Annotated in this window: 883 protein-coding genes, 8 tRNA genes and 5 pseudogenes (2 of these 896 only partly in view); 510 read left to right on the top strand and 386 right to left on the bottom strand. The window is 59.7% G+C overall.

Features of this window, described 5'->3' with window-relative positions; all coding sequences use genetic code 11:
• Positions 1 to 31 carry the 3' portion of an SDR family oxidoreductase gene (locus AACL53_RS21705; RefSeq protein ID WP_339086764.1) on the top strand. It extends 728 nt beyond the left edge of the window, so only the last 31 of its 759 coding nucleotides appear in the window; the start codon falls outside the window, past its left edge; its stop codon occupies positions 29 to 31.
• A 138-nt stretch (positions 32 to 169) separates the two neighbouring features.
• Here AACL53_RS21705 and AACL53_RS21700 read toward each other — a convergent pair whose 3' ends face one another.
• From AACL53_RS21700 to argB, 6 genes are all read right to left on the bottom strand, one after another.
• Positions 170 to 748, bottom strand: a complete 579-nt coding sequence (locus tag AACL53_RS21700) for a fasciclin domain-containing protein (protein ID WP_339086763.1) — start codon at positions 746 to 748, stop codon at positions 170 to 172.
• Between the two features lie 165 nt (positions 749 to 913).
• On the bottom strand, positions 914 to 1,627 hold the full coding sequence (locus AACL53_RS21695) for an anti-sigma factor domain-containing protein (RefSeq protein WP_339086761.1): 714 nt from the start codon (positions 1,625 to 1,627) through the stop codon (positions 914 to 916).
• On the bottom strand, positions 1,624 to 2,169 hold the full coding sequence (locus AACL53_RS21690; protein ID WP_339086759.1) for a sigma-70 family RNA polymerase sigma factor: 546 nt from the start codon (positions 2,167 to 2,169) through the stop codon (positions 1,624 to 1,626). The genes AACL53_RS21695 and AACL53_RS21690 overlap by 4 nt, the downstream gene beginning before the upstream one ends.
• A gap of 80 nt (positions 2,170 to 2,249) precedes the next feature.
• Positions 2,250 to 2,900 (bottom strand): LysE family translocator, encoded by a 651-nt coding sequence (locus tag AACL53_RS21685; protein ID WP_339086758.1) that lies wholly within the window; start codon positions 2,898 to 2,900, stop codon positions 2,250 to 2,252.
• Between the two features lie 10 nt (positions 2,901 to 2,910).
• Entirely contained in the window at positions 2,911 to 3,657 is a 747-nt protein-coding gene (locus AACL53_RS21680) for a pyrimidine 5'-nucleotidase (RefSeq protein WP_339086757.1), read from the bottom strand.
• Positions 3,657 to 4,613: an acetylglutamate kinase gene (gene argB / locus AACL53_RS21675; protein ID WP_339086755.1), complete on the bottom strand. Its 957-nt coding sequence runs from the start codon at positions 4,611 to 4,613 to the stop codon at positions 3,657 to 3,659. Before argB ends, AACL53_RS21680 begins: the two co-directional genes overlap by 1 nt.
• A 285-nt stretch (positions 4,614 to 4,898) precedes the next feature.
• Here argB and AACL53_RS21670 point away from each other — a divergent pair, with 285 nt between their 5' ends.
• Entirely contained in the window at positions 4,899 to 6,110 is a 1,212-nt protein-coding gene (locus tag AACL53_RS21670) for a Clp protease N-terminal domain-containing protein (RefSeq protein WP_339086753.1), read from the top strand.
• Positions 6,111 to 6,316: 206 nt separating this feature from the next.
• The gene (locus tag AACL53_RS21665) at positions 6,317 to 6,880 is read left to right on the top strand and encodes a hypothetical protein (RefSeq protein ID WP_339086751.1); all 564 of its coding nucleotides are present in this window, start codon (positions 6,317 to 6,319) and stop codon (positions 6,878 to 6,880) included.
• A 2-nt stretch (positions 6,881 to 6,882) separates the two neighbouring features.
• Here AACL53_RS21665 and yihA read toward each other — a convergent pair whose 3' ends face one another.
• From yihA to rpmH, 4 genes are all read right to left on the bottom strand, one after another.
• Complete coding sequence (yihA, locus tag AACL53_RS21660) at positions 6,883 to 7,539, bottom strand: ribosome biogenesis GTP-binding protein YihA/YsxC (protein WP_339086750.1); 657 nt, start codon at positions 7,537 to 7,539, stop codon at positions 6,883 to 6,885.
• A 49-nt stretch (positions 7,540 to 7,588) separates the two neighbouring features.
• Entirely contained in the window at positions 7,589 to 9,457 is a 1,869-nt protein-coding gene (gene yidC, locus AACL53_RS21655) for a membrane protein insertase YidC (protein ID WP_339086748.1), read from the bottom strand.
• A gap of 92 nt (positions 9,458 to 9,549) precedes the next feature.
• Positions 9,550 to 9,924: a ribonuclease P protein component gene (rnpA, locus tag AACL53_RS21650; RefSeq protein ID WP_339086746.1), complete on the bottom strand. Its 375-nt coding sequence runs from the start codon at positions 9,922 to 9,924 to the stop codon at positions 9,550 to 9,552.
• A 78-nt stretch (positions 9,925 to 10,002) separates the two neighbouring features.
• On the bottom strand, positions 10,003 to 10,137 hold the full coding sequence (gene rpmH / locus AACL53_RS21645) for a 50S ribosomal protein L34 (protein WP_045834540.1): 135 nt from the start codon (positions 10,135 to 10,137) through the stop codon (positions 10,003 to 10,005).
• Positions 10,138 to 10,616: 479 nt separating this feature from the next.
• Between rpmH and AACL53_RS21640 the strand changes: the two genes are divergently transcribed.
• From AACL53_RS21640 to AACL53_RS21615, 6 genes are all read left to right on the top strand, one after another.
• Complete coding sequence (locus AACL53_RS21640; RefSeq protein WP_339086745.1) at positions 10,617 to 12,071, top strand: NAD(P)/FAD-dependent oxidoreductase; 1,455 nt, start codon at positions 10,617 to 10,619, stop codon at positions 12,069 to 12,071.
• A 12-nt stretch (positions 12,072 to 12,083) separates the two neighbouring features.
• On the top strand, positions 12,084 to 13,616 hold the full coding sequence (locus tag AACL53_RS21635; protein WP_339086743.1) for a HAMP domain-containing sensor histidine kinase: 1,533 nt from the start codon (positions 12,084 to 12,086) through the stop codon (positions 13,614 to 13,616).
• A 206-nt stretch (positions 13,617 to 13,822) separates the two neighbouring features.
• A tRNA-Arg gene (locus AACL53_RS21630) sits at positions 13,823 to 13,899 on the top strand.
• A 638-nt stretch (positions 13,900 to 14,537) separates the two neighbouring features.
• Entirely contained in the window at positions 14,538 to 15,086 is a 549-nt protein-coding gene (locus AACL53_RS21625) for an ATP-binding cassette domain-containing protein (RefSeq protein ID WP_339086741.1), read from the top strand.
• Between the two features lie 152 nt (positions 15,087 to 15,238).
• Positions 15,239 to 15,376: a hypothetical protein gene (locus AACL53_RS21620; protein WP_339086740.1), complete on the top strand. Its 138-nt coding sequence runs from the start codon at positions 15,239 to 15,241 to the stop codon at positions 15,374 to 15,376.
• A gap of 24 nt (positions 15,377 to 15,400) precedes the next feature.
• Entirely contained in the window at positions 15,401 to 15,586 is a 186-nt protein-coding gene (locus tag AACL53_RS21615) for a hypothetical protein (protein ID WP_339086739.1), read from the top strand.
• A 67-nt stretch (positions 15,587 to 15,653) separates the two neighbouring features.
• Here AACL53_RS21615 and AACL53_RS21610 read toward each other — a convergent pair whose 3' ends face one another.
• Entirely contained in the window at positions 15,654 to 16,721 is a 1,068-nt protein-coding gene (locus tag AACL53_RS21610) for a calcium-binding protein (RefSeq protein WP_339086738.1), read from the bottom strand.
• Between the two features lie 260 nt (positions 16,722 to 16,981).
• Here AACL53_RS21610 and AACL53_RS21605 point away from each other — a divergent pair, with 260 nt between their 5' ends.
• The 6 genes and pseudogenes from AACL53_RS21605 (at position 16,982) to torR (ending at position 21,288) form a co-directional block, all read left to right on the top strand.
• Complete coding sequence (locus AACL53_RS21605) at positions 16,982 to 17,191, top strand: hypothetical protein (protein ID WP_339086737.1); 210 nt, start codon at positions 16,982 to 16,984, stop codon at positions 17,189 to 17,191.
• Between the two features lie 68 nt (positions 17,192 to 17,259).
• Positions 17,260 to 17,949, top strand: coding sequence for a nucleoside deaminase (locus AACL53_RS21600; protein ID WP_339086736.1), 690 nt, complete (start codon positions 17,260 to 17,262; stop codon positions 17,947 to 17,949).
• A 133-nt stretch (positions 17,950 to 18,082) separates the two neighbouring features.
• Positions 18,083 to 18,247 (top strand): annotated as a pseudogene (locus AACL53_RS21595) (ABC transporter ATP-binding protein); the annotation flags it as partial.
• A 220-nt stretch (positions 18,248 to 18,467) separates the two neighbouring features.
• A complete protein-coding gene (locus AACL53_RS21590; RefSeq protein WP_339086735.1) occupies positions 18,468 to 19,124 on the top strand; it encodes a ParA family protein in 657 nt (218 codons plus the stop codon).
• On the top strand, positions 19,121 to 19,420 hold the full coding sequence (locus tag AACL53_RS21585; RefSeq protein ID WP_339086734.1) for a hypothetical protein: 300 nt from the start codon (positions 19,121 to 19,123) through the stop codon (positions 19,418 to 19,420). Before AACL53_RS21590 ends, AACL53_RS21585 begins: the two co-directional genes overlap by 4 nt.
• A gap of 1,157 nt (positions 19,421 to 20,577) precedes the next feature.
• Complete coding sequence (torR, locus tag AACL53_RS21580; RefSeq protein WP_339086732.1) at positions 20,578 to 21,288, top strand: two-component system response regulator TorR; 711 nt, start codon at positions 20,578 to 20,580, stop codon at positions 21,286 to 21,288.
• Here torR and AACL53_RS21575 read toward each other — a convergent pair.
• Complete coding sequence (locus AACL53_RS21575) at positions 21,264 to 23,303, bottom strand: ATP-binding protein (RefSeq protein WP_339086730.1); 2,040 nt, start codon at positions 23,301 to 23,303, stop codon at positions 21,264 to 21,266. The two genes, torR and AACL53_RS21575, sit on opposite strands and share 25 nt — an antisense overlap.
• 486 nt (positions 23,304 to 23,789) lie before the next feature.
• Between AACL53_RS21575 and AACL53_RS21570 the strand changes: the two genes are divergently transcribed.
• The 5 genes from AACL53_RS21570 (at position 23,790) to AACL53_RS21550 (ending at position 28,334) form a co-directional block, all read left to right on the top strand.
• Positions 23,790 to 24,011 carry a hypothetical protein gene (locus AACL53_RS21570; protein ID WP_339086728.1) on the top strand — a complete coding sequence of 74 codons (222 nt, stop codon included), beginning with the start codon at positions 23,790 to 23,792 and terminating at the stop codon, positions 24,009 to 24,011.
• 258 nt (positions 24,012 to 24,269) lie between these two features.
• The gene (torT, locus tag AACL53_RS21565) at positions 24,270 to 25,331 is read left to right on the top strand and encodes a TMAO reductase system periplasmic protein TorT (protein ID WP_339086727.1); all 1,062 of its coding nucleotides are present in this window, start codon (positions 24,270 to 24,272) and stop codon (positions 25,329 to 25,331) included.
• 198 nt (positions 25,332 to 25,529) lie between these two features.
• A complete protein-coding gene (locus AACL53_RS21560) occupies positions 25,530 to 25,973 on the top strand; it encodes a cupin domain-containing protein (RefSeq protein ID WP_339086726.1) in 444 nt (147 codons plus the stop codon).
• Between the two features lie 207 nt (positions 25,974 to 26,180).
• A complete protein-coding gene (locus AACL53_RS21555; protein WP_339086724.1) occupies positions 26,181 to 27,566 on the top strand; it encodes a hypothetical protein in 1,386 nt (461 codons plus the stop codon).
• 306 nt (positions 27,567 to 27,872) lie between these two features.
• Positions 27,873 to 28,334, top strand: coding sequence for a CYTH domain-containing protein (locus AACL53_RS21550; protein WP_339086723.1), 462 nt, complete (start codon positions 27,873 to 27,875; stop codon positions 28,332 to 28,334).
• Positions 28,335 to 28,653: 319 nt separating this feature from the next.
• Here AACL53_RS21550 and AACL53_RS21545 read toward each other — a convergent pair whose 3' ends face one another.
• A complete protein-coding gene (locus tag AACL53_RS21545; RefSeq protein ID WP_339087024.1) occupies positions 28,654 to 29,109 on the bottom strand; it encodes a thiamine pyrophosphate-dependent enzyme in 456 nt (151 codons plus the stop codon).
• Between the two features lie 160 nt (positions 29,110 to 29,269).
• Here AACL53_RS21545 and AACL53_RS21540 point away from each other — a divergent pair, with 160 nt between their 5' ends.
• Positions 29,270 to 29,635, top strand: coding sequence for an SPW repeat protein (locus tag AACL53_RS21540; protein ID WP_339086721.1), 366 nt, complete (start codon positions 29,270 to 29,272; stop codon positions 29,633 to 29,635).
• A 334-nt stretch (positions 29,636 to 29,969) separates the two neighbouring features.
• Here AACL53_RS21540 and AACL53_RS21535 read toward each other — a convergent pair whose 3' ends face one another.
• The gene (locus tag AACL53_RS21535; protein ID WP_339086720.1) at positions 29,970 to 30,143 is read right to left on the bottom strand and encodes a hypothetical protein; all 174 of its coding nucleotides are present in this window, start codon (positions 30,141 to 30,143) and stop codon (positions 29,970 to 29,972) included.
• A 38-nt stretch (positions 30,144 to 30,181) separates the two neighbouring features.
• Between AACL53_RS21535 and AACL53_RS21530 the strand changes: the two genes are divergently transcribed.
• The gene (locus AACL53_RS21530; protein ID WP_339086719.1) at positions 30,182 to 31,867 is read left to right on the top strand and encodes a hypothetical protein; all 1,686 of its coding nucleotides are present in this window, start codon (positions 30,182 to 30,184) and stop codon (positions 31,865 to 31,867) included.
• A 28-nt stretch (positions 31,868 to 31,895) separates the two neighbouring features.
• On the opposite strand, the gene AACL53_RS21525 is transcribed toward AACL53_RS21530, so the two are convergent.
• From AACL53_RS21525 to AACL53_RS21490, 8 genes are all read right to left on the bottom strand, one after another.
• Positions 31,896 to 32,981, bottom strand: a complete 1,086-nt coding sequence (locus AACL53_RS21525; protein WP_339086718.1) for a chemotaxis response regulator protein-glutamate methylesterase — start codon at positions 32,979 to 32,981, stop codon at positions 31,896 to 31,898.
• Between the two features lie 8 nt (positions 32,982 to 32,989).
• Positions 32,990 to 33,775, bottom strand: a complete 786-nt coding sequence (locus AACL53_RS21520) for a CheR family methyltransferase (RefSeq protein ID WP_339087022.1) — start codon at positions 33,773 to 33,775, stop codon at positions 32,990 to 32,992.
• An 89-nt stretch (positions 33,776 to 33,864) separates the two neighbouring features.
• Complete coding sequence (locus AACL53_RS21515; RefSeq protein WP_339086716.1) at positions 33,865 to 34,353, bottom strand: chemotaxis protein CheW; 489 nt, start codon at positions 34,351 to 34,353, stop codon at positions 33,865 to 33,867.
• The gene (locus AACL53_RS21510) at positions 34,353 to 36,206 is read right to left on the bottom strand and encodes a methyl-accepting chemotaxis protein (protein WP_339087020.1); all 1,854 of its coding nucleotides are present in this window, start codon (positions 36,204 to 36,206) and stop codon (positions 34,353 to 34,355) included. The genes AACL53_RS21515 and AACL53_RS21510 overlap by 1 nt, the downstream gene beginning before the upstream one ends.
• Before the next feature lie 141 nt (positions 36,207 to 36,347).
• On the bottom strand, positions 36,348 to 36,854 hold the full coding sequence (locus tag AACL53_RS21505) for a chemotaxis protein CheW (RefSeq protein ID WP_339086715.1): 507 nt from the start codon (positions 36,852 to 36,854) through the stop codon (positions 36,348 to 36,350).
• A gap of 5 nt (positions 36,855 to 36,859) precedes the next feature.
• Positions 36,860 to 38,863 (bottom strand): chemotaxis protein CheA, encoded by a 2,004-nt coding sequence (locus AACL53_RS21500; RefSeq protein ID WP_339086713.1) that lies wholly within the window; start codon positions 38,861 to 38,863, stop codon positions 36,860 to 36,862.
• Entirely contained in the window at positions 38,860 to 39,228 is a 369-nt protein-coding gene (locus AACL53_RS21495) for a response regulator (protein ID WP_339086711.1), read from the bottom strand. The genes AACL53_RS21500 and AACL53_RS21495 overlap by 4 nt, the downstream gene beginning before the upstream one ends.
• Positions 39,225 to 39,551 carry an STAS domain-containing protein gene (locus tag AACL53_RS21490; protein WP_339086710.1) on the bottom strand — a complete coding sequence of 109 codons (327 nt, stop codon included), beginning with the start codon at positions 39,549 to 39,551 and terminating at the stop codon, positions 39,225 to 39,227. The genes AACL53_RS21495 and AACL53_RS21490 overlap by 4 nt, the downstream gene beginning before the upstream one ends.
• Positions 39,552 to 40,528: 977 nt before the next feature.
• Between AACL53_RS21490 and AACL53_RS21485 the strand changes: the two genes are divergently transcribed.
• Positions 40,529 to 41,311: a DUF4239 domain-containing protein gene (locus AACL53_RS21485; protein ID WP_339086708.1), complete on the top strand. Its 783-nt coding sequence runs from the start codon at positions 40,529 to 40,531 to the stop codon at positions 41,309 to 41,311.
• Between the two features lie 61 nt (positions 41,312 to 41,372).
• On the opposite strand, the gene AACL53_RS21480 is transcribed toward AACL53_RS21485, so the two are convergent.
• The 4 genes from AACL53_RS21480 to AACL53_RS21465 form a co-directional block, all read right to left on the bottom strand.
• Positions 41,373 to 42,128 carry an ABC transporter ATP-binding protein gene (locus tag AACL53_RS21480; RefSeq protein WP_339086706.1) on the bottom strand — a complete coding sequence of 252 codons (756 nt, stop codon included), beginning with the start codon at positions 42,126 to 42,128 and terminating at the stop codon, positions 41,373 to 41,375.
• 6 nt (positions 42,129 to 42,134) lie between these two features.
• Positions 42,135 to 42,905, bottom strand: coding sequence for an ABC transporter permease (locus AACL53_RS21475; RefSeq protein WP_339086705.1), 771 nt, complete (start codon positions 42,903 to 42,905; stop codon positions 42,135 to 42,137).
• A 78-nt stretch (positions 42,906 to 42,983) separates the two neighbouring features.
• Positions 42,984 to 43,958, bottom strand: a complete 975-nt coding sequence (locus AACL53_RS21470) for an aliphatic sulfonate ABC transporter substrate-binding protein (protein ID WP_339086703.1) — start codon at positions 43,956 to 43,958, stop codon at positions 42,984 to 42,986.
• Between the two features lie 177 nt (positions 43,959 to 44,135).
• Positions 44,136 to 44,633 (bottom strand): DUF2165 family protein, encoded by a 498-nt coding sequence (locus AACL53_RS21465; protein ID WP_339086702.1) that lies wholly within the window; start codon positions 44,631 to 44,633, stop codon positions 44,136 to 44,138.
• 230 nt (positions 44,634 to 44,863) lie between these two features.
• On the opposite strand from AACL53_RS21465, the gene AACL53_RS21460 reads away from it, so the two are divergent.
• From AACL53_RS21460 to AACL53_RS21450, 3 genes are all read left to right on the top strand, one after another.
• Positions 44,864 to 45,157, top strand: a complete 294-nt coding sequence (locus AACL53_RS21460; RefSeq protein WP_339086701.1) for a pentapeptide MXKDX repeat protein — start codon at positions 44,864 to 44,866, stop codon at positions 45,155 to 45,157.
• Positions 45,158 to 45,248: 91 nt separating this feature from the next.
• Positions 45,249 to 46,097 carry a cytochrome b/b6 domain-containing protein gene (locus AACL53_RS21455; RefSeq protein ID WP_339086699.1) on the top strand — a complete coding sequence of 283 codons (849 nt, stop codon included), beginning with the start codon at positions 45,249 to 45,251 and terminating at the stop codon, positions 46,095 to 46,097.
• Positions 46,094 to 46,882, top strand: coding sequence for a molybdopterin-binding protein (locus AACL53_RS21450; RefSeq protein WP_339086698.1), 789 nt, complete (start codon positions 46,094 to 46,096; stop codon positions 46,880 to 46,882). Before AACL53_RS21455 ends, AACL53_RS21450 begins: the two co-directional genes overlap by 4 nt.
• Positions 46,883 to 46,918: 36 nt before the next feature.
• Here the strand turns inward: AACL53_RS21450 and AACL53_RS21445 are convergent, their stop codons facing one another.
• The 5 genes from AACL53_RS21445 to AACL53_RS21425 all read right to left on the bottom strand — a co-directional run bounded on the left by AACL53_RS21445 (position 46,919) and on the right by AACL53_RS21425 (position 50,721).
• Entirely contained in the window at positions 46,919 to 48,427 is a 1,509-nt protein-coding gene (locus AACL53_RS21445; protein ID WP_339086697.1) for a sodium:solute symporter, read from the bottom strand.
• Positions 48,427 to 48,663: a hypothetical protein gene (locus tag AACL53_RS21440; RefSeq protein WP_339086695.1), complete on the bottom strand. Its 237-nt coding sequence runs from the start codon at positions 48,661 to 48,663 to the stop codon at positions 48,427 to 48,429. The genes AACL53_RS21445 and AACL53_RS21440 overlap by 1 nt, the downstream gene beginning before the upstream one ends.
• A 65-nt stretch (positions 48,664 to 48,728) precedes the next feature.
• The gene (locus tag AACL53_RS21435) at positions 48,729 to 49,328 is read right to left on the bottom strand and encodes a hypothetical protein (protein ID WP_339086694.1); all 600 of its coding nucleotides are present in this window, start codon (positions 49,326 to 49,328) and stop codon (positions 48,729 to 48,731) included.
• Positions 49,325 to 49,990: a hypothetical protein gene (locus tag AACL53_RS21430; protein ID WP_339086693.1), complete on the bottom strand. Its 666-nt coding sequence runs from the start codon at positions 49,988 to 49,990 to the stop codon at positions 49,325 to 49,327. Before AACL53_RS21430 ends, AACL53_RS21435 begins: the two co-directional genes overlap by 4 nt.
• Complete coding sequence (locus AACL53_RS21425) at positions 49,987 to 50,721, bottom strand: MotA/TolQ/ExbB proton channel family protein (protein WP_339087019.1); 735 nt, start codon at positions 50,719 to 50,721, stop codon at positions 49,987 to 49,989. Before AACL53_RS21425 ends, AACL53_RS21430 begins: the two co-directional genes overlap by 4 nt.
• Before the next feature lie 254 nt (positions 50,722 to 50,975).
• Here AACL53_RS21425 and AACL53_RS21420 point away from each other — a divergent pair, with 254 nt between their 5' ends.
• Positions 50,976 to 52,367 (top strand): ATP-binding protein, encoded by a 1,392-nt coding sequence (locus tag AACL53_RS21420; protein WP_339087018.1) that lies wholly within the window; start codon positions 50,976 to 50,978, stop codon positions 52,365 to 52,367.
• Entirely contained in the window at positions 52,364 to 53,032 is a 669-nt protein-coding gene (locus AACL53_RS21415; RefSeq protein WP_339086691.1) for a response regulator transcription factor, read from the top strand. The genes AACL53_RS21420 and AACL53_RS21415 overlap by 4 nt, the downstream gene beginning before the upstream one ends.
• A 2-nt stretch (positions 53,033 to 53,034) precedes the next feature.
• Here AACL53_RS21415 and AACL53_RS21410 read toward each other — a convergent pair whose 3' ends face one another.
• Positions 53,035 to 53,655, bottom strand: coding sequence for a DUF938 domain-containing protein (locus tag AACL53_RS21410; protein WP_339086690.1), 621 nt, complete (start codon positions 53,653 to 53,655; stop codon positions 53,035 to 53,037).
• Positions 53,656 to 53,931: 276 nt separating this feature from the next.
• Positions 53,932 to 54,321, bottom strand: a complete 390-nt coding sequence (locus AACL53_RS21405) for a hypothetical protein (RefSeq protein WP_339086689.1) — start codon at positions 54,319 to 54,321, stop codon at positions 53,932 to 53,934.
• A gap of 416 nt (positions 54,322 to 54,737) precedes the next feature.
• Between AACL53_RS21405 and AACL53_RS21400 the strand changes: the two genes are divergently transcribed.
• On the top strand, positions 54,738 to 55,418 hold the full coding sequence (locus AACL53_RS21400) for a hypothetical protein (protein WP_339086687.1): 681 nt from the start codon (positions 54,738 to 54,740) through the stop codon (positions 55,416 to 55,418).
• Between the two features lie 9 nt (positions 55,419 to 55,427).
• Here the strand turns inward: AACL53_RS21400 and AACL53_RS21395 are convergent, their stop codons facing one another.
• Positions 55,428 to 55,952, bottom strand: coding sequence for a nucleoside deaminase (locus AACL53_RS21395; RefSeq protein ID WP_339086685.1), 525 nt, complete (start codon positions 55,950 to 55,952; stop codon positions 55,428 to 55,430).
• A 625-nt stretch (positions 55,953 to 56,577) separates the two neighbouring features.
• Between AACL53_RS21395 and AACL53_RS21390 the strand changes: the two genes are divergently transcribed.
• A complete protein-coding gene (locus tag AACL53_RS21390; protein WP_339086683.1) occupies positions 56,578 to 58,941 on the top strand; it encodes an ATP-binding protein in 2,364 nt (787 codons plus the stop codon).
• Between the two features lie 28 nt (positions 58,942 to 58,969).
• The gene (locus tag AACL53_RS21385; protein WP_339086682.1) at positions 58,970 to 59,635 is read left to right on the top strand and encodes a response regulator transcription factor; all 666 of its coding nucleotides are present in this window, start codon (positions 58,970 to 58,972) and stop codon (positions 59,633 to 59,635) included.
• 31 nt (positions 59,636 to 59,666) lie between these two features.
• On the opposite strand, the gene AACL53_RS21380 is transcribed toward AACL53_RS21385, so the two are convergent.
• The gene (locus AACL53_RS21380; protein WP_339086681.1) at positions 59,667 to 60,098 is read right to left on the bottom strand and encodes a response regulator; all 432 of its coding nucleotides are present in this window, start codon (positions 60,096 to 60,098) and stop codon (positions 59,667 to 59,669) included.
• A 338-nt stretch (positions 60,099 to 60,436) separates the two neighbouring features.
• On the opposite strand from AACL53_RS21380, the gene AACL53_RS21375 reads away from it, so the two are divergent.
• Positions 60,437 to 61,063 (top strand): DUF1345 domain-containing protein, encoded by a 627-nt coding sequence (locus tag AACL53_RS21375; protein WP_339086679.1) that lies wholly within the window; start codon positions 60,437 to 60,439, stop codon positions 61,061 to 61,063.
• A gap of 33 nt (positions 61,064 to 61,096) precedes the next feature.
• On the opposite strand, the gene AACL53_RS21370 is transcribed toward AACL53_RS21375, so the two are convergent.
• Entirely contained in the window at positions 61,097 to 62,212 is a 1,116-nt protein-coding gene (locus AACL53_RS21370) for a beta-ketoacyl-ACP synthase III (RefSeq protein WP_339086678.1), read from the bottom strand.
• Positions 62,213 to 62,571: 359 nt separating this feature from the next.
• On the opposite strand from AACL53_RS21370, the gene AACL53_RS21365 reads away from it, so the two are divergent.
• Entirely contained in the window at positions 62,572 to 63,471 is a 900-nt protein-coding gene (locus AACL53_RS21365; protein ID WP_339086676.1) for a carboxylesterase, read from the top strand.
• Positions 63,472 to 63,719: 248 nt separating this feature from the next.
• On the opposite strand, the gene AACL53_RS21360 is transcribed toward AACL53_RS21365, so the two are convergent.
• Positions 63,720 to 64,604: an SDR family oxidoreductase gene (locus AACL53_RS21360; protein WP_339086674.1), complete on the bottom strand. Its 885-nt coding sequence runs from the start codon at positions 64,602 to 64,604 to the stop codon at positions 63,720 to 63,722.
• A gap of 445 nt (positions 64,605 to 65,049) precedes the next feature.
• Here AACL53_RS21360 and AACL53_RS21355 point away from each other — a divergent pair, with 445 nt between their 5' ends.
• Entirely contained in the window at positions 65,050 to 67,218 is a 2,169-nt protein-coding gene (locus AACL53_RS21355) for an ABC transporter substrate-binding protein (protein ID WP_339086673.1), read from the top strand.
• Positions 67,219 to 67,241: 23 nt separating this feature from the next.
• Here the strand turns inward: AACL53_RS21355 and AACL53_RS21350 are convergent, their stop codons facing one another.
• Complete coding sequence (locus AACL53_RS21350) at positions 67,242 to 68,165, bottom strand: LysR family transcriptional regulator (protein ID WP_339086672.1); 924 nt, start codon at positions 68,163 to 68,165, stop codon at positions 67,242 to 67,244.
• A 273-nt stretch (positions 68,166 to 68,438) separates the two neighbouring features.
• Here AACL53_RS21350 and AACL53_RS21345 point away from each other — a divergent pair, with 273 nt between their 5' ends.
• The 4 genes from AACL53_RS21345 to AACL53_RS21330 all read left to right on the top strand — a co-directional run bounded on the left by AACL53_RS21345 (position 68,439) and on the right by AACL53_RS21330 (position 73,746).
• Entirely contained in the window at positions 68,439 to 71,627 is a 3,189-nt protein-coding gene (locus tag AACL53_RS21345; RefSeq protein WP_339086671.1) for an efflux RND transporter permease subunit, read from the top strand.
• Positions 71,628 to 71,745: 118 nt separating this feature from the next.
• A complete protein-coding gene (locus AACL53_RS21340; RefSeq protein ID WP_339086670.1) occupies positions 71,746 to 72,912 on the top strand; it encodes an efflux RND transporter periplasmic adaptor subunit in 1,167 nt (388 codons plus the stop codon).
• Between the two features lie 86 nt (positions 72,913 to 72,998).
• On the top strand, positions 72,999 to 73,322 hold the full coding sequence (locus AACL53_RS21335) for a hypothetical protein (RefSeq protein ID WP_339086669.1): 324 nt from the start codon (positions 72,999 to 73,001) through the stop codon (positions 73,320 to 73,322).
• Positions 73,323 to 73,467: 145 nt separating this feature from the next.
• The gene (locus AACL53_RS21330) at positions 73,468 to 73,746 is read left to right on the top strand and encodes a hypothetical protein (RefSeq protein WP_339086668.1); all 279 of its coding nucleotides are present in this window, start codon (positions 73,468 to 73,470) and stop codon (positions 73,744 to 73,746) included.
• Positions 73,747 to 73,794: 48 nt separating this feature from the next.
• On the opposite strand, the gene AACL53_RS21325 is transcribed toward AACL53_RS21330, so the two are convergent.
• Together AACL53_RS21325 and AACL53_RS21320 are read right to left on the bottom strand one after the other, a co-directional pair.
• Positions 73,795 to 74,124, bottom strand: coding sequence for a hypothetical protein (locus AACL53_RS21325; protein ID WP_339086667.1), 330 nt, complete (start codon positions 74,122 to 74,124; stop codon positions 73,795 to 73,797).
• A gap of 148 nt (positions 74,125 to 74,272) precedes the next feature.
• Entirely contained in the window at positions 74,273 to 74,773 is a 501-nt protein-coding gene (locus AACL53_RS21320) for a hypothetical protein (RefSeq protein WP_339086666.1), read from the bottom strand.
• A 357-nt stretch (positions 74,774 to 75,130) separates the two neighbouring features.
• Here AACL53_RS21320 and AACL53_RS21315 point away from each other — a divergent pair, with 357 nt between their 5' ends.
• A complete protein-coding gene (locus tag AACL53_RS21315; protein ID WP_339086665.1) occupies positions 75,131 to 75,316 on the top strand; it encodes a hypothetical protein in 186 nt (61 codons plus the stop codon).
• A 439-nt stretch (positions 75,317 to 75,755) separates the two neighbouring features.
• Positions 75,756 to 75,995: a hypothetical protein gene (locus AACL53_RS21310; RefSeq protein ID WP_339086664.1), complete on the top strand. Its 240-nt coding sequence runs from the start codon at positions 75,756 to 75,758 to the stop codon at positions 75,993 to 75,995.
• 295 nt (positions 75,996 to 76,290) lie between these two features.
• On the opposite strand, the gene AACL53_RS21305 is transcribed toward AACL53_RS21310, so the two are convergent.
• The 5 genes from AACL53_RS21305 to AACL53_RS21285 form a co-directional block, all read right to left on the bottom strand.
• Positions 76,291 to 76,563, bottom strand: a complete 273-nt coding sequence (locus AACL53_RS21305) for a hypothetical protein (RefSeq protein ID WP_339086663.1) — start codon at positions 76,561 to 76,563, stop codon at positions 76,291 to 76,293.
• Positions 76,560 to 77,414, bottom strand: coding sequence for an SPFH domain-containing protein (locus tag AACL53_RS21300; protein WP_339086662.1), 855 nt, complete (start codon positions 77,412 to 77,414; stop codon positions 76,560 to 76,562). Before AACL53_RS21300 ends, AACL53_RS21305 begins: the two co-directional genes overlap by 4 nt.
• A 196-nt stretch (positions 77,415 to 77,610) precedes the next feature.
• Positions 77,611 to 78,081, bottom strand: a complete 471-nt coding sequence (locus AACL53_RS21295; protein ID WP_339086660.1) for a DUF2269 domain-containing protein — start codon at positions 78,079 to 78,081, stop codon at positions 77,611 to 77,613.
• Positions 78,078 to 79,364 carry an SDR family oxidoreductase gene (locus AACL53_RS21290; RefSeq protein WP_339086658.1) on the bottom strand — a complete coding sequence of 429 codons (1,287 nt, stop codon included), beginning with the start codon at positions 79,362 to 79,364 and terminating at the stop codon, positions 78,078 to 78,080. The genes AACL53_RS21295 and AACL53_RS21290 overlap by 4 nt, the downstream gene beginning before the upstream one ends.
• Before the next feature lie 543 nt (positions 79,365 to 79,907).
• Entirely contained in the window at positions 79,908 to 80,165 is a 258-nt protein-coding gene (locus AACL53_RS21285; protein ID WP_339086657.1) for a hypothetical protein, read from the bottom strand.
• Positions 80,166 to 81,369: 1,204 nt separating this feature from the next.
• Between AACL53_RS21285 and AACL53_RS21280 the strand changes: the two genes are divergently transcribed.
• From AACL53_RS21280 to AACL53_RS21250, 7 genes are all read left to right on the top strand, one after another.
• The gene (locus tag AACL53_RS21280) at positions 81,370 to 82,674 is read left to right on the top strand and encodes a site-specific integrase (protein ID WP_339086656.1); all 1,305 of its coding nucleotides are present in this window, start codon (positions 81,370 to 81,372) and stop codon (positions 82,672 to 82,674) included.
• Between the two features lie 96 nt (positions 82,675 to 82,770).
• Positions 82,771 to 83,061 carry a hypothetical protein gene (locus AACL53_RS21275; RefSeq protein WP_339086655.1) on the top strand — a complete coding sequence of 97 codons (291 nt, stop codon included), beginning with the start codon at positions 82,771 to 82,773 and terminating at the stop codon, positions 83,059 to 83,061.
• Positions 83,062 to 83,925: 864 nt separating this feature from the next.
• A complete protein-coding gene (locus tag AACL53_RS21270; RefSeq protein ID WP_339086654.1) occupies positions 83,926 to 84,111 on the top strand; it encodes a hypothetical protein in 186 nt (61 codons plus the stop codon).
• 20 nt (positions 84,112 to 84,131) lie between these two features.
• On the top strand, positions 84,132 to 84,374 hold the full coding sequence (locus AACL53_RS21265; RefSeq protein WP_339086653.1) for a hypothetical protein: 243 nt from the start codon (positions 84,132 to 84,134) through the stop codon (positions 84,372 to 84,374).
• The gene (locus AACL53_RS21260) at positions 84,367 to 84,837 is read left to right on the top strand and encodes a hypothetical protein (protein ID WP_339086651.1); all 471 of its coding nucleotides are present in this window, start codon (positions 84,367 to 84,369) and stop codon (positions 84,835 to 84,837) included. Before AACL53_RS21265 ends, AACL53_RS21260 begins: the two co-directional genes overlap by 8 nt.
• A gap of 78 nt (positions 84,838 to 84,915) precedes the next feature.
• The gene (locus tag AACL53_RS21255) at positions 84,916 to 85,317 is read left to right on the top strand and encodes a hypothetical protein (protein WP_339086650.1); all 402 of its coding nucleotides are present in this window, start codon (positions 84,916 to 84,918) and stop codon (positions 85,315 to 85,317) included.
• A gap of 251 nt (positions 85,318 to 85,568) precedes the next feature.
• On the top strand, positions 85,569 to 87,482 hold the full coding sequence (locus AACL53_RS21250; RefSeq protein WP_339086649.1) for an AAA family ATPase: 1,914 nt from the start codon (positions 85,569 to 85,571) through the stop codon (positions 87,480 to 87,482).
• A gap of 195 nt (positions 87,483 to 87,677) precedes the next feature.
• Here AACL53_RS21250 and AACL53_RS21245 read toward each other — a convergent pair whose 3' ends face one another.
• The 3 genes from AACL53_RS21245 to AACL53_RS21235 form a co-directional block, all read right to left on the bottom strand.
• A complete protein-coding gene (locus AACL53_RS21245) occupies positions 87,678 to 88,433 on the bottom strand; it encodes a hypothetical protein (RefSeq protein ID WP_339086648.1) in 756 nt (251 codons plus the stop codon).
• Between the two features lie 17 nt (positions 88,434 to 88,450).
• Positions 88,451 to 89,131 carry a DUF4145 domain-containing protein gene (locus tag AACL53_RS21240; RefSeq protein WP_339086647.1) on the bottom strand — a complete coding sequence of 227 codons (681 nt, stop codon included), beginning with the start codon at positions 89,129 to 89,131 and terminating at the stop codon, positions 88,451 to 88,453.
• Between the two features lie 419 nt (positions 89,132 to 89,550).
• A tRNA-Thr gene (locus AACL53_RS21235) sits at positions 89,551 to 89,626 on the bottom strand.
• Between the two features lie 638 nt (positions 89,627 to 90,264).
• On the opposite strand from AACL53_RS21235, the gene AACL53_RS21230 reads away from it, so the two are divergent.
• Positions 90,265 to 90,999, top strand: coding sequence for an outer membrane protein (locus AACL53_RS21230; RefSeq protein WP_339086646.1), 735 nt, complete (start codon positions 90,265 to 90,267; stop codon positions 90,997 to 90,999).
• Between the two features lie 107 nt (positions 91,000 to 91,106).
• On the opposite strand, the gene AACL53_RS21225 is transcribed toward AACL53_RS21230, so the two are convergent.
• From AACL53_RS21225 to hemC, 4 genes are all read right to left on the bottom strand, one after another.
• Positions 91,107 to 92,834, bottom strand: coding sequence for a heme biosynthesis HemY N-terminal domain-containing protein (locus AACL53_RS21225; RefSeq protein WP_339086645.1), 1,728 nt, complete (start codon positions 92,832 to 92,834; stop codon positions 91,107 to 91,109).
• Between the two features lie 20 nt (positions 92,835 to 92,854).
• Positions 92,855 to 94,576 (bottom strand): COG4223 family protein, encoded by a 1,722-nt coding sequence (locus AACL53_RS21220; protein ID WP_339086644.1) that lies wholly within the window; start codon positions 94,574 to 94,576, stop codon positions 92,855 to 92,857.
• Between the two features lie 132 nt (positions 94,577 to 94,708).
• Complete coding sequence (locus AACL53_RS21215) at positions 94,709 to 95,434, bottom strand: uroporphyrinogen-III synthase (RefSeq protein ID WP_339086643.1); 726 nt, start codon at positions 95,432 to 95,434, stop codon at positions 94,709 to 94,711.
• Positions 95,434 to 96,366 (bottom strand): hydroxymethylbilane synthase, encoded by a 933-nt coding sequence (gene hemC / locus AACL53_RS21210; RefSeq protein WP_339086641.1) that lies wholly within the window; start codon positions 96,364 to 96,366, stop codon positions 95,434 to 95,436. The genes AACL53_RS21215 and hemC overlap by 1 nt, the downstream gene beginning before the upstream one ends.
• 160 nt (positions 96,367 to 96,526) lie before the next feature.
• On the opposite strand from hemC, the gene tsaD reads away from it, so the two are divergent.
• The 5 genes from tsaD (at position 96,527) to acs (ending at position 102,332) form a co-directional block, all read left to right on the top strand.
• On the top strand, positions 96,527 to 97,597 hold the full coding sequence (gene tsaD, locus AACL53_RS21205; RefSeq protein WP_339087016.1) for a tRNA (adenosine(37)-N6)-threonylcarbamoyltransferase complex transferase subunit TsaD: 1,071 nt from the start codon (positions 96,527 to 96,529) through the stop codon (positions 97,595 to 97,597).
• Between the two features lie 59 nt (positions 97,598 to 97,656).
• Positions 97,657 to 98,652: an NAD(P)H-dependent glycerol-3-phosphate dehydrogenase gene (locus AACL53_RS21200; protein ID WP_339086640.1), complete on the top strand. Its 996-nt coding sequence runs from the start codon at positions 97,657 to 97,659 to the stop codon at positions 98,650 to 98,652.
• Between the two features lie 375 nt (positions 98,653 to 99,027).
• A complete protein-coding gene (locus tag AACL53_RS21195; protein WP_339086639.1) occupies positions 99,028 to 99,468 on the top strand; it encodes an EVE domain-containing protein in 441 nt (146 codons plus the stop codon).
• Positions 99,465 to 100,133 carry a methyltransferase gene (locus AACL53_RS21190; RefSeq protein ID WP_339086637.1) on the top strand — a complete coding sequence of 223 codons (669 nt, stop codon included), beginning with the start codon at positions 99,465 to 99,467 and terminating at the stop codon, positions 100,131 to 100,133. Before AACL53_RS21195 ends, AACL53_RS21190 begins: the two co-directional genes overlap by 4 nt.
• Positions 100,134 to 100,385: 252 nt before the next feature.
• On the top strand, positions 100,386 to 102,332 hold the full coding sequence (gene acs / locus AACL53_RS21185; protein ID WP_339086635.1) for an acetate--CoA ligase: 1,947 nt from the start codon (positions 100,386 to 100,388) through the stop codon (positions 102,330 to 102,332).
• Positions 102,333 to 102,366: 34 nt separating this feature from the next.
• Here the strand turns inward: acs and AACL53_RS21180 are convergent, their stop codons facing one another.
• The gene (locus tag AACL53_RS21180) at positions 102,367 to 102,588 is read right to left on the bottom strand and encodes a DUF1674 domain-containing protein (protein WP_339086633.1); all 222 of its coding nucleotides are present in this window, start codon (positions 102,586 to 102,588) and stop codon (positions 102,367 to 102,369) included.
• A 143-nt stretch (positions 102,589 to 102,731) separates the two neighbouring features.
• On the opposite strand from AACL53_RS21180, the gene htpX reads away from it, so the two are divergent.
• The 4 genes from htpX to purH all read left to right on the top strand — a co-directional run bounded on the left by htpX (position 102,732) and on the right by purH (position 108,627).
• Positions 102,732 to 103,673: a zinc metalloprotease HtpX gene (gene htpX, locus AACL53_RS21175; protein WP_339087014.1), complete on the top strand. Its 942-nt coding sequence runs from the start codon at positions 102,732 to 102,734 to the stop codon at positions 103,671 to 103,673.
• A gap of 94 nt (positions 103,674 to 103,767) precedes the next feature.
• Complete coding sequence (locus tag AACL53_RS21170; RefSeq protein ID WP_339086631.1) at positions 103,768 to 105,102, top strand: RsmB/NOP family class I SAM-dependent RNA methyltransferase; 1,335 nt, start codon at positions 103,768 to 103,770, stop codon at positions 105,100 to 105,102.
• A gap of 117 nt (positions 105,103 to 105,219) precedes the next feature.
• Positions 105,220 to 106,938: a heparinase II/III family protein gene (locus AACL53_RS21165; protein ID WP_339086630.1), complete on the top strand. Its 1,719-nt coding sequence runs from the start codon at positions 105,220 to 105,222 to the stop codon at positions 106,936 to 106,938.
• Positions 106,939 to 107,043: 105 nt separating this feature from the next.
• Entirely contained in the window at positions 107,044 to 108,627 is a 1,584-nt protein-coding gene (purH, locus tag AACL53_RS21160) for a bifunctional phosphoribosylaminoimidazolecarboxamide formyltransferase/IMP cyclohydrolase (protein ID WP_339086629.1), read from the top strand.
• Positions 108,628 to 108,633: 6 nt separating this feature from the next.
• Here purH and AACL53_RS21155 read toward each other — a convergent pair whose 3' ends face one another.
• The 4 genes from AACL53_RS21155 to AACL53_RS21140 are packed head-to-tail and all read right to left on the bottom strand — an operon-like array spanning position 108,634 to position 112,307.
• Positions 108,634 to 110,091 carry an MFS transporter gene (locus AACL53_RS21155; RefSeq protein ID WP_339086627.1) on the bottom strand — a complete coding sequence of 486 codons (1,458 nt, stop codon included), beginning with the start codon at positions 110,089 to 110,091 and terminating at the stop codon, positions 108,634 to 108,636.
• Positions 110,092 to 110,148: 57 nt separating this feature from the next.
• The gene (locus AACL53_RS21150; protein WP_339086626.1) at positions 110,149 to 110,769 is read right to left on the bottom strand and encodes a TPM domain-containing protein; all 621 of its coding nucleotides are present in this window, start codon (positions 110,767 to 110,769) and stop codon (positions 110,149 to 110,151) included.
• A gap of 38 nt (positions 110,770 to 110,807) precedes the next feature.
• On the bottom strand, positions 110,808 to 111,650 hold the full coding sequence (locus AACL53_RS21145; protein WP_339086625.1) for a YgcG family protein: 843 nt from the start codon (positions 111,648 to 111,650) through the stop codon (positions 110,808 to 110,810).
• 36 nt (positions 111,651 to 111,686) lie between these two features.
• Positions 111,687 to 112,307: a LemA family protein gene (locus AACL53_RS21140; protein ID WP_339086624.1), complete on the bottom strand. Its 621-nt coding sequence runs from the start codon at positions 112,305 to 112,307 to the stop codon at positions 111,687 to 111,689.
• A 336-nt stretch (positions 112,308 to 112,643) separates the two neighbouring features.
• On the opposite strand from AACL53_RS21140, the gene AACL53_RS21135 reads away from it, so the two are divergent.
• Positions 112,644 to 113,381 carry a hypothetical protein gene (locus tag AACL53_RS21135; protein ID WP_339086623.1) on the top strand — a complete coding sequence of 246 codons (738 nt, stop codon included), beginning with the start codon at positions 112,644 to 112,646 and terminating at the stop codon, positions 113,379 to 113,381.
• A gap of 263 nt (positions 113,382 to 113,644) precedes the next feature.
• Positions 113,645 to 113,950 carry a hypothetical protein gene (locus AACL53_RS21130; RefSeq protein WP_339086622.1) on the top strand — a complete coding sequence of 102 codons (306 nt, stop codon included), beginning with the start codon at positions 113,645 to 113,647 and terminating at the stop codon, positions 113,948 to 113,950.
• A 348-nt stretch (positions 113,951 to 114,298) separates the two neighbouring features.
• On the opposite strand, the gene AACL53_RS21125 is transcribed toward AACL53_RS21130, so the two are convergent.
• From AACL53_RS21125 to AACL53_RS21115, 3 genes are all read right to left on the bottom strand, one after another.
• Positions 114,299 to 114,499 (bottom strand): hypothetical protein, encoded by a 201-nt coding sequence (locus AACL53_RS21125; protein ID WP_291162936.1) that lies wholly within the window; start codon positions 114,497 to 114,499, stop codon positions 114,299 to 114,301.
• Between the two features lie 288 nt (positions 114,500 to 114,787).
• Positions 114,788 to 115,594 (bottom strand): class I SAM-dependent methyltransferase, encoded by an 807-nt coding sequence (locus AACL53_RS21120; RefSeq protein WP_339086621.1) that lies wholly within the window; start codon positions 115,592 to 115,594, stop codon positions 114,788 to 114,790.
• A gap of 375 nt (positions 115,595 to 115,969) precedes the next feature.
• Positions 115,970 to 116,044: transfer RNA gene (locus AACL53_RS21115), tRNA-Gly, on the bottom strand.
• Between the two features lie 184 nt (positions 116,045 to 116,228).
• On the opposite strand from AACL53_RS21115, the gene AACL53_RS21110 reads away from it, so the two are divergent.
• The 6 genes from AACL53_RS21110 (at position 116,229) to AACL53_RS21085 (ending at position 121,752) form a co-directional block, all read left to right on the top strand.
• The gene (locus AACL53_RS21110) at positions 116,229 to 116,726 is read left to right on the top strand and encodes a prolyl-tRNA synthetase associated domain-containing protein (protein WP_339086620.1); all 498 of its coding nucleotides are present in this window, start codon (positions 116,229 to 116,231) and stop codon (positions 116,724 to 116,726) included.
• Between the two features lie 31 nt (positions 116,727 to 116,757).
• A complete protein-coding gene (trxA, locus tag AACL53_RS21105; RefSeq protein WP_339086619.1) occupies positions 116,758 to 117,669 on the top strand; it encodes a thioredoxin in 912 nt (303 codons plus the stop codon).
• 30 nt (positions 117,670 to 117,699) lie between these two features.
• A complete protein-coding gene (locus AACL53_RS21100) occupies positions 117,700 to 118,383 on the top strand; it encodes an LON peptidase substrate-binding domain-containing protein (protein ID WP_339086618.1) in 684 nt (227 codons plus the stop codon).
• A 14-nt stretch (positions 118,384 to 118,397) separates the two neighbouring features.
• Entirely contained in the window at positions 118,398 to 118,625 is a 228-nt protein-coding gene (locus tag AACL53_RS21095) for a Trm112 family protein (RefSeq protein WP_339086617.1), read from the top strand.
• 142 nt (positions 118,626 to 118,767) lie between these two features.
• A complete protein-coding gene (locus AACL53_RS21090) occupies positions 118,768 to 120,705 on the top strand; it encodes a PAS domain-containing hybrid sensor histidine kinase/response regulator (protein ID WP_339086616.1) in 1,938 nt (645 codons plus the stop codon).
• A gap of 78 nt (positions 120,706 to 120,783) precedes the next feature.
• Positions 120,784 to 121,752, top strand: a complete 969-nt coding sequence (locus AACL53_RS21085) for a GNAT family N-acetyltransferase (RefSeq protein ID WP_339086615.1) — start codon at positions 120,784 to 120,786, stop codon at positions 121,750 to 121,752.
• A gap of 34 nt (positions 121,753 to 121,786) precedes the next feature.
• Here the strand turns inward: AACL53_RS21085 and AACL53_RS21080 are convergent, their stop codons facing one another.
• The gene (locus AACL53_RS21080; protein WP_339086614.1) at positions 121,787 to 124,060 is read right to left on the bottom strand and encodes an NADP-dependent malic enzyme; all 2,274 of its coding nucleotides are present in this window, start codon (positions 124,058 to 124,060) and stop codon (positions 121,787 to 121,789) included.
• Positions 124,061 to 124,257: 197 nt separating this feature from the next.
• On the opposite strand from AACL53_RS21080, the gene mutS reads away from it, so the two are divergent.
• From mutS to pnp, 28 genes are all read left to right on the top strand, one after another.
• Positions 124,258 to 127,083, top strand: coding sequence for a DNA mismatch repair protein MutS (mutS, locus tag AACL53_RS21075; RefSeq protein ID WP_339086613.1), 2,826 nt, complete (start codon positions 124,258 to 124,260; stop codon positions 127,081 to 127,083).
• Positions 127,080 to 129,881, top strand: a complete 2,802-nt coding sequence (locus tag AACL53_RS21070; RefSeq protein WP_339086611.1) for a [protein-PII] uridylyltransferase — start codon at positions 127,080 to 127,082, stop codon at positions 129,879 to 129,881. Before mutS ends, AACL53_RS21070 begins: the two co-directional genes overlap by 4 nt.
• Before the next feature lie 190 nt (positions 129,882 to 130,071).
• Complete coding sequence (gene murJ / locus AACL53_RS21065) at positions 130,072 to 131,652, top strand: murein biosynthesis integral membrane protein MurJ (RefSeq protein WP_339086610.1); 1,581 nt, start codon at positions 130,072 to 130,074, stop codon at positions 131,650 to 131,652.
• Positions 131,653 to 131,757: 105 nt separating this feature from the next.
• The gene (gene trpS, locus AACL53_RS21060) at positions 131,758 to 132,795 is read left to right on the top strand and encodes a tryptophan--tRNA ligase (protein ID WP_339086609.1); all 1,038 of its coding nucleotides are present in this window, start codon (positions 131,758 to 131,760) and stop codon (positions 132,793 to 132,795) included.
• A 57-nt stretch (positions 132,796 to 132,852) separates the two neighbouring features.
• Positions 132,853 to 133,353, top strand: a complete 501-nt coding sequence (locus tag AACL53_RS21055; RefSeq protein WP_339086608.1) for a universal stress protein — start codon at positions 132,853 to 132,855, stop codon at positions 133,351 to 133,353.
• Between the two features lie 126 nt (positions 133,354 to 133,479).
• A complete protein-coding gene (locus tag AACL53_RS21050) occupies positions 133,480 to 134,034 on the top strand; it encodes a NifU family protein (RefSeq protein ID WP_339086607.1) in 555 nt (184 codons plus the stop codon).
• Between the two features lie 74 nt (positions 134,035 to 134,108).
• Positions 134,109 to 134,699, top strand: coding sequence for a malonic semialdehyde reductase (locus AACL53_RS21045; protein ID WP_339086606.1), 591 nt, complete (start codon positions 134,109 to 134,111; stop codon positions 134,697 to 134,699).
• Positions 134,700 to 134,713: 14 nt separating this feature from the next.
• A complete protein-coding gene (gene tsaB, locus AACL53_RS21040) occupies positions 134,714 to 135,412 on the top strand; it encodes a tRNA (adenosine(37)-N6)-threonylcarbamoyltransferase complex dimerization subunit type 1 TsaB (RefSeq protein ID WP_339086605.1) in 699 nt (232 codons plus the stop codon).
• Positions 135,409 to 135,918, top strand: a complete 510-nt coding sequence (gene rimI, locus AACL53_RS21035; protein ID WP_339086603.1) for a ribosomal protein S18-alanine N-acetyltransferase — start codon at positions 135,409 to 135,411, stop codon at positions 135,916 to 135,918. The genes tsaB and rimI overlap by 4 nt, the downstream gene beginning before the upstream one ends.
• 87 nt (positions 135,919 to 136,005) lie before the next feature.
• Positions 136,006 to 136,461, top strand: a complete 456-nt coding sequence (locus AACL53_RS21030; RefSeq protein WP_092868922.1) for a Fur family transcriptional regulator — start codon at positions 136,006 to 136,008, stop codon at positions 136,459 to 136,461.
• A gap of 8 nt (positions 136,462 to 136,469) precedes the next feature.
• Positions 136,470 to 137,351 (top strand): 1-acyl-sn-glycerol-3-phosphate acyltransferase, encoded by an 882-nt coding sequence (locus tag AACL53_RS21025; protein ID WP_339086600.1) that lies wholly within the window; start codon positions 136,470 to 136,472, stop codon positions 137,349 to 137,351.
• A gap of 74 nt (positions 137,352 to 137,425) precedes the next feature.
• A complete protein-coding gene (gene miaB / locus AACL53_RS21020) occupies positions 137,426 to 138,775 on the top strand; it encodes a tRNA (N6-isopentenyl adenosine(37)-C2)-methylthiotransferase MiaB (protein WP_339086599.1) in 1,350 nt (449 codons plus the stop codon).
• Between the two features lie 167 nt (positions 138,776 to 138,942).
• Positions 138,943 to 139,956, top strand: a complete 1,014-nt coding sequence (locus tag AACL53_RS21015; protein WP_339086597.1) for a PhoH family protein — start codon at positions 138,943 to 138,945, stop codon at positions 139,954 to 139,956.
• Between the two features lie 77 nt (positions 139,957 to 140,033).
• Positions 140,034 to 140,471 (top strand): rRNA maturation RNase YbeY, encoded by a 438-nt coding sequence (gene ybeY / locus AACL53_RS21010; protein ID WP_339086595.1) that lies wholly within the window; start codon positions 140,034 to 140,036, stop codon positions 140,469 to 140,471.
• 14 nt (positions 140,472 to 140,485) lie between these two features.
• Positions 140,486 to 141,517 (top strand): hemolysin family protein, encoded by a 1,032-nt coding sequence (locus AACL53_RS21005; protein WP_339086594.1) that lies wholly within the window; start codon positions 140,486 to 140,488, stop codon positions 141,515 to 141,517.
• Positions 141,517 to 143,142, top strand: a complete 1,626-nt coding sequence (gene lnt / locus AACL53_RS21000; RefSeq protein ID WP_339086593.1) for an apolipoprotein N-acyltransferase — start codon at positions 141,517 to 141,519, stop codon at positions 143,140 to 143,142. Before AACL53_RS21005 ends, lnt begins: the two co-directional genes overlap by 1 nt.
• Positions 143,143 to 143,254: 112 nt before the next feature.
• Complete coding sequence (locus AACL53_RS20995) at positions 143,255 to 143,722, top strand: helix-turn-helix domain-containing protein (protein WP_339087013.1); 468 nt, start codon at positions 143,255 to 143,257, stop codon at positions 143,720 to 143,722.
• Between the two features lie 214 nt (positions 143,723 to 143,936).
• Positions 143,937 to 145,142 carry a methionine adenosyltransferase gene (metK, locus tag AACL53_RS20990; protein ID WP_339086591.1) on the top strand — a complete coding sequence of 402 codons (1,206 nt, stop codon included), beginning with the start codon at positions 143,937 to 143,939 and terminating at the stop codon, positions 145,140 to 145,142.
• A gap of 159 nt (positions 145,143 to 145,301) precedes the next feature.
• Complete coding sequence (gene trmB, locus AACL53_RS20985) at positions 145,302 to 145,886, top strand: tRNA (guanosine(46)-N7)-methyltransferase TrmB (protein ID WP_339086589.1); 585 nt, start codon at positions 145,302 to 145,304, stop codon at positions 145,884 to 145,886.
• A 125-nt stretch (positions 145,887 to 146,011) separates the two neighbouring features.
• Positions 146,012 to 146,650: a ribosome maturation factor RimP gene (gene rimP / locus AACL53_RS20980; RefSeq protein ID WP_339086588.1), complete on the top strand. Its 639-nt coding sequence runs from the start codon at positions 146,012 to 146,014 to the stop codon at positions 146,648 to 146,650.
• Between the two features lie 4 nt (positions 146,651 to 146,654).
• On the top strand, positions 146,655 to 148,313 hold the full coding sequence (gene nusA / locus AACL53_RS20975) for a transcription termination factor NusA (RefSeq protein WP_339086587.1): 1,659 nt from the start codon (positions 146,655 to 146,657) through the stop codon (positions 148,311 to 148,313).
• Between the two features lie 33 nt (positions 148,314 to 148,346).
• Positions 148,347 to 149,039 carry an RNA-binding protein gene (locus AACL53_RS20970; protein WP_339086586.1) on the top strand — a complete coding sequence of 231 codons (693 nt, stop codon included), beginning with the start codon at positions 148,347 to 148,349 and terminating at the stop codon, positions 149,037 to 149,039.
• An 18-nt stretch (positions 149,040 to 149,057) separates the two neighbouring features.
• The gene (gene infB, locus AACL53_RS20965) at positions 149,058 to 151,835 is read left to right on the top strand and encodes a translation initiation factor IF-2 (RefSeq protein WP_339086585.1); all 2,778 of its coding nucleotides are present in this window, start codon (positions 149,058 to 149,060) and stop codon (positions 151,833 to 151,835) included.
• Between the two features lie 144 nt (positions 151,836 to 151,979).
• A complete protein-coding gene (locus AACL53_RS20960; RefSeq protein WP_339086583.1) occupies positions 151,980 to 152,531 on the top strand; it encodes a YcxB family protein in 552 nt (183 codons plus the stop codon).
• A gap of 15 nt (positions 152,532 to 152,546) precedes the next feature.
• Positions 152,547 to 152,951 (top strand): 30S ribosome-binding factor RbfA, encoded by a 405-nt coding sequence (gene rbfA / locus AACL53_RS20955; RefSeq protein ID WP_339086582.1) that lies wholly within the window; start codon positions 152,547 to 152,549, stop codon positions 152,949 to 152,951.
• A gap of 44 nt (positions 152,952 to 152,995) precedes the next feature.
• Positions 152,996 to 153,916: a tRNA pseudouridine(55) synthase TruB gene (truB, locus tag AACL53_RS20950; RefSeq protein WP_339086581.1), complete on the top strand. Its 921-nt coding sequence runs from the start codon at positions 152,996 to 152,998 to the stop codon at positions 153,914 to 153,916.
• 201 nt (positions 153,917 to 154,117) lie between these two features.
• Entirely contained in the window at positions 154,118 to 154,399 is a 282-nt protein-coding gene (gene rpsO / locus AACL53_RS20945) for a 30S ribosomal protein S15 (protein WP_339086580.1), read from the top strand.
• A 171-nt stretch (positions 154,400 to 154,570) separates the two neighbouring features.
• Positions 154,571 to 156,778 carry a polyribonucleotide nucleotidyltransferase gene (gene pnp, locus AACL53_RS20940; RefSeq protein ID WP_339086578.1) on the top strand — a complete coding sequence of 736 codons (2,208 nt, stop codon included), beginning with the start codon at positions 154,571 to 154,573 and terminating at the stop codon, positions 156,776 to 156,778.
• Positions 156,779 to 156,872: 94 nt separating this feature from the next.
• Here the strand turns inward: pnp and AACL53_RS20935 are convergent, their stop codons facing one another.
• The 5 genes from AACL53_RS20935 to fabA form a co-directional block, all read right to left on the bottom strand.
• The gene (locus AACL53_RS20935) at positions 156,873 to 157,133 is read right to left on the bottom strand and encodes a hypothetical protein (protein WP_339086577.1); all 261 of its coding nucleotides are present in this window, start codon (positions 157,131 to 157,133) and stop codon (positions 156,873 to 156,875) included.
• Positions 157,134 to 157,267: 134 nt separating this feature from the next.
• Positions 157,268 to 158,113 (bottom strand): glutamate racemase, encoded by an 846-nt coding sequence (locus AACL53_RS20930; protein ID WP_339086575.1) that lies wholly within the window; start codon positions 158,111 to 158,113, stop codon positions 157,268 to 157,270.
• 50 nt (positions 158,114 to 158,163) lie between these two features.
• A complete protein-coding gene (gene fabI / locus AACL53_RS20925) occupies positions 158,164 to 159,033 on the bottom strand; it encodes an enoyl-ACP reductase FabI (protein ID WP_339086573.1) in 870 nt (289 codons plus the stop codon).
• A 133-nt stretch (positions 159,034 to 159,166) separates the two neighbouring features.
• Entirely contained in the window at positions 159,167 to 160,399 is a 1,233-nt protein-coding gene (gene fabB, locus AACL53_RS20920) for a beta-ketoacyl-ACP synthase I (protein WP_339086571.1), read from the bottom strand.
• 66 nt (positions 160,400 to 160,465) lie between these two features.
• On the bottom strand, positions 160,466 to 160,990 hold the full coding sequence (gene fabA / locus AACL53_RS20915; protein ID WP_339086569.1) for a 3-hydroxyacyl-[acyl-carrier-protein] dehydratase FabA: 525 nt from the start codon (positions 160,988 to 160,990) through the stop codon (positions 160,466 to 160,468).
• Between the two features lie 299 nt (positions 160,991 to 161,289).
• Here fabA and irrA point away from each other — a divergent pair, with 299 nt between their 5' ends.
• The gene (irrA, locus tag AACL53_RS20910; RefSeq protein ID WP_339086568.1) at positions 161,290 to 161,703 is read left to right on the top strand and encodes an iron response transcriptional regulator IrrA; all 414 of its coding nucleotides are present in this window, start codon (positions 161,290 to 161,292) and stop codon (positions 161,701 to 161,703) included.
• 51 nt (positions 161,704 to 161,754) lie between these two features.
• Here irrA and AACL53_RS20905 read toward each other — a convergent pair whose 3' ends face one another.
• Positions 161,755 to 162,333 carry an SH3 domain-containing protein gene (locus tag AACL53_RS20905; protein ID WP_339087012.1) on the bottom strand — a complete coding sequence of 193 codons (579 nt, stop codon included), beginning with the start codon at positions 162,331 to 162,333 and terminating at the stop codon, positions 161,755 to 161,757.
• A gap of 300 nt (positions 162,334 to 162,633) precedes the next feature.
• Between AACL53_RS20905 and AACL53_RS20900 the strand changes: the two genes are divergently transcribed.
• A complete protein-coding gene (locus AACL53_RS20900; RefSeq protein WP_339086567.1) occupies positions 162,634 to 163,632 on the top strand; it encodes a D-glycerate dehydrogenase in 999 nt (332 codons plus the stop codon).
• 74 nt (positions 163,633 to 163,706) lie between these two features.
• Here the strand turns inward: AACL53_RS20900 and AACL53_RS20895 are convergent, their stop codons facing one another.
• From AACL53_RS20895 to coaBC, 4 genes and pseudogenes are all read right to left on the bottom strand, one after another.
• A complete protein-coding gene (locus tag AACL53_RS20895; protein ID WP_339086565.1) occupies positions 163,707 to 164,543 on the bottom strand; it encodes a HesA/MoeB/ThiF family protein in 837 nt (278 codons plus the stop codon).
• Between the two features lie 33 nt (positions 164,544 to 164,576).
• On the bottom strand, positions 164,577 to 165,578 hold the full coding sequence (gene cysK / locus AACL53_RS20890) for a cysteine synthase A (RefSeq protein ID WP_339086564.1): 1,002 nt from the start codon (positions 165,576 to 165,578) through the stop codon (positions 164,577 to 164,579).
• 243 nt (positions 165,579 to 165,821) lie between these two features.
• Positions 165,822 to 166,262 (bottom strand): annotated as a pseudogene (gene dut, locus AACL53_RS20885) (dUTP diphosphatase); the annotation flags it as partial.
• A complete protein-coding gene (gene coaBC, locus AACL53_RS20880; protein ID WP_339086562.1) occupies positions 166,259 to 167,530 on the bottom strand; it encodes a bifunctional phosphopantothenoylcysteine decarboxylase/phosphopantothenate--cysteine ligase CoaBC in 1,272 nt (423 codons plus the stop codon). The pseudogene dut and the gene coaBC, both read right to left, overlap by 4 nt.
• Before the next feature lie 141 nt (positions 167,531 to 167,671).
• Between coaBC and AACL53_RS20875 the strand changes: the two genes are divergently transcribed.
• The 3 genes from AACL53_RS20875 (at position 167,672) to glpD (ending at position 172,130) form a co-directional block, all read left to right on the top strand.
• Positions 167,672 to 168,205, top strand: a complete 534-nt coding sequence (locus AACL53_RS20875) for a copper chaperone PCu(A)C (protein ID WP_339086561.1) — start codon at positions 167,672 to 167,674, stop codon at positions 168,203 to 168,205.
• A 408-nt stretch (positions 168,206 to 168,613) separates the two neighbouring features.
• Complete coding sequence (locus AACL53_RS20870; RefSeq protein WP_339086560.1) at positions 168,614 to 170,545, top strand: sodium:solute symporter family transporter; 1,932 nt, start codon at positions 168,614 to 168,616, stop codon at positions 170,543 to 170,545.
• Between the two features lie 40 nt (positions 170,546 to 170,585).
• Positions 170,586 to 172,130, top strand: coding sequence for a glycerol-3-phosphate dehydrogenase (glpD, locus tag AACL53_RS20865; RefSeq protein ID WP_339086558.1), 1,545 nt, complete (start codon positions 170,586 to 170,588; stop codon positions 172,128 to 172,130).
• Between the two features lie 24 nt (positions 172,131 to 172,154).
• Here glpD and AACL53_RS20860 read toward each other — a convergent pair whose 3' ends face one another.
• The 3 genes from AACL53_RS20860 to AACL53_RS20850 all read right to left on the bottom strand — a co-directional run bounded on the left by AACL53_RS20860 (position 172,155) and on the right by AACL53_RS20850 (position 174,606).
• Positions 172,155 to 172,679 (bottom strand): hypothetical protein, encoded by a 525-nt coding sequence (locus AACL53_RS20860; protein WP_339086557.1) that lies wholly within the window; start codon positions 172,677 to 172,679, stop codon positions 172,155 to 172,157.
• A 301-nt stretch (positions 172,680 to 172,980) separates the two neighbouring features.
• Positions 172,981 to 174,222, bottom strand: a complete 1,242-nt coding sequence (locus tag AACL53_RS20855; protein WP_339086555.1) for a sensor histidine kinase KdpD — start codon at positions 174,220 to 174,222, stop codon at positions 172,981 to 172,983.
• Between the two features lie 189 nt (positions 174,223 to 174,411).
• Complete coding sequence (locus AACL53_RS20850; RefSeq protein ID WP_339086553.1) at positions 174,412 to 174,606, bottom strand: hypothetical protein; 195 nt, start codon at positions 174,604 to 174,606, stop codon at positions 174,412 to 174,414.
• 302 nt (positions 174,607 to 174,908) lie between these two features.
• Here AACL53_RS20850 and AACL53_RS20845 point away from each other — a divergent pair.
• Positions 174,909 to 174,985 (top strand) — tRNA-His (locus AACL53_RS20845).
• Between the two features lie 173 nt (positions 174,986 to 175,158).
• Positions 175,159 to 176,091, top strand: a complete 933-nt coding sequence (locus AACL53_RS20840) for a glycosyltransferase 61 family protein (RefSeq protein ID WP_339086551.1) — start codon at positions 175,159 to 175,161, stop codon at positions 176,089 to 176,091.
• Positions 176,092 to 176,106: 15 nt separating this feature from the next.
• On the opposite strand, the gene AACL53_RS20835 is transcribed toward AACL53_RS20840, so the two are convergent.
• The 20 genes from AACL53_RS20835 to AACL53_RS20740 all read right to left on the bottom strand — a co-directional run bounded on the left by AACL53_RS20835 (position 176,107) and on the right by AACL53_RS20740 (position 193,583).
• On the bottom strand, positions 176,107 to 176,640 hold the full coding sequence (locus AACL53_RS20835; RefSeq protein WP_339086550.1) for a response regulator transcription factor: 534 nt from the start codon (positions 176,638 to 176,640) through the stop codon (positions 176,107 to 176,109).
• On the bottom strand, positions 176,630 to 178,021 hold the full coding sequence (locus AACL53_RS20830; RefSeq protein WP_339086549.1) for an ATP-binding protein: 1,392 nt from the start codon (positions 178,019 to 178,021) through the stop codon (positions 176,630 to 176,632). Before AACL53_RS20830 ends, AACL53_RS20835 begins: the two co-directional genes overlap by 11 nt.
• A gap of 6 nt (positions 178,022 to 178,027) precedes the next feature.
• Positions 178,028 to 178,855, bottom strand: coding sequence for an SURF1 family protein (locus AACL53_RS20825; protein ID WP_339087011.1), 828 nt, complete (start codon positions 178,853 to 178,855; stop codon positions 178,028 to 178,030).
• 41 nt (positions 178,856 to 178,896) lie between these two features.
• The gene (gene cyoD / locus AACL53_RS20820) at positions 178,897 to 179,280 is read right to left on the bottom strand and encodes a cytochrome o ubiquinol oxidase subunit IV (RefSeq protein WP_339086548.1); all 384 of its coding nucleotides are present in this window, start codon (positions 179,278 to 179,280) and stop codon (positions 178,897 to 178,899) included.
• Entirely contained in the window at positions 179,277 to 179,921 is a 645-nt protein-coding gene (gene cyoC, locus AACL53_RS20815) for a cytochrome o ubiquinol oxidase subunit III (RefSeq protein WP_339086546.1), read from the bottom strand. The genes cyoD and cyoC overlap by 4 nt, the downstream gene beginning before the upstream one ends.
• A gap of 3 nt (positions 179,922 to 179,924) precedes the next feature.
• Entirely contained in the window at positions 179,925 to 181,931 is a 2,007-nt protein-coding gene (gene cyoB, locus AACL53_RS20810; RefSeq protein WP_339086545.1) for a cytochrome o ubiquinol oxidase subunit I, read from the bottom strand.
• An 18-nt stretch (positions 181,932 to 181,949) separates the two neighbouring features.
• Complete coding sequence (gene cyoA / locus AACL53_RS20805) at positions 181,950 to 183,095, bottom strand: ubiquinol oxidase subunit II (RefSeq protein WP_339086544.1); 1,146 nt, start codon at positions 183,093 to 183,095, stop codon at positions 181,950 to 181,952.
• A gap of 327 nt (positions 183,096 to 183,422) precedes the next feature.
• Entirely contained in the window at positions 183,423 to 183,686 is a 264-nt protein-coding gene (locus AACL53_RS20800) for a hypothetical protein (protein ID WP_339086543.1), read from the bottom strand.
• Between the two features lie 247 nt (positions 183,687 to 183,933).
• Entirely contained in the window at positions 183,934 to 184,332 is a 399-nt protein-coding gene (locus AACL53_RS20795; RefSeq protein ID WP_339086541.1) for a F0F1 ATP synthase subunit epsilon, read from the bottom strand.
• A gap of 29 nt (positions 184,333 to 184,361) precedes the next feature.
• Positions 184,362 to 184,634 carry a hypothetical protein gene (locus AACL53_RS20790; RefSeq protein ID WP_339086539.1) on the bottom strand — a complete coding sequence of 91 codons (273 nt, stop codon included), beginning with the start codon at positions 184,632 to 184,634 and terminating at the stop codon, positions 184,362 to 184,364.
• Between the two features lie 66 nt (positions 184,635 to 184,700).
• Positions 184,701 to 186,134, bottom strand: a complete 1,434-nt coding sequence (gene atpD / locus AACL53_RS20785) for a F0F1 ATP synthase subunit beta (RefSeq protein WP_339086537.1) — start codon at positions 186,132 to 186,134, stop codon at positions 184,701 to 184,703.
• Positions 186,135 to 186,156: 22 nt separating this feature from the next.
• The gene (locus AACL53_RS20780; RefSeq protein ID WP_291164489.1) at positions 186,157 to 186,561 is read right to left on the bottom strand and encodes an organic hydroperoxide resistance protein; all 405 of its coding nucleotides are present in this window, start codon (positions 186,559 to 186,561) and stop codon (positions 186,157 to 186,159) included.
• Positions 186,562 to 186,576: 15 nt separating this feature from the next.
• Positions 186,577 to 187,467 (bottom strand): F0F1 ATP synthase subunit gamma, encoded by an 891-nt coding sequence (locus AACL53_RS20775; protein WP_339086534.1) that lies wholly within the window; start codon positions 187,465 to 187,467, stop codon positions 186,577 to 186,579.
• Between the two features lie 25 nt (positions 187,468 to 187,492).
• Complete coding sequence (gene atpA, locus AACL53_RS20770) at positions 187,493 to 189,022, bottom strand: F0F1 ATP synthase subunit alpha (RefSeq protein WP_339086532.1); 1,530 nt, start codon at positions 189,020 to 189,022, stop codon at positions 187,493 to 187,495.
• Positions 189,023 to 189,132: 110 nt separating this feature from the next.
• Positions 189,133 to 189,696: a F0F1 ATP synthase subunit delta gene (locus tag AACL53_RS20765; RefSeq protein WP_339086531.1), complete on the bottom strand. Its 564-nt coding sequence runs from the start codon at positions 189,694 to 189,696 to the stop codon at positions 189,133 to 189,135.
• Between the two features lie 438 nt (positions 189,697 to 190,134).
• Positions 190,135 to 190,518, bottom strand: a complete 384-nt coding sequence (locus AACL53_RS20760; RefSeq protein ID WP_339086529.1) for a YraN family protein — start codon at positions 190,516 to 190,518, stop codon at positions 190,135 to 190,137.
• Positions 190,518 to 191,426 carry a 16S rRNA (cytidine(1402)-2'-O)-methyltransferase gene (gene rsmI / locus AACL53_RS20755; RefSeq protein WP_339086528.1) on the bottom strand — a complete coding sequence of 303 codons (909 nt, stop codon included), beginning with the start codon at positions 191,424 to 191,426 and terminating at the stop codon, positions 190,518 to 190,520. Before rsmI ends, AACL53_RS20760 begins: the two co-directional genes overlap by 1 nt.
• Positions 191,427 to 191,616: 190 nt before the next feature.
• On the bottom strand, positions 191,617 to 192,030 hold the full coding sequence (locus AACL53_RS20750; protein WP_339086527.1) for a hypothetical protein: 414 nt from the start codon (positions 192,028 to 192,030) through the stop codon (positions 191,617 to 191,619).
• Between the two features lie 258 nt (positions 192,031 to 192,288).
• Positions 192,289 to 193,149: a tRNA glutamyl-Q(34) synthetase GluQRS gene (gene gluQRS / locus AACL53_RS20745; protein ID WP_339086525.1), complete on the bottom strand. Its 861-nt coding sequence runs from the start codon at positions 193,147 to 193,149 to the stop codon at positions 192,289 to 192,291.
• Positions 193,149 to 193,583 (bottom strand): hypothetical protein, encoded by a 435-nt coding sequence (locus tag AACL53_RS20740; RefSeq protein WP_339086524.1) that lies wholly within the window; start codon positions 193,581 to 193,583, stop codon positions 193,149 to 193,151. The genes gluQRS and AACL53_RS20740 overlap by 1 nt, the downstream gene beginning before the upstream one ends.
• A 164-nt stretch (positions 193,584 to 193,747) precedes the next feature.
• On the opposite strand from AACL53_RS20740, the gene AACL53_RS20735 reads away from it, so the two are divergent.
• Both AACL53_RS20735 and AACL53_RS20730 read left to right on the top strand, forming a co-directional pair.
• A complete protein-coding gene (locus tag AACL53_RS20735; protein WP_339086522.1) occupies positions 193,748 to 194,443 on the top strand; it encodes a DNA-3-methyladenine glycosylase in 696 nt (231 codons plus the stop codon).
• A 143-nt stretch (positions 194,444 to 194,586) separates the two neighbouring features.
• Positions 194,587 to 195,135 carry an HNH endonuclease gene (locus tag AACL53_RS20730; RefSeq protein ID WP_177228192.1) on the top strand — a complete coding sequence of 183 codons (549 nt, stop codon included), beginning with the start codon at positions 194,587 to 194,589 and terminating at the stop codon, positions 195,133 to 195,135.
• Positions 195,136 to 195,162: 27 nt separating this feature from the next.
• On the opposite strand, the gene AACL53_RS20725 is transcribed toward AACL53_RS20730, so the two are convergent.
• The 8 genes from AACL53_RS20725 to rph all read right to left on the bottom strand — a co-directional run bounded on the left by AACL53_RS20725 (position 195,163) and on the right by rph (position 201,176).
• On the bottom strand, positions 195,163 to 195,381 hold the full coding sequence (locus AACL53_RS20725) for a hypothetical protein (RefSeq protein WP_339086521.1): 219 nt from the start codon (positions 195,379 to 195,381) through the stop codon (positions 195,163 to 195,165).
• A gap of 863 nt (positions 195,382 to 196,244) precedes the next feature.
• Positions 196,245 to 196,787 (bottom strand): disulfide bond formation protein B, encoded by a 543-nt coding sequence (locus AACL53_RS20720; protein ID WP_339086520.1) that lies wholly within the window; start codon positions 196,785 to 196,787, stop codon positions 196,245 to 196,247.
• A 14-nt stretch (positions 196,788 to 196,801) separates the two neighbouring features.
• Positions 196,802 to 197,383, bottom strand: coding sequence for a YqaA family protein (locus AACL53_RS20715; RefSeq protein ID WP_339086518.1), 582 nt, complete (start codon positions 197,381 to 197,383; stop codon positions 196,802 to 196,804).
• 9 nt (positions 197,384 to 197,392) lie between these two features.
• Positions 197,393 to 198,724: a radical SAM family heme chaperone HemW gene (hemW, locus tag AACL53_RS20710; protein ID WP_339086516.1), complete on the bottom strand. Its 1,332-nt coding sequence runs from the start codon at positions 198,722 to 198,724 to the stop codon at positions 197,393 to 197,395.
• Positions 198,717 to 199,601 carry an RdgB/HAM1 family non-canonical purine NTP pyrophosphatase gene (rdgB, locus tag AACL53_RS20705; RefSeq protein ID WP_339086515.1) on the bottom strand — a complete coding sequence of 295 codons (885 nt, stop codon included), beginning with the start codon at positions 199,599 to 199,601 and terminating at the stop codon, positions 198,717 to 198,719. The genes hemW and rdgB overlap by 8 nt, the downstream gene beginning before the upstream one ends.
• Complete coding sequence (locus AACL53_RS20700) at positions 199,598 to 200,032, bottom strand: VOC family protein (protein ID WP_339086514.1); 435 nt, start codon at positions 200,030 to 200,032, stop codon at positions 199,598 to 199,600. Before AACL53_RS20700 ends, rdgB begins: the two co-directional genes overlap by 4 nt.
• Positions 200,017 to 200,442, bottom strand: a complete 426-nt coding sequence (locus tag AACL53_RS20695; RefSeq protein ID WP_339086513.1) for a DUF1772 domain-containing protein — start codon at positions 200,440 to 200,442, stop codon at positions 200,017 to 200,019. The genes AACL53_RS20700 and AACL53_RS20695 overlap by 16 nt, the downstream gene beginning before the upstream one ends.
• Before the next feature lie 20 nt (positions 200,443 to 200,462).
• Complete coding sequence (gene rph / locus AACL53_RS20690; protein ID WP_339086512.1) at positions 200,463 to 201,176, bottom strand: ribonuclease PH; 714 nt, start codon at positions 201,174 to 201,176, stop codon at positions 200,463 to 200,465.
• Positions 201,177 to 201,331: 155 nt separating this feature from the next.
• On the opposite strand from rph, the gene hrcA reads away from it, so the two are divergent.
• The 10 genes from hrcA to AACL53_RS20640 all read left to right on the top strand — a co-directional run bounded on the left by hrcA (position 201,332) and on the right by AACL53_RS20640 (position 212,432).
• The gene (hrcA, locus tag AACL53_RS20685) at positions 201,332 to 202,405 is read left to right on the top strand and encodes a heat-inducible transcriptional repressor HrcA (RefSeq protein ID WP_339086511.1); all 1,074 of its coding nucleotides are present in this window, start codon (positions 201,332 to 201,334) and stop codon (positions 202,403 to 202,405) included.
• 126 nt (positions 202,406 to 202,531) lie between these two features.
• The gene (grpE, locus tag AACL53_RS20680; RefSeq protein ID WP_339086509.1) at positions 202,532 to 203,197 is read left to right on the top strand and encodes a nucleotide exchange factor GrpE; all 666 of its coding nucleotides are present in this window, start codon (positions 202,532 to 202,534) and stop codon (positions 203,195 to 203,197) included.
• A gap of 372 nt (positions 203,198 to 203,569) precedes the next feature.
• Positions 203,570 to 205,498, top strand: coding sequence for a molecular chaperone DnaK (gene dnaK, locus AACL53_RS20675; RefSeq protein WP_339086508.1), 1,929 nt, complete (start codon positions 203,570 to 203,572; stop codon positions 205,496 to 205,498).
• Between the two features lie 158 nt (positions 205,499 to 205,656).
• A complete protein-coding gene (gene dnaJ, locus AACL53_RS20670) occupies positions 205,657 to 206,814 on the top strand; it encodes a molecular chaperone DnaJ (RefSeq protein ID WP_339086506.1) in 1,158 nt (385 codons plus the stop codon).
• A 43-nt stretch (positions 206,815 to 206,857) separates the two neighbouring features.
• The gene (locus AACL53_RS20665; RefSeq protein WP_339086504.1) at positions 206,858 to 207,457 is read left to right on the top strand and encodes an NADPH-dependent FMN reductase; all 600 of its coding nucleotides are present in this window, start codon (positions 206,858 to 206,860) and stop codon (positions 207,455 to 207,457) included.
• Positions 207,458 to 207,465: 8 nt separating this feature from the next.
• Positions 207,466 to 208,167 carry an orotidine-5'-phosphate decarboxylase gene (gene pyrF, locus AACL53_RS20660; RefSeq protein ID WP_339086502.1) on the top strand — a complete coding sequence of 234 codons (702 nt, stop codon included), beginning with the start codon at positions 207,466 to 207,468 and terminating at the stop codon, positions 208,165 to 208,167.
• 176 nt (positions 208,168 to 208,343) lie between these two features.
• Positions 208,344 to 209,345, top strand: a complete 1,002-nt coding sequence (locus AACL53_RS20655) for a murein L,D-transpeptidase family protein (RefSeq protein WP_339086501.1) — start codon at positions 208,344 to 208,346, stop codon at positions 209,343 to 209,345.
• A 145-nt stretch (positions 209,346 to 209,490) separates the two neighbouring features.
• Positions 209,491 to 209,778, top strand: a complete 288-nt coding sequence (locus tag AACL53_RS20650) for a DUF1330 domain-containing protein (protein WP_339086500.1) — start codon at positions 209,491 to 209,493, stop codon at positions 209,776 to 209,778.
• A gap of 105 nt (positions 209,779 to 209,883) precedes the next feature.
• The gene (trmD, locus tag AACL53_RS20645; RefSeq protein ID WP_339086498.1) at positions 209,884 to 210,612 is read left to right on the top strand and encodes a tRNA (guanosine(37)-N1)-methyltransferase TrmD; all 729 of its coding nucleotides are present in this window, start codon (positions 209,884 to 209,886) and stop codon (positions 210,610 to 210,612) included.
• 134 nt (positions 210,613 to 210,746) lie between these two features.
• Positions 210,747 to 212,432, top strand: coding sequence for a L,D-transpeptidase family protein (locus tag AACL53_RS20640; protein ID WP_339086497.1), 1,686 nt, complete (start codon positions 210,747 to 210,749; stop codon positions 212,430 to 212,432).
• Positions 212,433 to 212,739: 307 nt separating this feature from the next.
• On the opposite strand, the gene AACL53_RS20635 is transcribed toward AACL53_RS20640, so the two are convergent.
• Positions 212,740 to 213,126: a hypothetical protein gene (locus AACL53_RS20635; RefSeq protein ID WP_339086495.1), complete on the bottom strand. Its 387-nt coding sequence runs from the start codon at positions 213,124 to 213,126 to the stop codon at positions 212,740 to 212,742.
• Between the two features lie 447 nt (positions 213,127 to 213,573).
• Here AACL53_RS20635 and rplS point away from each other — a divergent pair, with 447 nt between their 5' ends.
• From rplS to radC, 3 genes are all read left to right on the top strand, one after another.
• Entirely contained in the window at positions 213,574 to 214,269 is a 696-nt protein-coding gene (gene rplS, locus AACL53_RS20630; protein WP_092869169.1) for a 50S ribosomal protein L19, read from the top strand.
• Positions 214,270 to 214,432: 163 nt separating this feature from the next.
• Entirely contained in the window at positions 214,433 to 215,266 is an 834-nt protein-coding gene (map, locus tag AACL53_RS20625; RefSeq protein WP_339086493.1) for a type I methionyl aminopeptidase, read from the top strand.
• 14 nt (positions 215,267 to 215,280) lie between these two features.
• Positions 215,281 to 216,060: a DNA repair protein RadC gene (gene radC, locus AACL53_RS20620; protein WP_339086492.1), complete on the top strand. Its 780-nt coding sequence runs from the start codon at positions 215,281 to 215,283 to the stop codon at positions 216,058 to 216,060.
• Positions 216,061 to 216,133: 73 nt separating this feature from the next.
• Here radC and AACL53_RS20615 read toward each other — a convergent pair whose 3' ends face one another.
• Both AACL53_RS20615 and AACL53_RS20610 read right to left on the bottom strand, forming a co-directional pair.
• On the bottom strand, positions 216,134 to 217,165 hold the full coding sequence (locus AACL53_RS20615) for a linear amide C-N hydrolase (RefSeq protein ID WP_339087010.1): 1,032 nt from the start codon (positions 217,163 to 217,165) through the stop codon (positions 216,134 to 216,136).
• Between the two features lie 172 nt (positions 217,166 to 217,337).
• On the bottom strand, positions 217,338 to 218,606 hold the full coding sequence (locus tag AACL53_RS20610; protein WP_339087009.1) for an MFS transporter: 1,269 nt from the start codon (positions 218,604 to 218,606) through the stop codon (positions 217,338 to 217,340).
• Positions 218,607 to 218,806: 200 nt separating this feature from the next.
• Between AACL53_RS20610 and trxB the strand changes: the two genes are divergently transcribed.
• From trxB to leuC, 3 genes are all read left to right on the top strand, one after another.
• Complete coding sequence (gene trxB / locus AACL53_RS20605) at positions 218,807 to 219,775, top strand: thioredoxin-disulfide reductase (protein WP_339086491.1); 969 nt, start codon at positions 218,807 to 218,809, stop codon at positions 219,773 to 219,775.
• Between the two features lie 149 nt (positions 219,776 to 219,924).
• On the top strand, positions 219,925 to 220,818 hold the full coding sequence (locus AACL53_RS20600) for a LysR family transcriptional regulator (protein WP_339086489.1): 894 nt from the start codon (positions 219,925 to 219,927) through the stop codon (positions 220,816 to 220,818).
• Positions 220,819 to 220,978: 160 nt separating this feature from the next.
• Positions 220,979 to 222,382 (top strand): 3-isopropylmalate dehydratase large subunit, encoded by a 1,404-nt coding sequence (gene leuC, locus AACL53_RS20595; protein ID WP_339086488.1) that lies wholly within the window; start codon positions 220,979 to 220,981, stop codon positions 222,380 to 222,382.
• Between the two features lie 61 nt (positions 222,383 to 222,443).
• Here the strand turns inward: leuC and AACL53_RS20590 are convergent, their stop codons facing one another.
• Positions 222,444 to 223,205 carry an N-acyl amino acid synthase FeeM domain-containing protein gene (locus AACL53_RS20590; RefSeq protein WP_339086487.1) on the bottom strand — a complete coding sequence of 254 codons (762 nt, stop codon included), beginning with the start codon at positions 223,203 to 223,205 and terminating at the stop codon, positions 222,444 to 222,446.
• A gap of 173 nt (positions 223,206 to 223,378) precedes the next feature.
• Between AACL53_RS20590 and AACL53_RS20585 the strand changes: the two genes are divergently transcribed.
• The 8 genes from AACL53_RS20585 to AACL53_RS20550 all read left to right on the top strand — a co-directional run bounded on the left by AACL53_RS20585 (position 223,379) and on the right by AACL53_RS20550 (position 228,077).
• Complete coding sequence (locus tag AACL53_RS20585; protein WP_339086486.1) at positions 223,379 to 224,200, top strand: class I SAM-dependent methyltransferase; 822 nt, start codon at positions 223,379 to 223,381, stop codon at positions 224,198 to 224,200.
• Positions 224,201 to 224,259: 59 nt separating this feature from the next.
• Positions 224,260 to 224,670 (top strand): metallopeptidase family protein, encoded by a 411-nt coding sequence (locus AACL53_RS20580; protein ID WP_339086485.1) that lies wholly within the window; start codon positions 224,260 to 224,262, stop codon positions 224,668 to 224,670.
• A 169-nt stretch (positions 224,671 to 224,839) separates the two neighbouring features.
• On the top strand, positions 224,840 to 225,370 hold the full coding sequence (locus AACL53_RS20575; RefSeq protein WP_339086484.1) for a hypothetical protein: 531 nt from the start codon (positions 224,840 to 224,842) through the stop codon (positions 225,368 to 225,370).
• Positions 225,371 to 225,596: 226 nt separating this feature from the next.
• Positions 225,597 to 226,028 carry a hypothetical protein gene (locus AACL53_RS20570; protein WP_339086483.1) on the top strand — a complete coding sequence of 144 codons (432 nt, stop codon included), beginning with the start codon at positions 225,597 to 225,599 and terminating at the stop codon, positions 226,026 to 226,028.
• A 29-nt stretch (positions 226,029 to 226,057) separates the two neighbouring features.
• Complete coding sequence (leuD, locus tag AACL53_RS20565) at positions 226,058 to 226,666, top strand: 3-isopropylmalate dehydratase small subunit (protein ID WP_339086482.1); 609 nt, start codon at positions 226,058 to 226,060, stop codon at positions 226,664 to 226,666.
• A gap of 17 nt (positions 226,667 to 226,683) precedes the next feature.
• Positions 226,684 to 227,079 (top strand): VOC family protein, encoded by a 396-nt coding sequence (locus AACL53_RS20560; RefSeq protein ID WP_092868840.1) that lies wholly within the window; start codon positions 226,684 to 226,686, stop codon positions 227,077 to 227,079.
• Positions 227,080 to 227,096: 17 nt separating this feature from the next.
• A complete protein-coding gene (locus AACL53_RS20555) occupies positions 227,097 to 227,309 on the top strand; it encodes a hypothetical protein (RefSeq protein ID WP_092868839.1) in 213 nt (70 codons plus the stop codon).
• Positions 227,310 to 227,324: 15 nt separating this feature from the next.
• On the top strand, positions 227,325 to 228,077 hold the full coding sequence (locus tag AACL53_RS20550; RefSeq protein ID WP_339086481.1) for a sulfite exporter TauE/SafE family protein: 753 nt from the start codon (positions 227,325 to 227,327) through the stop codon (positions 228,075 to 228,077).
• A gap of 8 nt (positions 228,078 to 228,085) precedes the next feature.
• Here AACL53_RS20550 and AACL53_RS20545 read toward each other — a convergent pair whose 3' ends face one another.
• Entirely contained in the window at positions 228,086 to 228,583 is a 498-nt protein-coding gene (locus AACL53_RS20545; RefSeq protein ID WP_339086480.1) for a DUF2244 domain-containing protein, read from the bottom strand.
• 76 nt (positions 228,584 to 228,659) lie between these two features.
• On the opposite strand from AACL53_RS20545, the gene nth reads away from it, so the two are divergent.
• Entirely contained in the window at positions 228,660 to 229,424 is a 765-nt protein-coding gene (gene nth / locus AACL53_RS20540; protein ID WP_339086479.1) for an endonuclease III, read from the top strand.
• 119 nt (positions 229,425 to 229,543) lie between these two features.
• On the opposite strand, the gene hisF is transcribed toward nth, so the two are convergent.
• On the bottom strand, positions 229,544 to 230,320 hold the full coding sequence (gene hisF / locus AACL53_RS20535; protein WP_339086477.1) for an imidazole glycerol phosphate synthase subunit HisF: 777 nt from the start codon (positions 230,318 to 230,320) through the stop codon (positions 229,544 to 229,546).
• A gap of 156 nt (positions 230,321 to 230,476) precedes the next feature.
• Between hisF and AACL53_RS20530 the strand changes: the two genes are divergently transcribed.
• Positions 230,477 to 230,788, top strand: a complete 312-nt coding sequence (locus AACL53_RS20530) for a hypothetical protein (protein WP_339086475.1) — start codon at positions 230,477 to 230,479, stop codon at positions 230,786 to 230,788.
• Positions 230,789 to 230,822: 34 nt separating this feature from the next.
• On the opposite strand, the gene AACL53_RS20525 is transcribed toward AACL53_RS20530, so the two are convergent.
• From AACL53_RS20525 to hisA, 3 genes are read right to left on the bottom strand one after another with little or no spacing between them, the layout of a single operon-like run.
• On the bottom strand, positions 230,823 to 232,436 hold the full coding sequence (locus AACL53_RS20525; protein ID WP_339087008.1) for a peptide chain release factor 3: 1,614 nt from the start codon (positions 232,434 to 232,436) through the stop codon (positions 230,823 to 230,825).
• A gap of 14 nt (positions 232,437 to 232,450) precedes the next feature.
• Positions 232,451 to 232,675: a hypothetical protein gene (locus tag AACL53_RS20520; protein WP_339086474.1), complete on the bottom strand. Its 225-nt coding sequence runs from the start codon at positions 232,673 to 232,675 to the stop codon at positions 232,451 to 232,453.
• Positions 232,672 to 233,400, bottom strand: coding sequence for a 1-(5-phosphoribosyl)-5-[(5-phosphoribosylamino)methylideneamino]imidazole-4-carboxamide isomerase (gene hisA, locus AACL53_RS20515; protein ID WP_339086473.1), 729 nt, complete (start codon positions 233,398 to 233,400; stop codon positions 232,672 to 232,674). Before hisA ends, AACL53_RS20520 begins: the two co-directional genes overlap by 4 nt.
• A 177-nt stretch (positions 233,401 to 233,577) precedes the next feature.
• Here hisA and AACL53_RS20510 point away from each other — a divergent pair, with 177 nt between their 5' ends.
• The 3 genes from AACL53_RS20510 to AACL53_RS20500 all read left to right on the top strand — a co-directional run bounded on the left by AACL53_RS20510 (position 233,578) and on the right by AACL53_RS20500 (position 235,187).
• Positions 233,578 to 233,886, top strand: a complete 309-nt coding sequence (locus tag AACL53_RS20510; RefSeq protein WP_339086472.1) for a hypothetical protein — start codon at positions 233,578 to 233,580, stop codon at positions 233,884 to 233,886.
• 289 nt (positions 233,887 to 234,175) lie between these two features.
• Positions 234,176 to 234,544, top strand: a complete 369-nt coding sequence (locus tag AACL53_RS20505) for a hypothetical protein (protein WP_092868830.1) — start codon at positions 234,176 to 234,178, stop codon at positions 234,542 to 234,544.
• A 283-nt stretch (positions 234,545 to 234,827) separates the two neighbouring features.
• Entirely contained in the window at positions 234,828 to 235,187 is a 360-nt protein-coding gene (locus tag AACL53_RS20500; RefSeq protein WP_339086470.1) for a hypothetical protein, read from the top strand.
• A 191-nt stretch (positions 235,188 to 235,378) separates the two neighbouring features.
• Here the strand turns inward: AACL53_RS20500 and hisH are convergent, their stop codons facing one another.
• The 3 genes from hisH to hisB form a co-directional block, all read right to left on the bottom strand.
• Entirely contained in the window at positions 235,379 to 236,032 is a 654-nt protein-coding gene (gene hisH, locus AACL53_RS20495; RefSeq protein WP_339086469.1) for an imidazole glycerol phosphate synthase subunit HisH, read from the bottom strand.
• Between the two features lie 13 nt (positions 236,033 to 236,045).
• Positions 236,046 to 236,522: a DUF2628 domain-containing protein gene (locus tag AACL53_RS20490; RefSeq protein ID WP_339086468.1), complete on the bottom strand. Its 477-nt coding sequence runs from the start codon at positions 236,520 to 236,522 to the stop codon at positions 236,046 to 236,048.
• A 71-nt stretch (positions 236,523 to 236,593) separates the two neighbouring features.
• Entirely contained in the window at positions 236,594 to 237,217 is a 624-nt protein-coding gene (gene hisB, locus AACL53_RS20485; RefSeq protein WP_339086467.1) for an imidazoleglycerol-phosphate dehydratase HisB, read from the bottom strand.
• Positions 237,218 to 237,424: 207 nt separating this feature from the next.
• Between hisB and hslV the strand changes: the two genes are divergently transcribed.
• The 6 genes from hslV (at position 237,425) to AACL53_RS20455 (ending at position 243,383) form a co-directional block, all read left to right on the top strand.
• Positions 237,425 to 237,994: an ATP-dependent protease subunit HslV gene (gene hslV / locus AACL53_RS20480; protein WP_339087007.1), complete on the top strand. Its 570-nt coding sequence runs from the start codon at positions 237,425 to 237,427 to the stop codon at positions 237,992 to 237,994.
• A 51-nt stretch (positions 237,995 to 238,045) separates the two neighbouring features.
• Positions 238,046 to 239,149 carry a hypothetical protein gene (locus AACL53_RS20475; RefSeq protein ID WP_339086466.1) on the top strand — a complete coding sequence of 368 codons (1,104 nt, stop codon included), beginning with the start codon at positions 238,046 to 238,048 and terminating at the stop codon, positions 239,147 to 239,149.
• Positions 239,146 to 240,450, top strand: a complete 1,305-nt coding sequence (gene hslU / locus AACL53_RS20470; RefSeq protein ID WP_339086465.1) for an ATP-dependent protease ATPase subunit HslU — start codon at positions 239,146 to 239,148, stop codon at positions 240,448 to 240,450. The genes AACL53_RS20475 and hslU overlap by 4 nt, the downstream gene beginning before the upstream one ends.
• A gap of 146 nt (positions 240,451 to 240,596) precedes the next feature.
• Complete coding sequence (gene rlmN / locus AACL53_RS20465; RefSeq protein WP_339086464.1) at positions 240,597 to 241,790, top strand: 23S rRNA (adenine(2503)-C(2))-methyltransferase RlmN; 1,194 nt, start codon at positions 240,597 to 240,599, stop codon at positions 241,788 to 241,790.
• A 131-nt stretch (positions 241,791 to 241,921) separates the two neighbouring features.
• Positions 241,922 to 242,668 (top strand): hypothetical protein, encoded by a 747-nt coding sequence (locus AACL53_RS20460; protein WP_339086463.1) that lies wholly within the window; start codon positions 241,922 to 241,924, stop codon positions 242,666 to 242,668.
• A gap of 121 nt (positions 242,669 to 242,789) precedes the next feature.
• Complete coding sequence (locus tag AACL53_RS20455; protein ID WP_339086461.1) at positions 242,790 to 243,383, top strand: hypothetical protein; 594 nt, start codon at positions 242,790 to 242,792, stop codon at positions 243,381 to 243,383.
• A gap of 61 nt (positions 243,384 to 243,444) precedes the next feature.
• Here the strand turns inward: AACL53_RS20455 and AACL53_RS20450 are convergent, their stop codons facing one another.
• Both AACL53_RS20450 and AACL53_RS20445 read right to left on the bottom strand, forming a co-directional pair.
• Positions 243,445 to 244,281, bottom strand: coding sequence for a hypothetical protein (locus AACL53_RS20450; protein WP_339086460.1), 837 nt, complete (start codon positions 244,279 to 244,281; stop codon positions 243,445 to 243,447).
• 213 nt (positions 244,282 to 244,494) lie between these two features.
• The gene (locus tag AACL53_RS20445) at positions 244,495 to 245,103 is read right to left on the bottom strand and encodes a 2-hydroxychromene-2-carboxylate isomerase (RefSeq protein WP_339086458.1); all 609 of its coding nucleotides are present in this window, start codon (positions 245,101 to 245,103) and stop codon (positions 244,495 to 244,497) included.
• Positions 245,104 to 245,253: 150 nt separating this feature from the next.
• Between AACL53_RS20445 and AACL53_RS20440 the strand changes: the two genes are divergently transcribed.
• The 12 genes from AACL53_RS20440 (at position 245,254) to AACL53_RS20385 (ending at position 258,287) form a co-directional block, all read left to right on the top strand.
• Positions 245,254 to 246,483, top strand: a complete 1,230-nt coding sequence (locus tag AACL53_RS20440; protein ID WP_339086456.1) for an argininosuccinate synthase — start codon at positions 245,254 to 245,256, stop codon at positions 246,481 to 246,483.
• A gap of 143 nt (positions 246,484 to 246,626) precedes the next feature.
• On the top strand, positions 246,627 to 248,288 hold the full coding sequence (gene ybaL, locus AACL53_RS20435; protein ID WP_339086455.1) for a YbaL family putative K(+) efflux transporter: 1,662 nt from the start codon (positions 246,627 to 246,629) through the stop codon (positions 248,286 to 248,288).
• Positions 248,289 to 248,336: 48 nt separating this feature from the next.
• Positions 248,337 to 248,555 carry a hypothetical protein gene (locus tag AACL53_RS20430; RefSeq protein ID WP_339086454.1) on the top strand — a complete coding sequence of 73 codons (219 nt, stop codon included), beginning with the start codon at positions 248,337 to 248,339 and terminating at the stop codon, positions 248,553 to 248,555.
• 414 nt (positions 248,556 to 248,969) lie between these two features.
• The gene (locus tag AACL53_RS20425; RefSeq protein WP_339086453.1) at positions 248,970 to 249,995 is read left to right on the top strand and encodes an agmatine deiminase family protein; all 1,026 of its coding nucleotides are present in this window, start codon (positions 248,970 to 248,972) and stop codon (positions 249,993 to 249,995) included.
• Between the two features lies 1 nt (position 249,996).
• Entirely contained in the window at positions 249,997 to 250,857 is an 861-nt protein-coding gene (aguB, locus tag AACL53_RS20420; protein WP_339086451.1) for an N-carbamoylputrescine amidase, read from the top strand.
• A gap of 196 nt (positions 250,858 to 251,053) precedes the next feature.
• Positions 251,054 to 253,459, top strand: coding sequence for a TonB-dependent siderophore receptor (locus AACL53_RS20415; protein ID WP_339086449.1), 2,406 nt, complete (start codon positions 251,054 to 251,056; stop codon positions 253,457 to 253,459).
• Positions 253,460 to 253,474: 15 nt separating this feature from the next.
• The gene (locus AACL53_RS20410; RefSeq protein WP_339086447.1) at positions 253,475 to 253,684 is read left to right on the top strand and encodes a molybdopterin-binding protein; all 210 of its coding nucleotides are present in this window, start codon (positions 253,475 to 253,477) and stop codon (positions 253,682 to 253,684) included.
• Position 253,685: 1 nt separating this feature from the next.
• Positions 253,686 to 254,213 (top strand): hypothetical protein, encoded by a 528-nt coding sequence (locus tag AACL53_RS20405; protein ID WP_339086445.1) that lies wholly within the window; start codon positions 253,686 to 253,688, stop codon positions 254,211 to 254,213.
• A 57-nt stretch (positions 254,214 to 254,270) separates the two neighbouring features.
• Positions 254,271 to 254,990 (top strand): site-2 protease family protein, encoded by a 720-nt coding sequence (locus AACL53_RS20400; RefSeq protein ID WP_339086444.1) that lies wholly within the window; start codon positions 254,271 to 254,273, stop codon positions 254,988 to 254,990.
• A 77-nt stretch (positions 254,991 to 255,067) separates the two neighbouring features.
• Entirely contained in the window at positions 255,068 to 255,850 is a 783-nt protein-coding gene (locus AACL53_RS20395; RefSeq protein ID WP_339086443.1) for a hypothetical protein, read from the top strand.
• Positions 255,851 to 256,070: 220 nt separating this feature from the next.
• The gene (typA, locus tag AACL53_RS20390) at positions 256,071 to 257,909 is read left to right on the top strand and encodes a translational GTPase TypA (RefSeq protein WP_339086441.1); all 1,839 of its coding nucleotides are present in this window, start codon (positions 256,071 to 256,073) and stop codon (positions 257,907 to 257,909) included.
• Positions 257,910 to 258,029: 120 nt separating this feature from the next.
• Entirely contained in the window at positions 258,030 to 258,287 is a 258-nt protein-coding gene (locus tag AACL53_RS20385) for a PepSY domain-containing protein (RefSeq protein WP_339086440.1), read from the top strand.
• A 147-nt stretch (positions 258,288 to 258,434) separates the two neighbouring features.
• Here AACL53_RS20385 and AACL53_RS20380 read toward each other — a convergent pair whose 3' ends face one another.
• Positions 258,435 to 258,698 carry a HigA family addiction module antitoxin gene (locus tag AACL53_RS20380; RefSeq protein ID WP_339086439.1) on the bottom strand — a complete coding sequence of 88 codons (264 nt, stop codon included), beginning with the start codon at positions 258,696 to 258,698 and terminating at the stop codon, positions 258,435 to 258,437.
• A gap of 341 nt (positions 258,699 to 259,039) precedes the next feature.
• On the opposite strand from AACL53_RS20380, the gene AACL53_RS20375 reads away from it, so the two are divergent.
• The 7 genes from AACL53_RS20375 (at position 259,040) to AACL53_RS20345 (ending at position 264,762) form a co-directional block, all read left to right on the top strand.
• Positions 259,040 to 260,335 (top strand): ATP-dependent RecD-like DNA helicase, encoded by a 1,296-nt coding sequence (locus AACL53_RS20375; protein ID WP_339087005.1) that lies wholly within the window; start codon positions 259,040 to 259,042, stop codon positions 260,333 to 260,335.
• 261 nt (positions 260,336 to 260,596) lie between these two features.
• Positions 260,597 to 261,073, top strand: coding sequence for a phasin family protein (locus AACL53_RS20370; protein WP_092868809.1), 477 nt, complete (start codon positions 260,597 to 260,599; stop codon positions 261,071 to 261,073).
• Positions 261,074 to 261,227: 154 nt separating this feature from the next.
• Positions 261,228 to 261,734, top strand: coding sequence for a GNAT family N-acetyltransferase (locus AACL53_RS20365; RefSeq protein ID WP_339086438.1), 507 nt, complete (start codon positions 261,228 to 261,230; stop codon positions 261,732 to 261,734).
• Positions 261,735 to 261,873: 139 nt separating this feature from the next.
• Positions 261,874 to 262,407: an inorganic diphosphatase gene (gene ppa / locus AACL53_RS20360; RefSeq protein ID WP_339086437.1), complete on the top strand. Its 534-nt coding sequence runs from the start codon at positions 261,874 to 261,876 to the stop codon at positions 262,405 to 262,407.
• A 134-nt stretch (positions 262,408 to 262,541) separates the two neighbouring features.
• Complete coding sequence (gene dapB / locus AACL53_RS20355) at positions 262,542 to 263,339, top strand: 4-hydroxy-tetrahydrodipicolinate reductase (RefSeq protein ID WP_339086435.1); 798 nt, start codon at positions 262,542 to 262,544, stop codon at positions 263,337 to 263,339.
• A 55-nt stretch (positions 263,340 to 263,394) separates the two neighbouring features.
• Positions 263,395 to 264,057 carry a 2,3-bisphosphoglycerate-dependent phosphoglycerate mutase gene (locus AACL53_RS20350; protein WP_339087004.1) on the top strand — a complete coding sequence of 221 codons (663 nt, stop codon included), beginning with the start codon at positions 263,395 to 263,397 and terminating at the stop codon, positions 264,055 to 264,057.
• 75 nt (positions 264,058 to 264,132) lie between these two features.
• The gene (locus AACL53_RS20345) at positions 264,133 to 264,762 is read left to right on the top strand and encodes a DUF4337 domain-containing protein (protein WP_339086434.1); all 630 of its coding nucleotides are present in this window, start codon (positions 264,133 to 264,135) and stop codon (positions 264,760 to 264,762) included.
• Here the strand turns inward: AACL53_RS20345 and AACL53_RS20340 are convergent.
• A complete protein-coding gene (locus AACL53_RS20340; protein ID WP_339086432.1) occupies positions 264,742 to 265,803 on the bottom strand; it encodes a M23 family metallopeptidase in 1,062 nt (353 codons plus the stop codon). The two genes, AACL53_RS20345 and AACL53_RS20340, sit on opposite strands and share 21 nt — an antisense overlap.
• A 120-nt stretch (positions 265,804 to 265,923) precedes the next feature.
• On the opposite strand from AACL53_RS20340, the gene leuB reads away from it, so the two are divergent.
• Positions 265,924 to 267,039, top strand: coding sequence for a 3-isopropylmalate dehydrogenase (gene leuB / locus AACL53_RS20335; RefSeq protein WP_339086431.1), 1,116 nt, complete (start codon positions 265,924 to 265,926; stop codon positions 267,037 to 267,039).
• A gap of 124 nt (positions 267,040 to 267,163) precedes the next feature.
• Here the strand turns inward: leuB and AACL53_RS20330 are convergent, their stop codons facing one another.
• A complete protein-coding gene (locus AACL53_RS20330; RefSeq protein ID WP_339086430.1) occupies positions 267,164 to 267,616 on the bottom strand; it encodes a hypothetical protein in 453 nt (150 codons plus the stop codon).
• Between the two features lie 269 nt (positions 267,617 to 267,885).
• Between AACL53_RS20330 and AACL53_RS20325 the strand changes: the two genes are divergently transcribed.
• Positions 267,886 to 268,914 carry an aspartate-semialdehyde dehydrogenase gene (locus AACL53_RS20325; RefSeq protein WP_339086428.1) on the top strand — a complete coding sequence of 343 codons (1,029 nt, stop codon included), beginning with the start codon at positions 267,886 to 267,888 and terminating at the stop codon, positions 268,912 to 268,914.
• On the opposite strand, the gene AACL53_RS20320 is transcribed toward AACL53_RS20325, so the two are convergent.
• The 6 genes from AACL53_RS20320 to dapF all read right to left on the bottom strand — a co-directional run bounded on the left by AACL53_RS20320 (position 268,911) and on the right by dapF (position 274,222).
• Positions 268,911 to 269,414: a MarR family transcriptional regulator gene (locus AACL53_RS20320; protein WP_339086427.1), complete on the bottom strand. Its 504-nt coding sequence runs from the start codon at positions 269,412 to 269,414 to the stop codon at positions 268,911 to 268,913. The two genes, AACL53_RS20325 and AACL53_RS20320, sit on opposite strands and share 4 nt — an antisense overlap.
• Before the next feature lie 221 nt (positions 269,415 to 269,635).
• The gene (locus tag AACL53_RS20315) at positions 269,636 to 270,247 is read right to left on the bottom strand and encodes a septation protein A (protein WP_339086425.1); all 612 of its coding nucleotides are present in this window, start codon (positions 270,245 to 270,247) and stop codon (positions 269,636 to 269,638) included.
• Positions 270,248 to 270,251: 4 nt separating this feature from the next.
• Positions 270,252 to 270,884, bottom strand: a complete 633-nt coding sequence (locus tag AACL53_RS20310; RefSeq protein WP_339086423.1) for a septation protein IspZ — start codon at positions 270,882 to 270,884, stop codon at positions 270,252 to 270,254.
• A 59-nt stretch (positions 270,885 to 270,943) separates the two neighbouring features.
• Positions 270,944 to 272,038, bottom strand: a complete 1,095-nt coding sequence (gene ftsY / locus AACL53_RS20305; RefSeq protein WP_339086422.1) for a signal recognition particle-docking protein FtsY — start codon at positions 272,036 to 272,038, stop codon at positions 270,944 to 270,946.
• On the bottom strand, positions 272,035 to 273,297 hold the full coding sequence (mtaB, locus tag AACL53_RS20300; protein ID WP_339086421.1) for a tRNA (N(6)-L-threonylcarbamoyladenosine(37)-C(2))-methylthiotransferase MtaB: 1,263 nt from the start codon (positions 273,295 to 273,297) through the stop codon (positions 272,035 to 272,037). The genes ftsY and mtaB overlap by 4 nt, the downstream gene beginning before the upstream one ends.
• 55 nt (positions 273,298 to 273,352) lie before the next feature.
• Positions 273,353 to 274,222 (bottom strand): diaminopimelate epimerase, encoded by an 870-nt coding sequence (dapF, locus tag AACL53_RS20295; RefSeq protein ID WP_339086420.1) that lies wholly within the window; start codon positions 274,220 to 274,222, stop codon positions 273,353 to 273,355.
• A 512-nt stretch (positions 274,223 to 274,734) separates the two neighbouring features.
• Here dapF and AACL53_RS20290 point away from each other — a divergent pair.
• The 5 genes from AACL53_RS20290 (at position 274,735) to rimM (ending at position 278,883) form a co-directional block, all read left to right on the top strand.
• Positions 274,735 to 275,295 carry an acyloxyacyl hydrolase gene (locus AACL53_RS20290; RefSeq protein ID WP_339086419.1) on the top strand — a complete coding sequence of 187 codons (561 nt, stop codon included), beginning with the start codon at positions 274,735 to 274,737 and terminating at the stop codon, positions 275,293 to 275,295.
• Positions 275,296 to 275,659: 364 nt separating this feature from the next.
• Positions 275,660 to 277,243, top strand: a complete 1,584-nt coding sequence (gene ffh / locus AACL53_RS20285; RefSeq protein ID WP_339086418.1) for a signal recognition particle protein — start codon at positions 275,660 to 275,662, stop codon at positions 277,241 to 277,243.
• A gap of 51 nt (positions 277,244 to 277,294) precedes the next feature.
• Positions 277,295 to 277,666 carry a 30S ribosomal protein S16 gene (rpsP, locus tag AACL53_RS20280; RefSeq protein ID WP_339086416.1) on the top strand — a complete coding sequence of 124 codons (372 nt, stop codon included), beginning with the start codon at positions 277,295 to 277,297 and terminating at the stop codon, positions 277,664 to 277,666.
• A gap of 145 nt (positions 277,667 to 277,811) precedes the next feature.
• Positions 277,812 to 278,192 (top strand): hypothetical protein, encoded by a 381-nt coding sequence (locus AACL53_RS20275; protein WP_339086415.1) that lies wholly within the window; start codon positions 277,812 to 277,814, stop codon positions 278,190 to 278,192.
• Positions 278,193 to 278,289: 97 nt separating this feature from the next.
• Positions 278,290 to 278,883 carry a ribosome maturation factor RimM gene (gene rimM, locus AACL53_RS20270; protein WP_339086414.1) on the top strand — a complete coding sequence of 198 codons (594 nt, stop codon included), beginning with the start codon at positions 278,290 to 278,292 and terminating at the stop codon, positions 278,881 to 278,883.
• Here the strand turns inward: rimM and AACL53_RS20265 are convergent.
• A complete protein-coding gene (locus tag AACL53_RS20265; RefSeq protein ID WP_339086412.1) occupies positions 278,880 to 280,154 on the bottom strand; it encodes an FAD-dependent monooxygenase in 1,275 nt (424 codons plus the stop codon). The genes rimM and AACL53_RS20265 overlap by 4 nt on opposite strands.
• A gap of 112 nt (positions 280,155 to 280,266) precedes the next feature.
• Here AACL53_RS20265 and tesB point away from each other — a divergent pair, with 112 nt between their 5' ends.
• From tesB to AACL53_RS20250, 3 genes are all read left to right on the top strand, one after another.
• Positions 280,267 to 281,163 (top strand): acyl-CoA thioesterase II, encoded by an 897-nt coding sequence (tesB, locus tag AACL53_RS20260; protein WP_339086410.1) that lies wholly within the window; start codon positions 280,267 to 280,269, stop codon positions 281,161 to 281,163.
• A 230-nt stretch (positions 281,164 to 281,393) separates the two neighbouring features.
• On the top strand, positions 281,394 to 281,732 hold the full coding sequence (locus AACL53_RS20255; protein WP_013950212.1) for a P-II family nitrogen regulator: 339 nt from the start codon (positions 281,394 to 281,396) through the stop codon (positions 281,730 to 281,732).
• 44 nt (positions 281,733 to 281,776) lie between these two features.
• Positions 281,777 to 283,297 carry an ammonium transporter gene (locus AACL53_RS20250; protein ID WP_339086408.1) on the top strand — a complete coding sequence of 507 codons (1,521 nt, stop codon included), beginning with the start codon at positions 281,777 to 281,779 and terminating at the stop codon, positions 283,295 to 283,297.
• 122 nt (positions 283,298 to 283,419) lie between these two features.
• On the opposite strand, the gene AACL53_RS20245 is transcribed toward AACL53_RS20250, so the two are convergent.
• Entirely contained in the window at positions 283,420 to 283,998 is a 579-nt protein-coding gene (locus AACL53_RS20245) for a L,D-transpeptidase (protein ID WP_339086407.1), read from the bottom strand.
• Between the two features lie 111 nt (positions 283,999 to 284,109).
• On the opposite strand from AACL53_RS20245, the gene AACL53_RS20240 reads away from it, so the two are divergent.
• Positions 284,110 to 284,796 (top strand): response regulator transcription factor, encoded by a 687-nt coding sequence (locus AACL53_RS20240; RefSeq protein ID WP_339086406.1) that lies wholly within the window; start codon positions 284,110 to 284,112, stop codon positions 284,794 to 284,796.
• Positions 284,797 to 284,993: 197 nt separating this feature from the next.
• Entirely contained in the window at positions 284,994 to 285,518 is a 525-nt protein-coding gene (locus AACL53_RS20235; RefSeq protein ID WP_339086404.1) for a cyclic nucleotide-binding domain-containing protein, read from the top strand.
• Between the two features lie 363 nt (positions 285,519 to 285,881).
• On the opposite strand, the gene AACL53_RS20230 is transcribed toward AACL53_RS20235, so the two are convergent.
• From AACL53_RS20230 to AACL53_RS20215, 4 genes are all read right to left on the bottom strand, one after another.
• Entirely contained in the window at positions 285,882 to 286,643 is a 762-nt protein-coding gene (locus AACL53_RS20230) for an outer membrane lipoprotein carrier protein LolA (RefSeq protein WP_339086402.1), read from the bottom strand.
• 206 nt (positions 286,644 to 286,849) lie between these two features.
• Positions 286,850 to 289,594, bottom strand: a complete 2,745-nt coding sequence (locus AACL53_RS20225) for a DNA translocase FtsK (protein ID WP_339086401.1) — start codon at positions 289,592 to 289,594, stop codon at positions 286,850 to 286,852.
• 17 nt (positions 289,595 to 289,611) lie between these two features.
• Positions 289,612 to 290,823 carry an aminotransferase class I/II-fold pyridoxal phosphate-dependent enzyme gene (locus AACL53_RS20220; RefSeq protein WP_339086400.1) on the bottom strand — a complete coding sequence of 404 codons (1,212 nt, stop codon included), beginning with the start codon at positions 290,821 to 290,823 and terminating at the stop codon, positions 289,612 to 289,614.
• A 77-nt stretch (positions 290,824 to 290,900) separates the two neighbouring features.
• Positions 290,901 to 291,707 (bottom strand): helix-turn-helix transcriptional regulator, encoded by an 807-nt coding sequence (locus tag AACL53_RS20215; protein WP_339086399.1) that lies wholly within the window; start codon positions 291,705 to 291,707, stop codon positions 290,901 to 290,903.
• A 63-nt stretch (positions 291,708 to 291,770) separates the two neighbouring features.
• Between AACL53_RS20215 and AACL53_RS20210 the strand changes: the two genes are divergently transcribed.
• Entirely contained in the window at positions 291,771 to 292,802 is a 1,032-nt protein-coding gene (locus AACL53_RS20210; RefSeq protein WP_339086398.1) for an MBL fold metallo-hydrolase, read from the top strand.
• An 18-nt stretch (positions 292,803 to 292,820) separates the two neighbouring features.
• Here the strand turns inward: AACL53_RS20210 and AACL53_RS20205 are convergent, their stop codons facing one another.
• The 10 genes from AACL53_RS20205 to AACL53_RS20160 form a co-directional block, all read right to left on the bottom strand.
• The gene (locus tag AACL53_RS20205; RefSeq protein ID WP_339087002.1) at positions 292,821 to 293,204 is read right to left on the bottom strand and encodes a VOC family protein; all 384 of its coding nucleotides are present in this window, start codon (positions 293,202 to 293,204) and stop codon (positions 292,821 to 292,823) included.
• Between the two features lie 53 nt (positions 293,205 to 293,257).
• Positions 293,258 to 294,037, bottom strand: coding sequence for a succinate dehydrogenase iron-sulfur subunit (locus tag AACL53_RS20200; protein WP_339086397.1), 780 nt, complete (start codon positions 294,035 to 294,037; stop codon positions 293,258 to 293,260).
• Between the two features lie 106 nt (positions 294,038 to 294,143).
• On the bottom strand, positions 294,144 to 294,743 hold the full coding sequence (locus tag AACL53_RS20195) for a hypothetical protein (protein ID WP_339086396.1): 600 nt from the start codon (positions 294,741 to 294,743) through the stop codon (positions 294,144 to 294,146).
• A gap of 84 nt (positions 294,744 to 294,827) precedes the next feature.
• A complete protein-coding gene (gene sdhA / locus AACL53_RS20190) occupies positions 294,828 to 296,675 on the bottom strand; it encodes a succinate dehydrogenase flavoprotein subunit (RefSeq protein WP_339086394.1) in 1,848 nt (615 codons plus the stop codon).
• 5 nt (positions 296,676 to 296,680) lie between these two features.
• Entirely contained in the window at positions 296,681 to 297,064 is a 384-nt protein-coding gene (gene sdhD, locus AACL53_RS20185; RefSeq protein ID WP_339086392.1) for a succinate dehydrogenase, hydrophobic membrane anchor protein, read from the bottom strand.
• Positions 297,064 to 297,474, bottom strand: coding sequence for a succinate dehydrogenase, cytochrome b556 subunit (gene sdhC / locus AACL53_RS20180; RefSeq protein ID WP_339086391.1), 411 nt, complete (start codon positions 297,472 to 297,474; stop codon positions 297,064 to 297,066). Before sdhC ends, sdhD begins: the two co-directional genes overlap by 1 nt.
• An 85-nt stretch (positions 297,475 to 297,559) precedes the next feature.
• Entirely contained in the window at positions 297,560 to 298,537 is a 978-nt protein-coding gene (locus tag AACL53_RS20175) for an NAD(P)/FAD-dependent oxidoreductase (protein WP_339086390.1), read from the bottom strand.
• 169 nt (positions 298,538 to 298,706) lie between these two features.
• Positions 298,707 to 299,234 (bottom strand): superoxide dismutase family protein, encoded by a 528-nt coding sequence (locus AACL53_RS20170; protein ID WP_339086389.1) that lies wholly within the window; start codon positions 299,232 to 299,234, stop codon positions 298,707 to 298,709.
• An 83-nt stretch (positions 299,235 to 299,317) separates the two neighbouring features.
• Entirely contained in the window at positions 299,318 to 300,382 is a 1,065-nt protein-coding gene (locus tag AACL53_RS20165; RefSeq protein ID WP_339086388.1) for a MaoC family dehydratase, read from the bottom strand.
• A 185-nt stretch (positions 300,383 to 300,567) separates the two neighbouring features.
• Positions 300,568 to 301,467: a CoA ester lyase gene (locus AACL53_RS20160; protein WP_339086387.1), complete on the bottom strand. Its 900-nt coding sequence runs from the start codon at positions 301,465 to 301,467 to the stop codon at positions 300,568 to 300,570.
• Between the two features lie 172 nt (positions 301,468 to 301,639).
• On the opposite strand from AACL53_RS20160, the gene pdxY reads away from it, so the two are divergent.
• The 3 genes from pdxY (at position 301,640) to AACL53_RS20145 (ending at position 304,448) form a co-directional block, all read left to right on the top strand.
• Complete coding sequence (gene pdxY / locus AACL53_RS20155; RefSeq protein ID WP_339086386.1) at positions 301,640 to 302,554, top strand: pyridoxal kinase; 915 nt, start codon at positions 301,640 to 301,642, stop codon at positions 302,552 to 302,554.
• Between the two features lie 68 nt (positions 302,555 to 302,622).
• Positions 302,623 to 303,786, top strand: coding sequence for a Na+/H+ antiporter NhaA (gene nhaA / locus AACL53_RS20150; RefSeq protein WP_339086384.1), 1,164 nt, complete (start codon positions 302,623 to 302,625; stop codon positions 303,784 to 303,786).
• A 23-nt stretch (positions 303,787 to 303,809) separates the two neighbouring features.
• Positions 303,810 to 304,448, top strand: coding sequence for a carbonic anhydrase (locus tag AACL53_RS20145; RefSeq protein WP_339086383.1), 639 nt, complete (start codon positions 303,810 to 303,812; stop codon positions 304,446 to 304,448).
• Between the two features lie 12 nt (positions 304,449 to 304,460).
• Here the strand turns inward: AACL53_RS20145 and AACL53_RS20140 are convergent, their stop codons facing one another.
• The 5 genes from AACL53_RS20140 to ccmA are packed head-to-tail and all read right to left on the bottom strand — an operon-like array spanning position 304,461 to position 307,327.
• Positions 304,461 to 305,045: a DsbE family thiol:disulfide interchange protein gene (locus AACL53_RS20140; RefSeq protein ID WP_339087001.1), complete on the bottom strand. Its 585-nt coding sequence runs from the start codon at positions 305,043 to 305,045 to the stop codon at positions 304,461 to 304,463.
• Positions 305,042 to 305,215 carry a heme exporter protein CcmD gene (ccmD, locus tag AACL53_RS20135; RefSeq protein WP_339086381.1) on the bottom strand — a complete coding sequence of 58 codons (174 nt, stop codon included), beginning with the start codon at positions 305,213 to 305,215 and terminating at the stop codon, positions 305,042 to 305,044. Before ccmD ends, AACL53_RS20140 begins: the two co-directional genes overlap by 4 nt.
• 6 nt (positions 305,216 to 305,221) lie before the next feature.
• Positions 305,222 to 305,989, bottom strand: coding sequence for a heme ABC transporter permease (locus AACL53_RS20130; RefSeq protein ID WP_339086379.1), 768 nt, complete (start codon positions 305,987 to 305,989; stop codon positions 305,222 to 305,224).
• 52 nt (positions 305,990 to 306,041) lie between these two features.
• Positions 306,042 to 306,707: a heme exporter protein CcmB gene (ccmB, locus tag AACL53_RS20125; protein WP_339086378.1), complete on the bottom strand. Its 666-nt coding sequence runs from the start codon at positions 306,705 to 306,707 to the stop codon at positions 306,042 to 306,044.
• Positions 306,704 to 307,327 carry a heme ABC exporter ATP-binding protein CcmA gene (gene ccmA, locus AACL53_RS20120; RefSeq protein ID WP_339086377.1) on the bottom strand — a complete coding sequence of 208 codons (624 nt, stop codon included), beginning with the start codon at positions 307,325 to 307,327 and terminating at the stop codon, positions 306,704 to 306,706. The genes ccmB and ccmA overlap by 4 nt, the downstream gene beginning before the upstream one ends.
• A gap of 235 nt (positions 307,328 to 307,562) precedes the next feature.
• On the opposite strand from ccmA, the gene acnA reads away from it, so the two are divergent.
• A complete protein-coding gene (gene acnA, locus AACL53_RS20115) occupies positions 307,563 to 310,277 on the top strand; it encodes an aconitate hydratase AcnA (protein WP_339086376.1) in 2,715 nt (904 codons plus the stop codon).
• 59 nt (positions 310,278 to 310,336) lie between these two features.
• On the opposite strand, the gene AACL53_RS20110 is transcribed toward acnA, so the two are convergent.
• Positions 310,337 to 310,732, bottom strand: a complete 396-nt coding sequence (locus AACL53_RS20110; protein WP_339086375.1) for a heme-binding protein — start codon at positions 310,730 to 310,732, stop codon at positions 310,337 to 310,339.
• A gap of 227 nt (positions 310,733 to 310,959) precedes the next feature.
• Between AACL53_RS20110 and AACL53_RS20105 the strand changes: the two genes are divergently transcribed.
• Positions 310,960 to 311,733 carry a DUF1223 domain-containing protein gene (locus AACL53_RS20105; RefSeq protein ID WP_339086374.1) on the top strand — a complete coding sequence of 258 codons (774 nt, stop codon included), beginning with the start codon at positions 310,960 to 310,962 and terminating at the stop codon, positions 311,731 to 311,733.
• Positions 311,734 to 311,763: 30 nt separating this feature from the next.
• Here AACL53_RS20105 and AACL53_RS20100 read toward each other — a convergent pair whose 3' ends face one another.
• Positions 311,764 to 313,842 (bottom strand): M3 family metallopeptidase, encoded by a 2,079-nt coding sequence (locus AACL53_RS20100; RefSeq protein WP_339086373.1) that lies wholly within the window; start codon positions 313,840 to 313,842, stop codon positions 311,764 to 311,766.
• Between the two features lie 479 nt (positions 313,843 to 314,321).
• Here AACL53_RS20100 and AACL53_RS20095 point away from each other — a divergent pair, with 479 nt between their 5' ends.
• Positions 314,322 to 314,705, top strand: coding sequence for a DUF2794 domain-containing protein (locus AACL53_RS20095; protein WP_339086372.1), 384 nt, complete (start codon positions 314,322 to 314,324; stop codon positions 314,703 to 314,705).
• 129 nt (positions 314,706 to 314,834) lie between these two features.
• On the opposite strand, the gene AACL53_RS20090 is transcribed toward AACL53_RS20095, so the two are convergent.
• The 3 genes from AACL53_RS20090 to AACL53_RS20080 all read right to left on the bottom strand — a co-directional run bounded on the left by AACL53_RS20090 (position 314,835) and on the right by AACL53_RS20080 (position 319,005).
• A complete protein-coding gene (locus AACL53_RS20090; protein ID WP_339086371.1) occupies positions 314,835 to 315,596 on the bottom strand; it encodes a Bax inhibitor-1/YccA family protein in 762 nt (253 codons plus the stop codon).
• 104 nt (positions 315,597 to 315,700) lie between these two features.
• Positions 315,701 to 318,262 (bottom strand): FtsX-like permease family protein, encoded by a 2,562-nt coding sequence (locus AACL53_RS20085; protein WP_339086370.1) that lies wholly within the window; start codon positions 318,260 to 318,262, stop codon positions 315,701 to 315,703.
• An 11-nt stretch (positions 318,263 to 318,273) separates the two neighbouring features.
• On the bottom strand, positions 318,274 to 319,005 hold the full coding sequence (locus AACL53_RS20080) for an ABC transporter ATP-binding protein (RefSeq protein ID WP_339086369.1): 732 nt from the start codon (positions 319,003 to 319,005) through the stop codon (positions 318,274 to 318,276).
• 221 nt (positions 319,006 to 319,226) lie between these two features.
• Here AACL53_RS20080 and AACL53_RS20075 point away from each other — a divergent pair, with 221 nt between their 5' ends.
• The gene (locus AACL53_RS20075; protein WP_339086999.1) at positions 319,227 to 319,832 is read left to right on the top strand and encodes an arylesterase; all 606 of its coding nucleotides are present in this window, start codon (positions 319,227 to 319,229) and stop codon (positions 319,830 to 319,832) included.
• A 37-nt stretch (positions 319,833 to 319,869) separates the two neighbouring features.
• On the top strand, positions 319,870 to 320,442 hold the full coding sequence (gene thpR, locus AACL53_RS20070; protein WP_339086368.1) for an RNA 2',3'-cyclic phosphodiesterase: 573 nt from the start codon (positions 319,870 to 319,872) through the stop codon (positions 320,440 to 320,442).
• An 11-nt stretch (positions 320,443 to 320,453) separates the two neighbouring features.
• Here thpR and AACL53_RS20065 read toward each other — a convergent pair whose 3' ends face one another.
• Positions 320,454 to 321,434: an NADPH:quinone oxidoreductase family protein gene (locus tag AACL53_RS20065; protein WP_339086367.1), complete on the bottom strand. Its 981-nt coding sequence runs from the start codon at positions 321,432 to 321,434 to the stop codon at positions 320,454 to 320,456.
• A 52-nt stretch (positions 321,435 to 321,486) separates the two neighbouring features.
• Between AACL53_RS20065 and AACL53_RS20060 the strand changes: the two genes are divergently transcribed.
• Positions 321,487 to 321,993 carry an RNA methyltransferase gene (locus AACL53_RS20060; protein ID WP_339086366.1) on the top strand — a complete coding sequence of 169 codons (507 nt, stop codon included), beginning with the start codon at positions 321,487 to 321,489 and terminating at the stop codon, positions 321,991 to 321,993.
• Positions 321,993 to 322,523: an invasion associated locus B family protein gene (locus AACL53_RS20055; RefSeq protein ID WP_339086365.1), complete on the top strand. Its 531-nt coding sequence runs from the start codon at positions 321,993 to 321,995 to the stop codon at positions 322,521 to 322,523. Before AACL53_RS20060 ends, AACL53_RS20055 begins: the two co-directional genes overlap by 1 nt.
• A 1-nt stretch (position 322,524) precedes the next feature.
• Here the strand turns inward: AACL53_RS20055 and AACL53_RS20050 are convergent, their stop codons facing one another.
• The 3 genes from AACL53_RS20050 to AACL53_RS20040 form a co-directional block, all read right to left on the bottom strand.
• On the bottom strand, positions 322,525 to 323,175 hold the full coding sequence (locus tag AACL53_RS20050; RefSeq protein ID WP_339086363.1) for a Smr/MutS family protein: 651 nt from the start codon (positions 323,173 to 323,175) through the stop codon (positions 322,525 to 322,527).
• Positions 323,172 to 324,485 (bottom strand): murein transglycosylase A, encoded by a 1,314-nt coding sequence (locus AACL53_RS20045; RefSeq protein WP_339086362.1) that lies wholly within the window; start codon positions 324,483 to 324,485, stop codon positions 323,172 to 323,174. The genes AACL53_RS20050 and AACL53_RS20045 overlap by 4 nt, the downstream gene beginning before the upstream one ends.
• A gap of 65 nt (positions 324,486 to 324,550) precedes the next feature.
• Positions 324,551 to 325,306, bottom strand: a complete 756-nt coding sequence (locus AACL53_RS20040) for a Tim44/TimA family putative adaptor protein (RefSeq protein ID WP_339086997.1) — start codon at positions 325,304 to 325,306, stop codon at positions 324,551 to 324,553.
• Positions 325,307 to 325,603: 297 nt separating this feature from the next.
• Here AACL53_RS20040 and AACL53_RS20035 point away from each other — a divergent pair, with 297 nt between their 5' ends.
• Positions 325,604 to 326,134 carry an FxsA family protein gene (locus tag AACL53_RS20035; RefSeq protein WP_339086361.1) on the top strand — a complete coding sequence of 177 codons (531 nt, stop codon included), beginning with the start codon at positions 325,604 to 325,606 and terminating at the stop codon, positions 326,132 to 326,134.
• Positions 326,135 to 326,272: 138 nt separating this feature from the next.
• Positions 326,273 to 326,779 (top strand): protein-export chaperone SecB, encoded by a 507-nt coding sequence (gene secB, locus AACL53_RS20030; RefSeq protein ID WP_339086360.1) that lies wholly within the window; start codon positions 326,273 to 326,275, stop codon positions 326,777 to 326,779.
• A gap of 50 nt (positions 326,780 to 326,829) precedes the next feature.
• Here secB and dnaQ read toward each other — a convergent pair whose 3' ends face one another.
• From dnaQ to AACL53_RS20005, 5 genes are all read right to left on the bottom strand, one after another.
• Positions 326,830 to 327,546, bottom strand: a complete 717-nt coding sequence (gene dnaQ / locus AACL53_RS20025) for a DNA polymerase III subunit epsilon (protein ID WP_339086359.1) — start codon at positions 327,544 to 327,546, stop codon at positions 326,830 to 326,832.
• 76 nt (positions 327,547 to 327,622) lie between these two features.
• The gene (gene coaE, locus AACL53_RS20020) at positions 327,623 to 328,237 is read right to left on the bottom strand and encodes a dephospho-CoA kinase (RefSeq protein ID WP_339086357.1); all 615 of its coding nucleotides are present in this window, start codon (positions 328,235 to 328,237) and stop codon (positions 327,623 to 327,625) included.
• Complete coding sequence (locus AACL53_RS20015) at positions 328,237 to 329,067, bottom strand: shikimate dehydrogenase (RefSeq protein WP_339086356.1); 831 nt, start codon at positions 329,065 to 329,067, stop codon at positions 328,237 to 328,239. Before AACL53_RS20015 ends, coaE begins: the two co-directional genes overlap by 1 nt.
• On the bottom strand, positions 329,064 to 329,675 hold the full coding sequence (locus tag AACL53_RS20010; RefSeq protein WP_339086354.1) for a Maf family protein: 612 nt from the start codon (positions 329,673 to 329,675) through the stop codon (positions 329,064 to 329,066). The genes AACL53_RS20015 and AACL53_RS20010 overlap by 4 nt, the downstream gene beginning before the upstream one ends.
• On the bottom strand, positions 329,668 to 330,519 hold the full coding sequence (locus tag AACL53_RS20005) for a pyruvate, water dikinase regulatory protein (protein WP_339086353.1): 852 nt from the start codon (positions 330,517 to 330,519) through the stop codon (positions 329,668 to 329,670). Before AACL53_RS20005 ends, AACL53_RS20010 begins: the two co-directional genes overlap by 8 nt.
• A 451-nt stretch (positions 330,520 to 330,970) precedes the next feature.
• Between AACL53_RS20005 and hemE the strand changes: the two genes are divergently transcribed.
• The 3 genes from hemE (at position 330,971) to rho (ending at position 334,040) form a co-directional block, all read left to right on the top strand.
• On the top strand, positions 330,971 to 332,026 hold the full coding sequence (gene hemE, locus AACL53_RS20000; protein WP_339086352.1) for a uroporphyrinogen decarboxylase: 1,056 nt from the start codon (positions 330,971 to 330,973) through the stop codon (positions 332,024 to 332,026).
• 3 nt (positions 332,027 to 332,029) lie between these two features.
• Positions 332,030 to 332,572 carry a protoporphyrinogen oxidase HemJ gene (gene hemJ, locus AACL53_RS19995; RefSeq protein WP_339086350.1) on the top strand — a complete coding sequence of 181 codons (543 nt, stop codon included), beginning with the start codon at positions 332,030 to 332,032 and terminating at the stop codon, positions 332,570 to 332,572.
• Between the two features lie 202 nt (positions 332,573 to 332,774).
• The gene (rho, locus tag AACL53_RS19990; protein WP_092868747.1) at positions 332,775 to 334,040 is read left to right on the top strand and encodes a transcription termination factor Rho; all 1,266 of its coding nucleotides are present in this window, start codon (positions 332,775 to 332,777) and stop codon (positions 334,038 to 334,040) included.
• Positions 334,041 to 334,082: 42 nt separating this feature from the next.
• On the opposite strand, the gene AACL53_RS19985 is transcribed toward rho, so the two are convergent.
• From AACL53_RS19985 to AACL53_RS19975, 3 genes are all read right to left on the bottom strand, one after another.
• Entirely contained in the window at positions 334,083 to 334,412 is a 330-nt protein-coding gene (locus AACL53_RS19985; RefSeq protein ID WP_339086347.1) for a YciI family protein, read from the bottom strand.
• Positions 334,413 to 334,650: 238 nt separating this feature from the next.
• Positions 334,651 to 335,619 carry a sterol desaturase family protein gene (locus tag AACL53_RS19980; protein ID WP_339086346.1) on the bottom strand — a complete coding sequence of 323 codons (969 nt, stop codon included), beginning with the start codon at positions 335,617 to 335,619 and terminating at the stop codon, positions 334,651 to 334,653.
• Positions 335,620 to 335,710: 91 nt separating this feature from the next.
• Positions 335,711 to 337,753, bottom strand: a complete 2,043-nt coding sequence (locus AACL53_RS19975; protein WP_339086345.1) for a thioredoxin domain-containing protein — start codon at positions 337,751 to 337,753, stop codon at positions 335,711 to 335,713.
• A gap of 72 nt (positions 337,754 to 337,825) precedes the next feature.
• Between AACL53_RS19975 and mnmE the strand changes: the two genes are divergently transcribed.
• The 7 genes from mnmE (at position 337,826) to coaA (ending at position 345,201) form a co-directional block, all read left to right on the top strand.
• On the top strand, positions 337,826 to 339,139 hold the full coding sequence (gene mnmE, locus AACL53_RS19970) for a tRNA uridine-5-carboxymethylaminomethyl(34) synthesis GTPase MnmE (RefSeq protein WP_339086344.1): 1,314 nt from the start codon (positions 337,826 to 337,828) through the stop codon (positions 339,137 to 339,139).
• 122 nt (positions 339,140 to 339,261) lie between these two features.
• Complete coding sequence (mnmG, locus tag AACL53_RS19965; RefSeq protein WP_339086343.1) at positions 339,262 to 341,253, top strand: tRNA uridine-5-carboxymethylaminomethyl(34) synthesis enzyme MnmG; 1,992 nt, start codon at positions 339,262 to 339,264, stop codon at positions 341,251 to 341,253.
• A gap of 46 nt (positions 341,254 to 341,299) precedes the next feature.
• A complete protein-coding gene (gene rsmG, locus AACL53_RS19960; protein ID WP_339086342.1) occupies positions 341,300 to 341,971 on the top strand; it encodes a 16S rRNA (guanine(527)-N(7))-methyltransferase RsmG in 672 nt (223 codons plus the stop codon).
• Positions 341,972 to 341,974: 3 nt separating this feature from the next.
• Positions 341,975 to 342,820 (top strand): ParA family protein, encoded by an 846-nt coding sequence (locus AACL53_RS19955; protein WP_339086341.1) that lies wholly within the window; start codon positions 341,975 to 341,977, stop codon positions 342,818 to 342,820.
• A 65-nt stretch (positions 342,821 to 342,885) separates the two neighbouring features.
• Positions 342,886 to 343,758 (top strand): ParB/RepB/Spo0J family partition protein, encoded by an 873-nt coding sequence (locus AACL53_RS19950; protein ID WP_339086340.1) that lies wholly within the window; start codon positions 342,886 to 342,888, stop codon positions 343,756 to 343,758.
• A gap of 115 nt (positions 343,759 to 343,873) precedes the next feature.
• A complete protein-coding gene (locus AACL53_RS19945) occupies positions 343,874 to 344,206 on the top strand; it encodes a phosphoribosyl-ATP diphosphatase (protein WP_339086339.1) in 333 nt (110 codons plus the stop codon).
• 26 nt (positions 344,207 to 344,232) lie between these two features.
• On the top strand, positions 344,233 to 345,201 hold the full coding sequence (gene coaA / locus AACL53_RS19940) for a type I pantothenate kinase (RefSeq protein WP_339086995.1): 969 nt from the start codon (positions 344,233 to 344,235) through the stop codon (positions 345,199 to 345,201).
• A 119-nt stretch (positions 345,202 to 345,320) separates the two neighbouring features.
• Here coaA and AACL53_RS19935 read toward each other — a convergent pair whose 3' ends face one another.
• The 6 genes from AACL53_RS19935 to AACL53_RS19910 all read right to left on the bottom strand — a co-directional run bounded on the left by AACL53_RS19935 (position 345,321) and on the right by AACL53_RS19910 (position 351,943).
• Positions 345,321 to 345,614, bottom strand: coding sequence for a hypothetical protein (locus AACL53_RS19935; protein ID WP_339086338.1), 294 nt, complete (start codon positions 345,612 to 345,614; stop codon positions 345,321 to 345,323).
• 191 nt (positions 345,615 to 345,805) lie between these two features.
• Positions 345,806 to 346,804: an adenosine kinase gene (locus AACL53_RS19930; RefSeq protein ID WP_339086337.1), complete on the bottom strand. Its 999-nt coding sequence runs from the start codon at positions 346,802 to 346,804 to the stop codon at positions 345,806 to 345,808.
• Positions 346,805 to 346,867: 63 nt separating this feature from the next.
• Entirely contained in the window at positions 346,868 to 347,914 is a 1,047-nt protein-coding gene (gene holA / locus AACL53_RS19925; RefSeq protein ID WP_339086336.1) for a DNA polymerase III subunit delta, read from the bottom strand.
• 53 nt (positions 347,915 to 347,967) lie between these two features.
• Positions 347,968 to 348,555 carry a hypothetical protein gene (locus tag AACL53_RS19920; RefSeq protein WP_339086335.1) on the bottom strand — a complete coding sequence of 196 codons (588 nt, stop codon included), beginning with the start codon at positions 348,553 to 348,555 and terminating at the stop codon, positions 347,968 to 347,970.
• Positions 348,542 to 351,166 carry a leucine--tRNA ligase gene (gene leuS, locus AACL53_RS19915; RefSeq protein WP_339086334.1) on the bottom strand — a complete coding sequence of 875 codons (2,625 nt, stop codon included), beginning with the start codon at positions 351,164 to 351,166 and terminating at the stop codon, positions 348,542 to 348,544. The genes AACL53_RS19920 and leuS overlap by 14 nt, the downstream gene beginning before the upstream one ends.
• A 372-nt stretch (positions 351,167 to 351,538) precedes the next feature.
• The gene (locus tag AACL53_RS19910; RefSeq protein ID WP_339086332.1) at positions 351,539 to 351,943 is read right to left on the bottom strand and encodes a heme-binding protein; all 405 of its coding nucleotides are present in this window, start codon (positions 351,941 to 351,943) and stop codon (positions 351,539 to 351,541) included.
• Between the two features lie 173 nt (positions 351,944 to 352,116).
• Here AACL53_RS19910 and AACL53_RS19905 point away from each other — a divergent pair, with 173 nt between their 5' ends.
• Both AACL53_RS19905 and AACL53_RS19900 read left to right on the top strand, forming a co-directional pair.
• Positions 352,117 to 352,797, top strand: coding sequence for a YggS family pyridoxal phosphate-dependent enzyme (locus AACL53_RS19905; RefSeq protein WP_339086331.1), 681 nt, complete (start codon positions 352,117 to 352,119; stop codon positions 352,795 to 352,797).
• A 119-nt stretch (positions 352,798 to 352,916) separates the two neighbouring features.
• Positions 352,917 to 353,855 carry a hypothetical protein gene (locus AACL53_RS19900; RefSeq protein WP_339086329.1) on the top strand — a complete coding sequence of 313 codons (939 nt, stop codon included), beginning with the start codon at positions 352,917 to 352,919 and terminating at the stop codon, positions 353,853 to 353,855.
• A gap of 61 nt (positions 353,856 to 353,916) precedes the next feature.
• Here the strand turns inward: AACL53_RS19900 and ppk2 are convergent, their stop codons facing one another.
• Both ppk2 and AACL53_RS19890 read right to left on the bottom strand, forming a co-directional pair.
• Positions 353,917 to 354,840, bottom strand: coding sequence for a polyphosphate kinase 2 (gene ppk2 / locus AACL53_RS19895; protein ID WP_339086994.1), 924 nt, complete (start codon positions 354,838 to 354,840; stop codon positions 353,917 to 353,919).
• An 82-nt stretch (positions 354,841 to 354,922) separates the two neighbouring features.
• Positions 354,923 to 355,948, bottom strand: coding sequence for an aldo/keto reductase (locus AACL53_RS19890; RefSeq protein ID WP_339086327.1), 1,026 nt, complete (start codon positions 355,946 to 355,948; stop codon positions 354,923 to 354,925).
• A gap of 339 nt (positions 355,949 to 356,287) precedes the next feature.
• On the opposite strand from AACL53_RS19890, the gene AACL53_RS19885 reads away from it, so the two are divergent.
• Complete coding sequence (locus AACL53_RS19885; protein WP_339086326.1) at positions 356,288 to 356,881, top strand: hypothetical protein; 594 nt, start codon at positions 356,288 to 356,290, stop codon at positions 356,879 to 356,881.
• A 286-nt stretch (positions 356,882 to 357,167) separates the two neighbouring features.
• Here AACL53_RS19885 and AACL53_RS19880 read toward each other — a convergent pair whose 3' ends face one another.
• A complete protein-coding gene (locus AACL53_RS19880) occupies positions 357,168 to 357,296 on the bottom strand; it encodes a hypothetical protein (RefSeq protein ID WP_339086324.1) in 129 nt (42 codons plus the stop codon).
• A 275-nt stretch (positions 357,297 to 357,571) separates the two neighbouring features.
• Entirely contained in the window at positions 357,572 to 358,168 is a 597-nt protein-coding gene (locus AACL53_RS19875) for a GNAT family N-acetyltransferase (RefSeq protein ID WP_339086322.1), read from the bottom strand.
• Positions 358,169 to 358,443: 275 nt separating this feature from the next.
• On the opposite strand from AACL53_RS19875, the gene zapE reads away from it, so the two are divergent.
• A complete protein-coding gene (gene zapE / locus AACL53_RS19870) occupies positions 358,444 to 359,547 on the top strand; it encodes a cell division protein ZapE (RefSeq protein ID WP_339086321.1) in 1,104 nt (367 codons plus the stop codon).
• Positions 359,548 to 359,723: 176 nt separating this feature from the next.
• Entirely contained in the window at positions 359,724 to 360,695 is a 972-nt protein-coding gene (gene mdh, locus AACL53_RS19865; protein ID WP_339086320.1) for a malate dehydrogenase, read from the top strand.
• Positions 360,696 to 360,755: 60 nt separating this feature from the next.
• Here the strand turns inward: mdh and AACL53_RS19860 are convergent, their stop codons facing one another.
• Positions 360,756 to 361,394 (bottom strand): 2OG-Fe(II) oxygenase, encoded by a 639-nt coding sequence (locus AACL53_RS19860; protein ID WP_339086318.1) that lies wholly within the window; start codon positions 361,392 to 361,394, stop codon positions 360,756 to 360,758.
• A gap of 196 nt (positions 361,395 to 361,590) precedes the next feature.
• Here AACL53_RS19860 and sucC point away from each other — a divergent pair, with 196 nt between their 5' ends.
• The 5 genes from sucC (at position 361,591) to lpdA (ending at position 369,613) form a co-directional block, all read left to right on the top strand.
• Entirely contained in the window at positions 361,591 to 362,790 is a 1,200-nt protein-coding gene (sucC, locus tag AACL53_RS19855) for an ADP-forming succinate--CoA ligase subunit beta (RefSeq protein ID WP_339086317.1), read from the top strand.
• 117 nt (positions 362,791 to 362,907) lie between these two features.
• The gene (sucD, locus tag AACL53_RS19850) at positions 362,908 to 363,807 is read left to right on the top strand and encodes a succinate--CoA ligase subunit alpha (RefSeq protein WP_339086316.1); all 900 of its coding nucleotides are present in this window, start codon (positions 362,908 to 362,910) and stop codon (positions 363,805 to 363,807) included.
• A 112-nt stretch (positions 363,808 to 363,919) separates the two neighbouring features.
• The gene (locus AACL53_RS19845) at positions 363,920 to 366,880 is read left to right on the top strand and encodes a 2-oxoglutarate dehydrogenase E1 component (protein WP_339086315.1); all 2,961 of its coding nucleotides are present in this window, start codon (positions 363,920 to 363,922) and stop codon (positions 366,878 to 366,880) included.
• Positions 366,881 to 366,898: 18 nt separating this feature from the next.
• A complete protein-coding gene (odhB, locus tag AACL53_RS19840) occupies positions 366,899 to 368,206 on the top strand; it encodes a 2-oxoglutarate dehydrogenase complex dihydrolipoyllysine-residue succinyltransferase (RefSeq protein ID WP_339086313.1) in 1,308 nt (435 codons plus the stop codon).
• A 3-nt stretch (positions 368,207 to 368,209) separates the two neighbouring features.
• Positions 368,210 to 369,613, top strand: a complete 1,404-nt coding sequence (gene lpdA, locus AACL53_RS19835; RefSeq protein WP_339086312.1) for a dihydrolipoyl dehydrogenase — start codon at positions 368,210 to 368,212, stop codon at positions 369,611 to 369,613.
• A gap of 4 nt (positions 369,614 to 369,617) precedes the next feature.
• Here the strand turns inward: lpdA and AACL53_RS19830 are convergent, their stop codons facing one another.
• From AACL53_RS19830 to fsa, 4 genes are all read right to left on the bottom strand, one after another.
• On the bottom strand, positions 369,618 to 370,652 hold the full coding sequence (locus AACL53_RS19830; protein ID WP_339086311.1) for a TraB/GumN family protein: 1,035 nt from the start codon (positions 370,650 to 370,652) through the stop codon (positions 369,618 to 369,620).
• Positions 370,653 to 370,683: 31 nt separating this feature from the next.
• Positions 370,684 to 371,655 carry a tyrosine recombinase XerC gene (locus tag AACL53_RS19825; RefSeq protein ID WP_339086309.1) on the bottom strand — a complete coding sequence of 324 codons (972 nt, stop codon included), beginning with the start codon at positions 371,653 to 371,655 and terminating at the stop codon, positions 370,684 to 370,686.
• A gap of 82 nt (positions 371,656 to 371,737) precedes the next feature.
• Positions 371,738 to 373,162, bottom strand: coding sequence for an FAD-binding oxidoreductase (locus tag AACL53_RS19820; protein WP_339086308.1), 1,425 nt, complete (start codon positions 373,160 to 373,162; stop codon positions 371,738 to 371,740).
• Positions 373,163 to 373,177: 15 nt separating this feature from the next.
• The gene (gene fsa / locus AACL53_RS19815; RefSeq protein WP_339086307.1) at positions 373,178 to 373,834 is read right to left on the bottom strand and encodes a fructose-6-phosphate aldolase; all 657 of its coding nucleotides are present in this window, start codon (positions 373,832 to 373,834) and stop codon (positions 373,178 to 373,180) included.
• A gap of 104 nt (positions 373,835 to 373,938) precedes the next feature.
• Between fsa and AACL53_RS19810 the strand changes: the two genes are divergently transcribed.
• The 3 genes from AACL53_RS19810 to AACL53_RS19800 all read left to right on the top strand — a co-directional run bounded on the left by AACL53_RS19810 (position 373,939) and on the right by AACL53_RS19800 (position 377,833).
• On the top strand, positions 373,939 to 376,173 hold the full coding sequence (locus AACL53_RS19810; RefSeq protein ID WP_339086306.1) for a primosomal protein N': 2,235 nt from the start codon (positions 373,939 to 373,941) through the stop codon (positions 376,171 to 376,173).
• 173 nt (positions 376,174 to 376,346) lie between these two features.
• On the top strand, positions 376,347 to 377,297 hold the full coding sequence (gene gshB / locus AACL53_RS19805) for a glutathione synthase (protein WP_339086304.1): 951 nt from the start codon (positions 376,347 to 376,349) through the stop codon (positions 377,295 to 377,297).
• A complete protein-coding gene (locus tag AACL53_RS19800) occupies positions 377,294 to 377,833 on the top strand; it encodes a hypothetical protein (protein WP_339086302.1) in 540 nt (179 codons plus the stop codon). The genes gshB and AACL53_RS19800 overlap by 4 nt, the downstream gene beginning before the upstream one ends.
• Before the next feature lie 98 nt (positions 377,834 to 377,931).
• Here AACL53_RS19800 and AACL53_RS19795 read toward each other — a convergent pair whose 3' ends face one another.
• A complete protein-coding gene (locus tag AACL53_RS19795) occupies positions 377,932 to 378,138 on the bottom strand; it encodes a hypothetical protein (RefSeq protein ID WP_339086301.1) in 207 nt (68 codons plus the stop codon).
• Positions 378,139 to 378,461: 323 nt separating this feature from the next.
• Here AACL53_RS19795 and AACL53_RS19790 point away from each other — a divergent pair, with 323 nt between their 5' ends.
• Together AACL53_RS19790 and AACL53_RS19785 are read left to right on the top strand one after the other, a co-directional pair.
• Positions 378,462 to 379,991 (top strand): YifB family Mg chelatase-like AAA ATPase, encoded by a 1,530-nt coding sequence (locus AACL53_RS19790; protein WP_339086299.1) that lies wholly within the window; start codon positions 378,462 to 378,464, stop codon positions 379,989 to 379,991.
• Between the two features lie 8 nt (positions 379,992 to 379,999).
• Complete coding sequence (locus AACL53_RS19785) at positions 380,000 to 380,281, top strand: KTSC domain-containing protein (RefSeq protein WP_339086297.1); 282 nt, start codon at positions 380,000 to 380,002, stop codon at positions 380,279 to 380,281.
• A gap of 28 nt (positions 380,282 to 380,309) precedes the next feature.
• Here AACL53_RS19785 and folD read toward each other — a convergent pair whose 3' ends face one another.
• Genes folD through AACL53_RS19770 form a run of 3 tightly spaced genes read right to left on the bottom strand, consistent with a single transcriptional unit; the run spans position 380,310 to position 381,858 of the window.
• Positions 380,310 to 381,197, bottom strand: coding sequence for a bifunctional methylenetetrahydrofolate dehydrogenase/methenyltetrahydrofolate cyclohydrolase FolD (gene folD / locus AACL53_RS19780; RefSeq protein ID WP_339086296.1), 888 nt, complete (start codon positions 381,195 to 381,197; stop codon positions 380,310 to 380,312).
• 23 nt (positions 381,198 to 381,220) lie between these two features.
• Complete coding sequence (locus tag AACL53_RS19775) at positions 381,221 to 381,571, bottom strand: DUF167 family protein (RefSeq protein WP_339086294.1); 351 nt, start codon at positions 381,569 to 381,571, stop codon at positions 381,221 to 381,223.
• The gene (locus tag AACL53_RS19770; protein ID WP_339086292.1) at positions 381,568 to 381,858 is read right to left on the bottom strand and encodes a YggT family protein; all 291 of its coding nucleotides are present in this window, start codon (positions 381,856 to 381,858) and stop codon (positions 381,568 to 381,570) included. Before AACL53_RS19770 ends, AACL53_RS19775 begins: the two co-directional genes overlap by 4 nt.
• Before the next feature lie 184 nt (positions 381,859 to 382,042).
• On the opposite strand from AACL53_RS19770, the gene AACL53_RS19765 reads away from it, so the two are divergent.
• The 4 genes from AACL53_RS19765 (at position 382,043) to AACL53_RS19750 (ending at position 387,316) form a co-directional block, all read left to right on the top strand.
• Positions 382,043 to 382,118, top strand: a tRNA-Ala gene (locus tag AACL53_RS19765).
• Positions 382,119 to 383,090: 972 nt separating this feature from the next.
• On the top strand, positions 383,091 to 383,801 hold the full coding sequence (locus AACL53_RS19760; protein ID WP_339086291.1) for a hypothetical protein: 711 nt from the start codon (positions 383,091 to 383,093) through the stop codon (positions 383,799 to 383,801).
• A 144-nt stretch (positions 383,802 to 383,945) separates the two neighbouring features.
• Positions 383,946 to 386,654 (top strand): hypothetical protein, encoded by a 2,709-nt coding sequence (locus tag AACL53_RS19755; protein ID WP_339086290.1) that lies wholly within the window; start codon positions 383,946 to 383,948, stop codon positions 386,652 to 386,654.
• Positions 386,655 to 386,740: 86 nt separating this feature from the next.
• Entirely contained in the window at positions 386,741 to 387,316 is a 576-nt protein-coding gene (locus AACL53_RS19750; protein ID WP_339086289.1) for a hypothetical protein, read from the top strand.
• Between the two features lie 40 nt (positions 387,317 to 387,356).
• Here AACL53_RS19750 and AACL53_RS19745 read toward each other — a convergent pair whose 3' ends face one another.
• On the bottom strand, positions 387,357 to 390,218 hold the full coding sequence (locus AACL53_RS19745; RefSeq protein WP_339086287.1) for a winged helix-turn-helix domain-containing protein: 2,862 nt from the start codon (positions 390,216 to 390,218) through the stop codon (positions 387,357 to 387,359).
• Positions 390,219 to 390,478: 260 nt separating this feature from the next.
• On the opposite strand from AACL53_RS19745, the gene AACL53_RS19740 reads away from it, so the two are divergent.
• From AACL53_RS19740 to AACL53_RS19730, 3 genes are all read left to right on the top strand, one after another.
• A complete protein-coding gene (locus AACL53_RS19740; protein ID WP_339086286.1) occupies positions 390,479 to 391,798 on the top strand; it encodes an epoxide hydrolase family protein in 1,320 nt (439 codons plus the stop codon).
• Positions 391,799 to 391,844: 46 nt separating this feature from the next.
• Positions 391,845 to 392,264, top strand: a complete 420-nt coding sequence (locus AACL53_RS19735) for an organic hydroperoxide resistance protein (protein WP_339086285.1) — start codon at positions 391,845 to 391,847, stop codon at positions 392,262 to 392,264.
• A 111-nt stretch (positions 392,265 to 392,375) separates the two neighbouring features.
• Complete coding sequence (locus AACL53_RS19730) at positions 392,376 to 392,897, top strand: YkgB family protein (RefSeq protein WP_339086284.1); 522 nt, start codon at positions 392,376 to 392,378, stop codon at positions 392,895 to 392,897.
• Positions 392,898 to 393,536: 639 nt separating this feature from the next.
• Here AACL53_RS19730 and AACL53_RS19725 read toward each other — a convergent pair.
• Complete coding sequence (locus AACL53_RS19725) at positions 393,537 to 393,710, bottom strand: hypothetical protein (RefSeq protein WP_339086283.1); 174 nt, start codon at positions 393,708 to 393,710, stop codon at positions 393,537 to 393,539.
• Positions 393,711 to 393,781: 71 nt separating this feature from the next.
• Here AACL53_RS19725 and AACL53_RS19720 point away from each other — a divergent pair, with 71 nt between their 5' ends.
• Positions 393,782 to 395,005 (top strand): arsenic transporter, encoded by a 1,224-nt coding sequence (locus AACL53_RS19720; RefSeq protein WP_339086992.1) that lies wholly within the window; start codon positions 393,782 to 393,784, stop codon positions 395,003 to 395,005.
• Between the two features lie 23 nt (positions 395,006 to 395,028).
• Entirely contained in the window at positions 395,029 to 395,484 is a 456-nt protein-coding gene (locus AACL53_RS19715) for a DMT family transporter (RefSeq protein WP_339086282.1), read from the top strand.
• A 337-nt stretch (positions 395,485 to 395,821) separates the two neighbouring features.
• Here AACL53_RS19715 and AACL53_RS19710 read toward each other — a convergent pair whose 3' ends face one another.
• Positions 395,822 to 396,769 carry a LysR substrate-binding domain-containing protein gene (locus AACL53_RS19710; protein ID WP_339086281.1) on the bottom strand — a complete coding sequence of 316 codons (948 nt, stop codon included), beginning with the start codon at positions 396,767 to 396,769 and terminating at the stop codon, positions 395,822 to 395,824.
• Positions 396,770 to 396,892: 123 nt separating this feature from the next.
• Here AACL53_RS19710 and AACL53_RS19705 point away from each other — a divergent pair, with 123 nt between their 5' ends.
• A complete protein-coding gene (locus AACL53_RS19705; RefSeq protein ID WP_339086279.1) occupies positions 396,893 to 397,771 on the top strand; it encodes a pirin family protein in 879 nt (292 codons plus the stop codon).
• Positions 397,772 to 398,064: 293 nt separating this feature from the next.
• Here AACL53_RS19705 and AACL53_RS19700 read toward each other — a convergent pair whose 3' ends face one another.
• From AACL53_RS19700 to AACL53_RS19670, 7 genes and pseudogenes are all read right to left on the bottom strand, one after another.
• Complete coding sequence (locus tag AACL53_RS19700) at positions 398,065 to 399,714, bottom strand: hypothetical protein (protein WP_339086278.1); 1,650 nt, start codon at positions 399,712 to 399,714, stop codon at positions 398,065 to 398,067.
• Positions 399,715 to 399,730: 16 nt separating this feature from the next.
• A pseudogene (locus AACL53_RS19695) lies at positions 399,731 to 400,671 on the bottom strand (efflux RND transporter periplasmic adaptor subunit).
• Complete coding sequence (locus AACL53_RS19690; RefSeq protein WP_339086276.1) at positions 400,668 to 400,904, bottom strand: DUF3302 domain-containing protein; 237 nt, start codon at positions 400,902 to 400,904, stop codon at positions 400,668 to 400,670. Before AACL53_RS19690 ends, AACL53_RS19695 begins: the two are co-directional and overlap by 4 nt.
• A gap of 35 nt (positions 400,905 to 400,939) precedes the next feature.
• Entirely contained in the window at positions 400,940 to 401,968 is a 1,029-nt protein-coding gene (locus tag AACL53_RS19685) for an HAD family hydrolase (RefSeq protein WP_339086275.1), read from the bottom strand.
• A gap of 22 nt (positions 401,969 to 401,990) precedes the next feature.
• Positions 401,991 to 403,709: an arylsulfatase gene (locus AACL53_RS19680; protein ID WP_339086274.1), complete on the bottom strand. Its 1,719-nt coding sequence runs from the start codon at positions 403,707 to 403,709 to the stop codon at positions 401,991 to 401,993.
• A gap of 102 nt (positions 403,710 to 403,811) precedes the next feature.
• Positions 403,812 to 404,183: a hypothetical protein gene (locus tag AACL53_RS19675; RefSeq protein ID WP_339086273.1), complete on the bottom strand. Its 372-nt coding sequence runs from the start codon at positions 404,181 to 404,183 to the stop codon at positions 403,812 to 403,814.
• Positions 404,180 to 405,109, bottom strand: coding sequence for a formylglycine-generating enzyme family protein (locus AACL53_RS19670; protein WP_339086271.1), 930 nt, complete (start codon positions 405,107 to 405,109; stop codon positions 404,180 to 404,182). The genes AACL53_RS19675 and AACL53_RS19670 overlap by 4 nt, the downstream gene beginning before the upstream one ends.
• Here AACL53_RS19670 and AACL53_RS19665 point away from each other — a divergent pair.
• On the top strand, positions 405,078 to 405,248 hold the full coding sequence (locus AACL53_RS19665; RefSeq protein ID WP_339087033.1) for a hypothetical protein: 171 nt from the start codon (positions 405,078 to 405,080) through the stop codon (positions 405,246 to 405,248). The genes AACL53_RS19670 and AACL53_RS19665 overlap by 32 nt on opposite strands.
• 213 nt (positions 405,249 to 405,461) lie before the next feature.
• Here AACL53_RS19665 and AACL53_RS19660 read toward each other — a convergent pair whose 3' ends face one another.
• Both AACL53_RS19660 and AACL53_RS19655 read right to left on the bottom strand, forming a co-directional pair.
• Entirely contained in the window at positions 405,462 to 406,403 is a 942-nt protein-coding gene (locus AACL53_RS19660; RefSeq protein WP_339086269.1) for a transporter, read from the bottom strand.
• A 565-nt stretch (positions 406,404 to 406,968) separates the two neighbouring features.
• On the bottom strand, positions 406,969 to 407,244 hold the full coding sequence (locus tag AACL53_RS19655; protein WP_339086268.1) for an HNH endonuclease: 276 nt from the start codon (positions 407,242 to 407,244) through the stop codon (positions 406,969 to 406,971).
• Between the two features lie 1,583 nt (positions 407,245 to 408,827).
• Here AACL53_RS19655 and AACL53_RS19650 point away from each other — a divergent pair.
• From AACL53_RS19650 to AACL53_RS19640, 3 genes are all read left to right on the top strand, one after another.
• A complete protein-coding gene (locus AACL53_RS19650) occupies positions 408,828 to 410,027 on the top strand; it encodes an efflux RND transporter periplasmic adaptor subunit (protein WP_339086267.1) in 1,200 nt (399 codons plus the stop codon).
• 780 nt (positions 410,028 to 410,807) lie between these two features.
• The gene (locus AACL53_RS19645) at positions 410,808 to 414,041 is read left to right on the top strand and encodes an efflux RND transporter permease subunit (protein ID WP_339086265.1); all 3,234 of its coding nucleotides are present in this window, start codon (positions 410,808 to 410,810) and stop codon (positions 414,039 to 414,041) included.
• Entirely contained in the window at positions 414,025 to 414,384 is a 360-nt protein-coding gene (locus AACL53_RS19640; protein WP_339086264.1) for an XRE family transcriptional regulator, read from the top strand. The genes AACL53_RS19645 and AACL53_RS19640 overlap by 17 nt, the downstream gene beginning before the upstream one ends.
• Before the next feature lie 962 nt (positions 414,385 to 415,346).
• On the opposite strand, the gene AACL53_RS19635 is transcribed toward AACL53_RS19640, so the two are convergent.
• Positions 415,347 to 415,946, bottom strand: a complete 600-nt coding sequence (locus AACL53_RS19635; RefSeq protein ID WP_339086263.1) for a response regulator — start codon at positions 415,944 to 415,946, stop codon at positions 415,347 to 415,349.
• 84 nt (positions 415,947 to 416,030) lie between these two features.
• Here AACL53_RS19635 and AACL53_RS19630 point away from each other — a divergent pair, with 84 nt between their 5' ends.
• Positions 416,031 to 417,611, top strand: coding sequence for an ATP-binding protein (locus AACL53_RS19630; protein ID WP_339086262.1), 1,581 nt, complete (start codon positions 416,031 to 416,033; stop codon positions 417,609 to 417,611).
• 336 nt (positions 417,612 to 417,947) lie between these two features.
• Here the strand turns inward: AACL53_RS19630 and AACL53_RS19625 are convergent, their stop codons facing one another.
• The 3 genes from AACL53_RS19625 to AACL53_RS19615 form a co-directional block, all read right to left on the bottom strand.
• Positions 417,948 to 419,042, bottom strand: a complete 1,095-nt coding sequence (locus tag AACL53_RS19625; RefSeq protein ID WP_339086261.1) for a hypothetical protein — start codon at positions 419,040 to 419,042, stop codon at positions 417,948 to 417,950.
• Between the two features lie 80 nt (positions 419,043 to 419,122).
• Positions 419,123 to 420,430, bottom strand: a complete 1,308-nt coding sequence (locus AACL53_RS19620; protein ID WP_339086260.1) for an AAA-associated domain-containing protein — start codon at positions 420,428 to 420,430, stop codon at positions 419,123 to 419,125.
• A 12-nt stretch (positions 420,431 to 420,442) separates the two neighbouring features.
• The gene (locus tag AACL53_RS19615) at positions 420,443 to 422,179 is read right to left on the bottom strand and encodes an ABC transporter permease subunit (RefSeq protein ID WP_339086259.1); all 1,737 of its coding nucleotides are present in this window, start codon (positions 422,177 to 422,179) and stop codon (positions 420,443 to 420,445) included.
• A 981-nt stretch (positions 422,180 to 423,160) separates the two neighbouring features.
• Here AACL53_RS19615 and AACL53_RS19610 point away from each other — a divergent pair.
• The 4 genes from AACL53_RS19610 (at position 423,161) to AACL53_RS19595 (ending at position 427,516) form a co-directional block, all read left to right on the top strand.
• Positions 423,161 to 423,784 carry a hypothetical protein gene (locus tag AACL53_RS19610; protein ID WP_339086258.1) on the top strand — a complete coding sequence of 208 codons (624 nt, stop codon included), beginning with the start codon at positions 423,161 to 423,163 and terminating at the stop codon, positions 423,782 to 423,784.
• Positions 423,785 to 424,495: 711 nt separating this feature from the next.
• Positions 424,496 to 424,681: a hypothetical protein gene (locus tag AACL53_RS19605; RefSeq protein WP_339086257.1), complete on the top strand. Its 186-nt coding sequence runs from the start codon at positions 424,496 to 424,498 to the stop codon at positions 424,679 to 424,681.
• Between the two features lie 5 nt (positions 424,682 to 424,686).
• A complete protein-coding gene (locus AACL53_RS19600) occupies positions 424,687 to 425,400 on the top strand; it encodes an MgtC/SapB family protein (RefSeq protein ID WP_339086256.1) in 714 nt (237 codons plus the stop codon).
• A gap of 211 nt (positions 425,401 to 425,611) precedes the next feature.
• Positions 425,612 to 427,516, top strand: coding sequence for a potassium transporter Kup (locus tag AACL53_RS19595; protein ID WP_339086255.1), 1,905 nt, complete (start codon positions 425,612 to 425,614; stop codon positions 427,514 to 427,516).
• A gap of 96 nt (positions 427,517 to 427,612) precedes the next feature.
• Here AACL53_RS19595 and AACL53_RS19590 read toward each other — a convergent pair whose 3' ends face one another.
• Positions 427,613 to 429,142 (bottom strand): efflux transporter outer membrane subunit, encoded by a 1,530-nt coding sequence (locus tag AACL53_RS19590; RefSeq protein WP_339086990.1) that lies wholly within the window; start codon positions 429,140 to 429,142, stop codon positions 427,613 to 427,615.
• Between the two features lie 845 nt (positions 429,143 to 429,987).
• Here AACL53_RS19590 and AACL53_RS19585 point away from each other — a divergent pair.
• The 3 genes from AACL53_RS19585 (at position 429,988) to AACL53_RS19575 (ending at position 436,824) form a co-directional block, all read left to right on the top strand.
• Positions 429,988 to 431,166 carry an efflux RND transporter periplasmic adaptor subunit gene (locus AACL53_RS19585; RefSeq protein WP_339086254.1) on the top strand — a complete coding sequence of 393 codons (1,179 nt, stop codon included), beginning with the start codon at positions 429,988 to 429,990 and terminating at the stop codon, positions 431,164 to 431,166.
• 38 nt (positions 431,167 to 431,204) lie between these two features.
• Complete coding sequence (locus AACL53_RS19580; RefSeq protein WP_339086251.1) at positions 431,205 to 434,426, top strand: efflux RND transporter permease subunit; 3,222 nt, start codon at positions 431,205 to 431,207, stop codon at positions 434,424 to 434,426.
• A gap of 298 nt (positions 434,427 to 434,724) precedes the next feature.
• Positions 434,725 to 436,824 (top strand): carbohydrate porin, encoded by a 2,100-nt coding sequence (locus AACL53_RS19575; RefSeq protein ID WP_339086989.1) that lies wholly within the window; start codon positions 434,725 to 434,727, stop codon positions 436,822 to 436,824.
• A 1,490-nt stretch (positions 436,825 to 438,314) separates the two neighbouring features.
• Here the strand turns inward: AACL53_RS19575 and AACL53_RS19570 are convergent.
• Positions 438,315 to 438,977 (bottom strand): transglutaminase-like cysteine peptidase, encoded by a 663-nt coding sequence (locus tag AACL53_RS19570; protein ID WP_339086250.1) that lies wholly within the window; start codon positions 438,975 to 438,977, stop codon positions 438,315 to 438,317.
• A 303-nt stretch (positions 438,978 to 439,280) separates the two neighbouring features.
• Here AACL53_RS19570 and AACL53_RS19565 point away from each other — a divergent pair.
• Positions 439,281 to 439,460 (top strand): annotated as a pseudogene (locus tag AACL53_RS19565) (undecaprenyl-diphosphate phosphatase); the annotation flags it as partial.
• 255 nt (positions 439,461 to 439,715) lie between these two features.
• On the opposite strand, the gene AACL53_RS19560 reads toward AACL53_RS19565, so the two are convergent.
• The 8 genes from AACL53_RS19560 to AACL53_RS19525 all read right to left on the bottom strand — a co-directional run bounded on the left by AACL53_RS19560 (position 439,716) and on the right by AACL53_RS19525 (position 447,535).
• The gene (locus AACL53_RS19560; protein ID WP_339086249.1) at positions 439,716 to 441,059 is read right to left on the bottom strand and encodes a TAXI family TRAP transporter solute-binding subunit; all 1,344 of its coding nucleotides are present in this window, start codon (positions 441,057 to 441,059) and stop codon (positions 439,716 to 439,718) included.
• Positions 441,060 to 441,470: 411 nt separating this feature from the next.
• Positions 441,471 to 442,142 (bottom strand): isochorismatase family cysteine hydrolase, encoded by a 672-nt coding sequence (locus tag AACL53_RS19555; RefSeq protein ID WP_339086988.1) that lies wholly within the window; start codon positions 442,140 to 442,142, stop codon positions 441,471 to 441,473.
• A 66-nt stretch (positions 442,143 to 442,208) separates the two neighbouring features.
• On the bottom strand, positions 442,209 to 443,834 hold the full coding sequence (locus tag AACL53_RS19550; protein ID WP_339086248.1) for a gamma-glutamyltransferase: 1,626 nt from the start codon (positions 443,832 to 443,834) through the stop codon (positions 442,209 to 442,211).
• On the bottom strand, positions 443,821 to 444,477 hold the full coding sequence (locus AACL53_RS19545; protein ID WP_339086246.1) for a cysteine hydrolase family protein: 657 nt from the start codon (positions 444,475 to 444,477) through the stop codon (positions 443,821 to 443,823). The genes AACL53_RS19550 and AACL53_RS19545 overlap by 14 nt, the downstream gene beginning before the upstream one ends.
• Positions 444,478 to 444,480: 3 nt before the next feature.
• Positions 444,481 to 445,449 carry an aliphatic sulfonate ABC transporter substrate-binding protein gene (locus AACL53_RS19540; protein WP_339086245.1) on the bottom strand — a complete coding sequence of 323 codons (969 nt, stop codon included), beginning with the start codon at positions 445,447 to 445,449 and terminating at the stop codon, positions 444,481 to 444,483.
• The gene (locus AACL53_RS19535; protein WP_339086243.1) at positions 445,446 to 446,321 is read right to left on the bottom strand and encodes an ABC transporter ATP-binding protein; all 876 of its coding nucleotides are present in this window, start codon (positions 446,319 to 446,321) and stop codon (positions 445,446 to 445,448) included. The genes AACL53_RS19540 and AACL53_RS19535 overlap by 4 nt, the downstream gene beginning before the upstream one ends.
• Positions 446,318 to 447,124 (bottom strand): ABC transporter permease, encoded by an 807-nt coding sequence (locus tag AACL53_RS19530; RefSeq protein WP_339086241.1) that lies wholly within the window; start codon positions 447,122 to 447,124, stop codon positions 446,318 to 446,320. Before AACL53_RS19530 ends, AACL53_RS19535 begins: the two co-directional genes overlap by 4 nt.
• Positions 447,125 to 447,139: 15 nt before the next feature.
• Positions 447,140 to 447,535: a RidA family protein gene (locus AACL53_RS19525; protein ID WP_339086986.1), complete on the bottom strand. Its 396-nt coding sequence runs from the start codon at positions 447,533 to 447,535 to the stop codon at positions 447,140 to 447,142.
• Positions 447,536 to 447,825: 290 nt separating this feature from the next.
• On the opposite strand from AACL53_RS19525, the gene AACL53_RS19520 reads away from it, so the two are divergent.
• Entirely contained in the window at positions 447,826 to 449,217 is a 1,392-nt protein-coding gene (locus AACL53_RS19520; RefSeq protein WP_339086239.1) for a PLP-dependent aminotransferase family protein, read from the top strand.
• A gap of 464 nt (positions 449,218 to 449,681) precedes the next feature.
• Here AACL53_RS19520 and AACL53_RS19515 read toward each other — a convergent pair whose 3' ends face one another.
• Together AACL53_RS19515 and AACL53_RS19510 are read right to left on the bottom strand one after the other, a co-directional pair.
• On the bottom strand, positions 449,682 to 450,218 hold the full coding sequence (locus AACL53_RS19515) for a VOC family protein (RefSeq protein ID WP_339086238.1): 537 nt from the start codon (positions 450,216 to 450,218) through the stop codon (positions 449,682 to 449,684).
• A 103-nt stretch (positions 450,219 to 450,321) separates the two neighbouring features.
• On the bottom strand, positions 450,322 to 451,056 hold the full coding sequence (locus tag AACL53_RS19510; RefSeq protein ID WP_339086236.1) for a M23 family metallopeptidase: 735 nt from the start codon (positions 451,054 to 451,056) through the stop codon (positions 450,322 to 450,324).
• Positions 451,057 to 452,069: 1,013 nt separating this feature from the next.
• Here AACL53_RS19510 and AACL53_RS19505 point away from each other — a divergent pair.
• Both AACL53_RS19505 and bcsS (AACL53_RS19500) read left to right on the top strand, forming a co-directional pair.
• A complete protein-coding gene (locus AACL53_RS19505; protein ID WP_339086235.1) occupies positions 452,070 to 456,164 on the top strand; it encodes a Pls/PosA family non-ribosomal peptide synthetase in 4,095 nt (1,364 codons plus the stop codon).
• Positions 456,165 to 456,358: 194 nt separating this feature from the next.
• A complete protein-coding gene (gene bcsS, locus AACL53_RS19500) occupies positions 456,359 to 457,780 on the top strand; it encodes a cellulose biosynthesis protein BcsS (protein ID WP_339086233.1) in 1,422 nt (473 codons plus the stop codon).
• A 98-nt stretch (positions 457,781 to 457,878) separates the two neighbouring features.
• Here bcsS (AACL53_RS19500) and AACL53_RS19495 read toward each other — a convergent pair whose 3' ends face one another.
• On the bottom strand, positions 457,879 to 459,063 hold the full coding sequence (locus AACL53_RS19495; protein ID WP_339086232.1) for an efflux RND transporter periplasmic adaptor subunit: 1,185 nt from the start codon (positions 459,061 to 459,063) through the stop codon (positions 457,879 to 457,881).
• A 14-nt stretch (positions 459,064 to 459,077) separates the two neighbouring features.
• Positions 459,078 to 462,242, bottom strand: a complete 3,165-nt coding sequence (locus AACL53_RS19490) for an efflux RND transporter permease subunit (RefSeq protein ID WP_339086230.1) — start codon at positions 462,240 to 462,242, stop codon at positions 459,078 to 459,080.
• 263 nt (positions 462,243 to 462,505) lie between these two features.
• Between AACL53_RS19490 and AACL53_RS19485 the strand changes: the two genes are divergently transcribed.
• Positions 462,506 to 462,733 carry a hypothetical protein gene (locus AACL53_RS19485; RefSeq protein ID WP_339086228.1) on the top strand — a complete coding sequence of 76 codons (228 nt, stop codon included), beginning with the start codon at positions 462,506 to 462,508 and terminating at the stop codon, positions 462,731 to 462,733.
• 241 nt (positions 462,734 to 462,974) lie between these two features.
• Here AACL53_RS19485 and AACL53_RS19480 read toward each other — a convergent pair whose 3' ends face one another.
• Positions 462,975 to 463,535, bottom strand: coding sequence for an NYN domain-containing protein (locus AACL53_RS19480; protein WP_339086226.1), 561 nt, complete (start codon positions 463,533 to 463,535; stop codon positions 462,975 to 462,977).
• A gap of 506 nt (positions 463,536 to 464,041) precedes the next feature.
• Here AACL53_RS19480 and AACL53_RS19475 point away from each other — a divergent pair.
• The 3 genes from AACL53_RS19475 (at position 464,042) to AACL53_RS19465 (ending at position 467,485) form a co-directional block, all read left to right on the top strand.
• Positions 464,042 to 465,307, top strand: coding sequence for a multidrug effflux MFS transporter (locus tag AACL53_RS19475; RefSeq protein WP_339086224.1), 1,266 nt, complete (start codon positions 464,042 to 464,044; stop codon positions 465,305 to 465,307).
• A gap of 143 nt (positions 465,308 to 465,450) precedes the next feature.
• Positions 465,451 to 466,128: a response regulator transcription factor gene (locus AACL53_RS19470; protein WP_339086223.1), complete on the top strand. Its 678-nt coding sequence runs from the start codon at positions 465,451 to 465,453 to the stop codon at positions 466,126 to 466,128.
• Entirely contained in the window at positions 466,115 to 467,485 is a 1,371-nt protein-coding gene (locus AACL53_RS19465) for a HAMP domain-containing sensor histidine kinase (RefSeq protein ID WP_339086222.1), read from the top strand. The genes AACL53_RS19470 and AACL53_RS19465 overlap by 14 nt, the downstream gene beginning before the upstream one ends.
• A gap of 85 nt (positions 467,486 to 467,570) precedes the next feature.
• Here the strand turns inward: AACL53_RS19465 and hutX are convergent, their stop codons facing one another.
• The 10 genes from hutX to AACL53_RS19415 form a co-directional block, all read right to left on the bottom strand.
• The gene (gene hutX / locus AACL53_RS19460) at positions 467,571 to 468,092 is read right to left on the bottom strand and encodes a heme utilization cystosolic carrier protein HutX (protein WP_339086221.1); all 522 of its coding nucleotides are present in this window, start codon (positions 468,090 to 468,092) and stop codon (positions 467,571 to 467,573) included.
• Between the two features lie 5 nt (positions 468,093 to 468,097).
• Entirely contained in the window at positions 468,098 to 468,448 is a 351-nt protein-coding gene (locus tag AACL53_RS19455; protein ID WP_339086220.1) for an antibiotic biosynthesis monooxygenase, read from the bottom strand.
• A gap of 182 nt (positions 468,449 to 468,630) precedes the next feature.
• A complete protein-coding gene (locus tag AACL53_RS19450) occupies positions 468,631 to 469,041 on the bottom strand; it encodes a VOC family protein (protein WP_339086219.1) in 411 nt (136 codons plus the stop codon).
• Positions 469,038 to 469,859, bottom strand: coding sequence for a heme ABC transporter ATP-binding protein (locus tag AACL53_RS19445; protein WP_339086218.1), 822 nt, complete (start codon positions 469,857 to 469,859; stop codon positions 469,038 to 469,040). Before AACL53_RS19445 ends, AACL53_RS19450 begins: the two co-directional genes overlap by 4 nt.
• Positions 469,860 to 469,862: 3 nt before the next feature.
• Positions 469,863 to 470,948 (bottom strand): iron ABC transporter permease, encoded by a 1,086-nt coding sequence (locus AACL53_RS19440; RefSeq protein ID WP_339086217.1) that lies wholly within the window; start codon positions 470,946 to 470,948, stop codon positions 469,863 to 469,865.
• Positions 470,945 to 471,856: an ABC transporter substrate-binding protein gene (locus tag AACL53_RS19435; RefSeq protein ID WP_339086215.1), complete on the bottom strand. Its 912-nt coding sequence runs from the start codon at positions 471,854 to 471,856 to the stop codon at positions 470,945 to 470,947. The genes AACL53_RS19440 and AACL53_RS19435 overlap by 4 nt, the downstream gene beginning before the upstream one ends.
• A 22-nt stretch (positions 471,857 to 471,878) precedes the next feature.
• Complete coding sequence (locus AACL53_RS19430; RefSeq protein WP_339086214.1) at positions 471,879 to 472,100, bottom strand: hemin uptake protein HemP; 222 nt, start codon at positions 472,098 to 472,100, stop codon at positions 471,879 to 471,881.
• 53 nt (positions 472,101 to 472,153) lie between these two features.
• Positions 472,154 to 472,714 carry a hypothetical protein gene (locus AACL53_RS19425; protein WP_339086213.1) on the bottom strand — a complete coding sequence of 187 codons (561 nt, stop codon included), beginning with the start codon at positions 472,712 to 472,714 and terminating at the stop codon, positions 472,154 to 472,156.
• Complete coding sequence (locus AACL53_RS19420) at positions 472,715 to 472,894, bottom strand: hypothetical protein (protein ID WP_339086212.1); 180 nt, start codon at positions 472,892 to 472,894, stop codon at positions 472,715 to 472,717.
• 85 nt (positions 472,895 to 472,979) lie between these two features.
• Positions 472,980 to 474,053 (bottom strand): putative zinc-binding metallopeptidase, encoded by a 1,074-nt coding sequence (locus AACL53_RS19415; RefSeq protein ID WP_339086211.1) that lies wholly within the window; start codon positions 474,051 to 474,053, stop codon positions 472,980 to 472,982.
• Positions 474,054 to 474,378: 325 nt separating this feature from the next.
• On the opposite strand from AACL53_RS19415, the gene AACL53_RS19410 reads away from it, so the two are divergent.
• The 5 genes from AACL53_RS19410 to AACL53_RS19390 all read left to right on the top strand — a co-directional run bounded on the left by AACL53_RS19410 (position 474,379) and on the right by AACL53_RS19390 (position 482,553).
• Positions 474,379 to 477,681, top strand: a complete 3,303-nt coding sequence (locus AACL53_RS19410; RefSeq protein ID WP_339086210.1) for a DUF2126 domain-containing protein — start codon at positions 474,379 to 474,381, stop codon at positions 477,679 to 477,681.
• 126 nt (positions 477,682 to 477,807) lie between these two features.
• The gene (locus AACL53_RS19405; protein ID WP_339086208.1) at positions 477,808 to 480,375 is read left to right on the top strand and encodes a circularly permuted type 2 ATP-grasp protein; all 2,568 of its coding nucleotides are present in this window, start codon (positions 477,808 to 477,810) and stop codon (positions 480,373 to 480,375) included.
• Entirely contained in the window at positions 480,372 to 481,277 is a 906-nt protein-coding gene (locus AACL53_RS19400) for a transglutaminase family protein (RefSeq protein WP_339086207.1), read from the top strand. Before AACL53_RS19405 ends, AACL53_RS19400 begins: the two co-directional genes overlap by 4 nt.
• A gap of 116 nt (positions 481,278 to 481,393) precedes the next feature.
• Positions 481,394 to 481,978: a cytochrome b gene (locus tag AACL53_RS19395; RefSeq protein WP_339086205.1), complete on the top strand. Its 585-nt coding sequence runs from the start codon at positions 481,394 to 481,396 to the stop codon at positions 481,976 to 481,978.
• On the top strand, positions 481,975 to 482,553 hold the full coding sequence (locus AACL53_RS19390; RefSeq protein WP_339086204.1) for a YceI family protein: 579 nt from the start codon (positions 481,975 to 481,977) through the stop codon (positions 482,551 to 482,553). The genes AACL53_RS19395 and AACL53_RS19390 overlap by 4 nt, the downstream gene beginning before the upstream one ends.
• 18 nt (positions 482,554 to 482,571) lie before the next feature.
• On the opposite strand, the gene AACL53_RS19385 is transcribed toward AACL53_RS19390, so the two are convergent.
• The 9 genes from AACL53_RS19385 to AACL53_RS19345 all read right to left on the bottom strand — a co-directional run bounded on the left by AACL53_RS19385 (position 482,572) and on the right by AACL53_RS19345 (position 490,262).
• Positions 482,572 to 483,552 (bottom strand): beta-ketoacyl-ACP synthase III, encoded by a 981-nt coding sequence (locus tag AACL53_RS19385; protein ID WP_339086203.1) that lies wholly within the window; start codon positions 483,550 to 483,552, stop codon positions 482,572 to 482,574.
• Complete coding sequence (locus AACL53_RS19380) at positions 483,549 to 484,808, bottom strand: adenosylmethionine--8-amino-7-oxononanoate transaminase (protein WP_339086202.1); 1,260 nt, start codon at positions 484,806 to 484,808, stop codon at positions 483,549 to 483,551. The genes AACL53_RS19385 and AACL53_RS19380 overlap by 4 nt, the downstream gene beginning before the upstream one ends.
• The gene (bioD, locus tag AACL53_RS19375) at positions 484,805 to 485,452 is read right to left on the bottom strand and encodes a dethiobiotin synthase (protein ID WP_339086201.1); all 648 of its coding nucleotides are present in this window, start codon (positions 485,450 to 485,452) and stop codon (positions 484,805 to 484,807) included. Before bioD ends, AACL53_RS19380 begins: the two co-directional genes overlap by 4 nt.
• Complete coding sequence (locus AACL53_RS19370) at positions 485,449 to 486,582, bottom strand: 8-amino-7-oxononanoate synthase (RefSeq protein WP_339086200.1); 1,134 nt, start codon at positions 486,580 to 486,582, stop codon at positions 485,449 to 485,451. Before AACL53_RS19370 ends, bioD begins: the two co-directional genes overlap by 4 nt.
• Positions 486,566 to 487,636 (bottom strand): biotin synthase BioB, encoded by a 1,071-nt coding sequence (bioB, locus tag AACL53_RS19365; RefSeq protein ID WP_339086198.1) that lies wholly within the window; start codon positions 487,634 to 487,636, stop codon positions 486,566 to 486,568. Before bioB ends, AACL53_RS19370 begins: the two co-directional genes overlap by 17 nt.
• A 146-nt stretch (positions 487,637 to 487,782) precedes the next feature.
• Positions 487,783 to 488,235, bottom strand: coding sequence for a DUF1178 family protein (locus AACL53_RS19360; RefSeq protein ID WP_339086196.1), 453 nt, complete (start codon positions 488,233 to 488,235; stop codon positions 487,783 to 487,785).
• Positions 488,232 to 489,107: a carbon-nitrogen hydrolase family protein gene (locus tag AACL53_RS19355; protein ID WP_339086195.1), complete on the bottom strand. Its 876-nt coding sequence runs from the start codon at positions 489,105 to 489,107 to the stop codon at positions 488,232 to 488,234. Before AACL53_RS19355 ends, AACL53_RS19360 begins: the two co-directional genes overlap by 4 nt.
• A 2-nt stretch (positions 489,108 to 489,109) precedes the next feature.
• Positions 489,110 to 489,370, bottom strand: coding sequence for a glutaredoxin 3 (gene grxC, locus AACL53_RS19350; protein ID WP_092868678.1), 261 nt, complete (start codon positions 489,368 to 489,370; stop codon positions 489,110 to 489,112).
• A 127-nt stretch (positions 489,371 to 489,497) separates the two neighbouring features.
• Positions 489,498 to 490,262: a ComF family protein gene (locus tag AACL53_RS19345; protein ID WP_339086985.1), complete on the bottom strand. Its 765-nt coding sequence runs from the start codon at positions 490,260 to 490,262 to the stop codon at positions 489,498 to 489,500.
• A 183-nt stretch (positions 490,263 to 490,445) separates the two neighbouring features.
• Between AACL53_RS19345 and AACL53_RS19340 the strand changes: the two genes are divergently transcribed.
• Complete coding sequence (locus AACL53_RS19340; RefSeq protein ID WP_339086194.1) at positions 490,446 to 491,342, top strand: methyltransferase domain-containing protein; 897 nt, start codon at positions 490,446 to 490,448, stop codon at positions 491,340 to 491,342.
• Here the strand turns inward: AACL53_RS19340 and mutT are convergent.
• The 4 genes from mutT to AACL53_RS19320 all read right to left on the bottom strand — a co-directional run bounded on the left by mutT (position 491,305) and on the right by AACL53_RS19320 (position 494,660).
• Positions 491,305 to 491,727 (bottom strand): 8-oxo-dGTP diphosphatase MutT, encoded by a 423-nt coding sequence (gene mutT / locus AACL53_RS19335; protein WP_339086193.1) that lies wholly within the window; start codon positions 491,725 to 491,727, stop codon positions 491,305 to 491,307. The two genes, AACL53_RS19340 and mutT, sit on opposite strands and share 38 nt — an antisense overlap.
• The gene (locus AACL53_RS19330; protein ID WP_339086192.1) at positions 491,724 to 492,383 is read right to left on the bottom strand and encodes a thiopurine S-methyltransferase; all 660 of its coding nucleotides are present in this window, start codon (positions 492,381 to 492,383) and stop codon (positions 491,724 to 491,726) included. The genes mutT and AACL53_RS19330 overlap by 4 nt, the downstream gene beginning before the upstream one ends.
• A gap of 14 nt (positions 492,384 to 492,397) precedes the next feature.
• Positions 492,398 to 493,645, bottom strand: coding sequence for a bifunctional glutamate N-acetyltransferase/amino-acid acetyltransferase ArgJ (argJ, locus tag AACL53_RS19325; RefSeq protein WP_339086191.1), 1,248 nt, complete (start codon positions 493,643 to 493,645; stop codon positions 492,398 to 492,400).
• A 94-nt stretch (positions 493,646 to 493,739) separates the two neighbouring features.
• Positions 493,740 to 494,660: a peptidylprolyl isomerase gene (locus tag AACL53_RS19320; protein ID WP_339086190.1), complete on the bottom strand. Its 921-nt coding sequence runs from the start codon at positions 494,658 to 494,660 to the stop codon at positions 493,740 to 493,742.
• Between the two features lie 421 nt (positions 494,661 to 495,081).
• On the opposite strand from AACL53_RS19320, the gene secA reads away from it, so the two are divergent.
• On the top strand, positions 495,082 to 498,033 hold the full coding sequence (gene secA / locus AACL53_RS19315; RefSeq protein ID WP_339086189.1) for a preprotein translocase subunit SecA: 2,952 nt from the start codon (positions 495,082 to 495,084) through the stop codon (positions 498,031 to 498,033).
• A 54-nt stretch (positions 498,034 to 498,087) separates the two neighbouring features.
• Here the strand turns inward: secA and AACL53_RS19310 are convergent, their stop codons facing one another.
• The 11 genes from AACL53_RS19310 to AACL53_RS19260 form a co-directional block, all read right to left on the bottom strand.
• Positions 498,088 to 498,756: a hypothetical protein gene (locus AACL53_RS19310; RefSeq protein WP_339086188.1), complete on the bottom strand. Its 669-nt coding sequence runs from the start codon at positions 498,754 to 498,756 to the stop codon at positions 498,088 to 498,090.
• Positions 498,757 to 499,136: 380 nt separating this feature from the next.
• Positions 499,137 to 499,724: a TIGR00645 family protein gene (locus tag AACL53_RS19305; protein ID WP_339086187.1), complete on the bottom strand. Its 588-nt coding sequence runs from the start codon at positions 499,722 to 499,724 to the stop codon at positions 499,137 to 499,139.
• A gap of 162 nt (positions 499,725 to 499,886) precedes the next feature.
• On the bottom strand, positions 499,887 to 500,942 hold the full coding sequence (locus AACL53_RS19300) for a murein L,D-transpeptidase family protein (RefSeq protein WP_339086186.1): 1,056 nt from the start codon (positions 500,940 to 500,942) through the stop codon (positions 499,887 to 499,889).
• A 70-nt stretch (positions 500,943 to 501,012) separates the two neighbouring features.
• Complete coding sequence (locus AACL53_RS19295; protein WP_339086185.1) at positions 501,013 to 501,912, bottom strand: murein L,D-transpeptidase family protein; 900 nt, start codon at positions 501,910 to 501,912, stop codon at positions 501,013 to 501,015.
• Positions 501,913 to 501,936: 24 nt separating this feature from the next.
• Complete coding sequence (locus AACL53_RS19290) at positions 501,937 to 502,839, bottom strand: murein L,D-transpeptidase family protein (protein ID WP_339086184.1); 903 nt, start codon at positions 502,837 to 502,839, stop codon at positions 501,937 to 501,939.
• 234 nt (positions 502,840 to 503,073) lie between these two features.
• The gene (locus tag AACL53_RS19285) at positions 503,074 to 504,021 is read right to left on the bottom strand and encodes an acetyl-CoA carboxylase carboxyltransferase subunit alpha (RefSeq protein WP_092869137.1); all 948 of its coding nucleotides are present in this window, start codon (positions 504,019 to 504,021) and stop codon (positions 503,074 to 503,076) included.
• Positions 504,022 to 504,178: 157 nt separating this feature from the next.
• Positions 504,179 to 505,729, bottom strand: a complete 1,551-nt coding sequence (locus AACL53_RS19280) for a peptide MFS transporter (protein WP_339086183.1) — start codon at positions 505,727 to 505,729, stop codon at positions 504,179 to 504,181.
• Positions 505,729 to 506,388: a pyridoxamine 5'-phosphate oxidase family protein gene (locus AACL53_RS19275; protein ID WP_339086182.1), complete on the bottom strand. Its 660-nt coding sequence runs from the start codon at positions 506,386 to 506,388 to the stop codon at positions 505,729 to 505,731. The genes AACL53_RS19280 and AACL53_RS19275 overlap by 1 nt, the downstream gene beginning before the upstream one ends.
• Before the next feature lie 56 nt (positions 506,389 to 506,444).
• Positions 506,445 to 507,377 (bottom strand): site-specific tyrosine recombinase XerD, encoded by a 933-nt coding sequence (locus tag AACL53_RS19270; RefSeq protein WP_339086181.1) that lies wholly within the window; start codon positions 507,375 to 507,377, stop codon positions 506,445 to 506,447.
• Between the two features lie 7 nt (positions 507,378 to 507,384).
• A complete protein-coding gene (locus AACL53_RS19265) occupies positions 507,385 to 509,301 on the bottom strand; it encodes a hypothetical protein (protein ID WP_339086179.1) in 1,917 nt (638 codons plus the stop codon).
• Entirely contained in the window at positions 509,302 to 509,445 is a 144-nt protein-coding gene (locus AACL53_RS19260) for a hypothetical protein (protein WP_177228187.1), read from the bottom strand.
• Positions 509,446 to 509,706: 261 nt separating this feature from the next.
• On the opposite strand from AACL53_RS19260, the gene aroB reads away from it, so the two are divergent.
• Positions 509,707 to 511,401, top strand: a complete 1,695-nt coding sequence (gene aroB, locus AACL53_RS19255) for a 3-dehydroquinate synthase (protein ID WP_339086983.1) — start codon at positions 509,707 to 509,709, stop codon at positions 511,399 to 511,401.
• A 74-nt stretch (positions 511,402 to 511,475) separates the two neighbouring features.
• On the top strand, positions 511,476 to 512,783 hold the full coding sequence (locus AACL53_RS19250) for an HlyC/CorC family transporter (protein WP_339086178.1): 1,308 nt from the start codon (positions 511,476 to 511,478) through the stop codon (positions 512,781 to 512,783).
• Between the two features lie 22 nt (positions 512,784 to 512,805).
• On the opposite strand, the gene AACL53_RS19245 is transcribed toward AACL53_RS19250, so the two are convergent.
• Positions 512,806 to 513,087, bottom strand: a complete 282-nt coding sequence (locus AACL53_RS19245; RefSeq protein WP_339086177.1) for a BolA family transcriptional regulator — start codon at positions 513,085 to 513,087, stop codon at positions 512,806 to 512,808.
• 149 nt (positions 513,088 to 513,236) lie between these two features.
• Between AACL53_RS19245 and AACL53_RS19240 the strand changes: the two genes are divergently transcribed.
• The 6 genes from AACL53_RS19240 (at position 513,237) to AACL53_RS19215 (ending at position 519,523) form a co-directional block, all read left to right on the top strand.
• Positions 513,237 to 513,860, top strand: a complete 624-nt coding sequence (locus tag AACL53_RS19240; RefSeq protein ID WP_339086175.1) for a J domain-containing protein — start codon at positions 513,237 to 513,239, stop codon at positions 513,858 to 513,860.
• 96 nt (positions 513,861 to 513,956) lie between these two features.
• A complete protein-coding gene (gene cobS, locus AACL53_RS19235) occupies positions 513,957 to 514,958 on the top strand; it encodes a cobaltochelatase subunit CobS (protein ID WP_339086174.1) in 1,002 nt (333 codons plus the stop codon).
• A gap of 33 nt (positions 514,959 to 514,991) precedes the next feature.
• Positions 514,992 to 516,884, top strand: coding sequence for a cobaltochelatase subunit CobT (cobT, locus tag AACL53_RS19230; RefSeq protein WP_339086173.1), 1,893 nt, complete (start codon positions 514,992 to 514,994; stop codon positions 516,882 to 516,884).
• A gap of 10 nt (positions 516,885 to 516,894) precedes the next feature.
• Positions 516,895 to 517,986: an esterase-like activity of phytase family protein gene (locus tag AACL53_RS19225; protein ID WP_339086172.1), complete on the top strand. Its 1,092-nt coding sequence runs from the start codon at positions 516,895 to 516,897 to the stop codon at positions 517,984 to 517,986.
• An 87-nt stretch (positions 517,987 to 518,073) separates the two neighbouring features.
• Positions 518,074 to 519,231 carry an acyltransferase gene (locus tag AACL53_RS19220; RefSeq protein WP_339086171.1) on the top strand — a complete coding sequence of 386 codons (1,158 nt, stop codon included), beginning with the start codon at positions 518,074 to 518,076 and terminating at the stop codon, positions 519,229 to 519,231.
• A 151-nt stretch (positions 519,232 to 519,382) separates the two neighbouring features.
• Entirely contained in the window at positions 519,383 to 519,523 is a 141-nt protein-coding gene (locus tag AACL53_RS19215; RefSeq protein WP_339086170.1) for a hypothetical protein, read from the top strand.
• 41 nt (positions 519,524 to 519,564) lie between these two features.
• Here AACL53_RS19215 and rpmB read toward each other — a convergent pair whose 3' ends face one another.
• A complete protein-coding gene (gene rpmB / locus AACL53_RS19210; protein WP_339086169.1) occupies positions 519,565 to 519,873 on the bottom strand; it encodes a 50S ribosomal protein L28 in 309 nt (102 codons plus the stop codon).
• A 224-nt stretch (positions 519,874 to 520,097) separates the two neighbouring features.
• Between rpmB and AACL53_RS19205 the strand changes: the two genes are divergently transcribed.
• The 5 genes from AACL53_RS19205 to AACL53_RS19185 all read left to right on the top strand — a co-directional run bounded on the left by AACL53_RS19205 (position 520,098) and on the right by AACL53_RS19185 (position 526,633).
• Positions 520,098 to 520,958 (top strand): DUF3108 domain-containing protein, encoded by an 861-nt coding sequence (locus AACL53_RS19205; protein WP_339086168.1) that lies wholly within the window; start codon positions 520,098 to 520,100, stop codon positions 520,956 to 520,958.
• Positions 520,959 to 521,071: 113 nt separating this feature from the next.
• Complete coding sequence (locus tag AACL53_RS19200) at positions 521,072 to 524,257, top strand: helicase-related protein (protein WP_339086167.1); 3,186 nt, start codon at positions 521,072 to 521,074, stop codon at positions 524,255 to 524,257.
• 4 nt (positions 524,258 to 524,261) lie between these two features.
• Positions 524,262 to 524,681: an RNA-binding S4 domain-containing protein gene (locus tag AACL53_RS19195; protein WP_339086166.1), complete on the top strand. Its 420-nt coding sequence runs from the start codon at positions 524,262 to 524,264 to the stop codon at positions 524,679 to 524,681.
• Between the two features lie 132 nt (positions 524,682 to 524,813).
• The gene (gene fdxA, locus AACL53_RS19190; protein ID WP_092868655.1) at positions 524,814 to 525,152 is read left to right on the top strand and encodes a ferredoxin FdxA; all 339 of its coding nucleotides are present in this window, start codon (positions 524,814 to 524,816) and stop codon (positions 525,150 to 525,152) included.
• 467 nt (positions 525,153 to 525,619) lie between these two features.
• Positions 525,620 to 526,633 (top strand): CarD family transcriptional regulator, encoded by a 1,014-nt coding sequence (locus tag AACL53_RS19185; protein ID WP_339086164.1) that lies wholly within the window; start codon positions 525,620 to 525,622, stop codon positions 526,631 to 526,633.
• A gap of 91 nt (positions 526,634 to 526,724) precedes the next feature.
• On the opposite strand, the gene AACL53_RS19180 is transcribed toward AACL53_RS19185, so the two are convergent.
• Both AACL53_RS19180 and AACL53_RS19175 read right to left on the bottom strand, forming a co-directional pair.
• Entirely contained in the window at positions 526,725 to 527,504 is a 780-nt protein-coding gene (locus AACL53_RS19180) for a thermonuclease family protein (RefSeq protein WP_339086163.1), read from the bottom strand.
• A 211-nt stretch (positions 527,505 to 527,715) separates the two neighbouring features.
• Positions 527,716 to 528,417, bottom strand: coding sequence for an outer membrane protein (locus AACL53_RS19175; protein ID WP_339086162.1), 702 nt, complete (start codon positions 528,415 to 528,417; stop codon positions 527,716 to 527,718).
• A 568-nt stretch (positions 528,418 to 528,985) separates the two neighbouring features.
• On the opposite strand from AACL53_RS19175, the gene AACL53_RS19170 reads away from it, so the two are divergent.
• From AACL53_RS19170 to AACL53_RS19140, 7 genes are all read left to right on the top strand, one after another.
• Positions 528,986 to 529,062 (top strand) — tRNA-Arg (locus AACL53_RS19170).
• A gap of 533 nt (positions 529,063 to 529,595) precedes the next feature.
• Positions 529,596 to 530,216 carry a response regulator transcription factor gene (locus tag AACL53_RS19165; RefSeq protein ID WP_339086161.1) on the top strand — a complete coding sequence of 207 codons (621 nt, stop codon included), beginning with the start codon at positions 529,596 to 529,598 and terminating at the stop codon, positions 530,214 to 530,216.
• Positions 530,217 to 530,457: 241 nt separating this feature from the next.
• Complete coding sequence (locus AACL53_RS19160) at positions 530,458 to 531,675, top strand: aminotransferase class V-fold PLP-dependent enzyme (protein WP_339086160.1); 1,218 nt, start codon at positions 530,458 to 530,460, stop codon at positions 531,673 to 531,675.
• Positions 531,676 to 531,780: 105 nt separating this feature from the next.
• Entirely contained in the window at positions 531,781 to 532,737 is a 957-nt protein-coding gene (locus AACL53_RS19155) for a CoA ester lyase (RefSeq protein WP_339086159.1), read from the top strand.
• Between the two features lie 39 nt (positions 532,738 to 532,776).
• Positions 532,777 to 533,943: a malate--CoA ligase subunit beta gene (locus AACL53_RS19150; protein WP_339086158.1), complete on the top strand. Its 1,167-nt coding sequence runs from the start codon at positions 532,777 to 532,779 to the stop codon at positions 533,941 to 533,943.
• A gap of 17 nt (positions 533,944 to 533,960) precedes the next feature.
• Positions 533,961 to 534,860: a succinate--CoA ligase subunit alpha gene (gene sucD, locus AACL53_RS19145; RefSeq protein ID WP_339086157.1), complete on the top strand. Its 900-nt coding sequence runs from the start codon at positions 533,961 to 533,963 to the stop codon at positions 534,858 to 534,860.
• Positions 534,861 to 534,966: 106 nt separating this feature from the next.
• Positions 534,967 to 537,816: a phosphoenolpyruvate carboxylase gene (locus AACL53_RS19140; protein ID WP_339086156.1), complete on the top strand. Its 2,850-nt coding sequence runs from the start codon at positions 534,967 to 534,969 to the stop codon at positions 537,814 to 537,816.
• Positions 537,817 to 537,863: 47 nt separating this feature from the next.
• Here AACL53_RS19140 and prmB read toward each other — a convergent pair whose 3' ends face one another.
• From prmB to AACL53_RS19115, 5 genes are all read right to left on the bottom strand, one after another.
• Entirely contained in the window at positions 537,864 to 538,772 is a 909-nt protein-coding gene (gene prmB / locus AACL53_RS19135) for a 50S ribosomal protein L3 N(5)-glutamine methyltransferase (protein WP_339086155.1), read from the bottom strand.
• A gap of 22 nt (positions 538,773 to 538,794) precedes the next feature.
• Positions 538,795 to 539,898, bottom strand: coding sequence for a fatty acid desaturase (locus AACL53_RS19130; RefSeq protein ID WP_339086153.1), 1,104 nt, complete (start codon positions 539,896 to 539,898; stop codon positions 538,795 to 538,797).
• A gap of 240 nt (positions 539,899 to 540,138) precedes the next feature.
• Positions 540,139 to 541,428 carry a DUF2541 domain-containing protein gene (locus AACL53_RS19125; protein ID WP_339086151.1) on the bottom strand — a complete coding sequence of 430 codons (1,290 nt, stop codon included), beginning with the start codon at positions 541,426 to 541,428 and terminating at the stop codon, positions 540,139 to 540,141.
• A 399-nt stretch (positions 541,429 to 541,827) separates the two neighbouring features.
• Positions 541,828 to 542,985, bottom strand: coding sequence for a thermonuclease family protein (locus AACL53_RS19120; protein WP_339086150.1), 1,158 nt, complete (start codon positions 542,983 to 542,985; stop codon positions 541,828 to 541,830).
• Between the two features lie 176 nt (positions 542,986 to 543,161).
• Positions 543,162 to 545,525, bottom strand: a complete 2,364-nt coding sequence (locus AACL53_RS19115; RefSeq protein ID WP_339086149.1) for a serine/threonine-protein kinase — start codon at positions 545,523 to 545,525, stop codon at positions 543,162 to 543,164.
• Positions 545,526 to 545,818: 293 nt separating this feature from the next.
• Between AACL53_RS19115 and AACL53_RS19110 the strand changes: the two genes are divergently transcribed.
• From AACL53_RS19110 to hrpB, 14 genes are all read left to right on the top strand, one after another.
• Positions 545,819 to 546,400, top strand: a complete 582-nt coding sequence (locus AACL53_RS19110) for an FHA domain-containing protein (RefSeq protein ID WP_339086148.1) — start codon at positions 545,819 to 545,821, stop codon at positions 546,398 to 546,400.
• Between the two features lie 108 nt (positions 546,401 to 546,508).
• Positions 546,509 to 547,318, top strand: a complete 810-nt coding sequence (locus tag AACL53_RS19105) for an FHA domain-containing protein (protein ID WP_339086146.1) — start codon at positions 546,509 to 546,511, stop codon at positions 547,316 to 547,318.
• A gap of 7 nt (positions 547,319 to 547,325) precedes the next feature.
• Positions 547,326 to 548,114 carry a PP2C family serine/threonine-protein phosphatase gene (locus AACL53_RS19100; RefSeq protein WP_339086145.1) on the top strand — a complete coding sequence of 263 codons (789 nt, stop codon included), beginning with the start codon at positions 547,326 to 547,328 and terminating at the stop codon, positions 548,112 to 548,114.
• Between the two features lie 263 nt (positions 548,115 to 548,377).
• Positions 548,378 to 548,545: a hypothetical protein gene (locus tag AACL53_RS19095; RefSeq protein WP_177228184.1), complete on the top strand. Its 168-nt coding sequence runs from the start codon at positions 548,378 to 548,380 to the stop codon at positions 548,543 to 548,545.
• Positions 548,546 to 549,008: 463 nt separating this feature from the next.
• The gene (locus tag AACL53_RS19090; protein ID WP_339086143.1) at positions 549,009 to 550,685 is read left to right on the top strand and encodes a formate--tetrahydrofolate ligase; all 1,677 of its coding nucleotides are present in this window, start codon (positions 549,009 to 549,011) and stop codon (positions 550,683 to 550,685) included.
• Between the two features lie 180 nt (positions 550,686 to 550,865).
• Positions 550,866 to 552,056, top strand: a complete 1,191-nt coding sequence (locus AACL53_RS19085) for an MFS transporter (RefSeq protein ID WP_339086141.1) — start codon at positions 550,866 to 550,868, stop codon at positions 552,054 to 552,056.
• Positions 552,057 to 552,274: 218 nt separating this feature from the next.
• Complete coding sequence (locus AACL53_RS19080) at positions 552,275 to 553,669, top strand: circularly permuted type 2 ATP-grasp protein (protein WP_339086982.1); 1,395 nt, start codon at positions 552,275 to 552,277, stop codon at positions 553,667 to 553,669.
• Positions 553,670 to 553,676: 7 nt separating this feature from the next.
• Positions 553,677 to 554,624 carry an alpha-E domain-containing protein gene (locus AACL53_RS19075; protein WP_339086140.1) on the top strand — a complete coding sequence of 316 codons (948 nt, stop codon included), beginning with the start codon at positions 553,677 to 553,679 and terminating at the stop codon, positions 554,622 to 554,624.
• A gap of 10 nt (positions 554,625 to 554,634) precedes the next feature.
• The gene (locus AACL53_RS19070; protein WP_339086139.1) at positions 554,635 to 555,447 is read left to right on the top strand and encodes a transglutaminase family protein; all 813 of its coding nucleotides are present in this window, start codon (positions 554,635 to 554,637) and stop codon (positions 555,445 to 555,447) included.
• Between the two features lie 25 nt (positions 555,448 to 555,472).
• Positions 555,473 to 556,210, top strand: a complete 738-nt coding sequence (locus tag AACL53_RS19065; protein WP_339086138.1) for a peptidase — start codon at positions 555,473 to 555,475, stop codon at positions 556,208 to 556,210.
• Between the two features lie 228 nt (positions 556,211 to 556,438).
• On the top strand, positions 556,439 to 557,482 hold the full coding sequence (locus AACL53_RS19060) for a class 1 fructose-bisphosphatase (RefSeq protein WP_339086137.1): 1,044 nt from the start codon (positions 556,439 to 556,441) through the stop codon (positions 557,480 to 557,482).
• Positions 557,483 to 557,521: 39 nt separating this feature from the next.
• Positions 557,522 to 558,397, top strand: coding sequence for a phosphoribulokinase (locus AACL53_RS19055; RefSeq protein ID WP_339086135.1), 876 nt, complete (start codon positions 557,522 to 557,524; stop codon positions 558,395 to 558,397).
• A gap of 22 nt (positions 558,398 to 558,419) precedes the next feature.
• On the top strand, positions 558,420 to 559,094 hold the full coding sequence (gene rpe, locus AACL53_RS19050) for a ribulose-phosphate 3-epimerase (RefSeq protein ID WP_339086134.1): 675 nt from the start codon (positions 558,420 to 558,422) through the stop codon (positions 559,092 to 559,094).
• Between the two features lie 44 nt (positions 559,095 to 559,138).
• Positions 559,139 to 561,607 carry an ATP-dependent helicase HrpB gene (hrpB, locus tag AACL53_RS19045; RefSeq protein WP_339086133.1) on the top strand — a complete coding sequence of 823 codons (2,469 nt, stop codon included), beginning with the start codon at positions 559,139 to 559,141 and terminating at the stop codon, positions 561,605 to 561,607.
• 95 nt (positions 561,608 to 561,702) lie between these two features.
• Here hrpB and glnT (AACL53_RS19040) read toward each other — a convergent pair whose 3' ends face one another.
• The 9 genes from glnT (AACL53_RS19040) to AACL53_RS19000 form a co-directional block, all read right to left on the bottom strand.
• Positions 561,703 to 563,010 (bottom strand): type III glutamate--ammonia ligase, encoded by a 1,308-nt coding sequence (gene glnT / locus AACL53_RS19040; RefSeq protein WP_339086132.1) that lies wholly within the window; start codon positions 563,008 to 563,010, stop codon positions 561,703 to 561,705.
• A gap of 84 nt (positions 563,011 to 563,094) precedes the next feature.
• A complete protein-coding gene (locus AACL53_RS19035) occupies positions 563,095 to 564,432 on the bottom strand; it encodes an FMN-binding glutamate synthase family protein (protein WP_339086131.1) in 1,338 nt (445 codons plus the stop codon).
• On the bottom strand, positions 564,432 to 565,118 hold the full coding sequence (locus AACL53_RS19030; protein WP_339086130.1) for a GXGXG domain-containing protein: 687 nt from the start codon (positions 565,116 to 565,118) through the stop codon (positions 564,432 to 564,434). The genes AACL53_RS19035 and AACL53_RS19030 overlap by 1 nt, the downstream gene beginning before the upstream one ends.
• 23 nt (positions 565,119 to 565,141) lie before the next feature.
• A complete protein-coding gene (locus AACL53_RS19025) occupies positions 565,142 to 566,038 on the bottom strand; it encodes a glutamine amidotransferase family protein (protein ID WP_339086129.1) in 897 nt (298 codons plus the stop codon).
• A 119-nt stretch (positions 566,039 to 566,157) separates the two neighbouring features.
• Positions 566,158 to 566,811: an XRE family transcriptional regulator gene (locus AACL53_RS19020; RefSeq protein ID WP_339086128.1), complete on the bottom strand. Its 654-nt coding sequence runs from the start codon at positions 566,809 to 566,811 to the stop codon at positions 566,158 to 566,160.
• 157 nt (positions 566,812 to 566,968) lie between these two features.
• Entirely contained in the window at positions 566,969 to 567,502 is a 534-nt protein-coding gene (locus AACL53_RS19015; protein WP_339086127.1) for a sarcosine oxidase subunit gamma, read from the bottom strand.
• A complete protein-coding gene (locus AACL53_RS19010) occupies positions 567,495 to 570,482 on the bottom strand; it encodes a sarcosine oxidase subunit alpha family protein (protein ID WP_339086126.1) in 2,988 nt (995 codons plus the stop codon). Before AACL53_RS19010 ends, AACL53_RS19015 begins: the two co-directional genes overlap by 8 nt.
• Positions 570,479 to 570,772, bottom strand: coding sequence for a sarcosine oxidase subunit delta (locus tag AACL53_RS19005; RefSeq protein WP_339086124.1), 294 nt, complete (start codon positions 570,770 to 570,772; stop codon positions 570,479 to 570,481). The genes AACL53_RS19010 and AACL53_RS19005 overlap by 4 nt, the downstream gene beginning before the upstream one ends.
• A 12-nt stretch (positions 570,773 to 570,784) precedes the next feature.
• Positions 570,785 to 572,047, bottom strand: a complete 1,263-nt coding sequence (locus tag AACL53_RS19000) for a sarcosine oxidase subunit beta family protein (protein WP_339086979.1) — start codon at positions 572,045 to 572,047, stop codon at positions 570,785 to 570,787.
• 117 nt (positions 572,048 to 572,164) lie between these two features.
• On the opposite strand from AACL53_RS19000, the gene AACL53_RS18995 reads away from it, so the two are divergent.
• The 3 genes from AACL53_RS18995 to AACL53_RS18985 all read left to right on the top strand — a co-directional run bounded on the left by AACL53_RS18995 (position 572,165) and on the right by AACL53_RS18985 (position 575,379).
• Positions 572,165 to 573,133, top strand: coding sequence for a LysR family transcriptional regulator (locus tag AACL53_RS18995; RefSeq protein WP_339086123.1), 969 nt, complete (start codon positions 572,165 to 572,167; stop codon positions 573,131 to 573,133).
• Between the two features lie 207 nt (positions 573,134 to 573,340).
• Positions 573,341 to 574,573 (top strand): CBS domain-containing protein, encoded by a 1,233-nt coding sequence (locus tag AACL53_RS18990; RefSeq protein WP_339086122.1) that lies wholly within the window; start codon positions 573,341 to 573,343, stop codon positions 574,571 to 574,573.
• A gap of 62 nt (positions 574,574 to 574,635) precedes the next feature.
• Positions 574,636 to 575,379: a lysozyme gene (locus tag AACL53_RS18985; protein ID WP_339086121.1), complete on the top strand. Its 744-nt coding sequence runs from the start codon at positions 574,636 to 574,638 to the stop codon at positions 575,377 to 575,379.
• Positions 575,380 to 575,390: 11 nt separating this feature from the next.
• Here the strand turns inward: AACL53_RS18985 and AACL53_RS18980 are convergent, their stop codons facing one another.
• Genes AACL53_RS18980 through flgF form a run of 3 tightly spaced genes read right to left on the bottom strand, consistent with a single transcriptional unit; the run spans position 575,391 to position 578,136 of the window.
• Positions 575,391 to 575,969: a hypothetical protein gene (locus AACL53_RS18980; protein WP_339086120.1), complete on the bottom strand. Its 579-nt coding sequence runs from the start codon at positions 575,967 to 575,969 to the stop codon at positions 575,391 to 575,393.
• A gap of 54 nt (positions 575,970 to 576,023) precedes the next feature.
• Positions 576,024 to 577,391, bottom strand: a complete 1,368-nt coding sequence (locus tag AACL53_RS18975; protein WP_339086118.1) for a FliI/YscN family ATPase — start codon at positions 577,389 to 577,391, stop codon at positions 576,024 to 576,026.
• A gap of 22 nt (positions 577,392 to 577,413) precedes the next feature.
• On the bottom strand, positions 577,414 to 578,136 hold the full coding sequence (flgF, locus tag AACL53_RS18970) for a flagellar basal-body rod protein FlgF (protein WP_339086117.1): 723 nt from the start codon (positions 578,134 to 578,136) through the stop codon (positions 577,414 to 577,416).
• A 157-nt stretch (positions 578,137 to 578,293) separates the two neighbouring features.
• Between flgF and motA the strand changes: the two genes are divergently transcribed.
• The 22 genes from motA to AACL53_RS18860 all read left to right on the top strand — a co-directional run bounded on the left by motA (position 578,294) and on the right by AACL53_RS18860 (position 597,256).
• Complete coding sequence (gene motA / locus AACL53_RS18965) at positions 578,294 to 579,181, top strand: flagellar motor stator protein MotA (protein ID WP_339086116.1); 888 nt, start codon at positions 578,294 to 578,296, stop codon at positions 579,179 to 579,181.
• A 72-nt stretch (positions 579,182 to 579,253) separates the two neighbouring features.
• The gene (locus tag AACL53_RS18960; RefSeq protein WP_339086115.1) at positions 579,254 to 580,231 is read left to right on the top strand and encodes a FliM/FliN family flagellar motor switch protein; all 978 of its coding nucleotides are present in this window, start codon (positions 579,254 to 579,256) and stop codon (positions 580,229 to 580,231) included.
• An 80-nt stretch (positions 580,232 to 580,311) separates the two neighbouring features.
• A complete protein-coding gene (gene fliN / locus AACL53_RS18955) occupies positions 580,312 to 580,752 on the top strand; it encodes a flagellar motor switch protein FliN (RefSeq protein WP_339086114.1) in 441 nt (146 codons plus the stop codon).
• A gap of 8 nt (positions 580,753 to 580,760) precedes the next feature.
• The gene (locus AACL53_RS18950; protein ID WP_339086113.1) at positions 580,761 to 581,774 is read left to right on the top strand and encodes a FliG C-terminal domain-containing protein; all 1,014 of its coding nucleotides are present in this window, start codon (positions 580,761 to 580,763) and stop codon (positions 581,772 to 581,774) included.
• A gap of 24 nt (positions 581,775 to 581,798) precedes the next feature.
• Positions 581,799 to 582,884, top strand: a complete 1,086-nt coding sequence (locus AACL53_RS18945) for a flagellar biosynthesis protein FlhB (RefSeq protein ID WP_339086112.1) — start codon at positions 581,799 to 581,801, stop codon at positions 582,882 to 582,884.
• Between the two features lie 15 nt (positions 582,885 to 582,899).
• A complete protein-coding gene (locus tag AACL53_RS18940) occupies positions 582,900 to 583,319 on the top strand; it encodes a hypothetical protein (RefSeq protein WP_339086111.1) in 420 nt (139 codons plus the stop codon).
• A gap of 108 nt (positions 583,320 to 583,427) precedes the next feature.
• On the top strand, positions 583,428 to 583,805 hold the full coding sequence (locus tag AACL53_RS18935; protein WP_339086110.1) for a flagellar basal body protein: 378 nt from the start codon (positions 583,428 to 583,430) through the stop codon (positions 583,803 to 583,805).
• Positions 583,806 to 583,808: 3 nt separating this feature from the next.
• Positions 583,809 to 584,231 carry a flagellar basal body rod protein FlgC gene (flgC, locus tag AACL53_RS18930; protein WP_339086109.1) on the top strand — a complete coding sequence of 141 codons (423 nt, stop codon included), beginning with the start codon at positions 583,809 to 583,811 and terminating at the stop codon, positions 584,229 to 584,231.
• On the top strand, positions 584,228 to 584,554 hold the full coding sequence (locus tag AACL53_RS18925) for a flagellar hook-basal body complex protein FliE (protein WP_339086107.1): 327 nt from the start codon (positions 584,228 to 584,230) through the stop codon (positions 584,552 to 584,554). The genes flgC and AACL53_RS18925 overlap by 4 nt, the downstream gene beginning before the upstream one ends.
• An 11-nt stretch (positions 584,555 to 584,565) precedes the next feature.
• The gene (gene flgG / locus AACL53_RS18920; protein WP_339086105.1) at positions 584,566 to 585,354 is read left to right on the top strand and encodes a flagellar basal-body rod protein FlgG; all 789 of its coding nucleotides are present in this window, start codon (positions 584,566 to 584,568) and stop codon (positions 585,352 to 585,354) included.
• The gene (gene flgA, locus AACL53_RS18915) at positions 585,354 to 585,842 is read left to right on the top strand and encodes a flagellar basal body P-ring formation chaperone FlgA (RefSeq protein ID WP_339086104.1); all 489 of its coding nucleotides are present in this window, start codon (positions 585,354 to 585,356) and stop codon (positions 585,840 to 585,842) included. Before flgG ends, flgA begins: the two co-directional genes overlap by 1 nt.
• Entirely contained in the window at positions 585,839 to 586,948 is a 1,110-nt protein-coding gene (locus AACL53_RS18910) for a flagellar basal body P-ring protein FlgI (RefSeq protein ID WP_339086103.1), read from the top strand. Before flgA ends, AACL53_RS18910 begins: the two co-directional genes overlap by 4 nt.
• On the top strand, positions 586,945 to 587,496 hold the full coding sequence (locus tag AACL53_RS18905; protein ID WP_339086101.1) for a MotE family protein: 552 nt from the start codon (positions 586,945 to 586,947) through the stop codon (positions 587,494 to 587,496). The genes AACL53_RS18910 and AACL53_RS18905 overlap by 4 nt, the downstream gene beginning before the upstream one ends.
• A complete protein-coding gene (gene flgH, locus AACL53_RS18900; RefSeq protein ID WP_339086100.1) occupies positions 587,486 to 588,217 on the top strand; it encodes a flagellar basal body L-ring protein FlgH in 732 nt (243 codons plus the stop codon). Before AACL53_RS18905 ends, flgH begins: the two co-directional genes overlap by 11 nt.
• A 24-nt stretch (positions 588,218 to 588,241) precedes the next feature.
• Positions 588,242 to 588,727, top strand: coding sequence for a flagellar basal body protein FliL (locus tag AACL53_RS18895; RefSeq protein WP_339086099.1), 486 nt, complete (start codon positions 588,242 to 588,244; stop codon positions 588,725 to 588,727).
• Positions 588,724 to 589,467, top strand: coding sequence for a flagellar type III secretion system pore protein FliP (gene fliP, locus AACL53_RS18890; protein WP_339086098.1), 744 nt, complete (start codon positions 588,724 to 588,726; stop codon positions 589,465 to 589,467). Before AACL53_RS18895 ends, fliP begins: the two co-directional genes overlap by 4 nt.
• A 219-nt stretch (positions 589,468 to 589,686) precedes the next feature.
• Positions 589,687 to 590,643, top strand: a complete 957-nt coding sequence (locus AACL53_RS18885) for a flagellin (protein WP_339086097.1) — start codon at positions 589,687 to 589,689, stop codon at positions 590,641 to 590,643.
• 191 nt (positions 590,644 to 590,834) lie between these two features.
• Positions 590,835 to 592,529: a flagellar basal-body MS-ring/collar protein FliF gene (fliF, locus tag AACL53_RS18880; RefSeq protein ID WP_339086096.1), complete on the top strand. Its 1,695-nt coding sequence runs from the start codon at positions 590,835 to 590,837 to the stop codon at positions 592,527 to 592,529.
• Positions 592,526 to 593,113 (top strand): hypothetical protein, encoded by a 588-nt coding sequence (locus AACL53_RS18875; protein WP_339086095.1) that lies wholly within the window; start codon positions 592,526 to 592,528, stop codon positions 593,111 to 593,113. Before fliF ends, AACL53_RS18875 begins: the two co-directional genes overlap by 4 nt.
• Positions 593,110 to 594,417, top strand: a complete 1,308-nt coding sequence (locus AACL53_RS18870; protein ID WP_339086094.1) for a MotB family protein — start codon at positions 593,110 to 593,112, stop codon at positions 594,415 to 594,417. Before AACL53_RS18875 ends, AACL53_RS18870 begins: the two co-directional genes overlap by 4 nt.
• Positions 594,414 to 595,700 (top strand): hypothetical protein, encoded by a 1,287-nt coding sequence (locus AACL53_RS18865; RefSeq protein WP_339086092.1) that lies wholly within the window; start codon positions 594,414 to 594,416, stop codon positions 595,698 to 595,700. Before AACL53_RS18870 ends, AACL53_RS18865 begins: the two co-directional genes overlap by 4 nt.
• Entirely contained in the window at positions 595,697 to 597,256 is a 1,560-nt protein-coding gene (locus tag AACL53_RS18860) for a flagellar hook-length control protein FliK (RefSeq protein WP_339086090.1), read from the top strand. Before AACL53_RS18865 ends, AACL53_RS18860 begins: the two co-directional genes overlap by 4 nt.
• 314 nt (positions 597,257 to 597,570) lie before the next feature.
• Here the strand turns inward: AACL53_RS18860 and AACL53_RS18855 are convergent, their stop codons facing one another.
• Both AACL53_RS18855 and AACL53_RS18850 read right to left on the bottom strand, forming a co-directional pair.
• Positions 597,571 to 597,810, bottom strand: a complete 240-nt coding sequence (locus AACL53_RS18855; protein ID WP_339086089.1) for a hypothetical protein — start codon at positions 597,808 to 597,810, stop codon at positions 597,571 to 597,573.
• A gap of 637 nt (positions 597,811 to 598,447) precedes the next feature.
• Positions 598,448 to 598,825, bottom strand: coding sequence for a PilZ domain-containing protein (locus AACL53_RS18850; RefSeq protein WP_339086087.1), 378 nt, complete (start codon positions 598,823 to 598,825; stop codon positions 598,448 to 598,450).
• A gap of 386 nt (positions 598,826 to 599,211) precedes the next feature.
• On the opposite strand from AACL53_RS18850, the gene AACL53_RS18845 reads away from it, so the two are divergent.
• From AACL53_RS18845 to AACL53_RS18805, 9 genes are all read left to right on the top strand, one after another.
• Positions 599,212 to 600,045, top strand: a complete 834-nt coding sequence (locus tag AACL53_RS18845) for a response regulator transcription factor (protein WP_339086085.1) — start codon at positions 599,212 to 599,214, stop codon at positions 600,043 to 600,045.
• The gene (locus tag AACL53_RS18840) at positions 599,990 to 601,252 is read left to right on the top strand and encodes a flagellar hook protein FlgE (protein ID WP_339086084.1); all 1,263 of its coding nucleotides are present in this window, start codon (positions 599,990 to 599,992) and stop codon (positions 601,250 to 601,252) included. Before AACL53_RS18845 ends, AACL53_RS18840 begins: the two co-directional genes overlap by 56 nt.
• Positions 601,253 to 601,277: 25 nt before the next feature.
• Positions 601,278 to 602,750, top strand: a complete 1,473-nt coding sequence (gene flgK / locus AACL53_RS18835; RefSeq protein WP_339086083.1) for a flagellar hook-associated protein FlgK — start codon at positions 601,278 to 601,280, stop codon at positions 602,748 to 602,750.
• 4 nt (positions 602,751 to 602,754) lie between these two features.
• Positions 602,755 to 603,810: a flagellar hook-associated family protein gene (locus tag AACL53_RS18830; protein WP_339086082.1), complete on the top strand. Its 1,056-nt coding sequence runs from the start codon at positions 602,755 to 602,757 to the stop codon at positions 603,808 to 603,810.
• Between the two features lie 41 nt (positions 603,811 to 603,851).
• A complete protein-coding gene (gene flaF, locus AACL53_RS18825) occupies positions 603,852 to 604,196 on the top strand; it encodes a flagellar biosynthesis regulator FlaF (protein ID WP_339086081.1) in 345 nt (114 codons plus the stop codon).
• Positions 604,196 to 604,612: a flagellar biosynthesis repressor FlbT gene (flbT, locus tag AACL53_RS18820; RefSeq protein ID WP_339086080.1), complete on the top strand. Its 417-nt coding sequence runs from the start codon at positions 604,196 to 604,198 to the stop codon at positions 604,610 to 604,612. The genes flaF and flbT overlap by 1 nt, the downstream gene beginning before the upstream one ends.
• Positions 604,609 to 605,016, top strand: coding sequence for a flagellar hook assembly protein FlgD (gene flgD / locus AACL53_RS18815; protein ID WP_339086079.1), 408 nt, complete (start codon positions 604,609 to 604,611; stop codon positions 605,014 to 605,016). Before flbT ends, flgD begins: the two co-directional genes overlap by 4 nt.
• A complete protein-coding gene (gene fliQ / locus AACL53_RS18810; protein ID WP_092868568.1) occupies positions 605,013 to 605,282 on the top strand; it encodes a flagellar biosynthesis protein FliQ in 270 nt (89 codons plus the stop codon). Before flgD ends, fliQ begins: the two co-directional genes overlap by 4 nt.
• A gap of 242 nt (positions 605,283 to 605,524) precedes the next feature.
• Positions 605,525 to 606,703, top strand: a complete 1,179-nt coding sequence (locus AACL53_RS18805) for a GGDEF domain-containing protein (protein WP_339086077.1) — start codon at positions 605,525 to 605,527, stop codon at positions 606,701 to 606,703.
• Between the two features lie 19 nt (positions 606,704 to 606,722).
• On the opposite strand, the gene AACL53_RS18800 is transcribed toward AACL53_RS18805, so the two are convergent.
• Positions 606,723 to 607,589 carry a PilZ domain-containing protein gene (locus AACL53_RS18800; RefSeq protein ID WP_339086076.1) on the bottom strand — a complete coding sequence of 289 codons (867 nt, stop codon included), beginning with the start codon at positions 607,587 to 607,589 and terminating at the stop codon, positions 606,723 to 606,725.
• 56 nt (positions 607,590 to 607,645) lie between these two features.
• Positions 607,646 to 609,793: an EAL domain-containing protein gene (locus AACL53_RS18795; protein WP_339086075.1), complete on the bottom strand. Its 2,148-nt coding sequence runs from the start codon at positions 609,791 to 609,793 to the stop codon at positions 607,646 to 607,648.
• Positions 609,794 to 610,130: 337 nt separating this feature from the next.
• Between AACL53_RS18795 and AACL53_RS18790 the strand changes: the two genes are divergently transcribed.
• The 11 genes from AACL53_RS18790 to AACL53_RS18740 all read left to right on the top strand — a co-directional run bounded on the left by AACL53_RS18790 (position 610,131) and on the right by AACL53_RS18740 (position 620,091).
• Positions 610,131 to 610,475: a PilZ domain-containing protein gene (locus AACL53_RS18790; protein ID WP_339086074.1), complete on the top strand. Its 345-nt coding sequence runs from the start codon at positions 610,131 to 610,133 to the stop codon at positions 610,473 to 610,475.
• Positions 610,476 to 610,997: 522 nt separating this feature from the next.
• Positions 610,998 to 613,328 carry a methyl-accepting chemotaxis protein gene (locus AACL53_RS18785; protein ID WP_339086073.1) on the top strand — a complete coding sequence of 777 codons (2,331 nt, stop codon included), beginning with the start codon at positions 610,998 to 611,000 and terminating at the stop codon, positions 613,326 to 613,328.
• Positions 613,328 to 613,750 (top strand): STAS domain-containing protein, encoded by a 423-nt coding sequence (locus tag AACL53_RS18780; protein ID WP_339086072.1) that lies wholly within the window; start codon positions 613,328 to 613,330, stop codon positions 613,748 to 613,750. The genes AACL53_RS18785 and AACL53_RS18780 overlap by 1 nt, the downstream gene beginning before the upstream one ends.
• Positions 613,747 to 614,112, top strand: a complete 366-nt coding sequence (locus AACL53_RS18775; RefSeq protein ID WP_339086071.1) for a response regulator — start codon at positions 613,747 to 613,749, stop codon at positions 614,110 to 614,112. Before AACL53_RS18780 ends, AACL53_RS18775 begins: the two co-directional genes overlap by 4 nt.
• 23 nt (positions 614,113 to 614,135) lie before the next feature.
• Positions 614,136 to 616,307: a chemotaxis protein CheA gene (locus AACL53_RS18770; RefSeq protein ID WP_339086070.1), complete on the top strand. Its 2,172-nt coding sequence runs from the start codon at positions 614,136 to 614,138 to the stop codon at positions 616,305 to 616,307.
• A 5-nt stretch (positions 616,308 to 616,312) separates the two neighbouring features.
• Positions 616,313 to 616,780, top strand: a complete 468-nt coding sequence (locus tag AACL53_RS18765; RefSeq protein ID WP_339086978.1) for a chemotaxis protein CheW — start codon at positions 616,313 to 616,315, stop codon at positions 616,778 to 616,780.
• Positions 616,777 to 617,670 (top strand): protein-glutamate O-methyltransferase CheR, encoded by an 894-nt coding sequence (locus AACL53_RS18760; protein ID WP_339086069.1) that lies wholly within the window; start codon positions 616,777 to 616,779, stop codon positions 617,668 to 617,670. Before AACL53_RS18765 ends, AACL53_RS18760 begins: the two co-directional genes overlap by 4 nt.
• Positions 617,667 to 618,710 (top strand): chemotaxis response regulator protein-glutamate methylesterase, encoded by a 1,044-nt coding sequence (locus AACL53_RS18755; protein WP_339086068.1) that lies wholly within the window; start codon positions 617,667 to 617,669, stop codon positions 618,708 to 618,710. Before AACL53_RS18760 ends, AACL53_RS18755 begins: the two co-directional genes overlap by 4 nt.
• Before the next feature lie 13 nt (positions 618,711 to 618,723).
• The gene (locus AACL53_RS18750) at positions 618,724 to 619,113 is read left to right on the top strand and encodes a response regulator (RefSeq protein WP_092868557.1); all 390 of its coding nucleotides are present in this window, start codon (positions 618,724 to 618,726) and stop codon (positions 619,111 to 619,113) included.
• Positions 619,110 to 619,655 carry a chemotaxis protein CheD gene (locus AACL53_RS18745; protein ID WP_339086067.1) on the top strand — a complete coding sequence of 182 codons (546 nt, stop codon included), beginning with the start codon at positions 619,110 to 619,112 and terminating at the stop codon, positions 619,653 to 619,655. Before AACL53_RS18750 ends, AACL53_RS18745 begins: the two co-directional genes overlap by 4 nt.
• A gap of 25 nt (positions 619,656 to 619,680) precedes the next feature.
• Positions 619,681 to 620,091 carry a hypothetical protein gene (locus AACL53_RS18740; protein WP_339086066.1) on the top strand — a complete coding sequence of 137 codons (411 nt, stop codon included), beginning with the start codon at positions 619,681 to 619,683 and terminating at the stop codon, positions 620,089 to 620,091.
• A gap of 7 nt (positions 620,092 to 620,098) precedes the next feature.
• Here AACL53_RS18740 and AACL53_RS18735 read toward each other — a convergent pair whose 3' ends face one another.
• The 8 genes from AACL53_RS18735 to AACL53_RS18700 all read right to left on the bottom strand — a co-directional run bounded on the left by AACL53_RS18735 (position 620,099) and on the right by AACL53_RS18700 (position 626,824).
• The gene (locus tag AACL53_RS18735) at positions 620,099 to 620,662 is read right to left on the bottom strand and encodes a hypothetical protein (protein WP_339086065.1); all 564 of its coding nucleotides are present in this window, start codon (positions 620,660 to 620,662) and stop codon (positions 620,099 to 620,101) included.
• Positions 620,646 to 621,113, bottom strand: coding sequence for a flagellar basal body-associated protein FliL (locus tag AACL53_RS18730; protein WP_339086064.1), 468 nt, complete (start codon positions 621,111 to 621,113; stop codon positions 620,646 to 620,648). Before AACL53_RS18730 ends, AACL53_RS18735 begins: the two co-directional genes overlap by 17 nt.
• Positions 621,110 to 621,601, bottom strand: coding sequence for a hypothetical protein (locus AACL53_RS18725; protein WP_339086063.1), 492 nt, complete (start codon positions 621,599 to 621,601; stop codon positions 621,110 to 621,112). The genes AACL53_RS18730 and AACL53_RS18725 overlap by 4 nt, the downstream gene beginning before the upstream one ends.
• 1 nt (position 621,602) lies before the next feature.
• On the bottom strand, positions 621,603 to 621,965 hold the full coding sequence (locus AACL53_RS18720) for a rod-binding protein (protein ID WP_339086062.1): 363 nt from the start codon (positions 621,963 to 621,965) through the stop codon (positions 621,603 to 621,605).
• Between the two features lie 29 nt (positions 621,966 to 621,994).
• A complete protein-coding gene (locus AACL53_RS18715) occupies positions 621,995 to 622,411 on the bottom strand; it encodes a hypothetical protein (protein ID WP_339086061.1) in 417 nt (138 codons plus the stop codon).
• A complete protein-coding gene (locus tag AACL53_RS18710) occupies positions 622,404 to 623,168 on the bottom strand; it encodes a flagellar biosynthetic protein FliR (protein ID WP_339086060.1) in 765 nt (254 codons plus the stop codon). Before AACL53_RS18710 ends, AACL53_RS18715 begins: the two co-directional genes overlap by 8 nt.
• Positions 623,165 to 625,258, bottom strand: a complete 2,094-nt coding sequence (gene flhA, locus AACL53_RS18705; RefSeq protein ID WP_339086059.1) for a flagellar biosynthesis protein FlhA — start codon at positions 625,256 to 625,258, stop codon at positions 623,165 to 623,167. Before flhA ends, AACL53_RS18710 begins: the two co-directional genes overlap by 4 nt.
• Positions 625,259 to 625,444: 186 nt before the next feature.
• A complete protein-coding gene (locus tag AACL53_RS18700; protein ID WP_339086058.1) occupies positions 625,445 to 626,824 on the bottom strand; it encodes a UDP-glucose/GDP-mannose dehydrogenase family protein in 1,380 nt (459 codons plus the stop codon).
• Between the two features lie 557 nt (positions 626,825 to 627,381).
• Here AACL53_RS18700 and AACL53_RS18695 point away from each other — a divergent pair.
• From AACL53_RS18695 to AACL53_RS18680, 4 genes are all read left to right on the top strand, one after another.
• Positions 627,382 to 627,609, top strand: a complete 228-nt coding sequence (locus AACL53_RS18695) for a hypothetical protein (protein WP_339086057.1) — start codon at positions 627,382 to 627,384, stop codon at positions 627,607 to 627,609.
• 392 nt (positions 627,610 to 628,001) lie between these two features.
• Positions 628,002 to 629,006 (top strand): sulfate ABC transporter substrate-binding protein, encoded by a 1,005-nt coding sequence (locus AACL53_RS18690; RefSeq protein ID WP_339086056.1) that lies wholly within the window; start codon positions 628,002 to 628,004, stop codon positions 629,004 to 629,006.
• Between the two features lie 154 nt (positions 629,007 to 629,160).
• Complete coding sequence (locus AACL53_RS18685; RefSeq protein WP_339086055.1) at positions 629,161 to 629,424, top strand: hypothetical protein; 264 nt, start codon at positions 629,161 to 629,163, stop codon at positions 629,422 to 629,424.
• Positions 629,425 to 629,581: 157 nt separating this feature from the next.
• The gene (locus tag AACL53_RS18680) at positions 629,582 to 630,751 is read left to right on the top strand and encodes a ceramide glucosyltransferase (protein WP_339086054.1); all 1,170 of its coding nucleotides are present in this window, start codon (positions 629,582 to 629,584) and stop codon (positions 630,749 to 630,751) included.
• Between the two features lie 14 nt (positions 630,752 to 630,765).
• On the opposite strand, the gene AACL53_RS18675 is transcribed toward AACL53_RS18680, so the two are convergent.
• A complete protein-coding gene (locus AACL53_RS18675) occupies positions 630,766 to 632,601 on the bottom strand; it encodes an alkaline phosphatase family protein (RefSeq protein WP_339086053.1) in 1,836 nt (611 codons plus the stop codon).
• 197 nt (positions 632,602 to 632,798) lie between these two features.
• Between AACL53_RS18675 and AACL53_RS18670 the strand changes: the two genes are divergently transcribed.
• From AACL53_RS18670 to AACL53_RS18650, 5 genes are all read left to right on the top strand, one after another.
• Positions 632,799 to 633,518, top strand: a complete 720-nt coding sequence (locus AACL53_RS18670) for a type 1 glutamine amidotransferase (RefSeq protein ID WP_339086052.1) — start codon at positions 632,799 to 632,801, stop codon at positions 633,516 to 633,518.
• Positions 633,519 to 633,870: 352 nt separating this feature from the next.
• Positions 633,871 to 635,580 (top strand): APC family permease, encoded by a 1,710-nt coding sequence (locus tag AACL53_RS18665; RefSeq protein WP_339086051.1) that lies wholly within the window; start codon positions 633,871 to 633,873, stop codon positions 635,578 to 635,580.
• 393 nt (positions 635,581 to 635,973) lie between these two features.
• A complete protein-coding gene (locus AACL53_RS18660; protein WP_339086977.1) occupies positions 635,974 to 636,864 on the top strand; it encodes an ABC transporter substrate-binding protein in 891 nt (296 codons plus the stop codon).
• Positions 636,865 to 636,984: 120 nt separating this feature from the next.
• A complete protein-coding gene (locus tag AACL53_RS18655) occupies positions 636,985 to 638,073 on the top strand; it encodes a glycine betaine/L-proline ABC transporter ATP-binding protein (RefSeq protein WP_339086050.1) in 1,089 nt (362 codons plus the stop codon).
• Positions 638,070 to 640,049, top strand: coding sequence for a proline/glycine betaine ABC transporter permease (locus AACL53_RS18650; RefSeq protein WP_339086049.1), 1,980 nt, complete (start codon positions 638,070 to 638,072; stop codon positions 640,047 to 640,049). Before AACL53_RS18655 ends, AACL53_RS18650 begins: the two co-directional genes overlap by 4 nt.
• Positions 640,050 to 640,072: 23 nt before the next feature.
• On the opposite strand, the gene AACL53_RS18645 is transcribed toward AACL53_RS18650, so the two are convergent.
• Entirely contained in the window at positions 640,073 to 641,263 is a 1,191-nt protein-coding gene (locus tag AACL53_RS18645; RefSeq protein WP_339086048.1) for an acetyl-CoA C-acyltransferase, read from the bottom strand.
• Between the two features lie 249 nt (positions 641,264 to 641,512).
• On the opposite strand from AACL53_RS18645, the gene AACL53_RS18640 reads away from it, so the two are divergent.
• From AACL53_RS18640 to AACL53_RS18630, 3 genes are all read left to right on the top strand, one after another.
• Positions 641,513 to 642,100: a TetR/AcrR family transcriptional regulator gene (locus AACL53_RS18640; RefSeq protein WP_339086047.1), complete on the top strand. Its 588-nt coding sequence runs from the start codon at positions 641,513 to 641,515 to the stop codon at positions 642,098 to 642,100.
• Positions 642,101 to 642,457: 357 nt separating this feature from the next.
• Complete coding sequence (locus AACL53_RS18635) at positions 642,458 to 642,769, top strand: DUF302 domain-containing protein (protein ID WP_339086046.1); 312 nt, start codon at positions 642,458 to 642,460, stop codon at positions 642,767 to 642,769.
• Positions 642,770 to 642,825: 56 nt separating this feature from the next.
• Entirely contained in the window at positions 642,826 to 643,353 is a 528-nt protein-coding gene (locus AACL53_RS18630; protein ID WP_339086045.1) for a Dps family protein, read from the top strand.
• 101 nt (positions 643,354 to 643,454) lie between these two features.
• Here the strand turns inward: AACL53_RS18630 and AACL53_RS18625 are convergent, their stop codons facing one another.
• From AACL53_RS18625 to wrbA, 4 genes are all read right to left on the bottom strand, one after another.
• Complete coding sequence (locus AACL53_RS18625) at positions 643,455 to 644,057, bottom strand: flavin reductase family protein (RefSeq protein WP_339086044.1); 603 nt, start codon at positions 644,055 to 644,057, stop codon at positions 643,455 to 643,457.
• Positions 644,058 to 644,061: 4 nt separating this feature from the next.
• Positions 644,062 to 644,706, bottom strand: coding sequence for an alpha/beta hydrolase (locus AACL53_RS18620; protein ID WP_339086043.1), 645 nt, complete (start codon positions 644,704 to 644,706; stop codon positions 644,062 to 644,064).
• A complete protein-coding gene (locus AACL53_RS18615; protein ID WP_339086042.1) occupies positions 644,703 to 645,638 on the bottom strand; it encodes a ring-cleaving dioxygenase in 936 nt (311 codons plus the stop codon). Before AACL53_RS18615 ends, AACL53_RS18620 begins: the two co-directional genes overlap by 4 nt.
• A gap of 129 nt (positions 645,639 to 645,767) precedes the next feature.
• Positions 645,768 to 646,367, bottom strand: a complete 600-nt coding sequence (wrbA, locus tag AACL53_RS18610) for an NAD(P)H:quinone oxidoreductase (RefSeq protein WP_339086041.1) — start codon at positions 646,365 to 646,367, stop codon at positions 645,768 to 645,770.
• A gap of 128 nt (positions 646,368 to 646,495) precedes the next feature.
• Between wrbA and AACL53_RS18605 the strand changes: the two genes are divergently transcribed.
• The gene (locus tag AACL53_RS18605; RefSeq protein ID WP_339086040.1) at positions 646,496 to 647,413 is read left to right on the top strand and encodes a LysR family transcriptional regulator; all 918 of its coding nucleotides are present in this window, start codon (positions 646,496 to 646,498) and stop codon (positions 647,411 to 647,413) included.
• A gap of 10 nt (positions 647,414 to 647,423) precedes the next feature.
• Here AACL53_RS18605 and cobF read toward each other — a convergent pair whose 3' ends face one another.
• A complete protein-coding gene (cobF, locus tag AACL53_RS18600) occupies positions 647,424 to 648,188 on the bottom strand; it encodes a precorrin-6A synthase (deacetylating) (RefSeq protein ID WP_339086039.1) in 765 nt (254 codons plus the stop codon).
• A 139-nt stretch (positions 648,189 to 648,327) separates the two neighbouring features.
• Between cobF and AACL53_RS18595 the strand changes: the two genes are divergently transcribed.
• From AACL53_RS18595 to AACL53_RS18575, 5 genes are all read left to right on the top strand, one after another.
• Positions 648,328 to 649,737, top strand: coding sequence for a DUF6513 domain-containing protein (locus AACL53_RS18595; protein WP_339086038.1), 1,410 nt, complete (start codon positions 648,328 to 648,330; stop codon positions 649,735 to 649,737).
• Positions 649,738 to 649,961: 224 nt separating this feature from the next.
• Positions 649,962 to 650,312 carry a hypothetical protein gene (locus AACL53_RS18590; protein WP_339086037.1) on the top strand — a complete coding sequence of 117 codons (351 nt, stop codon included), beginning with the start codon at positions 649,962 to 649,964 and terminating at the stop codon, positions 650,310 to 650,312.
• Between the two features lie 220 nt (positions 650,313 to 650,532).
• A tRNA-Met gene (locus tag AACL53_RS18585) sits at positions 650,533 to 650,609 on the top strand.
• Between the two features lie 175 nt (positions 650,610 to 650,784).
• Entirely contained in the window at positions 650,785 to 651,138 is a 354-nt protein-coding gene (locus AACL53_RS18580; RefSeq protein ID WP_339086036.1) for a hypothetical protein, read from the top strand.
• A 183-nt stretch (positions 651,139 to 651,321) separates the two neighbouring features.
• Positions 651,322 to 651,852 (top strand): hypothetical protein, encoded by a 531-nt coding sequence (locus AACL53_RS18575; protein ID WP_339086035.1) that lies wholly within the window; start codon positions 651,322 to 651,324, stop codon positions 651,850 to 651,852.
• A 483-nt stretch (positions 651,853 to 652,335) separates the two neighbouring features.
• Here AACL53_RS18575 and AACL53_RS18570 read toward each other — a convergent pair whose 3' ends face one another.
• From AACL53_RS18570 to AACL53_RS18525, 10 genes are all read right to left on the bottom strand, one after another.
• Positions 652,336 to 653,202 (bottom strand): HNH endonuclease signature motif containing protein, encoded by an 867-nt coding sequence (locus AACL53_RS18570; RefSeq protein WP_339086034.1) that lies wholly within the window; start codon positions 653,200 to 653,202, stop codon positions 652,336 to 652,338.
• Positions 653,199 to 653,438, bottom strand: a complete 240-nt coding sequence (locus AACL53_RS18565) for a hypothetical protein (protein WP_339086033.1) — start codon at positions 653,436 to 653,438, stop codon at positions 653,199 to 653,201. Before AACL53_RS18565 ends, AACL53_RS18570 begins: the two co-directional genes overlap by 4 nt.
• A complete protein-coding gene (locus AACL53_RS18560) occupies positions 653,435 to 653,752 on the bottom strand; it encodes a hypothetical protein (RefSeq protein WP_339086032.1) in 318 nt (105 codons plus the stop codon). The genes AACL53_RS18565 and AACL53_RS18560 overlap by 4 nt, the downstream gene beginning before the upstream one ends.
• A 4-nt stretch (positions 653,753 to 653,756) precedes the next feature.
• Positions 653,757 to 654,032 (bottom strand): hypothetical protein, encoded by a 276-nt coding sequence (locus AACL53_RS18555; RefSeq protein ID WP_339086031.1) that lies wholly within the window; start codon positions 654,030 to 654,032, stop codon positions 653,757 to 653,759.
• A complete protein-coding gene (locus tag AACL53_RS18550; protein ID WP_339086030.1) occupies positions 654,029 to 655,849 on the bottom strand; it encodes a ParB/RepB/Spo0J family partition protein in 1,821 nt (606 codons plus the stop codon). The genes AACL53_RS18555 and AACL53_RS18550 overlap by 4 nt, the downstream gene beginning before the upstream one ends.
• A gap of 1 nt (position 655,850) precedes the next feature.
• Positions 655,851 to 656,117 carry a hypothetical protein gene (locus AACL53_RS18545; RefSeq protein ID WP_339086029.1) on the bottom strand — a complete coding sequence of 89 codons (267 nt, stop codon included), beginning with the start codon at positions 656,115 to 656,117 and terminating at the stop codon, positions 655,851 to 655,853.
• Positions 656,114 to 656,575: a hypothetical protein gene (locus tag AACL53_RS18540; RefSeq protein ID WP_339086028.1), complete on the bottom strand. Its 462-nt coding sequence runs from the start codon at positions 656,573 to 656,575 to the stop codon at positions 656,114 to 656,116. Before AACL53_RS18540 ends, AACL53_RS18545 begins: the two co-directional genes overlap by 4 nt.
• On the bottom strand, positions 656,572 to 656,820 hold the full coding sequence (locus AACL53_RS18535) for a hypothetical protein (protein ID WP_339086027.1): 249 nt from the start codon (positions 656,818 to 656,820) through the stop codon (positions 656,572 to 656,574). The genes AACL53_RS18540 and AACL53_RS18535 overlap by 4 nt, the downstream gene beginning before the upstream one ends.
• Complete coding sequence (locus AACL53_RS18530; protein ID WP_339086026.1) at positions 656,817 to 657,158, bottom strand: hypothetical protein; 342 nt, start codon at positions 657,156 to 657,158, stop codon at positions 656,817 to 656,819. The genes AACL53_RS18535 and AACL53_RS18530 overlap by 4 nt, the downstream gene beginning before the upstream one ends.
• Positions 657,159 to 657,322: 164 nt before the next feature.
• A complete protein-coding gene (locus tag AACL53_RS18525; RefSeq protein WP_339086025.1) occupies positions 657,323 to 657,907 on the bottom strand; it encodes a helix-turn-helix domain-containing protein in 585 nt (194 codons plus the stop codon).
• Between the two features lie 108 nt (positions 657,908 to 658,015).
• Between AACL53_RS18525 and AACL53_RS18520 the strand changes: the two genes are divergently transcribed.
• From AACL53_RS18520 to AACL53_RS18415, 22 genes and pseudogenes are all read left to right on the top strand, one after another.
• Entirely contained in the window at positions 658,016 to 658,258 is a 243-nt protein-coding gene (locus tag AACL53_RS18520; protein ID WP_339086024.1) for a hypothetical protein, read from the top strand.
• A gap of 136 nt (positions 658,259 to 658,394) precedes the next feature.
• Positions 658,395 to 659,096, top strand: a complete 702-nt coding sequence (locus AACL53_RS18515) for a hypothetical protein (protein ID WP_339086023.1) — start codon at positions 658,395 to 658,397, stop codon at positions 659,094 to 659,096.
• Positions 659,097 to 659,240: 144 nt separating this feature from the next.
• Positions 659,241 to 660,407, top strand: coding sequence for a helix-turn-helix domain-containing protein (locus AACL53_RS18510; protein WP_339086022.1), 1,167 nt, complete (start codon positions 659,241 to 659,243; stop codon positions 660,405 to 660,407).
• Entirely contained in the window at positions 660,404 to 660,769 is a 366-nt protein-coding gene (locus AACL53_RS18505; protein WP_339086021.1) for a hypothetical protein, read from the top strand. Before AACL53_RS18510 ends, AACL53_RS18505 begins: the two co-directional genes overlap by 4 nt.
• On the top strand, positions 660,766 to 661,080 hold the full coding sequence (locus AACL53_RS18500) for a hypothetical protein (RefSeq protein WP_339086020.1): 315 nt from the start codon (positions 660,766 to 660,768) through the stop codon (positions 661,078 to 661,080). Before AACL53_RS18505 ends, AACL53_RS18500 begins: the two co-directional genes overlap by 4 nt.
• A complete protein-coding gene (locus AACL53_RS18495) occupies positions 661,080 to 661,751 on the top strand; it encodes a hypothetical protein (protein ID WP_339086019.1) in 672 nt (223 codons plus the stop codon). The genes AACL53_RS18500 and AACL53_RS18495 overlap by 1 nt, the downstream gene beginning before the upstream one ends.
• A gap of 343 nt (positions 661,752 to 662,094) precedes the next feature.
• Positions 662,095 to 662,451, top strand: a complete 357-nt coding sequence (locus AACL53_RS18490; RefSeq protein ID WP_339086018.1) for a hypothetical protein — start codon at positions 662,095 to 662,097, stop codon at positions 662,449 to 662,451.
• 199 nt (positions 662,452 to 662,650) lie between these two features.
• Complete coding sequence (locus AACL53_RS18485; RefSeq protein WP_339086017.1) at positions 662,651 to 662,866, top strand: hypothetical protein; 216 nt, start codon at positions 662,651 to 662,653, stop codon at positions 662,864 to 662,866.
• An 11-nt stretch (positions 662,867 to 662,877) separates the two neighbouring features.
• The gene (locus AACL53_RS18480) at positions 662,878 to 663,078 is read left to right on the top strand and encodes a hypothetical protein (protein WP_339086016.1); all 201 of its coding nucleotides are present in this window, start codon (positions 662,878 to 662,880) and stop codon (positions 663,076 to 663,078) included.
• Entirely contained in the window at positions 663,075 to 663,464 is a 390-nt protein-coding gene (locus AACL53_RS18475) for a hypothetical protein (protein ID WP_339086015.1), read from the top strand. The genes AACL53_RS18480 and AACL53_RS18475 overlap by 4 nt, the downstream gene beginning before the upstream one ends.
• On the top strand, positions 663,464 to 663,697 hold the full coding sequence (locus tag AACL53_RS18470) for a hypothetical protein (RefSeq protein ID WP_339086014.1): 234 nt from the start codon (positions 663,464 to 663,466) through the stop codon (positions 663,695 to 663,697). Before AACL53_RS18475 ends, AACL53_RS18470 begins: the two co-directional genes overlap by 1 nt.
• Entirely contained in the window at positions 663,694 to 664,776 is a 1,083-nt protein-coding gene (locus AACL53_RS18465) for a hypothetical protein (protein ID WP_339086013.1), read from the top strand. The genes AACL53_RS18470 and AACL53_RS18465 overlap by 4 nt, the downstream gene beginning before the upstream one ends.
• Positions 664,773 to 665,387 carry a hypothetical protein gene (locus AACL53_RS18460; protein WP_339086012.1) on the top strand — a complete coding sequence of 205 codons (615 nt, stop codon included), beginning with the start codon at positions 664,773 to 664,775 and terminating at the stop codon, positions 665,385 to 665,387. Before AACL53_RS18465 ends, AACL53_RS18460 begins: the two co-directional genes overlap by 4 nt.
• A gap of 29 nt (positions 665,388 to 665,416) precedes the next feature.
• Entirely contained in the window at positions 665,417 to 665,677 is a 261-nt protein-coding gene (locus tag AACL53_RS18455) for a hypothetical protein (RefSeq protein WP_339086011.1), read from the top strand.
• A 2-nt stretch (positions 665,678 to 665,679) separates the two neighbouring features.
• A complete protein-coding gene (locus AACL53_RS18450) occupies positions 665,680 to 665,982 on the top strand; it encodes a hypothetical protein (RefSeq protein ID WP_339086010.1) in 303 nt (100 codons plus the stop codon).
• Between the two features lie 23 nt (positions 665,983 to 666,005).
• Positions 666,006 to 666,290 carry a hypothetical protein gene (locus AACL53_RS18445; RefSeq protein ID WP_339086009.1) on the top strand — a complete coding sequence of 95 codons (285 nt, stop codon included), beginning with the start codon at positions 666,006 to 666,008 and terminating at the stop codon, positions 666,288 to 666,290.
• 1 nt (position 666,291) lies between these two features.
• The gene (locus AACL53_RS18440; protein ID WP_339086008.1) at positions 666,292 to 666,753 is read left to right on the top strand and encodes a hypothetical protein; all 462 of its coding nucleotides are present in this window, start codon (positions 666,292 to 666,294) and stop codon (positions 666,751 to 666,753) included.
• Between the two features lie 186 nt (positions 666,754 to 666,939).
• On the top strand, positions 666,940 to 667,554 hold the full coding sequence (locus AACL53_RS18435) for a hypothetical protein (protein ID WP_339086007.1): 615 nt from the start codon (positions 666,940 to 666,942) through the stop codon (positions 667,552 to 667,554).
• A complete protein-coding gene (locus tag AACL53_RS18430; protein ID WP_339086006.1) occupies positions 667,555 to 667,680 on the top strand; it encodes a hypothetical protein in 126 nt (41 codons plus the stop codon).
• A 602-nt stretch (positions 667,681 to 668,282) separates the two neighbouring features.
• On the top strand, positions 668,283 to 668,495 hold the full coding sequence (locus AACL53_RS18425; RefSeq protein ID WP_339086005.1) for a hypothetical protein: 213 nt from the start codon (positions 668,283 to 668,285) through the stop codon (positions 668,493 to 668,495).
• Between the two features lie 142 nt (positions 668,496 to 668,637).
• On the top strand, positions 668,638 to 668,841 hold the full coding sequence (locus AACL53_RS18420; RefSeq protein ID WP_339086004.1) for a hypothetical protein: 204 nt from the start codon (positions 668,638 to 668,640) through the stop codon (positions 668,839 to 668,841).
• 779 nt (positions 668,842 to 669,620) lie between these two features.
• Positions 669,621 to 669,989: pseudogene (locus AACL53_RS18415) on the top strand (IS1 family transposase); the annotation flags it as partial.
• Between the two features lie 5 nt (positions 669,990 to 669,994).
• Here the strand turns inward: AACL53_RS18415 and AACL53_RS18410 are convergent.
• From AACL53_RS18410 to AACL53_RS18400, 3 genes are all read right to left on the bottom strand, one after another.
• Positions 669,995 to 670,522, bottom strand: a complete 528-nt coding sequence (locus tag AACL53_RS18410; RefSeq protein WP_339086003.1) for a hypothetical protein — start codon at positions 670,520 to 670,522, stop codon at positions 669,995 to 669,997.
• A gap of 606 nt (positions 670,523 to 671,128) precedes the next feature.
• On the bottom strand, positions 671,129 to 671,719 hold the full coding sequence (locus AACL53_RS18405; protein WP_339086002.1) for a hypothetical protein: 591 nt from the start codon (positions 671,717 to 671,719) through the stop codon (positions 671,129 to 671,131).
• A 60-nt stretch (positions 671,720 to 671,779) separates the two neighbouring features.
• Positions 671,780 to 672,283 carry a hypothetical protein gene (locus AACL53_RS18400; RefSeq protein ID WP_339086001.1) on the bottom strand — a complete coding sequence of 168 codons (504 nt, stop codon included), beginning with the start codon at positions 672,281 to 672,283 and terminating at the stop codon, positions 671,780 to 671,782.
• A gap of 87 nt (positions 672,284 to 672,370) precedes the next feature.
• On the opposite strand from AACL53_RS18400, the gene AACL53_RS18395 reads away from it, so the two are divergent.
• Positions 672,371 to 673,075 (top strand): SOS response-associated peptidase family protein, encoded by a 705-nt coding sequence (locus AACL53_RS18395; RefSeq protein WP_339086000.1) that lies wholly within the window; start codon positions 672,371 to 672,373, stop codon positions 673,073 to 673,075.
• A 252-nt stretch (positions 673,076 to 673,327) separates the two neighbouring features.
• On the opposite strand, the gene AACL53_RS18390 is transcribed toward AACL53_RS18395, so the two are convergent.
• From AACL53_RS18390 to AACL53_RS18380, 3 genes are all read right to left on the bottom strand, one after another.
• Entirely contained in the window at positions 673,328 to 673,735 is a 408-nt protein-coding gene (locus AACL53_RS18390) for a type II toxin-antitoxin system HicB family antitoxin (RefSeq protein WP_339085999.1), read from the bottom strand.
• Between the two features lie 10 nt (positions 673,736 to 673,745).
• Entirely contained in the window at positions 673,746 to 673,943 is a 198-nt protein-coding gene (locus AACL53_RS18385; RefSeq protein WP_339085998.1) for a type II toxin-antitoxin system HicA family toxin, read from the bottom strand.
• Positions 673,944 to 674,084: 141 nt separating this feature from the next.
• Positions 674,085 to 675,284 carry a hypothetical protein gene (locus AACL53_RS18380; RefSeq protein ID WP_339085997.1) on the bottom strand — a complete coding sequence of 400 codons (1,200 nt, stop codon included), beginning with the start codon at positions 675,282 to 675,284 and terminating at the stop codon, positions 674,085 to 674,087.
• Between the two features lie 585 nt (positions 675,285 to 675,869).
• On the opposite strand from AACL53_RS18380, the gene AACL53_RS18375 reads away from it, so the two are divergent.
• The 34 genes from AACL53_RS18375 (at position 675,870) to AACL53_RS18210 (ending at position 703,193) form a co-directional block, all read left to right on the top strand.
• Positions 675,870 to 676,082 (top strand): hypothetical protein, encoded by a 213-nt coding sequence (locus AACL53_RS18375; RefSeq protein WP_339085996.1) that lies wholly within the window; start codon positions 675,870 to 675,872, stop codon positions 676,080 to 676,082.
• Positions 676,083 to 676,142: 60 nt separating this feature from the next.
• Positions 676,143 to 676,340 carry a hypothetical protein gene (locus tag AACL53_RS18370; protein WP_339085995.1) on the top strand — a complete coding sequence of 66 codons (198 nt, stop codon included), beginning with the start codon at positions 676,143 to 676,145 and terminating at the stop codon, positions 676,338 to 676,340.
• A 66-nt stretch (positions 676,341 to 676,406) separates the two neighbouring features.
• Positions 676,407 to 676,637, top strand: coding sequence for a hypothetical protein (locus AACL53_RS18365; protein ID WP_339085994.1), 231 nt, complete (start codon positions 676,407 to 676,409; stop codon positions 676,635 to 676,637).
• A 61-nt stretch (positions 676,638 to 676,698) separates the two neighbouring features.
• Positions 676,699 to 676,956, top strand: coding sequence for a hypothetical protein (locus AACL53_RS18360; protein WP_339085993.1), 258 nt, complete (start codon positions 676,699 to 676,701; stop codon positions 676,954 to 676,956).
• Between the two features lie 71 nt (positions 676,957 to 677,027).
• Positions 677,028 to 677,294: a hypothetical protein gene (locus tag AACL53_RS18355; RefSeq protein ID WP_339085992.1), complete on the top strand. Its 267-nt coding sequence runs from the start codon at positions 677,028 to 677,030 to the stop codon at positions 677,292 to 677,294.
• Positions 677,295 to 677,331: 37 nt separating this feature from the next.
• Positions 677,332 to 677,520: a hypothetical protein gene (locus AACL53_RS18350; RefSeq protein ID WP_339085991.1), complete on the top strand. Its 189-nt coding sequence runs from the start codon at positions 677,332 to 677,334 to the stop codon at positions 677,518 to 677,520.
• 17 nt (positions 677,521 to 677,537) lie between these two features.
• Positions 677,538 to 677,768, top strand: coding sequence for a hypothetical protein (locus AACL53_RS18345; RefSeq protein ID WP_339085990.1), 231 nt, complete (start codon positions 677,538 to 677,540; stop codon positions 677,766 to 677,768).
• A gap of 901 nt (positions 677,769 to 678,669) precedes the next feature.
• Entirely contained in the window at positions 678,670 to 678,852 is a 183-nt protein-coding gene (locus AACL53_RS18340) for a hypothetical protein (protein WP_339085989.1), read from the top strand.
• 123 nt (positions 678,853 to 678,975) lie between these two features.
• A complete protein-coding gene (locus AACL53_RS18335) occupies positions 678,976 to 679,251 on the top strand; it encodes a hypothetical protein (protein WP_339085988.1) in 276 nt (91 codons plus the stop codon).
• A 453-nt stretch (positions 679,252 to 679,704) separates the two neighbouring features.
• Positions 679,705 to 680,151, top strand: a complete 447-nt coding sequence (locus tag AACL53_RS18330) for a hypothetical protein (protein ID WP_339085987.1) — start codon at positions 679,705 to 679,707, stop codon at positions 680,149 to 680,151.
• Complete coding sequence (locus AACL53_RS18325; protein ID WP_339085986.1) at positions 680,151 to 681,908, top strand: terminase large subunit; 1,758 nt, start codon at positions 680,151 to 680,153, stop codon at positions 681,906 to 681,908. The genes AACL53_RS18330 and AACL53_RS18325 overlap by 1 nt, the downstream gene beginning before the upstream one ends.
• A complete protein-coding gene (locus AACL53_RS18320) occupies positions 681,909 to 682,136 on the top strand; it encodes a hypothetical protein (protein ID WP_339085985.1) in 228 nt (75 codons plus the stop codon). It abuts the gene before it with no gap.
• On the top strand, positions 682,133 to 683,407 hold the full coding sequence (locus AACL53_RS18315) for a phage portal protein (RefSeq protein WP_339085984.1): 1,275 nt from the start codon (positions 682,133 to 682,135) through the stop codon (positions 683,405 to 683,407). Before AACL53_RS18320 ends, AACL53_RS18315 begins: the two co-directional genes overlap by 4 nt.
• Positions 683,400 to 684,104 carry an HK97 family phage prohead protease gene (locus AACL53_RS18310; protein ID WP_339085983.1) on the top strand — a complete coding sequence of 235 codons (705 nt, stop codon included), beginning with the start codon at positions 683,400 to 683,402 and terminating at the stop codon, positions 684,102 to 684,104. The genes AACL53_RS18315 and AACL53_RS18310 overlap by 8 nt, the downstream gene beginning before the upstream one ends.
• A gap of 15 nt (positions 684,105 to 684,119) precedes the next feature.
• Positions 684,120 to 685,502: a phage major capsid protein gene (locus tag AACL53_RS18305; RefSeq protein ID WP_339085982.1), complete on the top strand. Its 1,383-nt coding sequence runs from the start codon at positions 684,120 to 684,122 to the stop codon at positions 685,500 to 685,502.
• 82 nt (positions 685,503 to 685,584) lie between these two features.
• Complete coding sequence (locus AACL53_RS18300; protein ID WP_339085981.1) at positions 685,585 to 686,025, top strand: hypothetical protein; 441 nt, start codon at positions 685,585 to 685,587, stop codon at positions 686,023 to 686,025.
• 68 nt (positions 686,026 to 686,093) lie between these two features.
• Positions 686,094 to 686,300, top strand: coding sequence for a hypothetical protein (locus tag AACL53_RS18295; protein WP_339085980.1), 207 nt, complete (start codon positions 686,094 to 686,096; stop codon positions 686,298 to 686,300).
• A gap of 44 nt (positions 686,301 to 686,344) precedes the next feature.
• On the top strand, positions 686,345 to 686,677 hold the full coding sequence (locus tag AACL53_RS18290) for a hypothetical protein (protein WP_339085979.1): 333 nt from the start codon (positions 686,345 to 686,347) through the stop codon (positions 686,675 to 686,677).
• A 189-nt stretch (positions 686,678 to 686,866) separates the two neighbouring features.
• Positions 686,867 to 687,325: a hypothetical protein gene (locus AACL53_RS18285; RefSeq protein ID WP_339085978.1), complete on the top strand. Its 459-nt coding sequence runs from the start codon at positions 686,867 to 686,869 to the stop codon at positions 687,323 to 687,325.
• The gene (locus tag AACL53_RS18280) at positions 687,322 to 687,660 is read left to right on the top strand and encodes a hypothetical protein (RefSeq protein ID WP_339085977.1); all 339 of its coding nucleotides are present in this window, start codon (positions 687,322 to 687,324) and stop codon (positions 687,658 to 687,660) included. Before AACL53_RS18285 ends, AACL53_RS18280 begins: the two co-directional genes overlap by 4 nt.
• A 1-nt stretch (position 687,661) precedes the next feature.
• Positions 687,662 to 688,303 (top strand): hypothetical protein, encoded by a 642-nt coding sequence (locus AACL53_RS18275; protein ID WP_339085976.1) that lies wholly within the window; start codon positions 687,662 to 687,664, stop codon positions 688,301 to 688,303.
• 3 nt (positions 688,304 to 688,306) lie between these two features.
• Positions 688,307 to 688,720 (top strand): hypothetical protein, encoded by a 414-nt coding sequence (locus AACL53_RS18270; protein ID WP_339085975.1) that lies wholly within the window; start codon positions 688,307 to 688,309, stop codon positions 688,718 to 688,720.
• A gap of 45 nt (positions 688,721 to 688,765) precedes the next feature.
• The gene (locus AACL53_RS18265) at positions 688,766 to 690,226 is read left to right on the top strand and encodes a phage tail tube protein (protein WP_339085974.1); all 1,461 of its coding nucleotides are present in this window, start codon (positions 688,766 to 688,768) and stop codon (positions 690,224 to 690,226) included.
• 3 nt (positions 690,227 to 690,229) lie between these two features.
• On the top strand, positions 690,230 to 690,667 hold the full coding sequence (locus AACL53_RS18260; RefSeq protein ID WP_339085973.1) for a hypothetical protein: 438 nt from the start codon (positions 690,230 to 690,232) through the stop codon (positions 690,665 to 690,667).
• Between the two features lie 23 nt (positions 690,668 to 690,690).
• Positions 690,691 to 690,993, top strand: coding sequence for a hypothetical protein (locus AACL53_RS18255; protein WP_339085972.1), 303 nt, complete (start codon positions 690,691 to 690,693; stop codon positions 690,991 to 690,993).
• A complete protein-coding gene (locus tag AACL53_RS18250; RefSeq protein ID WP_339085971.1) occupies positions 690,994 to 694,425 on the top strand; it encodes a tape measure protein in 3,432 nt (1,143 codons plus the stop codon).
• Positions 694,426 to 694,436: 11 nt separating this feature from the next.
• On the top strand, positions 694,437 to 695,123 hold the full coding sequence (locus AACL53_RS18245; RefSeq protein ID WP_339085970.1) for a hypothetical protein: 687 nt from the start codon (positions 694,437 to 694,439) through the stop codon (positions 695,121 to 695,123).
• Positions 695,124 to 695,738, top strand: coding sequence for a hypothetical protein (locus AACL53_RS18240; protein WP_339085969.1), 615 nt, complete (start codon positions 695,124 to 695,126; stop codon positions 695,736 to 695,738).
• A 53-nt stretch (positions 695,739 to 695,791) separates the two neighbouring features.
• Positions 695,792 to 696,169, top strand: coding sequence for a DUF6950 family protein (locus tag AACL53_RS18235; RefSeq protein WP_339085968.1), 378 nt, complete (start codon positions 695,792 to 695,794; stop codon positions 696,167 to 696,169).
• 1 nt (position 696,170) lies between these two features.
• Positions 696,171 to 699,005: a hypothetical protein gene (locus AACL53_RS18230; RefSeq protein WP_339085967.1), complete on the top strand. Its 2,835-nt coding sequence runs from the start codon at positions 696,171 to 696,173 to the stop codon at positions 699,003 to 699,005.
• A 5-nt stretch (positions 699,006 to 699,010) separates the two neighbouring features.
• Positions 699,011 to 699,805 (top strand): hypothetical protein, encoded by a 795-nt coding sequence (locus AACL53_RS18225; RefSeq protein WP_339085966.1) that lies wholly within the window; start codon positions 699,011 to 699,013, stop codon positions 699,803 to 699,805.
• Positions 699,805 to 700,359, top strand: coding sequence for a hypothetical protein (locus AACL53_RS18220; protein ID WP_339085965.1), 555 nt, complete (start codon positions 699,805 to 699,807; stop codon positions 700,357 to 700,359). Before AACL53_RS18225 ends, AACL53_RS18220 begins: the two co-directional genes overlap by 1 nt.
• 27 nt (positions 700,360 to 700,386) lie before the next feature.
• Complete coding sequence (locus AACL53_RS18215) at positions 700,387 to 702,876, top strand: hypothetical protein (RefSeq protein WP_339085964.1); 2,490 nt, start codon at positions 700,387 to 700,389, stop codon at positions 702,874 to 702,876.
• Positions 702,876 to 703,193, top strand: coding sequence for a hypothetical protein (locus AACL53_RS18210; RefSeq protein WP_339085963.1), 318 nt, complete (start codon positions 702,876 to 702,878; stop codon positions 703,191 to 703,193). Before AACL53_RS18215 ends, AACL53_RS18210 begins: the two co-directional genes overlap by 1 nt.
• Here the strand turns inward: AACL53_RS18210 and AACL53_RS18205 are convergent.
• The gene (locus AACL53_RS18205) at positions 703,128 to 704,225 is read right to left on the bottom strand and encodes an acyltransferase (RefSeq protein WP_339085962.1); all 1,098 of its coding nucleotides are present in this window, start codon (positions 704,223 to 704,225) and stop codon (positions 703,128 to 703,130) included. The genes AACL53_RS18210 and AACL53_RS18205 overlap by 66 nt on opposite strands.
• 204 nt (positions 704,226 to 704,429) lie before the next feature.
• Between AACL53_RS18205 and AACL53_RS18200 the strand changes: the two genes are divergently transcribed.
• The 6 genes from AACL53_RS18200 to AACL53_RS18175 all read left to right on the top strand — a co-directional run bounded on the left by AACL53_RS18200 (position 704,430) and on the right by AACL53_RS18175 (position 708,584).
• Positions 704,430 to 705,848 carry a peptidoglycan-binding protein gene (locus AACL53_RS18200; protein WP_339085961.1) on the top strand — a complete coding sequence of 473 codons (1,419 nt, stop codon included), beginning with the start codon at positions 704,430 to 704,432 and terminating at the stop codon, positions 705,846 to 705,848.
• 2 nt (positions 705,849 to 705,850) lie between these two features.
• Positions 705,851 to 706,252, top strand: a complete 402-nt coding sequence (locus AACL53_RS18195; RefSeq protein WP_339085960.1) for a hypothetical protein — start codon at positions 705,851 to 705,853, stop codon at positions 706,250 to 706,252.
• Positions 706,212 to 706,514, top strand: coding sequence for a hypothetical protein (locus AACL53_RS18190; RefSeq protein ID WP_339085959.1), 303 nt, complete (start codon positions 706,212 to 706,214; stop codon positions 706,512 to 706,514). Before AACL53_RS18195 ends, AACL53_RS18190 begins: the two co-directional genes overlap by 41 nt.
• Positions 706,515 to 706,728: 214 nt before the next feature.
• Positions 706,729 to 707,139, top strand: a complete 411-nt coding sequence (locus AACL53_RS18185; RefSeq protein ID WP_339085958.1) for a hypothetical protein — start codon at positions 706,729 to 706,731, stop codon at positions 707,137 to 707,139.
• Positions 707,140 to 707,460: 321 nt separating this feature from the next.
• Positions 707,461 to 707,946, top strand: coding sequence for a hypothetical protein (locus AACL53_RS18180; RefSeq protein ID WP_339085957.1), 486 nt, complete (start codon positions 707,461 to 707,463; stop codon positions 707,944 to 707,946).
• Positions 707,947 to 708,458: 512 nt separating this feature from the next.
• Positions 708,459 to 708,584: a hypothetical protein gene (locus AACL53_RS18175; RefSeq protein ID WP_339085956.1), complete on the top strand. Its 126-nt coding sequence runs from the start codon at positions 708,459 to 708,461 to the stop codon at positions 708,582 to 708,584.
• Here AACL53_RS18175 and AACL53_RS18170 read toward each other — a convergent pair.
• The 3 genes from AACL53_RS18170 to AACL53_RS18160 all read right to left on the bottom strand — a co-directional run bounded on the left by AACL53_RS18170 (position 708,581) and on the right by AACL53_RS18160 (position 711,396).
• Entirely contained in the window at positions 708,581 to 708,784 is a 204-nt protein-coding gene (locus AACL53_RS18170; RefSeq protein WP_339085955.1) for a hypothetical protein, read from the bottom strand. The two genes, AACL53_RS18175 and AACL53_RS18170, sit on opposite strands and share 4 nt — an antisense overlap.
• A 527-nt stretch (positions 708,785 to 709,311) precedes the next feature.
• A complete protein-coding gene (locus AACL53_RS18165) occupies positions 709,312 to 710,016 on the bottom strand; it encodes a hypothetical protein (RefSeq protein ID WP_339085954.1) in 705 nt (234 codons plus the stop codon).
• Positions 710,017 to 711,120: 1,104 nt separating this feature from the next.
• Positions 711,121 to 711,396 carry a hypothetical protein gene (locus AACL53_RS18160; protein ID WP_339085953.1) on the bottom strand — a complete coding sequence of 92 codons (276 nt, stop codon included), beginning with the start codon at positions 711,394 to 711,396 and terminating at the stop codon, positions 711,121 to 711,123.
• A 659-nt stretch (positions 711,397 to 712,055) separates the two neighbouring features.
• Here AACL53_RS18160 and AACL53_RS18155 point away from each other — a divergent pair.
• From AACL53_RS18155 to AACL53_RS18120, 8 genes are all read left to right on the top strand, one after another.
• On the top strand, positions 712,056 to 712,511 hold the full coding sequence (locus AACL53_RS18155) for a hypothetical protein (RefSeq protein ID WP_339085952.1): 456 nt from the start codon (positions 712,056 to 712,058) through the stop codon (positions 712,509 to 712,511).
• Complete coding sequence (locus AACL53_RS18150) at positions 712,508 to 713,602, top strand: hypothetical protein (protein WP_339085951.1); 1,095 nt, start codon at positions 712,508 to 712,510, stop codon at positions 713,600 to 713,602. Before AACL53_RS18155 ends, AACL53_RS18150 begins: the two co-directional genes overlap by 4 nt.
• On the top strand, positions 713,599 to 714,393 hold the full coding sequence (locus AACL53_RS18145) for a glycosyltransferase (RefSeq protein WP_339085950.1): 795 nt from the start codon (positions 713,599 to 713,601) through the stop codon (positions 714,391 to 714,393). Before AACL53_RS18150 ends, AACL53_RS18145 begins: the two co-directional genes overlap by 4 nt.
• Positions 714,393 to 715,142 (top strand): glycosyltransferase family A protein, encoded by a 750-nt coding sequence (locus AACL53_RS18140; protein WP_339085949.1) that lies wholly within the window; start codon positions 714,393 to 714,395, stop codon positions 715,140 to 715,142. Before AACL53_RS18145 ends, AACL53_RS18140 begins: the two co-directional genes overlap by 1 nt.
• 4 nt (positions 715,143 to 715,146) lie before the next feature.
• Positions 715,147 to 715,827: a glycosyltransferase family A protein gene (locus tag AACL53_RS18135; RefSeq protein ID WP_339085948.1), complete on the top strand. Its 681-nt coding sequence runs from the start codon at positions 715,147 to 715,149 to the stop codon at positions 715,825 to 715,827.
• Positions 715,824 to 717,278, top strand: coding sequence for a nucleotidyltransferase family protein (locus tag AACL53_RS18130; RefSeq protein WP_339085947.1), 1,455 nt, complete (start codon positions 715,824 to 715,826; stop codon positions 717,276 to 717,278). Before AACL53_RS18135 ends, AACL53_RS18130 begins: the two co-directional genes overlap by 4 nt.
• Before the next feature lie 193 nt (positions 717,279 to 717,471).
• Positions 717,472 to 717,849, top strand: coding sequence for a PRC-barrel domain-containing protein (locus tag AACL53_RS18125; RefSeq protein ID WP_339085946.1), 378 nt, complete (start codon positions 717,472 to 717,474; stop codon positions 717,847 to 717,849).
• 277 nt (positions 717,850 to 718,126) lie between these two features.
• Positions 718,127 to 718,435, top strand: coding sequence for a formate dehydrogenase subunit delta (locus tag AACL53_RS18120; RefSeq protein WP_339085945.1), 309 nt, complete (start codon positions 718,127 to 718,129; stop codon positions 718,433 to 718,435).
• 221 nt (positions 718,436 to 718,656) lie between these two features.
• Here the strand turns inward: AACL53_RS18120 and AACL53_RS18115 are convergent, their stop codons facing one another.
• The 3 genes from AACL53_RS18115 to AACL53_RS18105 form a co-directional block, all read right to left on the bottom strand.
• A complete protein-coding gene (locus AACL53_RS18115) occupies positions 718,657 to 718,818 on the bottom strand; it encodes a hypothetical protein (RefSeq protein WP_339085944.1) in 162 nt (53 codons plus the stop codon).
• 100 nt (positions 718,819 to 718,918) lie between these two features.
• Positions 718,919 to 719,278 (bottom strand): hypothetical protein, encoded by a 360-nt coding sequence (locus tag AACL53_RS18110; RefSeq protein WP_339085943.1) that lies wholly within the window; start codon positions 719,276 to 719,278, stop codon positions 718,919 to 718,921.
• Positions 719,279 to 719,390: 112 nt separating this feature from the next.
• Positions 719,391 to 719,918, bottom strand: a complete 528-nt coding sequence (locus AACL53_RS18105) for a hypothetical protein (protein ID WP_339085942.1) — start codon at positions 719,916 to 719,918, stop codon at positions 719,391 to 719,393.
• Between the two features lie 649 nt (positions 719,919 to 720,567).
• Here AACL53_RS18105 and AACL53_RS18100 point away from each other — a divergent pair.
• From AACL53_RS18100 to AACL53_RS18085, 4 genes are all read left to right on the top strand, one after another.
• Complete coding sequence (locus AACL53_RS18100) at positions 720,568 to 720,900, top strand: hypothetical protein (protein WP_339085941.1); 333 nt, start codon at positions 720,568 to 720,570, stop codon at positions 720,898 to 720,900.
• Between the two features lie 521 nt (positions 720,901 to 721,421).
• A complete protein-coding gene (locus AACL53_RS18095; RefSeq protein WP_339085940.1) occupies positions 721,422 to 722,003 on the top strand; it encodes an HdeA/HdeB family chaperone in 582 nt (193 codons plus the stop codon).
• A gap of 458 nt (positions 722,004 to 722,461) precedes the next feature.
• On the top strand, positions 722,462 to 724,687 hold the full coding sequence (locus tag AACL53_RS18090; RefSeq protein WP_339085939.1) for a cytochrome c peroxidase: 2,226 nt from the start codon (positions 722,462 to 722,464) through the stop codon (positions 724,685 to 724,687).
• A gap of 33 nt (positions 724,688 to 724,720) precedes the next feature.
• Entirely contained in the window at positions 724,721 to 725,104 is a 384-nt protein-coding gene (locus AACL53_RS18085) for a hypothetical protein (RefSeq protein WP_339085938.1), read from the top strand.
• Between the two features lie 78 nt (positions 725,105 to 725,182).
• Here the strand turns inward: AACL53_RS18085 and AACL53_RS18080 are convergent, their stop codons facing one another.
• From AACL53_RS18080 to AACL53_RS18065, 4 genes are all read right to left on the bottom strand, one after another.
• The gene (locus AACL53_RS18080) at positions 725,183 to 726,472 is read right to left on the bottom strand and encodes a histidine kinase (RefSeq protein WP_339085937.1); all 1,290 of its coding nucleotides are present in this window, start codon (positions 726,470 to 726,472) and stop codon (positions 725,183 to 725,185) included.
• Between the two features lie 315 nt (positions 726,473 to 726,787).
• The gene (locus AACL53_RS18075; RefSeq protein ID WP_339085936.1) at positions 726,788 to 728,137 is read right to left on the bottom strand and encodes a sensor histidine kinase; all 1,350 of its coding nucleotides are present in this window, start codon (positions 728,135 to 728,137) and stop codon (positions 726,788 to 726,790) included.
• Positions 728,137 to 728,799, bottom strand: coding sequence for a response regulator transcription factor (locus tag AACL53_RS18070; protein ID WP_339085935.1), 663 nt, complete (start codon positions 728,797 to 728,799; stop codon positions 728,137 to 728,139). The genes AACL53_RS18075 and AACL53_RS18070 overlap by 1 nt, the downstream gene beginning before the upstream one ends.
• A gap of 122 nt (positions 728,800 to 728,921) precedes the next feature.
• A complete protein-coding gene (locus AACL53_RS18065; RefSeq protein ID WP_339086976.1) occupies positions 728,922 to 729,551 on the bottom strand; it encodes a response regulator transcription factor in 630 nt (209 codons plus the stop codon).
• 265 nt (positions 729,552 to 729,816) lie between these two features.
• Here AACL53_RS18065 and AACL53_RS18060 point away from each other — a divergent pair, with 265 nt between their 5' ends.
• From AACL53_RS18060 to AACL53_RS18035, 6 genes are read left to right on the top strand one after another with little or no spacing between them, the layout of a single operon-like run.
• Positions 729,817 to 730,158 (top strand): hypothetical protein, encoded by a 342-nt coding sequence (locus AACL53_RS18060; RefSeq protein WP_339085934.1) that lies wholly within the window; start codon positions 729,817 to 729,819, stop codon positions 730,156 to 730,158.
• Between the two features lie 52 nt (positions 730,159 to 730,210).
• Complete coding sequence (locus AACL53_RS18055) at positions 730,211 to 732,025, top strand: GspE/PulE family protein (protein ID WP_339085933.1); 1,815 nt, start codon at positions 730,211 to 730,213, stop codon at positions 732,023 to 732,025.
• The gene (locus AACL53_RS18050) at positions 731,980 to 733,206 is read left to right on the top strand and encodes a type II secretion system F family protein (RefSeq protein WP_339085932.1); all 1,227 of its coding nucleotides are present in this window, start codon (positions 731,980 to 731,982) and stop codon (positions 733,204 to 733,206) included. Before AACL53_RS18055 ends, AACL53_RS18050 begins: the two co-directional genes overlap by 46 nt.
• Positions 733,203 to 733,670: a prepilin-type N-terminal cleavage/methylation domain-containing protein gene (locus AACL53_RS18045; RefSeq protein WP_339085931.1), complete on the top strand. Its 468-nt coding sequence runs from the start codon at positions 733,203 to 733,205 to the stop codon at positions 733,668 to 733,670. The genes AACL53_RS18050 and AACL53_RS18045 overlap by 4 nt, the downstream gene beginning before the upstream one ends.
• Entirely contained in the window at positions 733,654 to 734,067 is a 414-nt protein-coding gene (locus AACL53_RS18040) for a type II secretion system protein J (RefSeq protein WP_339085930.1), read from the top strand. The genes AACL53_RS18045 and AACL53_RS18040 overlap by 17 nt, the downstream gene beginning before the upstream one ends.
• On the top strand, positions 734,064 to 734,717 hold the full coding sequence (locus AACL53_RS18035) for a prepilin-type N-terminal cleavage/methylation domain-containing protein (protein WP_339085929.1): 654 nt from the start codon (positions 734,064 to 734,066) through the stop codon (positions 734,715 to 734,717). The genes AACL53_RS18040 and AACL53_RS18035 overlap by 4 nt, the downstream gene beginning before the upstream one ends.
• A 9-nt stretch (positions 734,718 to 734,726) precedes the next feature.
• Here AACL53_RS18035 and gspG read toward each other — a convergent pair whose 3' ends face one another.
• Both gspG and AACL53_RS18025 read right to left on the bottom strand, forming a co-directional pair.
• Positions 734,727 to 735,194 carry a type II secretion system major pseudopilin GspG gene (gspG, locus tag AACL53_RS18030; RefSeq protein WP_339085928.1) on the bottom strand — a complete coding sequence of 156 codons (468 nt, stop codon included), beginning with the start codon at positions 735,192 to 735,194 and terminating at the stop codon, positions 734,727 to 734,729.
• A 38-nt stretch (positions 735,195 to 735,232) separates the two neighbouring features.
• A complete protein-coding gene (locus AACL53_RS18025; protein WP_339085927.1) occupies positions 735,233 to 735,838 on the bottom strand; it encodes an A24 family peptidase in 606 nt (201 codons plus the stop codon).
• 269 nt (positions 735,839 to 736,107) lie between these two features.
• Here AACL53_RS18025 and AACL53_RS18020 point away from each other — a divergent pair, with 269 nt between their 5' ends.
• From AACL53_RS18020 to AACL53_RS18010, 3 genes are read left to right on the top strand one after another with little or no spacing between them, the layout of a single operon-like run.
• Positions 736,108 to 737,211, top strand: coding sequence for a PilN domain-containing protein (locus AACL53_RS18020; protein ID WP_339085926.1), 1,104 nt, complete (start codon positions 736,108 to 736,110; stop codon positions 737,209 to 737,211).
• On the top strand, positions 737,208 to 737,786 hold the full coding sequence (gspM, locus tag AACL53_RS18015; RefSeq protein ID WP_339085925.1) for a type II secretion system protein GspM: 579 nt from the start codon (positions 737,208 to 737,210) through the stop codon (positions 737,784 to 737,786). Before AACL53_RS18020 ends, gspM begins: the two co-directional genes overlap by 4 nt.
• A gap of 1 nt (position 737,787) precedes the next feature.
• Positions 737,788 to 738,348: a hypothetical protein gene (locus AACL53_RS18010; RefSeq protein ID WP_339085924.1), complete on the top strand. Its 561-nt coding sequence runs from the start codon at positions 737,788 to 737,790 to the stop codon at positions 738,346 to 738,348.
• On the opposite strand, the gene AACL53_RS18005 is transcribed toward AACL53_RS18010, so the two are convergent.
• Together AACL53_RS18005 and AACL53_RS18000 are read right to left on the bottom strand one after the other, a co-directional pair.
• Positions 738,349 to 739,368: an SCO family protein gene (locus AACL53_RS18005; RefSeq protein WP_339085923.1), complete on the bottom strand. Its 1,020-nt coding sequence runs from the start codon at positions 739,366 to 739,368 to the stop codon at positions 738,349 to 738,351.
• Between the two features lie 82 nt (positions 739,369 to 739,450).
• Complete coding sequence (locus tag AACL53_RS18000; RefSeq protein WP_339085922.1) at positions 739,451 to 741,886, bottom strand: multicopper oxidase family protein; 2,436 nt, start codon at positions 741,884 to 741,886, stop codon at positions 739,451 to 739,453.
• Positions 741,887 to 742,514: 628 nt separating this feature from the next.
• Between AACL53_RS18000 and gspD the strand changes: the two genes are divergently transcribed.
• From gspD to AACL53_RS17985, 3 genes are all read left to right on the top strand, one after another.
• A complete protein-coding gene (gspD, locus tag AACL53_RS17995) occupies positions 742,515 to 744,743 on the top strand; it encodes a type II secretion system secretin GspD (protein WP_339085921.1) in 2,229 nt (742 codons plus the stop codon).
• Positions 744,744 to 744,769: 26 nt separating this feature from the next.
• Positions 744,770 to 745,702: a general secretion pathway protein GspK gene (locus AACL53_RS17990; protein ID WP_339085920.1), complete on the top strand. Its 933-nt coding sequence runs from the start codon at positions 744,770 to 744,772 to the stop codon at positions 745,700 to 745,702.
• Positions 745,703 to 745,878: 176 nt separating this feature from the next.
• Positions 745,879 to 746,187 carry a hypothetical protein gene (locus AACL53_RS17985; protein WP_339085919.1) on the top strand — a complete coding sequence of 103 codons (309 nt, stop codon included), beginning with the start codon at positions 745,879 to 745,881 and terminating at the stop codon, positions 746,185 to 746,187.
• Between the two features lie 16 nt (positions 746,188 to 746,203).
• Here the strand turns inward: AACL53_RS17985 and AACL53_RS17980 are convergent, their stop codons facing one another.
• Genes AACL53_RS17980 through AACL53_RS17970 form a run of 3 tightly spaced genes read right to left on the bottom strand, consistent with a single transcriptional unit; the run spans position 746,204 to position 747,746 of the window.
• Complete coding sequence (locus AACL53_RS17980) at positions 746,204 to 746,872, bottom strand: type II secretion system protein J (RefSeq protein WP_339085918.1); 669 nt, start codon at positions 746,870 to 746,872, stop codon at positions 746,204 to 746,206.
• Entirely contained in the window at positions 746,869 to 747,267 is a 399-nt protein-coding gene (locus tag AACL53_RS17975) for a prepilin-type N-terminal cleavage/methylation domain-containing protein (protein ID WP_339085917.1), read from the bottom strand. The genes AACL53_RS17980 and AACL53_RS17975 overlap by 4 nt, the downstream gene beginning before the upstream one ends.
• On the bottom strand, positions 747,264 to 747,746 hold the full coding sequence (locus AACL53_RS17970; protein WP_339085916.1) for a GspH/FimT family pseudopilin: 483 nt from the start codon (positions 747,744 to 747,746) through the stop codon (positions 747,264 to 747,266). Before AACL53_RS17970 ends, AACL53_RS17975 begins: the two co-directional genes overlap by 4 nt.
• Positions 747,747 to 747,881: 135 nt before the next feature.
• Between AACL53_RS17970 and AACL53_RS17965 the strand changes: the two genes are divergently transcribed.
• Positions 747,882 to 748,796, top strand: coding sequence for a general secretion pathway protein GspK (locus AACL53_RS17965; RefSeq protein ID WP_339085915.1), 915 nt, complete (start codon positions 747,882 to 747,884; stop codon positions 748,794 to 748,796).
• 14 nt (positions 748,797 to 748,810) lie between these two features.
• Here AACL53_RS17965 and AACL53_RS17960 read toward each other — a convergent pair whose 3' ends face one another.
• Together AACL53_RS17960 and AACL53_RS17955 are read right to left on the bottom strand one after the other, a co-directional pair.
• The gene (locus AACL53_RS17960) at positions 748,811 to 749,392 is read right to left on the bottom strand and encodes a hypothetical protein (protein ID WP_339085914.1); all 582 of its coding nucleotides are present in this window, start codon (positions 749,390 to 749,392) and stop codon (positions 748,811 to 748,813) included.
• A gap of 119 nt (positions 749,393 to 749,511) precedes the next feature.
• On the bottom strand, positions 749,512 to 751,485 hold the full coding sequence (locus AACL53_RS17955; protein WP_339085913.1) for a hypothetical protein: 1,974 nt from the start codon (positions 751,483 to 751,485) through the stop codon (positions 749,512 to 749,514).
• Positions 751,486 to 752,075: 590 nt separating this feature from the next.
• On the opposite strand from AACL53_RS17955, the gene AACL53_RS17950 reads away from it, so the two are divergent.
• Positions 752,076 to 752,741: a response regulator transcription factor gene (locus AACL53_RS17950; protein ID WP_339085912.1), complete on the top strand. Its 666-nt coding sequence runs from the start codon at positions 752,076 to 752,078 to the stop codon at positions 752,739 to 752,741.
• A 166-nt stretch (positions 752,742 to 752,907) separates the two neighbouring features.
• Positions 752,908 to 753,165, top strand: a complete 258-nt coding sequence (locus AACL53_RS17945) for a hypothetical protein (RefSeq protein WP_339085911.1) — start codon at positions 752,908 to 752,910, stop codon at positions 753,163 to 753,165.
• Between the two features lie 97 nt (positions 753,166 to 753,262).
• On the opposite strand, the gene AACL53_RS17940 is transcribed toward AACL53_RS17945, so the two are convergent.
• Positions 753,263 to 753,589, bottom strand: a complete 327-nt coding sequence (locus AACL53_RS17940; protein ID WP_339085910.1) for a hypothetical protein — start codon at positions 753,587 to 753,589, stop codon at positions 753,263 to 753,265.
• Between the two features lie 191 nt (positions 753,590 to 753,780).
• On the bottom strand, positions 753,781 to 754,038 hold the full coding sequence (locus tag AACL53_RS17935; protein ID WP_339085909.1) for a hypothetical protein: 258 nt from the start codon (positions 754,036 to 754,038) through the stop codon (positions 753,781 to 753,783).
• A 323-nt stretch (positions 754,039 to 754,361) separates the two neighbouring features.
• Between AACL53_RS17935 and AACL53_RS17930 the strand changes: the two genes are divergently transcribed.
• From AACL53_RS17930 to AACL53_RS17920, 3 genes are all read left to right on the top strand, one after another.
• Positions 754,362 to 754,619 (top strand): hypothetical protein, encoded by a 258-nt coding sequence (locus tag AACL53_RS17930; RefSeq protein ID WP_339085908.1) that lies wholly within the window; start codon positions 754,362 to 754,364, stop codon positions 754,617 to 754,619.
• Positions 754,620 to 754,934: 315 nt separating this feature from the next.
• Entirely contained in the window at positions 754,935 to 756,026 is a 1,092-nt protein-coding gene (locus AACL53_RS17925) for a glycosyltransferase family 4 protein (protein ID WP_339085907.1), read from the top strand.
• A gap of 73 nt (positions 756,027 to 756,099) precedes the next feature.
• Positions 756,100 to 758,280 (top strand): glycogen debranching N-terminal domain-containing protein, encoded by a 2,181-nt coding sequence (locus AACL53_RS17920; RefSeq protein WP_339085906.1) that lies wholly within the window; start codon positions 756,100 to 756,102, stop codon positions 758,278 to 758,280.
• A gap of 4 nt (positions 758,281 to 758,284) precedes the next feature.
• Here AACL53_RS17920 and AACL53_RS17915 read toward each other — a convergent pair whose 3' ends face one another.
• Positions 758,285 to 760,051, bottom strand: a complete 1,767-nt coding sequence (locus AACL53_RS17915; RefSeq protein WP_339085905.1) for an ABC transporter ATP-binding protein — start codon at positions 760,049 to 760,051, stop codon at positions 758,285 to 758,287.
• A gap of 1,264 nt (positions 760,052 to 761,315) precedes the next feature.
• On the opposite strand from AACL53_RS17915, the gene AACL53_RS17910 reads away from it, so the two are divergent.
• Positions 761,316 to 762,569: a DUF763 domain-containing protein gene (locus AACL53_RS17910; protein ID WP_339085904.1), complete on the top strand. Its 1,254-nt coding sequence runs from the start codon at positions 761,316 to 761,318 to the stop codon at positions 762,567 to 762,569.
• Here the strand turns inward: AACL53_RS17910 and AACL53_RS17905 are convergent.
• Positions 762,566 to 762,979, bottom strand: a complete 414-nt coding sequence (locus AACL53_RS17905; RefSeq protein ID WP_339085903.1) for an NUDIX hydrolase — start codon at positions 762,977 to 762,979, stop codon at positions 762,566 to 762,568. The two genes, AACL53_RS17910 and AACL53_RS17905, sit on opposite strands and share 4 nt — an antisense overlap.
• A gap of 142 nt (positions 762,980 to 763,121) precedes the next feature.
• Between AACL53_RS17905 and AACL53_RS17900 the strand changes: the two genes are divergently transcribed.
• Positions 763,122 to 763,367, top strand: a complete 246-nt coding sequence (locus AACL53_RS17900) for a histone deacetylase (protein WP_339085902.1) — start codon at positions 763,122 to 763,124, stop codon at positions 763,365 to 763,367.
• A 91-nt stretch (positions 763,368 to 763,458) separates the two neighbouring features.
• On the opposite strand, the gene AACL53_RS17895 is transcribed toward AACL53_RS17900, so the two are convergent.
• Positions 763,459 to 763,665, bottom strand: coding sequence for a hypothetical protein (locus AACL53_RS17895; RefSeq protein WP_339085901.1), 207 nt, complete (start codon positions 763,663 to 763,665; stop codon positions 763,459 to 763,461).
• A 202-nt stretch (positions 763,666 to 763,867) separates the two neighbouring features.
• Here AACL53_RS17895 and AACL53_RS17890 point away from each other — a divergent pair, with 202 nt between their 5' ends.
• The 4 genes from AACL53_RS17890 (at position 763,868) to pabB (ending at position 770,678) form a co-directional block, all read left to right on the top strand.
• Positions 763,868 to 764,083: a 2TM domain-containing protein gene (locus tag AACL53_RS17890; RefSeq protein WP_339085900.1), complete on the top strand. Its 216-nt coding sequence runs from the start codon at positions 763,868 to 763,870 to the stop codon at positions 764,081 to 764,083.
• 250 nt (positions 764,084 to 764,333) lie between these two features.
• On the top strand, positions 764,334 to 765,518 hold the full coding sequence (locus tag AACL53_RS17885; RefSeq protein ID WP_339085899.1) for an efflux RND transporter periplasmic adaptor subunit: 1,185 nt from the start codon (positions 764,334 to 764,336) through the stop codon (positions 765,516 to 765,518).
• Between the two features lie 2 nt (positions 765,519 to 765,520).
• Positions 765,521 to 768,664, top strand: a complete 3,144-nt coding sequence (locus AACL53_RS17880; protein ID WP_339085898.1) for an efflux RND transporter permease subunit — start codon at positions 765,521 to 765,523, stop codon at positions 768,662 to 768,664.
• Positions 768,665 to 768,773: 109 nt separating this feature from the next.
• Positions 768,774 to 770,678, top strand: a complete 1,905-nt coding sequence (gene pabB / locus AACL53_RS17875; RefSeq protein WP_339085897.1) for an aminodeoxychorismate synthase component I — start codon at positions 768,774 to 768,776, stop codon at positions 770,676 to 770,678.
• Here pabB and AACL53_RS17870 read toward each other — a convergent pair.
• From AACL53_RS17870 to AACL53_RS17860, 3 genes are all read right to left on the bottom strand, one after another.
• The gene (locus AACL53_RS17870; protein WP_339085896.1) at positions 770,649 to 770,894 is read right to left on the bottom strand and encodes a hypothetical protein; all 246 of its coding nucleotides are present in this window, start codon (positions 770,892 to 770,894) and stop codon (positions 770,649 to 770,651) included. The two genes, pabB and AACL53_RS17870, sit on opposite strands and share 30 nt — an antisense overlap.
• A gap of 120 nt (positions 770,895 to 771,014) precedes the next feature.
• Positions 771,015 to 771,230, bottom strand: a complete 216-nt coding sequence (locus AACL53_RS17865; protein WP_339085895.1) for a hypothetical protein — start codon at positions 771,228 to 771,230, stop codon at positions 771,015 to 771,017.
• Between the two features lie 120 nt (positions 771,231 to 771,350).
• Complete coding sequence (locus tag AACL53_RS17860; RefSeq protein WP_339085894.1) at positions 771,351 to 773,168, bottom strand: hypothetical protein; 1,818 nt, start codon at positions 773,166 to 773,168, stop codon at positions 771,351 to 771,353.
• A gap of 564 nt (positions 773,169 to 773,732) precedes the next feature.
• Here AACL53_RS17860 and AACL53_RS17855 point away from each other — a divergent pair.
• Positions 773,733 to 774,551, top strand: coding sequence for an alpha/beta fold hydrolase (locus AACL53_RS17855; protein ID WP_339085893.1), 819 nt, complete (start codon positions 773,733 to 773,735; stop codon positions 774,549 to 774,551).
• On the opposite strand, the gene AACL53_RS17850 is transcribed toward AACL53_RS17855, so the two are convergent.
• Positions 774,520 to 775,206, bottom strand: coding sequence for a DUF2147 domain-containing protein (locus AACL53_RS17850; protein ID WP_339085892.1), 687 nt, complete (start codon positions 775,204 to 775,206; stop codon positions 774,520 to 774,522). The two genes, AACL53_RS17855 and AACL53_RS17850, sit on opposite strands and share 32 nt — an antisense overlap.
• A 305-nt stretch (positions 775,207 to 775,511) precedes the next feature.
• Between AACL53_RS17850 and AACL53_RS17845 the strand changes: the two genes are divergently transcribed.
• From AACL53_RS17845 to AACL53_RS17835, 3 genes are read left to right on the top strand one after another with little or no spacing between them, the layout of a single operon-like run.
• The gene (locus AACL53_RS17845) at positions 775,512 to 776,642 is read left to right on the top strand and encodes an ABC transporter permease (protein WP_339085891.1); all 1,131 of its coding nucleotides are present in this window, start codon (positions 775,512 to 775,514) and stop codon (positions 776,640 to 776,642) included.
• Positions 776,639 to 777,391 (top strand): ABC transporter ATP-binding protein, encoded by a 753-nt coding sequence (locus tag AACL53_RS17840; RefSeq protein WP_092868441.1) that lies wholly within the window; start codon positions 776,639 to 776,641, stop codon positions 777,389 to 777,391. Before AACL53_RS17845 ends, AACL53_RS17840 begins: the two co-directional genes overlap by 4 nt.
• Positions 777,384 to 778,490 (top strand): HlyD family secretion protein, encoded by a 1,107-nt coding sequence (locus AACL53_RS17835; protein WP_339085890.1) that lies wholly within the window; start codon positions 777,384 to 777,386, stop codon positions 778,488 to 778,490. Before AACL53_RS17840 ends, AACL53_RS17835 begins: the two co-directional genes overlap by 8 nt.
• Before the next feature lie 93 nt (positions 778,491 to 778,583).
• On the opposite strand, the gene AACL53_RS17830 is transcribed toward AACL53_RS17835, so the two are convergent.
• The 5 genes from AACL53_RS17830 to bcsS (AACL53_RS17810) all read right to left on the bottom strand — a co-directional run bounded on the left by AACL53_RS17830 (position 778,584) and on the right by bcsS (AACL53_RS17810) (position 786,712).
• A complete protein-coding gene (locus tag AACL53_RS17830) occupies positions 778,584 to 779,756 on the bottom strand; it encodes a tellurite resistance TerB family protein (RefSeq protein WP_339085889.1) in 1,173 nt (390 codons plus the stop codon).
• A 90-nt stretch (positions 779,757 to 779,846) separates the two neighbouring features.
• Complete coding sequence (locus AACL53_RS17825; protein ID WP_339085888.1) at positions 779,847 to 782,999, bottom strand: efflux RND transporter permease subunit; 3,153 nt, start codon at positions 782,997 to 782,999, stop codon at positions 779,847 to 779,849.
• On the bottom strand, positions 782,999 to 784,213 hold the full coding sequence (locus tag AACL53_RS17820) for an efflux RND transporter periplasmic adaptor subunit (protein WP_339085887.1): 1,215 nt from the start codon (positions 784,211 to 784,213) through the stop codon (positions 782,999 to 783,001). The genes AACL53_RS17825 and AACL53_RS17820 overlap by 1 nt, the downstream gene beginning before the upstream one ends.
• Entirely contained in the window at positions 784,210 to 784,851 is a 642-nt protein-coding gene (locus AACL53_RS17815) for a TetR/AcrR family transcriptional regulator (protein WP_339085886.1), read from the bottom strand. Before AACL53_RS17815 ends, AACL53_RS17820 begins: the two co-directional genes overlap by 4 nt.
• Positions 784,852 to 785,857: 1,006 nt before the next feature.
• Positions 785,858 to 786,712, bottom strand: coding sequence for a cellulose biosynthesis protein BcsS (gene bcsS / locus AACL53_RS17810; protein WP_339085885.1), 855 nt, complete (start codon positions 786,710 to 786,712; stop codon positions 785,858 to 785,860).
• A 433-nt stretch (positions 786,713 to 787,145) separates the two neighbouring features.
• Between bcsS (AACL53_RS17810) and AACL53_RS17805 the strand changes: the two genes are divergently transcribed.
• Positions 787,146 to 787,568, top strand: a complete 423-nt coding sequence (locus AACL53_RS17805) for a hypothetical protein (protein WP_339085884.1) — start codon at positions 787,146 to 787,148, stop codon at positions 787,566 to 787,568.
• Between the two features lie 82 nt (positions 787,569 to 787,650).
• Here AACL53_RS17805 and AACL53_RS17800 read toward each other — a convergent pair whose 3' ends face one another.
• Entirely contained in the window at positions 787,651 to 788,244 is a 594-nt protein-coding gene (locus AACL53_RS17800; RefSeq protein ID WP_339085883.1) for an invasion associated locus B family protein, read from the bottom strand.
• Between the two features lie 385 nt (positions 788,245 to 788,629).
• Between AACL53_RS17800 and coxB the strand changes: the two genes are divergently transcribed.
• The 12 genes from coxB (at position 788,630) to AACL53_RS17740 (ending at position 802,818) form a co-directional block, all read left to right on the top strand.
• Positions 788,630 to 789,610: a cytochrome c oxidase subunit II gene (coxB, locus tag AACL53_RS17795; RefSeq protein WP_339085882.1), complete on the top strand. Its 981-nt coding sequence runs from the start codon at positions 788,630 to 788,632 to the stop codon at positions 789,608 to 789,610.
• A 93-nt stretch (positions 789,611 to 789,703) separates the two neighbouring features.
• On the top strand, positions 789,704 to 791,329 hold the full coding sequence (gene ctaD / locus AACL53_RS17790; RefSeq protein ID WP_339085881.1) for a cytochrome c oxidase subunit I: 1,626 nt from the start codon (positions 789,704 to 789,706) through the stop codon (positions 791,327 to 791,329).
• An 85-nt stretch (positions 791,330 to 791,414) separates the two neighbouring features.
• Positions 791,415 to 792,338, top strand: coding sequence for a heme o synthase (locus tag AACL53_RS17785; protein WP_339085880.1), 924 nt, complete (start codon positions 791,415 to 791,417; stop codon positions 792,336 to 792,338).
• A 7-nt stretch (positions 792,339 to 792,345) separates the two neighbouring features.
• On the top strand, positions 792,346 to 792,510 hold the full coding sequence (locus AACL53_RS17780) for a protein CoxF (RefSeq protein ID WP_339085879.1): 165 nt from the start codon (positions 792,346 to 792,348) through the stop codon (positions 792,508 to 792,510).
• A gap of 3 nt (positions 792,511 to 792,513) precedes the next feature.
• Positions 792,514 to 793,134, top strand: coding sequence for a cytochrome c oxidase assembly protein (locus AACL53_RS17775; RefSeq protein ID WP_339085878.1), 621 nt, complete (start codon positions 792,514 to 792,516; stop codon positions 793,132 to 793,134).
• A 125-nt stretch (positions 793,135 to 793,259) separates the two neighbouring features.
• Positions 793,260 to 794,198, top strand: a complete 939-nt coding sequence (locus AACL53_RS17770) for a cytochrome c oxidase subunit 3 (protein ID WP_339085877.1) — start codon at positions 793,260 to 793,262, stop codon at positions 794,196 to 794,198.
• 143 nt (positions 794,199 to 794,341) lie between these two features.
• Positions 794,342 to 794,722 (top strand): DUF983 domain-containing protein, encoded by a 381-nt coding sequence (locus AACL53_RS17765; protein WP_339086975.1) that lies wholly within the window; start codon positions 794,342 to 794,344, stop codon positions 794,720 to 794,722.
• Between the two features lie 2 nt (positions 794,723 to 794,724).
• Positions 794,725 to 795,519 carry an SURF1 family protein gene (locus AACL53_RS17760; protein WP_339085876.1) on the top strand — a complete coding sequence of 265 codons (795 nt, stop codon included), beginning with the start codon at positions 794,725 to 794,727 and terminating at the stop codon, positions 795,517 to 795,519.
• Between the two features lie 87 nt (positions 795,520 to 795,606).
• On the top strand, positions 795,607 to 797,001 hold the full coding sequence (thrC, locus tag AACL53_RS17755) for a threonine synthase (RefSeq protein WP_339085875.1): 1,395 nt from the start codon (positions 795,607 to 795,609) through the stop codon (positions 796,999 to 797,001).
• 2 nt (positions 797,002 to 797,003) lie between these two features.
• Positions 797,004 to 798,305, top strand: coding sequence for a pitrilysin family protein (locus tag AACL53_RS17750; RefSeq protein ID WP_339085874.1), 1,302 nt, complete (start codon positions 797,004 to 797,006; stop codon positions 798,303 to 798,305).
• Positions 798,306 to 798,311: 6 nt separating this feature from the next.
• A complete protein-coding gene (locus AACL53_RS17745) occupies positions 798,312 to 798,920 on the top strand; it encodes a GNAT family N-acetyltransferase (protein WP_339085873.1) in 609 nt (202 codons plus the stop codon).
• A 13-nt stretch (positions 798,921 to 798,933) separates the two neighbouring features.
• The gene (locus tag AACL53_RS17740) at positions 798,934 to 802,818 is read left to right on the top strand and encodes an EAL domain-containing protein (RefSeq protein WP_339085872.1); all 3,885 of its coding nucleotides are present in this window, start codon (positions 798,934 to 798,936) and stop codon (positions 802,816 to 802,818) included.
• Positions 802,819 to 802,867: 49 nt separating this feature from the next.
• Here AACL53_RS17740 and AACL53_RS17735 read toward each other — a convergent pair whose 3' ends face one another.
• Complete coding sequence (locus AACL53_RS17735) at positions 802,868 to 803,485, bottom strand: YqgE/AlgH family protein (protein ID WP_339085871.1); 618 nt, start codon at positions 803,483 to 803,485, stop codon at positions 802,868 to 802,870.
• Positions 803,486 to 803,658: 173 nt separating this feature from the next.
• Here AACL53_RS17735 and AACL53_RS17730 point away from each other — a divergent pair, with 173 nt between their 5' ends.
• Together AACL53_RS17730 and AACL53_RS17725 are read left to right on the top strand one after the other, a co-directional pair.
• The gene (locus tag AACL53_RS17730) at positions 803,659 to 804,486 is read left to right on the top strand and encodes a protein-disulfide reductase DsbD domain-containing protein (protein ID WP_339085870.1); all 828 of its coding nucleotides are present in this window, start codon (positions 803,659 to 803,661) and stop codon (positions 804,484 to 804,486) included.
• Positions 804,487 to 804,566: 80 nt separating this feature from the next.
• Positions 804,567 to 805,064, top strand: a complete 498-nt coding sequence (locus AACL53_RS17725) for a peroxiredoxin (RefSeq protein ID WP_339085869.1) — start codon at positions 804,567 to 804,569, stop codon at positions 805,062 to 805,064.
• Here the strand turns inward: AACL53_RS17725 and rnhA are convergent.
• From rnhA to ispH, 3 genes are read right to left on the bottom strand one after another with little or no spacing between them, the layout of a single operon-like run.
• On the bottom strand, positions 805,056 to 805,541 hold the full coding sequence (gene rnhA, locus AACL53_RS17720) for a ribonuclease HI (RefSeq protein ID WP_339085868.1): 486 nt from the start codon (positions 805,539 to 805,541) through the stop codon (positions 805,056 to 805,058). The genes AACL53_RS17725 and rnhA overlap by 9 nt on opposite strands.
• Complete coding sequence (locus tag AACL53_RS17715) at positions 805,541 to 806,509, bottom strand: homoserine kinase (protein ID WP_339085867.1); 969 nt, start codon at positions 806,507 to 806,509, stop codon at positions 805,541 to 805,543. Before AACL53_RS17715 ends, rnhA begins: the two co-directional genes overlap by 1 nt.
• Positions 806,510 to 806,530: 21 nt before the next feature.
• Entirely contained in the window at positions 806,531 to 807,535 is a 1,005-nt protein-coding gene (gene ispH / locus AACL53_RS17710) for a 4-hydroxy-3-methylbut-2-enyl diphosphate reductase (RefSeq protein WP_339085866.1), read from the bottom strand.
• A gap of 127 nt (positions 807,536 to 807,662) precedes the next feature.
• Between ispH and AACL53_RS17705 the strand changes: the two genes are divergently transcribed.
• Complete coding sequence (locus AACL53_RS17705; RefSeq protein WP_339085865.1) at positions 807,663 to 808,364, top strand: hypothetical protein; 702 nt, start codon at positions 807,663 to 807,665, stop codon at positions 808,362 to 808,364.
• A gap of 137 nt (positions 808,365 to 808,501) precedes the next feature.
• Here the strand turns inward: AACL53_RS17705 and AACL53_RS17700 are convergent, their stop codons facing one another.
• The 10 genes from AACL53_RS17700 to AACL53_RS17655 form a co-directional block, all read right to left on the bottom strand.
• Entirely contained in the window at positions 808,502 to 808,993 is a 492-nt protein-coding gene (locus AACL53_RS17700; protein WP_339085864.1) for a F0F1 ATP synthase subunit B, read from the bottom strand.
• 11 nt (positions 808,994 to 809,004) lie between these two features.
• Positions 809,005 to 809,583, bottom strand: coding sequence for a F0F1 ATP synthase subunit B' (locus AACL53_RS17695; protein ID WP_339085863.1), 579 nt, complete (start codon positions 809,581 to 809,583; stop codon positions 809,005 to 809,007).
• Positions 809,584 to 809,628: 45 nt separating this feature from the next.
• On the bottom strand, positions 809,629 to 809,853 hold the full coding sequence (locus tag AACL53_RS17690; protein WP_045835060.1) for a F0F1 ATP synthase subunit C: 225 nt from the start codon (positions 809,851 to 809,853) through the stop codon (positions 809,629 to 809,631).
• A gap of 64 nt (positions 809,854 to 809,917) precedes the next feature.
• Positions 809,918 to 810,634, bottom strand: a complete 717-nt coding sequence (locus AACL53_RS17685; protein ID WP_339086974.1) for a F0F1 ATP synthase subunit A — start codon at positions 810,632 to 810,634, stop codon at positions 809,918 to 809,920.
• A gap of 50 nt (positions 810,635 to 810,684) precedes the next feature.
• Positions 810,685 to 811,098: an AtpZ/AtpI family protein gene (locus AACL53_RS17680; RefSeq protein ID WP_339085862.1), complete on the bottom strand. Its 414-nt coding sequence runs from the start codon at positions 811,096 to 811,098 to the stop codon at positions 810,685 to 810,687.
• A gap of 245 nt (positions 811,099 to 811,343) precedes the next feature.
• Positions 811,344 to 811,670, bottom strand: coding sequence for a hypothetical protein (locus AACL53_RS17675; RefSeq protein WP_339085861.1), 327 nt, complete (start codon positions 811,668 to 811,670; stop codon positions 811,344 to 811,346).
• Between the two features lie 109 nt (positions 811,671 to 811,779).
• Positions 811,780 to 815,241 (bottom strand): chromosome segregation protein SMC, encoded by a 3,462-nt coding sequence (smc, locus tag AACL53_RS17670; protein WP_339085860.1) that lies wholly within the window; start codon positions 815,239 to 815,241, stop codon positions 811,780 to 811,782.
• A 58-nt stretch (positions 815,242 to 815,299) separates the two neighbouring features.
• Positions 815,300 to 816,112 carry a DsbA family protein gene (locus tag AACL53_RS17665; RefSeq protein ID WP_339085859.1) on the bottom strand — a complete coding sequence of 271 codons (813 nt, stop codon included), beginning with the start codon at positions 816,110 to 816,112 and terminating at the stop codon, positions 815,300 to 815,302.
• Between the two features lie 14 nt (positions 816,113 to 816,126).
• On the bottom strand, positions 816,127 to 816,822 hold the full coding sequence (locus AACL53_RS17660) for a DsbA family protein (protein ID WP_339085858.1): 696 nt from the start codon (positions 816,820 to 816,822) through the stop codon (positions 816,127 to 816,129).
• 147 nt (positions 816,823 to 816,969) lie between these two features.
• A complete protein-coding gene (locus AACL53_RS17655) occupies positions 816,970 to 817,512 on the bottom strand; it encodes a DciA family protein (protein ID WP_339085857.1) in 543 nt (180 codons plus the stop codon).
• Positions 817,513 to 817,609: 97 nt separating this feature from the next.
• On the opposite strand from AACL53_RS17655, the gene mutY reads away from it, so the two are divergent.
• The gene (mutY, locus tag AACL53_RS17650; protein ID WP_339085856.1) at positions 817,610 to 818,740 is read left to right on the top strand and encodes an A/G-specific adenine glycosylase; all 1,131 of its coding nucleotides are present in this window, start codon (positions 817,610 to 817,612) and stop codon (positions 818,738 to 818,740) included.
• Between the two features lie 35 nt (positions 818,741 to 818,775).
• Here the strand turns inward: mutY and AACL53_RS17645 are convergent, their stop codons facing one another.
• The 3 genes from AACL53_RS17645 to AACL53_RS17635 form a co-directional block, all read right to left on the bottom strand.
• Positions 818,776 to 819,891 (bottom strand): site-specific DNA-methyltransferase, encoded by a 1,116-nt coding sequence (locus AACL53_RS17645; RefSeq protein ID WP_339085855.1) that lies wholly within the window; start codon positions 819,889 to 819,891, stop codon positions 818,776 to 818,778.
• Positions 819,892 to 820,054: 163 nt separating this feature from the next.
• Complete coding sequence (locus AACL53_RS17640; protein ID WP_339085854.1) at positions 820,055 to 820,729, bottom strand: ribonuclease HII; 675 nt, start codon at positions 820,727 to 820,729, stop codon at positions 820,055 to 820,057.
• A 32-nt stretch (positions 820,730 to 820,761) separates the two neighbouring features.
• Positions 820,762 to 821,874: a PA0069 family radical SAM protein gene (locus AACL53_RS17635; protein ID WP_339085853.1), complete on the bottom strand. Its 1,113-nt coding sequence runs from the start codon at positions 821,872 to 821,874 to the stop codon at positions 820,762 to 820,764.
• Between the two features lie 86 nt (positions 821,875 to 821,960).
• Here AACL53_RS17635 and AACL53_RS17630 point away from each other — a divergent pair, with 86 nt between their 5' ends.
• Positions 821,961 to 822,731 carry a TIGR04283 family arsenosugar biosynthesis glycosyltransferase gene (locus tag AACL53_RS17630; protein WP_339085852.1) on the top strand — a complete coding sequence of 257 codons (771 nt, stop codon included), beginning with the start codon at positions 821,961 to 821,963 and terminating at the stop codon, positions 822,729 to 822,731.
• Positions 822,732 to 822,751: 20 nt separating this feature from the next.
• On the opposite strand, the gene moaB is transcribed toward AACL53_RS17630, so the two are convergent.
• Positions 822,752 to 823,294: a molybdenum cofactor biosynthesis protein B gene (gene moaB, locus AACL53_RS17625; protein WP_339085851.1), complete on the bottom strand. Its 543-nt coding sequence runs from the start codon at positions 823,292 to 823,294 to the stop codon at positions 822,752 to 822,754.
• A gap of 9 nt (positions 823,295 to 823,303) precedes the next feature.
• Positions 823,304 to 824,164 carry a uracil-DNA glycosylase family protein gene (locus AACL53_RS17620; protein WP_339085850.1) on the bottom strand — a complete coding sequence of 287 codons (861 nt, stop codon included), beginning with the start codon at positions 824,162 to 824,164 and terminating at the stop codon, positions 823,304 to 823,306.
• Positions 824,165 to 824,365: 201 nt separating this feature from the next.
• Here AACL53_RS17620 and AACL53_RS17615 point away from each other — a divergent pair, with 201 nt between their 5' ends.
• The 3 genes from AACL53_RS17615 (at position 824,366) to AACL53_RS17605 (ending at position 829,033) form a co-directional block, all read left to right on the top strand.
• On the top strand, positions 824,366 to 826,048 hold the full coding sequence (locus AACL53_RS17615; protein ID WP_339085849.1) for an electron transfer flavoprotein-ubiquinone oxidoreductase: 1,683 nt from the start codon (positions 824,366 to 824,368) through the stop codon (positions 826,046 to 826,048).
• Positions 826,049 to 826,275: 227 nt separating this feature from the next.
• Positions 826,276 to 828,096: a tetratricopeptide repeat protein gene (locus tag AACL53_RS17610; RefSeq protein ID WP_339085848.1), complete on the top strand. Its 1,821-nt coding sequence runs from the start codon at positions 826,276 to 826,278 to the stop codon at positions 828,094 to 828,096.
• A gap of 67 nt (positions 828,097 to 828,163) precedes the next feature.
• Positions 828,164 to 829,033, top strand: coding sequence for a 4-(cytidine 5'-diphospho)-2-C-methyl-D-erythritol kinase (locus tag AACL53_RS17605; protein WP_339085847.1), 870 nt, complete (start codon positions 828,164 to 828,166; stop codon positions 829,031 to 829,033).
• A gap of 33 nt (positions 829,034 to 829,066) precedes the next feature.
• On the opposite strand, the gene AACL53_RS17600 is transcribed toward AACL53_RS17605, so the two are convergent.
• Complete coding sequence (locus AACL53_RS17600; RefSeq protein WP_339085846.1) at positions 829,067 to 830,083, bottom strand: polyprenyl synthetase family protein; 1,017 nt, start codon at positions 830,081 to 830,083, stop codon at positions 829,067 to 829,069.
• A gap of 100 nt (positions 830,084 to 830,183) precedes the next feature.
• Between AACL53_RS17600 and AACL53_RS17595 the strand changes: the two genes are divergently transcribed.
• From AACL53_RS17595 to glyS, 7 genes are all read left to right on the top strand, one after another.
• Positions 830,184 to 830,417 carry a DUF2007 domain-containing protein gene (locus AACL53_RS17595; RefSeq protein WP_339085845.1) on the top strand — a complete coding sequence of 78 codons (234 nt, stop codon included), beginning with the start codon at positions 830,184 to 830,186 and terminating at the stop codon, positions 830,415 to 830,417.
• Positions 830,404 to 831,204, top strand: coding sequence for a tRNA1(Val) (adenine(37)-N6)-methyltransferase (locus AACL53_RS17590; RefSeq protein WP_339085844.1), 801 nt, complete (start codon positions 830,404 to 830,406; stop codon positions 831,202 to 831,204). The genes AACL53_RS17595 and AACL53_RS17590 overlap by 14 nt, the downstream gene beginning before the upstream one ends.
• Before the next feature lie 94 nt (positions 831,205 to 831,298).
• Positions 831,299 to 832,129, top strand: coding sequence for a S49 family peptidase (locus tag AACL53_RS17585; RefSeq protein WP_339085843.1), 831 nt, complete (start codon positions 831,299 to 831,301; stop codon positions 832,127 to 832,129).
• A gap of 21 nt (positions 832,130 to 832,150) precedes the next feature.
• Complete coding sequence (locus AACL53_RS17580) at positions 832,151 to 832,360, top strand: hypothetical protein (RefSeq protein WP_339085842.1); 210 nt, start codon at positions 832,151 to 832,153, stop codon at positions 832,358 to 832,360.
• A 150-nt stretch (positions 832,361 to 832,510) separates the two neighbouring features.
• Positions 832,511 to 833,461 (top strand): glycine--tRNA ligase subunit alpha, encoded by a 951-nt coding sequence (locus AACL53_RS17575; protein WP_339085841.1) that lies wholly within the window; start codon positions 832,511 to 832,513, stop codon positions 833,459 to 833,461.
• On the top strand, positions 833,458 to 833,838 hold the full coding sequence (locus tag AACL53_RS17570) for a hypothetical protein (RefSeq protein ID WP_339085840.1): 381 nt from the start codon (positions 833,458 to 833,460) through the stop codon (positions 833,836 to 833,838). Before AACL53_RS17575 ends, AACL53_RS17570 begins: the two co-directional genes overlap by 4 nt.
• A 142-nt stretch (positions 833,839 to 833,980) precedes the next feature.
• Positions 833,981 to 836,065, top strand: coding sequence for a glycine--tRNA ligase subunit beta (gene glyS, locus AACL53_RS17565; protein ID WP_339085839.1), 2,085 nt, complete (start codon positions 833,981 to 833,983; stop codon positions 836,063 to 836,065).
• 97 nt (positions 836,066 to 836,162) lie between these two features.
• Here the strand turns inward: glyS and AACL53_RS17560 are convergent, their stop codons facing one another.
• From AACL53_RS17560 to AACL53_RS17545, 4 genes are all read right to left on the bottom strand, one after another.
• On the bottom strand, positions 836,163 to 836,468 hold the full coding sequence (locus AACL53_RS17560) for a hypothetical protein (RefSeq protein WP_339085838.1): 306 nt from the start codon (positions 836,466 to 836,468) through the stop codon (positions 836,163 to 836,165).
• Positions 836,469 to 836,618: 150 nt separating this feature from the next.
• Entirely contained in the window at positions 836,619 to 838,520 is a 1,902-nt protein-coding gene (locus AACL53_RS17555; RefSeq protein WP_339085837.1) for an ABC-F family ATP-binding cassette domain-containing protein, read from the bottom strand.
• Between the two features lie 41 nt (positions 838,521 to 838,561).
• On the bottom strand, positions 838,562 to 838,912 hold the full coding sequence (locus tag AACL53_RS17550; protein ID WP_339085836.1) for a DUF3147 family protein: 351 nt from the start codon (positions 838,910 to 838,912) through the stop codon (positions 838,562 to 838,564).
• A 4-nt stretch (positions 838,913 to 838,916) separates the two neighbouring features.
• Positions 838,917 to 840,347, bottom strand: a complete 1,431-nt coding sequence (locus tag AACL53_RS17545) for a GYF domain-containing protein (RefSeq protein WP_339085835.1) — start codon at positions 840,345 to 840,347, stop codon at positions 838,917 to 838,919.
• 238 nt (positions 840,348 to 840,585) lie between these two features.
• Here AACL53_RS17545 and ndk point away from each other — a divergent pair, with 238 nt between their 5' ends.
• Positions 840,586 to 841,008, top strand: coding sequence for a nucleoside-diphosphate kinase (gene ndk, locus AACL53_RS17540; protein WP_339085834.1), 423 nt, complete (start codon positions 840,586 to 840,588; stop codon positions 841,006 to 841,008).
• A gap of 54 nt (positions 841,009 to 841,062) precedes the next feature.
• On the top strand, positions 841,063 to 841,584 hold the full coding sequence (locus AACL53_RS17535) for a DinB family protein (RefSeq protein WP_339085833.1): 522 nt from the start codon (positions 841,063 to 841,065) through the stop codon (positions 841,582 to 841,584).
• 64 nt (positions 841,585 to 841,648) lie between these two features.
• Here AACL53_RS17535 and AACL53_RS17530 read toward each other — a convergent pair whose 3' ends face one another.
• The 3 genes from AACL53_RS17530 to purN all read right to left on the bottom strand — a co-directional run bounded on the left by AACL53_RS17530 (position 841,649) and on the right by purN (position 844,439).
• Complete coding sequence (locus AACL53_RS17530) at positions 841,649 to 841,843, bottom strand: hypothetical protein (RefSeq protein WP_339085832.1); 195 nt, start codon at positions 841,841 to 841,843, stop codon at positions 841,649 to 841,651.
• A 385-nt stretch (positions 841,844 to 842,228) separates the two neighbouring features.
• Positions 842,229 to 843,590: a cytochrome P450 gene (locus tag AACL53_RS17525; RefSeq protein ID WP_339085831.1), complete on the bottom strand. Its 1,362-nt coding sequence runs from the start codon at positions 843,588 to 843,590 to the stop codon at positions 842,229 to 842,231.
• 195 nt (positions 843,591 to 843,785) lie between these two features.
• Complete coding sequence (purN, locus tag AACL53_RS17520) at positions 843,786 to 844,439, bottom strand: phosphoribosylglycinamide formyltransferase (RefSeq protein ID WP_339085830.1); 654 nt, start codon at positions 844,437 to 844,439, stop codon at positions 843,786 to 843,788.
• 220 nt (positions 844,440 to 844,659) lie between these two features.
• Here purN and AACL53_RS17515 point away from each other — a divergent pair, with 220 nt between their 5' ends.
• Positions 844,660 to 845,979, top strand: coding sequence for a glycosyltransferase (locus AACL53_RS17515; RefSeq protein ID WP_339085829.1), 1,320 nt, complete (start codon positions 844,660 to 844,662; stop codon positions 845,977 to 845,979).
• 7 nt (positions 845,980 to 845,986) lie between these two features.
• Here the strand turns inward: AACL53_RS17515 and AACL53_RS17510 are convergent, their stop codons facing one another.
• Both AACL53_RS17510 and AACL53_RS17505 read right to left on the bottom strand, forming a co-directional pair.
• Entirely contained in the window at positions 845,987 to 847,066 is a 1,080-nt protein-coding gene (locus AACL53_RS17510) for a glycosyltransferase family 1 protein (RefSeq protein ID WP_339085828.1), read from the bottom strand.
• Between the two features lie 192 nt (positions 847,067 to 847,258).
• Positions 847,259 to 847,516: a hypothetical protein gene (locus AACL53_RS17505; RefSeq protein WP_339085827.1), complete on the bottom strand. Its 258-nt coding sequence runs from the start codon at positions 847,514 to 847,516 to the stop codon at positions 847,259 to 847,261.
• Positions 847,517 to 847,779: 263 nt separating this feature from the next.
• Between AACL53_RS17505 and AACL53_RS17500 the strand changes: the two genes are divergently transcribed.
• Positions 847,780 to 849,636: a methanol/ethanol family PQQ-dependent dehydrogenase gene (locus AACL53_RS17500; RefSeq protein ID WP_339085826.1), complete on the top strand. Its 1,857-nt coding sequence runs from the start codon at positions 847,780 to 847,782 to the stop codon at positions 849,634 to 849,636.
• 97 nt (positions 849,637 to 849,733) lie between these two features.
• Here the strand turns inward: AACL53_RS17500 and purM are convergent, their stop codons facing one another.
• Positions 849,734 to 850,861, bottom strand: a complete 1,128-nt coding sequence (gene purM, locus AACL53_RS17495; protein WP_339085825.1) for a phosphoribosylformylglycinamidine cyclo-ligase — start codon at positions 850,859 to 850,861, stop codon at positions 849,734 to 849,736.
• Between the two features lie 221 nt (positions 850,862 to 851,082).
• Here purM and AACL53_RS17490 point away from each other — a divergent pair, with 221 nt between their 5' ends.
• The 7 genes from AACL53_RS17490 to AACL53_RS17460 all read left to right on the top strand — a co-directional run bounded on the left by AACL53_RS17490 (position 851,083) and on the right by AACL53_RS17460 (position 859,602).
• A complete protein-coding gene (locus AACL53_RS17490) occupies positions 851,083 to 852,219 on the top strand; it encodes a DUF2066 domain-containing protein (RefSeq protein WP_339085824.1) in 1,137 nt (378 codons plus the stop codon).
• 195 nt (positions 852,220 to 852,414) lie between these two features.
• Positions 852,415 to 852,969 carry a CDP-alcohol phosphatidyltransferase family protein gene (locus tag AACL53_RS17485; RefSeq protein ID WP_092869101.1) on the top strand — a complete coding sequence of 185 codons (555 nt, stop codon included), beginning with the start codon at positions 852,415 to 852,417 and terminating at the stop codon, positions 852,967 to 852,969.
• Between the two features lie 51 nt (positions 852,970 to 853,020).
• Positions 853,021 to 854,106: an AI-2E family transporter gene (locus tag AACL53_RS17480; protein ID WP_339085823.1), complete on the top strand. Its 1,086-nt coding sequence runs from the start codon at positions 853,021 to 853,023 to the stop codon at positions 854,104 to 854,106.
• An 8-nt stretch (positions 854,107 to 854,114) separates the two neighbouring features.
• Positions 854,115 to 854,789 (top strand): DnaA ATPase domain-containing protein, encoded by a 675-nt coding sequence (locus AACL53_RS17475; protein WP_339085822.1) that lies wholly within the window; start codon positions 854,115 to 854,117, stop codon positions 854,787 to 854,789.
• A gap of 95 nt (positions 854,790 to 854,884) precedes the next feature.
• Positions 854,885 to 857,050, top strand: a complete 2,166-nt coding sequence (locus AACL53_RS17470; protein WP_339085821.1) for an RNA degradosome polyphosphate kinase — start codon at positions 854,885 to 854,887, stop codon at positions 857,048 to 857,050.
• A gap of 15 nt (positions 857,051 to 857,065) precedes the next feature.
• Positions 857,066 to 858,604, top strand: a complete 1,539-nt coding sequence (locus tag AACL53_RS17465; protein WP_339085820.1) for a Ppx/GppA family phosphatase — start codon at positions 857,066 to 857,068, stop codon at positions 858,602 to 858,604.
• A 77-nt stretch (positions 858,605 to 858,681) separates the two neighbouring features.
• Positions 858,682 to 859,602 (top strand): J domain-containing protein, encoded by a 921-nt coding sequence (locus AACL53_RS17460; RefSeq protein ID WP_339085819.1) that lies wholly within the window; start codon positions 858,682 to 858,684, stop codon positions 859,600 to 859,602.
• 59 nt (positions 859,603 to 859,661) lie between these two features.
• On the opposite strand, the gene rnd is transcribed toward AACL53_RS17460, so the two are convergent.
• Entirely contained in the window at positions 859,662 to 860,816 is a 1,155-nt protein-coding gene (rnd, locus tag AACL53_RS17455) for a ribonuclease D (RefSeq protein WP_339085818.1), read from the bottom strand.
• A gap of 278 nt (positions 860,817 to 861,094) precedes the next feature.
• Here rnd and aspS point away from each other — a divergent pair, with 278 nt between their 5' ends.
• Together aspS and AACL53_RS17445 are read left to right on the top strand one after the other, a co-directional pair.
• Positions 861,095 to 862,891, top strand: coding sequence for an aspartate--tRNA ligase (gene aspS, locus AACL53_RS17450; RefSeq protein WP_339086973.1), 1,797 nt, complete (start codon positions 861,095 to 861,097; stop codon positions 862,889 to 862,891).
• A gap of 130 nt (positions 862,892 to 863,021) precedes the next feature.
• Complete coding sequence (locus AACL53_RS17445; protein WP_339085817.1) at positions 863,022 to 863,579, top strand: hypothetical protein; 558 nt, start codon at positions 863,022 to 863,024, stop codon at positions 863,577 to 863,579.
• A 94-nt stretch (positions 863,580 to 863,673) separates the two neighbouring features.
• Here the strand turns inward: AACL53_RS17445 and AACL53_RS17440 are convergent, their stop codons facing one another.
• Positions 863,674 to 863,964 (bottom strand): hypothetical protein, encoded by a 291-nt coding sequence (locus AACL53_RS17440; protein WP_339085816.1) that lies wholly within the window; start codon positions 863,962 to 863,964, stop codon positions 863,674 to 863,676.
• A gap of 200 nt (positions 863,965 to 864,164) precedes the next feature.
• Between AACL53_RS17440 and AACL53_RS17435 the strand changes: the two genes are divergently transcribed.
• The 4 genes from AACL53_RS17435 to AACL53_RS17420 all read left to right on the top strand — a co-directional run bounded on the left by AACL53_RS17435 (position 864,165) and on the right by AACL53_RS17420 (position 866,326).
• Positions 864,165 to 865,088: a ketopantoate reductase family protein gene (locus tag AACL53_RS17435; protein ID WP_339085815.1), complete on the top strand. Its 924-nt coding sequence runs from the start codon at positions 864,165 to 864,167 to the stop codon at positions 865,086 to 865,088.
• Between the two features lie 100 nt (positions 865,089 to 865,188).
• Positions 865,189 to 865,701, top strand: a complete 513-nt coding sequence (locus tag AACL53_RS17430) for a thioredoxin family protein (protein WP_339085814.1) — start codon at positions 865,189 to 865,191, stop codon at positions 865,699 to 865,701.
• A 54-nt stretch (positions 865,702 to 865,755) separates the two neighbouring features.
• Positions 865,756 to 865,842 (top strand) — tRNA-Leu (locus AACL53_RS17425).
• 322 nt (positions 865,843 to 866,164) lie between these two features.
• The gene (locus AACL53_RS17420) at positions 866,165 to 866,326 is read left to right on the top strand and encodes a hypothetical protein (protein ID WP_339085813.1); all 162 of its coding nucleotides are present in this window, start codon (positions 866,165 to 866,167) and stop codon (positions 866,324 to 866,326) included.
• Between the two features lie 54 nt (positions 866,327 to 866,380).
• Here AACL53_RS17420 and AACL53_RS17415 read toward each other — a convergent pair whose 3' ends face one another.
• Complete coding sequence (locus tag AACL53_RS17415) at positions 866,381 to 867,304, bottom strand: glutaminase (RefSeq protein WP_339085812.1); 924 nt, start codon at positions 867,302 to 867,304, stop codon at positions 866,381 to 866,383.
• Positions 867,305 to 867,404: 100 nt separating this feature from the next.
• On the opposite strand from AACL53_RS17415, the gene AACL53_RS17410 reads away from it, so the two are divergent.
• The 5 genes from AACL53_RS17410 to AACL53_RS17390 all read left to right on the top strand — a co-directional run bounded on the left by AACL53_RS17410 (position 867,405) and on the right by AACL53_RS17390 (position 873,347).
• Positions 867,405 to 868,037 carry a TetR/AcrR family transcriptional regulator gene (locus tag AACL53_RS17410; RefSeq protein WP_339085811.1) on the top strand — a complete coding sequence of 211 codons (633 nt, stop codon included), beginning with the start codon at positions 867,405 to 867,407 and terminating at the stop codon, positions 868,035 to 868,037.
• 208 nt (positions 868,038 to 868,245) lie between these two features.
• Complete coding sequence (locus AACL53_RS17405; protein WP_339085810.1) at positions 868,246 to 869,877, top strand: APC family permease; 1,632 nt, start codon at positions 868,246 to 868,248, stop codon at positions 869,875 to 869,877.
• A gap of 92 nt (positions 869,878 to 869,969) precedes the next feature.
• Positions 869,970 to 871,331, top strand: coding sequence for a type III glutamate--ammonia ligase (gene glnT / locus AACL53_RS17400; RefSeq protein WP_339085809.1), 1,362 nt, complete (start codon positions 869,970 to 869,972; stop codon positions 871,329 to 871,331).
• Positions 871,332 to 871,484: 153 nt separating this feature from the next.
• The gene (locus AACL53_RS17395; RefSeq protein WP_339085808.1) at positions 871,485 to 872,240 is read left to right on the top strand and encodes a creatininase family protein; all 756 of its coding nucleotides are present in this window, start codon (positions 871,485 to 871,487) and stop codon (positions 872,238 to 872,240) included.
• Positions 872,241 to 872,285: 45 nt separating this feature from the next.
• Positions 872,286 to 873,347, top strand: a complete 1,062-nt coding sequence (locus AACL53_RS17390; RefSeq protein WP_339085807.1) for a hypothetical protein — start codon at positions 872,286 to 872,288, stop codon at positions 873,345 to 873,347.
• Between the two features lie 398 nt (positions 873,348 to 873,745).
• Here AACL53_RS17390 and AACL53_RS17385 read toward each other — a convergent pair whose 3' ends face one another.
• From AACL53_RS17385 to AACL53_RS17340, 10 genes are all read right to left on the bottom strand, one after another.
• Complete coding sequence (locus tag AACL53_RS17385) at positions 873,746 to 875,326, bottom strand: ABC-F family ATP-binding cassette domain-containing protein (RefSeq protein ID WP_339085806.1); 1,581 nt, start codon at positions 875,324 to 875,326, stop codon at positions 873,746 to 873,748.
• A gap of 219 nt (positions 875,327 to 875,545) precedes the next feature.
• A complete protein-coding gene (locus AACL53_RS17380; protein WP_339085805.1) occupies positions 875,546 to 876,943 on the bottom strand; it encodes an FAD/NAD(P)-binding protein in 1,398 nt (465 codons plus the stop codon).
• The gene (ssuD, locus tag AACL53_RS17375) at positions 876,940 to 878,112 is read right to left on the bottom strand and encodes an FMNH2-dependent alkanesulfonate monooxygenase (protein WP_339085804.1); all 1,173 of its coding nucleotides are present in this window, start codon (positions 878,110 to 878,112) and stop codon (positions 876,940 to 876,942) included. The genes AACL53_RS17380 and ssuD overlap by 4 nt, the downstream gene beginning before the upstream one ends.
• Before the next feature lie 49 nt (positions 878,113 to 878,161).
• On the bottom strand, positions 878,162 to 879,397 hold the full coding sequence (locus AACL53_RS17370; RefSeq protein ID WP_339085803.1) for an aminomethyltransferase family protein: 1,236 nt from the start codon (positions 879,395 to 879,397) through the stop codon (positions 878,162 to 878,164).
• Between the two features lie 55 nt (positions 879,398 to 879,452).
• Positions 879,453 to 880,961, bottom strand: coding sequence for an APC family permease (locus AACL53_RS17365; protein WP_339085802.1), 1,509 nt, complete (start codon positions 880,959 to 880,961; stop codon positions 879,453 to 879,455).
• A 67-nt stretch (positions 880,962 to 881,028) separates the two neighbouring features.
• Positions 881,029 to 882,285, bottom strand: a complete 1,257-nt coding sequence (locus tag AACL53_RS17360) for an SfnB family sulfur acquisition oxidoreductase (protein ID WP_339085801.1) — start codon at positions 882,283 to 882,285, stop codon at positions 881,029 to 881,031.
• A 39-nt stretch (positions 882,286 to 882,324) separates the two neighbouring features.
• A complete protein-coding gene (sfnG, locus tag AACL53_RS17355) occupies positions 882,325 to 883,440 on the bottom strand; it encodes a dimethylsulfone monooxygenase SfnG (protein ID WP_339085800.1) in 1,116 nt (371 codons plus the stop codon).
• Between the two features lie 32 nt (positions 883,441 to 883,472).
• Positions 883,473 to 884,057, bottom strand: coding sequence for an NAD(P)H-dependent oxidoreductase (locus tag AACL53_RS17350; RefSeq protein WP_339085799.1), 585 nt, complete (start codon positions 884,055 to 884,057; stop codon positions 883,473 to 883,475).
• Positions 884,058 to 884,235: 178 nt separating this feature from the next.
• A complete protein-coding gene (locus AACL53_RS17345; protein WP_339085798.1) occupies positions 884,236 to 885,300 on the bottom strand; it encodes a helix-turn-helix transcriptional regulator in 1,065 nt (354 codons plus the stop codon).
• Positions 885,301 to 885,676: 376 nt separating this feature from the next.
• A complete protein-coding gene (locus tag AACL53_RS17340; protein ID WP_339085797.1) occupies positions 885,677 to 887,128 on the bottom strand; it encodes an aldehyde dehydrogenase family protein in 1,452 nt (483 codons plus the stop codon).
• Between the two features lie 885 nt (positions 887,129 to 888,013).
• Here AACL53_RS17340 and AACL53_RS17335 point away from each other — a divergent pair.
• The 4 genes from AACL53_RS17335 (at position 888,014) to AACL53_RS17320 (ending at position 895,591) form a co-directional block, all read left to right on the top strand.
• Positions 888,014 to 889,333: a divalent metal cation transporter gene (locus AACL53_RS17335; RefSeq protein WP_339085796.1), complete on the top strand. Its 1,320-nt coding sequence runs from the start codon at positions 888,014 to 888,016 to the stop codon at positions 889,331 to 889,333.
• 492 nt (positions 889,334 to 889,825) lie between these two features.
• The gene (gene cysC / locus AACL53_RS17330; RefSeq protein ID WP_339085795.1) at positions 889,826 to 890,503 is read left to right on the top strand and encodes an adenylyl-sulfate kinase; all 678 of its coding nucleotides are present in this window, start codon (positions 889,826 to 889,828) and stop codon (positions 890,501 to 890,503) included.
• A gap of 701 nt (positions 890,504 to 891,204) precedes the next feature.
• Positions 891,205 to 892,413 (top strand): efflux RND transporter periplasmic adaptor subunit, encoded by a 1,209-nt coding sequence (locus AACL53_RS17325; RefSeq protein ID WP_339085794.1) that lies wholly within the window; start codon positions 891,205 to 891,207, stop codon positions 892,411 to 892,413.
• Position 892,414: 1 nt separating this feature from the next.
• Positions 892,415 to 895,591, top strand: a complete 3,177-nt coding sequence (locus AACL53_RS17320) for an efflux RND transporter permease subunit (RefSeq protein ID WP_339085793.1) — start codon at positions 892,415 to 892,417, stop codon at positions 895,589 to 895,591.
• Here the strand turns inward: AACL53_RS17320 and AACL53_RS17315 are convergent.
• A complete protein-coding gene (locus tag AACL53_RS17315; protein WP_339085792.1) occupies positions 895,588 to 896,829 on the bottom strand; it encodes an MFS transporter in 1,242 nt (413 codons plus the stop codon). The two genes, AACL53_RS17320 and AACL53_RS17315, sit on opposite strands and share 4 nt — an antisense overlap.
• Positions 896,830 to 896,882: 53 nt before the next feature.
• Positions 896,883 to 897,425: a PRC-barrel domain-containing protein gene (locus tag AACL53_RS17310; RefSeq protein WP_339085791.1), complete on the bottom strand. Its 543-nt coding sequence runs from the start codon at positions 897,423 to 897,425 to the stop codon at positions 896,883 to 896,885.
• Between the two features lie 250 nt (positions 897,426 to 897,675).
• On the opposite strand from AACL53_RS17310, the gene AACL53_RS17305 reads away from it, so the two are divergent.
• Positions 897,676 to 898,524: a fumarylacetoacetate hydrolase family protein gene (locus AACL53_RS17305; protein ID WP_339085790.1), complete on the top strand. Its 849-nt coding sequence runs from the start codon at positions 897,676 to 897,678 to the stop codon at positions 898,522 to 898,524.
• 266 nt (positions 898,525 to 898,790) lie between these two features.
• Positions 898,791 to 899,213 carry a VOC family protein gene (locus tag AACL53_RS17300; RefSeq protein ID WP_339085789.1) on the top strand — a complete coding sequence of 141 codons (423 nt, stop codon included), beginning with the start codon at positions 898,791 to 898,793 and terminating at the stop codon, positions 899,211 to 899,213.
• A 41-nt stretch (positions 899,214 to 899,254) separates the two neighbouring features.
• On the opposite strand, the gene AACL53_RS17295 is transcribed toward AACL53_RS17300, so the two are convergent.
• Entirely contained in the window at positions 899,255 to 902,602 is a 3,348-nt protein-coding gene (locus tag AACL53_RS17295) for a hypothetical protein (RefSeq protein WP_339085788.1), read from the bottom strand.
• Positions 902,603 to 902,899: 297 nt separating this feature from the next.
• Here AACL53_RS17295 and AACL53_RS17290 point away from each other — a divergent pair, with 297 nt between their 5' ends.
• The 6 genes from AACL53_RS17290 to AACL53_RS17265 all read left to right on the top strand — a co-directional run bounded on the left by AACL53_RS17290 (position 902,900) and on the right by AACL53_RS17265 (position 908,823).
• Positions 902,900 to 903,391, top strand: coding sequence for a Fur family transcriptional regulator (locus AACL53_RS17290; RefSeq protein ID WP_339085787.1), 492 nt, complete (start codon positions 902,900 to 902,902; stop codon positions 903,389 to 903,391).
• A gap of 60 nt (positions 903,392 to 903,451) precedes the next feature.
• Positions 903,452 to 904,354 carry a zinc ABC transporter ATP-binding protein ZnuC gene (gene znuC, locus AACL53_RS17285; protein ID WP_339085786.1) on the top strand — a complete coding sequence of 301 codons (903 nt, stop codon included), beginning with the start codon at positions 903,452 to 903,454 and terminating at the stop codon, positions 904,352 to 904,354.
• On the top strand, positions 904,355 to 905,158 hold the full coding sequence (locus AACL53_RS17280) for a metal ABC transporter permease (RefSeq protein ID WP_339085785.1): 804 nt from the start codon (positions 904,355 to 904,357) through the stop codon (positions 905,156 to 905,158).
• A 37-nt stretch (positions 905,159 to 905,195) separates the two neighbouring features.
• Positions 905,196 to 906,461 carry a flavodoxin-dependent (E)-4-hydroxy-3-methylbut-2-enyl-diphosphate synthase gene (gene ispG, locus AACL53_RS17275; RefSeq protein ID WP_339085784.1) on the top strand — a complete coding sequence of 422 codons (1,266 nt, stop codon included), beginning with the start codon at positions 905,196 to 905,198 and terminating at the stop codon, positions 906,459 to 906,461.
• 236 nt (positions 906,462 to 906,697) lie between these two features.
• The gene (locus AACL53_RS17270; protein ID WP_339085783.1) at positions 906,698 to 908,020 is read left to right on the top strand and encodes an NAD(P)/FAD-dependent oxidoreductase; all 1,323 of its coding nucleotides are present in this window, start codon (positions 906,698 to 906,700) and stop codon (positions 908,018 to 908,020) included.
• A 152-nt stretch (positions 908,021 to 908,172) separates the two neighbouring features.
• Positions 908,173 to 908,823, top strand: a complete 651-nt coding sequence (locus AACL53_RS17265; RefSeq protein ID WP_339085782.1) for an outer membrane protein — start codon at positions 908,173 to 908,175, stop codon at positions 908,821 to 908,823.
• A 27-nt stretch (positions 908,824 to 908,850) separates the two neighbouring features.
• Here AACL53_RS17265 and AACL53_RS17260 read toward each other — a convergent pair whose 3' ends face one another.
• A complete protein-coding gene (locus tag AACL53_RS17260; protein WP_339086972.1) occupies positions 908,851 to 909,756 on the bottom strand; it encodes a polyprenyl synthetase family protein in 906 nt (301 codons plus the stop codon).
• 100 nt (positions 909,757 to 909,856) lie between these two features.
• Here AACL53_RS17260 and mtgA point away from each other — a divergent pair, with 100 nt between their 5' ends.
• The 4 genes from mtgA to AACL53_RS17240 all read left to right on the top strand — a co-directional run bounded on the left by mtgA (position 909,857) and on the right by AACL53_RS17240 (position 914,243).
• Complete coding sequence (mtgA, locus tag AACL53_RS17255; protein WP_339085781.1) at positions 909,857 to 911,356, top strand: monofunctional biosynthetic peptidoglycan transglycosylase; 1,500 nt, start codon at positions 909,857 to 909,859, stop codon at positions 911,354 to 911,356.
• 180 nt (positions 911,357 to 911,536) lie between these two features.
• Positions 911,537 to 911,722: a 50S ribosomal protein L32 gene (gene rpmF, locus AACL53_RS17250; RefSeq protein ID WP_092868335.1), complete on the top strand. Its 186-nt coding sequence runs from the start codon at positions 911,537 to 911,539 to the stop codon at positions 911,720 to 911,722.
• A gap of 167 nt (positions 911,723 to 911,889) precedes the next feature.
• On the top strand, positions 911,890 to 912,294 hold the full coding sequence (locus tag AACL53_RS17245; RefSeq protein WP_339085780.1) for a hypothetical protein: 405 nt from the start codon (positions 911,890 to 911,892) through the stop codon (positions 912,292 to 912,294).
• 176 nt (positions 912,295 to 912,470) lie between these two features.
• Positions 912,471 to 914,243, top strand: coding sequence for a bifunctional diguanylate cyclase/phosphodiesterase (locus AACL53_RS17240; protein ID WP_339085779.1), 1,773 nt, complete (start codon positions 912,471 to 912,473; stop codon positions 914,241 to 914,243).
• 59 nt (positions 914,244 to 914,302) lie between these two features.
• On the opposite strand, the gene phaR is transcribed toward AACL53_RS17240, so the two are convergent.
• Positions 914,303 to 914,950 carry a polyhydroxyalkanoate synthesis repressor PhaR gene (gene phaR, locus AACL53_RS17235; protein ID WP_339085778.1) on the bottom strand — a complete coding sequence of 216 codons (648 nt, stop codon included), beginning with the start codon at positions 914,948 to 914,950 and terminating at the stop codon, positions 914,303 to 914,305.
• A 277-nt stretch (positions 914,951 to 915,227) separates the two neighbouring features.
• Here phaR and AACL53_RS17230 point away from each other — a divergent pair, with 277 nt between their 5' ends.
• On the top strand, positions 915,228 to 915,880 hold the 5' portion of the coding sequence (locus AACL53_RS17230) for an acetyl-CoA C-acetyltransferase (RefSeq protein WP_339085777.1). The gene runs 538 nt beyond the window's last position; 653 of the gene's 1,191 nt are visible here — the first part of the coding sequence; it begins with the start codon at positions 915,228 to 915,230; the stop codon falls past the right edge of the window.

Genomic DNA, 915,880 nt, shown 5'->3' with positions numbered 1-915,880 from the left:
GACGGGAATGCCTTTCATCGGCCGGGGCTGAGGCGATAGCCGCAGCACAAGAAAATCCGGCCAAAAGAAGCTGCCTGAAACACTTCTTTCGGCCGGTCCCCGCTACTCAGCGAGGGTGTACGAGGAGGCACGGATTCGTCTCACCGCTCGCCGAGTTTTCGTGACGACTTCAGTTCGGCAAAAGCACGCCGTCGATCACGTGGATCACACCGTTCGACTGATTGACGTCGGCGATGGTGATCTTCGCCTTGCCGCCTTTGCCGTCGACGACCCACCAGCCGCCCATATTGTCGCCCTCGATGGTGATATTTTCGCCTTCCACGGTCTTGAGGTCGAGCTTGCCGCCGTTTGCCTTTGCTTCCTTGGCAAGCTTCGCCGCCGAATAATCACCCGCTACGACATGGTAGGTCAGCACGTTCGTCAGCTGTGTCTTGTTCTCGGGCTTGAGCAGCGTCGCAACCGTGCCGTCAGGAAGCTTGTCGAACGCTGCGTTAGTCGGCGCGAAGACTGTAAAGGGACCTTTGCCCTCAAGCGTATTCACGAGTCCTGCCGCCTTGACCGCCGCGACCAGCGTCGTGTGATCTTTCGAATTGACCGCATTCTCGATGATATTCTTCGACGGGTACATCGCAGCGCCACCGACTTCGACAGTCTTCTCTTTGGCAAATGAATTAGCGACCAGACCCGACGACAGCGAAAGAGCGAAAACAGCTGCGCCGAGAAGAGAGGCGCGATTGACGTTGAACATAGGGTGTTTCTCCGGTTGTTTCTTCGTCTCCATCGGAGACGCGTCCGAAGTTACGGAGCCAGATCGGCAGCAGTTTCAAACTGCACGCGATTTGTTTTTTTGATTTTCGCGTGATCCAGATCCGCGCGGCGCGCGTAAGTCCACAGCCGATAATTTCCGGGCAGACTATTTTGCAGGAATGAGCTTCCCCGCAAAAACGACAGGGCCGGTTGGTTGACCCGTCGGCGAACCGCCTTCGGGCTCGAGGCTCACCGCAAACGTCGCACTTTCGATCACGTCGGGTTTGTAGGCAGCGAGCGTTGGCCGGGTCATCGCCTTTGGTTCGTCGATGACGCCCAACGATTTCGGCGCGCCGAGACTATCCTGCACAATCCACAACTCGTAACTCTTTCCCGGTTCCGGTTTGGCGGCGACCGGCTGCACGGTCATGATCCGATCCTCGATATTGACCGTAACGAGGAAAGCCGGAGAAGCTGCGTCTTTCTGCAGGACCGCGACGAGATTTTGCTGCTTCGGCCTCGGCTGAAAGTCTCTAACCCCGAGCGCCACGACGAGGCTCGCGGCGATAGCCGACGCTGCAATAGCCGTTGTGCGCCAAAGGCGCAGGCGGCGGCGAAGATCGACGATCGTCGCGCTTCCAGAGGAAGCAATCCCCTTTTCGTCGATGCGAGCCTCGATCTTGGCGAGGGTATCATCGGGTGGCGAGGCGACGGGAACCAACTCGGCCAATGGCGCTAACCTGCGCTCCCATTCTTGAATGGCAACGTCGAGGGCCGGCTCGCGCAAGCGCCGAGCCGCAACGGCAGCGCGTTCGCCGGCATCGAGCGTGCCGAGGACGTACTCTCCGGCGATGGCGTCAATGTCGTTGTCATCAGTCATGAGCTGAGACAGCCTTTCAACTGCGCTAACGACCGGCGAAGCCAAGTTTTAATCGTATTGACGGGCTGGTCGTATGTCGCTGCCAGCTCCTCGCGGCTTAAGCCTTCGCAATAGGCGAGAACGACCATTTGCCGGCGATCCGCCTCTAGCCGGGCCAAACAATCGGCCAGCCGCTTGGAGTCTTCCCCGCGCATCACGGCTGCGAGCCCCGTCTCGGCGTCCGACGGAAAGTCCTGAACTTCCGGATGATCCTCGATCGACACGGGCAATTTACGTCTTGCCTCGTCGAGGGCGCGGTTTCGAGCGATGGCCGCCATCCAGGCGATAGGCGAGGCTCTTTCAGGTCTGAAGTCCGCCGACCGCTCCCAGATTTTCACATAAACCTCTTGCAACACCTCGTCCGCGATATCCCGGCGTCGCAAGATACGGAGAATGATGCCATAAAGTTTCGCGCTCGTAGCCGCATAAACCTCAGCGAACGCTGCCCGATCTTGTCGGGCCACGCGTTGCAGCAGCGCACTGATGTCGTCGGTAGACGCCATGGTCGGAAACAGTCTCGCGCTGTCGCGTCAATATTTGCACACGGAACGATGGACCTATAACCCGACGGACGGTCGCTCGCCTAGCCGTTTGACGCTCTCGTCGACCACAGAAGCCACAGTGCGACAAGCAAGAGACCGATCGCCAGCACGCGCCTCACCATCTGCATGCGATCCGCATTCTGCAGCAAGGGCCGCGCGCGCGAAGCCAATGCGACGATCCCGCCATGAACGATCGTCGCGACGGCCACGTACGCGAGAGTGAGCGAAATCGTCTGCGGGAGCAGGTCCCGGCTAGCATCGATGAATTGCGGAAGCACCGCGATGTAGAAGACTGCCGCTTTCGGATTGAGGACATTCGTCAGTAAGCCGCGAAAAAAATACCGGTCCGGCGTTGGCTGTGCCGCCTCGCCTTCTGCCTCGGTTGGGTCGCCGCGCCAGATGTCGTAAGCCAGCCAAAACATGTAGAGAGCGCCGGCCCAACGAAAAAATTCATAAAGCATCCGGGATTCGGAAATGAGCGCCGCGACACCAAGCGCGGCAAGAAGGCCAATCAGAAGAAGACCGGAGGCGACGCCGGCAACTGCCGCGAAACCCGCGCGCCGGCCAGCGGCCAACGCCAGAACGGCGAGATACGTCATGTTCGGGCCGGGCGTCAGCTCTACTATGAACGAGAGCCACATGAACGCGAGCGGCACACCAAAGACGGCCAGCTCTTGGATAGCGCCCGGCATCCCACTCATCCTACTTCGCTGGAACCGAAACCTCGTCGACGAGAAATTTTGTGAGGTCGCGCGTCAAGTAGTGCACATGATCCGGAAGCTCGCGCCATTCCCGGATTTTCAGCTGCGCGGGATGATCGATATAGTCGGAATGAACGAGCACCGTCGTCATCCCGAGTGTCGATGCCGGCACGAGGTTGTGCGGCATATCTTCAAACATCGCCGCCCGCGCCCCAGGCACATTGTGCAGCTTCAGCATCCGGTCGAAGGCTTCGCGCTCGGGCTTCGGCACATAGTCCATCGCCGCGATATCGCAGATGTCCTCGAAGAGATCGAGCACGCCCAGCTTGCGCGCAACGTTCTCCGCGTGAAGGCGCGAGCCGTTCGTAAAAATAAGCCGGCGCCCCGGAAGGGCTGAGATCGCGGCTGCGAGGTCCGGCATCTCTGGGACAACGGAAAGATCGATATCGTGCACGTATTCGAGGAACGGACCGGGCTGCAGCTTGTGGACCTTCATCAGCCCGGCAAGCGTCGTCCCGAATTGGCGATAATAGGCCTTCTGCAGATGGCGCGCGTGCTCGCGCGGAACACCGATTGTCTTGGCGATGAATTCGCTCATGCGCAGATCGACCTGCGCAAAGAGGTTGCAGGACGCCGGATAGAGCGTGTTGTCGAGATCGAAGATCCAGGCGTCGACGTGATTGAACCCGCGCTTGGCCGCAGCCGGCACGAGCTTCGGCAAATCCGACGCTGAGGCCGGGATGGCCATCAGGCCTTGCCCCGCTTGCGCTCGGCGCGTTTCACGAGCGTGCCGACGCCGTGCTCGGTGAAGAGTTCCAACAGGACGCAGTGCGGCACGCGTCCGTCGATCACGACCACGCCTTCGACGCCCGCCTCGACGACCTCGATGCAGCCCTCGATTTTCGGGATCATGCCGCCCGAAATCGCACCGGTCTTGATCATGGCGCGCGCTTCTTCGATCGAAAGGCTCGGAATGAGCTTCTTGTTCTCGTCGAGCACGCCGGAAACGTCGGTCAACAGAAGCAGCCGCTTGGCCTGCATCCTTGCCGCAAGTGCCGATGCGAATGTATCGGCGTTGACGTTCAGCGTTTCGCCGTCGCGGCTGATGGCGACGGGCGCGATCACCGGAATGAGATCGGATTTCGAAATGACTTCGACGATGTGCGGATTGACCTCCAGCGGATCGCCGACGAAGCCGATGTCGACCTGCTTCATCTCGTTCGACTGAGGGTCCGGCATTTCGGTGATCTTCTTGGCGATCATCAGGTTGGCGTCTTTGCCTGAGATGCCGACCGCCTTGCCGCCCTGCTGGTTGATCGCGGAAACGATCTCCTTGTTGATCTTCCCGCAGAGAACCATCTCGACGATCTCGACCGTCGGCTTGTCAGTCACGCGCAGACCGTTAACGAAATCCGACTTGATCGCGAGCTTCTGCAGCATGCTGCCGATCTGCGGGCCGCCGCCATGCACGACGATCGGATTGATGCCGGATTGCTTCAGGTAAACGATATCCTGCGCGAAGGCTTTGAACAGCTCCTCGTCGCCCATCGCATTACCGCCAAATTTTATGACGACGGTCTTTTCATCGTAGAGAATTAGATGCGGTATGGCTTCCGCGAGGATACGCGCTTGCTGATGTGCGCTGAGAGGCGTTTCAACCGGCGCTGCGCCAGCATTTCCCGAGAGACTTTTCGTTGACGTCACGCGCTCCCCCTTTTGCCATTCTGTTCGCGCCGGCGGGGAGCCGGTCGCTTCGTCGCGGTCTTATAGCTTCTCGGCCAAATGCCTCAACGGAATTCCCGGCCTTTACCACCGGCGGGCGTTACTGACGCAGGCGTTGAGGCCATCTGGGGAGGAAAAGTCATTCTGCCGTGCCAGGATCATGCCATTGCTATACCTTGCCATCAGCATGTCCTTTCGGCACGTTAATGCGTTGAGTACTGGCCAGTCTTGGCCGTCTTGGCCTTCAGTTTGGGAGACGTCGTGGGCGTGACGGCCACAGATATTACGCAGATTCCGATGTCGTCGGATCTTGGTGCCACGCTGGCTCGGGGTGCCGACTTTGCCGGGTCGAGCGGCGCGGCAGAGGTTTCGCTCGAGCATCTGCTCGCAGCCCTCTGCGACGATCCCGATGCGGGCGCGGTGCTGGACGCCAGCCAAATCAACGCCGAACGCCTGAAGGCTGACGTCGTCTCGCGCGTCCTGCAAGGCACTGAACCCTCCACTGAACGCCATGATTCCCTCGGCGTATCGAAGGACGTTCGGCGCATCCTCGAGGCTGCTGCAGCCGCCGCGCGCGGAAGCCGCAGGCGCGATATCAACGGCGCGATCGTGCTCGCCGCGATTGTCGGCGACGCGCGAAGCCTAGCCGCACAAATTCTCGAAGCCCACGGGCTGACGTTCGATAACGCCATCCGGGCGCTGCAAGCCGCACTGGCGCCGCCGCGCGAGGCACCGGCCCAGCCGCCGGCGCCCGTCGCCGATGACGTGCTCGCCCGGGCCCGCGAACGCGTCCAATCCCGGGCGACGCCGTCCTTGCGCGAAATCATGAAGGATATGCCGCGGCCCGCGCCCCGGCACCGCCCGGTCCATACGTTGCTGCCCCGAACCCGGCCGCCCCGAACTCTTTTGACCCGAGCCCCGCGCCTTTACAGCCCGAACCAGCGGTGCCGCTGCCGGAGGTCGTCTCCGCGCCTGAGCCCGAACGCGAGCGAACCCCGGAGCCAGTCCGGCAAGAGCCTACGTTCAGCAGCATGGGTGACGCGACCGGGCCACAGTCGCCGACCGAAGCGGCACCTTTTCCGGCGCCCGAAGCTCCCGCACCGTCGTTTCCCGCGTCACTCGACCCGCAATTGCCGACTGGCGGCGAGCGCGAAGCGCACGAAGCGCAACGGCATCGGCCCGAACCGAGCTTTGGCGGCGGTGCGCCAGCAGCCCAACCGGAGCGTCCGCAGCCAGGGCGTGCCCAGCACGATCCGTCGTGGTCTCATCCCACTTGGCAGGGACAGCAAGCTCCGGCCGCACCCGCGAGGCCGAACGACCAGTCATTTCCGCAGACCTATCCGGCTGGCCCGGCATCGCCACAGGCGAGCCCCGCGCCACCTCCCGATATTTTCGCGGATCTGCCGCCGCGCCCACAACCTTCCAGGATACAGCCACCTCCGATTCCACCCGGAGCGCCAATCCACGGCGGACCCGTAAACCCGCGGATGCGCGGCCCTATGCCTTCCGGTCCCATGCCTTCTGCTCCGATGCCGTCGGCGCCGATGGGACCCGCACAGGGCGGCCCTATGGTGCCGGGTTCAGCGCCTCCAGGTTCGAGACCCGCTCTCGGTCACGACCCTGCTTTCCGGACTGATTCTCCGATGGGCCCCCCTGCTTCGCAGCGCCCAGCGCCGGACGGCAAAGTGCGTCGTAAGGAAAAACGCGCCAAGGGCTCGAACGTCGACGCCGGCCAACTCGCGGAAAATATTCCCCGTTCGATGCGCGTCGGAAAAACCTCGCGCGCTGAGATCCGCATCGCCAAATCTTCGGTCAAAGCGCTGACGGAAGGCCTCGAGGGCGGCGGCCAGGTTTGGCAGCACGCGGTCGCCGTCACGAAGGCAATGTCGGTGCGCATTCGCGCGCCCGAGGGCGGATTCTTCATCGAATCCGCTTCGCCCGAAACGCAATGGATCGAAAGCAACCTCGGCTACGCGAGCGACGATTTCGCAAGCTGGCGTTTTCTGATCACGCCGCAATCGCGCGGTTGGTCGAGCCTACAGATCATCGTGTCAGCCCGCACGATCGGCGCCGACGGCGTTGCGGCGGAAACCGCTCTTCCCGATCAGCTCATTGAAGTGAAAGTTCGCGCCAACATCGCACGGACCCTTACGCGCTTTCTCGGTTGGACGGTTGCGGCGGTCGTCGGCGGCGCACTCGCGACCTTCGGCGAATCCGGAATGGGCCTAATGCAGAAGTTTCTGCACTGACGTCACTTCCCGTGCGATTCCAGAAGCTGCGCGATCGTTCCGCGCAACTCCTCAAATCCAAGCCCCTTCTCCGATGACGTCGCGATGATGGCTGGGAATGCCGCAGGATGCTTCGCGAGCGCTTTCAGCGTGCGCTCCATGACCTTTTCAAGGTCGGTCGGTTTGATCTTGTCCGCTTTGGTCAGCACGACCTGATAGGACACCGCCGCCCCGTCGAGCAGGTCCAGGATCTCATCGTCCGGCGGTTTCAGCCCATGGCGCGCGTCGATGAGAAGAAACACCCTGAGAAGCGTCCGCCGTCCGGCGAGATAGGCGCGGATGACCTTGTTCCAGGCCGCCACTTTCTCTTTCGGAGCTTCCGCAAACCCGTAGCCGGGCATGTCCACGAGAAAGAGATCGCGTTCCGGATCGGTGAAGAAGTTCAGCTCCTGCGTCCGCCCCGGCGTGTTCGACGCGCGCGCCAGCCGCAGCTGGCCGACGAGCGCATTGATGAGGCTCGACTTGCCGACGTTCGAACGTCCAGCAAACGCGATCTCTGGCCGGTCGTCGGGCGGCAGGTGATCGAGATCAGGCGTGCCGCGCGCGAAAGTCCAGGCGCGCGTGAACAGACGCCGGCCCTTTTCAATCTCGTCAGCCGATATCGTCGCGGCGTCTGTCATTATCTGATCCGATGGAGCGGCCCCGAAAAAGGGGCCGCCTCCGGCAAAGTTATTTGCTGGAGCCGCTACTGGCTCCGAACAATCGTAGGAGCGGAGCAAACGTTCGTTTGAGATTCCCGAATAGATGAATCTCGGCGCCCGCCCGCTTGTTGATCAGCATCTGCTGCGCGATCGAGAGCGTATTGCTCCACGCCCAGTAGATCACGAGACCTGCGGGGAAGCTCGCCAGCAGGAACGTGAACATCACGGGCATCCACTGGAAGATCTGCTGCTGGATCGGATCAGGCTGCGGCGGGTTGAGTTGCATCTGAACCCACATCGTGATGCCCATGATCAGCGGCCACACGCCGATGTGCAGGAACTCGGGCGGCGCAAACGGGAGCAGTCCGAACAGGTTGAAGAGCGACGTCGGATCGGGCGCGGAAAGATCGTGGATCCAGCCGAAGAACGGCGCGTGACGCATGTCGATCGTGACGAACAGCACCTTATAGAGCGCGAAGAAGACCGGGATCTGCAAGAGGATCGGCCAACAGCCGGCAAGCGGATTGATCTTCTCCTTGCGATAAAGCTCGAAGATTTCTTTCTGCTGCCGCTGCGGATCATCCTTATGCAGCTCTTTGATGCGCGCCATTTCCGGCTGCATCATCTTCATGCGCGCCATGCTCATGTACTGCTTGGTGGCGAGCGGATAGAACGCCGCCTTCACGATCACCGTCAGGATGAGAATGGTGATGCCGAAGTTGTGCACGACACCATTGATGAGCTCCATCAAATGGAAGAGCGGACGCGTGATGAAATAGAACCAGCCCCAATCGATCATGCGGTCGAAGCGCAGGATATGGAGCGCGTTCTCGTAACCGTCGATCAAAGAAGCTTTCTTGGCGCCGGCGAACAGATGCGCCTCGGTTCCCTTGCGCATCCCCGGCGGCACGGAGAGAGCACCGCGCAGATAGTCCGTTTGAAACGCGTCCTTGCCACCCGGATCGCGGGCGGGAAGTGCGGTATATGTCGCGCGATAGGGAGCCGTCTGATCCGGAACCAGCGACGTCGCCCAGTATTTGTCCGTTATGCCGAGCCAGCCGCCGATGACATTCTCGAATGTCGTCGGAACGCCGCTTTTGACGGCGTCGGCGAACCTGAACTCTTGAAGACCGTGCTCGCCGGAAACGCCGACGAGACCTTCATGCAGAACCGAAAAGACCTGCGAAGGCGGATGGCCGCTGCGATGTACACGCGCGTAGGGCATCAGAGTGATCTCTGCGCCGGTCTTGTTCTCGACCTCGTCGACGACCTTGAACATGTAGTCCTTGTCGATCGACATGGTGCGATGGAAGACGACCCCTTGGCCGTTGTCCCACACCAACCTGACCGGAGTGTCCGGCGTCAGTGTCGTCCCGCCTTCGGCCGTCCAAGCCGCGTCGCGATCCGGCACCTTGATCGCCGAACCCGCTTGGGGCACCCAGCCGAATTCAGCAAAATACGGATCGCTCGTTCCGGCAGGCGACAGCAGCGTCACCTTCGGGCTGTTGGGATCGACCGTCTCGCGATATTTCGACAGCACGAGATCGTCGATGCGACCGCTCTTGAGATCGATCGAACCCTCGAGTGACGGCGTGGCGATCTCGATCCGCGGCGATTGTTTCAGGATTTCTTCGCGCGTCAGCGGCTTTTCGAGCGGCGGCGGCGTTGTACCGGGAACAGCGGTGGACGGTGGAGCGACTGGCGACGTGGCGCCGTTGGGCGGGCGCTCGACGTTCGCCGTACCGTTGTTCTGGGCGTTGTTGAACTCTTGGCGGGCCTGCTCGTGTTGTATTTGCGGGCGCGCGAAAAAATATTGCCAGCCCATCAGCACCACGATCGACAGCACCACGGCGAGGATCAAATTGTTCTGGTCTTTGGGATCGTTGGGAGAGCTCATCAAATCCTCAGGGCACGGCGCCGGCGGCAGGGGCCTGGTTCAGGCCCGGAAGCGATGGCGGAAACTGGTCATAAAAGGAAGGGGACACCCAGTCACGCTGAACCTTTTTTATCAACTCGGATTTTATCGGTTCGGACTGGCCGGCTGCGGGTAAGCGCGGACATGGCTTGGCTAACGTCGCCAAGAAGCTCGGCAAACGGACGGTCCAGGGCGGCGCGGCGGGCAACCACGACATAGTCGCAGGACCCGAGCTCCCGTCGTTTAAGGTCTGCCGCGAAAGCCGCCTTCAGCCGGCGGCGAATACGGTTCCGCGTAACCGCGTTACCGATTTTCTTTGTGATCGTGAACCCGAAACGGGGCCCCGTGCCGGCGCGCTTCGGCGCGTCGGATCGTTCACGCATTTCAATCAGAAATGCCGGCGTGGATGATCGCCGGCCGCCACGCACAGCCAGAAATTCGGACCGCACTTTGAGCGTTGGCAGGATCGGAATGACAGCCTCCAGAGCCGCGACAAAGCGACAACGGGGCCTTGGCGCTAGACCCAACTAGGCCGAAAGACGCTTGCGGCCCTTCGAACGACGGCGCGCCAGAACTCTCTGACCTCCGGTCGTCAGCATACGCTTGCGAAATCCGTGGCGGCGCTTGCGAACAAGGCGGCTCGGTTGATATGTGCGCTTCACGGAACTCTCCGTCCAAGTCTCTTGAGCCGCATCCAGTACTGGACGCCGGCATATTGCTTATTTTTTTCCGAGACTTACCAATACACGTCGCCCGGGGCTCAAGACCCCAGCAGAGTGCAGATATCTCGGGAATTCGCGCCCTTATAGTCGGGCCGCTTAGGCAAGTCAACGAGCGCAAGCCACGGCAGTCGTTCTAATCCGAAGGAATACGGCTGTCGTCCCCAAACGCGCGCAAAGCAACGCCTCCGCGGCATCAGTCGTATATCTGAAATGATCCAATATCCCACCCGCGTGCTTGCCAGGCAGGTGCCTCGCGCATGCGAACAGGGGATAGAGAAGGATCTCCCGCACCCAAAGCGGCACCGGCATATTAAACTATCCCGCTGACGCCGTTGGAGAGTGACGCCCGAGTCTTCCCGGCGAGCATCAAAAGCGCATTCGAATTAGCCAAACCAATTTCATTTTCTGGATCGCCCTTTATGCCCAAGGACACGGCCGACGAGGCCCCGCAGAGCCAAAACATCGAAACAGACTTTTGCATAATCGGTGCCGGCGCCGGTGGCTTGGCCCTCGCCTCGGCCGCAGCCGCATTCGGGCAGCGCGTGGTTCTGATCGAAAAGCACAAAATGGGCGGGGATAGCCTTAACTACGGAGGCGTGCAGTCGAAAGCACTGCTGGTCGCGGCCAAACGAGCCTACGCAATGCGCACCGCTTCGCCCTTCGGCATCCGTGGTGTCGAGCCGCTGATCGACCACGCCGCGGTCAGCCATTACATCGACGACGTGACCGCGAAAATTTCGCCGAACTTTTCCGTTGAGCGTTTCACGGGCCTTGGCATCCGCGTCATCCCGGCAGCTGCGAAATTCGTCGACCGGTCGACGGTTGTAGCCGGCGACTACCGGATCACAGCGCGCCGGATTGTCATCGCAACGGGCTCATCGCCGATTATCCCGCCCATTCCGGGCCTGGCGGACGTCCCCTATTTCACGAATGAAACAATCTTCGAAAATACGAGCCTGATCCCGCACCTCCTCATCATCGGCGCTGGAACGACCGGAGTGGAACTGGCGCAGGCTTACCGCCGCCTTGGTTCCCGCGTGACCGTGCTCGATAACGCCCAAGCGCTCGGTAGCGAAGACCCCGAACTCGCAGTCGCGCTGCTCGCACGGCTTTCCGATGAAGGCATCGTGATCCGCGAAGGCGTGCAGATAAAGCGCGTCTCGGGCACCGCAGGGAAAATCGTCGTCGAACTTCAAACCGGTGGCGCGTCCGAAACCATCGAGGGGTCGGCGATCCTCCTGACAGCCGGACGCAAAGCCAACATCGCCGATCTCGGCCTCGACGCCGCCGGCGTGAAGGTCACGCCGAATGCCATCAAAGTTAACGCCGGTTTGAGAACGGCCAATAGTCGGGTCTTCGCGATTGGCGACGCAACCGGCGCACCGCGATACGCCCACGTCGCGGGCGATCATGCCGAGACGGTTTTGCGGAGGTCGCTTTTCCGCCTGCCTGCAAGAGCAAAGGCCCGGGTCGCGCCGCGCGTCGTCTTTACAGACCCCGAACTGGCAACTGTCGGCCTGAACGAAACCGAGGCGCGCGCCAAGTACGGCAGAATAAACGTCCTACGCTGGCCCTATCACGAGAACGACCGGGCCCAGCTCGAACACGAGACCGACGGGCACATAAAGGTCATAACGTCGAAGCACGGGAAAATATTGGGCGCAGGCATCGTCGGAGCTAAGGCCAGCGAGTTGATTCAGATGTGGTCGCTTGCCATATCACAAGACCTCAACATCAAGGCGATGACGGAATGGATTTCGCCCTACCCGACGCTTTCGGAGATCAACAAGAAAGCTGCATTCCGTTACTTTGCAACAGTTCCGAGTAACCCCTTTTTGCGCAAAGTCATCGCGTTACTGGCAAAGCTCGGTTAATGATCTCCGCCAATGGAGAAGTACGATCCGGTGCAGCGCGCAATTACCAACAGCGGCAACCCAGAGACTGACGACCTGAAGGCGAAAACGTCTTTTGCAGGCGCGCCCTGGCATGCCCTGAAGCACCTGTGGGAAAGCCGCGGCCTTCCCGCGAAGCTCATCATACTCACGGCCGCATTCGTTCTGCTGGCCGAAGCGCTGATCTTTCTGCCGTCGATCGCAAGCTACCGCGTGACTTGGCTTCAAGAGCGGCTGACGGCGGCCCAACTTGCAGCGCTGACATCCGATGCTTTTCCCGGCGGACAAATTCCATCCGCTCTCCGCGCCGATCTCCTTCGGACCGCGCAAGTACGCGCAATCGCATCGCGGAGCGAAGGCGAGCGCCGGATGGTATTTCCGCCCGAAGGCGACCTGACCATCGACTACGTGTACTACCTGCCGCCCGAGCCCGATACCTTCTGGGATAGCGTGACGACCGGTCTGCAGCAGGCGAAGGATGCAGTGACGACGCTGCTCTCGAGTGATCGCACCATCCGCGTGATCGGTCACACCGGGGCCGACAACAACGACCTGATCGAAATCGTCATTCCGGAAGCGCCCCTCAAAGCGGCGATGATCCGCTACGGGATGAACATTCTCTGGCTGTCCATCATCCTTTCGGTGCTGACGGCGGTCGTCGTTTATTTCGCGCTGAGCCGCTTATTCGTGAAGCCGCTGACGCGCATCACGAGCAACATGCTGCACTTCGCGGAAAACCCCGAAGATCAAAGCCGCATTATGCCGGAGACCGGCCGCGGCGACGAGATCGGTATCGCCGAACGCGAGCTTGCAAGCATGCAGCGTCAGCTCGGCAATTTGCTCACTCAGAAGAACCGTCTTGCCCAACTCGGCATGGCGGTTTCGAAGATCAATCACGATTTGCGCAACATGCTCGCGAATACGCAGCTGATATCCGATAGGCTCGTTGATCTCCCCGACCCGACGGTGCAGCGCTTTGTTCCAAAGCTCATTGCTTCTCTCGATCGGGCCATTCAGTTCTGCAATTCATCGGCGCAATTCGGCGGCGTTTCCGAAGCTGCCCCACGCCGCGAATTGATGTTGCTGAAGCCTCTGGTCGAAGAAGTCGCGGATAGTCAGGGCCTGCCCCGCGAAGGCACGGTTGCATTCGTCTGCGACATGGACGCGAATCTGCGCATCGACGCCGACCAGGAGCACCTGTTCCGCGCCTTGAGCAATCTCATCCGCAATGCCGCGCAGGCGATCGAAAGTGTTGAAGGTAAAACCGACGGCGAGATTCGCGTTGCGGCCCATCGCGAAGGACGCAAGGTCATCATCGACGTGATGGATAACGGCAGCGGCATTCCGCCTAAGGCCCGGGAAAATCTTTTCAAGGCATTCCAAGGCTCGACAAAAAAGGGTGGAACGGGCCTTGGCCTCGTCATCTCGGCCGAGCTGGTGCAGGCGCACGGCGGCTCGCTGAAGCTTATGGATAGCAAAAAAGGCGCGCATTTCCGCATAGAGCTGCCGGATCGGCACGTCGACTGAAACGGCCCCGAGAGCGCCCGATCTCGACCAGCGCGGCGCATCGGGATTCGCGGCCCACGCTGACGACAGGGGGAGCGCGGCGACTCGTCCGCTAAAGCTCTGTCCGAAGCACTTGCGCTCCGCGACGCGACCCACTAGAGAGGGGTGCTTCGCCGCCCGGCCGGACCGCCGGACGGGGCCCACCGCCCCGATGCGACGAAAAATGCGCGCCCGTAGCTCAGCTGGATAGAGCACCAGACTACGAATCTGGGGGTCAGAGGTTCGAATCCTTTCGGGCGCGCCAATAAAATCAACAATATAGCTGCCTACTGTCGTCCGCAGATTTGGCCCAGCGAACCATTTTTCCTTCACGTTTGTTCGGCGGCGTCACGCCATCCATCGGGCATCTTGGCCCCAGCGCTCAGATTGGCAGCTTGAAGTGCGGAGCTGCGATTCGGCGTACCTCTTCAGATCCTATGCGCAGGCTCCCGGACTAGGATGATGGGCCTTGTTGACCTCAGTACGGCCCACCCTCTTCTTAATCCGCGTGCCGCCTATTTTTCCGGATCGAAGCAGCCAGCCTCACTGGAGCGAAATAGTTGGAAAGGGATTCGGAGCGCCGGAAGATTCTCTGGAATAATGCCGGCACTCACCGTGTTTTCTCCATTTCAATCCCGGCAAGGACCGAAGAGCCGCGATGGGTGTTGCGGCTCCGAAATAAAACCCTTGTGCCTGCGCCCTTCCACATCGCTTCATAAAAATCTCGCGAGTGTACTCCAGACTGGAGAACGCGCATGTTCTTGTCCACGATCTCATCGACTGAGTAGCCGGTAATCCGCGAGAACGCGGCATTCCGTGCGCGGTGGCACGCGCTCGGCGGAATGGAGGCAGAAGCGATCGCGCTGGCGCTGTTAGGCGTCGCCGTCTTTGGTGGCCTGAACCGTGATTGGCATCCTTGGCGCCAGTGCCTCTGGAAAGTCTTCCCTGGTGCGCGCAATTGTCGGCGCGTGGCAACCCGCCCATGGCCACGTGAGACTCCACGGCGCGACACTTGACCAATGGCCAGCGGCAAAACGTGGCCGGTTCATCGGCTATGTGCCGCAGTCGGTGGATCTCATGAACGGAACCGTCGCCGAAAATATCGCGCGTTTCGATGAGGCGCGGGATGAAGCGGCGGTCATCCGCGCAGCCAAGGCGGCGGGCGTACATGACATGATCGTGCGCCTTCCCGCCGGCTACGACCTCATGGTCGGGGAAGGGGGGACGCAGCTTTCTGCAGGTCAGAGGCAACGCCTTGCCCTGGCGCGCGCGCTCTACAAAGAGCCATTCCTCGTCGTCATGGACGAACCCAATTCAAATCTCGACACCCCGGGAGACCAGGCCTTGGCCGAGGCGGTTGCAAATATCCGCAAGCGTGGCGGCATTACCCTCATCGTCGCGCACCGGCGCAGCATTGTCGGCCATGGACAGCCGTTCAGCTCACGCATCTGAGAGGAGTTGAGCACCTGTTTAATACATCAGGCACTCAGCCAGGCTACATCAACGTCAATGGCACTGTCGATTTTTCGGAAGTCGAGAGGGAAACCAATATAACATCAATCTCGGGCCAATCCGGCAATGACGTCATCACCGGCAGCAGCCACATGTATGCAGGCGTGTATCTCGCAGAGAACATTCTTGGTGGCGCAGGTAACGACACGCTCGACGGCGGAGCTGGTGCAAACTCCCTCACCGGCAATTCCGGAAACGACACTTTCAAAATTAGCCAGGAGCACGATTAGAGCACGATTTTTGATTTCACGAGCGTGACGGGTGGCGACGTAGATAGGATTGAACTCACGAGTACCGTTGCCGCAAGTGCGTCGGATATCTCCATTGCCGACGATGGGTTGGGCTATGCACACATAACGTCAACAATCGGCCATGATCTCGACGTCACCGTCGTCGGGTGGAACTCGGTCGATATCGCGAGCCACATCTTCTTCGTCTAAGACAGTTTAGATCTAAGAAATATCAGGCCGTCGCCGCATTGCGGCGACGGCTCTTTCAAAAATCAACTTATGCAAGAATAGGTTTAATATCTCCGAAAAGGGCATCGGCGCTGGCATCCATTGATTTCAGCGTGGCGAATTTCGCGGGTGTTACATCGATGGTGGAGCCGTCCTCGAAGGCCAACTTCGCGGAGGCGTTATATTTGACCTGCACCGTTATCGCGTCATCAGACCCCTTGAACGAAACGGTGACCTTGTCCGCATCTCGGTTCACCGTAACGTCGTCGGCGCTGTAGCCTTTGATATTGATCGTGGCGCTGTCCTTGGCATTGGCGTAGCCCCGGCCAACTCCGATCGTGTCGTGTCCATCGCCTTTGTTGAAAATGACGGTATTGCCGTCCCCGATCAGCCGGATCGTGTCATTGCCGGTGCCGCCGGTCACGGTGGAGTTGCCGTTGACCTGGATGTAATCGTCGCCCTCCCCACCATCGACGACCGCGTTGTCAAAGGTCGAATCGTCCGCGCTGCGCCGGCTGCTGACGACAAGAGTATCGTTGCCAGCGCCGCCGTTGATCGCGGAGTTGCCAAGCGTAACCACGAAATCATCCCCGTCACCGCCGTCGACGGTCGAATAGTCGTACGTGCGGATTACGTCATTACCGGCACCGCCATCAACGACGGAGTGGTCGTAGACGTACACCCAGTCATCCCCGTCACCGGCATCCACCGTGGCATGACTATACGCCTGCACGACATCGTTGCCGCCCCCGGCATGGACGGTCGCGTTGGCATACGTCGAAATCTCGTCGTTGTTGTTCCCCGTGTAGATCGTTGCAAAATTCTGCGCATAAATAGAAGCAATGCCATCACCTGTGGTGATGGTGGCATGATCTCCAGCGGTGACCGAGGCCTTCGCGGAGCCGTATCTGGAAAGATCGATCGTGCCGCCTTGTTCGTTGAGAATGGCGACGACCTTCTCAGCCGCCTGCTTGCTGGCCTTGCTTGTCGTCTCCAGCGGACCGAGGATGGAAATTGCCGCGTTGGCCGTCGGGTTCGAGGCCGTCCCCTTCGCGGCATTCATGTTTTGAAGAATGGAGAGGGCGGTCGAATTGGTGGCGCCGGAAATGAACGTCATCAAACTTCTCCGAAGCATTCGATGTTGGCGTTGGTCACGGCGCTGATTCGAATTCATATACCTTTTGGCATAGACCGCGTTAAGGCCCGCTTAACCACGTGATGGAGTCTGGGGCTTCTTGGCCAGTGCGGACGGCCCGCGTTATCAAAAAGGCTTTGGCACTACCTAATTTCCCCAATCTGCCGGAAAAAATGGCTATACATAATTAAAGTATAGCCATTCTATGCTATACATTTCGCTTGTCTAGCCAAGGGCAAGCCATGAACGTCGTCGGATTTCTCAATTCGAAAGGTGGCGTCGGCAAATCAATGGGCAATTTCGGCAGCTCGTCCATAGCTCCCTTAGCAAAAGCATCGCGGCTGACTGAAAGGGTGGGCGAGGAATGTGTTAAACTTCTTCGGATCGATCGCATTTTGGAGAGCCCGCTCAACGATGTGGTGATGGCCAGGCCGGCTTTGCCCACGCACTGAGTTTGTAGATCTTAATAATTGTCAGTTACGCAGCCACGCTGAAAGATTTTTCAGCGGAGGACTCATTCATGCGAAAATTCGTTTGCGAGGAGCTGCACGACCCGGACCGCCGCTCGTTCCTCAAGGCGGCGGCGGCGACGGGAGCTACACTTGCAGCGGGTTTTTCGACGCAAGCCGCGAATGCAACGGCGGCCGGTAATCCGAAATTCATGGAGGAAGCGACTCGGCTTGCTATCGAGTCGGTGGAGAAAGGGTGGGGTGGTCCATTCGGCGCCGTGATCGTCAAAGACGGAGAGATCATCGGGCGCGGCCAGAACCGCGTGCTGCACACGGGCATTCCTGTCTTTCACGCTGAGGTCACGGCAATCATGGACGCGTCCGCACGTCTCAACCCGAAGGCGCTGCTCGGCACGGATTATGGGGCCGGCACGATCCTCGAAATGATTCCGCGTGAAGCGGGTTCGCCCGATCCGGTGGAGCATCGCGCACGCATGTTGAAAGGGTGCGAAATCTACATCAACGGCGCGCCGTGCCCGATGTGCATGAGCGCGATCTATTGGTCGCGCATCGACCACGTTTATTTCGCCGCCAGCCTGAAGGACACGAGTGCGATCGGATTCGACGATGCCTTCCAGTATGAGGATTTCGCCAAGCCGTGGTCGCAACGCCGGATCATGGTAACGGAAAACTTCGAACGGGAAACCGGCCTGAAGGCGTACAAGGCCTGGACCGATAAGAAGGACCGGCATCCCTACTGAAGAACGCGCGAGACCCAACCGTTACCGGCGAGGGACCACGAAACTGGCCGACGTATTGGCCATTTCATGCGCCCTATGGCCATGCGCCGCAGTGAGGCGTCCGGGGTGGTACGGAAGTCCTGGGCGGAGGTCACCGCAACTTGTTATCCTCGACGAACAGACCAACCATCTCGATATTCAGTCCATCGAGGTGGTGGAGGCCGGTTTGCGTGCTCACGCCGGAGCACTTCTCATCGTCAGTCACGACGAAGCCTTCCTGAACGCGATCGGCGTTACCCGCATGCTGGAGCTGCCTTAACCACCGGAACCCCAGAAAAGCCAAGCTATGCGAGATCAACAACAAGACTGAGTAACGCGCTGCTCCAAGACCGCATAGAGGCTGTAATCGGCTTGGCTCCGGAGCCGGCGACGGCTCCGGGATCCCCCCAATGCGGCTATACCCAATTAATGTATAGCCACTTTACATTTGTATAGCACTTATGCTATGCAACAGGCATGCCTAGCCACGAGGTAAGCCTATGAATATCGTTGGATTTCTCAATTCAAAGGGCGGCGTCGGCAAATCAACGCTATGTGCGGCCATCGCCGTCCGGGCCGCGCAAGAAAACCGCCGCGTCTGCATCGTCGATCTTGATCCCCAGGAGAGTGTTGCCGATTGGTGGCGCCGGCGTGGTCAGCCAGATAACCCGACACTCTTCAAGGGTGCAGACCGCGCCTCTGATGCCGTCGAAGCTTTGGCGTTAGACGGTTGGGACTGGGTTTTCCTCGATGGACCGCCTGGCTCGCTGATCGTGACGGACGACGCGATCCGAGCAAGCAACTTCGTCGCCGTTCCCATGCGTGCCAGCGGGCTAGACCTGCTCGCCTCACAGGATGCCGTGCGGCTCTGCCAGGATGCCGGCGTAGGCTACATGGTTGTGCTGAACGCCTGCCAATCGCGCAGCCGCGATAAACTCGTAGAAGCCGCCCGCTCTATCCTGTTTTCAAATCAAGTCCCTATCGCCGATGCCACCATCACCCAGCGCATCGCATTCGTAACCGCAATGACGACCGGCAAAACCGGCGCCGAGAAAGACAACGCGGCTGCGGAAGAAATCGAAGCACTCTGGAAGGAGATTAAATCGGCGACTCTCAAAGGGGTGCGGGCGAAGGCGAAGAAGGAAGCAGCGCGATGACCTCTAACGACGAGATCGAATTCGCCAGCCTGTTCGCCGCAACGCGCTACGGACAGTCGGCTAAGAGCGAGGCACGCATCCAGGCGGAGCGGCGCGCCGTGATGACCGATAAGCAGCGTTCCCGCGGAGGGAGGGCCCGTAGCGTTCAGATGAACTATCGCTGCACCCCAGCGCATAAGGCTCTTATTTCTGGTCTTTCCGAGCACATGGATGTCTCAGCGGCCGATATGTTCGAAGAAGCTGTTGCGCTGCTGGCGAAGAAGAAAGGCTACAAGGGGGCATCCGATGCTTCGTAGCCTCACCGTGGTCGGAAGCGCGATCGTCCTGACAACCGCCCATATCTCGATCATGGGATCCGGTGGCTATGGTGGCCCAACGGCGCCATTGCAGATCGCGGTCGCCTTGGGGTGCTGGCTCCGCACTCAGCGAGGGTCGTTGGCTTCTTGCCTTCGTGTTTGTTGTGACGCTGCTGTCTGGCGAGACTTACGCCATCCTCACTTCATCGGAAGTTACCCTATCGGCACGTGATGCTGCCGCCGCTCCGCTCGTCGAGCAAGCTGCCAAGAGAACGGCCGACTGCCCCCGAGGAACTCGCGGCGGCCGAAGCAGGGACCATCCCAGGAACACTGTCCATTCCGTTAATCTGGGCCTTCTCGGTATTCCTTTAAACCGGTGATATCGAGAGCGCCTGCAAGTACACCGATTGGCTAATATCGCATGCTCACTCTCATTCCCTCGCGCCCTATTTGGCGTTGGGACGCGGCTTCAAAAGCCAAGTTGGCCATCCGCCAAGGAGACGCGGGTGAGGGAGTTGATAGCCTTCAGCCCTGTCGGGAAAAGCTCCGCGCTGCCGGCTACGAGTTGCATACCATACCGTTCAACATGGGCCTCGCTGAAGGTCTCGCGGCAATCGGGCGTTCGAGAGGAGCGATGATCGCTCGGATTGAGCCGCGGTCAGAGCGCGCGATCGTGGGAACTGCGCGCTGCAATCGACCTAGCACAGCTGACATTCGCTCAAGGCATCGCAAGCGCGCTCGAAAACTTCTTAAGCCAGTGTTCGAACAATTTGTGGAGGGTTTGCAGACCGCGGAATGTAAAACTGCGAAGCGTCTAATCCTGACTTTGGAAGAGCTCCTCGATTCAAATGAGCAGCAGTCTTCGTCGCGGCCGCTGGTATGCTCAGCCACCGAAAGAGAGTGTGACTTTTGAAGGCGGACAAACGTTCGCGCGGTCTTGCCCTCGACGTCAGCTAAGGTGCGCTTCTTCTGACAGTTTCGGACTCTGGTGCCCTTGCTTCTCTTTGAAGACCCCAAGACGGACCGCTCTTGCATTGGGCCGCGTCACGAGCGATGAAGCTGGCTGGGACCTGCGCCTCTCTTTTTGAGGGGGCATTCACACCGCAGCTTATAAGGGGCGGTCAAGGCCATGTTGGCCGACTTCAGGGCTTGTACTTATGGACAAATCGGCTCCCCATATCCTTGTAGTCGAAGATGATATCGTGACCCGCATGAAGCTGGCACACTACTTCTGCGCCGAAGGCTATCGCGTAAGCCAAGCCGCGAATGGTTCGGAAATGCGGCAAATACTTCAGAATGATCCCGCAACAGTATTAATGATAGACGTAAACTTACCGGGGGACGACGGCCTCAAACTTGCCCGTGAGCAGAGAGAGCATTCCGATGCCGGCATCATCATAATTACTAGCCGCACAAGTACCACGGATCGTATCGTCGGCTTAGAGGTCGGGGCCGACGACTATGTGACGAAACCCTTCGAGCCCCGCGAGCTATTAGCTCGCGTCAAAAATCTGATCTGGCGCTTAGATCGCGGGCGCTCGATGCAGTCAACGGCACAGACTATCCGTTTTGCAGGATGGCGGCTCGACCTCGGAAAGCGCACGCTTCAGGGCGAAGACGGGCGTTTTGTCGATATCACCCGTTCCGAATTTAAGCTTCTGGCGCTTCTCGCATCCAAACCAGGGCAGGTTATGAGTCGTAGCCGGATCTTAAAGGAAATAGCTAATCGCGAATGGGACGTCGAAGACCGAACCGTTGACGTTTTGGTCCGGCGCCTGCGCCGCAAATTCGGGGACCAGGCGGATCATCCGCAGATCATAGGCACTTCGCACGGCGAAGGTTATTATCTAGCTGCGATAGTCGAGTGATCGATCGTCCGCGCTGGCTCTACTCCTACCTCAGCCTCGAGAAGCTTGAGGCCTTCCGTCCAAGCTCGACGGCAGGCCGCCACTAAGCCAATAATGTCTTCCTTTTCCGCCTGCTCCGCCAAGTTCTCTAAGCGTTCAGCAGCGCCACGGAGCGCAATGAGATTGAGGGAGCCCGAAGTGCTTTGAATGACGTGGGCAAGCCTGCAGATTTCTTTTCGATCGTCGATCGCAAGAGCCGCTTCGATGTCCCCAAAGCGAGAGGACATGGCATATTTGGCGGAGGCAATGAGGCTTCGGACCACGCTTAGCCCCAATGTTCGGATATCCTGTGAAAGAGATCTGCGGTCAATCTCTGGTCGCCGGTCTGCAAATGCCGACGCCAGGGCCTGAGATAAAGACTGGGCGGAAAGCGGCTTTGCGACAAAAACATCCATCCCGCTCGCGAGGAAGCGCTCCACGTCAGCGGGAAACACGTGGGCCGACATGCAAACGATCGGGAGATCCGATCGGTTTAAAAGTTCGCGAAGCCGGTTCGCTAGTTCCAAACCATCCATGCCTGGCAGGCTAACGTCAGTCACGACGACATCCGGATGGAAACTCGGGGCCGCCTCCAATGCGGAGCACCCGTCCGGCGTCGCCAGCGTGCGATGCCCAAGTCGCTCAAGGTACGCGGTTGCCACAATACGGGTAGTTTCATCATCTTCGATAAGAAGCACATTTCGAGCAGCGCTCGTGCTCTCTGACATCTCGTGAGACGTTTCAAGTTCAGCGTTTCCTCTGTCAAAAGATATGACGAGCGAAAACGTGGAGCCGACCCCGACCATGGAGGCGACAGACAATTTGCCATTCATCCGGTCAGTCAACCGACGACAGATAGCAAGACCTAGTCCTGTGCCGCCATAACGGCGCCCCACACCCGCGTCGGCTTGAACGAAAGCCTCAAAGACTCTCTCCAACTGATCTTCCGGGATGCCCGGCCCTGTGTCGGTCACGTTTATTTTCAGAGTCTGGGCGTCGTCGCCGGTGTGAACGACGTCAATGATGATTTCCACCTCTCCGCGGTCGGTGAATTTTATGGCATTGTTGACCAGGTTGATGATGATCTGCTGAAGCTTACCAGCATCACCCCAATACGCCTGCCAAACTTCCCGACCGACGATGAGTTTCAGCGACAGCCCTTTTGACTCCGCCATGGGTCGCATCATCGTTGCGATACGTTGCCCCAAAGCCAGCATGCTAAAATTGCAAACATCGAGAGTGCCTTCGCCGCCTTCAATTTTTGCATAACCAAGAATTGAATTCAGCACACCGAGAAGAGCTCCGGATGCGCGCATCGCTCCCGTTGTCCAGCGATCTTGCTCCGGAGACAGTTTTGTAGACCGCAACAGATCGATCATCCCCGTAATTCCCGTCAGCGGGGTGCGGATCTCGTGGCTCATGATCGCGAGAAACTCCGTCTTGGCACGGTTGGCCGCCTCGGCTTTCTCACGGGCGACGGCATGCTCGCCTGCCTCAACTAACAAACGCTCATTGGCTGTTCGGAGCATCTCTGTTTGCTCTTCAACGAGTTGACGGAGTTCCTCCCTGTGACGGCGCAATTCTTCGTTTGTCTGCCGCTGCGCATCTTCCAGCGCACGACGCCGGCGCGTTTCATCGCGAAAAACAGCTACCGCGCGACTGAGTTTACGCAACTCAGGCGCGCCTTCTTCGCTGACCTCGATATCGATGTTGCCGCTCGACAGAGCTTCCAAAGCATCCGTGACTTTTCCAAGCGGATGCACGAGCCGACGCTCGACAAACCGCCAAACGAAAAGTGCGGATAAGCCGAAGCCAGCGAGGGAGGCCCCGATCAAAACGAGCAGGCCGAAGCTCACTCCGTCCGCGGCTTGTGATGAGTTTTCCGTCGCGTATTGACCGGCTCGCCGAAGCATGTTGTCCGCAACCGTCTTCATCTCCCCGGCGACCTTCGTTGCCGCCACGGCCTGTGTTTCAGATTGATCGGCAAGCTGAAGCAATCGTCGCTTTTGATCGACGATATTCTTTGACGGATCTGCGTCGTCGACAGTGTGAGCTAGAATGTCGAGATAGCTCTCGGCCTCCTTGCGGCGCGTGGGATCGGATACGATGGTGACGCCTCGCGCGATAGTCGCGAGATGTTGGCGATATTCGGACGCCAAGTCCGATAATTCAGCATCCGAAGCATTATTGAAGCGCGTTATGACCACGCTGAGCTGCGAGGCGGCGAGGCGCAGTTCGAACATCCTTTCGAAGTTGAAGAAATCACGCTCGACGAGTTGGTCAAGCGTCGATAGAAATAACTCGCGATCGCGCGTGTCTCTTTCAGGCGTGTACAGGTCGGCAGTAACTGCAGTAATCAGCGCCTGAGCGTTCGAAACAAATGTCTCCGACAGGTCGACCAAGGCCGCGGCCGTCGTCGTCGCGGTCTTGATTTCTCGCCGCAACGTTTCAGTCACCGCAAGCCGCTCGGCAACGAGCTGTTTTTGAACCTCCAGCTCACGGAGCAATCTCTCCACGAGGTCGTGCAGTTCGCGGGCCTGTGGCGCAGGCAGTTTCGTCGCGATGCTGCCGACGAGCAATCGAACCCGCTCACGCAACTCCGACAATTCAATTTTATAACGGTCGAAGTTTTCCTGACTATCGGCGGCACGCAAGGCGGGACCGAGCGCGACGAGCCGGTCATTCATTTCAACAAGCGATTCTGAAGCCAAGACGGTTGGAAGGGCCTCTTCGCTAAGATGCGACTGCGTCTTTGCGACATCACGAAGGATGAGCCAACCCACGATTCCGGGCAAAAGCGAAAGCGCAGAAATGACTAGAAATGCGAGTAGGAGCCGCCGGCCAATGTGAGAGTTGGAAAACATTATTCTGGAACCTATACGATGCCGTCGCGGCAGTCATTGCTCCTCAACGCGATTTCGCATAACGGCAGCTGGAACGCTAGCGCGGGCAGGAGAATGTGAATGAATTGGGCTCGGCTGCAATGCTTGATCGGATCGCTCTGCCTCGCCGTCGTTCTGCCCGCTCCCGCTGGCGCATCAGAATGGAACGTGTTGGCTTGGCCTGAGCCCTACGACTATTCGGGCATACCCTCGACCGTAATGGTTGAACCGCTGGCGCGGGCCGCTCGGCCTTGGCGAATCTGCGCGTCGTATCCGCACCTCAAGGATGCCTACTGGATTAGCGTTAACTACGGCATGGTCGAGCAGGCGCTCGCAGCTGGAGTTCAACTAACCGTTATCGATGCCGGCGGATACCCAAGCGTAGATCGTCAGAGGGAACAAATAGAAATGTGCAGTCGAACCTCCGACGCCGTGATCGTGAGTCCGTCATCGTACGACGGACTCACGCCGCTCATTCGAGACATCGCAAAGCGGATGCCTGTCATCGCCGCGGTCAATGACATCGATAACCGCGGCATATCGGCGAAAGTTGGCGTGCCATGGCGGGATATGGGACGCGCGATTGGCCGCTACATCGCGGCAAGAACTCCATTGTCCGGCCCATCGGCGCCCATCGCATGGTTCCCAGGTCCAGAGGGTGCAGGATGGGTCCACTTCGTGGATGCCGGCTTCAGAGAAGGCATCGCCGGAAGCTCGGCCAAAATCGCGGCAGTGGATTGGGGAGATACTGGATTTGAGATCCAACTGCGACTTGTTGAGGAGACGCTCGATCACTTCCCGACGATTGCCTACCTCGTCGGCAGCGCCGTGACAGCTGACGCAGCTGTGAGTGTGCTGCGTGCTCGCGGATTGGAGGGGCGCGTGATGATCGCTTCCACCTATTTCACGCACGGAACGTATCGCGCCATCAAGCGTGGAAAAGTTATTGCGGCGCCGACCGACGCGCCTGTTCTGCAGGGGCGTTTGGCGATTGATCAAGCTATAAGGGCGATCGAGGGCAAGCTCATCCATCGTCATCTGGGACCACCCATCACGATGGTGGACAAGCAAACGGTGGATGACATGCCGCTGGCTGACTGTTTGGCGCCCCCTTCTTTTGTCCCACGCTTCGAAGTGCCTTAACGCGCCCAGCGCGCTCTTCTTCTTTTTAACAAATTTTCACAACTTCGCACCTCGCGTTAACAAGATTGGATCCGCGGAATAACAAGCCCGCAATACCCTTCCAGGCGTGAATGAAAAACCGGTTGCTTGCTGATGATTTGACTCGCGTCAATCGGGTTCGGGCGGCATCCGACAAAACAAACCTAGAAGGGACGAAATATGCTTGACCGTAAGAGACTGGGCTTTCTCGCTGGCGCTGGACTGTTCGCAATCGTTGCTGCCGCAAGCGCCTACGGGGAGGCCAAAGCACCATCGAAAGAACTCACATATATCAAGAATGCCCAGGGTATGCAGATCAAGTCCATGGGCACTCCGAACGTTGACGCCTTTCTGCAGGACATCATCTCGTCGGACGACCCGAAAGCGCCGTTGACCTGCGGACTGTTCCGCCTCGAGAAGTCCGCTCCGTTGACCTACGACTACACCTACGACGAGGCCAAAATTATCCTCGAGGGTTCGATGACGGTCTCTGACGGGAAAAACACCGTGACCGCAACAAAGGGCGATGTGCTCTTCTTCCCCAAAGGTTCGACGATCACGTTCACCACGGAAAAGGAAGGTTTAGGCTTCATCTGCGGACAGCGTGCTCGCGATAATTCCTGACGGCTAATTTGGGGCGCTCTGATGGGCGCCCTTTTTGGTCTCCGATAGCGACACTCATGAGGACGCAACATGCGCAAGCGAGCAAGTCAGCTACTGCCCGTGGCTGCAATACTGTCTATTCTGCCGCTAACTGTGAATGCGGCTGAACCTATTGATTTGCGGGATCTGACTAACGGAGACCCGTACTTTTACACGAGTGACCAAATCGTGAAGGAGGACGACGGCCAGAAAGACCTGGTCGGAGTCGGTCGTCCTTCGACAACGCATTCCAAAATTCCACATCTGCCGTTTTACGTTGGTTATGTGAATACCAACTACACGTATCGCTTCTTTACGATTGCCGAACAGGTGCTTTCGATGATCGGAGAAGGAAAGCACGGACTTTGGCGGGTACAAGAGAGCGGTATGATCCGCGAATACCGCAAGAAAGACGCTGCAGGTCTTCCCGCGAATTCAGACATCATGGACGCTAAGAAGCTGGCCTCTCTCGAGAGTGAGTACTCGTCGTTTTTGCCAGACGAAAGCTGGTCAGGCTACAAATATCCTGACCAGAAATTTACTGCGGATGGTCGGTTGAACTACATCGATCTTCCGATTACCCACCCGAAATACAAAGCCCGATACGCCGCGCACGATCCGATAGACCTGCCGAATTTTTTCTGCACCATGTCGGAAGCAGATTATCCCTATGCTGCTGAAGCCTTGCATTTCGCTTTCGCCCAACCCGGCGCAAACCAGGTGGGGCCACTCGGGAAGCGGGCAGGTCTGGATATTCGCGAAAACTATACGAACGTTCTGCGACTTCAACATTTTCCGGATGCTCGAACCTGGGCGAATGTTGGCCAAGAAGGCATGGACGCGTTGCACGTAAACTGGAAGGCGATCGACACTGGCAAGACGAAGGCGGAATACTATCTCGTCGAACGTCCGTTCTTCAATAAGCCCTACCTTTTTCTGCTGGCCGTGTTCGACAACGACAACAACGACGATTTCCGCTACGTGCGTCCTGACGGACCATATTTTCAATCCCTTGGCACCAAGGCGAAGGGATTGAAAACGGAGGTGACCGCAGCGCCGCGTTTCAATCTCGAAGATGGTCACATTGCTCGAGCGATTGGCCTGCCGGTTTATGGCGTCCATCATCCCAACCGTGCGGCCTACGGCGGGGGCGGAGCTTGTCCGATGAAGGGCGGTGATTGGGGACGTTATCCTGATACTTCAGGTGGCTCGGGATGGGCTACTCAGTATGAAGAGGTGACGCCGATGTGCGACGCCGTCCTCCTCGATGTCAAATTTTACAGCAATCTCGACGGACGCGACTGGAGTGAACCCACGAAATACCTTGCCAACGCTGGCGCCGGCAGCAAGTCCGTTGTCTACAAGGTGACGCCGGGTGAATATGGCGTCTTTTCTGACCCCTATAACGTCGCGCATCAGCACGTCAATCAGGACGCGACTAAGATACCGAGCGAGATCACACTCGTTTATCCGGTGTCGGAAAAGCCCGTCGGCTACACGCCCGTTCCGCCGCTGCTGCACAAGCCATCGGGACCTGTCGAGAGTACATCCTGCCGTCAGGCGAACTTCAAATAAGCCTTTGGCGTTTACTTGATCGCCTGGGACGAGATGTGGCGGCGGAGCTCCGCCGCCACCAAGCATGAGGCCTTGGCAGTTCGGCACCCGCGATTTGATGTCGGCCAAACTTGCTGGCTCCAGCGCTGGCGGTCGACGCCGTAATACGGGAGCGTCACGTGTCCAACCACTTGCCGCCATTGGGCAGCATCTGAGTCGGCCGCGTGAACCGGACGCTGCGCCATGATCGCTTCTGGAGCGGGCGGTCGATAAAGGAAATCGGAGAACACCGCGTGTATCCTGCCACAGCAAAGCATAGTCAATGGCATGGCAATCGAGATCGAGCGTAAGTTCCTTGTTGCAAACGATGGGTGGAGAGCGCTGCGCGTTTTTAGTCTCCATATCCGTGATGGGCTGATCGCGACTGATGGCGGGAAAAAGGTGCGCGTACGCATCAATGGCGACCGTGCGACCATTGCCATCAAGGGCTCCCGCAACGGCTTGATCCGAGCGGAGTTCGAATACGAAATACCCCTCGTGGACGCAAACGAACTACTCGGCAATTACTGTCAAGGCAGGATTATCGAGAAGACACGTCACATAGTCGACAGTGGTGGTTTTAGGTGGGAGATTGATGAGTACAGCGGCGAGCTTACCGGGATTATCGTTGCCGAGATAGAGCTGCCCGCGACAAACACTGAATTCAGCCGCCCTGACTGGCTCGGCGTCGAGGTTACTGGTGACGAGCGCTACCGAAAAGGCAACCTCCACAAAATGACGACGCGGTAAGCGGCAGCCGCGTTTTGTGTAATTGGACTGTGTCATCAGCCTACCTTGGTTCATGCTAGAATGCTCATTGACCAGCGTCTGGGGCTGGCCGGAGAGCAGAGTAGACCAACCGATTCTGGCGACGTCTGCAAAACGCTACATATGAACAACGGCCGGGGCGCCTTCCTGCTGCGCCGAACGTTGATCTCGATGGCAGCCGTTGCGGCGGGATCTTCAACTGAGCACTTCACGGCGGAATCCAAAACAACGACCTCGAAGTTCGTCCTCGCGTGCGAACGCATTCCGCGGCGCGCCCGGGACGAGGATTCAACACCCGATTTCAGTATAACTTTTTCACCGTATCGCTAGCACTTCCACTCTTCCTCAAAACGCGCACCTGCCCGTTTTCAGGAGACAACTCGGCGCCCAATTGTTTCAGTGCATCGGACGTGTCGAACCTCTCGAGCATGATTTCAATCGAGGCGGGTCCGTCGTTTGTCGTCTGAGCGTGCGCGAGTGCGTCGTCGAGTTCGTCCTCGGTTGTCACTAGCCGGCCCCAGCCTCCGCCGAAATCCTCCGGGAGCTTGTGATAGGCCCATGGTTGAATGTCGTTGTAAGGCCCCTCGTGGATGGCCCGTTCGGTTGTGTAGCCGTCGTTATTCAGGAGGAGCACTATGGCGTTGCTCTTTCGTCGACAAAGCGACGAGAGCTCCTGGGCCGTCATCTGAAATGCACCGTCGCCGATGAACGCAACCGGCCGTCGCAACGGATCGACGATCGCTTCGCCGAGTGTCACACACAATGGGCGTATTGCATTGCGGTAACGCGTACGATTGATCAAATTTTTCGATTCAGGCTGCAGCGCCCTTGAACGGGTTCGATAAACAATTACCTGCTAATATACTGATGCGAATTCCCCTGATGGGTGTCGCGATGTCAGCCGAAGGAGGTTGGCAATGGATGCAAGACAAAACATCACAAGCGATTGGCAGGACTCGGTCAACGTCCTCCTAGGAATTGCACTTTTCATCTCACCTTGGGCGCTAAACTATGCAACGGAAGGCAGCGCTGCGCTGAATGCGCACGTCGTTGGTGCCGTCATCACGTTGATGGCTTTGGCGGCTCTGTTTGCCTTCCGCGTCTGGGAGGAGTGGATCAGCGCCGTCTTGGGAGCCTGGCTGATCGTGGCACCATGGGTGTTGAACTTCAGCGGCAATGCGGCAGCGACGCGTACAAGCATGGTGATCGGCATCGCAGCAATCGTGCTGGCGCTGTGGTCGGCGAACGAGCACACCACAGGGCATATGGGTGCCGGAGGTTGAGAGAGCGGCCCACTTCATATGGCGAATCATATGGCGAAGGGCCAGCGGCTGATAAATACTTCCCTAACGAATGGGAGAGGGAGCGCTGTTGATTTGAATCAACGGCCTTCAGGTTATGATTCTGGCGGCGACGCGCCTTCTCCGAACATAAAGAGAGAACTGCGGGCGCCGTTTGATCGAGGCCCTGCGACGCCGCTTTGGCCAGGACGGACTTCGAGCCGCATATACGGATTTCCTTGTCTTGGACCGTAACTTCGCGGACTGCGAGTCGGGCATAGGCCCGCTTCAGCTCGGGCGGACCATTTTTTAGCTTGTCTCGCAGCAGGACTGCCAGCTAGGCGATCTTTTCCGGCGTGATCGTTGGCTCGCCATTCGAAATGCGGTTCTGCAGCTCGGCAATTTCCACGGCAAGTGGGTCGCGCCGCACCTTGAGAGCAACGAGACGGCCTCGGAGGCTCGGATCAACTTCAGCTCCCTTGTTTACTCTAAATTTTTGAACAGCCGTCAAATTCGGTTCCTATTGGAATCAACGCGGACGGCAATGCAATGGCAATCGGCGACCATCAAGCAGGCGAAGAAATCGCCGAACGGCTTGAACAGGCTCGTAGCAAGATAGAGGGCAAGTTTTCTCAGGCCGGCGCGGTCCTTGAGAGCACTCTCACCGTCCTGGGCAGAGCGCTTGAATTACTGAGCCAACTGAACAGGGTTATGGGCGCGCGAGCCGTCGAAGGTGCCACCCAAGATCTTGTTTCGACATCTGCAGAGTTCAATTCGCTCCCGGCTCTTCTAGTGGCGAGAAATGCTCACCTGGGCGGACTTGAAAAGGCAAGGCGCACTTTGAGTTCGCACATCGAAGAGATGCGAGATCTATTGAAGTATTTGCTCGTGTTCGCCATGAACCTGAAGATCGCGGGATCAGGCTCCGCAGCACAGACCTATGATTTTTCCGACTTCGCTGAAGAGATGAAATCGCGGCTCGGGCAAGGGGGGGCCGACCTTGACGAGTTCGATGCGCGGCTGGAAGACCTCGATCATCAGATACGCAAGGCCCGAGCCTTCGAAACCCACCTTTTGGAACAGGCTGATCGAATGCTCCCGTCCGTTCCGGATCAATTGACGAAGGACGCGGTGGCGATAGGACAATATCACCGACACGCCACGAAAATGATGTCCGAAGTCTCGAGGCTTGCCCAGAAGATACAGTCTCAAATCTTCAACGTCCTGTCGTCACTTCAAATCGGCGACATCACGCGCCAGAGGATCGAGCACATCCAATCGGGCCTCACCCTGCTTTCCGACGCCCGCGCCGCGCTCATGAGTAACGGCATGAGCGATGACGCTTGCGACAGGTTCGATCGTTATATTTACGGCCTCCTCGCGCACCAGCTCCATGACACGGCGGAAACGTTCAGTCTCGACACCAAGCACATGGCGGAAATGATCGCGGAGATCTCCGTGGATACCGATCAGCTTCTCCGCACGCAGCTTGATTTTAGCAACGGCGCCGAAGGCGGCGGACTTCGCTCGCTGGAATCCAGCGTCGCTCAGGCGCTCGAGCTGGTCGCCGACCTTGAAAGGTCCGCAGAGGGAGCGAGTCTGGTTCATCTGGCGACAACGAAGGCTGTCAAAGAGCTGGAAACGTGTGTCGACAGCGTCAAGAACGTCAAAGAGGACGTTCAATTTATGGCGATCAATACCACTGTCAGATGTTCCCGTCTTGGAGATGCCGGCAAGCCGTTGGAAGTGATTGCCGTTGAGGTCCGGCACTACGCCAAAAAACTCGAATCGACGTCCGAGGCTACGCGATCCTCACTGCATGCGCTCACGATTGCCGCAGCCCAAAGCGGAGGATTGAGCGATCACGACAATCACGCGAGCGCGCGAACCAAGCTCGAATCCGCGGTGGCGTGCCTGCGCGGAGCCGCGAACGCCATTGAAAACGATTTGACGACATTGACGTCCCGCGGGCAGGAAGTCGCCTCATCTTTGAGAAATGCTATGAGCAAATTGAACTTCGAGGCTGACCTTGTCAGCGTCGTCAGTGACGAGGTCAACACTTTGATGGCCCTCGCGGGAGCGACGGTTACGACGACGGAGGATATTTGCGAACCGCTGGGTGAGATACTCAATCGAATTGCGTCGCTGTACACGATGGCAAAAGAACGAGAGGTTCACGCGAGGTTTGCTCTCCCTGCGAACGAGATCGAGGACGAGAACCGGGCGGCGGCGTAGCATGCGCAGCCAACGAATCCTGACAATGTCAATGGCTCATTGATGCCCGGAGAATTTCGCGCGCAATAGCGTCGAGGGGGGAGATCTTTATCGCCGCGCCCCGTGCGATGGCCTCTTTCGGCATCCCGAAAACGATTGAGCTTGCCTCGTCCTGCGCAATCGTAAAAGCACCGGCATCGCGCATTTCTGCCAATCCGCGGGCACCATCGTCACCCATACCTGTCATGATGACGCCGATAGCGTTCGCTCCGGCGGAGCGCGCAGCCGAACGAAAAAGCACGTCGACCGAAGGTCGGTGCCGTGACACCAACGGTCCGGTTTTCACCGATACATAATACCGTGCCCCCTGCCGCTCCAGCATCATGTGCTTGTCACCGGGTGCTATCAAAACGTGACCGCGCAGAACCGGGTCTCCGTCAACAGCCTCCTTGACTTCCACCTCGCACAGAGAATTGAGCCGCTTGGCAAAGGCCGCGGTGAACCTCTCCGGCATGTGCTGAACAATCACGATTCCCGGTGCGTTCGCGGGAAGCGCCTGCAGCACCTCACGCAGCGATTCCGTGCCACCGGTCGACGCTCCCAAACAAGCTACCATTTCCGTTGTTTTAGCCATCGCCCGCCCCGTCGGCGGCGGCAGCATCGCGTCCGCCGTCAACTTCTTGGCAGGCTCGCTATCGCGCAGATTGAAGGTGCGGGGCCTCCGCCCGCCGACGCGAGCCTGCGCCGCGCTTTTGACGACCTCGCAAATGCGAGCGCTAGATTCGGCCAAATGATCTGCAACGCCGATTCGCGGTTTGAGAATGACGTCAACCGCGCCAGCTTCCAGCGCCTGCATCAGCGTCTCCGAGCCTTGCTCGGTCAGCGATGAGCACATAACGACGGGGATCGGCTTTTGCGCCATAAGTTTGCGCAGGAATGTAATGCCGTCCATGCGTGGCATTTCAACGTCGAGCGTGATGACGTCGGGGATTTCGTCCTGAATGCGGCGTGCAGCGGCGATCGGATCTGAAGCGACCCCCATTACTTCGATATCGGGATCTTGGCTCAGCACGGTCGCCAACGCCTGGCGCACGCTGGCGGAATCGTCGACAATGAGAACGCGAATGGGCTTCATGAGGACGCTCAGGTTTTTTGAAAGATTGTATTCGCGACCTGTGTGACGGGCAGATCAAAACCCGTCAGTGATTCTGAGTGGCCAATAAAGAGATAGCCGCCGGGAAGGAGGCAGTCGCAAAGCCGGCTCAGCACGGCTGCTTGCATCGATTTATCGAAATAGATGAGCACATTCCGGCAGAAAATGAGGTCCATCGGGTCCCCAACCCGATACTTCTCATCCATTAAATTCATTCGCGCAAAGCCGACTTTCGAGCGCAGCTTCGGATGAATGCGCACTTCGCGAGCACCGGGCCGCGCCGACTGCATGACGTACTTCCGCGAAAATTCGTTCGGGACCGGCGCCACCGTTTCCAGGGAATAGACTCCGCGATGCGCGGTCGCGAGTACCTCTGTGCTTAGATCCGTTGCCAGGATCTTATAGGCAAAACTGTGCTCCTCGGCGAATTCTTCAAGTAGCATCGCGATTGTGTAAGGTTCGGCGCCCGTCGAGCAGGCGGCGCTCCAAATGCGAATACTACGGTGGCCGCTCGCGGCCATAGACGGAAGAATGGTGTCGCGCAGATAATCGAAGTGCGCAGGTTCCCGGAAGAAATCGGTCTTGTTGGTCGTCACCGCATCAATAAGATGGACGGCCTCCGAATGCAGGCCATCTTCGTCGAACAGAAAGTCGCAATAGTCGTCGAGCGTGGCGTAGCCCGTCGCGCGAAGCCGCCGGCGGAGCCTGCCTTCGAGCATCGTCATTTTGCTCGGAGGCATCTTGATCCCGCTGATGCGGTTGATGTAGCTCGCCATGCGATTGAAGTTTCTCCGGCTGAGACGATCAGACCGGACCTGCTGTTCTGCGACTTGACTAACTAGCACGCCATCCACTCCAGATGTTATTAGGCGACGGCAACATGGGACGGCATCAGCATCGCCGATTGGGTTCCCGAAAAGAGAAGCGGGAGATCGATCAGCACGACGAAGCCATCGGCGCGCCGCACGACTCCGGCGATGTAGTCGGAGTTCCAGCGAACTCCGATGTCCGGCGCCGTCTCGATTTGCTCGGCCGAAAAAGCCGCCACCTCGAAGACCCGGTCAGCCACCAGGCCCATAGATAACGTGCGATCCTCCAACGCCACATCGAGCACGAGAATTCTCGTATGTGGCGTTGGCACCGTTTTCGAGAGGCCGAGCCGGGCGCGCAGGTCGATCGTCGGCACGCCCTGGCCCCTCACGTCCGTCAGTCCCAAGAGATAGTCGGGACCGTTGGGAATCTTGAATGCAGGCCTGTAGTCCAAGATCTCACGCACCAGGGTCACGGGAACCGCGAAGACTTCTTCGCCGAGGCAGAACGTGACAACCTGAGATTCATGCGTCGCGTTTGCCATTATGCCGTCTCCCTGAACTCGGCGTCAGCGTCGTCGGGACCGCCCATGTTGAGCTCGAGCGCGAAGCCCTTGACCCGCGATTGCAGTTCCGAGACGTTTCCGCGCTGCATGGTCGCTTTACGAGCCTTGGCGGGGGCTGCCTTGGCCGCCACCTGCGTTGCTTTGAACTCAGCTTTCTTGGGCTGCGGGCGGCGAGCAGCGGCCGGAGAAGCCTTGGGTGCCGGGCGGCCGCCGGAGTTGTCGATGCGGAAGAAGGTGATGCTCGTCTGCAGTTCCTCGGCCTGTGCAGCCAATTCTTCAGAGGTTGCCGACATCTCTTCCGAAGCGCCAGAATTCTGCTGCGTGACCTTATCCAGCTGCTGAATTGCTTCGTTGATCTGCGAGGCGCCGATATCCTGCTCGCGGCACGCCGCGCTGATCTCGGAAACGAGTTCGGCCGTCTTGCGAATGTCCGGCACGAGGCGTGTCAGCATCTCGCCAGCTTCCTGCGCTGCTTTGACCGTGTCTCCAGAAACCGCACTGATTTCGGCGGCTGCGGTCTGGCTACGCTCGGCGAGCTTGCGTACTTCGGAAGCAACCACCGCGAAGCCCTTGCCGTGTTCGCCGGCGCGCGCCGCTTCAACAGCAGCGTTGAGGGCAAGAAGGTCAGTCTGGCGCGCGATCTCCTGAACGATGCCGATCTTCTCGGCAATCGTCCGCATGGCGTTGACAGCGCGGGTGACGGCTTCGCCGCTCGCTTCGGCGTCTTTTGACGACTGGCGAGCAATCTTTTCCGTCTGCGCTGCGTTGTCGGCGTTCTGCTTGATGTTGGCGGCCATCTGCTCCATCGAGGCAGAGGCTTCTTCAGCGGCAGCTGCCTGCTCGGTTGCGCCCTGAGAGATCTGCTCGGAGGTCGACGACAGTTCTTGGCTGCCCGACGAGACATTGTCGGATGCCGCGATGGCATCGGAAACTACACCGCGCAAACGCTCGACCATGCGCTGCAGAGCAAGTCCCAGTGTGTCCTTCTCGGACAAAGGGGTCGGCTCGACAGTGAGGTCACCGTTCGAAATCTTGTCGGCGAGGCTGGCAGTGACGCGAAGGTTCGCAGTCATCCGGTTCATGGCATCGATCAGATCTTTTATCTCATCATTGGTGCTGGTCGAGATCTGCTGATCGAGATCGCCGATGGCAACTGCCTGGGCAAGTTCGACACCCTTTGCCAAACCTCTTGAGACGCTGAGAGAGATCCACACGGCGGCAGTAACCGAGATCAAGAGCAGTACAGTAGCGGCTCCAATTACGACATTGCGGGCAGTAGCATATTGCTCATTCGTCGCCTCATTCGTCGCATTCATGTCCTTCACAGCAGCATCGCTGATCCGATCTGACACTGCGAACATTGCGTTCATCTTCTTCCGACCATCACCCATAGACAGCGCACCAGCCTGGACGTCCGATTCGCTCGTATTGATTGTAGCAAGGCGAAGGACTTCTTCGTTGATGGTTCGGTATTCGCGATACAATGTCTCGAACTCGCCAAGCAGGCTCTTCACGTCATTGCTTGCTATGGCTGAGATCGCGGGCATCAGCGTATTGACCTGCGCCGCCGCGTCATCAGCTCTTTTCTTGAACTCCGCAATCAATGCGGCATCATCGGTGAGAACTGCGTTCTTCTCGTTGCGTGCCAGTTGATTGAGCGAGTTCTGCAGGCTGCCGATCAACTGGATCTGCTTTGCCGGACCCTCGATCATCTGACCTATAGCGGCGTTGAGTGAACTCAGGTTCATGATCGACAATCCCGCCATGACGCAGGATAACAGCGTCAGAACCGTGAAGGTGATCGCGAGTTTTGTCTTGATCGTAAATCGCATTTTTATGCCCTTTCTAAGCGGAGACACCGTGGTCTCCGTCGAACCTAATGAACGGATGGCGACAGCTTCACCGATGCTATCAAACGGAACTCATCATGAGTCTCGCCAGCGCCGCATGCGCAGGGCATTCCAGAAAAGTGCTTAGGCGACGGCCCTGAGTGACCCTCCCACCGAATTCGATCGATCGGAAAAGATGGTTTGCAGATTGGGAAGAACGATAAAGTCGCTGCCCTTCTTGACGAGACAAGTCACATAGTCCGATCGCCAGCGCATGCCGACGCTCGGCGGCGGCTCGCTGGCAGCAAGATCAAGAGTCGTCACCTCATGCACATGATCGGTTTGCAGACCTATCAACGTGGGGGTGCCGTCAAGATCAAGTTCGATCACGACGATGCGACTATCGATAGTTGCGGCTCTTGCCTCCATGCCGAAGGCAAGCCGTAAATTGGCGAGCGGGATGACCTTCCCGCGAAAATTGATCACGCCGCCGACGAAACGTGGAGCGCCTGGCACTCGCGTTTCCGCTGCCATGTCCATGATCTCTCGGACAATGCCGGCTCCGAGCGCGAACGTTTCACCCTGGAGGTCGAAGGTAAGGACCTCGATCATTCCAGATTTGGTGTTTAGGTTTTGACCGTCTTCTTGCATGTTGCTCATCCGGCTTTGCGCAAAAGCGCCTCCTCGTTCTGACCCGCAGCAACTAGGTGGGGTATATCCAGGATGAGCGCGACTGAACCATCTCCAAGAATGGTTGCACCTGAGAACGTGGCGACGTCCTCATGAAGCTTCGACATGGATTTGATAACGGTCTGATGGTCACCGATGATTTGATCGACGACGAGACCGACGCGTTCCGAACCGGTCGAGACGACGACGACTTTCTGGTGGCGATCAGGTTCCGTGCCGGTATGAAATAGCTCGCGCAGCCTCAGGAATGGCACGAGAGACTCTCGCAGCGAGATGAAACTCCGACCGTGTGACCGAAGGTCCTTTTCAACCGTCAGCTCAAGGCATTCTTCGACCGCTGAAAGCGGGATGACATAGCGACCGGTTCCGACGCGCACCAACAGCCCGTCGATGATCGCGAGCGTCAACGGTATGCGCAGCGATACGTCCGAACCCTCACCGGGCCGGCTCGATAAATCGATCGAACCCCTGAGAGCATCGACGGTGCGCTTTACGACGTCCATACCGACACCCCGGCCTGACAGGTTTGTTACGGTCTGCGCCGTAGAGAAGCCGGGTTGGAAGATGAGCTGTAGCAGTTCCGGATCGCCGAGCTGGGCACCTGCGGTGATCAAGCCCTGAGATTCTGCTCGTTCCCGGACGCGAGCACGATCGACGCCGCGACCGTCGTCGGTGATCGAGATGATGACCTCGCCTCCAGACTGTCGTGCCGCGAGCCGGACCTGACCGGCTTCGGGTTTTCCCGCTGCCCGACGTTGTTCGGGCGTTTCGAGACCATGATCCACGGCGTTCCGCACGAGATGCACAAGCGGATCGGCAAGGCGTTCGATAACGGTTTTATCGACCTCGGTTGCCTCTCCATCGGTCGTAAGGTCGATGACCTTGCCGGTATCCCGAGCGAGGTCGTGAACGAGCCGGCGGAAGCGGCCGAATAAGGTGCCCACCGGAACCATCCGCAGCACCATCATGGTGTCGCGCAATTCGCTCGAGAGCCGCTCGATATCCTCTGAAACGGCACGCAGATTGAGATCTGGGCTCGCCGCCGCGATCTGGCTAAGGCGCGATTGCGCGATGACGAGTTCGCCGACGCGGTCCATAAGCTCATCGAGGCGTTCCGCCGGGACGCGGACACTTTCACTCGCTTTCGCGGCCTGTCGGGCATCCACGCTTGAGGTGGGCGTTGCCTGCTTGGCGACTTCGGGGGGGTCTGCGGCGGCTGTCGTGGTGACAGGCTGTCGTTCGACGGCCGGCTCCGCAACCGGTGTTTCTGCTCCGGATTCGACAAGAGACGCCGCGTCGACTTCCCGAATATCGAGCTCCATATCGTCGATTATGAAAATGAAGACGTCTTCGATGATGGACCGGGGCTTATCCGTCCAGAGTTCGACGTTCCAAGTGATACAGCAACACGTGGGCGCGAGGGTCGCTAAAGGCGGCACTTCCGAGGTGTCAGCCTCGACCCGGCAGTCGCCGAGATCGCGCAGCTCGGCGAGCAGCGCCATCGGGTTGCAGCCGTTGGCCAAGGCATTGTGCGGAAGCGCAAAGCGAATGCGCCACTTCGCGGTTTTTGGGGCGTCGACGGCACCGCCGACTGCTCCCTCGACGTCGCGCGCCAGACGCTCGAGAAGCGTCTCGCCGGCGGCGGGATCAGATGAGCCGCCGCCCTCGATCAAGAAGCGCATGTGATCTTGCGCGGCCAGGACTGTCGATACGAGTTCCTTCGTGGCAGCGACCTCGCCCTTGCGGACTTTGTCAAACGCCGTCTCACAATGGTGGGTGAATGATGCCAGCGCATCAAATCCGAACATCGCGCCGGACCCTTTGAGCGTGTGAAACCCACGAAAGACTTCATCCACCAGCGTGCGGTCGTCAGGCCGATTGGAGAGATCGAGCAGCGCCTGCTCCACGCGCTCGAGAAGCTCGCGCGCCTCGGTACGGAAGGTCGCGACTGGATCGAGGTTTGCACTCATTTTCCAAGGACCTTCTTGACGATCTTCACCAAGGTTTCTGCGTCGAACGGCTTGGTCAGCCAGCCCGTGGCCCCAGCGGCCTTGGCTCGCTGCTTCATTGCGGCGTCAGACTCGGTCGTCAGGAAAATAATCGGCGTTCCGCAATGCGCCGGTATTTTTCGCAGTTCCTCGATCATTGTCAGGCCGTCCATGACCGGCATATTCAGGTCGGTCACGATCAGATCAAACTTGCCTGCGTTGGCCTTTCGGATCCCGTCCGCTCCATCAACGGCCTCAGTAACGGAGTATCCGGCTCCGCTGAGAGCGATCTTAATCGCAACCCGGATGCTGGAAGAATCATCGACCGTCAAAATTGAGGCTGTCATTTATTCACCTGATCGTGGAGCCAAAACCCTCTATCACCGGCGTCCAGGCATTCCATGAAACCCGCCTTTTCCATGACTTCCAGAAACCGGCCGGAAATCGGACTTGATAGAGAAAGCTGTTTTGATTCGTTGGCCGCTTGATTTCTTGCCGCCAGCACGACCTGTATCCCGGCTATATCGGCATCCGAATCCGGAGGAATTTCGATCGTGAGGTTCTGCACGCCCTGAAGAGCGCCGAGAATCTGAGACTTGGCCGTTGCGGCAGTACGTATTGTCAACAATCCGTCGAGACTAATCGACTTCGAAGTGAGTTTATTTGCCATTACTCCCGATCCTAAGTTGGCTCAACAAATCGATCCGAATCAGACCGGTCTCTCGGGCAAATCGTGAACGTCGTTTGATTAGCCATTATTTTGGTAAATCAATAATGAATCGGCGACACATTACCGCTGAAATTTCAAAGTTATTTCGAATGGCCGCCACATCGCAACTCGCGGCCTTTAAACGATTAAGCGAATCCGCAAATTCTGAATTGTCATGCTTATTGGGGGTGGCAATTTAAAGCCCCCATTTGTCGCGCGCACATTTGCGCCGCCAATTTATCTTTCTAATGCAACCGAAGCAAAACTCCGAAACTTGATTCGGATCCAATCCCAGAAAAACGCTCGACCTCTCGGCAAGACAACTATTTCTCGATTTTAGATCGACGGATGATGCCAACGCAGTCCCCAAAGCTCGATCAACGGCTCCGACGACTCAAAGGAAGACCCACACTTGGTGACTCATGAGAGCCATCAGATGCTACCCAAGCGGCCCTTCACAACACCGAGGTCGGCGCGGCCTGCGCCATGATCGAACGGACGGAATAGTGCTTCGGCCTGAAACCGAAGCTCCTCGCCAACTCTAAGGACGAAATCGGCCCTTAGCCCACATCGTTACCATTCGGGCGTACGCAGGCAGACAGCAGGCATTGGAAGCATGCGTGGCTCCCAGCAAAACACGGCGGTCAATCAACCGTAATAACGACGCAGAAGCTCTCATCTCCATCATCTCCGGCGCGCCGAGAAATCAATAGGTTAGCGACATTTCGGCGTCTGCAGAATTCGGGCGCCGGGCGCTCGGCAGGCAGCGGGTCTCGCCGCGAAAGCGTTAAGGAAGCGCATCCGCGGTTTCCGTTCGCATCCGAAGTCGACCCCAAAGCCGTTGCTCAGCCTACATAGCATCAGCACACTGAGTAGATGCGCGCTTCGCGTGACCATGCTTATTCTCCAGACAACGCTAGTCTTGGGGAAATCAGTCGATGTCGCATTACCTGTCCTCACTCCCTCTTTGGCTTGGAACGCTCCTGGTCGTCGTCATCCCAACGGCAGCCGCGATGATCGGCACAGTATTCGTCCGGCACAAAGTCGGACTGGAGCGTTTGACGTCGAACAATGAAATTGCCGGCTTTAAATTTGCGACCGTTGGCGTCATCTACGCGGTCCTTCTGGCATTCGCGGTAATCGTCGTCTGGGAGCGCTTTAGCGATGCCGAAACCGCTGTCCTTCAAGAAGCGGGGGCATCCGCAACGCTTTATCGACTCTCCGCTGGCCCTGTCCCTGACTCGGTTGTGATGCGGAACGCGCTTAGCAACTATCTGGCTCTCGCGATTGAGAAAGACTGGCCGCGAATGGCCGGAGAAGACGCGAGCGAAGATGTCCGGAAAGCACTGGATGATCTTTACCTGGCGGTAATTCGCGCCAGCAGCGCGAACGGCGCCCCGTCGGCGGTATATACCGAGATGTTCAAACAGCTCGACGCCCTTACCCAGTCTCGGCGAACGAGAATTCAGCTTGCCGCCGGCATCGTGCCAAGCGTTCTGTGGCTTGTCTTGGTTTGTGGAGCGATCCTCACAGTCGGATTCACGTTCTTCTTTGGAACCGAAAATCTCAGCGCTCAAGTTTTGATGACAGGTATCTTATCGACGATCGTCTTTATGGGCCTGCTCGTGATCGTTTCAATCGATCATCCCTTCACCGGACCCGTGCATATCGATAGCGAAGCTCTCAGTAGGGTTCTCACAGATTTCGGCCATCGCACCTGACGCTTGGTCTCGACCTTTCAGAAAATTCTATCTGCGCGTTCATTCAATCGCCTCACGAAGGCTAGCCGGCAACGTGCGCGCGAGATTCGGAGAGGGAATCGTCGAGTGCCGCAAGAAGACGCTTCTTCTCGTCTCCGAATTCGATCGAGAGACGGCTGCGTGGCTGACCTAGCTGCACGTCGAACGTCGTTGCTATTCGCCCCGGGGCCGGCTTCAGCACGACGAGCCGCGTTGCCAGCGCCACCGCCTCTTCGATGTCATGCGTAACCAGCACCAGCGTCTGCTGGCCGCCCGCCCACAATTCGAGCAAATGATCCTGAAGCTCGATGCGCGTGAAGGCGTCGAGTGCCGAGAACGGTTCATCGAGCAGGAGAACACTCGGCTGTGTGACGAGCGCACGCGCGATCGATACCCTTTGACTTTGACCGCCCGAGAGCTCGCGCGGCCAATGGCGGCCGTAATCGGCAAGTCCAACCCGCGCGAGAACCTCTTCGATCCGCGCCCGCCTCTCAGCCTTTGAGAGGTGAGACAGTCCGAATCCAACATTTTGCTGGACGGTCAGCCAAGGCATCAGCCGCGGTTCTTGAAAGATCATGCCAACCGCCGGATGAGGTGCTTCGATCGGCGCGCCATCGACCGCAACCCAGCCCGCTGATGGTTTTTCAAGGCCCGACAACACGCGGAGCAAGGTGCTCTTTCCGCATCCCGAGCCACCGACGATCACAACAATCTCGCCTGCAGTCACATTCAACGAAACGTCGTGGAGCGCGACTGTGCCGTTCGGATACATTTTTCGAATCTGGTGCGCTTCAAGCATCGGTCTTCAATCGCTGGCCGAGAAGGAGTCTTGCCAGCGAAGGAATGGCGCCGCGGCAGTGGAGAGCAGCCAATCGGAAATTTGACCGAGAATGGCGAAGATCAGTATAGCCGTTACGATCTGTTGTGGCTTTCCGAGCTGCTGGCCGTCGACCAAAAGATACCCAAGCCCTTCGGAAGCGCCCATGAACTCCGCCGCCACGACAAACATCCAGCCGAGGCCAAGACCGCCTCGGAGCGCGACGACATAAGCCGGAAGGATGGAGGGTAACAGCACACGCCGTGTGAGCGCGAACGGCGACAGCCGAAAGACACGCCCAACCTCGACGATTTTCCGATCGACCGACAGAATGGCGCCGAGAACGCCGAGATAGACAGGAAACAGAACGCCGACCGCAATAAGAATGACCTTCGAAGCCTCGAAAATTCCGAACCAGAGAATGAAAAGCGGAACCCACGCGATCGAGGGAACCGCTCTCAATGCTTGAAGCGTCGGATCGACAAGCCGGCGCGTGAGCAACGAATAACCGGCGATGGCTCCGAGTAGCGTGCCGGCGAGCGTCCCGGCGCTGAAGCCGGCGAGGACGCGCAGACACGTCGCCTTGATGTGCAGCAACAGTTCTCCGGATTGGGCGAGTTCCAATAGCGTTTCGCCAATCCGCGACGGCGGCGGCACAAGGCGTCCGTCGGCAACACCGGAGCGGACGGCAATTTCCCATCCGAGCCCTAGCGTGATTGGCAAAATGAAGCCGACGAAAATAGGGGTAAGCCCGCGCATCCTTTTCGGATGGCGGGCTTTGGTGGTCGGTCGTTCGTTAATCGAAAAGCCGGCTTGCTCTACAATGCTCATTGGATTCTAGTTGGAAGCAGTCGAAAACTTGGCATCGATCAGCGAGTCGACGATTGCAGCGACATCGACATCCGGTTTGATCACCTCGGCTTTCTGAAGCGCGAGCCCGGCGGCCAATATCGTGTCCCGCTGCAACGGCCCGATCTTGGAGAATGTGAGATCGGTGCGTTCGCCGAGCTGCTTGGCAATGACCGCGTCCGGAAGCTTGGTCGCCGTTACGAGTAATTTTTGCAGCTCCGCCGGATGAGCAATCGACCATTCACGAGCTTTTTCATAAGCTGCGAGCACGCGCTTGACGATGTCCGGATGTTCGTTGGCGAAGGCTTCCCGGACGTTGAGCACACCCCAGCTGTTGGCTTCGCGGTTTCTATGAAAGAGCTTCGCGCCATTCTCGATCTCGGCGGAAGCCATGAGAGGATCGAGGCCCGCCCAAGCGTCGACATCCCCACGAATGAGCGCAGCTTTGCCGTCACCATGCTGAAGAACAACGACAGTTACGTCCTTCTCCGTCAGGCCCACGTCCTGGAGAGCCCGGACGAGAAAGATATGTGGATCGGTGCCGCGCGTCGCCGCAATGCGCTTGCCCTTGAGATCGGCAACCTTGGTTATCCCGGTATCCGGCCGCGTCACGAGCGCAGTCCATTCCGGTCGCGAATAAACGTAAATCGATTTGATCGGATTGCCGTTGATCTTTCCGACGAGCGCGGCTGCACCTGCAGTCGATCCGAAGTCGAGCGAACTCGCGTTGAGAAACTCGAGTGCTTTGTTGGAGCCGAGGGACTGGACCCAGCGGATCGCGATCCCGTCCTTCTCGAATTCCTTTTCGAGAAGCCCATTGTCCTTGAGCGCCAGCGAAACAGGATTGTACGTTGCCCAATCGATTCTGATTTCTGTGATCTTATCCGCAGCGTTCGCTGCAGAAGACAAAATAAGCGCGAAGCCAAGGGCTAGCGATGCCCGGGCCCGATCCCAAAATTTCATCTTGTGGTACCCCTTTGAATAACCCGAGCAGAGTTCTAAGGGGTCGAAGGGGCAGACTTAACGAAGAAGAAGTGATGACGATATTCTGCGATCGAAACTGATCGCGGCCTAGTGCTTGGCGTCGGCGCCTCGCTGAGCGCGCCCCGAAGACCAACCGCGACTAGCGCATCGCTGCCGTCACTCCAAATCGGAATCGGGCTGATTTAGAAAAACCAACACCGCAAGCATCGTCATATAGAACCGGAAGGCCGACTGTTGGCCGTTCCACGTTTGCGATTCCCACATCGCGAACCATTCGCCGCCTATCCCCATGAAGCCGAAGAACCAGACGAGGAACGCAAGCGTACCCCCGGCAATCGCATAACCCTTTGCACGGTTGAATACCTCGGCCGGCGCCTTACGCGTACGCCAAAGCGATGCCGCTCCGCCGATGAACAAAACGCCGGTCAGAGCCTCCGCCGTTATGATCGCGGCGTATGCCGTTTCCCAAAGGAGAGGATTTGAGATCGCCCGGTACTTGAGGTTGCTGCCGGGCAACGTGCTGTCCATGCTCAGCACGTGCTGCACGAATACGTAGTTCGTGCCGTAATCTGTGATGTTGTTGAAAGCAACCAATAGGCAAACCGCGCCGAGCGCCAGGCACATTACGATCTTGGCATAGCGCGTTATGAGCATCGGCTTGTCCCCTGCATTCGATTTTTATCCCCGCGACCGATCGGCAGGCGGTCCGCCCGACGGCAGTTGCCTGCCGTCACCTTAACTATCCTAGGATTCACGGCAGTTCGACCCGCCAGATTTTTTTATCCCCCCATGTAACCTTCCCCGCGCCGCCATCGAACAACGAGAGGCAGCGTGCATGCCGGCCATGAGGTCCGGGTGGTCACGCCGGTCCGGAGAATTTTGGCATGGCCCTTCACATTCGCAGTATCTTCCTCACAGTCGCTCTCATCGCTGCCGGTTCGCTGGCGAGCCCCGCTTTTGCCGATGATTCCATGAGCAAATCGGGCGACGCCATGCAAAGCGACAGCATGACCAAGGATTCCGCCGCAATGAAAAAGGATAGTATGGGGTCCGGCGCAATGACCAAAGACAGCATGGGTAAAGATGCCATGGGTTCAGGCGCGATGAAGAAGGACAGTATGGGGTCGGACGCCATGGGCCAGACGGCTCATGACTCGATGGCTCCGGAAAAGAAGTAAGGTTCCGGAGAATAGCTGCTCCGCGCTTCCCTCCCCGGGGTGAAGCGCGGAACACGGATCGTGGCCCGTTCTAATAAAATGCGGAGAGCAAATGTCTATCGCTCATGAAAGCGCGGCGTCGCAAGGACCGCTCATCTACCGCCAGGCCCTCATTACGCGGCTCACCCATTGGACCTGGGCCGTTTGCCTGTTCTTTCTTCTGTTGTCGGGGCTGCAGATCTTCAATGCGCATCCGACGCTCTACATCGGCAATCAGAGCGGCTTCGGATTCGACAACGCCGTTCTGAGCATGCGTGCCGTCGACACACCTAATGGCCCCGAGGGCCGGACGAACATCCTTGGACACGAATTCAATACCACCGGCGTCTTCGGTGTGAGCGGCTCCGCGGACAACCCGAGCTATCGCGGTATTCCGGCAGCGCTCACAATTCCCTCGTACCGGGATCTCGGGACGGGACGTGTCGTTCATTTCTTCTTTGCATGGCTGCTCGTTGCGACGCTGATCGTTTGGCTGATGGCAAGCCTCGCCAACGGCCACCTGCGCCGCGACCTCGCACCGACGCGCAACGATCTGGAGAATTTTCCGCACGACGTTAAAGAGCACGTGCGCTTCCGCTTTCATCACGGCAAGAGTTACAACGTTCTCCAGAAACTTGCCTACTGCGTCGTGCTTTTCGTCTTGTTTCCCTTGATCATCGCAACCGGACTGACGATGAGCCCAGGCATTGACGCGGGATTTCCCTGGCTGGTCGAAATCTTCGGCGGCCGCCAGACGGCGCGCACGCTCCACTTCCTCGCGATGTTCCTGCTCGTCCTGTTTTTCTTCGTCCACGTGATGATGGTTTTATTGGCGGGCCCCATCAACGAACTGCGCTCGATGATAACGGGGTGGTATCGAACAAGCCCCGACAAGGTCGCGAATGAAGGGAAGAAGCCATGAGCAAGATCATGCTGACCCGCCGCAAACTCTTGGTCACGGGCGCCGTCGGAGCTTCATCGCTGGTTCTCGGCGGCTGCGATACATTCGATTTCCTGAGCCAGAACGACAGTCGCGCTCGTGCAGTTCTAGAAAAAGCAAACAATCTCACCTACCACGCCCAGCGGCTGCTGATCCGTAACGGCGCGCTCGCACCGGAATATTCCGAGACCGAGATTCGCCAGGGCCAACGCCCCAACGGATCGACCGATCCGCAAACGAATGAGTATGTGACGCTCAAAGACAACGGGTTTGCCGATTACCGCCTCGCGGTAACCGGGCTCGTCGAGCGGCCGCGAAACTATTCGCTCGCGGAGCTACAAAACATGCCATCACGAACGCAGATCACCCGCCACGATTGCGTCGAGGGATGGAGTTGCATTGCCAAATGGACCGGCACGCCGCTCTCGCGCATTCTTGACGAAGTCGGCCTGAAGCCGAATGCGCGTTACGTCGTCTTTCATTGCTATGACAAGTACGACGACAACGCCGGTGCGGTGCCTTACTACGAGAGCTGCGATCTTATCGACGCGCGCCATCCGCAGACGATCTTGGCGTACGGGCTCAACGGCGAAAGTCTGCCCGTCGCCAACGGCGCACCAATCCGCGTCCGCATCGAGCGCGCGCTCGGCTACAAACAGCCCAAATATGTTCACACCATCGAGCTCGTCGATAGCTTCGCCCATATGGGCCGCGGCAAGGGCGGATTTTGGGAAGACCTCGGGTACGATTGGTACGCGGGCATCTAAAAGTCCGAGGCCGTGCCAACAGCACGGCCCTAGACCTTATGCCGGCTCTCGCACGCCTTTCGAAAGCGACGCAGCCGAACGCTTGCCCTCGATCAAATCGAACAGCTCTTCGACGCGCCGCCGCTCGGCCTGAGATTGGGGAAGCAGGTAGGCCATTGCGACGTAGATCGTCAGGTTGGCGGCGAGCGCGACGGCACCCGAGGTCAGCCCATATGCCCATGGCAGGTAACCTGGATGCGCAAGCTCGAGAACGACCGCAACAATGAACCCCGCGACCATGCCGGCGATCGCGCCGTACTTGTTGCCTCGTTTCCAGAAGATGCCAAGGAACTGCGGAACGGCAAGTTGGATGATGCCCTGATAGGCAAGGACAGCGAGCGAGAAGAGCGCGGGCAACTCCAGACAAGCGAGCCACGATGACAACACTGTCAATCCGAGCATCCCGAGTTTGGCGATGACGATCAGCTGACGCTCGCCGAGTTGCCAGTAGTTGCCGACGAGATCGTTGGCGATCTGCGCGCCCGTCGCTTGGATGTTGCCGTCCGTATGCCCCATCGAAGCCGCGAGCACGATCACGCCCGCCAGTCCTAAGAGCCAAAGCCCTCCAGCTTCCTTGCTAACGATGAACCACACGTCGTTGGGATGCGCCGAGACACCGGGAATTTGCGATCCCAACATTCCGAATATCAGCAGCGCAACGCCGAAGACGAGCGACAGCGGAACAGCGAGCGCCGCGGACTTCTTTAGGCTTTCCACACCATCGGCGGTGAAGAGCCGGACGAAAATGTACGGCCAGCACCAACCGCCGATCGCGCCCGTCAGGATCAGGCTGAAGAGATATAGCGGGCCCTCTGTCGAACCGATGGAGGGTATGGCGAACATCTTCTGATCCAGCGCGTCGAACGTGATGCCGCGTGCGAGCACCATCCAAACGATAAGGCCGATCAGCACCGCGCTACCGATGATGTAGGCGACGATGCCCTGCGCCATGTCGGAGATGACGACGCCGCGCATGCCCATACGCACCGTCCACACCTGGCGGAGTGCGATGACGGCCACGCCAAGCATGACGGCTTCGGCAAACGACAGCGTCCCGAGCGACATATGCTGGAAGAGCGTGCCGAGCGCCTGCATGCCGAGAACGAGCCACGGAACGCCGGAGATGATGCCGACGACGGCCGCAATCGTCCGGATATGACGCGAGCCGAAGCGCAGCGCCAGAAGATCGGGCTGCGTGCGAAGATTGAACGTCTTCCCCCAAATCCATACGGGCTTCGCCATCAAGTACATGAGGACGACGGTGAGCAGGCTGTAGGAAAGAACGTAGAACGAGATCACGCCGGCGCCCGCCGCCATGCCCCCGAACGCCGTGAACATCGCACCGGGATACCAGGTATTGAGAAACGACATCGCCTGATAGCGTGCCCCGAACGACCGGCCGCCTACGGCGTAGTCTGTGAAGTCACGATCCTTGATGCCGCTGAGCTGCAGAACGACGATGATGATCGCGAAGAATATTGCGATGGCGCCAAATGTGATGAGCATCAGCCGGCCTCTCCCGAGTGGGCTTCGGCCAGATAAGCCGCGACGATGCTCGCCGTTATGAAGACGGCTACGGCAATGAAGTAGATCACGACGGCCGGCAGGCCGAAGACCGCAGTTCTGTCGCCGTCAACAGCCCAGTAAATCGGTGGAGCGAGCGCCACGACCGCATCGAGAATGAACCATCCTATGATCCACGGAGCGTGTTTGTTGGAATTGGCCTTGCGGTCGTCGGACACGGCGAACACCCCCTCATTTTAACCGCTTCTCGATCGTGGAAACTGACGCTACCGCACCTCGAGCATCACGGATCGTCTTTGGGCGGCAACGTGGGCGGCGGTAAAGGCGCGAATTCGATGGCAGGCGCGCCGCCGCCGAGAAACTTGGTATCGAGAAGTCCCCCGCCCGATGGATCTCCTCCGATGCCGCCACCCGTGCGAACGGCTGCGCCTCCGGGATTGTCTTGTCCGCCGCCCGAACCAAAATCTTTGGGCTTTCCCCACAAATGGTGGCCGAGCATGAGTTCGTTCTTGGCTGCTTCAACCTTTTGCGCGAGCGCCGCCGAATAGGGCAGAACGAACGCGCGCGGCAACTGGCTGGGCCGATTTTTTTCGTCCAGTTCCTCGACCCATAGATGGATGGCGCCGGGTTCGTTGTTGACGACATTGCTTTCGACGACCCGCGCCCACAACAATTCAAATCGCGGTGGCAAGCCTTCGTAGGCAGACCAACCGAGAAGCCCTTGCAGCCTGAAGAAGACGACAACATAGAGCAGGCTGGTTGCGATGATCGCGCCCGTCTTGGCCTTCACTCCGAGATTGGTTCGCGTGAGCGCGATCAACAGCAGAACGCCGAGAGCCGCATACGCGAGCGCGAGTCCGAGAATTTCGCTTTGCAGGCTCATTTGCCGTCGCCTTTGTCCATGCCCATGCCGGTCCACACAGTGCCGTTGAAAGACGCGAGCTGGCGTAACAGCGACTTCGGCTCGCGGTTGACGCCGGTAACTTGGCCCTCTTTATCCATCGTAAAGCGGACGGCCGTTTTCTCTTCGCCGCTATCATTGAGCTCGATCGTGTCGTAGTGCACGACCTGCACCGTGGGATTGAGCCTCTCCACCTTCACCGATACCGGAACCGGTTTTCCGGTTGTCGCCGTGAAATGGTAGACATTCACCGTGTATTCGCCCGGAACGATGCCGCGAATGCTGACGATTTCCTGACGGATCGGCGAATTGACCTTGGTGTCCCCGACAAGGATGAAGTCATTGGCGCCACCGCGATCATCGCGATCGAGAACCAGGAATCCCGCCTCGCGCCTGCGATAGAAAGCGATATGTCCGAGCGGGTCTTGGACAAAGAGATCGATATCGTCGGGATGGTTATCCGGCCACGAAATGGTGATGAGAAATTCGGCCTTCGTATCGACCTTGCCGCTCTTCGCGTCCGGCGCCACCATCAGCAGCGTGATGAAGAACAGAAAGGCGACGACCTGAAGCGCCTTGAACAGCATGACGCCAAACGGATCGAACGGCTCGTCGCGCGAAGCTAGATCAAACTCGTCGATCATTTGCTTCCCGCCGTCTGCCGTTCGAGGGCCGAGACGACATGAACCTCGGTCATACCGACAGCGTGATTGAAGAGCCGGTTCGTGGCGTCATCGAGCATGTAATACTGTATTTTGATCAGGATCGACCCGACGAGACCCGCAAGCGTCGTGTACATGGCGACCGCCATGCCGTCGCCCATGAGCGTCATGGATGACCTGAGCGCCACGCGATTTTCCGCATCGAGTCCGGCGATGGGCGCCAACATCATGATGAAGCCGACGATTGTTCCGAGCAGCCCGAGCTTCATCAACGTGTCGCTCGCGAACGAGCCGAAGTGATTGGATCCCCGCAACTGTCCCGCGAGGCCACGTAGAAGAAGCGTCTGATCGAGGCGCCCGGCCCCCTGGAGACCGGCCTTCGTCGCCAGATTGCGAATATGCGACGTGACGAGGCCCTTCGGGAGTTCGCCGGCGACGCCCGCAGCGCTCTCGTGAAAAGCGAGATAGCGGCTGTCTGCTGCCACCAGTTGTCCTGCCCGCCTGGCCGCGTCGTCTTCACGGGAGATGATGATCGTCCGCCAGAGGCAATGCAGCGAGGCCCCGATGTAGAGCACCGCGATCAACGACGAAATATGCGTGCGGTCGCTGACGACCATCTGCTGGATCAGACCGAAGTGCCAGAGCAGAACCGCCGCGAAAACGGTCACGCCGGTGAAGATCATCCAGTGCAGCAGCGGCGTGCGGCGCAGCAATGCCGCCGTCTCATTCCGAGGGTCGCCCCTGAGAAGCTTTCGAAATTCTCCACGATATTCCAAGTTCACATTTCCCACGCCGGTTGAAGCCCCGTTCGGGTCGAGAACTGAAGGCAACCCGCCATTTTGGAGAAGGGCACAGGCCCCGCGAGACGTTAGGCAAAATGCCCGACCATGGGTTAGGCTATTGCCAAAGGGGCCATTGTCGGTCCCAAATCGTCCGGCGCAAAAGATGGAGCCAAGCCGTGCATTTGATGGTCCGCCTCGTAGGTCGCCTTCTGACCGTTGTGCTGTTGTGCCTTGCAGGCGCAATCGGTTGGGTCATGGTCGATGCCCACCGGTCGATCGAGGCCGAAACAGCGGCAACCGCAGATCGCGTCAGCCAGCGGCTCGAAGGCCTTTACTGGCAAAAGCTTTTGTGGCGCGACGGCATGAGCAAGGACACGCTGCTGCCGATGCCCGATTGGGAAACGCTGGCGACCGCGAGCGTCGTTTCGCCCGGTATTTGCGTGACTTTCACGCCCCCCGGCGTCGATCCTCGAGAACTCTGCAGTCAAATCGAAGCCCTCGGCGCGCCCGCACCGTCATGGTTCGGAGCGACCTATGATTTCCTCTTCGGCCCGCAGACACCGGAAAAACGCTATCTTTCAATCCGGGATAAAGATGCCGGCTACGTCGTGTCCGCCGCTCAGCGGGATGGCGAGTTGCGCCTCGCCTGGCATCAAGTCTCCATTGTCGTTGGTGTCGCTACTGCGATGGCGGCAGCAATAGCCGTCCTCACGACGCTGATGATTGGACATGCGCTGATCCCGGCGCGCACCATCATCGAGGGATTGCGCAAATTACAGCAAGGCGACCTCGCGTGGCGGCTGCCGCGGTTTCGTACCGCCGAATTCAATCTGATCGCCCGTGCCGTCAACGACCTGTCCGAGGAACTTGAGCGCACCAATGCGGCGCGAACAGCGCTGACGACCAAGCTGTTTCAAGTCCAGGAAGAGGAGCGCCGCGCGCTTGCGCGTGACCTCCACGACGAATTCGGCCAGTGCTTGACGGCGACGGCGGCCCTTGCAGCCAGCATCGAAGCGGGCGCCCCCGCCGACCGCCAGGATCTCGTGGAAGACGCCCGCGCCATCACTCGCGCCCAGCGGCGCATGATGGAAAATCTTCGCGGGGCACTCGTGCGTCTGCGCTCCCAGAACATTGATGAGATCGGCCTCGAAGCCAGCCTTCGCCAGCTTGTATCGGACCACAACACGCAGTCCGCCTCCCGCGCGGTCGTGCGCTTGAACGTCATCGGCAAAATGACGTCGTTGCCGAAGCAGGTCGCCATCGACATTTACCGCGTCGCTCAGGAGTGCCTGACCAATGCGATGAAGCACGGCTCGCCGACGGAGGTGCGCCTGAGGGTCGAGCATGTCGGCGTTGCACGCGACACGATCAGCCTGACCGTGGAGGACGACGGCGGCGGCGATGCGAACAACATCAGCCGTGGGAACGGTCACGGAATTCTCGGAATGCGCGAGCGCATAGCCGCGCTCGGCGGCAGTCTGTCCATCGCCAAAGCGACAAAGGGCATTCGCGTTGCAGCCATCATTCCGGTGCTCGGAGTTCCCAGCGGGCTGGCCTTCGGTGAGGCGGCCGCATGAGTGCGGTCACGATCCTTCTTGTGGACGATCACCCGATCGTCCGCGAAGGTTACCATCGGTTGCTTGAACGTCAGGATGGGCTTCACGTTTGCGCGGAGGCCGATGATGCCGAGCAAGCGTACCGCGCCTATAAGGAACACCGGCCGCACGTCGTCGTCATGGATCTCTCCCTGCCGGGCGCGAGCGGACTCGAAGGCGTGCGCCACATTCGGCAGTGGGACAAAGACGCCAAGATCCTCATCTTCACGATGCACTTGGGCGTCGCATTTGCACTGAAGGCTTTCGAAGCCGGCGCATCCGGCTACGTAACGAAGAGCAGCGCGCCGGGAGAATTGGTGAAGGCCGTGAAGGCCGTCGCGGCTGGCGGCCGCTTCTTGAGCGAAGATATTTCGCGAGCCATCGCAGCCGACCGCCTTTCGGGACCAGAGCGCGTCATCGACCAGCTCGGCCCCCGCGAAACCGAAATTCTTCGGCTTCTCGCCACCGGGCTCACGAGCGAAACCATCGCGGAGATGCTGAATCTCAGCACTAAGACGGTGCGCAACCACCACTACGCGATTAAAGGCAAGATCGGAGCGCAAAACGATGCGCATCTCGTCTGGCTCGCGGTGAGTGCCGGTCTCGTCACCATCGACGACGCGAGATTTGAAGTTCAGCCGTCGTAGATTTAGCCGGTCTGGCGCCTGCGAAACACAATCGATAGATTGTTCGCCGGCATGTCGTGTACCTCGGGCCCCTCAAAGCCGTGCCGTTCGGCCAAATGCGCAACGCTTTCCAGATCGCGTACACCCCACTCCGGATTTTTCGCCTGCAGTTCTCGATCAAATGCTTCATTGCTCGAGGCCGTGTGCCGGCCGCTTCTGCGATAAGGCCCGTAAAGAAATAAGATCCCTCGCGGAACTGTGATCGCTTCTGCGCCGCGTATCAAAGCTTCCGCCGCCGACCAGGGCGCAATATGGATCATGTTGAGGCATATGACGGCTGAGGCAAAGCCGATTGGCCAAGGCTGATCGATTACATCAAGACGGAGCGGTTCGCCTACGTTCGGCAAAGCTTTTGCCGCTCGCCAACCCGCGATCGATCTGAGACTTTCCTCGTCGCGTTCGGTCGGCTGCCAATGCAGATACGGCATCTGCTGGGCGAAATGCACGATGTGCTGTCCCGTGCCGCTGCTCACCTCGAGGACGAGACCATGATCTGGCAAGAGCCGCGTGAGCAGGTCCGCGACAGGACCCTTGTTACGCTCCGCTGATGGGCTGACCAACCTATGTTCCGTAAGACGGTCCACTTTTTCACATCGCATGCCCGGCGCTCGATTTCCCTGCAAGGACTAGACCAGAAAGCTTCGCGCACCATCATAACATACGCGGTTCGGGGAACTCGCCCTGGCCGAAATACGCCGGCAGCAACGCGAGCTACCTCGTTCAGGACATTCCTCTCTCGACGAACGGACGCTCGAGCTACCGCGCTAACGTACAAGTGCGATCTCTGGGATACGGTTTTGCAGTATCCGCTGCAGTAATTTTAAGATCCCGAGCAACTTTGGGGCCGCTTCAACGCGACCCTATTTTTGTCCCGGCATATGATAGGAGATAACCAGGAGCGCCGTTAGGATTGACGAAAGCAAACCCGCGAGTGCGCCAATGTAGACCGGCAAAAGTGCGCTCGACAGCGCAGCAACTTCAAAGCCCGCAAGACTTCCGATGATCGAGGCAATGATGGCGAAGATAAAGACCGGCGTTGGCAACGCCTGCTCGAACTCGCCGACGCCGAAACCCAATTCAACTAGCGCATTACGCGACACCGCCGCAGCCAGCGTACCCGCGAGGCCGGAAAGCACCGCAAGCAGCGCATTGGGGTCCATCGCGTTACCGAACACCATGCCGGCGAAAGCCCCGACTGCCGTGCCAATGCCGAGGACGACCAGCAAGCTCACAGTGGTTATATCGCCCACAGCACACCTCTTCAGCGGTGGGATCCGTCGCGCCGACACTTACCCAGTGCCCCGGTAATCCCGACTGTATGGTCCCACGACCGGTCCGTGATTGGAGAAGAGGCGCGGAACGCGCGAAACAAATTGTAAAAATGCATTGGCAAATTTGACTCGACGCCGAAAGTCACCGCCGCGACAGGCAGGGGGTGCGAACGCATTGGCGAGAGAGGCGCCTCCAGCGTCGCGGCGATTGACGCCCCCGGTTAAAGAATCGTGCAGATCGGTCCCGAGCCCCGATTTTCAGAATTGGCAACCAGCCAACGGAATAGGCCATAAGGCAAATTGCGGTGCACAGCCGCGGCCGATATGCCGTTCGCGGATGCGCCGCGTTGCTTCGGCTGGCACGCATCGGGGAATTTCGGAGCCGGGGGCTGGTCATGACCGACATCATCGGCGGGACGAACGATAGCTACGTTGTGATCGGTTTTTTCACGCCGGACTATCGGCCGTTGGCTGCGCGTCTCGCCGAGGATTTGTCGAAGTTCGATATTCCCCACCACCTCTACGCGACAACGGCTGCGGAGTGGCACGCAGCGACCTTGCTCAAGCCCGTCTACATAAAGCGCGCGAGGGCGGAATACCCCGGAAAGACAATCATCAGCATGGATGTCGATTGTAGCATCAAAGAGCCCATAGCGTCAGGGCTCGCGATCAGCGCCGACGTCGGCTTGGCGTTCAATGAGATACGAGAGCGCGCGGCGCGGCTTTATCCGACGTCCAGAGTGACGGTATGGAGCCCGACGGCCGGGGCAACGAGGCTCCTGGATAATTGGTCGGAGGTTTGCCAGCGAGCCGAAGTGAACAACGACGAGATTCTGCTGATGGTTGCTATCGCCAGAACGGTCGGCACATCCCTTCAGGCGCTTCCCGGCACGCATCGCGGTCTAGAGTGGTCGAAGGCCCCGGCGAATTCCGCAATCGTCCACGATAGCGCCCGGGCAAAAGCGAAAGCCAAGAATGTCCGAAGGCGGCTCCTGCGGGCAACCCGCGAGTTCGTGACAATGACGTTGTTCGGTACGACCGTCACCGACCGGAAACTTGGCAAGCGTCTGTCTTAGCAACCGGCCCTACTTGAATAACTTCATCGCATCGTCGCCGAGCACGGGTCCGGCTATGTCGATGGAAACGAACGGTGCCTTGGACGCCACGTCCTCAGCGGACAGCATGATCTGACCTATCTTCGTCGAAAGTTGTTCGACCGACGCGGCGTAGACGAGCCGTCCGATGCCGCACCACAGGATCGCGCCCATGCACATGCAGCAGGGCTCGCCCGAAGTGTAGAGTGTTGTATTCCCCTCGAGCGCGTCCGGGCCGTGAGCCGAGAGAAAAGCCCGAATCGCCACCATTTCACCGTGCGCGGTCGGATCTCTATCGGCGCGCGTCCGGTTGTGCCCACGCGCCATGACCTCCCCATTTTTGACGATGACCGCGCCGAAAGGAAACTCCGCTTTTGCGGCCTCTGCGATCGCGAGCTTCATAAAAACATCATCATCAGGTAGGACGGCCGTCTTGCGGGCGGCTGCTTCGCCGGAGCCTGTCATCGCGGCTGCAACGAGCGTCATTCCACCTTGAAGCACGGCTCGCCGATGCATTTTTTTATTTCCCCACGTTGTCGATGACGGCACTACCCGCTTTTAGACTTATTTTGCATTAATCGGATCGAAGCTTTCAGCAACGAGCCGCTTCGGTGGCCAGCTTTCGGTCCATCAAAGTGCGTCCCTTATCCGTTGCGAGAGCTTGGCGCGGATGTCCGTGAAAATCGAAATCCTGAAGAGCACCTTGGGCGACCGGCGCTGAACGTCCCGGTAGAGCCAGCTTACGACGAATTAAGGAATGACGAAGGGGCCAAAATATCGGGGCCCGGCTTGGGGGGTAAGCCGGGCCCCTGCTATCGAAAGCGGCGCTTTGGGTGGGGGGTGAGGGACGGCGCTCGCTCGCGAAAAAGCGGATCCACCTAACGTGAGAGACCAATACCGATAGGGCTATGGATCCGCTTGGCAAATCATGTTTGCTCCGGATGAATTGCCGGCACCACTCAGCCCGGCGGTCTAGGTCAATGAACATTTGCTAGGCCGGATGGTCTATTGCCAAGAAACTGTCTTTGCGGCGAGGGCTGCGGTAGTCCGCCCCGGCGGGGGACGTCGGAAATCCCGCTTGATATTCGCCTTGATTAGGTTCGAGGCTAACTCCGGCTAGCGGAAAGAAGATAGAGATCCGATGCGGCGCGTTTCGTTGAAAGTTCTGATTGCAGCGGCGATCTCACTAGTTTCACTTTTGTTGACGATTGCCGTGTCCTACGTGATCGGGCGCGACGCTGTGAGCCGGCTTGAACACCAGATCGGTCAATCGCTGGCGTTGCTGGCGGATGAAATGCAAGACAAGCTCGACCGCGCCATGTTCGAGCGCCTCCAATCCCTCGACAATATGGCCGCCATCGGCAAGATCTTGCAAAAGACCGACACGCCAGACGCGTTGCGCGCCTCACTCGAAAGATTTCAAAGCGCATACTCCGATTATTCCTGGATAGGGTTCGCCGACCGCAACGGCAAAATCCTGAGCTCGACTCGCGGCGAATACGAAGGACAAAACGTCGGCGAGCAGGTCTGGTTCAAGAAGGGCCTACACGAACCATATGTGGGCGACGTAAAACTCCCGGCCCGGTCCGACCGCAGTCCGTCCCCGCGAGACGGTCACACGAGATCGGATTTTATCGATCTCGCGGTCCCGATCTCGGACGAGGAGTCGACGTTCGGAGTTCTTGGCGCAACGTTGAGCGCCGATTGGGCGGAAGAAGTTCGCGACACGCTTCTCGGCAGCATGAAAGATGCGATGCCCGCCGACGTTATTGTCCTCGACGAAACAAGGCGGGTCCTTTTTGGTCCGGACGACATAACCGGAAAAACATTGGATCTGCCGAGTATCAGAGCCGCGCGTCCAGGCGAAGCCGGCTTTGCCGTCGAACAGTGGCCCGACAATACATCGTACGTAACGGGATTTTCCAAAAGCGATGGCTACCGGTCTTATCCCGGCTTGCACTGGATCGTTCTCGTGCGGGAGGATCAGAAACTCGCGTTCGCCCCCGTGCGAAGCTTGCAGACGACGATTCTGATCTGTGGCGGCATCGTTGCGGCGCTTGCCGCTCTTTTGGCTTGGATACTGGCCGGCAAGCTCTCGCAACCGCTGCTTCAGCTTGCCGACACCGCTGAAGGCCTGCGGCGGGGGCAGAAGCTCGAATTTCCCCAGGTCGGCGGCTACGAAGAAGCACGCATCTTGTCGAAATCCCTCAGATCCCTCGTCAAGGAGCTCGACGCCCAAAGAGCTTCCCTTGCGGCCGCAAACCAGTCGCTTGAAACTCAGGTGCAGGAGCGAACGCAGCGACTCGCAGAGCAGAACATCGGCCTCGAGCGCGCAAAGGCCGAAGCGGAACTCGCGACCGAAGCCAAGTCCCGCTTTCTTGCGGCGGCCAGCCATGATCTCCGGCAGCCTCTGCACGCGCTGACATTATTCGCGCGTGCTCTTGCGCGCCGTGTCAGCGGCAACGAAGCGACGACGCTCGTTGCTCAGATGGAGGAAGGGCTACGCGGATTGAAGGGCATGTTCGATGCGCTTCTCAACATTTCGCGCCTCGACGCTAAGCTGATCGATCCGGCACGAGCACCGGTGTCGGTCAGCGAGATCATCGAGCGGATATCGGTTGGCTCAAAAGTCGAAGCCGAGCAGAACGGATTGAGGTTTCTCAGCCGCTCGCGCGACTGGATCATCGAGACGGATGCCGCCTTGCTCGAAACCATTATCCGCAACCTCGTCTCGAACGCCTTGAAATTCACGAAGTATGGCGGCGTCATACTTGCTGCGCGCGAGCGTGACGGCGAACGCGTGATCGACGTTTTCGACACCGGTCCCGGATTTCCCATCGAGCGGCGCGAAAAAATATTCGAAGAATTTTCGCGTGCCGATCAGCGCGCCTATGGCGTCAACGACGGACTTGGTCTCGGTCTTTCGATCGCGCGCCGCTATGCCGAGCTGCTCGGCATGAAAATTCTCGTCGCCTCCCGAAGCGGACGCGGCTCGCGGTTTACGATTGTATTGCCGAAGAGCAGCATTCTCGAAGTCGCGCGCCGGCCCGAACCGTCGCCGAAGTCCGAGACGGCCATCTACGGAATGAGAATACTCGTTCTCGACGATGATCCGCTCATCGTTGCAGCCCTGACGCGCGATCTCGAAGATCGCGGCAACCTCGCTTTCGGCTACCAAACGGCGGCCGAAGCCGAGAAGGGCCTCTGCAAGGGGTTGGCGATCGACGCGGCCGTACTTGATTTCGATCTGAGAGGATCGGAAACGGGTCTGGAATTCATTAAACGCATGGCAGCTAGGACGAATACGGATATTCCAACCGTGATCCTTTCCGGCGCCACTGATTCTGCTACCCTGGCGATCCTGGCAAAATCGGGCAGACCATGGCTCACAAAGCCCGCCGATCCTGAGCTTATCGCTGCCACGCTGAGTGCGATTCTCAACGCCCATAAGGTTTCGCTGAATGGTTTCAATGCAGAGTTCGGAGCAAATGCAAGTGCCAGCTAATTTAGAAAAGGCCAGCTTAGAAAAAGCGATGCCGGTGACCCCACGCGATACCGTTCTCGTGGCCGACGATCACGGACTTTACAGGTCCGGCTTCAGCTTTTTGCTTCGCGATAGAATGGGGTTCCGTTCTGTCATCGAAGCATCGTCCTTCGACGCCGCGCTGGATCGCCTTGCAGAAACACCAAACGTAGAGCTCGCACTGTTCGATCTGTCGATGCCGGGGATATCGGGGCCCGAGGGCCTGCGCGTGGTGAAAGAGGCCTATCCGAGCATTCGCGTTGCGATCGTCTCGGGATCTGAAGAACGCAACGATGTCGTCAAGGCCGTCGCCATGGGCCTCAACGGATATGTGCCCAAATCGCTGGCGGATGACGAGATCGTCGGCGCGCTCAAAGACATACTGGATGGCCGCGTTTTCGTGCCGCGATTCATGACGTCGGGAAATGCCGAACACGCGGCAAAGCTCGCAAGCACCGATACGCTTGCCGCAAAACGGGACCCCGGCGGTGGAGCCACCAACAAAGCCATTTCACCGCGACAACGCGACGTCCTGGATTGTGTCCGCCGGGGCCTTTCGAACAAAGAGATCGCACGCGAACTCGACATCGCCGAAGGTACGGTGAAAATTCACCTTGCGGCTCTCTTTTCGCATTTTGGAGCTCGCAACCGCACCGAACTCGCAACGCGGAGCTAAGCTCGAAACAATAATAATGCGGGCCGACTTTTCACTGCAGTGTGGGCCCGAGGTTGTAAAGCAGCCATCGATGCAGAATGTCGGGATCGAACGGCTTGCCGACGACCGGGAATGGCGACGTGACCCAAACGATGTCGGAATGACCGGTCGTGATGATCGTTGGCACCGGATGTCCGATCATCGCGGCAAGCGCAAGCGCATCATTGACGCCCCGCATCTCGCCCTCGATCTCGATGTCCGTAATGATTGCGGAAACATTGCTCAGCCGATGCCCCAAAGTCTGGACCGCTTCGAGGCAAGAGCGGGCGGCTATGCAGGAATACCCCCAGTCATCGATCAGCATGCTCAAAGCCATTGACGAGCGATAGTCATCTTCGATTACCGCGATCAGCGGGCGCGTGGACAGCCCAGCGGATGCCAGCGGACCGCAACCAACGGCCGTCGCTGGCCTAGTGGTGGACATCACGCGGCCTCCTTCTGTTTTGCTGGTCTCACCCGGCAATCAGAGGCGCTTTTTGAATTAAGGCATATTCAGCGGGAGGCTCTAGGCTTGTCGGACTAGACATTGAGCGCGGTAGCCCGAGCACACAGAATCGGCTCCAATTAAGCGTAATGTACATTGATCGAACCAAATCAATCCCTATCATACCCGGGGCGCGCGCCGTCCTTGCGACTTCGGCGTCCTTTCCAGAGATGTTTGCGATCCCCGGCATGAACGACCCCATCAGGACGGCTCGAAAGCGAGCGAATTGGTACAACCCCCGGTCAATCGGCCGTTCCCTGGTCCTGAGGCCGAGGGTCTTGATAGCCGCGGCCGTCGGCGTGCTTGCACTCAGCCTATTACCGTCTTCGCTTCACGCTTCCGTTCGCGAGGCCATGGCCTGGTGTCTAAGCGGCGCGATCTACCTCGTGATGACATTCACGGTCATGCGCCAATGCCGTTCCGACAAGATCCGCACCCGAGCAGCACGCCAGGATGATAGCGGCGTCGTCATTTTGGTGCTCGTTCTTCTTGCAATATTTTCAAGTTTCGCGGCGATCTTCGGTTTGATCTCCGCAGCCAAGGCAGCATCGAACGAAGGCAAGGCTCTCCTTGTTGGCCTCGCCGCCGCAACAATCGTCATTTCATGGCTCGTTACTCAGGTGTCGTTCACTCTGCACTACGCGCACGAGTACTACGCCCCCCAACAATTCTCCGAACAAGCGGCTAAAGGCATCAACCCCTTGACGTTCCCGGCCGATACGACGCCGGATTATTGGGATTTCTTCTATTTCGCCACGTCATTTGGAGCAGCGTCGCAGACATCGGATGTCATCATCAACAGCAAGGAGATCCGGCGTTTGACGATCCTCCACGCCATCGTCTCTTTCTTCTTCAACACCATGATTCTCGCCCTCACGATCAATCTCGCGGCGAGCTTGGCTTGATGCTCTGACCTTCGCTCCGGCCGTATTCGGAGCCTACCGCTTCTCAACGAAAACGGTGCCTGCGGAATAACCTGCCCCGAACGAGCAGATGAGCCCGGTGTCGCCGCGAACGAGATCGCCGCTCGCAGTGTGAAACGCGATGATCGACCCCGCCGAGCTCGTATTGGCGAAGGTATCGAGAATGATGACGTTTTCTCCGGGTGCCGGCTCGCGCTCCAGAACCTTCCGGCCAATCATCTCGTTCATGTTGATGTTCGCTTGATGCAGCCACAGCCGCTTCAGAGCTCTATGCTCGACGCCAATATCGCGCGCGTGTTCGATGATCATCTCGATGACCATCGGAACGACCTCGCGATAAACCTTCCGTCCTTCCTGCACGAAAAGTTTGTCGGGCTCGCCAATTCCTTCCGGAGCGCAGCGGTTTAGAAATCCGAAATTGTTGCGGATGTTGTTGGAAAACTGCGTTTTGAGACGCGTGCCGAGAATGGTCCACCCGCCCTCGGCTAAAGCGGCATCCGTCACGATCACGGCCGTCGCGACATCACCGAATATGAAGTGGCTATCGCGATCCCTGAAATTGAGGTGGCCCGAGCAGATCTCGGGATTGACGACAAGGACAGCCTTCGGAGAACCGCCGCGAATGAAGTCGGTCGCGGTCTTGATGCCGAACGTTGCAGACGAGCAGGCAACGTTCATGTCGAAAGCGAAGCCGCTGATCCCGAGGGCGTTCTGAACTTCGACCGCCATCGCCGGGTAAGGCCGCTGCATGTTCGACGCCGCACAAATGACGGCGCCGATGTCACGAATATCGCCGCCCCAATTAGCGATTGCGTCGCGCGCAGCATGAACCGCCATTTCCGCAAGGACCGAAAGCTGTTCGTTCTGCCGCTCGGGTATATGCGGGCGCATGATTGCGGGATCGAGTATTCCGTCCTTGTCCACGACGTGCCGGGACTTGATGCCCGATGCCTTTTCGATGAACTCCGACGAGGACGGCAACAGCTGGGCGACGTCTCCAGCAGAAATGGCCGACGCGTTAACCGAGTTGAACTCGCGGACATAGGCGTTGAAGGCCGTAACGAGTTCGTCGTTCGAAATGCTGTACGGCGGGACGTAGATCCCGGTCGCGGCGATGACAGGTTGGTGCACGTGCGCTCCCAATTTCCCTTGATGGGCTTGGCGCAGAGCCCACTTTTTTGTTGACGTTTGGATGTCATTAGCATGCCGCGCGTTGCTCCAGCGGACGCGATGACAGCGCTTCAACTTTAAACGCGGTTGTTAACGGTTTCTCCGAAGAACCGCGCCCGCCCCCGCGCATGCTCCCTCTGCCATCAGATTTGCCGCTTGTCGATGCCGCCGGCACGCCGAGACATCCGCCGCCCCTGTTCCCGCGGGAACTCATCGCGCAGGATTTTCCCTTGCCTCCCCATCGGCTTGTCGCCCGCGGAACAGACCGCCGTCCACCCCGAACCTAAAGCTCGTCCCGAAGACCACAGGGAGACGAGCCCATGTCCGCCGAAATCACCAAGTTGACGCCCGCCGCCTCGCTAACCCCCGCGGCTGCTAAGGATACGACGTATCGCATCGCGGGCGGAAAAGTCGGAGTACTGCTGATCCACGGTCTCTGCGGCACACCCGCCGAAATGCGCTTCGTCGCCATGGGTCTCGCCCGCGCCGGGTACACGGTGCATTGCCCAACGCTCGCAGGCCACGGCGGCACACGTCAGGACATCGTCAACACCACATGGCAGGACTGGTATAAGAGCGCCGAAGCAGCGCTCAACGAAATCCGTAAAGACTGCGATACGGTGATCGTCGGCGGCCTATGCCTCGGCAGCATCATCGGCCTCCATCTCGCAGCCAACAACCGCGACAAGGTTCAGGGCGTCGCGCTCTTCTCGCCAACGCTGTGGATCAACGGCTGGGCGATGCCCTGGTACACGAAGTTCTTTTCGCTCGTCCGCGCCCGCTGGATGGCGAATTTGATGGAGTTTCCCGACGCGGCATCGCTTGGCATCAAATGCCCGCGCGTGCGTGAGTTCGTTCGAGCCGCACTCGCGGCGTCCGATGGCTCGGACCTCGGAACGGTCGGCACGCCCGGCGCCATGCTGCTCGAGCATCGCCGCCTTGTCTCAGCCGCGAAAAAGCTTTTTGGCCGAATTGTTCAGCCCACGCTCATCGTCCATTCGCGCCAGGACGACTACGCAAATTTGAACAATGCCACTTACGTGCAGGCCAATCTCACCGCACCGGTCGATCTCGTCGTACTGGAAGACAGCTATCACATGGTCACGCTCGACAAGGAGCGCCATGTGGTGGTGGAAAAGACCCGCTCCTTCGTTGCGCGCGTTGCAGAGAGCATCGGCACGACAGTCGGCGCAAGTGCAGAAGTGATGGCAGCGGCTTGATCGATGCAGCGTGACGTTAGCAAAATGCGTTCGCACGCTGCGCCGTCGTCACGTCGAATGCAGCGCGGCCACGCGCCGGTCCCATCGAGCTCGAAGGAGCCCGTTCAACCCGCTGAGCGCAGCCGCGTCGGGAACTCCAGATACGCGAAACCTCATTCCAGAGCCCATATACACTTAGCGCGAAATTGGTTGCTATAATACAAACGTCCGCAATTATTGCCACGTTCAGCGCCCATCTTAATGCTGTCTTAAATATTTGGCCGTCGCAACAGCCAGTAAACAAGGGGCACAGTGACGGTGTGCGGCAACACCTTGAGCGCGAGATAGAAGAAAATATTGGATATGCCGGGCACAATCACGCGATTGCCGAACATGAAGCCGCGATAAGCGCTCCGCGCGACGCGATCGGCCGACATCGAAGGCAGCACCCAACGATAGAGCGACTGTTCCGCCCCCATTTCTTCATGAAAGGCCGTATTGACCGGCCCCGGCAGCAGAGCGGAAATCCTGACCCCCTGCCCGGAGTATTCGCTGGCGATCGCTTCCGTCAGCGAAACGACATATGATTTGCTTGCGTAGTAAGCCGCCTGGTTCGGTCCGGGGACATCCGCCCCGAGCGACGCGACGTTCAAAACACCGCCACGTTGACGGGCCAGCATGTCGGGCAGCACCGCCCGCGATAGACGCGTCACGGTCTCGATATTGATCGCGATGAGGCGCGAAAGATCAGCCTGCGAATGGCTGAGAAACGGTCCGGCGAGCCCCATCCCGGCATTATTGACGAGCACGTCGAGATAAAGCCGGGCCTCTCCGAGGCCAGCGGTGATCTTGTCCAGCGCATCGCTCTGACTGACATCGCAATGGATCGTCGTGACCGATGCACCGGTGCGCGACTTGAGATGCCCGGCCGCCGCTTCGAGCTTGGTCTGGGTCCGCCCGGCGATGGCCGTTTCATGCCCGGCCTCGATGAAATGCTGCGCAAGTGCCAGTCCGATACCGCTCGCCCCGCCGGTGATGACAACTGCCGGCTTTAAGTGCGCGACGGCTTTACGCGCCTGCCGGACGTCGTCCGGATCAGCGGGGGAGCGCCATGGCCAAAGCAGTGAACGCCATGACGCCGAACTCTTCTGCATCTGTTAAGTCGAACCCGTCGTGCTTCCAATGGTGCGGACCTGAAACTAGGGAAACCCCTGCCCGCCTGCAAGGCGGATAACCCTTACCCCCCGCAGCCGGATCCCGGGCGTCCTCTATAAAGACAAGTCGATGACAATTCCGCAATTGCGGCGGCCGACCCTGAATACGCCCAACACAAACCAAATTCATACCCCTCTCTGGGCCAAGCCATTATAAGCACTTTATAAGCGCTTTGGGGCCGGGAACGCCAACGGGCAGCAACGGGGAATTTGGACGGTCCGGCATGCCGGATGCTCAAACTAGTAGCGGGTGGGAAACGTGAGATCAGTTTTGTCTGAGTTTTGCGCGAACGTGCGTCGTCGTGCGTCGGTGGTGCATGCCGTTGCCGCTTGCGGCGCCTCGTTGATTGCCACGGGCGCCTTCGCTCCATCAATAGCGCAAGCCATGGATAAAGCGGAAGCCGCAGCGCGCCCTCCACTCGTCATGCAGATCTTCGTCACATCGCGAAATGACGACTGCTACGACGGCGGACAATTGAAGGCGATCAAACGCCTTACGACGCTCGCCCAACACCGCATCAATCAGGACGGCGGCATAGCCGGCCGCAAGGTCGTTGTGAACTTTCTCGACGATCAGCGCCTGCCGCAGAGCACGATTGAGAATTTAGCGACTGCCATCGCTGACCCTCAGACGATTGCGATGATCGGCATATCGAACGCGACCCGCGCCAAGGCCGCACTTGACGCAAAGGGCAAAGACCTGAAGGCGAGCGGCATTCCGTTCATGTCCGACATATCGGTAACAGACCTCATCAAGGATTACCCCAACGTCTTCACGACACGCGCATCCGAGGACGAGGAGCGCATGCCGGTGATTGCCGAGTTTGTGAAACTGGCGCATTTCGAGCGGCCTGCTTTCATCGGAATCCAGTCCTTACTTGGAAGCACCAATTTCAGTGACAGCCTTAAAGAGTTTTTGAGCGGAGGACTCGTCGCCGATCATCGGCTGCAGCTTACAAACGACAAGCTCGATCCGAGTGAAGTCGCAGCCGCGGTCGCGGATCTCAAATCGAAGAATGTCGGGATCGTCTTCCTCGCAGTCGGCGGCGACCGCATGAAAGACGTTGTGAAGCAGTTTCAGGACGCTGGTTTTACGCCGCCGCTATTCGTCACCGGCCGCGTCGATTCGGTCACGAACCAAGGCGCGGAAGCTTACGCGAACGATGTCTATCAGCTTGCCTGGAACGAGCTTCCCGACGGCTACAGCGAGAGACTGCGCGAGCTTATTTCGAGCACACCATATCCGAGCCAATGGATTTTCGAAGGCGCAAAAAATTCGAGCGCGCCAGGCTGGAAGGACGCAACGTGTAAGCCGAGAGACGAGGACATTCCCCTCAACGTTCTCGATATTCCCAACATGCGTGCGTTGTCGGTCGGTGCACAATACGCCGATATCGTCAGTCTGATCGCTGAAGCGGCGCGATCGGCGGAAACCACCGCTGAGATACCCGATGTTCGCAATTTGATCGTCAACCAGCTGAAGACCGGCTACGCCTCTGGCCGCGGGATATTCAAAGGACGCTTTGACAATTGGTCGTTCCAGCCGGCATCGCGCGCCGCAGCCCGGACACCGCTGATCGTCATGCTCCCGCGCGGCCGCAGCCGCGCGCAGCTCGCACCGATACAGTTCCTTCACCTGCGCGATCAGAGCCTGCAACGGATCGATACGCTTTACGCCGACATAGATCTCATCCATGCCGAACGTATCGACGACTCCGAAAAGACCTTCTTCGCAGACTTCTATTTATCGATGAACGACCGGAGCGGCGCCTCGATCGAGCAGATCGAGTTCGCCAACGCCTATCTCGAGCCCGGCTCCAACGAACGTCAGATCACCGTCCGTGCCATTCACGACGGCGGCCAGAGCGCCGCCTATCCCGACCACATGAAAATCTATCAGGTGACGGGTAAATTCGTATACGCGCCGGATCTCAGAAATTATCCCTTCGATACGCAGCGCTTTTCGATCGACCTGCGGCCGAAGCCCGGCACCACGCCGTTCATCGTTCAGCCGCCGCCGCAGCAGGTTCGAGACCATGTGGTGAAGGTGGATGGCTGGGACGCCAGGGACCAGTATGTTGGATACGACGTGGACTTCGTTCGCACAGTCGACGCGCAAACACTCGAGCCGAGCGTATTTCCATTCTATAAAGCCAGCTTCGCTTGGCTCATGAAACGCGAAACGACGGACTATTTTCTCAGGGTGGTCGTGCCGTTGGCCTTCATCCTGATCATCGCTTATTTGTCGATCTTCATCTCGACGCATCACTTCGAGGCGATCGTGACGATACAGGTCACAGCATTGTTGTCGGCTGTCGCGTTGTATCTCGCGCTACCGAAGATCGACGCCAATATCGAAACGCTCTCGGATCGAATGTTCCTGTTCACCTATTTCATGTTGAGCGTGATCATCGCCATCACGATTGCACGCGAGAACAAGAGGGTCGAACCGATCCGCTGGCTGAAAACGGGACTGATCTTCCTCCACATCGTAGCGGTTCCCACAATGGTCGCCGCAATGGCCTACTACGTCTATCTCGCGAGTTCTGTGTAGCAGTCGCCAGTGCCGAGCCACGCTCAGAAGAGTATCTTCTCCGAGCGAACACTTTCCAAGACTCCGGTGAAAGCCGCGACGGCTGGATTGCGCGATTGCGCCGCCCCCGCGCGGCCGCTGAATGCAGCGACGAGTTCCCATCGGATCCCGGGCTTTCTGAGCGCCGTAATACCGATCTTCGGCGTCGTCGAGAGCGCGGCCCGCGCCATGACGAATGTATACGGAACGAGAGCGATGCCGAAGCCTCGCGCGACGAGATCGAGCAGGACCTGCACATCGCCAACCTCGAGCGCCGTCTTGCGCGAGACGTTGATGGCGGCGAATGCGCGGTCGACGATCCGTCGCGTTCCCTGATCGAGCTGAAAGTCGACAAACGTCTCGCCTGCGAGGCTGTGAAGCGAGACGCTTTCCCGCCCCTCCAGCGGATGACCCAAAGGGTGGGCAACGATCAGGCGGTCCGACGCGATCGGCATCGACACGATTTCCCGGCTCTTTTCATAGAGCGGCAAGAACGCCAAATCGATGCTGCCATCCTTTACCTTGTCCATAAGCTTCGCCGCCGTGCTGTGGCAGAGGCGAATTTCGACATCCGGGTGCAGCGCGTGGAACTCTCCGAGCAAGAGCGGGAGATCGAAAAAAGCATTAAGGCTGGCGCACGTCCCGATGCTCAGTGAGCCCCGCTCCAAACCGCTGATAGCCGCGACCGCGCGACGCGCGTCTCTTACGCCGGCTATGATCTGCAAAGCCCTCTCGTAGAGCACTTGGCCGGCGACCGTCAGCTCCACCCGCCGCGTCGTGCGGACGAACAGCGGTGCGCCCATTTCCTGCTCGAGCGACCGAATAGAGGCCGAAAGCCCGGATTGGACGATATTCATCTTGCGCGCAGCCCGCGTGAAGTGCTGCTCTTCAGCGGCAGCGACGAAATGTTCAAGTTGCTTGAGATCCATCCGGCATATCCGATTAATCTATAAACCAGAACAATAACATCCCAACATACTATTGGACAGATGAGCCGTAGACACCCATTTCTGCGGGTCGGGCAACTGATTTGTGTCTCCGTTAACGAGCGTAGATGAAGGTAGCGGTCTGTAATTGAACCGCGCCCAGCATCGCCGATAAGTAATGTGTGGCAACAGACGAAACCGACGCCTCGTCCTGTTTTGTAGCTGAGACGTCAGATGGCTTCGAATTCTAGCCAGCGATGTGGAGATTTCTGAAGCATGGCTGCATTGGTGCGTATAGCGCTGCGGTCGCCGTACACATTCGTCGTGTTGGCGCTCCTCATTCTACTCACGGGTACGTTGGCAGCTGTCCGCACGCCGATCGACATCTTCCCCGAAATTCGCATCCCGGTCATCGCAACGGTCTGGCAGTATACGGGGCTGCCCCCCGATGAGATGGCGGGCCGAGTGGTTTCGCCATTCGAGCGCGTCCTAACGACGACCGTCAACGATATCGAACATATCGAGGCGAACTCGTATAACGGCATCGGTGTCGTCAAGATCTTCTTCCAGCCGGGCGCCGATATCCGCACTGCCAACGCGCAGGTGACAGCGGTATCGCAGACCCTCCTGAAGCAGTTGCCGCCCGGTTCGACGCCGCCGCTCATTCTCAACTATAGCGCCTCGACCGTACCGATAGTGCAGCTCGCACTCGGCGGCGACGGCTTGACCGAACAGAACCTGTCCGACCTCGCGCTGAACAACATCCGCACACGGCTCGTGACGGTGCCCGGAGCCGCCGTCCCCTATCCCTTCGGCGGCAAGACACGCCAGATCCAGATTGATCTCGACGACACGGCGCTCCATGCGAAGGGCCTTTCCGCGCAGGATGTTTCGAATGCCTTCGGCGCCCAGAATCTCATAAATCCGGTCGGCACCCAGAAAATCGGCAGCACCGAATATACGATGCAGCTGAACAACGCGCCGTCCGACATCAACGCCTTGGGTGACTTGCCGATCAAGGCCGTCAATGGCGCAATGGTCTATATCCGCGATGTTGCCCACGTCCGCGACGGCAACCCTCCGCAACAGAACATCGTGCACGTCAACGGCAACCGCTCCGTCCTGCTGTCGGTGCTGAAGAACGGCGCGGTGTCGACGCTCGCCATCATCCAAGGCGTCAAGGACAAAATTCAGGAGATCAAGCCGGGGCTTCCCGATGCGCTGACGATATCGCTACTCGGAGACCAATCGATCTTCGTCCGCGCGGCCGTGCAAAATGTCATTCACGAAGGCGTTCTGGCCGCCGCTTTGACGAGCATTATGATCCTTCTTTTCTTGGGGAGTGTCCGTTCGACTATCATCATCGCAACCTCGATTCCGCTGGCCGTGTTGGCATCGGTGGCGATGCTTTCGGCGCTCGGAGAAACGTTGAACGTCATGACGCTCGGCGGCTTGGCGTTGGCCGTCGGCATTCTCGTCGACGAAGCAACAGTGACGATCGAAAACATCAACTACCATTTGGAGCAAGGAAAGGACGTCGAGACCGCCATCCTCGACGGCGCCGATCAGATCGCGACGCCCGCATTCGTTTCGATGCTCTGCATATGTATCGTTTTCGTCCCGATGTTCTTCCTCGAAGGCGTTGCGCGGTTTCTGTTCGTCCCCATGGCGGAAGCCGTCGTGTTCGCCATGGTCGCGTCCTTCATATTGTCGCGCACCCTGGTGCCGACGATGGCAAAGTACCTGCTGAAGACGCACGATCCTGACGGACACGGGAGGCCCACCCGCAATCCGTTCCTTCTCTTTCAGCGCGCATTCGAACATCGCTTCGAGAGAATGCGTATCGGCTATCACGGCCTTCTCGAAAGCGCGCTTTCACATCGAACGATCGTTCTGATTTTCTCGTTCGGATTTATTGGCGCATCGTTCTTCCTGGTACCCTATCTCGGCCGCAACTTCTTTCCTCGGGTCGATTCCGGTCAGATTTTGATGCATGTGCGGCTCGATATCGGCACGCGTGTCGAGGAGAGCGCGCGAAAGTTTGCGCAAATCCAAGATGCCATCCGTGAAATCATCGCGCCGGAAGACCTCGGCGCCATGGTCGACAACATCGGCATGCCGGTCAGCGGCATCAACACGTCATATAACAACACTGGCATGATCGGGCCGCAGGACGGTGATATCCAGGTGGCGCTCAATCCGGGCCATCGCCCGACGCCCGAATATGTCAAAGAGCTGCGCGATGAACTGCCGAAGCGCTTCCCCGGAGCGACCTTTTCGTTCCTGCCCGCCGATATCGTCAGCCAGATTTTGAACTTCGGCGCGCCGACGCCCATCGATCTCCAGATCAGAGGACCGAAGCTCGGCCCGAACTTCGACTATGCCGAAAAGATTTTGCGGCAAATCAAACTCATCCCGGGGGTCGCCGACGCCCGCATTCAGCAATCGCGAGAGAACCCAGGCTTCAAGGTGAATGTAGACCGCTCGCGCGCGCAATACGTCGGCGTGACCGAGCGCGACGTGACTGCAAGCTTGAGCACGAGCCTCGCCGGCACGAGTCAGGTCAACCCAGTTTACTGGCTCAACAAGACGAACGGCGTCACCTACCCGATCGTCATCCAGACACCGCAGTACAAGATCGACTCGCTGAGGTCTCTCGAGAACATGCCGATCACCGCCGACGGCGCACCGGCGCCTCAAATTCTCGGAGCCGTTGCCAGTGTCGATCGCATGACGAGCAACGCCGTCGTCTCGCAATACGATATCCAGTCGATGGTGCAGATCCTCACGACGACCGAAGGCCGTGATCTCGGCGCTGTTGCGGCCGACATCCAGAACATCGTCGACGCCACCAAAGCCGATCTCCCGAAAGGCGCGACAGCGGTGCTCCTCGGCCAAGTTCGCACAATGAACAGTGCCTATACTGGAATGTTGTTCGGACTCCTCGGCGCCATCGTGCTCATATACCTATTGATCGTCGTAAATTTTCAATCCTGGGGCGATCCGCTTGTGATCATCATGGCGCTTCCCGCGGCTCTTGTCGGCATAGTCTGGATGCTATTCGTCACGGGAACCACGCTATCGGTGCCCGCATTGACCGGAGCCATCATGTGCATGGGCGTCGCGACCGCGAACGCCGTTTTGGTCGTCACCTTCGCACGGGAGCGGCTGGCAGAGCACGGCGATCCCATCCAGGCCGCGCTTGAATCCGGCTTTGTCCGCATCCGTCCCGTCCTGATGACGGCGCTTGCCATGGTTATCGGCATGGCGCCGATGGCATTGGGCCTTGGGGAAGGCGGCGAACAGAATGCCCCACTTGGCCGCGCGGTGATCGGCGGCCTCTTGTTCGCGACGGCTGCGACGTTATTCATTGTGCCAATTATTTTCAGCCTGATGCACCGGCGGAAGTCCGCAAGCTCGTCGTCGCCGCAAGGTGCAACCCCTGGAGAGTTTCATGCAGCATGAGCCGTTGGTGAAGCCGCCAGAAAACAGGCAAGAAAATCGGCAAGAGAAACCGTCAGCGAGCCAACCATCCAATATGGCAGGAAATCCAGCTAGCACAGCCCGGCGATCGCGCTGGAAAATGCCGTTGGCTGCTCTCCTTTTCATCGCAGGCGCAGCCTTTCTCGCCTTTACCGGCATCACGAGCCGCGAACAGAGCGTTGCTCAGTTGAAGAACAAATCTGCGACGCGCGCCATTCCGACCGTCGCCGTTTCGACGCCGGCCGTTCAGCAGAGCATAGGCTTGCTCGACTTGCCGGGCCGCCTGGACGCCTACTATCAGGCAGCACTTTTTGCGCGTGTTAGCGGCTACGTGGCGAGCCGCAACGCCGACATCGGCACACGGGTAAAAACGGGAGATGTGCTCGCGACGATCGATGCACCCGATCTCGATCAGCAATTGTCTCAGTCAGAGTACGATCTGAACAACGCGAAGGCCAACGCAGCGCTCGCCGCGGTCACCAACCAACGCTTTCAGGCGCTTCTGCCAAACAGCTACGTTACCCACCAGCAGGCCGATGAAAAGCTGTCCGACCTCGAGTCGAAGAACGCATTGGTGAAGTCGGCGCAGGCCAACGTGGATCGGCTGAAGGCACTCACTCAATACAAAAGCATCATCGCGCCGTTCGACGGCATCGTGACCGTGCGCAATACCGACGTTGGAAATTTGATCAACGTCGGCAGCTCCACCGGCTCGGAAATGTTCGTGGTCGCCGACGTCCATAAACTGCGGCTTTATGTGAACGTGCCCCAGGTGTACGTGCCGATGATTCCGAACGGCACGGTCGGCGTGCTGACTGTCCCCGAGCGGCCCGGCAAGAAGTACGAAGCGAAGGTCGAAGCCTCTTCCGGCGCCGTCGATGTCGCGTCCGGCACGACGCGCATGCAGCTCGTCGTCGACAACGCCGCTGGTGAGCTGATGCCGGGCGCCTACGCCAGCGTTCATTTGACGGTCGGCGACAAGCACGACGTTTTGGTCATCCCCGCGAGCGCCGTCCTATTCGATAAGGCGGGTTTACGTGTCGCGACGGTTGGCACCGACGATAAGGTGCTCCTCAAGCCGATCACGATTGGCCGCGATATGGGGGCGACGATCGAGGTCGCGTCGGGCCTCGCTCCGGAAGATCGGGTGATCGAAAGCGCTCCTGATGGCATCGTCGATGGCGACCGCGTCAACGTCAAGGAACGGCCGAATTCCTCGACGGCACCGTCATCCTCGAACGGGCCCAATCCACCCAACAAGGGGTGAGGGTTCACGAGACCTCGAATAGTGGGGAACACGCGAGTTGGGCCATGCGTTTCACGGGCATGGAACAACGGAAGGATCATGTCCTCATGAGGGTGAGAATTCTCGCCGGCACCGCTCTGGTGGCCGCGGTCGTCCTGAATTCGCCGCTGCGCGCTGAGCCGTCGGCGAACAATGTCCCTGCAAATGCGCCAGGCGGTGCTCAAAGCATCGAGCCCGGCAAGGTTGGGCCGGGTAGCGAAAAGAATGCCGAGATTTCGCCGACCTCGCCGGAGGTGCCCATCGAGAAACAGCCACCCCCGGATATAAGCTTGCCAGCGGATTCAGGGGGCGGAGCAAGTTCCGGCGAACAAGGCAGCGGCCCCGAAGGGACGGCACCGCCTCATAACCCGTCGGCGCCAGGGTTGCAGTGAACTCATCAACCGCGAGATTCACGGTTTAATCAAATGAAGACGACCTTTGCGTTGCGCCGTTTGCCAAGTCCCGCGGTCGCCGTTGCATCCCTATCGGAAAACGGCGACTAAAAAAGGGGGTAGACAGACGAATGAGAGGCACCGCATGTTGAAGTTTGTAGGCGTCGCAAGCTTTGTATTGGGTCTCGCGACGCTTGTGCCGTCGGCCGATGCCCATTTCCGGCACCGGTGCGATGGATGTCAGCCCTTCCGCCTCGGTTACCACAGGTACGGACCGCCCTACGGCCCGCACTTCGGATTCTACACCTACGCCGGCGACCCATTCGCTAGAGATGATTATTACGACGGCCGCCGCTGCTACTATCTGCACCACCGCAGCTTCTGCCGCGGGCCCCGCCCTCTCGACTGGCTGCGCTTCCGCTAAGCCCCAGGCGATTAAGCCGAGCGATCGAAAAAACGTGCCTGGCCTAGCTCACCAGGCCGGCACGCAGACCCGGCGCGGACGGAAATCGTATCCGTTGTCGAAGTAGCAGAAGGTCGTTGGATACGCGCGAACCCGAACCGGAACAGGCACCGGAACCGGAACAGCATAAACGGGATAGCGCGGCAGCGCGTAATAGCTACCGGCAGGGTAGAACCCGTAAGCCGGATAGAAACCCCAGCCCTCACGACCGCACCAGCGGCTCGGCGCGCGATAACCGTAGGGATCGAAATCACACCGGCGATGGCGTGCTTCAGCCGACGTGGCGACGGCAAAACTCAAAGCCGCGAGCAGCGCGGCGGCATATATTCTGTAGGACAAGGGGGCTCTCCCAGATGCACTCACGACTTGCATTAAGGGAGGAGCTTAGAAGACGCCGTTAATTTGCGGCGACCCGAGCAAAAGTAAGGTCAACAAACTCTTGAGCACCCGCGTCTGAGTGAGCGCGAAAAGCACTCATCTTGCTCCGTTAATTGGGCGTCAACCCTATTTGCGACGCGATCGTTTGAATGTCGCGAAGCGATTTCTGATCGATGCCGATGAGCGTTGGCAGCCGCTTCGCCATCTTCTCTTTCAACTCGCTCGGGCAGCCGGGCGCGAGCTTCGACAATGCCTTGTCGACTTCTTCCTTCGCCTGCTTCTCGACCGTCGGGCGATCGATCGCCGTATCGATGCACTCATAAAGTTTGGCGATCAGCGGAGTCGTCTCGTCGTAGTACTTTTCGAGCTTCTGGGCTTCTGCGTTGAAACCGCAGCGCCGCGCCAAATCGATCTGCTGGAATTGGTCGGCGACTTGCGACCGCATGACGAGCGTCGTGCACGCATAACCGGTCGCTATGCCAACTTGCTGCCTGCAAAGGCCGAGCCGCATGTCCGCTTTCTGTATCTCGTTGAGCGTACAGGCCTCAGCGCGCCCATGGACGGCGACGGAACCCAAGGCAAGAAGAACAGCAATCGATCTGGAATTCACGGCGTTTGGCTCCCCGAAGCAGATGTTGCCGCCAGCGCAGCAACAGATCGTAACAGACAGATTGTGGCGTGCGGAGTTCGCCGCCTACTGATGTGACTTTATGCGCATCTCTGCGATGCCTGCCGAAGAGCCGCCCCACTTTTCGCGCGAAGTGTTACGGCCCGGTCACGTTTAGTCTCCTCGCCAAATGGTAGCCTCAATCCGAGTCTGTCATCGGACCATAACGCGAAGAAAACACGCGCAAAGCAGTATTATATGTTGCCGTCGGGCGACAAAGACTACTCACGTTTCAGGCTGCAAAAATTGCGCGCGAATGGGAGCAGCGCCGTGGGGCTTTTCTATCGGGGAGAAGCCAACATGCAGAAATTCAAAGTCATCGTGTGGTGTGAGAACTGCCGGAACGACGTCGAAGGATGCTTCGGCGGCGGCTCGGAGACGATAGGCAGCGCGTTTGAGACTTGGGACGACGCGCAAAGGGCAGCCGCCGAATATTGCGGGAACATGCCCTACAATTATCGCGTCGAGGAAGAAGACGGATACTAGCGGAGCACCCGCTGGAACCCATGGGCGCTGACGCCACCTTCGTGACACGGTCCGCCGGCAAAGCCTCACGCTCGTGCCTGCATAGCGCTTGCGAGCCGCACGATAAGCGCCTGCACGGAAGCTGCCTCTACAAGAGCATCAGATCCCGCGCACCCGGCGACCACCCGATCCAAAACAAAAAGGCGGCCATCCGGAGATGACCGCCTCTTGTTTGGGTACGCAAAACAATGAACGAACTAATGGATTGAAAACCTTTCCAAATCATGAGCGCCGCTAAAATTCGAGGTCCGAGGAAAAGCTGTTAAAAAACCGTGCGTTCCCTGTGGGAGAGTCCGAAAGAGTACAGCGCCCAGAATCCGATTCTGATTCCGTCACATTCGTTGGCGTGATTCGGAACGGGGGGCGTGCCGGGTCATCGCGATGAGGGAATTCAATGCGCATGTACGGCTATACAACGGAAGAGCTTCACTCGTTTTATGGCGTTCTCGATCGGCTTGTGACGGAGGTTGCCGACCGTGAATTGCAGATCACTGTCTACGATATGATCCACCGGTTGTTCGAAGCAGCCGACACAGGCATTCGCGAGCCAGAACGGCTACGCCAAGCCGTGCTGAGAGGCTGGGTTGCGCCCGAGGCGCTAATGGAGAGTACGAAGCTGCAACACTGGCGCGCCGCCTGAGGTAGCGAGTGGGGCGAATTCGGCCCCGCCGCCAGGGCTTCCGGTCAATCCGGCCGACAGCGAACGATTTACGCCGCGTCGGCCGGCATCCAGTCTCTGCGGTTAGGGACTTCAAACGGGTTGAAGCTGAACCACTCGCGCTTCTCGTCGTGTATTTTTTTGGATTACCGAAAGGTTTGGCGCCGCTAAACACAAAGCCCGCGGCACCCGGCCCGCGCTGCGCGTAAAGTTCGGCCAAGCCGATCTCCGACCGCTGATGGACGCGGCTGCGCGACACCAAATGACAGCTTCGGCGTCAATAATCGTTCACGTCTTCGCGGGCCGTTTTCACATCGCCCTTCGATCGAAAGATCAAACGCAGCCCGATAAAGGCGCCCATCGCGACGACTGCAAAAATTAGGACGTCTCGTTCCAAGTGGAAATTCTGAGATAGAAATTCCGTAAGCGCCACGCTGAACAAGCCAATCGCGAGACTGAGGCAGATAAACACGCCGGTTATCATCTCCAGCGCCAAGATCACGACGCCGAGGATTAGAGCCACTTCGTATGGCTGGAGATCCATCATCATTTCAAAACCAATTTGCTTGCGACAGTAGACAGCGTCTCGAGCAAGTCCGACGGAAGAAGGATCAACTTCGTCGAAGGCTGTGTCCCTAACGTTTTGACAGCCTCAGCCTGGATTTTCTTGATGTCGAAGTTTATCGCCGCTTCCCCGCCATTGTTGATGGCTTCTGCGATGGTCCTGACCGTATAGGCTTGCGCATCTGCCAGAACGCGTTGAGCTTGCGCCTGTTGTTGTGCGGTATAGAGCTCCGCATCAGCATTGAGATTGGCAGCTTGCTTCTTGCCCTCGGCTTCGCGAACGAGAGCCCGACGCGTGCGTTCTGCATTCAATTGCAGCTGCATTGCCGTTCTTGTTTCGGCATCAACTTCAACGTCCAAGATCTCGACCCGCGTAAGAACGATACCCCATTCCTCGGTGACGTGCTGTATCTCAGCCTCGATCGTGTCTGAAAGCACACGACGGTTCGACTGAACATCGTCGAGGTCTGAATTGCCGATCGTGCTTCGAACGATGCCGGTGATGATCGTCTCGATCGCCTGGTCGATATTTTTGATTCGATACCAAGCTCTAGACGCATCCGTCACGCGATAGAGAATGGCGAGTTTGATCTCGATCTGAACGTTATCTTTCGTGATGCTCGGCACCGACTTTACCGGCAACTGACGTTCGAGAATGTTTTCCTTGTGCGCAATGCGGTCGATAAACGGCGTAACGATGTGAACGCCGGCACTCAAGGTTCGGCTATACCGTCCCATGCGTTCGACAAGCCAATTTTCCGTTTGGGGAACGATCTTCAGACTAAGAAAGATGACGAAAAGGCAAACAGCTAAAATCGAAAGAACAACAGTCGTCATCACTTCCCCCCACCGATATTCTCAGCGCAACTTAATCCGATAGCTAAGGGCGTGACAATGAGTGGGACGTCAAGAGTCCGAATATTGGACTGCCGTTGATCTTGATTCCTGAATTGAGCCCCTGGCGAACTTTCGATCCGGGCTTGCTGATCGTCGCGCGCGAACATGACAGCCGGCATCGCGAGATGACGAACGCCTACAGGCTGGGCTTGCTGATCATCAGCCAGACGATGACCAGCACGGACGCGAAGGCCGGGAAACCGAACGCAAACCAGAAACGCCACAGACGGTAGTAGCTGGGCGGCAGGCTCACGGCTCTCTGGGCCGCGTCACGGGCGATGTCGCGCATTCGCATTTGCATCCACACAACCGGCAGCCAGAAGAGGCCCACGACGACGTAGAGCGCGAGACTCAGGGCAACCCACCCGTCGAACAGCGGATAGCCGGCGAGCAGCGCCAGCCAGCCGCCGGTGATCGGTTGCACCACGACGGCCGTCGCGGTGAACAGTCCGTCGGCGATGACAACCACTCCCGCCGTGTGGGCGACTAGGCGTGAATCTCCCGTGCGGTGAGCCATCAGCATGAAGAAGGCGATGCCCGCGCCGGTGCCGAGGAGAACGGTCGCGCCGATGATGTGCAACGTCTTGAGGATCAGATAAAGCGTCATCTCTCGTCCATCACCGCCAGGGCAACAAGCGCGAGCACTGCCGCCGGCAGGCTTTTCACAAGCGGCCCCATGGGATCGGCCCACAGTTCCGGAACCCACACGCTGGCAGCCGAAAGATATCCGGCTGTTACTACGATCATCGCGCGCAACGCCAAAGGCGCAGTAGCGCGTATGGAGACGAGGAAGGCCAGGCTAAGGTCAAGGATACTTCCGCCGATCACAAAAGCATCAGCCAGACCTGCGGGGATTCCGGCGCCGGTGAGCAGCCCGGCTGCGCGGGTATGACTCACGAAGCCTATGATGCCCGAGACCGCCCAGAACGCTCCCAGAGTGGCCAGCATCGTAGGTTTGAGGAAATACAAGTGCGCGAACCATCGCTCTTGCACACCGCTCGGCCAGCCCGAAAGCGTCTCGACTAGACCGCGCGGCGAGAGACCCAGACGCGAGTTCGCCTCATCGCTTTCCCCGGTCACGCCGCCCGCGAGCTGACGCATTGCGGCCGAGCGCATCGGGCTTCGCCACCCTAGCCACGCTAGTCCATCGGCAACCCCCGCCGTCAAAGCGGCGACCCATGGAGGCACGGCGATCACGCGCGCGTCCGGCAAGCCAAGCCATGATCGCAATGCGCGCAGGATGTCGCCAAGGCTTGTCCTTTCCGCAGAAACCAGATCGCACGTGAATCCGGCTGTTGGGACCGTGAGCGCGCGAACCACAGCCAGGGCAACATCGTCCACCGAAACGACTTGAACGACGGCGTCCGGCCTTATGGCCGGAACCGCAAAAGGAAACGCCGCAAGGCCCCGCAGCAGGGCGCTTCCGCCATAGGCTGCCGGCGCAAGCACTAAGCCGGGCCGGAGAATGATCCAGTCGAGGTTCGTGGCCCGGAGCGCTGCTTCGGCCTCATGTTTCGTGTGCTGGAAACGTCCCTCGCCGCGCTCGACGCCGACCGCCGAGATGTGCACAAACCGACGCACACCGCGCCGCTCGCAGGCACGGGCCAATTCAGTCACAGCCCGGACGTGAACCGCTCGAAGATCGTCGCGCGGGCTGTCTTGGAGTGCGCCGGCGCAGTTGACCACCGCGTCGATGCTGTCCAGAAGCGCCGCCCATCGCCCGGCGTTCATGTCGCGCAGGTCTGCGTCCACCCAGCGAGCTTTTGGAAACCGACGCCTCGCGACACTGGTCTCACGACCAAGGCCGACGAGCTCGTGGCCTTCACCGAGGAGGCGAGCAGTTACATAGCCGCCCACCAGTCCGTAGGCCCCGATCACCAAGATGCGCATGGACTACTGCATAGCCTCAGCGGACCTTGATCTGAAAATAAATCCGCTTCTGCATTGCGGAGTATCTGCACGCCTTCAAGGTCGATCCCACCTCGCGATTTGAAATCGTCCTTATCGATTGTCCCCCGAGACCGCTGACCGGCGCAGTCGGCGCCTTTCATTCATGCGTCGAATAGAGGAGTCGCGCGGCGTGAGCCACGATCCATCAATTTGCAGGGCGAGTGTTTGAAAAACAATGGTGCCGCTTGCGTGACTCGAACACGCGACCCCGTCGAGCATCATTAAGGATTACGTCGCGTTCTATCCCAACCTCGTCGAGATCTCAGAGATCTCAGAGATCGCTCTTCCGCGTTCGGAAGCAGATTCCGCAAATTATTCTGATTTCGTGCCGTCACCAAAACGTGAACCGGATTGCTATCTTGGTGGCTGTAATTGGCTTGTAGGAGTCGCGGCCAATCTCAACCGCATCAGCCAAAAGGCCGTTGCGGTTGATACGAGAGCAGCCTCACGGCGGGGTTTCGCTTTTCTTTTCCAACTGGCCAGTCAGTTGCCCAGGCCTTGGCGAATCCCATCCATGATCTGGCCACGAATGCCGTCAAACGATTTGCTGTCGCCTGCCATGCAGTGATCGTAGCCCAACACCGCCATGCGCATCATGGCCGCGCGGTGACCGGCGCCCATCGTGACCGGTCCGCTGATCGCCTTTGAGAGCGCGTCAAACTCATCTTCGCAACCAGCGTAGGCCGGAGCAGCAGATAGCAAGACGAAAGCGATGCCTGTAACGAGCTTTTTGTTGAGCATAAAATACCTCCGTGAGAGATTGTAGGTTCTGCGTGGTTAGCGTCGGCGGCAATGCGCGGCGAAGTCTCCTGCTATCATGAGCGACAGTGCTCTGGGGCTCTCGATGCAATAGCTAAAAGCTATCGTAGGGCTATCGACAATCGCATTTAAACCGCCCCCCGCCTCGCGGATGAAGGGTGGGCGCTAGCACCGTGTGCCTTGAGCGACCGCTGCATCGCCATCCCAAACGCCATGCTGTGAGGCAGAGCGAATTTATCTTTCGCGGTCTTAAGCCGGGGCTACAACGATTGAGCCATTTGTATGCGTTCGGCAAAGCATGGTGGCACCGCTTGGCGCTAAGCGGCGAGCAGGTCCTGCTTCTCAAACCTCGACTGCACAATCCGCATCGCGGTGGAATCATTGCTTCGCGGCAGTGCGAAGGCCCTCGGCCGGGAACCGTGAGAGCTACGTCTCGAAGTCCGCTTCTCCGCTAAGCAGCACCGGCATCATTTGTGATTGATCGAATCCGAGTGAGCGTTCGGGGCCGTCGTCATGAATGAGTAGATATCAAGCTGGACATTGGGGCCATCCTTCTTCACCGGCCCCTCCACCACTGCCAAATTCCGGGAAACGCGAACAATGATTCAGGGCGGAACGCCCGCCGTTGTCCGCGCAATTGCCCGCGAATTTGGATGTCATAACCCGACTTGCGTAGCTGCGCAGCGTCGGTGACTGAGCAGTTGCAGTGCGGACCGTGCTGTTTGGCTCTAAAGCAAGCGCCAACGATCGCTCAAAAGACCGGAACCTAATCGCGCCCTAAACCGCGAAAGAAAAGGGGCTGATCGATCATCATGTAAGGTAAGTGTTTGAAAAACAATGGTGCCGCTTGCGTGACTCGAACACGCGACCCCGTCATTACGAATGACGTGCGAACCCACTTTTCGTGTTCCTCCTACACCGATCAATTCCAAATAACTACCACAGCTTACGGGTAAAATCGCACCGTTCACTTGAGTGTTTGCTGTGGTATCAAACCGCAAATCGTGGTATTAAGGTGGTAGCAAAAGTTGCCGCCGTTTGCGTCTCATCGCACTCCACCATCGGCGCTAAGCGGCTGATTTATCTCAACAAATCGCTCGTCGTGACACACAGCTGGAATTCTGTGAAGACTCGAAGTGCGCGGCAAGTATTTGAAATATAACAACAATTCAACGAATTGACCCCCATGGCGAAGCTCACAAAACAGGCTATTGAGAAAGCCTACCGAAGCAGGGTTGTTGCTACCCTTTGGGATGCGGATTTGAGGGGTTTTGCCTTTCGAATTTCGCCCAAGGGCAAGGCGTCTTGGCTGGTCAAGCGTCGTCTCGGAGAGGGTGGACGCAACGCCAAGCAGATACTTTTCGTCTTCGGGGAATACCCGGTGATGGATCTCGACGCCGCACGAACGGAAGCCCTCAAGCTCATCGCATCAATTGCTGAAGGCGTGAATCCGCAGAACGACAAGCGAAGATTGAAGAACAAACAGCACGAGGCTTACGCCAACGGCAAACTGCGAGACGTGTTTCAGCTATGGTTTGAGAAGCACGCCAAGCCAAACACCAATCCACCCAAAGGCGCATACTGGTACGAGGTCCGCCGACGCTTCAATGTCGAGGTCATCCCAAAGCTTGGTAGCGAAACGCTTGTTGGGGACATCACGCGCAAAGACATCACCGCGCTAATCGACAACAAGGAACGCATCACAAAGTCAGGCGCTAGGCAGGTTTTCAATGCCATGCGTCCTTTCTTCAAGTGGTGTTTATCTCGAGACATCATCCCGATTGACCCGATGGACAGCCTCGCTCCACCTGAACGCTATCAGGACCGGGACCGGGTGCTCACTGATAAAGAGCTTGTCTTGGTTTGGTCAGCCGCATCTGACCTGCCCTATCCATGGGGGCCATACTTCAAGTTGCTACTGCTAACGCTTCAGCGTCGAGACGAAGTTGCCCAGCTTCCGTGGTCCGAGCTTGATCTGTCTCGCAAGCATGAGTGGATTATTCCGGGCTCACGGACAAAGAACGGGCGCGAACACCTCGTTCATCTGTCTGGTTGGGCTGTCAATCTATTCCATTCGATGGCTGACAAGGCAGGCGATACGCTCGTCTTCACAACCAAGAAAATTGAGAGTGTCGAGTTCTCTATATCGGGCTTCTCGAAAGCCAAGGCAGCTATCGATGCCAAAATCAAGAAGCGTAACGGCGGCAATCCTATACCGCCTTGGCGGGTGCACGATCTGCGTAGGACAGGTGCAACCGGCTTAGCAGGTCTCGGCATTGCTCCACACATAACGGAGCGCATTCTCAATCACATCTCTGGTCCAGCGGTTGGCGGACTCACCGGAATCTATCAGCGGTTCGAATTTGTCGACGAAAGACGGGAGGCCCTGAAACTATGGGCTAACCACATAAACGACCTGCTGCTTGAAGATATGCGGAGAGAACGGGAGGCTCGCGATAGCAACGTCGTGCCGATGCGATCAGCTGGCTGACGGTTTCCTCAATTCTGATTCTTCTCGCGATTCTGGGATTCAGCCTGTGTCCGGCTCGTGCTAAAACTACCTCACGCAACAACGCATGAGGGCTGCATGAACGCCGAAGAACAAGCAATCAGAAACGAACGACTAGAGATCAAGAAACAGTTGATCCTGCTTTGCGCTGATCAAGGCCACACTCTGAGTCAGGTGATCTTTTCCGACCAAATACTTTACGTGAATCCGAACAATCAGAACTTCGTATGGGGCGGCACCGGAGATCGCCCGCTTTGGTTCAGGGAGTTGGAAGGACGCGGCGCGGACATGATGGACTGCGCTCGAATGAAAGATCTCAATGAGATTTTCAAGGACGCCGCAAGACTCGATTGGCGGGAGTCACGCTGAAGTTTGTAGGTCTTCTCTGCGGTAGCTGACGCAAGCGTTAAGAGCAGTCAAAAAAAGTCAGTTTTTTTCAGTCTGCTAAGTGCTTGAAGTGACTCAATTAGTTGACTCACCGCAGAGCTAACCTACGGAAATAGTTGCATTTTTTACTTGACATACCCCCCCTACTCTTGATATACTGATTAAGAGAAGGTGCGAGATAGTTGCCTAACTTCGACGGCGCATTTTCAAATCAGTTGACTCAGGCTTGAGCCTCTCGCTCGCCAGTATCCCCACAACTCGATCCATTTCATCCATTGCCGCTTTGCGACTCCGAACCTTATCGGCCGCTGGCGGACTCATATCCCAACCACAATCAGAAAAGGAGAACGAGCCATGGCAAGTGGCTTAAGCCCTGAGCATGTTCGGACGAAGCTCAGACTAATGAATACCTGGATCAAGCTCGCAGGTCCGGACTGGACACAAACGCAGCTTGAGAAACACGAGGGCTTTTTCACGACCTGCGCTGTGCAGGGACTAGAGCCCAACTGGGATAGATTGATCCCAGGCGGAAAACACGCTCAGGAAGGCCCGCTAGAGGCCCCTACAGCCGTAAAACTTTCTTCCGAGGGAAATGACCCCATCCCCCTGGTTTTACGGAAATCCTGCAAAGCTTGTGGTGAGTGCAAACCACTCACTGATTTCTACAACCGGCCTGACTCCAAAGACCGCAGGCACTCAAGCTGCAAAGCTTGCATGACGGCCAAGGCTATCCAAGCCAAGGCTGCCTAACCCCCATCGAGAAGCGCAGTCGGTCCTTTCCTCAGGGTTCTAGCCGTGCCCTGGGGCGCTTCTCCCAACTTCAACTCAACAGCAAAGGAAAACTGAATGGCACGATACAAAGATGCCAACACACTAAAGCGATGTGACTACGCCGACCTGACGGACATCGAGCAGAAGGAGTTCCAAATGTTTGCGGAACTCGAAGCGGATGGTCTGCTCAGGCGGGTCGCCAACACGAGCACAGATTTCAAGCTCGTTATTGCCAGAACTCTTTTCAGCAAAATCTCGTAACGAAACTCGGAGTATTTTTTATGGATAAGACGATCAAGAAAGCTATCGGCAACAATCAAGAAGTTGCCCGAACTATTGCAGACGGCCTCACCTTCACAGTCAACGTTGTGCCTTTGAACAAGGAAGGACCGTTCGTGAGTGCCAGTCAACTTGAGCAGTTGAGAAAGGGGTCTCAGCCAGGATCACTCTCTGCATCATCTTACGGCACGACTGCCCCCAAGAAGACGAAGGCAAAGAAGAGGGGGGCGAAGTCTAATGTCTGAGATTACCTATCATCAGCGAGACGGGAAGTTCATCGTCACTGGTATTGAAGAAGCGGTCCTGAAGAAAGCGAGAGAGCTTATTCAGATCGAGCCGAACACCCCGAAGGGCATGCGCGACGGGCTTTGCTACTACGAGTACCAAGGTCACTTCCTTTGCAGCGACACGAAGCAAGGTCACGGCTTTTGGTACATCCAGACTATCGATGGATCGAAGCTGCCGCCTGAGCTTGAGGGCAACTTCACAAGTCAGACCTTAGCGCAGCAAGTCATCGTCAAGCATGGCGACCCCAAAGCTAAGGAGAACGGTTCTCTCATCATCGAGCGAAAGCGCGCGAAGCGTGAGCAAGAAAAGCTTGCTGGCACTCGTGACCCTCTGCCTCGTGAGATCGAAGAACACAAGATTATCGAGAAGACTTTCCTCGAGTCCGAACTGAAGGCTAGCAAGCCCGAGGTTGAAGAATAACCACCATTAGCGGCGGTGCTTCCGGCTGAGGTCCTTTCTGGAGACATCGCCGTCCAATTATTTTTGGAGAAATTTTCAATGGCAAAAAAGAATTTGCGAACGACCAAGATTGTTGCATCAGATAACCAAGAGCTGATCCTCGTTTCACTCAACAAACAAGAAGACAAGATCGCTTCCCTTTGGAAGTCGGACTACGACGCGCTGATCAATGACATCAAGCTCAGCCCGAATTGGCTCACGCCCCCTGGCAAGGATCACGTCCTTGCGTCTTCGATCACAGGCAGCAAGGTCGGCGTTGCTCGTGTGTTGCTCGATGCTCAGCCGGGAATGAAGGTCCGCTACAAGGACGGCAACCCGCTGAACCTTTGCCGCCCAAACCTTGTGCTGATGGACAATCACAAGAATGGCGGCAAGCGTAGAGACAGAGATTTCATTCGATCATCAATGTCGATTGAGGAACGACCCGATGGAGCGGCCTGATGTCTATCCAGGACGTGATCCTATTCTCCGCTGTCACAGCAGACCTTGGTTATCCAGCGATCTGGTTGTGGTCAAATGCCCAGGGTGCGGAGTTGAGCACACTCATCGATTGGAAAAGGAGGACCTAACAAAAGAGGACATTGGATACATTTCTGGTTTCATCGAAAGCGGCTGCAAGCCCGACAATCACCGACGCGGACGCAAGCCGATAGACGGATATTTTTTGATTTATTGTGGAGTAAGCACCTAACATGCAAACGAAGACATCGAATTTTCTCAACGAAATTTACAATCTCGCGGACCAAGGTTTCTGCGTCATACCCACGAAGTTCAAGAGCAAGCAGCCCGTTGTGCCTTGGGGAAAGTATGATCAGCAGACCAAGCCTCAGCAGCATGAGCTGCGAAGCTGGTTTTCGGACGGCCCGGAAAAGAACGTCAGCATAAAAGTTGGTCCATCCAGCACTGTCGTTGTGCTGGATGTGGACGATTTGCAAGCGTTCGAAGATGCAAAGATCAAGCTTCCACTAACCCCAACAGTCAAGACCAGCCGGGGCAAGCACTTCTATTTTAAGAGCCCGACAGGCTGCAAACTAAGGTCCGTCACCGAACTGCCCTACGGCGAGTTGTTAGGCGACAATCATCTCGTATCGGTTCCGCCGTCTGTGCACGAAAGCGGCACGGCTTACGAATGGATTGTCAGACTCGACGAGGTGAAGATTGCTGAGCTTCCGTCATGGCTCGTTGATCTGGGGACGCGGAAGTATGAGGACGATGGCTCGCTGACCGTCCACCCTGCCAACGATAACGCCGAAACCACTCCATACGGCAGGTCAGCTCTACAGCAAGAAATTGCGAAGCTGTCCAACACGACAGACCATCGGAACAATCAAGCAAATAAATCAACGTTTGCCATTGGTCGGTTGGTGGCAGGAGGTGAGATCAACGCGGAGGAAGCAATCGAAGGATTGCGAAATGCGACCAAGGAGAACGGCCTGTACTTTGACGAAACGAGCGGCGGCTCCAATGGAGTTGAGAAGACGCTTCGATCCGCAATGATCGCGGCAGCCAAAAATCCTCGACAGCGCAAGGAGCCTGAGCCGGAAGCGCCAAAAGGAAAGCTGAAGTATCGAGTGCTTGAGGACATCACACCTGAAAAGGTTGATTGGCTTTGGGAAGGCATCCTTGCAAAGGGGTCATTGTCGATTATTGCTGGCGAACCGGGTGTCGGCAAATCCACTATGGCCCTTGGCATTGCTTCCATCGTCAGCAACGGCGGCAAGTGGCCCGTTACAGGAGACACAGCAGAGCAAGGGAATGTTGTCGTCCTCTCTTCTGAGGACGTCTCTGAATACACCGTCGCTCCGAGGCTGGTCGCCTGTAACGCAAAAAAAGAACGATGCTACGTTGTCGAGGACCAGGACTTCGTTCTCGGTCGAGATACCGATACTCGATTGCGCAAGGCCATCGAGGAAATTGGCGATGTTAAGTTGATCATCGTCGATCCAATCACCGCACACCTTGGCAAGTCCGACAACAACAACGTGACGGACATTCGACACATCACCTCGAAGCTAGCGGCGTTGGCTCAAGAATTCAGACTGTCGGTCGTCATAGTCATGCACTTGAACAAGAGCGACAAGAACTCGCCATTGGATCGATTGCAAGGATCGGGGGCCTGGGCAGCGGCTGCACGGTCTGCATTCCTTGTCTCATCCGACGTGAACGACAAAGAGCGGCTGACCATTACGACGCTTAAGAACAACGTTGCTCCCAGTAGCCGTTCCTATAGCTGTCGCATCGTCGGCGTCACTCTCCCAAACGACATCAAGACATCTCGCGTTGAATGGGAGAACTTCACGTCGAACGTCAGCGCAGAGCAGGTGCTCTATCAGAGGAAGGAAGGCGGTAAGCTTCAGCTCGCCATAGAAAACACCCGTGAGCTTTTTGAGAGCAACTCAGGGACCATGGCGGTTCGTGATTTCGATAAGGCAATGGAGCAGCTATCGATCAGAGGCGGGACGCTTACGCGAGTCAGAAAAGCTCTTGGCCTCGTTAGCGAACAGATCGACGGCGTGTGGCACACCATGCTCCCTGAAAAGGCAACTGCTGGAGGGGTAACCAACCCTTCTAGCCAGCCACTGGTTACCCTTGGTGACCCTGGTTAGGTAAACCGCCAGCCATATGCTAAGTTATTGTAATATATATATTTATTTATAAAAATTCTTTACGTAGAGAATAGGGGGTAACCAGGGCAACCAGAGTCAGGGTCCCAGTTGGTGACCCTTGGTGACCTATCAACTTCATGGCTGGCCACATGGACGGTTCCGGGCGCGTTTCGATGTCCGCCCTTGGGATCGTCCTTATCCTATAGATCGCTCCGGCCCTCCTGGCGGCAGCTCCACCACTTCTTCTATCGATGGGAAGCCATCGTTGCTGCCTGCTTGGCTGCGCATTCCCCTGGCTTCGCGCCGCGCGGTAAGATTTTTTATCTTCGCCATTATGTTTTCGACCTCGTCGCCTTGTATAATTTCTCTAGCTCTACGCGCGCCCTCGGCCGCCTTTATGAGTCGCCGTTCAATTTCGCCAACCCGATCGCTCAAATTTGCAATGACTTGGTCCTTATCATCCGCGCTCTTCGCTAGCTTAATTTCACCACGAGCTGATGTGACCGGATTGCTCACGACGTACGAGCCCGACATGACAGTGGCCGCGCAAGCGCGGATTTTATCCGCAGCGGACTTATGGCTGTGAATGTCGCTAATGTCGTAGAAGATCGTACTCACCCCCATGTTGTCGAAAGGGATTTTCTCTCCCTCGCGGCAAATAGGAATAACCGGCTTCTCCATCATGTGTCGAAGGCCAAGCTCGTAGAAGACGTTTGGATTGTGAGTGGTCAAGTCAGCGACTGCCAGCTCGTAAGTTGTGATGGCATCGATGATGTTTCTGGTAATCATCTGCGAGTGACCGAAAGCATCGGACCGAATAACTTCGAACTCGGGCTCTAATGCTCGCTTGATGATCGACTCCAGAACCATGTCCGCGTTCTTTCTTGTTTCTGTCCTCTCGTCACCAATAGGTGAGATAACAAAACAGCGAAGTTTCGTGGAAGTGGCCATGAAAAATCCTCGGTCAATCAATCTGTCGACGGGTTTCGATAGGCTTGGATCTTGCGGGGCATTGTGAATACGTATTGGAGAAACATCTCGGTGAAGTGCTGGAGCTGAGCGGCGTCTTCCTTTTTGTAAAGGTCCTCTTCGTGCGCGGCTTCGTTGCCTTCAAGTCTAACGATGTGCGACCAGTCTTTAATCTGCTCCGTCAACTTGCCTTTAGAATGAAGCCATTCGATACGCTTGACGAACGTGTCGCCTAGGCGCGCATTCAAATCCTCCGGATTGATTTCACGGATAAGTTTTTTGGTAGCGGTATCGATGGCTTTGCGAAAGCCCATTCCAGCCAGATCGAAATCTCCACTTTCGAGTGAACGAGACCCCTGATTGAAAAACGAAGCGATGTTGTCGGGAGTAAAGTCTGGAGCCATGCCGGCTTCAGGCTGCTCGGGAAACATCGCAATCACACGATAGGGTCCATCGTGTGTGGTCCGCGTCCACGAACGATTCGCATTGACCGCTGTTATATGAGTACCCAATCTTTGAATAACCAACGAAATGGGCATCTGGCAGGAATTGCAAGCGAACCAGAGAACATCAAGGTCGCGTCGATCGTCATTGAATGTGTAGGTATGCCTATAGGAGAATGCTTCGTTGATGACTTTGCAGTGCGGGCAATTCGTTTTTAATGTGGTCGGCTTGGTCATTGCTCTCAGCTCCTGCCATTCGCGGAATTTCTGTTAGCAAGATTCGAGGTGCAATTCCTGAGGCCATTGTGGCCCCGTCCCCCCTCCTATGGGGGTCCGACGTTTCAGCTGCTTTGACCGTCAAGGCTGCGATCTCCACAGACGCATACCTCAGGCTTATCGATCAGCTGCTTGTCGATTAATGCCGCGTTAGCTCAGCCGGTAGCGTGAGCGAGCGTAGCGAGCGAATGCGTAGTGAAGGAGCGAGGAGCCGCTAGGCGACAAGGCTTGCGAAGCAAGCTCGCGAGTGAACGTGGAGCACGGGATCATTCGGATACCGGGCAAGATCGCACCGGCAGAATTGTGGTATCAGGGTGGGATTAAATCGGTGTCCGTGGGATTCTTTAAGAGATGCGACGGAGCTAACCGATTGAATTTAATGGTGCCGCTTGCGTGACTCGAACACGCGACCCCGTCATTACGAATGACGTGCTCTACCGGCTGAGCTAAAGCGGCATCAAATTCGACAAAGCCGGTCGATGCTTGTCGATATCCTGTGCACGAAAATTCATCTCGCACCCTCTAAGCACAGAATGCGCCGTTATCCTTGGTTCCGGCCAATCGGCCCGTACGAACCTCGGAAGTAGGCGCATCGCGCATCGAGTTCGAGCGTCCTAGCGCACCAACTCCAACATCGCAAGCTGCAAACGATGTCGCCGGGGTAGACAGGGCCGCAGAGCCCTAATCGGCTGTTCTGAAAGCGCCTTATTACAGCGCCTTATTACAGCGATGCAGGCAAAAACGCCGCACGGAAGGCAAGGGAAGCAGCCGGTTCCGGCCGGCTGGTCGTCCGGCTTGAACGTGTCCCAAGATAGCGCCTGGATCGCGAACCGGACCACATGGCAACCGTGTCGAGCTTCGCGCGGGACCGTGTCCCCGTCGAACGTCGCGCGAATCGCTCTCGGCAGTTGTTGCCTTTCGTCTACTCGTCCATCCGACAAACACGTGTTTTGAACGCCCCGGACGTTGGCTCAACAACCAATGCACAGAAATGTTGCGCGCCGACCGCAGTTTGAGTTGTAGACGGATCAATCCCGAGGCACCCCTTAGCCCCAGTATTTGGCGTCTTTTATTGGCGTGAGGGATTTCTAGTCATGGTGAAAGTCTTTGGTATTGCAGCAATCGCAGTGATTTTTACCGGGGGAACGGCAGCAGCCCAACCCGGACAATTCGAAGGGTTCTACATCGGCGGCATCGCAAGCGCAGTTTTCGACAGCCCGACTGCCACGCTCTTTGACGACCACGTTGGCGGCGATCCGCCGCTTCATTCCGGCAGCAGAGACCATCCGACGTATGGCGTGAAGGGCGGGTACAATTTCCAGTTCGACCGATACGTCGTTGGTGTCGAGGGCGACTGGCAGTGGGGAACGGGCAAAAACGAAACCTCCATTCTCGACGATGGCGGCCCGGGCGTCGACAGCGCTAGCGCTAGACTTGACAGCCTCGGCACCGTTCGCGGACGCCTGGGCTACGCAATCTTCGACAACATGATGGTTTTCGGCACCGCCGGCGTCGGCTGGGGCAACGCCGACTACACCTTTCGAGATGCCGACGAGATCGCGGGAAGGATCAAATTCCACTCTAACGATATGGGCGCGGTCTATGGCGGCGGCTTCGAATTGCTCTTCGCCTACAACATCGTCCTGACCGCCGAATATCTGCATTACGATTTCAACAAGGACAGGTTCATCGCCGATGTTCCCGCACTCAACGGCGGATCCGACATCGCGACGAGCCTCGGCCCGATCGACACCCTGCGCATTTCAGTCAGTTACAAGTTCGGCGGGTACAGCAACGAGTGGGAACCCGAACCGGTCCCATTGAAGTAATTTGCGCCAATCGAAGCGGGGCAAGCTCCGGATACAAGCCGCAGCTCGCGACGCTCTGCGAGCTCGGCCGAACAGGGCGTCCGATAGGCCGCCCTGTCGAGCTGTCGTTAGTTGACCGTGCGAAAGTTTCGACGCGCCACGGGCTGTTCGAGTTCTGGCTCGATGGGGTCCGTTCCCGGATCGTCCGGCGCCCGAGGCGCGACATAGACCTTCGCCTCAGACTTCACGGCTGGGGCCCGATCCGGAGTTGCCACCCGCCGGGCCGCGTTGATCGCGTCTTCCGCAGCAGGCAGAGGACGAGCGACGCCGTTGAATGACGCTTCTGGAAACTGAGCTGTCGGCTCGCCTCCGGCGCCCTTGGGCTTGACGGTAACGGTGACGGGTTCAGCCTCGACGATGTCGCCGTCAGTCTGAGCCAGCTTGCTTTCCACATCATCCGGATTGTCGGGGCGTCCGGCTTCGGAACGCTCGGCATCGTCCGTCGTCGCAACCGGCGCGATCGCAATAAGCTCATCGATCTTGCTGGCGAGAATTTCGCTTCCCTTGCCGTCCGTCGTCTCGACCGGCACGCGCCATTGGAAGGCATCGAGACGGCCATCGACCGGCGACGTCGGCTCCCAATGATCGGAAATGACGTCGTCGGCCATCCAGGCCGGATCGCGAGCCGCGTTCATTGCCCGCGCCAGCCATTCGCGCACGCGCCCCTTCTCGCCATTCTCGCCGGCTTCGATGCGCGCCATCAGCATCGCCACGCGCTGCGTGAGACGATCGGCAAGAAGCGGTTCGAGGGCCCGGCGGGCTTCGTCGTACAACCGCGCTTCCGTCGCCGTAGTGGCAACGGCAATGGGGCTTTCGATCGAATGCGGATTGAGGGCCGCAAGCTGGCGCACACGGTCGAGACGATCGCGCGTGCTGTCGCCAATGCGGGCGTAGGCGTAGGTCGCCGCAAGATCCGGATGCGGAGATTTCGTCCACGTCTTCTGAAGTACCTTCGCGGCCTTGGCGGTATTGCCGCGCGACGCGAGGATACGTCCGGCAATGACCGCTGCGGGCACGAGGTCCGGCGCGAGCCCGTGCGCTTCGAGCGTCCAGGCGAGCGCCTTGTCCGGCGCATCGTCCTCGATGGCGACAGCCTTTGCCGTTAAGAGAACGGCGCGCTTGCGATCAGCGACAGACTTCGAGATATGGCCGCTCTTCTTGGCGTGTTCCAGCGTCGCCAGTGCGCCGGACCAATCCTTCTGCTTGCACTGCTGCTCGAAGAGCGCCGTCGACGACCATCCGAGTTTGGGATTGGCTTTGAGCGCCCGATCGGCAAATTGCCGGGCAGCTTCCCCTGCGCCCTCACGCTGTGCTTCCAGGAAAAGCCCACGAAGGCCGAGCTGCTCCGTTTCCGGCGACGCGAGCATGGCTTCGTATATGCGGCGCGCCGCGGCGCGATCGCCGGCAAGTTCGGCGGACTGCGCACGCAAGAGATGCGTCAACGGTTCATGCGGCAATGTCTTGCGCGCCTGCAGCGCATAGCGAGATGCGAGGGCACTGTCGCCCGCGCCGATGGCAATCAGACCGCCGGAAAGAGCATCGAGCCCCTTCTTCTGCCGTTGCCGCAGCATGCGATGGCCGATGGCAGCCGGGCTGTTCCAGAGCGCGCGAAAGATGGACCACAGGAACACGAGCGTCGCCACAGCCGCCGCCAGAATGACGACCGCGCGGAAAACCGACGTCTCGATATCGTAGCCCTGCCAGGCGATCTGCAACGTGCCGGGCCGGTCGGCGAGCCAGGCGAGACCGGAGGCGATGAGAGCGATCGTGACCAGATAGACGACGAGGCGTACCATGACGCAAACCCTTCGAATGATTAAGGCGACGGCTTCGCCGTCGGCTGAGAGCCGGTCGCAATAGATGACTTGAGTTGAGCTTCGAGGTTGGCAAGCGCGGTATCCACACTGACGCGCGCGGAAACCTTATCGAGGAACGGCCGCGCCGCATCCTGTGCCTTCGGCGAGAGATCCTTGGCAGCCTCGAGCACATCCGGCAGACGCCCGTCATTCAATGCGACCTGCATACGCCCGACAGCCGCTTCTGTGCTCTTGTCCTCGGGTTTGAGATCGACGCGGCGGACGCGAACGATGGATTTTGCACCGGCCCAAAGACGATCGACGACACCCGCATTCTCAGGCTCCGCGTCGGCATCGATGGCGCGATCGGCAGCAGATCTGAAATCCTTGTTGAGTTCCGCAAGAGATGGAACGCCGGTTTCCTTCAAAGCTTCGAGAGCCGATAGATCGATGGTATTGCCCGCGACTTTCTTGACGTCCGCGAGCTGGCTCGCAAAGCTCTGCCCGCTATCGAGCGCACGCCGCAAATTTTGCAGCTCGAGTGCGAGCACGACGCGCTCGGCGCTTTCCTTCCGGACGGCGTCTCCCTGAACGACGTCCTGCACGCTCTTTTCGAGAGCAGCCGTACGATCGGAGAGAGGCTGAACAGCAGCTGCGATGTCTGCGGGCTTGGCGGCAGCTGTTTTCAATCCCTCGAACGCAGTTTTGAGGCTCTGCGTCTCGTCTTGAGCAACCTTTAGATCGGCAGCGACGTGGTCGTTCGCAGTTTTCACCGCCGCGATTTCAGTTTCGATACGCACGGCGTCCGTCTTCAAACCGGCGACATCTTTATCGATTCGCTGAGTTCCAGCTCGGGCGGCTTCGCTAGCTTCCGTCGCCGCTTGGACGCGTCCCTCGACATCTTTGGCGACGCTGACACGCAACGCCGTAAGCTGTGTCGCAAGACTGGTTTCGAGATCGGAGACTTTACCGGTCAACGCCGCGAGTTGTTCGATGCGGTTTGCATTGGGATCGTTGACGCCCGCATCGGCGAGTGCCTTGAACTTATCCTCGACCTTGCCGATACGCTCGATGAGCTGAGGCGATCCCGCATCCGACGCCGCCGACGCAAGCGCTGCCTTCGTTTCTGCAACGAGGCGGTTCTGGCTTTCCGTGATGGCAGGAATTTTCTTCGTCACCGTCTCGAGATCTGAGAGACGGAATTCGATGCCGCTCAAATCCGGAGCGGGCGCGGCGACACTTTGTTTTTTCTCGACGGCTGCCAAGCGCTCCGAAAGCGCGGCGGTTTCATCGTTTGGCCCGCGCAGCCCAAGCTGCGGAAGCGCCCATTGATAAGCCGAGAGCGCGAGAACGCCGCCCGCAACGCCGGCCGCAAGGTGACTGAAAAACCCGCCACCCTTCCGGCCGGAGATCTCGTCGTCGCTGTCCCGGGCACGGCTGGAAGCCGAAGAAGCCGACGACGTGGCTTCCGCTTTCGCAGTGTCCTTCTTCAGGAACTCTGGCATCGCGTCAGCTTTGGCATCGGCCTTCGATTGAGCGGCACCCGCCTTCGCAGCATCAGATGGCTTTTCCGCATACGTTCGTGCCGCCGCAGGAAAGGGTACACCCGCCGCGGAAGCCTTTGCGCCAGCCGATGAAGCACCAGCCTTCACCGGGGTAATTTCAACCTCGGTCGCCTTGAGGTCGAGCGTCGCATAAGGCCGCTTGCTACCTGATCCTGCATTCGATTTGTCGTCTGCCATTGAAGCTTTAGCCTCCACACGGAACTCGCGTAACGCCACCTGATCCCGGTTCGTAGCCGGGCATTCAAGCAAAAATTTTGTCTGGTTGAGATGGCTCAGTTGCCGGGGCATCTAACCGGCGATACGCGCTTCTTACTCCGCTTTCGAATTTGCCGCGAGACGTTTTACGAGGGCAATCATTTCTTCGAGATTAGGATGTAAAGCCACCAGAACCTTAAAGTTTTTTTCCGGTAGACCCAAGGCCTCGACGACGCGATCCGAAAGACAGAGATGGGTTACGCCGGAAAGTTGTACCGGCGGCGACACCGCACTGACAAGCCTCGCCCAGGTCTTCGCAGTGCGCGGCGACATCAGTGTAACCGCATTGATCTCGCCCTTTTGGAGCGCATCGATGACCAGCGGATTTAACGCTTCGGCCGCAACTGACCGATAGGCGTTCACTGCCTTGACCTTGATGCCGGCTTCCCCCAGCGCGCCCTCGACATCGAATGCAACAACGTCACCTCGAAGATACACTGGGCGTTCACCCAACTCCGCCCGCCGCGAAGCAATAATAGGCACGAGTTCGGAGCCGGTCCCCGGACCTTCGACGACCTTCGTGAAACCTATGCCCCGCGCGACGGCGCCCGTACCGGGACCGACCGCAAAAAACGGCAAGTCGATCAGCGACCCCAAGGCGGGCGTCAACGCATTGCGGCTCGTCGCGATCAGCGAAGTCGCATCGCGGAGCGCGTCAGCCGGTATGTCGTTCGGCACGATGTCGATCAGCGGCGCAAGCGTGACCCGCCAGCCCAGCGCTTCAATGCTCGACTTGAGAGGTTCGGCATCGCCAGCAGGTCGCGTGACGATGACGTGCATCAGGCGCTCGATCGGATGAGAAGTGCGGGATCCGCCTCAGACAGGATTTCATCGGCCGCGGCAAGGCCGAGTTTGAAAGCGTCTTCCGCCGCGCCGGTTCGAGAAACGTCGTACACCTGCTGACCATCGGGAGTGAGAATCTGCCCGCGAAAGACCATGGTCCCACCTGCGATCACGGCGTGACCGGCGATAGGCGTCCGGCAAGAGCCTTCGAGGCGGGCCAGAAATGCCCGCTCGGCGACAACCGCCAAGGCAGTCATTGGATCGTTCAACGCCGCGATCAGCCCGGCGGTCGCCGCGTCCCCTTCGCGAACTTCAAGCCCGATCGCGGCCTGCGCCACCGCAGGCAACATGACTTCCGTTGAAACCGGCGCCGTGATCCGCTCCTCCATGCCTAGTCTCTTCAGACCGGCCACCGCGAGGAACGTCGCCTCTGCCTGCCCTTCCTCGAGCTTGCGAAGCCGCGTCTGCACGTTGCCACGAAATTCGACGACGCGAAGGTCGGGCCGGGCGTTCAGAACCTGTGCCTTCCGTCGCAACGACGACGTTCCGACGATCGCATTGGGAGGAAGTGCGCCGAGATCGGCATGCCTCAACGAAATGAAAGCATCGCGCGGATCTTCGCGCGGCAGCACACCGCCGATGACCAGCCCGTCGGGAAGCGCCGTCTGCATGTCTTTCATCGAATGGACGCCGACATCCACTTCGTTCGAGAGCAGCGCTTCTTCGATTTCTTTGGTAAAGAGCCCCTTGCCGCCAATATCGGCCAACGGCCGATCAAGCACACGGTCGCCCGTCGTCTTGATGACGTGGATCGTGACGGCGCCTTCCGGCAGGCCATGCGCGGCGGTAAGGCGCGCCTGCACTTCGTGTGCCTGGGCCAGGGCTAGAGGCGAGCCTCTGGTCCCGATACGTATGCGGGTCGCTTGCAAAAAGGTTTCTCCGGATGCTAGGCGGGGCGCTCCCACCCGGGTGTTGGGTTGAGTGCCGGTACTCGGGCTATACTAATGCTCCAAAGGCGCGCGAATTCCAACCTCGCGGCGGCAAGTTCCAGATCATATGGTCCAGCTTCCCGATTTTGCTCCCTCTGCCCTGCTCGTGCTGGGCATAGAGACGAGCTGCGACGAGACCGCCGCCGCGGTTGTCGCGCGCGATGCGGAAGGCACAGGCCGCATTCTCTCTAATGTCGTGCTTTCCCAGTTCGACAGCCACGCCATCTATGGCGGCGTCGTACCGGAAATAGCGGCCCGCGCGCACACCGAATGCCTCGATCTCCTCGTTCAGAAAGCCCTGGACGAAGCGGGCGTTTCCCTCGGCGATCTTTCGGCCGTGGCGGCATCGGCCGGGCCGGGCCTCATCGGCGGCCTGATCGTCGGCGCGACCAGCGGCAAAGCCCTGGCGCTCGCGACCGGCATACCCTTTCTCGCCATCAACCATCTCGAGGCCCATGCACTGACGGCCGGCCTGACCGACGCCATCCGGCCTCCGTACTTGATGCTTTTGGTGTCGGGCGGACATACGCAGATCCTGTGGGTCGAGGGTGTCGGCCGCTATCGCCGGCTCGCGACGACCATCGATGACGCGCTCGGCGAGGCTTTCGACAAAACGGCCAAGTTGCTGGGCCTCCCCATGCCCGGAGGTCCGTCCGTCGAGAAGGCAGCTCTGAGCGGCAATCCGCGACGCTTCAACCTCCCCCGCCCGATGATCGGCCGCGAAGACCCGCATTTCTCGTTCGCCGGCCTCAAGACCGCGGTCCGCCATGCCGCCGCAAAAATCGCGCCGCTCTCCGAGCAGGATGTCGCCGACCTCTGCGCGTCGTTCCAGGCAGCCGTTTGTGACAGCGTCGCCGATCGGGTGAGATTGGCGATACGTTCCGTCCTTCCGCAGTTGCCCGAGGGAACGCCGCGAAACTTCGTTGCCGCAGGTGGCGTCGCAGCCAACAAGGCGTTGCGATCGACGCTCGTCGGGATTTCGGACGAGTTCGGCTTCGCCTTCCGCGCGCCGCCTCTCGAACTCTGCACCGACAACGGTGCGATGATTGCCTGGGCCGGAGCGGAACGCCTGGCGCTCGGCCTCGTCGACGGGCTAGACTCGCCGGTCAAGCCGCGTTGGCCGCTTGATCCAGACGCTGCGAAAGCAGCAGGAGCCGGCGTAAAAGCCTAGCGGCAGCGGCCGTCAGAATTGCGTGCTAAGCTGAAGCGGAATTGATCTCGGGGGCACGCTTGCAAATAAATTCGGTGAGCATTGTCGGCGGCGGCGCGTGGGGCACGGCGCTGGCACAGACGTTGGCGCATGGCGGCATCAAGGTAATGCTTTGGGCGCGCGAGCCCGAGGTCGTCGACGACATCAACGAGCGGCACGTCAATCGAACCTTCCTGTCCGGCGTCAGTCTCAATCCCGCAATCCGCGCGACGGCCGACCTGTCGGCGGTAGCCAAAGCGGACGCTCTTCTCGCTGTGGTCCCAGCCCAGCATCTGCGTAGCGTGATGGGCAAGCTCGCCAAGCAACTGGCTCAGAACACACCAGTCATCATTTGCGCGAAGGGCATCGAACAGGCGACGGGCCGGTTCATGGGCGACGTCCTCGAAGAAGCCGCGCCGCAAGCGTTGCGCGCGGTGCTTTCCGGTCCAAGCTTCGCTGCTGATGTCGCACGCGGCTTGCCGTCGGCGCTGACACTCGCATGCCGCAACGAAACAACCGGGCGCGCGCTGACGGCTGCGCTCTCCTCGCGGCAAATGCGTCTCTATTGGTCGAGCGACGTGCTCGGCGCGGAACTCGGCGGCGCGGTGAAAAACGTCCTCGCCATCGCGGCGGGCATCGTCGAGGGCCGCGGCCTCGGAGCAAGCGCTCACGCGGCGATCGTCACGCGCGGCTTCGCCGAACTTCGCCGCTTCGGCGAAGCGATGGGCGCACGACCGGAAACGCTTCTCGGTCTTTCCGGGCTCGGCGATCTCATTCTGACTTGCGGCAGCGCCCAGTCGCGCAACATGTCCCTCGGACATGCACTCGGGGAAGGCCGCAGCCTCAACGAGTTTCTCGGCGCGAGGGTATCCGTGGCGGAAGGCGTCTACACCTGCGCGGCACTTGTCCGCCTTGCACACGAGAAAGGCGTCGAGATGCCGATCGCCGAAGCCGTGCACGGGATCATCGAAGGCCGGCTTCTCGTCGATGAAGCGATCACGGCATTGATGCAGCGGCCACTGAAGGCGGAAGACTGATCAGGCCCGCGCCGGCTTCGAAATCTTCTGCGACCTTTTGCAACGAGTGCACGATATGCGCCCGCGCAAACGCCCATGATCCGCTATCGGGCGCTCTTGCGGAGCCGGTGAGCATTTCGATTATTCCGAACGCGAGTGCTCACCCGCAGACTGCCTTTACCGAATATCAAGGCATTGCTGACATAACGATCAAACAGATTGGCAACGCGATCCAAGAGAGGTCGCTAGCCCGCCGCTCGATCGAGCCGCCAAAGTTTCGTGTCGCGTCTAAAACCCCATGCTTTCCGAGCATGGGGTTTTTGCTTTTACAGGCATTCGCTTGAGCAACTCGCCGTTTCGGGCTAGCACGATGCCCCCTACGTAAAGGCCAAGCCCATGACCGCCTTCTGGCTCTTGAAGTCCGAACCCGATGTCTTCTCGTGGAACGATCTCGTTTCCCGTGGACCAAAGGGCGAAGCATGGGACGGCGTTCGCAATTATCAGGCTCGCAACAACATGCGGGCGATGAAAGTCGGCGATCTCGGATTTTTCTATCACTCGAACGAGGGCAAGGAGATCGTCGGCATCCTGCGCGTCATATCGCCCGCGCATCCAGAAGCGAAAGACGAAACCGGCAAGTGGGAATGCGTCGACGTTGCAGCGGTCGCACCAGTGCCGAAGCCTGTCGGCCTTGACGCCGTCAAAGCCAATCCCAAGCTTTCCGCCATGGTGCTCGTCAACAATTCGCGTCTCTCGGTGCAACCCGTGTCCGCCGAAGAATGGAAGGAAATCTGCAAAATGGGCGGTGTCGATCTAAAAGCGCTCAAGGGCTCATGACGGGCCGGCTCGATCCCGCTGATCCTAGAAGCGCCAAACGGTTCATCGTCGAAAATACCAAGCCCATCGCACCACCCCTGGTCCCCGAGATCACGTTGCGGCTTGCGGAAGAGTCGCTGCCGATCTGGCAAAAGACCGAAGACGAACTCGGCGAGCTTAACGTACCCCCGCCCTTTTGGGCTTTTGCCTGGGCCGGAGGCCAAGCGGTCAGCCGATACCTGCTCGATCATCCCGAGATTTGCCGGGGCCGGACCGTTCTCGACATCGGCGCGGGCTCCGGAATTTCTGCAATCGCAGCCGCCAAGACGGGCGCCGCCCGGGTCCTTGCCGCAGATATCGACGGCTTGGCTATCGCCGCCTGCGCCATAAACGCCGAAGCCAACGCCGCCTCGATCGAAACCACCGGAGCCGATCTCCTTGCCGGAGAACCGCCGGCAGGCAGCGTGATTATCGTCGGCGACCTCTTTTATGAGCGCCAGCTGGCCGGCCGCGTCGTCGAATACATCGACCGGGCAAAGGCCCTCGGATGCTCGGTGTACATCGGCGATCCCCGGAGAGGTTATTTTCCGGACGGACGGTTTACACCGCTCGCAGAATATCAGGTCCCGGTAAGCCGGGAGCTCGAGGATTACGACATCAAGCGCACGATCGTGTGGGGCGGATAGGTCTTGCGGCAGTACGGTTTACACCGCTCGCAGAATATCAGGTCCCGGTAAGCCGGGAGCTCGAGGATTACGACATCAAGCGCACGATCGTGTGGGGCGGATAGGTCTTGCGGCAGTGCGGTATTGAATCGCGGAATATTTTTCCGAAGACGCTGGTCAGGACACCTTCCAGCATGTTGTGAAGCGGCGCTGGCCACAGCATAATACGGGAAATGGCCGCTACGCAGACGGCCAACCGGAGGAGCGCTTCTAATGTCGGAAAAAGTTTACGCCGTGCCCCCCCAATGGGCCGAGCGGGCTTATGTTAACGCTGATTCCTACGAGGCGATGTACGAGCGGTCGGTTGCCGACCCTGAAGGCTTCTGGTCGGACGCCGGAAAGCGGCTCAATTGGATCAAGCCCTTTACGCGGGCCAAGAACACGAGTTTCGCCCCCTCCAACGTCGACATTCGCTGGTACGAGGATGGCACGCTTAACGTTTCGGCGAACTGCGTCGATCGTCACCTCGAAAAGCGGGGCGATAAGGTCGCGATCATCTGGGAGGGCGACAATCCCAACGAGAGCGAGCAGATCACATATCGCCAGCTCCACGAGCGCGTGCAGCGTTTCGCCAATGTGTTGAAGAAGCATGGCGTCAAGAAGGGCGACCGCGTAACGATCTACCTGCCGATGATTCCAGAAGCTGCCTACGCGATGCTTGCGTGCACGCGTATCGGCGCCGTCCATTCGATCGTATTCGGCGGCTTCTCGCCCGACAGCCTGCAGAACCGCGTCGAGGACGCGGATTCAAAACTCATCATAACGGCCGACGAAGCGCTTCGCGGCGGCAAGCCCGTTCCGCTGAAGAAGAACGCGGACGCCGCACTCGCCCGGTGCAAGGGCGACGAAAAGATCCTGGTCGTTCGCCGCACCGGAAATCCCGTGCCATGGACGGATGGCCGCGATTTCTGGCTGCATGAAGAATTGCAAACCGTTCCTGCCGAATGCGAGCCGCAGGAAATGCGTGCCGAAGACCCGCTTTTCATTCTCTACACCTCCGGCTCGACGGGTAAGCCGAAAGGCGTCGTACACACGACCGGCGGTTATCTCGTCTACGCATCGATGACGCACCAATACGTCTTCGACTACAAGGAAGACGACATTTATTGGTGCACGGCCGATATCGGCTGGGTTACGGGACACAGCTACATTGTATACGGACCGCTTGCGAACGGCGCGACGACGCTGATGTTCGAAGGCGTGCCGACGTATCCCTCGGCATCGCGGTGCTGGGACGTCGTCGACAAGTGGAAGGTCTCGATCTTCTATACCGCGCCGACGGCCATCCGCGCCTTGATGGGTGCAGGCGACGCATTCGTCAAAGGCTCCAGCCGGTCGTCTCTGCGTCTCCTCGGCTCGGTAGGTGAACCGATCAATCCGGAAGCCTGGGAATGGTATCACCACGTCGTCGGCGACGACCGGTGCCCCATCGTCGACACGTGGTGGCAAACCGAAACCGGCGGCATCCTCATCACGCCGCTTCCCGGCGCCACACCGTTGAAACCCGGTTCAGCGACGAAGCCTTTCTTCGGCATTCGCCCGGCGCTCGTGGACGACAAGGGTCAATTCCTTGGCGGCGAAGCGCAAGGCAACCTCGTCGTTCTCGATAGCTGGCCCGGACAATCGCGAACCATCTACCGCGACCACGAACGGTTCGTTCAGACCTATTTCTCTTCGTATCCGGGAATGTATTTCACCGGCGACGGATGCCGCCGCGATAGCGATGGCTATTACTGGATCACGGGCCGCGTCGATGACGTCATCAACGTCTCGGGTCACCGCATGGGAACCGCCGAAGTCGAAAGCGCGCTCGTCTCCCACCCGAAAGTCGCAGAAGCCGCCGTCGTCGGTTATCCGCACGATCTCAAGGGCCAGGGCATCTATTGCTATGTAACGCTCAACATAGGCGAAAGCGGCGATGAGGCACTGAAAAAGGACCTCGTTGCCCACGTTCGCCGTGAAATCGGACCGATCGCCTCGCCGGATCTCATTCAGTTTTCACCCGGACTGCCGAAAACACGCTCGGGCAAAATCATGCGCCGCATCTTGAGAAAGATTGCGGAGGACGATTTTGGCAGCTTGGGAGATACCTCGACGCTGTCGGATCCGGCCGTGGTCGACGATCTGATCTCCAATCGCCAGAACAGGCGCGTGGTGTAGCGCTCGAACCACCTAAAGACCACTGGCGGCGGCATCAGAAATCCGAGGTGATGCCGCCCTTCTCCCAGTCGCCGAAACGTGTCGGATCCGGCCCGTCTCTGCCGCCGATTTCACGGGGCGGTTTGGGCTCGGCCGCCTGCGCGATACGTCGCGCTTCCGCCTCCTCCAGCGCCCGCTTGGCTTCCGGCGTCAACACGCGCGGAGCGGGCTGCGCGTCGTCGCGCTGTTCTTCGCTTATGCGATCTCCGGCCGTCATGATCACAAACGTCCTTTGGTAAGCGGTTCCGCGAGCTTTTTCCGCGCATCGCCTTTATGGAATACTCCAGACACCATATATACGCGTCTGTAAGGTTGCGAACTAGCTTAAGGACCACGTACCGCGAGTATGATCAAATGCCTATGAACTATGCCAAGACCGCGCTTTTGCTGGCGGCGATGACAGCCATCTTCGTCGCCCTCGGCGCGCTCATTGGCGGCCAGGCCGGCCTTGTCATTGCATTCTTCATCGCGCTCGTAATGAACGCGGTCAGCCTGTGGAAGTCCGACTCCATCGTGCTCCGCATGTTCAACGCCCAGGAAGTCAGCGAAACCTCGGCTCCCGAGCTCTATTCGATAGTTCGCGATTTGGCACGCAACGCCGATCTGCCGATGCCGCGCGTCTACATCATGAACAATTCGCAGCCCAACGCCTTCGCGACGGGGCGCAGCCCGTCGCATGCGGCCGTCTGCGCATCGACCGGCCTTCTCGAGACGCTCAACAAAGAAGAGATTGCAGGCGTGCTCGCGCACGAGCTTGCACACGTCAAGAACAGAGACACGCTGACCATGGCCGTCGCCGCAACCATCGGCGGCGCGGTTTCGATGGTCGCGCAATACATGCTGTTCGGCGGCAACCGCGGTAACGATCGTGGCGCACTTGGCGCGATCGGCACGCTGGCCGCCATCATCCTTGCACCCATGGCAGCGGGTCTCGTGCAAATGGCGATAAGCCGCTCCCGCGAATATCAAGCTGATCGATTGGGCGCGATCATTTGCGGCAAGCCGCTTTGGCTCGCCTCGGCGCTGCGGAAAATCGACAGCTCCGCCCGCCGCATCCCCAATGAGCAGGCTGAAGCGATTCCGGCGGCCGCGCATATGTTCATCATCAATCCTCTGAACGGCCACGGCGTCGATAATCTTTTCTCGACGCACCCGAATGTTGTAAATCGCATCGCCGCGCTCGAGGCGCTGGCGCGTGAGATGGGCGCTACCGGAATGGAAACGTCTGGTGGCGGCGGCCGTCCGGGTGAAGTCTGGATCGGTGGTCAGAATTATACCAAGCCACCGAACCCCTGGGGCTGAAGTGTCAAATAACACAAATCGAAATGGTCATCGCACGGCTGGAGTTCGCCCGGGCGCAGCGCGCGCACACGGCAACCGCGACCACAAGCCGAAGATGGCCGCCGCCCGCCCGCCCTCGCCCGCAGGGGATGGCCTGAAGACGCGCGACGCCGCCGTCTCCGCGCTCTTTTCCGTGCTGATTGAGCGCAAGCCCTTCGACGACGTCTTCGCGAGGGCGTCGGCGACACGCGATCTAGCTCCCCGCGATCGAGCGTTTGCGCGCCTCATAGCGACGAGCGCACTTCGCAATCGCGGCGCGCTGCAGGCCGTACTCCGCACCTACATCGCCAAACCACTCCCCCAACACATCGGCCGCCTGGACGAAATTCTCCTCGCCGCCGCGGCCCAGCTTCTTCTTCTGCAAACGCCGCCCCATGCAGCGATTTCGCTTGCAGTCGATCAGTGCCACGCCGACACGAACGGCAAGCGCTTTGCAAATCTCGTCAACGCTGTCTTGCGCCGCCTGAGCGAAAGCGGGCCCGGCCGCCTCGCGTCTCTCGATAATGTTGCGCTGACATTTCCTGAGTGGTTGCTCGCGCGCTGGAGCGCCGCTTACGGCCCAGCCGAAGCCCGCCAGATCGCGCGCGCATCATTGGTCGAGCCGGCCCTCGATATAACAGTTAAATCCGATCCGGAAATGTGGGCGGAACGCATTGGCGCCGTCGTTCTGCCGACCGGCTCGATAAGGTGCGCGCAAGCCGGACGCGTCGAAGAGCTGCCGGGATACGATGAGGGCGCGTGGTGGGTGCAGGACGCCGCCGCGGCTCTTCCCGTCAAGCTGTTTGGCGATGTCGCGGGCCTTTCCGTGCTCGACCTATGCGCGGCGCCCGGAGGAAAGACTGCCCAGCTCGCCGCTCTCGGTGCGAACGTCACGGCTGTCGACAAATCCGCCGGACGATTGTCACGACTCGGAGATAATCTCGCGCGCCTCGGGCTCTCCGCGAACACTGTCGTCGGAGACGCGCTGACATTCACGTCCGAGACGAAATTCGACGCGATCCTGCTCGATAGCCCTTGCACGTCGACGGGCACGATCCGTCGCCATCCCGACATCTTGTATCTGAAGCGCCCCGAGGACGTTCCCGCTCTGGCTGCGCTCCAGGCCAAACTGATCGACCATGCCGCCGGCCTTTTGAAGCCGGGCGGTATGCTCGTCTATTGCACGTGTTCGCTGGAGCCGGAGGAAGGCGAAAAGCAAATCGATGCCTTTCTCGCCCGTCATGCTGATTTCGAACGCCGTCCGATCATGCTGGATGAAGCAACGATCCCGATGTCGTGGAGAACGAGCGCGGGCGATCTCCGGACTCTGCCGTCGCACTTCGCGGATTTGCCCGAAGGGCTCAGAGGTCTCGACGGCTTTTTCGCGGCATCTCTGGTGAAGTCGCCCTGAGCTAACTGTGAGCTAACAGTATGTTGTACCCGCGCGCCTTGTTTTGGCGCGGGTCAAGGGATAATCCAAACGTCTGATCGAGCCGATTTTCGCGCAACGTCGCAGGAGCGTTTCCCCTTGGGCCTCAATGTCACGGAACGGCTGAAGATCCGTTCCCTTTCCGTTGAGCGCCTCCGCCGCCGGGTCGTGACGTTCACACTGTCGTCGCCGCTGATGCGCTGGCGCTACGCGGGCAATGGCGCCGACCAGATCTTGATCGTACCGCAAGAACTGCGCGCTGCCGATCCAAGCTTTTGGACAGAGATTGCGCACGGCCACTTCGGCCTAGCGTCCGAGATCGCAGACCTGAAGGGTGCGTCCGCGTTCCGGGCAACGCCGCCGAGCATAGCCTGGGAGCGGGAACTCCACGGGTTCGGCTGGTTACGCCATTTAGCCGCGACCGAAGAAGAAGAAGCGGCATCGGCCGCACGAGAGCTTGTTCTCGAATGGATCGCTCTGAAGCGGATCTCGCACGGCATCGCCTACGAGCCCGAGGTCATCGCACGGCGTCTGATCTCGTGGATATCGCAAGCCAACATGCTGCTCGAAGACTTGGACGCGCGCTCCTATACGCAGATCATGTCAAGCATGGGCCAGCAGATTGTTGCGCTCCGGACGACGTGGAGAAACGCACCGGACGGCGTGCCGCGCATGGTTTGCCTGATTGCGCTCGTCCTGACGGGACTCGCTGTTTCCGGCCACGACCGCCAACTGAAAGAGGCCGAAGCCGCGCTGATCGTCGAGTTGAAACGCCAGATTCTCGACGACGGCGGCCACGTCAGCCGCAGCGCGAGCGTTCTGTCCGATCTCGTCCTCGACCTGCTGCCATTGGGACAATGTTTCTCCTCGCGCGCGCTCGTCTCCCCCGAGGAGATCAACACGGCGATCAAGAAGTCCTTGCGGTTTTTGCGGTTCACGCGCCTCGGCGACGGCATGCTCGCGCGCTTCAACGGCGTGAGCACAGGGTCACCGGCAGCGCTCGCGACCGCACTCGGCTATTCCAGCGGCGAACTCGATTTCATGCCGGTCGCACATGAATCTGGGTATGCCCGGCTCGAGCGAGGCCGGACGATCGTTTTCGCCGACGTCGGCTCTCCTCCCCCGCTCGAACTTTCGACACAGGCTCAGGCGGGCGCGCTCTCGTTCGAAATGACCTCGCGACAGCATCTGATTTTCGCAAACGGCGGATTCCCAGGCCCCGCCGATCGCGACTGGGATTCCGTTGCGCGCGCGACCGCCAGTCACAACACGCTTTGCCTCGCAGAAACGTCGTCCTCCCGCCTCATCCGCCACGAGCAGCTGGAATCGATGGTCGACGGCCTGCCGATCAGAGAGCCCGACACCGTCGCGTTCGAATTTACGGATGGGCCGGATCAAGCACTGCTGAACGCGAGCCACGACGGCTATCTGAAGCGCTTCGGTTTGATTCATGTGCGCCGCCTCGCGCTTTCCGCCGCCGGCGACCAGCTCGAGGGCATCGACATCCTCGAGCCGCCGAAGGGAACACTGCGCCTGAAGCAGGATCTCCCTTACGCCATCCATTTCCATCTTCACCCCGATTGCGTCTGTCTTTCCGCCGGACACGGCATTTGCCGCATTACCCTCCGCGACGGCGAAAGCTGGCTCTTCTCGGCCGCCGACGACAACGCTCAAATGTCGATCGAAGAAAGCCTGTTTTTTGTCGACAGCGCCGGCCCACGGCCGAGCCTGCAGATCGTGCTCCGTGGTACGACCTACGGCGAGACGCACGTCCGCTGGTCAGTCCGCCTGGAACGGCCGAACGACCGGCAAATCTGACCGATCGAAGGCCCATATTGAGCAATCGCGCGTCAGATCCACGCGCGGGATAGCCTTGCCCGGCGCACCGTGCTAACCGCGCACGAGCGAACAACTGGGATGCACATGGCCGATCAACGGATACGCCGAGCCCTCCTTTCAGTCTCCGACAAGACTGGGCTCATTTCTTTCGCAACGACCCTGGTTAACCGGGGCATTGAGCTTGTCTCGACCGGTGGCACGGCAGCCGCGCTGAAGGCCGCTGGGTTGGCCGTAAAGGACGTCTCGGAGCTGACCGGCTTCCCCGAAATGATGGACGGCCGCGTCAAGACTTTGCATCCGAAGGTGCACGGCGGCCTCCTCGCCATTCGCGGCAACGCCGTTCACGACGCGGCAGCGCGCGAACATGAAATTTCGCCGATCGATCTTCTCGTCGTGAACCTTTATCCGTTCGAGTCGACGATCGCGAAACAAGCCCCCTACGATGACTGCGTCGAGAACATCGACGTCGGCGGCCCGGCGATGATCCGCGGCGCCGCAAAGAATCACGAGAGCGTCACCGTCGTCGTCGAACCGGCCGACTACGATCGCGTCCTCGAGGAAATCGCAGCCAACGACGGCGCAACGACACTCGCATTGCGCAAGGCCCTCGCCGCCAAGGCATTCGCGCGAACCGCAGCCTATGATGCGGCGATCAGCAATTGGTTCGCGCGCGAGATCGGCACGACGACGCCCGACTACCGCGCGTTCGGCGGCAAGCTCTCGCAGTCCCTCCGCTATGGCGAAAACGCCCACCAATCGGCGGCACTCTACCTCTCAGCTGAAAATCGCATCGGCGTCGCGACGGCCGAACAGCTTCAGGGCAAGGAACTCTCCTACAACAACATCAACGACACGGACGCGGCTTTCGAGCTCGTCTCCGAATTCGCTCCCGGCGTGCCCGCAGTCGCCATTATCAAGCACGCCAATCCGTGCGGCGTCGCGACCGGAACGTCGCTTGCCGACGCTTACCGCAAGGCGCTCGCCTGCGATCCCGTCAGCGCATTCGGCGGCATCATCGCGCTCAATCGGGCAATCGATGCTGAAGCCGCCAACGACATAACGAAGATCTTCACCGAAGTCGTCATCGCCCCTGGCGCATCCGACGAAGCGAAAGCCATTTTCGCGACCAAGAAAAATCTCCGCCTGCTGCTGACAGGCGGCCTAGCGGACTCGCGTGCGGCAGGGCTCAACTTCAAATCCGTCGCCGGCGGCTTCCTCGTTCAGTCGCGGGACGCGAGCAATGCCGACGATCTCGAATTGAAGGTCGTCACCAAGCGCGCCCCGACCGAAGCCGAACTCAAAGACCTGCTGTTCGCCTTCAAGGTCGCGAAACACGTGAAGTCGAACGCCATCGTTTACGCAAAAGGGGGCGCGACCGTCGGCGTCGGCGCTGGTCAGATGAGCCGTGTCGACTCCGCACGCATCGCCGCCTGGAAGGCCGCTGAAGCCGCGAAAGCTCAGGGCGTTAACGAGCCGCTGACCGTCGGATCTGTCGTCGCGTCCGACGCATTCTTCCCGTTTGCCGATGGGCTGATCACCGCGGCCGAAGCCGGCGTCACCGCCGTCATCCAGCCGGGTGGCTCAATGCGCGACGATGAAGTGATCAAAGCCGCAGACGAGCGCGGCCTTGCGATGGTCTTCGCCGGCGTCCGCCACTTCCGGCACTAGGCGGTCTCATTGGGCTGGACGTGTCCGCACGAACAGCATCATGACGGCGCCGATGGCGAGGAAGGCCAGCACGGCTGCCATGCCGATGCGCTGGCTGCCGGTCTGCAGCGTAACGAATGCCACGGCGAGCGGCGCCAGGAACGCCGTAACTTTTCCTGAAAACGCGAAGAGCCCGAAGAACTGCGTGATCTTCTCGGGCGGCGCGATACGGGCAAGGAGCGACCGGCTGGCAGCTTGAACGGGCGCGGCGACGACGCCGACGAGGATGGCAAAGGCAAGAAACACCTGCTCACCGGGCGATGAAAATGGCTTCGCGCCGATAACCTTCTCGGCAACTTCCGTCGTGAAAAGAATGTGATTTTTATCGACCGACAGAATTCCAAGAGCGCCTACGATCAACGCCAGCAGCGCGACGACAATGACGGTCTTCGGCCCGAGACGATCATCAAGCCACCCGCCGAATAGCGCGCCGAATGCGCCGACCAGCGTCAGGATGATCCCGAAAATTCCAAGCTCCAGCGCCCCCCACCCGAAGACGGACGCACCGTAGATGCCGCCGAAAGCGAAGATGGCCGTGAGCCCGTCCGTGTAGAGCATGCGCGCGATCAGAAAAATCAGAACACTCGGCATCGCGGGAAGCGACTTGATCGTGTCCAAAAGCTCGGCCGTCGCAGAACGCTCCGGATGCACGCCGACGGCTCTCCGCCGGTCCGGCACGAAGAGAAAGAATGGAATGATGAAGATGGCGAACCATATCGCGGCGAACGGCCCGGTGATGCGGTCGCCCTGATGCGCACCGCCGTCGAGCTTTAACAGCGGATCGAGTCCCAGAAGCGTCGTCGCTTCGCCGGGCATGGGCACCAACAGGCCGGCAACGAGCGCCAAACTGACGAGGCCGCCGAAGTAGCCTACCGCCCAGCCCGTGCCGGACAATCGGCCAAGCTCGTCGCGCGGCACAAGGCCCGTCATGATGGCGTTCGAGAAAACGCTCATCAGCTCCGCGGCGAGCGTCGCCATGACGAAACCCGCGAGCACGATGAGAATGGTCGTCAGATTCGCGTCCGGAACGCCGAGCCAAAGAACGCTGAGGCCCGCGAGGAATACGAGCGACAGGACCGCCATCCACGGCTTCCGCGAGCCGCGCCCATCGGCAGCGGCGCCCAACAGCGGGCTGAGGATCGCGATCAGCAGCCCGGCGACGGCGGCCGCATACCCCCACAGCGCCTGACCGCAAGCGGCCTTCTCGCTGCCTTCGGCGATCAACGTGCCGCAAGTGGAATTCTGCACGATCGCATTCGCGAAATAGGGACCGAACAGAAACGTCTGCACCAGCGTGTAATGCGGCTGCACGGCCCAATCATAAAGCATCCATGAAACGCGAGCGCGGAGGGGAGCGCGGACCACGTCGCCCGTCGCGACAGGCGACGCTTGCTCGTCAGAACCGCTGATATCGATCGTCGCCATGTCTTCCCCTCTTCGATCCGCCCGACCGCGCCACCCGTCACTTAGCCCGGAAGTGTGTCAGCTCCGTAAGACGATAAGGTGATCGGGAAGCTCATTCGGATCGGCGTCGCCCGGCGGGAAGTGCGCGGCAAGCTGATCGCCGATTTGCTTTATCGCGTGCTCGAAACCATCGACCGCCCGCCCCGCGCCGATTTCGGCCGTAAGCTGATCGACGATTTTCTGCCAAGTGCCTTTCGGAACCAGCGCATCGATGCCGCTATCGGCAATGATTTCGACACGCTTTTCCGCGAGCGACACGAAAAGCAGGACACCGGTCCGGCCCTCGGTCGTGTGCAGGTTCTGCGCGAGAAACTGCTCGCTCGCGCGCCGACGCGTGTTCGCATTCAAAATCGACTTTGGCACGAGCGACATACGCACGCGCGGATGCCATGCGAGCGCCAGCAGGCCAAGAAAGACCAGAAGCTGAATGAGAAAAATTATCTGCACCGGCATCCACGTGAAATGGATGAAGGGCCAGGGAATGATGAGGGCAAGGAGCGCCGCCCACATGAAGGGGATATGCTGATAGCGGCTGCTCTGATCCGCAACGACGGCAACGATCTCTCCCGACGTATTACGTTCCGCCGCAGTGATGGCTGCGGAAATGCGCTCTTCGTCGTTGGCACTGATTAAACTCATCGCGCGCGACCGCCTTTTTGCATCCAATTCGTTTGCCCCTACCAGCTTCCCGAAGCGCCACCGCCACCGAAGTCGCCGCCGCCTCCAGACCAGCCGCCACCGCCGCTGTCGCCGCCACTCGACCACCCGCCGCCCCAACTTCCCGAGCCGCCTGGAATAACGACGACGCCGCCTCGTCGCCGTTGCGAGCCGGGCATTCCCGCTTGCACCGCTTGCGACTGCCGGTAATTGACCCAGAGAACGAAGGCGACGATCATCAGAAAAATGACGAGGTGGACGATCGCCCACGGATCGTCTTCCGGTGTCCGGCCGCCCTCGGCGCGGCGTTTCACTTCTTCGCTGTCGCCGAGAAGCACCGATTTGATATCGCGGATGCCGTCTTTGATGCCGCCCGCATAGTCGCCACGCCGGAACTTCGGAAGAATGGCGTTCTGAATAATGAGCGACGACATCGTGTCCGTCATGAACGGCTCGAGCCGGCGGCCAACCTCGATGCGGACCTCGCGATCGTTCGGCGCCACGATGAGAAGAACGCCGTTGTCTTTGCCCTTCTGACCGATCCCCCATTTCCGGCCCAAGCCGACGCCGTAATCCTCGATCGGATAGCCCTGCAGGGATTTGACGGTGACGACAGCAAGCTGATCGGTCGAAGTATCTTCGAGCGCCGCGAGATCCTTTTCGATCTCGGCCTTGTCTTCGGGCGTCAGCAGGCCAGCCTCATCGGTCACGCGACCGGCAAGATTCGGATAAACGGGCTCGGCGAAAGCCGGCGCGAAGAGCACGGGCAGCGCCGCCAGCAGCAAGATCAGCATCGCGCGCAGCAACGCGCGACGCCCATCATTCAGCGTGGAAGACCGAGCGGCGGTGAAAGCGCCAGCCATCGGACGAGTTCCTAGCAAAGTTGCAGGCTTCGAGCGCTATGGCTTGGTGAAATCGACCTTCGGAACCTTCTGTTCTTCAGGAGAGATATCGAACGTCGCCATTTCCTTCGCCTGCGGATAAAGCGCCACCTTCCACAAACGGCCGGGGAAGGTCGAGATCTCGGTATTATATTTTCTCACCGCTTCGATGTAATCGCGCCGCGCGATGGCGATGCGGTTTTCCGTGCCGGCAAGCTCGCTTTGCAGCGCGAGGAAGTTCTGCCCCGACTTGATATCGGGATAACGTTCGACGACCGCCATGAGGCGTCCGAGAGCGCCGCTGAGCGTCGCCTGCGCGTCCTGGAATTTCTTCATCGCTTCAGGGTTCGTCAAAATGTCGGGAGGCAGCTGGATGTTCGTCGTCTGCTCGCGTGCTTTCGTGACCTCGGTCAGAACGCTCTTCTCCTGATCCGCGAACCCTTTCACGGATGAAACGAGATTTGGAATGAGATCGGAGCGGCGTTTGTACTGGTTCTGCACTTCGCTCCAAGCAGCCTTGGCTTGTTGCTCGTAAGTCGGAATGGTGTTGACGCCACATCCCGCCATCGAGAGGCCCGCCACGATGATCGCGAGGAACGCGATCGGACGGGCAATGAAAGTTCTTGTCATTGCGATCATGGTTTGACGTTCCCCATCATTGAACAGAATCCCATTCGACAGCCGTTAGTGGACGTACCGATACGGAGTTTGCAATTCGATGTTGGTATGGGCTTTCCCGATGGCATTCAAGCGACACCGCGCATACTGCAGCCCATGTAACAGCTAACGGCTTTACCAAGTTGTGGACCAAACCTGCAAAGCAGGTAGCCTTCGCGGTACCCTGAACCGCCGCCCGAATACTTGAAATTACCGCCGAAAATCTGACGCCTCGGCTTATCACCAGACATCTATTTAGATTTTCGACGAATTACCGGCTGTGGAATGGGCAGTTTGATGGACTTCGTGAGGTCAGGAATGCGGAAGTTTGCAGTATTGGCTTCGGTCGCCACGTCGCTGTTTGCGTCTCTGGTTGTATTGGCGACAGGGCCAGCTTCCGCCTCCAGCGATCGCTGCCCCGAACGCGCCGTCGCCTGCTACGACAAGGTCAGAATTCCTGACGTCTATACGACCAGAACACGGCACGTGCTCGTCCGGCCCGGGTGGCGCGAAGTTTTGGCGACGCCTGCCGTTGTCAGAAACGTCGCCGTTCCGGTCGTCATGCGTCCCGGCAAATGGCGAACGGTGACCACGCCGCCCGTCTACGGTACCAAACTTGAGCGCGCAATCGTCAGCAAACAAACCAAACGCGAAGAATTTATTCCGCCCGTCACGCGGCGCGTAGAGCAGACTGTCATCGTCTCACCGGGCGGCTTTGCCTGGGAACGTCGCAGCGGACCCGACGGCAGGGAGAAACTGTGCAAGGTGAAAACGCCGCCTGTTACGAAAACGATCGCGCGAGACGTTGTCGTCAGTCCGGCTCGGCGCATCATCTACGTGACGCCCGCCACCTACGGCGTCGCCCAGCGAGCCGTTCTGATCAGACCCGCAACTGCCACGCGCGTTTATGAGCCACCAGTCCACGGCGTGATCAACAGATCGATCGTCGTTCGCCCGGCAGCAGCCGAAGTCGTGAATCACCCCGCTGTCATTTCGGTCCAGCGCGAGCGCGTTCTTGTTCGCGAAGGCGGATACGGTTGGGTGCGATCGAAGTAATCGCGGCGCGCGTTTGCTCCGGGTGTTGAAATTGGACGTCCGCCCACCGCATTGTTCAATTGCGAAATTCGCCCGCGCGCTCGGGCCGCAAGTTGCATAAGTGTCACCGAGTAAGTGCGGAAATCGCACGGCATTTGGCATTGGATGCCCATATCTGCGAGGCAGCATTGCGCCAATCGCATTAGAACCAACGCGGGACGATCCCAGTTATTTGCGTAGGGCGATCAATAAGGTCGTTTCGCAAATTGATATGGGAGTTTGATATGGACGGTTGGAAGAAAGCTCTCGGCGGCGCGTTAGCGGCCATTGCCTTCGCCGGCTTCTCGGCAAGTGCCGAAGCGCGCGGCGGACACGGCGGTCATTCCGGTCACGGCTTCGGTCATGGCGGGTTTGCCCACGGATACGGTGGCCATTGGCGCGGCCATCGGGGATGGGGCGGAGGCGGCTGGGGATGGGGTCCGGCTATCGGATTCTACGGACCCTATTACGACGACTACGCCTATTATGATGATTATCCCTACGACGACTATTACTATCGCCGCCGTCATCACCGTTACTACTACAGATAAGCGATCGACCCCGGCCCCGATTGGGGCCGGTTTCGTATCTCGCGCCAGCCCTTATGGATTTTGGGCGTCCAATGCGGCGGACAATGCCCGCGGAGATGTGAAGGAGATATCGAAGTGTATGGGAGTTGCGGCCATTAGCATCGGAATGCTGAAGATGAGGACGACCATAATTCCGCAGGCCAATGCCGCTTGAAGAAACTGCACGGAGCGCTTCAACACTGTTGCACCCTTTCCTATCAACGCGGGTGCATTTTCCTCCGGGTGTATGGCTTCAGGGAGTCGTGAGCGAGTCTCAAGAACGGCGTTGCGGCGATGGAAATACGGCGCCCCGTGGGCGCCGTACTTGAACTACCACCAGCGGCAGTGACGATGCCCGTGCCGCCACCAGCAATGGCGGTGATGCCGCCAATAGACGTTCTGGGCCACCGGCGACTGGCCGGAAAGCAGCTTGAGCGAATTCACGTCGCTGCTGACCGAAGCTGCGTTTGCAATCCCAGCTCCAAGAACCATCGCGACGGCCGCGAGGGCGACACCCAACGTAGTCTTCATGAGGCTTCTCTCCTTGGTTACGAGCGTCGTTTTGACGCCAAGTGAGGAGCTACCTATAGCGACGGTGCCTCGTCCGCTTTCCATACGTTTTCGTAAAGCGAGCGATGGTCGACTTATATCGAATCGGAGTGTTGCATGGGCGACGAAATGATTCGCACGATATGGCGTTGCACAATCCGTGCTGATTTCACGAGTTATTCTGAAAGGCGGTCAGTCAGGACCGTCGCCACATCGGAAGGGTCGAGACGCCTGCTTATATCTTGATCACTCCGTCAGCAGGCGAATGATCTACGCCGCACGCGTCCAGTCTCCCCGGTTTGGGACTTCAAACGGAGTGAAACTGAACCATTCACGCTTATCGGCGGACACCTTCTGAATGATGGAAAGGTTCGTCGCGGCTAAACGCATGACCGCATAGTCCGGCCGATTGGCTTCAATGTAGTTCACGACGGATTCGATTGCGGGATACCAAGCGTCATCGAACGCGATAAATCCTCCTCGCGCGCAAAGTAGATCCGCTAAAACGAAGTCTGCCATGATGTTTTCGAAAAGGTGCGAGCCATCGATAAACACGAATCCCGCCGCGGCCGGCCCGCGCTCGGCGTAAAGCTGACCCAAGCCAATCTCCGACCGCTGACGAACGCGACGAAACTTCGGCGCGAACCTCTCTTGAAGATAAGCTTCGACGACAGTGCCGCGTCCGCTCTCGAGACCGTACGGATCGAAAACGACGTGCTCGAAATCACGCTGGCTGTCCGCAAGCGTGCCGAGAAGAACGGAGCAAGACGATCCCATTCCGAAGCCAACTTCAATGCTTAGCGGCGTTGGGCTTTTACGGATGAGGTAAGAAAGAAGGGCAATCGCTCCGGGGTCCATCTTGACGTTACGGAGTTCGTCGGTGCGGCCGTCCGGGTGTTTGAACGTGCCCGTATCGTAGGCCTCGAAGTATCTCGAAACTGGGTCTTGCTTTCCTGCCAGCGCGCGAAGCTCGGCGAGAAGAACGCCGGCCGGGGGCAATTCGAGCAGCGGCATGGTACGGTGAACGGCTTGAGCTTTGCGCGAGCGCGATGTCCGAAAAAGCTTGGCGAAATTCATGATCAATCCCCGACCCGCGATTTGAGAGAAGTAGCTTTCCCGACTTCAAATGATGGACGTCTGTACCCGGCGAATCACTGCTATGCCAGAGATCGGCAGAACGTATCACCCGTTTGCTGATCCGGCCAAAATGCCGAGAAGTTACAGTCACGGCGGGCGACAAAGCCACACCGGCATCAGAGCGCCACGGGATCTCGGATCGTGCAAGCCGAGTGCCTCGACCGGCATCCAATCTGTCGTACGGAGAATTGGCTGACTGACGCTTGGCGTCGGCATAAAAACGGAGGCCTAAGCCGACTTGTAGGCGCGACGCGCCTTAGCGACGCCGTCACGGCGCCAAGCAATAGGGGAGATACTATAACCCCTTGAAGATACTGGAGCGGGCGAAGGGATTCGAACCCTCGACCCCGACCTTGGCAAGGTCGTGCTCTACCCCTGAGCTACACCCGCATGTCCAGCAGCATCAGCGCCTTGCGGCGATTGAAGACCCGCCTTATGGCGCAAGTGTGAAACCAATGCAAGGCCTCTTCATAACGAGAATGCGGCCGCCGGTTGAGACATAATGTAAGACCCTCCTCGCAACTTGCATCCATCCGAATGATAACGTCCCGATCTCAGCATGAGTCCCCCATCGATGCCCCACACGCGCGAGCAACTTTTCTCGGTTTTGGATCACCTCGGAATTCCGACGAAGACGGTCGAGCATCCACCCGCCTTTACTGTCGCCGACAGCACATCGATCGAGATCGCGCTCCCCGGCGCGCACACGAAGAACCTTTTCCTCAAAGACGATAAAGGAGCGCTCTTCCTCGTGATCGCCAACACCGAGACGCGAGTGGACCTCAAAGCGCTCTCGAAGAGGCTTCCTGCGGGCCGGTTTTCGTTCGGCAAGCCGGAACTGCTGCTGGAAGCGCTTGGCGTGACGCCCGGCGCCGTGACGGCTTTTGCCGCCATCAACGACACTGCGCAGCGCGTTAAGATCGTGTTTGACCAGGCTCTGATGGCAGCTGAAACCATCAACTGCCACCCGCTCGAGAACACCGCGACCACGAACATTGCACGGGAAGATCTTTTGCGGTTCATTCAAACAACCGGCCATGATCCCCATGTCATGGTATTGACCGCGTCTTGAAGGTCTGAGCGGCGGCGAGGAGATTGGGTCAATGGAATTCGGTGACAGAGAATTCGCCGGCGCCCCGGGCGCGGCGGACATCGTAAAGGACGCGACGACCGCGTCCTTCAAGGCAGACGTTCTCGACGCGTCGAAATCGGTGCCGGTTATTGTCGACTTCTGGGCATCGTGGTGCGGGCCGTGCAAGCAATTGACGCCGCTGATCGAGAAGGTCGTCCGCAGTTATCGGGGCAAGGTTCGCCTCGTGAAAGTGAACGTCGACGAAAATCAGGCGATTGCCGCACAACTCCGCGTGCAATCGCTCCCGACGATCTACGCCTTCCGCGACGGCCAGCCGGTTGATGGATTTGTCGGCGCGCAACCGGAGAGCGCCATCAAGACCTTCATCGACCGGCTTGTCGCCGATGATGCCGAACTCGGCATTACCGAAATCTTGAAGGCCGGCGAGGAGTTGCTGGAGCAGGACGACCTGCAGGGCGCGGCCGAAGCTTTCGCGTCCGTCCTTCAGGAGGATAGAACCAACGCCGAAGCCTTGGCCGGCCTCGCCACCTGCTACATGAAAAGCGGCGACGTGGAGCGCGCCAAGCAAACCCTCGCCCTCGTCCCACCCGACAAGCGGGAGCTGGCCGTCGTCAAAGGCATCGAAGCCGCCATCCTGCTGGCCGAGAAGGGCGCCGACACCACCGACCTCACCGCCTTGCGGACACGGGCGGCTAAAAACCCGGCCGACTATCAAGCCCGCCTCGATTTGGCGGTCGGGCTGGCCGCCAGGGACGACAGGGAAGAGGCCCTTGAACTTCTGCTCGATCTCGTCAGGATGGACAGGAAGTGGAACGATGAGGCGGCCCGCAAACAACTCCTGCAGTTTTTCGACGCATGGGGTCCGAAAGACCCGCTCGTCGCAGACGGCCGGCGGAAGCTCGCATCGATCCTGTTCAGTTAGTTTTTCGGCACAAAGCGGAGACGATCGAATTTGACGCTCACGGAACGCTACCGGCGTCCAGCCGACCTGCCCCCGAGAATTCCGGTATTTCCGCTTCGTGGGGCGATCCTGCTTCCGCGCGCGACATTGCCGCTGAATATTTTCGAGCCGCGCTACCTCGAGATGATCGACGGCGTGATGTCGGGCGCCAGGATCATCGGCATACTGCAGCCGATCGTATCGGGCGACGACGATCAGGAGAGCCCGGTCGAAAAGACGGCTGGTCTACGTTCCGTCGGCTGCGCGGGCCGCGTGACCTCGTATCAGGAACTCGATGACGGACGCCTCATCATTACGCTCACCGGCATCACGCGCTTCCAGTGCGTCGGCGAGGCCGAAACCGAGATGCCCTATCGCATCATGAGCGTCAGCTACGATAAGTTTGCGAGCGACTTGACCGAAGGTCTCGGCGAAGAGCTCGTCGATCGTCAAAACCTCTTGCGCGTCTTGAAAACGTATCTTGAAGCGAACCGCTTGAAAACCGACTGGGCGACGATCCAGCGCGCGTCGAATGAATTTCTCATCAACGCACTGTCGGTCATGTGTCCGTATGGGCCCGAAGAGAAACAGGCCCTTCTCGAAGCAAAGGATCTGAGATCCCGCGCCGAAGTGCTCGTTGCGCTCGCGGAAATCGATCTGGCCTCAAACGGCAGCAGCGGCACGACGCTGCAATAGTACGGAGAGCGTCGATGAGCGAAAGCGAAGAAGCATCCGGCGACGCCGCGAATGCCGTCGATCCGAAACTTTTGGAACTGCTCGTCTGTCCTTTGACGAAGACGAGGCTTGTGTACGACGCCAAGGCGCGCGAACTCATCAGCAAGGCCGCTGGCTTGGCCTTTCCGATCAGGAATGGTGTTCCGCTCATGATTGAGGAAGCGGCGCGCAAGTTGACGGACGACGATTTACGCCGCGCTTAATTTTCATCGTGTCAGCGTGAAGGCAACGGGCAACTTTCAAGCAATATTTTTTTGAGCGCCGTCCTTCCGGCTTAACCACGTCTCTTTAGATTCTGTAAAATACCCGCAGCCGACTGTCGCCCCGAATTCAGGGGCAAAAGCGTTGTTGCAAAAACTGGTCTACGCGTGGCCCGTTAAGTCGGTTGTGGGCGCAAAACCGTCATCCCGCCTCAGGCGGCAGGCGGTCAAAGCATCGCGCCCGTATGCGGCGATAGCGCTTTTCGCTGGGGTGATCTTGCTCGCCGGCGGACTGACGGCAAGCTGGCCCAAATTTGATTTGGGCCTCGTAGCCGCTCTGGCCGGAACCGCGTTGCTGGTCGCGGGCGCCGTCGCCGGTATTCTGATATCTCACCCCTGGACCGAGATCGTCGCCCGTGGCGCGCGATTGCGCAGACGCGACGGCATCCGGAAGTTTGAAGAAATTAAAGATGCGCATTGGCAGTTGTCCGACAGCGCCATTCGCTATCGCCAATTTCTCGATGCTCAACGTGATTTTGTCGTTCGCCGCTCGCTCGATGGCCGCTTGAGGTTCGCGAACCGCGCCTTCTTTGACGCCTTTGACATCCGCGCCGAAGACATCATCGGCTCGAAATACCGCCCCCCCGTCGTCAGGACCGAGCCACTCGCAGGATCGTCCTCCTCGGGCACGCGTACGCTCGAACTTCTGCGGACGCGCCACGGCAAGAGATGGATTGCGTGGGAAACGAGCGAAGTCAGAGGCGAGACCGGCGAGATCGAAGTTCAAAGCGTAGGACACGACGTCACCGTCGCGCGTGAGATTGAGGAAAATCTCAAAGACGCCCGCGACCGCGCCGAAGCCGCAAGTAGAGAAAAATCGCGGTTCCTCGCTGCGATGAGCCACGAAATCAGAACGCCGATGAACGGGATCCTCGGCATGCTGAGCCTGATGCGCGATACGCGCCTCGATGCCGAACAGCAGACGCATGCGCGCATCGCTGAAGAGTCGGCGCGTGCTTTGCTGATCCTGCTCGATGACATTCTCGATTTCTCGAAGATCGAAGCCGGAAAACTCGATCTCGCAAATGAAGACTTCTCGCTGCAGAGCTGTATCGCCCTGGCGATGCAGCTCATGACGCCGGACGCCGCCGCGAAACAACTCGCGTTCACCTGCACGATGTCCCGCGATGTGCCCGAATGGGTGCGTGGCGACGAGATGCGCGTCCGCCAGATCGTCCTCAATCTGCTTTCAAATGCCGTGAAGTTCACCAACACCGGCGGCGTTGCCGTGAGGACCGGGTTGGCCCCGGATAAGGCAGCCGGGTCTGAAGGCGCGGTGCGTATCGCGATCGAAGTCGCCGATTCCGGCATCGGCTTTTCTTCCGACTCCGCAGACCGGCTCTTCGACGAATTCGAGCAAGGCGAAACCGCGACGAGCCATCCGGGTGGCGCGGGCCTTGGCCTCGCGATTTCGAAACGGCTCGCCCAAGCGATGTCCGGAGAGATCGTCGCCAGCGGCGACCCTGAAAAGGGCGCCATCTTCACGGCTGTGTTGGAACTCCAGCGCGGAGGTATTCCGGGTGACGCTGCCGTGGGATCGTTTTCGAGCGCCAGCGAACGATCCGGCGACGAGGGCCACTGCGAACGCCGGCGCCCCTTCAGCGTCCTCGTCGCCGAAGACAACCGGATCAACGCCCTGCTCGCCTGCAAGGTCATCGAGCGCGCGGGGGGCAATCCCACGGTCGTCGAGGACGGACGCTCCGCGATAAGGGTCGTCTGGGAAACGCTCGAGCGCAAACGCCCGGCATTCGACCTGATTCTGATGGATCTCCTGATGCCCGACATCGACGGCCTGACCGCCACGAAGTCGATCAAAGCTCTCTATTTGGAGCGAAAAGCCATCGGCCCTTCCTGCCCGCCGATCATCGCATTAACCGCGAATGCCTTCCCCGAAGACCGCGAGCGCTGCCGCATGGCCGGAATGGACGACTATCTCGCGAAGCCGTTCGACGCCCGCGATCTCCATGATTTGCTGCTCAGATGGACGGCCCCCTCGCGTGACGCGGTGACCCCGGCCGCCTGACGGGCATTCATCGAATCTAAAAACTGTCACGGAATCGTGGTAGCGCCATCTCAGGAACTGAGGAAGGATGCGCGCACTATGTGGCAGTCGATCGCAGACCGGGGTAGACGGCGGCCGGGCATGCCCGGGAAGTTTCCGGCAGCGCTCGCAGCATTCGGCGCCGTGAAGACGCCGGCGCTTCGCCTCACCGGATTGGCCCGCGACATCGAACCCAAAATCTACGGCCGCGTCGGCAACCTCGAGGTTCGACTAGCCCGCACATGGTCGGAAATAAAGCTCGCGCAGCGCCTTCGCTATCAGGTTTTCTACGAAGAAATGTCGGCCGTGCCGACGAGGCTCGCGCAGTTTCGCCGCCGCGACGAGGACGCCTACGACGCGCTTTGCGATCACCTTCTCGTTGTCGATATCGATCAGACGAAACCGGGACGCGCCGGACGCCCCGAAAGGCCGAAGGTCGTCGGCACCTATCGTATCCTTCGCCAGGAAATTGCCGAACGCGGCCCCGGATTCTATTCGGCAAGCGAATACGATATTGCGCCCCTTCTACGGCGCAAATCGTCGACGCACCGGTTCATGGAACTCGGCCGTTCCTGCGTTCTCTCGCCCTATCGCAGCAAACGGTCGGTTGAACTTCTGTGGCACGGCCTTTGGACGTACGTCCGCGAAAATCGTATCGACGTTATGATCGGATGCGCGAGCTTCGAAGGCATCGACCTCGACGAACACAAAATGGCGCTGAGCTTTCTTCACCACCGGGCATTGGCTCCCGCTGAGTGGCGCTGCCGCGCAAAGGATCATCTCTATATCCCGATGAACCGTATGCCCGAGGCCGACCTCGACCAGAAAGCCGCGTTGAAGGCGATGCCGCCCCTTATCAAGGCTTACCTGCGTCTTGGCGCGTACTTCGGCGACGGCGCCGTACTCGACAAGCAATTCGGCACGACCGACGTTCTCGTCATCATGCCGGTCGCCAATATCGATCCGCGCTACTTCGAGCACTATGGCACGCCGAACGAGACAAAGAGCCGGATAGCCGTCGACGCCTGAGGTGTCGACGCCCGGGCGGCCCGCGCATCCGGCTTTACGTGCGGCCGGCGCCGTAGGCTGCGAGCGCCGCCATATTGACGATATCGGCGTCGGTCGACCCGAACGTGCAGATCTGCACCGGATGCGAAAGACCGACGACGATCGGCCCGATGAGCGTCGCGCCACCGAGCTCTTTCAGCATCTTGGTTGAAATCGATGCGGCGTGAAACGCCGGCATGACGAGAACGTTCGCCGTGTCCGACAGACGGCAGAACGGATAATGATCCATAAGCGAGCGATTGAGCGCGACGTCGGCAGCCATATCCCCGTCGTACTCGAAATCGACAAGACGCTCGTCGAGAATACGCACCGCCTGCCGAACCTTCTCCGTGCGTTCGCTCTTCGGCTGGCCGAAATTCGAGTAAGCGAGCAGCGCCACACGCGGCTCGATACCAAAGGCACGTGCGGCGCGCGCGGCTTCCACGGCGATATCGGCGAGCTGCTCTGCAGTCGGCATGTCATGGATGCTGGTGTCGGCGATGAGAACGGCGCGGCCGCGGTTCAATGCCAGCGAGACGCCGATCACGTGACGTCCCGGCTTTTGATCCATGACGCGATGAACATCGGAATAGACGCTCGTCCAGTTGCGCGTCACACCGGAAACCATCGCGTCCGCATGGCCGTGCGCCACCATCAACGCGCCGAACACATTGCGCTCGTTGGTGACGAGGCGTTCGCAATCGCGCTTCAGATATCCCCGCCGCTGAAGACGCGAATAGAGAAAATCCGAGAACTCTTCGAGAAACGGTGACGCCGTCGTGTCGATCAAAGCGAATTCTTTTCGAAGCGGTATGCCGAGTTCGCGAAACCGCTCGGTGACGATCTTTTTCGAACCGATCAGGATCGGCTGCCCAAAGCCCTGCTGCAGAAACGTGTTGGCCGCGCGAATGACAGCGTGATCTTCGCCCTCGGCGAAGACAACGCGTTTCGGATCGCTGCGAACGGCATCGAATGTCGATTGCAGCCAGCTTGCGACGGGATCGAGGCGGCCCCTCAACCTTGCGACGTAGCCTTCCATATCGACGATCGGATTGCGCGCCACGCCGGAATCCATTGCGGCTTTCGCAACGGCCGCCGAAACGTGCGGCAGAAGCCGCGGGTCGAACGGCGCGGGAATGATGTACCCCGGCCCGAACGTCGGACGTTCTCCGAGAAAGGCTGCCGCGACCTTGTCCGGAACCTCGGCGCGCGCGAGCGCCGCGATGGCTTCCGCTGCGGCAATCTTCATCGCGTCGTTGATCGTCGTCGCGTGAACGTCGAGCGCGCCGCGAAAGATGAAGGGGAAGCAGAGAACGTTGTTGACCTGGTTTGGATAGTCGGAGCGGCCCGTCGCCATGATCGCGTCGGACCGGACAGCCTTCACTTCTTCCGGTGTAATTTCCGGATCGGGGTTTGCCATCGCGAAAATGATTGGCTTTGGCCCCATCGTCGCGACCATCTCTTGCGAAAGCACACCCGCCGCCGAGAGCCCGAGGAAAATGTCGGCGCCTTCAATGACCTCCGCCAGCACCCTCGCATTCGTCTTCTGCGCGAAGGGCGCCTTGTAGATGTCCATGAGTTCCTTGCGGCCCTCATAGACGACGCCTTCGATATCGCAGACGGTGATGTGTTCGCGCTTGACGCCGATCATCACGAGCAGATTGAGACAGGCAAGCGCCGCAGCACCCGCGCCGGCACAGACGAGCTTCACGTCGCCGATGTCTTTCTCGACGACTCGGAGACCATTCAGGATGCCCGCCGCAACGACGATCGCCGTCCCATGCTGATCGTCATGGAAGACCGGGATATCGAGCAGCTCTTTGAGTTTCTCCTCGATGACGAAACAGTCGGGCGACTTGATGTCTTCGAGATTTATGCCGCCGAACGAGGGTCCAAGATAACGAACTGAGTTGATAAAGGCCTCGGGATCGGCCGTGTCGACGAGGAGATCGATGGCATCGAGGTCCGCGAACCGCTTGAACAGCGCCGCCTTGCCTTCCATGACCGGCTTTGCAGCCAGCGCGCCGAGATTGCCAAGTCCGAGAATGGCCGTGCCGTTCGACACCACCGCGATGAAGTTGCCTTTGCTCGTATAGGCATATGCGTCCCGTGGGTTCTCCGCGATCGCGAGAACCGGAATAGCAACGCCCGGAGAGTAAGCAAGTGACAGATCGCGCTGCGTGGCCAGGGGCTTCGTCGGCGTAATCTCGAGTTTGCCGGGCTTGCCGCCCGCGTGAAAGGCGAGCGCTTCCTGAGCCGTAACTTGGGCTGCGCGATGAAGGGAGGCCATGTTGTTGGACCGTTTATCGATTTTTGCGGGCGGCATTTGCTGCTGAACCACACATCAGGGGAAAAGTGCCGGCACGATAGGTTGCAGCAGGCGAGACAGCAACCTATGCATATCCGACGCTTCGATCGGGGCGATGGAGCGTCTCACGCTGCGCCATCGATCAAGGCCAATGGGGCAAATTGAAACGTAGTCACTTGATGTCCAGAACCGACGTGCAGCGCAAGAGCAGGCCACCCGAATCGGAGCCGCCGGCGACAGCCGAAGTGTCGCACAGCGAAGGTGAACCGGCCGTCTCTTACGAGGCGACGCCGTCGATGGCGCAGTACCTCGAAATCAAGGCAGCAAATCCGGACAGTCTCCTTTGGTACCGCATGGGAGACTTCTACGAGCTATTCTTTGAAGATGCGGTTACCGCGTCCGAAGCGCTGTCGATCGTTTTGACGAAGCGCGGCAAGCACAGGGGGAACGACATCCCGATGTGCGGCGTCCCCGTGCACCGGGCCGACGAATATTTGCAGCGTTTGATTAAGAAGGGGTATCGCGTCGCCGTTTGCGAGCAGCTCGAAGATCCCGCTGAAGCGAGAAAGCGTGGTGCCAAGGCTGTCGTCAAACGCGATGTCGTGCGCCTCGTCACGCCCGGCACGCTCACTGAAGAAGCGCTTCTCGACGCCAAAGCCAGCAATTACTTGACCGCCGTTTTTGGCTCGTCATCCGGCGCAAACGACCCGGCCCAAACGCGCGTCGCGCTCGCCTCACTCGACATCTCGACGGGTGAATTCGAAGTGGCCGAGATTTCCGCCCTCGATCTCGCCGGCGAGCTCATTCGCTTAGCGCCGAGCGAAGTGCTCGCCCCCGATACGCTGCTCGCCGATCAAACATTCGTCAGGGCGGTTGAATATTCGGGCGGCAAGACGACGCCGATCCCCTCCGCATATTTCGACAGCGCTGCAGGCACACGCGATCTCAAAGCCTGCTTGGGCGTTGCCGATCTCGCAGGCTTCGGAGGGTTCTCGCGCCGCGAGCTGGCGGCGATCGGCGCAGTTCTGAAATACGTCGACCTGACTCAAATGGGCCAGAAGCCGCTCATTCACGCCCCTCGCCGTACCGGCAGCGCCTGCCTCTTCATCGATGCGGCGAGCCGAACGAGCCTCGAATTGGTGAAGTCGTCATCCGGCGACAAGTCATCGTCGCTGCTCGGCGCCATCGACCGGACGATAACCGGCGCAGGCGCCCGCGAATTGCTTGCACGAATCTCGAGTCCTCTCACCGATCCTCTCGCAATCGAAGCGAGGCTCGACGCCGTCAGCTGCTTGCTTTCCAATCGCCGCCTGATGGATGACCTCCGCTTCCTCCTCCGCGGAACGCCCGATCTCGCACGCGCCTTGCCGCGACTGGGTTTCGGACGCGGCGGCCCTCGCGATTTGGCAGCCGTGCGCGACGCCCTGGAGGCAGCCGGCGAAGCTGCCACCATGCTGACGGCGGCGACAGGACCGCTGCCACTGCCGCCCGAACTTCAATCGATCCGCTCGCGTCTTACAGCGGTCCCGCCGTCGCTCGCTTCGGCGCTCGACAGAGCTCTCGTCGAAGATCCGCCGCTTCTCAAACGCGACGGGGGCTTCGTCAAAGACGGCTACAACGCCGATCTCGATAGGGCTCGCGCATTGCGGAACGATAGCCGCCGCGTGATGGCGGATCTCGAAGCGCGCTACATCGAAGAGACAGGCGTCAAGACGCTTCGCGTCCGCCACAACAACATCCTCGGCTTCTACATCGAGGTGACACAGCTCAACGCCAAGCCGCTGCTGTCACCTCCTCTGTCCGAACGCTTCAGACATCGGCAAACGATGGCCAACGCGGTGCGATTTGCGACCACAGAGCTGCTCGAAATCGAAGGCCAGATCGCATCCGCAAGCGAACGCGCGCTGAGCTTGGAACAGGAAATCTTCGCGAGCCTCGCGCAACACATCGGAGCGGCAACGGAGGCGCTCGGCGCGGCCGCAGGCGCACTTGGCGAACTCGACGTCTATGCAGCGCTCGCATCTCTGGCGCTCGAACAAGGCTATGTGCGGCCGATCACGGACCAAAGCTCGGCATTCGAAATCCGCGGCGGCCGTCACCCTGTCGTTCAGCAAGCCCTGGCGAAAAGTGAAGGCGCGGCTTTCATCGAAAATGACTGCGTCCTAGGCAGGGGCGGAGCAGCAGCGCCCCCCGGCTTCGACGAGCTGCCGGACGCCCGCATATGGCTTGTGACCGGCCCGAATATGGCCGGCAAATCGACCTTCCTCCGCCAGAACGCCCTCATCACGGTAATGGCGCAAATGGGCTCGTACGTGCCCGCACGATCCGCACACATCGGTATCGTCGACCGGCTATTCTCGCGCGTCGGCGCGTCCGACGACCTGGCGCGCGGACGCTCGACCTTCATGGTCGAAATGGTCGAAACGGCCGCCATCCTCAATCAGGCGACGGAGCATTCCCTCGTCATTCTCGACGAGATCGGCCGCGGCACCGCGACGTTCGACGGGCTATCCATCGCTTGGGCAACCGTCGAATACCTGCACGGAATAACCAAGGCGCGGGCGCTCTTCGCCACCCACTATCACGAGCTGACCGCGCTTGCGCGACGCCTCGACGGGATCGCAAACGTCACGATGGACGTTGCCGAATGGCAGGATACCATCGTTTTTCTGCATAAAGTTAAGCCCGGCGCCGCCAACCGCTCGTACGGTATCCAGGTCGCGAAGCTGGCGGGCCTGCCGGACGCCGTTGTCACCCGGGCCCGTCAGGTTTTGGAGCGATTGGAGAAGGCGGATCGGCGTCCGCGCGTCGACAATGAAGGGATCGACGATCTACCTTTGTTTTCAGCAGCGCGGCCGACGGGCGCAGCCACGGCCAATGAGCCTTCAGCCGTTGAAAAGCTGCTCACCGCCATGCATCCTGATGAATTGTCGCCGAAGGCGGCGCTCGAAAAGCTTTATGAACTCAAGGCCCTTGCCGAAGCCCAGAAGAAGACAAAGCCTTGACCGACGAAACATTCAGTGTGCTGGTCCCCCCGCCTTACTTCGATACGGTCGCGGCGCGTCGCGAACTGACCGCGCATTTCAATGCGAGTCCGTCACCATTTGAAGCACGGCCCAAGGTCCTCGACAGCCTGAAGACGATTCTCAAGAACGCCCGGGAATCTGCGCGAACCGCGCTTGAAGCCGACGGCAACGGCAGACGATGCGCCGCCGGCCTGAGCCTGTTTCAGGACGAGATGATCAGGCTGATCTACGATTACACGGTAACGCACGTCTATCGCGCGACCAACCCGTCCGACGCCGAGCGAATGGCAATCGTGGCGACAGGGGGCTACGGACGCGGCCTCCTCGCGCCGGGCTCCGACATCGATCTCCTGTTCCTGCTCCCCTACAAGCAGACGCCATGGGGCGAGAGCGTCGCCGAATACATGCTCTATCTGCTTTGGGATCTGGGCTTCAAAGTCGGGCACGCGACGCGCACCGTCGAACAGTGCCTGAAGCTCGGCCTCGCCGATATCACGATCCGAACGGCACTCCTCGATTCCCGCCTCATCCTCGGAGACAAGCAGCTTTTTGCCGAATTCGAGGATCGTTTCCGCTCTGAAGTCGTCGCCGGCACGGCACGCCAGTTCATCGACGCCAAGATGGCCGAACGCGACGAGCGAACGCGGCGCGCCGGTTCGAGCCGTTACAAGGTCGAACCGAACATCAAGGACGGCAAGGGCGGCCTCCGCGATCTGCATACGTTGCATTGGCTGTCGAAATACATCTTCAATCAGGACGTTGGCGCCGCGGCCGTCGAAGCCGGAATATTTACGCCCGAAGAGGTGCAGACCTTCCGCCGCTGCGAAGATTTTCTCTGGCGCGTTCGCTGCTTCCTGCACTTCCTGACGGGACGGGCCGAAGAGGTTCTGTCGTTCGAGGTGCAGCCCGCAATGGCACAAAGCCTCGGCTATACGTCGCGTGAAGGGCTGCGCGCGGTCGAACGCTTCATGAAGCATTATTTTCTCATCGCAAAAGACGTCGGCGACCTGACGACGATCCTCTGCGGCGCGCTCGAAATGCAGCAGCTGAAGACGTCGCCCGGCTATAAGCGCCTGCTCAATCCCCTGAGCTGGAAGATGCGGCGCGAAGTCCGCCAGAAAACCGATTTCCGCATCGACAACGATCGGCTGAACGTCGCCGACGCCGATGTCTTCGTCCGCGATCCGGTCAATCTTATTCGCTTCTTCGCGCAGGCCGCGAACACGGGCGCCTACCTCCATCCGGATGCCATTCGTCTGCTTCGCGGTTCGCTTCGACTGATCGACGACAAGCTGCGGCATGATCCCGAAGCCAACAGCATATTCCTCTCGCTGCTGACCGCGCATGGCAATCCGGAAGCCTCGCTCCGGCACATGAACGAAGCCGGCGTGCTCGGCCGCTTCCTGCCCGAGTTCGGCCGCATCGTCGCGATGATGCAGTTCAACATGTATCATCACTACACGGTCGATGAGCATCTATTGCGAACGCTCGGCAACATCGTTGCCATCGAGCGCGGCGATCTTGCAGCCGAGCTGCCGCTCTCGACGGCCGTCTTCTCCTCACTTCAAAATCGCCGTGCCCTGCTCGTTGCGGCTTTCATTCACGACATCGGCAAAGGCCGCAAGGAAAGCCACTCGACGGTCGGAGCACGCATCGCGCGCAAGATCTGCCCGCGACTGGGCATGACGGCGGCAGAAACGGAACTCGTCGCATGGCTCATCCAAGAGCACCTGACGATGAGCAACTTCGCGCATTCGCGCGACATATCCGATCCCGATACGATCCGCGCGTTCGCCAACATCGTGCAAAGTCCGGAGCGCCTGAAAATGCTCCTGCTGTTGACCTCCGCCGACATCATGGCCGTCGGCCCGGGCGTCTGGAACGGCTGGAAAGGTCAGCTCCTGCGCACGCTTTATCACGAAACCGAACCGCTCGTTGCGGGCGGCCATACGCAAGCGCCGCGCGGTGAGCGGATCGAGGAGGCGCAGACGGCCTTGCGCAACGCCCTCTTCAACTGGCCGGCGAGCGACGTCGACAACTTCATCGCACGACACTATCAGAACTATTGGCTGCGGACCGATCTGGCGACGCAAATCGAGCATGCGAACGTCGTGCGCGATGCCATGCGTTCGCACACGAAATTCGCGACCGCGATCAAAACCGATTCCTTTACCGCGATAACGGAGCTGACGGTCTTCGCCCCGAACCATGCGAGGCTTCTCTCGCTCTTCGCCGGAGCTTGCGCTGCAGCCGGCGCCAATATCGCCGGCGCGCACATCACGACGACGCGGGACGGCTTCGCACTCGACACGTTTCTGCTCAATCGCGAATTCCCTGACGACGAGGACGAGCTTCGCCGTGCACGTCGCATCATCGATACGATCGAGCGGCTGCTGAACGGCAAGGAACAGCTAGCGGGGCTCCTGCAAAAGCGGCGCTCAGGTTCGAGAGGCGTCGAGGCCTTTACCGTCGAGCCGGAGGTCGTCATCAACAACGCCCTCTCCGATCGCCTGACGGTTCTCGAAGTTTCCGGCCGCGATCGCCCGGGCCTCCTCTACGAATTGACATCCGCCCTCTCGGATCTGTCTCTCGATATCGCTTCGGCGCACGTGACCACGTTCGGCGAAAAGGCCGTCGACGTGTTTTACGTGACCGATCTGGTCGGCAAGCAGATCGTCAACGAAGCGCGCCAGAACGCGCTCCGGACGCGGCTGCAATCCGTTCTCGATCCGGACACCGATCCTTTGAAAACTGCATCTGAACCCGCCCGCGCCTAACGGACGCGGCGAATGTCCTCGGAAAGCCGGAAATGGGACAAATGCAACGAGGCCTCGACGTGACTTGTCGGCCACTCGTCACAATTGAGGCCGTCCGACCATCAAAATGCCGGATGTCTGCCGGCCTAAGCCGGTCTAAGAGGGCAGCCTGCTGCCTTTGGCAAAACGCGAACCGTAAGCCGTTCAATCGATGAAACTCTATAAATCGTTCGCGACCGTCGGCGGCTTGACCCTTCTGAGCCGTGTATTCGGCTTCATGCGCGACATCCTGATCGCAGCGACCCTCGGCTCCGGATGGGTGGCTGATGCCTTCGTCGTCGCCTTCCGTTTCCCCAACCTGTTTCGCCGGCTGTTCGGAGAAGGCGCCTTCAACTCCGCCTTCGTGCCGATATTCGCCAAGAAGCTCGAAGGCGACGGCAAGGATGCAGCCCGCAGGTTTGCCGAAGACGCGATGGCGGGGCTTCTCTTCATCCTGCTGATCGTCACGTTCGTTTCGGAAATCGCCATGCCCGTGCTGATGTACGGCTTGGCGCCGGGCTTCGACGCGAACCCAGAGAAGTACGATTTGGCCGTGCTCCTGACACGGATCACGATGCCGTATCTGCTGTGCATGTCGATCGTCGCTTTGATGTCGGGCGCGCTGAACTCCGTCGGGCGCTTCGCCGAAAGCGCATCGGTTTCGATCGTGCTCAACGGCGTCATGATGATCGCGACGCTCATCGCGTTGTGGTACGGCTACAAGGCGGGCCCCGAAGCCGGCATCATCCAGGCATGGGGCGTCTTCGCGGCAGGCTTCCTTCAGCTGGCGCTGCTGATGTGGGGCATGCACCGTGCGGGCATGCATCTCTCCATCCGCCGGCCGCGGCTGACGCCGGACGTGCGCAAGCTCGTGCGCCTCGGCATCCCCGGCGTTATTTCCGGCGGCGTGACACAGCTCAATATCGCAATTGGAACCGTCATCGCGTCGCTCCAGCCGGGCGCCGTTTCCCACCTCTATTATGCAGACCGGATATACGAATTGCCTCTGGCGATCGTCGGTATCGCCATCGGGATCGTGCTGCTGCCCGACGTTTCGCGCCAGCTCAGATTAGGCAACACCGCAGGCGTGATGGACAGTCAGAACCGCTCGCTGGAATTCGCGCTCCTGCTGACGATCCCGGCAGCTCTCGCCCTCGTTGCGATCCCGACTGACATTACCCGCGTACTCTTCGAGCGCGGCGCGTTCGGCCCCGAGGACACCAAAGTCACGGCATCGGTGCTGGCGTTGTTTGCGCTCGGCCTTCCCGCATTTGTGATGATCAAGGTCTTCTCGCCAGCCTATTACGCTCGCGAAGACACGGCGACGCCGATGCGTTACGCAACGATCAGCCTCACGGCAAACACGATCGGCTCTATCGCGCTGTTCTTCCTGTTGCGCCATCTCGGCATGATGCCCCAGCTCGGCATTGCCATCGCCACCACCCTCGGCGGCTGGCTCAACGCCTATCTCCTGTGGTCGACCTTGCGGCGTCGCGGCGACTTCATTGTCGACGCGCGGATCAAGCGGAACATTCCGCTGATCCTGTTTTCGAGCGTTGCCATGGTGGTCGCCCTGCTGGGCACGAGCCACGTCCTCGCGCCTCATCTCGATCACGGCGGCGGGTTTTTCATCAAAGCGTCCTTCCTGGCGCTTGAGATCGGTGTCGGACTGGGGGTTTTCGGCTTTTTGATTTTGGCCACGGGCGTCATGTCCATTGGCCAGCTCGGCCGCCTGACGCGGCGCCAAAACTAGCGACGAGAACTAGCAACAGGAACGAGCCAAAAGCCTTCGCTCTTGCGCGGCGAGCCTCCGCACGCGATAAGGCCGCCGGATCCCTTCAACACGGTACGTACTCCAATGAAAATCACGCCGCGCGTTTTCTCCGGCATGCAGCCGACCGGCAGCTTGCATCTCGGCAACTATCTCGGCGCGATGGTCAACTGGATCAAAATGCAGGAGACGCACGAGTGCATTTATTGCGTCGTCGATCTGCATGCGATCACCGTGTGGCAGGACCCGGCTGAACTCAAGAACGCGATCCGCCAAGTTACGGCTGCCTATATCGCTGCCGGTCTCGACCCGAAGAAAAGCATTCTCTTCAATCAATCGCAGGTCAGCGCCCACGCTGAGCTCGCCTGGGTCTTCAACTGCGTCGCCCGCCTCGGCTGGCTGAACCGCATGACCCAGTTCAAGGAGAAGGCCGGCAAGGACCGCGAGCAGGCATCCGTTGGTCTTTACGCCTACCCGAACCTGATGGCCGCCGACATCCTCGCTTACCGGGCAACGCACGTTCCCGTCGGCGAGGACCAGAAGCAGCATCTGGAGCTTGCCCGCGACATCGCGCAGAAGTTCAACAACGATTTCTCGGCCTCGATCATCGCCGAAGGCTTCGCGGACGGAATTTTCTTTCCCCAGCCTGAGCCGGTCATCACGGGCGCGGCGACACGGGTCATGAGCCTGCGCGACGGCTCGAAGAAGATGTCGAAGTCCGATCCGTCCGACCTCTCGCGGATCAACATGACGGACGATGCCGACACGATCGCCAAGAAAGTCCAGAAAGCGAAGACCGACACCGAGCCGCTGCCCAGCGAGGAAGGCGGCTTTACCGGCCGCCCGGAAGCGGAAAACCTGATCGGAATCTATGCGACTTTGGTCGACAAGCCCGTCGACGCCGTGCTGGCCGAATTCGGCGGTCAACAATTCTCCGCGTTCAAGAAGGTTCTGGCCGACGCGCTCGTCGCGAAGATCGAACCCATCGCAAACGAGATAAAGCGGCTGACCGGCGATCCGGCCGAGATCGATCGTATTCTCGCTGACGGATCTTCGCGGGCGCGGGAAATCGCGACCCCCATCATGGGCAAAGTCAAGGACATCGTCGGCTTCATCAGAAGCTGACGAATTCACCGGCACTGGCCGTTGCAGCGATTGCCGAGGAATGGCAGCATCGCGTCCATGAAACCTCGCCGCTCCTTCGAAGAAGGCCATCGCCGCAAATTCCTGATCGTCGTCGACGAGAGCCAGGAAGTCGAAAGCGCGCTCTATTACGCCGCGAGCCGCGTTCAGCGCTCATCGGGCCTGCTCGTCATGCTCTACGTGATCGAGCCGAGCGAGTTGCAGCATTGGGCGGGCGTTCACCAGGTCCAGCTGGACGAAGAGACGACCAAGGCAAAGGCGCTGTTCCGCCTTTTCCGGCGAAAGCTCGCACATGCCGGATTTGAGAGCGTCGAGACCGAGGACGTCGTGCGCGAAGGTCGCACCGCCGAAGAAATCAACCACGTCATCGCCGAAGACGAGGATATTGCCATCCTCGTGCTCGGGGCCTCGATCGACGCCAAGGGGCCGGGTCCGCTGGTGGCGTCCTTGGCGACCGCGCGGGCAACCGGCGGCTTCGCCGTACCCGTAACAGTAGTCCCAGGCCAACTTTCACTCGCGGAAATCAAGGCTTTGGCCTAAATTGACCCCCTGTCAGCCAGGGGGCAATACCTCGACATGGGCAGCCGCGATACCTATATTTGAAGCCTTCCAATCCTGCCCGTGCGGTACGGCGCGCGTGGAACAACGACCACGAAGTGAGGCAATATGTTTATTCAAACGGAAGCCACGCCCAATCCGGCGACGCTGAAGTTCATTCCGGGACGAGATGTCCTCGCCGACGGCACTGCGGATTTCCGCACGAAGAACGATGCATCTGCATCGCCGCTCGCCACCCGGCTCTTTTCGATCGAGGGCGTTGACGGCGTCTTCCTTGGCTCCGACTTCATTTCGGTCACCAAGGGCGACATCGAATGGCAGCACCTGAAGCCGATGGTGCTGGGCGCCATCATGGAACATTACATGTCCGGCGCGCCCGTCTCCGAAGGCGAAGACGCCAATGACAACGCCTCGGAAAGCTATGACCCGGAAGACGAGTCGACCGTCGCAACGATCAAGGAATTGCTCGAGACGCGCGTGCGCCCGGCCGTCGCCCAGGATGGCGGCGACATCACGTTTTCAGGCTTCCGCGACGGCGTCGTCTATCTCCACATGCGCGGCGCCTGCTCGGGTTGCCCGAGTTCGACGGCCACGTTGCGCAACGGCATCGAAAACCTGCTGAAGCACTTCTGCCCCGACGTGCAAGCCGTGCAGGCGGTCTAAGACGAGATTTCATCCCTTCGAACCCCGCTTCGGCGGGGTTCTTCGTATTTGGACTTCAAAACGGACAGGACATCATGGCCGAACCGCTCGCTCAAACCACACTCGACCAACTGTTCGACGAGGCGCGCACCAACAACAAATGGCAACCCAAGGAGGTACCCGACGCCCTCCTTCGCCGGATCGTCGAGCATATGAAATGGGCTCCGACGAGCGCTAACTGCTCCCCGGCCCGTTTCGTCTTCGTCAAATCGCCCGATGCAAAGGCGCGCCTGAAGCCTCACCTCAGCGCCGGCAATGTGGATAAGACGATGGCCGCACCAGTAACGGCCATTATTGCGTACGATTTGAACTTCTACGAAGCACTGCCGAAGCTCTTCCCGCATACCGACGCCAAAAGCTGGTTCACGGGCAAAAAGCAGCACGCTGATACAACCGCGTTCCGTAATGGAACGCTCCAAGGCGGGTATTTCATTCTCGCGGCGCGCGCCCTCGGGCTCGACTGCGGTCCAATGTCAGGCTTTCAAAATGCGGGGGTAGACGCCGAGTTCTTTACCGGAACAGAAATTAAGTCGAATTTCCTCTGTAATTTGGGGTACGGGGATCCGGCGGGGGTCCACCCGCGCTCACCACGCTTCACGTTCGACGAAATAGCCACGGTCATTTAAAAGCTCCGCCAGGAATGAACATACTTTCGCTCGACACCTGTTTCGATGCTTGCTCGGCCGCGGCGGGCCGTGGGCTTCGTTCCCTCACCCCGGGCATCGCCTTTGCCTTCGAGCCCATGCAAACGGGGCACGCGGAGCGCTTGCTGCCGATGATCGGGGCGGTGATGTCGGAAGCCGGGCTTGAATTCAGGTCCCTCGACCGTATCGCGCTGACCTATGGCCCTGGCACGTTTACCGGCACGCGCATTTCCGTCTCCGCAGCGCGGGCGCTGGCGCTCGCGACAGGCGCCGAGTTCGTCGCTCTTTCAAGCCTCAGATTGATGGCGATGAGCGCACGAATTCCGGCCGCCCCAACGCGGCGCATCGCCATCGCGACCGACGCACGGCGCGGCGAGGTCTATTTCGAGGTCTTCGACCGCCACACGATGCAAACCGTCGTCGAGGCGCAATGCGCGACGATTTCCGCCGCAGCCAAGTTGCTGGGACAAGGACCGATCGTCATCGCGGGTTCCGGCGCCGAGCTGCTCGCAAGTGAAGCCAATCGCGAAGGAGCCGAAGCGACGGCGATCTTGGCCGACCTGCTTCCCGACGCCCTCGATATGCTTTTCCCGGCCTGCGAGCTTCCCGTTTCGCGAACGGTGAAGCCGCTCTATCTCCGTGCACCTGATGCAAAGCCCCCAGCGCCGAGCCCATTCATCGGAGCCGGGGCATGACGAACGTCACGCCGTTCCGAAATTTGAAGCATGCGAGCATGCTTTGGGCGGCGCCGGATCGAGCCGAAGAAATCGCAACGTTACACACCAAACTTTTCGATCCGCCTTGGGATGCCGCAGCGATCAAATCGCTTCTGGAACACCCGGCCGCAACCTCCCTGATCGCGGTCGCAGGCGGCCAGAAAAAAGCGGTCATTGGCTTCCTGATCGGCCAGCTCGCCGCCGACGAGGCCGAGATCCTCTCGATCGGCGTCTCGCCGGACTGGCAGCGCGTCGGGCTCGCAACCGGCCTCCTCGAAGGTTTGATGCGCGCAGCGCGGCGCGGCGGCGCAAAACGCATATTCCTTGAGGTTGCAGAGGACAACGCGAGCGGCCTCGCCCTCTACCGCAAACTTGGATTTGTCGAAGCCGGGCGGCGAAAGCGCTATTATGAGCGTCCCGGAAACGCCCGCGTCGATGCCTTGACGCTCGTCCTGACGCTCGAAGATTCTGAACAGCCGGCCTGATGTAGACGCGCAGCCTTGTCACTGCCTATAACCCGGCCATACTCCGGCGACGAGGAATAGTCGCGCTTAAGCCAAAGCCCAATCGCTATGACCCTGCCGGCCGCAAAATCCGAGACGTCTATCGAATCGCGATGCGCGGAATGCGGACTGCGAATGACGGGCCAACGCCGCGTCATCGCCCAGGTGCTCTCGTCCGCAACCGACCATCCCGACGTCGAAGAGGTGCATCGCCGCGCCCATACGATCGATCGAAGAATTTCGCTCTCGACCGTTTATCGCACGCTCAAGCTGTTTTCCGCGAAAGGCATTCTCGAACGGCACGAATTCGGCCACGGCCGTGGACGCTACGAAGCGGCGCCGCGCGAGCATCACGATCATCTCGTCGACATCGAAAGCGGCCGCGTGATCGAATTTTCGAATCCCGAAATCGAGGAATTGCAGGAGCGCATTGCACGCGAACTCGGTTTCGAGCTGGTCGGCCACCGGCTGGAACTTTATGGCGTGCCGCTCGCGAAGAAAAAGCCTTCGAACCGGAAGGGCTAGCGACCAGAATGGCAAACGGCTCACTTCGCGCCTCAGCCGTACTCGCAGCTTTCATGGGCTTCACGCTGCCGCTGATGCCGGTACAGGCTCTCCTATTGAAGTTCGCGCCCAAAGCCGCACGGCGCTTTCCGAATTGGTACCACAGTCAAGTCTGCCGGATACTCGGAATAACGCTCGAGATCGATGGCGCGGTCGTCGAAGATTCGCCCGTGCTCCTCGTTTGCAATCATACGTCCTGGCTCGACATCCCAGTGCTCTCGGCGCTGGCGCCCGTTTCGTTCGTGGCGAAGCTCGAAGTAGGCGGCTGGCCCTTCGTATCAGCGCTCGCGCGCCTGCAGCGCTCCGTGTTCGTCGACCGGACGCGACGGCAGGCAACAGGTGACGCCGCAGCCGAAATCATGACGCGGCTGAAACAGGGCGACACGATCGTTCTCTTCGCCGAGGGAACCTCGAGCGACGGCAATCGCGTGCTCCCGTTCAAAACCTCGCTGTTTGGAGCCGTCTCGGGCGTGGCCGCGCCGTCGGACCCGCAGGTCGTCGTCCAGACTGCAGCCGTCGTCTATACCCACGTCCGCGGCATTCCGTTGACGCGCGCCGACCGGCCGCGCATCGGCTGGTACGGCGACATGGAGATGACGTCGCACGCCTGGGGCGTTCTGCGATCGGGGCCGATAACGGTCACGATCAAGGTCGGGCCCCCCGTTCCCCTGAGCGACTTCAAGGACCGCAAGGATTTGGCCCTGAAGACCGAACGGGCGATCCGCACAGCCGTTCTCGGCATCCTCCGCGGCCGTCCGGGCGATCCCGGCCTCGTTCCGGTCGAACCGTCTCAGGAAAGCCGCCGGCAAAAGCTCGCATTGCCGCAGGTCCGCAGCGAGAAATGGACATAAGCGCGGCTTTCTATGCTATGCGCTGGTCCGACGAGTTCATGAGCAAATAAGACCATTTCGAGCCGGCCATTCACGTGCAGCGCGCAAACCCGAAAACCTATTTTCTGAAGACGTTCGGCTGTCAGATGAACGTCTACGACAGCGAGCGTATGGCGGAGGCTTTAGCGCGCGACGGCTACAGCCAGACCGATGACGTGGGCAACGCCGATCTGGTGATCCTGAATACCTGCCACATCCGCGAGAAAGCCGCCGAGAAAGTCTATTCCGATCTCGGACGCATCCGCGACATCAAGGACGCGCGCAAACACGGCGGCAAGGAAACGGTCATCGCGGTCGCCGGCTGCGTCGCCCAAGCCGAAGGCTCGGAGATCACGAGGCGTCAGCCCGCGGTCGATCTCGTCATCGGCCCGCAGAGCTATCATCGCCTGCCCGAGCTGATCGTCCGCGCCGAAACCAAAAACGAGCGCATCGTCGAAACGGAATTTCCGGGCGACGAGAAATTCACCGCGATGAAGGCGCCGCGCCGCGTCTCTTCGCCGTCGGCGTTTCTCACCGTCCAGGAAGGTTGCGACAAGTTCTGCACGTTCTGCGTGGTCCCCTACACGCGGGGCGCCGAGTTTTCCCGTCCCGTCGCCAAGCTCGAAGCGGAAGTGCGAGAGCTGGCAGTTGCCGGCGCAAAAGAGCTCGTTCTCCTCGGCCAGAACGTCAACGCCTACCACGGCGAAGGCCCGTCGGGACGCGCCGTCGGGCTCGCGGAATTGATCCGCAGGCTGGCCGAAATCGACGGCATCGAACGCATTCGCTACATGACGAGCCATCCGCGCGACATGAGCGACGATCTGATCGCCGCCCACGCCGAGGTGCCGCAGCTGATGCCGTTTCTGCACCTCCCCGTGCAGTCCGGCTCCGACCGCATGCTGACGGCCATGAACCGCAAGCATCGCGCCGCGGAATACATCGACCTGATCGCGCGCGTTCGCGCGGCGCGGCCGGACATCGCGCTGTCGAGCGACTTCATCGTCGGCTTCCCCGGTGAAACCGATGAAGATGCCGAAGAAACGATCGCGCTTGTAAAGGCCGTCGGATTTGCCCAGGCCTTTTCGTTCAAATACAGCCCCCGGCCCGGAACCCCGGCCGCCGGGCTCGAAGTGCAAGTCCCCGAAGACGTGAAGACCGCGCGGCTGCATCGGCTCCAGGCGCTGCTGGATGAGCAGCAGACCGCCTTCAACGCCAAGACGCTCGGAAGCACCATGCCAGTGCTTTTCGAACGCCCTGGCCGTAACCCAGGTGAATTCGTCGGCAGGTCACCCTATCTACAGCTTGTCCATGCGGTAGGAGATGGCAATTTCGCCGGCCAGACGGCGAATGTGGCGGTAACGGAAACCCGGCGCGTCAGCCTGTCAGGTGTCATACCTGCAGCATAAGCGAGTTATACTGATTGAGTTCGGTTGTCGTTTGAGGTTGGCTGTGCGTTAACCACACCGGAGCATGCCGAACCTCTTTGTCACATGCTAACGTTGGGATAGTGGTCGATTCGAATTTGAGAGATACGGCTAGAAGAGCACGAGCAACCAGCAAGGGAGTGTCAGGATTGGCAGCATTCCGCGGGGCCTCCGCGTCGGCATCGAAACGGCCCAATAAGCCGGAGTTCGAAGATGCTCGCGTCGTTGTACCCTTTGAAGACAATCGGCTGCTCACGCAGTTGCTTGGGGAATACGACAGCCACCTGGCCCTCATAGAAGACCGATTAGGCATCGACGCGCATGCCCACGGCAACGTCGTCATCCTGACGGGGCCCGCAACGTCCTGCGCCAATGCGCGAAGTGTCCTGGAACGCCTCTATTCCCGAATTGCAAAAGGCGAAACGATCGGCCCCGGCGATATCGACGGGCTGATCCGTCATGCCCGCGCCGAAGGGACCGCTACGTCCGAGGGACAAGCCCAAGTCGCCACGCGCCGCCGCGTCGTCAAAGCGAGGACGCCGACGCAAAGCACCTATATCCGCGCCATCGATAAGCACGACCTCGTATTCGGTCTCGGACCGGCTGGCACCGGCAAGACCTATATCGCTGTCGCTTTCGCGGCCCAGTGCCTCGAGCGCGGGCTTGTCGAGCGCATCATCCTTTCGCGTCCCGCCGTCGAAGCCGGCGAGCGTCTCGGCTTTCTGCCGGGCGACATGCGTGACAAGGTCGACCCATACCTCAGGCCGCTCTACGATGCTCTTTATGATGTCCTGCCGCCCGAAAAGGTCGAGCGCGATATCGAAACCGGCGTCATCGAGGTTGCGCCGCTGGCGTTCATGCGTGGCCGCACACTGGCCAACGCTTTCGTCATTCTCGACGAAGCCCAGAACACGACCAGCATGCAGATGAAGATGTTTCTGACCCGCATCGGCGAAGGATCGAAAATGGTCGTGACGGGTGATCCGTCGCAGATCGATCTACCGCCGGGTACGAAGTCGGGCCTCGTCGAGGCTGTCGATCTGCTCGACGAGGTGGATGACATCTCGATCGTGAAGTTCCTCGCGGGCGATATCGTTCGTCGCGATCTTGTCGCCAAGATCGTCGACGCCTACGATCGGCCGAAGGACATCCAACCCAAATAACCATGCCACGGTCTCAAAAAGCATCTGCTTCGGTCTTCGAGATCGAAATCGTCGAAGATGACGGCGACTGGTCGCGCGTGAGCAACCTGGACGGCGTCATCGACGATGCCGCCCGTGCGGCTATTCTGGCGGCCGGCGACGGCTTGCAATCGGCGTTCCTGACGATCGCCCTATCCTCCGACGCCATCGTCGCCGATCTTAACGAGCGTTTCCGCGGAAAAGCTAAGCCCACGAATGTATTGTCTTTTCCGGCGGGCCACGGCGCCTCGGACGGTCAGCTAGGCGATATCATCATGGCGCTGGAAACCGTTGAACGCGAAGCCCTGGAACAGGGCGTGCCGTTCGAGCATCACGTGCAACACTTGGTGGTGCATGGCGTGCTGCATCTTTTAGGCTATGATCACGAGACGACCGCCGACGCGGAACGTATGGAAACTATTGAAATTGAAATACTTTCAAAATTGGGCGTTGCAAATCCCTACACGGGCGCTCTGGAAACCGGTACAAATGACTGACCGGACTTCCCCCCATGGCCATGACCGACAACACACAGCATAAGACAGTGTCCGACACCCTAGACGACGACAGTCGATCCTTCGGTCCGCACGGCTGGCTCCAGACGGTCCGCGCCAAGCTTGGCCTTGTCGTGCCCCAGAACGTCCGCGACGCGCTCGAGGGCGCACTGAGGACCGGCACGTCGGCGAACTTCACCGACGCCGAACGCAAAATGCTCGAACGGCTCCTGCGCTTCGGCTCGAGCCGCGTCGCGTCGCTGATGATCCCGCGCGCGGATATCACCGCCCTCGACGAGGACGAGCCGATCTCCGAGCTCCTTCAGACATTCAACGAGGCCGGCGTCTCGCGCATACCGCTCTTCCGCGAAACGCTCGACGATCCGCGCGGCATGATTCACATCAAGGATGTGCTTCGCTGGTTGATGGCGGAGGCGACGGGGCAGCCCGTCAAAAATACCAAAACCGACCCGGAGGCCGAGAAGCCCGCGGCTCATCTGTTCGATCTGAGAAGCGTCGATCTCAGCCGGCCCATCACGTCGGTCAAGATACGCCGGCAGATCCTGTATGTGCCGCCATCGATGCCGGCAGTCGATCTGCTCATTCGCATGCAGTCGACGCGCATCCACATGGCCCTCGTCGTCGACGAGTACGGCGGCACCGATGGTCTCGTCACGATCGAGGATCTGATCGAACAGGTCGTCGGCAACATCGAAGACGAGCACGACGATGATGAAGAAACGAATATCGTCGTCGATCCGAAGCTCGGCATCGTCGCGGTCGCCCGCACGCCGATTGAAGAGCTTGAGAAGCATCTCGGCGTGAAGCTGGTGCCCGATGATGAAGAGACCGAAGTCGATACGATCGGCGGTTTGATCTTCTCGATGCTGGGGCGCGTCCCGGCCCGCGGCGAGCTCATCCGTCACCCGACAGGTGTTGAGTTCGAAGTGCTCGATGCCGATCCCCGGCGCGTGAAAAAACTAAAGGTCCATCCGCCGCGCGCGCCCGTCACCAACACGAAGTCATTGCCTGAAACGCCGAAGGCGTGATGGACGCCACAATCGCAAATCCACGAGCGATCTCGGGCATTCGCTCCAGGATCACGACGCTTCGCGGCTGGCGGCAAATGCTCGCAGCCTTTGTTGCTGGCGGCCTTTCGGCGCTGTCATTCGCGCCGATTTTCGCTTTCCCGATTCTTTTCCTGACGCTGCCCGTCTTCGTCTGGCTCATCGACGGCAGCGCCAATTGGCGTCGCGCATTCACGGCGGGTTGGGCGTTCGGTTTCGGCTATTTCTTTTTCAATCTTTTCTGGATCGGCGAAGCCTTCCTTGTGGAAGCCGACAAGTTCGCGTGGCTCCTGCCGTTCGCGGTGACTCTATTACCCGCGGGGCTTGCGCTGTTCTGGGGGCTCGCCGCCGCAGCCGCACGCGTCTTCTGGTGCGAAGGCATCGGCCGCGTTTTCGTCTTCGCCATAACGCTTAGCCTTGCAGAATGGCTGCGTGGACATATCCTGACCGGGTTCCCCTGGGACCTCGTCGGTTATGCGCTGACGTACCCTCTCCCACTGATGCAGAGCGCGGCGCTCTTCGGCGCCTACGGGCTGACCGCAATCGCGCTGTTCGTGTTTCCGGCACCTCTCGTGGCACTCGGCGACAGCCGCGGCCCGCTTTCGCTGCGGAAGATCGTCGACGCCGCAGCGCTTGCAGCGGTGCCCATAGGCCTCCTCCTCGCCTATGGCCTCTGGCGATTAGAGGCGCCGCAAGCGTTTGTGCCCGATGTAAAGCTCCGGATCGTTCAGCCGAGCGTTCCCCAGCGCGAAAAATGGATGTCGGAATTTCAGCGCCGCATCTTCGACGATCACATCGCGCTCTCGCTCGAAAACCCGGCGGGAGAAAAGGATTCGCTGCAGGGCATCACGCACCTCATCTGGCCGGAAGCGGCGATGCCCTTCTTCCCGCTGGAAGCACCGGTCGCCCTCGACATTCTGGCGAATATCCTGCCTCCGGGAACGACGCTCATCACGGGTGCCCTCCGCCATGACCCGTCACCCGCCCCCGGCACGGCCGCGGCACCCGATGCCCGGGCGCTGAACAGCATCCTGGTCTTGAACGAGCGCGCCGAACCGCTGGCGACCTACGACAAGATCAATTTGGTCCCATTCGGCGAATATGTGCCCTTGGAGGCCGCGCTGTCTAAGGTCGGCATCCAAAAGCTCACGCATGGCCGCGGTTCGTTTGCGGTCGGCCGGGAGCCCCGGCCGCTGATGACGATCCCGGGCCTGCCGCCCACCTTGGGCCTCGTCTGCTACGAGGCCCTCTTTCCAGGCAACATCGTCCAGGGAAGCCAGAGGCCGGGCGTTCTGATGAACGTCACGAATGATGGCTGGTTCGGCGAATCAACCGGCCCCTACCAGCATTTCCACCAGTCGCGCATTCGCGCAGTGGAGGAGGGCGTCCCCCTCGTAAGGGCCGCGAATAATGGCATTTCCAGCGTTGTCGACCCCTATGGACGCACGCTCCAATCGCTGGGATTGAACGTGCGGGGTCAGATCGACAGCGCCCTGCCGGAGGCAATATCTCCGCCTCTGTACGCAAGGCTTGGCGACTGGACCTTGGCGCTCATTCTGGCAGCTTTCGCAAGCGCCGCTTTCCGACTTCGGAAAAATGGCCGTTAATCAAAGTGTTGAAGTCAACTTGTCGCGGAGGCGGTCAAACATTGACGCCCGTCTCCCGTGCACCTAGGAAGTGCAGAGCCTTTCTCGATGGGAACTGGTGGCTGTACGCGTGATGGTGAACGAAATATCTATCGAAGACGACACAAGCGAAGAAACGCCGAAAGGTTCTCGTCGCGCTAATCCGATGGACGTCCATGTCGGCTCACGCGTGAGACTGCGGCGCATGCTTCTCGGGATGAGCCAGGAGAAACTTGGCGAACATCTCGGTCTCACATTCCAGCAAGTTCAAAAATACGAGAAGGGCGTCAACCGCATCGGCGCGAGCCGGCTGTTCGATCTCGCCCGCGTTCTCGGCGTGCCGGTGCAGTTCTTCTATGACGAGGCACCGCTGGGCGCCCACGCTGCAAGTGTTCAGATGCCTGGCTTTGCTGAGACCCAGCCCGGCGAGAGCTATGTCGTCGACTTTCTTGGCACGCGCGAAGGGCTCGAACTGAACAAAGCCTTCGCGCGGATCACCGAACCGAAGGTGCGCCGCTCGATCGTCGATCTCGTTCGCGCGCTGGCCGGCGAAGAAAGCTGAAGCGAAGCTTGAGCACTTCGATATTCGGCGGAGCCTCCGGTTTGGCAGAAGGGTCGCTAGGTCGCGGCCTGTTTAGCAAGCAGCTGCACGCGCTGGCTTGACCGAACCCACCAAGATTGCGACAAACCGGCGCTTTTCAAGCGGCCGGCATCGCCGACATTGAAGACATCTGGCAACGATCGCCGAGACCTAATTTCTCAACACGGGGGCCACAGTGGCGCGCAAGTCCTTCCTATTCACGAGTGAATCCGTCTCTGAAGGTCACCCGGACAAAGTCTGCGATCGCATTTCCGATGAAGTCGTCGACGCGTTCTATCGCGAAGGCGCCAAGGAAGGTCTCGACCCCTGGGGCATCCGCGCCGCATGCGAAACGATGGCGACCACAAATCGCGTCATCATCGCCGGTGAATCGCGCGGCCCCAAAGGCGTGACCGTCGCCGCCATCCAGGACCTCACGCGCAAAGCCATCAAGGATATCGGCTACGAGCAGGAAGGCTTCCACTGGGCGAACTGCAATATCGAAGTTCTGCTGCATTCCCAGTCGGCCGATATCGCAGCCGGCGTCGACGCCAAGCAGCCGACGAACCAGGAAGAAGGCGCTGGCGATCAGGGCATCATGTTCGGATACGCCTGCAACGAGACGCCGGAATTGATGCCGGCGCCGATCTACTACGCACACAACATTTTGCGCGACCTCGCAGTCGCCCGTAAAGCCAAGCAGGGCGATGCCGCCAAGCTCGGACCGGACGCCAAGAGCCAAGTGACCGTTCGCTATGAGAACGGCAAGCCCGTCGGCGTCACGCAGATCGTCGTTTCGCACCAGCATGTCGTCGAAGACCTGACCTCGCGCCAAGTTCGCGACATTGTCGAGCCTTTCGTCCGCGCGGCGCTCCCCGACAGTTGGATCAGCAAAGACACCGAATGGCACATCAACCCGACCGGAAAATTCTTCATCGGCGGCCCTGATGGCGACACTGGGCTCACCGGCCGCAAGATCATCGTCGACACCTACGGCGGCGCAGCGCCCCACGGCGGCGGCGCATTCTCGGGTAAAGATCCGACGAAGGTTGACCGCTCGGCAGCGTACGCGGCGCGCTATCTCGCCAAGAACGTCGTTGCGTCCGGCATTGCGGATCGCTGCACGATCCAGCTGTCGTATGCCATCGGCGTCGCCAAGCCTCTGTCGATTTACGTCGATACCTACGGCACGAGCAAAGTCGATGAAGCCGTGATCGAGAAGGTGCTCGGCGAAGTCATGGATCTGACGCCGCGCGGCATTCGCAGCCATCTCGATCTCAACAAGCCGATCTATGCCCGCACCTCCGCGTACGGTCATTTCGGCCGCCCGGCCGAAAAGGACGGCGGCTTCTCGTGGGAGAAAACGGACCTTGCCGCCAAGATCGCCAAGGCCGTTTCCTGACGCGAACGAGCCGGGCCCGTGAGATTCAAAGGCGGCTGCGCAAACGGCCGCCTTTCCTTTTTGATGTGATGTAGCGCGCAAATGCCGGCCGACGACCACGAATTGAGATCATTTGGACGAAGGCGCGGACGAAAGCCGAGCGCGCGCCAAGCTTCCCTGTTGAGCGAAGATCTGCCCCGGTTTTCGTTTGACCCGGCGAAGCTGCCGGAAGGCTTCCGGCAGCATTGGCTCGAAATCGGATTCGGCGGCGGTGAGCACCTTCTCTGGCAAGCCCGCCAGAACCGCGACGTTGCGCTGATCGGCTGCGAACCCTTCGAGGACGGCGTCATCAAGGTCCTGACTGCCGTCACCTCCGAAAACTTGGAGAACGTGCGCGTCCACATGGGCGACGTGCGCGAAATTCTGAAGTCCGTCGCTCCTAGCTCGATCGATCGCGCCTTTATCCTCTTCCCCGACCCCTGGCCGAAGCGAAAGCATCGAAAGCGCCGACTGGTTAATTCTTCCCTGCTGAAACTTTTGGCACGCGTCATGCGGCCGGGCGCCGAACTGCGCATCGGCACCGATATCGGCGACTATGCGCGCACGATGCTTGAAGCTTTTGCGACGGAACCGGCCTTTGCATGGCAGGCAGCGACCCCCGCGGACTGGCGCGACCGCCCGCTCGACTGGCCGGAAACGCGCTACGAGGCAAAGGCGGTGCGGGAAGGCCGTCGGCGCTATTATTTCCGCTTTCTACGTCGATAGCGGCAACCGAGCCTTGCACAAAGGCGAGATCTCGCCTATTTAGCAGTCATTCCAATAACACGTCGATCCGATAGAGAGTGGACCGCAAGGCCCGCTCCGGACGAACTTTAATCTCGGGAACGCCTTTGCAGGATACCATCGCCAATAGCTCGGGTCAGCCGTCGGAACAGGATTCCGATACCGGCCGCTTTCTGCGCGAGACAGGTCTTGCAGCAGACGTTGCAGCTGTTGTCGAACCCGTTCTCGAAGATCTCGGCTTCCGGTTGGTCCGCGTGAAGATTCAGGGCGAAGGCCGTGACCGCACCGTCCAGCTCATGGCGGAACGCCCCGACGGCTCGATCAACGTCGATGACTGCGAAGCGATCTCGAAAGCTCTTTCGCCGGTGCTCGATGTCAACGACCCGGTTTCCGGCGCCTATCGCCTCGAAGTTTCATCGCCCGGCATCGACCGCCCGCTCGTTCGCCCGAGCGACTTCGAGGATTGGTCGGGTCACGAAGCCAAGATTGAACTCAATGAAGCGATCGACGGTCGTAAAAGGTTCAAGGGCGTGCTCGAAGGATTCGAGGACGGCGAAGTCCGGATCAAAACCGATACCGGCGAGCATGGCGTTCAGCACCTCGGCCTGCCGGTTCATTTGATATCCGACGCGAAACTGGTTCTGACGGACGAACTTATTCGCGAAGCACTACAGCGCGCCAAAGAGCGCCATTCCATCCGGCCCGGTGACGGCGCCGAACTCGACGAAGACGACCTGGAGGATTGACCCTATGGCCATGGCAGGCATCAGTGCCAACCGGCTCGAGCTTCTGCAAATTGCAGATGCCGTCGCCCGCGAAAAGACGATCGACAAAAAGATTGTCATCGAGGCGATGGAAGACGCCATCCAGAAGGCCGCGAAGTCGCGCTACGGCGCCGAGAACGACATCCGCTGCGAGATCGACCCGAAGACTGGCGAAGCAAAGCTGACCCGCGTCCTCGCCGTCGTCGACGAAGTCGAGAATGACGCGACGCAGATCAACGTCCAGGACGCCAAGAAGCGCAACCCGGATGCCAAAGCCGGTGACATGATTGCCGAAACGCTGCCCCCCTTGGAATTCGGCCGCGTCGCGGCTCAGAATGCCAAGCAGGTCATCGTCCAGAAGGTCCGCGAAGCCGAACGTGACCGCCAGTTCTCCGAATACAAGGACCGCAGCGGCGACGTCATCAACGGCACCGTAAAGCGTGTTGAATACGGCAACGTCATCGTCGATCTCGGCCGCGCCGAAGGCATTATCCGTCGCGACGAAATGATCCCGCGCGAAAACGTTCGCCTGGGCGATCGCATCCGCGCCTACATCTACGAAGTCCGCCGTGAACAGCGCGGCCCGCAGATCTTTCTGACGCGCGCGCGCCCCGAATTCATGTCGATGCTGTTCCGCGCCGAAGTCCCCGAGATCTACGACGGCGTCGTCGAGATCAAGTCGGTTGCCCGCGATCCGGGAAGCCGCGCGAAAATCGCAGTTATCTCGAAGGATTCCTCCATCGATCCCGTCGGCGCTTGCGTCGGTATGCGCGGCGCTCGTGTGCAGGCCGTTGTGAACGAACTGCAGGGCGAGAAGGTCGACATCATTCAATGGAACCCGGACGCGGCGAGCTTCATCGTCAACGCGCTCGCGCCCGCTGAAGTCACCAAGGTCGTGCTCGACGAAGATTCAAATCGCATCGAGGTCGTCGTTCCTGAAGCCCAGCTCTCGCTCGCGATCGGCCGCCGCGGCCAGAACGTGCGCTTGGCATCGCAATTGACCGGCTGGGACATCGACATTCTGACCGAGCAGGAAGAAAGCGAACGCCGGCAGAAGGAATTCGCCGAGCGTACGCAGCTTCTCATGGATTCGCTCGACGTCGACGAGGTCATCGCTCAGCTTCTCGTGACCGAAGGCTTCGCGACGATCGAGGAAGTCGCTTACGTCGATATCGCCGAAATCGCGCACATCGAAGGTTTCGACGAGAACACGGCCGAGCAGATTCAAAGCCGCGCCCGCGAATATCTCGAGCAGCAGGAAGCTGATCGCGACGCGAAGCGCCGTGAGCTTGGAGTCGCCGACGAGTTGGCCGAGATTCCGGGCATCACGACCGCGATGATGGTCGCGCTCGGTGAAAACGGCATCAAGACCGTCGAAGATTTTGCCGACTGCGCGACCGATGAACTCATCGGCTGGACCGAGCGCAAGAAGGACAAGGACAAGGACAAAGAAAAGGACAAGGACGGCGACGCGCGTCACGCAGGCTTCCTGGACGGGTTCGAGCTGTCGCGGACCGACGTCGAAAACATGATCATGGCGGCTCGCGTCCACGCGGGCTGGATCAAGGCTGAAGATCTCGAAAAGCCCGCTGGCGACGACGAAACCGAAGCTGCCGATACCGGCAGCGTCGGCGTCGAAGGCTAACGGGAATGTCCGGAGAGGCAACAAACAGGCGTGATGGCAAAACGGCAAAATCGGCCTACACGGGATCGGACGGAGCAAGGCTCCGTCCCGGGTTCCGAGCGGTTGTGCGCCGTCACGCGCCAAGCCCTTGATCCGGAGAACCTGATCCGCTTCGCTTTGTCGCCGGACGGCATAATCGTCCCGGATCTCGACCGGCGTTTGCCGGGCCGCGGCGTCTGGGTCGGCTGCGAACGGGGCCTAATCGAAAAGGCTGTTTCGACACACGCCTTTTCAAAAAGCCTTAAAATGAAGGCGGAAGCCCCGGTAGATCTTGCAGAACGCGTAGATGATCTTATCGTTAAGCGCGTTGCGGGAATGCTATCCCTCGCCAATAAAGCGGGCAACGTTATCGCCGGATTTGAAAAAATTTATGCCGCGCTCGAGAAGAAGCCAGTAAGAGCGATACTCCATGGCTCCGATGCGGCCTTGGACGGACGAAGTAAAATTGATCGAAAATACAAGGCCATTCAGGCCAGCCGGGGCGCTCCTGCCGCAATTGTCGATGTTCTGACCATTGCGCAAATGAGCTTGGCCATTGGCCGCGGAAGTGTGGTACATGCTGCCCTCACACCCGGAGGACTGTCTGATCGGTTTCTGGAAGAAGCGGAGCGGCTTCTGCGCTACCGGTCATCTGCGATTGAGGCCACCCCAGTGGCCGCCGGCGAAATTTCTGAACTATCTAGCTGAAGGCTGAACGGATAACGCATGACGGATTCGAACGACCAGACCGATAAGACCATCCGGGTCGGAGCGCGCAAGCCGCTGTCGCTGCAGCGAACGGTCGAGTCTGGCCATGTGCGGCAGAACTTCAGCCACGGGCGGTCCAAATCCGTCGTGGTCGAAAAGAAGAAAACACGCAGGCTCGGCACAGAAGCGGAGCCCAACTCACCGGCAGCGACCGAAACGATCGAGCGGCCAACGCCGCCCTCGAGAATTCCGCCGCCGTCGCCCCAGAATCAGCCGAATGCAAACGAGCGATCCGCTGGCCGCGTCCTCTCCAACGAGGAACGCGCCGCACGCGAACGCGCGCTTGCCGCCGCCCGCGCCGACGAACCAAATCGCGCCGCCGAAGTCGAGCCGATCCGTTTCGAACCGGTTCCGCGGCCGCCCGAGCCGCAGCCCCGCGCCGAGGCTCCGGCCCAGCCAGCACAAAGGGAGCCCGCACCCGCTGCCGCCGCTGCACCACCTCCTGCGGCAGCAGCGACTGCACCTTCGCAGCCCGCGTCGCCGGCGCCGTCTGCACCGGTTGCGCGCGAACAAAACGCTCCGCAGCGTGAATATCGTCGCGACTCCGGTCCGTCGTCATCGCCGCGCGGAGAGGGTGGCCGTCCGCCATTCCAGAGAACGCCAAATCGTCCGTCGGCCAACACGGCATTCATGCCGCGTGGTGAAGCCGGTCGCCCGCGCGAAATCGAGCTGCCGACGCCCGCACGCCGCGGTGCTCCCGCTGCAGATTCGACGACGATCGAAAAGCCGACGCGTCCCGCACGTCCGCCCGTTGCTCGCCAGCAGGTCGAAGAAGACGATCGCGGCAAACGCGGCCCCGGCGGCGTGAAAATCGCGCGTCCGGCCGTCAAGGTTCAGGACGATGGCCGTCAGCGTCAGAAGCTCACGATCACGAACTTCGACCGCGAAGCCCAGGTTCGCTCGCTCGCCTCTCTCAAGCGCAAGCGCGAGAAAGAAAAGCTCAAGGCGATGGGCATTCAGCAGACCCGCGAGAAGATCTCGCGCGAGGTCATCATTCCTGAGGCCATCACCATTCAGGAATTGTCGAACCGTATGGCCGAGCGCGCCGTCGATCTCATCAAGTATCTGATGCAGCAAGGCGCGATGCATAAGATCACCGACGTGCTGGACGCGGATACGGCCGAGCTCCTCGTTCAAGAGTTCGGTCATACGCCGAAGCGCGTCTCGGAAGCCGACGTCGAAATCGGTTTCGTCGGCGACAAGGAAGGCGACGATATCGCCCTCGAACATCGCGCGCCTGTCGTCACGATCATGGGCCACGTCGACCACGGCAAAACGTCGTTGCTCGACGCGATCCGCTCGACGAACGTCGTGTCCGGTGAAGCCGGTGGCATCACGCAGCACATCGGTGCCTATCAGGTCACGGCGCCAAACGGCGACAAGATCACGTTCATCGACACGCCAGGCCACGAAGCCTTCACGGCCATGCGTGCACGCGGCGCGAAGGTGACCGACATCGTCGTGCTTGTCGTCGCAGCCGATGACGGCGTCATGCCGCAGACGGTCGAGGCGATCAATCACGCCAAGGCCGCCAAGGTGCCGATCATCGTTGCGATCAACAAGATCGACAAACCGCAGGCCGACCCGAACCGCGTCCGCACCGAACTGCTTTCGCACGAGATCGTCGTCGAAAGCATGGGCGGCGACACGCTCGAAATTCCGGTGTCCGCGCTGAAGCGCACCAACCTCGACAAGTTGTTGGAAGCGATCCATCTGCAGGCGGAAATCCTCGACCTCCGTGCCAACCCGGCGCGAACGGCTGAAGGCGTCGTCATCGAAGCAAAGCTCGAGCGCGGTCGTGGCCCTGTCGGCACCGTCCTCGTTCAACGCGGCACGCTGCACGTTGGCGACATCATCGTCGCCGGCATGGCATGGGGACGCGTTCGCGCGCTTCTTAATGACCACGGCGCCAATATCGCAACCGCCGGACCTTCGGTTCCTGTCGAAGTCTTGGGCTTCGACTCGGCTCCGGAAGCCGGTGATCAATTCGCCGTCGTCGAGAACGAGGCACGCGCCCGCGAACTGACCGACTACCGTGTCAGAAAGCGTCGCGAGACCTTGGGATCGGCCGGTACGAAGAGCTCGCTCGAGCAGATGATGCAGCAGCTCAAGGACGCTGGCCGCAAGGAATTCCCGCTTGTCGTCAAGGGCGACGTGCAGGGTTCGCTCGAAGCCATCGTTGGCGCTTTGAAGAAAGTCGGCAACGACGAAGTCGAAGCGCGCCTCGTGCATTCGGGCGTCGGCGGCATCACCGAATCCGATATCGCACTGGCAGCTGCGGCGAAGGCCGTCGTCATCGGCTTTAACGTCCGCGCCAACGCGCAGGCGAAGCAGGCCGCCGATGCTCAGGGCGTCGAGATCCGCTATTACAATATCATCTACGATCTCGTGGATGAAGTGAAGGCGGCGATGTCGGGTCTTTTGGCTCCGACGAAGCGCGAAATCTTCCTCGGCTACGCCACGATCAAGCAGGTCTTCACCATCACGAAGGCTGGCAAGGTCGCCGGTTGCGTCGTCACCGAAGGCAAGGTCGAGCGCGGCGCCAAGGTTCGCCTGCTGCGCGACAACGTCGTCATCCACGAAGGCACGCTTTCAATACTCAAGCGCTTCAAGGACGACGTCAAAGAAGTCACCGCCGGTCAGGAATGCGGCATGTCCTTCGCGAACTACCAGGACATCCGCGAAGGCGACCAGATCGAGTGCTTCCAGGTCGAAACGATCGCGAGAACGCTCTAATCGTCCACGTAAGCCGCCGTGCGGGAGCTTCCCGCGCGGCGTTGCTTCGTTGACCACCACGCTTGCTTCGCTCTCTGAGCCGAAGTGTTTGTTCAATTCCAATGAAAGAGGCCGCGCGCGGTCCCATCCTGCGGCGGTCGGAACATGACAGATCTGACGATTAAGCTGCCTCTGCGGCTGACATTCCGCCTGACGCGCGATGATATCGCGGCGTACGAGCGTCTGCCGCGCGAACTCACGCGATCCGGCGCGCTCGCATTCTTTGCCACGATCTTCGCTTGCGGCATGGCGCTCGCGGTTTTCGGCGAGCAACTCGAAGGCCTCGTGCCGGAGACACTCGCCGGCTATAGCCATATCATTTTTTCGGTCGTCGCCGGAGCGATCGGCTTCGCGGTTTTCAGCCTCGCGCTGACGCTGCTCTCGCACTGGCGCATCGCGCGAGCTGAGTATCCCCCAGAGGATACGGAGATCGAAATCTCGGAAGACAATTTAAAAATTCGCGACGGCCGGCCGGCGCGAATTCTCGAATGGAAAAGCATCGCCCGCGTCATTGACACACCGGCCCATGTATTTCTGTGCGTGACGCCGCGCAACGCGGTCATCGTGCCGCTACGCGCCTTTCAATCGGTTGCTGACATGCGCGCGTTCGCCGATTTATCAGAAGCGCTATCGCTAGGAGCCGACGGCGATGCCTGAGCGAGGAAAATAGCAATGCGATCGAAGAGCAAAACAGCATCGGCGAAAGCGCCGTCACAGCGCATGCTGCGCATTGGCGAGCTTATCCGGCATAAACTTTCGGAGCTGCTGTCGCGTGGCGAAATCCACGACGACGTACTGGCATCGCACGTCATCACCATCCCCGAAGTTCGCCTCACGCCGGACCTCAAGCTGGCGACGGTTTACGTCATGCCGCTGGGCGGCAACGACGTGCGCCCGGTCATCCTGGCCCTGGCCAAAAACAAGAAGTTCATCCGGACCGAAGTCGCAGCGGCGCTGAACCTGCGCTACGCACCGGACTTGCGCTTCCGCGAAGACGAAACATTCGAGGAAGCGACGCGTATCGATCGCCTTCTCGACAGCGAACGAGTTCGGCGCGACGTCGAAAAAAAAGATTGAACCTTCTCTCCCATTCCTGATGGGAGGAAGCATTGAGAGAAAAGATGGCACGACGCAAAAAAGGTAACGCCGTTAACGGCTGGCTGGTCCTCGACAAGCCGATCAATATGACATCGACGCAGGCCGTCGCCGCTGTGCGACGCGCGTTCAACGCGCAGAAGGCCGGGCACTCGGGAACGTTGGATCCGCTGGCGACAGGCATTCTTCCGATCGCGCTCGGCGAAGGAACGAAGACCGTCTCGTTCGCAGTCGACGGCGAAAAGGCCTACCGCTTCACGGTTCGCTGGGGCGCCGAAACCGACACCGACGATACCGAAGGCAAAATAACGAAGACCAGCGACGACCGTCCGGCACGCGCAGACATCGAAGCGCTGTTGCCGCGCTTCCACGGCGAGATCATGCAGGAGCCGCCCGCTTATTCCGCCATCAAGATCGCCGGCGAGCGCGCCTATGACCTTGCACGCAGCGGCGAGACGGTCGTGCTCGAGCCGCGCCCTGTATTCATCGACAGCCTGACGCTCGTCGATATGCCCGATGACGCGACAAGCGTGTTCGAAGCCCGCTGCGGCAAAGGCACCTATGTGCGTGCGCTCGCGCGGGACATGGGCCGGATCATGGGTTGCTACGGCCACGTTATCGCCCTGCGCCGGACGCAGGTCGGTCCGTTCGACGAGGGCCGCGCGGTGGCGCTGGAAACGCTCCTAGCAGCCGCCGAGTCGGGCGATCCCGATGAGGTGTTGAAATACCTTCTTCCCGTCGAGTCGGCGCTCGCCGATCTGCCGGAGCTGCTCGTCTCGCAGAGCGATGCAGCAACACTTGCACGAGGCCAGACCGTTTTGATCCGAGGCCGCGATGCCCCGATTATGTCGGGCCCCGCCTACGCGACCTCCAAGGGCCGGCTTGTCGCGCTCGGAGAACTCGCCAAGGGCGCGCTGCACCCGACACGCGTCTTCAACCTCGGATAGCCAAAGGTCAAATCGGCTTAACGTATTGAAGACGCTTGAGGATTTATGCTCGAATTCAAACTCGCCTTTGGCGGGCATTCGTGTAATAAGTAGCCCATCCGCGCGGGCTCCGTTTCCGCGCGGCTTTCGTTTGCGACCCCGCTGGACGACATCCCGGCTGGCGCCGCTTTATTCAAACTCCAAATCCGAAAGGAGAATTCGATGTCGCAGGTAGCACCACACAGGCGTGTGGCGAAGACGGCCGTCATCAAAGACAGCGCAACCAAGGCCAACGACACCGGCTCGCCGGAAGTTCAGATCGCGGTGCTCACCCATCGCATCAACGAGCTGACCGAGCACTTCAAGATGCACAAAAAAGACAACCACTCGCGCCGCGGCCTTCTCAAGATGGTCAGCCAGCGCCGGCAGTTGCTTGACTACGTCAAGGCCAAGGACAACGCTCGTTACCAGAAGATCATCGAGAAGAACGGCATCCGCCGTTAATTCGCGCGCTCATTTCAGCGCTTCAGTCAGGACAGGCCGATGGCCAGTCACACGAATCGATAAACAAGAAAGCCGCCGGCGCTTAACTGCGCCGGCCGCCGATAGCGCTCGTCCGGCATGAGGCCGGCGGGCTGACCGACCGAACAGAAAAGCGAAAACGAAAGATTGAACATGTTTGATATCCATCGCGTCGAAATTGATTGGGGTGGCCGCAAGCTGAAGCTCGAGACCGGCCACTACGCCCGCCAGGCGGATGCCGCAGTCATGGCGCAGTACGGCGATACGACTGTGCTGGCGACCGTTGTCGGCGCCCGGTCTGCAAAGCCCGGAATCGATTTCTTCCCGCTGACCGTGAATTATCAGGAACGCACTTACGCCGCCGGTAAGATCCCTGGCGGCTACTTCAAGCGCGAAGGCCGCCCGAGCGAGAAAGAGACGCTGACGTCTCGCCTGATCGACCGTCCGATCCGCCCGCTCTTCGTCGAAGGCTTCAAGAACGAGACGCAGGTTGTTGTAACCGTCCTCTCGCACGACCTCGAGAACGATCCAGACATCCTCGGCATGGTCGCGGCCTCAGCCGCGTTGACGCTTTCCGGCCTGCCGTTCCTCGGCCCCATTGCCGGAGCGCGTGTCGGCCTGATCAACGGCGAATTCGTACTGAACCCGATGGTCGATGAGATGAAGGACAGCGTCCTCGATCTCGTCGTCGCCGGCACGAACGACGCGGTGATGATGGTCGAATCGGAAGCCAAGGAGCTGCCCGAGTCGCAGATGCTCGAAGCCGTGATGTTCGGCCACAAGCACATGCAGCCGGTCATTCAGGCGATCATCAAGCTCGCCGAGAAGGCCGCCAAGGAACCGTGGGACATCAAGATCCCCGACAAGGCGAAGTACGCCGCTCAGGTCAAGACCATCGCCGAAGCGACCCTCAAGGAAGCGTTCTCGACGAAGGAAAAAGGCAAGCGCCAGGATCTCGTTTCCCAGGCGAAGAAGCAGATCACCGAAGGCGTTTCCATTCCGCCCGACAACCCCGATGAGAAGGTTCTTCTCACCGACGCGTTCAAGTCGCTCGAGATGGACATCATGCGTGGCGACGTCCTGAAGACGAAGCGGCGCATCGACGGACGCGACCTGAAAACGGTTCGCCCGATCCTTTCGGAAGTTCACGTCCTTCCGCGCACGCACGGTTCGGCGCTCTTCACACGTGGCGAGACGCAGGCGCTTGTCGTCGCGACACTCGGCACCGGTGAGGACGAGCAGTACGTCGACAGCCTCGAAGGCACGAAGAAAGAGCGCTTCCTGCTCCATTACAACTTCCCTCCATACTCGGTCGGCGAAGTTGGCCGTATGGGTTCACCTGGCCGCCGCGAAATCGGCCACGGTAAGCTTGCATGGCGAGCCATCCGTCCGATGCTGCCGCCGCAGGAAGAGTTCCCCTACACCCTGCGCGTCGTCTCGGAGATCACCGAGTCGAACGGCTCCTCGTCGATGGCAACGGTCTGCGGTACGTCTCTCGCTCTGATGGACGCGGGCGTGCCGTTGAAATCGCCGGTCGCTGGTATCGCGATGGGTCTGATCAAGGAAGGCGACGACTACGTCGTTCTTTCCGACATCCTTGGCGACGAAGATCACCTCGGCGACATGGACTTCAAGGTGGCCGGCACCGATAAGGGTGTCACGTCGCTGCAGATGGACATCAAGATCACGGGCATCACCGAAGAGATCATGCGGATCGCCCTCGATCAGGCGCAGGAGGGTCGCCTCCACATCCTCGGCGAAATGTCGAAGGCGCTGACAGGTGCCCGCACCGAGCTCGGCGAATACGCGCCGCGCATCGAAACCATCAAGATCCCGGTCGACAAGATCCGCGAAGTCATCGGCTCCGGCGGTTCGGTCATCCGCGAGATCGTCGCCGAGTCGGGCGCCAAGATCGACATCGAGGACGACGGCACGGTGAAAATCGCGTCCGCCAACCGCGAGTCGATCGAAAAGGCACTCGCCCGCATTCGCGGCATCACGTCCGAGCCTGAGGTCGGCCAGATCTACAAGGGCAAGGTCGTGAAGATCATGGAGTTCGGCGCATTCGTGAACTTCTTCGGCTCGAAGGACGGCCTCGTCCACATTTCGCAGCTGTCACAGGGACGTCCTGAGACCGTCGGCGAAGTCGTGAAGGAAGGCCAGGAAGTTTACGTGAAACTTCTGGGCTTCGACGATCGCGGCAAGACCCGCCTGTCGATGAAGATCATCGATCAGGCAACCGGTCAGGAAATTCCGCGCGCCGAAGGCGAGCCGGAAGAAGTGTTCGAGAGCCGTCCGCCGCGCCGCGAAGGTGGACGCGGTGGCGATCGCTCGCGCGGTCCGCGTCGCGAACGCAACTAAGGCGTCGTACTTCTAGAATTGATAAAGCCGCCGGATCATCGATCCGGCGGCTTTTTTTTTCGTCACTCGAGTGTCTCGACTGAGAGGAATGCAATCAATACCACCAGCACTTGCCGTGCTTGCAGACGTGGTTCGTGCACTGAACGCGGCCGATGCCGGGCACATGCTTATGCCAGCCGTTGAGTCCACGGCGGCATGTCCGGTGCCAGCCGTGCGTTTTCTCGACGCTTGATTGTGCGGCCCCGACGCCCTTGAGCGCGCCAAGAGATCCACCTGTCGCTGCAATGCCTTGTGACGCAGCGGACAACACACCCACCGCCACCATCGCTGCCACGAGCGAAAGTTTTCGAGCCATTCGGCTACTCCTCTCCCCTGGAGGCAAGGCCTCCTGCCAAGTTTTACGCGGCGACGCTAGCAGGAGAGGATAATGACCGCCATCGGATCAGTGACGGCGGAGAAGCTATGCCGTGTCTGCGTTGCAACTCGGCGTCAGGCTTTCGCGAAATGCGGCACCTCTGGCCAGAAAACGCGTGCTTTTTCACTCACTTCGTCCGGATCACCGGTTGTCAACAACGTCAGCGTACCGCCTTCACCCCCGTCCAGGTAATTCGTTCGGCGGGCGAGATAGTCTTCGAAGCTGTCGGCCACGACCTCGGGCTGCGAAAGAATGCGCGTGAACGGCGGGAGATATTTCCTGAAGAGAGGTTCGACGAGCGGAAAGTGTGTGCACCCGAGGATCGCGCGATGCGGCGGCAAATTCCCGGTCTGACCGAGGAGGCCGGCAACGCCGTCGCGGACCAGCACATCGAGCTCCGCCAGCGGACGTTTGTTCTCGATTGCGCCCGCAAGCTCCGAGCAGATCTGCTGGACGACCGTAACCTTCGGACAGCGCTTGCGGATCTCCTCCGCGTAGACGCCGGATGAGATCGTCCGCGTCGTCCCGAACACGCCGATGGTATCGGTATTGTACTTCTGCGGATATTGCGGCGACGTCACCGCCCAAGGCGTCTGCGTTGCAGCCTCGACGGTCGGGGCGACGATACCGAGGACGTTATGCGCGCTGGCCCACTTGCTCTCCGGCAGCCACTGTTGCTGCAAGCGCCGAAGCGCGACGGCCGTCGCCGTATTGCAGCCGAGCAGCGCGAGCTTGGCCCCGCGCGCGAACAGTTGCTCTACGCAATCCCGCGTAAAATCGACGATGTCTTCCGATGGTCTGTCGCCATAGGGGACGTGCGCGTGATCGGCGAGATAGACGAAATCGACGGTCTTGAATCGCTCGACGAGCGCTCGAAGGACGGTCAACCCGCCAAGACCTGAATCAAATACCCCGATCATGGCCGCAGTGTTTGCGACGCCCGCTGGCGAACGTCAACGGCCTCCAAATGTCACTCCGCAGCAGCGGACGGCGAACGGCTGGCTGTCTTGCCCTCGGTGTCGTGCTCCTTGAGGCCTTCAAGCGATGGCATCGACACGGTGTTATAGCCGCAATCGACAAAATGGACTTCGCCGGTAACCGCGCCGGACATCGGCGACAGCAGATAAAGTGCCGAGCCCGCAACCTCATCGAGGGTTGGCGTACGCTGCAGCGGCGAGTTATCGCGCTGGAAATTGAAGATCACGCGCGCGTCGGAAACACCGGCGCCCGAAAGCGTGCGCATCGGACCGGCGGAGAGCGCGTTGACGCGGACGCCCTGCGGTCCGAGATCGGCAGCAAGATAACGGACGGATGCCTCGAGCGCGGCCTTCGCAACGCCCATGACGTTATAAGACGGCACCCAGCGCGTCGCGCCGCCGTAAGAGAGCGTGATCAGCGAGCCGCCGTTCGGCATCAACGCCGCAGCGCGCTTCGAGATTTCAGTGAAGGAGAAGCACGAGATCACCATGGAGTTGATGAAGTTCTCGCGGGTGGTATCGGCGTAGCGCCCGGCAAGCTCCTTCGGATCGGAATAGGCGAGCGCGTGAACGACGAAATCGAGGCCGCCCCACTCTTCCTTGATGCGCGCGAAGACATTGTCGACGCTTGCAAGATCGAGAACGTTGCATTCCTCGATGATTTTCGAACCGAGCGATTGCGCGAGAGGTGCAGCACGGCGGCCGAAGGCGCCGCCCTGATACGTGAAGGCGAGTTCGGCGCCTTGACCCGCGAGAGCGCGCGCAATTCCCCAAGCGATCGACCGATCGTTGGCGACCCCCATTACAAGACCGCGCTTGCCCGCCATCAAAGGGCCTGGCTTTGCGATATCGAAGTCGGTCATAGGAAGCCTCGTTTTGTCACCAAAGGTACGCCCGCGAACGTCAAACCAGCCGGCACCGCGCTTATATACTCTCATAGCCCTCACCGTCCGCCGCTACGCACTTCCTAGCGGCGACCAGGAAAGCTTTCGTTACTCAGGCATCATGCCGGCGGAAGATAAGAGTGGCATTTGTGCCGCCAAATCCGAAGCTGTTCGACATCACACAGTTAAGTTCCGCGTTGTCTATACGCTTCAGAGCGATTGGCATATCGGCGAAGGCCGGGTCAAGCTCGTCAATATTGGCGCTCTCGCAGATGAAACCGTTGTTCATCATGAGAAGCGAGAAAATCGCTTCCTGTACGCCGATCGCGCCGAGCGAATGCCCGGTTAACGATTTCGTCGCCGAGATGACCGGTGCGCTGCTACCGAACACCGCACGAATAGCCTCGATCTCTTTCGCGTCGCCAACGGGTGTGCCCGTTCCGTGCGGATTGAGATAATCGATTTTCGGCAAGCCTTTGCCGTCGAATCCTTTGAGCGCCAAGCGCATGCAGCGCTCCGCACCCTCGCCCGACGGCGCGACCATGTCGTAACCATCGGACGTCGCGCCATAGCCTGCGATCTCAGCATAGATCTTGGCGCCACGGGCTTTCGCGTGCTCCAATTCCTCGAGCACGACGACACCAGCGCCGCCTGCGATGACGAAACCGTCGCGATTCTTGTCGTAGGCGCGGCTTGCCCGCGTCGGTGTGTCATTGAAGTGCGTCGACATGGCGCCCATCGCGTCGAAGAGGTTCGACAAGGTCCAATCGAGTTCTTCGCACCCACCGGCGAACATCACGTCCTGCTTGCCCCACTGGATCATCTCGGCAGCATTGCCGATGCAGTGCGAGCTTGTCGCGCAAGCCGACGAAATCGAATAGTTAACGCCCTTGATCTGGAAAGCCGTAGCGAGCGCCGCGGACGGGCCCGAGCACATGGCCTTCGGCACCTCGAACGGTCCGATCTTCTTCGGGCCGCCGGATTCGAGCGTAACTTCAGCCGCCTGGACGATTGCGCGCGTGGACGGTCCGCCCGAGCCGACGATGATGCCGGTGCGCTCGTTGACGACGTCAGACGCCTCGAGGCCCGAATCGCGGATGGCTTGATCCATCGCGATCCAGTTCCAGCCGACGCCAGGCCCCATGAAGCGCTTCGGCTTCCGGGGAACCATCGCCTCCCACTCGATTTGTGGGGCTCCGTGGACTTGGCATTTGAAGCCCAACTCGGCGTACTTTTCCGCACGAGAAATACCGGACTTCGCCTCTCTCAACGAAGCGAGAACTTCTTGGGTGTTGTTCCCTATCGAGGACACCACACCCATGCCAGTCACAACTACGCGCCGCATGCGCTCGTTCACTCCCGCGGTTCCTGCTGCCGCCCGCTTTGACAGCCGGGCTCTCTGCGCAAACGCTTAAGAGCCTTCGCTCGACTTGAGTAGGACCCTTAGGTCCTTGGCTGTGTATATCACCTCGCCATCGGCCTTAAGGACACCGTCGGCCTCTGCGAGCTTCAGCTTCCGGGCAATGACCCGTTTAATGTCTATGACATATTCGAGCAGTTTTACGTCAGGCGTAACTTCACGCGTGAATTTGACCTCGCCGCAGCCCGAAGCCCGGCCTTGGCCGGTGAGACCGAGCCAGCCGAGATAAAATCCCGTCAACTGCCAGAGAGCGTCGAGACCGAGACATCCCGGCATCACCGGATCGCCCTTGAAATGGCAAGCAAATAGCCAGTCCAGGCGCTCGTTGCCAGCAACTTTGAGCTCGGCGACGATGAGGCCTTTACCGTGTGCGCCGCCGGTTTCGGAGATCGACGCGATGCGATCAACCATAAGCATCGGCGGAAGCGGCAATTGCGCATTCCCCGGGCCAAACAGTTCGCCGCGCCCGCAGGCCAGCAAATCATCAAATTCGAAGCTCGAACGGCGTTCCGCCACTGGTCCCCTCGTTTCATGGCCAACTATGCGGTGTTCGTTCACATTATGCTCCGGGAAGGTCAAGATAGGGGGGTCGTAACATACACCTGCCCTTGCGCCTAGCAGTGCTGGCCGCTGCGTGTAACAGGGCGTTGACCGGTCTTAAAGACCCATTCTCGCCGTAAGTTGCGGCTTTTAAGGCAAGTGACTATACTCAGATCAATTGGGCGCGTTTCGTAGGGACTGACATCATGTTGGTCCAACGTGGGGACGCAATCACGGTTCTGCAAACGCAAATGTCTGACAAATCTCCGGCAAGCATGGCAACAGAAGCACCGCTCTCCACGCCAGAGCTCCTGCGAAAAGCGGGCCTCCGGCCGACCCGGCAGCGCATGACGCTCGGCAAGCTGCTGTTCGACGGCGGCGACCGCCACGTGACGGCCGAGCAGCTTCACGCCGAAGTCGCGGGCCTCGGCGAGCACGTCTCCCTCGCAACCGTTTACAACACGCTGCATCAGTTCAAGCGCGCGGGTCTTCTGCGCGAGTTGGCGATCGAGGGCTCGAAAGCCTACTTCGACACCAACACATCCAATCACAATCACTTCTTGCTCGAGCCGAACGGCGAGCTGATGGACATCCCCGGCGATGCGATCACCGTCGCCGGCCTCCCCGAGCCGCCCGAAGGCCTCAAGATCACGCACGTCGATGTGGTCGTGCGCCTGACGAAAGCTTGAGGCAAAAGAGCTACCTGATCGTCTCGATCGCCGGTCATCACAAGTAACGGCCTACTTGAACGTCTCGCCTTCGTAGACGCCCCAGAGCTTCTTCTGCTCGATGTAGCCGCTGTATTGGTCGACCGTTACGCGGCACCAGCGCCCGTCGCACATGTGCAGGTCGGCGATGACACCCGCTTCGACATTCGCGACCACGTTCGTGTGCTCGCTATCGCTCGCCATGATCGGCACCAGTGGCGGCGAACTCCCGGTCTTGCGTTCCCAAGGCAGAACGAGGGCCGTTCTCCGGCCCGACAGCAACGACTGCAAAACCCAGCCCGTGGCGCCCTCGGCGTCGCGCACCTGCCGCCAGATCTCGAATTCCTTGATGACTTCCAGTGGAAGTCCGGCGCGCCGATAGACCCATGAGGTCGGGTAATCGGTCCCCGGCCCGTTCCTGAGATTGACCCTGTCCGACTTGAGACTGACGAACCGCGGCACCGGCAAGCCGCTTCCGGCGAGCGCCGGCGAATCAGCCGCCACCGCGCGCCCAGAGACCACCACAGGCGCTATCACAATTGCTCCGAGGGCCAATGCGATTGCTGCAGCTGCGAGGGCTGCCCCGAGGCGCGTTGCTCTCACGCCCGCTATCTTGGCCTGTATGGCCCGAACGCCGGTCGCCCAGCCGCTTCCAAGCGTTAGCCGCAACCCCACCCGCGGCCGGGCGTGTCTATGCTCTAGGAACGATATTGTCATTGAAGCGGCCTGCAACCCCGCGTGTAACCCCGCGCTCGCCAAAGAAAACGGCTAGCGTGCCTTCGTCTTAGGCGTCCGCAACTGATTTCAGGACTTTGTCTTCGCGAAGACCATCTGATAGACACGGGGCCGCACTTTCTCAAGCGGCCTCGCAACGGACATGTGAACGCCGCGATTTCTTGCAACGGGAAACGAATGCCCACCCCCCAGAAGAAACCTGTTGTCGTCGTCACTCGCAAGCTGCCCGATGTCGTCGAGACTCGGATGTGCGAGCTTTTCGACACGCGCCTGAATATCGAAGACAAGCCTCTCAGTCAGGCTCAGCTGATCGAAGCCGTCAAAACCGCGGACGTCCTCGTGCCGACGGTGACTGACCGCATCGACCGTGCCGTGCTGACGCAAGCCGGCCCGAAGCTTCGCCTCATCGCAAACTTCGGAACGGGCGTCGACAATGTCGATCTCGACACCGCCCGCAACCGGGGCATCCTGGTCACCAACACGCCCGGCGTGCTGACCGAAGATACCGCCGACATGACGATGGCGCTCATCCTCGCGGTGCCCAGGCGCCTCGCCGAAGGCGCAGCGTACATGCGCGACCCCGCGACAAAATGGTCCGGCTGGTCGCCGACATGGATGCTCGGCCACCGCATCTACGGCAAGCGGCTCGGCATTGTCGGCATGGGCCGCATCGGCCAGGCAGTCGCCCGTCGCGCCAAGGCGTTCGGCTTGCAGATCCACTATCACAACCGGCGTCGCGTCCTCGAAGAGATAGAGGCGGAGCTTGAGGCGACGTTCTGGGAAAGCCTCGACCAGATGCTGACGCGCGTCGACATCGTGTCGATCAACTGCCCGCACACACCCGGCACCTATCACCTGCTGTCGGCACGGCGGCTCAAGCTGCTGAAGCCGTCGGCTTACATCGTCAACACGGCGCGCGGTGAAGTCGTCGACGAGAACGAGTTGGCTCGCCTTCTCGAAGCGGGCGCGATCGCGGGCGCAGGCCTCGACGTGTTCGAGCACGAGCCGGCCGTCAATCCGCGGCTGTTGGCGTCGGAGCGCGTCATCGCGTTGCCGCACATGAGCTCGGCGACGATCGAAGGCCGCGTCGACATGGGCGAGAAGGTGATCATCAACATCAAGGCGTTCGCCGACGGGCACGCGCCGCCCGACCGCGTTCATCCTGCGATGCTCTGAGCTGAGTTTTACCGGCGGCGACGATAAGCGGCGCCGCCGGTCTCAAAACTTTAGTCTCGAAATTTTTCTGAAATTTATTCCGCGGCGCACGCCGGATTGGCGGCAGTCTGACCTGACGCAAGATCGGTAATCGTCGGATCCCGTCCCGTCAGAGGATTGTCCGGATCCCAAGCGATTGTAACAACCTCAAACCGCGTGGCGAGCGCGTCGTAGATAAGCAGGCGTCCGGCAAGGCTCTCGCCGAGACCCAACAGCTCTTTCACGACTTCCGTTGCCTGCAACGTCCCGACGGCACCCGCGACCGGTCCGAGCACGCCGACCTCTTCACAATTGGCGACAAGTCCCGCCGGAGGCGCTTCCGGAAAAACGCAACGGAGTGACGGGTAAGGGTTCCCCTGCGAATCTTTCTCGTGCGGCTTGAAGACCGAGACGTAGCCGTCGAACGATCCCAGCGCCGCATAGGCAAGCGGCCGCTTCGCAAAATAGCACGCATCCGAAACCAGATAACGCGTCGCGAAATTGTCCGAGCCGTCGGCAACGATGTCGTAGCGCGAGATGATGTCTAGCGCGTTCGACGCATCGATGCGCTCCGCATAAGTCTCGACGGTGACGTGCGGATTGATGCGAAGGATCGCGTCACGGGCGCTGTCGACCTTCAGCCTTCCCGCATCCTCGGTGCGATGCGCGATCTGGCGTTGAAGGTTATCGATTGAGACGGTGTCGTCGTCGATGATGCCGATCGTTCCGACACCCGCCGCAGCGAGATAAGTGACCACCGGCGAACCAAGTCCGCCGGCGCCGATAACGAGTACGCGCGCTGCCTTGAGTTTTTGCTGCCCCGGAGCACCCACATCACGCAGAACGAGGTGGCGTTTGTAGCGCTGCACTTCGTCTGACGTGAGCTGTGCCATGGGGCCGATAATCTTTCGCGCGTTGCGAGTGGGTTAGGTCTTCGGCTGCGGATCGACGAAGAGCTCGCTGGAGAAATAGCGCTCCGCGGACGACGGCGCAAACGTCACGATCGTCTTCCCCGCGAATTCAGGCCGCTCGGCGACCGTGATCGCAGCAGCGACGTTGGCGCCGGTCGAGATACCGCCGGGAATACCTTCGACCTTCGCAACCAGGCGTGATGTTTCGAATGAGGTATCGCTCGAAACGGTCACGACTTCATCGATCAGGCTTTGGTCGAGATTGCCCGGAATGAACCCGGCGCCGATGCCCTGGATTTTGTGCGGACCACGCGGCTGACCGGAGAGGATCGCGCTGGTCGTCGGTTCCACAGCAAATATCTTGAGACCCGGAATGCGCTTCTTCAGGACCTGGCCGACACCCGTCAACGTGCCGCCGGTGCCGACACCGATCACGAGCGCGTCGATCTTGCCCTTCGTGTCGTTATAGATTTCTTCCGCCGTCGTCTTTGCATGAACGAGCGGGTTGGCCGGATTGTCGAACTGCCCGGGGATGACCGCATCGGGAAGCGTCTTCGCAATCTCTTCGGCTCTGGCGACCGCTGCCGGCATGCCCCCAGCACCCGGGGTCAATTCGAGTTCCGCGCCGAGGTGCGACAGGATTTTTCTGCGCTCGATCGACATCGTCTCGGGCATGACGAGGATGAGCCGGTAGCCACGCGCCGCTGCGACGAATGCGAGACCGATACCGGTGTTGCCCGAAGTCGGCTCGATGAGCACCGTCTTGCCCGGCTTGATGCGGCCTTCCGCTTCCAGCGCGTCGACCATCGCGACGCCGATGCGATCCTTGACCGACGACAGCGGGTTGAAGAATTCGAGCTTCAGCAAAATATCGGCATTGAGCTTCGCAGCCGCCTTGATCTTCGAGAGTCGCACGAGAGGCGTATGACCGATCGTTTCGGTGATGCTCTCGTAGACGCGGCCGCGCCCCCAGCTCTTCGTGGCTTCGAGTGTTTTGATCTCAATCGTGTCTGTCATGGTTATCTCGACTCGCCCTCGGATTGACGCGCTCACAGTGCGCAATATGGGAACGGTTCTCGCAGGTTCGAGGGTCACCCTCAAGAGGTGAGGAACGCGCACAGAGGCCCATAAGCATTGCACTTTTTGTGCTTAACGCACCTGCACGTGACCTCACATTTGGGATTTTTTTTGCGCCTTGCTCGATCGTTTGGCAACGGCTTTCTGCCGCCCGGTCACGGCATGGGATGGGGCCTCGCTAATCCCCGTAGACCCGAAACCGCCCGCACCCCTTTTTGTTGCAGTCAGCCTTTTGGCCTCGCGGAGTTTTACGCGCGCAACCGGAGCAACAATCATTTGCGCGACCCGTTCACCGCGCGCCACGACAAACGGGTCAGTCCCGTGATTGATCAAAATGACAGCGACTTCACCTCGGTAATCGGCGTCGATCGTGCCGGGGCTATTGAGAACCGTCACGCCGTGCTTCACGGCAAGCCCCGATCGCGGACGAACCTGAGCTTCCATTCCGCGTGGCAGCTCGAAGATCAAGCCCGTCGGAATAAGCGCGCGTGCTCCTGGCGCGATGGTGACACCAACATCGCCCGAAACTGCCGCCACGAGATCGAACCCCGCAGCGTCCGCCGTCTGATAGTCGGGAAGTGGAAGACCTTCTGCGTGCTCGAGACGCCTGACCTTGACCTTCATTCAGCGGCCGTGCGTTTGGCGTGAAGCTGCTCCGCGGCGCGCTCCATGAGTTTTCTTGCAACCTTCGCCTTGCTCATCTCAGGCCAGCTATCCACACCGCTTGCGGTGATCAAATGGACGGTATTGTTTTCGCCGCCCATCACACCCGACGACGGCGAAACGTCGTTGGCGACGATCCAGTCCGCGCGCTTGGATTTGAGCTTCGCTTGGGCATGGGTCAATACATTCTGCGTTTCAGCCGCGAACCCGATGACAAGACGCGGTCGCTCTGGCCCCGGCCGTGCGATCATCTTCAGGATGTCCGGATTTTCCGTGAGCGAAAGCGTAGGCGCACCCGCCTTCTCGGACTTCTTGATCTTTTCGGTCTGGATGGTCTCGACGCGCCAGTCGGCGACCGCCGCCGCGAACACTGCGATATCGGCGGGTAATGCGGCCTTCACCGCCTCCAGCATTTCTGCAGCGGTCTTGATGCGGACAATTTCGACGCCAGCCGGTTCGCTGAGCGAAACGGGGCCGGTGATCAGCGTCACGCGCGCGCCGAGTTCGGCCGCCGCAGCCGCGAGTTCGAAACCCTGTTTGCCTGATGAGCGGTTCGCGAGATAGCGGATCGGATCGATGGGTTCGTGCGTCGGACCGCTCGTGATGATGACGTGCCGTCCTTCGAGGACGCCGCCGCGGGATGCACCCGCTTCGAATGCGCCTTCTATGGCAGCGATGAGATCGGGAACCTCTACGAGACGGCCAGGCCCAGCTTCACCGCGCTCCGCCATCTCGCCGACAGCCGGCCCAATAATCCGGATGCCGTCGGCCTTGAGCTGCGCAACGTTCCGGCGCGTCGCCGGGTTGCGCCACATCGCAGGGTTCATCGCGGGAGCGAGAACGACGGGCTTTTCGGTCGCAAGCAGAACGGCCGTCGCGAGATCGTCGGCATGGCCGCCGGCCATCCGCGCGATGAGATCGGCCGTCGCCGGTGCGACGACGATCAAATCATTGTCACGCGCCAGCCTGATGTGCCCGATCTCCCGTTCATCGTCGAGATCGAAGAGGTCGGTCAGCACCCGCTCGTTCGTCAATGCGCCGACGGAAAGCGGCGTCACGAAATGATGGGCGGCCTTGGTCATCACGGCGCGAACGCTATGGCCACGCTCCCGGAGCCGCCGGATCAGGTCCAGACACTTGTAGGCAGCAATTCCGCCACCGATGATCAGTAGGATACGCTTGGCCGACGACAAATCGTTAAGTCCCGTTACCGCTCGATAGAAACACATTTTAGCACATTCCCCCGCAGCGTGAGGTTAAGCCGTTCGCCAAGAGGGCAAATTTCACTGCCGTTTTCACGGGCGCCCCCGTGCCATTTATCCGGTTTTGACCTATATCCGCCGGAATGCGCACTCTGGAGGAATTGACCCATGCGTTTCAAAATCCCTTCCCTTGCCATCCTGGCAGGCCTTGCCGCCGCCTTGGCGCCGGCCCTGGCTGAGGCCCACGAGGTGACCGTCAAAGGCGTAACGGTTGCCCATCCCTGGGCGCGCGCGACCCCGGAAGGCCAGAAAGTCGGCGCGGCGTTCGCCGAGATCAAGACCGACAAGGATACCTCCGACCGCCTGATCGGCGTTTCATCGCCCGTCGCCGCAAACGGCGAAGTCCATTCGATGACGATGGAGGGCGATGTCATGAAGATGCGCCGCCTCGACGGCATCGACCTGAAGCCCGGCCAATCCCTCGTACTGAAGCCGATGGCCGATCACATCATGCTGCTGGGTTTGAAAGAGCCGCTCAAAGAGGGTGACCTCGTCAAGCTCACGCTGACCTTCGAAAAGGCCGGACCCATCGAAGTCGAAGGAACCGTCGAAGCGCCAGGCGCCATGGGCCCGCACGGACTTGCCAAGCAGCCCGTTGATGATTCGATGGGCTCAATGCACCACGATATGCCACATGAGTAAAACAACGCCGCAAAACGACCTTCGTGCGATCGGCAACTGATCATCTTTCGGGCATCGAAAAATCGAAAATTATTTATGTCGCGCGGTGACTTGACGCAGAAGATCGTTTGGTACATGGTGCCGCCACTTGCGATGGCCGGGACCGGTCGCAGGACAAAAAACGAATAAAGGTCCAAGTCTAGGGACGAAGCTATCGGGGTGGTTCGGTAACACGAACCGCCCCATTGCGTTCTAATACCCTTCAAATTCCAAACACGTGACTTCTCTCAGGATCAGCACCGCGCGCGCGGATCTCGATATCCCGAACCGCGCCTGCAGGCCGATTGCGTCCGCTGCCTTGATCGTAACGCCTTTCTGACGCCAATAGCGCGCTTTGGATGCTGTGTCGGGGGCGCAGAGAGGGTGAAAATGGGTCTGGGGGATATTGCCGGCGCGAGTCGGCCTTCTGGTCGCCTGCTGCTGGCGAGCCTGCTGATTTGGCTGATCTTGGCGATTGCGTTGCCGTTGTCGGCTCTGACGCTCAATGTCATTCGCATCGGCGGATTCCCGCTTGGCTTCTGGATTGCGGCGCAGGGCGCAATCATCGGTCTCGTTGCGTTGGTCGCTTTCTATGCTTGGAGAGCCGGCGGCGTACCCGCGCGCGAGGGCATCCGCCCTGCACTCATATTCGCGGGCGAGATCGTCGGTGCAGTCGCGCTTCTAGGTTTCACCGGTTACATCGCAGCAATGGGCTATGACGGCCTGGCGCTACCGCTCGGCCTCGTCGCCGGCGTTGCCTTGCTCGCAATTCTCGTAGCGCCGCGCTTCGTTCTTTATCCCGTACAATCGATCAGCGGCTTCTTCGCGATCCGCTACGGCGGAAGCTTGACGCGTCGCTTGGCGTTCCTCATCGCGTCGGCTGCAACGGGCCTGCTACTGGCCGCCGACATTAGAGCGGGTTCGCTCGCGTTGCAGAGCCTCATCAACATCCCGATGCACCAGGCGATCCTCGGTATCACGGTCGCGATCGCAGCGACTTGGCTTGCAGGCACATTCTTTGCGCCGGCAAAAATGAGCGGCGGATTGGGCTTTGTCGCCGTCGCCGTCGGACTGCTCGCAACACTCATTGCACTCGCAGTCTTTGCAAGCGGCTCGGCGATGCCGCACTTCTCGCTCGGATCTGCCCTTGAAAGCCACGCCAACCTCAATCAGGCGCTCGTCGTCAATCGGTTGTCGGACGTCAAATCCTTGACGCCGATGACGTCGCCATTCCTGCTTCTTTCTATGCGGAATTTCGCGGGCCTCCTGCTCGCAGTCGCGCTCGGCGTCGTCGCGGCGCCCCATCTGCTCGGGCGTCACGTGTCGCAATCGGCTGTCGCTCCAGGCGGAGCCGTGAAGCGGACGGCGGTGGCCCTCGTCGCCGTCGCCATTCTGATCGCCAGTCTTCCGCCGCTCGCGATCTACAGCCGCATCGGCTTCGAAGAGGTGATGTCCAAAGGCATCGAAATTGCTGCGATTCCCCAATCGTTCGCCGAGGCGAGTGCGCACGGCTGGGTGAAAGTCTGCGACCAGACCTCTATCGCATCGGCCGATCTTGCCGCGGCGTGCGCCAAGGCTTCCGGACAGCGCGGCTTCCTGAGACTTCAGGATCTGGCGTTCACGACGGACGGCTTCGTCGTCGCTGCACCCATGATTTCGGGCCTCAGCCCCGTGTTGGAATATCCGCTGCTGCTCGCGGTCGTGCTCGCGTCGGTGCTCGTCGGAAACGCGCTTATCTCCTCGATCGTCGTCGCCGATCGCGAGATCAGAATGACGCGTGACGAGCGCTCGCCCGATATGGATTTTCGTTCGGTGTCGGTCGGCGGAACACTTCTCGTCGTTGGCGCGCTGGTAGCGCTCTTTGCCGCTATCGGAACGGGGCTGCTCGCCGCCGAAGGCTTTGCGTTGCTGGCCGCAGGTATCTTCCCGTCGCTCGTTCTTGGGCTGCACTGGCGCCATATGAACGCCTCCGGCGCGATTGCAGCGATGCTCGTCGGAACGCTGATCACCGCCGCCTATCTGCTCGGTGTCCACATCTGGCCGGTTGAACTGTTCAGCCTTTCGGGTGGCCTTTCGGATGCGCCGCCAGCGGCCGCAAAACGCTTCGTGGAGCTCCAGGCTGCACTCGCCGCAGCGACGACCCCTGAGGCCGCAGCACTCGCGCACGCGGCGCTCGTCAAGCACGTCACGACGATTGCCAACTGGGGCGGCCTGAAACCGGCAGCCATCACGCTCGTCGCTGTCCCTGCGGGCTTCATTGCAGGACTTTTGATCAGCCTTCTGCTGCGATCGCGAAAAAAGACGCCCGAAGCGCCCGCCTGAAACCTTCGCGCGCGCGAACGAGTCGCCTAGAGTTGGGCGCGTGACCACGCGTCCGAGAAGCGGCGCAACGCACGACGGCACCAACGCAATGGCTGACGAGATTTACGATCTCCTCGTGATTGGCGGCGGCATCAACGGCGCGGGAATAGCCGCCGATGCGGCGATGCGTGGCCTGTCGGTTTTCCTCGCCGAAGCGGACGATCTTGCGGGCGCAACGTCATCGGCAAGCTCCAAACTCATCCACGGCGGCCTCCGCTACCTCGAACATTTTGAATTCCGGCTCGTTCGCGAAGCATTGGCCGAGCGCGAAGTGCTTCTCGCGAAAGCGCCGCACATCATCCGCCCGATGCGCTTCATCCTCCCGCAAGTCGCCGGCATGCGACATGAGCTGATGATGCGCGCGGGACTTTTTCTCTATGATCATCTGGCCTCCCGCGAGTCCCTCGGCGCGTCGCACGCCATCGACCTGCGGCGAGATCCAGCTGGCGCGCCGCTCGTTTCCGAATTGCGTCGCGGCTTCACGTATTGGGACTGCGCGGTCGACGATTCCCGTCTCGTCGTTCTGAACGCGATCGCCGCGCGCGAAGCGGGAGCACGCATCGCAACGAGAACGCCCGTCACCGGCTTAGAAGCCGAAAATGGCGTTTGGACAGCCGCTCTCGGAAATTCAGGACGGCGCGTTGCAGCCCGCGCCGTCGTCAATGCTGCCGGACCTTGGGTTGCGAAAGTGGCAGCCCTCGCGACAGGCCAGCGGAATGCGGCACGACCAACAGTCAGATTGGTCAAAGGCAGCCATATTACCGTGCCGCGCATCGCCGGCGCCGACGACGCTTACACCTTTCAAAACCCGGACGGCCGCATCGTTTTCGCGCTGCCGTTCGAAGACGCCTTCACATTGATCGGAACGACCGAGGAAACATTCGCGGGCGATCCGCGCAACGCCAGCGCCTCGCGCGAAGAAGAAGATTACCTGCTCGACGCCGCCAATCGCTTTTTCCGCGAGCGCATCACGCACAGTGACATCGTTTGGAGTTTCGCCGGCGTGCGCCCTCTCGAGGACGACGGCAGCGAAAGCGCGTCCGCTGTAAGCCGCGATTACCGGCTCAATCTTGCGGCCAATGAAGAGCCGCCCCTTCTTCACGTGATCGGCGGCAAGATCACCACCTATCGCAAGCTCGCAGAGGCGGCACTGAAATTACTGCACCCGTATTTTCCGCAAATGCATCCGAGCCGGACACGATGGACGCCGCTGCCGGGCGGCGATCTTGGTGGCCGAACTTTCGATGTTTGGTTTGAACACTTCGCGCCCGAAAACCGCGGGTTCGAGCAGGGCTTCCTTCGCAGGCTCGCCCGGCGGCACGGCACGCGAACCTCGAAGATCATTGCGGGCGCCACGTCCGCAAAAGACCTTGGCGAAGACTTCGGCGGCGGCCTCACCGCGCGCGAAATCGCCTATCTGAAATCAGAAGAATGGGCTGAGACCGCAACCGACGTTCTCTGGCGGCGAACGAAGACAGGCTTGCACCTCAAAGGCGACAGCACGCGCATCGCCGATCGCGTCCAAGCCTGTCTCGACAAATCTTGATCCCCGCCGGCTGGCGAGGCGCGCTTACATCAAGCGGCGGCGTTGAGCGCGAAGAGCACACGTCGCAGGGCATACCGATTCCGCGCAGAGCAACTGATTGGCGCTGCGAAGAGCGGCCGCGAGCGCCAGCGCACCATTCAAGGTGTCGCCGATGTCCTCGGTGCCGATCAGTGCCGAAACCGACGCCGTCAAAGCCTGCCGCTCATTATGCTGACAGGCAGCGATGATCGAGATCGCGAGACACTCGTCGCGGCAGAAACTGCGGCAGCCGGCCGGTGAGATTTCGATGTCGCGCTGAGCACTGGCTTTCACCGCGCGAACGAACTTCGAAAGATCGAGAAGCAACGTCTTGGCATTCTCGGGGCCGAGCATGCCTGAGAACGTGTTCCACGCATCTTCCCAGCACTTGATGTCGCCGGTCGACAAGCCGGCAAGCCAGCAACGGAAGCCGACGCCAACGAGCCGTTCCGGCGCGCGCGCGGGAAGCGGCACGACCTTGGCCGAGCGGCGCACATGCTGGATGGAGGTGTTCGATGCCGAATTAGCCATTGTTGCAAATCTCCGCCGAGAAGCGCGTGGAATTTGCGCATGAGCTGGAGCGGCAACCGGCGTCGGAATTGGTGGCGCTATCGAGCGCCCAGAGAGCAACTGTCATTTCGACTCCAATAATCAGGGTTCAAGGCCCCGGTATCGGTTAGCGCCAACGATGGCGCGGGCATCGCGATGACGCCTTACCTTTGAGCTAGCGCGAGGAAGATGGCTCGGTCAACCATTTGTAAGCGGCTGCGCTTACATTAGAATTTTTATAATTTTCAACTGGCTAACCGGGCGCGTTCAACAGCCTGGCCGGCTACCCCATCCGGCGCGAGAAGTCGCCGAAAACGATCAGTGCGGCAGTTCCGCCTTCGGGAATACTTTCGATCTCGAACTCGGCGCCCATCTCGCGAACGAGACGCGCAACGAGCGGCAGGCCGATACCCGTGCTGGCCGCCCAAGGCGGCTGCAATTCTGCGGCGGACGCCCTGTAGGCGGCCGAACGCGTTCCATTCATGCCGCGGCCCGTATCGCTCACGACAAGGAAAACGCGCCCGTCGCCGATATGGCCCGTCTCCACGCGAACATCTCCGCCGCGCGGCGTGAACTTGATAGCGTTCGTCAACAGGTTCAGCAGGATCTGGCGAAGCGCGGTCGGATTGGCGACGACGTGCGGGCTGCTACCGTCGCTCTTGAACTCGAGGGTCAATCCGCACGACTGCGCGAGCGCCTGCACGCTCGACACCGTCCGTTCCACGATCGCATTGAGATCGAGCGCGATGAGCCGCGCCACCGGCACGCTCGACGACCGGTCCCGGTTCAAAAGCAACGACGTGATGACGTCGAGCGCATGTGTCGCGCTTTCGTGGATGTCCGCCGCATAACCCAGATATCGCTCGTTCTTCATCTCGCCGAGCCGTTCGTCGCGCATGATCTCGGAAGCGGCGGCGATGGCCGTCAGCGGCGTTTTGAGCTCATGCGCGAGCTTCGCAAGATGATCGGCATCCATCACGATGAGTGGCGCAGGCGCGGTCTCCACCGCCGTCGCATCGGCTGCTTCTGCCGCTCGCAACGCATCGATTTCCGCGGTTACGGCCGCATACAGCGGAGCCAAATTGCGACTGCCGGAGGACGCGGCCGCTGGAATTTTCTGCTCGGGATCCGGCGTCTCGGCTTCGTCGGCAACGTGAAGGAGCAGAACTTTCGAGCCTTTTTTGCCCTGCCTCGTGACCCGGCATTTCAAGCGCTTCAGGAGGCCGCTGTTCCAGAACACCAGCGTCTCGACATCCCCCTTGCGGTAATCGCCCTGAAGCGCGACCTGGGGCGCGATCTGACGCAGCCTCGCGAGGGCGGGCGTTGCGGGATCGAGCGCAATGGGAAACGACGCATAGGGAAAAAGCCCGAGCGCAGCAGCCCCTGAAGGGGTCGCACCGAGAATTTCAGCGGCCTCTGGATCGATCGTAATGACGGCCTGCGTCGCGGGCGCGGCGTCGAGTAGCGCAGGATCATCGCGCCGGATCGGCATCGCCGGCATTGCGGGTTTAGCGGAGACCGCCATAGGGAAAATCGCCCGTTCAAAAGGCTCATGCGCAACGCACCACGATCATCTACGTGATTTGCGGACGGCCATAACGGCAAACGCGTGATTTTCCACTGTCATCGGCGGCGAGAGGGGCCGCCCGCGAGCACGGCCCACCCCAAACGCATCGGACTACAATCTCGGGTAGAGCTCAGTTCAGGCCACGACTCAGGCGGCCTTATCCAGCACGGCTGCGCGCAGCTTCACAGGATCTCGCTCGCCGTGGTCGGCCAGATCGAACAATTTCTCGATGATGTCGTCGTCGGGAATGTTGAGCGACCGCTCGTGAGCTTCTTCGATGATGCTCTTAAGCAGCCGATGGAGGTCCTTGAGCTCGTCGGAACTATAAGGGCAAAGCGTCATGGTGTTCTGCATCCCCCCGGAAACAGCGTCGTGATGAACCAATTGGCGTACGAACGCAACGGGACCGTTCGGGTTCCTCGCGTTGCCGCTACGATCTGTAAGGGCACACAAAAACAGGTAAACTCAAGGCGAGAGCCATAAGTCGCCCTTGACCCTAGGCTCCCGCTGTGTTGGAAACACGCGGCGTGCGCTCCCATCGGGAACGCGCTGTAGCCGGGATTCATTAAAGCGCGACGACGCGGTGATTTGCACGTGCAACGCCCCGCCCGATTGCCCTAAAATCGTCCCAGGCCATTTGGCATGCCGCCTTAGCTCAGTTGGTTAGAGCGCTAGATTGTGGATCTAGAGGTCCCCGGTTCAAATCTGGGAGGCGGTACCAATTCCATCCGATACTCCCCGAGCAATTTTGATCTTGTCCTGGATTAGGGCATGGACGCCACCGCTCCACCAGTCGTGTCGGTGATCAACATTCAATGCCGCACACCGATATTTATACTCCTTCCCAATAAAATCCGCTAACGTCCTTTCCGGCCAACCGGGGGGAAGGCGCGTGTGACGGAAATTTCGACCGATCTCGCTGAAGCATTGGTCGTCGATATCGTAAATCGCAAGGGCTCCGTCGAGCACTACTACCATTTCCTGCTGGGCTTCCTCGCACCTCTGATCCAGCTGATCACGACGCTCCGTGATGACGCCAGTACGATCTGCGTCAGAAGTTGCGGGCCGATGGACGGCCTCATCCGCGAGGTTCTGCCCAACGGCATAAAGATCCTTCCGAAGCTCGAGCATGCGCTGCTCCTCAATGAAGCGCGATCGTCGAACAATCCAAAACTGCGCTTTAAGACGATCTACGGCTTCGACAACCGCAGCTACTACGACCGGGCCGCTTTCAGATGCTTGAAGCGAGAACTGGAAGCGAGATTATTCGCTGGCGTGGAATGCGAGAAGCGTGCGTTGCGTGACGCGTTCCCGGCCACTGGACCAAAAATCGTCTTCATCGATAGAGGCGACCCGACGCTCCTCTATTCGACAGGTGACTCCGAAATAACATCCGCTGGCCGGGATAGGAGGTCGATTAAAAATTTCTCGGAATGCAGCGACTTTCTGTTGTCGCGGAATCTGAATTTGCTGCCCTGCACGTTGGAAGGAAGGTCGCTCTCGTTCCAGATTGCCCTATTCGACACGGCCGATATTGTTATCGCGCAGCATGGAGCGGCCCTCACGAATCTGGTATGGGCCGACGAGAAGCTGGACGTCGTCGAGATCATCCCGCGCGACCGCACTCAAAAATCTGACCACTTCAAGTCCTTGGCCCACTGTCTTGGTCAGCGTTATCATTCGCTGGCGCAGGGGCAAAGTCACGGACCCATAGATTGCGAGATGCTGGCGCGGGCGCTCGCAAAAATAGTAAGCGATAAAGCGAAGCCTAGAAATTCCGGCGGCCTATTCGCCAGAATTGGAAATCTCTTGCGATCGCATTGGTGATTGAGCGCGAACGCATCACTTCACCTGCCGCTTCTCCAATTTCCGCGCCAGCGTCCGCCGGTGCATGCCAAGCCGCCGCGCGGCTTCCGAAATGTTGAAACCTGTGTCCACCAGCGTCTGGTGGATGTGCTCCCATTCGAGCGTCTTGATAGACGTCGGCCGCTCGGTCAGCGCAACGGCGCTGTCGCCCTCGGTCCTGCCGAACGCTTCCTCGATGTCGTCCGAACTCGACGGCTTCACGAGGTAATGCCGCGCGCCGAGCTTGATCGCCTCGACCGCCGTGGCGATACTCGCAAATCCCGTCAGCACGACAATCACCGTCGACGGATCGTGCGCGTGCAAAGCCTCGACGCACGCGAGCCCGGATTCACCGTTGAGCTTCAGATCGACGACCGCATAGCCCGGCGTCCGCACTTCCAAAATCGCCTCCAGGGCCTCGCGCCCCGGTGCGACGTCGACCACATACTCGCGCCGCTCGAACGATCGCTTCAGCGTGTTCGCGAAGGCGGCATCGTCTTCGACGATCACAAGCGTGCGATTAGTTTCCATGCGATCGCGCTCCGAGGGCCAAGGCGGCGAGCGGCAACTTCAGCGTCACAGTTGCGCCGCCTCCATGTTCCTGGGGCCGATTGGCCGCTGAGACGCTGCCCCCGAGCTTGCGTATCACATTCACCACGAGGAACAGCCCAAGGCCGCCGCCCGGCCGCCCCTTGCTTGATTGATAGGGCTTGCCGAACTGGGCGAGCATCTGCGGCGCAAAACCTGGTCCACGATCCGAAACGCGGATGGCGAGCGCGTCTCCGATGCGTTCGACGAAAACGCCGATCCATGCGGGAGACGAATCGTAAGCATTGTCGATCACGTTGAAGACGACCTGCTTCAGCGTCGAGTCCGACACGATCGGAAGATCCGCGCCGAACGCGTTGGTATAATCGAGCGATGCCGGCGACCGGGCGCCGCGCCATTCTTCAACGAGCTCGTTGACGAAGGTATTGACCGTCGTCACGCGCGGCGCTTCTCCGCGGGCTTCGCCGGCCGATAACAGCACGCCGGTCAGGATCGATTTGCAGCGCTTCACCGCCGCCTGCATTTCCTCGACCTCTTCCAGCAACTCAGGGCTCGATGCGATCGCCGGTACACGCCGCCAGTCTCCGAGAATGACAGAGAGCGATGCGAGCGGCGTACCGAGTTCATGCGCCGCGCCGGAGGCCAGAAGGCCCATGCGAACGATGTGATCTTCCTCGACAGCGTGCTGCTTCAAGGCCGCAAGCCGCGCGTCGCGCTCCCGAAGATTGCGCGTGATGCGCGTCACGAACACCACGAGCAAAGCCGCATCGAGCGCAAAGCAGATGAGCATTCCGGCGATATGAAGCTTGAAGAGGTCGCCGAAGCCTTCCGGCACGGAGAGCGGCCGGTAATCGACGGTGAGCAGCGCGAAGCTCGCGCATGTCGCGGCGACGACCGCCCACGTCGAGCGCCGGTCGAGCAGCACGGCGGCGAGCGTCACCTGCAAGAGATAGAGGAACGTGAACGGGTTCGTCGCGCCGCCGCTGAAGTAGAGTTGCGCGGTCAAGGCAGCCACGTCGAACATCAGCGCGCCGAGCAGAGCGGCGTCGCCGGCATCCCGGCCGTTTCTGAGCCACGCAAGGCTTGCGAGATTAAGTGCGATCAGACCCGCGATGATCACGGCCATCGGCAAAAGCGGCAGGCCGATGCCAAGGACGAACTCGACGAAAACAATCGTCGCAATCTGACCCGCGACGGCGATCCAGCGAAGCTGGATCAGCAGCAGCATGTTCTGGGTAGCGGCAGGATCGCCCGCTGGTGGAGCCCCAGAAACATTCCGGGCATCGCCGCCCGTAACGCCATCTGAAACAGCCGGCCCGTCTTCGCTTGCCGAACCGGAGACTGTCTCAGTGCGGCCCAGCATGTCGCGCTAAGTCCTATGTCGCTCCGGCGGCGGAACAGATCCATCCGCCATGGAAGTTCCGGTCTTGCCGACGGCCTCAGATGCCTGAGCCGTCCGCCGAATGCGAATTTCCTCGCGCGCGACCCGGACCGTCGCCACCGCGAGCATCAACGCCAGCGTGAACCAAGTCAACGCATAGACGAGGTGATTGTTATGGAAGGCGACCACGGTCAATCCGCCGACAGGGAATCCGCCGGGGTTTGGCGTTGCATCCGCATCGATGAAATAGGGCGCGACGTTCGTCAGGCTCCGCGCGGCCGCAATCGCTTCCACATCCCGGGAAAACCATCGGTTCGCAGCCGGATCGTTGCTCCGCAGAAAGGCGCCCTTCGGCTCGGTCAGACGAAGTAGACCCGTCACCGTCACGTCGCCGTCCGGCGCGCCGGCAGCGCGCGCCCCCGGGTCCCGGCGATCCGGCGGCACAAACCCGCGATTGACGAGAACCGTGAAGCCATCCTTGGTCTCGAGCGGCGTCACGACCCAATAGCCCGCCCCATCGTTCGTCACGGCAGTGACGAGCGCTTCACGATCGTTGCGGAAATGACCGGTGGCGGTGACCCGGCGATATTCGTCGGTCTTGGCGTCGATCGACGTCCAGTCGGCAGGACCAGGTGCGGCCGTTGGCTGAGAGTGAACCCGCTGCTCGACACGTTCGATAAGATCGAGCTTCCACGCGCGGCGTTCGACCTGCCAGACGCCGAGCGACAACAAACCGGCGATGCCGAGAAGTCCTATGATGCCGAGTATGGCGAGAGAAAAGGCCGAACGCGGGCGCTTCGCGCGCCCGCCATCCAGTCCTTCGTCCCCGAATTCCCCGCGCCCCTTGGCGTCGGCGTTCACGGCAGCTGGCTCGGATCCATGCCCGGCATCATGTTCGTATTCATGTGGTACATGACCCACAGTGAACCGGCGAGCGTGATCACCACCATGACGACGGTGAAGATCAAGGCCATCATCGTCCAGCCGCCTTCCGAACTCGGCGTCATGTGCAGGAAGTAGATCATGTGCACGACGATCTGCACCGCGCCCAGGATGAGGATCGCGATGGTCGTCGCTTCGTTGCTGCCGAGCTTGCCGGTCATGACGAGCCAGAAAGGAATGGCCGTCAGCACGACAGAAAGGCCGAAGCCGATCAGGTAGCCGCGCAAAGTCGATTCCGGATGGCCGCTCTCGTGACCGTGTGCGTCGTGGCTGTGCTCGCCGTGCGGACCCGAGCTCATCGGAGCACTCCCATCAAATAGACGAAGGTGAAGACGCCGATCCAGACGACGTCGAGAAAGTGCCAGAACATGCTGAGGCACAAAAGGCGCCGCTTGTTGGCTTCGATCAGGCCGAACTTCCACACCTGCACGATCAGCGTGATCATCCAGATCAGGCCGAAGGTGACGTGCAGGCCGTGCGTACCGACAAGCGTGAAGAACGACGAGAGGAACGCACTACGCTGCGGCGTCGCTCCCTCGTGGATCATATGAGCGAACTCGTAGAGCTCGATGCCAAGGAAGGCGGCGCCGAAAAGCCCTGTCACCGCGAGCCAGAACAGCATCGCATTCTGGTTCTTCTTCTGCATCTCGAGCACCGCGAAACCGTAGGTGATCGACGAAAGAAGCAGCATCGACGTGTTCAACGCGACGAGCGGCAGATCGAAAAGCTCTTTCGGCGAAGGCCCGGCCGCGTAGTTGGCGCCGAGAACGCCGTACGTCGCGAACAGCACCGCGAACACGAGGCAGTCGCTCATCAGATAGAGCCAGAAGCCGAGCATGGTGCTCGAACCTTCCGGATGGTCATGCTCGTCGGCGACGTAGAAGACCGGAGCCTCTTTCGTCTCGGCAAGGGCTGTGCTCGCCGCTGTTGTCGTCGTCATCGATTATGCCCGTGCGGTCTGAAGGAGCTGCGTGCGCGCGCGCTCGGTTTCAACGACTTGCTCTCGCGGAATATAGAAGCTGCGATGGTAGTTGAACGTGTGACCGATCGCAGTCCCGATAAGCGCCACGAACCCTACGATCGCAAGCCACCAGATCTGCCAGATCATAGCGAAGGCCACGAGCGCACTGATACCGGCGAGGATGATGCCCGCACTCGTGTTGCTCGGCATGTGGATCGCCTTATATCCGCTCGCCGGACGTTCATAACCGCGCTTCTTCATATCCCACCACGCATCGTTGTCGTGGATCACCGGAGTAAAGGCGAAGTTGTAGACAGGCGGCGGCGACGACGTCGACCACTCGAGCGTACGACCGTTCCACGGATCGCCGGTCCAGTCGCGCAGCTTTTCGCGGTTCTTGATGCTGACGGCGATCTGGATGAGGAAGCAGGCGATGCCGATGGCGATCATGACCGCGCCGAGAGCCGCGATGATGAACCAGATCTGCAGCGACGGATCGTCGAACACGCGCAGGCGGCGGGTGACGCCCATCAAGCCGAGGACGTACAGCGGCATGAAGGCGAACCAGAAGCCGATGACCCAGAACCAAAACGACATCTTGCCCCAGAACGGATCGAGCTTGAAGCCGAACGCCTTCGGGAACCAGTAGGTGATGCCGGCGAACATGCCGAACACGACGCCGCCGATGATGACGTTATGGAAATGCGCGATCAGGAAGAGGCTGTTGTGCAGCACGAAGTCTGCCGGCGGAACGGCGAGAAGCACACCGGTCATGCCGCCGACGACGAACGTCAGCATGAACGCGACCGTCCACATCATCGGCACTTCGAAGCGGATCCGGCCCCGGTACATCGTGAACAGCCAGTTGAACATCTTCGCGCCCGTCGGGATCGAGATGATCATCGTCGTGATGCCGAAGAACGAGTTGACGCTGGCGCCGGAGCCCATCGTGAAGAAGTGATGCAGCCAGACGAGATACGACAGGATGGTGATGACGACCGTCGCATAGACCATCGACGTATAGCCGAAGAGCCGCTTGCCGCAGAACGTCGAGACCACTTCCGAGAAAATGCCGAATGCGGGAAGTATGAGGATGTAAACCTCGGGATGGCCCCAGATCCAGATGAGGTTCACGTACATCATGGCGTTGCCGCCGAAGTCGTTCGTGAAGAAGTTCGTGCCGGCGTAGCGGTCGAGCGAGAGGAGCCCGAGAACGCCTGTCAGCACGGGGAACGCGGCGACGATGAGGACGTTGGTGCAGAGCGCCGTCCACGTGAAGACGGGCATCTTCATCAGGGTCATGCCTGGGGCGCGCATCTTTACGATGGTCGCGATCAGGTTCACGCCGGATAGCAGCGTCCCGACGCCCGCCACCTGTAGCGACCATATGTAATAATCGACACCGACATCCGGACTATAGGCGATGTTCGAGAGCGGCGGATACGCAAGCCAGCCAGTACGCGCGAACTCGCCGATGAACAGCGAAGCCATCACGAGAGCCGCGCCGGCCGTGGTCATCCAGAAGCTGAAGTTGTTGAGGAACGGAAAGGCGACGTCGCGTGCGCCGATTTGCAGAGGAACGACGTAGTTCATCAAACCCGTGACGAGCGGCATCGCCACGAAGAAGATCATGATCACGCCGTGTGCGGTGAAGATCTGATCGAAATGGTGAGCCGGCAGATAGCCTTCCGAGCCGTTGAAGGCCACAGCCTGCTGGAGGCGCATCATGATGGCGTCGGCGAAGCCGCGAAGCAGCATCACGAGACCGAGCACGATGTACATGATGCCGATGCGCTTGTGATCGATGCTCGTGAACCACTCCTTCCAGAGATAGCCCCAAAGCTTGAAGTAGGTGAGAGCGCCGAACGTGGCGACGCCGCCGATGGCGACGGCGATGAATGTCGCGACGAGGATCGGCTCATGAAGCGGCAACGCTTCTAGCGTCAGCCGTCCGAAGATGGCCTTCATGAGTTCTGGGTTATCAAACATCTTTGTATTCGTTCCCGGTCAGGAGTTTGACGGTCGCGGTGCGAAGGATTGGAACGTCGCTGCCGGACGCGGCAGACCCGCACCCAGAAGGGGCGTCGAGCTCACCGGCGTCACTTGCACGTCCGCCATATCGGCGCCCATCGGATCATTTGTCGTGCACACGCTCGCGACGTAAGCCTTTGCCAGGACCGGCGCCGAACCACGTCGAGCGGATTTGTCGTATTCAATGCTCTGAACCAGATTGACACCCGCAAGGCCGAGGCCGCCCTTGGCGTCTATGGCCGCCATTTCGTGCATGCACATTTTGCCTGGCTGGACGCAGAGATTGACCACCCGGTGAAAGAGCTGCGGATCGACGCTTGAATACTTCCTTACAGCGACACCTTCGCTCGGCCTTTCGAGATCGAGGTATTCGGTGAGCCCGAGATTGCCGCCGCTAGCCTTGATGTCCGCAACCCATTTCGCAAAACCGGCTTCGTCTCTGGCAAGGAAATCGAAGCGCATCTTCGAGAAACCGTCGCCGCTGTAGTTCGCCGAAAAGCCTTTGAAGTCGCCGGGCTTGTTGATGACGGCATGAAGCTGCGTCTGCATTCCCGGCATCGCGTAGATCATGCCGGCAAGCGCCGGTACGTAAAAGGCGTTCATCACCGACGACGCCGAGATGCGGAAATGGATTGGCTGGTCGACAGGCGCCGCCATCTGGTTGACGGTCGCGATACCGTAATCCGGATAGATGAACAGCCACTTCCAATCGAGCGCGACGACGTCAACCTTGAGAGGCTTCACCGCGTGAGCCACGGCTTGGCCCGGAGCGGTGCGCCCCAACGGACGGAAGGGATCGAGCAGATGCGTCGCCATCCACGTGATGGCGCCAAGGCAAATGATGATGAGCAGCGGAGCCGCCCAGATCACGAGCTCGAGATGGGTGGAGTGATCCCAGTCGGGATCGTAAGGCGCCGACTTGTTCGAATGGCGATACCGCCAAGCGAAAAACACCGTCAACGCCATCACCGGAATGATGATGAACAACATCAGCACGGTGGAGATGATGACAAGATCGCGCTGCTGGATGGCGACGTCGCCTGCAGGGTTCAACACGATTGCATTGCAGCCGCCCAGCAAAGCGAGGAGTGGTAGAAGGGCAATATTCCGAAATAGCTTCAAGGCGGTCCGCGTCCCATCGACAGAGCTTCCTCGGTCTCTCCGCTAAACTTGCAGCGCTTTGAGCGACATTGGACAATTTGCCCAACGCCAGTTGGCCGCAGGATTAAACGCCGCTCAAAACGGCTGATGATGCAAAATTTTTGCCCAGCCGAACGGCGCTTTCGTCATCTCGAACTCTTGGTTCAAAATCACGCCGGTCGCGTCAGCACGTCCCCATGCTTCGTTCTTACGCTGCGTAGTTTTTTTGCTGGGAGCAAAGAACACTCGCTGAGGTCAGGCAGACCCTTTCAGGACTCCGCCATCCGATCAGCAAGCATGGCCGCGAAACTACTTTTCGTACGTCTTCGCATCCGCCCGGCCGGTAGCTCTCTTTAACGCGAGATCGCGAGCGCGCTCTTGAAACTCGGGATGCTGCGCAAACGACGCACGAAGCGTCTTCCATCCAGCAGCCAGTTGCTCGGCGAGGACGACGTCTTCGTCGCTGACAGTTGACGGACGATATTGCGCGGCATGTTTCAGAGCGTTGGCTTGGCGCTCCGTCTCGGCGATGTGTTTGACTGACTCGGCCAGCTTATTGTCGATTTCTGACATGGGAGAACACTCCTCGGTCGATTCAACCGCCGAAGAAGCCCCAGGTTGCATCCGCGTTGCATCGCGCAACGATGTCCGAGGGGTACGTCAGTGGGCCAATTCCGGCCGAGCGCCGACGCAGCAAGGCTCCCGAAAGATTGCGGGCTGGCGGACATATGAATGCGACAACGGCGTTCGACTGAAAGCCGAACGCCGCTGCAAAGAACTGGAAAAAAACCGAGAAGGCGGTCTGAGGGCGAAAGCCCGCTTATGCCGCCCGCGTCGACAACCGGCGCAGCTCGCTGACGAGCGTATCGGCTCTGCGCTTCGCAGAATCGTCCTTCGCCGTAGCCAGTTCCGCTTCCGCTGTCTTGAGCTCTTCAGCCATTGTGGCGGCCGAAATGTCGTCGAGATCGTAAGCCGACTCGGCGAGGACCGTCAGCCGCGACGGGTCGACTTCCACAAAGCCCGACTTGACGAACAACCGCTTGCGTACGCCGCCCGCCGTTACATCGAGCACGCCCGGACGGAGCGTCGAGATGACCGGCGCGTGTCCAGCGAGGACGGCGAAATCGCCGTCATCACCCGGCACGACAACCTGATCGGCGTCGACCGAAAGCAACACCCGCTCGGGCGAGACGAGTTCAAACCTGAATGTGCCTGCCATTTTAGTCCGTCACCCTTCGAACGCTTCGCTCAAGCCTGAGGCGGTTCATCTTCGCCGTCGCCCTCGGCGCCGGCCTTTGCCCTGACTTCTTCCGGCGTTTGCAGCTTGGTGCCGCAGAACGGACAGAAGAACAACGGATGGTCGACGAGACCCGGCTCATCTTCCTCGAGGTCGACCAACCCGACGGTCATGTAGATGACCCCGTCTTCGCCGACGGTGATCAGTGGTTCGAAATCGCCGCCTTCGAGAGCTTCCTTCAGCTCCTCGCAGCAGCTTCCGAACGTCTTACCGGCTTCCGCCATGAACTTCTCTCTCCTGGCGGCGCGTTCGCGCGGACCTCGGCCCGCGCAAAACCGCTCGGCCTGTGTTTATGCCGCTTCCGCGAGCTTCTCTGCCTTCGCGATCGCTTCGTCGATCGAACCGACCATGTAGAATGCAGGCTCCGGCAGGTGATCGTATTCGCCGTCGCAGAGGCCCTTGAAGGCCTTGATCGTATCTTCGAGCGGAACCTGCTTGCCGGGCGAGCCGGTGAACACTTCCGCGACCGAGAACGGCTGCGACATGAAACGCTCGATCTTACGAGCGCGTGCGACGGTCAGCTTGTCCTCTTCCGACAGCTCGTCCATGCCGAGAATGGCGATGATGTCCTGCAGCGACTTATACTTCTGCAGGATCGACTGTACCCGGCGAGCGACCTGATAGTGCTCTTCGCCGACGATGCGCGGGTCAAGCATACGCGAGGTCGAGTCGAGCGGATCGACGGCAGGGTAGATGCCCTTTTCCGCGATCGAACGCGAAAGAACGGTCGTCGCGTCAAGATGCGCGAACGATGCGGCAGGCGCAGGGTCGGTCAAGTCGTCGGCCGGAACGTAAATAGCCTGCACCGAGGTGATCGAACCCTTGTGGGTCGTGGTGATGCGTTCCTGCAGCGCGCCCATGTCCGTCGCAAGCGTCGGCTGATAGCCCACGGCCGAAGGGATACGGCCGAGAAGCGCTGACACTTCCGAGCCCGCCTGCGTGAAGCGGAAGATGTTGTCGACGAAGAACAGAACGTCCTGGCCCTGGTCGCGGAAATGCTCGGCAACCGTCAGACCCGAAAGCGCGACGCGAGCGCGAGCGCCCGGCGGCTCGTTCATCTGACCGTACACGAGGGCGCACTTCGAGCCTTGCGCCGAGCCCTTGTTCTTCTTCGGGTCGATGTTCACCTTCGACTCGATCATTTCGTAATAGAGGTCGTTGCCCTCACGCGTACGCTCGCCGACGCCAGCGAACACCGAGTAGCCGCCGTGCACCTTGGCGATGTTATTGATCAGCTCCATGATCAAAACCGTCTTGCCGACGCCGGCGCCGCCGAACAGGCCGATCTTGCCGCCCTTGGCGTAAGGCGCGAGCAGGTCAACGACCTTGATGCCCGTCACCAGAATCTGTGCTTCCGTCGCCTGATCTTCAAACGTCGGCGAAGGCTGATGGATGGCGCGAACTGCGCTCGTCTTGATCGGGCCAGCTTCGTCGACCGGCTCGCCGATGACGTTCATGATGCGGCCGAGCGTTTCGTCACCAACCGGTACCGAAATCGGCGATCCCGTATCGGAAACTTCCTGACCGCGAACGAGACCTTCCGTCGAGTCCATGGCAATGGTGCGAACCGTGTTCTCGCCCAAGTGCTGCGCGACTTCGAGAACGAGGCGGTTGCCGTGGTTCGTCGTCTCGAGTGCGTTCAAAATCTCCGGCAGCTGACCGTCGAAATGCACGTCAACGACGGCACCCGTCACCTGGTGAATCTTCCCTACGTTTTTAGCCATTTTTCTTCTCCAACGGATTTGATCAGGCGACGGACAGCGTCACCGGGATGTTGTTGCGCGTCGCCTTGGAATAGGGACAGATCTGATGGGCGTCTTCGATCAGTGCCTGCAGCTTGTCCTTGTCGGCGCCGGGAATCGAAAGCGTGAGATGCGCCTTGAGAGCGAAGCTCGTCGCATCCTTGTCGAGCGTCACTTCGCACGTGACCTTCGCTGCCTGACCGTCGAGACCGTGCTTTTTGGCGAGCAGCAGAACTGCCTGACCGAAGCACGACGACCAGCCGAGAGCGAAAAGCTGCTCCGGGTTATGGCCCTCGCCCGACCCGCCGAGGTCCTTCGGCAGCGCCATTGCCAGCGCCAGCTTGCCATCTTCGACAACCGCGCGACCGTCTCGGCCGCCCTTCGTCGTTGCACGCGTCACATAAGCCATCGCTCAGCCTCCGGATCAGACTGCTTCTGCGCCAGAAATGATCTCGATCAGTTCCTTCGTAATGTTCGCCTGCCGCTGGCGGTTGTACTTGATCGTAAGCTTGTTGATCATGTCGCCGGCGTTACGGGTCGCATTGTCCATGGCCGTCATCTGCGAGCCATAGAACGATGCCGAATTCTCAAGAAGCCCGCGGAAGATCTGCGTCGAGATGTTCCGCGAAAGCAGGAAGCCCAGAACCTCTTCCTCGCTCGGCTCATAATCGTGAACCGCCGTCGCGCCGCCCTTGGCTGCTGCGTCGCCCGGCGTCTCTGAGACAGTTGCCGGAATGAGCTGCAACGCCGTCGGCTTCTGCGCGATGACCGATTTGAATTCCGAGAAGTAGAGTGTCGCGATGTCGAATTCGCCCGCTTCGAACATCTCGAGGACGCGCTTTGCAAGCCCCTCGGCGTGCGAGAACGTCAACTGCCGAACACCTTGGAAATCTTTGCGTTCGACGATGTTCCGGCCAAGATCGCGACGCAGGTTGTCCGCGCCCTTGCGGCCGACCGTCAAGATCTTGACGGTCTTGCCGTTCGCGATCAGCCGATTGGCATCGGCGCGCGCAAGCTTCGCAATGTTGGAGTTGAAGCCACCGCAAAGACCGCGCTCGGCGGTCATGACAATGAGAAGATGGACCTGGTCCTTGCCCGTACCGACGAGCAGGGGCGAAGCACCATTCTTGTCGGCGACCTTCGACGCGAGGCTACCGAGAACCTCGGCCATCCGCTCAGCATAAGGGCGGGCAGCCGTCGCGGCTTCCTGCGCGCGGCGCAGCTTCGCCGCGGCGACCATCTGCATCGCCTTCGTGATCTTCCGCGTCGCCTTCACCGAGGCGATGCGGTTGCGCATTTCTTTTAAGCTCGCCATCGGGCGTTCTCCTCAAGGAACCCGATTAAGCTGCAAAACCCTTGGCAAACTTGTCGAGGAACTCGACCAGTTTCTTCTCGGTGTCAGCCGACAGCGCCTTCTCTTTGGCGACCGTGTCGAGGATCGTCTTCTCAGACCGAAGTCCGGCGAGAACGCCCTGCTCGAACTTGCCGACGGCCGAAACCGGAATACTGTCCAGGTAACCGCGCGTACCGGCGAAGATCACCGCAACCTGCTCTTCCATCTTGAGCGGCGAGAACTGCGGCTGCTTCAGAAGCTCGGTCAGACGAGCACCACGTGCGAGCAACCGCTGCGTCGCGGCATCGAGATCCGAACCGAACTGCGCGAAGGCCGCCATTTCGCGGTACTGTGCAAGCTCGCCTTTGATCTTGCCGGCGACCTGCTTCATCGCCTTCGTCTGCGCCGACGATCCGACGCGCGACACCGAAAGACCGACGTTCACGGCCGGACGGATGCCCTGATAGAAGAGATCGGATTCAAGGAAGATCTGGCCATCGGTGATCGAGATGACGTTCGTCGGAATGTAGGCCGACACGTCGTTCGCCTGCGTTTCGATGACCGGAAGAGCCGTCAGCGAGCCGTTGCCGGCTGCATCGCCGAGCTTGGCGGCGCGCTCGAGAAGACGAGAGTGCAGATAGAAGACGTCGCCCGGATAAGCTTCGCGGCCGGGCGGACGGCGAAGAAGAAGCGACATCTGACGATAGGCGACAGCCTGCTTCGAAAGATCGTCATAGGCGATAACGGCGTGCATGCCGTTGTCGCGGAAGTATTCGCCCATCGTGCAGCCCGTGAACGGCGCCAGGTACTGCATGGGAGCCGGATCCGACGCGGTCGCAGCGACCACGATCGAGTACTCGAGTGCGCCGCGCTCTTCGAGCGTCTTGACGAACTGAGCGACGGTCGACCGCTTCTGTCCGACAGCGACGTAGACGCAATAGAGCTTCGCGCTCTCGTCCTTGCCCGCATTCAACGGCTTCTGGTTGAGGAAGGTGTCGAGAATGACGGCAGTCTTGCCGGTCTGACGGTCGCCGATGACCAGCTCGCGCTGTCCGCGGCCGATCGGGATGAGCGAGTCGATTGCCTTGAGGCCGGTCGCCATCGGCTCGTGCACCGACTTGCGCGGCAGGATACCCGGCGCCTTGACGTCGACGCGCATCTTCTTGTCCGACTTGATCGGACCCTTGCCGTCGATCGGGTTGCCGAGACCGTCGACAACGCGGCCGAGAAGGCCCTTGCCGACCGGAACTTCGACGATGGCGCCAGTCCGCTTGACGGTGTCGCCTTCCTTGATCGTGCGGTCGTCGCCGAAAATAACGACGCCGACGTTATCGGCTTCGAGGTTCAGCGCCATGCCGCGAATGCCGCCGGGGAACTCGACCATTTCGCCGGCCTGAACGTTGTCGAGGCCATAGACGCGAGCGATGCCGTCGCCGACCGACAGCACCGTGCCGATCTCTGAAACCTCGGCATCCTTGCCGAAGTTTTTGATCTGATCCTTGAGGATCGACGAAATTTCTGCGGCCCGGATTTCCATTGAAACCTCTTCCCTGGTCGTTTCCATTACGGAGCCTGGTTCGGCCCCTTGTTCAAATTTCTTAAGCGCAGCCGGCGCACGCGCCGTTCAGCGCTAGTCGGCCGTCTCGCTTACGCTCCGGCTCCGTTCAACGCCACCTTCAGGTTCTGAAGCTTGGTTTTGAGCGATGAATCGATCATGCGGCTGCCGACCTTGACGATGAGGCCGCCGAGGATGCTCGGGTCGACGCGCGTCTGAAGCGTCACGTCCTTGCCGACCGAAGCCTTGAGCGTCTCCTTCAAGGAGGCGATCTGCGCATCATTGAGGGCGAACGCGCTCGTCACTTCAGCGCCGATTTCGCCGCGAGCTTTCGCTGCGAGCGCACGATAGGCTTTGATGATGTCCTGAACGACGAACAGACGGCGATTGGCCGTCACGAGCTTCAAGAAGTTTGCTGTGAGGCCGCTGATGCCGGCCTTCTCCAGAATTGCACCCACCGCGCGGCTCTGATCGTCCGCCGCGATGACGGGGCTGCGAACGAGGCGCACGAGATCGGCGCTTTCATCCAGAAGTCCCTGAAATTTTACGAGATCGCTCTCGATTTCCGCAGTCTTGGAACTTTCATTCGCAAGATCGAACAGAGCCGACGCGTAGCGCCCGGCCACCCCTTCAACGATTGTATCGTTCGTCGCCACGTCGCTCTCACCGTCGCGCCTAAGGCGCATAGAGGGCTGGGCATGAAAAGCCCGGAATTCCGCCCGCTCCAAGGAAAGGCCTTTGACAAAAGAAGAGCGTACGTAGCCGGTACCTTGCCAGCCGCCCCCTTTCAAAGCCGGGCTGTCCTTAACATGCACGCCCAAACGCTTCAACCATGCGCCAAGAGGGCGCGTTGCCGCATAACAAGGCTTAGGCAAGCCAAAAATCCGGCGATGGACTGCGCGGGCTCGTGGAAGCGCGGCCGGCGATTCCCGTGAATACTGAACAGAGGCCATGTATGCCGTTCAAACTGCGTTCAGGCAGGCCGGATTATAAAAATGAGAGTGTGCCGCGCGCCTAAGCGGGCCGCGCCTGCATGTTTGCGTCATACGACCAACGTCCCAAAAACTTCAGGGCCCGCTTTAGCGGGCCCTTTTTTAAAGCGCGTCGCGCATGATGATCGGGAAGCGCCACGGCACGACAAAAACCAGATCGAAACCAACATCGTGGGCTTGATACTGAGGATTTCGTGCGAGCCATAGATCGGCCGCCCGCCGCACCCGCCGGCGCATCGTCAGCGTAATCGCATCTTCCGCGTCTGCCACGTTCGGACGCCGCTTGACCTCGATGAACGCCACCCGGTTTTTCCGGATCGCAATAAGGTCGATCTCCCCAACGGGCGTCTTGAACCGCCTCCCGAGAATGCGGTGTCCCGTCGCCAGATAGAGGGCCGCCACGATCGTTTCCGCCCTGAGCCCGCTATGGTGCCGCCTGCGCCGCTCCCACCTTTGCCGGAATTCGTCGTTGACGTTCGAATTCATCACCGGCGCCCCTTCGACTTGATGCCGAGCCCGTAGACACGCGCCTTGGGAACTCCGAATTCATCCGCCAGTGCCCGGGCGGCGTCTTTCAAGCTCATGACTTGAAGCGCATCGGCGAGGCGATCGCCAAGCGTCTCATCGCTGACCGCCTGAGCCTGCTGAGGGCCGACGACAATGACGACCTCGCCCTTGAGATCCTCCGTTGCAGCTTCGGCGAGTTCCGCCAAGCTTCCGCGCCCGATCTCTTCGTGCAATTTCGTCAATTCGCGCGCAACCACCGCCTGACGGTCGCCGAGCAGCCCCGCCATATCGCTGAGCGTTTCCGCGACCCGGTGCGGCGCCTCATAGAAAACGAGGCTCCCGGGTACCGGCGAAAGTTCAGATAATCGCGTCCGCCGCGCCGCCTGCTTCGCGGGTAGAAAACCCGCAAAAAAGAACGCGTCCGTCGGCAAGCCGCTCGCGGTCAAAGCCGCCAAAAGGGCTGACGGGCCGGGAATTGGAACAACAGCCACACCCGCCGCAGCTACAGCTCGAACGAGCTTGAATCCGGGATCGGAAAGAAGCGGCGTTCCGGCATCCGAAATGACGGCGATGCGCTTGCCGGCTTCGAGATCCGCAATCGCCCGATCTATTTCGCGGTCTTCGTTATGATCGTGAAAGGGCCGCGTGCGCGCCGTGATGGAATAATGCTGAAGCAGCTTCGCAGAGTGCCGCGTGTCCTCGCAATAAATGACATCCGCACGCGCGAGAACGCCGAGCGCCCTGAGCGTGATGTCACCAAGATTGCCGATCGGCGTCGCGACCAAATAGAGCCCCGGCGCCAACGGTTCGGACAAAAGCCGCGCAATGACATCCTGGGCGCGGGCTGCCGGACGCGAACCGGGAACGGCCTCTAATTCAGACTGCAAAGATCGTTGTTCGTCAGACACCAATGTCGTCCTGCATCCCGGCGAACCGGATAACCATCAATACCAATATGAGGCGGGCCGTCACAAGCCTACGCCCGAACTCATAGGATTTGCAGCCTATCGCTTAAGAGCGAAAGGCTTAACGGAATATCGGAAATGGGACGAGAATAATTGCGGCGGACGCGACGCCCTAGGCGGCAATCGCATCGCCCATCGTCGGACGTGGCGACGACGGAGGCGCAATTCCGAGCACATGGACCGTCGCTCTGCGGCGCCGGCCGCCAACATCCATGACGGCTGTCAACTCATCGACCAAAGACGTCAAAGCATACTGGGCAAGATCGAGCTGCAGAGTTGCCGAAGCATGGCAGCGAGTCGCCTCCTCGGCCCGAGACGCAGCCCCGGTGATGATGCCGCTGATGTGACCCCACTGCTCCGAAATCGAGAGCCGCGGAGGCTCAATCCGCCGCGACCCAACCTGCCGCGGCATCTCCTTCGCCGGCGAACGCGTGAGCCGCGAGCAAACAAAATTGAAAATCGGCGCCGCCGCCATGGAAATAGCGGCCCAAACATTGGCGACCCTGATTTTCGGTGTATCTGCCATAGATAACAGAATCCGGATAAGTGATTAGAGAATAATTAAAGCTGGGATGATTTGGGGAAAGTTACAAGTATTAGTCTCGGTAAATATGTATTAATTTTTACGATTGGGAGAATAAATATCGAAGTGTATGGTCAATTGACCCGACCGTGAATTGCGGCGGCCGAAATACGAATCAATAAAGCGCCCGTACCGTAGCAAACCCGCATTATCCGGATGCCCCGAACTGACGACCGCCAAAGCGCGTTGATGAACAAGACGTCAACTGAATATGACGCGTCGAATATCGTCCGCTGTCGCGCCTTCGTCGCGAAGTATCCGCAAGCCCATATCCTGATTTGACTTTGAGAGCTTGCGCCCGTCGGACCACTTGATGAGCCGATGATGCGAATAGACGGGCTCAGGCAAATCCAAGAGTTCCTGCAAAAGCCGCTGCAAATCGGTGGCAGCCAGCAAGTCTTGTCCGCGCGTCACGTGCGTCACGCCCTGCCGCGCGTCATCGACAACGACGGAAAGATGGTAGCTCGCCGGTACGTCTTTGCGAACGATAACCGCGTCGCCCCATCGCTGCGGGTCGGCAGTCATTGTTTGCTGCGTGCCGTCCTCCGCGACCTCGACGAACGTGAGCGGAGCGTCTCCGCGTTTCGCCTTCAACGCCTTGAGCGCTCCGTCCATGTTGAGACGCAACGCGGGCGACTCGCCCGCCGCCATCCGTGCTCCGACATTCGCCGCTGACGCTCCACGCCAGAGCCCGGGATAACGCGGCGCGCCATCGGGATCGGTCTGCGCCGGATCTGCGGCGGCCGCGATCTCGCTGCGCGTCGCAAAGCAGGGATAGAGCAGGCCCGCTTGAATCAGCCGGTCCGCAGCTGCGAGATATTCGGAAAAATGCTCCGATTGCACGAGGACGGGCTCTTCCCAAGTAAGACCAAGCCAATTCAGATCCTCGAAGATCGCGGTCACGAACTCCGGACGCCGCCGCTCGATATCGATATCCTCGATCCGGAGCAGGAAGCGGCCGCCGTTCTTGCGCGCGACGTCGTGGGCGATGATGGCTGAGAGCGCATGGCCAACGTGCAAGAGCCCGTTGGGTGAGGGCGCAAAACGAGTGACGGAAGACATCAGTCGCAAGAGCCTGTTCGGCCCGCTCCGGGCGTATATGACCGCGCAACCGCCTCGACGACGCGATCGTATATTTTTCGTTCACTGGTCGGATAAAGCATGGCCCAACTATTTATGAGTTTGCCGCCGCACGTAAAGCTGACGCGTTGATAAAACGTTTCGCCGTTGCGATCTCCGGACAACACGAACCAGCGCGCCTTCACCGGCGCGTAGTCGATCTTCGCGGTCGCATACTGGTCGGAGATCAGGAATTGGCGATAGTCCTCCAAAGACTGGCGATCTGCATTTTCGAAGGCTCCCACAAGTAACTTTGCCTTGCCGTCCTTCGATAGATAGACACCACCCTCATCGGTCTTCGGTTGATCGCTCTTCGGCGTGAAAATATTGTCGGGGTAGGCAATGGCAAAACCGTGACGCTCATTTATGACGGTCACCCAGCTGTCTTGCCAAGATCGGGCGTGAGCTTGCAAAACACCGCTTACGTATAAAATTGCGGCAAATAGGATTCGAGCTATCCTTGCCATCTTTACGCTCTCCCACCACGCGAGACGCATCAAAACCCGGTATCGCTCTTTAAACGCAACTCTGGAGCAAAGGTTTGGCCGCGCAACGATATCCGACCGTGACGACCGAGCGCCAGCTCAAAGCTGCTGCAGCGAAACTCGCGCAGCAATGCAATGTCATGTCGCGAATATTCAAGCGCACGGGAACGCCGCCGATGCGAAGCTTTCCAGCAGGTTTTGCAGGGGTCGCCAAAATCGTCGTCGGCCAGCAGCTATCGGCACAAAGCGCCGCCGCGATCTGGTCTCGCGTAGACGGAGCATTCTCACCCTTCACGCCCGAAGCGATGCTGGCGCGAAGCGACGGCGATCTAAAAAATCTCGGCCTTTCGAACGGGAAGATACGGACGCTTAAAGCGCTTTCGCTGGCCGTGCTCGAAGAGGGTCTCGATTTCCCGACGCTGGATGCTGCAGACGAGCACATCATCGTCGAGCGGCTCACATCCATTCACGGCATTGGTCCGTGGACGGCCGACATCTACCTTCTCTTTGCTTTGGCGAGGCGCGATGCCTTCGCACCTGGTGACCTCGCTCTTCAGCTCGCGGTTCAGCACCACTTCAAGCTCGCGCAGCGCCCAACATCGGAAGAACTCGAGGAAATTGCTGAACGCTGGCGCCCCGCACGTGCCGTCGCCGCGCGCCTGCTGTGGGCCGATTACGCGTTTGCCCGCCGCGCTCTTCTGGGGAAACCCGCAAAGCCGATTGTCACAAAAACGTACAAGATATTGAAATAAAGCTCGAAAATAGCCGCCGCGACACATCCGACCGAATGCTTCACAGAATTGATATGCGCGGCTAGTATCCCCGCGTTCAAGTGGGGCCAAAAACGCGATTCGGCGGATCTAAACCGCGAGGTTTGCGCGACGTGAATGCTCACGTGACATTACCGGACAACTGTCCGGCTCTTGTACTGAACGCCGACTTCCGGCCGCTCAGCTACTATCCGCTGTCCCTGTGGAGTTGGCAGGATACGGTAAAAGCGGTCTTCCTCGACCGCGTGAACATCGTCTCCGAATACGAGCGATACGTCCGAAGCCCATCGTTCGAGCTGAAGCTTCCGAGTGTCGTGTCGCTGAAGACTTACGTGAAGCCCGCGCTGTATCCGGCTTTCACACGCTTCAATGTTTTCCTGCGCGACCGCTTCAGCTGTCAGTATTGCGGCGACAAGAGCGATCTGACGTTCGATCACTTGATCCCGCGCTCACGCGGCGGACAAACGCGATGGGACAACGTCGTCACCGCGTGCGCACCATGCAATCTGAGGAAGGGTGGTTTGATGCCGAGAGCTGCGGGCATGTTCCCCGCTCACGAGCCCTATCGACCGACCGTTTTCGAACTGCATCGCAACGGTCGGCTATTCCCGCCAAACTATCTGCACGAAAGCTGGCTGGATTATCTCTACTGGGATACCGAACTCGAACCGTAGTCCGGACCACCCAGCTTAAAGCCGATTCTACGCAGCATGCTTGATCGGATGCGCGCAAAGCTCTGCGGCGATCAGATCGACGACGCGTTCCCAATTGGCGCCAGTCTCAGCACTGAGCCCGAATGCGAGAAGCGCATCGGTCGGCGCGCCGCCATCCCGAAAAATTCGCGCGCACTGCTCACGGCTCACAGCCACGGCCTGATGCCACTGAATGGGACTGAGATAATCTGGAACAGACGGGGTCATCTGGGCGAACTCCGCAAAAAAAACGTTCTTCGAGGAACGATTCCCGAGGCTTGGCCGTTCCAAACGATGGCGGCAGACACACAGAGCGCCCTGACATCACTACGCGAGACCTTGTCACATGATGTCTCGATTGAGGGCTAACTCGATCACGCTCCGTGCGTCTGCCAGCTCGTTGGAAAGCCAGCTGCTCTCCGAAATCCTTTTGTCCAACGCCTTACAATTCGACACGCACGCGAACGCAACGGTTACGCTACTGCTACTGGGGCAATCGCAACTTCGCGACGGCGGCTGAAAGAACGGCGCTCCGCATGACGGTCAGCGCAACATCTCCAATCGGACGCCAAGCCCAATCTTCTGTATTCGCACTCACCCACGCATCGGCCTTTGGATGGGAATGGCGACCGTCGTCGGAAGTGCGGGCGAACCGCCGGGACATACGCATCGACGAAGTTGTCGAGGCGGCTCGCCTGAGATTTTTGAACGCACCGGACAGAACCTCTTTCGGGGTCTGGCCGCACTCGAACTCAACGCTACGCAACGAACGCTTACGAAACGCAACAACGCCACGCGTACTCAAATCCGGGGCGGAAACGGGCTCGGTTGAACGAGTGAAAACTGCTTCGAGCTTTGCTCTCGAAGAACGCAACGCATACGCCACTGGGAAGGCTCCCTACGCTTGACCGATATCCACACATTCCAACAACGCCCGTGTCCCGCGAACGAAGCAAGAATAGCCGTCACATTCGGGCAACGGGAAGGCGCGATTCTGTCTCTGGGATGAAATTCGAACTTTGTTTGCTTGACAGTATCGATCAGGCAACGAAATCAACGTTTTTCCGCGCCACGACATTTGTGGACAAGCATCAGAGATCGGCGGCGGTCGTCTCGTAGCTCTGCTCGCGCGCGGCCAAAGCGGCGGCGAATGAGATCAACATCAGGAAAAACGACGCGACGGCATTCCACCCGGCGAAGGATATGCCGAGAAAGCGCAAAGACGCTTCATCACACTTGATGACGTGGATGTTCTCAATCTCGCTTAGAAGGTTGCCGGCCGACGTCGTCAAAGATTGCCCGCCACCGCACGCCGCCGGACCCGGCCAGAATTTCCACTCGGCGCCGGCGTGGTAGATGCCGAGCACGGTGTTCGCCAAAAACGCGAGCCCGACGAGCAGAAAGAGCGCGGCGGCCAACCGGCGATGACCGCCGGCCGTCAGCACGAGCGCGATGAACAACACCGGGATGGCGGCATAATAGGCGTAGCGCTCGATCAGGCAGAGCATGCACGGCACATAGCCGCCGATGTATTGAAATCCGAGCGCTGCCGCGATCGTTGCGATCGACAGGAAAAGCGCGAGCGCGCCAAGCTGGTAATCCGTCCCTCGCGCCATTCGCTCGCCAAACGCCATGATCGAGATCCGAGCTAGAAGATGTACCGTACCGCCACGAACCCGCCGATGAGCAGCACGAGAAATGCCGTCGTCACGAGCGCTAGCCGGCCCTCGATGAAAGAGCGGATAGGCTCACCGAAGAAATATAAGAGACCGGCGACGAGATAGAAGCGCATGGCACGAGCGACGATGCTTGCGCCAACGAACGCTAAGATATCCATCTTGCCGACACCCGCCGCGATGGTCACGACCTTGTACGGGATCGGCGTCATGCCTTTGATGATAACAGCGGCGACACCGTACTCTTGAACGAAGGTCTCGAAGCCGTCGAGCGCGTGTTCGCGTCCGTAGAACTTCAGAATGGGCGCGCCGATAGCGTCATAAAGATAGTAGCCGATTGCGTATCCGAGCAATCCGCCGAGAACGGAGGCGATGGTCGCGATCGTCGCGTACCACCACGCCTTCCGCGGCTGGCTGAGCACCATCGGGATGAGCATGATGTCGGGAGGAATGGGAAAGAACGAGCTTTCCGCGAACGAGACGCCCGCAAGCGCCCAGGGCGCCCGGGCGCTGGCCGCCATCCGCATCGTCCAATCGTAAATTCCCCGAAGCATCTTCGCTGATTAACCGGCGCTTCGAAGGTTGTCTACGCGTTCCGGCGATTGAAAACTTTTTGAAAGCTTTGCGACAACCGCGTTAAGCACGAGACGGCCCTGAGGCGTCACGCGAATTCGATCGGGGCCGGGCGCATTCGTTTCAGGCCGCAATCCTGGGCCCGCGCAGGCGACGATGTCGTCAAGCTCGTTTCGCCGCCAGTTTCCCGAAGTGCCGGACCGTCCCGAGGTGTCTGACATTCCCGAAGTCTCTGAGTCGACTGCAGACTGAAGCAGGCCGAGATCTTCGAGTTCTGCGATGGCGGGCCTTGACGGGCGGGCGCCACCAAGCGCCGCGAGCCGGCCGAGATCGATACCCTCGCTGAGGCGTAGACCCATCAAGAGCATTTCATCCGCCTGCTCCTCGCGCGCAAGCGTCGTCATTTCTGTGAAGCCGTGACCCGCCTCCTCGACCCGGGCGACCCAGGCTTCCGGATTGCGTTCGGCGACCGTCGCCGTGCGCGTGTTCCTGACGAGAATGCGGCCGTGCGCGCCGGGCCCCACGCCCGCGTACTCGCCATAGCGCCAATAAAGAAGGTTATGCCGGCTCTCCGAACCGGGCCGCGCGTAATTTGAAACCTCGTATGCCGCGAGACCACGCTCGGCCGTCATCTCTTCCGTAATTTCGTAGAGCGCGCTCGCGTCGTGATCATCCGGGATGATCAGCTTGCCCGCGGCATGAAGCGCCGCGTACGGAGTGTCAGGCTCGATCGTCAGCTGATAGAGCGACAGGTGATCGCCTGCAAGATCGAGAGCTTCTGCAAGCTCCGCGCGCCAAGCCTCAGCCGTTTGACCAGGACGCGCGTAAATGAGATCGAACGAGAACCGCTCGAATGTTCCGCGCGCAATTTCGAGAGCAGCCTTGGCTTCCGCAACGCTGTGAATGCGCCCGAGCTTGCGCAGCTCCTGATCGTTCAGCGACTGCACGCCGATTGAAACGCGATTGACGCCCGCTTCCCGAAACCCCCGAAAACGGCCAGCTTCGACGCTGCCCGGATTAGCCTCGAGCGTAATCTCGGCGTCGGGCGCTATGCCCCAGCGCTTCGCGATGTGCTCGATGATCGACGCAACCGTATGCGACTGCATCAGCGACGGCGTTCCGCCGCCGAAGAAGATGCTCGTGACGATGCGCGCGCCTATGCGCTCAGCGACCCAATCGATCTCGCGTTTATACGCTGCGAGAAAGCGCGCCTCGTCCCAACCACCGAAACGCACGTGACTATTGAAATCGCAATAGGGGCACTTCTGGGCGCAGAACGGCCAGTGCACATAAACGCCGAATGTTTGACCCACTTCAGTCATGACTGCTCGCGGCCAACATGGCCTTGGACAATTGCCGCCACGCCGGTTCCTCGCTCGACGGCATCCTCCCGAGAGCGCGCGCCAAAGCGTCGAGATAGGATTCAAGCGTCGCGTTTTTCCAGTCCTGCCGGTGCGCAGCAAGATCGTCTTTCAAACGCTCGATGAAAGCCGCCGCCTCGACGCGCGTCGAAAGACTGGCGGCAGCCGCTGAAAATGCAGCGATGTCCCGCGTTTCGGCTTCATCTGTCGCCGCCCCGGGCGAAATTTCGTCGAGCATCGCGGCTTTGAAAGCGGCGAACGCGCGGGTCCGGTGCGATATCGCATATTTCTCGTCAGGCTTCATCTCGCCGAATGTCCGCGTATCCCCCTTGGGTACGAACATCGGATCGTAGCCGAAGCCGTTCCCGCCGCGCGGCGGCCAAACAAGATTTCCGAAGACCTTGCCCTCGAATGTTTTGACGTCGCCGTTTGGCCAAGCAAGGCACAGGACGGAGATGAAGTTGGCGCGCGGACCGCTATCGTTCCAGCCGTCGCGTCGCGTGATCTCGTCGGCGACCTTCTGCATGGCAACGCCGAAGTCCTTGCCGGAACCCGCCCAGCGCGCCGAATAGATGCCTGGCGCGCCATCGAGGCAATCGACTTCAAGCCCCGAATCGTCAGCCAGCGCCGGCAATCCAGATCCCTGCGCCGCAGCGACTGCCTTGAGCCGCGCATTGCCTTCGAACGTTGCCTCGGTCTCCTCGGGCTCTGCAAGGCCAAGCTCGCCCGCCGATACGGCATCGAGCCCATAGGGATGAATGAGCTGGTTGATTTCCCACACCTTGCCCGGATTGTGGCTCGCGACGACGAGGCGCGTACCTTTCGAAAGCCGCATCATGCAATTCCCCAGATACGCGGCTCGGCGATTTCGAGGCAGTTGCCGGCAGGATCGCGGAAATAAATCGACCTCCCCCCGCGCGGCCATTCGAAGTCGGCCTCGATATGCACGCCGAGGCTTTCAAGTCTCGTCAGCCACTGACCGATCGCTTCGCCCGACGCGCCAAAGCAAACGTGTCCTTCACCCTCCGCACCATGCGGGGGTACCGGAAGCGACGCACCGACCGTTGGAAATTGCGTCGCGTCAGGATTGAAAATCAGCAGCATCTGGTCTCCGCAGCGATAAAATATATGGCGACCCGGAACGGCCGCGAACGGCTCCAATCCGAGTGCGCGTCGATAGAAATCCTCGATCCGCGCAAGATCGGGAGCGTAAAGAACCGTTTCAAGAATTCTGAGTGGCGCGGGGGATGAGTTCAGATCGACGCCCATAGGAACAATCCAACGCTGAGCGCGCCGAGCGCGCTTCGAACACCGTGCAGCGTCCCCCACCTCTCGACGAGCGCGCGTGTGCTTTCGTCTGCGCTCTCGAGGGCCGTTGCTTCAAGCTTCTTATTAACGGGCATGATCACAAAAAGCGTAAACGGCCAATTGGCGACGAGCAGCAGCGCGCCGGCGAACCAGATCCACCGCCCCGTCACGATGGCCTCGAGCGTACCGAGGATGAACCCGATCGCGGCGAGAGATGCCTGCATCTGGAACCCTCGCGCATAGCTCGGCTTCCATTCGGCAAGCATCGCCCGGTTGTCGAGTTCGAGCCGCGCTGGCTGTTCCGCCCAATTGATGTAGATAGCCGCGCCCGTAAAGAGCGCGGCGACGACGAGGGTGAACTCTCCAAACATGGCCCCTACCCTTGCAAGGCTTAAGCGACCGTCAGCTTCTGGAGTTGGACCAGCTCCCCGATACCCTTCTTCGCGAGTTGCATAAGGTCGGTAAAGCGCTCCTCGCTGAAGGGCGTCGTCTCTGCCGTTCCCTGAATTTCGACGATTCCGCCTGTCCCGGTCATGACGAAATTCGCATCCGCGTCCGCGTTGCTGTCCTCGGCATAATCGAGGTCGAGAACCGGTTCGCCTTTGTAAAGTCCGCAGGAAACCGCCGCCACGTGGTCGCGCAAGACGTTTTCCTTCACCATGTCGCGCATTTTCATCCATTGGATGCAATCATGCAGAGCAACCCAGGCGCCGGTGATCGAAGCCGTGCGCGTGCCGCCATCGGCCTGGATGACGTCGCAATCGACCGTGATCTGGCGTTCACCGAGCTTCGTCAGATCGACGACCGCCCTGAGCGCCCGGCCGACAAGCCGCTGAATTTCCTGCGTACGCCCCGACGGATGACCGCTCGAAACTTCGCGGCGCGTGCGCTCATGCGTGGCGCGCGGCAACATCGAATATTCGGCGGTAACCCAACCGCGGCCCTGACCCTTGAGCCACTGCGGCAGGCGCTCTTCCAAGCTTGCGGTGCACAGGACATGCGTATCGCCGAACTTGATCAGGCAGGAGCCCTCGGCGTGTTTAGAAACGGCGCGTTCAATTGAAACGCGGCGCAGCTCGTCCGGCTTGCGTTTAGAAGGTCGCATGATTTCCCTGAAATGTTAACGTTGCGGCCGCGACCCTAATCAAGGCCCTGGGGTCCATCAACCGGAAACAAGGCTAACTTTACCTCATGACGCGCGCGGCATTTGACGCCGGGCCCCGCGGTTCATAGATTCAGACCGTGAGATTAGAGGAACATATGGTGAGTGCGACGCTGCTCGACGGCAAAACCCAGCTCCAGAGGCTGGACGAGCGGTCCCGGACTATTCTTCGAAGGATTGTCGAAAGTTACCTCGCCACGGGCGAGCCGGTCGGTTCGCGTAACTTGTCTCGCGCTCTGCCGATCGCCCTGTCGCCGGCGTCGATCCGCAACGTCATGTCGGATCTGGAGCAGCTCGGCCTCATCATTTCGCCCCACACCTCGGCCGGGCGCCTGCCGACCCAGCTCGGGCTGAGGCTCTTCGTCGACGGCTTGCTCGAAGTCGGCGACGTCTCGATGGAAGAGCGCCGCCAGATCGAAACCCAGATCGCCTACCGGCGCGACAAGTCCGTCGACCAGCTTTTGACCGAAGCCGGCGAGATGATCTCAGGTCTATCCCACTGCGCGGGCGTCGTGCTCGCCGAAAAGCAGGTCGCACGCCTGCGCCACATCGAGTTCGTTCCGCTGGAACCGCTGCGCGGCTTGGTGATCCTCGTGGACGAGGATCAGAACGTCGAAAACCGCATCATCAATTTGCCGGAAGGCTTGCCGCCCTCGGCGCTCCAGGAAGCGTCCAATTATCTGAACACTCACCTTCGCGGCATGACGCTGGCGGAAGCCAAGGCCGAGATCGAAAAGTCTTTGAATGTGGCCAAAGCCGAACTCGACCAGCTGACTCAGAAGGTCATCAAGGCCGGACTTGCCGAGTGGTCTGGCGTTTCCGACGACCGCAAGAGCCTCATCGTTCGGGGCCAAAGCAATCTCCTGAAAGACGTGACCGCAGCTGAAGATCTCGATCGCATCCGTCAGCTCTTCGATGCTTTCGAGTCGAAGCAAGATATTGTCGAGCTGCTGGGTGCTTCGGAAACCGCCGAAGGCGTGCGCATTTTTATCGGCTCGGAAAACAAGTTGTTCTCTCTTTCGGGCTCATCATTGATCGTAGCGCCGTTCCGGGACCAGACGCGTCACGTGGTTGGCGTGCTGGGTGTCATCGGGCCGACGCGTCTCAACTACGCCCGGATCATCCCGATGGTGGATTATACGGCGAAGCTTGTAAGCCGCCTCATCGGTTGAGATTTTGGCTTGCCACATGCATCCGCTGGACGCGTGCATTTTGAACCGCCTTGATTTTTCCCGTTCCGCGGCCGATATCCCGGCACCCTTCGAAATTCACCATTGGCATTTTCAGCGAAGAGAAAAATGAGCGACGAAAAGAAGCCGGTTGACGACACCGTTCAATCGCCCTCCGAGGCTGCAGCGACCTCCACGCCGGACGGCGTCGGCGTTGAGCAGCTCAAGGCCATGATCGGTGCCCTCCAGAGCGATCTCGACAAGAGGCTCGACGAGCTGACTGGTAAGCAGGATCAATACCTTCGCGCGGTTGCCGAAACCGAAAACGTCCGGCGACGTCTCGAACGCGAAAAGGAAGAGACGGCCAAGTACGCAATCGCCAAGTTCGCGAAAGACATTTTGTCCGTGGGCGACAATTTCCAGCGCGCCATAGCCGCGGTGCCTATGGATGCGGTCGAAACTGACCCGGCGTTGAAAGCGCTGCTCGATGGCGTCGTTCTGGCAGAGCGCGACTATAAGAGCGCTCTTGAGCGGCACGGCGTCCGCGTCATCGACCCGGCGGGTCAGCCGTTCAACCCGCATCACCATCAAGCCGTGATGCAACAGGAAGACACCAGCGTCCCGGCCGGTACCGTGCTGCAAGTCTATCAGGTCGGTTATCTTCTTGATGACCGTTGCTTGCGCCCTGCCATGGTCGTTGTTTCCCAAGGCGGCCCGAAAGCCGGAAAGCCTGGCGATGGGCCACAGGAGGCGCCGCAGGACACCCCCCCTCGGATGCCTGAGTCCGATGCTTGAGTCTGCGCTTGACGGCTCACCGCCCTAAGGTTTGGCGACAGAGTGTCTGGGGACAGACCTTAGGGATTTTAAAATATGAGCCTTCCATAAAAGGGGGGCTCACGTCGGCGAGGTGGCCTTGAGCCGCCGAAAGCCCTGAAAATAGATGCTTTTTACCAGACCCGTGCCGACCGCAATCGTGTAATTGAAAAGGCTAGAAAGTGATCTGTAGCGGGTGGAAGAAGCGTTGCACCCCCAAAACAGGCCCCTATATAACCGTCGGTTACGCAATTGAAATCCTGGGGACCGGTGCCTCTAACCTCTCGTTGGGGAGCACGACGGATGCCAAACAGGGTCCACCCGGTCTGCCGCAACTAAGAAGGATTGACTAGAATGGCTAAAGTAATCGGTATCGACCTCGGCACGACCAACTCGTGCGTCTCCGTCATGGAAGGCGGAAAGCCGAAGGTTCTCGAGAACTCCGAAGGCGCAAACACGACGCCGTCTGTTGTTGCATTTACCGCCGATGACGAACGCCTCGTCGGTCTCCCGGCCAAGCGCCAGGCCGTGACCAACCCGACGAACACCTTTTTTGCGATCAAGCGCCTGATCGGCCGTCGCTTCGACGATGCCGAGGTGCAGAAGGACGTAAAGCTCGTCCCCTTTCATATCATCAAGGGCCCGAACGGCGACGCCTGGGTTGAAAGTCACGGCAAGCAGTACTCGCCCCAGCAGATCTCGGCGTTCATCCTTCAGAAGATGAAAGAGACCGCCGAAGCCAAGCTCGGCGAGAAGGTTACGCAGGCGGTCATCACCGTTCCGGCTTACTTCAACGACGCCCAGCGCCAGGCAACGAAAGACGCCGGCCGCATCGCGGGTCTTGAAGTCCTCCGCATCATCAACGAGCCGACGGCAGCCGCACTCGCCTACGGCCTCGACAAGAAGAAGGAAGCCAAGACGATCGCAGTCTACGACCTCGGCGGCGGCACCTTCGACGTCTCCATTCTTGAAATCGGCGACGGCGTCTTCGAGGTGAAGTCGACGAACGGCGACACGCACCTTGGCGGCGAAGACTTCGACATGCTGCTCGTCTCCTACCTGGCCGACGAGTTCAAGAAAGAGCAGGGCATCGATCTCCGCTCCGACAAGCTCGCACTTCAGCGTCTGAAGGAAGCCGCTGAAAAGGCCAAGATCGAGCTGTCGAGCGCTCCGCAGACCGAAATCAACCTGCCCTTCATCACTGCCGATGCGTCGGGTCCGAAGCATCTCACAATGAAGCTGACGCGCGCCAAGCTCGAAAGCCTCGTCGGCGGCCTCATCGACCGCACGAAGGCGCCTTGCGAAAAGGCATTGAAGGACGCTGGCCTGAAGGCTGCCGAGATCGACGAAGTCGTTCTCGTCGGCGGCATGACGCGCATGCCGAAGGTCCAGGAAGTCGTGAAAGCGCTCTTCGGCAAGGAACCCCACAAGGGCGTCAACCCGGATGAAGTCGTGGCCATCGGTGCTGCGATTCAGGGCGGCGTTCTGCAGGGCGAGGTCAAGGACGTTCTGTTGCTCGACGTGACGCCGCTGTCGCTCGGCATCGAAACGTTGGGTGGCGTCTTCACGCGTCTGATCGATCGCAACACGACGATCCCGACCAAGAAGAGCCAGACCTTCTCGACGGCAGAAGACAGCCAGGGCGCCGTGACCATTCGCGTATTCCAGGGTGAACGCGAAATGGCGGCCGACAACAAGCTGCTCGGCCAGTTCGATCTCGTCGGCATCCCGCCGGCGCCGCGCGGCGTTCCGCAGATCGAAGTCACCTTCGATATCGACGCCAACGGCATCGTTCATGTCTCGGCGAAGGACAAGGCAACCGGCAAGGAGCAGTCGATCCGTATCCAGGCGTCGGGCGGTCTTTCCGATGCCGACATCGACAAGATGGTCAAGGACGCCGAGGCTCATGCTGCCGAAGACAAGCAGCGTCGCGAGCTCGTCGAGGTGCGCAACCAGACGGAAGCGCTCATCCATGGCACCGAGAAGTCACTCACCGAGAACAGCTCGATCCCGGCAGTCGCCGCGATCAAGGGCGACGTGGAAGCCGCAATTGCCGCCGCCAAGACGGCGATTGCCGGTGAAGACGCCGAAGCCATCCGCTCCGCGTCAACGGCACTCACCCAGGTCGCGATGAAGATCGGCGAAGCCGTCTACACCGCCAAGGGCGGTGCTGAAGGCGTCGAGGGTGGGGAACCCTCTGCCGAGAAGAAGTCGGACAGCGGCGACGATGTCGTCGATGCCGACTTCGAAGAAGTCAAAGACGACAAGAAGAAATCGGCTTAAGAGTCGAACTCGAAATCGCCCTCGGACCTCCCGGCCCCTCCCCGAATGGAGGGCCGGTCTGGTCTGAGGGCGAAAAATTGAGATAAAGACGCTAGTAATCGTTGCGACCATTCGCCGACCAGCAACATTTCACCTAACGGGTCATAGAACAGCGCATCATGGCTAAGCGCGATTATTATGAAATTCTCGGCGTCAAGCGGAGCGCCACCGATATTGAGCTTAAATCCTCCTATCGTACCCTCGCAAAGGAATGTCACCCCGACCGGAACGCGGGGGACAAGGAAGCGGAGCGCCGCTTCAAGGAGCTGAATGAGGCCTACGAGGCCCTGAAGGATCCGCAGAAACGCGCCGCCTACGACCAATTCGGTCATGCGGCGTTCGAAGGGGGCATGGGAGGCCGCGGCGGACCGGGCTTCGGCCCCGACTTCGCCTCCTCGATGTCGGACATCTTCGACGATCTGTTCGGCGAGTTCATGGGCGGCCGGCGAGGCCAAGGCGGCGGGGGCGGCCGATCGCGAACAGGCCGCGAAGCTGGCGCCGATCTTCGCTACAACCTCGAAATCACGCTCGCTGAAGCCTACGCTGGGAAGACAGCGCAAATCCGTGTGCCCGCGAGCGTCAAATGCGAAACGTGCGCAGGCGCCGGCGCCAAGCCCGGAACGAAAGCCAAAACCTGCACGACCTGCGGCGGCATGGGTAAAGTCCGCGCCAGCCAGGGCTTCTTCACGATCGAGCGCACCTGCCCCGTATGTCAGGGCCGCGGCGAGATGATCGATGACCCCTGCGTCGACTGCTCGGGCTCCGGCCGCGTGCAGAAGGAGCGCACGCTATCGGTGAACATCCCGGCCGGCGTCGAGGATGGCACGCGCATTCGCCTCGCAGGCGAAGGCGAAGCGGGCCTTAGAGGCGGCGCGCCGGGCGATCTTTACATCTTCCTGTCGATCAAGCCGCATGAGTTCTTCCAGCGCGACGGCGCCGACATTTTCTGCAAGGTGCCGATCGCGATGACGACCGCCGCGCTCGGAGGCCAGATCGATGTGCCGACGCTCGAAGGCACCACGACGCGCGTCAAGATCCCGGAAGGTACTGAAAGCCGCAAGCAGTTCCGGCTTCGCGGCAAGGGCATGCCGGTGCTCCGCTCGAAGGTCTCCGGCGACATGTACATCGAGGTCGATGTCGAAACGCCGAAGAACCTGACGCGCAAACAGCGCGAGCTGCTCGAGGAATTCGAGCGCGCGAGCCACAAGGAAACCAGCCCCGAGAGCGCTGGCTTCTTTTCCCGGGTTAAGGAATTCTTCGAAGGTAAGAGCGGCTGATCAGCTGCTTTGGCCAGAAATCGACGCCCAGGACTGACACCCCATGACTGACGCTGCCGCCAAAGATCCGCGACTGCTCTTCTTCGCGGGCAGTGCCCGCCTGAACTCGTTCAATAAGCGCCTGGCGAAACTCGGCGCCATGATCGCGGAAGCCAACAGCATTCCCTCGACGTTCGTCGACCTCGCCGACTATCCGATGCCGATCTATCATGGCGACCTCGAAGAGGAAGAAGGTCCGCCGGACAATGCCCGCAAGCTGAAGAACTTGATGAGGGCACACACCGGCATTTTCATCGTCAGCCCTGAGTACAACGCCTCGTTCTCGCCGCTCCTCAAGAACGTCATCGACTGGGTCAGCCACACCCGCGACGACGGAGAAGCGCCGCTCGAAGTCTTTCGGACCCGCGTCTTCGCGCTTGCGTCGGCGTCGGGAGGCGGCCTCGGTGGCCTTCGTGGACTGATGCAGCTCCGCGCCGTGCTCGAACTCGGAACCGGAGCCCTGGTGCTCCCTGAGCAGTTCGCGCTGCCCCGCGTCCGCGAAGCCTTCGACGACAACGGCCACTTGAAGAACAAGGACCAGACCGAGCAGCTGAAGTCGGTCATCCAGAAACTCGCACGCGCCGCCCGCGTGCTTCACGGCTGAGCAAAAAAATGATCGACCGCGCCACCCGGGACAAACTGATCGTCGCTCTCGACCTGCCGGCCTATGACGAGGCGCGCGCCCTGGTCGATCGCCTGGGCGACACCGTCAGTTTTTACAAGATCGGACTCGAGCTCCTGTTCACCGACGGATTGGCGTTGGCCCAGGAATTGAAGCGTGAAGGCAAGCGCGTCTTTCTCGACCTGAAGTTTCTCGATATCGGCAATACGGTCGAGCACGCCGTCGCCGCCGCGGCAAAACTCGGCGTCGATTTCGTCACGGTGCACGGCCACGACACGAAAACGATGACGGCAGCCGTCCGCGGACGTGGCGGCTCGGATTTGAAGCTGCTCGCCGTCACCGTGCTGACGAACCTCGATCAATCCGACCTCGACGAGCAGGGCATCGTGGCAACGCCGGGCGGCTTGGTCGTCGGACGTGCGCGCATGGCGGAGAACGCGGGATTTGATGGCGTGATCGCGTCGGGCCAAGAAGCCGCCGCCGTCCGCGCCGAGACCGGCCCGAAGTTCCTGATCGTCACGCCGGGCATTCGGCTGCCGGGCGCCGAGACCGGTGATCAAAGCCGTATCACCACGCCCGAAGAAGCGCTTCGTTTTGGCGCCAACCATCTCGTCGTCGGCCGTCCGATCAACGCTGCGCGCGATCCGAAAGCGGCTGCCGAGACGTTCCTCGCGCATATCGCCGGGGCTTAAGCATCTCGCCTAATTCGTCTGGCCGATCATGGCCTTGCCACAGCATCGCCCATCTCTGACCACGCCGAGCCCATACTCCGGGTTTACCCACCCTTAACCGTCCCGGGGATTAGCTGAGGCGGCCCACGGGTAAGAGTTGGCGGGGTTTTTTAAGCGTGATGCGTTGGCGTTGGCATTTGACCCAGCAAGCCCTGTTGCTTGCCGCGATGGTCGTTGTCGCCGGATCGGCCGTGATGCTGAGCCATGCCCGCGCCGACGAAGTCGCCGCCGAAAAGCCGCTGCCCTCGGCAATCGAAGCCGCCCTCATCATGAAAGAGATCGTGCCGGAAGCGCCGGTCTATATCCGCGTCTTCAAGGAAGAATCGGAACTCGAGGTGTGGAAGGCCCGCCCAAACGGCCGCTATGCCCTCGTCAAAACATTCCCCGTCTGCAACTGGGGCGGCACGCTCGGCCCCAAACGCGTGATGGGCGATAGCATGTCGCCCGAAGGCTTCTACCGCGTGACGCCTGAAGGGCTGAAGCCGGACAGCAAATACCATCTCGCTTTCAACATCGGCTATCCGAACGCCCTCGACCGCGCGCTCGGCCGGACCGGCAATTACATCATGGTCCACGGCGATTGCCGAAGCGTCGGCTGCTTCGCGATGTCCGACAAATACATCGAAGAAATCTACGCATTCGTGCGCGATGCGTTGAACGCGGGCGAACCCAGCATTCCGATCCATGTTTTCCCGTTTCGCATGACGGCCGAGAACATGAAGCGCCATGCCGAGAACGAGGCGCGGGCGACCTGGAAGCCTCTGCGGGAGGCCTTCGACGATTTCGCGCGAACCCGCGAACCGCCGAAGATTGGAATGTGCGGCAAGCGCTACGTCGTCAATGCCCTGACGCCCGTCGGCAACGATCCCAATGCCGACTGCCCGGCCGTCATTGGAAAGCGTATAGCGCCGCTGTCGCCGCGGTCGTCCAAGCGTCTCGTCAAAGCCGATCCTCGCCTCGAAGCCCAAGGGCCCAAACTGAAGTCCGCCGAGGCAAGCTTCGGCTGGACATCACCGGTCTCGGGCGCTGTATTCGCGTGGGGTACCGACAGCGGCACCCCGAGTGCGCGGCCCGGCAAACCCTCTCAAAACGAAAGCGACGCAGCGCTCGGCGCCATGCAGCCCATCCTGAAGCGCTGACAGGCTTCGGCTTCGCCGCGCCTTCCCTGCAACGAGTCCAGTTGCCCAAATGGTGCCGGTCCGGCTATGGCTCCTCGCCTGACAATCAGTGCCAGACTTTACGGCCCCAACTTCCAGGCCCCAAACTTCCGAGAAAGAGATTGCAATGCCGAAGGGATACGTCATCGCCCACGCCACAATCACGAACCCCGAGAAATGGGCTGAGTACGTGGCGAAATCGAAAATCGCGCTCGAAAAGTACGAGGGCAAGCCCATCGCACGCGGCGGCAAGAGCGAAATCGTCGAAGGCAACGGAACGCCGCGCAACGTCATCCTCGAGTTCCCAAGCTACGAGCACGCGCGCAACTACGCGACGTCGCCCGAATATGCGGAAGCGAAGGTGCTTCGCCAGGGCGCCGGAACGCTCGACATGACGATCGTCGAAGGCGTCTGATCAACCTCCTGACAATGTCATCCTCGGGCTTGTCCCGAGGATCCATCGTCCATCGCGTTCTCTGCCAAATGGATCCTGGGCATAAAGCCGAGGATGACAATCGAAATGGCCCACTTCCCAAGCAATGATGGACGGCCGGCATGGCGGGCACTCGTCCTGACATTGTTCCCGGAGATGTTTCCGGGACCGCTCGATGTCTCGCTCCTCGGCCAAGCCCGTGCGGCGAACATCTGGTCCCTCGATACATTGCAGATCCGCGACTTCGGCCTCGGCCGTCACCGCCAGGTGGATGACACGCCCGCAGGCGGTGGGGCGGGCATGGTGCTGCGCGCCGACGTTCTGGGCCCAGCGCTCGATCATGCAAAAACCATTTCGCCGGATTCTCCGCACATCTATCTGTCGCCGCGCGGCACGCCGCTGACACAGAGTTTGGCGCGAGATCTTTCCGAAGGACCGGGCGTAACCTTGCTCGCCGGCCGCTTCGAAGGCATCGATCAGCGCGTGATCGACGACAAAGGCCTCAAGGAAATTTCGATCGGCGATTATGTGCTCGCCGGCGGCGAGCTGGCCGCGATGGTCCTCATCGAGGCCTGCGTCCGGCTTCTGCCGGGCGTCCTCGGCGGCGCCGAAAGCCTCGCGAGCGAAAGCTTCGAAACCGGCCTCCTCGAATACCCGCAGTACACCAAGCCGCGTGATTGGGAAGGCCTTTCGATCCCGGACATTCTCCTCTCGGGCGACCATAAGAAAGTCGCGGAGTGGCGGCGCCGCCAGAGCGAGCAGCTGACGGCCGACCGTCGCCCCGATCTCTTACGTACCACCCGAACCTCAAAGTGACGTCGCAAGGCGCTTCGCCTTTGCATGGCCAGGATTTCTTGGGCAAATACGGAGGGACAAGATTCGCGGCGGCTTCACGGCATATCGCGAACAGGGCTCCAGGCCACGTGCGCGTCGCCAATTGAGAGACGGGGATGAAGAGTTTCAAGAACCTTCTGCTTGGTCCGCCGCGCCGGACGCTTGTCGGCGGAATGCTGATCGCGGGGACGCTGGTTGCATATCCGGCGTTCGCGGATGATGTTTCGCCGCCCGCGGCCCCAGTACCCTCGTCGACCGCTGTTACCGAGCCTGCCGCAGCGGTGCCCGAAGTCCAGCCCCCTGAAGTGCACGACGACGCCGTTCTGATGGCCGTGCGCAGCAAGCTCGCCGCTGGCCCGGCAGCGGAGGAAGACCGCGACCGCAAGGACCAAACCGCGCTCACCGATTTCTACGCCGCGCACCACGGAGAGGCGCTCTGGGTGACGGCGGCCGGCGTGAAGCCTGAAGCCAAGACGCTCGCAGCCGAAATCGAGAATGCCTGGGCGTACGGTCTCGATCCGGCGAGGTTCAAGCTTCCGGCTCTGAACGAAGGCGCACTGACCGCAACCGACACGGATTCGCTCGCCGACGCCGAAATCGAATATTCGAAGGCGGCTCTTCGCTACGCTCGCGACGCGCGCGGCGGCCGCATTCCCGATCCCGCCGAAATGCTGTCGACGAACCTTGACCGGCGTCCGCAATGGATCGAACCCAAGATCGTGATCGAAGCGCTCGCGACGACGCACGAGCCCGACGCCTACCTGCGCAGCCTCCAGCCGCAACAGCCGCAATTTGAAAAACTGCGCCAAATTTATCTGACGATGCTGCCCAAGGACGGCAAACCGGGCAAGCTCAGCACCGACGCCAAGCGCATCCGCGCCAACATGGAGATGTGGCGCTGGATGTGGACCAACATGGGCGATTTCTACGTCCTGAACAACATCCCCGAGTACATGCAGTACGTCTACAAGGACGGCGAAATCATCCGCTCGGAGAAGATCGTCGTCGGCCTCCTCGACAAGCAGACGACGATATTTTCGCGTCCCTTGAAATACGTCGTACTTCGCCCGGCCTGGCGCGTCCCCGAAAGCATCATGGTCAACGAGCTTTGGCCGAACCTCATTCGGGGCGGCGGCATGATGCGTCAGTACGGTCTGCAGATCGTGACCAAAGACGGCCAGCGCCCCGTCGACTACCGCAGCATCAACTGGGCGACGACGGACATCCGCAACTATGACGTGGTGCAGCCGCCGGGCCCGAAGAGCGTTCTCGGCCACGTCAAGTTTTCGTTCCCAAGTCAGCACACGATCTACATGCACGACACGCCCGACAAATGGATGTTCAAACCGGCGCAGCGAACGCTGAGCCACGGCTGTCTGCGGGTCTGGAAACCGATGCAGTTGGCAGAGCTTATCCTCAAGGAAGACAAGGGCTGGGACGCCGGCAAGATCGCCGAGCTCGACCGGGCGGGCGCGCTCAACAACGAGATTCCGATCACGAAGGAAATCCCGATCCACCTCGTCTATTTCACGGCGTGGGTCGGCGAAGACGGCAAGCTGAAAACCTTCCGCGACGTCTACGGTCACGAGAAGCGCGTTACGCAGGCGCTCGATGGCCAATGGAATAAGATCAATAAGGGCCGCGATCACTTGGCGCCCGTCGAGCCTTCATTCGACCCGTCCGCCGTCGCCGCGCGCGGACAGAACCTCGAAAACGATTACGGTGCGTACGGCCCGACTTCCAAGAAGAAGAACGCGAGCGTCGGCGACATGATCGGCAACGCCTTCGGCCTCAGCTACTGAGACCATCTGGCGAACTGATCAAAGATCAGCCTGCAATCAATGCGGCAAGCAATTGTCTGCGCTGAACAAATCGGCGCGCTCGGCATCGGTGGGAAGATATGCCGTGTACGCACTAAACCGTGGATAACTTCGCAGCGTAACGGGACTCGCCGACCCTGACGTGGTCAGCTGTCTGCGCAAGAAAGTCGTTCCTCAATTTGAGAGAAAGTGAGTATCGACATGGCACAGAATGAGAAAACATCTGCACGCGTGAGTGCGATTGCCTCCAGGGCGCTGCAGAACCCTCAGTCGCTGAATGCCGATGAAATTAAAGAGCTCGCCGCATCTGTTCTGACACAATCTTCAGATCATCAGAAATCGCAGCAAAACGCTCAGAACCAACAAAATCAGTCGAACCCTCAGTCGCAAGGTCAGCAGAAGCGTTAGGTCTGCTTTCGTCTTCCGTCAGCCTTTCGATCGAAAGGACGCAGCGGGTGGGTATCGTCATGATCCCACTCGCTTGCGCTTTTTCAGGGTGCTCGAGGTCGCCGACGTTCTGGCAGACGACCTTGACGTCCGCCGTATCCTTGACGAGCCAACCGACGCTCGCGACTTCTACTGGCCGCGCATCGGGCAGCGCCGCAAGATAACGCCACTGGCCGCATGGCTGCCTGCTGTCGAGCCACCTGATAATGACGAGCGGACATTCGGCCATTCCGCGCCTCCGAGTGTGATTCGACGCGAATCATAACAGACTCAGAGGGTTTTCGGGCCGCGTCCGGTCGCGACGCTCATTGCAGTGTGGCAAACCAACCAAGCCGTCGGCCGCAACTTGCCGCTTGAGCCCCAAAATCAGCGTCGCGCTGACGCAGAAGACTTCTCAGATGGACATGGACGCCGCTCCGGCGTTGAGATGAGCTGGATCTCCATCTCCGCCATCGCACCGGCCAAATGCGGCGACCCGGAACCTTTGACGCAGCGCCAGCTCGAGGCCGCGATATGAGCTTGGGCCCACTCGACAAAACCAGCCTCTTCCGCTATCACCCGGCCAACAACAATTCCCTCAAACGGGTTGCCCTTATGGGTTGCATGACCGGCTCGGGTCCTGATGGACGCCAAGTCGATCCTCTGCGTCATCAAAAAACGAAATGGAATCAATAAGATGAACATCATCCAACAGCTCGAGCGCGAGCAGATGGACGCCGTCCTCGCGAAGCGTGGCGTCCCCGAATTCGGCCCCGGCGATACCGTCAAGGTCATGGTCAAGGTCGTCGAGACCGTCGATGACCCCAAGGACAAGAAGAAGAAGGGCGCCGTCAAAGAGGCGACCGTCCGCTTCCAGGCTTATGAAGGCGTCGTGATCGCGCGTTCCGGCGCCGGCATCAACGAGAACTTCACCGTCCGCAAGATCTCCTACGGCGAAGGCGTTGAGCGCGTATTCCCGGTCTATTCGCCCTACATCGGCGAGATCGAAGTCGTGCGCCGCGGTAAAGTCCGCCGCGCCAAGCTCTATTACCTCCGCGGCCGCCGCGGCAAAGCCGCCCGTATTTTCGAACGTACGGACGCACGCGCTCGCCGCCTGAACGCCGCCTGGAAGGGCTTCAAGAAGCCGAAAGGCGAGGCCGAGGATCTGACGCAGATCAAGGGCATCGATATCGACCTGCAGAACCGCTTGAAGCAGCTCAACTGCTACAAGGTGGAGCAGATCGCCAACCTTTCGGACGAAGATATCGCCAACATCGACGAGACCTTGAACCTCAAGGGCGCGATCGAGAAGCAGGACTGGGTTGGACAGGCACAGCGTCTTCTCGCTGAGCTGACGGCCGCTGAAGTCCCCGCTGAAGAAGCCAAAGCTTAACCCCAGCCTCGGCTCAGGTGGCTATCGAATTAAAAGGCGCCGGGGAATTTCTCCGGCGCTTTTTGCATTAGAATTGCCGCGCGGTGTCACAAGGTATTTTGCCGGCGAACATTTCGCACTAAATATAGAACCGTAAGCACCGTCCGACGTGGCGTGGAGTCATATGTCCAACATCGAAGTATCGAAAACGGCCAGCCGCGACGGCAAGATTCCGCTGCACGGCCCCGAAGCGTTTGCCGCGATGCGCAAAGCTGGAAAGCTCGCAGCCGAAGCGCTCGATATGCTCGTTCCCATCGTCCAGCCAGGCGTCACGACCGCGACGATCGACGAACTGGTGCTCTCCTTTGCGCTCGACCACGGCGCCATCCCCGCGACGCTCAATTATCGCGGCTATCGCTACGCAACGTGCACGTCGATCAATCACGTCGTCTGCCACGGCATGCCCAACGACAAGCCGCTGAAGTCGGGCGATATCGTCAACATCGACGTCACGCTGATCGTCGATGGCTGGCACGGCGACACCAGCCGCATGTATGCCATCGGTGATGTTTCGCGCCGCGCCGAGCGCTTGATGCATGTGACGTATGAATCCCTGATGCGCGGCATCGCCGTTGTGAAGCCCGGCAACACCACCGGCGACATCGGCGCAGCAATTCAGCGGTTCGCCGAAGGCGAACGCTGCAGCGTGGTCCGCGACTTCTGCGGACACGGCCTCGGCCGCGTTTTCCACGACCGTCCGAACATCCTGCACTACGGCGAGCCGGGCGAAGGCACCGTGCTTGAGCCGGGGATGCTGTTCACGATCGAACCGATGATCAACCTCGGCAAGCCGCACGTGAAAATTCTGGCGGACGGTTGGACCGCCGTGACGCGCGACCGCGAGCTGTCCGCCCAGTTCGAGCACACGGTCGGCGTAACCGAAACCGGCTGCGAGATTTTCACCGAAAGTCCCGCCGGATTACACTTCCCGCCCTACGGCGTTCGCGCCGCCGCTTGATGGAGTGAATGTCGATGTCGCGCTCCGATGGATTTCGCGACAAGACAAGCGCTGCCGAGCAATCGACCTTTTTTTCAGTCGCGCCCGAAGCCGAAGCGAAACGCCCTCCCAGCGAAAAGGTGGCCGACGACAAGGTGGGCCACCGCCGCCGGCTGCGCGAGCGCTTTGAGAACGGCGGCGCCGACGCCCTCCCGGATTACGAGCTACTCGAAATGATCCTGTTCCGCGCCTTTCCGCGGATCGACACGAAGCCGATCGCCAAGCGGCTGATCGCGAAATTCGGGTCGTTTGCAGATGTTGTTTCGGCGCCCGGCAACCGGTTGAAGGAAGTCGAAGGCGTCGGCGATCGTGCCGTCGAAGAACTGAAACTGATCAAGGCCGCGGCTGAGCGCCTGACACGAGGTCAGATCGCCACGCGGCCCGCGCTGTCATCTTGGAACGGCGTCCTCGATTATCTGCGCCTCGTGCAAGGCTTCGAAACGCGCGAACAGTTCCGCATCCTCTTTCTCGACAAGAAGAACCAGCTCATCGCCGACGAGGTGCAGGGACAGGGAACTGTCGATCACACGCCTGTCTACGTGCGTGAGGTCGTGAAGCGCGCCCTCGAACTCTCGGCGAGCGCCATCATCCTGGTGCACAATCATCCGTCCGGCGATCCGACGCCATCGCGCGCCGACATCGATATGACCAAGCAGATCATCGACGCGGCGCGGCCGCTCGGCGTCGCCGTGCACGACCACATCATCGTCGGCCGCAACGGTCACGCGAGCCTCAAGGCCATGCGCCTGATTTGAACCGGACGTGGACACAGAAAAAGCGCTGGCAAACCCGCCAGCGCTTCCATTTTCTGCAACAATCGCCCTCTCGTCAAAGCCCGAGGAACTTGAACGGCTTTGTCTCGACGAAGCTGTCGTTGGCCGCGCCGGAATAGGTATTGCGCTGATCCGGCCCCAGATCCAGTTTGCGCACCTTGCCGGTTTCCTTCGAGAAATCGACCTTGCTGAAATCCACCCAGAACACATTCGGGGTCAGTGCCGAGTCGAAGAAATAGGTCAGGTTCTTCTGGTCAGCGACGGTGCGCCAGCGCGTGGAGGCAATGTTGGGTTGGTTTGGCGTACTGATGCCGAAGGGCACCGAGGCGTTCCGGATAACGCTGAAGACGCTGGCGGTCGCCTCGCGGGTGTCCTCTGACCTCGGAATGGCGTTCACATAGAACGCCGCGCGGGCGAAGCGGTCCGCTGCGCGGTTCGTTCCGGGCAGCATCACCGTGCCGCCGATGTCCTTCCAGTATGCGTTCAGCGCCAACTGCTGTTTGAAAGATGGCGAGTTGGTCATGACTTGGAACTCGCGACCGTGGTGAATAATCTGCTTGCCGTCGAGGTATTCGACGATGGCGCTGTCGCCGCTTGCGTCCGAGATCGACAGGTGCAGCGTGGCCAGACGGTCCTGCCCCGGCACCTTGTCGGTCACCAGGGTGAAGGGTTCGGACTGCAGATGCTTCACCGCCTCATCAACCGTCGCGAACTGGTCGAGCACATATTGCGCCCAGGCCGAAATCGCGAGCCCCGGCGTTTTGCCGTCGTATTCCGGATACTGCGACTCTGCCAGCCACAGCACATTGGCGACGAGGCCCGCCTCGTTCATTCCGTCGGTCGTCGAGATGTCATAGGCGGTTGCGATGACGCTGCCGTACTTCGCAGTCCACTTCACCGAATTAGGGCCCGCAGCGCCGTCACGTTCCATGCCGCGCGGCAGGATCCATAAGTTGGTGCCAATCTCTTCGCTCCAGTCCATGGACCGGGCCGTCATGTTCAGATTGTTGGCGCCAAGATAGACAAGGCGGGTGCAGGCGTCTGCAGCCGGCGTAAAGATCATGGCTCCGGCAAGGCCGCCCGCCATACAGGCGTTGACAATTGATGTCGTGATTTTCTTCATGACATGTCCTGATCGGATATGGGAAACATGGGACTGCGGCCAGTTTATCGAGCGGCGCCGTTCACGATCACATCGTCGTCGGCCGCAATGGTTACGCAAGTCTTAACGTCCTGCGCCTGATCTCGGCTGGATCGTCTCAAGCCCCACCCGCTTTGTCGATCGCGCTGTCGTAACGCGTATCTCGCATCGCCCAATAGACGCAGAGCGAGACGGCGATGCAGCCCGACACATACCAATAGAAATAGTGCTCATTTCCCAACTGCTTCAGCCACAGCGCAACCCATTCCGCCGTGCCGCCGAAAACCGCAACCGTGATCGCGTACGGCAAGCCGACACCGAGCGCCCGAACGGACGTCGGAAATAGCTCGGCTTTAACAACCGCGTTGATGGCGGTGTAGCAGGAGACGATCGCGAGTCCCGCCATCACCAGAGCAAACGCCTGCAACGGCTCGCTCACCGTTTGCAGTGTGGTGAGGATAGGCACCGTGCAGAGGGTTCCGAGCACGCCGAAGGCGATCAGCACGGGACGACGGCCGACGACATCCGACAGCGCACCGACGATCGGCTGCAGCAGCATGTAGATCAACAACGCCGACGCGGAGATCATTGTCGCCGTGTCTTTCGAAAAGCCGGACGTGTTGACGAGGAATTTCTGCATGTAGGTCGTGAAAGTGTAGAACGCCAACGTGCCGCCAAGCGTCAGCCCGACGACGATCGCGACTTCCTTCGGATGTCGCATCAGGGCTGCTATCGAGCCTTCATGGGACTTCGCGCGCCGGAAGGATTCCGTCTCGACGAGATCGCGGCGCATCACGAACGCGATGACGGCGAGGAGCGCTCCGATGGCGAACGGAATGCGCCAGCCCCACGCTTCGAGCTCAGCCGGCGTCAGCACAAATCTTTGAAGCACGATCAGCACCGACATTGCGGCCAGCTGCCCGCCGATCAGCGTCACGTACTGAAAGCTCGAATAGAACCCGCGACGCTCGGACGTCGCCATCTCCGAAAGATAGGTGGCGCTGGTGCCGTATTCGCCGCCGAGACTGAGCCCCTGAATCATGCGCGAGAGAAGCAGAATGATCGGCGCCGCAACACCAATGGTTGCATAGACCGGAGTAACCGTGATGAGAGCCGAACCGAAGCACATCAGCAGCACCGATGTCGTCAGAGCGACACGGCGTCCATGCCGGTCGGCCATACGGCCGAAAAACCAAGCCCCGATCGGACGCATCAGAAAGCCGACGGCAAAGATGGCCGCCGTGTTCAAAAGCTGCGCGGTCTGGTTGCCTTCGGGGAAGAACGCTTTGGCGAAATAGAGCGAAAAAGCCGTATAAACGTAGAAATCGTACCACTCGACCAGATTGCCCGACGAACCGATCAGAATGGCCTTAATCCGCTGAGGCATGCTCAACGCCGGCGTGGCCTTAATGTCTTGCACGCGCCTTTTCCCTCCGCATTTTTGCGTGAATCTAGCACGTGCCGCGCCGGAGTGCCGCAGTTCTGCTCGTAACGGGGACGCCATCCCCAGCGACATTGACGATTGGTAGACGGCCCCCCTAATTAGCAACCTTTACCGCGCTGCGAGCGGGCCGGAGATTTGAGAGCATGACAAAAAAACCGCATCACGCGAAGGTAATAATCCTAGGCTCGGGCCCCGCCGGATATACGGCTGCGGTTTACGCCGCCCGCGCCATGCTCGCGCCGACCCTCATCCAAGGTTCGCAGCCCGGCGGCCAGCTGACCATCACGACCGACGTCGAGAACTATCCGGGCTTCGCCGATCCGATCCAGGGTCCGTGGCTGATGGAGCAGATGCAGGCGCAGGCCGAGCACGTCGGCACGAACATCGTGATGGACCACATCAACAAGGTCGAGCTTCGCACGCGCCCCATCCGTCTCGAAGGCGATAGCGGCGACACCTACACGTGCGACGCGCTCATCATCGCGACGGGCGCGCAGGCGCGTTGGCTTGGCCTGCATTCCGAAGAGCACTTCAAAGGCCACGGCGTATCGGCGTGTGCGACGTGCGACGGCTTCTTCTACAAAGGCAAGGAAGTCGTGGTTGTCGGCGGCGGCAATACGGCCGTCGAGGAAGCGCTGTTTCTGACGAACTTTGCGAGCAAGGTGACGCTTGTTCATCGCCGCGAATTCCTGCGCGCAGAAAAGATTCTGCAAGAGCGGCTGTTCAAGAACCCGAAGGTCGATGTCATCTGGGATAGCGTCGTCGAGGAAATCGTCGGCACGCATTCTCCGAAATCGGTGACGGGCATCGTCCTCAAAAATCTCAAGACCGGCATGACGTCGGAAGTGCCCGCCGACGGCGTTTTCACCGCCATCGGCCACGCGCCCGCGACCGAGCTCTTCAAGGGGCAGCTCGAGATGACGCCGTCGGGCTACCTGATCACGGCGCCGGACTCGACCGCGACAGCCATTCCCGGCGTGTTCGCCGCGGGCGACGTCAAGGACGAGGTCTTCCGCCAGGCCGTGACAGCCGCCGGTATGGGGTGCATGGCCGCCCTCGAGGCTGAACGCTTCCTGACCCAGGTCGAAGACCAGGCCGACGCCGCCGAATAGGCTTCGGGCGCCGTTTGGAACGCAAAAAAGCGCGACAAGACGGCGCTCGGCTAACTAGCCCAGTTGCTATTCTGCTATGCACAGGTTGCATTGCGTCCAGTGCATAGCTAAATGCTATGGCCCATCAACTGCATTCGCAGGCTTCCACAATGGATTGGGATAAGCTTCGCATCTTCCATGCGGCCGCCGAGGCTGGCAGCTTCACTCATGCGGGTGAACAGCTCCACATGAGCCAATCGGCCGTCAGCCGGCAGATTTCAGCGCTTGAAGCGAACCTTCGCGTCACGCTGTTTCATCGCCATGCGCGCGGTCTCGTGCTGACCGAGCAGGGCGAGCTTCTGAACCGGACGGTCGCGGAGGTTTTTGCAAAGCTCCAGACGGCCGAAACGCTGCTCTCGGACTCGACGACGAAACCTTCGGGCGACCTCCGGATCACGGCGCCAATCGGCTTTGGAACGATGTGGTTGACGCCGCGCCTTCGCGAGTTCGGCGAACTTTATCCCGATATCCGCGTCGAACTGATCCTCAACGACGATCAGGTCGATATCGGCATGCGCGCTGCCGATGCTGCGATCTGGACCCGCGAACCCGAGCAGGCCGACCTCATCCGGCGGCCCCTGTTCGAGAGCCGCGTCCGCGCCTTCGCATCCGCGCAATACATCCGCAAATACGGCGCGCCCAAAAGCCTCGCGGATCTCGATCAGCACCGCATCATCGGCTACACGGGACCATCGGCCCAGCATCTCGACGCCATGTCCTGGATCGAGACGGCGGGCCGCAACGGCTCGGGCACGCGCGACGCCGCCCTCCGGGTCAACAGCGTCGTGGCGATCAAATATGCAATCCGTGCCGGTATCGGCGTCGGGATGATCCCGGATTACCTGACCGAGGAGCTGACCGACCTCGTGCCCGTGCTGACGGACATCGAGCAGCCTTCGCTGAATATGGTCTTCGCCTACCCGGAAGAGCTTAAATCCTCGAAAAAAGTCCAGCTGTTACGGGACTTCCTCATCTCGAAGATCTCAAAAAATAGAAACACCTGACGTTAATCGCGATGGTTTAGTTCGCGATCCGGCTGGCGCTACGGAGCCCTTGTCAGCTTATCGTACCTGCGACGAGCACTGATTTGCGGAAACCAGCGCTAGACGCTATCTAACCGGTTCATTCATCCTCATCCGCCGTTCCCGAAGGCTCAACGAAGTCATGGCAAAAACGCTCTACGATAAAATCTTCAACGATCACGTAGTTGAACAGTCGCCGGACGGAACGAGCCTCCTGTATATCGACCGCCACCTCGTCCACGAAGTGACGAGCCCGCAGGCCTTCGAGGGCCTCCGCATGGCCGGCCGTAAGGTGCGCGCTCCGGAAAAGACGCTCGCCGTCGTGGATCACAACGTCCCGACCACCGACCGCACCAAAGGCATCGCCGACGAGCAAAGCCGCGTCCAGGTCGAGACCTTGGCGGCAAACGCGCGCGACTTCGGGATCCAGTACTTCAATGAGCTCGACAAGCGTCAGGGCATCGTTCACGTCGTCGGTCCGGAGCAGGGCTTTACCCTTCCCGGCACCACCATCGTTTGCGGCGACAGCCACACCTCGACGCATGGTGCGTTCGGCGCATTGGCCCACGGCATCGGCACATCCGAGGTCGAGCACGTGCTCGCCACCCAGACGCTGATCCAGAAGAAAGCCAAGAACATGCGGGTGACGGTCGACGGCGTCGCCCCGCACGGCGTCGGCGCCAAAGACATTACCCTGGCGATTATCGGCGAGATCGGCACCGCCGGCGGCACCGGCTCCGTCATCGAGTACGCGGGCGAAGCCATTCGCGCGCTCTCGATGGAAGGCCGGATGACGGTCTGCAACATGTCGATCGAAGGCGGCGCCCGCGCCGGCATGATCGCGCCCGACGAGAAAACCTTCGCTTTCCTCAAGGATCGTCCCAAGGCCCCCAAAGGCGCGGCCTGGGATCTGGCGATGAAATACTGGGAAACGCTGCGCACGGATGAAGGCGCGCACTTCGATCGCGAAGTTCGCCTCGACGCTGCCAAGCTGCCGCCGATCGTTTCCTGGGGCACGAGCCCCGAGGACGTGACGTCGGTCGCGTCCTCTGTTCCCAATCCCGCCGACGTGCACGACGAGAACAAGCGCGCGTCGATGCAGCGTGCGCTCGAATACATGGGCCTGACGCCCGGCACGAAGATAACCGATATCCCGCTCGACGTCGTGTGGATCGGAAGCTGCACGAACGGCCGCATCGAAGACTTGCGGGCCGTGGCCAAGATCGTCGACGGCAAAAAGATCTCGTCGCGCCTTGCGTACGCGATGATCGTTCCAGGCTCTGGTCTCGTCAAAGAGCAGGCAGAAGCCGAAGGCCTCGACAAGATCTTCAAGGATGCCGGATTCGAATGGCGCGAACCGGGCTGCTCGATGTGCCTTGGCATGAACCCGGATCAGCTGAAGCCGGGCCAGCGTTGCGCCTCGACGTCGAACCGTAACTTCGAAGGCCGCCAGGGCTACAAGGGCCGCACGCACCTCGTCTCGCCGATCATGGCGGCAGCTGCAGCACTCGAAGGCCACTTCGTCGACGTGCGAAACTGGCAGTAAAAAAATTGGCAGGCCAAACGGCCTGCCATCATCCACGCCGATCCGATTTCAGTCCGCGCCGTTACGCCGGAACGGCAACCTTGTCGTCGTCCTCACGAACGGCCGAAGCAGCAAGCGCGGGTTGAATGGCAACGCGCATGCTGGCGACCTCTTCCGGCGTGATCTTGAAGAAGCGGTTCTGCAGCCGCTGACGCTTCTCGGCCTGCTTCAGGCTGCCGCCCAGCAGCGTGATCTTGAAATCGCCCGGCGGATAGAGAGCAGGCTCGCCGATCGGCTGGAAGCCGAGCATGTATTTGTAGAACTTCACCCAGTCGGGCCGCGTCGCGATCAGCAGCATCGAAACCTCTGCCGCCTGCGCTGCCGTCAGCGCCGCGCGCACGAGGAAAGCGTAGAGCGTTGTCCGGTACGATGTGTTGCTGACACCCGGCTCGATGGAAAGGCGCGATACTTCGACGAGTGCGCCGTCGACCTTGCTCTTCACTTCCTTCAGCGCGGGATAGTACGGACCGCATGGAAGCGATGAAACCGTCTGCCATGGATGATTGAAGCAAAGTCTTACGCTGCCGACGAGACGGCCCTGATCGTAGGCCCCGAGCAGCACCGTGGTGGGAAGCGTATCGAACCTGTCGGTGTATTTCCCGTTGTCGCTCGAAACGTCATAGCCGATCGCCTGATAGGCGCGCAGCCGAAGCGCGGTTGCCTCGCTGACATCGCTTTCCTTCGACAACACCTTGAGCTCGAAACTCTGCGTGTCGCCATGCCAAGATCCCTCATCGGGCGGCAGGGTGTCTTGCCGGGGACGAAACGATAGCGGTGTCGACATGTATGGAATTCTCGGGATTGGCGGGCGGTGAGCTATGCGAACAGAAAGTTCGCGGAGAGATAGAAGCCTTGTAGCCCACGGCCAACGCGACATTTGTTGTTTTGTTGCGTTAAGATTGCCTGGTTACCTTGTGGGCACAAAACGTTTTTTCGACACTGATGCAGAGGTGCAACTTGACCCGGGATTCGGATGCCGTCGTCCGCTCGAAGTTTGGCGCGGCCGCGGCCGACTACGCGACGTCTGAGGTGCACGCAAAAGGCGAGAGTCTCGCTCGGATCGTCGAGCTTGTGGCACCGCAAAAAACGTGGGTAGCCCTCGATGTTGCGACGGGCGCCGGGCATACGGCCGCCGTCTTCGCGCCCCACGTCGCGACCATCATCGCGAGCGACATCACCGACGAGATGTTGAATGAAGCCGCGAAACTCGCATCGGCGCGCGGGCTCGCCAACATGTCGACGGCGACGGCATCAGCCGGCGCGTTACCGTTCCCAAATGAAAGCTTCGATCTCGTCTGCTGCCGCTTGGCGGCACATCATTTCCCCGATCTCGAAAAGTTCGTCGCCGAGGTTCGCCGCGTTTTGAAAAAGGGCGGCCGCTTCGCCCTCGTCGACAACGTCGCGCCCGATCAGGAGCGGCTTCCCGGCGCGACCCCCGGCGACATCGAAGAGACGATCCGCGCCTACAATGCTTTCGAGAAATTGCGCGATCCGAGCCACGGCTTCGCGCCGCCGCCCGAACTCTGGTGTGATCTTCTTCGCGCCGCCGGGTTCAAGATTGTGGCGCGCGAGCAGATGGAAAAAGAATTGGCGTTCGAGCCATGGGTCTCCCGCATGCGCTGCACGCCCGCGGATATTGCCGAGCTGGAACGAATTTTGAACTCGGGCCCGGCACACCTCAGATCATTTTTGAAGCCGAGGCTCGACGAGAACGGCGCCCTGAATTTCACGCTGCAGGAGCTGCTCCTTGTGGCCGATCCGACAGATCGAAACGAATAACCTTCCTATTTGGTCCAACCGGACCTATCTCCTGCACTCAACTCCGGGAGTGCGCCGCAATGACGACTGATTGGATTCACGCAACGCCACCAACGCTGGCTGATTTCGAAACGCTCGCGCAGGTGGCATGGAATTCGCTCCCGTCCGAGTTCCGCTCGATGGCCGGCGATGTTGTAATTCGCATCGAGGACTTGGCGTCCGACGATCTCCTCGACGAAATGGACATCGAAGACCCGTTCGAGTTGACCGGCCTTTACCACGGTGTGAGCCTTAACCGGCAGGGCGCGACGCCGGAAACCCGCGAGCCGGACATGGTCATTCTTTACCGCCGCGCCATCCTCGACGAATGGGCGTCCAGCGACGAAGAACTCGGCCATCTCGTGGCCCATGTGCTGATCCACGAGATTGGTCATCACTTCGGCTTCTCCGACGACGACATGGAACAGATCGAGGAGCGGGTCTCGGACTGAGCCCGTGGCCGGAAGTCACACCGGCTTAACTCCCTTTGTGTCACAAGATACCGCAGCTTGAGCCGAGAGAAATTTCGGGCCATGTTGTAGTGGCAGGCCGAGCGGGCAGGCGGGGCTCTTCTGAAAGCATGGACGAATGAGAGTGCGACGATTCATTCACGGATTCGTCTTGGGTGTAACTTCGGCTTTATCGGTGGCGTTGCCGACGGTCGCCCACGCCCCTGCCGCCTATGCCCAGGACACCACCACGCCGATACGCGATGGCATCCCGACGCCCGAGCAATACATCTCGACCGTCGGCGGTGACAGCCATCTCGTCGCGCCCGGCGAATTCAAGCTCGACGGCCGCACGCAATACTGCGGCCAGCGGCCGACCGTGATCGACAACAAGCTCGACGATTACGGCGCTGCCTATCCGGGCTTTCTCATCATGAACCCCAAATTGCTCGATCGCGTGTCGACACCGGTCAAGCAGTGGATCTATGCGCACGAGTGCGGCCACCAGTTCCGCGGACCGGATGAGGAAACGGCAGACTGTTTCGCCGTTCAGCGCGGCCGCCGCCAGGGATGGCTTAAGCCTGACGGCCTCGAAGAGATCTGCACCTTCATCACCCCCGCGAAGGGCGACAGCATGCATTTCTCGGGCTCCTACCGCTGCGAATACATGCGCAAGTGCTACGAGGACCCGAATATCCGTTAGCAGCTTGGGCAGCGATCGCTGCCTAGCGACCGCACCAAACTCCGTCATCCCGGCGAAGGCCGGGATCCATCCAGGCCGATGTCTGGTTGTTTCCCCACACTTGGACGGATCCCCGCCTGCTCGGAGATGACGTTGGTGTTTGGATAACGACAGTCAGCCGGATAAACTTATCCCCGTGCCCTGGGGAGCCCTTAAAATCGCAGATCCGCCGACCCGAGGATCTGCAATGCGGCTTGCCGAATACTCTCAGCGCCTTTCCGAGCTTGCTCGAACCGTTAACCGTTGGTTAGCGCTCGCGGCACGGCTCGACGTCCTTCGTCGCGAGAAGGTCGCACTTTACGCCGAGGAGGTGGCGGCGACGCTGGCCCGGGCGGCCGCGAACCTTGCGACGTTGGAAGCTTACCCAAACGACCGCCCCGCGCTACTTTCCGCCACCCGTGAACTCGGACGCATCGCCGGCTACGTCGAAACGATTGTCGCGACGCTTGAAGATCATCTTGACGGGCGCAAGCGCGCTGGCGTTAAACGACGCCTAGAACATTTGCAGCCCTTCGATCTCGAGGCCGCCATCCGGGAGTTCGGTGCTTTCCGGCACGCCCGGCGTCTCGCCTCGGCCGAAGGCTATTTCCGGGCGCTTGCGGACACGTTGCGCGCCTGACGCCCGAAGACTTGAGCGGAGACCTAAGCATGGACAAATTCACGGTTCTGACCGGCGTCGCGGCTCCCCTGCCGATCCGCAACGTCGACACCGACATGATCATCCCGAAGCAGTTCTTGAAAACGATCAAGCGCACGGGCCTCGGCAAGTCGCTGTTCTACGAAATGCGCTTCGACCCGGCGACCGGAAAGGAAATTCCGGATTTCGTCCTGAACAAACCGCAGTACCGCGACGCGACGATCCTCGTCGCGGGCGATAACTTCGGCTGCGGATCGTCGCGCGAGCACGCGCCCTGGGCATTGTTGGATTTCGGCATCCGTTGCGTCATCGCAACCGACTTCGCCGACATCTTCTACAACAACTGCTTCCAGAACGGCATCCTGCCGATCAAGCTGCCACAGAGCGACGTCGACAAGTTGATGGACGACGCCAACCGCGGCGCCAATGCGAAGATCACCGTCGATCTCGAAAAACAGGAAATCAGCGGTCCCGACGGCGGGGTCATCAAGTTCGAAATCGATCCGTTCCGCAAACATTGCCTCTTGAACGGCCTCGATAACATCGGCCTGACGCTCGAGAAGGGTAAGCAAATCTCGTCGTTCGAAACATCGACCGCAGCATCGCGCCCCTGGCTCTGAACTGAGGAACAACCGAGATGGCCAAAACCGTCCATATGATGATCCGCGTACTCGACGAGGCGCGCTCGGTGCGATTCTATGAGGCGTGCTTCGGCCTCAAGGTTGAAGACCGCAAGGAATGGCCGGACTTCACGCTCATCTACATGAAAAATCTCGAGACCGATTTCGAGGTTGAGCTGACCGTCAACAAGGGCCGCACCGAGCCCTATAATCTGGGAGACGGCTACGGCCATCTCGCGTTCGTAACGGGCGATCTCGAAGCGGATCACAAGCGGATAGCGGCCGCCGGCTATCAGCCGAAAGACATCAAGACGATGAACTTCGAAGGCAAACCCTTCGGCACGTTCTTCTTTGTCGAAGATCCGGATGGCTACAAGATCGAGGTTCTTCAGCGCGGCGGACGCTTCCAATAACCGGGGTATAGCCGATCATGGCCGATGACGACTTCAAGTTCGACGCGGCCATGATGGGTCGCCTCGCAGGCGCGCTGTCATTCGTCGTCGGCGCCGATCATGCGGCAACGAAAGCCCTGAAGGCCGCGTCCGAGACGGGCGCAGAAAAAGACATCAAGGCCGCGCGCACGCAATTCCTGCGGCTGAAACCCGGCGATCGCCGCGCCGCTCTGACGATGCTGAACGACTAGAGCCGCTGATCGCGCATGCCCCTCACTCTTGAGCATGCGCTGCTACCCATCGTCTTCGCGATCGTCGCCGCGCTCTACGCATCCGTGGGACAGGCAGGTGGCACCGGCTACATCGCGATCATGAGCCTCGCGGGCTTCGGCCCCGAGGTAATCAAACCCACCGCCCTCGCGCTGAACGTCATCGTCGCCGCCATCGGCTGCGTGAGATTTGCCCGCGCAGGCCTGCTGACGTGGCGAAGCTTCTATCCGTTCGCCATCCTCGGCGCGCCGTTCTCGGTTCTCGGCGGCATCAGCGACTTGCCGCACGGCCTCTACCAACCCGTCGTCGGAATACTGCTGCTCGTCGCAAGCGCGTTGATGATCCGCTCCGCCGGTCGCGCGGCCGAGATCGATCGCGCCGCCGCCATAACGCCGCCGTTCTGGCCCTCCCTCGTGGCGGGAGCCGTCGTCGGATACGTATCGGGGCTGACAGGTGTCGGCGGCGGAATATTCCTCTCCCCCCTCGTGCTCGCTTTCGGCTGGATCGGCACGCGGCAGACCGCAGGCGTTTCCGCGGTCTTCAATCTCTTGAACTCCGCCGCAGCACTCGCCGCGATTTGGACGGTGATCCCCAGAATGCCCGAACCGCTGCCCTGGTGGATGCTGGCTGTCGGAATAGGCGGACTGCTCGGCTCGGGGCTCGGCATCCAATTCCTGCAGCCGAAGGCGTTGCGATACATTCTCGCCGGCCTTCTTCTGGCGGCAGGCGTCAGAATGGTCTTCGTGTAACGACAGTTCTAGATCCGCGATCCGCGCGTAGCGATAAGCGCGCCTGAGAGCGCATCGGCGAAATTGCGCCGCTCATCATCCGTCAGGAATTGTCCGAACAGGACGTCCTTGCCTTGCGCCACGAGATGCAGCGACGTCCGTCCGTCAGGCCGGTCGATCGTGCAGCGAACGCGCGCCCAATAGGGATTGAAATCGAACTCCTCGCGCTTCCCCGATGGATGCACGCGCGTCAGCTTCAAAAGCTCCGGCGACAGCGTCACCGTCTCGTAAAGGCGGCCCGAGCGGTAGTTGAGCTTGAACGCCCAATAGATCAACGCCACGTCGAGCCCGAAAAATCCGAAGACTGGCCACGCCCCCATGAGGAAGAAGACCATGCCGACGATGAAACTGACGAGGCTGATCAGCACCATCATGATCACGAAACCGCTTGGCGGCAGCGACCGGTGCGGATGAAGCACAAACTGCGCTTCTTTCGAGGATTGATTTTCGGACCGATTATCGATCATTTCGCAACGACTGCCCGTCGTACGTCTCTCGCGTGATTTTCCCAAGGGCGCTGCGCATCAACGAAACGGAGTTCTGATGGCCAAAGCGTCCTCTGATATAAGATCAGTAAGCATCCGAAGTTCCGCTTCAAAAGGCAAGCCGGGAAAAGCGGGAACTATCGCCGCAACGAACAGCGCCAAGAAAAACGCCAAACCGGGCCTCTTGAGCGAAGCGGAAATTCGCGAGGTCTTCCGGCGTTTTCACGCCGCAAACCCCGAACCCAAGGGCGAGCTTGAGCATATCAATCCGTACACGCTCCTGGTCGCGGTCGTCCTCTCCGCGCAGGCGACCGATGCCGGCGTCAACAAAGCGACGCGCGCGCTGTTCAAAGCCGCCGACACGCCGGAGAAGATGCTGGCATTGGGCGAAGAGAAGGTCCGCGACTACATAAAAACAATCGGCCTCTTTCGCGCCAAGGCGAAGAACGTCATCGGCCTTTCGCAACGACTCGTCGACGATTTCGGCGGCGAGGTTCCGGCCGACAGTGACATCTTGGAATCGTTACCCGGCGTCGGCCGCAAGACCGCGAACGTTGTGATGAACATTGCGTTTCAACACCCGACGATCGCCGTCGATACGCACGTCTTTCGCGTCGCCAATCGCATCGGCTTGTCGCACGGAACGACGCCGCTCGCCGTCGAAGAAGATTTGCTGCGCGTCATCCCGCCCGAATATCTGATGCACGCGCACCATTGGCTGATCCTGCACGGCCGCTACGTTTGCAAAGCCCGCAAACCCGAATGCTGGCGCTGCCTGATCAACGACCTTTGCCTCTATCCCGACAAGACGCCCGCGCCTTGATCACAGTTGTCATCCTCGGGCTTGTCCCGAGGATCCATGTAGCAGCGCGCTCCGGTACTCTCTGACTGATGGATCCTCGGCATGAAGCCGAGGATGACATGCGAGGAGAATCCGTTGGCTTATGTATCCAGCCGCATCGCGAGGCCGGCTTTCGCCATGTAGTCCTTCGCCTCGGGGATCGAATACGTGCCGAAGTGGAAGATCGACGCCGCGAGCACCGCGCTGGCGTGACCCTTCTCGACGCCGTCGACCAGATGCTGCAGCGTGCCGACACCGCCCGAAGCGATGACGGGAATGGTAACAGCATCCGCGATCGCTCGCGTCAGCGCCACGTCGAAACCGGCCTTCGTTCCGTCGCGATCCATTGACGTGAGAAGAATTTCACCTGCTCCAAGGTCGGCGACCTCGCGCGCATAGGCGATCGCGTCCAGCCCCGTCGCCTTTCGGCCGCCGTGGGTGAAGATTTCCCAGCGCGGCGGCTCGCCCTCGGCGGAAACTTTCTTCGCATCGATCGCGACGACAATGCACTGCGCGCCGAACTTCTCGCTCGCTTCCTTGACGAAGGCGCGATTGTCGACCGCTGCCGTATTGATCGAAACCTTGTCGGCGCCCGCCTCGAGCAGTTTGCGGATATCCTCGACCGTGCGGACGCCGCCGCCGACCGTCAGCGGCATGAAGCACCGGTTTGCGGTGCGCTCGACGACATCGAAGATCGTCTCGCGGTTCTCGTGGCTTGCCGTGATATCGAGGAAGCAGAGTTCATCCGCGCCCGCGGCGTCATAAGCCGCCGCCGCTTCGACCGGATCTCCGGCATCGATGAGGTCGACGAAATTAACCCCTTTGACGACGCGGCCGTCCTTGACGTCGAGGCATGGAATGATGCGGATTTTCAGCATATTGGCAAAGTTTTCTTTCTGCTGTCAGCGCCGCCAAGTATCACGGAGCGAGAGACGGCGTCGAGAATTTTAACCGAACCGCCTGGAACTTTGGATTGATCTCCAAGTTGTGCTGTCACGTGCGGTTGCGCGCAAGCTTTCAAGGAACTGACATTAATGGTCGACGAATTCGCCCCGAAAAACCTTCGCGCCCGTCTCGACGCGGTGCAGGACCGCATTGCCCAGGCTAGAACCCAGCTCGAGGCCCACGGCTTCATCGGCGACCAGGGCGACGCGCTGACGAACTTCATCGATCAGCACGATGCGATCCGGGGCTCTCTCGATACCGAGGGTACCGTCACCGAGATCCAGCACTCCAAGGCATCGGCTCAAACGGATGCGCTCGAAAAGGCGTTGACCGATTGGCTCGGAACCGTCGAGACCCGCTTCTCCAATCCGAAGCGCCGCGAGCCCAACATTTCGATGTGAAAACTTAACTCTTTAACCTCTACACAAATGACCTTTATTCGCCGCGCTCCCTGAGTGCGGCGAATTTTATGTCGGGAAATTTCTCGCTCTTGTACTTGAGCATCCAGGGGCTCTCGGCGAGGTAGATCAGTGCCCCGTCGCGATCCGTCGCGATCTCGCCGCGATGCGCATCTACGAATTTCTGAAGCTTTGCCGGGTCGTCGGCGGAAACCCAGCGCGCCAGTTCGTAAGGCGATTGCTCGAGCGTCACCGGCACGCCGTATTCGACGGCAACGCGCGATTGCAGCACCTCGAATTGCAGCTGTCCGACGACGCCGAGAATCTGCCGCCCGCCGGCAATCGGCGTGAACACCTGCACGATGCCTTCTTCCGCCAAGTCGTCGAGCGCGCGATTGAGCTGCTTCGCCTTCATCGCATCCTGAATAACGACGCGGCGCAAAAGCTCCGGCGCGAAATTCGGAATGCCCGTGAACTTCAGGCTTTCCTTCTCCGTCAGCGTATCGCCGACGCGCAGCGTTCCATGGTTCGGCACGCCGATGATATCGCCGGCCCACGCTTCGTCCGCCGTTTCCCGGCCCTGCCCGAAGAAGAACGTCGGCGAGGATATCGTCATCGCTTTGTTCTCGCGCACGTGAATGAGCTTCATGCCGCGCTTGAAGCGCCCCGAACAAAGACGCACGAACGCCATGCGATCCCGATGGTTCGGGTCCATGTTCGCCTGCACCTTGAACACGAAGCCCGTCACCTGATCTTCGCCGGGCTCGACGGTTCGCTGCGTCGCGGCCCGTGGCAACGGCCCCGGCGCCCATTGCCCGAGCGCGTCGAGCAGCTGCTCGACGCCGAAATTTTTGAGCGCGCTGCCGAAAAAGACGGGCGACAGATGCCCCTCGCGGAACGCCTCGAGGTCGAACTGCGGAAGCGCACCTTGTGCGAGCTCAACGCCTTCGATGGTCCGATCCGCGATGCGCTCGTCGATACCCTCGATCCGCCGCAAGCCTTCGAACGTGTCGAGCGGCTGTGAACGACCATAAGCGGCGCCACGCTCTTCGCTTTCCGGCAGCAGGATCTTGTTGCCGACGAGATCGAGAACGCCACGGAAATCCGAGCCCATGCCGACAGGCCAGCCCATCGGCACGAGATCGAGCGCCAGGTCGGACGCGATCTGATCGAGCAGCGTCAGTGGATCTTCGGCTTCGCGGTCGATCTTGTTGATGAACGTGATGATCGGAATGTCGCGCAGACGGCAAACTTCGAAAAGCTTCCGCGTCTGGCTTTCGATGCCCTTCGCCGCGTCCATCACCATCACGGCCGCATCGACGGCCGAAAGCGTCCGGTACGTATCTTCGCTGAAGTCGGAGTGGCCCGGCGTATCGAGCAGATTGTAGACGATGCCGTTCCGCTCGAACGTCATGACCGACGAAGTGACGGAGATGCCGCGCTGCTGCTCGATCTGCATCCAGTCGGAGCGCGTACGCCGCCGCTCGCCGCGCGCCTTGACGGCGCCCGCCATCTGAATCGCTCCCCCGAACAGCAGAAGCTTTTCCGTCAGCGTCGTCTTGCCGGCGTCAGGATGCGAGATGATCGCGAACGTGCGCCGCCGCGCGATCTCGGGCGGCAGCTCCGCTTCAGCGAGCGAGGATTGGGGCATTAAGTTCAAAAGGATCAGACCTCGACGAGCGAAACGTGGCTCGGTTCGAGCCAGATCTGGTGATATTCGGCGGGCTTTGCGAAAACTTCGCCGACGTGCAATTCGACCAGGCCGTCGTCGAATTTGACGATCGGGAAGGTCTTGCCGACGCAGCCGCGGAAAAGCGTCACCAGCTGCTTGTTGTCCTTCGGCAGATCCGCGGGCACTTTGAGAACGCGGACCTTGTCACCAATGTTCATGCCGTCTCCAGAAGTTCGAGCGCCTCTTTCGGATCGATCCGCCCATCATATAGTGCGCGGCCCGTGATCGCGCCTTCGAGCATGCAATATTCGGGCTTGATCAGCTCGCGGACGTCCGCAATCGAGGCAAGGCCGCCCGAGGCGATCACCGGAATGCGAGTCGCGGCGGCCAACGCCGCCGTCGCCGGCAAATTGAGGCCCTTCAGGACCCCGTCGCGCTCGATGTCCGTATAGATGATCGCGGCGACACCCGCATCCTCGAATCTTTTCGCCAGATCGGCGGCCGTCAGTTCGGACGTCTCCGCCCAGCCCTCGACGGCGACTTTGCCGCCCTTCGCATCGATGCCGACGGCAACCCGCCCCGGAAAGCGCTTCGCAGCCTCGCGAACGAGCGCCGGATCGCGCACCGCGATCGTGCCGAGAATGACGCGGCGAATCCCCTTCTCCAGCCAAGCCTCGATCGTCGCCAGATCGCGGATACCGCCGCCAAGCTGCGCCGGGATCGAGATCGACTTCAAAATCGCCTCGACCGCCGCGCCGTTCACGGGCTTGCCCGCAAACGCGCCGTTGAGGTCGACGATATGCAGATACTTGAAGCCCTGGCGCTCGAAACTGGCCGCCTGCGCCGCCGGATCGTCGTTGAACACGGTCGCGGCGTCCATCTCGCCGAGCTTCAGCCGGACGCACTGGCCGTCCTTGAGGTCGATTGCAGGAAAAAGGATCAACGGGTCTCGCTTGCCTCCGCGACGCCGAATAAAGCGCGCGCGGCCATCAGATTGCTATCTTGGGTTTCTAATTTTCCCGTGCGATCAATCGCGGATCGCGCCCGGCGTCAAGCACCCCCGTTCACGCATTGCGGCCGGCTTGGCGAAGCCAAGTCGCAATGCGAAGACAAAAACATCATGGCCATTGCGTTCCTTAACGAGCCACCGCCAAGCGTCGCACGCCGTCCACTGACCGAGGACGACGCTGTCGACATCTGGATTGCCCGCTGGCTCAAAATCCGCCCCGTGGACCTCCAGCGGCGCTACGCATGCGATCCGCGACGGCTATATGAGATATGGGAGGAGACGCGCTTTCCCGGAAGCCGCAAGCGGGCGCTCGAAGAATTTCAGAGCCGCTTTCCAGGCCTCGAAGCCCGCATCGACCCGGGCCCGCACCGGCGAGTCGCAACTGCGCCGCATCCCGATCAGCTGAGTCTTTTTCCATGAGTTCCGAGAACGCGCCTCGCCACACAGAGAACGCCTCGGCACGGCACCGCCGCGCCAAACCACCAAGGCTCGGCTGAGACGCAACAAAATCACGCGTTTTTCCGGCCGAATCCCCGTATTGCATAGACAATACCGTTAAGTACTTCGCAAGAACATTTTTGGAACAAACGCTGGACAAAGCCCGTGAGTCGTGGCATGTTCTTCCTATGTTCACTGGCGCCCCAAAAGAGGCGCCTCCCCGGGTCAGAGTAGCGTGTTAGACCCTCCCCACAACACTAGGAGAGCCCCCATGCGCACCTACCTCATCTCGTACGATCTCGCCCAACCGAACCGCAACCAGCACGTCCTTGCGCAGGTCATCATGGGCCTCGGCGATAAATGGGCACGGCCGCTCTCCAACACTTGGTACGTAACGTCGGACCGCGAAGAGTTCGAACTTGAGACCGAGCTCAAAGAACTTCTCGCCGAAGAGGACGGTCTGGTGATCCAGGCGACGAAGCGCGAGGCGGTGATGACGAACACGTCGCTCCGCTGGTTCCGTCAGCGCCGTCCGGGTCTCGACCTTGCGCCCGATGGCAACGTCATCGCGTTCCCGCTGCCGGCAGTCGCCGCCGCCGAGCCGATGGAGCCCGAGCTGCCGTTCGCCAGAGCTGGTTGAAAGGCCGGCTGATCTCGAACAAACGAATTCCGGTCTTTGGGCGGGGCGGACTTTCTCCCCCCTCGCCGTTCCCAACGGGTCCGTCCCGTCCAAAGCCCCGGTGTTAGATGCGCCCGACGCAGAAGTGCCTGCAAAGGAAGCCCAGCCCCCCTAGGCTCCCTTTTTGAATAACCCCAGAGTTCCTAGGTTAAGTCAGTTCCTAGCCAAGTCTGTCAACTAGTCCGTACCCAAGTTGCGTTCCTGCGTTCCCGCTTTCCCAGCCCCCCGCACCGGAATGCTCGCCATGAAAACGTTCCTCCTCCATCACACCCCCAAGTCCGCCAACCAGGACACCTGGACGGTGACGTTCTCGCTCCCCTACATCGCGACCGAATATGCGCCCGCCGGCAACGGCGTCTGGTACGTCCGGACGTGGCTCGGAGCCGATCAGATCAAACGCCGCCTCGCGATCCTCTTCGATCACCCTGACGAACTCGGCGTGCACGAGCTTAGCCGCGCTGACAGAGCTTCGACGGGACGGCTGAACTGGCTGCAGGGCCGCCTCGAAGACGACGAACCCGACGAATCATCGTGGCACATGCCGCGCGGCGTCTGGAATGTGCTCCAGTCGGCGGTCAGCACGCTCGCCCGCCCTTCGGAGTGAAGCGTTGAAACCCGCTCTACGCCACTCACGCAAAGCTAGTGCGGCGATGATCGCTCTTTCCTTACCGTCATCCCCGCGTAGGCGGCGATCCGTCCAGGCGTCGACAAAAAGAGATAGCTGTCGGCTCGGCCTGCGCCGGAATGACGATAGACGAATGATGATACGCGAGCATATCCCGACGGAAGACGGGGTTACGGCTTCCAGCCGAGAAAGTTCGCAATCAACTTGAGGCCGAGCTTCTGGCTCTTCTCTGGGTGGAACTGCGTGCCCGCGATATTGCCGTCCGCAACCAGCGCCGTAATCGCCCCGCCGTAGTCCGTCTCGGCGACGACGACGCGGCGCTCCTTAGGCACCATCGCAAAGGAGTGGACGAAGTACGCGTGCCAGCCGTTGGAGCCGGTCGGAATGCCCTCGAGCAGCGCGTGCGGGCTGACGACGTTGAGCGTATTCCAGCCCATGTGGGGAATTTTCAGCGCCGGATCCTTGGGCTCGATGGCGCGAACCTCACCCTTGATCCAGCCGAGACCTGGCGTCTCGACGAACTCGAGGCCGCGCTCGCTCAAGAGCTGCATGCCGACGCAGATGCCAAGAAACGGCCGGCCCTTTCGGCGGACAGCTTCTTCGAGAGCCGGGATCAATCCCGCAACGCGCTCGAGACCGTGTTTGCAGTCGCCATAGGCGCCGACACCCGGCAGCACGATGCGATCGGCGGCGAGCACGTCCTCCGGCCGCGGACTAACGACGATTTTGGATGGAGTGAAGCTATCCCGAGCAGCGCTCTCGAAAGCTTTTGCGGCCGAGTGAAGATTTCCCGACCCGTAATCGATGATGACAACGTTCTGCATTAGCGCTGCGGCCTCAAGCCCCCGCCCCGAAAGGCCAGAAGCGTGAACCACCTTGCGCGGGGGGATTGCCCGGCGCCTTCGGTGTATCGCTCTGAATGACCGGCTGATCGGGCAACCAGCTCTCAAAGAAGCGCCGTTCGCACTCCGCGATCGAGCGTCCGTTGACGACGCCAAGCATGCGCCAGCCTTTTTGATCGAGCATCCAGCGCCTGAGCGTCGAAATCTCGAAGCCGAGATAGATATTGATCATGAGGATGATCAGGCCGATCCAGTCGGGGTCGACTTTGGCCTGGGCCAGCACGTAACTGAGAAGGCCCGTTCCGGCGAGATAAGCGATCGCCATCAGCCATAGGCCATGGGAGAGAAACCCGAGCGGCGGAAAAATGGCCGTCAGCCAGGAAAACCCGTCCTTCACGAACGCCAGCTCGACAGCGCGGTCGACCCGGTCGGAATCGGAAACGGGGGGTTCGTGCACGGTATAGGTCGCCACGGAACTCAAAACTCCTTGGTCCATCGACTCTTGCCGACAGGAGCCAATGCTGCGGAAGGCTTCGCCGGAACTCAGCCTTGCAGCATGCCCTTCGTCGACGGGATACGGCCCGCCTGCCGCGGGTCGAGAGCAATAGCGGCCCTCAGCGCCCGCGCCAAACCCTTATAGCAGGTCTCGGCAATATGGTGATTGTTCTCGCCGTAAAGGTTTTCGACGTGCAGCGTGATGCCGGCGTTCTGCGCAAAGGCCTGGAACCACTCGCGGAATAGCTCCGTGTCCATCTCGCCGACCTTGTGCCGCGAGAAATCGGCTTTCCAGATCAGAAACGGCCGCCCCGAGACGTCGAGCGCAACGCGCGTCAGGGTTTCGTCCATCGGCAGATGCACGTCCGCATAACGCACGATACCGGCCTTGTCGCCGAGCGCTTTGGCGATGGCCTGCCCGATGACGATGCCGGTGTCTTCGGCCGTGTGGTGGAAGTCGATATGCAGATCGCCCTTGGCCCTGAGCGTGATGTCGATCAGCGAATGGCGGGCGAGTTGCTCCAGCATATGATCGAGGAAACCGATCCCCGTCGAAATATCGTACGCGCCCGTCCCGTCGAGATCGACGGTCGCGGAGATCTCGGTCTCCTTGGTCTTGCGCGTGATCGAGGCCTGCCGCTGCTTCACGTGAATCTCTCCGACACCCGTCATATCCTTAATCCACTCTAACACGGCCCGCCCCGGCGGCCGGCTCTCCGAAGGAGAGTCGCCGGGGCAAACGAAGACACTTCCGGACACATGCGAGAGCGTTTATCAGCTTGTGGCCCGCCCGGCCAAGGTCGCCACAGCGGCCCCGTGGCCGCAGGCAACCGGCTTATCTTGCATCCTGCCGTCAAAAGCTTAACTGACGCGGTACAAATGACCCACCAGAGCCCAAATGCTGGCGATTCGTCGTGGCACGCCACCACAATACTCACCGTTCGCAAAGGCGGCCGAGTTGTAGTTGCCGGTGACGGCCAGGTCAGCCTCGGCCAGACGATCATCAAGGCCAATGCCAAGAAGGTCCGCCGCCTCGGCAAGGGCGACGTCATCGGCGGGTTCGCCGGCGCGACGGCGGACGCCTTCACCCTTTTCGAGCGGCTCGAAGCGAAGCTCGAAATGTACCCGGGCCAGTTGACCCGCGCCGCCGTCGAGCTTGCCAAGGACTGGCGCACCGACCGTTTCCTGCGTCGCCTCGAGGCCATGATGATCGTGGCCGATGCGTCGACGACCCTCGTCCTGACCGGCACCGGCGACGTTCTCGAGCCGGAAAACGCCATCGCCGGCATCGGCTCCGGCGGCAATTATGCGCTGGCCGCTGCCCGCGCCCTGATTGACCAGCCCCTCGACGCCGAGGCCATCGCCCGCAAGGCGATGAGTATTGCCGCCGACATTTGCGTCTATACGAACAAGAACATCGTCGTCGAAGCCCTGGACGCACCAGGCTAGCGCCCTTCACCGAGCGAAACGCCAATCGCCAACACCCGGATCACTGACCAGATGCCAAGCGCATTATCACCTGAAGATCTGAAAGCGGCGGTCGAGGCCGGCGTCATCGACGCGGCGCAGGCCGAGAAGTTGCAGGCGATGCGCCAGGGTTCCGCGGTTTTGAGTTCCGCGGTTTTGGGTCCCGATGGCGAACCTGCCATCGCCGATGAAGAGCGCTTTCGCTTCCTCAACGGCTTCAACGACGTCTTCCTGACGATTGGCGTGCTGCTCGTCGCCGGCGCCTTCCTCATCCTGAGTTCGACAAGCGCCTTCGGCATGAGCTGGTTCGGCGCCCTCGCGTTCGCAGCGCTGACCTTCTGGATCTTGAGTGAAATCCTCGTCGGGCGGCTGCGCGCCGTGCTGCCGGGAATAGTGCTCTCCACGCTGTTCGTCGCATTCGCCGCTGCGGCCGTCGTGGTCCAGATGCACTGGAATAACTTCGCCTCATCTCACTGGGACGCCGACTCCGAATTCGCATTCTGGCGCAACCCATCGCTCACGTTCGGCGGACCGGCGCTCGTCGCCGCGATTGTCTATTACCTGCGTTTCCGCCTCCCGTTCGCACTCGCGCTGATCGCGTTCTTCGGCTACGCCGTCGTCAGCAGGAGCCTTCTCCAAATCGTGGAGATCGGCCCGTCGTTCGTCGCCTTCGGCTATGGCCTTGTCGTTCTCGGCGCAGCACTCGCCTACGATGCCCGCGACACGAAACGGATAACCCGCCTCTCCGACTGCGCCTTCTGGCTGCAGCTCGTCGCAGCGCCGCTGATCGTTTCGCCGGTCATCCTTCTCATCAAGCAGTCGACGAACGGCACCCCCACATCGGCGGCCATCTTGGCAACAGTGCTTCTGCTCGCCGTTTTCGCGCTCGCCATCGATCGGCGCGCGCTCCTCGTGTCGTCGCTCATCTACTTCACATACGCCGTCTACGATCTCCTGAGCGGCGGCATTCTCCTGTCGAGCGGCGGAGCCGCCCCCTCGACATTCGTGCTGACGCTCGGCGTCGTCGGCATTTTCGTCCTGTGTCTGGGCGTCTTTTGGCACCCGATCAGGAACAGGCTTTTGCCGCACCTGCAAAAAACCGCCTTTGCTCCCTATCTTCCTGAAGCGAGACAATGACGAATTTTTCACCGCGCGAAATCGTATCCGAACTAGACCGCTACATCGTCGGCCAAGCCGACGCCAAGCGTGCCGTCGCCATAGCCCTCCGTAACCGCTGGCGCCGTCAGCAGTTGACCGGCGAGCTTCGCGACGAAGTTCTGCCGAAGAACATCCTGATGATCGGCCCGACGGGCGTCGGCAAGACGGAGATCTCCCGCCGGTTGGCGAAGCTCGCGGGTGCGCCGTTCCTCAAGGTCGAAGCGACCAAGTTCACCGAGGTCGGCTACGTCGGACGCGACGTCGACAGCATCGTTCGCGATCTCGTTGAAGTCGGCATCGCCCTCGTCAAGGAAACGAAACGCCAAGGCGTCCGCGCGAAAGCCGAAAAATCCGCGGAAGAACGCGTGCTCGATGCGCTCGTCGGCTCCGGCTCGTCCCCCGCGACACGCGACAGCTTCCGCAAGAAACTCCGCAACAATGAATTGAACGACAAGGAGATCGACATCCTCGTCGCCGATACCTCCTCCCCCATCCCCTCGTTCGACATGCCGGGCGGCTCGATGGCGACGATCAACATCGGCGAGATGCTGGGCAAGGCGCTCGGGCAGCGAACGAAGTCGCGCCGAGTCACAGTTCAGGATAGCTTCGACATTCTCATTGCCGAAGAAAGCGACAAGCTGATCGATAGCGATCAGATCGCGGGGGAAGCGATTACCGCCGTCGAAAACAACGGCATCGTGTTCCTTGATGAGATCGATAAGATTTCATCGCGCGGCGACGCTGCGCGCGGCGGTGCCGACGTCTCGCGCGAAGGCGTGCAGCGCGATCTCCTGCCGTTGATCGAAGGCACGACCGTCGCGACCAAGCACGGCCCCGTGAAGACGGATCATATCCTCTTCATCGCCTCGGGCGCGTTCCACGTCTCGAAACCTTCCGACCTCTTGCCGGAATTGCAGGGCCGTCTCCCGATCCGCGTCGAGCTGAATGCTCTGACGCGCGAAGACATGAAGCGCATCCTGACGGAGCCGCAGGTCAGTCTCATCAGGCAATCCGTGGCCCTGCTGCAGACAGAAGGCGTCACGCTCGAATTCAAACCGGACGCGATTGAAGCCATCGCCGACGCGGCCGTCGAGGTGAACTCGACCGTTGAGAACATCGGCGCCCGGCGGCTTCAGACGGTGCTCGAGCGCGTCCTCGACGACGTTTCGTTCGAAGCCTCCGACCGAGGCGTGCAAACCGTGGTAATCGACGGCCCTTACGTGACGGAACGCGTCGGAACCCTTTCGAAGAACGCCGATCTGAGCCGGTTTATCCTGTAATTAACGCTCACGTCCGCGCATGGCGGCCGGCTCGCGGAACGCGAGTCGCCGTGCGCCAACAAAAAGGTAGCGAAAATGTGCCGCTAGGCACTTTTCGCGAACCCCTGTAAAAGGAGCGCTTTCCGAACCGAAAGCATGTTTTCGCTATGACCGCCGCGCCTTTAATCAAGATTGACGCAGACCAGCCCGCCGCCAAGCTCTCGCTCGCGGGGTTGACGCGCGACCGCTTGAAACTGGCGCTCGCCGCGGCCGGCGTTCCGGAAAAGCAGCTCCGCATGCGCGTCGGCCAGCTCTGGAGCTGGATCTACGTACGCGGCGTCAGCCGCTTCGAAGACATGACGGATGTGTCGAAGGATCTGCGCCGCCAGCTCGAAGAGCTGTACACGCTGGATCGTCCCGAGATCGTCTCCGAACAGATCTCCGTCGACGGTACGCGCAAATGGCTCCTCAGGCTCCCGAAGCGCGGTCACGAAGCACGCGCGCCGGAAATCGAAACCGTCTACATCCCCGAGAGCGACCGCGGCACGCTTTGCATTTCGAGCCAGGTCGGCTGCACGCTGAATTGCTCGTTCTGCCACACCGGCACGCAGAAGCTCGTGCGCAATCTCGAGACGGAAGAAATCGTCGCCCAGATCATGCTGGCCCGCGACCGCATCGGTGACTGGCCCGGCGCCAAGGGCCCCGACGACGGCCGTCTGCTGCCGCAGAGCGAACGCAAGATAACGAACGTCGTGCTGATGGGCATGGGCGAGCCGCTCTACAATTTCGACAACGTCAAAGCCGCGATGGATATCGCGTCGGACGGCGAAGGCCTCTCGCTCTCGAAGCGGCGCATCACGCTGTCGACGTCGGGTGTCGTTCCCGAAATTCCGCGTTGGGGCGAAGAAGCCGACACCATGCTCGCCATCTCGCTGCACGCGACGAACGATGCGCTGCGCGACGAACTCGTGCCGCTCAATCGCAAATATCCGATCGCTGAGCTTATCGAGGCCTGCCGCAATTATCCGGGGCTCTCGAATGCACGGCGCATCACGTTCGAATATGTGATGCTGAAAGGCGTCAACGACAGCCTCGCGGAGGCGCGGGCGCTCGTGCGCCTCCTCGCGGGAATTCCCGCCAAAATCAACCTAATCCCGTTCAATCCGTGGCCGAACACGCGTTATGAATGCTCGGATTGGGAAACCATCGAACGATTTGCAGACGTCGTAAATCGGGCTGGTTACGCGAGCCCCGTCCGCACACCCCGCGGACGCGATATTCTTGCGGCCTGCGGGCAACTTAGATCTGAAAGCCTCAAGCTCTCGGCCAGCGAGCGCAACGCCGCGTCCCAGGGCGCCTGACGAGCGGTTCTCCCGCGGTCGCCGCGTTATTTTGATTGAGCCCGCCGCGCTCACTCATATACATTTCGCACGAGATGAGACGCAGGGGCGGGGTCGTCGTGCTACGGTTTCTCAGCACAATAGCGCGTGTTATGTTCGGGTTCGTACTCGCGAGCTTGGCCGCGGGGCTCGTGACCGTGATGTTCGTCACGACACCTATCGACGTGCTGACCGAGCCCATCGAGCGGTTGCCGAAAACGGCTGGCGAAACAATCGAGCTCGGTCTGCTGGCCGCAACGCATCTCGGAATTTTCGCATCCGTCTTCGTTCTCATCGTCGCGATTTTGAGCGAGTCGTTCTCCGTCCGCTCGCTGACGTTCTATCTGTTTGCCGGCGTCGCGATCTCGATGCTCGGCTTCGTCGCGCAATATGAGAGCGAGGTCGTGGGCCAGCCGACGACGATCCTCAACAATTACGCGGTCAAGGCATTCCTCACGATCGGCTTCTTCGGAGGCTTCTTTTATTGGCTCGCCGCCGGTCAGTTTGCAGGACGTCCGCATGGCGAGCGTCAGGCGAGAACGGCATCGGTGCCCCAGACAGCAGAAGCAACAGCTGAAGTGACGGCTGGAGTGACGGCCACGCCATCCGAAGTGGCGCCACGCGCCGAGAATTATAATGACGGCGCCGAAGTCGTGATAACGAGACCGCCGACCGAGGGCGAGCAAACGCGCGGCGGGCGTCCGATCATGCAGCGCCTGACGCTGTCGAAAACAAGATCTGACCGGCAACGGTCCGACGACGCTGCTGCCGCCATGGCAAACGAGAGCGACGACGAGATGATCGATAGCGACGGCAACCCGGCGCCAAACGGCCGCGATAAAACGCAGACGCTGCACTGACCCCCTTCGGGTGGCCGACCTCGCGAACAGTTGATTAACCAACAGTGCGGCAGAACGGCTTCATCGTTGCTGCGACGCACCATCCCTGGTACCGTCAAAGCCGAACCTGAGGGACAGTATTTTGTTCGATTGCGCCCTGCATTTCCGCTTTCTGCAGAAAGCGACGGAAGCCATGTTCGAGATGGGGCAGGCTTCCGTAGCCGCAGGCTTGGCGTGTCAGAAACGCCTTTACGACGACATGACGCCGGAAGGTCTCCTCGCGCCTGAACCTCCTGCACCGCAGCCCTTGGCCTGGTCTGCTTGGTTCGGTGATTGGACCCCGGTGGCCCACGCGCCCGCACCCTTCCAGAACGAAATCATGCAGGCGTGGTTGGCGATGGCCGGCGCATCTCTCGCTTACTGGCCCGGCGCGACGCAGGCCGTCGCCGCGTCGCGCGTATTTCCGGGCGGCGATACGTTCTGGCCCGCATCGGTTCAGGCATACTGGGGCAGTTCGCCTTGGACGCTCTATCAGGGTCCCATGATGGCGATGATGCTGTCCTACGGCGTGCCGTATGCAGTGGCGGCACCGACGGCCCGGGCAAGCACATCAGCGATGGATGCGGCGGACGCCGCATGTACGCAGTGGCGGCTCGTATTTGGAAATCCCGAAGGACGCCAAGCGATGGACCGGCACTTCGCGCCGCGTTCGCCGTGGTCGGCCTATTTGCACTGAAGATAAGCCCCGCCCGACGAGGGATCGACCCGGCAGGCGCTACGGATTCAACCTGAAACCCCTATTGCGCGTCAGGCTCCGGAGCTGAACCGGAAGCGGGCGCAGCCGCGGCATCCGCGTCGCCAACAGCAGGAGCTGGCGCGGCGTTGACCGTTTCGGGCTTCGGCTTCGGCGTCTTCTTCACGGCGGCCGTCTTCGTCTTCTTGGCAGTCTTGGTTGCATCGGCCGGAGGAGCCGCAGCGGCCCCATCGGCAGCCGCCGGCGGCGCTGCTGCGCCGTTCGTGGCCCACGGCAGAACTTCCGGCGTGGCGCCAGTCGCCTTGGCAGCTTTTGCGGCCTTCTCTTCTTCTCTCTTCAGAATTGCCAGGGACCGGCACCGGGCCTTCGTCGGCTTGCCCGCGTCGTTGGTGCCCGCCGCAACCCAGATGCAAACTTTACTGAGTTCGCCGCAGGCGTTCTCATCGATATTGAAGCATGGCGAATTCGCTTTCGCCGTCTTCGGCTTTTCGGCGGGCTTTGTCGTTCCGTCGGTTGCAGCCGGCATGGCCGAACCATCAGCTGGCGCCGGAGCCGGCGCGGCGGCAGGAGCAGCCGCTGCCTTCTGCTTGTGTTTGACCGTAGCAGCTGGAGCTGGCGCCGCGACGGAATCCGTCGGATGCGCAGTCGGATCGCTGCTGTCGGCGGACTTCTGGAGATTGTCGTGAGGCGTGAAGGCCGGGACTGCCGCGGGCTGCGGCGCCGCCTGATCAGGTGCCTGAGCTGGCGCCGCCGTTTGTGCCGGCGGATCGTCCGGTGGGATCGTTACGGTGATCTCTTCGGCGGCCAGCGGCAGCGCCATGGCGCAGCCGAGCAAACCTAACCACACCAGATTCCCGACGATGCGATTCGACCTGATCACGGCCGCTCTCCCCCGATGAGATATATTCCCGTGCTTCTATCAGTTGACGTTGGACAGAAACATCGCAAACACCTTTGCGAAGCCTTTTTTGTGTTCATGAGTTTGCTGCGGTGCGGAAGCGGTTAATGCGCGTCATTTGCGCCACAAATACCCGCCGGGAAGCCATCGCCTAAGCCCGCATCCGGCTCAAAACGTTGGAAAATCAAGCCTCATTCATTCGGGCGCGCGCTTCCTCGCCCAGGCCAAAGCTTGGTCGAGCCGGTCGTCTCCCCAGAACATTTCCCCATCCGGCGTGCTGAAACTCGGCGCACCGAATATCCCGAGCGCCTGCGCCTCTTCCGTATTGGCCCGCAACTCCGACTTGACCGCGATATCCGTACTGAGCCGCCGCAGATCGTCCGCCTCGAGACCGGTGCTCGTCAGGCAATCCGTCAACACAGCGTCATCGGAGATGTCCAAACCCTTGGCAAAGGCCGCGGCAAAGACCGCACGGCTGAATGCGGCGTCCGCGCCTTTGCTTCGCGCCGCGATCGCAAGGCGCGCCGCCTTCAATCCGTTGGCCGGAAACGACGCCGGCATCTGGAAAGGAATTCCGCGCGACGCCGCGGTGCGTCCAATGTCCCGCACCATGTAGCGGCCCTTCGCCGGATAGATATTGAAAGGCGAGGTTTCCCAGCCCTGCGATTTGAAAATCGGCCCGAGCAGAAATGGCTTCCAATCGACGGCGACGTTGGCCTCGGCTGCCGTTTCCTCGATCCGCATGGCGCTCAGGTAAGAGTAGGTCGACGCGAACTCGTACCAGAAGACGATAGTCGGTTTCATTGCGCTTCCTCAGTTGAGCCCGCTGTCGTTAATGTCTAAGCCCGATTGCGACATGTAGGACATGGCATCAACCGGACTTGCAGGCAGCGCCGCCGACCCTATAGTGCCGCGCGTTTCCGTCCCATTCCAAATTCGAAAGCCAGATCTCCCATGAGCGCCGCGCCTAAATCCGTGAAAAAGGTCGTTCTCGCCTATTCCGGCGGTTTAGACACTTCGATCATCCTCAAGTGGCTGCAGGAGACCTACGGCGCCGAAGTCGTGACGTTCACCGCCGACCTCGGACAGGGTGAAGAGCTGGAGCCGGCCCGCAAGAAGGCCCTGATGCTCGGCATCAAGGAAGAGAACATCTTCATCGAAGACCTGCGCGAGGAATTCGTCCGCGATTTCGTATTCCCGATGTTTCGCGCCAACACGGTCTACGAAGGCGTTTATTTGCTCGGCACGTCCATCGCCCGTCCGCTGATCGCGAAGAAGCAGATCGAGATCGCCCGCAAGGTCGGCGCCGACGCCGTCTGCCACGGCGCGACAGGCAAGGGCAACGATCAGGTGAGATTCGAGCTCGGCTATTATGCGCTCGAGCCCGGCATCAAGATCATCGCGCCCTGGCGCGAATGGAAGTTCAAGGGCCGCGAAGACCTTCTGGATTTCGCTCGCCAGAACCAGATCCCCGTCGCCAAGGACAAGGAGGGCGAGAGCCCATTCTCGGTCGACGCCAACCTTCTGCACTCCTCGTCGGAAGGCAAAGTGCTCGAAGACCCCGCGACGAAGCCGCCCGAGATGGTCTATCAGCGCACCATCTCGCCGATGACCGCGCCCGACAAGGTGACGACCATCAAGATCGGCTTCGAAAAGGGCGATCCCGTCTCGCTCGATGGCAAGAAGCTTTCGCCCGCCACGCTCTTGAAGGCCTTGAACGATCTCGGGCGCGACAACGGCATTGGCCGTCTCGATCTCGTCGAGAACCGCTTCGTCGGAATGAAATCGCGCGGCGTTTACGAAACACCCGGCGGCACGATCCTGCTTACCGCCCATCGCGCCATCGAAAGCCTGACGCTCGATCGCGGCGCATCGCATCTCAAAGACGAGATCATGCCGCGCTACGCCGAGCTGATCTACAACGGCTTCTGGTTCTCGCCCGAGCGCGAGATGCTTCAGGCCCTGATCGACAAGAGCCAGGAGAACGTCGAGGGCGAAGTAACGCTCGAACTCTACAAGGGCAATGTCATCGTCATCGGCCGCGCGAGCCCGAAGACACTTTATTCGCCGACGCTCGTCACGTTCGAAGACGACAAAGGCGCTTACGACCAGAAGGACGCCGAAGGCTTCATCAAGCTCAATGCGCTGCGTTTGCGCACGCTCGGCCAACGAAACAAGACGTAAGTCTCGTTTCTCCCGCTCGCTGACCGCGAGCCTCCGCCGTGACCATCTGAGACGCCCCACAGAGCGTCCAGATGGCACCGAGGTTGAAATTGCGACGCTCGTAGTGAAAAGTGCGGCCTTCCTCCGTCCGGAAGAAGGATTCGATGCCTCACGAAACACCCCTGATAGCTACGATCGTCGTCGGCCTCAGTTTGGCCTTCATATTTGGAGCGATAGCGCAGCGTCTCCGCGCTTCGCCGCTCGTCGGATACCTTATTGCAGGCGTAGCGCTCGGCCCGCGAACGCCCGGTTTTGTTGCTGATCAGACGATCGCCTCCGAGCTCGCGGAAGTCGGCATCATCTTGTTGATGTTCGGTGTCGGGCTGCATTTCTCGATGAAAGACCTCTGGTCGGTCCGAGCCATCGCGATCCCGGGCGCCGTAGTTCAGATCATCGTCGCGACGCTGCTCGGCTTAGGCCTTTCGCTTCATCTCGGCTGGCAGCCGGGAGCCGGCATCGTTATGGGCCTCGCGCTCTCCGTCGCAAGTACCGTCGTATTGTTGCGAGCGATGCAGGCGAGACGGCTTCTCAATACCGAACGTGGCCGCATCGCCGTCGGATGGCTCATCGTCGAAGACGTCGTGATGGTGCTGACGCTGGTGCTGCTGCCGGCGCTGCTCCCACTGTTCACCGCCACCACAACGGACGTGGCGACAAGCCAAGCTGAGAACTTCGATCTTCTCAAGACGTTTGCAGTCACCGTACTCCAGATCGTCGCCTTCGTTGTTCTGATGCTCGTCGCTGGCCGCCGAATTATTCCATGGATTTTGCACTACGCTGCCCACACCGGATCTCGAGAACTCTTCCGCCTGGCCGTACTCGCGATTGCGCTCGGAACGGCCTTCGGAGCGGCCAAGCTGTTCGGCGTGTCATTCGCACTTGGCGCCTTCTTCGCCGGCATGATCCTGAGCGAATCGACGCTCAGTCAGCAGGCGGCATCTGAAACACTTCCGCTGCGAGATGCCTTTGCGGTGCTCTTCTTCATATCCGTTGGCATGTTGTTCGATCCGGCCATTCTTCTCCGCGATCCTCTTGCCGTCATAGCGACGCTGACGATCATCATCGTCGGCAAATCGGTGGCGGCCTACGGCATTGTTCGCGCATTCGGCTATCCCGCGACGACCGCGCTCACGATTTCAGTCAGCTTGGCGCAGATCGGCGAGTTCTCGTTTATTCTGGCGGGCCTAGGCGTCACGCTCGGCGTCTTGCCCGAACTGGGCCGGGAACTCGTCCTGGCTGGCGCCATCGGCTCCATAATGCTGAACCCGCTGCTCTTCTTCGCGCTCGACCGGTATGAGGAGAAGCTCGAAAAGCGAGAGGCGGCGAACGCGCCTCAGCCGGCACCGCCCGTCAAAATCGAAAAGACGGCGTTGCAGGACCACGCCGTATTGATCGGCTATGGCCGTGTAGGACGTCCTATCGGCGAAATACTGGAACGGCGGCATATACCGATGTACGTCATCGACGAGAACGATGACGTCGTGAACAAGCTCAAGGAAAAGAAGGTTGAAGCAGTCGCGGGCAACGCCGTGGCCCTTCTCAAATTTGCAAATCTGCAGCAAGCAAAATGTCTGCTCGTCGCCATCCCCGACAGCTTCGAAGCAGGGCAAATTGTGGCCCAGGCCCGGGCAGCGAACCCCGGGTTGCCGATCATCGTGCGAGGTCATTCCGACGCTGAGGTAACGCACCTCCAAGCTTGTGGTACAAATATCGTCATCCAGGGATCACAGGAAATCGCCGACGCAATGGCTGCACGAGTTCCGTAACGACATTAAATTCTGAACCGGTATGAAGTTCAAATAGAGGTTGAGACCATGATCGTCATTACGAGAAACGGCGAGACCACGGTGCTCACCGGCTGGCGGGAATGGGCGGTCAAGTTTGTGATATTCGTGGCGGCGGTCCTGCTGTTCGCCGTCATGGCATTCCTGATGCTCGGCATCGCGGTAACAATCGGCGCCATCGCGCTCATCGTCATCCCGGCACTAATCATCGTCGGCCTGTTTGCATCGATGTTCGGCAGGCGCGCCTGACGGTTTCGCACTGGCACAGCCGGAACGGACGCGCCGCACACTGACGAGTTAACGATCTGTTAACGAATCAATCGGCATTTTACATTCCACGGGACCGGCTGGCCCCGATGGCGTCAGGGCGTTTCACTCGGCACGCGCCCCATCATCGGCAGCCGCTCCCGCTTTTTTTCAGGTGCTGTATTCTACGGCTCCTTGCATGTGCTCCCCGTCGTCAAGGCCCCGCCTCGGCCCTTCGACCGCACCAATACCGTCATCTCACCATCGTCATTGTCGGATAGGACCCTCGACCGCGCGAATTTGCGGTGTGACGCACCTCCTCGGCCATCTCTGGCCTTGACGAGGGGGTCTCGATCCCCGACATCGCGTGCTCGATGATAAAATGCGTCTCGAAACGATAATTGTGAGGACCTGAGAATGAACGCAGTGGCGGACAAAACGCCGGTGGTGACGCCCGCCGAATGGGCGCCTCAAAAGGCGATTTGGACCGCATGGCCGGCCGATCCGGATGAATGGCGCGGCGATCTCGAAACGCCCCGTCGCGACGTGGCGGCGCTCATACGCGCGCTCAGCATCGCCGGCAACAAGGTCCGGCTTCTCGCGAACGGCGAAGAAGCGCGCAACTCGGCGCTCGCAGCACTCGGCGATGCGGCCGAAATCATCCCCGCGAAGTACGGCGATATCTGGCTACGCGACACCGGCCCGATTTTCGCACGGAGCCGCAACAACGCCGTTGCTCTTCGCTTCAAGACAAACAGCTGGGGCGGAAAATACGATCTCCCCGATGACGCAACCGTCGGCGACGACGTTGCCGAGCTTGCGAAGACGCCCATTCGCCGTTTTGATTTTGTGCTCGAAGGCGGCGCCGTCGACCACGACGGAGAAGGCACGATCCTGACGACGCGGCAGACGTTGCTCAACCCCAATCGCAATGGCTGGACGAAAGAAGCAGCTGAACAGGCGCTCTCCGAAGCGTTCGGCGCGAAGACGGTCATCTGGATCGATGAAGGCCTCAAGAACGACCACACCGACGGGCACGTCGACAACATCGCGCGCTTCGTCGCGCCTGGCCGCGTCGTCTGCCAGGCGCCCGCCGGCCCCGATGATCCGAACGCTGAAACGTTGAACGCCATCGCGGCGCGCCTTGAAGCCGCGACCGACGCGCTCGGCCGCAAGCTCGAGGTCATTCGCATTCCGGGTGTCGGCCTTTACCGCAATGCCCTTGGTGACGTTTCGCCGGCTTCCCATATGAACTTCATAATCGCCAACGACGTTGTCGTTGTGCCGATTTATGGAACTGCGACAGAGGCAGACGCGCTTCAGGCTTTACAGGCCGTTTTTCCCACACGCGCAGTTGTTGGCGTATCGTCTCGCGGTTTGCTTGGCTGCGGACTGGCCGGCGGCGGATCATTTCACTGCATCACACAACAGGAGCCCCTGTAAGATGGCGCGACGCTCGATCACGGTCGGCAGCATTCAGACGTCCTACGGACACGATATCAAAATCAATATCGCCAAGACGGAAGCGCTTGTTCGCGAGGCCGCTGACCGCGGCGCAGAAATCATTCTGCCGTCCGAGCTGTTCGAAGGCATCTACTTCTGCACGCGTCAGGACCCGAAGTGGTTTGAAACCGCGCATCCGGTGATGGAGCATCCGTGCGTGATCGCACTCCGCGAGATCGCGAAGTCGCTGAAGGTCGTCATCCCGATATCGTTCTTCGAGAAGGACGGCCCCCGCTACTACAACAGCATCGCAATTGCCGACGCAGACGGCGAAATCCTCGGCGTTTATCGCAAGAGCCATATTCCGGACGGCCCCGGCTACCAGGAAAAGTATTATTTCCGGCCGGGCGATACCGGCTTCAAGACGTGGAATACGAAACGCGGAAAGATCGGCGTCGGCATCTGCTGGGATCAATGGTACCCGGAAAGCGCCCGCGCCATGGTTCTCCAAGGCGCCGAGATCTTATTCTATCCGACCGCAATCGGATCGGAACCTTACGATCCGTCACTCGACACGCATCTCCAGTGGCAGCGCGCGATGCAGGGCCACGCCGTTTCGAACTCCGTGCCGATCGTTGCAGCCAATCGCATCGGCGAGGAAGACAACGATGGCGTGAAGCAGAAGTACTACGGCCACTCTTTCATCTCTGACCACCGCGGCGAACTCGTCCAGAAATTCGGCGCGCAGGACGAAGGCGTTCTCATTCACACCTTCGATCTCGACCTCATCGAAACGTATCGCGCCGAGTGGGGATTCTTCCGCGACCGCCGCACCGACCTCTACGCGAAGAGCATCATCTGAGCGGATACGTTTGCGTCTCATCGCGATAGCGAGAGGCGAATAAGTTTACTCCCTGCCAATGAGCGTCGTCGCACCGCGAAAACCGGTGCGACGATTTACGCTTGCCCATCGTTATAGCTGTGTGGCTATATATCCTTCTGACTATAACGAGACGTTCGGTGCGGGGGCACCGCGTAAGAAAGAAATTGGGGGGAAGATGTCGCGGATTGCGTTGGCCGCCGTAGCGGCCGTGTGCGTATTCGTTGTTGAATCGCATCAAGCAGAAGCTCAACAGGCGCCGACACCAGGTGGCGATGTAACGGCCGACGAGGCCTCGGTTCTCCCACCTGTCGTTGTGCAGTCGCCGACCGAACCGCTCGGCCGCCGCGCCCAACCAAAGTCTGCCCCGCAAGTTGTGAAGGCCGCCACGTCCGGCACGGCGAAAGAAAACACCGCCGACGCGAGTGAAGGATCTGCAGGCGGCGCAAGTCCTACCGGCTCAACGTCAAAATCTGGCGGTCCCGCGATCGGCGTATTCACGCTCGGCCAGATCGACATGATCGGCGGCAGCACCGTCACCAACGAAGCGATGTGGACGTTCAACAAGAACTCGCTCGATCAGGCCGTCAACCTGTTGCCCGGCGTGTCGTCGACCAACTCCGGCGGCAGCCGCAACGAAAAAGATATCTTCGTGCGCGGCTTCAATCGCTACCAGGTGCCGCTGTCGATCGACGGCGTGCGCGTTTATCTGCCGGCCGATAACCGGCTGGATTTCAGCCGCTTCCTGACGCCGGACCTCGCGGAAGTCCAGGTTGCAAAAGGCTACGTCTCCGTCCTGAACGGTCCAGGCGGCGAAGGCGGCGCGATCAACCTCGTGAGCCGCAAGCCGACGAAGGAAATCGAACTCGAGGGCCGCACCGGTCTCGTCACCGACGGTGATCTCAGCAGCCTCAATTCCTGGAACGCTTACGCCTACGCCGGCACGCGCCAGAAGGGCTACTACGCCCAGGTCAGCGGCAACATCGTCGACCAGGACCACTTCAACCTCTCGCACGACTTTAAGCCCGCCAATTCCTCGACACTCGGTTATAACCAGGGCGTCGCGGCGGGCTTCCCGTATCAGAGAAGCGGCGAACGCGATAATTCTGACTTCCGCGATTGGCGCATCAACGCCAAGGTCGGCCTGACCCCGAACGCGACCGACGAATACAGCATCAACTACACCAATCAGCAGGGCGAAAAGGGCGCGCCGCTGAGCACCGAACGGCAGATCGTGCAGGGCTACTTCAACGGCAACACGGTTCGTTATTGGGATTGGCCGCAATGGGATACGTCATCGCTGTCCTGGCTGTCGAAGACGAAGCTCGGCGATGCGTCATACGTCAAGACCAACGCCTACTATAACACCTTCCAGAACTCGATCTCGTTCTATCCGAACGCGACCTATACAAACCAGTTCACCGACAGCCCCTACGATGACTATTCCTACGGTGGCTTCGTCGAAATGGGCACAGACCTCATTCCGATGAACACGCTGAAGGGCGCGATTCACTTCCGTCGCGACTTCCACAATGAGCAAAGCATCAACTACAAATACGTACCGACCTATTCGGTTACCCTTGATCCCGCGAAACGGCAGTCGGAAGAAACGTGGTCTTTCGCTCTCGAGAACACGTTCCACGCCACGCGCTCACTCGATATCGTAGCCGGCACGAGCTACGACACTAATCAAGTTCTCTATGCCAACGGCGGCACCGATAAGCCCGACGTCGATGCCTGGAACTGGCAAGCCGCAGCGATCTACAGCTATAGCGACACCGGCAAGGTCCACGCCGACGTATCGAGCCGCACGCGCTTCCCGACGCTGTTCGAGCGCTACAGCACGCGCTTTGGCTCGAAGACGGCAAACCCCGACATCGCTCCCGAGCGCGCGACGAACTACGAAATCGGCATCAGCGATACCGTGTTCCGAAATGTCCACGTATCGTCGGCGATCTTCTATGCCAACATCGACGACAGCATTCAGAACGCCTTCTCGGGCGGCGCCAACAGCAAGAACTCGATCATCGGCTTCAACGCCGATGGCTATAACTACGGCTTCGAACTGTCGGCCGACTGGGACGTGATGCCCGGGCTGCGGCTCGGCGGCAACTACACCTATCTCGAGCGCCACCTCGACTTTGACTCAGCAACGCTCGCCCCAGGCTCGACGACAACGGAGTATAATTCAGTCGCCGCCACGCAGCTCGAAGGCACGCCCCGGCATAAGGCGCTCGTTTATCTCGCATGGAAAGCCACCGACAGGCTGACGCTGACGCCGAGCGTTGAACTCGCGACCGACCGCACGGCCCTCGTCACCAGTTGCTCATCGACGCTTGTGAATACGACAGGCGCCGCCAACGCGACCGGCAACTGCGGTAAGACGAGCGGTTACACCGGCAAGCCGAACTACATTGATCTCGGCGCCTACGCTCTGGTGAACTTCCAGGCTGAATATACGTTTACCGAGGGCACCTCAATTGCGATTGGCGCCATGAACTTGCTCGATGAAAATTATTCTCTGGCAGATGGTTTCCCCGAGCCAGGGCGGCAGTTGTTCGCTAATGTGCGGGCTCGCTTCTGATGAAGAGGAGGTCCGATGAAAATCAGTGCAAGAAACGTCATCAAAGGAACGGTCGTCGACGTCCATAAGGGCGCGACAACCTCCCACGTACGGATCGATGTCGGCGGCGGCACCATCGTGATGGCCTCGATCACCAACGAGGCCGTTGATGACCTCGGGCTCGTCAAAGGCATGGCGGCGTCCGCCGTAATCAAAGCGACCGACGTCATGGTGATGGTAAACTAGCATGAGAAAATTCGGATTGTTGCCCGTCGCTGCCTGTACTGTCGTGCTGGCAGCGGCATCGACGGCTTTTGCTGCCGAGACCGGGGGCTGCGATAGCTTTCCCTGGCCGATCAAGACCGAACTCCAATGGATGAAGGCTCCGGACAGCGAAGCTTTAAAATCCGGCGCAAAACTTGCCGAACCACCCGCAAAAGCCATGACGCTTTCGCTCGAACCGATGAGCGCCGTGGTCTTCCCCGTTGCGCCGACAGGCAGACTGAAACCGGAAGGCGACGTTTACGGCGGTATCGTCGATTTCCAGAGTCCGAGCAGCGCACCTGGCCTGTATCAGGTCACGCTCCAATCCCCCGGCTGGATTGACATCGTGCAGGATGGCAAGCCGTTGAAGCCGACAGCACACAGCGGCAAATCCGATTGCGATGGAGTCAGAAAGACACTTCGCTTTAATTTGGATGCCACACCGTTTACCGTCCAATTCAGCAACATTAAAAAGGACTCGATCAAGTTCGCCATCCGGCAAGCCGAGTAGAGGCCGGGCGATAAGAGTCTGAAGGACTTTTTCACTCGGCGGATTGGCAGGACTGACATGAATTACCTTGCCGATACGCCGAGACTGGAAATCTTCCGCCTCGCCGGAATTCCGATCAAGGTCGACATCACGTTCGCTCTGGTGCCGCTATTCCTGATCGGCATCTTCCAGCAATCCCCGGTTGCCTTCTCCGTCCTCGTGGCCGGAGTCTTTCTGTCGGTGCTCCTCCACGAAATCGGTCACGCACTCGTCGCCCGGCTTTTCGCCGTCCCAGTCGGTGAAATTCTTGTCGGCGGGTTCTACGGCTGGACCCGGATGCTCCGCCCGCCCCCGTCCAAACTCGCAAACATCATCATCCTGTTTGCGGGCCCCCTGACCAACGGGCTGATCTTTCTTCTGGGCTGGAATGCTCTCGGCCAACCCGAAGTCGGCTTCAATGGCCGCTTCGGCCCGATCGACCCCGCACCATGGCTCGAAGACAGTCCGTGGAAGTTGCAAGCCGCGCTGACGCTCGGCGGCATCAACCTGGCGATGCTCGTCTTCAATCTGCTCCCGGCCTTTCCGCTCGATGGCGGCAGGATCTATCGGGACATGCTGGGCGCGATACTGCCTGAAGCGGGTGCTGTCCGGACGATTGCCCTGCTCGGTGTCATCGTCGGATTATGGGCCGCCTTTATCGGGTTTCGCATCAATCTCGTGATGCTGCTGATCGGCGCCCAGATCGCGATCATCAACTGGTCGATCTTGAAGCAGCCCGCCGACGGGGAAAATAATTAGCGGGCGGCATTTGCAAAAGACCCGCTTCTCCGGGCATATCTCGCGCCTAGCGTAGCGCCCGCCGGAGTTTTGATGTCATGACCCGCGTCTCCGTCAACCGCACGCTCTCGCGGCTGTATTGGCTGCTCGCCGTGGTACTGCTTTTGCTGCTCGCGTCGAAGTTCGCCGACGACGTTCCGGGCCTTCCGCCCTTTGTCGTCTCCGCTGCCAGCAACGTTTACGAATTCATGCGCGACATGTCGTTGCTGATCGCGACGGGCGGCGTCGCCTATATTTCCAACGTCTTCCAGAAGCGGTCGAATTTCATCGATAGCCTCGAAGAGGAATGGCGCAACATCGTGCGGACGAAATCCGTCCTGCTGTCGACCTGTGAAAAGCCTTACCTCGCGACCGACGATTATCTCGCGGCGTACTACCGGATCAGCGAGACGATCGACACGATGCGCATCGTCTATCGCAACACCGGCGAAACCGATGGCCTGATCGGCCTTTATCCCTATGCCCCGCTCCATGACATGCGCCGGGCGCTTCAGACGCTCGATCCAAGGGTCACGCCGGAGGCATCGAACGAGAAGAAGGCACTTGTCCGCGATGCGATTTTGCAAGCGTTCGCGGCACTTCGCGAAACCTTCCTGGAAGAGCTCGACCTGGAAGAGCCGCAGCATCCGTTATTGATCCCCGGAAGCCGCCGCCTGAAGACCCCGGGGGCGGCTGTCTCGGCGCTCGTCGTCGCGGAGAACCAGCGGCGGCGCCTTGAGCGCGAACCCTCTCCGCGGCCCGATATTGACGAATTTCTAACAACCCTGCGGACCGAGGAAGAAGCCTCAAAACCGGCGACTGAAAGCGTCCCTGTCCGCTAGCAGCGTCCTGAGCGGTCTAATCGGGGTGGATATGCGCCTCTGCGGCACCACATAACAAATATCGTGCCAAAGGGCGCCATGTCGGGCTTTCCGACTGATAAGCCGCACCCTAGATTTCCGAAGCTGCCTAGCACAGCGCCGTGCCGCCATGCTAGGTGCGAGCCCTATATTGCGCTGCAGTGGCACAGCCCGTGGCGCTCATCCATAACTCAGGTTTGAAATGGCCCTTCGCAATATCGCGATCATCGCTCACGTTGACCATGGCAAGACGACACTCGTCGACGAGCTTCTGAAGCAGTCCGGCTCGTTCCGGGAAAACCAGAAGGTCGCCGAACGCGCGATGGACTCGAACGACATCGAACGCGAGCGGGGCATCACCATCCTCGCCAAATGTACGAGCGTTGAGTGGAAAGGTACCCACATCAACATCGTCGATACGCCCGGTCACGCCGACTTCGGCGGCGAGGTCGAACGCATCCTCAACATGGTCGACGGCGTCATCGTGCTTGTCGACGCCTCGGAAGGCCCGCTGCCGCAGACGAAATTCGTCGTCTCGAAGGCCCTGAAGCGCGGCCTCCGCCCGATCGTCGCGATCAACAAGATCGACCGCCCGGACGAACGGCACCAAGACGTCTTGAATGAAGTCTTCGACCTCTTTGCGAACCTCGACGCGACCGACGAGCAGCTCGACTTCCCCATTCTCTACGGCTCAGGCCGCTCGGGCTGGATGGCGCGCGATCCTGCGGGTCCGCAGGAAAATCTGGCGCCGATGTTCGATCTCATCCTCGATCACGTGCCGCCGCCGGCCGTCGACGATGGCCCGTTCCGTATGCTTGCGACGACGCTGGACGCCGATCCCTTCCTTGGCCGTATTCTCACGGGGCGCGTTACGTCGGGCACCGTCAAGCCGAACCAGCAGCTGAAGGCCCTCGACCGCGAAGGCAAGGTTCTGGAGAGCTTCCGCGTTCAAAAGGTTCTGGCGTTTCACGGCCTCGAGCGCACCCCGGTTGAATCGGCAGGCGCCGGCGACATCATCGCGCTCGCAGGCATGAGCTTGGCGAACGTCGCCGATACGCTCTGCGATCCGGCAGTTACCGAACCGCTGCCCGCCCAGCCCGTCGATCCGCCGACGCTGTCGATGACGTTCCGCATCAACGACGGGCCTTTTGCGGGCCAAGAGGGCGATAAGGTTCAAAGCCGCGTCATCCGCGATCGCCTGCTGAAGGAAGCCGAGCGCAATATCGCTATTCGCATTGAACAAAGCGACGATAACGACAGCTTCATCGTCTCGGGCCGAGGCGAGCTTCAGCTCGCGATCCTGATCGAGAACATGCGCCGCGAAGGCTTCGAGCTGACCGTGTCGCGGCCGAAGGTGGTGTTCGAGACAGATCCCGAGACCAACCAGCGCCTCGAGCCGATCGAGGAAGTCATCGTCGACGTCGACGACAACTACACGGGCGTCGTCGTGCAGAAGCTCGCCGAGCGCAAAGGCGATCTTCTCGAGATGCGCCCGTCCGGCGGTGGACGCACACGCATGGTGTTCCACGTACCGACGCGCGGCCTGCTCGGCTATCAGTCGGAGCTTCTGTCCGACACGCGCGGCACCGGCATCATGAACAAGCTGTTTCACGCCTATAAGCCGTACCGGGGTGAAATCGCCGGACGCCGCACGGGCGTGCTGATTTCCAACAGCCCAGGCGAAGCCGTCGCCTACGCCATTTTCAACCTGCAGGATCGCGGCCCGTTCATGGTCAACCCGCAGGACCGCGTTTACGAGGGCATGATCGTCGGCGAGCACTCGCGCGAGAACGATCTCGAAGTCAACGTCGTCAAGGGCAAGAAGCTGACGAACGTCCGCGCCTCGGGCAAGGACGACGCCGTGCTGCTGACCCCGCCGATGCGTCTGACTCTCGAAAAGGCGATGAGCTACATCACCGACGAAGAACTCGTCGAGGTCACGCCGAAGTCGATCCGCCTGCGCAAGCGCTGGCTCGATCCCAACGAACGCAAGCGCCAAAGCCGCAAGAGCGAAGCCGATCGCGCGAGCGGCGCTGCTTGAGGTAACGAGGGCTCATTTCCTTGTGATTTCAGGCACTCGGGAAAAATTCCCGGGTTGTCCTGAGGTATTCATCACCCAAATGACGCTTGGGTGATAGACCAAGTCATAGGAGAAGACCTGATGAAGCGTTTTGCCATCGCAGTTGGTGCAGTGATCGCGATGTCCATGCCTGCGTTTGCAGACACACCGCTCTCCGAGGCCGAGATGAAGAGCGCAACGGCCGCAGCCGCCGCAGTGGGATGCGAAGGCGGCAAGTGGGAAAAGGAATCTGAAGGCAGCGGCGTTTACGAACTCGACGATGCCAAATGCAAAGAGGGCGGTCAGTACGACTTGAAGTTTGATAAGAATTTTAAGCTGATCAACATGAGCGCCGACTAACGTCGCAAACTCATTGAATGATATTTCGGGCGGCGGCTCCTTCGGAGTTCCGCCCGTAATTTTATCTCATCAGGCCCCACTTGGGACATAAGAGGCGAGCTTCAGCTTGCGATCCTGATCGCGAAGCCGTGGCCTACGATGGCGCCGTCAGTAATCCGCGCGCTTTGCCGCTTTCAGTTTCGAAGCGTCGTATTTACGCTGCAAATGCAGCCAGAACCCCTGCGTCGTGTTGAATAGAGACGCCAGCCGAGCTGCCGTCTCCCCGTCGACGCGGCGCTCGCCCAAGATGATCTCGACCGCATCTTCGGGGGTCATGCTCATTTTCTCGGCGAATTGCCTGACGCTCCAATCGCGTGGTTCGCAGTAGTCGTACCATATGATCTTGCCGGGATGCGTGCGTATGCGCGCCATCTGTTGCCCCCTCGTAGATGGATTGGTCGCGAAAAAAGATATGGCGATCAGCATACCTTTTTGACTTGCAAATGTGCCGGCCGCATGGCTTTCGCGCCTGGAAATTCGAGCTGGAGCGTGGCCGTGCTGCGTAAATTCGTCTCCCTCGCCGCCGATGATACGATGCCCGGACCCGCGCCCTGAGAGCAACCTGCCCGGCGCCGATTTGACTTATGAGTCGACGTTTGGTTTGACTGCCGGGCGCCAATTCGGCGTCACCGGGGCAATGGGCCGAACCACCTGACAATGCCTCCTTCCATCGACACATCATTGGAGACGGCCATCGACAGCCGTTGGCTGCGGTGATCGATTGGCCCAACGGCGTAACGCCGACGCCGGCCTTCGAGCGCGCAGCCGCCTTCATGGAAGAAGAGACCGGCAACCTGTTCGTCACCGGACGCGCCGGAACCGGCAAGTCGACACTGCTCAAAGCGCTGCGCGACGCCTACGAAGACCGCATGGTCGTGCTCGCACCGACCGGCCTCGCCGCGATCAACATCGGCGGCCAGACCATCCATTCATTCTTCGGCTTTCCGCCTCGGCTCATTCAGGAAAGTGACATTCGCCGAAGCCGCAACGGCCGCGTGATGCGCGAACTCGATTTCGTCGTCATCGACGAAGCCTCGATGGTCAGATCCGATATGATGTGGGCGATAGACCGCTCACTTCGCGTCAACCGCGGACGCCCGCGCGAGCCCTTCGGTGGCGCGCGTATCTTGCTGTTCGCCGATCTTCATCAATTGCCGCCGGTCATTCAGGAGCGCGAAGTCCTCACGCATCTCGTCGAAACGCACGGAAGCCCATTTTTCTTTTCGATACCGGCGCTCAGGGAAGGAAGCGGCACGGCGCTTCTCGAACTCGACCAGATCTTCCGCCAGACCGACGACGCGCTGATCCATGTGCTGAACTCCGTGCGCGAAGGCAGCGTCAGCGACGACGATCTCGCCTTCATCAACAAGCGCGTCAGCCCGATCCGCACGCTTGCCGAAGGCGAGCCGTATGTGATCCTGACGACGACGAACGCAGCCGCCAAGCGCATCAACACCGCGTATCTCGAAGCGCTGAAAGGCCAGCCGACGCGTTTCGATGCGAATATCACCGGCGACTTTGCAACGAACGTCCAGCCGGCCGACGTCGCTCTCGAGCTGAAGGTCGGCGCCAAGGTGATGATGCTGAGAAACGATCCCGACAAGCGTTGGGTCAACGGCACGATCGCCCGCGTCTCGCGCCTGACGGATAAGCAGATCTTCGTCGAAGTTTCAGGCAAGGAATACGAAGTCGAGCAGGTCGCCTGGGAACATCGGCGTTACGCTTTCGATCAATCCGCCGAAAAGATCGTCGAGACGATCGCAGGGACGTTCAAGCAATTCCCGCTTCGTCTCGCCTGGGCTCTGACGATTCACAAAGCCCAGGGGCTGACACTCGACAAGGTCTATGTCGACCTCGGCGGAGGCACGTTCGCGCACGGCCAGACGTACGTCGCGCTTTCGCGCTGCCGGACGCTCGAAGGACTGGTTCTGGCCCGTCCTCTCACGCGCCGCGACGTTATGTTCGATCCGAGCGCGATCGGCTATCGCGATGTTTTTTCAAAACTTTGACGCATTTGAAATGAGCATCAGCCTTCGCATGTGCGAACAAGAGGGTAGGGGATAACTGCCCTTCAAGGTCGGCGTTTAACCATATTTGAGGCATAAGGACGCGCTTTAGGCATTGAAACGCGCATTTCTGGAAGTGCGAAGCAAAAACATATTGCATCGCACAATGACTTTGCATATATATCGAGCACTGGTTTCGCCATCGGGCGCCAGCCCTTCTTTGGAAGTCGCACTCAATTTATTGAAAAATTAGGAGTCACCCCAATGACCGATGCTTTTACCCGCCAAGTTCAAGACTTCACCAAGCAGGCTCAAGAGATGTTCACCGCCGGCAAGGACGCCAAGGTTCCTGAGAACATTTCCGCGTTTGCTGAGGATGCAATCGCGAAATCGCGCGACGCCTATCACAAGTTCACATCCCTCGCGAAAGACAACGCCAAGGTCGCCGAGGAAGTCCTTTTGACGACCCAGGCCGGCGCTAAGTCGATCGGCGAGAAGATCGTTGCGAACACGCTTGCCAACACGGAAGCCGCTTTCGAAGCCGCTCAGGCCATGGCACGCGCCCGCACGTTCCCGGAAATCGCACGCCTTCAGGCAAACTATTGGCAGCAGCAGTTCGCCGTTGCGGGTTCCCAGTCGAAGGAGCTCTTCGAGCTTTCGAACAAGGTCACCAAGCAGACACTTGAAACGGTTGGCGCCGCGACGACGAAGTCGTTCGAGCAGTTCAAGAGCGTCGGCTAAGCACTCGAGTATGACGACGGCCGCCATTAAGGCCGGTCGAGTGGGGCACTTCGGTCGAAAACTGGACGCGGGACACTTGTTCCGCGTCTTTTTTATTTGGGTCGCGGTCAGAACCGCTGATGCGTTTTACCCGTCTTGGCGCTAGACTGTTGGTATGCTGAACCAGAGCCTCGAGGTTTCTGTCCGCAACGCCCGGCCTGCCGACGCAGGGGAGATCGCTCAGGTTTTCCGCGATTCATGGCGGCTTGCCTACACCGGCATTCTCCCGTCTCTCCATCTCGAACGAGAAACTATACGCCGCGATGCCACTTGGTGGCGTCGCGCGATCGCGGCCGAACGAAATCTGCTCGTCGCTCTGCACGGCGACACCATCGCAGGCTATGCAACGTGCGGGCGCGCTCGTGGCGGCGGCCGTGACGGTGGCGAGATTTACGAGCTTTACTTAACGCCCGTTTACCAAGGCCTCGGCATCGGCGAACATTTGTTCGAGGCCTGCCGCGCGACGCTCGACGGCCTCGACCTGGAGCGCTTGATCGTCTGGGCGCTCGAAGGCAACGACAGGGCCCGAGCCTTCTATATCCGCTGCGGCGGCCGCCCGACGCGGCGCTCCTGCGTCCGATTTGGCAAAGTCCTCAGCACCCGCATCGCGTTCGAGTGGTAAAGGCACCATTGGCCTATGGCCAGCGGGCTGCTTTTGCCGCATGTGATGCTTGCAGGCTGTGACCTAAGCGGTCCTGGAAACGCCGCTCTTCCACGCGAAGTCCGGCCGCAAACGAAACGATTTAATTTGAGGTCCACCCATGCGTCTCGACGCAATCAGCCCCGGCAACATGCCGCCGGATGATATCAATGTCGTAATTGAAGTGCCGGTCGGCGGCGAGCCGATCAAGTACGAGATGGACAAGGCGTCCGGCGCTCTCGTCGTCGATCGCTTTCTCTACACGCCGATGCGTTACCCCGGCAATTACGGCTTCGTCCCCCATACATTGGGATGTGACGGCGATCCGATCGACGTTCTCGTCTGCAACACGCGTGCAATCGTTCCGGGCGCAGTTATCAACTGCCGCCCCGTCGGCGTGCTTGTGATGTCGGACGACGGCGGCGGCGACGAAAAGATTATCGCGGTGCCCTCGAGCAAGCTGACGAAGCGCTACGACACCGTGACGACCTATACCGACCTTCCGAAGATCTCCATCGAGCAGATCGAGCACTTCTTTGCCCACTACAAAGATCTCGAACCTGGCAAATGGGTGAAGATCGATCACTGGGGCCACGTCGACGAAGCCAAATCGCTCATTGTCGATGCCCTGAAGCGCGCCAAAACCCCCGCTTGACGGATTTGACGACGATTGCTCGCCGTTAAGGGCCTCGATCCGGTAATTATCCCGGACCTGCCCTTTACGGTCGAGCAACCGAATTGCTATATCCGCCGGGCTGAACGGCTTACCTTCGAGCTACCGGAGACGACATGAAGATCGCCGTCATGGGCGCGGCCGGCCGAATGGGCCGCGAACTGATCCGCGCGATCGCCGCCGAACCCGGCTGCAGCGTTAGCGGCGCCACCGAAACGCCGGGCTCGTCGGTCCTTGGAAAGGACATCGGCGAACTCGCGGGGCTCGAGCACCTCGGCATCGCCGTAACGAGCGACGCCGCCGCTGTTATTGCCGGGGCCGACGCCATCGTCGATTTCACCATTCCGAAGGCAAGCGTGGAATTTGCCCGGCTGGCGGCAAGCTCCGGAACGGCCGATATCATCGGCACGACCGGCTTCGACGCCGAGGCACTGGCCGCGATTGCAGACGCCGCAAAGCGGACGCCGATCGTCAAGGCCGGAAACATGAGCCTTGGCCTCAACCTCCTGCAGGCGCTGACACGCCAGGTGGCCGCCGCGCTCGGGAACGACTACGACATCGAAATTGTTGAAATGCATCACCGGGCGAAAATAGACGCCCCGTCCGGAACGGCCTTGATGTTGGGAGAAGCCGCTGCCGCTGGCCGAAAAATCGCGCTCGAAGATCATTCCGTTCGCGTCCGCGACGGACACACCGGTCCTCGCCGGGCAGGAGATATCGGGTTTGCCACGTTGCGCGGAGGCAGCGTCGTCGGCGATCACACGGTGATTTTTGCTGGCGAGGGAGAGCGCATAGAGCTGACCCATCGCGCGGCTGATCGAGGGATTTTTGCCCGGGGCGCAGTGAGAGCGGCCCTTTGGTCAAAAGGCCGCGCGCCGGGTCTCTACGCGATGACCGACGTGCTGGGTATCTAATCAGGCAATTGCCGTACGCTGCTGGAGACGCCGGGATGACGAGATGACGGACGCTCTGACAGACAACATTCTCGTGCTTGTCCGCCACGGCGAGAGCGAGTGGAATAAGCTCAATCTGTTCACGGGCTGGCGCAATCCGGATCTGACCGAGAAGGGCGTGATCGAGGCTCGCGTGGCGGGCCGGATGATCCGCGACCACCGCGTCAAGTTCGATATCGCTTTCACAAGCGTTCTGAAGCGCGCGCAGCGCACGCTCGATATCATCCTGTCGGAGCTTCACCAGCCCGACGTGCCGATCATTCGCAACGCTGCTTTGAACGAGCGCGACTATGGCGCGCTCTCGGGCCTCAACAAGGATGAGGCCCGGAAGAAGTGGGGCGAATCCCAGGTCCAGCTCTGGCGCCGCTCCTTCGACATCGCGCCGCCGGACGGCGAAAGTCTGAAGGACACACTCGCCCGCGTGCGGCCCTACTATGATAACGTCATCTGGCCGCAAATCACGGCGAGCAAGAACGTGATCATCGTGGCGCACGGCAACTCGCTTCGATCCCTCGTGATGATCCTGGAAAATCTGTCCAAGGATGAAATCCTGGAGCGTGAACTCGCGACCGGCGCTCCAATTCTTTACAGGCTCGGGGCAGACGGCAAGGCGATCGACCGCAAGGATCTGCTGCCGGCGCGCTCGCTTGCGGCGCCGCCTGAGGATCGTATTGTCTAAGCCCAGGACTGCATCGATTATCGCATCGACCAAGGAACATATCGTCTAAACAGTGCTGATCGACCCGGGGGTGAGATGGCGTTGGAAGAACTCAGTCGCGACGCGGCCGCAGAAGGCGTCAACCGCGAAAGCCCGAGCGACCACGTCATAAAAACCCGAGAGAAGCTCATCGGCGTCTATGTCGGCATTCTCGCTGTCGTTCTCGCTCTTTGCAGCCTCGGCGACAGCAATTCCCAGCAAGACGCGACCCAGCACAATATCGCCGCCGCCAATGTCTGGTCCTTCTTCCAGGCTAAGAATGCGCGCCGCCAGTCACTGCGGCTTCACGTCGACGAATTCGATGTGATGCTGAAGTCGACGCCCGCGATGCCGGACGACGCCAAAAAGCTGATCGAAGCAAAAATCGCCGACTACAAGGCGCTGGATAAGCAGCTCACTTCCGATCCGGATCGGGGCGAAGGCCTCGACGAACTCTTCGCGAAAGGTAAAGCGCTTGAGGCCTCGCGTGACGAAGCCCTGAAGCGCGGCCCTTATTTCGACTACGGTCAGGCACTCCTGCAAATCGCGATCGTGCTTGCTTCCGTTGCGCTGATCTCGGGCGGCAACCTCCTCCTTTACGTAAGCTTTGTGCTCGGCGGCTTCGGTGCGGTTCTGACCATCGGCGGCTTTACACTGCTCGTTCCGCTACCGGGCTTCCTGTCGTGACGGTACGGATGGTTCGGCCCCGGGCGCCCCAGCGAGATCGAAGCTGACGAGGTTCGTCGCGATGACGCCTTTATCGCGAATGAGCTCCACGCGCCCGCTGTAGTGTCCTGCAGGCCAAGCGTCCAAGAGGCGGCGTTTTCCGGCAAATGCAACGTACGTTGCCTTATCGCGCTCGAGCGGAGCGGCACTCTCGTCAAAAATCTCACTCCCCGGACCCGAAGCCACGAAACGCACGAGGTCGCCTTTCATCAGATTGATGAAGCGGCCGTAGAGGATGATCGCGGGCGATGACGCCGTCAGCGGAACGACGTCGCGATCGTTGATTTCGAGCGCCTCGACAGTCGGCGGCGCGCCTGCGAACGCCGCGCCGATCATTTCGCCGTTTTTATAAGGAAACGCCGCCGCGGCCGCCGGCTGCCACATCCCCGGACCGCGAGCATTGGGATCGCATTTTCCGTCCACATCCGGCAGAAATGGATCGACGATTTTCCCGTCGTGACGAACACTGATGTGGACTTGCGCGAAATCCGCCATGCCGGAAAATCCGGCCTCACCCAGCTGATCGCCGCGCTTGACGGTCTGGTTCTTGGCGACGCGCACGCTGCCCTGGCGCATGTGGCAATACTGGGTTTCCCAGCCACCCCCATGATCGAGAATGACGCCGTTGCCGCATTCCCGGCCCGCAACGTCTTGCGGCTTCGCCTTTTTGAAGAAAACGTCCGCGACGCCATCCCTCACCGCTTTGACGGTGCCGTCGGCTGACGCGAGAACGGCCACCGGTGGCTGGGTCGCCGCTGCGGAGAGCAGGCGAAAATCGACGCCGCTGTGCTTATCGTAAGTGGCCCGGCCGCACATGTAGTCCTTGGCGGTGCGCCCAGGGTCGATGTCGACGTAGTTCTGAATGAAACAGGTCTTATGGGGCTGGCAGGCAAGCGGCAGCGACAGCTCTGGCCGGTCCTCTGAAGCCGCGCCCTGGGCCAGAAGGCCTGTCAGCAGAAGTCCCAATGCCGCCGGAGCTGACCGACACCGTCGAAGCTGCATGTCACCCTCTGCGCCAAAGTGCCGTTTTTCGCGGCCGGGAGCTTGCCGCGCGCCTGTCCAAACGCTAGCACTCCCCCCGACTGATTTCCCCACCTGAGTTGGACCAAGGATTGTTAACCGATGACGACGCACAACCTTCTTTTGCTCCCTGGCGATGGCATCGGCGTTGAAACAATCGCAGAGGTCGAACGGCTCATCGGTTTCTTCAACAGCAAGAGCAATGTCGTCCGCTTCTCTGTTGACCGCGATCTTGTCGGCGGCGCGGCATACGATGCGCATGGCGTCGCGATCACCGACGAGGCAATGGCGAAGGCGGAAAAAGCCGACGCTGTGATCTTCGGCGCCGTCGGCGGACCGAAGTGGGCAAACGTTCCCTATCAGCATCGCCCGGAAGCCGGTCTTCTGCGCCTGCGGAAAGATCTCGATCTCTTCGCCAACCTTCGCCCCGCGATCTGCTACCCCGCGCTTGCCGATGCTTCGAGCCTGAAGCGCGAGCTGGTCGAAGGCCTCGACATCATGATCGTGCGCGAGCTGACGGGCGGCGTCTATTTCGGCGAGCCGAAAGAAATCGTGACGCTCGAGAACGGCGAGCGCCGCGCGGTCGACACGCAGGTCTACACCACGCATGAAGTGGAGCGGATCACCAAGGTGGCATTCGACCTCGCACGGAAGCGCAACAACCTCGTGCACTCGGCCGAAAAGCACAACGTGATGCGGACCGGCGTGCTCTGGAAGCAGGTCACGACCGACGTCCATAAGTCTTATGCGCCCGACGTAAAGCTCGAGCACATTCTCGCCGACAACTGCGCGATGCAGCTGATCCGCAATCCGAAGCAGTTCGACGTCATCGTCACCGACAATCTCTTCGGCGATGTCCTGTCCGATGAAGCCGCCATGATGACGGGCTCGCTCGGCATGTTGCCGTCGGCGTCGCTAGGCGCTCCCGATCCCAAGACCGGCCGCCGCAAGGCGCTTTACGAGCCCGTGCACGGCTCGGCGCCCGACATCGCTGGCCAAGGCCTCGCGAACCCGATTGCAACGATCGCCTCGTTCGCGATGGCGCTTCGCTATTCGTTCGACCTCGGCGCCGAAGCCGATCTCGTCGAGAAGGCGATTGCGGGCGTCCTCGATAAGGGCCTCAGAACTGGCGACATCATGCAACCCGGAATGACGAAGGTCGGCACGAGCGAGATGGGCAAAGCCATTGAAGCAGAGCTGAAGTCGCTGGCCGCCTGATCGCACGTCACAAGGTGCTCTGGATCCCGGCTCTCCGCTTCTCTGCGGCGGGGAGACAGCCGAAGAACGAAGAAACATCCCGCGCTTGGCGGCCGGCTCGCGGAACGCGAGTCGCCAAGCGCAATTAAACGCTCGGCTCGTCTTGGCAGGCGCTCGGCTGGCCCTGAATGGCCCCGCGAGCAGTCCAGCGCGGCTTGCCGTCGCCCGGACCCGGCGCTGCTTGTTCCGTTCGCGAAACGAAATAGAATTCGTAGCAGTTGGTATCGACTTTCGCGACGCGGTAGCACCCGCCCGTCTCGTCGAAATCATAGATCGTGCACAGCGTGCCTTGGGTGATCGACCAGTGCCCGCGGAGCGTCATCGCGGCTTCGACGTAGTTGAGCCGCCCGTCGCTCCCGTAGTGTTCGGTGAAATGCTTGCCGTTCGCGTAGCGGCCCTCGAGCGTCGCGTCCTTGAATCGCTGAAGCTCCGCATCGTCCAGCCACGCGCTGATCGCCAAGCTGGATGGCGAGAATACTGGAGCAGTAAGCACAAGCGCCCCGATGGCAAACATCGTAAGCGTCTTCAACGGCTTCACGGGCGGTCCCCTTTTTCTTCTGTCGCGAGCGGCGAACTGTTGCCGCTACTAAAGACATAAAATGTTTCCTTCGCGGCCGCGGACGCTTGGACGGAATGTCTCGACCCTCATTTTCCGTACGCAAAGTTCAATTAAGACCGCGTGCAGCTGCCATGCCTCGACAATCCTTGAAAATCTTGGGCTGGCCGAGTATGTGAACGCACAGGAAGACATGCATCGCGCGAGCCAAGCTCGTAGATAAAAACCAAGCTTTTCAAGGACATAACGTTATGGGCTATAAGGTCGCCATCGTCGGCGCCACGGGCAACGTAGGCCGCGAGATGCTGAATGTGCTCGCGGAACGCAAATTTCCCGTCAGCGAACTCCATGCTCTGGCATCGCGCCGTTCGATGGGCACAGAGGTTTCGTTCGGCGATCGCGTCATCAAATGCCAGGACCTAGAAACGTTTGACTTCACCGGCGTCGACTTCTGCTTGATGTCGGCAGGATCGACCGTTTCGAAGGAATGGTCGCCGCGTATCGGCGCTCAGGGAACGATCGTCATCGATAACTCGTCGTGCTGGCGCTACGACCAGGACGTGCCCCTCGTCGTGCCGGAAGTGAACGCCGACGCGATCCGCGGTTTCACGAAAAAGAACATCATCGCGAACCCGAACTGCTCGACGGCGCAGCTTGTCGTGGCGCTGAAGCCGCTTCACGATGCAGCGAAGATCAAGCGCGTCGTCGTTTCGACCTACCAATCCGTCTCCGGCGCCGGCAAGGACGCGATGGACGAACTTTGGCAGCAGACCAAAGGCAAGTACGTGCCGGGCCAGGAAGTCGATCCGAAGAAGTTTCCGAAGCAGATCGCCTTCAACTGCATTCCTCACATCGACGTCTTCATGGAAGACGGATACACGAAGGAGGAATGGAAGATGCTCGCCGAAACCAAGAAGATCTTGGACCCCAAGATCAAGCTGACGGCGACGTGCGTGCGCGTTCCGGTATTCGTCGGCCATTCGGAATCAGTGAACATCGAGTTCGAGAACGCGATCAGCCCCGAAGAAGCCCGTGAAATTCTGCGCGCTTCGCCCGGCATCGTCGTCATCGATAAGCGCGAGCCCGGCGGCTACATCACGCCCGTCGAGGCGGCCGGCGAATTCTCGACGTTCGTATCGCGCATCCGCGAAGACGCGACCGTCGAAAACGGTCTCGCAATGTGGATCGTCTCCGACAATCTGCTGAAGGGCGCTGCTCTCAACGCCGTGCAGATCGCAGAGACGATCGTGAATCAGCGCCTCGTACCGAAGGCCGCTTAAGCTCCACGCCGCTGAGTTGAGGGAGCGTCCGCAGATTTGCCGGCGCTCTCTTTTTCTCTCAGGCGGTTGAGCGTCTGAATGATCGTGCCGAGATCCTGGAGAAAACGGTCTCTTTGCGATGCTGGCAGCCCCGACAGAATGCGCTCGTCGACCTTGCGAGCAAGCGGATCGCGCGCCTTCAGAACTTTCGCACCCTCATCCGTCACCTTGACGGCATAGGCTCGCGCGTCGTCCCGCGTACGGCGGCGTTGCAGCAAGCCCTTCTTGAGCATGCGGCGGACCACGTCCGCCAGTGTCGAGCGGTCGATGCCGGTCAGCTCCACGAGCTGAGTCTGGCTGACGCCCTCATTGTTGGCGACGGTCAACAAGATAGCATATTGGCGAGGTGTTAGATCATCCTCGCCAAGTTCACTTTGGAAGATATCAGCCGCACATTGTCCGGCTCTGTGAAGAAGATGCAAAGGCGACCGTTCAAGGCGGTTGATTGTATCGCGTGCCATTCCATGCCCCAATACATTCCACCCATCTTCCCCCCCGAAAGATCCATCGAAGTTCCAAGACTCGAAATCGTGGCTCGGCGATAAGGCGAAATGATCAAACCTAAAGTTTAGTCCGGTAGTTCCTGCCAAGAAATAGCATGCGGGGTGCTCCGTCCAGTGAAAAGGCAAACGGCGTTCAAAATTTTGCGAATAACCGAAGGGAGAAAAGCCGGGCCTGCGAATTACGACGCATTCGGACCATTTTCGGCTGGGGCCTCATATTTCTTCAGGATCCCTATTTGGGCGAGCGCGAAGAGGAATGTGATCGGCATAATCCCGAAGACTTTGAACGCCACCCACGTGTCGGTGGAGAACAGCCGCCACATCACCTCGTTGAGGATCGCGAGAAATACGAAGAATAACGCCCATCTGAGCGTCAAAATTCGCCAGCCCTCTTCGGAGAGGCGCATGACGTCACCGAATACGATCTTGAGAAACAGACGGCCTGATAAGAGACCCGCGAATAGAATTGCCGCGAATAGACCGTTCACGATGGTCGGCTTGATCTTGATGAAATGATCGTCCTGCAGCCACAACGTCAAGCCGCCGAACACCAGCACGAAGACGCCGGTAACGAGCGGCATCGTAGCGATCCGCCCAAGGAGGAAGTGTGACGCCGCAAGCGAAATGACCGTCGCGACCATGAAGGCCCCGGTCCCAGCGAAGATGCCGTAGCGGCTGTTGCCGATGAAGAATACGACGAGCGGGCCAAGCTCCACGAGCAGCTTGATCAGCTGCTTGCGATCGAACTGCGGCTCGTCGCCGGAACCCGGCCCATTTTGCTGATCCGACATGTCTCTAGCCTTCAACGTTCGCCGGATCGGGCAAGCGATATTTCTGCATGAACCTGGTGAGGACCCACGCATAAAGTCCAGACACCGGCAGGACGATCGCGACCTTGAACAGGATCCAGACGTTCACACCGTCCATTTCATGACCCAAAATCTCGTACATCCGGTTTTCTTGAAAGGTCTGCCGAACGTATTCGTTCGCCGCAGCCGTCAAAAAGAAGAAGAGTGCGAAGCTCCAGGTAAACTTGTGCCAGCCTTCATCGGTGTAATGGAACGTTTTCTCGAAAACATATTTGAAAAAGTTCTGGTTCAGCCAAAGCCCGGAAATCAGGAACACACCGAACAGCGCATTGAAGATCGTAACTTTGATCTGAACCCACATCGGATCATGCGTGATGAGCGTGAGAGCCGCAAAGACGATCGTGACGCTCGACGCGATAAGCGGGAAAATCGGCGGCCGATGGAACATGTAAAGCATCACGCCGATGGACAGGAACGTCGTGCCGATCAGCGCCCAGGTCCCCGCATTGATGCCGAAGAAAGCATTGATGACGAACATCGTCACCAACGGGCCGAACTCGCTGAGAATGTTGATCGTCTGCTCGGCGTTGAATGGAAAAAAGCGCTTGCGTGCCTTCATCAGTGGAGGATTCCCGATATTTAAGTCTTGGGTCATATGGTGTTCCGTTCCCCGCGAACTCAGATGCCTGCGATGGCCTGCGCAAAATCCGCTGCCGAAAAGGCCTGCAGATCGTCCGCTCCTTCTCCCACGCCGATGGCGTGCACCGGTAAGCCGAACTTGGCGGCGATCGCAACAAGAATGCCCCCGCGAGCCGTCCCATCGAGTTTCGTCATGATCAAGCCTGTCACACCGGCCCGGTCCCGAAAAACCTCGACTTGGTTCAGGGCGTTCTGACCTGTCGTCGCATCAAGCACAAGCACAACGTCGTGCGGTGCGCTCGGATCAAGCTTCTTCAGAACGCGTGTGACTTTTTCGAGTTCTTCCATAAGCACCTGCTTATTTTGCAGCCGCCCGGCCGTATCAAGTAAAAGCACATCTGCGCCAGTCGCTTGCGCCTGCTTCAAGGCGTCAAAGGCGAGACCTGAAGAATCTCCGCCGACTTCGCGCGCAACGACGGGAACGCCCGCGCGCGCGCCCCATACCTTCAACTGGTCGATGGCTGCCGCACGGAACGTATCACCCGCGGCGAGCACAACCGATTTTCCTTCCGACTTGAATTTGTTGGCGAGCTTGCCGATCGTCGTCGTCTTGCCCGTGCCGTTGACGCCGACCATCATGATCACATGCGGTTTATGCGACGGCTCGATGACAAGCGGCTTGGCGACGGGCGTCAGCACCCGCTCGACCTCCGTCGCGAGAACGCTTCGCACCTCGTCGGCGGAAATGCCCTTCTCGAAGCGCCCCTTGCCGATGGCGTTCGTGATCCGGCTCGTCGTCTCGAGACCGAGATCCGACTGAATCAAGAGATCTTCGAGATCGTCGAGCGTATTGGCGTCGAGCTTTCGCTTCGAAAATAGATCCGTAATGCCGGACGTCAATTTCGATGACGTTTTGCCGAGCCCCGACTTCAGCCGTTGAAACCAGCTCTGTTTCACAGGCGGTTCGGCTGCCGGCGCAATGTCTTTGGCGACGGCGACCGGCGGAGCGGCGTCCGGAGCGTCAGACGAAACAACGTCATCGCTGCGTTTCGCGTCTTGTTCAGGGGCAGGCTCTGACGCACTTTTAAAAAAGCGGCCGAAGATCCCTTTGCCTTTTTCCTTGGGTTCGCTCACGCGCAAACCTCGCCGACGAGCCGTTGCGCATCCGCGCGCTTGATGTGCGCGTTCACGATCGCGCCCGCGTCGTGAATACGCTCGCCCTGCATGAGCACCTCTGCAAATTGCGGCGTGCGTCCATTGCCGTCGCGTTCGACCAGCACTTCAACCACCTTCCCGCGTTGGCTTTTGAGATATGAAGCGAGCACCTCGCTGCCCTTGGCGCGAAGCTTGGCTGCGCGCTCCTTCACGATATTCCCCGGAACTTGCGGCATACGCGCTGCAGGCGTCCCTTGGCGAGCAGAAAATGGAAACACGTGAAGATACGTAAGTCCGCATTCATCGACGATGCTGTGAGAATTTTCGAACATGTCATCCGTTTCAGTTGGAAACCCCGCGATGAGATCGGCGCCGAACACGATGTCGGGCCTGAGCTTCCGCGCTTTCTCGCAAAACGCGATCGCGTCGGCGCGCAAATGCCGCCGCTTCATTCGCTTCAACGTAAGATCGTCGCCGGCTTGTAGCGACAGATGCAAATGCGGCATCAGCCGCTCCTCTTCGCCGAGCGCAATCATCAGATCGGCATCGGCTTCGACTTGATCGATCGACGACAGGCGAAGGCGCACAAGTTCCGGCACATGCTTCAACACCTGCCGCACGAGCTGACCAAGTGTCTGGGCACCCGGAAGATCGCGGCCATAAGACGTGATGTCGACACCCGTCAGCACGACTTCCAAGTATCCACGCTCGACAAGCCCGCGCACCTGCGTGACGATTTCGCCAGCTGGCACCGAGCGCGACGGACCGCGGCCGAACGGAATAATACAAAACGTGCAGCGATGATCGCACCCATTCTGAATCTGCAAATACGCGCGCGTGTGGGAATGAAAACCGTCGATCATATGGAGCGCCGACTCGCGCACGCTCATGATGTCGTTCACCAGAACCCGCTCGCTCGTCGACGTCGACAACCCGGTGAAGGTCTCTGCCTTCATCTTCTCGCCATTACCGATGACGTGATCGACTTCAGCCATATCGGCAAAGCGGTGAGGCTCGATTTGCGCCGCGCAGCCGGTAACGATAATGCGTGCGTCCGGTCTCGCGCGCCGCAGCCTGCGCACGGTCTGCGCGGCCTGGCGGACGGCTTCGCCTGTCACTGCACACGTATTGACGATGACGGCGTTATCAAGCCCCGCCTCGCGTGCATGACGCCGCATAACCTCGGATTCATAAACATTCAGCCGGCAGCCGAGCGTTATCACTTCGGGTTCGGACATAAGCTTCGTCGTCGTCCTTTTGAGAGGCGCTCGCAATAGCGAAGCCGGCGTCGGACTAAACCGACGCCTTTGCCAATTTGGAAAAATCGATCGCGCCCTCGTACTCGAACTCCACGGGGCCCGTCATCAGGATGTGGTTATTGGCCGCCCACTCGATCGTGAGATCGCCGCCGGGCAGGGTTACTTGCACGCGGCGACCGGTGAGCCGCTTCCGGGCAGCCGACACCGCCACGGCGCACGCCGCCGAGCCGCATGCCAACGTTAAGCCCGCTCCGCGCTCCCACGTTCTGACGAGAATGGATTCCGAAGACGTCACATGAGCCAGCGAGATATTCGCACGCTCCGGAAAAATCGGATGGTTCTCGAGCAACGGCCCAAACCGGCCGAGGTCATAGAGATCGAGATCATCGACCCAGAAGATCGCATGCGGATTGCCGACATTGACGACGGACGGAGAATGCAAGACCGGATTATCGATCGGCCCGACTTGGAGCTCGATCGCCCGCGTGTCGCGAAATTCTTCCGCCAGCGGAATATCCTGCCACGAGAATTTGGGCTCACCCATATCGACGGTTATCGACGCCTGATTTTTGACGACCGTGTCGAGAACGCCTGCGCGCGTTTCAACTAGAAAGCGCTCGCCCGCGCCGCCTTGGGCAAGAAACCAGCCGACGCAGCGCATGCCGTTGCCGCACGCTCCGGCTTCCGATCCATCGGCGTTATAGATGCGCACGAACGATAGGGTGCCCGCCGTTTTGGGCGCGTGCAGAACCATCATCTGGTCGAACCGCGAAATACGATCCGCGGCAACCGCCGCGACTTCTTCGGGCGTGAACGTCCGCGAGCTGCTGCGCAAATCGACAACGACGATCTCGTTGCCGAGTCCGTTCATTTTGAGGAAGGGAAGTGTCGTTGCGGTATTCATGTGAGCCTATATGGCGAGAAGCGCAAAAAATGACAATCGGAACAGGGTCACGGATCGGAAAGGCCGCGCTATGATCGATATTCCGGCGATTACCTTGTCCTCGTCGCGGAACAAACGTCCTCCCTTGCCCGTTAGAGTGCCGCAAATGCTTGTATTAGTTGAATGAACTGCGAGCGTCGCTCAAATCCCATGAGACCATAAATGGCGCAACCATCGTCGAACCCGCTCCTTTTCAAGATCGCCTTAGCCCGCGCACGTCCTTGCTATTGCTACGGTTGTATTTGCCTCACCCCCGACGAACGGGCCTATGAGCGCCGCGTTTTCAACTTGGCGCGCGCCTGGGGCAGGCAACACAGGCGACGCACCCCCGCATTGCAAAGTTAGCAATTAGGCCGGCCGGACAGTGTGACAGGGGCGCAAGCCGGCTCGAGTTTCTGCAGTGCGCGCCTTGCCGCAAATAACGAAAACCCGCACAAGTACCGCTCTAGGCATCCGGGACAGGGTTTTGGGGAATGAGGGTTTTCGCGCGCATCGCGGCGACGGTCGGCTTAGCTGCCGTCATCACGATAGGAGCAGAAAGCGGCGCGTCGGCCGAAAGCCTTCTCTACGCTCTCAAAGTCGGCGTTCTCGCCCATGACGTGCCGGACCTCTGGAGCGGCTTCCAGGTCGAGCACAACGCCGTTGACATCAACATCGAAGCCCAATTTGCAGCGGCCTGGGCGCTCCCCTGGGGCGCCATCCGGCCGGTGGTCGGCGGCTCGATCAACACCCGCGGCGATACCAGCGACGGCTACATCGACGCTCGCTGGCAAGGCGATTGCCCGTCCGGCCTATTCTTCGGTCTAGGCTTAGGCGCTGCTATCCATGACGGCGAAATCGGCGGACCGGGCTCCGATCCCGACAAGAAATGGCTGGGCTCGCGCGTCCTGTTCCACATCCCGATGGAAGTTGGTTACCATCTCGACGCGCATTCCGACATTTCGGTCTATTTCGAGCACATGTCGAACGCCTACACCCAAAAATTCAACGAAGGCATGGACCGCATCGGTCTCCGCTACGGCTACCGCTTCTAACCGCGCGTGCGGCCGGCTCCGCGTGGAGGCGTCGCACCCGCCTCCAAAGTTGACATTTTCGCCCCTTTCCCCCATACCCACGCCATTCCGACGGCCCTGAACACAGAGCCGCCGCTCTGCACATGGCCTTTTTTCGCGAAAAGCGTCCGGGAGGCAGGGGGGTTAACATCCGGCGGCGCGTGGCGCTCCCGGGTGCGTTTGTGCTTTGCGCGCGATACGGATTTGCGCATCGGACGGACGTTCCCACATCTAACGTCATCCCGGCGAAGGCCGGGATCCATCCAGGCCCCAGGCTTGGGCGGATCCCCGCCTGCACGGGGATGACGACCGAAACGAGTTGGCAAGAACGGGTTTGCAAGGCTGAATGTTTCAGAGTCTCTCAGATCGCCTCTCAGGCGTCCTTGATAAGCTGACCCGACGCGGCGCGCTGACCGAAAGCGACGTCGTCGAGGCCATGCGCGAAGTTCGCCGCGCCCTTCTCGAAGCCGACGTCGCGCTCGATGTCGTCAAGGATTTCACCGAGAAGGTCAAAGCCAAGGCCGTCGGCGCCGAAGTCCTTCGCTCCGTCACGCCCGGCCAGATGGTCGTCAAGATCGTCAACGACGAGCTCGTCGCGATGCTCGGCTCGGATGCGCAGCCGATCGACCTGCACGCAGCCCCGCCCGTCGGCATCCTGATGGTCGGCTTGCAGGGCTCGGGCAAGACGACGACAACCGCCAAGATCGCCTACCGCCTGACGAACCGCGATCGCAAGAAAGTGCTGATGGCGTCGCTCGACACGCGGCGACCGGCAGCACAGGAACAGCTGCGCGTCCTGGGCGAGCAGACAGGCGTCGCGACGCTTCCGATCATCGCAGGCCAGAACCCGCTTCAGATCGCCCGTCGCGCCGAAGACGCCGCCAAGCTCGGCGGCTTCGATGTCATCATTTACGACACCGCCGGCCGCGTGACCGTCGACGAAGAGCTGATGGATGAGGTTCGCGACGTCAAAGCCGCGATCCACCCGCACGAAGTTCTTCTCGTCGCTGACTCGTTGACCGGCCAGGACGCCGTCAACACCGCGAAGGCCTTCGACGGCCATATCGGCGTGACAGGCATCGTCTTGACCCGCGCCGACGGCGACGGCCGTGGCGGCGCCGCACTTTCGATGCGCGCGGTAACCGGTAAGCCCATCAAGCTGATCGGCGTCGGCGAGAAATGGGACGCGCTCGAAGATTTCCATCCGGGCCGCATCGCCTCGCGCATTCTCGGCATGGGCGACGTCGTCTCGCTCGTCGAAAAAGCCGCTCAAACGATCGACGTCGAAAAGGCGACGAAGATCGCCGAGAAGATGAAGAAGGGGTCGTTCGACCTCGAAGACCTTTCCGATCAATTGCAGCAGATGCAAAAGCTTGGCGGCATGGGCGGCGTGCTTGGCATGTTGCCGGGTGTCTCCAAGATCAAAGGCCAGATCAACGAAGCCGGTCTCGACAAAAGCCTCGTTCATCAGCGCGCTATCATTTCGTCGATGACGCCGAAGGAACGGCGCAATCCGAAAATTCTCGACGCCAAGCGCAAGCGCCGCATCGCGGCGGGCTCGGGCACCAAAGTCGAAGAGCTGAACAAGCTTCTCAAGATGCACCGCCAGATGGCGGACATGATGAAAACCATGGGCCGCAATGGCGGCATGCTGAACAAATTCCTCGGGCGCACGGGCGGCGGCCCTTCCGAGGCCGAGATGCAGGCGATGCAGGCCGATCTCGCAAAGCTCGACCCGAAGGCGCTCGAACAGCTCCCCGCGGAACTCAAGGAGCAGGTCGCCAAGGGCCTGACCGGCGGGTCCACGCCGAGCCTTCCATCCGGTCTCGGCCGCGGCCTTCCGGGTCTCGGTGCGGGACTGCCGAGAGGCCTTCCAGGCCTCGGCGGCGGAATGCCGAAATTCCCCGGGCTTCCCGGAAAGAAAAGATAACGCTCTAGACCAACTCAACAACACATTCGATTTGAACAGGAGAACAGAACTATGTCGGTCAAAATTCGCTTGTCGCGCGGTGGCGCCAAGAAGCGTCCCTACTACTACGTCGTCGTTGCCCACCACACGAGCCCGCGCGACGGCCGTTACATCGAGCAGATCGGCACCTTCGATCCGATGCTCAAAAAGGACGATCCGAACCGCATCAAGCTCGTTGAAGAGCGCGTAAAGCATTGGCTGAGCGTTGGCGCGCAGCCGACCGATCGCGTTCTCCGTCTGCTCGACGTTACCGGTCTTGCCAAGCGCGAAGCATCGGTCAATCCCGAGAAGGCGAAGCCGAAGAAGAAGGCTCAGGAGCGCGCCGCTGCAGCTGCAGAGAAAGCCGCCAAGGCTGCCGAAGCCGCACAGGGCGAGACCGCCTAAACCGCGAGTTGAACCGCGAACTGAGGCGCGAGATATTTCGTGTTTCCAAAAACCTCTCGAGTGCGACTCGGGAGGTTTTTTCGTTGCAGCTCTCACTGGCCCGAATTTTGGAGCACCACCTCTGGGTGAGTGGGAGAGGACCGCAATGATAGAGTGGAATGCCGCAGATGGCCTGTATGAGATCACGAGTGAGCGCGAGCGCAAACCGGCACATGCATTCGAGCGATTCATTTTGATACGCCGCAAAGGCCGGCTGTTCGGCGCGGATCCTCAAGGCAGGGTCTACACGGGTGAGCTGGATTCACACCCGAAGCAGCCAGCATCGCGAATTTTCCTGCGCGGCACTTACAAAATTCCGCTGCGCTATCGATCGGCGCGTCACCCCGCGCACTCCAGGCCGAGCTATGCCGTACCGATAACCGGCGAAATCGATCCCTACGCATTATCTCAGAATGCGACAGTCTTCGTCGGCGGCAAAAAGATAGATATCCAGATCACCTATCTCTGCCCCTTGCCGAGCCAGTAGGCGCCCCGCAACAATAGAACCCGAAAATAAAAACTGCGGCACCGCGCGATTGAAAATATAACGCCGCTTGCAACCCGAGACTTGGCTGGAACCTCCATTGCCGAATAGCAAGACCCTGAACCGAATCCTCGTCGGCGAAATCTCCGGCGCTCACGGCATCCGCGGCGACGTCCTTGTCCGCGCGTACACCGGAGCCCCCGAAGCCATCGCGTCCTACGGCCCGCTAACCGACGCGACGGGACAGCGAAGTTTCACGCTCCGTGTCGTGCGGGTGACGAGCAAAGGCATCGTCGCGCGAATTGGTGGGGTTGAGGACCGCAATGCGGCTGAGCCATTGCGCGGAACCAAGCTGTACATAAACCGCGATAGATTGCCGGAACCGGAAAGCGCGGAATATTATTACGCCGATCTCATCGGCCTTCGCGCAGTGGCAGGCGACGGTAGCGCACTCGGAAAGATCGTCTCCGTACAAAATTTCGGCGCGGGGGATTTACTCGAGCTGAAACCAGGCGACGGCACCGAGACCGAGTTCATTCCGTTCGAAGATAGATGGGTCCCGGCAGTTGATCTTGCGGCCGGTACCATAGTCATCAATCGCCCCGTATTGACCGGAAGCGACGATGAGGACGCTGAGGATCTATCCGAAGGCCCGGAAGAATCGGACGTATCGGGCAAAGACGATCACTCCTAGACGGGGCAGCCCCTCGCGAGCTTCGGCAGATCTCCGGTAACGCCCGCGGCCTCGGCGATTATGAAATCCTTGAGGCTCGGCAGACGGTCGAGTACTCCCAGCGCCGCGCCACGGCCTGCTCTGAGCACGATATTGTCGACGGCGAAGGTGCGATTGAGGCTATCGTAAAGCGTCGCTGACATCGTGGAATCGAATCGGCGCCAGCGCTGATAACGCTCGAGATGCGTGCCGTTGCCGAAATCGATTCCGAGACGGCCGGCATCCGCCAAAACTTCGATCATCGCGGCCGCGTCTCTGAGAGCCAGGTTGACGCCTTGTCCGGCGATCGGATGCACGCCATGCGCCGCATCGCCGACGAGCGCGAACCGCGGCGCGATGAGCCGCCGCGCAATGCGCACATCGAGCGGCCAGGACTGGCGACGCCCGTCGAGCGTGATCGCGCCGAAACGACCGCCAATGCGCCGATCGAGTTCAGCCAGAAAATCATCGTCATTGAGAGCCGTCATCCGCGCCGCTTCGTCTTTGTCGGCGCTCCAAGTGATGCAGGCGCGATTGTTCGGCAACGGCAGGATCGCGAATGGACCGCCCGGCAAGAAGTGCTGGATCGCGACGCCACCATGCGGCTCTTCGAATTTCACGCGCGCCACGATGCCAGTTTGCGGATAGGCCCAGCCGATCGTCTTGATGCCGGCGTCGTCCCTGAGCTTTGAATTTCTTCCGTCGGCGGCGATGGTGAGCTGAGCGCTGATCACCCTCCCGTCGCGAAGCGTAAGTTCGCTCGAATATTCTCCGAGCAACATGCCATCGACGTCCGCCGGAGCGATCCAGCTGACGGATGGATCATTGGCGACCGACTTGTAGAGCGCCGCCTGAAGCGACGTCGCCGGCACGATGTAGGCGGCGGGCGATCCGTCCTTCGTGTGCGCGTCGTAAGTGACCCGCGACGGCCTGAAGGCGTCGTCGATATTCGAATCCGAAATCTCGATCGATGTGACGACCTGAGCGTCGCTGCTCACCGCATCCCAGACGCCGAGACCCTCGAGGATTTTCTTTGTCCCCGCCCAAATCGCAAACGCCCGGCTGTCGGACCCGGCGGGCGTCGCCGCGGGATCGGCGCGCTCGATGACGGCAATTTTGATATCCGGCCCAAGGGCCTGAGCGAGCCCCCGCGCAACCGCCAAGCCCGCGAAGCTGCCGCCCGCAATCGCCACATCAAATTTCAAAACACGCACCACCGACGGCACCACCGGACTGAATTGCCGCGACAGCAACTTGCTTTTCGCGGACGCCGTGACAGCCTAGATATCTTCGCGCCTGCCTTCAATGCGTCTCCCATACCGTCAACGTCTTCATCTCACTACAACTTCCTTGCGAAAGTCCATCATGACAGCATCGCCTTCGTCGCATTCGGCCCTGAACAAGCTCCTTGAGACGCTGACCCTGGAACCGCTCGAAGACAACCTGTTCCGCGGACCGAAGGCGACCGAAGGCTGGCAGCGCGTTTACGGCGGTTTGGTTCTTGGCCAAGCAGTAGTTGCAGCAGCATCGACGGTCGACGAGAGCCGCCCGATCCACTCGTTGCATGGCTACTTCCTGCTCGCCGGCGATCCCGAGCGCGAAATCGTCTACGACGTTGAACGTATCCGCGACGGAGGCAGTTTCACGACCCGCCGGGTGCGCGCCATCCAGCACGGACGCGCCATTTTCTCGATGAGCGCCTCGTTCCACAAGCCGGAGGCGGGTTTCGAGCATCAGTCGAACATGCCAGACGTTCCCCCGCCCGAGGCCCTCCCCAGCAGCCAGGATCTCCTGCGCGGCGGCAATGCCGATCTGCCCGAAAGCATGCGTTCCTACCTCAGCCGCGACCGGCCGATCGACGTTCGCATCGTCGATGCCTCTCGCTATGCGAGCCGTGAGCCGAGACCCGCGACGCAATCGATCTGGCTCAAAACCAATGGCCCGCTCAATGGGAATGCCTACATCCACCAGGCGGTTCTAGCCTACGCATCGGACTTCACCTTGCTCGACACAGCCCTGGTCGCCCACGGCAAGCTGCTGTTCGACAGCGATATCCAACTGGCGAGCCTCGACCACGCTATGTGGTTTCACCGGCCGTTCCGCGCCGATGACTGGCTGCTCTATGTCCAGGACAGCCCCAGCGCCTCCGGTGCACGCGCCTATTGCCGGGGCGCGATATTCAACCGCCAGGGACAACTGGTTGCGTCTGCAGTCCAGGAAGGACTAATGCGCCCCAGAGAGACCGCATTCCTGCCCAAATAGCGTTCAATCGGCCGAAAATGCACAATTTCTGTGCTTGCTACGTGTGCTGAACGCGCACCGGATCTGCGGGCCGACAAACTTTCCGTTGTCTAATCAACAGCTTGAGTAAGCGCTGCGAAACTGGCACGCGTCTTGACTCCCTACGTCGCGAAGTCTGCTTCCCGGCGTGGGGATGAGACTGTTTTGTCGAGCACCCGGTCACGGCCGGTTCAAAGAGAAAAGGGGGCCCTATGAAGCTCATTACCGCGGTAATCAAGCCATTCAAGCTCGAGGAGGTTCGCTCGGCGCTGACCGATCTCGGTCTGCAGGGCATGACCGTCACTGAAGTCAAAGGCTACGGCCGCCAGAAGGGCCACACGGAAATCTACCGTGGCGCCGAGTACGCGGTGAGCTTTCTTCCCAAGATCAAGATCGAAGTCGTCGTCCCGGGCGCACAGGTGGACAAGGCGCTCGCTGCGATCCAGCGCGCCGCGAAAACCGGTCAGATCGGCGACGGCAAAATCTTCGTTTCGCCGATCGAGCACACGGTCCGCATACGGACCGGTGAATCGGACGACGACGCGCTCTAAAGGCCAGGATTTCGCTTTTTAGACGTCAATCAGGGAGCACACACATGGAGTTTCGAACTATAGCGCGGTACGCAGGGGTCTTGGGGGCCCTCGGCGCCATTGCGCTCATTATCGACCCGGCGTTGGCCCAGGACGCAGCGACGACCGCTGCCCCTGCGGCTCCCGCCGCGGCCGCAGTGGCGCCTCCGGTGCCGAATAAGGGCGACTCCGCCTTTATGTACATCGCATCAGTCCTCGTTCTTCTGATGACGGTGCCGGGCCTCGCATTGTTCTACGGCGGATTAGTTCGCTCGAAGAACATGCTGTCGATGATGATGCAGGTGTTCGCAACGCTCTGCCTCGTCGCGATTCTTTGGGTGCTCTACGGCTACTCCATGGCCTTCACCAACGGCGGCAACCTCAACGACTTCGTTGGTGGTTTCTCCAAAGCCTTCTTGAAGGGCGTCGATTCGAACTCGCTCGCCGCAACCTTCTCGAACGGCGTCTACATTCCTGAATACACCTACATCATCTTCCAGATGACGTTCGCGTGTATCACGCCCTGCCTTATCCTGGGTGCCGTTGCCGAGCGTCTGAAATTTTCAGCGATGCTCATGTTCATGGCGCTCTGGGTAACGTTCATCTATTTCCCGATCGCGCATATGGTCTGGTACTGGGGCGGTCCGGATGCATTCGGTAACGCCGCCAAGGCCGTTGCGGCCGCGACGGGCGACGCAAAGGTCCAAGCACAAACGGCTCTCGACGCCGTGCTAAAGGACGCAGGCATCGGCTTCCAGTGGGGCGCACTCGACTTCGCTGGCGGCACCGTCGTTCACATCAACTCGGGCATCGCCGCACTCGTCGGCTGTCTGATCCTCGGCAAGCGCATCGGCTACGGTAAAGAACCCATGCCTCCGCACTCGCTGGTGATGACGATGATCGGCGCCGCTCTCCTGTGGGTCGGTTGGTTCGGCTTCAACGTTGGTTCAAACCTCGAGATCAACCAGTTTGCAGGCGTTCCGTTCATCAACACGTTCATCGCGACCTGCGCAGCGGGCCTCTCGTGGATACTCATTGAGTGGATCGCGAAGGGCAAGCCGTCGGCACTCGGCATGGCGTCGGGCGTCGTCGCTGGTCTCGTGGCGATCACGCCGGCTTGCGGTTTCTCCGGTGTCATGGGCTCGATCATCCTCGGCCTCGTCGTCAGCCCGATCTGCTTCTTCTTCTGCTCGGCAGTTAAGGGAGCGCTCGGTTACGACGACAGCTTGGATGTCTTCGGCGTCCACTGCATCGGCGGCATCGTGGGTGCGATCGGAACGGGCCTTCTCGTCAATCCCCAGTGGGGTGGGGCCGGTATCGCCGACTACATCTCCAAGCCCGGCGAGATGACGGCAGGCACCTACGACATGGTCGCTCAGGTGATCACGCAGGCCAAGATGGTGGGACTGACGCTCCTCTGGAGCGGCATCGGCTCCGCCGTTCTCTTCAAGCTGGTCGATATCGTCATCGGTCTCCGGCCGTCGGAAGAGAAAGAGCGCGAAGGTCTCGATCTCGTCGATCACGGCGAGAGCGCCTACCACTACTAATTCACGCATTTCCCGTGGCCCTGAGAAGGGCCGCGGGATCTCTCCTCCCGAGCACGCGTCTCCACCTAGACGTGCTCAACCTTGGGCCCGGCGCTCTGTGCATCGGGCCCTTTTTTATGTCTTCAAATTGAAACGATGACTTCGCATCCGCGCGGCAACACCGATAAGAGCCGACGGAGATCCGTGCGCCGCAGCGCGATGCAACCTTCCGTCGGCTTCAAATCGCCCCGCGCAATGTGCACGAAAATGGCGCTGCCGCGATTGCGCAGACGCGGCGCATCGTTATAGCCGAGCACCAGCACGACATCGTAGAGCCGGTCGGAGCGCCACAGACGCTCGGCACTTGCGGGATAGGGCAGCTTGACCGGACGATTGTAATTGCGGTCGAGGGGACTGTCGCACCACCCGTCATTCGGATGAATGGGGTAAACATCGAGCGCCGTGCGCGGCCGCCTCACATCCGGCCGATAGAGCGCATAGCGCACCGCAAACCGCCCCGTCGGCGTTGCGCCATCCCCCTCGCGCTTCAAAACCCGGATGCCACCAAACCCCAATGCGCAGGGGACGTCGAATTGGCCAAATTGCAAGCGGCCCTGACGCGAGGCCCGGGACAACGCCCTAACAAAGAGCTTTGCCGCCGGTTTGGGGCCGCTCTGAGAGGCGCCGCGCGCGCGCCGTCCACGGGTCTTCGATGCCGCCATTCAAGGAACCAGCCATTCCCCTTGCCTGTTTGCTTGCAGACCCTATGTTGCCCCCGCACGCGATGCTAGTGTTCCACACTAAAAGCAAGCCAAGAAACTGGAGCCCCGTCCATGAGCACGGCCCGAAAGGTCCTCCTCGTCGACGACGATGAAGATCTGCGCACGTCGCTGAAAGATCAACTCGTCCTACACGATGAATTCGAGGTTTCGGAAGCAGCGACCGCGACCAAAGGAATAGAGGCGGCAAAGACAGGCCGTTTCGATCTCGTTGTTTTCGACGTCGGCCTGCCGGACATGGACGGCCGCGAGGCCGTGAAGCTGCTTCGCAAATCGGGATTCAAAACCCCGATCGTGATGTTGACCGGCAATACATCGGACGCTGACCAGATCTTGGGGCTCGATGCCGGCGCCAATGATTACGTGCTGAAGCCGTTCAAGTTCGCGGTTCTCCTCGCGCGCATTCGCGCTCAGCTCCGCCAGCATGAGCAGAGCGAGGATGCTGTCTTCGCGATCGGAAGCTACACCTTCAAGCCCGCATCGAAACTCCTGATCGATCAGACCGGCAGCAAGATCCGCCTGACGGAGAAAGAGACATCGATCCTGAAGTATCTCTATCGCTCCGGCGACAAGGTCGTTTCGCGGGACGTCTTGCTGCACGAAGTCTGGGGCTACAACGCCGGCGTCACCACGCACACGCTCGAAACGCACATCTATCGGTTGCGTCAGAAAATCGAGAAAGATCCCTCCAACGCCGAGCTGCTGATTACCGAGAGTGGTGGCTACAAGCTCGCGCCTTAGGCGAGTTGCATTAGCGTTTCGGGAAGCACATCGACCGTGTATCCGTTGCTAATCGGATGCATCCACAGGCCCCTTCGCCATTTCGCTCAGCGATTGTTTCAGGCACTGGCGAGTCGTGTTTTAAATTTCCTTCGCATGCGGCCAAGCCACGTCGCTGGCGCGTTCGATCTGTCCTGTCGGCATGGAGTCCAAGAACGATGGCTATCGACGCCCTCGTCAAACCGCTTTTGGCGTTGCCGCTCTTCCAAGGTTTAACGCCACTGCAATTGACCGAGATCGTTCGGCGCGCGGAACGCATCATCTATAGACCTGGCGATGCCATCATCGCCGAGGATGAACCGAGCGATGCGGCAATCGTCATCGTCTCGGGCACCAGCGTCCGCATCAACGATCATCGCGACGTTCCGCAAAAATCGCGCGGCGAAACTTTGCCCGAAGGCGTGATGATCGCAGAATTGGCGATGTTCATCGAACTCGTGCACACCACAACGGTGATTGCGCAGAGCCAAGTGAAAGCACTGCGGCTCACGCGCCAGAAAATGCATGAGCTGATGGAGGAGGACGCCGGGCTCGCGCGGCACTTCTCCTCGTGCATCACCACCCGGCTAAAACTATTGGCGCACGACATGAAAGCTGTTGATACGATCATGGAGCGTGCAGCCATCGCCCCACAGCTACCTCAGGTTCGCCCTAATCTCCCCGTCGACGCGCACCCAGGCTGACATCCGACAGCACCGCACGCTGACCCCAGCGTTTGGGCGCGGGAGATTTTGTCCTTGGAAGCTGAATTGGGGGGCTAAAAAAGAGTGCGCCCAGTCCCGGGGGGAGGAACTGGGCGCTATGCGCTTGTCGCGCTCGGCACCGGGAGGGAAGCCGGTACCAGAGGCGGCGTCTTCGGCTAGACGGGGGGCACTACCGAATACAGGGTGACGCCACCTGCATGATTGGACTTAAGCGCAAGCACGAAGAATTCAATAGTGCCTGCGCGGGCACATCACGAAAATGTGATGACGAACTTGAGTTTATCCACAGGTTGGGTATTGCATCGGGTCGAAAGTGCAACACCCTGATTTGCCACCAAAAACTCAGAAAGGGGTCGCCTTTTTTGGCCCAAGCGGTTGAATTTTAAATAAATTCCCATCGAGTTCATCGCTTTTGACCAGCTGCGATAATTCGATTCGGGTGGCTTGGCCTTGCGGATCGGTAGTCACCCATTCCTTCAATTCCAACGTCGGCTTGGTTGCCAGATACAGCTTTATCTTGCCCGGAGAATTGGGATCTTTGTCCTCCAGCGAGAGGACGATGAGGTCGTCGGCCTGCTGCACTTCGATGATGCGCGCGTCTCGAATGAGATCGACATCTTTACGCAGCAAGAGCCGGAAAGGCGTTTGATCGAGCGACACCCGATCTTCGTTGTTCAAATCGAGATCTTGAATGGCAAGATTCTCGCCGTCCGAAACGATGACTTGTTTCGACGGCAGAGCGTAATCGAACCGGAAGCGACCCGGCCGCTTGACGAAGAACTTCCCCTTCATCCGCTTGTTTCCGGCGTCTGTCTGAACGAACGCGCCCTTCAAATTCTGCAGAGACTGGAAATACCCGCTGACCTGCTCGACGAGCTTCGTCTGATTTGCATCGAGCGTGATGCCGTCAGGACTATTCGCTGGAGAAACCTCTCCCGTCCAACCCTTTACGGCTGGCTTAGCTGTATCTGCGGGCTTGGTTGCGTTAGCCGGCGGATTGACGATCGTATTCGTCGGCCCGTCCGGATCCTGCGCCGTGGCAGCTCCGATCGACGCGAGGGCAAAGCCCACCGACAAGGCGCCTACGCGCAAAATTTCGCTCATGAATCGTCCCATCGTGGCCCCCCAAAGCCCCGAAGCCCCAATCGCGGGGCTCTGTACGCAGATTACGGTTTCGGCAAAGATTGCGTCCAGAACTAGGCGGAAATGCTGTCGTATTTGTTGCCTACGGCGAATGACGTGTCACAGGCAAGCCGCGAGAGGATTGACGGGGCGATTATCCTCAGTTGCAGCGCCGCGTGTTATCGATGTCACGCAGCTGCATCGGCACCGCCGCCACGCGGAACGAGGATCTCGCGCTTCCCGACGGAGTTCGCTGCAGAAATAAGCCCTTCGCGTTCCATACGCTCGATCAAATCCGCGGCCCGATTGTAACCGATCGAAAGCCGGCGTTGCACATAGCTCGTCGATGCCTTGCCGTCCCTCAAGACGATGGCGACAGCGCGATCGTAGAGGTCGTCGTCGCTCGCTTCCCGAACCCCGCCAGCAACGTCCGACGGCGGCGGCGCATCCGTGATGCCCTCGACGTATTTGGGTGATGCCTCTTGTCTCAGCGCATCCGCGAACGCCACGACTTCTTCGTCGGTGACGAATGCGCCGTGAACGCGCACCAGCTGCCCTGCCCCGGTCGAGTAGAGCATGTCGCCCTGGCCGAGCAGCTGCTCTGCGCCCTGCTCGTTGAGAATGGTGCGGCTGTCGATCTTCGAAGTGACCTTGAACGAGATGCGCGTCGGGAAGTTCGCCTTGATCGTTCCGGTGATGATGTCGACCGATGGCCGCTGCGTCGCCATGATGAGATGGATACCGGCGGCCCGTGCCATCTGTGCAAGACGCTGCACCGAGGCTTCGACCTCGCGGCCCGCAACGATCATCAGGTCAGCGAACTCATCGACGATGATGACGATGCGCGGCAATGGCTCGAGATCCATTTTCTGCGTCTCGAACCGCGCCTGGCCTGACTTGTCGAATCCCGTTTGAACGGTGCGCGACAGCATCTCGCCGCGCTTCTTCGCGTTGCGCACGCGATTGTTGAAGACGTCGATATTGCGGACCGAAAGCCCGGCCATGCGCTTGTAGCGCTCTTCCATTTCGCGCACGGCCCAATTGAGCGCGGCAACGGCCTTGTGCGGATCGGTGATGACGGGCGTCAGCAAATGCGGAATGCCGTTGTAGACCGAAAGCTCGAGCATCTTCGGGTCGATCATCAGCATACGGCAATCGTCGGGCGAATGACGGTAGAGCAGCGACAGCACCATCGAATTGATACCGACGGATTTACCGGACCCCGTCGTACCCGCAACCAACAGGTGAGGCATGCGCGCGAGGTCGGCAACGACCGGATCGCCGCTGATCGATTTGCCGAGCCCGAGCGGCAAGCCTGCGCTCTCAGCCTTGAACGTGTCGGCTTCGAGAATTTCGCGTAAAAGCACGGTTTCACGCCGCGTGTTCGGCAATTCGAGACCGATGGCATTGCGGCCGGGCACGACGGCGGCGCGAACGCTCGCGACACTCATCGAGCGCGCGATATCTTCCGCAAGACCGATGACGCGCGAAGACTTCGTGCCGCGCGACGGCTCGAGTTCGTAAAGCGTCACGACCGGACCGGGACGGATATCCTTGATTTCGCCTTTGATGCCGAAGTCCGCGAGCACGTCCTCGAGCAGTCGCGCGTTTCCGCGCATGACGGTCTGCGACAGCTCCGGACGCGGCTTCTGAGCGCCGGGCCGCTTCAGCATATTGAGAGAAGGGCGTTTCCATTGAGGTTGCACGCGCGACCACGCCATACCCGCGAGAAGCCCATTGCTCTGAGGTGCAGCTGGCTTCTCCGGTGAAGCGGGCCGTTGCGGCTGCGGTGCGGCTGTCGCTGCCGGGATGGGCGGCGGCATGACCGCAGGCGCCCGGTCGGATGAGCGATCCGGAGACCTCTCGTATTCCCGGCCTGCAGAAGCCGGCGCAAAGCGCGCTGCGATTTCGCGGCTGGAATTGTCGATGCTGTCGTCGAAATCGAACTCACGGTTGAGGATGTCGTCCGCGGAATGGTCGCGTGGAACGTCCGCCTCATTGGCACCAGGATTGATCCCGGCCCGGTCGAAGTTTTCCCGCGCGCCATGCATCTCGTCGCGAGGCGAAACGTTGAGCGACACATCGGAATGGACGTCGGCATCGGTCTCCCGGCGCGGACGCGCGGTGCGTTCCGGATTGAGATCGAGCGTGCGCGTCGGCGCATCGGCATACGCGTCGAGCGAAGAATAGGTGTCAGCCGATCCCGCAGGCTCGGAGGATCGCCCGAACCAGCCCTTTCGCACGCGGGCAGCACCGGCCATGACAGTCGGAGCGATTGCAGCCGCCTCTTCCCAGCGCCGCTTGCTTGTTGCGTAGCGGAGACCAGAGCTCAAGGAACTGAGCAGCGACTTGAAGACGGTTTCGGGCTCGAACCCGATCGCTTTGCCGGACGTCTGGATCGCCGCTGCCACGAGCACACAGCCTGCAGCGAGCGGAGCCCGCTCCTCGTTCAGCATCGCAAAAATTTTGAGCGCCAAATGATAGACGCCATCGCCCAGAAGCCCGCCGTAGCCATGACGGAGCGGCCACCCGGTCATGATCGGCAGAGCGGAGATCGCCCCGACGAGCGCTAAAATGGAAAGCGGGTAAAAGCCGAGCTTCACGCGGCCTTGATCGATACGCTCCGATCTGAGCATCTCAATTCCCCAGACGACGGGAGCAACGAGCGCGATCACCGCTCCGAAACCCAACATCTGGAAGAGAAGATCGGATATGATTGCACCGACCGGCCCCGCGAAGTTGCGAGCGGCAACGGTCGTCGTGTGGGTCAGGCTCGGATCGAGCACGGACCACGACACAAGGCTGACCCAGATGAGCGCCGTCGAGCCGAGCAAAATTGCCCCGCCAAAGCGGCCTACCCAGCCTAACAGCCGGTCCTCCAGAGACTGCGGAAGCAGCCGCTGAGGATCCAATCCACGCGTATCAAGCGACATAACGGCGAACGTACTCTTTAACGCAGCACGGAAATCGTGCGTTCGAGCGCTTCCCGGATCGTCGAAGAGTCTTGCACCATGGCGACACGAACATAGTCCGCGCCGGGGTTGGTGCCGTCCCGTCCCGTCTGAGCCAGAAAGCTGCCGGGAATAACCTTGACGCCTGCACGTTGCCATAAGGTTACCGCCGCCTGAGCGCCGCCACCGAATTGGCTCAAATCAAGCCAGAGACAGAAGCCGCCCGCGGGGCGCTTATAGCCGTAACGGTCACCTAACACATTGTCAGCAATGAGGAATTTGTCTCTATAAGCCGCTCGGGAGGCCTCAACATGCGCCTCGTCGCGCCAAATGGCGGCTGACGCATGTTGTACCGGCAGCGGCACGGTCGGAGCGCACATGTTCCGGACTTCGCCGTAGGCCTCGAGGAAAGCCTCATCTCCAGCACAAAAGCCGGATCGAAGTCCCGGCAGGTTCGAACGCTTCGACAGCGAATTGAAAACGACGAGATTGCGGAAGCGCTCGGGCGTCTGGATAGCGACTTCGAGACCGCCCGTCGGCGGAGCCTCTGTATAAATCTCCGAATAGCATTCATCGAGAAACAGCATGAAGTCGTGCGCGCGGGCGAGTTCGAGCGCCTTCAGGATGTAACGCCTATCGGCGACCGCGCCCTGCGGATTGGCGGGCGAGTTGATGAAAAGTGCCGCCGTTCGAGCAAGCAGGCTCCTATCGCGCGCGATCTCGTCGAGATCCGGAAGGAAGCCCGTCGCCTTCGTCGCGTTGAGATAAACGGGCTCGGCGCCCACCGCCAACGCACCGGCGACGTAGGCCGAATAATAGGGATTGCACATCAGGATCGCGGGACGCCCCTTGATGTCCTTGCGCCCGACGGCCGGAAGACACGCGAAGAACAGCCCTTCGCGCGAACCGCTGAGCATCAGCACTTCCCGCTCGTGATCGACCGCCGATGGCAACGCGTAACGCTTCGACAGCCACTCGGAAATCGCGAGCCGTGCATCCGCCGCGCCGCGGATCGGCGGATATTTCCCGTAAAGCGCCGTCGCCTCGTCGAGCTTCGCCGCGATGAAATCCGGCATCGCCTCGCGCGGTTCGCCGATCGTCAGCTCGATCGGCGTCGCATGGCCGGACGGAATACCGGCGAGAAGCTTCCGAAGCTGCGTGAAGGGCGAGGAAATCGCGCCGGATGTGAGAGAGGAAAGCGGATGGCTCATCAGCGAACAGTCGAGGCTGCGTCTAAGCCGCTATCGCACGCTCGCGCGCCAGATGGAAGCGGGAAGCGCGGCAACGCTCACGACCTGACATTCGCGAGGCTGCGCGATGCGGGCGCACCGAAGATCCGGCGAAATTCGTGCGCGAAGTGCGGCTGATCGTAAAAACCCGCGGCGTGCGCGGCAGTCGTGAAGTTGCTGCCGGCGACGACTTCCGAAACGGCGGACCGCATCCTGGCCCAGGCCGCGTAGCGGCGGTAGCAAACGCCGGTCTCCTGTTTGAAGAGGTGCTGAAACCGCGACATCGAAAGGCCCGAGGTCCGAGCTGCTTCGGCGACACTTGGCGGACATGCTCGCTCGGCGTCCATTTCGCTTTCGTCACGCTCCTGCACCGCGATCGCCTCAATGGCCCGCGCCACGCGAACGTCGATCGTCGGGCGAGTTCCAGCCGTCGAAAATTCGACGAGCTCGGCCACGGCTTCATGCACCCACCGAGGGCTCCCTGCAGCCTCATAGATCTCGCGCAGCAGGCCGAGATCCGACTGCTGTCCGATCAGCGCGCCATGTTCTTCCCGCGTCTGCTGGATGAGCGCGGCAAGGCCCTCGGCAGAGGCCTCAGTAGGCTCGACATAAAGAACAGCCAACGGACGGCCGTCGGCATCGAACTCATAAGCGTCTCCGGCTCGGATGATCGCGGCCCGGCACGAAAACCAGCTGCCGCCGCCGAGCTTCAACCGAAAGTCATCGTAGAGCCCCGCGAGAAGCACCGAAGCGCTGTGACTGTGAAGTGCGTTCCGCCGCAAACAACCGGCGAAAAGCATCCGCCCGTCCCCGACATGCCACAACGGCTTGAGGACTTGGTTCACGTCGGTAGCAGGTTCGTACAAGCGCGCGTCCTCTCTCCCGGTCTAGCCTCGCCCAAGCTTTTAACACCTCCGTGGGACGCCGAAATGTCGAAGACGACCGCAAATGAAATCTCGGGCAAAGTGCCCGCCGCGCTGAACTTCGACCGCCGCAAGCTTCTGGCAGCAGGCCTCGGTCTCGCAGCAATGCCCGCACTGAGCCTGTCGACGGCATCACGCGGCGAAGCCTCGGCCGCATTGCTCGGCGGTTGGCAGCCCAAATTTTACCGCTTCAAACTCGGCGACTTCGAGATCACGACAATTTCGGATTCGGAATCCTTCATCGACGGACCGTTCCCCCTGATCGGCAAAAACGCCGCCGAAGCCGACGTCCGCAAGCTGATGCGCGACAACCTCCTTCCCGAACAGAAATATCAGCCGGGCTTTTCTCCGACCATCATCAACACGGGGAAGGAAATCATCCTGATCGACACGGGAAACGGCTCCAACGGCTTTATCCCGCGTCCCGATGGCGGTTGGCTCGCAGCACAACTCGCACCGGCTGGATTCAAACGCGAAGATGTCGACATCGTTCTGCTGAGCCACGGGCACCCCGATCACATCGGCGGCGTCATCGAGAATGGCGAACCGCTTTTCCCGAACGCGCGCTATGTGATCGGCGGGATCGAGCACGACTTCTGGGCGCCGGAAGGCAAATTCTCAGGCGACATGGAAAAGTTCGCGAGCATCTACAGGGCTAACTCGAAACCCATCGTCGACAAATACACCTTTATAAAGCCCGGCGACGATGTGGTAAGCGGCATCCGCGCCATCGAAGCCTATGGCCATACGCCGGGCCACCTCGCCTACATGATCGAGAGCGGCGGCAAATCAATATTGTTCTGGGGTGATTGCGCCCACCATCAGGTGGCGTCGCTCGCGCATCCCGAATGGCACTGTGTTTTCGACACCGACAATGAGCAGAGCGTGGCGACGCGACGGCGCATTTTCGATATGGCCGCAACGGATCGCCTGCCGGTCATCGGCTATCACATGCCGTTCCCGTCGCTCGGGTATGTGGAGACGATCGCGCCAGGCAGCTACCGCTGGCTCGCCCACACCTACCAGCTCAACCTCTAGCGTCAGCAGGCGGAGCGATTATTCCGGCAGATGTGTAACGGCCTCGATGTTGTGCCCGTCGGGGTCGATGATGAAGCCGCCGTAATAGTTGGCGTGATAATGCGGTCTAAGGCCAGGCGCCCCGTTGTCCTTGCCGCCCGCGGCAATCGCCGCATCGTAGAAGGCTTGCACTTCCGCCCGGTTTTGAGCGGAAAATGCGACGTGCAGCCGGCCCTTCAGCGCCGTCCCGGTACCGAGCCAGAACTGCGGGCGCTCGCGTCCGAAGCCCGCGTAACCGTCGTCTTCCTCTTCCGAGAATTTCACTTCCCTGAGGAGCACTATGCCCAAAGGCGCCAACGCCTTGGTGTAGAAATTCAATGACCGCTTGTAGTCGGTGACCGGGAAACCGATGTGATCGAGAATGTCCAGCACGGCTGCTCCTATCGACTGGCTATCTGATCGAGCGGCGCGAATTTCTAGACGCGCCGTTCCACCATCAGCTTTTTCAGTTCGGCAATGGCTTTGGCAGGCGACAAACCTTTCGGGCACGCCTTGGCGCAGTTCATGATCGTATGACAGCGGTAAAGACGGAACGGATCTTCGAGATTGTCGAGCCGTTCGCCTGTCGCCTCGTCGCGGCTGTCGACCACCCAGCGATAGGCCTGCAGCAGAATGGCGGGACCGAGATACCGATCGGAGTTCCACCAATAGCTCGGGCACGAAGCCGAGCAGCACGCGCAAAGAATGCACTCGTAAAGACCGTCGAGCTTCTCGCGATCGTCGCGCGACTGCCGCCACTCTTTCGGCGGCGTCGGACTATCCGTCTTGAGCCACGGCTCGATCGAGGCGTGCTGCGCGTAGAAGTTCGTCAGATCGGGGATCAGATCCTTCACGACCTTCATGTGTGGCAAAGGATAGACCTTCACGGCACCCTTGACCTCGTCGATGCCCTTCAGGCAAGCGAGCGTATTTGTGCCGTCGATGTTCATGGAGCACGAGCCGCAGATGCCTTCGCGGCAGGAGCGGCGGAAGGTCAGCGTGGGGTCGATCTCGTTCTTGATCTTGATGAGCGCGTCGAGCACCATCGGCCCGCACTGCTTCTGATCGATATGATACGTGTCGATACGCGGATTTCGGCTATCGTCCGGGTTCCAGCGATAGATGCGGAACTCCTTCCAGTCACCGTCATGATCCGGCTTGTTCCAGGTCTTGCCTTCGGAAATCTTCGAATTTTTTGGAAGCGTGAGCTCAACCATGAGACTTCGGGGTCCCGCCTGCGGAAAATAACGAACTGTCTAATGACAGAAGCTTGAACAAGCCACCAGTGTCAACATGCGGGACCGCCGCGCGCGGTTCTTTCGCTTAAAGGGCTTTCTGGTGCTTCTTGAGCTCCCGGACGAGTGCAGTGAGCTGATCGGCGATCTCGGCCCCGGTATCGACGGCAACGCGCAGCGGCACCCGCGACTGGATGATTTCGTTGAGCCGCTCCTGCTGCTCGCCGAACCCGAAAAAGATCTCTTCAGGTGCGTCGATATCGCCGTCCTCGATGGCGGTCATCACATCGAACGCGTTCTGGGCGGCCAGAACCAGCATCGACGCGATGTCGTTCATCAGTTGCAGATAAAGGCGTTGCGCGTCGGCCCGGATGCGCTGCCCGTGCACACCGAATTTGAGGGGCGCCGACGCCTGTCCGCCTTCACCGGCGAAAACGCGGGGGTGACGCTGAAAGCGACGGAAAATCTCGGCAAGGCCGATGGAGCAGGTTTCGAGATCACGCAGAGCCGCGCTCGTCTTGCGCTTGGCTCGCGTGCGCGTCGCAAGCTTTCCCTCTCCCGACCAGTTGATGGCGGCGATCGACGCGACGGCTCCGAGCGCCGCCAACGCGGGCAGCACCGCCGCGAACGGATCGGGCGACATTCGGGTGTCGGTCTCGTCGGCGTCTTCCCTCGGAACCTTGCTCAAGCCTGATGCGCCTTTCCAGTAGCGGCCGCACCATAGGCGACTTCCTGTGACGGCGCTATTTGTACTCGCGCCATCCAGAACCGCTCAATAAACCCGCGCCTTCGGCTCGATGTACTTGACCTCGTTGGTCATCGTCTTGGTGTGCACCGGCCTGTCGTCGATCTTGACGGTCTTCGTCGCATAATCGGCCCAGGTGAGCGTGTGCTTCATCCAGTTGACGTCATCGCGCTTCGGATAGTCCTCGCGCGCGTGTGCGCCCCGGCTCTCTTTGCGGTTTTCCGCTCCGACGACCGTCACGGCCGCCTGCGAGATCAGATTGTCGAACTCGAGCGTTTCGACGAGATCCGAATTCCAAACGAGCGAACGATCCGTGACCGAGATGTCGGCAGCGTCGCGCCACACCGCATTGATCTTTTCGACGCCCTCTTTGAGCACCGGTCCATCGCGGAACACGGCGCAGTTCGCTTGCATCGTCTTCTGCATGCGGAGCCTGAGCGCCGCCGTCGGCGTTGAACCCTTGGCGTAACGGAAGCGATCGAGCCGCGCGAGCGCCGGCTCGTTGGCGTCTTTCGCCATATCCGGCTGGGACGCGCCCGCCTCGATCGTCTCCGCGCAGCGAAGCCCGGCCGCGCGGCCGAAGACCACGAGATCGATCAGCGAGTTCGAGCCGAGGCGGTTGGCGCCGTGCACCGATACGCACGCCGCTTCGCCGATCGCCATCAGGCCCGGCACCACGTGATCGGGATCGCCGTCCTTCTTGGTCAGGACTTCACCGTGATAATTCGTCGGTATGCCGCCCATGTTGTAATGGACCGTCGGCAGCACGGGGATCGGCTGACGGCGGAGATCGACGCCCGCGAAGACCTTTGCGTTCTCGGTAATGCCCGGCAGACGCTCCGCGAGAATTTTCGGATCGAGATGATCGAGATGCAGATAGATGTGATCTGCTTCCGCCCCGACGCCGCGGCCCTCGCGAATTTCGATCGTCATCGAGCGCGAGACGACATCGCGCGACGCCAGATCCTTCGCGTGCGGCGCGTAACGCTCCATGAAGCGCTCGCCCTTCGAATTGGTAAGGTATCCGCCTTCACCGCGCGCACCTTCCGTAATCAGCACGCCCGCGCCGTAAATTCCGGTCGGATGGAATTGCACGAATTCCATGTCCTGAAGCGGCAGCCCGGCGCGCAGAACCATCGCATTGCCGTCGCCCGTGCAGGTGTGCGCGGATGTGCACGAAAAATACGTTCGACCATATCCGCCCGTTGCAAGAATGGTCTTCTTCGCGCGGAACCGATGCACGGTGCCGTCATCGAGATTGAGCGCCATGATGCCCCGGCAAACGCCGTCGCGATCCATGATCAGGTCGAGCGCGAAATACTCGATGAAGAACTCGGCCGACTGCCGCAGCGATTGGCCGTACAGCGTGTGCAGCATGGCATGACCGGTGCGATCGGCGGCGGCGCACGTGCGCTGCGCGGGCGGACCCTCGCCGTAGTCGGTCGTCATGCCGCCGAAAGGCCGCTGATAGATCTTGCCGTCTTCGGTGCGCGAAAACGGAACGCCGTAATGCTCGAGCTCGTAAACGGCGGCAGGCGCGTTGCGGCAAAGATATTCGATCGCGTCCTGGTCGCCGAGCCAATCGGAGCCCTTGACGGTGTCGTACATGTGCCAGCGCCAGTCGTCGCGACCCATGTTGCCGAGCGCCGCGGCAACACCGCCCTGCGCCGCAACCGTGTGCGACCGCGTCGGAAAAACCTTCGTGACGCACGCGGTTTTAAGTCCGGCCTCGGCACAGCCGAGCGTGGCGCGCAGCCCCGCACCACCGGCGCCGACGACGACGACGTCGTAGACATGATCCTGCACGGGATAGGCCCTGCCGACCTGGGAAGGCGCGGCAATCGCACCATTGGCTTTGCCATTCGCTGCCGACATCCGTCTTAGGCTCCAAAGCTCAGTTTCAAAATGGCGAACACGCTCACGAGCGCGATGAAGATCGCAAAGAACGTGTTCAGCATGAGGGCTGCGAGCTTAAGCCCTTCCTCATGCACATAGTCTTCAATGATCGTTTGCATGCCGAGCCGCATATGAATGGTGCCCGACAGGATTAGCCCGAGTAGCGCAAGTGCAATCAGCGGATTTCCGAGCTTCTGGCGCACGGTCGTGTAATCGGCGCCAAGCAACGACACGATGAGCCAAACGAGGAAGATGCCGAGAAACACGTTGGCGACCGCCGTCACCCGCTGCTTCCAAAAGTGATCGGTGCCTTCTTTCGCCGACCCGAGGTAGCGAACTTTCTTCAGCGGCGTGCGCATCGATTTCATCAGGCGCCCCCGAGAGCGACGAACGCCCAGATGATGGCGGTCAGCGTGAAAGATGCCGCGAGCGTGCCCCACGATAGAATGTCGATCGTCTTGAGGCCGTAGCCGCGTCCGGTGTCCCAAAGGAAGTGACGCAGACCGCCCAGCATGTGGTTCATGAGAACCCACGTGTATCCGAGAAGAATGATCTTGCCGGGCAAAGTGGCGAACCAGCTCGAGACATAGTTGTAGTAGTCGGGACCCGAAGCTGCCGCGATCAGCCACCACGCGAGCAGCAGCGAGCCAGCGTAAAGCGCCGCGCCTGTGATGCGATGCAGGATCGACATCACCATATTGATGAGCGGGGAATAGATTTGAAGGTGTGGCGAGAGCGGCCGCTCGGGTCGCACGCCGCGGCCTGATGTAGCCTCCATCGGACGTCCTTCTAATGCGTGTGAAGCAAACGTGTAGCGGCTCGAAGCGAGCGCGGCAATTCGCCAAATGCCACAGAGAGTGGGACTAGGCCAGCGAATTGACGATCGCCCGGCCGAGCGCATCGCCGCTTTCGAAGGCATGCTCGGCGGACGCCCCGAGGCACCAGTCACCGGCAACGCCCGCCCTGTGATCCGGGGAATAGAGATGCGACTCCCCGAGCGGCCGATCGACGAGCCCCTGACGCCAGAGATGCGCCGTCATCCGCGACGGTCTGACAGGTGGCAGATCCAAGGCGTAGCTGACCTGGCTCCAAAGCTCTGCAGCGACATCGTCGGGATCGGCATCCTGCGCCTGCGAACTCCATGACGGCGACGCATGGATGACGAGATTTTCGCCCGCCGGGTTACGGCCGGGCTTCGTATTGTTGCGGGCGATCCAGCTGATGGTCTCCGACATGTCCGTGAAGACGTCCTGAGCCGGAAAGACCTTCTCCTCGATCCGCACCATCGAGGCCCAGCACGGCGTCATGCGGACGTCCGCAAGGGGCACAGTGAATTCACCGATGCGCCCGAGAAGCAATCGCGCTTGCGCCGCGGGCACCGCGACGGCCACGGCATCGAACGGACCGGCCGATGCTTGATCCTCGAACCACAGGTGCCAGCCCTTGTCGCGCCGCTCCAGCGACTGGACGCGCCGGCCGGTCGTCACGTGTACCCCCTCGACGAGCGGCCGAAAGAGCGACGACATTCCGGGCGTGCCAACGACCCATGGCTGGCTTTGCTCGTCCGCTCGCGTCCCACTGCTCGTCGCCCGCGGCGCCCACTGACCCGCGTGGCCGAGGCCGGAAATCTCATCGAGAAAATCTTGAAAACCTTCCGAACGCCCGGAGAGGTACTGCGCCCCGTGATCGAACGTATCGTTGCCGATGCGCGTCGTTGCGATGCGCCCGCCGATATTCCGCTCTTGCTCGAAGACATCGACGACAAAGCCCGCCCGCCGAAGCAGGCGCGCGCACGACAGGCCGGCCATCCCAGCGCCGATAATGGCAACTTTGTTTGGCACTGAAGTCTCGCTTCCAAGACCCTGCGCGCCTCGCGGCGCGACGCGCCACGACGACGACCCGGCGTCAACGGGACCAACTTGTATAGGAATTCTTGCCCAATCGTTATCGAAGCGTAACGGGCGGTTGAGTGATCAACGTGTAAATCACGTTGCGCGGCGACCGTGCCGCCTACTGCGCTTTGAGGACGCCGCAGGCAATCCTCGGCTCAGCTCCGCCTTCAGGATCGGTCTGATAATCGTCGGCTTTTTCGAACAATACGAGCGACGACCCATCGGGATCGAAAAGCGAGTCTTCGGTATCTTTGCTGAGATGCAGGTAGGGACTGAGGATCTCGGCCAAAGCTACCCCGTCGGACCCGGCCACGACGTTCGGCAAATCCCCCGCCATCGGACCTTCCTCGTTGAGGAAACCGTGCTTCGCCCCGAGCGGGTTATAAATGGCTCCCGCCGACGAAAAATCACCTTCGCACTTGCCGGCTTCGTGAAGGTGCAGTCCGTGCGCGCCGGGCGTCAATCCTTTGAGATCGATCTTCAGGAGAACGCCCGCGGCGATTTCCGTCAGCGTGATGGTGCCGGCGCTGCTGCCGTTGGCGAACTTGATCTCGGCAACCGCAGTCTCTCCCATGGCTTCCGCCCTCGGGGTTGCAGCAAAGAGAAGGATCGCCACCGCCGCAGCTGCCGTGATTCCGATCTTCATGCGACTGCTCCCCTTGCATAACGGGCCGCCGGACGGTTCAACCGCCACGAACGGCCCCACGCTGGCCCAGTGCCGAGGTCCGCTTACACCCGGCGAGGCAGCAGAAGCCACGTATCGAGATCGAGGACAACCCCCTCCGCGTACTCGCCCGTCGGCGTTTTGAGCGGCAGCGACGCGCAATCCTGGTTTTTGACACCAACGAGCCGGACACGCAGCGCACCAATGTCCTTGCGGCCCGGAATCTCTGCTTTTTCAAGCACTTCCGACCAGGCATAGATCGTATCGCCGGCGAACGTCGGGGCCACATGGCGACCGCCATTGATCGCCGCGAGATGGAACGCGTTGCCGAGCCCGTTGTAGGACAGCGCCCGAACGAGCGAGATCACGACGCCGCCGTAGACGATGCGTTTGCCGAAACGCCCCTTGGATTCCGTGTGCTGATTGAAGTGCACCTTGGCGGTGTTCTGATAAAGCCGCGTCGCCGTCTGGTGCTCGGCTTCTTCGAGCGTCATGCCGTCGACGTGGTCGATCTTCTCGCCCGGCTCGTAGTCTTCCCACCGATGCGGCGAGCCCGACAGGGCAAAATCGTATTTGCTGATATCCAGCGGCGGCACGGCGCGGCCCAGGTCCTGCGGGTCGACGCGTTCGGGAAGCTTCGGTACGACCGCTTCCGGCGCCGGCGAACCCTTGGTGCGCTTGCGCACCATCACCCAACGGCAATATTCGAGCACGATTTCATCGTGCTGATTGCGCCCCGTCGAACGGACGTAGACGGTGCCCGTCTCGCCATTCGAATTTTCCTTGAGACCGATCACCTCCGACGTCGAGGACAACGTATCGCCCGGATAGACCGGCTTCAGAAACCGGCAATCGGCGTAACCGAGGTTAGCGATGGCGTTGAGAGAGATATCGGGCGTCGTCTTCCCGAAGACCACATGAAACGTCAACATGTCGTCGAGCGGCGCCCTGGGATACCCGAGTGCCGTCGCGAAGGTATCAGCCGATTGAACGGCGAACCGCGAGCCGTAAAGAGCGGTGTAAAGCGCCACATCTCCGTCGGTGACGGTTCTCGGCGTCGCGTGATGGATGATTTGGCCGTATTTGAAATCTTCGAAGAAATTGCCTGCGTTGGTCTTTGTTCCGGCCATCGTCCCCGCCTTGTATTTCGGAAAGTATTTCGGAAAGCGCCAAAAACTGGGCTTCGGCTATTTTCGTCTTTTTTGGTCAGCCCTTTTTCGGCCAGCCTTTTTCGGGATCTCCACCCGCAACCGCAACTTTTTTCGCGATTTGAGGACGCGATCTAGGGCCGCAGAAGGCCGAGGGCCGCCGCTGATCAGAACCAGGGCTCTTCCACCCTGGAGCGAGCGCTGATCGCCTCGGCAATCGCCGCGACCCGCTTCGCCATGACGAGGTGCAGCCGTTCGACCATGCGCCCCTCGACCGTGATGACGCCCTTTCGCGCATTCTCGGGCTCTTCGAAGGCCCTGATGATCTTGCGCGCCCACGCAATTTCCTCCTCGGTCGGCGAAAAGACCTCGTTGCACGGCACAACCTGCGAGGGATGGATTAACGTCTTTCCGTCCATGCCGAGCGTCCGGCCGTGCTCGCACTCGGCTCGAAAACCCAAATCATCCTTGAAATCGTTGTATACACCATCGATCACGTCGAGCCCGTAGGCGCGCGCGGCGACGAGCGTCATGGCGAGCCAGGGAACGACCGCGAAACGGTTGCTGCTGGCGAGCGCCCGGCTTTCCTTCAAAAGGTCGTTCGTGCCGAGAACCAGACAGACGAGCCGGTTGTCGGGATCAGGGCCGCACGCCGCGATTTCCTTGGCGTTGATGATGCCCATGGGCGTTTCGATCATCGCCCAGAGCCTGATGCGCGGATCGGCCTCCGCCGCCTTGACGACCTTAGCGGTGCCCAAGATATCGCCCGAGTTTGAAACCTTCGGGATGAGGATCGCGTCAGGAACCGCCGCGATCGCCGCGTGAAGGTCCACCATCCCCCACGGCGTTTCGATCGGATTGACGCGCAGGATCACCTCTCTAGACCCGAAGCCACCCTCATGAATGGCCGCGATCGCCTGATTGCGCGCCCGTTCCTTGTTCGCTGGAGCGACCGAGTCTTCGAGATCTATGATGATCGCATCCGCCGGCAGCGTTCTCGCCTTCTCCAGCGCCCGCTCGTTGTCGCCCGGAAGATAGAGAACACTGCGTCTCGGTCTCATGACCATTGCATCGACTCCGAGATGAATTGCCGGATTGTGCAACGCAACCATCCCGCTTTGCAACCTAGACCGGGACCATGGTTTCACAGCGTTTCACATGAATCATAGTGCTCTCGCTGGGTACGTCCCCGGCGTGCTGGTATAGGACATTGACCCCTCCAACGATTTTATCGGCCCCATGTCCCGAATCCTGATGATTTCCTCGTACGTCGCCCGCGATCCCGTGGGGCTGACCGCCACGATGCCGCCCTTGCAGCGAGCCGGCATCGAGGTCGTGGGATTGCCGACGGTCGTCCTCTCCAACCACCCGATACGGCCCCATATCGCGGGCATGACGCTCGATCCGGCGCTTCTCGACAATATGATCGGGGCGCTCGAGAAAAATGGCTGGCTCGGAAATTTCGATGCCGTCTTCTCGGGTTATCTCCCGTCCGCCGGGCACGTCGAAATCGTCGCCGCTACCGTCAAACGCATGCGGGGGTTGAATGCCGCGCTGACGTACATCTGCGACCCGATCTTTGGCGATGATCCGAAAGGCCATTACATCGATGAACAGGCAGCATCTGCGACCCGTGATCTGTTGCTTCCCCTCGCCGACGTCCTGACGCCGAACCGGTTCGAGCTTTCCTGGCTATCCGGCTTCGATGTCAGATCGCGAGCAGACGCCCTCGAAGCGATTGGCAGGCTTAGAGCGTTTTCAAGCGAAGTGAATACCGGTTCGCGTGAAGACAACGCGACAGAAAAAAAACTTATCCGCCCGATCGTTGCCGGCACATCGATACCGGACGGGCCGTCGCAACTGGCAACCGTCCTCGTCGCCGGTGAGGAAGCATTCGTCGGCAGCGTCGCCAAATGGAATGACGTCCCCCACGGTACCGGTGATATTTTCGCAGGCTGCTTGACGGCCAAAATCATGCTCGGCCAATCGCCCAAGCAAGCGCTCGGATATGCCATTGCGGGCGTCCGGCGAACGCTCGAAGTCAGCCGTGGCAGCGATCATCTGCTACCCCATCTCGTCGACTGGGAAAACGGCTTCTCAGCCGACGAAATCCATGCGTTCCCGCTGCGCAAATCCGCACGCAACCAGCCGTAAGCCTTGCCGATCGCGGCTTCGGCTTGCATACCTTTCCCAAACACATGCGTGACGGAGCAAGGGCCGAAATGAAACCCGAAACGAGCGCCCAAGGCATCAATCGCGAAGCCGCTGCTGGATTGGTTCTGCTGAGCGCCGCCGTATTGGCGCTGATTGTCGCCAATTCCCCGCTCAAGGGAATCTACGACCAAACGCTCGCGACACACGTTCAACTGGGAATTGCGCCGTTCGCCCTGACGAAGGAAGTGATCCACTGGATCAACGACGGACTGATGTCTGTCTTTTTCTTTGTCGTCGGTTTGGAGATCAAACGCGAATCGATCCGCGGCGCACTCTCCAACCGCCGGGCAGCCCTGCTGCCGGTCGCCGGCGCCGTCGGCGGTATGGTCGTGCCCGCCCTGATCTACGCCATCATCAACTGGGATAACGCCGCCGCGCTTCGGGGCTGGGCGATCCCTGCCGCGACCGACATCGCCTTTGCCGTCGGCATAATGGCGGCCCTCGGCAGCCGGGTCCCACCGGCGCTGAAAGTGTTTCTGCTCGCGCTCGCCATCATCGACGATCTCGGTGCAATCCTGATCATCGCCTTCTTCTACACAGCCGATCTTTCTATGCAGGCCCTGGGGCTCGCAGCCGTCGGCATCGCGGGCCTGGTCCTTCTCAATCGCTCGGGCGTGATGCGCGCTTGGCCCTATTTGCTGATCGGCGCTTTCGTCTGGCTCTGCGTGTTGAAATCCGGCGTCCACGCGACACTGGCCGGCGTCGCAACCGCGCTCGCAATTCCCTTGACGGGAAACAAAAGGGGTACCGAGGGTCCGCTCGAGGGACTTGAGCACGCGCTGAGCCCCTGGGTCAGCTTCCTCATTGTGCCGATTTTCGCTTTTGCCAACGCCGGACTATCTCTCACCGGCATGTCAACCGACGACATGCTGTCGCAAATCCCAATTGGCATCGCGTTGGGTCTTTTCCTCGGCAAGCCACTCGGAATATACGGCGCGGTCAGAACTGCACTCGCCACCGGTTTAGGAGAAATGCCCCGCGGAGCCTCCCAGATGCAGCTTTTAGGCACAGCTGTTTTGGGCGGCATCGGTTTTACCATGAGCCTATTCATCGGCATGCTGGCATTTCCCGAATCTGATGCGAGCGCGGAAGTTCGTCTGGGCGTTCTCGCTGGCTCTCTTCTGTCGGCGGTCGTCGGCTACATCGTTCTTGTTAGAAGTACATCGGACTGAGACTTCAGGAGCAATGAGAATTAATGAGCAGTTTCCCCGAATCCCTCACCGACCGCTACCGCCGCTTCAGGCACCGCCATTTTGTTCTCAACGCCGACCACTACGAAGAGCTAGCCACCTACGGGCAGAACCCGGAGACGATGGTTATTTCCTGCTCGGATAGTCGCGTCGATCCGGAAACGATCTTCAGCGCAATGCCGGGCGAACTCTTCATCGTCCGCAACGTGGCGAACCTCGTTCCGCCCTACGAAACGGGCGGCAGATATCACGGCGTCAGTACGGCCGTGGAATTTGCGGTCATGAACCTCCGCATCAAAAATCTCATCGTCATGGGCCACTCCGGATGCGGTGGCGTCAAAGCCGCCCTTGATCAGAGCGCTGCGATTCAGACGGAAGCGCAATTCATTTCGCGTTGGATGTCGATGCTCGACGACGCCCGCCTCTCGGTGCTCGCCGCGCATCAAAACAGCCCCCAGGCCATCAAGCAGGAAGCTCTCGAGAAGGAAGGCATCAAGCAGGCGATCAAAAACCTGCGGACGTTCCCGTTCGTTCGCGATCAGGAAGAACGCGGCCGCCTGGCGCTACACGGAGCGCACTTCGACATCAAATCGGGAACACTGACGGTGCTGAACCATTCGCGCGGAATGTTCTATCCGCTCTAAGGCGAACGCCGTTCAAGGCGCCGGCGAAGCTTTTGCCTTCTCGATGGCTGGCAGAAGTTTCGTCGTCAAAGAGTCGGCCGAGATCGGCCCGACGTGCTTGTAGACGACTTCGCCCCGGCCATTGACGACGAAGGTCTCCGGCGTGCCGTAGACGCCCCAGTCGATGGCCGCGCGCCCGCTTTTGTCCGTTCCAACAGCTGAATAAGGATTGCCGAAACGGCCGACGAAACGCCGCGCCGCATCCGTCTGGTCCTTGTAGTTGACGCCGTAGATATCGACGCCCGCTTCTTCTTTCAGCTGTTCGAGAAACGGATGCTCTTCAACGCACGGCTGGCACCACGACGCCCAATAATTGACGACAGAGACTTTGCCCTTCGCAAGATCGGCGGAGGTGAAACCGGGCTCTGGTTTGCCGCCGCGCTCGAGGCCTTCGAGCGGCGGAAAGGTCGTCTGAGGCACAGTCTTTCCGACGAGCGTCGACGGTAACCGTGACGGATCGCCGGACCGCAACGCCATCGCGAAAAACCCCGCGACGACTGCAAAAACCACGACCGGTAAAACGCGCACCAAGTTCGACTTGCCTTCGGCCAACTCTATCGTCCTCCCGCCGCCGCTGAACGGCGCTTCACGCCTTGCCGCTCGAGAGCTTCGAGATCGGCAGCCTGCTTCCGGCCATCAGCGATCAGCCAAAGAATGAGCCCGATGACGGTCACCGTCACGGCGGCGTAAGAAATCCAGATGAAGGCGGCGTGAGGTCCGAGATCCATGATCGATTACTCCGCCGCGCCTTGATTTGCAGCCTGCGCCGCGAGCCGGTCGCGTCCGGCGACGGCCTGCGTTCTGAGGGCTTTCACCCGCCGGCGCAGAATTTCATTTCGCATGCCCTTGAGATGCATGGCGAAGAACAGAAGCGTGAACGCAACCGCCATGACGAGAAGCGGCAGCCGCATGCTCGGATCGACTGTCGACGTAAAATCGGTCGACGGCTGATGCAGCGTGTTCCACCAGTCGACAGAGAATTTGATGATCGGCAGGATCGTGACGCCGACGAGCGCCAGGATGGCGGTCAGCTTCGCCGCCGCGCCCTCATCCTCGAGCGCCGACCGGAGCGCCATCAATCCGAGATAGAGAAAAAACAGGATCAGGACCGACGTCAGCCGCGCGTCCCAGACCCAATAGGTGCCCCACATCGGTTTACCCCAGAGCGAGCCCGTCAGCAGCGCCAGGAACGTGAAAGCGGCACCGAGCGGCGCTGCAGCCTTCGCCGAGACATCCGCCAAGGGATGGCGGAAAACCAGAAGCCCGAAGCTCGAAAGCGCGATCAGCCCATAGATCATCATCGAGAGCCACGCGCACGGCACGTGGATGTACATGATCCGCACTGTCTCGCCCTGCTGATAGTCGGCGGGCGACGCGAAGAACGCGAGATAAAGCCCATAGGCCAACAGAATGGCGGCCGCCCCCGAAATCCACGGCAGCAGCCTTGCGGAAAGCTCCATGAAGCGGGTCGGGTTGGCGAGGCGTTGCGTCAGTGTCTGCATGTGCGGGATCTAAGACTTTAAAAGGTAAGGCGCAATGAAGGGCAGATTACAATTATTGTAGCTGAACCTTGAGTGCGGCGGCTGCGGCGAGCGGCCCCAGCACGATTGCGACAAGGGAAATCGCCGCCAGAATGAGAAACGACGCCGCCATCCCCGTCGGCCCGGCCCCGGCGCTGACAGCCGATATCCCGAAAATCAAGGTAGGAACGTAAAGCGGCAGCACGATGAGCGCCAGCAGCAGGCCGCCGCGACGTGTCTTCATCGTCAACGCCGCGCCGATAGCGCCGAGAAAACTAACCGCCGGAGTACCGGCGAGCGTGGTCGCGACCAGGATCGGATACGCCGCAAGATCGAGGTTCAGCAAAATACCGAGCACCGGCGCCATGATGGCGAGCGGGATTCCGGTCGTAATCCAGTGTGCTAGCGACTTGGCGGTGGTAACCAATTCCAGCGGCAATGGGCCCGTCGCGAGCACATCGAGCGTCCCATCCTCGTGGTCGGCCTCGAAAATCCGATTGAGCGACAGCAGCGCCGCCAGCAGTAGCGCGATCCACAATATCCCCGCCGCGATGCGCGACAGCAGATTGAGATCCGGTCCAAGGCCGAGCGGCATGAGCGACACGACGACCAGAAAGAAGCCGAGCGCCGTCCCGATCGCGCCGCCTTCGCGGACCGCAAGTCTCACATCCCGGGAAAGGAGAGCCCAAAAGCTCTTCAAGCCGCCATCCTCTGCGCTGCGAGATCCAGCGTCCGCGCACGCTCGAGACCGAGCGGCAGATGCGTGGCGATGACGGCAAGGCCGCCGGAACTCGTATGATCGTTGACCGCAGCGACCAGCCGCTCCGATGACGCTGTGTCTAGCGATGCGGTTGGTTCGTCAAGCAGCCAGACCGGACGGCGCGCGACAAGCAGCCGGGCAAGTCCGAGCCGCCGCTTCTGCCCCGCCGACAGGTAAGCCGCGGGAAAGTCGCTCAGGTCTTCAAGCCCGAAATGGCGGAGCGCCGCCGCGATCCGCAAAGGCCCATCGCCGCCGGAATCGAGATACGTATTCCAAAAGCCCGCATTCTCCGCGACCGACAAGCTCGACTTCACCGCGTTGGTATGCCCGACGACGTGCGACTGCTCCCCGAGCGTCAGCTCATCGTCGCCGCCATCGAGCCGGATGACGCCGCGGAACGGCCGAATGAAGCCCGCGAGCGTACGCAGCAACGTCGTCTTCCCGATGCCGTTCGCACCGGTCAAAACCAGCGCCTCCCCGCCTTTGACGGCAAACGACAGCCCGTCGATGATGCGGCGTGAACCCCGATCTATGACCAAGTCTTCGGCAATCAGCTGCACAGCGATGAGATTCCGTGGCGTGTGAATGAGCAAGACGGTGGCATTTGCGCGCTAATTTGACCATCTCGCGATTGGTGTTTTCTTTTTATAACGATTATATAGAAGGCACGTTGTATCCTTCGCTAGCGCAAAAGCGAGGGGTCGCGCGGACCGACGAACTCGTGCCGCGGGACACCTTGATCCGCCGGCACTCCGGCGGCGCAGCCCTTCGTCTTAATCTTTCGGAGGCCTGATCTTGAGCGCCCATACACCCGTTTCCGACGACAGCTTCAACTGCCGCAAGACCCTCACCGTCGAGGGCAAGGACTACGTTTACTATTCCCTGCCCGACGCCGAGGCGAATGGCCTGACGGGAATTTCGCGGCTCCCGTACGCGATGAAGGTCCTGCTCGAAAACCTCTTGCGGCATGAAGACGGCCGCTCGGTCACCAAAGCCGACATCGTCGCCATGGCCGAATGGATCGGCAATAAGGGCAAGACCGAAAAGGAAATCGGTTTCCGCCCGGCACGCGTCCTGATGCAGGATTTCACCGGCGTTCCAGCCGTCGTCGATCTCGCTGCGATGCGCGACGGCATGACGAAGCTCGGTGGCGACCCGACGAAGATCAACCCGCTCGTGCCCGTCGATCTCGTCATCGACCATTCCGTCATCGTCGATGAGTTCGGCACGCCGAAAGCCTTGGCCGATAACGTCGCGCTCGAATATGCGCGCAACGGCGAGCGCTATAACTTCCTGAAATGGGGCCAGGGCGCCTTCCAGAATTTCCGCGTCGTACCGCCCGGCACCGGCATCTGCCACCAGGTCAATCTCGAATATCTCTCGCAGACGGTGTGGACCAATGAGATGTCGGACGGCAAAACCATCGCCTATCCCGATACGCTCGTCGGCACCGATAGTCACACGACGATGGTCAACGGTCTCGCCGTGCTCGGTTGGGGCGTCGGCGGCATCGAAGCCGAAGCCGCAATGCTCGGCCAGCCGCAATCGATGCTCATTCCCGAAGTCATCGGTTTCCGCTTGACCGGCAAACTCCCTGAGGGCGTGACCGCGACCGACCTCGTGCTGACGGTCACGCAGATGTTGCGCAAGAAGGGCGTGGTCAACAAGTTCGTCGAATTCTTCGGACCCGGCCTCGACTCGATGTCGCTCGCCGACCGCGCCACGATCGCCAACATGGCGCCCGAATACGGCGCGACGTGCGGTTTCTTCCCCGTCGACAAGGAAACCATCAATTATCTGACGATGTCGGGCCGCGACTCCCACCGCATCGCGCTTGTCGAAGCCTACTGCAAGGCCCAGGGCCTCTATCGCGACACGGGCTCCGCCGATCCGGTCTTCACCGACACGCTGTCCCTCGAGCTGGGCGACGTCGTCCCCTCGATGGCTGGCCCGAAACGTCCCGAAGGCCGCATCGCGCTGACCGACATCAAGAGCGGCTTCGCCGCGGCTCTTGCCGACGAATACAAAAAGCCGGGCGAACTCGCCAAACGCGCACCCGTCGAAGGCAAAACGTTCGATATCGGCCACGGCGATGTCGTCATCGCTGCGATCACGAGTTGCACGAACACGTCCAATCCGAGCGTCCTGATTGCTGCGGGCCTCCTCGCCCGCAACGCGGCGGAACGCGGCCTGAAAAGCAAGCCTTGGGTCAAGACCTCGCTGGCGCCGGGATCGCAGGTCGTTGCCGCCTACCTCGAGAAGTCCGGCCTCCAGCCGTATCTCGATCAGATCGGATTCAACCTCGTCGGCTTCGGCTGCACCACCTGCATCGGAAACTCTGGCCCGCTGGCGCCGGAAATTTCCAAGGCGATCAACGGCAACGGCATCGTCGCCGCCGCCGTGCTCTCCGGCAACCGCAATTTCGAAGGGCGCGTCAGCGCGGACGTGCAGGCGAATTATCTGGCGTCGCCCCCGCTGGTCGTTGCCTACGCACTCGCAGGCTCCGTGCAGAAAGACCTGACCAAGGAGCCTTTGGGCGAAGGCAGCGACGGCAAGCCGGTCTTCCTGAAAGACATCTGGCCGACGTCCCAGGAAATCCAGAAATTCATCATCGAAAACGTCACGCGCGAACTCTTCAAGTCTCGCTACGCCGACGTCTTCAAGGGCGACAGCAATTGGCAAGGCATCGCGACGAGCGGCGGCCTGACCTACGGCTGGAACGGTTCGTCCACATACGTTCAGAACCCGCCCTATTTCCAGTCCATCTCTCGCGACGCGAAGCCGATCAACGATATCGTCAACGCCCGCATTCTTGGTCTCTTCGGCGACAAGATCACAACCGACCACATCTCGCCCGCCGGATCGATCAAAACCGCGAGCCCCGCTGGAAAGTATCTCCTCGACCACGACGTTGCACCGGCTGACTTCAACCAGTACGGCACGCGGCGCGGCAATCACGAGGTGATGATGCGCGGCACGTTCGCCAACATCCGCATCAAGAACCACATGGTGAAAGATCCGAACGGCAACGTGAAGGAAGGCGGCCTGACGATCCATTATCCATCGGGCAAGGAATTGGCGATCTACGACGCCGCGATGCAATACGAAGCGGAGGGCGTGCCGCTCGTGGTGTTCGCCGGCATCGAGTACGGCAACGGCTCATCCCGTGACTGGGCGGCGAAAGGCACAAACCTTCTGGGCGTCCGCGCCGTCATCGCCCAATCGTTCGAGCGCATTCACCGCTCGAACCTTGTCGGCATGGGCATTGCTCCGTTCGTCTTTACGGAAGGCGCTTCCTGGCAGTCCCTCGGCCTCAAGGGTGACGAGCGCGTCACCATTCCGGGCCTCGCCACCATCAAGCCGCGCGAGGTGGTGACGCTCACCATCACGCGCACCGACGGCACGTCGATCCCCGTACCGGTCCTCTGCCGGATCGATACGCTCGACGAGCTCGAGTACTTCCGAAATGGCGGTATTCTGCACTACGTCTTGAGAAACCTCGCGGCTTGAATCGATCTCTCTTAGGGGTGGTGAGAGGCTCTTCGAAGTCTGTCACCTCTCCTCTGAGTCTATCGAGAGAGCGCGCCGAGCCCAGCAACAGCGATCGCCTCGTCGATGTCTGGCTGTGCGCCGGAAACACCCACCGCGCCGGCACACGCCCCATCGTGCATGACAGGGCTGCCGCCCGGTCCTGCGAGCCCGTCGTGGCCGCCGGCCTGTCGCGTACGGTTAAGCGCCTCCAATGCTCGGGTGGGCACCCCGATACTTGCGGCGGTTCGGGCCTTCTGAGAGGCAAGATCAATCGTGTATTGGCGTGCGCCGTCCATCCGATGAGCGCAGATGAGCGCTCCGGCATCATCCACGACTACAATGCAAACCGCCACGCCATGTTGCGCGGCTGCATCGAGGCAGCCGGTCGCGATCGTTCGCGCGTCGTCATAGGAAAGGGAGGGCTTCATGCGCATCGCCAAACTCCTGTTGGCGCCATGCGCGCCACGCGCACGACCCACTGTCGGCGCATGGTTTCTAATTATACAATGGGGTAACGCGGCGGAGCAAGGATCGCCGAAGGCCGGAACACTCACCCGTTCGTGACAAGGCTTTCGAGCCTTTCACTTTTTCATTCCCGGGCGGCAAGCTAAAAAGGATCGTCGTGGCGACTGCCACATCAGGCTCGAAGGCTGGCTCCCCCATGCGTTTCCGCGTCCTCGCCCCGTTGGTTTTGACGGCCCTCGCCGCAGCTTGGGCTTTGGCGTCGCCGTCGCGGGCGCAGGAAGTTTCCCTTGATGTCCAAACAGAGAAGCCGATCAAGGGCGTCATAGAACTCTTCACGAGCCAGGGATGCTCGTCCTGCCCCCCGGCCGACGCGCTCCTCAAAACGCTGTCGGATGATCCTTCGATCATCGCGCTCTCCCTGCCCGTCGATTACTGGAACTATCTCGGCTGGAAGGACACGTTCGGCTCGCCGCGCAACAGCGAGCGTCAGCGAAATTACGCCCGCAACCGCGGCGACGGCGCGATTTTCACGCCGCAAGCCGTCGTCAATGGCGTGGCGCACGTCAACGGCGGGTCGAAAGCGGCAATCCAGCAGGCGATCGACGATACCGTGAAAACGGGCGGACCGATGCAGGTGCCCGTCCGGTTTTGGCAGGAGCGCAATACCCTGAACTTCGCCTTGGGCGGCGATACGCCCGGACACAGCCCGCGCGAAGCGACGATCTGGCTTGGCGTCGTCCAAATGACGGGAGCCGTGCAGATTAAGGAAGGCGAGAACGCCGGCAAGACGCTCACCTACACCAACATCGTCCGCGAGTTGACGCCGATCGGCATCTGGAAGGGCATGCCGATGAAAGTGCAGCTGCCCCGAGCCGCCATGATGCAGGCCGACGTGCAAAAGCTCGTCGTCCTCGTGCAGGAAGGACGAAGCGGCCCGATCATCGGCGCGACGATGGCCGGCCTCTGGTAAATAAGTCTCTGGTAATTCCAGCGCCGCCCTTTAAGCGGCGAGCCCGCGCTTCTTCAACAAACCATCGATCTTCGGCGGCCGTCCGCGAAACGCCACGTAGGCCGCGTGCGGATCGCGCCGGTTTCCGGCCGAGTAGATGAACTCGTGAAGCTTCTTCGCCGTGCCCGGATGAAAGACGTTTCCGGTTTCCTCGAACGCGGCGAATGCGTCGGCGTCCATCACTTCCGACCACAGATAGCTGTAATACCCGGCGGCATAGCCCGACATGATGTGCATGAAATGCGGTAGGCGATGCCGCATCACGATCTCTTTCGGCATATCGATTTGCGCGAGGGCCACGCGCTCGAAGCCTTCGACGTCGGCGATCGATGCCGTTTCCGCCGAATAGAGCGCCATATCGACGAGCGCCGACGACGTGTATTCGACCGTCGCGAAACCTTGATTGAAATTGCGGGCCGCGGCTAACCGTTGCCGCAAAACCTTCGGCATCGGCTTTCCGGTCTTGTAATGCAGCGCATGCTTTTCGAGAACTTCCGCCGTCGAAAGCCAATGCTCGTAAAGCTGTGACGGCAGCTCGACGAAATCCCGCGACACCGACGTCCCCGAAATCGACGGATAGGTCACGTTGGAAAGCAAGCCGTGCAGCCCATGTCCGAATTCGTGAAACAACGTGCGCGCATCGTCGAACGACAACAGCGCCGGCTCGCCCTCGCCGCCTTTCGCGAAGTTCAGCACGTTGACGATGATCGGGCTCTGGCCTTTCCCGAGCTTGTGCTGCGCGCGAAAAGCCGACATCCACGCGCCCGAGCGCTTCGTCGGACGCGCGAAATAGTCGCCCATGAAAATGCCGACGTGCGCGCCCTTCTTGTCGAGCACCTCCCACACCCTGACTTCCGGGTGATAGCGCGGCAGATCCTTGCTCTCTTGGAACTTCAAACCGAACAAGCGTGACGCCGTGTCGAACGCCGCACGGATCATCTGATCGAGCTCGAGATAGGGCTGTAATTTCGATTCATCGAAATCGTATTTCGCCTTGCGCACGCGCTCGGAATAATAGCGCCAGTCCCACGGCATGATCTCTGAGTTATCGCCGCTGCTGACGGCTTCGGCTGCAAGCGCATCGCGCTCTTCGCCAGCGCGCACGACCGCTTTCTCCCACACGGCGCGAAGAAGTTCATCGACCCTGCCGGGCGTTTTCGCCATCGTGTCTTGCAAGCTGAATTCGGCAAACGAAGGAAAGCCCATCAGCCGCGCGTATTCTCCGCGCAGCGCCACCGCCTCGGCGACGATCTGACGATTATCCGTCTCGCCGTCATGCGCACCGCGGCGCGTCCACGCGTTGAAAGCCTGCTCGCGCAAATCGCGCCGGCTCGAATACGTGAGAAATCCTTCGACGCTCGAACGCGCGAGCGTAATCATCGCCTTGCCCTGGAGGCCCGCATCGGCAGCAGCGCGCGCGGCACTTTCTTTCAGAGTGTCAGGCAACCCCGCGAGGTCGTTCTCGCCGTCGAGAACGAGCCGCCACGACTGCTCGTCCTTGAGCACGTTCTGCATGAACTGCGTAACGAGCGTCGCGAGCCGCGCGTTGATTTCTTTGACGCGGGATTTGTCCGCCGCCGAAAGCCGCGCACCCGAACGGACGAACTCGAGGTGATGGCGTTCGAGAACGCGCAGATCTTCTTCGCCGAGTTTCAACGCGTCACGCCGCTCATAAAGATCGTCGATACGTTTGAAGAGGCGCTTGTCGAGCAGGATCTGCGTTTCGTGGGCCGCAAATCGCGGCGCCATCTCGCGCGCTATTTCCTGAAACTCGGGTGTCGAATCCGAACCTTCGAGATTCCAGAAAACCGACGCGACCCGTGACAACTGCCAGCCGCTCTTTTCGAAAGCCACGATGGTATTGGCGAATGTCGGCTTTGCCGGGTTTTTCGCGATTTTCTCTATCTCGGCCTTGTGCTCGCGAAAGGCGGCATCGAGAGCCGGTTTGAAATGGCGCGCTTCGATTTTGGCGAACGGCGGCATCTGAAACGGGCCGTTCCACTTCGCCATGAGTGGATTGATACTGGGCTTGGAACGCGGCTTCGGAGCCGCCTTGCGCTTTGCTATCATCCTGAGATCGATCTCTAATCTTCCCCGTTATGTAACTTTATATACGCACAAAAGCGCGCGACAACTAATGAAACAGTCGCAATGAATAAAGCCGGAGGATCGGCCTTTTGGGCCAATTCTCCGGAAGGCAGGACGATGAGGGAAGAAATTCGCCTTGGACGGGGAGCCAAAACGCAGGAGGGGAAGAGTTGCCTGTGAACCCAACCTCGAAACTGTGGCCCCGGGGGGCTGGGGGGCTATGAGTCCAGAGCCGGTCCTTTGAAGCTTGATCCAAAGGCAACGATTATCTTTATTGCGTTTTATTACGGCTGTTTGTGGCCTCCGCGGAGTCGCGAATTTGTCCGCCTGAGGGTCTTTCCGTGCACTGCCCGTTGAATTCCCCACCATGCGATTCTGGGTCATAAGATTATCAACCTTGCTCTCTTGCATTCCTCGAGCGTTGGCGCGATCTTTAAGACGCTAACGATGGACAAGACCGTTTGAGCGAGACAACCGAACCGATAGCTTTTCGCCCGCGGCCCGCGGGCAAGCTTGGAGCTCCCGACACCGCCTCGGAGCCCGGTCGCCGTACCACTTTCGATCGATACGAGCTGACCGCAATTCTGGATCTCTACGGCCGAAAGGTAGCAACTGGAGCCTGGCGCGATTACGCCATCGACTTCCTCCGCGATAAGGCGGTCTTCTCCGTCTACCGCAAAGCCAGCGAATACCCGCTCTACCGCATCGAGAAAGACTTGCGCCTGGCCCGCAAGCAGGGGGCGTACAGCGTCATCGCCGCCGGCGGACTGATTATGAAGCGCGGCCAGGATCTAAAGCGCGTCCTCAGCGTGCTGGAAGATCGCCCGGGCGTCGTCGGCGCCTGAGTTCCGCTGATCATCGGCGCTTTCGGCCGGCTCCCGGAATCGAGCAGGAAGTGCACAGCAAAAAAAGCGCCCAACGAAAAAAGGCCCCGAAAACCGGGGCCTTTCTCAATTCAAATGATCTCTCGGCCGTTATTCGCGGCTCGCCAATCCCAAGAGATTCAGGATGTGGATGAAGAGCGTCACGAACGAACCGTAGAGCATGAATGCGCCGAAGATCGACGAGCGCTTCAGCTGGGCTTCGTTACCGTAAGCCGCCTGCTCGATGTACATCGACTTGATCGCCTGCGTTTCGAAGGCCGTAATGACCGAGAAGAGCAACACGACGACAGCCGAGATACCCATGCTCACCAACTTGCTGGTGCCGGCATCATTGATGAAGAAGAAGCTGCCGAGCATGACGACGATCAGGCCGATCGATGCCATGGACAGGAAGCCGCTCCAGCCCGTCATGTCCTTCTTCGTCGTGTAGCCGATGAGGCTCGTCACCGCGAACATCGCAGCAGCGATGAAGAACGCCTGACCGACGATGCCAGCCATGCCCATGCCGACGTACAGCGACACCATCGGGGCGATCAAAGCACCCCAGAGAGCGCAATAGAGCCAGTAGGCGCCGTGCGCGAGAACGTCACTGCCGCCGAAGAAAAGTCGCGGCGCAAAAAAGCCAAGGCCGAGAACGGCCGCGAAGACGACCCACTTCATCGGGCCGAGCGCGATCGCCGCCATGACTTGCGGGTTAGCCATCAGAAGCATGACGACGACAGCCGTACCGGCGACGCCGAGCGCCATGTAGTTGTAGGTGCCGAGCATGAACGAGCGCAGCCCCTGGTCAATCGCGCCCGATGTCCGTGCGCCGCCGTACGGGCTATTTGGTCGCGTAAAAACTTCAGCCATGGTCTGTATCCTCGTATTTGCCCGGCCAGTCGCCGGGTCTCGCGCAATCATATGTTATTTCATTTGATTGCTTTCAAGCCCCGTAAACAAAAGGGGTTAGTCTTTTATTCCGAGCGCAGGTACGGCGCCGGGGGCGCCCGCAGGATAGCCCAAGTGCCAATGCCACCGAAGAGGGCAATCATCGCCCCCGCCAGCCCGAGGCTGATGCCGATGGAACTGAGCGAGAAGACGTAGTCCAGCTCCATGACCCGCGTGACCGCTACCCAGGCGACGGCGCTTCCGAGACCAATGGCGACTAGCGCGGCAATGGCGGCAAGAACCGCATATTCCCAGGCGTGAACCTCGAGGATCTGCCGCCGGCGGGCGCCAATCGTCTTCAGAATGACGGCTTCCAGAATACGCCGGCGCTGGGCTGTTACCAAAGCGCCCGCGAGAACAAGCGCGCCGGCGGTTAATGTGACGCTGCCCGCCACCTGAACGGCGACCATGACCTTCGCAAAAATCTTGCTGAACTGGTCGATTGCATCGCGAACCCTGATCGCGCTGACGCTCGGGTAGGCCTTCCCGAGATCCCGCACCATGTCTGACTCGGGTCCTGGCAGGCCGCCATGGGGCAAACGAACCGTCGCCAGCAGATTGTGCGGCGCCGCCCGGAGCGTATTGGGCGAGAAAACCATGATGAAGTTCAGGGCAATGCTTTCCCATTTGACGTCACGCAGGCTTGCGACCTTGGCGTCGATATTGCGACCGAGCACGTTGACCGTAACGCTGTCGCCCAAGCCGATGCCGAGTTTCTTGGCAATCTCGCCCTCGAACGAAACAAGCGGCGGTCCGTCATAACCCTTGTCCCACCAGGTGCCGCTCGAAACCGTCGAGCCCTCCGGAACGGTGTCGGCGTAACTAAGCCCCCGGTCACTGTTCAGAACCCATTGCGTGTCTGCTGGGAACGTCAGCTCTTCGACCGGCTTCCCCTTTATCGCAACGATCCGGCCCCGCAGCATCGGCGCTTCGACGAGCTTCGCACCGGGCACATGCTGCGAAACGCGAGCCGTCAGCCCTTCGAAGTCGGCAGGCGGAATATCGAGAAGGAAATAGTCCGGCGCTTCGGCCGGCAGCCGCTCCTGGAGATCGGCGACTAGGGCAGCATTGGCGAGCCCCACCGCGACCAGCAACGAAAGACCCGTGCCGAGCGACAAGAGGACGGACCGCGTCAGCCCGTCCGGCGATGCGATGTTGCGCAGGGCGAGAGCAAGTTCAGGCCGCCGAGGTCGCGGCAGCCGGCCGGCAAGACGCGAGAGATAGCCGCCAAGCCATCCGAACACCGCCAGCATGACGACCAAGCCCGCGACGACATAGAGAGCAATCGAGCGCGGCTCCGATGTTAGGACCGCAACGCCGACGAGAAGAGCCGCCAGCACACCCATGATCGCGATGAGCGCTGGGCGGGGTCTGCCGCCCGGCGAGTTGACGGAATCGCGAAAGAGAACGCTCGCGCGCACATTTTCGGCGCGCCCAAGCGGCCAGAGCGCAAACAGCAACGCAATGATGGCGCCGTAAAGCGCGGCAATTCCCAAACTCTGCGGCGAAACCTGAACATTGATGCGGACCGGCAAGAGATCCCCGTAGAACGCATCGATGATCGACGGAACGGCAACGCCCAATGCCAAACCGATCGCGATACCGATCGCGGTCATCAGCCCAAGCTGAACGAGAAAAATTCCCATAATCTGCGCGCCCGACGCGCCGACGCTTCTGAGCGTCGCGATCACTTTCATCCGCTTGTCGATGAACGTCGAAACCGCATTGGCTATGCCGACGCCGCCGACGAGCAGCGACGCAAGTCCGATGAGGATGAGGAACTGCCGCAGCCGCTCGAGCACCCTTGTGATCTGTGGCGACGGATCGAAACGGTCGCCGCTCGTGAACCCGCCATTGGGAATCTTGAGCGCGATGTCTTTCCGCAACTCGCTGAGCGCTTGCCGGTCGCTTACGGCATTCGCTGGAAGCTTGATCGCATAACGCCAGCGTATCAGCGTGCCCGGCTTGACGAGGCCGGTCTTTTCAAGCGTTTCAAGCGAGACGAAAATTCTTGGCCCATAGGTCATCCGGTCCGCGACGGCATCGGGCTCGTTATCGAGAATGCCTCCGACTACGACCTCGGCTTCGCCGAGACGCATCTTGTCGCCGACCTTGAGCCCCAGGCGATCGAGAAGCATCGCATCGGCGACGACTCCGTCGCCCGTGATCGCATGCGCAAACGAGCCGGGACTTTTGAGCGTGACGTCGCCCGCCAGCGGATAGAGCACGTCGACACCCTTGAGTTCCGCCAGCGCCTGATCCGATCCATCGAGACGGCGCGCCATCGTCCGCATGGTGGCGGTTTCGCTCACCTGTCCGAGACTTTGGAATATGTCCCGCTCGGCAGGAGCGGCCCGCACGTGCGCGCGCGCAAACATCACGTCGCCGCCGAGAATAACCTCGCCTTGTGTCGCGAGCCCGGCGCGCAACGCATCCGCAAGCGCACCGACCGCGGCGATCACCATCACGCCCAGCGCCAGGCAGGCGATAAAGATCCGGAACCCGTCGAACCCATTGCGAAGCTCGCGCAAACCGAGACGCACGATCGTGCGTAATCCGGCACGCTGCTGCGGTAGGGCGCTTTCCAACGCCGACACCGTCACGACGACACCGCATGCATCGTGGAACCCGAACCCGCATCGGAGACGCCCGTCCGCTCATCCGATACGATCGCGCCGTCCGCCATGCGGATGATGCGATCCGCCATCGCGGCAAGCTTGTTGTCGTGAGTGACCATCACGAGCGTCGCGTTCCGGCGTTCGCGCAGACCAAAAAGCAGATCGATGATCTGCCGCCCCGTTCGACCGTCGAGATTGCCAGTCGGCTCGTCGGCAAAAATGATCTCGGGCGAACGGCTGAGCGCCCGTGCGATGGCAACGCGCTGTTGCTCGCCGCCTGAGAGTTCTGCCGGAAAATGCTCGACGCGCGCCCCGAGCCCAACCTCATCCAAAAGACCGCGAGCCGTCTCAAAAGCCTTGCTGTCGCCTGCGAGTTCCATCGGCAAAGCGACGTTTTCGAGCGCCGTCATCGTCGGGACAAGGTGAAATGATTGAAACACGATGCCCATATGCGCGCCGCGCAGCATGGCAAGCTCATCCTCGGACAAAGGCCCGATGCTCCGCCCTGATACGTTGATCTCACCGCTTGTCGCCCGCTCGAGCCCAGCCATCGTCATGAGCAGAGACGTCTTGCCGGACCCGGAAGGCCCGACGATCGCCGCGGACTGCCCATGAGGGATCGCAAGCGAAACACCGCGGAGAATATGGACTGGGCCTGCGCGGCTCGTCAGAGAGAGATGCACATTGTCGAGTTTGATGATGGGTTCGCTCAAGCTAAATGCCCTGTGTTGTCATGGCCGTTGTCGTGGCGGGCTTGTACCGTGCGTGCCGAGCCTCTACGTCAGCTCGTGGATTGCGTGATGTGTGGGGCCGAAAAATGAACGATGGATTTTCCCTGGGTCCCCGCAAGTATCTGGAGGCCCAGCCAAGGCCATGGATTGCGAAAGCGGCGCTCTGGCTCATGACGATTTTTGCCTCCACGACCGCTCCCATCATGACGCCCCCATCAGCCGCTCAAGGGCGACCGGCGACGATTGTTGCCTTCGGAGATAGTCTTACCGCCGGCTATGGCGTCAAAACCACTGATTCGTTCCCCGCGCAGCTTCAGATGGCGCTTGAGGCGAAGGGGCACAAGGTCACCGTCGTCAATGCCGGCGTTTCCGGCGACACGACGTCCGACGGCTTGGCGCGGCTCGACTGGGCGCTCGACCCGAAACCCGATGCGGTGATCCTGGAGCTTGGCGCCAATGACGCACTCAGAGGCATCGACCCGAAAGTGCCGCGCGCCAATCTCGACAAGATGCTCGCCGCGTTGAAGGACAAGGGAATCCCGGTCCTCCTCACCGGCATGAAGGCGCCGAACAATTGGGGCGACGAGTACGCAAAATCTTTCGACGCGATATATCCGGACCTTGCCTCGAAATACGCCGTTCCGCTCTACCCTTTTTTCCTCGAGGGCGTAGCCTTGGATCGATCGTTCACGCAGCCTGATGGCTTGCATCCGACTGCAGCCGGTGTCGCCGAGGTCGTCAAGCGCATCATGCCCGACGTCGAAGCGCTTGTCGCAAGCGTCGAGCAAAAGGAAGCGCAGAAAAAATAACGGCGCCTTCGCCCCTCTTGCGAGCAAGGACATTCCGATGCCCCGCTTGTTCACTGCTATCGAGTTGCCGGATGATATCCGCGAAGAGCTGCATCGCCTGCGTGTGCCGCTGCCCGGCGCGCGTTGGCTGTTGCCCGAGAGCTATCACATCACGCTGAGGTTCGGCGGCGATATCGACAACGAACAAGCGCGCGAGTTCACCGCAAACCTCGCCATGATCGAACCCGACGGATTCGAAGTCCGTCTCACGGGTCTCGGCGCCTTCGGCGGCGACGATCCTCGATCGATTTTCGCCGCGGTTGAACTCCGCCCCGAACTCGAGGAATTAGCGCGTGCACACGAGAAAGCCGCGCGCAATGCGGGCTTGCCGCCTGATACGCGCGCATTCAAACCACATGTCACGCTCGCAAGATTGAAGCACTCCAACGCCGACGTCGTCGCTCGCTTTCTATCAAGTCACGGAGGCTATCGTTCCGAACCCTTCTTCGTCGGCCGAACCCTTCTGATGTCGTCGCGACCCGGCGTCGGCGGCGGTCCCTATGGGATCGAAGATCGTTTTCCCATGCGCGGATTGGGGTTTCTTGCCGACGATAGCGAAGCGAGCTGGTAGCAGCCGCTCGCTTAGGGCAACATCGTGAGGACGACCTTGCCGGTCGCCTCACGCCGCTCCAGTACCTCAAGGGCGTCGCGAATCTGCTCAAGCGGGTAAATACCGTGGAGGCGAGGTTGCAGGCGCCCGTCACGCACCCAGCGCAAGATTTGCTCCATGTTGCGGCGGTGCCCAGTCGGATCGCGCTTCACGGACTCGCCCCAGAAAACACCGGAAATCTCTGCGCCCCTGAGCAACAGCAGATTGAGAGGAATCTTCGGAATGTCCCCCGCTGCAAAGCCGACGACCAGAAACCGCCCTTGCCAGTTGAGCGCCCGCACCAGTGGTTCCGACGCCTCTCCGCCGATGCAGTCATAGACGACGTCGGCGCCGTTGCCGTTCGTCAGCGTACGCACTTTCGTCTTGAGATCCGAGCCGGGAAACAGGATCACGTCGTCCGCTCCTGCGGCTTTCGCAATCGCACCCTTCTCTTCCGACGAGACGACGGCGATCACACGAGCACCCATGAGCTTGGCGATCTCGACGGCCGCTTGACCCGCGCCTCCGGCAGCACCCGTCACGACGACCGTCTCGCCAGGCTGCAAGCGGCCGCGATCGGCAAGCCCGTGCATCGCCGTGCCATACGTCACCGAAAGCCCTGCCGCGACCGTCATCGCCACGCCGTCAGGAATAGGAATGAGTTTATCGGCATCGACGGCGACCTTCTCGGACGCTCCACCCCAATTGACGTACGCCATGACGGCTTGACCGGGGGAAATGCCCGCGTCGTTCGCGCCAATGCTCTCGACGACACCCGCAATCTCCGCTCCCGGCGAAAACGGCAACTCCGGCTTGAACTGGTATTTGCCGCGCGTGATCAGCGTATCGGCAAAATTGAGGCCCACGGCCGCCACCCGAACGATGGCCTGTCCCGGTCCCGCGACCGGGTCCGGGAGTGTTTCGACGGCGAGACTTTTTGCCCCGTCAAGGCTCTTGCAAAGAGCTGCCTTCATGTGTGACGTCCCACTCGCTGCGTATCCCTCTGACACACACGAGCAGAACACAATGTCAAGAAAAGCGACCACATGGCCGCCGCACCCGAAGGGCTATTTCGCAATCGGAGCCGAGCGGATGTCGAAGTCGCTGAACCTCGGCAATCTGATGCGCTCGGCGCACGCCTTCGGTGCGAGCTTCACCTTCACGGTCGGTGCGACCTATAAGGCCCAGGAAGCCCACGCTGATACGTCGAAAAGCCAATTGCACCTGCCCCACTACAATTGGGCGACCCTTGACGAAATGGCGCTGCCCGGCGGCTGCAAGCTCGTCGGCATCGAGCTTCTCGACGACGCGATCGACCTGCCGAGCTTTCGCCATCCCCTGCGAGCGGCATATGTGCTCGGACCGGAGCTTGGATCGCTATCCGAACCTCTGATCGAGCGCTGCGACTATGTCGTCAAGATCCCGACGTCCTTTTGCGTCAATGTCGCGATGGCCGGCGCGATTGTGATGTACGATCGCATGAGGAGCTTGGCGCGGTTCGCCGATCGCCCGATCGGCGAGGGGGGACCTTGATGGGGAAGCAGAATGTGCGGAGCATTTTGTTTATTCTATTTCTTGGTCTCGTCGCATTGAACCCAGCGCCGCGGCCGGCACTTGCCGCAGAGCAGATGACCCGTGTGGCAACCTTCGGCGACTGGGCCGTTATGGCTGACGCCAATGACCCGCACCTCTTCTGCTTCGTGACGAGCGAACCGAAAACGAGTGAGCCGCAGGACGCGCCTCGCGAAGCGCCGCGCGCCTACATTTCAGCCTGGCCCAAGGATGGCATCCGCGCCGAAGTCAGCTTCCTCATGGGATTCCGGATCAAGAAGAGCGCGCAGGGCACCGCGACGGTCAGCCCCGCAGGCTTCAGGCTCTTCGGCGCGAGCGATCGGGCCTACGTCAGCGATTCCACCCAGGAACTGAAACTCGTCGAAGCCATGCGGAAAGGCAACACGATGTCGATCGCGATCTCCTCCGATCGCGGCGCGAACGTTACCGACACCTACTCCCTGAACGGCATCGGACAGGCGCTGCAGAAGCTTCAGGAAACTTGCTTTTAATCTACGCTCGGTTCTTCGATCTGAGATGAACGTACATCGCGCCTTCGCCGCCGTGCTGGATGGCGGCAACCGTAAAACTGACGACGATTGCCCTTAGCTCGGGCTCATCGAGCCAGCGCGGAACGTTGCGCTTGAGCACACCGCGCTCCCGCTCCCCGTACCCCTCTTCCGAAAGGGCTTTGCCGTTCGTCTTGCCCTTGCCGGTGATCACGAGAACGAACCGCAGGCCGCGCCGTTGGCAGCTGAAGAGAAAGCTTCGCAGCGCCACGTGGGCTTCGTCCTGGCGCATGCCGTGAAGGTCGACGCGCGCTTCGATCTCGGTCCGGCCGCCGCGCAATTTCCGGACGCTATTGCGATCGAAGAGCGCAAGGTCGGGAGCTTTCGCCGGAGACGGCTTCGGACGCGGATTTTCGGGATGAGCGTGCGCCGAGCGCGGCTTGACCGGCAGTCTCTCAGGCTCGGCGGAAACCTTCGGCTTCGGAACGCCGGCCGCTTTGCCGCCTGCTTTTAGAGCATCGCTCGCCGGATGGAAGCGAGGCTTGGCGCGTTTCAAAGGCTCGATCGTTGCAGCGGTGTGCCGCCAGATTTCGTGATCGAGATCGTTGTCGTCGGCCGATGCCCGCCCTTTGCCACCGCCACTCTGCTTTTTCACGGTCCGTCGCTCGCGGTCTTATGCGCGTGCGATCCGTGGAGGGGCAGCAGCGCGTAAAGGTGACCCGGGTGCTTCGTCACGCCTGCAAGCCGGCCCGCCGCATCGCCCGAACCGAAGAAAATGTCGCCGCGCTCCGACCCCTTGATCGCCGAGCCGACGTCATGGGCGATCATCAGCCTGTGAAATTCCCGCGATGCGGTTGCATGTGTGATCTGCGGAGCATCGACATAGATCGGAATCCCGATCGGGTAGTACGTCGTATCGACAGCGAGACTTCGCAAAGGCTGCAGTGGAATGCAGTGAACGCCCATCGGGGCCTTGGCTTGCTCGCCCGACAGCTCCTTGAAGAAAACGTAGGAATGATTTTTCCGCATAACGGGTTTCGCCCGGTCTTTGTCGGCCTTCAGCCATTTCTTCAAAGACTTCAACGACATCTCGTCCGCTGTTAGATGACCTTCATCGATCAGCAACCGTCCGATCGAGTTATAGGGATAACCGTTCTTGCCGTCATAGGTAATCCGAACTTTATCGCCGTTCGGCAATTCGATACGGCCGGACCCCTGGACCTGCATGAAGAAAACGTCGACCGCGTCCTTGAGGTAAAAGAGCTCGAGACCCAGACCCTCGAGCCCGCCCTCCTCGATCTCGGTGCGCGTAAGATATGGCTCCAGGCCACGGTCGGTCTTGCGCTGATGTGTGAGGGCTGCCGACTTGGAACCGCGCTCGCTTTCCGGAACCATATTCACGAGGTCGTGCGGCCGTCGGTAGACCGGCACCTTGAAGGTCTTGTCCGGCGTCCGCGAACCTTTGATGTCCGGCTCGAAGTACCCGGTGAGCAATCCATCGCGATCGTTTCCCACGACCCGATTGGGCTGGAAATAAGCTTCGAAGAATTGCCGCGCGCCCTGTCGCGTTTGCGGGGTCTTCGACTTCGACAACGCGACCGCCCGCGAGCAAACATCGAGAAGCTCTTGCGGTGAACCGGCACTTCCGGGCGTCGGCTCGCGCGGACCCGCTTTCAGCAACGGCCCGCATGACGCCAGAAACGCCTTCCAGGCAGCGAGATGATCGTCCTCTTCCCAGGCGGGAAGGTCGTTGAACGAAATGGGCTCGAAGGAGATTGGGTTCGAATCCATTCGAGGCTGAGCTTTGTTCTGATGCTTATCGGCCGATGATTTTTCGGAGGATGATTTTGCGAACGCAGGAACGTGCGCAATCTGCATCGCTGCGAAAGAGAATAACAGCGCGACGAGATGAACGGGGTTGAAAAATTGCGGGCTGAACGCCCAGGAGGTGCCTGACGAACGCATGACGCTTTTCCGTGTGAAGCGGCATACCCCGCCCACACGGTCACATCGCGCTTGTTAAGCTTTTCTTAATTTGGAGCCTGAGTTGCAACCAACCGCCAATTAAGGTTGCTCCGAGCCTTGGCGTTCGAGATATCGCGGCTGAACGTCCAGATATCGGTCACGTCTTTGATCTTCTGGGAGTCGCCCGCGATGACCTCGCCGGCCTTGTCGTGAGTTGCCGAGATCAGCTCGCTGACGAAGCGCACCGTCACTGAGGCCACGCCATTCTTGAGTTCCGCCTCGACGACGTCGGCCTTCCGGATGCCGACGAACTGCTGCTCGATCGTCTCGCCGCGAGCTTCCCGCTCTGCGATAGCGGCCGTGAAACCATCGTAGACCTCTTTGCTCAAAAGGTCCTTCAGCGCCTTCCGGTTTCCTTCCGCGAACGCCGACACGATCATCTCGTAAGCGCGGCCGGCGCCAGCCACAAAGGCGTCGGGATCGAACGACGGATCGGCCTTCGCAATATCGAGGAAGCCGGTGGTTACAGCCGGATCCGAAACAGGATACGCCCTGATGCGTGCCTCGGCGTTTGTTGCAGCGGCTTCAGGCGCGGACACAGGAGCTAATGGCTCCCGATCGCGGCGGGGCATCGTGATGACGTCGGCCGACGCCGTCTCCGTGGCCGGGCGCTGACCCGCTTCCCGCTCACGCGTTTTAAGCCGCTCGACGCGCTTCTCGTCATCGTCCGTACGGTGGCCAAGCACGTTCCGAAGCTTGATGATCGCCGCAACGGCGATGATGAGAGCAATGATTGTAATAAGATCGAATTGACCGTTCATACTAAAGGTCAGCGCCTCCGGGTGACGTGGTGCCAAAAAAGGCTTCTATTGGATGGCCCGCCACCCTAGGACCCTTATCTAAGGGCCCGGACGGACGATTTGAAGATAGAACTTCTATAACACCTTAAGCATCCGGCGTCTGCCGCCCGTCGCCGCTGGCCCTTTACGACTGCATTACGGAGGCCAAGACCCGCGGCACAATGTGAATATCGTTGAACATGGGGGCCTGCTTCCTGATGGTCGATGGCCGCTGACGCTCATCCGCGCTAAGGTGCCGCAATAGTTTTGCGAGCGCTTATGTCTCAACCGTTCAAAATTGCCCTGATCCTGGCGTTGGCGGCCCTGCCCCTGCTGGAAATCGGGTTGCTGATCCGTCTCGGGCAGACGATCGGCATCTGGTGGCTCGCTGCAATCGTTCTCGGCACCGCAATCCTCGGAACTTACGTCATCCGCCGGGTCGGCCTCTCCGTCTTCGAGCGGGCGTTGTCGCGATTGGGCACCGAACGGGAAGGCTTCCCGCCGCTCTTCGATGGATTTTTGCAGGTCCTCGCCGGCCTGCTCCTAATCTTTCCTGGCGTGATCTCGGATCTGTTCGGCTTATGCCTTCTCATCCCTCAAGTCCGCCACCTCGTCATCCGGACCGGGCTCCTGAAGCTTGTCACGCTGTTCCATTATCAGGCCGAGGTCAGCCGTGAGACCTTCCGCGCCAGCACCGGAGAAACACCGGCTGGCGACGAGGGTGTCGTTATCGAGGGCGAATACGAACGCGTGAGCGAACGCCCGCTGCATCAGGGCAAAGCCGTTCAGCCCAGACGTTCGCGAAACTGAGGCGTTCGCGAAACAGAGCCATTCGGAACGTTCAAGGCGCTGACGCGACTCATGCGCTCTCCGTTGCGCGCCTGGGCATGACGTGCTAGCGACCGCGCTCCGAATTTCTCGATCCATAGATGAATTGAAGAGGGCACGATGGCCGAACAGGGAACGAATGGCAACGGCGCTGCCGCCGCGCAAAAACCCGACGGCCAAAATCCCATCCGGGCCAAGATCGTCAATCAATACATCAAAGATCTGTCGTTCGAAAATCCGAACGTTCACAAGCTGATTGCGTCGGCCGGCGACCAGCCGAGCGTCAAGGTCGAGGTCAACGTTGGCGCTCACAAGATCAACGAAGAACTCTACGAGACATCGATCGAGTTCAAAGCCACCGCATCGAACAACATCGGCACGATCTACGTGCTGGAGACGGTCTACGCGGGCCTGTTGAATATCGAAAGCATGCCGGAAGGCGCGCTAGAACCGTTTCTTCTGATCTCCGGCCCCGCGATGATCTTCCCGTTCCTCCGCCGCCTGGTCGCCGACGTAACGCGCGAAGGCGGATTCCCGCCGCTGCTTCTCGATCCGATCGATTTCGGCGCACTCTATGTTAGCCGCCAGCAGCAACGAAGCCAGGGATCAGGCCGGGCCAACGCCTGAACCCGAATGCGATTTGAGCCTGAGATCAATCTCAGGCTTCCCCGCAGAGCCTAGGCGACTGGCGTTTCACCCCAGAAACGCAGCCAGAGCGCCGATGTTTTCATTTTCTCGACGAACGTACGGTGAGCATCGGCTTCCGCTTGCCCGATCCGCGATGGTAATGGCTGCGGACGAACCGCTGCGGCCATACCCCGTGCCCCACTGCGCTGATTGCCCGACGCGTTAGCGCTCGCCGACTGCAGACCGAACGTCGCTTGACGCTCGCCGAGCAGCTCGACGTAGACCTCAGCCAAAAGCAGACTGTCGACGAGAGCGCCGTGCTTCGTGCGCTGGGAATTGTCGATCGAATACCTTTTGCAAAGCGCATCGAGCGTATTCGGGCCCGCAGGATGCCGTCGCCGCGCAATCGCGAGCGTATCGACCACCCGATCGAAGCTCAAAGCCTTCTCGCCGACGAGTCCGAGCTCGTAGTTCAAAAACATGATGTCGAACTGGGCGTTGTGAATGACGAGAACATCGTCACCGACGAACGTCAGGAACTCGCGCACGACATCCCGGAACAACGGCTTGTCGTAAAGGAATTCCGTCGCGATCCCGTGGATCTCTTGCGCTTCCCGGGGAACGTCGCGCTGCGGGTTGATGAACTTGTGAAACTCTTTCCCCGTCGGAATGCGATTGACCATTTCGATGCCGCCGATCTCGATAAGGCGATGACCCTTCTTCGGATCGAGGCCGGTCGTTTCGGTATCGAGTACGATTTCGCGCATACAGTCCGTTTCCCCCCGGAGGCGCCATCAGGCGCCGAAACTATCGTCAATACTCGGCGCCATCAGGCGCCGAGAATTATCGCCAATACTTATCGTAAGCCGTGGCGCTAAGGGGGAGTAGCTTAGTGATGATGCGATCGATTTGGCTGTTGCAGCTTTCGACCGATCCGTTGGTGTCCACAACGAAATCGGCGCGCGATCGCTTTTCGTCTTCGGGAAGCTGCCGCGCAACCACGGCCTCGAACCTGGCGTCCGTCATGCCCGCACGCGCCAGCACACGCTCGCGCTGCAGCTCGGGCGACGCCGTAACGACGACGATGGCATCGACATGCTCGTCGCGCCCACCCTCGAAGAAGAGCGGAATTTCAAGAACCGCCATCGCTGCGCCGTGTGACTTCTCGTCTTGCAGGAACCGACGCTCCGCCTCGCGAACGCGAGGATGCACGATTGCTTCGAGATCTTTGAAGCGATGAGAGTCAGCCACGAGCTGCGCTGCGAGCTTGCCGCGATCGACAACGCCGCCGGCGACCGATCCTGGAAAAGCCCGCTCGATCTCGTCGTTCAACGGACCCGCGTAAAGCCGGTGCACCTCGGCGTCCGCATCGAAAACGCTTATTCCGCGCGCACGGAACCGTGCCGCCGCGGTCGATTTGCCCATGCCAATCGAACCCGTCAATCCAACGACAAGCATCACGCCTCACGAATATTTTCTGCAACAAGCCGATAAAGGTCGGGCGTCACTTCCGGGCGAACACCGAACCACTTCTCGAACCCGGGAACGGCCTGGTGTAGCAACATCCCGAGCCCGTCCACGCCAACGAGCCCAGATTTGCGAGCGGAGCTTAACAATCCGGTCTCCAACGGGACGTAAACGAGATCCGCGACAACCGCATCGCTGGGTGCCCGAGAAAAATCGATGCCCGTATCCCCCGCGCCGTTCATGCCAAGCGTCGTCGTGTTAACGATGACGGAAACCTCCGTGATATGATCATTTCGGACGTCCCAAGGCCAAGCGGAAACACGCGCGCCGAAGTGACGCGCTATCTCCTGCGCCCGCTCGACTGTCCGGTTGTAAACGCGAATGTCGTCGCGGCCGGCTTCCAGGAGTCCGTGGATCACCGCCCGCGCTGATCCACCCGCGCCGAGGATCATGATGGGGCCCGGCGACTGCTTCCAATGCGGCGCAGACTGATCGAGATTGGCCATGAAACCGTAGGTGTCGGTATTGGTGCAGGCCAGCGCATCGCCCTCGAACCAGAGCGTGTTCGCGGCGCCGACCGCAATGGCTGAAGGAGATTGAATCTTGGCAGCCGCAAACGCAGCTTCCTTATGCGGCACCGTTACATTGCAGCCCGCAAATCCGCGATCCTTCAAGGACGCAAGAAACTGCGGCAGCTCCTCGGCTCGAACCGGCTCTTTTGTATAGGTGCCCTCGATCCCGTACGTCCGCAGCCAATACTGATGAATGAGCGGCGAGCGCGAGTGCGCGATCGGCCACCCGATGACACAGGCCCGCTTCATGCTGTGATCATCTGTTCTTCGCGAAGACGCGCGAGAAGCGCCAGCAGCGGAATGCCGAGGATCGTGAAATAATCGCCCTCGATTTGTTCGAAGAGTTGCACGCCCAGACCTTCCAATTCGTAGCAGCCAACACTGCCGAGAACGCGATCCCCCGCGCGCTTGAGATAGGCGCCGAGAAATTCGTCGGAATAATTCCGCATGGTCATCGCGGCCGTCGATGTCGTTTGCCAGTGAACGACCCCGTTTCGAGCCAGCGCAACGGCGGAAACGAGATCGTGCGTGCGCCCGCGCAGCATGACGAGATGTTCGCGCGCCTCACTGACGCTCCCGGCTTTCGAAAAAATCTTAGGGCCCAGCGCCAGCACCTGATCGGCGCCGATAACGAGAGCATCGCGATGTTCGCTCGAAACGACGCGGGCCTTTTCCGCCGCAAGCACGCTCGCAACATCCGCCGCTTCCGCGCCGGATGTCTTTTCGAGAATGGCATCTCGAATGGCCGTCTCGTCGATCTCCGCGGGAATGACCTCGAATTCGAGACCCGCCGCTTCGAGCAACGCCCGGCGCGCAACGCTGGCTGACGCGAGTATCAAATGGGTGACGTCAGACATTGACCGGGTCCATCTCCGGTTTTGATCCGGCCTTCCGGTCGTTCAAGAGCTTCAGGATCATCGTTGCAGATTCTTCGATGGACCGTCGCGTCACGTCGATGATCGGCCAGCCGTACTGAGCGGCGATCTTCCGCGTATAGGCGATTTCAGCCGATATCGTATCACGATCGACATAAGTTTCGAGATCCCGGTCGGCCATGAGGATCGCGCGATTGCGACGCACGTCTGCAATTCGATCCACATTTGCAATCAAACACACCACAAATGCCGAGTGCTGCCGGAACAGTTGCTCCGGCAGCGACACCTGCGGAACAAGCGGCAGGTTCGTCGTCTTGTAGCCGCGCTGCGCGAGATAGAGACTAGTCGGCGTTTTCGACGTCCGCGAAATGCCGAGCAATATGATGTCCGCATCACTGAGATTGTCCGGCAACCGGCCATCGTCGTGCGCCATCGTGAAATTCATTGCATCGATGCGCCGGAAATAATCGGCATCGAGAACGTGCTGTCCCGCGACCGTCGGCGTTTGTGGCGCGCCGAGATAGCTCTCGAACACCTGCATGATCGGACGCAAGACCGCCAGACACGGAATCTTGAGCCGCTGACAATGCTGTTCGAGGTCGGCGGCAAGCGCCTGGTTGACGACGGTATAAAGCACGATGCCGGGCTCGGCTTCGATGTCGGCAAGCACCCGCTTCAATTGCCGCTGAGTGCGCACCAACGGGTGTACGTGTTCGATCGCCCGAATATTCTGATACTGCACGATCGCCGCTTTCGCGATCGCCGCCAGCGTTTCACCGGTCGCATCGGAAACGAGGTGCATATGAAACAGGCTCGGCAGCGTCATGACATCGATCTCTTGCGACTGACGGGCGGCAGCCTGTTCAAAACCCCGACGTTATCCCCGGACCCGGTGGGCTCGTTTCGGGTTGAGAGAACAACCATAGGCTCACCCACCGCGATACTCACATCCGGGCAAAAGGGAAAGATGTTGTTCGACGAACGACTATCCCAAGGGACAACGGGGCTCTCCAGCCCTAGTCCAGCAGTTTTCAACAAACAGCCCTTCTGGGTTGTCGTTGCAGGGCGTTCGCAAGATATTGATTAATAGACGCTTTATCCTCCTATTGCGCTGAGCACCCCACAAGCCCTATCGCTCGTGCTACACGATCTGACTGACTGAAACCTTGTGGACAGCATGTGGACGATTCCATCATCCCCGATCCTCGCTGCCCTAAGAGTCTAAAAAATAAGCTTCAAGAAAACTTATCTGATTTGAAGTGAAGGGAAGAACGACCTTGCACGACCTGAAGGCAAACCAGCCCCTGAAGCGTTTCCTGACCCCGTTTTCGGGCAGGGCCGTCGAGCCGCCTCCCGTCTGGCTCATGCGCCAAGCCGGCCGCTATCTGCCGGAATATCGCAAGGTCCGGTCGGAAGCCGGAACCTTTCTCGACCTGTGCTATTCGCCGAAACTCGCCGCCGAAGTGACGCTGCAGCCGATCCGGCGCTACGGCTTCGACGCTGCGATTTTGTTTTCCGACATCCTGGTCGTGCCCGACGCCCTCGGCCAAAGCGTTCGTTTTGCCGAAGGCGAGGGTCCCCGCCTCGAGCCGATAAAGTCGGTTGATGATCTGCGCCGACTCACCCTATCGAACACCCACTACAAGTTCGCAAAAGTTTGCGAGACCGTCGCGCTGCTCGCCCGAGAGCTGCCGCGCGAGACGGCTTTGATTGGATTTTGTGGGGCACCTTGGACCGTTGCGACATACATGGCCGAAGGACGCGGATCGACCGACCAGGCCGCAGCGCGAAGCTGGGCTTATCGCGACCGGCAGGGCTTTTCCGAACTCATCGATCTGCTGACCGAAGCCTCGATTGTGTATCTTTCCAACCAAGTGGATGCCGGCGCCAACGCTCTGCAGATTTTCGACAGCTGGGCTGGTAGTCTCGCCGACGATGAATTCGAGCGCTGGGTCATCAGACCAACGGCGCGCATAGTCACCGAAATCCGGCGTCGTCACCCGAATGTCCCGATCATAGGGTTTCCGCGGGGAGCCGCAGCAAGCCTTCAAAAATACATCGACGGCACCAATGTCGATGGCGTGAGCTGCGATACGGCCTGTCCGCTGAGCGTCATGCAGGCGATCGCGAAAACAGGCAAAGTCGTCCAGGGTAATCTGGATCCTCTACTGCTGGTCAGCGGTGGCGATGCGCTCGATACTCGTACTGACGCGATCTGCGAGGCGATGGCTGGCCTGCCCTTCGTGTTCAACCTCGGACACGGCATCGTACCCCAGACGCCGCCCGAGAACGTCGCCCGGCTTGTTCAACGGGTCCGCGAAAAGGGAAACTGAAGCATGTCAGACGCTCCCTCAACCGTCTCGCCTCAAGCAGGCTCCCCAGCGCGCCGCGCCGCGATTGCGCTGGTGGTGACAATTCTTCTGGCCGCGGCTTTCGTCCTCATCTTCCCTGCAGATGCCTATCTCTGGATCAAATCCTTCCACGTCATCGCGATCATCGCGTGGATGGCGGCCATGCTCTATCTCCCGCGGCTTTTCGTCTATCATGCCGAGGCGCCGGTCGGCTCCGCTCAGTCCGAAAACTTCAAGGTGATGGAAGGCCGGCTTCTCAGTATCATTGCAACGCCGGCGATGATCATCGCCTGGGTGCTCGGCCTATGGCTCGCGACCGCGGGCCACTTCTGGTCGGCGCCTTGGTTGCACGCCAAAATTACGCTGGTCCTCCTGCTTTCCGGGTTGCATGGCTATCTTTCGGCTTCGGCTCGCGCCTTTCGTGAAGATCGCAACACGAAACCCGCGCGTCACTGGCGGATTATCAATGAAGTCCCGGCGGTGCTGATGATCGGCATTGTCATCCTTGTAATTGTAAAGCCATTTTGAGACTTTCCTAATCCGCGCCGATCTGCTATGAAAAATCAGTCCTCATAGGATTTTGGCAGACGGCACGTTTCGACGTTTTGATGCGTCAACGCCCGCCGGTTCATGACGAGGCGCCCGCCTCGTCGCCGTCATGCCAGGCTCATTCATCCCACCTCACCACCCGATTCCGCTTTAATGCGGCGCTCCGTGGAGTTCTTTTTCAATGAAGCAAATGAAGCTCGAGGATTTGAAGCGGAAATCCCCCGCCGAGCTCGTCACCTTTGCCGAAGAGGCCGGTGTCGAGAACGCCTCGACCCTGCGTAAGCAGGAATTGATGTTCGCGACGCTGAAGCAGCTCGCGACCCAGGAAACCGAAATTACCGCGACCGGGGTTGTAGAAGTTCTGCAGGATGGCTTCGGCTTTTTAAGATCGCCCGACGCGAACTATCTGCCCGGTCCCGACGACATTTACGTCTCACCCTCGCAGATCCGCCGTTTTGCCCTCCGCACCGGCGATACCGTCGAAGGCCAGATCCGATCGCCCAAGGATGGCGAACGTTACTTCGCCCTCCTCAAGGTCTCGAACATCAACTTCGAAGACCCCGAGAAGACCAAACATAAGAGCCACTTCGACAACCTGACGCCGCTCTATCCCACGCAGTGGCTGAAGCTCGAGATCGAAGACCCGACCATCAAAGACCTGTCGTCCCGCGTGATCGACATCGTCTCCCCGCTCGGCAAAGGCCAGCGCGCCCTGATCGTGGCGCCGCCCCGCACCGGCAAGACCGTTCTTCTTCAGAACATCGCGCATTCGATCACGGCCAACCATCCGGAATGCTACCTGATCGTTCTGCTCATCGACGAGCGGCCGGAAGAAGTCACCGACATGCAGCGCAACGTCAAAGGCGAGGTCATCTCCTCGACGTTCGACGAGCCGCCGTCACGCCACGTCCAAGTGTCCGAAATGGTCATCGAGAAGGCTAAACGTCTTGTTGAGCATAAGCGAGACGTGGTTATCCTGCTCGACTCGATCACGCGCCTAGGTCGTGCCTACAACACGGTTGTACCGTCTTCCGGCAAGGTTCTGACCGGCGGCGTCGACTCGAACGCGCTGCAACGGCCGAAGCGCTTCTTCGGTGCGGCACGCAATATCGAAGAAGGCGGCTCGCTGACCATCATCGCGACCGCGCTGATCGATACCGGCTCGCGCATGGACGAAGTCATTTTCGAAGAGTTCAAAGGTACCGGCAACTCGGAAATCATTCTGGACCGCAAGGTCTCCGACAAGCGCGTCTTCCCGGCGATCGACGTATCGCGCTCGGGCACACGCAAAGAAGACCTGCTCGTGCCGAAAGATCAGCTCAAGAAGGTCTACGTCCTCCGCCGCATTCTGAACCCGATGGGTACAATGGACGGCATCGAGTTCCTGATCGACAAACTCCGGTCCACCAAGACCAACGGCGAGTTCTTCCAGTCGATGAATACGTAATCAAAAGGCGGCCTGACCTGGCCGCCTTTTTCATATCTAACTCTATTCTTCGAACGGCCAGAACGGCCTGAGTTCCAGCCGCCCGGCGCGCGCCATCGGATGTTTCGCGGCGATGGCGATGGCACCCTCGATGCTATCGCATTCGAGAATGTCGAACCCGACAATCACTTCCTTTGTTTCCGTGAACGGCCCGTCGGTGATGATAACCTTCCCGCCGCGCACGCGCACGGTCTTGGCATCTCGCGCTGGCCGCAGCCGTTCCCCGGTAATTCGCCGGTCCGCCGTTTCTTCCAGCCATCGCTCAATTTCGCCGGGCTTCTCCGCCGAGGCATCCGGCTCGGCGTCCGTCGCGACGAACATCATGTACTTCATAGCTCCTATCCTCCGCATATCGGCCTTCGACGGAAGACGATTGGAGCGATGTCGATCCTACAAAATGATTCACGTGAAAAAGGCCGCTTCCGAGAGCGGCCCTTTTATTGGTCGATTACCGGCGTCAGGGCTGTCATCCTCGGCTTTATGCCGAGGATCCATCAGGCACCGAGCGCACAGCCGAATGGATCCTCGGGACAAGCCCGAGGATGACATTTCTCTTCAGATTGAATGAAACTTACTCCGCCGCGTGAAAGATCTGGTCGCGCGCTTCCTGCGCCGGCGTCTTGGCGGCGAGCTTCTTATAGCGCTCCGGTTCGCCCTTGCCGGGCTCGTAGTAGAACGGCAGCAGCAGCTGCTCGACGTAGCTCTTCGGAAAATTCGGTAGCTCGTCGACGCCCATATCCTTGGACGTGATCTCGCGCTTCGGCTTGTCGCTGAACGTGCCGAGCATCCGATCCCAGATTGTCAGAAGCAGGCCGAAATTGCAGTCGCCTTCCGTGCCCCAGTTCACGTGGTGCATGTGATGCAGGCGGCCAATCGACAGATGTTTCTGCAGCGGACCGAGACGCGCATCGACATTCGAATGCTGCACGATCAGCGTCACCGAGATCAGGAAGCCCAGCACCACTGCGACGGGAACGGGCATGCCGATGATCACGAGCGGCATGTTGCCGACGACCATATCGATGACTTGATGGATTGGATGGCGGATGACGCCGTTGTAGCCGTACAGTCGGCCGACACCGTGATGGACCGCGTGCAGCCTCCAGAGCGGCGCATAACGGTGGCTCAAGTAGTGCATCATCATGAACGCGAAGTCGGCGACGAGGAACGCGATCAGGACCTGCGTCCACATCGGCCAATGCGTCGGCCAGATACCCTGGAACGGGAAAAGCCAGCAGATGACCGGGATCAGGAAGACGCCATTCATCGCTGACAATTCATAAGCCGCGATGTGCGCAGTGTTGGCGGCCATGTCGCCGTGTTCGGAGTGATCGTTCCACTCATCGAAAAACGGGGCGATCTTCTCGGCTGCAAATGAAGTTGCATAGGCGACTGCGAGCAGCGGAACGAGCCAGAGATATGCCCAGCTGTTGCCCCGCGCGACGACGAGCTCGCTCACCACCCAATAGGCGGCCGCGGTCAGCCCGAACATCATGAAGGGGGCATATCCGTATCGAACGATTTCGCGAAGAAGCTTCATGCAGCGCAGCCTTTCCACCTAGCCTCTATATCGCTCTGAGGCTGGTTCAGCCAAGCGTTTGAACTCTGGGACGTTTCAACGCGGTAAAGAGTCATCGAAAAGTTTCATCACTCGTTTCGCCCCGCGACGCTCTGAGGCGCTCGAGGAATTCCTCAGGCGCATGCAAAGGCGCGCTGCATGTCGGACCGGTGCACACATAAGCCGTTGATCTGCCTCCAATGCTGGACTTACCGCCAAGAGCTGATTGACTGCTTAACGACGTTGCCGTTGCAGCGATGAACTCGACGTCACCGGGTAACGATATTTGGCGCAAAACCGTCGCAAGGCGATCATCGCTGTCGCCAAGGACTGCAACCTGAACCAGACGATCCAAATCCAGTTCCGCGGCGATAAGACCGCAGTGCCCAGTCGGCGTCCGAGCCGCCGAGCCCGCAAAGGCACGTTCGAGTTCCCGCGCCCGGTCGTCGTACCGGCTCTCGCCGGTCAGGGCGTTGAGCACGATCAAATTGGAAAGCTGGATCGCGTTGGCGCTCGGAACCGCATCGTCCGAGGCCGTCTTGAGGCGAACGACGACATCGGTCGTATCGTCGGCCGCCGTGAAATAGCCGCCGCCCTCGCCATCCCAATAATGCTGATCGAGAACCTCGGCCCAGCGCTGCGCCTGGGCGAGATAGGTTTCCGATTGCGTCGCGCCAAACAAACGAAGCGCGGCCCAAGTCATATTCGCATAATCCGATGCAGTCGCCGGAGCCTTCGCGAGACCATCGCGATACGAATGGAAAAGACGATCTCCACCCGCTGAGAGCTTCGTCGTGACACACGTGAACGCGCGCTCGGCGAGCGACAGCCATTCCAGATTTTCGAAGACGACCGCAGCGCGCGACAGCGCGGCGATCATCAACCCGTTCCAGTCAGCGAGGATCTTGTCGTCCCATCCCGGACGAATGCGCAACGCGCGACGCGAAAGAAGCTTTGCACGCATCGCCGCCAGACGCGCTTCCTCATCATCCGAAAGCAAAGCCAGCGAGTCGAGACGATTGAGAATTGTGTGCCCTTCGAAGTTGCCGTTGGGCGTCACGCCGTAAACGCGGTCGAAGAATTCCGCATCCTCAGTGCCGAGAACCTCCGCGATTTCCGCCGCGCTCCAGACGTAGAACTTGCCTTCTTCGCCTTCGCTGTCGGCATCGAGAGACGCTGCGAACCCGCCGGCTTCTCCGATCATCTCATTCATCAACCACGCGACGGTTTCGGCGATACGGATTTTGAAGAGAGGCTCCTGCGTCTCGCGCCAAACCTCCGTCATGAGATCGATCAGCAGTGCGTTGTCGTAGAGCATCTTTTCGAAGTGCGGGACGAGCCAAAGCTCATCGACGGAATAGCGCGCGAAGCCTCCGCCAAGATGATCGTAGATGCCGCCCTGGCAAATATTGCGAAGCGTCGTAACGACAGCGTCTTTCGCAGTTTTCTCTTCGAACCGGATGGCCCCGCGCCACAGGAGCCAGAAGATGTTCCATTGCGGAAACTTCGGCGCCCCCGAAAGGCCGCCGTGCTCGCGGTCGACCGCACGCGCGATGCGCTGAACAAGATCGCGAACGTCAGGACCAGGCACATTCCCGCGAGCGTCCGTAACAGCATCGTCCTTCAGCGATGCGAGAAGCGCCTCGGTGTTCTTGCGCACATTGTCGGGCTGGTTCTGATAGGCCTCCGCGATGCGGAGAAGAACGGTCACGAACGCCGGACGCCCGTAGCGTGATTCACGTGGAAAGTACGTGCCGCCCCAGAAGGGTTTTGCCTCGCTGTCGAGGAACATCGTCAGCGGCCATCCGCCCTGCTCGCCGAGCCGATGCAGCGCGCCCATGTAGATCGCATCGATGTCGGGACGCTCCTCGCGATCGACCTTGATGTTGATGAAGAGGCTGTTCATCACCTCCGCCGTCGCTGCATCCTCAAAACTTTCGTGAGCCATCACGTGGCACCAGTGGCATGCGGCGTACCCGACGGAGAGCAGAATGGGTTTCCCCGTCCGCTTTGCTTCGGCAAGCGCTTCGGGACCCCACGCCCACCAATGCACGGGATTGTCTTTGTGCTGCAGGAGATAGGGGCTCGTCTCGTACTTCAGCCGGTTTTCGCTCATTGGACTCAGTGGCGTTAGGAGGGTTTTCGTGATCGAGTTGCACCCGACGGCGTCTACGAGTACGCGAACCAAATGAATGAGGCTTCAACTATCTTCGCGCTCTCGAGCGCACCGGGACGCGCCGGCGTCGCCGTGATCCGCGTATCGGGTCCGGCAGCCCAGCAGGCTCTCGAAATGATGTCGGGACCATTGCCGAAGCCGCGCTTCGCTGCTTACCGCACCATCAAGCATCCATCGACCGGAGAAGCGCTCGATAGAGCCGTCGTCATTTGGTTCAAGGCGCCTTCGACCGAAACAGGCGAGGACATCGCCGAGTTCCAGATCCACGGAAGTCGCGCCGTCATCGCCGCGATCCTGTCGGCGCTGGGTAAAATAGCCGGATGCCGGTTGGCGGAGCCCGGCGAATTTGCCCGTCGCGCCTTCGAAAACGGCAAGCTCGATCTCGCTGAGGTCGAGGGCCTGGCCGATCTGATTGACGCAGAAACCGACGCCCAACGTCGGCAGGCCCTGGCACAAACTGCGGGCGCTCTCTCGAAGATCTACGAAAGCTGGCGAACCCGATTGATCGAGATTGCAGCGCTGACCGAAGCGGCAATCGATTTCTCCGACGAAGGCGATGTCTCGGCGTCGTCGTTCGCGGAAGCAAGAAAACGCGCTGTATCGCTGCAAAAGGAAGTCTCCGCGCATCTCGACGACGGCCATCGCGGCGAGATCCTCCGCGACGGCTTTCGTGTCGCGCTGCTGGGGCCGCCGAATGCGGGCAAGTCGAGTCTGCTGAATGCCCTCGCCCGCCGCGAGGCCGCAATCGTGTCCGCCGAAGCCGGTACGACCCGCGACGTCATCGAGGTTCGGCTGGATCTCGCTGGCCTCCCGGTCATCGTTTCCGACACCGCCGGCATCCGCGAAGCCGCGAGTGAAATCGAACGCGAGGGCATCCGGCGCAGCCTCGCCGCCGCTCGCGACGCCGACCTGGTGCTGTGGTTAACGGAAAATTCTGAATCGATTCCGCCACTTAGTTTTTCACGTGAAACAAGTCTTGAAATCCGTTCCAAACAAGATCTTGAATTCGATTCCCAATTCAAGGGCTTAGCGATTTCGGCCAAAACCGGTGCCGGGATCGACCAGCTCATCGCCGAGATCGCCCGCCGCGCTCATGCCGCTGTCGGCTCAGGCACCGAACCGGCGTTGACGCGAGCCCGGCACCGCGAAGCCCTGGAAAATGCCCTAAAGGATATCGGCGCCTTCCTTAATGGCCCGGACGAAGCCATCGAGCTCCGGGCAGAAGATGTGCGCCGCGCCGCTCACGCGCTGGGCCGGATCACCGGCCGGGTCGACGTCGAAGACGTCCTTGACCAAATTTTCAGTCGATTCTGCATCGGCAAGTGAGTCCAAAAGGTTTCACGTGAAATGATTCCCGGATTCGCAAGCCCCCATTTTTCAGACTCCTGTGGGCAACGCTGGCGACATACCGCCTTTTGCGCGCTCCCCGGATGCGCTAGGTCCAGGCCATGATCCACGCCAAGAACAGCACGTACGACGTCATCGTAGTGGGCGGCGGCCACGCCGGGACCGAAGCGGCGGCAGCCGCAGCGCGGATGGGCGCGCGGACGGCGCTCGTCACCCATGCCTTCGCGACGATCGGCGAAATGTCGTGCAATCCGGCTATCGGCGGCCTCGGAAAGGGCCATCTGGTCCGCGAAATCGACGCCCTCGACGGCCTGATGGGCCGCGTCGCGGACGTAGCAGGCATTCAGTTCAGGCTGCTTAACCGCTCGAAAGGCCCGGCGGTCCACGGCCCCCGGACCCAAGCCGACCGCAAGCTTTACCGTCAGGCCATGCAGGCCGAAATCGCCGCCATCCCAAACCTCGACGTGATCGAAGGCGGTGTCGAAGATCTCATCGTTAATGATGGCCGGGTCCAGGGCGTGATTACCGCGACCGGCCAAAAGCTACGCGCGGGCGCCGTCATTCTGACGACTGGAACCTTCCTTAACGGCCTCATCCATATGGGGGAGCAGAAGATTCCGGCCGGCCGGGCTGGCGAAGCGCCCGCCCTCAAGCTGTCCGAGCGCCTCTATGGCCTGGGCCTGAAGCTCGGCCGCCTTAAGACCGGCACCCCAGCGCGCCTCGACGGCAAGTCGATCGATTGGGCGAGCCTCGAAATGCAAAAGGCCGACGACGATCCGGTGCCGTTTTCGTTTCTGACCGAGGCGATCAATACCCCGCAGATCGCCTGCGGGATCACCCACACGACCGCGGAGACGCACGACATCATCCGCGCGAATCTCACCCGTTCGCCCATGTATTCGGGCCAAATTGAAAGCGTCGGCCCCCGCTATTGCCCGTCGATCGAAGACAAGGTCGTCCGCTTCGCCGACCGCGCAGCCCACCAGATTTTCCTCGAGCCCGAAGGCCTCGACGACGACACGATCTACCCGAACGGCGTCTCGACATCGCTGCCCGTCGAAGTCCAGGAAGCCTTCCTGAAAACGATGCCGGGCCTCGCGAATGTCGTCATCAAGCGCCCGGGCTATGCCATCGAATACGACTACGTGGATCCGCGCGAGCTGACCCCGGGATTGGAGGTCAAGCGCCTACCCGGCCTCTTTCTGGCGGGTCAGATCAACGGAACGACCGGATACGAGGAAGCGGCCGCCCAAGGCCTTCTCGCCGGCATCAACGCCGCCCTGACGGCAAGCCAAACGACGCGCGATTCAACCTCCAGTGATTCACGTGAAACGGATTCACGTGAAACAAATCAAGCAGATATGGAGGATTCACGTGAAACGTACGCCGTTTCGCGTACCGCCGGCTACCTCGGGGTGATGGTCGATGACCTCATAACCCGTGGCGTTTCCGAGCCCTATCGGATGTTCACGTCGCGGGCCGAATTCCGGCTGAAGCTCCGCGCCGACAATGCCGACCAACGTCTGACGCCGGAAGGCATCGCGCTCGGCTGCATCGGCCCAGAGCGCCGCCGAAAGTTCGAAGCCAAGGCCAAGGCCCTCGCCGACGGCCTGAACCTTCTGAACCAGCTCGCCATGACCCCGACCGAAGCCGCCCGCCATGGCCTCGCGATCAATCGCGACGGCCGCCGCCGTTCGGCGTTCGAGTTGTTGTCTTTTCCGGAAATCTCGCTGGACCGCCTGAAGGCCGTGTGGCCGGAGATCGGCAAGATCGATTCGGCCGTAGCCGCTCAGCTCGAGGTCGATGGCCGGTATGCCGCCTATCTCCGGCGCCAGGACGAAGACGTGGCTCAGCTGAAGCGGGACGAGGCCGTTCGCATCCCCGACGACTTCGACTATGCCGCCATTCCGGGCCTGTCAGCCGAGATCCGGCAGAAGCTGGCGCGCTACCGCCCGGCAACGATTTCCCAGGCTGGACGGCTCGAGGGCATGACCCCCGCCGCACTTTTGACCGTGCTCGCCCGGCTCAAAGCCGCCAAGGACGGCCCGAAGGAAAACAGGGCCGACCGCCAGAGCGACAGCAAGAGCGCCTAGAGCATTTTCAAGCAAAGTGGGCACCGGTTTGCGTTAAGAAAATGCGATGAAACAAACAGCTATGGCCCTGCCACGCATCGATACTCCGGAAGAATTTCAGCGACGTTTCGGAATTTCACGTGAAGTCCGTGAAAAGCTGGAGACTTACGAAGCCCTTCTCAAACGCTGGCAGAAAACGATCAACCTCGTCGCGCCGAGCACGCTTGACGAGATCTGGCATCGGCATTTCGCCGATAGCGCTCAGCTCTGGAAGTACCGGCCGGAAGCCGCCCGAACGTGGCTAGACCTCGGGTCCGGCGCCGGCTTTCCGGGCCTCGTCCTGGCGATCATGGCTTCCGAAACCGGCGGGACGCGCCACATACTGGTCGAGAGCGACAGCCGGAAAGCCGCATTTCTGCGGGAGGTTGCCCGCGAGACCCGCGTTGCTGTGGACATCCAGTGTATGAGGATCGAAAATGCCGAGACTCACGCTAAGGTAGGCAAGGCCGACTGCGTTACTGCGCGCGCTCTTGCTCCACTCTCTCGGCTGGTCGAGATCGCGGCACCTTATTTTGCGTCTTCTACGCTTGGCATGTTCTTGAAGGGCCGTGAGGTAGCGGCCGAAATCGAGAACGCAGCTCAGGACTGGCAGTTTGCCTTTGAGCTGATTCCAAGCGTTACGGAAGAGGGCGGCCGCGTTGTGTTGCTCAAAGCGTTGAACCCAAAGACGGAGGGATAACCCGTGGCCGGCTACGTATCAGGCACGGGCGGTGCGAACGCAGGGCCCCGTATCGTTGCTGTCTCCAATCAAAAGGGCGGCGTCGGCAAGACGACGACGGCGATCAATCTCGGCACAGCCTTGGCGGCCGTCGGCGAGCGGGTTCTCATTCTCGATCTCGACTCCCAGGGCAACGCCTCGACTGGGCTCGGCATCGATATCGAGCAGCGCTTCAAGACGACGTTCGACGTATTGACCGGCAACGCCGCAATCCTCGAAACGGTGCTGAAAACGGCGGTCCCGAACCTCTTCGTCGTGCCGGCGAATAGCGATCTGGTCGGTATCGACGCAGCGCTCGCAACCGATCAAAACAAGGCATTCAAGCTCCGCGACGCGATCACAGCGCTGATCGGCCATCAGCGCGCGCGCGATGCCGACACCCATTTCACATATGTCCTGATCGACTGTCCGCCGTCGCTCAATCTGCTGACCCTCAACGCGATGTCGGCAGCACATGCCGTGCTGGTGCCCGTGCAGTGCGAGTTCTTCGCACTCGAAGGTATTTCGCAGTTGAAGGATTCCATCGAGCAAATCCGCGCGACGCTCAATCCGCGCCTCGAGATCCAAGGCGTCGTGCTGACGATGCACGATGGGCGCACGTCGCTGTCGCGCGAAGTCGCCGACAACGTTCGCGCCTTCTTCGGCAACAAGGTCTACGACACGGTCATCCCGCGCAACACCCGCATCGCCGAGGCGCCGTCGCACGGCAAGCCCATCCTCCTCTACGATTACGATTGCGCCGGCAGCCAAGCCTATATCCGGCTGGCGACCGAAATCATGGAACGCGAACGGCGCTACAAGGCGGCCTGATCGCGAACGGCCAATTCACTGGGATTTTGCAGCTATAAACTGACAAGCAGGGGACGAAGAAGCAGATGAACTCCGTAGTGCCGAAGAGCCGCCTGGGCCGTGGCCTTGCCTCTCTGATCGGAGAACCGGCACCTCTCGGACACCGCCTTCCGCCGGAAGGCGAGCAGCGCATGGTCTCGATCGCCGAGGTCAAATCGAGCCCGCTCAATCCCCGTAAGGACTTCCGCGAAGATGAACTCGCGGAACTCGCGGAATCGATCCGCACCAAAGGCCTCGTCCAGCCGATCGTCGTTCGTCCGAACGGCATGTCGGGCGGCTATGAGATCGTTGCCGGCGAACGCCGCTGGCGCGCGGCGCAAAAGGCCGGGATGCATACGATCCCGGTGATCATCCGCGAGCTCAGCGACCGCGAAGTCCTCGAGCTGGCGATCATCGAAAACGTCCAGCGCCAGGACCTTAACGCGATTGAAGAAGCGTCAGGCTATCGGGAGCTGGTCGAGCGCTTCGATTACAGCCAGGAGCAGCTGTCGGAAATCATCGGCAAGAGCCGCAGCCACGTCGCCAACACGCTCCGGCTTCTGAAACTGCCGACGGGCGTGCAATCGATGGTCCAGCAGGGTCAGCTAACGGCTGGCCACGCGCGCGCTCTGATTGGCCGCGCCGATGCCGAGACGTTGGCCAAGAAGATCATCGACGATAGCTTGAACGTCCGTGACGTCGAGGCGCTGGTCCAGACTTTCGGAGAAGAAGGCCCGACAGGTAACCGCCGCGCACGCGACAAAGACGCCGACACGAAAGCCTTCGAGAAGGAACTGACCGATCTCCTCGGCTTGAAGGTCGAAGTTCGCCGGGGTTCCGGCGAAACCGGCACCCTCACAATCAGGTACGGCAACTTCGACCAGCTCGACTACATCCGCCAACGCCTTGGCGGAGGTTGAGTCTTTAAGCTTTTTATCGCAATTCTGAAGCCGCCGCTTGACGCTGTCGCGGCGGCTTGATGCTGTGCGCGCTGAAAGGCTCGAGGCTTCGAGCCCAATCGCACGAGATACGAAAATGAGTGAAGTGAATACGTTGGAGCGTCTCGCCGCGCTCATCCACTCGCGGCGATCCGATATGAGTGGAAAGTCATATACATCCCAGCTGTTGACCGCTGGCACGGAACGCTGCGCCAAGAAGTTCGGCGAAGAAGCGGTCGAGGCGGTCATCGCCGCGATGGGAACCGATACCGGCGCCCTCAAGGCCGAAGCGGCAGACGTCCTCTATCACTTGCTCGTCTTGCTCGAATCCCGCGACGTGTCTCTCGATGAGGTGCTGAAGGTCCTCGACGGACGCATGGGCACGTCGGGTCTCGAAGAAAAGGCCTCCCGCACCAAGGGTGCATCGTGAAGCCTCGCGCCAACCGTCGCAAGAAGCTGAAGGTGCGCGAAGAGGTGCGTCCTGAGAGCGTACCGTTTTCGCCTTACCGGGTCTTCACCCGCGAGGAATGGGCAAGGCTTCGTGCCGACACGCCGATGACGCTGCAGTCGAATGAGCTGGAGCAGCTGTCCGGTATCATCGAGGAACTCTCCGTCGACGAGGTCGAGCAGATCTATTTGCCCCTGTCGCGTCTTCTCAATCTCTACGTCGCGGCCGCGCAAAAACTGCATTCCGTCAGCTCGGAATTCCTCGGACGCAAAGATACGAAAGTCCCTTTCATTATCGGTGTCGCGGGCTCGGTAGCGGTTGGAAAGAGTACGACCGCACGTGTATTGCGGGCCTTGCTTGCGCGGTGGCCGGACCATCCGCGCGTCGACCTGATGACGACCGACGGCTTTCTTTTTCCCAACGCCGAGCTTGAACGTCGCGGCCTGATGGAGCGCAAGGGCTTTCCCGAAAGCTTCGATACCGAGCGCCTTCTGCGCTTTTTAGGCGACGTGAAATCCGGCGTTTCGAGCGTTGCCGCACCCGTCTATTCGCACTTCCAATACGATATTCTTCCCGGCCAGGAAGTGGAGGTCCATCAGCCCGATATCCTCATTATCGAAGGCTTGAATATTCTCCAGCCGGCCGAGATGCCCAAAGACGGCAGCACAATTCCATTCGTCTCCGATTTCATCGATTTCTCGATTTATATCGACGCCCACCCGGCGGTAATCGAGAAATGGTATCTGACGCGCTTCATGCGCCTCAGAAGCACGGCGTTTCGCGATCCCGGAGCCTACTTCCATAAATACGCAGCCCTCGCGCCTGACGAAGTGCGCCGCATCGCGCTGAAGCTATGGCGCGAAATCAATCTGAAGAACCTCGAAGAAAACATTCTTCCGACGCGCCGCCGCGCCCAGCTCATTTTGCAAAAGGGTGAGAGCCATAGCGTCGAGCAGGCAGCACTCCGCAAGCTTTAAACGGCGATTGTCGGGCCTGGATCGATAAAAAAAGGGGCCGCTTGGGGAAGCGGCCCGCGAGTGATTCACAGGATGAGTTCAGGAATCGAATTGTCGATTAGGTCGGTTGCGGCAAAGGCTCAGCGACCTGGCTGCATCGCCAGAGGCGTCTGCTCGGAGGCGTGTCCGGAAGATGCCGGCGCGGTTCCCCGAAGGTCTTTTGAAAACTCGATGCGCGTCTTCAAGGCAAAGACTTTGTATTTGTCGCGAAGGCGGCGGATCGCCGAAGGGTTTGAATATCCCATCAACCGTATTGCGGTCGTCGGTCTCAATTCGGGGTGTACCCTCAGCAACTCGTCCAGCCGTGCAATACGGTCGCTATCATCGATACCGGTACCTTTCGGGCGGCCACGGCGAATGGGAGAGTGAAGCATTTTGAGCGAACCTCGAAACGAAGCGATTCGTTATTTCGAGACTGCTCGAATATATTCTCCAATTCCAGGGAGAATAAATTTGAGTCCGAATTGGACACGTTTCACCCCCTATACATTCTCCATGTGAACGCCGTTCACCGGAAATAGGTATTTCATACTCATTCGATGATAAGGCGGGCGCGTGCCCCGGGTTACGGAATAATGCCGTGTTGCTTTGCGAATTCGGCGAGCGAAACGGACGGCCGTGCGCCGATGTGGCTGATTATTTCGGACGCGGCGAGACTGGCCAAGCGCCCCGCAATTTCGAGATTTAATCCCTTCGCATATCCGAATAGGAATCCGGCGGCATATAAATCGCCCGCGCCGGTCGTATCGACGACCTTATCGACCGGGAATGCCGATATCCGTATGGATTGGCCTTCGCTGTGAATCTCCGAGCCTTTGCCGCTGCGCGTCAGAACGGCGAGTTTCGCGTCATTCCTCGCGTTTTCCGCTGCAACTTCGAACGAGTCCGTTTGATAAAGAGATTTGATCTCATTTTCATTGGCGAAAAGAATATCGACGCCCGAACGAATGAGATCGAGAAATTCCCCGCGATGGCGGTCGACGCAAAAACCATCTGAAAGTGTCAGCGCCGTCTTTCGGCCCGCGCTTTTTGCAGCTTGATGCGCTGCCCGGAATGCTTGTTTCGCTTGCGGTTCGTCGAAGAGATATCCTTCGAGATAAAGAATTGATGCCGCGCGGATCATTTCCAAATCGAGCTGCGTTTCGCCAAGGCTCGTCGAAATGCCGAGGAACGTATTCATCGTGCGTTCGCCATCGGGCGTAACGAGAATGAGAGAACGCGATGTCGGTGCGCCATTTGAAACGGCCGGCGAAGTAAACGCCACGCCGATCGAACGAATGTCATGTGAAAAGACTTTGCCGAAATCGTCGTCAGCAACGGTGCCGACGAATGCCGCGCGCCCGCCGAACGAGGCGACGCCAGCAATCGTGTTTGCGGCCGAACCGCCGGAGATCTCGACGGCGGGTCCCATCGACGAATAGATCTTTTTGATTTCGTCGGCGTCGACGAGGCGCATGCTGCCTTTGGTAACGCCGATCTCTGAGAGAAAGGCGTCGTTACAGCGCCCAATGATATCGACGATCGCGTTACCGATCCCGATTACGTCGTAACGCGCGTCAGTCATGTCGTCCCCCTTGCCATTTGCGCAGGCACTATAGGGACGCGAGAGATGGTCGCAAGCTGCCCGCTAGCGGCCGCCCGCCGCAGCCGCGGACACTGCGGCCATCGATGCGAGAGCCAAAATCAAGCGCTCGGCGATGACGTCTTCGAGGCTCGACGTAAGGCGTGCCGCTTTTGCAGCTTCCGAAATCCGCCTGAGCGCCTGATCGAGCTGCCCGCGAGACCAGCTCCGCACCTGGCGCGAAAAACTGTCCTTTTGCTTGAAGAACAGCGGCGGCCGGATAGACCTCAGTGCATCGTCGAGACGCTGGCCTGCATCGACGTCGCTTCTGACGCGATGGAGCTTCAGGAAATATCTTTGCACGATCGAGATGATCACTTGCGCGTTCTCACCCGACGCAAGCGCGCGGCCGAAATCGCTGATCGCACTTTTCGTTCGGCCCTCGGCGACGGCTTCTGCAATCCGTTCGAGCGCGAGCCCGGCCGCATCGCCGACCAACCCTTCGACGTCGTCGTGCGTGATCGATGGACGGCCGAGGCAAAAAAGCGCGAGCTTCTCGATCTCGGCGCGCGACAAAGCGCGATCGGCGCCGAGCCGGCTTTGCAGCAACGCTCGGGCGTCGCCTTCGATCGTCAACGAGAAAGACGAAAGGACTTCCGAAATCAGCGTGTCGATGTCGGCGGCGCTATCGGGATAGCAGGCAACGGCGAAACAACGAGATTGGGATTCGAATAGCACCCGCAGGCTGTCGTCCGCTTTCAGATTACCCGCTTCGACGACCAGCAAGCCTTCGAGCGGCCCTGAACTGAGAAGCGGCTTCAGAAGCGCCGTTGAAACGCGTCGGCTGGCAATCGCGCGAACGATTCTTCGCCCCGAAAACATTGGGCGTGTCTGCAACTCGGTCTCGAGCCGCGCTGGATCTTCGTCGAGTTCCGATTCGTCGAGCTTTAGGACTTCGCCCGGCGGGCTTTCGCGAGCCGCGAGGCTTTTGGCGAGCGCTGCCGCGCGTTCGCTGACGAGGCCAGGATCCGACCCGTGGAAAAGCACAGCCGCCAAATCGGCAGGCGGCGCCTTCATGAACGCTGGGGCTTGTTGTGGTTTGACGGCGGTCATCGTGATGCTCTTCTAGGGCGGTGCCCCAGAAATCAGAGCTGAAGATATCAGAGCTAGACGTTGCCGGTCGATAGAACTGCGAGCAGCCGGGTCTGGATTTCCTGGCCGACAGTCTCGGCCGCCCGGTTTTCTGCGTTCTGACGCGCCTCTACGTTGGCGAAAATCGACGACACGCGATCGAACGAAGCGCGGCCGTAGCTTGTGCCGCTCGCCACGACCTTCTTGTCGGAAAGCCTGATGAGGTTGAACGAAGCGTCGATGCTGTAAATCTGACTGCCCGCGTTGCCATCGACGGCAACGAGCATCGAAGTGACGGATTCACGGATGGCGACGTCGAGACGGTACTGCGGCGGCTTCGGAGCACCCCCGCCGGTCGCCTGGAAGATCAGCTCGTTGCGAATCCGCTGGCCGACGCGGCCCGGAATGGGCGCAATGTCGACTGAAGCCATTCGTTCGGTGACGGCCGAACCGTTGATCAACGCCGAGCCGTAAAGGGGACGGAAACCGCCGTCGCCGCAACCGCCCAGCGTCGAACTAAGTGCTGAAACGGCAATAAAGACCGAAGACGCGAAAAGGCCGCGCGCAACCGACCGGCTGCTGCACCTGCCACGTCTCCCAACCCGCCCCTCAACCAACGACATTCACGATCCTCTGCGGAACGACGATAACTTTTTTCGGCGGCCGCCCGTCCAACGCACGCACCACCGATCCAAGCTGCAACGCCGCCGCTTCAACTTCCTCGGACTTCGCACTGCGCGAAATCACAAGTTCGTCCCGTCGCTTACCATTAACCTGTACGGCAATGGTGACTTGATCGTCAACGAGCAGCTCGGGTTCTGGGGCTGGCCACGGTTCATTCGCGACCAGCGTGTTGTATCCGAGCCGCGCCCAGCATTCTTCAGCCAAATGCGGCATCATCGGGCCGATCATGACAATCAGCAGTTCCGCGGCCTCCCGAACGGCCCAGGCAACGTCCGGACCGCGCTTGGATAAAGCCGAATGGAGCACATTGGAAAACTCGTGGATATTGGCCACCGCCACGTTGAAACGCAGCGATTCGATGGCCCGCCCGACGGCGTCGAGAGCCCGGTGAGCAGCCTTTCGGACTTCAAGAGCCTCCGGGCCGAATGAATCGGGCTTCGGGCCTTTTTCGCCGGGATACGTTTCGGCAATCTCCTCGACGATGCGCCAGACGCGCTGAATGAACCGGCCTGCACCGGCAACACCGGCTTCCGTCCAAATGACGTCGCGCTCCGGCGGGCTGTCCGACAGCATGAACCAACGGGCGCAATCGGCGCCGTAGTGGGCGATGATGTCGTCGGGGTCCACGAGGTTTTTCTTGGACTTCGACATCTTTTCGATACTGCCGATCGCGGCCGGACGCCCGGTCGAAATCTCGGCGGCCCGGCGGTTTGCGCCTTCGCCTTCAATCCGGACTTCGTTTGGCAAGAGCCAAAGGCCATCCTCGGACTTGTAGGTTTCGTGGGTCACCATGCCTTGCGTGAAGAGCGCTGCAAACGGCTCCCGCGTGTTCGTCGCGAAAGAGAGATGCCCGGTGTCGCACATCGCCCGCACGAAGAAGCGCGAATAGAGAAGGTGCAAAATCGCGTGCTCGATGCCGCCGATATATTGATCGACCGGCAGCCAATAGTGGGCGGCATTGAGATCGACCGGCGTCTGGGCTTCCGGCGCGGTGAAGCGGACGAAATACCAGGACGAGTCGACGAACGTGTCCATCGTGTCGGTTTCGCGAACCGCAGGCTCGCCGCAAATCGGGCAATTGACGTGCTTCCACGTCGGGTGCCGGTCCAGCGGATTGCCGGGCTTATCGAACGTCGCATCCTCGGGAAGCTCGATCGGCAGGTCCTTCTCGGGAACTGGAACAGGCCCGTGCGTCTTGCAGTGGATGATGGGGATAGGGCAGCCCCAATAGCGCTGCCGGGAAATGCCCCAGTCGCGTAGCCGGTAATTGACTTTTCTAGCGCCCTGCGGCCGCGAACCGAGCGACTGCTTTTCGAGACGGTTCGCCGCTTGCTCGAAGGCGGCCGACGTCGAAAGGCCGTCGAGAAACCTCGAATTGATCATCGTGCCGTCGTCGACGTAGGCCTTGTCGGTCAGCTGAAACGCCTCGGCGTTTTCACCGGGCGGCAAGATGACGGGTACGACGGGAAGATTGTAGCGGCGCGCGAAATCCATATCGCGCTGATCGCCTGATGGGCAGCCGAAGATCGCGCCCGTGCCGTAGTCCATCAAAACGAAATTTGCGACGTAGACCGGAAGCTCCCATCCTTCGTCGAACGGATGGACGGCGCGAATTCCCGTGTCGTAGCCGCGCTTTTCAGCAGCTTCGATGTCGGCGACGGAAGTACCCATCCGGCGACACTCGTCGCAGAACTCGGCGAGCTTGGGGTCGCGTTCAGCAGCGGCTTTTGCCAGCGGATGATCGGCCGCGACGGCGAGAAATGACGCGCCGAACAGCGTGTCGGGCCGCGTCGTATAAACTTCGAGCTCGCTGAAATCTTTCGGCGCCGTCTTTTTGTCCAGTGCCCACCGGACCAGCATGCCTTCCGAGCGGCCAATCCAATTCGCCTGCATCAGGCGCACCTTCTCGGGCCAGTTCACGAGCGTATCGAGATCGCTCAGCAGCTCGTCGGCATAGTCGGTGATCTTGAAGAACCATTGCGTCAGCTCGCGCTGTTCGACGAGCGCGCCGGAACGCCACCCGCGTCCATCGATAACCTGCTCGTTCGCGAGCACCGTCTGATCGATCGGGTCCCAATTGACCTTCGAAGACTTTCGGTACGCGATCCCCTTCTTCAGGAAATCGAGAAACAGCTTTTGCTGATGCCTGTAGTAGCTCGGCGAGCACGTCGCGATCTCGCGCGACCAGTCGAGCGACAGGCCCATCGATTTGAGCTGTCCGCGCATCGTGTCGATATTGGCGTAGGTCCACGTGCCGGGGTGGACTTTGCGTTCCATCGCGGCGTTTTCCGCCGGCATGCCGAAAGCATCCCAGCCCATGGGGTGCAGCACGTTGAAACCGCGAGCCCGCTTGTAACGCGCGACGACGTCGCCCATCGCGTAATTGCGGACATGGCCCATGTGGATGCGCCCCGAAGGATAAGGGAACATCTCGAGCACGTAGGATTTCGGACGCGAGGGATCTTCGGAGGCGCGAAAGATCTCGCCCTTCTCCCAAACAGACTGCCAGTGTTTTTCGCGCTCGGCCGCGTTGTAACGTTCATTGGCCATGGGGGCCTTGGATCTCATTCAAGAATTCGTCGGAAGGCCGTAAAGAGCCCGAATGGTAAAGCCGGTCAAGTCGTTGGGACAACAATATGCCGGCCAGGCCAGCGGGATCGAGGCGGCCCCGTGTAATCGCCTACATGAGCCCGCAGTTAGGTCAAGGCTGCATCCACAACTATAGTGTGAAGCAGGGGTGCGCTACGTCAGTGAACAGGTGGGCCGTCTGAGTGCGGGCCGAACTCGACCGATAGCAATTCGCCCTAAAAAACATAAAAGCGATTAGATCGTGCGGATGCGCGCAGATATGCGCTGGATTGTGTACCCGCCGGATCTTGTACCCGAAATGTCGAGCACATGATCCGGCGGGAACGTCACGTGTTAGCACGTATGCGCGCCGGCGCCCGCTTCTGCGACGGTCTGATCCTGCACGCCGCTGCCGCCTGAAACGCCAATGGCGCCGATGACTTCTCCCTTCGAATCCTTCAGCGGAATGCCGCCGGCGAAGATCATCACGCGGTCGTGGTTCGAAACATGGATGCCGAAGAACTGGTCGCCCGGCTGGCTGTTATCGGCCAATTCCTTCGTGGAAATATTGAAGGCGCGTGACGTGAAGGCTTTGTTGATTGCAATGTTGACCGATCCGAGCCACGCCCCGTCCATGCGAATATGCGAAATCAAGTTCGCGCCCTCGTCGACGACGGCGATGTTCATAGGCTGACCGATCTCCTTGGCCTTCTTTTCTGCGGCGTCGATGATGCGGCGAGCGTCGGCGAGTTTCAGCATAGGGGGATTGCTCCTCAAGTTTCGGTCTAAGGATTAGGGGAGAGTTATGGTTAGCGAAGCCTGTCATTTAGGTCGCGCTTCTACATTTACATAGAGGCAGCGCGAAATTGCGACACTTGTTCCTCATGCTCCGGAATGTCTATGGAAAGACTTGAGATCAACGAGGAACACGCGTGCAACAGAACGACTATCAGGAAAGCGCAGTCGATAGGTTAAAGCGCGTAAACGACGAAATCGCCGCCGCCGCGAAGGCCGCAGGTCGGAATGCGGAAAGCATTGAACTGGTTGCGGTTTCTAAAACTTTCGATGCCGGCGAGATCCGTCCGGTCATCGAGGCTGGGCAGCGTATATTCGGTGAGAATCGCGTCCAGGAGGCGGAGCGCAAATGGCCCCCGCTCCGCGCCGAATTCCCGGACGTAAAGTTGCATCTCATCGGTCCGCTGCAATCCAACAAGGCGAAGGAAGCAGTCGCCTTCTTCGACGCGATCCATACGATCGATCGCGAAAAAATTGCGCGCGCCGTCGCTGGTGAAATGGCGACGCAAGGCCGTAGCCTCGAACTCTTCGTTCAAGTGAATACCGGCGAAGAGCCGCAAAAGGCGGGGATCATGCCGCGCGATGCGCAAGCCTTCGTCGCGTTTTGCCGTGACGACCTGAAGCTTGAGATCAAAGGCCTCATGTGCATCCCGCCGGTGGACGAAGAGCCCGCCGTCCATTTCGCATTTCTCGCCAAGCTCGCGCGCGAATTGGGACTGCCCGGCCTCAGCATGGGCATGAGCGGCGATTTCGAAACCGCAATCGCCTTTGGCGCAACGCATGTCCGTGTGGGTTCAGCTATTTTCGGGGTCCGCTGATCCGGTTTTTCCCACGGCAATTTTGCTCACGACCACAGTGACAAGCACTCGCGGTGCTACGTTCCCCAAGTGATTCGCTTGATGTGTGGGCGTTGGCGCACGCGAGGTAACATTCCCCGATGACTGCATCTCCTCAGAAAAAAGATATCGCCGAAGTCGAAGCCAACACGGCTGCTGCCGAAGCTGCGAACGTCGCGCGCGCGGAAGTGCTGGAGCAGGCGAAAAAGGAAGAAACCGTCAAAGCCAAGACAGCCCTTTCAAAGCTCGAGAAGGGCAAGAAGGACGCGACCAGCGCAGCGCGTAAAACCTGGCACGACTTTCAGGTCGATGTCTGGATCACGAATTTCAATTCGTACGAATTCGGGTTCTGGAAAAAAGAGCGCAATCGCGGCAAGTCGCGTCAGTTTACGACCGACATGGACATCTTCGCCGAGGTCATCGAGAACGGCACACGCACCGGAGTCCTCGGTTATCGCAGGGAGCTTTGGAAAGACGCGACCGGCATGAACAAGCGTCTCGTCTTCAAGCTGTTTTCGGAGACGTTGAATTGGAAGGCCAGCATGGACATGATGCTAGGCCGGTCCGTTCAGCAGACGCTCGCGGCGCATGGGCTTCCTGTCCCCTGCTACTCCATCAATACGAGTCCCGACGACTATATCGTCTATCTCGAACGCTCAGCCCACAAATGGCCGCTGATGCCCGAGAACTTCTCGTTCTTCTTGATGGAAGGCGGAGAACCGAAATTCTACAGGTTCCGTCGCGATCTGATCAATCTCGGCGGTGACTACACGCTGATCGATCAGCACGGCGAGCACGTCGGCCACATCGATGGCGCTGTACTCACGATCGGCGGCAAATGGCGGTGCAAAGTGCGCGGCGATCATGCCGATCCGCGACTGCTGATGGTGATGAAGCTCTTCACCGGAATGCTCGTCTTCAATGGCGGAGCCCGTCGCCACGTGAAGAAACTGGCGCGCGATATTCACGACGGACGCATTAAGCCCGACATCCAGCGCCAGGAAGCCGACCTTTACATGAATCCCCGCCGCATTCGGTAACGGAAAGCCTTAAGGGCGGACAGCGCGGCTGACCGCCCTTAGGCGATATGTGCTGCGCCGATCAGTAGATCGCGGGTACGTAGAGATCATCCGGTACCGGCGTCCGGCTATAATCCGGATGATATACGCGCTCCGGCAGCGCCACCGGCGCCCGCGGAATCTCCTCATACGGCATTTGGCTCAGCAAATGATGAATGCAATTGAGCCGTGCACGCTTTTTGTCGTCGGCGTGAACCACCCACCAGCGCGCCTCCGGAATATGCGTATGCTCGAGCATCGCTTCCTTGGCTTTTGTGTAGTCTTCCCATCGCCGCCGCGACTCGAGATCCATCGGCGATAGCTTCCACTGCTTGATCGGATCGTGGATGCGCATCTCGAATCGCAAATGCTGCTCGTCGTCGGAGATCGAGAACCAGTATTTGATGAGCGTGATCCCCGAACGGACCAGCATCTTTTCGAACTCCGGAACGGTCCGGAAGAATTCTTCGAGATCGGAGTCCGTACAAAAGCCCATGACGCGCTCGACGCCCGCGCGATTATACCAGGAGCGATCGAAGAGAACGATTTCGCCGCCAGCCGGGAGATGCGGAACGTAACGCTGAAAATACCATTGCGAACGCTCTCTCTCGCTCGGAGCCGGCAGCGCGACGACGCGCACGACACGCGGATTGAGACGTTGTGTGATCCTTTTGATGACGCCGCCTTTACCGGCCGCATCGCGCCCTTCGAAAATGACGACGACCTTGGCCTTCGTATTGACGACCCAGTCCTGCAGCTTGATCAGTTCGCGCTGCAGGCGAAACAGCTCTTTGAAGTAGACCTGGCGATCGAGAAGGCCCGCATCGCCGTCGCGATCGCGTCCGTCGAGAAGCCGTTCAAGCCGGCCATCGTCCATCTCCATTTCCAGCTCCTCGTCGAAGCTGTCGGCGATTTCGGCCTCGATGCGCGCTGATAGTGTCCGCTCGGCTTTTTCCTGCTCGTCCATGATCGCCCGTCTATTTTTGCCCAATTGCTCGCGATCCTTTCGCGAGCCAGATGACAACGCTGTGACAATGCACCTCCGCCTCTCAAACCGGCGGCGGGTTGCGTTCCGTGAAGTTCATCTGATGCCAATAAGGGTAGGCTTTCGCCGTCTCGCTGGCGGCGTCAAGCTTCTTCATTTGCTCGGGCGTCAGGCTCCAGCCGACCGCACCGAGGTTGTCCCGAAGTTGCTGCTCGTTGCGCGCACCGATGATGACGCTCGAAACCGTCGGGCGATGGAATAGCCAATTGAGCGCGATCTGCGGAATGCTCTTGCCGGTTTCTTTCGCGATCTCATCGAGAGCATCGACGACTTTATATACATGCTCGTCCGGAACAGGCGGTCCTTGCTCCGCCGTCTTATGAAGACGGCTCGTCTCCGGCAACGGCTGCCCACGTCTGATATTGCCGGTAAGCCGTCCCCACCCGAGCGGACTCCAGACGAGCGCGCCGAGACCCTGATCGAGACCGAGCGGCATGAGCTCCCATTCGTAATCGCGACCGACAAGAGAATAATAAGTCTGGTTCGCGACGAAGCGCGGATAGCCGTAGCGATCGGCGACGGCGAGCGACTTCATCAAATGCCAGCCGGAGAAATTCGATACGCCTACGTAGCGAATTTTACCGTCGCGAACGAGTTGATCGAGCGTCGAGAGCACTTCTTCCGGCGGCGTCAACGCATCGAAGCCGTGAAGCTGGAAAATATCGATGTAATCCGTCTGCAGACGTTTCAGCGCCTGTTCGCAGGTTTTCAATAGATGAAAACGCGATGATCCGACGGCGTTGGGATCGTCACCGAAACGGAATGTCGCTTTCGTCGAAATGAGAGCTTTGTCTCGGCGGCCCTTCAGAGCTTCGCCAAGCACCGTCTCGGAATTTCCATTGGAGTAAATGTCGGCGGTGTCGAAAAGCGTGACGCCGGCATCGAGGCAGAGATCCACCATTTGGCGCGCCTCCGCGACATTGGTAGAGCCCCACGCGCTGAAGAATTCGCCCGAACCGCCGAACGTGGCTGCGCCAAAACTCAAGAGTGGAACCGATAGTCCGGATGCGCCAAGTCTTCGGAATTCCATCTGAGCAGCTCTCTTTTGGCGGCGATTTAGGCGTCTGCGTGCGGATTGTCGCCGCACCCCCGGTTCAAAAAACGCCCGATATGACGGTTAAAATCGATCACATATGGCATCGTTCCTTACGCAAACTTCACAATTTACTCGACCCAAAGTAGTAAATAAAATCTTCTGTACACGGTCTTATTTGAGTTAACTTTTTAATAAATAGACGGAAATTCCCAATATCGCGCCAGTTGTGCATCCGCAAGACGATATGCCGCGCGTCGAATCCTCTCTTGTTTTCGCCCCATTACGACGGTGAGTGCGCCCCGTTTGTGAAGACAAGTAGTAAGGAGAGTTAAAATGCGATTGAGTTTAATCGCAGTGGCGATGTGTTTTGCTTGGTTTGCCGGAATGGCATCTGCGGAGGCCCGCCCTCAACACGGTTACAAAGGTGACCGATACGAGCGCTCCCATGCGCATTCGGCTGGCAAGCGCCAGTATTCGGCCCGCTACGCTCAGCGCGGTCGTTCTGCCCACCGTCAATCCTCATACCGAAAGTCTGGTTCCGGTTATGCGTCTCGTTACGGAACACGCCGTCATTATGCCAATAGCGGCAGCGGCCACCGGAAGTACGCTCAGCACCGCTCCTACAGCGGCCGCAAATATGCGTCGGCCGGTGGTGGCAGCGTAGGCGGCCGTCCGCGCGCCTGGTGCGGTTGGTGGATGCGCACGCAGTTGGGCGGCGGTCCAGAATACAATCTTGCTGCCAACTGGAAGCGCTACGGACGCGCGAGCGGACCGCAGGTCGGTGCCGTGGTCGTCTGGCCGCATCACGTCGGCATGATCACCGGACGCGCGTCCAACGGACAGTGGATCGTAAAATCCGGCAACGACGGAAACGCAGTGCGCGAGCGGGCGAGGTCAGTCGCCGGTGCCGTGTTCCGCGTCGGCTAAATGCAATATGAGCAGGTCGAGCAATCGGCCTGCTCATATTTGGCTGTTTAGACTGAACGCATGGGGATTGCCCATCCGATATCGGCGGCAAATGCATCGGCCGGATTGCCGGAATTGCGAGCTTATATCGGAAAAAAGATATGGCCGGTGATGCTTATCGCAATCGCCCGGCCATTGGATAGTGCCGTTTGGAGAGAAAGGGGCGCTTCGAGAGCGCCCGTTCGCCATTTGCATTTGCGTCCGAAGCCTGAGTGCCCAGTCCAGAGCTCCGGGACGCGAAATGGAATTAAGCGGCTTTCCGCTTAGCGACTTTCTTGACTGCCTTCTTGACGGTCTTCTTCGCAGGTGCTGCCTTCTTGGCAACGGGTTTCTTGCGCTTCGCGACTGCCTTAACGGTCTTAGCTGCCTTAGCCATAGTATTAATCTCCCTCTAGGATGTTCGAATCAGCTCGAACTTCACAAACATGAGCAAATTCGAGAGCTTTGTAGACGGAGAAGTTTGAAATCGCGGGCAAAAAGGCGTTTATTAACGCAAACTGTTGCGATAATGACTCAATTTTTCTTATTTTTCGACGTCTATTGGCCTTTAGACCGACTCGCGGGCTCGAATTACCGCGTTGCAAACATCTCGTTGTATCTGAATTGAGCCATTTCGAATTACTCAATTCGCGTTCTGACACCCAATCGCAATTACAATTCGGCCGCGCCTCTGAGACGCTTTTGGAAATCGAGCGCAGAGCGAATGTACGTCATTGGCTCGTCCAACAATTCGCCGACCCACGATTGATAATCCGGATCTTTCGGAATGATGTCGGCGATGACGGACCCGTCCTCGACCTTGATCTCTGCTCCGTAGTGACGCGCGATCGCTTGCATCTTCGCGTTATCGGGCAAGCACACGAGAATGAGGTGGCGCAGTCCGCGATTGCGTGCAGTGCGTATCACGCGACCCATCAACTGTGTAGCAATCCCGCGATCGACGAACGGCTTCTCCACTGAAAATGCAACCTCCGCACCGGGGCGATGCATGAGATCATCCGGACGCAATTCCGCGACAGCACGCAATTCGCCGTCGACGAAATAGCCGAACGTCACGTTGCCGAAATCGCCCGCATGCGACGCATATCGAGTGATGAATTCATCCGAAACATCGTGACTGAAACGGCGATGACGCGCCTCGGGGTCGAGCCGTTGCAAATGTTCGGCGAGTAGGTAGCTCTCGCTTGTCAGCAGTCGCCTGATGGCGCCAAGCCGGTCCGCGCTTGCTTCCGGGGCCTCTTTCAACATTATTCGTTCTCCTCGTGTCACGCCGCGCCGCCGCGCGCTAAGCGCTTGTAACCTCCCCTAAAATGGGACTTATTCTGTGTTGGGCGATAGAAAATGCTGCACAGCAGCAATGCGTTTTTAGGCGACGGGTGGCACAGAACCTTTGATTGCTCGGCGCTGAGCGAGGCGACGCAATTGGAGGGCGACATTCGGCGCACCCCAATTCGTCGCGGCGATCCGCTGTTGCATCTCACGGCTTCCGCCGACTACCGAGAACGATGACGATTGGGGGCCGGATGGCGACGATCACGGATGGATATAAGCGGCGGCTCGCCGAGCAAGAGATCGAGCCTGATGCTGCGCAGGCCGCACTCGCGATACGTCTCGACGATCTGGAAACTGAACTCGCGGCGTATCGGCCGAAGAACGGCATGCTGGCGAAAGTGTTCAGCAAACCGCCGGTGCCGCCGAAGGGCCTCTACATTTGGGGCTCGGTCGGCCGCGGCAAGACAATGCTGATGGACCTCTTTTTTGAGGAGACATCCTTCGAGCCGAAACGGCGTGCGCATTTCCACGAATTCATGGCCGACGTGCATGACCGCATCGGCGAAGCCCGAAAGACTGTCGACGGCGATCCAATTCCGCACGTCGCGGAAGGTATCGCAAAGGAAGCGCGGCTTCTGTGCTTCGATGAGATGCACGTCACCGATATCGCCGATGCCATGATCCTAGGCCGGTTGTTCGAAGCGCTCTTCGCAGCAGGCACCGTCGTCGTCGCGACGTCGAATGCGCGCCCATCGGAGCTTTACAAGAACGGTCTCAATCGCCAGCTTTTCCTTCCCTTTATATCGGCGCTGGAAAAGCGGCTCGATGTGGTCGAACTCGGCGCGAAGAAGGATTTCCGGCTCGATAAGCTTTCAGGCGCGACGCTTTACTTTCATCCCATCGATACCGCCGCCAAAGCCGCTCTCGATGCGCATTGGAAACGGCTGACCGGCAATCATCCCGGAAAACCGCAAACGCTGGATGTCAAAGGCCGCAAACTCCAGGTGCCGGTTGCGTCGATGGGCGTCGCCCGCTTTCAGTTCGCCGACCTTTGCGATCGGCCATTGGGCGCGAACGATTACATCCATATCGCCCACGCCTTCCACACCGTCATTATTGATGGGATCCCTTTGCTCACACCTGACCGGCGGGACGTCGCGCGCCGCTTCATCAATCTTGTCGACGCTCTCTATGATGGCCGGATCTGTCTCATCGCCTCTGCCGCGGCTGAGCCGTCCGCGCTTTACCCCAAGGGCGATGGCGCCGATCTCTTCCAGCGAACCGCGTCTCGGCTGACCGAAATGCGTTCGGAAGCCTATTTGGCGGGCCATTCCGGGGGCCGCACCCGCCACTGACAGCGCCTCGTGCCGGACCACATGTCGAGCCGCGTCGAAAGAAATCATCGCGCGCGACTGGATTTTGGGATGAAAGTTGCGGCTTGTGCTTGACGGACCGAGGAATTTGATTAGGCAGCAACCAACGTCGCGGGTTTGTCGGCAAACATAACTTTGGTCATCCCTGGGGGAGCAGCATGGCGCGCACCAAGATTGCACTGATCGGATCGGGACAGATTGGTGGCACGCTCGCCCTGCTGGCAGGCCTCAAGGAACTCGGCGACATCGTCATGACCGACATCATAGAAGGTGTCGCGAAGGGAAAAGCCCTCGATCTGGCGCAGACCGCCGCCGTCGAAGGATATAATGCCAAGCTTTCCGGCGCCGGCCCCGACGGCTACGCGGCAATCGCCGGAGCGGACGTTTGCATCGTCACCGCCGGCGTCCCCCGCAAGCCCGGCATGAGCCGCGACGATCTCCTCGGCATCAACCTGAAAGTGATGGAGCAGGTCGGCGCCGCGATCAAAACCCATGCTCCTAACGCCTTCGTCATCTGCATCACCAACCCGCTCGATGCCATGGTTTGGGCCCTCCAGAAATTCACCGGGCTCCCCACGAACAAAGTCGTCGGCATGGCAGGCGTGCTCGATAGCGCCCGCTTTTCTTGCTTCCTCGCCGAAGCGGCCGGCGTTTCGATCGAGGACGTTCGCGCCTTGACGCTCGGCGGCCACGGCGACGACATGGTGCCGATGATCCGCTACTCGACGATCGGCGGCGTTCCGCTTCCCGACTGCGTGAAGCTCGGCTTCTTCAGCCAGGAAAGCCTCGACGCGATGATCAAGCGTACGCGCGGCGGCGGCGGCGAGATTGTCGCCCTTCTGGGAACGGGCTCGGCATTCTACGCCCCGGCAGCTTCCGCCATCTCCATGGCCGAGAGCTATCTGAAGGACAAGAAGCGCATGCTGCCCTGCGCCGCCTATCTGAGCGGCGAATACGGCATCAAGGACACCTACGTCGGCGTTCCCGCCGTCATCGGAGCTGGCGGTATCGAGAAGATCGTCGAGCTTTCGATGGATGACGGCGAACAGGCGATGTTTGCGAAGTCGGTCGCTTCCGTGCAGGGCCTCATCGACGCTTGCAAGAAAATCAATCCGGTCCTCGCAAACTAAAAGGGTGGCGCAACCGTGCCGGCACGCCACCCTCAAGGAGATGAGATAAGAGTTTCGGCCTCAGCCGAACTTGAACATTTTCTTGAGGTTGTGCGAGAGCGCGCCGCGCTTCTCCTTGCGGGCGACGTCGGCTTCGCTTCTGAGCCACGTCATTTGAACAACGCGACGTTCGCCAACGAACGGCGTGTGCCCATGCCACGAAGAATCGGAGCGCCGGAAGGCGAAAACCGTGCCGGTGAGCGGGCTGATCTGCTCGACGTAATCCTCGAAGTCGTGATCGTTGCGCAGAACGCGCAGGCAACCGGCTCCGGTGCCGTCCCACTTATCGTTGAGATAGGTGAGCATCGTCGCGATCTTGGCTTCGCCGTCCGTGTGGATGCGTCCGTCCTTTGCAGCCGAGAGCTTGCGAATGGTGATCATCTTCGGCTTACCGACGAGATCGATATCGAGTTTCTCGGAGATGATCTTCGAAACTTCAGGGCTCTTCAGATCTGCGAGCAGCTTCTGGAAGGCGCCGTGGATTCCCTCTCCAATGTCGGACTCTGTCAGAAACCCCGGCTCCTTGAGATCGGGGAAATCCTTTTTCAGCGGCTCGATGGTCGACGGCTGGATGAAATTCTCGCCGACCAGGAAATTGAAGGGATCGCGGCCAGTGCGCGCGGCCTTCAGGCCGTCGATGTTGATGCAGGCAAATGTCATGGACGTTCCCCGTTATTGACTAAGCGAGTATCGGAACCGGGTTTACGGTTCTTGCGTGGCCAACTCAATATGCGGCCTGGGCGCACCCCGAAAATGCCGGGGCGCCGCGACCTTATCGTTGGGAATTTGGACAAAAAGCGGCACGCGCTGCCGCGATGCGCATGATGACGGAGATTTGTTCTGTGAGGGCAGGGTTATGAACATCCACGAATATCAGGCCAAAGAACTGTACCGGGAATATGGCGTGCCGACCCCGACCGGGTTTCCCGCATTTTCCGTGGAAGAGGCGGTCGAGGCCGCGAAAAAACTTCCCGGCCCCGTTTGGGTCGTCAAGGCCCAGATCCACGCCGGCGGCCGCGGTAAAGGTAAGTTCAAGCAGCCGTCGGCCGGGGACAAGGGCGGCGTCCGCCTCGCGAAGTCCCTGGAAGAGGTTGAGCAGTTCGCGAGCGAAATGCTCGGCAAGACGCTCGTGACCGTCCAGACCGGCCCTGCAGGCCGCGTCGTCAACCGGCTTTATATCGAAGACGGTTCCGCGATCGCGCGCGAGCTTTATCTCTCGGCGCTTGTCGACCGCGCGACGTCGCGCGTTGCTTTCATCGTCAGCGAAGCCGGCGGCATGAACATCGAGGACGTGGCCCACGACACGCCCGAAAAAATCCACACCCTCACCATCGACCCGGCGACCGGGTATCAACCGTTCCATGGCCGCAAGGTTGGCTTCGCGCTGGGCCTCAAGGGCGATCAGTTGAAAGCCTGTGGAAACCTTGTTGAAAACCTCTATCGGATGGTTGTCGAGAAGGACATGAGCCTCCTCGAGATCAATCCCCTCGTCGTCACGAAGGACGGCAAGCTCATCTGCCTCGATGGCAAGATGAACTTTGATTCAAATGCGCTCTACCGCCATCCCGAAATCGTCGCCCTGCGCGATCTCGGCGAGGAAGATCCGACCGAAATCGAAGCTTCGAAATACGATCTCGCCTTCGTCAAGCTGGACGGCAACATCGGCTGCCTCGTCAACGGCGCCGGTCTCGCCATGGCGACCATGGACATCATCAAGCTTTACGGTGCCGAGCCCGCGAACTTCCTCGATGTCGGCGGCGGCGCCTCGAAGGAAAAGGTTCAGGCGGCGTTCAAGATCATTCTGGCAGACGAGTCGGTCAAAGGGATCTTGGTCAACATTTTCGGGGGCATCATGCGTTGTGACATCATCGCGGAGGGCGTCGTCGCCGCCGCGCGCGAGATGGATATCAAAGTCCCGCTCGTCGTCCGGCTGGAAGGGACGAACGTGGATCTCGGCAAGAAAATTCTGAAGGAATCGGGCCTGAAAATCATACCTGCCGACGATCTCGCCGACGCCGCCAAGAAAATCACCGATCAGCTGAAGAACGCAGCTTAGCAGCGTCGCGCGATTGAAACTTCGTAAGCTTACGGGTTAATCAGCCGGTTCTACTTGCTGCACTGCAAAAAATGCGCAACATTTAGGCGTTGAGACACGCCTTCACGCGGGGTTGGAATGTCTATTCTTGTCGACCAGAATACCAAGGTCATTTGCCAGGGAATAACGGGAAGCCAAGGCACCTTCCATACGAAGCAGGCCCGGGCTTACGGCACCAAGATCGTCGGCGGCGTCACACCCGGTAAGGGCGGCTCCAAGCACCCCGACGCCGAACTCGCGGACGTTCCGCTTTTCGACAGCGTCGGCGAGGCTGTCGCCAAGACGGGTGCTACGGCAACGTCGATTTATGTTCCCCCGCCCTTCGCGGCTGACGCCATTCTCGAAGCCATCGACGCGGGCTTGCCGCTCATCGTGTGCATCACCGAAGGCATCCCCGTGATGGATATGGTTCGCGTCAAAAGGGCCCTCGATGGTTCGAAGTCGCGCCTCGTTGGCCCGAACTGTCCGGGCCTCCTGACGCCTGGCCAGTGCAAGATCGGCATCATGCCCGGCAACATTTTCCAGAAGGGCTCCGTGGGCATTGTATCGCGCTCCGGAACGCTCACATATGAGGCCGTGAAACAAACAACTGATGTTGGGCTCGGGCAGACGACCGCCGTCGGCATCGGCGGCGACCCCGTCAAGGGCACGGAATTCATCGACGTCCTCGACCTGTTCCTTTCCGACAACGACACGCAGTCGATCATTATGATCGGCGAAATCGGCGGTTCCGCTGAGGAAGACGCCGCTGAGTTCCTGATGCGCGAAGCGCAGAAGGGACGCAAAAAGCCGATGGCAGGTTTCATCGCTGGCGTGACGGCGCCCCCTGGGCGGCGCATGGGTCATGCCGGGGCAATCATTTCGGGCGGCAAGGGTAAGGCAGAGGACAAGCTTGAGGCGATGAAAGCCGCAGGCATCGCCATCGCGCCGAGCCCCGCCGCTCTAGGTCGTACTCTTGTTGAAGTCTTGCGAGCGTAGCCTCCGCCAGAACGAATAGGCCGAACGACCGGCGGCACGCATTATCCGGTCTTGTCCGCGTCATCCAGAGCATGAAGGCGATGCTTCTGGAGTATGAATAAGGACGAATTTCATGGCACGAAATGGCCAAAACGAAGCTTTTCTACGCACCTCCTTTTTGAGCGCTGCCAACGCGCCCTACATCGAAGATATGCAGGCTGAATACGAGCGCAATCCGGGCGCCGTCAGCGATGAATGGCGAAGGTTTTTCGAAAGCATCAAAGAGCCCCCGTCCGCAATCCCGGCGTCCGGAGGACCGGCCTGGGCGCCACCATTGTCGGCGCTTCTGAATGAGAATGGATCGGATCGCGATCTCGTTGGTGCACTGACGGGCGACTACGGCGAAGCCGAGCGCACCATTCGCGATAAGATCGAACGCCGCGCGCAGATCGCCGGTTTCGAGATGACGCCGGCAGCGTCCCTCCGTGCGACGCAGGATTCCATTCGCGCCCTGATGCTGATCCGCGCCTATCGCGTGATCGGCCATCTGGCAGCAGACCTCGATCCGCTCGGTCTCGCAGATCGCCGCGCCCATCGCGAACTGATGCCGGAAACCTACGGATTTACCGAAGCCGATCTCGATCGCCCCATTTTCATCGACCGCGTGATGGGACTCGAAACGGCAACGATGCGCCAGATCGTTACGATCCTGCGGCGGACCTACTGCCGGAAAATTGGCGTCCAGTTCACCCACATCACCGACCCGACGCAAAAAGGCTGGATCCAGGAGCGTATCGAAGGCGCGGAGAAAGACATTCGCTTCACGCCCGAGGGCCGCAAGGCCATTCTGCGAAAGCTGATCGAGACCGAAACCTTCGAGAAATTCTGCGACCTCAAATATACTGGCACGAAGCGCTTTGGCCTCGACGGCGCGGAATCGATCATTCCCGCGCTCGAGCAGATCATCAAGCGCGGCGGCCATTTGGGCGTTCGGGAAATTGCGATGGGCATGGCCCACCGCGGCCGTCTCAACGTGCTCGCGAACGTGATGTCGAAGCCGCTCCGCGCCATCTTCAAGGAGTTCAAGGGCGGGTCGTTCAAACCCGACGACGTCGAAGGGTCGGGCGATGTGAAGTACCACCTCGGCGCGTCGTCCGATCGCATGTTCGACGGTAACACCGTTCACCTGTCGCTGACGGCTAATCCCTCGCATCTCGAAATCGTCGATCCGGTCGTGCTCGGCAAAGTCCGCGCGAAGCAGGACCAGGCAGGCTGCCCAAGCGGCGATCGCACGCGGGTCATGCCCCTTCTCATTCACGGCGACGCCGCGTTCGCAGGCCAAGGTGTGGTCGCCGAATGCTTCGGCCTCTCGGGTCTCCGGGGCCATCGGACCGGCGGATCCATTCACTTCATCATCAACAATCAGATCGGCTTTACGACCGCGCCGCATCACTCGCGGTCATCGCCCTATTGTTCGGATGTGGCGCTGATGATCGAAGCGCCAATCTTCCACGTCAACGGCGACAGTCCCGAGGCCGTCGTCCACGTCGCGAAAATCGCGACCGAGTTCCGCCAGCGCTTCCAGAAGCCCGTCGTCATCGACATGTTCTGCTATCGCCGTCACGGTCACAACGAGACGGACGAGCCGATGTTCACGCAGCCGGCGATGTACAAGCGCATCAAATCGCACCCGACGGTCGTCGACATCTATTCGAAAGAACTCATGGATGAGGGTGTGATGACCCCCGCCGAGTTCACCGAGATGAAGGCGACGGTCCGCGCCAACCTCGACAAGGAGTTCAGTTTCTCCGACGGCTATAAGCCCAACAAGGCCGACTGGCTCGACGGACGCTGGTCCGGCATCACCCGCCCCGATAGCGATGATTGGCGCGGCAACACGGGCATCGCGCTCGATACGCTGAAAGATATCGGGCATCGCATCACCACGATCCCGAACGATTTCCACATCCACAAGACGGCCGGCAAGCTGCTCGAGCGCCGTCGCGAGATGATCGATACGGGCCAGGGCATCGACTGGGCGATGGCCGAGCACATGGCGTTCGCGTCGCTTTTGATGGAGGGCTTCCGCGTCCGCCTGTCCGGCCAGGATTGCGAACGTGGCACCTTCTCGCAGCGTCACGCCGTTTTCATCGACCAGGAAAACGAGCGCCGGTTTTCTCCGTTGAAGCACCTCTCGACCAATCAGGCGAGCTTCGAAATCGTCAACTCGATGTTGTCGGAAGAAGCGGTTCTAGGCTTCGAATACGGCTATTCCCTCGCCGAACCGAATGCGCTGACACTTTGGGAAGCGCAATTCGGCGACTTCGCGAACGGTGCGCAGGTCATCTTCGACCAGTTCCTGTCATCGGGTGAGCGCAAGTGGCTGCGTATGTCCGGATTGGTATGCCTGTTGCCGCACGGCTATGAGGGCCAGGGACCGGAGCACTCCTCGGCACGCCTCGAGCGCTATCTGCAGCTTTCCGCCGAAGACAATTGGCAGGTCGCCAACTGCACGACGCCCGCAAACTACTTCCATATTCTGCGCCGGCAGTTGCATCGCAATTTCCGCAAACCCTTGATTCTGATGACGCCGAAGTCGCTGCTGCGCCACAAGCGCGTCGCCTCCAAGATCGAGGATTTCGGCCCGAACGCGAGTTTCCACCGCTTGCTGTGGGACGACGCCGAACGCGGCACCTCGACCGTCAAGCTCAAGCCCGACAACGAGATCAAGCGCGTCGTCATCTGTACCGGCAAGGTCTATTATGACCTTCTCGACGCGCGCGACGCGCAAGGCCGTGACGACGTCTATATTCTTCGCGTCGAACAGCTTTATCCGTTTGCGGCACGCGCATTTATCCAGGAACTCGGCCGCTTCAAGTTCGCCGAGATCGTCTGGTGTCAGGAGGAGCCCAAAAATATGGGTGCCTGGTACTTCATGGATGCGAATATCGAGTGGGTTCTGAACCACCTGGGATATATACATCGCCGTCCGCGGTATGCAGGACGGCCCGCATCCGCGTCCACCGCGACTGGATTACTTTCGCAGCATATCAAGGAGCAGACCGCGCTCGTCGCCGACGCGCTCGGAACTTAGGAAGGCTGAGAGGCTCAGATGTCGATCGAGATTCGCGTCCCCGCGCTCGGAGAAAGCGTAACGGAAGCGACTGTGGGCAAATGGTTCAAGAAGCAAGGCGATACCGTCAACGCGGACGAGCCGCTCGTCGAGCTTGAAACCGACAAGGTGACGCTTGAAGTCCCGGCGCCCTCCTCAGGAGTGCTCGGCGAAATTCTCGTTCAATCCGGATCGACAGTCGCCGTGGGATCGCTGCTCGCCGCATTGAGCGAAGGCGGCGCCAAGTCTCAAACGCAAAAGACCGCGGCGAAACCTCAGCCCGCGCAGTCGGCTCCCGAGCGCGAGACGGAAAAGCCGGCTCCTCCCGCAGCCGCAAGTGCTCCTCCTCCGCCACCCCCGGCAGCGCAGAAGGCGCTGACCGAAGCCGGCCTCGAAGCCTCGGAAATACGTGGCTCGGGAAGGCGCGGGCAAATCCTGAAAGAGGATGTCGTCAACGCCACCGCATCGGCGCCGAGACCGGCCGCGCCTCCGCCGGTGCATGAGGTTCTAAGCTCCGCGCCCGCGACGAACGTTGTTGCGATTCAAACCACGCCGACGCTGAAGGCCGTGCCGCAGGAAACGCGGCTTCCCTCGCCCGGCAACGACGCGACACGCGAAGAACGCGTCAAGATGACGAGGCTGCGCCAGACCATCGCCCGCCGCCTCAAGGATGCGCAGAATACCGCTGCGATGCTGACGACGTTCAACGATGTCGACATGAGCGCCGTGATGGCGCTCCGCTCGCAATACAAAGACATTTTCGAGAAGCGCCACGGCGTGAAGCTCGGCTTCATGGGACTGTTCGTCAAAGCTTGCATCCAGGCGCTGCGCGACGTCCCGGCTGTCAACGCCGAGATCGACGGCGACGATCTGATCTACAAGAATTATTACCATATCGGTGTCGCTGTCGGGACGGAGAAAGGCCTCGTCGTTCCCGTCGTGCGCGATGCCGATCGCATGAGCCTCGCTGAGATCGAGCAGCGCATCAATGAGTTCGGCAAGCGGGCAAGAGACGGCAAGCTGTCGATCGAGGACATGCAGGGCGGCACATTCACGATCTCGAACGGCGGCGTCTACGGATCGCTGATGTCGACACCGATTTTGAATGCGCCGCAGGCCGGCATTCTCGGCATGCATCGCATAGAGGAACGCCCCGTCGTCCGCGCCGGCCAGGTGGTCATCCGGCCGATGATGTACCTAGCGCTCTCCTACGATCACCGCATCGTCGACGGCAAAGAAGCCGTGACCTTCCTTGTTCGCGTCAAGGAATGCCTTGAGGATCCGCAGCGCTTCATCCTGGAGCTTTAAGGGATGGCAGCGCAGTACGATCTCATCGTTATCGGCACCGGTCCTGGCGGATACGTCTGCGCAATCCGCGCCGCGCAGCTCGGGATGAAGGTTGCCGTCGTCGAAAAGCGGGCGACGTTCGGCGGCACCTGCTTGAACGTCGGCTGTATTCCGTCGAAGGCCCTGCTCCACGCCTCGCATTCCTATGACGAGACGAAGCATGGCTTCGCATCGATGGGCATCAACACCGACGCGACGCTCGACCTCGCGAAGATGCAGGCGTTCAAACGCGAAGGCGTTAAAGGCAACGTCGACGGTGTCGCCTATCTGCTGAAGAAGAACAAGATCGACAGCGTTTTCGGCACCGGCCGCATCGTCAAATCGGGTCAGGTCGCCGTCACGTCGCCAAGCGGCGAGACGCAGACGCTCGAGACGAAATGGATCGTGATCGCGACGGGCTCCGACGTGACGCGGCTTCCCGGCATCGAGATCGACGAAAAGCGCGTGGTCTCATCAACCGGCGCACTCGACTTCATAACCGTGCCGAAAAAGCTGCTCGTCGTCGGCGCCGGGGTCATCGGGCTTGAACTCGGCTCCGTTTGGCGGCGTCTCGGCTCGGAAGTCCTCGTCATCGAATATTTGAACCGCATTTTGCCCGGCATGGACGCCGAAATCGGCCGGTCGTTCCAGCGCATCCTCGAAAAGCAGGGGATTGCATTCCGTCTGTCGAGCAAGGTCTCAGCAGTCGAAACGACGGACACGGGCGTGACGGCGAAGGTCGAACCTGCGGAAGGCGGCGTTGCCGAATCCGTCGAGGCCGATGCCGTGCTCGTTGCCGTCGGCCGCGTGCCCTTCACCGAGGGACTGGGCCTCGCTGAAGCCGGTATCGCGCTCGATCCAAAAAAGCGCGTTCTGGTCGATGGCCATTATCAAACGAACGTCACGGGCGTCTTCGCCATCGGCGACGTCATCGCCGGTCCCATGCTGGCGCACAAAGCGGAAGACGAAGGCGTTGCCGTCGCGGAAATCATCGCCGGCCAGGCAGGGCACGTGAATTACGATGTGATCCCGAACGTCATCTATACGAGCCCCGAGGTCGCGAGCGTCGGCAAGACCGAAGAGGAACTGAAGGCCGCGGGGATCGCCTACAACGTCGGCAAGTTCCCGTTCACCGCGAACGGCCGCGCTAAAGCGATCCATATGACCGACGGCTTCGTGAAAATCCTTGCAGATGCCAAGACCGATCGCGTTCTCGGCGTCCACATCATCGGCGCCAATGCTGGCGAGCTGATCGCGGAAGCTTGCGTTCTGATGGAGTTCAGCGGCTCGGCGGAAGATCTGGCCCGCACCTGCCACGCGCATCCGACGTTCTCGGAAGCGGTCAAGGAAGCGGCGCTCGCCGTGGCAAAGCGCGCCATCCACTTCTGACGCACTACTCGATCGGCGTGACGGTGTAGCCCGACTCGCGCAGCAACGTGACAAGCCCGGTCGGGCCGGGGAGATGCAGCGCGCCGATCGCGACGAAGGCATTGCCCTTCTCAAGCAGCGGTAACGCCGCGTCGCGCATCCCTGCGTTGCGGTCGATCAGCAACGCCTTCTTGAACCCATCGAAAACGTCCGGAGACGCTCCGCTTTTGGCCGCAAGCGCCAATTGGAATGGCATCGCGGCACCGATCTGCCGCTTCACGTACATCTGCACCATCGTTTCCATCATGTCGTCGGCACGGTCGATGGTGTCGAGTTCGACTTTCAAAATCGCCACTTGCTGATCGTCGGGAATGGACGCAAGCGCACGAAGCTGGCCCTCAATCGTCTCCAATCCCGTAACGGAGATGCCGGCTTTCTTGGCCTCTGCCGCAACGCGGAGATCTAGAACGACCTTGCCGGAAGCGATCTGCTTGCGCTCGCAATCGGACGTCGCGAGCAGCATGCTGACGAGCCAGGGCTTCATCATCGCCGCCAAGTTCCCCGGCATGCCGGATTTGACGACGACTCGCTCAACCTTATTGTAGTCGTCTGCCGAAAGCGCGCTCTTCAGAGAGCCCCCGTCTGTATAGACAATGAGCCCGGCAGCTTTCGCCATTGCCGCCGCCACGGCTTCCGGAGATAGATCTGCAACCTCAAGCGCCACCGACTTCGAATGCGCGATGGCGTCGATCGCTGCTGCTGGAAGTTCGGTGATGCGCGGATCGCTGAGGTGCATCGTCCCGAACAAATAGGATGCCGGAACGCCGGGCTTTTCGACTTTCCAAAGCATGGCCTCGGCGTTGGACGTCGCTTTGCTCTCCGCCATGATCTTATCGTAGAGCGCGGGCTGCTTGACCTGCATCTCGGCGAGCATGTCGGTGCCCTGACATCGTGCGGGCGCGTCCTCCGCAGCGACGGGTCCTGCAACGAATGCGAGAGCAAAAACCGCCAGAGCATAAAGCGAACGGCGGCCAAACCTCAGTCGGCGGGAAGACGTCATGGCGATACTCATGAACAAGTCGGAGCGGCCTTCAACTGCGAGACGCTCTCGGATGGGCCTGATCGTACACCGTCAGCAAGCGCGCCCGGTCCACTTCCGTATAGACTTGCGTCGTCGACAGCGAGGCGTGACCCAAAAGCTCCTGAATTTGGCGTAAATCCGCGCCTGCCGAAAGCAGGTGCGTCGCGAAGGAGTGCCGCAGCGCATGCGGCGTCGCCGTGTCCGGCAACTGAAGTTCGTAACGCAACTTCTCCATCGCGAGCTGGATGAGGCGCGGCGACAACGGTCCGCCCCGAGCCCCGCGAAAGAGCGGCTTGTCCGGTTCAAGAGGATACGGACAAAGCCTCATATATTTGGAAATCGCCTCGGAGACGACGGCGAGCGCTGGGACCAGCCGCTCCTTACCGCCCTTGCCTGTCACGTGCATGATATCGCGCCCATCGATCGGCGCGGTGCGTGGCATGAGGCTCAAGGCTTCGCTGATGCGCAGCCCCGATCCATAGAGCAACAGCATGACCGCGACATCGCGGGCTGTGATCCAGTCTCTGGCGTCGCCACCATCGTGCTCGATCAGCGAGGCTGCACCCTGAACGGTCAGAGGCTTCGGAATGGAATGCGGGATCTTCGGCGCGGCGACTTGCAAGATCGCGCGGTTTTTCAGAGTTTCCTCGCGTTCCAGCCAGCGGAACAATGTGCGCAGCGCCGATAGCGACCGGGCGAGCGACCGCGACGTCACGCCTGCCTTACGACGCCCGGCGAGGAAAGCCCGTATCGTCTTCGCGTCCAGCTGTTCGAGATCGCTGAGACACGGCGGATGACCAAGTTTCGTTTTGAGGAATGCGAGGAACTGGCGAGCATCGCGCTCATAGGCTTCGCGCGTCGCAGCACTTTGCCCGCGCTCCACGACCAGATGATCGAGCCACGCCACGATGACGCTCTTGAGATCGTCGCTGAGCGGCAGCTCGGCGTCTCCGGCAAATACGTCGTCCAGCGATTGCGCCAATGGCTGTTCCCCATGCCGGTGTTCGGCACATGCTTCCGAACGTTACCCGCGTTGGTTAATCAAACGTTAACGCGATGCTTGGCTAAAGCAACTTACCCGGATTGAGGATCCCCTTGGGATCGAGCGCACGCTTGATGGCGCGCATCATGTCGATCTCGACCGCGGACTTATGACGGACGAGAGCGTCCCGCTTCATTTGTCCGATTCCGTGTTCGGCCGAAATCGAACCGTCGAGTTGCGAAATAACTTCGAAGATCGCCTCCGACATCGTATCCCAAAGCGCGAGATACCGAGCGCGGTCCATCCCCTCGGGTTGGCTCACGTTGTAATGCAGGTTGCCGTCCCCGAAGTGTCCGAAGGGAACCGGCCGCGCACCTGGGCAAATGTCCTCGACGACAACGGCAGCGCGTTCGAGAAACTCTGGAATGCGCGCAACCGGCACCGAGATATCGTGCTTGATGCTTCCACCCGCGCCCTTTTGCGCTTCGGAAAAGGCGTCGCGTAAGCGCCAGAAATCCTCCGCCTGCCGAAGTGACCGCGTAATGGCGGCGTCGAGGATCAGTCCCTTCGAATGCGCATTCGTCAGCATTCGTTCGATCGTATTCGCGACGCGCGCCCCGGTCCCGCCATGCGAGAGCTCGATCAGCGCATACCAAGGATAAGCGTCCGTGAAGGGGTCGCGGAGACCCGGAACGTAGCTCAGCGCGAACTCTTGCGCGCGATGCGCCCAGAACTCGAATGCGGTGAGCGATCCTCCAGCTTCCGCTTCGGCCATCCGAAAGAGCCGGAGCGCATGTTGCGGCGATTGCAGCGCGACGATCGCCGTCTCCCGTTCCGCAGGCGTCGGAAAGAGCTTCACGCAAGCCGCCGTGATGACGCCGAGCGTACCCTCCGAGCCGATCAGAAGATCGCGCAGATCGTAACCGGTGTTGTCCTTCTTGAGCCGCCGCAAGCCATGCCAAACGCGGCCGTCGGCAAGAACGGCTTCAAGACCGAGCGTCAGGCTGCGCGCATTTCCATATGCGAGAACCGCTGTGCCGCCCGCGTTCGTCGCGAGCACGCCGCCGATTTGCGCGCTGCCTTCCGAAGCCAGGCTCAACGGAAAGATGCGCCCAGCTTCGTTGGCCGCGACCTGCGCCGCGTGCAGCGTGACACCGGCTTCGACGACCATCGTCCCGCCGGCCGCATCGACGTCGCGAATGGCTTTGAGACGGCCGAGGGACAGCACGATCTCATTACCCGCGGCCGATGGGATCTGTCCGCCGACCAACCCCGTGTTGCCGCCTTGCGGAACGATTGCAACGTTCTCGGCGTCGGCAAGCGCGAGAATGCGCGAAACCTCATCCGTCGAACCCGGACGGAGAACGACGGGCGTCTTACCGGTGTAGCGGTCCCGCCACTCGGTGAGATATCCGGCTTGGTCCTCGGCGCGCGTCAACGCATTCGCGTCGCCGACGATGTGTGCGAAGCGTCCGATCAGATCGTTGGATAAGGTCCGTGCTCGCACTTTGCCGTGCCTGCCTCACGCGATCGTTTGTCCGGTCTTCTTCCAGTCGTTGACGAAGGTGACGAGACCGGCATCCGTAAGCGGATGTTTCACCAGCGCCTTCAGAATGCTCGGAGGAATGGTCGCGACGTCGGCGCCGATGAGGGCCGCTTCCTTCACATGGTTCACCGTGCGGATCGATGCTGCAAGAATATCGGTCGAGAGATCCGGATAGTTGTCGTAGATCGCGCGGATTTCGCGAATGACGTCCATGCCGTTGAGACCGATGTCGTCGAGACGACCGATGAACGGCGAAACGAACGTCGCCCCGGCCTTCGCCGCGAGCAACGCCTGGTTGGCGGAAAAGCACAGCGTGACGTTCACCATCGTGCCGTCGCCCGTCAGAGCTTTGCAGGCTTTGAGACCGTCCAGCGTCAGCGGGACCTTGATGGTCACGTTCTTCGCGATCTTCCGCAGCACTTCGGCTTCCAGCATCATGCCGGCGTAGTCGGTCGCGGCGACCTCGGCAGATACGGGACCCGGCACCACCGCGCAGATCTCTTTGACGATTTCCTTGAAGTCGCGGCCGGCTTTGGCAACAAGTGACGGGTTCGTCGTAACGCCGTCCAGCAAGCCCGTCGCCGCCAACTCTTTGATCTCGGTCACGTCGGCGGTATCGACGAAGAATTTCATTTCTTTCTCCTCACCTCGTCCTTAAGTCTTGGCCCTGCCTTTGGTGCGCCGCAACTTCCCGGCAAACCTAGCACGACCGATTCTCGGAGGAAGCTTCTAGTCCGTTGAACGCCCCTTTGGATAGCCTGCTTCAAATTCTGGATAACAGCACCGTCGAGGCCGCCCGCAGCGTGCCTGTACTCATGCCTGTGGCGCTCGACCAGACCTACGACTATCTCGTGCCGGAAGGCATGGACGCCGCACCTGGCACGTTCGTGCTGGTGCCGTTTGGGCCGCAGACGCGCATAGGGATCATTTGGGACGGTCCGCGCGGCGAGGGTAAGCCCGTTGATCCGAAGAAGCTCAAGGCCCTGACGAGCCGCATTGACGCACCGTGCCTGCCCGAAATTTCGATGCGCTTCGCCGAATGGGTCGCGCGCTACACGCTGGCGCCGCTCGGCATGGTCGCGCGCATGATGATGAGCGCCGACGCCGCGTTCGAGCCGCCTAAACATCGTTTCGGCGTGTGCATCGTCGAAGGCGCGACCCCGCCGCCGAAAATGACCCAGGCGCGCACCCGCGTCATGGAAATCGCAGCCGATGGTCTTGTCCGTGCGAAATCCGATCTCGCAAATCTCGCCGGCTGTTCGACGGGCGTGGTCGATGGCCTCGCCGCTGCCGGCATGCTCGTCGAAGTGGCGATCCCCGAGCGGAGCTTTCCGCGACCGGAGCCTGGTCATGGAGAAACGGGCTTCACCGCCGATCAGACGCGTGCAGTCGAAAGCCTGCGCAGCGCCGTTGATGCCGCCAATTTCTCCGTCACCTTGCTCGACGGCGTCACGGGCTCGGGCAAAACCGAGGTCTACTTCGAGGCCGTAGCGCGCGCGCTCAAGGCGGGCGGCCAAACCCTCATTCTGCTCCCCGAAATTGCGCTGACGAGCCAGTTCCTCGACCGCTTCGCGCGCCGCTTTGGCGCGCCCCCTGTCGAATGGCATTCCGCACTCAGTCCAGCCGAACGCGGCCGCATCTGGAAAGGCGTCGCACGCGGAGACGTACGCTGTGTGGTCGGTGCGCGCTCGGCATTGTTCCTGCCGTTCTGCGAACTGGGCCTCATCGTCGTCGACGAAGAGCACGACCAGGGTTTCAAGCAGGATGACCGCGTCCACTATCAAGGGCGCGATATGGCCGTGGTTCGCGGCAACCTCGGAAAATTCCCCGTCATCCTCGCCTCCGCGACGCCGTCGATCGAGAGCCACGTGAACGCGCTCATCGGGCGCTATCGCCATGCCGTTCTCCCAGGCCGCTTTTCAGGCGTCGAAATGCCGGACGTATCGGCGATCGATCTCCGCTCCGAAAAGCTGGTACCGGGCAAATGGCTGGCTGAGCGTCTCGTTGCGTCGATGACGGAGACACTCGAAAAAGGTCAGCAAACGCTGCTGTTTTTGAATAGGCGTGGATACGCGCCGCTGACCTTGTGCCGATCCTGCGGCCATCGCCTTGAATGTCCGCAATGCACAGCCTGGCTTGTCGAGCATCGCTTCAAGAAAAAGCTGACATGCCACCACTGTGGCTTCTCGCTATCGCTTCCGGAGAAATGCCCGAAGTGCGCCGCGCCTGGTTCGCTTGTTGCCTGCGGCCCTGGTGTCGAGCGCGTGCAGGAGGAAGTCGCCGAGCGTTTCCCTGACGCGCGCGTCGCGCTGCTCTCGTCCGATCTCATTCCGGGATTGCCCGAGATGCGCGAGATGATACGCGGCATCGAAGCCCGCGAGTTCGACATCATCATCGGCACGCAGATCGTCGCGAAGGGCCATAACTTTCCGGGCCTCGCCCTCGTCGGCGTCGTCGACGGTGATTTGGGGCTGGCACACGGAGCCGACCCGCGATCCGCCGAACGCACGTTCCAGCTTTTGCATCAGGTGACGGGCCGCGCCGGACGAACGAGCTTCGTCGGCCGCGGCTTCGTGCAAACCTATTCGCCCGATCACCCGGTGATGACCGCAATCGTCGCCGGAGACCGCAACGCCTTCCTGAACTACGAGGTCAAGACGCGCCAAGCGGGCCTTCTGCCCCCCTATGGCCGGTTGGCGGCAATCATAGTCTCGGCACGCGACAAAGCGCTGACCGAGCAGGTCGCCCGCGAAATTGCGCGCCGCGCGCCCACGAGCGAAATGATTTCGGTGCTCGGTCCCTCCGAAGCCCCGATCGCCGTCGTCCGCGGCCGTCACCGCTGGCGGCTTCTCGTGAAAGCCCCGCGCGACGTCGATTTGCAATGCTATTTGCGGGCATGGGCTGGAATGATTCCAAAACTCAAGTCCGACGTCCGCATCACCGTCGATATCGACCCCTACAATTTCCTCTGATCCGGCTCTGATTTGACGCCGCCTTTCGAATGCGTGTGCGGCATGTTTGCCATAAGCAGCTGGGCTTACTGGCGAGCGCGTTTCCAATCATTCCGCCCGGTGCGCAAATCGTCTAAACGACGATGAGAGCCTTGCGGCTCCTGCGATTTCAACACCACGTACGAAAGTCTTTTATGCCCCTTCGCATTGCCGTCCAGATGGACCCGATCGATCGCATCGACATTAGCGGCGATTCGACGTTCGCCATACTCCTCGAAGCGCAGAAGCGCGGACATGATATTTTCTATTACACGCCGTTCGATCTCGCGTTGCACGGCGACAAGCTTCTCGCGCGCGGTCAGTCGTTGAAGGTCGAAGATAAGCACGGCGCGCACTACGCGCTTTCAAATCCGCGCATCGAAAATCTGGGCGACCTCGATGTCGTCCTGCTGCGGCAAGATCCGCCGTTCGACATGGCCTACATCACCACGACCCATCTGCTCGAACGCATCCACCCGAAAACGCTCGTCGTCAACGATCCGGCAAGCGTTCGCAACGCGCCGGAAAAACTGTTCGTCCTGGATTTCCTCGACCTGATGCCGCCGACGCTCGTCACGCGCTCGCTCGCCGACGTGCAGGCGTTCCGCGCCGAGTATAAGGACATCATCGTCAAGCCGCTCTACGGCAACGGCGGCGCCGCCGTATTCCGCATCAGACCGGAGGACGGCAATCTCGGCTCCCTCGTCGAGCTCTTTCAAACCGTGTTCCGCGAACCCTTCATGGTGCAGGAATTCCGCGCCGAGGTGAAGGACGGCGACAAACGCATCATCCTGGTCGATGGCGAAATCGCAGGCGCGATCAACCGCGTTCCCCAGGCCGGAGAAACGCGTTCGAACCTCCACGTCGGAGGCACCGCGCAGGCCGTTGAACTGACAGACCGCGACCGCGAGATCTGCGCCCGTCTCAAACCCGAATTGAAACGCCGCGGACTGATCTTCACCGGCATCGACGTCATCGGCCCGTACATCACCGAAATCAATGTCACGTCCCCGACGGGCATTCGTCAGGTGAAGAAGTTCGGCGGCAACGACATCGCCGCGATGATCTGGGACGTCATCGAAGACAAGAGAAGATCGCAAGCATGAACGCGCGTGTCGATATCAGGATGATGAAAGGCCAATTCACGATGAGATCGATCACGATCGCAAGCTTGCTCGCGGCGCTTTTGTTCGTTGCCCCCGCGTTGCCATGGAATGAAGCGCAGGCCGTTACCGCCTCACCGTTCGCGCCGCTGCTCGGGCGATGGTCGGGCATCGGCATGATTGGCTACAAGGAGAGCCCGGCCGAAAAAATCAAATGCCGCGCGACTTACCTTTTGACGGACACCGAGGACGAACTGAAACAGACGATCCGCTGCGCCACGGCGGGCGGCGCCGTCGAGATCGTCAGCAATGTGAAGGAGTCCGCCGGCAAACTGTCCGGGCATTGGAAGGAAACGATCCATAACTTCGAAGGCGACCTGATCGGCGACGTCACGCCGAAGGGCTTTCACGTCGTCATCCAAGGCACCGACGTTACCGCCAACATGGACATCGACGTCCGCAACGATAAGCAGGCGGTCGAAATCCAGTTCACGAATTCAAGCTTGATCGGCATGACGCTGGTGATGACGAAGGGGTGAGCGGCTTTTGAACTACTCTTTGGGATCTAATGCTTTGCGTTTAGGTGGCACATTGGTTGGCGCCGGCGGACGAGCAAAGCCAGCCGACGCCATAAAGTCTAAGCTGACTTCTTCAAGCGCAAAAGGGCCTCTTGCCGACTGCCCCGGTGACGATGCTCTTTCAGGACTTCGTTGACGCGGCCGCCATTGACGTCGAATTGTGCGGCGATCCGGCTTTGAAGTTCGCCAGCCCAACTCAAAAGCCAGATCTTAACAGCGTCTTCAAAGGTGAGCCGATGGCTCGGACTGCCGATAGTCTTCTTCATTAGCTACTCCATAAGAGTAGCCAGTTGAGGGCTTGACCGATTCAGCCGATTGATTCATCGTGCCGAAGCATACTAAGTTGCCGCCCTCAACCGGCGGTTGCAAATAAGCTTCGCACGTCTGATCACGTGCGGAGCTTTCTTTTTTGCTCGAAGTGATTCGAACGAGAAAACTATGAATGGACGCCTAAAATCCGTCAACAAATCAGCGGCAGATATTGGGGGTAGCATAGACAACAATTACTATATCTAGTATGGCTTGAATGTTCCCCCTTCGTTCTTGACTTTATCTCACCCCGCTGATTAGCTCTCCTTGGGGGAGCAAAATGTACGGTCAGATCTCCACGCTCGCGTTCATCGGCATCGAGGCACGGCCTGTCGAAGTGCAGGTCCGCGTGACCCCTGGAGCCGCCGCCTTCGCCATCGTCGGCCTGCCCGACAAGGCGGTGGCCGAAAGCCGCGAACGCGTCCGCAACGCCCTCCACGCCGTCGGTCTCGGGCTCCCCTTCAAGCACATCACGGTCAACCTCGCGCCCGCCGACCTGCCGAAGGAAGGCAGCCATTTCGATTTGCCCATCGTGCTCGCGATGATGTGCGCGATGGAGGCCATCGCGCCCGACGCCATCGCAGGCTATGCCGCGATCGGCGAACTGGCGCTGGACGGCTCGATACGCGCCGTGCCGGGCACGCTGCCGGCTGCAATGGGCGCCAACGCCATCGGCAAGGGTCTCATCTGCCCCGCAGCCTCGGGCCCCGAAGCGGCGTGGGCGAGCGAGGACCTCGCCATCCTGGCGGCCCCGCATCTCCTGTCGCTCGTCAATCACTTCAAGGGCACGCAGACGCTGTCGCGGCCCGAGCCCAACGTCCTGCCGACGCAGAGCTATGCGGCCGACCTCCGCGATATCAAAGGCCAGGAAACAGCCAAGCGCGTCTTGGAAATAGCAGCGGCGGGGAACCACAACCTGCTGATGATCGGGCCGCCCGGCTCCGGCAAATCGATGCTCGCCTCGCGCCTGCCGTCGATCCTTCCGCATCTGCAACCCGAAGAGATCCTTGAAGTCTCGATGGTGCATTCGCTCGCGGGCGAGCTCGTCGGCGGCAAGCTCACGGTCGAACGCCCATTTCGCGCGCCGCATCATTCGGCGAGCATGGCCTCGCTCGTCGGCGGCGGCTCGCGCCCTCGCCCCGGCGAGGTCTCGCTTGCGCACCATGGCGTCCTCTTTCTCGATGAGCTGCCCGAGTTCCAGCCGAACGTGCTTGACGCTTTGCGCCAGCCGTTGGAGTCGGGCGAAACCGTCATCGCTCGCGCGAACCACCGTATTGCCTACCCCTCCCGCATTCAGCTGATCGCGGCGATGAACCCGTGCAAATGCGGGGGCAGCAATCCCGGCGAACCGTGCCGTCGCGGTCCGCGCTGCGCTGGCGATTATCAGGCGCGCGTGTCGGGGCCGCTGCTGGACCGCATCGATCTGCAGATCGAGGTCCCGGCGATATCAGCGGCTGATCTTGTTCTGCCCGCGCCGTCCGAAGGAAGCGCCGAAGTCCGCTCTCGCGTCGCCGCGGCTCGCGATCGTCAACGCACGCGCTTCGCGGCGCTGGGCGCAAAAGGCGTCCGCACGAATGCCGATTGCTCGGCAACGCTTCTCGAACAGACGGCGACGCCCGATGAAGCGGGCGTGGCGCTGCTCCGCCATGCGGCCGGAACTCTTGGATTATCGGCGCGAGGTTTTCACCGCACGCTCAAGGTCGCTCGAACGATAGCGGACCTGGAGAGTTGTGAGACAGTGGCTCGCGCTCATGTCGCGGAAGCCCTGAGCTATCGAGGGGAGACCTTGCGGCAAGTCAGAGTATCGTGAAGTCGAGAATGGTGAAGAAAATGGAGTTTCAGAAATCGTCGGTCATTCATGCCGCTGAATACGACGCTGCTAGCCGGACGCTGGACATCATTTTTTCGAACGGCAGCTGCATCACCTACTTCGGGGTGCCGGGCCGGGAATACGAGGGGCTCGTCAACGCTGCGTCCGTCGCGGAATATTTCAAGACCCGCATTCGCGGCCGCTACGCATGCGAAGAGTGCGTTGAAACGCGCCGCTGGCGATCAACGAAAAACGCCGGGACACGAAGGTCCCGGCGCACAATTCACTGACTTGGGCCACGAACGTTAACGTGTCGGCTCAGCCGAAAGCAGACTTGACGCCGGCCTGCATCGCCGCGGCCTGAGCGGAATTCCGCAATAGGCACGCGATCGTCATGGGGCCAACGCCGCCGGGAACCGGCGTGATCGCGCCTGCGACCTTCGCGCACTCTTCGTAGGCAACGTCGCCGACGATCTTCGTCTTTCCGTTGTCCGACGGAACGCGATTGATGCCGACGTCGATGATGGTAGCGCCGGGCTTGATCCAGCTTCCCTTGACCATTTCCGGAATGCCGACGGCGGCGATGACGAGATCGGCGGCCCGAACGACGTCTTCAATGTTCTTCGTGCGCGAGTGCGCGATCGTCACCGTGCAGTTTTCCCTGAGCAGCAGCGCCGCAACCGGCTTGCCGACGATGTTCGAGCGGCCAATGACGACTGCATTGAAGCCCGACAGGTTCGAATGCACGCTCTTCGCGAGGATGACCGAGCCGGTCGGCGTGCAAGGGACGAGTGCGCGTTCGCCAACCCAAAGCCGGCCGACGTTCACCGGGTGAAAGCCGTCGACGTCCTTGTCGGGGCTGATCAGGTTCAGCACCTTCTCGGCGTTGATGTGCTTCGGTAGCGGCAGCTGCACGAGAATGCCGTGGCAGGACGGATCGTCGTTGAGCTTCTGAACGAGCGACAGCACGTCGGCCTCGGGCGTTTCAGCCGGAAGGCGATGCTCCCAGGAGTTCATGCCGACTTCGACGGTCTGCTTGGCCTTGTTCGCAACGTAGACCCTGCTGGCCGGATCTTCGCCGACAAGCACGACGGCAAGTCCGGGCTTCAGGCCATGTTCTTTCTGAAGACGCGCGACCTCGGCCGCCACTTCAGCGCGGACCTTCGCCGCAATCTCTTTCCCATCGATGATCTGCGCCACGGACATTCCCGTCTTTCCTCCTCGTTCGCCTATTTTCTCAATTCGTTTGTTCGTTCTTGCAGTAGCCGTTCAAGCGTCTCCGGATCGCCGGAAATCCTCAAGGATTTGAGCCGCGACTTGCCCCCCGTTGCGAGCGAAACCGAGCTCTTGGTCACTCCGAGCCAGCGGGCGGCCAGCTCTTCGAGCGCCCTGTTGGCGGCTCCATCCTCGGGAAGTGCGCGGACACGCGCCTGAAAGGCCGGACCGTCGGGGGTTTCGACGATCCCGTCAATCGCCTCTTTGGAAGATTTCGGCGTCAGCCGAAAGTGCGCAATGACGCACGCGCTCCCATGCCGCCAGGCCTTGCGAGCCGGCGGCTGGCAGCTCGGCCGGCTGATCACACGACCGCCTTGGCGATATTCGGAAGAATGACCGTCTGGATGAAATAGCAGAGCAGCAACAGAATAACGGGCGAAATATCGAGACCGCCCAAGTTGGGAAGCGCGTTCCGGATGGGCCGCAGCAGCGGTTCCGTCACCGCATTCAACCCCTGCCAGATCGAACGCACCATGGGGTTGTAGGCGTTGATGACCCCGAAGGCCATGAGCCAGCTGACGATCACCACGGCGATGACGACGTAAGTGTAAAGAGTGATGAGATAACTGATAAATTGCAAAAGCTCGAGCATTCGTCGTCCCACAGTTGTCGACCGTTGCGCCATGTAGCCCTGACGACCAGCGCGCCGCAAGTAGTTGATCCCGCTTGCTTGGGACTTGGCTGGTAGGCAGGAGTAAAAGCGGCGTGGCGAGCGGGCTCCGCGCGACGCGCTTTCTTGACAATGAAGGAGGCCAAATTTTAAATGCCCGACCATTGGGGCCGTAGCTCAGATGGGAGAGCGCTGCAATCGCACTGCAGAGGTCAGGGGTTCGATTCCCCTCGGCTCCACCAGGTAACCGCTAAGTTACTGATATCGTTAACTTGGCAACCATATCAAGCACTTATGCCCGACGTTTGGTCACTCGCGTGGTATACACAAGGGCATGAAACCAGTGTCTCAAACTCTCCATCTGCAGAAGCGCGGCGACGTCTACCACTACTTCCGGCGCGTGCCGAAGCACCTTGTACCGATCATCGGCAAAAGCTTTCTCAAACGCTCGCGAAGACCTGAAGGCGGACGCGCTTTTTGCAGACGCGGAAAAGGGATCGATTGCCCAACTCCGTGGGAGTGCCTCAAAGCACAACCAGCCACCGATCTCGATGCTCATCGAACACCTGCGTCGAACGATAGAACAGCTCGACAAACGGTCGGCTGAGAACTTCGCGAATGATCCTCCGGCGAACCGTGAGGAGATTGATGAGGTTTGGAAAGATGCTGATCAGGCTCTTTCAATTCTCCTCAATCCGGCAGACCCTCGGCGCGATCAATGGATCAGTCATTTCGAAGACCGAGTGTTCGCTGAGACGGAGATAGGGCCCCGGAACTCAACAGACCTCCGCGCAGCTATCGGACGCCGTTCGCCGCGGTTTGATCGAACTGACCCGTCGCAAGATTGCGAGATTGGAGGATCGGAACGAACGCCTGTTTTATGATGTCTTGTTCGACCCAAAGCTCCCATCGGTTACCTCGCTTGGCGAGCTAACCAGCATTTACTTGGCGGAAAAAACAGAAGCATACGGCCACAACAACGTGAGCCAGAAGCGGACGGATAAGATTCGGTCCGCCGTCTCGACTCTCCTTGAGATGCTCGGCGCCGATTTGCCGGTCCACACCATCGACGACGATATCGTCCAACGCGTTCGCAGTTTTCTAGCTCAGACGCCGAAGAACAGGCTGAAGATCTATCCGAAATTTGCGTTCCAAGATGCGATCGAAAAGGCAGCCAAGGAAGAAAAGCCGACACTTCACCGCCGACGCAGCAGGTGTATCTCGACGTTCTTCGAGAGGTGCTTGATGTTGCAGTCCGAAAGAAGTTCCTTCCGGCCAATCCGGCGATCGGCGCACGGCCGATCAAAAAGGATTCAGTTCCTGCCGCGCAGAAGCGCCGCCCCTGGTCTAGGCAACAAATCAAGGACTTCTTCGAGGGAAAGTTCTATCAGAGCTGTGCGCCGGGAGTGGCCGAGCCGTACGACAAGCCCGATAGAGCTTGGCGCTTCTGGCTTCCATTGATTATGTTATTCAGCGGCGCCCGTCCGAACGAGATCGCGCAGCTTCACGTCAAAGACGTACAGCGCACTCCCACTGGAACTTGGTTTCTCGATCTCGCTGACGAAGCGGGTGAAGATGGCAAAAGCCTGAAAACAATTTCTAGCCGAAGACGCGTCCCGCTTCATCCCGAACTGATACGCTTCGGTTTCTTGGACTTTGTGAAAGTCCGTAAGAGTTCGATGGCCGAGCACGGGCCGCGCCTCTTTCACGAATTGAAAGCGAACAAGTACGGTAACCTAGCATGGTACGCCGCACGTCGGTTCAACGAGGTCTTCGTTCCCGCGGAAATCCAGCTCGACGCGCGCCAGAGTCCCTTTCCCCTTGCTCGCCTTCGCTTTCCGGACGAGCACCTTCTGCGTCGAGTGAAAACTGTTCTGAGTTTGCAACACGACCTTGGAAAGAGCTTGATGCGGCAATCGCTATAAGCCAATTGGCCTGATCTTTAAGCACTTGTCATTTTCGTAAGGTACGCGGTTGCCCGGGGGCTTCGGGGGATTTCGAAGCTCACGGCGTGACCCGGCCGGGCGTGCCCTTTCGTTCTGCGTAATTGGGGCAACAGGAGATTCCTCGTGTCTAGTAATGCGTTCATGGCCGGCGCCACGCGCCGCGCCAACTGGCTTCGTGCGTCCGCAAGCATGCTTGCAATCTCTGCTGTCATGGGGGCGGCGCCGAATTCAGCCTATGCAGATGCCTGCACCGTCGGGCCGTTCGGAATGTCACTTGCTTGCGGAGACGGCGCCTCGGCAGACGCTCAGGGCGCCACAGCCATCGGCAATGGAGCCACGGCCAACTTCAGCAATGCGACCGCGGTCGGCGACGGAGCTGTTGCGGGCACCGAGGACACCACAGCCGTTGGCGCAGGATCTTTGGCCGAAGGTCCGGAATCGACGGCCGTCGGGCAAAACGCCAAAGCTACCGGCGGCTTTTCCACGGCTACCGGAAAGGACTCGCTGGCCGACAAGATCAATTCGACGGCAACGGGCCAGAACGCCAAGGCCACCGGCAATAACTCGACTGCCACCGGTCAAGGCGCGCTGGCGAGCCAGCAGAACTCAACCGCCAACGGTCAGGGGGCAGAGGCCACGGGCGTTGCCTCGACGGCAGTAGGACAGGGTGCCAAGGCCTCCAACATACAGACGACCGCGGTCGGACAGGGTGCGGGTGCCTCCGGCCTCTACTCAACCGCCGTTGGCGAAAACGCGCAGGCGACGAAGCAGTCCGCGACAGCGCTCGGCACCGACTCTAAGGCGACGGGCAACTATGCGACGGCACTGGGCAAACAGGCGACAGCATCTGGCAGCAACTCGACGGCCTCAGGCTATGCGGCCAATGCGACGGGCAGTTCCTCGACGGCAACCGGTTCGTTCGCTCAGGCGACGGCCGACCGCGCGACGGCGACCGGTGTGCTGGCTCGCGCTACGGGCGTAGGCTCGACGGCGACCGGTCAGAACTCGAGCGCCAGCGGAGTTCTTTCGACCGCAAACGGTGATGGTTCTCAGGCAAGTGGCGAGAACGCGACGGCGCTTGGCCAGGGCGCGCAGGCAACCGGCAATAACTCCACTGCCACCGGCCAGGACAGCAATGCGACTGGCGTTCGCTCCACGGCAACAGGCCAGGGTGCAAATGCCTCAGGCGAAGAGGGCACTGCCACCGGCGCCGGCGCACAAGCGACGGGACAGTACGGCACGGCGACGGGCGTTGACGCCAATGCGTCCGGTGCGAAGTCTACGGCGACCGGCAATGGTTCAGTAGCTTCCGGAGAGAATAGCACGGCGACAGGTATGTGGTCTCAGGCTACTGGCCAGAACTCCACCGCTACTGGTTATGAAGCTAACGCAAGCGGTGACTGGTCAACTGCCAACGGCCACGGTGCGGACGCGACCGGCCGCAATACGACAGCGCTCGGTGCGGAATCGGCGGCACTCGGAGAGCAGTCGACGGCTGTCGGTAAAGCATCCTCGGCACAGGGAGACTTCAACACGGCAGTCGGGACCCTAACCGTGACGCAGGAGAAGAACTCTTCCGCGTTCGGTGACAATGCTCGCGCGACGAAGGAGAATTCGACCGCCCTCGGTCAGAATTCGACGGCCTGGAATACAAACGCCACCGCTGTAGGCCAGGGCTCCAACGCCGCTGGCGCCAACTCGTCAGCATTCGGTCAAGGCGCAGCGGCCGACAAGATCAACTCCACGGCAACGGGGCAGGGCGCGCAAGCAACCGGCAACAACTCCACCGCCACCGGCCAGGGCGCCGTGGCGAGCCAGGAAAACTCGACGGCCAATGGTCAGGGAGCGCAGGCGACCGGCGTGTGGTCAACGGCTGTTGGTCAGGGCGCTGAGGCATCGAACCTACGCACCACTGCCGTCGGCCAGGACGCCAGCGCAAGCGGGCTCTATTCCACGGCTGTCGGCCAGAACGCGGAGGCGACGAAGCAGTCGTCAACGGCGCTCGGCTCCGACTCCAAGGCAACGGGCGACTATTCGAGCGCGCTCGGCACTCAGGCCAAGGCATCGGGCAGCAATGCGACGGCGTCGGGCTATGCGGCCAACGCCAGCGGCAGCTCGTCGACGGCAACCGGCTCCTTTGCGCAAGCGACGGGCGATCGCGGAACGGCGACAGGCGTTCTCGCGCGCGCAACCGGTACCGGCGCGACGGCCACCGGCCAGAACTCCGCTGCGAGTGGAGATCTCTCGACGGCGATCGGCGATGGGGCGCAGGCCTCCGGCGAAAATTCCACTGCGCTTGGCCAAGGCGCCTCTGCCACGCACGCCAATTCATCGGCGATCGGACAGGGCGCTGCGACGACGCGCGACAATCAAGTGGCGATCGGCGGCGCGAGCAACACCTACACACTCGGTGGTATCTCGTCGGATGCGAGTCGTGCGGCCCAGAGTGGGCCGGTTAATTTCGTGACCTCGGATTCCTCGGGCAATCTCGCGACGCGTACGGCTGCCGACATGGGTCTTGCGACATCGGGCGATATCAGTGCGCTCAATGCGCAGATTGGCGGACTGCATAAGCGCGACCAGGAGCTGGCTGAGGGCATCGCCGTTGCGCTCGCTCTCTCGCCGCCGATCTTCCAGGGCAACCAAACGTTCGCCGCCCGCGTCGGCTGGGGCAACTTCGATGGCTCTAGCGCTCTCGGTGTCAGCCTTGCGGGCGTCCTTAACCGCGGCGGCTTTGGCGCTAACAGCTCGGTCGTTGTCGACGGCGGCATCGGCTTCGGAACCACAGAGGGCACCGTCGCCGGCAAAGCTGGCGTGACCTTCGGCTTCTGATCGCCGAAGACGAAAAGAGATTAGGAACGGTGGCGGCCCGAAGGCTGCCGCCGTTTGCGCACGTTCATCACGAGGGCTAATCATTCATGCGTATTACCCAGGCGATCGTGTTGGCAGCGGCACTCGTCGCGACATGTCCCGCGGCTGCACAGGTTTCCACGCCGCAAAAGCCTGCCGCAACCAAGCCGAAGGCCGCGACACCGGACCAGAACCAGAATGCCGGACGCCTTCCAGTGCCCTCCGCCGAAAAGCTGGTTCTCCTGGTGCGCTTATCATTGTTGACGCTCAACGATGCGCTGCAGACTGGCAACTACACCGTCTTGCGCGACCGTGCTGGCCCATCCTTCAACCGCAATAACACTGCCGCCCAACTTGGACGCATTTTCGCACAGCTGGAAAATCAGAACCTCGATCTCTCGGCTGTCGCCATGCAGATACCGACGCTGACCGCGGCGGAAGTCTCGGACGCCCAGCCACTGTTACACATCGCCGGATTTTTTCCCGGTCAAGCCGGTCAGTTAAGTTTCGACCTGACCTACGAGCCGTACGCCGGCCACTGGCGTCTGTTCGGAATTTCGGTCTCTGAACTTCCGGCAACCGTTGCAGGCACTCAGGCGAAGCCAACAAATCCCGCTAAAGACTCCAAGAGCGGAAAGCCATAGCTCGCGGCGACGAAGACTGCTGCTCATTTGAATCGAGGAGCTATTCCAAAGTCAGGATTAGACGCTTCGCAGTTCTACAATCCGCTGTCTGCAAACCCTCCACAAATTGTTCGAACACTGGCTTAAGAAGTTCTCGAGCGCGCTTGCGCTGCCCTTGAGCGAATGTCAGCTGTGCTAGGTCGATTGCAGCGCGCAATTCCCAGGATCGCGCGCTCTGGCCGCGGCTCAATCCGAGCGACCGAGTGAAACAATTTTCTGCGTCTTTAAGATTAGGTTCCGGCGTCGAGCAAACTAATTTGCCTTTCACTCGCCATAGCTCCGGCATGTAGCAAAGGTCTCCGTTCGCCTCGACCGACGCAATCGTCTCGTCAATCAGCGTCATCGCTTCTCTGGAACGCCCGATTGCCACGAGACCTTCGGCGAGGCCCATGTTGAACGGTGTGGTATGCAATTCGTAGCGGGCAGCGTGGAGCTTTTCCAGACAGCGCTGAAGGCTATCAACTCCCTCGCTGGCATCTCCTCGGCAGATGGCCAACTTGGCTTCGAAGCCACGTCCCAACGCCAAATAGGGCGCGAGGGAATGAGAGTGAGCATGCGATATTAGCCAATCGGTGTACTTGCCGGCGCTCTCGATATCACCGGTCCAAAGGAATACCGAGACGGCCCAGATTAACGCAATGGACAGCGTTACCGGATGGTCCATGTGCGCGGCGTCTTTTACGGTTTGACGCGCGACTTCCATGGCCTGCTCCGGAAAACCTTGCAGCCACAGCGTCCTTGCCAGTGTAGCGCTCGCCAAATTGTGACCATCGAAGCCGAGATAAATCGTACTCGTCCGGTTGGAGCCCCGCCCAGAGTGCAGCGCAGCCTCCAACGCTAAGCGGGCCCCGCCGAGATCGCCGATGTGGTGAAGCGAAATGCCTAAAAGCGAATGTGCCAATGCGCGCGTCGCGAGATTCTCGATGCCTGGCAGGCCCGCGACACCACGCTTCGCATATTGGAGAGCGGTTTTGAAATCGCCAATGCGCAGATAATACATCTGCAGCAGGCCAAACAGCTGCAATTGGTTTAGAGCGTCGCCTCGGTCTTCGGCGATCGCAAGGCTTCGGTTCAGGGCCACGCGCGCCTTTTCGTTGCCCCCGCTTGTGAACATCAACGACATTCCCAAGGCCGCCTGCAAGTGCATCTCCTCGCGCCCCCCGCGCGTAGTGTCGTCAAGCGCTTGGATCGCTCGTTCCGACCAACGCTGGCATTCTGTCAGAAGGGACAGCGCCAGAAATATTGGCGCGCCAGCAGCGGCGACTTCGACGCCGGTTTTAGCATTGCCGTTGGCGCCGAACGCCCAGTCGAGCGCGGCGCGGACATTACCGAGCCCGGCAAGAAAAGGCGCCCGTTCGGCCGCGCTTGATAGCGTCCGCAATTCCGTCTCGGTCTGCTCCAGCCATCGCCGAGAGTAGGCTGCGTGGCGGGCAGCAAGGTCGTCGAATTCTCCGTCGCTTGCGCTAATACCGAGCGCGTAAGCACGCGTTGTCTCCAGGAGCCTGTAGCGCATTGTGGCTCCCGCCGGTCGGGTCGCGATCATAGACTTTGCAACAAGACTATCGATGGCGCTAAAGACGGTCGCCTGATTGATTTCCGGGCTCGTCACCAAAGAGAGCGCCGCTTCGATCGTGAATTGGCCGACGAACACGGCGAGCCGGCAGAGCACGAGGCGCTCGGGTTCCGTGAGCAGCCCATAACTCCAATCAAGAGTTGCCTGCAACGTCTTTTGGCGCGGAGGCGCAGTCCGCTGTCCTTGCCAAAGCAGCGTCAGGCGCTCGTCGAGAAGCGCGGCGGTCTGCTGAAGGCCGTAGGCTTCGACGCGTCCGGCAGCCAGTTCAATCGCCAACGCGACGCCGTCGAGTTTTCGACAAATGCCTGCGATGATCGTCGCGTCCCGGTCGCTAAGGTCGAGGCGCACACCTGTCGCTGCGGCGCGTTCCACGAACAGCTCGGTCGCGGGGAACGTCATCGCCATAGCAGCGGTGAGACCCGGAGCGTCAGGTGGAAAGGTGAGGGGCATCAATCTCTGAACCTGCTCGCCTTCAACCCTCAAGGCTTCGCGGCTGGTCGCCAGAATATGGAGCTGCGGCGCGGCGGGAAAGATCGAAGCAAGCAGGTTTGCGACGGCCTCGATGACGTGTTCGCAATTGTCGAGGATCAGAAGAAGACGCTTGTCGTGCAAATAGGCAATAAGACCGGGCGTCGGATCGTCGGAATGAATGGGGATGCCCAGCATGGACGCTACGGAAGCCGGCACCATGGACGGGTCGTCGAGCATTCCGAAGTCCACGAAGAGAACCGCCCGGTCGAAAGCCTCTAGTAGATCGTGTGCAACAGCGACGGCGACGGTGGTCTTTCCCACACCTCCCGGACCGACAATCGTGACGAAGCGCGTCGCGGCGAGTTGGCGAGTTAGCGTGGCGACGTCATCTGCCCGCCCAACCATCCGCAACAAGCGGCTGGGGAGAAATGTGACACCAGGGAACGGTCCGGTTGTTGCTTGCCCGTTTGCTTCTCTATCGATCGTTTGCGTGACCGGCGCGACGAAGCAATAACCCCGACCTGCAAGCGTGGTGATGTAGCGCGCGCCGTCCTGTCCATCACCGAGCGCTTTGCGAAGGGCCGTAATGTGAAAGCGCAGGCTGCCCTCTTCCACGATCACGTCGGGCCAGACTTCCGCCATGAGCTCTCGCTTGCCCATGACTTCGTTGGGGCGGGATGCCAAAGCGATCAAGGTGTCCAACGTTCTCCCGCCCAGCTCGACTGGAACGCCGTCTTTGGTAAGGAGCCTTTCGCTAACGACCAGCCGAAATGGGCCGAACGACAGCACGTTTCGAACCAGCGTTTCCGGCTTCATCATGACATTCCAATCCTAGCTGCCGGTTCTCGGCAGCATCTTAGGTAGCGGTTCAATGCCCGAGCATCACATCCGTTGGGTGCAACCCAGTTGACGTGTGCCCCGGGGCGGACCCGACCCGTGTCCCGGGATAAACAGATGCACTAACAACTTCTCACAACCCCTAACGGGCGTCGGCGAGCTTCCTCTGCTTGAGTGTCGCGAGTGAGTAACCGGTCGCGTCCGGCCGCGCTTGCCATGCTTTTTGACTTAGGAGAATGCTTATGTCTGTCATATCAGCATCGCCCGATTGGGGCAGCGCTGCGTCGCTATCGTCAGCCATGTTTCTCGCGGTTTCTGTCGCGGCATGCGGCCTCGGACTTCTTCCGCGGCAAGCTCTCGCGATCGAAGATACCTCGATCCGCCCGTTTCACGTCAACGTTCCGGAAAATACCCTGGTTGATCTTCGCAATCGCGTCCTGGCGACACGGTGGCCCGAACGAGAAACAGTCTCCAATCAATCGCAAGGAGTGCAGCTCGCCAAGCTTCAGTCTCTCGTCCGTTACTGGGGGACGACCTACGATTGGCGTAAGGTCGAGACTAGGTTGAATGCCCTGCCGATGTTCGTGACCAAGATCGACGGACTCGACATTCAGTTCATTCATATCCGTTCCCGTCATCCCAACGCTATGCCCCTCATTATCACGCATGGCTGGCCGGGCTCCATCCTCGAGCTTGTCAAAGTCATCAGTCCTCTAACCGACCCAACTGCCTACGGCGGCCGGCCTGAGGATGCATTTGATCTCGTTCTGCCATCAATGCCTGGCTACGGCTTCTCGGAGAAGCCCCAGGGCCCGGGCTGGAATCCCGATCGCATTGCGCGCGCCTGGGACGTGCTCATGAAGAGGCTCGGATATACGCACTATGTGTCTCAAGGTGGCGACTGGGGTTCGGTGATCGCGGATGCGATGGCGCGTCAGAAGCCGTCGGGGTTGCTCGGTATTCACGTCAACATGCCGGCTACCGTGCCGGCCGAAGTTGCTAAAGCCATGAAGGATGGCGATCCAGCACCGGCAGGTTTGTCGGCCAATGAGAAGGCGGCGTTCGAGCAGCTCGATACCTTCTTTATGAAGAACGGTGCCTATGGTGCGATGATGAGCACGCGCCCACAAACCGTGGGTTACGGATTGTCGGATTCGCCCGCCGGCCTCGCCGCCTGGATGTACGACAAGTTCAACCAGTGGACCTATAGCGGCGGCGACGCCGAGAAGTCCCTTTCCAAAGATGAGATGCTCGACGACATCACGCTTTATTGGGTCACGAACAGTGCGATCTCTTCTGCCCAACTCTACTGGGAGAACAACAACAACAACTTCAATGCAGTGGAACAGAAGACAAGCGATATAGCGATCCCAGTCGCCGTTACTGTCTTCCCTGGCGAGATCTATCGTGCCCCTCGTAGCTGGACTGAACGTGCCTATCACCACCTCATCTATTTTAACGAGGTCGACAAGGGCGGTCACTTTGCAGCCTGGGAACAGCCCGAACTCTTCGCCGCCGAGCTTCGCGCCGCGTTCAGATCGCTGCGCACAGAACAAGACTGATTGATTTCAACAATTCACCGACAAACGAGATCAAAAAGGACGCTGCATGTCTGATACTGAAAAAGTGCTGTACACGGCACAGACCCACACGACCGGAGGCCGCGAACACGGCGTTTCGCGTAGCTCAGATGGCCGGCTCGATATAAGACTTTCGATCCCGGGTTCCGCTGGTATCGGCACCAATCCCGAACAGTTGTTCGCGGCCGGCTGGTCGGCTTGCTTCGAAGGAGCTATGGGAATCGCCGCCCGAAAAATGAAGATCACACTCCCGGACGATCTTGCAATCGATGCCGAAGTCGATCTGAAAATGGCTGGAGACGCTTACTTTCTCGCAGCTCGCCTTGACGTCAACTTGCCGGGTTTGGACCGCGACATAGCGTTGAAATTGGTCGAGGCAGCACACCAGACGTGCCCCTATTCCAAAGCCATACGCGGCAACGTCGCTGTCGAGATCAATATCATCTGAACTACAGGCCTGCCTGAAAATTTTGGGCAGGCCTCGCCAAGGCGGATATCAACTCAACCGACGAAATTCGCCACGGATAGCTTCGTCATGAGATCGAATGAGAGAAAACAAATGAATGCCATCGCCCAACTTCTCGGCCGCTCAGGCCTCCTGAAGCCTGACCTCGATTACAACCTGCTCCGCGCCGCAATGGTGATCATCTTCGCGTGGTTCGGATACGACAAATGGTTCGAATCGGAGATCAGAGGGCTGTTGCCTATCATTACCCATGGCCCGCTCATCTCCTGGACGATCCCGGTGTTGGGAATTGGCGGCACCGCCATTTTCCTCGGCGCCTCTGAATGGATCTTTGGCACGTTGCTGCTTCTGGGTTTCTGGAACAAGAAGGCCGGCATGCTCGGCGCGCTCGGTGCCACCGTCACCTTCATCTCTACCCTCACGGTCATGCCGTTCGTGCCAGACGCGTGGGATGCCGGCGCCGGAGGCTTTCCGGCGATGACAATAAATTCGGCCTTCCTTCTGAAGGATCTGGTGCTGCTCGCCGTCTCTATCTACCTTCTGAAGCAAGACGTTCAACGCGTCGTCGATGAAGACGCTCCAAGGCTGCCTGCCGGTGCGAACGTGAAGGCTTGAGTCGGCCGCCGGCGCTCAGGCCGCGCATCTGAACGGCTACCATCCGCCTTGATGTCGAAGAACCAGGGTAGGCAATTCTGTGGGCCACCCAATCCCCTTGGGATTGGGTGTAGTACCCGGGGGTGACAACTACCCCCGGGAGGTGCCGATCCTTAAGTGGCACAAGCTGATGAAGGATGCGGAAGCATTCGCCGCCAACGTCCTGTTCAAGTTGCTGATTAAAACTCATCGATGTCTGCTTTTCTCCGCGTCGCGGACTTCGACGCCCAACGCTCAGTCACGGCCGTCATCAAGTTCGCGGATGTCGGCTGTTGGGATCGACCGTCGATCGACCTTCAGCCGTTCGCATTCTGTCGCGATCGTTTGAAAGCCGCCGTCAGCCTGATGGCGTTCAGGGCCAGAAGCCGACACGCAGCACAAATACTGTGGCAAAAAAGGACTTGGTGGCGCTCTGGACGTGCACATTCGGAATGGAACCGTTCCAAGCGAAGACCGTTTAGCGGGGCAATCACGGGTAGCACCAGCAAATTCTTGAGTTGGCTGCCTTTGCGGCGACCTGCACGAAGCCGATCAGCATCGGGAAAACCACCAGCACTTTCACGGGTTGTGAGCGACATGGCGCGAGATCGCAACGAATTGTCAGGTGTGCAGACGATCGAGGTCGCTGGCCATCATTACCGCATGCCTGAGCGCCGCTCCGATGGCAGCGATGCGGACGATACTGGCGCTTGGCCGGAGATCGGACTTCTCGGCACAAAACTCTGTCCCCGGAAAAAAATGATAGCGCTGCCCAGGCGACAGATCTGCCGCCATCACGACGTCGAGCAGCGCCGCCTGCGGCCGCTACGGTAGGCCGTCGATGTTAGACGTGGCCGACATGGGCGATCGCGGCAGTCTCGACCGGAGGCCTCATCATAAGGCCATGGCGCATTCCCGAGGCAGTATGGGCAGTGCTCGGCGCTATTGCGCTTGTGGTTCTTGGCTTGATTCTGCCAGGCGATGCGATGAGAGGCGTCGCCAAAGGCAGGGACGTCTATCTATTCCTCGTCGGCATGATGGTTCTGGCGGAACTCGCCCGCGAGGAAGGTTTGTTCGACTGGCTGGCGGCACTCGCAGCAGTCCAGGCCAGAGGCTCCGCGGGGCGATTGTTTGCGCTGATCTACGTCGTCGGGACGTTCGTCACAGTTTTTCTCTCGAACGACGCGACGGCCGTGGTGCTCACGCCTGCCGTCTATGCTGCCGCCAAAGCCGCAAAGGCCGAACCGCTTCCCTATCTTTTTGTCTGTGCGTTCATTGCCAATGCGGCTAGCTTCGTTTTGCCAATCTCCAATCCTGCCAACCTCGTGATCTTCGGCGATCACATGCCGCCACTGCTAACTTGGCTTTCGCGCTTTGCCCTGGCATCTGTTCTATCAATTGGGGTCACCTACATAGTGCTGCGATGCACGCAAGCCCGAGCGTTGCGCAAACCCGTAGCACGGAACATCGAGGTGCCCCGGCTGTCCAGTTCCGGACGGATGTCAGCTTTTGGCATCGCCGCGACAGCGGTCGCTTTGCTTCTGGCGTCAGCGTTCAACGTGCAGCTGGGATGGCCGACATGCCTCGCCTCTGTCATCACCCTGGCGATCGTCGCCGCCAGCAAGCGCTCATTCCCCGGCCATGTTCTACGTAGCATCTCGTGGTCGGTGCTGCCCCTCGTCGCGGGTTTGTTCGTCCTAGTCGAAGGCTTGGGGCATACCGGCCTTCTGCAATCCCTCAGCCAGCATCTGCATGAAGCCGCCGCCGCGTCGCCGTCAACAACGGTGTGGGGCTCAGGCGTCGGGATCGCTTTCCTGAGCAACCTGATGAACAACCTTCCGGCCGGCCTCATTGGCGGAGAATCGGTCCACACAGCCAATGTGCCGGACGCGGTGCAAAGCGCCATTCTGATCGGCGTTGATATTGGTCCCAATCTATCTGTGACCGGTTCCCTGGCGACCATCCTCTGGCTGACGGCGTTGCGGCGCGAAGGCCAGGCCGTCAGTGGATGGACGTTTCTCAAGCTCGGCATGCTCGTGATGCCACCCGCGCTTGTCGCAGCTCTCGCCGGCGCATTCCTTTTCATCTGATTATTTCACCGGAGACCAAGTTTATGCAGAACATCAGTGCCGCGTGGCTCTATCCGCTCATCATCATCGCCGGCGCGTTGCAGGCATGGGGTCCGCCGATGAACGGCGCCCTGCGCAACGCATTGACCAACCCCTGGCTGGCAAGTCTTGTGTCCTTTTTGCCGATCGTCGCGGGGCTCGGCATTCTCGTATTGTGCCTTCCCCGGCCGATGCCAACGATCGAAGGTCTGAACGCGATGCCCTGGTGGGCACCTCTCGGCGGTATTGTGGGGGCCTTTGCTGTCATAGCTGGTCTTCTTTTCGTCAATAAGGTCGGCGCCGGCGCATTCGCCGGTTTGACGATCACGGCCAATATCCTCATGTCGCTGGCGATCGATCACTTCGGCCTGTTCGGCATCGAGACGCACGAGCTGAACCCCGGGCGGTCTCTCGGGGCGGCCCTCATGGTGGTGGGCATCGCTTTGATCGCCAAGTTCTGAAGCGTATATACGCCGCCGCCTGTTCGAGGCGGACACAGCCTCGTCTGCACCCTTGTCCGGCGAATGCGCTGGCCCGCATCGCTCAAGTCGACAGCCGCTCTTAGTCCGAAACCAGACTTTTGCTAGAAGAAGTTTGACTGCTCCTTTGGGCCACAAGCGGGCATCAGCTGACTGGCAGTCGGCAACACCGGTCACGTCGCCGACCACGTCTGCTCACAAGGAAAATGCTGCCGTCAAATTCTTTTCTGCGATCTCGATGGCACCATCGACCTCGATGCCGAGATAAGGCTAACGCTGGCACTTTTGACGCAAAGCGGGATCGGCGATTTAGATGACGTCAGGAAGGTGCGGTACCTAGAGCACCTCTCCGGGTTGGTGGTGCGCTGTCCTTTGTGAGACTGTACTCGGCCGCCAGGAAATCGATGAAGCCACGTACCGACGGCAGCAATCCGCGCCGCGTTGGAAACACCGCGTGCACAATACCGATCTGCGGTTTCCAGTCAGGCACGACATCGACGAGTTTGCCGGACGCAATGTGCTCATCCACAACCATGTTCGGCAGTTTGACGACGCCGACGCCGGCTAGCGCTGCATACAGGAGCTGCGCCATGTCGTCGGTGACGAGGCGCGGCTTGTGCGTAACGCGAACTGATGCTCCGTCGGGACCGTAGAGTTCCCAGATATGTTTCCCGAGCGCTGGGAAGAAATCGAGGCTCGGCAACGCCACCAGATCGGCAGGCACCAATGGCGGCGTTCTTCCATCGAGCAGATCGGGACTTGCCACGATACGCTGCGTGCTTTCGCCAAGCGTTCGCATCACGAGGTCGGTTGGCTCGAGGGGCGGAAAACGGACGCGAAGCGCGACATCAACGCCCTCGCCGATGAGATCGATGTGCCGGGACGTCGACTCGAGTTCGACGGTTACGCGTGGATTGGCCGCCATATATCGTGCGATCATCGCGCCAACTTCGAAGCAGACGAGGGCTGGCGGGGCGCTGACCCGGATCAGGCCCTGCGGCCCCGAGCGCGACCGTTCGATGGCGTCCTGGGCTGCGCCCGCCTCGACCAGCATGGCCACGCAATGCCGGTAATATTCTTGGCCGATCTCGGTGACGGTGAGCTTGCGGGTCGAGCGCTGGAGTAGCCGCACGCCAACGCGCTCCTCCAATTCGATGATGTGGCGGCTGAGCTTCGACTTCGGCATGCCAAGAGCGCGCCCGGCGGCCGCGTAGCCGCCATGGTCCACCACCTGGACGAAGTAATAGAGATCATTGAGATCCTGCATGCCCAATTGTCCCAAATATGGGACGGACTGGTCAAGATCTGTGAGCTACTCCGGCAATCGTCCCGCACATATCTTCTTTTCAGATGTGCCCGGCATGTTCTGGGCTCGCAAAGGAGACGACGCATGAGACAGATCCTCGGCATCCACAGTGCCCCTCGCCAGCATTGGGTCGGTGACGGGTTCCCCGTTCGCACCATGCTTTCGCACCATGACCAGGGCACTCATATCAGCCCATTTATCATGCTAGACTATGCCGGCCCGGCGAAGTTCGAGCCCACGACGGACCGACGCGGCGTCGGCCAACATCCGCACAAGGGCTTCGAAACTGTCACGGTCGTGTACGACGGTGAGGTGGAGCACCGGGATTCAACGGGAGCTGGTGGCCTGATCGGCCCCGGTGACGTGCAGTGGATGACGGCCGGCTCGGGCATTCTGCATGAGGAATACCATTCGCCAGCCTTTGCGAAGAAGGGCGGCCGCTTCGAGATGGTGCAGCTCTGGGTCAACCTGCCGGCCAAAGACAAGCCGGTGAAGCCTGGCTACCAAACCCTGCTCGCTGCCGACATCCCGACGGTCACACTCCCGAACGCCGCAGGTCGTCTGCGTGTCATCGCGGGCGGTTTCGGTGACGCGAAAGGACCGGCGCGCACATTCACGCCGATCAACATTTGGGATGCACAGCTCAACCGCAGCAAGACGGCGACGCTCGAAGTCCCGGAGGGGCACACGCTTTCTGTCCTCGTACTGGCGGGCAAGGTCGAGATCAACGGGCAGGAGATCGTCAGTGAGGCGCAGACGGCGATCCTCAGCCAAACCGGCGGCGGTATCACCATCGCGGCCAATGGCGACGCCAAGCTGCTGGTGTTGAGCGGTGCGCCGATCGACGAGCCCGTGGTCGCGCACGGTCCGTTCGTGATGAACACCGTCGGCGAGATCAAGCAGGCCATGCTCGATTTCCAGACGGGCAAGTTCGGCGCAATCGGCAAAGCAGAAACGCAATAACTGGTAGCGGCTACCGCCTTCAGGCTGGAGCCGCTTCCTTTCGCTGCGGCGACGGGATTCGCCGCCGTTATTGGCCCTGAGCGCCATCAGGTTGACGGCGGCTTCCAGGTCGTTGTGACAGAGTGCGGACTGCAGCCCGACCGGCGGTCATCCCCCTAGCCGACGTTCGATTGATGTCCAGCGCGGGCAGCATCGGCATCGATAGACATTCCTGCTTTCGAGGGCACATCGGATGCAACAATACCGCGCCGAAGGCCGCTTTTGACCCAAAGCGGACCTTCGCTTCCCTTCAACTAGGGTGTGTCGATCACGCGCTTGATCGCAAAAGCTCCGCCGATAAGAAGGTCGCCGTCCTCGAGGATCGTGGTGATCCCTCCAAGCGCGTTCCACTTTCGGCTATCGTCGGGAAATAGCCAAGTTTGCTTTTTCGCCCCCGTTGTCCAATCGAGTCCAACATAAGCGTAATTGCCATCCACTTTGGAGGCGCAATAGATCATGTTGGTTGCGGCTGACACGACAGGGACCATGATGTCGGAGTTGTCCACCTCCATGTTGATCCACGCCTTCTCGAACTTCTTGGCTTCGGGGTTCCAAGTAAACTTCTGTACTCCGAGCGGGGCTTTGCGCGTGATACCCGCCGTGAACTGGTTTGGCGGACCGGGCTTGGGAAAGGGCTCGGGATAGCTGCCATTAATAACAGCGACACCATAGCCGAGGACGCTGGGGGAAGGCTCGATCGTGAGCTTTGAAATGTCGATCTTGATCTGGTCGGCAATGCGCCGAGACAACGTACCGGGCCTCTGCTTGAAATCGTCGGGAATCTTCTCGCGCCAGAATGCGACGAGGTTGGTTCCCGTTTCGGCGGCATCAGCGATGACAATGAGCTTATCGGGGTCGTCCCCGAATCCCATCAGCGTTGGTGTTGTGCCGGAGCCGCGCGAGATCGCACCCATGGCCATCGCTTTCGCAGGATCCATGGATTCATAGGACGACTCCCATGCGCCATCGCTCTCGCTGGTCGAGAGTTTTTCTCCCGTCCAGGCCAGCCGAAGCATCCGCTTGCTGGTGACGACGTAGACGCCTCCTTTCTCGTCAATACATATTGAGTTATCGACAGCTTCGTCGCCAAATCCCACGAACGATTTGACGTTGAGATTGCGGTCAATAATGAGGGCTGCGCCAGGCGCCGCCGCGGCAAGGTAGCCATCATACGTCATGGCCAATCCGATGATCCGCGACACGGATTTCGCGACGTCGGGTGGCAGGTCTTCGACCAAGTTCTTGGAGGCGACGATGCGGAGAGGCGCCTTCGGATCGTTGTCGTCGAAACACTTCAGGACCTTGGTGCCGCCGAACACACAATAGTGGTAGCCGTCCTTGTCGAAGAGATTGTAGACGCCATTTATGCCGGTCTGCAGATTCAAGCCCATGCTTTCCATGGACGAGAGCGCGTTGACGATCTCACCCTCGTTCCTAGCACGTTCCGCTTTGTCGAGCTTATCGAGGACGGCCTGGATCGTTTCGTCCGTCGCCTTTGCAGCGTCGGCCTCGAAGCCAGGGTAAGCGACAAAGTTGCCGGCCTCCATCAGCTTGCCTGTGAGGCGCAGCTTGCGCACGCCCACAGCTCCACTCGCGAAGGCAATCGTCTCGTTGCCAACTTTTTTGATCGCGGGGTTGGATGTGATGACGGTCGGAACGAACTTTACGTCGTCTTTGGTGAGCTGGCGTCCATTCACCGGTCCCGCAAAAAGCACAGAGTCGGTTGCGCCAGGATTGAAGTGGGATGTGGGGTAGACACTGTCTGCAAGCCAAGGGTTAGCGGCTGGCATCGCCGGCGCCCGGACGGAGCTCTCGGCTTTGGCTGATGTAAGAAGGCGAGGAAGGTGGATTGCGGCAATTCCGGCAGCAATGCTTTCCAATAGGAAGTCCCGGCGATTTTTCATGACATTACCTCGCGCCCTAAAATGGATTGACGTAATTGACGATGGCCGTCATTCGCAGCATGACGCGGCGGATCACATGACTTGCCGTCACGTGGTCGGTGAAGATGGCTGCTTCGCCTGTGCTTCCAGCTGGTAAGCGCCGCAAAACGTCTGCATCATCGAGCTTCAAGCGAACGACAAACGGCGCGGCTTCTATCGACTTCGGAGTGACCGCCAGCCGGATGGCTGTACCTGACCCGTAGACACTGCCTGCAGCGTGGTCTCCACTTGTCCGGTGAAAATTTCGCCCGGCAGGAATTTGAATGTAACCTCGACATGTTGCCCGGGCTCGATGTAGCGCGCGTAAATTTGCGAGATTTCCGTACCGACGAATGCCTCGGACGTATCGATGAATGCCATGACCGGCGTAAGTGGTAGCGAAGCCACACGCGCACCCTTCCTCAGGGCCACGTTCGTCACATATCCATCGGCAGGCGCCCGCACGACCGTCTTATCGAGGTTCCACTTCGCGCTTTCGAGCTGGGCCTCGAACTGCTTGACCTCCGATTGCCGTTGCTCGACATCGAACCGGCGCCCCGCTGCTTTCGCGACAAGCTCGGACATTTCGTTGAGGCGTAGCTGCGCCAGGCTAAGTTGAGCCTCAAGCGCCTTCACTTGCGCTTCGAAGGGAACTGGATCGATGCGGAAGAGTACATCGTTGGCTTTAAGCGGCGCGTTTGGCGTAACGGGCACGTCGATCACTTCGCCTGCGACGTCGGGCACGATCGCTACGGAATGACGGCCGACGAGAATTGGCCCCGACGGCGCTCCCCATCCCATCGGGATGAAGAGGCCGACAAGCAGCACGAGCAGCACCAGGATCGGCGAGATCTTCCAGAACAAATTGAAAGGAACGATCTTGAACCAGACCAGAACAAACAGAAGAAGCAGATAGACGTCAAAAAAAAACGCGATCATCTCGGCGTCTCCCGCCTTGGGACGTCGAGGTAGGCCCAAATGAGCGACAGCGGCCAGAGCACAAAGCCAAAGATGAGCGTGACCCAGCCGGCCACCTCAACGGCCTCGGGCCAGGGATGATGGCGCTTCTTCGCGATGTAGCCGGGCGCCATACCAAGCGCAACGAACGCGGCAACACCGGAGAGGAGCAGAATGATGAGAATGAAGATGGCGAAATAGTCGATAAACGACACTGTAAGCTCCTACATCAACCGCTGGGCTCAAGCTTCTAATTTTCCGGCGGGAACACGTCCTTCCAGTCGGCCTTCATATCGACGACCATCCAACCTTTGGCTGTCGCCTCGGTTAGCGCCTTATCGAGTTTGCCGATGGGAGATTTGCGGTCGTAAGCCCACTCGCGTGCCGCATCCGTGTGATGCACGAGTCCCATGAAACGTGGACCTTCCCCTGCGGCGGTCCATTCCAGCATTTGCTGATCGCCATCGGAATTGCCGAATGCCAAGATCGGGCGGCGGCCGATGAAGCGATTGATCCCGACGGGCTTGCCCGGCCCATCGTCGATGAAATCGATGGTCGACTCTTTGACGAGCAACGGGCGGCCTTCGGCGTCCATTTCGAACTTGACCGTGCCCGATGAGCCAACCACCTGCTCCGGCGGTATGCCGTGAACCCGTTCGGCGAAGCGGCGCATGAATTCGACGCCGCCGCCCGACACGATGAAGGTCTTGAACCCATTCGCACGAAGGAATTTCATAAGCTCAAGCATCGGCTGGTAGACCATTTGGGTATACGGGCGATGGGTCGTCGGATGGCGGGCGTCTTCGAGCCATTTATCGACGGTTATCCCGAATGCTTCGGTCGTCATGCCGGAGTGGGTCACCGCCATGAGTTCGGCGACGCCTCTTTCTCCGGATGCCAAAGCCGCCTTCGTGTCGCCCGCAAGGATGCCTTTGAACGGCTCTTTGCTGCTCCACTCCGGATGAGCGGGTGCCAGCGCCGAGACTTGATCGATGGCATACTGAAATTGGGAATAGATCGGCTGCTCGGCCCATAGCGTGCCATCGTTATCGAAGACGGCGATGCGGTGTGCCTCTGGCACGAAATCCGCACCGCCATCCTTCGTCACCCTGCCGACGAAATCGATTATGCGTTGCTTCACCAGGCCTGCGTTCCAAGAGGGAAGCGCATCGGTTTGCGCTGAGACAGCGCCAGTGAGTCTAACGAAACACAGCGTTGTGATCAGGCCGGCGATCGCCAGCTTGCGCACGACCGACGCAACGGTTCCGGGCATTCTCATCCTGATGCTCTTCGTTCGCCGTCTAATCGAGGCCGCGATTTTGGAACACTTTGTTGATGACCCGGTCGACGTTCGCGCGCACTTGATCGATGCTGAAGCTCGCCGGCCGCTGGCTCGGTGGGTACTCCTTGAACGTGTCGAGGAACGCCGCGGCGTGGAACGTCACCTCGCCCATGAGATAGGCGTTTTTGACGCGCCAATCATCGTACTGATCGGAAACCACGTCGGCCCGCTCATAGGGGTCCATACGCAGGTTGAAGAGCTTGGGGATGCGGTACTCGGTGAGCGGTTCGTACCATACTGGGAAGCCGCCCGGCTTCTTCTGCTCCATGAATACGGCCTTCCAGTTCCGGAAGCGGTAGGCGACCAGATCGCCGTCGTCATCGAAGTAGGCAAACTCCTCGCGCGCGCTCTTCGGGCTCTTGCCGGTGAGATAGTCGAGCTGATTGAAGCCATCGAGATGATTGCGGAAGTTTGTCGTGCTGCCGTCCGGTTGCCAGCCTTTGAGCAGGCGATCTTTAACGCCTGGGTCACCGGCAGCAGCGAGCAAGGTTGGAAACCAGTCGAGGCCCGAGACAATTTCATTCGAGACTTCGCCGGCTTTGATTTTCCCCGGCCAGCGGACGAATGCGGGAACACGAAACGCGCCTTCCCAGTTCGTATCTTTCTCAGACCGGAAGGGCGTCGTCGCCGCATCCGGCCACGTGAACTGGTTGGGGCCGTTGTCGGTCGTGAAAACGACAATGGTATTCTCGGTAATTCCGAGATCATCGAGCGCCTTGGTCAGCTTGCCGACATCGTCGTCCATCTCCAGCATGCCGTCCGCGTATTCATTGCCCGGCATGCCAGATCTCCCACGCATCGACTCGCGGACATGCGTGAAGACATGCATGCGGGTGAAGTTCATCCAGATAAAGAAAGGCTTTCCGGCCTTGACCTGCCGCCCCATGTAATCGATGCAGGCGGCCGTTGTTTCATCGTCGATCGTCTCCATGCGCTTGCGGGTGAGGGGGCCGGTGTCTTCGATCTTTTGCTTGCCGACACGGCCCCAGTGCTGCTCTTCGGTGGGGTCATCGCTGTCGGTCGCCCAGCTATGAATAACGCCGCGTGGGGAGTTGACGCTCGTGAACGCCGGATCGTCCTTCGGCCAATACGGCCGCTCCGGTTCTTCCTCGGCGTTGAGGTGATAGAGGTTGCCGAAGAACTCGTCGAAGCCGTGCACCGTCGGAAGATATTCGTTGCGATCGCCGAGATGATTCTTGCCGAATTGTCCGGTGGCGTAGCCGAGAGGCTTCAGGGCCTGCGCAATCGTAATGTCGCTCGCTTGTAACCCGACCGTCGCCCCGGGGATGCCGACCTTCGAAAGGCCCGTTCGTAGGCACGACTGACCGGTGATGAAGGTCGATCTCCCGGCCGTACAGCTATTTTCAGCATAGTAGTCGGTAAACATCATACCGTCTTTGGCAAGGCGATCGAGGTTGGGCGTTTTGTAGCCCACCACACCGAGGCCATACGCGCTGATGTTGGTCTGCCCGACGTCGTCGCCAAAGATGACGAGAATATTGGGTTTGCCGCCTGATGATGGAGAAGGCACCCTCGGCTGCGTTTCTTGTGCAAGAGCGCGAGTGCTCAATGCCGTCGACAACGCCAGGAAAGAAGCGCTGCTTCTAAGGATGTTTCTGCGGTCGAGCGTGCACGGACTTTGGATCGTATCTTTGTCGTCCTTTGAGTCGGTACCCATGACGCGTTATCCTTCCATTCCGATTGCTATTCCCAATCGATCTCTAGAAAGCTCGTTTTCAGAGTGCCCGCTCGAACGCGCACCGCTCCACGCACTGCAAAATCAGCCGCAGTTGTCGTAGTATATGTCGCGCCAGTAGCGGCTTCCGGTGGTGTGCCAACGGTTCCAGTAGTACGCACACGTATTGCCTGCCGCAGCCGCACCGACAGCAACGCCCGTGGCGATCCAAACACCATTTCTCCAGTAGCCGTGCCGCCGCGCCACCCTACGGTCGACGCGTCTGTCCACCCGCCGATCAACACGGCGATGATGGCCGGCGAAGGATCGTGCCGTCCTTGGCCGTCCGACCCGCGCTTCGGCGGCTGGTGTGCCCGCGAGCGGCGATCCGCCTCTCGTGATCGCTTCGAAGTTGATGTCCGAAAAGAAGAAAATTCCCGATAACGCGATGAGAGGAAGCGTTTTGAAGCTTTTCATGTTTCTTCTCCTTTTTTGCTTCTGATGATGCAACGAAAGCCAACGTGACTCGCTGAAGTGTCGACCGGCTCTGGGTGACGTGCAGCCGGGCGGTAGCGGCGGCAGTAGTTCGGCGCGCAAAGGTGAGAGCCGCCCTTCAAAACCTTGCGCGGAATCTTGATCTGCGGTTGGCCGGGGTCGTAACTTTGATCCTCTCGTGGACCCCGAGGATTCGTGGGGACGCAGCAGGTCTTTGCGGCTTCGGCTGGATGCTTTGGCACGTACCAATCGGTCGTCCACTCCCAGACATTTCCGATCATGTCGTAGAGGCCATAGCCGTTCGGCGGGAACGCCTTGACGGGGGACGTCCGCTCGTAGCCGTCGAGTTTCATATTTTCGTGCGGGAAATTTCCTTGCCACGTATTGGCCATATGGCGGCCGCCAGGCGTAAGTTCATCGCCCCACGCGAATTCCGCTCCTTCGAGACCGCCTCGGGCTGCGTATTCCCACTCGGCTTCGGTCGGCAGCTCTTTACCGGCCCAACGCGCGTAAGCCTCGGCGTCTTTGTAGGCCACGTGGACGACGGGGTGATCATCAAGACCCTTGATCCAGGTACCTTTGCCATAGGGATGCCGCCAATCGGCGCCGAAACGAAATTCCCACCACTGGCTCCAATCGCGAAGGCCGACTGGTCCGGCCGGCGGACGGAAGACGAGCGATCCCGCCTTCAACATGTGAGGCAGCGCGCCGGGATAATCTTTGGCGTTTGGAGGAATTTCGGCGAACGTCTTATAGCCCGTCGCCTCGACGAAGGCTCGAAACTGCCCGTTGGTGACGGGCGCCTCGTCGATCCAGAATCCGTCTACGGCAACGCGGTGGGTAGGGGCCTCTTCAGGATAGTGATCGTCTGATCCCATGCGAAAGACGCCGCTCGGGACGAAGACCATATTCGCCGGCGATACATCTGAACGGTCGAGGGCAGGCTGCGCGCTCTGGACGGGACAGCAATTGCACATCCTGCCGCCCTACGAATTTCGCAACGTCGCGTTGACCTTCACGACGTTTCTGCCCCAAAAGACATGGTGAAAGACACGGCGGCCGCAAATTCGGCTGACGTCCTCCATTGAGGGCGGCGAAAATAAACTTCGAATCAAAATAATTACGATCTGCATGTCCAGCATTGCCTCTGGATATGTAGCAACCCGGCCCGTCCAATTTCAAATTCGGCTCAAATTTTCGTTCGGTCAAACGAATACGTCATTGTACTGCGGAAGTCAGTCCGGCTGGTTAAAATCGCGTTCAAAAGCGAACGGTTCCGGAAAGTATAGTCATATTGCCATCCCATCGCCGCTCGACATTAAATTCCTCGTAGTGGCGCGCGCTGAGCACCACCGGAGTTTTTCCAACCGCCGTCGTGTACGAAAGGCCGCCGCCGATCGCATCGACGCTCCCCACAAGTGTCCCGAGGCGCGCACCAGATCCTGAGTCGCCGCTCAATTGGCGATAGTCATATCCGACCAGACCCACAACCAGACCCGTGCAGATCTCGCGGCCCACGGCCCACTCAAAATGAAAATCAGTGCCGCTTTGATAATCAGTTGTGGTGTTCTCGAAATTGAAAGTAACGCCGGCCGCGCCGTTGAATTGCAGTTTTGAAGTCTTCTCCGTCCACGTGAAGGCCCAGCCGGTATCAATGCCCGGCCTTTCAAGTCCGATATTCGGTTGGAACCCGACAGCATATCGGCCGCTGGGGGCAACGACCTGAACATAGGCCAGATGCGCAAAGTCGCCCTGCTGCCAGCCGAGCTGAACGCGTGTCGTAATATCGCCAAGTCCCCATCCGCTCGTCTCCGCCCCAAATGTGTTGCCCAAGGGTCCGGTCACATCGGCTTTAAGATCGATGTGGCCCATTGGAATCGTAACGGCCACGCCAAGATGGCCACCGAGCACGCTCGCGTCGGGCACGTACAGTCCATTGGTCGCCTGCTGGAAGAACGCGAGCTTGCTGCCGACCTGCAGCTCGACATTGCCGAGCGTCACTGGGGCGTTGATTTTGGCTTGGTAATAACCGCTGACCGTTGTCAGGTAGGTGCCCGGAGGTGGCGTCGCGCCGGCACCGAAAGCGGCTCCGCCAAGTCCATAGGAGGAAAAGCCAAATTCCTCTGCGTCGGCTTGCGACATGGGATGGAGTAATGTGACGCCCAAAGCCAAAATCGCCGTCAACCGAGCATGTGCATGCATTCCGAGACCCCCTTCTCCTAGAACGCAACAGCCCACATAGCCTAGCTTGAAATGCCGCCGCAGGATATTACCGCTTGATCACTGCTGCACGCTTTTCAGCAGATCTCGGACAAAGGATCGGCGCGCCTCCGTTCGCAGGGCTGACGGCACCTCTGTTCGTTCGAGAGCAGAGCAATTTGAGCTAATCCCTTTACCAGGGAACCGACCTTTTGAGAGGCCGATGTCGGCTCATGGCCTGAGCGGAAGAAGTTGCTTCATCCGCTTATCGGAGAACTTGGGACATGGCCATCTCAGGCGTGAGCCACCGGTCTAATGATCCGGGTCGACGTCCGCTTTCTCGGCAAAGCAGAAGCTGCGCGGTAATCCGCTGCTGCGAGCCCGACGACTGATCAGGTCATTCGCGACTGGATCGAGCCAGCAGAATTCAGTCAAGTCCGCTATGTAGGCATAGGCGGCGAAGTCGTCGCGATCCTTTGCGTGGAGGAAGAAAATCCGCTCGCCCCGCGGACCAAGCCAGCTTTCGCAGACCTCGCCACTGGGGGGGCTCGTCCGCCAGCGTTCCCATCTACACTAGAGGCAACGCGATCACCTTGGTCGTATCAAGGAACGCAAGCGCGGCACCGCTTTCTTCGACCGACGTGAAGAAGCTTCGCTGAAATTCGCCGTCTAAGAACTGTCCCAGAAGGTTGTTGCAGGTGCCGCACGCTTGCCGGGTCTTGAAGAAATCCGGCGTGAAATGCCCGCCCAGGCCATCAGGCCAGATGTGCTCGAGCGACCGTTCTGCCTCGGGCTTTTGCCGCCCGCAATAGATGCACCTAAATGTCATGGTCTCGGTTACCATTGGCTATCTCGGGCTACTCTGTCTTCACGTGAAGACCTTACCACCCCTGTCCAACACCAAACTTTGCGGCCCCAAAAAGGGCCGCCCTGGCGTTGAGCGGATAAAACGAATTCGCCCTCTTCGCTTGCAAATTCGTCAGGGCCTCGCTGCAGTTGGGACCTCTGATCAAGTCGTTCAGCCTCATCAATGCGAACTACGATTGGCCCACGCGCAACATTCGTGGCATACACGCTGGTGACCGCCAGGTCTTAAGCGCTTTTTTTTGTTGCCTGCTTAGAGCGAAGTTTCTCTTCCCCTCGGCTCCGCCAAAAAACATTCGATAATAAAGCGGCTTATTCTGGGCCTTATCCGGTTCCGCGCGCTCCACTCTGTTCGGGTAAGCATAGGGTAAGCAACCGAGTCGATCCCGATGCCTCACGTGTAGCGTTTCAAGTTCGAATTTTCCGCCGTCCGGTTGCTGGAATTCAGGCCTCACGAGGCAGACGAAAGTTGAGTTCCGCCGTGGTGCCTCGCGCTGGCGCATGCGCCTGTTTTCGATCCCGTGAAATGCGCTTCCAACCCATTGTTTGGTAGGACGTCATTTGATGCCAAGTTCGACTTATCGAGGTGCCCGTTTAGCTTGCTCAGAAATGGGCCACGAAGTTCGCCGCGCTCGATGCATTGTCAGCGAAAGCCGGCCGTGGCGTTAATCAAGGGGCCGCCGAGATAAATCAATAATAACGACCCGCAATCTCCGGGCGTTGTAGCTTCTCTTCGGCCATTCGAAGATCGAGAGCACCGTTTGCTATCTTAGGATCAGGTCGATGATGCGATCGAGGTGCGGAGAAGATCGACATCTGACGACCGCATAATCTTCCAGAGCAGACCTGGTCGGCGATTGCAAACGAGACGCCGATCACGGACGCGGCGATGACCGCTTGTTGGATTAATCAGTCATCTAAAGCGGTTTCGCCAAGTGAGAATACATTCGGGCTGAGCGCCCTAGACTGTAGCGCCTTAGTCATTGGCTTCTCAAAGGGAAGCAGGGGGATTGCTGCGCCACGTGGGTCGGATGTCGCGGCGCACCGCGGCGGTTGGTCGACGCTATCCGGACGCTTGCCGAGCCGATGGTCGGAGAATTGTCTCGCCTGCCGCTCGTCTCCGCGTCGGTCCGGCGTTACGCGCCGCACTATCATGCCGCCATGCCGCCAATGAGCAGCCGGCAGAGATGTTTAGTAAGCAGATACGCCAATTCTTCGAGCGGTGGACCGCCAAATTGTCGTCTGAACACTACAAGATCCGCAAGACAGAGGAGAAGTCGGCGGCCGCACGCCGGTAGCCTAAGCGTGCCTTACGTCCGGTTCGCGCTTGTGCCGCCTGCCCGATGCCGGCATTCCGCACCGCTTGCAGCTAGGCTGTGTTGTGGTCGGATGCGAGGAACAATACCAAGTTGACCATGTCGATAGCGACTTTGCATGGCGATCGCCTCCGATGATGGTATCGGGCAATATCATCGCTTCGGACAGAACTGTGATTAATCACAGTAGACCCTGCCAGAAACTTTCTAGCAATGACGTATCGGAAAATTTCAGCAGGCTGGTGTTATGACCAAGTGGCCATTGCTATTAACGCTTGCGCTAGGGGCGAGCGCGGGTGCGTCCTGGATTTTCTACGCTTTTGCCGGTGTTGAACAACGTCCGATCTCGGCGACGGAGACACGACGCGCCGCGGACACCCTCGCTACGCCGCAAGATGTAGATCACGTCACTTTGTTGGATGATCAGCTCAAAAGATTGAAAATCACGCACGCCAAAGAGAGGATTTTTCGAAAGGAAAAGGAGGAGATCGGTACGATCAATTTCAACGAAGATCTGACCGTTCAGATCTTTCCTCCGTACCCGGGCCGGATCCTCTCCGTCTTCGCGCAAACCGGACAAGACGTGAAGAAAGGGGAGATTCTGTTCACGCTCGATAGTCCCGATCTCCTTCAAGCCGAGTCAGCTCTAATCTCCGCCGCCGGTGTCGCGCGCCTGACCATGCAAAACCTAACCCGCTTACAAGAACTCCTCAAAACGCATGTGGCTGCGCAAAAGGACGTCGAACAAGCCATCTCAGACCAACAGACCGCGGAAGGCGCTCTTAATACAGCGCGAAATGCGCTTCTTGTTTATGGCAAGACGGATCATGAAATCGACCACATCATCGAGCAACGGCTTGCGGACTCAACACTTGTTGTAAGAAGTCCGGTCGATGGACGCATCACATTGCGGAACGCGTCTCCCGGCCTTTTTGTGCAGCCGGGCAGCGGTTCGGCCCCTTATACGGTGGCCAACATTGACACGATGTGGATGATTGCCAACGTAGCTGAAACCGATAGTCCCGCGTTTCAGATAGGTCAGCGCGTCCGAGTTAAGATCGATGCTTTTCCCGATCGCGACTTCGACAGCAAGATCACAATGATCGATTCAATGGTCGACCCCAACACCCGCCGGGTGTTGATGCGATCCGAAGTTGAAAACCCCCGCCGCGAACTCCGTTCCGGCATGTTCGCCAAATTTGTTATCTCGACAGGGCAACCGATGCGGTCGGTCGCGATTCCACTCGATGGTGTGGTGCGCGAGGGTGACGGCAGCATGACGATTTGGGTGGCAGAGGGCCGTAACACCTTCGGACGCCGCACTGTTACAACCGGCGTGGCGCAAGACGGGTATTGGCAAATCCTTGTCGGCGCAAATCCAGGCGAAGGCGTGGTGACAGAAGGCGCTCTTTTCTTGTCCAATACATCTGCGGCCCTGAGCGACTAAGGTCAACCCGTTAGGAATTGAGTGGGCGCTGTCAGACATATGAGTATGAAGTCACTGCGTCGAATTGTTTTAGATTCAAGAATTCCTGAACTCATCGAAAAGAAGCGTACTTCGCAATTTCCTTTTTCGTTCTGGCCATCAAGCTTAGCCTCCCGATTCTGTTTGGCGTGCGCCATGGTCGCGGCATACAAGTCACTTTCGTATCCGGCTTTTGCCGATGAGGCGGCCGATCGCGTCGCCAAAGGAATTACAGACCGCTCGATCGCTAACTAGCCTTCCCGACAATGGCGATCCCTATCCCGCGCGAAAAGCACTGGCGGAGCGCGGCGTTTCAACTACACAAATGACGTGCTGGCCAATGTCGCAGGCGGATTATGGCGCGGCGTTCAATTCATCTGGCACCCGAGCGGTGATGCTGCTCGAGACGCGACGGTCCTAAGCATACGGACAGACTTACACTATTAGCCCATCGTTGCTGTCATGCGGGATCCGAACTCGCCGGGTGTACGCATGGAACAATCAAGCCGCAAACTGTGATTAGTCACAGTGGACTTTGGCGGAAGAGTCCGCTGAAGTTAAAGTCCTTAGATCGCCTTAGAACGCGACTCTTTTGAGGGCAATGCGTTCCTGCACAAACAGAGATGTCCCGGCTGTGATCGATCGCAACCATTGCCGCGATAGCATCCCATTAAAAGATACAAAAGCGCCTTCTCATACGCGTGCGCTTGGCGCCGCCGGTGCGGATGTGCTTAGCGCCCGCCGAGCAGATGAGCCAAGCCGTTGCTGAAAAATCTGCTCGTCATCGGGTTGACTCAACGTCTCCTCGTGTTGCTCGCCCTTGCAGGGTTCGTTTTTGCGGGTCTAGTCGCCTTTTCCAGACTCAATATCGAGGCTTATCCTAATCCGGCCCCCGTCATTCTCGAGATCACCGCTCAGGCGCCAGGCTTATCCGCCGAGGAGATGGAACGGTATTACACCATTCCCATGGAAGTCGGTCTAGCCGCGACCCCGGGCGTCGACGTCATCCGCTCGACATCCTTTTATGGGCTCTCTTTCGTGCGCGTCGTGTTCAAGTATGACGTCGATTATTACTTCGCCCTGACCCGCGCGGCGTTCAGCCTGCAGCAAAACGTAAGTCTGCCAAATAATGTTCAGCCAACGATCCAGAGCTCAAGCTTGGTTGGCGAAATCTTTCGCTATGAAGTCGTCGGACCTCCGCGTTTTGGTTTGACCAATCTTCGGACAATTCAAGACTGGGTTATCGAACGGCGCCTCCTCACCGTCGAAGGCGTTGTGCAAGTCAACACTTGGGGAGGGACGACAAAAGAGTTCGACGTCGAAGTCAGCCTCGACAAACTTGACCGCTATAATGTCACGATCCCGCAAGTCGTCGCCGCGTTGGGAAACGCCAATATCAATGTCGGCGGCCGCACGATCAACTTCGGCCAACAATCCGTCAATATCCGCGGCATCGGTCTTCTGGATGACGGCGGCGAAGATGACCTTCGAAAGGGAAATCGCGTCGAAGACATCGAGAATGTCGTTCTCACGCAAACTGGCGGCTTTCCGATTACGATCAAGGATGTCGCCAATGTGTCGGTCGGCTATGTCCCGCGGCTGGGCAAGGCCGGCAGAGACGTCGATGATGACGTTGTCGCCGCCATCGTCGTGATGAACCCCACGTTGCACACGAACGACGTGCTACCGCGTATCAAAGCCGAAATCGCAAAAATGAATGTAGACGGCACCTTGCCTCCGGGCGTGAAGCTCGTGCCGTTTTATGACCGGAGCGGACTTGTCTCGATCACAACCGCGACTGTCATGCACAACGTCCTCTTCGGATGTCTGCTCATCTTCCTTATCCAGTGGATATTTCTAGGTGATCTCCGCAGCGCCCTCATCGTTGGTATCAACATCCCGTTTGCGCTGCTTTTCAGCGTCATCATCCTTGTCCTTCGCGGCGAGGATGCGAATCTCTTGTCCCTGGGAGCCGTCGATTTCGGAATAATCGTCGATGCGGCGGTGATCCTGGTCGAAAACGTTTATCGGAATTTGCAATCGGGCGCGGAGAAGAAAGCGAGCTTGCTGCGGCGCCTGCGCGAAGGCGCGTTCGGGCCCGATCCAACCAGAGGAAGCGGGTCGGATCGCGGTTGGAATGATCGCCTGCGCTTGTTCTTTGTCAGCGGTCTACAGGTAGATAAATCGATCCTCTTTTCAACATTCATCATCGTTGCGGCATTTATTCCTCTCTTCACCATGGAGGGCGTCGAGGGGCGGATCTTCGGGCCGATGGCGAGAACCTACGCCTATGCGCTCTTCGGTGCGTTGATCGCCACTTTCACCGTGACGCCCTGCCTTTGCTCGCTCATTCTTCCGGACTCCTTGCACGAAGCTGAGACGTTCGTTGTCAGGATGCTGAGGCGCGTTTATTCGCGCCTGCTGGGCCTGACGCTCGCGCATCGCAAAACAACCGTTGCGCTTGGCGCAATCTCGGTTGCTCTGGCAGGCCTCGCGGCGTCAGAACTCGGCGGCGAATTCATGCCGACCCTCGAGGAGGGCAATCTTTGGATTCGCGTGACGATGCCGCCCACGATCTCGCTCGAAGCCGGGATGCCTATCGTTCAAAATATCCGCGAGATCATCTTTCGACACCCTGAGGTGATAACCGTCGTTTCCCAGCACGGTCGCCCGGACAACGGAAGCGATGCCGCGGGCTTTAACAACGCCGAGTTTTTTGCCCCGCTCAAACCCTTCGCGGAATGGCCCCCTGGTTTTACTAAGGAAGATCTCATTGGGCAGCTTCAAAAAGAGATCACCGCGCAGTTCACCGGCATAGGATTGAACTTCTCACAGTACATCCAGGACAATATTGAAGAGCAGTTGTCGGGTGTGAAAGGGGCCAACTCGATCAAGATCATTGGCCCGAACCTCGCCAAGTTGCAGCAAATCGCCGAAGAGGTCGCGAAAGAGATCTCCGGAGTGCGCGGGATCACAGATGTCGGCATCTATCCTGTGCTCGGCCAGCCCAACCTCAACATCCGCGTCAATCGTCAGCAGGCCGCGCGCTACGGTCTGAACTCGGGCGATATCACGATGATCATCCAGGCGGCTCTCGGCGGGACCAATGCGACGACGATCCTCGAAGCAGACAGGCAGTTTGCCGTCACAGTGCGGCTTTCGCCCGAATACCGTCAAAACATCGAAGCCATTCGCAAAGTTCGAGTTAGCGTCCCGATATCCGGAGGCTCTAATGCTTATGTGCCGCTGTCGGAGCTCGCCGATATCAGCCTCGATACCGGAGCTTCCAATATCTACCATGAGTCCAATCAACGCTTCATACCTGTAAAATTCAGCGTGCGTGACCGCGATCTTTCGGGCGCGATCCTGGAGGCTCAGGAGAGGATCGCCAATGCGATCAAACTTGAGGCCGGATATCGCATCGATTGGGCAGGTGAGTACCAGTGGCTGCAGCAAGCCAAGCAGCGGCTCGAGATTATCATTCCGATCACCCTCGGCCTGATTTTTCTCATGCTCTATGTGCTTTTCAGGTCATGGCGGGACAGCGCCTTGGCGCTCCTCGGAATCCCTTTCTCGATCTGCGGCGGAATATTCGCGCTCTATCTAACCCAACTGCCCTTCAGCATTAGTGCGGCCATCGGGTTCATTTCTCTTCTCGGTGTCTCCGTCATGAGTGCCGTTCTTCTGATCAACGCGCACAAGAACTTCCTTTCAGAAGGCTTGTCTTCGCAGGACGCTATGTTCCAAGCGGCCGAGAGGCAGATGCGCCCAATCCTGATCATGACGCTATCGGCCTGTATCGGCTTGTTGCCTGCGGCGATTTCCACCGGAATTGGCAGCCAGATCCAACGTCCCTTGGCGACGGTCATCGTGGGTGGGATGACCGTAGGGCCCATAATGTTGCTTTTGGTTCTTCCGGCGTTGTTCGTGATCTTTGGACCGAAAACTCTGACGAAGAAAGCTCTTATGGGAGAAGCCGATGACCCGAACGAATGAGTTCTCTCGATCGCGGCATCAAACGGCTGAACCTGATGCTTGGTCGGCCGATATTGAAAAGGCTCGCGTGACGTTGGCCGCCACCATTGTCCAGTCGATTGCCGAGAGATGGGGAACAGCGATTGCGGCCGAGCGCGCAACGGGTATTGCGCATACCGAGTTTTCCAGAATCCGAAATGGGAAACTTGCCCGCTACCCCGTTGATCGCCTCGCGCGACTCCTTCTTGCTCTCGATCCGAGTCTGGAAGTGCGTGTCGAAGTGAAGGTCAAGCGTCGACTCGCCGGGTCGAAGAACGCAGTGCGCGTTTCAAGTCATTGCTTGCGCGTGGCGGGACCACGCTGACGCGTCGTGTCCGGAGGTTCAAAGCGAGGCCTAGGGGCAGAGCATCGCATCGCACGTGCGCGAAACATCACGAAGATTTGCTGCTAACGCCGTTCCCGAGTTTCCTGTCGGCGACGAGATTCGGGCGATCTGCACTCGCGGAATGATTTGTACACCCCATGCTTTTGCAAGCATTGTATCCCTTCCCCCGGCACATTTTTTTTGCGCTTTCGAACGCCATTCCCCGTGAGGGGGCCAAACTGCCGTTGACCATGTGCCATCGCGTCGGCGCCATGCTGTATCCATAGGCAGCGCACACCCATGCGCCGCCCGCTGCATAAGCCGAAGATGTAACCCCCTGGATCATGATGAGAATCGATATGGTTCTATAAAACATTCATGTCCCCCGAGTCCGCCCGTCTATGGAACTTCATCCCGGTGATTTAGAAGGTTCGCGCGCCATTCGATTGCGTTCAATTCGGCGCGTTTTCTTTTTTTTTGGTCAGTACCACAAGCGTCGCCTTGCCATAAACTGTGACTAATCACAGTGCGGACGAGCAAAACATCAGGCTAAAAGTTGACGGCAATCGTTGGAGAAGATTCTGCGCGTTGGCTTGCTGAGAGGCGCGAATTACGCCGCATTGCCAGATCAAGGAGGATCCGCGCATTTGCATCCGCGTTGAGAAAATGCATTCCTCGATGGGAGCTAGGGTTTCATGCGTCTCGCATGCATCATTCTCCTGACAACAAGTCTCGCGCCGGTGGCGATGGCTGAAGGCACACGGCCAAGCGCGAAAGAATCTGCGACGCGAACACCAAGGGCATCAGCGACACAGAGGTTCGAGCGCAAAACTGCCATTCCAGTAGGAAATTCGTCGGCGCGGCAGCTGTCAGGGAAACGGATGTTCGTTGGCCAGATTCACGTTGGTCCTGCGGTCATCGACGGTCGCGCGATACGAAAAATCCGCTAGGTCCGTCTTCCTTCAGGTCTTTATGATGCCTTGGAGCGCGGCTTTGACCGCTGCTTCCGTGCGCGTTGAAACATTGAGTTTTACGCGCGCGGTATCTGCGTGAAAGTCCACCGTTCTCTTGGCAAGGCCGAGGATATAAGCGATTTCCGACGAAGTTTTCCCGCGGGCAATCCACGCGAGAATCTCGGCTTCGCGATCCGTGATGGGATGGGGCGCCAACGTTTTTCGCGGGTTCGCGCCAAGCCGCCTTGCAATCATAGTGAGGAGAATCTCGAAATCGATCGGCTTGATTACGTAATCGTCGGCGCCAAGTCTCCGGCCCTTAAGCTCGCTTTCGCGATCGGCCAGTGCTGTCAGAAATACAAATGGCAGTTCCGAGAAGCGCGGCGATAAGGCCGTCAGTCGCTCCAGAACCGCGAAGCCCGACATGACAGGCATACTGATGTCCGATAAAACGAGGTCCGGCGAATGGGTCAGCACTGCCTTGAGACCTTGATGCCCATCGTGAGCTAAGAGCACCTGGTAACCGGCGTCGGTTAATTCCTCGCAGATGAGCGCGGCGGTTTCGCGATCATCCTCAATGCAAAGGATTTTTTTGGTCTCGGATCGCATGATGGAGCCATTTCTCCTTCGCCGAGAATATGATCAAGTTCGTCCTGCGTTGTCAAAGACCCCGGTCATCGGCAGGGAAGCCCTATGCTAAAGCCGCGTCTCACGTCCATAAGAATGCAGCTCGCACTGATTTTCTTCTGCATACTCGGACTTGTTATGCTCCTTGGCCTCTTTAGTATCTCGCTCCTGCACAATCTCAATAGGCTCTCCGCCGCAGTCGCCGACGAATGGCTGCCGACCACCCGCGCAATCGGTGACCTCAATAATTACACCTCCGATTTCCGAGCGATGGAAGGCGCGTATCTTCTCGCGTCCACTGACGAAGAGCTTGAGAATGTCACCGCGGACATGAAACAGCTAACCGAACTTGTTGACGACGCTGCGCATCGGTTCGAGGCCCTTCCTCACGAACCAGCGGATTTCACGGTCTATCGGACTTGGAAAAGGGAATGGGAGAAATACCTAGAATTGGTGATAAGTCAGCGAGCCCTGGTGCTGACGGGTCAGAAGACACGAGCGATCGCCGCCTATATGAACTCATCAGGCGCAACCTACGTGTCGGAAAGCCATATGCTCGACGTCCTGACCGACCAAACGGTCAACAACGCACAAGCCGCCAAGGCACGCTTGAGTGGCGGATATAGCTCTTCACTTTCACTGATCTGGCTTACCATTTCCGTGGTGGCTGCTATCGTCGCCGCTGCGCTTCTCTACATCCGGCGTCTGATATCGCTCCCGCTGAGGCAGCTAACCGATTGTATGCATCGGCTTGCTCGAAACGACACCGGCATCGAGATCCCGGGCACCCTCTGGCAAAACGAAATAGGGGAAATGGCGCGGGCCGCCGTTGTATTCCGAAGCAACGCCATCGACCTCATGCGCAGCCGCGCCATTCTCGCGAACGAAGCCTCAATGCTGAGCGAGCGCTTGCTCCAGGAGCAAAAGCTTGTAGCCAATCAGCGGAATTTTGTGTCGATGGCTTCGCACGAGTTCCGTACGCCTTTGACGATAATCGACGGTCACGCGCGCCGACTCTTGAAATTTTCGCCATACTTGGATGCCACCGAGGTCGCGGGACGCGCCGGCAAAATAAGGTCGGCCGTCTCGCGTATGGTTCATGCGATCAACAACCTCCTAACTTCGTCGCGTGTCTTGGAGGGCATAACCCCCGATTTTGCGAAATCTGAAATTGATCTTCGCCAACTTTTGGCGGAAGTCGCTCAGCTCCACCGCGACCTCGCGCCAATCGCACAAATCACCGAACATTATGCGGGACATGATCTCAAGGTCGTCGGCGACCAGACACTGCTTTTTTATGTGTTCAGCAACCTTCTTGCGAATGCTGTCAAATACTCGCTGGATGGCGGCGGCATTCAAGTCGAAGCGAAAAAGGCGTTGGGTGGCGTATCGGTATCGATTATCGATCGCGGCATTGGCATACCGGAAGAAGATCGCGATCGATTGTTCGAGCGTTTCCGGCGCGGAAGCAATGTGGCAAGTATTGTCGGCACGGGCATGGGCCTTTTCTTGGTGAAAATGGTGCTGGATTCGCACGGAGCCAAAATCGATGTAAGTAGCAAGGTAGGCGAGGGGTCGCGCTTCACCGTTTGGCTGCCCGATCATTTGCCGGCCATGCCTCAACCCGAAATCGCCGTGGCTAACTGAGCACGGGCGGCGTTGCGGTCGATGCCGATCGGATGTCTGCTATCGCTGTGTCAGCGGAAAGGCGTGCGTCTGGATATCGGACACTCGATACTTTGAGCTGAAAAACGCTAGCCCAACGTACGCACGCATACAAAGACAGCCATCGAAACGAACGGTGCCCCCTGCTGGCACTTTGGGCAATGGAGCTCGCGCCGCTCATCGCTCCGCTCTTCCGCTAACGCCCGAGGCAGTTGTCCAGCTTGTCGTAGCAGGGTTGTCAGATCCGCCGCCCATTGGTGCACGGAGGCATCCCTGGCCTGCTGCCCGTTTCCGCCCTCGAGGCTTTATAGTTTTCCGCTATTGTCGATCGGCCGCGCCCAGATCACCTCCCGAATGGCCATTCCCTTCTCGCTCCCTGGCTTCGTAGTACTCCGCCGAGAACTTGATCGACCAGCGCGCGAAGAAGTCACCCACCTTGTCGCTTAATGGCTCGGTTGGCCGGCGGCTCACTTCTTCATAACGCTCCACAAGGCGCCGGACGATGCCGCCGAACAATGAGAGCGGCGCCAACGTGGCGATCGTGCTGGCCAGGAGTGCCCGTAGCCAATAACCGATAATGGCTGCGGTGGTCTTGATTCCCGCCTGCAGCAGACGAAGCAGTTGGCTCGCGCCAATGGCCGAGGCGGCGGCACTGCAAACTCCAGCGGCCCGGGCAGCCGCCAACTCAGTTTGGCGATAGCGAAAGCCGGTCTTTTGCACCAGATATACCGTCAGGAGATAGCGCCACGATCTGAACATAGCCTGCACGATCGGATGTTGCTTTGCCTGCGGCCACGCCGCCGGATAGACAGGCAGCACCAGGAGTTTACTCTTGGCAATCACGGTCGCCACGGGATGTAACAACTGCATCCAGGACGGCAGCGATGCCGCCCACGCCAGCAGCAAGGTGTGCATTAATGTTGCCACTGCGAACGAGATCGGAAGCCACAATACCGCGCCGATGAGCATCAGCAGCGCCGCCAGCGGGGTCGACTTCCGGCATTTCCTGAACACCGACGCCATAGCGTTTTCGAAGGCGTCATGCAGCCGCTCTTCAAACACTCGGTAACTGAGGTATCGGCGAAGCCACGCCCAGTTCCGGCCGATGAAGTCCCTCAATGCCTGTCGCCGCATCTCGCCGATGGGTAGAATTTGCATGATGCTTTTGAGCAGGGCGACGATGCCATCGCCGAGAATGCGACTCGTGAACAGTGGAAACCGCATCACCTGCAGGAGAAGTGGAAAGAGCCCGTCGATGATGTTGATCAAGATCCTGAGCAATCCCCGCAGTACTACATTCACCGCGAATGCGACTGCGACGAGCGGCAGGATGAATACGTCCTCGACGCCGACGCGGAACCCATGGGGCGGCCAACCAGGAGTTATGCTTTGAGTGGCTAGAACCTTACCCATTTGGCTGACATTTTCGGAATCGTTTCGGACCCTGGCCGCACTCCCTCTAAAGCGAGCCGGACGACAGCGTCGGCTCAACACTACTGTGGATTTTCGAGGCTAAAAACTTGGGCCGTATCGTCGAAGGCAAATAGCTCGCCATAACGGCTCCAATTGATCACGGAATTCAAAGTGCGCTCCGCTGCCTTATCGCTCATGTGATCTTCAAGTTCCTGCCTGAAGCGGTCTGCCGGAGCCTGGTGCGTTGGTCGCTCGTCGAGCACACGTCGAATACGTGCCGCCAGCGGCAGGTAAGCGAGCAAGTGGTCTCCGAACAGGCGCTTGCGGGCATCAACGTCCCCTTCCGCAAACTTCCTCCCTGCGGGTGTTACACGGATGTCTCCGGCCTCTATCTCTGCAAAGCGTAGCAACTGCAGAGTTTCCGCCGCGGGGAAGAGTTCGTCGATTTCGAGCTGAAGATCTTCTGCGAGATGCGGCAGATCGGCGGCACCGTTGAAAGGTGGTCCAATCAGCGCTTCCAGTAACCCGGCGAGCGTGTTGGTAGAAACGCGCGGCAATATCATGCCGAGCCCAAGACCCGGAAAGTTACCCTCGCGGGTTTTGGAATCGGCACGCTGCGTCATGCGCGCATAGATCAAGTCAACGAGCTGGCGGAACTCCGGATCGAGCCGATTACGCGGGTGAAGGAGGGGAACTTTTATTTCTGCGGCAATGCGGCCAGGGTTGGAAGACAGCACGAGGATGCGATCGCACATAAGCACCGCTTCTTCGATGTTATGCGTAACCATCAATATAGACTTGATCGGCATCCGGCCTTCACACCAGAGATCCAAAAGATCCGTTCGTAGCGTCTCGGCGGTGAGCACGTCGAGTGCAGAGAATGGCTCGTCCATCAACAATAGGCTCGGATTGACGACGAGGGCGCGAGCGAACCCGACCCGCTGGCGCATACCGCCGGAGAGTTCTTTGGGATAGGCGGTTTCAAATCCGTCGAGGCCAATGAGATCGATCGCGGAGAGCGCACGCCGATGCGCCAGTTCCTCGGGAACGGACAGGGCGCGCAATCCGAACTCCACATTCTCCAGCACCGACAACCAGGGGAATAAAGCAAAGCTCTGGAATACCATCGCGATGCCCCCGACCGGTCCTTCCACGGGACGGCCCTGAAAACGAATTTCGCCCGAAGACGGCCGCATCAGACCGGACACGATCCGGAGCAGGGATGACTTTCCGCAACCCGACCGGCCAAGCAAGCCCACGATCTCACCCTCGTTCAAGGTGAGGTTCATATTATCGAGGATCGGCACGCCTTCCTCGCCCGATGCTTTGCGATAGCGCTGGCTGACGTGCCGGATCTGAAGAAGAGGATCAGACAGTGCGTCGAGCATGGTGCCACTCCATCAGTTGAGTCGCAGACGGCGCTCGGCAAATCCGAAAAGCGGTCGCCAAAAGAGCCGGTTGAATACGATGACGAATGCCGACATGACGGCGACCCCGAGCACGATCTTGGGATAGTCTCCGGCTTCGGTGGCCTTGGCGATATAAGCGCCAATCCCATGCGCCTCGATCTTGTCATTTCCCCATTTCACGTATTCCGCCACGATGCTGGCATTCCATGATCCTCCGGAAGCAGTCAGCGCGCCGGTAACGTAGTATGGAAAAATGCCCGGCAGAATGACATTGCGCCACCATTGCCACCCCTTCGCTCGGAAGATCGAAGCAGCTTCCTTGAGGTCATTGGGAAAAGCTGCTGCGCCGGCGATAACGTTGAACACAATGTACCATTGCGTACCGAATATGATCAGCACGCTGAGCCAGATATCGGGATTGAGGCTGAACTTTAGGATCGCGATAACCGCAATCGGAAAGATGACGTTGGCGGGAAACGCTGCGAGGAACTGCGCGAGGGGCTGGATCTTTTCGGCGACCCGCGGTCGGAGACCAATCCAGACGCTGATTGGGACCCAGAAAAGAGTGGCAAGAGCCAGCAGAACGACGACACGCACCATTGTTAAAGCGGCGAGGCCGATCGTTTCCAGGAAATCGCCCCATGACAGCTCGGTAGATACGAAGGCATAGATCTTCGCGACCGCCCACACTGCCACGAGACCAATGATGGCAAACCAAACCGGATCAATGATCCGTGAGAGCGACGCGGATAGATCTGCAACGGGTAGTCGCGGAGCACGCACCTTCGGGCGGAAATATGCCAACCGCAAGAACCGGTCACCGATCATTTCAGTCAGCGACCGAAACCAACGTGTTCGTTGGGCAAGCCGCAAAACCCAAGACTCTTCCTTCGTCTGAGCTGCCGAAAGTTCAACCCGAAACTTGCCGGCCCACGCAACGATTGGCCGGAATAACAATTGGTCGTACGCCAGAATGACAACGAGCATTGTGAGAACTGCAGCGCCAACCGCATCGATACGCTTCTGATCGATGGCGAGAGCCAGATAAGAGCCGATACCAGGCAGCTGGATGGTGGTATCTCCGACAGTGATTGCCTCGGACGCGACGACGAAGAACCAGCCTCCTGACATGGACATCATTGTGTTCCAGAGAAGCCCTGGCACTGCAAATGGCGTATCGAGAAACCAGAACCTCTGCCAAGCCGATAGTCGAAAGCCGCGTGTCACTTCCTCAAGGTCGCTCGGTACTGTGCGGAGCGATTGATAAAATGAGAACGCCATGTTCCAGGCTTGGCTTGTGAAGATCGCGAAGATCGCGGCGCATTCGGCGCCGAGCATGCTTCCCGGAAAGAGTCCAAGGAAAATGGTCACCGTAAAGGACAGAAAACCCAGTACGGGCACGGATTGAAGAACGTCGAGAAGGGGAATGAGCACCATCTCGGCACGGCGGCTCTTTGCGGCGAGCGTCGCATAGGTGAACGTAAAAAGAAACGATGCACCGAGGGCAAGAAACATGCGAGCCGTCGTGCGCAAGGCATAATAGGGCAAGTTCACGTAGTCGAGCGTGACCGCAGATGTGCCGGTCGGCGGCAGCGGCATCACCATCCCGCGCGACGCTTCTGCCACCGCCACGAAAACAGCGATTATCAGCGCAAAAGCAGCAAAATCCCAAATATTCGGCGCCACGCGCCGACTTATCGGCGGCAGCTCAGGCCACTTGAATGTCATAGCGAAACTGAACCTAGGCGACTACCGGCCGAGGGGATGCCACGCCGATGAAGATTGGCGCAAGAGGCCATATAGCCTAGACGCAGCACCAGCGGTCGCGGACATCATGCGGAACCCTGAGCGCTGACGAATGTACGCTTGGACAACGCTCAAGCCCCATTGTCACTAAGGCCAGGTACCAAGGCTGTTTTGGTTTCTCACCACAGGGCGTAGGGCGTGACCAAAGTCCGCTATGGGGCACTTGCGGTCGTTTTGAGATAGCAGTCGAAGTCTGCCATCCATCGCTATGCGGACATCATCGCTGTAGTGGCCGGTGTGAACGCTCGCGTTCCACCGCATGTCGGCTTTTGGGATTTTGCTGAATCGAAGCTCTCGCAGACCGGTTGGAGGTAAGGCGGAACAAGTTGTTCCACTGTATACCGCCCGCTTTGATGCCCTTCGGCGATCGCGGCAGGAAGCACATGATCGAAACCGGCGCGGCCAGCAGAACTGAACTGTCATCGTCCCGCTGGCAACGCAAAAGCGGTTCAGTCTCAGCCGACGTTATTCCAGATAGCCTCGGGTGGAATTGGTGGGACGGGGTTCACGCGCATTTGCCTAAACTTCCCTTAAGCCATGAGAAGTCGCAACGAACCGGAATTTTTGGTATCTCTAAAAGAATAACCCGTTCTACCCAATCCATCGCCTTTATGCCGGGAATTATCTTTGGATCGGCCCCAACCTAAAGCTGGTCGGTGAACCACGCTTCGTGCCGCTCCACCAGGTCGCGGATGATTTCGTCAGGGATCGCCACGCACCTGAGCAAGTCGTCGATGCGCACCAAAAGTTTGGCGAGATCTATGTTGCCAGCAAAATGCAGTCGAGCGCCTTGGCTGGCTCAGAAGGGCGGAGGCCCAAAGGTCCAGCTCGGTAACGTCGTAGAGCGACGCGTTCTAGCTCAGGCCGATACGACGAACAACGATCCGACAATCGATACGCAGTTTGCCGAAATCGTACGGCGGGGTACTGCTCGAAATCACGCGCCGCAGGCTCGATCGGTACGAAGATCGCCACGACCTGCCGTTCTTTGACAAATTGTTTGATCCCAACGCCAAGCCGAGCATGCTTTTTCGGCAGCTGCAAGATATCTACCTCGCAGAGAAGACCGAAGAGTTCGACGCCAACAATGTCAGCAAGAAGCGTCTCGATAAGATCACTGCTATCGCCGACTGCCTCTGCGAAATCATCGGCCAGTCGACTCCTGTCGAGAAGATCGATGACGAACACGTGCAGCGAGCACGAAACCTACTCGCGAAGTGTCCGACCAACAGACTTAAGATCTATCCGCAACTCAGCCTGGAGGCCGGCATCATTCAGGCGGCCAAGCAGACGCTCTCTCCGATAACGCAGTCTGTCTATCTCGATACCTTGCCTGACATATTGAAAGTGGGCGTCCGCACGAAGGACTTCGTCGCGGAGGCGGCGACGGATGACGAGAAGGTCAATCGGATACACTCGATCGTCCAGGCGATGCGGACATCCCTACAGTTCGTCGTCATCAAGCCTGAGTCCGAGGATGATCCACAAATAATCTTTGAAACGCTCAACGCCCGGGGGCTGTCCTGACGGGGCGATTTCTTCTGTATCGCGCCAGGAGCTGACAGGACCGTCGCTGCGCGTTGGGCCTGCGTTTCCGCAACGGGGCACATTTTGGGAATCATCCCGCGAGGACGGTCGTCTTCGTCTTAGGTCGATTGGTCTATTGAAACGCGAGCACTCGGCCTTCATTGAGCACTGGCGTCTGCCAAAAGTTGGACCACAGCCGCGGTCGACTGGCGCAGTTCGTACTTTTGTCGTATCGGCTGGCCCTTTGTGCCGGCGGACAGTTCAACAATCCTACCGAAAGAGACATGGGCAGTAGCAGCTTCGGCTTCCCTCACGCGGCGTTGGTCGCGGCATGGAGGCCAGCACATAGCAAGGCCGCTCGCGGTTTCGGAGAGGGTGCAAGGGGCACGGCAGAAGCCTAGCTCTGTAGCGCAGCTCATCTCTGGCCGTGTTTGACGGCAATGGAGGTGAGCGATGAACAAGATCATTTTCATCGAAAAGGGTCGGCATCTGCGGATGAGGCAAACCCTCGTCCAAGATGCATTTGAAGTCTCTCGTACCGTGCGCACGCAACTGGTGTGCAGATGGCAGGTCGACCCCTGCACGGGGCGGCTTTCTTGCGCGTGGAGCAGTCAAGACGCCGAGGAACCGGGAAGTAGGCGCTTGCGCGTAAACCACCCGGCCGCCAACGGCCCTACGGTTCTGCGTGCGGCCTGATGGAGGAGTGCCGATATGAGTGACGGCTTAAGTTGGCCCGTCGGTGCAACGACATACATGGCGACGGGCGCCGAGTTGCCGGCGTCCACGCTTTCGCGCGCCAAGCACATCAGGATCACCGTCTTACGGGTTTATCGGATTATCGCCGTGGGACTCGTGCGTGTACGTGTCATTCAATTGACGATCTTAGGTCAGGACTGACAGCTATGGAACCGAACTCGGTGGGTGCTCTCGAACCGTTCCTTCGGCTCGGCCTTGCTCTCGTCCTTGGCTCAGCCATCGGCTTTGAGCGCCAATGGCACCAGAAGATGGCTGGGCTCAGAACGAACGCGCTCGTGGCGCTCGGTGCTTCCGGCTTTGTCGTCTTTTCGGCGATGGTGGGGCAGGGAGATCCGACGCGGATCGCCGCTCAGGTGGTTTCCGGCATCGGCTTCCTCGGCGCCGGCATCATCCTGCGCGAGGGCGTCAACGTCCATGGACTGAACACCGCGGCGACTCTCTGGTGCTCCGCCATGGTCGGCACATTTGCGGGGGGCGGCTTCTGGATTCCAAGCGTGGTGGCGGCTTTCCTCGTCATCACCACAAACCTCATACTGCGACCGCTGGTTCAACGTCTCAATACGCGAGCTTTGATGTCAACCGACGTCGAAACGCATTACACGGTCGAGGTCACGTGCAAGGGTGCAGAGGAGGCACACATGCGATCACTCCTCCTGCATGCGCTTTCCCAAGCCGGGCTCGGCCTCCGGCGCATCGACAGTGAGGACATTCCCGAGACTTTGAAGGTGACCGTCACGGCGCAGGCGGTCGCCGAGAAACGCAACGATGCATCTCTTGAACAGGTCGTCGGACGGCTAAGCCTCGAGCCACACGTGACGGCGGCAAGTTGGCAAGTCGACCGCACGATTTCGGAAGAATGAAGTATTAGAGCGATACGGTCAGTGTGCGTCACGATAAAAATTAGCACGAATGAGAGTAAACTCCAGTGGCGCGCGACGTGGAACTTCGTAACGAGCCTCCAGGGCCGGACGCTGACCTCCGATCGACATGCTAACATCGAACTTTAGAACTACTGCTGCTTCGTCACGTTTTGCACTAGTCGATAGATGAGCAATGTGGGCGCGAGATTGAATGCTGACGACAAGCGGAAAAAGCGGCGTGGAGATGATCAATCAGGTGCCGGTGAAGCAATCCGGTTTGGCTGCTCTTGGTCTAGCTTCCCTTGGCGTCGTTTTCGGGGATATTGGAACGAGCCCTTTATACACCTTGAAAACTGTTGTGACGCTAGCTGGCGGCAAATCCGATCCGGAGGTAGTTCTCGGCTGCCTGTCACTCATCATCTGGACCCTCACAATCATTACGACCATCAAGTACGTGATGGTCGCGATGCAGATCGATAACGACGGCGAAGGGGGGATCTTGGCGCTGATGTCTCTGATCGGCATCAAAGGTCATAGACGGCCGATGATCATTGCTGCAGGTCTTTTCGGCGCGGCACTCATCTATGGTGACGGCGCCATCACTCCCGCAATCTCTGTCTTGTCGGCCGTTGAAGGCCTGGAGCGCGCGGCGCCGTCTGTCGCGCCTTATATTCTGCCACTCACGATTGGCTTACTCGTTGCGTTGTTTCTTATCCAGCCACTGGGGACGGCGCGAATTGGCCGTGCCTTTGGTCCGATCATGCTTTGTTGGTTCGTCGCGATCGGGGTACTCGGGCTTATAGCGATCTTCCGCCATCCTTCCGTCATCGCCGCCATCAACCCGATGTATGCGATCCATTTCCTGGCGATAAGCGGTGTCAGCGGCTTTCTGGTGCTTGGCGGAGTCTTCCTATGCGTAACAGGCGCTGAAGCACTCTATGCTGACATGGGCCATTTCGGTGCGACGCCCATTCGTCTCTCTTGGTTCGCGATCGTTTTTCCGGCCCTCTTCCTCTCCTATGCCGGACAAAGCGCCTATATTCTTGATAACGGCGCGAGCGACGACAACATCTTTTTCCGTCTCTGCCCTGATTCGATGCTTCTTCCTCTCGTCATCTTGGCGACGTTGGCAACAATCATCGCGAGCCAATCGATCATTTCCGGTGCGTTCTCGATGACGCGGCAAGCGATCCGGCTAGGCTGGATGCCGCGTATGTTCGTTACGCAAACGTCTGAGGAAGGATACGGCCAGATCTATGTCGGCGCCGTCAACTGGCTGCTTATGCTGGTAACGATCGGCCTCGTGCTCGCATTTCAAAGATCGGACAATCTGGCTTCGGCATACGGCATCGCCGTCTCTGCAACCATGCTTATGACGAGCGTCCTCCTGTTCATGGCGATGCGCGAAATTCTACACTGGAGCCTGATCAAAGCGGCAATTGTGGCCGGCGTCTTTTTGACTGTCGACGCCACGTTTTTCGCCGCCAATCTCGTCAAGATAGCTGACGGCGGATACGTTCCGCTCATTCTCGCGGCGTCCGTTTATGCCGTTATGTACATCTGGCACGTCGGGCAGACGGCCATACGCGATCGTTTGCGCGGGCGAGAAATCCCTCTGACGCCGTTTCTTGCAGGGCTGCCCGCAGCGGGCGTCTCCCGCGTTCGAGGGTCCGCGGTATTCCTAAGTCGCGTGAAAACGGAAACGCCGCCGCTCATCTCATGGTATGTCGACCATTCCCATTCATTGCAAGAACGGGTGGTCTCCCTGACGATCGAAACTCAACCGATACCCTGGGTAGACGATGCGAACCGCGCCACACTCACTCTCGAGGCTCCAAACTTCTGGCGTGTGAACGCACAGTATGGATTTCTCGAGCGACCGAATGTGGTGCGACTGCTCGATGATCTCACGAAGCGCGGTTGCGGCGTGGACCTCGCCGATGTGACATATTATGTGGCGGTCGAAACGGTTGTTTCGCGAGAGGACGGAAGCGGCCTGCCGAAATGGCTCGTCGCCATCTTCGCGCTCTTGCATCGCAATGCCATGCATCTCTCAGACGCATTCAATTTCCCGCGCGACCGCCTCATCGAGATCGGCAGGCAGGTCGCCATCTAGGACGATCATGCGCGATTACGTCTGCGTGGCCATCGCGAGCAGACAACCACCTAATGACGCAAGGGGTTAACTGGCGACATCATCGAACTTGCGCGATCAGTACCAGCTGATCGCCGTGTGAAAAAACCAGTCCCCAATTGCGTCGGCGTCGACATCCGAACGATTCCACCAACCTCCGCCCAGTGCTTGGAACAACGCGACGGTGTCCGCATACCGGTTCGCCTTTGCCAGAATTTCACTGATGATTGCCTGCTCGTAGGTGTTCTGGACGGTAAGCACTTGCAGCACGCTCACTTGCCCGAGTTCGAGCTGCTTTTGCGTTAGTTTGAGGCTCAAGTCGGCGGCCTTCGCAGAGGCTTCTGCAGCGCGTAACGCTCGCGCGTCACCTTCAAGAACTTGGAGCGCGTCAGAGACATTTTGGAACGCGGTAATGACAGTGCTGCGATATTGGGCGGCTGCTTGGTCTAAACCCGCCTCTGCGGCACGTTGCTGTTGCTCGAGCGTGAAACCGTCGAATAGCGGCTGCGTTACGCTGCCAGTGATGGTCCAGAACGTACAAGGCGCGCCGCAGAAGAAAAATTCGGCGAACGACGCTGATTGCCGGCCGATGTTTGTTCCGTTCATGCTGAATTGGGGTAGACGATTTGCAATCGCCACACCGACGTGAGCCGTCGCCACATGCCAATTCGCCTCTGCAGCGCGCACATCTGGCCGTTGCTGAACCAATGTCGACGGAAGGCTGACAGGGAGCTCAGAAGGCAGCCGAATTGAGCTAAAATCGAAACGTTCGGGCAATCCTTCACCCGAGAAGTGACCAGAGAGGGCGATGAGCAGGTCGCGTTGACGGATCAAACTGTTTTCAAGCGGAGGCAAGGTTTGTTCTGCTTGTGCTAGCGCCGCCTTTTGCGCGGCCACGTCAAGTAGCCCAACATGGCCGGCATTGAATTGGCGTTGCACGAGTTCCAAAAGGCGCCGCTCAATTGCGATGATCTTATGCGTTGCAGCGATCTGCTCGCGCAGCGACGCCTCCTGAACAGCGGCAAGCGCGATATTGGACGTTAGAGTTAGATACGTCGCTTCGAGTTGAAATCTCTGAACGTCAGATTGAGCCGTCAGCGCCTCTGCCTGACGGCGATTGCCCCCGAAGACATCGGGGGCGTAGGTGACCGTCAGCTGTGCTGTCTGGAGGGTGTAATAAGGGTTTGCGCCCGGTGTGGAGGGGATGAGTACGCTGCTGCTTACTTTCTGACGACTCGGCGTGTAGTTGCCGTCGATTGTTGGATAGAAGTAGCCCCTTTGCGCAGCAACGTTCGCATTGGCCACACGTAATCCAGCTTGTGCCGCTTCGAGGTCGCTGTTGTCTCTCAGGGCTCTCGCAATCAGCCCATCGAGTGCCGGCGAACGAAATAGTGTCCACCAATCGCCACGAATATCCATATCATGGACGAATGTTTGGCTCTCGCTTCCAGCCTTGCCTGGTGTTTTCACCGGCAGAGGCGTCACGGAAGCGGTCGGAGGTGCTCCTGGCGGTTCAAAATTGGGCCCTACCGCACATCCCGAGAAACTCAATAGAAGAATGGGAAACGCGAAGGGCACTAATGCTCGAACAGCGAGCAACCGATGCATGAGACCGCGGCGATCTTGAAAAGCTTGCACGGCGCAGCGCTTCCTTGTTTGCCGTGCGGCCACTCGGCGAAACGATCAATGCGGAGTTGGGACAGATTCGGCGTCGGTCGGCAACGCAGGTGGCGCCAAAACGCTGCTGATGCGGAATTATGGACACATGCATGGTGGATTCTTCTTGTACGGATCGATGCCGCACCTTTGCCGGAGAATCGTGCGTAAAGTGCGTGCAAATAGCCTTCGAGGCACGGCCATGCAGCGTCAATTCATCTGCCTGATTGCTGCGGTCTTCGCCACGACGGCAATCGCCTTCGCGAACGGCGAGCGCCAACTTCAGCTTGGTATGACGCCGCGAGAAGTTGAGCAAACAATCGGACTACCCGACGTCGTACGGTTGGAGCGCAACGGTGTTCGGTGCTTTGGCTACGAGCCTCATCCACAGCGCTTACCTAATGTCATACTCGTGCGCGAAGCGCTCGTAATCGCTTTTCGCGCTAATCGCCTCGTCGAGCAAATTGACGTCCATCCCTATGAGATCGACCTTCAATGTTCGCAGATTGCGGGCAAGTGGGACCCGCCGCCCTCCGGCCCCATAACTTGTTTCCGAAAATTTTGGATCGCGTGCCCTTGATCGAAGCATATCCGCGCACGCGTACGCCACGTCATGGGACCGTAGAGGTCCACGCAAGCCGATAGTTAAAAATCACTTTCTATTTGCTGATGCGGCAGATCGCGACGCTGCGATTTGTTACAGTTGACGGAGCGTTCAGGCTGATCGTTTAGATTTTTTGTGAACGTGCGCACTGTCGGCCTGGCGACCAATTATGCCATTAACAACGCAACAAATCGTGAGAATTCGCGCTGCGCTGGCGCTAGCGTTGATCACTGTTGTGACGTTTGCGTATTGGGGTTGGCCGGAACGGCTCGGCGTTGGAGCCAAGGCTGACGAGCATGTTGCCTCGCCGAAAAGCGAAGCTAACACCCTGTCACTTACCGCCTCGCAATTGGCGGCCATAAAAGTCGGAGTGATTGAAGCGCGAGCCTTTCCTCAAGAAAAAGATGTCATCGGCAGTATCGACTTTAACGAGGAATTGTCCGTTCAAGTCTTCACGCCATACCCGGGTCGAATCGTCGATCTATTCGCCAAATTGGGCGACAATGTTAAAAAAGGTCAGACGCTATTTACGATCGACAGCCCGGATTTGCTCGCGGCTGAATCGACTCTGATTTCAGCTGCAGGCTTGCTTGATCTCGCAAATCGCAATCTAGCGCGCCTTCGAGATCTTTATAAATCTCATGCCATTGCCCAAAGGGACCTAGAGCAGTCCGTTTCCGACCAGCAGGCTGCAGAAGGAGCATTGCGCGCCGCGCGCAATAACGTCCGGCTGTTTGGCAAGAGGGACGTTGAGATCGATCACACTATTGCGGCGCGCTCTCCGGATCCGATCCTCGTCGTGCCTTGTCCGATAAGTGGCCAAATCACGTCGCGGAACGCGGCTCCTGGACTCTTCGTGCAACCGGGAACTGCGCCCGCGCCATATTCTGTCGCGAACATCGATACTATGTGGATGTTGGCCAATGTTTCAGAGTCGGACATTCCCGCCCTCCGCGTCGGGCAAGCCGTTACCGCAAAAATCGATGCTTTTCCCAATCGGACGTTCGAAAGCAAGATCACTGCCATAAGCCCCATAGTCGATCCCAACACGCGCCGTGTCGTCGTCCGTTCCGAGATCGATAACCCGACGCATGAACTGCGATCCGGCATGTTTGCAAACTACGTTGTTCAAATTGACCACCCAGTTCGTTCTCTCGCAATGCCGCTCGACGGTGTGGTTCGAGAAGGCGATGGCACGACGAGCATCTGGGTTACTTCCGATCGCCAACGTTTTACGAAGCGTACGGTCCAAGTCGGGCTCCAGAACGAAGGCTATTGGCAGATTCTATCGGGCGTCAGCGCCGGTGAGCTCGTTGTAACCAAAGGTGCGGTCTTTTTGAGCAACATGTTGACCGTCGGGCATGTACCCTGACCGTGTCGCGCCTCAAAAAGACTTAGAAAGGGCAAGACGTGATTAGAAGCATTCTTGCCTTCTCACTTCTTCGTCGGCCCATAGTCCTCTTGGGATTGTTCGTCTTCCTTGCCGCAGGCATTGCCGCGTTTTCGAAGCTCAATATAGAGGCGTATCCCAATCCAGCCCCCGTCATTCTCGAGATTACAGCGCAGGCGCCAGGGCTTTCGGCCGAAGAGATGGAGCGCTATTACACGATACCAATCGAAGTCGGACTTTATTCCACGCCTGGAATCGTCAACGTCCGATCGACCTCATTCTACGGACTATCGTTCGTTCGAGTCACATTCGCGTGGGGGGTCGATTATTACACAGCCTACACGCGGGCCGCTCTCAATCTTCAGCAGAACGTCAGCCTGCCAAATAATGTCGTGCCGACAATTCAGGGATCCAGCTTGGTTGGCGAAGTTTACCGTTACCAGGTCGTCGGCCCTCCGCAATTTGGCCTGACCAACCTTCGCACCGTCCAAGACTGGATCGTGAGCCGCCGGCTCTTCACCGTCCCGGGTGTCGTTGCTATCAACTCCTGGGGCGGCACGACGAAGCAATTCGAAGTTGAGGTCAGCCTCCATAAGCTTGACGCCTACAATGTAACGATCCCGCAAATCATAACTGCTCTTGGAAACTCAAATATCAATGTAGGAGGGCGCGAAATCACGGTAGGCCAGCAGTCCGTCAACATCCGCGGCATAGGATTGTTCGACAGCGGCGGCGAAACTGATCTGACCCAAGGCAATAGAGTCAAAGATATCGAGAATGTGGTCTTATCACAGACCAACGGCGTTCCAGTTCAATTGAAGGATGTCGCCAAAGTTTCGATAGGTTATCGGCCGCGGCTCGGTATCGCGGGCCGCGATCATGACGATGACACGGCTTTGGCAATCGTGGTCATGGGGCGCACCTATCACACCAACGAAGTTGTGCCCCTCATCAAGGCCGAAGTTGAAAAACTCAATACGGATGGAAGCCTCCCGGCCGGCGTCAAGCTTGTTCCGTATTACGATCGCACTGCGCTCGTGGATGTCACGACGCGTACCGTGCTGAAGAATCTCGTCTTCGGATGCCTTCTGGTTTTTCTAATTCAGTGGATATTTATCGGCGATTTCCGGAGCGCAATTGTCGTCGGAACGAATATTCCCTTTGCACTGTTTTTCAGCGTCATCATGCTCTACCTCACCGGAGAGGACGCAAATCTGCTATCCATCGGGGCTGTCGATTTTGGCATCATCGTCGATTCAGCTGTGATTCTTGTCGAGAACGTCTTTCGCAATCTTCAAAGCAGCGCCGAGACGCGTCAACAGATCCTCACTCAGCTCGCTGAAGGACGTTTCGGCGCGGATCCTACGCGGCCGGTTCAAGGTGCTGGTGTTTGGACTGATCGGCTGCGGATTATCCTCGCCAGCGCGCTGCAAGTCGGAGAGCCCGTCTTCTTCTCTGCGGCAATTACGGTCGCCGCGTTCGTTCCTCTGTTCACGATGCAAGGCGTCGAGGGCCAGATCTTCGGGCCAATGGCCAGAACTTACGGCTACGCACTTATCGGTGCCTTGATAGCGACGTTCACAATTACGCCAGTGCTCATATCGTATTTGGTGCCTCATAACGTTCGTGGCGTCGAGACTTTAACCGTTCGCGTTCTTCGCCGCGTGTATTCTCCGCTGTTGCGATGGTCGCTCTTCCATCGCCGGACGATGGTTCTAATCGCACTATCGTTTCTCGCGCTGAGTGTTTTCGTTGCGACGCGGCTTGGCAGCGAATTCTTGCCCCATCTTGAAGAGGGTAACCTCTGGATCCGCGCTTCGATGCCACCCACGATCGCGCTCGAAGAGGGAGAGCCGATGGTGCATAAGATGCGCGAAATATTGCTTCGCCATCCTGAAGTCATCACGGTCGTTTCGCAGCACGGCCGTCCAGATGATGGAAGCGATGCCTCTTCGTTCTCCAACGTCGAGATTTTCGCGCCACTAAAGCCATTTAATGAGTGGCCGTCTGGCCTGACGAAGGATTCGCTCGTTGATCAGCTGCAGCAGGAATTCAACGCTGCGTTGCCCGGAGTGACGTTCAATTTTTCGCAGTATATCCAGGACAACATTGAAGAAGCGCTGTCAGGTGTGAAGGGCGAGAATTCCGTCAAAATCATTGGCCGCGATCAGAAAATTCTGGAGACGCTCGCGAAACAAGTGCAGCACGAGTTGGCGCAAGTGAAGGGTATCGATGACTTGGCGGTCTTCTGGGTGCTTGGCCAACCAAACCTCAACATAAGGATCGATCGAGAACGCGCTGCGCGCTACGGCTTGAACGCTGGTGACGTCAATACTGTCGTTCAAGCGGCGTTGGGCGGAACACAAGCGACCACCCTTCTCGAGGCCGACCGCCAATTCGGAGTCGTTGTCCGGCTGGCCCCGGAGGATCGCAGCAGCCTAGAATCGGTCGGGAAGATCAAAGTCGGTTACACCACCCCAGCCGGCACAAATGCCTACATTCCGCTAAGCCAGCTTGCGGATATCAAGATCGAGAATGGTCCCTCATTTATTTATCGTGAGGCGACGCAACGATACATACCCGTAAAATTCAGTATTCGCGGAAGAGATCTCGGCAGCACAGTCGCAGAGGCGAAGCAACGGATCGCCGCGAACGTCAAGCTTCCTCAAGGTTATCGCATTCTTTGGGCGGGCGAGTTCGAAGAACTCGAAACGGCACAGCAACGTCTCGCCATCATCGTTCCGATTAGTGTGTTGTTGATTTTTTTTCTCCTGTACGGCCTGTTCAACTCGCTTCGAGATAGCCTCCTCGTCCTCGCGGGTATCCCCTTTGCGGTCTGCGGCGGTATTCTGGCGCTCTACTTTAGCGGCTTGGATTTCAGCATTTCAGCGGCCGTCGGTTTTGTATCGCTGTTCGGCGTCTCGGTGATGAACGGGATATTGATTATGACTTATTATAACGAGGTGAAGGCCGCCGGTTTGAGCACAATCGATGCGATGTATCGCGCGGGAGAGCAACGTATGCGGCCGATGTTGATGACGGCTCTTTCCGCATGCATCGGGCTTCTTCCTGCGGCAATCTCCACAGGGATCGGAAGCCAAGTGCAGCGACCTCTCGCAACAGTGGTTGTTGGCGGGATGTTCATAGGGCCGGTCATCTTACTTATCGTCGTGCCTGCCTTGCTTACATATTTCCTTGAAGGTCGACCTGCGGCTCCTGCATCCGGCGAAGGACCAGCGTAGACACTGAATTTCGCAACGACTAGTATTCTACACGCGACTCGGCGGGCGCTGATCATTCGTGCGTCTTCGATTCTCTGCTTCTGCTCCGTCAAAGAATTCCGCTATCGGACTTACTCGGCTTCGATCGATGTCGTCCCGGATTGAAGGGAGTGTGGGAGAATTTTCCTAATTGCTTTCGACGTGCATTAGTCCGTTTGCATTAAGCGAATTGGCCGAACTGCAAAACGGAGCCAGCCACGTCTGTTTGCAGGTCTGGCGACGAGTCGAGCGATGAGTCTCAGGGGGATTTATCGTGCGCATGATGGGTCGAGAGTCCTGGTGGAAGCTCCTTCGATTTTGGAGCGGTATTGCCGGAACCACTTCCGGCAACGCTGCAGTGTTGATTGTAGCCGCGGGTTTGACAGCGGCGGATGCCAGGGCGGACCCTGTAGATCCAACAGCGCCAAATTGGAACGGCTACTACGTCGGCGGCTACATCGGGCAGGCATGGGGCCGTACCGACTGGAGCGCGTCGGAAGGTTCCGCCAGCGTGGCCAATGGTTCCTTCGGACTCTACAATGCTTTTGACGCATTCAATGAGACAGGAAGTTGGTTCGAAGGGATTGAGGTCGGCCACAATCATATGCTTGGCCGCCAAACAATGCTCGGCGTTGAAGCCGATATGATGGCTCCGGCCTATCCCAATTCCAATGGAATTTCGATCGGCGGAAGCTCTGCGTTCTCCCCCTCTGGATCGGGCAACGCGACGTACAGCGAGAGCACGCTGTGGGCGGGAAGCCTTCGCGGACGTGTCGGTTACGCCCTATCCAATTGGCTGCTCTACGGCACCGGCGGATTTGCTTGGACCTATAACCAGACAACACTTTCTACGGACACGGGCGATAGTGAAAGGCGCGCTGTGTGGCGTCCTGGATGGACGGTGGGCGGCGGCGTCGAGGTGCCACTCATTCCTTCTTGGACGGGCAAAGTTGAATACCTCTTTACTGACTTCAGCGGATCGAGCGCCAACTTCTCTTCTGTCGGAGAGCGGTTTGACGCGAGTTCGACTGTTCAGCAGGTTCGCCTAGGTTTGAACTATCAGTTCGGCGATTATCCGGAAACGTCGAAGGAACATTTGCCGGCTCAACCAATCTTCGGCGCAGACTGGTTTGCGATCCACGGTCAGACGACGTATGTCGAGCAAGCGCATCCCGGTTTCCATTCGCTCTTTGTGGGACCCAACAGTATGCCCGGCGCGCCGGATGCCGAGGAAACCTGGGACCTCACGCTTTTTGTTGGCGCGCGATTGTGGCATGGCGCGGAGCTTTGGTTCAATCCAGAGATTGATCAAGGTTTCGGGTTCGCCAACACGCATGGCGCCGCTGGTTTCCCGAGTGCGGAGGCCTACAAGCTGGGTTTTGACCAACCCTATGCTCGAATACAACGTCTCTTCCTTCGTCAAACCATAGACCTTGGAGGCGAATCTCAGAAAATTGACGCCGACACAAATCAGTTTTCAGCCACGCAGACGGCCGACCGGCTCGTGCTCACATTCGGACGATTTTCGGTTGCCGATCTCTTCGATACGAATAGCTATGCGAACAGTCCCAAGACCGATTTCCTGAACTGGTCGCTCATCAACGCTGGCACGTTTGACTATGCTGGTGATGGCTGGGGCTATACCTACGGCGCCGCTGCCGAATGGTATTGGGATCGTTGGACGTTACGCGGCGGGATCTTCGATCTTTCGGTCACTCCGGCCGGTGGAACCAGCCCATTTGGTGGCGATCTCGATCCGAATTTTAGTCAGCTGCAATATGTGGCCGAGCTCGAGGAGCGTCACAAGCTGTGGGACCAGCCAGGAAAACTGAAGATCACGGGATTCGTAAGTAACGGCCGAGCCGGACGCTTCGCCGACGCCATTGCTCTATCCGAGGCGACAGGACAGCCCGCCGACATCAACGCGGTTCGCGACGGCGATACAGCCCGCCCCGGGATCAGTGTCAACCTGGAGCAACAGATCAATGATTCGGTTGGTGCGTTTGCGCGTGCCGGCTGGGCCGATGGAAATATCGAGCCCTGGGATTTCACCGATATAGACAGAACCCTATCTGGCGGTGTCCAAGTGATCGGCAAACAGTGGGGCAGGCCGGATGATAAATTTGGTTTGGGCGGCGCCATCAACGACATCTCTGGAGTGCACAAGGCATTCCTGAACGCAGGCGGCCTAGGCATTCTCGTTGGAGATGGCCAGCTGCCGCATCCTGCGCTGGAGAAGATTCTCGAGACCTATTATAGCTACGCGCTTTGTGGGTCCACAAAGCTGACAGCTGACTATCAGTTCATTTCAGATCCGGCATACAATAGCGATCGGGGCCCGATTTCCGTATTTTCCGGAAGACTACACTCTCAGTTTTGAGCCAACTGCTGCGGAACGTATCGATCGCTGTCCGGCCGTATCTGCACCATCCACCGTAACATAAGAAACTAGCGAATTATCGCTTTCTAAAAACCGCGGTGCCGTTGATGACAGGAGGCCCTACGCGCGGTCCTCCAATTCGGATCCGTTGACTGCCTGGAGGTCGAACCTGCGTATTTACCCCGGCAGCTCCGAAGTTGCGCGGAGGCGCCGGCGGATGTGCTTGCGCGGCAGTCGCAGGAGGGAATGTTCCTCCTCGAACTGGCTTGGAGCCCGCTGCGCCTGCCGACGGCACAAAGTTTAAGACCAGCATGATGGCGAAGATGGCGCACGCGGGCCCGCGCGAATGCAATTCGGAATTTCTTACGATCGGATTTTTCGAACTAGACATAACGAACGGAGCCGCAACGACCAAAAACGGAGAATAAATAGCATGCCGCCAACACGGAATAGGCCGAGCACTATCAGCATAGTCCACTGGGATTAGCTGCAGCCGACAATGAAGGCGTGGTAGAATACATTGCGCGCGTTCTGCCTCTTTCGGCCCTTAATAGACGCGTTTCTGCGCATTTAGCATGCGCTTCCGTGGAAAAGGAGAGTGCGGATGAGAATGCATTTATCCAAAAAAACAAAAATATTCCGATCAAATAATCACGGATTAATGGAGAATTTCAGTGAGGATAATAACCCATAAAACGATCTTGGCCTTCCCAGCCTTTCTTCTCATCGCCGCAGCTGCTGATGTTTCGGCAGCTTATGCCGAGGGCGGCTATTGGACCTGCAGTGCTTACGGTTACAGCATGCCGCGGACAAAATGGCATTCGGTCAGTGGTGCCCCTGCAGGGTCGGAGGCTGCGGCCTCGCGAAACGCAGCCGAAAAATGTTACAGGCAAGGCTTAAATGTTTGTGAGCCGACGGGTTGCACAAATCATGCTTACTAGCTAGCGCCGGACGCTAGAATTCGCGGAATCATTTGAACTCCGAATATCGCCCCACGCTCGGATGTTTGGTCTGAGCGATGTCAATCGACGAAGAACTGCAGAAGAGCCTTGAGTGTCGCCTGAGGTGGCTCCTCGGGAAGAAAAGTGTCCGCAATCGAGAGCGTCGCCCTGGAGGAGGCCGCGAGTCTTCTCCCGCCAGCATGCGAGTACGCCGAATTGGCGCCCCACTGTTCCGCGGCTTCCCCACGACACGAGCATGGGCGCCGCGATCCGATGCGACGCGACATCGTCTGAGCGGTCGTGCTCCAGATCGATGGTCGCCGCCGCGCGATAGTCCTCACACGCAGCACCCTGAAGTCTCCGAGCGAGAACGGCGGCTTCGCACAGAAACTTTTGAGGTCGTCTCCGATTATTTGGCTGCTAGGAATGATAGCGCTTGTCGAGGCGTTTGTGATCGTCGACTTGGCGAAATAACAATGGCTGGGCCGGGCGATGGGTGACCGTCCAACTATTCGATGACTTATGGATCCCGCGAAATGATATTCGAATTCAGTGGAGGCGGGTGAGGCCATCATCCAAATCTGGAACAGCGATAGGAGCGGGGAGCACGTCATCGGTCGGATCGAGGTCGACCCAGATCTTGGGGTTGTAAGAAGACTGTCTCATCTTGACGCTGTATGCCGTTCGATACCATGGCACAATCTCATTCGATCGATTATCTAAGATGAGATCGCCGTAATTGGTCCGTGCGGTCAGCACCGCGTGACCATCGCCGTTCTCAATGCGGACAACCGTCATCAGAAGCGCACTCGCGGGCCAACCCATTGCGATAAGAATGTGCCGCTTCATTAAGGCGTAATCTTCGCAGTCGCCCTTGCCGTCGGTAGGGATGGTCCAATAATCTTCAATGCCGTAATGCTCAATATCGGTCTCCGGCACAATCGTGCGATTGACCCGGAGATTGACCTCATCCAATTGCTCCAATTTTTTAACGGTCTCCACAAAGCCCTGAGCTGCGCTACGTGGCAGGCACTCGCTCGGGTTCTCAACACAGAATCGATAGAAGGCCGGCGGAGCCTGGACAGGTCCGTATTCCTGCATGAAAAGCGATCTAATAACCTGTTGTGGACGCGTGAGGCTTTCATCGGCCCGCGTTGACTGTGAACTGAACAACGCAAGCTGTGCCGCGAGCATTAGAACGACGTAACGCATCGCCAATATCCATTGACCGCGGTCCCTCAATGACAGGATCGGCGACGCTTCTTAAGAGACGACTAAGATAGTCGGGCGCGAACATGGCCGAACGAACTAGCTGTTTGGTCGGGTGCATTGCCTGCGCCGAGCGCGATGATCGTCTCCTGGGGCCGGTCTTCGGCCTGCCAACGGCCGGGAGCCACATCCGATACTGGTATACGCGCGACTTTCGAAAGCGAATGAGCGCGATCAATTCATCTTGAGGCCCAAAAGCTCGCTGATCGAAGCTTAATCTACCAGATTTGCAAAGCGAGAGCGCTCGTGACGGATACCTGCCATTCGGGATTGGACATTGGCTTTGTTAATTTGGGTTATGGCAAGTCTGCCGCTTTGGGTGCAGTCCAAGGCATCACTGAACTGATGCCAATATCCTCAAGCGCTCACATGCGCATTGTCCCGGCAGTGTTAGGCTGGGGTGATCCGGGCGCTCCTTTTTCCGCTGTTCGCTTGGGATGATCGGACTAGTCGCCCAGAACACGAGCGATCGCTCGTTAGAGAGCCCTCACGTCCGCTTTTGTATAACTGGGATCGTTCTGACGGGCAGGCCCCAGATTTTCAGTGTTGCCGCTGTTAGCCGATTTTGTCGGAAAAGTCCGGGGAAGGGGTTTCGAGGACGCGGTTTGTCACCGCAGTGGTCTAAGTATTGGCGGCCACTTCGGCTGCGTGGGCTAGCAGTCATCCTCCTCGCAGAAGCAATCAGCCGACGCCTTTCATGTTGATTTCCGAAGCTAAACGACGCCGCGTCAGATCTATGTGCTGTCGCAGTTCATACAATTGGTCAGCATAAGTGAGGGGCACGGGAAGATTGTCGAGGGTCGCTTCAATACGATCCAATTCCTCTAATTTTTTGACGCGCTCATCCGCATTTGCAGCGCGTTTCGCCGCCGCTTCGAGGCGCTTTAACTCGCCGTACCAGCGGATGATCCGACGACGAATGCGCCAATCGTAGAGCTGGGGAGCGAACCTCAAAAGCGGGATTAGAATTGGCAACAGAACAACGAGAGATAACGTGAGTCGATCTATGGTCGTGGCCACCCAAAACGGTACATACCGTTGCATCAGAGGAGGACCAGATCGGTATACGCGTAGCGCCTCATCTGAGATAGCGAACTCCGGATCGACCTGCGTCGGAAAACGGCCGGGACTTTGAAACAACCCTTGTTCGCCGGAAGGGCCGATTGTGGTCTGAGCATGAACCTCTTGCAAGGCTTGAGCGAGAAGATTCACGAGCGCCGGATGCGTATCACTCCGCACCAAAACCGCAGCGCTTGTGGCGATAAGCGAAGTATCTTTCGGCGGGATGTCGGCCGCGAAGTCTACGACTCCTTCTCGCAGAAAAAGATGTGTTAGGAATGAAAATCGTTGCGCATAGGCGTCGGCGTTCGCGAGGCTCATGAGGTGAACGTTCGGCGTCCTGAGAAGTCGCTCGATTGTTTTAGCATCGGGAGCCAGTATCAAGAACCCAGCGTCGGCATCCCCTCTTGACAACATGTCCACATAGTCGGGAAGCTCATGATTTAATAATGAGGCGTTCTCGCTGGAAATCCCGTTTGCGGTGAGGAGCTGTAATGCGACGGCGTTTGTACCACTTCCTGCCGGTCCGACGAGTATGCGCTTGCCCTTGAGCTCAGTCAGTCGGGTGAGAAATTTGTCGCCCGCATAAAATATCCAGACTGGCTCATAATTGATGCGGCCGACCGACTCCAAGCCTTGGGTATCGTTTTTGGAGGCAATACCGCTTTGAACAAATCCGGCCTGAACTCCTGAATTTGGATCTTGCAACGCTTTTATATTGGCGAATGACCCTGTAGATTCGCGGATATCCAGCTTCACGCCGTTGCGCTCAAAAATTGCACGGTAGCGCTCGGCAAACCGATAGTAGGGACTGCCTGAACTTGCCGCGGACAATACAAGGGTTCCTGGCGGCGGCGGGTGCATAAATCGCAAAGCGAACCAAATACCAATCGAAGCGAGTAAAAGCACGGGCACAACGACAAGTAAAAAATCGTGTGCCCCCCTGAATTGAGTTCCCGAACGCATGTTTACTGCCCCTGAAGTCAGCGACTGTCTCACAGATGGCGATTTTATCCTCGGTTTCAGTGCATCGATCGAACGGCGTATCCGGAAGATACAGCTGCCACTGGACAGCGCGGTAGTTCGTTCAATATGTTGCTTCAGTCAATTCGGTTTCCGAGCCTATAGCTTCAACAGGATTTCACTCGGTCAACTATAAATGGCTGTCCACACGCGAGAAGTTTTTCTAAGTGCCCAAGTGCTTGGCATTTTCAGATGGGTATCGGCCACCTGCAATAAGTTGAAGAAGTGAAACTGTGCGATTGGAATTTTCCAACACATTTATTTGATTGATCTCTGCTCGTCGTATTCGGCCGGAACTAATTTCGGACCTAATTAGAGGTCTGGCAAGCGAGTCCTTTCGCTTCGAAGCGTGCTCTATCCCTCTGGCTCGAAGCTAAGGCTCCCGGAATTCGCGACTGCTCCAAATATCCCGCCTTCTGTTTTTATGGTGTGTAATGCAGCAGCGTGGTTTTCTTGAACACTTGCCGCACATGCATCCGCAATGACCAAACACTCGTAATTTCGGTCGACCGCATCGCGGAGCGTCGAGTGAACGCAGACGTCGGTCGTCACGCCGGTCAAAATAAGGTTTCGCATGCGACGCGTACTGAGGATGCGTTCGAGGTCGGTGGCATAGAATGCGCTGTACCCAGGCTTATCGACCACGACATCGCCGGGCTGCGGTTCGAGCTCTCCGATTATATCCCACCCAGGTTCGCCTCTGACGAGCAATCGTCCCATCGGTCCGGCCGATCCGATTTCGGCTCCTGCCTGTTGCGATCGCCAAGCCTTGAGACGCGGGAGATCACTAAGATCTGCGCGATGGCCTTCCCGGGTGAATACCACAAGACCACCCCAGGTCCTGACCTTCTCACAAACGGCGGCGACCCTCGGCACGATCGCGCGCGTTGGGGCGATGTCATATCCCGATGACGCAAGATATCCATTGGGATCGCAGAAATCGCGCTGCATATCGATGACGAGTAAAGCCGTCGTTTCGGGCTGCAGGTCTCCGTCGTGCGGCCACGGGTAAGGATCTGCCTGCATGAATGTCTTTGACACCGCTTCTTTCCTTGATCGATTGCCTGGATAGCCCAGAGGTCAGGGACACGATCAGATCGCGAGGGCTGCACCATCCGATCGGGGATCGGTGGCGCTCTCCACGCGACCTGAAGGATGAAGAACCACCGCGCCGGCATGTCCCATCGATTCGGAGTAGTCGGAGTACCGCTCGGTGCTGTGACCGAGGTTGATCAGCTGGTTCTCTATTTCCTGAGAGAAGCGTCCTTCGAGCTTTAGCGACAGGCTGCTGTTGCCCCACGTCTTCCCGAGAAGCCAACGAGGCGCGCTGATCGCATTCTCAAGACTAAGATCGAACAAGGCATAACGCGTGAACAGTGCTGCTTGCGTTTGTGGTTGGCCATCGCCTCCCATCGTGCCGTAGGCCATTGTCCGGCCGTCGTTGAGTTGGGCGAGCGCGGGATTGAGCGTGTGGAAGGGCTGCTTTCGCGGGGCCAACTGATTGGGGCCAGGTGCGAGCGAGAAGCCTGCGCCGCGATTTTCGAAGGCGATTCCGGTCTTCGCACACGTCAAACCGGATCCGAATTCCCAGAACAGACTTTGAATCAAACTCACGACGGCGCCATCGCTGTCGGTGGCGCCCATCCATATCGTACCCCCGAGTTCCGACGGGCCGGGCCACGGCGATGCTTTGTTCCGATCAATCGCTGCCGCCATTTCCGATACGGCACCCGGCAGCAGGAATTGCGATGCCTCTATCGGCATGAAATCCGGATCGGCGAGGTTTTTGTTTCGAAGATCGAATGCGCGTTTGGTCGCCTCCACCAAGCTGTGAATGTACGAACTGCCGTCGGCCGAGCCGACGCGCAACCGGTCGAAGATTGCAAGAATGAGTAAGGAGGCAAACCCCTGCGTCGGGGCCGGGGAATTGTAGAGCGTTCCAGCGGAAACGAGGGCAGATAGAGGCTTTCCGTATTCCGCCGTGTATGACTGGAAATCCTCGAGTCGAAGTGGACTGCCGGCTTCCTCGAGGAATTGCCCGTGAATCTCCGCGAGCGCGCCTCGATAGAAGCTGTCGAGACCTTCTTCGGCGAGCCTGCGAAGCGTCGCTCCAAGCGCGGGCAGACAATAACGTTCGCCGGGAGCGGGAACCTGCCCATCAGGCAGAAACACCTGCTCAAATCCTTGGATCGTGCTGAGCTCAGGCGCAAAAATATCGAGAGTACGGGAAAGGCTGCGGGAGACAGGGCAACCATTGACCGCATGATCCGTCGCGTCTCGCAGCAGACGTTCCAACGAGAAACGTCGCGCTTCAGGGACGAGATCGAGTGCCAGCTTCCAACTGGAAATCGCGCCCGGAACCAGCAGCGCTGCATCGGGGCCTCGCACCGGAAGCTCGGTGTATCCGCGATCGCGATAATAGCCGACAGTTGCGCGCGCGGCTACGCGGCCGCAGCCGGAGATGAAAATCGGCTCTTCGCCCTTACGCTTTATCAGCCAGAATGCGTCCCCGCCCAAGCCATTCATGTGCGGGTAAACGACGGCAATGGTCGCTGCTGCCGCAACCATCGCCTCGATGGCAGTGCCGCCCTCGGCGAGCACCGCACGTCCTGCTTCTGCCGCAGCATGATGCGGGGCCGAGATACAACCTCGGGTGCCCGACGCGTAAAGCTTGGATACGGTCTCCGACGGAGAAGGTGTGTTCTCAGACAACGGCATGCGAACGCTTTGCTACCGGGCTGGTCTCGAAAACGCCCGCCGCGAGAGGCCACGACGTGATGGCGCTCGTCGACGACAGATAGGCGAACACATCGCTCATGCAGAGAAGCGCAGCCGCTTGATGCGCTGGAGAAACGGCCGCAACGGCGTCCGTCGGAACTGTAACGCGATAATCCAGATTACGAGCCGAATAAACCGTGCTCATCACGCAGCAGTGCGTCGTCACTCCACAACAGACCAGGTTCTTGATGCCGCGAGAACGCAGGAGAAGATCGAGGTCGGTTCCGACGAAGCAATCGTATCGACGCTTATTGCGAATGCGCCAATCTTCGGGACGGACATCGAGGCCCTCGGTCAGCTCGCAGCCCGGCGTTCCTTCGAGACAGTGCACCGGGTCGAACTCCAGCTCGATCCCGTAGTCGCTGAGATCTGACCGATGCATTTCGTGCGTAAAAATGATCGGCATCGCGTGCTGTCGAGCCCAACTGATGAGGCGGTTGATGGCGGGGATGATTGCCCGCCCTCCCGGAGTTTCTTGAACGGCTCCCTGATCGACAAAGTCGCGCTCCATGTCGATAACGAGCAGGGCCGTGTTTTGCGTCCCGACTTCGCCCGCTGGGATGGCTCGGTAATGTGGTTCCATGGGCTACTTGCCTATGAATGACGGATTGAAAATATTCGACGTGTCGACAACGCCATCGTTGACTTTTACCTCTTTGAAAAATGCGGCCAGTTCCTTCCCGACTTCAATCGCCGGACCCTTCATCTGGGTGACGTTATCGGACGCGCCATAAAGCTTCACCTTCGGCAGCATGTCGAGCACTTCCTCCGGCTTGAGCTCCAGGGATTTCGCCGCCACAGCGGAAGCCGCCTTCGGATCGGAGATCGCCAGTTCATTGGCTTTGTTCAAAGCGCGAAGAAACGCTTTCGTCTCGTCAGACTTGTCCTTCGCGGTCTTGTCGCTGATGGCAACAACGTCGAGGATCAGGTTCGGTGCTTCTTTGGACGAGAAAATGACATGACCCTTTTTCTCGCCCTGCACCTTTGTGATCCAAGGTTCCCAGGTGACGGCGGCGTCTAGCTTGCCAGCGGCAAAGGCGGCCCCCGCGTCGTCGGGATTCATGTTTATCAGCTTGATGTCACTCGGGGCCAGACCATACTTCGTAAGCGCTTTGCGAAGGAGGAGTTCGTTGCACTGGCCAGCGGTTGCGGCAACGGTCTTTCCCTTGAGATCTGCGGGCGTCGCGATATCTGATTTCGCGAGAATGGCGTCGGCGCCGGCAGATGTGTCGGTCATATAGACGATCTCCAGACGGCCCGGAGCTTTGTCGAGCGCCGTGATGACGCTATCGGCAGTCGTGAAGTGCGCATCGAGCTGGCCCCCGAGGAGCGGTGCGAGGCCATCACCGGGCGAACTGAACGATTGCATCTGGAGGTCCAGACCTTCGTCCTTGAAGAACCCTTTCTCTTTCGCGATGAAAAGGGAAATGTATCCGATCCAACTATTATAGCCGACTTTATAGGGCTTCAGCGTGTCCGCACGGGCTGTAGACCACGAGACGGCGGATAGCGCCATGATTAGAACTGCCGTCAAGGCCCTGAACACAGCTTTCATTGGCTTCCCTTTCGCGCTTTGTGCAACTGACTCACATGGGACAACTCCGGCTCCTGCGCTTGCAGCAGCCGTTGCAGGTAATCGTCGCGGTGGGCGTCCGACTCGCGCCTTAACAGGCCGAGCATGTGACGCTTGAGAGAGATGAATTCGGGCGCGAGCTTAAGATCGAGCTTGCGAACATCGCCGAACGGGACCGGAATATCGTCGACGATCCTGCCGGGACGAGGAGAGAACACCAACGTCCGCGTCGATAGAAAGAGGGCTTCATCGACGTCATGCGTCACCATCAGCACCGTCGTGCCTTCATGGCGGCTGAGAAGTGCTGTGAGCTGCTGAATTTCCTCGCGCGTCTGCGCATCGAGAGCGCCGAACGGCTCATCCATTAAAAGGATTGCCGGGCGCGGAAGCAGCGCGCGCGCAATGGCAACGCGCTGCTTCATCCCCCCGGACAATTCGCGCGGATACGCATTCGCAAACGCCTCAAGACCCATCAGGTAGAGAAGCGCGGCGCATCGCTCCTTGGCGGCTTTCAGGGCTTCTCCACTCGGGCGAGAGCCATTCAGCGTCGCACTGAAGAGAATGTTCTGGGTGACGTTCAGCCAGGGATAGAGCGTGTAATTCTGGAAGACCATGCCGCGGTCGGCTCCGGGGCCGATGGCTTGGCGGCCGTTGACGAACATGTATCCATCGGTCGGCTCTTCGAGTCCGGCGAGGATGAACAGCATCGTCGTCTTGCCGCAGCCCGATGGACCGATGAGCGTCACGAACTCTCCGCGCTCGACTTTGAATGACGTCGGACGCAAGGCTTCGACGCCACCTTTGTCGGTGCGATAGACCTTCGAGACGTTCTGAACCTCGAGAATCTGACTCATTTTCCGCTCTCAGCCCATTTGAACAATCGGCGGTTGAGCGCGCGAAACATCAAATCGATAAGCAGGCCGATAGCGCCGAGGAGAATGAGATACACCCATATTTTCGGGGTCTGCAGGAAGCGCGAAAACTTCAGAATGCGAAATCCCAATCCCTCGTTCGCAGCGACCAGCTCGGCGACAATCAGATAAGTCCAAGCCCAGCCGTTGCAGAGACGAAGCGCGTCGAAAATGCCCGGCATCGCGGAGCGCCACAGAACGCGTCGAATAATTTCGCCCTGCGTCGCGCCCAGAGTCTGGGCCACTTGCAAGAGCTCGTAAGGGACCCGTCGCACTTCATCGGCGACCATGAGGACAAGCTGAAAATAGGTGCCGATAAAAATAAGAGCCCATTTCGATTCTTCGCCGATCCCGAGCGTTACCATCAAAATCGGAATGAGCGCCGGAACCGGGACGTAACGGACGAATTCCGTCACCGGTTGAACAATGGCTTCGACCGGTTTGAACGAGCCCATCAAGATGCCGATGGGCAGCGCAGCCATCGCGGAGAGCAAAAAGCCAGCCGTGACCCGCACGAAGCTGACCCAAAGATCCGACCAAATTGTTTGGTCACCGAATATATCTGCCATCGTATGAGCGACAGTGATAGGCGACGGCAGGAAGACCGGATCGACGATGGCGGAAGCGCTGATGAGCCCCCAAACGAATAGACAGATGGCGAAGCCGACGACGGCAAGAAGACGATACTGCCGCGTTGGAATGCTGCGCCGTAACTGCAATGTCAGGCCGCGCTGGGTCACACTCATCGAGCCAACGCCTCTCTACCGCGCGAGGGGCCGAAAGGCCACGAGATCGACTTCCACCCGCGCGCTGCGTGCAAGGGCCGTTACACCGATGCACGTCCGCGCCGGCAACCGATTGGCCGGGAAGTAACTCGAATAGATCTCGTTGAAGCGCGCGTAGTCCTTCTCGAAATTCGTCAGATATGCGCCGGCGCGCACAACGCTCGACCAATCGAGACCCAATCCGGTCAGCACGATATGCAGGTTGGCCATCACGCGATGGGTCTGCTCTTCGATATCGTCCGGTATGGGACGTTCAGGCTCGCCGGGATATGTCGGCATCTGCCCTGTAACGTGAATGAAGCTTCCCGCTTCGACGGCGTGCGAAAAGGTAGCGACCGGCTCGGGAGCATTCGGGACCATGTAAAAGCTCAATCCCGAGGTCGCGATATTTGCAGACATGAACAGATCCATACAGACGAAATGTCTGCACCAGATTTTGCAAGGTGTGTGCCAGTGCTTTGCGCCGTGGCCGCCAGCGCGCGGCGCGCATTTCTCCTTTAAAAATGCAGGTTCTCTTGACCTGAGGCGAAGGAGAGGGAGCTCTGCGAGTTGCGCTCTGCCCAACTGAATGGCGGCGTGCATCCATTATATGCAGACAAACGATCTTCTGTGGCGCGCGAAAATCCATACAATGACGCCGGGGACCTTCGCGTGGAAGCAGCATGAAATGGATCTCTGAAATCAGGCGTCTCAAAGGGCCGCGCTATCTCGCGATTGCTGACGCCGTCACACGTGCGATCGATGATGGCGAGCTTCTCAACGGCACCCGATTGCCGACGCATCGCTCACTTGCCGATCAATTGGAACTCGATGTCACCACGGTAACGCGGGCCTATTCGGAAATACAGCGACGGGGTCTTGCGGAAGCGCGCGTCGGTCAAGGGACGTTCGTGCTCGCGCGGCTTCCAGACTCTCCTGTATCGTCGCTGACGACGACAAATAATGCGCCGTTTATAGATCTTTCGCACAATTTCCCGGCGGGTGCGCCGCCTCTGCCGAACTTGCGCGAGCTTGCAAGCGAAGTCGCCCGCGACCTGGATTACGGCGCTCTTCTCGGCAGACAGAGCGATATCGGAACCGTCTCCCATCGCGCAGCTGGAGCCACTTATCTGCAAACCTTGGGTGTGAAGGCGGGGAGTGACGATATCGTCGTTTGCGCTGGCGCCCAGCACGGTATCGCAATTGCTCTCGCTGCGCTGACGGAACCCGGCGAAAGCATCCTCATGGAGGCGACAACTTTTTATGGCGCGCGAACTGCCGCCAGAATGCTCGGTCGCAACGTCGTCCCGGTGGCAATGGATGACGATGGATTGATGCCCGATGCCCTTGAGGACGCTTTGCGCTCAGGCCATGCTCGGGTGCTCTATTGCGCACCCACTCTGCATAATCCGACCACCACGACCATGCCGCCGTCGCGTCGAAAGGCGATCGCTAAAATCTGCGAACGTTACAAGATCGGGGTCGTCGAAGACGACGTATACGGATTTCTTCTTTCGCCACGTCCTGAACCATTGGCCGCGCGGCTCCGCACTCAAGCCATATACATCACGAGTTTTTCTAAGAATTGCGGACCCGGCATGCGAGTCGGCTATATGCGCGTGCCGGAGCAATGGCGGCGCGCTGTCGGAACTGCGCTCCGCGCAACGACGCTTATGGCGGCGCCGATAGAGGCCGAAATAGCGGCGAGACTTGTGCGCACGGGGCTCATTGCTGAGCTGGAGGATGCACAGCGGGAACGCAACGCGGAACGTCAACTGATTGCCCAACAGGCTTTTCGCGGGTTGGATTATTCATCGAGCCCGACTGCGTTCCATGTCTGGCTGCGCATGCCGTCGGGTTGGCAAAGCGAAGTCTTTGCTGCCGAAGCCAAGCTTCGAGGCGTCGGCGTCAGTCCAGCCGCATTTTTTAATTTGGATCCGAAGAATGCCCGCGACGCAGTCCGCGTGTGCCTCTCGGCAGCCGAAAGCCATGACGTCCTTCAGAGAGCCGCGAAAATCCTCGCCGACCTCGTCGTGAGCGGCAACCCGTGGGCGCCGACCGCCGCAATTGTCTAAGGCGCAGCTCGGGACACCTTCAATGTTTTCGAAAGGAGGATCGACCACGCATGCTGAAAAGCATGATCGAACGATGCTTCCGGAAAAGCCGGAACTGCAGACGGACTACCTCACCGGAGCGTCCGGATCGGGTTTCTCGCCAGGCGCGTCGAGCGGCACGGGAGAAGGCTGGGGCGGCTCCTTCGGCGCAGGCGGCAAGGTGGGAAGCTCTCCAGGCTCCTGCGTGGGGAAAGGAATTCGTGGAGGATCGTTGCCGTTTCCCATCCCTGCTTCCTTTCCTTCTTCCCAATCGTCTGACGGCGCACCCGTATCGACTTGGCAACGCCTTCTGAACAGGGTGCGTTCCCTCACGGGTTGGCAAAAATAGTTGGGTTGCCGTGAAAGCATCAAGGCCCGGCAGGGATTGCTGATCCGCGCCGGGCCTATGATGAAACGTTCCGATCTTCGCCGTGAGCTTCGAAATTCTAATGTCCCGCCGCGGTCGAATCCTTGCTCAATGGCGTGACGAGGCCAAAGGGATTGCCGTCGGGATCGGCGACAATCGCAAGTCTACCGATGTTATTAGCGTCGGTCGGAGCCTTGAGAACTTTGCCGCCCTTCTTCAAGGCTTCGACAACGGCGTCGTCGACATTGCTAACTTGAATGTAGGTCAGCCAGCCGGGCTTGGGATCGGTCGGCTCCTTGCCATCATACTTCGCGAGCCCTGCGCTCTCGTTGCCATTCTGCATGAATAGAGTGTATTCGTTTTCGCCGGCAGCGGGGGGACGAGAAGTATCTTCCGCGGCAACGATCTTCGGCGTCCAGCCGATCACGCCCGCGTAGAAATCTCGGCTGCGCTCAGGATTGGCGCTGATGAGTTCGTTCCACCAGACGCTTCCGTTATCCGCCTGCGCAGCTGGTGCCGGGCTCTGGGCATTCGCCGGGAGCGAAAAGAAAGCGGCGAATACCGCCGAGAATAACGTGATTACGGCGATGCGCGGCTTCGAAATAATTTGGGACATGTCACCCCACTCCTGGTTCGGATCGAATTTGGAGACATCTAAGCAAGCGTAATGCCAACTATGAGCATGATCCCGCACCGAGGTTTTCGGTCCGGAACACGGCTCACTTCCGAGTACACGGCATAATATAGGTGAAACCGCGAAAGCCGTCGTAGTCTTTGCCATTTACGAACGGGACAATGGCAACGCTCTTATCCTCAGTCGGCGGATTATTAAGACCAAGCAGCGAGAGAGGGTCGACAAGCTCCGCGCTGTCATTCCACCAATCAGGTGCGCCGTAACTATTGATGCGCCATGTCAGATTATCATGATCGGCTTTCCAGACTTCCCAATGAACTTCCGGCAGATAGGTTTGGTTTTCACCGGGACGCGTCACGCGAGCCAGCCGCTGACCGCGCTTGACCTTTTGCCCTTCGCGGAAATGCTTGATTTCATCGAAGTCCAGGTGATCGAACTCGGAGTAATAATATTTCGGCCCTTTGGTGAGATTTAGATCATCGCGATCATGCCGGATCAGGAGGGCGCCTTCGGTACCCCATTTCCAATTTGCCTGCCAAGCCGCGCGCACCGTTCCCGACGTGGGCGCCAATATCCATTCGCCCAGTCGGCCGACGTCGACGCCCGTATGAATTTCATCGCGGCGCGTACCGTCGACGTCAATCCAACTCCCATATGGTGACGAAATGGGGGTGCAATTGTAGTCGGCGGGGTAATTCGGTTTTAAGCCGCTGGGTGTAACGGTCGATGTGTCGTTCGAATCAGCGGCATTTCCCGGTGTGATCGTGAGCGTAACGTAGAAGCCAACGACGATAAAAATCGCATACCGAAATAGAAGCACGTCCTTTAAACTCTCTGGAATTTTCAAACCAATACCAATACCCTTGCGACACCGATTTGAATGTGTCGCGGAATTTTTGACTGAAAAATGCGGTTTACCTTTATATCAGCAATTTGATCAGTAAGCATAGTTTAGCATTTCATTAACATCCAATTCTTTTTAGAGCAGATCGCATGCGGCCCGCGATGACGCGCGCCTGTGTCCGTCTGCATTGATTGCAAAAATGGCTCGTCTGTTTTCTTTTCCGGGGAAGTTAACCCAAAGGCCGCCCTTCCGCGGCGCCGAGGTGGAAATCTCTATTAATGCGTTCGAGGCGGCGCCCGTTTTTCCGGGTGTGCGAATTTGGTACGTGCCACATGCTGCCGCGAATAACCTTACAGACCATTTCGGGACACCGGCCCAAGCCGACGTCCACGAGTTCGCATCGATACGCAACGTCGAAATGCGTTGCCGCTCGCTTGCGACGCGCACAGTTCTTCGGAAAGCGTTGACGGAAAGTGTCGGCGGCCGGACTGCACCGCACGAGTGGAATTTCAAAAGGTCGGCGTGGGGAAAACCAACGCTATCGAATAACGCGAGCGCGTTGAATTTCAGCTGTTCTCACACACGTTGGGCGTCAGTTGTCGCGGTATCTACGTGCGGACCAGTTGGTATCGATATTGAAAATGCCATCGCTGATACGAATGACGCCTGGCTTTCTGACGTCTTCACGACTGACGAACGCGCGGCACTGAAATCGATGGCTGTGGGGGAGCTAGAAACGGCGGTTTCTCGGCTATGGGCGCTCAAAGAAGCCTACCTCAAGATGCTTGGCACCGGAATTGCTGAAGCATCAGCAGTTGCATTTGATCCCCGCAACGATCGCCTTTGGCCGGGACAGAACCGCCAGAGCGAACCGGTAACGTTCCGGACATGGATCGCCAAATGCCAAGGGCATCGACTTTCCGTGGCCGTCGCAATGGGCGGCCGCAAGGAAGAAGGGGGCTCGTGGCGTCAGCCCATTGAGGAAGCCCGTGTCAGTATACGAACCAAATTGGCATTCGCTGGAAACTGGGCGAACAAGAGGGCCACGGCTCCTCCACCACTATTTCGAATTCCAAGCGCAGCGGCGGCCTGATCATCCTGCAATTGAATTTGCCGGTGAGACGCTCACATATGAAGAGCTTGATGCCGCTGCAAATCGCATAGCCAATTATTTGGTTTCTTGCGGAACAGGCGCCGAGGATCTCGTCGGAATTTATCTTAAGAAATCGCCGGAGCTTTACGCGGCGATTCTCGGCATTTTGAAAGCCGGCGCCGCCTATGTGCCGATTGATCCGCGTTCGCCGTTGGAGCGTATCCGCGCAATCGAAGAAGACGCGCAGCTACGTTTGATCATCTCGGAAAACGCGCTCGCAGGCGTGATCGAAGGTAAAGTCGCGACGCCGCTCCTGCTGGTTGACCGGCAGCGGCACGTTCTGGCCGGTCAACCGGACGAGTCCGTCGACCTTCTGCTCGATGCGGAAATCCACCCGAGTGCGTTGAGCTACATTATTTACACATCGGGTTCGACGGGTCGCCCAAAGGGCGTGATGATCGAACATCGCAACGTCGTCGCTTTCGTCAAATCACTGCGCTCAGTCTACAAGGTGACGGCGAACGATCGCGTCTATCAGGGATTTTCGACCGCGTTTGACGCATCGGTTGAAGAAATCTGGGCTGCGTTTTCTCGGGGTGGAACGTTGATCGTTCCGCCCGAAGAAGTCGAACGGTCGCCCGCCGACGTCGCCCAGTTTATCGACGACATGCAGGTCAGCTATTTTTCGACCGTGCCGACGATGCTCGCGATGATCGATCGCGATCTGCCGACGGTGACGACGCTCGTACTTGGGGGCGAAGCCTGCTCGCAAGAGCTCGTAACGCGATGGGCAAAGCCGGGACGCCGAATGCTGAATACGTACGGCCCGACGGAGGCAACCGTCGTTGCCACGTGGCATGAGTGCGTAAGCGGCGAGCCGGTAGCCATTGGAAAGGCTCTGCCGGGTTATTCCACGTACGTCCTCGACGAAAATTTTCAGCCCGTGGCGCCGGGCGAAGACGGCGAGCTGTTCATCGGCGGCGCTGGCGTCGGACGCGGCTACATGCATCTCCAAACGCTTACCGATCAGCGCTTTGTTGCCGATTCATTCGAACCGGCAACGAGAGGCCGATTGTATCGTACCTACGATCATGTGCGGCTCGGGTACGAAGGTGAACTCTATTTTCTCGGGCGCCTCGACGATCAGGTGAAGCTCCGCGGCTTTCGCATCGAGCTTTCCGAGATCGAAGCCGTCCTGATGGAGCATCCTCAAATCAAGGCCGCGGCGGCGGCCGTCATCGCGGTGGGAGACGACATCAAGGAGCTTGCGGCTTTCGTCGTCTGTCACGGAGAGGAAGAAAGCTTCGATCGTCAAGCGGTCGACGAACTGCTGCGACGACGCGTGCCGGCTTATATGGTGCCTCAATATCTCGACGTCATCGACGAGCTTCCGATGTCGACGAGCGGCAAGGTCGACCGGAAAAATCTCCCCCAACCCAAGACGCTGCTGAAGGGTCTCGGCAATGTCGTCGCCCCTGCAAGCGAGCTCGAGACGCGCATTGCGGCGGCATGGTCCGAAGCGTTTCGCCTGCCGAGCATTTCGGTCGCCGACGATTTCTTCCTCGATCTCGGCGGACATTCACTCTTGGCTTCGCGATGCGCGAGCCGCGTGCGTGAAGCGATCGCTGGCGTTCAAGTCTCGGTTCGCGACTTCTACGAGCATCGCTCCGTAAGGGCTCTCGCCTCCGTTCTCGAAAGCCGTATGGGCGGAGAAAAACAGGAAAACCCGGCGCGGGCGAACGTATCGGAGGAAGCCTTCAAAAGCGTGCATCCGTTGATGCGCTGGACGACGGTGTCGCTCCAGGCTTTGAGCATCGCAGCATATTACGGCATTCTCTTAGCGCCCCTCGCGTACATGGTGCTGATAACGACCGCCGTGACCGACGGTCAGATCACATGGCAGCGCGCGGCGCAAATCTCGACGATGGTCGGCTTCGCCATCTGGCCGAGCATGCTGTTCTTGAGCATCGCGCTGAAGTGGCTGGTCATCGGCCGCGTCAAGCCTGGCCGCTATCCGCTCTGGAGCTTCTATTACTTCCGGTGGTGGTTTGTGACCCGTTTCCAAGCCTTGAGCTGGTCGGATATGTTTGCGGGCACGCCGTTGATGAATCTTTATTGGCGCGCAATGGGTGCCAAGATTGGCCGCAACGTCGTGCTGTCGACATCCTTGTGCGGCGCCTACGACGTCGTCTCGATCGGGCGCGGTTCGAGCATCGGACTTGAAAGCCAGATCCTCGGGTATCGCGTTGAGGACGGCTACCTCGTCATCGAGCCGGTCGACATCGGCGAGAATTGCTTCATCGGCATGCACTGCAGTCTCGGTCTCGGCACGAGCATGGGCGACGGCGCGCGGCTCGATGATATGTCGTCGCTGCCCGACGGCACCGCTATGGGAAGTTACGAATGCCGTCGCGGATCGCCCGCGCTGCTGGCCGAAGTCGTAACACCGGAAGCCACGACGCCTTCGCCAACGCTGCTGCGAACGTTCTCGTTCGGCGCGCTGCATCTCGCGCTTATTTACGTGATGGGATATTTTCTGATCGCAACGGTCATCCCATCCGCCATTATTATCGCGGCTGGGTTTTCGTTCGGTGGTCCGCTCGGTGGCGCGATCGGCGCGTTCATCGCGGTGCCGGTCGGAGTTCTGACCTACGCGATCGGCGCAATTACGCTTATTACCCTGCTCCAGCCGTCCGAGGCTGGCCAAATGCCCGTCCTCAGCCTCGCCTACCTGAGGCATTGGTTCGTCAGCTATCTGCTGAAGAACACGAAGACCATCCTGCTGCCGGTTTACGCGACTGTCTACTGCCCGGTCTTCCTCCGCGCTCTGGGCGCGAAGATCGGCGCTGGCTCGGAAGTTTCAACCGTCTCGCACGTTATGCCAAGTCTCCTCGAGGTCGGCGACGGGAGCTTCCTGGCCGACGCGTGCCTCATCGGCGGAGAGCGGCTCAACGCCGGTACGGTCGAGATCGGAGCAGTGCGCATCGGCTCGCGCTCTTTCATCGGCAACAGCGCGCTCATTCCGGGCGGTCATGCCGTGGGCGACAACGCGTTAATCGGCGTTGCGTCGACGCCGCCGGCAAACGCAGCTGAGATTCCCGACGATACGCGCTGGCTGGGTTCGCCTGGGTTTGCTCTCCCGCAAACGCAACGCAATGTTTGCTTCAACGATGCGGAAATATTTGAGCCGACGCGCCGCGCGAAGATCGCACGGACGACGACCGATACGCTCCGCATACTATTGCCGGGCTTTATCGTCGCCGCGGAAGGCATCGCGTTCACGAGCTATCTTGTGATCGGCTATCGCAGCTTGCCGCTCTGGGCCGTGATCGTGGGCATTCCCTTTGTCGCGGCGACTCTGGCGGCTGGGTCCATTCTACTCGCGGCTCTCGTCAAGGCGCTGTTCGTCGGCCGTATCGCGCCGACAGTGAAGCCTCTCTGGTGCCGGTTCATCTGGAACAACGAGCTTGTGAATGGCGTCTACGAAACAGTGGCGGCGACGACCATGACGCCGCTGATGGGAACGCCGTTCATCTCATCGTGCTTGCGCATGATGGGCTGCAAAGTCGGGAAGTGGTGCTACCTCGAAACGACTCTCTTTTCCGAATTCGATCTCGTGCACATCGGTGACCGCGCGTGCCTGAACGTCGGCGCGACGATCCAGAACCACCTCTTCGAGGATCGCGTGTTCAAGGCCGATCACATCAAAATCGGCGATGGCTGCACCGTCGGTAATATGGCGGTCGTTCTCTACGGAACGGAAATGCACGCCGCGTCGAACCTCGGTGCGCTATCGGTCCTGATGAAAGGCGACGTCCTTCCGGCCGGAACGCGCTGGCACGGCACACCGTGCGAGCCTCTTGCCGCGCCGAAGGAAAGCGTCGCCATAAGCGACAATCCGCGGGCCGGCGATGGCGACTCTTATGCACAACGTAGGAGGTCACCGCGGCTGGTGAAAAAGCAAATCGAGTTGCTACACGTCCCCGTGTGAGTACAACTAATGTGAACTGTGGCACCGCGGACATCACCGCGGCGCCGACGCATTTGTTCGTTGACGTTCAAACTCGACTCTGACACGCGAATCACATCCCCTCATACCTTAGAGAGAAGTACCAGATCGTGTGTGGCCGTCTTCGTATTGAGGATGGTCGTTGCGCTCGCGACTTTTGCGCTTGAGGAAGACCAATGAAGAAACTTTTTGCGGTGATGGCGTGCGGCGCGGCGATGCCTGCGATGGTCGCACCCGCGCTCGCCGATGGACCTTTCTCTTTGAAGGACACGCCAGTTCAGGTCGAAGCGCCGAGCTGGTCGGGAGTATATTTCGGAGTGAGCGGCGGCTACGGGCACAACCACTCGAAAAACAACTATCACGATAGCGACGACACGACCTCGTCCAAGAACGAGTTCGCCGACGGCGGACTGGTCTCGCTGATTTACGGCATCGACCGGCAGGTGGGCAGCCGCTTCGTTGTCGGCGCCTTCGCCGACTTCTCGGTCTCCGAATTGAATCGCGGCAACGAAGACATTCATAACGCGATGACGATTGATCGCTCATGGGCGATCGGCGCGCGCGCTGGCGTTCTGGTCAACGAGCGGACGCTGGTCTACGCGACGGGTGGTTACACACAGGCTCACTTCTCCAACGATGGATGGTGGGACATCGACACCGACGACACGACGGCCCACGGCAAGGGCGGCCAGAACTTCGGCGGCTACTTTGTTGGCGGCGGCGTTGAGCGGCAGATTTCCGATAACTTCTATCTGCGCGGCGAGGCGCGTTATTCGGATTTCTCAGGCAGGATCACGAATAGTGGCACCGTTGACGGGGTAGATTACGTAGACCGCGAAGTCCCCTCGATTTGGACGGTGCAGGCAGGGCTCGTCTATAAGCTCGACCGTTCGAAAGTTTTGAACCCCGACCCGATCACGGAAGATCGCGGCCCGAAGGTCATTACCTACAGCGGCATCGACGCAGCGAATGACGCGGTTGCTTACTACGGCGGCACGGTCTTCGGTTTGAGCGGCGATCTTTACAAGAACGGCTTCCTGCTTCGCACGCAGGGCATCATCGCCGATTACAACTACAAGGCGGGTGAGCCTGACAATTCAACAGTCGATGCGGACGACCGGTCGCTGGACATCATGCTCGGCTATCAGTGGGTCTTCTCCAACTGGAGCGCCATTGCCTACCTCGGCTATGAGGTCCGCAATGTTCACCTGTCGCCCTTTGACCCGAACAACGACGTCCGCGGTGGCGCCGATGGTTTCAAAGTCGCTGTAGAACTCGAAACCGATGACGAAAGCCCGCTGTACGGAAGCTTGGAAGGCAGCTACTCGACCGCCTTCAATTCCTACTACGCGGAAGCTCGCGTGGGCTACAACGCGAAGACGTTCATCATCGGGCCTGAAAGCTCCGTTTACAGTGACGAGGGTGATCTCGCGACGCGCGTCGGAGCATTCGCAACGATCCCGTTCCATCTCTGGTGGAGTGGTCTGCCGGCCAAGTTGACCTTCAACGTCGGCCAGCAGTTCGTGAACAACAGCGGCGAAACGAGAGCCGGCGGCGAAGGTGCTTACGGTGGTTCGATGCTGCGCGTCGACTTCTGACGCGGCGCAAAGCCAAGCCCGAGACGAATTAAAAAAAAGGCGCGTGCTGAGCTCTACATTGAGCCGTCCGCGCCTTTCCCTTTGAACGCTATTCGAACCTAATTGACGGCGCCGGTCGTGACGGTGCGCTTCTCGCCGGCCTGTGGCGGAGGAGCCGTGAGAGGCTGCACCGGAGATCCAGGCCCGATCTTTTGCAGATTTCCAGTGATGATGAGATCTTTCTCTGTCACGCCGACCACGCTGATGAGATCCCCGTCCGTCGGGCCTGTCGTCACCAGTTTCTGCTCCGCCATGTTCTTTTCGCCGACCACGTAGACATACTTTCCGAGCTGGCTCGAGCCGAGCGCGGTCTGCGGCACCATCAGAGCATTGGGGTCCTCACCGGCATGAATGCGGATGCGAACGTATTGCCCTGGTAAGAGCGCGCGATCGGCGTTGGCAATGGTGGCGCGGGCCGTGAGCGTCCCCGTCAGCCGGTCGACGGTGTTGTCGATGAACGTGATCGTGCCTTTGTGCTTCGCCTTGTCGTTCCCGGGAACGAAGATTTCGGCCGCCGTTGCACCGCTAGCATGTACTTTCTGGATGGCGGCGAGATCCGCCTCGCTCGGATTGAACGTCACGTAAATGGGATCGATCTGGACCAGCGTATTGAGGGCCGCACCTGCAACGTTGATGAGCGCGCCGATCGCCGCTTGGTTCTTGCCCAGCCGTCCAGCGAACGGTGCACGAATTTCGGTATATTCGAGATTGAGCTCGGCCTCCCGGATGGCGGCATCGTCAATCGTTATGGCGGCGTCGGCCTGGCGCAGCGAACTTGATCGCTGATCGAAAGTATCCTTGGCGAGCCACCCGCTTTTGGTGAGTTCCGACCCACGCTCGAGACTGGAGCTGGCGTATTCTCGGGCGGCGATATCGCGCTGCTTTTGAGCTTTCGCGCGATCGAGCGCCGCTTGATAATCTCGCGGATCGATCACGTACAGAAGGTCGCCGGCGGCGACGTCCGCGCCGTCGGGAACATTCTGTTTCTGGACGTAGCCTGAAACCCGCGCCTGCAGCGTGATGTCACGAATGGACTCCGTCCGCGCCGGATATTCGAGATAAATACTCACCGGGCGTTTGACGACAGGCGAGACGGGTACGGGCATGACGAAGCCGGCCTGAGGCGGCGCGGCCGCCGGCTGCTCGAGAGAGGCGATGACCTTCTCGATTTCTTGCCGGTGAACGTAGGCCGCACTGCCGGCGGCAACCAGCAAAACCAAGCCAATGATCTTCCAAAGGCGCATCACGAAATCCCTGTCTATTCGGCGGCAGCCGGATGCGAAGCATCGCTGCCCGATGTGTCGACTTTCCCGGAAGTGTGGGCATCACGCCCTTCCCGCCACTCTTCGATGACCGCATAGAACACCGGAACGAACAGCAGCGTAAGAAGCGTTGCAGCCAGCATTCCGCCGAAGACCGTCGTTCCGATCGATTGCCGGCTGGCAGCACCCGCCCCACTTGCGATCATGAGCGGAACGACGCCGAGAATAAATGCGAATGCGGTCATCAATATGGGGCGCAACCGAAGGCGCGCCGCCTCCATCGCGGCATCGACGATGGACAAGCCCTCGAGGCGCCGTCTCTTCGCGAACTCGACGATCAGAATGGCGTTCTTCGCCGAAAGACCGATGAGCATGACAAATCCGATCTGCGAATAGACATCGATTTGTAGGCCGCGAACCCAGAGCGCAAGGAGAGCGCCGAACAGCGCGAGCGGCACTGCAAGCAGCACCATGAACGGCATCGACCAGCTTTCGTATTGCGCAGCAAGGATCAAAAAGACGAACACGCTGGCCAACGCAAAGACGACGAGGGCAATCGAACCCGCCTTCAGTTCCTGGAATGTAATGCCAGTCCATTCGTAACTGAAGTCGCGCGGCAGAGCCGTGGCTGCGGCGCGTTCCATCGCCTGAATGGCCTGCCCGGTGCTGTAGCCCGGCGCGGGGCCGCCGTTGATCAGCGCGGAAGCATAGTTGTTGTAATGAGGAACCGTCTCAGGCCCAACGATCGGCTTCAGCGTGCCGAGCGTGCTGAGCGGCACCATTCCGCCCGTCGCGTTGCGAACGTAGAGCCGCGAGAGGCTCGACGGATCGGCGCGCGCATTGGTGTCCGCTTGCAGCGTCACGCGGAACGTGCGCCCGAAAAGGTTGAAGTCGTTCACATAGAGCGAACCGAGATAGATCTGCAGCGTATTGAATACGTCCGGCAGATTGAGCCCCAGCAGTTTCGCCTTCGAGCGATCGAGGTCGTAGTTGAATTGCGGCGTCGAGGTCGAAAACGACGTGAAGAGCTGCTGCGCATCCAGCTCCGGTTGCTTCCGAGCTTCTGCAATCAGCGCCTGTGTCGCGTCGTTGAGAGCAGCACTGCCGCGGCCCGTCAGATCTTCGACCTGGAATTCAAATCCGCCCGTCGTTCCGAGGCCCGGTATCGACGGCGGGTCGAAACTGAGCACGACCGCCTCAGGGATCATGAGCAACTGCCCGCGAACCGCCTGCACGAGACTCGACGCGCTTTGCTCCGGCGGCCGCTCGTTCCACGGTTTGAGAATGGCGAATTCGACGGCGGAGTTCGATTGCGCCGCGTTCGTCAGGAAGTTGAGGCCGCTGATCGAGCCGACGATATCGACACCCGGAGTGTTTTCCAGAATGTCTCTGACCTTCTTGGCGACAGCATCGGTTCGTTCGAGCGATGCTCCGTCCGGTAGTTGCACGACGACGAAAAAGTATCCCTGGTCTTCAACGGGCAAAAATGTCGAAGGAATGCGCTGGGAGAGCAGATACGTGGCACCGAGCACGGCCGTGAAAAGGAAGAGCATCACCCAGCGGATGCGTATCATGAAGCGAACCAGGTGAGCGTATCCGTGCGAGATCCTGTCGAAGCCGGCGTTGAACCAGCGAAAGAGCACGAACGATGGCGGCCCGCGATGGCGAAGGAAGACCGCGGCCAGCGCCGGGCTGAGTGTCAACGAGTTGAAAGCCGATAGTCCGACCGAAATCGCGACAGTCAGCGCGAACTGATTATAGAGACGGCCCGAGACGCCCGGGATAAATGCCACCGGAATGAACACGGCCATGAGAACGCCGGTCGTCGCGATGATCGGACCCGTCACTTCCGACATGGCTTTCAAAGCCGCAGCCATGGGCTTGAGACCGTTTTCCAGCTGCCGCTCGACGTTCTCGACAACCACGATGGCGTCATCGACGACAAGGCCGATCGCCAGCACCATGCCGAGAAGACTGAGCATGTTCAGCGAGAATCCGAGCGCGTGCATAATGACGAGCGTCGCAATCAGCGAAACCGGTATGGCAATCGTCGGAATGATCGTCGTGCGCCAGCTTTGAAGAAAGATGTATACAACGAGAACGACCAGGATCAGCGCCTCGAGCAGCGTGAAAACCACGTCATGCATGGCCGCTGAAACAAAGCGGGTTGTGTCATAATGCATGCCGTAGGCGATGCCCTTGGGGAACCGCTTCGACAGCTCGTCCATCTTGGTCAGCACGCGCTCCTGCAGATCCAGCGCGTTCGATCCGGGCATCTGAAATACGGCAAGCACGACCGAAGGGTCTTTGCCGAAAAATGCCGACGACGAGTACTGGAGCGCCCCAAGCTCGATGCGGGCGACATCCCGAAGGCGCACGATGGCGCCAGTCGACGGATTGGAGCGTACGACGATATTTCCGAATTCTTCCGGATTGCTCAGGCGCCCGGTCGCGTTGACCTGCATCTCGAACGGCGTCCCCGGCGGCGCCGGCGACTGACCGATCTTTCCGGCCGCGACCTGAATGTTTTGCTCCGCGACCGCGTTCTGAACGTCGACTGCCGTGATCCCGAGCTGGGACAGCTTGTCAGGATCGAGCCACAGCCGCATCGAATAGCGCCGTTCGCCGAAGATCTGTACGTCGCCGACGCCCGCCAGCCGCTTCAACGGATCGACGATTTGAAGGTAGGCGTAATTGCTGAGCGTCACCGGATCGACGGATTGATCCGGCGACGTCAAATTGACGATCAAAACGAAATTCGGGTTTTGTTTCCTGATCGAGATGCCGGCTTGGTTGACGATAGGCGGCAACGACGATGCGGCTTCCGCCACACGGTTCTGCACGTCGACGGCCGCAATGCTGAGCGGATAGCCGACATCGAATGTGATCGTGATGTTGGACGAGCCGTCGTTGGAACTCGACGACGACATGTACGTCATGCCTTCGACGCCGTTGATCTGCTGTTCGAGCGGCGTCGTGACCGTATCCGCAACAACCTGGGCGCTGGCGCCCGGATAAATCGCGCTCACCACGACTTGCGGCGGCGTGACGTCAGGAAGTTGCGAAACGGGCAGCAGGAAATAGCAAATGGTCCCTGCCAGAACCATGATGACGGCGATCGCCGAGGCGAAGATGGGCCGGTGGATGAAGAAGTTGACCATGCGCCGTCCACGTTAATGCGGGTAGCCGCGGATGGCGGCTCGGGTGTCCCGTTCTGGGATCGCCTGCCCTTCTTAAAGCCTTTAAACCTGTCTGACCTCAAGCGGCCATTGAGACGATCTTTGGGCGAGGTAAATATGCTGAGGCCTGACGGTCCGCCCGATGAAAAGTAGGAAACCTAGCGGGGTTCGCCAGCTTTCCCGCACACTTCTGCCGAGGATCGTATCTTTGTGGCCACAAAAGCCGTCCGGAGCTGCGTGGCGATATGTCGTACGCTCCGAAAATCAGACCGTGGTCGGCTAACCTGCCGCCGGATCGTGAAAATGGCCAACAAGAAATCGCTGTAAGCGATCAACGCTCAATGAAATCAGACCCCACGAATAATGCTGCACCGAGTCTGATCAAAAAAGTGCCGCCCAAGCTCAGAGTTGAAGATCGGACGGCAGAGATGCCGCTGGATTTGGCAATGGACCCGACGCAGGGCCATTTTTGAGATATCGACAAATGACGAGCATATGAGAACAGAGAAATCCGGTTGCCGATGCCGTGAGTTTGATCTGTGTCAGGGTTCCGCTGTAAGCGGCGGCCCGTGATTGTTGCGAAGTAGCAAAATCTGGAACTGATAGTTTGTGACGACCGCCGTGCGTACGAGAAAGCGTGACGTGCCGCAATTTCCTAAAAAGCGGAGGACCGCTAGAATGTGAAACGACAAATTCACGGCGCGGGCTTAACGCTTACAGCTCCCCTTGCGGGCTTACCTTGCCATTCAGAGCGCGGCCGATCTCCTTTTCGAGATCGGCGAGATCCAGGAATTGATCGGCCTGACGCCGCAACTCGTCGGCAATCATCGGCGGCTGCGTCTGCAGCGTCGACACGATGCTTACCCTTTTGCCCATTTGCTGCAAAGCAGCGACCAGACTGCGAAAATCACCGTCGCCGGAGAAGATGACGATGTGATCGAGATTCCCTGCGAGTCGCATGGCGTCGACGGCAAGCTCGATGTCCATATTGCCTTTGATGCGTCGCCGTCCCGCGCTGTCGACGAACTCTTTCGATGGCTTGGTCACCATCGAAAACCCATTATACTCGAGCCAGTCGATCAAAGGACGTATCGACGAATATTGCTGCTCGTCAGCAATTGCCGTGTAATAGAGCGCCCTTACAAGCTGCACCTTGCTCCTAAAAAGCCGGAGCAATCTCCTGTAATCGATATCGAATCCGAGCAATTTCGCAGCGGCATAAAGGTTTGCGCCATCAATAAATAACGCGACCCGCTCAGTCGGATAAAAATGCATGAGGGGTTCAGACTCCTGCAGCAGAAGAATCCTCGCACCGAGTATTTTCAGTCTATATCGCCGATTGTCAATGGTTGTCGGCTCTCGGTCACGTTCGCTTTGATTGATGCGCCGCGCCGTTCGGTAAAGTGACGATTATTTGCCGAAGGAATAGTCACAGCCAATTCGGTCAATTTGACAGCATGAATTTTGGGATGACGGACCGTTGATTGCGCCCGGAAATGGTTCCACGGTTTTTAAAAAATATCAGGTGGTGAAAACGAAGTTGATGTGGCCATCGGCCAATTTCGGCACGCCCGCCGCTGCGGGCGCTTGCGTGCTTGTGACGCCGCCCGCCCAGTCTTTCGTCGCAGAAATGCCATGAACCAGCTGGATGACGAAAGCGGTGCCGCGTGCTAACCAGCGCCCGACAAAGCGGCAATGAGACAGATGCCGCGTTCGCGCGATTTCAACGCTGAGCGACGGGCGTTCACCCGTATCGGCCGCAAAGGCTTCAGGACCATCACATGACCACGTCACAGCGGGAGGCGCGCTTTCAAGCGTCGCGCCCGGACACACCGGCTATTTCGTTACCGATTCCGTTTGTCGAATTCGTCGTCCTGATCGCCGCGCTTATGGCGCTGACCGCCTTGTCGATCGACATCATGCTGCCGGCTTTACCGGAAATTGCCTCGACATTCGGCGTCGCCAGGGACAACGACCGGCAGCTCGTCATCATTCTCTATATGGCCGGGTTCTCGGTGGGCCAGATGTTGTTCGGCCCGCTTTCGGACCGCCTTGGCCGTAAGCCGGTCCTTATGGCCGGCCTCGCGATTTTCATTTTGGGGACGATCGGGGCGATTCTGGCAGGCACTTTTGAAACGCTGCTGATCGCACGCATTATTCAGGGTGTCGGCGCGGCGTCTCCGCGGATCATCGCCGTCGCAGTTGTTCGCGATCTGTATAGCGGTCGGCAAATGGCGCGGGTGATGTCGTTTGCGATGATGGTGTTCATCATGATCCCAGTCTTCGCCCCCTCGATCGGGCAGGCCGTCGTTCTTTTCGGTGACTGGCACTGGATCTTCGCCGTGCTGCTCGCGATGGCGGTGCTCGCGGCAGTCTGGTCCGGGACGAGATTACCCGAAACCGCCGGCCCCGCGCTCGGAACGGACCGCGCAATGACGCTCGGGAAGTCTCTGATGGCCGCCATCCTCAATCCGCAGACATCGGGTTACGGAGTGGCAGGCGGCTTCATGTTCGGCTGCTTGCTGGCGTATGTCGCGAGCGCCCAGCAGGTTTTCGTCGGCGTCTTTGGCATGGGCGAGAACTTCCCCATCATTTTCGGCGCGCTCGCCTCCACGATCGCTTTCGCTTCTTTCGCCAACGCGCGTCTTGTCGGTCGGCTTGGAATGCGGTGGGTGTCGCACTCGGCGCTGGTCGCCTTTATCGGCGTTGCAGTTCTGCTGACGGCAGCGGCCGCGCTGGGCGTGGCCGGATTTTGGCTCTTCGCGGCGGCCGTCGGCGTTCAGTTTTTTCTGTTCGGATTGATTGCGCCGAACTTCAACGCGCTCGCCATGGAGCCGCAAGGTCACAATGCCGGGATGGCGTCGTCGGTCATCGGCTCACTTGGGACCGCCATCGCCGCCGTCGCTGGCGGCTTCGTCGGTGCATCCTTCAACGGCTCGATCTTTCCGATAACGGCGGGATTTGCTGTATGCAGCATAATTGCGGCCCTCATCGTCCTCTATGTCGAGGGCTCGAAGGGTCTGTTCGGCCGAAACCGCCCGGCGTAGTGTCAGGTTCGCCACCTAAAATTTACGTAACGAGCGCCTAGAAGCCATCTCGCACTGGCCACCCATCCCGTCGTGTATTACATGCTGCGGCGGCGACGGTGATTGCTGCCGGGTCGATCCCGGGGCGCGAGGGCAGTACGGACATGAGAATTCTGCTGCTTGAAGACGACTTGAATACTGCACGATATATCTTGAAGGGCCTCGAGGAAGAAGGTCATACGGTTGATCACCTCGCTGACGGCCGCGATGCGGTCGCTCAAGCGGTCGCCGAGAATTACGACGTGATAATCCTTGATCGGATGCTTCCCGGCCTCGACGGACTCGCGATCATCAAGACAATTCGCAGTGCCGGACGCGGGGTGCCCGTATTATTCCTGACGGCGCTCGGAGGCGTCGACGATCGCGTCGAAGGTCTCGATGCGGGCGCCGACGATTACCTCGTCAAGCCATTTGCGTTTTCCGAACTTCTTGCTCGCGTGAACGCGCTGGCCCGCCGCCCGCATACGAAAGGTGAAGAGACGCGCCTCAAGGTCGGCGATCTCGAGATCGACCTCGTCAGCAGAAAGGTGACGCGCGGCGGCGATATCATCGATCTCCAACCGCGGGAGTTTCGTCTGCTCGAAGTGCTCATGCGCAATCGCGGCCGCGTCGTGACGCGCACGATGCTGTTGGAACGCGTATGGAGCTTCCATTTCGATCCGAAGACGAGCGTCGTCGAAACGCACATTTCCCGGCTGCGCGCCAAGATCGATAAGCCCTACAACAAAGAGTTGATCCACACCATTCGTGGGAGCGGATACACGGTCCATGACGGCTCGTGATCTCTTCAAGCGCACGCCGTTCCGATTAGCGGCGACGTTCTCGCTGTTCTTCCTGACAACGATATTAGCGCTTTTCACAGCCGTCTATTTCGTCGCCAGCGAGCGTCTCGTGACAGACATTCGCGACCGCGTCGAGACGACGCTCGATTCTCTCGCAGCTCTTGACGGCGACCGCACGTTCGACGATCTCGTCGCCCTCGTCGCCAGCGAAAGCGAATCCGTCCGCGATCCCGACTTCATCATTGAACTCGTCGACAAGAACGGCAATTTTCTGGCGGGCAACGTTCGGGGCGTTAAAGATTCCAAACAATGGATGACGCTGAAGCGCTCGGACATGTTTATGACCCTCGATCGCGGCGAGCCGGACGACGAATTTCTCGCGATATGGAGGCCCCTCGTCAAAGGGCGGCTGCTCGTCGGCAGCGAAAATAGCGAAGTCAAGCAGATGAAGTCGTTTCTGCTGAGGCTGCTCGCCTACGGCGTGGTTGCGGCCGCCCTGGCGCTTGCTCTTTGCGCGGCGTATTTCGCACGCGAAGCGCAACATCGCATCAATGCCTTCGCCCGGCCCCTTGCGAGAGTATCACAAGGCGAAATCACCGCCCGCGTTCCGATCTCCGGCCAGCATGACGACATCGACCAGGTCGCCTTGCAAGTGAACCGCATGCTCGGTGATTTGCAGAGACTGATCGAGAACGTAAATCAATCATCGTCAGACATCGCGCACGATCTGAAGAAGCCGCTCGGCCGCTTGCGCCAACGCCTGGACGACGCGCGCAACGGGGAAAACAAAGCCGAGTTTCAAAACGCAATCGATGCGGCGCTCGGCGATATCGATTCCATATCGGAAACATTCGACGCGCTGCTCCGGATTACCCAGATTGAGGCCGGTGCTCGCAAATCACGCTTCGTAATGGTGGATCTTTCGCTTCTCCTCGCCGACGTTCGCGACGTCTATGATGTCGTGGCCGAGGACGCGGGCGACAAGCTTAAGTACGTCAGCGATTGGAGCGGCCCGGCGTACGTTCGGGGGGATCCGGAACTCCTCGTCCAGCTCGTCGCCAACCTCGTCGAGAATTCCATTCGTCATTGCCCGCCCGGCACGGAAATTACGATACGCCTCGCCTCGCGTGGCGCCGTGCACATCGTCGAAGTTTCTGACACTGGCCCGAGTATCCCCGAGCACGAACGGGTGAATGTGTTTCGCCGCCTATATCGCTTGGAGCGTGCCCGTTCGACCGAGGGGAGCGGCTTGGGCCTCAGCCTCGTTGCGGCCATCGTCGAGCTTCATTCGGCAAAGATCGAGCTCTTCGACAATGCACCTGGGCTGCGCGTGGAAGTGAGATTCCCGAGCATGTGAGCCAATGCTGCGCACGCCAAAAATGAAGGGGCGCATTTTTGATGCGCCCCTTTGGAAAGCTTCCGCTGCTGAGAACATCGCGTGATCAACCCGCGAGGCTCTGCCTCAGCTCATCGAACAGCGCAACCTGTTCCTTTATCAGTTCGCGCTTCTCGTCGCGGCGAACGAAGATTTTGAACATCGCTTCGCCGGCTCCGTTGAAGAATTGAACGGACCGCGATTCCCGCCCCATGAAGGGACGCGCAACAAAGACGATGTGCGTGCAGTTCTCTGCTTTGATATGGCCGCCGATGGGGCTGTCGCCATGCAGATTGAAATATCCGCGGCCGATCGTACCGGGAGGGATCGGGCCTTCGCATTCGAGCACGATGTCGGGCGTGTGAACGATGAAGACCACCGGTCCCCACGCTGTAAGGGCAGTCAATATCGTCTCGAACGCGCTGCCGGGAACAATGGCCCGGTGCGGATCAGGAAGCGCTTCGACAGCCTCGAACGTGCTGACGCCGTATTCGCGGGCGATTTGCTCGAGGATGCCGTCTGCATTCTTTGCCAGGCGCTCGCGGAGCGGCGGGCGTTCGCCGGCCTCAGATGTCAGAGTTTCGCTCATGCCACTCACTCGGCCGCCGCTGCAAACACCGACTTCGAACCATCGGCGCGAACTTCCTGGATCGCCTCGAAGCCTTCAAACTCGGGATGGCCGAGATAAAGCTTCTTCGTCGTTCCGGCGCTGGAATGCGACTTGCGGAATGATTCAGATTTCGTCCACGCCTCGAAATCCGCGAATGAACGCCACACCGTGTGCGATGAATAAAGAAGATGATCCTCGCGCTCGGGTCCGCGAAGCAAGTGAAACGACACGAAACCAGGTTCTTTGTGCAGGTGCACTTCCCGAGCGATCCACAGCTGCTCGAAATCTCTTCCGAGGCCGGGCTCGACTTTGAATCGGTTCATCGCGATGTACATTTGGCACCTTTCTTGTGAGAAAAACGGCGAACCGGGAGCTGGGATTTCCGGTCCGCCGGCGATCTCAGAGCTACGAGACGGGAAGTCACTGTGCTCTAAGACGCATTTTGAATTCTTCTTGCTTGCGGAGCGTTACCGCGGCGGCACGCTATTGTTGTGTCCTTAAAAAGTCAACATTACCGTCACGCTGCGCCGATCCGGTATTCCGTGTGCGTCGGCAGCATCTGTCCTATGTTGAGAAGATTGCCGTCATCGTCGATGAAGTGGAATTCCCGCATACCCCAAGGCTTGTCCGAAACTTCTGATAGCCGCTTGGACGGGCCGTTTTTGAATGCCGAATGCCATTCGTCGACGTCGTTGACGCGAATGTAAGCGGAGACGCAATGCGGCTCGGGAACGACCGCAACGGAAGAAATATGCAGCTCGACAGCGCGTCGGCGCAGTATCAGATAGTTATGCGCGGGGTGCACGACGACGAACCCCTTGCTCTCATAGATTTCGGCAGAGCGTTCGATATTGGTTGAAAGTAGAACGGGGATCGCCAATGGCACCGCAACGCCGTTAGCAGTCAGTTCATCAGGTAACGTCATCATTCTGCAGCCGCTCCCATGGTCGCTTCGCGCGTGATGGCCGAAGGCAAGATCAATCGGCCGCCATCTTCGGACGAAACGACCCGCAATCGACACCCGAACGTGTGGCTGAGCAGATCCTCATTCAAGAGATCGTCGGGTTTACCTTTTCCGGCGATCCTGCCTGCCGCCATCAGTACGATTTCATCAGCAAATGCTGCGGCAAGATTGAGATCGTGAATGACGAGCATGACTGCGCGTCCCATTTCAGCCTGGGCTTTGATTAGGGCGAGTACATCGCATTGATGTTTGAGATCGAGGCTCGCAGTGGGTTCATCGAGCAAGATTGCGGCCGTGCCCGCCTGCGAACGTGGCGCGGTGGCCAATTGGCATAGGGCTCTAGCAATATGGACGCGCTGGCGCTCGCCGCCGGAAAGCTCATTGAGCATCCGCGTTTCGAATTCTGCCAAGCCGACGGCCTCAAGCGCGTCGCGTGCAGCGTTGGCCGCAGCGGAATCGCGAATGCCAAATCCCGGCACCGTCGCGCCCAGCATGACGACTTCGAGAACAGTGAACGGAAATGAAAGTGTCGTCGATTGCGCGACGACCGATCGCCGTGCCGCAAGTCGGGCGACCGGCACTTTCCGGAGATCGCTGTCGTCGAGGAAGACCGCGCCCTCGCTCGGCTTGAGCTCTCCCGCCATGACGCGAAGCAGGGTAGATTTTCCGGCGCCATTCGGGCCGATCACGGCAGTGAGCCGGCCGGGCGTGATCGCCAGCGACACGTTGTCGATGAGCCGCTTCGAACCCGCCACCACCGAGACGCTTCGCGCTTCAAGCATCGCCTATTCTCCCCCGCCGATGCCGCGCCTCAGCACGAGATGAAGAAACACGGGTGCGCCGACGAGCGCGAGCACGATGCCGATGGGCAGCTCTGCGGGCCGCAACACCATGCGCGAGATGATGTCGGCGACGATGACGAGTGTTGCACCGAGAATGGCGCTTCCCGGAAGAACGACACGATGATCGGGGCCGGAAAGCAGCCGCATGACGTGGGGTGCAACGAGACCGACAAAGCCGATCACGCCGGCAACAGCGACGGCGGCTCCAACGGCCGCGGCCGTGGTCGCAATGGTAATCCGCTTTGTCCGCTCGGTATCGATGCCGAGGTGCATCGCTTCCGACTCTCCGAGCAGAAAACCGTTGAGTCCGCGCACGAGGTGCGGCACGGCGAGGCAGATGGCGGCAGCAAAGGGAAGGACGGCAAAAACTTTCTGCCAGCTAGCGCCGGAAAGGCTGCCCATCGACCAGAGCGTCAGATCACGCAAATCCCGGTCGTCGCTCGCGTATGCAAGAAATCCGCCGAGCGAACCAGCCAATGCGCCGAGAGCGATGCCGGCAAGCAGCAATGTTCCAACTGCGAGCCGTCCCCGGCGCGCCGCGATGGCGACAAGCGTGATTGTCGTGACGAGACCGCCGAGGAACGCGGCGATCGGCAATGCGTAAATTCCGAGAGGCGCGATCAAGGGAGCAGCGATCCCGTGACCGAGCACGATCGTTGCAATCGCAGCAAGCGCCGCGCCCGAAGAAACGCCGATGAGGCCCGGGTCCGCGAGTGGATTGCGGAATAGGCCTTGCATCATCGCGCCCGACGTCGCCAGCGCCGCACCGACGAAAGCAGCGAGCAGTGTTCGTGGCAGTCTGAGATCGATCAGAACCAGCCTGTCTCGCTCAGCGGTGGAATCGGCGGCATAGCCGGCAGCCGCCGCGAGCGCGCGGGGCAGTGACTGCAGCGAAACGCCGGTCGGCCCGATGGCGAGCGACAAGATCGCGGAAAGGAGAAGCAGCCCGGTGAGCAGAAGGAAAACCTTGGCTCGCGCGGGCCTCACCGCACCGGCGACTTTAGCGAACCTGGCATCGATGGCTGTCACGGCGTTGCAGCGGTCTGGCCCGACCCGGGATAGAGAGCCTTCATCAAGTCATGCGCGGCTGAAGGGGCGCGCGGTCCGAAGCCGAGAAGATAAAGGCTGTCCATTTCGATGAGACTTTTGGTCTTTGCAGCCGGGGTCTGGCTGAGACCCGGCAACTCGAGCGCCGTACTGGCGCCGTGGCGATCGCCACTGCCGCGGCTCATCACGACAACCGCGTCGGGAGAAAACTCCGCCAACTGTTCGTCGCTCACCGGCTTGTAGCCGTTGACGCCCGCCGCTGCATTGTCGGGGCCGGCAAGCTTCAGAACCGCGTCAGCGCCCGTGCCTGTACCGCCGACCGTTGCGCGGCCGTTTTGAACGGCGAGAACGAACAGCACCTTCTTGCGATCTTTGATTTGCTTGCGATCGTTTTCGAGAGACGCGAACTCGGCCTCGATTTTCGACGCAAGCGTCTGGGCTTCGCTGGCGGTGCCGACAACTTCTCCGATACGGCGAACCTTTTCGGGCACGCTCTCTGCCGTCTGCTTTTCGGCGATATCGACGTATTGGACGCCACTGCCTTTGATGGCTTTGACGACCTCGGGCGGCCCAGCCTGCTCGGACGCGATAATGAGCGTGGGGTTCATGGAAAGCACGCCCTCTGCCGAAAGCGCGCGCAAGTATCCGACCGACTTCTTGTCGGTGAGGGCACTCGCTGGAAACTGGCTCGTCGTATCGACTGCGACGATCTTTTGCTCCTGCCCAAGCGCGTAAAGGATCTCCGTCACGTCGCCACCGAGAGACAGAATCCGTACCGCGGCCGCATCGGCCGCGACAGCACGGGAGCGATCAAAGCCGAGCTCGGACAATAACCCAGCCAGCGCGAGAGCCGCGCCAGCAATTGCAAATCGTCGTGTTGCCACGCCCATATCGTGCGTCCCTGGTTGCGCCTTACTTGGTTAGGATGAGCTTGCCCGTTGCGGTGATGCGCAGGCGATACTCTTGCCCTCGGTGCACGAGCGTTGCTTCGCGGTGACCCTTGAGCAATTCGTCGACCCGATATCGGACGCCGTTCTCGATCGGGCCATCGGTGTTTGGCAATTCGGTCGTCGAAATAGGGCTTTGCCCCGCTTGGCGCAGTAAGGATGCTGCGACCTCTTTTTTCTGAGGCATTCGCTCGATCAAGGATGAGTGGCTGGGAGCCGACATATCTTTCAATAGCCGCTCTAGTGAAGATAATGGGCCGGTGCAGTCTTCTTTTGCGACGCGTGGGCTTCGCCACGAACGTCCACGTCGGAAGCGATGTGCTGCGACTGCATGGAGGCGAGTGCGCGAGCGGCGAACTGTGTGCGCGCCGGTGTCTGCGGATCCTCCACCAACAGCTTCAATCCACGGTCCAATGCGATCTCGTTGCCGGAGCGCGCGGCTTTCAAAAGCCCCGACACCGCAAGCTCGTCGGGCGACACATGCTGGCAGCCGATGCTGAGATAGGAAAAGCCGACTTTGCGTTCGGATCGGAGCGCTCTGAGAAGCGCCGTTACGCGCGCGACAAGAAGAGGGCCTTCAGCGGGGCCGAGCTTTGCCTCGGCCTCTTTCATCGCGATCTCCCAAGGCTGCGCCGCGCCTGTGGTGTACACTTCGCAAAGGCAGCGGAAGATATCGAGCGTGACGTTCTCGATCGGCAGAAATTCGAGTTCGGCGCGCAGGGGAAATCCGAGTGCGTGGCCCGCACAGGTATCCTCGCCGCCGGCTTTGCCGTCATTCGGCTTCGGAGATTTGTTCCGCATTTATCGCTCATCCTCTTCGTCGTCGGAAAGGTTGGAGAGCATACGGTCGAATGCCGAGACATGGCCGGTCGCTAAATCCCAAATCATTCCCGCGGAGGCGGCGAACAGCGATGCGGCCAGGACTGCGCCGGAACTATCGCGCACGTCCAACCGCTCACCGCTAAGGTGCGATTGTTTCATGGTTTTCTATCCAAAATATCGAGGTTCAAGGCCCCGCAAATGGCGAATGGGGCCATTAAGCGAAAGTATACTACGAGAGTCAAGTTTAAACTTTGGAGGTCTCGGTAGCAGTCGGCTGCTGAGCGCGCTCGTGGATGACGCGATGCACGAATGCGAGTTTGTCGTAAGCGGCAGTCGGTATTACGAACGGATAAAAATCGTCATGACCCATGCTGCGGCTCAGGCTGTTCATGGCGATTGTCAGCGGTATCCATCGCGCCATCAGCGCGCCGAACGTCACGCTCGAATAAATATCGTCGCGCAGGTCGAGATGAACGCCATGGCCTTCCATGCCTTCGGCCGCAGCGGTGTCGAGAGCATCGACCATGTGCAGATAGTGCGCCCAGGTTTCCGCCCAGTCTTCCCACGGGTGCGCGCTGGCGTAGGCGGAAACGTGCCGCTCTTGCCAATCGGGTGCGGGGCCGGAGCTGTGATGGCGCGTGAGCGCAGCGTCATAGTCTTCGCGCTCGTCGCCGAAGAGCGCGCGAAACTCGTCGAGCCGATCCGGCTCTTCAACGAGAGCCATCCAGTAGTAATGGCCGCTTTCATGGCGCAGATGGCCGAGTAGCGAACGGTACGGTTCATCGAATCGCTGCCGTTGCCGTTCCCGTTGCACGGAGTCGGCTTCGCTGACGTCGATGGTAACGACGCCGTCGAGATGGCCCGTCAGCGAGTTCCGCACGAAATCGAATGTCAGCGGGCCCTTCGCAGAAGCTGAGCCATCGAAAGGCAGTCCAAATCGCAGAAGGGAGTAAACGAGGCGCTTCTTGGCATGTTCGAGCGAGCGCCACGCGCCGAGACCGCCACGTTCCGAAAGGTTAGGGATAAGGCGGTTGAGGTCGCAGGCCTTGCAGAAGACGTTGCTCTCGGACTCAGGCGTCAGCCAGTTGCAAACGCCGAGCTCCGCGTTCGCGCAATATCGAAGCGGAACGTCTGTTGGCGTACTACTCAGCTTACGAAAGATGGGGGTGTCGAGCGCAACTGTGCTGTCGCCGGCTTCCGCTACCGCAACGACGGCCATTTCTCCGGTATCGAAACCGAGCGTGCTGCCGCATTCCATGCACTTCACGTTCTCGAAATACACAGTGTTTCCGCAGTGCGAGCAGGCGAAATTCTTCATGCTGCGTACCGAACGCCCCGGTACCCGTAGGCAAACGCGCAAATGGCCCCGAAGGGGGGGTGCCGAAAATCGCTGACTGCTCCTTGTTGGCTCATTGGGCCTTGCCGATAAAACACGTCGATGCCCTTATAAATCGCACTCGGGTCCAATTTTTTCAGCACTCTGCTCAAACGTAATGCAGAATGGGACGCTGCGAACTTTTTAGGCTAACCCGCGCTTGTACCATAACTTTCCGCCCGGTAACGCAGGTAAGACGATTTCGTTGCCTGACGTCCTCCCGACGGCCCGGCACCGCGATCAGATAAAACAGGGATGATGTTGCTTCATGGTCCTTCACGTCGCGCTGACCCATCAAACGAGTTACCGCTACGATCGACGGGTAAGCATGGCGCCACAGGTGATCAGGCTTCGCCCCGCCCCGCATTGCCGGACACCCATCCTGAGCTATTCGCTCACCATCACGCCGAAATCGCACTTCCTGAACTGGCAGCAGGACCCGTTCGGCAACTTCCTCGCCCGCGTCGTCATCCCCGAAGAGACCACGGAATTCTCCGTCACCGTCGATCTCGTTGCCGACATGGCGGTGATCAATCCGTTCGACTTCTTCATCGAGGAGAAAGCCCAGGCTTGGCCGTTCGTTTACGACGACGTCCTCAAGAAAGAACTCGCGCCCTACCTCGTTGCGGCGCCTCTCGGCCCCAATCTCGAGCGCTATCTCAAGAAGATCGTTCCCAAATCGCAGACGACGATCGACTTCATCTGCGATCTCAATCGCATGGTGCAGGGCGATGTCAGCTATCTCATCCGCATGGAGCCGGGTGTTCAAACGCCCGAAGAAACGCTCGCGAACGGTTCGGGCTCCTGCCGCGACAGCGCGTGGCTTCTGACGCAGATCCTTCGCAATGTCGGCCTCGCGGCGCGTTTCGTATCGGGCTACCTCATTCAGCTGAAGCCGGATGTGAAACCGCACGACGGCCCCGCCGGCGCCGACACGGACTTCACCGATCTCCACGCCTGGACGGAGGTCTATATTCCGGGCGCCGGATGGATCGGCCTCGACGCGACGTCCGGTCTATTGGCCGGTGAAGGTCATATTCCGCTCGCCGCAACGCCTCATCCCGTCAGCGCCGCGCCCATCAGCGGCAGTCACACGAAGGCGGAAGTCTCATTCGACTTCAAAATGGCCGTCACGCGCATTCGCGAGACGCCGCGCGTAACTAAGCCTTATGATGACGAAACGTGGAAAACCATCGTCGCGACCGGCAACGCGATCGACGATCGGCTCGTCAAGGGCGACGTGCGCCTCAGCATGGGTGGCGAGCCGACCTTTGTCGCCGCCGACGATATGGAAGCCGCCGAATGGAACACGGCGGCCGTCGGACCGACCAAGCGCCGTTACGCCGATGAACTGATCCGCCGGCTGCAACGCCGCTTCGCGCCGGGTGGACTGCTCCACTACGGCCAAGGCAAATGGTATCCGGGCGAGCAACTCCCGCGCTGGGCGTTCGCGCTGTACTGGCGCGGCGACGGCCTGCCGCTCTGGGAAAACCAGGATCTCATCGTCAGCGAGAGCGTCGCACGCCCCGCGATGATCGAAGACGCCGACAATCTGATGCGCGGCCTGTGTGCGAAGCTCGGCCTGCCGGTCGATAGCGCTATTCCGGCTTATGAAGATCCGGCGCACTTCCTGCTGGTCGAACGCAAGCTGCCGATCAACGTCACGGCCGACGCCAACAAGCTGGACGACCCCGCCGAGCGCGAACGGATCGCGCGCGTTTTCGATCGTGGACTGGGCCAGGTTGCAAGCTACGTTCTCCCGATACAAGCTTGGCAGACAGCGGACCGCGGCCGTCGATGGGTAACCGAGCGCTGGGCTCTTCGGCGCGAGCATCTCTTCCTCGTACCGGGTGATTCTCCGGCAGGCTTCCGCCTTCCTTTGCAATCGTTCCCCGTGCTCGAGCCAACCGAGCAATCGAACGTCATCCCGCGCGATCCGATGAGCCAATCCCGGCCGCTGCCCGAGCGTTCCGTGCTCCTGCAGGAACGCCGCGTCGTGACGCTTGAGGCTGCGAAGCCGAAGATGCCCATCGAGATCACGCCGGACATTGCAGGTTCCGTCAGAACCGCGTTGACCGTCGAACCGCGCGGCAATGCCATTTGCGTGTTCATGCCGCCGCTGACCGACGCGGAAGACTACGCGGCCCTCGTCGCGGCGATCGAGGAAGCGGCGAAAGATACCGGCGTTCCGGTTCAGGTCGAAGGCTACAATCCGCCGTCGGATGCGCGCCTCAATGTGATCAAAGTGACGCCCGATCCCGGCGTCATCGAAGTCAACATTCATCCCTCTGCAAGCTGGGAGAGCACAGTCGCGATAACGACGGCGCTCTACGAGGAAGCGCACGATACGCGCCTCTCCGCCGAAAAGTTCATGCTCGATGGCCGTCACACCGGAACCGGCGGCGGCAACCACATCGTGGTCGGCGGCATGGAACCGGCCGATAGCCCCTTCTTGCGCCGCCCGGATCTATTGGCCTCCGTCATTGCCTATTGGCAAAATCATCCGGCGCTTTCCTATTTCTTCTCCGGCATGTTCATTGGGCCGACGAGCCAAGCACCGCGCGCCGACGAGGGCCGCCACGAAGCGCTCTACGAACTCGAAATCGCTCTTTCGCAAGTGCCGGATCCAGGAGTTGGGCACATCCCGCCCTGGCTGGTCGATCGGCTCTTCCGCAACCTGCTGATCGATGTCTCGGGCAATACGCATCGTGCCGAGATCTGCATCGATAAGCTCTATTCGCCGGACAGCGCGACAGGCAGGCTCGGACTTGTCGAGTTCCGCTCGTTCGAGATGCCGCCGCACGCCCGTATGAGTCTCGCTCAGCAACTGCTGCTGCGTACGCTGATTGTCATGTTCTGGGAAAAGCCATACCGCCAGAAGCTGGTGCGCTGGGGCACGGCGCTGCACGACCGATTTATGCTGCCGCATTACCTTTGGTCCGACTTTGCGACGATCATCGCCGACCTCAAGGCGGCGAACCTGCCGGTGGAGCTCGAATGGTTCCGCCCGCACCTCGAATTCCGATTCCCGCTCTACGGCACCGTGTCGGCATCGAACCTCACGCTCGAATTGCGTCAGGCGCTCGAGCCCTGGCATGTGCTCGGAGAAGAGAGCGTCGCGGGCGGCACCGCGCGCTACGTTGATTCTTCGCTGGAGCGTGTCGAAGCAAAGGTCAAAGGTCAGACAGGCGATCGCTTCGTCGTAACCTGCAACGGTCGACCTCTTCCGTTGGCGCCCACCGGAAGCTGGGGCGAAGCCGTCGCCGGTGTTCGCTATCGTGCTTGGTGGCCCCCGTCCGCTTTGCATCCGACGATCGGCGCGCACGTGCCGCTGACCTTCGATATTGTTGATACGTGGAGCGGGCGATCGATTGCGGGTTGCCGATATCACGTTGCGCATCCGGGCGGCCGCAATTTCGAGGTGTTCCCGATCAATGCCTACGAAGCTGAAGGCCGCCGGCTTGCGCGTTTCGACGCGGAAGGCCATACGGCCGGGCCGATGTCTATCAAACCCGAGAGCGTTAACCCGGATTATCCATGCACACTGGACCTCCGCCGCGGTCCGGTTTGAAAGGCAAGCTGTGCGGAGAGCGGATTCACTTTCCCTCGCCTGGCGCCGTCGCTTGCGGACCGCGCCCCGTCGCACGATAGTGCTTTGATTGATGTGGGGGGAACGTCGCGGCGTGGACTGGTCGGAATGACGACAGCAGCGGCAATGAACGAGCAGCCGGTTTCCGATCTCTTGAACGCCTACCGGCGCAAGGAGATATCGGGATTCGATGAGCTGCTGGATGCGTCCGGAGCGGTCCGCGCGCATTGGCGACCGCTGCTCGAAGGATTGGCCGAGCTACCCGAAACCGAACGGCAAGCGCGGTATGGTCGTCTCGCGTCTCGCGTGCGTGAAACGGGCATCGCCTACGATATCTTCGCCGATCCGCACACCACACCGCAACGATGGACGCTCGACCTCTTGCCCGTCGTCATTTCGGCAGGCGAATGGCAAGGCTTGGAATCGGCGCTCATTCAGCGTGCGAGGCTCTTTGATGCGCTGTTGAATGATGTCTATGGCGAGCAAAAACTTCTGCGCGAAGGACGGGTGCCTGCCGAGTTGATCTTTTCCGACGCCGCTTATCTCGCACCGGCTAATGGCATCTTGCCGAATGCGGGCGGCCTGATGTTTTACGCCGCCGACATCGCCCGCGGCGAAGACGGCAAATGGCATATCATCGACAATCACACCGAGACGCTGGCGGGCATCGGCTTTGCTTTGGCAAACCGCGTCGTGCACACGCACATCACCGGTGATCTCTTCAAAGACTGCAACGCGCGCCGCTTGGCGCCCTATTTCCGGGAACTGCAGTCGACGCTGACGCTCCACAGCGGCCGCGACAATGCGCGTATCGCGCTGATGACGCCGGGCCCGCATCACGAAGACTATTTCTCGCACGCCTATCTCGCGCGCTATCTTGGCTACTTGCTCATCGAAGGTCACGATCTCAAGACGCGAAACGAGCAGGTCTATCTGAAGACGCTCGAAGGCTTGAGAGAGATCGACCTCCTGGTGCGCTGCATCGATGGCAAATCGAGCGATCCGCTCGAACTCGATCCGACGGGCTTTATCGGTCCCTCCGGCCTGCTCCGCGTCTGCCGGAAGTCGCCGCGCATAGTCGTCAACGCCATAGGAACGGCACTCGCCCAAAATCGCGGCCTCGGACCTTATTTGCCGGAACTTGCTCGTCACGTTCTGGGAGAGGATCTCGAACTCGCGGATGCACCGCGCCGCTGGCTTGGTGATCCCGACGCGCGCCGCGAACTTTTCGCGCGGCCGGACAAGTTCATCATCCGCAAGGCGCAGGAGGGCACAGGGCGGCCGGGCCAGGCCGCGCTCGGCTGGGAAGCCCGCGGACTTTCCGCGCCCGAACGCGAGAAAATGAAGCGCGAAATTGCTCTTCATGGCGCAACGCTCGTAGCTGAGGAGAAAGTCGAATTCAGCTCTGCGCCGATCCTCGGTCGCGACGGACTCGTGCCGAAGCCCTTTGCCGTCCGCCTCTTCGTTTGCAGAACAGAGAGCGGCTATCAGGTCATGCCGGGAGGGCTCGCAATGAGCATCGATCCCGGCCGCGCCGTGGCGCTCAGCGCTCCGGACGGCCGCACACGCGACGTCTGGGTTCTGTCGGAAAGCGAACTCGCGCCGCATGTCAGCCTTTGGCGGCCGACGCTGGCAACGACACGCATCGAGCGTTCGCAGCGCGTCATCCAGAGCCGCGTCGCCGACGACTTGTTCTGGCTTGGCCGCTACAGCGAGCGCGCCGATTGGACGATGCGGGTGCTTCGCGGCGCCCTTCGGCGGATCGAGGAAGATGGCGGCCCCGATACCGGCCGCCGCGCCGCGCACAAATGCCTCGAAGTTCTTCTTGGCAAGGATCTGGGTCTCGTCACCGGCAGCCGGGAGACGCCGCCCGATGCCGAAATCGAGCGGCTGTGCGAAAGCCTCATAACGGGCGGCATCGGCTCGCGCACTCTGGAGCGCACACTCGACGGGCTCTATCGCGTCGCCCATCTCGTACGGGATCGTCTGTCGCTCGAAGCTTGGCAGACGCTGAGCAAATTCCGCTCCGGAAACCGCTGGAGAGAAGCGCTGAACTCGGCGCAGCCGCTCGAAGTCCTCGATGTGTTGGATGAGGGGCTCGCCGCGATCGCCGCCTTCAACGGCTTCATGCATGAGAACATGACGCGGAACTCTGGCTGGGCATTCCTCGACATGGGGCGGCGCATCGAGCGCGCGCAAAATCTCAGCGAAGCGATTCTCACGCTGTTCATTCCGTTGCCTGATCCGGAAGAGACGCAGAGCAGCTTGTTGCTATTGCTCGAACTTGCCGACAGCTTCATTACCTATCGCTCCCGCTACAGGCTCGACCCGATGCTGGCGCTTGTGCTCGACCTCCTTCTGCTCGACGAAGCAAACCCGCGAAGCCTTGCCTATCAGCTCTCGGCAATCGCCCGGCATCTGGAAGGGCTTCCCGATACGCACCAGGGCACGGGACTGCCGGAAGATCGTCGGCTCATTCTCGCGCTGCTGACGTCGATCCGCAGGGCCGACGTCGAGGCGATGGCGAAGGAAGAAAGCGGCACGGTGCTCGAACGCCTCCTGCTGGATCAACTGGAAATGCTGCCGGAGCTTTCCAACGAAATAACGCGGCACTACTTCAACGTCATGGACGAAGCGCCCCATCGGACCCACACGAGGGTAGAACCCTCGCTATGATCTTCGATATCACGCATAAGACTCACTACCGCTATCGCTCGATGGTCGTGCAGTCGCTGCATATCGTGCACATGACGCCGCGCTCGCTGCCGGGGCAGATCGTCCGCCATCACAGCCTGACCGTCGAGCCGGTGCCGACGTCGCGGCAGGACGGGACAGACGCATTCGGAAACATCGACATCATTCTCGATATGGAGTCGCAACACAAAGAGCTTGTGCTGCTGGCGCGCAGCACGGTCGAGAAGCGGACGCCGCCGCCCGTAGATCTCACATCAACGACGCCGTGGGATCATCTCGATGATTGCTTGCTGAAATCCGCCGGCGAGCGCGATGTCCACGTCCTGATGTACCGCTGCGCCTCGCGCATCACGCTGCCGACGCTGGAGTTCGCAGACTATGCCGCGCCGTCGTTCGCGCCGGGACGGCCCGTCCTCGATGCGGCGATGGATTTCGTGATGCGGATGTATAACGATTTCACATTTGATCCGCATGCAACCGATGTCTCGACCCCGTTGACGCAAGTCTTCCAGACGAAACGCGGCGTCTGCCAGGATTTCGCGCACGCTGCCTTGGCGTGCTTTCGTGCGCTTCGTATTCCCGCCCGCTACGTTAGCGGTTATCTTCACACGAGGCCACCGCCGGGACGTCCGAAGCTGCAAGGCGCGGACGCGACGCACGCCTGGATTTCGGTCTGGTCGCCGGAATACGGCTGGGTGGATTTCGATCCGACCAACGGCATCATCGTTCGTGACGAACACGTGACGGTGGCTTACGGCCGCGACTACGATGACGTGAGCCCGATCAGCGGCGTGCTGCGCGGCGGCGGCGAGCATTCCGTCAGTGTCGGCGTCGACGTCAATATGATCGCGGGCGCGCCAGCTGACGCGCTAAGCGGTCGCTAAACGTCACGGATAGTTACCTTTTTGTGCCCTCTTGAAGGGGCCGCACATCGCTCGCATTTGTCTCGCATTAGGGGGGCGTCGAGAGACGTCGCGCCTTTGCGCAAGCTGGTGCTACGATGCTTATTCGCGATACATCGGAGGGCTACGGGGTCGTCTCGCGTCTCTTCCACTGGCTCATGGCGATTGCGATCACCGCCATGTTCGCACTCGGCCTCTGGATGGTACGCCTCGACTACTACAGCCCGTACTATAATTCCGCGCCGGATATTCATCGTAGCGTCGGGATGCTTCTTTTGTTTGCGCTCCTCGTTCGCTGGCTCTGGCGAGCGGCGAACGTCAAGCCGTCCGACCGCGATCTCTCGCCTCTCGAACAAAAGGCATCCTACGTCGTCCATTGGGGATTTTATATTCTGCTGTTCGCGCTGATGGCGAGCGGCTACCTGATATCGACCGCGGGCGGAGAGCCGATCAGCGTCTTCGGTTGGTTTTCAGTTCCGTCGATCTTCCAAATGCACGGGCTCGAAAGTCGCGCCGGCTACGTTCACAGAATTCTCAGCTACGCGACGATCGCCCTCGCCGTCCTTCATGCTGCCGCCGCTTTGAAGCATCATTACCTCGACAAAAGCCCGGTCCTGACGCGCATGTGGTCGGGCCCGCCGCCAATTGAATCACTCGTCCAAGAAAAGGAAAATCGTCAATGAACTTCAGAATAGCGGCTCTTGCGGCATCGATGACCGTTTCGCTGCTGGCGCTCCCTGCGTCGGCGGCCGACTACGTCATCGACACCAAGAACGCCCACGCGTCGATCACCTTCCGCATCAAGCATCTTGGCTTCAGCTGGCTGACCGGCCGCTTCGATAAGTTCTCCGGCAACTTCACCTTCGACGACAAGAACCCCGACGCTTCGAAAGTGAAAGTCGAAATCGATACGACGAGCATCGATACCAATCATGCAGAACGCGACAAGCATCTGCGCGCCGCCGATCTGCTCGACACCGACAAGTTCCCGACGGCGACATTCGAGAGCACGAGCGTCAAGGCGTCGGGACCCGATAAGGCAAAGATCACCGGCAATCTTACGCTGCATGGCGTGACGAAAGAAATCACGATCGATGCCGAGCGTCTCGGTGGCGGCAAAGACCCATGGGGCGGCTATCGCGATGGCTTCGCGGGAACGACGGAGTTGACGCTCGCCGATTTCGGCATCAACCGCGATCTTGGCCCCGCATCGAAGACAGTCGAACTCATGCTCAACGTCGAGGGCATCCGTCAGTAACGGCAGCGAGTATCGGAATTACAATCTGAAGACTGCGGCGCCGCCGGTTAATCCGGCGCCCGCCGCCGTCATCAGTATGGTCTCGCCCGCCGCGTACGGCCGATCAGCCGCTGTGGCCGACAACGTGAACGGGATCGTCGCAGCCGAGCTGTTACCGAAATTCTCGATCGTAGATCTGAGGCGCTCGGGCGGAACGGCAAGCTGATGCGCCAAGGTATTCATCATCCGCTCATTGGCCTGATGCGGGATGAGATGATCGACTTGGCCCGTGGACATCCCGGCCTTTGCCAACGCCTTTTCCGCACACTCCGTCATCATATCGACGGCCGCCGCGTAGACGGCTTTGCCGTCGTTCATGACCATCAGCACGTCCTGCGGGTCGCGGATTTTTGAAAATGGCTTGCGGCTGCCGCCGCCAGGTATCGTGATCAGATCGTAGTGCTCGCCCTTGGCCGCCAGATGCGCGCCTTGAATGCCGGCCTCCGCCCGCGCGGACGGCGCCAGTAAAACGGCGCCTGCGGCGTCCGCGAAGAGCACACAGCTTGCGCGATCCACTTCGTTGATACGGCGAGAGAGAATGTTGGCTGCGATGACGAGAACCGGCATCCCCTGCGTTCTGACAAAACTGTCCGCCAACGTCAGCGCATAGATGAAACCTGCGCAAGCCCCCGCCATGTCGATCCCACCGGCGTTCGCCAATCCAAGACGATGCGCAACGAGCGGCGACGACGGCGGCAGCAAATGGTCCGGTGTCGATGTCGCGAGCAGCAGCAAACCAACGTCGTCGCGCGAAAGCCCAGCTCGTGCCAGCGCCATGTCGCCGGCCTTCACCGCAATGTCCGAAAGCGCTTCGCCATCCGCCGCATATCGGCGTTCCTCGATGCCGGTACGCCGCTTGATCCAACCCGCCTCGAGACCAAGGCGCGCCTCGATTTCCCGATTGGATACGATGCGCTCCGGCGCGTAATGTCCATAACTGATGATTTCGACGCCCGTCACGAGAGCACCTCATCGACGGTCTCGACGAGATTCCGATAGACGAATTTCAGTTCATCCTTGGTCGTGCAATAGGGCGGCATCACGTAAACGGTCGATCCCAAAGGCCGGAGAAGCACGCCGCGTTCGAGAAGGCGCGCGCGCATCGCGAGAGTAATGTCGGCAAGATAGCCTTGTTGAGCATTGGCAAGCTCGAAGGCCGTGATTGTACCAAGCTGCCGGAGGTTCAAGAAGCGCGGGTCCGCTTCCAAGTCTTTGAGACACAGGGCCTGGTTTGCCGTCAGCGTCAAAATCCGCTCGATGACCGGCTCTGTCCGCCACACATCGAGGTTGGCCGCCGCCGCCGCGCAGGCGATCGGATTGGCCGTGTACGAGCTTGAGTGAAAGAATGTCCGCGAACGGTCTTTCGAGAGATGGGCGTCGTATATCGACGCGCTGCACATTGTAACCGCGAGCGGTATGGACCCGCCGGTAAGGCCTTTGGCGATGCAGAGGATGTCAGGCGAAATCCCCGCCTGCTCGCAGGCAAACACGGTTCCCGTTCTGCCGAAGCCGGTCATCACCTCGTCCGCAATGAAGAGCACGTCGTGCGCCTTGCAGATCCGGTGCATCTCCTTGAGCGCGTCCGCGTCGTACATCAGCATGCCGCCGGCGCCGAGGATCAGCGGCTCGCAAATGAACGCGGCGACGTCCCCTTTCCGGCAGGCGATTTCGAGTGCGTCGAACGTCGGCTGCGCATGATGCGGCTTTGGGAGCGGTATGCGGCCCACTTCAAACAGCAGCGGCTCATAAGCCGCGTTGAAAACGCCGCGAGCCCCAGCCGACATCGTGCCGATGGTGTCGCCATGATAGGCATCTTCCAGCGCGAGAATGCGCGTACGGCGCTTGCCCGCATTCTTCCAATATCCGAGCGCCATTTTGAGCGCGACCTCGACGGACGTCGAACCGCTGTCGGAAAAGAACACGTGGCGCAAACCTTGCGGCACGATCTTCAACAGACCTGCAGCAACCGCTTCCGCAGGCTCATGCGTGAAGCCGGCGAAGATGACCTGGTCAAGCAACTCGGCTTGCGCACGAATGGCTTCGATGATCTTCGGATGTCCGTGCCCGTGCGTGATGACCCACCAAGAAGAGACGCCGTCGAAAATGCGCTTCCCCGCAGGGGTTTCGAGCCACGCGCCTTCAGCCCGGGCGATGCGAGCCATGGATGGCTCGAGCGCATGCTGCGTAAACGGATGCCAGATGGCGGAGGACGTCATGGGCCGACGGCCCCGATATCGAGAACGTCCGCAACCGCGAAATTCTCGGCGAATGCCGCCTGCAAAGTATCAGCATTGAGATTGTCGATGCGCGGTAGACGGCCGAGCCGCCTCACGGCCCCGAACGTAATGATCGTACGCTCGCTATCGGCATTTTCGTCGCCAATGAAAGCAACGCCGAGGATTGGAATGGCGCGGCGCTTCAAGGCTTCGATGGAAAGCAGCGAGTGGTTGATCGTTCCAAGCTGTGTCGAAGCGCAAAGAATGACAGGCAGTCGCCATTGCGCCAGCAGGTCGATCTGCAACAAGCGCCGCGTCAGAGGCACCATGAGGCCGCCGGCCGTCTCGACCACCAGCGGCGTCGGCAGCCCGAATGGCGAAAGCTTTTTGGAATCGATCTCGACGCCGTCGATCTCGGCGGCAAAATGCGGTGATGCCGGCGTATTCAGCCGGTATCTCTCAGGGAGAATTCGTGACTCTGCCAACGTCGTCAGCCGATTGACGGTCTCGGCATCGGTGTCGCCAGCAAGTCCCGCTTGCACCGGCTTCCAATAATATCCGTCGAGCGCCTCCGTGAGCGCGGCGGCGAAAACGGTTTTGCCGATATCCGTCCCGGTGCCGGCAACGACGATACGAATGGTCATGCCGCGGTCTCCGCTTCGGCCGCAGCGATATCGTCGACGAGCCGTGTGATTGCGATTTCATCCACGTTGAGCGTGATCGTGAGGCGCAGCCGGGACGTGCCTTCCGGCACCGTCGGCGGACGGATAGCGCGTATATCGTAGCCGCGGCTCTGCATCGATTTCGCAAGCGCTACCGCAGGGACATCGCCGCCGACGATCAGCGGCAGTATTTGTGAACCGGAAGGAGTAAAGCGCGTCTTCGCCGTGAGTTCCCGTTCCGCATGCGCGATGAGGCTCATGAGACGCTCCCGCCGTTCCGGCTGCGTCTCACAGATCGCGAGCGCCGCGCGCACTGTCGCCGCAATCAACGGTGACGGAGCGGTTGCGTAAATGAACGGCCGTCCGCGATTGACGAGAAAATCGCGAATGACGCGCGGCCCAATGACAAGCGCGCCCATGGCGCCAAGCGCCTTGCCGCACGTATGCAAACTAATGACATTGTCGTTGCCTTCGAGATCGGCTGCAAGTCCGCGGCCGCTCGCGCCGAAGACGCCGGTCGCGTGCGCTTCGTCGATGATGAGCATCGCGTCGTGGCGCCGCGCGACGTCGAAGAGATCCCGGATCGGCGCCCGGTCGCCGTCCATGCTGTACAGGCTTTCGATGACGATCCACGGCTGCCCCGTCCCGCCGTCCCGCCGCCAAGCCGCGATGCTATCCTCGAAGGCTTGCGCATCGTTATGACGAACCGCGACTGAGTTCGCCTTCGACAAGCGCATGCCGTCGTGAGCGCTTGCATGAATGAACTCGTCGTAAATGATCAGGTCGCCTCGCGATGGCAACGTCGAGAGCAGAGCCGAATTGGCGATGAAGCCGCCGCCAAAGAACAACGCCGTCTCGCCGCCGAAAAAGCTCGCGGCTTGCCTCTCCAACGCCTCGTGTTCTTCGTGATTGCCGCGCAAAAGACGTGAGCCGCCGGCGCCCACCGGTACGCCGCGCGCAATCGCCTGCTCGACCGCCTGCGCCAGCTCGCGCGATTGCGCGAGCCCAAGATAATCGTTCGATGTGAAATCGATGCCGTGCGCCGTTTCGAGCGTCCTCAAACGCCCGCGGCGGAGGAGCGCGTCGAGCGCACGCTCATGATTGCCGGGCATCCCGTTGAACCGCAGTGGATGCTAGCTCCGCCTCGTGAGGATCGGCAATTTCGATGTCGAGCGCCGACAGGCCGAGTTTCGCAAAAAGCTTGCTGTCCTTGTCCTCGCCCGGATTGTCCGCCGTCAGCAGCGTATCGCCGACGAAGATCGAATTGGCGCCTGCAAAGAAGCAAAGCGCCTGCATCTCGTCGCTCATTTCTGTGCGTCCCGCCGAGAGACGCACGAACGACTTCGGCATCATGATGCGGGCGACCGCGATGGTGCGGACGAAATCGATTGGGTCGATCCGCTCGGTGTCTCCGAGAGGCGTTCCGGGAATGGCGATCAGCATATTGATCGGCACGCTCTCCGGATGCTCTTCGAGATTGGCGAGCGTCACGAGCATGTCGACGCGATCTTGCCGCTCTTCGCCCATGCCGACGATGCCGCCCGAGCAAACCTTCATGCCCGCATCGCGAACGCGCGCCAGCGTATCCAGCCGGTCCGCGTACGTCCGCGTGGTGATGACCTTGTCGTAGTAGGCCTCGGACGTATCGACGTTGTGATTGTAATAATCGAGCCCGGCGTCGCGCAGCTTGACGATATCGTCGTCCGAGAGCATGCCGAGCGTCATGCACGTTTCCATGCCGAGCGCTTTGACGCCTTCAACCATTGCGACGACGACGTCCATGTCGCGCGCTTTGGGGCTGCGCCATGCGGCGCCCATGCAATAGCGCGTCGCGCCGGCGGCCTTTGCTTTCCGGGCCTCGGAGAGGACGCGCTCGACCTCCATCAGCTTCGATGCCTTGAGGCCGGTCTTGTGGTGAGCGGACTGGCTGCAGTAGCCGCAGTCTTCCGCGCAGCCGCCGGTCTTGATCGACAGGAGACGGCTCATCTGAACTTTGTTCGGGTCGAAAGACGTCCGATGCACGCTTTGGGCGCGAAATAGCAAATCCATGAGCGGAAGCTCGTAGAGCGCCAGAGCTTCGGCGCCCGTCCAGTCATGGCGGATTGCCGGGCCTCCGCGGCTTCCTGTACGGGCAGAGGCATCGAGACGGGTAACGGGTGAGGTCATTCAGGTGCGATCTCCGCGGGGGCGGACACCGCCCCGATCCGGAGAAGATGTTTGCACCGCTTCCACCCCGGCTCGCAACCGCCAAAATGCCTCTCTGAGCTCGTGAGGCCCACTGAAAACGGCAATCGGGGGCTTTCCCTCGAGCTTTAGTTAAGATCCTCGGGAAGGGCGGGGAGGATGCCGAACGGCACGCCATCGTTGACGAGCTCGCGCGCCTCTTCAAGGGTCGAGCTTCCGCGAATGTGCCGCTCTTCGATTTCGCCGAAATGCATTTTGCGCGCTTCGTCCGCGAAACGCGATCCGACGTCTTCAGAGTTCTCGAAGACGGTCTTCTTGATGGCGCGCAGTGCTTCGAGTGCAGCCTTCGCATCCCCGGTCTGCATCGCCCCGCTCTGTTTCGGGGCGGGACCGGTGAACCGCGACGCGACGGCCGCCTTCGTCACGATTGAGGGCGCCATCGGCTGCTTCGCGATGTCGATCGAGCCGCAAAGCGGGCAGGCGATTTCTCCCGCGAGCAATTGGGAGTCGAAATCGGCGCTCGCGCGGAACCAGCTTTCGAATTCATGTCCCGACGAACATTCAAGACGATACTTGATCACGATCCGTGCACCAGTGACGGCGCCTTCGAGTTGGCGACCACGACATCGAAATCGCGGTCGTGCGTTAGCGACGGAATCTTCCGCCGCACCTGGTCGACGTAGGCCCCATCTATGTCGGCGAGGACGACCTCGGGATCAACGCCTGCCTCCGCCAGAACCTCGCCCCAGGGCGAGATGATGAGGCTATGGCCGAACGTCTCTCGGCCGTTTTCGTGTCGGCCACCCTGATCCGCCGCCAGAATATATGCGCCGGTCTCGATGGCGCGCGCCTTGAGCAGTGTGTGCCAATGCGCTTCGCCCGTCGTCCGCGTGAACGCTGCCGGTGCGGTGATGAATTTAGCTCCGGCCTTTGCCAGCGCCCGATGGAGAGCGGGAAAGCGCAAATCGTAGCAAATGGTCAGGCCAAGACGGCCCCACGGAAGCTCCGCGATAATTGCGCTCGGGCCGGCCTGATAGTTCACGCTTTCGCTGTAGGACTCGCCGCCGCCGAGATCGACATCGAACATATGGATCTTATCATATCGCGCGGCGATCGCGCCATCGGGAGCAATGACGTACGTGCGATTGGCGAGACGCCCCTCGCCGACCTTCACGGCCATCGATCCGATGTGCAGCCAGATCTTGCGCTTGCGGGCGGCATCGGTAAATGCCGCGAGCGCGACGTTGCCGTCCTCGGGCTTCGTCTCGGCCATGAGACGTGCCTGATCGAGTTCCATCAAGGTCGTGCATTCCGGCGTCTGAACGTACTCTGCTCCGCGGTCCGCCGCTTCGTTGATGAGCGACACCGCGTCGGCAACGTTGCGTTCGACGCTGCGCCCGGCTCGCATTTGTACGAGAGCGGCGCGAAATGCGGTTTTGGATCGTGAGGACATGATCAGGCTGCGGTCAAAAGTGTATCGAGGCGTCCGCTGCGCTCGAGGTCGAAAAGGTCGTCGCAGCCACCCACGTGTACATCCCCGATCCAGATTTGAGGAACTGTTCTTCGGCCGCCCGCGCGCAACGTAAGGTCAGCACGCAAATCGTTGCGGCCCGACAGGTCGATTTCCTCGAACGCGGCACCTTTGCGCCGCAATAGGTCTTTGGCCATATGGCAGTAGCAGCAGTTGCCAGCAGTGTAGACCGTCACCTTCTGCATTTCTTCGGCGCCTCTCAACACGCCATACGAAAAGTTCGAATCAAAACTAAACCGTTCCCGAGGTCATGCAACCTTGCATCGCTGATTTGCGCCGCTGTGCCGCGGCTTTGCCACGCCCTTTGCAGCCTCAGGAATAACGTTCTGAAACTATCGCAAGTGCGAGCACGTCGACTTTGCGAGCGCCCGCCTGTTTCAAGGCCCGGGCCGCGGCCGATGCCGTTGCACCGCTCGTGATGACATCGTCGACCAAAACTATGGCTTTTCCTGAGATATTCGGCAATTCCCGGGCTGGCACGCGGAAGACACCCGCCACATTCCGGCTTCGCTGAGCCCGGGTGAGGCCGATTTGATGTGGCGTCGAACGGATTCGGACGAGCGCGAACGGATTGACGGGCTTGCCGGTTCGCCGCCCAGCCTCCGCTGCCAGAATTTGCGCTTGGTTAAATCGCCGTCCCAGCAGCCGCCAGCGCGCGAGCGGCACCGGCACCAGAAGGTCGGCTTCGGCAAGCACCTCGCGCCCCGCGTCCGCCATCCACCGACCGAAGAGCCGCCGGACGTTATGATTGTCGTGAAATTTGAACCCGTGAATGAGCACCTGCAGGAGCCCGCCGAAGCTGGCCACTGCCCGGGCGCGATCATAGTCCGGCGGGTTCGCGAGCGCGGCCGCTGAGACCGTGAGGCCACCGGTATCGATGGCGAGCGGCAATCCGAGCCTGTCGCACACGGGTGGGCGCACGAAATTGATTTGGCTCCAGCAGGACGGGCAGAGGGAATCGTGGTCCATGATCCGGATCCGGCAGCCGAGGCAGACCGGAGGCAGCAACAGATCGAGGGCTGCCCGCCGAAGCCGAGAGAGCCGAAGCCCGCGGAAAGGACGAAGTCGCGAGGGCATGCCCGAGCTGCCGCTCGGGCTATCCCCCATATTGTCTTCCGCAACCATGTTATTGTTCGACATTGCACAACACTAGCGCAACGCGCTAACGCCAGCGAGAGCTTCGACGCCAGCCCTTGCAGGGTCTCGGCTGTCGGCACCGATCAGCTACGAGCCGAATTCAACTTACGAGAAAGACAAGCGATGCCGGGCGCACCGCAGATTTTCGACCGCAAATTTATGAGAATGCGCCGTGATCGCATCGCCAAGGCGACCGGCGGCGCGAACCTTCCCGATTTTCTGCTGGAGCGCGTGGCGGACGATTTCGCCGAACGCCTCTCACTCGTGCGCCGGGATTTTCCCCTTGCCGTCAGTCTCGGTGCTTATAACGGCCTCGTGGCCGAACGGCTCCGGACACTTCCGGCGATCGGCACGATCATCGATGTGGAATCGTCTCTCGCGAGCCTGATGCGCGCACGCGGCTTGAAGGTCGTGGCAGACGAGGAAGCACTGCCGTTCGCGGCGGCGAGCTTTGATCTCGTGGTGTCCGGTCTGGCGCTCCATCTCGTCAACGATCTTCCCGGCGCTCTCATCCAGATCAATCGCGCACTGAAGCCCGACGGGCTTTTTCTCGGTGCGCTTCTTGGCGGCGAAACGCTGAAAGAGCTGCGCGAGGCCTGGATTCTCGCTGAGGATGAAGTCCTCGGCGGCGCCTCTCCGCGCGTCGCGCCATTCGCCGACGTCCGCGAGCTTGGCGGGCTTCTCCAGCGCGCGGGCTTCGCGCTGCCGGTCGCCGATAGCGACCTCGTCGAGGTCACCTATGCCTCGCCTCTCGCCTTGATGCAGGAGATCAAGGCGATGGCGGCGAGCAACGCCCTGACGGAGCGCCGCCGCACGCCGGTGACGCGCACCCTGCTGTTACGGGCAGCGCAAATCTATCAGGAACGTTTCGGGCTTCCTGGCGGTCGCGTCCCGGCGACGTTCGAAATCGTCACGCTAACGGGTTGGGTGCCCCACGAAAGCCAGCAGAAACCGCTGCGGCCGGGATCAGCCGAAGTCAGTCTCAAAGATGTGCTGAAGCCCCGCTCAAAAGATCTCTGAGCCACGGAATGAGCGGCTCGTCCGCTGGTGGCATCGGATAGCGGTTGAGATCCAGCGCCCTGACCCACTTCACGGTCTGGCCTTCTCGCGGCGCGATCTCTCCCTCCCAGGTGCGGCAGAGGTACAGCGGCATCAGAAGGTGGAAATTCTCGTACGCATGGCTCGCGAAGTTGAATGGCGCGAGGCACGTCCGGCAAAGCTCGATATCGAGTTCTTCCTTGATTTCGCGGCAAAGCGCGTCCTCAGGCGTCTCACCCGGCTCCACTTTGCCGCCGGGAAACTCCCAAAGGCCGGCCATGGACTTTCCCGTCGGGCGCTGGGCGATCAGCACGCGTTTGTCGTCGTCGATGAGTGCGACGGCCGCAACGAGAAGCAATGGCTTCATGCGCGCCGCCTCAGCAGGTAGACGGTTTCGTCGAGGCGAGTAACGCCGCGCTTTTTTAGGTTGTCGCTGTCGGCGAGGCCATCGCGCGTCTCGAGCACTTCGATCTCGAACGTATCTCCATAAAGACGGTGAACCTCGTCACGCGAAACTGGAAATGGCGGCCCGGAAATCTCACCCTCGGGATAATCGATCGCGATGAGGAAAATGATGGCTTCACGCGGCACGATCCGAGTGAGCGTCTCGGCGTAATAGGCGCGCATTCCAGGCGGCAGCGCGATCAGCGCGGCGCGGTCATAAACCGCCACGACGTCCTTCAGGACATCCGCATCGAGTTCGAAAAAATCGCCGCAATAAAGTTCGAAGGGCCCGGCGGACGAAATCTCGAACGCGCCGGCCCAAGAGCGTTTAGGCACTTGGCCGCCTTCGTCGAAAAATTCGCGGACCGCAACGTTCGACAGCTCGACCCCGATGACGCGATGCCCCTGCGTCGCGAGCCAGACCATGTCGCGACTCTTGCCTGCCAGCGGCACGAAAACGGCGGTTTCTTGGGGCAATCCAAGTTTCGGCCAGAAGCGCAAAAGCTGCGAATGGATTCGCTGCTGATGAAACCCGATCTCGCGGCGCTGCCAGCGCTCGTTCCAGAACGCCTTATCCATTGGCTCTCAGCTTTTCAGCTCCGGTAATCGGCATTGATCGATACGTATTCGTGCGTGAGGTCGCAGGTCCAGACCCGCGCTCCCGACTTGCCAACCCCGACGTCGACGCGAATGACGATCTCGGAGTTCTTCATATAAGCGGCGACGGTCTTCTCGTCGTAATCCGCGGCGCGCTCCCCGTCGCGCGCAACGCAATGGGGACCGAACCAGATCGCGAGCCTGTCGCGGTCAGCGGCTTCGCCGGACTTGCCGACGGCCATCACGACCCGGCCCCAGTTCGGATCTTCTCCGGCAATTGCGGTCTTGAGAATGGGTGAATTGGCGCAGGAGAGCGCGATCGCCCGCGCCGCGTGCCATGATTTGGCGCCGCCGACCTCGAACGTCACGAACTTTGTAAGTCCCTCGCCGTCCTTCGCGACCTGGATCGCGAGATCGCGCATCAAGTCGTAAAGTGCCTCCGAGAATGCCTGGAGCTTCTTCGACTTGGCCTTCGTGATGAGCTTTTGCCCGCGAGCTTCCGCCTTACCGGTCGCAAACATCAGGCAAGTATCGCTGGTCGACGTGTCTCCATCGACGGTCATGCAGTTGAACGTGGTCGCGGCGTGCTCGGCCAGCAGCTCTTGCAGCGCATCGGACGAGATCGCGGCGTCCGTGAAGATGAAGCACAGCATCGTTGCCATATCGGGCGCGATCATCCCCGCGCCCTTGCAGAAACCGTTGATGGTGACCTCGGTGTCCCCGATCAGCGCGGTCCGCGTCGCGAGCTTCGGGAAGGTATCGGTGGTCATGATCGCCCGCGCCGCCTTTTCGAAAGCGTCGGGCTCGGCCTGCTTGGCGAGGTCACCGAGAAGATGCGCGAACTTCTCCGCGTCGAGCGGTTCGCCGATGACGCCGGTCGAAGCGACGAACACTTCGTGCGGTTTGCACCCCACGGCTTCGATGGCGTGCGCAACCGTGACGTCGACCGCCTCGCTGCCCTTTTTCCCCGTGAATGCGTTGGCATTGCCGGAATTGACCACAAGCGCCCGCGCCGCACCTTTTTTCAGGTGCTTCCGGCAGGCGAGCACTGGGGCGGATGCGGTTTTCGATTGCGTGAGAACGCCTGCAACCGCCGTCCCTTCGTCGAGCACGGCGAGCAACAGATCGGTGCGGTTTTTATAACGAATACCGGCTTCAGCGGTCGCAAAGGCAACGCCTTCGATACTCGGCAATTTGGCGAGTTTTTTAGGGGCGAACGGCGAAACGCTCGAAGCTTTGCTCATAAGGGATCTCCGGAGAGGGTGCGAGGCTCCCTGAAACAGATCGGGCCGCCATAATCAAGCGGCCCGAGCAAGAACTTTCGACTGGCAAGGAAGCTTAGGGCTTCGGCGCCTCTGCCGGAGCATCCTTCGGAGCGTCCTTGGCCGGTTCAGCGGCTGCCGGTTTCGACTGGGCCTGGATCGCTGCGTTGCGAGCATCCACCGTCTTCTTGATCTCCGGATCGACGATCTCGATCTTCGACTTTCCGCGAAGGCCTACAGCCGTTTGCTGAGCTTTCTGCAGAAGCAGGGACTGAACGATCCGGTCCTTGACGATGTCGAACGCCGGCGGCTGCTTGGTCCGGCGATCCTCGAGCTTCACGAGATGCCAGCCGAACTGCGTCTTCACCGGATCGGAGACTTCGCCCTTCTTCAGCTTGAAGACGATCTCTTCGAACTGCGGCACCATTTGCCCATGGCCAAAGTAACCAAGGTTGCCGCCATCGTCCTTCGAACCCGGATCCTTGGAGTTTTCTTTGGCGAGCTGAGCAAAGTCGGCGCCCTTATCGAGCTTTTCTTTCAGAGCCTTAGCTTCATCCTCAGTAGCGACAAGAATATGTCTCGCCGATACTTCCTCTTCCGGCTTCAACAGCTTGACTTGATCGTCGTAAATCTTGCGCGCATCGGCGTCGCTGACCGAGGCCTTAATGACCTTGTCGAAATAAAGCTCCCGAAGGGCGCGGCGCTTCAGATAGTTGAGGCGCGTCTCGAAGTCGGCGCCCTCGTTCAGCTTCTGGGCTTCGGCCGCTTCCGCGAAAAGCTGATTATCGATGAGAAATTCGAGAAGGGATGTGCGCTTCTGCTCGGGCGGCATTGTGCCCATGTCGGACCCGATTTCGCTCTCGGCCACCGCAAGATCGCCTTCGGTGATGGGTTTGCCGTCGATCGTGGCGACGACCTTGTCCTCGGCAACCGCCGTGAAAGGCGCGGCCATGCCCGCGAGCGCGAAAGTCATGAGAATAAGGGTTATACGCTTCATCAGCGTTGGCTCCGCGTTGGAGGTTGAGGACCTTAAGTTGCCGTCCCAGGGCTTTTTTGGGGCTCGTTCGGGCACGACGGCAAGACCGCGGCGGGCGGCCAACAAGCGGGTTTCGATAGCGGGCCAAGGCCAGAAAACCAAGTTAATTCTTGGCCACGGGAAGAAAATCTCTTACGTCGGCGTTATAGCGCATAACATTGACAGTCGGGGGGGCTAGTTCTTATGTCTGCGCCTAATCGGGTCGGGCGTTAAAGCCCGTGTCGACCGCGCAATTAGCAGCGCTGTGGGAACGTCGACGCCGGCGTGGCGGGGGAGGCCCTTGCCGCGCATTTTTTGGCTTTATGCTGCCCGGCGACAATAGACTGAGCCGGCCGTGCCAGGGGGTACGGCCAAGACGAATTAGTAGGACGGATCTAAAAATATGCTCTCGTTCGGTGATCTCGCTTCGAAGATTTTCGGTTCCTCGAACGAGAGGAGAGTCAAAGGCTTTCGGTCTCGTGTCGCGGCGATCAATGCGCTAGAGCCCGAGCTGCAGGACCTATCCGACGAGGAGCTGCGAGCGCGCACGGAGCAATTCCGTCAGCAGCTGAACGACGGCGCCTCGCTCGATGATCTGCTCGTTCCCGCGTTCGCGACCGTCCGCGAAGCGGCAAAGCGCACGCTTGGCCAGCGCCACTTCGACGTCCAGCTCATCGGCGGCATGGTCCTCCATCAGGGCGACATCGCCGAAATGAGAACGGGCGAAGGTAAAACGCTCGTCGCCACGCTCCCCGTGTATCTCAACGCCCTCACCGGCAAAGGCGTCCACGTCGTTACCGTCAACGACTACCTCGCCAAGCGCGACGCCGACTGGATGGGTCAGGTCTATCGCTTCCTCGGCCTGACCGTCGGCTGCATCATCCACGACATGAGCGACGAGTCCCGCAAGATCGCTTACGCCTGCGACGTGACGTACGGCACGAACAATGAACTCGGCTTCGATTATCTCCGCGATAATATGAAGATGAACTACACCGAGATGGTGCAGCGTCCGCACACGTACGCAATCGTCGACGAAGTAGACTCGATCCTCATCGACGAAGCACGCACGCCCTTGATCATCTCCGGCCCGTTGGAAGACCGGGCCGAACTGTATCAGCAGATCGACGAGATGATGAAGATCGTCACGCCCGAAGACTTCGAACTCGACGAAAAGCAGCGTCAGGTTTCATTCTCTGAAGTCGGCAACGAAAAGATGGAGCGAGCGCTCGAAGCCGCGGGCCTCCTGAAGGGCACGCTTTACGACATCGACAACGTCACGATCGTCCATCACCTGACGCAAGCGCTGAAGGCCCACAAGCTGTTCCAGCGCGATAAGGATTATATCGTCAAAGGCGGGCAGGTCGTCATCATCGACGAATTCACCGGGCGTATGATGCCCGGCCGCCGCTATTCGGAAGGCCTGCATCAGGCGCTCGAAGCCAAAGAGAAGGTCGAGGTCCAGCCTGAGAACCAGACGCTGGCGTCGATCACCTTCCAGAACTACTTCCGTCTCTACAAGAAGCTCGCCGGTATGACCGGTACGGCAATGACCGAAGCCAGCGAGTTCATGGATATCTACGGGCTCGAGGTCATCGACATCCCGACCAATCTCTCGGTCAGCCGTATCGACGAGGATGACGAGATCTACCGGACGCAACGCGAGAAGCTCGCGGCTATCGTGCAATCGATCGCGGAAGCCAAACATCGCGGGCAGCCGATTCTTGTCGGCACCACGTCGATCGAGAAGTCTGAGCAACTTTCAGAGCTTCTGAAGGACCACAAGTATTTCAAGGAACTTGCCAAGCAGCTCGAAGAGCAGGCGGCCGCCATCAAGCCCGGCAAGGAAGAAGAGCTGCGCAAGCATTTGACGGATATGGCCGCGATGCTGACCAAGTTCGCGTCCGACGCAAAGGGCAAGGGCGACCCGATCCCGCATCAGGTGCTGAACGCACGCTATCATGAACAGGAAGCGAGCATCGTTGCGCAGGCCGGTCAGTTCGGAGCCGTGACGATCGCGACCAACATGGCGGGCCGAGGTACCGATATTCAGCTGGGCGGCAACGCCGAGTTCCGCCTGCGCGACTGGATCGCCGAAGAAACGGCAAAGGGAACCCCGCCCGACGAGACGGCGATCAGCAGCAAACGCGCTGAGCTTGTCACCGACGTCGCCGCCAATAAGAAAAAGGCGCTCGAGGCCGGTGGCCTCTACGTGCTCGCGACCGAGCGCCATGAAAGCCGCCGCATCGACAATCAGCTGCGCGGCCGTTCCGGCCGTCAGGGCGACCCTGGCCGTTCCAAGTTCTATCTGGCGCTCGATGACGACCTGATGCGCATCTTCGGATCCGAGCGCATGGACAAGGTGCTCCAGACGCTCGGCCTCAAGGATGGCGAAGCGATCACGCATCCCTGGATGAACAAGTCGCTCGAAACGGCCCAGAAAAAGGTTGAGCAGCGCAACTTCGATATCCGCAAGCAGATCCTGAAGTACGACGACGTGATGAATGACCAGCGCAAGGTCATCTTCGAGCAGCGGCTCGACATCATGGGCCAGGAGGACGTTTCCGAGACGGTCGTCGAGCTTCGCAACGAGCTGATCGACGAATACGTGACGCGCTTCATTCCGCCGGCAGCCTATGCCGAGCAGTGGGACACGAAGGGCCTCTACGAGCAGGTGAACGACGTCCTCGCGCTGGATCTTCCGATCGACGCCTGGGCCGCCGAGGAAGGCATCGCCGACGAAGAGATCAAGGAGCGCATCAAGGCCGCTGCCGACGCCAAGGCGGACGAGAAAGCCAAGGAACTCGGACCGGAGCTCTATCACCAGATCGAAAAGATGGTGCTGCTCCAGACGCTGGATCACCTCTGGCGCGAGCACCTTGTGACGCTTGAGCATTTGCGTCAGGTCATCGGCTTCCGCGCCTACGGTCAGCGCGATCCGCTGAACGAATACAAATCGGAAGCGTTCGTCCTCTTCGAGAGCATGCTCGGACGTCTGCGCGAAAACGTGACCGGCCAGCTGATGCACGTCGAACTGGCGCCGCCCGAGGATCAGCCCGCGCTGCAGCCCGTCGAGCTGCCGCCGATGGAAGCACACCACGTCGATGCGTCGACGGGCTTCGATGAGTTCGAGCGCGATCCCGAACTGGCGCTGGCCGACGCCGCCATTCAAGGGGCCCGAGCACGCCGCGCAGCAGGACCCGAGCCCGAGAGGCGCGCACCGCTGCAGAGCCGAAAAAACGAGGGTGCGGTCGATCCGAAAGACCCCGCAACCTGGGGCCGCGTCTCGCGCAACGCCCTCTGCCCCTGCGGCTCAGGCAAGAAATACAAGCACTGCCATGGGAAAATGGACTGACGCGCACTCAACCTGCAAGGGCCGGATCGGCCCTTGCAGCAGCACGCAACGAAACTAGTAGGTTTGGAAATACGGCGATATCTTTCGCCATAGATACAGTTTGACGTCCCGCCGATGCCTGGTGAAGCGCCGTCGCACCGTGGAAAAATCAATTGGCTGAGGGATATTGAGCAAGTCGTCGATCAAATACTTATTCTTGCAGAGATGGCGGGCGAGACCCGAAAACCCCGACGGACGGCCTTCGGCAACATGCGCGAAGAATAGTTTTTCAGATTTTGCGAGCGCGAGCAGATCGACGATCGTATCGATGTTCGACTTTTTGCGATCGCCGTAAATATGAAGAGGCTTTCCTCCCGTATTCGGGATTTCGCTCGACGTCAAAATCTCTGAAGAGCTGAAGAAGCTTCTAGCATATTCGATCACCGCGGCGTCGTCGCTGCACACCAGCAATCGCTTGCCCCAAACCTCATGCGCAATCTTGGAGAAAAAGTTTTTGTAGTCGGTCTGCAAATCCGTGTTTCGCACATGAACTGCGAAATATTTTCCATCGAACTGGCGTACGCGATTGAGAACCATCGGGCGAATTTTGGGAGATAGGCGCAATTTATCGATGAGCCGAAAAGAGAGACTACCGCCACCCCACTGCTCATACACGAGAACGGCTTCCTGGTAGGTCCTCGAAAAGTCGATGTCTGGCAGTGTGTGATCGCTAGTCGCCCTCAAACGGGGCGTCTCTCTTAAGGTCGCGTCAAGGCGGTGAAGCTGACCGCGGATCTCTGCTGGGAAACAGGGAAATCCGTTCAGGAATTCTAGATCATCATCGTTCGCATCGAAAATAATATTCGGTGATTTATACTTTGGCTCAAAATAATTGGAAAAGTGATCACCGAGTTCCGATTTTCGCGCATCGATGATCAGAGTGCGATCAAATTTTTGCGCATATCGCCAGCACTCTCCTATTCGGCAGAGAACATCATTCAATCCCCCTCTGGGGCGGCAAAGCAGAAATCGTCCGCTTTGCCGAGAATGTCCCAACGTAAAGCTCCCCCTGCGGAATCTATCGAATTCCCCCGAAGCTACAGCAGAACTAATCCGTATGCCACTCAGTGCGTTTCGGTCTTGGGGATGACTTTAGCATCGGCAGGAGCTTCGCTCGGATTGTCATGTCCGCCGCCCGCGATCCGGTCGGATAGCGCCAGGAGCACGCTCGAAACGACGAACACCACGTGGATGATGACGAGCCACATCAGCTCTTTCTCGCGCTCGGGCGTAACAGTGGTGAGCGACATGAACTGACGGAGAAGCTGCACGGCCGAGATCGCAACGATCGACGAAAGCATCTTGAGCTTCAGAGCGGCGAAGTCGATCGTTCCCATCCAGGCCGGCCGGTCGCCGTCGTCCGAATGGTCCATCTTCGAGACGAAATTTTCGTATCCCGAGAAGATGACGATGATGAGCAGCGATCCTGTCAGCGTCAAATCGACGAGCGTCAGCAAGCCCAGGATCACGTCGGACTCTGTTGACGAGAACGCGACGGCCGCGAGGTGAAAAAGCTCCATCAGGAACTTGATCATGAGAATGATGAGCGACAGCGCGAGGCCGAAATAGAATGGCGCGAGCAGCCAGCGCGAGCTGAACAACCAGCTTTCCAGCGTGATCTCTACGCGCTTCGCAAGTGTTTTTTCGGCCATCGATGATCCCCAATCGGTGAATTTGTCTGCTCTATCGCAACGTTGGCCACGCAAGGCAAGCGCCCGCCAGTGCGGCGACTAGGCGCTAACGTAAGTAGGATCGCGGAGAAAAATCACAAGCGGCGGCTACAGTTAGCGGCACAATGTGTCAGCGCGGCAAAGTCAGCGAATAAGCCGCCATGAAAACATGGGCGGGGGCGCATCGCTTTCGAGGCTCGTCTGAATTTGCGGAATGGGCGGCGTCTTCGACTGAGCCGTTTGCGTCTGAGTCTTCGGCAGAACGGGTGAGGGCGGCGGCACATTGGCGAGCCACTGATCTTGCTCGCGGATGGACGCGATCGTCGGACCACATGCGTCGAGCTGACCCGGCAATTCTTTCGCCCGAGCTTCGCGGAAAATATAACGGCCGCTGCACACCCCGACCGCCGGGGGACGCTTCGTACGCTCGAAGACGTCGTAACCGTCTTTGAGGTTGTTCCAGAACGGCGACCACGGCGAGGCGCTCTGCGCAGCCATGTTCACATCCGTCATGCGGAACGGCAGGATGTGCACCGGCACGAGCTGCTCTCCCGCATCGATCGCAGCGATCGTCAGCTGATGGATCTCTTCGGATACCGGGTTCGTCATCGCGAAGCAGCCGACCGACGAGCACCCGCCATGGATGAGGATGTCGGACCCGGTCCGCGCCTGTGACTGGTCGAGGATGTTGGGAAAGCCGATATCGAGCGACACCGGCCATCGCCCCACATGCCGCGCCTGCGCGCGCGTCACCGTGTAATAGCCTTCGGGCGCCTGCCGGTCGCCGTCGCGAAGTTTCGGCCCGAGCGTTCCCGACCAATGGCAGATGGGATAGGTCGCGAACAGGATGAAGGCGTCATCCTTCTGCTTCCAGACCTCGAGCTCGGATTCGGCTTTGAAGATGCGGATGAGGATGGGCGACGACAGCGTCACGCCCTTTTCCTTCAAGCGCTGCTGCAGCACGCCGACGTCGGGAGTTCCGGGCAGCGGCAGCGCGCCCGTCGCAGCCGCACGCTGGCGCTCAACGCGATCGGCGGCAACGTCCTTGAGTTCGATCGTCAGCGCGTTCGCTGGGTCAATCACGGCATGACTGATCACGACGAGACCGAGGATCATCGCCGCGACGAGCTTCAGACGCGTTGAACCGTACGACACCATGGACTTGCGACCGAGTACCTTGCCCTCTCGCGAACGGAACATTAACGCCCCGAGCACGCAATTCGAAGTGACTTTTCGCCAACACCGGCGAGATAAGCGACGCTGTGAACGGTTAACTTTTGGCGTCTTCGCCGACGCACCTGTCGTCGATCGTCGAGGCGTCGAAGGAGCCCTTTACCCCCGGCGCGAACTGGTACTTGCCGCCACAAACGTTGACCTTCGGCGGCAGCATGCTTGATTCGAACAGGTCATTGCCAGCCTTCAGGTTTTTCCAGAAGTCGAGAGCAGGGCTCTGGGCATGCCCGTTCATCCGCTCCTCCGTCATCCGGAACGGATAGACCTGAACTTGAAAGCGCTTTTGGCCGCCCGAAAGCGCCGCGGCGACGAGCTTCCAGATCTCCTGCATCTGCGCGTCCGTCATCGCGAAGCAGCCGATGGACGCGCAGCCGCCGTGAACCATGATCAGCGAACCGGTGCGCCCATGCGCCCGGTCGAAGGCGTTCGGGTAGCCGAGATTGAACGAACGATACCAGCGGCTGTTGGGATTGAGGGCCGAGGAATCGACCGTGTAGAAGCCTTCAGGAGCTTGGCTGTCGCCCTCTTGCAGCTTCGGCCCGAGAACCCCCGACCACCGGCAGATCGGATACGTCGCGAAACGGCGGAACACGCCGTCGCGCTGCATCCAGAGTTCAAGCTCGAATTCGCTCTTGAAGATCCTGATCAGTACGGGCGCACCCTCGGCGACGCCGGCGCTTCTGAGCCGCTCGGAATAATTCGCAAGATCCGGCTCCCGCGGCATAGGCAGACCGAAATCCCAGAGAAGTCGCCGTAGTTTTCGCTCGTACTTGATCAGAGCACCGTCGCCGCCCGGCAGTTTCGGCAACCAAAGGGGTACCGAGACAAACGCGGCCACGGCAAGCGCTAAAAGCACGGCGCCAAAGCTCAAGACTTTGCCCACCCGGCGGCGCCGTGGCTGTCGCGATTGGGGCGAGGTCGCGCTTTTGTTTGTCATTGAATTGCCCGCGACGCCGAAGGATCAGTTCGCCGCGTTCGCAAGGGACGATTGCGAACTCTGCTGCTGCTTGGCAGTCTTGATCTCGGCGAGCGATGGTTCGTTATCGGGATTGGCAATTCCCTTGAGCTTGTTGCCGCTCGCGACATCCATCTGAGCAGGCTCCGGCAGCGGCGTAAAGGCCGTGACGAAGGGCCGATCGAACGCCGGGCAACGTCCAGCAGGATCGGGGCGGCTGCGGGCAACGGCGTCGACGACGTACCGGCGTTCGCAGACGGTGATGCTCGGCGGAATGCGGTATTTTTCGAAGTAGTCGTATCCCTGCTTCATGGTTTTCCAGAAGCCGTACCACTTGTTGGACTTCTCTCTGGCCATCCGCGCGTCGGTCATGCGGAACGGATAGGCGTGAAGCTGGAAGCTCGGCTGGCCGGCCTTCAACGATTCGCGCGTAAGGCCGTAGATCTCTTCCATCAGGGCGTCGGTCATGGCGTAGCAGCCGGCCGAGCGGCAGTTGCCATGCACCATGACGGAATCGCCCGTGCGGCCCCAAGAGCGGTCAAAGGCGTTGGGATAGCCGAGATTGAACGACAGATAGAATTTCGAGTTCGGATTCATGAGGACCGGCGTGATTGTGTAGAAGCCCTCAGGAGCTTGCCGGTCGCCGGTGCTTTGCTTCGGCCCGATCTCGCCCGACCAATTACAGATCGGGTAGGTCCTGAAATGATAGAAGCGGCCGTCGTCGCGCTGCTTCCAGACTTCAAGCTCGGATTCTTCCTTGAAGATCCGAACGAAAACCGGGGACCCGGGCTGCATGCCCTTCTTGGCGAGGAGCGACAGCGCCTCGTTCGACAACGGCACTTCGGATGGCGGAGGAATAGTGGGCGCGCTCGAGCACGCCGCGAGCGTCGCGACAGCGAGTGTCGTCATGAGTAGCACAACGGCTCTCATCGTTGAGCCAGTGTTGGTTCCCACCAATACGCCCTTCCCGTCCCGAACAGATTCCCCGTGCCGCGGGCTGGCGGACTGTTAGCACAATGAACTCAAACGATTACTGAAATCGGAGAAGATCCGAGTCAACTCAAGTATCGTGTCCAAATGCGGCGTCACAGTGGGCGGGTAGGCCCCGCCGGACGGAATGTCGGACAGGAATTTCGTGCGAAGCTAACGCCCTATCGACAAAAACCGCTCGTGACGCTGAGCCCGGATGTCTTCGGCCGATTTGCCGTCGAACTCCGAAAGCATGCGGGCAATCGCGTTACCGGTCGCGATAATTACTGATTCGCGGTCGCGATGCGCGCCGCCTGTCGGTTCCTTCACGATAGCGTCGATGACCCCGAGCTGATCGAGGTCCTGCGCCGTGATCTTCATGTTGGTCGCGGCTTCTTCTTTCTTGTTGCTGTCGCGCCAGATGATCGATGCGGCGCCTTCGGGCGATATGACCGAATAAATGGCGTGCTCGAGCATAAGAATCCGGTTGGCCGTCGCAATGGCGATCGCACCGCCCGAACCGCCTTCGCCGACGATCACTGTAACGATCGGAACGCCGAGCCTGAGGCAGCATTCGGTCGACCGCGCGATGGCTTCGGCCTGCCCGCGTTCCTCCGCCCCGATCCCCGGATAGGCGCCGGGCGTATCGACGAACGTGATGATCGGCAAATTGAAGCGTTCGGCGAGTTCCATCAGCCGCACGGCCTTGCGGTAGCCTTCGGGGCGCGCCATGCCGAAATTGTGTTTGATGCGCTGCTCGGTGTCGGCGCCCTTCTCGTGCCCGAGAACGACGACAGATCGGTTCCGGAACTTGCCGATGCCGCCGACGATGGCTTCATCCTCGGCGAAATACCGGTCGCCCGCAAGCGGCGTGAATTCCTCGATGAGGCCGCCGATGAAGTCGAGCGCGTGCGGCCGTTCGGGATGGCGCGCAACCAGCGTCTTCTGCCAGGGCGTCAGCTTGGCATACGTATCGGCCAGAGCGGCTTTCGCCTTCTGCTCGAGCTTGGTGATCTCGTCGGCGATGTGCGGACCCTTGCCTTCGGTCTGCATGGCCTTGAGCTCGGCAACTTTGTTCTCAAGCTCGAGGATGGGCTTTTCGAAGTCGAGGTAGGTACGCAATGCGGTCGTAGCGTTCACGGAACTTGGCTTTCTGCTGTGCAACTGAAGCGTGCGGCAAGCGCCTTTTTCACGCGCGACATTCGCCACGGCTGGGCGCGGGTGTCAAGGAGTCAGACCCTGCGGCACCCAGTTCTGGCACGCCGGGCTCTGAGATTGTTTAACTTTCGCCCTCCGAGAGCCGCTTCACCGTAGGCGCGACGGCGAACATGAGTGCCGCGGCGACCGCAACCAGCGCAGCTTGCGCCAGGAACGAGAGAGCAAGCGCATCAGGATCGCTGGCGGTGAAAGCACCTCCGATATCGCCGGCAAGCTTGTTTCCGAACGCCGTTGCGAGGAACCAAATTCCAAGCACCTGGCCCGACATTCGGGGCGGCGCAATGCGAGTCATCGTCGAAAGTCCAACCGGGCTCAGCATCAATTCGCCGATGGTGAACAGAAGGTACAGCCCGAGCAGCCAAAGCGGCGAGACACGACCGTCTGCCGCATAGGTAGCGGCTGGAACCATCAGGAGAAACGCCGCCGCGAGGAACGTGAGGCCAAGGCCGAATTTGACGGGCGAAGACGGCTGCAGCTTGCCGAGCTTTATCCAAAGCGCCGCGACGATCGGCGCCAGCAGTATGACGAAGATGGGATTGGCCGATTGGAACCACGCTGATGGGAAAGAGAACCCCAAGACTTCGTTGCGCGTCAGCGCGTCGGCGAAAAGCGACAGCGTGGTGCCTGCTTGTTCGAAGACCGCCCAGAAAATCATGGCCGCGATGAAGAAGACGCCGACGGCCGCCATGCGGCGAGCATCCGGGTCGTTCTGGCGCGTAGCGCCGTAAGCGATGCCGAGGAGCGGCAGCACGACGAAGAGCCAGCGTAGCCAGTGGAAGCCCTCGACGTCGGAGGCCAGTGCAATCGCGAGGAGAGCCAGCGAGCCGACGCTGACAAGAATACCCTGACGGACCACCGACGACGTCGATTCAGGCGCCGCGACATCGGGATCTTTGAGTTCGTCCCTGTTCAGATAGAAGAGCACCATCGCTATCGTCATGCCGACGCCGGCCGCGCCGAAGCCCCAGTGCCAGCTCATTCTGGGATCGAAACCGGCCGCGGCGAGCCAACCTTTGAACATGCTGCTCTGCGCGAGAAAACCCGTCACCAGCGGCGCCAAAAACGCTCCGATGTTGATGCCCATGTAAAAGAGCGAGAAACCGGCGTCGCGCCTCGTGTCGTCCTTTGAATAAAGTCCGCCGACAAGGGCTGAGATGTTCGGCTTGAAAAGGCCCGTGCCGATCGCGATCAGCGCCAGACCCAGATAGAACGTCGAAGGCGAGGGCCACGCCAGGGCGTAGTGCCCGCAGGCGATCGTCGCCCCTCCGAAGAGCACGCTTCGCTTTGCACCCAGAAGCCGGTCCGCGATGAAGCCACCCGGAAGGGCCAGGAGATAGACCGCCATCGCGTAGGTGCCGTAGATGCTGCCGGCGTTGGGTGTCGCGAAGCCGAGCCCGCCTTCGGTGACGGGAGCCACCATGAACAGAACCAAGAGCGCCCGCATTCCGTAATACGAAAAGCGCTCCCAAAGCTCGGTGAAGTAGAGTGCCGAAAGCCCACGCGGATGCGATGACAGGCCGAGCCCGACGCCGAACCAAGAGCTGCGCGGCTCCGAAACGATCGAAGCCGCGACCCCGTTTGCAGAAACCTGTTCGCCCTTGCGCGAAGGCATCAGGCGCCTTTGTCGCCGGTCATGACTTTGCCCATCCACTCATCGATGGTGGTTGTTCCGAGTTCTTCCACTTTGGTCCGCTCGTACGGACGCAGCACATCTTGCATCGCGTCGATGCGCTTCCACTCGCAAAATGGCGTTTCGGTTTCGACGCCCGGAGCGTAACGCGAAGCTTCGACCTTCGCGTGACGGTGGACATATCGCGGACAGTTCATCCAGACTTCGTGAATACTCACCTTCACCACCATCTCGGCCTCTTTGAAGCCGTCGAGCTCGGGCCCGCTCACGATGAGTTCGGCACGCCCTTGCGCGCGCAGGCGAAACGGCTTCTCGAAATCGATGAACAGCATGCCGATCTCCGGGTTGGCCGAAATATTGCCCATCGACAAGTACATTCCGTTGCCGTCGTAGCTCGGAAAAAGCAGCGTGTTCGCATCGAGCACCTTGATGAAGCCGGGAGTGCCGCCTTTGTAAGAGACCGTCGGACGGCCCCGATCATCGATCGTCGTCAGAAAGAACATGTCGCGGCTTTCGATGAAAGCCTTCGAACTCTCGTCGATCTCCGGCTTGACGGCAACCGCCTCGACCCGGTCTGCCATCGCTCGCGTATCGAAAGCCATTTGCATGGCGCGATGGACGTCTCCGTAAAGGCGGCTCATTGGCGTCTCCCCTTGAGTTGGACGCGCCGCCATCCTGAAGGATCGTCGGCGTCTGTCTAGTTCGCTTTTTTTGCGAGCGGGTGATGGGCGTTGACGAGTGCCTTCAGCCGCTCCTGCAGCACATGCGTATAAATCTCTGTCGTCGAAATGTCAGCATGGCCAAGAAGCTGTTGCACGGCTCGGAGGTCCGCGCCGCGATCCAGTAAATGACTTGCGAACGCATGGCGGAGCACGTGAGGCGACACGCGTTCCGGCGCAATTCCCGCCGCTTCGGCGACGCTTTTGAGATCCTGCGCGAAACCTTGCCGAGTCACGTGGCCAAGCGCCGATTTCGACGGAAAAAGCCATTCCGAAGTATCGAGCCGCGCCGAAACGCCTAGAAACGCATCAAGCGCCGAACGCGCTGTCGCGTTGAGCGGAACGAGCCGCTCGCGGCCGCCTTTGCCCTTGATGGTGAGAACGCGCTGATCGCCTCTGAGAACGCTGCGCGGCAGCCCGACGAGTTCGGAAACGCGCATGCCTGTCGCGTAGAGAATTTCGAGGAGACAGTGAAACCGCAAGGCGCGAAAGAGCGCGCGCCCCTCTTGACCCTCGCACTGCTGCTGGGAAACGGTCAGCAACCGGTCGACCTCGGCGATGCTCAGAACTTTCGGTAGAGCGCGCTGCTTCTTCGGCCCCTGGAGGCCGGACGTCGGATCGAGCGCGATCAGGTCTTCGGCCAGCAGAAAACGATAGTACTGCTTGATCGCCGAGAGCCGCCGCGCGCGCGACGTCGCTGCTTGTCCCTCGCTTGCGAGAAATCCGAGATAGGCCTGCACATCGGTTGATTTGGCGTCCGCCGGCAGGGTCCCTTTCTCCGACAAAAAGCCGAGAAAATTTTCGAGGTCGGTCGTGTAGGCTTCGATGGTGTTCGCCGAGGCGCCGCGCTCGGCCGAAAGCATCGCAAGAAAGTCCGCGAGGTAGCCATCGCGTTCCGCGACACGCATCATCGAGCCCTCAATTCGTTTCCGTGCGCGGCCACGACGGGAGTAGCGCTTCAAGGCCGAGCCGTCGCGCGTCGGCTTCGAGACCGGCGCGCTTCAACGCCCGAATGCTGTCGCCGAGCGCGATGAGATTCGCGTCCTGAGCCCCGTTCGGCCCGAGCGCCTTCATGACCAGAAGAACAGTGTGCCCGAATTCCTGCTTTTTTGATGCCACTTGCAATTCAGTCAAAACGCCGGTTTCCGGCAAATATCCGGATGTCGGCTGCGGTGTCTTGTTCGCGGCATCCCAGAGCGGGATAGGCACTAGATAGTCGAGCGCTTCGAGCACCGTCGTCAGCCGATAGAGCGCGGCCGACGGAAAGCGGCCATTCGCGGCATAGGTCTCGAGAGCCGAAAAGCTTCGGCCCCGGTCCGGCTCTTTGGCGTCGGCGATATCGATCAAGGCGCGCCAGTGTCCGAGGCCCGGACCGCCGCCCTGATCGGCCACGCCGATCCAATCGCGAGCCATGGTGAATTGGCCCGACGCCAAGCCGATCTCGATCCCGGTTTCGGCAAACCATACGATTTCGGGAGCTGGTCGGAGTTGTGCCGTGGTTGGCGCAATCATCTGGGCGCCGATCATGCCGAGACCTTCGCGCTTGGCGTCATCGAGGAAGGTCCGGATAAGTCGCGCCTTGCGCATCGGCGTGCGCTCATCTTCGGCAGCTCTGAAGAGCGCAGAGCGGCGGGCAACGCCTTGCGGTCCGCGGCCGGCCAGAAGATCATCCGCGGGCACCTGCTCCGCGTTGACTCGATAGATGCCCGCAAGTTGCTCCGGGGTGAGCGCGTTCAATCGCGCGGCCGCCTCCGTCGAGGGCAGCCCGAGATCGACCGGCGTCGAATGATCGCTCGCGAGCGAGACAAGCAACGCCGGTTCGCCCTTCTCTAAAACCGTTTTGTGAGGAAGCCCTCCAACCCGTTCGGCGATCCGGTAGTCAAGGAGCGTTATCTGTTTGACCGGCGAATAGTGAGGCTTGGAATTGATCGCGAGAGCATCGAGCGCCTCGAGGCCGGGAGACGTCTCGACGCCTTCCTCGCGCGCCAGATCAGCAGCAAGGCCCGCGGAGGACTTGTCGTCCTGGATCGCCGAGCAATAGCCCGCCATCAGGATAGACTGTCCCTTGAGCCGCGCTGGGATGTTGCCCTTCAGCGTCGCCGACTTGGCGACGAGTTCGCAGGCTTTGTCCGAGTGCCCGGAGGCAAGCTCGTTGCGAGCCTGAAGCGTGACGAGAAGCGGGCTGTCGTTACCACCTTGTTTCGCGATTTCGGCAGCGGCTTCCCGCGCCAATCCCGAGCGGTAAAGTGCTTCGAGCCGCAGTGCTGCGAAATCCGAACTCGAGGCGCCGGGCGAGGGCGAAGTGATCAGCCGCTTCCACAGGTCGTGCAAAACGGGCGACCTCGGCGGGATCTCGATCGTGCTGATCAGCTTCTCGAGCGCGGCGACGTCCATGCCGCCCCACAGTTCGTAAGGCAACCCGGAGCCGTCCTCCGACATGACGGGTGCAAGCTCGTCTTTTTCGACGCCCGGCAAGATGGCGCCGCGTACGACGCCGTTCTGCGGACCAGATTGGCCGCCCCGACCGGGATCCGGCTGCACCACGCTATCCGGGTTCGGCTGCCCCCACGTACCGTCTCGGCCGGAGCTTCCCGCTGGCCCGTCCGACGACTGCAGGCCCGACGGCTGCCCGCCCGACGGCTGCAGGTAGGTGCGCTGTTCAGCCGGCGGCGAATAAGCGTCGTTCCGATCAGCTTTCTTCTTTTTCGCGGGTGCGGGCGCATCCTGCGCGGAAGCTGGAAGTGACGCGGTGGCGGCGGCGAGCGGAAGGAGCGGGAGCACCAGAAGGCATTTGGCTGCCGCTGTCAGTCTTCGGTGTGCATACACCATCGTCATTCACCGCCGGATCTTGATATTCTGCACGGGCTTGCTGATCGTCTGCTGCTCCGGCTCAAAGCGGGTCGCCAGCACGTAAAGGCTGCCCAGAACCAGCGCCGTCAGCGCGCAAAGTACGAATAAAAGCCGGAAAAGGCTCGGCATTTTCTGTGTCCCGTCCCGGCCGTTAGGTGAACATCTTTGTGGGCGTGATTATGACTCATTATGGTATTTTGCCGAAGAGCCCCTCCGTGGATCGGCAAGATGGTAGGGGTTCGCTGTGGCTTTCCAGTGAGTTTCCAATTTGCGAACGTTTTTGGTTCGTGGCATGACGGCGCCGAAATGACCATCCCGCCGCGCGAACCACCGCCAGAAACCAGCCTAGAAACCAACCAACTCGGCGAACCCGTCGGTATTGAGCCTCGGATGATGGAAGCCGAAGCGATTGAGCGTGCGAAAAAGAACGTCGGAGGGCGACCGATCGTCGTGGTCGGCCTCATGGGCTGCGGCAAGTCGTCGGTCGGCAAAAGGCTGGCCACAAAACTCAATCTACCCTTCGTCGACGCCGACGACGAGATCGAGCGTGCCGCCGCCAAAACTATCAACGAGATTTTTGCAGATCACGGTGAGGCTCATTTTCGCGCCGGCGAGCGCAAGGTGATCGCCCGGCTGCTCGGCAACGGGCCGCAGGTGCTCGCAACCGGAGGCGGCGCCTTCATAAATCCGGAAACGCGTCTGCGCATCAAAGATGTCGCTGTTTCCGTTTGGCTGCGCGCGGAACTGCCGGTCCTCATGCGTCGTGTGTCGAAGCGCGATCACCGGCCGCTCCTGCGCGACGGCAATCCCGAAGCCACGATGCGAAAGCTGATTGAACAACGGTACCCAATATATGCTGAAGCCGACATGACGATTGAAAGCCGCGACGAACCCCATGACGTCATCGTCACCGAAATCATCAACCGCCTCGCAGCCGGGACGGAGTTCCCAGCGACATCCGCCGCGGATGCAAATCCATCGCGAACGGTGCACGTCGAACTCGGCGATCGCTCCTACGATGTTTTGATCGCGCGCGGGATTCTTCGCGAAACCGGCGCGCTTCTCAAGGCGCGTTTCGGTGAGGTCAAATGCGGTGTCGTGACCGACGAGAATGTCGCCCGCCACCATCTTGCGACGCTAGAGGAAAGCCTGAAGAGTCAAGGCATGTTTGCGGGCTCCGTGATCATGAAGCCCGGCGAAGCGACGAAGAACTTCCGCGATTTGGCATCGCTTTCGGAACGGCTCTTGGAGATGGGCCTCGAACGCGGCGATCTCGTTCTGCCTTTCGGCGGCGGCGTCATCGGCGATCTCGCCGGTTTCGCGGCGGGCATCCTGCGTCGCGGTGTGCGCTTCGTTCAAATTCCGACGTCGCTGCTGGCCCAGGTCGATAGCTCCGTCGGCGGCAAGACGGGCATCAACACGCCCCAAGGCAAAAATCTCATCGGCGTATTTCACCAGCCAAGTCTCGTGGTCGCCGACACCGCCGTTTTGACGACGCTGCCCCCGCGCGAGATGCGCGCTGGGTATGCCGAAGTCGCGAAATACGGTCTGCTGGGCGACGCGGAATTTTTTACTTGGCTCGAGACCAACTGGCAGAGCGTGTTCGGCAACAACGGTCCGGCTCTGACGCAGGCCATCGAAACGAGTGTGGCGGCCAAAGCGGCGATCGTCGCGCGCGACGAGACGGAAACGGGCGACCGCGCCTTGCTCAATCTGGGCCACACGTTCGGCCACGCGCTCGAAGCGTGGACCGGCTATTCCGACCGCCTCTTGCATGGTGAAGGCGTCGCCATCGGGATGTGCTTGGCGATCCGCCTCTCGGAGGAGTTGGGGATCTGTCCGGCAGGCCGCGCCGAGCGGGCAGCGAAGCACCTGAGCGCCGTGGGCCTTCCGACGAAGATCGGCGATATTCCGGGCGGACGGGCAAGTCCCGAAGAGCTGTTCAGGCTGATGGGGCAAGACAAGAAAGTTAAAGCCGGAAAGCTCGCGTTCATTCTTGTTCGCGACATCGGACAGGCCTTCGTTTCCCGCGATGTCCCGCCTGAAACCGTGCTGGCATTCCTCGCTCGGGAAATTGATCGCTGAGCATATTAAGCGTCTGCAACCGATTGATGTGCTAGACTGCTGCTTCCCCTGATCAGGAACAGCGAACCCCGACCATGACCATAGCCATAAGCTTGGCAGCCATCTTTCTGCTGATTGTGTTGTCGGCATTCTTCAACGGCAGCGAGACATCGCTCACGGCCGCGTCCCGAGCGCGGATGCACTCCCTCGAAGAAGACGGCAACACGGCCGCCGCCCTCGTGAACAAGGTGCTGTCACGGCCGGAAAAGATGATCGGCACCGTTCTGCTCGGAAACACGCTGGTCGATGTTCTGGCGGCAGCCCTCGCCTCCAACATTGCGGTGCACCTCTACGGCGAGGTCGGCGTCGCATACGCGACCGCCATCATCACGATCCTGATCGTGATCTTCGCCGCTGTCCTTCCGAAGACCTACGCCCTCGCCTACGCCGATCGCGTTGCGCTCATTGTGGCGCCCGTCATGCAGGTATTGATCTATGCCCTGACGCCATTCACGAAAGCGATTGAGTTCGTCGTTCGCGGCATTCTAATCTGGACGCCCGGCAAGGCCGACGACGAGGCGAACATCCTCGCGGCGCACGAGGAAATTCGCGGCACCATCGATCTTCAGGCGAGAGAAGGCACGGTCGCCAAGGGCGATGCCGAGATGCTCGGCGGCGTGCTCGACCTGCGCGACCTGCAGGTGGCCGACATCATGGTCCATCGGACGAAGATGGAAACGATCGACGTCGACGATCCGCCGGCCAAGATCCTCGATCTGGTGCTGCGCTCGCAATATACCCGCGTACCGCTCTGGAAGGACGAGCCCGAGAATATCGTTGGCGTGCTGCATACGAAAAATCTGCTGCAGGCGTTGTCGCGAACCGACTGGCAGCCCGATAAACTCGACATTATGAAGTCGGCGTCCGAGCCGTGGTTCGTTCCCGATACGACAACGCTGAAGGACCAGCTCAATCAGTTTCTGAAAAAGAAAACGCAGATGGCGCTCGTCGTCGATGAATATGGCGAGGTGCAAGGTCTCATCACACTCGAAGACATTCTCGAAGAAATCGTCGGGCAGATTACCGACGAGCACGACATGCCCGACAGCCACATCCGTATGCAGTCGGATGGAACCGTCAACGTCGATGGCACCGTTGCAATTCGCGACCTCAATCGCCATTTGGATTGGGAGCTGCCCGACGATGAAGCGACGACCGTTGCAGGGCTCGTGATACACGAGGCCCAAACGATCCCTGAACCCGGTCAGGTCTTCACCTTCCACGGATACAGATTTGAGATTTTGCGCAAAAGCCGCAATAAAATCACGGCAATCCGCATCAAGCCGGTGTCCAAATCAGACGCAGCAACCGTTGCATCGAGCGCCGTGAGGCCTGCGCGGTGACGAATTTTCAACCGTTGGACGCTTAGCCCTTCGGCAGAGGTTCGCCGGGCGCGAGGGGCGAAAGTGCCAAGGCGTGAATGCCGCCGGCCAGTTCGTCCTTTAGCAACTCGTTGATGAGGCGATGACGCTCGATGCGCGACTTGCCCGCAAAGACATCGGAGACCACGAGGATGCGAAAATGACTGTCGCCCGTTCCAGGCGAATTGCGGTGGCCGGCGTGCAGCTCAGACTCATTGATAACGTCGAGCCGCGTCGGACGAAGCGCGATCATAAGCTTTTCTCGAACTCGACCCGTAACCGACATTTTTGTCTCTTAAAGAAAATGTTCTGAACGGCAGAACCGCGATGGGCGCCGAAAGGGCCTATTAAGGGATTGACCGCACAGTCGGGACAGAAATCAAGAGTTTTCTTGCCGCCTTGTTTCTGGCCGCGCCAACCCTCATAATTCAGACAATGAAACTGGAATCGAAATACTTCGACAGCATCCGCGTCTCCTCGAAGCGCCAAGGCGCCAAGAAGGAAGAGCGCGCGCCCGTTTGCCAATGGAAGGGGTGCGATAAGCCCGGCGGCCACAAGGCGCCGAAGGGCCGCGGACGCGACAACGAGTTTTTCAGCTTCTGCATTGACCACGTGCGCCAGTACAATCAAGAGTACAACTACTTCGAGGGTATGAGCGACACCGAGGTCAGCAATTTCCGCAAGGACGCGCTGACGGGTCACCGCCCTACCTGGAAGACCGGCGCAAATGCCTGGGCTAACGGCGCGCGCGACGAGGCAAGAACGGCCGATGCCGAGGCCCGCGTAAACGCTACGCAGCGAACGAACCGGAAAGCCCGCTCGTCTCGCACAGCGACGGCCGCGACCGCATTTCGCCGCCAGCTGAAGCCATTGGAACAGAAATCGCTTCGCGTTCTGGACCTCGGCAACGAGGCGACACCCCAAGATATCAAGACGCGCTTTAAGGAATTGGTGAAGATGCACCATCCCGATGCCAACGGCGGAGATAGCCGGTCTGAGGAAAAGTTGCGCGAAATCCTCCAAGCCTATAATTACTTGAAGCAATCTGGCCTGGTCTAATCCTCCGAGCCTTTGAACCGAGTGCACCCGACAGGAGTTGCACCTGTTCGGAGGCGCACGCGGCAACTGGGCGATATGATCGGGAACTCCATGGAAATGCGCACGTCATCTAGCGCGGCCGGCGCGCCAGTCGCCAACCTTCCGGACATGAAACTGTCTGTCCGCCAAGTATTCAATATCGACAGCGATCTGGAGGTTCCGGCCTATTCGCAGGCTGATGCGCACGTGCCGGATCTCGATCCCGACTATCTCTTCAACCGGGACGTGACCCTCGCGATCCTCGCGGGCTTCAAGCATAACCGCCGCGTGATGATCCAGGGTTATCACGGCACCGGTAAGTCGACCCACATCGAGCAGGTGGCGGCGCGCCTCAATTGGCCGTGCGTCCGCGTCAACCTTGATAGCCACGTCTCGCGCATCGATCTCGTCGGTAAGGACGCGATCGTGCTGAAGGAAGGCAAGCAGGTCACCGAGTTCCGCGAAGGCATTCTTCCTTGGGCGCTGCAGAACAACATCGCGCTCGTGTTCGACGAGTACGACGCCGGCCGGCCCGACGTCATGTTCGTCATTCAGCGCGTGCTCGAAGTGTCGGGCAAGCTGACGCTTCTCGATCAGTCGAAGGTCATTCGCCCGCATCCGGCATTCCGTCTCTTCGCAACGACGAATACGATCGGTCTCGGCGATACGTCCGGCCTCTATCACGGCACGCAGCAGATCAACCAAGGTCAGATGGACCGCTGGTCGATCGTCGCGACGCTGAACTATCTTCCGCATGACGATGAAGCAAAGATCGTGCTGTCGAAGGTCAAGTCGTTCGCCAAGACGGAAGCCAAGCGCAAGCAGGTCTCGCACATGGTCCGCGTCGCGGATCTGACGCGATCTGCCTTCATCAATGGCGATCTATCGACGGTGATGAGCCCGCGCACCGTGATGACGTGGGCCGAGAACGCCGAGATCTTCGGCGACATCGGCTTCGCCTTCCGGGTCACGTTCCTCAACAAATGCGATGATCTCGAAAAGCCGCTGGTCGCTGAATTCTATCAGCGCTGCTTCGGCGAAGAGCTGCCCGAGAGCACGGCAAACGTTGCGCTGAGCTGACCGATTGATCGAGGCCGTTACTCTGGGCCGTTCATGACACTTCCGACCAAACGCCGCGAAGCCCCATCCGAACCGTTGAAGCGAGTTCTCGGGCCTGCTGTCCGTGCCATTGCCGGCGACAGCGAGGTCGAGGTCGATTTCGGCCCGGGCAAGGGCGATATCGCTGGCAAGGCCGTGCACATTCCCGACCTGCCGCGCGCCCCGTCCGCGAAGGACATCGCGCTGACGCGCGGCTGGGCCGATAGCTTGGCGCTGCGCATCGGCTGCCATGACGCCAAGCTCCATCGCCGTATCGCGCCATCGGCAGGTCCCGCACGCGCGGTGTTCGAAGCGGCGGAACGCGCGCGCGTCGAAGGGGTCGGATCGGCTCGCATGCCGGGAATGGCGTCGAACCTGACGGCCCGCCTCGAAGACCATTATAGCCATGGCCGTTTTCGCACCGTCAGCACGCGCGCCGAAGCGCCGCTCGAAGACGCGCTTGCATTGCTCATTCGCGAACGCATCACCGGCCAGGCGCCGCCGCCTTCGACGAAAGGTCTCGTCGACGTCTGGCGGCCGCTGATCGAATCTCGTGGCGGCAAGCTTCTGAGCAGGCTCGAGACTCTCTCCGAAAACCAGGAGCAGTTCGGCCGCCAGATCCGCGATCTTTTGAAGATCCTCGAAATGGTCGATCAGAACGACCAGCCGCAGTCCGAGGACGAAGAGCAGGAGAGCGACGAGGGCGCAGCCGAGGGCGGCGCCGAAGATTCGAGCGACAAGAGCGAAGACGCGTCCGAAGGCCAGGATCAGCAGAGCGAGGAGCAGCTCTCCGAAGGTGACCTTTCGGAATCCGAGGAGACGATGGAGTCGGGCGAGACCGAACCGCAAGACCTCGACGAAGGCGATTTGAACGACGACGAGACGCCCGCACCGTGGCGTCCGAACATGACCGTTCTCGATAACCCGGAAGCCTTCGGCTACAAAGTTTTCACGCACGCTTACGACGAAGAGGTCGGCGCCGATCATCTGTCGACGCCGGAAGAACTCGAACGGCTGCGCGCGTTTCTCGACAAGGAATTGAAGACGCTCTCGGCGGCCGTCGCAAAGCTTGCCAACAAGCTGCAACGCCGTCTCTTGGCGCAGCAGAACCGCGGCTGGGATTTCGATCTCGAGGAAGGCCAGCTCGATGCCGCGCGGCTGACGCGTATCATCACCGATCCAACAGGCGCGCTGTCCTTCAAGCGCGAGCGCGATACCGATTTCCGCGACACGGTCGTAACGTTGCTGCTCGACAATTCAGGATCGATGCGCGGACGGCCCATCATGGTCGCGGCGTGCTGTGCCGATATCCTCGCGCGCACGCTCGAACGTTGTGGCGTCAAAGTCGAAATTCTCGGCTTCACGACGAAGGCCTGGAAGGGCGGACAGTCGCGCGAAGAATGGCTTGCGGCAGGAAAACCGCCGTCGCCGGGCCGCCTCAACGATCTCCGTCATATCATCTACAAGACGGCGGATGCGCCGTGGCGCCGCTCGAAGAACGCGCTCGCCCTGATGATGCGCGAAGGCTTGCTCAAGGAAAACATCGACGGCGAAGCGCTGGCTTGGGCGCATTCCCGCATCGTCAATCGCCCCGAGCAGCGCCGCATCCTGATGATGATCTCGGACGGCGCGCCTGTCGACGATTCGACGCTTTCGGTGAATTCCGGAAGTTATCTCGAGCAGCATCTTCGCCAGGTCATCCACGAGATCGAAACGCATTCGCCGGTCGAACTCATCGCCATCGGCATCGGACATGACGTGACGCGCTACTACCAGCGCGCCGTCACGATTACGGATGCCTCGGAGCTCGCTGGCGCGATGACCGAAAAACTCGTCGAACTGTTTGAGGAAAAGCCTGACGCCGACGAGCCGGTCGCGGCGCGGCGCCGGTACGCACGCGCTCATTGAGGGTCGACGCTTGTCGCTGAACAGCTTTCGACGCATCGGCTTCGCCGTGGCGCAATGCGGTTTTGTCGTTGCGCTTGTTGGCTTCACGGCTGGAGCAGCAACAGCCGATGACAAGCCGGACATCTCGAAGCTCAAACCTGGACCGATCGTCGTTGAAAGCCGCCGTATCACGTCGTTCAAGCGCTTCGAAGCCGATAAGCCCCTCGCCAAGGTGACGTTCCGCGGCGGTCTGCAGTTGACGTCGCCCGCGCCGCAATTCGGCGGCTGGTCGGCCCTCCTGATGGACGACCATGCAAAGACATTTGTTTCGATTTCAGACGCCGGCGAGTGGCTGACCGGAACGCTTGTTTACGACGGCACTCACCCAGCCGGAATAACGAACGCCCGCATCGGTCCGCTTCGGGAGACGGCGGGGCCACCTATTCGGAGGGGCCGTGACCACGATTCTGAATCGATCGCCCTTGAAAGCGGAACCTTAGAGCGAGGTTCGGTTCTCATCGGTTTCGAAGGAAGACATCGCATCGAGCGCTACGACTTGACGCCTGCGGGTCTGTCGGCGGACCGCGGAAATCTCAAGCTGCCAGCGGGCGCCAGAAAAATGCACTCCAATCAGGGCCTCGAAGCACTGACTGTCATGAAGGGCGGCCCCTATAAGGGCGCTCCAGTCGCGTTCTCAGAACGGCTCTACGATCCGTCCCGCAATCACACCGGATGGCTTTGGACGGCAAGCGGCCCGCGAACCATCCATCTGAAAAACATCGGCGACTACGACGTTACCGACATTTCGAGCCTCGATGACGGAACGCTTTTCGTACTGGAACGCCGCTTTCGCTGGTTGGAAGGCGTCAAGATGCGTCTGAGGCGCATCGCGCCCGATGACCTCAGGCCCGATCACACATCCGAAGGCGAGATACTGATCGAAGCCGATATGAATGATCAGATCGACAACATGGAAGGTCTCGCCGTCGCGCGCCTCAAGACGGGAGAAATCCTGATTACGATGATCTCCGACGACAACTTCAATAAGGTGCTGCAGCGGACGCTGCTATTGCAGTTCGTCCTGAAGGACGAAGAGCAAGCGAAAGCCCGGCCGCCGGGTTAAGGGTGCCAGCCCTTGCCAGAATCCCGTTCAATAACGGGCTATCTGGCTACTTCGCCTTGACAGGCGCCGCACCCTTGAACACGATCAATGTGCGCATGCCCGGCGATTTTATCGCCCGCCTTGGCGAGGGGGGTGGGGCGAATGAAGATATTGCCGAAAAACCATTCCATACCGAGATCTCATCCTTCGCGAATGGCTGCTCTCGATATGCTGAGAGCTTGCGCGCTTCTCTCGGTCGTCATTTATCACTCAGTTCAAATGTCGCCGGTACCACTGCCAACGCTGTCTCTGGTAACAACGTATGGCCAATACGGCGTCGACCTGTTTTTCGTTCTCAGCGGTTGGCTCATTGGCGGCCTGTATTGGCGCGAGATGCAATTGGATGGCCAAGTCAACATCGCGCGCTTTTGGGGGCGGCGCTGGTTGCGAACACTGCCTCCGTATTTTGTTGCGCTTGCACTATCGTGGGGAGCGGTGCGTTTTTCGAGAGGCGAACCATTTGATCCAGGCTACTTGCTGTTTCTCCAAAACTACGACGAGAGAATTCCCTATTTCCTTGTCAGCTGGTCGCTATGTGTTGAAGAGCACTTCTACCTTGTCGCTCCGTTGCTGGCAGGCGCTCTATTTGCCCTGACTGCGCGCCGCTATTTTTGGATCACGTGCATAGGTTTACTGGCTGTCTCACCGTTGTGCAGATGGCTAGAATGGAACCGGCACCCGGCGATGGACTTCGGCTACATCCAGACGGCAACGCACTTACGGCTCGACGGCCTCGTCATGGGATTCGCACTGAGCTTTATCGCCATTCATTCACCACGCAGCTACGGTCAGCTGACGTCTTCAGCGCTTCCGACATTAGCAGCGACTATCGGCGGTCTGATCGCAATCCGAATGATCGGCGGCCCTACATGTTTTGCTCTGTGGCCACTGCTCGTCTCGATAGTCTTCGCCGCAGTACTGGTTGCTACTAGCACAAGAAAGAGCGACGACGGCGGTTGGGTCCCTTGGTCGGCCGTAGCTCTATCGTCGTACTCGGCTTACTTGGTTCACCCGTTGGCCATCCATGTCGCAATCTCGCTGGCGGCGGGCAACTCGATCATTTACTGGCCGGCGGCGGCGACCTTCACCATGGCGGGAACGGCGCTATTATATTTCGCCGTTGAGAAGCCAGCTATTTTGCTTCGAGATGCCTATCTGCCGCGTCGCGCGTTAATGCGAGGCAAGACCATGAGCTGCGGCGGCTAAAAATCAGCATGTATGATTGCTCCGCGCGCGGCCTCTAATGGAGCCTTTGCCTACGTTCTCACGACATTCAACGACCGCCCCCTGACGTTTACTTGTTGCCTCGCGAAATCGTGGGTCCGCCTCGGTGATGATCGGAGCGTCAGCGACCGACATGTTATCAAACGTGATCTCGCCGCCGTCACGCGCCACGACGATCTCGGACGACAACTTCAATAAGGTGCTGCAGCGCACGCTGCTATTGCAGTTCGTCCTGAAGGACGAAGAGCAAGCGAAAGCCCGGCCGCCGGGTTAAGGGCGCCGGGCTGAATATCGGCTAAAGGGCGATAGGCCGCTTTAGGCAGCCTTGCTGGTCTCGGCCTTCGAAGCCTGCGCTTTCTGAATTTCGCGCTTCAGCTTGAGGCAGGTCGGCGACAGCTCGTCGTTGTCAGCCTTCAGAAGGAAAGCATCGAGGCCGCCGCGGTGTTCGACGGACTTCAAAGCCCGGGCCGAAACGCGCAAACGGACTTTCCGGCCGAGAACATCGCTCAGCAAGGTCACGACGTGCAAATTCGGACGAAACGTGCGCTTCGTCTTGTTTTCAGCGTGGCTTCTGAGGTTGCCTGAGAGGGGCAAAGTCCCCGTCAGCTCGCAGCGCCTGGTCATAACTCTCTCCTATGCCCGCTGCTTTTTACGAGCGCGGTTGATCTAAAGGCTGCTATTGCAGCAAAAAATTGTGCCCCGCAAGCAGAGCCTACGGGGTTTCGCCAGCTGTATAATGGACATGCTGGACGCACGTCAAGACAGGGTTCTAAGGGTACTCGAAGTCCAACATTCGTCGCAAATCCGCCCTACCACCGGGTTGCCTAAGGGGATTGCAGGGAAGAACGATGTCGAATTCGCGTGCGGGGGCCACGAGACATGGCGCTTTTTGCTGTTTTCTGCTGACTGCGGCAGCGGTTTTGCCGCTTCAGGCCGCCAAGGCGGGCGACGCGGCCTACCCGAGCGAGGTTGACGCAGTTTACCGGCTTTCGTTCAATGGCTTCAACGTCGGGAAATACCGGTTCAACTCCCACTACGACGGTAAATCGTATACGGCGAACGGCAAGACCGATATCTCGGCGCTGTTCGGCGCCTTCAAATGGGCGGGAAATTTCATCGGCAGCGGCTCGGTCGAGACGTCCGGCGGCCCTCGGCCCGCAAGCTTCGAGATGAGCACCAAGACGAAGTCGAAAACGACCTCCGTGAAGCTCAGCTTCGATGGCACCCGCGTTGTTTCGGTGGCGCTCGTCCCCAACAAGTCGCCGTCCGCGGAAGCAGTCAAGCTGAAGCCGGAAAACCTCCAGAACGTCTTCGATCCCATGGGAGCGACGCTCGCGATCTCGAACGCCAATGCCGCAGATGCGTGCAATCGCACCATCCCCGTTTTCGATGGCAAGGCGCGCTACGATCTTCGCTTGTCTTTAAAGGGACGCGAACCGCTCAAGGAGAAGCAACCCTCGGGCCAGCCGCCCGAACTTGTGGTTTGCCAGGTAAAATATGTTCCGATCGCGGGCCATAAGCCCAAGGACTTCGTCAATCCCTGGATCGACTACGACCATATTGAGATCGCGCTGCGCGCCGTGCCTGCGGCCGGAATATATGTGCCTTACCGGGTGACGGTCCCATCGAGCATAGGCCCCGCCGTAATGACGATTGATACGATTAACATCACCGCCGCGAACAATCAGCAGATAGCGCTGAAGCAATAATACGCCTGGGACGCCGGTTGCGCGACCCGATACCCTTCGCAGAGGGGCCGAATAACCCTTGATCTCTTGGCCCTCCTCTGCAATGCCAGGGCTCGATCGGAGTCAAGTACGACATGGCAAGTGATCTCGAGGCCCGCATCCGAAACGTGACCGCGGTGCTCGGACCAACGAATACCGGCAAGACGCACCTCGCAATTGAGCGGATGCTCGGCCACGAAAGCGGCATGATAGGCCTTCCGCTGCGACTGCTCGCGCGCGAAGTCTATGACAAAATCAAGCAGCGGGTGGGGGCGGACAAGGTCGCGCTCATCACCGGCGAGGAGAAGATCAAGCCGGAGCGCGCGCGCTACTGGGTCTCGACCGTCGAGGCGATGCCGCGCGACATCGACGTCGACTTCCTCGCGATCGACGAAATCCAGCTGTGTGGTGATCCTGAACGGGGCCACGTTTTCACAGATCGCTTGCTGCATGCCCGCGGCCGGTCCGAAACACTGCTCCTCGGCGCGCAGACGATGCGCGAGGCGATCAGCGATCTCATTCCGGGCGCCAACTTCATTTCGCGGCCTAGGCTTTCGAAGCTGACGTACAGCGGCGAGAAGAAGATCACGCGTCTTCCCTCGCGCACCGCGATCGTCGCTTTTTCGGCGCAGGAAGTTTATGCGCTCGCGGAATTGATCCGTCGCCAGCGCGGCGGAGCGGCGGTCGTCCTCGGTGCGCTGTCTCCCCGGACGCGCAACGCGCAAGTCGCCCTCTATCAATCCGGCGACGTCGAATTCCTGATCGCGACCGACGCCATCGGCATGGGTCTGAACCTCGATGTCGATCACGTCGCGTTCTCTGCTCTTCGCAAGTTCGACGGCTACAATCATCGCAATCTGACGCCCGCTGAGATCGGCCAGATCGCCGGCCGCGCCGGCCGTCATATGAATGACGGCACCTTCGGCGTGACAGGCGGGGCCGACGGTCTCGACGCCGATATGGTCGAACGCCTCGAAACCCATAGCTTCGATAGCGTCAAGACACTGCAATGGCGTAGCCGCGAGCTCAATTTCTCGTCGCTCGACGCTCTGCACGCGTCGCTTCGCGAACTGCCGCGCGAGCAGCGCTTGACGCGGGCGCGCACGGCCGATGACGTCGCCGCGCTCGAAGCTTTGACGGCCGATCGCGAAATCACCGATATCGCGACGAACCGCGATCGCGTGGCCCTGCTGTGGGACGTCTGTCAGGTTCCCGATTACAGGAAGATTTCCGGCCAGAGCCACGCCGAACTGGTTGGCAATATCTACCGGCATTTGACGAGCGGCAACAATCGTATCGACGAAGATTGGTTCTCCAAGCAGGTCTCGTTGGCCGATCGCACCGACGGCGATATCGATACGCTTGCGAACCGTATCGCGCACATCCGGACCTGGACATTCGTCGCCAATCGTCCCGATTGGCTGGGCGACCCACAACACTGGCAGGAACGGACAAGGGCCATCGAAGACAGCCTGTCCGATGCTCTGCATGAGTGTCTAACTCAACGATTTGTAGATCGGCGGACGAGCGCTTTGATGAAGGGCATGCGAGACAAAGACGAGTTGACAGCCGACATCGCAGACGATGGCGCAATCACTGTCGAAAATCACTTCGTGGGACGCCTCAAAGGCTTCCGCTTCACCCTCGATGCGGCTGGCGACGGCATCCACGAGAAAGCGACGCGTCAGGCGGCAATGCAGGTCGTAACGCGCGAGCTTGGCATGCGTGCGCGCCGTGTCGCTGCGGCTCAGAACGAAGCGTTCAAACTGACGCGCACCGGCAGCATCATTTGGCGCGAGGACGAGCTTGCGAAGCTCGAACGTAGCGAAGATCCGTTGCAGCCGGGCCTAACGCTCCTCGCCGACGATGCGATGAGCGAAGCCGATCGCGAGAAAGTCCAAGCGCGTCTCAAAACGTGGCTCGATGACACGATCGCCGATAAATTGAAGCCCCTCGTTGAGATGTCGCGCAGCACGGAGCTGCAGGGCTTGGCGCGCGGCATCGCCTTCCAGCTCAAGGAAGGTCTCGGCGCATTGAAGCGCGAGACGGTCGCGAACGAGATCAACGCACTCGATCAGGCGGCGCGAGCCGAACTCCGCAAATTCGGGCTGCGTTTCGGCGCCTTCAATATCTTCTTCCCGCTCATGCTGAAGCCCGCGCCGGCCGACCTCGCGGCGACGCTTTGGCTTCTGAAGAACCCGACACCCGCAGGGACGACGCCGCAACTTCCGCGCCCCGGCCTGACAAGTGTTGCGGTCGATCCGGCAACGCCGGAAGCACTCTATCGCGCCCACGGTTTCCATCTCTGCGGCCCGCGCGCCATTCGCCTCGATATCCTCGAGCGGCTCGCCGATCTGATCAGGCCGCTGCTCGCCTGGCGCTCAGGCCCCGGCAAAACCGAAGCCCCTCCCAAAGGGTCGACCGGCGACGGCGGCTTCAGAGCGACCGACGACATGATGTCGATCCTCGGGTGTTCCGTCGACGAACTGAGCGAAGTTTTGAAGGCGCTAGGCTTCCGGCTCGAGAAGCGCCCGATCGCGGCCGCCGCACCTGCGCCCGCAGCAACGGAAACAAGCTCATCGCCTGAAGCGACCGCCGACGGCGAAGCGAAATCCGGTGAGGGCGAAGCTGCCGTAGCTGAAGCGTCTTCGGACGCGCCCGCGACCACCGCTGAGGATGCCGCTGCGCAGCCGTCGGCCGAAGCCCTCGCGAATGAGCAGTCCGCAGCGGAAACGCCGGCAGCAGACGCCGCTCTGGCCGAGGCTCCGGCTCCCGAGGCGGAGAAATTTGAAGAGATCTGGCGGCCGCGCAGGCACCAGCGGCCTGAGCGCCGGGACGGGCCGCGTCGCGAGGGCGGCCAGAACCGCCACCAGCGCCCGCATTCCAATAGGCCCGCCGCAGGAGGCGTGCCGCACGCGGCATCGTCCACGACGGCAAATTCCGAAGCTCAGGCCTCGGAAACGCCGGCCGGTAACGATCGCGCCGAGCATCAGCGTCACCGTCGTCCCGAGCGCCAGGAAAATCGCGGCGAACGCCCGCGCTTCGAAGGCCGCAAAGGCGGTGGGGATCGTCGCCCGGACCAGGGCGCAAGGAAAGACAATTCGAACCGTCCGCGCCGCGACGACAATCAAAATGGCCGCCGCGAAGAACGCCGGTCGCCGCAAGTGATCACCGCGGCGCCGCCGAAATCAGCAGCAGCCGATTCATCGTCGCCATTCGCCGCCCTCGCTGCGCTGAAAGCTCAAATGGAGAAGCGGAGCGAAGGCTCCGGCTCGACCTGACATCATGCCTGACGCGGCTCCAGGGTCCGTTCAGCGCATCGATCAATGGCTTTGGTTTGCACGGATTGCCAAGTCCCGGACATTGGCGCAGGCGTTAATTGAGCGCGGGAAAGTCCGCATCAATCGCGAAAAGGTATATAAGACAGCTACGATCGTCCGGCCGGGCGATGTCCTCACGCTTTCACTCGGGCCACGCGTCCTCAGTATCGAAATCCTCGGTATTGGGACGCGGCGTGGCCCATCCTCCGAAGCGGTGATGCTCTACCGTGATCTTGCACCTGCACCGCAGCGCAGCACGTCGACAACTGAAGGGGAAAACGAGCGGACCGAAGCGGATCCGCAGCAGGCTTTGCGCTCCGAAGGGGCCGGTAGGCCGACGAAGCTCGAGCGACGGCAGTTGGACAAGTTGCGGGGCAGAAGGTGAACTGTGACGCCCCGTCCACCTAGGCAGCCGTAATGCCTATGCTAATAAAGGCGCCGCTAGATCGAGCCGCCGGGTTGGGGAGCGTCGTGCCCCAATCGTCAATCGATCGTCTTCGATGGACCAGGATTCCGAATGACCTACGTCGTCAATGAGAAGTGCATTAAATGCAAGTACACCGATTGCGTCGAGGTCTGTCCCGTAGACTGCTTCTATGAAGGCGAGAATATGCTCGTCATCCATCCTGACGAGTGTATCGACTGCGGCGTCTGCGAACCCGAGTGCCCGGTCGACGCCATCAAGCCGGACACCGAGCCGAACTTGGAAAAATGGATGGAGCTCAACCGGCAGTATTCGGAAGTTTGGCCGAACATCACGGCCAAGAAGCCGGCCCTTCCCGAAGCCGAAGCCGTCAAGGACGAGACCGGAAAGTTCGAGAAATATTTTTCTCCGAACCCGGGTTCTGGCGACTAAAAGTTGCTTTCCAGCGGCGGATTAAACCCGTCCGGAGCAATTCCAGGATAAGGCATTGGAATTGCGCAGTATTTTAAAGAATGTCTTAATCTCGACCAGATTGTCTCAGAACGCCGCCCTTCATTTACCCCCAAAACTGTGTTAGGGTCAGTTGTGATGGCGTTAAGTCTGCACAAATCCGGAACGGCCGCGAACAAACAGGGGCTGCCTCGCTCTGATGGGCAGCTTCTTATAAGGCGTTATGGGGCGTCGCTGGGCCACTTCAGAGTCGGACAGGATTTGCAAAGCTAGGCCACAAATGAGCGCGCAGGGGAACGGCTTCCCGACAAAGGAGGTTCGGATCAATGCGCGCATGTTGTTCGGATGCAACATTTGTCCGCAACACTGATGCTCTGCCCCCACAGGGTGGACTGACGGCCGAGCCGACCCGTCCGGCGAGGCCCAGTATGCGAGAGTGAGAGATCGATATGGCTCAGAAGAAAAAAGCTCCGGTCGTCCCCAAGTCCGCAGCGAAAAACGCCGCGAAAAAAACCGTTCCTCTGAAGTCCACCACGAGCGCCACCAAGGCCGCCGCGAAGCATCCTGCTAAGCCGAAAACCGAAGCTCCCGTCAAGGCGAAGGTAGCTCAGCCGGCCGCTGCTAAGCCGGTCAAGAAATCAGTTCCAGTAACCGCGGCGCCTGCAAAGGCGGCGCCTAAGATCGAGGCCACGTCCGTTTTGAAAAAACCGCTCCCGCATACGCCTGCAACTGCCCATCTCGCTGCCAAGGCTGCGCCCGCGCCGCAGCGCACTGTTGCCGTTCCGGCTAACGCGCACAAAGCGGCGAGCCAGAAGCTGACGGCGCCGGTCGCTCCCGCCCAGCAGCCCGTCACGCCGAAGGCAATTGCTGAAAAGGCTGCAGCTGCCCGCCAGATCTTGGCCGCGCAGAAGAAGCCGGTTAGCCAGCGTCACGGTTTCAAGGCCAACGAATTCGTCGTCTACCCCGCCCACGGCGTCGGCCGCATCGTCGGCATCGAGGAGCAGGAAATCGCGGGCATGTCGCTCGAACTCTTTGTCATCACGTTCGACAAGGAGAAGCTGACGCTGCGCGTGCCGACCGGCAAGCTCGCAAGCGTCGGAATGCGCAAGCTGGCGGACGAAGCTCTCGTCAAGAAGGCGATGGAAACGTTGAAGGGCCGCGCGCGCATCAAGCGCACGATGTGGAGCCGCAGGGCGCAGGAGTACGTCGCGAAGATCAACTCCGGTGATTTGATTGCGATCGCCGAAGTCGTACGCGATCTCTATCGTTCTGAAGCTCAGCCCGAGCAGTCGTATTCCGAACGTCAGCTCTATGAGGACGCGCTCGACCGCATGGCGCGCGAACTCGCGGCTGTCGAGAAGCTTGACGATCGTGGCGCCGTTCAGAGGATCACCGAGATCCTTTCGAAGAGCGCCAAGGGACGTCGCTTGGCTGAAGGCGAGTCGGTCGGCGAAGCCGCCTGAGACTGAAACGCAGACGCCTACAAATTACAGCGCTCGGTTCCGCACCTTCCGGCGGGGCCGGGCGCAACTCTTTTGGGCTCCATCATCATCTTCAGATCGGACCGCCCGGCCCTCGCACCGAAATGAGCGGGTTCAACGGGCTTTGATCGCTGACAATGGCAGGAGCACCCAGCGGCCCCGGTATTTCAAGCTGGGAAGGATCGGCAATGTCGATCATCGGGCCATTCCGCCGCTCGATCCATCCGCGCACGACGACGGTCTTGGCCGTCAGGCCATCGAGGGCGCGGTCGAACTCGGGATTTGCAGCAAGAACTTGTCTGTCGACGCGCGCGGTGAAATCCGTTTGCCAGTCGTTGCTGAAGTTGATGTACGTCGCGCTTTTCGTGCGGCCGATGGAAACGACAGTGCCGGTGACGCGAACATACTTGCCGCGCAGCTTCATCACTTCGCCTGCACGGTCGGCGGGTAAGGTGCGATAGACGCCGTTATTCCAAAGCCCTAACCGCTTCTCCCGCGCTTCCGCTTCATGCGCGAGAAGCTCAGCCGAGCAGGCAAAGCTTTCGGGAAACCCGTAGGCGCGGGCGAAGCCTTTGGCGAGCAGCGCTCCCTGCACCCAGGCCTGCCGTCCGTGATCATCCACGAAAACGTGCGCGAGCGTCCGCCCGTAGCGGTCGATATGACGGCCCGCGAACGCGAGTTTGACCTTCTTCGCGAGGACCAGATCCGATAGCGCCTTGATGGTGTCGGTTTCCGGAGGCCACGCCCCCTGAGCGGCGTTGGCGTCGCGTGCCCTGGGCGCGAGTGCGCCGATCAGCCGGACGGCTTTACCGTCATCGAGAATGATTGTTTCGCCGTCGACGATCCGCGTCACGGTTCGAATGGGGCCGGGCTCTAGGGTGCACGGTGTAGGAGACGCAGAGGGCTGTGCCATAAGGCAAGGCGGAACAAGTAGTCCCACCGCGCCGAACACATATGCCGCCCATCGCCTCGCCATGCTGAATAGAAATCATAAGCCGGGCCGCCCGCCAAGAACGACGACCGAATTGGCGGGCAACTTCGGTTTTGATCGCGCTTTCGAGCGCTCAGAAGCGGTGGACGAAGCCGAAGCTGAACTTATTCATCGAGGCTCCCACCTCGTCGCGGCCAGCTGGCAGTGAATCGAAACTCTCGCTGGAGAACTCGACGCGCCGATATTCGAAGCGCAGGCTGTTATTGTCGTTCCAAAGATACTCAATGCCGCCGCCGGCAGTCCATCCGGACAGCATATTGGAATCGCTGGCGCCGAGAGAGCCATTCCTGACTTCCAAATTGGCGAAGGCGTAGCCACCGGTCGCGTAGACCAGGGTGCGATCCCACAACAAATATCCCAGCCTGCCACCGACGGAGCCGTCGAAATCGACGTGGCCTTTGTATCCGGAGGTGCCGTCTATGCGGGAGCTGTCGCCATACAGAAAATCGTAGCTCAAGTCGGCCGTAGGTCCGAAAATGAAGTCATTGTAGCGGAAATCGTATCCGCCCGAGGCTCCGAGCGTGATGCCGTCAGCGTCCCTCAGCCGGCCGCCACTGGTGCTGAATGACAGGGTGTTAAAGCCGAGCGTCGGTTTCCAGTAGAAGCCCTCCCAGGACGACGGGAGCGGCTTTTCAACGTAGTTCGGGATGATGAGGTTATAGGGGCTGCTCAGATTGCCGATAGGCTTCACTTCATTCGGAAGGCTCTGCGCCATTGCAACGCCTGCCGGTGACAATAACGGCGCCACGACCAACGCAGACAAAATCTTTCTCATCAGAATATTCCCCTCACGTATCAGCCGCCGAGCAACGCCGCAAAACGGGGGCAAATTTGAAGGCCTTGTCCTGTTGAGACACAGCCTGGCCCACCGTCTATCCCCACCAGCCAGCGAATTTTACCGCAGCAGCACCATACTCTCGACTACGTTAAGTATTTTGAAAAGGAGGCATTTTGGGCATTTCGTATCTTCGTCGCGAGCGTGTCCGAAGAGCCTTCACCGCGGCCAGCATGCTCTTGCTCGCGGCGGCCTCTGGGGTAGCAGTGGTGTCGCGCGCACCAGCAATGTAGCCGCGGGCGGCCCTCATCCCGGATCCCGCATTCGCCTTCCGGCCGCCTTCGCCAAGGCATGAAACGGCAACAGCCCGCTTTTGCGGCCTGCCGAGTGCGCGGGCCCTGCGGAAGGCGCCTGAAGCGGCCTCGAGCCGCGGCCGTGCCCAAGATTTGCCTGCCGCAAAATCGTCATGACCCCCGCGCTTGACCTGCGCCGACGCTCACCGCATAGCTTTCCGGCGCACCGCGAAAGCGGTCAGCTCCCGGCGGCTCACTGCTGGAAAGCGAGAACTGGCCCCGTAGCTCAGTTGGATAGAGCGACGGTTTCCTAAACCGTAGGTCACAGGTTCAAATCCTGTCGGGGTCACCACGCTCAAGCGGGCATCGCTCGGGCCACCGCTTCGGAACGGCCGACATACGTCGACGCCGATTCAAATTTTTTTATCGCTGTGCCCCCGTCGCCAGAAACGTTCCTTCTCACCGTGGAGATTCGTATGGAAACGTTTCGAAGCACGAACGCGCGACCGAAGTCCCGTTGTGCGGGGCTGATTGCGACAGCTCTGTTAGCGGCGGATTTTTATGAACGCCGGCGTCCGCCCGCTGAAGCGCGGTCTGTGCGCGCCGCCCTGGTGCGTTCGACGACCCCAATTTTTATCGGGGCCACGAGTCGTCATTTTACCTGCAACACGGCACCTGCAACACGCAACTTTTCTGGTCTTTAATCGTATGCGAGCGCTCTAAGTTCCTGACGCCCGACATAAGCTATTGATTTACATCATTAATTTGCGTGCTTGGCGGACCAGGAAGAGTTCGGTAGGTATCCTCTAGAAAGCAATGCCCCGCGAGCACCGCTGAGCTGCGCGCGTTCGAACCAACATCCTCGTCTAGGAGACCACTGCCCGGATGACCGCCAAGATCGAGGTCACGATCGCCGATCAGAATCCGGTCGTACGTGCAGGTCTCGACGCACTGATCGCACGGGATGGACGCTTCACCGTCTGCGGAATTCATTCAACCGGCGAGGGACTGATCAACGCCCTGAAGATGAAGCCGGTCGAGATTGCTGTTGTCGGTTGGACGCTGCCTGACATGACCGGCGGCGCTGTGCTTGCCCGCATCAAACAGGAAAAGTGGCAGACGCGGATCATCATCTACACCGGTGAACGTTCGCACGATGTCCTGCGCAATTCCATTAAGGGAGGCGCTTGGGGCTTCGTTTCGAAGACGGAAGATCCGCAAGTCTTGCTTGAAGCGGTTGTTTCCGTCGCGCGTGGCCGCTTGTCGCTGCCCTACGTCGACATCGACCTTTTGAATCACGATCCTCTCGAAGGCCTGACCGCGCGCGAGCGAGAATTGCTTGCTGCACTAGCGAACGGCTGGACCAATCTGCAGATCGCGGCGCGAACGGGAATCTCGCGTAATACGGTGAAATACCATCTCAAAAATTTATACGACAAGCTCGGCGTGTCGAACCGTGCCATGGCTGTTGCACTGCACGTGTCCGTTAACCGTAATGGACAGTAACGACAGGGCGCGGCGCACCTGCAGCAAAGTGTTCCACTGCGGCCCGATGAGGTGGGTAGCAGCGGCTGCCCAACCGGGTGTTGATAGTTTTTCATTCACACCATCACTGTCCCCCTGCTAGTTAAGACCGACGCCCGCATCTGCGATCGGGCGGAAGGATCAGCAAAAGAATGCCGGAACGTCTCCCCTGCTGCGTCGGGGGCCGTCGGCTTGGCACAACGCAGCGCGGAGGAACGCTTCTATGACTGTTACGCCTCATCTTTTCATACCCGGCCCGACGAATGTTCCTGATGCCGTTCGCATGGCAATGAACGTCCCGATGGAAGACATGCGTTCGCCGGAATTCCCGAAATTCACGCTGCCGGTATTTGAAGACCTGAAGAAGGTCTTCAAAATGAAGGATGGCCGCGTTTTCATTTTCCCGTCGTCGGGCACCGGCGCTTGGGAATCGGCAATCGAGAACACGCTCGCCGTCGGCGATAAGGTTCTGATGAGCCGTTTTGGCCAGTTCTCGCTGCTCTGGGTCGATATGGCCGAGCGGATGGGTCTCAAGGTCGAGCTTTGCGACGAAGAGTGGGGCACGGGCGTGCCGCTCGAGAAATACGCCGACATTCTCGCGAAGGACAAGAATCACGAGATCAAGGCTGTCTTCGCCACGCACAACGAAACCGCGACGGGCGTCAGCTCCGACATCGCAGGCGTCAGGAAAGCGCTCGATGCTGCTAAGCATCCGGCCCTTCTCTTCGTCGACGGCGTGTCGTCGGTCGGCTCGCTCGACATGCGTATGGGCGAATGGGGCGTTGACTGCTGCGTCTCGGGTTCGCAGAAGGGCTTCATGCTCCCGACGGGTCTCGGCATTCTCGCCGTGAGCCAGAAGGCGCTCGACGCCAACAAGACGCAGAACGGCCGTATGAACCGCTGCTTCTTCTCCTGGGAAGACATGATCAAGACGAACGATCTTGGATATTTCCCCTATACCCCCGCGACGCAGCTCATCCGCGGTCTTCGTGCGTCGCTCGATCTCATCTTCGCTGAAGGTCTCGACAACGTCCTCGCTCGCCACCATCGCCTGGCGACTGGCGTCCGTCACGCTGTCGACGCTTGGGGCCTGAAGCTCTGCGCGAAGGAGCCGAAGTGGCACTCGGACACCGTCTCGGCGATCCTCGTTCCGGAAGGCTTTGACAGCAACGCCGTCGTGAAGACAGCGTACTACCGCTACAACACGTCGCTCGGAGTTGGCCTCAACAAGGTTGCCGGCAAGGTCTTCCGCATCGGCCACCTTGGTGCGCTCGATGAGTTCATGATCGGTGGCGTTCTCTTCGCTGTCGAAATGGCGCTTAAGGATTCCGGCGTCAACGTCAAGCTCGGTTCCGGCACCGGCGCAGCTGCGGAATACTTCAGCAAGACCGCAACGAAGTCGGCAACCGCCCCGACGCCGAAGCAAGCGAAAGCTGCCTAAGATAATCACGCCCGGCTTCTAATGAGGCCGGGCGTTCTGCATGTTTATGATTACCCTCATCCCCGAATAACAAACGCAAAACCGATCCTAGGAAGGCACGCCCCAATGAGCTTTACGCTTTACCCGCTCCGCAAACAGAGATTGCAGCGCTCGTATCTCGCGGTTCCCGGCTCCAACCCGACCATGATCGATCGCGCGCTGAAGAGCGCCGCCGATTACGTCTTCCTCGATTGCGAAGACGCCGTCGCTCCGCCCGAAAAGGAGCAGGCGCGTAAGAACATCATTCAGGCGCTGAACGATCTTGACTGGAAAGCAGCTGGCAAAAGCGTCAGCGTCCGTATCAACGGCCTCGACACGCACTACATGTACCGCGACGTCGTCGACATCGTGGAGCAGGCCGGTCACAAGCTCGACACGATCCTGATCCCGAAGGTTGGCGTTCCCGCCGACGTCTACACGGTCGAGACGATCGTCAGCCAGATCGAAGTCGCCAAGGGCCTTCCGCACCAGATCGGCACTGAAGCGCTCATCGAAACGCCGCTCGGCATGGCCAACGTCGAAGCCATCGCCTCCGCCAACAGCCGTCTCGAGTCGATGCACTTCGGCGTCGCCGACTACTCGGCCTTCAACAAAGCCCGCACCGTCGTCATCGGTGGCTTGAACCCCGACTATCCTGGCGACCAGTGGCACTTCCCGTTGTCGCGCATGACCGTCGCCTGCCGCGCCTTCGGCTTGCGTCCGATTGACGGTCCGTTCGGCGGCATCGACGATCCGGAAGGCTACAAGGCCGCCGCCCGCCGCGGCGCAGCGCTTGGCATGGAAGGCAAGTGGGCCATCCATCCCTCGCAGATCGAACTCGCCAACGAAGTGTATTCGCCGACCGCCAAGGAAGTCGAACGCGCAGAGCGCATCCTCGTCGCGCTGAAGGAAGCCGAAGCCCAGGGTAAGGGCGCAGCCTCCCTCGACGGCAAGATGATCGACGCAGCATCCGAGAAGATGGCGAAGAACCTGCTGGTCACGGCAGCGGCCATCAAGTCGGCCGAAGCCGCCCGCGCCAAATAAAACAAGCCCGGAAACGTCAAGAATTCCAAGGAGTCCAACATGGACATTCATGAATACCAGGCGAAAGAACTTCTTGCGAAGTTCGGCGTGCCGATCCCCCGCGGCGGTCTCGCCTACAGCCCTGAGCAGGCAACCTATCGCGCCAGCGAACTCGGCGGCGCGGTTGTTGTGAAAGCGCAGATCCACTCAGGCGCCCGCGGCAAAGCCGGTGGCGTCAAGCTCTGCCGCAACGAGCGGGAAATAGAAGAAGCGGCCGAGTTCATGCTCGGTCGCAAGCTCGTAACGCATCAGACCGGTCCGTCGGGCAAGCTCGTCTCTCGCCTCTACATCGAGGAAGCGACGAACATCGATCGCGAAATCTATCTCGGTTTCGTGATGGATCGCGCGTCCGAGCGCATCGTGGTGGTTGCCTCAGCTGCAGGCGGGATGGACATCGAGGAAATCTCGGCGACCCAGCCCGACACCATCATTCGCGTAACGGTCGACCCGGCCGTCGGCATGCAGCAGTTCCAGGCGCGCGAACTCGCGTTCGGCTTGGGCGTTGATCCCGACATCGTCAACAAGATCGTGCCTGCGATCATGGGCTGCTACCGCGCGTTTCGCGATCTCGACGCGATGATGGTGGAGATCAATCCGCTCGTCATCACGAAGGAAAAGCAGGTCCTCGCGCTCGACGCCAAAATGTCGTTCGACGAGAACGCCCTGTTCCGCCGGCCCCACATTGCAGAGCTTCGCGACAAGAGCCAGGAAGACCCGCGCGAGACCTACGCGTCAGACCGCGGACTGTCCTACGTTGGTCTCGATGGCGATATCGGCTGCATCGTGAACGGCGCCGGCCTCGCGATGGCGACCCTCGACATGATCAAGCTTGCTGGCGGTGAACCGGCAAACTTCCTCGACATCGGCGGCGGCGCTTCTCCAGAACGCGTGACGAAATCGTTCAAGGCCGTGCTTCGCGACAAGAACGTTCGCGCCATCCTGGTCAACGTCTTCGCCGGCATCAATCGCTGCGATTGGGTTGCGAAGGGTGTCGTCGACGCCGTCAAGGAACTCGAGATCACGATGCCGATCGTCGTCCGCCTCGCCGGCACGAACGTTGAGGAAGGTCGCAAGATCATCGATACGAGCGGTCTCACTGTGATTAGCGCCGATACTCTCGCAGAAGCGGCGAAAAAAGCGGTCGAAGCAGCGAAAAAATCGGCCTAGTCAGGAGAAACGCACCAATGGCAATCTTCATCAATGAAAAGACGCCGATCCTGATCCAGGGCTTCACCGGACGTATCGGCACGTTCCACGCGCAGGAAATGATCGACTACGGTTCGAACGTCGTCGGCGGCGTGACGCCTGGTAAAGGCGGTACGTCCCACCTCGGCCGGCCGGTGTTCAACACCGTCAAAGGCGCGGTCGACGAAACGGGCGCAGAAGCCTCGATCGTGTTCGTGCCGCCCCCGTTCGCGGCTGACGCGATCATGGAAGCGGCCGACGCCGGCATCAGATACTGCGTCTGCATCACCGACGGCATTCCAGCCCAAGACATGATCCGGGTGAAGCGCTACATGCGGCGCTACAAGAAGGAAAGCCGGATGGTCCTCACCGGACCGAACTGCGCCGGTACGATCTCGCCCGGTAAAGCGATGCTCGGCATCATGCCCGGCCACATCTACCTTCCGGGCCGCGTCGGCATCGTCGGCCGGTCGGGCACGCTCGGTTACGAGGCTGCTTCCCAGATGATGGCCCTCGGCATCGGCGTTTCGACCTCTGTCGGCATCGGCGGCGACCCGATCAACGGCTCTTCGCATCGCGACGTTCTCGAAGCCTTCGAGAATGATCCCGATACCGATGCCGTTCTGATGATCGGCGAAATCGGTGGACCGCAGGAAGCCGAAGCCGGCGTCTTCGCTCAGGAGCACATGAAGAAACCTGTGATCGCTTACATCGCAGGTCTTTCCGCTCCCAAGGGCCGCCGCATGGGCCACGCGGGCGCCATCGTTTCGGCATTCGGTGAATCGGCTGCCGAGAAGGTCGAGATCCTGAAGGGCTGTGGCGTGACGATCGCCCCGACGCCTTCGGAGATGGGCGCGACCGTCGCGCAAGTCCTCGGCCGGCTGAAAAAAGTCGCCTAAGATTGGTGCCGGCCGGAGCGAAGTTTTTTGCCTCCGGCCGCCCTCTCCGGTAATCTAAAGACTTACGTACGAATTCTGTCCCCCCTCGGGACGTGGAGCCCTTGTGATGCAGGATACGACGCCGTCCGTTGGCTCGGCCAAGCTCGATGAAACCGAGCTGATCAACGAGCTGAAGCGTCTCAGGACTCAGATCCCCGACAATCCTTCGCTCAATCCGATTTTGAACGTCGCGTTCGACCTGTCGCGTCGGCTTGAATCGAATTTGGTGTCGTTTGACGAGATCCAGGGTCTGGCGGGACGATTGATGGACCGCGCCTGCGTTCGCCGGGCCCGCAGGCTCCGCGAAAAAATCGGCTACGTCGATCAGGCAACGACGCTGAAGGATTTCACGTCCTACGTCGAGAAGACGGTGAACGAATCCGGCGGCTCGATTGAAGCCTTTGCCGAGCGGTGGTCTCGTGCCCGCACCGGCATCGTTCTCACTGCGCATCCGACCTTCGGCCTTTCCGACGCGCTCTATCGCCGTATGGTCGAGATCGCGGTCTCCGATCCGGCGGCCGACGTGTCGCTCGGCCTGCCGCACCGCCCCGAACAGGCGCTGACACTGCGTCACGAACATAAGTGCGCCCAAGACGCGATCCGCAACCTGCGCAACGCGTACGAGGAGCTTCTGCACGGCTTCTATAGCGTTGCATCCCAGAAGTTCGGCGACGCGGCCTTCAAGGTGCGCCCGAAGATGACGACGTTCGCGTCGTGGGTCGGCTACGATCTCGACGGCCGAACCGACATCGCCTGGACATTTTCCTTCGAAGTTCGCCTCCGCGAAAAACGCGCCGCGCTCGCCGACGTTCGCGAGCGCTTCGTCGTGCTGAAGCACAAGCTTGAGGGCGGCGATGCTGCTCAGCGCATCGCCCGCCAGATCGTCGGCAAACTCGATCTCGGCATTGCGGCCGTCGACGAGCAGATCAAGGCGCTCGAGAGCTTTGCGAACGATGCCGATGGCCTCGCGAAAGCGGCGAACGTCATCACCAAGACGGACGGCTACAACCTTCTGACAGTCGAGCCGCTTCAGACGTTATTCGACAATCTGATCGACGCGGTGGAAGCGCCGCAGATGAAGCGTGCGACGGCGGCCCTCGCCGGCCTCGTTGATGCGACCGGCCTCGGCATGTCCCACATTCACTTGCGCATCAATGCGCTGCAGCTTCACAACGCCTTCCGCGCCTACGTGCACGAGCCCTGGACCCGCGACCTGACCGAAAGCCAGTCGCTGGCCCGCATCGTGGAGATGATCAAGAACTGCACGCCGGAGACGGTGAACTTCGCCACGCTCGATCTCGAGACCGCGACGGCAATTCGCCAGTTCGCGCTCACGGCTCAGATCAAGAAGCATGTCGATAAGGAAACGCCGATCCGCTTCCTCATCGCCGAATGCGAATCGCCCGCGACCGTTCTGATCGCGGTCTTCTTCGCGAAGCTCTTCGGCGTCGACGACATCACCGATATCTCGCCGCTGTTCGAAACGCCTTCGGGCCTGGAGAACGGCTCCCGCATCATGGAGCGCCTCGTCGAAGAGGAGGCCTACCGCAAGTACGTCGAGGGTCGGAAACGGCTGAGCATCCAGACGGGCTTCTCGGACGCCGGCCGCTTCATCGGGCAGATCCCGGCGACGCTCGCGGTCGAGCGCTATTACCACGGCCTGGCTGCGCTGATCGACAAGGCGAAGCTCGAAAATGTCGAGACGCTCGTCTTCTCGACCCATGGCGAGTCGATGGGCCGGGGCGCTCATCCGGGCAATCTCTACCGCCGCCTCCATTACGTCATGACGAACGAGGCGCGCCGCCGCTTCGGCGCCGCCAACCTCCCCGTCAAGCACGAGACGAGCTTCCAGGGCGGCGACGGCTATATGTTCTTCGGCAATCGCGGGCTGACGACGCGCGCGCTGGCGACGATCGTGATGGATGGCGATATTCCGCCCGCCGAGACTGATCCGTTCTATTCGGAGCAGAATTTCAGCCTCGACTTCTTCCTTCGCCTCCGCGCCTTCCAGCAGAAGCTTTTCTCGCACGATGGCTATCGCGCAGTGCTCGGAGCGTTCGGTCCCAATCTGCTGTTCAAGACGGGCTCGCGACCGGTGAAGCGCCAAGGCGATCATGCCTCCGATCGCGGAAATCCGGCGCGCATGCGCGCCATCCCGAACAACGCGATCCTTCAGCAGTTCGGCTACATCGCGAACGTCGTAGCGGGCCTTGGCACCGCGGTCGGCACGGACCGCGAGCGTTTCAACAAGCTCGTGAAATCATCCAAGCGGCTGCAATCGCTGCTGGCGATGATCGGGTACGGCAAGACGATTTCCAGCCTCAATGCGATGGACGCTAATTCGCAGGTCTTCAATGCGGGGCTATGGGCAGCCCGAGCATCGTGGGGCCGCGAAGAAGCGCTGAACAGCGCCTTCCGGACGCTTGCAACGCACCTGCTGCCGGACGACCGGCACGGCGATATCTCCGAACTCGTCCATCTCCTGCGCCTCGATGCAATCGATCTCCACGCGATCCTGTCCGATCAGAACATCGAGGACGGTCTCGTGCCCGACGAGAACCGGCTCGAACTCGATCTGCTGCAGGCCATCAGGCTCGCGCTGATCATGCGCATCTTCATTCTTGCGGCACAGCTGCCCCGCTTTGCTCCGCAGGATGGACTGTCTCACGCGCAGGTTCTGGAAATGGCGCTGAGCCTCGAGATCCCCGAGGTCTTGAGCATTCTGCGCAGAGCCTTCCCGCACGATGCGAAAAATCTCGCCGGAAAAACCTTCGACGAACCGGCGAGCTATCGCCCGCGCGGCATCGACGACTATGCTCGTCTGGAAACCGAAATCCTGACGCCGATGGAGATTTCGTACGAGTTCGTGCGCGAGATCGGCACCGGCATATCGCACCACTTCGGCGCGTTCGGCTGAGAGACCTCAGACGCTGTGCGGCCGCGCGGTTTCTCGCCGCGCCGCTGCTACTTCAGATCAACCGCTTGAAGCGCGAAAACTTCGCCCTCGCTCGTCTCGCTGTCCAGCCACAGGAACGGCAAGTCGGGCCGCGTGGCTTCAAGAGCTTCTTGGCCCATGCCGATCTCGACAACGAGACTTCCTTCCGCCGAAAGCCGGCCCGGTGCGCCATCCAAAATGCGCCTCACGAGGTCCATCCCGTCGACGCCGCCAATATGCGCAAGCGTCGGCTCAGCCCGATATTCGGGTGGAAACGCGGCGACCGCCTCCGCCGTAACGTAGGGCGGGTTTGAGATAATGAGATCGTACTCCGCAGGCTGAAGCCCCTCGAACAAATCCGCCTTGAAAGTGCGGATGCGCGTCTCCAAGCCATAATCGGCAATGTTGCGTCGAGCGACAGCCAGCGCATCCTCGGAAATATCGCTCGCGTCGATCTCGGCATTCGGAAAGGCGAGCGCCGCGAGAATGGCGAGGCAGCCGGAGCCGGTGCAGAGATCGAGCACGCGCCGGACCGCGAGCGGGGCGGGCACGATGGTCCCGAGATGATCCTGAACGAGCAGTTCCCCGATGAACGAGCGGGGCACGATCACCCGCTCATCCACGTAGAACTTATGTCCCTGGATGTAAGCGGCGTTCGTTATGTAGGCGGCGGGCTTCCGCGTCTCGATACGTCTGGAAATGACCGCATTGACGGCCTCGCGTTCGGCCAAGGTCAGCCGGCAATCGAGCCAAGGGTTGATGTCTTCGATCGGCAGATCGAGCGTCGCAAGTATGAGGTAAGCTGCCTCGTCGACCGCATTCGTCGTGCCATGCCCGTAGGCAAGGCCGGCGCGGTTCATCGAGGTTACGGCGTATCGCAGCCAATCGCGAACGCGAATAAGTTCATCGACTGGCGTCTGGCCGACTTTCGCTGTCATGACGATAGAATAGCAAATCGTCTCAAGCTGTCGCCGGAAGCTCGTCGAACCTGATCAAACGGCGCTGATCCTCGTCCCAAAGCTTGAGACGCGCACACCGGATGCTGTCGGTGAGCGTCAGCCGGTTGATCGACTTCAACTCCGGGCTCGCCTCGAGACAAGCCGAAAGCCGGTAGTTCGGGATGGTGCTGTTGAGGTGGTGAATATGGTGCAGACCGATATTTCCGGTGAACCAGTTCAGGACCTTCGGCAATTTGTAATAGGAAGACCCGAGCAGAGCCGCGACCTGGAAATCCCAGCCTTCAGCCTTGTCCCACGTCGTCTCTTCGAACTGATGCTGAATGAAGAACAGCCATCCCCCCGTCGCCGACGCGAGGTGCAAAACCGGCAGTCCGACCCACAACACGTTGGCGAAGCCGAAGAAGTAGCAAAGGGGAGCGTAGAGCGCGACCAAGCCCGCGTTGAGCGCCATCACGCTCTTCCAGGTATCGCGCGGCGGCAGCGCGTGAAACCACGGCAACCGCTGCAGAATGAGGAAGTAGGCAGGCACGCCGAAACCGAACAGGAACAGCGGATTACGATAGAGCCTGTAGTGCAGCTTCCCGAGCGTCGAGAGCTGCCGATATTCCCTGACCGTCATGGTGTCGATATCGCCCGCACCGCGCCGATCGAGATTTCCCGATGAAGCATGATGGTGCGCATGTTCCCGCCGCCAGAGCCCGTAAGGCGCAAGCGTGAACACGCTCATGCAGCGTCCGACGAAATCATTGAGGGAGCGTGAGGCGAAGAACGAGCCGTGGCCGCAATCGTGTTGGATGATGAAGGCGCGAACGACGAGTCCCGCGGCCGGGATGGCAAGGAGCAGTGTCGCCCAATAAGCGTGTTCGACCGTCGCGAACATGACGCCGACGATAAGGACGAGCGGGATGAATGTTGTCAGCAACTGCAGGACCGCCACTCGCGGGATCGACCCACGGTATTTCTGGCAGTGAGCTGCGAGCCGGCGCACACGCTGTTTCTGCGTTTCCGGCATGGGAGCCTGCGGCGTGGCGGTTGGTCGCGCGTCGCCGATCAAAATGTCGGCACGGCTCTCCGCTCGCAAAGGCTGCTTAAGGCTTAAGTTCAAAGGTCTGGTCCCCTAGGAGTGGAATCGACAACCGTCCGCACGACGGCGTCGCGTAGCATATTCCACGTGCTTCGCGAAACGCTGTTGACGCCATTTGCCTGAGGAATGCGTGCGCAGTGACGCATTTCTGGCGCAAAACGCTCATGATTTCGGGCCGGCGTTCATAGGTGCGAAAAAAAGAGGGCCGGATTGTGCTCGGCCCTCTTGATTCGTTATCGCAGCGTCCATTCGCGCAATTCTCTAGAAGTGCTGGCCCCAGATTTCGACGATCGCCGAGCCTTTACCTTTCGCGGAGGAGTCGAAGAACCGTGAACGGTACTTTGCCTCGATGTGATCGATGGACTGGCGGCGCTTGCCCCTGAGGTCGATGGGCCCGTAGGTGCCGCCGGCATCCACACGTGTCCGAACCGGAACGATCTCTTCTTCGCCGTCGGTATAGACGACCTTCACCTCGTTAAGGGTAATTGCTCTGTCCCGAACGGTAACCCTGATGCGCCGGAATCCGCCTTCATTCGAGCCGACCGGGATGATGTCTTTGTCAAACCCGATGAAGCCTGCGGTCTGCGCCCCGAGAAGCACCCAGCCCTGGTTATATTTGCGCCCTTCACCCTTCGGTCCGAGCCAACCAGGAGCATATTGTCCGAACACTTCTATCCGGGCTTGACCGTTGAAGCTCGGCCGCGAGCGATAGACCAGCTGAATTTCCTTGATGAAGCGATCGCCTCTGAGATCGATCCAGTTGGTACGTGAGTTTTTCGGAATATCGGCATTGACGGCGAGGCTGTCGCTTTCGCCGTTCGCGTAAACGACTTTCATCTCGTTGATGTGAATGTCGTTGTCGAGCACGCGCAGCCGGATTTTCGCAAATTTACCGACTTCGTTGCCAACGCGAATGACGTCGCGATCCGTCAGGAAGCCGACATATTGAGCGCCAAACAGGACATCGCCACCGGCCGTCGCCTGTCCGGGTTTAGCGGGTGTCGCGACGGGGACCGTCGGCCGGACAGAGATATCACCGGACGATGCGTTGCCGCGCCGGTCATCGTAGCGCTCAGAGCTGCCGCGGCCGCTCCGATCCATTTGCCGGCCTTCTCTGTCTTGAATGCCGATGATCTGGAGCCGCCCGCGGCCGTAGCCGGGAACCTGCTCAATCACGATCTGATCGATGAATTTGCCGTCGTAAGTCTGATTGATGACCCGGCTGCGTTCGCCCCAGTACATGTCGATCTGACGGTCTTCGTTCCAGACCGACCCGTCGCTGTAGACGATCTGCACGTGCCGCACATCGAAGAGCTTACCCATCGCATTTTTGATGCGAATGCCTTTGTAAGCACCTTTCGCCTGTCGCACGTCGATCGTGTAGCGATCGAGGGCCAAGTCGACGTCCGTTTCAGAAATCAGGATCAGCTGATCGCCACGTTGCTGATGATGATGGCGATGATGGTATCGCGAATGTCGGGCTTCAGCGGCGGCGGTAATTGCGCCCGTGGCCAAGACGACGCACAGCCCCAGTACCAGTCTGCGCAACATAAACATAATCCCTCTGATTACTAACGCCCGTGCCCCTTGCGGGGGCACTTTAGCGACGGCAAATAGAAAAGGCAGCGGGCAGACAGTCGTTCGGCTGTTCAAAAGACGATATGATGTGAATCTGCAACACAGAATCCGGCTGTGACGCCGACGAGGGGCGCGCGTCAGGGTCGGTTCGCAGCCGGTCGCGATAGACTGGTACCGATCGGCGCCACATCCCCACGACAAATTGAAAAGCGCGCCAGGGGTGCTCTTGCGGCTCCCACGACTATAGGCTGTACTGTCCGTGCAGAGATCTAGCGCCGCCTTCCGGCCTCGCAGCGCAAAGCCTCAACTTCCGGCCCGCAGTCTCCCCCGGCTGCGGGTATTTTTTTGGGGGCCGTAGCCGCGAACCTCCGCTCAGGACCGGTCTGAAGACGAAAATCCCGCGGCCTTTGCTTCATCCTCGCTGCAGAACCAGCGCTCGCCGCGCTCCGGCCGGACCTTGGCGTTAGCGTAGGCATCCGACCACGGCAGGGCGTAGATCTTTGACGATGCCCTGACGACGCCCTTGATCGGGCAACCGTCTGGCGCCTGGCGTTTGGCCGCTTCCCAGGTCTGGTCGCGCCACGCCTGCGGGCGTGCGACGTCGCCCTGCCAAATGCCGGCTTTCGCGTTCCGCGCGGCGGTCTCCTCGCTGGCGAGCGAGCTGAAATAGGAGCTGACGGCAAAGACGAATCCGTTTCGGACAAGCTGGGCCGCGACGTCATTGCCGTCGACCGCGCAACGCGCGAGCGTACGCCCGGCATCGTCTTGGCCCGAGCGCGTGCACGTCACCACGCGCCCCCGGATGATCTTGTTGAGGCCCGTTTTCGCCGATGCCGCGCAGTTCCAGCGGCGGCCATTGGCTCGCAAGCAAGGCTGTTGCGATGCGGGGGCTTCAATGCCATCGATCCGCACGACGGTGCCATCCACCCGCATCACATCGCCAGCGATCGCCGTCGCCGGCCCCGAAATCTCGGAGGAAATCGTTACCTGCCGGGCGCTGTTGGGCGCGAGGTCCACAACGGCGGCGGCTCCGGCTCCCACGCCGTCGGCGCTGCGAAGCATGGGACCGCCGACGTAGATCAGGCCGATAGCCAGCGCCGCGCTGATGAGATGATGGGCCTTGATTGGGAAATTGCGAGCGATATCCGGCACCATCTTGGCCTTGTCGCGCGCCGCATCGACGGGAACGCGCAAAGCACCGATCACCGGGGCAAGAAGGCCGCCGAGGGAATCCTTGAGAACGCCCCAGAAGAACTTCGCCCAACGCGAAAGTTCGGAAAAGACAGCGACCGCAATATCGAGGAGCGCGTCACCGAGAAACGCGAGCAACCGAGAGAATTGCGAGCGCGCGGCGGAAACACTCGCGCGGCCGGCACCAACGCCGGCATCGGCGACGTTCTTGACCTTTTCGACGGCGGCGACGCGCACATCCTCCACCCGGCGCTGCCGGTCGGCCCGGCGCACGAGAACAGTCGTGCGCACATACTCGCGCCATTCAAAGCCTTCGCTACGTCTACGCCACCCGAACATCGAGCGCTCCTCCCCGCATGATTCGGCTCTAATTCAGTTTGGTGCGAATGATGGCGGCCCTTTGGCCCCAAAGCGCGCCCCACAGGCTTCTTCAATGTTCCCGTCGCGAATTTCGAAGCGGTTTAACGAAGGCGCTTACCGCTCGCAAGCACACGGCCGCACAGCTCGGGCCAAGCTCAATTGCGTTGCGCGATCTGTGCTTCAGGCAGCGACCACATCCTGATGACGCCGTCCTGACCGCCCGTCAGTAGAGTATGGCCGTCGTTCGAGAAGGCCACGGCTTTCGCGCCCGAGCCGGAACCGGTCAGCGGAATGTAGGTTCGAAGCCGCTTCAGGCTTCTGATCCGAACAACGCCGTCCTCGGACGCAGACGCCATCAAATCATCGGAACTCGAAAATGCGAGCGACGTGATGCGTCCGCTGTGTCCGGTGAGGGTTCGCTGCATGCGATACGAAGACATCGATAAGAGCCTGATAGAGCCGTCGAGACCTCCCGCGACCAGCATCGTCCCGTCCGGTGAGAACGCGAGCTGAGAGATGAAATCGGAATTGTTGCGATAGATGCGCCGCGTCTCGCGCGTCTCGGCGTTCCATACTCGGATAGCACGGTCGGCGCCGCCGGACGCAATCCATTGGCCCGCCGCATCGGTGGCAAGAGCCTGCACGGCATTTTCATGCCCTTGAAGGATTGCAGCAGGTGCGGCCTCAGAAGCCGTCTCCCACAACGCGACGGTCCAGTCGTGACTTGCCGCCGCGATGCGATCCTCCGAGCCCGCGAAAGCGACCGACCATATGGTCGCGTCGTTGCGCTTGAACCGGTAGAGACGCCGCCGCGTGTCGAGATCGTACACGCCAATCGCACCGTTCGAATGTCCGGTAACAACGCGATTGTTGCGCACCGCGAGCGCGGTCGCCGGCCCGTCTTCAAGCGGGATCGTACCTTGCTGATAATGAGAATCGTAGGACCAAATCTTGAGCGTCGGTTCCTCTGACGCCGTGACGATCAAACGTCCGTCGCCGCTGAGGGCAAGCTCGTCGATTGCGCCGTCGTGGGCCTTGATCTGGGCCGTCTGCTTCAGTGTCGGATCGGTATTTGGCGCAGGCTTGGTGATCGCCCCAGTCGTGATGGCATTGCCGCGAGCCGTAACGAGCTGCGGAATGCGATCGTGGAATGCGAAGGCGACACCCACGATCGCCGCGGCGATGATGAGCCGCGTTTTGAGCCGCCGCAGGAAAGGACGCCGCCCAACATCCGGTTTCGGACGGATCTTCGGCTTGGACTTGACCTTCTCGGCGACGACACGCGGTGGCGGCGGCAATGGCGGCAGTTTCTCCGCCGGCTTCGCCTTTTCAGCTTTGGCCTTCTCGACCTTCGCCTTTTCGGCGCGCAATAATTTTTTCGCAGCCGCTGGAGGCGCCGCTGGCGGTGCGGCCGGCGGTGCTGTCTGAGCCGCCTGCCGCTTTCCGGCGGACGGGTTCTTCGACGGGTTCTTCAACGCGTCGACGAAATCCAGAAGAACGCCTTTCGGACCCGGCGCATCGGGCGGCGGTGGAACCGGCGCCATGGACACGGATTCCGCAACACGCTGCGCCTCGTCATTGCGGCGGCGGACTTCCGTCTTTTCTTTGAAGCGCTGGAATATGCCGGGCTTCTCGGGCTCCGGCGCGAGAAGCGCACCCCGCCATGCCGCGACCGATTGCGGCCGTCCATCCGGCGTCAGCGACAGGGCCTGCTGGATAGCGTCGAGGAAAGACGCCCGATATCCGCCGAGGGCTGCCTCGCGGACCGGCACCAGCTCATCCTTGAGCATGCGCGACGGCGAGTCGGCCGGCCGCTTTCCGGTGACCGCATGATAGAGCGTCGCCGCGAACGCATAGATGTCGGTCCAGGCGCCCTGTTGGCGGCTCGTCTCGGCATACTGCTCGTAGGGGCTGTAGCCGGGTTTGACGAGCGCAGAGACAGTCTTGGTTTTCGAATGCGCCGCGATATCGCTCCGCGCGGCGCCGAAGTCGATAAGGACCGGATCGCCGTTGTTTCGGATGATGATGTTGTCGGGCGCGATATCGCGATGCAGGAAGTCCGCCTTATGGATGACCTCCAGCGCATCGAGCAGCGGCGCAACGATTTGATCGAGTTCTTTCTGCCGGGGCGCCCGCCCGAGGTCTTTCAACCAGGCTTTGAGATTCTTCCCTTCCTCGAACCGCAACACCATGTAGGCCGTGTTGTTCGCGCGGAATATGCGGTGCACCTTGACGATGTTGTGGTGATCGAACTTCGCGAGCGTCTGCGCCTCTTCGATGAAGCGATCGAGGCCCCAATTGTAGTCGCCCCTGCAACCCGATGAGCGCGGCGTGGCTTCGAGGCTGTCAGTCCGAAGGGCGAAATCGCTCGGGAAATATTCTTTGATGCTGACTTTGCGCGTCAGCTCGGGCTCGTCCGCGAGATACGTGACGCCGAAACCGCCTGCGCCGAGAACACGCACGATTTTGTAATCGCCCGCGAGCTCCGTACCGTCCGGTAAAGCGACAAGCTGCGTCATGGTCCTCGTGCGCGGGCCGTCCGCGCGCTTGCAATGATGCGCCTCTGACGATCGTCCTGATTTAGGCTCTGAGCCAGTACTACGTCTTGTCTCCGTTTTGTCCCAATGGCGCAAGAATGTGGCGTATCGACGGGCGATGAACCCGTGATGAATAAATCCACATGGTGTCGCCATTGAGCCATGTTGCCGCCGCCATCTCCGAACCTAAATCGCCCGACGTGATTGGGCGAATCATCATGCACGAGCAGATAACGACTCGATGCGCCGTAGCCGGTACGGCGATTCTGTCGGGCATGGCAGTCTTGACTTTCCCAGCCGGTGTCAGCGGCGCGGAAAGTGTGGTCGATACGTCTCTCCATTTAGCGAGCGCGACGGAAGCGATGCTGTCCGAAGGCTATCGGGCGGCTCCCGCATTGATGCTCGGCCTTGTTCTCGCTGCGGTTTTGCCGCTTCTGACAATGCTGATGAAAATTTCTGAGACGCTCCGGCGCTCGCCCGATGCAACGACGCGTTACCGGCCGGGGCGAGACGAAAAATTCGACGCGGCGGTTGCGAATGTCGAAGGTGGCCGCCGCCGGGCGCCCTTTGTTGAAATCGAAAGCACCGGCCGCAACCTGCGTTGCGCAATCCTGCGCGACATGCTCCGGATTGGCCGGGAACACGACAACGACATCCGCATCCCGAGTAAGGCTGTGCATCGCTATCATGCAGCCATCCACCGTGATTCGGACGATTGGCACATCACCGACCTGACAGGTGTTGAAAGCAATGGTTTGATCGTCAACGGGCGGCGGTGCTGCGAAGCGCGCTTGAACGATGGCGACATTATTCAGCTGGGGCCAGGCAAGCTGCGGTTTCGCGCCGGTCTCGGATAATACTCACGTTGTCGCCAAGGTTCTGTCCAGGTTCCAGTTCATTGCGTTTCACCAACAGTGTTCGACACTGCGGCAGTCTGTGCTTGTTTAAATCGGAGGGAGATTTTAATGGCCATCGAGCGCGGGGAAACCACCGCAGGGAACGAGGCGAAAGCCGTGAAGCAGCATAAATTTCTTGGCTCTTTGAGAGACGCGCTGATGGCGGCCGGCCGCGATGATACGGCGCCAGCCGGTGCCGCCCGCGCCAAGACACCCGATTCGGCCGCCGCTGCACCCGCTAGCCCTCCCGCAGCGCCCGTGGCTGCGATTGCAGAAAAATCGCCATCCGTTTCCGCAGCCGCGCCCGAGATCCTCAGTGCCGAGGAAGCCGCGCGGTTGGCCAGAACGCCACCCGCACCCAAAGTGCCGGATCTCGCCGCTCCGAGTGACCCGGACCAGCCGCCGACAACCCGCGTTATCCGCCCGGACCCGGCAAAGCCCCGAAAAATCGAGCCGGAGGCGCCCGCTCGCACCGTCCTGGTCCGGGGCAAGCAGAAAATCCAGCACGGGGTTTTCGAGCGCGATCCGGTCGTCGGCTTCTTCATCGTGGTCGGAGGGCCGGGACTCGGCTCATACCGGCCGATCTTCGAAGGCAACAATACGGTCGGCAGGTCCACAGAAAATCGCATTCCGCTCGATTTTGGCGACGATGCCATTTCCAACGAAGCGCAGGCCTATGTTCGCTACGATTCGAGCGATCGGTCTTTCCTCTTCGTGCCAAACCTTGCTAAAACAAATGTCGTCTCTGTGAATGATAAGCGACCGGCAGGCCCCGTGCCGCTGCAGCCGATGGACGTAATAACATTCGGACGCACCCAAGTCGCATTTCTTCCGTTCTGCGGAAGCGATTTCGACTGGTCCGAGATATCCGAAGCTTAAGGATCGAATGCCGCCGTTCGAGCATGCAATCGCCGCGACGCGCGGAGCCCGGGACTATCAGGAAGACACCGCTGCCTTCATGTCTGACGGCAGCGAACCGGTAGCCATGTCCAGCGAAGGGCCGGGCTTTGATCGGAGCGGCTTCGCCGTTCTGGCCGACGGCATGGGTGGCCACGCCGGGGGCGCTCTCGCGAGCAAGACCGTCTGCGAGAATTTTCTGGAACACGTCGCATCCGCCAAGGGCGACGTGGGCGAGCGCCTCATCACCGGCCTCGGTGCGGCGAACGCCGCTGTCGCGAGCAAAATCTCCGAGAACCCTCTGCTGGCGGGAATGGGGTCGACGCTCATCGGCGCGGCCTTCGGACCGGCCGGCGTCGAATGGGTCAGCGTCGGCGATAGTCCGCTCTTTCTTTTCCGTCGCGGCGAGATGGCCCTCTTGAACGAGGATCACTCTCTCGCGCCTGAGCTGGACCGGATGGTCGCTGAAGGCAAATTGACCGCCGCCGAAGCACGCCACGATCCGCGCCGCCACATGTTGCGATCGGCAGTCACGGGTGAAGAAATCGATCTTCTCGATGTCTCGCAACAGCCGTTGAAATTGGAGCCGGGCGATTACGTCGTTCTCGCGAGCGATGGTATCGCGACGCTTGAAACCGGCGAAATTGCCCGTGTCATTCAAGGCTACGCGAAGGACGGTGCGTCCGCCGTGGCCAAAGCCATAATCCGAGCGATTGAAGCACTGCGTGAGCCTTATCAGGATAACGCGACCGTGCTCGTCGTGAGAGCGGTCGGCTAAACGATTTTCCACGAGCTTTTATTGTGATCGCTTATCCGTCGCCCGCTCAAGCGGGGATGGAATTTTGCCTGCAAGGGAAAAGAACTTATTGAAATCAATATTGGCGCGGAGAAACGGCGCCCACTTTTTCATATTCTATGGCGAAGGCTCAGCCCCACCTTACGCAAATGTATACTGGCCGCCAGAAACTGGCAAAGAACCTTCCGTATTTGAGCGCCTGCCTGACGGCCGTTATGGCCGAAAGAAACGTGAAGGAGAGACAAATGATTTCGAAGGTTCTCAGCGGCGCCGTACTTGCAGGTCTTCTGCTGTCCGTTTCGGCTCCGATCGTAGCTTATGCTGAAGATGCAGCCCCGAAGACCAAAGCCGACTGCAAGAAGGCTAAGGGCACGTGGGACAAAGCGACGAAAACCTGCACCGTGAAGAAGTAAGTTTCGAAAATTTCGATTTTCAGAGAAAGCAGTGGGTTCTCGGACCCGCTGCTTTTTAATTCTCACGCACACCTGCACATGCCGTCACGATAGGTGGCCGCCGCCTCATGCGAGACGGTAGAAGCGTTCCGATCAGGTAGTGACCGCGTCGCGGTGTTCTCGTGAAACGCCTCCGCTCGCCGTCATTGGTCCGCGTCTCGATTTTTGCCGGAAAAATGAAGGACACGGGCTTCGCCGAGCGCGCGAGCACCCGGTGCCTCGAAGCGCCGTACGCCCCGCGACGCGGGAAGATCTTGCGCCATACCGCTATCTGAGGCATCAGCGGATCGCCCGCTGGGCATCCCGTCGAATATCGATTTTTCGGCGGCCGGTGCTTGGCTTACTACCCATGACAGTCCACTATCGGGGCCCGCCCACAAGATTTGTGCACTGCGAATAAAAAAAGATTTCTCGGAGGAAAGCCGTGTCTGTCAAGTCCGACATAGAGATTGCGCGCGAAGCGAAGATTAAGCCGATCGCCGAAGTCGCAGCCAAAATCGGCGTGCCGTCGAATGCGCTCATTCCTTATGGGTGGACCAAGGCGAAGGTCTCCACCGATTACATCAACCAGATCCAGTCGAATGAGAACGGCAAGGTCATCCTTGTAACCGCTATCAGCCCGACGCCGGCGGGCGAGGGCAAGACGACGACGACCGTCGGTCTCAGCGACGGCTTGAACCACATCGGCAAGAAGGCGATCGCGGCGCTGCGCGAACCGTCGCTCGGGCCATGCTTCGGCGTCAAGGGCGGCGCGGCGGGCGGTGGCTACGCCCAGGTCGTGCCGATGGAGGACATCAACCTCCACTTCACCGGCGACTTCCACGCGATCACGAGCGCCCACAATCTGCTGTCGGCGTTGATCGACAACCACATCTACTGGGGCAACGCGCTGGGCATCGACCAGCGGCGCATCGGCTGGAAGCGCGTGCTCGACATGAACGATCGCGCGCTGCGCTCGATCGTCAATTCCTTGGGCGGTGTTTCGAACGGCTTCCCGCGCGAGGACGGCTTCGATATCACCGTCGCCTCCGAGGTCATGGCGATCCTCTGCCTGTCGAAGGATCTGAAAGATCTCGAGAACCGTCTCGGCAACATCGTCGTCGCCTACACGCGCGATAAGAAGCCTATCCGCGCTCGCGACTTGAAGGCCGACGGCGCCATGACGGTGCTCTTGAAGGACGCCTTGCAGCCGAACCTGGTGCAGACGCTCGAGAACAACCCGGTGTTCATCCACGGCGGTCCGTTCGCCAACATCGCGCATGGCTGCAACTCGGTGCTGGCGACGAAAACGGCGATGAAACTTGCCGATTACGTCGTGACCGAAGCCGGCTTCGGCGCTGACCTCGGTGCCGAGAAGTTCTTCGACATCAAGTGCCGCAAGGCGGGCATCGCGCCGTCCGTCGTCGTCATCGTCGCCACCGTCCGCGCGCTGAAGATGCACGGCGGCGTCGCCAAGGACGATCTCAAGGCCGAGAACGCGGCAGCGGTCGCCAAGGGCTGCGAAAACCTCAAGCGGCACATCGAGAACGTCAACAAGTTCGGCGTGCCGGCGGTCGTCGCGGTCAACAAGTTCATCACCGACACCGACGCTGAAATCGCCGAGGTTCAGAAAGCGGCCGAAAGCATGGGCACGAAGGCGTTCCTGTGCACGCACTGGGCCGATGGCGGCAAGGGCACGGAGGGGCTGGCGCATCACGTCGTCAAGGTGATCGACGAAGGCAAGGCGAACTTCAAGCCGCTCTATCCCGACGACATGAAGCTGCGCGACAAGGTGAAGACGATCGCGACGGAAATTTATCGCGCCGCCGACATCTCCTGCGATGCGAGCGTCGAAAATCAGTTCAAGGATCTGGAAGCCGCGGGCTTCGGGCACTTCCCGGTGTGCATGGCGAAGACGCAGTACTCGTTCTCGACCGACGCCTCGAAGCGCGGCGCGCCGACGGGCCACATCGTGCCGATCCGCGAGCTCAGACTCTCCGCCGGCGCCGAGTTCATCGTCGTCGTCACGGGTGAGATCATGACGATGCCGGGCCTGCCGAAGGTTCCGTCGGCGGACTCGATCCGCCTCGACGACAAGGGCCAGATCCAGGGACTGTTCTAACATCTCGTGCCGGCGGCCGGCTCCCCGGAAGGGGAGTCGCCGGCACCAACTAAAAGTCGTCTTCGGCCCGGCCGAAGACGACGAGGATTGAGACATATCAGCCATACGGGGCAGGTCGTATCGCGGCTTGCCCCGTTGCTTTAGGAAGTACGCGCTTCCCTCCTAGTTGATTGCCTCCGAATGCGTCTGCTTCCTATCCTTGCCGCGAGCTGCTTTGTCAGCTCGATGTCGATGCGGATCATCGATCCCGTTGTGCCCGACATTTCTCGCGACCTCGGCGTCGATGCCGCGTCCGTCGCGATGCTGGCATCGTTCTTCGCCTTTCCCTATGCGCTTGCCCAACCCATTCTAGGTGCGCTCGGCGACGCCGTCGGCAAAGCGCGCATCATCAAGATCGCTCTTTTGATGCTTGCGTTGTGCTTGGCGGCTTCCGCTGCCGCGCCGACCCTCGATATGCTGGCGTTCACGCGCCTCGTCGGAGGCGCGGCTGCAGGCGGCATCATTCCTTTGGCGTTTGCGATTGTTGGCGATGCGTTCGCAATGAACGAGCGCCAGATTGCACTGTCGCGCGTCCTGACGGCCATCATCGCCGGCAACCTTGCAGGCTCGATCGGCGCCGGTTTCGTGGCATCCGAGTTCGGTTGGCGGATTTCCACTCTGGTGGCGTCGGGTCTCACGCTGGCGGCTCTTGCCGTGACGGTGTGGCGGTTGCGGCCGCCCGTTCCGCCCCGGTCGCAGGAACGACGCCGAGGCGAGTTCATCGATGGCTACCGGGTGGTGTTCGCCAATCCGCTATCCGTCGTTTGCTTCGCTGCGGTGTTCGTCGAAGGCATTGTGATCTTCGGCCTTTTTCCTTACGTCGCGGTTCTGCTCGAGCAGCGCGGCGCTGGCGGCCTGAGAGAAGCGGGCTTCGTCCTCTCAGGGTTCGCGCTCGGCGGCTTCATCTATACCGTCATGGTGCGTCTGATGCTGGGCCGGCTCGGGCTTTACAACTTGATCACGGCAGGTGGCATCGTTTCCGGCCTCGGACTTGCGATGCTCTCGTTCGGAACCTCTTGGCCGGCCGAAATGGCGATTTTCGTGATCGTCGGCGTCGGCTTCTACATGATCCATAACTCGCTGCAGACGCAGGCGACCGAACTTGCGCCGAGCCATCGCGGCTCGGGCGTGGCCGCGCACGCCTTCTTTGTCTTCCTGGGCCAAGCCTTCGGTCCGTTGGCGTACGGTATAGGGCTCGGCAACGCCGGATTGCTCTCGACGATGCTCGTCGCGGGAACCGCAATGGGGATGCTCGGCGTTCTGACGGCCTGGGGCCTGAAATCGCGGGCGGCTCCGACAGCTCTGGGCGTCACCGACTCGGCGCGACCATAATCCGCTCACGCTTCCAGGCAGCGGCCGGTCCGTGCTGAGCAATGCCGGAATTTTATGCTTCGAACGCCGTGCGCTGCATATTTCGGAAGCAAATTGATGCTGATCTGAGTACTAAGGTTCAGAGTTTCCGGGCTTTCCGTAAACTGGCCTGGCCTTTGCGATGCCTATCCGAAAAGAAACGTGACTGGAGGGTGGTCTTGGTCGCGGCATTCGATGAAATGAACGGCTTCGGCGGCGAGGTTCGTGCACCCTATCGCGCGCTCGCCGAGTGGCTCGGCGTCCAACATCTCGACACGCTTCGACAGAAGTCGGCCGAGGCGGAGGTGCTCTTTCGCCGGTCGGGCATCACCTTTGCCGTTTACGGCGCCGAGGAAGCCGGCGAACGGCTCATCCCATTCGACATCCTTCCGCGGATCATCGCGGCGGAGGAATGGCGCCGCCTCGAACTCGGCATCGAGCAACGCGTCAGATCGCTCAACGCGTTTTTGTACGATATCTACCACCGGCAGGAGATCCTGAAGGCCGGCAAGATTCCCGAAGAGCTCATCACCCAGAACTCGGCCTTCTTGCCCGAGATGATCGGTGTCGACCCGCCGCGCGGCGTCTACAGTCACATCATCGGCGTCGATCTCGTCCGCACCGGCGAGAACGAGTTCATGGTCCTTGAAGACAATACGCGCACGCCGTCCGGCGTCTCCTATATGCTGGAGAACCGCGAGACGATGATGCATCTCTTCCCCGACCTCTTCAGCCGCAATCGGGTGAGGCCGGTCGAAAATTATCCGGACGCCCTCCTGAAGACGCTCGAAAGCGTCGCGCCCGGAAACCTCGATGCCGAGCCGACGATCGCGCTGTTGACGCCCGGCGTCTATAACAGCGCCTATTTCGAACACTCGTTCCTGGCCGACCAGATGGGTGTCGAGCTGGTCGAAAGCTCCGATCTCGTCGTTATCGACGGTCTTCTCCGCATGAAGACGACTGAGGGGCTGAAGCGGGTCGACGTTCTTTATCGCCGCGTCGACGACGATTTCCTCGACCCGCTCGTTTTCGACCCGACGTCGCTGCTTGGTGTGCCCGGTATATTCGATGTCTACCGGTCCGGCCGGGTAACGATCGTCAATGCGCCGGGCGCCGGCATCGCCGACGACAAGGCGATCTACAGCTATATTCCAGCGATCATCGAGTTCTACACCGGCAAGCAGCCGATCCTCGCCAACGTCGAGACATACAACTGTCGAGAACCGGCGAGCCTAAAGTATGTCCTCGAACATTTGGCGGAGCTCGTCGTCAAGGAAGTTCACGGGTCCGGCGGCTACGGTATGCTCGTCGGTCCGAAGTCTACGAAGGATCAGATCGAGACTTTCCGGGCGAAGCTCGTCGCTAATCCAAGTAATTATATCGCCCAGCCGACGCTTTCGCTTTCGACTTGCCCAACGCTCGCCGACTCGAGCGTTGCCCCTCGGCATCTCGACTTGCGTCCCTTCGTGCTCATTGGCGATCAGGTGCGGCTGATGCCGGGAGGGTTGACACGCGTTGCTCTGAAAAAGGGTTCGCTGGTGGTCAACTCGAGCCAGGGTGGCGGCACCAAGGACACATGGGTGCTGCAGGAATAACTTCGGAATGCTTGGACGTACGGCAAACGATCTCTACTGGCTGTCGCGCTATATCGAGCGCGCGGAGAACATCGCTCGCCTCCTCGAGGTCGGCTATCGCATCGTGCTGCTACCGCGCGAGGGCGAAAGCTTTCACGAGGAGTGGCGCTCGACCCTCGAAAGCGCGGGCTGCGTCCAAGGCTACGTGCAACGGCATGGCGAGCTGCTAACTCAGAACGTCATCGACTACATGCTGTTCGACACGTCGAATCCGTCGAGCATCGCATCCTGCCTTGCGAGTGCACGCCGCAACGGCCGGGCTCAGCGGACAGCACTGACCCGCGAGATGTGGGAAAGCTTGAACAGCGCCTGGCTCGAATTCTCCGCGATCCGTCCAGCGACCGTCACGTCGAACTCGCTTCCCGAGCTTCTGGACTGGGTGCGCTCGCGCTCCGCGCTCTATCGCGGCGCTCTGCTGAATACGATTTTGCGCAACGATACGTTTTATTTCAGCCAAGTTGGAACGTTCATCGAGCGCGCCGACAGCACAGCACGGATTCTCGACGTCAAATATTATCATCTTCTGCCGTCGAGCGAGATGGTCGGGAGCGAGAAGGATAACTATCAGTGGGCGGCGCTGTTGCGTTCAGTGTCCGCGCATCGCAGCTATCGCTGGGTCTTCAAGGATCATTACCGCCCGCTCAAGATCGCGGACTTCATGATTCTCAATCGTCAAATGCCGCGCTCTCTTCGCTCATGCTACGACGAGCTGACGGTCGCCCTTCGCGACCTCGCGGTCTTTTATGGTGTCAGGCACGATTGCCAGATGACGGCGGAATCGACGCGCGATCTTCTGCTCGAGGCCGACATGCAAAACATTTTTCAATCTGGGCTGCACGAGTTCGTGCAGGACTTCATAGGGCGAAACAACAAGCTCGGTAACGAGATCTCTACCGCTTATCACTTTAGCGATTGAGGGTCCGGCGATGCGTATTTCGATTGGGCATGTGTCGCGTTACGTTTATAGCGAGCCGACGAAATATTCCATTCTCGCTCTGCGTCTGACGCCGCCGACTTTTCAAGGCCAGCGCGTAGTCGAATGGCGCGTCAGCGCTCCAGGCATCGACGCCGCGAAGGCCTTTCGCGACGGCTTCGGCAACATGGTGCAGCTTACGACCTGCACTGAAGAGCATTCTGAGTCGCTTATTATCGCCAAAGGCGTCGTCGAGACCGAAGATCGCGCCGGCGTCGTACGCGGGTTTTCCGATCCGGCGCCCATCAGGGTCTACCGCCGCCAGACTGCGAAGACCGCCGCGACCGACGAAATTCGCGCCCTCTGCCGAGCCGCAGGCGCCAAGCTCGATATTCGCGGAATGCACAACCTGATGCATGCCGTGCGCGATGCCGTGGAATACCGGATCGGCGCGACGAATGCCCATACGACCGCCGCCGAAGCATTGAGGGACGGTGAAGGCGTCTGCCAGGATCACGCGCACGTCTTCATTTCAGCCGCACGAGCATTGAATGTTCCGGCGCGCTACGTAAGCGGCTATTTCCTGACGGGCGCGGATGAGCCCGCCGACGCCAATCACGCCTGGGCGGAAGTGTGGCTCGAAGGGCTGGGATGGGTTGGCTTCGACCCCGCCAATCGGATATGTCCAACGGAGAAATATGTACGGCTCTCCTCGGGGCTGGATGCGACATATGCGGCTCCCATTCGCGGCTCCCGGAGGGGCATCGCAAACGAAGAGCTTGACGTAATCGTCGAAGTTCAGCAGCAGAGCAGCCAGCAACAGTAGCCGCCTGCGGGTCCGGAGATCTTGTATGACATACGCCGTAGCATTCCGCCTGGAGTGCGGGTTAGTGTTTGCGGCCGACACCCGTACGAACGCCGGCGTCGACAACATCGCCCAGTATAAAAAATTGCAGATCTGGCGCCGCCCGGGGGATCGGGTGCTCGTTCTTTTGGCTGCCGGCAATCTTGCGGTGACACAGGCCGTCGTCAGTTTGCTGAATGAGCATCTCGCGGAAGAGGAAGCGGGCGAAGATGCGGCGACGCTCTATACCGCGCCCAACATGTACCGCGCCGCGCGCGTCGTCGGCGACGCCATTCGCGAGGCGCGACGCATCGATGGGCCGGCCCTCGAAGCAAGCAAGCTCGGATTCAATACCAACTTCATTTTCGGTGGTCAGATCAAAGGCGAACGGCCCCGGCTCTTTCAGATCTACCCGGAAGGCAATTTCATCGAGGCGACGGACGATACGCCGTTCTTCCAAATCGGTGAGCATAAGTACGGGAAGCCGATCCTCGATCGCGTCGCACGCTCCGATATGCGGCTCGGCGAAGCGGCGAAGCTCATGCTCCTGTCATTCGATTCCACGCTACGATCGAACCTCTCCGTCGGTATGCCGATCGATCTCGTCATCTACGAGCGCGATTCACTCGACGTGACACGCGAAAAGCGCATCAGCGCAGACGACGAATATTTTCGCCAGCTCTCCAGCTCCTGGTCCGATGCACTGCGACAGGCATTCTCCAAGATCGAGGAGTTCGACGTCTGATCGGCGTCGGTTGCTGCCGCTATTGATTAATGTCAATAAACCGCAGCAACTCGGTAGAGGCGCGTCCTTGTGACCCTCTGCACGCGCGGAGTTATGTTGCACCCCAGCAAAAAAACGGCGACTTGCCTATGCACAGTTCCAGCTGAAACTGCAGCCTCGCTTCTGTCCATCAAGTACGCTTAGATGTGACAGGCGCGGCGAAGGGCAGGTGAGCGCTGGAAGGGTATAATGGGTCTCGCGACACTCAAGGAATATCTATCGAATTGGACGCTGGATGGCCGCACGCGCGGCCAGGTCGCAGACACCGTTCTCGCAATCGCTGAAGCGAGCGTGAACCTCTCGGAGATTGTCGCTCGGGGCGCGCTCAGCGGCAAGCTTGGTCGGGTCGTTGCGCGCGCGGGCGAGTCCGACGAGCAGAAGGAAGTCGACGTCATCGCCAACGGCTTGATCATCGAGGCGCTGAAGGCTCAGCCCGTCGCAGCGTTGGCTTCCGAGGAAGCAGAACAACCGATCGGGTTTCGAAACGACGCACCGCTCTTGGTCGCCACCGATCCGCTCGACGGCTCATCGAACGTCGATGCTAATGTTTCCGTCGGAACGATCTTCTCGGTTCTTCCGCGTCATCCGTCGTCGACCGGCGAGGCGGCATTTCTCCGGCCGGGTTCGCACCAGCTCGCAGCCGGCTTTTTCGTGTATGGCCCGCAGACCGTATTAGCGCTGACGGTCGGCAACGGCACGCAGATCTTCACACTCGATCGCGAGACACGCACCTATCGCCTGACGACACGGAACGTCGCGATCCCTGCGGAGGCCGAAGAGTACGCTATTAACGCTTCCAACGCTCGGCACTGGGACGACCCGATCCGCATCTATATTCACGACTGCGAGAACGGCGCCAACGGGCCCCGCGGCCATGATTTCAACATGCGATGGACCGGTTCGCCCGTGGCGGACATTTACCGGATACTGACTCGGGGCGGAATTTACCTTTATCCGGGCGATCGCCGGAAGGGGTTCCATCAAGGTCGCATTCGCCTGATCTACGAAGCCAATCCGTTGGCGTGGATCGTGGAGCAGGCGGGCGGACGCGCGACGACAGGAAGAGAGCGTGTGCTGGACGTCGTGCCGGCCGCCCTCCATCAGAAAACGCCGCTGATCTGCGGCTCACGCGATGAGGTGGATAGGGTAATGCGCATTTACAGCGGCCAGGAATTCAAGGGCGACCGCTCACCGCTATTCGGCCGCCGCGGCCTGTTCCGGGCGCTCCCATGAGCTTGTTAACCTTGAACCGCAGCGCATCGAGTCTCCGCAATGTCGATTAAGCATCCGATCATATCCGTCACCGGCTCTTCAGGCGCGGGAACGACGTCGGTGCGGCAGACCTTTGAAAACATTTTCCGTCGCGAGCACGTGCGCGCGGCTTTCGTGCAGGGCGACGCTTTTCATCGCTACGATCGCTGCGGCATGGAAAAGGCGATGAAGGAAGCAGCGAAGCGGGGAAATCCCAATTTCAGCCACTTCGGCATCGAGGCCAATCTCATCGAGGAACTCGAGACGCTCTTTCAAACTTATTCCGAGAGCGGCAAGGGCCTGATCCGTCATTACATCCATGATGATGTGGAGCAGCGCGCGCTCGGCGCGCCCATCGGCAGTTTTACGCCTTGGACCGAGATCGAGCCCGACACCGATCTCTTGATGTATGAAGGCCTCCACGGCGCGATCGTGACCGGCGATAGCGATGTCGCCCGTCACGCCGACCTGAAAATCGGTGTCGTGCCGGTGATCAATCTCGAATGGATCCAGAAGATCCAGCGCGACCGAACCGAGCGCGGCTATACGACCGAAGACGTGACGCAATCGATTCTGCGGCGCATGCCGGATTACGTGCAGTACATCTGTCCGCAGTTTACGCAGACGGACATCAATTTTCAGCGCATTCCAACCGTCGACACGTCGAACCCTTTCATCGCGCGCTGGATACCGACGCCTGATGAATCGATGGTTATCATCCGCTTCAAGGAGCCACGCGGCATCGATTTCGCGTATCTCTTGTCGATGATCGGCGACAGCTTCATGTCGCGGGCCAATTCCATCGTAATTCCTGGTAGTAAGCTCGATCTGGCAATGCAGCTCATTTTGACGCCGCTGATCCTGCAACTCGTCGAACGTCGCCGCCGAGTGATGTGATCGAACCCTCGAAAGGTCTTCCGTGTCTCGTCCTCTCTTGATCGCCCCGTCTATTCTCTCGGCCGACTTCAGCAAGCTCGGCGACGAAATTCGCGCCGTCGATGCTGCGGGCGCCGATTGGATTCATTGCGACGTGATGGATGGACATTTCGTGCCGAACATTACGTATGGCGCGCCGGTCATAAAAGCCGTACGCGGCGCATCGAAGAAAATCTTCGACGTGCATCTGATGATTGCGCCGGCCGACCCCTATCTCGCCGACTTCGCAGCCGCCGGCGCGGATATCATCACCGTTCACGCTGAAGCAGGGCCGCATTTGGATCGTTCCCTGCAGGCTATACGAGCACTCGGCAAGAAGGCCGGCGTATCGCTAAATCCGGGCACGCCTGAAAACGTGATCGAATACGTTCTGGATCGTCTCGATCTGATCCTGGTGATGAGCGTCAATCCGGGCTTCGGCGGCCAATCGTTCATCCCCGCGGTCGTCGAAAAAATTCGCCGCATCAAGGCGATGGTCGGTGCACGCCCGATCGACATCGAGGTTGATGGCGGCGTAACACCCGAGACGGCGCGCCAAGTCGTCGAGGCTGGCGCGAACGTCCTGGTCGCGGGCTCGGCCGTCTTCAAAGGCGGCAGCGAAGCCAGTTATCGCGCGAACATCAACGCCATAAGGTCGGCGACCAGGCTCGAGGCCTAAGACGCCGCTTGAATTCGCAGGCCGCAAGCGTATTTCGGCGGGTCATGACCCAAACCCAATTTTCCGAACCGCTGCCGATTGATGACGTGCTTGCCGATATTCAGGCAGCCCTTCGGTCGCATGGTGCGGCCGTGCTCGTGGCGCCACCCGGCGCCGGCAAGACAACGCGTGTGCCGCTCGCCCTTCTCGATGAACCTTGGCGGGGCCGCGGCAAAATTCTCGTTCTCGAACCGCGCCGTATTGCGGCCCGGGCCGCAGCAGAGCGCATGGCCGCGAACATCGGCAGCCGCCTCGGCGATCAAATAGGGTTGCGTGCCAGGCTCAATTCCAAGACAGGTCCGCATGTCGCGGTCGAAGTCGTAACGGAAGGCGTGTTCACGCGCATGATCCTTGACGATCCCGAGCTTTCGGGCGTTGCCGCGGTCCTGTTCGATGAGTTTCACGAGCGCTCGCTCGACGCCGACCTCGGACTTGCCTTGGCGCTCGACGCACGTTCCGCACTTCGGCCCGATCTCAAAATCCTGGTGATGTCGGCGACGCTCGAAGCGGCGAACGTCGCGAAGCTGCTTGGCGACGCTCCGATCGTCAGGAGCGAAGGCCGGGCCTTTCCCGTCGAAACCCGCCACTTCGGCCGCCGCGCGCAGCGCATCGAGGACGACGTTGTCGATGCCGTGCAGCGTGCAATCGCGACGGACACGGGTTCCATCCTCGTATTCCTTCCCGGCCAAGGCGAGATCGCACGCGTCTCGGAGCGCTTGAGTGCGCGCGCATTACCGCCGGAGATAGACGTCGCACCGCTTTACGGCGGGCTCGACCCGGCAACGCAGGATCGCGCCATAGCGCCGGCGAGAAACGGCCGCCGGAAAGTCGTTCTCGCAACGTCGATCGCGGAAACGTCGATCACCATCGAAGGCGTCCGTGTGGTCGTCGATAGCGGCGTCGCGCGCGTACCGCGCTTCGAGCCCGATGTCGGGATAACACGGCTCGAGACCGTGCGCGTCTCGCGCGCGTCCGCCGATCAGCGGCGCGGGCGGGCGGGACGAACCGCACCCGGCGTTTGCTATCGCTTGTGGGAGGAGCCGGAGACGCAAGGTCTTGTACCGTTCGCCGAACCTGAGATCCGTTCCGCTGATCTTTCCGGCCTGATGCTCGATTGTGCGGAGTGGGGCGCGAGCGATCCGCGATCGCTGGCGTGGCTTGATCCGCCGGCCGAAGGCGCGCTTGCCGCCGCCCGTTCCGGCCTTCAGGCTGTCGATGCGCTCGGCCGGGACGGCCGCATCACGGAGGAAGGGAAACGGCTCCGGGCGCTTCCGCTGCCGCCCCGTTTGGCGCGCATGGTGCTCAAAGCCGGCGAGAGCGGCGATGCGCCGACGGCCGCAGATCTCGCGGCGATCCTCGTCGAGCGTGGTATCGGCGGTAACGACCTCGATCTTGCTGTTCGCCTCGAAAATCTCCGCCGCGACCGGTCGCAACGGGCCGAGAGCATGCGCGCCCTATCCCGGCAATGGGCGCGCGCCGCAAACAACAGCGTAGGCACATCAAAAGAACTCACCCCCGCCGCGCTTCTCGCCCTGGCCTATCCTGAACGCATCGCCAAGAACCGGGGAAAGCGCGGCAGCTTTCTGCTCGCGAACGGCAGGGCCGGGATTATTGACGACAGCCATCACTTGGCGTCCGCACCCTATCTTGTCGTCGCTGAACTGCAGGGGCGAGCGGCAGCGACCCGGATCATGCTCGCAGTCGCGACGGATGAAGCTGAGATCGAAGCATTCGCTGCCGATCGGATAGAAGCGAGTGACGAAGTCCTGTTCGATAAGGAAGCACGAGCCGTACGCGCGCGCCGCACCCGCCGCCTTGGCGCCATCGCGCTGAACAGCGAGGCGCGCTCGCTTCGCCCTGACGAGGACGTATCTGCCGCGCTTGCTCGAGGCGTAGCGGATCTCGGAGCGGCGGCTTTGCCGTGGACGAAAGCGCAGCTTCAGCTTCGCAGCCGCGTCGCGTTTTTACGTAAAGGCGACGATACGTGGCCGGATATGTCGGACGCGGCGCTGACCGCGACTGTCGAGGAATGGCTGAGCCCGTTTTTAGCGGGTAAGTCACGGGTCTCCGAGATCAACGCCGATATCTTGGAGAGCGCACTCAGCTCAGTGCTGCCCCGTCAGATGAGCTCGCGCCTCGATGCCGAAGCCCCCACGCATTTCGCAGCGCCGACCGGAAATAGCTTCGCGCTGGATTACGATGTAGCGGACGCGCCCGCGCTTCATATTCGCGTGCAGGAACTCTTCGGTTTGAAGAACCATCCTGCCATCGCGCGCGGCCGCTTGCCGCTAACGCTGCATTTACTATCGCCCGCGCATCGCCCCATTCAAATCACGCGCGATCTGCCGGGCTTCTGGGCGGGTTCCTGGAAAGCGGTGAGAGCCGACATGCGCGGCCAGTACCCCAAGCACGTCTGGCCTGAAGATCCCGCGAACGCGGCACCGACGGCGCGAGCCAAGCCCCGAGGAACTTAAGGGGAGCTTTTAACCCGAGCACGAGCAGGCAAGAAAAAACCCCGGCCAAAGCGGCGGCCGGGGGTAGTAGCTCGTGGAGGAACACGAACGTAGAACTAGCAATCCAGCGTGTGGTCCCGCTCCCACGTCGTGAAGTGAGACGCGAAAGCATTCCAATCACGCATCTTGAGCTTGACGTAAGCCGCCGAGAATTCGTCGCCGAGAGCGCTCTTGAGCGAGGCGTCGTTATCGAAGGCGCGGATCGCATCGAGCAAGTTGAGCGGCAGGAGAGGAGCATCCTTCACGGTATGCCCGTCCTGGTACATGTCGATATCGTACCGCTTGCCGGGGTGGGCTTTCGTGCGAATTCCGTCGAGACCCGCAGCGATGATGATGGCCTGCAGCAAATACGGATTAGCGGCGCCGTCCGGTAGACGTAACTCGAAGCGCCCCTTGCCCGGCACGCGAACCATGTGAGTCCGGTTGTTGCCGGTCCAGGTGACGGAGTTGGGCGCCCACGTCGCGCCCGACGTCGTGCGCGGTGCGTTGATCCGCTTATACGAGTTGACCGTCGGATTGGTGATCGCTGCGAGAGACGAGGCATGTTTCATGATGCCGCCGAGGAAGTTGTAGCCCTGCTGCGACAGGCCCATTTCATCGTGGCCGTCGTAGAACATGTTCGTCTTGCCGTCTTTGTCCCAGACGGAGATGTGAGCATGGCACCCGTTACCCGTCAGTCCGGGGAAGGGCTTCGGCATGAACGTTGCGCGCAAGCCGTGCTTTTCAGCAATCGAGCGCGTCATGAATTTGAAGAACGAATGCCTGTCCGCAGTGAGCAGGGCATCGTCGAAGTTCCAGTTCATTTCCCACTGGCCGTTCGCATCCTCGTGGTCGTTCTGGTACGGACCCCAGCCGAGTTCGGCCATGTAATCGCAAATTTCTGCGATGACATCGTAGCGGCGCATCAACGCTTGCTGATCATAACAGGGCTTTGCAGCGGTATCTTTGCTATCCGAGATCTCGGTTCCATCCGGAGAAATCAGGAAGAATTCAGCTTCAACGCCGGTTTTGACGTAAAGGCCGAGTTCGGCGGCTTCCGCCATGACCTTCTTCAGAACAACCCGCGGCGCCTGCGCAACATGCTTGTCTTCCATCACGCAGTCGGCGGCGACCCACGCGACGTCCTTCTTCCACGGCAGTTGAATGACCGACGCCGCGTCCGGCAAGCCGAAGAGATCGGGATGCGCCGGCGTCATGTCGAACCAAGTTGCAAAGCCGGCGAAGCCCGCGCCGTCTTTCTGCATGTCGGCGATCGCAGACGCCGGAACGAGCTTGGCGCGCTGTGACCCGAAGAGGTCTGTATAAGAGATCATGAAGTAGCGAATGCCGCGCTCTTTTGCGAGCTGGGCGAGATCTTGAGCCATGGGTCTTTCCTCGACGCTTAATTTGTTGAATTCTTGCGTTTTCTTATTTTTGTTTCCCGAGCGAAGTCCAAAAAAAGGGGCAGCTTATAAGCCGCCCGATCCGTTCACTCCAGGAATCCATGACGTTCCAGCCAGAGGTACGCGAGCCATAGCGGCCGCTTCGAGCGTCAACGCACAGAGGTCTTCAGGTTCCAGATTGTGAATGTTGTTGTGGCCTGCCGCGCGAGCGATGGTCTGCACCTCGAGCGTCATAACCTTCAGGTAATTGGCGAGACGGCGTCCGGCCCGCACAGGGTCGAGGCGCTTCGAGAGTTCGGGATCCTGGGTGGTGATACCAGCCGGATCGCGGCCTTCGTGCCAGTCGTCATAGCTGCCGGCTTTGGTGCCGAGCTTCGCGTATTCTGCGTCGAGCGCCGGGTCGTTGTCGCCCAGAGCGACGAGCGCCGCCATGCCGATCGCGACGGCGTCAGCGCCAAGCGCCAGCGCCTTGGCGACGTCGGCACCGTTACGAATGCCGCCCGACACGATGAGCTGAACCTTGCGGTGCATACCCAGATCCTGCAAAGCCTGAACGGCCGGCCGGATGCACGCGAGCGTCGGCAGGCCGACGTGCTCGATGAACACTTCCTGCGTGGCAGCGGTGCCGCCCTGCATGCCGTCCAATACGATGACGTCGGCGCCTGCTTTGACAGCAAGAGCAACATCGTAATAGGGACGCGTGCCACCGACCTTCACGTAGATTGGCTTTTGCCAGTCGGTGATTTCACGGATTTCGAGGATCTTGATTTCAAGATCGTCCGGACCCGTCCAATCGGGATGGCGACAAGCCGATCGCTGGTCGATGCCCTTCGGCAGGTTGCGCATCTCGGCAACGCGATCCGAAATCTTCTGACCGAGCAGCATGCCGCCGCCGCCTGGCTTGGCGCCCTGACCGACGACGACTTCGATCGCATCCGCTTTACGCAGATCGTCAGGATTCATACCGTAGCGTGATGGCAAGTACTGATAGACGAGCGTTTGCGACTGGCCGCGCTCTTCGGGCGTCATGCCGCCGTCTCCGGTCGTCGTGGACGTGCCGGCGATCGACGCGCCGCGGCCGAGCGCTTCCTTCGCGTTCGCCGACAATGCGCCGAAGCTCATGCCTGCAATCGTGATCGGAATTTTGAGCTCGATCGGCTTCTTGGCAAACCGCGTGCCGAGCGTAACGGTAGTGCTGCACCGCTCGCGGTAGCCTTCGAGCGGATAGCGCGATACCGATGCGCCGAGGAACAGAAGATCGTCGAAGTGTGGGACACGGCGCTTGGCGCCGCCTCCGCGGATGTCGTAGATGCCAGTCGATGCCGCGCGCCGGATTTCCGACAGCGTGTAATCATCGAATGTGGCCGAGGGACGGGGTGTGGTAAGCGGGATTTTCGGCGACATCAGTAAGCATCCGCATTGTCGATGTTGAAGGTATAGAGCTTGCGTGCAGAGCCATATCTCCGGAATTCCGAAGCTTTGGCGTCCTTGATCCCGGCATTCTTGAGGAGGTTCGTAAGTGCCTCTTGATGCTCGGGCCGCATCTCTTTCTCGATGCAGTCTGCGCCAAGGCTTTTCACCTTGCCGCGAACGAACAGCTTCGCTTCGTAGATCGAATCTCCGAGAGCGTCGCCGGCATCGCCGAGAACGACCAGGTGACCGGACTGCGCCATAAAGGCGGACATGTGACCGATATTGCCCTTAACGACGATATCGATACCCTTCATCGAAATGCCGCAGCGCGACGATGCGTTGCCTTCGATGACTAGGAGACCACCCCGGCCCGTGGCGCCGGCGTATTGGCTCGCATCGCCTTTAATGACGACGCGACCCGACATCATGTTTTCGGCAACCCCCGGACCAGCTGAGCCGTGTACGGTGACAGTCGCCTTCTTGTTCATCCCCGCGCAGTAATATCCGACGCTTCCGCGGACATCGACGTTGATGGGAGCGTCGACACCAACAGCGATGGCATGTCCGCCGCGTGGGTTCAGAACTTCCCACTGTGCTTCGTTGGAGCCATCGGTCTGCCGGTGCAGCGCTTCATTAAGTTCGCGCAACGGGCTCTGTGCCAGATCAAACGTACGCATAAGTTCCCCAATAAGCTGCTGCATCAGCGTTGCCAGAAGTAGACGGTTGACGGTTCCGGTTCCCAGACCTTCGCCTTATCAATTCCAGGCAAGCCTGCGAGTGCGCGATATTCTGAACCGAATGCAACGTAGTCGTCGGTTTCCGCCATGACTGCTGGTTTGCAGGCGATTGGATCGCGTACGACGCCGAACCCCGATTTCGTGCCGACGACAAAGTTGAAGAAGCCGTCGAGATCGTCGAGGCTCTTCTCGAGGGCCTCACCGAGATCCAGTCCCTGCTTCATGCGCCACGTGAGATAGGAAGCGGCGACTTCGGTGTCGTTCTCTGTATTGAACTTCATGCCGTCGCGAATGAGTTCGCGGCGCAGGCTGTTGTGGTTCGAGAGAGAGCCGTTGTGCACGAGGCACTCGTCGGCGCCCGTCGAGAAGGGATGCGCACCGAGCGTCGTCACAGCCGACTCGGTGGCCATCCGCGTGTGGCCGATCGCATGCGTGCCCGACATATGAGCGAGATCGAAGCGCTTGGCGACCTCTGTCGGGTAGCCGACTTCCTTATAGATTTCGATATTCTCGCCGGTCGCCATGATGCGGATCGACGGGAAGTCCGAGCTCAGCAGTGCGCGGACGGCATCAAGCTTATCCGAGGGAACGCTGAGAACAGCGTGCGTGTCCTTCGTGGTGAGCTTCGCGTCCAACTTCTTGTCCTTCGCGAGAGCTGCATTGAGCTTCGCGAAGTCTTCAGCAGCAGTCGCGGACTGCAGCGTGATTTTCGATCGACCTTCAGTACCGGAGCCGTAGACGGCGAACCCGGCCGAGTCCGGCCCTCGCTCGCACATCGTCGACAGCATGCCAGAAAGTAGCTGGCCGAGCTGTGGCTCCATTTTTGGGTTCTTTAGAAATAGTCCGACGATGCCACACATGATTGCCTCCAGACCGGGCCACGAAGGAACGGATCTGGACCATAATGACGCGCCATTAAGTTGTCAACTCAGAAGAAAGAAGTTTTCTTCAAAAGAAATGTGGGGCCGGACGGGGTTCGTCAGGGGCGCGGATAAATGATGATGGAAAGGTATGACATCGGGGTTGTCACCAAGCGCGCCGGACCATGCGGAGCAGCGCTATCGAAAAGGATCGCATCGCCAGGGCGCAGATGATAGCTGCGGTCAGCGTGCGCGTATTCCACTTCCCCCGTCAGCATAAAGATGAATTCGACGCCTTCATGCTGGAAACCCGTATAGGCAACTGCATCATCCGTCAGCGTGATCAGATAGGGCTCGATGACGACGGGGCCATCGAGCGAGTGGCCGAGAAGCTGATACTGATGTCCGACCTTCGTCCCGCGCCGGCGTATCACCACGCCCTCGCCGGCTTTCACGTAAGAACAATCGCGCCGCTGTTCGAACGAGGCAAACAGCACTGTCAGCGGGATATTCAATGCGGAAGCGAGCATCTGCAACGTACTGAGTGACGGAGAAATCTGACCGTTCTCGATCTTCGACAACATGCCGGGAGATATCTGCGACGCAGTAGCGAGCTCAGCGACCGTCAATCCGGCATGCTTGCGATGGTGTCGAACCTGATGACCGATGGCCTGCTCGAGGGTGTGCTCGGCCGCGCCTGGTGCATTCGATCCCGTCGCAAGAGGTTCCGGCTCGAGCAGCGCAATAGGACTTTTACGTGTTTTGTCTGACATGAACGGCCTTCCGCCGAATACGGCGGTTCAATCATTATAGGAAAAAAATAAATTCGCACGTCGGGAGTGATTATTCCACTACCCAAACTGAAATTGTCTATTGCCTGAAGGACGCAGGGCCCGAAAAAGGCCCCGCTATTGAACGATGGCTATCGTATTAGGCCACCGATTTGCGGAGCCAATCGGCAAAATCCCTCGAATACGTGCGGGCACAGGCGAAATCGTACGCTGTACCATCCGGAAGCCGCCAGACGATTACACCAAGATGTGAGACGTGCGTGATTGCGACGTCTCCCGGCCAGAAGCTGTTGTCGTGAAAATCAATTCCCATGCTTCTTAAAAGCGTTTCGGACGGGCGCGATGCGGCTATTCGGAAAATCGTACGGCTATCAGTAACGTCGACAAGCGAAGCCAATCCATTGAATGCCTTTGCAAGTTCGGCGTAGTGGTCAAGACCGGTTCCGTCTTTCTGAACGATGAGCCATTGATCTGGGCCCGTCCAGACGATCAGCGCGCCTTTGGCTTCGACCGCTTTCGGCGACGATGGGAGAGAAACTCCGAAGACCGCGCGAGCGACGTCGTCCAATGAAGCGCGAGCGCCTCGCCGGGCGGCGACATGAGTGACCGTGAGGCCTGTCCGCTCGGAAGCTTCGAGGCTCGGATTTTTGACGTTGTTGGCTAGCTCAGACACGCAGGCGCGCTCCTTCACCATCATAAAACACTGGCGAGACCACTTCGACGAGGATGTCGCTGTTCCGAACCGGATCGACGGCCCTCAAAATCTCGCCCATTCGCGATTCGGCGCCCGCCAGGAACCCAAGGCCAACCCAGTGGCCGAGCGAGGGCGAGAACGCGACCGACGTCATGAAGCCGAGATCGTTCCGGGCGGCAGGCTCGGCGTCTCTGGCGATGAAATGCGCCCCGCCTCTCAGTCGCGCCGATTTGTCGACAGGCTTGAAGCCGACGACGCGCGGCCGGTTAGGATCGGCGAGACCCGGCCGTTGCGAAAGAATGCGGCCGACAAAGTCCTTCTTCGTCGATGCCATTTTGCCGAGGCCGAGGTCGGCACAGGTCGTTGTTCCATTGAGCTCGGGACCTGCGACGTGCCCCTTCTCAATGCGCATAACGCCCAGTGCTTCGGTTCCGTACGGCGTGATGCCGAATTCTTCGCCCTTCGACATCAGGGTCCGCATCAAGAGGTCGCCATGCCGCGCCGGAACGGCGATTTCGTATGCCATCTCGCCCGAGAACGAGAGGCGATAGAGTCTCGCCTTGATGCCACCGAGCACCTTGAGTTCGGCCACCGCCATGTACGGGAATGCTGCGTTTGAAATATCGAACGGAGCATCGACGATTTTCGCGAGAAGATCGCGAGAGCGCGGCCCAGCGACGGAATACTGCGCCCACTGATCGCTCACCGGGACGATCTGCACATCGAGTTCGGGCCATACCCATTGGCGGCAGAACTCGAGATGCTGAAGAACCTTGACCGCGTTCGCGGTGGTGGTGGTGATGAAGTAGTGGTCGTCCGCGAAGCGAGCGGCGGTTCCGTCGTCCATCGCGATACCGTCTTCGCGCAGCATCATGCCATAGCGTGCTTTTCCGACGCCAAGCGTGCTCATCATGTTGATGTAGACGCGATCGAGGAACTTGCCGGCATCGGTGCCGTGGATCTCGATCTTACCGAGCGTCGAGACATCGCAGACGCCAACGGAGTTTCTGACCGTTGTCACTTCGCGGCAGACGGTTGTGAGCCAATCGGTTTCGCCGGGCTTCGGAAAATACTGAGCCCTGAGCCATAGGCCCGTCTCGATGAAGACAGCGCCTCTCTCTTTGGCCCAATCATGCGACGGCGTGAGGCGCGTCGGCTTGAAATGCTTGTCGCGATGTTCGCCGGCAAGGGCTCCGAGCGCTACCGGTGTGTATGGCGGACGTGCCGCCGTTACGCCGGTCGCTGGAATGGTCTTGCCCGTCAGCGCCGCCAGCATGGCAAGGCCGTTGACGTTTGAAGTCTTGCCCTGATCGGTCGCCATGCCGAGCGTCGTGTAGCGCTTCAAATGCTCGACGGATTGGAAACCCTCGCGTTCCGCCAAGCGAACGTCGGCCGCCGTAACGTCGTTCTGCTGATCGACGAACGCCTTATGCTTCGAACTCTCGACATGCCAGAAAGCAGAGACGCCGGTTGGTTCGTCATCGGCCGAGGGGATGGCCGCAGCCGTTGCTACAAATCCACCTGCGGCGGCAGCTGCCGCACCGGCCTGCGCACCTTCCTTAAGGCAGGAAGCCAAACCATAGGTGCCCTTTGCAGAGCCTGAAACGGCCATTCCCTTCGGCAATGCGCCGGGCACGAAAGCTGCCAAGTCATCCCGCCACTGCGGACGGCTGCCTTGATGCGTCGTGACTTGAAGATTGGGATTGAAACCGCCGGATACGGCAATGAGATCGCACGCGACGGTTTGCGGGGCACCATACGATCCGATGATGCGCGCACCCGAGACGCGAGAACCTCCGAGCGCATCGGCGACGACGGCACCCTCGAAAATGCGAATTCCGTGCTTGCGTGCCAACGATTTGATTGCGGGCGGCAGCGCAGCACGCGTGTCGACGAGACCCGCGACCGTAACGCCGGCGCTCACAAGATCTTGGATCGTGCTCGCGGCTTCGTCGTTGTTCGAGAACACGACCGCCGTTTCGCCGGGAGCCACGCCAAACCGGTTGATGTAGGTGCGTACTGCGCTCGCGAGCATGACGCCGGGACGATCGTTATTGCCGAATACGATCGGACGTTCCCCCGCGCCCTGAGCGATAACGGTATGCTTCGCGACGATGCGCCAAAGGCGTTGCCGCGGCACACCCGCTGCAGGGATGGCAACATGATCGGCGACGCGTTCCACGGCTCCGAAAGTCCCCGTGTCATAGGCGCCGAAGACAGTCGTTCGCGACAGCAATCGGACGCCGGGGAAAGACTTCAATTCCGCGATGACTGACGTGACCCAGTCTGCGCCGCTTTTGCCGTCGACAGTTCGGGCGTCGCTGAGCAGTCTTCCGCCGAAAGCAAAGCTTTCGTCAGCCAGGATGACCCGTGCGCCTGCTCGCGCGGCCGAAAGGGCCGCCATCAATCCGGCGGGCCCCGATCCCACGACGAGCACGTCGCAGAACGCGGTGGCCTTATCGTAGCTGTCTGGATCAGCTTCTTGCGCAGCCCGGCCAAGGCCGGCCGCGCGCCGGATCATCGGCTCGTAGAGCTTCTCCCAGAAGGCGGCTGGCCACATGAATGTCTTGTAGTAGAAGCCGGCCGAGAGAAACGGCGACACAAGTCCGTTGATGGCGAGAAGATCGAGCGATAGCGACGGAAAGCGGTTCTGGCTCTTCGCTTCGAGACCGCCGAAAAGTTCGGCGGTGGTCGCTTTGGTGTTGGGCTCGCGGCGCGCTCCGGAACGAAGCTCGACGAGCGCATTCGGCTCTTCCGATCCGGCGGTGAGGATGCCTCGCGGCCGGTGATACTTGAACGAGCGGCCGACCAGGCGAACGCCGTTCGCGAGCAGCGCCGAAGCCAGCGTATCACCCGCGTATCCCGTGTAGGGAACGCCGTCGAAAGTAAAATCGAGAAGCTGCGAACGGTCGATCAGCCCGCGATTGTTGAGTCGTGAAGTTTGAGCCGATTGTGTCATTGCGCCGTGCCCGCAACTTTCTGCCGCGCGAGGGCGACCTCTTGAGCGGATTTGACTTCGAAAATTTCATGAGTGCGCGTGTCGCGTGTGACGACGAGCCAGGCGTGGCATCCCGCGGCGTGATACCAGAGTTCCTGCATCAGGCCGGCGACGTTGGACCGCTCGTAGCCGTACGCGTAAAACGCGTCTTGGGCATTCGGTGACGCGGGATCGGGGCGCACGACCGCATCTCCAAGATAGGAGAATTCGTCGAGGCTACGTTCGCCGCAATGGGGGCAATGGATGCGCATGTTGGCTCGCCTTCAGTGCAGGTTGGGCTGATTGCCCATGCCCTTCTCATCGATCATGTGACCAGTGCGGAAGCGATCGAGGCGATAAGCTCGCGCTACCTCGTGCGGTTCATCGCGGGCAATAAGGTGCGCAAAGCACAAGCCCGAAGCAGGCGTTGCTTTGAAGCCGCCGTAACACCAGCCGCCGTTAAAATAGAGACCATCGGTCGGCGTCCGGTCGATGATCGGCGAGCCGTCCATGCTCATGTCCATGATGCCGCCCCAGGAGCGCAGCAGGCGCACCCGGCCGATACGCGGCATCAGCGCCATCCCGCCTTCGAGGACATCCTCGACGACGGGAAGGTTACCCCGCTGCGCGTAAGTATTGTAGCCGTCGATGTCGCCACCGAAGACAAGGCCGCCCTTGTCCGATTGGCTGACGTAGAAGTGTCCGGCGCCGAACGTCACGACGCCGTCGATTAAGGGCTTGATGCCTTCCGACACGAAGGCTTGCAAAACATGACTTTCGATCGGCAGCGTCAAACCGGCCATCGCGGCGACGCGCGAGGAATTGCCGGCGACGGCCAGTCCGACCTTTTTCGCGCCGATGAAACCGCGCGTCGTCTCGACCCCGGTGATTTTGCCGTTGTCTCTGCGGAAGCCGGTAACTTCGGCGTTCTCGATGATATCGACGCCGAGCCGGTCGGCGGCTCGGGCATAACCCCAAGCCACAGCATCGTGGCGCACCGTTCCGCCGCGGCGCTGCAGGAGGCCGCCCTGGATCGGGAAGCGGGCGCTATCGTAGTTGAGCCACGGATACATGGAGCGGACCGCTTCGCGATCGAGCAGTTCGGAATCGATGCCATGAAGGCGCATCGCGTTACCACGCCGTGCATAGGCGTCGCGCTGGGCATCGGAATGATAAAGATTGAGGACACCGCGCTGCGAGACCATCGCATTGTAGTTCAGGTCCTGCTCCAGCCCCTCCCAGAGCTTCATGCTCGTCTCGTAGAAGGGGATGTTGCCCGGCAGGAGATAATTGGAGCGAACGATCGTCGTGTTGCGGCCGACGTTGCCGGAACCGATCCAGCCCTTTTCGACAACCGCGACGTTCGTCAGCCCGTATCTCTTTGCGAGGTAATAGGCCGTCGCGAGGCCGTGCCCGCCACCGCCGACGATGACGACGTCGTAGCTGGGCTTGGGAGACGCCTTGCGCCAGGTGGGACCCCACCCGGTTTGCCCGCGAAGTCCCTCAAGAAAAACCGATAAGATGGAATAGCGATCCGAGCGCGGCATGAGGTGCTCTGCTTTTTCACGCGCGCCAGAGAGTCCAGCCCGCCGTGTATCAACGATCATGCTTATATATCGGCCCGTAATTGACGATAATATAAGAAATACTTATACTGCGCGGCCATGACCATACGCCCCGCCCGGCTCCCGTTCGATCTTCACGTCCTCGAAGCGTTCCTCGGTGTTTGCGAGGCGGGCTCTATGGCGCTTGCCGCCAAGAGCCTCGCGATGACGCAGCCCGCGATCTCGCAAGCCATCGCCGATCTCGAGCAGCGGCTCGGCGTGAAGCTGTTCGACCGCAGTGTCCGGCCACTCGCTCTGACCCCCGCCGGCGAATTGATGCGGCAGCGCGCGTCCGCTCTCGTCTCCGAAGCCCGGCAAATTGCCACGGCAATCCGGCACACCTCCCGCGGCCGCCTCGCGCTGATCCGCGCCGGATTGGTTGACAGCCTGTCGCGCGCGTTAACCGGGCCGCTGGCGTCGTTTCTCGTCACTCACGCCGATCACGTGTCTGTGCAATCCGGACTGACGTCTGCGCACGCCGGCGCGCTGCTGACGCGAAACCTCGACCTATTCATCGGCGTCGACGATATGAGCGACGTCGAAGGGTTCGACCGCCATGAGATCGTTACCGAGCCCTATATACTCGTGCTGCCGCTGAAGCAAAAAAGCCCGCGCTCTGTAGCGGACCTCGAGACGTGTGCGGAGAAACTTCCGTTTATTCGCTACAGCGCCCGTTCGAAGACCGGCATCGATATCGAACGCCACCTCCGCCGTCTCAATATCGACTTCCCCCAAGGTCTTGAATTCGATACGCCGTTTGGCGTGAGCGACATGGTCGCGCGAGGCAAAGGTTTCGCGATAACGACGCCGATATGCCTTGCCGAAGCCGGCCTCGATAGCAGCGACGTTCGGACCGTTCCGTTGCCTGGTCCAAAACTTAAGCGAACCTTAACGTTAGTGAGCCGAAGGCAAGAACTCGGAACGCTTCCCCGCGACCTGACGAAGGCCTGTAAGTCGTCACTCGAAGCATCGACCCTTGCTCCGCTCCGAAGCGCGATGCCGTGGCTGGACGAAGAGCTCCGGGCTTAGCGGGTTAAGCTAACCGAGAGCCCTCTGAGCAACCTGCGAGGCACCGCGCCCGCTGCTGCACTGCAATGCCGGCAGATCAATAATTCCGCGGTGCAATTGGGCCGAGTTAATGGCGGATCTCCCTGACTTTACGTCGCGTTGGCGTGGTTCAAAACCAGGAGTACCTTCGCCCAATACTTGAAATCCAAATTGGATAATGACTGACAGATGACGCTGCAGTCTATCATCATTCGAGCAGATGGTGCTCTTGCCGAAACGGAAGACGTTCGCCGGCGGGCGTTCGCACAGACGTTTTCCGAGGCAGGCTTTGATTGGTCATGCGATCGTGAGGGATTTGCGCTTACCGCCAAACTTGGCAGCGGCGAAGCGCGAATGGCGCACTACGTGCGCTCCATCCTTCGAGGTAAGCCCGAGACGGAGGATTTTTCGCTCCTCATTCAGGCCATGCATCGCCGCGCTTCGAAAATCTTCGGCGAGATGCTTTCCACGATGGCGGTCGAACCCCGTCCCGGCATTCGCGACTTGATCATCGCTGGACGCAGTGACGGCCTGCGCCTCATCCTTGTTTCGCTTCTCGACCCCAAAGATACCGAGCGCCTGCTCACCACGCTTCTCGGCGATCGTGGACGAACGCTGTTCGATGCGGTCGTCTCCGGCGATAAGGCCGGAAAGGGCGAGTGTGAGAGGCTTTACACCGAAGCGCGCACGACATTGGGCGTCGATCCCAAGCACACCCTGGTCATCGAAGGTGGACGCCGCGGCGCGCTGGCTGCGAAGGCCGCGGGATATGCTGTCATCACGACGAGAAGCGCATTCTGTCGGGAAAGTCCGGCCTTCAGCGAGGATGCAGTCTTTGTGGACGATCTCACGAGCCTCTTGGCGGCGCGCGATCGAAATCCGCACGATCCGCTGACGGCGGAGGACCGGGAAGATCTTTTAGCGGCTTTATACCGTCTGCACGCAAGCAAATGCGAAGGGCTGACGGGACTTGATTGGAGCGATCAGATGAAGGTCTCGGACATTCTGAAGACCAAGGGGTCTGCGGTTAAAACCATCGAGGCAACCGCCACGATGCGCGCCTTGGCGCATAGCTTCAGAAAAGAATCCGTTGGCGCGATGCTTGTTCTCGACAACAAGGGCGGTCTCGAAGGGATCATTTCCGAAAGAGATTTGGCGCGCGGCATCGACGAGTTCGGCATGGACTTGCCCCAGATGCGCGTTGCCAACCTGATGACCCGCTCTGTCGTCACGTGTGCACCCGAAGACCGCGTGGCCGCCGTCGCCAACATCATGACCCAGCGGCGCATCCGCCATTTGCCCGTGGTCGTCGAAGGCAAGGTCGTTGGCCTCATCAGTATCGGTGACGTCCTGAAGCACCGTTTGGACGAGGTACAACTCGAAGCGAGCGTGCTGAGAGATGTCGCCCGGTCGCGGCGCTAGACCGTAGTCCCAGAACCCCCGACACCAGCTTGCCGCAAGGTCTCCATGCCAAAGCAACTGGTATGGTCGAGCCAAGCTATCTTGATGCAATAAAGCAGTTCGAAGGCTACACAGCCAAGGCCCGTTGGGATTACGCCCAGAACTCCAACGGCTATGGCACGCGTGCGCGCTTCGCGGGCGAAGTCATTGATAAGGCCGAGGCCGAGCGACGCTTCGCGGACGAGATAAAAAAGGCGACAGACTTCGTCGATAAGTTTGCGCCCGGTCTCGACGACGGCAGCAGAGCTGCATTGACCTCTCTGACGTACAACGCAGGCACTGCCTGGTCGAAAAGCGGGCTTGGCCAAGCCGTCGCGAGCGGCGATCTCGATACCGCGCGCTCGCTCTTCCTCCAATACAATAAGGCCGGCGGCAACGTCTTGGACGGTCTCGTGCAACGGCGGCTGCAGGAAGTTGCATGGTTCGGCCAGGGAGGGCCAACCGCGCAAGTCGCCAATGCAAGTCTTGCAGCGATGGCCGCGGCAGCAAGCGGCGCGGCGTCCGTGCAGAACTCGGTCTCCGACACACCGTCAGTGGCAACGGTTGTGGCAGCGCCACGGCCCGTGGTCCAGTCGACCGCGGCATCATCGATCGATTCCGGCCCCACGGCCTTCGCCAGTCTCACCAGCGACCAGGTGCTCCTGTCGCTGCTGTCGCAAATGTCGACTGCGGCAGCGAGACGTGAGGACGATGACGACACGAAGAAGTCGGAACGCCAGACCGATCAGAAAATCCAGGAAAATGCTGTTCGGGTAGGCACCGGCTGAGGTGAGGCCAGCTAGCCGAAGAATCTCATACCGATGGCAATCGCGACCATCACCGCGACGACAGCAATCGCCGCGTACCTAACCGTTGCCAGGCTTGGCTGAGGCGCGTCGCCGGACTTGGACCCGCGCTCGCCGCTCCTGCCATCCGCGGGAATGCTCCTCACCTTGCCCATCAAAAATCGCTGCATGAACGTCTGAAGATCGAGCGACGATACCGTTTGGGCGATCTGCGGGTAGTTTTGGCCGGGCGGCAATGCGGTTCCACTGGCCGGCAGATCCGCCCGGAAAACAGAATCGTCTTCGGCATAACGAGCGGCAATACGGTTCGACGTGGATGGCACGTCTTGCCCGCGCGCGGCGGCACGGTTTGCGTCAGGGGCGACCGAGGCGCCGAGCTGCTCGTCGAGCAGCGTCAGCAATACGGGCGCCATGGTTTTGTCATTGTGCGAGATCGGCGGAGCAATGGTCCGCGCCGCGTCGTCGCCCGCCTCCTGGGGTACGGGAGTTTGATTGCGGAGGAGTTGGCGATCGCCTCGCATCAGCGTGTCGGTCGCAATCAGACGGGCAATGGTGTCCGTATTCGTCGCCATGTTCGTTCCCCTCGGATTATCAGATCCTTTTCTCGACGCTTATGAGTAGATCTTCTAACGTGGCGGTGCGGAGTTCGGTCGCTGCCCGCCGGGCAACGTCTCGGAAAGATAGGCGAACACATCAGCGACGGGCTCTTCGTCGAGATTCTGCTTCATGGCCTCGTAAACGCGCGGAACGATTTCCATCGCGCGATCGAGCGTCGCGTCGGTTCCGGTCCTGTAGCCGCCGATGGCGCGAAGGTCGCGAGTGTCCTCGAAACGGGAAATGACCTCGATAAGTTGGGTCACGAACTGCGCTTGGTTTTTCGTTCTGATCTTTGGGGCCAAGCGCGATAGCGAAGCAAGCGGATCGACGGCCGGAAGCCGGCCTTGGCTCGCGATGCCGCGATCGAGAACGATATGGCCGTCGAGGATGCCTCTCGCGGCGTCGGCGATCGGATCGTTGTGATCGTCGCCGTCGACGAGAACAGACAGGATCGCGGTGATCGTGCCGGCGCCTTCTTCGCCGGGCCCGGCGCGTTCGAGGAGGCGCGGCAGGTTGCTGAAGACGCTCGGCGGATACCCGCGAGCGACGGGCGGCTCGTCAGCAGCGAGCGCGAGCTCGCGCATGGCGTGAGCGTAACGCGTCAGCGAATCGATAATGAGAAGAACATTTTTCCCGCGATCCCGGTAATATTCGGCGATGCACATCGCGGTGCTCGGCGCTAAGCGCCGCATCATCGGGCTCTCGTCGGACGTCGCGACGACCGACACGACCTGCGAGCGCGAAGCCGCGAGCGTATCGTCTAGAAAGTCCCTCACTTCTCGGCTTCGTTCGCCGACGAGCGCCAGGACCGTAACGTCGCTCGATGGCGCCCGGCTAAGCATCGCGAGCAACGTCGATTTGCCGACGCCGGAACCCGCGAAGATGCCAAGTCTCTGGCCCGCGCAGATGGGAGTGAAAAGATCGATCGCCTTGACCCCGGTCGTCAGTGGCGTGCCGAGCCTGTTCCGGCGGAGCGGCGAAGGCGGCGTGCCCTGGATCGTGAACGCCCGGTCGCCGATGATGAGAGGATCGCCGTCGTCGATTGGCTGCCCCAACGCATTGAGCGTTCTGCCGAGCCAGGATTCATGAGGCGAAAGCGTCATCTGGCCCGACAACGCCGTGACCCGCGCGCCAAGTTCGATCCTGTGATCGGCGATGAACGGCGTGACGTTGATCGCTTCGGCTTCGATCGTCGCGACCTCCGCGAGAACGGGGCCGCCGAGGCCCGCGATCGATACGGCATCGCCGATTGAAACGAACTTTGAAAGGCCGGACACAACCAGGAACGTCGTGCTGATCCGAACGACGCGTCCAGATACCCGGTGCGCCGGTGTCCGCGCAGCCGTCGCCATCAGCTCGTCCAACCGGTCAAACGGTGTGGCTGTTGCCGCGGTCAATAATCCGCCCTCCGGCTAGACATCACGAGCCTGCGAGAGTTTTCAGAGAATCGTCGAGCGAGTTTTCGGTGGCGCTCAGCATGTTGGTGACGGCCTGGAAATTCCGTTGAATGGTAATGAGGTGCGTCATTTCCAGGATCGGATTGACGTTCGATTTCTCGACGTATCCTTGCACGACGCCATTGTTGAGGAAGTCGATCTCGGGCGTTGGCGCAATGTCGGACACGACCGATGCGCCTTCGGCTCTCGTCAGAACAGCCCCGCGCGGCATCCGGTAAAGCCCGAGCGCGCCGAGATTGTTGCCCGATTGCTCGATTGTGCCTGCTTTGTTGATGGTCGGCGCCGGATCATTGGGATTGAGCTGCACCGGCGATCCGCCGGCGTCGAGAATTGGGTACCCTGCAAGCGTCGTCAGCACGCCTTCGCTCGTCATCTGCATGCGCCCGTCGCGCGTATAGGCAACTCCATTCGGCGTTTGGATAGCCAGGAATGAATCGCCCCTCACCGCGACATCGAGAGGGTTTCCGGTCTGCGTAACTTCGCCGGTCTTCATCGAAAGATGGTTCTTGCCTTTCGAAACGAAGCTGACCGGATCCTTACCCGCCGGGGTCAGGAGCTCCTCGAACGACATTTCTTCGCCGCGGAATCCCACCGTGTTGGTGTTCGCGACGTTGTTGGCGACCGTATCGAGGCGTCGTTGCAGCGCCATCTGCGCAGAGAGGGCGACGTAGATATTCGATGGCATGCGTTGCAATCCGTCTTCATGGATCTCGTCCTGTCGCCGAACCGTAACGACACGAACTTGTGGGTGGCTGACACCCCCGCGCTGGGACGAGCAAGTCCCGCGCAAGCCAAAGCGCCCTTTATGGGTTTTCGCCTAAATTGGCATTTGGGATGCACACGTGACCATTCTGTTCGGCCTGATTATCACCCTGGTCTGCATGCTTGGCGGCTTCACCGCCATGGGTGGGCACGTCTGGGTCATCTGGCAGCCCTGGGAATACGTCATCATTTGCGGCTCGGCCTTGGGCGCGTTTGTCGTCGCCAATCCGATGAAAACGATCAAGGACACGGGTAAAGCGACGGTAGAGGCTATCAAGAACGGTACGCCGACGAAGGCCGAGAACATCGAGCTTCTTGCGCTGCTCTTTTTCATGATGCGCGAGCTTCGCGATAAATCCCGCGCCGAAATGGAAATGATCATCGATGCGCCCCAGGACGCGGAAGTGTTCAAGCGGTCGCCGACCGTTACTGCGAACGAAGAGCTGACGACCTTCATCTGCGACTATTTCCGCCTCATCATCATGGGGAATGCCCGGACCCACGAGATTGAATCGTTGATGGACGAGGAAATCGAGACCGTGCGGCACGATAAGCTCAAGGCCTATCACGCGCTCACTGCCGTTAGTGATGGTCTGCCGGCTCTCGGCATCATCGCTGCGGTGCTTGGCGTCGTGAAAGCCATGGGCGCGATCGACCAGTCCCCGGAAATCCTGGGTCACCTCATCGCCTCCGCGCTCGTCGGAACGTTCGCAGGTATCTTCTTTTCCTACGCGGTCGTTGGTCCCATCGCGACGAAGGTGAAGATCCTTCGCGAAAAGAATTTGAGGTCTTACGTTATCGTCAAGCAATCGCTGCTGGCGTTCATGAACGGCGCCATGCCCCAGGTCGCTATCGAGCACGGTCGCAAAGCGATTTCGGCGTACGAACGGCCGACGATCAACGAGGTCGAAGCGGCGACGATGGGCGGCGGCCTGGATCGTCGTGCTCAAGAAAAGAAGGCAGCCTGATGCTTCGGCAAGCGCTTTGCGTCTTCTCCGGGCCATCTGCAAACGCGGCGATGACATCGCGAGGCAGCCAAAATGTCGAATAGCGCTCTGAGCGAAGCCACGGCCAAGAAGCGGATGGAAACGGAACGATCGCTCGAGCGGGCGCTTTCGACCGGTCAAAATAGTCCCGACCGTCTGCCGGGCCTGCAGATGATTTTTGGTCAGCTGCCGCGCGTGATGACCGAGGAAATCGGCAATCTTTCGCTTTTGCCGCTGAAAGTGCGCCTTCTCGATCTCTCGGCCTCGACCATTGGCGAGACCTGCGCACTGCCGCAGGGCGCGTTCGCCGGTGTGGTGCGAGCCGAAAGATGGAGAAGCTGGCTCTATTTTCTCGCCGATCCGGCCGCGACCACAATTTTCGTAGAGGCAGCGACGGGCTGTGAGGGTTTTCCTCCGGGCGGGCTGCCAGCGAGGACGCCAACTCGAACCGATGCGAACGTCGTCCGTGTTCTGTTCCGGCGCGTTGCGCGCGCCCTGACGAGCGCTTTCTCGATTCTCGTCGATGTCGGCTTCGACGTCGGGGCAGTCGTCGAGAAGATCGAGCTCGAACCCCAGCTGACGACTTCGTCGCCTGTCATCGCCGCGCGGCTGTCTTTGGATTACGGCGGCCACATCGGCGTCGTCACGATCGTCATCCCGCAAGCGGCGCTTGATCCCATCCGCCATGTGCTTGCGGGTGCAGCGCCGAGCGAGGCCTTGAACGTCGCGGCGCAGCGCTCTCGCGACGACCCCGCGTGGTCGAAGCAGCTTTCCGAGGAAATCGCCAGGTCCTTCATCGAGCTCAATGGCGTTCTCGAGGAACGCCCCATTTCCCTCGGTGAAGTTCAACGATTTGCCGTCGGCTCGGTCGTCGAGCTGCAGTTGTCGTCGATGTCGCGTGTTCGGCTCGATGCCGATGAAAGCCCTGTGTTCTGGTGCGAATTGGGTAAGCGCGACAACGCGCTGATACTGCGTGTCGACGATGAATTCGATCAGCAAAGGGAAGCCGTGGATGAATACTACGGGCTTTAGCGCGCCCCGCCACAAGGCTGCGGCATGTTTCGAATGTCAGAATTTGAGTCGGAATACCTTAGCACGAGGAAATGGCCGGAATGACGCCGAGTAATGCAGTAGAAGCGGAAGTCGCCCCGGAAGCGACGGAAGCCGGCTTCGATCAAGCGCTCGCGGGTATGGGCGATTTCAGCGAAGCAATGGCCGCGGGCCTGGCTGAAAGTCCCCACAACGCTCATGTCGATGCGCACGCCGATGCACACGCCGATGCGACGGACTTCGGCGGCAACAGCGCCTTGATCATGGGCCTGCCGGTGATGATGAAAGTCGTCCTCGGCTCGACCAAGATGCCCGTCGCGAGCTTGGCGAAGCTGACGAAGGGCTCGGTGGTCAAGCTCGATAAGATGGTCGGCGATCCCGTCGACATTCTCGTCAACGGCCGGTTGATAGCGCGCGGAGAGGTCGTCGTTCTGAACGAAGGAACCTCGCGCTTCGGTGTCGTGCTGACTCAGGTTGGCGCCTTACCCACCGCCGGGAAATAGTGACGTACATGCAGTCCATGCGCGACCCGCTGTCAGATTCCGGAAGAACACTGACGGGACCCGAGAAAGTCGGAGTGCTTCTGCTTGCGCTCGGCAAGCAACGCGCAAGCGGGCTCCTCAAAAAATTCAATCCCGAAGAACTGAACATTCTTGTTCGCTCCGCCGAGGTCATGCCGACGATTTCAGCGGCGGAGCTCGAAGAGATCGTCCAGGAATTTGAGAGCCAGTTCGGTCAAGGAACGCCGTTTCTCGGTCGCGCCGAAGATGTCAAGCGTCTGGTAACGGACGTCATTTCCGAGAATAAATCATCCGGCGACCCCAACGATCAGTTCATTGCGCGCCAGGACATTTGGAGTCAGCTCGCCGGACTTCCCGACGATGTTCTGCAGGCTCATTTCCATCAGCAGTCGCCGCAAGTTGCCGCGTATTATCTCGACCGCCTCGGAAGCGAGCGGGCGTCCGTGGTCCTGAAGGGCTTTCCTGTCGCTGAGCGCAACGATTTGCTGAACCGCATACTCGGCCTCGGTCAGGTAGCGCCGCAGATCGTCGAAGCTCTCGAAAGCGGATTGAACGAAGAGCTGTTCGACAGCGATCGGCGCTCTTCCGATAAGCATTTGTCCCTCGCAGGCATCCTGAACAATCTTGACCGCGAGGATTCGGCCCAGGCCCTGCAATACCTCGCCGGCATCAAGCCGAAGGACGCCGAAGCGATCCGCAAGATGCTCTTCAAGTTCGAGGACTTGTTGAGGCTGCCGGCACGTGCCCTGACGGTGCTGATGGATGGCATTCCCGTAGAGCGCACGGTTCTCGCGCTTCAAGGCGCCGACGCGGAATTGCAGAGCAAGGTTCTTTCCGCGCTGTCGCCGCGGGCCCGCCGCATGGCGGAAGCCGAATTGCAAAGCCCCGCCAACGTTCCCGCGCGCGACATTGCCGATGCGCGGCGAGCGATGGTCGATTCGGTTCTGCGGCTTTCGGCCGAAGGCGCAATCGATATCTCGAGCACGTCCATAGAAACCGCCTAGTCGGCAGGACGCTGGAGCTCGATCGTGGCCGAAGGGCAGGATAAAGACAGCCGCACAGAAGAAGCGACAGACAAGCGAATGTCTGACGCCCGCGGAGAGGGCAACATCCCGATCTCGCGGGAGGCAACCAATTTCGCGTATCTTCTCGCCGCGCTTCTGGTCATCGCAGTCCTAGGCCAGGTTTTTCTGACCCACTTCGCCGAGCTTCTGATGGGGCTGCTTGCGAACGTCGGCTCCATTCGACTGGAGAGTGCTGGCGACCTCGGCATGGTTTTCGATGTGGTGGGGAGAAGCGCCGCGCTTATGACGGCTCCCATCATACTCTGCTTTTCCGCGGCCGGCGTATTGGCGTCGGTGCTCCAAACGCCGCCTCTTCCAATCTTCAAGCGGGTGACGCCGGAGCTTTCCCGGTTATCTCTGGCCAAAGGCTGGAAGCGCATTTTCAGCGCGAACGGATCATTTGAGTTTCTCAAGCTCACGCTGAGATTGATCATCGTCGCTGCAACGTCCGGCGTGATCCTGATGCTGCTGTGGCACGAGTTTGCCAATTCGATCTGGAGCGATCCTGCAGAGATTCTCAGACTGTCGCAAAAGAGCGTCACCCTGTTGCTCACGTCGCTGGCGGTCCTTTCGTTTTGTCTTCTGATTTTCGATCTGCCGGTCACGCATGTGCTCTGGCGCCGCCAGCTCCGAATGGCGCCGCAGGAAGTCAAAGACGAACGAAAGCAGTCGGAAGGCGATCCGCTCATCAAGGCGCGGCGGCGTTCCATCGCCCGATCCCGCGCGCGCCAACGCATGCTTCACGCGGTGCCGCGTGCAACCTTGGTCATCGCCAACCCGACGCACTTTGCCGTGGCGCTCCGCTATGTCCGTTCCGAAGGCGGCGCGCCGCGTGTTGTCGCCAAGGGGCAGGATCTCGTAGCGCTCTCGATTCGCAGAATTGCCGAAGAAAATGACATCCCAGTCATAGAAGACAAGGCCCTCGCAAGGTCCCTCTATGCAAAAGTGAGCGTGGATCAAATGATCCCTGTCGAATTCTACAAGGCGGTCGCCGCGGTTCTCCTTCGCCTTCAGGCGCGGCGAAACCGGTCCGGTCCTGTACGTGCTTAAAGGGAAAAAGCGTTGATGATTCCATTTCGTATCGATCATTCGGAGGTTCGAGAAAAGATTCTCGGCGAGAGCATCCGTTGCGTCGCATCCGACTTGCGGTTGATCGATCTCCCCGACCTCGTCAGCTATTTGAAAACCGGTCAAATCGCGAGCATCGGCTCGCTTGTGCAGGCCTCGATCGAGCTGTCGTTCAAGCCGGAAACGTTGACCTTCGGCCACGCGGGCGACGTCTACCTGGAGTGGGGATCGCTGCCCCGCGTATTACTCGACATGGAATTTCATCATCAGTCGGTCCACGTTTATTTCAGGCTGATCCTCGAGGCCGAGGAAGCGGGCGTCGAAATCACCTACATCTCTTTCGAAGGCGAACCCGTCAGCCCGGGCCGAAACACGACGAGGTTGAACCAGGCTCTCGGAGAAGCGCGCCTCAATTGAGGACGTCTGAGGCGCCGCGCGAAGATGCGGCCGCAGAGCTGACTGTTCAGGCCGACGCAAGGGAGCGGGTGCACATAGGAAAGCAGGGCCACCTAAGGATCGCTTTTCATGCAGCCCATGCAACTTTTCAATCTGGCGTTTCGCCAAAATGAGTGGCTCGCACAGCGCCAGTCGGTGATTTCGTCGAACATCGCGAACGCTAATACGCCCGGTTACAAGGCGAAAGACGTCGAAAGTTTCGATGACGTGATGAGCAAATCCGTGCAGATGGCAGTGACCGACGGGCAGCACCTTGCCCCGGCCGACGGCGGGAATTTGCGCCAGCAGGAAGGCGGTTTCGGTGAGGCCGAGGTTCTCGTTTCCGGGAACGACGTCAATCTCGAACAGGAATTTCTCAAGTCCAACGAAGTCGTGCGCAGTTACACGATGAACACACAGATCATGCGGACGTTCGACGGGATGCTGCGATCCGTGACGAAAGGCTAATCCATGAGTGATCCGCTTATCGCCGCCAGCAAGGCGGCATCGAACGGCCTCTTCGCTCAGTCGACCCGTATGCGGGTCCTGTCGGAAAACATCGCCAACGCCGAAACGACCGGAAAGACCGCTGGGTCCGATCCTTATCAGCGCAAGACGATCAGTTTCCAATCCGTCACCGATGATATGGACGGCATCGATATGGTGCAGGTCGACAATGTCGACCGCGATAAAGCGCCGTTTCGCACTGAATACATGCCCGGGCATCCGGCCGCCGACGCAAAAGGCTTCGTCAAGCTCCCGAACGTCGACATGCTCGTCGAGCTGGCCGACATGCGTGAGGCGACGCGCTCGTATACCGCCAACACCCAAGTCATCAAGCAGGTCCGCGAGCTTGTCTCGATGACCCTCGATCTATTGAGGCCGAACTCATGAGCCTGAGCATCGCAATGCTATCGCCCAATATCGACCGGATCGGAGGCGCCGCGGCGTCGAAGGGCATCGGTGGGGCGCCGAACGTTTCATCGGGAGCCGCGCCGCAAAGCGATTTCGCACAAACTTTGGCGAGCATGGCAGCCGACGCCATCGGAACGGTGAAGACAGGCGAAACAACCGCCATCGCCGGTATGCAAGGCAAGGCACCGCTGCAGCAGGTCGTTCAAGCCGTCATGCAGGCCGATCAGGCGCTTCGCACCGTTGTCGCCGTCCGCGACAAGGTCGTCGGCGCCTACCAAGAAATCAGTCGTATGCAAATTTGAGGTCGTAAGTCATGAGAGCGCTTTCAATTGCTGCGACCGGTATGTCGGCACAGCAGACCAACGTTGAAGTGATCGCCAACAACGTCGCGAACATCAACACGACGGGCTTTAAGCGCTCGCGCGCTGAATTCGCCGATCTGCTCTATCAGACCGACCGCGCGGCCGGAACGGCCGCACGCGATGACGACACCATCATTCCTGAAGGCAATACGATCGGCCTCGGCGTTCGGACCGTCGCCATCCGCAATCTTTCCATGCAGGGTGCGCTGGCATCGACGAGCAACAAGCTGGATCTCGCCTTGAATGGGCGTGGCTACTTCCAGGTCCAGGGCGAGAACAACGAGATCCTGTACACGCGCGCCGGCGCTTTAAATAAGAATGGGACGGGGCAGCTCGTCACGCTCGAGGGCAACCTCGTCATCCCGAACATCACGATCCCGAATACCGCGACGGACGTAGTGGTCAACGCTGCGGGCCAAGTTTACGCGGTCATCGGCGCGACCGGAACGCAGCAGCTTCTCGGGCAATTGTCTCTCGCGAATTTCGCAAACGAGACGGGCCTTGCGCCACTGGGCGGCAACCTCCTGCAGGAAACGCTGGCTTCCGGGAGCCCGGTGATCGGAGCCCCCGGCGACGAAGGCTTTGCGACAATCCAACAAGGCTATCTCGAAAGCTCCAACGTCGACCCCGTTAAGGAAATCACCGAGCTGATTTCCGCACAGCGCGCCTATGAAATGAATTCCAAGGTCATTTCCGCCGCTGACGATATGTACAACGTCATCACCAAGGATATTCGCTGATGATACGGGTGCGCAGCATGCGGAACACGCGCGGCTTCGCGGCAGCGACGCTGCTGGCGATTTTCGCCGCATCTGCTGTTGCGCACGCGACGGAAGGCGGCCGCACAGTTTTCGTTCCGCGCGCCGTCATTTATCCGGGCGACGTCATCACGACGGAAGCACTCATAGAGCGCAAACTGCTGGTCGGTCCAAACAACCCGCCGGTTTTTGGGGAACGTTCGGAAGAGCTTCTGGGTAAGGTCGCTCGCCGCACGTTGTTGCCGAATGAGCTGATCCCAGGCACGGCCGTCAAAACGCAGGAACTCATAAAGCAGGGCAAGACCTACAAGCTCTCCTATGAGTCCGCCTTCGTATCGATTGTTGGTGTCGGCGTGCCGTTGCAGTCCGGATCTGCCGGCGAAATCATAAACGTACGCAACCCCGAGACGGGGCTCATCATCAAGGCGCGCATCAGGGCCGATCAAACACTCGCGGTGGACGATCAATGAGATTGGCCGCTGCACTATTCTTTTTTTTTCTCGGCTTTGCGCACGTTGCCGAGGCCGGCACGCGCATCAAGGACATAACCGACCTCAAAGGCGTCCGGGTTAATCAGATCGTCGGCTACGGCCTTGTCGTCGGCCTGAACGGAACGGGCGACACCTTGCGAAATTCGCCGTTCACGCAGCAGTCGGTTCAGGCGATGCTGGATCGCATGGGCATCAACATTCGCGGATCGCAGAACGAGCCGCGGACGAGAAACGTCGCAGCCGTCATGGTCACGGCGGAACTCCCGCCGTTTGCTTCCAAAGGCTCGCGCTTCGACGTAACCGTTTCATCCATAGGCGACGCCAAGTCGTTGGCTGGCGGCTCGCTCGTGTTGACGCCGCTCACTGGCGCCGACCAGAAGATCTATGCGGCCGCACAGGGCCAAGTCACGATTTCGGGTTACCTTGCAAAGGGAGCGGCCGAATCCATAACATCGGGAATTCCGACACGCGGCAGAATTCCGAACGGCGCCATCGTCGAGCAGGACGCTCCGGGCGCGTTTAGCGAGGAAATGCCTCTCGAGTTCGAGCTTCGCAATCCCGATTTCACGACGGCCGTCCGCATCATGGACGTCATCAACGATTTCGCAAAAGAGCGCTACGGCATGCCGATAGCACGCGCGAAAGATCAGCAATCAGTAATGCTGCGTAAGCCGCCGCGTATGCTGTCGTCGAGGCTGCTAGCGGAAATAGGCGAGCTTGAGGTCAACCCGGATCAGTCCGCGCGCGTCGTTATAGACGAGCGGACCGGAACGATCGTAATTGGCAGCGAAGTGCGCATTTCGACGGTGGCGGTTGCTCATGGCAACATCACCGTTCGTGTTACCGAAACGCCGAAGGTCTCTCAACCGGCACCATTCTCCAGGGGAGGAGAGACGGTCGTCGTGCCCGATACGGAAGTCGATGTGCAGGAAGCGGGCGGAACCGTGCAGATCGCGCGCGGAGCCAATCTGCGTGAGCTCGTATCGGCCCTCAACAGAATGGGGCTGAAGCCCATCGGGATTATCGCAATCCTGCAAGCCATGAAAACAGCGGGTGCGCTGCAAGCCGAGCTGGTGGTTCAATGAGATCGTTCATTCGCCTGACCTCGGCCCTTCTCGCTCTGATGCTGTTTGCTCCGGTCGTCGGGGCCGAAGATGCAAAGCCAGACGAAAAGGAATTGGAAGTTCTGCAGATACCGGCGCCGTCTGCCCCGGAGTTGAGTCCGGCTCAGCAGTACTGTTCGAGCGTTCTGGACGAAGCGACCGCCGCGCAAATCGCGCAGCAGACCCGCAATCTGGAAAAGGCGCAGAAGCAGCTCGACGATCGGATCGGTCTGCTCTCAGAAAAAGCAGAAGTTCTAAAAAGCTGGATCAAGATGCGCGAGGATTTCACGGTGCGCGCGACGGAGTCTCTTGTCCAAATTTATAGCAAGATGAAGCCCGACGCCGCCGCCGCACAACTCGCGGTAATGGATGAGATGGTCGCCGCAGCGGTCGTGTCGAAGCTCACCCCGAAAGTGTCGAGTCTCATAATGACCGAGATGGAAGCCGCCAAGGCGGCGAGACTGTCGGCCGTTATTGCGGGCGCTGGAGAAATCGTGGTTCACCCGGAGCGTAAGCCCGATGTGCAGTAAACTACGTTGGGCAGCGCCGGCAGTCGCTGTGCTCTCTTTGCTGCTGACGGCGTGCGCCGATCAACTGCGCGAAATCGGCCGCGAGCCGACATTGTCGCCGGTCGGAAGTGGCTTGGCGCCGGATCGTACGGCGCATGTCGACCTTCCCGTCACGCCGGTCGCTTACCACTCGGGCAATTCAACGTGGCAGGATTCCGGGGCCGATCTCTTTCGTGACGCGCGCGCCTTGCACGTTGGAGACGTCGTGACGGTGAAAATTCAAATCAACGACAAGGCCTCGCTGGATAACAACCTGAATCGGTCGCGCGATGCGAGCGTCGGGCTCAAGTCGTCGGCGGACTTCGATTTCGGCTTCGGCGGCACCGGGCCGTCCGGCTCCGGCAAGCTCGATGGCAGTCTCGATCGAACGACGTCCACGGGCTCGAAAGGTGCGATCGCGAGATCCGAAAGCATCAATTTGCTTGTGGGTGCAGTCGTCAGCCAAGTGCTTCCAAACGGCAACCTTGTCGTGAGTGGGTCGCAGGAAGTGCGCGTCAATTATGAACTTCGCGTTTTGAACGTTCAGGGCGTGATTCGTCCGCGTGATATCGCGACCGACAATACGATCTCCTACGAGAAGATTGCCGAGGCCCGCATTTCCTACGGCGGCCGGGGGACTGTGATGGAAATCCAGAAGCCACCGTATGGCCAGCAGATTCTCGACATCGTGTCTCCGTTCTAGGCAGGGATCGGGGGGCGTCGGCACATGGCGGAAGACAAAAACGATCCGGGCGGCGGCACCGCGGACTTGGTGAAGTCGGCACTTGCCGCAGCCATCATCGGCGCTGTTGGTGGTGGAGCATTCGGCTATTTCGCGTTGCCGAACGCCGCAAGTGCGCTGGCCCCGGCGTCCGTCGAAGCAATAGAAGAGAAAATGCCGGCTGCCGGCCGGTTTCCGAAGGACGCGCTGGCGGTCGAAATCTCGTCCATCATCGCCGACCTCGAAACTGCACCGAGAATGAGGGTCCGCCTCGATGTCTCGATCATCGTTGCGCATGGAACGCCGGAAACGACGACATTGAGGAATGAAGTGAAGGAGGATGTGATCGCCTATCTAAAGGGGCTCACGATCTCCGACTTTCAGGGCGTAAGAGGATTCCAAAACCTGCGCGAGCAACTCGACGACCGTGCGAGAGTGCGCGGTCGCGGCGCAATCCTCGGTCTTTTGATCGGCGGCTTGGTACTCGAATGACAGTACGCAGAATTTTCGCCGCAGCGGCTGCCTTGGCTCTGTCTTCTGATGCCGCCCTGGCGCAGGCTATCGACCTCCAGACGTTGTTTCCAGCTGGAGATGCAAGCGTCTCGGGCCGTATCGTCCAGCTTCTGGTGGTCATGACCGTTTTATCGGTCGCCCCCGGTCTGCTGATGATGGTGACGTCGTTCGCGCGATTTGTGATCGCGTTTTCCTTTTTGCGGGCGGGCCTTGGCCTCCAGACGACGCCGAACAACCTGATCATCATAAGCTTGGCGTTATTCATGACGCTGTTCGTTATGGCGCCGACGTTCCAGCAGGCCTGGGACAACGGCGTCAAACCGATGGTCGAGAACAAAATCAGTCAGCAGGAAGGGTACACCCGCACGACCGCTCCCTTCCGTGCATTTATGCAAGCCAACGTTCGCGACAAAGATCTTGCTCTTTTTCAAGAAATGTCATCAGAACGTTTCGGCGAGCAAAACAAAGCCGAATCAGACGATTTGCGTGTCCTGATCCCGGCTTTCATGATTTCGGAAATTCGGAGAGGCTTCGAAATAGGTTTTCTCGTAGCTCTTCCGTTTCTCGTCATCGATCTTGTCGTCGCAACGATTATGACTGCGATGGGCATGATGATGATGCCGCCCACGGTGGTGTCACTGCCGTTGAAGGTTCTGTTTTTTGTGCTGGTCGACGGGTGGACATTACTTGTCGGCGCACTCGTTAAATCGTTCGCCTAGGCCGGTGAACGTTGTGAAGTTGATCGCCTAGGCCGGCGATTAACGTTTGGTCGCCAAAAAGTAACTATTGGGAAACAAGTCTCAGTTATTTGAAGTTTGATGACAGAGTGGTCGCCGACATCCGCGCCACAGGCATGATGCCGATCTGTCAAGCCGGAAGACCCGGCATGTCCCCAGTGTGCGTGCGCTTTTTTAGTGCCGAGTAGAAGGACAAGGGACATGGGCATGAGCAGTATCAATACCAATCTTTCCGCAATGACCGCACTTCAGTCGTTGCAGCAGACCTCCAAAGACCTCCTGACGACGCAGAATCGCATCTCGACCGGCTTGAAAGTTGCTTCCGCTTCGGACAACGCCGCCTACTGGTCGATCGCGACGACGATGAAGTCGGACAACGACGCGCTCTCGACGGTTCAAGACGCGCTTGGCCTGGGCAAGGGCACAGTCGACGTTGCATACAACGCGCTGAACCAGTCCATCACGCTCGTCAGCCAAATCAAAGAAAAGCTGACGGCAGCCGCTGCTCCGGGCGTTGATCGCGCCAAGGTTCAGTCGGAAATCACGCAGCTCCAGGAGCAGCTCAAGGGTATCGCCGCTACGGCGAACTTCTCCGGCCAGAACTGGGTTTCGGTTGACTCGTCGGTCACCGGCTACAGCTCGACGAAGTCGATCGTTGCTTCGTTTGCTCGTACAACGACGGGCACCGTTTCGATCGGCACGATCTCGGTTGATACGTCGAAGTCGATTCTCTTCGACGCCTCGACCGCTACAACCGGCGCCAGCGGCGGCATCCTCGACTCGCAGCGCGGTACGACGGGCGCCATCGTGACGACCGGCGGTACGTCGGTCATGAGCATCGATATCAGCTCGCTCACGGACAGCTCGACCGACCAGGCGACGCTGGTTTCGTACATCGCTGGCGTCGATAGCGCGTTCCAGGAGATGACCACGGCGGCGACGAACCTCGGCGCAGCCCAGAAGCGTATCGACCTTCAGACGAGCTTCATCTCGTCCTTGCGGGATTCGATCACGACGGGTGTCTCTCAGTTGGTCGATGCCGACATGAACCAAGAGTCGACGAGACTGCAGGCACTTCAGGTTAAGCAGCAGCTGGGTGTACAGGCACTCAGCATCGCGAACCAGTCGAGCCAGAACATCCTCTCGCTCTTCCGCTAACGACTGAAGCTCGGCGCCTATCAGCGCCGAGCCCTTCACAAAGCTCAGTCTAGCCTAACTGACGCATCAGACGGGCCGCATCCCCGAGGCAACGATCCGCAAGATCGGAATGCCTCGCGGGGGCGGCCCGTCACCTTTGCACAAGGTTCCCTCTCTACCGTCGGCATTTAACTTTGCCGGTAAGGTTGAAGATGGATTGGCGTCAATTCGAAAATCTGTATCAGAGCTTGAAAGGCCTGGGCCGCCAGCGCCTTATGGCCCTCGGAGCCGCGGGCGCGTTCGTCTTCGCACTGATAACGCTCGGCAGCTACTTCGCCTCCCGCTCGAGCTACGACACCCTGTATGTCGGCCTGACGCCGTCGGACATAAGCCGCATGGGCTCGGTGCTGAGCGAGGCGGGGATTGCCTTTGAAACCAGCATCGACGGCACCAAGCTGAGCGTTCCGATCGGTGAGACAGCCCAAGCCCGCGCACTTCTCGCCGAAAAAGGCCTGCCGGGAAGTCAGACCGCCGGATACGAGCTGTTCGACAAGCTCGGCGCATTGGGTCTCACCTCGTTCATGCAAGAGGTCACCCGCGTCCGCGCTCTCGAAGGAGAGCTCTCGCGGACCATTCAGTACCTGAAGGGCATCCGTGCCGCTCGCGTGCACATCTTCCTTCCCGACCAGAACGCGCTGCGCGTCAAGAAGCAGCCGCCGTCAGCGTCCGTCGTGATTAGAACCGACATCGCCGGCGATGCTGCTGCCGCCCCCGCGATCAAGCATCTTGTGGCTTCCGCAATTCCCGAAATGACGCCGGACGAAGTGCAGGTGATCGGCACCGACGGAACAATTCTCGGAGGCGGCCGTAGTGTAGCGGGCGATGCGCCCGTCCAGATGCTCGAATTGGAACGCACCGTCGCCCAACAAGTACAGGATAGCGTCCGCCGCACGCTGGCGCCCTATTTGGGCCTCGACAATTTCGAGGTCAGCGCGATCGCACGACTGAATATCGACAAGCATCAAACGACCGAAACCAACTTCGATCCCGAGAGCAAGGTCGAGCGTTCGACCAGGTTCGTCAAAGAGGCGCAGAGCTCACAGGATTCATCCGGAAAGACGAACGTCAGCGTTGAGCAGAATATTCCGGGCGAAGCGCCTGCGGCCAAAGACCAGACCAAGAAAGCACAGGATCGCAAGGAAGAAACGACGAACTACGAAATCAGCACGAAGTCCGCTTCCACCTCGAGCGAGGGATATAAGGTCGACAACCTCTCGGTAGCCGTGGTCATCAACAAGAAGCGCCTCGCCGACGTCATCGGCAAGGATGCGAAGGCGGAGGACTTCGACAAGCAGGTCGCCGAAATCGAAAAGCTGGCGCTTTCAGCTGCCGGCATCGATAAGAAGCGAGGCGATCTTATCAGCGTCGCGGCTGTGGACTTTGCTCCCTCACAATTCGACGAAGCATCTTCCGCCTCCGGGTGGGCGCCATTGCTGATGGGCCTTGCGGGAACGGGAATAAAATCGCTGACGATACTTCTCGTCGCCGCCATTGTGGTGATGGCGGGCTTCAGACCCGTCATGCGTACGCTGCTGTCGAACGGAGCAGCCGTCGAGGCACCGGGCAACGTCGCAGCACTTCAGTCTCCCCTCGCGTCGATCACGGGATCGGGGGCTGCTCCCATAGATATGCCTGAGATGGCATCGCCATTGTTGGAGCCGGGGGCCAACCCATTCGAGGCCGAAGGCGGAATGGGTATGGGCATGGGAATGGGCTCCGGCTTTGGAACCGGTCTCTCGTTTGGCCGATCGCTCACGCTGGGTCCGGTCGAAAAGCTCGGAGCCATTATCGATAGTGACGAGGAGCAGGCGACAGCCATCCTGAAGCACTGGGTCAAGAACGGATGACGGCGAGACTTCACAGTTCGGCGTTTTCGCTCCTGTCTGACTTCGATCGCGAAAACGGCGACGTCAAGATCGATTTTGAAGCCGAATTAAAGTCGGCGTTCGAGGACGGTTATCGGCAAGGCCACGCCGATGGGAGAACCGAAGCAGACGCCGATGCGGAGCTTCGCCTAACGGAAGCGACAAGCCTTCATTCCGAGCGGCTCGCCGAGGAAAAGCTAAACTGGCAGCGCGACTGCGCCGACGTTCTGGCCGTGCGTTTGGAAAACGTCACGAAACTTATCGAGCTGAGCATCGAGGCGCGTGTGGCGGCGCTGTTGCGCCCGTGGCTGATGGATCGGTTGCGTGAACGCGCCATGAAGGATCTCGAAAACGCCATAGCGCGGGCACTTGTCGAAGGTGCGAAAGTTCACGTCGAGGCACCGGCCGAGATTGTCCAGCATCTTCGTGAGCGGCTGCCGACCGAAGGATTTCAAATCGGATACTCCGAAAGTCCGAACAGCGATATTCGCGCTCACATTGAGGACACCAAGATCGAACTCAATATTTCTGCGTGGATTGCGGCGCTTGAGGCGATGGAAACATGAGCAACGGCCAGGAAGACGTTTCATCGCAACCGCTCGTCATCATTCGGCGGCGGCGCAATACAGACGAGCCGCACCATGGCGGAGTTTGGAAGATTGCCTACGCGGATTTCATGACCGCGATGATGGCTTTCTTCCTGGTGATGTGGCTGATCAATGCGGCGGACAAGAAGACGATCGTCCAGGTGGCCGCCTATTTCAATCCGATGCGGCTGACGGACCGATACGCTGCTCCGAAAGGGCTTGAGGATCTAACGGAAACAGCGACAAAGCCAACAGAGGAGCGCGGCAAAAAGGGCTTCGAAAAGCAGGTCATCAACAGCCAGCAGAAGCAGGAAGCCGAGCAAGAGAGCAAAGAACGTACCGGCGATGCGATGGACGAGGCGGCGCAGAAATCGAGCGCTGCAGCCGGCGGAAAAAGCACCGAAGCTCAAAAGGAACAGGCGCTTTTCGATAATCCGGGCGATCTTCTCGAGAAGCTAGCGGACGAGGCACGCGCCAATTCCCCGACGACGGCCTCTAGCCCCGCCGATGGCAACATCAGCGATCCGTTCGATCGCACCAATCGGCGTGCCGGGAAATCTCAGGACACGTTGAAGCCGGCCTCACAACCGGCGACCGCCGCTCCCCCGCCCAGCGGGGCAAAGGCCGTTGCGAACAATTCGAAACCGCCAACTCCAGAGACCGTCAAACAGACGCCGCCGGTTCCCCAGGCGGCGAGCCAATTCGAGAAGCCGAAGCAACAGGACGTCGTAGCGAAGCAGACGCCGGCGGCATTGGATCAGACGAAGACGGAAGAGAAGAAAGAAGAGAAGAAGGAAGAAAAGACGCACGATAAGGACAAGGATCAGCAGGCGAAAAAGCTCGAAGACGAAATCACAAGCGCGATTTCGAATATCTCGAAAGACCTGCCGCAAGTCGAGGTAAAGGCAACTCCGGAAGGAGTGCTCATCAGCCTGACGGACGACGCGCATTTCGGCATGTTCGAAGTGGGGTCGGCGAAACCGCGCCCCGAGCTCGTCCTCGTGATGGATAAGATCGGAAAGGTTCTACAAGCCCAGCCCGGAACCATAGTCGTCCGCGGTCATACCGATAGTCGCGCATACAAGAACGGCAACTACGACAACTGGCGGCTCTCAGCAGCGCGCGCGCAAATGGCCTATTACATGCTCGTGCGAGGCGGCGTTCCGGAAGCGCGCGTTACCGCCATCGAAGGGCGCGCCGACCGCGACCCGAAAATTCCGTCCGATACGTTGGCAGCACCGAACCGCAGGATCGAAATCCTCGTCAAAGAGGATCAGAAATGAAGCGCCTTGCGCTGATTTCTGCAGCTTTGTTCGTTGCGCTGGCCGGCGTCGCAGCCGGCGCGGCGATCTACTTCCGGCCGGCATTCGTATTCGGCGAGCCGAAATCGGATGAACCTCTCGCTCATGCCGTCCCATCGTATGCCGCAAAGGCGGTGAACGAGATGCAGGCGAGGGACGCCACGCTTCGCCTGGTCGAGCAATTGGGCGCCATCCAGGACAAAATTATACATGGCGACCGTGCAGCGCTTGCCGACCAGGCGCGACTGTTGAGGGATATAGCCGGTGAACTTCGCCAATTCGGTCCGGGAGATTGGAGCGACTACATCAATGTGCGTACGAGCTTGCTCTATGTATTGAGCGGCGGCGACGCGCATGTTCTCACTCCCCTGATCGACGGCAATGTGCTTGGAGCCGCCGATCAGAAATTGGCGGCTGGAATCGTGAGCTTTGCCCAAGGACAGCCAAGGGCCGCTCGGAAATTATTCATGGAGATCGATCCGAGGTCTCTCGACGTTAGCTTAGTAGGTCCTTTCGCGCTGGCTCGCGCCTCGCTCTATCTCGACGATAACCAGGCGAAGGCCATCGAGCTGCTTGATGATGCGCGGCTTGCTTGCCCGCACACCGCAATCGACGAAGCTGCTACGCGAAGGCAAATCCCGATTCTCATTGGCATGGGAGAGAGGAACCGCGCGCTTATGCTGACGACGAGCTACGTCCGCGAGTTCGGGAAGTCCATTTATGCGTCGAAGCTCCTTCGCGAGTTCGCCGAAGCGACGGCAAAGCGCGGCGATATGGATGATCCAGAAATCGTCGATAGGTTGGCCGATTCTTTCGACGACCGGGACATGCCGGTTGCGTCGGAATTGTTTATCGCTGTCGCAGGCGAAGCGCTTCTGCAAGGCAGGTTGAAGCTGGCTCGGGCCGCAGCCGACAGAATTCTGAAGATCGGAAACGCGGCGGCACCCGAAACATTGGATAAAGCTCGCCTCTATCGAGCAGCGGCAGAAGCGCCTTCAGCAGATGCGGGAGATGCTCTGAGGGCGCTGAACCAGATCACGGCAGATCGGCTTTCCGACGACGATACGGAAATTCGCGAAGTGGCGGGCTTTATCGCAAAGAGCGTGGTTGGCAACGACATAGCCGCTGGTCGCGGGGACATCAAAGTGCGGGCGGGTGGAACGATCGCCGAAAACCCGATCCTGCCGAAAGCCGCAGCTGCCCTCGGCAAGGCAGATGCCCTCTTAAACGAAGCCGATCAGATCATCGCACGGAGTGAAAAATGACAGCCCCGGTAAGAGGCGCCGCGCCAGACACGGTCGATCAACTTCTGCAATCTGTTCGTATGCGTGTCGGTTCGCATCGAGATTCTACCAAGCAGTCCCGGGATGGGGACGACAAGTCTGATGACGCGACGAAGGATGCCACCAAGGCCAAAGCGTCTTCGTCCGACAACTCCGTTAGACGCAGCGATAGCGTATCGACGCGAAAGCAGGGCAATTCCAAAACGGATGATGGTGATCCATCGTTCGAGGAAACCTTCGACAGCATCGGTCAGCAGGAGCCAAAAGCCAACGCAAGCGTCGAGCGAAGTGATAATGGGCCGACGATTGCGATTGCGGCTCTCGTAAATGGCAATGGCCCCGGTGACCAAACACCGGATAGTGTCGAGCAGCCTTCCGAAAATATGCAGCGCGCAGCGCGGCCTGGAAATCTGCTGCTGCAGGATAGCATCGCCGCGTTGCTCGACGCGAAAACGCGTCTGGTTCCGAGCGACGACAATACGAAGCTGGTCCAGGCCAACATGCCGAATGCGATGCCGCCGGAGCACAGGGATGAAATCGGCGATGCGACACCCGCGGTCGTCAACAGCCAGGAGACACATTGGAATTTCGCCGAGACAACGGTCGCAGGCGCTGCGTCGCAGCTCTCGAGGCTGACACCTGAGGAGCGAATCACGCCGCATCCTCTCTCGTCCGCCCCTTTCTCGATGCGCGACCTGTCGACTCCCAACCTGTCGACGCCCAACCTGTCGACGGTGGTGCAAAAGAATGCGGACCCATCTTCCAAGACATCGAATGAGCCGCTGCCCCAGCTGCAGCCACAAGCTGTCTCGGCAGCCACGACGGATACGCCGGATAATTCCTTCCTCGCAGATAAAGATCAAACCGGCGCACGCTTTCAACAGCAGACGACCGGGGATGTAGCGAACGCCAGAGTCGCGAAAGCAGATGCATCCGACTCCACCAATCGAGTCTTTTCGATCGAGCCCAAACCCTCGGAGCAGGGCCAACCGAGCGTAAGCGCGCAAATTCGCAACGGTGTCGTTGATGCACTCGCCGGAAAAGCCGGAGACTTGGCACCGAACACCACCGCAATGGACCTTAGGGATCGCGCTCCTGCTCCGACACCGGTATTGCGTTCGCTTGATCTGACGCTCTCTCCAGCGGACCTCGGCTCCGTGAGATTGCGTCTCAGCCTCAAGTCGAATTCACTGGCGATAGAAGCTGAGGCTTCAAAGGCTGCGACAGCAAAAATTCTCAACGATGATCGCACGTCACTGGAGCGAGGATTGAGAGACGCGGGTTACGACGTTTCCAGTTTGAAGATCACTGAGTCGTCATCGAGCAGTTCGGCTAGCTCAAACGGGCAAACGAGTGGATCGCCGTTCCGAGACGGTGATCAGGCGCGCTCCAACTTCACGGGACGGCAGGATGGGGATGCGCAACGGCGCGATGGCTCATCGTCCGATCAAGCGCAGCGTCGTCAGAAGGATAACTCTCAGCAGACATCTGCCGGCGAGTTGCCGAATAGCCGGCAAGGCAACGCAGTCTATATTTAGGTATCGTTAGATGACGCAGCAGGAACTGACAGGGACCGGCCTGCATGGCCCCTTCTCGCTCGCGGCCGACGCGATCGATGAAGAGCTCGTCGAAAATTGTCCTGGCGCCTACGCGCTCGGCTTCATCGATTACCTTGGCCGCTTTTCGATTACGTATGTCGGCAGTGCAGGTGAAAATTTGAAATCGAAACTGAAAGCGCACATCGGAACGGCATCGCAGTTTAAATTCCGCCACTTCGCGGAACAGCGGTTAGCGTTCGAAAAAGAGTGTGAGATGTTTCATCAATTTCTGCCGAGCGGAAACTTCTTACATCCTAGCCGGCCGCACGGTACCGATTGGTCATGTCCGAGGTGTCGGCGTTAGGCTTCGCGATGAGGTCGAGAACATCTGAGAGAGCTTGATAATAGCCCGAATGCCAATAGGCGCATTCCGCCGTGCCGAGATCGAGATGCAATTGGTGTTGCAGTTTCTCTGCCCAGTCACCGCCAAGGCGAGAGCCGATGCCCGTCATACGAGCTTGCAACGCCCCGAGGTCTGCACCCACGTCTTTCATTTTCGTCCCTCACCGCACTTCGCCGGTCATTCCACTGATGGTGAAAATACACGGCATTGATGGGAACATCGCCAACAAAGCTATTTGCATTTTAGGTAATTTCGCGCGGTCCTAGCCGCGAGATTTACGTAATCCGGCGACATATCTGTCGATGAGATCGTTAGCGATCATCATTCGCTGCGTTGCTAGCGCCCTGAGTTCAGCCGGAACCCGGTCGGGATGATTGCGCAAAGCGAACTCGCGTCGAAGACTTGCAACGTCTGCCTCCGAGATGCTTGAGCCAAGCCCAAGCTCGAGTAATATTTCGTTAGGATCTAATGAAGCTTCGGCCTGGATATCGCGGCCGCTTTCCTCGCCATAATGTTTAGGACGCGGTTGAGTTATTCGCGAGGCCGCTCCGCCCCGCGAAGCAGCGAAGTCCCACGCGGCCTCGAGGCCGCTCATCGAAAACCGGCGCGACGAGCTTGGCGCGCGGATCTGCTCATCCTCTCGACTGAACAAGTCGTCGAAAAGAATGTCGAAGCTTGACGGTAGTGGCGCCCGGGATCGCATTGGCATAGCCGGATAAAGGAAGGCACAAACGTGCCCACCTCATATTTGACTCGGCTTGCGGAGCGCTGACAACTTTCAGATGGGACTAGGCCCGGCGCGCCGATTTTTGAAGTTTGACGGCTTTGCCGAAATAATCTCTGCCGAGATTTTCGAAATCCAATCGCTCGTCCACGTCACTCACGGGAGTAGCGAATTCAACGCCGATATGCTTCTCGCGCAACCACGACACTGTGCCAGTAATAACCGTGCCATCGAATAGCGTCAGCATTACGGTCTCATCGACATTCGGCACAACACCGTCGAGCACGCTGATTTTCGCTCCCGTCTCGGAGAGGTCAGTTAAATCACAGATCAAATGCGAATTGCGAAAGCGCAGAGCAACATGCTGACGCGCTGAATGCCTCTCGGCGGTCCTGCGTTCGTCTGACAGAACTTCTTCTGCGATAATTCCAGGTGCGGTCATGCTGCGAAACAGTTTTCGAATTTTCGTCTGCCTCATATTACGCACCTGAACAAGTTCCGCTCTGCTCGCTATAATTACAACGCATTCTCCAGCCGCTTTTTCGATTCCTCGTATTCAGCTTTTGGCCGAGCGGTGGAATATCTATTCAACCGGAATTAGCTTACGGAGCAGAGAGAAAAACTCATAAAATTATATGCATTTTGAATTGGGTGATGCGCACGCCTCGGCGCCGGATGCTCGTCCTGCATGTATCTGCATCGAGTGTAACTTTCGTGTGATTTGGCGTGTCTTTCGCGCCCCATGCAATAATGAAATAGTTGTTAATAATGAGCGTGAATCACTGTATTTCCTTTTATGCCAATGATTTGCGGGGCCTGGGGGGCAACATGTTCGTTGTACTTGACGACCGGTCGACGGTCGCCGGAGGGTATGTTGCGTGTTTCGAACGCGAGGGTATTGCAGCTACAGCTGTAGAGCCGTCCGAGTTCTTCGAGTGGTTTGAACTCATCAACGATCAGGATGTCGCCGTTATCGAGGGATTTTTGCTCGGAACGGTTTCAAGCCGCCGTCAGATCTCGGCGCGGGTCCGGTCGCGTTGCAGGGCGCCGCTCATCGGCTTGATCGAAGCAAGGGCGCTCAGCGAAACGCTCGAGCTCTTCTCGCTGGGTTTCGACGATGTGCTCGCAAAGCCTTTTCACGTCCGGGAGATATTGGCCCGCAGCGGCGCAATTCGCCGGCGAATGCAAATTGCCGATGAATGCGTGGACGTCGGCGGCATCAGGATCTTCTTCGACGGCCGGGATCCCATTGTGAATGGTGAAGTCCTTCCATTGCCGCGGCGTGAGCGCCGGATTTTGGAATGCCTCGTCCTAAGCCGTAATACGCGGATTACCAAAACGCAGATATTCAACCGCGTGTATGGAATTTTTAATGACGAGATTCATGAGAACGTAATTGAAAGCCACATCAGCCGGCTTCGTAAAAGGCTGAAGCAGAAACTCGGTTACGACCCGATCGATTCACAGCGGTTCCTTGGTTACCGTCTGAAAGAATTTGCCCTCGAAGACGCTTTGCACCCGGTTCACAGGTCGGCAGCAACCAGTCTCACGCAAGGCACAGATGCTTTGCTTGCTCCGAGCATCATGCGCGACGAGGAGAATGTCGATGGGTCTCTACGGAGTAATGACTACCAGCGTATCGGGGATGTCTGTTCAGTCTGACCGAATGGGTACGGTCGCGGACAACATCGCGAACGTCAATACGACTGGCTACAAAGCGGCATCGACTGAGTTCGCAACGCTCATCGCACAGGGGAGCGTCGCGGCATACGTGCCAGGGTCCGTATCGACCATTGCTCGTCGCGCCATCTCGGCGCAGGGAGACTTCACATATACCAAATCTCCGACAGACCTTGCGGTCAGCGGTGATGGCTTCTTCATGGTCCAGAGCGCCGCGGGCACGCCATACCTGACGCGCGCCGGCAGCTTCATTCCTGATGCGAACGGCGACCTGGTCAACGCTGCAGGCTTCAAGTTGCTGGGCTACAATCTTTTGGATGGCAGCTCGAGCTCCGTTATCAATAGCGCAGCAGGACTTCAGATCGTCAGCACAGCCGGCCTCGGAATGAAGGCGACGCCTTCGACATCCGGGAAGTTTGACGTGAACCTTCCAGCGGACGCAGCCATCACGGCTGCAGCCAACCTTCCCTCCGCGAACGCCGCATCGGCTGCATTTGCCGGCAAAACGTCGATCGTCACCTACGACACCCTCGGGCATCAGGTCACGCTCGACGTATATTCGGCGAAAACCGCAAATAATACCTGGGAATTCTCCGTCTATAACGCGGATGGCGCGTCGGCAACCGGCGGCTTTCCCTATGCTGCGGGCTCGCTGCTGACGACGACGGCTTTGACGTTCGATGCCACGACGGGGCAGCTCACGGCTCCCGCTTCGGGCTCGCTCAGTGTCAACATCCCGAACGGCGCTACGCTGACGCTTGATATCAGCAAGACGACGCAGCTCGCAGCCGCCTACACGCCGCAAAATGCAAGCGCGAACGGCAGTCCTCCGACCGCTGTCGACCGTCTTGAAATCAGCCCTGATGGGACCGTCACAGCCGTCTACGCCGACGGATCGCGCGTCGATGCGTTCAGGGTCCCGCTCGCAAAGGTCGCAAGCCCTGACAACCTGACGGCAATCTCCGGCAACGTTTTCTCGACGAATAAGAGCTCGGGTGATTTGCAGCTCGGTCTGGCCAACTCCGGCGGTTTTGGCTCGGTTGTTTCCGGCGCATTGGAAAATTCGACTGTCGATCTTGCGTCGGAGTTGACCACCATGGTCCAGGCGCAACGCAACTACACCGCAAATTCGAAAGTGTTCCAGACCGGCACCGAACTATTGGACGTTCTCGTAAATCTCGTCCGTTAACCGTACTAAAACCAAAGGCTAATTGATGACGCTTACACAGAGTATCGGCAACGCGCGTTCAAGTCTTTCGACTGTTTCTGAGCAAATCTCGGTAGTCTCGCAGAACATTGCGCGCGTCAACGATTCCGATGCGACACGTAAGATCGCAAACGTCGTCACAATGGGGGGTGGCGGCGTCAGCGTCGCTGGCATATCGCGGACAGCAAACAAGCTTCTGCTTGATACTTACTTGAGTGCGAATGCCAGTAATCAGACTCAGACCGTGGTCAACTCGGCGCTCGACCGGCTTGAGAATACGGTCGGAGACACAGACTCTGAAAACTCACCAGCCGCTCTCATCTCCAAACTAAATTCGGCACTTCAAAACTATTCGACTACGCCTCAGAACGGTGCCGTTGCAGCGACGGTGGTTTCGGCCGCACAGTCGTTGGCAACGGCGCTCAATTCCGCCACCCAGGCCGTCACGGACATCCGAAATCAGGCCGATTCCGACATTTCGACGTCGGTCTCCAACATCAATAATCTGCTCGCTCAATTCGAGAAGCTCAATCAGAGCGTCGTGAAGGGAACGAGCAGCGGCGCAGACATCACGGACGTCCTCGATCAGCGAGACGCCGTCCTGAAGCAGCTGTCGACGGAAGTCGGCATACGAACAGTTTCGCGCGCCGGCGGCGATATGGCGATCTATACCGACAGCGGCGTCACGCTATTTGATAAAACCGCTCGCCAGGTGACTTTCGCTCCAACGTCAAATCTTTCGCCGAGTTCGGTCGGTTCTCCGGTATATGCGGATGGCGTTCCGATCGCGGGCACGCCCCACACGATGTCGATCAGCTCCGGCAAGCTGGCGGGCCTTGTCGACGTTAGAGACAATATTGCGCTCACGTATCAGAGCCAGCTCGATGAGATCGCTCGAGGCCTCATCGAAGCAACCGCCGAGACTGATCAATCCGCGACGCCGACGCTTCCAGCTGCAGCTGGTCTATTTACATACGGTGGCGGCCCGGCAATTCCAGCGTCCGGAACGGTCATCGCGGGCCTGGCGGGCTCGATCAAAATCAATTCGACTGTCGACCCTGCGCAAGGCGGCAACGCGCAGCTTGTGCGAGACGGCGGCATCGCCGGAAACGCGGCCTATACGTACAACGCGACGGGAGCTGCATCCTACACGGATCGAATTCAGCAGTTGATGTCGAGTCTCACCGCGTCACGTTCGTTCGACGGTTCGTCCCAGCTGCCGCAAACAGCATCCGTCGCCGATTACGCAAAATCTTCCGTATCATGGCTCGAAGCGCTGAGACAATCGGCAAGTTCCGAGGCTGAGTCCCGGCAGACCCTGGCCGATCGGGCGAGCTCCGCGCTCTCGCGAGAAACAGGCGTGAGTTTGGACGAAGAGATGACCAACCTTCTCGACCTGGAGCGCACCTTCCAGGCCTCGTCGCGTCTGATCAATACGGTCGATAACATGCTTGCAACCCTCCTACAGTCGATCAACTAACATCATGATCACAGCATCTTTCATATCGTCGGCCGGCCTCCAGGATGATACTCGTCGTTCGATCGCTCGCCTGCAGTCGCAACTCGTCAATGTTCAAAAGGAATTGGCGACATCGAGGCATGCCGATGTCGGAGTAACCCTTGGCGCGACCACGGGTGTTAGCGTTTCCATGCGGCAGGATCTCGAACAGATCCAGTCCATCAAGAATTCGAACAACCTCGTTCTGAATCGCATGGACGCTTCGCAATCCGCGTTGCAGACGGTAGCAAAAAGCACATCGTCATTTCTGTCGGCCTTGGTCAGTGGTGGCTCGGCGTCGACGTCGCCCGAGACCATCCTGCAAGCGGCCCAGGCCGGTATGCAAACACTACAGGATCAGCTCAATTCGTCGCTAGACGGCCAGTATCTTTTTGCAGGCATCAACTCCGACGTCAAACCGATGGACGATTTCTTCGGAGCGCCTCCGTCAGCTGGGCAACAGGCAGTTGCGAACGCGTTCGTCACGAAGTTTGGGTTCAATCCGAGCGATCCCGCGGCGGCCAACATCTCGCCCTCAGACATGCAGGATTTCCTCGATAACGAATTCGCGGACCTGTTCACCTCCTCGAGCTGGTCGAGCACGTGGTCGGGTGCGTCAGACAAATCAGTTAGCAGTCGGATTTCGCGAAGTGAGATCGCCAGTACTTCGGTCACCGCAAACGACGCCAATTTCCGCAACTTGACCCAAGCTTTTGTGATGTTTGCGGGCTTAGGCTTCGGCAATCTCGGAAGCGGAACTCAGCAAGTCATCATATCGAAGGCACGAGATCTCGTCGCCAACGCAACAGGTGGAATTACTCAGGTCCAATCGTATCTTGGCGTAACGCAGAAGCGCGTTTCCGACTCAAACGACCAGATCGATTCGCAGATTAATTTCCTCACGAAATCTATCAACAACCTTGAGCAAATCGATCCGGCCACGGTCACGACGCAGCTTGCAGATATTTCGACTGCGCTTCAGGCGGCGTACTCGATCACCAACAAGCTGAATAATCTCACCATCATGGATTATCTCAAGTGAGCTTAAGCGGCATCTAATATCAGGCTTCCGGAAGGCAGAAGATGTACAAGTTCTCATACGAAGAGACGTTGAGTGAATCCGGCAGCCGGCAACGGGAGAACGAGCGACTGGCTATCGAGCAGTCGGTTGCACTCCTGAAGACCGCAGAAAAAGCCGGACCGCAGTCGCGTGAAGCGATCGATGCAATTTTCTTCCTCAATCGGCTTTGGAGCTTTTTTCTCGATGATCTCGCCAAGCCCGAAAATGGGCTGCCGGATGAAGTCCGGGCGGGTCTCATCTCGATCGGCATTTGGATGCTCAAGGAAGCCGATGCGATCAGCAAAGGCAACTCGCGGAATTTTGCCGGGCTGATCGACGTCTCGAATGTCATCGCGGAAGGGTTGTGATGGCGGGCGGCTTGAAAATTACGCTGCGTGCCGGTGAGCGGCTCTTTGTCAACGGCGGAGTCTTGCGCGTCGACCGGAAGGTCAGCATCGAGCTCATGAATGACGTTATTTTCCTTCTCGAGCAGCATGTCATGAAGCCCGAGGATACGACAACGCCGTTCAAGCAATTGTATTTCATGATCCAGATGATGCTGATCGACCCCTCATTGCACATGAAGGCGCGAACGATGGCACGGGAATCCGTTGCCAATCTGCTCGGCAGTATCAGCGATAGAATTCTCAGGCAGGGTCTGCTCGACACCGCGGATTTGCTCGATAACGATCGCCCGTTCGAAGCTTTGAAGAAAGTCAGATCGCTGCTTCCGCAAGAGGCGGCCGGAATGAACACTGAGGAACAGAGCAAGGAGGTCGCATGACAACGGTTCCGTCGACCAGCGGCACAGGCGGTCAAACCGCCACCCAGGCGGCAGCAAAGTCAAACACGCTCAACTACAACGATTTCTTGAAGCTGATGATCGCCCAGCTGAAGAATCAGGACCCCCTGAATCCAACGGACTCGACGCAGTACATGTCGCAGATCGCTCAGTTTTCGAGCGTTGAGCAAGCCATCAACACGAACTCCAAGCTTGATCAGCTCCTCGTGAACTCGAACATCTCGCAGGCCAGCACCATGATTGGGCTGACGCTGAAGGCGCCGGATGGCACGGCAGGTGTGATTCAATCCGTTCGGATCGATTCTTCTGGATCCACAGCGATCCTGACCAGCGGCAAGGAGGTGCCGATCTCTGCCGGAGTAACGATAGGTTACCCTATGACATGACGGAAGGTGATGCGCTTCAAATCGTCCAACAAGCGATCTGGCTGACGATTGTATTGGCAGGGCCCGTCGTCGGCTCTGCTATGGTCATCGGCGTAGGTGTCGCGTTCATTCAGGCGCTGACCCAAATTCAAGAAATGACGCTGACCTTCGTGCCGAAAATCATCGCGGGATTTCTGATCCTGCTGCTGACCGGTAGCTATAGTGGTAACCTGCTGAAGGTGTTCACTGAGCAACTATATTTGCGAATCGCGCTCGGCTTTAAGTGACCGGCGTGCGCCAGATGACTATTAAATGCGTTTTGCAAACGCCAGCTATTTGTGTAACCACATAAATCATCAATAAGAGTATTGCGCCTGTTGGCGACTCATGGTCCGTAGGCTGAGTCAAGCGTTCCATTGGCGGAGCGTCGTTAGGCATCCTCGCTTGGCGGCAACAGAGAATTATCCGTCGCCATGCTGGCGGTCACTAAATCTGCCCAAGGTTTCCGCTCGGAAACCGAATGTGCAATATGTCTCAGGCAGATGTTCTTTTCAGCGAGGCCAACTCCTTCGCCACTTTAGAGCTGAGCAAGATTATGAGCGCATCCGCACTTAAACAATTGCCATCCTCCGCCATCATCATGTTGGGCAGTGTCGCTGCAATATGTTCGACCTTTTTGCTTTGGCATCTGCTGATGCACTCGCAGATCGAAATTTCTGCGATATCGAGCTGGTCGGACGTTTCTTGGCAAATTGCCGAAGTGGATTCGCGCGGCCGCATCGTGCGACTTGGTTCTCATCCGTTTGCTCTTGCTTTATTGTTTGGAATTGTCGCAGCGGGATGCATGTCATTCGCTTGGGGAGCTGTGCAGTTTTTCCGCGGGGGATTTTCTGCAGACAAGGAAATTGACGAGCGGTTGTCGGAGCGTCTCGAGAAGGTCGGACAGGAACTGGACGACGAAGTCTTTTCTGTAATGCGCCTGCTGAAGGAGCATCTCGAGCTGAGTGGAACGCATTCCGACTCCCTGACGAAGGTCAGCAACACGCTCGTGGCATCGACATCGCCCGAACGCGTCCGGTCGATAATCCAGATGCTGATCAGCGAGAACAAGAAAGTTCAGAATGAAGTGCGTGAACTCAATACGCGCTTACAGCACTCGCAACAGCAAATTGAAAAGTTGAGAGTTAGCCTCAGCGATAGCCACAAATTGGGAATGCTTGATGCTGTCACATCGCTGAAGAACCGGCATTGGCTGGAGATACACCTTCCAAAAGAGGTTGGCACCGCCGTTGAAACGAAGGGTTCACTCTCCTTGATCATGGCCGATGTCGATCATTTCAAGAGGATCAACGATTCGTTCGGGCATGCCGTGGGTGACGAGATATTGAGGCGGTTCGCCGAGCTTCTTTCGAAAAACATCAAGGGCCGCGATACGGCCGCTCGCTACGGTGGAGAAGAGTTCATTATTCTTTTGCCGCAAACCAGACTTGAAGGTGCGAAGAACCTCGGTGAACAGATCCGGGGGGAGCTCGAAAGCAAGAAATGGATGCACCACCGAACGGGGCAGCCGATCGGCAAGGTCACAGCGTCCTTCGGCGTAGCAGAATTACGCCCTGGCGAGGATTGCTACGCTCTCTTGGATCGCGCCGACTCCAAGCTTTACGAAGCAAAGGCGGCCGGCCGCAATCGTATTGCCGCCGACGAATAGAGCGCCCAGCCCACAACGTTCAACGCGCTATCAATGGATCGCCGTCGGTCAACGGTTCGTCGAATTGCACGCTGACCCGCTTGTTACGAGACCAGACGACGGTCCCCTTCATCTTTTGGCCGTTGCGAAGTTCGATGAGAACCCGCTCCTTCAAAGCGAGATCCCGCTCGCAATCCAGGCCGATGCCGCTCTTTGAGATATCGCGCGCAAAGGCAATGGAGCTGCCACCTTTGTCGCTGATCTTGCATGGCTGCAGCAGAACGTATCGCGGCGTCTTTCGGCGTTGTGGCAAAACGGGAATTGCGGCTTCCCCGAATTGATTGACGCAACTGTACGAGCCTGACTGCGATTCCTGCAAGAATTTGCCGAGAATGAGCGCGTTTCCGGTATAGACGCCGTTGAAGCGCCAGCGTGTCTCAGGTTCAAGTCGGCGCACAGCAATTTTGCAATCTTCCGCCAGCTTCCGCCACAGAGCGGTGATTTGCTCGAGCTTCGCGAGCGATACGCCCGAGCCTGTAAAGGCGCCGGCCCGGTCTATCAGCGGCATCGCGAGCTTCTTGGCGTCCAACAAATCGAAATAGATCTTGCTGATCGAAGCGGCGAGCTCTCCGGAGATCCCGATCTCCTGCCACGCCCGGAGCGCGACGTTGATAATTGGCGGCTCGACGGGAACTAGGTTGCTGCACGATCGAAGAGTCCAAGTGCGTCCGAGAGCAAGCGCTGCATTCATGCAAGCCGCGATGCCCCCGATCTGCAGTGCCGTCCAATGAAATTCACAGATGAGCGCTTCGAAAAGCGCGTTGCCTTCGTCCGGTTCGTCGGAAATCCGCGTATGCGGTAACGGCGACCGCCGTGGTTCCGAAATCTTTAGCAGCGCCCTCAGCACAGGTCAGTTCTCTCGGTTGATATCGAAGTGGTTGGACGCATAGAGCACAGAGGTCTTCAGAGAGGTTTGGAGAACAGCGTCCGAAGCTTTGCAGCGGGCACCGCCCGGGAAAAGAGAAAGCCTTGCGCCTCTACGCACCCTTCCGCGCGCAAACGATCGAGCTGTTGTTCGGTTTCGACGCCTTCGCCGACGCTGGTCATGCCGAGATTGTAGCCGAGCTGGATGATGGATCGCCGCAGCGTTGCCGAGCGCTTGATGTTCGCGACGGCAGAGACGAACGAGCGATCGATTTTGATTTTATCGAACGGAAAGCTCTGCAGATAGCTGAGTGAAGAGAAGCCCGTCCCGAAATCATCGATGGCAAATCGGACACCCATTTTGCGCAGACGCTCGAGCGTGTCCGACGCAACGTCCCGATCTTTCATGAGGAGCGTCTCTGTAATCTCGAGGATGAGCCGCGAGAGAGGAAGCCCTCTGCATGCGTTCGTAACCTTTTCTACGAGATCCTGACCGCGGAATTGAGCAGGGGAAATATTGACCGCGACCCAGATGTCGTCAGGCCAGAGGCTCGCCTCGGCGCATGCCGTTTTCAGCACCCAATCGCCGATCTGACCGATCAACCCGCATTCTTCGGCGATCGGAATGAATTCGGAGGCCGGAATGAGCCCCCTCACCGGATGCGACCAGCGTATCAATGCTTCGCAGCCCACGATCTTGCGCGTTTTGACATTCACGATCGGCTGATAGTGAAGCTCGAATTTGCTGTTCGCGATGGCCTCGCGCAGCCCCATGATGATTTGGTGCCGCGTCTGCAACCGCTCATGCATTGAGTGTTCGTAGAAACCGAACGTGCCTCTGCCGAGCGATTTGGTCCGGTAAAGAGCCATGTCCGCATTCATCATCAGCTGGCCGACTTCGATGCCGTCTGACGGAGCAACGGCGATCCCGATGCTTGTTCCGATTGATACCGTATTCTCTTCGAGAACGAATGGCTCGGCGAAGGCGCCGATGATCCGCTTTGCAAGAGCCTCGATTTCCTCGATGGATCGAGGGGCCATTTGAATGATTGCGAATTCATCGCCGCCGAGCCTGGCTACGGTATCGGTTTCTCTGATCTCGGCTCGAAGCCTTTCGGCCACGGCGATCAACAGAGAATCTCCGACAGGATGACCAAGCGTGTCGTTTACGGACTTGAACCGATCGAGGTCCAGACAATGAAGCGCCAAGGACGAGCCGTTCTGTACCTGCTTTAGACCGACTCGAATGCGTTCCTGAAAAAGGGCACGGTTTGGTAGGCCCGTCAGAACATCTTGGTGCGCAAGCCGCCCGATGGTTTCCTGATACCGCTTCCGCTCTGTCACATCGAGGTGGGCAGTCACGAATCCGCCGCCGGGTAATGCCGTGCCGCGAATCTCGAGGTAGGTTCCGTTGGGCCGTTGCCGCTCGAAGATATGTGTCTCGCCCTTGCGCGCGCGTTCGAGACGGGTGAGCACCTGTTCTTCTGCATCCCCCGGCCCGTATTCTCCGCGATTGGCGTTGAAGCGGTAAAGCTCCTCGAGCGTTGGAGGAGAGTTCTCGAAGAGAGAATCGGGATATTCGAGCAACTCCCGCTGCTTTCTGTTGCAGAGAATTAGGCGAAGGTCGCGGTCGAAGACCGTGAGGCCGCCGGGGAAGCTGTCCACTACGGCCTGCAGCAGGGCGTTGCGGTCCTGGAGCGCCATGTGAAGAGTGACGGCAGTCGTGATGTCGATCTGAAACGACAGGAAGCCCTTGCTCTGGCGATCCCTGCCCTTGAGCGGAACGATGATCGAATCGACCCAATAAAACGATCCGTCTTTCGCCCGATTTTTCACGGGGGCGCGCCATGTCTCACCTTTGCGAAGTTTTCCATAGGCATCATCCCAGAATTTCTTCGGGTGGTACCCGGAATTCAGGATCGAATGGTCTTTGCCGGTGACTTCACCAATGCCGTAGCCGCTGATGCGCAAGAATTCGCTGTTCGCATGAACGATGCGGCCCTCAGGATCCGTGATAGAAACGATACCCACCTGATCAAGGGCGGACACGAAGGCCTTAGCGTCCGAGCTGGTGCTGACATACGGACTGGTCGCATCCTTTTTGCGACCCTTTTTTGCGACTGGCGCACTATAGGCAAATCCGTCGAGATTGAAAGCCATGGCGCCTTTAACCGATGAGCCTCGCATTGTTCCGCCCCGCTTTTATGGCCGGTCGTTTGATCCCTTCGGATAGCCCTCGACCGAGAGGCAGCCCTTAACGGCAATTCCGTATTCTAAACCTTCTTTGGCAATCTAGGTTCGCACCATGACTCCGTCCCCGCCTGGCGTCGGTAACGGCCCACCATTCCAACAATTAAACGTAATGTATTAAGGCGAGATTAGCTCGATCAGTCGGCGAATCGTGTAGAGCTGACACCATCCGCCAACGGATGAATTATGTGTAGGGCACTCGCGGAATCCGCCGGCTGAGATCAGGAACCGCACAATTATACCCACCTTATTACGGGTTTGTTTTCCCACACTGATGTACGGCTGTTGGAGCAGGGTAATTAACAGATTAGAAATACCGAGAAGAACTTTGGCAATAGAACGTCCGCGAGATCAGCGCAAATTTGGCCGGCGGCCGGTCTTTAAAGCCGCCGTTATCGAACTTGACGATGGGCAAAGGCTTTCCGGAACAGTCCTGGATTTGTCGGACGGAGGAGCAAAAATTAAGCTCCCCGAGCCTGAGCGCCTGATTGGCGAATTCTATTTAGAGATCCCAGGAGACGATTTAATCGTGAAATGCAGGCTCATTCGCGTTGATGATGCGATAGCCGGTCTGAGCTATATAAAGCCCCCGCGGCGCCTTTCGTGGGTGAGAAAATAGCCGAATTGCGTCGCAAAATTCCGCCGTCTCTCAATGATGAATAGAAATTAACGTCTGAATCACGCGGAAAACGAGTTGCGCGCTTTTTAATAATGGATGCAGCATCGTTTCAAATAAAAACGTAACGGCGTTCGTTTCGTAAACCAATTCGATAGTTTTTCGGACTAATTCTTGTGCACAGCTGCTTGATTAGTAAATCATAGGCATGACGCCGCGCAGCTGAGTCGGCAACAAGATCCGACATGTTCCAGGCTTTTAGAAAAAGCAGGAACTACCGATGGGGCACGATAATTCGCGGCCGCTTCTTTCGTCTGTCGCGAAAGATTCAACGATCGCCGATCATTTCCACCGACGCAGCCTACGCTGCTTTCGGGGCGATTGCTCGCGTCAGCTCCCCGATTTTTGAGAGTCTCTGCAACCCAAATTCATCAACAGCATTGCGAACGCCTGCTCCGAGGCCGAATCGCACCGCACAATAAGCGCTAGAAACAAGATCAACGCTCCGAGGAAACAGGTTCAGCTATGGTCATAGGATATATCAATAGTAAATGGTCGATGCCGCGCCGGCTTGCCCTGATATCTGCGGTGTTCTTAATTCCTTCGCTGATCCAGCTGTATATCTATGCGGATCACCAGCTCCAGCAGATAAGCAAGCTTGATCGCGAAATCGATGGAGGCCGATTGGCATCCGCCGTCTGGACCAAGATGGCCGCCGATGAAATGGCAAGGTCGGGCGACGGCGAACTCGCCAAGCTCTCTAACATTTCACAAAGCCTCGGCGTTCAGCCGAGCGTAAACGCCTTCGAGAATGCCCGGTCGACGGACGAGCGAGTACGTCTCGGCGTCGAGCTTTTGGATCAGATAGCGAGTTCATCGGGTCTGGCCGCCGATGCGTCGGCCGCCACTTTCCACGCGCAGGATTTGATTGTGCAGCGCTTGTCTGGAGTGAAGCAGGCGCTCATCGATCTCAAATCCACGCTTGATACCGCAGGCCCCGCGGACGACCAGGTCAAGCTTGCGATCAATTACGCCGTATTAAGACGAACGACGGAGAAATTCCGGAGCTCGCTGAATAAGCTTATGAGCGAGGATGTCTCCGGCGAATCGAAGAGCGCGCTCGGCGACACGAACATGAGGCTTCTCACGACGCTCGATCAAATTGCTGCGAAGATCAAAGCGGCTGACTATCGGCGAGCGGCGATTGGCAGCGACGTTATCGCATCAGTGAGCGACGCCAATAACCTCGTCGCCACGTCGGCTGGCCAAATCAGCGATCTCTTCGACCGACTCGCAAGAGATCATGCGGATGCTGCACGATCCTCTCTATACCGGACGCTTGCGCTGTTGATCGCTGCGACCGTCGCTGCTGTTGTCTTGGTCGGTCTCATCGCAAAGGGCATTTCGCTGCGGCTCACGAGCCTCGTCCGCGCGATGGACCAAATCAGCCATAAGGACTTGAGCGTCGAAGTCCCGTATCTCTCTGACAGCAACGAAAACGGCATGATCGCGAGTGCGCTCGCGCGCTTCAAGGAAGCCGTCATCGAAAATAAGGCGATGACCGACGCCGCCGTCGATGCTGCCAAACAGCAGCAGGAGCAGAGCGAGCACTATGCGAAGGAGCACGAGCGCTTCATGGACGCGTTCACCGGCGCGGCCGAACGGATAGCGAGCGGCGACTTCACGCATCGGATTACCGAGAAGGTCATCCCGGAGTACGAAGCTATCATCAGCCAGATGAACCTGATGATGGGTCAGCTCGATGCCGCGCAGGCCGCGAAGATCGAGGCCGAGGGCCAGATCAATGTCGTCGTCCAGTCGCTCGGAACCTCTCTGTCGGAACTCGCGCAAGGAAACCTCGAGACCTCGGTATACGCTGAAATCGCTCCGGAGTTCTTGAAGCTCAAGACGGACTTCAATTCTGCGGCTTCGCAGCTGAGAAGCACGATCGAGCTCGTGAAAAAAGGTGCCGCCAGCATCAAGCTGGGCACCGAGGAGATTTCGCAAGCCTCCGACGATCTTTCGCGGCGCACGGAAAACCAGGCCGCAAGTCTTGAGCAGACGGCAGCTGCCGTTAAGGAGATCACGGATACCGTCAACAAGACGGCTCGTGGCGCGACCCATGCCCGCGAAACGGTTTCAGTTGCCAAGGCAGACGCCGAGAAGAGCGGCGAGATCGTTCGCAAAGCGATTTCGGCAATGAACGGCATCGAGAGTTCGTCGAAGCAGATCAGCCAGATCATCGGCGTCATTGACGAGATTGCGTTCCAGACGAACCTTCTCGCGTTGAATGCCGGCGTCGAAGCCGCTCGCGCAGGCGACGCTGGCCGAGGCTTCGCAGTCGTGGCATCGGAAGTGCGAGCACTGGCGCAGCGTTCTGCCGAGGCGGCAAAGGAGATCAAAGGTCTCATTTCTGCTTCGACCGGACAGGTCGCCCAGGGTGTGCAGCTCGTCGGCGAGACCGGCTTGGCGTTGACTCGTATCGTGACCCAGGTCGCGGAAATCAACACCATCGTCACCGACATCGCGACCAGCGCCAACGAACAGGCGCACGGACTTGAGCAGGTCAACACGGCCGTCAACGAGATGGATCAGGTCACGCAGCAGAACGCCGCGATGGTCGAGGAAGCAACGGCTGCAACGCAAACGCTCGCTCAACAGACCGAAGAACTCGTCCGCCTCGTCAGCCGCTTCAACACAGGCGACGATACGGTCATCGAAATGTCCACACGGCGCGAACAGCCGAAGTCGGCTCCCCGGCCGCAGCGCGCGCCGGCAAAGTCGAAGGTTGCCGCTGGCGGCGGCATGGGCCGGCGCAATGTGGCCTCCTCTGACGCCGGCTGGGAGGAATTTTAATGGCGCGCGCTAAAGCGAAAGTGGGCGCCAACGGTCCCCGTACGAAGAGCGTGCCGCGTAAGACTGCAAAGTCGCCCCGCAAGGATAGTGAGGAGGCCACGCCATTTACGGAAGCGGCCGCCGAAATGCCAAGTCCTGTTGAAGACGCCAAACTCGTCCTTCCGGATTCGTGCGACTCTTCATCGGCTGCCGCCATCAAGGATCTGCTGGTCGCCCGTCGTGGCGCTCCGCTGGTCGTTGATGCGGGTCAGGTGAGCCGGGTCGGCGTGCAGACGTTGCAGGTTTTGATAGCTGCTGCACACACCTGGCGCGCTGATGGTCAGAGCTACGCGGTGACAAATCCTAGCTCCGCCCTTCTCGACACGATCGCGCTAGTTGGATTGTCAGGCGACCAATTTCTTCTCGAAGGATTTTCCCCATGACGCAGACGATACTAACCGTCGACGATTCCCGGACGATGCGCGACATGCTGAAAATGGCACTAGCAGAAGCGGGCTTCAATGTTGTGCAAGCGGTTGACGGCGTACATGGTCTGGAGGTGCTTCAGACATCCATGCCGGACGTTATCGTAACCGACATCAACATGCCGAAGATGGATGGCTTCGGACTTATCGAGGCCGTGCGGAAAGACAGCCGCTTCCGCAGGGTACCGATTCTTGTTCTCACCACCGAGAGCGATGCCGCGAAGAAAACGCGCGCGAAGGAAGCTGGTGCGACGGGCTGGATCGTGAAGCCGTTCGAACCGACGAAGCTTATCGCCGCCATCCGCCGCGTCGCTGCCTAAACCGAAAAAAAAGAGCATAAACGATGACCGTCGATACGATGGCCGCAATCCGCCAGACGTTCTTCCAGGAGTGCGAAGAGCAGCTCTCGGAAATGGAACTCGGCCTGCTTGCGATGGACGAAGGCAACGCCGATTCTGAAACGGTCAATGCCGTCTTCCGCGCGGTGCATTCGATTAAAGGAGGCGCGGGCGCGTTTAAGCTGACGGCGCTCGTGCAATTCGCACATACGTTCGAGACGGCGCTGGATTACGTTCGAAGCGGCAAGCTTCACCCGTCGGCCGACGTGATGAAAGCGATGCTTCGCGCCGCCGACGTACTAGCCGATCTAGTGGCAGCATCTCGTGACGGTACGGAAATCGACGAGTCGAGCTACGCGGCGGTCGCCGCAGACGTCAAGGCGCTCACGACCGTCGAAGGCGAGGAAGAAGTCGAGGAAGCCATCGACTTCCAGCCGATGGTCTTAGATTTCGGTCTTCCCGATATGGCACCCGAAGCGCCCGTTGCGCCCGTGCATGAATATCGTGTCGGCTTTGCGCCTCGCCCGGAGCTCTACGCCAACGGCAACGAAGCCGTTTTGGTCATCCGAGAGCTTTCTCGCTTGGGTAATGCACAAGTCGGCTGCGATATTTCCGAAGTGCCCGGTCTCGATGCGATCGATCCCAACGGCGCATATCTCTCGTGGAACGTAAAGCTCTCATCTGAGGCGCCGATCGAGGCCGTTCGCGAAGTGTTCGAATTCGTCGACGGAGAAGCCGACATCCGCATCGAAACCGATGGTCAGCCCGAAGTTTCGGACGCAGCGATTGCTGCGCTGTTGGCGCAGGCACTCGGTGGCGCATCTGTGGCAGAACCCCAAGAGGCCGCCACCGAAGCGAATGCAGAAGAACCACTGCAACCTAGCCCCGCGCCGACCGAAGTGATCGCGAGCGAGACGTCGGCGGCGCCAACACAAATGGCCGAGGCGTCGAAGACCGTCGCCGTGCAAACGCAGACGACCATCCGCGTCGAGTTTGATCGTGTTGACCGGCTGATCAATCTCGTCGGCGAGCTTGTGATCAATCAGGCGATGCTGTCTCAGCGCGTGATCGAAGCGAATTTCGCTGGTTCTTCTTCGGTTATTATCGGCCTTGAAGAACTCGAGCAGCTGACGCGCGAGATTCAGGAAAGCGTGATGGCGATCCGCGCTCAGCCTGTGAAGCCTCTCTTTCAGCGCATGTCGCGCATCGTGCGCGAGCTGGCGGACGCGACGGGCAAGCAAGTTCGCCTCAAAACTGACGGTGAAGCGACAGAGGTCGACAAAACCGTTGTGGAGCGTCTGGCAGAGCCGCTGACGCACATGATTCGCAACGCGGTCGATCACGGTATCGAATCACCGGAAGAGCGCATCGCGGCCGGGAAGTCGCCCGAAGGGAACGTCCGTTTGAGCGCGGCTCATCGTTCGGGGCGTATCGTCATCGAGATTTCGGATGATGGCGCCGGCATCAATCGGCCGAAGGTCCGCGCATCCGCAATCAAGAAGGGCCTTATCTCGCCCGACGCGCAGCTCTCCGATAGCGACATCGACAATCTCCTTTTCCTGCCCGGCTTCTCGACAGCCGCCACCATCTCGAACATCTCGGGCCGCGGCGTAGGCATGGACGTCGTCAAGCGCTCGATATTGGCCCTCGGCGGCCGCATATCGATCTCGTCGCGTCCGGGACTGGGCTCGACGTTCTCGATGAGCTTGCCGCTGACGCTTGCCGTGCTCGACGGTATGGCCGTGTCGGTCGCAGGTCAGACGCTCGTTGTGCCGTTGACGGCGATTGTCGAAACGTTGAAGCCGAAGAAGGGCGAGATTCACGGCATCGGCGCAGACGGTCGGGTCATGGCCATCCGCAATACCTTCGTACCGCTCATTGACGTCGGCACGCAGATGGGCTTCCGCGACACGCCGGCGGATCCGGAACGCAGTGTGGCGATACTGGTCGAGACTGGCGGCGGCGCGCGTAATGCTCTGTTGGTCGACTCGATCCAGGATCAGCGCCAGGTGGTCATAAAAAGTCTTGAAGCGAACTACGGCACAGTTGCCGGAATTGCGGCCGCCACGATTCTCGGCGATGGCCGCGTAGCACTCATTCTCGACGTCGACGCTTTGGTCACGGGCTCGTTCGAAGAGCAGCTTGGCGGCGACGTACACTATGGAACTGGAGGATAATGATCATGCAAGACGTCGGCTTGTCAGCCAACTCTGCGAACCGTGAATTCGTCGCATTCCGTGTGGGAGCGCAGGAATTTTGCATCGACATCATGGGTGTTCGCGAAATCCGCGGTTGGACGCCCGCAACGCCGTTGCCGCACGCCCCCGCTTACGTACGTGGCGTAATCAACCTGCGCGGCGCCGTTCTTCCGATCGTCGATCTCGCCATGCGGTTCGGTCTCGGCCTCACCGAGCCGACAGCGAGAAGCGTTATTATCGTCGTGCAGGTCTATCAGCAGGTCGTAGGCCTGCTGGTGGATGCAGTTTCGGACATCCTGACCACGTCCGAAGCTTCCATGCAGCCGACACCGGACGTCGCCTCCGATCTGGCAAAAACCTTTGTCAAAGGCGTCTATGCCGTCGAAGGCCGTATGATCAGCATCGTCACGTTGGAAAGCGTGCTGCCGATAAGCGCCAAGGCGGCCGCATGACATCCGCATTGGAGAGGTCTTCGTCGAGCGATTCCGGAGCTTTCGTAACAGGTGAGTTCGCGTTTTCGGCCGCGAATTTCCGCGAGATCGCAGACATCGCGAAGGCGGAAGCCGGGATTGACTTGCCTCAATCGAAGGCGACCCTCGTATATTCGCGGCTTGCGAAGCGTTTGCGGGCGCGAGGGATCGCGACGTTTACGGATTACTGCGCGACGGTACGTTCCGATGCAGACGAGCGCGGCAGCATGATCGCTGCGCTGACCACGAATGTGACGCGCTTCTTCCGCGAGTCTCACCACTTCGAGCATTTGCGCACCAAGATCATCGAGCCTCTTGCTGAGAACGCACGCCGGGGGGATCGCGTCAGGCTTTGGTCGGCCGCGTGCTCCACCGGACAGGAGCCATATTCCATGGCGCTGACGGTTCTCTCCGTCATCCCCAATGCCGCCTCGCTCGACGTCCGCATCCTTGCAACTGATCTCAATCCTCACGTCGTCGCGCATGGGAAGAAGGGGCAATATCAGAAGGAAGAGGTGCGTGATGTACCGCCTGATCTGCGCTCCAAATGGTTCGAGCCTGTGCCCAGTGACAACCGCGGCACGACGCTGCAAATCGCCGACGAGGCACGCTCTCTCGTTTCGTTTCGTGAGCTCAATTTGATGGGGACTTGGCCGTTCCAAGGCCCGTTCGACGCGATATTCTGCAGGAACGTCGTCATTTATTTCGACCGCGATACGCAAAGCATGATTTGGAGCCGCTTGGCGCGTCTGCTGCGCGATGATGGCGCGCTTTACATTGGACATTCCGAACGCATGTCCGGACCCGCAGCCGCATTGTTGTCCAGCGACGGCATCACGAGCTATCGCAGGAGGGGCGGTAAACCATCATGAAAAAAGTCAAAGTCCTGGTGGTCGACGATTCGTCCACCATGCGCGGGCTGATCGCCTCGGCGCTGACAAAGGATCCTGATATCGTCGTTGTAGGCGAGGCCGAGGATCCGCTTCAGGCGCGTCAGGCCATCAAGGCGCTCAACCCCGATGTCGTCACGCTCGACGTCGAGATGCCGAATATGAGCGGCCTGGAATTTCTCGAAAAGATCATGCGGCTGCGTCCCATGCCGGTCATCATGGTGTCGACCCTGACGAAACGGGGTGCCGAGGAAACCCTTCAGGCTCTCGAGATGGGCGCGATCGACTGCATAGAAAAGCCGCGACCGGGAAATGAACACAGCTTCGAAGAGCTGCCATACAAGGTCAAGATCGCAGCGTCGGCCCGCGTGAAGCCTCTGGTCAGAACAGAAGAGGGCCATCGGCAGGCAAGAGGCATCCAATCGACACATGCGTCGTACGTGTCTGACGGCCGCGTCGTTGCCATCGGCGCATCGACAGGCGGCGTTGAAGCTCTTCTGGAACTGCTGTCCGGATTTCCCGAGAATTGTCCGCCGACGGTCATAACTCAGCATATGCCGCCGACGTTCACGCACAGCTTTGCTGACCGTCTCGATAGGCTCTGCGCGCCGAAGGTTCAGGAGGCGACGGACCGCGCAAAGCTACTGCCGGGAAACGTCTTTCTCGCACCGGGAGGATCGCACCACCTCGAAATAACGCCGGATCTTCGTTGCCGTTTGAAGGCTGGTGAACGTGTCAGCGGGCATTGTCCGTCGGTGGACGTGCTCTTCAACTCCGTGGCGCGCTCTTGCAAGGGGAACGCGGTCGGCGTCATTCTAACCGGCATGGGAAAAGACGGCGCCGCGGGCCTGCTCGCCATGCGTCAGGCCGGCGCGAAAACATTCGGCCAAAACGAATCCAGCTGCATCGTCTATGGAATGCCGAAAGTCGCATTCGAAGTCGGTGCCGTTGAAAATCAGCTGCCCCTCGACCGCCTTGCGGCAGCGATAATTGCAGAAACGTCAATGAAGAAGAAACACTAGGAGGCGAAATACCATGCCCTCAATGCAGCAATTGCAGATTCTGGTCGTTGATGACACGTCCGTCAGCCGGGCGCTTCTGACCGACGGTCTTGATCAGATTGGGTTGAAGAACTTCAAAGTCGCCAAAGACGGCGAAGAGGGTTTGAAGATGATGATGACGGCGCCCTGCCATCTCGTCATCTCGGACTACAACATGCCAAAGATTGACGGCATTCAGCTTTTGCGTGCGCTGCGACAGCATGCGCCGACAAGCAAAGTCGGCTTCATCCTGGTGACGGGTAAGGGCGACAAAGCTCTTATCGACGAAGGCAAGAAGTGGGGACTGAATAACTTCCTCGCTAAGCCGTTCGCTGTGCCACAGCTCAAAACGTGCATTGAGGCTGTTGTCGGTAAGTTGACATGACGTCCGCCGTGAAGACGGAAAATCGCGTCCACATAATTCAAGGCGAGTTCTTCGTCACCAGCGACCGGGATGTCATGGTGACGACGATCCTCGGGTCTTGCATTGCTGCGTGCATTCGCGATCCGCTTGCTGGAGTGGGCGGCATCAATCACTTTCTTCTGCCCGGCAAACTCGGCTCCACAACGGCGGCGGACGAACGCATGGGCGTCCATCTGATGGAAATGCTCGTCAACGGCCTGTTGAAGGCTGGTGGCCGGCGCGATCGGCTGGAGGCGAAGTTGTTCGGAGGCGCTCGCACCGTTCGTTCTCACTCCGACATCGGGAAGCACAACGCGGAATTCGCGCAACGCTTTCTTAAAGCGGAAGGTATTTCCTTCGTCGGTGGCAGCACTGGCGGTTTGCAGGGCCGGCGCATTCAGTATTGGCCGGTTTCAGGACGTGCGCGGCAAATTTTGCTTGCGGGTCCTGCACAAATCGAAAGGCCAGTGCAGATGCCCGTCGCAACTGTCGACGTCAACGCCGGCGAACTCGAACTTTTCTGATCGTTTCTTTGGGGGCCTGGACGAGATGAACGACGGCAATCGACAACACGATGGTTCGCAGCGAACAGGCGTTCCCGTACCGGAGATATTGACGACGGTCTCTGAAGAAGTTCGGATGCTGTCGGATACCGCCAGTGATCTTCAGGATCTTATCAGCAACCTCGTCGTGGCCGGAGCGTTCGGCGGCTCGCAATCCCTTTACGAGCTTCAAAGTCTCGATCGGCTCTGCCAGAATCTCGGTGCGGTTGCCGACTTTCTCGCTGGCGTTTCGAAAAACTCGTCTCGCGATTGGAAGGTCGACATCGCCGATGCCGCTCAAGCCGTAAAACTCGCCGATCTTTCTGATCGGCTGACCGGGCGGCAGGCCGACAGCGACCCGTCCAACGAAGAGACGGGCGAGTTCGATGATTTCGGCAATTGGCCTATGACGGGCTGACCTGCGCTTAGGATCCGACGAATTCACGTGCCGCTGCAAGCGACGCGAAGCGCCGTCGCCCGATTAGCGTGTCGATCTCGATCGATCCATCGTCATATTCGAGAAATTCGCGGCCAGCGAGCTTTCCGCCAACAACGGGCTTTCGCGGCTCAGGCAGCGGCGGTGGAACCGTTGCGGCAGGCAGCGCAGCCTTGCGTGCGTCGATGGCAGGTGCTTGCCAGAAATTGAGTTGCTGTCCAATGCGGATCATTGACCCGCGGCGCTCGATGATCGGAGCGAGCTTCATCGTCACCGCCGCAATCAGGATGCTTTGCATGACTGCAAGCGCCATCAGACGATGAATCCAGATCTCGGGCTCATCGGACAACAGCGCCGAATAGCCGATCGCGAAGATCAGAACCGATAAAAATCCAAGGCCGGCAAATATCGCGAAGGCAGCCATTCCGCCGCGCTGCCGCGCAGTCACCGGCTCGCCGGAAGGCCCGGCGTCGCGCGCGAGCCGCAGCTTGAGCTCGGCGGCTGTTTGACGGAAAACGGCATCGATGCCGAAGTTACTATCGATTGCGCTCATTGTTTTTCATCATGTCCGCTTTTGAGAGATAGGTCCAACTGTCGATCATGATGTCCTTGATCATATCCCGGCCGAGCCGCTTGTTGGCTCCGGCCGCGATGTTGGCCGCGAGATCTTTGATGGCCTGTTTGCGTCCGGTCTTGATGTCGTTCGGCGTGGTCTCGTAGATCTGCCGAAACGCTTCGTCGGCCACGAACACTTCCGGTTGGATCGTGCTGAGTTTTACTAGTTCGGAGTCTGCCGTGAACTGCAGGCGCGTCACGACATAACCCATGACTTCGCCATTCGTCAGGATCGGCACGCTGACCATATGAGTTTTCATCATCTGCAGCTTGGGACCCGCGTCCTTCGCCGCATCCGTCTTCGCGCCGGACTTCCAAGAAACAGCGCCATAGACGCCGCCGATCGTTGAAAGACAGGCGATGAATGACAAGACGAGCAGCCGGATCACGTCGGGCTCCGCTGCGGTCCGATGTGACGAGTATAGGTGCCGTCCGATTCCGCGCTCTGGATCGCGAGAGACAGCATCGCGGTGATTTCCTTGACCGCATCGAGGTGAAGGCAGATCTTGCGAAGATTGACAGCGAGCTTGGCGCGGAATGCCTGAAGTTGCTGATTGAGTTCATCATCGACGTCGGCCGGCTTCAACCGTCGCATGGCCTGGCTGAGATCGACAAGGCCTTGGCTCTTGCGATCGTTTGAAACCTTGAGATCGAAGTCTGGCGATTTGTCCAAAGCTGCGATTTCTTCGTCGAGACAACTGTCGATACGCTGGATGACCTGGATCACAAGCGAGCGCGCGGCTTCGATATCGTGCGAAATGGCGCGGCTAGGAATCACCGTCCGGAGGCCGCTTTGAACAACGGCGCCGGCGCGCGTGACGGCTGCGGACGAAGGTTGGTGAGATCCGGCTTTTGCTTCCGCCGCCGCACTGCTCATTTTACTTTCCTCTGGAACCGTCAGGTTCCGGTTTGATGATCATTTGCGCGATGCCGATCGTTCCCGATTTCGACAGGGTGGTTGCCAAGGTATCGACCATCATTCCCCGCCATACCGTTCCCGCGGTGCCATCGCCGAAGAGCGATTCCGAATCCTTCGGCATCCACTCTTCCAGCATCTGCCGGAGATACATTGCCTCGAACTGTTGGCCGGCTTCCTTGGACTTGCTCTTCTCTGTCTGGCCGGATTGTTCCGGCGCGGCGGCGTCGGCGGGCCGAACGTCGGCGGATGGCGCCGGCCGGACTGTCTGTCGGGCGGTCCACATGGCCTGATCGGCGACAGCTGTGGGCGAAATGATAGGCATAGCTCGTTTCGGATGCGGAGGATGAAGCCTCACGATGAACGAGTAGACTTACCCCGGCCTTGCGCCGCCGTAGCTTGCTGAAATTCGAGCAAAGCCTCGAGTTCCCGCTGCTCGGACTTGCGGGATTCCTCGGCTCGGACGTCAGCCAGCAAAGAATTCGCCGCACGCGTACGGGCTGCAGCCGCGGCATAGCGGGCGAGCACCGCCGCATGTTCGTTCGAGAGACGTTGAAGGCGCCGCTGAATGTTTCCAAGGCTGCGCGACATCAGCGCCAGAAACGGTTCGTGAACCGCGGATGGATTGGCGAGGGTGGCGATGATGTCTTCCTGCGAGCTCCGAAGCTCACTGATTTGCCGGGTCAATTCGCCGACCCTGGCTCTCTCGGTGGTCTCGAGATCGTGAAAGACGTCGACGAGCCGACTGACTTTTTTCGATGATCTAGCCATTTTGGCCGAGATTCTGGATCGCCTGCGTCACCAGCGAGGAGAAAATCTCCATGGCCGACTTGTCGATCTGCAGCAGCAGAAAGAGACCGCCGAGCACGACGAACGGTGTCGATACAAAATAAATCGGTATCTGGGGCACCATCTTGTTCAGGAAGCCGAACGCGAGATTGACCGTCAGAGAATAGACAATGAGCGCAGCGCTTAGCTGCAGCGTCAACTTGAAGGCGATCCCGACCTGCGCAACGATCGTCTGCAGATTTGGCGGCGCCGCAATCGCCACCCCGACTTTGAACGCGTCGTATGACCGTTCCAGCATCCGAATGACGTTGATGTGCTGATTGGTGATGAAGAAAAGCACGACGGCGGGTGTCGTTACGAGAGACGCAAATGGCGAAGAAGGGTCGTTATTGTCGATTGAACGAGAGAAAACCGATCCGTATCCGGCCAAGTTCGCCATGGCAGTCGCGACGAACTCGAGTGCCATGAATAGAACCCGCACCAGAAATCCCAGAAGCATTCCGGTCGAGGTTTCGATCATGATCAGCGCGAGCAAATTGCTCGGTGTTTCCGCCGTCGACGGACGAACGGAATCGTATACGAGCGGCGTAATCGCGAGAGAAACGGCGACGGCAACGAAAAGTCGAAGCTGCACCGGAATGCGCTCGCTCGAAAGTCCGGGCAGCAGCATGAAGCATGCGCCGACGCGACAGAAGACAAGAAACGGAACCAGAATGGTTTCGTGCGTGAACTCGGTCATGAAACGGAGCCGAGAGACTGAATCTGGACGCCGCGGCTGATTTCGAGATGAGAGAGGACGGGCAGCGTTCCGAAGAGGCGCTCCGTAACCGTGTGAACGTAGGGACGCGTCTCGGCGGCTGTGACGAGAACGAATTGGTGCCCGGCGTCCATGAGTGGCTGAACCATTCGGCTGAGATCGCCTCCGAACTGCTCAATGAGACGCGGCTCGATGTCGAACTCGACGACTTCGCCCTTGGCATCGCGCTTGAGCGCCTGATGGAAGGCGAGCTCCCAGCGATTTCCAAGCCGCACGACCTTGAGATAGTTGCCTTCGCTGAGATCGCCGCAAATCTGCGATGCGAGGCGCATGCGCACATGTTCGGAGATTTGCTCGGCCTTGCGCGAGAACGGTGCGATCTCCGCGACGGCTTCGAGAATGAGATGCAGGTTCCGGATCGAAATGCGCTCGGCGAGCAACATTTTGAGGACGCTCTGCAGGCCGGAGTACGAGATTTGCGCCGGGCAGATTTCTTCCAGCAGCTTGCGATACTCGGGGTCGAGCCGCTCGAGGAGCGCGCGAAGATCGCGATATGAGAAGAGCTGCGCCAAGCTGTTGCGGATGACTTCGGCAACATGCGTCAGGAGCACGGATGTGTTTTCGACCGGAACGAAACCATCGCGCTTCAGCGCGTTCGTGAAGATGTCCGGTATCCACAAGGCCTTCATGCCGAATGCCGGTTCGCGTGTCTCGTCTCCCGGCGCCTCTGGCTTCGGGCCATCGCCGACGACGACGAGCACGTCACCGAGCCGAAGTTCGGCAGTCGCGATCACCGTTCCATGAACCTTGATCTGATAACTCTTCGGCGGAACGGAAAGATCTTCGACGAGCTTGATATCCGGAACGACGAAACCGTACTGCTTGGCGAACTTTCGCCGCATCTTGGCGACGCGCAGAGGCAGATCGCTGGTCGTACGCATCAGGACGGTAGAAATCTGCTTGCCGAAGCAGATCTCGATTTCCGTCGTCTTCAGCTGTTCGCGGATGGACTGACGCGATTGCTCTTCGGCAGACGGAAGTTCGCTCTCGGATCGTGCGTTGGATGCAGCTTTCGCGCTTTCGTCTCTCTGGCGAGTGACGCGCATGCTAATGAACGCGAGGCCGCCGCCGATCGGGGCAAACACATACCAGGGCAGGCCCGGCGCCATGGACAGCAGCAACATCACGCCGCCTGTCACCATCAATGCGCGGGGATAATTGCCAAGCTGGCTGACGATGATGCCTTCCGTCGAGCCTTGCGTACCGCCCTTCGACACGAGAAGGCCCGCAGCGAGCGCGACGATGAGCGCCGGCATCTGGGTGACAAGGCCGTCGCCCACCGATAGCAACGTAAATGTCTTGGCTGCGGTATCGAATGCCAGATCGTGTTGTGTAACGCCGATGATGATCCCGCCGAAGATGTTGACCGCAGTGATGATCAACCCCGCGATGGCGTCGCCGCGAACGAACTTCGAGGCGCCGTCCATGGCGCCGAAGAATTGGCTTTCTTCTTCAAGTTCCCGGCGGCGCCGAATGGCTTCCTTCTCGTCGATCGAACCGGCGGCGAGATCGGCGTCGACGGCCATCTGCTTGCCCGGCAACGAGTCGAGCGTGAAGCGGGCGCCGACCTCGGCGATACGCGTCGCGCCCTTCGTGATGACCACGAAGTTCACGGTGATGAGAATAATGAAGACGATGATACCAATGACGAAATTGCCGCCCATGACGAACTGGGCGAAGCCGGCGATGACGTGGCCGGCGGCGTTCGGTCCCTCGGCGCCATTCGACAGAATAAGGCGTGTCGTCGCGACGTTGAGCGACAGCCGGAGCAGTGTCGCGATCAGCAAGATGGTCGGAAAAGCGGAAAATTCGAGCGGCCGGCGTATCCACAACGCGACCATCAAGATGACGATCGACAGCGCGATGGACAAAGCCAGCCCAAGATCGATCATGAACGCCGGAAGCGGCAGGAACAGGATCATCAGGATGGCGATGACGCCCACGGCCAGGCCCGCGTCGCGCTGACCCAAATTTAGGTCGACGCCGCTCCCTGCGGCTTTCGTGGCTGCCATGATTGAAAAAATCCCCCAAACTTTGGGGGCGAGCTTCCTACTCGAAGCTTGCGCGAGGTCGTCATCGGACGCCAAACAGAGGAGAAAAATGCGGAAATGAGAAATTTATACGGAATTCAAACGGATGGTTGGCGCCATTGCATCGCCAATCCGTGATTTCGAAGGGTCTTTCCGCCCCGGACGGATCTATTTTGCGGCTTCGACGGAATGCACCGCCGTTTGAACGGGGGCGGCTTTTGCTTCGCCCTTCGCAGCGTCAAGGCGGCCACGGCCAATGCCAGAATAGCTGAGCCCGAGGTCGCGAACGGCGTCGGCATCGAAGACGTTCCGCAGATCGACGATGGTATTGCCGGTCATGCGCGACTTGAGCGCTTCGAGATCGAGCGCGCGGTACTCGTTCCACTCCGTCACGACGACGAGCACGTCGGCGCCTTCCGCGGCCTGGTCGGCGCTATCGCACCAGACGATGCCGGGCAGCAAAGGCTCGGCATGACGCCGGCCCTGGGGATCGCAGGCCCGAATGGTCGCACCGCGTTCCTGCAGCATCGGCACGATGACGAGGCTCGGCGCATCGCGCATGTCGTCGGTGTTCGGCTTGAAGGTCAGACCCAGGACCGCGATCGTCTTGTTGCGAACCGAACCACCGGCTGCCTCTTCGACGCGGATCGCCATGGCGAGCTTACGCTCGTGGTTGACGCGTTCGACCTGCTCGATGATCGACACCGGCGCTCTCGCCTCCCGTGCCGTCCGAATAAGGGCCGAAACGTCCTTGGGAAAACAGGAGCCGCCGTAACCCGGACCCGGATGAAGAAACTTGTCGCCGATACGACGGTCCTTGCCGATTGCAGAGGCAACCTCCTGAACGTCCGCGCCCACGCTTTCGCAGAGATCCGCGATCTCGTTGATGAAGCTGATCTTGAGGGCCAGGAAGGCGTTAGCCGCGTACTTCGCGAGTTCCGCCGATTCGCGCTCGACGAACATCACCGGTGAACCGCGCAGCGCCAGGGGCTTGTAAAGCCGCTCCATCACATCGCGCGCACGATCATCATCGGTGCCGACGAGCACCCTATCGGGATGGGTAAAATCCTGGATTGCCGATCCTTCCCGCAGAAATTCGGGGTTGGAGCAGATGGCAACGTCGGCATCGGGACGCTTTGCCTTGAGGCGGCGCTCGATCTCGCGACTGGTCCCGACTGGCACGGTGGATTTCGTCGTGACGACCGTAAAGCCGTTGAAATGGGGAGCGGCCTCTTCGACGGCCGAGAACACATAGGAAAGGTCGGCATACCCGTCGCCGCGCCGCATCGGCGTTCCGACAGCCAGGAAGACGACGTCGGCGTCTGCAACGGCCGGGCCGAGCTTCTCCGTAAACACCAGGCGGCCGGCCTTGATGTTGCGCTCCAACAAGGCGTCAAGCCCGGGCTCATAGATGGGGGAGCGGCCCGCCTTGAGGTCGGCAAGCCGGTTCGGGTCCTTATCGACGCAGGTAACGGTCCAGCCGAAGTCGGAAAAGCAGGCGGCTGAGACGAGCCCGACGTACCCCGCGCCGACCATACAAATCTTCATGCTTTAGGTCCCCCTTCCCCTCTGACTTCGTGCGCCGAACCTGACGAGGTGTAGCACCGGATCGGTATGTGGGAAATTGCCACGCTGGTACATGGCATTGCCCGAAAATACCCCCCGATATCCGGCCGGAAGCGAGAAAAGATGGCGATCCTCGCACCGTGCCCGGTCAAATGAACGTAGTTCGGCGTTTATAGCGGCCTCGCCCGGCGGAGCAACAATTCACGCCTGCCTCATAAGCATTGAAGTTCTTGTTATTTGACCCGAAGCCTCGATCAAGGCTTTCATGCGTCTGTCGGCACACTGCTGTGCTGGCCGCGGTGATTTCGAAAGCGACTTGCGCCGCGTCATCAAACGCTAAGCCCCACGAAGTGCTCGTGGGCTCCGCAATGGAGACCGCTATGAAAAACTTAAGCCTCCGCTCAAATGCCTCTCGCGCGATGATGATGGGCCGCATGTGTATGCCCGGCTGCTGTTGAGATCACGCAGCCCGGACTGAGCCATTTCAATCGAACAATCGCATTTCAGAGGACGCTGGCGACCGCCGGCAGAGCAAAGACATGTCTAAATCTTACGTCATCGAGGTCGGCGACGACCAGGCAGGACTTATTATCCGTGAAGAAGGAGAACACGAGTATCTCTTCCACGCGGCACTCGACGAATACAACGCGCTCGAAGGGCGCCGCTTCGCAAATCCGCTTCTCGCGGAACGCGCAGCGATCGCTCATTCGGTAAGCCGGCGTCGTCGCCGTGCCTCTGGTCGCGTTGCGGAGGCGTTCGCCATATGAGCCGAAGCAACAACACGTCCGGCCATCCGGCAACCGACGCAAAACAGGTAACCGTTCAGCCGAGACCCGTCATATCACACCCGCCGCGGCACCTCACTCTCGTTGTAGACCGCGAATGGCAGATCGACCCTGTTCACGCGTTCGCGGCGATCGGACCGTCGACAGACTTCTAAAGCGCAGGCTAGCACGCTTGCCGGCGCTTCCTTCCTCCCTGGACCTGCTCGCTCACACTCTGCGATCGGGTTACTTGAGACCGGTGGCTCCATCGGCTACCGGTCTCTCTTTCATTTTCAGACGGCGTCGCAATGCTGAAAAAGCATGCGAAGGCTTGTCGTTTCTTCGTGCTCAACAACACCCAGTCAAAGACTTCGCTATATAAAAAGGATCTGCATATGACAATCGGGCGTGTGGTATCGCGGCTTGGTTTGGCGACGGCTCTTCTCGTGGCGGTATCGCCCGGAGCGTTCGCGCAGTCGAGCATTCTCAATGCTTCATATGACGTCTCGCGTGAGCTCTACAAAGAAATCAACCCGGCATTCGTTGCGAGCTGGAAGAAGTCGTCGGGAAGCGACATTGAAGTCAAGCAAGCGCACGGCGGATCGACGAAGCAGGCGCAAGCCGTCGCCGAAGGCCTCGAGGCCGATGTCGTCACACTCAATCAGCCGACGGACCTCGATTTCCTTGTGAGCAAAGGTGCTGTCGCGAGCGACTGGCGGACGAAATTTCCCAACGGCGCCGCACCCTATACGACCACTACGGTCTTTCTCGTCCGCAAAGGCAATCCCAAGGGCATCGCCGATTGGGATGATCTGGTGAAGTCCGGCACGTCCGTCGTCATTCCCAATCCGAAGACCTCGGGGAACGGACGCTATACCTATCTTGCGGCCTGGGGTTATGCGCTTGATAAGCTCGGATCAGACGAAAAGGCACGAGACTTCGTTGGCAAGCTTTTCGCCAACGTTCCGGTATTTGATGGCGGCGGACGCGGCGCCACGACGAGCTTTACGCAGCGCGCTATCGGCGACGTTCTCGTGACGTTCGAGAACGAAGCCGCTCTCATCAAGGCCGAGGTCGATGGGCAGAACTTCGACGTCGTTTATCCCTCGCTCAGCGTCGAGGCGGCGCCCCCCATCGCGATCGTCGATACCGTCGTCGCGAAACGCAAGAGTGCGGATGTCGCCAAGGCCTATCTCGATTTCCTCTATTCGGACGACGCGCAGAAGATCATAGCCAAGCATCATTTTAGGCCGCGTAACGAAGCCGTGCTGAAGGAAGCGAACCTGCCGGCCATCAAGACTTTCTCAGTCGAAGACAAACTCGGTCCTTGGGCGACTGTCCAGAAAACGCACTTTGCCGACGGCGGCATCTACGATCAGATCACGACCAAGCAGAATTGATCTAGCGCAATGATTGGCAAGCCGCGACAACCTGCGCGGCTTGCTTCGCCCCATTCGATCCCTCGTCGAAGCTTCAATTGACTGATAGAAGCGCTAGGGGACGCAGCCGTTCGTAATGGCGTCGCCGGGGCAAGGGAAATGGGGAGAGGTTCCGATGGGTGATCATTTTTGGCCGGCAATGTATCCGGGCCTGATAGTCGGAATCCTCTACGGCTTATCATTGCGTGGAGTATTCAATACGGTCGTCGCCGCGCTCGGCGGTCTGGTGGGCGCGGCTATCGCCTACGCGGGCTTAATCGCAGTCGACCTCAATGACGGTTTGCCTTCGGTGATCGGCTTGATTGTTGCGGCATTCATCGGCGCCTACCTTTTGACGAACATTGCGCAAAGGTTCCGGGGTTCCCACGCGAAATCCTGAGCGCCGCCGGGCAAGCCGAGCGAAATGCACAGCTTCCGCGACGGCTTGCGTTGTCGTGGGGTAGTTTTCCCCTATGTCATGGATACGTCGCGCAACTGTCGTCGAAATTTCACTGAATCCTGGAATGCAGCGGTTGGATTTCTAACCGGGGAGTGAGATGGCCGATTTCGTCACGGCGGCGGCTCTAATCTTCTGCATAGCGGCTACGGCCACACATCTCGTATCGGTCGCACTGGCGTTATCGCGCGTTACGTCCTCTCGGCGCCGCGAGCGCGGCTTGAGCGTTGAGCCCGTCAGCATCATCCGGCCGGTATGCGGTCTGGATCATTTCGATGAAATGACATTGCGCTCGACCTTTGAGCTCGCCGATAGCAGCTATGAGGTCATTTTCTGCGCTGCCCGAGACGACGACCCGGCGGTACCATTCGTCAGGAAGTTGATCGCGAAATATCCGCATGTCGAAGCGAGGCTGCTCATCGGTGATGACAGGCCGACAAGCAATCCCAAGCTGAACAATATCGTCAAGGGCTGGGCCGCGGCACGCTTCCCGTGGATCGTGCTCGCCGACAACAACGTTTTGATGCCTGAGAACTATCTCAGCGATCTCTTCCGCAGCTTCGAGCCGGGCGTCGGTCTCGTTTGCTCGCCGCCCGTCGGCAGCCATCCGATAGGATTTTGGGCCGAACTCGAATGCGCGTTCCTCAACACGTATCAAGCCCGCTGGCAAAGTGCCGCCGATACGATCGGCCTGGGATTTGCCCAAGGCAAGTCGATGCTTTGGCGCCGCGATATTCTCGATGAGGCGGGTGGCGTCGAAGCGCTGGGCGCCGAGATTGCCGAAGATGCCGCCGCAACGAAGATTGTCCGCACGCATGGTCTCCGCGTGCGCCTTGTTGATCGCCCGTTCGAGCAGCCGCTCGGGCCGCGATCCGTAAAGCAAGTATGGGCGCGACAAGTGCGCTGGGCGAGATTGCGTCGCGTAACGTTTCCGGTTTTCTACGCGCCGGAAATTCTTTCGGGCAGCATGCTTCCGATCGCATCGGGCTTCGCGGCCGCTTCGAGCGTCGGCCTTGATCCGCTGACGGTCCTCGCAGGCCTGCTTGTCGTCTGGTACGGAACCGAAGCGCTTTTGGCGCGTGTGGCAGGCTGGCACTTGAAATGGCAGTCGCCCATTGCGTGGATGCTGCGCGATGCATTACTCCCGCTCCTTTGGGTCGAAGGTTGGTCGGGAGATACGTTCGTCTGGCGCGGCAACGACATGAGCGTCGCCAAAGCAGACGCGGCCAATTCGAGCCGCGAACTCGCCGTCACGACGAAGAGCATGTAGGGCGACGGTAAGTCCTACTTCGTGAGAGCTAACGCCGGATCCGGCGAGAGGCCGACTGTGCGTCCTTCGAAGCCAGCCGCGTCGAAATATTTGGTCTCGCCCACAACCTGATAATTAAGGATCGTCCGCAGGCCCGATGGCGACGGTCCCGACACGATCGTCTTGCGCTCCCAAGTCGGCACTGCACCCTCCGGCAACGCTTCCGTCAGCGCTCTGCCGACGAGCTTGCCATGACTTTCCGGCATCAACCCTAGGATCGCAGCGATGGTCCGCCCGATATCAGCATTGCTCGCAGGAGCCTCGCTGATGAAGCCCTTCTTGAAGCTGGGACCGAACGCCGCCATGAAATTGGCGGTATCGGCACGGCTGAAGCTGCCATGCATTCCTTGCCCTTGCTGCAGACCTGTGTCGGCGACCTCGGCGGTGCAAAGCGTAGGGTCTGCGCATCCCGTCGAGAAGCTTTTGAAATTGACGACGATCGATGGCCGCGGCATCAGCGACGAACCCTGGAGATTGATCGCGCTTAACGGCAGCGTCCCGGCGAAAGTACCGAGGTTATCGTCGACGAATAGCCCGCTGACATAATCTTGCGCGAGCAGCGCATCGATCGTCCTTTGCGCCAGTACGCGGTCACCGCTCGGAATATAGATGAGATCTGACCCGCCGTTTGCCGCGACGACGACCTTCGGCGCGTTCGCATCTTCGCCAATCAAGCCGTCCGCGTTCTTTGGATGCGTCCCGCTTTCGACTTTGGCGTTCCCGGCTTCCGGATCGTAAAGCGGCAGGTTCAAAGCCGCAGCAATGTCGATCGCTAGAAATCCCGGAGGCAGTAATCCTGCAGGCACGTCCGCATAGCTGGCGCGAGCGGCCCCACTCGTTTCGCTCTGTTTCGAGATCGTCGAGAAGCCATGGTCCGCTGAGACGACGATATCGGTCGTGTCGGAAAGCCCGAGGTCGTCGAGCGTCCGCCGGATCGCGGCGAGGTTCGAGTCGGCGTTGCGGATGGCCGCCATCGACGTCGGTCCGTTGATGCCTGGTTCTAGCTTCAACAGGCTGTCGCCCTGGTTATGCTGCGTTCCGTCCGGATCGCGCGACCAGAAGACGACGACGAACGGCTTCCCGTCGGATTTGAATTTCGGCAGAACGACCCTTGTCAGAGCCGCTGCGAAATATCCCTGCTGAACGACGTTGGCGTCCTTTGTCCCGGGCTCGTGAGAATTTCCGCTTTCTTTGTTGGTGAGCCGGCTCGGAGCTTCCATTGGCAGCCCCTGCGCCTTGAGCCCGTCGCTGACCCATGACGCGAGCGGAATACCTGCAGGCGTCCCCGTCGCATCATCCATGATGACGCTCTCGCCGCCGCCGCGCGACGTATGATTGAAGACGAACGTCGGGCCGATCTTGCCGATCGCAGCCGTGTTGAACCCGGCGCGATGCGCAACGTGAAGGATCGTCTCCTCGTCGATGAAGCTGGCGCCGAAATGCTCGTCGATGTCACCAATAACGCCGTCGTTCTCGATGAAGGCCATTCGCGCAGAAGCGGCTGTGCGGATCTGGAAGCCCGCGTAAAGCACGTTTCCGAAAACGCCGGTGTCGCCGAGATAGTGCCCGGTCGCCATGCCGCTGGAGTTTGGCATCGTGAACGTCGGAAAAAGCGAATGGCTGTTTGCGAAGTTGACGCCCTTGTCCCGGATGTCGGCAAACGTCGGAGCCGTCGCGGGCGTCACGATGCCGCCCCGCAGACCGTCCGGAACAAACAGAACGACGTTGTGCCGAGGCTCGTCCGCAAAAGCGGGGACCGCGCTCGCGAGTACGGCCAGACATGCAAATGAGAAAAACAGCTTCGCCTTCATTTTCACTCACTCATTCGAACGGGAAATTAGGCGCCAGCCTAAGGCCCGACGATGAACCTCTGATGTCGGCCGGCCCGTCGCAAAACGGCGGGGGACCCGCGTAGCAAACAATTCAATGCTCAGTGCCGCTCTCGTGGTGGAAATATCCGCTCGATTATGCCACAAGACGCGCCTCGATAGCAGGCATAGGGGGCCGCGTGCGCTTTCTCGTTTTTCAGCACATTGCGTGCGAGCATCCTGGCATCTTCCGCAAGTTCTTCGCCGCCGATGGCATCTCATGGGACGCTGTCGAACTCGACGAGGGCGAGGCCATTCCGGCGCTCGAGAACTACGACGCGCTTTGGGTGATGGGCGGACCGATGGACGTGTGGGACGTCGAGGAATGCCCGTGGCTCATCGAAGAAAAGCGTGCGATCCGGCGCTGGGTTCGCGACCTCGGCCGTCCTTTCGTCGGGCTCTGCCTTGGGCATCAACTCCTCGCCGATGCGCTGGGCGGCACATGCGGACCGCAACATCCGTCAGAAATCGGAATACTCGACGTCGCACTGACACCTGAGGCCGGCAGCGATCCGGTGTTCGGTGATCTGCCAAAGCGGTTCAAAGCGGTTCAATGGCACTCAGTGCGCGTGGCCCAACCGCCCGAAGGCGCCGTCGTGCTCGCGCAATCCGATGTGTGTCCGTGTCAGGCAATGCGCGTCGGCCGCAATGCCTGGAGCATGCAGTACCACGTCGAGATCGAGGAAAATACGATCGCGGACTGGGGAAATATCCCTGCGTACGCGGCGGCTCTCGAGCGAACGCACGGACCAGGCGCGCTGCCGCGCATGGCCGAGGCGGCGAAACCTCACGTGGCAAACTTCGCCGCGGATGCAGAAAAATTCTATCGCAACTTCATGCGAGAAATCAGTTCGCGCTAGCCGCCTGTCAAATTATCAGCGCATCGCGCGATGCCTTTAACGAAACCGATTTTATCCGGAATGCGCAAATTCGTTGCGTTCACTGATTGCTGTGATACCTTGAAATACCACTAACTTATCGGCCTCATTGGTTGAAATTGGTACAGGGGTTCGCATGTCCGGCTCGGGCACCGCGCAACTAACTGGAGACCTAGCAGGCGGAATTGCCTGCGGCGCCTGGCTTTGTCCAAGGCGCGATCCACTTTTCGGAATTCTGCTGATCGTTTAGCGCCACGCGCCGGAGACCCGGTTCGTGGCGTTTGTCGTTTTATCACGTCGCACGCGGATCAAACTCAAGCATCGGGGGATGCGTATGGCAGCGACCTACGAACCAGCGACCGGGGCGGATTCCGGCAACACACTTCATCGAGCCATCGATTGGCGGGGCGCTTTCTGGGTAGCAAGCGGCGTGCCCGCTCTCGTCCTCTTCTCAATCGGCGGCATCGCCGGCACCGCAGGCAAGCTAGCCTTCGTTGTCTGGACGGTCTCGATGATCATGGGGTTCTTGCAGTCCTTCACCTACGCAGAAATAGCTGGGCTCTTTCCCAATAAATCCGGCGGTGCTTCGGTTTACGGCGCGACGGCTTGGCTCCGCTATTCCAAATTGATCGCGCCGTTATCGGTGTGGTGTAACTGGTTCGCGTGGTCGCCGGTTCTGTCTCTCGGATGCGCAATCGCGGCCGGCTATATCTTGAATGCCGTCGCGCCAATTCCAGCCTTCACCGAGCAATCGCCGGAAGTCATCGCGTGGCTCGCTGATCCCGCGAATGCTGGGAAAGTCGCAGCGGACGCCATCACCGCGGTAACTGCTGCCCACACGCCCGCTATTCAATCATTCAATGCGCTGAGCGTTGCCGTGCCGGGTCTTGGAACGCTGAACTTCAACTCTTCGTTCTTTATCGGCGCCGTCTTGATGTTGATCGTCTTTGCCATTCAGCATCGTGGCATCCTCGGAACCGCGAACGCGCAAAAGTATATCGGGCTCCTCGTCATCATCCCGATGTTGATCGTCGGAATTGTCCCGCTCATCAACGGTCAGTTCCACGCATCGAATGTTGCGGGACCATATCTGCCAGGCACCGGCGATAACGTCGGATGGACGCTCTTCCTCGGCGCTATGTTCATCGCCGCGTGGTCCACCTACGCCTTCGAAACGGCGATCTGCTATACGAGGGAATTCCGCAATCCTCGAACCGACACGTTCAAGGCGATCTTCTACTCCGGGCTCCTTTGCCTCCTGCTCTACATCCTCGTGCCCTTCACGTTCCAAGGGGTTCTGGGCGTCGACGGAATGAAAGACCCGGGCATCGTGGCGGGCACGGGCGTCGCCGACGCCATGGCGAACATGGTGGCCAGCGGCAACGCGTTCATCAAAGAAGTCTTCGTGGCGCTTATGATCTTGGCGCTCGTGCTCGCGATCATGACGGCGATGGCCGGATCATCGCGAACACTCTACCAGGGCTCGGTCGACGGCTGGCTACCGCGCTATCTCAGCCATACCAACGCGCACGGTGCGCCGACACGCGCGATGTGGACTGACCTTGTCTTCAACCTCTTTCTGCTCGCGATAGCGTCCGATTCTGGTGGCTACTTCTTCATCCTCGCCGTGTCGAACGTCGGCTACATCATCTTCAACTTCCTCAACCTCAATGCGGGTTGGATGCATCGCGTCGATAGCGGCCATCTCGACCGACCCTATCGCGCACCGACGTGGTTGATCGGACTGAATACGGTTCTCGCGTTCGTCAACGCGCTCTTCATGGGCGCCGGCGCGAAAGTCTGGGGCTATTCGAACGCGCTCTTGGTCGGCTTCATCTTTGCCGCGCTCATCATCCCGGTCTTCGCCTTCCGGCACTATGTCCAAGACAAAGGACAATTCCCGAAAGGTGCGCTCGAAGATTTGGGGTTGACCGGTCAGGACCTCGGCGAGCGGAAAGCCGGCATACTTCCTTACTTGGCGCTGCTCGGCGGCCTTGCCGTGGTGCTCGTCGCGAATTGGTACTTCCAGATGCCGCCAGCGTGACGGAGGACGGACTGAGTTAGCGGCAACGGTGTTTTTCGAAGGGGTCGACGCCAGACCCATTACACCGCCGCAAAAGATTAAATTCGCGGCGCGCTTATGCGCGCCGAATTCCACACTAACCGTCTTCTTTTAACGAAAGGGGGAAACGCGAATTGCTCGAACTGTGCAGCCCGAATAATCGACGATTGCCCTGAATTTGGCCTTGTACGGATCAGGACAACAGCAGCATAATTCAAAAATTATCACTCACAGGAAAAATCGGGTGATGCCGATTTCCTACTTTGATGTCAACAAAGTTGGCTTGGAGGCTAACCAATGTACCGTTCTGTCAAACGTGTTTTGACCGGTGGAGCTTGTGCTGCGTTGCTATCTTTGACGGGACTGCCTCTAGCCATGGCGGCACCCGAATCCAATGACCCGATCAAGATCGCGCTGTTCGATTGGACGAGCGTCAATCTCAACGCCAAAATCCTCGGCGGCATTCTCACCAAGCTTGGCTACAACGTTGAATATCCGACGGCTGATTATCTTTCTAGCCTCACGACAGGCCTTACCAACGGCGATATCGATATCGGCGTCGAATTTTGGGATACGACGGCAGCCGAGGCCATGAAGGCATCCGACGCGACGGGTCAGACCGAGCGTCTCGGCTCGCTTGGCCCCAAGGCAAAAGAAGAGTGGTGGTACCCGCTCTATATGAAAGAAAAGTGCCCGGGGCTGCCCGATTGGAAGGCGCTGAAAGATCCGAAATGTGCGGCGGCATTCTCAACGGCTGATACGGCCCCGAAGGGTCGATATCTCGGCGGCCCCGTAACGTGGGAAGGCTTCGATGACGAGCGTGTCGAAGCGCTAGGGCTGCCGTTCACCGTCGTGCACGCCGGAACGGACGGCGCGATGTTTGCGGAGCTTGATTCGGCATATCAACGTAAAGCGCCGATCCTGCTGTGGATTTACTCGCCGCACTGGGCGCCGGCGAAATACCAAGGCGAATGGGTGCAATTCCCGGAATATGAGCCGGCCTGCTACACCGACCCGAAGTGGGGCGTCAATCCGGATAAGAAATACGATTGCGGCAAGCCGCACGGCGAAATCTGGAAGTACTCGTGGAAGGGCTTCAAGGATAAGTGGCCCGTCGCTTACAAGGTCGCCAAGGCTTACACGATCGACGTCAACGAATTGAACAAGATGTCGGGTCAAGTCGATCTCGATGGCAAATCGATTGACGATGTTGCTGCCGAATGGGTCACCGCCAATGAGGCGAAGTGGAAGGAATGGGCGAAGTAAGAGCCGGATTTTTTCTTTGCTGCACGAACTGAAACGACCAGAACCGGCGGCCTTTGCCAAGGCTGTCCGGTTCTCTTTGTTTGGAAGCAAATCCTAAGCGAGCGCATGAGGCAATCTGGAATGAACGATCAAGCGCCGATGCGCAAAGAAGCGGAACTGACCGACGACGACCGGCCGGTGAAGCTGCGATGCAAAAATGTTTGGAAGGTATTTGGCGCTGGAGCTGAAAAGTTTCTTGCTGATCGCGCGGGCGTGGCGACGTCGGAAAATCTCAGCGACGCCAAGCTCGTCGGCGCTGTTCGGAATGCCTCGATCGAGGTGAGGCGCGGCGAAATTTTCATTGTCATGGGTTTGTCCGGATCGGGGAAATCCACGCTTGTACGCTGCCTTTCGCGCCTCATCGAGCCGACATGGGGAAGTGTCGAGCTGGACGGCATGGACCTTCTCAAAGCGAAGCCCGACGAGCTCATCGAAATTCGTCGCCACCGCATGGGCATGGTGTTTCAGCACTTCGCGCTGCTGCCGCATCTGACGGTGCTTGAGAACATCGCGTTTCCACTATCGGTGCAGGGCGTGGACCGCAAAGCGCGTGAGGCCCGCGCCCGTAAAGTCATCGAGCTTGTCGGCCTCAATGGACGCGAGCAGTTCTATCCGCGTGAGCTGTCGGGCGGTCAGCAGCAGCGCGTCGGCATCGCGCGAAGCCTCTGCGTCGAACCGGAGATCTGGTTTCTGGACGAACCGTTCTCGGCGCTCGATCCGCTCATTCGCAGGGAGATGCAAACCGAACTGCTTCGCTTGCAGAGCGTGCTCAAGAAAACGATTGTATTCATCACGCACGACTTCGACGAGGCGATCCGGCTGGCCGATCGCATCGCCATCATGAAGGACGGCGAGATCATTCAGACCGGTACACCCGAAGAACTCGTCCTGCACCCGGCGACGGATTATGTCGCCGAATTCACACGCGACGTGCAACGCGCGAAGGTCATGTCGGCTGCCCGCCTGATGCAGCCCGTATCGCCGTCCGCGGACTACGGTGGAACGGTGCAGGCGACCGATAAAGTGTCGACGTTCTCGGCGCGCATCGTCGGCGTCCGGAAAAACTTTCTCGTGACCGGAGCCGATGGCAAGCCACTAGGAGAAGTGACGCCGGACGCCGTCATTGATTTGCTCGCTGATCGCGATCTCACGCGCGAGGAACGCATATGACCGTCGCTGATACGTCCATAACGGCGCGGCCCGCCCCGATATCCGCGTGGACGCTCATATGGATCGCGGCCGTCGCCGTCGTTGCAATTCTCTACATGATGCCGGGCATCGCGCCTTGGGCCGTCAAATATCCCTCAGACGCCGTGATCCCTATCGCTGACTGGATATCTGCGTTCATGGCGTGGGTGAAAACCAATTTCACGTGGTTGACGCGAGGCATAACGGACATCTTCAACGTTCCTCTTCAGTGGGCCATCTCTCTGCTCGCGAAGGGTTGGAAATCCGGCTACGGCCCCGACGCTCTCGTCCTTCCTCGCCTATCGTGGATTGGTATCTGCGCTGCGTTCGCCCTCGCGGGATTCGCCTTCGGTGGCGGCAGGCTCGCCGCGCTTGCTGCAGGTTGCATGATTTACATCGCGCTATTCGGACAGTGGGATAGCGCCATGCTTACGCTGGCGCTCATTGCAATCAGCGTCCCGCTTTGCGTCGTCATCGGTCTAGGGCTCGGTGTCGTCGCCTTTCGCAAGCCTTGGATCGATCGCGCCATCATTCAGCCGATGCTCGATCTGATGCAGACGATGCCCACATTTGCCTATCTCATCCCGATGCTGCTTCTGTTCGGCAACAGCCCGGTGTCTGGCATGCTGGCAACGGCGATATTCTCCATGCCTCCGATGGTGCGCGCGACCGTGCTGGCGCTAAAGCGCGTACCGCATGAAATCGACGATTTCGGCGAGATGGTTGGATGCACTGAGCGCCAGAAGTTGCTGAAGGTGCTGCTGCCGTCCGGCCGCGCGACGCTGATGGTCGGCGTCAATCAGGTCATTATGCTTGCGCTCAACATGGTCATCATTTCCTCGATGATCGGCGCAGGCGGCCTCGGTTACGACGTCTTGCTGGCTCTGCGGGCTTTGAAGATTGGGCAGGGAATGGAGGCAGGGCTTGCGATCGTCGCGCTTGCCATTGTGCTGGATAGACTGAGCCAGGCGGCTGCGCGTCAGCGTCCGTCCGTCCACATCGCCGATCAGAATTTCGTGCACCGGTACCCGATGCTGACGGCCGCGGTCGCCGTCATAGCGGGCACAACCGTGCTGAGCCTTTTCGTGCCGGCGTTTGCATCGGTCCCGGCCGCCATCAAGATGTCGACGGCGCCATGGTGGAAGGCCGTCGTCGATTGGGTGAATATCCATTTCTTCGACGCCATCGAAGCTTTCCGCACATTCCTATTGCTCTACGTCCTAAATCCGATCCGGGATTTTCTTGTCGAATTCCCTTGGCTCGGAATGGTTCTTCTGGTGGGCCTGGCCGGTTATCGCCTTTCGGGTGTGCGTCTAGCCGTGATCGTCGTCCTGATGACCGCTTTCTGCGCCGCGACCGGACTTTGGGAAAAATCGATGGCGACGCTGTATCTGTGTGGCGTCTCGGCTTTGATCGCAGCGCTGTTCGGCATCGCTCTCGGCATTGCGGCGTCGCGAAGCGATCGGTTTGCTTCCTTCCTCATGCCGATTTGCGACACGCTGCAGACGCTTCCGTCCTTCTGCTTCATCATTCCGGTCGTGATGTTGTTCCGCGTGGGTGACGTGACGGCAATGATCGCAACCGTCCTTTTCGCGATCGTTCCTGCGATCCGCTACACCAATCACGGCATCCGGCAGATCCCGGAAAGTCTCATCGAGGCGGCGACCGTATCCGGCTGCACGCCCCGTCAGATGTTCTGGCGGGTTCAGTTGCCGCTGGCGCTGCCGGAAATCATGCTGGGATTGAATCAGACCGTGCTTCTCGCGCTCAGCATGATCATCATTTGCGCGATGATTGGAACGCGGGATCTTGGGCAGGAAGTGTTTATTGCTCTCGCGAAAGCCGACGCCGGGCGAGGCCTCACGGCTGGCTTTGCCATCGCTTTCATCGGCATCGTCGCCGACCGCCTTCTCAGGGCAACGACCGATCGATTGCAGTCGCGGTTAGGCCTCGTCTAAGAGGCCTAACCTTAGCTTCGGACCTACTGAAGCACGCGTTCGATGGCGATGGCGGTAGCTTCCCCGCCGCCGATGCACGCGGATGCGACTCCCTTGGTGACGCCCCGATGCTCGAGCGCATGAAGCAGCGTCACGATGAGCCGCGCGCCTGTCGCGCCGATCGGATGCCCGAGGGCGCATGCGCCGCCGTTCACGTTGAGCTTGTCGCGCGGAATCGAAAGTTCTTTCTGCGCAGCCATGGCAACCGCCGCGAAGGCTTCGTTGATCTCATAAAGATCGACATCGCTCGCCTCCCATCCAGCCTTGGCGAGGACTTTGCGCATTGCCGGTATAGGAGCCGTCGTGAACCACGCCGGCTCCTGACTGTGCGTCGCGTGGGCGCGGATCTCCGCAAGGATGGGAAGTCCTTCACGCTCGGCGATCGAGCGGCGCGTAAGAACCAGCGCGGCGGCGCCGTCGGCATTCGCTGAAGCGCTCGCAGCGGTGATCGTTCCGTTCGGCCGGAAAGCCGGCTTCAGTTTCGCAATCTTCTCGGGCGAAACCTTCAGCGGGTTCTCGTCGTCTGAGATGATCTTCTCGCCATCCTTCGCCGCGATTTTAATGGGCGCGATCTCAGCTTTGAACGCTCCGCCTTGGACCGCCGCTCGCGCTCGCGTCAAAGTTTCGACGGCGAAGGCATCCTGGTCCGCACGCGTGAACTGATAGGCTTCCGCGGTGGCCTCACCGAAATCACCCATGCTCCGGCCTTTTTCATAAGCGTCTTCGAGGCCGTCGAGCAGCATGTGATCCAAGACCTGCCCATGACCCACGCGGAAACCGGTGCGCGCCTTCTCAAGAAGATACGGCGCGTTCGACATGGATTCCATGCCGCCGGAAACGATGATATCCGCAGAACCGGCAGCCAGGAGATCGTGGGCTAGAAATGTCGCCTTCATCCCCGACCCGCAAACTTTGTTGATCGTCGTCGCGCCGGTCGCATCGTGAAGCCCGGCAGCCCTCGCAGCCTGACGCGCCGGAGCTTGGCCCTGACCGGCGGTCAACACGTTACCGAAAATGACTTCGTCGACTTTCTCGGGCGAGAGCTTCGCGCGTTCGACGGCCGATCGGATCGCGTGCGCGCCGAGTTCTGACGCCCGGAGGGGCGCGAGGTCCCCCAAAAAGCGCCCCAACGGTGTCCCCACCGCGGATACAATGACGATCGGGTCTCGCGACATGTTTTGGATCCTCCCTCGATTGGCTGTGCAAGCCGTGCGGAATAATATATGATGATCGCAATGAAAGAAGGCGAGGGCCGCCGCAACACCGATGTTGCCGCACCCGGTCGCTGGGAACGTGTCGGTTGGCCAGCCGCCTCGACACAGCGATGACTTGTGCTAATCAAAGCGTGGGTGGAACCACGACAATAATGAAAATGAGCCCGAATAGCCGCCAAGTCGGATGCGCGGGGCCGAAGGAGGAAAATTATGCCGCGGGTATCGCGCAAGCAGGCGGATCAGCACCGGAAAGACGTTCTCGACGCTGCGTCCCGCCTTTTTCTCGAGCACGGCATCGACGGCGTCAGCGTTCCCGACGTTATGGCTGAAGCCGGCCTCACCCACGGTGGCTTTTACGGACATTTCAGTTCGAAGGAGGCGCTCGCAGCGGAAGCATGTGCGAAGGCCTTCGAAGATCGGCGTAGCACTTACGAAGGGTTCATCGAGCGAAACGGCTCGGACCGGAAGGCCGCACGGGTCGAGTTCATCAAGCGGTATACGTCGAAAAATCACCGCGACTCAGTTGGTCTTGGCTGTCCCGCAGCGGCGATGTGCGGCGACCTCGCGCGTGAAAATCCGAGGGGATCAGTACGCGCCGCGTTTGCGACGGCAATGGTCACGTTGGTCGATAGGCTTGCTCCGGTATTGTCAGGAAAAAAGAAAGCCGCGACACGCGAAGAAACTCTGGCGCAGTTCTCGATGCTCGTCGGCGGACTGGTGCTCGCGCGGTCGACCAAAGGTCACCCCATCTCGGATGAGATTTTGCAGTCCGTCCGATCCGCGCTCATCCACGAATAGCCTTCGCTGAGAGGTAGGCGGCCCGCCGTATTTGCCGATTTATTGCGCCGGCCGAGACATAGGCCGCAGGATCCCATTTACTTTCAGGCGAGAAGCCGGTTTTATTCTGCAAATGGACGTGAGCAGATGATTTCCCGCGTTGGCTCCCGCCGTCAAAAATTTTATCTAATTTTGCGATAGCTAGAACCGCTTTGGGTGCTTGGAACGGATCGTTTGGAAGCCTGCTATACTAGCATGTGTCCAACCAAAGGTTGCGAACTCATGGTCAATGGAGTGGCTAAGCATCGAAGCCATCACCCGGCGAAGGAGACCGCTGACAGGCTAGCAGCCTCGGTATCCCAACACGGGCAAACTCTCTTGGCCCGAATCGATCATTCCGCTGCAGCGAAAAAAGCCGGACTCGAGCTTCGTCCGACTGAAGTGCTGTTTTTTGGCAACCCAAACGTGGGTACGCTGCTTATGCAGCAGTCGCAGGAAATTGGATTGGAGCTCCCGCTAAGGGTTCTCGTTTGGGAGGACGAGCAAGGCGTCGCGTGGGTGGCACATCTAGATTTGGACTGGCTGGTAAGCCAGTACGGAATAGCCTCGGCTGTTCAGCCGACTTTAGACAAAATGTCCGCCATGCTGAAGGCCGTGCTCGAAGAGGCGACAGGGGAACAATGTCTGTAGCAAACGCACTCTGCAAGGAACACTAGCGAAGCAACAAAGGTAAGGAACTGCCAGTCATGAAAGCGGAATCCGCGAAGGCCCGACGCAAGCTTCCACTCGACACGCCCTCTCACTTTGCCGACAACGCCATCAAAGATCTTTCTGGCGCACTGACGGCGCTTCTCGCAGATTTTTTTGCTGTATATATCAAGACCAAGAATTTCCATTGGCACATGTCCGGCCCGCATTTCCGCGATTATCACTTGCTGCTGGATGAGCAGGGCGAACAGATTTTTGCGGCTACCGATGATATTGCCGAGCGCGTTCGCAAGATCGGCGGTACAACCCTCCGCTCCATTGGCCAGATCAATAGCCAGAAGCGCATCCTCGATAATGATGCCGCCTTCGTTACCCCTAATGACATGCTGTCCGAGTTGAGGGACGACAATCTCCAACTCGTCGACGAAATGCGGCAGGTTCACGATCTATGCGACGAGCATGGCGATGTGGCCACTGCAAGCCTTCTCGAAAACTGGATCGACGAAGCGGAGCGGCGCGTGTGGTTCCTATTCGAGGCGACGCGAGATATTTCGCATAAAGCCTGAGGTCTTCACCCGAAGAAGCTCAGCTCACGAAAAAAATTCTCATGCTCACACTAGTGGCGCCGGGATTCCGCTTCGGCGCCACATTCGACTCTTGCCGACGATCAAGGCCGGTCGATCTGAAATATCCCATCTGCCGATGTATACCAGCCCCGGCCGTGCATGCGGCCGATGAGATCCATCGCGATGGTATCGACATAAAACTTCTCGGGGTCGAGAATGAAAATGTCGTCGACGTGCGCCTGCACGACTTGGCCGAGCGCAATCAGCTGATTTGGAAACTCGATCGGCGTATGCAGTCGGCATTCGAACGCGACCGGGCTTATGGCGATACGTTCGGGTTTGACCTTGAGCGATGGCCGCGTTTCGAGATTGGCAATCTCGAGTTCGTCGACACCCGGCGGCACGACGCTGGACGTCAGATTCATCGAGTGCGAAGCACTGCGCGGCACTAAATTGACGACGAACTCGTGCGTATCGAGAATATTCCGCGCCGTATCTTTCAAGCTGCCGTCGCCGCCCGGTGAGATGCCGAGCACGAGCAGCGGCGGATCTTTGCTGAGTGCAGTAAAAAAGCTGAACGGCGCCGCGTTACGGACGCCGTCCTTGGATGTGGTGGTGACCCAGGCGATGGGCCGCGGTACGATCGTGCTCGTTAGAATCTTGTAACGATCGTCCGCGGTCATTTTCTCGAAGTCGAATTCCATTCCATTACCTGTTTTCCGGCGATCCGATGCCTTGCAAGATCTTTTTTACGTGGTCGACTTCGTCCTGGACGATGGTGTGGCCCATTCCACGATAGATTTTCTCGGTAACATCGCCGCCGAGCTTTGTCAGCACCGCCGCGGATTCATGCACCCGCGCTAGCGGAATGTGAGAATCGACATCGCTGCAACCAAGAAACACGGGCGTGCCTGCAAGCGTGCCCGCATCGTTTCTCTTCATGCCCTCGGGCCCGATGAGCCCACCGCTCAATGCGACGATCCCGCCAAAGCGACGAGCGTTGCGAGCCGCGAATTCGAGCGCGAGGCAAGCACCTTGAGAAAATCCCAAGAGAACGATGCGCTCGGAAGGCATGCCTTCCCGCTGAAGATCCTCGACAACGCCGCCGAGCGTTTCGAGGGCGCGGCTGAGGTACGGCTCGTTTTGCGAAATGGGGCTCATGAACGAATACGGATACCAGCTTCCGCCCTCCGCTTGCGGCGCAACGTAGGCGACGTCGCGCGCATCGAAGGCATTCGCGAGTTCCAGGATTCCTTCCGCACTCGCACCGCGTCCATGAACCATGATCATCGCCGCGCGGGCGGCACCGATGGGTGCACCCGCGCGGATGAGGTCTGTCGTAAGCGTCGTCATGCTGCTTGCTCCAAAGGCTCCAAGACGGCTTCGATTTCTTTGCGGCGGCTTTCGAGAAATCGCGGCAGCTTCAAGGATTGGCCGAGAGAAGCCAGAGGCTCATCAACTGCGAATCCAGGTTCGTCCGTCGCGATCTCGAAGAGCACGCCGCCCGGTTCGCGGAAATAGATTGACCGGAAGTAGTCCCGATCTCTCTGCTCCGTCGGACGGATGCCGTGGTTTTCGACGAGCTTCTTCCGCATCTCGGCCTGCACTTCATCGTTCGCCGCGCGGAACGCGACGTGATGGACCGAGCCGCGCCCCATCTGCCCAGGGAGGAATCCCTTGGCTTCACGGATCTCAACGATGCCGCCGGCCACCGTGCCGTTCGCGACGAACCGTTTGAAGGGTCCCTCACTCTCGGTTTCGGTAAATCCGAAAACATCCGTCAAGATGGCTCCCGTCCGTGTCGCGTCCTCGAGAAGAAGACTGACACCGTGGAAACCGCGCAGTGCGTGCTCCGCCGGGACGTCGCCGCCCTGCCAGGCCGCTTCCGCTTCGGCGCCGGGCACGCCGACGAGACTGAGGCTCATGCCGTCAGGATCGCTGAATGCCAGGACCGAGCGCCCGAAGCGCTTCTCGATCGCCTCATGCGGCACACCCTTCTCGATGAAGCGATGCGCCCAGTAGCCGATCGCGCTTTCCGGCACGCGGAACATCGTCTGCTGCGCAGTCCCGACGCCGTTGCGGCCACGCGGAGCATGATCCCATGGGAAGAAGGTCAGGATCGTACCCGGATTGCCAGTCTCATCTCCGAAATAGAAATGGTAGGTGCCCGGATCGTCGAAGTTGACCGTCTTCTTGACCAGCCTCAGGCCAAGAACCTTGGTGTAGAAGTCCAGATTGCGGGACGGGTTGCCAGCAATCGCAGTCACGTGATGAATTCCAGACATGACTTCTCCTTTCTCGTTTGCACGAGATTTGCTGTGTTGCTTTCCAATGTGGTTAGCCGATCCGGCGCTTCAATCGTCGCCGGCGGAACTAGACCGTCGCCAATTCGGCGACGATCCGTGTGCGTGTTGTTAGCCCTTCAGGCGTCCCGCGATCTGCGCGACGTGACGGCCCTGGAATCGGGCGCCTGCCAATTCGTTTTCCGAAGGCTGTCTCGAGCCATCGCCGCCTGCAATCGTCGACGCGCCATAAGGCGAACCGCCGGTGATTTCCGTCACGCCCATCTGACCCGCGAACGAGTAAGGCAGCCCGACGATCACCATGCCCTGGTGCAGAAGCACGGTATGCGTCGAGAGAATTGTGCTCTCCTGGCCGCCGTGCTGAGTGGCCGTCGACGTAAAGACGCTCCCGACTTTGCCGATCAGCTTGCCGGCCAACCAAAGGCCGCCTGTCTGATCGAGAAAGTTCTTCATCTGCGCCGGCATGTTCCCGAACCGCGTCGGCACACCGATGATGATGGCGTCGTAATCCGCCAGCTCGTCGACCGTCGCGATTGGCGCCGCCTGATCGAGCTTGAAATGGCTGGCCTTCGCGACCGCCTCCGGCACGAGTTCCGGCACGCGCTTGATCGTCACCTCAGCGCCGCCTTCCCGGGCCCCCTCTGCCACGGCCCCAGCCATCGTTTCGATGTGGCCGTAGCTCGAATAGTAGAGAACGAGAACCTTCGTCATTGTGTGCCTCCGAGACCCTATGAATCTGCTGGGCGACGCGTAGCCGCCCGACACACGCACCATATGTCTGTTGACTGGACTGGCTCAATCCGTCAAAAATCAACCACACTGTTTCCAAATTGGATGCAATGGACAAACTTGAGGCCATGAACGCGCTGGTGAAGGTGATCGCGAGCGGCAGCTACGCGGAAGCCGCGCGCCGCCTTGGTCTCACGAGGTCCGCCGTCAGCAAGGCAGTCATGGAGCTCGAGGAAACCCTCGGTGCGCGCCTGCTGGATCGCACGACGCGTCGCGTAACGCCGACGGAGGCCGGCCTCGCCTATTACGAGCGGTGCCTCGCAATCCTCGCCCAGGTCGAGGAGACGGAAGCGCAAATATCCCGCCTTCACGATGAGCCGAAAGGCACGCTGAAGGTCAACGCGCCCATGTCGTTCGGCACGCTCTATCTGGGTGACGCCGTTGCCGACTTCATGATCCGCTACGGCGATCTCAAGGTCGAACTGATATTGACCGACAGGTTCATCGACCCGCTTGAAGAAGGCGCCGACGTGACGGTCCGGATCGGCACTCCGGCCGACTCGAGCCTCATCGCGCGCCGCATCACGCCGGCACGCGTGGTCCTTGTCGCGTCGCCCGGTTACATCGACAAACACGGCGCGCCGCTGACGCCCGCCGACTTGGTCAATCACCGCTGCCTGAGTTACGGCCATACAACTTCACTGCAGCGCTGGCATCTGACCGAAAACGGCGAGCCGATTTCCGTTTCGATCGGGTCGTGCATGGCGTCGAACAACGGCGACGCGTTGCGCGACGCGGCCGTAAAGGGCATCGGCATTGCGATGCTTCCGACGTTTATCGTGGGAAAAGATATCGCGGCCGGCAGATTGAAAATCGTCCTGCCGCACAATTGTCCTGCCGATCTCACGATCCACGCGCTTTACGCGCCCAATCGATACCTCGCCGCGAAAACCCGCGTATTTATTGATTTTCTCGTCGATCGCTTCGGGAAAAGGCCCCCGTGGGACGACTGGGGCAGCAACGGCTAGGGCTCGGGGCCTATGCCCGCGGTTTTCGCCGCAGCAGATAGGTGTCCATGATCCAGCCCTTGCGCTTCCTTTCTTCCGCGCGCGCCTCTTCGATCGCTTCGACGCATTCCTTGAGTTTTCCGGAAATCAGCATTTGATCGGGCGTCCCGAGATAGGCGCCCCAGAAAATATCGACGTCTTCATCGATGAGCGCTCGGAGACCCGATCCATTGTCGAGCATGACGACGGCGGTGTCGACGCCGTCCGGCAAGCCTTCGTTGAGCCGTCTGCCCGTCGTGATGTGAACCGGCTCGCCGATCGGGTTCAATGCAATCTTGTGCTCCGCCGCAAGCGCCTGGACGCTGGTGATCCCGGGAATGATCTTGTATTCAAACGCGAGCGTTCCTTCAGCGATGATGTGCTCAATCACCCGCACGGTGCTGTCGTAGAGGGAAGGGTCGCCCCAAACGAGGAACGCGCCCACCTCGCCATCCGCAAGCTCGTTGGCGATGAGATCGGAGAAGATTTTCGCCTTGTCACGGTGCCACGCGTGGACGCCCGCTTTGTAGTCCCGCGCCTCCGCGTCCCTAACGGGACCCGGAACCTCGACAATGCGGTACGTCTTGTCCTCTATGAACCGCTCGCAAATGGTTCTTCGAAGATTGATCAGGTTTTCCTTCTCCTGCCCCTTGTCGAGAAAGAAGAAAACGTCGGCCTCGTTCAGCGCCTTGACGGCCTGCATCGTCACGTAATCCGGATTTCCGGCGCCGATACCTATGAGAAGAACCGTCTTCATGCCAACGCATCTCCATATTGAGTGACGACGAAAACCGTAAATCCTGAGATTTGTCGACGGGAAGCGCCGAGGTGATTGCGCCGCGCCCCGTTCGGTGCCACTTCACGCAAGACGCATTCGTAAAGGAAAATGCCCGCCTATGGCCAAGCGCATTGTATTGATAACCGGATCACTGGCCGAGCCCCGGGTAAAGCGTATCGCCGCCGAACTCAATGACGCTGATCTGGAACCGATCGTCGCCAGCGTCGGCGTCAAGGTGGCTGCGTTGATGACGACGGAGATCGTCGAGCGGCGGCTGAAGCTCCCCGAAAATGCCGACAGGGTTATTCTTCCGGGCCGCTTTCGTGGCGATATCGACCGGCTTTCCGATCACTTCGGCACGCGTTTCGAGCGCGGCCCCGAAGAGATCGCAGATTTGCCGGCTTACCTCGGGCAGACCGCTCGAAAGGTCGATCTCTCGGAATACGACGTCACGATCTTCGGCGAAATTGTCGACGCGACGCTAATGACGCCGGAACAGATTGTCGAACGTTCGCGCAAGATGCGGGCCGATGGCGCAGATGTGATCGATCTCGGCTGTCTGCCGGATAGCCCATTTCCGCATCTCGAAGCGTCGATTGCGGCGCTGCACGCCGACGGCGCCAAGGTGAGCGTCGATTCCTTCAATTCCGAGGAGTTGTCCAGAGCAACGCGCGCAGGCGCCGACTATCTTTTCAGCCTCAACGAAAAGACCATATCGATTGTCGACGAAGGCCCAGCGGCCCCAATCCTCATCTCGGCCGGCGCGGCGGACATGGACTCGCTCGATCGTGTGATTGATATCATGATCGCCAAGGGCCGACCGTTCTACGCCGATCCCATTCTTGATCCGATCCATTACGGCTTCACGGCCTCTGTCGCGCGTTACTATGATCTGCGCAAACGCCGTCCCGATATTCCGATCCTCATGGGCATCGGCAACGTCACCGAACTGACGGACGCCGATACGACGGGCATCAACGCGCTGCTGATGGGCATGTGCTCGGAGCTTCACATCACGGCGGTTCTCGCCGTGCAGGTCAGTCCGCATTGCCGAACGGCGATCAAGGAATTCGATCGGGCACGACGCGAATTCTATGCGGCGCGCAAGGCGGAAGCGCTTCCGCAGGGATTTGGAGAAGGGCTCATGGCCCTCAGGGACCGCAAGGGATTTGCATCGACGCCTTCGGAAATAACGGCGCTCGCGGCCGAGATTCGCGATCAGAATTATCGCATCGAGGTCGCCGAAGATGGCGTCCACATTTACAACCGTAACGGTCATCACGTTTCGGAAGATCCATTTCAACTTTACCCGCATCTCGATACGCGCGCAGATCCCGGCCACGCGTTTTATCTCGGCGTCGAGACCGCCCGCGCCGAGATCGCCTACCGGCTGGGGAAACGCTACGCGCAGGACGAGCCTCTTCAATTCGGCGTTGTTGCCGAAACGAAAGGCGCCGCTGACGATGCGCACTTGCTGAAGTTCAAGGAGGCGGGAACCACCCTGCCGAAGTCGTCAAAGGCCGACTGAAGAACCGCGCTGAGCGGAAGAATCAGAACAATGGGTCGAGGCGAATCGGCGAATTGGATGGATCCAGAATCCGGGAATTCCAATTGGCGAAATAAATCGGAAAAGGCGATTTTTGAAGAAATAAGACCGAATGGGTCGAATTGGAAAACATATTAACTTTTTGTTTACCGAAGCATTGCGGACTCTCCATATAACCAGAATCATTAAACATCGGACCGAATGCAATGGCGTTTCCCAGATTTGTGGCGATAGCCGTCATATGTACCGCAGCAACTTTGGCCGACGCCCGAAGCAGCTACGCTCAGGGCCTCAGCGATGCCTCGTTGGTGATCGGCACGAATTGGTCGGGCGGGTACATGGCGCTCGGCGGTCATCTGGGCAAGGCCATCGCCAAGCACGCCCGTACCCGTGCCAAGCCGACCGTGTCGCACCAGCGACCGCGCGCTCGTAAGCCTCAGAAGGTCGTTGCAGTCGCCTACCGTCGCGACGTAACGGCCTCATACCTGGTTGCGGAGTCTCTGGATCGGACGGGGTTGAACGTCGCAGGCCTTAGCTTTCGTTCCCAAACGCCTTAGCTGCACGCGACTCTTGTGCTCGATGCCGCTGTCAGCAGCTTGATCGATCACTTGTTTAGCCTGGATTCTCGGCGCGACAGCGGGTGCGTCGACGAAATCTGAAGATAAGGGTTTCCAGACGATTTTTTTGTGCTATACGGCGGGCAGAGGCCGCTCCGAAACGAGCGGCCTTGTTTATCCTAAGGACGCGCAAGCCATACCGGGCCGCGCGTTTTGGTGACGCGGGGTGGAGCAGCCCGGTAGCTCGTCAGGCTCATAACCTGAAGGTCGTTGGTTCAAATCCAGCCCCCGCAACCATCGTTTTCACTACACGGTTCGCGCTCGGTTCCATAAATAGCGCCGTCAAGCTGCCGACGAGGTCGATTTCGACCGGCGTCCCTTTGGGCGTCGGGTTAATTTCGATCCGATCGATAAGCTCGCGAACGAAGCCAACGGCCTGCACCGTGTTCGGTCGGCCGCCCCCTAGGACCTCTTGAAGCTTGCGCACCGTCTCGGCGAAGACCGCGCCCGCTTTCGGATGCACGGCGACGACGTCGGCTTTGCCGGGCTTCGCCTGCTCAAGCTTACGGCGCTCGGCCTCGAGCTCGTTGAGCCTAGCGGCCAGGGCGCGCGGGTCGCCGCCGGCTTCGATCGCAGCGATGACGCCTTGGATTTTCCGCTCGACGGCCGCCAGGTCGCGCTCGACGTCGCGGCGGTTGCGCGACATTTCTTTCGCCAGGCGCTCGCGCTCTCTGCGGTACGTCTCTACCGCGAGTTCGACGAGATCGGGTTTCAGCAAATATTTTTGCAGCGCCTCGAGCACTCGCGCCGAAATTTCGGCCGTTGAAATGTTCCGATGATTGTCGCAAGTCCCGCTGTTGCGCAGCGACGAGCAGCCTAGATAGTGGTTCACGTTCGCGCCGTGCTGAATGCGTTGCACGGTCATTGACCCGCCGCACCGACCGCAGAACACCAAGCCGGAAAAAAGGTGTTTAGGCCGCCGGCTAAACTCAGGGCGCGCGCCGCCAGATTGAAGGCGCATCGACTTGACCGTTTCGAACAATTCCGCTGGCACGATGTGAAGCTCGGGAACCTCTTGCTCGAGCCACTGGTCGCGCGGGTTTTCGCGCGCCTGGCGCTTGCCCGTTTCCGGGTCCTTTACGAAGCTCTGGCGATTGAAGACAATACGACCGGCGTAAAGGCCGTTATTCAGGATTCCGTTTTGCCGCTTGCGGCTCCCGACCAGTGTCGACGCGTTCCATGGCCCCCCTCGGGGGGACGGGATGCGCTCGCCGTTCAGGGCCTTGACGATTTGGATTGGCGATCGACCGCCGGCGTATTCCTCAAAAATCCGACGCACGATCGCGGCCTCGGCCTCGTTTATTTTGCGTTGGCCGCGCTCGTCGATCGACGGCACGACGTCATAGCCGTAGCACTTGCCGCCCGGTATGCGGCCCTCTTTGACCCGTCCAACCTGGCCGCGCTTCGTCTTGAGCGCCAGGTCGTCGAGAAACATGCTCGCAATCATGCCTTTGAGGCCGACGTGCATTTTCCCGACTAGGCCGTCGGCGAGCGTCACGATTTTGACGCCGGCGAAGTTCAGTCGCTTGTGAATGCCGGCGATGTCCTCGAGGTCGCGAGAAAGGCGGTCGAGAGATTCTGTTAGTACCGCTTCAAACTTACCGGCGCCGGCGGCGCTCATGAGATTGGAAAGGCCCGGCCGGTTATGCGTCGACGATCCCGAGATTGCGGCGTCTTGATACTCGGCGACGATCGTCCACCCTTGGCGCTGGGCATGATCCCGCGCGGCGTTTATTTGGTCCGCGATCGACCGCGGGTCTTGGAGGTCGGAACTATATCGGCTGTAGACGGCGACGCGCACTCGATTTCCCCTCTTAAGGCGGCCGCATGATGCTCGGCTGCCATGTCGCGCGCAAGCGCCATAACCAGATCGGCGATTACTTCGTCGACCGGCCGGGACGGTTTTGGTGGCGCTTTCGGCTTTTTCCACAGCCCGTCGCCAATTGTCATCTGGCGACTTCGTTCATGCGGCATCGCCAGCCCCGCGGTTGCGCTCCGAACGCCGCTTCTTCGCATTCCGCGCCGCCTGTTTCAGCTTTGCGAGCGTCATGAGGGCCGGTTTCACTTCAGGGGACGCCTGATCGTAGTCCATGCCGTGACGGCCGTTCAGGTGCGGTAGAACTCCGCGCGGGATTGCTTCCCAATTCGATGGGTCGCAATTCGTCTTGTCGCCGTCGAGGCATTTCAGAACGTGCCCATCGGGTATGGCCCCGTTGGCCTTTTCCCAGAGATACCGATGCTTGTGCACGGGCCGCGTGTTTGCACCGGTCCAAGGGTTTTTGTCCGCGACAATCATGATGATGTAGCCATCTTTGCTATCGAGGCGTTCGTGGCCGGCGCCGCGGGAGTTGTGCGGCATATGCCCTTTTCGAAACTGCGTCCGCCGTGCGTTGGGGTGGCGGCCGCCCTTGCCGGGCGGGCATGTCTTTCCTTTGTTCGGCGGTTCCTGCCCCTTGACGAACTGGCCGGTGCGGCCCGTCTTCCAGCCTTTTCGCTTGCGGAGTGCATTGAGGCCATTCGCCGAGATGTCGTGGCGGCCGAAGCGTCTGCAGAATTCTTTGTAATAGTCGCCGATCACCATCATGCGGTTCTCGCGCAACCACGCTATCTCGGCGTCGTTGAAGCTCCGGTGTCGGCCGATGTAGCGGCCGCCGGCGCGCCCGACCTTCCAGCCCTTGCGCTTCCGCAATTGATTAAGGTGAGAGAGAGTTACGTCAGCGCGATCAAAGGCGGCGACAAATGCTCGATGGTAATCGCTGATGACCAACTTGTAGTTGGCCTCCAGCCATTCCATTTCCTCGACGCTATACGGAACGCGGCGCCTTCTCATTCGGATTTGTCCTCGATCATCGGAAGATACCTACCGACGTGAGCACCGTGCTCGGCAACCAGCCTCGCGCCCTTCAACGCCAGATCAGCGTTTGCGATGATCTCCTTGCTGATGATTACGATCGCTTCCGTTCTCTTGACCTCTTTCTCGATCTGGTCTGCCGTCAGCTCCTCATCGCCCAATCGTTCGAGTTGCGCGAACAGATGGTTGTTGAGGTCGATGAGTTTGTTCTTCATTGTTCCCCCGCGAGATCGTCGAGCACATTGTCGACCATGCCTTCCTCGAGCACGGTCTCGAGGATTTGACGCATGAGCTCGTGAACCGAAATATTGCGCACCTTGGCGTGCGGTGCCGCGGCGTCCATCATGTCCCGTGAAAGGACGATCTGGCGCCCGCGGCCTTTGCGCGTGTAGGCCTCGAGGCGATAGTAATTTCGCAGCGATATTCCGATCGCCGCTGCGATTTCCTTCGGCGGCATATTCGCGGCCTTCATGGCCTCGATCGCCGCCGACTTGCTTGGAAAGCCAAGAGTTGGAACCGGCGCCGCCATGCCCTCAGTCCCTCCGGTGTGTTAGGAGCAAGGGCGGTTGGCAGGCGATCGCACGCCGAGCCGCGGCTCGCTTCGGCGCCGGGGTGCTTGCAGGTTTGTTTTCCGGCGCATCTTGATCGCGGCGGATTTCGGCAAGGTCCTGAAGCAGCGAGGCGAAGCGAAACGGGTGGCTGACCTCGATCTCAATTTTCACGACCGAGACGGCGCCGGACTTCGCCGCGCCTGAAAAGTTTTTCAGGCGGGCGCCGTTATCGTCCCAATAAAGCGAACGGTACGTCATGGCCGCGCTTGCTCCGCTGCGATCGCGATCTTGACGACGCCGAGTGCGTAGGCGGGATGCCGAAGCTCGGGGGGCAGCCATCCGCAGGCCTGCGCACGCTCCGCAGCGGCCGCGGCGAGGTCGGCTTGCTTCATCCCGGCGAGCACATCTTCCGGTGCTAGGCCATCGCCGAAACCGGCTTCGCGGATCTCATCGATCGCAGCGATCGCTGCGGACTTCTTCGCGCGCTTGAAGTAATCGGCGGCGTTGAAATGTTCGCGTGCGGCCGCTGTGAAGGTCGCGCCGTCGAGCGCGGCCACGAGCTCATCGATACCGCTATCGCGGCCCTTGTAGCGCCAGGTTTCGAAGGTTAGGTCGAGCGTTGTGCCGATCGCTTCGCAGAAGCGCACGTGAAGTTCAGGCGAGCGCGTGTCTGCCGGTAAGCTCGCAAAGACCTCGGCAAAGTTTTTCGTCCCGTGCACGCGTACCGAGTTGTGACCGTTGTTGGTAATCGCGGCGGGTGCGCTATGGCGGCAGGTTAGAGCGGCAACGACAAGGCGAAGCGCCGTGGTCAGGTCAATCGCTTGAGCAGCTGCGGCAGTGCGCGCGATCGAGACCGATTGCGCGAGCACCATCGAAACCGAGAACGGATTGCCTTCAGATGCTTCGCCATCTGCCTCGGCGTCGATGTCATCATCCTCAGATTCGTCGTCACCTTCGAAATCGCCGTCGTCTTCTTCATCTGGCTCGGTCGAAACCACAGTGCCCTCGGGCTTGATTAGCCCGGCGAAAACATTGAGTTCGCCGTCACGACCCACGCCGATGATGCAACCGGACTTGGCGCGTTCGTCGGCGGACCATTCGTCTGGGTTGAAGGCTTCGACCCCCGGGTCATATGAGTCCTCGTTCTCGTCGTCGTCCTTGACGTTTGCCCAGTTCCCCCAGCCGTTCGAACCCCATCTTTGCGGCATGTCATCTTCGAGCTCGGCCCAAGCCCAGCCGTCGGCAAAAAACTCGGCGCATTTGGCTTTCAGCTTGTCCGCCGCGAGCTTGTTCACGAGCGGAACGTCGTCGACGTACTCGTCATCATCGAACAGCGACTCCGTCAGCTTGCCGCCGGCGGACACGTAGGCGTCCTTGCCGACGAAGGCCAGGTCTTCGCATTGCTTGACGGGGACGCGCCGCTGGTCCAGCGCGCCGCGCACCTGATACACACCGAACCGCCCGCCATTCTGCTTGCGTAGCTGCTCGTAAAGCGATGCTTGAACGTCGAGATCGGCATGCAGAGTAAAAGCTTTGGCAATTTCGGAATCGATCTTGCCTTTGCGGTACGCCTCACGGATTGCGGGCGCCAACCGACCGAGCGCGAGGTGTTGCCTCACAGTTTTCTCGGCAATGCCGAACCGGGCCGCGATTTCGGATTCGGAATTACCCTGATCGACGAGCCGAGCAAAAACCTCGTGCTGGTCGACAGGGTGCATCGGGAGGCGCACCGTGTTCGCCATGAGTGATGTCTCGAGCGATTCCGAGTCCGTCTCATCGCGCACGATCACGGGCACCGGGTCGGACTTTTTCATTTTGCCGTCTTTGACGAGCTTCGCGAGCGCCATGTGGCGCCGGCGTCCGTCCTTAATCTCGAGCTTGCCATTATCGCCCGGGCGAACGGCGAGTGGTTGAATGAGGCCGTCGGCCGGATTCGAACTCCCGGCCTTCACCATTTGCGCCAGGATCGACGCGCACATCTCGTCGATGCCTTCCTTCGATTTGCCGCGCGCATTGATTTCGTCGGGCGCCGCCAACTTCGAAAACGGCACCATCTGCAAAACTGTTTCGTTCATATCAGCCCCTCTTTTCTTCACTGCACGTGACAACTGCGGCGCGCGAGAACAGCGCGTCGGCGAGAATTGGTTTCGCGATTTCGGTGATGACGACGTCGACTTGGTGCGCGTCCGTTGCGGCGCTCGCGTACCATCGGACGGCTGTGCCGAGACCCTTCGAAAGTGATTTTCCGAGGTCGGCCGGCTTCACCCCTTTGGCCATTTCGTTTGTCATCCAAAGGCCGACTGCTTTGGTTAGAATTTTGGCCGCTTCGTCATCCTGCATCATGGGGCCGGGCCCTCTACCGCGCGGCGGTCGTAAGGAAAGATGTCGCTATCGTCCGCCGAGCCCGCACCCAAGAATTCCTCGCCCGTGTATTCGACGGGCTTGCGCTCATTGAGCAGCACGGTCGAATTCGGGAATGCGCTGACGACCTGGCGCGCGCCGGCGTCCGTCTCGAGCAAATTGTCGACTTCGTCTTTCTGCTCGAGGGCGCGACGCATTTCGCGGTCCGCCATTAGGAAGCTCCGCAAGGCGTCCTGATCGCACTCCGCCAGGATGCGCAGCAAGTTTCGCGCGGCACGCATTTCGGCGATTTCCTTCGCCGACTCCGCGGCAGTCATCTTGCCGTCGCGAACGCGAGGAGAAAATCGCCGATAGCGGTCGCCTAGCTCGCGGTGGAGACATTCGGCCATAAGCCGAATAGGAACCTTTGCGGCCGCTGCCGTTTCCTCGGGCTTCGTCATTGCTCACTCTTCGACCTTAGAAGAGCCGCGTAAGCGAGAACGAGTTGAGTGCGGACGTTGCGCGCGCGTTTGACGAGCGTCATTTGCTTTAGACCCTCAACCTGTTTCAGTACCGAATCCGCTTCCTCGAGGACTTCGCGAATGCGCGTTGCCTCGGCGCTCGAGAGCTTGATTTCGGGCTCCGTTCGGCTCGCTAGGAAATCTGCGAACGCGTCGCCGCTTGTGTCTCGACGAACCCCGCTCATTGGACGAGCTCGAAAGCCTGTGCCGGCGGGTCGACGCGCGGGTCGGTGTCCTGCTCGATGTCGGTGCCTTCGAATGCGCGGTGCGCGCACGCTTCGGCGAGGTCGCGAACCTCTGCGCCTTGGGATGCGAGCATTTGGCAGACGAGGCCGAGCGAAACGAGCAAGAGCTCGACGAAATGATATTTGGCCGGGCCGATTGCCTTGAGCACCTGGCGGCGCTTTTGGAATGTGAAGCCGCTTTGCCAGGGCCGCGACGTGTGTGGCGAGAAAGGCTTGCCACTTCGCGCTACGCCGGCGCCTTCGACAAACTCATCACGCGCGAAATTTGGATTAGTCATTGTCCCCCGCCAGTGGCGACGCATGCACCGCAGGGGAAGCATATGCAGATTTGGCGAAATCAACACAAGAGGAATTCGCCAAATACGAGAAATATAATGGCGGACTACAAAAAAGGCCCGACGGAGCCGCCGGGCCTCTCTCGTGGAAGTGGGTGGGGGGTGACTTAGTCGTTCAGTACCAGGTGCGAGCGGATGATGCCGCGGAGAATAACCTCACCGCGCATGTCGACCGGGATTTCGTTGCAGCTGTCCGAATTCGTCGTCAGTAGGTAGGGCGGCAGGAATTGCCGTACGACGACGCTCGTTTTTCCGCTCCGGGGGTCCGTGTATTGCCCGAGCACCTTCTCGAGCGGCTTCAGATCCTCGAGGCCTTCCGCATTCGTATCGACGAAGGCTATGGCTCGGTCCGGTAAGCCGGCCAGGTCAAGTACCGGCCGCAAGATGCGCCAAGGCTCAGTTTTCGCTTTTGGGTCGGGTTTAAATGGAAGGTGACGAGCTTCGAAAGCCTCGGCGTCGCCAGCAAAGCTCGGCTCAATCTCGATGCTCTGACCCGGTTCAATTCCGATCAAATATGCCACGTCGTTCCACTCCAAACCTTGGGCGATCTGTTCGGCCATGGGGAGTGTCAAGCCGCGCTCGGACGTCTCGATCCGTGCGAGTTGTGAATGCGAAATCCCTATTTTCTCAGCTGCTTGCATAAGCGTGAGTTTTTTCAGCTTTCGGATTTCGCGGACACGATTTTTTGACATTACCCAACTTACCGCGCGGCGACCTTAGTCGATACATCATAAATGGCGAAATCCAAAGCTTGCATTTTTTCGCCAAATACGAGAAAAGCTGTGGAGGGAGATTCGCACATGAAGCTCGGGGCTTGGATTAAAAAGGAAAAATTGACCCTTGCGGCGTTCGGCGACCGAATCGGTCGCCACGTTAGCGCCGTCCAACGGTACGCCGCGGGTCGAATTCCGAACCGAGAAACGATGGTCGACATCTATGTCGACACCCGCGGCGAGGTCATGCCGAACGATTTCTATGACTTGCCGGAGCTCGAAACCGAACCGGCAGTCGTCTCGGAGCCGTCGGCTCTCGAGGCCGCCTGAACTAGTCACCTGGCGATCAGAGCCGCCGGGGTTTGTTGCGTCAGTTGCTTTCTTTGCGTCTTGCCATGGTTTCCTTCTGATAGGCGCCGCCGTTTGTCCATTGCGGCGGCGCCTCCTTCAGAAGGGTGGGGGCCGAATGATTGAGCTACTAACGATTTTCGGATTTGGCGCACTCGCGACGTCGTCAGTCGGCCTCGCGATAAAGAACCGGTTTCCTGCTCGGTTGAAAGCGACCGCGGCTCCGGTGCGCGTTGCGCCCGTTGAGCCGGTCCTTGTTAAGACCGTACCGGCCGCCATCGTTGACGATTGGGCTGCCGACGAACCCGCGTCGCTACCGGCGCGGCGCAACGTGCGACTTCGTCGGTCAGGGGTCGCAAAAGAAAAGATCCTCGAGCGGTTCGTCGCTTGGATGATTTCGGAATGCTATTCGGGGTGGCACACGTCGGCGGGCGTGTACGACGCTTTCAAAGATTTCGCGTACGAGGAGCGATTCGAAGAGCTCGACCGCGGCACGTTCCTCTCGCTGCTCTCGGTCGAACTCGGCATCGAAAAGCGGCGCGCATATATCGACAAAAACGATACCTACCGGCACTTGCGGCGCGCGGCTAGATCGCAAGGGCGAGCGGTCGTTTATCGCATCCCAACGGCCGAGGAATTGGCCGCCGCTAGGCACAAAAGGGCGCTCAAGGATGCCGAAACCCGCCAGCGGATGCGCGTGCCCAAAGCGCGGCCAGAACCTGGCGTCCAGCAGCATCCGAGGGGTGCGCCAGCGAGCGAAACGGGGCTGAAAAACAAGGGTTTGGGCGTGGATGCGTCGGTCTTCGACGTAGCCGCGTAAGAAATACCGCTCGGCGCGGGGTTAGCACTGGGCGGAGTTGGTTCGGGGTCGAGTTTCACGAAAAGACGGGCGTGCCGACGCGCGGAGAAACTCTGTTTTTCCGATCGCGAACGTGTGCCCGAAATGCGGGGAAGTTTTTGCGCAATGGCGCCACGTTATTCGATTGTTGCTGGCGACTTTGCCGAGGATCCGCGCGCGGACGTTTCGCACTTTCGTGTCTATCTCGTCATTGGACGTCATACTGATAAATCCGGTTGGTGCCGCCTCAAACAGATCACGATCGGCGAGCGCGTCGGCCTCTCGCGCGAAACCGTCAATCGCAAACTCAAAGACCTATGCACCTGGGGCTACGTTGAGAGACGAAAGCAGGATGCTGCCGGTCGGGCCTTTTATTACCGGACGATCATGGATCGCGGCGAGCCGCCGACCATAGACGAGCCCGATGATGTCGACCCGAATGATGATGGCGGCGAATACGACGGCCAGGGCGAATTCGAAGCAATGCACGTCTCGCATGGCTCAGAAGGCAAAAATTCGAATGTGACGCACGCGTCACATGCCGGATGCAACTCGTCGCCGCCAATCACACCAGGTGTGAGCGCGGCAGATCACAGCAGGTGTGATCATACGCCTTCACACCAGAACGACCCTTCTTTAACGGCCCTTCCTAACGGAAAGAAAGAATCTCCCCCCCAACCCCCCGTTGGGGGGCGAGGGAGAGCAAGGCGATTAAGCGAAACGGAAAGTGCGCTTCGCGAAGTCACGGCCCAAGCGCCGGACGATGAGGCAAAGCGGTTTGCAATAAATGCGGTGTTGCGCCCGATCGTCATCCAGCGCCGTCTCAACGCGCCGAGCCTTGCCGGTGCTCTCCAATCGCTAGCCGGGTGGATCGCCAAAAAGGGGCTCACCGCTGCCGAGGCGGAAAAGATCGTCGTTACGCTGCTCGCGGAGCGGCGGTTCTCGGTGAAGCCGTCCGATATTTCGGACGCGGTGAACCTTGCCATCAACAACCGGCCGCCGCAGCGGGTGCTCAGCGGTGACGTGGATCTGATGAGTGAATGGCCGCGCGTCATGGCCACCCTTGAGCGAATGCTCGGCGAGACGGCGGCACGCCAGGCATTTTCGACGTTCGTGATCGACCGCCTCGTTACAAGCCGTGGCAACCGCGTCGTGGCCTACGTATCGACGCACGACGAGTGGCGGAAAAAATCCGTCGAGCTGAGCATGTCGGCACAATTTCGCGCGGCGTTAAGCGCGGCATTTCCAAGCGTAACCGAAGTCTACATCGAAACCCGGAGGGCAGCTGCATGAGCGGCCTATCGAACCATGTCCGCGCTGTCGACGAGGTCGACGCCGGCGACATCGACCCGCGCAACTATTTCCTCGAAATGTTCCGCGATCACCTCGAGGCCGTGAAGCGCTTCGGCCTCGAGGCGCAAGCGCGAGCGATTTTCGCGGGCGTGTTTCCGCCGGCGTCGAAGCCAGCCGAGCCCGACGCGATCGATCCCGACGAGCCGGTCGACATGCTCGAGAACCGATTGCTCATCGATGCGTGCAAGCGCGGTGCGAACTTCAAATGGCCGGACAATTTGCACAACGCACGGAAGCGCATCCAAGCCGGTGCCGAGCGTGAACTCGCGCGGCAACTCAAGGAACGGCGGCCGGCACAATGACAACGCTCGAAAACGCCGCGCGCGCCGTCATGGTCGGCGGGCTCACGTTCGAAGCTCAGCTCGACAATTCGCTCGAGAGCATCCGCGCGCTGCTCATCGAAAAAAATCGCTCATACGGGAACAGCGCACTCGACCCGGTTCGGCTGTTCGCGCAGTCGGATGCCGTCGAGCAGCTTCGCGTTCGTATCGACGACAAAATCAGCCGGCTCGTCCGCGGCCTCGAATTCATGGACGAGAACACGCCGAAAGATTTTCTCGGCTATCTGATCTTACTCGACATCGCCGAGCGCATCGCACGGGAGCGCCGCTAATGGCGCAACGCGAGTCGGGTTATGAGCGCATCGAGCGCGACGCTTACATGACGCCGGCGTGGGCGACGCACGCGCTCACGAAAGAAATTATGGGCCCGCGGTTCCGTCGCGGAATGACGGTTTGGGAACCGGCCGCCGGCACGCTGCAAATGGTCGATGCCCTCGAGGCCGACGGGCTTGAGGTCATTCCGTCCGACCTTCACGCGCCGAGCGATCGCCCCGAACTGTTCGGCGGCAATCGCATCATGGTCGGCGATTTTCTCGACGATCAACGGCCGTTTTTGCCCTTCGAATTCGACGCGATCATTACGAACCCTCCTTACAAGCTCGCCGAGGAATTCGTGCGCAAAGCGCTCGAGCTCACCAAGCCTAAGCGCGGCCTGGTCGCAATGCTGCTCGGCGTTAAATTCGATTCCGCTGTGACGCGGTCGGACATTTTCAACGAGCATCCCGCGTGGGGAATGAAAATCACGTTGACAGACCGCATTTGGTGGTTCGATCCGAAGCTCGACGCCAACGGCAAAGTCAATGGGCCGAGCGAGGATCATGCCTGGTTTGTCTGGGATTGGCGCGGCACATGCGGCCGGACGATGCGCTACGCGCGCTCGCCTGAGGAAGTCCGCGCCGAGATCAAAGAAAAAATTCGCAAGCTGAAAAAGGGTGTCGCCTGATGCCGCGATCTCCCTCAGCCGTGACTATCCACGTCATGACGCACGATTTTATTGAGCAAATTCGCAAAACGATACTTCGCGCCGATCGTCACGCCGAAAGGCGTCGCGCGACGCTCTTTTCCGAAACGACGACGCGCCCCGCTTTTCGCGAAATCATCGACAATTTGCAAAGGAGCGAAGGCGATGAAGTTCCCCGAGTATGAACCCGGTGCGCTGTTCAAGTGCACCAAACACTGCGGAACTTTCCGACGCGACGCCTGCCACACCGTTCGCGGTTGGCTGTGTTGCCCTGTTTGTCAGTACCGCTCACTTCAGTTCGTCAAATAAGGAGTGAATTCTACCAATGGCAGCGAAGCACACACGCCGGCCGGCGCCGCCGCGGTATCGCGTGAACTACGACGCGAAGGCCGAGGACGGGACGCCATTGAAGCGAGTCCCGCGCGTCGTGATTTCGAGGCGCGGTGTCAGAAGGCGAATTCGTCGCCTCGCCACGATGGCGCGCATCAAGCTCGAGAAAGACGCCTTGCGCGATCGCAATCACAACGGCCGGCTCGAGGAAGGCCTGGCGCTCAAGTACCTGCGCAAAGTCCCGAGCGTTTACGAGCTCGCCTACGAAATCGAAAAAATCTCACGCGAACCGAAGCCCGCGCCGGAAATCCCGACCGAGCTCGGCCGCGCGCTGCTCACGCCTGCAACCTAAGAGGGGGTCACTATGGGCGACGAAACAATGCAAGTCGGCGGCAACGCCAAAGTTGAAATCAATCGACGCGTCGACCGACGCATCGCGCTCGTCGAGCAAATGGCCGAGCTCCAAGACGAAATGAAAACCTACAAGGCCGAGGACAAATCCGACGGGTTCACCGAGAAAGTCATCGCGCGCCGTCAAAGAAAAGCTCGCGGTGAAAAACGATCCCGACAAAATGCTCGCTCAACTGACTTTCGAAGCCGAGGTCGACGTCGTTCGGCATGCCCTCGGAATTCCGACAGACATCGAGGCGGCGCAACGCCTCTCGAAAGAAGACGCCGAAACGCTTCCCGAGCCGAAGCGAACCCGCGAGCCTCGCGACGAAACAGTCGGCTCGGCCAGCAAGAAAACCGACAAAACGAAGCACTGAGGGCCGGAGCCATGACCGAGAAGCACGCACGCGTCGCCGAGACGTTGCTCGAGGACGAGGATGCGGTGTTCGCGCTCGCCGCTCCCGAGCTCGAAAAGTTCGAGGGCCTGAGCAGATGCGCACTCGATTGGAACTATCACGAATGGATTGAAACCGACCCTTCGACGGGCGCCGAGCTCGAGCGCGGGTCATACGAAAGGGGGATACTGTGAAGCTTCACGAACAAATCGACGAGATGACCCGGCGAATGAACGAGGCCGCCGACGCGGCGACCGCGGACGTTACGCGTTTGCACAGCTCGATGCTCGCTCGAGACGCCGAGCTCATTCGACAAGTCGAGGACATCATAGAAATGCAGTCGCAGAATGCCTCGACGATCTTGAATGGCCTTCTGACTATCGCGCGCCGCTACGGATATTTGCCGTCAGCGCGGCCGGTCGAAACTGCGCAGCCAGTCGCAGCAAACACGCCCCCGCCGTTGCCGCCAGGCGGTGCTCGATCGCCGAGCTATGCTCCGGCCCCGCCGATGGCGCCGCACCTGGCGTACGCCACGATGAACGAAATTCTCGACGCCGCGGGCGAGGAAGCGAGGCACTGATGTCCGTCGAATTCCGCCCGATGGCCGAACTCAAGCACACGAACCCCGTCGACATGCGCTTGGCGGACGGCCGCGTCGTCACGGGATGGCTTTTCCAAGGAATCCCGAACGAGCCGCGCTCTTATTGGACGCACGACTTCGGTCGCGGCTCGAGCCGCATTTATCCCGAGGCCTGGCGCGAGCCGCAATCAACTGGCGATGCGGACTGCTCTTCTCGGAGGCTCGCCGCGTGACGACACCTCTTCTTTTTCGGCAATTCTACAAGTTCGACGGGGTCAACCTGCCGCAAAGGTTTCCTGTACGCGTTATTTGGAATGGCCGAGGGCCCTTCGAGGCCGCGCGCGTAACGCATCCCCAAACGCGTGCGGCCTGCTGGGTCACTTACGAAAAGGTCAATAAGACAACCTACGCAGTTTTCCTGCCGTGCGGGAAGAAACCGCGCGACCCGTTGCAGCCATGGAAGGCCTGGCGCACGCTGCGATCCGAGCAACCGGACTTTTGGGCGCCGATTGATCCCGACAAATTCAAACTGTTTCCGTTGCCGCCCGTTGCGCTCACGCTGCCCGACGAGGACGAACCTCCGCGAATGTGGTCGTCGCGGCAATCATACTCGGCCGCCGATGCCGCTGCCGACGCTGCTGAAATGGAAGCGGACCGTGACCAGGCCCGCAATGGGCCGAAGCGCGCGAACGGGCAGAAGCGCTCCCTTTGGTGGCTCGACATTTCCCGGATTCGATACGCGCCCGCTGGCTACGTCACGCGCGCCGACGCCGAGGGGCGCATCATGCGAGCGCTCGCGCAGGAAGATATGTTCGTCCGTGCCTCGTTCGGCCTCGGCCTCGATCGGCGCGACAGTGGTTTGAGCGATCAACAGTTGCGAGACCTGGCCGAATGGGAGGCTAAGCGTGCGCCTTCTATCCGGCCGCGCTTCGAAGCCGTGCAACCAGACCTCGACGATTACGGCGTCGCGATGTCCTGGTTCACGGCGCTGGGCGCGCGTCACCTATTGCCAGGTGAAGCCGCGAAGTCGGGCGGGTGGCGCATCGGCAAGAGTACCGAATTCACGACAGCGCAATGGGTCCTCTATTTCGCATCGAGAGACGACGCGCTCTCAATGAGGCAGATCGCTCAACTCACGCGCATCGTCCAGGGCCGAAAAATATCGGCGGTCCGCGTTTCTCAGGTGCTCAAGCTTGCGCTCGAGGGCGTTTGGATCATCGCGAACGAATTTAAGGATGCCGGCTCGACGAACCGCGCGATCGCGCTCGAGCAAATCCAGGCAGGCAATCGACGCGCACGGGGGGCACGATGACGACACTGATCACGATACCTGCGGATCCGGCCAAGGCCGAACGCTTCTGGAAGCGGACGCGACTCGAGACGTTTCGGCTTATGGCGCCGGCGGCGCTTTGCTTCGTCGCTTCGGAATCGAACGTATCGGTCACGGTTTACGATGGCAATGACGTCAAGCGCCGGTTCGGTCACAACCGCGCCGCACGGCCTGCAAAGATCATGAAAGGCACGCGTCTCGAGGACGACAACGTCGAGAAAACGCACAAGGGCGCCTTTTTCAAATATCGCGGCTTCTGGCGCATCTGGGTACGAACGAAGTCACACCGGGACTCGCTCGTCGAGGCCGCGATGTCCCGCCTCGAGAAAGTCTCGGACCGGGAGGGTGGCCTCGAGGACCTTGAGAACGGTTTTCACGACATGGGCCCCGAGCTCGACGTCGACGCCTGGTTGGTCGAGGTCCTCGCGATCGCGCGCGACAACGGAATCCCCGCTTGGGACGAACCGGCGCTTCTCGCGTTCATCGACCGGGTCATTCAGCGCGCGGCCGATATTAGCAAGACATGGCGAGGCGGCCGGTATTCGCCGCTCGAGGTGGCGTTGACGCAAGAATTTGAACACCGGGGGAAATGATGCCGGAAGCAGCAGTCAGCAGAGAAGACGTGGAAAAATTCGAACGCGAGTGTGATCGCGATAACCGACGTTTTGGTTTCTTCGTCCTTGCGACCTTCGCCGCGTGCGTCGCCTTAGTTCTCGGCGTCCAATATTTTCGCGTCCCGCCGCAAATGCAAAAGACGCCTGTGCTGCCGGACATTTTCGTCGACCCGGCGACAGGGTGTCAGTACCTCAAATTCTACAGTGGCGTCACGCCGAGGCTTCTGCCCGACGGCACGCCATTTTGCGTCAAGCAAACGGAATCGTGAGCATGACGGTCGACGACCTGATGACCGAATATCGGCGACTTTGGCAGGTGTTTCGAAGCACGCCCGCCAATCGCGGACCCGCCGCGCCGCCGCGCCAGGTGTGTTTCGACATTGATCGCGTCGAGCGCGAACTCAAGGCGGCCGGTGTCCCCGATCCGTTCGGGCTTGTGCGCACCGACCGCGACGCGCTCGCATTCATTCAGTCGGCCAGCATCGACGTTGCCGACGAGGACCCGCCGGCACTCGAGCAAACGACGCTGCCGACGCCGGCGTCATCGCAAGCCGCACAACTCTCGTTTTTCTAGCAACCTTTGGAGGGGGAACGTCGATGCCCGACGACAACAACAAAACGTCGACAGATTTCGTGATGTCTAAGGGCATCGCTCCATTTGCCGACGGCTCTGGTTTTCAATGGAGAGTCGAGGTTCGCCGCGACGGCGCGACGGCGCGAGTGCTGATTTTCGAGGGAAAAGAATGCTGGATCAACATCCCTGTCGAACGGTGGAGTGAAATCTCCGGCGCGGCGCGCGGCATGATCGAGTTCATGAGCAACACTATTCAATCGAAGCCCGACAGCACCACCTCTAAAGCAGATCAGAATGGGGAGGGGTAGGATGGCGGACACCGTCCAACAACTCCCGACGTGCGGCTTCGGGCGGGGCTCCATTGTGCGCGCCGCCGATGGGCCGAACATGCTCGTGGTGCGTGATCTTGGGGACACCGTGTGCGTCGTGCGCTGTGAAGGTGACGACGCAGGCACGTTGCGGATGAAAGAAGTGATGAAGGCAGGGCTTCGACAGGTCGTGTCGCATGACGGAATAACAACCGAAGATGCGCGCATTCGCAATGCACTCTGGCAATTCGAAAACCCGCCAGAGCCGGCGACGTTGAGAGAAGCTGCTGACGAGATCGATTGTGGTCAAGACTGCGAACGCGGCCACGTCGAGCCTGATACCGGAGTGCACGTTTGCAGCCGACGTGATCGCGAAGGCTGCCCTGGCGATCTTGCTTGCCATCTACGCGAATTCGCGAGCGCCATTGAGGGCCGCACCGCCTCTAAAGCAGGGAAGGCGTGAGGATGGGCGCGATCGATCAATTCCTTTGGTGGAGCGGCGCGGTGGCATGGCTTGCCGCTCTGTCTCGCTCCTTTTGCTCACGGACAAGCTCCTGGACGCGGTCCTTACGAGCCTCAAGCTCAAGCGAGATTTTCTGATCTGGTGTTTCGAGCGGTTGAAAACGAAGTCATCAGAAGGAGCGCGGCCATGGCTGAAATACTGAAAGTTTCGTTAGACGATTGCCCAACAGGCTTGTTCTGGTTCGGAGAGACGCTCGGCTTCAAGAGCGAATACTCGCGTCCAAAGGCAGAGGGCGACTTGATTGTCGGCGCGCAATGCGACGCTTACGTCGTTGGTTCCGGCGAGTACTTTTGGGGCGGTACATCCGATTGGAGAGCGCGAGCCAAGCTGATGGTAACGCCATTGGATCTGGACGCACAGACGGCCGATTTCTGGCTCAATTCACTGGCGTCCCCAAACTCGATGACGAGGAAAGCACCTCCTATGACTGAGACACAGGATGGGCCGACTTACCCTGAGACGTTGACGCCCGCGCTTCGCGAAGTGCTTGGGACGATGTGCTTTCAGTGCATTGGAATAGCCGCCGCTTTGAGGGCATCCGGCGAGGACATCGAACGCCGCGCAGAAGACGAGCAAGCCGCTGTCCTTCACTACCTGACGCGCTTCGCGTTGAGCCACGGAGACCAGTGGCGAACGGTGGCAATAGCTGATCTCGAAGAGCGCAAAGCCCGCGCCGTTCTCTCGCCGCTGCCGTCATTCGATGACCAGGCCGGCGCTCCATCAGTGACAGCGGAGGAATAGATGGCCACCCGCAGCAAACCGGTTTGGATCATCGTCAATTACAGCGGGGCTGCCTCCTACGGCGCGGCCTCGCAGCGCCAAATAATAATCGCTGAGTACGTCAACGCTTTCGACGCGGAGCTTTAAAGGGCCCAACGAACAGGCCATTTCGGTTTAAGTGACCGGCAGCGCGAAGTCTGGGCCGAACGTCGGAAAAAGGGTGACCGTGCCGTGAAGGCGACGCTGACGTAGTGGGCTCGGCAAGCTATCGCTGACAAACTTCCTGCACGCCATGGGCAATCATGCGCTCGTGGCCATCCGAGAAAGCGTAACGATTGCCGAGAGAAACGAGCGATCTCGTTACATCGATCGAGCCCTCGACCTTCTAACTGAATGATCAAGGGGCCATGACGCAAAGGGTTAAGACTCTCCCCTTTTTGGGTGATAATACAATAGCTTCAGCTCTTTCGTATTAGTTAAAAGTAACGTACACGCATGTCGTTCAGTGCACTCAGGAGGGGAGCACGCGTAATTTTGTTTTAGTGAGTGGGGAAGTAGCGTTGGAAAGAATAAAAGAAAGACGGCAAGTCGCCGAAGCCGCTAATCGAATTGAATCTGCGCAATCGCCGAGAACCGAATACGCGCATCCAAAAATTCGCGGGCTCTTAGCGCAGTGGCAAGGCCTAGATGCTGCAGCGAAAACGGCACGGCTCGCATTAGAAAACGAGCTGAAACGTCATCGGGATCTCGTGAGCGCCAGCGATCGGCGTGTTATCCGCGAAGTCAAACAGAGATATCCCGACCTCATCCTTTTGGAAACCGACGGCGAGATTATGCCGGTGCGTTGTATGGTGTCGGGCCTGGCGCTATTCGAAAGCGACGACCTCATCGGCGACCCAGAAACCGGAGCTGTATTGAAAAAGGCAGTCCGCCTGTCGCCAGAAGTCGCATTCGCGCTCTAGCGCTGACCCCTATAGGCTACAAAGTGAGACTGTAGCCGATAGGGGTCACAAGCTTTCAAGCTGATGAATTTAGCGCGCTGCGGCTGCTTTCTTGCGGCAGTAGATTCATATTCGGGAACGGCCAGACAGGAGAACCTGGCCAATGGGCAGCAGCAGATACGACAAGCCGATCATACCTTGGACGAAGCCGGAGCGAGACAAGCCAGATCCTACCGACCGGGTTGCGGTGATGATCGAGGAAGCGTGGCAGGAACTCGCGAAAGTCGATCACTTCCCGGAAGACAAGCCGGACGGTATCGTCAAGTTGATCTCACTGCGCAATCTGATGCCGGACATACTTCGATAACTGAAGAAGTTGAACGACGAGCGGGTAGTGTCTCAGTTTGAAAAATATCTCGATTGACGCCGCGATCCAAGCGGCCTGATCCCGTGCTATGCTTAGCGCTAGGTAGAGGGGAAGGGTGCGGCGCCCGACATGGACGCTACCAGAGGCCGCAAGGCTGACCGAGCCCAGGGACTTGGGCACCGTCTGGGAGAACAGCATCAGGCCCAGACATTGCCTCTACCGCAGCCATTTGCGGGCATGCTTAGCGCTATGGATCAACGCACCCAAAGAGACTACATTCGATGGAGAGGCCCCGAGTTGGCTCGTTCTGGATACTGCCGGAACTGGTTCGAGGTGGCATGCGCACTTCGATACGAAGGGGCCTATTGCGCTCATAACGAGATGAACCCGTTTCGACGTGAAGTTCTTGATCGGCTGTGCAATGAGGCGCGGTGGTACGGAAATGTCTGAAAAGATTAAGCGTGTCATCCATCGACACGGCGATCAAAAACAAAACGAACCAGATCTTATACTTGAGGTCGGGAGCCAGCTGCCATGGCACTATCAGGAAGGGCGGCGGCGCGGTCTACGAGTGGAAAGAATCGATGACGGAGATCCCCTGCGCTGCGTGCTAAGCGATGGAGATGTAATCCTGATAGGTAGCCGGAACGTCACCGAGGTTATTCACGAATAAGCAGGTCCAAGAATGCCAAAGGGTCCTAAAGGCGAGAAGCGCCCAGCCGACGTTGTGTCCAACGCGGTGAAGATCGCGAGGATTGCCACGGGTGAAGATGATGACAGTGCGGAGCCCGCCAGAATGCATCGGCGCGAAGAAAACGCCGGTCGTTGGCAATCCTGATCCTGATCCTGATCACATCAGCACGTCCTATGTCGAGCGCCAAAATCTGACGATGCGCATGAGCATGAAGCGTTTCACGCGGTTGTCGAATGCGTTCTCAAAAAAGCTTGCCAGCCATCGCCACGCGCTGGCGCTCTACTTCACGTTCTATAACTCGACGCGCATCCACTAGACGCTCCGGGTGACGCCCGCAATGGCTGCGGGACTTACGGATCATCTGTGGACCATGGAAGAGATTATCGGCTTAATGGACGAAGCAGCACCGAAACCCGGACGGCCGAAGAAGTACAAGAAACAAGCTGCGGCGTGACGCTTTTAGGTAGTTGCCGGTGGCACTTCATCAACGTTCTGCAAATCAACGGAACGAGGCGGTTCTAAAGGCAGCCTCGGCTCGTCCGGCGGATCAGGCAATCCGAAAAGGCTATAGTTGTTCCGATCAACAAGGAGCCCCACAGACGAGAACACACATCGGTCAAATACGCTGTTGCTGATCCTGTAGAATGGCAACAAAGAAGCGTTGTTCTGTGGCAGGATAATCAGCGTATCGAGATGCGGACTGTAAAGCGGCTCCGTTATTCGGCAGTTGGCTTCAATGTAGACTGCGCCAGGTCCGCGAAACTCTGTGCCCCTGAAAGTAATATCGGTGACGCGCGAACGGCCCGCGAACAGTTCGCCGAGCGTGAGCAGATCATTCTCATAGATTTTTTGAACTATGCCCGGCAACAACAGTCGACGTAGCGTCAAATGCCGCCACAGAAACAAGACAGCGCACGCCGTAATAGCCATTGCTGGAATGCGGTATGTCCAAGGGATGCCCTCAAGCGAACCCGTTACGAGAGGCACGACGAATCCTCCCGTCGAGACGAGAGTGTCGATGCGCGATAACCGACCCCAAGCGTCTTCCCTGTTTGCCAAGTTGTCCCCATCCCCTGACCAACCGATCGCGGCCGAAGTGCGCGACTCGTTGAATACTCTAATGGTTGCGGGGATGTTTTTTCAAACTGAGACACGACCGACGAGCGCAAGAGGCGCGGACGCGATGACACCGAAGCGCCTGACAAATAATGTACCCGGTTCAGCGAAGCGGTGAGATTGACTCCATAACGATCCCACTTGTACAGACTATCTTGCTGGCACGGGGGATCATCATGGAACTGCTTGTCGTTGGCCTAGCTCTCGGACTTTCTCTCGCCCTCATCAAATTCGGTTTCGGCTGGCTTCAAAAATTCGTGCCACATCAGACGTTCCGAAGAATCTGGAATTACCTTGGGCTAGCGCTTCTCGCGATCATTGCTGTCGTCGCCATCAGCCCCGCCGGCGACTTTCGCGCCTATGTGGCCGTGGCAGGGGCAGGGGCGTTTCTAATTTGGATTGTGCTGCTGCTCGGACTCGGGACTAATCGCGAGCACCAAGTGCCGCTGAAAGTGATGGTTAGTTCTGGAGATGGTCCTATCGCTTCTGGAACATCTCCCACCGATCGCGGTTCGCGACCCGCCAGCTCGCAGTCTTGATCTTCAGCCAGTCGCGCGTCTTCCCGGATCGGTAAGCGGAATCGCGCCGCTTCGAGACGACACCCTCGAGCTTGGTGGTGTCGCCGGCCGCCAATAGGCGTTCCAGGTCCACGAATTCTCCTGAGAACTGCAGCCGCTCGTCGTCTGCTTGGTTGACGAGATCGTTCAGGATGTCTTTGCGCTGGGTCAGTGGCATGGGTGTGATCCGGACGCCGTCCAGGTAAAGGAGGTCGAACGCCCAAAGGCACAGTGCCGGCGCGCGGTTGCCGAGCTCCATCAGAGTCTTGAAGCAGGGCAAGCCATCCGCGCCGCACGCGACGAGCTCGCAGTCGATGATGGCGGACTTCGCCGGGATTCCTTCAATCGTGCTCCGGATCGCTCGAAACCGTTTCGTCAGATCGGCGCCGCTGCGGCTATACAGAGTGGCCGCTCCATTCTCAACGTGCACCTGGGCGCGGAAGCCGTCGAGCTTAGCCTCGTGCAGCCACTCGGGACCTCCGGGTGGCTCTTTCGCCAGCGTCGGCAACATTGGGGGGATGAAAGGGTTTTTACGCAGCACGCATCGTATGTAAGAGGGGTGGGGACTTCTTCAAGCCAAAGAGGAGACCGTCCTAGCGGTCGCCCGATGTGGTCCTTCAGGCTGCGTCCACCAGTTGCCGCAATCGAGACACTCGCATTCGATCATGATGCGGTTGCGCATGAATTCTCTTGCGGCCGTCAACGGATTGTACGGCCGTCGGAGCGGGTGCGATCCTTGAACACGGCCGGAATCGCACGCCGGGCAAAAGGCGATTTCACCATTAGGCTTGGGTTTTTTAACCCTTGGCAGATTTCTGTAGGGCTCGGACTTCACAGCGACCGTGCGTCGGCCGCAGCGGGTGCACCTGATGCGGCGGGCTAGCAGCAGCAGCGGCATGTCGATATCGACGCCATACTGCTGGATCCAAGGCAACGCTTCGACGTAGCTGCTCCGCTGGCAGCCCGAGCAATCGAGCCAAATTCGCGCGCCGTCCTCGATGATGCCGCGTAGCGTGCATTTCCTCCAGGCGTCATCGGTCGGAAGCCGCCAGGTCCGGCTATCGTTTGGGTCCATAGGCAGACTCCATGCGGTCGGCCGTCCCAAATCTCCCCATCGCGCTATTTAACGGCGCGGCCGGTCGGTTCAAGTCACAAACGATGTATGAGCCTTGCGAGCGCGGCGGCAGATGACTATTTTCGGCGCTCGATGTGCAACCTGTATTCCCAGACCCGAAACGTCGAAGCGATCCGCCGCCTCTTCCGCGTGGCGCACAATCGCGCAACGACGAACGAGCCGCAGTCGGCGATATTTCCTGGCTGGAACGGGAGCGTGATCCGCAAGGCAGAGGACGGCGAGCGCGAGCTGGTCACGATGAGCTGGGGCTTCGTGCTCCTCCAACCTGGTAAGGCACCTCGCCGGGTCACCAACGTCCGTGACGACAAGATCCTATCAAGCCGGTTTTGGAAGCCATCGTTCGAGCAGCGGCGCTGCCTCGTGCCGGCGTCAAGCTACTGCGAGCCGGATAGCGACAAGCCCGCGCAATGGCATTGGTTTGCCGTCAACGGCGACGAGGACCGCCGCCTATTCGCTTTTCCCGGCATCTGGCAGCGCTGGAAGGGCCCGGTGAAAAAGGATGGCCCGAATGTCGAGCTGGACGTCTACTCGTTCATGACGACGGCGCCGAACGCGCTCACAGATTCGATCAATCACGAACGGATGCCGGTGCTGCTTAGCGAAGAAGCAGACTTTGAGACATGGCTCTCGGGTTCACCCGCAGAAGCCTTCGCGTTGGCTCGCAGCTTCGACCCCGCCGCGATGCGCATTGTACAATCTGGATTAGAAAAGAAAGACCTACTGGCAGCCTAGCGAAGGGCGGCGCAGTTTGAAGGCCGGGAAAATATAATTGTTGATAAAACTTAGGATGGGGCCTTCCGTACAATCGTTCTCCAGAAGTGTCGTGCCAGGGTTTTGCGGGCGCCTCGCCAGGGCGGCGATTTTTCAGCATAATCCAATTTCTTGGGGCCATGGCGGGACGCCCGGCATTTTCGGCACAAAAGAAAAAAAGCCCCCGGCGCTGGGCAGCACCGAGGGTCAACACTTATCAATGCCCGCTTAGGGTCACGCGGCGGTCAACTTCGCGCGGGCGGCATCAGCGAGGAAGCCTGATCGCGACGCGCCAGTGCGCTCGGCAGCCCGGTCGATCGCTGCCAGAAGATTTTCATCGAACGTCAGATTTACCCGAACCGATCGGCTTGGAATCGTCAGCGGCACGAGCACGACCGCGATATTTCCGGCGAAGTCGTCGAAGAATTCCGGATCGGCGCGTAGTGCGTCGAGCGATCTCGCCACCGGCACTGCTTCGCCAGCCTCGATTAATCCCTCGACGTGAAAGGTCGCAGCATCCTCGGCGCTTACCAGCGCGGCGTCGACCGAGTCGCCCTGGGCGATGCAGCCGGGAAGGTCAGGAAACGAGACGCCGATGCTGTCGTCTCCGCCACGGTGCAGAATAGCGGTATAGTAGGCCATGTTATCACTCCTAGTTGGGTGGCCATGGCCACCCGGCCTGACGATATATTGAGCGGTACGTACCCATTGCGAAAGCCTTCGAGGGGTGGGGGACAGTGACGACGCCGGGTTTCGTCGGATGGCGGAACTGATTATGGCTGCCCTTGGTGCGGGCGAGGTACCAGCCATCAGCTTCCAGTTTCCGAATGATTGCCCTGCTGTCTTCCATTGCGTCCGCCCTTTCTGTTGTGTGTATTGATACACACAACAGCGCCGCTCGTCAATAGAAAGTGTGTATAAATGCGCATTATTTTGCGGAAATGAAGGCCCCCGCCGTTTCCGACGAGGGCTCGATTTGTCCGGACGTGAGCTACTCCGCCAATGCCGTCTGTTTGCACCGTCCGACCTGGACGGGCGCAGGGACGACGCCAATCTTCCGCCAGCCCTTCATCCACTCATGGACCGTCTGCTTCGGACGATTCCAGTCCGATGCGAGCTTCGAGTCGGACGGGATCGTCTCACCGTCCGCCAATCGCTGCACTAGGTCTTTGAAGGCGTCCTCTTTGGACAGTCCGCCGGACGGTCCGGGTCGTTTCGGACGGTCCGGACCCCGTTTCCCTTGGCCTTTAGGACCATCCGGGCGGAAGAACCTGGGCAGTTCCGGACGTTCAGCGGCCGAGGCCGGAAAGTCCGACTGCACGTCGTCTTTCCCGCCGTCGGGACGCTGCGCACCGTAGGCGATTAGAGTTGCCGCCATGATGTTAAGTCCGAACGACTTCAGAAGAGCCTCAAACAGGTCGAGACCCCACGCGGGAAGCCCCGTCCGGTCAGACAGCGACGTCGGCGATGGTGGCAGCGGGCTTGCTTCCACATCCGCCTTTGCGGCATTCACTTTGGCTTCGTGCTTTGTGTCAGCCTCGGCAATTGCTGCGGTAACTTCTCGCTCGGCATTGACCAGGTCCGTCCGGCGATCTTGAGCCGCAGCAGCTATTGCTACCGCGAGACCCGTGCGGGCCTTGGCCACTTCCGCCTGCTTTTGTTTGCAGACGGTTCTGCAACCGTCCTTGGCTTCCTCGTCAGCGGCGAGCTGGGCGGTATCGAGCGCCTTCTGTGCATCTCGAACGCGCTGGGATTCGCCGCCGACCTTGGCGTCAGCAAGAGCCTGCCTCGCCGCCGTCAAGCGCATTGTGGACGGTGTCGCCGCTTCAATCTCGCGAAGACGAGCCACCGCATCGTCGTGCTTCCGCATTTTCTCCCGCATCGGTGCTGTGGCTTCCTCTTGGGAGGCAACGGACGTCTTTGCGGTCATGTAGAAGTTATATGCTTCGCCGCACGCCAAGCCGACGAAGATAGCGAGTAGGAGACGTCCGGCGTCTTTCCGTCCGGTTCCTAACGCTCTAGCACCGGCAAATACGGCAATGCCGCCGGCGACAGCTAGAACAGCCGAGGAGGACAGATACGCCGTCAGCCCCGTTCCGCTATGCGCGATCGTCCAATTGATGCCTGCAAACAGAGCGGCGCATCCGCCGATCGTTGCAAGGCCTTCTGACGTTGTGATATCAACTCTCATGTGAAGTTTCCCGTCCAAGGATACTCACGCGCGGCCTACCGCCTGGTGCTAGTAACACCAGGGATCACGGTGGGCCGTTTGCATGAGGAAGGCTTCTAGTCTCGTGTTGTTTCCATAGCTTCGCCCTTCGCCTTTCAGCGCTGGGTTCGGGCCGCCGGTCGTCCTCAAGTTTCGCTGCTCGCTTCCCGGCTGGTTCTTTCTGCCTTTTTTCCGGGTCGTTCTGGCGGAGGGCCTGCATACCGTCTAACTATCTATAATATATTTTTTGAGCTACGAAATGTCAATTAAGTCGATCCTCACTTCGAGGCCTGTTCAATCAACTTTTCGTGATTTGCTGTATTATTTATGAGCTACGATACTAATTGGCATGTCAAAGCAACCTAAACGAGGCCGGAAGGTGGAACAGGTTCGGGTCGGTCGTCCCCCGAAAGAGGGAGGTACGATGGGAAAGCCGTTCATGCTCAGACTTCCAGAAGATCTCCAGGAGGAGATTGACGAAGTAACCGCAGCGCTTCCTGACCGCAAAGAGCGATCGGTAGCCATCCGAATGTTGCTGCGCGAAGCGCTAGAGGGGAGAAAGCAGCGATGAGTAAAGCCTATGCAGATATCGTTGCAGCGACGGCCGGCCTTCGGGTGGCCTTGAAGGCGGCAGGGATGAGCGATGGTATCGTCGTCGAACTGAGCGCCAATGATGCCGAGAAGCTTGAAGGTATCGTTCCAGAAGCGCACATCGGCCGAAGCACGGCTTGGGGGCGCTACTGTGATATTGCGGGCGCAACATACAAGCTGGAAGACTGAGCGGGTTCGATTGGAGACTTGGCTATCGTTGGTTCTGAGTTTTTTGGGGGGAAGCCTGACATGGTCGAACGGCCGATCGCCGACGTCGTCGAGTCGCTGATCTCGCAAGGATACTCAGTCGAGGAAGCCGCCGAGCCTGGCCGCTATGTCGTCAATGCGCTTGAAATGAGCGCTGCCGATATGCGCTCACTACTGGCAGATGGCCATTTCGAATTCCCGACTTTCCGCGATGTGTTTCGAAAGCGGAGAGGCGAATAGGGACTACTCTCGGCCGAAAGCGCTGGGTATTCTCGGGCGAAACTCAAAAAGGGGGAGTGACGGCCGATGCAAGACCAGCACCTGCGCGAGCTACAGCGGCAAACGCGTATCATGGCCGAGAAAGAGGCGTCGAGACAGTTTGCAGGTGTCACCGTGCTGGGCTTCATCGGTGAATTTGTTTGGGCGTACAACTGGCCGCACACAATTCCGAATTGGCCATGGGTGCTGGGATTAGGACCGTTCGCGCTGGGTGCTCTGGCGGCAGTTGCTGAGTACCGGCGGCACACCCGAGGCTGATCGAATCGCTACGGCGCTGGGCTTGGCACGTCAAAACGGAACTTAGGGCGCGAGGCTAAAGATGCTCCGCATATTCCGACTTTCGGCCGCGAAAGATTGGTTCACCGCTACGATTGACCGCTCGGGTCGCAATCTGCCGGCGGGCGAGCACCTCGACGGGGTGACGTGGATATACGTTCGCGATGTCGACGAGACCCAATTGCCGGACTTGGTGTTCAATGCCAAAGATGCGGGTGAGGCCTTCGCACAAAGCGGATATTTCCACCTCGAAAAGAAGCAGTGGAAAGACAAACGGTTTTTCGATCGGCTGATCGCCTGATCGAATCGCCGCCTTGCTGGGGTTGATACTCAAAAAACGGGCTCAGGATTTGGGAACGAGGGAGGATCGTCATGTCAGAAAGTCCGCAGCACATCATCACCGTCGAATTGTGGGAAACCGGCGGCCTTTTCGAACGGCTGCGCGAAAATCTCGGCAAAGAGCTCCACCCCGATTTGGCTTACGATCTGGGAGTGTCTTCGGTTGTCCCGTGGATGGTTGTCGAGCATGGCGGCGAAATGAAGAGCCGCCGCGATCCGCTGAAGCTTTGGGTAAAGCTTCAGCGGGCTTTTACGCCCGCCGAGGCCGCCGACATCCTAAAGCGGGCGACAACGCGATAACTTTCATCGCCGAGCCAATCAAGGAAGGATAGGGCAAATGGCAAAAAGCGAAGAAATCCTGTCAAAACCCGCCCACAAGATGACGACAGAGGAATTATTGTCGTCGTTGCTCCGGACCTTTCAGGTCTCGATTGATCCCGGTTCCCCCAAATACGCCAGGGTAGCGGCGTCGACGGCAAACAAACAGATCACCACTGAACTCGCATTGCGTATCGACCGGGATTGACGAGGGGAAAAGCGGATATGACGCTCGTCAACGCGCGCACCGGCTCAAAAATGCAGCCCGCGAAGCTTCAGCTTGGGGAAGGCCGCGACGGCGAGGTGTGGCTTACGATGACCGCTCTCGGCGACGGGCGCGTGGCAATTCGAGTCGGCGATGAAAGCCTACAGTTAGATGAGGCGAGTTTTCGCGAGCTCGCATCTTGGGTGGTAACCGTTGCTCTTCAGCAAGACCCATTATCGAGGTCAAAATGACGAAATCGCCGAAACCGCGCGAGCGGAAGTGGCTTATAGAGACCATATGGCCCTCGAATAGCGACTGGGTTCGCGATTTATTTTGCAGGCCATCGGGCGATCAATTTGAGCCGCAATTCACCGTTTTGGAAATTCAGGGCGAAAAAAACGAAAAAAACCAATAGTACCCCCTTTACGCTTTGGCCCGAATCTGTGCGAATCGTTTCTACCGTCGCGAGACGTGTGAGATTGAAACCCGGCACCCGAGCGATGCCGGGTTTTTTCGTGCCGAATTGATCCGGCCAGGCTATGCAAAACCAAAGCTGCCGCGTCGCAGACGCCAGCCTCAAGCGAGCAATCAGCCGACCGCGAAGAAATCGACCCGAATGCTCTCGCCCGTTGACGGAACTCGACTTAGATCAAGTTCGAACCCCGCCGCCGCCAGGTGCACCGCTCATAGGTGCGTAACTGTCGCTGACAATTCGTGAAAATTCGGACCCGCCTCGAGGGGTGCCAGGAAGGCACCGGCCTTGCTCGAGGGTATGCCACGGGCAGGCCTACAGCGCCGTAAGGACCGCACGAACTCGGGACAACCTGGCCGCGGTAACTCAGGAGGCTGTCATGTGATCGTATGACCTCGAAATCCGATAGAGGGCCTTTAGTTGCCGGGAGTTGGCCGCCCCAAAATCACATCGCGGACTTTAAATAAAGGGGACTGACGTTATGGCCGGACAACCGACGGCGACGGACAGTCCCCAAATCTGCAAAAGCGGCGATAATTATTCAAATCTCATTCACGGTTTGAATAATTCGAATTCGCAGGCATTCGCATAGGCGGGCAATCGCCCAAGCGATATAGGGCCGAGGCCGTACGGTCCTTTGCTCGCCTAGCCGAATACCTGCAATTGGAGCTCGAGAGGGGATGGAATTCCAGAAATGGTTAGACCGCCTCGCTCGGCTGATCGAATACGGTTTCAATCTGCCCGATGGCGACGGCGCGAAATATATCGCGACCGGCGGTGTGACGTGTTGGCGTGAAATGTTCGACGGCGGCCTCTCGCCCGAGGACGCGTTGGAAAAAGAATTCGCGGCCGCAAGGCACTAACGGAGCTCGAGATGTCCGCCGGCGCTTTCGTCTGCCTCGTCCTCGCGTTTCTGCTCGCCCACGGCGGGTGTGCGGCTTGGCCGTTCTTCTTGCTTTTCGCAGTTGCATTCGAGGCGTGAAGTCATGACGGCGACCAACGCTAGCCGGCCCATGTCGACGACAACCGATGCGCTGTTCTACTCGCCGGCATTCGTCATTGGCTTCGGCGATGGCTACGCGGGCAAACGTTTCATTTATCCCGAGGGCAAGCGCGGGCCGAACCCCCACCTTCGCAGCGCGCAACTCGCCTACGAGCGCGGCCGACAATTCGGCGTGCTATGGCGCGGCCGATCGGTTGCCGATCTGACGGCGATGAAAGCGGCGCTGCAGGCCTTCCACGACGAGAGGCTGATCACTTAAGGGAGATGGAGTCTTCGCCGATGCTCCGAACGTTGATGCCGCGCATTCGGACAATGGACACGCGCACCGTGCGCCCGCCACCGAAGGTGGCCGAGGACTTCTACTCATCGTCCGAATGGCGTGCGTTTGTCGCTGATCTCATTCGCGAGCGCGGCAGGGTCTGTGAAGACCCTCAGTGCGATGGCCGAACTCATCGGCCTGACATGCGCGTGTACGCTGATCACATCGTTGAGATGAGAGACGGCGGCGCTCCACTCGATAGGCGCAACATGATGCTGAGGTGCGCCGCCTCGCATTCACGCAAGACGGCCCGCGAGCGCGCGAAACGGATGGCGAAGAGAGACCACCCCCAGGGGGGATAAAATCTTCACAAAGTTAGGGGGCCCCCACCGCACAGGGTCTCACGCGCACAATTTTTTTTCTCCGGGAGAATTCAGGGGTTTTTGTACAAAAATGCGAAATTCAGGAAAGGCAGGGAAAAGCCGTAAAAAATCAACGCGACGTGCAAAAAGTGCAGGCGGACGGCCCACTTTTGAGCCTGATGGCAATCAGCGCGAGCTCGTCGAAGTGTTGGTCGCCGGCGGGCAGGGCGAGGAAGATATCGCTCGAGTTATCGGTGTATCTCGCGGAACTCTGCGAAAATTCTTCAAGGAGGAGTTGGCGACTGGCGCTGCAAAGCGACGCGGCGAAGTCCTCCTGGCTCAGTACCGAGCGGCCGTTGCGGGCAACGCATCCGCTCAAGAGAAGTTCTTACGCAAGGGCGAGATCACGTCGGCCGCCGACCGCGTCGCCCCGAGTGAAAAGCCCGGAAAAAAAGAGGCGATGCAGACCGCGGCGTCGAACGTCACAGGTAAATTCGCACCGCCGCCGGCGCCGAAACTTGTGGTCAATAACGCCTGATGGAATGGTCGACTGCGGTTCCGAATTGGGAGCATCGTATACTTGCGCGCGAACCGCTCATTCCGTTCGAGCCGCTGTTTCCCAATGAAGCCGAGCAGGCACTCGAAGTATTCAAGTCGCTGCGAGTCGTCGACATTGCCGGTCAGCCGACATTTGGTGAAGCCTGCGCCGACTGGGTGTTTGATTTTGTTCGTGCGATCTTTGGTGCCTATGACGCAGGAAATGCCAAGCGGCTGATCCGCGAATTCTTCCTGCTCATCTCCAAGAAGAACGGGAAGTCGACCATCGCGGCCGCGATCATGTTGACAGCGCTAATCCGAAACTGGCGGCATTCGTCTGAGCTGTTGATCCTGGCACCGACACTCGAGATCGCAAACAACTCCTACAAGCCGGCCGCCGATATGGTGCGCGCCGATCCGGAGTTGGTAACGTTGCTTCACGTTCAGGACAACTTCCGCCAGATCACGCATCGTATCACCAAGGCGGTCTTGAAGGTTGTTGCGGCCGATACCGATACGGTCGGTGGCAAGAAGGCCGCTTTCGTTCTCGTCGACGAATTGTGGATCTTCGGTAAGAAGCTGAAGGCCGACGCGATGTTGCGCGAAGCGACGGGAGGGTTGGTTTCGCGGCCGGAAGGCTTCGTGATCTATCTTTCGACCCAGTCTGACGAACCTCCGGCCGGGGTGTTCAAAGCGAAGCTCGATTACTTCCGCGATGTTCGCGACGGCAAGATCGTCGATCGTAAGAGTCTTGCCGTTCTCTACGAATTTCCGCCCGAAATGGTGGAACGAGAAGCCTACCTTGATCCTTCGTATTTTTACGTCACCAACCCAAACATTGATCGCTCGGTCGATCGTGATTGGCTTCTTGACGAACTGAACAAGGCGAAAAATAGCGGCCCAGGCGCGCTCGCCTCGCATCTCGCTAAGCATCTGAACATCGAGATCGGAATCAACCTCCGGTCCAATCGCTGGCCCGGCGCCGACCACTGGATCTCAGCGGTTGACGCGGATCTTGCAGCCATCAACGCGAGGTCATCATTCGATGCGTTTTACGCACTGCTTGACCGCTGTGAATGCGTCACCCTCGGGGCTGACGGAGGTGGTCTCGACGACATCTTCGGGCTCAGCGCTATAGGGCGAGAGCCGGACGAAATTGAAATTGAAGTTGAGGTGGCTGGCCGGACGACGGTCCAGCGCATGAAGCGTTGGCTTTGCTGGTCGCACGCATGGTGCCACAGCGGCGTGCTCGAGCGACGTAAGTCAATCGCACCGGTATTGCTCCAATTTCAGAAGGCCGGGGAACTGACGATCGTGGGCGACGAATTGAGCGATCTCGGTGCGATCGTCGAGATTATCCGCATCGTTAAGGAACGCGGCTTACTTGGCGGCGTCGGAGTTGACCCTGCCGGGTTGGGCGAGCTCGTAGAACTCTTGGCCGACATCGATGTCACTTCGGAAAACGAGCTTCTGTTCGGCGTGCCGCAGGGCTTCGGCATGATGAACGCGATCAAGACGACCGAGCGGCGCTTGGCGAAAGGTCTACTCCGACATGCCGGCGGCGCCATGATGGCGTGGTGCGTCGGGAACTTGAAGATCGAACCAACAGCAACTGCCATTCGCGCGACCAAGCAGAACGCCGGCGACGCCAAAATCGACCCTGCGATGGCGTTGTTCGATGCGGCCACGGTCATGGTCCGCAATCCCAGCCCGTCGCAGGGCTCCTACCTTGATGACAACGACTTGATGGTGATCTGAATGTTTCGAAGCATTGGAACGGGCTTTGCTGCGGCGGCCCTCGCGTTTCTGCGCGTGTTGCCGGACCTTCTAAGGGAAGGCGCCGGGTTGGCAGCGGTTGGCTCCATAGCCTATGGCGCGTGGCTCTTACATCCTGCAGCGGGGTTCATCGTAGGGGGCAGCTTGGTGTTGACCGGCGTGCTGCTCTCTTCGCGTACGACTAGTGCCCTGTCGGGTTCACAGACGTGAGAGGTGTCTTCGGCTCCATCGCAGGCGGCCTGGAGGCGAAAAGCGCCATAGTCTACGGCCCCATGGAAAGCCTGTGGGCCAACCTATTTGGCGGCGAGCCGTCCAAATCCGGTGTCTCGATCACCTGGAAGACGGCGCTTCAATGCACGACGGTCCTTGCATGTGCGCGCAGGATCGCGGAAGCCTTGATGGTGCCGTGCAAGATCTATCGACGCGACGCGAACTCAAAGACGCGGCAGGAAGATCGGTCCCATCCTCTCTATGCCGTTCTGGAAGATGCACCGAACCAATGGCAGAGCGGGCTCGAATATCGTGAGACGATCGGCCTTCATCTAGCACTTACAGGCAATCATTATTCGTTTATCGGCCGAGTCAACGGGCGGATCGATGAGCTTATTCCTCTCGTCGACTGTACGGCTCGAATGGCGTCCGATGGGAGTATGAAATACCGGGCGCAGATATTGCCCGGCCAAACCGCTGATTTCGATGCCAGCGAGATCTGGCATATTCGCGGTCCGTCGTGGAACGGAAGTGTCGGCCTCGATGCTGTGAAACTCATCCGCGAAGCGATCGGACTTTCCCTCGCATCGGAAGAGACGCATGCGCGTCTTCACAGCAATGGCGCGCAGCCGGGCGGTATTCTGACCACCGAGAAGGTGTTGGGCAAAGAGGCCAGGCAACGGCTTAGGGAACAGTGGGCAGCACACCAAGTCGGGCTCGCCAATCGCTTCAAGACCGCTGTGCTCGACAATGGCATTAAATGGCAGTCGCTCGCGATGACCGGTGTCGACGCGCAGCACATCCAGGTCCGGCAGTTTCAAGTTGAGGAATGCTGCCGAGGCATGGGTGTTCTGCCGATCATGGTCGGCTACTCCGGCGACAAAGCCGCGACCTACGCCTCGGCCGAGCAGATGTTTCTCGCACATCTCGTCCATACCGTGCGCCCGTTGCACGACCGCGTGGCATCGTCAGCCAAGCGCTGGCTGCTAACAAAGGAGGAGCGCGAGAAGGGATTCTACTTGTCCTTCCTAGAGCAGGCATTCCTGTCGCCAGCGATGAAGGACAAAGCGGAATACTTCAAAATCGCATTGGGCGGAGGCGGGAACCCCGGTTGGTTGACACCCGATGAGGTCCGCTCGTTCGACGAAATGTCGCCGAAGCCGGGCGGCGATCGCCTGTACGTGCCCGTCAACACAACGCCGATCGGAGACGACGGCTTCCCTCGTCCAATCGCGCGACAACCCGGCAGCAAGGATCCCGTCAATGGATAGATACCAGGCCAATTTCGAAATCAAATTCGCGTCTGGCGCAAAGGACGGTTCGTTCAGCGGCTACGGCGCCATCTTCGGCAACGTCGATTCGTACGGCGACGTCATCGAACGCGGCGCCTTCAAGGCTAGCCTGAATCAATGGGCAGAAAAAGGGAAGTTGCCGCCGATGCTCCTGCAGCACGGCGGATTTTTCGGTCCAGTCGACGACATGTTGCCCGTCGGCAAATGGGTCTCGATGGAAGAGAATGCAAAAGGGCTCAAAGTCGAAGGCGAACTATTCGCGCTCGGCACCGATCGCGGCCAGCTTCTCCACGAAGGCATGAAGGCGGGGTCACTTGACGGCCTGTCTATTGGATACCGCGCCAAAAAATTCACGATGGGAACGAAGCCTAGCGAACCGCGCCGCACATTGCATGAGATCGATCTCGTCGAACTCAGCATCGTGACGTTCCCCGCTAATGATAAGGCGCGTGTCGGCGCTGTGAAGTCCGCCGACATCGATGGCCTTAACTCGCTCTCCGACTGTGAGGACTTCCTGCGTGAGGCAGGCGGTCCGTCGTGGTCGAAGAAGACGGCTCGCGATTTCGTCAGCCGCTTGAAGTCGATCGCACGGCGTGAGGCCGGGGACGATCAGGACGTTAAGGGGCTTTTGGAGAGCATCCGCTCAACCCGAAAGCTGATCACTCCCCACCATTAAACGCAGGAGGCAGGAATGCCCGAACTTAAGGATGTGCTGGACGACGTCCAGCGCGAGGTGAAGAAGTTTGGCGACGACATTACGGGTTTGCGCACGTCCTTTGAGAAGGACCTGAAGCAGGTTCGCGATATCGCCGAGAAAGCCGGGCGTGATGCTGTCGACAACGGCCAGGTCAAAAAGGACTTGGAGACGCTGACGGCAGGTCTCGAGCAAAAGCATTCCGCAATCGAGGCGAAAGCCAAGGAACTTGTCGAGTCGGCCGTGAAGACGACCGGCACCCGGCTCGACGAATTCGAGCGGAAACTCAACCGTGCCCGTGTTCTCGGTAACGGTTCCGGCGAGGGCCAGGACGAGCTCAAGGCAGCACGCGATTTCACGGCAGCAGCGATGGCGGCGCGTGGCGAACTGAAGGCAAATACCGACCTCTCCGATGACAAAATCAATGTTGATGAAGTCAAATCGTACAGCATTGCTTTCAAGCGCTACCTTCAGATCCACGTGGCGAATCTACCCGAAGACCAGCGCAAGGCGATGAGTGTCGGCGTTGATCCGTCGGGCGGGTACCAGGTCAGCCCGACGGTGATGAGCCGGGTGTTATCGATTCAGCGCGAAAGTTCGCCGCTTCGCGAGCTCGCGTCGATCGAGACGGTCGGCTCCGACCAGGCCGAGTTCCCTGTTGACGACGACGAAGCGACGTCTGGCTGGGTCGGTGAGAACGAAGAGCGCGGCGATACGGGCACGCCTGAAGTTGGTCTGCAGAAGATCGATGTGCACGAGATCTTCGCGCAGCCTCGCGTTACGGCGAAGCTGCTCGATGACGCTCAGTTTGATGTTGAGGGCTATCTGGCTCGCAAGATCGGTGAGCGATTTGGCCGGGAAGAAGCCACGGCTTGCTTCTCCGGAAACGGCGTTCGGAAGCCGCGCGGATTCCTGACCTATCCGAACGGAACGACGCGAGGCAAGATCGAGCAGATTCTGAGCGGTAACGCGACGGACTTTGATTTCGACTCGCTCATCAACCTCATGGCCTCCCTCAAAGACTATTACACGAGCGGCGCCGCTTGGTTGATGAAGCGGCAGACCGTCGGCAAGTTGATGCTGAAGAAGGATGGCGATGGTCGGTACATCTGGCAGCCCAACGCCCAGGCGGGCAAGCCGTCCATTCTCCTTGGTCACGAGGTTCGTCCCGCCGCGGATATGCCGTCCGTCGAAGCTGGCGCGCTTCCGATCGCATTCGGCAACTTCAAGGCCGGATATACGCTCGTCGATCGTCGCGGTGCAGTGATGCTCCGCGATCCGTACACCAAGAAGGGGTCGGTTAAGTTCTACACGACCAAGCGCGTTGGCGGTGACGTAACCGAGTTCGAGGCGATCAAGCTTCTCAAGATCGCTGCATAGCCGGACGCGCGACGTATCGCGTATCCGATGGGGCGGCGGAAGCCGCCCCTTTTCCTTTCAACTCACCCCAAGGGCTCGAACCATGAATATGCACGGTCTTCTTTCCAATCTTGAAGGCCGCTGGCTCAAAGCCGCGGTAGCCAGCGCAAGCAACACAAACGATAGATCGGCGATTATCGACATGGCCGACTATGAATCGGCATTGTTTGTCACGTCGATCGAGACTGCCACTGCGACGGGCGTCGCGACACTGAAAGTGGAACAGAATGACGCCTCTCAGGACGTCGGCATGTCGGCCGTCGCCGACGCTCTCGCAACGCGAGCCAGCATCGCCAATGGGGATCTCAACGGCAAGCTTTTGCTCGTGGAAGTCCGGAACCCGGCCAAGCGTTACCTACAGGCCGTTCGAACATCGGCCGCCGCGAACATTGCGTTCGGAAGCGTAACAGTCTTTCTCCGGCCGCGGCGTTTCCCGGTTGAGCAGGGCGACACGGTTGCCGCGTCGGCGTTCGTTTCCGACTGACGTCATAACCATAACGATATCGGCGGAGCATCCGCTTCGCCGACTTCATTTTGGCCGGGAGAAAAACAATGTCTGACGCAAACACTAAGATTTATCGCAAGCCCGGAGGTAACGAACTCGTCGTTGCCGCTGGCGGCAAGCTGACCGTCGAGCCGGGTGCGCAACTGAAAGTTGGAGCGCTCGATCTCAGCGCCATTCCCAAGTCGGATCCAGCCGACGGGAAAACGATCTGGCTTGACAATGGCGTCCTGAAAGTCGCCGGCAGCGGTGGTTGATCTAACTCGCTCGATCGCACTGGAAACTTTTCAAGAGGATGGTCATGCACAAAGTCAAAAAGCCGTTTCGGTGTGCGTTCGACGGCATTCATGCCGAGGATCTGAAAGTCGACGACGTCCGAGACTTCGGAGACTTGGCGTCGGGTTTGTCCTCGGCCGGTTTGATCGGCGACGACAATGGCGACAGTCAGAAAGCAGCGGAGAAGGCGGCAGACGCAGCCCGCAAAGCGGCCGAGGAAGCGCATACTGCCTTGGCTAAGATGACGGTTGCTCAGCTGCGTCAGCTTGCGACCGATGAGAAGATCGAACTCGGTCCGGACGACAAAAAGGAAGTCGTGATCGAGAAGATCATCGCAGCCCGTATGAAGCAGGCCTAGATGCGCTCCTGGCTTGAGGTCACGACGCCTGCCGGTGACGTGACCCTATTATCCGCGGAAGAACGCCGACAGGCCGTCGGTATATCCGGCGATGCTCAGGACCCACGGCTCGCAACGCTTGATGCAGCCGTTGCGTCTGCCATCGCCGCGGAATGTCAGATCGCAGCGGGAAAAGGGGGGTCGCCGACTTTGCGCAAGGAAACGCTCAAAGAGCATTTCCGCGATGTGCAGTGTGAAGCGCTGCTCTTGTCGCGCCGGCACGACGTCGCCATCACTGAGATCAAGTTTGGCGACACCGATCTCGCGTCGACTGAATATGAAGTCGATCCAGAAGCAGGCATCGTCTATCGTTTGTTAAAGGGATCAACGACCTTCTGGTCCGCCGCGCAGATCGACATCACCTACGAGGCTGGCTTTGCCACCATACCGGCCGACCTCAAAATGGCTGCCATGGATTTTATGCGGCTGGCTTGGGCCGAAAAGGATCGCGATCCGTCGCTGAAGGGCGAGACAATAGAGATCCCTGGCGTATCGACAAAAAGGCGCGACTATTGGGTCGGTTCCGTTCCAGGCCAATCACATGAAGGCGCCGTTCCGGACATCGTTGCGGGCCAGTTAATGCGCTACCGAAACATGGTGATCGCTTGAACCCCCAGAGCTTCATTTCGGACCTCGACGCTGCTCTTGCCGACGCCGGCGAGACGATCACTATCCGCCGTTATACGGGAAACGGTGACCCAAGACCAAAGATTGAGGAGACTGTGCCGGCGGCGGTGCGCACAGTCCGGCCGGAACAACTCATCGGCCAGATCGACCAAACGGCTTCAAATGTCGTCGTGAGCCCAACCGGTCTCGCGGATTTTCTGCCACTCAAGAAGGGCGATAAGGCCGTAATTCAAAATCGAGAACGAAACATAGAAATCGCGAAGGCCACGGCCCTCCAGGACCGTGTCGTGCGCATCGATTTGGTAGTGTTAGGCTGAGATGGCGACGGTTTCGGGAACGATCGAGACGTTCGCGCGGGATATCAAGATCGCGACGCAGGACCTCTCGCCGGAAGCGGTGGCCGCATCGCTAGCGGGGATGGCCAAAGAAGCACTTGCCGAGGCGGTTGCATCTGGCGAAGGCAGCCCGGTCTACGAACGCTACGTCAATGGCGTCAGGGGTGCAGCGGAGGAAACGGTCATTCCTCCGGGGCCAATCATTTATGTCTTCCTGCACTGGCCGACGATCATCGCGACGGCATTGGAAGAGCTTCGCAAGCGTGTGCCCGTCCGATCTGGCCGTTATGCGCGCGGCTTCATAGTTCTGGCGAACGGTCGCATCGTGCAACGCTACGACGAGATCGATGGTGAGGCCGAAGTGCTCATCTTCAACGTGGAACCCTACACGCGGAAGATGGAGGTAGGAGCAAACAAGACGGGCGCCAGGCACTTCGAAAAAGCGCGTGGAGCGGTGCAGCGTCAGTTTAAAAACGTGGCGCGCTGCGAGGTCAGCTACCTGGATATTCAAACAGGCGTCGCACCTGGCGTTCCGTGGATACTCCGACGAAATGCGGGCCGCCGAAAAGACCGCCGATCCGGTATGCCGATCAGCTATCCGGCGCTCGTGATCAACCTCGAGTAGACCATGTCCAGCTTCGAAGCCTTTGACGTCATCGAGCAACGCTTGCGGGCTCTTTGGACGACGACACCGCTCGTGTTCGAGAACGAGGATTGGCCGAACCCTGACATGGCGAGCCCGTTTGTGTTCGTCGAAGTATTTGGCGACGTGCTCGAGCAGGAGTCGATCGGCGGTGGCGATGCACGAGCCGACAATCTCTGGCGGGAAGAGGGACAGCTTCTGATGCATGTCCTGACGCCGTCCGGGACTGGGACGGGGCGGTCTCGTCAGTTAGCGAAATCGCTCGCCGATCTCTTCCGTGGAGAAGACATTGGTGGCGTTGAGTTCCGTCATGCGTCGATCGGAGCGAGCGACCCTGGCAAGCAAGACGGTCAGTATTTTCGCATGACGACAGCGATTTTCTGGCGTCGCGACGAGTAGCCGTTTTCACCTTCAACCCCACAATTTGACTGACAGGAGGCTTCCTTGACGGACAGCAATCGGACGCGGCTTGCCGTATGCCGCGAGACTTCACTCGGCGTAACGCCGGAAAACCCGGTGATGCGTGCCGCCCGCCACGCGGGCGAGACGCTGCAATTCCAGCCGACGTTCATCACGTCGGACGAAATTCGTTCAGACCGGATGAGCGCTGATCCGATCAAGGTCAACGAGACGAACCAAGGCGCCGTCAACATCCGGCTCTCCTATCCTGTCGATGAAAGCCCGCTGTCGCTTTTCTTCGAGTCGCTGATGTTTCAGGCGTGGACCAACACCCCCTTCCGTGACAACGCCGGGACGGCGGATAGTGCCATTACAGCTGTCACGGCAGAGGACGGTGTTTTCACGGTAGTCGCTGGCGCGGCGTTCACCGCCGGCCATCTCGTCAAGACCTCTGGCTTTGCGAACGCCGGCAACAACGGGTTGTTCGTCCTGAAGACCGGCTCGGCGACAGTCCCGGCCGTTGGCGATGACCTCTTGACGGACGAGGCCGCGCCGCCAGAAAACGCGCGCATCAAGGTCGTCGGCTTCCAAGGTGCCGCCGGCGACATCCAGGCGGCGGCCGACGCGATCACTTCGACCGCACTCGACCTTTCCGCTCTCGGTATTGTTCCAGGCCAGTGGATCAAGGTCGGAGGATTTGGCGCCGCCTATCGATTCGCAACGGCGGCGGTCAATGCCTACGCGCGCGTCATCGGCGTCGCTGCACACAAGCTGACTTTAGACAACCTGCCGATGGGTTGGGCCGTCGACAATGGCGCCGGTAAAACCATCCGTGTCTTCTTCGGCGATCATGTGAAGAACGGTGTCGATCGGCGCTCATTGACGATCGAACGTGGGTTCTTGGCGCAAGCGGTGCCGAGCTACATCATCCAGCGCGGGATGGTAGTGGCGCAAGGCGAGCTCACTTGGACGACGGAGGAAATGATCACCGGCTCGGTGACGTTCAATGGCTTGACCGGCGAACTGACGACGGTGCCTCTTGACGCATCTCCTCTTCCGGCCACGACGGCGCCGATTATGTCGGCAAACGTTAACGTCGGCCGCATCGCGGAATCCGGCGTCGCCGTGGCGGGCCCGAACTACGTCAAATCGGCGTCAGTGACGGTCAACAATAATCTCAGAATGATCAGCGCCGTCGGGCACGTCGGCGCCGTCGACATCGGTGTCGGCGAGTGTGCGGTCACCGGTACGCTGGAAACCTATTTCGGCGACAAGGCGCTCGCCGAGAAGCTTCTCGACGGCACGGTGGGCAATATCAATCTGCGGTCGCAGAAGGATGGACAGGCTGTGATCGTCAGCTTGCCGCGTGTGACTTTCACGGAAGGCTCACCATCGGCCGGAGCCAAGAACCAGGACGTGATGCTGCCGCTCAACTACCAGGCGAGCATGGATAGCCTGACGAACGCGCACGTACTCATTGATCGTTTGGAATATGTGGAGAATTGAAACATGGCTGTAAAACTTACGTCGATTAAAGCGAACCTCGTTCGGGAAGCCGCCGGCGACTGGATACCTTACCCAAACTGGCCTGGCGTTGCTCTTAACGTCTCTTCGCTGCATCTGCCGGCTTATCAGGTGGCGCGCGATCTGCTGATCCAGCGTTTGACGCGGAAATACAATGGCGGTCCCATTCCGCCGGAGGTTCTCGCGGCGGCAAGTGGCAAGCTCTATGTGGATCATATCCTCCATGACTGGCGGGGGTTTGTCGATGATGACGGCGAGGAGATTCCTTATGTGCCCGACGAGGCGCGCGAAAAGCTTTCGGATCCCGCCTACCGAGACCTCGTCACCGCAGTCGAGTGGTGCGCGGGCAAGGTTTCCCAGATCGATGTCGAGGTCTTGGACCGTGACGCAAAAAACTCCGCGCGGCCTTCCTCTGGCGTTTGACCCAGGAAGGCCATTCCGCCTGGTTGCAAAGGGTTGTCGACGATAATCCTGAAGACGGGCAGTACATAAATATTCCCGAACGTCCGATAGAGGCCGAGCCACAACTCTGGCACGATCTCTATTGGCGAGCCTGGGACGCGCTCCGGTACGAGCGCACCTATGGCGCGTTCGGCGGCGAGCTGCCCGTCTCGTACTTGGCCATAAGCCAATACGCCCGCGATCACGACATTACCGGCCAAGACTTCCACACCTTCCGAAGCCTCTTCGGGGTCATCGATGCGGCATGGCTGGAAGAGGTGGCACGTAGGCAGAAGGAAAAGACCTAAGTGGTCCAGAAGCTCAGCGAACTACGCGTCCGAGCCGCGATGGATGCCGGCCAGTACAAGGCCGGTATGGATCAGAAAGTCGCCGCAGACCAAGCGGGCGCTGCTTCAAGCCAACGCCTGAGCACGTCCGTTACGTCCAGTCAGCAAAAGATCAGCGTAGCTGGCAGCGTGGTCGAGAGATTGTCGCGTCAGTATGTCGATGGGTATGCGGCCACGCAACGGTTCGAAACGGCGATCCGTCAGCTCGGGCGTGGGGTTGAAACCGGTAACGTACCGCTCGGGCAAGCCGGCACCATTCTCGATGGGATCAACAAAAAGTTCGGAATGACTGCTAGCGCGGCGCAGCTCGCGGAGTCCGGCTACACTAAGCTTGCCGCGACCGTTGAAAAGGCCAACGCCGTTATGGCAGGGCAGACGAATTCAGCGGGCGCAATCGATCAGCGGCTGAATGTGAAGGACGATTTCGGAACGGTTGCGCGTGCTGCCGACATCGCTGCGTTTGGTGAGGAGCTTGATCGCCTTGAGGCAAAATACAATCCGCTCCTCTCTGCACAAAAGCAGTATGCCGCCTCGATCGAGGAAATTAACCGCGCCCTCAAAGTCGGAGCGATCGACGAGGCAGCACATACCGCGGCATTGGCTCGAGCCGAGGCCGCCTATCGACAAGTTCGATCCGGTGCCTCGCAGGGCGTAGTCGCTTCCACCGATGAAGCGAGCGACGGCCTGCGCAAATTAGGCCAGGCCGCGGCTGCGCTCGACGGACCTCTTGGCGGGGTCGCCTCGCGGTTCCGGAGCCTTGGCGAACTGATCCGGCAAACCAATGTAAGCACGGTCGTGATGACGCTCGGCCTCAGCGGTGCGGTGTTGGCGGTGAAGAGGTTTGCCGTCGGCTTCGCTGACACTTGGTCGGATCTCAACGCGCGCGTTGGGTTGGCGATCGGCAACATGGACAACAGTGCGGCCGCTCTCAACCGCATTGCGACTATTGCTCGGCGAACATATTCGGCGCTCGATCAGACCGCCGAAAGTTACATTCAAAACTCCACCGTTCTGAAAGAGCTCGGCAAGACCACAACGCAGCAACTCGACTATACGGAAGCTCTCAACCTCGCGATGGTCGTATCCGGAGCTAAGGGTGATCGCGCCGCCCAAGTGCAGGAATCGCTTGCAAGAGCGATGGCATTGGGAAGTTTGCGCGGCGTCGAACTCAATACGGTCATCCGGACCGGCGGCCGTGTTTCAGAGGTACTTGCCGAGGAACTTGGAGTGACCACCAACCAGCTACGCCGGGTTGGCGAGCAGGGAAAAATCACGGCATCTGTCATTTACAATGCGCTCACGAAGCGCATGGAGACGTTGCGCGCAGAAGCGGAAAAGATGCCCGCCACGATCGGCGACGCGCTGATGATCATGCGCAACTCGCTGATGCAAACCATTGGCGTCTTCGACCAGAACAACAAGCTCTCGGAGTCTCTCGCGACGGCGATCATTGGCATTGCTGATAGCATGTCGGTGCTAGTCAAGGCCGCAGTGGGAGTGGCGGCGATCTTCGCCGGACGGCTCGTGGCTGCCTATGCAGGTGCAGCAGCGGCCGCCATTCAATACCGTTTTGCCGTCGCGACCGGCAATGCCGTCGTCATCGGGAGTGCCACGGCAAATGAAATGCGCGCACGCAGCGCCTTGGAAGCTGCTATGGCCGATCGAACGGGGGCAGTATCGGCGACTGCCGCGACGGCGGCGCAAAATGCGCACGTGGCGGCGTTGGCGCGTACGACGCTCGCGGCAAGAGTGTCGACGATCGCTATGCGGGGTTTACAATCGGTGTTCGCCTTTTTTGGTGGACCCGTCGGCCTCGCATTCACGGCGATCTCGGTCGGTCTAGCGGTCTGGGCAACACGCGCCACCCTCGCGACGAGGGCGATGGAATCGCACCGCTCTATCGTTGAGCAGATCCGGGAGGCCTATGAGCGCGCTGGCGCGGCTTCGGGTAATTGGGCGGATAAGATCGCCAAAGGAACATGGCTCGACGCCACGCGCAATCTCCAGGACTTCAAAACTGAATTACAGACTGTGAGGAACAGCGTCGGCAAGATCCCGACGTTTATGGCCCGCGGTGACTCCTCGCAGCTTGCAAACATTAATCAAGTCAACGATCTCATCGCGAAATTTCGCGACGGCGCGCTGTCAGCTTCAGATTTTCGAACTGCTATCGACGATCTTTCTCGCACTGATCGGTCACTCGCCATTGGGTTGGGACCGGCGCTCCTAGCTATTGCCAAGAACGCTGCGGAAGTGGAATCGAAAGTCCAAGGTGCTGAAGCCGCGATCCGCGCCATCAATGGCGTCATGACGGATGGGGACAAGAAGACGCTCGGCTTGGAGCCACCTCCGACCGCCCATCTAAGCGAAGACGATAACGCCAAAAAAATGCGGGAAGCGTTTGAGCAGCGTCTGTTGCAGGCCCAGCAGCGTATCGAACTCGCTCGCCTTGAACTCAGTTTGGAAGGACAGAGCGTTGCAGTGCAGGAGCAGGCGCGGGCGGCGGCGGAAATTCGTCAGTCGCTCGAAGAGGAAGCGCTTCGCATCTATGGCAACAAGGAACAGTACGACCGAAAACATTATCTCGCCCTCGTCGCTGAAGCAGACCAGCTCAACACTATCAATCAACGCCTCAAGCAAGCGGAGACGCTACGGGGCCTAAGGTTCGAACGGGAACAATTGGGTCGCAGCGACATCGATCAAACTGTCTATTCGCGCATGCAGTCGCTGGGTCTGCTGACGGACGGGAAGATCGTTGGCGCTCAAAACGAAATGATTGCCGCCGAAATCCGCTTCAATGAACAGCTCTCACGTTCGATCGAGATCCAGAAGGAATTCGCGAGCTCATTCCTTCACGACATGATGGCAGGTAAATCGGCGACCGAAGCGCTGGGCAATGCCCTGAGTAACCTGGCGAGCAAGATGCTCGACAATTCGCTCAACATGCTCTTCGCTGGTCTGTCCGGAGGTGGCTTCATAAAGGGAGGAGGGGGCCTCTTCGGCGGCAATATTCTGCCGGGAATCCTTCACTCAGGCGGCATCGCGGGCAACGACAACTATCCGCGTCGGAGCGTTCCGCTCGCCGCGTTCGCAGGCGCCCCGCGCTACCACAATGGCGGCATAGCTGGCGCCTCGCCGTTCCGCCCTGGGGAAATGCCCGCGATTCTGCAGAAGGGCGAGATCGTGTTGCCGAAGGGGCAGGCGGCCGGAAGCGGACAGGGCGGTTCTCAACGTCTCGATGTCCGTGTCTCGCTCGATAGCGACATGCTTCGCGCAGTTGTCGTCGACGAAAGCGGTCGTCAGGTTGCCGCCAGCCAGAAACGAATGGCCGCGGCCCTACCCAGTACGATCGTCGACGTCGTGCGCCAGGCGCGCAACGACCGCAAGATCTAAGGAGGCCGCCCGTGTCACTGATATTTACCGATGGCAACCCGCGGGAAATGCCGACCATGGCCAATGGGTTCATGCCGTTCAACAGTGCAGAGTTCGAGCCTCTGTATAACCAGAGCAAGGCGGCTACGCGCGGCAGCAAGGCACAGGTCGCCAATCTCGCCCCTGAGCTGTGGCAAATGAGTTTTGCGTCGCCGACAGTTCATAGCGATGTCGCCATGGATTATCTCGCGTGGATTAGCAGCCTCGACGGCGGTGAGATCCTTTTCAAAGCGTGGCATCCACATTTGCGCTTCCCTCGGAACTATAAGCGCGGGTTCGGTGGTTTGACGCTGGCCGACGGCGCGACCCCCTTCGACGGTACCTGTGCCGTCGAAAGTATAGGGACCCAGCTCGACACCATCACGCTAGCCGGCGTCCCGAAAACCTTCTCATTGCAGCGCTACGATATGGTGTCGATGCCGTTTGGCCCGTCACGTACACTGCATCGCTTGATCGCTCCTGCTGTGGCGAACAACCTCGGCAAGATCACCGTAACGGTTCGCCCGAGGGTTCCAATCTCGTTCATGGCATCACCGGAGGTCATCGCGACATTCGTCAAGCCGTGGTGCCTGGCCGTGATTGATGCCTCGAGCATCCGCGGCCCCTTTGGAGAAGGTCAAACCGGCTCGGTATCGTTCTCTGCGGTGCAGACCTACTAAATGCGCATCATATCTTCGCAGGCCCTGGCCGCCCTCGACAGTGGGCGGTTCAAGGTGCGCGCGCTCGTCAAGCTGATGCCGTCATCGCACGCGCCTCTCTGCTTCTGGGATGACCTGGGTCTGATCCAGGTCGACGGCGATGTTTACAGCGGAGCCGCGGGCCGGTTCACTTTGGAATCGGCTGCCTCGGTTGCCGATATGTCGACGCAGACCGTGAACATCAACTTCTCAGCGCTCGACCCCGATATCGTGTCGATGGTCGAGGGCGTGAGCTGGTCGCAGCAACCAGCCCTGATCCAGCGCGTGATTATCGCGATCGATGCGCCTCAGGTGCTTCACGTCAGCGAGGAGTTCGCTGGCTTTATGGATCAGCTTTTCTGGGAGGAGGGCGTCGGCAGCACCGTGCCGCTCAAACTGCAGTGCGTCGGCGCCTCGCGTGAATATTCCCGCGCCGGCGGCAGCACGTCATCAGACGCCGACCAGCATACGCGTGACCCGCTCGACGACTTCTTTGCTTCGGCGGCATCAGCGATCACGCAGACGGTCGACTGGGGCCGAAACCCACAACCACCGCCGGCTCAGAAGAAGAGCTTCCTCGCGAGGTTGTTCGGGTGAGCACCATCTTATTCGCGGGAGTGCGCCGAGCCGACTGGCCGGAACGCCTCAGCATGGCTGTCGATGAGCATCTTAAAGAGGTGGACTTCATTTGGGGGCAGACCGATTGCGCGGTTCTGTTCTCCGATGTGGTCTTTGCGATCACTGACTGCGATCCGTTTGAAATCGCGGGACGCTGGAGCTCAGCGCTGGGCGCCGCGAAGGCGTTGGCGCGCACCGGACATCGCTCGGTCAAATCATTCTGTGACGCGTCGTTTGATACCATTTCCCCTTCGATGGCTCGTCGCGGTGATGCCGGTTACGTCGGCAACCCCGAGGATCCGTTGACCAGCCCCGCCATTGTGCTCGGCGCAGAGGCAATCTCGCGCGGCCTAGACGGCTGGGTGCGCTTCCCCGTCAGCACGCTGACCACCGCATATAGGATCGGCTAGCATGGCTATTCTTGCTCCGCTGCTGGCCCCGTTGATCGGGCTCGGCAGTCTCGGTCTCGTCGGCGAAGCCATAGTCGGAATCGGTCTTTCGTTCGGCCTCTCGTATCTGAGCAATAAGCTCAAGCCGCAAACCAGCGGGAGTTCGCAGGCTAAGGGAGCGCAACTCTCGCTCGGGTATAGCGTCAATGAACCGAGAGAAATCCCGTTCGGCTACGCTCCAACTAAGGGCTGGCTGAAGTATCACAACACGTATGGGCCGAACGGAAACGATTACGTCCAACTCGTTTACAAGCTCGGTGACATTCCTTGTGACGGGCTCGAAGCGGTCTATGGCGCCGGGAAAAAGCTGACGCTTGGCGCGAAGCAGATCCTTCGAGATGGACGCGGTAACCTGATCGTCAGCGGCCAACCCGTCGCGGAATACCCCGGCGTTATGTGGATCGAGTTCCACAACGGCGAGTGGGACCAAGAGGCCGACGAAGACCTGGTCGCCAAAGCATCAGGGACACCCTACTCCGCGAACCGTCGCGGCCGCGGCGTCTGTTACGCCCGCGTCACCATGAAGAGCGACAACGAGAAATACAAAAACGGCATTCCGGATTTTCTCTGGGTCATTCGCGGCGGCCGGTTCTACGACTGGCGCAAAGACTCCACGGCTGGCGGGTCGGGCTCTCATCGCTGGGGTGACGAGAGCACCTATGAATGGACGCGCAACGGCGCCGTCATCACGTACAACTACAAACGCGGTGTGTATGTCCATGGGCACAAAGTCGGCGGCATGAACTGCCCAGCCGTCTCGATGCCGATCGCAGTATGGACCGCTGCGGCGAACATCTGCGACGAGGAATATATCAAAAAGGACGGCTCGAAAGAGCCGCGGTATTGCCTCGACGGTATTCTCGCCGTTGATTCCGATCATGGAACCGTGGTGCGCGACTTCAAAACGTGCATGGCGGGCGAATTGTCGGACAGCGGCGGCGTCTTCAAGCTTTACCCCGGTGCGGCTCAAGCGTCGGTGATGACCATCACGGACGACGATCTGATTGCTGGCGTGCCGGTGAGGTACATCCCGAAGCTGCCGCGCGATGCCTTGGTCAACACGGTATTCGGCTCGTTCACCGATCCTTCTCAGCTCTACAATCAGGGAGCCTTGCCGCCGCGCGCGTCCCTCGAGGACCGGGAAGCGGACGGCGGAGCCGAGTTGGTCGCCGACTACTCATTTCCCTATGTGCAGAGCGGCACACAGGGACAGCGCGCGATGGAAATCTATCGGCGTGAAGGCCGGTTCCAACGCAATCTTGGTCTGACATTGCGCGCCAGGGCTGCCGTGCTCGAGTCATGTGATTGGATCACGTGGAATTCCAAGCGATACGGCTTTGAGGGGATGAAGTTCCGCGTGCTCCAATCGAAGCCGAACAATGATCTGACAGTCCCGATTGAGATCAGGGAAACGTCGAACTCAGTATTTGCCTTCAGCTCCGGAACGGACGAAATCGACCCGCTTACCCCGCACGACGTCGGCGCCGGCGGCGATCGACTTGCCAGCGTACAGGGGCTTAAAGCGACTACCGTGTTGCTCGACGGTGAGGGGTTTGAGCAAGCGCCAGCGCTACGCGTCGATTGGACTCCAATCGACGACACGACGGTGACGCAGCTCAAGCTGGAATGGCGTAAGGTGGGCGACGCCGTATCGATGGAAACCACGGTCCTTAATCCAGCCGCCGGCAATCACTACATCGTCTCAGGCATTATGGGCGGCATCCAATATGAAGTTCGGATGTCGATGGTAACGATGCCCGAGCGCGCCACGGTGGCGACAGCATGGGAACCAACTAACGGTGTAACCGATCCCCAAGTCGTGGCGGTCGCCGCTGTTGCTCAGTCTGTTCCGCCGAAAGCCATCACGCCGGCCATGCTCAGCGACCAGGTTCGCCAAGAGATCGCGATGGCCGTCGCAAAGGAGGAAACATTCGGTTCCGTCAATGAGCGACTGGCCGAGATCTGGGACGCCGTTACCAGTCTCGCGGATTCCGCATCCGCAGCAATGATGAGCGCCGAGGGTCAGGGAGCGCGCATCAGCGAAGTTCGCCAGATCGTGCAGACCAATGTGGAAAGCCTCGCTCGGCAAATCCTCGAGCTGAGCGCGGAACTCGACGGCAACGTCGCCACGGCGGTTCAGGATATCACGACCCGCGTCGCGGCCGTCGAGACCGTTGCGGGATCGAAGAACAGGGTCTTCAGGCAGGCCACGACGCCAACTGCGACGGCCGCAGGCGATTTGTGGATCAACACTAACGAGAGTAATCGGCTCTATCGTGCCAATGGCCCAGGTACGTCGATGTGGATGCTCTCGGAAGATCAGCGCGTCCCGGCTCTGCAATCGACGACCAGTGCGCTTTCCACATCGCTGACAGAATTGGCAACGCGCGTCGGAGATAACGAGTCGAGCACCTTCGACCTTGCGGAGTCTCTCGACGGCATCCGCGCGCGGCGTACGCTCGGCGTCAATTCAAATGGCAACGTTGCTCTGATCGATCTCGACGGAAACGAATACGGGTCGGCGATAACCTTTGTTGGCGACACCTTCTATTTCGCGCACCCCGATGTCGCCAGCGGCGCGCCGTTGCCGATCCTCGTCATCAAGACGGTCGCGGGACAGAAGCGCTTCGTGTTCACCGGGCAGATGTTGGTCGATGCGATCACGTCCGGCGAAGCATCATTCACGACCTTGGCGTCGATAACGTCGAAGCTCGGCCGCATCACTTCCGGCTACATCGGCAACGAACCCAATACAAGTTTTTGGGACCTCGACACCGGCGACTTCCAGATCGGATAAGTGCAATGGCTTTCTGGCGCTTGAAGCACAATCCTGCCAACGGCGACGTTGCGATCTACTCGGTGCCGTCTCGTACATCGAACGACAATGCCCCCCTTACAGACCCATTGAACAACAAAGCGAGGCTGCAATTCCATTCAGGTCTGATCTACCCGAGCACGTCTGCGGCTCTCACCAAGGCGGTTTCCGTTACAATCCCGTCGCAAGCGGGCGGGTCGTTCTCAGGCACGATTGTGCTTTTTGCCCACGGCAAAGGCGAGCCGTGCATGGTCGAGGGCTATATCGTCGATTTGAACGGTTTGCGTGTCGATTTGAACGGGTCAGTGCCCGTCTTTTCGAGCGATCGGGGACACGCGACCTGGGTGGCGCTCTGCTGCAACGAAACCAATGTCATTCTGCGATATTGGGGCATCGGAAGCGGCACTCGTCCAGCTCAGACATTCTCCGTCGTCGCCTCTGCATTTGATTTTCTGTCGACCGGACCAGCGCCGACCGGAGACCCAGCGTTGCCGCGCGTTCGGTACTATCCAGCGACGCGCCGGTTCCTCATGGGTCGAGGGCGTTTTGACAGCTTCCGGCGATATGTGAGGCGGGTCGCATCGGGAGGCGACAAGCCGCTCGCTACCGGACCAACAGTTTCCATCATCGGTAGCGGTTCGGGGTCGATCATTCAAAACAGTATTGGCTGGCGCTGGCGATATTCGTGCGGCGGCTATGTGGTGCAGACGACAGTCGCGTGGAATGGCACAGCGACGAATGGCGGAACATACGACGCCCCGTTCATTTGGGTCAAAATCTGATGTTGAGATATTATCCGGATACGGGGCGAGTGACGATTGCGGACACGTCAGAGTCGGGCTCTCCGCTAATATTCGACACCAATGATGGACTGCTCTCGGTCAATCCAAGCGATGTGAAGATTGGCAGCTACCGGATCGACACGGCCTATACTGCATCGTCGAGAGGCCAGGACTCCAGCATTTCGACGGTCGATATAAATATCGACCACTACATTTCCGACGTGACGCCGGGTGCAACCGTTGTGCGGGGCTTGCTTCGCACGGTCTGGGATAGCGGCCCGCAGCCTCTCGACAGTTTATGGCGCTCCGCTTCTGGATCTCACCTCGATATCCTCGCGGCAGTCGGCTCAACGACCAAGCCGCAAACCTCGTCGGGAACTGCGCGTATGGCGACGATGGGCTTTTTCTCGTTCTTCGTAGCGAGCAACAAACTCTATCTCAACGAGCGCCTGGTGATGCGCGCTCAAGATCCAGGCGGCCCGCCCGCGATCTCAATCACGCGCCCTAAATTGACAGTCTACTACCGGCTGCTCGTCGGCTCCTTCGCTGTCTAGCTGAAATCTCAAAACATAGGGTGAATCATGGCCTCTGGTATGCGCCCATACCGGGACGGACGCATTGCGATCGAAAACGGCGCGACGACCGTTATCGGCGATGGGACGATCTTTGTCGGCAACGCTCTTGCTGGAAACCCCGTTCGCATGCCGGATGGGTTCATGTACGTCGTCGATCAGGACGCGGATGAGAACACCTCGTTCGAGATTTACCCGCCCTATCGGGGTGACACCGTCGAGGATAGCGAAGACTACGTTCTGCTTCGGTTCAACGACCGGCTTGCGGCAGCGGCGACACAAACGCAGCGCCTCAAAGACTTCCTCGATAATCTCGCCGTCGTGGAGAAGGGTACCGCCGTGCCTGATCCGTCGCTGGGCGGAATCGGAACAGTCTACTGGCGCTACTCGGGCAACACGATCGTTTCGATCTATGTGAAGGACGAGAGCGGTTGGGGGGTTCCGATCTCGACGACGCTATCGCCGGAGCTCGAGGCGCTCCGCGACCAGATCGAAGCTTGGAAGGACGACACTCAGGCCGCTGCTGTTAGCGGAGCCGCATCGGCAACGACCGCGCTGGGTTACCGCAATGCCGCTCAGATGGCTGCAACGGATGCGGCAGCGTTCGCAGGCGAAGCCGCGACAAGTGCCACCGCTGCAGCGACCAGCGAGACCGGTGCGGCGGCCTCGGCCACGGGGGCGAACGCGTCAAGGGTAGCGGCCGCCGCATCTGCGACAGCAGCGGATACGTCCAGGACTGCTGCCGCAGCGTCGGCAACAGCCGCAAGCGGTTCGGCGACTACCGCCACGACAAAAGCAGGCGAAGCTTCCACCAGCGCCACCAATGCCGCAGCCAGCGCGACCGCAGCGGCGAATTCAGCTAACGCTGCAAACGCGTCGAAGACTAGCGCGGAGACGGCGTCGACGAATGCGGACAACAAAGCCGCCGCCGCCGCTGCCTCCGCCGCCAGCTCTGCAGCTAGTGCGGCGATTGCAAGTGCGATCAACTCGCCGGTTCTCGTCGCAAAGTCCACAACCCCGATTATCACCGGGACGGGCCCCAAGGTCTTCACGCTCGTCGACGACGCGAACTTTATCGTCACACAGCGTGTGCGCGCCGCATCGAAAGCGAACGGTGCGAACTTTATGAGCGGGCTCGTCAGCAACTGGAATTCTGGCACCAAAGAACTCAGCGTCGACGTTGATCTTCTCGGCCCATCTCCCGGCTCCGCGTCGGACTGGAACATCTCGGTCACGGGTGAAAAGGGAGATCAAGGCCCGCCAGGCGGTTTCGGCTCTCTTCTTCCGACCAAAGGTAACGAGCCTATCGGTGATGGCACCACTTATGGCGCTTTCCCAGTCGGCGCTAACGGGACAATGCAGGTCGCCGACAGTTCGCAAACGTACGGCAGGGTCTGGCGACCCATCGACGCTGTTCTCGCCGATGCATTCTGGACGGTCTCGGACGTCCCCTCGGCCGGAACGCCGGCGGGGACATGCGATATTGGCGCCGCAATAACCCCCTGTGTTCGGATCACTGGCACGACGACGATCACATCGCTCGGGACCGCGGCAAACCAAAGGCGTGAGGTCGAGTTCGCCGGCTCTCTGACACTGACCTACAACGGCACGTCGCTCATTCTTCCGGGGACGGCAAACATCATCACGCAAGCCGGGGACAAGGGGGTCTTTAGATCTGATGCCTTCGGCAACTGGAAGTGCGTGTCCTGGACGCCAATCGGTTTTCTGCCGCGCGAGAAGCTCATCGCCAACCGAACATATTACGTCAAGACCAGCGCAAACGGCGGGGACGACACCAAAGACGGACTGACGATCGGCACGGCATTCGCCACGATCCAAAGAGCCGAAAACGTCGCGCGCACGATCGACTTCAATGGATTTACCGTCACGATCAGCATTGGCGATGGAACATACACGGCGGGCGTCACTGTTGGGTTGAAGCTCGGTCAAGCGGCTACTTCCAACTATCGATTTACGTCGACCAGTCAGGACGCCACCAAAGTCACGATATCACTAACCAGCGCGAGCTGTTTCAACGGTCTCGCCCCGTTCACCGTTGATCGGGTGACGATGCAAACGACGACAAGCGGCTCGGGAATATGGATGCAGGCCGCGGGTCTCGTGCAGTTCTCAAACGTGATCTTTGGCCCTTGCGCTACCTACTGCCTCAACTTGACAGCGCCCGGCGCGAAAATTCAGGCCGTTGGCCCGTTCACAATTGCAGGGAACTGCGGAGCTTTCGCAGTGGCGTCTGATGGTGCCCATGTTCAATGCGAGAGCACGACAATCACCCTGACGGGTACGCCCGCGTTTACGCAGTTCGTTCTTGCGACGCGCCTTGGCGGCATCCTTATGCGAGCGATGACGTTCTCAGGGAGCGCGACGGGCGTTAGGTACAGCGCAACAATAAACGGCGCAATCGAAACGGGCGGCGGTGGCGCCAGCTACTTCCCCGGAAGTTCTGCGGGCAGCTTCGCGACAGGAGGACAGTATAACTAATGGAAGAATATACACCGCGAGATTGGTTTTGGATCGTTGGCGGCGACGCGGCCCGCGCATGGTCAAGCGCGGCCCGCGATTACGTCACGCAATACCCATCGGATCGCGCAAGCCGCATCGCCAACGAGGTCGAGCTTTTCGACGTGCTTTCTAGGATCAATTTAACGGCTCGGGCGCCGTCAAGATCTTTCACGGTCGAGGAGATCCGCGAGGCGTTGCTCAGGATCGACGCCGAGGCAACGGGCGACGCATCAACGGCTGAGGATCTCGTGGCCGTCGCCGATGAAATCGGCTTGATGCTGCCGCCGATCACCTAGGGGCGGTGGAAATGCCATCGGGCGGTTGCTGGCCAACGGCTTCGCACTTGGCGCGGCCTCCGCCTTGATCCGAGCCCTGAGAGAACGCAACCACTCTGCTACGGGAAGCTCAACTGCGTAGTAGAGAAGCGCCGCGATGCAATACGTCGCCACGATTACGATTGTTACTTTCACCGGGAACGGCAGCCATGCGAACGCGCCGAGCTTGATGAGCAGGCATCTGCCGAGATTGTTGTGAACCAAGTACATGCTGTACGACATTTTGCCGAGCAGTGCCGCGGGCCCAAAAGACAAATGCGGCACCGCGTAAACGCCGAGGGCAAGCGCCGCAACCGGCAGCCATATCATCGTTTGATTGTAAGGCAGAAGGTCGGTGTTATTGGCCTGATAAAGGATGACGCTGGCAATCGTGAGTATGACCGCCTTGGCCGTCTTCTTCTCAATGAAGGCCAACCACATCGCAACGCCGCACAGGAACAGTGGCATGTGATTAGGTTGCGTCCAAACTACCAAAGCGAACGGCCGGAAGTAGCTCGTGAGCGCGGTGACGACTAAAAGGCCGATCCAGAAATTCCGGCCGAACACTGCCCAGAATAACGCGGCACAGACGTAGAATTTTAGCTCCACCCCGAGGGTCCAATAGACGCCATCAACGTAGGGGGCCGGGGAGCCAAATAGTATCGCGAGCGAAACGTTCGAAAAATACGAGTAGGGCGAGACAAGCGGAATGCCGAGCAGATATGTCCCGGCGGCTGTGACGGTTGCTGCGGCCAGAAACGCTGGGTAGAGCCGCACAAATCGCCGCCATGCAAACTCACCTATGCTGGCACACCGCTCCAACGTGACAGCTATCACGAAGCCGGAAATGACGAAGAAGACCTGGACGCCCACAAGGCCAAGATTAAAGGTGGCATACGATGCTGGCAGCGCTTGCAGCGCAAAATGAAATACGGCAACGGCCAGCACGCATAGGAACCGGAACACGTCGATTATCTCGATGCGGTCGCCAGCAGTCAGCTTTTCGCTTTTCATTTGCCCCCCGGCTATCGAACCCGGGATTTAACACTCTGCGCAACAAAATCGCAAATGGCACCGACGTGTGCCCCATTCCTCGCGCCTACGGGTAATCAAGAACGAGGATTGGACCTCTCCGAGTTCGAGCACCACGTGGCGCTGGATAACTAGACCGACGCGCCCCACGTCAGAAGCCACCTACACCCAACAACGGAGACCGACGTGACCAATCTGATCACGCGCAACGACCTTGCGCGCATGTACCCGCGCGCGCCGGCCGCTTGGCTCGACGCATTCGTGAAGCTCTGCCCGGCGCTGATGCAGTTCTACAAAGTCGATCGGCTGCGCTGGGTGCACATGAACGGCCAGGTCGCCGCCGAAGCGGACGGTCTCGCGCTGAATCCCATGCGCGAGAATATGAACTTTGACGCCAAGAGGATGCTCGAGGTCTATGCGTACCGCTTAAACCTCTTCGTCAAGCAGAAGCCGCCGACCAAGATTGACGGCCGGATCTTCTCGAGCGCAGCGGCGCTTGCCGCCTACATCCAACACAAGCCAAAGATCATCGCGGACGTTGTTTACGGCGGTCGCGAGGGGACGCCGTGGATGCAGGGCCACCTCTACATCGGTCGTGGGCCAATTCAGATCACGCACCTTGATGGCTACAAGGCGATCGGGGCTGAGATCGCTCGCCAGCCGGGCGGGGCCGTCTACGATCTAGTGGCGAATCCCGAGATCTTGGAGACTGATCCCGAGGTCGGGGTCCGATCCACTTTTGCAAAGTTTCAAATCGACGGGCTTTGGCATTGGTGCGATCGCGACGACTGCTATACGCTCTCCGACGCACTCAACACCGGCAACATTCACGACAACGTAAAGCCGCACGGGCTGCCTCGACGCCAGTCGGAGACGGCGCGCGCGAAAGCGATCTGGCCTGCTGACGCGTGGGGCGTCATTCGCGGCAACGCGACCGACGCAGAACCCGTCGCGACAGCCCCTGCAGCTCAGCCGGCGGCGGTGACCCCGAGCTACCCCGTCCTCTCGTTTGGCTCGCAGGGCCCGGATGTCGAACGTCTCCAGCGCCGACTGAGCGAACTGGGGTTCCCGGTCGGGCGGATTGAAAGCCCCTTCATTTTCGGAAAACTCACCAAAAGCGCCTTGGTGGCCTTTCAGGCCGAACACGAGCTCTTCATCGATGGCATCGCCGGTCCGAGAACGTGGGACGTCCTGGAGCAAGCCGGAAAGCGCGATCTCGGCGATCGCCAGGCTCTGACGGCGGCCGATCTTGCCGCGTCCGGATCGAAGACGATCGCAGTGACGCGTCGGGCAAAGCGCTGGCTGCTGGGCTTCAAGGGCTTCGGCCTCTTCGAGCTTTTCGACCAGATCTTCAACATCGGCTTCCTCGACGGCTTGATCTCCCAGGGCGAGCGGTTCGCTTCGCTGTTCAAGCGCGGAAAGGCGCTGGCTGAGGACGTCGTTCCGGATGCCGTGGCGGCCGCGCCAACTGCCGGAATGCATGGCGTCATCATGGTCTTTTTGATGGTGTCGATCGTCTTGGCCGCGATTGCCTATCGCTGGTTCAGCAAGATCGAGAAGACGCGGGTCAAAGACGCCCAAGAGGGCAACAACGTAGCGAGGTAGAAATGACCGGTACGATCTCCCGGGCGATATCGTCCGTGCGCGAGGAGGCGGGTTCGCTCGCCTCCCAGGTGCGCATTGTCTCGTCAGCGGCGCCGTCGCTGACTGCAAGTCTGCTGGTCGTCACATTCGCCGTCGGTGTCGCCCTGGGCTGTTGGTGTTCAGGGCCTTTGCATCGGCGTGCAAACAACGCCGAATGGGTGGCCAAAATCGCCGCCCAGAACCCCTCCGTAAGGGGACTAATCGCAAAAGGCGATGCCGAGGGCGAAGCAGTTGATAACGAAGTCATCAGAGCGATTGGGGAAAGCTATGCCAAGCTCAAAGCAGCAGAGACGCGCCTTGCGGATCAGTGGAAGAACCCTCTCAGTGATCGTTGCAGTGTACCTGCTGACTGCCTGCGCGAGTAACAACGTCGTCGTGCAGCCCGTGGCGTTCAAGGACGTGAAGCCGGAACTGATGGAGAAGCCCGCTCTGACGGCTTGCCCGAAGCCGGTCAAACGCCCATCGCCGTCCGGCGAGCTTCGTTACGCTGTCGGCGAATGGCAGGCGTACGGCGATTGCAAGGCCGCCCAGGTCGACGATCTCTACGCGCGCCTGACGGGCCTGCAGCGTGCCGTCGGTGTGCGCCAGTTGGCGGCGAAGAAAGCCGTTGCTGCCTCAAAGCTGTGATTTCCAGAGCTTCAATTTCGGTAGCTTCGGGAAGGTCGAAAAAGTGAAGTCGCTTGTTGTGTCGGCGTAGGCGGATCCGCAATGCGGTCGCCGTCATCAAACCTGACGAAGCGCGCATTGGGTCGGTCGGCAAAGCACCTCCCCCGCTCGCTTCTATCAAGGTAAGGGCAGTAGCTCGAGGGACCAATGACGTATTCAGCAGGGGCCGACGGCCATGGATTTGCCGACTGGGGACGAGAGGGACCCACGAGTTTTGCTTGGCCGCCTCATCGAGAGGATCGACCAAACGAACATATGGTTCGGAGAGTGGATGCATTACATCCACAACCGGTTCGAGTGGGGCGCGGCGGAAATGTCGGCGCTCCGGGCGGAGATAGCGGAGCTCCGAGGGCACCAGGCGCACCATCGCCCGGAGCCGGAAAACGAGAAGCCAAAGGGGTTGGTGGGCTCGATCACCGACCTTCTAAAAAGCGGGAAGGAATTTCTCGAGGCGGTCGCGTCGCTCAAGGAGCTGGTGCTAGCCGTCGCGATCCTCGTGGCGTCGACGGCGGTCATTACGCATCCGCAGATATTCCGCGATTTAATCGCTACCTACTCTGCAAGTGGCCACGCCGAGCACGAATAGCGCTCTGGACGCTCGCCATTGCATCCATTGCCGTTGCGGGTCTCGTCGTCGTGTTGACGCCGGCACCGTACCGGATTTCTGCAAAAATCAGCGCCGCGCCGCTCGCGGTCGATCGCCTTGAGGCGGCCGACCGCGTTGCCGCGATGGCATCGGGGTCGTTAGGTGAATTCAAAGCAGCGGGGAAGCCGAAGACGCCAGGCGCGAGACCTGGCGGCGCCGGCTATCGTTCGCAAGCGCAATGCGCCGTAGAGCCAAAGGGTCGAAATTGAGGGGCCGGACGACATTGTCGCCACCCTCTATCAAGGCGATTGCGTTGAGGTCATGCGGGCGCTCGAGCCCGAGAGCTTGCACGCGGCCGTGACGGATCCTCCCTATGAACTCGGCTTCATGGGAAAGGCGTGGGACAAAGCCGACGGTGTTGCGAGCTCGCCGGCGAAGTGGGAAGTGGCACGCGCGCTGCTGTTGCCCGGCAACCATCTCGTTGCGTTTGCCGGCTCGCGTACCTATCACCGCATCACGACGGCGATCGAAAGCGCGGATTTTGAAATCCGCGACCAGCTTATGTGGATTTACGGCTCGGGCTTTCCGAGGTCGCACGACATTAGCAAAGCGATCGATGCCATCGACGCGAAAAGCGAGACGCCGTCCGACGTGCTCATATGTACGGAATGGATGCGCTCGACTGGCATCACCGCGCGCCAGATACAACAACGAGCGTCTTGCCCGTGGTCAGTCTCTGAGCGAGCGCGACCTGATACGGCCAAGCGCTGCCGATTTGAAATTTGCTCATCTCGCCCTTGCGTTTGACCATGCCCTCAGGTTAGAACAAAGAGGGAACATGATAGAAGCTACTTTACAGAACTCGGGGGATAACTAGGACGACTACGGAGCTTTGTGAAATCTGCGTCGGATCAGAAAGGACGGATGGTCCGCAAGGGGAGCGAGTAGGACATCAAATTACCTGCAATTGATATCTTCTTATTCATGAAGATTATCGGTTTGCCTGCCAGTAAAGTTGGAGTGTGCGAACCATAGTCGGACGTATCATCCAATAAACCAATTCGCCCGTATCAAGAGGGTCAAGGCTAGTGGCGCAATGCGCAAGCGGTTGGAATAGTACTGATAGACCGCACGTATTGACGGCAGAGCGTCGGATGACGAAGCGCGAATGCCGGCCGCTTGAATTACCCTACAAGTGAAAGAAAATGATAGACCAACGGAAGACAAATAAGGAAGTGGATACAGCGATCGGAAACCGAATTCGCGCTCTGCGTGTTTCGAGCGGGCGCACTGCCGAACACATGGCCTTGGCAGCCGCGATGTCCGTTGTAGATTATACGCGAAGCGAAGAAGGCAAGCGTCGGTTTAACGCCGTCGAGCTATTCGCGATCTCTCAGGAGCTTGGTATCGGGCTGACGGATATCGTATCCGGGCTGGATTATTAGAAACCAATTTGTTTGGGTTTCATTGTCAGCGCGTCGACTGCCATGGCGCTTCTCCGGATCAATTCCTTCAGCTGTTTTGCCTGCTCTTCGTTTCGCTTTTCTGTAGCAGCGTCAAGTGCGCGCATCAGCGTGTCCAATACGGAGAGCAGCGAGGCAACTACCTCATCCTGCTCGTCTACTATCGATACGTGCCGTATCATGTATTACTCTACCCCCGCTATCTAGCGCGCATCCCTCAGATGTTGTCAGGCGATTGCGCAGATCCACTTGTAACGGTACGCGATACTAAGGGATTGCCGAAAAATCCCTGTAGGTCGCGAGAAGCTATCCCCTAATACTCCATTGAGTTTAATCTAATTGACCGACTGAGGTCCAGAGCTTTCACATGTTTCTTTACTGCGCGTTGCAACAAATTCTGTTTTGCCTCGTTGCATTGCGCAGCAATATCTCTGGGGCCATGCAATATGACAATGCCAATTGCGCGGGTGGATACGCTGGTCGGCGGACGGTTGACAACTCTACGCTCACTAAGCGACCGAGTATCAAACGATCTAGCGAAGTCTGCAAAAATCTCAAATTGCGATTACGAACTCAGCGAGAACGGCGCGAGGCGGTTTCGAGCCGTTGAACTCTTTCGCATCGCTCGCGAACTCGACATCACAATGAGCGACATACTTGCCGTTCTAAATGAAACGCGCCGGCCTTTCCTCGATGACCACTCCCACCGCTAGCAGCATCGCTTTGCAGCTTCGTCGTTCTCATGCACCGTAGGCCCGAGCACCGGGCAGCAATTTTTTGGACAGGGCGTTTGCAAATTTATCCTGGGTGCATTGGCGGAGCTTCCCGACTTCGTTCGAAGGATAGGAAGCGCGTTGCTCTGATTGCTCGTAGGCATAATAATCCTTGAAGCCATCGCGTCGACACCGTCAGCTTGCACAGCCGTCGCCACCGTCGTTATGCGTATCACGGGTTGCGTCGTCACAAACTTGAGCTTGAAGAATTCTGTAGCAATCGAAACCAGCGCGCGGCCGAGAAACGCAGGGGCAATGACGATGATGTGAACCTCTTTCCCGATCCACAGTGCGAGCGCATCCATCCAAAGCAATAACTCCCGGCTGGCATGCTCCATTTGATTTGCAAGAGAAGTATGCTCCGACGAAATGGCGCGGAGAACAAGTACATCGGGGCGACCGAAACGGGAATAGGCCTGTTTAAAGAACGCCCTGAAAGATTGAGCAGAGTTGGAATTCAGTCTCTGACAAAAGACATTTGGTTCGCCCCGAAATTCCCCTTTCAAAAGTTCTAACTTTTCGGGGGCTGTTCCGAGAACCAATCGTCCGCCTTCCTCCAAAACTACGCCGGCAACCGACAGGGCATAACTGCCAAGGGGCACGGGGACAGCAACGATCTTGTTTTTGAGAGTATACGGCACCGCTACTTACTCCGCCACCAAAGATTGCAAGACGGCATTAATGCACGCGAACGCACTTGCCTCAACTCTTGGTAGTAGTCAGAAGGTGGATAACTCTTTTCCGCGAGACCATTGCTGACGCTCGCTACCGTAGATATTCTCCCTTGGGGGATATCTCTATGTTCAAGCGTTTTCTGACCATCACCGCCGCTGGCTTAGCAATTTACGCTACGGCATTGCGCGCCGATGGGCTGCCCGCGCCATCCAAAAGCGAACCTGCCCAGACCGAGACGACTACAAAAGAGATACTGACTGACGCTGCGATTGCTGCGCTCATAATTGCTGGTTCAATAGCTCTCTACAAAGCGCGCGGTCGTCCATGTGCCTGCCCAAGCGACACGATGCGAAACGGCCAAGCGTGCGGCGGTCGAAGCGCTTGGAGCAAAGCTGGCGGTGCAAAACCTCTGTGCTTTCCAACTGACATAACGTCAGGAATGATTTCCGCTTACAGAGCCACCAGGGCCATACCGCCCGTGTGGTGATACCGAATTTTCTGAGCACGGAGCCGCAATGCCTACCGACCCGATCCGCCTTCTAAAGTTCTGCCAGGAAATTGAAGAGACACCACACGACCGACTTCGCGAAATGGACCGCGAGACGTTGCTCGGTGTTAGGGCGTCCCTGCTTGAACTAAAGCGGCAAGTGGATCGGACGTTGCTCAGATTGTCGTTTGTTGACGAGCAACAATTGAACTAGAAGCCGTACCGCGCGAAATAAACCACAAGGCCGAGCAGCGCGGCGTAAGCAATAGTCCATGCCACGCGACGGGGATCAATTGGTGGGCGGCCTCCGTAGTCCGGTGATTGCTCGTATCCAGATGGCATTCGTTCACTTGCCCCGTTTTTCTATATGCGACAATCATCTCTTCAGTGGGCGACGTGCTTAGGCGAAAGACAGGGCTGTTCCTCTGTCGGCATGAAAGAAGTTCTTCGGACGTTCGAGGACGGTGGCGGCTGGACGATGAGTGAGCAAGCGCCGACGAGGAAAGCCGATCCCGGCGCGCGCACCAGCCCCCGTCGCGCCTTCCCGCCGGCTGCGACGGGGGCGGTCTTTTTGCGTTTGTGCTTAGAACGAGAGTTGATATCTGAAGGAACTGGCGTCGTCGGGCGTGTAGTGATTGCAGCTGTTGCGGGCCCCCGCAACCAACATTACTTGCTGATCAGTTGGTGTGGGGCAGTTGATGCCCTTTGCATTTTTGCCAGCTGCGGCCAGCCTCAGAATTCCGGCGAGATGACCTTTCAAGTCGATCGTCAGCGCGCGCTTACCTGCTGCATCAGCTTCCGGGTACGGTAAGATGCTTGCGATAAGGCCGCGGATGATTTCGGCCGCCTCTTCGCGCAACCGGCGATCGGACTTAGCGCTCCGCGACAGTATTGGCAGCTAAGGTCTTTGTCGCCGCTCGCTTGGAAAACCGACTTTCGATCCGAGACCAATCGACTTCCGTTAATGGCCTAGACCGCCAATAATCTGACGGCGGCTTTCAGCACCCCAGCAAACCTATCGCCTCCGCGACTGAAACGACCTTTGGCGTTTATCTCGGCGCACGCTGTCTCTGCGAAGGAGACTGTCGCAAGACTGCTCAATCCCAAATGCCGGCATGCGGCGGATGCAAGCGTCCGCACCGGCCACTGCTGTGATGATGCCCGCATTTGTGTGAAGAGCCGACTTCGATTGCTATCTCAGAACGACAGCAAATGACGCGAAGCAGATCAGTCCCGGGGGAAATGGACTTAACTGCTATCGAATGACGAGCGGTCGTCGCCAATTCGGGCTGACGCTTTGAAAAATTGCAGGGAATCGTACTCGTCAATCAGTCAACGGTGCGGCCTAGGCAAGAGTAGCAGAACCGCAACGCTACTCGTCGAAAACGAGCGCGTTGTGAATCTTGTGAACAATCAGGGCAGTTGCCTCGCTTTTCGTGCAAAACGGCGCCAGATGGATCGTCCGTCGGCCGATTCAGCAAAGTTGAAGGGTCTCTCAAAATTCGGGGAAGATTTTGCATGTTAGACGCTGTCGCCGATATTGGCATCTTGGAAGTCTCAACTCCCGACTGCGTCGCCAATGATTTCGACGGCGAGATCGTGGCGCTGAATTTGTCGAGCGGTGTCTACTGGAGTCTGCGCGATCTCGCGGCCGCACTGTGGCGGGATGTTACGTCAGGACACAACCCAGTAGCGATCGCGGACCGCTTAGCTCAGATAAATTCAAATCTTGCTCATGAGAGTAATCTTGTCGTTGCGAATCTTGTGAATGCTGGCCTGCTTCGCCGGTGCAGTGCGAGCCCGGTTGCGCTCGAGGCGAGCGAGACGGTGGCGCGTGCAGAAGCGGGCGAAATTGCGTTCTCGGTCGAGTCCTATGAGGACATGAAGGATCTGATCCTGGCAGATCCGGTGCATGATACCGAGGAGCACCTCGGCTGGCCCGTCGTACGCAACGACAATGGCATCGGCGCATGATTACGAGCGCCCTGTCCGGCGTCGCGCAATCTGAGGCGAACCGGCCGAGCGCACAACAGCTTTTGGACGCGCTTGACTTGTTCACAGCGCGACACGCCGAACGCGCGCATCAGGTCCGGGTCCGCGTAGCGGATCTGTCCATCCGTCTTCACATGCCATCGGCCGCCATGGCCGATCTCTATGCGCGTCGGCTCGGTGGTGCGATCAAAACCAATCCGGGGACCGAAGATCTGCACTTCCACATCGGCGAGCCATCGTCTGTAGGTAGCCCAGAGGCGGCAAACTTTGCTTTCTACCAATCCCTCGGACCAGATTTCGAGCGGCTCGCCGCAGAGGCGAGCCTCGTCGGCATCGTCGGCCGACCAGACGCGTACAATAATCCAACCGAGCCATGCACGCTTTTCAATCCGCGTACTGGCGTCGGCGTGCAGTGGGTGACCTCGCTGGCTCACCTGCCGCCGTGGGACGCTGGCTCGCCCTTCCGTCTGCTTATCCACTGGGCGACCGCGCAGCGCGGATTGCGCATGATGCACGCCGGCTCCCTCGTTTCCGGGAACCGCGCCATGCTGCTCGTCGGCGGGGGTGGCAGCGGCAAGTCGGGTACGACGTTCGCGGGCATCGCGTCGGGACTTCAGACCGTGGGCGACGACTATGTCGTGGTCTCGGCCGATCCTGTACCTCGCGTGCATCGGGTCCATCAGTTGCTGAAACAGGACCCAGCCGGTATCGAACGCGTCCTTGGGCCACGCGAGTTAGAGAAGCCCTTAGCGCTGAATTGGCAGGGCAAGGTCGAAATCGATCCCGAGTTGCATTTTACGGGATGCATGGCCGAGAGTGCTGACGTTGTAGCGCTCGTGGTTCCCCGGGTCGCTCGTGCAGATCAGACGACTTTCGAGCCGCTTCGACCGCAGGATTTATTCCATCACGCCGCCGCATCCATGTGGCAGCAGCTTCCGGGTGCGCAGAAATCCGGCTTCGTTTTTGCCACGGCACTGACGCGGCGCGTTGCGACGTGGCGCATGAACCTTTCCTCGGACCCGTTTGAGATCGGCAGAGCGGTACGCCGGTTTCTCGATAACGGTGCGCCATGACCGCTCACATAGTCAGCGTCATCATACCGGTTTTCAACGGTGAGCGGCACCTTGGGGAAGCGCTGGCTTCGCTGGAAGAAGAGCCCGGCCTTCAGCTCGACATCGTCATTGTTGATGACGGATCGACGGATCGTTCGCTAGGCATCGTCTCCGAAATCAGTTCCCGCGATCGACGCCTACGCATCATGAGCGGGCCACATCGAGGCGTCGCCGCCGCGCGCAATATTGGAGTCGAAGCGGCGCAGGGCGAGTTTATCACTTTTCTCGATAGCGATGATGTCTGCCCGCGCGGGCGCATTGCGCGCCAACTCGGAAAGCTTCTCGCCAATCCTGAGGTGGCGTGTGTCGTCGGGCAGACCCTGCTTTTCGAGCAGCTCGATGATGCGCAGCGCCCGAGCCCTGGTTCGCGGAGCGTAAGCATGTTGCTGCCTACGTTGCACAGTGCGCTCTTTCGAAGAGAAGTGTTCAGTCAATACGGTTTGTTCGACGAAGAACTCGCCTTCTCGGAAGACGTAGACTTTTTCTTCCGGCTCGCCGAGCACGATGAGCCCGTGCTCGTTGAAGATGAAATTGCCTCTCTCTACCGTCGGCACGACAGCAACATGACACGCAACGGTCGCGCCATTCGCACGTCCACTCTCCAGGTTCTCAATAAATCGATTGCCCGGCGAAGGGCGATGGGACGGCGTAGGCCGCTGGACTTGTTCTTCGTGCAGCACCAAGAGGCAGAGACTCTGTTCGGTAGGCCACCAAGCGATGATGCGCGTGACCGCTCAAAGGCAGGGATCTAATGACCGTTCAAGCTTTCCCTCAGATCTCGGTCATCATGACCACGTACAACGGCGCCGAATTCATAGAACAGTCTATAGGATCGCTTACGGCCGAGACCGGCGTCGATCTCGATATCGTCGTCGTCGACGATTCCTCAAATGACGGAACGCTTGCGCGCCTGCACGATTTGGCCGCTCATGATCCTCGTATCCGCGTTTTCGCCGGGGAGAAGCGCGGCATCGCCGGATCGCGCAATGCTGGACTTGCGGAAGTCAGGCACGAACTTCTTACGTTTCTTGATCAAGACGATCTTTGCATGCCGGGACGTCTCGCGCGTCAAGCCGCGCTGATAGAGAGCACGCCCGGTGTAGCGGCCGTCATGGGCGAAACGCTCATGTTCCAGACCATCGGGCCGGACCGGATGCCCTTGCCGGGCACCAACACATCGCGCGTCCTTGGCGTACAGCTCTCAGCCGGCCTGTTCCGGACCAGCGCTGTTCAGTCACTTGGCTTCGACACCAAATTCACGATGGCAGACGATTTTGATCTGATCCTGCGCCTGCTTGAGACGGATCATGAGATCGCGGTCGAACGCGAAATTGCGACGTTGCACCGGCGTCACGCCGGAAACACGTCGGGAAATATCGCGGTCTTGCGGCTCGAACTGCTCAAGGTGTTCCAGGGATCATTGAAGCGTCGCCGCGCTGCGGGACGAGTGGGACCCATCATGCATCCGCTGGTGGCAGCGATGTCTCGGGCTGGGAACTAAGTTCATGTCGGATAACGCGTATACAGTCGTCATCCCCGCATATAACGCGGCGCGCACGTTGGATGAAGCAATCCGGTCGGTGCTTGCACAGACGGTTGCCGCCAGCGACATCCTCGTAATTGACGACGGCTCGACGGATGATACGGCCGATATTGCCGCGAGATACGGCGGCACGGTTCGCGTTATCCGGCAGGGCAATGCGGGGGCGGCCGCAGCGACGACCGTAGGCTTCAGGAACGTATCGGCGCCGTTCGTTGCCGGTTTGGATGCCGATGACATTTGGCTACCTGAGAAAGCTGAACGGCAATTGGAGAGATTTGCGCGCGGACCACACGTCGACGGTCTGTTCTGTCGCGGGCGGCGTTTCAAGCATGGCGACGATGATCGATCGAGCGGCGCGGTTTCCGAAGGCCTGTCGCGCTCCTCTATGATGTTGCGCACGTCTGCCGTTGCCGCCATCGGGCCCGTCAACGATCCAGGGGGTGCGCGTGGCCGTGGTGAGATGATCGATTGGCTGCAACGAGGCCGCGAACTCGGATTGATGTTCGAAACGCTGCCGGAGGTATTATGGCTCCGCCGGATCATCCCGGGGAGTTTGAGTTACGGCTATAACACGATGGCAGATCGTGGCTATCTCGACGTTGTCCGTGCCTCGCTCGAGCGCAGGAGAGCGAGATCGACATGAGGCTCCCTATATTGAAGGGGGCGCGACCGGCCCCTGAGATAGATCTTCTGCTTCAAGCTTGCCTCGCTCCGCCGGATGCAGCGCGTGCAGCTTGGCACCACTGGCTGGCGAGCCGCGAACTCGACGATGCGAGTTGGCCTGAAATGCGTATCCTTGCGCCTCTTTCGGGTCGCCTGCGGACTCTCGATCCGAACTCAGCCTACCGGCCTCGCATCGACGGACTCGCCAAATCCCATTGGACCCAAACTCAGATCATGCTGAGTGAAACGCTGCCGGCGATCAAAGCCCTACGTAAGGCCGGGATCGAATGCATGCTCATCAAGGGCGCCGCCGGATACGCGGAAGGATTCGGACCGACGGTTCGTCGTTTGATGGGCGATGTCGACATACTCGTTCGACCAGAGGATGGGCCGCGTGCCGCCAGCGTGTTGACGGCAGCAGGTTGGGAGGCAACGAACGGCGATTCTGCGCTCCTGCTGCGGCAACTCGCGCCGCTTCGCGCGTCCTCGAATTATCGTCGGGGCGTTTACGGCGAAGTCGACCTGCACACTCAGGCGTTTCACTTCTGTCGTCGCGACCCGGAACTCGAAAGCGCACTATGGCGTGATGCGAGATCAATCTCGTTCGGTGGCACTGACGTTCGCGTACCCTGTTCTGCGGACAGCATTGTGATCAGCCTCGCACATGGCGTGGTCGGTCCCGATGGAGACTGGGCGATCGACATCGGTCAGCGCATTAACGCCGGCGGTGTCGATTGGGACCGCACGATCGAGCTCGTTGAGCGCCGGGCCCTGGTTCCATTGGCGCTCGCTGGTCTCAACTATCTCCACGAGCTTGGCCTCGGTGTGCCGCAGGAAGTGCTACGCAGACTTGCTGAGACGCCGGTCGCGACTGGCGTCTGGTTGAAGCATTATGCAAGCATCCGCTCAAATGGACGTAAGCGCAGATTGCTGCAAAGGATTGCCGACGTATTATCATCGCCGCTCCTGCCACGAGCCATCTACCATCGGCCGTCTAAATCCGACAATTTGATCGGAGTCGCACGCGACAATCGCGGCGTTTGGTACCCGCGCCGGTGGAAGCGCATACCGCTGGCGCAGGGTCATACAGTAGCGTCGGAAGGTCATTGCCTCGAAATTCATTGCGACCCGGATATTAGGGTATGCGGAGTATCGCTGCGTTTTTCAGCTAGCCGCCAATCGAGGAGAGTGTTCATCGAGGTCGTGTCCGGCGAGAGGGTCATACATCGCCTGCGAGGCCGTTTGCGCTCACGTGCCGGAAAGCATCAAACCATGCACTTTGAAATTCCGCTCGATGATCTGCCGCCCGGTCGGCGCATCATAACTCTTCAGGCGCGTCCCTCTGGCTATGTGTCGTCTGCGGCACCGCGTGCTGAGGAGGTGGCAAAGGCAGCGCCAGCTTTCCAAATAACGGATGCCTGGGCCGCTTGACATCCGGTTGTTCTGCTTGGCCACGGGGGCGCTGTCTGTATCGGGTTGCGTTCCGTTCGGAGGCGCCTGCGGCGCTTGTGAAGGCTCATCGGTCGTGGCACTGCCGGTGGTATTATTGAGCGTAGCAGCGGAACTATCCACACGTCGGGAACGATATTGGGTCGGCAAAAAGCTCATATCGGTGGAGACGTAAATGAAAAAAATGATGACATCGCTTTTCGCGGCGGCCGCCGTTCTCGTTGCAGCAGGAGCAGTTGCACTGCCGGCTCGAGCTGCGGACGACATGCAGGCAGCCGACGAATACCGCAGCAGCAAGCTCGTCGGCTCCAAGGTCTACAATACGACCAACGAAAACATCGGCAGCATTGAGGATATCATCCTCAAGTCCGACGGTTCGCTGGATGAGGTGGTTCTCAGCGTCGGGGGCTTCCTCGGTATAGGCGAGAAGTACGTTTCGGTGCCGTGGAGCGCCCTAAAGGTGAGCCGCGACGGTGGCAGTCTGAAAATCGTGACCGATGGCACGAAGGATTCGCTCAAGGCCTTGCCAGACTACAAATTCTACAAGCCGTAAAGCACTTCGCGGCAAAGACTAAAAGCCGTCAGCCAAAAGCCCGTCGCGATCTCCGCGGCGGGCTCTTCGATGCTGGGGTAACCAAGTTCCCGCTAAGCATTCGATTGATAGCAATTTGAATCCGCGCTTCGTTTGATCACGAGCGGCGGCTGCGTTGAGCAATCGCAGGACATTGGGAACAGGTGCTCGCTCGCGAAGGTTTTGAAACTTGAAACGGGCTTCAGAGAAACGGCTGGCGGGTCTATTCTAACGTCAGGCCAACCAAGGAGTGACCACTGTGAAAAGCTCCGACTTAGTTCGTATGGCTAATCAGATTACTGACTTCTTCGGCGTTTACCCAAAACCCGAAGCGCTCGACGGCGTTGCCAAGCATATTCACAATACCTGGGAACCGCGCATGCGCGATGAATTGAAGAAAATCTTGGAGGCGGGCGCGAAAGGACTGAATCCCTTATGCATTGAAGCGATGACGATCTATTTTCAGGGGCCCGAATCCGACGGCCGGCGATCTAAAGTCAACCCGGGCGCACCCGCCCCAAAGGGTGGAAAGCCCAGTTTTGCTGGAGGAGGCGGCGATGCGGGATAGACTCACGCGCGCGCTTCTTGCCCTATCAACCGCCCGCTTCCTCGCCACCTTTTGCCGTGCGTCACGCTCTTTGATGGTGCCTTTCGCTTGCAAGCTATTCCAGCGAGATTTCAAATCAAACTTCATGCGCGTCTCTATCGCCCGAATGTCATGGTGCAGGTCAAGCGAGGCCCTCTCATCTGTATGAGGGCCGCGACCAAATCTGATCGCGGCCCCTCGGCTTAGTGTCTCAGAATGTGGGCGATCATGAGCAGTTCAATGCTCGCCACTAATCCCAATATCCAGATCAGCAGAAGCCGAGTGCCCAGCTTTTCCATGAGCTGCGCCTCCCGCTTAGAGATTTCTGGCCGCGAGGGTTCAGTCGTTGAGTTGATGTCATCCATGACGTTTGTCCGTGTTGAGGCATGCGCTATCGAGCGTCGATCCGAAGACGACACTTGGCGTGCGTGCTGTGTTCAATAGATTGTGGTGGGTTGATCCGGCTCAGCCTAAAGGTGGCGCGCGCGGATCATGCGATGTTCGTTCGAGATAATACTCACCGAGCCCGCAAGAACGCGGCGTCTGGCTCACGCACAGGAGCTGCGACAGCTGGGCGAAGAATGCAGTGTCGAGCGGGATCGGGGAGCTGAACCGCTTCGATCCTCCGTCCGGCTTTATGAAAGAGTGCGAATTCGGAACGACCTGGACGCGCGAAGGCGATAGGAACCTGGCGTCCTTCTCGCTCCAAAGGGAGGCGAGTTGTGTTCCCGCTTCGACGTGACGTTGGGCAGCATTGGTCGCTTGCAGCGTGCCGACGGCAAAACACGCCCAAATGAAAATTCGGATTAGCGACCTGATCGACATAGCGGTCTTTTAGCAGAGAGAGGTCGCCATTTCCACGCCGACGCTCCGCCGCAGCGACGTCCTATCGTCCACCGGCACGACGTGAGGCGCCATCTTGCCGCCGTTAAGCGGCCTAGTTCGGCCGGTTGTCGCGTTTGGCCTGGGCCCGCGCATTGGCCTTCAAGATGCTGCCAATTTTGCTGCCGGGGGTGCGAACGCGTTTTGGCCGCCCGCCTTTAGCTTGTTGACCTGGGTTCGCCGTGGGGTCGCCCTCGGGATGATGTGTGAATTGGCTCGCGCGGCGGAGAGCCAGCGCGCGGTGGGCGGCTTCCACGTTCTGCGCGCGGACATCCAAATTGTGGAGACGCGCCCGTTCCTTTTTCACGACTTTGAGAGCGTGCGCAAACACCTGCTTCTTCTTCGCCGGTTGAACGGCGGTTCCCGGAAAACTCTTGCCTCGAGGTTCTGCCGTTCCCTTCGCTTCGCGGCGTTTCTGGCGAGCAAATGTTTTCGCCTTTTCACGGTAGCCCTCGAGCCGCAACGCGAGATTTCTGAGACCGTCTCGGTCCAACGCATAAATCGCCGGATGGTAGGCCGATTTGACGGCCTCGTATTCCTCATGGTTCAGCAGGCTCTTCGCGTCTTTTTCGGAAATGGACATGCCGCACCTCACAATCAAAGAGAGGCCCCGCAGGACTCCGTGGGGCGCGACGAGGCTATCAACAAGCGGCGCACGATCGGCCGCTCCGATGCTTCGTCGTTAATGGAGCGTAGGGGAAGTGTTCAAGTCGGGAACGCCAAGTCCGCGGCTCACATGCAATAGGAACCGATTTTCCCGGTAGACCGCTTCCAGTTTGGGCTTTGTCGAGTGCGATGCCGCTCGACTTAGCGGTGCGCCGTGTGGCAGACACGGGCTTTCGGTGATCGGAGGTCCTATGCATCGCCACGTCAGACTCTTTGCCATCGCTTGCATCCTGATCGCGATTGGCTTCGTGGCCGGACGCTACATCATGTACAACGAGGCTGCGCGCTACGACGCCACCCATCCGTGATCGCCGCTCCAAGGCGGCTTCACGCAGGCGCGACGATCAGCAGACCTTGAACGTGCTTTTGCAAAGCTTTGTCGGCAAGTTCGGTTGGTGCGATGAAGTCTATTCGGAGCTGCACCGTCACGGCGTCCTACATAGAACTCACAGAAATATTGATGGCACTGTCTTTTCCGATTGTCACCTCGTGGGCCGCCGATAGATTGACCTTATGGACCGCGGAACAACCCGCTCCTGAGGCCGGGAGGCTCAGAGGTACCCGTCATGGGAAGCTACAGGGCAATCGTCATCGTCGAGCGCTCGAGCAATCACCGAATGCGGTTTTGCGATGCGCGCCAAAAGCGAAATGGCAGCGCTTACGTCTTCGGATCATACGGGCAGGCACTTGAGTTCGTGCGGAAGGCGAAGGTGGATTCGGTCGTCATCGAATTTGACGTCGAGGCCGACACGTTGGACTTCTGCGATGCCGTCAAGGCTCTCGAGGTTCCAATTGTGGTTTCGGCCAACAGTTTGGAACCCCGTGACCTATCGCAATACGGGATAAGGGGATCGGACGTATTCTATCCGGCGCATCCCAGCCGAAGAAGAGCGTCCTGAAGCTTCGGTCGTGTCCGGCGCTATGGCTTATCAGGTCGTTTGGGGAATACCTGCGAACCGGCGAGCATTTTCCTGACGACCTCGATCGCGGATTTCGTCGCCTCGATATGGCCGCGCGTTTGTGCGGAACTCGCCTTCAGGCGCTCCGCAAATGATAAGGCCTGCCTATCTCTAATATCCTTCGAAACGCGGAAATCGACCCAAATAACATTGTCTCTAAACATGCCACCGGCGCCTCTAACGCTGTGCTTCATCCCAACGAGTGCAATCTGCGTGCCTCGTTAGGACAGGAGCGTTTTTGGCTCGTGGTTGGTTCGGTTCGCTACTGTCGAATCCTCCAACGATCGGCTGACATCACAACGGATAAAAGCTGGTCGTTATTCACCGGACCAGCCCTCAAAACGCGATCACTCTTCCCTATTGGTTAATCTCTCTACGATAAGAAGGCCCGGCTCGGGGATCGTCCCGCGTCCCGGCTCGTAGGCACTGCGGCGGCCGGTGAGTCAATCAGGGACTGTTCTATGAAGCGTATCTTCCTTTCCGTATTGTCTTCGCTGTTTCTCTTGGCGGTGCTTCCGGTTGCAGCGTCGGCCGATCCAATCGACGTATCGACAATCAGCTGCGAGAGACTGGCCTCGGCCTACGAAGCAAAGTCGAAGGGCGATATTTCATTCGTGAACGGCATTCTGAATTGGATGGGCGGATACCACGCCACCGTCGATCAGGGCACCGTCGTCGATTGGGTCAAACTATCGGACTCATTCAACAAAACCGTCGAGTTTTGCTCCGAGCATCCTGGCATCGGCGTGCTGTCGGCGAGCGAAAAATTCATGGGCGAAAATATCGAAGACGCGAGCCCTGAGAGCGTCGATCTCGCTATCGTAACGTGCGAGACGGTTCTGACGAACAAGGACGTCCAGAAAAACATCGGTGATACGTTCATGTGGCTCGCCGGCTATCACGCCAGCTACAACAACGGCTCGACGATGCTGGATGTTGAGAAGTTCATCAAGCAAACGAGCGACATCGCCGATTACTGCGCGGCCAATCCGAAGACGAGTTTGGTAACAGCCGCCGAGAAATTCATGAGTGAAAGCGAGTAGACTTCCACTCGGGACGGCCTGGAATGGAGCGGATTGACCGCTCCTATTCCTATTTTCCTTTTTCATATGTCATTTGATTCATTTCGGTACGTCGGCGACGGCAGGGAGTGCGCGACGCGGACTCCGGCCGGCCGCAATTTTTCTGCCGCCGGCATCATCTGCTCGACGATGGTCCGGCAATTCACGGTGCTGGCTAAGACCAAGGTCTAATCGCGCGCACCCTCCAGACCCCATCCGTTCCGATCTACTCCAAGAATCCAAAGCAATTATCGTTCGTCGTGCAGCGCTCGGCGCGCTTCTTGCTGAGTTCTTCGCCGGCCTGGTGAGTGGCGTTCGAGGATTGAAATATGGTGTGCGTTGATTGGATAAGCGAAGGCGCTGACACGCAACATCGCAAAAGACAGGTGCGCAAATCGCTTGCCTTCTTTGGAACCAGGCTCACCGCATGGACAGTCGCGGTGGCGATCGCATCGGCAGGCCTCCCGGTGTACGAGTCGTCGGCGCAGGTTGTCGATCCGGTCGCCGACATTCCCTCCCTCGTCGGCGTAAAGCCGATTTTGCCCGACGTGAGCGCATATATCAGAGATCCGATTGCCGCGCAGCAGCTTGGAAAGGCATTGTTCTGGGACACGCAGGTCGGAAGCGACGGGCAAGCTTGTGCGACCTGTCATTTCCACGCGGGCGCCGACATCCGGACTAAAAATCAAACGGATCCCAGCGTCCGAAACACCGTGGTCGCCTTGCAGAATATCTTTGACGCGCGGGATAACAACGCTGGCATCGCGGGTCCCAACAAACAATTCGCAGCCCTGGATTTCCCGTTCCACAAACTTGCCGATATCAACAATCGCGAATCTTCAGTTATCTTCGACACAAACGATGTCTTTTCATCGCAAGGCACCTATGCGGGGGACTTCGTTTCCGGAGGCAGATCGCTGCGTCAAGACCTCCTGACGGCTTTCCTCCTGAAACGAAACGTGTTCAGAGGCAGGTCTCGCTCGAGCGAAAAATGCAATCTGACCTACAGCCCGTTTAATCCCAATACGAATCCCTCGGGGAATCCCTTTCACGCGAACGGGCTCATCTATCGAAAAGTCGAACCACGGCAGACCCCGACGACAATCAACGCAGTTTTCAATTTCAGGCAGTTCTGGGACGGCCGCGCGAACAGCCAGTTCAATGGCGTCGATCCATTCGGCCCGCGAACATTCACGCCGCTGGATCCGGTCACGTCGGCCGGCAACCCCAATGCAGCGGGCGCTGGAATACTCGTCCCATCCGGTAAGGCTTTGGTTATAACGAAGCCGCTCATCGACAATGCGAGCCTCGCTTCACAGGCGGTCGGACCTCCGCTGAGCGACTTTGAAATGTCGTGCGCAGGAAAGACGTTTGCTGATCTGGGCGCGAAGCTCCTCCCGATGCGGCCGCTCTCGACGCAGGTCGTGCATCCCCAGGATAGCCTTTTCAGCAAGACCCCGGCGCTCATTCCGTCCTCGTCGCAGACCGGACTGAAAACCACCTACAAGGCACTCGTCGAAAAAGCATTCTTCCCGAAGTACTGGAGCAGTCCCGGATGGTTCAACGTCGATCCGGCGACGGGCGCCATAACCCTTGATTTCGTCAAGGGGCATACGCAGGAAGAACAGAACTTCTCGCTCTTTTGGGGATTGGCGATCCAAGCCTATGAGCAGTTGCTCATTTCCGATGACTCGCCCTTCGACCACGGCCCGGCGGCAATGAACCCGCAAGCGGTCGCGGGTTTGGCGATCTTTGAAGGCAAGGGAAAATGCGTTGCCTGCCACAACGGGCCGCTCCTCTCTGGGGCGACAGTGACCAGTCTTTCGACTGAATCTCCCAAAGCGATTGAAGGCATGCTGATGGGAGACGGCCGTCCTGGGATCTATGACACGGGCTTCTACAATATCGGCGTCCGGCCGACGTCAGACGACATCGGTGTTGGCGCCCTCGATCCATACGGCTTTGACCTCTCATTCACGCGCCAGTTCAAATGGCGTCTTCTGAACCAGAAAAATAAAAGCGTAGACCGGTTCGACTCCAGGCCTTGTGAATTTGCAACCCCAATATTCACGCCTTGCGACAACCTTCCTTCACTGACCGACCCAGCTTCGGCGCCACGCGACTCCGTGGACGGATCATTCAAAGTCCCGATCCTTCGCAACGTCGGTCTCAATCCGCCTTACTTCCACAATGGCGGACAAGCGACGCTGAAGGACGTTGTCCGCTTCTACAATCGCGGCGGCGATCGTCGCGGTCCGCTCGATAGCGACACCACAGGACTGGCAACACCCACGCCGTTCGGCGTGGTCAATCATACAAATCTTGATCCGGATATCGGCGATGCTAGCGCAACGTCGACAAATAATGCGCTTGGTTTGACGGACGAGGAGGAAGACGATCTCGTCCAATTCTTACTTTCGCTCACCGATAATCGCGTTGCCTGCCACTCGGGAGTGTTCGACCACCCCTCGTTGCCGATTGCAAACGGCGAACTAGATGTAGCCAAGGCCAAAACCCAACAGGCGAAGGACATCGTCGTCACCCTGCCGGCGGTTGGTCAACAGGGGCTGAAGGTCTGCTTCCCCAACTCGGGCGATCTTTTCGGTACGCTCAACACGACAGACACACGTCGTCTCCAGGACGTATTCAATCAGGTCATCAAGTGAATCGAGAAGGCACGCATCGAGCAAACAACAGAAATGATGCGCAATTTCGGGCAAGCATCATTCGATAGTGAAAACCGCTGCGTGGATGACGCCATAGCCATATTGCGCACCGTCTATATTGCCGGGAATCTTCTGGCCGGTATCCTGATCCTGCTCGCAGTCTTCGCATTGCCATACGGCAAGACGCCGCTTGACGAATTTAACGCGCCGGAAAAGCTGCGCCAGCTTCGCTGTGGCCTGGCTTTGACTGTTCGCTTCGGCGTTTTACTGACGCTCGGGTCCGGTGCCTTATGGATTTTTCTGGTCGTTGCCGAATACGTCCATCGTTCGTTGCAAGGCACCAATGTGAGCTGGGACCAGAACGTTATCCAGATGATGCAATTGAGTTCAGTCGCTTCCGATTCGATTTGGCTCTGAACCCTGCTCCGCGTGGTAACGCTCATCGCGAACGAAGCAATGCGCCAGCCTTGCACATCTACCGGATATGGCCGCGCCTCATGCGGACACCAGCGTCGCGATGATGTCTTGCTCGATTGCGAATGTCGCCACGACACGCGTTCCCTCGCCGCGCGAGGGATAAATTTCAAGGACGCCGCCCTTTGATCTTATCCTTTGTACCATCCCGGACAGACCGAATGAGGCGTTCTCATCTGGACCAATTATATGAGATTTGAACTGAGTACCCTCGTCGCGCACTTCGACGGTGAGCAAGCGACCGTCGTATTCCGCACGCAATGACTGTCCCTTCCCGCCGGCGTGCCAGAACGCGTTGTTCAACGCCTCGCGCGCGAATTGAAAGAGGCACTGAGAAATATCGCTGCTCACCCGGGGTAATGGACCGATGCTGAGCGCAACAGAACTTCGCGTTCGCTCTTCATGCAATCGGGCGGCGAACGTGAGCACCTGATCGAGCGTCAAATTTTCGAGATCGGGGTTCGTTGATTTCCGTAATATGTTGCGGATTTCCTTTAAGGCATCTCCGGTCACCCCACGTACAGAGTCGATAGCAGCCTTCGGCATGTGTGCATCGGGAGCGAGGCCAAGAGCGTCGAGCTTGAGCAAGGCAAGGGCAAGAAGTTGTGCGGGGCCATCATGCAAATCGGCCATGACTTCGCCTATCGACGTCGCCTTGCCGTCGTCGGAATTTTTGCCGGGTGCTGCGGCCGGCTCAGCCGTCGCACCATGACTGCGGAGGCTGTCCGCGGCCATCAAGTAGTTTGTGATCGCGCTTTTCCGAAAGTTGCGATGCTTTCGGGTTTCGCGCAGCACTGCCAGCGCGGCGATCCCTGAGAGCAGTGCAAAAAAGAAAGCGAAAGCTGAACTCACTTTCCGGGCTTTGCGGAAATCCTTGGAAAGCGCGTCGGCATCCATGAAGAACTCTGCGGCCCCGATCACCGGTGACGATCCGAGCGCGTGTAAAGGCGCATGAACTTCGACGATCGGAACGACGAAATCGCGCTTGCCGGTAACTCGATCGTGCCCAGCCTCGCTCAGCTCCGTTGTGACTCGGCCTTTGAGCGCGCCGCGGAGCTCGTCGTGCAGTTCGAGCTTGATACCTTCGAGGTTCTTTTCATCACTGAAAACGATTGTGCCGTCAGGATGCCAGATCTTCAAGTTGACGACGTTCTTGCGAAAAACGGGATTGATGAGCAACTTGTCGAGAGCTGCCTTTTCATCCGTCGTGAGGCTTGGCCCGACGGCGAGAGACTGGACCAGCGGTTCGAGGAAGCCTTCGATGAAATTCGCAGCGGTTATCGAAGCATTTTCGATAATGCGTGATTCCATATGTGAATCTGCGAAAAACGTAATGGCCATTGCGGCCAGTAAAAATGCTGTTGCGATAGTCGCAGGCAAACGACGAGACGTGTTCGCTATTCCCGCGAGAGATTCGGCAGGCGGCGAATAAGCACGTCCGGCAATACGATCGATTTTGGCGCCCATCTTGGTCTCTATAGTCGGCGCAATTCCCTTATTTCTTATAAAAAGGACGCCTTTCGTTGTCTAGGATGCGCGCATTCTGTCGGCAGATAACGGCGAGATGAATTCTGAATGCCGATCAGTTTCACTTGCGACGGTGACGGATCAGACAGACGACCGGCATCAGCCTTGATTGAGCGTGATTGCCGCGCGTAACCCCCCGAGTGAACTGCGCGACAACCGGAATTGGCCTCCATGGAGGAAAATAAGCTCGCTGGCGATCGCAAGCCCGAGGCCGGTGCCCGGCACTGTAGGATCTGCTCTTTCCCCCCGCTGTAAGATGCGCCCCATCTGCTCCTCTTCGACCCCCGGACCGTCATCATCCACTGTCAGCAGAATGGAATTCGCCGTCTGGCTGGCTTCGACCAATACCTGATGACGAGCCCATTTCTGAGCGTTGTCCAGAACGTTGCCCATGATATCGCTGAAGTCGGCGCGATCGATGGTCAATGGCATCGACAGATTGACCAACACCTGCCAGTGAAGCTCCTCGCTCTTGGCCAGCTTCTTCAGCGCACTCACGATCCCACAAATTTCAGTCGCAGCATCGATCTGTGTACGTGCGGTGAGCTCGGTCGCTCGCGGCCGCGAGAGAGCAAGCTCCCGTTCGACATGCCAGCGCATGGCTTCCAGTTGCTTTTCGAATTCCGCGGCCCGCTTGGCGGACCCATCGCGCCTTAGCTGCCGGCTAAGGGCGGCCATGACCGCCAGGGGAGTTTTGAGACCATGTGCGAGGTTCGCGGCTCGGGCGCCTGCCGCGGCAAGCGCATTGTCACGGGCGGCGAGAAGATCATTCGTCTCCGAAATGAGAGGCACGATCTCTGTCGGAAAGTTCCCTTCAATTCGCCGCGCGCTACCGTCGCGGACGGCCGTCAAAGAGGCTCGAAGCGCCTGCAGGGGCCTCAGGCCGACGAACACCTGCACCGACGCAGCAAGGATAATCAGCAAAAAGACTACGGCGACGCCAGCCCACACATCATTTGAGAACTTCTGGCGGGCGACCAGTATCTCTGCATAGTCGATCGCGGTAACGATTTCGAATTTTCGATCGCCCTTGCCATTCGGCTGAACAATTGTGGCAAGCCCCAGCAAAGACTGGTCATTTGGCCCGGAAAAGCGGCTAACGGCAATTTCGCCCATTCGCGCGGGCGTAGCCGGAGTGAGTGTTTCCGCCCACAAGGAGGGCGAACGCAAGATTGGCCGGCCATTCTCGGATAGCTGCCAATACCGGTGGCCGTAAGCCAATAAGAAGTTGGGGTGGGCGGGGACATCGACCAGATTCACATTTCCCTGCTCATCGATCTCGAGTGAAGCGGCGATAAGCTGAAGGTCGGCCGTGAGGTCGGATACCGCGCCCCTATCGATGCTTCGTTGGAAAAGGACCTGCAGTCCCAGGGCGGCCATCGGCAACGTGAAAAGAAGAAAGACCAGCCAAGCCGCCAATAATCTAACGCTGAGCGATCCTGCTCGCATCACAACTGCGCGCTCACGATATAGCCCTGACCCCGGCGAGTCTCGATGATGTCGATGCCGATCTTGCGTCTGAGACGCGCAATCATGGCCTCGATGGCATTGACGTCGCGTCCGTCGTTGTGCCCGTAGACATGCTCTTTGAGCTCTTCCCGAGAGACGACTTTGCCCAAGTGGTGCACGAGGTGGCTTAGGAGCCGGAATTCGAACGGAGTGACATGAACGTTTCTTCCCTCGACCGTCACGTTCATCTGAGCCGTGTCGAGCCGGAGCGACCCGGCGGTGATCGTTGACGTGCGTTGAACGTTGCCGCGCCGTAGAACGGCGCCAAGGCGCGCCAGAAGCTCCGGCATCTGGAAAGGTTTCGGCAGGTAGTCGTCCGCGCCGGCATTGATCCCTTCGACACGTTCGACCCAGGACGCTCGCGCCGTTAACACGACAACCGGCATCGACCGCGCATCGGCGCGCCAACGCCGGAGAACGCTGAGGCCGTCGAGCTTGGGTAGACCAAGATCGAGAATGACGGCGCTGTAGGTCTCGGTCGTACCGAGCAGCAGAGCGTCCTCGCCGCTGTCGCAGATCTCCACGATGTAACCCGCTTCGGTAAGGCTTGACCGGATGTCTTCGGCGATCGTTGGCTCATCCTCGACGACCAAGATTTTCATTCGCCTTGACCTCTTAACCGCTCCCCGTGGCTAGGCCGCAGTCCCAATATCTCTCGGCCTCGACATCGGCCACCGCAGACGCCTTAGCGACGCCGAGTCGACATGCGAGAAATTCCAATGGTTTAGACAGACCGTTCCTTGACCCGAAGCGCCGCTTCCAGCCTGCTGCGAACCTGCAGTTTCTGCATGATGCTGGTCATGTAATGCTTGACGGTTTTCTCGCTGAGCGAGAGGACGCGGGCAATTTCTTTGTTCTTCAGCCCGAGCGCCAGTTGATCGAGGACCGCCTCCTCGCGCGACGTGAGATCGTTCTGTGCCGACTGCGCCTTAGGCGCGGTGCGAACACGGATTTTCGTCAATATGCGAGCGGCCAGCGCCGGCGTTACGTAAGACTCGCCCTCGCACACGCTGCGGACCACACGAGCGAGTTCGGCCGGGCTCGTTCCCTTGAGTACGTAACCCGCCACACCGGCTTCGAGGCACGTCGCGACGCTATCGTCCAAATCGCAGATCGTTAGCATTATGAGGCGAATTTTCGGGTGGGCCTTTGAGATTTGTAATGCCGCTTCAAGGCCCGACCCCGGCATATTAACGTCCAATATGATCGCGTCCGGACGTATATTTTGAGCAATCGCAATGGCATCGTGGGCGCTCCCGCCCTCCGCGACCACGTCGAAATCGCCAGCTGCTTTGAGAGAATGAATTACGCCGGCCCGCAATAAGGGATGGTCGTCTATTACCGCAACACGCACATTGGCCACGATACTCAGCCCGTTTCTAAAGCGTTTTCGCAATCAAAACATCAGTTGTCGGATTAGTTTATAGTAGTTCCAGACATTTTACTCAAACTGAAAGCGAACGCCGGCGGTGCCTAATTCGTATTTTTGTTAATCGCAGTGTAGCATCGGTGCACTCCTCGCTCATCCTGACAGGTTCCTGACAGCCGACGGTGAACAACTGTCAGGCGAGAATGAGTAGGAGTTGAAGCCGAGCGAGCATTCAGAGACGAGGCAGGCCATGATGGACTTTGATGTCGAAACGCCGGCCGCCTGGAGCGTTGGCCTGACGGCGCAGCGAGACGGCCTCGAAATACACGCTGTAAACAGCCGGAGTGAAGTGATCCTGGAAGGCTGGTTTCCGATCGAAACCGGTTTGGCACTCGTTTGCGCCCGCCCCTCCTCACTGATTGCGATCGACGAAGAAACACTTCCAACAAGCATCGTTTCCGATCTGGCCTGCTTCGGTCATTCGGTCGTAGTTGTTCCGCCGACGGCCGATTTTTGGAATAAGCCCTCGTCGCGCCGGCGGGCGAAAGATATTCACGATATCGGCGTGACCCTACTGGAAGTTATGAACTGAAAGGCGCAAAATAGATTCAAGTTCGCTTGAATTTGTACGCGGGAGTTTGACGGTGGCGCTTGGAGCGGGGGAATTCGCGGACGTTGCCGTTGATCCGCTCCGTGGCGATCCGCGTTCGGCCGATTTCATCGAGCAGTTCTCGTCGTTTCTTCAATCGAATTCGTTCTTGGACGAATTGGCGATTCGGCGGGCGCAGCGCGCACAAAAGCAATCCGGCGAACGCTTTGACTTGGTCATTATGCGCCTGGGCTTGCTGTCCGACAGGCATATGGCGAAGGCCCTGTCGGCATACTGCGGCCTTCCGCTTGTCTCGGAAGACGCGTTTCCGGAGCGACCGCTATTCGCCGAGGAAATAGATGCGGCCTTTCTGAAGCAGAGCGGCGTTCTACCGCTGGCCGACAAAGGCGAAATGATCGAGCTCGCGGTCGCTGATCCCTTCAATCGCGACGGCATTGCCGCAATCGCTTACTTGCTGGGTCGCCCAATTGAACTCTGCATCGCAGCGTTCGGAGACATCGAAAAGGCGATCGGGAAGCTCTACGTCAGCAACGGCGCGAAGCCGGAAATCGATGCAGGCTCCTCGGCATCGGCCGCCGAAGCGAGTGACGCCGACGTCCAGCGCCTCGAGGACATGGCGAGCGAAGCCCCGGTCATTCGCCTGGTCCAAGACCTCATCGTACGCGCCGCCAACGAGCAGGCCTCAGACATCCACATTGAGCCGCGCGAAGATTGCGTGCGGGTGCGCATCCGTCTCGATGGCATTCTGCATACGATAGAGACGCTGCCGATCAACGTGCGAGAAGCCCTTGGCTCACGCGTCAAAATCATGGCGCGTCTGAATATAGCCGAACGGCGCCTGCCCCAGGACGGCCGCATCAAGGTCAATGTCCGCGGACGAGAGATTGATCTCCGCGTCTCGACGATGCCGACGCTGTGGGGCGAAAGCATCGTCCTCCGCCTTCTTGATCGTAGCAGCGTCGAGCTCGACTTTCCGAAGCTCGGCTTTTCAGGGGGATCGTACGACGATCTCCGCCAGCTATTGGACCAGCCGAACGGGATAATTTTGGTCACCGGCCCGACCGGAAGCGGCAAGACCACGACGCTTTATACGGCACTCAGTCTTTTGAATTCGGCCGAACGAAAGGTGTTCACCGTCGAAGATCCGATCGAGTACCAGCTCGCCGGCGTCAACCAAATTCAAGTGCAACCGAAGATCGGCCTGAACTTTGCGACGGCCCTGCGCTCGATCCTCCGTCAGGATCCCGACATCATCATGGTTGGTGAAATACGCGACCTCGAAACGGCGCAAATCGCCATTCAGGCGTCGTTGACGGGGCATCTGGTGTTATCGACCGTTCACACCAATAGCGCCGCTGCGACCTTGACACGGCTATTGGATATGGGCGTCGAAAAATATCTGCTCGCGTCCACCGTAAAGGGCGTACTCGCACAACGGCTTGTCAGGAAGCTTTGCTCGAATTGCTCGCAGCCGTCGCCGGAAACACCTCGCGTCATGCGCTGGCTGCGGTCGACGGGGGCAGACCCGATCGCGCTGCTGAACGGCGAAGAGCCACGGCTGCACCGCGCGATCGGATGTCCGGCATGCCGGCACACGGGGTTCTCCGGCCGCACGACGATCTACGAGTTGCTCACGATGTCGGAGGAAATTCGCGACACCATTTCGATCGGTAACTCAGAAGGGGAAATAGAAAGAGTGAGCATGGCTCAGGGTATGACGACCATGCTACAAGCAGGACTGCTGAAGGCACTTAAAGGCGAGACGACGGTCGAAGAAGTTATGCGCGTAGCCCGGTTTGATACATGCCTCAATTCCGATACAGAGCCTACGATCAGCACGGCGCCTTAAAGAAGGGTGATATCGAGGCACGCTCGCGCGAAGCGGCGCTGGAAGCGCTTCATAAGCAGAGTTTCTATACCTTAGATCTCCTCGAGGCTAAGCCAGCCGGCAGTCAGCGATGGTGGGACCGCGAGGTCTTCGGCGGTGGATCGCTGCCCCTTTCCGGTTTGGCGCTCTTCACCCGCGAGCTTTCAATTCTGATCAACGCGGATCTGCCGCTGGACGAAGCGCTGCGCATCGTCAGTCTGCAGCCGCTTATGCCGGCGCGAGTCCGCAAGTGCACTCAGGCAATACTCGAAGCCGTGCGCGGAGGCTCTTCGCTGTCAGGCGCCATGGCGGCGCGCGGGGGCGATTTTCCGGAATATTATTGGAGGCTCGTTGAATCGGGAGAAGCAAGCGGATCGCTTGGGGATGTCCTCGAAGACATAAGCGGCTTTCTCGAGCGCTCGGCAGAGCTTAGGTCGCAAATATCTTCAGCGCTGGTTTACCCGGCGATCCTCATGGCTGCTGCGGCCGTCGCCGTTGGCGTTATTCTGACCCTTCTCGTCCCGACCGTGCTGCCTCTGTTCAAGGATGCAGGCGCACCGCCGCCGCCGTTTCTCCAGTTTCTCGTGGATGCGGAAACGTTCGCCTCGCAAAATTGGGCACTGGTCGCGGCCGTTGCCGCGGGGCTCTTCATTGCAACTGCCCTGGCGTTCCGCAATTCGGGGTTCCGTCAATGGCTGGATCGGGCGTTCCTCCGCGTACCCTTGCTCGGCCGCTTTTCTGCGAACCGGGAAACGGCCCGTCTCGCGCGAACCCTTGCGACGCTCACTCGCAACGGCGTCGCAATGCTCGACGCTGTTCGAATATCTGCAGCGGTTCTCCGAAACCGCGCGTTCGCGACAGCGGTCACACAGGCCGGCGAAACTCTAAAGGAAGGCGGCACGCTGTCAAAGCCGCTCGAGCAATCGGGCCTTTTCTCCGAACTGTCGCTCCGCTTGATCGCTGTCGGCGAGCAAACGGGTCAGCTCGAACCGATGCTGACGCGCGTCGCCACCATTTATGAGGCGACGCTTGCGCGCCAAATTTCCCGCCTGATGACACTGCTGACCCCCGTTCTGACGCTATTTATCGGCCTGATGGTCGGCGGTCTTATCGTCTCGGTTATGAACGCGATCCTGAGCGTCAACAATCTGGCTTTGCAATGATCCGCGGACAGCATCGCTCACCGGTCGAGACGGAGGCAGGCTTCACGCTGCTGGAATTACTTGTCGTTCTGGTCATCATCGCGGTCACGGCGGCCATTGCGCTTCCGAAGACGCGAGGCAGCAGTAGTGCGTTGGCGCTCCGAAGCACGGCCGTAGGTATCGCTGCAGAATTTCGAACCGCGCGCGCCGACGCCATACGCACGAGCACCAGCCGGTCGGTCATGATCGATGTCGCACGGCGAAAGTACTGGGCAGACGGCGACAGCAACGCTCACCAGATACCGGCGGCGGTCGAGGTTACTGCAACGATCGGCAATTCCGGACCGACCGCGCTTGCGACGTTGAATTTTGAGCCCGACGGCAGCTCTACCGGCGGAAAGATTTCGCTCAGCGCCGGCAAGAGCAAGGCGGATATCATCGTCGATTGGATGACCGGAGCAACCCAAGTTGACCGCAGCTTTTGAGTTCTCGGAAACCCGGGACGACGGGTTTACGCTTATCGAATCGATTGTGGCCCTTGTCATGTTCGCCAGCGCCTTTGTCGTTGCTCAGTATGCGCTCGGGCGGGGAATGCAGAGCGTCCGGATCGCCAACGGAGAAGCCGAGGCCTTGGAAATTGCGCGATCCGTTCTGCAATCGGCGGGTACTTCAGAAGTTTTCGAGGATTCGCTGCACCAGACCGGCGTGAGCGGCGGAATGTCCTGGGAGTTGGCAGCTTCAAGATATAAGCCCGAACCGCCTCCGGAAGCGCCGCTAAAAATCGGCGGATATTGGGTCACTGTTGATGTGAATTGGCGCGACAGCGGCCTGCGCCCGAGAAAAATCAGTCTGACGACCTTGAAGCTTTTTCCATCGTCATGACGAGCGTCGTTCGAGAACACACGCGCCTCAGACCGCAGGAAGCAGGATTCACATTACTCGAAGTGCTCGTGTCGTTGGTCCTTATTTCGCTGTTGCTCGCGGCGCTGCCGCACGCTCTACGCATCAGCAAAAGCGCCTTCAAAGTTACGGCAAGGCTCGACCAGGAATCCGTTACGACCGCCTCGCTCGCTTTCCTCGAGCGCCAACTGTCGGAAGCGACGCCGATTTATCAAAATTCGCCGGATGGGATGCTCGCGATGGTATTCAGCGGCGAGCCCCGCTCGGTGAAGTTCGTCGCACCGATGATCAGTCGGGCTCAACAGGGCGGGCTCTTTCTTTTCTCATTGTCGGCGATTGCTGCGCCCGATGGCCGTCAATCGCTTGCCCTAACCTGGCAACCATTCCGGACCGTTTCCGACCACCGGGACGCGCCGCAGCCGGAGGGTCAGCGGATTTTGCTAACCGATGCGACGGACTTCGCGCTGAGCTACTTCGGCGTTCCGGTGCACAGCGCAAAAGCACAGTGGACCGACAAATGGGCGAGAAAAGACGCCCTTCCGACGCTTGTGGAATTTACATACAAGTCGCCGGGAGGCCGTTCCGATGTGCGCTCGAGGCGCGTTGAATTGCATCTTCGCCCGCAGCCCTAGCCCTGCGGATCAATTGGAGACGTCCTGGTCTTCGCCGGTGCCGCCGGGATTGTTGTCACGCCCGAGCGTAAAGACTTGAGGACCGCCGCCAGGCCCCGGAAATTTATATTGATAAGGATGGCCCCAAGGATCGACGAGCCCCTCGGCCTTCTTGAGGTATGGGCCCTTCCAAGCACCGGCGCGCGGCGGCGCCTGGATTAGCGCATTGAGGCCGACCTGCTGCGAAGGGTAGGTGCCCATGTCCAAAGCGTAGAGTTCGAGCGCGGTCGAAATGGCTGAGATCTGCGCCTTCGACGTTCCCGTGCGTGCCTTGCCGAGATAGCCGAGCACTTGCGGGGCTGCGACCGTCGCCAAAAGCGCGATAATGCCAAGCACGACGAGAAGTTCAAGCAATGTAAAGCCGGAGTCGCCTTTTGCATTGTCATAAACGACGCTATTGGCGACGTTTGGATTGCGGCGCTGTAAAAGTATTTTCATTTGCAAAGTCCTAGTGCAGCCCCCAATAGCCATTCGCATCAGACCAAAGGCCCATATAACCAAACAATCCATAGACCAAAGGCCAAGAACGGACCGAAGGGAATGCGAGTTTCCCGAGTTACGTTAGTTCCAATTAGCTTTGCAAGAAGAACGCCAACGACTGCTACCCCACTCGAAATAAGCAGTACACTGGGCAAGCCGTCGAGGCCGACCCAGGCGCCGGCGGCCGCGAGTAGCTTTGCGTCTCCAAGCCCTAGCCCGTCCTTGTTTCTAAAATGACGATAGAATGCTGCTAGTCCGTACAACGTGAGGAAGCCCAATAAAGCTGCCCCCACATGCCAGATCACTTGCTCCCATCTGCCGCTTGAACTCGCCAGAATGCCAGCAAAAGCGAGCGGAAACGTAAGATTGTCGGGCAAGCGCTGAATTCGTACGTCTATCGTGCTGAGGACCACAAGCGCTGCTGCGAGACCCAGCGAGAGAGCGATTGCATTGGTGCCCAAGCCTGCCGCAACCGGTAAAGCGCTGGCCAGATACAGCAGGCAGAAACCTGAGAACGCCACCGCGTACCGAAATGCCGGTCCCTGGAGCGGCTCAGCCTTCACGCCGTCTCGATATCGGCAGACTGTTCTGATGCCGGGCATGCCGTCCAATTTCTCCTCGGCCTTAACTTTCGGTTGTGGGAATTAACGCGGTTGGGCTTTCGAGACTCTAATTAGGCGCGGCTCCCGCGGCAACGTCACTTTAATGAAAGTGCAGCCGGCCGCCAAAATTGATTTGCCAATCGAACGCGCCGGGAGCTTATTTAACAGTACACGGAGAAAAAGGGGCGGGCATCAAAATTCATCGCTATTACTTTATTCTCATAGGAAAACCGCGCGATCGTTTTGCGTAACCGGTAAGGCACTTTGTTATGTTGGCGTCTATTTCCGATCCGTTCTCACGCTTTTTCTCGTGGTGGGGCGCAGAGTTGGCCGGCATCGTATCGGCGTCGCCCGCGGCGGATTCAGATAATCCCAACATCTATACTGTGGTCGTGCTCCAACCCGCCGGTTACCGCCTGATCGAGCCGCGCAGACATCGGACGTCAGCGAATTCTTCGGACGAAACCCCTCTTGCATTGCCGGAGTTGCTATCGCTGCTGGCTGGTATTGTTCGCGCGAACCCTTCGGCGACAGTGGGCATACGCCTCCCGCATCGGGCGTGTTTTGTGCGCAACGTCATTCTTCCGGGCGCCGCCGCCCGCGATTTCGCCACGCTGCTCTCTCTCGATCTCGAGCGCTCGACGCCATTCAAGCAAAAAGACGTTTATACGGCCTACACCGTTGACCAGTCGCAAAGCGGCGGTTGGAAGCAATCGGTACGGCAATACATCATCAAGAAAACACTCGTCGACGCGCTGAGATCAGACATCGAGGCGCAGGGCCTCAAGGTGACCGCCGTTGAGTGCTCAAACGAGGCCGGGTCAATTGTCCCGATAAATTTTCTTGAAGAGCCGTCCCGGCGCAACGCCGCTGTTCGGATCAAGATGTTGATCGGCCTTGCCGGCCTCGCGCTGCTGCTGGCGGCGGCTTGCGTATATATCGATATCTCAAGGCATCAAGCGGCGCTCGCCGAGTTGCAGTCCGAAACGGCGAGTCTGAAGGTCGAGGCAAAGACCGTTCGCGATATGACAACGAAATACCGGTCCACGGCGGCGGCGATCGCGAGTTTCAATCAGCTTCGGCGAGAAACGGTTTCGCGTGTCGCCATCCTCGAAGAGCTGACGCGGCTTCTGCCGGATTCGGCTTGGGTGACGGACATCAAAATCAGCGGCGTGACGGTGGACATCTCGGGGCTCGCGGCATCTGCGAGCGCGCTTGTTCCGATCCTCGAAAAATCGCCGCTTTTTGTCGATGCGACCTCGACCTCGGCCCTGACCTTTGACCCTCTCCAGGACAAGGAACGCTTCGGCATTCGCGTCCGCCTGCGCAACGTTCCAGAGGACGTGGAGAAGACAGGGGAGGAAGCGCAATGATCTACCGCATCTCGAAGCCAGTGCGGCAGCTTCTTGCAGTCGGCCTTGTTCTGCTCGTGGTCGGGTGTGTGTCCGTGCTTGCCGTGATCCCACTCATGGCGCCCGAGTCTGAACTTAAGGATAGTCTGGAGCGCGAGCGCAAGGTGCTGGGCCGGTTACAGACGATCGTCAACGATCGTGAAGCCGTTCGGGACTTGGACCAGCGGTCCGAGGCCGCCCGAAACAGCGGACTATTCATTGAGGGCGCGAGTGAAGCCATTCGGCTAGCCTCCGTTCAGTCGCAGCTCGCGCAGATCATGGCGGCCAACGGCGTGAAGCCCCGGTTGACGCGCGGTCTTCCTGGCCGGGATCGCGAAGAATTTCACCTCGTAGGTGCGCAAGTACAAATCGTGGCGCCGATCGAAAGGGTGCAAAAGGTTCTTCTCGACATCGAAGAGCACCAGCCGGCGTTGCTCGTCGACTATCTGCAAATTACGCCTTCCGCCTTGGGCGGCGCATCGAACGAAGATGATGCCGGTGCGCTCGACGCGCGGTTTGACGTTTATGCAGTGGCATTGCGTACGAAGAGTGAGTGATATGTCAGCGGGTAAAGCCAAGATTTCCAGCAGCCATTTGATTATGACTGCTCTCGTTGCGACGAATTTGGCCTTGGCTTACACAGCCTGGGATCTGTGGTCTCGACCGATCGATATATCGGCTGACCTAGACGGCGCGGCGGCTGGCGATACGACGATCTCGGACGCGGACGCAACCGTAATCGCGCCGCCGCCTCGGCCGGGCAATCTTTCTGAGACGACGACGCGGCCGATATTCAATGCATCCCGCCGGCCAGTCGAAGCGAAGAAAGTCGCGGTGGCCTATGCTACACCCGTTTCCGCAGCGGCGACGGTCGCACCGGAGCAGCTGCTGCTCGTCGGCATACTCCACATCGGCGCGGGCGACGATCGCGCATTGATCCGGGAATCGAGCGATGACCTGGGAAGCTGGGTGCTGATCGGAGACTCGGTCCAGGGTTGGCGAGTCCGCACGATTACCAGCGAGATGGCCGTCATAGAAAACGAAGGTAAAAAGTACGAACTGCGGATCTCCTATGACGCGCCGTCATCGGATATCAAAGCCGCCGCCCTCAGCAGGTAGTCACTCGGGATTTCCTCGTGTGTCCTTTGGATCGTGGGCGACAACATGAGTACTCGGCTGCGGGCTGGATACTGACGCAACGTATGAGATGACATCCTCTGCGTCCGACGGCGACAGTCCAAGGTTCGGCATGCGGACCGCTGGATACCTCTGCGCAAGGCTCGTGGCGACGGGATCCAGCCGCGCAAACATTTGATCCGGTCTGGAAATAAAATTCTGCAGCCACGAATGATCGCGACGGCTCGCCACGTTCTTCAAGTCGGGTCCGGCGCGGTCTCCCCCGCCGATGGTGTGGCAACCGGCACACATGCTGGAGAACAGCATTTGGCCGGGAGCCAGTTCGACCCCGGTAGGTTCTGCAGCGCTTGCCACCAAGGCGTCGGAGACCCTGAAGTCGGGATCCATCGACCGGATGGTGAGCGCGAGCTGATCGACGTCACCAAAAACAGAATCGCGCGACCAGCTGCCCATCGCATCGTTGCCGAGCAGAATTTCCTGCTTGTGGTCGTTCAGCGTCTTGCTTCTCTCGCCGAGCTTGTACCGGATCTCGGCAATGTCTTCAGGCTTGCCCGTGAGAAACCGCCATCCGGGCCTCACGTGGAAGGCATCGGCGTGTTTCTTGAGTTCTGCAGGTCCGTCATGCTCGGGATCGATAGTGATCGAATACATGAAGAAATCGCGGCCCATAGCGTCGCCAAGCTTCTCCTGCAGAATTGCAAGCCGTGACGTCGTCAGCGGACAGATCTGGGAACAGCTCGTGTAGATAAAATTGATGATGACCTTCCGGCCTTTGATCAGGTCATCGTAGAATCGGAACTTGTTTCCATCTTGGTCGACGACGGGAAGGTTCGGCATGTAGCTTCCGCCCCAACGCGCGTCCGCGCCGGCCGTGGAAAACGAAGTATCGACTCCCGGCGCAAAGACAAAAGTTTTCAAGGTCAGGCCAAAGCCAACAACGCCCACTGCGGCCATCGCGATAACTGCGGCTGCGGGTATGCCTGCAATTTTCAAACAACGCACGATCGCTCCATCGGAAGCTCAAGCCGGCATGCGCAATCCCGCGACCTGCTGAGGTTTGCCTCAGCAGGACAGGGGTATTCTCTTAGCCTTTGCCTTTGCCCGAGGAATTGCCGGAGCCGCTAGATGCTGACGAGCTTCCTGAGCCGCCGCTCACGTTTTGATTAAAGAACTTTGTATTGGCCGGATCTCCTTCCGGCAGAACTTGCGGCGTCGTCCAAACAATGCCGTCTTCAGTCGGATTGGGCGTCGGGGTGATTTCCGTTCGCTCTCCACCGAGCACCTGGATACGCATCAAAAGCGCGAAGTCTTCATGCACTGTGTTGTGGCAGTGATTCACGTAAGACCCGCCGTATTCACCGAACCGCACCTGGAACTGCACCTGACCCGACGGGCGGAGACGCCACACATCCTTTCGCACAAGTTTCTCGGTCGCCGGAATGCTGTCCTTGCCGCGATTCATCGTGACGCCTTCTTCGAAGTGAAGATGGATTGGATGATCCCACCCGCCGCCACCGTTGATATACGTCCAGTGCTCGGCCTCGCCGGGCTTTAGTGGACGAATGAGTTCCGAAATCCGATTGGCGTTCATGGAATGAGCGGATTGACCGTTCACCTTTATGATCCAAGGGAAGCCCTGTACGACCTCTGAGCAGTCAGGCGTGCACTGGCCGTTCGCGCCGCGCGAGTCGCCGTTGCCCCGGCCAAACTCGACGACACGGGTGCGCACAGGCGTAACAATCGGGATCTGCTCCGTGAGCGTAGTCGGAACCTGGCTGAGATCGGGGTCGGATGCGTGAAGCGTCAGCGTCGGATCGTCCACGCTCTGGAGCTGACTGACGATTTTGAATTTCAAGTTTTTACCGACGACCGGGTCCGGCGATTTTCCGGCGAAGGCATCGGCGAGCGACACCGCGCCGTCCGGCTTGTTGCCGCCGGTCTGTTGCAGAACGTTGACCAAAAATAATTCGTCGCCGACCGAGTATTTTGAGAAATCGACGATGATGTCATATCGCTCGGCGATGCCCTGCTGATCGAGCTGCGTGAGCGTCAGCGGATTGACGACGAGGTTGCCGTCATTGGCGATGAATTGGAACGGGACTGCTTTCGCTTTCGAGTCGGCAATTGCCAGTTGAATGAAGCGCGACATGCTGGCGTTCAGAATTCTGAAGCGGTACTTCCGCGGCAGAACTTCCATCACGGGCTTGTAGGCGAAATTTACCAGAGGCAGATCGCCGATGAAGCCGTCGGTGGTGAAAATATCAAAGAAATACTGGCCGCTCGAATCTGTTGCTCCATCGGAATGAATGATGTTGACGTCAAAATCCGTGTTGCCCCAGTCGTGAACGTATCCACTCGGGAGCCGCAAGCCGACCGCGTCGCTTCTCGCATTTCCAAGCGGCCGCTCATTGCCGCGATCTCGACCGCTGTAGACATTGTTCATCATGAGATTGCCCTTGTAGACATTCTCAGCCGTGAAGAAGAAGCGATGGTCGTGGGCCCACATCGTCCCGACAAGCTCTTTCCAGTCGCCCGGAACATTGACGAGGCCGCCGTTGCCGTCTGGACCCGACGCGCGATCATCCGTCGCCGCCGTATTTATGTAATCTCGCCGGGCGAGAGTCATGCTCCAACGGTAATCGTAAAAGGTGCCGGGGTAGTGATGGACGTTCGCCGCGCCGTCGCTCTCCGCGCCGTTGTGCATATTGTGAAAATGCAGCTGACTCTGGTTGCGCCCGAAGCCGCCGTTCTGCGTTTGGTCGACCGGCAGGCGATTGTAAACGCGCATCATCACCGGTTCGCCGTAGCGGAGCTTGATGAGCGGCGGTGGCATCACGCCACGTGCATTCGTGCCGGTTCCATAACACCAGACGCTGTTGGGATTCTGCGATGGCAGCAGCGGATGGAACTTGGTGCCGTCATCGCACTGAGCGAGAGACATGTAGTAGCCGGCCTTCGGGAAGAATTCGTCCCATCGTTGATGGGAGAATGCTTCTCCCGGTGGCCTGCCTTCCAGCGGGCCGCGGAGGGTCGTGGGATTCACATAAGGATTCCCGTTTTTCGACGGGTCCTTGTTGGATTGGCCGCTCTGATAATTGGTGTAATCGTCGTGGTACGAGAGACGCTTGCAGCGCTCGTGCGGTTGGGCCCAATCGCCCTGGTGGAGTCTCGGGTCCGTAGTGGCCAAATCGGCCGGATTCGAGCTGCCGCTAGGCGTCACGCGCGTTATCTGTAAGGGTGTTTGTTCTCTCAAACGCGGCAGCGGCTGCGTAAATGGCGTCGCCGCACCGAGTGGCGTACGCGGCACGCCCGTTGGGCCGCCGGCGAAGGCGCTGCGCGCAAACGGACTGAGGCCGTTCTTCGCAATCAGAACGCCGCCTGCTGTAAAAAGTCCCAGCCTGAAAAGATCGCGCTTCGTAATTTGACCGTCAGCCAGCGCCTTGACGATCTCGGCGCGATTTCTGCGCGCGTTTTCGGCTTCGCGTTGACGAATTTTGGATGCGTCCTTCGGTAGGTACATGGAAATTGCCCCGCGCACTGGATAAAAACAACCGGCTTGCCCGAGTAATCGCTCGGGAACGAACACCGCCGATCCCGCCAAGGGGCGGATCGGCGCCACTCGAGTTAATGGAAGTCTTCGTAGATCCGCTACGCACCTGTTTCCGGGTGATTAAGTCGCTCGGCCATGCCCCTTCGTCCTGATTGCGATCAGACCTTGGTCTGATCCGCCGACGCTGAACCGCTATTTTTAGGGGCGGGATCGGGGCGCGAACGAAATCAGCGCGGGGCAAATATACCACAGACTCGAGCGGAGGGACCCGAATTGCCAGCGCGCGTTTGCGGAAAATATTCTGTGCAAATAGTGATAAAGTCCGTTGACGGAAATGGAGCATGCGGAGGGGCGGCGAGGTGCGCGGTGATGAGTGAATGGAACTGCTTTTTTCAGGGTTGTTGGTAACCCACCCTATATCTTCAATTCGAGACTGAGCATCGGCCACGAATCGCACATGAGAGTAGCGATGCTGACTGATTATCGACATGTCCTGCTTTTCATTTGCAGCCTAGCGTTGGCGGGCTGTTCGTTGCCATATGCGCAGTTGTCGTTGCCAGACCCCATTACCGGTCCGCCAAAGGATGGCAGGTCCGCCTTGGCGTCGCATCCAACGGGAACGCCCCTTTCGAGCCCCTCGCCGCAGCCGGTAAATGAAACGCGCGTCTATACGGGCTCAGGTGAATTTGCGAAGGAACCGGAGAAGCGCCTTGGTGATGCGGCAACGCCGGGAGTTTCGCAGATAACGACAGCAACAACAGCCGGAGGCGCAACGAGCGGCGTTGCCCCTCTTCAGCCAACGAGCGAAATGAATTCGGCCGGGATCACGATAAATCTCGTGAACGCTTCAGTTCCGGAAGTCGCCAAAACGATCCTGGGCGATATCCTGGGCGTCAATTATGTAGTGAGCGACAAGATAAAATCCTATGTCACCCTGCGTACGGTCCATCCCGTCGACAAGGCCGGGCTTCTAGAGATTTTCGAATCCGTTCTTCGTGCCGAAGACATCTCGGTGGTGGCGGATGGCGGCGTCTATAAAGTCGTTCCTGCCGCAGATGCGGCGGCCACGGGCGCTCCGCTGCAAGCTCGTCGCACAAGAAATGGCACGCAGATTGGCGTCGCCAACGAAATCGTCCCGCTGACTTACGTCGCCGCTCCGGAAATGGAACGCATACTGAAATCGGCTGCGCCAGAAGCGAGCGTTCTGCGCGTCGATACCAACCGGAATCTTCTTCTCATCTCCGGCACGCAGTCGGAACTCAATTCAATGAAGGAACTCGTCGGAGTCTTCGACGTCGACTGGATGCGCGGCATGTCCTTCGCGATACTTCCGGTCGAGACCGGAGATCCCGCAGCGATCGCGTCGGAGCTTGACGTTATTTTTGCGAACGACAAAGACAGCCCGACGAAAGGAATTGTGCGGTTTATCCCGAACCAACGGCTTAAGTCGGTCCTCGTCATCAGCTCGCGGCCAGAATACCTGAAGAAAGCCGAAACTTGGATGGCGCGCATCGATCTCGCAAGCCAGGCAACGGAAAAGCAGGTGTTCGTCTACCACGTGCAGAACCGCCCGGCCGCCGATCTCGCGCAGCTTTTGCAGAAGGTCTACAAATCTGGCAGTTCGAGTCAGCAATCGTCGCCCGGCGGCTCGTCGTCAAGTTCGAGTGGGCCCGCGAACACGCAGTTCACCCCCGGTGATGGCGGCGGTTTGGACGTTGCTCCCGTCGCTGCGCCCGTCATCAACGGTCCTGGTCAAACAGCAGGCTTATCTCCCGCACCGGTGCCCAAGGGCTCCGATAGTGGCGGCGACGCGGCTGCCAACGCTCCAGATGCAACGCAGGCCGATACCGGAGGCGGTCAGCGCTCTGCTTTCGGCGGCGGTGCGCCACCGGAGGATCGCTCAGCAGGAATCTCTATTGTAGCCGATGAACCGAACAATTCGCTCGTGATCACGGCGACGAAGTCCGAGTACAAACGCGTCAGCAATATCCTGCGATCCATCGATATCGCCGGAAATCAGGTGATGATCGAAGCGACGATCGCCGAGGTGACGCTCACAGACGAGCTCAAGTATGGCGTTCGCTGGTTCTTTCAAAAAGGCGGCAATAACTTCGGCTTGAGTGACATCCAGTCGAGCGCGATTTCTACGGCGTTTCCAGGTTTCTCTTATTTCCTGAACGTCGCTAATATAAAGGTCGCCATCAACGCGCTTAGCACCATCACCGACGTCAACGTCGTCTCGTCTCCGACTTTGATGGTCGTGGAAAATAAGAGGGCCGTATTGCAGGTTGGTGATGAAGTGCCGATCGTCACGCAATCGGCTGTCTCCACGGTTACGGAGAACGCACCCCTCGTCAACACCGTCTCCTTCCGCAATACAGGCGTCATCCTGGGTATCACGCCAAGAGTGAGCGATACCGGCAATGTCGTGTTGGACATTGAGCAGGAAGTCAGTGACGTTATCAAAACGACAACATCTACGATCGACTCGCCGACGATTCAGCAGCGCCGCATCAAGACGACGGTCAACGTGCAAGACGGGCAAAGCATCGTGCTCGCTGGGCTTATTCAGGACCGCGCGAGCCGCGACCGCGGCCAGGTTCCGATCCTCGGCAACATTCCGTACGTCGGCAACCTTTTCAAGCAGAAGGATGACTCGATAAAGCGCACGGAGCTTGTCATCGCGATTACTCCGCAAGTCATCCGCGACCATCTCCAGATTGATCAAGTAACGGCCGAATATCGCGACAAACTCAATTTCTCGACGCGGCCGCAGCGCCGGACGCCGCCTGACACGCGGGAGCGAGTCGACCAGCTAATTCGCTAGGCCGGTGCCAGAGCATCGGTAGGCTCATGGGTTTGAAGCAAATGCGGCCCGATATGCACGACGAAGGCGGCTTCATCCTCGTCGTTGTTTTGTCGATTTGTATCCTGCTCGCACTCGTCGCAGCCGTCTTTTCCCGCGCTGTGCAGAGCTATCTGCGCGAGGCGTCTGGCATCACGCATTCCGCGCAGGCAGAGTTTGCTGCTGACGCGGGCGTCAACATCGCGGCCCTCGAACTTGCAACGGAGCGCGATACGGGTCGCACACCCCGCTTCTCGATCGACGGCACCGAATGGGCCTGTCACACCGAAGAGGGCATCGAACTCGTCATCGCGGTTCAAGAAGCCGGCGGAAAAATCAACCTGAACTTGGCCAACGATCAGTTGCTATCTGCGCTTTTCGTGGGTCTAGGAGCCACGCCGGTCTCTGCAACCCTTTTCGCCGATCGCATCATCGATTTCAGGGATCGCGACGACGATAGGCGGATAAACGGGGCCGAACATGACGAATACTTAGCCGCTGGCGAAACGTGGGGACCGAAGAATACGGCCTTCGATAGCCGCGAGGAACTACACCAAGTCCTCGGGCTCGATCCTGGAATGATCGAAGCGATTTGGCCGTACGTAACGCTCTATTCGGGCACAGCGGGACTTGATCCAGAGACCACGTCGGCCCGGCTGGCCGACATCGTGACGCGCGGGTACGGTCAACTTCCCCACGCGGACGTATCGTCGTTGGCGCAAGGCCGCTTGCCTTCGGAATTTATCGTCGCCTCGGGCCGCCACTTTTTTGAAGTAACCGTCGCGGCCCGCATGGACGGGGGAGCAACGTTCGTTCGCGAAGCCGGATTCGAAATTCCAACCGGAAAGGGCGCCATGCCCGTCTTCAAAATATGGAATCGCGCGCGCAGAACGAGCCAGCAACGCCAATGGCCCTCCACAACAGGGCTTCCACGTTGCTGACGCGGTTGATACTGAGCAAGATGTTGCGCGCCGGTACCTGTGAGATGAAGCGAACTCGGATAAACTCCGCCGAAATAATATGTCTAATGAATATCCCTCATCGCGAATGACCGCTTCCTTACTCCGAAAGAAACCGTTCGCGGAACTTGATGGACGAACGCAGGCGCAGGACTCGAATGCGAATAATCCAGATCCCGGCCGTGACATTGCTGGCATTCACGGCAGCCAATCTCATGATTGGCATTGAGACGGCCGAGGCAGGCCGAATCCATCCGGTCCCGAACTATCCCAATCCGGCGGGCCCGGAACATCGCGGATGCTATTGGATGCGACAGAGGGAGTATTGTGGCCGCTACTGCTACACCGAGGTCAATGGACAGCGCTATTGCACGGAGCGCGAGCGCTCGGCATACCCGCAGGGCCCCTTCTACGAGCCGCCGCGCGACGCCGGATATCCAATGAAGATCGGCGGCCCGCGACAATAGCCTTAGATAGTAAGCGTCAGTCGCAATTGACGCGATTGGGGCACCTGACGCCATACGTTGCGGCCGCTGCAACGGCGACGGTCAACCGTTCCCACCTTCGGACGTCGTTCTTGGGGAAGGCAACGTCAACCGATATCATGTCGGGGAGGCCAGATGTCCAATCCGATTGCCAATGACTTTCGCCTTCGCCATCGCGTTTCGCGAAGTACGAAAAGTTTACGCTCGCTATATTTTCGACGAGCTTCGATCTCAGACGCGGAGCAGGCGCGGCCTCACCCGCATTCGGTCGAAAGAGCTCCTGCTCGGCAACGAGATCGAAGCTGCCCCGCCCATTCGGCGAGGGGCCGATACTAACCCTATAAAGTCCCTGATAGGCGCCGCGCGGCGCATACGAAGTTGTGAAGGCGATGCGATTTGAATCCCCCTGCACGCCGGGAACCGTTCGATTGCCCACCGCCGCAGTATCGATTGGCTGCAAATCCACCAAGGCATCGTGCAGATAATTCTGAGCGCTCATGATCGGGGCGACGGCATTCGCCCGGTCGACGAAGCTCAATACGCGACGCGCCCCGTAGATCATCTGGACGAGGGTCACCGAAATAAGCGCAAGAATGGCGAGCGACACCAGCATCTCGATCAATGTGAAGCCGGCTTCTCCCGAGCGAACGTCGGTCGGATGGGTCATGGCAAGCCGCCGGCGACTTTGGCGGTTTCCAATACAAACAGGTCTTTCCCCTGCCGATCTAGAACCTCGAGCGATATCCAATAGGCGGGCGAATTCGGTGGCTGAGCGCCTTCCGGCCCCTGCTTGTCGAGCGGTGTGACGGTCATTCGCCAGTGAGCTCTATTCGGATATGTGCCGGTAAAGGTCCCGCTTTGCAGGGGATCGTCGATGCCCATACCATCGAGCTGCGACCGCGCGGCGATGATCGAGCCGGCGTAGCTCTTCGCGCGCTGAGACGCTCTGTACGCGCCGCCCATGGTTGCCCAAAACGTCGAAAGCGCCAGCGCCACGATCACGAGAGCGACGAGGGCTTCTAAAAGTCCAAAGCCCGCGTCTTTGCCGTCAGCGCGGTTCATCGGCGAACTTCCTCTTGCGTCACCGCACCCGACAGCCAATCGATGCAAACAACGACAGCGCGCGAGCTACCGGATAACTTGAAGGCGCCTCCCGAAGAACTACCGTCAGCAAAGAATACGAGGCCGCCACCGACGCTTACGCGGCCGATACCTTCCAATGGAGAGAATGTCATGCGAACCGCATCAGGCAGATGCAGCCCCGACCGCGACGAGGTCGATCGCAGGCTTCTGCTGCTTTGGTCGACGATCATAGCAACAGAGCGGTTTTCGGTGATCGCCGAGACGCGAGCGAAGTTTAATTCCGTCGCGAGCTGAGTGGACAGCATCCGAAGATCGGGTTCTTTGGAGCGGGCCGTCGCCCATGCAACAGAGATCGTCAGTCCAGCGATCACGAGAACGACGAGCATCTCCAGAAGCGTAAAGCCGGCATCCGGCGCACGCGTTTCGCTCTCTGGGCGGCGTATTGGCCAGCTTAGCATTACGGACTCGAATCTCGCGTTTCCGGAGCGCCCTTAATCTACCATAGGAGTATTCATCGAGAATAGCGGATGCTTTGCCGGATTGGCCCGTTTTTGTTATGCTATGTTCTACGGGAGCAGGATCGAACATCGTAAATGGGAATGGCCGCAACACTCGTGCGCCCGGGTACTGACGGCCGGAGGGATGGCGGGTTCATACTTCTGCCCGTCCTCTTTACGCTGGCGCTCTTGGCGCTCGTCAGCATCGTGCTCACGCGGACCGTTGCAACCGACATTAAGCAGAACGCCAATCTGCTGCGAGGGGCTGAGGTCGAAGAGCTGAGCGACGGCATCGCCCGTCTTACAATTCGCTACCTCGTGCGGAAGACGGGCGATATCGACCGCATCGGATCGTTCCGTCTGAACGGCGCTCCGGTCAGCTGCGCGGTCGCCAACAAGGTCGCCACCATTTCCGTCAACGCCGCAGCCGGCTTGATCGATATAAATTCGGCATCGAACGACGTGCTTGAAGCGCTCTTCTCTCACGCCGGAGCCGACAATCCAAAAAGCCTTGCCGCCGCGGTCATCGACTTCCGTGATGCCGACGACGAAACGTCGCCCGGCGGGGCGGAAGCCGCGGAGTATCAAGCCGCGCGGCTGGCCTATCGGCCACAAAACGCACCATTCATGACCGTGGGCGAACTCGATCAGGTTTTCGGTATGACACCGGAATTGTTGGCGCGCACCCGTTCGCTTGTCACGACGCACTCCGGTCGTTCCGCGCCAGACATCACCGTCGCGAGTCCGGAAGTGCTGGCTTTGTCTCTTCCCGCTCAGATTTCCAGCCGGCCGGATAGAAGATCACTCCGCATCCGTGTGTCCGTTCGTTCAGGCAACAATGCGAAGGTCGGCTTTACGCGAGAAGCAGCAATTCTTCTCGAACCGCGCGTGCGCGGCGGCTTCCTGTTGAAGGAGTGGCGCAAAGGCGATCAGCTCATCGAGGGAAGCGGCAGCGTCGGAAGCGATGAACTCGATTCGTGCGTGAATTCCGTTTTGACGGCGGGCAATTGATCTTGGCGCGTCGTCTATTTCGCAGCCTGCGCGGTTGAATTCGCAATTTTCTGGAATGGTCGCTTTTGCCGGTTGAGGACTAAACGCCGAAGAGACGCAGGCTTCGTTGCACGCTGAGAAGGTGTGGCCTGCGTTATTCGAGGCGCCTTAATCTCGACGAGCTTCGGGCGCGGGGGCGAAGCGACCGCCGCGGATGAAGACGGCGCGTCGGCTTGTGGTGTGATAGCCGGCTGCGCGCCATAGAGCACGACGCGGGTAATGGCGCCGGGTTCGTTCGAGCCGTGCTCTACGAAATGATTTTCCTTCTCGAGGACACGCTCGAGAACGTGAGAGAACGGCCCCTCAAAGCGACCGCTTATTTTGGCGTCGTCTCGCGCTTGATCCGCGCGTTCAACTTTGAAGCCGTGGCCCTCGGATAGTTTCTGCAACACGTCCTGAACGGTCGCATCCTGTGCTTCGACCACGACATGCGCATCGCCGTCAGCCACTTCGAGTGAGACGTTCGCTGCTGATGCTGCGCCCGCACCCAATAAGGCGAAGCCGAGAGCGGCCAGGCAGCGGCTTTGAACGAGAGCGGTTGCAAACGGTAAGAGCATGGAACCTCCTCCACGGCTTTGCATTCCGCCCCGGAAATCACGGAGAACTCTTTCATTCAAGGAGCGGACGCCCAAGTGCAGCAGCACTCGCGCGTCCCCAGTTGTTCAGTCTCCGTTCCTCACCACGGCTGAGGAACGAGCGGGCCTGGCGCGGTCGCATCTCCGGAAAGGAAGTTCAGATCCCAGAAATTGTTGGAGACGATAGGATCGCCTCTGCCGACATTTTCCGGGAAGATGAATTCGAACACCGGAGCAACATATTGACCCGTCGACAGGCCATTACCGGCGATGGCCCGATTGACACAAGTGGCGCCGTCGGAAGTGATGGCGGCAGTACCGGTCGTGCCATTCGGGTTCGATGTGTTGACGCCGGTCCACCCGAGCGTAGTGGTCACGGAAGGGACGCCCGAGAACGAGAGGCCAGCTGTCGGATTGATATTTGCCGGCGTGCAGAGGCCTCTTGCGACGATGCGAATAGTCCGGGTCGGTGATGTCAGGATGCCCGGAGTAGCTTTGGTAGCCCGGAGGCGTGCCCGGCTGATCTGCGCCCCATCCAATTGGGTAACGATGCCGCCTTCGATCCCGAACCCGTCGGGCTTCGGATATACGATGTTGGAACCCGGTACGACACCGCCGCCCTGGAAGCCGATGGCTCTGGCTTTCGCGCTGTCCAACCCGGCGTTCGTTCTGCCGGTCATGTTGAGCGGTGTAATCCAGCGCTGGACTTCAAAGCCCGTACCTGCGCCATCCTGATCGACGAGATAAGCATCGACGATCGCCGTGATGTCGGTGACGTCGGCCTCGAGGAATATACGATTTTGCACTTCCTCAGGAATTCCGGCGATGGACAGACCGGCTGCGTTGATGTCGCCGGCCAAGCCAAACTCTCCCATATGTAGATATACGGGGAGCGTGCCTGGTTGAGTGAATATGCCGATATCGGCTGTAATCGTGTGCACGGAGATAACATCACGGCCGTTCGCGCCAGTCACGCCGCGCATCAGAGATCCGGACCACGTGATGTGGTCGCCAGGCTCGAACGGGGCTTGCTTCGTCGCATCAGCTTCCGTCGCCGACGCTATCGCTGACGGCGGCGGATAATGGGTCGTCGCATCTGGCGGCGTTCCCGGGGGCGCTTTCATGACGAAACTCGTGCAATAAACGCCGCCGCCCGGTGCCGGACCGCCGTTGGCGCCGTTGTTGAAGAAAACGCCAGCGCCTGCAGTGGTGGGCGTTATGCGGAGACCATTCAAGAAATCGCGACATCCGGCAATGCTCGTTGGGCGGTTTTTCTGCGGGCATTCGGGATCGTTCGCAGAACGCGGCACGCACATTGGATAGCCCGTCGACGCGACAATCGTCGGGTTGGCATCGTCTACGGAAAGGCGATCATCGCGACTTGTCACGCGACCGAACCGGCCTTTCGGATCATTGATTTCAAGCTCGACTGTTGCGCCGCTATTCGAAGCAACAATAATGTGCCCGTTCGACAGGTCGATGCTCGAAATGATGCCGGCACCGCTGTTGACGGATTGCTGCGAGGCATAGCCGAGCGCCGCGATGTAAGTGCCGTTGACGACGTTGCCGATGAGGTGAAGTTCGAACGACGGATTCTGACTGCCACTTGTGATGGATGCCAGATCGTAGGGTTCGGGCGATATTTGCCCTTCAAGCCCCGAGACAAAGTCGGCCCAGGTGATCGTGTTTGCCGGCATCTGAACAATGAGATTGCACGGGATGACGATCTTTGTGCCGTTGATCGTGACGTTACCGCCGGAACCGCCACCCGCACACGCGGCCGATGCGTCATAGCTTTCGACAAATCCGGTTACATCGAAACCATGGATTGCCGCATCCGCGGCGGCGCTCGGCGGAGTCAATAATTTGACCGTGGCCGGAGTGAGCCTCGTTAGGGGACTTGGAGCGGGAAGGATGCCGACAGGTGGTGGCGGATTCTTCGGGTTCGGCGGTTTGGCCGTGCCGCCTTTTGCGAGGGCCATCGTCGCGCCGAAAGCGACACAGGCCGCGATGGCGACCGCGTATTTGGCAAAGCGCTTTCCTTGCTCAGCCGGAGCCGCCTTTGAATTCGACATTTTGTATGCGTCACGCCTTAGCACTGAACCACCCTCCAACTGATGAGCCGTTTCACCCTTGATGACCCGCATTCGAGCGATTGTCTGAGTCTGCCATTCCGGTGCGGCGCCAGCCGAAGCGGAACACGAATTGTCCGGAGCGCGGATTGCTCCAACTTTGACGCTAAAGCGGATAGCGTGCGGCTGGTACGGTCGAACGGGCTGCGATTTTGCTGATCCTGTTGGGTCGTTTCGGTCCGACTTTGGAAGAAGCCAACTGAGACCTAGGTCGAAGACGGTACGCCAAGGTTCTGGAAGTCTCGCCGACCAGCCGCGAGTCGAATTGAAGAGGCCTGCGTTGATCGGTGATGACAGCCTTTGAAAAAGCGTTCGCTCACTGGGTAAACGCTTGCACTTGGCGTCAGACCTTCGTCCCGCCGAGCTAAGACCTTTGGGCGATGATGCTTCGTCTACCGCCCGATGCAGAGCGCAGCGCCTCTAGGTATCAATAATCATCGGCACTGAAGCTGAACGCGTCCTCAGCGACCAAAGTTATAAGTGATCGCTTCTAATTGAGGGCAGGGAAGCGGCCCTCGATACCCGGACTCGGAATGAACATGCGGACACTCGTCGTCGAGGATGATGTCATCACAGCGCAGGTCATGGCATCGAGTTTATCTGCCGCTGGCTTCGTCGTGGAAGTTTGTAGGCAAGGCGAAGATGCGTGGTTCCTCGGAGCGACGGAAGACTTCGACGTTGTTTTCCTGGATCTGGTACTTCCTCAGCTTGACGGCCTCACCGTGTTGCGCCGCTGGCGAAAGCAAGGCCGCGACATGGCCGTAATCGCAATGGCCGCAAAAGACGGATGGTCGACCCGCGTCGAAACCATCAACCTGGGCGCCGACGATTTTCTGACGAAGCCGTTTCAGATGGAGGAAATGATTGCTCGCGCCCGGGCAGTTTTGCGCAGGAAGCATGGGTATTCGGCGCCGCATCTAACGGCAGGCGACGTGGTGCTCGACACCAGCACGATGAGGGTCGCGGTTGAAGGCCGTCCAATCCGCCTATCGGGCCTGGAATACCGGCTGCTCAGCTATCTGCTTCATCACAAGGGTCGCGTGGTGCCCGGCACGGAACTCGGCGATCGACTCTATCGCAACGATGAGCCGCGCGAAGCCAACGCCATTGAGGCGCTCATTCTGCGCCTCAGAAGAAAGCTCGGGGTGAAAATAATCGAGACCCGCCGAGGGCTAGGCTATTGCGCGAGAGATAACTGATCCTAAGAGCTTCTCTCTCGGCGGAATAAACCTCTAATTAACGACCGTACTCACCTTACGAAACTGTATGTCAAAACGGCTCATTCGTTCATCTATGTGACAGGCAAAGCGCCTTATGACCTGGGCACCACGTCGATATGACGTTTCAAAACTTAGGAGCCAAAAAATGAAGACAGCTATGACAGTGGCGATGGCCGCAGTCGCGATGATGCTTGGCGCAGGCGTTGCAGGCGCAGCCGAGAAGGTCGTGAAGCATTCGCATCATTCCCATCATCAGGCCCATGCGATCCATAAGTCTGGAAAGCACTATGCTTCCAAGCACAGCCACAAACACATTGCCTCGAAGCCCGGCAAGAAGCACTACGCGTCGAAGCATACGCATAAGCACCTCGTATCGAAGCGCACGCACAAGCCTGTCGCTTGACGATCAATGAGGTGAGCGGCACACCGCCTCTCACCTCGTTTTTGCCCAAGCTTTTCTGCGTAGCGCGAGGCTTTGAGCTAGCGAGTTAGCTCGTCGATCAGCAACCGTTGGCCCGCATGCACTGGCCGTACCCCCGGCCATCCGTTCCCCACTGGTCGAAGCAAGCGTGACGTGCTTCGCGACAGCGATTTGGGGCAGGATCAGCAGCCGGCTGGTTGCCATAACCCATGGCTTCCCACGGGACGTCGACGACGACGCCGACACCCGGGCCGCCCCATCTGCCGCCGTCCCCGCCACCGCCACCATGGCCGTCCGTCTTACGTACGATGGAATTGTCCTTTTGCGGGATCACGCCGACGGAAGCTGCCACCGCGCTGCTTGCGATGGCTGCGCAAACTGCGAAAGCGATTGCGATTGTCTTCACGGTCTCTCTCTCCAAATGACGTGCCGATGCAAACGGCATGGTTGAGCACAATGATTGCCGGCGACTATTGATCGCTCAGCGGAGAGGGAGGTAATTTGTGCGCACGGTTTCGGGGGCTCGAATGAGCGCCCCAAAAGAGGACGAATCCCGCGCATCTGCCCCAGGGTATGCGCGTCTGCCGGCCCGCAGGCTTAATCGCGCGCGCTTTGCAGAATGGCGTCGCTCAACATTTGCGATAGGCCGATCAGCTCGTGCAGGCCCGTTTTGTCGTCCTGCAGAATTCCAAGCGTGACGTTCTGGCCATCAGTGTCCACGCTTGCGTAGCAAATCGCTTTGAGATCGCCGCCTTCGGCGCGAGCTAAAAGCTCCTTCAATCCGGCGATAATTCGCTGCTTTTCTTCCAGCTCTTTCTTTGCGCGCTCGCCACTCAGCAGAACCAGTTTTCCCATAGGCTCACCTTCCGCATCAGCAACAGAAGTTCAGACCAAAGCCATGCTGGCACGTGTCGGCCATGGTCGTCTTCAGCGCTCTCGCCGTTTCGCCCTCTTTTTGGGTCCCCGGAGGAGAGTTGCCAAGGCAAGTGTTACACGGCGGACTCGCCTGCGATTTGGGCCAGACCCAGATAATCGTCGCGCGCGCACGATTCGCCGCCGAACCCGCAGTTTCACAAACACGCGCCACCCGGTTTTCAAAGGATGCATGGGGGCTCGGCATCCGGAGGCGTTGCCACCAGGCGCGTCTCGCACTATCGATCGGGGAAACGGAGGGGAAGATGAAAAAGATTCTCGCGCTCGTCTCGCTAGCGATGTTCGCCGCGTCGCCTGCCTTTGCGCAAACGCGGCTTCGCACGCCGACCCCGAACTCCAATGCGCCGATGATTAGAATTCCCCCGTCGAGCCTTCCCGGTACCGGCGTGTCCGAACAGAATACATCCTCGCCCGAGGCCACGTACCCGAAGCCGATAAAGCAATACTACGACCCGTTGTTCAACGACCCGACGCAGCGGAACCCGAACCTCCGCAACCGCTAGGCATCGCGCTCGAGACGTATCGATCGGTTGAAGCTCTGAACTCCCGAGCTCTATCCCACGGTAACCCGTTCGTCAGCAGTCATCGTTGTGGGCCCGCGCGATGCGAGACCACGGCAGAGATGTCCTCCGTGGTCTGAAGTGCCGGGCGAGAGCCTTCTGGCACCGGCGCTAGGAAATGCGAGTGCTGACGATACCTGCCGCAGGGCGGAGTTGCTGAGAATTTGTCCAACGCCGATAGTCAGCGCGCCGCACGCAATCCGGGAACGAATCAGTTGTCGTAACGTTGATCTTTCCGAACACGGGAAGGACCAACGTATGAAGATTGCCCAGGTTGCGCCCTTGATTGAGAGCGTCCCGCCAAAACTATACGGGGGAACCGAGCGTGTTGTTTCATATGTCACCGAAGAGCTCGTGAGCCAAGGGCACGACGTAACGCTCTTCGCGAGCGGCGACTCCATAACATCGGCGAAGCTGGTGCCGTGTTGCGAAAAATCACTCAGGTCCAGTCCCGGCGTACGCGATCCAATTCCTTACTACATGGTGATGGTCGACAAAATTCGCCGTATGGCCTCGACCTTCGACATCATCCATTTTCACATCGATCAGTTTCAGTTTCCGGTCTTCAGGGCGATCGCTCATAAAACGCTGACGACGCTTCACGGACGCCAGGATCTTCCGGACCTGAAGCTCCTCTATCGTGCGTTTCCCGAGATGAGCCTCGTGTCCATTTCGGATTCGCAGCGTCGGCCGATCCCCTACGCGAGTTTCGCCGGAACGGTCTATCACGGCCTCCCGGACGATCTGCACCGCCCGACATTCGATCCGCGCGGCGGCTACCTCGCCTTCTTGGGGCGCATCTCACCCGAAAAACGGCTCGATCGCGCGATTGAAATCGCTCGCGCCGCGGGCTTCCCACTGAAAATCGCGGCCAAGGTCGATGCGGTAGACGTTGAATATTTCGAGGCAACGATCAAACCGCTGCTTCATGGCGATGATGTTCACTTCGTCGGCGAGATCAATGACCGGGAGAAAACGAAATTTCTCGGAGAAGCGTCCGCATTGCTCTTTCCGATCGACTGGCCGGAACCTTTCGGCATGGTGATGATTGAGGCAATGGCCTGCGGCACTCCGGTTCTCGCATTCGACCACGGGTCAGTCAGAGAGGTTATCGATGAGGGCATAACCGGCTTCATCGTGGATGATGTCCAAAGCGCAGTCTCAGCCTTGCCAGGCGTCCTGGCGCTCGATCGCAGACGCATTCGTCGGCGATTCGAGGAGAGATTTACAGCTGCATCGATGGCTCAAGCTTACGTTGCGCTTTACGAGCGTGTTCCTGCCGCGACCGGCCGCTTGCCAGCCTCGCGCAGTGATGAAATCCGCCCCGTCCACGAGACCCTCGTCAACTGACGCAGTGGCACTTGCCACTTCAAGCGCCTAACGTAAAGGTTAGGCGCGGTCTTTTTTTGAACGGAGTTTTGCGATGGCCGTTCCGCCATCACAGCAGCTGGATCATCCGCCAGAGCACGAGCCTGAGCATATCCACGCTGAGGCCGATAGTTCGCCGCGAGCCCACGAAACGCTAAAGCACGATGATGCCTTCGTGGTCGTCGATACGCACGGCGACATAGGTGCATTCGGCAACCACGCGGATGGCTTCTTTTTCAAGGACACGCGCTACCTGTCGCGGCTCGAACTGCTGATAGCGAGGCGCCCGCCGTTGCTTCTCGGTTCCACGCTCGACCGGAAGGACCTTCAGCTCTGCTCCGATCTCACGAATACTGACGTTTACTCGAACGGTGCGCTTTGGCTTCACAAGGATGTCGTGCACGTTTTCAGAACGACGTATGTCCGCGACGCAAGCCTGCGACAGCGACTCGTTCTCACGAACCACTCAAATATTGATCTTTACCTGCCTGTATCGGTCTTCTTCGATTGCGATTTCTTGGACATCTTTGAAGTCCGCGGCATGCGCCGCGAGAAACGCGGAACGGTCCGCCGAACTGTGGATTCCTCAGATTCCGTCAGCTTCAGCTATACGGGGCTTGATCGCATCGTTCGGAAAACGTCGGTACATATCGATCCCGAGCCCCTATCACTGAGAGAGACGTCTGCATTCTTCCGGCTGCATATCCCGGCCAAGCAATCGCGACGCGTTTACGTGACCGCTTTGGCGGAGGGCGATCGCCTAAGCCCACCGTGCTCTTACATCAAGGGATTACACGATGCGCACCTGCACCTGCGCCGGGCGGAGTTGCAGGCGACGAGCATCGAGGTTTCACGTCCCGATCTCAACCACGTTCTGAAGCGCGCGATGGCGGATCTGCGATTGCTGATCACGGAAACCGCCGACGGCCCTTATCCTTATGCGGGTACGCCGTGGTACTCGACGACCTTCGGCCGCGATGCATTGATAACGGCGCTTCAGGTGCTATGGCTCGACTCGTCCATCGCTCGCGGCGTGCTTCGTCGCCTCGCTCGCTTTCAGGCGAGCGAACACGATGCGGCAGCTGACGCTCAGCCTGGAAAAATTCTCCACGAAATGCGTAACGGCGAAATGGCTGCGCTGCGCGAAATTCCGTTTGGCCTCTATTATGGCAGCGTCGATTCAACCCCGCTCTTCGTTGTCTTGGCCGGAGCCTACGTCGCGGCGACCGACGACAAGGACTTTCTTCGCGAAATTTGGCCGGCGGTCCTCAAGGCTCTCGAATGGATAAACGGCCCGGGCGATCCGGACGGTGACGGGTTCGTCGAATATGCACGCGAAACCGAAGATGGATTGTCGAACCAGGGATGGAAGGACAGTCACGATTCGGTCTTCAACAAGGATGGAAGCCTCGCAGAGGGGCCGCTCGCACTCGTGGAAGTTCAAGGCTATGTGTACGAGGCGAAGATTGTTGCCGCGCGCATGGCCTCGATGCTTGGCGATGATGCATCGAGCCGTCGACTGAAAGCCGAAGCAATCGAACTGCAAAGAAAATTCGAGGAGAAGTTTTGGTCTCCGGACATCGGCATGTACGCGCTTGCGCTGGATGGCCGCAAAAATCGTGTCGACGTCCGATCGAGCAACGCCGGCCACGCACTGAGTTCTGGTATCGCCAGTGCAGACCGGGCATCGCGCGTCATCAAGCAAATGCTGGATGCGAGCTTCTTCTCTGGCTGGGGCATCAGAACGATCGCGACCAGCGAAGCCAGATACAACCCGATGTCGTATCACAACGGGTCGATCTGGCCGCACGACAATGCGATGATTGGTGCGGGTTTCGCCCGTTACGGAAAGCCGGAAAAGATCGAATCCGTCTTTAATGGTCTGCTCGACGCTGCCCTCAACATGTCGCAAGGCAGACTGCCGGAATTGTTCTGCGGCTTTCGGCGCCGGGCAGGGCGCGCGCCCATTCTTTATCCAGTGGCATGCTCGCCGCAAGCCTGGGCGAGTGGCTCGATGCCCTATCTCTTGGGGTCGTTGTTGGGTATCGAAATCGACGGCGCTTCCCGGACTGTTACGCTCAATTCGCCTTATCTGCCGGAGCGAGCAGGTGAGATAACGGTGCGGAATATGCGCGCTGGCGATGGGGCTGCCGATTTTGTGTTGCGACGGAAAGACGGCGCCGTGACGATCGATATCACGAACAGCAGCGGCGGCGCGAAAGTCGTCTTGGCATAAATCCTTACGCCGCGGCCGATTGAAGACGCCGCACCTCGAGATCGACGAGGGACTTGTAAGCGCCGGCCTTGTTGATCAAAGTTTCTGGCGTATCGTCTTGCACCACCTTGCCATTCTGAATGACGACGATGCGGTCGAAATTCCTCAGCGTCGATAGGCGGTGCGCAATAGCGATCACCGTCCTTCCGTTCATCAGCGTCGTGAGGGCTTCTCTGATCAGCTCCTCCGAATGACTGTCGAGCGCGGACGTCGCCTCATCGAGAAGAAGTATAGGCGCGTCCTTCAAGAATGCGCGCGCGATCGCAACGCGTTGCCGTTGTCCGCCCGAGAGTTTCGCGCCCCGGTCGCCGACGATCGTGTCGAGACCGGCAGGCAGCTGCTCGATGAAGCTGAGGCATCGAGCCATCCGCGCCGCTTCAATAACGTCATCATCGCGCGCGCCCGGCCGCCCGTAGCGAATATTCTCTCTGAGCGTACGATGGAAGAGGCTCACGTCTTGAGGGACGACGGCAATGGCCTTTCGGAGAGCATCGTCTGGCAACAACGCGCCGACTTCGCCGTCGATAAGAATTGCCCCGGATTGCACGTCGTAAAATCTCTGTATGAGCGAAAAGATCGTCGATTTCCCGGCTCCCGATGGCCCAACGATACCAACCCGTGTTCCAGGCTCGATCTTGAGATTCAACGACGAGAAGACTTGCTTGCCATCCGGATAGGCGAATCCGACATCGCGGAACTCCACCGCTCCGCGCGCCGCAGCCACACGCTTCGCAGACGAATTGACCGGGAGAGCGTGCGGCGTCAGGAGCGTCCGCAAAGCTTCCGAAAAGCGCGCCAAGTGCTGCGTAACGTCGACGAGGGCAACGGCCAGATCCCGCGTCGCGCTCAAAATGGAAATGCCGAGCGTCGAGACGAGCACGACGTCGCCGGCGGTCGCCTCGCCCCGCTGCCAAAGAACGATCGACCAAGCGAGAACGCAGCACGTCAGCAATGCCGTCGCAATGGCATGAAAAATTCTGAGCCGTTCCAGGAAGTATAGGCTTTCCTTCCGCGCGCGCACCTCCCGGCTGATGACGCCCCCGAGACGGCGGTGCTCGCTGCGCATACGCCCGAAAGCCTTCACCACCGAAATATTCGAGATGACGTCGATCATGTCGCCATCGACGTTTGCCGCTTCGCGCGCGTACACATGGTGAAGTGGCGTGCCGCGAGCCGCCCAGTAAAACATGAAGACGACAACAACTCCGACGACGGCGGTCAACGTCAATGCCATCGCGACGCTCACGGTCGTCAGATAAATGATCGCAACGATGGTCGCGACGAGCGGAGGCATGGCATTGAACGTAACCATGGTCTCGGTCGTGTAGAGCGCGTTCGCGGTGGCTGTGATCCGGCTGGTGAGCGCGCCGGGTGCCTGCCCTTGAAAAAAGCTCGGCGCGTGTCCCGTTAAATGCCGGAAAAGCTTTCGCCGGACGCGCCCGGAAACGCCGGTAAACGTCGAATGCCCGATCCAGGCCGCGAGGCGCCACGACAGGTTATCGGCGGCGATGAAGCCGATGACCATCGCAAAGGCGACCCAAACAGCTCCGTGTTGTGAGGGATTCGATAAAGCGTCGACCAGTTTCTTCAGACCATACTGCGTCGACACGGAGAATGTGACGGCCGCGATGACCGACGCCAGTATTGCAACATGGCTCCAGCGATAGCTGCCAAGGATCGCAATAATAAAGCGGTAGGGGTGCTTTGCAAAAGCCGACAAGTCGTTCGTCAAGATGCGCTTCCCTCGAGACTCGGGGCATTTCGATTTGGAGGGCTTGAACTCGGCCTCGGTCCGCAACGTCCGCAGAAGAGGCGGTCGAGCACCAACTTTAAAGCTACGTCTTTTATTCAACTCTGCAGATGAGACCATATCAACGTCGGGCTGCGACTGGTTAACCTACCCTCAGACCGCTGATCATTACGAACATGCTCATCCGAAAACACACTCAGGCTTCTCGTCCGGAACTGTGATTTGGCTCCTAAGTTCCTATGTGAAGATGGGGCAAATAGGACTGAGTATGATGATGAAATTTTTGATTGCCCTCTCGTCAGGCTTGATCGTTGGCATGTCACAGGCAGCATTCGCGCAAAGCACGGCAGCTCCCGTTGGCGCAACGGGGGCGACTAGCACGACGAACAGCCCTCTGACGCCGGCGATTGCCAATCCGTTATTGGGGGCGACGTCGAGTTCGCAGCTTCCATCGTTTCTTGTGCAATCTCCGCCGGAAACGATCAGAATAGATACGTCTGCGCCGAGTTCGCTCAGTCTCGTGATTGGGCCCACCAATTCCAACACGGCAGTGCTGAATGGCGACGTCTTGACGTCTTCGACGCCACCCGCATCGGGGATCGCCCTCAATGCTTTTGTGACCCAAAGCGGACTATCGGCCCCGCCCGCTCCATCGGCGATTTCTCCGAGCTTCTACCCATCGCCGCTTGCTGTGCCGACTTCCACGGCAAACTTTCTATCACAGTTCCAGGGCGGTTTGACGGGTATCGGGATAACCACCGGCAGCACCTTGCCGCCAGCCGCTGGACCAACCGGCACCTCTAGCACGCCTGGCGCGACGTCAACCCGAAGCTCTATTGGAACCGCGAGATCATCGAGCCGAAGCTCGGGCCGTTAGAGAGATCGCATCGGGCCCTTCTGCGCTGACGCCTGCGTTCGTTCGCCGCAAGAAATAGGTTTGAACGCTGTGTCCGGGAACAACCAACCTCAGGCGTTGTTCTTGATCGGCGAGGGGCCAAGGCTCCAAACTTTTGAGGAAAATCGACCGCAATATTTTCTGCGGGTGTTCTGCATTCACAGAGGAACGGGTACATGAAATTAGGCGAATTCACGCGGCGCGCACGTGCGTCCCGGTTGGACAGGAAGGCAAAATATGAGGCGGCCTTCGAGCGGGCTCGCCGGGATTTAAATTTGTCCGAGGGTTCGGCCCTGTGGTCGCGTCCAGCGACTCATCATACGTTTATAAGAAGTAGTTCTGATGGAGCCGATGGCACAACGTACGGGAAGCGCTGATCTTCCGCTGCATGGCGGTCACGTGCCCGCGTGGCTCTCCGCCCGGATGGCTTCGCTCGGCGCTGTGATCTGCGAGGCAATCGTGCAGGAATATGGGCGAGACGAATTATTGAGCCGTCTCGCCCATCCGTTTTGGTTTCAGTCGTTCGGCGCCGTCATGGGGATGGACTGGCATTCCTCTGGCGTGACGACGACGGTCATCGGAGCATTGAAGCGCGGGCTTGAACCCGCGCAGGACGAGTTAGGCGTCTACGTTTGTGGCGGCCGGGGCAAGCATTCGCGGCGTACACCGGAGGAATTGCGCGCAATCGGTGGACGCGTCGGCATCGATGCCGACGAATTGACCAAAGCAAGCCGTCTTGTCGCGAAGGTCGACAGCGCGGCCATTCAGGATGGCTTCGATCTTTATCTTCACGGCTTCTTCGTGACCCGCGAAGGTAACTGGACTGTCGTCCAACAAGGAATGAACACGGATAAGGGACAGGCTCGCCGCTACCACTGGTTTTCGAAATCGCGATCGAACTTCATAGATGAGCCCCATGCCGCAATCGATGGCCCGGCACAGGGTGAAATCGTCAACCTGACCGATCGGCGGGCGAACGCGTCGCGATCGGCACAACTCGACCTGCTATCGACTTTGGGGCCGGATAGAATAGTCGCCGAGCTATTGGAGCAGTCGAAGCCCGAACAACCCGAGCAGCTGTCGCTGCCCCATCTCGAGATGCCTGCTCACCATGAAGTCCGATCGAGTGACGTCTTCATCCGTCGCCTGCACGGAACGCTGGCCGCCGCGACCGAGCAGGGTCCTACAGATTTTCCTGACCTGCTACTGATACCGGGAGTAGGCGCAAGAACCGTTCAATCGCTCGCCATGGTCGCCGAAGTCGTGCACGGCGCCCCGTATCGGTTTCAGGATCCCGCACGGTTTTCGCTCGCGCACGGCGGCAAGGACAGTCATCCCTATCCCGTTGCGACAAGCGTCTACGACGAAACGATTAAAGTCCTGAAGTCCGCGGTCCAAAAAGCCAAGCTTGGAAATAGCGAAACGCTCGCCGCGCTGAAGAGGCTCGATGATCAAGCGAGAATGCTGGAACGCACAGCCAACGGTCCCACGTTCGAAACATACATCGCCCGCGAACAAGCAGCCTCGCCGTCTCTCGGCGGCCGCTCCGTTTTCGGCTGGGAAGGTATGACGACGCCGATGTCCAAGTCTGGCGGCACGCGTTAGTTTTTAGGCCGCCCTTGAAGACTCGCAATGAGCGCTTTCAATCCCGGCTCCCGGACTTTTTTGACCGCATCATCTTGCGAAAACCACACGCGCGTTCGCTGGTCCTGCTCGCGCCACCGCTTCCGTTCTTTCTTCACCCATAAAATGTAGCAGTTGACGGTGAGGACGCGAATGTCTTCTCCAGTCCTCTTCCGGTAGCGATAGCTGCCGATTGGCTCACCGGAGATCTTGCCCGTTACGCCCGCCTCCTGTTTGGCCTCCCGCGCAGCCGCGTTGGGATCGCTCAACCGCTTCGATGGCCAACCTTTCGGAATGACCCACCGCCCCGTCTCTCTGGAAGATATGAGAAGGATCTCGAAACCGCCGCGCGACTTGCGCAGGGGAAGAGCTCCAACCTGTAGAATTGTCATAAATTTCTTCCATTCCAGCAGATAGGCGATGGCGCCCATATCACCGATTTGACGGAACGGGGCTTTGTTTAGAGGGTTTCAGGAACCTTCCTCCCACGGGCCCTGTTATTTTTCCAGACTATGGATAGAGGAAAAATCCGTAATGGCCATCTATACCGATCCACAAACGGGTCAGCGCCGCGAAGTCGACGATCTTTCGCGCCCTGCGACGGGCTTTTCGCTTGGGATCGTTGCCCTCTTGATCGTGCTGGCGCTCATAAGCTGGTATTTCTTCGGCCGCGTCAGTCCTAGCGTCGACACCGCTAATACCGGCGCCTCCACGGTCACCGAGCCCGCGTCGCCTTCGTCGCCGAATGCGAGCCCGACCCACCCGAATTCCGGCCCGTAAGAGGGGAAGCCAGCAGATGACTACGCCGCGGCCCGATGACACCGATCATCCGGCCCGTCTTTGCGAGCGATCGCCATAGTGCAAGTTCGGACTATTTCGATTTGGATTGTTCGGATTTTGCTTTTTCGGACAGCTTCTCGACGAGATCTTTATCGATAAGGGGCGGCCTGCGGTCGACCGGCCGTATCGGTTCGTCTTCCTTGCGATCGACCGCGATCGGATCGCTACCGGGGAAGGTCTCCTTCAAAGCTTCGTTCAGCTCCTTGTCCACCTGAGCCTTCGACTTCTCGTTACTCATTGAGGTTCTCCAAGCGCCCTCCACCAGCCGACGCCCGGCAGGTTAGGCTCCATTTGACTGAACGTCTTTATGAAAGCAGCAGTTCCGATACGATGAAAGCAGCAGTTCCGATACGGACAACGGTCGATTAAGAATAGAAATTTGAGCGCGAGCCGAGAAAAACCGATAAACACAGCGGTGAATTTAACGGTCGGAGACCGAAATGAACAGACTGCTGCAGAACCAAGGCTTCAGGATTCACCTGACGGCCTACGTCATCGTCAATGTGATCCTTGCAATCATAAATTTCATGAACCCCGAAACCATCTGGTTCTACTGGGTGCTTCTCGGCTGGGGCATCGGTCTTTTGGCGCACGGCTATTCGGTATGGCGGGCGCCGTCTCGCCCTGTGAGGCCCGTGCGGCCCATACGTCATTGACCATACGAAGCGAGTCCTAGCGATTGCATTGAGTGCTTCGCAAACCTGCGGCGAGAGACCATTTCGCACGCGCGCATGACAAGAGATCTGTGTGCTGATCGAGTGCGCGCGGCGATATCACATAATGAAATGCAAGCTTTCCGCTTAAGACGGAATTGAGTTTCCTAACCTCCCATTGCGGCTATGAGCTGAGTTCTCCATCCCAAGCGTTAGTGCTTGAGCCCGAACTTCTGCCGCCGCAGGGAAGGCTATGACACTAGCACATCCGTATATGCCTCGCGGCCCTGTTCATTCGCTAGCCGCCACATTCGCCATCGCAGTTTTTACAACTCCCCTCCTTGCGCAAATGCCGGCCGGCCCGCCAGTCGTCGGATACACGATCGCCGAAAAGAAGCCCGTTACGCAGGTGGAGGAGTTCATCGGCCGCATCGAAGCGGTGAACACGGTCAATATTGTCGCCCGCGTCACGGCACAGCTGGAAGAGACGACCTTCGTCGAAGGGACGGAGGTAAAAAAAGGTGACGTGCTTTATCAGCTCGAACGCCCGCCCTTTGAGGCGCTCGTTCAAAACGCAGAAGCGGCCGTAAATCAATATAAGGCGCTGCTTCGCAACGCCGTACTGACCACGGGGCGTGCCAAGTCCTTGCTATCCGGACCGGCCGGCCAGCAAGCGAGTGTCGACAGCGCAATCGCGCAGCAGCACGCCTATGAAGCTCAAATTCTCGGCGCCGAGGCGCAGCTCAAGACCGCAGAAATCAATCTCGGCTACACGACGATCACCGCGCCGATCGATGGCAAGATCGGCCGTACGGCCGTCAACGTCGGCAACATCGTCGGACCGAATTCCGGAACGCTCACAAAGATCGTGAGCCAGGATCCGATGTACGTCGTCTTTCCGGTGTCCGTACGGACGCTGCTGGAGTTGAGCAAAATATACGTGCCAAAAGGCGGCTTCAAAGCGGTCGTGCTGCGCGTCCGCCTGCCCGACGGTACGCTCTATCCTGAGAGGGGCAAGCTCGACTTCGTCGATCCCACGGTCGCGACCAGCACCGATACGGTCCTGGTGCGGGGAGAAATTTCCAATCCGCTCTTGAGGCAGGCGAAGCCTGGTGAACCTACGCTTCGCCGGCTCATTGATGGAGAATTCATCACCGCGCTCATCGAGGGCGTGCAGCCTATCATCGCGCTGGCGATTCCACGGTCTGCGGTCCTGTCGGATCAGCAGGGCGACTATGTGTACGTGATCGGCCCGGACGACGTGGTAACGCAACGCAGGATTCAACTCGGTCAGTCGACGCCGGCCCTGGCGATGGTGTCGACCGGACTGAGTGAAGGCGAAAGGGTCGTTACAGAAGGAATCCAGCGAGTCCGGCCGGATATCAAAGTGGTGGCGCAACGGGCCGGTCCCGACCCGACCAAATCCGACGGTCAATAATAATGTTCTCAGCTATCTTCATTGATCGGCCCCGCTTAGCAATTGTCATTGCGCTCATTATTACGATCGCCGGCCTTCTTGCCCTCTCGCAGATTCCGGTAGAGCAGTTTCCAAACCTTGTCCCGCCGCAGGTCCAGGTTTCGACGACATATCCGGGCGCCTCGGCCGCCGTCGTCGAATCCTCCGTCGCCCAGCCGCTTGACGCCCAGGTGATCGGCGTCGACAAGATGCTCTATATGAAGTCGAACAGCGCCAACGACGGCAGCTACGGTCTCACCGTGTCGTTCGAGTTGGGAACCGACCCTGACATCGATACGGTCAACGTCAACAATCGTGTGCAGGCAGCTCTTTCGAGACTTCCCCAAGAAGTCCAACACCAGGGCATCACGACACAAAAGCGATCGTCGGCAATCTTGCAGTACATTTTTCTTTACTCCGATAACGGCAAGCAAGATCCGCTATTCATAACCAACTACGCGACGATCAATGTAATCGATCGCTTGTCCCGCATCGATGGCGTCGGACAGGCGAGCCTCTCCGGTGCGCAAAAATACTCGATGCGCATTTGGTTCAATGCGCAACGCCTCAACAACCTGGGCCTTCAACCATCCGACGTCGTTGCGGCCGTTCAGGCGCAAAACGTGCAAGCGCCGATTGGACGTATCGGCGCACAGCCGGCCTTGCCGGATCAGCAGTTTCAGATGAACCTGCAGACGCAGGGAAGGCTCGAGACGCCTGAGCAATTCGGCGATATCGTCATTCGTTCAAATCCCGACGGCTCTTTGCTTCGCGTACGCGACGTCGCCCGAACGGAGATGGGCGCTCAGAGCCTCGATACCCACAGCCGCTTGAACGGCAAGCCCGCCGTTTCGATCGCCATCTATCTCTCTCCCGGCGCCAACGCGGTGAGGACGTCGGCGAGCGTCGCCAAAGCTCTGGATGAGTTGTCCACGCGATTCCCCGAAGGGCTTAAAACACGCATCGTCTACGATAGCTCGACGTTCGTCGGCGATACGATCCACGAAGTCATTCGCACGATCTTCGAAGGCTTCGTTTTGGTTATCCTCGTCGTTTACCTATTTCTCGGAAGTCTGCGCGCAACGATCATTCCGGCGGTCGCCATTCCAGTCAGTCTGATCGGCGCATTCGCCGTCATGATTGCGATGGGCTATTCATCCAACACCGTCTCGCTTCTCGCGCTCGTGCTGGCAATTGGCATCGTCATCGACGATGCGATCGTGGTCGTCGAAAACGTTGAGCGCGTGATGGAAGAGGAGCCGGAGATCTCGCCCGTTGAAGCAACAAAAAAGGCGATGCGGCAGATCACGGGGCCGGTGATCGCCATCACGCTCGTGCTGCTTTCGGTGTTCGTTCCCATCGCCTTTATTCCAGGCCTGACTGGAGAACTCTTTCGTCAGTTCGCAGTGACGATTTCGGCGGCAATGCTGATTTCTGCGTTGAACGCTCTGACGCTTTCGCCTGCGCTTTGCGCGCTGTTTCTCCGGCCTCAGGAGAAGCGCGGCGTGATGGGATACGTTCTCAGGTGGATTGACCGCGTGCGGGCCGGATATGGATTGATCGTCCGGCGGTTGGTCCGCGTATCATTCCTGAGCATCATAGCCATCGTCGCGTGTGGTGTCGGAATCTTGCTGATGTCGAAAATAACGCCGACCGGATTCATCCCCGAGGAGGACCAAGGCGCATTCTTCATTTCGGTTCAGTTGCCGGATGGCGCATCCGTCAATCGCACGACCGGCGTCGTCAAGCAGGTCGAAGATGTCTTGAGGGGAATGCCCCAGATCAAAGATATGATCGCAATCATTGGCTTCTCCATCCTGGACAGTGGCGCGCAGCCGAATTCCGCCTTTATGGTCGCCCGTTTGAAGCCCTTTGCAGAACGCACGGCTCCGGAGGATTCCGCCCAGGCCTTGATCGCGAAGGTGACCGAAGCCGTGCAACGGATCAGCACCGCGCAAATCTCCGCGTTCAATGTGCCGCCCATCGTCGGTCTGTCGACCACTGGTGGCTTCCAATATCAGCTTGAGAATCTCGAAGGGACAAGTCCCGAGGCTATGGGCAGCGTCATGCAGGGGTTGATCGCCGCTGCAAATCAGAACCCGGATTTGCGGCGCGTGTTCTCGACGTTCACCGCGTCCAACCCCTCGATCTACTTGGATATCGATCGCGCGAAGGCGCAGGCTTTGGGTTTGGAGATCGCCAATATTTTCGCAGCCCTCCAATCGACCCTGGGCGGCACCTACATCAACGATTTCAATCTTTATGGACGCACCTGGCAGGTCAACCTTCAGGGCGAGGCAGCCGATCGCAGCAAGATAGATGCGATTTGGAAAATCTACGTTCGCAACAACACCGGCCAGATGGTCCCACTGCGGTCCGTCGCAACCATCTCGACCGTCCTCGGGCCGCAGACGATCGCCCGCTACAACAACTATCGATCGATAACGATCAATGGCTCGGCAGCTCCCGGCGTCTCTTCGGGGACAGCTCTGCAGGCGATGACGGATATTTCGGCGAAGACGCTCCCGCCCGGTTACGGATTCGAATGGACCGGGACCGCTTACCAGGAACATGAATCGCAAGGGCAGACCAGCATCATCCTAGGTCTCGCGGTCCTGTTCGCGTTCCTCTTCCTCGTCGGGCTCTATGAAAGCTGGATGATCCCGATTCCGGTTCTCCTTTCGGTTACCGTTGGCGTGTTGGGCTCCTATGTTGGAATAAAGCTCGCAGGGCTGTCGCTCGACATCTACGCGCAAATCGGGCTCGTCGTTCTCATCGCGCTCGCCGCGAAGAACGGCATCCTGATCGTCGAATTCGCGAAGGAGCGCCGGGATGAGGGTCTTTCAATTCACGAAGCGGCCATGCTCGGCTCCGAGATGCGGTTTCGCGCCGTCATCATGACGTCCATCGCATTCGTCCTTGGCCTGCTTCCGCTCGTCATCGCGACTGGGGCGGCAATGATCAGCAGACGAGACGTGGGAACGCCTGTCTTCGCCGGCATGCTCGCCGCGAGCCTCATCGGGATTTTCATAATCCCGATGCTGTATGTCGTGTTCCAGACGATCCGCGAACGCGCCAAAACCTATTTCGGACACGGCCCGGCCGACAAGAGCCACCCGGCTAGCTGAGCCGGGGGGCGAGAGGAGGTCGGCAGGGTAAGGCATGACGGCGAAATCGCGCAGATTTGCCGGTGACGACGGTGTGGTAATCCGACGGCGGCCGGGCTAGAAGCGCCCTATGAATTCCTCTTCCTCAAAAAGCGCAGGGATCCCCGCTTCGGCCCCGTCCAATATCGGATCTGAAGGATCGGTCAGGCCTACGCCGACGCTCGCCGAAGGCTTCGTGCTGCTCGACAACAGCACAAGCCTCGAAGCCGTATCGAAGCTCTTCGAGAAGCCGGTCGAGATCATTCGCGCCGACGCTCCAGAAGACGTCGAAGCGGCGCTGGCGGCGCTCCAGGCCGGCATTGCCCGAGGCCTGCACGCGGCAGGCTTTTTCTCTTACGAGCTCGGATACCTGCTTGAACCGAGGCTGACGCGTCTTCTGCCGGCGCAGCGCAAGGTGCCCTTCCTTTGGTTCGGCCTATACACCGCGCCCCGCGAAATGACAGGCGCCGAGGTCCAGGGATGGCTGACGCAAGAGGCAATCGGCAATCCGACGCTGGGCGAACTGGCTCATAGCTGGGACAGCGTCTCGTACTTGAAGCGCTTCGAGGAAGTTCAAAAGAACATCCGCAGTGGCGACATCTACCAGCTCAACCTCACGTTCAAAGCAAAGTTCAATCTCGAAGGCTCGCCGCTCGCCCTCTACCGCGACCTCCGCCTGAAACAGCGCGTCGCCTATGCGGGGCTCGTCGATACCGGTGATGTAACGATCCTCTCCGCGTCGCCGGAGCTCTTCATCGATCTCCATGATCGCCTCATTGAAACGCGACCGATGAAGGGAACCGCGCCGCGTGCCGGCACGCCCGAAGGCGAAGCCGAGGTGCGCCACGGACTTTCGACCGACGTCAAAAACCGCGCCGAAAATTTGATGATCGTCGATTTGATGCGCAATGACTTGGGCCGGATCGCCGACCTCGGATCGGTAAGCGTAACGGATCTCTTCACGATCGAGACATTCAAGACCCTTCATCAGATGACGTCGGGCGTTCGCGCGCATCTGAAGGACGGCGTCGGCATAACCGACATTCTGAAGGCTATCTTTCCGCCGGGTTCCATCACCGGTGCTCCGAAGATCAGGGCAATGGAGCTGATCCGCGAACTCGAAACCGAAGCTCGCGGCGTCTATTGCGGAGCCATCGGAAGTTTCTCGCCGGACGGTTCGGCACAATTCAACGTCGTGATCCGCACGGCTGTGATCGATCGCAGGGGCGCCGGCGAAATGGGCATAGGCTCCGGCATCGTCGCTGATTCCGACGGGCCGAAAGAATATGCCGAGTGCCTGCTCAAGATGAAGTTTCTGACCGACCCCGTTCGCCGGTTCGAGCTGATCGAAACGATGGTCTACGTGCCGGGTGAAGGCGTGTGGCTCAGAGGCTATCACCTCGCACGGCTGGCCGCATCGGCGGCCTATTTCGGATTTGCCTACGACGCAACGAAAGTGCGCGACGCAATCGATGCAGCGATCGCCGAACAACCCGATATGCGACGCCGTGTAAGGGTCGTTCTCGATGAAGATGGAGCCGTTTCGGCGACAGCAACTCCGCAGCCGGAAACCGCAGCCGACGCCGTCATGCGCTACGTCATCTCCGACACGCGCTTGAACAGTGGCGATTTGTTTCTCTACCACAAGACGACGCGCCGAGAGCTTTATGACCGGGAATGGAAGCACTATTCCGATACGCTCGGCGCCGATGAAGTGATCTACCTCAACGAGAACGGCGAGCTCACGGAAGGCAGCCGCACCACGATCTTCATCGAAAGGGATGGCAAGCTCTTAACGCCGCGCCTCGCAGCGGGTCTTTTGCCCGGAACGCTTCGGGCAGCTCTTATCGATGAGGGGAGAGCCGTCGAGGCCCCGCTGAGGATTGAGGATATCAACTCGGCACGCGCGATCTACCTCGGAAACTCGGTGCGTGGTCTTGTTCGCGCCGAGCCTCTTGTGCCTCGCCTATCGGGCGACCACAGGCACCAGGACTGATCCTTTGTCGGCTCCGTTATCGACGGGCCATTGCGAGACGGGGCTTACCGTCTTCACGGAATTCTTCGTCTCGTGATGAGAAGCAACGGCGATCGCCGCGAGAGCCGCAAGCGTCAACGCAACAGCCGTCACGATGGCTTTCGATGAAAGCCGCGCGCGTCGTGCAAAGACTTGAGGAATCTCTTTCGTCATTCCTTGAGCGATAATCAGCAGCATGACGTCGCTCTAGTCCGCCGGATGCCGCGCGACACCTGCGCACATCGTGAACGGACGGTCTCCGAAAGAAGAAAAATTGCTTCAAACCTTCAGTGAACGATGATCGAATTCGGCGTGCGCTTACATCCCTCGGACCATGCAACCGAGCATAAGGATCATGTATGAGGCGAGCATCGCCCAGGATTCGTTTCCGGTGAGCCAAGGGATCTCTGCACCGAAGAATTTCGACATCAAAACAATCACCGTCAGGATCACTGAAAGCATAAAAGTTACAATACCCGGCGCCTTCAATCCCATGTCGTGCACTCCCTCCTCGGCTCTAAATCGAACGCGCATGTGTCTGCCCCCCTTGGTCTCATGGGTTCACAATCGCGAATCTTTATAGCAGGCGCGGCAGCACCTTGAGACCAGCCTCCGGCGATTGCATGTGGAAAGCTTCGAGCGGTGCCGATTTGCCTAGGCGCGGCTAGCCGGGGCACCGCCGCTCGGCATCCGCCTCGGACGGAACAGCCGGGCGAGCCAGGCGAGCAGGATCAAGCTGACGAGGCCGGCGCCGGCGACCGCTTGCGGATGCTTATCCCAGAGCAACAGCGGCGCAACACGGCCATCCCAGACGAGCTTCAGGTCGTCTCCCAGCACCTTGGTGGAATAGCCGGACGACGGCGCGAGCATCATGTCGGCTGCGGCGCCCTGATCGCTGCTTGCTAATATGCGTTCGCGAACGTGTCGCGAGGCGAGGATTTGCATTTTGGAGGGGTCAGCCGAGACAGCCCGCAAGACCTTCTCCCGCGGGCCCGGCTTCAACCCTGAGAGGTAACCCGCGAGCGCCCGAAGCTCGTCCTCCGAAAGCGACCGGAGGAGGCTGTCGAGATCGCTCGAGTTGAGCGTGAACAGCATCTCGCGCGCCTCCGGAGGCACGCTCGCGATCCGGATGATCGCTATCCGGTCGTTGAGGGCGAGAATGCGATCAAGCGAAGCCCGGGTGAGGTCCTTGGGCGACATCCGCTTATGCAACTCGTATTCGGTCACGCGCCCGAGCTGATCACCGGCAAGCGCCGTCCAGTCGAGCCCGGCTCCGACCGATTTCAAGTCGCGCGCGATCTCGAGGCCCTTGTCGGGCATCAGGTGCACAGCGCTGTTGAGCGAACCGTCCTGAAGACGCTGCAGGATCGACGGCTCGCCTTCCGAAGCGACGAGGATCGACACCACCTCATCGAGCCGCGGCAAGGCGTCGGGCTTCACGCCGTCGAGGAATTTCCGGAATTCACCGTTCTCGTCCGCGATCCGGAGCACGAGCGCGTGCGCCCGCCGGAACGTCTGCCAAACGTTGATGACGTTTTCGGCTGCCGCGTTCGCGATCGCCGCCACGTGTTCGTTCATCTGCTCTTGGAGAGTATTGGCAAGCTCTTCGCGAACCTTGTCCTTTGTCGCCGGCGCCTTCATTTCGGTGGCGATGATCGGCAACACGCCATTGCGGAAATCCCAGAGGTCCTTCGCGATCAGGACGAGGCCGACGCCGCCCGCCACGACCGACACGAGTCGCGAAAGAACGCTGCCGACGATGCGCTGCCCGACGCGCTCGGCGAGATTTGCGAGCTGGCGCCGTACGATCAGGATCGTCGCGCCGGCAAGTCCGCCGCTTGTCTCCTTCAGCACCGAACCTGCCCCGACGCCGCCCGATCCTTTGCTCGGATCGACCACGACACCTTTGCTCGCGTCGCTGGCAAGGGCGTCCGCGACGGCGCTCCCGTAGCGCGGACCGACATAGGCTTTGAGGCAGTCGAGCAGCGGGCCCGTTGCGTCCGAGCTTGCGAATTCGATGGATTTGCCGACTTCCGCGGCGACGCCGGACGCCAAATCCTCGATGCCGGCCTTGACCGCATCCGAACGGTACACGCGCTCGGCGACCATCGTGGCGAGCTGCTGCGACTTTTCACTATTGGCGAGGGACTGGAGCCGGTCCGACCAGCTCGTCTCGTTCGTTATCTCCGCGACCGCGATATCGACGCGGCTGTCGATGATCTGGTCGAGGTTCCTTTGCCGCCATTGGTCCGCAACTAACGCCTTGTAGTCGATGGATTTTGTGCCGTTCGAGATGGCGTCTGTCGCGATGGCGATGACGGCGGCCTTCAAAGCACCGTCGTCCTTGGCCTGACAGGCCTCATAGTCCGCACGGCTGATCGGGTCTGCAACGGCTGTTGGCAGAGGCAGCTGACACAACACCAAAGCCGCGGCGGTCAGCAGCGAAACGGGCAGGCGCAAGGAAACAGTCACTTCAACTCAGTCCCCGGCAGGTCCTACCGGTGGGCTTCCGCGGGACGCGGCCGGTAACGCCAGTTTAAGTATAAAGCATCGTTTCCGCAGGAACAGTGTCAAGAAGCTTTGGGTTGGTCGATAATCGCGCGACGCGGACCCATTTCCTATTTTCGCGCCAAAGACGCGATCTCGGACGAGCCTCTAACCCTGAGGAACCGATCGGCATCTAAAGCGTCTGTCAAAAAGGCGTAATTGCATGTTGCAACGCAGCAACTTCGAGCGTCAAACCGCGGCGCGTCATGAAGTCCACCTTAACCAATCGTCAGTAACCTGATGTCAAAACCTATGGTGTTTTCAGCAACTTCGTAATACCTTCACAAATCAAATCTCAACTGCGGGTATATGCAAAAAAGATCAAATCTGCGGCGACGCGACAAAGTTGCGTTGGCATCTGAAGCTGCTGCGTCGTAATTAGCGTTCCACAGGGTAATAACGAGTTCAACGTAGGTAATGAAAAACCAAGAAAAATTTCAGCCTCCTCGCGGAAGCGTTTACATTCCCGGTGGGAAGTCGGGGGTTTTGTTGATCCATTCTCTCGGCGGTTCGCCGCTTGAGATGAAAGCCGTTGCGCATGCGCTCTCCCGCAAGGGAATGACAGTCTATTGTCCGGTCGTCCCCGGACTGACGTTCGGTACCGACGTCTCCGGCCTTTCGACGTGGCAGGACTGGTACAAGTCGGTCTCGGACGCATTCGATCATTTGCGCAGCGTATGTGACAACGTCATCATCGGCGGCGCTTCGGCTGGCTCTATCTTGGCGCTGCGGCTCGCGGCCTATCGTCAAGACCAAGCCTGCGGCGTGATGCTTTATGCGCCGACGCTTGCAGTCAACGGCTGGGCGATCCCGAAGGCCATCAAGCTTTTCCACCTCGTCACCGACAAATGGACCGCGCGCCTTTTCAAATTCCGCACCCCGGCGCCCTACGGCATCAAGGATGAGCGCGTACGCAATTTCGCTCTCGATTCGATGCGTGGCACCGATAACATGCCGGCCGACATCACCGAGCGTGGTGGCGGCACGGTCTACGAATTCTTCTGCCTCGTGCGCAACGTCCGGCCGATGCTGCCGCTCGTGAAGCTGCACACGCTGATCTTCCACCCCCGCCACGACGACCAGAGCGACATCAAGAATACGATGGCACTCCAGCGCCAGCTCGGCGGCATGGTTGAAGTTTCAGTTCTCGACGACAGCTACCACTTGGTCACGCTTGATCGTCAACGCGGCTATGTCGTTGAGCGGACAACGGAATTCGTTGACCGCGTGTTGGCCCGCCAGGCCGACAAGGTCGTGGTTCAGAAACCGGCTTCGACTAATTCGAAGCAGCTGGGGGCGGCTGAGTAGCCGCCTCTTTTACGGCAGCCTTTTTCTTATTTGGCGCGGTCGCGACGTTGGTGCCTCCAAGTTTGGAGGCGCCTGACGCGGACTTCGTCGTCTTCTTTGCAGCGCCCGTCGCCTGCTTTTTCGCATCGCCCGGCTTCACTTGGGTCGGCGCGGCCGCGGCGTCCGGAGCGCACGACGGCAAATCCGCTGGCGCACGCGTCCAGATGAATGATTTGCCTAGAAAACGCATTCCCTTGTAGCCGGTCACCTTGAGTGTATCGCTGTCGACGAGATCCAAGGCGACGTCGTAGGATTTGCCTTCCTTCGGATCGTAAACCCAGCCGTTGTCGAAACCGCCGCTCGACAGTTGCTCGAGATTGCCCAAAACTGGCAAACCGCAGATGGGACGCCCACGCTGCGAAGCATCGGGATTATATCTGTCGATCTTGGGTTGCCCGTCGGCAGCCATGGGCTCTTCGAGCCAATAGATCTTTCCGCAGAGCGTCGTCGGCGTGCAGATCTCGATCTTGACCGCACCCTTGCCGGTGTCGTCGTACCAGACGCCGACTTCTTTGGGATCGGCCGCGGCCGCAGTAGGCCGGATGGCAAAACCGAGTAAACAGGCTGCGGCGACCAGAGCAACGCCTGAACAATTCGCAATGTTCATATTACGCATGACAATAAACCGCAGATGGAAGTTCAACTTCAGTACTCCTATGCCCTGAAAGCGGCAAAACATTGGAACTTATTTGTTAAACCCTTGCTAAGGCTTTAGGAGAAAGCCTTTTCCGTCGGAAATTAACCCCGGCGGCATGGTTCGAGGCGGAACGTGACGCGGACCGTTTTCGCGTTTCACTGTGGTCGCGACGAGGCAATAGAGCTATATGAGCCTGCATGAGGCGCGCCGGTATTGATGCGGAGTTCGCGCCTGTTGCAGGCCCTAAGGCCCAATAGAAACATTCTGAGAGATCCGGCAGATACATGGTTTTTACTCTCGCGCTTCGTAACTTGTTGCACGATCGCGTTCGCTTGGCGGTTACGCTTATCGGTATTCTTTTCTCCATCGTTCTCGTGGCCGTGCAACTCGGTTTGTACCTCGGGTCGAGCCGGATGATCACGGCCAACATTGCCCGCTCCAACGCCGACCTCATCGTAACGACCTTCGGCGCCAAAAGCTTCGAGGACGGCGGCCTTCTTTTGGGCGATCGTGAACGCCACCAAGCCCTGGCGACTCCCGGCGTCGAAAGCGTCGTGCCTCTCGTCGTCGCCTTCGCAGAATGGCGGAAGCCTGAGGGCGGTTCCTCGCGGGTGGTCCTGGTTGGCGCCGATGCCGACGATCAGGGCCTTCTTCCGTGGGGCCTCATTCAAGGCACGGTCGAGGACATCAAAGCGCCTGACGCCATCGCCGTCGATAGCACCTATTTGAGCGAACTTGGCGTCAACGGCATCGGTGACACCGCGCAGGCGGCGGGTGGCCGCGTCAAGATCCGTGCGCTGACGGAAGGAATTCGCTCCTTCACTCAATCGCCCTATGCCTACACGACGCTTAACCGTGCTCGTCAATTGCTCGGTGCCGATGATGACAAGTCGACGTTCCTCCTCGTGAAGCTTGCCCCGGGAGCGAACATCGCGGAAGTTCAGAACGATCTCGCGAAGCGTCTCGATTCAGCTGACGTTTTGACGAAGGATGAATTCGAAAGCCGCAGCCTCAAGCAGTGGCTGTTCCGCACGGGTGCGGGCTTGGCCCTCATCGGCGGCGCTATCCTCGGAAGTCTCGTCGGCACGGTGATCGTCGCACAGACGCTGTATTCGAGCACGAAAGACCATATTCACGAATTTGCCACGCTCCGCGCGCTCGGATCGTCGAGAGGCTATATCTATAAGGTGATCTTGGCTCAGGCCGGGCTAAGCGCGATCATGGGTTACGTGCTCGGCATGATAATCGCCTTATTAATACTCTACCTCAGTAGGAATTCGTCGTTGCCGCTGGTGATGACGCCGGGATTGGCATTCTGGCTTTTCGCACTGACGCTCTTTATGTGCGCGATCTCGGCGCTTTCGGCCATCGTCAAGGTCACGAAGATAGATCCGGCTACGGTGTTTGCGCGATGACAACGACTCCCGTCATGCAGGCGGACAATATCGTCAAGGAGCTTGGCTCAGGTGCTGGCCTGGTGGTCGCCGTCAAAGGCGTATCGCTGGAACTGGTCCCCGGCGAGCTGACACTCTTGATGGGCCCCTCGGGGTCCGGCAAGACAACGCTTCTGTCGATCCTCGGCGGCATCATGAAACCGACATCGGGATCCCTCCGCATCGCGGATACGGTGATCGACGGTCTCTCCGCCGAAGATCTAGCCAAGGTGCGGCGCGAGCACCTCGGTTTCATCTTCCAGTCCTACAATCTGTTCCCGACGTTGAACGCCATCGAAAACGTTCGCATTGCGCTCGACGTCAGGGGCATCAAGGGCTTCGCTGCCACGAGCCGCTCGGAAGAGGTTTTGCGTGAAGTGGGTCTCGGCCATCGGCTGACCAACTATCCCCGCAACCTCTCAGGCGGCGAACAGCAGCGCGTTGCCGTTGCCCGCGCCATCGCAAGTTCACCGTCGATCGTGCTCGCTGACGAGCCGACCGCCGCTCTGGACAGCGAGAACGGCCACGCGGTGATGGCTCTCCTATCTCGCATCGCCAAGGAACAACATCGCAGCGTGCTCGCCGTAACGCACGACCCGCGAACCTTGGGTTACGCCGATCGCGTCATACGCATCGAAGACGGCAGAATCGTCGGCGAAGAGCGCCGGCCGGAAGGCATAGATGCCCCCGAAATCACGGATTTGACGAAGAGGCGAAAGCTGCATGCTTAAGAAGATCGATCCCACCGTCGCAGCCATTGTGGTTGCTGGCGCCATAGCGCTGTCGGGTGGCTTTGCATTTAATTCTCTGACGAAAAGCGAAACGCTTTTCTCCAGCGTGGCGGGCTCGGCACATGCCGACACCGCGGCTCCGGCTGCGCAATGGGCGGCATCCGCCACCGCGCGTGTCGAGCCGAAGGATGGTGAAGTCCGCATAGCGAGCGAAGTCGGCGGCAAGATTGCCGAAGTCCTGGCTAACACGAACGACCAGGTGAAGGCGGGCGATCTGCTGATCCGTCTCGAGGACGCAGACTATTACAACAAGATTGCCGCCGCTTCTGCCGAAGCGAGCGTGCGCGAACGTGAACGCGGTGAGGAAGCGGCAACCGGTCCCGCACTCGATCGGCGCAACGCCGAGGATGCAGTCGCTAAAGCGCAGCGTGGCGTTTTCGCCGCCCATGAGGCTTTCGACGCAGCATTCCGCGCCTCGAAAACCGATAAGGGCAATGCCGAAGCAGTCGACAAGGCCCGTAAGGATCTGGTTGCCAAGGAAGACGCGTTGACGGCTGCGAAGGCGAAGCTCGCGCAGGTCAATGCTCAGGCAAACATGCCGCTGCAGCAGCGTCTGGAATCATCGCTGGCTCTCGCCCGTTCCGATCTGACCTCTGCCGAACTCGCCCTCGAGCGCACGCGCATCCGCGCCCCTGCCGACGGCACCGTTCTGAATGTTTTGGCACGCGTCGGTGAAACCGCTGTACCCTCGCCGGAGAGCGCCGTTGTCGTCTTTGGGGACATGTCGAGCCTTCGCCTTCGCGCAGAAGTCGAAGAGCGCGATGCCGCAAGAGTTCATGTCGGTCAGCGCGTCGTCGTGAAGGCCGATGCCTTCCCGGACAAGACGTTCGAAGGCACGGTTACATCGATCTCGCAGTCGTTGGCCGCTCCCCGGATCGCGACCCGCGGCCCCCGCCGGCCGAACGATGTTGAAGTCGTTGAAGTGATGGTCTCCCTCGATGATCATCCGCCGCTCTTCACCGGAATGCGCGTCGACACGTTCTTCAAGCTCGACAATCAAGCCGCGAACGCATCGGCCAGCACGGCGAAATCCAACTAAAAACTTTTAGCCTGACAGCAAAAAGGGCGTCCGCGTTTCTCGCGGGCGCCCTTTTTCTTCTGTAGTCAGCCGTTCGACTGATGCAAGCAGACGTTAAGCGGCCGCCTGTCGCGCCGTCGCATCGATCTGCGCGACCAGCCGCGGATCGAGCCTGAGCGCGTTCGCGAGTGACGCCAAAAACCGCTCTTCGGCGGGAGAATCGTCGGCAACGGCGATGCGGGCCGCAATGTAAAGTTGGACGGCTTCCTGAGGCGTGCTGACGGATTGAGCCAGCTCTTCCACGGTTGGCGGATCATTGAACTCGCCCTCCAGGAACGCTTCGGTCTCGCCGTCGAGCCCCGCTTGTTTGATACCGCCCATGATCTTCTCTTGCTCGCTGGGATCTACACGCCCGTCGGCAAAAGCAGCTGCGATCATCGCCTGAAGATAGTGAACCGCAGCGTCGTTCGTCATGGCAGCCGGCTCGAAGCCCGACCCCGCCGGAGGCGGTTCGGGTGACATGGCGGCCTGCGGAGTGCCGACCTGGGGAGTGCCGGTCTTGTCGACGGAGTCGCCCGTGAGCAGCGGCTTCCCCGCCTCGTAGTTCTGAAGGGCCTTGTAGGCCAAGCCCCCGAGCATCGCAAGCGCGCCAAGCTTCGCTGAATTTGCAGCCACCGACCGGCCGGTTCGCGTTCCAAGCAAAAGACCGCCGAGCCCACCGGCAGCCGCGCTCGATGCATAAGGATTATTTTGAATGAGGTCTTTGAGCTTGCCGAGCAGCTGACCCGTTTGCGGGTCGGAGGTCAGTCGGCCCAGAGCGTCGCTTGCACCGGTTTCTTGCCCAATGCGCGCTGAACCTTCTTTGACGCCTTGCGTGGCCTGCGCGAGAACTCGGCTCAGAATATCGCCGATACCGCCGCTCGATGACACCGAGCCGCCGGCTTGGCCAAGCTTCTCCCTGATCTGGCTGAGGATGGCTCCAAGATCTGCGCCAGTATCTCCCGTTTGAGCACCGGCTTGAGGCGGTGCGGCCCCGGGTGATTGGGCCTGCCCCTGCGAGAGGGTTCGGCTGATCTGGTTTAGGATATCGCCGACCCCGCCGCTTCCGCCTGGCGCGACCTGACTTCCGCCCTGGGGATTGGTTCCTCCGGCACTGCGGAGAATTTCATTCAAAATATCTCCAATGCTGCTACCGCCATTCGGCTGCTGCGTTGGAGTTGATGTCGATGGTCCCGCGGGCGCTGCGCCGCGAACGATATTTTCAAGCAACGATTTGGCGTCGAACATATCGGGGGTTCCTTCAGTTGCGGCCGCTGGCTGAAAGGTAGGCACGCACCCCGTCGTCCACAATCCGAGGTTGGAACTTTCCTTTCGAATTTATTCCGCTGCGAGCGGCAACGGACGATGGCCCTGCTCGCCGCTATGGTCCGTGATGCCGGTCGTGCCGTGCGCCGGCTTGGCTTCGTCATCCGGCTCGTCCGTCGGACCGATGAAGCGCCCGAAAATGCGCTGCATCAGCTTGCCGAGGTCATCCATCACGGTAAAGAACGACGGCACGAACACGAGCGACAGCATCGTCGACACCAAGAGGCCGCCGATGACCGCGATTGCCATGGGCGCACGGAACTCGCCGCCGTCTCCGAGAGCGAACGCGCTGGGAAGCATGCCGGCGGCCATAGCGAGCGTCGTCATGATGATGGGACGCGCCCGCTTGCGGCCGGCGTCGATGATAGCCACGCCGCGCTCGACTCCGGCAGCGATCTCCTCGATTGCGAAGTCGACGAGCATGATCGCATTTTTCGTCACGATCCCCATGAGCATCAGCAGGCCGATATAAACCGGCATACTGATCGGATTATTGGTGACGAGCAAGCCCAACGCCACGCCGCCGAACGACAGCGGCAACGACAGCAAGATCGTGATCGGCTGGAAGACGCTGCCGAACAGCAGGAGCAATAGCCCGAGCACGATCAGAATGCCCGTTCCCATCGCCGTGATGAAACCGTCGGCGACTTCGTCCTGAACCTCGGCATCGCCTGACGGTTGCAACGTCACCGACGCGGGTAGCTTCTGCTTTTGAACGACATCGAGAAACCTCTCGCGCCCCGTGCTCATGGCGACGCCGCGATCGAGATCGACACCGATGACGGCGCGCCGCAACCGGTCGAAGCGCTCGACGGAGGCGGGTCCCCGTCCGAATTCGACGGTCGCGACCGCAGTTAACGGGATCGCTTTGCCCGCCGCGTTGGTCAGCCGCAATTGCTCGATCTGCTTGAGATCGGTCCGCGTGCTTTCTTCAAGCTGCACGCGGATGGGGATTTGCCGGTCGCCGACCGTAAACTTTGCGAGGTTGAAGCCGGCGTCTCCGATCGTCGCGACGCGAATAGCCTCCGCAATCTGATCGGGCACGACGCCGAGGCGAGCGGCTTCGTCGAGGCGCGGAACGATCCGGATTTCCGGCCGTTCCGTCGAGCCGGATGCAGCAACGTTGCGGAAGCCCGGAACGCTGCGCAATGCCGTCTCCAACTTCCCGATTGCAACATTGAGATCTTCACCGTTGCGCGACAGCATCGAAAACGACAGCTCTCGCTCTCCGCGCTCGTTGACGTACCAGGCGCGCGTATCGGGAACGTCGGAAATCTTCGCCGCGATGATGGCCTTGAGCTGCTTCTGCGTGAGCTTGCGCTGCGTCTTTGGAACGAGCTTCACGAAAAGCGCAGCGCGGCGAACCTCGAGTTGGCCCGTCGGGCTCGTACCGCCAAGCACGAACACTTGGTTGACTTCCGGAATGGTCCTCAGCGATTTGACGAGTTGGTCGGTCTTGTCTCGCGTTTCGTTCAGCTGCGTCCCCGGTGGAAGTTCAACTGCAACGACGACGCGAGACGTATCTTCATCGGGCAAAAAGCCGGTAGGAAGCAGCGTCGTCGCGTAGATCGAAGCGGAGAACAGCGCCACGCCCGATAGAAGCGTCAGATAGCGCCAACGAAGCGTTGCCGAAAGAAAGCGGGTGTAGGCGCGCATGATTGCGCCGTCGACATGCGGTTTCTCTGGAATGGGCCGCAAGAGATATGCGGCCATCATGGGCGTGATGAGGCGCGCGACTAACAGTGAAATGAGCACCGCGACCGCGACGGTCATGCCGAACTGCTTGAAGTACTGTCCCGCAATGCCGCCCATGAACGACACGGGCGCGAAGATCGCGACGATCGTCAGCGTGATGGCGATAACGGCAAGTCCGATCTCGTCCGCGGCTTCAAGAGCTGCACGATAAGGGGATTTGCCCATATGCATATGGCGCACGATATTCTCGATCTCGACGATCGCGTCGTCGACGAGAATGCCTGTTGCGAGCGTTATGCCGAGCAAGCTGACGAGGTTTAGAGAAAAGCCGAGCGCACTCATCGCCCAGAACGTCGGGATCGCAGCGAGTGGTAGCGCAACGGCCGCAATGGCCGTCGCCCGCCAATTACGCAAAAAGACGAGCACGACGAGAACCGCGAGCACGGCGCCCTCGATCAGCGTTTCCATCGCCGCGATATAGTTGCCGCGCGTGTACGCGACCGCGTCGTCGATTTTCGTTAGCTTGACGTCGGGATATTCTGCTTCGAGCGTCTTCAGCGAAGCGTTCACGGCATCGGAAACCGAAAGGTCGCTCGTTCCCTTCGTACGGAAGATTGAGAACGACACGACGGGCTGGCCGTTGAGGCGTCCGAAGGAACGCTGCTCGCTGGCATCGTCGATGACGCGGCCGAGATCGCGAAGCCGAACCTCGCGGCCTCCGGCAAGAATGATTTTTCCGTCGGCGAGGGCTTCGACCTCGCGCGCGCCGGCAAGTGTGCGGATCGCCTGTTCCTGGCTGCCGACTTCACCGCGGCCCGATCCGAGATCGACGTTCGTCGAGCGGACTTGCGCGTTCACCTGGGCGGCCGTTATGCCATAGGCCAGAAGCTTATCGGGGTCGAGATTGACACGAATTTCTCTATCGACACCGCCATAACGCTCGACGCGGCCCACGCCCTTGGTTGCTTGCAGCTTCCGCTTTATGACATCGTCGACGTGCCACGAAAGCTCTTCGAGCGTCATGCCAGGCGACGTCGCCGCAAACGACAGGATCGCTTGTCCTTCGACGTCGATGCGCTCGATGACGGGCTCGTCGATGGTGCGCGGCAGATCGGCTCGAATTTTTGCAATCGCGTCTTTGACGTCGTTTAAAGCCCGGTCGGTATTCGTTTCGAGACGGAATTCCAGGACGGTCGCCGACAAGCCGTCGGTCAGCGTCGACGTGATGTGTTTGACGCCCGTGATGTTCGCAACGGAATCTTCGATGACTTTCGTCACCTGCGTTTCGAGTTCCGCAGGTGCAGCGCCCGACTGCGTGATCTTCACCGAGACGATCGGCACGTCGATGTTCGGAAAGCGCGTCACGGGCAGCGACTTGAAGCTCAAGACGCCGAGCAGCATCAAGACTGCGAAGAGCACAATCGCGGGGACCGGCCGGCGGATCGACCAGGCTGAGATGTTGATGCGCATTACTTTGCCTCGCTCAGCCGAGGCTCGGGAATAACCGGCCGCACCACGTCACCGTCGCGCAGGAATGTCCCCGCTCGCGTCACGACCAGATCGCCCTCGTTGACGCCCTTCTTGATCTCGACGAGGTCGCCCGCGATCAGGCCCACCGTGACGGAATGCTTTTGAACCGTATCGTCCTTGACGACTTGAACAGATGCGAGACCCTGATCGAATGTCACTGCGGATGAAGGCACGGCAAGGCCGCGGCTCCGCGCCGTTTCTATTCGCCCGCGGGCGTAGGAACCGATGCGCAGCGAGGGATTGTCGCCGAGGAAAATCTTGACGCGGCCGAGCCGGGTAGCCTTGTCGACTTCCGGCGCTATGAGGCGAACCTTTCCTTCGAAGTCGCCGTTCTGCGGCACCGTCACGATGGCCTTTTGCCCGACTTTGACCTTCTTCAACTCGGTCTCGACGATCTCGGCGTCGAGTTCGATCTCGCCGTTCTGGATGATGCGAAACATCGGCTCGCCGGCCGTCGACGCCATCGCGCCGATGCGCGCCATGCGCCGGCTGATGACGCCGTCCGCAGGCGCGGTCACTTCGGTATTGTTCCGCCGCCACATAAGTTCGCGGCGCTGGGCCTCGACTTGCGCCTTCTCGGCTTTCGCCGCCGTCAACCCATCGCGCGCCGCAATGAGCTGCGCCGCGGTCGTGTGCGCAGCGCTCTCGCGCTGATCGTAGGTGGCGCCCGAAAGATAGCCGGACTGCTTCAGCGGCACCGCACGGTCGAACTGCGCGGCGGCCTCCTTCGACTGCGCCTCGAATTGCACGATTTGGCTTTCGGCCTGCGCGATCGCGGCATCCGACCGCGCGAGATTGGCGTCGTTTTGTGCGAGCTGCGCATCGAGTTGCTCCGCGACAAGGCGCGCGAGAATCTGACCCTTTTTGACTTTATCGCCCTCGTCCGCGAGAAGCTCGAGAACCCGCAAACCCTCGACTTCGGGAGAAACGAGGATCTCTTCACGCGGCACGAGCGAGCCGGAAACTGCCGCCGTCTCGACGAAATTATCGATGCCGACCTTCGAGACGGTGACTGTAGGAGCCGCGACCGGCTTCGCCGCTTCGAGCCTTTCGGCTTGCACGGCGGCTGCGTGTTTCTTCTCGAGGTAGACGTAACCCCCGCCAGTCACCGCGCTCGCCGCAAGCAGGCCGAACAAAAACTTTCTCATATTCATCGGCGCGCCTCGCGTGCGGAAACTTTCGAATGGGAAGTCTTCGGCTCCACTGAATTGAGCAATGTGCCGATGAGGTCGATCATGACTGGGAGGACGGCGCGCATGTCTGCCGTCGGATGGATGGCTCGACGCCAGAACATGCCGTCGCCGATGACATTGAAAACTTTGACCAGTGTCTGGATGTCAGTCCGTGGCGCGATGCGCCCCTCTTCTTGGAGACGGCGAAACAACGCTTCGAAACTGTCGGAACAAAATTCGTCGACGCTCATGAAGATTTCGGCGATGCGCGGATTGCGCGTCGCCTCGATACCCATCTCGATGACGAACCGCTGCTTCTCGGCGCCCTCGTCGATGAAATAGTGCTGACCGATGGCGTTGAGCGCCTCTAGGAAGTCCGGCGCAGTGGCGAGAGAAGCGAAACGTTCGGCAAATTCCGCGCGGTCGCGCTCGCAGAGCCCCGCGATCAGCGCTTCCTTGCTGTCGAAATAAACGTAGAGCGCGCCGGGGCTCACGCCCGCTTCCCGGCAAATCGTCTGCATCGTGGTGGCGTGAAATCCGCCACGCGCAAAGCATGTAAGCGCCGCGTCGAGAATGTGCTCTCGTCGGGCGCGCTGTGTATCTGGCTTGAGCTTCGGCATCGCGGCGATCGTCCGTGGGAGGAGCTACGATAAAAGAACGAGCGTTCTGTTTGGTGGAGGATTGCGGAGACGTCAAGGCGAACAGGTGTTCGTTTTGCAAAATATTTGGGGTGATCCCGCGAGGCCACGGGGAGGTGCCGCAGCAACTTGATGTGCCGGCGAGCAAAAGTGCAGGGCCGGTCAGCCGGCCAAGGCAGAAACATCGTCTCTGCAAAAAAAGAGGAGCAGTAGGTCCCGCAGCCCACCGCTCCTCTCTCAACCGCCCGAGCCTACGGCCGGGCGGATTCCGCAATCTCGCGAGATCGATAGCGCTCCGCAGGCAGTCAACCAAACGGTCCCGCGCGATCGCTGAAATCGATTATGTGATCGAAGAAGTACTTCGCCTCATATGGGCGCGCCTCTAAACGGTAATCCGAACATCGCAAACGACGATGAAATACGCAGGTATCAAGTAATTTCGTTTCGTCATCGGTATCGCGGGCCCCTCGGTGATCGGCAGTGCAATCAACACGGGCGCGTCTGATCCCCTGTCTTATAGCGCACTTTCTTGAAGCCCCAATTCCTGAATCGCCAAAATGTTTCTCAATAAGCGTTGATTGAACGCAATCCGTCGCGAGGTGAGATTGAAATGCCTCACGTGATCAGGGTGCGCAGGGCGTGCCTGTAAAGATGCACAACGTTCCCGCTGGTCCGGTTAGGCAGCGTTCTTCCGTATCTTGAGCCCGCGCCCAATTTGCGAAGTTCGGCCCAAGTCCAGGAGTCGCGCGAACTTTTGCGCGCCAGTTGGCTCGGGCCTTCGTTTTCGCGAGCCAGACGTAACTGGCTTCTTCGCCTCGCGCGATGACCGGGGAAGAAGCGCAGCTGCCCGCGACAACGGATATTGGAAAGGCGGCAAGTAGAAAAAGCAATGCGAGCATCAGAGCGGTGATCCTCGCCAGAGACGTATTCATGTTGTTTATCCCCGAAGATTGCCCCGCCGCTTTGTAATCAATCGATATGAGACGGCTTAGTATTGAAAAAGCACATTGACGGTTCCATAGGCCGAGGGATTTTTCGCCGCCCAATTCTCGGCCCTCCAAAGCCCGCCGCTGGCTAGCGAAATCTCGCCGCCGCTCCATTCGTAACGCGTGAACAGGCCGGCACGTCCGTTCCAGGCGCCGTCGCCCGTTTCGACATTCGTGTCATAGCGAAGCTCGGGGCCGATCGATAGCTTTGGCGAGACACGCCAGCCGGACCGCCACTGCGCCGCCGACTCGTTTCTCGCTGTCGAATAGCTGAGGTCGAGCGATGTCCAGGATTGCGCGTTGAGTGTGAGCCAGAATTCCAAGGCGCCTTTAACGCCGTAACGGGTACCGTCATCGCGGGCATCGGGATCGCTCTTGAGATGATCCTTCGAAGACATCGCCGCGCCAGCGAATGCTTTCGCAGTCAGCCGGCCCAACTGCAGATAATATCCGAGAAGAACCTCACCGTAGGAATGTCCGACTTGGTAGTGTTTGCGGCTGCGCCCGTCTTCGCCGCAAATGTCGTTCGACGTCGCGTCACCGCAATTCGAGTGCGACTGGATGCTGTCGTAGCCGTACCGGCCATACCCCCCACCCAGGCGAAGACGCCATCCGTCGCTATAGATATTCGGGCTGCCAAGGGCGAAAGTCATTCCCGAATAGGCGAGCCACTGATCGCGAGCCACGTCGAACCCGCCGTAAGCTTCTCGCCAGCCGTATTTCTCCTGGACCCAGTCCGTAGGTGGACCACTCGTTTGCGCTGAAGCGGTGCTGGAAAGCAAAATCTGCGTGGCCGCGATGACCCAAGAGGCCACAACGGAGAGCAGGCAACAACGGCACTCCCCCAGACACAACATTAACGCCGACGCTCTTACAAACGCTCGTATTAACCAAGCTGAACATAACGCTGATTGAAACGAAGAGCGTCAAGAAGAACGCAAGATGAACTAAGCAAAGTTCTTAAGTTCAATTAGAGATAAGCAGAATTTACGATTGTATAACTATGGTTGTGTAGCGTGGGGGTTTTCAGCCTACGGACATTTTTCGACATGATTGCATTTGATCTGAGTCATCGAACTGCAGTGATGGCAGCGTATAATCCTTAGCGGATCGTAGAGATGCGGTTGCTGCCCGTGATTGGATTGCCAAAGCACGCATCTGTGAACTGCGGCCCGCGGGCTGCCGTGATACTGACCCACAATTAGCGCAAGTTACAGTTATTGGCGCAGAAGCTTTGAAAAGTTGGCCGTCGAAGGCCGCAGCATACTTTGTGTCTGGGAGGACGCAGCAATGGCATATGAAGAGGGCACGCGTACCACGAATACTTCGCTATACTATCCATTCTATCAGCAAGCCTTTGAATTGGCCGACAGTACATCGATGTTCTGGCAGCCTTTTCTGAAAGCTGCTGGCCGGACGCAGCTTGAGGTCGCGAGCTTGCACGCGCGCCAAGCCCAGGCGTTCGTTCATTGGGCACATCGAATGATGCAGCCGGCGACACCGGTCGACGTGCTCAGTGCGCATGCTCAGTTTTGGGCGACGGTCACCGGGCAATACATAGAGACCGTACCGCGCGTCGCGGCTGCCGTGGAGAAAGCTGCCGAGGCGGTCACGCCGAAGGTGCTGCCCTTGCCGTCCAAGCCGGCTAGAGACGGTTTGATCCTTCTGGATCGCCAGCCTTCCGGCGAAACGCCAGAGCGCAAAGTGGCCTGAGTGCGCAGGGTCGCCCGACGTTTTCATCAGATGACCGAAACGTATCGAATTAGAGGCCGATTGGTTCGCCAATCGGCCTTCGTCATTTGAGTTCGATCAAAGCGTCGCCAAAACCCTTGAGCGAAATGGGGATGCCGATACCCGCTTCCTCAGTCTGAAAAATGATGAAGATCGCGGTCTTCCCCGTCTTCAGCTGCTCGACAAGCGAGTCCTCGACAACGACCTGGGCATAGCACGCGAAGCTGTGACACCGGAGAAACGGTGCATGACCGACATCCTTGTTGTCGATCTTGAGGCCGAGGCCTGGCGGCAGCAGCACGCCAAGCGGCGCAAAAACCCTGAGTACCCGCGTACCGTTCGAGAATTTCTGAAAGTAGACGGTGAGGCCGATATTGTTCTTGTCCTCGGCAGTCACGCTCTGGACCAGGGCACAAATGGGGTTCTTGGAACCCGGAGGCGGGTCTTTGCAGACGACCTGCCAGTCCCCGTGCTGAGACTTGACCGTTCCCTCCGGCGCATCGACGGCGAACGCTTTGTCCGGCAACGCAAGGCCGCCCACCAGTTGTGCTATTGCGAGAAGGCCGGTGAGCGCGCCCAAGATCAGCATCCGGTTAGCGATCATTTTGCGCAAATGAATTGCCGGATGGCCCCAGAAGCCCGTTTTATGCGGTGACAATCGATGATCCTTGCTTTCGCGGGCGGCGCCCAATTGATAAAGCGACGAAGGAGGAGCGCGCTTCGTCGTCCAGGAATCCGGCCGAATTCTGTCGAGAAAAAAATCGCCACTAACCGGGGAGGATGATCGATTCGCCGATTCGGCACAGCTGTTTCGCGAAGAAATGACGCAGAAAGCTTGACTTGAGGCGAGCGAAGAGATTGTGCTCTTTATCAACCCGCCTTAACAAATCGATGAGGCATGCGGTCCGCGACGTCGGCGGGCCATTCCCGGTGCGTAAGCTGGGCAATAAAGAACGGGAATGACACGCCGGCCCGGGGTGTCAGGTAAATCTGGGAGGCTGTCGGTCCAGGGGGATCTGAACCGACGAATTGGGAGCGAAGGAATGTCGAATAGGATGTTTGGCGCGGTTGCCATTATGGCGGCCGCGTGTTTGGCGGTTGCCCTCGGTGGGTTGGCCCCAGCGTTGGCTGGTCTCGGGCAGCCCACGAATGGCGAGCTAGGTCTGCAGCTCCCTGCGACCCCGATCATGGGCCAGATCTTCGACCTCTTTCATGTCATCAATACGGTCATCACCGTGATCGTTTTGTTCGTTCTCGTGTTGATGGTTTACGTGATGTACCGCTTCAACGAGAAGCGTAACCCCACCCCATCCAGAACCTCGCACAACACGATGCTTGAGGTTGCCTGGACGATCCTCCCGATCCTGATCCTCGTTGGTATTTCGATCCCCTCCTTCCACCTCCTCTTCAATCAGTACAATTTTCCCAAGCCCGATCTGACGATCAAGGCAACCGGCAATGCCTGGTTCTGGGAGCATGAGTATGTCGATGACAAGGTGACGATCACCTCGAATATGGTCAACGACGAGGACGTGCTGCGGGCGAAAATCGGCGACGAGGCTTACGACAAGCAGTTCGGCTCGCTCGAAGGCGCAGCGCTTCACAACGCTCTCTATGAAGCTTCGCTTCCGCTATGGAGCGAAGAAAAGAAGCTCCGCCGGTTGACGGTCGATCAAGAGATCGCCGTGCCGGTCAACAAGGTCGTCGACGTCCTCGTAACGTCTAACGACGTCATCCATTCCTGGACGATCCCGTCGTTTGGCGTGAAGATGCAGGCTGTTCCGGGCCGCGTTGCGGCTGTTTGGTTCAAGGCGACGAAAGTCGGCTCCTATCACGGCCAGTGCGCCGTGCTTTGCGGTAAGCTCCATTCGGCCATGCCGATCGTCGTTCGCGTTGTCGACCAGCCGGTCTATGATGCGTGGATCGCGGCTGTGAAGGCCAAGGACAAGAAGAAGGCGCAGCAAATCCTCGATGCGGATACTGCGAGCAAGGTTGACTTTCAGTCCGTAGCTCAAGCGCCGTAACGGCGGTTCATCGATGGCCGGGCAATAGCTCGACAGATCTGACGCTCAACAAAAAAAGATCAGACAAAACTTCCGGGACAAGGGCTCTACGAAATGGGAAGCACGGCATACGCAGAAGGCGACGGGCACGATCACGCCCCGCCATTTTTTAAACGCTGGTTCTTTTCGACGAACCACAAGGATATCGGCACGCTTTACCTGTTGTTCGCGATCTTCGCGGGCTGCATCGGCTTGTTCCTGTCGGTGATGATGCGACTGGAACTTCAGGAGCCGGGCCTGCAGTATTTCGCCAACGAAGGCATCTATAACGTCTTCGTAACGGGTCACGGCTTGATCATGGTCTTCTTCATGGTCATGCCCGCTATGATCGGTGGCTTCGGCAACTGGTTCGTGCCGTTGATGATCGGCGCGCCTGATATGGCGTTCCCGCGTATGAACAACATCTCGTTCTGGCTGTTGCCGGCGGCGTTCGCGCTCCTTCTTATCTCGTTGTTCGTGCCGGGCACCGCGGATGCCAATGGCGTCGGCGCAGGCTGGATCCTGGTCGCTCCGTTGTCGGGCAGAATCGGCCATCCGGGTCCTGCCGTCGATTTCGGCATCCTGGCGCTCCATCTTGCTGGCGCGTCCTCGATCCTCGGCGCCATCAACTTCATCACGACGATCTTCAACATGCGTGCCCCCGGCATGACGCTGCATAAGATGCCGCTGTTCGCCTGGTCGGTGCTCGTGACTGCGTTCCTGCTGCTTCTGTCGCTGCCGGTTCTTGCCGGCGCCATCACGATGCTGCTGACGGACCGCAACTTCGGTACGACGTTCTACGATCCGGCAGGTGGCGGCGATCCTCTCCTCTACGCTCACCTTTTCTGGTTCTTCGGCCATCCGGAAGTTTACATTCTCATCCTGCCCGGCTTCGGCATGATCAGCCACATCGTGTCCACGTTCTCGCGGAAGCCGATCTTTGGTTACCTCGGAATGGCGTACGCGATGGTCGCTATCGGCCTCGTCGGCTTCATCGTCTGGGCCCACCATATGTATACGGCGGGTCTGAGCGTCGATACGCAGGCCTACTTCATGTTCGCCACAATGGTCATCGCGGTGCCCACCGGCATCAAGGTGTTCTCGTGGATCGCAACGATGTGGGGCGGCTCGCTCCAGTTCCGCGTGCCCATGCTCTGGGCGCTGGGATTCATCTTCCTCTTCACCGTCGGCGGCGTGACGGGCGTGATGTGCGCTAACGCGGGCATCGATCGTTCGCTGCACAATACGTATTACGTCGTCGCGCACTTCCACTACGTGCTGTCGCTTGGCGCCGTCTTCTCGATCTTCGCGGGCTGGTACTACTGGTTCCCGAAGATGTCCGGCTACATGTACAATGAGACGCTCGGCAAGATTCACTTCTGGCTGACGTTCATCGGCGCCAACGTGCTGTTCTTCCCGCAGCACTTCCTTGGTCTGGCCGGCATGCAGCGCCACTACGCCGATTATCCCGAGGCGTACGCTTACTGGAACCGCATCTCGTCTTACGGCTCGTACATCACGACGCTTGGCGTAGTCGTCTTCCTGTTCGCGATGTTCTACGCCTACTTCATCCGCAAGGAAAAAGCGGCGGCGAACCCGTGGGGCGTCGGAGCGACAACTCTGGAATGGACGCTGTCGTCACCGCCACCGTTCCATTCTTATGAAACGCTGCCGCGGATCGCCGCGACGGACCATCACTGACGATAAATGGGTGAGCGACGGGGCGAAGCATTAGCCCCGTCGCCATCCGGTTTCGAAATTCAATTTCTATGACGGCGCCCGCGATATGAGCATTCAAAGTGAAGTCGGCCAAGCAGACCTGACGCTGGAACCCAGCGTTAGCGATTTCATCCAGCTTATGAAGCCGCGGGTGATGACGCTTGTCGTGTTTACGGCGCTTGCCGCAATGCTCGCGGCGCCGGGCCCGATCAATCCAATTCTTGGCGCCATCGCGATCATATCCATCGCCATCGGCGCGGGCGCTTCGGGCGCCCTCAACATGTGGTACGACGCCGACATCGACGCGCGCATGGCGCGGACGGCCGCCCGCCCATTGCCGCGCGGCCGTGTCACGGGCGACGAGGCGCTGAACTTTGGCGGCGTGTTGAGCGTTTGCTCCGTTCTGACGCTCGGCGTCTTGGTCAACTGGACGGCCGGAGCGCTGTTGGCGGTTACGATCGCCTTCTATCTTTTCGTTTACACGATGTGGCTGAAGCGGCGGACGCCCTACAATATCGTCATTGGCGGCGCGGCCGGCGCATTCCCTCCGATGGTCGGCTGGGCATCCGTCACGGGAAGCATCAGCATCGATAGCGTCCTGCTGTTCCTCATCATCTTCATGTGGACGCCCCCGCACTTCTGGGCGCTCGCTCTCTATCGCTGCCGGGACTATGAGCGCGTCGGCGTGCCGATGCTGCCGGTCGTTGCAGGCTTGGCCGAGACGCGGAAGCAGATCGTTCTCTACTCCATCATCCTCGTGCCGTTGGCGGTAACGCCTTTCTTTACCGGTCTCGGCGGCATGACGTATCTCGTCTGTTCGATAGCGCTCGGAGCAGTCTTCTTGGGGCTGGCCGTTCGCGTCTACATGACGACGGAAGGTCGTGAAGCCGATACGGCGGCACGGCAGCTTTTCTGGTTTTCGATACTTTATCTCTACGTACTGTTCGCAGTTCTTTTTGGTGAAGCAATTTTCCATCGTTTTTTTGCGTGAGGCTCCTTTGACCGACGATCCCAAAATTCCCCAACGACTTGATCCGGCCGCTGAGAAGATTCGCCGCCGGCGCTCGATCGCGATCGCGCTGACGCTCGGCTTTATGGTTATAGCCTTCTACGTCGCAACGTTTGTTCACCTCGGCGGCAACGTCGCAAAAGGAACGTTCTAAGGCATGACGAAGAACCCACTCGGACAGCAGGACGCCGAAGTTGCCGCAAAGACTGTTCGCCAGAACCGGCGGGCTGTTTACGGCTGCCTTGCAGCTCTCGCGGTCATGGGCTCGATAACCGCGGCCTCGCCGACCCTCTACACGATGTTCTGCAAGGCGACCGGATACGGTGGCACGACGCAGCGCGCCGATATCAACACGGGCAAGGTGCTCGACCGCACGATCACGGTGCGCTTCGATTCCAACATTGCGCCGGGTCTTGCTTGGACCTTCGAGCCGGATGTCAGGAAGATGGAAGTGAAGATCGGCGAGACGGCGCTGGCTTTCTTCCGTGCAACCAACAATTCCGACAAGCCGGTGACAGGGCAGGCGACGTTCAACGTCACGCCCGAAGCGTTTGGCGGCTACTTCAACAAGATCGAATGCTTCTGCTTCAAGGAGCAGACGCTGCAGCCGCACCAGACTGTGGAAATGCCGGTGACCTTCTTCCTCGACCCGAAGCTGGTCGAAGACAGTTCCACGGCACTCCAGCCTGAGGTCACGCTGTCGTATTCCTTCTTCGCAGCCGAGCATCCGAAGGCGACAGCCGAGGTCGCGCCCGCGCTGCCGAAGACGGGGGGCTAAAGACGAATGCAGACTGAAGAAAACACGAAAGAGGACCGAAGGACGAGACGGGGCGCTAACACCGCAGTGTCGAGCTTTCGATCCAAGCAAGAACAGGCCAGAGCCTGAAGGGGACGGAGACGGAAATGGCTGATACGCACGCAAAACACCACGACTATCATCTCGTAAATCCGAGCCCTTGGCCTGTTGCGGCCTCCGTAGCGGCGTTCATCATGGCGCTCGGCGCCATTGCATGGATGCGCACGCACGTCGATGGCGAAGGCGTCCTTGGCGTCAAGGGGCCGTGGCTCTTTGCGGTCGGCGGGTTCGCGGTCATAGCGACCGCATGGGCGTGGTGGATCGACGTCATCCGTGAAGCCAATCAGGGGTTCCAGACACCCGTCGTTCAGCTGCATCTGCGCTACGGCATGATTTTGTTCATCGCCTCGGAAGTGATGTTCTTCGTCGCTTGGTTCTGGGCTTATTTCGATGTCGCGCTCTTTCCGGCGGGCGTTCACGAACTCATGAACAACCCAGGCCAGATTGTCGGCATGGTCGCACGTGACGAACTCTTCGGTGGCCACTGGCCGCCGGCAGCAGTCGATCCGACCGCAGCGACGGTACCTGGCTTCTTCAAGCACACGTTCGACCCCTGGCATCTGCCGCTCGTCAACACGCTCATTCTGTTGACCTCGGGCTGCACGGTGACCTGGGCCCACCATGCACTGCTGAAGAACGACCGTCGTGGCCTCGTCATTGGCCTCATCCTCACCGTCCTGCTCGGCATGACGTTCACCGCGCTTCAGGCGATTGAATACAGCGAAGCTGCGTTCAGCTTCCCTGGCCACAGCTACGGTGCGACATTCTTCATGGCGACCGGTTTCCACGGCGCGCACGTGATCATCGGCACGATCTTCCTGGCGGTTTGCTTGATCCGGGCCATGCGCGGAGCATTCACTCCGCAACAGCATTTCGGCTTCGAGGCTGCCGCCTGGTACTGGCACTTCGTCGACGTCGTCTGGCTGTTCCTGTTCGCCTGCATCTACGTATGGGGCGCGGGTCCGATCGCGGCGGGCGCCCACTAACGCTCGCCGATAGGAAGCAAACGGAATTTTCCAAGAGGCGGCCCAAAGCCGCCTCTTGTGTTTCAGGCGCGGCACTATTCGGAGTTGCGCTGCGTGGCCTAGCGCGCCAGGGTCATGCGCAATTTGAGCCGTCAGAAATCGAGATTGCTGTGGTCACTGCCACCCAGCCCGTTTCACCACTCGTAACCGGACTGACATGCCGGTGCCCGCGGTGTCACAAGGGCAAGCTCTTCGTCAATCTCCTGAACATGCGCGACCGCTGCGACGATTGCGGTCTCGACTACAAGTTCGTTGATACGGGCGATGGACCGGCTGTCTTTGCCATCTTCATTCTCGGGTTTCTCTGCGTCGGAGGCGCGCTCGTCGCCGAATTCAAATTCGGCGTGCCGTGGTGGATGCATGTGTTGCTCTGGGGTATTCTCACTCCGGTCCTCGCGGTTTTTCTTCTGCGCTTTCTCAAGGCGTCGCTGATCGCGCTGCAATTCAAGAATAAGGCCGAGGAAGGCCGTCTCGCCAAGGAGTGACTATGTTCGCGCGCTGGCGCGCCGCAGGTCTGATCGTGCCGACCATTCTGACGCTGGCCATGCTGCCGATCCTGATAGGGCTCGGCAACTGGCAATGGCATCGGATGGCTTGGAAGGATTCGCTGATCGCGAAGATCGACGAGCGGGTAAAGGCTGACCCCGTGTCCTATCCGGAGGTGCTGTCGGAATACGTTAAATCCGGCGACGTCGAATACAAGCACATGCGCGTCACGGGCACCTTCGACCATAGCCGCGAGCGCCATCTCTATGCCCCGACAACGGCCTCGCAGGGCTGGCACGTCTACACGTTGCTGGTCCCGGAAGGCGGCTTGCCGCCCATTTTCGTCAATCGCGGCTGGGTCCCCGACAAGCTGAAGGATCCCTCGAAGCGTGCCGAAGGGCAGGTTTCGGGTCCCGTGACGGTCACCGGCCTGGTGCGCCTTGCCCAACCCAAGACGGCGTTCGCCCCCGACAACGATTACGCCGGGAACCACTGGTATTGGCGCGACCTCGACGCCATGCAGTGGGGACCTCAAGGGCCGCCCACGCCGCTGCAATTCAATGCCGAGAAGAGCCAGGCTTACGCACCGTTCTCCCTCGATGCCGACGCGCTACCCGAAAATCCGGGCGGCTTGCCGAAGGGCGGCACGACCGAGATCAACCTGCCGAACAACCATCTCCAGTACGTCGTTACATGGTATGGGCTCGCCGCAACGCTGATTGTCGTGTTCGCGATCTTTGCTCGGCAGCGACTTGAGAGTGCGAAGAATGACGATGTGCAACCAAAGGAAGAATGATTCGGGTCGGCTTGGACGAGGGCTCGGTTGTTCGCTTGCGCCCATCCAACTAGGCTCGAACAGCAGAATTAGGCAAAGAGAGCTGATTTGAAATACATCTCAACGCGGGGCGAAGTCGAAAAGCTTGGTTTCGAGGACATCCTGCTCGCTGGTCTCGCGCGAGACGGCGGCCTCTACCTTCCCGAGAGCTGGCCCACCCTCGCACCCGCCACGATCGCGTCATTTCCGAAAAAGTCGTTCGCGGCAATTGCCGTCGACGTCATTCACCCGTTCGTGGGGAACGACATAACGCGCGCTGATCTCGCCCGCATGGCCGAGGAAGCGTATGCGACGTTCAACAGCGCCGAGGTGACGCCGATTCACGCGTTGCGGCCCGGACTGACGATCCTCGAACTCTTTCATGGTCCGACGCTGGCGTTCAAGGACGTCGCGATGCAGCTGCTGGCACGGCTGATGGATCACGTACTGACGAAGCGCAACGCGCGGGCGACGATTGTCGGCGCGACGTCCGGTGACACGGGCGGCGCCGCGATCGAAGCGTTCAGGACATCAACGCGCGTCGACGTCGTGATCCTCTTCCCTGAGGGCCGCGTCTCCGATGTGCAGCGGCGCATGATGACGACGCCGAAGGAAAAGAACGTTCACGCCGTCGCCGTTCGCGGCAGCTTCGACGACTGCCAGGCGCTCGTTAAGGGGATGTTCAACGACCACGCATTCCGCGATCGGGTCGAGCTGTCCGGCGTCAACTCCATCAACTGGGCGCGCATCGTCGCGCAGGTTACGTATTACTTCTACGCAGCGTCGCGTTTGACAGGCCATCAGGGCCCGCTGTCATTCTCCGTTCCGACCGGTAATTTCGGCGATATCTTCGCGGGTTACGTCGCCAAGCGCATGGGCTTGCCCATCGACAAGCTCATCATCGCGTCGAACGAAAACGATATCCTCCCGCGCGCAGTGGAAACCGGCGTTTACGCGATGAAGGGCGTCGTTCCGACGACGTCCCCGTCGATGGACATTCAGGTCTCTTCGAACTTCGAGCGCTATCTCTTCGAGGCCTCAGGCCGCGATGCGGCTCTCGTCCGCAGCATGATGGGCTCGCTCTCAGCCGATCGGCGCTTTGAACTTGGTGTCCTCTGGCCGGCACTCAAGGCCGACTTCGCCGCCGTCGCGGCGTCCGAGACTGATGTGGCGGGCACCATTCGCACGACCGCAACGAAGACGGGTTATGTCGTCGACCCGCACACGGCTTGCGCGCTCTTCGCGGCCGAACAAGCGCCTGCTGGCGAGACCGTCGTTCTGGCGACGGCCCACCCCGCGAAATTCCCCGATGCCATCGAGGCGATCACAGGCAAGAGACCTGCGCTGCCTCAAGGATTTGAGCACCTTATGACCGACGACGAACGGTTCGAAGTTTTGCCGAACAGCTTGAGTGCAATCCAAGAGTTCGTATTGCACCACAGTCGCGTCGCGTCGGGGGTGTAGAGATGGCGACCGAACTCACCACGCTGCCGAATGGACTTCGCATCGTCACACACCGGATGCCGTCTCTCGAGACGGTCTCGCTGGGCGTCTGGGTCGCGGTCGGCGCGCGCCACGAACGCGAAGACCAGCATGGCCTCGCGCATTTCCTCGAGCACATGGCGTTCAAGGGCACGAAAACCCGCTCCGCGCGCCAGATCGCCGATGAAATCGAAAGCGTCGGCGGCGACCTGAACGCCTCGACCGGCCTCGATACGACCGCCTATTTCGCGCGCGTCCTGAAGGGGGACGAGCCCGTCGCGCTCGGTCTCATCGCCGACATTCTGCTCAATTCGAAATTCGCGACGGACGACCTCGACCGCGAGCGCGTCGTCATCCAGCAGGAGATTGCTGCATCAGACGATAACCCTGACGATATGGCCTTCGACCTGATGCAGGGCGTTGCATTTCCCAGCCAATCGATCGGCAGGCCCATACTCGGCACCAAGGCGAGCGTTGGCCGATTTACCGCCGCCGATCTCAGATCCTATCTGGATGAGCACTATATCCCTGACACGATTGTGGTTTCTGCTGCAGGCGCCGTCCAGCACAAAGACATCGTCCGCCACGTTGAGGCCCTATTCGGCGGGCTCACTCAGAGGACACGGGGGCTCGACTCGGCCGCGCAATATCGGGGCGGCTTCGCAGCGTCGAGCAAACCGTTCGAGCAGAGCCACGTTTTGATCGGGTTGCCGTCGCCCTCGTATTTGGACCCGGCGTTCTACACGGCGCAGGTGTTCTCAGGGTTGTTCGGCGGTGGGATGTCGTCGCGGTTGTTTCAGGAGATTCGCGAGGATCGAGGCCTTTGCTACTCGATCGACTCGTCGATTTGGGGACTGAGGGATACCGGAATGCTGTCCGTGCACGCAGCGACTGGACCGGAGATGGTCGGCGAACTCGCCGACGTGGTCGTCCAACAGCTTACAGAAATCGCCGAGACCGGCCCGACGGACGCCGAACTTCAGCGTTCCAAGGCGCAGCTCAAGGCCGGCTTGTTGATGGCCCTCGAAAGTTCAGCCGTCAACGCCGAGCAGATGGCGCGCCAGTTGCTTTCGCAGGGTCGCCTCATTCCCGTTGCCGAGCTGATCCGCGAGGTCGATGCCGTCGATCACGAGCGCATCAAGACGTTCGCGCAAACTTTGACTGAAGAAGCGCCGTCTGTCGCTGTCATCGGCTCGGGCCGAAAGTCCAGCGGCCAAGCCTCGCGCATCGCGGGAAGGTTCACGCCGCGCGAAACGCGGGTGGCCGCCGCCGACGGAACGAGGTGAGACAGCGTGGCTTTTCTTCGCTCCATCCGCCCCGATGAAGATTTCGAGACCGTCCAAGGTCCCGCGCTGACGCTACGTCAGCCGGCGGCGTCCGATTACGCCGAGTGGTCTGCCCTCCGGGCAGCCAGCCGAGCCCATCTCACGCCCTGGGAGCCGACGTGGGCGCAGGATGATCTTTCACGCACCATGTATCGCCGCCGGCTGCGCGCCTACGCGAAGGACGTGCACAACGACATCTCGTATCCCTACTTCATCTTTGAAAATGCGACGGGCGCCCTTATCGGCGGCGTAACGCTCTCGAACGTCCGGCGCGGTTCCGCGCAAACGGCGTCGCTCGGCTATTGGATGGGCGAGAACTACGCAGGCCGCGGCCATATGCGCGAAGCCGTCGGAATGATCCTGCCGATGGCCTTCAATGTTCTGCGGCTGCATCGCATCGAAGCGGCGATCATGCTGACGAATTATGCATCCATGCGTGTTCTCGAATTTGCCGGCTTCCAGCGTGAGGGGCTCGCGCGCGCCTACCTCAAGATCAACGGCCGGTGGGAAGATCACTTGCTGTACGCGCGTCTTGCCGTCGGGCCGGTTCCAGGCGGACCGGAGCGGGGGCGCTGATGGGAGCTGGGGGATGGACTGGGGGCGATACGGCAAATCCTGGCTGTCCATGCTGGGCGTTCTGGCGTTGTGCCTCGTGGCGCTCGCGGGACGAGCCGAAGCCCTGACTCCTATCCCCGTGCAAGGCGATCAGGATCGCCTCGAGATCACGACGCTCGGTGAAGCCTACGAAGGCCGCGGCGACAGTCTTCAGGTCGAAACCGCCCCAGGCGCCGACGGCGTTACCGGCCGCATGACGGTGAGAGCCTCCGTGCCGGGCACCAGCCCGAACTGGATGGTGTTCGCGCTCACCAACAAAACCGACAAATCCCTCGAACGGCTGCTGACAGCCGATCGCTACACGATTGTCGGCTCGGGAACGGTTTGGCCCGATCTGGATGCCCGCCGCATCGAAAGCGTCACGCCCTCGGTCGGCTTCGTGCCCGAGCGCATCAAGAGCGACAAGGCCGACGTGTTCCGCATCACGCTCGAGCCGGGTCAGACAATCACTTACGTCGCCGAGCTTGCCGGCGAGCGCTACGCGCGCATGTATCTCTGGCAACCGATCGATTACGAAATCAAGAGCCGCGACCGTCAGCTCTTCAACGGTGCGATGCTCGGCCTGACCGGCCTGCTCGCGATCTTTCTGACGGCGATTTTCGCAGCCAATCATAAATTGATCTTTCCCGCGGCGGCTCTCGTCGCCTGGACGGTGCTGACCTATCTCTGCGTTGATTTCGGTTTCTTCCATAAGCTGTTCAACTTGCGGCCCGAGGACAATGCCGTCTACCGCGCGGCGGGCGAAGCCGCGATGGCGTCGAGCTTCGTGATCTTCCTCACGACATTCCTGCGCCTCGCGTTATGGCACGGCCTCGTCCGGATGATGATTGGCGTCTGGATGGTGGCGCAGCTGACGCTCATTGCCGTTGCCGTCATCGATCCTCGTCTAGCGGCAACGTTTGCGCGTCTATCCTTCCTTGCGATCGGCGGCGTCGGCGGCCTCTTCACCATTTTCCTGGCGGCAAAAGGACAGGACCGCGCCCTCTCGCTCGTGCCCACATGGCTGCTGTTCCTCGTCTGGATCTTTGCGACAGGAATGACGCTGAGCGGCCGCATGTCGGGCGACGTCGTGGTCGCGAGCCTCGTTGCCGGCCTCGTACTCGTCGTTATTCTGATGGGCTTCACGGTTACGCAGTTCGCGTTCCGCTCCGCCGATACGTCTTACGCAGGCGCGCCGACGGAATTGGCAGGAAGATCGCTCGCGCTTGCAGCATCCGGATCGACCGTTTGGGAATGGAACATCCGCCGCGACGAGATCAAGGTCGGACCAGAAGTCGAGGCCGCGCTTTCGTTGATGCCCGGCGAGCTATCGACCAAGGTCGACGAGTTCCTGAAGCACGTCCACCCGACCGACAAGGAACGCTTCCGCGTCACGTTGATGTCGGCTCAGGAACGCTCGGGGATAAGGATCAAAAGCGATTTCCGCCTGCGCCATGCGGACAACAGCTGGCGCTGGTTCGAACTCGAGGCCGCAAGTGTCCCGAACTCCGACGGCCGGACGCTGCGCTGCGTCGGCCTTCTGCGAGACGTGTCCGACACCAAGCGGGCCTACGAAAGACTGCTGCACGACGCCGTCCATTGCAGCCTGACTGGCCTGCCCAACCGCGAGCTGTTTCTCGATCGCCTCAAGACGATCATGGTCCGCGCCAAGACCGACAACACCGTGAAGCCTGCGGTGATCTATATCGACATCGACAAGTTCAAGAGCGTCAACGCATCTCTCGGGCTTGTGCGCGGCGACAGTTTGCTACTGACCGTCGCCCGTCGTCTTCAGCGCCATCTCGGCCCGCAAGACACGGTGGCACGCGTCGGCGGCGATCAATTCGCCCTGCTGTTCACCGGCGAGCGCGAAGCGCGCAATCTTCCGGCGCTGGCTGAGCGCGTGCGCCGTTCGCTGCGCGCACCGATTTCGCTTGCGAACCAGGAAATCATTCTGACGGGGTCGATGGGCATTGCCCTTTGGGACGGCACGCAGGGCGCCGACGGCGATCTCCTGAAGGACGCCCAAATCGCGATGTATCGCGCGAAACAAGGCGGCACCGATCGTATCGAGATCTTCGAACCCGGAATGCGCCGCGACCGCGATCTTGATACCGAGGTCGAAGCCGATCTCGCGCGATCGATCGAAAAGGGCCAGCTCAAGGTCCTCTATCAGCCGATCGTCTACCTTCCGACCAAAGAGCTTGCCGGCTTTGAAGCCCAGTTGCGCTGGGACCATCCGAAGCTCGGTCTCGTGAACCCACTCGCGGTCATTTCCGACACCGACGACACCGAGCTTCTGATCAAGCTCAATTCTCATCTTCTGCTGCGCGCAGCAAAGGATGTCGCCCGCTGGGTATTGGAGCTGCCGCGTTCCGAGCGTCCGCTGTTCGTGACTGTCAATGTTTCGGGCCGCCAGCTTTTCCGGCCCGAGTCGGTGCAGGAAATCCGTCACGTCCTCGGCCGCAACATCGCGCCCGTCGGCACGATGAGGCTGGAGATTTCCGAGAGCCTGCTCATGGATAATCCCGAGCAGGCAGTAGAGGTTCTGAAGCTGTTGCGCGGTTCCGGCGCCGAGCTGACGCTTGACGACTTCGGCACGGGCTTTTCTTCGCTCGCTTATCTCCATCGTTTCCCGTTCGACACGATCAAGATTAACGGCGAGCTTGTCCGCGGTAGCGGCACGGGTGACGGCGCGGCGATTGTGCGCTCGATGGTTGCGCTGGCTCACGAGCTCACGAAGACGATTGCAGCAGAAGGCGTCGAACGCGCCGACGAAGCAGCTTTCTTGCGCTCGATCGGTTGCGAATACGCGCAGGGCTATCATTTCGGCGAGCCGATCCCCGACCGCGCCGTTTCCCAGCTCTTGAAAATGGTTCGGCGTTCCGAGCGCAAGCTGCAGCCGCGCGGCTTCTTCCGGCCGAAGCCGAAAAGCCCCAGCAAGGAGATTGCGAAAAAGCCGGCACGAGCGCTTGCCGCTCCGGCGAAAACGCCATCACCCGAAGAGACACCCGCCGCGCCGGCCCGAATTGCTGCGGCCGCAAAGCAAGCAGCCCTGCCATCAGGGTCCGTCGTGCGGCAACGTCAGAAAGCCGCCCCAGCAACAGCGCCGGCGCCCGTGAACGGCAAGGCGCGCACGAACGGAGCGGCCGCGCTCGCAGCCCCTATGAACGGCGCACTCAGCAATCCGCTGAACGGCGCAGCGAATGCGCCCTCCGATAACCGTCAGCGGATGAACGACGCGCCCGCCGCCCCGCCGATCTCGATGCCGCCGTCGTTCCAGCAAGCGGCTCAGCCGAAGCAACAGCCGCCGTTGCCGCCGTCACAATCACGGCCTCTCGCAGCAAAGGGAGCTGACGCCCCTCATCTCGCGCCGCCGCCAGCAGGCCTGCAGAAGCCAAATCCGCAGCCGAGTTTGCAGCCCAAGTTGCAGCCAAGTCTGCAAAACGGAAGTCCGCTGCCTTCGATCATGCAGCCTCCGAAGGATCGGGCGCCCGAAAAAGCCCCGCCGAATATCGTCTCTCCGCTGGCGAATGCCTTGGCCCGTGCCAGCGCCGCGCCGCCGTCGGCCGCCATGCCCACTCCCCATGCGTCGCCTCTGGCTGCTCCGTCGATCGTGCCGGCTTCGCTGAGAAGCGATACGCCGACCATTGTGCCGCCGCCGAGCGCCCCGCCGCCACTGCCGTCCAATGGCGCCGGTTTCCCGTCTCAGCCATCGACAGAGCCGGATTTCTCGACGCTGCCGCCTTCGATCGCAGCCAGCCTGGCGAGACTAGCCGGCACGCCTCTCCCGACGGGACGAACAAGCGGCGGCCCAGCTTCGCCCGACGCGACAACGAGCGAACAGACGGCCGCCCCGAAAGTGAGTTCGGGCGGCTGAAATTCGGGCGTGAAGCAAGGCAGCGGGATAGACGAGAGCAGGGAGAGCCCTAGGCGTGTCCGGCGTCGCTGACGAGGTGCGACAGATCGATTCCCATCTTCGCCAGCGCCCGGGAATATTTGTTCTCGAGATCCTCGTCGAAAATCAGCTCGGGGTCGGCCGGGCAATGCAGCCAACCGTTGGCTTGCATCTCGATTTCGAGCTGCCCTGGTGACCAGCCGGCATAGCCGAGAGCGAGGAGCGCCCGGGCGGGACCGCGGCCTTGCGCGATGGCCTTCAAAATGTCGATCGTCGCCGTCAAACAAACGCCCTGCTCGATCGCGAGCGTCGAATCCTCGGAAAAATAGTCGGAGCTATGCAGCACGAACCCGCGACCCGTTTCGACCGGGCCTCCGACCTGAATGGAAAGCGACAGCACCTCGCTCGTGATCTCGTCATCGGGGTTGCGGGACGAAATGCCCAGCCGTTCGAGGAGATCCGGCGCCGTGATGTGGTTAGCGCGTTGATTGATGATGAGGCCCATGGCCCCTTCCGGCGAATGGGCGCACATGTAGATGACCGAGCGCTGGAATCTCCGGTCCGTCATCGCCGGCATGGCAATGAGGAGCTGCCCTTCGAGCTTGATGTCTGGCCCGCCTGTCTGGGCCGTCTGTCGGCTTGCTTTCATATGACAGAGACTAACTCCATAGAACGCCGACGTGAAGATGCCCAAGAGTGCAATAAAGACGCCTCTCTAACGCCAAGCTTCGCCGCAGCGTATAATTCGATAGAAAACTTATTCGACCCGGGAACGCCTCTGAAGGCGCGATCGTGGAACCAATCATCGAAAGGCGAAACGTTGTGATCAGATTGGCTATAGCTTTTTTGGCTCTCAGCACCGTCGTGGCGTGGAGCGATGCGCGCTCCGTTGCTTCCGATTGGCATGAAGGGTTCAACAACAAGGCGCGGCTTGTGGCCGGACGCGCGACCAGGGATCAAGAGCCCGGACTCTACGCAGGCGTCGATGTGGCGATGCCGGAAGGGTGGAAGACCTATTGGAAGTCGCCCGGTGACGCCGGTGGCGTACCACCCGATTTCGACTGGCAGGGATCCGATAACCTTGCCTCGGCGACCGTGCTTTATCCGGCTCCGCATCGCCTGCACGACAAGGCGGGAGATGTTGTGGGATACAAAAACGGCGGCGTGCTCTTTCCCGTATTGGTGACGCCGAAAGACGCGAGCAAGCCAGTCACGCTCCACGGCAAGGTCTCATACGGGGTCTGCAAAGACATCTGCATTCCCGCGGAAGCCGAGCTGCAACTCGTCATTCCCCCCGACGTTGGAACGTCCGACGAACTGTCGAAGGTCCTCGCCGAGGTTCCGGGCGTTAATCCGCGACCAGGGATCGATCCGGCGCTCGCCGCCTGGCGTCTCGATCAAAGCTCCGGAAAGCCGAAGCTCGTGCTGAACGTCGAGACGGCCGCGCCGCCAACCGCCGACGCTTTCGTCGAGGGTCCAGGCGGCATTTATGTGCCGTTGCCGAAACGGATAAAGGACGATGCAGGCAAGGCCGTATTCGAAGTCGATCTGACCGATGGCGTCGACATCAAGGATCTGAAAGGCAAGCCGCTGAAGGTCACGATGATCGACGGCAAGGGCCAATCCGAGACGACGATTACGCTTGAGTAGCCGTTTCCAGACGCTACATAAAAACCGCCTGCCATGGGCTGACTGAGCTGACATGGGGCGCGCAAACTCAGAGGGACGATATGGCGATCAAGGTCGGAGATCATCTGCCGGACGGCAAGTTCACCGTGATGGGAGCGGACGGACCTCAGCCAAAAACGATCAGCGACGTCTTCTCCGGCAAGAAAGTCGCGATCTTCGCCGTTCCCGGCGCCTACACGCCGACCTGCAGCAAGAGCCATATGCCGGGCTTCGTCGAGCGCGTCGACGAACTGAAGGCAAAGGGGATCGACATCATCGCCTGCACGGCGGTGAACGACATTTTCGTTCTAACGAACTGGGCGAAAGATACCGGCGCAACCGGCAAGATCGAAATGCTGGCAGACGGCTCCGGCGATTTCGCCAAGGCAGTCGGGCTCGAAATCGATCTATCGAACTTCGGCCTCGGGTTGAGATCGAAGCGCTATGCGATGTTGGTCGATAACGGCGTCGTCACAGTCCTGAACGTAGAAGACAACCCGTCTGTTGCGGATGCGTCGAGCGCGGCAACCATGTGTTCGATGATCGACCGCTCACTTTGAGTTGCCGGCAGCCAGACTAGCACGGCCGCCGGACTTGAACGGCGCCATCGCGATGCGCGCCAGTTCATCGGCGCGCTCGTTTTCCGGATGACCGGCATGGCCCTTCAGCCAGTGCCACGTCACATCATGCTTGTTGCGGAGCGCGTCGAGTTCTTGCCAGAGTTCGGCGTTTTTTACCGGCTTCTTGTCGGCAGTCCGCCAGCCGTTTTTCTTCCAGCCGTGAATCCATGACATGATGCCGTTACGGACGTAGACGCTGTCCGTGAAGAGATCGACCTCGCTCTTCTTCTTGAGCGCTTCAAGAGCGGAGATGGCCGCCTTCAGTTCCATGCGGTTGTTCGTCGTCAGCTTCTCGCCGCCGTTGATCTCCTTGCGGTGATCGCCTGAAATCAGGATCGCGCCCCACCCGCCGGGCCCGGGATTTCCAGAACAGGCGCCGTCGCTATAGATCAGAACTTTGGGTCGTTCGTCGGTCATCAGGTTTGCCGCGCCGTGTAGTCGGCAATACTGCCGACGGATTGGTGAAATTTGAGCCGTCGAACATAGTCGGCGGGATCTTTGCGAGCGACCAGCGCGTCCTTCGGCGTGTTGAGCCAGTCGTAGCTGCGCGTCAGCAGAAAGCGCATCGCAGCTCCTCGGGCAAGCACCGGCATTGCCGCGCGCTCGGCATCGGTCAAGGGACGAACGCTATCGTACCCGGCGAGAAGCGCGGCACCCTTCTCCGGTTCGTATTGCGATTTCGCGTCAAAGCACCAAGCATTGAGGCACACGGCAATATCGTAGGCGAAGGCATCGTTGCACGCGAAGTAGAAGTCGATGATGCCTGAAAGCGCGTCTTCGACGAAGAAGACGTTATCGGGAAAGAGATCGGCGTGAATGACCCCCTGCGGCAGGTCCTTCGGCCACGAGCGCTCGAGATAACGAAGCTCGTCCGCGATCAAATCGTGAAGGCCGTCGCAGATGTCTTCCGTTCGCGATGAAAACTTGTCGAATAGCGGCCGCCAGCCGGCAACGCCCAACGCATTGGCTCGCTTCAACGGAAAGCCTTCGCCCGCGATATGCATTCGGGCGAGCGCCGTCCCAAGCTCTAGGGCATGCACAACCTTGGGCCGCTTCGGCCAAACACCTTCAAGGAATGTAATGAGCGCTGCCTGCCGCCCCGCAAGCTCGTTGAGGACGCGGCCGCTCTTGTCGCGCACCGGCAGCGGACACGTCACGCCGGCCGCCGAAAGATGTTCCATCAATCCGAGGAAAAACGGCAAGTCGGCAGGATCGACGCGCTTTTCATAGAGCGTCAGAATGAAGGTGCCGTCTGTCGTGTGCACCAGATAGTTGGTGTTCTCGACGCCTTCGGCGATGCCTTTGAATGAGAGCAGCCTGCCGAGCGCATATCCATCGATAAAACGCGCAAGCTCGTCGTCGCTGACTTCGGTATAGACGGCCATGTTCCCGCGCGCTGAATGGAGCTAGTGCTGCTGCTCGATGGGAGCGCGCGCGACTCGAACTTCCCGCGGCACATTGAAGATCACGCGCTCCTCGAGCGTCGTGACGACGTCGATGGTGACATCATAGCGGCTGCGGAAGGCTTCGACCACTTCTTCGACGATAATCTCAGGCGCCGAAGCTCCGGCTGTGATGCCGACGGTCTGCGCACCGTCGAGCTTCTCCCACGGAATGTCCGCCGCGCGTTCAACGAGGAAGGAAAACTTGCAGCCTGCACGCGCCGCGACTTCGACAAGGCGAAGCGAATTCGAGCTCTTCGGACCGCCGACAACAATCAGACCGTCGATCTGCGGGGCCAAGGCCTTGACCGCGTTCTGCCGGTTGGTCGTCGCGTAGCAGATGTCCTCTTTGACCGGGCCGCCGATTCCCGGAAAACGCTCCTTCAACACGGCAACGATCTCGGCGGTATCGTCGAGCGAGAGCGTCGTCTGCGTGACATAGGCGAGATTCGAAGCGTCTTTGGGTTTGAAGGCGCGCACGTCCTCGACGGATTCAACCAGCGTGATCGCGCCTTCGGGAAGCTGCCCGAGCGTGCCGACGACTTCCGGATGGCCACGATGGCCGACCAGCAGAATCTCGCGGCCTTGCTCGTGGTGACGAGCCGTTTCCATGTGAACTTTCGACACGAGCGGACAGGTCGCGTCGACGACGAACATGTTCCGGCCGCGCGCGACTTCCGGGATCGCCTTGCTCACGCCATGTGCTGAAAAGATCACGGGTTGCGAGGTATCTGGAATCTCATCCAGCTCCTTCACAAAAACGGCGCCTTTAGCTCTCAGGGAATCAACAACATAACGGTTGTGCACGATTTCATGACGAACGTAGACGGGGGCGCCGAATTTCGTCAAAGCCTGTTCTACGATTTGAATCGCGCGATCGACACCAGCGCAGAAACCGCGCGGGGCAGCGAGTAGGATCTTGAGAGGTGGCTTTTGCACGGTCGCTTCGGTTTGGTTAAGGCCCGACATGGAAGAAAGACGTCCTTTATACTCGATCGGCAGGCATGAAAATGCATTTGGGGGCCGCAGGTATCGGATGCTACGGTGCTTTTCGGACAATACAAGGGGCCGACACTTTGAACCTTGGGGGTCAACGTTGCTCAATTCGGGTTATCGGCATCCTTACAACAAGGATGTGACGGCGGCGCGCCGTTTGTTTGCGCCGGCCCGGATGTGCGCGACCGCTTCGCTTGCGGTCACGCTGGCGGCGCTGGGCGGGTGTGGAATGTCGTCTTTGACGTCAGGCCTCGGCGGCGGCATGTTCGGCGGCGGCTCGTCTGAAAATGCACAGATTTCATCGGTGTCTGAGGCCCAATTGCTCGACGCCGCCAAATCGAGCGACCCGACGACGGGCAGCACCTTTGTGGGCGCGGTCGACGCCGGCTGTCCGCGGCTCATTATCGCGCCGCACGACAACTACATCACATTCTATCAAGCTGGCCGCGTGGGCGACGCGCTCGCCGTTGCGCAACGCGGCGAAATCACGAAGACCGCTCGCGAATGCCAGATCGAGCCTGGACGCGTGACGGTGAAATACGGTTTTTCCGGCCGCCTTCTTCTCGGCCCGAAGGGACAACCCGGCAACGTCACGTTGCCGATCACGGTCGCCGTCAACGATTCGAAGCGCGCCAAAGTCGCGAGCGACAGCGTAAAGGTCGACGTCAACGTCGGCCTCGACAAGCCGATCAGCTATTTCTCGACAGTGCGGACCGTTACCTTCCCGATCGCCGAAGGATCGCGGCCCGGAGAATATGAGCTCATCGTCGGCTTCGACAGCCGCGCCCCAAGCTCAGGCTGAAGGAAGTTCTGGCTGACGCCGCTCGCGGCCGAGGCCAGAACCACAGCGGCCCTCCAAGGCACCGCATTCGTCGCATAACAAAAAAGGCCAAGCGTGAGCTTGGCCTTTTTGATTTCAGATGATGGAAAGCTTGGGCCTTAGTTGAGCTTGCCCTTCAGGTCGTTGATCGAGCTGGACACCAGCGTTTCGCCGGTTGCGCCAGACGCACGCGTCTTCAGAATTTCGTGCGCAGCCGCAATCGCCGTTTCAATTGCAGTCGAGCGGACTTCGCTCAACGCCTGAGATTCGGCACGAGCAATCTTTTCCTCGGCAATCTTCGAACGTCTCTCGAGGCTCTCGATGAGCGCCTTCCGTGAGTCGGTCGCAAGCGCCTCAGCCTCGATCTTGGCCTGCTCGATGATGGACTTCGCTTCGTTCTCGGCTTCCCGAGCCTTCCGCTGGTAGTCCGAAAGAAGAGCCTGAGCCTCCTCGCGCAGCTTCCGTGCTTCGTCGAGTTCCTTGCGGATCGCGTCCGCACGATCGTCGAGCGACTTCGTAACGATGGCCGGCACCTGGTAATAAAGCACGAGGGCCACGAATACGACGAAGGAGAGTGCGACCCAGAAAAGCGGATCGTGTGGATCAAACATCTTCTAAATCCTCACTCGCCCGCCACAGGGCGGAGCACCTTCTTCACGTCATCAGGCGAAACGTTCTGCCCGATGAGCTTCTCGACGACGGCTCTCGCCGTGTCCGTTGCGATGTCGCCGATCGCCGACGTCGCCTTGGACTTCGTCGCGGCGATACGCTTATCGGCTTCACGAAGCTTCGCAGCGATCTGGTCGTCGACCCGGTGACGCTCCGTTTCCGTTTCGGCGGCGAGCTTTTCGCGCGTGTCCTTGGCAATGCCCGAGGCATTGGAACGAGCGTCGGCAAGTGCCTTTTCGTAATCGGCGAGCGCTTTGTCCGTGTCAGCCTTCAGGCGTGACGCGGCGTCAAGATCGCGTTTGATACGGTCGCGACGCTCTTCGAGAACGTCGGCGACTCGCGGCAGCGCAATCTTCCACATCACGAAGAGCAACGTCACGAACGTCAGCACCAGCCAAAAGAGCTGGGGAGCAAAGTGATGCGTATTGAGCTGCGGCAAGCCGACGGACTCGGGAGGCAACGCACCCGATTCAGCGACTTTTTCGGCCGCCTCAGCGGCGGCCGCTAGCAGCATGGTCGTGCCGGCAAACATTGTAGCCTCCGGTTGCTTGGGCGTATTCTAGTCTTCGGCCCAGTCTCAACCGTAGAGAATGATGAGCGCGATCAGAAGACCGAAAAGGCCCGTTGCTTCAGCAAGAGCGAAGCCGATCAGAAGGTTCGTGAACTGGCCGGGAGCTGCCGACGGGTTGCGCATCGCGCCCGAGAGGTAGTTACCGAAGATGTTGCCGATGCCGACGCCGGCGCCGATCAGAGCCGAGCAGGCGAGGCCTGCACCGATCATCTTTGCTGCTGCGAGTTCCATTTCAAAGTCTCCCTTTGCTTCGCTTTTTGCGTTGGAATTTCGAGATCCTGTAGCAGGACCTGGATCAGTGGTGCATGTTCACAGCATCGTTGAGATAGATGCAGGTGAGAACGGTGAAGATGAGTGCCTGAAGGAACGCCACGAGAAGCTCAAGGCCCGTAAAGGCAACCATGAAGCCCGCCGGCGCGATCTTGCCCCACCAGGGAAGCATCACTGCAAAGCCCGCGAAGACTTTGAGCATCGTGTGGCCCGCCATCATGTTGGCGAAGAGACGCACCGAGTGGCTGATCGGACGGATGAAATAGGAGATGAGCTCGATCGGCACGATGACGGGCATCAGCCAGAACGGCACGCCCGAGGGCACGAACAGCTTCAGATATCCGAAACCGTGCTTCCAGAAGCCGATGAGCGTCGCCACGATCCAGACCATTGCGGCAAGCGCGAAGGTCACGATGATGTGGCTGGTGACGGTGAAGTTACCGGGGATGAGGCCGATGACGTTCAGCACGAGAATGAAGATGAAGATCGTGAACACCCACGGGAAGAACTTCATTCCCTCTTCGCCGAGGTTCTCTTTGACCATCCCGGCGACGTATTCGTAAACGATCTCGGCGAGCGACTGAATGCGCGTGGGGACGAGCGAACGGGCGCTCATCGCGTAAATCATGAAGCCGGAAATGAGAACGAGCGCCACGATCATCATCAGCGATGAGTTCGTGAACGAGATGTCATGACCTAGAAAATTGAGATCCCAAAGCTTCCGGATCTCGAATTGTTCCATCGGACTGTGATGTCCGGCACCTTCAGCGGCCAAGGTAACCCCCTAGTGTCTCATTCCCCGTCGTCATCTTTGACGGACGGTGCCGCTCTTTGTAGCGGCTCGTTTTTTGTCTGCGCCTGTTGAGCCGCGCGGACAACATTCAGAAGACCCGCCGCAAAGCCCATGATCACCAGCAGGACCATCAGCCACGGCGCCGTGCCGAACTGCCTGTCTAGCGCCCATCCGAGCCCGCCGCCGACAACAACACCGACGAGAAGCTCAGCAGCGAACTTGAAGGCTGCTCCATAGGCAGACTGCTGAGATCCGCCCGTTGCCGACCGATCGGCCTGAGACCGCTGCGCTTTTTTCGATTGAAGCGCATCGAGCTTTTGGCCAATTTCCGCCGACCGCTTGCGAATGGCTTCGCGGTCTTCCGGGCTAATTTCGCCACCTTCCGGACGCTGACCCTTGCCATCGGCTGACATGGTTCAATCCTTCCGGAACACGAGGAAATACGGCCTCTCAGGGGAGATCGACGGCGCGGACCATAGATTTGGGGTCTAGGGGTGTCAAGGAATTGGGCAATATGAGCTTCGCCTCGGGGTATGGCTAAACCGCGCAGGCCTGCAATGCCATATTGCGTGCGTTGCAAAATGAAAAAGCCTCCCCGCGAACGGGAAGGCTCATCAACTCGAAGCAGCAACTCGGGTCGCTCATTTTCGAGTTCCGACTACGGATTGGATGGGGCCTGCTGAGCCGGTGGATTGGCTTGCGGGGAAGCCGCCCCAGAGGAGGGCTCGGACGAAGGTGCCGCCGCCGGCGCTGCTGGCGCCGTCTGCGACGAAGCGCTCGGCTCACTGAGCTTCCCGCCTGACGAATAGTCCATGCCCGTGGGTGTGGTATTCCAGAACCCGGCGACCAACACGACACCGACCGCTACTGCGAGCGCCATCGACGCCAGCAGAACCCGAAAGTTCGTTTTCCTGGGCGATGCCTGCCGCGCTTCCGTGGGGTCGATCGAGTCGCGTCGCGACCGGGGATCGATTGGTGATTGCATTGGGCAGTCTCCTTTCTCGATGAAAGGAAACGTTTGCCCGCCGAGAGGGGTTCCCCCTCACGGTAACCTGCCCGCTAACGCCCGGCAGAAAATTAAAGATAATTCGGAGTTAGCTCGCTTCGCGGAAACTCTGCGCCGTCTGCAAATCGACGGAAACGAGCTGTGAAACGCCTTTCTCGGCCATCGTGACGCCGAACAGGCGGTTCATACGCGCCATCGTCATCGGATGGTGGGTGATCACGAGAAAGCGCGTCGCGGTCTCGGTCGACATCTGTTCTAGGAGCCGGCAGAAGCGGTCGACGTTGGCGTCATCGAGAGGCGCGTCGACTTCGTCAAGAACGCAGATCGGCGAGGGGTTCGTCAAAAACACCGCGAAGATCAGCGCCAGCGCCGTCAACGTCTGTTCGCCGCCCGATAGCAGCGACAGCGTTGCAGGCTTCTTGCCGGGCGGCTTCGCCACGATTTCGAGACCGCCCTCCAGCGGATCCTCTGGGCTCTCGATCATCTCGAGGCGCGCCTCACCACCTCCGAACAAGTGCGTGAACAATCGTTCGAAGTGCGCATTTACCGTCGCGAATGCTTCGTCGAGCCGCGACTTGCCTTCGCGATTGAGCTGCTGAATGGCGCTCCTCAGCTTCGCAATGCCCTGTTCGAGATCGTCACGTTCGGCGACAAGGTTTTCAAGTTGCTTGCTGACCTCGACGAGATCGTCGTCCGCTGCCAGGTTGACGCCGCCCAGGCGTTCCCGGTCGGCCTTGATCCGCGTCAGATGCCGTTCGACGTCGGCAAGCGCCGGGATGGCAGACGCCTCGGGAAGTCCCGCCAGCGCAAGACACGCTTCCGGCGCGACGTCGAAGGCTTCACGAATATGCCGTGCCGCTTCCTGGCGCCGCTGCCGTGCATTTTCGAGGCGCGTCTCGATGCGGGCATTGGCTTCCCGCGCCGCCGACACCTCGGCTTGAATGGATCTGAGAGACTCCGTTGCCGCGCGGATCGCGGTCTCGGCGGCGGCCAGATCATCGGCAGCCGTCCGTCGTTCGTTTTCGGCGCGCGAAAGAGCCGACAGCAACGTTTCGCGCTGGGCCGCGATGCGCGCCGGGAGATCGGCGGTCGCCGCCATTTCATCGCGCGCCTCTTTGAGACGCGCGTCGAGCGATTGAACTTGCGCTTCTGCACTGTGCTGACGGCCGTGCCAGCGCGTTATCTCGGCGTTGGCGTGTCGGATGCGTTCTGCCCGGATCTGCTTGTCGCGCTCGAGACTGCCGAGACGAACCCGCGATTCCGCCACCTCGCGCCGTGCGTGCTCAGCTTCCGTCTGCGCCGTCTTGAGCAGCGGCTCGAGATCTTCGCCGACGCTCATCGTCACGATGTGCGCTTCGATCTCGACATGCCGCGCCTGCGCGTTGGTCAACTCTTCGTCGGCCCGCGCGCGCTGCGCCGTCACAGCTGCAAGGCGCGTCTCGCTTTCGCGCTGAAGCTTTTCAAGAACCGTCAGCTGCTGGCGAACCTGCGCAAGCTCATTCTGCTTGTCGCGCCAAAGCTGCCGCAACCGGCGTTCCTCAGCCTCTGCCTGCTGGGCAGCGTTTGCCGCCATACGTTCCGCGTCGATCGTATCTTTGGCTTCATTCAGAACCGCTTGCGCACTTCGATCGAGCTCCGCCAGCCGGTTCTTGTGGGCGAGGCGTTGGGCAGCCGGAGTAACGCCGCCGGCGGCCGCCACAAACCCATCCCAACGCCAGAGATCGCCTTCCCGCGAAACGAGACGCTGCCCGGTTTTCAGATGCGGCTGAAGGCGCGCACCTTCCGACCGTTTGACGACACCGATCTGACGAAGGCGCCGCGTGAGCTCTTGCGGGGCCTCCACATGCATGACCAGTGGTTCTGCATCGGCAGGAAGGGCGTGATCCTTGGCAGGAAGATCGAGACGCCGCCAATGCACGCTCGCTTCCGCCGCGATCGGCGCTTCCAGATCGTCGCCGAGCGCCGCCCCGAGCGCAGTCTCATAACCGGGCGAAACACGGATGAGATCGACAGCGGGCGGATAAGCGCCTTCATCCGATCGTGCGAGCAGCTTTGCGATCGTGTCGCGCTCGGTCGAGAACGCATTGGCCGCAAGGCGCACGCGCTGCGCCTCGTCACGCCGGGCTTTGGCGTCGGCCTGTGTCGTCCTGACGTTTTCTTCCGCTGTCAGCGTATCCGCTTCGATCTTGCTGATTTCCTGGGCGAGTGCCTGGCCGCGGTGGGCCATATCGGAAAGTTGCTCACTGTCCGGCGCTTTGGATTTCAGGTCCGCGATCTGCGCGTCGAACACCGTGGTCTGCCGCGCAATCTTCGCAACAAGATCCTTCCGCTCGGCGAGCGCGGATTCAAGGCTGCGAAGCCGGGCCCGGGCATCGGCCGCGCGATGCGTGATGTCGGCGAAATGCGCATCCGTCTGAACGCGGCGCGCCTCGGCCGCATCGAGCTTGATTCTTTCCAGATCCTCTTCGTCGATCGCCCTGTCACCGGCGTCGTTGATCGCGGCGAGATCGGCATCGAGATGCAGCAAGGTTTCCTTGGCTTCGTGAATGAAGCCCCGCTCGCGCGTGAGATCGGATTCGAGTTGCTTGGCGCGAGCTTCGAGTTCTCGCGCGCGGTCCGCAGCCCGGCTCGCCTCGCGCTCGAGGTTTTCCTGCTCGATCTTGAAACGCGCGAGCGCTGCAGCTTTCACAGCCTCGGCTTCGCGGAGCGGCGGCAAACCTTCGGCAAGACGAAGCTCTTCGCTGAAGGCCTTGGCTTCAGCTTCGGTCGCCCGCCCGAGACGCATCATCGTATCGGTAAGCTGCGCCTCCTCGTTCTCGACGCTTTGGTGCGCGTCCTGCCAGGTGAGATGCAGCGCGAGCGCTTCTTGCTGACGGATGTCGTTCGACAGCTCCTTGTAGCGCCGCGCCTGCCGCGCTTGCCGCTTCAAGGATTCCGTCTGCGATTGAAGCTGCCCGACGACATCGTTCAAGCGCTCGATGTTGGCTTCGGCCGCCTTGAGCTTGAGTTCGGCTTCGTGCCGGCGCGTGTGCAAACCCGCAATGCCCGCGGCATCTTCGAGAATGCGACGGCGTTGCTCGGGCTTTGAATTGACGATCTCGCCAATCTGCCCCTGACGCACGAGCGCTGGCGACCGCGCTCCGGTCGCTGCGTCTTCGAACAAGACCTTGACGTCGCGCGCCCGCACTTCGCGTCCGTTGATGCGATAGGCGGAACCGGCTTCGCGCTCGATGCGTCGCGTGATCTCGAGAATATCGCCGCCGTTGAATTCGGCGGGAGCCTTGCGGGCGCTGTTATCGAGGAACATCGTGACCTCGGCGCTCGACCGTTCGGGCCGCCCGCCGCTGCCCGAGAAAATCACGTCGTCCATCGCTGCCGCGCGCATGGACTTGTGCGAGCTTTCACCCATCACCCAGCGAAGCGCTTCGAGAAGGTTCGATTTTCCGCAGCCGTTCGGCCCGACGACACCCGTCAAGCCGGGCTCGATCACAAGCTCCGTCGCGTCGACGAACGACTTGAAGCCCAGAAGCCTGAGTCGGGTGATTTTCATTCGTCTTGTCAGTCCTCGATGCCGTATCGTCGTGGCTCAGGACCGTCGCGTGCTGCCCCTAGGGGGTTGCAGCCGCCGTTGGCGTGCCGCTTCGACTGGCCTGTTCGACGTAGTCAGCGATCTCCGCGAGCGTCAGCTCTTTCTTGATGAGTTTGGTTCCGATGAAAAAGTTCGGCGTACCAACAATCCCGAGCTTGCGACCGCGATCCTTCACCCACTTCAAGTTTTCGATCATGCCTTGATTCTGCAGGCAAGCGTCAAACTGCGGGCGAGTCATCCCCACCTGTCGCGCAACAGCATATATGGGGTCTAGTCGCACTTCCTGCGAGACCCACGACGACTGCTGCTCCATGAATTTCCCGTAAAGTTCCAGGTACTTATCGGGAGGCGCGCAACGAAGGACGATCGTCGCATTGCCCGACGTCTTGCCGATCGGGAACTCGCGGAGGATGTATCGAACCTTACCGGTGTCGATCAAACGGCGCTTGAGTTCAGGGTATGTCTTCTCGTGGAAGTTGCGGCAATGCGGGCAGGTAAGGGACGCGTACTGCACGATTGTAACGGGCGCGTCAGGCCGGCCCCAGCTCATTTCGGGCAACGGGCTCGGCGCCATGATGTCGGCGACCGTCGGGTTCTGAATGACCTCGCGGCCGCCGGCGCCAGCAGCAGTCGCATTCGGATCGCCGAAGGGGCTCGGCATGCCATCGGGCTTTTCAGATCCGATGGTCGGATAGGCAGCGCCTGAGGCGCTGCCGTCCGCAGAAATGCTCGACGTCGACCCCGGCGCAAGCGACGGGATGTCCGCGCCGCAGCCCGACAGCCAACCAGCGATGAGGAGGGTGGCGGTAAGGCCCAGCGAACGGACGAGCATCAATGATTTTCCAGTTACTTCGCGGCCAATAGCGGCTCGAGCACCTTATCAAAAGCTTCGACCGAAGGGGCCTCTTGCAGGCGCTTGCCGTTGATAAAGAAAGTTGGTGTGGCTGCGACGCCAAAGGTATCGCTCGCACGCGTGCGCTGCGCGGTGATCTGATCCAGAAGTTTCTGATCCGTCAGGCACTTATCGAAGCTTTCCTGGGTGAAGCCGGCCTGCTTCGCGATATCGAACAGCTTCGGCACTGGGCTGCCCTGGGCAAACGCCCAATCCGCCTGCTTCTCGTAGAACGTCTCGATCAGCGGAAATACTTTCTCATCGCCCGCACAGCGCGCCAGCATCGAAACGGCAGCGGCGAGGTTATCGAGCGGGAACTCGCGGTAAATGAAGCGGACCTTGCCCGTATCGATGTACTTTTTCTTAAGGGGCTCGAAGACGTCTGTGGAGAAGTGCGCGCAATGCGGGCACGTCATCGAGGCGTATTCGACGATAGTCACCTTCGCGTCCTTGGGCCCGATGGCGAGGTCGGGAAGATCCGTCGGCTTCATCAATTCTTCGACTGAAACCTCGGCAGGCCCCTTGCCCGCGGCAAAGCTCGAGCTAGCGCCCGCGAACGCCAATCCGGCGACGGCTGCCAAAGCCAACAAACCAAAGCGAACGCCTCGCTGAGAGGACAGGCCCGGCATAAAATTTCTGAACTCGATCAAGGTCCAACTCCTCATCGCGATGCATACCGTGGGGGAACGGCGGTCAATGAATGCCGCCTAGCACGGATCTGCCGCCGGAATAAGCCGAAACCGCGGGCGATGGCAACTAAAGGGCCGGTAATATCCGAGTTATATCCGGGAACACCGTCAGCGCGTCGACGCGGCCGCTACGCTTCTGCCGAGGGCTTCGAGGGCCGCGGCGATGTCCCCCGTAGCGGCGGGGGCGCTCTCGGCCACGGGCTTAGGCCGAACGAGCTTCGGAGCAGTTGCCGCGCTCTCGACGCGGGGAACCTGATGGACCTTGAGCTGGCCGATCGCCCGGTACCCGAAATACCGGTTGATCCGGTCGATGATTTCCTTGTGCCGGTACGAGACCTCAAGCGCGAATGCCGGGTCGCAGGCAACGATCAGTGTCGCGCCCGCGCTTTGCCCGGCGTCATCCGCATCCACTGCCGCCCTGGTGCCGCGCGGCCACTTGATCGTCTCCGGACGCGTAAGCCTTGCGACGTCGGCGCCGACGATGTTTTCCCACGACGACATGATCTCGGCGCTGTGAAACCCGTATTTCTCGAACGCCGCAGACGTCACTTTCGGCACGAACGAGCCGACGGCCCGCGCAAACTGGCCTTTTACGCTCCGGACATCCGGAGGTAATGGCCGCATCTGAGCTGTGGGTTGTTTAGTGCTCAAGAGTGTCGCTCGCTCCGGCAGGCTTGTGGTGACGTGAAGGAGGTCTACCATTGTCGATGCGATTCGAGGGTTCCGCGCAACCGGAGATGAAGAGCGCATGGGCGCGGTCCAGGAAAATGCAGCTCTCCGCCGCCGGCAGCAACAGCTTCCGTTGCGGCCGGCCGGCCCGTTGACCGTCAAGGCGCTGCTCGCCTGGTATGAAGCCGAGCGCCGCGATTTGCCCTGGCGTTACGGACCCCGCAAAAAAGCCGATCCCTACCGCGTCTGGCTGTCCGAGATCATGCTCCAGCAGACGACGGTAAAGGCCGTCGTTCCATACTTCCAGAAATTCGTTGCCCGCTGGCCGACGGTGACCGCGCTCGCGTCAGCGGAGCTGGAGGAGGTTCTGCAGCAATGGGCGGGCCTCGGATATTATTCGCGCGCTCGCAATCTGAAGGCCTGCGCCGATGTCGTCGCGCGCGACTACGGCGGCGAATTCCCGAAAAGCGAGGCCGAACTTCTGAAACTGCCGGGCATTGGCCCGTACACGGCCGCAGCCATCTCGGCAATCGCGTTCGGAGAAAAGGCGACGCCGGTCGATGGCAACGTCGAGCGCGTCGTGTCGCGGTTGTTCGCTGTCCGCCAGCCGCTTCCCGGCGCCAAACCGGAAATTCGCCGGCTGGCCGCAACGCTCACGCCGCAGCGGCGGGCCGGAGATTTCGCGCAGGCCATGATGGACCTCGGAGCGGAAATCTGCACGCCGCGAAAGCCGTCATGTCTTGTCTGCCCGCTTCAGCAGGATTGCTCGGCAAGCGCGCAAAATCTCGCCGAGCTTTTGCCGATGCGCGGCGCGAAAACGGCTCGCCCCTCGCGGTACGGAATCGCTTTCCTCGTGCAACGGGAAGACGGCGCCGTGCTTTTGCGCCAGCGTCCCGAGGCAGGCCTTCTCGGAGGCATGCTCGAGGTGCCGTCGACGCCCTGGGGCGACGCCTTGCCCGCGAAAAAAGAAGCGATGCGGGCAGCGCCCGTTACGACGGCGTGGCTACCGGTGCCGGGAGCCGTCGTCCACGTCTTCACGCACTTTCGGCTTGAGCTGATCGTTTATCGCGCTCTGGTTCCGATCGATGCGAGCTTCACGTTCTGGGCCGAACAGGAGCGCTGTCGTTGGGTCCATCGCCGCGACCTGCAGGGTCAAGCGTTGCCGAGCGTGATGAAGAAAGTCATCGCGCACGGCCTCGCCGACAATTGAGCCTGTAGACCGCAGCTAACTGCGGCCCGGCAGACCTAAATCGACATGCGGCTGCTGAGACCGAGCTGACGCTTTGCTTCGGAGCGAAGGTCGTCGATCGGCTTCAGCTTTCCTTCCGCTTCGAAGTGCCAGTACGTCCAACCGTTGCAAGCAGCTTTGCCCTGGACGATCGCACCGAGGCGATGAATGGACGCCTGCTGACCATCATAGAATAGCGTGCCGTCCGCGCGCACTTCCGCCCGCACTTCGCGGCGCGGACCGAACAACTTGCGGCCCGGCTTGATGATGCCGAGTTCCAGAATCTGACCGAAGGGAATGCGCGGTTCGTTGCGCTTCGACGGCAACGTCTCGATGGCTTCGAGTTCGAGCGGCTGGACCTTGGCGATCCGCTCATCGGCGGCGGTCGCATAATCGAGATCGCGTTCGATGCCGATGAACTTGCGGCCGAGCCGCTTGGCGACGGCGCCCGTCGTGCCCGTTCCGAAAAAGGGATCGAGCACGGTGTCGCCCGGCTTCGTTGATGCGATCAGAATACGATGGAGCAACGCTTCCGGCTTCTGCGTCGGATGCGCTTTGCGGCCGCCGTCGTCCTTCAAGCGCTCCGGTCCCGAGCAGATCGGGAAGAGCCAGTCCGAACGCATCTGCAGATCGTCGTTCGAAGCCTTGAGGCTTTCATAGTTGAACGTGACGCGCGATTTGCGATCGCGACCGGCCCAGATCATCGTTTCGTGCGCGTTGGTGAAGCGCTTGCCGCGGAAGTTCGGCATCGGGTTCACTTTGCGCCAGATAACGTCGTTCTGAATCCAGAAGCCCAAGTCCTGGATCGCGGCGCCGAGGCGGAAGATGTTGTGATAGGACCCGATGACCCAGATCGCGCCATCCGGTTTCAGGACGCGGCGCACTTCGGTGAGCCATGCGCGGCAAAATGAATCATACGCTGCGAAGTCGTCGAATTTGTCCCATTGGTCGTCGACGCCATCGACCTTCGTATTGTTCGGCCGCATGAGATCGCCGGCGAGCTGCAGATTGTACGGCGGATCTGCGAAAACGAGATCGACGCTCGCTGTCGGGAGCTTCTTGAGCTCAGCGATGCAATCACCAACGAGAATCTTTCCACTCTGCGAGCGGACTTTGACGCGACGCGAACCCATGTACAGAACCTGCTACGCTACGAATTACAAACCGCTCGCCCAAAACTCATGAAGCGAGCCTGCACGCTTTGTACATGATCGGAAGCGCGCGTGAATACACGTTCGACACACGCAAGCGATTTATATTTTTTGATTCGATGTGCAACTTGAGTCCGCTCGCGGACTAAGCGTCGGCGAGACCAAGTCCGAGCCCCGGTTTCAAGGCAGGTCCGAGACCGAGTGCAAGCTGCACCGGTTTGAACGATCGTCGGTGCATCGCCGATACGCCGAGCTTGTCGATCGCCGCCTGATGCTCCGGCGTGCCGTAGCCCTTGTGGCGCTCAAAGCCGTAGCCAGGATAATCGCGCGCCATCTCCATCATCATCCGGTCGCGCGTTACCTTCGCGATAATCGAGGCCGCCGCAATCGAAAGGCACTTGGAATCGCCTTTGACGATCGTCCGCGTCGGCATCGCAACTCTCGGCGCTTTATTGCCGTCGATGAGCACCAGCTTCGGGGTCTCGGCAAGCTGGCTGATCGCCTGAGCCATCGCCCAGAGTGTAGCGCCCAGAATATTCTCGCGATCGATCCGCTCGACGTCGGCAACGCCCACGGCGACAATCGCGACCTTCATGATGCGTCTGTAGAGAAAGGCGCGAGAGTCTTCGTCGAGAATTTTGCTATCGTCGATATTCGCCGGTATCTTATCGGGATCGAGGATGACGGCCGCCGCAACGACAGGTCCCGCCCACGGTCCTCGGCCCGCTTCATCCACGCCCGCAATCGGCCGCGAGCCCAGAAGATGCTCCGCGGCTTCGAGTTCGAACGTCGGCTTGATGCGCGAATCGGCAATCTTCATTCACAACTTTGATCATCGCGTCTACCGTGATGTCAAAGCAGTGAGAGCTGTTGTCCCCCGTTTCCGGGCCTGATGAAAAGATCGGTTCGAAGCGGCACGCGCTCTTCGCCGAGCCCGAGACGCTTCTTCGTAAGCCGGAAGCGGAGCGCGATCTGCGAAGCATACGGACCCCGCCCGCGTTGGCGGACTCCGAAATCGGCCGTGTAGTCACGCCCGCCATGCATCGAACGGAGCAGCGAAATGACTTTGTCGGCGCGGTCCGGAAACTCCTCACGCAGCCATTCGCGAAAGAGATCTTTGATCTCGAGCGGCAACCGCAGCAGCACGTAACCCGCATCGCGCGCGCCGGCTTCCCGGGCAGCTTCCAGTATCGGCTCGATTTCATGATCCGTCAGGCCCGGAATGATCGGCGCCACCATGACGGTCACCGGAATTCCGGCATCCGCGAGCCGCTTGACCGTATCGAGCCGTCGCGAAGGCGTCGCGGTGCGAGGCTCCATCGCGCGGGCAACGTGACGATCGAGTGTTGTGATCGAGACAGCGACCCTCGCCAAATTCTTCGCAGCCATCGGACCCAGAATATCGATATCGCGCGCGACGAGTGCGGACTTCGTGATGATGCCGATCGGATGATTGGCCGTCGCCATGACTTCGAGGATCGCGCGCGTAATCCGGCGTTCCCGCTCGATCGGCTGATAAGGATCCGTGTTGCCGCCGATCGCAATCGTTTCCGGCCTGTAGCCCGGCCGTTTGAGTTCGCGCTCTAAAAGAACGGCGGCGTTGGGTTTCGCATAGAGCTTCGTCTCGAAATCGAGACCCGCCGAATGTCCGAGATAGCAATGGCTCGGCCGCGCATAGCAATAGATGCAGCCGTGCTCGCAACCCCTATACGGATTTATCGAGCTGTCGAAGGAAACGTCGGGGCTGTCGTTATGCGAGATGATCGACTTGCTCGTGTCCTCGAAAACCTCGGTCTTGAATGCCTCAAGCTCGCCGAGCGTTTCCCATCCGTCGTCGAATTCTTCATGCGCCTGAGCTTCGAAGCGCCCCGTCCTGTTAGTGCGCGCACCCCGGCCGCGGCGGCGTTCGGAATCGACCACATCGGGCATTGCCGGATAATCTGAAAAGTCTCTGTTCGAAGGCATTTCCCGACCGAACTCTCAAACCGCGGAGTCGATTAGCAGCTTTCTCGGAACAAACAAAGAACAAACAGCAGACGAGATTGGTTGCCGTGGTTAAGACCCGCGACGTGGCGCGCCTTGCCGCAGGGTCTCCGGCGTGCCAGGAAATGGACATGATCTCGGTAATCATCCCCGCGCATAACGCTGAGCATAGGCTGGCCGCCACGCTAGCCGCGCTGGTTCCGTCGGCGATTGACGGGATCGTCAAACAGGTCATCGTCGTCGATGCTGGGTCGACGGACAGTACCGCCGAGGTCGCAGATCAAGCCGGAGCCGACGTGGTCAACAGCGCACCAGGGCGCGGCGGGCAGCTGGCGCTGGGCGCAGCGCTCGCGCGCTTTCCATGGCTCCTCTTTCTCAACGCTGATACCGTCCTCGAAGATGGGTGGGAACGCAGCGCAACGGCCTTCATGCGCCGGGTCGATCGCGGTGAGCGTCCGATGGCTGCAGGCGCCTTCACATTCCGCCTCGACGACAAAGGCGTTGCTCCGCGCCTGCTCGAGCGTCTCGTTCATCTGCGGTGCAAGATCTTGCGCGTGCCCTACGGAGATCAGGGCCTGCTGATCCCGCGCCAGCTCTTCGATGCCGTCGGCGGCTACAAAAATCTGCCGATCATGGAAGATATCGATCTGGCGCGCCGTCTTGGCCGCAGACGTCTCGCAATGCTTGATGCGTACGCCACAACATCGGCCGAGCGATACAAGCGGGACGGATATCTGTCGCGTTCCTTGCGCAACCAGATCTGCCAAGTGCTCTATGGTGCCGGTTTGCCGATGAGCGTTGTCGCGCGCCTGCACGGATCGGTCGAAACCGCTCCGTAAGCGTTCACGCGAGTTCTCGCTCAACCGGTTTTACGGTGCTCCTCGAGCCGGGGCATGATTTCGACGAAGTTGCACGGACGATGGCGCGCATCGAGCTGCAATTTCAGGATACCGTCCCAAGCGTCGCGGCACGCTCCCGTCGATCCCGGCAAGCAGAAAATAAACGTCCCGTGCGATACGCCCCCGCACGCCCGCGACTGGATCGTCGACGTGCCGACCTTCTGAAACGACAGCATGTGAAAAAGGATCGCGAAGCCTTCGATCTCTTTTTCGAAGAGCGGCTTGATCGCTTCCGGGGTGACATCGCGGCCGGTAAAGCCGGTGCCGCCGGTGGTGATCACGCAGTCGACGGATGGGTCGTTGATCCAGCCTTCGACGATGCTTCTGATAAGGCCCGTGTCGTCTTTCACGAGCCTCCGGTCGGCGAGAACATGCCCCGCTTCGCCGATTGCCTTCTCCAGGAAATCACCCGAGGTGTCTTCGGCAAGCGTCCGTGAATCGGACATGGTCAGGATGGCGATCCTGACGGGGACGAACGTGCGTTCGGCATCGATGCCGGCCATGACGGTTCCTCAGAGCTTTGAACGTATCTGCAACAAATCCATCCACGCGAGCTGCTTGGCGGCCGGCGTCCTGAGCAGATACGCCGGATGCAGCGTCGCGATCGCCGGAATTTTCCGGTCGCCGATCTCAATTTCCCGCCATTTGCCCCTGAGCCGCATGATGCCTTCACTGGCGCCAAGCATCTCCTTGGCCGCCGAGCCGCCAACCGCAACGAGGATCTTCGGAGCAACGAGCTCGATCTGCCGTTCGAGGAAGGGGCGGCACGCGAGCGCCTCCTGCGGTGTCGGCGTGCGATTGCCGGGCGGCCGCCAATAGACGACGTTAGTGATGTGAACGTCGGCTTCTGTCCGCCCGATGGCATTGAGCATTTTGTCGAGCAGCTGCCCGGCGCGTCCGACGAACGGTTTTCCGGCAAGATCCTCATCGCGGCCCGGAGCTTCGCCGATGATCATCAGGTCGCTGTTCGGAGCGCCCCGGTAAAAACAGAGCTTTGTCGCGGTCGATTTCAGGCCGCATCCATCGAAATTCTGTAGCGCCGCTTCGAGTTCCTGAAGCGAATTGGCGGCTCGTGCAATGCGCCGTGCGCCGGTCTCGGCTTCGCTCGCACCGAGTGGTGTGACGGCACGGGGGCGGCCGGCTTGGGGCGACCCTGAAGCTCCGGGGGCCTTCGCGCGAACCGGCGACGGACCGTCAGCCGCTCCCCGAGCGGCTTGCTGCGCTGGCCGGCCCGCTGATCCTGCCTCGTCCCGGTCGGGCCATGCGAATGCGGCCCCCGGCGCGTCGTTTCCGCGCTGAAGCCAGTCCTGCGCTGTATCGCCCACAGCGGCATCGGCCCCCATGGCTTGCAACCAACTGAGCAGCGAAAGCATTTCGTCTTGACCGTTCGATCTCACCATCGTTGACGAGAATAGAGGCGCGGCAAGACAATTGCACGCGGCTGCGCGCCGATACCAGGTGAGGCGGCGCGCCGCTCCCATGCGTAGCCGTGCGGGTGCCGCTTGGCTTGACGCGTTCTATGCTGCGACCTAATCGAGGGTAAATGGTTTTTCAGCAAGCAAATCGAGGTGACTATGTCCGCTGACGAGGCCGATCTGCCGCCGCGTGAGGCAATGGACTTCGATGTTTTGATCGTCGGCGCCGGGCCCGCGGGTCTGTCGGCCGCCATACGTTTGAAGCAGAAGGCCGCAGAGACGGGCTCCGATATCTCCGTCGTCGTCGTCGAAAAGGGCTCCGAAGTCGGCGCGCACATCCTTTCGGGCGCCGTCATCGATCCCATCGGCCTCAACCGCCTCTTCCCGGACTGGAAGGAACGCGGCGCGCCGATCGAGACGCCGGTGACCGAGGACGTGTTTCTCGTGCTCGGGCCGGAAGGCGATCTGCGTCTGCCGAGCTGGCCGATGCCGCCCATGATCAAGAACCACGGGAATTACATCGTCAGCCTCGGCGCAGTCTGCAAATGGCTCGGCGAGCAGGCAGCCGAACTCGGTGTCGAAATCTATCCGGGCTTCGCCGCGAGCGAAGTTCTGTACGACGAGAACGGAGCAGTTGCAGGTATTGCCACGGGCGACATGGGTGTCGGCCGCGACGGCAAGCCGACGGATAATTTCGTCCGCGGCATGGAACTGCGCGCCAAGTACACTTTGGTCGCCGAAGGCGCCCGCGGTTCGCTCTCGAAAGGCTTGATCAGCCACTTCGAACTGGCGAAGGGCCACGAGCCGCAGAAGTACGGCATCGGCCTCAAGGAACTTTGGCAGATCGCGCCCGAGAAGCATCGCCCCGGATATGTGCAGCACACGTTCGGCTGGCCGCTCGACAGTCGCACCGGCGGCGGCTCGTTCCTCTATCACTACGGAGACAATCTCGTTTCCGTCGGCTTCGTCGTGCACTTGAATTACGCCAACCCCTATCTCTCGCCGTACGAGGAATTCCAGCGCTTCAAAACCCATCCCGCCATCCGTGATGTATTTGAAGGTGGCAAGCGCATCGGCTACGGCGCACGCGCCATCACCGAAGGCGGTTGGCAGTCGATGCCGGATCTCGTGTTCCCCGGCGGAGCCCTGCTCGGTTGCGCAGCAGGCATGGTGAATTTGCCGCGCATCAAGGGCAGCCATAACGCCATGCTGTCCGGCATTGCGGCCGCCGACGCGGTCGTGGATGCCCTTGCAGCAGGCCGCTCGCACGACAAGCTCGACGACTACGAAAAAGCGGTACGTACAGGCGACATCGCACGTGATCTGAAGAAAGTGCGGAATATGAAACCGCTCTGGTCACGCTTCGGCACGTACATCGGCGTCCCGCTCGGCGGCGCCGATCTTTGGCTCAACACCATCATTTCGGGTGTCGGCCTCGGCTTCACCCTGAAGCATGGCAAGACGGATGCCGCAGCGACGGGCCTAGCGGCGGATCACAAGCCGATCGCATATCCGAAGCCCGACGGAAAACTGACGTTCGACCGTCTGACGAACGTATCCTTCTCGGCAACCAATCACGAGGAGGATCAGCCGGTACATTTGAAGCTGCTTGATCCGTCTGTCCCGATTGCGATCAATCTGCCCGAGTATGCAGAGCCGGCGCAGCGTTACTGCCCGGCAGGCGTATACGAAATCGTGAATGACGAGTTGGGCCAGCCGAAATTTCAGATCAACGCCCAGAACTGCGTACACTGCAAAACCTGCGATATCAAAGATCCGAGCCAAAATATTAATTGGACCTGCCCGGAAGGCGGCGGCGGGCCCAATTACGCCGGAATGTGACGATCAAAGGCCTGGGGGGATGTTGTCCCCCCAGTGCGTCCAGCAAGGTAATGGGTGCGGCAGGTTGCCATTTTTCTTTGTTGCGCGTTTGCAATGTCCATAACAGTTAGCAATTTCGGAACATGTCCCATTTTTCACGCGAAGCGTGTCGCCAACCTCGCGATAACTTTGCTAGGCTTGGATCCGCAGGAATCGAATTGGCTTCCGGCAGCAAAGGAAAAATGTCGATGCGGGGACCCCTCGGGCGCGTGCTGAGTGTAGGCCTTGGTGCGATCGCGATGACGATCGCCGGGTTTTTCAGCGAGGCTCCGGCCCGCTCTCAAGACCAGGACCCGAGTCAGGACGAGATTTCGACCTCTGTACTCGGGAACTATTTGGCGGGGCGCTTTGCCCGGGCCGCGCAGGACACGAAAGAAGCCGCAGATTTTTACGGCAAAGCCCTCGAACGCGATCCGACGAATGAAGTTCTGCTGGAGCAGGCCTTCCAGATGGAGACGATGTCGGGCAACTGGCCGAAAGCCATTCCTCTCGCCGAGCAGCTGGCGGCAACACGCCAGTCGCATCGCATGTCCCAGTTTCTCTTGGGCGTGACCGCATACAAGGCTGGCGATTACGCGAAAGCCGAACAGCACTTCACCGCCGCCTCCGAAAATCCCATCGGCGAGCTGACGAGCGCGATCGCGGTCGGCTGGACGCGTCTTGCAGCAGGAGACGCAGACGGAGCTGTGAAGGCTCTTGATCTTCCGAAGCAGCCTGACTGGGCGCAGTTCTACCTGCGCTATCACCGGGCGCTGATTACCGATCTCGCCGGCCGCAAGGCAGATGCGCGCGCGTCCTACGAAAAAGTCTTCAAGCAGGACAGCCGCACGCTCCGGACCTCGCTTGCCTACGCTCAGTCTGCCGCCCATTACGGTGACTTCAAGACCGCACGTCAGGTGATGAAGGAGCAGCTCGCGAAAACCCAAGGCGACGCGCATCCGCTCGCGAAAGAGATGCTCGACATCATCAATCGCAAAGAGAAGCCGCCGCTCTTGATCTCCAACCCGACGGACGGTTTGGCAGAAGTATTTTACGGGCTCGGCGAGGCACTCGCAGGAGAAGGCGGCGTCAGCCTCGGAACGATCTATTTGCAGCTCGCTCTCGATGCCAAGCCCGATCACGCCTTCGCGCTCGCAGCGCTTGCGAACGCTCTGGAAGCCGTGAAGCGGTACGACGACGCCATCGCGACCTATGACAGGATCCCGCAGGGGACGCCTCTCCAAAGCGCGATCGACATTCGCAAGGCCTTCGACCTCAACTCGCTCGATAAGCCCGACGAAGCGAAAGCGATACTGACCAGGCTTGTCGAAGCGGACCCGAAGGATGTCCGCCCACTCGAAGCGCTCGGCAACATCATGAGGGCTCGCAAGGATTACGCAGGCGCCGTCACGTACTTCACGAAGGCGCTTGCTGTTCTGAATAAAAACGACCCGCGCAATTGGGGTTACTACTACGCGCGTGGAACATCGTATGAGCGGCTGAAGAACTGGCCCGCAGCCGAAGCGGACCTGAAGCGCGCACTCGCGCTCGCTCCCGATCAGCCGCTGGTTTTGAATTATCTTGGCTACTCCTGGGTTGATCAGGGCAAGAACCTCAAGGAAGGCACGCGCCTGATCGAGAAGGCCGTGCAGCTGAAGCCCGATGACGGCTACATCGTCGATAGTCTCGGATGGGCGCACTACAAGCAGGGTAACTTCAAAGAGGCCGTGCGCTTCCTGGAACGTGCCGTCGAGATCAAGCCTGAAGATCCGACATTGAACGATCACTTGGGCGACGCTTTCTGGAAAGTCGGTCGCGAACGCGAGGCCCGCTTCCAGTGGAACCAAGCGCTGTCGCTCGATCCGGAGCCGCAGGACGTCGACAAGATCAAGGCGAAGATCGAGCGCGGTCTCGATGCGAAGGGCGAAGCCAAGAACGTCGAGAAGACGCGGCAGGTTCAAAAGGATGAAACATTGCGCAGGCGCAGCGAAAACAAAGCCGGATCGCCGCAAAGCCGGGCCGTGGAGTAAACCCCGAAAAGCCGGATCAACAAATAACGGGCGCCATTGGCGCCCGTTTTCATGCTGCTGAGATCTCATGCCCCCGAAGCCCGAATTCGCTCCCGCCAAGATCAACCTGACGCTCGAAATTCTCGGCCGGCGTAGCGACGGCTACCACGAGCTTCGAAGCCTCGTGGCATTCGCGGCCGACGCCGGCGACCGCCTGACGTTGACCGGCGACACGCCTGCCTTGACGAAAGTCGAAGGGCCGTTCGCAAACGCCCTTGGCCACGCCAATCTCGTCGACGCCACCGTCGAGACGCTCACGCGCATCCTTCCCAACGTCATTCTGGGCGGCTTGACGCTCGAAAAAAATCTGCCCGTCGCCGCCGGCATTGGCGGCGGATCGGCAGACGCGGCAGCAGCACTTCGGCTTCTGAGCGCAGTTCATCCGGAAATCGCTCGCCTCGATTTGCCCGTGATCGCGCGCACCCTCGGCGCCGACGTTCCGGTCTGCCTGCGCAGTCGCAGCGCGATGATGACGGGCATCGGCGAAACGATTGTCGACGTCGGCCTGCCGGGAGAGATCTTTGCGATCCTCGCCAATCCGCTCATCGAAGTGCCGGACAACAAAACGGCGGAAGTTTTTCGTCGCCTCCGCGCTCAGCCGTTCCCAGCCGATGCCACGACCGAACGGCCGCCGGTCCTGTCGTCTATCGGCGAGCTGATCAGATACGCAGCAACCCGCGGGAATTCGCTTGAAGCGCCCGCACGCGAGCTTTTCCCACAAATAGGCGTGATGCTCTCGGAACTCGCGAAGCTGCCGCGATGCCGGCTCGCCCAGCTCTCAGGGGCCGGACCGACCTGCTTCGCCCTCTTCGATACCCAGCAGGCAGCGTCGCACGGCGTGCGCGTCCTCAAAGCCACCTGGCCCCAGTGGTGGGTCGCCGCGACTCGCCTGATCTGATCCGTTCTCGATCGAATTGCCCAGTGCGCCGTCTCAGTGAGTGCGGCTGATGCAGAAACCGATGACCTGCTCCAGCGCATCCTTCTCCCGGCTCGCCGGGAAAATCGCGAGCGCATCGCGCGCGATTGAGCCGTAGGAGCGCGCCCGCTCGAACGTCGCTTCGATGGCCTTGTGCTTGCGCATGAGGCTGACGGCGTGTTCGAGGTCGCCGTCCGCGATCTCACCCTCGGCGATGGTCCGGTTCCAGAACTGGCGCTCATCGTTCGAGCCGCGCCGGAACGAAAGAATGACCGGCAACGTGATTTTGCCCTCGCGGAAATCGTCCCCGACGGACTTGCCGAGGCGGCTGCTGTCGCCGGCATAGTCGAGCGCGTCGTCGACCAGCTGAAACGCAAGGCCGAGATTTTTTCCGTAGGATCGAAGGGCAGCCTGCTCCTCCGTCGGCCGCTGCGCAAGCGCCGCCCCCGACTCCGCCGCAGCCGAAAAGAGCGCGGCCGTTTTGGAGTTGATGATCGAGAGGTAATCGTCTTCGGTCGTCGAAGTATTTTTCGCGGCTGCAAGCTGCATCACTTCGCCTTCCGCGATCGTCGCCGCTGCGTTGGACATGATGCGAAGAACGGTCAGCGATCCGACGTCGACGAACATCTTGAACGCCTGGCCAAGAAGAAAATCGCCGACGAGAACGCTCGCCTGATTGCCCCATATCATGCGCGCCGTTTTGCGGCCCCGCCGCGTCGCGCTCTCATCGACGACGTCGTCATGAAGCAGCGTCGCCGTATGCATAAACTCGACGGCCGATGCGGTGCGGATGTGGCCGTTTCCGCCATACCCGCACAACTTCGCCGAAGCGAGGGCCAGCATCGGCCTGAGGCGTTTCCCGCCGCTATCGATGAGGTGGTGAGCGAGCTCGGGGATCATGTCGACATCGGACACCGCCTTGTCGAGAATGATCCGGTTTATGGCCTCGAGATCTTCGGATACGAGATCGAGAAGCGGTTGCAGCTTCTGACCTGTCTCACGAACGTCTTCGAGTGGAATCACGCGACCCAAGTTGGCCCCCAATTTTTACACCATGCTAATATAGGTAGTTGCCTTTAGGCCGTCACCCAGCCTTCGCCGGCCAGATCTGATTGATAGTTTAGGATTGGCCATGCGCGAGTTGATTGTGACGAATGACCCCGTACTCATTAGCTACGCCGAAGCACTGCTAAAAGATCAGGGTATTGAGGCCGTGGTATTTGATCGAAATATTAGTCTTATGGAAGGGTCAATCGGTGCTTTCCCGCGACGTCTTGTCGTTCCCGACGAAGTATGGGCCAAGGCAGCCGAATTTCTGAAGGCGGCCGGACTGGGCGAATGGGTGGTCGGAAATGAATGTAAGTGAGCCTGACCTATCCATAATTGAAAGGGCCAGCGAAGATATCTTCCTCGGCGACGCTTTGACGGTGCGCCAGCCGCGGAATGGTTACCGGGCAGGAACCGACGCAGTGCTGCTCGCGGCATGGATCAACCCTGAGACCGCCGGAAAAGGACCGGTCCTCGATGTCGGATCAGGCGTCGGCGTCGTCGGACTTTGCGTCGCGGCGCGTTGTCCAAACGCGCGAGTTCTGCTCGTCGAGCGCGAACCCGATCTCGCCGTGCTTGCTCGCCATAACGTCGAGCGCAATGGTTTGGAAATGCGCGTTTCAGTTGTCGAGGCTGATATCGCGCGCTCCTCGGATGCGCTTTTCCGCTCAGGAATATCTTCAGAGACGTTTCCGATTGTGCTCGCCAATCCGCCTTACCACGAGGAAGGCCGAAGCACGGCCGCGACGAGCCCGCTGAAGGCTGCAGCGCATCAGATGGCGCCCGATGCACTCGATACGTGGGCACGCTTCATGAACCGGATGGCGATCCCGGGTGGACGCGTCGCGATGATCCATAAGACCGAGGCGCTACCCCAAATTTTATCTGTTTTCGAAGGGCGCTTTGGCGGCATCAACGTCCTGCCGGTTTATGCGCGCGCCGGTGCACCGGCAATTCGGGTCATCGTCAGCGGAATTAAGGGCAGCCGTGCGCCGATGTCGATCAAGCCCGCGCTCGTTCTGCACGGTCCCGAGCAGGCCTTCCTGCCGGACATCGAGGCTGTCTTCAGGCATGGCGCCGCACTTCCGGCAAGATTCGGCGGCTGATCGCCTCTGGCAAGCCGCCTGCGGTTGCACTAGATCATGCAACTCCCATCCTTAACGCAACGTCAGAGCAAGTTGCTCGCAGGAGTGAAGCTTCATGTGGCCATTCTCGCGTAAGCCCGTCGTCCCCGTTTTGCGTTTCAGCGGTCCGATCGGAATGGCGACTCCGTTGCGTCCGGGCCTGTCGCTTGCGGCCTACGCGGGGGCGATTGAAAAGGCATTTTCGCTTTCGAAGCTTCCGGCGGTTGCGGTCGTAATCAATTCGCCGGGCGGCTCGCCTGTGCAGTCCAACCTCATCTTCAATCGCCTTCGCCAATTGGCGGTTGAGAAGGAGAAGCGCGTCTACGTTTTCTGCGAGGACGTGGCCGCATCCGGCGGCTATTTTCTGGCCATTGCAGGCGATGAAATATACGGCGATCCGTCCTCCATCATCGGCTCGATCGGTGTCGTCTCGCGCAGCTTCGGCTTCGTCGATTTACTGCAGCGGCTCGGCATAGAACGGCGCGTCTATACGGCGGGTACCGACAAGAACCAGTTGGACCCGTTTCTGCCTGAAAACACCGACGACATCTCGCGCCTCAAAGCCATCCAGCAGGACGTCCACGACGTGTTCATCGGCCTCGTCAAGGAACGCCGCCTTGGCAAGCTGAAAGGGCCGGACTCGGAGCTTTTCTCCGGCGCATTCTGGTCTGCATCGAAAGCCGTCGACTTCGGCCTCATCGATGGGATAACCGATGTTCGCTCCAAGATGCGACAGGTCTTCGGCGACAAGGTAAGGCTGAAGGTCGTCGAGCCCGAAAGGGCGGGACTGCTTTCGCGCCTGCGCCGTGCGCCCGGCGCTTCGGGGCTGGGCAACGGTCTTGCTTTTGCCGACGATCTGGTGTCGGCTATGGAGGAGCGATCGCTCTGGTCGCGCTTTGGCATCTAAGGCGTCACGGAGGGCCTCGTAATGCCCCCAGTCATGTTTCTCGCGGTCGTAGGATTGGCAGGCCTCGCCGGCTACCGGCTTCTGTCCGCCTTGGCGCGTAATGCTCAGTCGGGCACCCGCAAGGCAGACCAGGCCATGCGGCGTGCGGCGGCGCACGTGCGCGACCTCGGAAATCTCGAATGGGATGAAGCCGCAGGCGTTTACCGGCCGCGGGCACAATCAAAAGACTGAGAATTACTGTCGTCGGAAGCTAAGTCAGCAGTGGGCTGAAGCCGTGCTTGCGCGCGGTGCAGGAAAGCCCCATTACCGCTTCTCCGCGCGTGACAAGGTGTCGTTAACGCGTATATTGCCCGCGAATTAAGCCCGAACGAGCAAAAGACAATGCCCCAAACGACGGTTTCCACGAGGGCCGCACGGCTCCCTGCGTTGCGCCCCAAAGAAGCCTTCCAGGACCTCATTTTGACGTTGCAGAGCTTCTGGAGCGCTCAAGGCTGCGTCATCCTCCAGCCCTACGACATGGAGGTCGGAGCGGGCACCTTTCATCCGGCAACGACATTGCGCGCGCTGGGCCCGAAATCCTGGTCCGCAGCCTACGTCCAGCCCTCCCGCCGTCCAAAAGACGGCCGCTACGGGGAAAACCCGAACCGGCTGCAGCACTACTATCAGTTCCAGGTCATCATGAAGCCGTCTCCGGCGAATATCCAGGAGCTCTATCTCGCGAGTCTCGAGGCCATCGGCATCGATACCGCGCTGAATGATGTTCGCTTCGTCGAAGACGACTGGGAAAGCCCAACGCTCGGCGCCTGGGGGCTCGGTTGGGAGGTCTGGTGCAACGGCATGGAAGTATCGCAATTCACCTACTTCCAGCAGGTCGGCGGCTTCGACTGCAATCCGGTTGCTGGCGAGATCACCTACGGTCTCGAGCGGCTCGCGATGTACGTTCAGGGCGTGGATCGCGTCTACGATCTCAATTTCAACGGCCGCGACGACGACAAACGCCTGACATACGGCGACGTCTTCCTGCAGGCCGAGCGCGAGTATTCCCGTTTTAACTTCGAGCACGCCGACACCGAGGTGCTGCTTCGCCATTTCAAAGACGCTGAGGCCGAGTGCAAAGCTTTGCTCGAGGCCGGGGCGAAAGGTGGCGAGGAGCACTTGCTCGCGCTTCCCGCCTACGATCAGTGCATCAAAGCGAGCCATATCTTTAACCTGCTCGACGCTAGGGGAGTGATTTCGGTCACAGAGCGTCAGAGCTACATCCTGCGCGTTCGGGACATGGCGAAAGCCTGTTGCGCCGCGTGGCTAGAGACAGAAGGAGGAGGACGCGCATGAATGACACGACCCTCGGCATAATCGCGGCTGCCGTACCGCTGCTTGTAATCGGTTTCTTCGTCCTACGGCGAATGCCCTGGATCTTGGTGTTTTTCGTAGCTCTCGTCGGCGTCGGGATCGGTTACCTCCACACGACCGGCGCGACGCGCGACATCGGCCATCAGGTCAGAGCGGCGCTTCCTGCGGGCATCCTGCCGGAACACAAGAAGGCGGCAGAGGAAAGCGCTCCGGCTCCAGCCGAAGCCCCGGCCATGAAGGCGGAAACACCGCCGCCCGCCCCCGCAGCCGAGCCTGCTCCGGCGGCCCCCGAGCCTGCGGCCCCGGCGGCAACACCGGCACCCGAAAGCACGCCGGCACCGGCGCCGGCCAACCCCTAACGACTTTCTCTCCCCGTTGCGTCACGCAATGGGGAGAGGCCTCGGGTGAGGGGCCGCCAAATGCGGCCTGCATCTCTCCCCCTCGCCCCGCTCTTTCCTGTATGACGGGACGAGAGCCGTTTTTCACCGAGATCGATCTTGCATGTCTGAACTTCTACTTGAGCTCTTATCGGAGGAGATTCCGGCGCGCATGCAATTGCGCGCAGCGGAGGATTTGAAGCGCCTCGTTGTCGACGGTCTCAAAACGCGCGGTCTCGACGTCGGCGAAGCACGCAGTTTTTCAACGCCCCGGCGGTTGACGCTCGTCATCGAGAATGTGCCCCAAGGTTCCCCTGCGATCTCGGAAGAAAAGAAAGGTCCGCGCGTCGGGGCTCCGGATCAGGCCGTGCAGGGCTTCCTGAAGTCCGCAGGCCTCGCGTCGATCGGCGACGCAACGATCGTCAAGGACGCGAAGAAGGGCGACTATTACGTCGCCAAGATTGAGAAGCCCGGCCGCGCGGCGCCGGAAATCATCGCCGAAGCGGTGATGGAAGTCGCGAACAAATTCCCGTGGCCGAAATCGATGCGCTGGGGATCGTCGCCCTTCCAGTGGGTGCGCCCGTTGCAGTCCGTGCTCTGCTTGCTCGGCGGCAAGGTCGTGCCATTCGAGATCGCAGGCCTTCCCACAGCCAACGAAACACGCGGCCATCGCTTCCTCGGACCGGGACCGTTCAAGGTCAAGAACTTCGCCGAGTATGAGGAGAAGCTCTTCGCTCATCACGTGGTGCTCGATGCCGCGAAGCGCGCAGCAACGATCTCCGATCAGGCGCATGCGCTCGCGAAAGAGGCAAAGCTCGAACTCGTTGCCGACGAGGCGCTGCTGGCCGAGAACGCAGGCCTCACCGAATGGCCGGTCGTGCTGATGGGCGCGTTCGACAAGTCCTTCCTGGAAGTGCCGGGCGAAGTCCTGATGACGTCGATGAAGACGCATCAGAAGTGCTTCTCGCTGCGCGATTCGAAATCGAAGAAGCTCGCCAACAAATTTCTGCTCGTGTCGAACCTCCTGGCGACAGACGGTGGCGCGCAGATCGTTTCCGGCAACGAGAAAGTCATTCGCGCGCGCCTCTCGGATGCCAAGTTCTTCTGGGAGCAGGATCTCAAGCATCCGCTCGGCGAGATGGCGGGCAAGCTCGCAGGTATCACGTTCCACGAAAAGCTCGGCAGCCAGAAGGATCGCGTCGATCGCATCGAGGAGTTGGCATTCGAGCTTGCAGGCGCATGCGACGCCGATCCGCAGGACGCGCGCCGCGCCGCCGGTCTGTGCAAGGCCGATCTCGTGTCCGAAATGGTCGGCGAATTCCCAGAGCTGCAAGGCTTGATGGGCCGCTACTACGCGGAGCATGTCGGCACCAAGCCGGAAATCGCCCGCGCCATAGAACTGCACTACAAGCCGAAAGGCCCGACAGACATCGTGCCGCGCGAAGACCAGGGCGATGCCGTCGCCGTTGCCGTCGCGCTCGCCGATAAGCTCGATACGCTCGTCGGCTTCTGGGCCATCGATGAAAAGCCGACAGGCTCAGGCGATCCCTATCAGCTCCGCCGCGCCGCGCTCGGCGTCATCCGCATCGTGCTGGAAAATGATCTGCGCGTGCCGCTCGGCAAGCACATAAGACAAGGCCTTGCTCTACAGAAGATCACTGTAAAATCGGCTTCGGGATTAGCCGACGACCTCCTCTCCTTCTTCGCCGATCGCCTCAAAGTCTTCCTTCGCGATCAAGGCAAGCGCCACGATCTGATCGACGCCGTGTTCGCGCTCGGTGGTCAGGATGATCTCGCGCTGATCGTGCGTCGCGTCGAAGCGCTCGACGCCTTCCTGAAGTCCGATGACGGCGCGAACCTGCTCGCCGGCGTCAAGCGCGCTGCGAACATCCTCTCCATCGAGGAGAAGAAAGACAAGAAGTCCCACGCCGGTTCCTACGACCTATCGCTCCTGAAAGAGAAAGAGGAAGTCGCGCTCGCAGCCGCTATCGAGGCCGTGAAGCAGGATACGGTGGGCGCGATTCAGGTCGAAAATTTCGCAGGTGCCATGCGCGCGCTTTCTGAATTGCGCGGACCCGTCGATCAGTTCTTCGACAAAATTCTCGTCAACGTCGCCGATCCGAAATTGCGCGAGAACCGTCTGCGGCTGCTCTCTGAAATCCGCGCCGCAACGCTGACCGTCGCCGACTTCTCGAAGATCAGCGGATAAAAAAATGTCATCCTCGGCGTTGTGCTGAGGATGACACAATCGATCTGAGATGGCAGTTGCCGCGGGAGCCCCGAGGACTACAAATAGCGAACGCCGATCAGTTCCTGGCGGCCGCTCCCTCGGTGGTTGGCAGCATTGCGAATTTTGTCGGCGCGGTAATCTTCGCGTCCGGACGAGTGATGGGCTGCGTCGTCGTCGCGAAGTAGTTCGGGCCGGCGACAGCATGAAGCCACCGCACGGTAATGTTAGCCGCATAAGCAAACGTGATGATCGCGATAACGACGGCTATCGAGAGCATCGCGACATACGCAAGGTATTCAGAAACCACCAACTTCGCGCTCGCGGCCTGTGCGCGAGGGCGGTTCGTGCGATTGAGCGGGTGATAGACGAATTTTTGCTGCATGGCTGTTCTCTACTAGCGCAGTAACGCGGGGGGCACTGGACCCGCGACATCAGAACTTCTAGAAACTCAAATGGGTTCCGAATCCCGTTTGTCTAGATGTGCCAGATGTGGAAAGTCGCGGCGAATTCGCCGGCCCGCTGAGCTTGCCGTCTAGGCTTCGACAGCGGCGGATGCGCCTTCGTAGTCCTCCGTTGCAGCGAGCCACGCATCTTCCGCAGTCTGCAGCTCACGGACCAACTGACCGCGCTTCAACGCGGCGGCCTGCGCTCGCGAAGGATCGGAGCTGTAAATTTCAGAATCTCCGAGCACGGCATCGAGAGCCGCGATGTCTTTCGTGAGCTTATCGACCTGCTTCTCGGCCGCAACCATCGCCTTTTTCAACGGCGCGAGTTCGGCACGCTTTTCGGCGGCGGCACGGCGCTGGTCGGTGCGGGACGACCGGCCATCGGAACTCGCTTCGTCGCGCCGTTCTGAAGTCCGCGCACCGCGCTCTTCGAGCAGCAGTGAGCGGTAAGTCTCCATGTCTCCGTCGTAGGACGTCACGCCGCCGTTGCGCACGAGCAGGAGCCGGTCAGCGGTCGCTTCGATCAAATGCCGGTCGTGGCTGATCAGAATGACGGCGCCGTTGTATTCCATCAGCGCGTGGATCAACGCTTCGCGGCTGTCGACGTCGAGATGGTTCGTCGGCTCGTCGAGGATCAGCACATGCGGACCATGAAACGCAGTGAGCGCCAGCAGCAGTCGCGCCTTCTCGCCGCCCGAAAGTTTCGAGCACGCCGTATCCGCCTTATCGGCGCTGAAGCCGAACGTGCCGAGCTTGGTCCGCCGTTGCGCTTCGGTCGCGTCCGGCATCATCTTCAGCATGTAGTCGTAAGGCGTCGCATTCGGCTGCAAATCGTCGAGCTGATGCTGCGCGAAATATCCGACCTCGACTTTCTGTGCGCCGAAGACATTGCCCGACAATGGCTTGAGGCGTCCCGCGATCAGCTTCGCAAGCGTCGACTTTCCGTTGCCGTTCTGTCCAAGCAGCGCGATGCGGTCATCGTTGTCGATGCGAAGGTCGATACCGGAAAGAATGGGCCGCTCCGCTTCATAGCCCGCGCTTGCTTTTTCGATGCGCAAGATTGGGCTCGCGATGATCTTCTGCGGATCGGGAAAGTGGAACGGCACAACCCGGTCGTCGACCTGCGCGGCGATGGGCTGCATTTTCGCGAGCGCCTTGACGCGGCTCTGCGCCTGAGCGGCCTTAGTCGCCTTCGCCTTGAAGCGATCGATGAAGGCCTGCAAATGCCGGCGTTGCTCGTCCTGCTTTTTCTTCAGCTTCATTTCGAGGCGCTGCTTCTCGCGGCGCGTCTCCTCGAAATCATCGTAGCCGCCGGAATAAAGCGTGAGCTTGCCCTTATCGAGATGCATGATCGTCGACACGGCGCGGTTGAGGAGATCGCGATCGTGACTGACGATCAGCACGGTGTGCGGATAGGCCTTGAGATGGTTCTCGAGCCAAAGCGTGCCTTCGAGATCGAGGTAGTTCGTCGGCTCGTCGAGCAGCAGAATGTCGGGCTTGAGAAACAGGATCGCGCCGAGCGCCACACGCATGCGCCAGCCGCCGGAGAATTCCCGGCAGGCGCGCCGCTGGGCTTCCTCGTCGAAGCCTAGGCCCGAAAGAATGCGCGCCGCACGCGACGGCGCGGAGTGCGCGTCGATGTCGGTCAGCCGCATCTGAATTTCGGCTATGCGCTCAGGGTCCGTGGCGTGCTCGGCTTCAGCGAGCAGGCTTGCCCGTTCCGTGTCGGCGGAAAGCACCCAATCGAGCAGGCTCGCATCGCCGCCCGGTGCCTCCTGCGCGACGTGGCCGAGGCGGGCATTTCGCGGAATGGAAATCGACCCGTCGTCAGGCGCGATCTCGCCTTTCAGAAGCCGCAGCAGCGTCGTCTTGCCTGCGCCATTGCGCCCGACAAGCCCGACCTTATGGCCCGACGGAATAGCCGCCGTCGCCGATTCCAGGATCGGTTTGCCTTCGATGCGATAGGTGAGATCGTTGATATGAAGCATGGGCGATGCGGATAGCCGGTCCGCTGCGTCCTGTCACTGGGTCAGAGAGCTACGCCAAAGCGCGCCAGAAGCTGGGACATGAGAGCATAGGCAGCGAACGTCGCGGCTGAGGCGATCGCGAGGCTAAGCCAGAAATCGAAGCCGCGCGCCAGCAACAGCGGCAAAACGATAAACAGCACGAGCGACGGCAGGACGTACCAAAAGATGCTGTAGGAAAGGCTGGCGACCTTTCCGGCGTCGCCGGTTTCACCATAAAGCCAGATGAATGCCAAAAGCGATGTGAGCGGCAAAGATGCGAGGATGCCGCCGAAAAGGGTCGAGCGCTTCGCCACTTCGGAAATCGCTACTACCAGAACCGCGGTCACAAGAACCTTGATCCCGGTGTAAATCATCGCGTCAGCCCGATACGACAGGCTTCAACGTTTCGAAGAGCAACCGGTCTCGGACCGCTTTGTCCTGCACCGCGAGGTGCGCGACGAACCAATCCTGCACCATCTTGCAGACCTGCTCCGGCTCGCGCTTCGCAAGCAGCTTCGGATTCGAGAAGACCTGCAGATCTTCCTCCTTCCAGCCGAGCTTGCTGAGTTCCTTGATCAGAAGGTCGTAATCACTCTTCACGGCCGAGTCATGCTTGACCGGAGCCCTGGTTCCTTCCGAGATGGCTTCGAAAATCGCGCCGGCCTGCGCATTGAGAGCGGTCGCGGTCTCCGGATGCTCCATCATCTGCACGACGGCCGGGCTCGTCTCGCCTTTCGAAATGAAGCCGAAGCAGGCGCTGACGCTCTGTTGTCTGAGCGACTTCAGGTGATCGAGGAAAGCCTGCGCGATCGCCTGCAGCCTGTCCGAACTCGCGAGCAAAGCCTTGTCGGCATTTTTCCGCCGGAGATCGACAAGACCCTGCGCCAACAGAGCGGCGACTTCGTTATCGGACTTGTTGTCGGCGACGAGCTTGTTCGCATCTCCAACCTGTGTGGAGTACCAGCTCGGGTATTCTTTCTTGATCAGCTCCCACACCGCTACTTTCTGCAAGCGCTGATCGAGCGGCGAACCATCGACGCCCGTCGACGGCGCAGCGACCGGCGGTTGCGTATCGATGGCCGCGACTTGCGTCTGAGCGTTCGATGTATCGGCGGCGGCCGGCGGATCCGGTTGCGGCGAGGGCGACGTTACGGAAGAAGTCGTCGTCTCGCCCGGCGACGGGGACGGCGGCGAAGGCGGCCTGCTGATGACGTCGCTGGCATTGGCTGTCGCGGATGCTGTCGCCTGCTCGCCGGCTTGGGTGCCAGTCGTCTGCGTATCTGCAAGAACATTCGTGGCATGCGCGTCGGGCGGGGCGGAAACGATCGGCGCTTGATCTGCCGATGTGCCGGCGGAACCCGAAACCATTTCTGAGATCGGGCCGCGATACGTCGCGAGTGCGAACGCGCCGCCCCCGATGAGCGTAATGGCGACGCTGGCAAGCGCCAGCCGCTTCACGATGCTGCGCTCTGGCCGAGCTGCCGCTTCCTGGGCGTAATCGGCCCCGTGGGCGTCATGAGGAGGCGGAGCAATATTGGAATAACGTGCCGGCTGACTTAGTGCGCTAGGGCTTGGCGTCTGCGGGCGGGCAGGAGCTGCCTTCGGCTCTTCGCCGAGCGCCTCGAACGCAGTCGGAAAAACGGTCGGAGCCGATTGCCACTCGGGCATTCCCGGCCGCCAGATGAGATCGCTCAAACGAAGATAATTGTGCGCGACAAACGTGCGCATTTCGACGTCAGTCAGCGGCCCGTGCTGCTTACCGTCGCGGGCGATATACCACTGAATTTCGTTGGCCTGTACCGTCATCATCGCTTCTTCGCACACGTAGGCGTTAATGCCTAACCTCCCGACCGTGCGCTTTGCGCCGGCCCACACTGTTCATACGCAATTGCGCCCGTCAATCGGGCGATTATGCGGTAAACCAAGACTTTTACGTACGACGTGCAACCGATTGCTTCGAAGCGGCCACGTCCGGCGCTTGCTGCTGGCTGTTCGCATCGCTATAAGCCCGCGGACCCACATAAAATCCGCAAAGCGAGACAGACTTATGGCCATCGAACGCACGTTTTCCATTATTAAGCCGGACGCAACGCGCCGCAATCTCACCGGCAAAATCAACGCCGTGATCGAGGATGCCGGCCTGCGCATCGTGGCTCAGAAGCGTGTACGGTGGACCCGTGCGCAGGCTGAGAAATTCTATGAAGAACACAAGGCGCGGCCATTTTACGGCGAACTCGTGGATTTCATGACATCCGGCCCCGTCGTTCTCCAGGTTCTGGAAGGCGAAAACGCCATTGCGAAATACCGTGAAGTCATGGGCGCGACCGACCCGAAAGAGGCGGCATACGGCACGATCCGCAAGCTTTTCGCTGAATCCAAGGGCTCGAACTCGACCCACGGATCTGACAGCGCCGCTGCTGCCGATCGCGAAATCGCCCTCAATTTCCGCCTCGATGAAATCGTCGGCTGAACGATAAGACATCGGCCGCCCTCGTTCGGATCTAACTTCCGGAGAAGATCGCCGATGATCTCGCCAAGCTATGTTCGCACTCTGGCGCGCTATAATAGTTGGCAAAACATCAACATTTATGGCGCGTCCGAAAGCCTCAGCGACGCGCAGCGCAAAGAGGATCGAGGCGGTTTCTTCGGCTCGATCCACGCCACACTGAACCATATTCTGTGGGCCGACCAAACTTGGTTACACCGGTTCAATGCGTGTCCGCCGCCTCCGAAACTGACCATTCCCGATGGCCTTTCGCTCTTTGAGGACTGGGAGGCGCTGAAGGACGAGCGCGTTCGTTTCGATGGTGTCATTCGAGAGTGGGCGGATGGGCTCGAGCTCGAGCCGTCAGCCCTCGACGGTGATCTGACTTGGATTTCGGGAGCGACGGGCCGCGAGATGACCCGGCCGAAGGCACTGCTCGTGGCGCACCTCTTCAATCACCAAACCCACCATCGGGGTCAGGTGCACGCTCTGCTGACGGGGTTTGGCATCAAGCCGGGCATTACCGATATGCCCTTCGGAGAAAACATCTACGCCGACTAAGGGGCCTTTCCCGGCTCGGCGGCACGCTCTCCGTTTGAGAACCGCCGAGCGCAATCAAAAAACCTCAGGCGGCCGCGACCCAGCTTCCGGCGACAAATCCAAACGCCACGGCATCCGGATTGCGACGCGCGGTTTCAAGAAGCTGCTCGGGCGCTTCGACTTCGAGGGCGGCCGAAGCGTGGCCTTTCGATTTGCGAGACTTCGCGCCCGTCAACAAGAAAACGGGCTTTCCTAGCACTACGGTTCTCACGGACTCCATGGTGGGGGCCTCCTGGAGTTGGAACGCATGTGAATGTCACTGGGGGAAGTGACGACGAAATATCCTATTAAATCGCTAACGTGCCGCCAATATGACAGCATTAACCGTCGTTGAATACCGGGCCGGTTCGCATTTGCGAGGTCTGCACAACTCGATCCTGCATTTCTTCGAGCAACTGGAGCGTTGAAGAGCCCGTCGACAGGGTGTGGATGACCTGTGGAAAACGTCTTTTCGGGCACTTCGACCCAAAAACTTCAAATCGCGTTCACGAGATTTCGAATAGCTCACAAGAGGCCATCGCGCGCGTCGCCCAAGCCGCCGGAACTGAAAAAGACCGGAACGCTGGTCCCGGCCTTCTCCAAAACGCTCAACCTCAGCTGAAGTATCAGCTCAATTCTCTGATTTTGAAGGGCAGCCCGCCCTTCGGCGTCAATGTCACGGTTGCATTGAGACCAGCCGGGTACTTGCCCACGTACTCCGGCCGGAACCGGCGGAGCAGCAGCGACAACGCCAACGTGTTCTCGACTTGGCTCATAGCGCCGCCGATGCACGACCGCTTGCCCGCGCCGAACGGAATGTAGCTGTATTTCACTTGTTTCTTGGCGTTGCCCGCCATCCAGCGTTCCGGCTGGAAGGATTCGGGCTCCGGCCAGAATTTGGCATTGTGATGGGCGCCGTAAGCGAAGAGCGTCACCCGGTCACCCGGATTGATCTTCACGCCGCCGATCTCGTCTTCGGCCTGAGCGACGCGGATCAAGCCCCATACCGGCGGATAGATCCGCATTGTTTCCTGGATCACCGCGCGCGTATACGCGAGACCGGAGTAGTCGGCGGCAGTCGGCTCGCGGTCGCCGTAAACCTGTTCGCCTTCCTGGCGAATGCGTTCGGCAGCCTCTGGCCGCCGCGAGATCTCGTAAAGAGCCCACGCAAGCGTCAGCGCCGTCGTCTCGGTGCCGGCCCAGAGGTATTGCTTCAGCTCGTCGACGGCCTGCTCGCGATCGAATTCCGGAACGGTAGGATCGGCCACCGCAGCTTCGATCATCTTGAGAAGCGTGCGCTCGCGGTCTTCGCGCGGATCGGATGCAATGACAGCCGGCGGAACGCTAGCCCAGACTTCCATAGCCTTGGCGGGATCGACTTCAGTCATTTCGAAGACTTCGCCGGCCTGTTTGCGCAGGCGAATGTCGCGGTGGTTCATCACGTCCGTATAGGTCTTCACGCATTTGAAGACGACGTGTGGATTGAACGGCATGTCGCGGTCGAACAATGCCTTGCAAATCATATCGGCTGCGAGCGTCCAGGTCTGCTCGACCATTTCGACCGTATCGCCGGATTTCGCGAGCTCGCTCCAAAGGTCCATCTTGGTCTGGATGGCCTTGAGGAAGTACGGGATGTATTCGGCGAACATGTCCGGATGAAACGCCGGCTGCTGCGGCATGCGGATCTTCTGCCAGAGCGCGCCGTCGTTCGTGATCATCGACTTGCCGAAGATCGGCTTCAGACCGTCGAAATACTTGGTGTAGCTGTCGGCCTTCGTCACAAGCACGTGCTTGAAGTACTCAGGCTCTGAAATCAGCACGACACGCTGGTTTGCCATGGTGACAGGCAGAACCGGGCCGTAGCGATCCATCATGTGCATCAAAATGCGCATCGGGTTTTCAGGATCGCCACGCAGCAGCGGCGTCAACTTGAACCAGATGCTAGATTCATCACCGAGTCCCAGAGCAGGACTGGGGGTCGTTTCCATAGGCATTTCTCCATTCGGGATCCGGCGGAGCCGTGAGCGTGCGCGCCCGAAGGGCACTTCGAACAGCCCGAAAACTGCGCGCTGCACTTCAGATCGCCGGATCTCCCCTTCCGGAAGTCACAGAATTACCATGGTTCGGGGGGTGCCTGTCCATGCGACGGCCAGCGCAAGGTAACTATCAAAATCGACTGTGTCTCAGATTGCAGGGGAAAACAGCGAGTTCATTTCGCCAGAATGCTGATTTATAGTTATTTTTTCGGGGTCATTGGGCACCTGACCTGCGGCGACAAGTCTTAACGCCGCCGGGTAAACCCGATGTTCGATTGCAAGCACACGTGCCGCGAGCGTGTCGGAACTGTCCCCCGGAAGCACCGGAACCGCTGCTTGAGCGATGATCGGACCCTCGTCCATCTCGGGGCGAACGAAGTGCACTGTGCAGCCCGTAATCTTTACGCCCGCTTCGATTGCGCGCTCGTGCGTGTGCAGTCCCTTGAAGCTGGGCAGTAGCGACGGGTGAATATTGATCATCCGGTCGCGCCAGTGCTCGACGAACGCCGGCGTCATCAGCCGCATGAAGCCCGCAAGCGCGACAAGCTCCACGCCGTGCTCATCTAGGATGGCCTGTAGTGCGACCTCGAAAGCCGCACGCGACGGGTAGTGTTTGTGATCGAGCACGGCGGTTCGCACCCCTTGCGCCTTCGCCCAGGTTAAGCCCGGCGCCTCCGGCCTGTTCGAGGCGACAAGCACGATCTCGGCCGGATAGTCGGCAGCGCGTGAAGCCTGGACGAGCGATTGCATGTTCGAGCCGCGGCCCGAGATCAAAATGGCGGTGCGTTTTTTTGTGCTCATGGCGCGGGTCTAGCAGAGCCCGCAGCCCTGCGCGAGGGTGTCCGCAACTGAGACCGGCCAGCCACGCGACAGCACGCTGTTAGCCAACGTTATGCTCAGGCGTTGCAGGGAAGATTCCCCTACCGCATGGTGATTGCGATCGTGTTCACGATCGCCCGAATGGGGCAGGGGAGAAGTCCGCGGCGTTTCAAGCGCTGACGGTTAATGCAATTGGATGGCAATGGCGCGCAGGATTTCTATCCTCACCGTCGGAACGCTCGGCGATGTCGGCCCGATGGTCGCATTGGGCCACGCGCTCAAGGAAGAGGGGTACGAGGTTAGCCTCGCGGTACCGGAAGACTTCCAGGATTTCGTCGAAAACCAGGGGCTGGAATCGCGCCGCTGCGGGAGCGACTTCTCCAAGTTCATGAAAGATGGGGAAATGGCCGAAGTTGCCGGCCGCCACACCCTCGTCATGATGAGGAAATGGCTTTGGCCGGGCCGCGATATGCGCGCCTTGTTCGAGGGCATCTATCGGGACGCCGTCGCAGCCTCCGCCGACGCGGATGCGATCCTTTTCCACCCCGCGATTTCGGTCGGCGGCGAAATCGCCGAGGCCAAACGTATTCCCGCAATCATGGTCGGCCTCGGCTCCGTTTCGCCGTCGGCGGAAGCCCTGCTTTCGTGCATCCCAGGAACCCGCATACCGGCCTGGAACAGGCATGGCTACTCGGTTCTCGGCTTGCAAAGGCTGGCTTACTTCTCGGTCATCAACGAAATCCGCACGTCCCTCGGGCTCCGCCGGACATACAGACTGAGGCATCCGCACAAGGTCGATGGCCGGCGCGTTCCGGTGCTCTATCCTGTGAGCCCCGTTCTGCAACTACGTCCGAATACAGAAGGCGATGAGATCTATTTCACGGGTTATTGGTCGCGCGAACGAGCGAAGGACTGGCGGCCGTCACGCGAGCTCGCAGAGTTCCTGTCGGCCGGCCCGCGACCGATCTATATCGGCTTCGGCAGCATGCCGGCACTGGGTCTTGAGCGTTCCGAGTTGATCTTGCGGGCCTGCGAGGCAGCGGGTCAGCGCGCTATCATCGGCAATGGCCGAGGCGAATTCCATCAGCTCCCGCTGTCGAAAAACTTTCACCTCCTGGACGAGTACGCGCCTCACGATCAGCTTTTCCGCGAGGTCGCCGCAGTCGTCCATCACGGCGGCGTGGGCACGACGTCCTCCGCCCTGCGCGCAGGTCGCCCGAGCTTCGTCTGCCCATTCATGCTGGATCAGAAATATTGGGGGCACACCGTCTTTCAACTCGGCGCCGGACCTGACCTCCTCGAAATCCAGAACTGGACGTTGGACTCACTGACGGAGAGAATCCGCGACGTCGCAACCAATCCAAAATATGCCGTCCGAGCCGGAGAAATCGCCCGCGCGATGCAGCACGAAAACGGCACCGCTAACGCCGTCGAAATCATCAGGACGATTGTCGGCGATCCATACGGCGATAGCGGCGAGTCCGAAATCGCAGATGTTCCGATCAAAGAAGTCGTTAGCTGATCAATAGCTAACTGGCGGCCCGCGCGCTGGGCTTGATGTGCGGGACGCCGTCTCTCGCCCTGAAGAGCCGTCTCCCGAGGCCGGTCGCTCGCCGCGCCTGATGAACGTTGGCCAAGAAGATGTTCGCGACACGCGCCCAGTCGCGCTGCATCGCCTGAACGCGGATCTGATCGCGGTCGAGTTTCAGGCAAGCGAGCGCCGCAGCCTTAAGGTCCTCATCGAGATATCCGGTGACGCCGGGCGCAACGACATCGATCGGCCCGGTCACGGGATAGGCGGCAATGCCGAGGCCAGAGGCCATCGCCTCGAGCAGGACCAATCCGAACGTATCGGTCCGGCTTGGAAAAACGAAAACATCAGCGGCCGCATATTCTCGAGCAAGGTCATCGCCGGTCTTCGCGCCTTTGAAGATGACGTCTGAATACTGCCGCCGAAGCAATCCGAGGATGGGCCCGTCGCCGATCACGACTTTCCGCCCCGGCAGGTCGAGCTTCAAAAACGCTTCGACGTTCTTCTCGCGAGATACGCGTCCGACGTAGAGGAAGGTCGGCTCTGTCTTGTCCGCGACGGCTTCAATGCGGGGCTTGAATTGATTTGTGTCGACGCCGCGCCCCCAAAGCATCAAGCGGCGAAAGCCGCGCCGCGCAAGGTCCGCTTTGAGAGAGGGGGTCGCCACGAGCGTGCCGATGCTTGGCCGATGGAAGCGCCGCTGAAACGCGTAGCTGATCCAAGCCGGTAACCCCGTGTACGTCTCGATGTATTCGGCAAACCGCGTATGGAACGACGTCGTGAAGCGAATGCCTTTCCGCAAACAGACCGCGCGCGTTGCCCATCCGATCGGCCCTTCCGTCGCGATATGGACGTGGTCGTAGCCGCCGTCGCGCAGCAGCAACGCAATAGACGACCGCCGCGCCAGCGCCAGCCGAATTTCGCGGTAACCGGGGCACGGAAGCGTCGCGAAATCGAGAGGCGACAGGATCGTAACGGTATGACCCGTCGCTTCGAGTTCGCGCTTCAGGTTCTCATAGGTGCGCACGACACCGTTGACCTGCGGCTTCCAGGCGTCCGTGGCGATGAGGATTCGCATGACGCTACCTCAGTGTTGGGCCGTAATCCCCTAGGGCAGCGGGTTGCACGCGACAGCCGTGCCAGAGGGAGCACATAACGAGAGGCGGTTCCGAATCTGGTCCGGTCCCTCCCGCTTCTGACGCTTGCACTTTTCGTTTGTGTGACAGGCGGGGAAAAATACCGCAGACGCCGTATCTTAATCATATTGCCGTTAACCGCGGGCGCCCGCGAAGCAAGGGGTGCCGTTCCCGGAAATCCGGCGCCAGGTCATGTAAGGCCGAATATCCGTAAATTGCCCATCCGCGAGCCGGGCCACGGGCGGCGCATCGTAGTCCTGGTGAATGATCTCGGCAACGAACCACCGGTCCGAAAGCAGCGGCTCACCGCTGTCCTCGTACGACCGCTGGGGCACGCGATATTTGATTTCGATAATTTCTCCGACCACGAGGTCGGCTACGTCACCGGACATGCAGGTCCTCCGATAAGCGCTTTGATTCCGGCGCAAACTAGTCGCGAATTTTTTCAGTTCCGTGGCGTACTTTTGCTCGGCCATGATGCAAGCGGTTAATGCGTGGATTGAGCATGAGCCCATTCTGCGGGCGTCCAGCGCCGCTCACGTACGCTTCAGCTTGCCGCCTTTTAAATTTTCCATTCCACAGCTCCTGTTAGGTCATGTGCTCGAAGTCCGGATTTCGACGAAATCGGCAAAGAGGGCTCGCTCGGAGGAATGGAATGAAGAACTGGCCAGATGCCATTCGAGTCGCGATTCGAGCCGTCACCCGTGCCCTCGCGATCGTTTCGGCCCTCGCGAGTTTCGCGACGGCGGCGCAAGCCAACCGGGACGTGATCGCGCATTCGAACGATCCGGCCGACTGGGCCGTGCAATCCGGCGATTACAGCGGACAGCGATATTCCAAGCTCGCCGAGATCAACAAAGATAACGTCGGAGACCTCAAAGTCGCGTGGACGTTCTCGACTGGCGTCCTCCGCGGCCATGAAGGCGGCCCGCTCGTCATCGGCGACACGATGTACCTCGTGACGCCATTCCCGAACGTCGTGATGGCGCTAGACCTAGCCCACGATCAAAAAATTCTTTGGAAATACCAACCCAAGCAAGACCCTTCCGTCATTGGCGTCATGTGCTGCGATAGCGTCAATCGCGGCGTGCAATATGCGGAAGGGAAGATTCTCGTTCACACCGCCGACACGTCGCTGATCGCGCTCGATGCCAAAACCGGCATGGAACTTTGGAAAGTGACCGATGACGATCCGAAGAAAGGCGCGACGGGCACCGGCGCTCCGCTCGTCGTCAAGGACAAAGTGATCGTCGGCGTCTCGGGCGGCGAATTCGGAGTTCGCTGCTACATTACCGCCTACGACTTGAACTCCGGCTACAAACTGTGGCGCGCATACGCGATGGGCCCTGATAAGGATGTCCTCGTCGATCCGGAGAAAACGCTCGTCCTCGGCAAGCCGGCCGGAAAGGATTCTTCAATGAACAGCTGGAACGGCGATCAGTGGAAGATCGGCGGCGGCCCGGCGTGGGGCTACATGGCCTACGATCCGGAGCTGAACCTCATCTATTACGGAACCGGCAATCCCTCGACGTGGAACCCGGTTCAACGCGCGGGCCCCGATGGCAAACCCATCGATCAGAACTGGGCGATGACGATGTTCGCCCGGGACGTCGATACAGGCGTCGCGCGATGGGCCTATCAGATGACGCCGTTCGACCAATGGGATTACGACGGCGTCAATGAGCCGATCCTCGCGGATCTGGAAATCAATGGCTTCCCACGCAAGACGGTGACGCACTTCGATCGCAATGGCTTTGCCTACACTTGGGATCGCGCCACGGGAGACCTTCTCGTCGCTGAGAAATTCGATCCCGCTGCGAACTGGGCGACATCGATCGTGATGGACAAAAACGATCCCCACTACGGACGCCCAGTTGTAGCGAAGAAATACGCCCCATTCGAAACCGGCACGGACGAAACGACGAAAGGCATCTGCCCGTCGTCGCTCGGTTCCAAAAATCAACAGCCAGCGTCCTATTCCCGGGCGACGGGGCTCTTCTACGTTCCGATGACGCGAATGTGCATGGACTACGAGCCGTTCAAAGTTTCCTACACGGTCGGCCAGCCCTACGTCGGCGCGACGCTCACGATGTATCCGGCGCCCGACAGCCAAGGTGCAACCGGCGGTCTCATCGCTTGGGACGGCGCGAGAGGAAAGATCGTCTGGTCGAAGCCCGAACGCTTTGCAGTCTGGTCGGGCGTGCTGACGACGGCTGGCGGCATAGCGTTCTACGGTACGCTCGAAGGCTATTTCAAAGCCGTCGACCAGAAGGACGGTACGGAATTATTCAAGTTCAAGACGCCGTCCGGGATCGTCGGCAACCCCATGACCTACAGGCACGGCGGCAAACAGTACGTTGCCGTGTTCTCCGGCGTCGGCGGCTGGGCAGGCATCGGTCTTGCGGCGGGCCTCACCAATCCGGACGACGGATCAGGCGCCGTCGGCGGCTTCGCAAGCCTCGCCGGCTATACGAGCGTCGGCGGTTCCCTGACCGTCTTCGCGTTGCCTTGAAGTGCGCCTCCGGCCGGCGCGCGGAACGCGTGTCGGAGGCGCTAAACAAAAAGCCAGCCTCCGGCCTGCGCGCGGAACGCATGTCGGAAGCGTCGAACTAAAGAACCAGTTTGCCTTCGTATTTGACGGCCCAGGCTTCGCCTTTGCCCTTGGCCTCTGACTTTTCGCCGGTCGGAGGGATGACATCGCCGATGATCATCGGTTCTTCGCCGGCCGCCTTCAGCTTTGCGATGACGTCGTCGACTTTCGCTTTCGAGACGACAGCGATCATGCCGATGCCGCAGTTGAACGTCCTAAGCAGTTCGGTGGGCTCGATGTTGCCGGTCTTGGCGAGCCACCCGAAAACGGGCGGCACATCGAATGATGAAAGATCGATGCGAGCGCCCATATCTTTCGGCATCACGCGCGGCACGTTCTCGGAAAGTCCGCCGCCGGTGATATGCGACAGCGCCTTGATCGCGCCGTTCATGCCCGACCCGCCAGTCGCCCGGATAGCGGCGAGAAGCGGTTTGACGTAAATGCGCGTCGGCGTGAGCAGCGCTTCCGCGACTGTTTGGTTCGCCGCAAACGGCGCAGGTGCATTCCAATCCAGCCCCGCATGTTCGACAAGCTTTCGCACGAGACTGTAGCCGTTCGAATGAACCCCCGAAGACTTGAGCCCGATCAGAATGTCGCCGACGGCGATATCGGCACGCGGCAAGATTTCATCGCGCTCGACGGCGCCGACCGAGAAGCCAGCGAGATCGTAATCGCCGCTTTTGTAGAGGCCCGGCATTTCGGCGGTTTCTCCGCCGATCAGCGCGCATCCCGCATCCCGGCAGCCATCTGCGATCCCCGCGATGACGTCGCGCGCGGCGGCGACATCGAGCTTGCCGACTGCAAAGTAGTCGAGAAAGAACAACGGCTCCGCGCCTTGTACGACGAGATCGTTGACGCACATCGCGACAAGGTCGATTCCGATTGTCGAATGACGGCCGGTCTCGATGGCGATTTTGAGCTTCGTGCCCACCCCATCGTTCGCAGCGACAAGGATCGGATCGCGAAAGCCCGTGCGCTTCAGATCGAACAGGCCGCCGAAGCCGCCGAGATCCACATCCGCGCCAGGGCGGCTCGTCGCGCGCGCAAGCGGCTTGATGGCCGCGACCAGCGCGTTACCCGCATCGATATCGACGCCAGCGTCGGCATACGTGATGCTCTTCTTCGAATTCTCGTCAGCCGCCGGCATTCGTCCTCGTCGGGGGAATTGTGTTGGATGGAAGCCGCGTCCATGAATGGCGCAGTGGGGAGGGCATCGGTTAAACTCACTTTTGCCCCATTGCCAACCCGTGATGGGGGTCGTAGCAGCGACTGGCCCTGAGAGCAACGAAGGGATCGTTGGCAGGGTTCCGCGTTGCGTATCCTTGCCGGCCATATACATCGCCTGAAAACGGGAAACGGGGGATTAAGGTGTCCGTTGGTCGCTGCTTCGCCACTGCCATAGCCATCTGGACGGCGGCTGTTGGGCTCGACGCCGCGCCTGCAATCTCGGCGGGCGCAGATGCTGCCTATACCGTCGCGAATTACCCGGTCGAAGCGACCGCGGCCAACGCCGTCGCGGCGAAGGAGCAGGCGATGGCCGACGGTCAGCAGGCGGCGTTCCGCTCCCTGCTGAAGCGGCTCGTGCCGGTGACGGCCTACAAGCGGCTTTCGACTGTCGCAGATCTCAAAGCTGGAGATCTCGTATCGGGCGTCTCTGTGCGCTCGGAACGCAATTCCGCAACCGATTATATCGCGAGCCTCGACTTCTCGTTCCAGGCCGACGCGGTACGCTCCGCGCTTTCGCGCCAGGGCATTCCTTATGTCGACCAGCAGGCGCCCCCCGTAACGGTCTTGACCGTCTTTCAGCAGGGCAATCCGCCAACGGCTGGCACGGATGCCGGCCTATGGCGCCGCGCTTGGACGGGCCTCGACCTCAAACACACGATCACCCCGATAACGATCAAGGATCTGAAGCCGGCGATCCGCCCCGACACGGTCAATCAGATGCTCGCCGGCGACGACAATGGCTTGCGCGCGCTCACGGGCGAATATGGAACGGGCCTTGTCGTAATGGCCGTGGCTGAGCCGGATATGGCCTCCAAAAAGCTCACCGTGACGCTCGCCGGACGGGATGCCGCCGGTCCGCTGCTGCTGAAACGGACCTACCGTATCTCGGACGGTGATCTCGACTACGCCTCCCAGCTCGCAGCGGTCGTGGCGCTGGGCGTGATCGAAGGCCGCTGGAAAGCCATCAAGTCGGCCGCTCCCGAGCCCGCATCCGCCGGAGCGGACATGCCCGTGTGGGCTGCCTCGACGGGTGGCAACGGCGAGGACGTGACCCTCCTGGTTGAGTTCTCAAGCTCCGATCAATGGGATCAGATGCGCGGGCAACTCCTCGACACGCCGGGTGTCGACGGCCTCAACATCGCCGACGTCACCGAAAGTAGCGCCGACATCACCTTGAAATACCCGGGCGGCGCCAGAAGTCTGGCAAATGCTCTGGGCGCTCGCGGTCTCAGCCTCACCGGCACGGGCCAGGGTTGGGTTCTCCGATCAAGATATTGAAATAATTTACATATATCTCATTCACGTCGAACGCGCGATGCGCGTGCCATGCTTGATGCGCGCTTTCGTTGCTGCTGCATTACCGCAGTGCAAGGGAGGATGTTCTCGACGAGATAAACTTCCAAGGGCTAGGGTCGCGCCGCCTAATCGGTTTCAACTTCACCCAGGCCAGAGAAAGACGGGGACAGTTTCGGCGTGAGCATTCCAAATCTTATTACGCTCGGCCGGGTCATTCTCGTACCCGTGGTCTTCTGGCTGCTGCTGACAGGCGAACTCCAGGCGGCATTCCTCGCCTTCGTCGTGGCGGGCATCTCCGATGCCGTCGACGGGTTCCTGGCCAAGCGCTTCAGTTGGGAGACCGAGCTCGGCGCCTATCTCGACCCCATTGCCGACAAGCTGCTTATCGTCTGCATCTTCATAGCGCTCGGCGTAACGGCGCGTCTGCCATCCTGGCTGGTCATCCTGGTCGTGTCGCGCGATGTGCTGATCGTAATCGCGGTCGTCCTGTCGTGGCTGCTCGATCACCCGACGCCGATGAAACCCCTTGCCGTCAGCAAGATGAACACCGTTGCCCAAATCGTGCTTGCCGCCACCGTGCTGGCGGACGAGGGCTTCGGCTTGCGGCTGAAGGGGCCGGTGCAGCTATTGACGCTTCTTGCGGCTGCGACGACGATCATTTCCCTTGTTGCCTATTTGCGCGTGTGGCTGAAACACATGACGTTTTATGAAACCACCGGCTCGAAAAGCTGAGTGTTCCGGCGCATGCTTCGGCCTAGCCCCACGATTTGAGGATCGAACGATATGCATTTTGAGCGGCACGCGCTGTTTTGGACCGCGGCTGCGCTGCTTCTCGCCTACATAGTTCAGCTCGTCGCGCCGGCGCTTGTCCCGTTCGTGATCGGACTGGTGCTCGCCTATTTTCTCAATCCCGTCGTAGACGCTATGAGCCGCGCCGGCATCCCGCGCTGGGTTTCCGCCATTCTGCTCCTCGCGGCGATTATCTGCCTCATCACCTTGGCGCTCGTGTTCGTCTTGCCCGTCCTCGCCCAGCAGGCCGCCGGCCTCGTCGAGGCGGCTCCGCGAGAAATCGGCCGGCTCAGAGATACGCTTGAGACGGCGGCGCGCGAGCACCTGGGAGTGCGATACCCGCAGGCCGAAGCCGCTGTTCGATCTGCCCTCGAGTCTTTCACATCCTCGGCGCCGTCGCTGGTCGGGACCTTCGTGCAAGGGCTTTGGAACCAGAGCACCGCTGCGGTGAACTTCTTCACCGTCGTCCTCATAACGCCGGTCGTCTTTTTCTACGTCGTCAAGGACTGGCCGAAAATGCTGGCCAAGATCGATGCCTGGCTCCCGCGTCAAGAGGCGGACCAGATCCGTGCCCTCGCCATCGAAATCGACAGCCGCATCTCCGCGTTTATCCGCGGGCAGGGCGTGGTGTGCATCCTGCTGGCCCTCTACTACGCAACCGCGCTGAGTCTCGCCGGACTGGACTACGGCATGCTGGTCGGAATACTGACCGGCCTCGCCTCATTCATTCCCATTTTCGGATGGTCGCTCGGCGCCCTGGCGGCCATGATCATCGCCTTCATTCAGCACTGGCCGGATCTCACGCCCATACTGATTATCGCGGGTATCATGCTGGCCGGACAGGCGCTCGAGTCCGGGGGCCTCAGCCCTTACATCATCGGCTCCGAAATCGGCCTGCATCCCGTTTGGTTGATCTTCGCGCTGTTGACCTTCAGCTATTTGTTCGGATTCCTCGGCCTCCTCGTCGCCGTGCCGGTTTCTGCCGCAATCGGCGTGCTCGTACGCTTTGCGCTCCGCGCCTATCTCGAGTCATCCGTGTATCAAGGCGAGGTTGAGCTGACACTGAAGGACAAGCCTTGAATAGCCCCATGACCACGATCCCTGAGCAGCTTGTCTTTGAACTGCCGCACAGAACGGCGATGGGTCTCGAGGACTTCCTTGTTTCAGAATCGAACGCCGCCGCCGTTGCGCTCGTCGATCGCTGGCCGGATTGGCCCATCGGCGCCGCAGTGATCGCCGGCCCTCGGGGAAGTGGAAAAACCCATCTCGCCAACGTTTGGCTGAAGCGGGCCGGGGCGACACCGTTCGAGGCATCCGCGATCTCGCGTGAGGCCGTGCCGGCAATGGCGTCAGCGGGCGCCCTCCTGATCGAGGACGTCCAGACGATCACCGATGAGGCGGCGCTGTTTCATCTTTTGAACCTCGTCCGCGAACAGCGGCTGCAAATCCTCCTGACGACCGAAACCGTGCCGGGGGATTTGGCGATTGCGCTTCCCGATCTGCGTTCGCGGCTGAAAGCGCTGCCCTTGGCGACCATAGAGCCGCCCGATGACGCCCTGCTTCGCGCTGTCCTGGTGAAGTTATTCGCCGACCGCCAGTTGAGCGTCGAGCCGCAATTGGTGGATTACGTTCTCGTGCGGATGGAGCGTTCTATGCTTGCAGCCGAACGGTTCGTCGCAGAGGCAGATCGCCGTGCACTCGTGCTGCAGCGCCGGGTAACGCGCCCCATTGCCGCTGCAACGCTCGACGTACTCGGCTACTAATCGTCTTATACTGAGGATTACGACACCCACGCGTCATTTGGGTGTAATCTAACATCCACATGTCTCGACCGGAATTTCGGAGCAATCCCCCTAAGATGGCCACCGCGAAAAGCAGAAGCAAAGCCGATGTCGATATCGTTCCGCAAGGACCGGAGCGTTTCTACAACCGCGAGCTGTCTTGGCTTCAGTTCAACCGGCGCGTCCTTGAGGAAGCGGGCAACGAACATCATCCGCTTCTCGAGCGTCTGCGCTTCCTATCGATCGCGGCAGACAACCTTGACGAATTTTACATGGTTCGCGCCGCCGGTGTTTATGGCCAGATCCGTGCCGGCATCACGACGCTGTCGCAAGACGGCTCGACGCCGATGCAGCAGCTTGCAGCGATCAACAAGTTCGCGACGGGCCTCGTCGCCGATAAGCAGGCGAGTTGGCGGACGATAAAAACCGAACTCGCAGGCGCCGGTCTTTTTGTGTTGCAGCCCGACGATCTGACGGAAGCGCAGCGCGATTGGCTCGAGCGTCTGTTCATGACGCACATCTTTCCGATCCTGACGCCGATCGCAGCCGACCCCGCGCATCCCTTCCCGTTCATTCCCAACAAGGCGATGACCATCGTCGTCGAGATGGTGCGCCCGATCGACGGCAAGACGATGAATGGGCTCATACCCATTCCCGGTCAGCTGGAGCGGTTCATTCGTCTTGAAGCGGAGCCGGACAAGCCGAAGGAAATTCGGTTCATTCAGCTCGAATACGTCATCGGCATGTTTTTGACGGAGCTGTTCTCGGGCTTCGAGATCAAGAGCAAGGGCACGTTCCGCGTCCTCCGTGACAGCGACATCGAATTGCAGGAAGAGGCCGAAGACCTCGTTCGCTCCTATGAAAGCCAGTTGAAGCGGCGCCGCCGCGGCAACGTCATCCGGCTCGAAATCGAAGCCAAGATGCATGAACGCTTGCGCAAGTTCGTCGTCGACGAACTCGAGGTGCGCGAAGAAAGCGTTTTCGTCAAAGAAGGCATCTTGGCTCTCGCCGATACTTCGCAGCTGATCGTGCCGGACCGGCCGGATCTTCTTTTCAAGCCCTTCACGATCCGCTTTCCCGAGCGCATTCGCGAATTCAGCGGTGACTGCTTCGCAGCCGTCCGTAACAAAGATATCGTCGTCCACCATCCCTACGAGAGCTTCGACGTCGTCGTTCAATATTTGCGCCAGGCCGTCGCTGATCCGAACGTGATGGCGATCAAATGGACGCTTTATCGAACCTCGCGCGATAGCCCGATCATTCAGGCGCTGAAGGAGGCGGTCGAAGCCGGCAAGTCCGTCACCGCCGTCGTCGAACTCAAAGCCCGCTTCGATGAAGCAGCAAATATCCGCTGGGCGCGCGACCTTGAAAGCGCGGGCGTTCACGTCGTCTATGGATTCACCGAACTGAAGACGCACGCCAAGCTCGGGCTGATCGTCCGCCGCGAGGGCACCGAGCTGACGACGTACTGTCACATCGGCACCGGTAACTATCATCCGCAAACCGCCCGCGTTTACACCGACCTGTCGCTCTTCACCACCGATCCGGCGATGGCGCGCGACATCACCCGAATTCTGAATTTCGTGACGGGCTACGGCGAGCCGGTTGAGCTGGAGTGCATGGCGGCAAGCCCGCACGGCATCCGCAACCGGATCATGACGCACATTGCCGAGGAGATAAGAAATGCCAAGGCCGGAAAGCCGTCCGGTATCTGGTGGAAGATGAACTCGCTCGTCGACGCTCAGATCATTTCAGCGCTCTACGACGCGAGCAATGCTGGAGTTCCGATCGATCTCGTCGTGCGCGGCATCTGCTGTCTGCGGCCGGGAATTCCGGGTCTTTCGAGCAACATCAGAGTGAAAAGCATTATCGGGCGCTTCCTCGAGCATGCCCGCATTTACTGTTTCGCCAATGGTGAGGCCTTGCCTTCGGCCAAGGCCGCCGTCTACATCAGCTCCGCCGACATGATGCCACGCAACCTCGACCGCCGGGTCGAGGCACTGGCGCCCGTCAAGAACCCGACTGTGCATGAACAAGTGCTGGCTCAGATCATGGTTGCGAACTTGAAAGACAATCAACAGAGCTGGCGGATCAATTCCGACGGTAGCTCGACTCGGATTCAACCGGGTCCCGGTGAGGAAGCCTTCAATGCGCACAAGTATTTCATGACCAATCCTTCGCTTTCGGGACGCGGGCAATCTCTCAAGGAGAGCTTCCCGCAACGTTTCCGCCAGCCCGGTTGAGCCGGGAGTCCAATTTTGACACGTTGGAAAGAACTCTCGGGCGCAAACGAGCGTACCGCGGAAATGGAACCTATCGGCGTTGTCGATATCGGTTCCAACTCGGTTCGGCTCGTCGTCTATGAAGGTGCGGTTCGTGCGCCGACACCCGTCTTCAACGAAAAAATTCTGTGCGGTCTCGGCCGCTCGGTCGCATCCACCGGCAGCCTTGGCGTCGAGGCCGTAGACCGGGCGCTGGCGGCGCTCTCGCGGTTCAGGATTATTGCGAAGATCCTGAGCGTCAAGAATCTCAAGGTCATCGCTACAGCCGCGGTTCGCGATGCGCAGAACGGGCGCGACTTCATCGAGCAGGGCGAGCGGGCCATCGGCGCCAGGATCGAAGTTCTCTCCGGCGATACGGAAGCGCGCCTCGCAGCCCAAGGCATCATGATGGGCTTCGTTGATCCCGACGGAGTCGTCGGCGATCTCGGAGGCGGCAGCCTCGAACTGATTGATCTCGCGCAGGATCGATTGAAAGAGGCTGCAACATTGCCTCTCGGCGGTCTGCGCTTGATCGACACGACGGGCAACAAGATCGAGCGGGCAAGTGAGGTCATCGACGCCGCTCTCGCGAACCTTCCCTGGATTAGAAATGGCACAGGCCGCACGTTTTATGCCGTCGGTGGCACGTGGCGTTCGCTTGCCAAGTTGCAAATGGACCGCGTCGATTATCCGCTGCGCGTGATGCAGGGATACAAGCTGACGACGCGGGAAGCGCTCGACCTCTGCGAGCAGTTTCGCAAAGCCAAAAAGCCTCTCGATATTCCAGGCATCGCCGGTGTCGCCAAAGCGCGTCGCGAAGTCCTGCCGTTCGGCGCGCTCGTCTTGGAGCGGCTGCTGCGCCAGATGGAGCCGCGCCAGATCGTATTCTCGGTCTTCGGAATTCGCGAAGGACTGATTTACGGTCTCTTGCCGCCCTTCGAGAAGGCGCGCGATCCGCTGATCAGCTTCTGCGAGGATTACGCCGCCCTGCGGTCGAGATCCGTCGCCCATGCCTTTGAACTCTGCGCCTGGACCGACCAGCTCTTCGCCGACCCGGCTCAGGAGGAAACGGCCGATGAGCGCCGCCTCCGGCACGCCGCATGTATTCTGTCCGATGTCGGCTGGCGTGCCCATCCCGACTATCGCGGTGAGCAAAGTGTCAACACGATCGCGCATGCGGGCCTGGGCGGCGTCGATCACCAGGGCCGCATCTTCCTCGCCCTCTCTGTTTTCCACCGCCATGAGACGTCGGAGGAGGAGGGCGGAGGCCAGCTCTCCGACCGGCTCCGCAGTCTGGTCACCAAACGCGTTCAGCGGCGGGCGAGGATCGTTGGCGCAGCGATCAGGACTGCCCATATGCTTTCGATTGGCATGGCCGGCGTTATCGACCAAACGTCGCTCAGCTACGAAAACGGCACGCTTGTCTTGACGATACCGGCGGCCTACGCAGCACTGGACGGGGAGAGGCTGCGACGCCGATTCGAGACACTTGCGGCTTTGGTCGGCAAAAGGCCGGAAATCCGAATTACCCGTTGAGAGGCAGTACGCCTCGCTTGCAACGCAGCATTTTCTGATAGTCTGTAACAAAAGTTCCCAGGATGAAGACAGCCTCCATGGCGGAAGATCTTTACGACATTCTCGGCGTCTCGCGGGGAGCCACAGAGGATGAAATACGCAGCGCGTTTCGTAAGGCGGCCAAAGCCAATCATCCGGACGTCAACCCCAACAATGCCGGGGCCTCTGAGCGATTTAAGAAGATCACCGCCGCCAACGATATCTTGAGCGACCCGGAAAAGCGCCGCCAGTACGACGCCGGCGAGATAGACGCCAAGGGCGACCCGCGCCGGCCGCAGTGGAACCGGTCTGCAGGCGCCCAGCGAGGCCCGTTCTCGGCCAGGGGTTTCGAGGGGCGCCCCGGTGCCACGGGATTTGACGATTTCAGCTTTTCCGACATCTTTTCCGATGTCTTCGGCGCGGGCGGAGGCGCTCGTCGCACCACCCATGGGCACCGCGGGCAGGATCTGCGTTATTCGCTCGAGGTCGATTTTCTCGAAGCCGTATTGGGCGCCAAAAAGCGCGTGACGCTGCCGGATGGCGGTGTGCTCGATCTCGCGGTGCCGGAAGGCGTGACAGACGGCCAAACGCTGCGGCTGAAAGGCAAGGGCACTCACGGTGGGCCGGGCACGGAGCCCGGAGATGCTCTTGTCGAAATAAAGATACGCCAGCATCCGGACTTCAAGCGCGACGGCGACGACATTCTGCTCGAGCTGCCGATCACCGTCGACGAAGCGGTCCTCGGCGGCCGGGTCGAAGTTCCGACCCCGACGGGCCGGGTCCAACTCAATATTCCGAAGGGCACAAGCTCAGGAAAGACGTTCCGCCTCAAAGGTAAGGGCGTTCGCGGTAAAAACGGCGTGCACGGCGATCAGCGCGTGACAGTCAAAATCGTCCTGCCGCAGGACATCGACGACAGCCTCTCATACTTCTTTTCCGAATGGCGTCAGAAGCACGCCTATGACCCGGGCCGGAAATAGCTCGTATCGCTTGGCGGCCGGCGCGCGGAACGCGTGTCGCCAAGCGCAAAGGAAAACTTCTACCTCGCCGCAGGCACCGCGCGAACTTCGCCATCGACCAGCGTCAACGCCAGTTCGCCGCGCTTGAGCTTCAATGCGGCATCGCCGAAGAGCGTCCGTCGCCAGCCTTGAAGCGCTAGGATGTTCGCTTCATCGGACGTTGCAAGCTGTTCGAGATCGTCGCTGTCCGCGATGATGCGAGGCGCAACGCCGTGTTCTGCGGCGGCCGCCTTCAGAAGCACTTTCAGCAATTCGAGTGTAGCGCTGGCTTCCGCAGACAGCGCCTCGTTCCGTTCGATTTGCGGCAACGTCTTGGGATCGCGCGCGAGACCCGCTTTGACGACGTCGACGATTTCCTTCGCCCGCTGCGATCGCGCGAACCCGTCCGAAAGCGTCCGGAGTTGACCGAGTGAATCCGCGCTCGCCGGAAGCTGGTTGGCAATGTCGTACAACGCGTCGTCCCGGAGCACGCGCCCGCGCGGCACATCGAGCGATTGCGCCAAGCGTTCCCGCCAGGCCGCAAGTTCAATGAGCACCGCAAGCGATTTCCGCCCTTTGACGCGAAGCTTGAGGCGTTGCCAGGCATTTTCCGGCTTCGCATCGTACGTGGCAGGGCTCGTGAGAACTTCCATCTCTTCCTGCAGCCACGGCGTACGGCCCGTCTTTTCGAGCGTCTGCTTCAGGCGCAGGTAGACGTCTCTGAGATGCGTCACATCCGCGAGCGCATAGTCGAGCTGCTTGTCCGAAAGCGGCCGGCGGCTCCAATCAGTGAAGCGCGAGCTTTTGTCGAGATCGATGGACGTCGTCTTCTTGACGAGGTTCACATAGCTGATGCTGTCGCCATAACCGCAAACCATCGCCGCAACCTGCGTGTCGAACACGGGCGTGGGCACGATCTCCGCCTTCAGGAAGATGATTTCGATATCCTGGCGGGCGGCGTGGAACACCTTGACGACCGAGGTGTCAGCCATCAGCTGATAGAATGGCGCCAAGTCCAGACCCGGGCTGAGCGGGTCGACGACGGCTTCGGCATCGGGACCCGCGAGCTGGATAAGGCACAGCAACGGCCAGAACGTCTGCTCGCGCAGAAATTCGGTGTCAACAGCAACATATTCACTTTTGGCCAGCACTTCACAAAGCGCCGACAGCTCTGACGTGGTCGTGATCATTCGCATCAAGGCAGCCCTATAGCGCATGGTCTGGAAGTTGTCGCCATCAGTTCGGCGCCGGAGGTAGGGCGTTTTTTCGCAAGGGGTTTCCGGCAGCTGCGGCGACGGCCCGCTATGCCGAAGGGCCCCCTATGTCGAAGGACTGGCCTCGAAGGAAGCCCCGAGAACTTCTCTCAGTTAACGTGTAGGGTGCTAACCTTGACTTTCGAACGGCCGCATGCGCTTTTCCGCGGCGATTTTCACCCACATCGATCAAAGGGTTTCCGGCCATGGCCGAGGCTAAGCTGCATCGTTATCGCTCGCACACATGCGGCGCCCTGAGGAAAACCGACGTCGGCTCGCATGTACGGCTTTCCGGCTGGGTGCATCGCGTCCGCGACCACGGCGGCGTCCTCTTCATCGATCTCCGCGACCATTACGGATTGACGCAGGTCGTCGCAGACCCAGACAGCCCCGCCTTCAAGGTCGCTGAAACGCTGCGGTCGGAATGGGTCGTGCGCATCGACGGCAAGGTACGCGACCGGCCCGAAGGCACGGTCAATTCAGAGCTCCCGACGGGAGAAATCGAGCTTTACGCAACCGAGATCGAGGTCCTCTCGGCCGCGAAGGAATTGCCGGTTCCAGTCTTCGGCGAGCCCGAATACCCCGAGGATCTGCGCCTGCAATATCGCTTCCTCGATCTTCGCCGCGAGACGCTGCACGGCATCATCATGAAACGGCTCGAGATCACGCGATCGATGCGCCGTCGCATGCACGACGAGGGCTTCAACGAATTCCCGACGCCGATCTTGACGGCTTCGAGCCCCGAAGGCGCACGCGACTTCCTGGTGCCGAGCCGCATCCATGCCGGCAAATTCTACGCGCTCCCGCAGGCTCCGCAGCAGTATAAGCAACTCTTGATGGTGTCGGGCTTCGACCGCTATTTCCAGATCGCACCGTGCTTCCGCGATGAAGACCCGCGCGCCGACCGGCTGCCCGGCGAATTCTACCAGCTCGACGTCGAGATGAGCTTCGTCGAGCAAGAGGACATCTTTGCAACGATGGAGCCGGTCATCACCGGCCTGTTCGAAGAATTTGCGGAGGGCAAGCCCGTGACGAAGGGCTGGCCGCGCATTCCCTACGACACAGCGATCGCCAAGTACGGCTCCGACAAGCCGGATCTGCGCAACCCGATCGAGATGGCAGACGTCACCGAGCACTTCCGCGGTTCAGGCTTCAAAGTCTTCGCGGGCATGATCGAGAAAGACCCGAAGGCGCGCATCTGGGCCATCCCCGCGCCGACGGGCGGCAGCCGCGCGTTCTGCGACCGCATGAACTCATGGGCGCAGAGCGAGGGCCAGCCGGGCCTCGGCTACATCTTCTGGCGTGAAGGCGAGGAAGGCGGTGCCGGCCCCGTTGCAAAGAACATCGGCCCGGAACGCGCAACCGCGATCAAATCGCAGCTCGGCTTGAAGGAAGGAGACGCTGCGTTCTTCGTCGCCGGCAACCCGGCGAACTTCTACAAGTTCGCAGGTCTCGCACGCGACCGCGTCGGCCAAGAGCTGAAGCTCGTCGACGAGAACCGGTTTGCGCTCGCGTGGATCGTCGACTTCCCGTTCTACGAATGGAACGAGGAAGAAAAGAAGATCGACTTCTCGCACAACCCGTTCTCCATGCCGCAAGGCGGCGGCGAAGCACTTGACGCGGCGACGACGACCGAAGAGCGCCTGAAGCTCAAAGCCTACCAGTACGACATCGTCTGCAACGGCTATGAGATCGCGTCGGGCGGCATCCGCAATCACAAGCCGAACGATATGATCAAGGCGTTCGGCATTGCGGGTCTCGGTCCGGAGGTTGTCGAGCAGCGCTTCGGCGGTCTCTTCCGTGCGTTCCAATACGGCGCGCCTCCGCATGGCGGCATGGCTGCCGGTCTCGAGCGGATCGTCATGCTGCTGACAGGCGGCAAGACCGTTCGCGAAGTGGCGCTCTTCCCGATGAACCAGCAAGCCGCCGATCTGCTGATGGGTGCCCCGAGCGAAGCCGCGCCAAAGCAGCTCCGTGAACTCAACATCCGCGTCGTCGCGCCGGAAAAGAAGAGCTAGCGTCAGCTCATTTCCCGATTTGATCCCCACAACGAATGGGCGCGGCACCACCTCGGTGCCGCGCAATTTCGTTTGCCGGGCCACCTTCCTCGTGTCAGAACGTCGCGACGTTATCTCGGGGGAGAGAATAATGAGCTATCGAGAAGCCTTTCTTGGATTGGCCTCGCTTTCGGCGGTCGCAATGTTAGCCGGTGTTTCTTCGGCCGCCGCCGAATGGATTTATAAGAAGGAAGAAAAGGCATTCGGCGAAACGGAAGCGATGGCGATGGCCATTGGCGATGCGTCTGTCGCGTTCGTCACCTGCAACAACGATGGGCTCAAAATCAGCCTCGCGACGCCCGAGGATTGGACGGACGGCGCATCTGCGATGAATCTATTGGCGCCCAAAATTATCGTTTCGATCGACGGAGCTCCGCCCACGCGCTTTGACGCCGAGCTGCGTGAAAACACGCTACACAAGATCCTCGCAGAATTTGACGACGAGGAGACGGTCAAGCGGGCGGCGGCAATGATCGCGTCGGCTCGGAAGCGGATCGACATCGGCCTCGAACTCGCAGGCAAACGATTTCATGCGAGCAAATTGTCTGCCGTTGGCGCAACCAAGAAGATCCAGTCCGTATTGGATACTTGTGCGCAGCAAGCAAGTCCGGATGCCGATAATGAAAAGAAAACCCCGGACACGAACTGATCTGCGTCACGCGTCGCCGCGTTGATCGAAGCAAAAAATCGGCGCCCTTCCACTTGTTGGAGGGCGCCGATTTTTTTGTGCGAACGAAAGAAGATTACTCCGTCGTGACGGTCGCGGCATGAGGCGCGATGACTGCAACGACTACGGTCTTTCCGTCCTTCGTTGCCGTGCCGACCCAGCGGCCGGATTCATCGCGGTGAAGCGGTGAAATGGCCGTATAGCCCTGATGGGCCAGCTGCAGCCTCGCCTGCTCGGAATTGGCGGCGTTTGCAAGTTCGGCGCTAAATGCCGCCGATTTCCCGGCGTCGGTCGAGGAAGCCCCTTCCGCAAGGGCCGGAAGCGCAAAGCAGGCGGTTGCCAAGCCAATTGAGATTATGCGGATCATGTAAACTCCATTATGTTTCGCTGCGGATCTCTCTCTCCGCGTCAAACTTCACATAGGAAGCTTCTCTCCCTTCCGCCAAACAACTCACCGTGCTTGAAAACTTGCCAATCGTGAAATGACGTGATCATGGCGTTAGTCATCCCGCCACGCCCGGACTTTTCCGATCATTACCGTCCAGACAGAAAGCGAGCTTGCGATCGATGCGAATTCTCTTCCTCGGTGCCGGAGCAACCGGCGGATATTTCGGCGGCCGGCTGGCAAAGGCCGGCGTCGATGTGACGTTCCTCGTTCGACCGAAACGCCGCGATCAACTCCTGCGTGACGGCATCAAGATCGAAAGCCCCGTCGGCAATTTGGTAACGCCTGTTAAGGCGATCACGCGCGAGGAAATCAGCGCGCCGTTCGACGCCGTCGTTCTCAGTGCCAAGGCCTATGATCTGAGTGAAGCGATCGAAACGATCAGGCCCGCCGTCGGTAAAAGCAGTTGGGTCTTGCCGTTGCTCAACGGTTTGCAACATCTCGCAGCCCTCGATGATGCGTTCGGAGCCGTGCACGTCCTCGGGGGGATGTGCCAGATCAGCGTCACCCTGGGCGACGACGGCACGATCCATCACTTCGGTCCATTCGCAACGGTCACGCAGGGACCAAGATTTCCCGAACAGCAGGACGGATCGGCGAAGCTTCACGATGTTCTCGCGCAAGGCTTCGATGCGCGCCACTCATCCGACATCATCGCCTCGATGTGGGAGAAGTGGTTTTTCATCGCGGCCCTTGCGTCGTCCACATGCCTGATGCGCGCGAGCGTCGGCGAAATCAATTGCACCGATGGCGGCCCCGAGTTCATGACCGGCGTTGTGAATGAATGCAGGGCAGTTGCCACCGCAAACGGTTTTCCGCCGAAGCAGGCGATGCTCGATTTCGCGCGCACCCTGATGAGCGACCGAAACTCCAAAATTTCCGCCTCGATGCTGCGCGACATTCAACGCGGGGGGCGGATCGAGGCCGATCAGATCGTCGGAGACATCATTCGCCGCGGCCGGGCCAGAAACGTCGCAACGCCCCTTCTCGATACGGCCTTCATTCATTTGCAAGCTTACGAAAATCAAATTCCGAAAAGCGTCTAGCTAAGTCGTTGAATGGGCGGACGGCCAGTCGTTAAATTCGGGCTGCCTTGCGCCCAGCCGGCAAAAGCAGCAAAAGAGCACAAGCGTTGGAGACTGAAGGATGATCCGTTCACTTGTCTGCGTCGCGCTCTTATTGGCGGCGCTTCCTTTCGCAGCCCTGGCGCGAACGGCGGACCATGCGCGCGAGTGGAACGGCGCTGAGATCAACTGGCGCGACGCCCGCTCGGGCATCTACGAAGCATCGAAGACCCGGCGCCCCGTTTTGCTGGTATTCCACGCGACGTGGTGCTCGGTTTGCAAGCAGTTCCGGCGGGTCTTCAACGATCCCAGGGTCGTCGAAGCCTCGCGCGATTTCGTCATGATCCTGGCTGATGTCGATCGCGAGAAAGAGCTCAACAGCGAATTCGCGACCGACGGTTCGTATGTGCCGCGCACGCTCTTCATCGATCCGGACGGCAATGTTTCCAATAAGCTCGTCGGCTCGGACCGGGAGTACCCTCATTCGTTGGATGTCGAAAAGCCCGACGAGCTCCTGGCTCTGATGAAGAAGGCTCGCAGCGTCTTCGACATGTCCCCCGCGGCGGCGCCGCCGGCCAACAAGGAGCCAATCTAATACGCGACGAGGATGTTGCGCTTGGCCGTCCGACTCGCCATAAGTCCGACCGGCGCGGACGTGGTGGAACCGGTAGACACACAGGACTTAAAATCCTGAGTTCGTAAGAGCGTGAGGGTTCGAGTCCCTCCGTCCGCACCACACGATTTAGCTTCACAAAATCGGAACCGTTAAGCGGTTTGAATAAGCGTATGAGGCGCAGAAGCCTTCGCGCTGGTTGAAAGCTTCGATCTGCAACGAATCGGCATGTTCTTTCGGCACGCAAGAGACATAATAGACATAATATGTCTCTCACATCTGCGAGGTCTCCATGCGGACGTTGCCTCTCCTTTTCCTCAGCTTGGCTTGCTTCACTTGTCCTGCAGTGCACGCCGGGCAAGGCGAAATCGTTTGCATCAACCCCAAGGATGATCCACCCGGACCTGACAGTACGGTTGCGTGCTATTCTGACGAAGGATGCGCCGTGGCGGAATCGTTCGGCGCCGAAGGCATCCGCGATTGCGACGCAGAAAGCGCGCCGTTCGCGTTGGCGCGCGGAAAGATCAGTGCGATCGTCACCGCCGCACCCGATCTCATCAAAATTGCTGAGGCCAACGGCGCTGTCTGCCAACCACACAAAAAATAGCGCCGCATCGAAATCAGCCCGGTTTATCTAAGCGTAGGAAGACCGGCAAAGGCCTTAGTCGAAGATAGACCAGCCGGCACGTTCCGCGAGTGCTTGGAGCGCCCGGGTTCCGAGTTGGGAATTGCCGTGTCGATCCAAGCCGGGTGACCAGACGGCGATGGACGCAAGGCCTGGAGCAACGGCTAGAATGCCGCCTCCGACCCCGCTTTTCGCGGGTAAACCCACACGAAATGCGAAATCGCCTGAAGCATCGTAATGTCCACACGTAAGCATCAATGCACAAATGCGCCGTGCTCGCTCTCGTGGGATTATGGAGTGCCCACTTCGCATCCGTCCTCCATTGGCAAGGAACAGGCCGGCCTTTGCGAGCTGGCGGCAAGTCATTGCGATGGCGCATTGATGAAAGTAGACACCGAGGGTGAGTTCGGCATCATGCGCAAGATTTCCGAATGACTTCATATAATTGGCGAGGGCCATATTGCGGAAGCCTGTTCTTTGCTCTGAACGCGCAACAGCGGCATCGACAACAATTGCCTCGTCTTCGGCGACATAACGAACAAACCGCAGAATCTGTCCGATTGCTTCCCTGGGGCGATGCCCCGCGAGAATCGCATCGCTAATGACGATGGCTCCGGCGTTGATGAATGGATTTCGAGGGACCCCATTTTCGCTTTCGAGCTGGACGATCGAATTGAAACTTCCCCCGGACGGCTCCCGTCCAACCCTTCGCCAGAGCGCATCTCCGTGCTTGCCGAGAGCAAGCGTGAGACCAAACACTTTCGAGATGCTCTGGATCGAAAACGCATCTTCCGCATCCCCGACAAAGAACGACGCCCCATCGATGGTCTCTACCGCAATTCCGAATTTGTGGGGATCAACCTTCGCCAACTCGGGAATATAGTCGGCGACCTTTCCCGATCCGAATTCCGGCTTGAGCTGCGAGTGGATATCTTCAATAAGCCGTTGTATGCTAAGCATGAATCAGAAAACTCGGCCAGAGAGATGCGAAAGGGCGACTTCGGTTGGTTTTGCAGCGCTTTAGTGTGTGCGCCTCCCGGCATAAGGACGTGTGAAGACAATGGTCGCAAGAACAAGGGCTAAGCCAACGCGCAACGAGGTGTCGCAAAGCGAGGGACATGCCAAGCGCCAGAAAATATTGGCGGCTGCTTTGAGTTTGTTTTCGACGAGGGATTATTCCGCGATCACGATCAAAGACATCGCAAAGCTTGCGGAAGTTCCGACCTCCCTCCTGTACTACTACTTTGAGGACAAGGAGGCCCTGTTCCGCGCGGCGCTTGAAGAAGCCGTTTGCGCGGCCATGCGCAACTACGAAGAAGTGGCAAGTAAGCACTCCGAACCTGTCGATTTGATCAACGACTGGTTCCAGATGCATGTCGAGCTGGCTGAGGACGTGCGCCGCGTCGTCAAAATTCTGATGGACTATTCCAGTTCCCAATCGCAAAGCCAGCTCGTGGACGACGTGGTCAGGAAGTTCTACGACGTTGAAATTCAAATCTTGACAAAGGCGGTCCGTCAGGGACAGCGCGCCCGATTGTTCAACGATATTTCTCCCCAGGCCGCCGCCGAATTCGCATCGACCCACCTCGACGGCATCATGGTTCGTTCGATCATCCAGCCTCGTCTTAATATTCAAGCGGCGGTCAACACCTTCCGCAAAGCGTTCTGGGCATTTGTCGGGTACGAAAAGTAACAAGACGGTCAGCCATCCCCTTCGCTCCTTTGTTGTCATAAAAAATCCCAAGCTTCGACGGTTGGAGTAGGCCGGCACGCGCCTTGATTGATCGAGCAATCAAGTTGATTGACTGATCAATCAAGGTGTGTCAACTTGTCAAAACCTGGGAAGTAGACGCTCTGGAAAGCGGAAAGAGTACGGAAAGTACCAACCGCAAGGAGGTTAGATGACTGACACTACGCTGTCGCCTGCATCGAACCAAACAGTGAGTGAGAAAGGCACACACTCACTTGTTAGAACACTTAACTGGACTCACGCGTTTTGGTTTGCAGCAGGTACGCCTGCCCTTGTGCTGTTTTCGGTGGGAGCCATCGCGGCGACAGCCGGAAATATCTCCCCACTCGTCTGGACGATTTCTATTCTCTTCGGCTTTATCCAAGCCTTCACTTATGCAGAAATATCGTCGATGTATCCGCATAAGTCTGGCGGAGCCTCCGTGTACGGCGCACTCGCGTGGGTTCGCTACGGAAAAATGCTCGGACCGATTTCCGTCTGGTCGAACTGGTTTTCCTGGTCCCCGGTGCTCGCCATTGGAACAGGATTGGGAGCGGGATACATCCTCAACCTGTTTTTCCCGGCCACTCACTGGATTCAAACGTGGCAGATCACGTTGGTCAATCTCGACTTTTTGAAAGAGGGGTTGAGCCTCCGGATCAATTCCGTTTTCATTTTGGGATGGCTGCTGGTCCTAGCGGTGTTTCTCGTTCAACATCGCGGAGTCTTGAAGGCCGCCAATCTTCAGAAGTTCCTGGCGATTGTCGCGCTTGCCCCGTTGTTGCTCATCGGTCTTGTGCCGATTTTTTCCGGGAGCATTTCGCTTAGTAACTATCAGCCATTCGTACCGCTTGCGCATGATGCCGCCGGCAATGCAGTCGCTGGCTCCTGGGATATGGCGGGTTGGACGGTTTTCGCGGGAGCACTCTTCATCGCGGCGTGGTCGACGTACGCCTTCGAAACAGCGGTCTGCTACACGCGTGAGTTTCGCAATCCCGGAACTGACACGCCGCGGTCCCTGCTCGCGGCAGGTCTTCTATGCGTCGTCGTTTTTTCGCTGGTGCCGTTGGCGTTCCAAGGGGCCCTTGGGCTCGATGGAATGCTCGATCCCGGAATCTACAGCGGAATGGGCGTAGCAGACGCGATGTCTGGCATGATCGGCGGAGGACCGATTGTGCAGAAGATCCTCGTCGTCATGCTCATCTTGGCATTGTTGCTGACTGTAAGCATGTCGATGGCGGGCTCCGCGCGGACTTTATATCAGGGGTCGATCGATGGTTGGCTTCCCCGGTATCTTGGCCGCGTGAATCATCACGGTGCGCCCGTCGCTGCGATGTGGACGGATCTATGCTTCAACATGTTGCTGCTGATGATGTCGGACTATGTATTCTTGTTGGCGATCGCCAACGTGAATTACATGATCTTCAACTTCCTGAACCTTCAATCAGGCTGGCTTCATCGCATCGATAGGCCGGACATGCCTCGTCCCTATCGGGCCGCCACGTCGATCATTGCCACAGGCGCCGTCCTCGGCTTCGTGAACCTTCTCTTGCTCGGGATGGGCGCGAATATCTGGGGTTCTGGCACATTGGCGGCAGGCTTCGCCGTTGCACTCATGATCCTGCCGGTCTTCGCGTACCGACACTTCGTGGTCGATGGCGGCAAATTCCCAGAGCAAACGTTCCAGGATTTTGCGGGCATCAATGAATCGGACGTGAAAACGCGCGCCGGAATTCTACCGTACTTGACGCTCCTTGCCGGCGTGGCAGTCGTGGCGTTCGGCTACTACATCGCGGTCTACTGATTTCGTCAGCGATCAAAAGAGTCCTGCCCGCGCGGGAGTATCCGCGCGCGCTCGATCACAACAAAATGTGAAATATAAGCACGAGGAAAACCATGACAACGGATAAGGCGAGTTCAGTGGCGACGCTGAAAAAGAAGCTCGAAAGCGGTGGCGTGAAGTACATGATGCCCACCTATGTCGACATGCACGGCGTTTCGAAGACGAAGGTCGTCCCGCTCCCGCACATCGAAGATATGGTCGATGGGTCGGAGCTATGTACTGGCGCCGCTCTTGATGGTGTGCCGCAGGATGTCAGCGACGAAGAAGTCTCCTCGCATCCCGATATTCGCTCTGCAACCGTTCTTCCTTGGGACAAGGAAGTCGCTTGGTTCGCGAGTGATCTGTGGTGCGGCGGAAAGCCATTCGAACCCTGCAGCCGCAATATTCTGCAGAGAACCTTGGCGATGGCCGACGAGATGGGCTACGGAGTGAACCTCGGTATCGAAGCGGAGTTTTTCGTCCTTCGCGACGACGAGCAGCAAGGTTTCAGTCCCATTTCGACTAGGCACCATCTCGCCAAGCCCGCCTACGACGTCTCGAGATTTCTCGACAATCGCGGATGGCTCTTCGAGCTGGTGGGTGCGATGAATGATCTGGGGTGGGATGTCTACTCCATGGATCACGAGGACGGCATCGGCCAATTCGAAATAGATTTCCGCCACGCCGACGCGCTCTCGATGTCCGATCGATATGTCTTCTTCCGATTGATGGCTCACGAGATCGCCCGGAAACACGGTGGGTTCGCGACCTTTATGCCCAAGCCTTACGCGGACCGCGCGGGCAGCGGCGCGCACTTCAATATGTCCCTAACCGATAAGAAGAGTGGCAAGAACCTGTTCGCATCGGCAGACGATCCACGCGGGTGCAAGCTGGGCAAGCTTGGCTACCACTTCATAGCGGGCATCCTGAAGCACCTCCCCGCGATCTGTGCGGTGGTGGCGCCAACTGTGAATAGCTACAAGCGTCTCGTCACGAAGGGAAGCATGTCCGGCTTCACGTGGGCGCCTGTATTCCTCTGCTACGGAAATAACAATCGGACCAACACGGTCCGCATTCCGAAGAGCGGAGGGCGCGTCGAACTGCGAGTAGCCGATAGTGCGTGCAATCCATATTTGGGTGCCGCCATGACGATCCGGGCGGGCCTCGAAGGCGTGCGAGACCAGCTCGACCCAGGTGAGCCGCATCTGGATAACATGTATCTCAAGACACCTGAAGAACTGGTGGCCATGGGCATCAAGCAACTGCCTGGCTCGCTTTCTGAGGCAGTCGATGCATTTGAAGCGGACCCGCTGTCGAAGGAGGTGATGGGTGATGCCATGTTCAAGTCGTGGGTGGAATTCAAGCGCGACGAGTGGCACGCCTATAGCAATCAAGTCACGAAGTGGGAGTTGGATCGGTATCTGAAATTCTACTGATCCGTCCCGCAAACGTGCTTTTCCCTGTTCGGGCGACACCTTCGTGGAAAGCGCCGCAAGATGCGCGCGCTTTCCGCTCATTTCTTCAATAATCGAGATGACGTCGCAGGACGCAAAGAAGCGGTAACATCGCTACAAGGATCCAGATTTATCATGCAATGGTCAATGCGCACCTGGACGGAGCTTCCGAACGATCTGGCGGAATCGCAGCAGTTAGCAATCTTGCCGATAGGCGCAACGGAGCAGCATGGGCCGCATCTGACGACAGGAATGGACACCGTAATTTCGGACCGGCTCTGTCTTGCTGTCGCTGAGAAAACAAATGTCCCGATGCTGCCTACAATTCCCTACGGATGTTCGCTGGGTCACAGCCGTCGATGGCCTGGTACTATTGCGCTTCAGCCAATGACGCTCATCACGCTCGTGAAAGAAATCGGAGATTGGGCGTACTATAGTGGTGTAAGGCGTCTCATCATCGTCAACGGTCATGTCACGAACGCCGCGCCTTTGCGATGCGCGCTCGAGATGCTGCGAGCCGAGCACGATGATCTCATGGTTGCGGTGGTGAATACCGCGCAGATCAGCGAGAGAGTAAGCAAAGCCCATTGCGCGGATGCTCAGGATTGGCACGCAAACCGCGCTGAGACGGCTTTGATGCTCTCAGTCGCTCCGGATACCGTGAGGCCACATGCAATCCAAGATGCGGACGATGCTGATAGGACGGTGGACCTCGTCTTTTCTCATCCGGTCAACCGGACAAGCACAAACGGAGTGACCGGGATGCCCAGCCTTGCCACACGCGAGGAAGGGGATGAGTTGTTCGCGTGGATGGTCGAGGACCTCGCGGACATCGTGGAAAAGGCCAAGCGCGAAAATGCGCCTTTGCCTCATTCATATTTTTCGAGCTGACGATCAGAATACGTTGGCCAGAGGAAACATCTGGAACTGAGGAGCATGGCGCAAACGCTACGGTATTTCGGATGGGAAGGGTATGGCGATGGGGCGTTCGCCTCATCGTTCCGCCGGCATACCGGTTTAGAAATCGAGCACGATTATCATCTGTCGGACGATGCTGCGTGCCGGACGGCACTGTCGCATCCCCGAGCGTGGGACATCATCAATATCAACTCACCGTTCGTTCGCGATGTCCTTCATCCGGCGGGGGCCGTGCCGGTGCTTCCCAAAAAATACGTCGATGCGGTTCAAGGTTCGGACGGAGCTCTTTCTCGCTTCGCGACTCCCGCGCGGACGTTCGGAGGCGAACTGATCGGCATCCCGCAGAGAGGCGGCCCCTTCAACTTCGTGATCAATCAGAACCGTATTTCTGTTTCCGACGCGAGGGACGCTGGCTTCGGTATTGCCCTAGACCGGCACTTCTATCGTCGTTTCGGGGTTCTCTCCTACGAAGATTTCAACGTCATGCATTTCGCATTGGCGTCGGGCCTCAATCCGTTCGAGCCCATTTCGGACGCGACGATGTTGACGTTCGCCGAAGCATGTCGAACGATTTGGAATTCCGCGCGAGTCGTTTCGGTGGACCACAATTTCCTCAACCGCTTGTTGATCGACGGAGATATCGACTTTTATCTAAGCGGGGGAGTTTACACGGCGTCCCCTGCGCGGCTCGCAGGCCATCACGAGATAAAAGCAATCACACCGAGCAGTGGCCCCGCAGGTGGACGAGGGGGGATTGCATTCGTCGAGATAAACGCTCTTAACGCGCGCGCATCATCCGGCGGCGGCGAGACGTTTCTCGATTTTATTCTGAGCGATGTCGGCGCGGTCGAAGCGTCAATGGCAGCGGGCGCTTGCAATCCCGTATTTCAAATGAGTCGAAAGGGGGTGTTTGACTGCTTTAAGCGGGAACAGCTCCACGCCATGCAATGGGACGACTTCGAGGAAGACATGTCGCGTTGCGCCGACTACGCGATCGTTCCCAGCTATCGGGAACTCGTGGACGTTCTGAGACGCGAACTGAACATTGAAAACGAAAAGCGCTTGGGTCGTGAGACTTAGCATCTGGCCCGAGTTGTGCGCAGATGACACGCACGCCATAGCCTTGCCTGACGCTCAAATCCTATCGAAATATCGCCTATCCCCGCTCGGAATGCCGAAATGCGGTCCCCGGACGCAGGATAAACACGTCTTATAGAGCGCATAAGCAAGCCAGCTGGCATTGTCTTCATGCGGGATGCGAAATCGTTCTCCTCAATTTGATCGCGCTTCCTGGGGCCGGGCACGCATCGTCACTCGATCGGTGCGATGTTTTCTCGGTCGGCTAAGTTCACGACTCCGGTTCCCATACGGCGTGCACGCAACATCAGTTTTCTTCCCTCGCGGGCACGAACTTTGGCTGGGCCGTCAACCCAGCCAATTTTTTTTGGGAGACCATTGCAAACCGATGGCCTATTCGGTCACTCGAGTTCCACCCTACGCGAAATGCCGATCGATTCCAGGAACCGTTCGTCGTGGCTGACGACGAGAAGGGCGCCGTCATAGGCACGCAAACCAACTTCCACCGCTTCGATACACTGTAGGTCGAGGTGGTTTGTCGGCTCGTCGAGGATGAGAAGTTGGGGCGGCGTTGATGCACCAAGCACGCAGGCAAGGCCAGTTCGCAGCAGCTGCCCGCTGCTTAGAGATGATACACGTTGCAATGCAGTGTCGGCTCGAAACATGAAGCGCGCGAGTGCCGCCCTGCAGGCGTTCTCATCAGATTGAGGGTTGATAGTGCGAAAATTGTCGAGAATTGACTTTGATGGATCAAGAAGACTCACACTTTGATCGAGAACGGCAAAATCGACCATGACGCGCACGGCCCCGGAGCATGGCTTCATCGCCCCGGTGACAATTTTCAGAACCGTCGTCTTTCCTGATCCGTTGAGACCTGTGATGGCGACGCGCTCCGGCCCGGATACCGTGAAAGATAGATTACGGATAATGGGCCGGTCCGGCTCGTAGCCAGCAGTAACCCCGTCGATCTCGATGACCAACTTGCCAAGCGGCAAGCCTGTTGATGGCAGCGCGATGGTCAATGGATCGACAGTCTCAATGTGACTGCGGGCGGTCGCGACAGCGTCAAGAGCCTCTACGCGCCGGATCTGTGCGGCGCGAGCGTCGTTCCCACCAGTTCCCTCGCTGCGATCTTTCCACGCGCCCATTGCAATGCGTGGCATACCGCCTTTCTCTATCGCCTTCTTTCCCGCCTTGTCCTTTCGCACCTTGCGCTCCGCCGCGAGTTGCGTCGCGCGGGACACTTGCGCGAGGCGCTTCTCTGCGTCCGCTAGATCGTGTCTTGTGGCATCCAGCTCGGCTGCCTTGAGTTCGCTGTAAACCGTCCAGTTGCCGCCGTAGCGGCGGGCGCCGAGAGATGAGAGCTCGACGATTGCATCCATGGCCTCCAATAGCTCTCTGTCATGGCTGACGACGATTGCGCCGCCTCGCCAGCCCGCAAGCAAGTCAAGGACGGCCAAGCGGCCAGCCCTATCGAGGTTGTTGGTGGGTTCATCGAGCAACAAAAATTCCGGCCCTTCAAAGATGAGAGCCGCTAGGCGCGCGCGTGTGCGCTGACCTCCGGAAAGGATTGCCAGTGGCGTATCGAGAGAAACATCTAGGCCAAAGCGGCCAAGCGCGGTGGCGATCCGCACTGGAAGCGCCCAGTCGACATCCGCAAGTTCCTCGGGCGCAGATTGGCCGATCTCTGCGCGATGGATCACCGCCAAAGCGTCCGCCGCTGCAAACAGATCCGCGATCGTTAGGTCAAGATCGTTTTGTACGACCTGGCGCAGAACGCCGAGCCCACCCCTCACCGATATAGCTCCCGACTTCGGTGAGAGCTCACTCGAGATCAACCTGAGCAGCGTGGTTTTCCCAACGCCGTTGCGGCCGATGAGCCCAGTCTTTTCGGTGGCGAAACTTAGGTTGGCATCGGATAAAAGTTGGCGCCCGTCAGGCGCGGAGTACGTGACGTCGGACAGTACGACTGATGCGGGCACGAATACGAATCTCCTCAACTGCATTGCGAACTGGCATTGCTGTTGAGCGGAGGTTCATCGCTGCACACACATCCCGAGTGATTGTCACGTGAGTTAACTAGTGACAGGGATGAGTTCGATCAAGTGCCAATGAGAGAATATTTTCTCTCAGGTCATGGGGCGAATCTGGTCAAGACGAAGTCTGGACAAAAATCACATGAGCGGCGTCATCTGGAATGCTCATGCGTATTCGCGCGCGGCTTCGAACACATTATTGGCAACGCGCGCAGCAAACTCGGCGATTTGCGGCATTCCCATAAGTTCGCCGACCGCTGCGCGAGCAAGAGGTCCGGCTATCCAAAGCGTCTCATCCGAATTGCCGTGGATATTTAAGCTCCGTCCCTGAGCGTCGCACGCGATCCCGAGTCCAAGAGGATCGGCGCACAAGAAGCCGTCGTCCGACAAACCCTTCAAAAATGGTTGACTTGAAAGGATCGCCCCATGGTTGGGGCCGGTCGCAAGGATAATGCGATCGACGGTGCGAGTGAGCCTCCGCTGTGATTTCGAAATGCGGAGCACGACGTCCAGTTCGCTAGCCGAGGCTTCTAGATTTTCTATCGAGGCAGCAACAAATTGCAGAACACCCGCATCGACGCGCTTCTGAATGATGGCTTCCGGTTGGGGCGCGATGCGGAAACGGTGAACATCCCAAAAGACCCGGAGATGGCGAACAATCCGGCGTCGTTCGGCAACCGGCAACGCGGGCCAAAAACGAGGGGCATGGACACGTAGCGAATCGATGACAGACTGCCACGGTATGTCTTGAGCGGCGGCACGGCTGACGGTTTCCCGTACTCGCTGCAATAGCTCGGAGGCACTTTGCGGTAAAGGATTGGAAAAATCGCCAAAAGGATCCCGTGCGGTCTTGGCGTGCGTCTTCGAACGAAGCCCGCGGCGGGAGATCGCAGTTATTTTTCCGTAGTGTCCTTGAGCGTCGAGCGTGGCCACGATATCGGCCATTGTTAGTCCCGTGCCGACGATCAGCAGGCGTTCGTTCCTCTTCACGCCTGCGAGCGCCTGCGGAGCCGTCGCATCAACAATCAATCTCGGGTCGCTTTCAAGTATGCTCAGAAGAGGCGAGGGAAGGCGCGGTTCGGGATGCGTGGTGGCGATGACCGCAAAGTCCGCATGCACCGATGTATTGGCGCTTTGTACCGTCCAGCGGCGTCCCTGCTTCTTGATCTGGGTGACGGCTTCCCGGACATGCTCGACGGCTCCCGCCTCGAGGGACGGACGAAGTTGTTCGTTCACGTAGCGTCCGAAAACCGATCGCTGGGGAAATGCTGATCCGTCGTCAGCAATGGCATCCGGATCATCTAAGATCGCCCCCGTCTCGTTGATCCAGCGTAAAAAGTGTCCCTCATCTCCAGGAATGAGGCTCATTTTGGCGGCCGGCACGTTGATGCGGTGGTTGGGATCACTCCCACCATACGCGAGGCCCGCGCCGAGAAGAGCGCGCGGCTCGAAGATGATGATTTTGATCGGTGCGCCGAGCTGCGCCAGATGATAGGCGACCGCCGCGCCGCTAAAGCCACCGCCGACGATTACGACGGTCGGCCGCCGCACTTCCGCGTTCATGATTGGCCCACGCGCACTGCGGGTCGATGATCACCGGCTATCGTTTCGCCGAACGGCCCGGTGTTCAACGAAAGGCCAGCGCGTTTTGTTTGATGGCGAAGCGGCAGCTTCGGCAACAAGAGCTCTGCAACACGATAAGCTTCTTCGAGATGCGGATAGCCCGAGAGGATGAAGCTATCGACGCCGAGGCGCCGGTATTCGTCAATTCGTTCAGCGACCGTATCGGGATCACCGACGAGGGCCGTGCCGGCGCCGCCGCGGACAAGCCCGACGCCCGCCCATAGATTTGGACTGACCTCGAGCTTTCCGCGGCTCCCGCCGTGCAACTGCCGCATCCGCTGTTGGCCAACCGAGTCCATCCGCGCGAACACTTTCTGCGCCGCTTCAATCGTATCGTCATCGAGATATTGAATGAGTGACTCCGCTGCCTCCCAAGCTTCCTTGTTGGTCTCACGAACGATGACGTGCAGGCGGATACCAAACGTAACCTCGCGGCCTTGCGCCTTCGCGAGTTTTCGAACGATTTCGATTTTCTCTGCGACGCTGGCGGGGGGCTCGCCCCAGGTCAGATATTTGTCGATGCTGGTCGCAGCCACGTTGTTGGCGGCATCCGACGAGCCGCCGAAGTAAAGCGGCGGGTAGGGGCTTTGCACCGGCGGAAACAGAAGGCGCGCATCCTCCGCGTGAATGTGCTTGCCGTGGTAGTCCACCGTTTCGCCTGAAAGAATACGCTTGTAGACGTCGAGGAACTCTCGCGTGATCGCGTAGCGCTCTTCGTGGCTGGCAAACAATCCGTCGCCTTTGTTTTCCAAGGGATCTCCGCCTGTGACGACGTTGATCATCAGTCGGCCGTTCGAGATGCGGTCGAGCGTCGCCGTCATACGCGCGGCAAACGCGGGCGGCTGCAATCCTGGTCTGACCGCAACAAGGAAACGCAAATTCTGGGTGAGCGGCGCCAATGCGGCCGCCACGATCCAGCTGTCTTCGCAGCTTCTGCCGGTTGGCAGAAGCACGCCGTAGAAGCCGAGCGTGTCGGCCGCGTGTGCGACTTGCTGCAAGTAGGGCAAGTCCACCGCGCGGCCGCCAACGGTCGTGCCGAGATACCGGCTGTCGCCATGCGTCGGCAAAAACCAAAGGACGTCGATTTTCTCCGGTGCACGGCTTGTCAAGTTGATCTCCTAATTTGCGTGAGTGTTACGGTTGGCGTCGCGGCGGTCGTTATGAATGAACCGCTTCCGGCTTGCGCGACGTGGCTGGCTTTTTGTGAGCACCGATCGCCAGCTCGGGGATGTCGACGACAAGCCCGCGAGGGATTTTCTTTTCCTTATCGTAGAGGGGCAGCTGCGCTAGGACGGCAGGATGCGTTTTGCCGTCGCGACCCAAAACCTCGACATGCGTTCCATCGGCAAGCGGTTGATCGAGCCGCACGATTGCGATGCCGGCATTCAAAAACGGAGAGAACGCGGCGGCGGTGACGAAGCCGATCCTCTTGCCGTCGACCGTCACCGGTCCTTCGCGCACCGGTTCGCCGCCGTCGCTGATGAGCCCGATCAGGCGCGATTCCTTCTTCGCGGCAGCGAGCGCCGCTTTGCCGATGAAGTCGTCCTTCGAAAGATCGACGAAAGCGCCGAGACCCGCTTCGAACGGCGTCATCGTATCATCCATATCCGACCCGTTGTTGAGAATGCCCCCTTCGATTCGGCGGACTTCCATCGAGTCGAGACCGCAAACTTCGAGACCGAACGGTTTGCCGGCTTCGAGCACCGCGTTCCAAAGCGCCGGCCCGTCGTAGTTGGGTTCGCTGGGCAGCGTGTAGAATTCGAAGCCCGCCTCGTTCGTCCAGCCCGTGCGGGAGATGATGATATCCTGACCCCGCACACGCGCACGGCGAACGGAGAAATACTTGAAGTTGGCGGGCAGACCGCCCTCGATCAAGTTGTTCAAGACATCCAATGACGCCGGCCCCTGAACCTGAGAAACCCAGGAATTTGGATCGGAGATTTCGACGTCGAGCCCCTGAGCATGCGCGATGAGCCACGAGTAAACGGGGCCATCGGCTTGAACGTACCAGAAGGTATCCTGCGCAAGCCGAAGAAGCACGCCGTCGCAGAGAATGGTTCCGTTGGGATAGGCGAGAAGCGCGTAGCCGGCGCGACCCGGCTTCAGGTTCGAAACGTTGCGCGTAAAGACTTTATTGCAAAGCTTCTCGGCGTCCGGCCCCGAGATTTGGATCGGGCGCTCGCCGGTGTCGAACAGCCCGGCCTTTTGCTTGAGGGCCCAGTAGCCCTCCTCGCGCGAGATCTTCTGGCTGACCGGCATAAGGCGATTGTTATAGACGCAGTATTTGGCTCCGTTCGCGATATGGAACGCGGAATAAGGGCCGCGAATTGTGCCGTAGTCCCATCCACCTTCATTGTCGGCGGTGACGACCAAGCGTGTAGTGTTGAGAGACATAGTGCGCATTCTCCTAGGCAGATGCTGAATTCAATGTATCGGAGGCTTGGTGTGCCTACTGAATGCCGAGATCCTTCTTCGCTTGCTCGGGCCACTCACCCTTATCGACGATGTAGTGTCGATAGACGAAGAGGAGCACGATCACGCCGATTACGCCCAACCCATAGAAAAGAGCGTTCGGTGCGAAAGTGTTGGCGCCAAAAATAATGAGACCGAAGTTGAAGAGAGCGAGTGCGGGGCCACCGTAGTTGACGAGGAAATCCGGCGCGCGAAAGTGACGTTTGCTCGAAGGATACTGAGATCGCAACATCCTGACCGCGATGAGATCCATCGAAATGCTCAACAGGTACGAGACTGCCCCGGCCGCCAGAACGAAGAGGGGAGCGCCGAGCAACATCAGGAACCCGTTCACCACGATGTCTGCCCACATTCCGGCGACGGGCGCCCGGTGCCCGTTGAGGCGCGACAGAAATTTCGGGAAAACGCCGTCGACAGAGCCCTGATAGAGGGTCCTCGAACTTACAGCCAACAGCGTTCCGACCGATAGCAAGAGAGCAAGGATCAGAACGATCGTGACGGCTTCGGCAAATTTGCTACCGAATGATATGGTCGCGAGTTCCGCCACCGCCTGCTGTGTGTAGCCAGCGACAAAATCGGGTTGCGTGAGAGCCGCGAGGCCGAGAACACCGAGGAATGTGAACGGCAGCACCACGTAGCACACGAAGGCGATCAGCCCAGTCGATACGATTGCCCGAATGTTATCGCGATGAGGATCCTTGAATTCGCTGACGAACGACACCGCTTGTTCGGCCCCGTACGTGCTCCATCCCGCTATGAACAGCCCGCCGGCCAACAGGGTCAGACCTTCTGTGCTGAACCAGTCGATGCCTCCCTTCAATTCGAAAGGTTGGAAGTTCGCGTAGTTTATCGTGCCGTTGAAAAGTGGAACGATTGCGATCAAGACCAGTGGTATCAGCGCGAAGAGCGCAATGACGTGCTGGATTTTAGCGGCGCGGAGAATGCCCGTGTGCTGAAGCGCAAATACGAAAACCAGAACCAGAATGCCGGTGATGATCGTCGCGTTCAGCTGCAGAACGATCCCAGGCAATGTCGACGACAGGTCGAGCAGTGTTATCGAAAACGACGCAAAGGCCGTGCCTTGGAAAAAGGCGGACACGATGTAGCTTCCGCAAAGTGAAGCGAGCACGGTCAGCGACGTCGACGTCCCGAACCAGTAGGCGCCCATGTTTACAGGCGCGAATAGCTTATTGTGCTTGATCCAAGCGACGGACGCATAGACGGAGCCTCCCCCGGTCTTGTTGGGGAACACGCCAGCCAATTCTGCGTACAGAAATAGCTGCACGAAGCCGATGACAGAGGAAATGGCCCACACCAGGATGGACGCCGTGCCAAGAGTATCGGCCATCGCTCCGATGGAGAAGAGAATCCACGGCGATGCACCAGCCGTAATCCAGAAGGCGTCTTTCCAAGTGATGACCCGGCGCATTTGCGATTGTGGGTTCTCCGCAGAGATCTGCGGACTTTCGAGTGTTGTTACGGACATGGCTGTTCCTTTGAGGCGGTGACCTTGAAAGTCTAAGTCGGTGGTAAGGAGGCGAGAGACTTCCGCCTCAGCTCCAGGCGTGGAGTGGCGGGTTCACGCCATTGAGGAAGTAGTTTCCGAGGATCGCGTACTTCCAGCGAACCGGATCGTGCAGCGTATGCGTTCTCGCATTGCGCCAGTGGCGATCGAGATTGTGTTCCGCAAGCGTCGACCGCGTGCCCGCCAGTTCGAACAGCTTGTTCGTCGCGGCGATCGCGATCTCGGTGCTGAGCACCTTCGCTTCCGCAACGGCGATCTGGGCGCGAGCGACGGCTTCGGCTGTGGCATCGACCACCGCCTCGTCGACAGCTTGACCGGCCTTCTCGAGAAGCGCCTGCGCGGCATGCAGGCGAAGCTTGAGATCTCCGACGGCCTGGATTGTATAGGGATCCTGCCAAGCATGTTCGAATCCGCTGTCGACCCACGCGCGCGATTTGGTCCGGACAAACTCGATGGTGTCGTCGATTGCTGCTTTGGCAATTCCGTTGTCGACCGCGACCTGGATGATCTGGAATATTGCGCCGTCCGCTGTCGGTCGCTCATAGCCCTTATAACCGGGGACGAGATGCGTCTTCGGGACGCGAACATTATCAAGGATGACCGTGCCGCTCAGCGTCGTGCGCTGGCCGAAAGCCGACCAGTCGTCGATAACGGTCAGTCCCGGCGCGTCACGCTCCGCGATGGCATACCAGGCGCGGCCCTGATCGTCCAAAGCGACGATCGGAACGAGATGGGCCAGCAGGGCGCCGGATGAATAAAATTTTCGTCCTTTGACGATGACGTGGTCGCCGGCATCTGTGAATTTCGTCTCGAAGTCGACGGCCCGTTTCGAACCAAACTCCGAGAAGGCGTTGCCGAAGCGGAACCCGCGGAGCGCCAAGCCGAACAGCAGGCGCTGCTGGGCTTCGTCGGAAACAGTGCGGATCGCCGCAAGTACCCCGAGATGATTTTGAGGAATCTGCCCGATCGAGGGATCGGCCGCCGAAATGATCTCGATGACCTTTCCGAGCGTGACGTAGGAAACCTCGGGGCCTCCGAATTTCTTCGGCACGTTGATGGACCAGAGGCCGCTCTGCGAGAAGGCATCGAGTTCCTGCACAGGCCAGCGGCGCGTGCGGTCACGTTCCGACGAGCCTTCGGCGAACGCCTTGGCGAGTTCTGTCGCGATCTCGATGGCTTCGCGATCTGACTTGATGACGTGGGCATCTTTTTGCGGACGCGGAAGCCCGGGAACGGCCTCTAGCTTCGCTGTAGCTGGCTTCGGAGCGTCGAGCGTAATTGTCATGGTGTGGATCCTGAAAAGTATAGGGTGTGTTTGGGAGGACTATTCGGCTGCATCGGCCAATGGGCGAGCGGCCTCCAACTCACGTACGAGCGGTATGACGTGGCGCCCGAAGTATTCGACCTCTTCTTGGAAGTGCAGAAATCCGAGAAGGATGAGATCAGCGCCGGCAGCTTTCAGCGCGATGATGCGCTCTGCGATTTGCTGCGGCGTCCCGATGAGATTGGAGCGGAAACCGTCATTATACTGCACCAAGTCATCGAACGTGGACTTTGCCCAGTTGCCTTCCCCTTCGGGCGATGACTTGCCTGCGTTCTTCACTTCATGGCCGAAAGCTTTGACTGCGTCTGGGTCGGCCTGTGCGATGATTTCAGCCAATACGCTCCGGGCTTCGCTCTCCGTTTCGCGCGCAATGGCAAATGCATTGACGCCGACCTTCACCGAGTGGCCGTTAGCCGCCGCCTTCGCGCGGATATCGTCGACCTGCTTTCGGATTTCTTCCGGAGTGTTGCCGTTGGTGAAGTACCAGTCCGAGACGCGCGAGGCCATGTCGCGCGCGGCCCGCGATGATCCGCCCTGGAAGATCTCGGGCTGCGGATCGATCGGCTTCGGCTTCAGATTGAAGCTGTTGAAGCGATAGAAGTCGCCGCGGAACGTGAAGTTCTCTTCCGACCAGATGCCGCGCAGCGCACGAATGAATTCTTCCGATCGCCTGTATCGCTCGTCGTGATCGAGCCAAGGTTCGCCGATGGCCGCAAACTCTCCGCGAAACCATCCGCTGACGACGTTGACCGCGATGCGGCCGCCGTAGAGATTGTTGATCGTCGCGATCTGCTTGGCAGCGACCGCCGGATTCCAAGGGCCCGGAAGAAGTGCAGCAATCACCTTCAGCTTCTTCGTTTGGGACAACAGCGCCTGGCTGAACGTTACGGGTTCGTGCTGGAACTCCGCACCATAACCGGCCGTGAACCGGATCTGGCTCAAGGCATATTCGAATCCGCTTTGCTCTGCGATTTGCGCGAGCTTGCGATTGTAGTCGAAATCCCAACTCGTCCTTTGCTCGACCTTGCTGATCACAAGCCCGCCCGACACGTTGGGAACCCAGTAGGCAAATTTTATCGGGTAGGCCGAAGACGCGGTGGTCGTCGAATATGTCATCGAGTATCTCCTGAAATTTATTGGGCTGACGCTTAGGCGACTGCGGCTGTGGCTGCTGATCGTGCGTTCAGGCGTTCGGCGCGCGAGCGCGTCAGCTGGGTCAATGCCTCGGCGACGACGCGTTCGATGCGCTCGTGAATGGCAGCGCTGCTGATGGCGTAGTTCGAGAAGTCGCCTTCGACCGCGTAGACCGAAGTCGGCAGAGTGAGGGCATTCAGGAAACCGAACAGCGGACGAAGTTGATGCTCGATCACGAGACCATGCAGCGGACTGCCGCCAGTCGCGGCGAGCGCGACCGGCTTGCTGCCGAAACGCCGGTGATCGACCAGATCGAAAACGTGTTTCAAGGCGCCGGTGTAAGAGGCCCGATAAACTGGCGTTCCAACCACGAGCAGGTCGGCGCCCTCGATCAGATCCAAGAATTGCCGCGCGTCCTTGCCAACGTCTGCCGGCGAAGTCGCGGCAAACAGAGCCGGCGCCGAATCCGACACCTTCAAGAGGTTCGTCTTATGCCCGCCGCGGTTGGCGACGGCTTTCAAGATGGTGTCGACGAGCACAGTCGTGCGTGAAGGATTTGATAGACTTCCGGATATTCCGACAATCGATAGAGTGGTCATGCTGTGCCCCGATCTTGTGCGAGATTGCGCTCGCGCGTTCGAATGAATTCCGGGACAATTTAGGATTGTCGGTTTTTCGAGAGCAATAGTGCCGAATGGCACTATTCGCCATTTCTCCAGTAATTACGGCTTATACGAATATTCGCTATGCTTTTCAGCCGACATATCCGGCATAAAACTAGACTTGCTGTTTGGAGAGCAGGCCCAAAAGCTCGCGCTCGGAGTTGACCGCAAACTTGCGGTAAAGCCGCTGCTTGTAGTTCTTGACGGTGCCCTTGGCGATCCCGAGCTCGACAGCGATCTGGCCTGACGACTTCGTCAATTTGATCAGCGCCAGAACATCACCTTCGAGCTTCGTAAGCGGGGCGATTGCAAGGCCGTCTGAGGGGGCGAGGGCCTCGGTTGGCTGACGAACAGGACGCCAATTCAGCACGTAAATATGGCCTTCCGGCGCGATGGAGAAGTCATCCGGGAGGCGCGAAACCTTGAGGCGCATAGTTTCCGAAATCTCGATTTCGCCTCGGTCGATCGTGCGAATATCTTTGCGAATATTGACAAGACACGGCTCTCGATCCTCAGCTTCTCGCCAGCTGGAGCTGCGGTAGACGACCTGGCCGTGCCGGTCGGTGAGCAAAATGGGCCGTGTTGTTGCTTCGTCCGCGTCAAGTGAGAAATCACATAATTTGCCGAAAGTCCGGGCGAGATGCGAGAAATGAAGACCCTCCAATGCCGGAAAGATCCTCTCAATATGAGCCGCCAATTCGGACGAGAATTTCCGGTCGGAGCTTTCCAGAAATAGCGCAATGCACGTTTTTCCCGGGGAAGGAAATACAATGCCGATTTCGTCGGCTATTTTGGCCCGTCTTTGAAATACGCTGGTATATAGGCGGGTCTCCGCGGTATCGCTTATCGCTTCCTCCGAAGTCACCAGCCCCTTGCGCCGCGTCGAGCGCCAGAAGTGGCCGAACGGATCTACGTGATGGTAAGTCGCTTTGTACTCGTCGACGATAAAATCAGGATGTCCTGTCGTGCAGAGTACATCCGTCGAGTCCGCATTCCCGTAGCGAACCGCAAACCCATATTCATGCGCGATACCCGATCCGAGAAGCCGGAGCATGTTCTCGTAGAAAACAGGTGTGCCAGCCGATTTTGCAGCGGTGCCGAGCTTGACGTACCAATTGGCGTCATTGAGGACTTCAGACATGATCGGCAAATCTACGGTGAGAACATCGGCAGTCGCCAACGCGTCGCGCCTCGTCTTAGATGGCCGAGTGCGTGGGCTACACACTCTCGGCGACTAAACAGGAGCAGGCGCCGCTTCCCAAATAAGAAATTCAGGAAACCTTATCTCCGATTTTGGCAGCTCTCGCGCCGGAAGCAGGTCCCACCGCGGAAAGGGAAGCTGTAAGTCTTCGATTTGCGTCGAGAAGAGGTCGCCCGGGCTCGTTGCGGCAGAGGCGTGGTTTGGACGGAAAATTAGCGATACATCCGTCATCTTGCAAAATGAGCTTCGACGGAGGCGCGGCAACTTCGATGCGAGAGGTTCGCGCGTTCGCAACCTACGCCGCACGCGCGTCGCACCATCGGCAAAGTGTGAGCGGCGCGCGTGAATTTTATCGCTAAGCGTCTTCGAGGGAAAAATCGTAGTCGGAAACGATTTTTGACTCGAGGAATTCTTCAATCCCCCAGATGCCGCCCTCGCGCGCGCGCCCGGATTGCTTCATGCCGCCGAAAAAGGACCCGGCCCCGCGAGACTTTCCGTTCATCTCCACCATTCCAGCCTTCAGCTTGAGCGCAAGACGGTTTGCCCTTAACGCGTCGCCGGTTTGCACATAGTCGGTAAGGCCATAAGGCGTATCGTTAGCGACGCGGACGGCCTCATCCTCGTTATCGAACGGGATCATCGCCATCACCGGTCCGAAAATCTCCTCGCGTTCGATCGTCATGCCGGGCTTAACATCGGCGAAGATTGTGGGTTTGACGAAGTAACCCCGATTGAAGCCCTCCGGCCGGCCGAGCCCTCCACAGACCAGCCTTGCACCCTCGTCCAACCCTTTCTGGATGTAGCCCTGGACTTGATCCCATTGCCGCTTGTTGACCAGCGGTCCTATGTGGGGCCCGTGTTCGTCGGCATGCCCGACTTTGATCGACGCCGCAGTCGCAACAGCTTTTTCAATCGCCTGCGCGTATACGCTGCGTTCGACAAGCATTCGCGAAGGCGCGTTGCAGGATTGGCCGCAATTTTCCATCATCCGGCGCACGCTGCGCGCAACGGCTTGCTCGTCCGCGTCGGCGAAAACAAGATTTGCGCCTTTGCCACCAAGTTCGAGGGCGACGCGCTTGAGCGTTTCGGCCGCGGCTCGAGTAATCGCCTTGCCGGCTCGCGTCGACCCGGTGAAAGAGATCATCTCGACGTCCGGGTGGGTCGAAAGTTGGCTGCCAACGCCCTCGCCGTCCCCGTTGACGAGATTGAAGACTCCAGCCGGAACGCCCGCATCGTGACAAAACTCGGCGAAGAGCATGGCATTGAGCGGCGCTTCTTCGGACGGTTTCAAAACGCAACAGCAACCGGCCAACATCGCCGGGATTGCTTTCAGCGCGATTTGGTTGACCGGCCAATTCCAAGGCGTAATCAGACCGACCACGCCAATCGGTTCAAGCGTCACCGCAACCCGGCGGGCATGGGGACCGAGGGGCCTGATCCATTCGATCTTATCGAATGCCTTGAGAAAATTGCCGGTGTGCCACGGCAGGCAGGGTGCTTGGTCGGACAGGGCAAAATCGATCGGCGCCCCCATCTCCATCGCAATGACGGAAGCATACTCGGCAAGCCGTGCTTCGTACTGATCGAGAATGCGCGACACAATTCGCGCGCGCTCGCTTGGAGGTGTCGCGGCCCAGGCGGGCAATGCCGCTTTTGCCGCCGCAACAGCCGAGTTTGTATCTTCCTGCGAGCCAAGCGAGATGACCGCGCAAGGTTCCTCTGTTGAGGGATTGATGACCTCGAAGTCGCGAGGACGCGAGGGAGAGCACCAGGATCCATTGATGTAAAATTCCCGCCTGATGATCATGAAGTCCGCTCTCCGCTTGAAATCCGGGTTGGCCGGCAACGCATTGCGCAACCGATCGCGTTCTGCGTTCATCGACGGACGCCGAAGGATCGTCAACCGAAATTGCGCAAGCGCCCTAGCGCCCGACGGCGAGGAGGCTGCGGGACATGAGCTTCAGTAAGGGGAAATGATATTGGTTCAAGTGGGTCGGGTCGCAGCCCGCACGCGCAAAGGTACCATTGCCTCCCATCCTCTGTCTCAAGATGCGAGGCAACGCACAAAACCAAATGTTAGCGGACCAGTGAGGCCCGGTTCATTCGCCAGCGCAAGCCTGATAGCGATGCCACATGCGTCGCGATCCTGTGTCCAACGCTGCTTCCCGGTAACGCTCGCAATCTCCCGGCCCCATCGTGGAGCGACGTGAATGCACCACTTTACCGAACTCCGGATGTGTCGCAGCCCATATATCGGCAGGTCCAGGGTTTCCGTCGGCCAAGCCCAAATAGTTTGCATTCGCGATTGGTGCAGCTACGGCGAGGAGCGCAAGAGAACCGACCGCGGCGGCGATATGTTTTGAAGCGATCTTCATAGGTCAACTCCATTGAACTTGCAGCGCACGAGCCCCGGCGCTGCATCCGAGCCCACCGTGCATTAAAAAATGTGGATGGAGCTGAGCCCGCAAATAGACTTCTCGAACTAGCCGGTTGGTACTTAATATTTGGCTCGAAACCGCGTGTCTGGATGTTGCCTTTTACGGCGCCTCGCGTCGAACATTCACGACAGCGCACCGTTGCGGTAGAAGATGTCGCAAATTGCGCACCTGAATTGGTTGGCGGGCAAATGATTTTTGCCGGCCTCTTAACTGGCTATATCGAATTCAAACCTTGCGCAGGAAGGGGTTCAGCTATGTCGACGGATCCGAACGCGACTGAAACGACTGCTGGTATCGTCGCTCGTCGGAACGGTGTTGCGACTGCGGTGCCCCCATCGACAGGGTTCTTCGCAAGATTGGGGCCCGGGTTGGTCACAGGTGCAGCCGATGATGATCCGAGCGGGATCGCGACCTACAGCCAGGTCGGAGCGCAATTCGGCTACGGCCTCGCATGGACCATGCTGTTCAGCTTTCCACTGATGAGCGCCATCCAGGCAATCGCCGCAAGGATCGGCTGTGTAACCGGTCACGGCATCGCGCACAATTTGCGACGGCACTATTCGCCGTGGCTCCTCCGCGGCGTCGTCTTTCTCTTGCTCGTGGCGAACGTAATCAACCTCGGTGCCGATCTTGGTGCCATGGGTGCTGCATTAGGTTTGCTGATCGGGGGGCAGGAACGCGTCTACACCGTGTTGTTCGGCATCGTCTGCATTTTACTCGAAACGTTCATCAGTTATGCACGATACGCTGCCGTGCTCAAATGGGCCACGCTCTGTTTGTTCACGTATGTGGGCGTCGCCTTCACGGTGCATGTGCCGTGGGGAACGGCCCTCCTCGGAACGTTTGTTCCGCATTTCGAATTTGATGCTCCCCATGCCATGGCCCTCGTCGCCGTGCTCGGCACGACGATCAGCCCATATCTGTTTTTCTGGCAAGCGGGACAGGAAGTGGAAGAGCTGCATCGGCGTCACGTCAAACCGCTGTGCGTCACGCCGCGAGATGCGGGTCCGGAGCTTTCGCGAATTCGCATCGACACGATGGTCGGAATGGGCGTGTCGAACGTCATCGCCCTGTTTATCATCTTTGCAACGGCTGCGACGTTGAACGCGAGCGGCGTGACCGATATCCAAACCTCTTCGCAAGCCGCGGAAGCACTGCGCCCTGTCGCGGGCGTATTCACGTTTGCACTCTTCGCAATCGGGATCATTTCCACAGGCATGCTGGCCGTACCGGTGCTTGCTGGTTCGGCCGCTTACGGGGTGAGCGAGCTTTTCTCCTGGAGGCAAGGTCTGAATTACAAGCTTCGAGAAGCCAAAGCGTTCTATGCGACGATAGCGGTCGCGACGCTCGGTGGGGTGTTGCTGAATTTCACGTCCATCGATCCCATCAAGGCGCTGTACTGGACCGCAGTGGTCAATGGAGTACTGGCGGCGCCGCTCATGGCCGTGATGATGGTGATGGCGATGAACCCTCACATCATGGGGCGGCTAACGCTTCCGCGCCCATTGCTCGTAATCGGGTGGATCGCCACCATCGCAATGGCGCTGGCAACATTGGGGTTCCTGTTGATCTGACGCCGCATCGAAACGACGGGGCGCGCCCGTGCGCTCGGCGGCGGCAATTTTCACCTCATCCTCGAACAACCCCGTGGATGAGGGAAAATAAGTGCATTATGATCTCACGAGTTATGCGATTGACTTATCAACAAGCGCAACCGCCTCGCGACACTTCACAAGCGCTCAGGGTTGGGAATGATCGTCTCGCACCGTCACGAGTTCATTTTCGACTCGGCTGCGCGTGCCTAAGTGCGAGAAGCGCGCAAGGGCTGAGCTCGATTACTTTGGATATGAATGGTGTTAGCTGCCCTAAGGGAATTGCTTCCTGGCGAGTCTAACGCATGCATGACCTTCTGCACCCGCCAGCGGGTAGGAATAATTTCTATCTTCCCCAACAAAAATTGTGGCCAATCTGTCATAACCACCGAAATATCCGGTTTCCCGTCGCTCACATAGTTCGCGACGACCGATTTGCAGTTAGCCTGTCTCCAGAAGCAATAGGGGAGACCGATGCAGAGAGCGCAATCTCAAATTCTAGAAGTTGAAGCGCCAATTCGGCCCTCGCACAAAGCGGGTGATTTACAGTGGCAGGATTCTGCCATCACCAAGGTGCATCGCTCCGGTCTGAAGGCACAACGGGCGTGTTGCATTTGGTTCACCGGCCTATCGGGAGCGGGCAAGACCACGCTGGCAAACCTTCTTGATGAGACGCTCTATGCATCCGGCCGCCATACGTTTGTGCTGGATGGAGATTGTTGCCGCAACGGCCTCTGCAACGATCTCGATTTCTCGTCCGAAGACCGGATGGAGAATGTCCGTAGAATCTCCGAAGTTGCGAAGCTGATGGTTGACGCGGGACTGATCGTGATCGTCTCGCTGATCTCGCCGCTCATCGAGCAGAGACAAAAGGCAAGAGAGCTTTTTGATCAGGATGAATTCATAGAAGTCTATGTCGATACACCTTTGGCAACGTGCGAAAAGCGGGACGCTAAGGGTCTGTACAAGAAGGCGCGTCAAGGTCTCATCCCGAACTTCACGGGCGTTTCGTCCGCATACGAACCACCGAAAAATCCAGAAATCGTTCTGCACGGATCGAGCTGCCCGGACGAGCTTGTGGGCCGGATACTACGGTTTTTGGGAGAGCGCTCCGAACGCCCGGCGCTGGTAAGTGCTCCCCGCTCAACGTAACGGCGCGCGAAGGGCAACGACGCCCATTCCTCCGCATTCAAAAACGCTGGTCGTCGCGTCGTTGGGGCGCGTCATCTCCGCGCGAGAGGCTGGCTCGGAAGCTTCAAATCCTCAGATGTTGTTTACCTCGTCGATGGGCTTCCCCTCGGTGTGCAGCTCGTCGGCGCCCGCGGCGACGATGCGTGGCTGATGCAGCAGGCGAAACTCTGTCATCCTCGGCTTTAGGCCGAGGATCCATCCTGCCTCAAGGAAGGTGCGTGCTGCCTGATGGATCCTCGGGACAAGCCCGAGGATGACAGGTGGGACAAGCCGGGATGACATCAAGCAGGCCGACCGGTGGCGGACAAAAAATGGCCGGGCGACACTCATGCAAATTGAGTTTTAGGGAAGGGCGGAGCCGCCGCTCGCGGTAAACCGCGAGTACTAATGCGAACCCGGCGAGCGCCATCCCGTGCGAGTCAGGGATCCATAGATCTGCACGCCGAGCACCAAAGCAAGTGCCCCGTTAAATAAACGCCATCTTGGTCGACATCGGACATCGAAATCCCAATAGTATCCGTAGGCGGAATGTTCTCGACCGTGTTGCGGATGGGAAATGTGAAACGACGTCCGACGGAACAGCCGTCCTGAACCGTCGTTTATTGGAGGCGGGCTGTCCGCCGCCTCACAACTTCTCCGCTGCCACGCATGGAGCAGTCGTGTTGAGGTCGCTCGTTAGAACTTTCATCTGGCTGGTTTTCTTGGCGGGCTTGGCTGGCGGTGGCTATTGGGTCTGGCAGCATCACCGCGCCGAGACACGGACGACGGAAAAAAGTGCGGACGAGCGCGTACCCGTCACGGTCGCGACCGCGGCCACACAGAACTTCCCGGTCTATTTGGACAGCCTCGGTACGGTGCAAGCCTGGAATACGGTGACGGTTCGCTCGCGCGTCGACGGCGAGATCACCAAGGTCGCCTTCGACGAGGGCCAATTCGTCAAGGCCGGCGACCTTCTGATCCAGATTGACCCGCGGCCTTATCAGGCCACTCTCGATCAAGCCGTCGCCAAGAAGGCGCAGGACGAGGCCAACCTTGCCAACCTGAAGCACGATCTCGAGCGTTTCGAGAAAGTCGGCACGCTCGCAACCACGCAACAACAGATCGACACGCAACGGTCGAACATCACGCAGCAGGATTCGCTCATCAAGGCCGATGTCGGCGCGATTGCAAATGCGCAAGTCCAGGTCGTCTACACGACGATCAAGGCGCCGATCTCCGGCCGCGTCGGTTTTCGTCTCGTCGACCAGGGCAACATCATCCACGCCGGTGATACGGGCGGCGTTGCAACCATTGCGCAAATTCAACCGATCGCCGTGATTTTCACCGAGCCTGAAGAACGTCTCCCGCGCATCCTCGATGAGCTGAAGCACGGACCGTTGGCAGTCACCGCATTCACGTCGGACGGGAAACAGGAACTCGCGAAGGGCGAGCTTTCGCTTGTCGATAACCAAGTCGACACGACCACCGGCTCGATCAAGCTGAAGGGGAGATTTCCGAACACGGAAATGACTCTTTGGCCCGGACTTACGGTCGCGACGCGCCTGCTGATCACGACGGAAAAGAATGTCGTCGTTATTCCGGATGCAGCCGTCCAGCGTGGGCCCGATAAATTGTTCGCCTATGTCGTCGGGCCCGACAGAAAAGCTGAACGGCGCGATCTCGACGTTGGCGAAATCCAAGATGGCCAGGCTGTCATTAAGAGCGGCGTGAAGGCTGGAGAGCAGGTCGTTACCAGCGGATATTATCGCCTGGAACCCGGTTCAGCCGTGGAACTTCCTGGTGATCGGAAAAAGGAGGAGCAGAAGCAGAAACCAACGCCTCCGGGCGCCCCCCTATCCGAGTCCAAACACACGGTGCTGGAGGCCGAGTAGCATGGCGACCGGCGGCGTATCTGGCATCTTTATCCGCTATCCGATCGGCACCTCGCTTATCATGGTGGGCATTCTGTTCGTCGGTGTCGTCTCGTTCCTGAACTTGCCGGTCGCGCCGCTGCCGCAGATCGACTTCCCGACCATCCAGGTTTCGGCCACGCTTCCCGGCGCCAGCGCCGAAACGATGGCGTCGAACGTGGCGCAACCGCTCGAGCGCCAGTTTGCGCAAATACCCGGCGTCACTCAGACAACTTCGACCAGCGGCCTCGGCGTCACGTCCGTGGTCGTGCAGTTCGATCTCAATCGCGATATCGACGGCGCGGCCAACGACATCCAAGCGGCCATCAACGCCGCCAGCGGTCAGCTGCCGCAAAATCTGCCTCAGCCTCCGATCTATCGAAAGGTCAACCCGGCAGACAGTCCGATCCTGCTGCTGTCAGCATCATCCGACGAAATGCCCCTGACGACGGTCGACGACAACGCCGACACCAAGCTCGCGCAGCAGATCAGCCAGATCAGCGGCGTCGGACAGGTGACAATCGGCGGCGAGCAGAAGCCGGCGATCCGCATTCAATTGGATCCCGCCAAGCTCTACGCGCGCAACCTTACGCTTGAAGAGGTTCGCTTGCCGCTGTCGATCACAACGGTGAATAGCCCTAAGGGTTCGCTCGATAGTCCCAATCGCGGTTACACGATCTACACCAACGATCAGTTGACACAGGCAAAAGCCTGGGACGACGTGATCCTCGCCTACCGCAACGGCAGTCCGATCCGCGTTCGTGATGTGGGCAAGGCCGTCCGCGGCCCCGAGGATGCGAAAAAGGCGGCGTGGTCGAATGGTAAGCGCGGCGTGTTCCTCATCGTATTCAAGCAACCCGGCGCGAACGTCATCGAAACCGTGGACCGCATCAAGGCCGAATTGCCGCGCATTCAGGCATCGATGCCGAAGGCGCTTCAAATCGATATTTTAAGCGATAGGACGCAAACGATCCGCGCATCGGTTGATGACGTCGAATACACGCTTCTTCTTTCGGTCGCGCTCGTCGTCGCGGTTATCTTCGTGTTTTTGCGAAGTTTGTGGGCGACCATCATTCCGAGCGTGACCGTTCCGCTCGCGTTGTTCGGCGCCTGCGCACTGATGTACGCCCTGGGCTACAGCCTCGATAATCTTTCGCTTATGGCCTTGACGATTTCAGTTGGCTTCGTCGTCGATGATGCGATCGTCGTCTTGGAAAACATCGTCCGCTACGTCGAGCACGGCGACACGCCATATGACGCGGCGATGAAAGGTGCCGAGGAAATCGGCTTCACCGTCATATCGATCAGCGTTTCGCTTGTCGCCGTGTTCATCCCGCTTCTGTTCATGAGCGGCATCGTCGGCCGAATCTTTCGCGAGTTTGCCGTCACCGTTACGATGACGATAGCTGTTTCCGCCTTCGTTTCGCTGACGCTCACGCCGATGATGGCGTCGCGGTTTTTAAAAAGCGAGAAAGACGTCAAGCACGGCAGGCTTTACAATTGGAGCGAACACGGCTTCGCGGCGCTACTCAATGCCTATACCCGTGGCCTCGACTTCGTACTTCGCCATCAGTTCTTCACGCTGATGTCGTTTTTCGCGACGGTAGCGCTCACTGCCTACCTCTTTATCGAGATCCCGAAGGGCTTCTTTCCGCAGCAGGATACGGGCCTCATCACCGGCATTTCCGAAGCGGCCCAGGATATTTCCTTCCAGGCCATGCTCACCCGCCAGGAGAAGCTGGGCGACGTGGTCGCAACCGATCCAGCTGTCGCAACCGTCGCCATGGCCATCGGAGCTGGAGGTCCAACCTCCGCTCTCAACAGTGGCCGCGTCTACATAACCTTGAAGCCAAAAGACCAGCGCGATGCTTCGGCATTTCAGGTCATTCGCCGGCTTCAGCCGAAGCTTGCAAAAGTCGAAGGGGCGCGTCTCTTCATGCAGGCAGCGCAGGACGTGACCGTCGGCGGCCGCTCTTCGCGAACGCAGTTCCAGTATACGCTGCAGGACGCGAACGAGAATGAGCTGAACACCTGGGCCCCGAGGATTCTCGATAAGCTCAAAACCTTGACGGAGCTTCGCGACGTTGCGACAGACCAGCAGCTCGCGGGAACGACGCTCACCATCGAAATCAACCGCGACGAAGCCTCGCGCTACGGACTAACCCCCGATGCAATCGATGCGACGCTCTACGATGCATTCGGTCAGCGCCAAATCGCGCAGTACTACACGCAGCAGAACAGCTACCACGTGGTCATGGAAGTGTTGCCATCCATCCAGGGCGATTTGGGAAGCCTCGACAATCTTTACATTCGCTCGCCGACGACCGGCGGCCTCGTTCCGCTTGCGACCTTCGCGAGTTGGACAACGCGCCCAACCGCGCCGCTCTCCATCTCCCACCAGGGGCAATTCCCCGCGGTCACGATCAGCTTCAACCTGGCGCCGGACGTGTCGCTCGGTACCGCGACGAACGCGATCAAGGCGGCGGAACGCGAGCTTCGCCTACCCGCGTCGATGCAGACGACATTCCAAGGCAACGCGCAAGCTTTCCAGCAATCGCTGATAACAATCCCGCTGCTGATCGCGGCCGCGCTCTTCGTAGTGTATCTGATCCTCGGCATCCTCTACGAAAGCTACATTCATCCGATCACGATTCTCTCCACGTTGCCGTCGGCCGGTGCTGGCGCGCTCGCGACGCTGATGATCTTTGGATACGATTTCAATCTGGTGGCGATGATCGGCATCATTCTGCTGATCGGCATCGTGAAGAAGAACGGCATCATGCTTGTCGACTTCGCCATTCATGCCGAACGAATCGAGCATCTCTCGGCCCTTGAAGCGATCCGCAAGGCATCGCTGTTGCGCTTCCGGCCGATCATGATGACAACACTCGCAGCGCTTCTCGGTGGTGTTCCTCTGATGCTGGGAACGGGAACAGGCGCGGAAATTCGGCAGCCCTTGGGCTACGCGATGGTCGGCGGCCTGGCCATTAGCCAGGCTTTGACGCTGTTCACGACGCCGGTCATCTTCCTCTACATGGATCGCCTGTCCGACTGGGTGACGCGCACCCCACGTAAAAAGTTCGCAGCGCCTGTGCCGGGCAAAACCGATCATGCCGAGCCGCACGCCCCGCCACAAGGCGCGAAGGCCGCGGAAACCTAAGCGGCTTCGGCGACGGGCTCTTCGACGATCCTGGTCTCGGGCAACGCCAGCGTTATCAGCAGAAACGCGAACAATCCGATCATTGCGAGCGTCAGAAACGCCGCCGATGTGCCGAAGTGGAGCGCGATCTCGCCCGCAAGCGTCGTGCTGATCGACGCGCCGACGCCCATCGCAACCCCGACGAATGCAAGCGCGAGATTGAAGTTGCCGGTATCGCGCGTCACGTCGGCGACGGCGCCCGAAACGAGCACGCCAAGCGCCGTCGCCGATATGCCGTCGAGCAATTGGATGCTGACCATAGTCGTCGGATCGGAGCTGAACGACAGCAAGGCCGCGCGAACCGGGAGAGCCGCAAATCCCAACAACAGAAGGGGACGGCGCCCGTGCTGATCGCCGTATCGGCCGAACCACGGGGAAATCAGGGCAACGATGAATTGAGGAACGATAATGCAAAGCGCAACGAGAACGGTCGCCGACTGGGTCGAGCGCAACGTGATCAGGTTCGCGGCGAGCGGTAGCACGGCAGCATTGGAAAGATGGAAGAGGGCGACGGATCCCGCCAGGATGAGCAGCGGCCGTATGCTCAGAAGAGTCTTCGCGGCGTGGACGAAGTGATATTCGGGTTCCGGTTTCGGCTCGAGCTCTTCGCGGTGAAAGTCCGCCGGGATGATAAGGTAGAGCGCCATCACGGCCGGAACCGTCATTGCCGCCGAAACGAAGAACACAGCTTGGCTCGATAAGTAATAGCCGATGGCCCCCATGCTCGCAGCCGCGACCATGCTGCCGAGCGAAGAAAAGCGGGCATTTCGCCCGAGACGTTCCCCGATGAGATTATGACCGACGAGTCCAAGACTGATCGCGGCAAGCGCAGGCCCGATCACCACGCTCGCAATCGAGTGGACCACTTGCGCTAGAAAGACAGCGTAGAACGTTGGCCAGATCGCAATAGATAGCGCCGTGGCGCCGACAATAAGGGTGCAAGCCGCAGCAAGCGTTCGTTCGCGTCCTACCGCGTCGACCAGCGCGCCGCCGGGCAACTGGCCGAGCAGGGCAATGATGCTGCCGGCCGTCAGTACAAGCCCTATATCGGCGTTCGTCCATTTTTCGGTCGTCAGATAAACGGTAAGGAATGGGCCAAAGCCGACCTGGGCGTCGGCAAGGAAGAATGCAAACCAGTCGACGCCGATTTGGCTTCTTTTGGAGGGCGCTTGCACCACCGGCGCTTTGAAGCCGCGCATGGCTCAATCCGCGGCGCAGAAAAAGGCGGCTGCGGCGGACGAATGCGCCGCCCTCATTTGGTTGACGCCGGAGATTGCGGGGGAGGCGAGGGCGTGGTTAGCGGTGGCGGCGCACCGGCAGATCCGACAATGACGATCGGTTCGCCCGGATGATATTCCGGCGTCACGCGCAACTCATCGCGCCCCATCTCGAGGGTGATGCCTCCTGAGGAAAAGCGTAATGTCGGCCAGGCAACGGCGATTTTGCGCGAGCCGACCCCTAGGAAGCCCCCGAAATCGATCACCGCGGCGCGCACGTCGCCCGAATGTCCGACGATAATATCGGTAACTTGCCCGAGCTTTTCCCCGGTCGTGCTTTTCACATCCTTTCCAAGTAGGGTTTCGACCGTGCTGTCGTCGACCACGATTGCAGGCGTACCGAGGGGCGACGGCTCGACCGGCGGAATTTTTTCTTCGGCTTTCGCAGGCGAGGCTGCATCCGATTTGGGAGCTGGCGCGGGGGCAGGTGGCGTGTCCGCCATCGCGCGTCGCGGTCCGGTGCTCGCCGAGACTGCGATGGCCAGAAGAAGAAGACCCGCCGCAAAGCTCTTTCGCATCGATCGATCCTCGGACCTGATATGGCGGGGACTTCACCTCTGTGCTGCTCGCCCGGCATTTGCGAGAACACATCGCAGCTCGAATTTAACCAGCGGCAAGATCGCAAGTTCCGGCAGCATTTGATCTTTGTGAAGGATGCCACCGCCGGGCCGATCCGGGCCATCAGGGCGCGTGTGATTGGCAGCACTGGCGTTTTCTGCTTAGAAGCTCGCCGATCCCCTTCATGGCGACCCCTGGAGATACCTGTAGATGAAACTCGTACGCTTTGGCGCCCCGGGCGCCGAGAAGCCCGGCATCCTCGATAACGAGGGCGCAGTCCGCGATCTTTCAGGGCTGATTCCGGATTTCTCGGGCGAGCACCTGGCGCCCGCAGCCCTCGCGAGGCTGCGCGGCCTCGACCTGGCGTCCCTGCCGAAAGCACCTGAGGGCGCCCGTCTCGGACCGCCCGTGGCGGGCACGCACAACTTCATCGCGATCGGCCTCAACTACGCCGACCACGCCAAGGAGACGGGCCAGGAAATCCCGGCTGAGCCCATTCTCTTCAATAAGGCTTCAACCGCGATCTGCGGCCCCAACGACGACGTGATGTATCCAAGAAATTCCAGACATCTCGACTGGGAATGCGAGATCGCTTTCGTCATCGGCGCGCGCGCGCGATATGTGGAGGCCAAGGACTGGGCGAACTACATCGCCGGCTACTGCATCTGCAATGACGTGTCGGAGCGAGTCTTCCAAAGCAAGCGTGCCGGTCAGTGGGTGAAGGGCAAGTCCGCGGAGACGTTCGGACCGATCGGTCCCTGGCTCGTCACTCCGGACGAAGTGCCCGATACTGATAATCTGGCGATGTCTTTGGACGTCAACGGCGTTCGCAAGCAAGACGGCTCGACGTCGACGATGATCTTCAAAATCCCCGAGCTTCTCGCCTACGTAACGCAATTCATGGTTCTGGACCCGGGCGACATCATCACCACGGGCACGCCGCCGGGCGTTGGCACCGCGCGCAACCCCAGGGAATTCCTAAAGCCCGGCGACGTGATGGAACTTCACATCGAAGGGCTGGGCACGCAGCGCCAGAAGGTCGTTGAGTTCAAGCTCTAGGGTCAGGACCTATTAAATGGATTTCCATTGCATTACCAAGGTCGAGCGACACACGATTTTGCTGAAATCACAACGCCGACCGCGTTGCATCTGAGTGTGTGTTGACGCGGGGCCGGTCCTGTCGTTACGGTAGTCAGGTCTAAAACAGGTTAGGTTCGGGAAGGTTGGCCCGGCCCCCGCTTGGCGGGTCCTTCTGTCATCAAGGTGACGGCCCAAGACTATCAAGGCGTGCGCATGGTGCGGACGCCGATAGGAAGGGCATGGACATGAAACCACGTATTTCCGTTCTCACGCTTGGCGTCTCCAATCTTGAAAGCTCACTTTCCTTTTATCGCGATGGGCTTGGTCTGCCGACCGAGGGCATTATTGGTCATGAATTCGAGCATGGCGCGGTCGCATTCTTCGATCTCTCGGGTGGTCTGAAACTCGCCATTTGGGCGCAGGATGACCTTGCATATGACACCGGGTTGCCCAAGAATCCGATCTGCACCACCGCTGGGAGCATCGGGCACAACGTTCTGCAACGCGAGGATGTCGATGACATCATGAGCAGGGCTGAACGTGCAGGGGCAAAGATTATCAAGGCACCACAGGATACTTTCTATGGCGGTTACGCAGGCTATTTTACTGATCCGGACGGTCACCTGTGGGAGATAGTCTGGAATCCGCGGATGCTGCCGTCGGACTGATGCCATAGAAACATGCGCCCTGACTTTTTGTCAGCTAGACCTCAAGCCTCGCCGTCGTCTTCTGGAGGAGGCTGACCCAACGGCCTCTTCATCAGGCTCCGGAAATCCGTCCCGGTCCGGATCGCGAGCTTCTGGCGAATCTCGTCCCATGAGCGCGGATTGTCGAGGTCCAGCCGGCCCATGGCCTCTTGAACGTTTTTGAGCTGATCCTTCAGGTCCTGCTCGCCGTGAGCGAGACCCTCGTCCGGCTGCGCTGCAAGCTCGAGGTCGTCGATCAACGTGCTGATGAGGCCCGTTTCCGGGAACAACAAATAAAGTGTTAGCTCGTCGCGAACGAGTCCGTCGGCGCCCTCGAGCAGCGATCGTTTCCGCTCGTCGCCACCCGCTTCTCTGCGAAGACGGGAAACAACCTCGTCCAGCATACGTTCTTGTCCGTTCTGAAATTCACGCAGCAAGAAATAGAGGTTCTGGTTCTTCTTGCTATGGGCGTTGAGTGCTTCCCACGCTGCCAAGATCGCGTCGCGCGATTGCGGAAGGCTCAGGCGCGTATCGACGATGTCGGATCGCAAATTCACTGCTTCAAGCAACTCTTCGCGGTAGTAGGCGATAAGCCGTTGACGTTCTTCCTGTGAAAGCGGCGGGATGCCGGGAAGCGCCTGCTGCTGCTCCCGCCGGCGTTCGATTTTCGGAACGCTTCCCGTATGCAAAGGCAATTCCGGCTGCGCGCTGCGAAGCACGCCGCCTTCCAACGCGGGACGTTCCTGCACGCCCTCGAACCGTATGCCTTCGTAGCCGTATCCCGGGCTCTGGGGCGCCGTTGCACGGATCATCAGAAGCGTTTCGTAGAGCGCGGGCCGAATGTAATAGAGATCATCGGTGTCTCGGTCCGGCGCCACAGCTTTCGTAGCGGCACCGGCATTGATCACACGTCGCACGACGCGCCTGTCGTAATCGTTGTCGATCTCTTTCAGCGTCACGCGCGACGTGAACCCTTCAGTTTCGCGGATCGGCTCCAGCGTGTTGAGAACGATTTCGGAATGCTCGCGCGGATGTGGCGCAAGCGCGGCCGACACGAGCTGCTCGAGTTTAGCCCGGTCCTTGGCGCCGGAATCGGCCTTGAACTGCTTATCGCAGACCGATGAGAGATATTCGCGCAGTTCGCTCCGAACGCGGTAGCGCTCCGGATTCTGACTGACGCTTTCGACCGCGCCGATATCCGCGCCGGCCGTCAGCACCATGCGGACGCGATCGGCTTGCGATCGCTCCATGTTGCTCAAATCGGCAAGCGCCGAAAACCCGTCCTGGTTGGTGATGGGTTTGAGCGAGGTCAGCGTCAGCCACGCAGTCTCATAGGGATGCGCTCCGAGCGCGGCATTGATCGTCGCCTCGAGCTGAGCGCCAGAACGCGCTCTGAAGCTCGGAATATCCGACAGCGGTGAGCGCACGGCGTTGGCGCCGAACAGGCCGGACATGAAGATCAATCCGTCGAGGCCGATCGCAATGGCGAGCGCCAGATACGCGAGCCGATTTCCGTCCTGGAACGCATTGAGCGTCACGACGAAGCGGTGTGCCTTGTCATCGCGTGAAAGCTCGATGTGGTTGATCTTCGTTCGCAGCGCATCCGTGTCGGAGCTTGGAAGCGCGCTGTCGGCGAGACAGCCGCGCGCGAAGGCGAAGAGATCGTCGGTCGATTTATTGGCATTGAGTTTGTCGCCGCCGGCGCAGGAATTCTCGAATACCTTTGTGCCTGCCTGCAGCGCGAACAGCGTCGCCGCCGCGTCAGCCGTTGTCTTCGGATCGCAATCGACGGTGGAAACCAGCGCCCGGGTCTCAGGCGTCGCTTGCATGGCGCCGGTGATCTCGCCGCACATCCGCTGGACTTGGCCAAGATGCTCGACGGTCGGGTCGGCACGAAACTCCGCCTTCGTTTGATCGAAGAGCGGCAGAATTCGCGCGGGATCGGTCTTCGGGCCTGTATCGGTCTGGGCGTTGCCCTCGGCAAGCTTGATGCGCTGCTCGGCGGTCTCCGCTTCGCCTTTGTACTTCGCAAGATCGCCGTCGAGCGTGGCGAGTTCGCGATCGACAGCCGAAAGCCGGGACTCGACGCCGGCCAGACGCTTCTGCGCGTCCTTCATCCGCTCTTGTGCAATCTGAGCGGCGGCCTGAACTTGCGTCAGCTCACCCATACGCTGCCGATACAGCGGCCCGCGGCCCGCCTTGCCGCTTCCTTCGACCCCCTTGTCCTCGGCGAGCGCCTCGACGCGCTTGGCATCGACGTCGCGGAGCTTGGCGTCGTACTCGGCCTTCTTGGCCGCATAATCGGCAGCAAGTTCCGGCCGCTGCCCGGCAAGATTCGACTTCTCGTCCGTCAGCGACGTCTTGCGATTGGCCAGTCCCGCCTGGCCTGCCTGTGCCGATGATATTCGCTCCTGCTGCTCTTTCACCGAGCGCCGGTGCTCTTCGATCTGATCGTTGACGAAGCGTTCGATCACGCCTTGCGACTGGGCGGCGGCTTTCGCGACGTGGTCGAGCTGCTGCTCATAGCCCTTCCACGCGTCCGTCGTGAAAAGCTCCTCCGCCAGGACCGCGCGACGGGCGGCGATGGCAGTCTCGATGTCGGTGATGATCCCGGCAACCTGGTTCTGCGCGCGAAGTTCGGCGGCGCGCACACGCTCCGACTGCGGGAAGATGGAGGTGAAGAAACTGTCGAACGAGAAGAAGACGCTCGTCGCCATGCAGGCCAGGAACATCAACCAGAGCATCGAATTCCGGATGATGACGCGGACGACCTGCACGTAGGGCCGCACCAGATCGCTGGCTGCATAGAGCGCGAAAAGCGCGAAAAGGAGCAGTCCCGCAGCAAACATCAGGAACTTGTCGCTGGCGGCGGACCAATTGATGTCTTCGACACCCGGATGTTTCGTGCCGCTCTGTCCCGACCATTGCAGGAACAGAACGAATCCCGTGACGAACAGGAGAAGCCCGATGAATGAGCCGATCCACGGCTGCACAGTCGAGCTGACGAGCGAGGATTGGCCCGGCTGCGCCCGCGAATTCATTCCGGTCGCAAAGCTTTCGCCGATCAGCCATGCGACGATCAGCATGATGCCTTGAATGCCGAACGTCACCATGCCGGAGAGCAGGGGCTCGCCGGTGAAATTGTACATTCCTTCCCAGGTTCGCCAGCCCGCCGCGCCCGACAAGACGATGCCGGTCGTACCGAGCAGAGCGAGCCGCCAATTGGTGAAAACGGTCTCTTCGATCACGGCCCGGAGGCGCCTCGCGACCCGCGTGCGAAGCAGAAGGACGAGGCTGCACGTCAAGAATACTGCGATGCCAATCGGCTGGGCGTGCTCCGCCAGCGTGTCGATCAGAAGCTTGATGTCCATCGTGAGCTCGATTCCGGCCTTCCGTTTGTGGCGAATCGCCCGCCGCTTACCTTAATAATTGCGCGGCTCAGCTGGCCGATTGGCGGCAACATTAAGACGAAATGTGCTCATCGCATGAACTTCTCTTTAGAATTCGGGAGTTGGATCGATAATCCAAACGGGGTCAAGCGCCTAGCCGCGCCGCACAAAAATCGCGCCGCCGCCTTGAACCGAATGGCGGGCAACCCCGACATGTTATATTGTCCGGCGGCCTGAGGGTTTCCAAAGCGCTTGTCTGGCCGGGTTTAGAGGACTGTTATGGTGACAACGGCAGCCGAAGACCAACGCGCCCGCGAGCGAGTGAAAACGTCGCTTGAGCAGGCAACCGCCATCTTCGCGGAAAAGAACATCAGGTTTACGGACCTGCGCCGCAAAGTGTTCGAGGAAATCGCCTCGACGCTCGCAAGCGTAGGCGCCTACGAGGTTCTGGATCGCCTAGCCAAAAAGGGCACGAGGCTCGCGCCGATTTCGGTCTATAGGGCCTTGGACGCGCTTCTCGAAGCCGGTGTCGTCCATCGGCTCGAGAGCAAGAATGCCTATTTCGCCTGCCGGCGCCTGCATCAGCCGAGAACCGGTCGTCGTCCGATGTTTCTCAGCTGCGAGAAATGCGGGATTGTGCAGGAAGTCGATGGTGACGACATCTTCCACGCCATCGATACCGCGGCCGAAGGCGCCAATTTCGAGCCACGCGTGCGCTTTGTCGAAGTGTCCGGCACATGCCAGGACTGTGCAGCGCGCCGCAAGGCATAGGCAATATCAGCAAGACCGCGGCCCGAATTGTCGTCGAGCCTCCGGGCATGGAGAACGTATTTGTCATCCCGTGATGCATCAGGAGCGGCTTCGCCGAACGGCAACAGCGCGACTGGCGCCGTAGCCGTGCCATGCAGCTGCGGTCACACCCATGGCCATCCGCCAACCGATGAGCAGCCGGCTGCGGAGCCCGATCCCGGCGCGCTGATTTCCGCCCGCGGAGTCACGATGTGGCGCGGCAGCCGCGAGGTGCTGACCGACATCAACCTCGACGTCAGACGCGGCGAGATCGTCACGCTGATTGGGCCCAACGGCGCCGGGAAGACGACGCTTGTCCGAATTCTGCTCGGCATCGAGCACCCCGAACGCGGCCGCATCGTAAAACCGGCGTCGACGCGCATCGGCTACGTTCCGCAGCGCTTTGAAGTCGACTCCGCGATCCCGATGACGGTCGAGTCGTTCCTGTCGCTCGGTGAGCATACAACGCAGAAGGCCATCAAGGCGGCGCTGGAGGAAACCGGCGCGGCGAAGACGATCCATCAGCAGTTGTCGAAATTGTCGGGTGGTGAAACCCAGCGGGTCTTGATTGCTCGCGCGCTGCTCCGTAAGCCAAACCTTCTGATTCTTGATGAGCCCGCGAGCGGCGTCGACTTCACCGGTGAGGCCGACCTCTACGATCTGATCGACCGCCTGCGCGACAAACATAACTTCGGTGTTCTTCTCGTGTCGCATGATCTTCACGTCGTCATGGCGCGCAGCGATCGGGTGATTTGCCTTAATGGCCATGTCTGCTGCTCAGGCAAACCCGAGGACGTGTCGCAACACGCAGCCTACGCCCGCATCTTCGGACCGCAGGCAGCCTCCGTCCTCGGCGTCTACCGCCATCACCACGATCATCGGCACGATCTCACGGGCGAACCCAAGCCCCTCGCGGGCGCGTCACCTCCAGGGCGAGGCTCCTGAGTGTTTGATTGGCCCGAGCCGTTCGTCTGGCGCGCATTATTCGCGGCCGTCGGACTAGCAATCATCGCCGCGCCCCTCGGCTGCATCGTCGTCTGGAGGCGTATGTCCTACGTCGGCGAAACGCTTTCGCAGGCGGGCCTCTTGGGGGTCGCGCTGGGCCTCGCGGCCAACGTCGATCTGACGTTTTCGGTCATTCTAGCGGCCATCGCCGCGGCGGGCGTCCTGACGCTCCTCTCGCGCCAGCAAATGGTGCCGCTCGATTCCGCACTGGGCTTGATGCACCACGCGACGCTGGCGCTTGGCATCGCGGCAATCGCGTTGGTGAAAGGCCCGGCCATCGACCTGATGAGCTACCTTTTCGGCGACGTTTTCGCGGTAACGGCGACCGATCTCTACTGGATCTACTGCGGCGGCGCCGTCGTCGTCGCCATCACCCTCTATCTTTGGCAACCTCTCGTGCGGCTTTCGTTGCACGAAGACCTGGCAACGGCTGAAGGCATCAACCCCCGGCTGCCGCGGGCAGCGTTCGACCTCCTTCTGGCGGTGGTGATCGCGGTCGCGATGAAGATCGTCGGCATTTTGCTCGTCATGGCCTTTCTTGTGGTACCGGCCGTTGCCGCCCGGCCACTATCCGAAACGCCCGAGCGGATGGCTGTACTCGCAGGCGCGATGGCGATTTTAGGGGTTATCCTCGGCCTTTGGCTGTCGCTTTCGAGCGATGCACCGGGTGGTCCCAGCATCGTCATAGCGCTGTGCACAATCGCGTCCATATCGCTTCTGGCGGGAAGCCTCAGACGGCGCTAGAACTTCGCTCTACAGGGTTCCGGAAAGGCCTCCAACGATGTCGCACAGCGGCAGCATCACGATGAAAGCCCGGCACGAGACCGTTGCGGTCAAAGTCGGCGGTGTTCAGGTCGGCGGCGGTGCGCCGGTCGTCGTTCAATCGATGACCAACACCGATACCGCCGATATCGCGTCGACTGTGAAGCAGGTGGCCGACCTGGCGCGGGCCGGGTCCGAACTCGTCCGCATCACGGTCGATCGTGATGAGGCCGCAAAGGCCGTTCCCCACATTCGCGACCAGTTGCGCAAGCGCGGCGTCGACGTGCCGCTCATCGGCGATTTCCATTACATCGGCCACAAGCTCTTGGGGGATAATCCCGCCTGTGCCGAAGCGCTCGACAAGTACCGTATCAATCCGGGCAACGTCGGCTTCAAAGACAAGAAAGATCGACAGTTCGGCGCTATCATCGAGACGGCGCTGAAGCACGGCAAGCCCGTCCGCATCGGCGTCAACTGGGGTTCGCTCGACGCCGAACTGCTGACGCATCTCATGGACGAGAATGCCGGTTCCGCGGCGCCCAAATCGGCGCGTAGCGTCATGCACGAAGCGATGGTGCAGTCGGCCCTTCTCTCCGCCGAACGCGCGGAGGAGATGGGACTGGGACGAGACAAGATCATCGTGTCGGGCAAGGTGTCGTCGGTTCAGGATCTCCTTGCCGTCTATGCGATGCTTGCCGACCGCAGCCGTTACGCGCTCCACCTCGGGCTCACCGAAGCGGGCATGGGATCGAAAGGCATCGTTGCTTCGTCAGCGGCGCTTGGCATTCTCCTGCAGCAGGGCATCGGCGATACGATCCGCTATTCGCTGACGCCGGAACCCGGTGGCGACCGCACGCAGGAAGTCCGCGCCGCGCAGGAACTCCTGCAGACGATGGGATTGCGATCCTTCGTGCCCGTCGTCGCTGCTTGCCCCGGTTGCGGCCGCACGACGTCGACCGTTTTCCAGGAACTCGCCCGCGACATCCAGGATATGATCCGTGATCGTATGCCGGATTGGAAAACGCAGTATCCCGGTGTCGAGACGCTCAATTTCGCGGTCATGGGATGCATCGTGAACGGACCGGGCGAAAGCAAGCACGCCGATGTCGGCATCTCGCTTCCGGGCACCGGCGAGTCCCCCGCCGCGCCGGTCTTCATCGACGGCAAAAAGGCGATGACGCTCCGCGGACCGAATATCGCGGGCGATTTCAAAGCGATCGTCGAAGATTACATTCAGCGCCGCTTCGGCGTCGCAGAAGTCGCCGGTGGTGCGGCGGCCCAATAGGCCCCCTCCCGCCGGTAACCAAGAAAACTCAGATCTTTTCATATAATAGCGCGGGGTAGCAGCACCCGCGCCCCGCTTTGCGACGTTCCTGCGCTCGCCTTGCGCCCCCTGAATGATGTATCGAGGCCGGGTTACACCTCTTCGACAAGTTACCACCTCTTCGAATGGACCCCCACGCTTCGAACGCAGTTTGCTAAGAACGTGCGCAGCAGCCTCGACGAAGGAATATTTGTAGAATGAGCGAAGGAATAAGCACGCTCGAGCGCCACCTTGTGATCGGCGCAGGACCTGTCGGTCTCGCGATGGCGGCAGCATTGAAGCGTCACGGTATTCCTTTCGACCTCGTCGATTCCGCTTCCGGTGTCGGTGGTAACTGGCTTCACGGCGTTTATCGGCACGCGCACATCGTCTCTTCCCGGAAGGCGACGGAATACACCGATTATCCGATGCCCGCGGATTATCCCGATTTCCCGTCGGCCGATCAGATGCTCGCCTATTTGACGGCCTTCGCCGCGGATCGCGGACTTCTCGCGTCGAGCGAGTTCAACAAGAGCGTGGCGTCCGCGTCGCCCGACAGCAGCGGCAACTGGAACGTCAAATTCGCCGATGGCGAGGAACGCAAATACAAGGGCGTCGTCGTCTGCAATGGCCATCATTGGGACAAGCGCTATCCCAAATTCCGCGGCCACTTCGCCGGCGAAATGCTGCACTCCAAAGATTACGTCGGCCCCGAGCAGCTCCAGGACAAACGCGTGCTTGTTATCGGCGGCGGCAATTCCGGCGTCGACATGGCGTGTGACGCAGGACGTTTCGGCCGCGCCTGCGATATCAGCCTGCAAACCGGCTATTGGTATTTGCCGAAAACCTTTTTGGGTCGCCCGTTGACGGATATTCCGATTTGGGGACTGCCGATATTTCTTCAGCGTGCAATTCTGAAATCGATTATTGCCGTCAGTATCGGCGATTACCGGCGTTATGGTCTTCAAAAGCCGAACCACAAGATCTTTGATCGTCACCCGGCATTCGGAACCGACCTTCTCAACGCGATCCGCTTGGGACGTGTCAATCCGCGGCCTGCGATCGATCATGTGGATGGGAATACGGTGACGTTCGTCGATGGCACGACGGGTGAGTACGATCTGATCGTCGCCGCAACGGGCTTCAATACGTCGTTTCCGTTCCTCCGCGATGGGCTCGTGAAGGTGAAGGATGGCGCGGTGCAGGTTTACGGCGGCGCATTCCCGGCCGGCATTCGCGGGCTTTATATCGTCGGCTGGGCCCAAGCCCGAAATGGCTTTGGCCGGCTCATCACGCCGCTGGCCGATCTCTATGCGCGCATGATCACGTTGCAGGACGAGCTCACGCTTCCCCTCGGGACTCTCATGGAGAGTTCCTTCACGCAGCGACTGCCGACGACGCATCTTGTCGATCCGGAAAAATCGCGTCGCGAGATTCGGCTCGCTCATTGGATCTTGCCGCTGCTGAAATTGCGGGATCGGCGACTAGCGCGCAAACAGAGGCTCAAATCCGGCAAACGCCGGCTTACGGCACGCGCGTAAAGAGTCTGGAAATACTCAATTTAGATCAAATTAATCATGCATAGCAGTTTCCCGGTTTCCGCACCCCGGTTGCCAAATTGGAAACCTATATCCCGTTAGGACGTTAACCAGCTCAAGAGTGGCCGGACGGCCGAAGACATACGGGGTTCAAAATGAAATCGTTTCCAGTCAAATCCGCGTTCGGCGGAGCTGTGTTCCTGCTCACCGCAAGCAGTGGCGGCGCCTGGGCCGCAGATCTCGGTCCCTACCAGCCCTATACGCCGCCGCCTCAGGAAGCGCGCTATGAAGCGCCTTCGATCTGGCAAGGCGCCTACGTCGGCATCAACGGCGGCTACGGCTGGTCGAATTCGAATTTCGCCAAGCCTGAAGGTGGCTACGGCGGCGCCCAGGTTGGCTACAACTGGCAGCGCGGACGCTTAGTGTTTGGTATCGAGGGCGACTTCCAGGGCGGCGACATCGGCGGCACTAAAACCACGGCCTTTGACGATAAGGTCCGCTCTGACATCAACTGGTTCTCGACCGTACGCGGCCGCGTCGGTATCGCGACCGGACCCTGGCTCATTTACGGCACGGGCGGCGTCGCGTTCGCAGACGTCGACACCCGCGTTCGCTTCGACAACGGCGATAAATGGAAGAGCTCCGGCACGCAGACTGGCTATGCAGTCGGCGGTGGTGTGGAATGGGCCTTCACTCAGAACTGGAGCGCCAAGGCCGAGTATCTCTACGTCGGCTTGGGCGAGGATGCGTTGGGCGTAAACAATGACTTCCAGACCGTACGTCTCGGTCTCAACTACAAGTTCTGATCCTGAACAGGAGCAGAGCCTCTCGCTCTAGCTTTCGCGACGGCCCATCAGTCGTGCAGCTTCAACGAGGGGCTCTGCTTTGTCTCCGAATATCGCAAGGGCGTCGATGCCGGACGCGATGGAGCGGTCGAGGTAGCGACGCGCCTCCGCAATTCCAAGCATGCCGATCAACGTCGCTTTGCCCGCAGCAGCGTCTTTGCCTGTCGCTTTGCCGACATCCGCGCTTGACCCTTCCGCGTCGAGCAGATCGTCGCTGATTTGGAACGCGGCGCCCAGATGCTCGCCGTAAGTTTTAAGTGCCGCGCGCTGTTCGAAGCTGGCGCCGCCGACGATTGCCCCCATTTCGCAGGCCGCCGTGATCAGCTTCCCGGTCTTGAGCGCCTGCAACCGCATGATGTCCGTGATGGTCGGATCAGGTCGCGCGCCGAGTTTTCCGGCTTCGAGATCGAGAACCTGTCCGCCGACCATTCCATTTGCGCCGGACGCGACAGCGAGAACGTAAACGAGTTCCGCACGCGCCTTCGGATCGCCCCGGCCTTTTGAGCCGCTGATCAGTTCGAACGCGAGAGCCTGAAGGGCGTCTCCGACCAGAATGGCCGTCCAATCGTCGTACGCCTTCCACACCGTCGGGCGGCCGCGGCGGAGTTCGTCATTGTCCATCGCAGGAAGGTCGTCATGCACCAGCGAATAGCAGTGGACGCACTCGAGAGCGGCGGCAGCGGGAAGGGCGGCCTCGTTATCGACGCCGAACAGCGCTGCGCTGTGGAAAACGAGAAACGGCCGAAAACGCTTGCCGCCACCTAGAACGGCGTGGCGAAGAGCCTCAGCCAGCCTCGGAGGCGTGCCCGCGGCCTCCTGCTCGGCAAGAACAGAGGCTAAAAAGGCTTCTACGAGTGTTGCTGAGTTGCCAAGCTGGACAAGAAACGGTGACACTGCCTTATGCTCTCCCCAGGGATCGTTCAGCCGCTTAACCATGGCCATGGTTTCACGCTATGCCGAGGCGGTATCACACTATCAACGATTGAATCAAAGCATGGATCGGCCGGACGGAACATCGGGCTCAACTGCCGCGCCCCTGGCGCCATCGGGCGATCAGGACGTGCTGTTGCCACCGCGTCCCATTGCGGCCGCTGAAGTCGGCGCGGCACTCGCCCGTTCGCGGGCTCTCGCCAACGCGCTGAGCGCATCCACCGTCCCCGAGACGAGCGAATACCACGCGACGCTCGACACGTTGCTGCCAGATCTGTCACGAGATTTGTCACGAGATCCGTCGCCTGATCGCTGGCAGCCGCCGTTCCCGCTACCTCCGAAACCGCTGCCTGCTCGCGCTTTCTTCAAGACATCTCCGCGAGAAGTCATCGAGCCCGCGCTCCCATCCAAAACGTTGATGATGGATCGCTCGGAGCCGCAACTCGAACCGGTATCATTCGGATCTGAACCGTCGGAGCCTGCGATACTGCCGTCAACCGTCTCTGATGAGGTAACGGCTCCGCCCGAAGATGTTTTTTCCGCAATAGACGCTGAAGTTTCGTCGCGCTCATTCTCGGCGGCGGAAAATGGAAGCGCCGAGATTCTCGAAAAGCCCGAGGTCCATCAGCCGGCCGTCGCCCCCTCGGTCGTCGCGCTTCCTGACGGCTCGGAGCCCGCAAAAGAATTTCTCGGCCAAACGATCCCGCAGCGCTTGCTGGAACCGCGGTTATGGGCGCCGCCCCCGCCACCCGCTTTCGACGGCCTGACCGTCGATCGGTCGATGCGGCCAGACTTAGCCCGAGATCTCGCGCCAGATCTCGCGCAAGTCGAAAAGCAACCGCCGGCACCGCGGATCTCGGCCGAACGCGGCTCGCTTATCAAGCGAGGCGTCAAGCTCGTGGCGCTGATCGCTTTGGGATGGCTCGTGGTCGTGCTGCTGCTGATGGTCACCTACCGCTTCATCAATCCACCGGCTTCGGCTCTGATGCTGCAGCAATGGCTCACCGGCCAATCCATTTCGCAAAAGTGGGTGCCGATAGAGGATATGTCGCCGAATATTGTCCGCGCCGTCTTGCTGAGCGAGGACGGTCGCTTCTGTCAGCATTCCGGCATCGACTTCGAAGCCTTGGAGGACGCCGTAGAGAGAGCGGGCGGCGGCTCCGCCGCGCGCGGCGCCAGCACGATCTCGATGCAGGTCGTCAAGAACATGTTCCTGTGGCCGTCGAAGAGCTATTTGCGCAAAGCGATCGAGCTGCCGCTGACCTACGTCATGGAACTTGTTTGGCCGAAGCATCGCGTCATGGAAGTTTATCTCAACATCGCAGAGTGGGGCCCAGGCATATTCGGAGTGGGTGCGGCATCTGAATACCATTTCCGCAAATCCGCCAGAAATCTCTCCGAGCGAGACGCAGCACGCCTAGCGGTCGCCTTGCCTAACCCCTTGGTGCGCAACGCGGGAAAGCCGGGTCCAGGCCTCCAGCGCCTCGCCAACGCCATCCAGGTCCGTATGCGGCTGGCACCGTCCAGCCAGCTCGCCTGCGTCCTGCCGAAAAGGCGCATTTAAAGGTTTCGCCAGGGGACTGGCATTTCCCGCATAACTTGCGTATAAGCGCCGCCCAAGGGACCGAGCGCCTGGAAACGGAGCCGCCGGTTTATCCAGCGATATAGGGTTAGGCTTTCCCGCCGCTCGTTCGGCGGCCCGTCCGCTTTTGGCGGCACGGTTGTTACATTTGGAGCAAGACTGATGGCAGTTCCGCGCAAAAAGACGTCCCCCATGAAGCGGGGCCAGCGTCGTTCTCACGACGCTCTCACGGCACCGGCCTACGTCGAGGACAAGGACAGCGGCGAGCGCCGTCGTCCCCACCACATCGACCTGAAGTCGGGCAAGTACCGCGGCCGCCAGATTCTGCCGCCCGCGCTCGAAGAATAGGCATTTTCGCCGATCCATCGAAGATTCATGGCGCCGTTGTCTTCACAGCGGCGCCTATTGCCTTTTGCCGGCCACCGTTGCTTGGCAAAACAGGGCTGCCGTGCCAAAAAGCGCGTGCTCGCCCTCAGGCGACGCCCGGGGGATAATCGAAATGTCAGGAGAGCTTCATGTCCGTTAGAGCCATTCCGCTCTTGGTTCTCGCATTCCTTCTCTACAATGCGATCGTCCTGACGATGGGGCCGGAGGCTCTGAAAAACGATATTTTCACAGTCCATCTCCTGAGCGGCGGCGACTGGGCATTTACATGGGGCGACTTCATTTTGCTCGTCACCCTGATCCTGCTCTTCATCGAGATTGTGAAGTCGACTTTCACGACGACCTCGACGCTGATCGATCACGCCCTTTCTATGGTCGTCTTCACCGCGGTCGGAGCTGAGTTCTTGATGGTTCCGCAGGCCGCGACGTCGGTATTCTTCCTGATTCTCATCGCCACGCTCATCGACGTTATCGGTGGCTACACGATCGGCATCCGCGTCGCGCGCCGCGATCTGAACATCGGCGCCGATCAATAAGTTTTCGCCGTTCAAAATTGGGACTTCGGAAGCCCGGCTTTCGGAGTCCGTTAAACTTACCAAAGCTGCGCGATTTTGGTGCTTGTTAAGGCGGCCGAATTCGTTTTCCCTCGAACTCGAGCATCTGCCATTCCCGCCATTCGATGGGTGCTGCGAGGACAGCTCGAGGGTGAAACGTGGTTTCTGCACGTGATGCTGATGATCGGCCTCAGGCCGCGGTGCCTGAGGAGAAGCCGAAATCTCCAGATACCGAAAAGCATGATCCTCTGACCGAGACCGAAGGCCTCGACCTTGTCGGCATTCTGTCGTCCGTCGAAGAAACCGCCTACGTCTGGGACCTCCGAACAGGTCGCCTCGACTGGGAAAGCAATGCTACCGAAATCCTTGACGTCGCCGATCTGAGCAAGATCTCGACGGGCGCCGCCTATCATGCGCTGATCGCGCCCGAGCACCTGAACGTCCGCCTCGAAGTCTTTTCGCGCAGCGTCGGAGCCGACCGCGAACGAGGAGTCCCCTATCGCATTCAATATCGTTTGCGGCCCGGAGGCCTGCGGAGCGGCAAGGAAGTCCGCCTCGAAGACCAGGGTCGATGGTGGCCGGGAGCCGACGGACATCCCCAGCGGGCGCGCGGTGTCGTCCGCATCGTCGATGATCACTATCTTGAGCAGCAGCGCCGGCTTGTGCGGAACGATCTCGACGAGCTGACGGGCCAGCTCAATCGCATGCGCCTGACGGAGGCCCTCGGCGCCGTGCTCTCGCGTACCGAACGGGAGAAACGATCCTGCGCCTTCCTTATGATCTCCGTGAACAACTTGGCGGTCATCAACGAAACGTTCGGCCTCGAGGTCGGCGACGAGGTGATCGCTGAAGTCGGCCGGCGAATTCGCGCCAGGCTGCGTGGCGGCGACGTCATCGGACGCTACTCGGCCAATAAATTCGGTATCGTCTTGATGAACTGCGGTGCTGGTGCAGTAGCGACCGCAGCCGAGCGCTTCATCAACGCCGTCCGAGATACGACGATCAAGACGTCTGCCGCTCAATTGTCCGCAACCGTCTCACTCGGCGGCGTCATCATTCCCGATCAGGCGAACTCCGTGCACGACGCGGTGAACTTCGCCTTGCGGACATTGGACATCGCCAAATCGAAGCGCTTCGATTGCTTCGTTCTCTACGAACCGTCACCTTCCGGAGAGAGCGCGCGCCTGCGCAACAAAACGATCGCAGAAAGCGTCGTCAACGCCCTCGATGAAAATCGCATGCGGCTCGTGCTGCAGCCGATGGTCTCGACAAAGACCGGCAAGGCAGAGGTTTACGAAGCTTTGCTGCGAATGGTGCGTCACGACGGAAGCCTCGTGGCTGCCGGCGAATTCGTGCCGATCGCCGAACAGCTTGGCCTTGCTCGCCTCATCGATCGCAGAACCCTCGAACTGACGGTCGACCTGCTGAAGCAGCACCCGGAGTTGATTTTATCCGTCAATGTCTCAGGCCTCACGTGCTCGGACAAAGAATGGCTGACGACGCTGCGCCGTGTGACGGCGGGCGATCCCGGCGTGCTCAGCCGCATGATCGTCGAGATCACGGAAACCGTCGCGCTTCACGAACTCGATCAGTCCGTCAATTTCGTGAACACCCTGAAAGAGCTCGGGTGCCGCGTCGCCATCGACGACTTTGGCGCGGGCTACACGTCGTTTAAAAATCTGAAGCTGCTCAACGTCGACATGGTGAAAATCGACGGCGCGTTCGTGAAAAACGTCGCCAACGACACGAGCGATCAGATCTTCGTAAAGACCATGATCGAACTCGCAAGGACGTTCGGCATGGAAACGGTCGCCGAATGGGTCGGTGATGAGCGTTCCGCGAAGTATCTGACGGATGCAGGCATTACGTACATGCAGGGCTACTACTACGGCATGCCATTCGACAGCTCCGACTACGTCAAAGCTGCCTGATGCGCTCGCGGTGAGGTGTCAGCGTGGACGGGCGTTTTCCTGAATGTGCCGATATGGCATCAGGTCCGCGATTGCGACAGCTTCTCGATCTTCTGCTGCATCGCTGAGAGCTGCGACTTGAGTTCGCTCAGCTCGTCGCGGTCGCCGGATTGTTCTGTGCTTGGCGCTTGAGCCGCGCCAGGGGCTTGGCTCTCGCCGGGCTTGCCGCCCTTACCAGGCGTTCCGAACGAAGCCCACATCGACATCGCCTGCTCGAACATGGCCATGTTCTGTCTGGCTTGCTGCTGATAAAAATCGAACGCAGCCGCGGGATTTGAGAACGCCGACGCGAATTGCTCGCGAAAGCGAACCTGTTCCTTCGCCAAGTGTTCGAGACTGAATTGCAGATAGCTCGGCACCATGCGCGCAATGCTGTCGTCGTAGAAGCGGATGAGCTGCCTAAGGAACGGAATCGGCAGAAGCGCCTGCCCGCCTTCACGGCTTTCCTGCTCAACTATGATCTGCGTCAGAACCGCGTGAGTGAGATCATCGCCGTTCTTCGCATCGTAAACGACGAAATCGCGATCGCCACGAACCATCTTCGCCAGATCTTCCAGCGTTACGTACGTGCTGGTTTCTGTATTATAGAGTCGCCGGTTGGCGTACTTTTTAATAACGACGGCTTCGCGTTTCGGGGCTTGCGTCTGAGGATCTGGGTTGGTCAACATCGCGTTCGTGTTCTCTACTAACGGCGGCTTAGAGTAGGTTGCTGCACTGCGGCAGCGTACCACACCCTGGTGCCCCACCGCCAGACGTTTCTGTCACTCTTTTGGGCGGGGAGAAACCAATGCCGATGGGCAGTCTAGGCAAGAGGTCGCAATTGCTGAAAATAACCACGCGCTGCAAAGTGCCTTGGTCTGCTGATTGAAGCCGTAATAACTGGCGCGCCGGCAGGGCGTTCTATAAATCTTCAAGCAAAACTTCGTGCCCAGGGAGGGGCCGCCAATGAGCCAGGACGCTTCGACAATCGTTATTGCGAGTGCAGCACGCACACCGGTCGGTTCCTTCAACGGCGCGTTGGCATCGCTGCCCGCTTCGAAGCTCGGTGAAGTCGCCATCAAGGCCGCGCTTCAGCGGGCAAACGTGCCGGCAGGAGACGTATCCGAAGTCATTCTCGGCCAGGTTTTGACCGCGGCCCAAGGCCAGGGACCTGCCCGTCAGGCGTCCGTCGGCGCCGGTATTCCGGTCGATTCACCCGCCTGGAGCATCAATCAGATCTGCGGTTCCGGCCTCCGCGCCGTTGCACTCGGAATGCAGCAAATTCAAACCGGCAGCGCGTCGATCGTCGTCGCAGGCGGCCAGGAAAGCATGAGCCAATCGGCCCACGCCGCGCACATGCGCGACGGCACGAAGATGGGCGACATCAAGTTCATCGACACGATGGTGAAAGACGGCCTTTGGGACGCCTTCAACAACTACCACATGGGCACGACGGCCGAGAACGTCGCCCGCCAGTGGCAGATCACGCGTGAAGAGCAGGACAAGTTCGCGGTCGCTTCGCAGAACAAGGCCGAGGCCGCAAGGAAAGCCGGAAAGTTCAAGGATGAGATCGCGCCGGTAACCATCAAGGGCAAGAAGGGCGACACGGTCGTCGAGCA

Origin of the sequence: Hyphomicrobium sp. ghe19 (genome assembly GCF_902712875.1) — a bacterium.
GTDB lineage: Bacteria > Pseudomonadota > Alphaproteobacteria > Rhizobiales > Hyphomicrobiaceae > Hyphomicrobium_B.
This window is presented reverse-complemented; position numbering and strand designations above follow the sequence as displayed.

Bases quoted from the DNA above. Each gene is read 5' to 3' on its own strand.
- AACL53_RS17305 (WP_339085790.1), top strand. From the start codon at position 897,676: ATGAAACTCGTACGCTTTGGCGCCCCGGGCGCCGAGAAGCCCGGCATC.
- AACL53_RS18360 (WP_339085993.1), top strand. From the start codon at position 676,699: ATGCTCCGCATATTCCGACTTTCGGCCGCGAAAGATTGGTTCACCGCT.
- nusA (WP_339086587.1), top strand. From the start codon at position 146,655: ATGGCCATGGCAGGCATCAGTGCCAACCGGCTCGAGCTTCTGCAAATT.
- glyS (WP_339085839.1), top strand. From the start codon at position 833,981: ATGTCTGAACTTCTACTTGAGCTCTTATCGGAGGAGATTCCGGCGCGC.
- AACL53_RS18605 (WP_339086040.1), top strand. From the start codon at position 646,496: ATGGACAAACTTGAGGCCATGAACGCGCTGGTGAAGGTGATCGCGAGC.
- AACL53_RS18735 (WP_339086065.1), bottom strand. From the start codon at position 620,662: ATGAGCGCAATCGATAGTAACTTCGGCATCGATGCCGTTTTCCGTCAA.
- AACL53_RS19480 (WP_339086226.1), bottom strand. From the start codon at position 463,535: ATGCATTTTTATCCGACTGAGCGGGTCGCGTTATTTATTGATGGCGCA.
- flgH (WP_339086100.1), top strand. From the start codon at position 587,486: ATGTGCAGTAAACTACGTTGGGCAGCGCCGGCAGTCGCTGTGCTCTCT.
- AACL53_RS18740 (WP_339086066.1), top strand. From the start codon at position 619,681: ATGAACGACGGCAATCGACAACACGATGGTTCGCAGCGAACAGGCGTT.
- hrcA (WP_339086511.1), top strand. From the start codon at position 201,332: ATGGTGAGTGCGACGCTGCTCGACGGCAAAACCCAGCTCCAGAGGCTG.
- AACL53_RS19910 (WP_339086332.1), bottom strand. From the start codon at position 351,943: ATGCTGAAACTCGCCGACGCTCGCCGCATCATCGACGCCGCAGAAAAG.
- AACL53_RS21480 (WP_339086706.1), bottom strand. From the start codon at position 42,128: ATGCTTGAAGCGCACCAGATTCGAAAAATGTATCCGAACGGCACAGTC.
- AACL53_RS17760 (WP_339085876.1), top strand. From the start codon at position 794,725: ATGTTCGCGCGCTGGCGCGCCGCAGGTCTGATCGTGCCGACCATTCTG.
- AACL53_RS21025 (WP_339086600.1), top strand. From the start codon at position 136,470: ATGGCAAACGGCTCACTTCGCGCCTCAGCCGTACTCGCAGCTTTCATG.
- AACL53_RS21180 (WP_339086633.1), bottom strand. From the start codon at position 102,588: ATGACGGCCGGAGATCGCATAAGCGAAGAACAGCGCGACGACGCGCAG.
- AACL53_RS18650 (WP_339086049.1), top strand. From the start codon at position 638,070: ATGACCGTCGCTGATACGTCCATAACGGCGCGGCCCGCCCCGATATCC.
- AACL53_RS20995 (WP_339087013.1), top strand. From the start codon at position 143,255: ATGGTGAACGAAATATCTATCGAAGACGACACAAGCGAAGAAACGCCG.
- AACL53_RS20760 (WP_339086529.1), bottom strand. From the start codon at position 190,518: ATGAATTCGAACGTCAACGACGAATTCCGGCAAAGGTGGGAGCGGCGC.
- argJ (WP_339086191.1), bottom strand. From the start codon at position 493,645: ATGAGCAAAGCTTCGAGCGTTTCGCCGTTCGCCCCTAAAAAACTCGCC.
- AACL53_RS20220 (WP_339086400.1), bottom strand. From the start codon at position 290,823: ATGAGCCATCCGCTTTCCTCTCTCACATCCGGCGCGATTTCCTCGCCC.
- sucD (WP_339086316.1), top strand. From the start codon at position 362,908: ATGTCTATTCTTGTCGACCAGAATACCAAGGTCATTTGCCAGGGAATA.
- AACL53_RS18560 (WP_339086032.1), bottom strand. From the start codon at position 653,752: ATGGCGGCGCCGGTTCCAACTCTTGGCTTTCCAAGCAAGTCGGCGGCG.
- AACL53_RS21380 (WP_339086681.1), bottom strand. From the start codon at position 60,098: ATGTCCACCACTAGGCCAGCGACGGCCGTTGGTTGCGGTCCGCTGGCA.
- AACL53_RS18130 (WP_339085947.1), top strand. From the start codon at position 715,824: ATGAGGCTCCCTATATTGAAGGGGGCGCGACCGGCCCCTGAGATAGAT.
- AACL53_RS17690 (WP_045835060.1), bottom strand. From the start codon at position 809,853: ATGGAACTCGCAGCAGCAAAGATGATCGGTGCAGGCCTCGCCTGCTCG.
- AACL53_RS18325 (WP_339085986.1), top strand. From the start codon at position 680,151: ATGGAATGGTCGACTGCGGTTCCGAATTGGGAGCATCGTATACTTGCG.
- pnp (WP_339086578.1), top strand. From the start codon at position 154,571: ATGTTTGATATCCATCGCGTCGAAATTGATTGGGGTGGCCGCAAGCTG.
- AACL53_RS17570 (WP_339085840.1), top strand. From the start codon at position 833,458: ATGAATGACACGACCCTCGGCATAATCGCGGCTGCCGTACCGCTGCTT.
- AACL53_RS17445 (WP_339085817.1), top strand. From the start codon at position 863,022: ATGAGCTATCGAGAAGCCTTTCTTGGATTGGCCTCGCTTTCGGCGGTC.
- AACL53_RS20720 (WP_339086520.1), bottom strand. From the start codon at position 196,787: ATGGCGTTTGGCGAGCGAATGGCGCGAGGGACGGATTACCAGCTTGGC.
- AACL53_RS18140 (WP_339085949.1), top strand. From the start codon at position 714,393: ATGACCGTTCAAGCTTTCCCTCAGATCTCGGTCATCATGACCACGTAC.
- AACL53_RS20475 (WP_339086466.1), top strand. From the start codon at position 238,046: ATGCCAAGCGCATTATCACCTGAAGATCTGAAAGCGGCGGTCGAGGCC.
- AACL53_RS21560 (WP_339086726.1), top strand. From the start codon at position 25,530: ATGCTTGACCGTAAGAGACTGGGCTTTCTCGCTGGCGCTGGACTGTTC.
- AACL53_RS20665 (WP_339086504.1), top strand. From the start codon at position 206,858: ATGACTGACGCTGCCGCCAAAGATCCGCGACTGCTCTTCTTCGCGGGC.
- hemW (WP_339086516.1), bottom strand. From the start codon at position 198,724: ATGACTGAAGTGGGTCAAACATTCGGCGTTTATGTGCACTGGCCGTTC.
- AACL53_RS18365 (WP_339085994.1), top strand. From the start codon at position 676,407: ATGCAAGACCAGCACCTGCGCGAGCTACAGCGGCAAACGCGTATCATG.
- AACL53_RS20440 (WP_339086456.1), top strand. From the start codon at position 245,254: ATGAGCGCCGCGCCTAAATCCGTGAAAAAGGTCGTTCTCGCCTATTCC.
- AACL53_RS19425 (WP_339086213.1), bottom strand. From the start codon at position 472,714: ATGCGGAACAAATCTCCGAAGCCGAATGACGGCAAAGCCGGCGGCGAG.
- pabB (WP_339085897.1), top strand. From the start codon at position 768,774: ATGAATTCCTCTTCCTCAAAAAGCGCAGGGATCCCCGCTTCGGCCCCG.
- AACL53_RS19380 (WP_339086202.1), bottom strand. From the start codon at position 484,808: ATGACGTCCTCCGCCATCTGGCATCCGTTTACGCAGCATGCGCTCGAG.
- AACL53_RS18625 (WP_339086044.1), bottom strand. From the start codon at position 644,057: ATGGAATTCGACTTCGAGAAAATGACCGCGGACGATCGTTACAAGATT.
- sdhD (WP_339086392.1), bottom strand. From the start codon at position 297,064: ATGAAATCGATGCGCACGCCGCTGAAGAAAGTTCGCTACCTCGGGTCG.
- flbT (WP_339086080.1), top strand. From the start codon at position 604,196: ATGGCGGGCGGCTTGAAAATTACGCTGCGTGCCGGTGAGCGGCTCTTT.
- folD (WP_339086296.1), bottom strand. From the start codon at position 381,197: ATGTCCGTGGCGCAGATCATCGATGGGAAAGAGATTGCGGCGAAGGTC.
- AACL53_RS19545 (WP_339086246.1), bottom strand. From the start codon at position 444,477: ATGGAACCACATTACCGAGCCATCCCAGCGGGCGAAGTCGGGACGCAA.
- AACL53_RS19745 (WP_339086287.1), bottom strand. From the start codon at position 390,218: ATGATGAAGCCGGAAACGCTGGTTCGAAACGTGCTGTCGTTCGGCCCA.
- AACL53_RS19070 (WP_339086139.1), top strand. From the start codon at position 554,635: ATGCGTATTTCGATTGGGCATGTGTCGCGTTACGTTTATAGCGAGCCG.
- AACL53_RS17545 (WP_339085835.1), bottom strand. From the start codon at position 840,347: ATGATGACGGTACAGGCCAACGAAATTCAGTGGTATATCGCCCGCGAC.
- AACL53_RS20790 (WP_339086539.1), bottom strand. From the start codon at position 184,634: ATGGCGGAAGCCGGTAAGACGTTCGGAAGCTGCTGCGAGGAGCTGAAG.
- AACL53_RS18525 (WP_339086025.1), bottom strand. From the start codon at position 657,907: ATGTCAAAAAATCGTGTCCGCGAAATCCGAAAGCTGAAAAAACTCACG.
- AACL53_RS17775 (WP_339085878.1), top strand. From the start codon at position 792,514: ATGACGAAGAACCCACTCGGACAGCAGGACGCCGAAGTTGCCGCAAAG.
- fabB (WP_339086571.1), bottom strand. From the start codon at position 160,399: ATGCGGCGCGTAGTTGTGACTGGCATGGGTGTGGTGTCCTCGATAGGG.
- AACL53_RS18180 (WP_339085957.1), top strand. From the start codon at position 707,461: ATGCGGGCGCTCGAGCCCGAGAGCTTGCACGCGGCCGTGACGGATCCT.
- cobS (WP_339086174.1), top strand. From the start codon at position 513,957: ATGCGCACGTCATCTAGCGCGGCCGGCGCGCCAGTCGCCAACCTTCCG.
- AACL53_RS20035 (WP_339086361.1), top strand. From the start codon at position 325,604: ATGTCTCAACCGTTCAAAATTGCCCTGATCCTGGCGTTGGCGGCCCTG.
- AACL53_RS18925 (WP_339086107.1), top strand. From the start codon at position 584,228: ATGAGCCTGAGCATCGCAATGCTATCGCCCAATATCGACCGGATCGGA.
- AACL53_RS20090 (WP_339086371.1), bottom strand. From the start codon at position 315,596: ATGGCTGAAGTTTTTACGCGACCAAATAGCCCGTACGGCGGCGCACGG.
- AACL53_RS18845 (WP_339086085.1), top strand. From the start codon at position 599,212: ATGTTCGTTGTACTTGACGACCGGTCGACGGTCGCCGGAGGGTATGTT.
- AACL53_RS17270 (WP_339085783.1), top strand. From the start codon at position 906,698: ATGAGCGAAGGAATAAGCACGCTCGAGCGCCACCTTGTGATCGGCGCA.
- trxB (WP_339086491.1), top strand. From the start codon at position 218,807: ATGACAAAAAAACCGCATCACGCGAAGGTAATAATCCTAGGCTCGGGC.
- AACL53_RS21195 (WP_339086639.1), top strand. From the start codon at position 99,028: ATGACCGCCTTCTGGCTCTTGAAGTCCGAACCCGATGTCTTCTCGTGG.
- AACL53_RS18715 (WP_339086061.1), bottom strand. From the start codon at position 622,411: ATGGCTAGATCATCGAAAAAAGTCAGTCGGCTCGTCGACGTCTTTCAC.
- AACL53_RS20225 (WP_339086401.1), bottom strand. From the start codon at position 289,594: ATGTCGCTTGATACGCGTGGATTGGATCCTCAGCGGCTGCTTCCGCAG.
- grpE (WP_339086509.1), top strand. From the start codon at position 202,532: ATGAGCGACGAAAAGAAGCCGGTTGACGACACCGTTCAATCGCCCTCC.
- AACL53_RS19880 (WP_339086324.1), bottom strand. From the start codon at position 357,296: ATGGCTAAGGCAGCTAAGACCGTTAAGGCAGTCGCGAAGCGCAAGAAA.
- AACL53_RS17365 (WP_339085802.1), bottom strand. From the start codon at position 880,961: ATGTCCGTAACAACACTCGAAAGTCCGCAGATCTCTGCGGAGAACCCA.
- AACL53_RS18220 (WP_339085965.1), top strand. From the start codon at position 699,805: ATGTTGAGATATTATCCGGATACGGGGCGAGTGACGATTGCGGACACG.
- AACL53_RS19665 (WP_339087033.1), top strand. From the start codon at position 405,078: ATGCGAAAGACGCCGCTCGGGACGAAGACCATATTCGCCGGCGATACA.
- AACL53_RS18335 (WP_339085988.1), top strand. From the start codon at position 678,976: ATGACGGCGACCAACGCTAGCCGGCCCATGTCGACGACAACCGATGCG.
- AACL53_RS20875 (WP_339086561.1), top strand. From the start codon at position 167,672: ATGCGTTTCAAAATCCCTTCCCTTGCCATCCTGGCAGGCCTTGCCGCC.
- AACL53_RS17925 (WP_339085907.1), top strand. From the start codon at position 754,935: ATGAAGATTGCCCAGGTTGCGCCCTTGATTGAGAGCGTCCCGCCAAAA.
- fdxA (WP_092868655.1), top strand. From the start codon at position 524,814: ATGACCTACGTCGTCAATGAGAAGTGCATTAAATGCAAGTACACCGAT.
- AACL53_RS19215 (WP_339086170.1), top strand. From the start codon at position 519,383: ATGTTATCAAACGTGATCTCGCCGCCGTCACGCGCCACGACGATCTCG.
- AACL53_RS21110 (WP_339086620.1), top strand. From the start codon at position 116,229: ATGCCCCACACGCGCGAGCAACTTTTCTCGGTTTTGGATCACCTCGGA.
- zapE (WP_339086321.1), top strand. From the start codon at position 358,444: ATGGCGACGATCACGGATGGATATAAGCGGCGGCTCGCCGAGCAAGAG.
- AACL53_RS18045 (WP_339085931.1), top strand. From the start codon at position 733,203: ATGATCCGCGGACAGCATCGCTCACCGGTCGAGACGGAGGCAGGCTTC.
- flgD (WP_339086079.1), top strand. From the start codon at position 604,609: ATGACAACGGTTCCGTCGACCAGCGGCACAGGCGGTCAAACCGCCACC.
- AACL53_RS17290 (WP_339085787.1), top strand. From the start codon at position 902,900: ATGGTGACAACGGCAGCCGAAGACCAACGCGCCCGCGAGCGAGTGAAA.
- ndk (WP_339085834.1), top strand. From the start codon at position 840,586: ATGGCCATCGAACGCACGTTTTCCATTATTAAGCCGGACGCAACGCGC.
- smc (WP_339085860.1), bottom strand. From the start codon at position 815,241: ATGAAAATCACCCGACTCAGGCTTCTGGGCTTCAAGTCGTTCGTCGAC.
- AACL53_RS21450 (WP_339086698.1), top strand. From the start codon at position 46,094: ATGAGCAAGATCATGCTGACCCGCCGCAAACTCTTGGTCACGGGCGCC.
- thpR (WP_339086368.1), top strand. From the start codon at position 319,870: ATGCCCCGCTTGTTCACTGCTATCGAGTTGCCGGATGATATCCGCGAA.
- AACL53_RS18075 (WP_339085936.1), bottom strand. From the start codon at position 728,137: ATGCGAGCAGGATCGCTCAGCGTTAGATTATTGGCGGCTTGGCTGGTC.
- AACL53_RS19945 (WP_339086339.1), top strand. From the start codon at position 343,874: ATGAGTGAAGTGAATACGTTGGAGCGTCTCGCCGCGCTCATCCACTCG.
- radC (WP_339086492.1), top strand. From the start codon at position 215,281: ATGTCGCGCTCCGATGGATTTCGCGACAAGACAAGCGCTGCCGAGCAA.
- AACL53_RS21395 (WP_339086685.1), bottom strand. From the start codon at position 55,952: ATGCATCGGCGAGCCGTGCTTCAAGGTGGAATGACGCTCGTTGCAGCC.
- rimI (WP_339086603.1), top strand. From the start codon at position 135,409: ATGACGAACGTCACGCCGTTCCGAAATTTGAAGCATGCGAGCATGCTT.
- AACL53_RS17980 (WP_339085918.1), bottom strand. From the start codon at position 746,872: ATGACCCATCCGACCGACGTTCGCTCGGGAGAAGCCGGCTTCACATTG.
- AACL53_RS20550 (WP_339086481.1), top strand. From the start codon at position 227,325: ATGCCCCTCACTCTTGAGCATGCGCTGCTACCCATCGTCTTCGCGATC.
- AACL53_RS20895 (WP_339086565.1), bottom strand. From the start codon at position 164,543: ATGGCACAGCTCACGTCAGACGAAGTGCAGCGCTACAAACGCCACCTC.
- AACL53_RS17750 (WP_339085874.1), top strand. From the start codon at position 797,004: ATGGCGACCGAACTCACCACGCTGCCGAATGGACTTCGCATCGTCACA.
- AACL53_RS18750 (WP_092868557.1), top strand. From the start codon at position 618,724: ATGCCCTCAATGCAGCAATTGCAGATTCTGGTCGTTGATGACACGTCC.
- AACL53_RS17680 (WP_339085862.1), bottom strand. From the start codon at position 811,098: ATGTCAGCCGATGGCAAGGGTCAGCGTCCGGAAGGTGGCGAAATTAGC.
- AACL53_RS19355 (WP_339086195.1), bottom strand. From the start codon at position 489,107: ATGTCCTCACGATCCAAAACCGCATTTCGCGCCGCTCTCGTACAAATG.
- AACL53_RS21690 (WP_339086759.1), bottom strand. From the start codon at position 2,169: ATGGCGTCTACCGACGACATCAGTGCGCTGCTGCAACGCGTGGCCCGA.
- AACL53_RS20830 (WP_339086549.1), bottom strand. From the start codon at position 178,021: ATGCTGGGCCGCACTGAGACAGTCTCCGGTTCGGCAAGCGAAGACGGG.
- AACL53_RS21085 (WP_339086615.1), top strand. From the start codon at position 120,784: ATGTGGCAGTCGATCGCAGACCGGGGTAGACGGCGGCCGGGCATGCCC.
- atpD (WP_339086537.1), bottom strand. From the start codon at position 186,134: ATGGCTAAAAACGTAGGGAAGATTCACCAGGTGACGGGTGCCGTCGTT.
- AACL53_RS20310 (WP_339086423.1), bottom strand. From the start codon at position 270,884: ATGAAGGCACGCAAGCGCTTTTTTCCATTCAACGCCGAGCAGACGATC.
- hutX (WP_339086221.1), bottom strand. From the start codon at position 468,092: ATGAGCGAAACTCTGACATCTGAGGCCGGCGAACGCCCGCCGCTCCGC.
- AACL53_RS17840 (WP_092868441.1), top strand. From the start codon at position 776,639: ATGACAACGACTCCCGTCATGCAGGCGGACAATATCGTCAAGGAGCTT.
- AACL53_RS17715 (WP_339085867.1), bottom strand. From the start codon at position 806,509: ATGGCCGTCTATACCGAAGTCAGCGACGACGAGCTTGCGCGTTTTATC.
- AACL53_RS18035 (WP_339085929.1), top strand. From the start codon at position 734,064: ATGACGAGCGTCGTTCGAGAACACACGCGCCTCAGACCGCAGGAAGCA.
- AACL53_RS20650 (WP_339086500.1), top strand. From the start codon at position 209,491: ATGCCGAAGGGATACGTCATCGCCCACGCCACAATCACGAACCCCGAG.
- AACL53_RS17435 (WP_339085815.1), top strand. From the start codon at position 864,165: ATGCGAATTCTCTTCCTCGGTGCCGGAGCAACCGGCGGATATTTCGGC.
- AACL53_RS17295 (WP_339085788.1), bottom strand. From the start codon at position 902,602: ATGGACATCAAGCTTCTGATCGACACGCTGGCGGAGCACGCCCAGCCG.
- AACL53_RS19625 (WP_339086261.1), bottom strand. From the start codon at position 419,042: ATGGGTAAGGTTCTAGCCACTCAAAGCATAACTCCTGGTTGGCCGCCC.
- AACL53_RS19140 (WP_339086156.1), top strand. From the start codon at position 534,967: ATGCAGGATACGACGCCGTCCGTTGGCTCGGCCAAGCTCGATGAAACC.
- AACL53_RS19010 (WP_339086126.1), bottom strand. From the start codon at position 570,482: ATGACACAATCGGCTCAAACTTCACGACTCAACAATCGCGGGCTGATC.
- AACL53_RS21045 (WP_339086606.1), top strand. From the start codon at position 134,109: ATGGCCGAACCGCTCGCTCAAACCACACTCGACCAACTGTTCGACGAG.
- mnmE (WP_339086344.1), top strand. From the start codon at position 337,826: ATGAATGAGGCTTCAACTATCTTCGCGCTCTCGAGCGCACCGGGACGC.
- AACL53_RS19795 (WP_339086301.1), bottom strand. From the start codon at position 378,138: ATGAAGAAGACTATCGGCAGTCCGAGCCATCGGCTCACCTTTGAAGAC.
- AACL53_RS20040 (WP_339086997.1), bottom strand. From the start codon at position 325,306: ATGAACGGTCAATTCGATCTTATTACAATCATTGCTCTCATCATCGCC.
- AACL53_RS18385 (WP_339085998.1), bottom strand. From the start codon at position 673,943: ATGGAAGACAGCAGGGCAATCATTCGGAAACTGGAAGCTGATGGCTGG.
- AACL53_RS18515 (WP_339086023.1), top strand. From the start codon at position 658,395: ATGATTGAGCTACTAACGATTTTCGGATTTGGCGCACTCGCGACGTCG.
- AACL53_RS17805 (WP_339085884.1), top strand. From the start codon at position 787,146: ATGGCATATGAAGAGGGCACGCGTACCACGAATACTTCGCTATACTAT.
- AACL53_RS21640 (WP_339086745.1), top strand. From the start codon at position 10,617: ATGCCCAAGGACACGGCCGACGAGGCCCCGCAGAGCCAAAACATCGAA.
- flgF (WP_339086117.1), bottom strand. From the start codon at position 578,136: ATGCCATCGAATATCTACGTCGCCCTCTCTGCGCAGATGGCGCTGCAA.
- AACL53_RS21300 (WP_339086662.1), bottom strand. From the start codon at position 77,414: ATGACGACTGTTGTTCTTTCGATTTTAGCTGTTTGCCTTTTCGTCATC.
- dnaK (WP_339086508.1), top strand. From the start codon at position 203,570: ATGGCTAAAGTAATCGGTATCGACCTCGGCACGACCAACTCGTGCGTC.
- AACL53_RS17735 (WP_339085871.1), bottom strand. From the start codon at position 803,485: ATGAAAGCAAGCCGACAGACGGCCCAGACAGGCGGGCCAGACATCAAG.
- AACL53_RS19300 (WP_339086186.1), bottom strand. From the start codon at position 500,942: ATGTTCCGTTCGCGAGAGGGCAAGGTACTCGGTCGCAAGTCCATGGTG.
- AACL53_RS19110 (WP_339086148.1), top strand. From the start codon at position 545,819: ATGGCAGTCTTGACTTTCCCAGCCGGTGTCAGCGGCGCGGAAAGTGTG.
- AACL53_RS20425 (WP_339086453.1), top strand. From the start codon at position 248,970: ATGAACGCAGTGGCGGACAAAACGCCGGTGGTGACGCCCGCCGAATGG.
- AACL53_RS20165 (WP_339086388.1), bottom strand. From the start codon at position 300,382: ATGGCCGGAACAAAGACCAACGCAGGCAATTTCTTCGAAGATTTCAAA.
- AACL53_RS19530 (WP_339086241.1), bottom strand. From the start codon at position 447,124: ATGAGTGTGACCCAGCGCGGCCTGACATTGCAGTTACGGCGCAGCATT.
- AACL53_RS21145 (WP_339086625.1), bottom strand. From the start codon at position 111,650: ATGGCTGGCGCTTTCACCGCCGCTCGGTCTTCCACGCTGAATGATGGG.
- AACL53_RS18665 (WP_339086051.1), top strand. From the start codon at position 633,871: ATGGCAGCGACCTACGAACCAGCGACCGGGGCGGATTCCGGCAACACA.
- AACL53_RS21260 (WP_339086651.1), top strand. From the start codon at position 84,367: ATGTCTGAGATTACCTATCATCAGCGAGACGGGAAGTTCATCGTCACT.
- AACL53_RS20415 (WP_339086449.1), top strand. From the start codon at position 251,054: ATGTCGCGGATTGCGTTGGCCGCCGTAGCGGCCGTGTGCGTATTCGTT.
- AACL53_RS17390 (WP_339085807.1), top strand. From the start codon at position 872,286: ATGGCGCAAACGCTACGGTATTTCGGATGGGAAGGGTATGGCGATGGG.
- AACL53_RS19520 (WP_339086239.1), top strand. From the start codon at position 447,826: ATGAAATGGATCTCTGAAATCAGGCGTCTCAAAGGGCCGCGCTATCTC.
- AACL53_RS19655 (WP_339086268.1), bottom strand. From the start codon at position 407,244: ATGGTAACCGAGACCATGACATTTAGGTGCATCTATTGCGGGCGGCAA.
- AACL53_RS18340 (WP_339085989.1), top strand. From the start codon at position 678,670: ATGGAATTCCAGAAATGGTTAGACCGCCTCGCTCGGCTGATCGAATAC.
- AACL53_RS21505 (WP_339086715.1), bottom strand. From the start codon at position 36,854: ATGCAAGAAGACGGTCAAAACCTAAACACCAAATCTGGAATGATCGAG.
- AACL53_RS18905 (WP_339086101.1), top strand. From the start codon at position 586,945: ATGAGATCGTTCATTCGCCTGACCTCGGCCCTTCTCGCTCTGATGCTG.
- AACL53_RS17935 (WP_339085909.1), bottom strand. From the start codon at position 754,038: ATGGGAAAACTGGTTCTGCTGAGTGGCGAGCGCGCAAAGAAAGAGCTG.
- AACL53_RS18435 (WP_339086007.1), top strand. From the start codon at position 666,940: ATGGCTGAAATACTGAAAGTTTCGTTAGACGATTGCCCAACAGGCTTG.
- glnT (WP_339086132.1), bottom strand. From the start codon at position 563,010: ATGGCTCAAGATCTCGCCCAGCTCGCAAAAGAGCGCGGCATTCGCTAC.
- AACL53_RS21515 (WP_339086716.1), bottom strand. From the start codon at position 34,353: ATGGCAAACGCGACGCATGAATCTCAGGTTGTCACGTTCTGCCTCGGC.
- AACL53_RS19410 (WP_339086210.1), top strand. From the start codon at position 474,379: ATGGTCCTTCACGTCGCGCTGACCCATCAAACGAGTTACCGCTACGAT.
- hemJ (WP_339086350.1), top strand. From the start codon at position 332,030: ATGTCAGACGCTCCCTCAACCGTCTCGCCTCAAGCAGGCTCCCCAGCG.
- bcsS (WP_339086233.1), top strand. From the start codon at position 456,359: ATGAAGAAACTTTTTGCGGTGATGGCGTGCGGCGCGGCGATGCCTGCG.
- AACL53_RS19575 (WP_339086989.1), top strand. From the start codon at position 434,725: ATGATGGGTCGAGAGTCCTGGTGGAAGCTCCTTCGATTTTGGAGCGGT.
- AACL53_RS18990 (WP_339086122.1), top strand. From the start codon at position 573,341: ATGACGCTGCAGTCTATCATCATTCGAGCAGATGGTGCTCTTGCCGAA.
- flhA (WP_339086059.1), bottom strand. From the start codon at position 625,258: ATGGCAGCCACGAAAGCCGCAGGGAGCGGCGTCGACCTAAATTTGGGT.
- AACL53_RS19920 (WP_339086335.1), bottom strand. From the start codon at position 348,555: ATGTCGTTGGTTGAGGGGCGGGTTGGGAGACGTGGCAGGTGCAGCAGC.
- AACL53_RS17920 (WP_339085906.1), top strand. From the start codon at position 756,100: ATGGCCGTTCCGCCATCACAGCAGCTGGATCATCCGCCAGAGCACGAG.
- AACL53_RS19290 (WP_339086184.1), bottom strand. From the start codon at position 502,839: ATGACGACACTCGCTGTCGCGACGCTCGCGGCGTGCTCGAGCGCGCCC.
- secB (WP_339086360.1), top strand. From the start codon at position 326,273: ATGGCCGAACAGGGAACGAATGGCAACGGCGCTGCCGCCGCGCAAAAA.
- tesB (WP_339086410.1), top strand. From the start codon at position 280,267: ATGACAGCATCGCCTTCGTCGCATTCGGCCCTGAACAAGCTCCTTGAG.
- AACL53_RS21470 (WP_339086703.1), bottom strand. From the start codon at position 43,958: ATGAAATTTTGGGATCGGGCCCGGGCATCGCTAGCCCTTGGCTTCGCG.
- AACL53_RS20695 (WP_339086513.1), bottom strand. From the start codon at position 200,442: ATGTTTGGAGAGTTCACCCTCGTCGTCGCCGCGCTCTTTACGGGCGCG.
- yidC (WP_339086748.1), bottom strand. From the start codon at position 9,457: ATGAGCTCTCCCAACGATCCCAAAGACCAGAACAATTTGATCCTCGCC.
- ffh (WP_339086418.1), top strand. From the start codon at position 275,660: ATGTTTCAGAGTCTCTCAGATCGCCTCTCAGGCGTCCTTGATAAGCTG.
- AACL53_RS18260 (WP_339085973.1), top strand. From the start codon at position 690,230: ATGGCTGTAAAACTTACGTCGATTAAAGCGAACCTCGTTCGGGAAGCC.
- gspM (WP_339085925.1), top strand. From the start codon at position 737,208: ATGATCTACCGCATCTCGAAGCCAGTGCGGCAGCTTCTTGCAGTCGGC.
- cobF (WP_339086039.1), bottom strand. From the start codon at position 648,188: ATGAAGACGGTTCTTCTCATAGGTATCGGCGCCGGAAATCCGGATTAC.
- AACL53_RS19685 (WP_339086275.1), bottom strand. From the start codon at position 401,968: ATGAGAATGCCCGGAACCGTTGCGTCGGTCGTGCGCAAGCTGGCGATC.
- AACL53_RS21475 (WP_339086705.1), bottom strand. From the start codon at position 42,905: ATGCGCGGGCTTACCCCTATTTTCGTCGGCTTCATTTTGCCAATCACG.
- AACL53_RS18685 (WP_339086055.1), top strand. From the start codon at position 629,161: ATGGGTGATCATTTTTGGCCGGCAATGTATCCGGGCCTGATAGTCGGA.
- AACL53_RS19395 (WP_339086205.1), top strand. From the start codon at position 481,394: ATGCTTATTCGCGATACATCGGAGGGCTACGGGGTCGTCTCGCGTCTC.
- AACL53_RS19280 (WP_339086183.1), bottom strand. From the start codon at position 505,729: ATGCCTTCGCGCAAGGGCGAACAGGTTTCTGCAAACGGGGTCGCGGCT.
- AACL53_RS18855 (WP_339086089.1), bottom strand. From the start codon at position 597,810: ATGAAAGACGTGGGTGCAGACCTCGGGGCGTTGCAAGCTCGTATGACG.
- gluQRS (WP_339086525.1), bottom strand. From the start codon at position 193,149: ATGTCTTCCGTCACTCGTTTTGCGCCCTCACCCAACGGGCTCTTGCAC.
- murJ (WP_339086610.1), top strand. From the start codon at position 130,072: ATGAAACTCTATAAATCGTTCGCGACCGTCGGCGGCTTGACCCTTCTG.
- AACL53_RS20520 (WP_339086474.1), bottom strand. From the start codon at position 232,675: ATGAACATTGGTGACAAGGTCCGCGTTCTCAAAGTGCCCGCGGATCTG.
- AACL53_RS21330 (WP_339086668.1), top strand. From the start codon at position 73,468: ATGTTGAAGTTTGTAGGCGTCGCAAGCTTTGTATTGGGTCTCGCGACG.
- AACL53_RS20900 (WP_339086567.1), top strand. From the start codon at position 162,634: ATGCCCACCCCCCAGAAGAAACCTGTTGTCGTCGTCACTCGCAAGCTG.
- AACL53_RS17335 (WP_339085796.1), top strand. From the start codon at position 888,014: ATGTCGACGGATCCGAACGCGACTGAAACGACTGCTGGTATCGTCGCT.
- AACL53_RS19080 (WP_339086982.1), top strand. From the start codon at position 552,275: ATGAACGGCTTCGGCGGCGAGGTTCGTGCACCCTATCGCGCGCTCGCC.
- AACL53_RS20505 (WP_092868830.1), top strand. From the start codon at position 234,176: ATGCGCACCTACCTCATCTCGTACGATCTCGCCCAACCGAACCGCAAC.
- AACL53_RS17685 (WP_339086974.1), bottom strand. From the start codon at position 810,634: ATGGAACAATTCGAGATCCGGAAGCTTTGGGATCTCAATTTTCTAGGT.
- AACL53_RS19155 (WP_339086159.1), top strand. From the start codon at position 531,781: ATGAGCTTTACGCTTTACCCGCTCCGCAAACAGAGATTGCAGCGCTCG.
- AACL53_RS19785 (WP_339086297.1), top strand. From the start codon at position 380,000: ATGGTGAAGAAAATGGAGTTTCAGAAATCGTCGGTCATTCATGCCGCT.
- grxC (WP_092868678.1), bottom strand. From the start codon at position 489,370: ATGCAGAAGGTGACGGTCTACACTGCTGGCAACTGCTGCTACTGCCAT.
- AACL53_RS18875 (WP_339086095.1), top strand. From the start codon at position 592,526: ATGACGGCGAGACTTCACAGTTCGGCGTTTTCGCTCCTGTCTGACTTC.
- AACL53_RS18330 (WP_339085987.1), top strand. From the start codon at position 679,705: ATGCGAAATTCAGGAAAGGCAGGGAAAAGCCGTAAAAAATCAACGCGA.
- AACL53_RS20640 (WP_339086497.1), top strand. From the start codon at position 210,747: ATGAAGAGTTTCAAGAACCTTCTGCTTGGTCCGCCGCGCCGGACGCTT.
- AACL53_RS20615 (WP_339087010.1), bottom strand. From the start codon at position 217,165: ATGGCGGGCGGCCTTGCCGGAGCCATGATCTTTACGCCGGCTGCAGAC.
- AACL53_RS18430 (WP_339086006.1), top strand. From the start codon at position 667,555: ATGGCCACCCGCAGCAAACCGGTTTGGATCATCGTCAATTACAGCGGG.
- AACL53_RS20015 (WP_339086356.1), bottom strand. From the start codon at position 329,067: ATGAAGCGGGCCTGTGTCATCGGGTGGCCGATCGCGCACTCGCGCTCG.
- AACL53_RS18620 (WP_339086043.1), bottom strand. From the start codon at position 644,706: ATGACGACGCTTACGACAGACCTCATCCGCGCGGGTGCACCCATCGGT.
- AACL53_RS17430 (WP_339085814.1), top strand. From the start codon at position 865,189: ATGATCCGTTCACTTGTCTGCGTCGCGCTCTTATTGGCGGCGCTTCCT.
- hrpB (WP_339086133.1), top strand. From the start codon at position 559,139: ATGACCCAAACCCAATTTTCCGAACCGCTGCCGATTGATGACGTGCTT.
- AACL53_RS17880 (WP_339085898.1), top strand. From the start codon at position 765,521: ATGTTCTCAGCTATCTTCATTGATCGGCCCCGCTTAGCAATTGTCATT.
- AACL53_RS17845 (WP_339085891.1), top strand. From the start codon at position 775,512: ATGGTTTTTACTCTCGCGCTTCGTAACTTGTTGCACGATCGCGTTCGC.
- AACL53_RS20700 (WP_339086514.1), bottom strand. From the start codon at position 200,032: ATGGGCGTCGATCTGAACTCATCCCCCGCGCCACTCAGAATTCTTGAA.
- mnmG (WP_339086343.1), top strand. From the start codon at position 339,262: ATGATCCACGCCAAGAACAGCACGTACGACGTCATCGTAGTGGGCGGC.
- AACL53_RS19560 (WP_339086249.1), bottom strand. From the start codon at position 441,059: ATGCGTTCGGGAACTCAATTCAGGGGGGCACACGATTTTTTACTTGTC.
- AACL53_RS17555 (WP_339085837.1), bottom strand. From the start codon at position 838,520: ATGCTTCATATCAACGATCTCACCTATCGCATCGAAGGCAAACCGATC.
- AACL53_RS19540 (WP_339086245.1), bottom strand. From the start codon at position 445,449: ATGAAAGCTGTGTTCAGGGCCTTGACGGCAGTTCTAATCATGGCGCTA.
- fliF (WP_339086096.1), top strand. From the start codon at position 590,835: ATGGATTGGCGTCAATTCGAAAATCTGTATCAGAGCTTGAAAGGCCTG.
- AACL53_RS21345 (WP_339086671.1), top strand. From the start codon at position 68,439: ATGGCTGCATTGGTGCGTATAGCGCTGCGGTCGCCGTACACATTCGTC.
- AACL53_RS20075 (WP_339086999.1), top strand. From the start codon at position 319,227: ATGACGCCCCCATCAGCCGCTCAAGGGCGACCGGCGACGATTGTTGCC.
- AACL53_RS18760 (WP_339086069.1), top strand. From the start codon at position 616,777: ATGACATCCGCATTGGAGAGGTCTTCGTCGAGCGATTCCGGAGCTTTC.
- AACL53_RS18025 (WP_339085927.1), bottom strand. From the start codon at position 735,838: ATGCCCGGCATCAGAACAGTCTGCCGATATCGAGACGGCGTGAAGGCT.
- AACL53_RS17610 (WP_339085848.1), top strand. From the start codon at position 826,276: ATGCGGGGACCCCTCGGGCGCGTGCTGAGTGTAGGCCTTGGTGCGATC.
- dnaJ (WP_339086506.1), top strand. From the start codon at position 205,657: ATGGCTAAGCGCGATTATTATGAAATTCTCGGCGTCAAGCGGAGCGCC.
- prmB (WP_339086155.1), bottom strand. From the start codon at position 538,772: ATGACAGCGAAAGTCGGCCAGACGCCAGTCGATGAACTTATTCGCGTT.
- AACL53_RS21355 (WP_339086673.1), top strand. From the start codon at position 65,050: ATGGATAAAGCGGAAGCCGCAGCGCGCCCTCCACTCGTCATGCAGATC.
- AACL53_RS17525 (WP_339085831.1), bottom strand. From the start codon at position 843,590: ATGGAAACGACCCCCAGTCCTGCTCTGGGACTCGGTGATGAATCTAGC.
- AACL53_RS18690 (WP_339086056.1), top strand. From the start codon at position 628,002: ATGACAATCGGGCGTGTGGTATCGCGGCTTGGTTTGGCGACGGCTCTT.
- AACL53_RS18060 (WP_339085934.1), top strand. From the start codon at position 729,817: ATGATGGACTTTGATGTCGAAACGCCGGCCGCCTGGAGCGTTGGCCTG.
- ppa (WP_339086437.1), top strand. From the start codon at position 261,874: ATGCGTCTCGACGCAATCAGCCCCGGCAACATGCCGCCGGATGATATC.
- AACL53_RS17850 (WP_339085892.1), bottom strand. From the start codon at position 775,206: ATGCGTAATATGAACATTGCGAATTGTTCAGGCGTTGCTCTGGTCGCC.
- AACL53_RS20400 (WP_339086444.1), top strand. From the start codon at position 254,271: ATGAATTACCTTGCCGATACGCCGAGACTGGAAATCTTCCGCCTCGCC.
- dapB (WP_339086435.1), top strand. From the start codon at position 262,542: ATGAAGATCGCCGTCATGGGCGCGGCCGGCCGAATGGGCCGCGAACTG.
- AACL53_RS21125 (WP_291162936.1), bottom strand. From the start codon at position 114,499: ATGAAGACTACGTTGGGTGTCGCCCTCGCGGCCGTCGCGATGGTTCTT.
- AACL53_RS20445 (WP_339086458.1), bottom strand. From the start codon at position 245,103: ATGAAACCGACTATCGTCTTCTGGTACGAGTTCGCGTCGACCTACTCT.
- AACL53_RS21435 (WP_339086694.1), bottom strand. From the start codon at position 49,328: ATGAGCCTGCAAAGCGAAATTCTCGGACTCGCGCTCGCGTATGCGGCT.
- AACL53_RS18645 (WP_339086048.1), bottom strand. From the start codon at position 641,263: ATGTCGCGAGACCCGATCGTCATTGTATCCGCGGTGGGGACACCGTTG.
- trxA (WP_339086619.1), top strand. From the start codon at position 116,758: ATGGAATTCGGTGACAGAGAATTCGCCGGCGCCCCGGGCGCGGCGGAC.
- AACL53_RS19670 (WP_339086271.1), bottom strand. From the start codon at position 405,109: ATGGTCTTCGTCCCGAGCGGCGTCTTTCGCATGGGATCAGACGATCAC.
- AACL53_RS20275 (WP_339086415.1), top strand. From the start codon at position 277,812: ATGATAGAGTGGAATGCCGCAGATGGCCTGTATGAGATCACGAGTGAG.
- AACL53_RS19750 (WP_339086289.1), top strand. From the start codon at position 386,741: ATGCGTATTACCCAGGCGATCGTGTTGGCAGCGGCACTCGTCGCGACA.
- AACL53_RS20240 (WP_339086406.1), top strand. From the start codon at position 284,110: ATGAGCACGGCCCGAAAGGTCCTCCTCGTCGACGACGATGAAGATCTG.
- AACL53_RS19550 (WP_339086248.1), bottom strand. From the start codon at position 443,834: ATGCCGTTGTCTGAGAACACACCTTCTCCGTCGGAGACCGTATCCAAG.
- AACL53_RS18440 (WP_339086008.1), top strand. From the start codon at position 666,292: ATGGCGGACACCGTCCAACAACTCCCGACGTGCGGCTTCGGGCGGGGC.
- fsa (WP_339086307.1), bottom strand. From the start codon at position 373,834: ATGAAATTCTTCGTCGATACCGCCGACGTGACCGAGATCAAAGAGTTG.
- AACL53_RS20850 (WP_339086553.1), bottom strand. From the start codon at position 174,606: ATGACGCTTTGCCCTTATAGTTCCGACGAGCTCAAGGACCTCCATCGG.
- rpmF (WP_092868335.1), top strand. From the start codon at position 911,537: ATGGCAGTTCCGCGCAAAAAGACGTCCCCCATGAAGCGGGGCCAGCGT.
- AACL53_RS18655 (WP_339086050.1), top strand. From the start codon at position 636,985: ATGAACGATCAAGCGCCGATGCGCAAAGAAGCGGAACTGACCGACGAC.
- odhB (WP_339086313.1), top strand. From the start codon at position 366,899: ATGTCGATCGAGATTCGCGTCCCCGCGCTCGGAGAAAGCGTAACGGAA.
- AACL53_RS21550 (WP_339086723.1), top strand. From the start codon at position 27,873: ATGGCAATCGAGATCGAGCGTAAGTTCCTTGTTGCAAACGATGGGTGG.
- AACL53_RS19590 (WP_339086990.1), bottom strand. From the start codon at position 429,142: ATGCATCGGTTGCTCGCTGTTCGAGCATTAGTGCCCTTCGCGTTTCCC.
- coaBC (WP_339086562.1), bottom strand. From the start codon at position 167,530: ATGTGTTTCTATCGAGCGGTAACGGGACTTAACGATTTGTCGTCGGCC.
- AACL53_RS19595 (WP_339086255.1), top strand. From the start codon at position 425,612: ATGCTGACGACAAGCGGAAAAAGCGGCGTGGAGATGATCAATCAGGTG.
- AACL53_RS17770 (WP_339085877.1), top strand. From the start codon at position 793,260: ATGGCTGATACGCACGCAAAACACCACGACTATCATCTCGTAAATCCG.
- AACL53_RS19020 (WP_339086128.1), bottom strand. From the start codon at position 566,811: ATGTCAGACAAAACACGTAAAAGTCCTATTGCGCTGCTCGAGCCGGAA.
- AACL53_RS18505 (WP_339086021.1), top strand. From the start codon at position 660,404: ATGAGCGGCCTATCGAACCATGTCCGCGCTGTCGACGAGGTCGACGCC.
- AACL53_RS20500 (WP_339086470.1), top strand. From the start codon at position 234,828: ATGAAAACGTTCCTCCTCCATCACACCCCCAAGTCCGCCAACCAGGAC.
- AACL53_RS18110 (WP_339085943.1), bottom strand. From the start codon at position 719,278: ATGTCGATCAGGTCGCTAATCCGAATTTTCATTTGGGCGTGTTTTGCC.
- AACL53_RS19730 (WP_339086284.1), top strand. From the start codon at position 392,376: ATGAATGCCATCGCCCAACTTCTCGGCCGCTCAGGCCTCCTGAAGCCT.
- AACL53_RS20320 (WP_339086427.1), bottom strand. From the start codon at position 269,414: ATGGCACGCGATACAATCAACCGCCTTGAACGGTCGCCTTTGCATCTT.
- AACL53_RS18355 (WP_339085992.1), top strand. From the start codon at position 677,028: ATGTCAGAAAGTCCGCAGCACATCATCACCGTCGAATTGTGGGAAACC.
- AACL53_RS19035 (WP_339086131.1), bottom strand. From the start codon at position 564,432: ATGTCGCCGAAAATCCCGCTTACCACACCCCGTCCCTCGGCCACATTC.
- gshB (WP_339086304.1), top strand. From the start codon at position 376,347: ATGCCCCTTCGCATTGCCGTCCAGATGGACCCGATCGATCGCATCGAC.
- AACL53_RS20395 (WP_339086443.1), top strand. From the start codon at position 255,068: ATGACCCGCGTCTCCGTCAACCGCACGCTCTCGCGGCTGTATTGGCTG.
- yihA (WP_339086750.1), bottom strand. From the start codon at position 7,539: ATGACAGACGCCGCGACGATATCGGCTGACGAGATTGAAAAGGGCCGG.
- lpdA (WP_339086312.1), top strand. From the start codon at position 368,210: ATGGCAGCGCAGTACGATCTCATCGTTATCGGCACCGGTCCTGGCGGA.
- AACL53_RS21030 (WP_092868922.1), top strand. From the start codon at position 136,006: ATGACCCTGCCGGCCGCAAAATCCGAGACGTCTATCGAATCGCGATGC.
- acs (WP_339086635.1), top strand. From the start codon at position 100,386: ATGTCGGAAAAAGTTTACGCCGTGCCCCCCCAATGGGCCGAGCGGGCT.
- AACL53_RS18000 (WP_339085922.1), bottom strand. From the start codon at position 741,886: ATGTACCTACCGAAGGACGCATCCAAAATTCGTCAACGCGAAGCCGAA.
- sucD (WP_339086157.1), top strand. From the start codon at position 533,961: ATGGCAATCTTCATCAATGAAAAGACGCCGATCCTGATCCAGGGCTTC.
- AACL53_RS21050 (WP_339086607.1), top strand. From the start codon at position 133,480: ATGTTTATTCAAACGGAAGCCACGCCCAATCCGGCGACGCTGAAGTTC.
- AACL53_RS18395 (WP_339086000.1), top strand. From the start codon at position 672,371: ATGAGCCTTGCGAGCGCGGCGGCAGATGACTATTTTCGGCGCTCGATG.
- AACL53_RS20005 (WP_339086353.1), bottom strand. From the start codon at position 330,519: ATGACGCTGCCGAGCCTGTTTCATATGCACCTCGTTTCCGATGCGACC.
- AACL53_RS19770 (WP_339086292.1), bottom strand. From the start codon at position 381,858: ATGCTCGAGCTTTTGCAATTTATCAGTTATCTCATCACTCTTTACACT.
- bcsS (WP_339085885.1), bottom strand. From the start codon at position 786,712: ATGTTGTGTCTGGGGGAGTGCCGTTGTTGCCTGCTCTCCGTTGTGGCC.
- AACL53_RS21220 (WP_339086644.1), bottom strand. From the start codon at position 94,576: ATGGCAGACGACAAATCGAATGCAGGATCAGGTAGCAAGCGGCCTTAT.
- AACL53_RS21465 (WP_339086702.1), bottom strand. From the start codon at position 44,633: ATGCTCATAACGCGCTATGCCAAGATCGTAATGTGCCTGGCGCTCGGC.
- AACL53_RS17395 (WP_339085808.1), top strand. From the start codon at position 871,485: ATGCAATGGTCAATGCGCACCTGGACGGAGCTTCCGAACGATCTGGCG.
- AACL53_RS20325 (WP_339086428.1), top strand. From the start codon at position 267,886: ATGGGCTATAAGGTCGCCATCGTCGGCGCCACGGGCAACGTAGGCCGC.
- AACL53_RS19160 (WP_339086160.1), top strand. From the start codon at position 530,458: ATGACTGTTACGCCTCATCTTTTCATACCCGGCCCGACGAATGTTCCT.
- ppk2 (WP_339086994.1), bottom strand. From the start codon at position 354,840: ATGGACGAGCAGGAAAAAGCCGAGCGGACACTATCAGCGCGCATCGAG.
- AACL53_RS18010 (WP_339085924.1), top strand. From the start codon at position 737,788: ATGTCAGCGGGTAAAGCCAAGATTTCCAGCAGCCATTTGATTATGACT.
- AACL53_RS21530 (WP_339086719.1), top strand. From the start codon at position 30,182: ATGGCAATCGGCGACCATCAAGCAGGCGAAGAAATCGCCGAACGGCTT.
- flgG (WP_339086105.1), top strand. From the start codon at position 584,566: ATGAGAGCGCTTTCAATTGCTGCGACCGGTATGTCGGCACAGCAGACC.
- AACL53_RS17310 (WP_339085791.1), bottom strand. From the start codon at position 897,425: ATGCGAAAGAGCTTTGCGGCGGGTCTTCTTCTTCTGGCCATCGCAGTC.
- AACL53_RS19165 (WP_339086161.1), top strand. From the start codon at position 529,596: ATGACCGCCAAGATCGAGGTCACGATCGCCGATCAGAATCCGGTCGTA.
- AACL53_RS18210 (WP_339085963.1), top strand. From the start codon at position 702,876: ATGGAAGAATATACACCGCGAGATTGGTTTTGGATCGTTGGCGGCGAC.
- AACL53_RS18540 (WP_339086028.1), bottom strand. From the start codon at position 656,575: ATGACGAAGCCCGAGGAAACGGCAGCGGCCGCAAAGGTTCCTATTCGG.
- AACL53_RS19470 (WP_339086223.1), top strand. From the start codon at position 465,451: ATGAGAATTCTGCTGCTTGAAGACGACTTGAATACTGCACGATATATC.
- AACL53_RS18555 (WP_339086031.1), bottom strand. From the start codon at position 654,032: ATGACGTACCGTTCGCTTTATTGGGACGATAACGGCGCCCGCCTGAAA.
- purM (WP_339085825.1), bottom strand. From the start codon at position 850,861: ATGCCGGCGGCTGACGAGAATTCGAAGAAGAGCATCACGTATGCCGAC.
- AACL53_RS17645 (WP_339085855.1), bottom strand. From the start codon at position 819,891: ATGGGTTCGCGTCGCGTCAAAGTCCGCTCGCAGAGTGGAAAGATTCTC.
- hslU (WP_339086465.1), top strand. From the start codon at position 239,146: ATGACGAATTTTTCACCGCGCGAAATCGTATCCGAACTAGACCGCTAC.
- nth (WP_339086479.1), top strand. From the start codon at position 228,660: ATGGCCAAAGCGTCCTCTGATATAAGATCAGTAAGCATCCGAAGTTCC.
- AACL53_RS18765 (WP_339086978.1), top strand. From the start codon at position 616,313: ATGCAAGACGTCGGCTTGTCAGCCAACTCTGCGAACCGTGAATTCGTC.
- AACL53_RS19345 (WP_339086985.1), bottom strand. From the start codon at position 490,262: ATGCCCTCGCGACTTCGTCCTTTCCGCGGGCTTCGGCTCTCTCGGCTT.
- AACL53_RS18960 (WP_339086115.1), top strand. From the start codon at position 579,254: ATGTCGAATAGCGCTCTGAGCGAAGCCACGGCCAAGAAGCGGATGGAA.
- AACL53_RS18460 (WP_339086012.1), top strand. From the start codon at position 664,773: ATGACGACACTGATCACGATACCTGCGGATCCGGCCAAGGCCGAACGC.
- AACL53_RS21390 (WP_339086683.1), top strand. From the start codon at position 56,578: ATGCGGCGCGTTTCGTTGAAAGTTCTGATTGCAGCGGCGATCTCACTA.
- AACL53_RS20405 (WP_339086445.1), top strand. From the start codon at position 253,686: ATGAGAAAATTCGGATTGTTGCCCGTCGCTGCCTGTACTGTCGTGCTG.
- AACL53_RS18985 (WP_339086121.1), top strand. From the start codon at position 574,636: ATGGTCGAGCCAAGCTATCTTGATGCAATAAAGCAGTTCGAAGGCTAC.
- AACL53_RS17945 (WP_339085911.1), top strand. From the start codon at position 752,908: ATGAAGACAGCTATGACAGTGGCGATGGCCGCAGTCGCGATGATGCTT.
- AACL53_RS18100 (WP_339085941.1), top strand. From the start codon at position 720,568: ATGGGAAGCTACAGGGCAATCGTCATCGTCGAGCGCTCGAGCAATCAC.
- AACL53_RS19900 (WP_339086329.1), top strand. From the start codon at position 352,917: ATGACTGCATCTCCTCAGAAAAAAGATATCGCCGAAGTCGAAGCCAAC.
- AACL53_RS18185 (WP_339085958.1), top strand. From the start codon at position 706,729: ATGGATTTGCCGACTGGGGACGAGAGGGACCCACGAGTTTTGCTTGGC.
- AACL53_RS18080 (WP_339085937.1), bottom strand. From the start codon at position 726,472: ATGGAATCACGCATTATCGAAAATGCTTCGATAACCGCTGCGAATTTC.
- AACL53_RS19200 (WP_339086167.1), top strand. From the start codon at position 521,072: ATGGCAAGTGATCTCGAGGCCCGCATCCGAAACGTGACCGCGGTGCTC.
- AACL53_RS18275 (WP_339085976.1), top strand. From the start codon at position 687,662: ATGGCGACGGTTTCGGGAACGATCGAGACGTTCGCGCGGGATATCAAG.
- AACL53_RS19320 (WP_339086190.1), bottom strand. From the start codon at position 494,660: ATGAAGCGTATAACCCTTATTCTCATGACTTTCGCGCTCGCGGGCATG.
- AACL53_RS21500 (WP_339086713.1), bottom strand. From the start codon at position 38,863: ATGAGTGCAAACCTCGATCCAGTCGCGACCTTCCGTACCGAGGCGCGC.
- AACL53_RS21155 (WP_339086627.1), bottom strand. From the start codon at position 110,091: ATGGCGACGATCGATATCAGCGGTTCTGACGAGCAAGCGTCGCCTGTC.
- AACL53_RS18490 (WP_339086018.1), top strand. From the start codon at position 662,095: ATGGCAGCGAAGCACACACGCCGGCCGGCGCCGCCGCGGTATCGCGTG.
- AACL53_RS18155 (WP_339085952.1), top strand. From the start codon at position 712,056: ATGTTAGACGCTGTCGCCGATATTGGCATCTTGGAAGTCTCAACTCCC.
- AACL53_RS18170 (WP_339085955.1), bottom strand. From the start codon at position 708,784: ATGATACGGCACGTATCGATAGTAGACGAGCAGGATGAGGTAGTTGCC.
- flgC (WP_339086109.1), top strand. From the start codon at position 583,809: ATGAGTGATCCGCTTATCGCCGCCAGCAAGGCGGCATCGAACGGCCTC.
- rplS (WP_092869169.1), top strand. From the start codon at position 213,574: ATGAACATCATCCAACAGCTCGAGCGCGAGCAGATGGACGCCGTCCTC.
- AACL53_RS20930 (WP_339086575.1), bottom strand. From the start codon at position 158,113: ATGATCGGGGTATTTGATTCAGGTCTTGGCGGGTTGACCGTCCTTCGA.
- leuB (WP_339086431.1), top strand. From the start codon at position 265,924: ATGACGACGCACAACCTTCTTTTGCTCCCTGGCGATGGCATCGGCGTT.
- AACL53_RS17965 (WP_339085915.1), top strand. From the start codon at position 747,882: ATGGGAATGGCCGCAACACTCGTGCGCCCGGGTACTGACGGCCGGAGG.
- AACL53_RS20130 (WP_339086379.1), bottom strand. From the start codon at position 305,989: ATGCAGACACTGACGCAACGCCTCGCCAACCCGACCCGCTTCATGGAG.
- AACL53_RS21385 (WP_339086682.1), top strand. From the start codon at position 58,970: ATGCCGGTGACCCCACGCGATACCGTTCTCGTGGCCGACGATCACGGA.
- AACL53_RS20410 (WP_339086447.1), top strand. From the start codon at position 253,475: ATGAAAATCAGTGCAAGAAACGTCATCAAAGGAACGGTCGTCGACGTC.
- AACL53_RS19605 (WP_339086257.1), top strand. From the start codon at position 424,496: ATGAGTGACGGCTTAAGTTGGCCCGTCGGTGCAACGACATACATGGCG.
- AACL53_RS21485 (WP_339086708.1), top strand. From the start codon at position 40,529: ATGTCGCATTACCTGTCCTCACTCCCTCTTTGGCTTGGAACGCTCCTG.
- mtaB (WP_339086421.1), bottom strand. From the start codon at position 273,297: ATGTCCGAACCCGAAGTGATAACGCTCGGCTGCCGGCTGAATGTTTAT.
- rho (WP_092868747.1), top strand. From the start codon at position 332,775: ATGAAGCAAATGAAGCTCGAGGATTTGAAGCGGAAATCCCCCGCCGAG.
- AACL53_RS20525 (WP_339087008.1), bottom strand. From the start codon at position 232,436: ATGCCCCAATCCTCGCTCGCTGAAGCGGAGCTGCCGCCCGAGATCGCG.
- AACL53_RS17265 (WP_339085782.1), top strand. From the start codon at position 908,173: ATGAAATCGTTTCCAGTCAAATCCGCGTTCGGCGGAGCTGTGTTCCTG.
- AACL53_RS21420 (WP_339087018.1), top strand. From the start codon at position 50,976: ATGGTCCGCCTCGTAGGTCGCCTTCTGACCGTTGTGCTGTTGTGCCTT.
- AACL53_RS18590 (WP_339086037.1), top strand. From the start codon at position 649,962: ATGGCGTTTCCCAGATTTGTGGCGATAGCCGTCATATGTACCGCAGCA.
- AACL53_RS17575 (WP_339085841.1), top strand. From the start codon at position 832,511: ATGCCCCAAACGACGGTTTCCACGAGGGCCGCACGGCTCCCTGCGTTG.
- AACL53_RS18510 (WP_339086022.1), top strand. From the start codon at position 659,241: ATGGCGCCACGTTATTCGATTGTTGCTGGCGACTTTGCCGAGGATCCG.
- AACL53_RS18270 (WP_339085975.1), top strand. From the start codon at position 688,307: ATGTCCAGCTTCGAAGCCTTTGACGTCATCGAGCAACGCTTGCGGGCT.
- AACL53_RS20370 (WP_092868809.1), top strand. From the start codon at position 260,597: ATGACCGATGCTTTTACCCGCCAAGTTCAAGACTTCACCAAGCAGGCT.
- AACL53_RS17835 (WP_339085890.1), top strand. From the start codon at position 777,384: ATGCTTAAGAAGATCGATCCCACCGTCGCAGCCATTGTGGTTGCTGGC.
- hisF (WP_339086477.1), bottom strand. From the start codon at position 230,320: ATGCTGAAAATCCGCATCATTCCATGCCTCGACGTCAAGGACGGCCGC.
- AACL53_RS19875 (WP_339086322.1), bottom strand. From the start codon at position 358,168: ATGTTGAAAGAGGCCCCGGAAGCAAGCGCGGACCGGCTTGGCGCCATC.
- AACL53_RS18950 (WP_339086113.1), top strand. From the start codon at position 580,761: ATGCAGTCCATGCGCGACCCGCTGTCAGATTCCGGAAGAACACTGACG.
- AACL53_RS19105 (WP_339086146.1), top strand. From the start codon at position 546,509: ATGGCCATCGAGCGCGGGGAAACCACCGCAGGGAACGAGGCGAAAGCC.
- AACL53_RS17985 (WP_339085919.1), top strand. From the start codon at position 745,879: ATGCGAATAATCCAGATCCCGGCCGTGACATTGCTGGCATTCACGGCA.
- AACL53_RS21270 (WP_339086654.1), top strand. From the start codon at position 83,926: ATGGCACGATACAAAGATGCCAACACACTAAAGCGATGTGACTACGCC.
- AACL53_RS19065 (WP_339086138.1), top strand. From the start codon at position 555,473: ATGACATACGCCGTAGCATTCCGCCTGGAGTGCGGGTTAGTGTTTGCG.
- leuD (WP_339086482.1), top strand. From the start codon at position 226,058: ATGGACAAATTCACGGTTCTGACCGGCGTCGCGGCTCCCCTGCCGATC.
- cysK (WP_339086564.1), bottom strand. From the start codon at position 165,578: ATGACAGACACGATTGAGATCAAAACACTCGAAGCCACGAAGAGCTGG.
- AACL53_RS18755 (WP_339086068.1), top strand. From the start codon at position 617,667: ATGAAAAAAGTCAAAGTCCTGGTGGTCGACGATTCGTCCACCATGCGC.
- AACL53_RS19600 (WP_339086256.1), top strand. From the start codon at position 424,687: ATGGAACCGAACTCGGTGGGTGCTCTCGAACCGTTCCTTCGGCTCGGC.
- AACL53_RS18215 (WP_339085964.1), top strand. From the start codon at position 700,387: ATGGCCTCTGGTATGCGCCCATACCGGGACGGACGCATTGCGATCGAA.
- AACL53_RS19635 (WP_339086263.1), bottom strand. From the start codon at position 415,946: ATGCGATCCGAGACCAAAAAAATCCTTTGCATTGAGGATGATCGCGAA.
- AACL53_RS19400 (WP_339086207.1), top strand. From the start codon at position 480,372: ATGATCTTCGATATCACGCATAAGACTCACTACCGCTATCGCTCGATG.
- AACL53_RS17815 (WP_339085886.1), bottom strand. From the start codon at position 784,851: ATGCCGAAGCTCAAGCCAGATACACAGCGCGCCCGACGAGAGCACATT.
- AACL53_RS17460 (WP_339085819.1), top strand. From the start codon at position 858,682: ATGGCGGAAGATCTTTACGACATTCTCGGCGTCTCGCGGGGAGCCACA.
- map (WP_339086493.1), top strand. From the start codon at position 214,433: ATGTCCAACATCGAAGTATCGAAAACGGCCAGCCGCGACGGCAAGATT.
- AACL53_RS17440 (WP_339085816.1), bottom strand. From the start codon at position 863,964: ATGATCCGCATAATCTCAATTGGCTTGGCAACCGCCTGCTTTGCGCTT.
- AACL53_RS20145 (WP_339086383.1), top strand. From the start codon at position 303,810: ATGAGCAGTTTCCCCGAATCCCTCACCGACCGCTACCGCCGCTTCAGG.
- AACL53_RS21590 (WP_339086735.1), top strand. From the start codon at position 18,468: ATGAATATCGTTGGATTTCTCAATTCAAAGGGCGGCGTCGGCAAATCA.
- AACL53_RS21510 (WP_339087020.1), bottom strand. From the start codon at position 36,206: ATGCGATTTACGATCAAGACAAAACTCGCGATCACCTTCACGGTTCTG.
- AACL53_RS20345 (WP_339086434.1), top strand. From the start codon at position 264,133: ATGGCGTTGGAAGAACTCAGTCGCGACGCGGCCGCAGAAGGCGTCAAC.
- AACL53_RS17615 (WP_339085849.1), top strand. From the start codon at position 824,366: ATGTCCGCTGACGAGGCCGATCTGCCGCCGCGTGAGGCAATGGACTTC.
- AACL53_RS17990 (WP_339085920.1), top strand. From the start codon at position 744,770: ATGGGTTTGAAGCAAATGCGGCCCGATATGCACGACGAAGGCGGCTTC.
- ctaD (WP_339085881.1), top strand. From the start codon at position 789,704: ATGGGAAGCACGGCATACGCAGAAGGCGACGGGCACGATCACGCCCCG.
- AACL53_RS20775 (WP_339086534.1), bottom strand. From the start codon at position 187,467: ATGGCGAGCTTAAAAGAAATGCGCAACCGCATCGCCTCGGTGAAGGCG.
- AACL53_RS17950 (WP_339085912.1), top strand. From the start codon at position 752,076: ATGAACATGCGGACACTCGTCGTCGAGGATGATGTCATCACAGCGCAG.
- AACL53_RS20780 (WP_291164489.1), bottom strand. From the start codon at position 186,561: ATGGCTTATGTGACGCGTGCAACGACGAAGGGCGGCCGAGACGGTCGC.
- AACL53_RS18420 (WP_339086004.1), top strand. From the start codon at position 668,638: ATGGGCAGCAGCAGATACGACAAGCCGATCATACCTTGGACGAAGCCG.
- AACL53_RS19620 (WP_339086260.1), bottom strand. From the start codon at position 420,430: ATGCTCGACGCACTGTCTGATCCTCTTCTTCAGATCCGGCACGTCAGC.
- AACL53_RS18390 (WP_339085999.1), bottom strand. From the start codon at position 673,735: ATGGCCTACTATACCGCTATTCTGCACCGTGGCGGAGACGACAGCATC.
- rdgB (WP_339086515.1), bottom strand. From the start codon at position 199,601: ATGATGCGGCTTTCGAAAGGTACGCGCCTCGTCGTCGCGAGCCACAAT.
- AACL53_RS21080 (WP_339086614.1), bottom strand. From the start codon at position 124,060: ATGGCCTCCCTTCATCGCGCAGCCCAAGTTACGGCTCAGGAAGCGCTC.
- AACL53_RS21430 (WP_339086693.1), bottom strand. From the start codon at position 49,990: ATGATCGACGAGTTTGATCTAGCTTCGCGCGACGAGCCGTTCGATCCG.
- cyoD (WP_339086548.1), bottom strand. From the start codon at position 179,280: ATGAGCTCGGGTCCGCACGGCGAGCACAGCCACGACGCACACGGTCAC.
- bioB (WP_339086198.1), bottom strand. From the start codon at position 487,636: ATGACCTCACCCGTTACCCGTCTCGATGCCTCTGCCCGTACAGGAAGC.
- AACL53_RS19330 (WP_339086192.1), bottom strand. From the start codon at position 492,383: ATGGATAAGGCGTTCTGGAACGAGCGCTGGCAGCGCCGCGAGATCGGG.
- AACL53_RS20855 (WP_339086555.1), bottom strand. From the start codon at position 174,222: ATGGCGGTCTCCGCTAAACCCGCAATGCCGGCGATGCCGATCCGGCGC.
- AACL53_RS19930 (WP_339086337.1), bottom strand. From the start codon at position 346,804: ATGACTGACGCGCGTTACGACGTAATCGGGATCGGTAACGCGATCGTC.
- AACL53_RS20590 (WP_339086487.1), bottom strand. From the start codon at position 223,205: ATGTCGACACCGCTATCGTTTCGTCCCCGGCAAGACACCCTGCCGCCC.
- AACL53_RS19735 (WP_339086285.1), top strand. From the start codon at position 391,845: ATGTCTGATACTGAAAAAGTGCTGTACACGGCACAGACCCACACGACC.
- AACL53_RS18630 (WP_339086045.1), top strand. From the start codon at position 642,826: ATGAAAGCGGAATCCGCGAAGGCCCGACGCAAGCTTCCACTCGACACG.
- AACL53_RS18085 (WP_339085938.1), top strand. From the start codon at position 724,721: ATGATGCGCAATTTCGGGCAAGCATCATTCGATAGTGAAAACCGCTGC.
- AACL53_RS17900 (WP_339085902.1), top strand. From the start codon at position 763,122: ATGGCCATCTATACCGATCCACAAACGGGTCAGCGCCGCGAAGTCGAC.
- AACL53_RS18240 (WP_339085969.1), top strand. From the start codon at position 695,124: ATGCGCATCATATCTTCGCAGGCCCTGGCCGCCCTCGACAGTGGGCGG.
- AACL53_RS21695 (WP_339086761.1), bottom strand. From the start codon at position 1,627: ATGACTGATGACAACGACATTGACGCCATCGCCGGAGAGTACGTCCTC.
- leuS (WP_339086334.1), bottom strand. From the start codon at position 351,166: ATGGCCAATGAACGTTACAACGCGGCCGAGCGCGAAAAACACTGGCAG.
- AACL53_RS19125 (WP_339086151.1), bottom strand. From the start codon at position 541,428: ATGTTGCGCAGACTGGTACTGGGGCTGTGCGTCGTCTTGGCCACGGGC.
- AACL53_RS17580 (WP_339085842.1), top strand. From the start codon at position 832,151: ATGCCCCCAGTCATGTTTCTCGCGGTCGTAGGATTGGCAGGCCTCGCC.
- AACL53_RS19700 (WP_339086278.1), bottom strand. From the start codon at position 399,714: ATGAAAAATCGCCGGGACTTCCTATTGGAAAGCATTGCTGCCGGAATT.
- AACL53_RS19680 (WP_339086274.1), bottom strand. From the start codon at position 403,709: ATGGGTACCGACTCAAAGGACGACAAAGATACGATCCAAAGTCCGTGC.
- coaE (WP_339086357.1), bottom strand. From the start codon at position 328,237: ATGCTTGTCGTTGGATTGACGGGTTCGATTGGCATGGGCAAATCGACC.
- AACL53_RS18235 (WP_339085968.1), top strand. From the start codon at position 695,792: ATGGCTGTCGATGAGCATCTTAAAGAGGTGGACTTCATTTGGGGGCAG.
- AACL53_RS20750 (WP_339086527.1), bottom strand. From the start codon at position 192,030: ATGGCAGATACACCGAAAATCAGGGTCGCCAATGTTTGGGCCGCTATT.
- AACL53_RS20715 (WP_339086518.1), bottom strand. From the start codon at position 197,383: ATGCTTCGGGGAATTTACGATTGGACGATGCGGATGGCGGCCAGCGCC.
- AACL53_RS19800 (WP_339086302.1), top strand. From the start codon at position 377,294: ATGAACGCGCGTGTCGATATCAGGATGATGAAAGGCCAATTCACGATG.
- AACL53_RS20430 (WP_339086454.1), top strand. From the start codon at position 248,337: ATGATCGTCATTACGAGAAACGGCGAGACCACGGTGCTCACCGGCTGG.
- AACL53_RS19205 (WP_339086168.1), top strand. From the start codon at position 520,098: ATGTCGAATTCGCGTGCGGGGGCCACGAGACATGGCGCTTTTTGCTGT.
- rbfA (WP_339086582.1), top strand. From the start codon at position 152,547: ATGCGATCGAAGAGCAAAACAGCATCGGCGAAAGCGCCGTCACAGCGC.
- AACL53_RS18400 (WP_339086001.1), bottom strand. From the start codon at position 672,283: ATGGACCCAAACGATAGCCGGACCTGGCGGCTTCCGACCGATGACGCC.
- AACL53_RS18695 (WP_339086057.1), top strand. From the start codon at position 627,382: ATGTCTAAATCTTACGTCATCGAGGTCGGCGACGACCAGGCAGGACTT.
- AACL53_RS17405 (WP_339085810.1), top strand. From the start codon at position 868,246: ATGACTGACACTACGCTGTCGCCTGCATCGAACCAAACAGTGAGTGAG.
- torR (WP_339086732.1), top strand. From the start codon at position 20,578: ATGGACAAATCGGCTCCCCATATCCTTGTAGTCGAAGATGATATCGTG.
- AACL53_RS21360 (WP_339086674.1), bottom strand. From the start codon at position 64,604: ATGCAGAAGAGTTCGGCGTCATGGCGTTCACTGCTTTGGCCATGGCGC.
- AACL53_RS17620 (WP_339085850.1), bottom strand. From the start codon at position 824,164: ATGCTTTCGCTGCTCAGTTGGTTGCAAGCCATGGGGGCCGATGCCGCT.
- cyoC (WP_339086546.1), bottom strand. From the start codon at position 179,921: ATGACGACGACAACAGCGGCGAGCACAGCCCTTGCCGAGACGAAAGAG.
- AACL53_RS19340 (WP_339086194.1), top strand. From the start codon at position 490,446: ATGCCGGGCGCACCGCAGATTTTCGACCGCAAATTTATGAGAATGCGC.
- fliP (WP_339086098.1), top strand. From the start codon at position 588,724: ATGACAGTACGCAGAATTTTCGCCGCAGCGGCTGCCTTGGCTCTGTCT.
- leuC (WP_339086488.1), top strand. From the start codon at position 220,979: ATGGCAAAAACGCTCTACGATAAAATCTTCAACGATCACGTAGTTGAA.
- AACL53_RS18535 (WP_339086027.1), bottom strand. From the start codon at position 656,820: ATGAGCGGGGTTCGTCGAGACACAAGCGGCGACGCGTTCGCAGATTTC.
- AACL53_RS19095 (WP_177228184.1), top strand. From the start codon at position 548,378: ATGATTTCGAAGGTTCTCAGCGGCGCCGTACTTGCAGGTCTTCTGCTG.
- AACL53_RS18785 (WP_339086073.1), top strand. From the start codon at position 610,998: ATGGTCATAGGATATATCAATAGTAAATGGTCGATGCCGCGCCGGCTT.
- AACL53_RS17350 (WP_339085799.1), bottom strand. From the start codon at position 884,057: ATGACCACTCTATCGATTGTCGGAATATCCGGAAGTCTATCAAATCCT.
- AACL53_RS21005 (WP_339086594.1), top strand. From the start codon at position 140,486: ATGGCCATGACCGACAACACACAGCATAAGACAGTGTCCGACACCCTA.
- AACL53_RS17370 (WP_339085803.1), bottom strand. From the start codon at position 879,397: ATGTCTCTCAACACTACACGCTTGGTCGTCACCGCCGACAATGAAGGT.
- AACL53_RS20970 (WP_339086586.1), top strand. From the start codon at position 148,347: ATGGCAAAACGGCAAAATCGGCCTACACGGGATCGGACGGAGCAAGGC.
- fliQ (WP_092868568.1), top strand. From the start codon at position 605,013: ATGACGGAAGGTGATGCGCTTCAAATCGTCCAACAAGCGATCTGGCTG.
- AACL53_RS20560 (WP_092868840.1), top strand. From the start codon at position 226,684: ATGGCCAAAACCGTCCATATGATGATCCGCGTACTCGACGAGGCGCGC.
- AACL53_RS19270 (WP_339086181.1), bottom strand. From the start codon at position 507,377: ATGATGCGTGTCGCGGAACGCGATGGCTACCTCGCGGACTTTCTTGCG.
- AACL53_RS21240 (WP_339086647.1), bottom strand. From the start codon at position 89,131: ATGACCAAGCCGACCACATTAAAAACGAATTGCCCGCACTGCAAAGTC.
- fabI (WP_339086573.1), bottom strand. From the start codon at position 159,033: ATGACCGACTTCGATATCGCAAAGCCAGGCCCTTTGATGGCGGGCAAG.
- AACL53_RS19005 (WP_339086124.1), bottom strand. From the start codon at position 570,772: ATGCGCATCCATTGCCCCCATTGCGGCGAACGTAGCCTCGACGAATTC.
- AACL53_RS17865 (WP_339085895.1), bottom strand. From the start codon at position 771,230: ATGCGCGTTCGATTTAGAGCCGAGGAGGGAGTGCACGACATGGGATTG.
- AACL53_RS17910 (WP_339085904.1), top strand. From the start codon at position 761,316: ATGGCACAACGTACGGGAAGCGCTGATCTTCCGCTGCATGGCGGTCAC.
- AACL53_RS21600 (WP_339086736.1), top strand. From the start codon at position 17,260: ATGCGAAAATTCGTTTGCGAGGAGCTGCACGACCCGGACCGCCGCTCG.
- AACL53_RS19370 (WP_339086200.1), bottom strand. From the start codon at position 486,582: ATGCCCGGCAATCATGAGCGTGCGCTCGACGCGCTCCTCCGCCGCGGG.
- AACL53_RS19860 (WP_339086318.1), bottom strand. From the start codon at position 361,394: ATGACATTTGCCTGCATCAACATCGACGGCCTGAAGGCCGCGCGCACT.
- hslV (WP_339087007.1), top strand. From the start codon at position 237,425: ATGACCCACCAGAGCCCAAATGCTGGCGATTCGTCGTGGCACGCCACC.
- AACL53_RS18780 (WP_339086072.1), top strand. From the start codon at position 613,328: ATGGCGCGCGCTAAAGCGAAAGTGGGCGCCAACGGTCCCCGTACGAAG.
- AACL53_RS20385 (WP_339086440.1), top strand. From the start codon at position 258,030: ATGAAGCGTTTTGCCATCGCAGTTGGTGCAGTGATCGCGATGTCCATG.
- AACL53_RS19555 (WP_339086988.1), bottom strand. From the start codon at position 442,142: ATGCAGGCAGATCCTTACCCGTGGCCGCACGACGGAGACCTGCAGCCC.
- AACL53_RS19630 (WP_339086262.1), top strand. From the start codon at position 416,031: ATGCTAAAGCCGCGTCTCACGTCCATAAGAATGCAGCTCGCACTGATT.
- AACL53_RS20110 (WP_339086375.1), bottom strand. From the start codon at position 310,732: ATGCGCATGAAGCCCTCCCTTTCCTATGACGACGCGCGAACGATCGCG.
- AACL53_RS20245 (WP_339086407.1), bottom strand. From the start codon at position 283,998: ATGGCGGCATCGAAGACCCGTGGACGGCGCGCGCGCGGCGCCTCTCAG.
- AACL53_RS17505 (WP_339085827.1), bottom strand. From the start codon at position 847,516: ATGTCCGGTGACGTAGCCGACCTCGTGGTCGGAGAAATTATCGAAATC.
- AACL53_RS21365 (WP_339086676.1), top strand. From the start codon at position 62,572: ATGTCCGCCGAAATCACCAAGTTGACGCCCGCCGCCTCGCTAACCCCC.
- AACL53_RS18225 (WP_339085966.1), top strand. From the start codon at position 699,011: ATGGCTTTCTGGCGCTTGAAGCACAATCCTGCCAACGGCGACGTTGCG.
- AACL53_RS17590 (WP_339085844.1), top strand. From the start codon at position 830,404: ATGAATGTAAGTGAGCCTGACCTATCCATAATTGAAAGGGCCAGCGAA.
- AACL53_RS17675 (WP_339085861.1), bottom strand. From the start codon at position 811,670: ATGCAATCACCAATCGATCCCCGGTCGCGACGCGACTCGATCGACCCC.
- AACL53_RS20340 (WP_339086432.1), bottom strand. From the start codon at position 265,803: ATGCAGCTTCGACGGTGTCGGTCAGCTCCGGCGGCATTGGGACTTCTG.
- atpA (WP_339086532.1), bottom strand. From the start codon at position 189,022: ATGGAAATCCGGGCCGCAGAAATTTCGTCGATCCTCAAGGATCAGATC.
- AACL53_RS21340 (WP_339086670.1), top strand. From the start codon at position 71,746: ATGCCGTTGGCTGCTCTCCTTTTCATCGCAGGCGCAGCCTTTCTCGCC.
- AACL53_RS20510 (WP_339086472.1), top strand. From the start codon at position 233,578: ATGGCCATTGCGTTCCTTAACGAGCCACCGCCAAGCGTCGCACGCCGT.
- AACL53_RS18520 (WP_339086024.1), top strand. From the start codon at position 658,016: ATGAAGCTCGGGGCTTGGATTAAAAAGGAAAAATTGACCCTTGCGGCG.
- AACL53_RS21310 (WP_339086664.1), top strand. From the start codon at position 75,756: ATGTACGGCTATACAACGGAAGAGCTTCACTCGTTTTATGGCGTTCTC.
- AACL53_RS20160 (WP_339086387.1), bottom strand. From the start codon at position 301,467: ATGGTCATGAGACCGAGACGCAGTGTTCTCTATCTTCCGGGCGACAAC.
- AACL53_RS18895 (WP_339086099.1), top strand. From the start codon at position 588,242: ATGGCGGAAGACAAAAACGATCCGGGCGGCGGCACCGCGGACTTGGTG.
- AACL53_RS18495 (WP_339086019.1), top strand. From the start codon at position 661,080: ATGGCGCAACGCGAGTCGGGTTATGAGCGCATCGAGCGCGACGCTTAC.
- AACL53_RS19175 (WP_339086162.1), bottom strand. From the start codon at position 528,417: ATGAGAAAGATTTTGTCTGCGTTGGTCGTGGCGCCGTTATTGTCACCG.
- sucC (WP_339086317.1), top strand. From the start codon at position 361,591: ATGAACATCCACGAATATCAGGCCAAAGAACTGTACCGGGAATATGGC.
- rsmG (WP_339086342.1), top strand. From the start codon at position 341,300: ATGAAACAAACAGCTATGGCCCTGCCACGCATCGATACTCCGGAAGAA.
- mutT (WP_339086193.1), bottom strand. From the start codon at position 491,727: ATGAAGCCATTGCTTCTCGTTGCGGCCGTCGCACTCATCGACGACGAC.
- flaF (WP_339086081.1), top strand. From the start codon at position 603,852: ATGTACAAGTTCTCATACGAAGAGACGTTGAGTGAATCCGGCAGCCGG.
- AACL53_RS19120 (WP_339086150.1), bottom strand. From the start codon at position 542,985: ATGTTCGGGTGGCGTAGACGTAGCGAAGGCTTTGAATGGCGCGAGTAT.
- glnT (WP_339085809.1), top strand. From the start codon at position 869,970: ATGACAACGGATAAGGCGAGTTCAGTGGCGACGCTGAAAAAGAAGCTC.
- moaB (WP_339085851.1), bottom strand. From the start codon at position 823,294: ATGGCCGGCATCGATGCCGAACGCACGTTCGTCCCCGTCAGGATCGCC.
- ispH (WP_339085866.1), bottom strand. From the start codon at position 807,535: ATGTCGGGCCTTAACCAAACCGAAGCGACCGTGCAAAAGCCACCTCTC.
- AACL53_RS18300 (WP_339085981.1), top strand. From the start codon at position 685,585: ATGAATATGCACGGTCTTCTTTCCAATCTTGAAGGCCGCTGGCTCAAA.
- pyrF (WP_339086502.1), top strand. From the start codon at position 207,466: ATGATCGACCGCGCCACCCGGGACAAACTGATCGTCGCTCTCGACCTG.
- dnaQ (WP_339086359.1), bottom strand. From the start codon at position 327,546: ATGCGCGAAATCGTACTCGATACCGAAACGACCGGCCTCGATCCGAAG.
- AACL53_RS19245 (WP_339086177.1), bottom strand. From the start codon at position 513,087: ATGTCGGTTACGGGTCGAGTTCGAGAAAAGCTTATGATCGCGCTTCGT.
- AACL53_RS20800 (WP_339086543.1), bottom strand. From the start codon at position 183,686: ATGTCAGAAATCGACAATAAGCTGGCCGAGTCAGTCAAACACATCGCC.
- AACL53_RS18470 (WP_339086014.1), top strand. From the start codon at position 663,464: ATGTCCGTCGAATTCCGCCCGATGGCCGAACTCAAGCACACGAACCCC.
- rpmB (WP_339086169.1), bottom strand. From the start codon at position 519,873: ATGACCAGGCGCTGCGAGCTGACGGGGACTTTGCCCCTCTCAGGCAAC.
- AACL53_RS17870 (WP_339085896.1), bottom strand. From the start codon at position 770,894: ATGCTGCTGATTATCGCTCAAGGAATGACGAAAGAGATTCCTCAAGTC.
- typA (WP_339086441.1), top strand. From the start codon at position 256,071: ATGGCCCTTCGCAATATCGCGATCATCGCTCACGTTGACCATGGCAAG.
- AACL53_RS17560 (WP_339085838.1), bottom strand. From the start codon at position 836,468: ATGCAGCAAAAATTCGTCTATCACCCGCTCAATCGCACGAACCGCCCT.
- AACL53_RS20010 (WP_339086354.1), bottom strand. From the start codon at position 329,675: ATGTCTGACGTCACCCATTTGATACTCGCGTCAGCCAGCGTTGCGCGC.
- rnhA (WP_339085868.1), bottom strand. From the start codon at position 805,541: ATGACCGACGAACGACCCAAAGTTCTGATCTATAGCGACGGCGCCTGT.
- AACL53_RS19935 (WP_339086338.1), bottom strand. From the start codon at position 345,614: ATGCTTCACTCTCCCATTCGCCGTGGCCGCCCGAAAGGTACCGGTATC.
- AACL53_RS17785 (WP_339085880.1), top strand. From the start codon at position 791,415: ATGAGCATTCAAAGTGAAGTCGGCCAAGCAGACCTGACGCTGGAACCC.
- purN (WP_339085830.1), bottom strand. From the start codon at position 844,439: ATGAGCACAAAAAAACGCACCGCCATTTTGATCTCGGGCCGCGGCTCG.
- AACL53_RS20570 (WP_339086483.1), top strand. From the start codon at position 225,597: ATGCGGCTTGCCGAATACTCTCAGCGCCTTTCCGAGCTTGCTCGAACC.
- mutY (WP_339085856.1), top strand. From the start codon at position 817,610: ATGGGCGCGGTCCAGGAAAATGCAGCTCTCCGCCGCCGGCAGCAACAG.
- AACL53_RS21635 (WP_339086743.1), top strand. From the start codon at position 12,084: ATGGAGAAGTACGATCCGGTGCAGCGCGCAATTACCAACAGCGGCAAC.
- AACL53_RS21700 (WP_339086763.1), bottom strand. From the start codon at position 748: ATGTTCAACGTCAATCGCGCCTCTCTTCTCGGCGCAGCTGTTTTCGCT.
- tsaB (WP_339086605.1), top strand. From the start codon at position 134,714: ATGAACATACTTTCGCTCGACACCTGTTTCGATGCTTGCTCGGCCGCG.
- AACL53_RS17930 (WP_339085908.1), top strand. From the start codon at position 754,362: ATGAAAAAGATTCTCGCGCTCGTCTCGCTAGCGATGTTCGCCGCGTCG.
- AACL53_RS20530 (WP_339086475.1), top strand. From the start codon at position 230,477: ATGGTCGACGAATTCGCCCCGAAAAACCTTCGCGCCCGTCTCGACGCG.
- AACL53_RS19450 (WP_339086219.1), bottom strand. From the start codon at position 469,041: ATGATGACGTTACCTGATGAACTGACTGCTAACGGCGTTGCGGTGCCA.
- AACL53_RS18320 (WP_339085985.1), top strand. From the start codon at position 681,909: ATGTTTCGAAGCATTGGAACGGGCTTTGCTGCGGCGGCCCTCGCGTTT.
- AACL53_RS21095 (WP_339086617.1), top strand. From the start codon at position 118,398: ATGAGCGAAAGCGAAGAAGCATCCGGCGACGCCGCGAATGCCGTCGAT.
- torT (WP_339086727.1), top strand. From the start codon at position 24,270: ATGAATTGGGCTCGGCTGCAATGCTTGATCGGATCGCTCTGCCTCGCC.
- AACL53_RS18660 (WP_339086977.1), top strand. From the start codon at position 635,974: ATGGCGGCACCCGAATCCAATGACCCGATCAAGATCGCGCTGTTCGAT.
- AACL53_RS18775 (WP_339086071.1), top strand. From the start codon at position 613,747: ATGACGCAGACGATACTAACCGTCGACGATTCCCGGACGATGCGCGAC.
- AACL53_RS21605 (WP_339086737.1), top strand. From the start codon at position 16,982: ATGAACGTCGTCGGATTTCTCAATTCGAAAGGTGGCGTCGGCAAATCA.
- cysC (WP_339085795.1), top strand. From the start codon at position 889,826: ATGCAGAGAGCGCAATCTCAAATTCTAGAAGTTGAAGCGCCAATTCGG.
- AACL53_RS20315 (WP_339086425.1), bottom strand. From the start codon at position 270,247: ATGTCGGATCAGCAAAATGGGCCGGGTTCCGGCGACGAGCCGCAGTTC.
- AACL53_RS17515 (WP_339085829.1), top strand. From the start codon at position 844,660: ATGGCGCGCAGGATTTCTATCCTCACCGTCGGAACGCTCGGCGATGTC.
- AACL53_RS19420 (WP_339086212.1), bottom strand. From the start codon at position 472,894: ATGAAACAATCGCACCTTAGCGGTGAGCGGTTGGACGTGCGCGATAGT.
- fliN (WP_339086114.1), top strand. From the start codon at position 580,312: ATGACGCCGAGTAATGCAGTAGAAGCGGAAGTCGCCCCGGAAGCGACG.
- AACL53_RS17820 (WP_339085887.1), bottom strand. From the start codon at position 784,213: ATGAATATGAGAAAGTTTTTGTTCGGCCTGCTTGCGGCGAGCGCGGTG.
- trmD (WP_339086498.1), top strand. From the start codon at position 209,884: ATGGCCCACTTCCCAAGCAATGATGGACGGCCGGCATGGCGGGCACTC.
- AACL53_RS18050 (WP_339085932.1), top strand. From the start codon at position 731,980: ATGCCTCAATTCCGATACAGAGCCTACGATCAGCACGGCGCCTTAAAG.
- hisH (WP_339086469.1), bottom strand. From the start codon at position 236,032: ATGCAGAACGTTGTCATCATCGATTACGGGTCGGGAAATCTTCACTCG.
- rpsP (WP_339086416.1), top strand. From the start codon at position 277,295: ATGTCGGTCAAAATTCGCTTGTCGCGCGGTGGCGCCAAGAAGCGTCCC.
- AACL53_RS18565 (WP_339086033.1), bottom strand. From the start codon at position 653,438: ATGAAGAACAAACTCATCGACCTCAACAACCATCTGTTCGCGCAACTC.
- AACL53_RS19495 (WP_339086232.1), bottom strand. From the start codon at position 459,063: ATGCGCCTTTGGAAGATCATTGGCTTGGTTTTGCTGGTTGCCGCCGGC.
- mutS (WP_339086613.1), top strand. From the start codon at position 124,258: ATGTCCAGAACCGACGTGCAGCGCAAGAGCAGGCCACCCGAATCGGAG.
- wrbA (WP_339086041.1), bottom strand. From the start codon at position 646,367: ATGACGAAGGTTCTCGTTCTCTACTATTCGAGCTACGGCCACATCGAA.
- hisB (WP_339086467.1), bottom strand. From the start codon at position 237,217: ATGACGGGTGTCGGAGAGATTCACGTGAAGCAGCGGCAGGCCTCGATC.
- AACL53_RS18150 (WP_339085951.1), top strand. From the start codon at position 712,508: ATGATTACGAGCGCCCTGTCCGGCGTCGCGCAATCTGAGGCGAACCGG.
- mtgA (WP_339085781.1), top strand. From the start codon at position 909,857: ATGGATCGGCCGGACGGAACATCGGGCTCAACTGCCGCGCCCCTGGCG.
- AACL53_RS17380 (WP_339085805.1), bottom strand. From the start codon at position 876,943: ATGAACGCGGAAGTGCGGCGGCCGACCGTCGTAATCGTCGGCGGTGGC.
- AACL53_RS17530 (WP_339085832.1), bottom strand. From the start codon at position 841,843: ATGGAGTCCGTGAGAACCGTAGTGCTAGGAAAGCCCGTTTTCTTGTTG.
- AACL53_RS17970 (WP_339085916.1), bottom strand. From the start codon at position 747,746: ATGCTAAGCTGGCCAATACGCCGCCCAGAGAGCGAAACGCGTGCGCCG.
- AACL53_RS21265 (WP_339086653.1), top strand. From the start codon at position 84,132: ATGGATAAGACGATCAAGAAAGCTATCGGCAACAATCAAGAAGTTGCC.
- AACL53_RS19430 (WP_339086214.1), bottom strand. From the start codon at position 472,100: ATGCCTCAGAAAAAAGAGGTCGCAGCATCCTTACTGCGCCAAGCGGGG.
- bioD (WP_339086201.1), bottom strand. From the start codon at position 485,452: ATGACCATTCGTATCGTCGTTGCCGGCACCGGGACGGATATCGGCAAA.
- AACL53_RS17825 (WP_339085888.1), bottom strand. From the start codon at position 782,999: ATGCGCATCAACATCTCAGCCTGGTCGATCCGCCGGCCGGTCCCCGCG.
- AACL53_RS21130 (WP_339086622.1), top strand. From the start codon at position 113,645: ATGGACGGTTGGAAGAAAGCTCTCGGCGGCGCGTTAGCGGCCATTGCC.
- AACL53_RS20635 (WP_339086495.1), bottom strand. From the start codon at position 213,126: ATGGCCGAATGTCCGCTCGTCATTATCAGGTGGCTCGACAGCAGGCAG.
- AACL53_RS19490 (WP_339086230.1), bottom strand. From the start codon at position 462,242: ATGGTCAACTTCTTCATCCACCGGCCCATCTTCGCCTCGGCGATCGCC.
- AACL53_RS21680 (WP_339086757.1), bottom strand. From the start codon at position 3,657: ATGGCCATCCCGGCCTCAGCGTCGGATTTGCCGAAGCTCGTGCCGGCT.
- AACL53_RS17500 (WP_339085826.1), top strand. From the start codon at position 847,780: ATGAAGAACTGGCCAGATGCCATTCGAGTCGCGATTCGAGCCGTCACC.
- AACL53_RS17595 (WP_339085845.1), top strand. From the start codon at position 830,184: ATGCGCGAGTTGATTGTGACGAATGACCCCGTACTCATTAGCTACGCC.
- AACL53_RS21540 (WP_339086721.1), top strand. From the start codon at position 29,270: ATGGATGCAAGACAAAACATCACAAGCGATTGGCAGGACTCGGTCAAC.
- AACL53_RS21335 (WP_339086669.1), top strand. From the start codon at position 72,999: ATGAGGGTGAGAATTCTCGCCGGCACCGCTCTGGTGGCCGCGGTCGTC.
- AACL53_RS18550 (WP_339086030.1), bottom strand. From the start codon at position 655,849: ATGAACGAAACAGTTTTGCAGATGGTGCCGTTTTCGAAGTTGGCGGCG.
- AACL53_RS20545 (WP_339086480.1), bottom strand. From the start codon at position 228,583: ATGATCGATAATCGGTCCGAAAATCAATCCTCGAAAGAAGCGCAGTTT.
- AACL53_RS18570 (WP_339086034.1), bottom strand. From the start codon at position 653,202: ATGAGAAGGCGCCGCGTTCCGTATAGCGTCGAGGAAATGGAATGGCTG.
- AACL53_RS17550 (WP_339085836.1), bottom strand. From the start codon at position 838,912: ATGATTTACACCGGGATCAAGGTTCTTGTGACCGCGGTTCTGGTAGTA.
- AACL53_RS17905 (WP_339085903.1), bottom strand. From the start codon at position 762,979: ATGACAATTCTACAGGTTGGAGCTCTTCCCCTGCGCAAGTCGCGCGGC.
- AACL53_RS21525 (WP_339086718.1), bottom strand. From the start codon at position 32,981: ATGAAGCCCATTCGCGTTCTCATTGTCGACGATTCCGCCAGCGTGCGC.
- mdh (WP_339086320.1), top strand. From the start codon at position 359,724: ATGGCGCGCACCAAGATTGCACTGATCGGATCGGGACAGATTGGTGGC.
- AACL53_RS18940 (WP_339086111.1), top strand. From the start codon at position 582,900: ATGATTCCATTTCGTATCGATCATTCGGAGGTTCGAGAAAAGATTCTC.
- AACL53_RS18615 (WP_339086042.1), bottom strand. From the start codon at position 645,638: ATGTCTGGAATTCATCACGTGACTGCGATTGCTGGCAACCCGTCCCGC.
- AACL53_RS18850 (WP_339086087.1), bottom strand. From the start codon at position 598,825: ATGACCGCACCTGGAATTATCGCAGAAGAAGTTCTGTCAGACGAACGC.
- AACL53_RS18720 (WP_339086062.1), bottom strand. From the start codon at position 621,965: ATGCCTATCATTTCGCCCACAGCTGTCGCCGATCAGGCCATGTGGACC.
- pdxY (WP_339086386.1), top strand. From the start codon at position 301,640: ATGTCCCGAATCCTGATGATTTCCTCGTACGTCGCCCGCGATCCCGTG.
- dapF (WP_339086420.1), bottom strand. From the start codon at position 274,222: ATGAATACCGCAACGACACTTCCCTTCCTCAAAATGAACGGACTCGGC.
- AACL53_RS18830 (WP_339086082.1), top strand. From the start codon at position 602,755: ATGATCACAGCATCTTTCATATCGTCGGCCGGCCTCCAGGATGATACT.
- AACL53_RS20610 (WP_339087009.1), bottom strand. From the start codon at position 218,606: ATGCCTCAGCGGATTAAGGCCATTCTGATCGGTTCGTCGGGCAATCTG.
- AACL53_RS20210 (WP_339086398.1), top strand. From the start codon at position 291,771: ATGTCGAAGACGACCGCAAATGAAATCTCGGGCAAAGTGCCCGCCGCG.
- AACL53_RS17510 (WP_339085828.1), bottom strand. From the start codon at position 847,066: ATGCGAATCCTCATCGCCACGGACGCCTGGAAGCCGCAGGTCAACGGT.
- irrA (WP_339086568.1), top strand. From the start codon at position 161,290: ATGGCAACAGAAGCACCGCTCTCCACGCCAGAGCTCCTGCGAAAAGCG.
- AACL53_RS19675 (WP_339086273.1), bottom strand. From the start codon at position 404,183: ATGAAAAGCTTCAAAACGCTTCCTCTCATCGCGTTATCGGGAATTTTC.
- AACL53_RS17740 (WP_339085872.1), top strand. From the start codon at position 798,934: ATGGACTGGGGGCGATACGGCAAATCCTGGCTGTCCATGCTGGGCGTT.
- AACL53_RS19025 (WP_339086129.1), bottom strand. From the start codon at position 566,038: ATGTGTGGCATCGTCGGACTATTTCTAAAGAACCCAAAAATGGAGCCA.
- gspG (WP_339085928.1), bottom strand. From the start codon at position 735,194: ATGAAAATACTTTTACAGCGCCGCAATCCAAACGTCGCCAATAGCGTC.
- AACL53_RS18935 (WP_339086110.1), top strand. From the start codon at position 583,428: ATGCAGCCCATGCAACTTTTCAATCTGGCGTTTCGCCAAAATGAGTGG.
- AACL53_RS17415 (WP_339085812.1), bottom strand. From the start codon at position 867,304: ATGCTTAGCATACAACGGCTTATTGAAGATATCCACTCGCAGCTCAAG.
- cyoB (WP_339086545.1), bottom strand. From the start codon at position 181,931: ATGTTTGATAACCCAGAACTCATGAAGGCCATCTTCGGACGGCTGACG.
- AACL53_RS21295 (WP_339086660.1), bottom strand. From the start codon at position 78,081: ATGACGCTTTATCTGATCCTCAAGACGTTGCACATCATCGGCGCGACC.
- AACL53_RS21120 (WP_339086621.1), bottom strand. From the start codon at position 115,594: ATGAATTTCGCCAAGCTTTTTCGGACATCGCGCTCGCGCAAAGCTCAA.
- nhaA (WP_339086384.1), top strand. From the start codon at position 302,623: ATGAAACCCGAAACGAGCGCCCAAGGCATCAATCGCGAAGCCGCTGCT.
- AACL53_RS19890 (WP_339086327.1), bottom strand. From the start codon at position 355,948: ATGGAATTCCGAAGACTTGGCGCATCCGGACTATCGGTTCCACTCTTG.
- AACL53_RS18370 (WP_339085995.1), top strand. From the start codon at position 676,143: ATGGTCGAACGGCCGATCGCCGACGTCGTCGAGTCGCTGATCTCGCAA.
- AACL53_RS18230 (WP_339085967.1), top strand. From the start codon at position 696,171: ATGGCTATTCTTGCTCCGCTGCTGGCCCCGTTGATCGGGCTCGGCAGT.
- AACL53_RS19240 (WP_339086175.1), top strand. From the start codon at position 513,237: ATGAAACTGGAATCGAAATACTTCGACAGCATCCGCGTCTCCTCGAAG.
- AACL53_RS19485 (WP_339086228.1), top strand. From the start codon at position 462,506: ATGTCGTACGCTCCGAAAATCAGACCGTGGTCGGCTAACCTGCCGCCG.
- AACL53_RS17585 (WP_339085843.1), top strand. From the start codon at position 831,299: ATGTGGCCATTCTCGCGTAAGCCCGTCGTCCCCGTTTTGCGTTTCAGC.
- AACL53_RS19115 (WP_339086149.1), bottom strand. From the start codon at position 545,525: ATGACGCAGCTTGTCGCTTTACCGGACGGTACGGAGCTCGCGGGCGAT.
- AACL53_RS20870 (WP_339086560.1), top strand. From the start codon at position 168,614: ATGGGTCTGGGGGATATTGCCGGCGCGAGTCGGCCTTCTGGTCGCCTG.
- AACL53_RS18375 (WP_339085996.1), top strand. From the start codon at position 675,870: ATGAGTAAAGCCTATGCAGATATCGTTGCAGCGACGGCCGGCCTTCGG.
- AACL53_RS21280 (WP_339086656.1), top strand. From the start codon at position 81,370: ATGGCGAAGCTCACAAAACAGGCTATTGAGAAAGCCTACCGAAGCAGG.
- AACL53_RS18405 (WP_339086002.1), bottom strand. From the start codon at position 671,719: ATGTTGCCGACGCTGGCGAAAGAGCCACCCGGAGGTCCCGAGTGGCTG.
- phaR (WP_339085778.1), bottom strand. From the start codon at position 914,950: ATGTTGACCAACCCAGATCCTCAGACGCAAGCCCCGAAACGCGAAGCC.
- AACL53_RS17665 (WP_339085859.1), bottom strand. From the start codon at position 816,112: ATGCTCGTCCGTTCGCTGGGCCTTACCGCCACCCTCCTCATCGCTGGT.
- AACL53_RS18795 (WP_339086075.1), bottom strand. From the start codon at position 609,793: ATGCGAGGCTCATCGGTTAAAGGCGCCATGGCTTTCAATCTCGACGGA.
- aguB (WP_339086451.1), top strand. From the start codon at position 249,997: ATGGCGCGACGCTCGATCACGGTCGGCAGCATTCAGACGTCCTACGGA.
- AACL53_RS20935 (WP_339086577.1), bottom strand. From the start codon at position 157,133: ATGGCTCGAAAACTTTCGCTCGTGGCAGCGATGGTGGCGGTGGGTGTG.
- AACL53_RS17890 (WP_339085900.1), top strand. From the start codon at position 763,868: ATGAACAGACTGCTGCAGAACCAAGGCTTCAGGATTCACCTGACGGCC.
- AACL53_RS19570 (WP_339086250.1), bottom strand. From the start codon at position 438,977: ATGCGTTACGTCGTTCTAATGCTCGCGGCACAGCTTGCGTTGTTCAGT.
- AACL53_RS19295 (WP_339086185.1), bottom strand. From the start codon at position 501,912: ATGACAAACAAAAGCGCGACCTCGCCCCAATCGCGACAGCCACGGCGC.
- AACL53_RS21230 (WP_339086646.1), top strand. From the start codon at position 90,265: ATGGTGAAAGTCTTTGGTATTGCAGCAATCGCAGTGATTTTTACCGGG.
- AACL53_RS21520 (WP_339087022.1), bottom strand. From the start codon at position 33,775: ATGGCGAGCTACATCAACCGCATCAGCGGGATCAAGATGCCTCCGAGC.
- AACL53_RS19615 (WP_339086259.1), bottom strand. From the start codon at position 422,179: ATGACATTCAAGTGGCCTGAGCTGCCGCCGATAAGTCGGCGCGTGGCG.
- AACL53_RS21245 (WP_339086648.1), bottom strand. From the start codon at position 88,433: ATGGCCACTTCCACGAAACTTCGCTGTTTTGTTATCTCACCTATTGGT.
- AACL53_RS17640 (WP_339085854.1), bottom strand. From the start codon at position 820,729: ATGAAGATTGCCGATTCGCGCATCAAGCCGACGTTCGAACTCGAAGCC.
- AACL53_RS21305 (WP_339086663.1), bottom strand. From the start codon at position 76,563: ATGATGATGGATCTCCAGCCATACGAAGTGGCTCTAATCCTCGGCGTC.
- AACL53_RS18805 (WP_339086077.1), top strand. From the start codon at position 605,525: ATGTCTCAGGCAGATGTTCTTTTCAGCGAGGCCAACTCCTTCGCCACT.
- AACL53_RS19980 (WP_339086346.1), bottom strand. From the start codon at position 335,619: ATGAAGCTTCTTCGCGAAATCGTTCGATACGGATATGCCCCCTTCATG.
- AACL53_RS18860 (WP_339086090.1), top strand. From the start codon at position 595,697: ATGACAGCCCCGGTAAGAGGCGCCGCGCCAGACACGGTCGATCAACTT.
- AACL53_RS18980 (WP_339086120.1), bottom strand. From the start codon at position 575,969: ATGGCGACGAATACGGACACCATTGCCCGTCTGATTGCGACCGACACG.
- AACL53_RS21150 (WP_339086626.1), bottom strand. From the start codon at position 110,769: ATGAGTTTAATCAGTGCCAACGACGAAGAGCGCATTTCCGCAGCCATC.
- AACL53_RS21170 (WP_339086631.1), top strand. From the start codon at position 103,768: ATGGCCGCCGCCCGCCCGCCCTCGCCCGCAGGGGATGGCCTGAAGACG.
- AACL53_RS19445 (WP_339086218.1), bottom strand. From the start codon at position 469,859: ATGCTTGAAGCGCGAAGCGTCTCGGTGGTGGCGGGTTCGAAGCGGCTC.
- AACL53_RS19845 (WP_339086315.1), top strand. From the start codon at position 363,920: ATGGCACGAAATGGCCAAAACGAAGCTTTTCTACGCACCTCCTTTTTG.
- ccmD (WP_339086381.1), bottom strand. From the start codon at position 305,215: ATGGATCTCGGACCTCACGCCGCCTTCATCTGGATTTCTTACGCCGCC.
- truB (WP_339086581.1), top strand. From the start codon at position 152,996: ATGGCACGACGCAAAAAAGGTAACGCCGTTAACGGCTGGCTGGTCCTC.
- AACL53_RS21140 (WP_339086624.1), bottom strand. From the start codon at position 112,307: ATGATCGCAATGACAAGAACTTTCATTGCCCGTCCGATCGCGTTCCTC.
- AACL53_RS20960 (WP_339086583.1), top strand. From the start codon at position 151,980: ATGACAGATCTGACGATTAAGCTGCCTCTGCGGCTGACATTCCGCCTG.
- holA (WP_339086336.1), bottom strand. From the start codon at position 347,914: ATGACCGCCGTCAAACCACAACAAGCCCCAGCGTTCATGAAGGCGCCG.
- AACL53_RS21275 (WP_339086655.1), top strand. From the start codon at position 82,771: ATGAACGCCGAAGAACAAGCAATCAGAAACGAACGACTAGAGATCAAG.
- htpX (WP_339087014.1), top strand. From the start codon at position 102,732: ATGAACTATGCCAAGACCGCGCTTTTGCTGGCGGCGATGACAGCCATC.
- AACL53_RS19475 (WP_339086224.1), top strand. From the start codon at position 464,042: ATGACCACGTCACAGCGGGAGGCGCGCTTTCAAGCGTCGCGCCCGGAC.
- AACL53_RS21285 (WP_339086657.1), bottom strand. From the start codon at position 80,165: ATGCTCAACAAAAAGCTCGTTACAGGCATCGCTTTCGTCTTGCTATCT.
- AACL53_RS18450 (WP_339086010.1), top strand. From the start codon at position 665,680: ATGACGGTCGACGACCTGATGACCGAATATCGGCGACTTTGGCAGGTG.
- AACL53_RS17340 (WP_339085797.1), bottom strand. From the start codon at position 887,128: ATGATCATCAGGCGGGAATTTTACATCAATGGATCCTGGTGCTCTCCC.
- AACL53_RS19640 (WP_339086264.1), top strand. From the start codon at position 414,025: ATGACCCGAACGAATGAGTTCTCTCGATCGCGGCATCAAACGGCTGAA.
- AACL53_RS18175 (WP_339085956.1), top strand. From the start codon at position 708,459: ATGTCCGTTGTAGATTATACGCGAAGCGAAGAAGGCAAGCGTCGGTTT.
- AACL53_RS21350 (WP_339086672.1), bottom strand. From the start codon at position 68,165: ATGGATCTCAAGCAACTTGAACATTTCGTCGCTGCCGCTGAAGAGCAG.
- flgK (WP_339086083.1), top strand. From the start codon at position 601,278: ATGACGCTTACACAGAGTATCGGCAACGCGCGTTCAAGTCTTTCGACT.
- AACL53_RS21610 (WP_339086738.1), bottom strand. From the start codon at position 16,721: ATGACGTTCATTTCCGGCGCCACCAATTCGACCGCCCTCTCCATTCTT.
- trpS (WP_339086609.1), top strand. From the start codon at position 131,758: ATGAAAATCACGCCGCGCGTTTTCTCCGGCATGCAGCCGACCGGCAGC.
- coxB (WP_339085882.1), top strand. From the start codon at position 788,630: ATGTCGAATAGGATGTTTGGCGCGGTTGCCATTATGGCGGCCGCGTGT.
- AACL53_RS19725 (WP_339086283.1), bottom strand. From the start codon at position 393,710: ATGGCGGCAGATCTGTCGCCTGGGCAGCGCTATCATTTTTTTCCGGGG.
- AACL53_RS19715 (WP_339086282.1), top strand. From the start codon at position 395,029: ATGCAGAACATCAGTGCCGCGTGGCTCTATCCGCTCATCATCATCGCC.
- AACL53_RS18675 (WP_339086053.1), bottom strand. From the start codon at position 632,601: ATGAAGGCGAAGCTGTTTTTCTCATTTGCATGTCTGGCCGTACTCGCG.
- AACL53_RS19055 (WP_339086135.1), top strand. From the start codon at position 557,522: ATGTCGATTAAGCATCCGATCATATCCGTCACCGGCTCTTCAGGCGCG.
- AACL53_RS19085 (WP_339086141.1), top strand. From the start codon at position 550,866: ATGCGTCTGCTTCCTATCCTTGCCGCGAGCTGCTTTGTCAGCTCGATG.
- AACL53_RS19975 (WP_339086345.1), bottom strand. From the start codon at position 337,753: ATGAGCGAAAACCGGCTGAAGTACGAGACGAGCCCCTATCTCCTGCAG.
- AACL53_RS19195 (WP_339086166.1), top strand. From the start codon at position 524,262: ATGCCTGACGCGGCTCCAGGGTCCGTTCAGCGCATCGATCAATGGCTT.
- rlmN (WP_339086464.1), top strand. From the start codon at position 240,597: ATGACCGCCGCGCCTTTAATCAAGATTGACGCAGACCAGCCCGCCGCC.
- AACL53_RS20200 (WP_339086397.1), bottom strand. From the start codon at position 294,037: ATGGTTGAGCTCACGCTTCCAAAAAATTCGAAGATTTCCGAAGGCAAG.
- AACL53_RS20795 (WP_339086541.1), bottom strand. From the start codon at position 184,332: ATGGCAGGCACATTCAGGTTTGAACTCGTCTCGCCCGAGCGGGTGTTG.
- secA (WP_339086189.1), top strand. From the start codon at position 495,082: ATGCTCTCGTTCGGTGATCTCGCTTCGAAGATTTTCGGTTCCTCGAAC.
- AACL53_RS18700 (WP_339086058.1), bottom strand. From the start codon at position 626,824: ATGAAGATTTGTATGGTCGGCGCGGGGTACGTCGGGCTCGTCTCAGCC.
- AACL53_RS18910 (WP_339086103.1), top strand. From the start codon at position 585,839: ATGAGATTGGCCGCTGCACTATTCTTTTTTTTTCTCGGCTTTGCGCAC.
- AACL53_RS20290 (WP_339086419.1), top strand. From the start codon at position 274,735: ATGAGGGTTTTCGCGCGCATCGCGGCGACGGTCGGCTTAGCTGCCGTC.
- AACL53_RS21620 (WP_339086740.1), top strand. From the start codon at position 15,239: ATGTATGCAGGCGTGTATCTCGCAGAGAACATTCTTGGTGGCGCAGGT.
- AACL53_RS21290 (WP_339086658.1), bottom strand. From the start codon at position 79,364: ATGCGCATCTTGGTGATCGGGGCCTACGGACTGGTGGGCGGCTATGTA.
- AACL53_RS18640 (WP_339086047.1), top strand. From the start codon at position 641,513: ATGCCGCGGGTATCGCGCAAGCAGGCGGATCAGCACCGGAAAGACGTT.
- AACL53_RS17955 (WP_339085913.1), bottom strand. From the start codon at position 751,485: ATGTCGAATTCAAAGGCGGCTCCGGCTGAGCAAGGAAAGCGCTTTGCC.
- AACL53_RS17635 (WP_339085853.1), bottom strand. From the start codon at position 821,874: ATGCCTTCGAACAGAGACTTTTCAGATTATCCGGCAATGCCCGATGTG.
- AACL53_RS18195 (WP_339085960.1), top strand. From the start codon at position 705,851: ATGACCGGTACGATCTCCCGGGCGATATCGTCCGTGCGCGAGGAGGCG.
- AACL53_RS19830 (WP_339086311.1), bottom strand. From the start codon at position 370,652: ATGACGTCTTCCCGCCGACTGAGGTTTGGCCGCCGTTCGCTTTATGCT.
- AACL53_RS19465 (WP_339086222.1), top strand. From the start codon at position 466,115: ATGACGGCTCGTGATCTCTTCAAGCGCACGCCGTTCCGATTAGCGGCG.
- AACL53_RS20725 (WP_339086521.1), bottom strand. From the start codon at position 195,381: ATGACCCCGTCTGTTCCAGATTATCTCAGTCCCATTCAGTGGCATCAG.
- AACL53_RS19950 (WP_339086340.1), top strand. From the start codon at position 342,886: ATGAACTCCGTAGTGCCGAAGAGCCGCCTGGGCCGTGGCCTTGCCTCT.
- AACL53_RS19435 (WP_339086215.1), bottom strand. From the start codon at position 471,856: ATGGGCGTGGCAACACGACGATTTGCAATTGCTGGCGCGGCTCTCGCG.
- AACL53_RS18345 (WP_339085990.1), top strand. From the start codon at position 677,538: ATGACGCTCGTCAACGCGCGCACCGGCTCAAAAATGCAGCCCGCGAAG.
- AACL53_RS18350 (WP_339085991.1), top strand. From the start codon at position 677,332: ATGGCAAAAAGCGAAGAAATCCTGTCAAAACCCGCCCACAAGATGACG.
- AACL53_RS20380 (WP_339086439.1), bottom strand. From the start codon at position 258,698: ATGGCGCGCATACGCACGCATCCCGGCAAGATCATATGGTACGACTAC.
- AACL53_RS18725 (WP_339086063.1), bottom strand. From the start codon at position 621,601: ATGAGCAGTGCGGCGGCGGAAGCAAAAGCCGGATCTCACCAACCTTCG.
- purH (WP_339086629.1), top strand. From the start codon at position 107,044: ATGGCCGATCAACGGATACGCCGAGCCCTCCTTTCAGTCTCCGACAAG.
- AACL53_RS19220 (WP_339086171.1), top strand. From the start codon at position 518,074: ATGTGCGCATGCCCGGCGATTTTATCGCCCGCCTTGGCGAGGGGGGTG.
- AACL53_RS17480 (WP_339085823.1), top strand. From the start codon at position 853,021: ATGCATTTTGAGCGGCACGCGCTGTTTTGGACCGCGGCTGCGCTGCTT.
- AACL53_RS17320 (WP_339085793.1), top strand. From the start codon at position 892,415: ATGGCGACCGGCGGCGTATCTGGCATCTTTATCCGCTATCCGATCGGC.
- AACL53_RS17410 (WP_339085811.1), top strand. From the start codon at position 867,405: ATGGTCGCAAGAACAAGGGCTAAGCCAACGCGCAACGAGGTGTCGCAA.
- AACL53_RS19535 (WP_339086243.1), bottom strand. From the start codon at position 446,321: ATGAGTCAGATTCTCGAGGTTCAGAACGTCTCGAAGGTCTATCGCACC.
- AACL53_RS20065 (WP_339086367.1), bottom strand. From the start codon at position 321,434: ATGAAGGCAGCTCTTTGCAAGAGCCTTGACGGGGCAAAAAGTCTCGCC.
- AACL53_RS18480 (WP_339086016.1), top strand. From the start codon at position 662,878: ATGACCGAGAAGCACGCACGCGTCGCCGAGACGTTGCTCGAGGACGAG.
- AACL53_RS20170 (WP_339086389.1), bottom strand. From the start codon at position 299,234: ATGAAGATCGGAATCACGGCAGCTGCGGCGGTGGCGATCCTTCTCTTT.
- AACL53_RS17960 (WP_339085914.1), bottom strand. From the start codon at position 749,392: ATGCTCTTACCGTTTGCAACCGCTCTCGTTCAAAGCCGCTGCCTGGCC.
- AACL53_RS17360 (WP_339085801.1), bottom strand. From the start codon at position 882,285: ATGACAATTACGCTCGACGCTCCGAAGCCAGCTACAGCGAAGCTAGAG.
- AACL53_RS21685 (WP_339086758.1), bottom strand. From the start codon at position 2,900: ATGCCGGGCGCTATCCAAGAGCTGGCCGTCTTTGGTGTGCCGCTCGCG.
- AACL53_RS19275 (WP_339086182.1), bottom strand. From the start codon at position 506,388: ATGAGCCGCCTTTACGGAGACGTCCATCGCGCCATGCAAATGGCTTTC.
- AACL53_RS18500 (WP_339086020.1), top strand. From the start codon at position 660,766: ATGACAACGCTCGAAAACGCCGCGCGCGCCGTCATGGTCGGCGGGCTC.
- AACL53_RS21135 (WP_339086623.1), top strand. From the start codon at position 112,644: ATGCGGAAGTTTGCAGTATTGGCTTCGGTCGCCACGTCGCTGTTTGCG.
- sdhC (WP_339086391.1), bottom strand. From the start codon at position 297,474: ATGGAGGCTACATCAGGCCGCGGCGTGCGACCCGAGCGGCCGCTCTCG.
- AACL53_RS20105 (WP_339086374.1), top strand. From the start codon at position 310,960: ATGCGTTTCCGCGTCCTCGCCCCGTTGGTTTTGACGGCCCTCGCCGCA.
- AACL53_RS21255 (WP_339086650.1), top strand. From the start codon at position 84,916: ATGGCAAAAAAGAATTTGCGAACGACCAAGATTGTTGCATCAGATAAC.
- AACL53_RS18295 (WP_339085980.1), top strand. From the start codon at position 686,094: ATGTCTGACGCAAACACTAAGATTTATCGCAAGCCCGGAGGTAACGAA.
- AACL53_RS18770 (WP_339086070.1), top strand. From the start codon at position 614,136: ATGACCGTCGATACGATGGCCGCAATCCGCCAGACGTTCTTCCAGGAG.
- AACL53_RS18840 (WP_339086084.1), top strand. From the start codon at position 599,990: ATGGGTCTCTACGGAGTAATGACTACCAGCGTATCGGGGATGTCTGTT.
- aroB (WP_339086983.1), top strand. From the start codon at position 509,707: ATGATGGAAGCCGAAGCGATTGAGCGTGCGAAAAAGAACGTCGGAGGG.
- AACL53_RS21250 (WP_339086649.1), top strand. From the start codon at position 85,569: ATGCAAACGAAGACATCGAATTTTCTCAACGAAATTTACAATCTCGCG.
- ispG (WP_339085784.1), top strand. From the start codon at position 905,196: ATGTCGCACAGCGGCAGCATCACGATGAAAGCCCGGCACGAGACCGTT.
- AACL53_RS19650 (WP_339086267.1), top strand. From the start codon at position 408,828: ATGACCAAGTGGCCATTGCTATTAACGCTTGCGCTAGGGGCGAGCGCG.
- AACL53_RS18115 (WP_339085944.1), bottom strand. From the start codon at position 718,818: ATGGATGACATCAACTCAACGACTGAACCCTCGCGGCCAGAAATCTCT.
- rpsO (WP_339086580.1), top strand. From the start codon at position 154,118: ATGTCGCAGGTAGCACCACACAGGCGTGTGGCGAAGACGGCCGTCATC.
- rnd (WP_339085818.1), bottom strand. From the start codon at position 860,816: ATGCGAATGATCACGACCACGTCAGAGCTGTCGGCGCTTTGTGAAGTG.
- AACL53_RS18445 (WP_339086009.1), top strand. From the start codon at position 666,006: ATGCCCGACGACAACAACAAAACGTCGACAGATTTCGTGATGTCTAAG.
- AACL53_RS18205 (WP_339085962.1), bottom strand. From the start codon at position 704,225: ATGAAAAGCGAAAAGCTGACTGCTGGCGACCGCATCGAGATAATCGAC.
- AACL53_RS18870 (WP_339086094.1), top strand. From the start codon at position 593,110: ATGAGCAACGGCCAGGAAGACGTTTCATCGCAACCGCTCGTCATCATT.
- AACL53_RS17605 (WP_339085847.1), top strand. From the start codon at position 828,164: ATGCCCCCGAAGCCCGAATTCGCTCCCGCCAAGATCAACCTGACGCTC.
- AACL53_RS19710 (WP_339086281.1), bottom strand. From the start codon at position 396,769: ATGCAGGATCTCAATGATCTCTATTACTTCGTCCAGGTGGTGGACCAT.
- flgA (WP_339086104.1), top strand. From the start codon at position 585,354: ATGATACGGGTGCGCAGCATGCGGAACACGCGCGGCTTCGCGGCAGCG.
- ybaL (WP_339086455.1), top strand. From the start codon at position 246,627: ATGCCTCACGAAACACCCCTGATAGCTACGATCGTCGTCGGCCTCAGT.
- cobT (WP_339086173.1), top strand. From the start codon at position 514,992: ATGACACTTCCGACCAAACGCCGCGAAGCCCCATCCGAACCGTTGAAG.
- AACL53_RS19985 (WP_339086347.1), bottom strand. From the start codon at position 334,412: ATGAAGTACATGATGTTCGTCGCGACGGACGCCGAGCCGGATGCCTCG.
- AACL53_RS19075 (WP_339086140.1), top strand. From the start codon at position 553,677: ATGCTTGGACGTACGGCAAACGATCTCTACTGGCTGTCGCGCTATATC.
- AACL53_RS19150 (WP_339086158.1), top strand. From the start codon at position 532,777: ATGGACATTCATGAATACCAGGCGAAAGAACTTCTTGCGAAGTTCGGC.
- AACL53_RS21190 (WP_339086637.1), top strand. From the start codon at position 99,465: ATGACGGGCCGGCTCGATCCCGCTGATCCTAGAAGCGCCAAACGGTTC.
- AACL53_RS19660 (WP_339086269.1), bottom strand. From the start codon at position 406,403: ATGCATGCACATGCTCGGTTGACGGCGATTTTGGCTTTGGGCGTCACA.
- AACL53_RS21455 (WP_339086699.1), top strand. From the start codon at position 45,249: ATGTCTATCGCTCATGAAAGCGCGGCGTCGCAAGGACCGCTCATCTAC.
- AACL53_RS20365 (WP_339086438.1), top strand. From the start codon at position 261,228: ATGCTGAACCAGAGCCTCGAGGTTTCTGTCCGCAACGCCCGGCCTGCC.
- AACL53_RS18020 (WP_339085926.1), top strand. From the start codon at position 736,108: ATGTTGGCGTCTATTTCCGATCCGTTCTCACGCTTTTTCTCGTGGTGG.
- AACL53_RS21055 (WP_339086608.1), top strand. From the start codon at position 132,853: ATGAAACCTCGCCGCTCCTTCGAAGAAGGCCATCGCCGCAAATTCCTG.
- AACL53_RS17300 (WP_339085789.1), top strand. From the start codon at position 898,791: ATGAAACCACGTATTTCCGTTCTCACGCTTGGCGTCTCCAATCTTGAA.
- AACL53_RS18680 (WP_339086054.1), top strand. From the start codon at position 629,582: ATGGCCGATTTCGTCACGGCGGCGGCTCTAATCTTCTGCATAGCGGCT.
- AACL53_RS21315 (WP_339086665.1), top strand. From the start codon at position 75,131: ATGCAGAAATTCAAAGTCATCGTGTGGTGTGAGAACTGCCGGAACGAC.
- AACL53_RS18530 (WP_339086026.1), bottom strand. From the start codon at position 657,158: ATGACTAATCCAAATTTCGCGCGTGATGAGTTTGTCGAAGGCGCCGGC.
- AACL53_RS18545 (WP_339086029.1), bottom strand. From the start codon at position 656,117: ATGATGCAGGATGACGAAGCGGCCAAAATTCTAACCAAAGCAGTCGGC.
- AACL53_RS21490 (WP_339086710.1), bottom strand. From the start codon at position 39,551: ATGGCAAATAAACTCACTTCGAAGTCGATTAGTCTCGACGGATTGTTG.
- AACL53_RS18995 (WP_339086123.1), top strand. From the start codon at position 572,165: ATGACCATACGCCCCGCCCGGCTCCCGTTCGATCTTCACGTCCTCGAA.
- AACL53_RS19390 (WP_339086204.1), top strand. From the start codon at position 481,975: ATGAACTTCAGAATAGCGGCTCTTGCGGCATCGATGACCGTTTCGCTG.
- AACL53_RS17245 (WP_339085780.1), top strand. From the start codon at position 911,890: ATGTCCGTTAGAGCCATTCCGCTCTTGGTTCTCGCATTCCTTCTCTAC.
- AACL53_RS19455 (WP_339086220.1), bottom strand. From the start codon at position 468,448: ATGTACATCGCGATGAACCGATTCAAAGTCGAGCCCGGCCTCGGAAGA.
- AACL53_RS20580 (WP_339086485.1), top strand. From the start codon at position 224,260: ATGACGACTGATTGGATTCACGCAACGCCACCAACGCTGGCTGATTTC.
- AACL53_RS19415 (WP_339086211.1), bottom strand. From the start codon at position 474,053: ATGAAGAATTTCGCCTGCTCGCACTGCGGAAACACTGTGTATTTCGAG.
- AACL53_RS21215 (WP_339086643.1), bottom strand. From the start codon at position 95,434: ATGCACGTCATCGTCACGCGACCTGCTGGCGATGCCGAACCTCTCAAG.
- AACL53_RS17535 (WP_339085833.1), top strand. From the start codon at position 841,063: ATGATCTCGCCAAGCTATGTTCGCACTCTGGCGCGCTATAATAGTTGG.
- AACL53_RS17700 (WP_339085864.1), bottom strand. From the start codon at position 808,993: ATGTTTGATCCACACGATCCGCTTTTCTGGGTCGCACTCTCCTTCGTC.
- AACL53_RS19250 (WP_339086178.1), top strand. From the start codon at position 511,476: ATGACCATAGCCATAAGCTTGGCAGCCATCTTTCTGCTGATTGTGTTG.
- AACL53_RS17895 (WP_339085901.1), bottom strand. From the start codon at position 763,665: ATGAGTAACGAGAAGTCGAAGGCTCAGGTGGACAAGGAGCTGAACGAA.
- AACL53_RS20600 (WP_339086489.1), top strand. From the start codon at position 219,925: ATGGATTGGGATAAGCTTCGCATCTTCCATGCGGCCGCCGAGGCTGGC.
- AACL53_RS17975 (WP_339085917.1), bottom strand. From the start codon at position 747,267: ATGAACCGCGCTGACGGCAAAGACGCGGGCTTTGGACTTTTAGAAGCC.
- AACL53_RS19000 (WP_339086979.1), bottom strand. From the start codon at position 572,047: ATGCCGCGCTCGGATCGCTATTCCATCTTATCGGTTTTTCTTGAGGGA.
- AACL53_RS19790 (WP_339086299.1), top strand. From the start codon at position 378,462: ATGTACGGTCAGATCTCCACGCTCGCGTTCATCGGCATCGAGGCACGG.
- lnt (WP_339086593.1), top strand. From the start codon at position 141,517: ATGGACGCCACAATCGCAAATCCACGAGCGATCTCGGGCATTCGCTCC.
- AACL53_RS18105 (WP_339085942.1), bottom strand. From the start codon at position 719,918: ATGTCCATTTCCGAAAAAGACGCGAAGAGCCTGCTGAACCATGAGGAA.
- AACL53_RS18595 (WP_339086038.1), top strand. From the start codon at position 648,328: ATGGCCAAGCGCATTGTATTGATAACCGGATCACTGGCCGAGCCCCGG.
- AACL53_RS19705 (WP_339086279.1), top strand. From the start codon at position 396,893: ATGAGACAGATCCTCGGCATCCACAGTGCCCCTCGCCAGCATTGGGTC.
- AACL53_RS18305 (WP_339085982.1), top strand. From the start codon at position 684,120: ATGCCCGAACTTAAGGATGTGCTGGACGACGTCCAGCGCGAGGTGAAG.
- AACL53_RS20555 (WP_092868839.1), top strand. From the start codon at position 227,097: ATGGCCGATGACGACTTCAAGTTCGACGCGGCCATGATGGGTCGCCTC.
- sfnG (WP_339085800.1), bottom strand. From the start codon at position 883,440: ATGACATATTCGACGACCACCGCGTCTTCGGCCTACCCGATAAAATTT.
- AACL53_RS21445 (WP_339086697.1), bottom strand. From the start codon at position 48,427: ATGCTCATCACATTTGGCGCCATCGCAATATTCTTCGCGATCATCATC.
- AACL53_RS19060 (WP_339086137.1), top strand. From the start codon at position 556,439: ATGGGTCTCGCGACACTCAAGGAATATCTATCGAATTGGACGCTGGAT.
- AACL53_RS18135 (WP_339085948.1), top strand. From the start codon at position 715,147: ATGTCGGATAACGCGTATACAGTCGTCATCCCCGCATATAACGCGGCG.
- AACL53_RS17725 (WP_339085869.1), top strand. From the start codon at position 804,567: ATGGCGATCAAGGTCGGAGATCATCTGCCGGACGGCAAGTTCACCGTG.
- AACL53_RS21495 (WP_339086711.1), bottom strand. From the start codon at position 39,228: ATGACAGCCTCAATTTTGACGGTCGATGATTCTTCCAGCATCCGGGTT.
- AACL53_RS18310 (WP_339085983.1), top strand. From the start codon at position 683,400: ATGGATAGATACCAGGCCAATTTCGAAATCAAATTCGCGTCTGGCGCA.
- AACL53_RS20860 (WP_339086557.1), bottom strand. From the start codon at position 172,679: ATGGCTAATTCGGCATCGAACACCTCCATCCAGCATGTGCGCCGCTCG.
- AACL53_RS21225 (WP_339086645.1), bottom strand. From the start codon at position 92,834: ATGGTACGCCTCGTCGTCTATCTGGTCACGATCGCTCTCATCGCCTCC.
- AACL53_RS18745 (WP_339086067.1), top strand. From the start codon at position 619,110: ATGACGTCCGCCGTGAAGACGGAAAATCGCGTCCACATAATTCAAGGC.
- AACL53_RS20230 (WP_339086402.1), bottom strand. From the start codon at position 286,643: ATGAGCGAAATTTTGCGCGTAGGCGCCTTGTCGGTGGGCTTTGCCCTC.
- AACL53_RS20255 (WP_013950212.1), top strand. From the start codon at position 281,394: ATGAAGCTCATTACCGCGGTAATCAAGCCATTCAAGCTCGAGGAGGTT.
- AACL53_RS20835 (WP_339086550.1), bottom strand. From the start codon at position 176,640: ATGGAAACTAATCGCACGCTTGTGATCGTCGAAGACGATGCCGCCTTC.
- AACL53_RS17470 (WP_339085821.1), top strand. From the start codon at position 854,885: ATGGCCACCGCGAAAAGCAGAAGCAAAGCCGATGTCGATATCGTTCCG.
- AACL53_RS18790 (WP_339086074.1), top strand. From the start codon at position 610,131: ATGTACGGCTGTTGGAGCAGGGTAATTAACAGATTAGAAATACCGAGA.
- AACL53_RS20055 (WP_339086365.1), top strand. From the start codon at position 321,993: ATGGGGAAGCAGAATGTGCGGAGCATTTTGTTTATTCTATTTCTTGGT.
- AACL53_RS20100 (WP_339086373.1), bottom strand. From the start codon at position 313,842: ATGATAGCAAAGCGCAAGGCGGCTCCGAAGCCGCGTTCCAAGCCCAGT.
- AACL53_RS19030 (WP_339086130.1), bottom strand. From the start codon at position 565,118: ATGCGTACGTTTGATCTGGCACAGAGCCCGTTGCGCGAACTTAATGAA.
- AACL53_RS19885 (WP_339086326.1), top strand. From the start codon at position 356,288: ATGCGATTGAGTTTAATCGCAGTGGCGATGTGTTTTGCTTGGTTTGCC.
- AACL53_RS18710 (WP_339086060.1), bottom strand. From the start codon at position 623,168: ATGACCGAGTTCACGCACGAAACCATTCTGGTTCCGTTTCTTGTCTTC.
- AACL53_RS19740 (WP_339086286.1), top strand. From the start codon at position 390,479: ATGTCTGTCATATCAGCATCGCCCGATTGGGGCAGCGCTGCGTCGCTA.
- AACL53_RS18290 (WP_339085979.1), top strand. From the start codon at position 686,345: ATGCACAAAGTCAAAAAGCCGTTTCGGTGTGCGTTCGACGGCATTCAT.
- AACL53_RS19265 (WP_339086179.1), bottom strand. From the start codon at position 509,301: ATGACGATGGTGTATGCACACCGAAGACTGACAGCGGCAGCCAAATGC.
- AACL53_RS18125 (WP_339085946.1), top strand. From the start codon at position 717,472: ATGAAAAAAATGATGACATCGCTTTTCGCGGCGGCCGCCGTTCTCGTT.
- AACL53_RS17830 (WP_339085889.1), bottom strand. From the start codon at position 779,756: ATGTTCGACGCCAAATCGTTGCTTGAAAATATCGTTCGCGGCGCAGCG.
- AACL53_RS18145 (WP_339085950.1), top strand. From the start codon at position 713,599: ATGACCGCTCACATAGTCAGCGTCATCATACCGGTTTTCAACGGTGAG.
- AACL53_RS18885 (WP_339086097.1), top strand. From the start codon at position 589,687: ATGGGCATGAGCAGTATCAATACCAATCTTTCCGCAATGACCGCACTT.
- AACL53_RS18865 (WP_339086092.1), top strand. From the start codon at position 594,414: ATGAAGCGCCTTGCGCTGATTTCTGCAGCTTTGTTCGTTGCGCTGGCC.
- AACL53_RS19405 (WP_339086208.1), top strand. From the start codon at position 477,808: ATGACGACAGCAGCGGCAATGAACGAGCAGCCGGTTTCCGATCTCTTG.
- sdhA (WP_339086394.1), bottom strand. From the start codon at position 296,675: ATGTCGGCAGCGAATGGCAAAGCCAATGGTGCGATTGCCGCGCCTTCC.
- AACL53_RS21585 (WP_339086734.1), top strand. From the start codon at position 19,121: ATGACCTCTAACGACGAGATCGAATTCGCCAGCCTGTTCGCCGCAACG.
- AACL53_RS18070 (WP_339085935.1), bottom strand. From the start codon at position 728,799: ATGAAAATCTTGGTCGTCGAGGATGAGCCAACGATCGCCGAAGACATC.
- AACL53_RS17475 (WP_339085822.1), top strand. From the start codon at position 854,115: ATGACCACGATCCCTGAGCAGCTTGTCTTTGAACTGCCGCACAGAACG.
- AACL53_RS19260 (WP_177228187.1), bottom strand. From the start codon at position 509,445: ATGCCGAGCCTTTTCCGGCTTTTATTCGTACTTTGCGCGCTGACGGCG.
- AACL53_RS20250 (WP_339086408.1), top strand. From the start codon at position 281,777: ATGGAGTTTCGAACTATAGCGCGGTACGCAGGGGTCTTGGGGGCCCTC.
- AACL53_RS21460 (WP_339086701.1), top strand. From the start codon at position 44,864: ATGGCCCTTCACATTCGCAGTATCTTCCTCACAGTCGCTCTCATCGCT.
- infB (WP_339086585.1), top strand. From the start codon at position 149,058: ATGACGGATTCGAACGACCAGACCGATAAGACCATCCGGGTCGGAGCG.
- AACL53_RS20235 (WP_339086404.1), top strand. From the start codon at position 284,994: ATGGCTATCGACGCCCTCGTCAAACCGCTTTTGGCGTTGCCGCTCTTC.
- AACL53_RS19515 (WP_339086238.1), bottom strand. From the start codon at position 450,218: ATGTCCCAAATTATTTCGAAGCCGCGCATCGCCGTAATCACGTTATTC.
- AACL53_RS17695 (WP_339085863.1), bottom strand. From the start codon at position 809,583: ATGTTTGCCGGCACGACCATGCTGCTAGCGGCCGCCGCTGAGGCGGCC.
- AACL53_RS20045 (WP_339086362.1), bottom strand. From the start codon at position 324,485: ATGCGTTCGTCAGGCACCTCCTGGGCGTTCAGCCCGCAATTTTTCAAC.
- AACL53_RS17315 (WP_339085792.1), bottom strand. From the start codon at position 896,829: ATGCGCGGCTTCAAAGCGCCGGTGGTGCAAGCGCCCTCCAAAAGAAGC.
- AACL53_RS18095 (WP_339085940.1), top strand. From the start codon at position 721,422: ATGAAGCGTATCTTCCTTTCCGTATTGTCTTCGCTGTTTCTCTTGGCG.
- AACL53_RS21415 (WP_339086691.1), top strand. From the start codon at position 52,364: ATGAGTGCGGTCACGATCCTTCTTGTGGACGATCACCCGATCGTCCGC.
- rph (WP_339086512.1), bottom strand. From the start codon at position 201,176: ATGCGACCTTCTAAACGCAAGCCGGACGAGCTGCGCCGCGTTTCAATT.
- AACL53_RS20060 (WP_339086366.1), top strand. From the start codon at position 321,487: ATGTCAAGAAAAGCGACCACATGGCCGCCGCACCCGAAGGGCTATTTC.
- AACL53_RS19305 (WP_339086187.1), bottom strand. From the start codon at position 499,724: ATGGCCGAAAAAACACTTGCGAAGCGCGTAGAGATCACGCTGGAAAGC.
- AACL53_RS18380 (WP_339085997.1), bottom strand. From the start codon at position 675,284: ATGAGAGTTGATATCACAACGTCAGAAGGCCTTGCAACGATCGGCGGA.
- AACL53_RS17885 (WP_339085899.1), top strand. From the start codon at position 764,334: ATGACACTAGCACATCCGTATATGCCTCGCGGCCCTGTTCATTCGCTA.
- AACL53_RS20460 (WP_339086463.1), top strand. From the start codon at position 241,922: ATGTTCGGGTTCGTACTCGCGAGCTTGGCCGCGGGGCTCGTGACCGTG.
- AACL53_RS19100 (WP_339086145.1), top strand. From the start codon at position 547,326: ATGCCGCCGTTCGAGCATGCAATCGCCGCGACGCGCGGAGCCCGGGAC.
- AACL53_RS19185 (WP_339086164.1), top strand. From the start codon at position 525,620: ATGGCTCAGAAGAAAAAAGCTCCGGTCGTCCCCAAGTCCGCAGCGAAA.
- AACL53_RS21400 (WP_339086687.1), top strand. From the start codon at position 54,738: ATGACCGACATCATCGGCGGGACGAACGATAGCTACGTTGTGATCGGT.